This window comes from Spirosoma sp. KCTC 42546 (genome assembly GCF_006965485.1).
In the GTDB taxonomy this organism is placed as follows: domain Bacteria; phylum Bacteroidota; class Bacteroidia; order Cytophagales; family Spirosomataceae; genus Spirosoma.
On the sequence record NZ_CP041360.1, the window covers coordinates 1441073 to 2363818 of the forward strand.

Genomic DNA, 922746 nt, shown 5'->3' on the forward strand with positions numbered 1-922746 from the left:
GGGCAAACCCTGCCAGGTGTAAATATTGTTGTAAAAGGAACAACCAATGGCGTTAGTACCGATGCCAATGGAGCCTATAGTATTGTTGTTCCCAACGGGAATGCCGTTCTGGTACTCACTTCAATTGGGCTTAATACGCAGGAAGTTGCCGTGGGCAATCGCTCGGTGGTGAATGTAATCATGCAGGAAGCCCTTAATGAGCTGAGCCAGGTTGTAGTAACTGGTTATAACACAACTCAGCGCAAAGATATTACAGGCTCGATCGCGTCTATTTCTTCCGAAAAATTTAAAGATCTTCCCGTTACCAGTCTGGATCAGGCCCTTCAGGGACAGGCAGCTGGTGTACAGGTGACCCAATCGTCAGGTACGCCGGGTGGTGGAATTTCGGTTCGGGTTCGTGGGAATACCTCAATCTCAGCGTCTAACCGGCCTTTGTATATTGTAGATGGAGTACAGGTACAGAGTGGGGCCTTATCCTCAACGGATGGCTATGGTGGACAGAACGATAATGCATTAGCGTTACTCAACCCGAACGACATCGAATCTATACAAGTGTTGAAGGATGCTTCGGCAAAGGCAATCTATGGTTCGCGTGCTGCTAACGGTGTTGTTTTAATTACGACAAAAAGGGGCAAGGCTAATCAGAAAACAATAATCACTGCCGATGTTCAGCGGGGTACAACCGATTTAGTTAAACGGCCCAGCTTGCTGAATTCAACACAATTACTGGAATTGCAACGAGAAGCCGTTATCAATGCTGGTGAAGACCCTGATAAGCAAGGTTTAATTAAAGGTGTTACAGATGGCGTTAATACCAACTGGCTGGACATGGTACTGCGTAAGGGCATTTACCAGCAATACCAGATTTCGGCGCAGGGTGGCAATGAACGTACTCGTTTTTACTTGAGCGGAAACTATCGGGACGAAGAAGGTGTGTTGCTGAATAACCGGTTTAGTCGGATGAGTGGCACCATGTCGATTGATCATAATGCTAACTCAAAATTGTCGTTTGGTACGAATTTAACTGTAGCGAGAGCCGTTAACCATCGGGTGGGGGGAGATAATTTTCTCGATGGCGTTTATTCGGGGGCTACCCGGAGTTTACCCTATTATTCCCCTTATAATGAACAAGGTCAACTGTATGGACCTGCTGATGCCAATTACCCGGGCTTTCCTAACTTTAATCCAGTTGGAGAAGCCTTACTGCCTCGCCAGCAAGTGTTAACAACAAAAATGTTAGGGGGTGTTTATATACAATATGAGTTCCTGCCTAATCTACGCTTTCGATCCAAGGCTAATGTTGATTACAACAGCGTTATTGAGGATATTTATTTTCCTACCGGTACAGCCACTGGTGGATATGTTACGAGTATAGGACAGCAGGGTTATGGTGAGTATGATACACGTCTGGTTGCTAACTTTACAAGTACCAACACATTGACCTACAATACCCTGATTAATGAAAAACATCGTATCAGTGCATTGGGAGGGGTGGAGGTAATTAAGCGGACGAATAGAAACGGATCGGTAATCGGGAAATACTTTCCAAGTAATGACTTTACCTATATCACATCGGCTGGGGTTGTTAATGAAGGAAGTTCCACATTGGTGTATAGTGGACTTTTTTCTGGCTTTGGTGAAGTCAAGTACGATTACAAAGAGAAGTATTTAGTAACCGCAACGGGTCGATATGATGGTTCATCGCGGTTTGGCCCTAATAAGCAATTTGGTTTCTTCCCATCAGCCTCAGTAGCCTGGCGCATTTCGGAAGAGGAGTTTTTGTCGAAAACCGGTTTCCTGAATGATCTAAAGTTGAGGGCCAGTTACGGCTTTACCGGGAATGAGCAAATTGGCGATTTTAAATTCCTGGGAACCTGGGGGGCTACTACTTATAGTGGTTCATCAGGCTTAGGGCCATCAGCGCTGCCTAACCCCAACTTACAGTGGGAGCGAACCCGTGAGGCTAATATTGGTATTGATGCTTCCTTCTTCAATGGGCGATTAAGCGCCACTATTGATGTGTATAGTAACCTGACAGATCGGCTTTTATTTAATCAGCCCATCCCGTTAACCTCAGGCTTCAGTACGGTGCAGGGAAACATTGGTAAAGTGTCAAATCGAGGGGCTGAATTAACCATCAACTCGATCAATATAGATCGTAAAGGGCTGCGTTGGAGTACAGACCTGAATCTGTCCAGAAATGAGAATAAAGTAGTTGAACTAGCAACCACCGAGCCTATTTACGCGGGTTATCAGGCTAGTGGCGCTACGGCAACCAACGTCGTCTTGCCGGGGCAACCGTTGGGTACTTTCTGGGGACTGAAATTCCTGGGCGTCGATCCGGCAACGGGCAACGCGATCTATCAGGATAACAATGGGGATGGACGAATAACCCCCGACGATGCCCAGGTTATTGGGAATGCACAGCCTAAACTCTTCGGGGGCTTCACAAACCGAGTATCTTATAAGGGCTTCGATGTGAGTATCTTCTTCCAGTTCTCTTATGGTAACCATGTGATGAACCTCACGAAACAAACGTCCGTTAATACTGGTGCGTCACTTGGGTTTAATCAAAGTATCGATGCATTGAAACGATGGCAGAAAGAAGGAGACATTACTAGTGTACCCCGATACATATCCGGTAATACCTATAACGATTACTTAAGCAGTCGATTTGTAGAAGATGGCTCTTACTTACGCCTGAAAAACGTAACAGTTGGCTATACCTTAAAGAAGGAATGGACTAGCCGGGTAAAATTAGCCAGTGTTCGAATTTTTGCTTCTGCTACCAATGTTTGGACGTTTACAAAGTATTCGGGCCCAGATCCAGAGCTTAGCACCTTAGATGGATCAACAACGGCTCAGGGTATTGACTTTAATACCTTGCCTCAGGTGAAAAATATGAGTGCAGGTTTATCCGTAACGTTTTAATTAATTTGATTCCGACTACTGGCTCGGAAGCGCTCTTTATTTCAGCTACAATGAAGTCTTACATAATCTGCTTCATACTTACACTTACTGTACTAACCTCCTGTAAGGATGTGTTAGAACCTACACCGACTGATATCCGGATCGATGATCTGACACTGAAAACGGCGGCTGATGCTCCACTCGTTCGGATTGGGTTGTACAGTGCGTTTCGGTCTATGACCTCGTCGGTTGTCATAGCCGGTGATTTTACGGCTGATAACATCAAACACAATGGTACGTTTACGTCTTACCAGGAGTTTGGTACCAAACAAATTACGTCGACAAACTCCGATGTTGCTACATTCTGGGCTGGTGTTTACCGAACCAATTATGTGGCTAACTTTATTCTGGAACGACTGCCTAATGTAACAACGGGTATCACCTCGGATAGCCGTAAAGTATTAATGGCTGAAGCGCGTTTTCTGCGTGGATTAGCTAATTTTTATGGAGTTTATACATTTGGCGATATTCCACTGGTAACCACAACTGATCAGGCTACGAACCAGAATATTGCCCGTACGGCTAAAGCTACGGTACTGGCGGCTGTACTGGCCGACTATCAGGTAGCCCTGACCGACTTACCCGACGATTCATCGACAGGAGCTGCCTATTTATCGAAGCGTGTCGTTCAGGCAGCATTGGCCCGTTTTTATCTGTACCAGAAAAATTGGGCTCAGGCTGAAACCTACGCTACGCAGGTGATTAGCTCAGGTAAATTCACACTGGTACCAGACTATAACTCTATCGTCAATGTGAATTTCACCGCCGAGTCTATTTTTGAAGTCGGCTATACACAGAATGACGATCCAGCCACGTTGAATACGCTGTTTGTTAGCCGTCGGGAAGTTATTCCATCTGATCAAATTATTATAGCATTGAACTCAACGGAGTCGGGTACACGTGTAGCGACCATTGCCTTCGATGTGACAAAGCAGCAGGGAACTGACAATGGCTGGACAGTAAAAAAATACGGCACAGCTATAGAGGGTAATGCAAATATCGTTGTATTTCGACTGGCTGAAATGTACCTGATTCGAGCTGAAGCCCGCGCACAATTGGGCAAATTAGTGGGTGCCAATAGTGCTGTCGAAGATCTTACGGTATTGCGTACACGGGCTAAGGCAATTGCTGTTACGGCTGCTGCTCAGGCTGATGTACTCCTGGCCGTTGAGCGTGAACGTCAATATGAGCTGGCGTTTGAAGGGCATCGCTGGTACGATCTGGTTCGTACGGGGCGGGCACAGGCGGTTATGTCGGCCTTCTCGCCCAACTGGAATAGTCGCTATGAATTATGGCCAATTCCACAGTCAGAGACGTTGCGTAATCCAGCCTTACAGAGCGCTCAAAATCCAGGATATTAATTCGTAAAGCGTAGTATTAGTTATGAGACACTATAAAGTAAGCGGGTTGATTGGACTGGTGATGTTGCTTGGTCTAGGCATACTCGCCTGTGAAACAAGTGATGTTGACCGTACCTTCGAAGGACCCTATTTCGTTCGTTTTACGGACACCACCGTGACCTATAAGGAAAGCTACAGCAAGCCCATTGCCATTGAAGTACACAATGTTGGCCCGCAGCTTGATCAGCCCATCACGATTACCTATACAATTAATGGGACAGCTCGTGAAGGGAAAGAATATACCATTGTGGGCACCAAAGGCACCGTTGTTATACCTGCCAAGTCGAGCAAGGGAAACATCATGGTTCAATTGATCAATAATGCCAATAACATTCTGGAGTCGACCTCGCTCACCTTTACCCTCACTGGAGTTCAGCCCAGTACGTTACAGGTTGGTTTTGGGAAAGAAAATATCATTGGGAAGTCGCTGGTGTTGACCATTCAGGATGATTGCCTGCTGGGTGGATCTTATACGGGTACTAGCCGTATAGGCACAAGCAACTATAGCGTGTCAACTGTTGCTATTACTAGTACCGACTGCAAGCAGTATGTACTAAGCAACTGGAATATAGGTATTCCTTTTTTCTCATTCGATGCAATTAAACCAACGCTGACGTTTATCGATAATGGCGATAATTCACTCACGGTTCCAACGCAGAACAATGCGAATCTTGGTTCGACCGATACGGTGAAAGGAACCGGTGCCTGGAATCCTCGTAATCGGGTAATTACGCTGAATCTCCAGTTTAAACTCGCTCTTACGAGTACTAGAGATACAACAGTGAGCTATACGCAAACCTACACTCCCCAGTAAAAAACAGAGTCTATTTGACAAGCTTCGACTATGCGACATTCTATACGATTAGTACTAATTCCGGTTGTTGTTGGATGGCTTCTGGGTGGGTGTTCCGAGAAAATAGAGCCTAAACCTGCTACCTACAGCCAGTTGCTGACGGGCACCGACAAGAAAACCTGGAAAATGGTTTCTTTACAGGTTATTGACGATGGTAATGCGTCGAGTGTTATTCCTGTGGCTCAGCTCAATGCCGACCCATGTGTTAAGGATGATCTACTTACGTTCTATGCTGATGCTGAGCATAAGCTTGAGGCTAGTGAAGGGGCCACATCATGTCAATTAGGTGCGCCTGATATCTACCTGACTGATGACTGGACAATAGTCAACGCAACGGCTTCCATAACGTTTTATATTCCATTATTTGATGGCAAATATATTGCAACGATCAAAAACCTGACCGCTACCGTATTAACTATTGAGCTGTACTTTGGCGATATTAACGCAAGTTACCGTGTGACTTTTAACTCGACTACTTCCAAATAGGCGTATGTTCCGACGTTTACTCTTCGTTTTATTATGCGTTCTGTTGCACCAGACGCTACACGCTCAAACACCCATTAAACGGGCTGAGCAGTGTGCTACTATGGAAATGGATAGCCTGCTGCGGGTGAAATACCCGCAATTGGGAACGCTCAACCAGTTTGAACAGGCTTTGCAGCAGAAAATGCTTGAGTTCAAAAAGCAATTGGCCAATGGCCGGGCGCCAGCAGCAACCGTTATTACCATTCCGGTTATTGTACACGTTGTTCACAATGGCGAAACGGTTGGTTCGGGCCGTAATATCAGTCTGGCGCAAGTACAGTCACAACTAGCCGTTTTGAATGAGGATTTCCGACGTAAGGTGGGTACGCATGGCTTCAATGATAACCCGGTTGGGGCTGATATCGAGATTGAATTTTGCCCGGCAGTCGTTAATCAGCAGGGGCAACCGCTGGCCGAACCCGGTATTGATCGGTATAATGGCAACCGGGCTAACTGGACTAAGAATGACATCGACGGCGTATTGAAGCCCAGTACCTACTGGAATCCCGACAAATATTACAATATATGGGTTGTTGATATCAGTGACCCATCCATAAACGGGCAGTTGTTAGGTTATGCACAGTTTCCAGTCCAGTCGAATCTGCCGGGAATTCCATCTGGTGGCCCTGCTAGTACCGATGGAGTTGTGATCTATTACAGAGCATTTGGGAGTGTAGAAAAAGGTACTTTCCCTGTACTTCAGTCGCCCTTCAATTTAGGTCGGACATTAAGTCACGAAACCGGCCACTGGCTGGGTTTGCGCCACATTTGGGGTGATTCCAATTGTGGTGATGACTTCTGTGCCGATACACCCCCTCAGGCTTCGGAGAGCAGTGGTTGTCAGATAGGTCGGGTAAGTTGTGGAACCACGAACATGGTACAGAACTACATGGATTATTCCAACGATGCCTGCTTTAATATATTCACGATCAACCAAAAAGACCGCATTCGGGCCGTTATGGCTATTAGCCCCCGTCGGCTTAGCCTGCTATCGTCTAATGTGTGCGGAACGCAGGTTGCCACACGTCCCACATCGAACTTCCGGACCGATAACCAACTGGTATTGTTAGGTGGTCAGGTTAAATTTAACGATTTGTCAGACGGATTTCCAACCGCCTGGAGTTGGACGTTTGAAGGCGGCACACCTGCCACCTCCACCGATCAAAACCCGACAGTGATCTATAATCAACCGGGGAAATTTAAAGTAACCCTGGTAACGTCGAACGCCGTTGGTACTTCTGACGCGCTGGTTCGTACCGAATACATCGAAGTACTGAACTCGGGTTTGTGCACCGACATAACTAATTTCAGCGGAACGCCCACTGTGTTGCGCGAAACCGGTGGAACGGGGTATGTATCAGGCCAGAATAGCCATAAGACTCAAGCGGTTTCGGAGTTCTTTGCCAATAAACTGAGCTATACTAATCTGGCAGGAGCATCGCTGAAATTTGGTGTGGCTAAAGCTGCCAAGGGCGCAACTACTGAGTCTGTAGTAACCGTGACAGTATGGAACGGACGTGGTTTTCAGGGTGGCCCAGGCGCTATTTTGGGGCAGAAAGATGTTCCGTTAAAGGATATTCTGGCCGATGTGGTAAATAACCGGGCAACCACTGTTACGTTCGACAAGAACGTTCCGGTTAGTGGTCTGCCTTTCCATATTGGTATTTTGCTGCCTTATGCCTCGGGCGATACCGTTGCCCTGGTGACCACGGCAAATGGGCAATCGCTGGATGCGACCTCCTGGCGGCAAAATAGTCAGGGAAACTGGCTCCGCTATGCGGATAGTCTGGGCTTGAACGTAGCGCATAATATCACGGGTCGCGTTGGGCAGAAATTGTCGGTACAGGTTGCGGCATCATCCATTTTTATCAACCCAGGGCAGACCGTAACGCTCAATGCCCGTGGGGCCAGCATTTTCACCTGGACAGGTACGGGACTTAACTCAACCCTGGGGGCGCAGGTAGTGGCCTCTCCAACGCAAACCACCTCCTATACCGTATCGGGTTCGGGAACGGATTTGTGCAGCACATCGGCTGTGGTGACCATCAATGTGCGAACGGGAACTGTAACCGCCACAACGCCACTGGCCGAGCAAGCTTTACAGGTAAACCCTAACCCCAGCGATGGGCAGATGAATATCTCCTTCAGTAGTCCACTCCGGGGAGCACTCCTATTAGGCATCCGCAACGTAAACGGAGCTGAATTGCTACGGCAAAATCATCAGAAAACGACGGATACCTTCCAGCAATCTATCGACCTTAAAACCGCCCCGCCTGGTGTGTATTTTGTGGAGATCAGTATAGGCGAGCAGGTATTTAGGAAACGGGTGGTGAAGCAGTAAAAAGTAAGGGTCGGATTATTAAATCCGACCCTTACTTTTTATTGTTGGAGACAAAAAATACGTTGAAGTCAATCTTGGGTTTCGCTAGTAGCTAGTTCTTCTAGAAGGCTATTTAACACATTATCAGAAGTATCAGACTGTTCAGATTTGTTATAAATAGAAACCAGATAAACTATCTCTGCAATTATTTTGACGCACGTAATAACTCTTGCTCCACCTTTTTTGCCTTTTCGATTTTATGCCTAATCTGATTTTATAGAACCCATCCCGCATTGATGTTCCCAGAAAAGGATTCTCTTCCAGGTCATTGATCAACTGATGGATTTCGTCTTTCAGCGAACGGAACTTCTTCTTCAGTCGTTTGGCTTCTCGCTCAAAATGGTCAATCGTCCGGACCTGATAACTCATAATTCAGTCAAAAAGTCGCGGGCTGGGCGGCTTGGCTGTTTCCCTTTTTCAACCTGCCTCATTTCCTTCACTCCCCTACGAATATTGGTAATGACCTCTCCATCAGTGTCTTCGTCCAGTTCTGTTTCCTGAACTCTGACAAATGAAAAATGCTTGATAAGGTCTTTGAAGAACTTGAGCTTTTTATCGTCTATTTCTAACGTTATCGTTGCCATTGTAGAGGTTTTATAAAATAACGTAAAAGCATATTACCTACAAACAAACCTTATACTCAGAGAGCGTCACCAAAGCCCTCCGCATGACTTGCTACCTGACATTTATAATCTGACGCTGAGCTACTGCCACAAAGCCGTTAGAAAACGACCGACACCTTTTACCAATCACTTGATCTCAGAACTGCTGCATCCGGCGTGTATTTTGTCGAAATAAGTATAGGGGGAGCAGGCGTTTAGGATGCGGGTGGTGAAGCGGTAAAAAATAGTTGAGCTGAACTAACCAGAAAGAATGTACTGGAGCCAATAAACTAGTGATTCTTGTCTATCATGCCTGGATTAGGGGATGTAAATAGTTCATATCCATGAAGGATTACTAATGTCCATAGGATTCCAGAAAATGAAACTCCCAAGATATAACCAGCTTAAAAGAACCGCTAAGTAGCTTAGTTTCTCCAGAGGTGATCCTACAAATACGGCTGCCGTAGCTAAATACGACTATTTTTTAATTGAACGACTTCTTGGTATCGTGAGGAGGATGAGGTGTTAAATAGGACAAAGCACGGTTTAACTCCCGATGGATTCGTATTTTTAGGCACTGCCACAGTGTGCCATCTCGTAGCAACGTGCGGGGAGCTGTCCAGACCCGCGCTGAGCGAGTTCTCATTTGTACGACCCTACCGTATTGCATCATATCAAAACACAACCGGCCTTCGTCTCCTCGAAGGTTTGTCTGAATATAGCCGGCTCTCAACCCTGCTTCTCGTATATACCCCATACTGATACCATACGAATTAAGATACGGACGTTTATAGTGCCGAAACTCAGCAATAACATCTTTCAGTGTTTCATATACTAAGAATTGCCACCTTGGTATTTCGGGTAAAGCAATAAAGGAATAACGTCCGTAAACACAGACTACATCGGGTTGTTGAAGTTTTTTCATCATTTCATCCAGCCAATTTGGTGGATAAAGGCAGTCCGCGTCTGCTAGCAAGATATACTTGCCGATTGCCATTTCCTGGCCTAATTGACGAGCTGGACCCCAACCCTGGATAGGTTGAAAAAAACGCTTAACATGCAGTTTCTCGATAGTCTCCTGTGTTTTGTCAGTTGAGTTATTATTGATGGCAACAATTTCAAATGGAATATCTGTAGTCAGGCTTGAAAGTGTACTTATAGCACGAAGAATATTAATTTCTTCATTGTAGGCTATGACAATGATAGACACGAGTGGTTTCGTACTAATTCGTTCATCAAGACGCGAATTTATGGAATCGAACAGGTGTAGTGGAACTTGATCAAGGTTACGAAATGGATATTCATATTGTTTTATCCATTCAGGATTTGAGAGAATTTTCATAAAAATATGGGTAGAATTTGCTCGCGCTATTCAATCAGCTTGAGCAGGTATTTATCTAAAAATATATATTAGACTACTAAGTGAGCTGAACGTAACTTATCTTTTACAGTAGCCTTGCATGATGGGTAAATTGTGTCGAAAATTTCTGTAAATAGCTAGTTGTATAATTTATAAAATATGAGCAATAAAAAGTTTTCTATAGCTTAGATAGTGCTATAATTTATAGATATAGGTGGTGTTTTGTTTATAAAATAGAAGGTTTTGTGTCTTATATTTTTACATTATATTGTTTTGAAAATATGTTACTTAATTGATTTACATTCAGTAAATTATAAATTTTACTGACTGATTTATAAATAAGTTAATTTGTAGATTTGTCGACTTTTATTATACCTGCATATATGGTTGCTATATTTTTAATGTTATGTATTAATAGCTATAGAAGATACCTAAATTGTAAGTATTTAAATTTATATGCATTTGAATTTTCACTTTGGTACTTGTGAAAATAAATTGTTATTATATATTGAAATTTATAGCTGCCTGATTTTAATGTAGACTTATTTCTGCTACTATTTTTTGTGATAATATAGTTTTAGTATTATTGTTGTTGTGCTATTTTGATTAACCTATTATTTGTAAAACTATTCAATTAGTATTAATTTATAGTTGTAAGTAAACGGAGACATTGAATGGGATGCGACGGGAAAATTACTATGTCCAGGCTCTATAGCGCAGTGGCTTATCCATGAAGATAAGTACTTTTGATAATGGGCTAGTATTCACCCATCATTTAGTCATTGCGTATCAACAAACGGTTCTGAGTCAGGTAAAAACAGCACAGCTGTTAGTTTGACTGACCTTACTTTTATATATATGCTCAATAAGTCAATTAACACACTATTTGGTTTTTTCGCCTGTGTCCTAGTCAGTCCTAATCAACCAAATTTGGCTGTTGCCCCTAAACGCTCGTATACATCCTGGATTGTAGGTGATACGTCTGATGCAAAACGACAGCCGCTTGGTGGGGTGGTATTAGCGGGTGGAAGTACAGATGTTGATGCGGCAATGCGCTGGTTTCTGCGACAGTCGGGTGGTGGCGATGTGCTGATTCTTCGGGCATCAGGGAGTGATGGGTATAATGAGTACCTCTACCGGAAGTTAGGCGAGGCTGTTAATTCGGTTGAGACAATTTTGTTGAGAGATCGGGCCTCGTCAAATGATTCAGTCCTTATTCGTAAAATTCGTCAGGCCGAAGCTATCTTCTTTGCCGGTGGTGATCAGGCTAATTACGTTAACTTTTGGCAGGGTACACCCGTCGCCGATGCCGTGAACGAGCGTATTAAGGCGGGCGCTGTTGTAGGAGGGACGAGTGCGGGTTGCGGTATTCTGGGGCAAACCTACTTTTCGGCCATCGAAGGAAGCGTGACCTCCGAAGAAGCCCTGGCGAATCCTTACGACAAACGCGTGGATATTCGTCGGGATGATTTTTTGAAACAACCGCTGCTGGATAATACTCTAACCGATATGCATTACAGTGCCCGCAACCGGCAAGGCCGCCATCTGGCATTTATGGCCCGTGCCGCAACAGATTGGGCTATCCGACCGCGCGGTATTGGCATCGATGAAAAAACGGCCGTTTGTGTTACACCCGATGGAAACGTTATGGTGTTTGGACTGGGGAATGCCTACTTTCTACAAATGACTAGGAAGAAACCTGAGGTATGTACGCAAAATCAATCGTTATCCTGGAACCGGAAAGGGAAAGCGGTACAAGTAGTAACTATTGCTGGGTCGATTGATGGTGCCAAAGGGTTTAATTTGACGTCGTTTCAGCCGACCACGAAAGCAAAAAAAGAGTACTGGTATGTTCATTCGGGCACGCTGGCGCGGGTATTTATCCGTGCCAGCGTACGCACAAAAAACGGGCGAATCCAATAGGTGGATTCGCCCGTTTTTTAATTGAGAACCAAGTCTGACGATTAATATCCTGGATTCTGAACCAGCTTTTTGTTGGTGTCGATCTCCCGTTGTGGGATGGGCAGAACTAGGTTGTTAGCGTTGTAAGCCACTGTGCCTACGGTACCCGCTGTGCGTTTGATATCAGGAAGTTGCTGACCTTCGAAGGCTAACTCAAGTCGACGCTCCAGCAGAATGGCTGCCAGATCGACCGTTGTTAAGGGAGCGGCCTTGGCGCGCGCGCGAATCAGGTTTACATCGGCAAGTGGCGTTGCGCCCGTAGTAGTACCCAAACGGAGGTTAGCTTCCGCACGAACCAGGTACATTTCAGCCAGTCGAACGACGGGTACATCGCCATACTGATCGTTGAACTTACTGGTAAAGGTGTTCTGTCCAGCCGTGTTAAAGAAGGTACCCCGCACATCGCCAGTAGCGTACAACTGCCGGAATTTCGTTTGTACCCGTACATCGCCACGGCCCTGATTCAATGACGATGCATAGAACGTATTCAGGTCGTTAGCGCCATCCTGGTCTGTAACAATAACCTTGAAAATAATCTCCGACTCGTTGGTGGCGTCGTTAAATACATCGGCAAAGTTATCTTCCAGTGCATAGGTGCCTGAGGTAATAACCCGATTGGCGGCATCACGAGCCGCTGTGTAGTTCTGCTGCTGTAGATAAACGCGGGCCAATATAGCTGCGGCAGCACCTTTTGTGGCAAAACCACTTCCGCCCGATTGTTCGGCTGGTAGCAAGCTTTCTGCTTTTGTAAGATCGTCTAACACCTGTGCATATACTTCAGCAACTGTATTGCGGGCACGATAGTCAACATCTGTTACTGAGGTTGTTGGGGTCAGCACCAGTGGTACACCCGGATTGGCCGTTGCTGTACCGTCATTCCAGCTTTTGCCGAAAGCCTTTACCAGCTCAAAATACAGGGCTCCCCTGATAAAACGGGCTTGTCCTTCCGTATTGCCCCGGTTGGTTTCTCCCACTTTAGCCAGAGCCGATAGGACGCTGTTCGCGCGGTTGATGGCATTGTAGCCATCCAGCCAGAAATCGCGGGTAACCGTGTTCGATGTCGTGACAGTCTTGCGCCAGATTTCGTCGATCGTAGCGTAAGTACCCCCAAAAAGGACATCTCGGTTATCGCCCATTAAATCGCCAATGTATTGAATGCCACCACCGTATAGGTTAACATCACTAAGTCCATCGTAAGCGCCAATGAGGGTAATTTGTACGTCCTGTTCTGTATTTAACGCCTGACTCTGCTCAATACTCTGAGTCGGTACAACGTTCAGGCGGTTGTCGCAGGCCGTAATCAGCAAACTGACGGCTCCGGCGTATAACAAATATTTTATGGATGAATTCATAGCAAAAAATGCGTTGAAAAGTCGTTGATAATTTGTTCCGAAGTGCTGATTAAAAACCAATGTTAATACCACCCGTGATCGTACGTGCCTGAGGAGCGGTATAAAAATCATAGCCCTGAGCAATGTTCGATACAATGTAATCGGCGTTTACTTCGGGGTCCCAACCGGCATAATTTGTGAACGTGAGCAGGTTCTGACCCGTTACAAACAAACGAACGTTCGTCAACTTCGCTTTATTGATAAGTGCTTTGGGCAGGCTGTACGATAGCGTAACGGTACGCAGCCGTACGAATGAACCGTCCAGAATGAACCGGCTGGATGATTGGGCACCGTTGTTATAGAACAAGCGAGCTTCTGGTACATCGGTAATCGTGTTCGTTGATGTCCAGGCGGCCAACTGGTTAACGGTCTGGTTATCTTCAAAACGTCCGTTAGCCGACGAGTAGCGACCAACACCATAGAAGTTGATCTTATTGCCAAATACGCCATTAAACAACACACTCAGGCTAATGCCTTTGTAGGTGAAGGTGTTCGTGATACCTCCCGTCCATTTCGGTAGTGGGCTACCTACAACCACCCGCTGTGCCTGACTATAGGTGTTGGTTGTTGTGCGATCCAGGGTGCCATCGGCATTCGTCGTGTTTTTGTACCATAGCGCGTCCCCATTGGCTGGATCAACACCCGCATATTCCTGCGTAAAGAACACACCCAGAGGTTGACCTTCAACAGCACGGCTCATGGCGTTGATACCTCCTTCAATAATCTGTGACTGTAGATTGGTGATCTTATTCTGGTTGATAGCCGCGTTGAAGCTCGTGGTCCAACGGAAAGCACCCGTCAGGTTCTCACTGTTCAGTACAATCTCGAACCCTTTATTCTCCAGACTACCTACGTTGCGGAATTGTGTAGCAAAGCCCGTTGTACCTGGTACGTTTACGCTCAGCAACAGGCCGGACGTTTGCTTATTGTAGTAGTCGATTTCCCCGTTGATTCGATTGTTCAGAATACCGAAGTCAAGTCCAATGTCGAACTGGTTGGTTGTTTCCCACTTCAAATCGGGATTAGCCAACTGCGATGGGCGCTGACCGGGCAGCGTACCGTAACTGGCATCACCGGTGAACAAGCCTAGCTGGGGAAAATTCTGGATTTCAGCGTTACCCGTTTGCCCGTAGCTGGAACGGAGTTTCAGAAAGCTGATCGTGCTGTTATTCTTCAGGAAATCTTCTTCCGATAGTACCCAACCTGCTGAAACGGCTGGAAAGAAACCATACCGGCTGTTTTTACCAAAGCGTGACGAACCATCGACACGGGCACTCAATCCCACCAGGTACCGGTCCGAGAATTTATAGTTGGCCCGCGCAAAGTACGACAGAAAGCGATAATCGGTCTGGGTAGAACTACCATCCGTTTTACGGGCAGCACTGGCAATCTGGCGATACGCATCCGATGGGAAATCCCGCCCCTCCGTAAAGTTGGTTTTCTGCTGCGATTGCTGATACGACATACCCGCCGTCAGATCGAGTTGACTGCGGCCGAATAGCGTATTGTAGGTGAAGAAATTGTTGGTCGTGTAATTCTCTACCCGAACGTAACGGTTTTGCCCAATACCCTGTGGTGCACTGAAATTGCGTTGCGTTTTGCTGTTGTAATACAGCTCTTCCTGTTGGTTAAGCACGTCCAGGCCAAACTCAGTACGGAAGGACAACCCTTTGATAATCTGTAACTGGCCGTATACGTTACTGATGCTGCGATACACCGTTGTGTTAAAATAGGCATTGCCGATGTTAATTAACGGGTTGTAATAGACCGGTATGCTCAGATCGCCGGGAGGGGTACCAACGGGTAGGCCCGTGGTTGGATCCGTGGCGGGTGTCATTGGCGGCAACGCCACCATTTGCATAGGGTTATCAAACTGATTATCAGCCGAAATGCGCTGATTGAACGTGCGGGTCTGCCCAGTGTTAAAACCTACCCGAAGCCGATCCGATACTTTATGATCCAGGTTAAGCCGACCCGAATACCGTTGCAACGCATTGCCAACCAGAATACCCTTTTGGTCTAACAACTGGCCCGATAGGTAGAAAGTAGTTTTTTCATTCCCGCCATTTAGGTTAATGTCATATTGCTGATAAGGGGCATCCTGATAGGCCAGATCACCCCAGTTTGTGCTCACCTGCGTTGGTGTGCCATAGGTGCCAAGGCCCTGCGTTTCGTAGAATCCCTTCATATAGGATGTATAAGAGTCTGGATCACTTTGATCAAGACCTTCAATCCGATCCGAGTTTGCTGCTGCCTGGTTGTAAAACTTAACGTACTGATCCGTATTCAGAAATTGCAGTTTGTTCGTGGGTTTACTTGAACCATACTGGGCGCCAAAGGTAATGTTCGTACGACCTGCCTTCCCGCGCTTGGTGGTAATAAGCACGACTCCATTGGCAGCACGCGCACCATAAATAGCACCCGCCGATGCATCTTTTAGAATATCGACCGACTCAATATCCTGTGGGTTAATATCGGCCAGTGGGTTGGTGGAGGCACTGTTAAAACTCAGGTTATCCGTTGTAACGGGCGTGCCGTCAACTACATAAAGCGGTTGGTTCGACGCCGATACCGACGATTGACCCCGCACCCGCACCTGAATCCCCTGCCCCAATTTTCCGGAACCTGAGTTAATCTGAACACCAGCTGCTTTCCCCTGGAGCGCCTGGTCGAAGGTTGTTACCGGTTGATCCTGAATATCGGCAGCCCGCACTTTGGCGATGTTACCGGTCAAATCCCGCTTAATTTGCTGACCATACCCCGTAACAACAACTTCATTCAAATTGCGTACGTCAGTCTTCAATTGTACATCAATTACCGACCGGTTGCTGACAACTTCTTCGACAGTTGAGAAACCAATAAAGCTGAAAACGAGTGTAGCGTTGCTGCCTGCCGATAGCCGATAATTACCCGTTGCATCGGTGAGCGTTCCCTGTGTGCTACCTTTTATAGTGACGGATACCCCTGGTAAGCCAGTGTTATCGTCAGACGACGTGACCCTACCCGAAATCGCCTGATTTTGGGCATACGCTCCCCATGCTGTCAGAAGAAGCAGGAAGCTGATTTGTAAGAGTTTTCCCATAATGTTGTTAATGAAAAAAAGTAGTAATAACTGCAAAAGTACAATATTCAATGTGAATTAAAATGACATTAAACGGAGTGGCTAAGTATGTTATAGGTTATATACTAGAATAATTCATAAACAAATAAGCTGTATATGAAATAAAATACTTAAAAAATGACCTTAAAGCCTGGTTATAGTGATAAAGATTTGGTGAGGCTATTGTTGAAAAAATTATATTAATTATTTACTGAGATACTGCTTAATAATCTGAAAAGTAGCTAATGTTTACAATACTTAAGTAAGATTTGACAAAAATACCTAAGTAGAATTGATTAGGATTAAAGATGAACTAGCCTATATAACTTTTCCTGCGCCGTACTGTTTTTTAGTAGATTCCTATAATTTTCGATTACATAGTAGCTGATTCAGGACTTTTTAAAATAGGTATTAAACGGTGAAACAGGAGTTGTTGTCTAATCGTTACTGGTACATCAGTAAACTCAAACAACGATGAAATTTAAGCTGTTCACTCTATTCCTTCTGCTATTCGTAACGGGCTTGCGTGCACAGGTGCAGTACACAACCGAAAGCCCACGCATTGACGACATTAACGATGCCGATGTTAGCATCAAGCGCGTTGAGCTGACGGATCAATACACGGTCATTTACATGAAATTCGAAGCTCCCCAGTTACCACGTTCGCTGGGAAAATCATGGCCGTTTCCAATTCCCGCGCCAAATGGAGGAGGTCAGGGCGGATCAATCGAATCAACAAACAACATTGGTTTTCAACCCACATCACGTTTGTACGTAAATCAGGGCGAACGTTCCTACAAATTCATTCGGGCAGAAAATATTCCCGGCGAAACACGCCGACGGGTTAAACCTGGTGAACGCGTTGATTTTGTGGCTTATTTTGAACGAATAGACCCAGGTTATACAACGTTCGATTTGTTTGAATGCCGGGACAGTAAAGGGTATATCTGTTTCAATTTCTGGGGCGTACACATCATTAATCCACCCCGGAAAGACAAGTACTCGCAACGTACACCGAAAGCACCAACACCTGTTCCTCCTAAACCGCAGCAGCCCCGCTACAAGCCCCGTACTACACCGGGCCTGGGGGCACCGGAGGAGGCACCGAAACCAACGGAGCCTGTCCAACCACAGGATGCACCGGCTCCAGTGGCTGTTGCGATTAACGGTACTACGCGCGACGCTAAAACGAAACAGCCAATTGTAGCTACTGTCACGTATCGGTTGTTATCCGGTGCCGAAGCGTCGGGCGATGAACCGGCTGATTCCATACGGAGTAGTAGCCCAACCGGAAACTACAAGATTGCCATTGAGCGACGGGGTGTTTATGCGGTAACGGCATCGGCCAAAGGTTACTTTAGTCAGAGCGATACGCTGGCCACCAACCGCATTGATGTGAACCGTGATTTTAATCTGGTGCCCATAGAAGCCGGTGCTAAAATCACCCTGAAGAATATTTATTTCAATATATCCCAATATAACCTAAAGCCCGAATCGTTCCCTGAACTGGACCGCCTGGTAACGGTGATGCAATCGAATCCGGCCTTGCAAATCCGGCTGGAAGGACATACGGATACTGTTGGTGAGTTTGATGCGAACGTTGAACTGTCGCGCAATCGGGTCAATGAGGTGAAGCGATATCTGGTTAGTAAAGGCATCAGTGCAGGCCGTATCGAAACCGTTGGGTATGGCCCTTCGCGCCCCATCAATACCAACAAAAGCCTGAAGGAACGAGCCGAAAATCGCCGGGTTGAAATGGTCATCGTGAAGATATAATAGTTCAAACGCAAAGAACGCAGAGAAAAAATCTTTGCGATCTCTGCGCCATCTTTGCGCCCTTTGCGTTTAAGTATACATGAAACCTACCTTCGACCTCAACGTTGTTCTGGCGCATATTGACGAAGCCATCCGGCCGTATCCAAAAGCGGCTATGTTCGATCTGTTTGAACGGGGCTACAACACCCTGTTCGAGCAACTGATCTCCTGTATCGTGTCTATACGAACGCTCGATGAAACCACGATTCCTGTCTCCTTACGTTTGTTCGAGCAGGCTCGAACGCCCGAACAACTTCTTGCCATCGACATCCCAACCTTAACGCAATTACTGTACGGCACTACCTACCCCGACCAGAAAGCCTATACCCTGCATGGCATTGCCGACCGCATCATGAATGAATTTGGGGGAAGTCTCCCTGCTGATTTCGCTACGTTAATTTCCCTGAAAGGCGTTGGGCCAAAGTGTGCTAATCTGGCATTGGGTGTTGCCACAGGACAGGCGGCTATCAGCGTCGATATTCACGTTCATCGAGTTGTAAACCGTTGGGGCTATGTGCATACCAAACAACCCGAACAAACGCTGAAGGTATTGGAAGAGCGGGTTCCGCGTGAACAATGGATAAACATCAACCGACTGTTGATGCCATTTGGTAAGCATATCTGCACGGGTACATTGCCTCATTGTTCAACCTGCCCCGTACTGCCCTGGTGTGAGCAGGTAGGTGTGGAGCGCCATCGGTAGGTTAGCCAAAAACCTATTTCTGCAAGGTTGTTAAAAACTGTTTCAGATTGGCTAAGGTATCGCGGCAGGATTTGTCAATTTTTTGATATAATTCGGCTTGTTGGCGAGCGGCCTGCTCAATTAATTTCCGGTTCGTGATTTTGCCCCCAGCTGCCCGTTCCAGTTCATCGGCTGTGCTGCTGGTTGTTCTGACCGGCACACTGATGCCTTTGCTTTCGGCAATCAAGTCGGTAATGGTAGCACGGTAGCGACCAAACTTAGCTTCAATTGTAAGGGTGTAGCGAACAGCCTGATCATCAATCCGGTAGGTTGCCTTGATAAACTGGATATTATGTTCTGGATCGTATTGCTGTTCGGCAGTTGGTTCTGCCGCATAATAGTATTCGGCCCAATCATGAAGCTGCCTCATCAGTTGCCGGGCTGGCAATTTAGCGTCTGGTACACGTACGATTTCCTGATATTGAACCTGGCCTGTTTCATTGGTTGGCAATCGGAGCTGCGCGAATGCACTACGTGATAAAAACAAGGTGAGGATGATCAAATACTTCATAGAGAATTGACTTCGAGTTTATGAACAGGTCTATTGCACAGCCTGCCAAAAGCGAATGCGAAGATAAGACCGATAGGGATTTGATAATAGTGAAAATCCGCCAGTTGAGAGGAAATTAGTAACTATAGGTTTGGTATTTGCTCTTTATAATGGCTCTATACAGATGGTGCTTTTGTCGTGCCAATCGTCCCGGTTGTAGAGAAATGCAGCATTACACGACCGACCGGGACGGTCGGCACTACAGCTTTATTCGTCAACAGGCAACGGGCGTTGCTGGCTCAATTTTAAATAATTAGCGCGGTATTTTTTATTTCCCTTCACACCAATACTAGTCAATATTCCACTCGTCATCGTTTTAATCCAGTAGCCGAAAATAAAGGTCTGCGGATCACGATCATAGAAAATACGCGAATCGGCTTCGTTTTTCTTGCGTAAAACCTTGCCGATAACGAAGTTCTTTAATTTGATTAACAGCGTTTTTTTTGTTGTATCAGCAGGAGCGAGCAGGCTGATTTTTAAATCTTTATAATAAAAGTGCATGTTGCCTACCGATGCATATCGGTTGCCCACAACCCGGGCCGTGATGGGCTGCACGTACCCCCCGTCCAGATTTGCGGCTATCATCGGGTTTGTTATTGAGCTCATTTCAGAAAGGTGTACATCCGATGTGTTGAGCAGCATATGAAAACCCGCCAGCGAATCGCCGTAGGATTCCCGGTAAGTCAGCCGATTGATGTTTAGTCCCAGTAGTTTAGTACTGGCCCTAAGCACTAAACTGTCGGTCGTTTTTCTTGGGCGATTGGTAATGTTTTTCAGCACCCCATTGATGTTCATCAACGGTACGTTACTCACTCGGTTCGTCAATTTGGAGGTCTCGTGGTAAATAACATTGCTGTTGATGACTGAAATCGAATCAATCTGAAAGGGTATGTTAACCCGACTCATTAATCGGGTAGGCATTAACTTTTCTGGCATAAAGTCTGGATCGGGCAATCGTTTATCCCGCGATACATCCGTCGTCACGTTTTTAACAACAATATGCTGAATGGCGATAGTCGAATCGCGACGCCATTGGGCCATATTCAGCCCGTTCAATTGAGCTTCATCGCCTTTTACGGTAATATAATCGGCCTGAAAATGTGGTGGTGCCATAAACTCCTCCTGAGGCATTGTCGGAGTTATCTGGAAGTTATTGAGTTGCAGACGGGCGTTTTTAGGTGTCCAGTTTACATTTCCGGCCTGAAATGTAGTGGAAGGTCTTTGAAGTAAAGCGTCTGTAATGGCCAGATTTGTATGGTTCATCCAGGTTGACCAGGCTATTTTTTTGCCTGCTGTCCAGCTAAAATCCGGAAAATCAACCGTCGCTTTAACGTGACCAACGGTAAGCTCACTGGGAGGGGCCGCTTTTTTTGATCTGAGCACCGGATGCAAGTCGGTAGCGGCAAGGCTTGCGTGCAAATCGCCGACCAGAATTGGTTTCCCCGCCTTTGTAGCCGATAATCTGCCGTTCGTTAGCTGTACGGAGGCAGACGGGACTACCGTCCTTAATTGGGGGCTGGCAAGCGTTATAGCACTTGGCGTTACTTGTAAAGACGCAAACGTAAGGGCTTCCTGTTTAGCACCATATAGCCCTTTTGCATCTACATCAACCACCGTTCGTACGCTCACGGAATCCCCCTCTTTTTTGTTGAGGTAATCAACCTTAGCCGCGTCAACGACCAATTCATGCAACGTAAATGTAAATGGAATAGAAAAAACACTGGCTGGACGTTCGGTTTTTGATATGCCTTCTGTAATCAGGGTTAGTTCCGGGCGCTCAAGGTAGACTGATTGCAGACGAATTGTTGAAAAATCAGTCGACTTAAATGGGGCCACCACCCGGAGCTGAGGCAGAGCAAGTTCGAGTTTTTTGCCCGGACTATTGTCTGTGTAACGCACGTTGGTCAGCGTAGTGATTTGCTGGCTATTTAGCTCTGCCTGGGCAATTGAAACCTGTTTAGTACTTGGCTGATTAAGATAGAGATCAGTCAATTTGCCGCTGATCTGATTCCAGCTAAAGTAGTCCGTTTCCGTTGTCAGACTATCGATACGTATTGCCGACCCCTGAAAACCCGCCCGCATTTGTCGGGGTAAAGCAGCATTCAGCGTTAGGTGGTCGGCCATTAACCGGGCAATATGGAGTAGCGGTAAGGACTCATGAGTGTGTGCCGATGTATGGGTAGGGATCGGACTTAGGCTTTTTTTTGCGGTAGTTTTCATGTCAACCACTAAGTCATGAACGCGGAGTAACTCAATCTGGATGTCTTTCGATTGCTGAAGTGCATCCCAGCCGAAAGCTTCCCAATACACGTTATTGGCGGTCAATGCGGTTCCGTTGGGGAAGCTCATCTGTACCTTATCAACGCCGTTGTACCGTTGTTTTCCGTAGAGGGTATAATTCGTCAGGGCAACGTTTAGCTTCTTCGTTCGCAACTGGGCACTGGCCACGGTCAGGTTCGGAATGGCGTGCTTCATGTCAATCAACGAATCGCTCACTAAAAAGTCGTTCAGCAAAACGGTAGCATTCATATTTTTCATGCTTACTTCCATCGGCTTCTCGCCCGATAGTTTGTACTGCGCATTGGCATTGATAATCCGGAAGTTGTCTACCTGGAGAAGCTCGCCCAGACCGTGTAACGTCTTGAATAAATCAACTTTTTTGGGTGGTGCGGTTGCCACAACAAATGGCTTTGGGTGTACTGCTGCTTTGGGGGTAGCCAGGATCGCAATGCTTGGTTGAACCAGTTCGGCAGCAGTAGCCACAAGTCGCTTCTGCATCAAATCTTCAAAGCTAATATTGTGTAGATGCAGCAGTGGGGCTTTGAAAGTCAAGCCTTTGCCGGTTAGTTTTCGGGACGTAGTGCCATAGAGTACATTCCTGAAAATGAGGTCTTTCTTGAGCACCTGAAACGATTCAACCCCGATTTTGAACAGGCTATCGGGCGAAAAAAAAGCAATATTACGTAAGCTCAGGTTAACGCTATCCGTGGTAAGCGAGTGGTCACTTTGTTGATTGAGCGTCAGATTATAAATGGTCAGGTTCGCTTTCTGCGTGCCACTCCTGGAGGCCGGGTTCGACTTACTCGCCAGTAAGATTTCGCCATCCTGTACCCGTGTGTAGCCAATCGTTACGGTTTTGAACAGGGTTTTGATGTTCGCGTGAATTGTGCCACTCGTATCGGTTATCTGCTCTTTCCGACTTTCAATCGGCAAGGTGAGTACGGGTCTGACGCAAATGAGGGTATCGAGCCACAATTCACCTTTCTGGTACACGGCAGGTAAATGCCTTGAGTTGAAGAAGAACTTCTCGGCCCGCAAACTCATCTCCCCTTTTTGGGCAGTAGCGGGTTTGCGGAAATGAACCGAATCTATTTCAAATAGCTGCGTAGCGCTGGCAAAGCGCAATCCCCGAAAGCTTAGCGTATTTTTTCCGTCGGATAACACCCATTGTTGCTTGCCCAGCGATACCTCAATGTGATCGGAGCCCAACACCCGCCGGTTATCATTATCAAGCTTAGAGAAATTGTGAACGATCAGGTTGATATCTTTAATGACGAACGGGCCTGACGAATTTCGTTTGATCAATGCGAACGATCCACCCTGAATGTTGAATGATTTCGCATGTAAATGGTCCAGGGTTTTTTGAAGATTCTCGAGAATACTCGATGTATGAAAACGGGTTTGATTGTGGCTTTTTGAATGGATGCGATAATCATGAACGACAACCTCGGGCCTGGAAACAGAAAAACTATCGACTAATAACTTCTTGTTTAGCAGGAGTTCCTGCCAGGATTCAATGGATAAATAAGCATTGGGAATTTTGACTGTGTAATAAGACGGTACGTTCGTGGTGTCTTTCCGGGCAAAGACCAGGCCATTTATTGTAACGGTTCTGCTTAAAATAGACAGGTTTAGGTCCTTACTCTGGAAGGTATAGCCCCCCTTTGTTTCTTTATCAATGGCGTAGGTGATTACGTCTTTTAAATTATTCACCAGCACAAAATACACGACACCTGCCGCTAAAAGGGGGACTGCCGCTACCACAAGAAGTAGTTTTACCCAGCTTTTTGACGACAACTTCATAAGTCTATTCGTGAGTAGGATGGTAGAACTTTGAGGTAGGTAGTTGGTACTGTTAACTAACTATCAATATAATGAGTTTAGCTCATGCTGTTAATTTAAGTGCAGGAATCTATAAATCAAGGACTTGTTAGGTGCTTCCTCGATAGCGTGAACGTTCTTCGTTCGCGCCAGTTGTTCACGCTCTGTTCACGCTTGGCTGTGCCGAGTGTAGACTATTTTTTACGGCCTCTGGCCGGTGAATACATCAAAAACGGGCCAGAGACCCTTGAAAAGATAGTCCACACTCGGCAAAGCCAAGCGTGAACAGGAGAGGCCGAAGAATAATCAGCACGAACGTAGAAGTTCGCGCTATTCAGAGCATTTCCCGCTTCCAGACAATAAAGTCCGTTACGGGGGCTTCGGCTACCATGGGTCGGATAAGTTGCACGACCTGCCCTCGGTGATAGGCCGCATGGTGACTCATATGGGTTAACAGATCAAGGAGCGTATTTTGATACGCCACCCCCTGCGAGTTTTTGTAGGCGATCGTTTTTCCTAAATCGGACTCAGCTAATCCATCCAGATAACTCGTTAGCTGACGATGTTGACGCTCGGCGGTTTCGGCCATCCAGCTAACCGGAATATCTTCCCAAATAGACACAAAGACCGATTCGTTGGTGATACGGCCAAGCCAAACGTGCTGTGCCGACAGGATATGGCCCATTACGGCAAGCGCGCGCGCTGGTGGATTTTGGATCGTTTCGAGCGAGCCGATAACGCGGAGGTTGGCCCAAAGCTCGTAATTCAGTAGCTGAATCAGATGATCGTTCATTGCAATCCTCGTTTTGTTGCCTGATACAATGCTTCAACGATGTTGGTGCGGGTATTCAGATTGCCTAGTTTAGGATTGTTTCGGGTTGGGTAAACCCGGTTGCATAAAAACACATAGGTAAGGTTATAGGCCGGATCGGGTTCAACCCAGACAAATGTGCCGGTAAAACCCGAATGCCCAAAACTGGCTTTCGTTGCCGACTTAGGCCCATTGCCCGAATAAGTGAACGACGGTTTATCGAAGCCCAGCCCGCGCCGGTTGCCTAACTCCGGAAACTGATACCGGGTAAACTCCGCCATCGTTTTCTGAGAAATAAACTGCTTGCCACCGTAGCTACCCTTCTGTCGGTACATCTCATACACTTTCATCAGGTCATTGGCGGAACCAAATAAACCCGCATGCCCCGATAGCCCGTTCAGCATAGCCGCGCCTTCATCATGCACACGCCCCCAGATAAGTGTTTTACGGAACAGTGAATCATATTCGGTAGGAACAATGCGATTTAAAGGATAAAATCGGCGTGGTAAAAATGTTAGTGTACTGGCTCCTAATGGTTTATAGAAAGTCGTTTTAATGTAATCCTCAAAATCCACACCCGTAATTCGCTTCACAATTTGCGGATAAAGAATAAACGAAAGATCAGAGTACACGTACTCTTTCTTGGCATTCAACGGAGAATCCCGGATTTGCTGGAAAATGGTTCTCGGATACTTTCTGAATTCGAACAAGCTATCCGTCACCTCAATCGGGTAACGCCCCGACTGTTCCGCTTTGAAGGTCTTGGGTTTCCAGGTACCGTCCGGATTTTTGGTGTCCATCCAGAAAGGAATCCAGGCTTTCAGCCGGGCCTGGTGGGTGAGCACATCGCGCCAGACCAAATCCGCTTTGTTTGATTTTTTAAAGCCGGGCAGATAATCAGCCATTTTACCGTCGAGGTTAAACTTACCTTCGTCCACTAAGCGCATTAGCGCGGGTGTTGAGGTGCTCACCTTGGTAACTGAGGCCATGTCGTAAAGATCATCCAATTGCACAGGCAGGGGTTCGGCACCTAAGGAGGCATCGTAGGTGTGCTTGCCGTAGGCTTTTCGGAAAATCACTTTGCCATCTTTAGCCATTTGCACGACACAGCCCGGAAATGCCTTCTGCGTCAGACCTACATTCACCAAGGAATCAACCTGCTGGGTCAGAAACCGGCTATCGATTCCCACTTCTTCAGGAATAGTGTATTTGAGTCGGCCAATGGGCTTTATGGGCATACCATCGCCCACCCGGAAGCGCTGATTGACGGTAACGGGTAGTTTACCTGATGCACCAATGGCCCCAAAAATCAACTGCGCCGATAATTCCTCGGTGTAATTGGTCAATTGGTAGGGCATAACAATGGCACGCGCCTTCTCAATGTTACGACTGGGCTGGGCCGTATCCATCGGAAATGTCAGTTTGTCCAGCGCATATACATTGCCAAACACCGTGACGACTGCCTTTCCCGTTGCAACCAACTCGCCAACCAGACCGGCGGTTTTAGTTTGCAGACCGTATTTAACCGCTGGCCGGATGTTGTTCAGATGCACATCAACCAAAATCAGGTTGTAGTTTTTGAGCGAATCGCGTACCTGAGCCAGTGTCGAATCGGGAGTTTTTGAGGTGATGTTGAAATGCTTAATTAGCGTATAGTTGCCCGCCATTTGCTGGAATGCGGTGATTTTGTCGCTCTCAATGGCTACCGATGCAATTCGTAACGTATCTAACCGTTGCAGCGGCAGTAAATTCTGATCATTTTTCAAAACGGTCAGGCTGGCTTCGGTGAGTTTCCGGTTAAGCAATTCGTCCTGTACCGGATTGAGGTCGCTTACCAGATTTTCCAGCGCAATGGGTTTGTACTGATCGAGACCAACCCAGGCTTTAGCTTTCAGTACTTTCAGGCAGCGGGCATCTAGTGAAGCCTGCGTCATGCGCCCATCGGCAATGGCTTGCTTGATCAGAGAAAGTGCAGCCGGTACATCTTCCGTAAATTCCAGAACGTCCATGCCAGCCTCCAGCCCCAGTTCATCGGCTCTGCCCGACGGAAAATACTTGGTTACGCCTTTCATATTCATGGCGTCGGAGAAGATCAGACCCTGAAAACCCAGTTCGTTCTTAAGCAGGTTCGTAACAATGGCGGGCGAAAGGGTAGAGGGGCGATTCCGGGTTGTGTCCAGCGCCGGAATACTTAAATGGGCAATCATAACACCCGCAGCGCCTGCGTTGATCAACTGCTTGAAAGGATAGAGTTCGAGCGAGTCGAGTTGCGCGCGGCTTTTAGTAATCAGGGGTAAGTCGTAGTGCGAATCGGTGCCGGTATCGCCGTGTCCCGGAAAATGCTTTAGGCTGGTTAACAGTTGATTATCCTGCATGCCACGCATATAGGCAAGGGCTTTGCGGGCTACGTCGTACTTGTTTTCACCGAACGATCGGAAATTGATGACCGGATTATTGGGGTTATTGTTGACATCGACGGAAGGGGCGAAGTTCACGTGCATCCCTAATCGGCGTGCCTGTTTCGCTAAATGAGCGCCCATCTGGTAAATGAGCGAATCAGAACCTGCACCCTGCATGGCACCGAGCGTCATTTGATACGGATAACGTACCGTGCTGTCCAGACGCATGGCAATACCCCACTCGGCATCCATGGCAATGAGCAGAGGCACCTTCGAGTTGGCTTGTAACCGATTGGTTAACCGGGCCTGGCGCATAGGTCCACCCTGAAACATGACAACACCACCAAGCTTGTTGTTTTTTACGAGTGTGATGAGGGAGTCTTCGTAGCCGGGTTTCCGGTTCGAGTAGCCAGCCACCATAATCAGTTGTGCAATACGGTCGTCGGGAGCCATATTGGTAAACACCGAATCGACCCAGCAACTTTGGCGTGCATTAAGTTTAAGAAAGGTAGGTACGGTTGTTTGCGCCAGAGCCGGAAGGGACAATAAAACGCTGAATAAACCAAAAACAAATGACCGACAGGATGGCATGAGAACTAAATTGGGGTCGTGAAGTGTCAAAAATACAAAAAAAGGTCCTCGCCACTTCCGTAAAACGTGAAATGGCGAGGACGAAAGTAAAGTATGATGTACGAGTTACGACGTACGAGTTGCGTTTTTTTGCCGACGCAGGCCGACGGAAATCATAACTCGTACATCAATTTAGCGGCTGTAGCGGCTGGGGTGTTCCCGGCCCACTCCGAAGCTATAACCCAGGGCTAACGTAAATGTCGAGTTTTGCAATGAACTGCGTCTAGTCCAATAGTTTGGAAAATCGGTTTGTACATCGCTTAGGCCAAGTGTATAACGGGCGTCAATCAGGAAATGCTGTCGGTTACCCGTTCCCCAGTTAAGTTGAATACCGCCTGTTGCGCCCAAATCCAGATTGTTAAACGCTAGGCTGTTTTCGCCATTGAGAACTGGCCCCGTACCTTGAAGATAGTCGCCTTTAAGACGATTCGCATTCAGCTTAATACCTAGTGAAGGGCCAACAAAAATGTTCGGTCTGAAATTGCCCGACAAGGTCAGGAAATAACGGGCAACAACCGGAATCTCGAGGTAATTAACCCGCTGAATGAATTTCTTCTGGTTGTCGTTGTAGCTCGTACCGCGTTGGGAATACAAAAAATCGGCTGAAATCCCGAAGTGATTCAGCGAACTGTACATGACGAAAGCACCTGCCGAGAGCCCTGGGGTAAATTTCATATTATCGGCATCACCCCAATAATTAGATAAATTCAAGCCCACACGGGGGCCTACACTAAAGCGTTGTTGAGCAAAAAGGCTTGATACACAGCCAGAAACGAAGATAAATGCTAGGATGGTGGAGCGTAATGAATTTGCGCGAAACATGGACGAATCAATAAGTTGATATGCCCGGTTAACGTCAGACCTCCGGCAAATGTTTTATTTTTCTTAAAAGACTTTTATCATTTTTTTGGCACTACTTGCCACATAAGCAGGCTCAGGCCGATCTGAAAAGAATAGTTTTCTGCTCTAGGGGATTTGCATACTTATAATCATGCATAGCTGTTTTTATTGGCGTGACCGGCTTGGGTTTTACAGGCTGTTTAGGCGCAAAAAAGATAAAATAAATAGCCATTGCCAGCATAAATAGAATGGCTGCCGTGGTCGTTGCGATCCACAGGGGCCATAATCGTTTCTGATTAGCAGATTCATGAATACGTTGGTGCAATGCATCCCGCAGATCGGCCATTTGGTCGGTCATGGAGCTGCTGGTCACGCCGGTTGCGGTTTTCTGCATGGCTTCCAGACCGGCCAGTGCATCGGCATAGAATGGATTCTCCAGCAGCAATCGCTCAACTCGGTGCCGTGCTGCCCCATTCAGTCGTCCAGACTGATAAGCCCGTAACTCCTCGAAACTCAGTTGGTCGTTCATAGATCCTCTTTACTCATGCAAATTTTCAACTTTCGTCGACCATTTTGCAAATAACTTTTCACTTGTTTCATGTCATATCCAGTCAGGTCGGCCACTTCCGTATAGCTCTTGCGTTCCAGATAAAACAACGTCAGGCAGGTTTGCTGCTCGGCTGGCAAAGTTTTAAGGCAGGCTTCCATGCGTGTTAGATCTTCCTCTAGTTCCAGCGAATCGGTTTCATCAGTCAGGAACGGCTCATCTACATCGTCGCCAGTGGCATTTGTCACCAGCTCCGTTTTAGGATGCGCCTGATTTTTACGCAGTTGCATCAGGCAATAATTCCGGGCCACACTATGCAGCCAGGGGCCAAATTGTTGTACCTCATGCCGACGCAGGTCAGTTACCAACTGCTCGAACAGATTCATGACGGCATCTTTAGCCTCATCTTCATCGCGCAGGTAATTATAGCAAACGGCATAAATCAGCTCCATGTGTTGTTCATAGAGTTCACCCAAAATTGCCAGATCGCCCGTGGCTCGGTAAGCGGCCACATAATCGGTGGCATCACTGCGAGAGCGGTTATGTATGGGTTTAGGCTTACGGAACAGTTTCAGAAACATAGGCTGGAGGCTGCTTACGTAACAGATGCATGATCGGGCTAAATTCCATACAGGATGATTTGATTTCATATTTTTCGACAGCTGTCGAAAAACAAACTTGTCTTTGCGCAATAGCAGTAACCGAATAGCGCCTTCTGTCGTTATATAGCTATACCAACTCATCGACATTATGAAACGCTTCTTTTTTATCACCAGCCTACTGAGCAGCTTTATTTTTGTAGGTGCATTTGCCCAAAGCGGTCAGTCGCCCGCTGTTCAGCAATCCACGTCAACGACAGATACCCGGCAGGCAAACCCGCCCCGCCCCAAAATGAAGTCTACGAAAGACACTACATCGCCTAAAAACCGGAAACAACGCAGGTTAGCACCGGATTCGCTACGTCGGGGAGGTGCAACGCGGGTAGATACAATTCGGTAAAATCGGTGGTGTGCAAGTGGTGTCAGGTTCTTCAACCTGACGCTGCGAGGTTTCTCAAAACCGAGTTAGTTACGCTCGGTTTTGAGAAACCTCGCAGCGTCGGTTATAAGTAACCGACGTCACTAAAAGACGCAGCCGCCTATTTCCCTTTTTTTCGTTCGGCCTTTCGCTCTGCTCTCTTCTCTTTCCGTGCCGCCTTTCGCTCGGCCCGTTTTTCTTTCCGTTCCGCTTTTCGCTCAGCCCGTTTGGCTTTATAATCGTCTTTGAGGCCTTTAAAAGCGTCTTTTAAGGTGATATTGTTATCGAACTCGCCTTTAAAAGCCTCGACGTATGCATTGCGCAGGATACCGAAAATGGTTGGCCAGAGCGCCGTTTCAATATTATCGACTGTACCATTCAGGGGAATGCGTGTAGCTACCTGATCGTGTTTTTGATTCTTTAGGATTTCGGTGCCGCCCTGGGCAATGAGCTCGGTAAAAAATCGACCTACAGATCGTCCCTTGTGCTCATTTAACTTAAAAATTTGCATGTCCTTTGTGAGCGGCTTGATGTAGCCATTGAGCTTCTTGTTGAGCATGGCCATCTCACTGTATACACTCACAGTGCCCCGTTCAAAGTCAAGGTTCGCGTATTCGCGGGCAAGGGTATTAAGTTTCACTAGTTGAAGATTACTGAACCGGAGATTGTAATCAAAATCCGGGACGACCTTCAGTAAATTCATATTGGCCGAAAAGTTCATGGTTCCCCCGTAACCCAGAACATCGCCCGAGGCTACAACCGGCGAGGGTAACTGTTTATTCTTGTCTTCAACGTTGCGGATATTTCGAATTTCTCCCTGAAATCGCTGCATCGACAAATCGGCACGAGGTTGGGTAACCAAACTGGTCAGGTCTACTTTGCCATTGACAACGGCAAAGCGGTTGATGCTAATGGGCAACAGTTTTTTCAGATAAGCCGTCCAGTCGACCTCGGCTCCGGTTTGATTGCTGGCTTCATTTTCGCTAAACGCGAAATTGATTTCTGGTTCATAGCACTCCACTTCGCTGACTAATTTGCCTTTTAGCAACGACTTCCACTCAACCGACAAATCCGTTTTGGGAATAAATAGAAATGGCTCTTTAATCTTGCCGTTTATTTTGCGGATACGAAGATTATCAAGTTGGTAAGCACCCCGAATGAGTTGAATATCAATATCTTCGACGTGGCCTGTATAGCCGCCCATGTCGGCCAGAGTTTTATTGACGTACCGAAGTACAAAATAGGGCAATAACAAGCGGGCAATAACCAGCAGAACGATTACTGCGATCAGAATTTTGGTCGTTCGTTTCAAAACGTTGCGTGATTGGTGTAACTTTTTGATAACACACAGATTGATAAATAGTTAAGGAGGTTTTCGGAATTAGTGAGCTAGGGCGCTAAGGAAATGAGTAAAAATTTTAACCACAGAGGCACAGAGAACACAGAGCTGGAATAAGGTAATACTCGCTTTATTCCAGCTCTGTGTTCTCTGTGCCTCTGTGGTTAAAAAATCTTTGTTTGCTGCCGAATTAACTATCTGCTCGGTGAAAATTTCCGGCCATCAAGGGTTGTGTACTTGAAGTCGGCGGAGCCGTCAAAACGAACATCGTCGAAATTGGTGCCTCGTGGGAGATGGGTGTATTTGAAATCGGCATTGCCTGAGAAGCGAGCCTTCTGAAAGTTCGTTACTTCATCAAATTTGGTGTATTTGAAATCGGCAGAACGCTCAAATGTTGTTTTCTCGAACGAAGACGACTCATCAAACTTGGTGTATTTAAAATCGGCGTAATCCCGGAAGGTTGAGCCGCTGAAATCGGCAGCATTACGGAATTTAGTGTATTTGAATAGAGCTTCCTCGCCGAATTTATTGTTGGTAAAAATGGCCCGCTGGCTAAAGTTCGAATACTTAAAGGTGGCATCGTCGTCAAACGTACAGCCGTCAATGGTTACGGCCTCAGTAAAATCGGCATTATAAACGGTGTTGTTCGTGTTGAAAATCCGTTTCCCATCCTGCTCGTCGGTGTGGTAAGCCAGAAATTTGCCTTTGAATGTGCAGTTTTTAAAGGTTAGGGGTACTTCTACAACACTTAAGAATTCATGTGAATCTCCTTTCCAACTGCCTTCCCGTACTTCTTTACGGTTTGCCAGATTCGTAAGGTCGAGGTCGCCAGTGATGGTTACGTTTTGATAGGAAACTGCTTCCTTGCGATTGATTTTGGCCATAATATCTTTCGCGTCAACAGTTGACTGAGCTAACGTAGGCGACAAGGCAACGAGAGCCAGGAGGAGGGAAGTAATCAGGATTTTCATGATGCGCTTTCTGAATTTTGATTGACATTTAAGTAAAGATGTAAACCAGGCCTGAAAGGTTGCATGGTAATTCGTGGTGTACGTAAAGAGGTAAACTATGTGTAGTAGGTTTATTCCTATGCCACATACTTCACCTCTTTACATACACCACGAATTGCTAACTTACTCCAGCCACATCACTTTGTCATAAGCCTGTTCATAATCCATTTCTTCAAGCGGGACCAACCCTGCAAAGTGGCCTGTCTCATCTGTCTGGATGGCGTTCCAGCAACCCGACGCATCGCGCAACAGAAGCCGGTAGCCATAGAGCGGATGCAGGGTATTGCCATCTGTACGGTGATCCCAGCCCGTTTGCAGTTCAATAGCGAACGCAATTCGGTCCATTACTTCCTTCATCTGGCCTACCACACTGTCGGCTCTATCTAATTCCTCGATCCAGAGCACCAGTCCGTCGGTTCCCCAATCAAAGTGGAGCGGGGTAGGTGTAAGTGTTATTATGGAAGCGTTCATACGTTGATTAACTAGTTTGAAGTTTGTCGTTCCAGGTTTGTGGTTGAGGGAGAACATCAAACAACAAACTTCGAACGACAAACAAATCAGGCACTCATACTCCAGGCGGAAGCTACCAGTTCTGGCTGCGTCCGCTCTTCCTGCCATTTACGGAGCCAGAAACGGTACTTCTTGCGTCCATAATCCAGAAAACCGGGGATTGACGACGCATCCACCGCAAACAGCCGATGTGGCCGTTGTTTCATGACACCAACAAACACGAACCGGAATTGCCGGGTTGCATCCCATTCGCCCGAATCAGCATGCCGTAGGCTATCCACATAAAAAGCCGCTTGCCGGTCGTAGTCATAGGTATAGCAAGACTCAAGAAATTGCGCTTGTGTCCGGGCTGAGGTTGTTTTTAGGTCAATGATCAGGGCATTCCGGCGTTTGGGACTGGTATAAACCAGGTCTAACCGGGCTTTACAGGGAATACCCGTTGTTGGTTCCGTTGACAGAACAACATGCTCCCGATCCGACTGGCGCAGATACCGGCGGCAAAAACCGTCCTGTCGAATGGTTTGCATCAGCGTTTGCAACTGCTTGGTTTGGGCAGGAGCCAGCGCATTCATATCGGTCATATCTGGCAGCAACTGCGATAGCACGGTACCAACGGTTTCTGGTTCGAGTAAGTGCTGGTGAAAGGCCCTGCCAAATACTTTTGTCTTTTCTGGTATAAATCGAGTCGACGGGGTTGACCAATAGCCCAGATGTTCTTCTTTCAGGCGTGTTAAATCTGAATTCGACACCCTCGGTAGCGCCCGGTAAAAATCGCCGGAGGTAATCAGGTGAGGAGTCGTTTGTATTGAAATAGGGGATGTCAGCATGGAATAAGTGTCTGGGTGCAATTCGTGCAGTATCTGGAATGAGTGGAGTAGTTGAAGTGAGTGGAGTGAGTCAGTTAACTGACTCACTCCACTCACTTCAACTACTCCACGTACTAACCGGCTGATAATAACTCAGGCTCGTCGGCAAGATTGACGAATGGGTTATAGTAGTTCATCGCCGTTTTGATATTGGCGATATCGGTAAGTGTTTCCTGTCGAAAGATTTTGACTTCCTGCGCAAACTGTTTCAGTTCAGCGGTTTTCTGTGCATCGCCAATTTTGTAGGAGAACGTAGCGATGTAGTACACACCTTTGGGCTGCACCTTCGTGTATTCTTTCTTCTCGGCAACGGCTGTAATGACCACATCGGCCAGTGTAAGGTCGTCGTAGTAGAGCGGTTCGATGAGTCGGAAAATATTATCGACCGAATAGCCATGGAACAGCAGTGCTGACACGCAGTTCTTGTCGTCGATGAAGAAAATTTCTGCCCAGTTTTTTGTCCCCATGTTCAGGATATTGTCCGTAAAAATCCGCCAGGCCAGGGGTTGGAAGGTTAAGGTACGGCCTAATTTCTCGGTGCCGTTAATGTTGAACACACCTTCTTTGGCATCGAATCGATACTGACGGGGGTGTCCTTCCAGGTATTTGTATCGCCGGGCGACACCAGTACTGACCAACTCGCCAGCTAATTGATTCACTTTTTGATCCACATTCAATGGCTCTCCGCTTTGAATTGTCTCGATTTGGCTTTTGTTTTGTGTGTTCATTAGTATTTGTTGTTTACTGTTCAAGCAGGGGACCCATTTTGCGGTCCCTTTTGCCTTTTTACGGGCTGTGTTTACAGGTTTAAATATACATACTTTTGTGTAATCCACAAAGCCATTTCCTAGGATATTTGCCAATATATTTACTCAGTTTTGTGTAATTTTAGCGCGGAGCAGAGCGCACGGGGCGAAGTAGTCTCCCTGCGCCCTGCTCCGCGCTCCGATCACCCCCGCCTATGACAATTCACCTGCGCCTTCAGGAATTAATTGACTCGCTCAATATTAGTGTGCTGGAATTTGCCCGCCAGCTTGGTGAACACCGGGGCGAAAAAGTATACCATATCTTGCACGGTCGGCTGAAGCCCCGCTACGATACACTCGAAAAAATATTAGTGGCCTATCCGCAGGTCAATGGCGACTGGCTATTACGGGGAGAAGGGCTAATGTTTAAGACACTCAATTCGCCATCGGCAGCCATCACAACCGAGGAGCGATTGCGTAATGTAGAGTTCCTTTTGTTTCAACTCAACGAGCGGGTTGCCCTTCTTCAACAAACCAATGATCAACTGCTGGAAGAGATAAAAGGGAGGAGGGAGGAAGGGGAGGAGAGGGAGAAAGGGGAGTGACCGTTTAATTCTTCCCTCTCTTTCCTTTCCTCCTTCCTCCCCCTCTCATTCAAAAACAACCCACAGCCATTTCCGGTTATAGTAAAAAAACACTTAACGCTATGGCAACTACATCACCATTCGATCCGGAAAAAATAGATCCTGAGTATTATTCAAAAGACCCTAACCAACACGGTACCTCCGATTTTGGTCATGAATCAGAAGGGGTTGGCACCAACGCTTATAAAGACTCTACATCCGGTATGGATATGGATAGCGAAAATATGCACCTGACGCACGATAGCCGTGAAGCCAATTTAGACGGTAGCCGACCTATTGATGCTCAGCCTGCCAGTTTGGGTGGCAATCAGGAATGGGACGTTGACGCGGATGCTATTTCTGAAGTTCCTAAAGGGCGGATGATGAGCGACGAGGCTGCTAAGACCTTAAGCGAAGTGGCTGAAAACCCCTCTGATGATGCCCTTCTGCACCGCGCCGATGCAACCTACTTAGAAGAGGGGGATGATCCAAATAAAGGCTACGACCCCCATCATGTAGGGTATAGCGGAAAAGATAAAACGGATGTGGAGAAAAACGAGGTAGACTAAAGAGGGATACTACGTTAATCTAACCTATGGATGGAAGAGCGATTGGGAAATCCCTGATCGCTTTTTTATTGATTGTATGGCTAAGTTGGACTACTTTATGCTGAATATTCTTTCGTAAACTTGCCGTTTAATTGTTAGCTAAGCCTGCGGATACAGAATCCGCCTTTTATTTTGCTCATCGAAACCCGTGCCTACGCCCGAGCTGGGATGCTCGGCAATCCGTCTGACGGATTTTTTGGTAAGACAATCGCCATTACCGTTCGTAATTTTGGCGCGTCCGTAACGCTTTATCCATCCCCCGAACTGCACATTGAACCGCAGCCTCAGGATACCAATGTATTCAGAAGCCTGTATCACCTTCGTGATTCTGTAAGTACGCTTGGTTATCATGGGGGTGTACCCTTGTTGAAGGCAGCCATCAAGAAGTTCGCAGAATATTGCGAAACCGAACAAATTCGACTTCGGAACCAGAATTTCTCGATTCGCTACAACACATCCATTCCACGTCAGGTTGGTTTGTCAGGTTCCAGTGCCATTATTGTGGCTACGTTCAGGGCTCTTATGCAATTCTACGGCGTTGAGATTCCGCAACCTATACTCCCGAATCTGGTGCTGGCTACCGAAGCCGAAGAGTTAGGCATTACGGCTGGCTTACAGGATCGTGTTATTCAATGCTATGAGGGCTGTGTGTATATGGATTTCGATCGGACTACCATGGAACGCCAGGGGTATGGCCAATATGAACCGATAGACCCACGTTTGCTGCCCAAACTCTACATTGCGTATAATACCGATCTGGGAAAACAGTCGGGGCAGGTGCATAATGATGTTCGGGCACGATGGCTCAAAGGTGATGTTACTGTGATTGAAACGATGAACTCGATTGCTGATGTAGCCCGACAGGGACGCGAAGCGCTGCTCAAGCAGGACATCAGTGGCGTAAATGAGCTTGTCAATCGTAACTTCGACCTTCGTTCCCAGATTTATAACATCAGCGATCGTAACCGAAAAATGATTGAAACGGCTCGCTCCTGTGGGGCATCGGCTTCGTTTACAGGTTCAGGCGGCTCCATTATTGGCCTCTACCGAGATGATGCCATGCTGAACCGCCTTTTCGTTGAATTGAAAAAAATCAATGCCCGTGTTATTAAGCCTTATGTAGTTTAGCGTGGAGCACGGGGCATGGTGCGCAGAATTTCCCCTGCTCCCTGCACCGCGCCCCCTGCCCTTACAAAATCATGATCAAAAAAGCCGTTATTCCTGCTGCCGGATTTGGAACCCGGTTTCTGCCTGCCACCAAGGCTCAACCTAAAGAAATGCTGCCCATTATTGACCGCCCCACCATTCAGTATGTGGTGCAGGAGGCCGTTGATTCGGGTATCGAAGATATTCTGATTATTACGGGAAAAGGCAAACGGGCGATCGAGGATCACTTCGACCGAAATCACGAACTTGAGACCCGGCTTGAAGAAAAAGAAGATCAGTTATTGCTGGATGAGATGCGCCGACTCTCCGATATGGCCAACCTGCACTACGTTCGCCAACGCGAACTCAATGGTCTGGGCGATGCCATTCGATATGCTCGTCATCATGTTGGAAATGAACCATTTGCGGTGTTACTTGGCGATACAATCATGGACTCGGTGATTCCCGTAACCCAGCAATTGATTGATACATACGCTCAATATGGCTGCTCGGTAATTGCTGTTGAAGAAGTTCCCCACGACAAGGTAAACCGCTATGGTATTGTTGGCGGCAAGTCATTAAGTGATCGGATTTGGGAACTGAATACATTGGTTGAGAAACCTAATATTCAGGATGCTCCGTCGAACTTAGCCATTGCGGGTCGGTACATTTTAACGCCCGAAATCTTTTCCATGCTGGAACAAACACCAGCTGGCAAAAACAATGAAATCCAGTTAACTGATGCCATGTTGTTGCTGCTTAAACGCGAAAACCTCTACGCACATCGCATTGAAGGAAAGCGGCATGATATTGGAAATAAACTCGATTTCCTGAAAACAACGGTTGAATTTGCCCTGAAACGACCTGAATTTGCCGATAAGTTTCGGTCTTTTCTGGAAGAGATTCTCCGAAAAGAATAAAGGATCAACATAGAAAAGGGCCCCATCGTGATAGGGCCCTTTTCTATGTTGATCCTAATTGCTACTAACTCGAAGACTTAAAATGGCTTCATCGTCCTCGCCATTTATATAGCCGTTGTTCGGTGTAGAATCAGAGTCGTTGGGGGTTGCACTCGCTATTTGTGCCTTGAGGGTTCCCGTAGTTGTAGGTTGGATCGATAAAATGAGTGTTCCCGAACTATTGGCCGGAATAGCGCTAATGGTACCTGATACGGTTTGACCATTGATGGTTAAAGCAGCTGTATTCGTCACTTGCCAGCCATCTGGTAATAGCATTTGTACGGTTATGTTGCTGGCTGCAGCACCCCCTCGATTACTGACCGTAAGGCTAATACTCAGTAACTGAGTGGGATTAATCACCAGATTATCGCTACTTATTGCTAAACTCAAATCTGCTTTGGCAGGATCAGGCAGTGGCTGGTTACTCTGTACGGGTGGTAATGGAGTCTGATTGGGATTGGGCGAAACGCTGATTTGATCATTGGTATCGCGTGTTCGAAGATCAACTAGGGCTTCGTCATCCTGCCCGTCACCGGTGCCCGAGTTGGGCTGACTGTCGGGGTCAGTTCGGCTACTGAATTTTATTTGAGCTGCGTTTATAAAGCTACCGTTGTTCGTTACGGTAAGATTATAAATAAAATGAGCCGTTTGACCCGCGGCTAAACTGTCTGTGGTTATGGTAATGACATCGTTATTCTGCGTTATGGTTGATAACGAACTCCCTACAAAAGCTAACCCGGCAGGCAATCGATCTTCGATCTGAATCGAGTGGGCTGTTTTAGGGCCCGCGTTGGAAAGAGCTAAATCCAGGCTAACAGTATCGCCAATAGCCACTACCCGTTGATTACTGGACAGTGCAAGTGATAAATCGGCCAGTGCTGGTAAGACTGTAACAAGGGCTGTTCCAGAGCTTGTACCTGTGCCACAGCCATTTTTTACAGATTGAATAAGGTAAGGTGTCGTTTGGGTTGGCGTTACGGTTACAATGGCAGTACTGCTTGTTGCTGTTCCGCTTTGGCCCGTTGACAGTGTATAGGTCCATGGAGATGCATTGGTAAATGTTAGGGTTAGCGGAGCCGATTGTCCCTCTTCAATAGGAGCTGACTGAGTGGTACTTAGTGTAGCAGTCGGAGTCCCGCTAAATCCACAGATTGAATTGTCCATCCAGTCTAGGCGATTCGTCAGCCAGGTTTTCAGGTAGTCGATTTCATTTTGTAGTGTAGCTCCGTTATAGGAAGGGGAATCGTTCCAGGTCGATACACCAATAATGGGCCATTTCTGAAAGTTACGACTAAATGCTCCCTGGTTCAATAACGCATACTGTGCATCAATGAAGGCCATCAGCGTAGGCGTACTCCAGACAGTTTGGCGCAATTTTTGATATCTCGAGACAAAGTTTGTACCAAAGGCAGGGCAGGCCAACAACTTTCCCCACCAGAAAGGTACTGGAAAGGAAGGATCCCCCGGAGCTGTATAGCGCCAGCCCTGATAGCTCTGTGCATTGCCATCAAAGGCACTCGTCAGAAACCCAAACGCCAGATTAAAGTCCCAGACAGGGCCAACGGATAATTTCCCTCCTTTGCTATTCCGTTCTTTCGCCAAATACGTGCTAAAGCGGTACGCATCGGCATTGCTCGATAGTTCCTCAACCAGCATATAATCAACGAATGTGCTATCGGCTATATAGCTGTTGTAGCCCGAGCAGTATGAACTGCTGGACATCATTGTTTCGAAGGAGTTAATGTATGTTTTAATGTAGGTAAATTGTTGTGAAACAATATTGGCGTCGTTTGGGTAATCGGTCATCCAGTAATGTTTTTGAGTTCCACCTGGGCTGGAATAAGCTGATTGCCATTGATGGGTTGGATCAAAATTGCCACAGGCTTTATCGATCTTAACAACATAACCGCCGGTAATGGAGTTGCTACCTAAGTCAGTCGGGTCCAGCTTGTTAATATTTATTCGTCCGGGATCACGTTTGACTTTCTCTTCGAAGATGAAGATGCCCTGATAACTGCCATTGATGATGACTTCTACATATTTTGTGCGCGATGCATAACGTCCCGATACGTTGGCCATATGATAGGCTACTACATCCCGCATGAAGGTCTTGTCAATGTAAGAAGGGTTGAGTACCCAGTCACTTTCTTCGGGAAAGCCAAATAGAGGCACATCAATGGAGGTTGTAACGGCGGTTGTTGATCGTAGTTCAATACCTAATGGTTTCTTGGGATAATTTTGGCTGCTACAGCCGCGGTATTCAACCTTTATTTTCCCATTGTATTCGTTCGCAGGATCGGCAACGTTATTAATACCACTGGCATTATTGATGATGGTCATACTGCACACGATACCCGGCTCATCGGTAATTGTTCCCCCCTCTGTGTTGATAATGACAATAGGCAAATTCGTCGTTGTCAGCGTTTGCGCGTGTGTAGTTCGGACGATCCCCAAGTAACTAATTAATGTGATGATACATAGCCAGCTCGATAGAATGTTGCAGTTCATGATGAAATAAAATTATGTTTGTGGATAGAAATAATAGATCCGCCATCGTAAATAGGGTACTTTTTTAATTACTTTACTTAAGCAAAAATCATGCTAATTCAGTATAATTGTAAGTATCTAATTAAGTTCTAAGATTTATTAATAGACTAAAAATGTCATTATTTAATATAATTTTATAATAATTAGTATATAGATTGTATCTCTGTTAAGACATAGTTCCTACGGGATTGGCACTCTAATTTGTTGAAGTTTGCCAGGGTAGATAGAAAAGCATCGGGTAGACCAAGTTTCAATGTGATTTACACAACTGGGAGAAAACACCGCTTTTAGTAGGGTGGCTTGGAAGGTAATGATATTGGTGCTATTTGCGGGAATGGTACCCAGATCGGTACTCAACACACCATCAACAAGGCTGACACCTGGTGTATTTTGGTGGATATTGAACCATAATCGGTGTCTGTCCTGCGCAGATTTGACTAGAGTTCATGGACATGAGCTAGCTAAGATGCTCCGAAAACACTAGTATTGAGACCGAATTCGCCTAGCTATTATGAATTATACGTTTGGCTCTTGGTTAACGGGTTCTCTACTTGCGCTTTCGCTGCTTTCGCAGCTACTAAACGAGCCTGCGCGTCAACACGATGCTTATGGGCTGGAATCGAAAGGGAATAAAAAACAGGCTGATAGTCGCCCGAATATTGTGCTGATCGTTTCCGATGATCACGGCCGAGAAGCTCTTGGCTGTTACGAAGAAAAGGGGGCTCCCAAACCAACCATCCGGACACCGAACATTGACCAATTAGCAGCCGATGGAGTCCGATTTTCAAATGCTTTCTGTACTACGGCTAGTTGTAGCCCCAGCCGGTCGGTGTTGCTGACGGGCCTCCATAATCATGCCAATGGTATGTATGGACTGGAGCATCAGGTGCATCATTTCAGTTCGTTCGATACGATGCGGTCGCTGCCCGTGTTGTTGGAGCAGGCGGGGTACCGAACCGCACGCATTGGAAAATTACACGTAGCGCCTGAGCAAGTTTATCATTTCCAGCAAGTGCTTGGGGCCGGTGGCGTCAATGACCCCGCGTCAATTGGGCGAAGTCCGGTAGAGATGGCCCGCAAATGCTATTCGTTTCTGGCCGAAAAATCAGGTCGTCCGAACGCGGCCCGCCCGTTCTTTCTGTATTTCGCGACCGATGATCCGCACCGCAGCAATACCGTAGCGTCTGATGGAACACCTATTTTCGATGGCTCGAAACCGAATCTGTTTGGAAATAAACCCGGTGGGTATCCGCAGGTAGGCGACCATTTCTACCAGCCTCGCGACGTTCGAGTGCCGTCGTATATGTCGGATACCAAAGCCAGCCGGGCCGAACTGGCACAGTATTACGAGGCCGTCAGCCGGCTGGATCAGGGCGTTGGCCGGTTGGTCGAGTACCTGAAAGATACGGGCCAGTACGACAATACGCTGATTGTTTACCTGTCAGACAATGGCGCTCCATTCCCCGGTTCGAAAACAAATCTGTATGAGCCGGGCATGCACCTGCCCTTGATCGTGAAACTACCGAAACCGAAAAAGCCCGGCTTTGTGCAGAATGCCATGATTTCGTGGGTCGATATAACGCCAACGCTCCTGGACTTTGCCGGAGTTGAAACGGGCAAAGCACCGAAACAGGGCCGTTCGTTTAAGACTATTATTGAGCAGGAAGGCGTGGCCGGTTGGGATGAAGTGTATGCCTCGCACTCCTTACATGAGATTACCATGTATTACCCGATGCGGGTCGTGCGCGAACGACGCTATAAGTTGATTTTTAACATTGCCCACGCATTGCCGTACCCGATGGCGCTTGACCTGTACAACTCGTTTACCTGGCAGGACATCCTTAAAACAAAGCAAAAGCTATATGGCAAACGGACCGTAGATGCTTACCTGCACCGCCCGCGCTTTGAACTATACGACCTCGAAACCGACCCTGACGAGATCCACAATCTGGCCAGTAACCCGCGGTATCGGGACGTGTTGACCCGAATGCAGGTCAAGTTGAAGCGATTCCAGCAACAAACCCACGACCCGTGGGTGAGTAAGTGGGAGTTTGAGTAATCTCATATCAAATAGATTTAACCACAGAGGCACAGAGATCACAGAGCATAAAACTCCGTGATCTCTGTGCCTCTGTGGTTAATAAAACCCTTTACTTCGCTACCGTCGCGATTTTTAATTCGTTCAATTGCGCCTGGCTGATGACCGAAGGCGAATCGATCATGACATCGCGGCCGGAGTTGTTTTTCGGGAAGGCGATGAAATCGCGGATGGAATCGGCACCACCGAAGAGCGAACACAGCCGGTCGAAGCCGAACGCGATACCACCGTGTGGGGGCGCGCCAAACTCGAAGGCATCCATCAGGAAGCCGAACTGCGCTTTGGCTTCTTCGTCCGAGAAGCCCAGAATGCTGAACATCCGGGCCTGCAAATCGCGGTTAAAAATCCGGATCGAACCACCACCAACTTCGGTACCGTTGATAACCAAGTCGTAGGCATTCGCCCGCACCGATCCTAAGTCAGTATCGAGCAATGGAATGTCTTCTGGTTTGGGTGAGGTGAACGGGTGGTGCATGGCAAACCAGCGTTGTTCTTCTTCGCCATACTCGAGTAAGGGGAAGTCGAGAACCCACAACGTACTGAACACGTTCGGGTCACGCAGGCCCAGACGGGTACCCATTTCCAGGCGTAGCTCACTGAGTTGCTTCCGTGCTTTGGCGCATTCGCCTGAAATGATCAGCATCAAATCGCCGGGTTTGGCACCGAAATGAGCGGCCCAGGCTTTCAAATCAGCTTCCGAATAAAACTTGTCGACCGAGGACTTCAGCGTTCCATCTTCGTTATAGCGAACATAGATCAGGCCTTTGGCACCAACTTGCGGGCGCTTGATCCAATCCGTTAGTTCGTCCAGTTGCTTCCGGGTATAGTGCGCGCAACCGGGTGCGTTAATACCGACAACCAATTCTGCTGAATCGAATACACCAAAGCCTTTTCCCGAGGTCATGTCGACCGTATCGAAGGTGCCTTTAAGTTCCACGAATTCCATCCCGAAGCGCGTGTCGGGCTTGTCGGAACCGTAGAACTTCATCGCATCGGCGTAGGTCATGCGGGGTACCGTGGCCATATCGATGCCCTTCACGGCTTTAAACAAATGCCGCACCAGCCCCTCGAACATGTTCAGAATATCTTCCTGCTCCACAAACGACATTTCGCAGTCGATTTGGGTAAACTCAGGCTGACGGTCGGCACGAAGATCTTCGTCGCGGAAGCATTTCACAATCTGATAATACCGGTCAAAGCCCGATACCATCAAGAGTTGCTTAAACGTCTGGGGTGATTGGGGCAGGGCGTAAAATTCGCCCGGATTCATGCGGCTGGGTACCACAAAGTCACGTGCACCTTCGGGTGTGGATTTGATCAGGACCGGTGTTTCGACCTCAATAAAGTCCTGCCCATCCATGTACACCCGCGTTTGCTGGGCCATGCGGTGGCGCAGTTCCAGACTCTTCCGAACAGGATTCCGGCGAAGGTCAAGGTAACGGTATTTCATGCGAAGATCGTCGCCCCCGTCGGTAGCATCTTCAATCAGGAAGGGGGGCAACTTGGCCGGGTTCAATACCTCCAGCGACGTTACTTTCAGCTCAACCTCGCCGGTTGGGATATTCGGATTTTTGGATTTCCGTTCAATAACTGTCCCGGTCGCTTGCAGGACAAATTCGCGGCCCAGGGAGCGGGCAATAGTGAACAGTTCAGGCGCAGTCTGACCATCTTCGAGCAGAAGCTGCGTAATACCATAGCGGTCGCGGAGGTCGATCCACAGAACACCGCCTTTATCGCGGATGGTCTGCACCCAGCCAGCCAGTGTAGCTGTTTGATTATCGTTAGAAAGGCGGAGTTCCCCGCAAGTGTGCGTTCGGAGCATGTTTAATGAGCGAATTAGTGAATGAGCGAATGAGTGAATAGCTGGCGCAAGTGTTATTCGCTCATTCACTAATCCGCTCATTGCGAACTTGCCGCAAAGGTACGGACTCCGACCGCAAAGGGCAAGGTAATCTCTCTAACATACGATTGCCACTTACTTTTTAAGAATCATCTAAAACCCCTAAATCCCCTGAAGGGGACTTAGCTCATTTGCGGATAAAGTCCCCTTCAGGGGATTTAGGGGTTTTTAGGCCAAGAGGTGACTAAAATTACTCATTACGTCTTTAAAACTAACACGCTAAAGTATAAGTCCAGATGGCAAGTGATATGTTTTATGGAGCCTCTCCCCAACTGTTTGAGAATGCAAAAAAACTTCGGGAAGCAATGACACCTGCGGAGCTTGCACTCTGGGAAAGTCTACGAGCTAACAGGGTTAGAGGTTTTCGTTTCAAAGCGCAACATCCAATCGGGTATTTTATCGCTGACTTCTAACGGTTCGCCGTCGCGGTGCCACGCTGCCCGGTTGGTAATAGAACTTGATGGAAGCATACACGACTCGATTGAGCAACAGGAATATGATATGAACCGAACGTATATACTTGACGAATTCGGTCTTACAGTAGTTCACTTCAGAAATGAAGAAGCTATGCAAAGCCGGGATACAGTGTTAAGAAAAATTACAGAGCTTTTATCCGTGTAATTTACCACTGAATGGCAGAGTTATTAAGTTCTGATCTGTTTACCCCCCAGCCCCCTAAAGGGGGAGTGTTCCGAAGTGGATTTTCTCCCCCTTTAGGGGGCTGGGGGGTAAAGGCAAGCTTAAGAAAGGAGCTGATTAAAGGAAGGGGATTCACAAATTAACAGCCTGCCATTTTGGGATAAATTGATTATTTCCGGTAATCCAATGCTGGTTTCCGATCGCCGAGCAGCGCTTCGTATTTGAAGTCGGGGCCAATTTTCTTTACCCATTCTTCTCGCGCTTTCTCGATGAGCGTTGGCGTTTTGTATAGATCCAGGGCAGTCATGGCCAGCGTTTTGGCGGCTACGATCATGCCTTTCTGCCCAATGGTCATACCACTGGCGGCTGTCGACTGCCAGCTATGGGCCGATGAGCCCGGTACCCAGGTTGCGGTCGACAGGCCAACGGTGGGTACAGCCCAGCTTACATCGCCCACGTCGGTAGAGCCACCGCTGGTTGCGCTTTCGGAGGCATCGCGGAAATCTTTCACTTTGGCCGCATTTTCGATGGGCACTTTCTGCTCACCGAAGGTCTCGCTGATTTTTTTAGCGAAGGCTGTTTCTTCGGGCGTATAGTTCACCCCGCCAACCGTTTGCAGATTCTGGTGCATCACCTCGGCCAGGGTTACGTTGGGCAAGATATCATACACACCCCCCAGAACTTCCCAGGTTACCTGCGTTCCGGTTCCTTTAGCAGCACCTTCGGCTGCATTTTCAATCCGTTTCCAGACGCTTTGTACCACCGCCCGATCTTTGTTCCGAACGTAGTAATACACTTCGGCATTGGCGGGAACTACGTTTGGTGCTTCGCCCCCTTTGGTGATGACGTAGTGAATACGGGTATCGGATGGGATGTGCTCACGCATCATGTTGACCATATAGTCCATCGCTTCAACGCCGTCCAGCGCCGACCGACCCCGTTCGGGCGAGGCAGCCGCGTGAGCAGCAATTCCCTTAAAGCGGAATTTTGCGTTTTTGTTGGCCAGCGATGTACCCGCATCGGCGGCATTCTGAGCGCCGGGGTGCCAGTGCAAAACAACGTCCACATCCTTAAATAACCCTTCACGAACCATATATACCTTGGCCGAACCGCCTTCTTCGGCGGGGCAACCGTAAATTTTGATCGTTCCGGCGTGCCCTGATTTTTTGAGCCAGTCTTTCACCTGTACCGCAGCTGCCATCGACGCCGTACCGAAGAGGTTGTGTCCGCAACCGTGGCCGCCTTTCTGACCCGCGATTGGGGTAAATTCGGGCTTGGCTTCGGTAGCCAGACCAGGTAGGGCATCATACTCACCCAGAATTCCGATAACGGGTTTGCCTGACCCATACGTAGCAACAAAGGCGGTGGGAATACCGGCCACGCCCGTTTGCACGTCGAAGCCCTCTTTCTTTAGTTGCTCTTCCAGCAGGGCTGAACTCTTCTCTTCCTGATAACCCAGTTCGGCAAAATTCCAGATTTGCTTCGAAATGCCAGCGTATTCCTGAAAGCGGCTATCCAGATTGGCAATGATGGTTTTCTTGTCAGAATCCACTGTAGGCACTACGGCTTTCTTGGCTTTCGGCTGGGCAACCGCGAGCATGGGGGCAAGTAAGATAATTGCGAGGAATTGTTTTTTCATGAGATTGTATTCTGGTAATTGGAGTATAAGCCGATAAAAATACGGCAAAAAGAGGAACCCGGCAATTCTGTCGCAGCAATGTTATATTTACTCAATTAATAATACTCTGAACGATGTTACCTACGTTTGACCAATCTTAATCAGGATAGTACAAACAGCAAAAGCGCGTCATTCGGAAGAGTGACGCGCCTTTACTACACACTTAAAACTTATCGGCCCGGTAGGGATATTTGTTGAAAATCAGGTTGACCGCTTCCCGAATTTTACCTTCCTGACGATCCATTTTGTTACACAGATTAGTTCAGAAGTGTTTTACAGAAACAGGCTGATGGCTAACTCGCACAAAGCAAGTCGAAATTTCGTTATCTTACCAGCAGTCAACCACATATGGCTATGGAAGCAACGTTTGTATTAGATGCCCAAGAAGACCGGTTACAGTTTGCTGAACGATTAACCAGCTTTTTTGCTGGTAAAACCATTCGGGTTCGTGTAGAAGAAGTTGCCAGTGAGGCAGTTGAGCAACAATCTCTGCTAAAACGCATGGAAGCACTCCGGTTGCTGACAGAACAGGTTCCGGTTACGTTACAACCCGGCATGGACATAAACGATTTGATTGACGAGGTTAACGAATGACGAACGAATGATTTATTTTGACACGGACGTTCTCGTTCATTATTTCGTTGCCTATGCTCCAGTTCAACATCAGCAGTCAAAAGTAATTGTGGGACAGGCCATGACCGATGGTCAGTTTTATGTATCTCAACTGTCGATGCAGGAGTTAGCACATACAATGGGCAAGTTCAATCAACCCGCTCCACTAGTTGAAGAGGCTATGAATATCTTAAGGAGTATATCGCCTGTTAACTACAATCTTAGCCATTTTGAACGAGCCATGCAGTTGGCGACCAGAACAGGATTTAGTAGTATTAATGACTGCTTGCACACGGCCCTGGCTGAGTCGCAAGGTTGCGCTGAAATCATCACCTACAATCGAAAACAGTTCGACATCATCAAATCGTTGACTACTTTGAAGGTGACAATTTTGAAAGTCGATGAAGTTGAATTGAAATAATAGCAGGGGCGCGCCACTCTCCCGAATGACGCGCCCCTGCTATTGCTACAAAGTAACTAAAACTTATCAGCCCGGTAGGGATATTGGTTGAAAATCAGGTTGACGGCTTCCCGGATTTTGCCTTCCTGACGATCCAGCCCGTTTGTCGATGTTAGCCCTGAAGCCAGCCCTTGCCAGACAGATTGGTCGGTTTGGGTGTCGACGAGGTTGACCAGAATGGTGCCCGCCTGAATATTAATGTCCTTTTCTTTTCCCAGACTCTGGACTGCACCAGGAGTGACATTGTCGGTGTCTGAACCTGTGTACCCCTTAATCGTTGTAGGCTGGTCGAACACGCGGACATTGACAATCAGGTCGGGCGATTGACGAGCCAACGTATAGCCCCGACCGTCCATCGCATTGCCAATGGCATCCCGTATCTGTTTTTTAATGACCGGACTGTTCCTGGCATATTCTTGCTTGGTATCGGGTTGCGTAGCCCAGGCGTAACTTTTAAAGTGACTAAAGTCAGTATTGGGTCTGATTTCGCTGTCTATCGTAACGTTTTGTGCCTGAGTCAGGCTGGCGGCTAGCATCAATGCGGCACCTAAAAATAACCGTTTCATAACTGTGTTGAATTAAATTGATACAAGGTTTACACCTGTTTGGTATCAATAACGAACACAGGCCAGGTCGGTTAATTAAAAGGTTGTTAAATGATAAGAAGTAAAGAATTAGGCTGACTTCTCAATAATCATAAACATGCTCAATTTTCACCTTTTGCTCGTTCACATACCGGATGGTTTTATCTAATGAGCCCACTGTCGTTACCAGCGCAACCCGCTTCAGGCCGGGTTTGGTAACGATCGGTTGCGTGAATACCAATTGCAGATTAGGGGAGACAGGTTGCCAGGTTTCGGGAGCGAGTACCGTTAGTAAAATGGCCGAATTATTCCCGGCTATCTCGCGAAACGTTACACCCTGACTGACCAATGCCGACACCGCCGGATGAAACGCTTCATACCGGGGCAGCAGCAATAAGGCCGAGCCATCGGGGTAGGTTTTGGCAGGGGGCACGGGGCTTGGGGCAGGGGGAACCTTGTCTATAATAACGGCGGTGGTTAGCAGGGCTTCCTCATAGGAGGCTTTGGTGCCGAGTTTGATGAGGTAGCCGTAACCCGCTTTTACCAGTAATTCGGTCAGCAATAGGTACTTGCATTCGCATTTGCGGATGAAGTGCGGCCCCCAAAACGACGTACCACCAAGCAATTGGGGAATCCGGGATTTGAAATCGAATTCGTACCAGGGCAAGACACGGATGAAGTCGACGTAATCCTGTGAAAATTGGGCGTTAAAGTTGTCTTCGTCGGTGACGACGGCTCCGTTAGCCGGATTGGTAAGTCGCCCAATAACCGTTTCATAAAGCGCCTTCAAGGTATATTCAACAGTAGTGCTCACACCGATGACCCAGATCATGATATGGTAGCCGGTGTTGAAGGCAAAACTCCCCTTTATCTGATCATACACAATGCCATAACTCTGCCAGAGTTGCCTGACATGGCTCATGTACGGGAAAGTCGTGGTAGTACGCACATGGGCGTAATCGGCGATTTCGGCGGGGCTATGTACCAGAAACCATTCGGGATAGGTTAGGAACGTCTGATCCGCAGGCCGGATGTGTTCAACTGGTGTAACCGGATGCGCGTTGCTAACCAGCCATGCCTTTGGCACCACGCAGCCTTTTCCGGCGGGTGTTGTTAACGCTTGACGTCCTTTACGGAAGAACAGAACAAGGGCGAGTACAACCATGATGATTGTTAGAACCGGTAGCCGCAGCATAGTCATTTATTGTCATTTGATGGTCATTCTTTGTCAGTTGTTGCTTTATCAGTCAATGACGATCAATGACAAAGAATGACCATCAAATGACGATTTGTTAATGATTCCAAACCAGGCCAGCCGTTTGGAACTCGATTAGCCGCTTGCCCTGTCCCGCAAAATCTACGTCGACCGTCATGTTGCGGGCTGCTTTCATCTTATTGATCAATGCCTGGTCGGAATCAAAAAATATGATGTTCGCGCTTCCGTTTTCGGCGGCTGAAAACGAGTACGTGATAGCGGGGTTTTCATCAAAACGGACATGGGCTTTGCCTTCCTGAAAACTTCGGTTAAACTGCCCTTTGGACACCTGTATATACACATGCGTACCACTTTCCCGCTTCCGAATCGTCAGAGTAGCGATTGAGCCACCCGCGTAAGGAAAGCCAAATTCAAGTAGTTTAGGTGAGGTAATCGACGCTTTATAGACGGAATGCCCTTCTTTATCGGTCGTCTTCGCATAAGTCCAGGTAACTGCACCCGCAGGGGCAGCTTTTGTGGAAATAGGCTTGTCGTCGGATAAAGCTACGGGCGGCTCCATTGTGTCGGTTGTCGTTTTTGTGGAGCGCGCTACGTTGGTTTGCTGGGCTTTGTCCTTGTCTGAACAACTGAAAAGAGTTAGCAGAGCGAGGAGGTGAAGTAGTTTCATGTAGACTAGTTGATTTTTGATTCACCGGGTTTCCACCCACGCTTCTCAACTTTTCGTGAATAGGGCCATTGTATTATCGGAAGGATCATTGGCCTGCAACAATCGCTTCCCGGCATCTGTAAAGCCAATTTTAGTGATCAGTTTACTCCACTCGTCAATAGGTTTGAAATCCTTATAATCTTCTTTGTCAACCTCCCAGGTAATATTTAGACCCAGGTTAAAGACCGTGTGTACCAGCGATACAAACGTAGCCATATCGGGCGTTTTTACGTCGTGGTCGCGCAGAATGAACCAGCCGCCGGGACGCAAAATTCGCCGGATTGAGGCAATAAAATCGGTTATCTTTTCGGGCCGGGTGTGGTGAAGGCCTATCAGACAGGTCACCAGATCAACGCTTTCGTCGGGGATGGCGCTAGGGCTAATTGGCTCAAAATTATGCGATTCAACGAAGGTACCCAGCTTGGTCAACTGGCCGCGTTCCATAATATCGGCGGGGCTGAACGTTGGCGCTACATCATTGATCAGATAAATAGGGCCGCTGATCGGCAGGTGTTTTCGCAAATCGCTGATGTACCGGCCTGGTGAGCCAATTTCTGCATAGCCATTCACCTGTGCGCCTTTGGGGAGTAACTCCAGCATTTGCCGGGTCATTTCCTTTTTCTGGACCTTGAGGGCAGGCAGCGCGTACGTCAATTCCGACAGAAACGGCTTAATGCTGGGCAGACGATTCTGAATGGTTTTGTAAATGGTTTCGTCCGACGTTTGGGTTTTCGTCACTTCCCCAATCAGATGGTGAAATTTATCTTCGGGGTAGAGGTGAAAAACAACTTGCAGGAAGCGATAAAACGCATCGCGTGGTTTCGTCTGATCGAAAACGGCATGAAATTCGGAAGTAGCCATGAGTTGTTAATTGAAAAAGGTGAAACACAGAGAGAACGGAGGAAGGACAGAGATACACAGAGGACAATAGAAATCTCCGTGCTACTCTGTTTTTCCTCTGTATCTCTGTGTTAAAGCCCCCTCTGGTTGATAATACGTATCCCAAAACACATTATGAAACCGGAAATCAGGGTCCAGGTTTTTCTTTAGTGCAAATAGCTTTCTCGCATTTGGATAGGCTCGGTGAAACTGCTCCCAGGTAGCATGCGCCTGGTAGGGGAGGTAGTACGCTCCTCCAACGGATAGAGCCGCGTCGATCAGTTCACGAGTCCAGATAGCCACGGCGTTTTTGGCCACCTCGTTCGTGCGTTGTTTGTAATACACCACAAACGCAAAGACTTCTTCGCGTGCCCAGGCCAGATAGGAGCCTGAATCGGGCAGGGCGTGCCGGACCGACACGTTGAGCACATTGACCTGATAGCGGTTGAAAATCTCGCTCATCTTTACCGCGAAATCGTCGAAGTGGCGAACAGGTACGAAATATTCCTGCAAGACATAAGTACGTTTTTCGCGGGAGCGCGGTTCGAGTTCGGCCACGTCGTAGCCCGCTTCGTAGTTGCGCCAGTGAATGGGAGTAGAGAGGTAAAGCAGCGGATCTACGATATGCTCCCGACGCCATTTACCAGCCGCCGTTTCGGTAAATGCCCACATAAAATACCGTTCCAGCGGATACGATTCCCGAAGTGGCATGAGCCGGGTTTTAACGGTTGGCTGCTCCCTAGTTTTTACCCAGGTAACAGCCCGCATATTTGTGTACGCAGGCGGGTACATATCGCCGTTATGGAAAACCGCTTCGGGATTGTCGCGGATGGTATCGGCAAAATAAGTGCGATAATCCGACCGGGATAGCTTATGGTATTCCCGCCGAACAGCCAGATTCTCTTCCAGATCCAGTTCTGCCGAGACGATAATACCCAGACCATTATACCCTCCGATGGCACCGAAAAACATATCCGGATTTTCGGTACGGCTAGCCCGAACCAGCGATCCATCGGCCAGCACAAGCTCAATAGCGCGAACGGATAAGATTAGCGGCCCGTGCCCCATGTAACGCCCATGACAGTTTACACTGAGTGCGCCACCAACCGTAAAATTGGCGTAGGTCTGCATGATCTTGATACTGAGGTCGTGGGGGTCGACAAATCGCTGAATATCGCACCAGCGAATTCCAGCCTGAACGTTAATTCGGCGCTCGTCTTTCGAGAACTGGATTACCTGATTCAACTCCCTCATGTCGATATGTAGACTACCCGGACTGGCCGTTTGCCCACCCATACTGAACCGACCGCCACCTACAGAAATAGGTCCTGAACTGCTGCGAAGCCGCTCCTGTAATTCAGCTACTGACTTTGGGCGGAACACATCGGCTACCACAACTGGGTTCAACTGGGTTACGTCGTTGATGATTCGTTCAGGAGCGCTGTGCAGAACCGGTTGTCCGTTATCGTTTTTGAAATAATCGGCAGCTTCATCGGGTACAGTGCCAAACGGGTTTTGCTGCTTATCGCCCCGTTTAAAACCCAACAGATAAATGAGCCAGAGCGGCCCCAATACCGGAACCAGGATGGCCAGTAGCCAATAGCCCGAATGGTTGGTATCGTGTAATCGTTTGTTAGCAGTAGCAAGTAATGATCCAAGTAGAAGCGGATAGAGAACGTACGTTGCGCCTTCACTAACGAAATCGTGTAAGACGGTATGAAGCACGTAAAATGTACTCCAGATGAATATCGAGACGAGCCAGTACGTTGCCCGATGAATACGGCCCCGGGTTGTGAACAGAAGATAGCTAAGGGGAAGTTTATCTTTTAAACGCATAGGTCTAACAAAGATAACGGAGCATTGGGTATCTGGCTGATTAACAAGGGAACCTCTTATTGTAAGGTATGAAATTTGTAAAGCGGGAAGTACAGTTTGTGACTGGTTGCTAATTTTATTCTATAGGCCAACTACTTTTTTCCTAAGTTTGGGTCATATTCATGTTCTATGTTTACTCGCAAAAATCTATTTCTCTCAGCGGCCCTTTGCCTGTCTGTTTTAGTAACCAATGGCCTGATGGGCTGCCAGTCGAAAAGCGCGTCTACCAGCGAAGCCACGACGACAACTGATTCCACAACGGCGGCTGCGACCGACAAACCAGCCTCAACTGCGGAAACAGCCAAAGCAGCGCCTGTTCCTGATCCATCTAGCATTCCCGCCGACAAAATCGCGGATGCCGCTACCATTCTGGCCCGTCCACAGGTGCCAGTGTTGTGTTATCACCAAATCCGCGACTGGCGGGGGAGTGATTCGAAAAGCGCAAAAGATTACATTATTCCCGTTCAGGCATTCAAGGATCAAATGCAGATTCTGGCCGATAGCGGTTACCATACCATTTTACCCGATCAACTCTACGCTTACCTGACAACCGGCGCACCGCTGCCCTCAAAACCGGTTATGCTCACCTTCGATGATGGTGATCTCGATCAATACGAAACGGCTGTGCCCGTACTGGATAAACTTGGTTTCAAAGGGGCGTTTTTCATTATGACTGTCGCTATTGGCCGCCGGGGGAAACAGCCGTACATGGACAAAGCGCAGATTAAAGAGTTGTCCGACAAAGGTCATACGATTGGTGCCCATACCTGGGATCACCATAACGTGAAGAAATATCAGGGCGACGACTGGAAAATTCAGATCGAAGAGCCGAAGGCGAAGCTGGAAACCATCATCGGAAAACCCGTAAAATATTTTGCCTATCCCTTCGGCTTGTGGAATCATCAGGCGTTGCCTGAAATTCAGAAACGCGGTTATGCCGCTGCATTTACCCTGGCCGACAAACGCGACGATCAAATGCCACTTTACACCATCCGGCGTATTATTGCGGGCGGTCAGTGGAGCACGAAAACGTTTTACCGGAACATGACCCAGAGTTTTGATGGGAAGTAGATAGTAGGGTAAAAGGTTTGACGTCTGTAGTTTGAGGTTTGAAGTTGGCTACCGCCGAAAGAACTTCAAACCTTAAACTACAGACGTCAAACGTTTTTATTCAAACCGCCCTGCCCATTCAATGCCTGCCACAATATGCGGCATGGCGTATTTGTCGGTGAAGGTTTCGTTGGTATGGCCCATGCCGGTGTAGAACACGCGGCCTTTGCCAATGACGTTCGTCCACGAAATCGGGTGATCACCCCCCATCGCTTTTGGCCAGGTTGCCTTGTAGGTTGCTTCGTTTAGCGTTAGCAGAACCTGAATACTGTCTTTACCCCGCACACTCTGTTTGAAATTATACCATTCATCGGCTCTACGGAATTTGGCCGGTAAATGTTTGGTCGTTGGGTGATCCCGAACATCGGTAATAACCTCTGCTTCAGGTGTATGTTCAGGATACAACGGGTGGTCACGGAAGTGGGTACCGAGCATATGATCGTACCAATCCCAGCCGTATTCGGTATCCGAAGCGGCATGGATACCGACGTAGCCTCCGCCATTTTCAATGAACTTCTCAAAGGATTTTTCCTGCTCTGGCGTCAGAATATCGCCCGTAGTCGACAGAAAGACGACGGTTTTGAATTTGCTCAGGTAATCATCATTGAAGAAGGCACCGTTTTCGGTCGTCCGAACATCCCAGCCTTTGGCCTTGCCCACTTTTTTGAGCGCTTCAATTCCCGGTTCGATGGACTCATGCCGGAAGCCATTGGTCTTTGAGAAAATCAGGACACCTTTTGGGCCAACAGTACCCGGATCGGCCGGGCGTTCCGTATCGAAAACAGGCTTTTGCCACGGAAGCTGCCGAGTTACGTACATCCCGAATACGACAAATGCGCCTGCCAGTAAAACCAGAACCAAAACTAATCCCAGCAGGATTTTTACGAATTTACGAAACATGATTTTGGATATGTTGATTGAATAGAACGCAAATTTGTATGATAGTTATGATTAATCATGATCAGCATTAATCATAACTATCATACAAATCTGCGTTCTATGTTTTAAGCAAGCTCCGTCCGAACGCGTTCGAGCAGGGTTTTCGTGGCTTTAATACCGTCGTTGGTTGGCAAATAGCCGCCGGTTGGGTTATACATACCAATGATGCCCCCTTCATACTCGATGCCTACATAGCCTTTGAATCCGGCATCTTTAATGATCTTGAACATCTTCAGGAAATCGGTTTCGGTCTCGTTGCCAGCCGCATCGAACTTGTGGGTTTTGGCACTGATGCCTTTGGCGTACGGCATCATTTTTTTTACGCCCTCGTAGCGGTCATATTCCTTGATGCACTTGGTGCCCATGATCCCTTTAATATCATTGGTTTCAGGCTTGCTGCGTTGCCGACAGAAGTTGCCGAAATCAGGTAATAAGCCTGCATTGGGCATGTTCACTTGCTTTAGAACCCCAACCAGCCAGTCGATGTCGGTCGAATTGCCGAAGTGGTTTTCGACAATTACATCCATTTTTGACTTGGCAGCATATTCCAGCAATTTGTGGTAGCCATCGGCGGCCGATTTCGCAGCGTCATCGGCGGGGTCGTCTTCTACACCCGTCATCGCTTTGGACGTATCACCCAAGTTCACCCGAATTGAGCTACAGCCCAGATACTTGGCCGCATCGACCCAGGCATAGTGAGATTCTACGGCTTGCTTACGTTTGGTGGCATCCAGATCGGCAATGTTGGCCCCATCGACCATGATGAGGTTGTTTTTCATGCCGAGGTCATCGGTGCGTTGCTTGAGTTCTTTAAGGTACGCCTGATCGGTGTGCTTGTTATTGAAAAACATGGAAACGTATTCGAGCACATTGATGCCGAAATCGTTTTTGGTACGGGCCGGAAATTCCATGTTGGTCATCTTACCCGACATCAGTTCGCCCGCAAACGAGAACTCGGCCAGAGAAATGTCGAACGAGAATTTTTTAGCTGTCATATCCGCAAAGGTTGACGTTGGTAAAACAGATGACAGGCTCAAACCGGCGGCTGTCAGGCCAAGTTGATTCAGGAAATCACGTCGTGATTGGGTCATGGTATCAAGAAGAAAAGCCCCTCTCCTGAAACCAGGAGAGGGGTTGGGATGAGGTTTAAACTAGTTAGAAAGCTGTACAGTAACGGGAACGAAGAGCGGAGATTTGCCCGCTTTTTCGTTTTTAAAGACGAAATACAAATCGTGCTGACCAGTCGTTGGCGTAACCGTGACCTTGGTAATGCTGGGCTTAAAGAGATCGGCGGGGTCTTTGCTTTCGTTGGGCAACAACTCTTCAGTTTGGCCCAGCGATGGCCCGGTTGGTGAATCGATGTGTATTTCGATGCGTCCACCAACGGCCATGAGTTGCGCTTTGGGAACGGCTACCGCAAACTCCATCGTCCGTACACCCGTCAGGTCAAACTTGTTGAATTGCACATAGGTATCCGAGCCCATAACAATGACAATCGGGTAGGGTTGGGTGCCCATTTTGAACAGCGTGACGCCTTTCGATTGGCTGTTGCTCGTACCCAGTGGTATTAGCGGATTGCGTAGTACCAGCACTTGTTCACCGGTCTGGGCGGGCAGGCCATTGGCTCCTTTATCTTTGTACGATGCCTGCAAAACCAGATCACCTTTCTCGTTTTTATCCGGCGTATAGGTGCCTTTTGTTGGCAGCGATGGTGTAGCTACTTTCTTGTCCGACAAGGTGAGAATATACTTCACGATTTCGCTCGCATCATTCTGGCCCAATTGTGGGTGAGCTGTCATGATCGCATCGCCCCAGGAGCCGCCACCACCTTTAATGATTTTGTTCGACAGGCTGGCCACGGCATTCGCGTCGTTTTTGTACCGTTTGGCTACCTCGATAAACGCTGGCCCAACTGATTTTTTGTCCACAAAATGGCAGGCTTTACAGTCGCTCTTTTCCATAAGCACCTGGCCTGCACCTAAGTACGTTGCTTCCGAGAATTTGTGCCCGGCCGGGCCGCGTTCGGCCTCGCTCACATTCTGCGCTGATCCTTCAGTCTGGTAGTTGGCTTTCACCATGACCTGCTTCGCCAGAATTTTCCCAGTCGCCAAACTGCCATCTTCTTTATCCGTCACACTAACCTGATAGGCAATCGGTTGACCGGGGAAGTAGAAGTTTTTATTCCCATTCAGGATGTCCAGCGCTACACTTGGCGGTTGGTTACCTGCCATGATATCAACCTCGCGGGAGTCCTTGAGGCCGTGCGCATCCGTCACCGTTAAAATCGCTTTATACTGACCTGGCTTCTGGAACGTGAACGTTGGATTTGGCTCGTTCAGAACCGTTGGCTGACCACCCGCTTTAGACCCTCCAGTCCGGTTATAAATTTTCCACTGATAGGTTATCGCATCGCCATCAAAATCTTTGGTGCCTTCCGACGATAGTTTTACGACCATCGGTATTGCTCCGGCTTTCTGATTGGCAGAAGCCTGTACGTTCGGCTTGCGGTTACCGGCGTTGAATTCAATTTTTACCAGGCGGGAATCGTCGTTTTTGAGGAACCAGCCTGTACCATATTCCAATACATAGAGATCACCGTTCGGGCCGAAAGCCATGTCGATGGGATGACTGAAGGCCATGTTGGGCAGGAAGCGCTCCGTGCTGGTCATGTCGCCTTTACTGTCGTAACTGACGGCTAGGATCATGTCGCGCATCCATTCGAACAGGAATGTTTTACCGTTATAATACTCCGGGAAAGGGCGTTTGGCACCTTTGAAATCGTCTTTGTAATAGGTCGGGCCAGCCATTGCACTTCGACCACCGGTACCCATAATTGGGAATTGCTTGCTCTCGGCTGCCGGATACCAGATCATGGCAGGTTGAGCAGGAGGGAGGTCGTTCAACCCCGTGTTGTTGGGCGAATCGTTGACTGGGTGAGCCGGATCGAATTTGGCACCCCCTTTTCCGGTCGTAAAATCTTTGTCGTAATAGGCTTTGTTATTCCCCACAAAATAGGGCCAGCCAAAATTGCCCGCCTTTTTCGCCTGATTGTATTCATCCTCAGCAGTAGGGCCAACGCCTACTGAATCTTCACCGGCATCGGGGCCAACATCGCCCCAGTACAGATAACCAGTGTGTTTATCCACCGCAATTCGATAGGGATTCCGGTGCCCCATTGTATAAATTTCGGGGCGGGTTTTAGGCGTTCCTTTTGGGAACAGATTGCCTTCTGGAATCGTGTAAGTGCCGTCGGCTTCGGGGTGGATGCGTAGAATTTTGCCCCGCAAATCGTTCGTATTTCCCGATGATTTCTGGGCATCCCAGGGGCCACGGCCTGGGCGTTCATCAATGGGCGCATACAAGGTAGCGCGGGGGCTGGTGTTATCGCCGGTTGAGAGGTAGAGGTTGCCTTCCCGGTCCCAGTCAATCGAGCCACCGGTATGGCAGCACTGCTCACGCTGGGTGGCTACTTCGAGCAGTACTTTTTTCGAGGAAAGAACCAGCTCATCGCCACGAAGCTCGTAGCGGGTCAGGATGTTTTTGGACTCGTTGCCTGCTGGCGAATAATACAGATAAACCCAGTGATTTTTCTCGAAGTTAGGATCAAGGTTTACGCCCAGCAGGCCATCTTCGGCCTCGGTTTCGTTTCCTTCCTTATCCTTGTATTTCGTGCTTACCGGAATCGAAGCAATGGTTTTTACCTGCTTCGTTGTAGGGGAGTACAGTTGTACCTGCCCATGCCGTTCAATAAAAAGAACGCGTTCGTCGGGCAGAATGGCCATTTCGAGGGGTTCATTTAATTTTTCGGCCAGTACTACCTTTGTAAATCGATTTTCATCGGGCTTGTCGCCGGGGTCAGTCAATGGCCTTACGGAATAGGCCAGAAGTCCAATCGCGCCAATGCAAAGTGGAATTACTGCCTTGTACGATTGCCGTGAGAAAAAGTGGCGTTTCATCATAGATGTGTAATTTTAACACAATGATACTGATTTTATTTTATTGTGTTGAAATTACACACTATGTTTATTCTTAAATTTTCCACATGGAATACCAAAAAGAATTGAGAAGACTCATTGCCGATTTTAAAACAAATTTTCTTTCCTCGGTATCACTCGACCTGGTGATATTCGGTTTTCACGATGGCCAGCTAAAAGTGTTGTTGCTTCGCTGGAAGGGCACGAATGACTGGTGTTTGCCCGGTGGTCGAATTCGCCATGAGGAAAGCCTGGAAGCTGCCGCCTATCGGAGCCTACAGCAACGGACAGGTTTACGTGAGATTTTCCTGCAACAATTTCACACCTTCGGCGACGTTATGCGGTACACGAATTTCAGTAAACAGGAAACGATGGCGAAGCTGGGTTTACCCGACGATGTGACGCATGAGCTTGTTAGCCGGGATGTGTCGGTAGGGTATTATGCGCTGGTCGAGTTTGCCAATGCGATCCCTACTCCCGATTTCTTTGCGGAGGAGTGTTGCTGGTGGGACATCGACCAGATTCCTCCGTTATTATTTGATCATAATAGTATGATTACATTGGCACTCAAAACCTTACGTCGGCAGCTCAGCTATCAGCCTATTGGCTACAACTTATTACCCGATAAGTTCACGATGCCTGATCTGCAGCAACTGTACGAAACCATTCTGGGCCAATCGCTTGACCGTCGGAATTTCCAGAAACGAATGCTGGGTTATGATATTCTGGAGCGGCTGGAAGAGCGTAAGACCGGTGGTGCGCACAAAGCGCCCTATTTATATCGGTTTGATAAAGCGAAGTATGAAAAAGCCCTGGCCGATGAAATTCTGTTCGTGGGCTGAGTGTTAGATAAGGATGCTGTTGATTCTAATGATACTAATCGATTCTATTGATTCTGGTAACCAGTCCAGTAGCTTTAACAGAGTCTTTAGCACCTACAGAATCTATTTTAGTCAGAGACTAAACGTCTATTTTGTTTTCTTTCTTTTTACATTAGTTCTTGCAATCAGCTATTTCCCACTGAGTGCAGAAAACCTTATACAACCTGACTTGTTAAACTAGCCGTATCAGTACTGTACCCCATGAATACAACCATTAAATTAGCGCTTGACCGAACTCCTAACACCAACCATACGGGCTTCTACGTTGCCCAGGCAAAAGGGGCTTATAAACAGGCTGGTCTTGATGTGGAATTCATTTCGCCTGATCAGGAGAACTATCAGACCGCGCCAGCGCGTCGGGTGGCCCAGAGCGACGCTCATTTGGCCATTACCCCCTCCGAAAGTGTTATCAGCTATCAAACCAATGGGGTTAAGTTGATTGCAGTAGCTACGTTACTGGCGCGTGATGTGAGTGCTATAATGACCCTGAGAGAAAGTGGGATTGACCGGCCGCAACAACTGGACGGTAAGGTGTATGCCTCCTATGGTGCTCGCTATGAAGAAGATATTATCCGGCAATTGATTCAGAACGATGATGGGCGGGGCCAGTTTATTCCGCATAAATCGCCCTGGGCCAATATCTGGCGGGCGTTAGTAACCCGTGAGGTCGATGCGGCCTGGTGCTGGCTTACCTGGGAGGGCGTGAAAGCTGATATTGATGGTATTGACCTGAACCAGTTTCTCTTTGATGAGTACGAAATCCCCTATGGCTACAACCCTGTACTAACTGCCGACCAGGAGTGGGCCGACCTGAATGCGGATGCCTTACGGGCGTTTCTGGAGGCAACCGCAGCAGGCTTCCGCTATGCAGTGAAAAATCCTGATGAATCCGCACGGTTACTGATGAAAACGGCCAACCACCCCTCGTTGTCCAACCGGAATTTTGTGGAACAAAGCCAGCAACTGGCATCGGGCTATTACTTAGATGGCGAAGGCAATTGGGGATTCATGCACCGAACTATCTGGGTATCATTTGTGAACTGGATGATCCGCAACCGGATGCTTACCGATGCTAAAGGAGAGATCATTCAACGAATGGACGTGGATACGCTCTTTACCAATAAATATTTTGAAGGTATTCCGGCGGTGATACGCCTGTGATGTTTAGTGCTTAAACGAAGTTCGACCCCTGAAGGGGTCGAACTTCGTTTAAGAGGGGAAAGCCTGATCTCTAATGAAACAGCGCACGCTTTAACCTCTGCCAGCGGGAGGGAGATTTAATCGTAACAAGCCCACCTCCGGTGATATTCTTCAGAGGCCTTGGTTCACGTAATATAATATCGTTCAGGGTAATCAATGAGGTTGAGGTTGTTATAGGGATCGTAGCTCTTCCTGGAAGATAGCCTTGTGTATATGTCCAGACTGTTAGTTCCGTGAGCTGCTTTTGCGAAGTTACTACAAGTTCGAATGCCCCAGTACTATCCGTTTGAGTTTGCCAATGTTCTACAAATTGAGACGCAGATAGGGTAACTCCTGATGCAGGTGACAGCCGTCCACTCGTATCCAATAACATAATCCGTCCGGTGATCACCCATTTTTTTTCTGCGTCAATGGCCTGAACCGGAATTGCTGAAACAGCAAAATCGGGCCGTACAGAAGTTGGTTGCGATGGTTTAGGAGCTTGGTTAAGTTGAGCGCGCGCTGTTTGCCAGCCAAATAAGCCCATTGTTAGTAAGCCCACCCAATGCCGCCAGACAGAGGCAATTCCTGGGTTTGCTACAACCAGTTGACGATTAAGTTGCTCATTCCGGAAACGCCCGCAGCTCGTTTCTGGCGCTTTACTGAGTAGCCGAACCAATTCTTGATCGGAAAGGGCCGTATAATCAACTACCGTTTTCTGGCAACTGGCACAAAACCGGCCCCGTTCGGTCGGTTGCATGTCGTCCCAGCGTTCGTGGCAGGGCTGGGGAATCTGGATGGTGAGGCTTCGCATACTACACCTTATCTACTGGTTCTTACATTACATTTATCCGCCAATCGTGGACATTGACTCACTAACCGATCCGCCAGCCTGCACACTGCGTTGTTCGGCCTCGAAACCGTTGAGTGGACGATGGGCGAAAGCTTGCAGAAAGGCTGCCGTCAGCTCGTTGTCGGACGCGCCAGACCGAAGTAAAGCGCGAACATCCAGCACACCGTTATCGTACAGGCAGGTTTTTAGGGTTCCCTGCGCAGTTAGCCGGATTCGGTTACAGGTGCCGCAAAAGGTTCGGCTGAAAGCCGCAATGACGCCGATGGTTCCCTGGTGACCCGGAATCTGGTAATTGGCCGAGGTTGAAAACGGGGGATCGGGTAGTTTCTCTAGATCGGGGAAGTGCGACCGAATTTCGTCTACAATACGCTTGTGTGTCCAGTTAAGTACTGGATAATGGCTTCCTTCGCCGTTGAAGGGCATTTCTTCGATGAAACGAACGTCAACGGGCAGGCTGTGGGTCAGATTGGCCAGCGGGATTAAATCCTGCGTATTCTGCCCATCCATTACTACCGCGTTGATTTTGGTCTGAATCCCCGCCGATATAAGCGCATCGAGTGTTTTCAGTACAGCGGGTAGTTCATCGCGCCGGGTAATTTTTCGAAACCGTTCGCGGTCGAGGGTATCCAGACTCAGATTAACCGATTTAACACCGAGCGCGGCTAAATCAGCGATATGAGGGGCCGTTAATACGCCGTTGGTTGTCAGGGAAATGTCAGTCAACCCGTCAACAGCTGCCAGCCGATGCAGGAAATTCATCAGGCCCGCCCGAACGAACGGTTCACCACCCGTAATCCGTACTTTTTGTATCCCTAATCGGGCTAGCACCTGCACAATACGCTCCATTTCCTCAAAGGTCAGGACCTGATGTTTAGGCAGGTATTTGATGCCTTCTTCGGGCATGCAGTAAAAACACCGCAGGTTGCAACGGTCCGTTACAGCCAGCCGGAGGTAAGTGATGGGGCGATTGTGATTATCGTAGATCATGCAGTGTCATACTAACACAAAATTAGGGGTTTTGATTGCATTCGGTTCTGTTTCGTAACGGCAGTTTTGAGTGTATGTCATGATGAAACCGAACAGAATCGATTGTTTAAGAAGCGATTGGCATACTATTTGGTAAGTGGCCTACCTAAAGCCTGCTACTTAAAAACTAATGCGAATTCTTTTCCTGCTGTATTTCCTGTTGACTGGTTGTATGTGTGTTGCACAGGATTGGACATTCTATGGTTTTTTCCCTGCTATCTCGCAATCGGGAAATATTGGCAAAAAAATTCAGTACAATCTGTACCTGTCATCTACGATTGATGCGTTCCATCAAACTGTAGCGGATAAGGACTATCCGGCAACGGCCCTTCAATATTATGTACAGCCGAGTTTAAGCTATAAGATCACCCCTGCTATTCAGGTGGGCCTGGGCTATGCCTATGTAAAGCACAATCTGTTTGGGCTGCATGTTAACGAAAACCGCCTTTGGGCACAGGCAGTGGCTACGCACGGTGTTCCCGCGCTGGGTCGGCTGAAATTGTCGCATCGGTTACGGTACGAGGAGCGTTATCCGTTGAATATGAAAACAAACCAGTGGTCGTATGCTACCTTGTTCCGATATCAATTGGGGGTGAATGTGCCGCTGTATGATCCCAAACAGAAAACGAAAGGATTTTATGCGTCGGCTTCCAATGAATTTTTTCTGTGCCTGACGGGGGCTCAAAACAGTCCCATCAGTTCAAAAAATAGTTTTTACGGTGAAAACTGGTTGTATGGCGGCCTGGGCTATAATACGGGCAAGTTTGGTAAGATTGAGCTGGGCTATATGTACCAAAATCTGATTCGGAATCCGCAGCAAGACCATCGCTACCTGCATTTATTGCAGGCAACCTGGGCGGTTAACTTCGATTTGTCGGAAATTGGCGTTTGGCTGTATACGCCGTAAAGGCAAAAACACAGTATTTTGGATTCAGTTTGTGACATTATTTTGCTATAGTATACATTTTAGCTAACTGTGGCATAGCTTTTGCCAAAGTTTTGTAAAAAAATAGCTTACAACAAGCCAGTATGGGTTTTGTTTGAAATATTAGTATTATTTTTGGAGAAAATCTGTCAATCGTCATTTTGAAAAAAGTAGTTTCCATCGGTCTCTTTGCGCTACTCGCCTATCACACGCTGGCTTACGTGCTGGTGTTTGTGGGCTCCTGGTGGCAGGAAGAACATGACCTTTCGGAACGACTTTCTGTTTATCGGTCGGTTGATAGCATCGTCGAATTTGAGATTCCCCTCAAAGATAAACTCGATGAAAGTACCATTGCCCGCACAACCTCAGATGGGTTCAGCTATCATGGGCATTATTACTCCATCGTGAGCATTGAGGTTCGTGATAATATGCTTCACATTGCTGGTCTGGAATCGCAAAGTCGTTCATTCTGGCAGGGGGATTTACTTTCGTTCCTGAATAAGCACGTTGCTGGTGCTACCGATTCGCACGAAAAGGCAACTAAGTTTTTGAAGTTTCTGCTAAAAGAATATCCGGTTAATCCGCGATCTGTTTTTTGTTTTCTTACCCCCAGCTGGCGCGAAGCCATTCGTATTCCCGAACAACTGTTCGTACTTGCAGCCCGCGCCCTGCCCGTTCATTCGCCCCCTCCCGAAGCCTGAGGTGAATTTCCTTCTATCGCGTTCAAGACCTGTTTGCAGTAGTTTTGCTGGCTATATTGTCATGCCATGTCGCATGAGCAACGTGTATTTGTTGGCTCACTGATCGACTGGTCGTGTCAATACCAATAAGCTACGGACTGCTAAAAATGGTATCGCCAACCCAATTCCTGGGTATTCCGGCTACGCGATTGTGCGACCTTTTCTATCCAGATAAGCTGATTTATGATTTCTGTTTGTAGACCTACAAACAGGGCATCTGCTTGGCTACTGTTAGGACCGGTCGTGCGAGAAAGCATTCATTTTCCATCTCAGACATTCGTCAATCATGAAATTAATCTCTACTATCGGTTTAGCGATAGCGTATATACTTGTTTCCAACACAACAACATCGGCACAAGGTTGTGTGGCGGTTCGGCACATGAGCTGCGCAGCGCCAGCAGGTTCTGCCGATTATTTCAAACAACGTAATGGCCACTGGCAGGTGTCGGCGGGCTATCGGTTCTTTCGTTCCTACAAGCACTTTGTGGGCGATGTAGAGCAGAAACAACGTGTTGAACAAGGCACCAATGTGATTAACGTTTCGCATGCTATCGATCTGGGCATCACTTATATGGTGAACCAGCGGCTGTCGTTTTCGGTCAACCTACCGATCCAGTACTACGACCGCTCATCCCTCTACGAACATTACGGCAATACCGTTGCGCAAAATCCCCAACAGAAACGGTTTGATACCGGCTCGGAGGGCATTGGTGATCTACGTATTTCTGGAAGTTACTGGCTTGTTAATCCAGTCAAACTGCCTAAAGCTAACCTGGCTGTTGGGTTGGGTGTAAAACTACCAACGGGTAAGTATGATGTGACCGACGATTTCCACAAACTGACGAAAGAAGGCATAGACTATACGATTAATAAACCCGTAGATCAGTCTATTCAGCTTGGTGATGGCGGTGTAGGGGCCAGTATTGAACTGCAAGGCTACGCGTCGATCACCAAAACGCTGACAGCTTATGCCAATGGTTTCTACCTGTTCAATCCAAAGGAAACGAATAGTACAGTACGTAGCCCAGAAGCCACTACGATTGACCTTGTTACTGGCACCTTCTCGGTAGCCGACCAGTTTGCGGCTCGTATTGGTCTTAGCCAGTCGATCAAAGCTGTTCCGGGTTTGGCGGTTATGTTGGGTGGTCGCGTTGAGGGTGTTCCAGCTATTGATGCCTTTGGCGGCAGCTCAGGTTTCCGTCGGCCGGGGTACATCGTATCGGTTGAGCCGGGTTTGTCGTACATGCGCCACAAAACCTCAATTGCGGCTTCGGTACCGGTGGCTATTTATCGCAACCGGATCAAGAGCTATGCCGATCGGCTGGACCCACTGGGTGTAAAACAGGGCGACGCAGCCTTCGCCGACTATCTGGTTTCGGTTAGTTTATCGCGTTGGTTTTAAGTCGATTCCGGCACTTTGTAGCACCAGGCTAGCTTCCGTCGACTCTTTGGATTCTTTTGTCTGCACATAATCAGCAAGAGAATCTAAAGAATCGACAGAATCAAAAGAAGCTAACTGGGAAGACTGCTAGTAAGTGTAAATCCTTCTCCAGTCGTCTTATAGGTTGTCTCCGGTAGCGAGATACTTTATCACGCTGTTTTAATCCTAAGTATGAAACGTATTCAATCAGTGCTATGCATGATCGGTCTAACTCTGGGCCTGGCTGGGAATTTGGTTGCCCAAACGCTAAACCAGAAAACAACTTCCCAACAGCAGTTGGTCGACTCGCTGCCAACGCAAACGCTGAATCAGGTAACGGTAAAAGGGGCTCGTTCGGTTATTGTTGAGTCGTTGCCCAACGTGTATGGTACGTATCTGATGGGGGGTAAGCGTAGTGAAGCGATCCGGTTGTCGGAAATAGATGCCAATGTGGCGGAGAAAACACCCCGGCAGGTATTTGCTCGAATTCCTGGCGTATTTGTCTACGATATGGACGGTACCGGCAATCAGATCAACATTGCTACGCGAGGCCTGGACCCACACCGGTCGTGGGAAAATAACATCCGGCAGAATAGCGTCATTACCAATTCAGATATGTACGGGTACCCTGCCAGTCATTATTCACCTCCGATGGAAAGCATCGATCGGGTTGAGCTGGTGCGTGGTACGGCTTCGTTGCAATATGGTGCCCAGTTTGGTGGTATGCTCAATTATGTGACCAAACAGGCCGACAGCACACGTCGGTTTGGCTTTGAGACGGTTAACTCGGTGGGCGCTTATGGACTACGAAGTTCCTACAATGCCATTGGTGGCCGAATTGGTAAGTGGACCTACTATGCGTATTACTATCGTCGGCATTCGGATGGATACCGGGAAAATAGTAATTCAAATGCCGAAGCTCAGTTTGGACGCCTACAGTATCAGGCAACACAACGTTTGAGCTTCACCGCCGAATTTGGCCGGTCGGCTTATACGTATCAGATTCCGGGGCCGCTCACCGATGCTATGTTTGCTCAGGACCCTCGTCAATCGACCCGCAGCCGCAACTATTTCAACCCGGATATTTACATCCCGTCGCTGAAGGCGGACTGGCAACTATCAGATCGGACGCGTTTGCTCTGGACGGTTTCGGCTGTGTTGGGTGCTCGGAATAGTGTACAACTCGATGCATTTGCGACTGTTCCCGATACCATTAATCACGTAACGGGACAGTACAAGGCCCGCCAGGTGGATATTGACAACTTCAATAGCTATACCTCCGAAACCCGCTTACTGCATCGCTATAAACTGGGTACCATTGGGGGCGTACTGGCAGCGGGCGTCCAACTGATCAGCACTGATCTACACCGACGGCAATTGGGAGTTGGTACAACCGCCAGCGATTACGATCTCACCCTGACCAGCCCGTTTAAGCGTGACCTACATTTTCGGACGAACAACATTGCCATTTTTGTCGAGAATCAGTTTCACCTGACCGATCGGTTAATGGTGTCGCCGGGTATTCGGATTGAGAATGGCAAGACCGAAATGCGGGGTACTATTTCGTATTACGATCCAGGTAATCTCCCAACGGATATTAGCCACCATTTTGCGCTGTTGGGCATCAATGGTCAGTATCGAGTGAACGATGCGGTTAAAATCTACGGAGGTTGGTCGCAGGCGTATCGTCCGGTTGTCTTTAAGGACATCATTCCAACATCGGTGTACGAACGGATCGACAAAAGCCTCAAAGATGCCTATGGCTACAATGCCGAAATCGGGGTGGATGGTCACTGGCAGGGATTGCACCTGAACGTGACAGTGTTTGACTTGCTGTACCGAAATCGGCTGGGAACGCTGCTGTTGACCAATGCAGATGGGTCGAACTACGTTTTTCGCACCAACATTGGCGACAGCCGGAGCACGGGGGTAGAAGCTCTGCTTGAAGCGCAGTTACTTCGTACTGATAAGTTCTTGCTTAGTGGCTTTACGTCGACGGCTTTCAACAATGCCCGTTACATCAATGGCGTTGTTGCGGCCGGAACTGAGAATCGGAACGTGACGGGGCATCAGGTTGAGTCGGCACCGCGCTGGACTACCCGAAACGGCCTGACAGCTCGTTACGGAACCGCCAGCCTGACGCTACAATACAGCTACGTAAGCCAAACCTTCTCCGACGCGCTAAACACGGCTGTTCCTTCGGCCAATGGGGCTATTGGGCCAGTACCCGCCTATAGCCTGTGGGATCTGAACGGCACCTGGCGAATTAAAAAGTCGCTGACCATCCGGGGCAGTGTCAATAACCTATTGAACCAGCAGTACTTCACCAAACGCCCTACATTTTACCCCGGTCCGGGTGTGTGGCCATCTGATGGCCGAAGCGCCGTGCTGACAGTGGGCCTTACTATTTAAATGTCCATCGTACCAACTTATAATTAACTAATGAAAACAAGTTTAAAATGCCTGCTCATCGTGTCTCTGCTGTCGCCGTTTGCGGCCCAGGCACAGATGCCGAATGATGCGATCTACATGGGTAAAAACCAGCTATGTACCGCCGTCATGTACGGCCATAGTTCCTGGAATCAGTATTGGGAGAATACACTCAAACGAGAGAACCTGAACATTGGCACGCAAACAACGCAGAGTGTCATGATTATGCCTGCCTTTGGGATCAGCAAGCGGGTCAATGTGATTATGAGCCTGCCGTACGTTTGGACGAGCAACAGCGCGGGTAACCTGATGGGCCAGCATGGCGTTCAGGACCTATCGGCCTGGTTGAAAGTGAAAGCCGTGCAGACTGGTGGTTTTTCACTCAATGCTATTGTGGGTGGGTCGATTCCGGTGGGCAACTACGTAGCCAGCTTTATGCCGATGTCTATCGGTATGCAATGCCGTACGTTCACAGGACGGTTACTGGCCAATTATAAAGAGAAAAGAACGGGTCTGTACCTCACAGCCTATGGCAGCTACGGCTGGCGGAGTAATAGCAAGATAGACCAGGACGCCTATCAGGCCGACGACCGGGTGTACAACACCAACCAGGTTAAGGTACCTAACACGTACGATGCTGCGGTTAAGTTAGGTGTGTTGCGTAAGGGATGGCAAACCGAAGTATGGGCCGAGCGTGTAGCTTGCCTAAGTGGCGATAATATTCGCCGGAACGATATGCCGTATCTAACCAACAACATGCAGGCTACGTCGGTAGGTTGGTATGGTAAAGTGCAACCCAAAAATATTGGCGTAAATGCCCGTATCGGCTACGTTGTCGATGGGCTAAATGTTGGCCAAAGCACCAGCTATACCGTTGGTCTGCTGTATCAAATTAATTTCAAGAAGTAAGCGCCCATACATAGCATCATGAAAAAGTATAATCGAATTCTTGCAATTGGCAGCGTTATCGCAGGCTTGTCTGTTGCTTTTGTTTCGTGTGATAAAAGTATTTCAGAACCACAGCGCGTAGGCTATACGCCCGCGAGTGTCGATGATAAAGCGGGTACCTGGAAAACCTACGTGCTGACCGCGCCTACCGATGTAACAGTGGCTATACCAGCCTCAACATCGTCGGCAGCGTATCAGGCTGAACTAACTGACCTCAAATCGAAATCGGCGAGTTTAACGCAGGATCAGCAGGAAGCCGTTGTGTATTGGGGCACGGGTGCCGTGTATCGCTGGAATGAGATTGCCCGCGAATTATGCGCCCGTTATAACATACCGCCCGCGTCAAACGCCGATGGTAAATATCCGGTACCTGATGCCGCTAACCCACTGGCTGATCCCAAATTCCCGTTTGCGAATCCACCCTATGCCTCCCGTGCGCTCGCTTACCTAAGCGTGGCTCAATACGATGCGCTGGTGGCGGCCTGGAGTTACAAATACAAGTTTAACCGGGTAGCTCCATCGAAAGTAGATGCTACTGTACGGGTGGCACTGCCGACGTCATCTCTGCCTGCTTATCCGTCGGAAGATGCCGTTGTGGCAGCCGCTTCGGCTGTGGTTTTAAAAGCAATGTTCCCCGGCGAAGTTCCCTTCATAGATGCTAAACTGGCTGAACATCAGAACAGCCGCTTATGGGCGGGAATGAATGTAGCGAGCGATCTCAGTGCGGGCGTTGATTTAGGTAATCAGGCTGCTGCTAAAGTAATGGCGCGCGCTAAAACGGATGGTATGAGTGCCGCTAATAACCAGGCTGTAACGGCGGGTATGATTCAGGCCGCTAAAGAACGTGGCCTTACCGAAGTCTGGGTGAGTCAGGAAAGTCCAGCGCGCCCACCAATGTTACCGAATTTTGGTGCCGTATCGACCTGGAATTTTGATAAAGCAACCTTAGTTCAATTGCGCCCCGGTCCGCCACCCGCGCTCAATGATGCTACTTATCAGAAAGACATGGATGAGCTGAAACAGATCAACAAAAGCCAAAGTCGCGAACAGGCCCGTGTTGCCAATTATTGGTCCGATGGCGCTGGTAGCTATACACCACCCGGACACTGGCATCGCACGGCGGCCAATGCTGCCAATGAAGCTAAATACAGCGAGGTGCGCATGGCCCGGACGCTGGCGCTGGTAGGCACTGCCCTGGAGGATGCCGCCGTTGGTTGCTGGGACGCCAAGTACTACTACTACTATCCACGTCCACAACAGTTTGGGATGAAAACATCCGTTGGGTTACCAAATTTCCCGTCTTACCCGTCAGGGCACTCCACTTTTTCAGCCGCAGCTGCAACGGTGCTAAGTGCTATTTTCCCCGACAAAGCGAAGGATTTTGAAAACGAAGCAGCAGAGGCATCTTTATCACGAGTATATGGCCTGATCCACTATCGATTCGATTCGAATGGTGGCCTGGAGCATGGCAAGAAGATTGGTGCCTATGCTATCGCACGCGCTAAAGCTGATGGGTCGGGACTATAGTTTAATGGTTAATGAATAATGGATAATGTAAAATAACCTGTCCCAGCCATCCTACATTATCCATTATTCATTAACCATTATCTATTCAAAATATGCCACATATCCCATTACCAGAGCAGTTACCGGGTATTACAGGCCTGCTCGAATATCGGTTAGATACTGCTGCGCCCATTCGTGAACTCACGCAGCTCTTGTTGCGGGGTGAGTCAACGCTGTCGCAGGGCGAACGGGAACTGATTGCTGCCTTGGTATCGTCGCGGAACTGTACCAACTTCTGCGAGGCAGCCCATACGAAAGCGGCAGATATATTATTAGGTGACGATGAAACGGCTCGTGCGGTGAAATACGACATTGAAACGGCACCCGTCAGCGAGAAAATGAAGGCACTCCTCCAGATTGCCGTGCTTACGCAGCAAAATGGCAGAGACGTATCGCCCGAAGCAGTTGCCCGTGCTCGCGAAGCCAGTGCCACTGATCGCGAGATTCACGATACGGTGCTGATTGCTGCCTTGTTCTGCTTATACAATAAGTATGTGGATGGGATGGCAACCGTAGCGCCCACCGATCCGGCATTTTACCAGATGCTGGGCGAGCGAATTACAGGACGAGGGTATGTCCGTCCACCGGGCGGGTATCAAACGCAAACACATTAACCGGCTGACAGGGATTTAATCCATTGATCGTGAGGCTCAAGTAGCCAAACGGCGCATCGAGAAACAAACCAATTTCACCGACTTACGGGAATTTAATTCACCGACTGAAAACAAGCGTTTTTTGGTCGGCCTACCTCATCATTTGCTTTTTTTCTGAACAGATATGAAACTAAGACAACTCATTGCCCTATTCGCAATGATATTTTTAACCGCTCTGACCGTTCAGGCGCAATCGCGCCGGATATCGGGTACGATACGGGATGCTGAAACAGGGCAGCCGCTCACCGGAGCGAGTGTGCTTGTAAAAGGTCAACTGACGGGTACGGTTGCCAACACCAATGGTGGCTTCTCGTTAACGACGAATCAGCGCGGACCTGTTACACTGATGATTTCGATGGTTGGGCACGAAGCGCAGACGGTTGTCTTACCCGATGCAAATCAGGCTATTGACGTAAAGCTCCGGCTGGCTACCAACTCCTTGCAGGATGTTGTTGTGGCTGCCTCGCGGGTGGAAGAAAGCTTACTGCGCGCTCCGGTAACGGTCGAGAAAATGGATTCCAGAGCCATTCGCGAAACACCATCGGCTACATTTTATGAAGGTCTCAATAACCTGAAAGGGGTTGATATGGTCACAAGTGGATTGACCTATAAACAAATCAATACACGGGGTTTTGCCAGCACGGGCAACAGCCGGTTCCTGCAATTGATTGATGGGGTCGATAACCAACCGGCTGGCTTTGGATTCGCGATGGGCAACTTGTTTGGGCTGAGTGATTTAGATGCAGAAAGTGCCGAGTTAGTAGCGGGAGCCGCTTCAGCATTGTACGGTCCTGCGGCCTTCAACGGGGCTTTGTTAATGACTAGTAAAGACCCATTCCGGTATCAGGGATTGAGTGTTCAGGCCAAGTTGGGCGTTAATCACATCAACGATTCGAACACGGGAGCGGCTCTGTATCAGGACTATGGCTTTCGGTATGCTAAAGCATTCAATAATAAACTGGCGTTCAAACTGGTGGCCTCATATATGAAAGGGCTCGACTGGTTTGCCACCGATTACACGGATGTAGATGCAACCACCTCGCCCGAAAAACGGGGGCCGTCGAATCCGGCCTATAATGGCCTGAATGTCTATGGCGATGAGATTAACCGGACCATTACGGACATTGGTAAAGTGTCTCGGACAGGTTATCAGGAAAAATACCTGACCGATTATAATGTCTATAGCCTGAAACTGAATGGTGCCCTTCATTACCGCATCACACCAAATCTGGAAGCGATCTATTCCTATAACTACGCTAAAGGAACAACCAACTACACGGGCAGTAATCGATTCTCAGTCAACGGGTTTTCTCTTTTGCAGCACCGAATTGAACTGCGTGGGTCGAATTTCTTTGTTCGGGGGTACACCAATCAGGAAGATTCGCATGATTCGTACAATACCCGTTCGCTTGGTCAGCAAATTGACCGGACCTGGGTTCGCGATTTGGCTGGCAACGTAGTAGCGCCTAATGTAGCCGATCAAACCTGGTTCGACCGGTATACGGCTGCTTATCAGGGGAAAGTGCAGGGCGTAACGGCCAGCGACCAGGCTACTGCCCGCTCATTTGCCGATCAGGGACGATTGCTGCCTGGCTCTGCCGAATATGAGCAGCAGAAAGCGCGATTGATTGGTATTCAGGGCTTAGCGGGCGCTGGCATTCTGAGTCAAACCAACATGTACCATGCCGATGCACAGTATAACCTGACATCGGCGTTAGCGTCTGCGGGTCTTTCGGGAACCGAGTTGCTGGTCGGTGGTAATTTCCGGCAGTATAGTCTGTTTACAAACGGAACCTTATTTGATGATAAAGGCGGACGAATCCTGTACAGTGAGTTTGGTACGTTTGCCCAACTTAGCAAATCGTTGCTGGCCGATAAGCTGAAACTAACCGTATCGGGTCGGTATGATAAGAATCAGAACTTTGCAGGCTACTTTACGCCCCGCGCTTCGGCGGTTTTTTCGCCCACAGACCGGCACCATTTTCGGTGCTCGTTCCAATCCGGCTTCCGGAATCCTACCCCCAGCGATCAGTTTATTAAACTCAACGTTGGTCCAATCACGATTCTGGGTGGTGCACCGAGTAATAGTGCTGGTATGAACGTCTACGAAAACTCGTTCAATTCCACCAGCATTGGGGGCTTTGTAAACGGCTTCCTGGCCGATGTGAATAAGGTTGGACCGCAGCAGGCCGTCCTGAACAATAAAAACAAACTGGTGAAATCGAACGTGCCCTACATTGCTCCTGAGCGGGTACAAAGTTTCGAAGTTGGTTATCGTACACTACTCACGAGCCGCCTGTCGCTTGATGCCAATTATTACTATGGGGCGTACCGCAATTTCATCCTGAACACTGTAGTCATTCGGCCAAACAATCCCGTGCTGGCTGCCGATGGAAGCATCAACCCCGCTGCTGCACAGGATATTCTGAATTCGACTTATCAGGCATTTCAATTATATACTAACGCCCCCGACCGCGTTACGGCACAAGGAGCCACACTTGGATTGACCTACAGTACACTTGGCGGCTATAACCTAACAGGTAACGGAACCTGGTCGGCCTTCAATTTGCAAAACGCCGATCCAAACAATATTCCGGCTTTCAATACGCCCCGTTTCAAAACGAACGTAACGTTTGGGCATCGGAACATTCTGCCAAATGTTGGCTTCAACATAGCCTGGCATTGGCAGGAAGCCTTTGATTGGGTTGGGTCGTTCAATGACCTGCGACCAGGCCGCATCCAGGCGTATAGTCTTCTCGATGCTCGGGTGACATTGAAACTGCCTGCTTACAAAACGCTGCTGAAAGTGGGTGCATCGAACCTGACGAATCAGTACGTTGTGCAGGCGTATGGCTCTCCCGCAGTAGGGGGTTTGTATTATGTATCGCTTACGTTTGATCAGGGTATGTTACGGTAATTCTAGATAAAACAAGCCATGGAAACAATCCAACTCCCTGTTGATCAGGAACAACGCGTCAAACTGCCCTGGGGTAGTTTTGCACTCTGTGTGGTGGCCTATCTGTTCGGGGGTACGGCTAGCACGCTCATGGCGACGTACTTGCCGGTAGCTGTTCCTCAATTGCTTGGTGGAAAGGCTTCGCCTGCTGAATTGGATCAGGTTAGTGCCTGGGTTAGTGCTGCCTTCCTATATGGATGGATGATTGGTGGCTTCGTATTCGGGCCATTGGCCGATCGCTTCGGCCGAGTTCGGGCCCTGGTTCTGGCTACGGGATTATGCGGGGGGGGCATGTTGGCAACTGCCTTTGCTCCCAACGAGTACGTTTTGTTCCTGCTTCGGGCACTGACGGGTGCAGGCGTGGGAGGCATTCTTTTGGTGTCAACGGTTTACATATCGGAGGTATGGCCCGTTCGGTCGCGACCCGTTGCGTTAGGCGTACTGGCAACGGCATTTCCAGTGGGCATAGTAGCAACTGGCGGTCTGGCGAGTGGTTTCAGCGATTGGCAAATTGCGTTCGGCATTGGCGTGGTACCGGTCTTAGTCGCTATTCTGATTGGTCTGTTCCTCCCTGAGTCGGGCAGTTGGCAGCAGGGGAAAAGGCAAACTCATCAACCCAGTTTGTTCAGTGCTGAAAACAAGGCGAATGTCATTAGTGGCGCCATCATTTTTGGGTCGGTGCTGATTGGCCTTTGGGGTATTTTCTCATGGATACCAACCTGGGTGCAATCATTGCTGCCGGTAGGCCAGACTGGCCAGATTGAACGTGGTATCACCATGATGTTGTTGGGAATGGGGGGCATTTTAGGAGGTATTGCATCGGGCTTTCTGGTGGCCCAGCTTGGGGCTCGTCAAACCTTGTTATTCACCTTTGCAGGTTGTATTCTAGCCTGCGGCTTACTCTTCCTAACGAACCAGTCTTTTTCGCCCGTCATTTATGGCGAACTGGCGCTCGTATCCCTATTTTTTGGGATTAGTCAGGGGTCATTGTCCAGCTATGTGCCTACCTTATTTTCAGCCTCAATTCGGGCTACAGCCACTGGCTTCTGCTTTAATATTGGGCGACTGTTTACGGCCACATTAGTGCTATTTGTTGGTTCGTTGACAACCGCCCTGGGTGGTATTGGCAATGCGTTGGTCTTATTCTCAACTGCTTTTCTGATTGCATTTGTTGCGGTTTATCTAAAGAGCGAACGAGCGAACGAGTGAATGAGTGGGGCCATCCGGTTACTATACACTCTTTCACTCATTCACCCTTTCGCTCATTCACTCGTTCACTCATTTTTCTATGCCACATATCACACTTCCTGATGGCATTCCAGGTATTCGGAGTCTCGTCATGTACCGCCCCGATACCGGCCAGCATCTTTACGAACTGGCACAAACTTTGTTGCGTGCCGGTTCGCCCGATAGTACGCTCACCAATGCCGAACGGGAACTGATTGCTGCGTTCGTTTCGAAGCAGAATCGCACTGATTTTTGTATGAACAGTCACGCGGCTGCGTCCCGGTACCTCTATGCCGATCAGCGCGCACTGGTTGATCAGACCTTACTTAATCCAGACTCTGCGCCAATCTCAGCCAAATTGAAAGCCCTGCTCACCATTGCTGATCACGTACAAGCCGACGCGCGTACCGTTTCAGACGATCTGGTAACAGCCGCTCGTGCTGAAGGGGCAACCGATGGGGACATTCACGATACCGTACTAATTGCGGCTTCATTCTGCATGTATAATCGCTATGTAGATGGACTCGCTACGCTGACGCCCACCGATCCGGCGGCTTATGAAGCAATGGGGGAACGGATGGGAACTGTAGGCTATCAATTACCAAAGGCTGGCAATGCCGCCAGTTCTTCTACTTCTTTATGATAGGTTGGTATAGTCCCTGGCTACTTTGTAGCTGGGGCACTATTGTTGCTAATAAATTACTATAGAATAGATGATAATTGAAGAGAGTTAAATGGGGTAAATAGTTACTTCATATACGTTGCCACCGAAACTTAACCCATAGTGTATAAGAAATGGTATGCCACCAAGTACTCACTATTTTTTACACTAATTATAAGGACAACCATGAATTTTTTTACACACAAGTTAACATGGAAAACCAGTACAATCAGCCGTAACTACAGTATTCGTTACACCTTACTTATTGCTTTTGTGTGGATGTTGGCGGCTTGTCAGCCTAAAACAGATGATGTTGCGCCGGTCCTGACCGCATCTACCACAGATGCCTCAGTGGCAACTCAATGGATGGATTTGTTCCTGAATGTCGAACGGTATGCGCCAGGGTACAGACCACCTGTAGCCGCCCGGACGCTGGCCTATATTGGGTTAGCTGCCTACGAAACGGTAGTGCCGGGTTCGGCAAAGTACCAGTCGGTAGCGTCTAGATTTTCAGGACTTACCGTGCCAAAGATAGAAACGGGTAAGTCGTATCGTTGGGATGTGGCCCTGAATGAAACCTACTACCTGATGATGAAAGGCTTCTTCCCGCACGTAGTTGATGCCGACAAAGCCAGGATTGAGGAGTTGTATAAAAAATTGACGATTACAGTCGGGGGTGCCGATGAACTGGATCGGTCTAAAAAATTTGGACAGGCTATGGCAACAGCGGTGTTCGACTATTCAAAAACCGACGCTGCTGGTGATGCAGCTTACCTTCGCAACCAACCTGCCGATTACGTACCCCCAACGGGCGTCGGTAAATGGCAGCCAACCGCTCCTGATTTCGGTCGGGCATTATTACCCTACTGGGGCAAAGTCAGGACCTTTGTTGCCAGTGAAACAGACAAAGTGGCCAAGGCTCCTCTTGACTATAGCACCAATGTAAAATCGACCTTGTTTGCACAGGGGCTGGAAGTTTATTCCAACACAACTCCGCTGTCAAAAGAGCAGCAATGGATTGGTGAGTTCTGGAGTGATGATATCTACAAACTAACATTCGAACCCGCTGGTCGTTGGCTGGCTGTTGCTCAACAAGTCGTTATCAAAGAAAAGGTAGCGTTGGATAAGGCTGTTTATACGTATGCGAAAATAGGTATTGGCCTGAGCGATATTGGTGTAGCTTGCTGGAACTCTAAATACATCTACAACATCGAGCGTCCCATCACCTATATTCGGAGAACGATTGATCCTACCTGGGTGACACGATTGAACAATCCAATTAGTGTTGCGGTAGGGGTTACGCCACCGTTTCCAGCTTATCCATCCGGGCATTCCTGTTTCGGAGCTGTAGCGGCTGAAGTCCTAACCAATATTTACGGCACTGCGTACGCTATGACCGACCGCTGCCACGAGGGACGAACCGAGTTTAATGGTACACCCCGAAGCTTCAATAGCTTCTACGAGATGGCCCAGGAGAATGCGTATTCCCGGGTTGTTCTGGGCGTTCATTACCGTATGGATTGTGAAGAAGGATTACGCATGGGATACGCCATCGGACGTAAGGTAAACCAGTTAACCTGGGAGAAATGACGAGATCCATTAGATTCTATGGATTCTATTGATTTTTGACGATACATCTCGAAATTTCAACAGAATCCACAGAATCAAAATGACCAGCTATATATACCTAACCATAATAACCTATGCCACATATCGAACTACCCGCCGGGTTGCCCGGCATCCGGGGGCCAATGGCGTTCAGCCCTGAAACCGCCCGTCCGCTTAACGATTTGGTCAATGTATTACTACGGACGAACGTAAGCCGACCCGAGTCGGGTTTGTCGGAAGGGGAACGGGAACTCATTGCGACCTATGTGTCATCGCTGAACGATTGCTTTTTCTGTCAGACCATCCACGGAGCCGTAGCCAGCCAGCACCTCGGCGATACTGACTGGACGTTAGTGGAATCGGTGAAGTGTGATTACCAGGGGGCTGCTATCTCTCCCAAAATGAAAGCACTACTGACTGTAGCAGGGAGTGTGCAACAGGGCGGGAAATTTGTTACATCAGAGCAGGTTGAGGCTGCCCGTGCCGAGGGTGCTACGGATCATGATATTCATGACACGGTGCTGATTGCTGCCGCGTTCTGTATGTTCAATCGCTATGTTGATGGGTTGGCGACCTGGGCTCCACAAGATCCAGGTCTGTACCGATACCGCGCCCAGAAAGTAGCCGAATATGGATACACACACGAGGATCATTATATGCCCACTACTCCCTTAACAACCTGACCCTATCTTCGATGAAGCGCTCCCTGTTGTTCTTTCTGATTCCGATCCTCCTGCTGATTGTTCTTGAGGTACTGAGTGTTTATTTCATTATGCCCTTCCCCGGCAGTCAGCTTGGCCTTACTGAGGCCGAAACGGGGCAGGCCGCACTTGGCCGTGTTGAACTGGCGTATTGGTTGCACAAGAACATCAGCTGGCTTCGAATAGTTGGGTTGCTGCTATTGGCTTACCCTGCCTTTTTGATCATCATGAAGCCCCGTCGAGTATGGCATCGGTATGTCGCAGGTGGGCTCGTATTATTGTATGGCGTAGTGTTGTATGAGGTCAATAGGGAGATGATGGCCGACCAGATGTTTAAGCAACCTATTCAAAAGCGGGTAGTGCCGATGAGTGAGAATAAAATTCCGCTAAACAAACTCGTGGTCGGTTTTGAGGCTATGGGACAAGCTACTGCTTATCCACTGCAATTGATTGGTTATCACCATCAGGTGCGCGATACGGTGGGTGGCCAGCCCATTATGGTTACGTATTGTACCGTTTGCCGAACAGGGCGCGTATTTAGTCCGTTCATAAAAGGGGAGGCTGATGAATTTCGGCTGGTAGGGATGGACCATTTCAATGCCATGTTCGAGGACAAACGTACCGGTTCCTGGTGGCGACAGGCTACGGGTGAGGCTATTGTAGGGCCCTTAAAAGGAAAAAGCCTGAGCGAGCTGACGGGCCGACAGATGACCCTGGGAGAGTGGGCTGCGGAACATCCCAATACGCGTGTATTGCAGGCGGATCCAGCCTTTGCTGAGGAGTTTGAGAATATGAAAAAATACGATCGGGGCTTGTCGAAGGGAAAGCTCACCCGCCGTGACTCCGCTTCATGGAAACCCAAATCGTGGGTTATTGGTGTGGAGAAGGTGGGCTTTTCGAAGGCCTATGACTGGAATAAACTGCAAACGAAGCGTATCTTAAACGATGTTGTAGGGAATGAGCCGCTGGTGTTAACGATGGCTCCGGACAGTGTATCCTTTGGCGTATGGAGCCGACGGGTTGGTGTACAAACGCTCAACTTTCAGTACGCCAATCGCCAACTCACCGACCAGGAAACCAAGTCGGTCTGGACCTGGCGGGGACATTGCGTAGCGGGTCCCTTGCTTGGAAAGCGACTTGCCGCCATCCCCAAAGCGCATCAGGAGTTCTGGCATTCGTGGCGCACATTTCACCCCGATACCAGGCGGGATGATGCTCCATAAGCATGCAAAGCCGGACCGCAAGTCCGGCTTTTTTGGTGACCACTCACGAGGAAAACGTCAATAAATACCAGATGCTAGCGTTGAACCTCTACTTTTGTACCACCTACCATAAGTTTATGCGATTAGTAGCCTACATTGTCAGCATTGGTTTTTTACTGGGTTTGGCCCAGAAAACCCGCGCTCAGGGATCAATTGACGGCTTCATGCGCGGGCAACGAAAGGCCAGTCTGGCCATCTTTGGCGCGCAGGAAACCTACGATACGTATTACATCAACACGACAGAAACAAAGAACCCCAATCTGGGTACGGTTACTACCCAGACCCTAACGGTCGTTGGCACCTACGGCTTAGGCTACGACCTCGATTTGATCGTGTCCGCACCTTATGTTCGTACCCAGGCCAGCGCGGGTTATTTTCCTAAGCAGGAGGGCTTTCAGGATGTGTCGGGTACACTGCGCTGGGAAGCGTACGACTATAAGTTTGGGAAGACCAAGCTCTCCTGGGAATTCGCCGTTGGGTATTCTATGCCCATGCAGAATTACGTCAACGACGCACTCGTAGCTATTGGCCGTGGATCGCAGAATCTGGATGGCCGAACGTTGCTGCATTTTAAAGCGCCTAACTTTTTCATCACCGGTCAGTACGGCTACATTCGGCGCGGACAGGTCAAGCTTGATCACATCGTGAATACCTACGATCCTAGCCAACTGAATCCAAACAGTGGCTTAAAAGTCAATGTGCCCGATGTTACGGAACTCATTGTCCGGGCGGGCATTGTCACAAAAGTGTTCAATATAGATGCCTGGTTCCAGCGTCAAACACCGCATAGCGATGGTACCAACATCGGTCCGGGCATTCCGTTTCCGACCAATGCCGTTGGGTTTACACGAGTTGGAGCAACGGCCTACCTGCGGCTGTTAAAGCAGTTCGGGCTGACGGCAGGCTATAACACGACACTCGATGGCCGGAATATCGGCAAAAGCACACAACTCAATGCAGGCGTAGTCATTGGTCACTGGACCGCAAATAACTAGTTGCCTGTTAAATGGAACCATTCATGCTTTTTAAGCACTCCAGGGCATGAAAAAGCCTCTTTTCTAAACTAGGAGAGGGGTTGGGGTGAGGTTTATCTACATGAAAGCGCGTAGTTTTTCGATCCTTTTAAGTGCATTACTGCTGTGGACAGTAGGCTGCAAAGAGCCTATTATCGACGAGGGTGTACTGCCTTTTATTGTCCCTACATCAGTCGATGCCGATGGCGGTACCTGGCGGACCATTATCCTGAAATCGGCCACAGATATAACGGTTCCTCAACCCGTAGCCAGTACATCAGATACCTATAAACACGAGTTTTCTGATGTGAAAAACGGTGTGCTGGCGGCTACGCCCGAACAGAATACGGCCGTTAATTACTGGGCTGCCGGGGGCGTTATCCGCTGGAACCAGATTGCCCGGCAATTGGTGGCAAAATATAACATAGCACCGGGTTACGATTACTTAACCGGGCAGACAACATCAGCCGATGCCGGTAATCCATATGCCGGGCCGCCGTTTGCTGCCCGTGTCTATGCGCTGTTAAGTGTGGCTCAATATGATGCACTGGTGGTGGCCTGGCGGGCTAAGTATCAGTACAACCGGCCATCGCTGGAACAACAGGGTATTGTGGCCCGAGTGCCCATACTCAATGTACCATCCTACCCATCAGAAGATGCGGCCATTGCCGAAGCATCGTGCCAGATGCTGGCCTACTTTTTTCCGAATGAAGCCAGCTGGCTGAAAGCAAAAGCGACTGAACACAAACAAAGTCGATTATGGGCCGGAGGCAACGTACCCAGCGACCTGAAAGCCGGTGAAGACCTGGGGGCTACATTGGTTACTAAAGTGATTGATCGCGCCAAAAACGACCGTTTTACTGCTGCTACTGACCCAACAAACAGTTGGCAAACCGCGCTGTCTAAAGCGCCCTATGACCAGAAATGGAAAAGCATCGAATTGCCAGAGCGAGCGCCTATATTGCCATTGGCGGGTAAGGTAAAAACCTGGTACGACTCCACGGCTATTGTCGGGGCATCGCCCGCCACTCCTCCTGCTACAACATCCGCCGAGTTTCAAAAAGCCCTGAGTGAAGTGCGTGATCTGGCTAATTCCCGCACCCGCGATCAGTGGCGAATTGCCAGTTATTGGGATAATGGCCCCAGTACGTACTCGCTGTCTGGCCTCTGGAATTTTCTGGTTGAAGATCTTATTCGGCAGGAGGGGCAGAATGAACTACGAACAGCCCGGACGTATGCGCTGTTGAATCGAGCGATGCAGGATGCCACAATAGCCAGCTGGCGAACGATGTATACGTATTTTGTGCCGCGCCCGTCGCAAATTGACCCGACTATAAAAACGGCTACGCCTATCCCAAATGCCCCTGGTTACGTAGCTGACCGGGCTGCCGTTTCGACTGCTGCCGTTGCTGTGCTGGCCTGTTTGTTTCCTGATGAGGCTACGCGTTTAAACGCACAGGCAACGGAAGCCGCGCTGTCGGGGCTGTATAGCGGTACCCACTTTCGGTTCGATGCCGACGCAGGAACGAAGCTAGGTACCGTTATAGGGCAATTGGCGGTTACCGGGGCAAAGGCCGACGGGGCAAAATAAACCTTACTTTAATCCTTTTGACACAATTCGCCGGGTTCGATAATCCGGCTTTTTTGTAACATTGCCCTGTTATTCACGATTTATCAATCAAACCTTGATTGCATGAGCGTTCCCTCGACTATTTCCGGTCAATCGCGCGTCGTTATTGAGCGCGTATCGCCTGAACTTGATGGCGGTAAATTTCCTATAAAAGCTATACCCGGTGATGTAGTGGCGGTTGAAGCCGATATCTTCGCGGATGGTCACGATTATCTGGCGGTCGTTCTAGTGTATAAACATGCTGATGACACCGCCTGGACCGAAACCGGAATGGCACTTCTTGGTAACGATCGATGGGGGGCATCCTTTATCGCCGAAAAGCAAGGCCGGTATACCTACACCTTTGAAGCCTGGATAGATCACCCAGCCTCCTGGCAGCACGAAGTTCATTTGAAAGTAGCCGATGGCCAGCGGATCACGAGTGAACTACTGGCGGGTGCGAATTATGTGGATGGCATGCTCATCCGGGCAGGAGGGAAGATAACCACGGGCACCAAAGCAAAAGGTAAAAAGAAGGCAGAACCGGCTGAAGAACCCGCCGATGTAAAGGTGCTCCGGGAAATGGCAGCCCTATTTCGGGATGAAAGTCGATACGACGAAGCCGTATCTGTTGCCGAAAGCGATCAGTTCACGTTTTATGCTGCCCGCTATCCTGAGCGGCAACACGTAACCCGTTACCACGAGTTAGGCGTAGAGGTAGACCGCGCCCGCGCCGGTTTCAGCACCTGGTATTGCCTGTTCCCCCGTTCGGCGGCACGTGAAGAGGGAAAGCATGGAACATTTAAAGATGTAGAAGCCTTGTTGCCGCGCATTTCGGGTATGGGTTTCGATGTGTTATATCTGCCACCTATTCATCCCATTGGTACTGCCCACCGGAAGGGTAAAAACAACTCGGTGATTTGTCAGCCTGGTGAGCCGGGTGTTCCGTACGGAATCGGTTCAGCAGAAGGTGGTCATGATGCCATTCATCCTGAACTCGGCACTGTCGATGATTTCAAACACCTGATTGCCATTGCAGCCAACTACGATATGGAGGTGGCAATGGACCTGGCTATCCAGTGTTCGCCCGACCATCCATGGGCGAAAGATCATCCTGAATGGTTCAGGAAACGGCCTGATGGCACGATTCAATACGCCGAAAATCCGCCTAAGAAATACCAGGATATTTACCCGGTTTATTTCGAAACAGAAGATTGGCAAAATCTCTGGGAAGAGCTGAAGCGCGTTTTACTGGTGTGGGCATCCTGGGGTGTTCGCATAGTGCGGGTCGATAACCCACACACCAAACCGTTTGCGTTTTGGGAGTGGGTTATTGCTGAAGTCAAAAAGGAGTTTCCGGATATGTTGTTTCTGGCCGAAGCCTTCACCAAGCCTAAAGTGATGCAGGAACTGGCGAAAGGAGGCTTTGCGCATTCCTATACCTACTACACCTGGCGCCATACAAAGCAGGAGTTGGAAGAGTATATGACTGAGTTAACAAAGGGGGAAATGAGGTATTATTTCCGCCCGAACTTCTGGCCAACCACGCACGACATTAATCCGTATAGCTTACAGGGCGGACACGAACCACAATTCCTGATTCGCTATTTTATGGCGGCCACGCTATCGAGCAACTATGGTATTTATGGCCCCTCGTTCGAGTTAATGGAGCATGTTCCATTCCCGAATAAAGAAGAGTACCTGAACTCCGAGAAGTATGAAATCCGCTATTGGGACTGGGAGAAGACCAATAAACTGACCTACCTGATTACGCTCGTCAATCGGATCCGCCGGGAGAATGCGGCTCTGCAAACGACCAATAATCTGACGTTCTGCACTGTCAATGACGACGCCATTATGGCTTACCTGAAGATTTCTGGGACGAACAGGCTATTGACTGTGGTCAATACGGATGGGTACAGTCGACGGGCGGGTATTGTGCAGGTGCCCATCTGGCAATTAGGGATTGCTCCAGACCAGGCCTACACCGTTCATGACTTGTTGACGGGAGCTTATTATACCTGGCAGGGCGAACAGAACTACGTTGAACTCGACCCCTATGTGCTGCCTATGCACCTGTTCCGCATTGAAGTATAACAGATTGAGAAAAGCCTAGTGTTGTGGTGTTGACGGACCCGACCGCGCCACAATACTAGGCTTTTATGAAATAGTCTAGTTTCAACACCAGCATGGATGACCCAAAGCGTATTGTTTAACAGGGATATGACCAGTTGGGCAGTGCCTATCGGCTGCATTATGAAGGAGCAGATCCGAACCGGTATAGCAACTGGCTGACTACGTTGGTTGAGTTACTTCCAGCTAACGGGCGTGTGCTGGAACTGGGATGCGCGGATGGTATTCCTACCGCCCGGTATCTTAGTGAGTATGTTGATTATGTAGGGATAGATCTTTCGTCTGTTCAGATTGAGCAGGCCCGACGCAATGTTCCGCAAGCGCAGTTTGACATAGCGGATATGACCACACTGGTTTTTCCAGACAACTCGTTTGAGGGTGTTGTTGCCCTGTACTCGATTATTCACCTTCCGGTAGCGGAACAACCCGATTTATTGACTGCTATACATCGGTGGCTCAAACCAGCAGGTTATTTCCTGTGCGTTGTGGGGGCGGGTAGCTGGACAGGTACCGACGAAGACTGGATCAGTCCTGGTATCCGCATGTATTGGAGTCATGCAGATGCGGCTACCTACCAAGCCTGGTTTATCGAACTGGGCTTTACAATTCTTGATAGCCATTTTGTGGCAGAAGGAGAGGCAGGGCATACGTTCTTTCTGCTGAGAAAATGAGCTGACCAGCTTACTTGATTAAGTTGATGGGTACGCAGAATACAAATTAGACTTTTTTAAATTTTATAATGGTTACGCCCGTTTGCCCAGCGGGCGTGTAATAGTAATACATCACGTTTTTTTCACTACAGGTCATTCTTAGAAGATCTGTCGTTTTTTGGGGAGATAAGTAAATAGCATAACTGATACAGCCTACACTAATTGCGGTTGCTCCCAAAAAAAGCGAGCTGTCGAAGTTCTGTTCTACAGCCACTTTCTGGTACGTCAAACTATCCACAGCTTGCCCATTAAGGCTGGAGCGCAGTACAATACCAACCGTATTATTGGTTACGGATTGTATAGTTAATGTAAGGTTGTCACCCTGAATTGGAAGTCTAGCATTCGTAGTCAGGAGCTGGTACGTACCCGCTATAGTTGGTGCTGGTTCTGGTATGTTTAAGTTATTTTTAGTGCAGGATACACTCCCTACCATAACCAAAAGAAAAAGTCTCCCCAATAGTCTAACATTAGCCATGTTTTTAATGAGTTCGTTTTCTTCTGAAACGAGCAATTGGCCGAATTTGCTACATATTTATACTAAAAAATAGGACAATTTTTTAGTATAAAAAGCCAGTGGGATAATCACTGGCTTTTTGAGTTTTCATACTAAGAGATTGAGCCTAAGCCATAGGATTGGCAACCCTTACCGAACTACAACTACCCGACTCTGTACCCCTGCGGCTGTTTGTACCGTAACCGTATACCGACCGGCCGACAGCCCACGCAGACTCAATGTTCGGCTATAATTGCCGGGTGCCAGATTCGACTCATTATTGGCCTTCAGCTGTTGACCAAGCAAATTTGCCAGCGCCACTGTAACGGGGCCTGTTGCAGAAACCGAAAAATCAACCATCAGCGTTTCGGTGGTTGGATTTGGATAGATTCGTAAAGCTACTGGAGATGGGTCTTCAACACCCGTCACTAAGTTTGTTGTGGTAGATTCGATGGTTTTTAGAATCCAGTTATTTGGGTCGATAACTACATTGGTAACGGCCCCACGACCGGGAAGCGTAAACGTCTGATCGGCGCGGTCATTGAAGACTGTTACCGTTGTATCGCCCGCAGCCGATTGTACCAGCATCTGTACAGGCATCGTGAACGACGCTGGATTTGTCGACTTCGTGTTGCTCTGTTGTAAGCGTACCGTAGCGAATTTACCACCACCCGTGACCGTTGCTTTATAGGTTGGATAGCCTTCGCCATAAATCCACTGTTTAAAGAAATAAGCCAGATCCCTGCCGGAAACTTGTTGGGCTACGGCCTGGAAATCCTCGGTAACGGCTGTATTATAAGCTAAGGCTGGAGTAGCTACATAGGTACGTAACGTGCGAAAGAACGCACTATCACCCACTACACCCCGGAGCATGTGTAATACGGTTGCCCCTTTGGCATAACTTCGATTGCTGTCAAAAATATTGTTGAAATTGCTGATGTTCTGGACGTAGACACTCCCAACAGCAAGACGAGCACTGCTCATGAAATTATTCATATAGGACCGATACCCAGTTTGTCCACCTATGGACTCGGTGTATACGGCTTCGCCATACGAGGCAAAACCTTCGTTGAGCCAGATATTCTGCCAGTCACGGCAGGTAATTTTGTCACCGAACCATTGGTGGGCAAGCTCATGAGCAATCACCGTTGGGGTTAACGATGAAACACCCATTGACGTTATCGTCTGGTGTTCCATACCCCCGTTATTCCGGGCAAACTGAGCATGCCCATATTTCTCCCGAAGAAACGGATAAGGCCCAAATCGATTGGTAAATAGCTGAAGCATGCTGGGAGTCAGGGCAAGATTGGCCTGAACCTGAGGCAAAATTTCAGGATAGATATAGTGGGTTACGGGCATTGTCTGGTTGCCATACGTAAAGGGCGTATCGTACTGGGCGTAGTTTGAGACGGCTATCGAAATCAAATACTGGGCAATCGGGTAGCTATTTTTCCACAGGTACGTTTTCGTGCCGTCACTATTGGTCGTTGTACTAATGAGCTTGCCATTGGAAACCGACACAAACTGCGCCGGGGCAGTAATACGTACTGACGATGAATCGGCTTTGTCGGCGGGTGTATCCCGGCATGGAAACCAATCGGGAGCACCGTAAGGCTCGCTTAAACTCCAGATGACAGGATCGTTTGTGGTCTCATGCCGGTCAAATTTGAAACTGCCCTGGGCACTGCTATTGGGTATGCCCTGGTAAAATACCGTTAAGGTTAAGGCTTGCCCGTTGGCCAGGGGTTGAGGAAGTGTAATGGTTAGCTTATTCTGTGCATGCTGAAAGGTCAGCTTTTGAGCACCTACTTTTACCGAATCAACCCGTAATCCTTCACCTGTAGTGGCAGAGGTTGAATTAAGATCCAGAAAAAAGCTAGTGAGGGTAGTAGAGGCTGTACTTTTCAAACTAATGGTGGCTGCTCCACGAAGGCTGGCTGGCGTTGCGGTTAGTCGCAGATCCAGACCGTAATACGTAACATCAATAGAGGCATCGCCGGGGTAAGCCAACCGCGCTTTCGGGTTATCGGCCAATTGTCCAAAATAACGTACTTTGCCCGCCTGGCAAACTTGCCAGCCTTCCGTTTCGAGCTGGGCGTAGGAAAAGAGCGGGAAGAAAAGAAGGAGGTAGATAGAAAAGTTTTTCATGGAGTTGTCGTCATTAATGACTTAACCGCAAAGTGGCCAATTAGTTAAATGTCATCATCTTCATCTACTTCGGGTGTCAGAAAGGCAGGCAGTTTGGGCGCTTCCTCTGCTTTTGCTTTTATAGCCTCCAGCTTTTTCTGTTCTGCTTCGGGTAGTTGAAGCTGCCAACCCATTGAACTCGCCAGTTGGTACATCATGTACTGAATCTGGTTGTTGGCAATTTTAGGAAGATCGCTTTGCATAGCCCGTTCATTCATGGCCTGCTTAGCTTCTTCCAGAATTTGTGTATAATCGGCCCCGCTGAAGTGATTAAGAATGCCCGCCTGAATGTCGTAAAACTTGTAATCGGTATCGATTGATAGAATTTCAGGTTGAGGAAAAGACTCAATAATTAACTTTTTGGAATCATTGTCGGGCGCCCGAAACCGAACTTTAGCAAAATCAAAGCCAACCAGCACTTTCGATTTGGCAATGACCATCGCTTTTTTAGGGTCATTCAGGAGGTATAAAATCTTTTTCTGATCCTGATAATTATAAATCTCTGAGAAATAGCCCTCCGCCATTACCACCTTGAATACCTTTTCGATGCGCTCAAGCAAGAGTACAGAGTCCCGCTGAACATCAGTAGTGCCAGTTCGTTTACGCAGGGTATTGGCCAGGGCAACGCCCCCGCCCGCGCCGACGAGTAAAAGTAAAACGGTGGTTAAGAAATCCATAGTGGGCTAAATGTATAATGTATAATGGACAATGAAAAATGGACAATGAATCAGGACGGTGTTGCCCATTTTTCATTGTCCATTATACATTCTGCATTAAAGCCTACTTCGCGTAAGCCACCGCCCGCATCTCCCGAATAACGGTCACTTTAATCTGGCCGGGATACTGCATTTCTTTCTCAATCTTCTGCGAGATTTCGTATGATAACACGCCTGCCCGTTCGTCGGAAACATGATCGGCGTCGACCATGATTCGTAGTTCACGACCGGCCTGAATGGCGTAGCACTTGGTTACACCAGGGAAGTTACCCGCTAATTCTTCAAGTTCTTTTAGGCGTTTAATGTACGACTCCATCATTTCGCGACGGGCACCAGGACGTGAACCGGAAACTGCATCACAAACCTGAACAATCGGCGAAATCATACTGGTCATCTCGATTTCGTCATGGTGAGCGCCAATCGCATTGATAACTTCGGGATTCTCCTTATACTTTTTCGCCAGTTCCATGCCCAAAATGGCATGGGGTAACTCGGCTTCTTCGGGCCATACTTTACCAATATCGTGGAGCAGACCGGCCCGTTTGGCTAGCTTAGCGTTCAGACCTAGTTCTGCGGCCATTGTGGCACACAGCTTAGCCACTTCGCGTGAGTGCTGGAGGAGGTTCTGTCCATAACTGGACCGGAAACGCATCCGCCCAACCATTTTAATCAGTTCGGGATGCAGACCGTGGATACCCAGATCGATAACGGTGCGCTCGCCAATCTCCACAATTTCGTCTTCGATATTCTTGCGGGTTTTGGCCACGATCTCTTCAATCCGGGCTGGGTGAATACGACCATCCTGCACAAGCCGGTGTAACGACAACCGGGCAATCTCACGACGAACCGGGTCGAACCCTGAAATAATGATGGCTTCCGGGGTATCATCTACAATGATTTCAACACCGGTTGCAGCTTCCAGCGCCCGGATGTTACGCCCTTCCCGACCTATCACTTTGCCCTTAACGTCATCGGATTCAATATTGAAAACGGACACGCAGTTCTCAATAGCATGCTCGGTAGCTGTCCGTTGAATAGTCTCGATGACTACCTTCTTGGCTTCCTTAGTGGCGGTTAATTTGGCTTCTTCAACGATATTTTTGATGTAGGAAGACGCACGGGTTTCAGCTTCAGCTTTCAGTGTCTCGACCAGTTGATCTCTGGCCTGATCGGCAGATAGGCCCGCGATTTTTTCAAGTTGTGCAACCTGATCGGCCAGCATCCGATCGGCTTCCTGTTGCCGTCGGTCTACATCTTCCCGACGTTTATTGAGCGCGTCAATTTGCTGCGAGAGACTGTTTTTCTGTTGATTAATTTCGTTACGCTGCTGATTTAACTCGCCTTCGCGATTGCGTTGTTGATCGGCCTGTTGAGCAAGTTGCTGTTCCCGTTGCTTGAGTTTTGTCTCGTTTTGTAGAAGTAGATTTCGTTTCTGATTCGTTGTTTCTTCAAATTCTGTTTTCAGCCTCAGATATTTCTCTTTAGCTTCCAGCATCCGCTCTTTCTTAATCGTTTCGGCCTGTAGTTCAGCATTTTTTAAAATGGATGCTGCTTTCTCTTCCGCTTCTTTTTCGTGCTTCCCACGAACGCTCGCCATCATCTGGCGGCCAATTACTATGCCAATACCACCCCCTACGAGGGTAGCAAGAATCGTTAACCAAATGTCCATTGGACTATATCGTTAGGGTTGAACAAATATACCATCAACCTGCTGCGATACGAGTGCCCTGAACGCGAACTCGGAGTAATGCGGGGTGGACAGCCCGCCGGTTTTCTATGTTGTAATGGCCGGCGTGACGACCTGATCTAATTGAGTTATTTTGTCAAACACCATTTGTTGTAATCTCTGCATCTGTCGTTCTCCTCTGAGCTTGGTGACCAAGCAGTCGAAGGCTATCATTGCCAGGGCTTCCTGCGTTTCGGCAAAGCCCTTTTCCCGGTATTGCTTCAGTTCTTCCTGAATCAGCTTGGCGGCTTCGCGCACAACGGCTTCCGCATCCGGCTCTACATACAATTTGTAGACACGGTCGGCGATTTTTACGCGAATTGGCAGTTCTTCCATCGCTGCAGTCGGCTCAGATGGGGACTAATCCCCGGAGCCAATTTGGGTTTATGACAAACTACTCAAATGAGCTATGCACCGTTCTAATTCCCGGATATACTCGTCGAGTTGTTGTTTTAATTCAGCATTCGTATCTTTATCAGACGGGTTGTCTTTTACAATTATACCACTATCTTTTGAATTTGGTGTATTTTTTTCTGGGATAGTTGTTTTTTTACGTAGTTCAATCACTAATTTCTGCTCCTCTTTCAGGCTTTCCTGAAGCGCATCGTTTTCCCGCTCTAGCTGCTCTATCTGCTTTTTGGCCTCCGTATACAGGCCAGTGAGCGATACGAGTTTGTGCTCGAATCGCTCCACCAACGCAACGATTTGTTTTTCGCTAACCACGGTTTTAATGAGTGAATGAGTGAATGAGTGAATTAATGAATGCAGATTGTTTGCTATTCACTAATTCGCTCATTCACTCATTATTTACGGATTACGGCGCCTAGTTCCTGCTCGAAAGCACTCATGAGTCGCTGCATGGTTTTGTCAATAGCTGAGTCGTTAAGGGTTTGCGCTGCGTCCTGTAACATAAAACTTACAGAATAAGCTTTTTTATCCGTACCCAGATTTTCGCCCTCATACACATCAAAAACATTTATAGAACGCAATAACTTCCGCTCCGTTTGGCGTGCCAGTCGGCTAATTTGCTCGAAGCTAACCCCTTTGTCGATAACCAGCGATAAATCGCGCCGGACTTCGGGGAATCGAACCACTTCTTCATACCTAGCCTTACTGGTAGCCAGTTTCAGGAGGGCCTGCCAATCAAAATCAGCGTAAAAAACAGGCTGTTTCAGATCAACCAACCTGGTAAGTTTGGGTTGTACGAGCCCTAAACTGACAATTGGTTTCTTATTCACTAGGTAGGTCAATCCATACTGGAATAAGGTTGAATCGGCAGTTTGCGTCTCGAACGATTTAATCCGGAACAGGTTCAACACGCGTTGCACAGCGGTTGCCAGATCGTGGTAGACCACTGTCTGGTTTTTCTGAAGCCAGCTTTCAGGCTGTTGATTACCACTGATGGCTAAACTTAGACGCATACGTTCGATATACTTAGTCGAGCCATCTTCAAGTTTTACTTTATGATAGACCTTGCCAAATTCAAACGTCTTTAAATCCTTTTGCCGACGGTTCAGGTTGTATACCAATGTTTCCAGGGAGGAAAACAGGAGCGTTTGCCGCATTACAGACAGCTCGTCGCTCAGTGGGTTCAGCAAGGTTACATCGGTACCCGGCAATGATGCCCGGATGGCCTCATGATACGCTGGACGCGTGAGCGACAAGGTAAGAATTTCATAAAATCCGTTAGCCGCCATGAGTTGCCCTACGCGACCTTGCCATTGATCAGGATCCGTTTTAGGGAATTCTGATAGTGAATCGGCGGCTAGATGAACTGACAATGGGACGTTGTCCAACCCATAAATCCGAAGGATTTCTTCAATAACATCGGCCTCGCGCGTAACATCAACGCGGTAGGGGGGGACTACAGCCACAAATCCTTCGGTACTGATCGCTTCAGCCTGAATATCCAGTGCTTCCAGAATTCGATGGATTTCAGTATGATCAATCTGAATGCCAATTAACCGGTCAATATTCCGGTAGCGGACAGATACCTGAAACGGTTCAATAGGATTCGGGTATCTGTCTGTAATCTCAGAACTAATTGTTCCTCCAGCCACCTCTTGAATGAGTAGTACAGCCCGTTTCAGGGCAAATACTGGCATGTTAGGATCGGTCCCCCGCTCGAATCGGAACGAAGCATCGGTTTTCAGGCCATGATGCTGAGCCGTCTTCCGAACGGAAGCAGGAGAGAAGTAAGCGGATTCCAGAAAGATGCTAGTCGTTTGGGCCGACACGCCCGAATACTGACCACCAAATACACCCGCAATACACATAGGCTTTTCAGTATCGCAGATCATCAGATCAGTAGCGCTGAGTTTGCGTTCTACACCATCGAGTGTCACAAAGGGTGTACCTTCAGGTAAGGTTTTTACGATGACTTGCCCCCCAGTAATTTTAGCCGCATCGAACGCATGAAGGGGTTGGCCGAGATCATGGCAAACGAAATTCGTGATGTCAACAATGTTGTTGATCGGATTCAGTCCAATACTCAACAGCCGTTGTTTTAGCCAATCAGGAGATTCGCCTACAGTGAGGCCCGTGATCGTTACACCTGTATAACGTGGACAGGCGGCTTCGTCTTCGACCCGCACATCGAGGGTTAGATTGGCGTTATCAACCTTGAACGCTTCTACTGAAGGTAACCGCAAAGGCCGATTCAAAACAGCTTTCAAATCCCGGGCTGTGCCAAAGTGGGAGGCCGCATCAATCCGATTGGGGGTTAGACCAATGGCAATCTGGTAATCGGCTTCGAGGTTAAAATAACGGGCAGCGGGCGTGCCATTTGGTAGATCGGTACTAAGTACCATAATACCAGCATGCGACGTTCCAAGTCCAATTTCATCCTCGGCGCAGATCATACCTTCGGAGGCTGCTCCACGAATTTTGGCTTTTTTAATCTGAAAGGGTTGGCCAGAGTTGGGGTGCAACGTGGCTCCTACTAAGGCTACTACTACTTTCTGGCCAGCGGCTACATTGGGGGCTCCGCAAACAATGGGAAGGGGTTGGTCCGTGCCAACATCTACCGTTGTCAGGCTTAGTTTGTCGGCGTCGGGGTGTTTGGCGCAGGTGAGTACTTCACCAATGACAACACCTTCCAACCCACCTGGTACGGCCTCAATTTTTTCGACTCCTTCCACTTCCAGACCCGTTGACGTTAGCAATTTGCCAACTTCTTCGGGTGACTCAGGCAATTCAATAAACTCTTGTAACCATTTATAGGAAACTTCCATACAGAGGCAATGCAGATAATTACCACAAAGGTAAGGAGAAAGTGATGTAAGTGGAGTGCGTGGAGTCAGTGAAATAGGTGGCGTAAGTAGAACTGAATAGTTACGCCACCTATTTTACTGACTCCACGCACTCCACTTAGCCCTACTCATGAGCTATATATTTCTCTCCTGCTTTAACGGCTATAGGTAGTGTATTTTCGGTTGGAGGAAGGGGACATGAGTACCCTGAATTGTAGACACAGTAAGGGTTATAGGCGGTGTTAAAATCCAGGATAGCCCGATTAGTGGTTAGTTTGTCTGGATCAAGTTCCAGATACCGCCCACCCCCATAAGTTTCTTTTCCTGAGGTTGCATCACGGAACAGAATGGAATAGGTGTTTTCGAGCTTTACAACTAATAACCGGCAGGTCTCTCCATTCAGGCTAAATACCGCATGGGCGAACTTGTCATATACCTCTTCATTACCATCACTCATACGCACGACAAGTTTCTGGGTTTTATCTGCAAAGGGTTCCAGGCGGGCTATGACACGATAGGCTGGGTCCGGAGAAAAATAGCGTAGTCCAGCAAAGGTTGCTTTATCCTTGATGGGTGATTCACTATCGGTTCGAAAAAACTGATCTTTCTTAGTCCGTGCGGCATCTAGCTGCTGGCGGTAGGTTACTGGGTTGACCGACTCGTCCAGACCGTCGGCTGATGTCATATTGCCTCCATCGAAAAAGCTGTAGTACAGCACTACTAGGGCAATTAAAAATAGGCCTGTAAGTAAAAACTTATTTTTTTGCATAACTCCTGTAAGTAAACAACTTGTAAATCCATATTCAGCCAACAGTCAATGGTGATGAGGATTTCGTAATGGATCAACTATTATAATGTATTTTTGAGAGCTGACGAAATAATTTACATCAAAGGGGATTGTTGAACTGCTACGCAGGACTATTTTGTCGGTACGTATGTATGTTTTTACCGTACTCTTAGAAGTATAGATAAGGCTCTTTTTAGAGACTTCTTACTTTAATGGTATTTTAATATATTTAAGGCCTTAAATGACCTTTCTGGTTTCAAACGTAACTTACTTTGTAAATGGCACAACTTTACGAATTAAAAACATTTACATCGGGCAATGGTAATCTAACCGTTTTTGAAGATATCATTCCGGGTGTAATTCAGCGTGTCTTTTATATTTATGAAGCTGGGAAGGCAGCTCGGGCTGGGCATCGGCACCACAAGGCCTGGAATGCCCTCATTTGCCTGAATGGTAGTTGCCATGTATATTCTCACAATGGGCGTGAAGAACAAACATTTGAGTTGACAAATCCACGCCAATGCCTGGTACTGGAGCCTGAAGACTGGCACCTCATGGATGAGTTTTCAAGCAACGCTATCTTGCTGGTTGTTTCGAACGAACTCTACGACAAAGACGATTACATCTACGAACCTTATCCAAATAGTCGGCGGATTGGTGAGCCGATTATGGCTGATTCAGAATGATTTCCTTTCTGGATTTGAAGCGTGTGAACGAGCCGCATGAAGTAGCTATTCGAACGGCTGTTGAGCGTGTTATTGAGTCTGGATGGTACATTCTTGGTCGAGAAGTTGACGCGTTCGAACAGCAATTTGCCAACTACTGTCAGACGAAACACTGCATTGGGGTTGCCAATGGTCTCGATGCACTGACATTGGTCTTAAAAGCATGGGACTTTCCAATTGGCAGTGAAGTCATCATAGCGTCAAATGCCTATATAGCATCGGTGTTAAGTATTACTCATGCGGGCCTGACTCCGGTTTTGGTTGAGCCAGATCCTAGAACTTACCTACTAGATACAGCCCGAATTGAGCCTGCCATTACAGAACGTACAAGAGCTATTTTGCCCGTTCATCTCTACGGCCGCTGTTGCGATATGGATCCTATTCATACACTGGCGCAACGTTATAAGCTAAACGTACTCGAAGATGCGGCCCAGGCCCATGGAGCGGTTTATGGCGAAAAGCGAGCGGGTAATTTGGGTGATGCCGCAGGCTGGAGTTTTTATCCAAGTAAAAATCTGGGTGCACTAGGAGATGCAGGTGCTATTACGACCAATGATGATGCCCTGGCTAATCAACTTCGGGCGTTGCGAAACTATGGTTCAGCGCAGAAATACATCACTGATTATCGAGGCCATAATAGCCGACTAGATGAGTTACAAGCGGCTATATTAGCCGCGAAATTACCAGCGCTTAACTCAGAAAACAGTCGTAGGCGTGCGCTTGCCCGGATGTATTTAGCAGGTATTCGACATTCTGACATGACCCTACCGCCAGGCGATCAGATTGAGCAAGATGTCTGGCATTTGTTTGTGATCCGCCATCCCCGGCGCGATGACCTAAAAACTTATTTGCGTGAACAGGGCATCGGTACCGATATACATTACCCTATTCCACCCCATCATCAGCGAGCTTACGCATCCTTTGCACATCTTTCGCTACCAATTTCGGAGCAAATACATCGGGAAGTGCTTAGTTTGCCACTCAATCCGTCAATGACAGATGAAGAAGTGGCCTATGTTATTGATACAATTAATGGGTTTAGTGAGTAGTGAAAGTAAGTGAAAGTGGTTGAGTAAGTGGAGTGAGTGAACTAAGCACCACCATACTCACTCCACCTACTTTCACTTACTTCTACTATTTCACTAACTCCACTTACTTTCACACTATGAATCTGTCTGTTGTCATTCCTGTCTATAATAGTGAACGAACGATCGGTCCGTTGGTTGAACGATTGCAGACGTGTCTGACCGGACGGTCGTTTGAGATTGTCCTGGTGAATGATGGTAGCGCCGACCACTCGGAAGCGGTTTGTCTGCAATTGGAAAGCGAGTTTTCGACTGTTCAGTTTATAGCGCTGCGTCGAAATTTTGGCGAATTCAACGCCGTACTATGCGGCCTTAATCATACGTCTGGCGACTATGTAGTTATTATCGACGATGATTTTCAAAATCCACCTGAGGCTATCCTAACACTCATCAATCATGCAGAAACGGGGCAGTATGACGTTGTTTATAGCCGATATGCTCAGAAACAACATCATTGGTTTCGGAACCTGGGTAGCTGGTTGGTCAATACATTGACGACCTATTCGATTGGAAAACCCCGCGATTTGTATTTATCAAGCTTCAAACTGATTCGGCGCGAGGTTGTTGAGGAGATTATCCGTTACCGAGGGCCGTATCCATATATCGATGGGCTAATTTTCCGGGTAACGCGAACTGTTGGTAGTGTGGAGGTGCCACATAATAGTCGTGCTGAAGGTCGATCAAACTATACCGTTCGGAAGCTAATAGGCCTGGTCCTGAATGTATTTATTGGGTACTCTCTTTGGCCAATTCGGGTATTTACTATACTTGGGGCAGGCCTGTTCGGGCTAGGTTTACTGATTGGAATTTTGTTAATAATAGGTTGGCTAACCGGACTATTTTTTAGTCCAGGCTGGGGTATTGTACTCTGGGCCATTGGAACAGGTCTAGGATTACAAATGCTCTTTCTGGGTGTTTTAGGCGAATATCTTGGTAAGTTATTTATGGCATACAGTGGTTTGCCAGCGTATGTGGAAAAAAAGGCAGGGAGCGAGGAGCCGAGAGCAGGGAGTTAGGAAGGCTAACCTACCATGTTCATTCGAGTAGAGCAACCTTCCCTGCTCCGCCCCCCATGCTCTTTGCTTCTATACTATGATCGGTCGTTCGGAAGAATATGCGAAAATGTTTCAGTTGGAAGGCCAGCTATGGTGGTATCGTAGTTTGCACGAACGGGTCGAGCAGGCTCTGCAAACTCAGTTTGGCAGTCGACGCGACATTCGAATTTTAGACGCAGGTTGTGGTACCGGTGGTATGCTGGATTTTCTACGTCATAAGGGCTATACGATCCTTCAGGGAATTGATGGATCCGCTGATGCTGTGGAGTTTTGCCACGAACGCGGTTTTTCGGTTACGCTATTGGATTTGACAAAACTGGCTAGCTTTGAACCAGAGGTCCAATATGATGTAATTATCTGTAATGATGTGTTCTGTTATTTTACCGAGGCTGATTTGCCACCACTCTTATCTGCTTTGAGGCATCGGTTAAAATCCAATGGTATTTTAGTAAGCAACAATAATGCGTTCAGCGTATTTGAAGGACAACACGATATTGCTGTTGGCATCATTAGGCGGTTTGTTCTGGCTGATTTTGAGTACCTACTACCACAGGCTGGCTTGATTATAAACTACGCCACGTATTGGAGTTTTGTGCTTTCGCCTGTGATTTTGCTAATTCGCCAATGGCAACGATTACAATTGAAACTTGGCTGGCAAAAGCCTGAAGATGCGAAGTCAGATGTCTACCTCCCGAGTGCCTGGATCAATGAAACCCTCTATCATATTGCTAAGACTGAACAAAAACTTCTGAGCCGAACCCCGTTCGGCAGTTCTCTGTTTATAATAGTCGGTAAGTCATGACTTACCGACCGCACGGGCGGCCCTGTTATTAACTTATTGACTATTTTATGTTTACTGGTATTGTTGAAACAACTGGCCGGGTATCGGCAATTGAATCAGAAGGAACCAACCTGACGTTTCGGATCGATTCATCGTTGGCTTCTGAGTTGAAAATTGATCAAAGTGTGAGTCATAATGGGGTTTGCCTAACGGTTACCAGTGTGAGCGATGGAAGCTACACCGTGACGGCCGTGGATGAAACACTCAAAAAAACCAACCTGGGACACGTAAAACCTGGGGATCGGATTAACCTTGAGCGCTGTATGCCCGCGAATGGTCGGTTCGATGGCCACATTGTGCAGGGGCATGTTGACCAGACTGGTATTTGTACAGCAATTCAGGATTTAAATGGTAGCTGGTTATTCGATTTTCAGTATCAACCCGATACTTCCGGCAATGTGACCGTCGAAAAAGGGTCTATTTGTATCAATGGCGTCAGTTTAACCGTTTTTAATTCACAAACTGATCGTTTTCGGGTAACTATTATTCCGTATACGTATGAGCACACCACATTTAGCGATCTCAACGTTGGTGATACGGTCAACCTAGAGTTCGATATTATTGGGAAGTATATCAAAAAAATGCTCGGTGGCTATCAATAACCGATTTACTTTGTATTTAGTGGAGTAAGTTTAGAAAGTGGAGTAAGTATAATTAGGTCAATTTGTGAGTTGAGTTTAACCGATTTACTTTTACACTGACTACACCTACTTCACAAACTACCCTTACTCCACCAAAAAACCATTTCACCAATTCCGAATGACTAAAATCAGCACCCGCTCCTTTTCTGACCTGCTGATTAATATTGGCATTATCTTAGCCCTGGTGGCTGTTCTATTTCTGGCCTTTTTCTTTGTTTACCTGCCCTTTACAACCAATCACGGGCAGACGATCACTGTACCCGATGTAACAAAGCTTAGTTTCGATGAGATGCAGAATCTTCTGGATGATCGCGACCTTCGGTATGAGGTCAGTGATTGTACGTTTGTAGCCGGAGCACAGCCGCTAACGGTTATTCAGCAGTATCCACGGGCTAATGCGAAAGTGAAAGAAGGTCGTAAAATATATTTGACCATTACAAAACGAGTAGCGCCAATGGTGCCAATGCCTAAGCTCGTGGACCTGACACTTCGTAGTGCCGAGTTAAACCTGAAGTCCTTGGGGCTGGAAATAGGAGAGCCAATTTACGTGCCTGATGTAGCCAAAAATTCGGTGCTTCGGCAGCTTTATAACGGCAAAGAAATTGCCCCTGGAACCCCCGTTCCCAAAGGAGCAAAGATTGATCTGGAAATTGGGGATGGCCTCGGAAGTACGATGTTTGAGATTCCGAACGTTGTAGGATTACCCCTCGACGAAGCCGAAGCCGCTATTCGTGGTTCTAATTTGAAAGTTGGCACGAAAATTTCCGTTGATGACCCGGAGAAGGAAGTCGGCACCGTGACCAAGCAACGACCCGAAGCCAAGTCTGGTGAACGTATTCGCGTTGGCGAAACAATGGATTTGTGGATCGTGGGGCCAATTGAGCCGAACCAATAAAAACACTTTCGGCACGACTGCCAAATGGGAATTGATTTACTTACTCAGCCATCTACACCTGTTATCCGACAATTTTTGCGCGGCTTATTGTTGATTTTAGGTAGCCTGTGGGCCTCGATAGCTGTAGCACAGACATCGTTGCAACTACCATTTTTCGATGATTTTGCTACAGCGGCAGCCCGTGCTGGATCCACTCAGCCCGACCCGGCTCGTTGGGTGACGGGCAGTGGTGTGTACATTAATAACACGATGGCCATCAACCAGCCCACCATCAATGTGGCTACATTCGATGGACTGCAGGCCAATGGGCGGCCTTACGTAAGCAATAATCCGTTAGAGCAGGGATATACTGATGTGCTTGAGTCGAGACCAATTAATCTGATTGGTTTATCGGCCGGTAGTGGTGTTTATCTCAGTTTTTATTGGCAGACCAAAGGCCTTGGTGAACTGCCTGATCCTGGTGACACCCTGTCGGCTCCACAGGGAAGTCCCCCCATTCTTCAGGCTGGTGATTCATTAACGCTACAGTTTAAGGATGTAACCGGTATTTGGAAAACTGTGTGGGGGAAAGCCGGTGGTCAGGCAGACAGTACGTTTAATCAGGCGTTTGTTCAGGTTTCCGATGCCCGCTATTTTTATGATGGGTTTGCCTTTCGGTTTCGCGCGTTTGGCCGACGTTCTGGTCCGTTTGATACCTGGCATATTGACTATGTTTATCTGAACAAAGGCCGATCTGCGACGGATCAGTATATGATTGACATAGCTACGCAACGAGCGCTTAGCCCGCTTTTGAAACGTTATACTGCTATGCCGATGTCGCAGTATAAAATAAAAGGAGCCGCTGAACTGGCTGATTCGGTTAGCACGGTTGTTAAGAATTTGATTAATAACCCAAATCCAGTCTCTTCTCGTTTCAGAGTTCAGGATGATGTAACGGGGCGTTCGTTGCAGAATGACGTGACAGGTGATATATACGTAAATGGGTCCCAGCAGAGGAGTGTGAAACCGAATGCGTATGTCTTCGATAATACGGCTACCAAAGCTTTGTTGCGTTACGAAATCGACTTGCAAACAAGTGATAATCAAAACTCGATTTTTCAGCGTGATCCGTCTACTTTACTCAGAAATGATACAATTTCGGCAGTAGCTGCGCTTGATAATTATTACGCTTATGACGATGGTTCCTGGGAATATGCCCAGCAAATAAGGCAGCGAGAGCAAATTGCTGTGCGATTTATTCTGAACAAACCCGATACGATTGGGAGTGTTCGGGCCTGTATTGTGCCCTTTACAACTGACCAGACAGGCCAACCCTTTGTGATTACAGTCTATGCGAATCAAAATGGTAAACCGGGTATAGCGCTTTACCAGCAGTCATTTCCGATGCAATATCCAGATACACGCAACGGGTTTGTTGATTATAAATTTACCCGAAGCGTGATTGTGAAGGATACATTTTACATTGGCTATCAGCAAATTAGCAGCAGTGACACTACATTTTTACGTTTGGGGTTTGATAAAAATAGCCCCTTTGGCGAGAATATTTTCTACAATGGGGGGACTAACTGGGAACAGAATCTCCAAAAGGGAACGGGAGGGAATTCCGCTCCTTTATTACAGATACAGGGTGCATTTATGCTGAGACCAGTAATGGGTGGTAAACTGGCCGTTGTAACAGCCACAACGGAACCGAACCCAGTAGTCCCGCTTCGAACGTATCCTAATCCAACATCGGGCCGAATTCAGTGGGACGATCCACGCCTAACCCGATTGGAGGTGATAAGCAGTACGGGCAGGTTAGTGCATATAATTGAACCAGAACGCGGCCAGCAAACGTTAGACTTGAGTTATCTGCCCGACGGCTTATATATAATCCGACTTTTTGCTAATCAGCAGACAACCGTACAGAAATTAATCATTCAACATTAGAGTTGGTAAGTCGTGAAATGGGTGGAGTAAGTCTTTAAGTTCCATTTACATATTCCACCCATTCACTACGTACTGACTACCAACTAACACCATGGATATTACCGTACAGGAGCTCAAAGAGCGAATCGACAAAGGCGAGAAACTGAATCTGTTTGACGTTCGCGAACCCGACGAGTACGAAGCCGACAACATCGGCGCAACGCTTATCCCACTTGGCGATTTGTCGTATCGTTTAGATGAACTCGATGGGCTGCAGGATGAAGAAGTAATTGTGCATTGCCGGTCAGGTAAACGCAGCGGTATGGCTCAGCAAATTCTGGAGCAGAATGGATTTAATAACGTCCGCAATGTACTTGGCGGAATGCTGGCCTACAGAGCGCAGTAAAGATGTAGGATATATGATGTAGGATGTATGCCTTTCGGTAGACAATATAGCCTACATCATATAGCTAAATACATTGAATAATTCCTTCTACATCGTGCGGACTCACCCACGTATAATTTCCCTGATTGCGGAACCAGGTTAGCTGCCGCTTAGCGTAACGTCGGGAGTTACGTTTCAATAGACGCACCATCTCGTCATAGTCATACAGGCCATCCAAATACGGAAAAACTTCCTGATAACCAACTGTTTGAAGAGCTGGTAAATGCCGATAGGGAAGTAGCGACTGGACCTCATTGACCAGGCCTGCCGAGAGCATATCATCCATGCGCGTATCAATCCGGGCGTATAATTCCTCGCGTGGGCGGTCGAGCGCAACCAGCACCGATCGAAAAGGCCGCTCGGCAGATTGCTGCTTACGAAATGACGAGTAAGGCAGCCCCGTTGTCAAACATACTTCCAGGGCTCTGGTTACACGAATAGGATTTTGTAAATCTGCGGACTGAGCATACACAGGGTCTACTTTTCTCAATTCGGCCTGAAGTACAGCTAAGCCTTCCTGCTGAAGTCGGGCAAATAAATGTTCGCGAAGTGATGGCTCGACCGATGGGATATCGTCGAGGCCAAAGCAAACCGCATTGATATATAAACCCGTTCCACCCGATAGAATTACTATATCATTTTTCTGGAATAATTCGTTTAACAAATCAAGACATTCCCGCTCGTAGCGCCCAGCATTAACTGGGTCATTTATTGAGTGCGAACTAATGAAATGATGCTGTACACCCTCCATCTCGGCGGGTGTGGGTTTGGCCGTGCCAATACTAAGTTCACGGTATAGTTGTCGCGAATCTGCCGACACTACAGCTGTCTGTAAGATTTGAGCTAGTTGAACGCCTATTGCTGTTTTGCCAACAGCAGTAGGACCGGCAACCACAAGCAATGTTTTCAAAAGCTGACTAGACTAAATTAGAAACTCTGCAAAAGTAAATTATAGCTGGTTGCCCAACAGCTACTTTATGCAACCAATGTTACAATTTATTTTAATGGAGAGTAGTATGGCACTGAGTTAATTATTGGGTGGTAACGTTGATGAAAGTGCCATTTATGTAAAAATAAGTCACTTACTACTTCATGATTTGAGATTCATAAGTGCCAACAAGTAGTAGGGCAATACTATTCCTAAACGAGCTGTTTTGAATACGTTTTTTTTGGGATTGATTAGCAGATAGTTACGCTGATTTTTTTTATTTGTTTGGTTCGTGAAAATAGTTTGTGTTATAGATTAATCACAAATATCTATATTTGCTCATATTGTTGCAAGTGCCTTTTAATCAATGTGTTACCTACCAAAAGGTTAGTGAAAAACCTCCTCATGAATAAACAATTGACTAGTCAAAAAAACACCGATGCTACGCAATTAGCCCTTAAAAAAACCTTAGATATTATTTGTGGAAAGTGGCGATTATACATTATTTATCAACTAGGTACTGAAGCTCGGCGGTATGGTGAATTAAGACGCATGATCCCTGAAGTAAGTGAAAAAGTTTTAATTCAAGAGCTTAAAGCATTGGTTAACTTAGGTGTTATAGAAAAGAAATCCTATAATGAGGTACCGCCCCGGGTTGAATATAGTCTGACAGTTAAAGGAAATAAAGTGTTGCCTACGTTGCTCAAACTTACGTCAATTGGCGAAACCTTCCTGGAGCCGTAGTTGAATCAACTTTTTTTGATTCCGTGTCGTTAGGTATTGACATACAAAGTAAGCGGAGTCAATGAGTACAAAGGTGTATTGTTTGGTCATGGGCATGCTCGGGTACCTCCAGTTAGTCGAGCCACGCTTGGCTAAGGGGAGCCGACAGTCCATGGATATACATAACCGGATAGCTCAACAATTACGCACCAAATTACCATGGGCTTCTGGACAAGTAGCTCCACACTATTCAAAGGCGTTGCGATTCAATGTGTATAGCTTTAGTGTACTGGCTGCTGACACTGGACGCGTACGCGAGGTGATTGTTAAAGCCTACCGAGGTGAGTTGCTTCTGACCAATTTTCGTGTTCGAATTGATGGCGCTGTTGTAGGCGCTGAAGTGGCCGACTTAGATAACAATCGCTTTCCTGAATTATATGTGTACAGCACCAGCGATGGCAGTGGTTCATTTGGTCATGTACATGCCTGGCAGTTTCTGCCAGAACGAAAAGCTGATATTACAGTACCGAACTGGCGTGTGACCCTTCCGGAAGGCTATATGGGTCATGATAGCCTATGGGTGGAACGAGATATATTCTGCCGCAAATACCCGATTTATCGATCTGGCGATGCCAATGCGGAACCTTCAGGGGGCTTCCAGATGGTGCGCTACCGGCTTAAGCCAGCCGGAGCAGGATTTACGCTTGCGGCAGAATAATAAAAGTCGTTAGCTAACAGACAATAGTACTAGCGCCTGTTAGCTAACGACTCATTAACGATTCCTTAAAACACTTTAAAACCAAGTGAAAGGGTAGCAATACCAAGAAAACCTTTGATGCCCGTGTCTTTATAAACACCACCAACGGGAGCCGCATAGCGTAGATCAACATCTAAAAAGGGAACCGGTGTATAGCCTACTCCCACTTCCAGCGCATAGGTGAAATCTTTAACTTCTAAATTTTGCGCTTCATACTTGTTCAGCAAGTTGGTCTTGCCCGTAGTAGCCGGAATATCCGTTTTTGGAAAAGCAACGCTGGAATTAGCGTTCAGTACGCCTGAAGTAGTCCGGGTAGCTTCGGCTTTCTGAATAAAAATGAAGTTTGGGCCAGCATACCCACGAAGTTTTCCACCCATCCAGCGTTTCCCAAACAGAACGGGGACATCAACAGCCTCCAAGACAGACTCCGAAACAACATTTAGCGTGGCATTTAGTATACCCGGCTGTACACTAACGGGTAAGGCATTGGCTAGAGCTGCATTCGCATTGACATCGACCGTAATAATGCCTACCTGATTCAGAACAAAGCGATTATACGTGACTTCTGCCTGAATAAAAAAGTTGCTGAAGTTTTTCCGTGCCCACAAACCGCCTGAGTATCCATACCCAATTCCATTGTTTTTATTTTCCAGGTTGGGAACCTGAACGCTGCCTACTGCCTGGCCTGGAATGGTCGTATAGCCATGGGTAAATGTGCCACCGCCTTTAATACCAAATTCAACAGTTCGGATCGTATTCTGAGCTATAGCTGCCGACGTACTCACCAGGAGTAGCACGGCAAATGAAAGTTGACTAAGTTTCATAAATGAGTTTATTGTTGCAGCAAAACACGACGATAGTTAGCAGGATTAACCTGCGGAATGGTCGCACTATATTTTGCATTGATTCCTTTAATGATTTCGTTGGCCATCAGCGCGTAACCAGCAGGAGTTAGATGAATACCATCGAGGCTGAATACGCCCCCCTGAATAAAGCTGGATGTATAGGTAATGCCGCCCTGAGAAATCCCCCCCGCTGTGGCTGCCTGATTTAAAACCGTATTCGGATCAACATAAGCTACCCCTTTGGCATCGGCCTGTGCTTTCATAACCCCATCATAAGCTGTAATAGCAGCATTCAGCGCAGTTACTTCATCGGCATCCAACACATACTGGGTTGGTAATGGGTTCGTTGCGCTTAATCCATAAGACCCCGCCTTCGTTCCAACTGCGGTACTGCCAATTTTAGCATATTCCAGCGCATTCGGAATCATAAGTAAATCTCCTGTCTTCGTAGCGCGTACTCCCTGCGCTGTTTGAATAACCAGGGCGGTTATTGCGGGCGTAGGATTGTTAAGCGCTAAGTTGATTTGGGCTACAGCCAGCGGTACAGTTAGTGTTGCGAAGTATGGCGTTGTTGTGATATTGGGAATGCCAATGACAACGCCTTTGCGACCGCCTTCTGTCAGTTTGTTCATTGCCGCCGTAAAGTTTGTCGTGAACAGCTCAATAGGTGTAAGTGGTACTGTTCCTCCATTTGTGGCATAACCAAGTGCATCGTTGTTCCCTAACCAGCACGAGAAGAATGTCGCTCCATTCAGGTTATCACTCATATACTGGAAATAAGTCGTTGCTGCGGGATTTGCTACTAGTCTCTCAAAATATGGATTCCCTAAACCATAGTTTGAGGTTAGTATATCAGATACCCGAATGCTAGGAACGCCTAAATTCTGATTGGCGTCTGTAAACTTGGTTAATAAGGGTGAACCGTTGGCTGTAGTTCCTCCTCGGGCGGCACCTGGAGCTACTTGTGCAATAGACGTAATCAGACTGGTAGGATCAGCAAGTGAGGGTACGCGGATAAGCTTGAGATAACCCGCGCCAGCCGCCTGTGCTTCGGTAAATAAAGGTTGCACAAAGCTACCGCCACCAACGGTAGTGAACTGGCCTGCCAGAATACTGGGATACGAGTTAAGCTGGCTGTCTCGGTAAAGACCGCCGTCGGCATACCCAGCCGTTAGGGAGTTGCCCACTGCCACGTACTTTGTAAAGTCGGCACTGCCTTTGGTTGGCACAACGGTAGTGGTACCCGCATTGGGATCAATGTCATTGTTCGTGCAGGCATTCAGCCCAACCAATATGGTCAGCGCGAATCCCCACCGAAGCCTATTCTTGACTTGCATTCGAATGTATAGGTTGGTTGAAAGAAAGATAAAATTGTAAAAAAAGAACGCAAAAGTAAGGTCTTTCTGTTACCCGGCGGCCAATTAATCGTCAAATCCATACCAGAAAGCCGGAAGGAATTAAACAAAGCTTGAACGCAATCTGTTGTTTGTCACATATGAGTTGGCGTTATTGCCAGCCATTATTACATGTTTCATTAAAACTATACTAAGCCAATGGGTCTTTTATCATTTTTTAAGGGAGTAGGCGAAAAGATTTTTCACAAAGACGAGGTAGCTCCCCAACCAGCAGAAGCTGAGAAAGTTGAACCCGTTCGGGCACAGGCGTTACTTGACCATGTGAAACAACTGGGGCTTGCCTACAATAGTTTGACTGTTAAAACAAAAGGAGATACTGTTACCATATCAGGTTCGGTAAAGTCGCAGGAAGATTCTGAGAAAATTGCTCTGGCTGTAGGTAATGTTGAAGGTGTATCAGCCGTAGATAACCAATTGGTTGTTGATGAACCAACACCAGAAGGTAAATATTATACCGTAAAATCGGGTGATTCGCTATCGAAAATTGCTAAAGAGGTATATGGTGACCCCATGAAATATGGCGTTATTTTTGAAGCCAATAAGCCTATGCTGAAAGATCCCGATTTGATCTATCCTGATCAGGTATTGCGGATTCCGCAGCTGTAGTTTCGAGCAAGAAAGGAATAGGTCTATAGATACATAAAGTTGGTTGGCACGTCCCCCAACTTTATGTATCTATAGACCTATTCCTTTGTAACCCGAGAGAGAGTAATATTAAAACGAACATTCAGGCACAAGGACGGTTTTATTGATCTCAACTCAATGTAAAACTCATGGCCGTTCATTTATTATCATATCTGAAAGAACAGTTCACCCCTGCTGTAGTTGACCAACTTAGCAGCGATCTAAACGAATCATCGGCTACTACCTTAAAAGCCATTAACGGCTCGCTACCGACTCTACTGGGAGGACTTACACGTCATATCCAGAATTCAGGCGGAGCCTCATCACTTATTTCGTTTTTAGATAAAGAAAACTACGGTGCAACGCCTTTAGATGTGAGCCAGTCGATAGGTGAGCACCCGGTTACTAGCGAAACAATTACTGCTGGCCGTGATTTCCTGGATCATATTTTTGGCGATAAACTTACCCGGGTTCTCGAGCTCATTGGCTTGTATAGCGGTGCAAAGCCACAATCGGTACAGGCAATCCTAATACAGGTTGGGTCTGTCTTGATGGGTGTTTTGGGCCGCCAGGAACAGGAAAACGGGTTAACGGCCGAAAGTTTAAAAACCTTGCTATTGGGTCAGGCAACAGAGTTTAGGCAGGCATTGCCTAGTGGGCTGGATGGCGTGGCGAGTTTATTAGGTTTCAATGATCTTGTAACGCCCACTGGCCCGCTGACCGAAGTACAGGCCACCGATAACCTCAGCGGAAACGTTATTAATCCCAATATTCCAAAAAGCGCAGAAGGAGATCGTCGCCATGAAAATGTACGCTGGCTTCGTTGGGCTATGATTGCCATAGCTGTACTGGTATTTGCCCTGCTTGTGCAGAAGTGCAGCGAAAACCAGAATGGGGTTGATGGCATTAGTACCGACTCGACCGCCCGAGTTGAACCAAATTCCGTAGAAGATACGTCGGCTGCAACAAAAGAAAGCGTTCGGGAAGCTCATGGGCAAGCGGCTGATTCAACGGCACCCGGTCCACTTGGTATCCGTGATTCATCTAAGGTTAATCGGTAAGTGTGCTGAGATTGGTTAACTTGCAGCCTTACTTACCTCACTAACCTGCCGACGTTTTATGTTTGTTGACGCCATTGAACGCGTTGATTTGTTTACCAGACCTTTACATTCGATTGTCAGACTCTACGGGCATGATGGAATTGTGCCTGGAACTGCCACTCTATTTTTTGTGAATCAGGAAGGCTATGCCATTACCTGTAAACACGTTGCTGACCTCGTTGCCCAGGCTGACACCATTTATCGTAATTATCAGGAATTTCAGGGGGCACGCCGAAATGTGCTGAAGGAAAAAAATGCGGCTTATCTGGTAAGCCAATTGGAAACGAAGTTTAAATTAGGAATCGACACCATTATTCGGATACGGAATAATTTTGTTGGATGCGTTGACCAATTTCAGCAATTACATATCGAACGTCACCCGACTCAGGATTTGGCTTTGCTACGATTTGAAGGCTATAGCCGTCTACTCTACCGATCGCATGCTACGTTCCTGGGCGATACAACCCGCATCAAGCCGGGTCGTAGTTTATGCCGTTTAGGGTATCCCTTTCCCGAGTTTACTAATTTTCGCTATAATCCTTCGATCGACGATATTGAATGGAATACTGTAGGACGCACTAGTTCACCATCGTTTCCAATTGATGGGATTGTAACTCGTTTATCGGGTGATGCAACTGGTGTTACGGGTATTGAAATGAGTACCCCTGGGTTGCGGGGCCAAAGTGGCGGCCCCCTGTTCGATAGTAACGGACTTATTTACGGAATGCAATCGGCCACGAGTCATTTACATCTTGGCTTTGATATTGAGGATCATGAAGTACTCGTAAATGGTCGTAAAAGGCGAGTTTCGAATTATCCTTTTCTGAACGTTGGAAAGTGTGTTCATGTCGATGTAATTAAAGCCTTTTTACGGGAAAAAGGAGTATCGTTTTATGAAGGATAGAGAGTTAGCCTAAAAGCCGAATAAGTAAAGACTTTGGCGCGTTGGCTGTATCTTTGAGCGGCCAACGCTTTATTTATGTCTCAACTAGACGAACAATCAACGCAAATCGCCCTTACTACTGATGCATTTGCGTTGCTAAAACGCCTGATTTCGATACCATCATTCAGTCGGCAGGAAGAGCAAACCGCAACGCAAATCGAATCGTTTTTTCAGGAAAAGCAAATTCCGTTTAAGCGGCTTAAAAATAATGTCTGGGCACAGAATAAGCACTTCGATTCGTCTAAACCAACACTGTTGCTGAATTCGCATCATGACACCGTTAAGCCAAATCCGTCCTGGACACTTGATCCGTTTGAGCCTCTTGAGCATGACGATAAATTGTACGGACTGGGTAGTAATGATGCAGGGGGCTGTCTGGTGTCGTTACTAGCCACATTTGCCTATTTCTACGACCGGCCCAACATGGCCTATAATATGGTTATGGCAGCTACTGCCGAAGAAGAAATTTCGGGTCGCGATGGGCTGGAGCTGCTTTTACCCGAATTGCCACCCCTTAGTTTTGCTATTGTAGGTGAACCTACCGAAATGCAGTTGGCCATTGCCGAAAAAGGATTACTTGTACTTGACTGTACGGCCCATGGTGTGAGTGGCCATGCCGCCCGCGATGAGGGCGATAATGCTATTTACAAGGCTATTCGGGATATAAACTGGCTTACAACGTATCAATTCCCAAAGGTGTCGCCAACCCTTGGTCCCATAAAACTTTCCGTAACCATTATTAATGCAGGTACTCAACATAACGTTGTGCCAGATACCTGTACATTCACAATCGATGTGCGGGTCACGGAACAGTACACGCTCGAAGAAGTCATTGATACGATCCAGGCAAATATCAACGCCACGGTAAAGCCCCGATCCATTCGGCTCAAACCATCCTCTATTCCAATCAATCATCCAATTGTGCAGGCTGGTCTGGCACTGGGCCGTTATACATATGGCTCCCCCACAACCTCAGATCAGGCTGTACTGAACTGCCCGTCGCTCAAATGCGGACCGGGCCATTCGGCCCGGTCGCACTCGGCAGACGAGTTTATTTATAGCAAAGAGATAGCTGAGGGTATAACGGGCTATATCCAGATGCTGGAACAAATAATTTGATTAGTTATCATACACAGTGGTACACATAGTCTGAAGCTTATCACGAGTTCGTAATAATCTCATCTTAATAGCGCTTTCCGACAAGTGAAACTGCTCACTAATTGCTTTAATCGATAAGCCCTGCTCATATTTGAGCCGTAACAGTGTTACTTCCTGAGCTGGTAAATCATTCATCATACACTCCATAATATGCCATTGACTTGCGGTAGACTGATCTGATTCCGCTACTGAATTTATTGTTGAATCGGAGAGTAGCTCTACTTGCATCCGTTTGCGCAGCCTAAGTTGGTCGAGACAGTGATTATGCGCAACGGAGTAAAGCCAGGTAGAAAATGATGAGCGATTTTGGAAGGTCTTTAACTTGACAAATACTTTGATAAAAATATCCTGGGTAAAATCTTTAGATGTTTCAGGATCTTTAGTCATTGAAAGACATTTCTGGTAAACTTTACCAACATAGCGATTGTAAATGGCTTCGAAACTGTTTTTGTCCTTTGTGCTCTGACAAAAAGTAGTGACTTTGTTGTCAGCTGAATAAGCTTTTTCCATGATGTAGTGGATGGTTTTAAGTAGCGCAAGAGAGCATCAGCTCGCTGGTAGTCGATTTGCTCATTTGCTTTTAAGTTACGGTAGATGGTAAACGCACTGCGGGTACTGAAAAAGGACTTTAATGCATAAGTTAGATTTGTTAATTTAGGATTGTCAATAAAGATATAATGAACACTCAAAGGTCACTTACCTATTTAACAAATGCGGGTAGTTTTGTATCAAAAACCGGTACTTACATCCCAAGTAACTGATTTTTACCTACTATGTATATTATTGTATTCTATAAGTATACATAAAAGTGGTTGATGGCTAATTGTTTCGGGAAAAGGTAGAGGGGGGCATTTGATACACTTTCCGGAAAGAACGGGCAAAATAAGAGGGATCTTCGAAGCCGACCAGATAAGCTGTTTCGGATACAGAATGGCCTTGGCGTAGAAACTGGGCCGCTCGTTTTAATCGATAATTACGGATGAATTCGCCTGTTGATGTATCGGCCAGTGCTCTCAACTTCCGGTGTAAATTCATTCGACTCATGCCACTGGCTACCGTGAGTTCTTCGGCACCGAACGTTGCTTCGTCAAGATGGTCTTCTACTATCTGACACAATTTTTCAATGAGTGGATCCGTAGGAACAGGGGTATGGACTGGAGGGTCGGCACTCGTGATACTGGCCAATACCCATTGTTGCAATTGACGACGCTGCTCCAACAGATTGCGTATCCGTAATTGAAGTTCCTGAATATGGAATGGCTTGGCAATATAATCGTCGGCTCCTAATGATAGGCCTTCCAGTCGGTCATCGACAGATGCTCTGGCTGTCAATAAAACAACCGGGATATGGCTGGTACGTAGATCTTCTTTTAACTTTTGGCAAAGTGTATAACCATCCATAACAGGCATCATAACATCACTGATCACTAAGTCTGGAATCAGGTTGATGGCTTGGTGCCAGCCTTCAGATCCGTTCTTAGCTTGATGGACTGTATACAAATCCGATAAATTTTCGAAGATAAACTCACGTAAAATTTCGTTATCTTCAACAAGTAATATCAACGAGGTTTTGTCAGATCGGTTTTCGTTCTGGCTAACCACGGGTGTAAGCACGGGTATAGTTGCCGGTTCGATAGCTATGCCTGAGTGAGGGGCTGAAACGCTAGTAGCTGGGCGATAGGGTAAATAAATGGTAAAAGTGGTTCCTAGACCTGCCTTGCTGGTCACCAGAATTGTTCCTGATTGAATTTCTACCAGTTCTTTAACTAAGGCTAACCTGATTCCTGGACTTTCCTGTTCAATGGGTTGACTGTTTTCTCCCTGATAAAACCGGTCGAAGATGCGAGGGAGTTCCTCTGGCCTAATGCCAGCACCATTGTCAGAAACGGTTATCTGTATCCAGGAACTATGAGCAGGATGTTTACCAGTTGATTTATTGGATTCAGGAGCGGAGACATTTAAACCGACATTGACTTTTCCGCCTATGGGTGAAAATTTCAGCGCATGAACGATCAGATTAGTTATAATCTTTGCCAGTTTTTCTGAGTCGAACCAATACTGCGTATGCAGAGTGCCTGTTTGAAAAATTAATTGGATGTTTTTTGTTTTTGCCTGGTAATCAAACGAGTATACTAGTTTTTTGATAAATGTCTTCAGGTCTCCCAAGCTTTCATTTAGCCGAAGTACATTGGTTTCTGCTTTCGATAAGTCTATTAATTGGTTGACCAATTCCAGAATTTGGGCAGCATTTTGATTGATTAAGTTCAGTTGATACTGGTCTTCATTACTATGTAAGCGTTTCTTCAATGTTTCTACGGGCCCTAAAATTAAGGTTAACGGAGTTCTGAATTCATGAGCAATATTGGTGAAGAAACGCACTTTCATGGCATCAACTTCCTTGAGTTGCCTGGCTTCTTGCTGGTGTAGGTAGGAACGAACCAATATATACCCTACTGCCAACAGGCCAACAAGATAGATGAGAATAGCCCACCAAGTAGCCCACCAAGGCGGCCGGATAACTAACGTCAGCTCCCGAATATATGGACTCCAAATGCCCGACGTATTTGAGGCATTTAATTTTAGGGTGTATCGTCCCCAGCGTAGATCGGTATATTGAACTACTGGTTCACGCGTTTCGATCCATGTCTTGTCCAATCCAACTAACTGATGACGGAACTGGATTTTGCCCTGGCGGTTGTATTGTAAGGCAGCAAAGTCGATCGATATAAAGTTCTGATTATAGGGTAAATCCAGGCGACTGATAGCTTGGACGGGTAGCGAGTCGGTGAGTGGGCCGGGTAAAATTGACTGGTTATTGAGTTGGATATCGGTGATTTGGGTGCGTGGCTGATAGGTATCATCCTGTAACTGATTGGGGTAAAAAGACGTAATTCCTTCTAACCCTCCCAGTAGAATACGGTCATCAGACAGATGCAGAAAATGAAAATGATTGAATTCATCTTCCAAAAGCCCATCATCATGTGTATAAGTGCGAGCCTGAAAAGACCGGCGATCCATACGGCAAAGTCCCTGATTGGTACCGATCCACAAAAAACCCTGTTTGTCGGGAATAGCGGAGTAGATTACATTATTGGGTAAACCCGTTTTGGTAGAAAACCGACGACAGGTGCCAGTTCGTTTATCAAAACGACACAGGCCATTGCCGAATGTACCCACCCACAAGATGGTTTGGTCAAGGGGATCATCGAATACACAAAACAATTGGTTGCTACTCAGCGAGGCCGGATTCTTTGGCAGATTTTTATAGGAGCGAATCTGGCCAGTACGACGATCTATCCGATAAAGCCCCTGTGTTCGTGTTGCCAGCCATAAAGCCTGATTATCAACTACGAAATGAAGTATCTGCCCATCTACACCGGTTGGCAATGTAGCGTTTGATTTAAATTCATTCAATCGCTTTTTTGCCCGGATCGGATATTGAAAGCGACGCCATTCACCATCTTCGTACCATGTTGCCACCGAATCTGTTACGACCCACACGTGACCTGTAGGATCGGTTGCCATCGGCGCAATTGGGTAAGTCCAGCTATGTTGAGCAAGTAAAGAAACAGGGAAGGGAATTGGCGTGATTTTCTTTGTGTTCAAATCAACCTGATAAAAGTGCTTGTCGCCCATATTGAACCAAAGTTTCCCGAACTTATCGAGCGTATGCCTGAAAATATAGGGCGATGCGTTTGCTGCTCCAGCAGGTACCTGATTAGCAGGTATCCCCAATTCCCGTTTGAATAGATCATTGTAGAAGTTGCGCTCGTAGGGCACAGCCTTAAACATACTGGGTTTGAGATTGTATTTAAGAATGCCCGTTTTGTTGGTGCCTGCCCACAGCACATCTGAACGGTCGATAAGCAAGCTGCGAAAGACTGACTCTCCAGTCAATGTCGCCAGTACGCTTATTCCTTTTGATTCACTGAACCTACACAGCGTGTTGTATTGATTAAAGTACACATCGCCCTGAGTAGCCACCACCATACAAGCCTGATTCCATTGCTCAGTAGGGCCAGTATGGACAGGTAATGCAAATGACCGAATACGGCCAGACTGGGGAGTCAACATCATGATAGAGTTGCTTAATAGGATAAACAACTCACCATCTGGCCGCAATTTGATCCCTCTGATATCATTATACGGAAGAACATACTGATTGAAACGGGCCGTTCGCGGGTCTAAACGATATAGTCCGGTTCTATTGGACATCCAGATGGTTCCTTGTTTGTCTTGAACGAAAGTGCCGAATTCTGAAAAAGAATCTGGGCTAGCCTGATACGTATAGTGTCGTAAGCGATAGGTATCTGGATCGATACTGGCAACCCTGTTTGAAATAAAACTAAGCCATAAACGGCCCTGTCCATCGAAGTAATGTGCATGGACGATATCCCGACCGAACTGTCGTTTGAAGACAGGTTGCCTGGAAATATTGATGAATTTTTCCGTTACCGGGTCTATAATATCAATGTCATTGTATTCACTGAATACCCATATTCGCCCCCGCTTATCAAGACTCAAACCAGAAAGGCTTAATGATGAAATACCTGGATTACCATCTGTAGTTGGCTGAAACACTTTAAAATGGTTGCCGTCATAGCGGCATAGGCCATCACGAGTAGCCATCCAGATAAAACCCTGACGATCCTGCACAATGGCGGGCACAAAGGCCTGAGGTAAACCTTGTTTGCCGGTAATAAGCTCAGGTTGTGGTAAGGCAACAATCTGGCCATATACTGATAGTCCGCTTATAGGAATAAACGTCAGTAAAAATAGAATTGATAATAAGACTATTTGCCGATAATAAATCAAAACCGGATGCATTTGTCAGATCTGGCAAAAAATATCAAGTATCTGGCTGGGAATTATCCAGTAAAGCAACCAGATAGCTCTAACTTGTTGATAAGTTGATTAGCTTCTCAATAAGGGTATGCAATATAAACATAATCTAAAAATTAGTTTACTATATTTTAGCAGTCTTTAACGGCTTGACTATTAGACCAATAATGATACACATTCGTCTGATAAGAATAGCTAATTTTCGTATTAACATTTGGCATTTGCTGTAGAGGTATACTAAATAAAATTTTATATTATCTTTAATGATTTGATAATCAATCTGTTGAGGATACTTTTAGTTCCGGGAAGGTGGCTGATAACTAGGTTGCAATAGGTGTTTCGATGCATAGGTGCCACACCGTTTGCGCTTTTCACTTGCCCAATCCCGACAGGGAGGCTACTTTTTAGTTACTTTTAACAGCGAAAACATGCCTTAGTTACCCACTTTTGAAGTCCCTATTCCCTTATGCGTTGCTATTCTGCCTTCCCAGGATTACTGATTTTACTAACTGCAACCTGCCTTATAGCCCAGCCAATAGCTAAACCGACCCCCCGTCAACTGGCCTGGCAACCTCTTGAAACTACGGCTTTTCTACACTTCACCGTCAATACATTTACCGATAAAGAATGGGGCGATGGCACCGAAAGCCCAGCTATTTTTAATCCAACCAAACTGGATGCCCGACAGTGGATTAAGGCCCTAAAAGATGCAGGTTTTAAAATGGCCATTATTACAGCCAAGCATCATGACGGTTTCTGCTTGTGGCCATCCAAAATGACCGAGCATTCCGTTAAAAACAGCCCCTGGAAAAATGGAAAAGGCGATGTCGTGCGTGAGGTAGCTGATGCCTGCCGTGAGTTTGGCTTGAAATTCGGCGTGTATCTGTCGCCCTGGGATCGTCATGAACCACGCTATGGCACAGCCGCTTACAACGATTACTATAAAAGCCAGTTGCGCGAATTACTGACTAATTACGGGCCGGTTTCTGAGGTTTGGTTCGATGGGGCGAAGGGTGAAAACGCCAAGGATATGACCTATGATTTCGCGGGTTACTGGGCACTGGTTCGAGAATTACAACCCAATGCGGTCATGTTTTCGGATGCTGGACCCGATGTTCGTTGGGTGGGTAACGAAGCCGGTAACGCGGGCGAAACCTGCTGGTCGACGATCAATACCGATGGGCTGGCTCCGGGTGTAGCCGATTCCAAATACCTGAACCGGGGCGATGCAACGGGTAAACAGTGGGTGCCAGCAGAGACCGACGTATCGATACGGCCGGGCTGGTTTTATCATGCTACGGAGGATGCGAAAGTACGGTCTGGTAAAAATCTGGTGAATCTTTATTATCAGTCGGTGGGGCGGAATAGCTTGTTGCTGCTGAATGTGCCGCCTAATCGTGAGGGCCTTTTTTCAGAGCCAGATCTGGCGAGTTTGAAAGAGTTTCGCAGTATTCTGGACGAAACATTTAAGCAAAATCTGGTGGCTAAGCAGCCCAAGTTGACCGATAAAAAACTTGGCACATTCAAGGCGTTGGCTGCCAATCAACCGCTTATGATTGATCTCAATGGCGAGCAATCGTTTGACCGTATGTCAATTCAGGAGAACATTGCTACGGGCCAGCGTATTGCCAGTGGGCGCGTGGAGTACTGGGATGGTGCGGGCTGGAAACCGCTCCAAACATTCACAACGGTAGGGTATAAACGGCTGCTACGCTTCCCGGCAGTGAAAGCATCGAAGCTACGTTTGTTTATCACAAATGCGAATGGACCGGTGGAACTGGCTGAAGTGGGTGTTTACAAAGCATCGGCGCGGGAAAGCGAGTAACGCGGTGATAGCGCAAACGAGCCGGGCCGTCGTGCGGACGTTCGCGCTATCACTTCCCTGTGCTGGATTGTTTCTAAATTAGCCTTGTTTGATAGCACATATAAACTTTAACAAACTCTTTGCGTTAAGCACGTAAAGAGAAGGGTTTCATGAAATCAATTGTTGCTTTTTTGCTGGCGGGGCTAATTCTGGGGAGCAGTTTGCTGCCTGGCTTTGGCGTTGAGCAGTCGACCAAACTGGTCGAACTGATCCAGCATTACCAGCAACATGAAAAAGCGAGCCCTGGTTTGAGTTTTACCGACTTCATGGTGATGCACTATGGCGAAAACTCAGAGCATCAGAAGCACCCCAATCACAGCCATCACAACCTGCCGTCGGTAGGCCACATGGTTACCGGCTTTACCTCGAACGGCCTTCGGTTGAGTATGTCATCGTACATACCGGTAGTGCTTGCTTCTCAGAAGGCGTTCTCACGCTACACAAATCTCTATTCGTTCCTCTCCGTTTTTTCGCTGATCAATCCGCCCAGACGCTAGTTCTCGCGTACCTGTAGGCCAAATTGCGCCCATTCGGTTGTCCTATTCTGGCTTTATTAGTTCACTTACCTGTTTTCCAGTTGCTGTGTTGCATTCAGTCGGTTCAAAGCCGATTGGATAACAACGTAAAATCTTGTCGCAAGCGTTACGATCTTCCACGTAACGATTCTCTCTTAGTTACTAAGCTATTCTAACCTTCCCTGGGGAGGGATACTTCGTTGACTTATCTCTGAAGTCATTATGCTGAACGCCATTATCCATTTTTCAATTCATAACAAACTCATCATTGGGTTTCTAACACTGGCGCTGGTAGTTTGGGGCGGTTGGTCGGCTACGCAACTGCCGATTGATGCCGTGCCCGACATTACCAACAACCAGGTGCAGGTCATTACCAGCAGCCCATCGCTGGCGGCCGAAGATATCGAACGACTTGTAACCTTTCCAGTCGAAGTAGGGCTTTCCAACATACCCGGTCTCATTGAAATTAGGTCGTTTTCGCGCTTTGGCCTGTCTATCGTAACGGTCGTTTTTAGTGATGCCACCGACGTGTACTGGGCACGACAGCAGATTGCCGAGCGGCTACAGAACGTAACGACCCAGATTCCGCCAGGTGTGGGTACGCCCGCGATGGCCCCCGTAACAACCGGCCTGGGCGAAATTTTCCAATACACCGTCGTACCTAAAAAGGGCTACGAAAGCAAGTATTCTCTCGCCGATCTGCGTACGATTCAGGACTGGATTATCCGCCGGGGACTGCTTGGTACGCCCGGTGTGGCCGATGTTAGTGGGTTCGGTGGCTTGCTTAAACAATACGAAATTGCGGTTGACCCCGACCGACTGCGGAGTATGGGCGTCACCATCAATGACCTGTTCACGGCCCTTCAACAGAACAACCAGAATACGGGCGGTGCCTATATCGACAAGAAACCCAATGCTTTCTTTATCCGCTCTGATGGCCTGATTGGCTCCACCGATGACATTGCCAACATCATGGTGCGGCTGAATGACCAGCACTTGCCCGTTCGGGTGCGCGATGTGGCTCAGGTGCGGATGGGGTCGGCGGTGCGCTATGGGGCCGTAACACGCAACGGACAGGGCGAAACCGTTGGGGCAATTGTGATGATGATCAAAGGCGGAAACTCGTCGGAAGTGATCAAGGATGTAAAAAACAAGATCGCTGAAATCAGAAAAACACTGCCTGAAGGTGTCCAGATTATACCGTTTCTGGATCGAACCAAAATGGTCAACAGCGCAATCGGTACGGTTGAACGCAACCTGCTGGAAGGGGCCATTATCGTCATTTTCGTGCTGGTACTACTGCTGGGAAATTGGCGGGCGGGCGTGGTGGTGGCATCGGTTATTCCGCTGGCGTTGCTCTTCGCTATTTCAATGATGAATCTCTTTGGCGTATCGGGCAACTTGATGAGCCTTGGCGCTATCGACTTCGGCCTGATTGTCGATGGGGCCGTTATTATTGTAGAAGCCACCCTGCACCACATTCTCCTGCGCAATAAGGACCAGACCCTCACGCAGGAGCAAATGGATGATGAAGTGTTCGGAGCTGCCAGCCGGATTCGGTCGTCGGCCGCTTTTGGAGAAATTATTATTCTGATTGTGTACCTGCCTATTCTGGCATTATCGGGCGTGGAAGGGAAAATGTTTCGGCCTATGGCGCTGACGGTTGCGTTTGCGATTCTCGGCGCGTTTATCCTGTCGCTGACCTACGTGCCCATGATCTCATCGTTGCTGCTGGACAAAAAAGTCGCCCACAAAAACACGTTTTCGGATAAGCTGATGAAGCAAATCCAGCGATTCTACGAACCAGCTCTACTGTGGTCGTTGCGGCACCGATTACCTATTTTACTGAGTGCCGTGGGCCTGTTGGCACTGGCGGGATTTCTATTTAGCCGGATGGGGGGCGAATTTATCCCCCAGCTCGACGAAGGCGATTTTGCCGTCGATACCCGGACGCTGACAGGTAGCTCGTTATCCGAAACAGTCGATGCGACACTCAAGGCCGAACGGATTCTGCTCAAACAGTTTCCTGAAGTAGAGCAGGTAGTCGCTAAAATTGGTTCCGGCGAAATTCCAACTGACCCCATGGCCATTGAAGCCGCCGATCAGATGGTGATTCTGAAACCCAGAGATCAATGGACATCCGCCAAAACACGTGACGAACTGGCGGGGAAAATGGCCGAGGCTTTATCTGTAATTCCGGGCGTAACCTTTGGCTTTCAGCAGCCCGTTCAGATGCGATTTAACGAACTGATGACGGGTGCGCGGCAGGATGTGGCCCTGAAAATTTACGGGGATGATCTCAATCAATTGGAAAAACTGGCCGGTCGGGTGGGCACGATTATCCGGAAGATCGACGGCGCTAAAGACTTATACGTGGAGCAGGTAGCAGGACTAGCGCAGATTCTGATCAAACTGGACCGAAATCAGATTGCCCGTTTTGGGCTGAATGTAGCCGATGTAAACCGAACGATCAACACAGCCTTTGCGGGTCAATCGGCCGGGCTGGTGTTTGAGGGCGAAAAACGCTTCGATCTGGTGGTTCGCCTTGCCGCCGACAAACGGCAGAGCATCGAGGATATTCAGAACGTATACATTGCCACACCAACGGGCCAGCAGATTCCGCTATCGGAAGTTGCGAAGGTAACGATGGAGCAGGCACCTAACCAGATTCAGCGTGACGATACACACCGACGCATTACGCTGGGTTTCAACGTGCGCGGGCGAGATGTGGAGAGCATCGTGACTGAGCTTCGGCAGAAAGTGGATCAGCAGATTAAGTTTCCGGCAGGTTACTATGTTACCTACGGTGGGCAGTTTCAGAACTTGATCGATGCCAAGCAACGGTTGAGTATTGCCGTTCCTATTGCACTGGCGCTGATTTTTGCGCTCCTGTTTTTTACGTTTGATTCTGTCCGGCAAAGCCTCCTGATTTTTATGGCTATTCCGATGGCGGCTATTGGGGGCGTATTTGCCCTACTACTGCGCGGGATGCCCTTTAGTATCTCGGCGGGTGTTGGTTTTATCGCTCTTTTCGGGGTATCGGTACTGAACGGTATTGTCCTGATTGCCGAATTCAACCGACTTCGGCATGAGGAAGGCCTAACCGATATGATCGAAATTATTCGGAAAGGAGCGGAGGTTCGTTTAAGACCCGTAATCATGACGGCTCTTGTGGCATCATTCGGCTTTATTCCGATGGCGGTTTCCAACTCGGCAGGAGCGGAGGTGCAGAAACCATTGGCCACGGTCGTCATCGGCGGGCTGTTAACAGCGACCTTACTAACGCTGATTATTTTACCAATTCTGTATTCGCTGATGGAAAAGAAATCGCTGGAGCGAGAGGCCAAAGCCACTGATAAACAACCAAAAAAGAAAACAACTTCCATTGCTACAATCATCTTGCTTATGCTGGCAGCTTCAACAACCGGCTGGTCGCAGATGGCACCGATGCAGGCCATTACCCTCGATCAGGCGTTGCAACAGGCCACTACCCGTAATGCGCAGATCCAGCTATCCGGGCTGAATGTGAGCCAGCAGCAGGCTTTGCGCCGGACTGCCTATGATGCAGGTCGGTTATCGGTAGTAGGAATGTTGGGGCAGTATAACAGTCGCCGGTTTGATAATAACCTGACAGTTACACAGACCATTCCGAACCCGACGCTGATGCGCCGACTGGCCGATCTAAACGATCAAACAGTTTCGGCTCGTCAGCTCGAAGGGCTCGTGACGCGGAATGATGTGCAATATCAGGTGAAGTCAACTTATTACGATCTGGTGTATCTGCAACAGAAAACGCGCTTATACCATCAGCAGGATACGATTCTGACTGAGTTTGTCAAAGCCGCTAACCTGCGCTATCGGGTGGGGGAAACTGGAAGCCTCGAAAAAGCGACCGCCGAGAGCCAACTGGCTGATCAACGGGTACGGCTGGCACAGAACGAAAGTAATCAAACCGCCACTCGAACGCGCTTGCAAACGCTACTGTACCGTAATGAGCCAGTCAGCATCCCAGAGCAGGAACTGCCCAAACTGACGTTGCTGATACCTACCGATAGTACGGCACTTGCTCAAAATCCACTCCTGCGGCAGTTACAGCAGCAAATTCGCGTTGCTCAGGAATCCCGCTCTGTGGAACAGGCGCGGCTCAAACCCGATTTTCTGGTCGGCATTTTCTCCCAAACCCTCACCGGGAGCCAGTTGATCGATGGGCAGGAGCTGTACTTTGGGCCGGGTTACCGATTTTACGGTGGCCAGATTGGGGTGACGTTTCCGTTATTGAGCGGAGCCGGGCGGGCACGGGTCGAAGCCGCCCGCGTTGGGGAGCAACTCGCCCAGACGCAACTGCAAAGCCAGAAACTGGCGCTTCAGCAACAGATTACTCAGGCCGTTACCCAATACGGGCAATATCGCGATGCGTTGGCCTATTACGAGCAGAACGGACTGGCGCAGGCACAACTGATCCAGACCAAAGCCCGGCAGGCGTTCAGTGGGGGTGATATTGGTTACGTCGAATTTTCGCTGGCCATTCAGCAGGCGCTTACGATTCGCCTGAACTACCTCGATCTGCTCAATCAATACAATCAATCTGTTTTATACATTAACTACCTGGCTGGCAATCCCTAAGCTACCCGTGTACCCTCATATGACATCCATTCATTCATCGATTCGTTTTGCCCAGCTTATGCTGCTGATGATCAGTAGTCTGGCCGGATTGTCGGCTTGTCAGTCTGCCGAAAAAGCCAGCGCTGGTACAGAGTCTGAAAAATCTTCTGATTCTACCGCTTCGGCGGATTCTGCCCCCAAACCCGGTGATCCGGTTCGGGTTGCCCTGACGCAGGCACAATACAACGTGGCTGCCATTCAACTCGGCCAACCTACGCCCCGTACGCTCAGCACCACCCTTAAAGTGAACGGTTCGCTCGATGTACCAGCTCAGAATCAGGTATCTGTCTCGGTGCCTTTTGGTGGCTACATCCGAAAAATCGACCTGGAACCGGGTATGCGGATTCGTAAAGGACAGACGCTGGTTGTGCTCGAAAATCCGGAATACATTCAGTTTCAGCAGGACTATCTGGACACAAAAGCCAAGCTGGAATACGCCGATCTGGAATTTGCCCGCCAGCAGGAATTAAGTCGGGAGAATGTGAACGCCCTAAAGGTGTTTCAGCAAACTCGCGCCAACCGGCAGAGTCTGCAGGCTCAACTGGCAGGTATGGGCCAGCGACTGGCTTTGCTGCACATCAATCCGGCCACACTAACCCCCGACCGACTGACGCGTACGATTACCATTCCCTCGCCGGTATCGGGTTTCGTGACGGATGTGCCCGTTAACAATGGCCGGTATCTGAATCCCTCCGATGTATTGGTTCAAATTACGGACCTCACCCACCCGCACGTTCGGCTGAGTATTTTCGAGAAAGATATTAGTCGGATTCACGTGGGCCAGATTGTGCGGTTTGGGATGGGTGGCGATGCCACGTTAGCGCACCGGGGCCAAATTTTCCTGATCGGTAAAGCCATCGCTGCCGACCGGACCATTTCGATATTGGCTCACCCCGATGGCTATTCGGATGATTATATTCCGGGTGGCTACATATCGGCCCAGATCGATGTGAAAACCCAACCGTTGCCCGCCTTGCCCGAAGAAGCGATCGTTAATTTCGGCGGCAAAAATTACGTTTATATACTGGAGAAAAAGGAAGCCAACCCAGCAACCTATCAGTTTCGCCAAGTTGAAGTGAAGCCTGGCGTGCGGGAAAGCGGGTACGTAGCGATAACCCTGCCTGCTGATATTGATCCAAAACAAACCCCAATTGTGGTTAAAGGGGCTTATAATCTGTTGGCCAAATTGAATAATAGCGAAGAGGAGTAGTCATAATTTTCCGTGGTGTCAGATGGAAGCATCTGACACCACGGAAAATTATGACTACTCCTCTAGTTTTCGAAGGTTATCTAACAAAGTTTCTACTTCTATCAATAGATCAACCACTGTATACTTTGCCGTTTGCCAGACTAAGGTGAGATCAACATTCAGGTAATCATGAATAAGCCGATCTCTGAAACCAGCCGGGGATATGAGGATAGCGCTCGCGAAAGGCCATTGATAAGCGTTTCGTTGCTTCTCCCATAACCTCAAACTGCCGAATACAGGCATCCTGAACCATGGATTGTTGGATGAAATCCGTTTCGGAAAGATCATCAACGTAGCTAATGATGCTGTTTAGGCAGGTTTCAATATGTTCTAGATAAACCAGATCAGACTTCATAAATTACCTGTAAGTCGCTGGCAATTGATTCCTGAACACGCGGATTCGACCGTTTAAGTGCGTTTTCGGTCACTAAATCAATGTGAACGCCTAAGGCATCTTCCAGGGTGTCCCAGACGTTCATAAGCTTGATTAAGTCCATTGGAACGCCAAAGTTTACCAGCAGATCCAAATCGCTATCGGGCTTATTGTCACCTCGTGCATACGAACCAAATACGCCAATTCGGGTAGGCTGATAGGGGAGCAGATGCGTAATAATCTGCTGTGTTTGCTGGGGTGTCATGCTGGTATTTACGTTTGGTACTACAAAGATAACTGTTTTCCTGCTTGCCAGTTTTTAGCTAATTTTTATAGCTTCTTCATTGCCAGATGGCATCCTGATCAACAAATACCGTACTTTGGCGGTTAATTTCCTCATCCATCAATCAGTCATAGCCGCTTGTGCGGTTAATTTCCTGTATGCTATATCCGCTGACGTTCAAAACCATTTTTAAAGAAAAAATCTGGGGAGGCCAGAAAATCAAAACCATTCTGGAGAAAGACTTCTCCGGATCGCCGGACCGTCCCCTGCCCAACTGTGGCGAAACCTGGGAAGTCTCCGATGTAGAAGGCAACGTGTCCATTGTGAACGAAGGTAGTTTACAAGGCAAATCGCTGCACGAGCTGGTGGAGGAATACAAAGGTGAACTGGTTGGCAAACACGTGTACGAACAGTACGGGAATCGGTTTCCGCTGCTAGTAAAATTTATCGATGCCAATGATGACCTTTCTATTCAGGTTCACCCGGACGATGAGCTGGCTAAAAAGCGCAAAAGCGGTTTCGGTAAAACCGAGATGTGGTACATCATGCAGGCCGACGAAGGCGCAAAGCTCAACTCGGGTTTCAATCGCGAGCTTACTAAAGATGAGTACGTAAAAGCCGTAGCCGACAATACCATTCAGGACCTGTTGAATATTGAAACGGCCAAACCCGGCGATGTATTCTTCCTGCCTGCCGGTCGGGTTCACTACATTGGGAAGGGCCTGTTGCTTGCTGAAATCCAGCAAACCTCCGACACAACCTATCGAATTTATGACTTCGATCGTGTGGATGCCACCACCGGTCAGAAGCGTGAACTCCATACCGAACTGGCCGTCGATGCCATTAATTATCATCATTACGATCATTATAAAACCCAGTACGACAAAAAGTTAAATGAGAGCGTCAACGTTGTAAAAAGTGATTATTTCATAACCAACGTATTGAATTTCAACGAGGAAGTCGCTCAAGATTACTCGCGCATCGACTCGTTTGTGATTCTGATTTGCGTGGCGGGTGGACTAACCATCGAAACGCAGGGCGGCTACAGCTTATCCCTCAAAATGGGCCAGTGCGCGCTGATTCCCGCATCGGTCAATAACCTGACGCTGATTCCCGATGGCGACATGACGGTTCTGGAAACGTATGTACCGTAACCGGGATTTATATGATTTGACTGATTTTTTATGATTAACAGAGATGCCTTTTCACCTTTAATCAACAGAATCAGTTAAATCATATAAATCCAGGTTCAGATATGCGCTATTGCCTTGCCCTTGATCTTAAAGATGACCCGGCCCTGATTGCCGAATATGAACAGTACCACAAACGGCTCCGGCCTGAAATTGAAGCTAGTATTCGCGAGTCGGGCATAACCGATATGCAGCTTTACCGCATTGGTAATCGGCTGTTTATGATTATGGAGACCGACGAGACATTTTCCTTCGAAGCGAAAGCTGCCGCCGATGCCGCCAATCCGAACGTTCAGGAGTGGGAGAACCTGATGTGGGGTTATCAGCAAGCGTTGCCGATGGCGAAACCGGGAGAGAAATGGGTGCTGATGGATCGTATTTTTAAGCTTTGATTTCTGCGAAACAGGCACGGGTAAATACCCGTACCAGAGACGTATTCAACCTCCGAGCCTCAACTGAGGCTCGGATTTTATTTCTTAAAATTGTAAAATAAACTTGACATAATGAAAAACTAGCTTTACATTTGATGTGTCAAACAAACTTTACATATTCATGAAGACAAAATGGCTTTTTCCGCATCGTTTCCGGCTGATTGGCTGGTTGATTTTCGTTCCGTCAACAATTCTGGGCTTGGCGGCTTTGTACGCTGATTTTAAGATTAGCTGGTTAACTGCCAGCTGGCTGAGTGAGTCAATGACGATAACATCGGGTAATTCGATAACGCACTTAATGGATAATCAGGATCTGACTGACGAAATAGCGGCAATTGGCGTAATCGTTGGGTTATTATTGATCGCCTTTTCGCGTGAGAAAGTAGAAGATGAAATGATTAGCCAACTACGACTGGAAGCTCTACAATGGAGTGTTTATGCCAACTATATCATTCTGGCAATTGCTATTTTGACAGTCTATGATACCGCTTTTTTTAACGTCATGATCTACAATATGTTCACGATTCTGCTGGTCTTCATTTGCCGGTTTCGTTGGCTTCTCTACCGGAACAACCATCAAATACTGGCTCTATGAAAAACCGACTTAAAGTAGAGCGGGCTGAACAAAACCTATCCCAGGCCGACCTGGCCGACCGCATTGGCGTAAGTCGACAAACAATTAACTCGATTGAAACGGGACGCTATGTGCCGTCAACCATTTTGTCACTAAAACTGGCACAGGTGTTCGGTAAACCTGTAGAGTATATCTTTACGCTCGAAGAGACCGATTGAGACAATGCCGAATCTGTATATTCTTGCTGGTTGTAACGGCGCAGGAAAAACGTCTGTTGCATATACCTTGTTACCCGAAGTAGTTGAGTGCAAGGAATTTGTTAATGCGGATGAAATTGCTCGTGGCTTATCACCATTCAATGTTGAGTCAGTTGCCTTTGAGGCTGGGCGTATCATGCTGGAACGTATTGATTACCTCATTGGGAAACGAGTAGATTTTGCGCTTGAAACAACATTATCAACTCGTTCTTACAGTCAGCTTATTCGGCGCGTTAAACCGCTTGGCTATACAATCACTCTTGTGTATTCCTGTCTGGATTCGGTTGAACTGGCAAAGGAGAGGGTAAAATCAAGAGTTGAACAGGGTGGGCATGATATACCTCCTGAGGTAATCGAACGGCGTTATTACCGTAGTTTAAAAAATCTTGTTAACTTGTATCTACCAATCTGCGATACTTGGATTATCGTTGATAACTCACTAAGTGAACTACGACTAGTCGCAGAAGGGCATGGTTTAGATTATTCTGTTGTTAATCATACAATTTGGTTTTGGCTTCAAGGACATGGAACAAATTAGTGTAGTGACCGATACGGAAAAGCTGTTTAAAGGTGCGCAGTTAGCAATTAAAAATATTATTGAAAAAGCTAAACGCGATGATCGAACATTAGTTGTCTCACGTGACGGAAAACCTGTCCACGTCAGAGCCCGCGACCTATAAGCTAAGCTTCACAAAATATAGTCACCAACAAAAAAACGCCCACGTCCAGCGGGCGTTTTTTTGTTGGTGACCCAACCGGTCCTATCGCTATCTTTACGATTATCAATTTCTCTTAGCTTAGCAACACCATGAAATACTGGCTCTACGCACTGCTCGCGTTTGTCATTACCGTTCCGGCTCAGGCACAACTCACATCAACCGCTAACTTTGTTCGGGATAATTACCAGAAAACGGAATACAAAATCCCCATGCACGACGGCACGAAACTGCATACAACCGTCTACGCCCCGAAGGATGCGTCAGCGACTGCGAAATATCCGTTCATGATGCAGCGGACGTGCTACAGTGTGGCCCCTTACGGGCCCGATACCTATCCGGCACAGGTTGGCCCGTCGGGAACGCTCATGCGCGACAAGTTTATTTTCGTGTATCAGGACGTGCGGGGCCGGTGGGCATCCGAAGGCACCTGGACGAACATGACCCCAACCGTAACCGACCAGCAACCCGTTGTGGCCGCGAAGGGTAAAAAGATGGTGACGAAACCCACCAACACGACCCTTGTCGATGAGAGTTCGGATACCTACGATACCATCGAATGGCTGCTTAAAAACATACCGAACAACAACGGTCGGGTAGGGCAGTGGGGCATTAGTTATCCTGGTTTTTACACCATTGCCGGTGCCGTAGCGGCTCATCCTGCCCTGAAAGCGTCGTCGCCACAAGCGCCCATCTCCGATTTTTTCTTCGATGATTTTCACCACAACGGTGCGTTTATTCAGGCGTATCTGTTTACGTACCCTGTATTTGGCGTTCAGCATCCGCAGCCCACTACGCAGGCCTGGTACAACAACGATTTCATCAATACAAAATCAAAGGATGGTTTTCAGTGGCAGTTAGATCTCGGTCCACTCAAGAATGTCGATAAATACTACAAGGATAATTTCTATTGGCAGGAAACCGTCAACCACCCGAACTACGACGAATTCTGGCAGAAACGAAGCATCATTCCGCACCTCAAAAACATCAACCACGCCATGATGACCGTCGGGGGCTGGTTCGATGCGGAAGATTTGCCGGGTCCACTGAATATCTACAAAACGGTTGAAAAGAATAATCCGGGCACGTATAACACGCTGGTAATGGGGCCGTTCGGGCACGGCCGCTGGTCGCACGAGACGGGGCACACGCTGCATAGCAATGTCTACTTTGGTGATAGCGTAGCCACCTTTTACCAGCGCAACATCGAGGCAAAATTCTTTACGCACTTCCTGAAAGGCGCGGGTGATGGCAAGACTGGATTACCCGAAGCCTACCTGTTCAATACGGGCCGGAATGAATGGAAAACATTCGATAAATGGCCCGCTGCCAATGCGCAACCGATGCAGTTTTTCTTAGCCAGTACTGGGAAACTGGCGCAACAGGCAGGTAACGCGTACTCGGAATTTGTGAGTGACCCGATGAAGCCGGTGCCTTATACCGAAGACATTACGACTACGCAGGGCTTTACACCATTCAACTACATGTCGGAAGACCAGCGGTTTGCAGGCCGGCGGCCGGATGTGCTGACCTTCCAAACCGATGCACTGACCGACGACCTGACCCTAGGGGGCGAAATTATGGCGAAACTTAAAGTCAGTACCACCGGCACCGATGCCGATTGGGTTGTAAAACTGATCGACGTCTACCCGCCCGACGAACCGAACCACCCGTACATGCCGAACAAGAATATTACCCTCGGCAATTATCAACAGATGGTTCGTTCAGAAGTGATGCGAGGACGGTTCCGTAATTCGTTCGAGAAGCCCGAACCCTTTAAACCGGGCGAAGTGACGGACGTGAACTTCCGGTTGCAGGATGTATTACACACCTTCAAAAAAGGCCATCGGGTAATGATTCAGGTACAAAGCACCTGGTTCCCACTGATCGACCGTAATCCACAGACCTATGTGGATAACATCTTCAAAGCCGATGAAAAAGACTTTCAGAAAGCCACGCATCGAGTGTACGATAGTTCGGTGATTGAGGTACAGGTGCTGAAATAAGACAAAGAGTCTAGTTATCTTGTTGTACTTTTTGTCATTCCGACTTTAGGAGGAATCTCAACGCTGTGTAGTAGTCAAGCTTGAGATTCCTCCTAAAGTCGGAATGACAAAAAAGTATTTAGGCAGATTTTAGGCAATCTTACATCTTTATAATTACCAACTTATGAAAGCCATCTGGAACGGCCAAACCATTGCCGAAAGTAACGACACTGTTGTCGTCGAAAATAATCACTATTTCCCGAAAGAATCCGTGAATTCTGAATTTCTGGCAGACAGTCAAACGCATACGACCTGCCCTTGGAAAGGACTGGCCTCGTATTATTCGCTGACGGTAGACGGCAAAACGAACACCGACGCGGCCTGGTATTATCCTGATCCTAAATCGGCCGCCAGCCAGATCAAAGACCGGGTAGCCTTCTGGAAGGGCGTTACCATCACCGAATGATCGAGATTCAAAACCTGACCAAACGATTTGAGTCGCACACAGCCGTGGACGGGGTCTCGCTGAGCGTGGGGCCGGGTGAAACACTTGTGTTGCTGGGAACCAGCGGCTGCGGCAAAACGACTACGCTCAAAATGATTAACCGCCTGATCGAACCCACCAGCGGATCGATCCGTGTGGCGGGCGTAGATGTTGGACAGCAACCCGGTCCTGAACTTCGCCGACAGATCGGTTATGTGATTCAGGATGGGGGCTTGTTCCCGCATTATACCATTGCCGAAGCCATCGCCACCGTACCAAAACTTCTTGCTTGGGAACCAGCCGAGATCCAGAAGCGCACCAGCGAGCTAATCGATAAGCTTCAGCTCCCTAAATCGGTGCTGAATCGGTATCCCTCCGAATTGAGCGGTGGCCAGCGCCAGCGGGTTGGTCTGGCACGGGCATTGGCGGCCAAACCGCCAGTGGTGCTCATGGACGAGCCGTTTGGTGCCCTGGACCCATTCACACGCCGACATGTCCGTCGGGAATTATTTGGCTTAAATGAATTGAAGGAGACAACGGTTGTACTCGTTACGCACGATGTCAGCGAAGCCCTCGAACTGGCCGACCGTATTGCGTTGATGGACAAAGGGAAAATCGTGCAGATTGGCCCGCCAAATGAGTTGCTGAAACAACCCGCCAACGATTTCGTTCGGGATTTTCTGGATTTATGAAAGGCAAATGAAACACAGAGGAACGGAGGGTTAACAGAGTACTCAGAGAATTAGAGAAAACCTTTGTGCGCTTTGTTAATCCTCCGTTCCTCTGTGTTTAAGCAAAAAATAGACGATGCTCGACTTTCTACGACAAAACGCCGATAAACTACTGGAGCAGACGTTAACGCACATTGGGCTGACGTTCGTCTCGCTGCTACTGGCGCTGCTGATTGGCGTACCACTGGGTATTCTGATTTCAAGACGAACCAAATTGGCAAGCAGTGTGCTGGGGGTAGCTGGTGTCTTACAAACGGTGCCGAGCATCGCTCTATTAGGCTTCCTGATTCCATTGTTGGGGATTGGCGTTGGTCCCGCTCTGGTGGCTCTTTTTTTGTATGCGCTATTGCCCATTATTCGGAATACGTATGTCGGCATTACGGAGGTTAGCCTTTTGGTGAAAGAAGCGGCTAAGGGTGTTGGTATGACGGATAATCAGATTTTGACCAAAGTGGAATTGCCACTTGCGCTGCCGGTTATTTTTGCGGGTGTTCGTACCGCAACGGTCATCAATGTGGGCGTAGCAACGCTGGCGGCCTACGTAGCGGCTGGCGGACTGGGCGAGTTTATTTTCAGTGGAATTGCGCTGAGCAACGTAAATATGATGCTGGCGGGTGCTATTCCGGCTGCCTTACTGGCGGTTGGATTCGATTTTGGGCTGGCCCGATTACAGCATCTGTCGGTCAAAAAACTTCGTGTGGGTGCAGCCGCTTTTGTGATTTTGGTGCCGTTTCTGTCAGCTTTTTATTTGCTGCCGGGCCGAAACGATAAATTAATTGCAGGCTTTGCCCACGAGTTTTATGGTCGCGCTGATGGCTATCCCGGTTTGCAGAAAACCTATGGCCTTCAACTTCGTCCTCGGTTAATTGATCAGAATTTAATGTACGAGGCTATTCACCAAAGCCAGGTGGACATCATCAGCGGTTATTCGACAGATGGCCGGATAAAAGCCTTCGATTTACTGGTTCTGGCTGACAATCGACATGCGTTTCCGCCCTACGGTGCCGCTCCGGTTGTTCGGCAGGTTGCATTGGATCGCTATCCCGAACTTGGACCAACACTGAATAAACTGGCTGGCAAGCTAACGGATTCGGTAATGACGGCCCTGAACTATCAGGCAGATTATAAAAAAGAAGCGCCCGAAGCCATAGCTCATGAATTTCTGAAGCAAGCCGGTTTGTACACTACACCGAAACCGGGTGAACGAACCGAAACCGTAGTGATGGGATCGAAGGTATTTACGGAACAGTATATTCTGGCTGAGATTTACCGGCAATTAATTGAAGGGCAAACACAGTTAAGAGTCGTTACGAAAACAGGTCTTGGTGGTACACAAATCTGCTTCGATGCGCTGCGTACGGGAGCCATTGATTTTTACCCTGAATACACGGGCACCGGTTTGCTGGTTGTTTTACAACCGTCTGCCGCTACTTTGCAACATCTGCCTATGCAGTCAGATTCGGTGTATCAATTTGTGCGGCAGCAGTTTCAGGAGAAGTATAAATTAGATTGGTTGAAGCCGTTAGGTTTTAACAACAGTTATTGCCTGATGATGCGAAGGGAACAGTCAAAGCAATTAGGCATTCAGTCGATTGATGATTTGGTGAAGTATCTGGGTGAAAAGTAAAGTTAGTACAGTGAACGTTGAAAAATTAATGCAAGAGACCTTTGTTCGACCCCTACAGGGTCGTATGTTTATAGCTCAACACATTTCTATAAACATACGACCCTGTAGGGGTCGAACTAGAATGTAAAGAACTTTCCAACAGAAAATTAACGCCGATAAATTATGAAATCAAGAAGCCTATTTTCGCAACTGAAGCGTGCAAGTACAGAATTGACGAAGTTTTTGCGTGATGTAAGGCGGGGCATACTAAAAGCTGATATCGTGTAGATAATTGCAGTCCTGATTGATTTAATGCAAAACGATGAATGTGCCATCTCATAAGCCTCTGAGTACAGATTATCTGGAAAGCGTAAAAAAGCAGTTTCTCTATTACAAACTGCTTGGTGAAAAGACCATGGCCCAGGTGCCCGATGATGCTCTTTTCTGGCAGTACAATCCAGACAGTAATAGCATTGCGCTCATTGTAAAGCACCTATGGGGTAATATGCTCTCTCGTTGGACCGATTTCTTAACAACAGATGGCGAAAAAGAATGGCGGAGTCGTGATGCTGAGTTTGAGAATGACATTTCGACAAGAGCTGAATTACTGGCCAGATGGAATGCCGGGTGGACTTGTTTATTGGCGGCTATTGATTCACTAACCGATGAGGACTTACAGAAAGAAATCTTCATTCGAAATATGGGTCATTCTGTACTAGAGGCTATTAATCGGCAATTGGCCCACTATCCATATCATGTTGGTCAGATTGTTTTTATCGGGAAGATGATTTGTGGGGAAAAGTGGCACTCGCTTTCCATTCCGCGTGGAAATTCAGTCGATTATAATGCGGACAAATTCGCTCAACCGAAACGTAAAGAGCATTTCACGGATGAGTTCATGCGCTAACCGTTGTTGACTATCAGGAGTTTTAAGACGCTACAACATATTACTCCAATGGAGTTGAATAAAGGCTGATATTGCGTAGACCAATTAGATAGAAAAAAATGGCAATAAAGATCAGCAAACCGTACTTGATTAGCTGGCTAGCTATTCCTGTACTCAGTCTGATCGGCCTGTTATTCCGCCAACATACGGTAGACGTTCAGCTTTATGATACCTATTATGTAATAGGGAATACGCACGTTGCTCTAGCTGGATCAGTAGTATTGCTAGTAATTGGAGCAGGGTATTGGCTGATTGACTGGCAGAGTAAAACGCCTAATTCGCTGCTTGTCGTGTTACATCTTTTATTGACAATAGGCGTATTGGTACTGTCCGTTTTACCTGCATTTGGTGGCGATAATCTGATCCCTTCTGATTGGCTTGTTTGGTTGCTACTTACGTTCGTTTTAGCGCAATTTATTTATTTGATAAACATCGTTGCTGCTTGGATACGAGGGTAAGGGACTATACCTAGCCCGCCAGCAACGTCAGCCATGCGTCTTTTACCTTATTTTCAGTAAGCAATTGTTTTGCTCTGAGGTGGAGCAAATCAGGTAAATACTGGCACCCCTTACGGGCTTCATCAAATAAGTCGTTCAGGATGCCCGATGCCCGGTACGCATTTACTTTCTCCGTTGTAGGCAGGCTGACGCAACTGCCTAATTTCCCCAGATCGTTACCCGTTAAAATAGCACTGTTACGAATAGCCGATGGAATTTGGTCTATCCCCATTCCCATTTGTGGCCGTCCAACAGCGAACAGCGCATCGACGTTTGCCCGACTGTACCAGTCACCACCGAGCCGCCCAACCAGATCAACACTAGCCTGGTCAATACCGCCGTTGGCGTTGAAAATAGACTCCTGAAAATGAGCCATCACAACTTCGCAGATTACTAAATGACCCGTTCCGGGTGTGTCTATACCATTATCCGACTGACTATTCGTATTGATAATCTGCCGCACTACACACTCATACGAAGCCGGTGATTCTGCCACTCTCGGCGGGCGAACCCGCTCGGAAGGAACGGCTGTAAATCCGGCTTTTTCAAACTCGTTGACACCCCGTTCAAACTCGGCACTGGCCAGCGAAGCCTGCTCAACCATTGGGTAATTGACCACGTTGATAACCACTTCACCCACTTCCTCCAGGTTGAGTAGTGTGTGCTTTTTGTGTCCATGTCGGTTTATCGTTGGGGCGAAAATCAGCGTGGGTGGGTTATAGCTGAACATATTGAAAAAACTGAATGGACTCAGGTTGACATTGCCCTCAGAGTCGATCGTACTGGCAAACGCAATCGGGCGCGGGCCAATGGTGCTAATCATGTAGCGATAAAACTCGTTGGGTTTTAAGTCGGCAGGATTAATAGTTATCATGAATAAATCGTTCCGGTTACGTCGCCCAAATCTACGCGAGCGCCATTTAAAAAGCCCCAGCCTTTCAAAGTAATTGTGTCGCCATTGGCAAGAAACGTTCGGCTGGTGGTTTCTGATAGATGTAGAGGCCGTTCGCCATTCCAGCTTAGTTCAAGCAGGGAACCATAGCTACCGGGTGTATTTCCAGAGATTGTGCCGGTGGCTAGCACATCGCCAATGTTGAGGTTACAGCCGCCAACGGTGTGATGCGCAATCATCTGGGCGAAACTCCAGTACAAATAGTGTGAGTTGGAACGACAGATACAGATTTTCTCACCATCGGCAGGGTGTAGCCAAACTTCCAGATCGAGCGTAAAATGTTTTGAATCAGATGTTTGCAAGTAAGGTAGGGGGACTGGCTCTTGTATAGGGCCATCCACACGAAACGGTTCCAGTTCATCGAACGGCAACACCCAGGCAGATAAGCTCGATGCAAAATTTTTGCCCAGAAATGGTCCCAGTGGCTGGTACTCCCAGCGTTGAATATCCCGCGCCGACCAATCGTTAAACAGCGCAATTCCGAAAATATAGTCTTCGGCTTCATCTATCGAAATCGACTCGCCAAGTGGATTACTTTTACCAATAATTAGCCCTAACTCAAGTTCAAAATCCAGGGCTTCCGATGGTCCGAATACAGGTGTACCTGCCCGCAAAAATTGCCCGTTTGGTCGGCGGATGGGTGTGCCTGACACAACGATGGAGGAAGCCCGACCGTGATAAGCTACGGGCATGTGTTTGTAGTTGGGCAGAAGTGGATCGGCTTGCGGGCGGAACATGCGCCCTACGTTTTCGGCATGATGAATGCCTGCATAAAAGTCCGTATAGTCGCCAATGCGTACGGGTATGTGCATTTGCGCGCGGGTTTCAGGGATGAAAACCTGCTCATGAACATCAGCAAAGACTACAGCCTCATTCTCCAGCAACTCGTTCAAACGTTGATGTATGCCCTTGTGCACTGGCTTGCCAAGTGCGATAAAGTCGTTTAGAACTGGTTGCGCAAATACAGCGGGATCAATCTTGAGGTCATCGAAATAGCCTAACAGACTCACTACTTCGAGGTCAAGAATGTAGTGGCCGTGCTTAAATCCGACGCGGGGATTGGAAATGCCGTAACTGAAAATGCCGTACATGATTAGTATAGTGAAGAATGAAGAGTGTAGAGTGATGAATAAAAATTTGCACAAATTATTCATCACTCTACACTCTTCATTCTTCACTTATATTACTGTAAATAGAATCCATAATGCGCACGAAATGTTGGTAGTCATCGTCGCTTAAATCGCCCCAACCTTTGCGTCGCATGGCCGATACAACAGGTAGTACCTCATGGTATTTGGCTTCTCCGGCTTCGGTCAGATAGACCAGAAACTTTCGTCGATCCGTATCCGCCATGCGCCGTTCAGTTAACCCTTTCTGACTCAGCAGGTCGATAATACGCGTTACCGTCGGTGCATCTTTGGTTGTCATTTCCGAAATCGTATTCTGACTGATTCCCGGATTTCGGTAGAGATGATCGATCACAACCCACTGATCAACGGTCAGATCAAAACCGGCATCAGTGAACTGCTTTTGAAGGGCATTTCTAATTTTCTTGATTGTAGTGTCAATCTTAAAGAAATAAGCACGCGTATCGGATGGATGCGTCATTTAGGAAAGTCATTTGGTGTCATTCGTTGTCAAACGTGGTCGTACATCGCTTTTACAAAAAAGACAACGCTTTACAGTTTTATCCTGCGAAGCTAATGACTATCTGGTTAACTGACCAATAATCCTTCCAAGGTGGCCTCGATTTCAGGAATCGAGTGAAATAGTTGCTCATACGACTCAATCACGAAATACTGCTTCTGGAAATGGTCGATGATATAGGGCGTTTTAAGAAGCGTTTCCACTGAATACGGAACCCGCTTTGGTTCGGGGCTGAATAAGCTGTAGCTCGTTTCACCTACCGATGATAAGATGCCTCCGCCATAAATTCGGAGCTGATTGCCCTCCCGAATAAGCCCAAATTCAACGGTATACCAGTACAGCCGCGAGATCATGGTAATGGCTTCTTCACTCTCAATATGGCGCAGGGCAATTTGACTCAAAGCTTCCAGGAAATCACAAAACGCCTGATTCGACAGCATGGGCACATGCCCGAACGTATCATGGAACATATCGGGCTCCGGCAGATACTCCAACTGGTCGTGCCGACGTAACCAGGTGGTAGCCGGGAAATTCCGATTGGCCATCAGTTCGAAAAACACCCGGTTCGGAATCAGGCCCTCCACCGCACACACTCGCCAGCCCGTCAGTTGCTGTAAACGTGGATTTAAATCCCGCTCAAAGTCAGGAATACGGTCGGCCCGAAAACCCGTCGCCGAAATGCCATCCAGATAAGCCTGACTAGCCTTACCCGGCAACTGCGCCATCTGCCGTTCGAACAGCAACCGCCACACGGTTTGCTCGTTGGGGGTGTATGTAGAATAGGTCTGGTTCATAGTGTAAAGCGTGAAGTAAGTGTAGTAGGTGTAGTAGGTGTAGTAGGTGTAGTGAGTTGATTTGACCTATTCCACTTACTAAACCTACTGCACTATTTACTGGTCACAATGTCCCCCGCAACGCTTGCTCACGTTCGATGGCTTCGAATAGGGCTTTGAAATTGCCTTTGCCGAATGACCTGGCTCCTTTGCGCTGGATGATTTCGAAAAACAGCGTGGGGCGTGGGCAGATCGGTTTTGTGAAAATCTGAAGCAAATAGCCCTCATCGTCGCGGTCGGCCAGGATGCCGAGGGGGCGTAGGGTGGCTATTTCTTCGTCAATCTGACCGATTCGTTCGGCCAGATTATCGTAGTAAGCGTCGGGTACGGTCAGGAACTCAACCCCCCGGTCGCGAAGGGCCAGTACGGTTTCCACAATGTTGTCGGTAGCCACGGCGATATGCTGAATACCGGGGCCACCATAAAAATCCAGATACTCCTCAATCTGCGATTTCTTTTTACCCTCGGCCGGTTCGTTGATCGGGAATTTCACCCGCCCGTTGCCATTGCTCATCACCTTGCTCATGAGGGCCGTGTAATCGGTCGAGATGTCCTTATCATCGAACGAAACGAGCTGCTGAAATCCCATCACATCGTGGTAAAAAGACATCCAATGATTCATTTCATGCCAGCCTACATTGCCCACCATATGATCGACGTATTTCAGGCCAGCATCGGCTGGTTGATAAGCTGGGCTCCAGGGTTCGTAACCCGGTAGAAATACGCCGTTATAATCATTTCGTTCCACAAACACGTGAAGCGTATCGCCATAGGCATGAATACCCGACCGAATCACATAACCGTGTTCATCCTGGCAGCGAGTGGGTTCCATATAGACATTCGCTCCCCGGCGTACGGTTTCATCGAATGCTTTGATGGCATCATCTACCCATAAGGCAACGATCCGAACGCCATCGCCATGTTTATCGATATGGCGGCCCATTTCACTATCACCGTATAGGGGCGACGTGAGGACAATACGAATCTTGCCCTGTTGTACTACGTAGGATTCGCGGTCGCGGACACCCGTGGCCAAACCAGCGTGAGCCACGGGCTGAAAGCCGAATGCCGTCTGGAAATAATGCGCTGCCTGCCGGGCATTGCCCACATATAGCTCAATGTAATCCGTGCCGTTCAGGGGAAGGAAGTCCTCTGTTGTTTTTGGTTCTAAAAGATCTAGTGTTTCCATGTTGTTTGTTGATATTTTATCTCGTAGCCGTCCAGGCTACTCCAGCCACGACTTATAATACGTTCCATCATCAAGCTTGAGGGCCTGTTCCGTTACCATCAATGGTCGAAAGGTGTCTACCATAACCGCGTATTCCTGCGTTTCTTTCTTACCAATGCTGCGCTCCATAGCACCCGGTGCCGGACCGTGCGGAATGCCACCGGGATGCAGCGTAATATGGCCCTGAGCAATGTCATTGCGGCTCATAAAATCACCGTCTACGTAATAAATGACCTCGTCGGAGTCGATGTTCGAGTGGTTATAGGGGGCAGGAATAGCCTGCGGATGATAGTCGTATAAACGAGGTACAAACGAGCAGATCACGAAGGAATCGGTTTGAAACGTCTGATGAACCGGTGGCGGCTGATGGACTCGACCCGTAATAGGCTCGAAGTTGAAGATGGAGAAGCCGTACGGATAATTGTACCCGTCCCAACCGACAACATCGAATGGATGCGACGCATAGACAAGCGAGTGCAACGACCCTTGTTTCTTTATTTTTATCAGAAAATCGCCAGTTTCGTCGTGGGTTTCCAAGTCGCGCGGGCGGATAATATCCCGTTCGCAGAAGGGCGAATGTTCGAGTAATTGGCCGAACTGGTTTCGGTAACGTTTGGGCGTGTAAATCGGCGAATGCGACTCTACGTACAATAACCTGTTGTCGTCTGTATCGAAGTCGATTTGGTAAATCACTCCGCGGGGAATAACCAGATAATCGCCATACTGAAAAGGAATTGTACCGAATAGCGTCTGTAACCTTCCTGATCCACGATGCACAAACAGCAGTTCGTCGGCATCGGCGTTTTTATAGAAATAAGCCGTTAGCGATTGACGGGGGGCAGCCAGCCCAAAAACCAAATCGTTGTTCACCAATAAGGGCACCCGACTGTCTAAAAAATCATCTGCAGGTGCGATGTTAAACCCGATCAGCTTGCGCGCCAGCATATTCTTCTGAACAGCTAGTTTGGGAGCAACATCTACACTTTCTAACACCTCGCGCACCATTGTTGGGCGATGAACATGATACAACAATGACGACATACCCTCAAAACCAATTGTTCCGAACAACTGCTCGTAGTAAAACGGCTCGCTGGTATTGCCAGCGGCTGGTCTGGCAAATTGGGTATGCCGTTTGGGTGGAATCTGGCCGAGAGTATGATAGAAAGGCATCTTATTATTTTAATTGCTAAGACAACTATTGTTTCACGTACAATTATAACGACAACTGCTTGAAATAGTATAATGTTTAGAAAATATTTTATTAAAAGGTGTTGGTATAGATAAAATGTGATCAACTTAGTTTTGAATAGCAGAGGCCAAGCCTTTTTTCTAATTTTGGCCGGGCAATTGGCCACAGACTAGCAGGCTCTAAAAGGTCTTGCCAGTATTATTCCTAGATAACTGAAGAAATGCAACCTACGCTTTTGATTCTGGCTGCCGGTATGGGTAGCCGATATGGTGGTATCAAACAACTCGACCAGTTTGGGCCAAATGGAGAAACGATTATAGATTATTCCCTTTTCGACGCGATCCGGGCTGGCTTCGGCAAGGTTGTGTTTATTATCCGGGAAGAACTTCGACAGGATTTCGAAGAAGTTTTTGGTGAAAAGTTAGCTGGTAAACTAGAGGTCGATTACGCAATCCAGGCACTCAATTCCTATGTTCCGGCTGAGTTGGGCGCGGTGAATCGTACCAAACCCTGGGGTACGGGTCATGCCATGCTATGCGCTAAAAATCACACGAGTACCCCTTTCGCAGTTATCAATGCCGATGACTTTTATGGTCTGGAAGCCTTCCAATTGATCAGCAACTTTCTGACAACCGATACCGATGATCAGCTTCATGCCATGGTGGGTTATGAAGTGAAAAATACGCTTTCGGAGAATGGCTCGGTATCGCGGGGTGTTTGTGAAGTGGCTGAAAACGGAAATTTGATTTCGGTTATCGAGCGAACCAAAATTTACGAGCAAGAGACGAATGGCAAAAAGATTGTCTTTGAGGAAGGCGAGACCCTGACCCCTCTATCGCCCGATACGCCTGTTTCCATGAACTTCTGGGGCTTTAAACCAACGGTGTTTCCGTTAGTACTGCATCAGTTTGAAAGTTACGCCATCGCCAATATCGACTCACCCAAGGCGGAGTTCTATATTCCAACGGTAATGACCAATCTCATTGAAACCGATACGGGCCATTGTAAAGTATTCCGCAGCCGCTCGGAATGGTTTGGTGTCACCTATCCAGATGATAAACCAACCGTTCAGGCCGCATTGAAGCAACTGCACGATGATGGCGCTTATCCAGAGAAACTTTGGTAATGGTATTGATGGCTTGATGGCGCAAGGTTCCAGCCTTGTGTCTACTATTTCCCGGCCTCTGGCTGGTTATAAATAGTACTGAATTCGGCCAGAGGCCGATGAATAGTAAGCACAAGGCTGGAACCTTGCGCTATCGAGCAAAAACGCAGCAGGCCGCTTTGTCAATCTGACAAAGCGGCCTGCTGCGTTACAATTTATGGGTTGTATGTTTTCCGGATGGAATTATTTCTTCGTTACCCGGACCGCAATCCGGCGATTTTCGGCTCGTCCGGCTTCTGTATCGTTTGATGCTACAGGATGCTCTGGCCCATACCCTTCAGCCGCGAGCCGTGACGTATCGATCCCCAGGTGAACCAGTTCGGTCATAACAGCATCGGCCCGTTCCTGCGAGAGTTTCTTGTTAATCGCAGCACTGCCGGTATTGTCGGTATAGCCACCAAGCTTGATATTTACTTCCGGGAACGCTTTCAGAATCTCGGCGATATTCTTTACCTCTTCTTTCGAAGAGGGCTTCAGACTTGCTTTGCCAGTTTCGAACAGTAAGCGACCAAAGTTGAACCAGGTTGTTTTGTCAACCGGCTTGCTCTTATCTTCAATGAATTGCACAAGTTGATTTTCAATGCCATTCTCCGGAATATTCAGTTCAATTCCGGAAGGCAGTTTACGCTTGAAGAATGCACCCAGTTTGGCGGTTACATCGATTGCAGCATTGCCTGCTGAGTCGACAGCGGCCCCAATAGTACTTCCCGCCGAATCGGCAATGGTGCTCATATCTGATACCGTGCTATCGACTGTAGCTGTAACGCTCTCTGCTGCGTTTGTAGCGGTTTCTTTTTCTTTGCCACACCCGCGTAATATGTAGAACAGAGCAGCCGCACCCAATAGCAGGAGTAGCCAGGGTAACCAGCGATTGCCACCCCCCGATGAGCTAGTGTCATCTTCAGAATATATAGGAGCCGTTGGTCGGACTATGCGTGGAGCGGGCTCATTCATCGCAGACGCTAAATTGCTGGCTTTACCGGTTAGGCTGCCCAGTATGCCCAGACCTGGAATGCTGCCTAATAGAGTACCTAATCCTGATGGAAGCGCCGATTGAACGTTTGCTGACTGACTGCTTAGCAGACCTGCCAGTCCCGAAATCCCCGTACCATCGTCAGCTAACTTTTTACCCAGAACGCTAAGAAGAACAGGGGCTGCGATGTTCATCAACGATGCTGCTGATGATAATTTAAGCCCGCTGTATGAAGCAAGAGAACTGGCAATCGTGCTTGCTTTATCGCCAAATAAACTTTTGATAATGCTGGCACCCATCGTCAGGAGGCTGCTGGATTCATGGCTATTGGTCAGCAAATTGCTCAGTTGTCCTGAAATACCTCCTATTGGTGTAATTACATCGCCCGCTGCCCGATTGGGTGACATCACTTCACCGACCAGATCCATAATTGAACTTGTGCCACCTGGTTCCGACGCTTTTTGAATTAAACTTCCCAGCATAGTGGGTAAGGCACCATCAAGAGCTTTTTGCGTATTCGGCTGGTTTTCACCAAGCATGGTACTAATCTGGCTCACGACACTGTCGCTGAGGTAGCCCTTTGTTAAATCTAGCAGATTTACAGCCATGGGAATAGGTAAGTTTGAAAGGTTAATAGCAAAGCTATTTGGAAAGCTCTGCTGCTTTTAATAGACAATCGCCGGGTAGGAGCTTCCTCTTATCAGCGACAACGGGTTAGACGAGCTACACATTTTTGGTCACCGTTAGTAGTAAAAATTTTACTAAGCCTGTTGAGATGTATGTTTTGAATTATGCTGTAGACAAAAAATCCCCGCTGTCGTTTAGAGCTAAACAAACAGCGGGGATGATCACTTGAGCAAGCATTCGATAGAACGCTTTGGGTACTTATACCAACTCAACTGGTCCGTTCTGGAAATTTCTCAACAATTCGCTCGGCTTCTTTCTGCAATTGGGCGGTAATTCGGGCTGGATCGCCTACGGCATTTTGTACCGAGCCACGCCAGACTAGTTTACGTGTACGGGCATCGACCATATCGACAACCAGCGTACCAGCCTGATACTGTTGCTGGGTATATTGTGTACCGCCCCAGCCCCACCAACCCGGTCCCCAGCCTCGGTATCCCCAACGGCCCCAACCTAAATAGGGCCCATAAACAGGTGAAGGTGTTGCCACCGTTTGCGTTTTATTCTCGACAAAAAAATGGTAGCCGATGAGCAAATCGGGATTGTTTACATTTTCACTTAGACCTTTCTGCTGTAAAACACCAGCCATTGTATTTTCGACATTTTCAGTGGCTAACTGATTGTAATACAATGGATTTTGTCCAGCTTTTACATCGCTGTCCATCCAGGTGAATGTTTTGTATTTGCTGAAATCAGTTCGACTACTACTGTCAACGGCGACACGGGGCGAACAACCGTAAATCGCGGTTAGCAGACCAAAAAGCATCATTAATCGTTTCATAACGTCATTTAGTTGAGTTTACTCTACTAAACGAATAGAACTATGAAAGGTTTGCTTTTGGGCGCTAAAAGGTCTACTGAAGAACGGGGTGTTTTTTGTTCCATTCTGTTGCGTCCTGATATAGTTTTGCAACCGCCAATACTTTCCCTTCTTCAAATAACTGGCCCATAAAGGTAATGCTGGTAGGCAAATTCTGCTTTGTAAATCCATTGGGTAATACAACACAGGGATGGCCCGTGAGGTTTGTTAATGTAAGGTTGCCGCCCGCGTAAGCCGGAGATACATACACATCGATCTTGGCGGCTTTAAGTTGGGCGGCCATCTCATTGATGAGTTTGGTACGAGCGCGGTTCGCCTGAATGTACTCGACTGCCGGAACGAAACGAGCCGACCGGAACGAGTTTGGCCAGGCCCCTTTTCCCTGTCTCACCATCAGATCATCCTTACCCGAACGGGTTAATTCATCGAAGGAAGCAGCGGCTTCAACCGTCAGCAGAAACGAAATCCGACCGGCGGGAACACTCGTTGGCAAATCAAACGGCACCAGTTCGGCACCTAACGTGCGCAGGGTTTGAAGGGTGAGTGAATCGTTGGCCCGATTGGGATAATTGCTTTCAAAGGCTTTTTTGACATAACCAATACGCGTTCCTTTCAACGTTGTTAGAGGGGCATAGCGGAACGGAGCCGCCATAACGGTTGGGTCATTGCCATCGGGCCCGTAGATGGCGTTGAACACCAGTGCGCAATCCTCAACTGAGCGGGTTATCGGTCCAATTTTATCCATGCTCCAGCTCAACGCCATTGCTCCGTGCCGACTCACCCGCCCGAAGGTTGGGCGAAGACCCGTTGTGCCGCAAACTGTGGAAGGCGAGACGATAGAACCGAGTGTTTCGGTACCGATGGCAAAGGGTAGTAAACCCGCCGATACACTCGATGCTGAACCCGCCGATGAGCCGCTGGAACCATTGGCTGTATTCCAGGGATTGCGCGTCATGCCGCCGTACCAGACATCGCCCATCGCTAAGGCACCGAGTGTCATTTTGCCACACAAGACAGCGCCTGCTTGTTCGAGTCGTTGAATGACGGTTGCGTCGAGACCCAGTGTCTGGTCTTTATAAGGCATGGCACCCCAGGTTGTTTTATAGCCTTTTTTAGCCAGCAAATCTTTCGCACCGTAAGGTATACCATGCAATGGTCCCCGGTATTTTCCGGCTTTCAATTCATCGTCGGCGCGCTTGGCCTGACTTAGGGCTAAGTCTTCGGTTAAGGTAATAACACAGTGTAGTTTGGGGTCATACGTTTTGAGCCGATTAAGGAAAAACTGTGTGAGTTCGACCGATGAAATCTGTTTCGTTCGGATCAACTGGCCCAACTGTCCAACCGTATAATACGCCAGCTCGTCGCGATTTTTGGGAAGTGTAACCTGCCCCGCGAGGGATGCCTTAAACGACGACGGACCAGTAGGCATAACGAAGCCTGCCGGAAGTGGATTGAAATACAACGCCGGAGCCACATCGTTAGGTAAGTCGATTTTGCGCAACGCTTCATAGTTCTGGCGGGCGTTGTTTAAATTACCCAGCATGGAATCACGCTCGGCGGGCGTAAACTCCAGGTCGAATACGTGGGCTGCCACCTCAACCATTTCGGAGGTTAGAGGCTTTTTGGGGTCGTCGTTGGTAATGAATGCACCGAACAGAAAGCTGCCGATGCAGCAGCTAAAGAGGAGTAAGCGTTGTTTCATTAAGTAGGCTTATTGATGAGTGTTCCCCCAAATTACAGCCATACCGCCATTAATTTGCCCACTGCCGTAAAAAATCCTCATGTAGCCGCACAATCTGGGGGAGAAGCAACTGGCTCTCGTCGTTATCAAGAACGTAATCGGCCAGTTTGAGTCGCTCTTCGTCGCTTATCTGGCGGGCAATGATGTTCCGAATTTCGGCTTCGGAGCGGTGCGGGTCGCGTTTGCGAATGCGCTCGATGCGTACGTCTAATGGCGCGTTTACCACAATGACTTTATCCAGGGAGTTGTTGTCGCCAGCAGCTTTCATCAACGCAGCTTCCTTAATCACATAGGGTTTGCCCGTTTGTTGAGTAACCCAGGCTGTTGTATCGGTAAAGACGCGGGGATGGATAACCCCGTTGAGTGCGGTTAACAGTTCGGGGTTGGCAAATACCTGAGAGGCTACCCACGCCCGGTTGTAGTGCCCAAGTGCATCGTAAGCGTCTGGACCCAAAACTCGCCGTATGTCGGCTTTCAGAATGGGGTCATGTTCAGTAAGCCATTTAGCGCGCTCGTCGGCCTCATAGACTGGAGCACCTAAGGATTGGAATACCTGACAAACAATACTTTTGCCCGAGCCAATGCCGCCCGTTACGCCAATCTGGAGAGGAGGTTTCATGGACATATAGATAATGAACAATGAATAATGTAAAATGAACAACGCGTTGGATGCATTATCAATTAATCATTTTCCATTGTTCATTTTAAGGGAGATAGCAACTCACCGACTTCAAAACTAACCGCTACGCGGTCGGCGCTGGTGTGCAGGAGTGGATGACGCAGGTGATTGAGGGGGATTTCTTCATCGTAGTTATCGGCAATGCGTTTGCGCGGAATTTTTACGAGCAGGGTATCGGGTAAACCCCGTACTAATCTCTCTGGGCCATCAACCTGAATCGTATGAGGAGTCAGATTAATGACACTCGTCACGACAAAGCGGGGGGCCATGTTCATGTGCAGACTATCGGCTACCAATTGAATCGTTTTGGTCAATCGCCGTTCGAAATGAATGTCGAGTTTATCGGCTACCACATAGTTAACGTGCAGTTTTTTAATGTGTTCCGCCAGCGCTGCTGTTAATGATGAGGTATTGATGATCGATGCCTGAAGGGGATCATGAACTACATAGTTCACGGGATCGACACGGAAGGGCATCCAGGCATGGCGGAGCAACCCCCAGCCATCACTCGATACATTCACCCGAACCGTTGTAGGGAGCGGGGTGGTTGGGATAAACAACGAGTCATTGTATACAAAGCGTATTGGATACTCGACGTTCAGGGTGTAGCCCGGTTTGTTAAGCGCGCTCAAAAACCAGAACAGCGTGGCGGCTACCAGGCACAAGATGGCCTTCGTTGGCTGAAACGAGCGGACGTTTGGGGCGTGGGAGTTCACAAAGAAGAGTGCGAAGTAGGTGGAGTAAGTGAAGTAGGTAGAGCGAGCAGAGTGGAGTACCCCAACTTATTTCACCTACTTCACTCACTCCACTTAATATACTAATGAACAAACTTATTTCTTCTCGTCTTCGGCTGGCTTGACAGTTGCCTCGCGAGAAATGGACGTTTTCTCGAAGGTCATCTTAACGCCCCGATCTACTTCGAGTGTGATGGTGGTGCCTTCTACAGATGCAATTTTTCCATGCAGTCCCCCAATCGTAACGACGTTATCCCCTTTTTTGAGGTTTTCTATAAAACTCTTTTGATCCTTCTGCTTTTTCTGTTGCGGACGAATCATAAAGAAGTAGAAAATGCCAATGATGCCGACCCATAGCAGCACATTGTAAATCATGGATGTGTTGGAACCAGCTAGGCCCTGTAATAAAATCGAATACATAGTTCTTGGTGGTATTGTTAGTTTTTGGCAGAATCGGCTTTCGAATTCACCAATGCTTTGAAATGAAGATCGGTCATGGACGGTTCTGTGTTCGCAAAGATGGTAATGGTTTTGCTCTGTTCACCACTCTTGCCCCGACTATTAAAGCGAACCTTCACCGATGATTTCTCTCCTGGCGCTACGGGCTCGTGGGGCCACTCAGGCGTTGTGCAACCGCAGGAGGCCGTAATGTTATTGATGATCAGTGGGAATTCGCCTGTGTTTTTGAACGCAAAAACATGCTCGACTGTATCGCCTTCGGTAAGAGTACCAAAATCGTAAATGCCTTTTTCATCAAACGTGATTTTTGGCATTTTTCCAGAAGCTACCTCCTTCGACTCTTTTCCCTGTTGCCGGTTATCACAGCTAATCTGCCCAAAACCAATACCGGCCAGGGCTGTTATGAGTAGCCAATTTCTGAGATACATTTTAAACAAGTTTGTAGTTTGACGTTTGTAGTTTGATGTTTCAGTTAACTACAAACGTCAAACTACAAACTTTTAACAAAACGTATTAAGTATTCTGTTGCTTGATTTGAGCCATCAGCCGATCTACGTCTTCCAGCAGTCGTTCGGCTTTTTCACGGGCATCATTAACGACACGTTGCCCTTCATTCTTCGATGAGTTTTCGGGCTGATCGTTCGAATTCCCTAAGTCTTCGAGCAGCAGATTGATCTGCTCTCGGTATTTCGATAACCGGAAGGAAAGTCGATCACGGGTAATTTTGCCCTTATCGGGCGCATACAGCAATCCAAACAGGGAACCGGCGGCAATGCCAGTCAGCAAAAAGGTTAAATCACGGCCAATTCTGCTCATTGTTTTTAAAGTTTGTGGTTTGTGGTTTACGGTTTGTGGTTTATGGTAGCTCTACCTTGGCAATCTTTTGCGCCAGCTACTGTAAACCACAAACCGTAAACCACAAACCCTTTTATTTATTGTCCAACAACCCTCGTCCGCTTTTACGCAGACGGCCTGAGGCTTGTAACTTCTCAGACAGGTTGTCTAATATTCCATTGACAAACTTACCGCTTTTAGGCGTACTGTACGCCTTTGCGAGTTCGATATATTCATTAATCGTAACTTTAACCGGAATGTTTGGAAAACTGAGTAACTCACAAACCGCCAGTTTTAGAATGATTTTATCGAGCATGGCTACCCGCTCAACATCCCAGTTTTGAAGCTGGTCGGCTAATAGCTGCTCATAATCAGCATCGTTTTCCAGCGACTGATCAAACAACGTATTCAGGAATAATTCGTCTTCTTCCCAATCGTCGGTCAATGGCTCCAACTGTAAACCAGTTGGGCTTTGCGCCGACTTAATGGTTCGAATGGCTAACCCACGCACAACTTCGCTGTTTTCGGCCCAACTTAGGTCGATTTCGGCCAGATGATCGCGAATGGTTTCGTGTTTAAATATCAATGTCCGCAGCACGTATTGTGCCAATGCCTGATCTTCATCGGCCGTGTGGGTTCGTTGATCGCAATAGGCACGGTACGTCTCATCGGTTTTTAAGGCTTCTTTCAGCGCTTTTCGCACAAATCCGAGATCATCGGTCCAGGAAATGCCGTGCCGGAGGGCTTCATTTTTGAGCGGCTGATGCTGGGCGAGTGCCTGTACAACCGTGTTGTCGTTGAGCGTTGATTCGAACGGGAACGGAGTTTCGTCTACATCACGGTACTTACGTTCGCTGTCAATACTAGCCGCGTGACCCAGTTCAACAAGCAATAGCATGACCCGTAAATAATCATCGTAGATGCCATTTACCTGCTTCAATAGCATCTGTGCAAGGTGCTGATGGTCTTTTTTTGTCCGGATCTGGTAGAATACAAATCCGTCGTTAGCAGCTTTAAGGACCTTTTTAGGGGCGTCATCGTCCTGAGCAGCTTTATTGGATTTAATAGCCTCCTCAAAGAGCAGGCTGGCGAGTTTTCGGTAGCCTTCGAGTTGCCGCTTGTCTTGCGGCAGCATCGAGTTTAGGTCGGGTTGGAAGAGATCATTAATGCCATCGATGGCCATTTGCTGATTTGAAAATTCGGCCTGCTTCAGGGCGTACAACGCCTGCATGACCTTTATTCGGAGTAGTCGCCTGTTGAGCATCCGCCTAAGTCTAAAATCTACCGGTAAGAAAAGAACTGTTTGAAATCGGGTGCAAAAATACGATTTATCTTGCAAAAAGGCAAGGGAGATTGGCAGGGAGCACGGGGCAAGGAGTGGGCTTGAGAAAAATGAGTAAAGCTGCCAACCTGTAGTATCTCCCCTGCCCCGTACTCCCTGCTAATCTGCAACTTTTCCAAACCCCCAGCCGTTACGAACAAAACGCTGTTGGTTGTCCTGTGAAAGCACTTTCCTATCTTAATAAATACCTCCTTAAGTATAAATGGTACCTGATTCTGGGAACGGCTTTTACGGCCATTTCCAACCTCTTCGGTATTTTTCCTGCCCAGTTGGTGCGGTATGCCCTCGATCTGGTACGCGAAACGCTGGATGTCTATTATCTCTACGATAAGTCTCCATTGCAATCAGGTCTCTATGAGGTGTTTGCGTTTAGTATTCTGCTTTTTGGGGTACTGACGCTCGTACTGGCTTTGCTGAAAGGGTTCTTTCTGTTTCTGGTTCGGCAAACGCTCATCGTTATGTCCCGGCACGTAGAATACGACCTCAAAAACGAGATTTACAACCACTACCAAACCCTGCCGCTTAGCTTCTATCGTCAACACAACACCGGCGATTTGATGGCCCGTATTTCGGAAGATGTCAGTAAAGTCAGGATGTACGTTGGACCGAGTATCATGTATGGGCTGAACCTGATCGTGCTGTTTATTCTGGTCATTAGTTATATGGTCAGTATTAATGCCCGACTGTCGTTATATGTGTTATTGCCGCTGCCAATTCTATCGGTAGCCATCTACATCGTTAACAACATTATCATTCGTCGGTCGGAAGAAATTCAACGGTCGTTGTCGCGCTTATCGACTTATGTGCAGGAAGCTTTTTCGGGGATTCGCGTGCTGAAGGCTTTTGTGCAGGAGAACAATTCAGCGGCTAAGTTCGAGATCGAGAGTGATGAATACCGAAATAAATCGCTGAGTCTGACACGGGTTGATTCACTGTTTTTTCCTATTGTAGCTATCCTGGTTGGCCTGAGTAACGTGCTGGTTATTTTCGTGGGTGGGCAGGAAATCATAGCTGGACGACTGACGCCCGGCAATATTACCGAGTTCATTCTGTACGTAAACATGCTGACCTGGCCGGTTATGGCCCTGGGCTGGACCACGAGCCAAACACAACGGGCAGCTGCCTCGCAACAGCGGATCAACGAGTTCCTGAGCATAAAAACCGACATCGTCTCGCAGAAGAATATCATCCACACGATTCAGGGAGACATCGAATTCAGGAAGGTTCGATTTGTGTATCCTGATTCGGGCATTATCGCGATTAAGGAGTTCTCCATGCATGTTCGGTCGGGTGAAACGGTGGCTATTCTTGGAACAACTGGCTCTGGAAAAAGCACATTGGCCAATCTGCTGACGCGGATGTATGACGTCACCTTTGGCGAGATTCTGATCGATGGAATTCCAATCAAAGATTACAATCTGACTTCGTTGCGGGAGCAAATGGGATATGTGCCGCAGGATGTGTTCCTGTTCTCTGAAACCATCAGTAACAACGTTCGTTTCGGCAAACCCGATCTGCCGCAGGAACGCGTCGATCAGGCCATCCGTGATGCCGATTTGTATCAGAACGTACTGGACTTCCCGGAACAGTTCGAAACACGCGTGGGTGAGCGGGGAGTTACGTTATCGGGCGGACAGAAGCAACGGCTAAGTATCGCCCGCGCCATCGCCCGCGACCCTAAAATCCTGATTCTGGACGACTGCCTCTCGGCGGTGGACACCAATACTGAAAACATCATCCTGAACAACCTCCAGCGTATTATGGCCGACCGTACGTCGGTGGTGATTTCGCACCGTGTTTCCTCCGCAAAACTGGCCGACTTCATCATCATGCTCGACGAGGGCGAAATCATCGAGCAGGGCACGCACGATGAATTACTGGCCAAAAACGGTGCTTACCGCGAACTCTACGAGAAGCAGTTGCAGACGGAGGAGGTGTAAGGAAGGTTTACGGTTTATAAATATTGACGCAGAAAGCTATCAAACAACATAATCCGACGAAACCCATTCTGCCGGGCTGCTTTATAGATAGGTTGATCGCGGGTTAACAATACTGAATTGGTTTGTATCTCTAGGGCGAGATAGCTAATGTCTTTGGCGTCGATGTGTCCGATAAGTCGATCTGCTTCAGTTAGTGCACCTTGTGAAAGAAAGTAGTTTGGCAAGATGGTTAACTGTTGGAATATATCAAGCGTATACCCTCGCATTGCTGGCTCATCAAGCTTTGACTTTTGCTGGATGGTCTCTTTATACTTCTCTATTTCAACGAGGGCAAATTCGGGTACTAACAAATCAAGTGCTCCGAAAATAGTTTTATAAAATGCTTTGCCGCTAATCAAAGCACTCATTAGCACATTGGCATCAATGACGTAGCTCATGGATTGGGAGTACGCAAATACTTATGTTTTTCCTGTTCCCAGGCTTGCTCGCGGGCAGCTTTCCAGTCTGGGTCCTGCACGGGATCGTTTTCCGTTAGCTCTTTAAGAATCTCCAGAGCGGCTACCTTCATTTCCAGATGGGTTGCCGAATCACTCAATAAGTCCTTGACCCGCTCGTATCCCAGCGATTCAACGACACTGTCTTCTACCTCAATTGTTATTTGCATATTGCTTAAGGTTGCCCCATTATCTGACGGTTGAAATTGTGTTAATTTTACGAAAAAAGTAGCAAACTATATGAATCCCCGCGTCTGGTTCAAAAGCATTTCCCTGGAAAACGTCCGTTCGTTCGGTACGAAGCAGACAATTAATTTCACGGATAAAGATGGAAAAGCTGCCCGTTGGAATGTGATTTTGGGAGATAATGGAACGGGGAAGACGACGGTTTTGAAGGGGTTGCTTGTAATAGTGCAAAATCAACAGAGTATAACTGAAACGGGTATTGATTTTACCGAACTCTGGCGATTTGACAAAGAAAATATTGGAGCGGAGATAGTAGGCATTCTATCTAAAGCAGACGAAGATATACTAACCGGCTTTACATCTGAAAAGTGGTTTAAGGATGTAAAATATAATGCTGGCTGTGCTTTTCGACTAACTCGGGATTATGAAATAGATGTGAATATTTTTGCTTATAACGCTGCTCGTCGGATAAGTACATCTGCCATAACCGAAAAGAAAGCAAATCAAATATCAAGTTTTTATTCTGAAAATAATGATCTGATTAACGCCGAGGAATGGCTTGTTCAGGCAGACTATATATCTTTAAAAGAAGAAAAGTTCAGACGGCGATATCTAAGAGTGATGAGCATATTGAGGCAACTTTTTCGAGACGAAATATTTGGCATTGATATACAGACATACACTGGTATACCTAAAGTATTCTTCAAAACACACTACGGTGATGTGCGCCTACATGAATTAAGCCTTGGCTACAAAACCCTCATTGCATGGATGGTAGACTTTGCAAAAGGCCTATTTGATCGTTATCCCGACAGCGAAAATCCTCTAGCCGAACCTGCCGTTTGTTTGGTAGATGAAATTGATTTACATCTGCACCCAAAATTCCAGCGTACTATCATTCAGTTTTTGACCGATACGTTTCCCAATACTCAATTTATTGTCACAGCACATAGTCCATTGATTGTACAATCGGCGGAGGATGCGAATGTTATTTTGTTGAAACGGGAAGGGGATGAAACGCACGTTGCCGATAGCATTGATGTGCATAGCTGGCGTATCGATCAGATTTTGAGCAGTGATTTGTTTGGGGGAGTAAGTGCCCGTCCGCCTGCAACAGAGGATAAAATGCAACGTCGGCGTGCCTTATTGTTGAAAGATGGCCGTTCAAAAAAAGAAGATCAGGAGTTAGCCCAGTTAGAGGAAGAACTTGGCCAACTAACGTCATCAGAGTCATGGGAGGCTCTCAAAGCATTGGAATTGATTGGCAAAGCATTGAGCAAGTGACCTGTGATTAAGATTGACAAATCCACCGTAGCAATACCAGTCATTTTAGCGAGTAATGGAAGAGGGGAGAAGGCAGTAGAGAAGCTAAAATCAATATTCAATAGCGGAGACACTACGTTTGTCTTTGATAAAACTATTTACGGCCATAAATCCGTTAAAGAAATTTTACGGACAATTCAGCATAACAAATGCTGTTTTTGTGAGGCTAAAATAGACCATATTTCGCATGGTGATGTTGAACATTTTCGGCCCAAAGCGGGCTATCAGCAAGATGATAATCAACCTTTAGTTAAACCAGGCTATTACTGGTTGGCTTATGATTTCACTAACCTGTTCTTCTGTTGCCAAATCTGCAATCAGGTTTATAAAAAGAATTACTTTCCCTTAGCTGATGAGAGCAAGCGAGCCAACTCTCACAAAGACGATTACACAGTAGAAGAAAGCCTGATTCTCCATCCAGCAATTGATAGCATAGACGATCATTTAGTATTCGAAGCTGAGATTATCAAGCCTAAAAATGGTTCTCGGAAAGGTAAAGAGACGATTAAACGCACCGGCCTGAACCGGGAGTTTCTGTTAAAGGAGCGATTCGAGCATTTGAGAAAACTTCGTTTTTTAGAAGATGTCGTCCTAAGAAACGGTGATCAATCAAATGAGATACGGGAAGCCTTTAAAGAATGGGGAAAGCCAACCAGTTTGTTCTCCGCCATGGTGCGCGCCAACTTTCCTGACTTAGTTTAAACCAGCCCCAACGCCATTACCTGATTCCGGTGCCGGTCGATGTGGAAGCGCAGAAACTCGAAACGCTGCCGGATGTCTAACGGGCCAGAGATGGCGTGAGGATGAATAATTGTTTCTAAGTCTTCGTTGGCCAGCGCGACGCACAGATCACTTAAAGGTTGTTGCAAATTGGCAAATGCCGATAGCCAAAAGATAAATGGGCCACCCATGCACGGAGCCGCAATGGCAGGTACTTGCTCCTTGGGCCGCCAGGTTCGCTCAATAATGGTTTCGATAGGTAGCCCCCTATGAATCAGTTCTCCTTCCCAAACGGGATTACCCATTTGTTTAGCCAGTAACGCCCGCCAGATTCCCCAAATGCCGCCGTGCTCCGCCCAGTACAGATGTTCCGTATTTTCGACGGCGCTCCATACCTCAGGCGATGGTTTCCAGTGGGCCTGCGCTTCTGTGAGCTTTCCAACTTCAGTAAGGTAGCGAACACGGGCAGCGGCAACACCGGCCAGGAGCTGATCTAGTTGAGACATTATTAGGGGTAAATTAGGTGATTATTCCCTGAAATAGAGGCTACTGCGAAAGTAGCCCCAATCTACGCCTGAACGCAATGCCTATTGAGTGAACGGTACTAATTGGTTGTTATTCAACAATACATAGTACTTCGATCAGGAAATTTCCGGGCACGGGTACATAAAACGACATGGTTCCACGCCCGGCGTAATTTCGGGGCTCTTTACCAACGTCGATGCCATCGGCTTTCATCCGCTGATAAATTTCCATGACTTTTTCGGGCGTTTCCTGAACGAAGCCCACATGAAAATCGGCCGGGTACTGAGGTATTTCACCTTTCTTAAAATTGCTGATTGTTAGAATAAACCCATCGTCATCATGAAGAATGGCAATAAAATCGCCCTTTAATTCGAGGCAGCGGAAGCCAAAATACGTTTCAAAAAATGCTTTTGTTTGTACCACATCGGATACCGCTATGTTTACATGCTTGAGTGACATAGTAAGGATCGTATTTGTTTTAGATAAACTGTTCGTTGCAAATATAGTCCTGTTTGTTGACCATATAGTAATCAAGTATGACTATATTTGTTTGGCTTATTTCTAATCTCGTAAAAATCGTATCAGAAGGTAATGGGAGTGAAAAAGAAGAAGGCTATCCTGGCCGAGTTAACGACCTATTTGCAGAATAATGAGCGTAATTGGGTGCGTTTGATTGCGGTTACCAAACGGCTGACAGATGGCTGGATGCAGAATGCCATGAACGCATCGACGGATATGCCCTTCAAAACCTCGTTCATGAAATTCCTGACCAATATTAGTTTAAACGGGACTACCAATCAGGAATTGGCCAAACGGGCCATGCAGCCTAAACAGGCCATGAGCCGGACGGTGAAAGAAATGGAGGTGGAAGGACTGATTACGACCGAGAAAAGCAAACGTGACGGGCGTAGCGCTAAGATTTCCCTGACAGATGACGGTAAAAAACTCTTGCTGGTGGCTAAACGAGAACAGGAAAAACTTACAAACACGTATAAAGAATTAGTGGGCGAAGAAAACTTCGCCATTGCTGTAGAGGTGCTTTACCAGATCATTTCCTACCACGAATCGCTTAGCCAAGCGGAGGAAGATGAATACTGAAATTCAGGTAACCAGGCAAACGAAATATTATTTTACCACAGAGGCACAGAGAAGCTGTTTGAACTTTCATTTTCTAGCTAGAATTTGCATGATTTTTTGTCATCCCGACGTCAGGAGGGATCTCAAGCTAGCCTATTACAAAGCTTGAGATCCCTCCTGACGTCGGGATGACAAAAATCGATTCAGTTTTTACGAAATTTAGAAAGTTTAAACAGCTTCAGAGTTAAAAATCACCTATTTAAATCTCTCTATTCTCTGTGCCTCTGTGGTAAAATTTTCTCGAATTCTATCACTCAACCACCCACCAGCCGTAACTCTCTGGCCCTATTTCTACCGGTATTTCCACTTCATAATTCCGGTTCAGTTTGTACGATTTGGGTTTGCCTTCGCCTTTTCGAATCTGGGCTGTTTCGCGGAGGCCGGTGTAGTAAAGGGGCAACTTAATGGTACGGGTGATTTTCGTTTTCAACGGATTGAACAGCATCACTACACCTTTCTCTTTTAAGGCTGGGTTAACATGCATGATACCATCCCAATCACGGCCATCGGGACGGCGGAGGTGAATCAAATCAGAATTCAGGATGGGGCGATACTTTTTGTACCAACTGATTACCTGTTGAACCGTCTGTTTAGTAGCATCGGTATCATATAGGCGGGGGCCGCGATAACAGGCCTGAACGCCCGCGCCGTAATATTGCACCATCAGTTGCTCGTAATCGGTCAGGTGTTCGCTGAGGGGTTCCAGGACGGCTTCGGGGCCACCGCCCTGGTATTTGGTGAGTGGAACAAAGCCCCAACCCATAGCAGGCGTTTTCTCCCAGGTCCCATCAAAAATGTTCTGTCGATTCAGCAGTTTTTGCTGCTCGCGGGATAGCGAGAAATTAACTTCCCGATAGCCAAGTCCAATCTTGTTGGAGCCATCCATAAAGTACCAGTCGGGGGCGTTGATGTAGACGCCTTTTTCGTTTAGAGAGCGGTAAAATCCTTTCTGCATTTCCATCTGTACCCACTGCGAATCGTCGAGTCCTTTGTGGCCCGGATGCTTCGTGGAAGCGCACACATCGCCGGGGTAGGGGCCATCGTGTTCGAGTAGATCGAAGCCGGTTTCGGTGATGAATTTTTTCAGACTGTTCAGGTAGTTGATACCCCACTGACTGGCTAAACAGGGCGCGTTACCAAAAAACGCACCTTTATCGGGCAGGCCGGTTTTTGGGTCAATCACATCATTCTCGTCATCAATCCGCCGACTGCTGAATAACGAATAGCCGCCTAACAGAATGCCTTTACTGTGGGCGTAATCGGCCAAAGCTTTGAATTTCTGAATGTTTGCATCGCTGGCATCTTCCATATTCAGGCCGCTGCCAAAGCTGAGAATAACCAGTTCGTAACCCGTTTCTGCACATTGATCGATGCCCCGTTTAACCACCACCGGGTCGGTGCTGACGAGGTGCATAAAAATGGGATTCTGGGTTGTCCAGGGTGTTACGGTTCGGTAGAACTGCCGTCGGGCGAGGCCATTCCGTTCGCGGTCGTAAGAGTCCAGCAGTAGTTCGTACGAATGGATTGAGTTGTAGGTTTGGTCCGGTGCCAGATCAATACCGACGCCAACAGTTGGGTACACTTCCAGCAAACAGGGCGTTTCGTAATTGTAGTTTACCTGTGACGTATACAAGGAATCGGTTTTCCAGTGCGTGGCCTGATCGGATAAATCATAGCGCATCGCATTGTTGAACGCAAAGTTATTTTCGATGTAAATCCGCTGTGGTTTCTTCATCTGCTCGGGCTTACCCACTACGGCTGATTCTTCTTCGGGTGTTGCCAGTATCTCACTGATAACCTGATTAATGTGAAGCGATTTCTGGCTTTTATTCTGAATTGTTACCCACTTACTGAGCGTTGGAATACCATCGTAAAGCGCGTAATGAACAGCCACCTCAACGCCTTGTAGTTCGGGTGCATTGGCCGAAAAGAACAGCGTTACTTCCTGACCAGTCGGCTGCTTTTTATTCAGGGTCCAGGTACGTGATTTCCAGTTTATGTAGGGTTGTAAGGGCGAAACCGTGAACGTCTTAAACTGGAAATCGGCTGGATTGGCCGTAAAGTCAGCAAGCCACTCTTCGCGTAGATACGCATGTTCTTTCTGGCCGTACAACCCACCAACCCGATATGTTTTCCCATTCAACGTCACCATGGCTTCGGGCCGGACGGAGCGCACAAATTGCTCGCCCGTTACCAGATTCTGGTAATCGACAGTAGCCAGATTGGGACTAATCCGAAACCGGCGGGTCAGCAGCCCATTGGATAGCACAAGGTCTTTGCCGCTGTTGGTTCGATAGACGCCCGCTCTCTGTGTAACAGGTGTAAGAAGCCAATCCTGTTTAACGGGAGTCGGCTGATAAACAGGGAGGTTCTGAAGTTGTGCGAAGGCAGTTGTTGCCAGTAGCCAACAGGCGAGAAGCCGTGAAAGATCGTTCATTCTGTTTAGGTGAAAGGGGGTAAGGAGCCCTTAAACTAAGTAGGTAGCGAACAGAATGCAACAATCCACAACTCTGAAAGGTGAACTTAATGCTTTTGGCCTGGAGCTAGTTCGGCCCGAGCTAGGTTCTAATCGACTCATAAACAGCCAGATATTGTCTGGCGCTTTCCTCCCATTCGAAGCGAGCGGCATTTTTATAGATAGCTTCTTTGCGTATCGGCGACTCGAAGGCTTTCATGCCTTCTCGAAACACCTCCTGCATACTGTCGGGGTCGAAATTGGGAAAGTAAAAAGCGGCTTCACCGCCCACTTCCGGTAATGATGTACGCGTTGATAAGAATACCGGCTTGCCAAACTGCATAGCTTCTACTACCGGTAGCCCAAAACCTTCGGCCAGAGAAGGATGCAGCAAGGCCTTACAATTGCGCAGATACCAGATTTTATCGGCTTCGGAAACCGTACCCAGCAAGTGCAAGCGATTGTCGACCCCCAGGCTTTGCGCCTGATTACGCATCTGATGTACATAATACGGGTCGTCGTGACGTCCAATCAGAATCAGTTCAAGGTCGGGGTTGGCTTGCAGCAAAGGCAGTAAAACATGGAAATTCTTTTTCTGGTTGAGGTAACCAATGCCGAGCAGAAACTCTCGTTCCGGCTTGTAGAGCACTGGTTCTTCGGTTAGGTCAGGTAATTTACCAACGCCATTGTGAATGACGTATATAGGCTTATCCCCAACCGAGCAATGCGTCAGTACATCATTTTTGGTGAACTCAGAGATACACACAATCGCATCGCTCTGATCGATCAGGGATTGCGTGTGCGCCAGACTTTTCCGTTGAACAGCGTCCGGTTTGCCTTCGTGCAATACATTCAGATCGTGAACCGTAAGAACCACCTTCAGGTGGGGAAACCTCTTTTTGTCTGGTAAAATCCGCCCCGATTGAAAGGGAGCGTGCCAAATCCGGCAGTTGAGCAGGAACGGTTGAATGAGCCTGTGCCACTTCTGCTCGACAAGGTGATGCGGTTCAGCTGTAAGCGTGAGCTTCTTTCGGGGAGGAAGGTATAGCCTCATTAAGGGCTGATTGGTTTCAGCGAGTCGTTTATTGATATGCTCTCCCAGATTCTGGCAATAGTGATACAGGCCAGAATGAGGAAATTTCATCAGATCACAATCAAAAATGATACGGGACATAAGCCTGAATCGTGTATTCGGTAGGGCCGGATACTCGTTTTTTTACGTTTTATGCAACATTATCCCGATAGAGACGGTATGGTTTATACTAAACCCTTTGTTGCACTACCTACTACAATTTGTATAATTCTACTTACACGTACACTTAAATGCAGACGTAGTTTGCCAGAAGTGCCTGCGTGTATACTCGATTAACTGTTTTTGTAGGGAGTGAGTTTTTTGATTTTTCAATTAGCTAAACAACGTTAGGAGGACACTTTAGTATGATTCGTATCATCTTTGATTGCGAGAGAATGAAGTACGTGAACACCGGTTTGTACTATTATTGTCTCAATTTGGGAAGAACTCTTCGTCAGCGCACGAGTCCGGAGGAGTTGTCCGTATTTATTCCACAGCATGTTCGGGAGGCCTTCGATTCATCGACAACGTGTATCCCGCAGCATTCGCTTCAGAAATTTATGATGCCTTCGGTGAGTCAGTATCACATCTGGCATAGTACCTATCAAAGCTCCCAATATGTGCCCCGGCGGAACAAGAAAATTAAGGTATTGCTAACGATTCATGACCTTAATTTTTTGCATGAAGACAAACCTGACTACAAAAAGGAGCGTTGCCTCGACCATGTGCAGCGAAATATAGACCGGAGTGATGCTATTGTCTGTATTTCTGAGTTTACGAAAAACGATGTGCTGACGCACTGCAACACGGCCGGTAAACCTGTTCATGTGATTTATAATGGCACGAACCGCCTGCAACAACCCGTGCTAAAATCCAAGTCGTACCGTCCGCGAATTCCCTTTCTGTTTAACGTGGGGGTAATTACCCGCAAAAAAAATCAGCACCGGATTCTTCCTTTATTACAACAAAACCCATCGCTGGAACTCGTACTGGCTGGTCGCCACGAGGATAAAGAATATGCCCATTTTCTCCATGAACACGCAACCGACTTGAAGGTAGAGGATCGGATGCATTTAGTGAACGAAATCACGGAAGAGGAAAAATCCTGGTATTATCATAATTGTCAGGCTGTGGTGATGCCCTCGCTGGCTGAGGGCTTTGGTCTTCCGGTAACCGAAGCTATGTCAGTTGGGAAGCCGGTGTTTTTATCGAGGCACACTGCCCTGCCTGAAATAGGGAAGGATTTTGCGTTTTACTTCCATGATTTCGACAACATGCATGATGACTTCACCGCGGGCATGCAACACTACAAACGAGCAGGTAGTCAGATGCAGGAAGCCCTGAAAGCGTATAGTGCTACGTTCAATTGGGAAGATTCGGCCAGAAAATATATGGAGGTCTATCGGTCAATGGCCTAGCCTACGTTTCTCGTGATTCTATAGGCAACAATAGAATCACGAGAAGCCATAGAATCAATAGTAAATACAACGAATGAAGATATATAAACGGCTGATGGCGTATGCCAAGCCTTATGGAAAGTTTGTAATTCCCTTTTTTGGCTTCACGCTCATAGCGGTGTTTTTCAACGTATTTCAGTTTGCGCTGATCATCCCGCTCCTTAATTTCCTCTTTGACCCACTCAACACGGCCGATGCCGCTAAATACGCGTCGGTACCCGAATTTCAACTGTCGCCAGCGTATTTTAAGGATCTGTTTTACCATCAGATCTATCAGTTCAAAACAACAAAGCCCATTTACGCGCTCTATTTTCTGGCGGGTATGATTGTGGTGGCGGTCATCCTGACCAATTTTTTTCGATTTCTGGCGCAGCAATGCTTACTCAACGCCAGAACCTTGCTGGTGAAACGACTCCGGGAAGCCCTCTTTGAAAAAATCAACTACCTGCATCTGGGTTATTTCACCAAAGAGCACAAAGGCGATCTGCTCTCCCGGCTCAATGGCGATGTGTATGCCATTGAAAGCGTGGCGGGCAGCTCTATTGAAATTGTGTTCAAAGAGCCCTATCTGTTGATCGGGTACTTTGTAGCGTTGTTCACGATCTCGGTTAAGCTTACACTCTTTACGCTCGTTATTATCCCCATTTCGGCGGTTGGGATTGCAGCTGTGACCAAAAAGTTGAAAAAGGAAGCTCAGGATGTACAATCATCCATGGGTCGGATGCTGACCATCATGGATGAAACCCTGCTCGGAATGCGGATTCTGCGGTCGTTCAACGCCACCGATTTTGTCCTGAAGCGTTTCAGCCGCGAAAACGATTTTTACCGACAGGCAAGCCTGGAAGGTTTTAAACGACGGGAGCTAGCCCCCGCTTTCTCCGAAGCATCAGGTGTATTTGTGGTCGCCTGTATTCTGGTATACGGGGGGGGGTTGGTGTTAAACAGCCAGAGCAATTTGCAGGCGGGTTCGTTTATCGCCTTCATTGCCATTTTCTCGCAGGTAATTCGGCCAGCGAAAGCAATTGTTGTGGCGCTGACCAATATTCAGCAGGGGCAGGCTGCGGGTGAGCGTATTCTTGAACTGCTGGACAAACCCATCGAGATACAAGATAAACCGAACGCCAGGGGGCTGGATGGGTTCCGGCAGGACATCGTTTTTGAAAACGTCAGCTTCCAGTATGGCGACAAACCCGTTCTGAGAAATATCAATTTCAGAATCGCTAAAGGCCGGAAAATTGCGTTAGTGGGGCCGTCTGGCGTAGGCAAATCCACCATTGCCGACCTGATTCCCCGATTTTATGAAGTTACAACGGGACGTGTCACCATAGACGGCGTTGATGTGCGGGACTATACGATGGAATCGTTGCGGCAACAGATGAGTTTTGTAACCCAGGAGATCATTCTGTTCCACGATACGATCTTCAATAACATCGCATTGGGCAAGCCGGATGCCAGTGTGGAGGACGTTATTGAAGCGGCCAAAGTTGCCAATGCGCACAACTTTATTATGGAGACCGAAGACGGCTACAACACCATTATTGGCGACAGAGGGATTCGCCTGAGTGGTGGTCAGCGTCAACGGTTGAGCATTGCCCGAGCGGTGTTTAAAAAGCCTTCGATTCTGATTCTGGATGAGGCCACGTCTGCGCTGGATATCGAATCAGAAAAATCGGTTCAGGATGCGCTCAATAACCTGATGGAAGGCCGCACAACGCTGGTCATCGCCCATCGACTCAGCACAATTAAAGAGGCCGATGAGATTCTGATTATGGAAGGTGGCGAAATTATAGAACGGGGCAATCACTACGAATTGCTCAACAGCCAGAACAGCGTCTATAAACGTCTGAACCGCATGCAGGAGTTGGTGAGTTAGTTAGGGGTTGCCCGATACATAATTAACGGCTTTGGCAAATCGGGTTAATACCTTGTCCCACGTGTAATTCTGCTTGACGTAGGTGCGTCCGTTTTCGCCCATAGTAGCTGTATCCTGCGATAACAGTTGCTGAACAGCGTTCTCGAAGCTGGGATAGTCGGTGAATAACAAACCGCCCTGGCTGCTAGTGATGTGATCCTTCAGTACTTCGCACTGTTCATTGGCAAGCACGGGAATGCCATAGGCAAAACTTTCCAGCGTAACCATCGACAGACTTTCGTATTGGGAAGGAATGATCAGGGCTTTGGCTCCTTTTAACAGGGAAACTTTCACATCTTCATCCACAAAGCCTGCGGGGAGGATATCGGCATGATCGGGAATGGGCATAAACGCCTGGCCTACCAATACGAGTTTCAGCGGGGAGGGATGGGTTTCTTTGTATTGGATAAAGTAGTCGAACAGCATATCACAACATTTCGCCTTGTCAATTCGGCCAATGTATATCACGTACGGGGCATCTGTATGCAGTAGGGTAGCCACTGGAGTAGGGGAAACTACGTCAGTCGTTTCGATGCCGATACCGAGAACATCGTTGTAAATAGCTTCATTGTGAAACTGTTTATGAACGAAGCGTTTTTCGGCGGGCGTGAGGAATAGGATCGCTTTCGGCTTATGAAATACGGCTGGGAATACCGGTAGGTAAATGGGTAGTTCGTCGTGCGCCGTTGGTATGAAAATCGACTTTTTAGGGGCGATGTTCAACCCGGCAATGGTAGGGTAGTATAGATAAGTAATGAAGATCAGGGCATCATACTGCCGATGGTTATGCTTCAGATACGTAATCAGGTCGGGTGTATAAGGCCCCTGGTGTTGCGCCCACCGTAAACCGAAGCGTCGAACCGTCTTGCCTACCAGCGCGCGGCCCCACATTTTCAAAAAGCCGAACCCCTGCCATTCCTCGGGTCGCGACCATTTTTTGAGTTTACGCTCCGTTTCGTACTGCAAATGATCTTTCGCCTGTCGTTCGTACTCCGTGGCAAACCGGTGTACCCGAACCCCGTTTATCGTTGTTGTGTCGGCCGGATAATAGTTGGCCCAGGTAATGTATTCCAGCGCGCAACTGGTCAGTACGTCTACGTCGTAGGTTCCAACCAGCCGTTCGGCCAGTATGCGGCAGAGATACTCGGCTCCGCCATTCACTTCTACTCCATATCGCTGAACGATAAAGGCTATTTTTTTCATGTAAAAGCAGGGCCAGTAACGCATTTTTACGTGCCTTACTGGCTGTTAATGATTGTACAAACAAGGAGTTTTGTCGTCAACTCCCCATTTCTACTTCATTAACCTGCATTGACGGGGTCGTGTTTGGCCGCATCCGCATCAACTGGAACATTTTGGCCGGTTGTTACTCTTACAGCAAGCTAATTGTCCAGTGCCTGATAGACCAATACATCGAACTTTTTGTCAAGCTCACCACCGTAGGTAGTACCCCACATTTGTTTCATCAGTACCACGCTGATTTTCTCTTTAGGGTCGGCAAAGTAGTGCGTACTGAAAGCACCACCCCACGAAAACGTACCGATACTATTGAGGTCTTTTGCGTGTCCCTTGTCATTGATGACCTCGAAACCCAGACTGAAATAGCTACCGGGATCGGGAAATAAGGTGCCGGTTTGGTTGCTGTTCGTGAATAGCTCAACGCCTTTGCGGCTCAATAACCGTTTCCCGTTATAAACGCCATCATTGAGCAGCATTTGCAGGAAAATAGCGTAGTCATAGGCTGTGCTGGATAAACCGCCACCGCCAGAATAGTATGTTTTTGCGCCCATGATCGGGAAATCGGGATCGACGGGTAGCGTTTTAATGCTGGCCGTTTTTATCAGTTTTTTCTCTTTGTCTTCCGAATACAGCGCCACCAGACGATCTTTTTTCGCATCGGGTAAATAGAAATACGTGTCCTTCATGCCCAGTGGCTCAAAAATTCGTTTCTGAAAAAACTCCGCCAGCGTTTGTCCCGACACCACTTCGACCAGATAGCCCAGCACATCGATACTCAGGCCATAGGTCCATTTTTCGCCGGGCTGGTGGTTGAGTGGTTGCTTGGCGAGTTTCTTGACCATATCGCCCAGTTTGAGATTATCGGTAACGAAGGCATCAGGAATACCACCAGCTTTCGTGTAAATAGCCCGCATGCGAGGGTCGCTGGCAATAACATTGTAGTTGAGTCCCGACATATGCGAAAGCAAGTGCCGAACGGTAATTTCCCGCTTGGCCGGAATGGTCGTATAGGTACTGTCTTTCTCGTTGAATTTGTCGAGGACTACGGGTTTGGCAAATTCAGGAATGTATTTGCTGATGGGATCATCGAGCATGATTTTGCCTTCTTCGTGAAGCATCATTACCACCAGTGACGTAATGGCTTTAGTCATGGAAGCAATCCGGAAAATGGCATCCTTCGCCATCGGTTTGTTCGTTTCCAGATCCGATTTGCCAAACGATTTGTGGTACACGATTTTGCCGTCCTTCACCACAATAGCCGCCACACCTGGGAAAGCGCCTTTATCGATATACGACTGAATAAGTCCGTCGATCCGGTTGAGTCGTTCGGGATAAAATCCGGCTGATTCAGGAGAAGCAACCGTTAAGAGCTGAGGATTTTGTTTGGTGCCGGTTTGCGCATGGAGGGAGATGGCTGTGAGCGCAATCAGCACCATTGCTCGGAATGTAGTTTTTAGGGTCATGGAGTTTATGAATTAAGGGCACTAACATTTAGGAATAAATTTAACCACAGAGGCACAGAGAACACAGGGTTAAAAAATTACTTATTTAAATCTCCGTGTTCTCTGTGCCTCTGTGGTTAATAATGGTGTTTGGTATTCAATTGTCAACGTCTTTAACAACCGGCCTCGCATCATTGACGCGCTTCTCGTAGGGTATCCGAAACACTTCCAAATTTGGAGCATATTGACGTTTTCGTTTCAACTCATATTGATGGATCGTTTGGCCTAACTGGTACAAAAATGGGTGGCCTACGCTCTCAAACTCATACTTGTCGTCGTTCAGGATACCATCGCTATTGACGTAGAGGGTGGCTGTTAGCATGTACTCCACCTTGTTTTTGAAATCGACAACGTAGGATGCATCCGTAAGAAAACCATACGCCCAGCCTACTTTATTAAACACCCGTATGGTCGATGGCATCTGATGATGCAGACTGTCCATAAAGAAGAATTTTACGTAACTGTCGTAGTACTGTTTGGCGTCGTATTTCGGGTAATTGGTTTCGCTGGGGTACTGCGAGAGGTATTGGTACAAAAAGCGGTAGTCGTCCTTCGTCAGATTGAACCGTTGCTTGGCTGGCACTGAATGGGGGAACATGACCGACTGAAGTATTTGCTGAAAGGCTTCGAGTGGGAATTTATTGCGTTCGGTGAAATCAAAGGGCTGATGTACCAGGCTGTCTCTCAGGTAATAACCCCTGCCCAGTTTGGCGACGCGCCGGAAATCAAAAGGATCTTCATTGTAAGCCGCCGGTTGGGCATAAATCAGTTTTCCATCGTCCTGAATGAATCGAACGGGGTTTGTATGCCGGTTTTCATTGTTAGTCATGCGTACAAATCGGTGGGTAATTCGCGTATCCAGATAACCCTTAGCATGCAATGAGCGGTTGATTTCACGCTGGCCCACAAACTCATACATGCGGCTGTACGGGTCATTCTCACTCACCAGAAAGGCTTTTCTAATTAGATGAGCAATCGATGGATAACCAGTCTGCGCTGTCTTGTCGGTCCATTCCCTGGTTTGTTTGCTATACGCACTGTCGAACTGCATGGACGTGAATTTAGTCACGTTGGGTTTGTTCAATTGATTGAGTTTTTCCAGCGACAACAACGCCAATGGCAGCTTCACCGTAGAGGCCGGATTGAAATACTCGGTACTATCGACATGGAAATAATAATTCGTGAACGAGGGCTTATTGGCCTTATCCCGGTTGATCTGCGTGTAGATGATTTGCAGCCGGTACGTTTCCGGATGCTTGATCACTTCCTGGAAAATTGGGCTCCTGTTCGCCGAAAATAAGTTTGTCAGGAACGCATCCGTTCGAGCCTGACCAAAGCCGGATATGACAAGGGTACACAGAATGAAGATTCCAGGGAGACGTTTTTTGACAGATTGCATAACCGCCAAGAGAATTTTAAGGTTATTTATAATTCAGTTTTTGTCATTCCGACCGTAGGGAGGAATCTTAAGCTCCTCATTAGTCAAGCTTAAGATTCCTCCCTACGGTCGGAATGACAAAAATCACAGAACCAACTGCGTAAACAACCGCGTGAGTGTTTCGCCCGCATCGACGCATAAGCCGGGATGAACCGGTGATGTTTGCACCACTGTACTGCGCGTTGCGGTGAGCCAGCGGAACCGCTCGGCTATCGGGAGTTTGCCAATGGTTCCACCCTGTGCGCGACCTGCACATATTCGCTCAAAAGCACCCAGCCGATCGGCCAGTTCCTGCATGTCCAGCTCCGATGAAAATGCGTGAAGACGATGTTCATTTAACGCAAATTTCGTTTGCAGGAAGCCCTGCGAACGACAATATACAATGACGCCGACGTTCAGAAATTCTTCCCGATCAACGCGCGGCATAACCCGAATGACGGCGTACTCAAACAAGTGCATTTTTGGCCTCTTTAGCTGCGTTGACGAAAATTTCTGATGCGGCCAGCCGATCGACTAAAAACCGGGTATACACCTCGCGCTGTTCGGAAGCTGACTCTGCAACCCCGTTGTTCGCCAACCATTCATCGGGCACTAACGACACAATGTTCTGAATATGATCGGCCGTAAGTAGTTGATGAAACTCAGCATCAACCGCGTCGAGTTCGGTTGCCTGAGGCAGCAACACGTGGTCTTTGATCTGCGCAAATGGTCGTCGACTTTGTTCGGGCCAGGTGGGGCCGGTATGGTGTACATAGAGCGACGCACCATGATCGATCAGCCATAATTCTTTATGCCACATCAGCATATTTGTATTTCGAACAGTGCGATCTACGTTCATCACGAACGCATCCAGCCACACAATCTTGGAGGCTAACTGAGCATCGACATGATTCAGAATGGGATCGAATGTGATAGAGCCGGATAAGTAATGAAGGCCAAGATTAAGCCCCTCACTAGCCCGCAGTAAATCCTGAATTTCTTCGTCGGGCTCAGTTCTGCCGAAGGCCTCATCGAGGTTGATAAACACGATTTCGGGTATACGCAGGCCAAGCGCCCTGGCTAGTTCACCCGCAACGAGTTCGGCAATCAGGGCTTTGGAGCCCTGCCCGGCTCCCCGAAATTTCAGCACGTACAAGAACTCATCGTCGGCTTCGACAAGAGCGGGTAAAGAACCGCCTTCACGCAACGGCTTGGCGTAGCGGATTACGTTGACGGTTCGGAGGTCAGGTTGAGTATAGGACACAAGGCGCGATTCGAAATGTTCTGTAGAATAGCGGAGGCAAATCTACCATCCTGGAAATTTAGGGCTAATTTTCAAAAGAGAGCACTTTCCTGTTTAGATACTGCGACTCATAATCGGTTTCGGTGCTAATGGAATGGCGTTTTTTGCTTAGTACTAACCCATTTCTACCCGTTGCCAAGTCCGCCAGGCTGGCCAATTTCAGCGCCTGTACATTTGCCATCGTCAATCAGTTAGTACTGCCGTTCTACGTGTATGCCGGCGGCATCTAACGGGTAATTTTAAACTCAAAATACGATGAACCCAATGAATTTGTCTTCTATAAACTCAATCAAACCTTATCATGATGCAGGCCTGAATAAACTGTACGGGCTTCTTTTTTGCGACAGTACAGATTTATACAAATCAGCAACGCAGCCAACGGGCTATCCCTGGGATACATTGCTTGCCGAAAACCCGGATCTCGGTATAGTACAGGCTATTTCGGTCGACGAAACGCTGGAAACAAGGCCGCAGATACTGGCGTATAATTTGCTTTTAGCCAAAGGATTTCATGTACACGCTAAAGAACTGCTAGGTGTCATTATTGAGGTTGCGGTCGGTGATGGACTCGACGTCCTGGCTGCCTTTAAAGACGGAACCTGTCGGTACATTAATCACACCGAAAAGATGCTTGTCTGGGATACACAGACTGATAAATCCAACCAGTTAGTTAGCCAGCTCTTCGCCAGCAGTATGACGGTTGTGCATCGAATTGGCCCCTGGGATCAAGGGCGAACCTCATTTCCAACGGCGGGTATGATCAAGCTGACATTCCTGGTTTCGGATGGACTTTATTTTGGACTGGGCCCATTTGATGCTTTACAACGTGACCCAATGGCTGGCCCCGTTATTCAATCAGCCGTTCAGCTAATGACCTATCTGGTCGATCAGGCTATATGACCAGCGCTTCAGCAAACTGGATTCTATTGATTCTAAGGAGTTTCGCCGTTCTATGCGTTCTCGCTCGGCTACGCCGAGTGAGGATTATTAGTTCAAGGGCCTCTGGCCCGTTTCTGAACTTAATACGACATTCACCGGCCAGAGGCCGTTTAAAAAATAGCCCTCACTCGGCGTAGCCAAGCGAGAACGCGGGAACGTGAGCGAGTCTAATTCGTTTGCGAAGGATGGGATTTCGTACGCCATATTTCCGAAATGTGGCATTCGAAATCCCATCCTTCGCAAACAGTTAATGAGCTGGAATCGGTATTTTTAGGGCTCTGTTTACTTCTGAGTAAAATGACCCACCTGGCTCAATGAAAAAAAACGTTTGCTTCAGTCTGTTATTTATTTGCCTTCTTTCTTCTCTAACGCAAGCTCAAAACTGGTACAAAGGGAACCTTCACACGCACTCGCTCTGGAGCGATGGCGACGACTATCCTGAAATGATCATGGATTGGTACAAGGCGAATGACTACCAATTTGTGGGCTTATCGGATCATAATATTTTACAGGATGTTGATAAGTGGGTCAATGTGCCTCGGCAGCAAGATCGGCGACGAACGTTTGACCGCTACCTGCGCACCTTTGGCCCCGATTGGGTTGTGTATCAAAAAGGGGCCAATGATTCGCTGAAAGTCCGGCTTAAAAAACTGGACGAATACCGCAATTACTTTGAAGAACCCGGTAAGTTCTTGATCCTCAAAAACGAAGAACTCTCGACGGGCTATCAGGGCAAACCGATTCATATCAATGTAACGAATGTAAAGAATCTCATTCGGCCATTACCCGGCAATAGCGTTGCCGATGTGATGCAGAACAATATTGATCAGGTGATTGCTCAACGACGGTTGACAGGCCAACCGATGTTCTCGCACATCAATCACCCCAATTTTTATTATGCCGTTAAAGCCGAGGACCTGATGCAGCTTCGGCATGAGCGTTTTTTTGAAGTCTTTAACGGCCATCATCTGGTGAATAACTACGGCGATAGCACCCACGAAGGCACGGAGTCGATGTGGGATAAAATCAACCTTCATTTCCTGCAACAGGGCCGCCCGCTGATGTACGGACTGGGTACCGACGATAGCCACAATTATTACTTTTTCGGGCCTACGTTTGCCAATTCAGGACGAAGCTGGGTGATGGTCAATGCGCCCGTATTGACACCCAAAGCCCTCATTGAAGCTATGGAAGCTGGGCGTTTTTACACGAGTTCGGGCGTTACGCTGAAGCAATTGCCCCAATTTGGAAAGACGCTTACCGTACGGGTAAAAACCGAGCCAGACGTAACCTACCGCATTCAGTTTTTTGGTGTTCGAAAAGGGAGTCAACAGGCTGAATTATTGCGTGAAGTAGCTGATTCTGCGGCTATCTACACGCTAACGGATGATGTTTTACTGGTTCGGGCTAAGGTTACATCGACTAAACCAAAGTACAATCCATTTATGCCCGGCGACGTAGAAACAGCCTGGACACAACCCATTGCGCAATCGCTGGTGCCACAGCCCCTCTCTGGTATCGTTGCGCTACCCAATGCGCATGCCCATAACGATTATGAGCAATCGAGGCCACTCTGGGATGCGCTGGATAATGGGTTCGCGAGTGTCGAAGCGGATGTCCATCTCATTGACGATACCTTATATGTGGCCCATGATCGGCCTACGTTCAAAAATCCGGCATCGACGCTCGAAAATCTGTACCTCAAACCGCTGGCAGAGCGAATTCGTCAGAATGGTGGGCAGCCGTTGGCTAGTTACAAGGGACCTTTTTATCTGATGATCGATGCCAAAACAAATGCAGATAGTACTTATAAGGCCTTAGACAAGGTTTTGCAGCGCTATCGCTCGATCTTAACAATCGGAAACAAAACTAAAAATCAGGCGGGTATCGTTACGGTCGTTCTGTCGGGCAATCGGCCGATACAAACCCTGGTCAATGCCAAATCAAGATTGCTTTCGGTTGATGGTCGCCCGGCCGATTTAGGGAAGGGATATAACTCGGCAGTAATGGCACTCATTAGTGATTCGTATCCGAACCAGTTAAGCTGGCGAGGAAAAGGCGATATGCCTGCCGATGAATTCCAGAGGCTGCGCCAACTGGTTGAGCGGGTGCATAAAGAAGGCAAAAAACTGAGACTATGGGCAAGTCCCGAAGACCCGGCTGTTTGGGCGAAACTGCGCGAAGCGGGTGTCGATTTTATTAGTACTGACCAACTCGTGCTGGCGAGGGATTTTCTGTTGAAAGCAACCGCTAAATAAGCGGCATGGCTATTGCGTGCCTGTAAGTTGGCAGTAGTGTGTATATTGATGGGTTAATCATCTGGAAAAGAGGATTTTGCCATGGTTTACCAAATCATACAACCGCATCCAGCCTTAAAGCCGTTTGTGAAAGAGTATATGCTCATTCACTTCAATTTTAGTGGGCTATCGGGCGAGCGACCTTCCAAACTTCTGGAAGCCCGCGCGGAGCAAAGCATCATTCTGTATCCAAGCGGAGTGTTCACCAAGGTAAATTCAGTTTTAAACAAGCAATTAGTTATTCCGCCTACCATTGTTCAGGGTCAATTGTTGACCAACTGGTATCACCATTATCCGGAAGATTTTAAACTGGTCAAGATTATTTTTCAACCGGGTGGACTATTTCATCTGCTAGGGCATGCCCCCACGACTTACTTTACTGATTCCGTAACGGATGCCGAAAGCGTACTCGGCAAGGAAATCAGCGAGATTATTCAACAGCTAATGAATACGGAGCAATACGCGCCCATGATTCAATTGGTCGATACGTATTTGCTCGCCAAGTTTCGTAAACTGAAGCTACGGCTAGAGCCTATTGATCGTGTAAATGTGCTGCTTCAAGCTGGGAGCCCAACGTTCACATTAGACTATCTGGCCAACCAATCCTGCCTGAGTTATCGCCAGTTTGAGCGGAAATTCAAGGAGCGGAATGGGGTCAGCCCTAAGCTATTTGTTCGAATAGCCCGCTTTAATAGAGCGTATACCATAAAAGAAGTCCATCCAGAAAAAGACTGGCTCGATATCGCTATTACCTGTGGTTATTCAGATTACCAGCATATGGTCAAAGACTTCAAGCAGTTTGCTGGAGTTACTCCCGTTGCTATGGTACACGTAGAGGCAACCTCTCCCGAAAAAATGCTGGGCTTACATAAAGATGTCGTTTTTTGACCATTGAGGCCCAATGCCCTGTGGTAGTTTTGGTGCTGTAACGCTAACCAACAGCAGTAGATGGAAAATCAATCACGTCGTTCAGCACTCAAGGCCATGTCAGCAGTCGCAATCGGTACAACGCTTCCGCACGACCAGGAAGATAATTCAGGAGGTGGAACACAGGAAAAACCCTTCGTTATTCGGGAGGCAGCAGGTCGTTTCGATGAGCTTTACCACATTATGGGTTTTGTGTTATCGCTGAAAGTGTCGGGAAAGGACACCAACGAACAATTATCCATGTATTTCGGGACCTACAAAAAAAACGACGGCCCACCGCTGCACGTCCACTACAAACAGGATGAACAATTCTACATTGTTGAGGGCGAAATTCTGTTTCAGGTAGGGGCGGAGCGATACACGCTTAAATCGGGCGATACCATCTATCTGCCCAGGAATGTCCCACATACCTTTCTTGTACTAAGCGAAACTGCCAGGCTATTTTTTCAAATAAATCCGAGCGGAAAAACCGAAGCCTTTTTCAAAAAACTATCGGAACTTGGCCCAACGGCTTCGATGGATGAGGTTCAGAAACTTCACCTCGCGCATGATCTGAGTATCGTAGGACCAACGTTGAAAGTGTAATGTCATTGAAATGGGAATAGAGTCTTTTGGCAAAAGCCTTTGGTAAGTGATGTCAAATCATTTACTAAAGGCTTTTTCTGTAGGCAATTGGCAAATTAATCCCGGATGCGTCTTAATTTGGGAACAGATACAACCTCTTCTACATGAAAGCCAACTCAGTTACCAGTTTATTCATTCTCACGCTGCTATTGAATTCCTTTGCCCAGGCCCAGACCAATTCGCCCGCTTTAGTAGATAAAGAGTTAACGACTCTCTTTGCCAGCATACCCGACTTTAGCGGTGTCGTGCTCATTGCCGACAAGGGCAAACCGGTTTATGAAAAAGCATTCGGGTATAAAAATTTTGAGACCAAAGCGCCCATAACCACGTCGTCTATTTTCGAACTGGCGTCGGTGTCGAAACAGTTTACGGCCATGACCATCCTGATGCTGAAGCAGGAAGGTAAACTGGCTTACGATGATCTGATTGAAAAATACATTCCGGGCTTGCCCTATCCAGGAATTACCATCCGCCACTTGCTCAACCACACATCGGGTTTGCCCGATTATCAGGATGTAATGGATAAGCATTGGGACAAGAGCAAGGTGGCAAACAACGCCGATAACATTGCCTATTTGATTCAATATCACCCGGCTAAACTAGCCGAACCAGGAGCCAAATACCAGTATAGCAATACGGGCTATATGCTGCTGGCCAGTATTACTGAAAAAGCCAGTGGTCAGGACTTTATCGAGTTTTGCCGGGCTCGTATTTTCAAACCGGTTGGCATGACGCATACCGATATCCGCACCCGCGAGGCAAAGATCAAACTGCCCGACATGGCTTGGGGCTATATGTATGTACCTGACAAAAAGCGTTACGTGCGGGCCGATTCCTTTCCTGAATTCAATTATGCGATCTGGCTGGGCAACCGCAAAGGCCCCGGCCGAATCAGCTCCACCGCTGGCGATCTACTGAAATGGGATCGGGCGCTATACACGAATAAACTGGTGAGTCAGCAAACTTTACAGGAGGCCTTTACACCTGCCGAATTGAACGATGGCTCCTTAACGCATTATGGATTTGGGTGGGAGATAAAGCAGAACGATAAACTCGGCAAAGTAGTGTGGCACGACGGCGATAATCCCGGTTATAAAACCCAAATCATGCGCTATATCGATGTCGATAAAACCATTATTGTGCTTTGTAACAATGCCCACGAAAAGTTGCCAACTATTCTAAAGACACTAGAGGGATTGGTAGAGAATAGTAAATGATTTATTGACCACAGAGACACGGAGAACACAGAATTATTCTCCGTGTCTCTGTGGTCAATAAGCTTATCTGACTGATTGTAAAATATAAAAGTAAATCTCCTTCCGGGTTTCAAACCCCATTGCTTTATACACGTTGACCGCCCGAACATTATCGGACCGTACGTGAAGATAGGGCGTGCCAGCTGCGGCCTGAATCCGACAAAGTTGACGGATAATCAGATGCCGGGCGTAACCCCTGCTCAAATAATCCGGGTGGGTACAAACGGCACTGATCTCTGCAAATTCATACGCATGTAACCGCTGGCCAGCCATCGCAATGAGTTCTTCGCCCTCAAAAATTCCTTCGTAATGGCCAAAGTCAATGGTCTTGCTGGCAAAGGGGCCTGGGACTGTCAATTCGGTTAAAGCCAGCATTTGAGGGACGTGCTGTTCGGTTAATGAAATGACCGTCGGGCCGGTTGGTGATTGTTCGGCTGGTTTGGTATACACCATCTGGAAACCATCCAGCCGGTGTAGCACCTTCCAGGGATCAGCTATCGACAATAGCCTATCGCTGATTAGAACAATCGGCGTAGCAAAGGGTATTGTCTGATGCAACAATTCCAAATGAGCCTGTGTAGGTTCGGCTACTGCAGCAAACGGGGATACGTCGGGTGTAAAATATTTAGCTGTTTCCGTCCCATTCGCCAGGGCTTTGTTGCCAGATAGCAGGGCATACCAGGCGGGGTTATCCAGAATATGTTTCATCAAGTTGACGGGATCACAGATTGTGGTTATACGTACTAATTTAGTTAGGCAGAGTTAAGTCCGACTACGAAGCCGCTACGCGAGCGGACGGTTGAATGTAGATAAAAATTAGGGGCGAAGTTGTTCTCTGCTCTACGTTTAGGTAAGTTTCATTAAATGAACCTGCCAGTTCTAGGGTCATTTCTACCGCTTTTAAAGCTAGGCCCGCCTTCTGTATAGTCTTCCTGATAGCCCCTTTCCGACTGTATTAGTTTTGATTCGTCAACAGGGAAATAGACACAGAACGTTTTCTTTCCTCACCGGCTCAGGCGACTGAATCATCGTAAAACAGAATCTAACTTTTCTATTTTTAATCACACAATGATCACTCATTCAACCATGAAAACAGTACGTGTAGTAGCAATCCTGGCCATCTCTGGCCTGGTTGGTTTAAGTTCCTGCAGCAAAAAAAGCGATGATGTAGTACCGGTGCCAACCCAAACTACACCCACAACAACCACTACACCCACGACGACCACCGCAACAACAACGCCCGGCCAGTCAACCACGCAGACCACCTCTACATTGGGTTTCTATACAAAAATAGACGGTAAGGTGTTTCAGCCTGATTTAGTATATGCCCGAGTGGCAGCACCCGGTAACGAAGGTTACTACGCTATTTATGGGCTCGACAGCAAAACGAGCGATGTGGTCATGATTGCCTTGCCTTATTCGGCCCTGATTGGTACCCATCCATTAAGCTACGTTAATTTCGGCGCGCTTTCCCTTGGCGACGGTTCCGATTCCTTCTCCACACGTGTACAGCCTGGTGATGGCACCGTTACGATCACAAACATGACCACCACAACCGTTGAAGGTACGTTTTCCTTCACGGCCTATAGCGACAAAGGGGTGAAGCGTACAATCACCGAAGGTAAGTTTAGTGTACCCTTCAAATAGCCTCAAAATTGAGTACATATGACAACCGCCAGCTTTGTAAAGAGCTGGCGGTTTTTGTGTGATCACAGTACTATAAAGTTTTAATGACGCCCTAAAATGTTGTACATTAAGGACCTATTCGTAGTTGACACAACAAAGAATGATTAACCTGGACCTGATTAGACAAGTAGCCCTGTCTCTGCCCGAAACAACCGAACAGCCCCATTTCGAAAAACCTTCGTTTAAAGTAGGTAAAAAGATATTTGCTACCTACAATGGACCGCATAATCGGGTCTGTGTGAAGTTGTCTGAAATAGACCAGGACGTTTTTTCGACGTTTGATAGCTCGATTATTTATCCCGTTCCGAATAAGTGGGGAAAGCAGGGTTGGACACTCATCAACCTCGCTAATGTTCCTGAAGAGACACTGGTCGATGCCCTCACAATGGCCTACTGCGAAGTGGCCCCTAAAAAGCTAGCCATGATAGTCAAACAAAGTCGATATGAGTAAAAAAGGATAAGAGTAAATATACTTAGTATAACGAAGTGTCTGTATAAGTATATATGGGCACTTTGCTGCTTTTGTAACCTCCGTAAATTTAAATTTTAAGTTTTTTTAAGAACTATGTGTGTTATTATTAGAATTCTCATTAAAATTTCGGATTGACATGCTAAAACAGAATTATATTCTCTAAGATTACTCTTTCATTCTAACCTATTCTAAGACTATGTTAAAAAACGTACTTTATTGCGTTTTGTTGGTATTTGCCGTAACTGGGCCTCTTTGGGCGCAGGACAGGCAGATAACCGGCATTGTGCGTGATGAGCAGGATAAGTCTATCGCTGGTGTAAACGTGGTTATCAAAGGAACCTCGCGAGGAACAACAACGGATGCTGAAGGTGGATTTAAACTAACCGTACCCAGCGGAAGTGCTGTATTGACAATTTCATCGGTAGGCTATGTAGCAAAAGATGTTGCTATATCTGCTGGACAAGCTCAGATCACGGTATCACTAGTATCCGATGACCGGCTGCTGGGCGAGGTGGTGGTAACGGCCTTAGGGATCAAACGGGAAGCTAAAGCGCTGAGTTATGCTACGCAAAGCATTAAGCCCGCTCAGATCAATGAGGTTCGGGATGGTAACGTACTGAATACACTGCAAGGCAAGATTGCGGGTGCGTATATCACCCAGGGTTCGGGTGGACCCGGTACGGGATCACGGATTGTGTTGCGGGGTAACCGCTCTATTCAGGGGACAAACAACGCGCTGATCGTTGTGGATGGTGTGCCTATCAATAACAGCACATTCGGACAGGCAACCAGCGATTTTGGTAGTGTAGCCAATTCGGACGGTGCATCGAACGTCAATCCCGATGATATTGAGAACGTTACGGTGTTACGTGGTGCGTCGGCGGCTGCGTTATACGGTAGTCAGGCTGCCAATGGTGTAATCCTGATGACAACGAAACGCGGGAAAGCAGGACGCGTAGCGGTCGATATAAACTCGGGTGTTTCGATCGATAAGCCGTTTGCGTTGCCGATGGTACAGAACCAATATGGCCAGGGCGTTGGTGGCAAAATGGACCCAGCTGTTGGGGCTAGCTGGGGCGCGGCCATGACGGGCCAGTCGTATACAAACTACCTGGGCAAAACGGATACCTACTCGGCTCAACCCAACAACATCCGTGATTTCTTCCGCACGGCGGTAAGCTTCAATAATTCGATCGGTATTACGGGTGGTTCAGAGAAGTCGCAGACGTATCTGTCCTACACCAATAATGCATTACAGGGAACGGTGCCGGGCAATGATCTAATGCGCCACACGATCAACCTTCGCCTGTCGAATCAGATCAGCTCGAAGTTATCGACCGATGCCAAAATAACCTACATCAATCAGTCGGTGGTGAACAAGCCACGGACGGGTGAAGAAAACGCGCCGGTGATTGACCTGTATCAGATTCCGCGCAACGTTAGTCTGGCTACAGCTCAGAACTATGCCGCACCGAATGCCTTCAATATACAAACACCAACGGCCTGGCCATCGACCCTATCGTCGATCTACCAGAATCCGTACTGGATGACCAACCAAACGGCTATCAACCAGTATCGTGACCGGGTGATTGGCTTCGTTTCGGCAAGGTATCAATTGACTAACTTCCTGAGCATTCAGGGACGCGCCAACCTGGATAAGTACTTCGACAAAAACGAAGAAAGCTACTCACAGGGTACAATTTTATGGGCCAATCAGGCAGGTGGTAAGTTCGCCCGGAACAACATTGTTAATACCCAAAGCTGGTATGATCTGTTGATTGAAGGGAAAAACAGCCTTGGCAAAGACCTGACGCTTGATTATCAGGCCGGTGCCATCATTCAGGACATTCGTTACCAATCAACGAATGCAGTAGCAGACGGCCTGAACGTACCGAACCGGTTCAACCTGAACTTTGGTACGAACCTGAGCGTAACGGATGATTTTATTCGTAAGCAGACACAGTCGTTGTTCGGGCAGGCATCGCTGGCCTGGCGGGATGCTATTTTCGTGAACGCCAGCTTGCGTAATGACTGGTCGTCGACATTGCCCAAGCCCTATTCGTTCCAGTATCCATCGGTAGGCGCATCGGTCGTTCTATCGGATCTGTTGAAACTGACTGGGCCGCTATCGTTCCTGAAAATCAACGGTTCATATGCGCAGGTGGGTAATTCAGCCGACGCCTATCTTTTACAGACCAACTACTCGTATGCGCAGGGGGCCGGATCTGGCTTTATCAGCCGGGATGGTACACAGGCCATTGGCAATCTGAAGCCTGAGATTACGAAGAGTCTGGAAGTTGGGGTTGAAGCGCGCTTCTTTAGCAACCGTCTGGGTGCTACGGTTACGGCCTATAAAACGAACTCGATCAACCAGTTGCTAAAACTGGGCCTGGCCCCAGCATCTGGCTTTCAGGACCAATACATCAACGCGGGCGATATCCGTAACATGGGTCTCGAAGTGGTGATTAATGGAACCGCCATCAAAACGGATCAGTTTAGCTGGGATCTGACCCTGAACATGGGCCTGAACCGCAACAAAATCCTGAGCCTGTCGCCTGATATTAAAACGGCGTTTCTGTCGGGTGGCTATGGCCGGTCGGCATCACCGATTGTGGCAGAGGGCGGGTCGTACGGCGACATCGTATCCTATCGTTGGGCAAAAGATGCTGCTACCGGTCAATACCTGATTGGTTCACAGTCGAATAGCTCAACCGTTTCGGAAGCATCGGTTTCGTCGACAGGCTTGCCAGTTGCCACGAAAGAGCAGGAATTGATCGGAAACTTCAACCCAAAAATGCAATTGGGTTTTACAAACTCCTTTACCTACAAAGGCTTTTCGCTCCGCTTCCTGGTTGATGGCCGGTTTGGGGGCATTGCCGTTTCGGGTACCGAAATGAACCTGGCGTTTAGCGGTATTCCCGAAGTAACGGCTCAGAAGCGAGACGGTGGCTGGGTGCTGCCAGGCGTAACGGCTGGTGTTGCCGGTGCCGATGGTGTAACCTTGGTTGGTGCAGGCAAAACCAATTCAACGGCTATTTCGGCCGAGCAATTCTGGCAAACCGTATCGGGCAAGCGGTATGGCTGGGGCGAGTTCTTTGCCTATGATGCCACCAACGTTCGCCTGCGCGAAATATCGATTGGGTACGGTATTCCAGTGCCTTCGAATTTCTTCATCAAGTCGGCCCGGTTGTCGTTTGTAGCCCGCAACTTGTTCTGGATTTACCGGGGTAGTTCTATTCTGGATATTCCGGGCATCGGCAAACGCAAAATGTGGTTCGATCCCGACATGAACCTAACCAATGGTAATTTCCAGGGCGTTGAATACGGTACGCTACCATCGAATCGGAGCATCGGTTTGAATCTGAAACTTTCTTTTTAATTCGAAACTATCGTCATTATGACATCCTATAAAAAGCTATTGCGACAAACGCTCGTGGCGGCAAGCCTATCGGCTCCGTTGTTCTGGGCTGTTGGCTGCACGAAGAATTTCGACGAGATCAACACCAACCAAACCAAGATATCGGTTATTGGTGCGGGCGAAATTCCTTACTTATTCTCGAAAGCGCAATCGGCGGCAACGCTCCCCGGTGGCAACTATCAGGTTGGTCAAAACCTCTTTTCTGACCAGTACGCCCAGTATTTTGCCTGTGTGGCTACGTATTTCCCATCCGATCGGTTTGTGATTCGGATGGATTGGCTGGGTGGCCCCTGGACGGCTCAATACACACAGGTTGTGCCCCAGTTGAAAACCATCCTGACCAGCACAGACGCCGGTTCGGCGGAGAATGCGCTGGCAAACATCTGGTGGGTGTATTCGTTTCACCGCTGGACGGATTATGTTGGCCCAATCCCGTACTTCAAAGCAGGTGAACCGGCTACGTCGGTTGCCTACGATGCACAGGATAAAATCTACGATGATTTCTTCAAGAAATTAGCGGCTGCTACGACCATATTGAAAGCCAAAACGGCTGAAAAACCATATGGCTCATTCGACTTGATTTATGGTGGCGACGTGAACAAATGGATCAAGTTTGCCAACACGCTCCGGCTCCGGCTGGCGTTGCGGATCTCCAAAGTTGATCCGGCCCGTGCAAAAACCGAAGCAGAAGCAGCGGTGGCCGGTGGCGTACTAACAACCAGCCCCGACGATGATGCACTGGTAGCCCGTAGCACCAAAGGTGGCGACAACAATGGTCTGGCTATCATGTCGGACTGGAACGAGTTTCGGATGAGTGCGGCAATGGAATCAGTACTGAAAGGCTACGACGATCCACGCCTGCCTACTTATTTCCTGCCTGCGGTAAAAACCAATACCTATGAAGGCTTGCGCAACGGTCTGGCTACAACCCAGTTAACTGATCCTGTTAATACGGCTGATGCCAATTCGCACGTAGGTCAACGCTGGACATCGACTGGTCTGGGTACGGCTCAGAACGTAATGGCCACCGCCGAGGCTTATTTTCTGATGGCCGAGGGCGCATTGAATGGCTGGAGCATGGGCGGAACGGCGAAAGATTTCTATAACAAAGGCATCGCCATGTCCTTGACCCAGTGGGGTGTTACCAGCGCTGCGGCCATTAGTGCTTATCAAACCAGCACGAAAACGCCCGTGGCTCCGAACGACTTCCTGAAATCGGCACCGTTGAGCAATATTCCAGTTGCCTGGGGTAGCACCGAAGCCATTCAGCGGGAGCAAATCGGTACGCAGAAATGGCTGGCTATTTTCCCGGATGGTTTCGAAGGCTGGGCTGAATACCGCCGGACCCGCTTTCCGAAACTGTACCCCGTCGTGAACTCCGATAACCCAGATATTCCAGCGGGTGGTGTTCTCCGCCGGATTCCGATCCTGCTTGTCGAGCAGCAAACGAACGCTGTCGAAGCTAAGAAAGCCGAATCGCTGATCGGTGGTCCCGACAAAGTGACTACGCCGTTGTGGTGGGATAAGAATTAATTTTTAACACAGAGAAACGGAGAACAACACGGAGAGTACGGAGAAAAATCTCTGTTATCTCCGTGTTGTTCTCCGTTTCTCTGTGTTTAACTTTCATGCCATGAAGCTACTTACGTTCTGTCTACTAGTGTTGCTGTTCGCGTCCTGCCACAATCAGGATACGCTGTTTGAGAAATTACCTTCTTCCCAAACCAACATTACGTTTAAAAACATGCTGGAGGAGTCGCCCGATTTCAACGTGCTGAAATATGGGTATTTTTACAACGGCGGGGGCGTAGCAGCGGGTGATTTCAATAACGACGGCCTGACGGATTTGTACTTCACCGGCAACCTAAACGCCAATAAACTCTACCTGAACAAAACCGAACCCGGTTCAGGAAAATTAACCTTCGACGATATTACCGACAAGGCAGGCGTTGGTGCCGCTGATGGTTGGAACACCGGTGTATCGGTCGTAGACATTAACGCCGATGGCTGGCTCGATCTATATGTGTGCCGCTCGGCAGCAACCGATGTCAGGCTACGCCGTAATTTACTCTTCATCAACAACAAGAATTTAACCTTCTCGGAGAAAGCCGCCGAGTATGGTCTCGATGATCCAGCTTACTCAACGCAGGCCGCTTTCTTCGACTACGACCGGGATGGCGATCTGGACTGTTTTCTGCTGAATCATTCGGTGCAGGAATATGCGGGTTTCAGCCGGATGATCAGTGATTACAAACAACAGACGAACCCCAATTACTCCAGCAAACTGTACCGCAACGACCGAAATGCGGGTGGCAAATTCGTTGACGTATCCGCTGCTTCGGGCATGGTATCCAACGTCCTGAGCTTTGGCCTCGGCGTAGCCGTAACCGATTTTAATAACGATGGCTGGCTCGACTTCTACGTGTCGAACGACTACAACGAAAACGATTATCTCTACATAAACCAAAAAGACGGCCAGTTTAAAGAAGTCGTGCGGGATGCAATGGGCCACACATCACTCTATTCGATGGGCTCCGATGCCGCCGATGTGAACAACGATGGCCGGATCGATCTGCTCACGCTCGACATGCTTCCCGAGGGCAACGAGCGCATTAAATTAACCTCCGGCGACGATAATTACGATAAATATGCCCAATTGCTGCGAGCTGGTTTCCACCATCAAACTATGCGCAATATGCTGCAATTGAATGTGGGGGAGGAGGAAGGAGGAAAGGGAGTAGGGGGAGGAAAGGGACGAGAGGAAAAAAAGAGTGGAAATAGCAACATGTCTCCAGTCTCCCTTTCCTCCCCTTCCTCCTCTCCTCCCTCCCTCCCCATTTTTAGCGAAATTGGGCAGTTGGCGGGTGTTTCGAATACCGACTGGAGTTGGGCTGGGTTGTTTGCTGATTTTGATAACGACGGCTGGAAAGATCTGTTTGTGAGCAATGGGTATGCTCGGGATTACACGAATATGGAGTTCCTGAAGTTTACGGTGGATGAGCAATTGAAGTCTCGCCAAACGGGAGCACAAACGAATCCGATGGAGGTTATCGCCAAAATGCCGAGTATCGACGCTCCGGATTATATCTTCCGAAATCGGTCTGGCGAGCCTGACAAGCAGTTAACGTTTACGAATGAAACAAAAGCCTGGGGATTCAACGAACCGTCGCAATCGAACGGGGCGATTTATGCCGATCTGGACAACGATGGTGATTTGGATCTGGTGGTCAATAACATCAACGCCGAAGCCACTATTTACGAAAATCACGCGGATACCCAGGGCCAGAATCATCACCTTATTCTTCAGCTAAAAAGTCCGAACCCGGCGCAGTTGATGGGTGCTCGGGCAACCGTCTGGGCAGGGGGGAAAATGCAGGTGCAGGAGTTCATGCCGGTGCGGGGGTTTCAGTCGTCCATCTATGCGCCCTTGCTGTTTGGGTTGGGAAAAATTACGACGATAGATTCGGTATGGGTTCGTTGGGCAGATGGGAAAACGCAGCTAGTTCGTCCGACCCAGCTAGCCGAACCGATCACAATTACGTATGCGCCAACGGGCGAAATGCCCCTGTCTGCACTGCCCAAGGCCTTCTGGCAGGCAGATCATGAACTCGCGATAACGCACCAGCAGGAATACATCAATGATTTTAAAATTCAACCCTTACTGCCGTATATGCTTTCGCCGACGGGCCCTTATTTTGCGGTTGGTGATGCGAATGGCGATGGTCAGAGTGATGTATTTGTGGGTGGCGGACGTGGCCAGGGCGGTCAGGTTCTCCTTGCCGGACCTGGTGGGTTTGTGCCGATGCCGCAACCGGCGCTACTTGCCGATCGGGCTTATGAAGATACTGGCGCTGAATGGTTTGATGCCGATGGTGACCACGATCTGGATTTGGTGGTAAGTAGCGCTGGCTATGAACTTCCCGTTGACGATGCCCGCTTACAGACGCGCTTGTACCTGAATGATGGCAAGGGTCATTTAACGAAAGCCAGTACGTTTCCTGATGTGCGGGTGAGTGCGTCCTGCGTTCGTTCGGCCGATATTGACGGCGATGGGGATCGGGATTTGTTCATTGGCGCGCGGGTCGTTCCGGGTCGCTATCCCGAAACACCTGTCAGTCATTTGCTGGTGAATGATGGGAAAGGTCATTTTTCAGAAGGCCCAAGCCTACAACCCGCTCTGGCTAAACTGGGAATGGTAACCGATGCCGCCTTTGCTGACATCAACCGAGACAAACGTCCTGAATTACTCGTAGCGACCGATTTTGGCCCTATTCAGGGATTCACCTTTCAGAGTGGGAAACTACAGCCCCTTGCCGATTTGCTGCCTGCCACGACCGGTTGCTGGAATCGCCTGCTGGTTCAGGATGTTGATAACGATGGTAATCCAGATATTATAGCAGCCAACGCCGGGCTAAATAGTCAGCTTCAGGCGTCACCCAATCGACCCTTAACCCTGTATGGCATCAAGAATGTAGCGGGGTCGTTGCTCCCAATTCTGGCCGGTTATGATCGAACCGGTCGCGCCAGTGGAGAGCCGCATCCATTCAACGCCCGCGACGAAATGCTCGATCAGGTCGTGAGTTTACGAAAGAAATTCACGAATTATACAAGCTATTCAAAAGCCACAATAACCGACTTGTTTGAGCCAGAGGAGTTAAGCCGGGCGCAGAAACTTGACGCTACGACGCTGCAAACGGTGCTGTTTCAACATGGCGGAGGGCCAACCCCTAAATTTACGATGCAGCCGCTTCCCATAGAAGCACAGATGGCCCCTGCTTATGCGCTGGCCGTTATTGATGTCAATCACGATGGTTTACCGGATTTGATGATCGGTGGAAATCGGGAATACAACCGGGTTCGCTTAGGCAAGGAAGACGCCAACCGGGGGCAACTGTTTCTGAATAAAGGGAAAGGCCAGTTTGCCTACGTGCCAATGGCGCAGTCAGGCTTATTGTGGGATGGCGACGTTCGGGATCTGGCCACAGTACAAGTTGCCGGGCGTACGGAATTACTGGTGGGTGCGACCGGGAAAGCGGTACGCACGTTTAGGTTGACGAAGTAGGAGAGAGGGATTCTGTAGATTCTGCTTTGGATCTTGTTGATTCCCCGTTCCCCGTTCTCACTCGGCAAGCCAAGCAAGAACGGGGGAACGGGAAACTCGTAACGCCCTTACGTCCACGCGTTGCGCAGGAAGCGGAGCCAGTTTTTATGAAATATATTTTCGATATCCTCGGTCGAGTACCCTCGTTTGGTCAGTAAACCGCTGAGATTTTGTAAGTCGGCAATCGTGTCCAGATCACTGGGCGATTGCTCGGTGCCGTAGGTACCATCGAGGTCGCTGCCAATGGCAATATGCTGGCTGTTGCCTGTGAGTTGGCAGATGTGGTCGTAGTGGTCAATAATGGTTTCGAGACTGATTCCGAACTCGGTCGGGTTACTAACCCGTTGGGTAAAACCGGGCTTCATCATCCAGGCGTCGAAGCAGCCGCCAATAACGCCACCACGCTCCGTTATCTGCCTGATCTGATCGTCGGTGAGCTGGCGCTGGTGGGGCACCAGAGCGCGGCAGTTATGGTGGCTGGCCCAGACCGGACGTTTGTACAGCGACATTGCTTCGGTAAACCCCTCGTCGGTCAGGTGCGTAACGTCCAGAATAATACCCAGACGATCCATTTCTTGTACCAACTCGCGCCCTTCGGCTGTTAAGGGGCCACTTAAGCCGGTGCCAGGCGCGTACCGTCCCGTGCTGTAATGAGCGGGTCCAAGAGCCCGCAACCCATAGGCGTACGCTTTCTCCAGATACGATAGATTAACCAGCGAGTCGGCTCCTTCCAGACTAAGAATGTAGCCGATGGGCTTCTGTTCATTCGGTATGGTTTCATCGAGCCAGAGTGTGAGGTGGTTTTCCAGACTGGTCCGGTCCAGAATCTGAACCATCTCCCCATCATCACACATGGCTTCGTACCACGCCCGTTGCGCCTGCGTCATGGCCCAGGCTTGCGCTGGGGAGTTCCAACCGGCACCAGGCAGGTTGCCGTTACTTTGGTTAAAGCGGGCAATCTGCGTGGCCACCACGAGGCCGATATGTCCCCGCCGAAGGTCAGGTAGAGAGACGGTACCTTTTGCACGGTCAATCTTATCGGTCATACCTGTTTCTTCCTGACGGATTTGATGGGCCGAAAGTCGATAATCGCGATTCCATTCAATGGCGTTCAGCGCCATGTCGAGGTGGGCATCAATAATCAACATTGGTTAGTAAGTTATTGGGTTAGTAAGTTGTTGGTCTGTCTACCGCGCTATTCGCTACTAACCATCGTCTTTTGCCAGTTTCTTTTTCACTACATCGGCCGGGTATTTCAGGGCCAGCCGCCGAATATCGTAGCTGAACTCTTCATAGGTTTCTTTCCAGAGTTTGGCTTCTTCGGGCGTGTAATCATAAAAACCCTGTGCGTTCAGAACGCCTTTACCACCCGCCTGTACAATATCGTCGATCAGTTTAGGTACTTCCGTCTGGTTGCTCAGGGTTGGGAATAAATCCTTCATGACGGTATGGTACGCCGGTACGCCTGTCAGGTCCATCCAGCGAAACACACCCACCAGCGTCATCCAGTAACCCGCATTATTCCGGCAGGCCCGATCCACATCTTCAACGGTTGCATACCCATTTTCGACCAGGTTGAAGGCTTCCCGATACATAGCGTACATCAGTCGGTTGGTAATAAATCCCCGGATGTCTTTACGAACCAGCGTCGGTTCTTTTCCCCACAGATGCGATAGCGCATAGAGCCACTCAGCGGTGGATACATCGGTCAGGTCGCCACAGATAACTTCCAGAAAACGTGTGGTGTGTGAGGGCTCTGACCAGTGCAAGCCCACGAAGCGGGCAGGCAGTCGAACTTCGCGCTGGAGCAGGCTAATCGGGATGGCTGAGGTGTTGCTGGTAATGATGGCATCGTCGGCCACAACGGCTTCTATTTTCTCGTAGACCGATTTTTTTATCGCAATATTTTCAAGCGTACACTCCATCACGACTTTACTATCGTTCAGCAGTCCGTAGTCCTCCGTGATCGTCAGTTGTTCCAGATACGACTCGGGGCTTTTCGTAAATAACCCTTCCTGATAGGCTTTCGCCAGATGCTCCCGGATGCGGGGTTCGGCCGTTTCCATATCGGCCGGGAGAGGGGCAACCGCTACCACTGGATGACCCGCTATTAATAGACACGTAGTAATGCTACAGCCCATTAGCCCCAAGCCAACTACGCCCACGGGTATTGTTTCTGGATTTATTGGTTGGTTCATTACGAGAATTGAGTCAAATAGGTTGACTGACAGGGACTTGTTTTGACTTGCTTATGGACAGATGAAATAGACGCCTGATACTGCCCGTCAATCGGGCAAGTATACGGGATAAATCTAAACAAAAGAAGGTATGAACGGGAAGAATCTGCCTATTGTGGTAACTGAAAGGTTACTTATATTTATGGACGTTTAACTATAGCATGAGCCATGTCATTTCAAGCGTATATCGATAATATCAGGGCGAAGACCGGCAAAGGGCCGGACGATTTTAAACAACTGGCCGACGAAAAAGGCTTACTCAAACCGGGTACTAAAGCCGGCGTCATTTTAGCCTGGCTGAAAGACGATTTTGATCTGGGGCACGGGCATTCCATGGCCATTTACAAGCTCTTTAAAGATGATGGTCTACTATAGGCCTGTTTTATAGACTAGTTGAGTACAGATAAGTGAGCGGCCTCATTCATTCCGCTACTAAAATTATACCTTATTTTATCATGAAAAATATAATACTGGCCCTAATCGCCCTTTCGAGCTTATTCGCTCACTCAACAATTGCCCAAAAGGACAACCAGACATCAGTCCAAGAAGCCATCAAATCAGTCATTACCAACTATGAACAGGCTTGGAACCGCCACGATGCTAAAGCATTAGCCGAGCAATACCATACGGATGCCACATGGGTCAACTGGTTTGGTGCCTATTACAAGGGCCGAGCTGAGATTGAGAAGCACTATCAAACCACCCATACGACCTATTTCAAATCGACTCAGTTTACCACCCGTTCCATTGAGGATATAACCTTCCTCAAACCGGATATGGCCCTGGTTCATGTCCGCACGGATCTAAGTGGAGATGAACGCTATCCGGGCCAGACTTTCCGGTTTCGACGAACGATCTTATTAACCAATAAAGAGGGCAGTTGGCGCATATTAGCAGGCCAAAACGCTAAGCTTAATGAAGGGATAGACTAAGCTTTACCAAGTAAGCGAAATGCACGTAACGATTAACTTTACTGCCACTTATATAACTACTTATATAACTACTTATATAACTATTATTGACCGCTGGCTAAACAACTTGTCAACGGTGTTGCAACTAGTAGTTCATTCGTAGGAATGACACAATTTTGATACTATAGCCTGAATTAATATGCAACGGAATAGCTTCCTGAAAGCTGGTTTGGCAACAGCTGCCTTTCTGGCTTCTCCTTTCTTGTGGGCAGCAGACGCCCTAAAAAAATACCGCGTTGACAAAGGGTTTAAAGTCGATGCGGGGAAGGACCGATTTAATCATGCCATTTCCCTTTTTGATGGCGATACCTTTATGACCAAGGTATCTACTAAAGACACTAATGGGGATCTGTATGTATATGAATCCAGTCGTGTTAAAGAAGGAGGACCCGCTCTTCACACCCACTTTGATCAGGATGAAATGTGGTATGTGCTGGAAGGAGAATTTTTAATTAAGGTGGGGGATGTCATCCACCAGGCGAAGGCGGGTGATAGTGTGTTTGGCCCGCGAAACGTACCGCATTGTTTTGCCAAAATAGGCACGGGTGATGGCCGTTTATTAATGACGTTCCAGCCCGCGGGTAAAATGGAAGCGTTTTTCCAAAAGGTAAGCGAAGGAGCGCTCAAAACGATGAGCGAAGCCGAACAGGACAAGTTTCGGGAGGAGCATGGCTTTAAACGAGTAGGTCCTCCCATCAATCAGTTAAAAAAGTAGCGTTGATGGCAAGTAAGGCTAACTACTTGTACTTTATTTATTGACCTCTTTTGCGACCCTCTACGGAATTCTATTTTCATTTCCTTTATATAAGTTAAGTGTAGGTCTTGTAGTGCGGTATCAGTTTACTTCTAGTCGGCTATCACCCTTCGCTGAAGTAGCCTACCAATTTGGCAAACCAACTCCTGCGATCAGGGAAGCGATTTTCTTTACTCCAGGCATCAATTTTAGGCTACTCCCCCATATACGGTTGGAGGCCAGCTATGGGTTTGTTCCTTTTCCTATTAACGAACGAAGAATTGGCCAACCTCAAATCGGGGCTACCATCTTATTGGGCACTTACCGTTGATAGGCAAATAGTTAAAAATCACCTCGCTCGCATGGACACTATATCAATCAATGGCGGTTGCCCACAAGTTTCTACTGGAGTAGCCGGATTCTTATAACGAATCCATACCGAAGCTGGAAGTTTGAGGGTATTAAAATCGTTATAAGGAGCGGGGAGGCTTGTTGTACGGGCCATGTAGAGTGCTTCTGTTTCAGGCTGAATTGTGTAACCACCATCACAAACGTACCCAATGGGTTCGTAAGTAAGAACAGTCGCTTTTACCTCTAGGGGCTTGACTAGTATAACAACCGAGTAAGCTAAGTAAGAGAAAAACAACCAGTTGCTTCATCAGAGTCATAGTTTACGATAAGACTCAGATGGCTAAAAAACCGTTGTAACGGCTTCCCTATTGTTGTATAAAGCCACAATGTGTTCGGGTTGGGCCAGATAGTTCTGCACAAATTCGCGCAGGTACACACCCGCTTATCACATAAGCGTTCCATTCAGTCGGTAAAGCGCCTTACTTTGAGCTTTCTACACTAGCATTGGATCGGTCATGGGTAAGAAAATCCTGGTTTCGTTTGTAACGGCTCTACAAAATATTCGGACTCGTTTCTTCCACACTGTTTTGTCGATACTGGGTATTGTCATTGGCGTGGCCGCGCTGGTGGCTATGCTCTCGTTAATTGATGGGATGGAGCAATATGCCCAGGAACAGATCACGAAAACAACCTCCCTGAAAGCCATTCTGATCCAGCCCAATCTCTACAAATCCGTGAATGAGGTAGGTGTGAAGAAACAGGACTACAACTATTTGACCTACGATTCATTTGTGAAGCTACGGGCAAGCCTGACAAAATCGGCAAAGGGCTATCTCTATAGTCGGCAAAACGACGAAATTACGGCCAAAGCAACCAATCTGTCTGTTGGTACAATCGTTACGGGCATGAACCTCCCAATTCACCCGGACATACAACTGCTATACGGCACTGCCTTTAGCGAAACCGACCTGAAAAACAGGCGTGCCGTTGCGTTTGTCAACCAACGATTGGCGAAACAACTCGTGGGCAAGAAGCCAGAGAAAACGGCTATCAATCAACAGATTGTGTATAAAGGCACTACGCTGACCGTGATCGGGATTTCGGCTGATAAAGATGCCAAAGTTGGTCAGTTGATGATGCCCATTACCCTATTTCCTGACAGTGTTCTAAAGGCTACTCCACCCATGGGTATCATTGAGGCCGAGAATGTAGAAGAAGTCCCTGAACTGAAAAAGCAGATCGAGGGCTGGTTGACCACGAATATGAGCACCAAACTGGCCGATTTTTCAATCATCACCAATGAGCAACGGGTGAGTCAGGTAGCCAAAGGCTTTCTCCTGTTTCGCCTGATCATGGGGATGATTGTGGGCATTTCGGTATTAGTCGGTGGAATTGGTGTGATGAACGTACTGCTGATTTCCGTGACGGAGCGGACGGTCGAGATTGGTGTTCGAAAAGCTCTTGGGGCGAAACGGCAGGATATTTTATGGCAGTTTCTGTCTGAATCCATCACCATTTCCACCTTTGGTAGTCTGCTTGGGCTGGCACTGGGACTCCTAAGCACAATGGCTTTCGTGCCCATTGTAAAAGCGCTCACGGATGTGCCGTTTCAGATGGCCTACACCTGGAACACGTTTATCATCATCATGGTCATTGCCATGTTAATCGGTGTCATTTTCGGGACCTACCCCGCCATGCGAGCCGCCCGCCTTGACCCCGTTGAAGCCATTCGACGCGAGTAATGGCCCTTTTGTTGACCGTAGTAACTCGATTGAAACACGGACTGAAACTTATAGGTACACGAAATCTTACACTAACGTGTCATAAACTCCCAGGTGGCACTGGTGTAGTGAAAGCCAGCGTCTTTGGGCGCAAGCCAACTACCGGTTAGCTGACCTTTTTTGTTCTTTTTGACGTCCAGCCGGGTCCAGGTATACTTGCCTTTTTCATAGTCGAAGGTAATGCCATCGTCATCATAGAGGTTCCAACTGGACTCTGTAATGCCGTAATACCGAATTTGTAACGGCAGTTTTTCACTCTCTCCCGGTGTATGCAGCAGGGGCGGAATCATGGGAATGATGCCCCCTTCTTTTACGTATACGGGAATGGCTGACAGGCCTGGTTTGATCTCGATCACTTCGCCTTTGCCCGCCAATTTTCCGGTGTAAAAATCGTACCAGTTGCCAGGTGGTAGCACCACTTTTCGGCTTGTTTCGCCCGCGAACAGGGGCGCTACCAGCAAGTAATCGCCAACCATGAACTGATCCTTGATATCCTGTTTCACCGCCATCGCGTAGGGATTATCCGTCGAATTCAGTTGCGCGGCTGTAGTCTTCTCATCGAACGAAAAACCATCGACCAGATTCATAGCCCGAATTGGCGGTTTGCCTTCGAAATGATATTGGGCGAAGGTTGTGTAGAGATAGGGTAGCAACTGCATCCGTAACTGCATCACCGATTTTACGTCTTCGGCTACGTCGGGGAAGGTCCAGGGCTTGGTACCATCGGCCCAGGCGTTGAGCATCGCCATAGGCGAAAAACAAACCGTCTGCATCCGACGCAGCCATTCTTCCGGAGTTTTGGACGTACGCGCTTCGGGTGTCCAGAGTACGCCCGCAAAACTGCTGGTGCACAGGGCCGTAATGAAATCGCGGTGATCATAGTAATCATTGTAAATCACGTAGGGTAAGGCGCTAGCTCCCGCATTGGAGCCGCGTACCAGACCATAGGTTCGCTGGTTCTTTTCCCGAAACCAGCCGTCGGTCATTTTCTGAAATTGCAGCCCATAAATCTGCCGCATCTGCTCGGAACCGATGCCTGACGGAAATTTGGCTACGTCGGGCCACAACCAGTTATCATAGCCATCTACTTCATCAACCTTATAACCAGACACGCCGATGGACAAGTGCTGTTTCGAAAATAAGTCCTTATACAACTGCCGGGCGGGAGCCAGATTGAAATCGGGAACCCGGCCAACCCAAACCGTGTGCGAACCGGTGTACGGCAACACGTCCTTGAAAATGGGTGAATGCGATGAGACGTATGGGTTGATCCACAGATTAGACCGGATATTCTTCGTCGCTAACTGCTTCAAAAACTGGTCGGGGTGGGGGAATCGTGTGCTGTCCCAAACGAAACTGTTTGGGTAAGAATGAGACTGCCAGCCCGGTTCCAGTCCGACAAAACTCAGCGGGTACCCTTTGGCTTCAAACTCGGCGACTTCGTTCAGAATCTGTTTGTCGGTAAACAGCGTGGGTGTTCGATGCGTGAAACCCAGCCCCCATTTAGGTGGCAATGTGCCCCCACCGCAGTAAAGATTGTAGCGCTGCACAACTTCCATTGGCGTACGTCCTGCAAAAATATAAACCTCCGTACCAGCCGCTGGAATCACCATTTCTACGGCATCCGAATACGGCTGTGCATTCCAGTTTCGCTGGCTATTGCGGTTCATTTCGGGCGGTGAATTTTTGCCTTCGGCTAACACGCCCGTACCCGCATAAACCGTGATGTAACGGGCGGAGTTGATGAGTACCCCGTAACCCAGGCTGGACACATAAAACGGAACAGGTGCGTGCGTTCGGCCGTTGTCTTTTCCGTTGTAGTGATCCACGTGTAGCGTCTTGATGGTGCCCCGTTGTTGAACGCTTTTAAAGTTCAAGCCGAATCCGAAGAGCTGTTCGTCTTTCTGGAGGGGAAATCGTACTAACGTTTTGCCGTCATTTTTTTCATGCACGCTCGCACTCAGTTGTGTAGGAAATGCGCGCTCGCCCAGCTTTTGCAAACCATCCAGCCGGGGTTTTACTTCTGCAACGGCCAGGGGTGTAATGCCATCCGGACTTCCCACCACCGATTTCCACACACCGGGCGCCAGTTGCTGCCACTGAAATGCGGTTTGCTGGCCAAAACCAGCGGTAAATACGAATAGACTGACTGCGAAAAACAGAAAGAAACGACGATTCATGGTTTAAGAAAAATAGCGGCCAGGATAAAGCTGCAACTGTAAGCTACAAAACATGCCCTGGCTTCTGCTCTACTGATTCGATTTAATCCTGAACAGGAAGATGTATATTTACAAGCCTTGTATACGTATTGGTAAGATTACTGGAAGTTATACGTAACGGGCTATCACACCGAGTGTTAACTGCTTATAGGTCTATTAAACTGGATGGAAAAGGAAGGCACAACTGCTCAGCTAGCCGCAGGTAAGGCGAAATTTATCGCGCTTAGTGAAAGCATTATTGAAAAAATAAAAACTGGGGAGTTACTACCAGGTGATCAGATACCTTCTGAAAATGAACTGATTAAAACCTTCAAAATCAGCAACACAACGGCCCGGAAAACGCTCCTCGAAATTGAATCCAAAGGCTGGGCTCGTCGCATAAAAGGTAAAGGAACTTATGTGCTAAATCGTACAGAAGATCACCACTTGCTTCGTACCCTTGGGTCCATATACGCCACTCGGCGCGGCTTTCACGATAGCCTGATTGCTGAAGGGTTTACCCCGAAAAACATTGTTCTGGAGAAAACGATTTTGCAGGATGGTATCTCGTCGGAGATCAACGGGCGGCATTTTATTATAGAAGGCCCTGCCTTGAAACTTCACCAGCTCCGTTACGCCGATGAGTTGCTGATTAAAGATGAGGTCAAGTACATTTCCCTGACCCTCTGCCCAAAAATCAACAAAATACCGACTGAGGTTTCGTATTTTAAAGTCTACGAGACTAATTACCACCTGAAAATTAATGAAGTTCAGCAGACGTTGGGCGTAAAAATTCTGGAACCCAACACCACCAATTTTGACCTCAATAAACCAACGCCGGTTTTCTTGCTGGATAGCGCCGTGATCTGCAACGGCGATAAAGTTGTTGAAATTGAACAATCGTATTACCACGGCGACAAGTACAAGTTTGCCGTTATTGCGAGTCCCGAATACGATTATCGACCGCCCAGCCCCATTACTTCGTAAACCACTTCAGAATCTCGTCGGCAATGATCTCGTGACCTGCTTTGTTGGGGTGGTTCACGTGCGACATGTAGTTGGTCAACTCACCCCGTTTCGCAATCTGCTTAAACCGGGGATAAGGGTCGGCTAAGCCAATGTGATACTGTTCGGCCAGTTGATGGATCTGTTGCACATGGGGCTCCAGTGGATTTTGGGCATCCAGAATATTCAGGCGTTGATCGGGGGAGGGGGTTAGTAAAATAACCGGTATGTTATGGGCCAGCGCCGATTGTATCATACTCGACCAGGCTTCTTTCACTTTGCCAATATCCGAAAACCGGTCGTTCAGAGCGTAATCGATAAACAACACATCGGGTTTATGGACGAGCACATCCTGCTCAAAGCGCGTTTGGCCTTTGATGGCATTCTCTCCGCCAATAGCTGTAACAATCACATTGATAACGGCATACGGATACTGTTTTTTCAGTTTGGCCAGCAGCAGATTCGGATATGATTCCAGCGTATGGACTTCATGATCATGCCAGAAACCCGCCGGTACCGAATGCCCATGAAACACAAGATTAATGGTTCGGTTTTTCGGCCATTGTATGGTGAGTTCCTGTTTGATGTTGGCTAAATAGGTTACTGAATCGGCCTGCTGGGCATTTGCCCCCAACGATAAGGCCAGAAATAAGAGGATAAGTAGCTTCATTTGTCTATGATTTAAACGCAAAGGGCGTAAGGGTTTTACAGAGAATGCTTCGATACTAACCTTTTGCGCTCTTTGCGAAAGCCTTTGCGTCTTTGCGTTAAAAAAACAATTTCATTTTTGGTTTGCACCAAGATACTTCTCAAACCAATCGGCCAATACGCCCAAATCCGATTCCCAGGTTTCATCCCAGCCGTGAGCACCACCCTGGTGGATGATCAACTGAGCGGGTACACCCGCTTTCTTAAGTTGGGCAATGAACCGTTCTGATTGTTCAAGGGGTATAAGTGGGTCTACCGTTCCGTGCAGCACCAGCGTTGGCGGATCATCATTAGAAATCGCGTTATACGGTGAAAGTTTCTGCATGATAATTAACTTCTCCGCCCGCGATTTGCCGTCAACCCCAAACTGCGGCCAGAACCGCCGTACGGTGTCGCATTCGACAAAGAGCCTTCCAGCGTGTCCAAAATTAACCAAATCGGCAGGCGGGAAGAAACAGGCTACCGCTTGTACCCGACTGGAAATCCGATCAACAGAATCGGCAAGATTCGCCGTTTGAAGCGTGTCTGATGGAACAGCTCGACCTACACCCGTTCCTATTGATAGAGAAATATGGCCGCCAGAACTCATGCCTGATATCCCCAATCGGTTTGGATTAACGTTGTATTCGGCAGCATGGAATCGAATGAATCGTACGGCCCGGTGTGCATCCTGAATAACTTCATTGACCTGGAATTTCGGTGCCGATCCATGAATGACCAGAAATACGGTTTGGCCCCGATCGGTGAAATAATGGAAGTGTTTTCGTCGCTTTTCAATCATACTGATGTCGGAGTGCCAGCCACCACTGAGTACGAAAATGACGCCAATGCCGTTGGGTTTAGCAGGCTTCAGCACATCCATCGTCAGCGCTGTGCCAAACTTATGGCCATAAATAACATCCCGAATGTGGGTTGGGTCATCAGCAATCACCTGGCTCGACTGCCCCAATGAAACCGTCGAAATCAACACTAGCAGCAGATACCACACATGCTTTTTCATCGCCCTGTCAATTCGTGGTTTTTGTCGTTGCAATCGTAACGGGTCCCAGCAAACCTGACTTAATCAAGGGTAATTTCTCCCACGGAACCAGGTTTTTGTTGGCTTTGGTAATATTCGTTTTGGTGTATTTTTCGCCCGTTATGGCATCACCCGTTAAGCGATTCGACCAGGTATTCGCCACGTCGATGCGAAGCGTATTGGCCCCCGGTTTGATGACATTGGTGACGTCGAAGCGGTAAGGAGGTGTCCAGACAATACCTAATGGCTTGTTATTTAACCAGACCTCGCCCACGTTCGTCAGTTCTCCCAAATCAAGATAGACCCGATCTTTGGGCGTACCAGAAACCGGTTTGTATTGAAAACCCTTGTGATAAGTAGCCGTTCCGGAGAAATACCGAATGCCTTTTTGATCCGATTCCGTCCAGGAAATCAGGTTGGGAAAGGTAGCCGATTCGGGCGCTCCCCAATTGGTTGGAAACGTGAGCTTCCAGGGCCCATCCAGACGCATGACGGGCTTCAGGGTTTCGGGAGCGACAAAGCCAGCAGCGGTCTTAGGGGCTGACAATGGCTTGCCGAATACTACAAAATAGGCACCGTAAGGCGGTAGCGAAATCGGTATCTGAATGCGACCATTCTCCTGTTTAACCTTGGTTATTGATAATACGTCGCCCGAAATAGGATCCCAGATTTCAGGCGTTTTCCCCTGTTGACGGAACTGGCAGGTTTTTGACACCCACTGACTGGTGGTGTTTCGAATGAGGTAAAAATCCAGGCCATCGCGCTGATAATGAATATAGTCCAGTGGTGTAAACCGCTGATCGGCTTTCTGATCAGGGTAGCTGAAGTCGGGGGAAATGCGTAGAGCCGTTAGGGCTGGCAACGCTGGTTGTTGATCGACCAGTTTGGCTCCCTGTGCGGCCAGTTTTTTTAGTTTGGCGCGGGCTTCGGCGGGTATCCGTCCCTCGTTGCCAATGCTCAATACCTTATAACGACCAACGCCCGGCAAGACCCATTCGCCCTTTTCGACGGTTAAATCCCGTAGCAGAACTTCCGTATTAATTACTTCGTAATCATAACCTGGCCCGACTACAAACCGGGTGTTTTTAGGTGGAATCAGGTTCGGCACATTGTCACCGTAATAGTGAAGCACATCGGCCACAAAATCAGCTTTTTGCAGGATGTATGAAATGCGGCCGAGGTAGTCATTAAAGGGCTTGACTTTAGGCCACCAGGTATTCCGGTCGTTATAATGCGTACCGGCAAAATATGCGATGCCGGGGTGCCCCATCTCGGTCGGGTTGTGCGGAAATCCGTGAATAACCAGTCGGTTCATACCTTCGCAGAACGCCCGGTCGGCGAGGGGTTTCAAATCCGACGGGCCTTCCTGCCAATCCCAGTAGCTGGTAAATGACTCTTCTTCGACTAGCCCACGCTTGTAAATGTGCGAAGCGGCTGCAATCTCTTTCACTAGATAAATCATGTCGACCAGACTGTCTTTGTCGTTTTCCAGAAAGAACGTGCGGTTGTACCAATATTCCCCGCGCGGCACGTCCAACGAACCCAGCGCCTTCAGCGTTTCGACCGGAATGTGGTGCAGATGGCCCGGCCCACCCGATTCAGAAATGATCTGCAATCCGTAGCTGTTGCAGATTTCCTTCGCCTTTCGGTAATGGTTGTTAATCATCAACTCAGACAGGGTTTTGTCGAAGTCAAATTGAAAGCTTTTGGCGAGTTCCGGTTGATACTGTTCCGGGTTGTAAATGGCGGGTAGAAATTTATAGAGATCGTAGCCGTGCAGTTTTTTGAACGCAGCGGGTAGGGTAGGCGTCCAGGTAAATTCTTTGGCTTCGTAGCTGGCCAGGTACAAATTTTTGAGCGCACTTTTTCGAAAATCGCCGATGTGCGGTTTCAGTCGGTCAATGAAATACATGACGTGCATACGCGTGGCCGTCGAATCAAAATGGTCGATGATGGGGCCGACCGAATTAGGCGTTGGTCGAATCAATTGCTCGCCCGAATTGGAGCAGATATAGCGGTAAACGTCCCATTCTCCCGCTGGTGCCTTCCAGGTTAATTCTTCTTTTTTTGAGTCAAAAAAGGCCGATACATTGATGACTTTGGTGGTATCGAGCTGCGCTTGTTGATCCGCCGGAAGGGCAATAACGGCCACTTCTTCATGGTAAGCCGGTTTTCCATCCGGGCCGTAGGCAATAGGGCGCGCCTTTCCCTGCTTATCGGGCGGAATTGTTGGAAACGGTAGCCGAACGGTCGATTGGCTGGAACCATTGACCGTCACTTTAGAGAAATAAAGTGTTTTGGCCGCGTGCTGTGGTTTTACCCAGCTTCCTCCGGCATTCCAGCTACTGGCTAAATTCAGGCCTACTTCCAGCCCTAGTTTGCCCGCTTCCCGAATAGCCATATGAATCGTTTTTACGGACGCATCGCTCATGAAGGCTGGGCCTGCTGGAATAATCTGATTGGGATCGCTGGCGGGTGGCAGTCCGATTTCAAAAATATCGACTCCGCCTAATCCAGCATTTTTGATAGACCTCAATTCTTCCTTCAACCGAACGGTATCGACATAGCCATTCAGCCACCACCAATACACTTTGGGGCGGGCGTGGATGGGTGGATTTTTGAACCCTTCTTGTAGGGTTATGTAGGTGTCGGTCTCAGGCTTCGTGTTCTGAAACGAAACCATAGCGACCGCTAGCCCAAGCCCGATCAGGGAGGAAATGAGTTTCATAAGGAAAGAGGTTAAGGGTAGGAGTTTAACCGCAAAGGGCGCAAAGGTTTCGCAAAGAGGGTTTCGTTGTAGTGCTGTCAGATGCTTACATCTGACATGAAAGGTTTCTCAAAACCTATCGGTTTGAACAGTAGGTTTTGAGAAACCTATCGTGTCGGTTTTGAGAAACCGACATCACACTACAACACCACAGCTACCAAAACGCCACTAAATCGCCAGTCACGTTTTCAACTACGTAGTGTTTGCCGTACTTTTTATCGCCTAGTTTGAAGGCTGTTTGCCCTTTTTTCCACGGATAGCTCGTGTTCGAGTAAACGTTCAGTCCTTGTTCTGTAACGTCATCATCGGGATAAATACGAACCGTTGCGTTTTTCAAGCCCATCAGGCGGATGCACCGCTTCATGTGTTTCACGCCCGAGGTCATTTCCTGGCAGGACACAATACCATCCGCCTGATCAATGAAAACGCGGCTTTCCCGATGCCAGGCTTTGGGCATCGAATAGACCGAGTGCCCATTGGCCAACTCGGTTTCGTAACCCGTCAGAATGGGCGCGCCCTGGGGTAATTTGAACCGATGCGTGATGGTTGTATTGGGGCAATAGCCTGAGAAGAAAAAGCCATTACTGCCTCGGGAAATGGTTAGTACCGGGTTCTTTACCGACGGGTTTCGCTTATCGATTCGGTAGTCCAGGCCAAACTGATTCAGGACATAACGCATCAAAAGTGGCCCTGTAAACAGTTGTTCGGGATCATCGGGAGTCAGGAGTTTGCCGCCCGTAAATTTGCTCGAATTGGTGCCGCGTACATAGGCCACTTTTCCGCCTTTCCATTCCGGCTTTTCGCGTACCCAAACTACGTCGCGTTCGTTACTGGCCTGTGTCATTTTTGCCAGCACTTTGGTACCCGCATCAGCCTTGTTCTTCACCTGTGTTGCAATGCCACCACCCGAAAACAGCGCGTTATGGATGATCTTAGTTGGGTATTTTTTCGTCAGCTCATCCAGCGTTATGGTTGAATTGACCTGAAATTCTCCGTCAATGGCAGTCGTATTCTGAAGATTTAGAAGATTCAGGAAGGCGGTTCCGGCATGGTCTGCTGGCCCGTAAACGAGGAGTTTGCCGCCAGTCTGCACAAAATCGATCAGCGTTTTTTCGAGCGACGACCCCGCTTCCGGCACGATGGAAATCAGAATTGACTCATTGAAATACGCCGGTTTTGCTGCTAGTACTTTCTGAAGCGAGCCCGTTGAGGTAATCGTATTCAGCGGGAAACCGTTGTTGATGGCCTGCCGGATGAGCCAATCACCGTAATAGATTTCCGGCAATCGGTCGGGTTGTTTGTAAGCCCAACTGTGGTACTCATCAAATGGATACACCCAAACCAGTGGCCCTGCTGCGGTTGGCGCATCGTAGCGGGCTTTCAGAATGTGGGGTGTTACTTCGTCCGGTACCTGAGCGGGCATTTCGCCGTAGGAATTGTCCGCTGTCAGGAAATTCAAGTGTGTTGGCAGCTTGATCTCGCCCTTTGCATTGATACGCGCTACTGCCATCGGTAAGTAAATATCGTGCGGCTCCTGCCCGTAACGATCCAGCCATGGACTATTCACCCACCAGGGGTCATGCGTGTAATAGCGGAACAGATAACGTTCATCAGGCAACTCGGCCATCCGCGACATATACCCAACCATTTCCAGACCGAAATCACCGTCCAGAGCCGCCCAGGGCGAATTGGGTGGAGGCAGCATGTTGTAATGGCCACCGTAAATCTGTTTCAGATCGACACCATCGCGGGCTAAATCTGCCCCTGTCGATAAGTTAGTTCCGCGCGTTTGAATCTGAAAAGCAGGGCACTCCTTGCGAAACAGATTCCAGAAACCAGCGATCAATTCTTTGGTGTTCGCTAGTTTTTCGGGTGCAAACGCCTTGCCGTTAAAGATAGCCCCGGTCGATGACCAGCCCTCAACCCCGAAACCAAACCCATTGCTGAGCCAGATATAATCGTAGCCTAAATCGGTGAGGAAATGCTGGCTTTGCCGCCCCAGAAATGTACCGAAGGGCGTATTCGCCGGAATGCCTTTTGGGAAACCGGCATAGGCCTCTGTATCGGCATTCAGGGTCGAATAACAACTGACCATAGTCTTGTGCCCCATGGCATTACCACCGAGAATTTCCGGGTGTTTTTTGTACTTGAACTCCGACTTGGCAAACTCCGGCCCCGGATCAAACGTAGCGCCAATCATGACGGGTTTGCCCGTAATGCGCTTGCCTGTTTCTTTCAGGGTCTGAATAATGAATTTCAAATCGCCGTAGGTGAAGGCGGGCGGGTTTTCGATGTACAGATAGGCCCGTTCGTGAAGGGATAACTCCTTCGGGCCGGAGCCCACCTCGTGTTCCGTGTTGGGGTTGCCGATGTAGCGAGCCCATTCCAGTGGCTGAGTTAGCTTGCCTTTGTAGTCCAGAATCTCCGATCCATCGGATGTCCAGAGCATCACCGAAACCGTGTCGGTATGTCGCAGCAATGATGACCATTGCGTAAACAACTCTGTAGCCACCTGTTGAATGTAGGCCTTGTCATTTTTCTTGAACGGCTTCAGCGACGCTTCCAGCGTGATGTTGTTGAAGTTCTTTCCCCGCAAGGTCGAGTTATCCAGATTGGGCGTGTCTACTGTGGTTGTAAAGCCCAGAATGACAATGCTTAACAGGCAGAGGGAGGTTAGGAGTCGGGTACGCATGGGTTGAAAAGTTTCACGTTCTCGCTTGGCTTCGCCGAGTGAGGGCTATTGTTTCAAGGGCCTCTGGCCCGTTTTTAACTTAAGTTGCTAGTCTCCGGCCAGAGGCCGTTAAAAAATAGCCCTCACTCGGCGAAGCCAAGCGAGAACGTGAAACTTTTATGATGATTATGATTTTATAAGATTTGAGGATCATATGGTTATCATAATCATCATAAAAATCAGCGTTCTATTTATCAATACCCCGTATTCTGCTTCAGCTTTGGATTCAAGTCGATCTCCGCCTGCGGAATCGGGAACAACAGCTCGAAATCCTGCACCGAAAAGTTAAGTTTCTGACTGGCATAATGTGCATTCAGTACGGTCTGGGCCCGCCCGGTTCTGACCAGATCGAACCACCGATGGCCTTCGTACAGTAATTCAACCCGTCGTTCACGTTCAATAGCTAATCGCAGATCCGCTTGTGAAAGGTCAGCTAAGGCGGGTAATTTAGCCCGTTGACGAACCTGATTGATGTAAGGCAGTGCATCCGTGGTTTTACCTTGCTCGTTCAGGACTTCGGCGTACATGAGTAATACGTCGGCAAACCGAAGAATGGTGAATGAAACACTGCCATCACTGGGATCAACGGCTTTAAAATCGACAAACTTCAAGCCGTAGCGACTGTATGATTTCTTGCCGCCAATCAACGTTACCGAATCGTTGACGGAGATAGATTTACGGGCATCACCGGTTTCGTAGGCTTTGATTACATCCAGCGTCGGCACAATACGGCCCGATCCCTGCGAATTGTTTGGGAAGATAGCCATGCTCGTGATCGCGGGTGTGAACAACGACGAGTAATTGTTGCCCAGGGTTTGCCCTGATAAATAGTCGATTTCCAGTAGAGTCTCGGCGAGATTCGTATTGCCATTGGTCGACAGTGTTTTATAGTCAGGCACTAACGAATACTGTTTGGAATCGATTACTTCTTTCAGCTTTGTAGCGGCCAGGTCGTAATTCTGCTGCGTCAGATAAACCTTGCCCAGCAGCGCTTTCACCGTCATCTGCGAAGCCTTGGTTTTATCCGTAACTACCGTAGCAGGCAAGAGCGTTTCGGCGCTGGTTAAATCGGCAAGGATCAATTTATAGGCTTCTTCTTTGGGCTTCAGTGTTAAATCGGCGGCCGATACCTGAGCCGGGCTGGTGAAGGTTTGGGTCGCAATCGGCACATTCCCGAACATACGAACCAGATAGAAATAACTGAACGCCCGCAAAAACTGCGCTTCGCCTTTGATTCGGTTCTTGGTGGTCTGGTCGAAGTTAACCGCATCGATCCGGTTCAGAATATTGCTGGACTGCGAGATGGTATACAAACAGGTATTCCAGGCCGATCTGGTAAAAGCGTTCGTTGCCGTTACTGCATTTTGATCCAGCTGCATCTCATCAGCCGAGGGCGACGACCACTGGATTTCGGTATTGTCGGTCGTCAATTCGCCAATGTAGTGAACGACGCTACCGCTGTACAAACCCCGAAAGGTGCTGTACACGCCAACTAAAGCCGTTTCAAAATCATTTTGATTCTGATAAAAACTCTGATCACTGATCTGGTAAGCCGGCTTCAGATTCAGAAAATCCTGGCAGGAGGTTAAGGTGGCCGTCAGAAAGAGTATGGCCAATAATTTCTTTTTCATGACAGTTAAAGGGGTTATGAATGGATAATGTAAAATGTATAATGAGTATGTATAATGCGAAATGATGCTCAGTAAGCTATTGGCTTTCAGTGGCTTGATATTCATTGTTCATTATACATTTTACATTAATCAATATTCATTAGTTTAGAAGGTCACACGCAGCCCCAGCGTATATGTCCGTGGGTTTGGATATGAGAAAAAGTCGACGCCACTTTTGGCCAGGTTATCGCCCCCGGTGCTGCCTTCTGGGTCATAGCCAGGATACTTGGTGAACGTGTACAGATTCGTGACATCAGCATAGACTGAAAGCGCCTGAAGTTTCAGCTTGCTGATTGTCGTTGCCGGGAAGGTGTAGGACAGATTCACATCCCGAATGCGGGTGAACGACCCGTCGAAGAGGTATTTGGTCGTACCGGCGCTGAAGCCAAAGGCGTAATCGTTCCGAATGGCCCGACTATATAAACCGGCCCCTGGACTTTCGGGCGATTTCCACCGGTCGGCCATGACTGCCAGCTGGTTTTGCACCCCGGCTCCGTTCAGGTTGACTTCGCCCCCCTGGAAATAAACCTGGTTGCCGTAAGTGCCGTTCAGGCTGACGCTCAGTGCGAAATTCTTGTAGCTGAACCGATTGCCTAATCCCCAGGTAAATTTGGGCCAGGGGTTTCCCACAATGGTTTTGTCCGATGTATTGATGGTGCCATTGCCATCTGCATCCTGGTACTTGTAGTCGCCGGGTTGAACACGCGGGTTCTGGATGGGGCTTTTACTGATTTCCTCCTGGGTCTGGAAAACGCCCAGAATGTTGAGAAGCCGGAAACTGGAAATTGGATAGCCAACCTGGGCTACCTGATAATCGGACGTAACAATCCGGGCCGCATCCGAATTGAGAGCCAGCACTTTATTCCGGTTCCAGCTAATGTTGAAGTCGGTGTTCCACTGGAAAGGACCTTTCCCGATGTTCTGCGAGTTGATCGTTAGCTCAAGGCCCTTGTTTTCAACCTCGCCAATGTTCTGAACCGAACTGCCGAAGCCAGATGCCGATGGGAGCGTTACGTTCAGCAACAGGTTCTTCTTGTAGGCCTGATAAGCATCGACCGTAAACGAGAGTCGATTACTAAACAGGGAAAGATCCACCCCTATATTCGATTGTACCGATTGTTCCCAGGTCAGTTGGTCGTTCGCTAAACTAGTCGGTACGATACCGGAAACGATCTGACCGTTCGATACCGTTCGGGCTACGCCCAGCAAACCCTGGGTGGCATAGTTTGGGATCAGGTTATTTCCCGAAACTCCGAAGCTAGCTCTGATTTTCAGGTCGCTGATAAAACTCGCCGATTTCATGAATGGCTCATCCGACAAACGATAAGCGGCTGACAGTGACGGAAACGTGCCCCAGCGATTCTTAGCCCCAAAGCGCGAACTGCCATCCTGTCGAATCGTGGCCGTTAGCAGATATTTGCCCGCATAGGTGTAGTTCACCCGCGCCAGCCACGACATGATGGCCCATTCGCTGATGTAATTCGTACCGGTCGAAACAGTACCAGCGGCCAGATAAGGCACATAATCCGTCGAAAAGCCCGTAGCGCCCGCCTGTAAAATCTCATCCGAATTTTTCTGGATCGTGTAGCCCACTAAGGCATCGATGTCGTGCTTACCGCCAAACTTATGCCGGTAATTGATCGTGTTTTCATTTAGCCAGTTCAGGCTTTTGATTTCGGTAGAAGCCGCCGTTGCAGCACCCGTGCGGCTGGTAGCCAGCCCAACCTTCGACGATTTCCACAACCGCGTGACGTTGTTCGAGTAATTCACGCCAACCGACGTTTTTAGAATCAGACCCGGAGCCAGTTCAAATTGCAGGTAGTTATTGGTGAATACATTGGTATTGTTGCGTTTGTCCGAAAATTCGGCCGCAATCACCAGTGGATTTTCGACCGGGATACCTGTTGGGCTGGAGAACTCGGAATAAGGCGTTCCATCAGGATTCGTCACCGGAATCGTTGGGTCGCTGGCCAGAGCCGCCGAGATTAAGCCCCGGTATTGCAGGTGACCTTCGGCTCGGGCAAAATCACCATAAGAGTGCGCGCCGGAAAATGAGGCTCCAATTTTCAGACGGGAGGTGAGTTGCGCGTCAATATTGGTGCGAAGCGTGAATTTACTGAAGTCAGAGCCAATGATGATCCCTTTCTGATTGAAAAAGCCGCCGGATACATAGTAGCTCACATCCTTGCTGGTCCCGCTAGCCGACAGCTGATAGTTCTGAACCATTCCTTTTCGGAAGATCACATCCTGCCAATCGGTGCCGTAGCCTGCATCGGCAAACTGGCCTGGATTTCGGAATTCGGGTTTCACCTGCGTAGCTGTACTGCGAACACTGTTGGGGTCAGAGGCTTTGCCACCCGCAAATACCCAGGCGTTGTCGCGCCCTTCGGCCACGAATTCGGCATACTGGCGGGGTGTCAGCAACTTCATTTTTCGGGCTAACTCCTGCACGCCTGTCGAGTGCTCGAAGCTAATGGTCGGCTTGCCCAATTTACCCCGTTTCGTGGTGATGATAATGACCCCGTTGGAACCCCGCGACCCATAGATAGCCGTTGCCGATGCATCTTTCAACACCTGAATCGATTCAATATCCGAGGGATTTATGATACTGAGCGGATTGATCCGGTTGGTGGAACTGCTACTGGCCAGACCGCTCGCTGAATATGAGTTCGACGCAAAGGTGCTCAGGTCAGAACCGCCACCACCCGTGCCAATCGCGTACCCATCCACCACATACAATGGCGAGTTGCCACCCGTAATGGAGCTAATCCCCCGAACAATCACGTTGACATTGCCACCTGGCGCGCCCGAGGTCTGGGTAATCTGTACACCAGCCACTTTTCCCTGCATCATCTGATCGACACTGGTTGCGGAGGGCACCGGCACCAGGTCTTTGCTGGTCAGGTTAACAATAGAGCCTGTTAGGTCTTTTTTGCGCTGGGTACCATAACCCACTACGACCACATCCTGCAATTGCTGCTGATCGGTTTTCAGGGCAATGTTGAAACTGGTCCTGTTCGCAACGGAAAGCTCCTGGGGCGCATACCCGATGAAGCTGATCACCAGCGTTGCATTCGATGCTACATTCAGCTTGAAATTCCCATTCACATCCGTCGTGGTGCCGTTTGTGGTTCCTTTCTCGGTAACCGTTGCGCCAACTAATGCTTCACCATCTTCAGAAGCCGTGATTTTGCCGCTCACCAACCCTTTGGTCGATTGGGCAGACACATCATGTACGATAGACAATACGCTTAACATGCTGCCAATCACAAGGAGTCGCAGCCGATAAAATAAAAAATAGTTCATGATTAATCGGTTAAGGTTTAAGTAGAAAAAATGGATAATGAATAATGTAAAATGAAAAATCGTCGATCGTTAACCGATTGATTATAAAGGTTATGTACCCAGTTTTGCGTTTTACATTATCCATTTTGCATTATTGATTTATCCGTTGATAATGACGGATTCGATCTTCAGGTAATCGGCGATCTTCTGAATCGTTTCGGCATGATGACCGACACCCAGGGCAAAATGATGGGTTGGGCCTTCGTTGATCCAGCGTTTCAGGAACGTACGAACATCTGGTTTGAAGAAGCCGCGCGTATTGGTATTGCCCGTTGGCGGAATAGGCCCTGCAATCGACTCTCCTTCGGCAATGATGAATTTCATTTTACCTTCGTAGGTCGAGTTGATGCTCAGCATCGTAATCGGGCCCTCTTTGATTTTGAATTCGACGCCCGCCCCGAAACCGGGTTTGCCGTGGTATTTTTTCAGGCTTCGTAATACGGGTTGGCCTTCCGCAATGGCGATGTTATGGGGGCCATCGTGACCGACCAGTACAAAGTCTTCCTTGAAATCGACCGGGTGAAACTCGGCGAAACTTCCGCCAATGCCCAGCCGCTCCATGATGAGCATGGCAATACAGGTTTTCAAATCCGATTCACCACACATCGGGAAACCCGCGCCCTGAAGTAAGGAGTTACCCACAATCAAGTTCGACATAACTACTCGGGTGTCACTTTCTTCCGGGCCATCGTAGTAATAGGCAAGCCCATCTAACTTTTTGGCCTTAATGAATTTTTCTAACGCCACAGCCGCCTGAGCCGCAATCTGTAGATCAGAATCCCGCAGCTTTTCGGAGATAGGGTCGGAGACGGGGTCGGGGGTATCGAAAAACGCCAGAATGCGTTCTTTGACAGCCTCGATTTCGCCTTCTGCTGCCTGTTGATACTGCGTAACGATTTCGTGGGCTTCGCACTGAACGATGTGTGCGCCAAAATGAGCGGTCAGCATCGTTGAATCGGAGTGCATGTCCAGCATGGCTTCGATCGGGTGACCAATGTGCCCGATTCTGGCCGTTTTTAAGTCGTGCAAAACAGCCGCAATCCGGCAATATTCACTGATCTCGGCATCGGCAGCCGGGTCGTCATAGAGCGTACCAATAATCATTTGAGGCACTTTTTTGCCCATCCGAACAGCTACACCCGCAAACTCAGGCAAGGCGCAGATGTCGTCGTTGTACAGTTGCAGATAGGTCGATGCCTGACTGTAGTTCATGGCTTTATCAGGCTGAAGGGCTACCAGGACAATAGGCGTGTCGATGCTTTTGATGATCACCCCAAACGTACTTGAGGTTGCATAGGTGAGCATGTCGCAGAAAATCAGGTCCAGATTGGCCGCGTTAAGCTTCGGAACAAGCTCATAGGCTTTCGTAACGTCGTCGACAAGCCCAAAATCAACAATCTCCACCGAGTGTTGGGACTCGATTTTCTCGATGAAGACGGCTTGTTTTTTGAGCAAATCGTCCAGTAATCCATCGAATTGTCCCCAGTATTTAAAATACCCCACACCAAACACCCCAATCCGGGCACGCGTTGGTTTTCGTTTTGCGAATCTGGCTTCATTGGCTTCTGCTACTCCGTTCAGTAATTGGCTCTGCATATAAATTAGAGTTGGTGTCTTTGATTAGAAAGGTTAGTGCACTAAGTTGATTTTGATACTAGTTTTCTTGATTCTAAGCGCCTTGATGGGGCTATGGGACAATCAGATGCCGCATTTAGTCCCTGTGTGACTCAAGCGGGGTCACATCAATAAATAGTCAAAAAAAGTAGTCACCACAGAGGCACAGAGAACACAGAGATTAAACAACTAAAACCAATATTTTACAACTCTGTGCTCTCAATGCCTCAATGGCGGACCACTCTGTGGTTAATTCATTGATAATATTCTGTAAATCAGACAAATGTTAAGGTGTAGGCATAGCCTGGTTAACAAACTCCTGTTTTGCCCCCAGAGCCAGCGTTTTAATCCTGGGAATCAGGACTACCAACAGCACAAACGCCAATGGGTAAAGCAGTCCTGACGCAATCCAGAGGGGTGTATACGAGTATCGTTGAATAACTACGCCCATCAGTGGATTAAGCAATAAACTTGAAACGGCCCCCGCTGTTCCCGAAAGCCCGACCACTGTTGAGGTGGCCTTCTGACCGAACATATCGGAAATTGACGTGATGTAATTCGTGATCCAGAAGCCATGCGCAAACATGAATACCGCCATCAGCGCCACGGCTACCTCTACCGACGAAACCCACGAAATAGCGGGTGCCGAAAGCGTTAACAAAGCCGCAATGCCCATCACCGTTTTTCGGGCTTTATTGATCGAATACTGGTGAGCGATTAATTGCCCCGAAAACCAACCGCCGAGAATGTTGGCAATACCCAGGGCCAAAAAGGGAATCCAGAACAGCTTACCAATCTGGTCAAACGAGACATTCCGAACCGAACTGAGGTACTTCGGAATCCAGAACATCATGAAATAAAACACCGGATCGAGCAGAAACCGGATGATGATGAACACCCAGGTAGGTCGTTTTTTGAGTAACTCGAGAAAAGAAACGGTCTCTTTGGGGCCAGATTCTAACTGAGCCAAACTCGCCATGTTTTCTTTCTTCCAGGGCGTTACTAACCAGGCAATTACCCACACAATGCCAATAAGTCCGGGGATTAGGAAGCCACCACGCCAGCCATAATTTGTCGATAGCCAGATGGTTAGGGGAGGGGCGACTACGGCACCAATAGCCGAGCCCCCAATGGCGATTCCATTCGCTAATGCCCGCTCTTCCTTGTCAAACCACCGATAAACCGTCCAGGCGGCTCCGGGGAAACAACCCCCTTCGCCCATGCCCAGAAAGAACCGGAAGGTCAGTAATTGCGAAAAGGAATTCATGACCGCATGCAGGCTGTTCGCTACCGACCATACACCCACCGAAATTGCCAGCCCCAGTTTACCACCCACCCGGTCAATGAGCCAGCCGCCGAGCGTGAACATAATGGCGTAGCTGATTAGGAAGCTGGTATTGATCAGACCGTATTGCACGTCTGTAATATGAAACTCCTGCTGAATCTTAATGATCGCAATCGACAGCACCTGCCGATCCAGAAAGCTTAAGCCTGTAGCGATAAAGAGAAGGAAAACGATCAACCAGCGGAGATTTTTTTTCATCGAGCTTAACGCACTAAGTTGGGTTGTACAAAGATATAAGTCTGAAACTTTTAAAGTCAAGGGTTATGGTATTTTTTTTTAATCAAATAGAAATAATTCAGCACGGAAATGAGGGAGGTGTACTTTTTGACAGGATTCACAGGATGAACAGGATTTTTATGAGCAAGACCAATCCTGTTCATCCTGTAAATCCTGTCAAAAAGTAAATTTGTTCCTCCCTTGCAAAATCGGTATGATTCTATGAACTGGCCCTTCTAGAGCTGAATACCAGAGGAAAACGCTCATTTCCTACTGAAATAGGTGCCAGGAATCTCACTAGCCAATGTTGAAACTACTACTTTTTGTTTGCAGTTTACTGACGACGATCACTACTTTTTCGCAGACCAAACCAACCCGAACCCGCCTGGTTGACGCCGATTGGCGGTTTTTGAAAGACAGTACGGTTAAGGCGGAACTGCCTACTTACAACGACGCTAACTGGCGAAGGCTTGACTTACCGCACGATTGGAGTATCGAAGATTTGCCAGGCCAGATGCCTAATCAGGTAGCTGGTCCATTTTCGCGCGCCAGCGCAGGAGGCACGTCGACCGGCTACGCTGTTGGGGGAGTAGGCTGGTATCGCAAATCATTTACGATAAATCCGTCAGAAGCTGGAAAGATGGTTGGTATTCAATTCGATGGGGCCTATATGGAAACGGATGTCTGGCTGAACGGGCATCATCTGGGCTATCATCCTTATGGCTATACGTCGTTTGGCTATGACCTGACTCCTTATTTATTGCCGCTTGGTCAGACAAATGTACTGGCGGTTCGCGTAAAGAATCTGGGTCAAAATAGTCGCTGGTATACTGGTTCGGGCATCTACCGGCACGTTTGGCTAACTGTTGCTGAATCCGTGCATATTATCCCGATGGGGGTGTCGATCACAACCCCGCAGGTTTCTGGTAAAACGGCTCAAATACAAGCTATTACCACGATTTCAAATAGTACCGGCAAGCCCATGCCAATTTCGGTGCAAACGACCCTGATGGCCCCGAATGGGAAGTCGGTCGGGACAAGTTGGCAGGAAGTTACCGTATCGGGCAATGGTCGAGTAGATTGTAAACAACTCGTGTCTGTGGCTACTCCGCAGTTATGGTCGACCGAAACGCCCTGGTTGTACCGGGCTAACGTTGTTTTGGTATCAGGTAAAAAACGGCTGGATAGTCTTACGATAGCCTTTGGTATTCGTTCCGTTCAGGTCGATGCTGAACATGGCTTTGTGCTGAATGGGAAACGGGTATTACTGAAAGGTGGCTGTGTTCACCACGATAACGGCCCCTTGGGAGCCGCTGCTATAGATCGGGCTGAAGAACGGAAAGTGGAACTGCTGAAAGCCAATGGATTCAATGCCGTTCGAACGAGTCACAACCCGCCTTCTACGGCTTTTCTGGATGCCTGCGACCGACTGGGACTACTGGTCATCGATGAAGCGTTCGATATGTGGCAACGGCCTAAAAAGCCCCAGGACTATCACCGCTTTTTCGACGAATGGAGACAGCGCGATCTGGAAGCCATGATTCTTCGCGACCGAAATCATCCATCGGTCATTCTGTGGAGCATCGGCAACGAAATCAACGAACGGGCCGATTCATCTGGCCTGACTATTACAAAACAGTTGGCTGATGCAGTGCATCGGTTGGACCCAACGCGTCCGGTTACAGAAGCTCTTTGTGTATTCTGGGAGCATCGTGGTAAAGTTTGGGAAGACTCCGATAAGGCCTTTGCCTTGCTGGATGTGGGCGGTTATAACTACGAATGGAAGCACTATGAGACCGATCATCAGCGCCATCCAAACCGAGTTATATTGGGCACAGAAACCTTCGCAAAGGAAGCGTTTGAAAACTGGCAACAGGTTGAAAAACACCCGTATGTGATTGGTGATTTTGTCTGGACTGCCATGGATTATATGGGCGAAACGGCCATTGGACATGCATTGCTTCAGCCAAAGTCGGCCAAAGACAGTACCCGAGCGGTGTTGCCGTGGCCCTGGTTTAATGCCTGGTGTGGAGACCTGGATCTGATCGGGTTTAAAAAGCCGCAATCCTACTATCGGGATGTGGTCTGGCGTAATCGACCCATTGCAATGGCTGTTCACAGTCCGATTCCTGACGGTATGAAGGAAACCGTTACTAATTGGGGCTGGCCGGATGAACACCAAAGCTGGTCATGGGCAGGAGCCGAAGGGAAGCCGCTTCAGGTGCGGGTTTTCTCACGTAGTTCGCTGGTTCGACTGGAGTTGAACGGCAAACTCATTGGCGAAAAACACTTATCCGACAGCATCATTACGGCGACATTTACGGTCCCGTATCAACCGGGCAGACTCAAAGCAACAAGCTTTGATAGAGGAAAATTGACGGGCTCTACTGAATTGATCACTGCCGGAAAGCCCCATCATCTTCGACTAATAGCCGATCGTGCAACTATCCGAGCCGACCGGTCTGATTTGTCGTATGTATCGGTGGAGGTGGTCGATGCGAACGAAAATCGGGTTCCAGATGGGGCTATTCCCATTTCGTTTCAATTAACAGGCGTTGGTGAACTGGTGGGTGTAGGTACGGCCAACCCAACGGATTTGAGCAGTTTTCAGGCTCCTCAAAAAACAACGTTTCAGGGTCGATGCCTGGCCATTGTTCGCCCGAAGGGAAGGGTAGGGGTTATTTCCATACAGGCTACAGCCCCTAATTTACAAGCGGCAGTAAGGGTTATCAACGTTAAGGAAAATTAGCTTTTCAGACGTGTGTTTACTTGTATAATAACCTGCGTAAGAGAACGGCCTGATAAAGATACTTAGACTTCCAAGTTACTAGTTAGTGACTCTTTCGTCTAAGCACTAGAACTAGCTTTACTACAAAGGAAATACCTCATTTTTCTAGTAAAGGTATTCTAAATCAGAGCTATATGCATGCACTCAACATGGTTTTACTAAGTCGGGGCCACCCTTTTTTAGGGTGATTGCTTACGTATAGGCGTAACCGAAAGAGGAGTAGTATGAATTTTGCTTGTATATTTTTTCGTATTTAGTATCACTACGTAACTTGAATTTGCTATTCTATGAGAATTTACCAGGCCCTTATTATTGAGGACTCTCCACTTTTTGTGGAATTAATAAAGGGTGAATTAGCGAGAATCCCTTTTTTTGATGAGCCTACGGTAGCAACAACAACAGCTGAGGCAAAACAGGCGCTTAAACAAAAACAGTTCGATTTGTTACTAGTCGATATCGAACTTGGAGGTGAGTCCAGCCTGTCATTATTTTCACCCAATGGCAACTTCATTCCCAAAATTGCTATTACGAGCCATGCTGATTACGCCGTTCAGTGTTATGATTTAGGATTTTCTGATTACCTGCTCAAGCCCTTTACTTCAGAGCGGTTTATGCGAGCCATCAATATGAGCATGGGGATACAGATTAATAAGGCCATTTATACCGCCAAAGACTTTATATTTCTTAAAGCCGGTCGGCAGTATCAACGGTTTTCCTTAAATGAAATCGATTATATTGAAGGGTACGGTATCTACAGTAAGCTATACAGCAACCAACAGATTACTATTGTCAATGAATCGCTTGCGTCTTTGGTTGAACGATTGCCAGACAACCAGTTCATGCGGGTGCATAAATCCTTCTTGGTCAATATCGGTAACGTAACAAGCTATGGCCATAATCAACTCTATATTGGCCAACTAAAGGTGCCGATTGGCCAGTCTTATAAGCAGAAGTTCGAAAGCTTTTTCCAGCTTTTCTATCATGATGTTTTCCCTGTCAGAGAGAAAGTAGAGTAAAGTATATGACACCAATTAGTGTTCGTCCAAGTTAGTTTCTACTAGATTCTCTATACCCTGATTTTCAGTCTAATGAACTCTAAAGAATCTACCAGAATGCTTTCTGCGTTCCACCATAGGGAGTACTATAGTAGTCGTGAAAAAGCAGTTACCAATCACTGGATGTTTTATGTTTTAAATGCTTCGAAACAGTAGAAAATAGAAAGAATATAACTTACAGGAGGAAAAACGTACTGTATGCTACGAATCCTTGGTGGTATATCCCTGCTTCTACTCGTTGGTAGTGCAACCGCTCCCGAACCTATACTCCGCTTCAATCGCTATTTTGTGGCTGCCGAAAGCTACGAGTCAGTAGGTGTGTTTGATGTTGACAAAAACGATACCCTCGATATTGTATCCGGCGACTTCTGGTATGAAGGACCGCGCTTTCGTAACCGGCACCTGATTGGAAATGAACCCCGAAAAGATCAGTATTACGACGATTTTTCGACCATTCCGCTCGATGTTAACGGCGATGGCCGTATGGATTTCATAACCGGTGGCTGGTTTGATCAGACATTACGCTGGGTCGAAAATCCAGCAAAAAAAGATAGTCAGTGGCCGTTACACGAGATTGGCAAAGTTGGTAATGTAGAAACGACACGCGCCTGGGATGTAGATGGCGACGGTACCATTGACATTGTACCGAATAACCCGAATAATCCGCTCAAATACATCAAACTGGTAAGTCCGGGTGTCTTCAAGACGGTAACAGTCGCTCCAACCCAGGGACATGGTCTGGGATTTGGGGATATTAACGGCGATGGTCGAGGGGATTTAATTGTCAGTGATGGCTGGCTCGAAGCACCTGTAGACCGGGAGTCTGGTCCTTGGACGTTACATAAAGAGTTTGCTTTTGGCACGGCCAGCGTTCCCATTATTGTGACAGATGTAAATGGCGATCAGCGCAATGACATTATAGTAGGGCAGGGCCACAGTTATGGCTTACACTGGTACGAACAGACTCGTGATGCCAGTGGACAACGCGGTTGGACAAAGCACCTGATTGATGACAAAAATTCCCAGTACCATTGCCTGGAATGGATAGATATTACAGGCGATGGCCGCCCGGAACTGCTAACGGGTAAACGTTTTCGGGCACACAATGGAAGAGACCCCGGCGAAGAAGATCCCGTAGGCCTGTATTATTTTACATGGGACACGTCTAAAAAGCAGTTTGTGAAGCACGACATTGCCTATGGTCAGGCAGGGGTGGGCAAAGGAACGGGTATTTATTTTGCCGTAGCTGATTTGCACAAAACCGGTCGAAAAGACATTGTTGTGGCTGGTAAAGATGGGTTAGTTGTATTTTTTAACGAAGGACTCCCGAAAAAATAGTTAGTGTTAGCCTATATGCGTAGTAGTTTTTAGCGTATTTTTATCAATTGGATTGATCGCTTATCGTAACTACTACCTCTATGCAGCGTGCTCAATTAAAAGAGTTTTACGGCTATGGGCTTATCGTTTTTGTCCTTTTAGCCGTACAGGTTTATTCTGTTTATGTTGCCGCAACAACGGATCTGGCATTGACCTGGAAACATTATGCCGGATTTGGGGCAACGGCTCTGGCGGGTATATTGTGGGCAATTCGTAAACCCCACTACCTATTCTACGCGCTCGGGCTCACGCTTATTTTGGGGTATGAAAATCTTATCGGGTTTACACCTACGCTCGATTTTACAGCTACCCGGTATTACATTAACAACATAGCATTTCCGGTGTCGTATCAGGATTTTTCCATGTATATGCTACTGATCTGGGCGTATGTAGCGCACGCACGATTAAAGACAATGGTGCAGTCGTTGCTAGTGAAGTAAGTAATTGGTGGAATAAGTAAAGTGGGTGGAGTGAGTAAACCAGGTCGTTGATACCTACTCTTTCACTTACTCCACCCACTTTACTTATTCCACTAAATCCTACGCGTTTAACGACCAGCCTTGGCGGTACTCGCGCTTAACGAACTGGTTAGCCTCGTCGAAATTCGTGATTTTCATGTTTTTACCATCCCAGGTCAGTTGTTTCCGGCCAGGATAGTTGAAGCCTTTTCCGTCGGCTTTGGGCGTGCGAACGTTATAGCTACGGATGGCTAAGTTACCCATCAGAACGGATTCGGTCAGTGGTCCGGCAAAATCAAATGACGAAGTCAGTGCTTTGTGCTCTTTGCTGTTGAAACCGGCTTTACACGCTTCAGTCCACAATACCTGGTGTCCATTTTCTGGCAATGGTTTGGAGCCATCGGCAGGTTTTGGTTTCGGATCACCAACTATTTTCTGGCCATCTTTAGTGTAGAGCTTTGGATCTTCACCGTACATGCCACAGATTAGCAATCCTTTGTCGCCGTGAATAAGTACGCCGTTTTCACCATTTTCTGGCATAGGTTCACCGGCTGGCAGCATCTCTGGACGGAACGGACGAATACCCCCATCTTCCCAGATCATTTTTACCACCGACTTATTTTTGGCCGTTGCCGGGAATTTCAACTCCACGTGCGACGACGGTGGGCAACCTTCAGGAATGTACTCAGGTGTCCAGTCTTTGATAAATACCTGTCCAACGCTGGTTTCAACTTCGGTTGGGTAACCCAGGCCGAGTACGCGGAACGGGGTGTCCATGATGTGGCAACCGATGTCGCCCAACGCGCCAGCACCAAAGTTCCACCAGCCACGCCATTTGAATGGGTGATAGGCAGGCGTATAGCCAACTTTTTGAGCGGGTCCGAGCCAAAGATCCCAATCCAGATCAACAGGAGTTTCGGAGGCTGGTTGTGGAACCGGAATACCTTGTGGCCAAACGGGTCGGTTGGTCCAGAGGTTAACGGTGTGCACCGTTCCCAACAGTCCTTTGTCGAACCATTCCACCATTTGTTTCTGCTGTGGATTAGACGATCCCTGGTTACCCATTTGGGTCACAACCTTGTATTTACGAGCGGCCTCGGTGAGCATCCGGGCTTCGTAAATGTTGTGTGTCAGGGGTTTCTGTACATACACGTGCTTACCGCGCTGCATGGCTGCCATCGCTACAACGGCGTGTGTATGGTCGGCGGTTGATACGGTCACGGCGTCAATAGCTTTGCCTTCCTTATCCAGCATCTCCCGGAAATCCTTATACCGTTTTGCGTTGGGGTGCTTAGTGAAGTTTTCTTTAACGCGGGGGAGGCCCCAGTCTACATCGCAAAGAGCCACAATGTTGTTGGCTCCGTTGTTGTATGAGTTATTGGTATCACTGAACCCTTTACCGCCAAAACCGACACCGGCAATGTTGAGTTTGTCGCTGGGTGCAATGAAACCTTTGCCACCGAGTACATGGCGAGGTACGATAAAGAAACTGGTAGCCGCTAACGCGCTAGCCTGAATGAATTGCCGTCTCGAAGTTGTGCCTGGGCTGTTTTGCTCAGGCGTAGAGTTATCTGACTGATTCATGAGAAAATGAATAGGAGTTCTAACTGATAAGAATATATACGGCGAAATTTACCCAAAAGGCTACTATGATTTTTCAGCTACAGATAAATCCGGCGATGTACTCAGTGGTTACAGCGATTTGCGCACAATAAGCCGAAACGGGTTTTCTACGTGTTCGACACTGGCGTTCAGGACTAAGCGAGCGGCTGTTCGGCCCATTTGGGCGAAATCGGTGGAGATCACGGTAATTCCATCCAGTAAAAACTCTTTCAGGGGTGTATCATTGTACGAAAGAATGCCCACTTCCTGCCCAACAATATAAGGCGTTTCTTTTATGCGCTTGATGAGCTCAACCAGATCTTCTTCCATCAGATTGATATAGGCGTGGCCTGGCTGAATGACCTCATTCTGAACGGTATTGATCACCCTGGTTTTGAATCCGTGCTCATAACAGAATTTGTAAAATCCGTTCAGAATGGCCTTGGGGTGGTAACTATACGAAGGAAATAACATGCCCAGGGTCGAGTACTTTTTCAGCAGTGGGAGTGCATCGGTTAGTGACTGATACAGGTCGCGTTCAAAATTCTGGAATACCGCACCATAGCTGCCCGTTATCCCCTCCACTAACTTATCCAGAATAATTAATTTGTGCTTTGGCAAACTGTTGATCAATTCATCGGCTTTTTCGCCACCCTCAAAAAAATGGCCGATGATCACGTAATGGGTATGATTGCGAGCCTGCCGCTGAATCAAATCCCGAAATAGCCGAAAGTCATTGTTGTAGATAAAAAAGTCAATGGCCACACCCGGCCCCAGTAGTTCAACAAAGGAGTCGTAAATGATTTTTTTGTGGGCGCTTAACTTGTTGAATAACAGGAATATTTTCAGGTTGTTTCCGGTGGGTGTGTAGTTAATGTAAAAACCTTTTCCTTTTACCGCGCCAATAATTTCCTTCTCTTTCAGGAGTTCGTAGGCCCGCTCGATCGTACCCTTCGAGATATCGAATTCGGCACACAGTTCATGGATAGACGGTAGTTTGTCGCCCGGCAGAATATCCCGATTTTCAATGCCTTCTACTATTGAATTATAAATCTGCTGGTATTTGGGCGTATTTGAATAGTCGTTAATCTTTATGTGATAAAGCATGGGCTATTGGTTTCGTACAAAAAAATACTCTTAATGGTCAAAATACTAGGACAGTATAGGAAAGTCTCTGGGTAACGACCGCCTACTTTCAGCCTTCATTAGACAAAAGCGATCAAGCACTAATACTAATCATATAACCTATCTAATTACTCAGTTATGCTATCAGCTATCAAAGCCTATCGACACGTCAGTTACTTATGGGATGAAGAAAAAGCGGCCTCTCTGGCTAATGCCGATCCACAGGAGCAGGAAGTTGCTTTACTGCTTTATCGCTCCAATTTGTTGGGGGCCGATTTGCGTCTTACCAATTACGGCGGAGGCAATACATCCTGCAAAACCACGGCCCGCGATCCACTCACCGGGAAGCCTACCGAAGTAATGTGGATAAAAGGTTCCGGGGGCGATATTGGCACCCTCACACGTGGTGGACTGGCGGCTCTGTATATGAATCGATTGCATAGTCTTAAAGAAGTATACCGGGGTCTTGAATTTGAAGACGAAATGGTTGAGTTGTTCAATTACAGTATTTTCGATTTAGCCTCTAAAGCCCCTTCTATTGACACACCGCTACACGGTTTTTTGCCCTATAAGCACATCGACCACCTTCACCCCGATGCCGCCATTGCTATTGCAGCGGCCAAAGACGGTAAACGGATTACGGAAGAATTATTCAATGGGGCTATTGGCTGGGTCGACTGGCAGCGGCCGGGCTTCGATCTGGGCCTGAAACTGGAGCAGTGCATCACCGAAAATCCCAACCTGCGGGGAATTATGTTAGGCTCTCACGGCCTGTTCACCTGGGGTGACACGGCCTATGAAAGTTACGTGAATACCCTCGACGTTATTGAAACCTGCGCCCAGTTTCTGGAAGATAGCTATACGAAGAATGGGCCTCAATTTGGTGGCTCAGTCCGTGAATCCTTACCGAAAGAAGACCGCCAAACCCAGGCCGCGCAACTAGCTCCCATTCTTCGGGGACTGTGTTCGAGCCAGAACCGCATGATCGGGCATTTTACCGACGATGATCGGGTGCTGGAATTTATCAACTCGGCCGATCTCGACCGGCTGGCCCCAATGGGCACCAGCTGCCCGGACCACTTTCTGCGCACGAAGATCAGCCCGCTTGTGCTGGAATTAGCTCCCGATCAGGACGTGACCGATGGTACTGCTATTCGGGAGAAATTGACGCCTGCTTTCGAGGCCTATCGCGACATGTATCAGGCGTATTATGATACGTGTAAGCATCCTAACTCCCCAGCTATTCGCGATAAAAATCCGGTCGTTATTCTTTGGCCAGGCGTTGGTATGTTCACGTTCGCGAAGGACAAACAGACGGCTCGTGTGGCGGCTGAGTTCTATATCAATGCCATCAACGTGATGAAGGGTGCCGAAGCCATTTCGGGTTATACTTCATTGCCGAGACAGGAAGCCTTCAACATTGAATATTGGCTTTTGGAAGAAGCCAAACTTCAGCGAATGCCCAAGCCCAAGCCATTGACCGGCAAGGTCGCGCTCATTACGGGTAGCGCGGGTGGCATTGGAAAGGCCATCGCCAAAAAGTTTGCGGATGAAGGGGCTTGCGTCGTGATCAATGATAATGATGCCGACCGGCTTTCATCAGCCAACGACGAATTTCGGAAACAATACGGCAGAGATACACACGCGATAGCCCAACTCGATGTAACCAGCACAGACGCGATTGCAGGTGCTTACAAGACGGCTAGTTTAGCCTTTGGCGGTGTCGATATTGTGGTCAATTGTGCGGGCTTGTCCATCTCCAAGCCCATTGAAGAACACACCGAGGCCGATTGGGATTTGCTGTATGATGTGCTCGTAAAAGGGCAGTTTTTGGTTACCCAACAAGGCGTTGCCATCATGCGCAAACAGGATTTGGGGGGCGATGTACTCAATATCGTCAGTAAAAACGCATTGGTTTCTGGTCCGAATAATGCCGGATATGGTTCGGCCAAAGCGGCCCAACTGCACCTGAGCCGATTGAATGCCGCCGAACTGGGTAAAGATCATATTCGCGTCAATGTGGTTAATCCAGATGCGGTTATTTCTGATTCCAAAATATGGGCGGGTGCCTGGGCCGAAGGTCGTGCCAAAGCCTATGGCATAACTGTGGCTGAATTACCGGCCTATTACGCTAAACGGACTCTTCTGAACGAAATCATCCTGCCCGAAGATATTGCCAATGCCTGTCTGGCCTTTGTGAATGGCCTATTAAGCAAATCGACAGGTAATGTACTTAATGTAGATGGAGGGGTTGCCATGGCCTTTGTCAGGTAACGGCAGTAAATCAGAGACTTCGAGTACTTTTTTCGACGTGATAGCAATCTTAACTGAATCGTTTTGGCTCTGGCAATTTCTGGGCCGTTTACATCCACTAATCGTTCATTTTCCGGTTGGACTTTTGTGCATAGCCTTATTGCTCGAAGTTGTCGGTTGGTTTCGTAAGTCGACCGATATGCAGGCAGGCATCCGGGCTATGGTCTGGGTTGGGGCCATCAGTTCGGTGGTGGCCGCAGCCCTGGGATTGGTATTAGTAAATCAGGACGATTACGGCGGAAGCACCGTAACCATTCACCAATGGTCGGGATTAGCAACGATGGTCCTGGCGATAGGGACGGTACTCGCGCTACGGAGTGGTCGTATCGAGTTATATCGAAGTTTGTTGTTCATAACGGTCGTTGGGGTGAGCCTGGCCGGACATTATGGGGCCATGCTCACCCACGGCGACGATTATCTGAGCAGCGTACTGCCGTTTGGCAAAGGGGCTGGCAGTAGTCCAGTAGGAGAGGAGTCGAAATTTGCCTTTGCGAGTGCGACTGCTGGCCAACCCCTAAACGACAAGCAGATTGGAGAATTGAACCTGGAAGTCCGGTCCATTCTGGCGCATAATTGCTACAGCTGTCATAGCGCGACCAAAACCAAAGGTGGTTTGCGGCTGGATAAAAAAGAGTTCGTGATGAAAGGGGGCGAGGATGGCGAGATTTTAGTAGCTGGACACCCCGAAAAGAGCGATATAATCCGACGCATCAAACTCCCGGCGGGTCACGACGATGCCATGCCGACCAAAGGTAAGCGCCTGTCCGACCACGACATTGCTCTGCTCGAATTCTGGATTCAACAGGGAGCACCCTGGCCGAGTGGTGCCGAAAAAAGCATTTATCGGGTAGCTGATTTAGAGCCACGCCTGCCTGCTTTGCCTGACGCTCCGGCTGGTATTACAAACCCCGTTGACCGCTTCGTGAACGTCTATTTTCAGCAACACAAACTTGCCTGGAAAAACGTCGTAGACGATCGTACGTACATGCGCCGGGTTTATCTGGATGTGGTAGGATTGCTCCCAAGCCCCGAAAAGCTAAAAGCCTTTGAAGCCGATCCCCGGCCCAACAAACGAGAGCTTTTGGTCAACGAATTACTTGGTCGGAATACGGATTATGCCCAGCACTGGCTAACATTCTGGAACGATGCGCTCCGCAATGATTACACGGGTACTGGCTACATTACCGGCGGTCGATTCGATATTACGAACTGGTTGTATACGTCCCTGAAAACGAACAAACCGTACAACCAGTTTGTCCGGGAACTCGTGAGTCCAACCAAAGAGTCGGCGGGGTTTATTAAAGGGATAAAATGGCGGGGTACGATCAATTCGAGTCAGCGGACAGAAATGCAGGCCGCTCAAAACGTGTCGCAGGTGTTGTTGGGGCTGAATCTGAAATGCGCTTCCTGCCACGACAGCTTTATCAGCGACTGGAAACTGGCCGATGCCTACGCCTTTGCCAATGTGTTTGCCGATACAACGCTGGAAATAAACCGGTGTGATAAACCTACGGGCAAACTCGCTGGTACGAAGATCATTTTTGAGAAACTGGGAACAATCAACGACAAGGCCACTACCGACGAACGACTCCGTGAACTGGCTAATTTTCTGGTTCAGCCCAAAGATGGTCGCTTATATCGCACCGTTGTGAACCGGATTTGGGCGCAGGTAATGGGCCGGGGTATTATCGAACCTGTCGATATGATGGATAACGAACCCTGGAGTCAGGATTTGCTCGACTGGCTGGCGTCTGATTTTGCTACGAATGGCTACGATATCAAGAAGCTGATGTTCACCATTCTGACTTCCAAAACGTATCAGTTGCCCTCCGTTGGTCTTAAAGATGCTGAGTTGATTACATCGCCCAACTTTGTTTTTCAGGGTATGGTACGACGTCGGCTTACGGCCGAGCAGTTTGCCGATGCAGTGAGTCTGGCGTTTAGTCCGATTTACGTAGATACGTCCATTGTGGAGAAGCAGTTTCCGAAACAACTCAAGAAGGAAATGCCCTTCCCACGAGCATCGTTGGTGAAGAATGATCCATTCTTAACAGCCCTGGGTCGGCCAAATCGCGAAACGGTGAGCACTAGTCGGTCGTCGCAGGCCAACCTGTTGCAGGCACTGGAATTGACCAACGGCGAGAAATTCAACGACGCGCTTAAACGGGGTGCCCAGCAATGGAAAGCTACTTATCCTAATTCTGATGCGCTGGTGAAAAACCTGTACTGGAAAGCCCTGGGCCGCGAGCCAAAGCCAAACGAATTAGCCATTGCTCAGAAAATTGTTGGGAAGAACCCGACTACAGAAGGCATTCAGGATCTGGTCTGGGCCATCAGCCTGCACCCCGAATTTCAGTTGATTTACTGAGTTTTTGACACAGATGTGATGTCAGGTTCTTCAACCTGATATTTTAGGTTTCTCAAAACCTATCGGTACAAATAGTAGGTTTTGAGAAACCTAAGATGTCGGTTATAAGTAACCGACATCACGAATAGGATAGTAAAAAACAACATCTAGTGCCTTATAACTACCTGATGTACAACCGGTCGGTATGGGTACTTTGGAGGGCGCAACAACATGAAAACGTACTGGAATAGACGGGAGTTTCTACAGAAAACAAGTGCGGCTACCATGGCCGCTCTGGCAGCCGGTGCACCCATATCGAGTTTATTATCAGGTTGCAGCCGGACCCGAAAACCTGGAGAAACAGCTGGTACTGCCGATACCGTGATTCTGCTTTGGATGGCGGGTGGCATGGCTCATACCGAAACCTTCGATCCCAAACGCTATACGCCGTTTCAGAAGGGTATGGAGGGTAATCGGGTTCTGAGTACGTTCAAGCCCGTGCCAACGGTGCTGGATGGCATTCACTTTTCGGAAGGACTCGAATCCATTGGCAAGGTCATGGATAAGGGAACGCTGATTCGGTCGTATGTCGCTGCCGATATGGGGCATATTCTGCACTCGCGTCATCAGTACCATTGGCACACCTGCTACGAGCCGCCCCAAACGGTGGCGGCTCCACATTTAGGTTCCTGGATCGCGAAAGAGCTAGGCCCAAAAAATCCAGTAATTCCAGCCTTTGTCGATATTGGCCAGCGGTTTACGGTAGGTGAAGCCGAAGAGCTGAAAGCGTTTCATACCGCTGGTTTTCTGGGCAATGAGTTTGGGCCATTCTTTATTCCCGATCCGAGTCAGGGACTGGAAAGCGTTCGACCGCCGGTGGGGATGGATGCCAAACGGTTTGAGCGCCGAAATCAACTCTACAATGACCTGATCAGTAACGGCCCGATGGGTGAGTTCGGCAGCGATTACCAGAAAGAATCGCTCAAACGCTCGATGGAGCAGGCATATATGCTCCTTAATTCGCCCGAAGCCAAGGCGTTTGATCTGAGCAAAGAACCCAAAGCCAGCTACGACATTTACAACACAGGTAAGTTCGGGCTGGGTTGCCTGCTCGCCCGCCGACTCACCGAACAGGGTGCCCGGTTCATCAGCGTTACCACAGAATACGAACCGTTTAAGGGTTGGGATACGCACGAAAATGGCCATACGCGTCTGGAAGACATGAAAAAGCAGATCGACGGCCCCATCGCGCAACTGATAAAAGATCTGGATAAAAGCGGACACCTGGATCGTACTATGGTGATACTGGCCAGCGAATTTAGCCGGGATATGATGGTTGAAGGGCGGCCAGGGGCTAAAGTACTGGAACAGGTCAATCAGCCTGATATTCTGTCTGACCTGAAATTCTACGGCATGCACCGTCATTTTACCGACGGTTGTTCTATTCTCATGTTTGGTGGCGGTATAAAAAAGGGCTTTGTTTATGGCAAAACCGCCGACGAACGTCCCTGCAAAACCATCGAAAATCCGGTGCGTATCGACGGCATTCACCAAACGATTTACCACGCATTAGGCATTGCGCCAGATACGCATTATGAGGTGGAGAAACGTCCATTTTATTCGACTCCCGATGGGTTAGGTAAACCCGTCATGGACTTGCTGGTGTGAGGATTGGGTAAAAAAATATTAACCACAGAGGCACAGAGAACACAGAGATTTAACCATCAAAAAGTTAGGCATTTAAAACGCTGTATTCTCTGTGCCTCTGTGGTTAAAAAGAATACGACTAACAGTACTTTAGTAAACAAATCGTTGTTATGCGAATGAGTCCATACTATTTGCTGGCTGTGATTGCGGGGTTGGTGTGGTATATGCAATCCTGCACGACGAGTTCTGGTAATCATACGGGATCGGAGGCCATTCCGGACGTGGTTAGCTATAACTTTGACATCCGGCCTATTCTTTCCGATAAATGCCTGGCGTGTCATGGCCCGGATGCCAATAAGCGCGAAGCTGGCCTTCGGCTCGATATGGCCGAAAGTGCCTATAAAGCCCTGAAGGAGCATCCGTCAGCGCATGCCCTGGTACCCGGAAAGCCAGAATTGTCGGAAGTGTTCTTGCGGATCAGCTCGACCGATACTGCGACGATGATGCCTCCACCCTCGTCGAATCTGAAACTGTCGGCGCGCGAAATAAAACTCATCGAGAAATGGATTCAGCAGGGAGCAACCTACGAAAAACACTGGGCGTTTGTCGCCCCGAAGAAACCAGCAATCCCGCAGGTAAAACAAACCGACTGGCCCAGAAACGAAATTGATTATTTCATTCTGCAAAAACAGGAAGAGAAGGGCATAAAACCCAACGACGAAGCCGATAAAGAGCGGTTGCTGAAGCGGTTAAGTCTGGATTTGGTTGGGTTGCCGCCGAGCCTGCAACTAATGGATAGTTTTCTGGCCGATAAGAGTGCTAATGCCTACGAGAAAGTTGTCGATCAATTATTGAAGAACCCGGCCTACGGCGAAAAAATGGCCCTGCATTGGCTGGATTTGGCCCGATATGCCGATTCGCACGGGTATCAGGACGATGGCTACCGAACACAGTGGCCCTGGCGGGATTGGGTGATTCATGCGTTCAACAAAAACATGCATTACAACGATTTCGTGACCTGGCAATTGGCGGGCGACTTGATGCCTAACTCGACTAAAGAGCAGTTGCTTGCAACGGGTTTCAATCGGAATCACAAAATAACCGAGGAAGGGGGCACCATTCCCGAAGAATACCGGACCATGTACGTAACGGATCGGAATGATCTGTTCGGCAAGGGATTATTGGGCGTAACCATCGAATGCGCGCATTGTCACGACCATAAATACGATCCATTTTCGCACAAAGAATATTACCAGCTCTTCGCATTTTTCAACAATGTGAAGGAGGTCGGTATCGAATCGGTGATTGGTGGCCCTGATACCTATGCCAAAAAGCCGCTGATGGAAATCTGCGATGAGGATATCCAAAGCATTTTGTCGTTCGTGAATAAGCGGGATACCAACCGCCTGATTGTGTCGGTGATGGGTGATCTGGATACGACCCGGAAAACATTTGTATTGAAGCGAGGTGCGTACGATGCGCCCGGCGAAGAAGTTCAACCCGGAACGCCCAAAGCAATTCTTCCATTCGATCCAAGCTATCCTAAAAACCGACTAGGCCTGTCGAAGTGGCTGTTCGACAAAAAGAATCCGCTCACAGCCCGCGTCTATGTCAATCATTTATGGCAGGAGTTTTTCGGGAAAGGTATCGTTAAAACCTCCGGCGATTTTGGCATGCAGGGTGATTTGCCAACGCACCCTGCTCTCCTCGACTGGCTGGCTGTCGATTTTATGGATCACGGCTGGGATATCAAACGACTGGTTAAGCAGATGGTGACCTCGGCCACCTATCGTCAATCCGCCAAAATTACCCCGGATAAGCTAGCCGCCGACCCCGATAACGTGCTGCTGGCCCGAGGGCCACGTTATCGTATTGATGCTGAATTTGTCAAAGATTTAGTGCTGAGCAGTAGCGGATTATTGAATCCAACCATTGGTGGGCCAAGTGTAAAACCGTATCAGCCTGCCGGACTGTGGGAGGGCGCAACGTCGGGTCGTGGGCTATTGTCGGCTTATAATCAGGATCATGGCTCAAGCCTGTATCGGCGCGGTATGTACACGCTCATTAAGCGCACCGTTCCCCCGCCTTCAATGGCCATTTTCGATGCCAGCAACCGCGACCTCTGTGAGGTCAGGCGCCTGAAAACCAACACACCTTTGCAGGCATTGGTGATGCTTAATGACCCAACGGTGTTGGAAGCGTCTCGGGTATTAGCCGCCCGACTATTGCAGGAAAATAGTGCGGTGAACGATAAGATCAATAAAGCCTTTCGGCTGATCGTGAGTCGGAAACCAAACGAAAAAGAAACCGATCTGCTAACGGCGTACTACGAGAAGGAGTTGAAAAAGCTGACGCCAGCCAGTACCGAAAAATCACTGGCTATTGGTGAATATCCCATTCCCGCGCAAATTGACAAGACCAAATTGGCCGCACTGATGCGTGTAGTATCGACCATCTACAATCTGGAGGAAACCATTACAAAGTCTTAAAATACCCCTAAATCCCCTAAAGAGGACTTTTTTTAATGTCAGACAAAGTCCCCTGATTGATCTGCATTAAATAACCGCCTAAATAAAACTTGTCCTTTTTGGGCTTTCAAAACCCCCAACCCCCTGAAGGGGGGCTTTTCTCCCCAGTGAACTTAGCCCCCTTCAGGGGGTTGGGGGTTTTGAAGACTAGCAAAACGGCGATTAATTTCTTCAAGTTAATTAGGGGATTTAGGGATTTAGATATACGGAACTCATGGAAAAAGAAATTCTCGAACACGGTCTGAATTTTAACCGGCGTCGCTTCCTCTCCCGATTGAGTTTGGGATTAGGCAGCGCGGCTCTGGGTTCGTTGCTGATTCCCGATCTGTTCAGTGGAAACGGGATGGACGAAGAGGGGCTAACGCCCGGAATCCCACATTTCGCTCCGAAGGCAAAACGAGTGATTTACCTCTTCCAGAACGGAGCCCCGTCGCAACAGGAATTGTTTGATTACAAGCCTAAACTGCAGGAGATGATGGGGCAGGAGATACCCCCTTCGGTGCGCGGAACACAACGATTGACGGGCATGACGGCCAATCAGAAAGAGTTTCCGCTGGTGGGTTCGTTTGTTGATTTTAAGCAATATGGCCAGTCACGGGCATGGGTCAGTGATCTGTTCCCGTACACGGCCAAAATTGTGGATGATCTCTGCATTGTGAAATCCATGTTTACCGAGGCTATTAACCATGACCCAGCGCTCACCTTTTTACAAACCGGTTCGCAGCAGGGAAATCGACCAAGTATGGGTTCGTGGTTGAGTTATGGATTGGGGAACGAAAACAAAAACCTACCCAATTTTACGGTATTGCTATCGCGGGGGATTGGCAATGGGCAGGGTGTTTATTCCAAGTTATGGTCGAATGGGTTCCTGGATTCCATTCATCAGGGCGTTCAGTTCAGCAAGGGCGAAGACCCCGTTTTGTACTTGCGCGATCCTGACGGCATGAATCGGCAGGATCGTCGGGATATGCTCGATAATCTGGCGCAACTCAACGATCTGTCGTATCAGGAGTTTGGCGATCCGGAGATAACGGCCAAGGTAAAACAGTACGAAATGGCGTATCGGATGCAAACCGCCGTACCCGAGGTCATGGATTTATCGAAGGAGCCAGACGATATCATCAAACTCTACGGCCCAGATTGCCTGGTGCCGGGTACGTTTGCCGCCAACTGCCTGCTCGCCCGAAAATTATCGGAAAATGGGGTTCGCTTTGTTCAGTTGTACCATCAAGGCTGGGATCAGCATGGGAATCTACCATTTGAGATCGCCAAGCAAGCGAAAGACGTCGACCAGGCATCGGCGGCTTTAGTGACCGATCTGAAACAACGGGGTTTACTTGACGAAACGCTGGTGATTTGGGGTGGTGAGTTCGGCCGAACCAGCTATACGCAGGGCAAACTGACCAAGGATAATTACGGTCGGGATCACCATCCCCGTTGCTTCACGATCTGGATGGCGGGTGGCGGTATCAAGCCCGGCATCGTATACGGCGAAACCGATGAGATGGGCTATAATATCATCAAAGACCCCGTCCATGTGCATGATTTTCAGGCTACGGTGCTGAACCAAATGGGCCTTAACCATGAGAAGCTGATCTTCAAACACCTGGGCCGTCGATACCGATTGACCGACGTTTCTGGGAAAGTGGTGCACGATATTATTGCCTGATTTTTCTTTGACAGGATTACAGGATTAACAGGATTTTCAATGAGTTACTGTTTCCTATCGCTATCCTGTTAATCCTGTAATCCTGTCAAAAAATTGAAATGAATAAAAGGCTCATTGGGTTTGCAGAACAGGCGTTGTTTGCCTCGACAATCTTCATCCTGTTTTTGTTGGTCTTCAACAACAGATTCGTTGTCCCTCTTTGGCTGCAACCATTGGGGCGAATGCATCCATTACTGCTCCACTTCCCAATTGTGATTTTGTTTCTGGCCATGATTATGGAATCTTTCCGCTTTCGGATGGCCAGTGCTGCGAACCCTGCCGTTTCGGAGTTTTATCGGGATTTTCTGAGTGGGTTACTGCTTCTTGGCGCGTTATCGGCTGGGGTTACGGTCATTATGGGTTTGTTTTTATCCAAGGAGGATGGCTACAGCGGACAGGCGCTTCAGTGGCATAAATGGACAGGCGTGGGTATCTTTTTTCTGGCAACGCTTGTTTACTGGATGCGTACTAAATCTTGGTACAGCGCCCGGATTGCCCAGCTTGGAGCATTGACAACGGTTCTCTTTTTGATTGGGGCAGGACACTACGGAGCCACCTTAACTCACGGCGATAATTTCCTATTCGAACCGGTAAGCAGTCGATTCAAACCGGCTCCAGTTGCGCTTGATAAGGCACTCGTTTATGACGATGTCATTCAACCTATTTTCGAACAGAAGTGCATCAGTTGCCATAATGAAGATAAACTGAAAGGACAGTTGAATCTCGCTTCAGTTGAGGCTATGTTGAAAGGTGGCAAAACGGGTAAGCTATTCGTGGCCGGGAAGCCCGACATGAGCTTACTCCTGCAACGAATTCACCTGCCAATAGACGAAAAGAAGCATATGCCACCGTCGGGTAAAAGCCAGCTTACTCCACAGGAAATGGCCTTGTTAGCTCTGTGGATAAAAAGCAATGCCGAACATAAAAAGAAAGTAATCGACTTGCCCCCCACCGACTCGTTGCGCCTGATGGCAACTGCCTTGTTCAAACCTGTTGATCAAGTTGACGAGTTTGAGTTCGATGCTGCTGATGAAGAGCTAGTTAACGGGTTAAATAACGATTATCGCACGGTGGCCCCATTGGCCAGGGAATCCCCTGCGCTGGCGGTCAATCTCTATAATAAAGCGTCGTACACGCCCGAAAAACTGGCTGAACTAAGCCCCGTGAAAGAGCAGATTGTCTATCTGAATCTTAACAAAATGCCGGTTAAAGATGCTGATTTGAAACGGATCAGCGAGTTTGAGAATCTCCGGAAACTTGACCTCAATTTTACCGATATAAACGGGGCCGGTTTGGCCGAACTAGCCGCGCTAAAGCAGTTGCACACGCTTGCGCTATCAGGTACCAACGTGACGTATGATGCGCTGCAAAAGCAACTGAGTAGCTTGAAGCAACTGAAAACAATTTCGCTTTGGGAAACAAAATTGACTCCTTCCCAGATCGAGCAATTGCAAAAGGCCAACAAGCGTATTCAATTCATTGCTGGATTTGACGGCGCCAAAAGCGAACCCATTAAGTTGAACCCACCGCAAATAAAAAACAGCTCAACTATATTTACCCAAGCCATAGCGCTCCAATTAAAACACCCGATTAAAGGCGTTGATATTCGCTATACAACCGATGGCACGGAGCCCGATAGTATTCACTCGCCACTATTTACCAATCAAACCACACTTACCCAGCCAACCCTGATCAAGGCGAAGGCCTACAAGACAGGTTGGTATGGTAGCAATGTGGCAACGTTCGATTTTTATAAGAGTACGTATAAACCCGACAGTGTGAATTTGCTCCTGCCACTCAATCCGGTTCATCAGGCCGACGGCGCTCACACGTTTTTTGATGGTCGACTGGGTACGTTCAATGCCAACAGCCCGGCTTGGGCCAATAACTGGGCGGGGTTCCGAAAAAATGACATGGCGCTGGTGTCGGAATTTAAAAAGCCAGTCACGGTATCCTCTGTTGCCTTACGGGTTATGGTTGAGGAAGAAACCGGTATCTTCCCGCCAGGCACGGTTGAGATTTGGGGAGGAAACAGTAGAGAGCATATGAAACTAATCGCCACCTTCAAACCTGACCAACCCATCAAAAAAAGTCCCCCAACATTAAAAGCGGTTAGCTGTTCCTTTAAACCACAAACGCTTTCCTTTCTGAAGATTATAGCCAGACCAGTCAATCCACTTCCCGACTGGCATGCCAACAAAGGAAAGCAAGCCTTACTGCTTGTTGATGAGGTATTTATCAATTAGAGTTAACTAACTTACTCTGCTTAATTCTCCACGTTGTAGTTGATTAGGTGACTGATAATTAGTCGCTAATAACCTCTTGTTTCTTAAATAAGAAAACAAACCATCAAATAGTAATAGATAATTTTTATAAATAATTGCACCAAAGGTGGGTAGGTATGGGAAAGTTGGTGGGGTATGATTGGTAATATTTGGGCATTAAACTGACTTTTTCCTGAATCTTCTTAACTAATTAACCTTATCACCTATCTAATACTTTTATGAAAAGACTCTATCAGTTAGTGGCACTAAGTATGGTGGCCGGCTCATTTTCAAGCTTTGCTCAGGAGCCCAAAGGGGTGTTAAAAAAAGAGCATCTGCTTCCCACAGAGTTACTGGCGCGAAATACCCCAAGCCAACATCGGGAAGTAACGGCCGACATTATCGTATCGGGTAAAGTAGTCGATGAGAAAGGGGCCGGATTGCCAGGTGTGAGTGTAGTCGTTAAAGGCACTACACAGGGTACAAATACCGATGGTACAGGTAGTTTCAAAATTTCAGCGCCCAACACCAACGCGACGCTTGTATTTAGTTTTGTTGGGTATGGCCGGAAAGAAGTAATTATTGGTAATCAAACATCGATCAACGTTACCTTAGCTCCCGATGACCAAACCCTGAATGAAGTGGTTGTGGTTGGTTATGGTAGTCAGATAAAGAAGGAAATTACGGGTGCCGTGCAAACGGTAAGTGCAGCAGAAATTAAAGATTTACCTGTTTCACAGATCGGCCAGAAACTACAGGGCCGATTAGCGGGTGTGCAGATCAACCAGGCCACGGGTAAACCGGGGCAGGGTATCAGTATACGTATTCGGGGTCAGGTGTCGGTTTCGGCGGGTAGTGACCCGCTGTATGTTGTCGATGGTTTTCCAATTACGGGGAACATTGCTCAACTTAACCCCGATGAGATTGAAGATCTTTCGATTTTGAAAGATGCTGCTTCAACCTCGCTGTACGGTTCACGGGCAGCCAACGGGGTTGTGCTGATTACCACCAAAAAAGGGAAACCTGGTCAGACAAACATTAGCTTTAATACGTTTGCGGGTGTGCAGCAAGTACCGATGAAAGGTCGGGTAAAAATGCTGAACGCCGTTGAGTTCGCTCAGTTCAAGAAAGAATATTACGAAGATCAGTTGCAGCCTGTGCCAGTCGAATTTCAAAATCCGTCTCAATATGAGGGCAAAAACAACGACTGGTATGATGCGTTGCTGCGCGTAGCGCCCATTCAAAGCTACAACCTGAGCGTTTCCAACAATACCGGCAAGGCCAATACGTCGTTGGTCGCTGGTGTCCTTAATCAGGATGGGGTGGTACTGAACAACAAATACAAACGGTACTCGCTGCGTCTGAACTCAAATTACAATATATCGGATCGGGTAACGGTTGGTTTTAATGTTGCGCCTTCGTACGTGTACGATAACACACCCCGGACAGATGGTGACCGTGGTACTGGTATTCTGTTCAACGCGCTGCATACCTGGCCCGTTATGCCCATTTACGATGCCAATGGCGAACTAACCAAATTCAACCAGTTTCCTGCTAGTACGGGTAATATTTTCCAATATCCAAACTGGTTGCGAGCTGCTAAAGAACTGATCAACGAAACCAAGAACACCAACCTGCTGGCGAATGCGTATATACAGTATCGACCAATTACTGGCCTAACCCTCCGGTCGACGATGAACGTAGAATACCAAAATTCTAAATTCTTCTTCTTTAATCCATCAACAGCGACAAGTGCCATTAACGTGCCAATCCCTACCACGGCTGTTTCGATTCGGCAGGGACTTGAGAATACATCTTGGCTAAACGAAAACCTGGCAACCTATACCCGCAGCTTTGGCGAACATAACTTTGAGTTGCTGGCTGGTTTTACCAATCAGTTTTACCGACAGGAATTCAGCCGGATTCAGGCCGATACGTATGCCGATGATCGGCTGCCTACTATTCAGGGAGCGCTCAACATAAACCGGGGTGGTACAAACAATGGCGTCAATCAATGGACATTAACCTCCTACTTGTCTCGTTTGACCTATAATTATAAAGGCAAATACCTGTTTACAGCAGCTGTTCGAACAGATGGCTCGTCTCGATTTGGTGCGAATAACCAGTTTGGTACCTTCCCATCGGCTTCGGTAGGTTGGGTATTGTCGGACGAAGATTTCATGAAAACAGTTATGCCCGTTTCGTTTGCCAAAATTCGGGCTAGTTATGGTGTAATTGGTAATAACAACATTGGTAACTATACGTCTTATGCATTGGTGAACAATACAACCAATGCTGTATTTGGAAGCACGGTGGCTACGGGAGCGGTTGTTACGTCGTTGGCTAACCCCAATTTGGGTTGGGAAACCACCAAGCAGTTTGATATAGGGCTTGATCTGGGTTTGTTGAACGACCGTATCCAGTTCATCTACGATTTTTATACGAAACGTACGACGAATCTGCTCTATGCCGTACAGGTTCCGCAGGAATCGGGCTTTACGAACTTCAATGACAATATTGGCGAAATTAAGTTCTGGGGTCATGAGTTCTCGCTGACAACCAAAAATACCGTGGGTAAACTGAAATGGACAACCAATGCCAACATTTCGTTCAACCGGAATCTGGTTGTTGCGCTGGCTCCGGGTATCGACCGTGTATATAGTGGTGTGGGTTTCCACATTACGCAGGTCGGTAAGCCCTTCGGCCAATTCTATGGTTTGGTTAAAGAGGGTTATTATCAGACGGCTGAAGAACTCAAGAGTTCACCCATCATTCCAGGTCGTTCGGCCATTGGTACAATCAAGTTTAAGGATGTAAATGGCGATGGGGTTATCACGAACGGTGGCGACGCCGACGACCGGACCATTCTGGGAAGCCCATTCCCCAAATTCACCTATGGGATTACCAATGACCTGAAATATGGCCACTTCGATTTCTCGATTACGGGTTCTGGCTCTTATGGTAACCAACTCTGGGTACGCCATTTATATAGTACAGCTAATCTGGATGCCGTGTTCAACATGGTTGAGGGTGTAAAAGACCGTTTCCGGGTTCAAAATACCATGATCAATGGTGTTGGCGTAGCCACCAATGTAATTACCAAAGGAGCAGGTCAGTTTGGTGCAACGAACAATGGGGGGAACTTCACCGGTATCGAGCGCGACTGGCATAGCTCACAGTTCCTGGCTGATGCGTCATTTTTTACCATCAAAAACATAACGTTTGGCTACAACATAGGAGCGGTTAATAAGCTCTTCAAATCGGCCCGGGTATACGCGTCGGTTCAGCAGGTCTATATATTCACGAAATACTGGGGTGGTCCGAATCCGGAAACCAGTGGAAACCAGGCAGGTGATGGCCCAGGCGACAATTTGAGCCAGGGTGTTGATTACTCGAACTACCCAGTACCACGTACCTATACAATGGGCGTTAACCTAAACTTTTAATTCATCGTCATTCATAGTGAGTAAATGGACAATGAATAATGTAAAATGAATACTAGTTAGTGTGCTATTATTCAAGCAGTTAATATTTATGCATTGTCCATTTTACATTGCCCATTTACTTACTATGAATGACCTATAAACTCATTCTGAATATATGAAACGTAACCATATAGCGACCTGGCTTTTAGCACTTGCCTTAACCGGTTGCAGCAAAGATTTCCTGACCGTAGTTCCCGAAACAGCGCTGAGTTCGGCAACGTTTTTCAAAACCGAAGCCGACTTTCAACAGGCTGTCAATGGGGCTTATGTTCCCCTTCGGCAGATGTTTAACGAGCGTGCCTGGGTGTTGGAAGAAATGCACTCCGACAATACCTATTATGCCCGTAATACGCTCTATGGGGCTGTTGACCCAACCGAGAACGTTGCTGATTTTGCTGTTCCAACGGCCGGTGGCGTTACCGCTAATGATAACGTGCTGGTGCAGTATCGGTTAAACTATGTGATTATTGCCCGGGCTAACCAGATTCTGTCGCTTATTGACGGCGCTGGCGTAACATTCGCTTCGGAGGCCTCAAAAAATAACCTGAAAGGGCAGGCTCTGTTCCTAAGAGCTTTTGCCTACTTCGATCTGGTTCGGTTGTTTGGTAAAGTACCGCTCCATTTAGTCCCTATTACGGGTCGGGAAGATGCGGCATTACCCCTAGCAACTACGGATGCTATCTATACGCAGATCGAAAAGGACGCGCTTGCGGCCAGTACCGCCTTACCGGCTAAATCAGCCCAGGCTGCCACAGATTTGGGTCGGGCTACGTCGGGAGCGGCTAAAACGCTGTTGGCAAATCTGTACATCACGCAGAAAAAGTGGGCACAGGCAGAACCGATACTGAAGTCGATCGTAACCAACGATGGCTATACGTTGATGCCAGACTATAACGATGCGTTTTCGTTTACTAGCGCCAATAAGAACAATAAGGAGTCTGTATTTGAGATTCAATACATGGAAGGCTCGGCCGGGTATAATGGTAACCAGATTTACCGGTTTCTACCCTCTCCAATATCAGCTGCGGAGATAGCCCCTATTACAGGAACGTCGAACCCACAGCCTACTTCTCAGGAGAGCAATAACATCCCAACACCGGACCTTATTGCTGCCTACGAAACGGGGGATAAACGCAAGGATATTTCTATTGGTTACGTTACGTTAAGCGGAAGCCTACGCGCCGACAAAACGTATCCCTATATCAAAAAGTACGCCCGGCCCCATTCGCTGAACCAAAATACTGGTCAGAACTGGCCCGTGTATCGTTATGCTGAAGTGTTGCTGTTTTTGGCCGAGTCGTTAAACGAGCAAGGCAAAACAGGTGAGGCTGCCACCTATATTAATCAGGTACGGGCTCGTGCGGGTTTGGCAGCTACAACGGCATCGGCTCAGGCCGATATGCGGGAAGCGATCTTCAAAGAACGGCGCGTTGAGCTGGCCTTTGAAAACAAGCGCTGGTTCGATCTGACCAGAACGGGTCGTGTGAAAGAGATCATTGGTGCGTACGGAGCAAAAGTAAAAGCTAACCCAGCTGCGTATTATTTCCCGGCTGGAGCAGTGCCGCCACCCAATGCGTTCACTGTGTTAGATGATTATTATGGCCTGCCTGCTGTTGAGGCTGCCTTAACGCCTAATTTCTAAACTTTAGCGGGTAATGAGGCATGTTTGCATAGTCTCATTACCCACTAATTCAGTACTCTTAATAGGTGATTCCGTAGTTGTATGAGGGACTCGCCACAAATAGTTTTATGTTGAATATAGGTTGGTAAGAATAAATCAATAGAAGCAGAATCGTTTCGGCTCTGCTTCTTTTCTTTCTCCTTCCAGCCTCCCATAAGCCGGTATATTGCCCGATCTCTACGCTTTATACGGATACAAGTAACAATCTAATCCGCTTTACAATCCGACTAATCGCCTATAAGGCATCGCTATTAATTTACTTACTCAATACGATTATGTTCTTCACGTACAAACCAGCCAGGTTGCTGCTTGCCGTATCGGCCGTCGTTCTGATTGGAGCCTCCTGGGTCAACATGGGCGGAGGTGCTTCCGAAACGGCCAACGCAGACAACCCAAAGATCGACAAACTAAAATTACAGCCCGGTTTCAAAGCGGAGCACCTCTATAGCCCTTCCGATAATAAACAAGGGTCGTGGGTAGCCATGACGTTTGATAATAAAGGACGGATGATAACCTCTGACCAGTACGGCTTTTTGTACCGGCTGGAGATTCCACCCGTTGGCTCAGGGAATCAGCAGCCTAAAGTGGAGAAGCTACAGGTTGGTATTGTTCAACCCGGCGATACCACAGTGGGTATGGGCTACGCCCAGGGCTTATTATATGCCTTCAATAGCCTCTACGTGATGGTGAATAACCGGGTGAACAAAAATTTTAATAAACCAACGGGATTATATCGCCTTCAGGACACCAATGGGGATGACCAGTTTGAGACAATAACCCTGCTGAAAGAGCTCAAAGGGCAGGAAGGTGAACATGGCCCGCACAGTATGAAACTTTCGCCCGATGGTAAGTCTATATACCTTGTTGCTGGAAATCACGTTGATGTGCCGCAAATGGATGCCTATCGCTTGCCATCGAACTGGAAAGAGGATAATCTGTTTCCGCAAATAAAAGACCCCCGTGGGCATGCCAACGACCGTATGGCACCTGGTGGCTGGGTAGCCAACATTGATCCGGAAGGAAAGCGATGGGAGCTGATAGGAGCCGGTTTTAGAAATACATTTGATATTGCCTTTAACGAAGCAGGCGATATGTTTGGCTACGACTCCGATATGGAGTGGGACTTTGGTCTGCCCTGGTACCGGCCAACCCGGATTTGTCATATTACCAGTGGGGCTGAATTTGGCTGGCGTACGGGCAATGGCAAGTGGTTGCCTGGTAATCCGGACAATTTACCGCCTGTTCTGAACATCGGTCAGGGATCGCCAACGAACCTGATGTATGGCGATAAGGCACGTTTCCCGGAGCGGTATCGCCAGTCGTTATTTGCCTTTGACTGGAGCTTTGGTATAATCTACTCGATTCACCTCAAACCCAAAGGCGCAACCTACGAAGCGGAGCGGGAAGAGTTTATTTCAGGATCGCCATTACCCTTGACGGATGGTATGTTTGGGCCTGATGGTGCCATGTATTTCCTGACAGGTGGTCGTCGCCTGGAGTCTGATTTATACCGGATTACCTATACAGGTACCGAGTCGGTAACGCCAGTAGCCAAAGCGCCTGTTATTACAAAAGAGCACCAGCTCAGAACGCAACTGGAGCAATATCATCAGGGAGCTAATCCGGCCGCTATTGCCGCTGCCTGGCCTAACCTGAATCACCCCGACCGTTTTGTACGCTATGCTGCCCGGATTGCCGTGGAGCACCAACCCGTAGCCCAATGGCAGGATCGCGTATTTACCGAAACCGATCCGCAACGCCTGACACAATCGGCAATTGCACTGGCCCGACAAGGCGATCCAACTCAGAAGAGCAAGCTGCTCAGCGCCTTGGTGAAAATTAAGTACGATCAGTTGCCAGAGTCGCAGCAGTTTGATCTGTGTCGTGCCTTCGAGCTAATCTGCCTGCGTATGGGTATGCCTGAAGGAGCTGATAAGGATAAAGTAGTTGCATATCTGAACCCCCACTACCCAGCCAAGACGGCCCTGATGAACCGGGGGCTTAGCCGGGTGCTGATTTCATTAGATGCGCCGGGTGTCGTGAACAAAACGCTGGCTTTGATGGATATAAAAGACGAAGCGGGTAGTCATGATCTTGGCCTCGAAACATCTACGGCTTCGTCGGATCTTATTCTGCGTAACCCACAATATGGGCTGGATATTGCCAAGATGCTGGAGAAGGTCCCACCCCTGCAACAGACCTTTTATGCAACCATGTTGAGCCGGGCAGATGCTGGCTGGACACCGGAACTTCGGAATAAGTACTTCGGTTGGTTTGCCAATGCGTTCAAATTTCAGGGTGGACGCAGCTATGTCGGGTTCATTGATAGAGCCCGTAAACTGGCGCTGGTACATGTACCGAAAGACCAGTTTGAGAAGTACAACAAATTATCAGGTGCCGATCTGCTGACCGCGTCGGGTAACGATTTTGTTAGCGACTACTCCCCCAAAGGCCCCGGTCGTCGTTGGGAGTTGGATAAGGCGGTTGCGGTTGTCGATAGTGGCTTAGGGAATCGTGATTTTGCAACCGGCCAAAAGATATACTCGGCTATTTTGTGCAGCCGTTGCCACTCAATGGGTGGACAAGGTGGCGATATTGGCCCTGATCTGACGCAGCTAGGCACTCGTTTCTCGAATAAAGACATCCTGGAAGCCATCATTAATCCTGATAAAGCAATTTCTGATCAGTACGTATCCAGCATTTTCACCCTGAAAAATGGAGAATCTGTTTTGGGGCGATTAGTTAATGAAGATAAAACGAGCTATTCGATTTCTCAGAATCCATTTGCGCCGGATCAGCTCCGTAAAATCGTGAAGGCATCGGTGGTTTCGAAGAAAAACTCGACTGTTTCAATCATGCTGCCTGGCCTGATCAATAGCCTGAATCCGAATGAATTGAAAGACTTGGTTGCCTACCTGAAATCGGGTGGTAATCAGGCAAATGATGTCTACAAGGCAACAGGAACGAAAGGTAAATAAAGTGTAGCGCGGACATCCTGTCCGCGCTACATAAAACACGTTAACGTGAAATTGACATGCTAAAAAGAAGAAATCTCAACTTTATCCAGCTAGGATTATTACTGGCGGTTATGGCAACCGCTACTATGAATACATCCTGCGTAGCACAAAAAAAGAAAGACAGCTTTGTTCAGATTTTTGATGGGAAAACGCTCAAGGGCTGGGATGGTGACCCTACATACTGGCGGGTCGAGAATGGAAATTTGGTGGGTGAAATCACGCCCGCTACCTTGCTGAAAACCAACTCCTTCATTATCTGGAAAGGTGGCGAGCCCGCAGATTTTGAATTTAAAGGGGAGTTCAACATTACCGAAGCGGGTAACTCGGGCATCAACTACCGCAGCGACCAATTAACGGATGTGCCCTTTGCTTTGCGAGGATACCAAGCCGACATCGACGGAAAAATCCGTTACACAGGCCAAAACTACGAAGAGCGCAAACGGACAACGCTGGCGTATCGAGGACAAAAAACAACGATACCCCCTTATAGCGGTGCCGCAACGCCCGAAGCGGTACGCGCAAATGTGAAAAACAATGCCTGGGGCGGCTTGACCGTAACGGGCTCATTAGGTAGCTCAGATTCCCTAAAGACGCTTATCAAAAGCGAAGACTGGAACACGTTTCGGTTAGTCATCAAAGGCAATCGGTTGCAGCATTACATCAACGATGTGTTGATGAGCGATGTCACCGATGAAGACACCGTTAACGGAAAATCAAAAGGGCTTTTGGGCGTACAGGTACACGTAGGGCCACCTATGAAAGTACAGTACCGAAACCTGATGTTGAAGCAGTTATAGTTTCGGTTTACAGTTTTTGGTTTACGGTGGGCTGGGCCAAACAATCTGGCGTCAGCCCACCGTAAACCAAAAACTGTAAACCATAAACCTAAAATACAACCAGTCTTGACTCCACAATCCTGGACAGATAAAGTATCCAATCCGGCCCAGATCGGCGGTATCGAAACGTCGATCATGGACAATGGATCTGGTCGCGGTACCCGAATTGCATGGATCAACACCGGCACGGGCTTGCGTTATAAAGTGGTCATCGACCGAGCAATGGACATTGCCGACGCCTTTTATAATCAACATAGCCTTGCCTGGCTCAGCCATACGGGAGTAACTCCACCCCAACCGTTTTCGGATAAAGGTGCTGACTGGCTTCGGACATTTGGTGGGGGCTTACTCACAACTTGTGGACTCTCGCACGTGGGCGGCCCTGAGCAGGATGCCTTTGGCGAACGAGGACTGCATGGGCAAATAAGTAATTGCCCCGCCGAAATCGAATCCATTATCCAGCCCGACCCACTAACCGGCAGACTGGACATGAGCATTACCGGACGAATCAAGGAGACGAAAATATTCGGTCCCTGTCTGGAACTGCGACGAACCATCTCCGGTACGTTGGGGCAACCTTATCTTCGGATTCATGACGAGGTGATTAATCGGGGAAATACGTCAACTCCGCACATGCTACTTTACCATTTTAATTTCGGTTGGCCCTTAGTGGATGAAGGCACCGATATTCTCTGGCAGGGTGCCTGGCAAACGCGAGAAGGAGGTATCAATGCCGACATCTTTCAGGAAGGCAACGACTTTCGCAAATGTCCCGCTCCGTTAGATACGCATAGCGGCACGGGCGAAGCGGTTGCCTCGATTGATGCCACCCCCGATAGTTCTGGTCAATGCACGGCTGGGCTCTACAATTCCAAACTGGATATTGCGATAGCGCTTCGGTTTCAGAAAGCACAATTGCCCTGGTTGATCAATTGGCAGCATTGGGGAAAAGGCGAGTATGTAACGGGGCTGGAACCAACAACCAATCCCTTGATTGGGCAGGCCAAGGCCCGCGAACAGAACGAATTGCTGTTCCTGGCACCCGGCGAAATCAAGTCGTATGATTTAGAAATCGAAATTTTACATGAGAAAGCCGCTATTACTGACTTTCTCTCAAAACACATGGACCGCTGATTTTTATGATTATTAAGATTATTACTGATTTATGGGAATAAGGGATTGTGCTTCTGCTCAGATAATACCTTATTCCCAGCAAGTTCAAAGTGAAATCATAACCTAATCATATTAATCATAAAAATCTGCGTTCAATTAATTAATAACCCCTGTATGGAAACAACGCCAACACTCAGTGTAATTGAAAAAGCATTAGAACAAGGAAAAGGAGTTTTACGGCTGACCCCCACCTGGGTTCCCCGGTCGTTTTGCGTACCAGGCCGACGAATTAAGCTGCATCCCGACGATTACTACGTATTAGGTGGTGAACGGGGCGGCATCGACGAACGCTGGTTCTCCTCAACCACGCCTGCTAAAAATGGTCCGCTAACGGGTGAAAATGAAGGGCTCAGCCACGTTGTCTTTAACGACGATGGCAAGGAGGTTCAGTTTCTGCTGAAAGACGCCGTGAGCGAACTGAAAGGCGAATTGATTGGCGATCGGTTGTGGAATGAATATGGTGCCTGGCCCATGTACTCCAAATTTTTTGATAACATGGGACCCCTGCCGCACCACCTGCACCATAACGATGAACAGGCAGCTTTGATCGGCCAATTGGGTAAACCAGAAGCCTATTATTTTCCACCACAAGTGAATAACCACGGTGGTGATTTTCCGTATACATTCATTGGTATCGCTCCCGGTACATCGAAAGAGCAGATTAAAGAGTGTCTGCAAAACTTCACCAAAGGCGATAACAAGATCACCAATTACTCGTCGGCCTATCGGCTGGAGCCAGGAACGGGTTGGGATGTGCCACCGGGACTGCTCCACGCACCGGGAAGTATGTGTACCTACGAACCGCAGAAAGCGTCGGACGTATTTGCCATGTACCAGTCGCTGGTGAACGAAGCCATTATTCCTGAAGAGTTGCTCTGGAACGGTACCCCAAAAGACCGCATTGGTGATTACGATCAACTGATGGAAGCCATCGATTGGGACTTGAATACCGATCCGCAAATGATGGCTAACCGATTCATGAAACCGCTTCCTGTTCGGGATGAGGAGGAAATGAAAGCTGCTGGATACAGTGAGGTCTGGGTCTGCTACAAGTCTGATGCGTTCAGCGCTAAGGAGTTGACTGTACTTCCTGGGCAAACCGTAACCATCAAAGACAGTGCTGCCTATGGCCTGATCATGATGCAGGGACATGGCAAACTAAACGATTGGGCTATTGAAACCCCTACCATGATTCGCTACGGTCAGTTGACCAATGACGAGTTCTTTGTGAGTGAAAAAGCCGCGCTGGAGGGCGTTACAATTGTTAACCAGTCGACTACCGACCCAATTGTCATGCTGAAGCACTTCGGTCCAAGCAATCCAGATTTAGTATTATAACTAGTGTATACGGTTTACGGTTTGAGGTTTACGGTTGGCTGACGCATAAATAGCGATGCGTCAGCCAACCGTAAACCTCAAACCGTAAACCTTAAACCATACTTTCATGAACGAGAATAATTATCCTAAACTCCACAACGCCATGTGGCCGGGTGTTGTTGGAAAAGGCCCCGATTCCGAGCCCGTTGTTGGTTTCGATACGATGCTGGAGCTAACAGCTGCGGCTGAAGTAGATGGGGTAAAATTCGATGGTGTTGATCTGGCGCTCTTCGAACATATCGATGTCAATATATCGGATGATGAGATTAAAAAACTAGCCGATAAAGTAGGCGGCTATAACCTGAAAATTGGCTCGTTGGTGGCGCCAATCTGGGGAGGCCCAGCTATGGGTAGTAAAGAAGACCGCGCCAACTTTGTTGAGATGGTGCGTAAATCTTGCCACATCGGTCAGAAACTAACCGAACTCGGTATTCGTCCCAGTGGTGTAGTGCGTATCGACTCCGCCAGTTCTCCGCACGATTGGGATGCCGATCCAACCGGGAATACTAAACTAATTGCCCAGACATTCCGCGAAGCCTGCGATGTAGCCGCTGAATACGGTGAAAAGTTGGCTGCTGAGGGAGAAATTTGCTGGGGTGGCATGCACAGCTGGAAAACCATGCTCGAAACGCTGGAAGCTGTTGATCGCCCAAACATGGGTTTCCAGGCCGATATGGCGCATACGTTGTTGTACACAATGGGCTACAACCGCGAACAGGACCGCATTTTACCCCCCGACTTCGACTGGAGCGACCGGGCCGCGCTCGAAGAAGCCCTTAAAACCTTAACGAACGCATTACGTCCCTGGACAATCGACTTCCACGTAGCCCAAAATGACGGAACGGTCTTTGGCTCGGGTTCGCACGATAAGACGGGTCGCCACTGCCAGGCATTGGACCCTAATGGCAAACTCGATGTTGTTCACGATGCGGGCTACTGGCTCCGCGACGAAAACGGCGTGCTGACCAAAGCCTTCAAGCACATTTGCTGGGATGGTTGTATGTTCCCCAATTCGGTGATGACAAATCAGCAGACCTGGAACGATATTCTGGCGACCATGATCAACGTCCGCAAAGCACACGGCTGGTATGAGGCCAGTTAACTTGTTTGAAGTTTGAGGTCTGAAGTTGGCAAACGAATCGGCTTCAGCAGTTTATGCCGGTTCGTTTACCAACTTCAGACCTCAAACTCCAAACCTCAAACCCTATAAAACATGGCATCTAAAAAAGAACTACGAATTGGTTTAATCGGCACCGGATTTATGGGCCGAACACACTCCAACGGCTATAATCGAGTCCCTAATTTCTTTCCCGATCTGGAATACACGCCGGTTTTGAAAGCCGTCTGTTCGCGCAATGCCCAAAAAGTGCAGGCGTTTGCTGACCAGTGGGGGTACGAATCTATCGAAACCGATTGGAAAGCGATGATTGCCCGGGATGATATCGACGCCATCGACATCTGTACCCCCAACGATTCGCACGCCGAAATTGCGATTGCCGCGGCTAAAGCCGGGAAGATGATCCTCTGCGAAAAGCCATTGGCTCGTACAGTAGCCGAAGCCCAACAAATGGTCGATGCGGTTGACGAAGCGGGTGTTGCCAATACCGTCTGGTATAACTACCGGCGTATTCCTGCCGTCTCGTTGGCGAAACAAATTATCGATTCGGGTAAACTAGGCCGGATTTTCCATTACCGGGCTAATTTTCTGCAGGATTGGACCATTAGCGCCGAGGTTCCGCAGGGTGGCACGGGCACCTGGCGTATGGACGTTGAAGCTGCTGGGTCTGGTGTAACGGGCGACCTACTAGCGCATTGCATCGACACGGCTATGTGGTTGAACGGTACCATTAAAGATGTATCGGCAGTTACCGAAACCTTCGTCAAAGAGCGCTTTCACCAGGGAACCGGGAAAGTAGAACCAGTCGGCATCGATGATGCCTGTATCTTCCATTGCCATTTCGAGAATGGTTCGTTAGGCCTGTTCGAGTCGACGCGCTATGCTCGTGGCCACAAAGCCCTGTACACGCTGGAAATCAATGGCGAAAATGCCTCTATCCGTTGGGATTTACACGACCTGAATCGCCTGGAGTACTTCGATTATGCCGATGACGGAATTGTACGCGGCTGGCGGTCGATTCACGTAACGGATGGTGATCAGCCCTACATGGATAAATGGTGGGTTCCCGGATTAGGCATCGGCTACGAACACAGCTTTATTCATCAGGTTGCAGATTTTCTGAAAAGTCTGGAAACCGGTACGCCCTGTTCGCCCAACTTCCAGGACGCCCTAGAAACCCAGAAAGTCTGTGAAGCCGTCATTGAATCAGCCAACTCCCGAAGTTGGAAGGATACGGGTGTTGAAGAGTTTACACAGTAAAAGATTGAATTTTTAATCCCGTAGGGATGACCTGTCAATAGTAAAGAGATTTCCCAAAAACATAGCGCCGTAGGTGCGACCTAATTGTTAATTAAATTAGGCCGCACCTACGGCGCTATAAATAATAGGTAGCCGTACTATTTCTATTAACAGGTCGGGCCTACGGCCCTTTTTGCTAGATTCATAGCTACTATCGCTATTATGGTTTCTCCCCAAGACTACATCCTTCAGGTGCGTGGACTGACGAAGATATTCGCCGGTGTGGTGGCGCTGGATAATGTTCAACTGGACATTCGTAAGGGTGAAGTGCACGCGCTGATGGGGGAGAATGGAGCAGGGAAGTCTACGTTAATGAAGATTCTGATGGGTCTTCTGAAGCCCGATTCTGGCGAAGTGAGTTTTGATGGTAACGACTTAACGACCAGCCATGTCAGGGATGTTATCAAGAAGGGTATTTCCATGATTCATCAGGAAATGCTGGTCGTTCCTGAATTAACGGTCGCTCAGAATATCTTTCTTGGTCGGGAAACAAAAGGCAAGCTGTTTAGCTGGTTGAATGACCGAAATCTAACTGAACAGGCAGGTCAGCTCCTTAAGGAGATGGGAGTGAGTATACGCCCTGATATTCAGATGAAATACCTGAGCGTGGCGGAGATGCAGATGGTCGAAATTGCCAAAGCCATCTCGAACAATGCCAGGGTAATTATCATGGATGAACCCACCTCCGCCCTGTCCGACAAAGAAGTGGCTACGTTGTTTGGCATCATCAGTGACCTAAAGCAAAAGGGCGTGGCCATCATTTATATCTCCCACAAAATGGAGGAGATTTTCACCATCGCCGATACGATTACGGTGCTTCGCGATGGAAAATACATTGCTACCAGACCTGCTGCCGAATTCGATATTAATACGCTGATCACAATGATGGTGGGTCGCGAGATCAACAGCCTCTTCCCGACATCCAGCGTACATCCAGGAAAAGAGGTGTTGTCTGTGAAGAGGCTGGGCCGGAAAGGTAAATTCTCCGACATTAGTTTTGAGGTTCATGAAGGCGAAATTCTGGGTATTGCTGGCCTGATGGGCGCGGGCAGAACAGAGGTTGCCTGTGCCATTTATGGTCTCGATCCGGCCGATAGCGGTGAACTATATATCAAGGGTGAACAGATTTTTATAAACACACCGCAGGACGCTATCCAACATGGAATCGGCTATGTGAGCGAAGACCGGAAGAAGTTTGGCTTTATTCCCCGTCTGTCGGTTCGGGAAAACATCACGTTAGCCAGCCTGCCGAAACATGCCAAAGGGTTTCTGGTTCAGGCAAAAAGTGAGTCGGAAACAGCCAATACCATGATGACTGATTTACGGATAAAAGCGTCCAGTTCAAATCAGCCAGTAACGCAATTGAGTGGTGGTAACCAGCAGAAAGTAGTCATCGGCAAAATACTGCTTTCGTCTCCATCGCTCATTATTCTCGACGAACCAACCCGGGGCATCGATATTGGTGCGAAGGCTGAAATTTACAAGCTCATCAACCAACTAAAAGAATCGGGAACGGCAATCATCCTGATCTCATCCGAACTACCCGAACTGCTTGGCATGAGCGATCGGATACTCGTGTTGGCGAAGGGAAAACAAACGGCTATGCTTTCGGCGAAGGAAGCCACGCAGGAAACGATCATGCATTATGCAATGGAGCAGTAATTAGTAAACACAGAGCGGTGCGCCGTTGCGACACAGAGAAAACAGAGAATAATATATTGATTTTTAACTATTTTCTGTGCTCTCCGTGGCTCTGTGTTTAAAACTTAATCTTGATACATGGAAAAAGACATTACGGGTGACTACTATGGTGTTATACGTATTCGAAACGTGAGCAAATACGTCCTGCTGATCGTTCTGGTGGCAATTTGTATTGCCCTTTCGATGACCACACCACGGTTTTTTACGGTTCAGAACCTGATGATTATTGTCACGCAGGTGTCTATCAATGCGTTGCTGGCCTTTGGCGTTACGTTTGTGATCATTACGGGCGGCATCGATCTGTCTATCGGTTCGATTGTTGCCGTTACGGGCGTGGTAGCCGCTTCGTTTGCACACCCCGACACCTATCCGGTTATCGTTCCCATTGGGGTTGGTTTGCTGGCGGGTCTGCTTTTTGGGGCGTTTAATGGCTTTGTTGTTACCCGTACAAAAGTGCCTCCATTTATTGTCACACTGGGCACGATGACTATTGGCCGGGGATTGGCTCTGATCCTGAGTAAAGGGCGGCCAGTCTCTAACCTGTCTGATTCATTCAACTTTATTGGGGGTGGTAAAATATTGGGTGTTCCTACCCTGATTATTATCCTCGTAGTATTCTTCGTTATCTGCACGGTTATTCTGAAGAAGACCGTCATTGGCCGCTACATGTATGCCGTAGGCGGGAATGAGCAGGCGGCTAAAGCATCAGGAATTCAGTTGAGTACGGTAAAGATGGTCGTTTATACACTATGCGGAGGATTGGCTGCTCTGGCGGGTATCCTGCTGACATCTCGTATTACAACCGGCCAGCCGAATGCCGGAGCCGGGTTTGAGCTGGATGCCATTGCCGCTGCCATCATTGGCGGAACCAGCACCTCAGGCGGAGCTGGAACGATGACCGGAACCTTGCTGGGTGCGTTATTGATCGGCGTAATTAGCAATGGGCTGGACCTACTCAACGTAACCTCCTATTACCAGCAGGTGGTGATGGGTATCATTATCATCGGAGCCGTTGTGCTGGATAGTTTAAAACATGGAAAGAATGGTTGAGAAGGCGTCTCTGTGGTAGCTTTTAATAGGCAGCTATCAGGCTTTCTGCAGGAATATGAAGGACGGCGTGAAGTTTGCGAATCATGTCCAGACTAAGTTTCCGTTTTCCACTCAATATTTCTGATTGCCGGGAGCGTGTGCCTAAAATCTTGGCCAATTCGCTTTTTTCCTTTCCTAATTGCTCCAGTCTGAATGTGATTGCTTCAATAGGAGTTGGCGCTGCTATAGGATAGTGTTTATGCTCATAGGCTTCAACAAACAGGGCTAATACATCAAGCTCATCCGATTCTGGGGAATCATCGACCAGATCCAGTTGCATAAGCTCGTAAACGCGTGCTAAAGCGGCTTCATATTCCCGCTCGTTCTTAATCACTTTTAACATAATTGACAGTCTTTACGTCTATTTTATCATACTCAGCATGCGTGACAATCCAGACGATAAACACAAGCTTTTTTTTGAATTCTATATCGGCAATCAGCCGATAGGAGTTGCCTTTAATATTGAAGACAAATCGCTTGCCCGTTATTACATCGGCACTTGGATAGGCATCAATAACATCATTGGGTTTCTCCCAATCGGCTGCTTCAACTTCCTTGTAAAATGCTTCTAAACTAGCTTTTGAGGTTGAATAAACACTGTAGAAACTGACAATGGTTTTCCGGGCGATCAATCTCATTGCAAATGATAGTTTCTCAATGGTAGGTCGACTGTCTCATAGGCGATAGCTCCTTTGTCTACTATGGTCATTAGAGGTTTTTTTTGATCCCAATATGGGAACAAATATAGGTAATGAAAGTTCATATCGCTTTTATCTAAGCCAAAACCAGGCGAGTGTTTATCGAAACTTTATGATAGGTCGGTTAGAGCAGGCGGGTAAGGGTGCTTTATAGAAACAGATAACTTTTGATCAAAATGCGACATACCTACTCGAGCTTTATTAGCTATTCTCTTTTCTTTATAATTCTATTAACAAGCTGTAGTCAATCATCATCCAGCGAAAAAGGGCAGGGTGGTGATAGTAAAAAGATCGTGGTGGGCGTCTCCATGCTCAGCATGCAGAATGAGTTTATCGTTAATGTCCACGATGCAATGGTGAAAAAGGCTGAAGCTGATGGTGTTGAGCTGATTACAGTCGATGCGGAGCGCTCGGCGTTGAAACAGGTTGAGCAGATTGAAAGCTTTATTGCTCAGAAAGTGGATGCTATTATCATGAATCCCTGTGAAGTAGAAGCCAGTTCGCCAGCCGTGACCAAAGCGTTGGCTGCGAAAATTCCGATCATTAATGTAAACTCAGAAACCAGTACGAAGCCATCCGCCTTTGTAGGCTCAGATGATGTAGAGTCGGCCCGGATAGCCATGAAATACATTGCGGAGAAACTGGGCGGGAAAGGTAATGTATTGATGATGCACGGCTACATGGGGCAGGCCGCGCAGATCAAACGGGAGCAGGGTGCCCGGGAAATTCTGAAGCAATATCCCAACCTGAAACTCCTTGCTCATCAGACAGGCGAGTGGGATCGGGCGAAGGCGATGTCGCTGATGGAAAACTGGATTCAGTCGTACGGTTCTCAGATCAATGCCGTTTTTGCACAGAACGATGAAATGGGCCTGGGGGCTGTAAAAGCCTTAACGGATGCGGGCCTGAAAGACAAAGTGATTGTGGTCAGTATCGATGCCATTCCCGACGGGCTACAGGCCGTTAAGAAAGGAACGCTGGACGCCACCGTTTTTCAGAACGCTGAGCAGCAGGGCTCAAAAGCGATTGAAACCGCCGTGAAAGCCGCAAAAGGTCAGGCGTATGATAAAGAAACCCTCATTCCGTTTCAGTTAGTAACGAAGGAGAACCTGGCTAAGTTCTTAAAGTAAAAAAGGTAATTAAACACAGAGAGCCGTTTTTTTGTCATCCCGACCTTAGGAGGGATCTCAAGCTTGATTTATATGGGAGCTTGAGATCCCTCCTAAGGTCGGGATGACAAAAAAGCCAAGAAACAAAAGTTCAAATACAGCATCCTCTGTGCCTAGCTTGAATACTTCGCCTGCATGGCCTTGATGAATTTGAGACCGTTTTCGGCAATGTCCCAGGGATCGTTGTACTCGCGCCAGACGTTGATCGAATTGGCGAAATCAACGTCATTGCGGGTAAACGCTTCGATCGTCATCCAGCCTTTGTAGTCGATTTCGGCCAGTGTTCGGAAGGTATCATCCCAGGGGATATGTCCATCACCGGGTGTACCGCGGTCGTTTTCGCTGATGTGCACGTGCGCCAGTACGGGGGCAATAGTCTTGATCGCTTTCGGAAACTGCTTTTCCTCCATGTTGGCGTGGTGCGTATCGAACATGGCCCGAACATTCGGATGATCAGCCATGTGCACTAGTTGCGATAACTGCTCCATCGTGTTACATAGGTAGCACTCAAAGCGATTCAGCGCTTCGGGAGTCAGTACGATGTTTGCTTGCCTGGCGTAGTCACCAACAATGTGCAGCACGTCGGCGCTATGAGCGTATTCATCGGGTTGCGGCTCTCGGCGCGTGAACGTAGCAAACGCAGAATGAAATGGGCCGCAGAGAACCGATGCGTTCATGGCATGCGCCCGATCGATGACACCTTTCAAAAAATCGACGGCCTGCTCTCGAATTTTAGCTGATTCGCTGGCTGGATTTGAGTCGGGGCCAACCACCACTACGCAGGTACTTTGTAAACCCAGTTGGTTCAAATGATCGCCAAACTGGCGGTAGGCGGCAATATCTGTATTATCGACAAAGCATTCGATTCCGTCGTAGCCGATGGTTTTAAGACGCTCAGTGATCGGATTCAGTTTTTCGGACATGACGGCCGTCCAGGCCAGTACGTTGAAGCCGATAGGTGAAACTAGTGAATTGGGCATTGGTTAAAGGTATTAGGGCACAAGTAAATGAATAATGGATAATGTAAAATGAATAATGATAAGGTCAGTACATTTCCTATCCATTGTTCATTTTACATTATCCATTCGCTTATTTCTCCATCGGATGCTCTTTCAATAACTGATCCGGCGAGTAAAAGTCTTTTTTGCGTTCCGTCGCGGCTCTGACTTGCTTCACCTTTTCTGGCGTGATGGCAGGAGCATTATTACCAAACGAATTCCGGACATAGGTCAACACGGCAGCTACCTCATTGTCTTTCAGCAACCCACCAAAGGGGGTCATCGGAACCTGACCGGGGTAATTCTTTCCAACTACTTCGATGGGGCCCATTACACCTTTTAAGACTATTTTTATCAGCCGCTCCTCATTGCCAGACACCCAATTCGTCCCCGTAAGCGGGGGGAATCCAGAGGCTGCAAGGCCTTTTCCATCAGGTTGATGGCAGGTCGTGCAGTAGCCTTCTTTGGCATAAATTTGCTTGCCCAAATTGTACAAAGCCAGTTCCGATCCTTTCAGGGTTGACTTCTCAACAATCTCTTTTTCCTTCTTTACATTTTCGCCTTTCAGGTGGGCAACGGCAGCGTCGTAGGCATGAATCATCCAGTCGTCCAATGGCTTTTTCGCGGCTTCGGCCAGGATGGGAAGTCCCTTTTCTTTTCCGATCCAGGAAGCTGCCACAATCGCATCTAACCGAACCCGGCTGTTCTCATCTTTAACGGCCTGCATCAGCAGATTGGCCTGATCCTTCACCTGATGGCCCGTATACCGAACCACCTGAACGGCAGCGGCTCTGGCGTGATAATCTTTCGCCTTTAACACTTGCCGAAGCAGATTCTGATCCACTTTGTCCATGCCCCAACTCACCCAAAGGCCTTCCAGTAGATGGTGTTCGTAACGGGGATCTTTTTTGTCCAACCCAGCGACCCAGGTTTTCAACTTGGCCAGAACTTCCGAAACATCCCGGCCTCTAAGTTCACGACGGGTACGGTAGCGGGTACGGTATTCAGGAAGCTTGAGATTGTCCAATAGTTGCTCAACGCTAGCACCGTCTATTTTGGCCGGTGTCACCAACGGGCGTGATGAATACGTGATCCGGTACACCCGACCATGTGAGTGATCGCGCAGAGGGTCGCGGGCGTTGTGCTGCATGTGACCGATCAGGATGTTGTGCCAGTCGATCAGGTACAGCGAACCATCGGGTGCAAACTCCATATCAACGGGCCGGAAGTTCCGGTCTTCGCTCACAACCAGATCGGCGCGGTGATGACTTTTATAACCCGTGCCATCGTCCGTTAAGGTGTGCTCTTTCATACCCAGAAACCCAATGGTATTGTTGATTAGAAAATCACCCTGAATATCGTCCGGGAAATGGCGGCTGGATACAAATTCCAGACCCGAAGTAGGACGAACCCGATGAGCCTCTTCCACCAACTGAACCGATTTATGGGTGGCTTCTCCATAACGGGGCAACACAGAACCCGGCATCATCCAGCGAACATCCGGGCTTGAGGTTTCGGCAAAAAATGGCTGGCCCCAATCATCGAAAGCAATTCCCCAGGGGTTCGGAATGGAGAGTTGCGCCGTACGTTCCAGCTTATGCAGTTGTGGCGCATAACGGTAAAATCCGCCGTTGGTCGCGCGAACGGGGCCGTAAGAGGTTTCGACGTTGGTATGTAAGAACACCCCTTCGCCCGAGTAAATAGCGCCGGATGGATCGACGCAAAACGCGTGACTATTGTGGTGCGTATCGTGGTCGTCGTAACCACTCATCAGAATCACACTTTTGTCGGCTTTGTCGTCGCCATCTGTATCCGTGAAGAGCTTCAAATTAGGCCCTTGTGAGATATAAACGCCTTCTTTTGCGATTTCGAAACCGAGGGGAAGGTGCAGGTGATCGGCAAAGATGGTCTGTTTATCGGCCTTCCCATCTCCGTTCGTGTCTTCCAGAATCAGGATTTTATCATTGGGTTTGGGATCACCAGGTTTGTAGTGTGGATAGCTGGGCATAGCTGCCACCCACAGTCGTCCTTTGTTATCGAAGGACATCTGCATGGGTTTGGCCAAATCAGGGAACTCGGCTTCGGAGGCAAATAGCTCGATTTTATAGCCCGGTGGCACTTTGAGTTTGCTCAGTGCTTCCTGCCCGGACAGATACGTCAGGCTACCGTTTTTCTCCGGGTTGAAATTGGTTTTTACTTCGGGCAGTTTTCTCGTTCGTTCATCGGCAGCGGCAATGTCCATTGTTTCGCCTTTCGAAGCGGCCAGCCACACCGCTGTGTCCCGAATGGCGGTCATCTGTCGGATTTTCTCGATTTCGGCGGGGTAGTTGTCCGGTCCGAACGGGTTGTACCGACGACCATAGACGTGAACGCCATTGGGAATTTTATAGTCGTTATGGAACATCCAGTCCTTCTCCATAACGGCCTCATAAATCTGTTTCCGCCTGGCTTCGGCTTTGGGAGATGCTTTGCCGAAAATCTGATCGGTTAGTAGAATGCCAAGCTTTTTGTAACCTTCGTCCGTAAGCTGAGAGCCATCAATCGTTAGTGGCTCGGCGCTGTCGGTATACCATTGCTGAGAAGGCGTGTAAGCGTCGACGAAGAGAACATTGTTTTGATCGGCCACTTCCTTCATCGCTTTCGCGTACAGGGAAATGTTCTCGTTTTCGACTTTGCCGTTCGGCAGATCAAGGGTTGCGGATAAATCCTCGAACGCGATGGGCGATACAATGGCCAGTTGTGGGGCCGTCGTGCCGTTGTACTTCTGACTCAGGGTATGTTTGATAAACGCATCCAACTCCGCTTTGTAATTGGCTAGTCCTGCTTTGCCCTGGAAGGATTCGTTGTAGCCAAAAAACGCAATGATCACATCGGTCTTGAGACGCGTCAGCCATTCATCGGGTGATTCAAACTGTCCCTGACTATCCGACGGATTCGCGTATTCGGTCTGAAACCGTTCGGCTCCAGGAAATGCCCAGGGCGAGAACCGGCTTGAACGGGGCCTGAAGCCAGGCGTATCACCCGGATCGCACATATTGCGAATGAAAAGCTGGTCATCTGGGTAGCGAACCTGCATTTCGGTTTCAAAATGATCATAGTTCATCATCCTCGACCCCAGATTGTTACCTATTAAACTAATATGCGCCCCCTTTTTCAGCGTGAGCGGGTTAGCAAAATAGAATTTAAAGGCGCTAAACACGATGATTCCGACTCCAACAGCAAGGAGTAATCCATAGAGGTTAGTCTTCCTGGAAACAAACGATTTCATAAATCAGGGTTTTTGGGGGTGGCCATAAGGCACATTGATATCAATTTTTCCTTTCCATCGGTCGGCGCCCCGATTTTTGGGTATTGGCAAGCCCAGCTCCCAGTGAATCGCATTGATGACTAAGTGCTGAAAGGACTCTACCTGAAAATCTTCGGGATGGCCCAGCGTGGTCATAAAGGCTTTGCCACCCCATTCGTTTTTCCAGGTCCAGGCAACGGGGTTTTCGATAGCCGCTTTATCGGGATTGACGGATTTACCCATAAGCAGCCAGGTTGACCCTTTGGCCGGGTAATCGGGCTGAACACGGTAGAGCCAGGACGAGGCATGGAAACTCGGTTCCACACCAGTCAGGATCGGGTTTTTAGCGGCCTCGGGAATGATACTCACATCGGTCGTGCTCTTGTGGCCGTAGTGCGTATGCTGTGCTTTGCCACCCCATCCCGGAGGAGCGCCAAAGGCAAACTCGCCAAACGAATTCCATCGTATACGTGGATCGCCTTCTGGATAGTTAAAGGCATGAGTCGTTGTTCGAAAACCCATTACCGGCTTGCCTGACTTCAGATAGGCGTCAATGTAATTCAGTTGTTCCTGAGGGAGTTGCCGCCAGCGGAGATAGAAAACGGCCAGGTCGGCTTCTTTCAGGGCTTCAAGGCCGGGAATATCTTTTTCACCGTTATAATCGGGGTATGCCTTCAGGACTTTGGTCCGCATGCCGTAGTTTTTCTCCAGCTCAGCGGCTATGAGCGGCAACGTCAGTTCTCCGCTGTATTCATGATCGCCGGTGATGAACACCACCAGCGGTTTCTTAGGGGCTTTTGCCGTTGCCAGGCCTGAAAAGGCACTCAGACTGACTAATCCGGCGACTGTCTGCAGAAAAGTTCTACGTTTCGTATTCACTAGTGTTTTTTACGATTAAAAGCGAGTTTTTGGGTTTGCCTACTACTGTCAGGGTATAGATTATTGGTATTGGCTGTGAGATTCCATACTCCGAATCACTCAGGAAGCTGCTCAGTAGAGGGAAATGGAGATGCATACTGACTGATATTCTTGTATCAGTCAGTTTTTTCCTAATAACCTGCTACACTTTCTCAGCTATCAGATATAGTTGCTGATCGCCCAGTTGGTAATCCAGCATTTCGGTTGAACTATAGACGGCAATTGTTCGCAATCCGTGTTTGGCCAGCATTCGTTTTATTTCGGACAGCGTATACACGTAGTGCTTAAAGAAATGGGTTTCTGACCGATCTGCTTTCGTATAAGTAAGCTCGGTAGCCATATAACTCTCCCCAATAACATACGAGTTGCTAATGTCCATTATCAGATCACCAAGTACGTAGTGGCCTGTTTTAGGGAAATGGGTGAGAATGCTCTCGGCCACTAAACCTGAATTAATGACGAAACGAGCCCCTGGCTTTAAAGCACTGGCCACTTTCTCTACGAACCGATTCATGCCCTCATAATCGACGTAGCCAAAACTGTTGCCCAGGCAATAGGCCCCATCGAAGGAGTGTCCGATGTAGGTTGTCAGAATATCACCCTAAATGATATTGACAGAGACCTGTTCTATAACTGCCCGCTTTTGAAGTGTCTGAAGAAATTCCGTGAAAATATCAACTCCCGTTACCTGAACTCCTCGTTTTGCCAGTTCGATGGCGTGTCGGCCGTAGCCACAGGGGATATCTAAAAGGGTATTTCCGGGCTTGATTTCCATTGTTTCGATTAGGAAATCAACTTCATTCGTTGTCCATTCGGTAGAAACGGCTCGTTCCCACATTTCGCAGTTAAGGCCCGAGAAAAAATTGGTATACCATTCGTTTTTAATGGTTGTGTTCATTGTCTGGAGACTATTTTTGATAGGATTGATCAATGCGATTTCACGCATTGTCAGGTAATTGCATACGAGTTTTGTCCATATCAATCAGATACGGCGAAGTAGGGATGCAGAAAAGCATCGGCCACCCATAGAGGTAGATTTGAGAAGGAAGAAAATAAACCCGCACGGCGACGATAGACCGTCTGTGTGGGGTTTTACGCGAAGGAGATTACAGGCAAATCTGTTTTAGTCTGTGAATATACATTGCTTGCTTATGAAGAGCAAGTTGGTTTAGGAAACGGTAGGCAGAGAGAGAATTAAGAAAGAAGTGATTCAAAACCATTTCTGTATCTTAGCGCAATGGCATTTTCTGCACTGGCTTGGTCAGAAAGATTCATAAAAGCCCACATCGTAACGTATAATTAATGCTTAACCCTATTCCTACCGTCAGGGCAGAGACTATTGTAAAGGAAATCTCCACAGAGGGTAGTAGCCCATTACTGATATTAGCCGACAACGGAGAACAATACATCGCTAAAACTACTCCGTCTCAAGTTCCATTGGTAGAGCTAATTAACGAGGTCTTGTGTGCGTATTGGGCACGTTGCTGGGAGCTGGCAATTCCGTCTTTCGCTCTGGTTCACATTAGCCAATCGTTAGCCGATCATTATCGCACTGAAAAGGGCTTGCTCTCAGCACGATATGACAACTGTGCTTTCAGTGAGCAACTTTTCTTTGGTTCAAGGGCGGTTCCTTGTCAGGTTGAACTAGATGATTATTTTTCAGGCCCGTATCACCAATCGCAAATGCACTATTTCAGCAATCCGCTGGATCTGCTTAAAATTGGCGTCTTCGATCAATGGATTGGGAACTTCGATCGTAAACCAGACAACCCGAATGTTTTGCTTACTCAACGTAGCGACGGGTTGTTAGATTTTAGTCCGATAGATCATACAGCCGCTTTTGGCTATGCTATAAATCACCGGCAAGTGCGGGATGAATTACTTTACAGAGAACCGAAAAAATGGTTGCTTTCCCATGATTTCGTGCGGGCAATTGCTAAATTTACACCCCCTGAAACTATCAGCGACCTACAACCCAACATATCGACCGGCATGGAAGTTGCGTTAGATAATATGGATTTCGTTTTTGAGCAGATTCCGAAGTCGTGGGGTTTTAGCGAAAAAGCACGTAACCATTTAAAAAGCTTTCTGGGCAACCAAGAGCGAAATGAGCGTATTGCATCAACCTATTTATCTTATCTGAAGTAATATGGCAAGCTACTATAGCATATTACGTTTTGTCAACAACCCGTTGAGCGATGAGAGTATCGCTCTTGGCCTGGTTGTGCTCACCTCAGATCAGATCGCCGAAACTACCGCCCGGCGGCCCGGATCGGAAATGAGAGCAATGGTACGTATTTCGGAGGCTAAAGTTGATTTTGCTAAAAAATTGAACCCCGGCTGTGTAAAATTGCTCCATTTTTCGCTCAGCCAAATCTACCGCTTCTTTGAACAGGATTTGGCCGATCAGTCTGGTCAAATTATGCAATTTCCAATTCGTATAGAACAGAAGTTTCTGGACAGACTGGCAAATTACAACAATGGTATGCTTCAGTTTACGAAGCCTGCCTATATCGAATCAACTAACATTATTGAGCTTTTCGATCGATATTTTGCCAAGTTTATAGAATTCAACATAAACCCCGCTCAAAAGGAAAAAGAATCACCTTCATCCCGTCTACGGATGCGAATTGAAACTGATTTTTATAAACCGTTGCGTGGTAAAATTGATGTCGATTATACGCTGCACAAGAAACAATTGCCGTCGCTGTATTTCAATTACCATCTCGAAGGTATTGGCGTCAATGGGTCAATGTATGCGCTCAAGGCTCTTGATCTGAATGCCAATCACCAAATAGATACACTTCAACGAGAAGTTAGTGAGTATGAAAGTTTGATCAAACGCCTTGATGAGTTTGCTGCTCAAAAGCGTATTACCGGTAAACCTCACTATTACTTAGCCGTTGACCCCTATGAGGGTAAAAACAAGGAAAGACACGAGTTATATGAACTGGTAAATGACAATCCATCACTTCCTTTTAAATGTGTCAACTCCCAAGAACTGCCTGAAATTGTTGCTCAGATAGAACAAAAAAAGGTTCATAAGTTTTCGGAGTTACTATAAAGGTAATCAATTACTTATCGCTAAATTAAAGCCGCTCATGAGCGGCTTTTTTTGTTCGAGCAGTTTAATCCATCAACGAATTATACAAGACTTGCTTTGACGGTATCAGTCATCAAACGGTTTGCTAAGTAAAAACGCCTTGTCCAGTAAGTCTTGATTTATACCATTTACATTTTCCCAAACAACGCCCCCAGCATCCGCTCAAACTCCGCCTGAAACGGCGCTGTTATCGTAATCACTTCTGACGTGACAGGATGCACAAACTCAATTTGCTGGGCGTGCAACAGCATGGTGTTCATCTCGAAATGCTCCTTGAATAACTTGTTTTGTTTGTTGCAGCCGTGGGGCCGGTCGCCGATGATGGGGTGGAGGATGTGGGCCATGTGCTTGCGCAACTGGTGCATTCGTCCGGTAGCAGGGGTTAGCTCCACCAGCGAATAGCGGGAGGTAGGGTGTTTCCCGAAGGGTAGGGGGATTTCGGTTTGTCGAAGCGTTTTTAGGTGGGTTACTGCCTCCTGAGATACGCCCGTTTCATCATTTCGAAGTGGATAATCGATGGTTTGTTCATCGGGTGTATAGCCGCGTACGATGGCGATGTATTTTTTGTCTACCAGTGCACCCATAAACTGCTGCTGCATGATGGAATTCATGGATTCGGTTAGCGCAAAGAGTAACACGCCCCCCGTTTTGCGATCCAGTCGGTGAACGGGATACACGCGCTGGCCCAACTGATCGCGGAGAATCTGTACGGCAAACTCGCTGGCATCGCTGGCAATCATGGACCGGTGAACCAACAGTCCGTGCGGTTTATTGATCGCGACTAAATCGGCAGACTGGTAGAGAATGGGAAGCGGTTTCGACACAATGGCTTAATTTTTTTGACAGGATTAACAGGATTTACAAGATGTAGTGCCTAATTACGACTAAATAATCTGAAACGTCGGCCCGGCTGTAAAATCCTGTTAATCCTGTCAAAAAAACAATGCAGTTTCATCTATTACTCAGAATAGCCATTTTATTGCTATATCTAACTAGTTCAATAGCAAGTATGGCCCAGAAGGCGACCGAAATCCGTCGGTTTCAACTAGCCCAGGTACAGCAAGGTGTCGCGGTCGATCAGACACATTTTTATGTTATCAACAACCATTCGCTGACGAAACATACGAAGATCGATGGAAAGCAGGTAGCGGCCTGGAGCGACACGACGCGGCTGCTGAAACACATGAACAGTGGGGTTGTGATTGGGCAGAAACTCTACTGCACCCACTCGAATTACCCCGATGTACCCATGGCGAGTTCGATCGAAATTTTCGATACACGGACGCTGCGACACATTGGGAGTCATAGTTTTGGGCTGTTTCCGGGCTCTATGACCTGGGCCGATTTTCATGAGGGTTATTGGTGGGTAGCCTTTGCCAATTACTCAAACAAGTCGATGGCCGAAGGGCGTGATAATCGCTGGACCACACTCGTTAAATTCAGTGAGAATTGGCAGCAACTCGAATCCTGGGCGTTTCCGGCGAATGTGCTGCAAGCCTTTGCGCCTTATAGCACATCGGGCGGGACCTGGGGAACCGATGGACTTATTTATTGCACCGGCCACGATAAACCCGAGCTGTATGCACTGAAACTTCCTGAGCGAGGACATACCCTGCAATATGTGAAAACCATTCCGACCGTCAGCGAAGGGCAGGCGTTTGCCATTGACCGAAGCATCAAAAACAAACAGGTATTGTATGGAATTACCCGGAACGACAATTACGTTATTGTCTCGGTGATTGAGTGAACTCCGAACGCTTAAAACACGGAAATGAACACAGAGCGATTTCTACCCGTTGATCGTCTGCGACCATTTGTCAAGACGTTCATGATCATTGAGAGTGAACAGGGGATGGTCAATAAATTATTGCCCGGCACGTCTATTGTCATGGCGTTTAGATACAAAGGAAACGTTCGATATGCGGAAGGAACAGGTAAAGCACCGATGCCAACAGCGGTGATAACGGGTTTACGAAACTCATTGCGCCTGGTCGACTATGCCCAACAAACAGCGACACTATTGGTCATTTTCAACGAAGGGGGCGCGTCGGCCTTGTTTAAAGAATCCTTGCACGAATTGTTTGGCCTTAGTGCCGCACTGGATGAGCTTATTCCGCGTCGGACTGTAAGCAAGCTGGAGGAGCGGTTGGCTGAAGCTAATAGCAACCAACAGCGAGTTACGATCGTAGAACAGTTTCTGTTGTCAAGACTTCACGAAACGTCAACCGATCTGCTGATAAGAAAGGCTATTCAACATATCCAGCTTTCTAAAGGCACAGTTCGTATCCATGAATTGCTGGCCGATCTGCCCATTAGTCAGGACCCTTTCGAGAAACGGTTTCGACGAATGGTAGGCACCTCACCAAAACAGTTTTCGAGAATCGTACGACTACGATCGGTGATCAATCAGTATTCGCCGGCACAGAGTCTTACCGAAACCGCCCATCAGGCAGGTTATTTTGATCAGGCTCATTTCATAAAAGACTTCAGGACGTTTACTGGGCAAGTGCCTCACCTTTTCTTTCAATCGGGAGGATATTGGTGAAAAGGAACGCAGATGACGCTGATTGTTATGATTGATTACGATTTTCTTTCGGTCATAAGATAGCTTTGTTACGAATTATTTATAAAATCATAACTTATCTTTTGAATCATAAAAATCAGCCGGTCCGCCGGTGCGGTTCTATATGTAAGTCAGTGATTTTTTACAATTCTCAGCTTGCTCATGCATCTAGTTTTGTATCAGCCAACCAGGCCGTAAACAAAACGAGAACGAGCATGAACGAGTATGTTTTTTTGATACGATTCGGGATAGGGAAGACCTTAACACCGGAGCAACAAACGCTTAATACCGAAAATTGGGGCAACCTGATTCAGCGCTGGACAGAGCAGGGAATTTTTGTCGGAAGTAGTCTGATTACCCAGCCGGGATTTGTGGTTTCGGGAGCGGAGCGAACCATTAGTCAGGGGTTTATGGCCGATGCCGATTTTCGAATGTCCAGTGTCATTCGCGTGCTGGCGGCTAATCTGGATGATGCCGTAGAAATGGCCAAAGCCTGCCCGACCCTCGATTATGATGCCACCGTTGAGGTAAGAGAAGTGCAAAATCGGCCTGCGCCGGTGGCCAAATAAATGATTTAACCACAGAGGCACAGAGAACACAGAGAAAAAAAGAGTTTAATTTTTCTCTGTGTTCTCTGTGCCTCTGTGGTTATTTAAATATTATCGTTTCGCCAAGGCCACAATGTCCTTCACCTCCAGAATTTGCTTTTCGTACCCAATCGTCGCCGATTTGATCATGGCCAGTGCCAGTTCCTGTAAGGTTGAAAAACCAGATGGGTAAAGCGCCCGACCAATGGGATATAGCCAGTCCAGGTATTTATAATAACTCTTCACGTTTTTCTGTCCGGGCGTGGCTTTCATGAATCCCGGACGCATCATATATGCGTTTTTGAATAGTCGCATCAGCGCATTTTCGGTGGCCCCTTTTACCCGCGCCCACGCCAGACGGCCTTTCTCCGTACTATCGGTGCCACCACCCGATACATACTCGAAGGTCAGATCAGGGTTGAGTTTTGCCAGAAGATTGGCAAAGTTCATCGTCAGATCGTAGGTCATGTGCTTGTATTCTTCATCCTTCATGCCGACGGACGATACCCCCAGACAGAAAAAGCAGGCATCATAACCACTCAGTTGACTCTCGATGGGTTTCAGATTGAAGAAGTCCTTGTGGATAATTTCTTTCAGTTTGGGATGCGATACGCCACCCGGTTTTCGGTTGATCACCAGCACCTGTTCCACATCTGGATGTTGCAGGCATTCCATCAAGACACCTTCGCCGACCATGCCGGTGGCACCCGTTATAATTGCGTTGATTTTCATAGAGTAGATCGTTTTGCAGGAAGCTAACACTCGTCGGTTATTCGTGCTGAATTGAATAAATTTACCGAGCTGATGGCTATTAGTCAAAATCAGAACCAACCCGAATAGGTTCAACGACTTAGTCAATTTGCTGGTCTCTAACCATGAACTCATTTCCCTTATGAAATACCTACTCGCCCTTCTGCTCATCACCCTGCTCTTGGCACCCCGCACGCTGCTACTCGCACAGGAATTAACCAGCAACGGTCAGCGCGATATTGTGTTCAAATCAGTCAACGTTATACCCATGGATCGGGAGCGCGTTATCGACAACCAGACGGTGGTGGTGCGCAATGGCCGAATAACGGCAATGGGCAATGAGGGAAGTGTGAAATTCAGCAAAGACGCGCTGGTGATTGACGCAAAAGGCAAATACCTCACGCCCGGTTGGGCCGAAATCCACGCTCACGTGCCACCTATTGATGATATACAACCCATGAAAGAGGTCCTAATGCTGTATCTGTCCAATGGTATCACGACCATTCGGGGCATGCTGGGGCACCCAAAGCATCTGGAGTTACGAAGTAAAATCAATAGCGGTGAAATTCTCGGACCTCATTTTTATACAACCGGTCCTTCGTTCAACGGACAAACCGTCAAATCGGCGGATCGGGGTGCCGAAATGGTGCGTGAACAAAAAGCCGCCGGTTATGATTTTCTGAAACTGCATCCCGGCCTCACCAAAGAAACATTCCCGGCTATTGCTAAAACTGCCCACGAAGTCGGCATTCCGTTTGTTGGCCACGTTTCCTTTAATGTCGGTGTTTGGCGCGCTATCGACGCAGGTTATTCGTCTATTGATCACCTGGATGGGTTTGTCGAAGCGGTTGTACCCCGCTCTGATACATTAGCCGAACCCGAAACCGGTTTGTTCGCGTCCTGGATTGCCTACCGGGCCGATGCGTCTCAGATTCCGAAACTAGTAAAAGGCTTGCGCGAAAAGCATATTCGGGTGGTACCTACGCAATCACTGGCCGAGCGCTGGCTTTCTCCGCTTTCAGCTGATGCGTTTTCCAATGACCCTGAAATGAAATACATGAAGCCGGAGCAGCTTAAAGGCTGGGTAGATACGAAGAAGGGCTATCTCGCTAATCCGAATTTCTCGAAAGAACACGCCGAAAAGCTCATTCAGATTCGCCGGAAGCTGATTTACGAATGCCAGAAAAACGGCGTTGACCTGTTGTTAGGCTCCGATGCCCCCCAAATCTTCAACGTGCCGGGCTTCTCGATTCACCACGAAATGAACTACATGGTCGATGCGGGATTGACCCCCTACGAAGTCCTGCGTACGGGGACAGTCAATGTGGCATCGTATTTCAACAAACCAGATTGGGGCACGATCAAAACCGGCAACGTGTCGGACATGGTGCTGTTGAGTGGCAACCCGTTGACAGACATCACACAAACCAAAAATATTGAAGGGGTGATGATGGGAACGAACTGGTTATCGAAAGCGTACATCCAGAACGAGTTGAAAAAGCTGGAGAAGCAGTAGAGTCGTGAACTAGCGCGAGCATTGGCTTGTTCCTTTTCATTTTCACCAGTGAATACTGGTGCAGGCTTCACGTTCTCGCTTGGCTTAGCCGAGTGAGGACTATTCTTTCAAGGGCCTCTGGCCCGTTTCTGACCAAACTTGCGATTCACCGGCCGGAGGCCGTTAAAAATATAGTTCTCACTCGGCGAAGCCAAGCGAGAACGTGAGTCGCCTGGGTGGCACATGCTCGCGCCAGTCCCTTAATTCTCCAGCGGATTCTGTCGGAAAATCTCTTCCAGCCTTGCGAACAGTTCCGGGTGTTTTTCCTGTAATAAATCAGGACGTTTGAAGAAATACTCGGATACGACGGCGAAGAACTCCGCTTCGTTGGTGATGCCGTAGGGGTTGATATCCGAGTGGTTGGCTTTGATGTCGTTGATGCTTTTATGAATCAGTTGCAGCCACGGTTTAATGTGGTCTTTTGGCAGGAGGTATTCCGGTAAGCCATCCGTGGCACCATCAACTTTATCGAGCAGATGCACAAATTCATGGATACCTGTATTGCCTTTGCTGCTTTCGTTAGCAAAACCCTCGTGCAATGCTGGTTTCGATAGCACCATTGTACTTTGCAAGGCACCACCTTCGCCGACCATACCCAGAATATTTCGGCCCTCTCCGGTAGTCTGGTAATCGGCGTTGAAGCTACCTTCGTAGAGCAGCACATTCGTTAGTGGGTAATACCAGTCGTCGAAGCCGAAGATAGGGATGATGGCACTACTGGCTACTAAAACTTTATCGAGATCATTGACCGTTGTACCTACTCCTTCAATTTTGATATGGTTCAGAAACTGATTGACCCGATCCTCAAATACCTTTTTTCTTTCCGCACTCAAATCCTGATAATAGGATACATGCGCTTGTAATAATTGCGGATAGTTGGTCAGTAAAGGTTGTTCATCTACCTGCTTCCGTTGTAGATACTGCCAGCCAAACCAGCCAATTATCAATACTAGTATACTGATCAGAACAATCATGTTGTGTTTGGTTTTCGCTGGCACGAGCATTGGCTCGCGCCAGCGTTCGAGCAACGTTTATAACTGATTTACCTTCAATAAGACTTTTGATTCTACGTTAATCAATGCCTGAATGCCATCGGGCCGAATCGCTATTTTCTGGGGTGTGAACCGAAAAGATTTTATACCTAGATCCGTCTTCTTGCCAGCTCCTCCTTTCTCAAAAGCCTTGTTGATTGTCTGAGGCAACTTGGCAATGTCATCGCCTAAACGGATGATCAGCAACTTTTCCAGTAATTTGCGTAACCCATCGTGCCATACCGCTCCTGTGCTTTTTGATAGGATATTCCCCGATGCTGCATCGAAATCTAAATTGTTGATTTTTAGGGTATTGGTTAAGGTGTCAAAAGTAGGTTTACCGCGTAAATAAACGGTTCCGTCCATAAGTCCATCCAGATCAGCTTTCACGATCAGGGAATGTTGCCCTCCATAGACCGATATATGCTTTATCGTCAGGCTGCCCAGTGCCAGTTTCTTGTTCCGAACGGTCAGGTCCAGCATCCGGTTAATGTCGGCGTAGGGGATAAAACTCATGAGGTGCAAATCCGATAGTTGTGAAACTTCGTCTCGCTTTTGTAACAATGGTAACGGTGTCCGCGCGTGTACCGGCGACTTGGGTTTTAGTTCGGTTTTCGTTTCCAACGCAATCCGAACAGGCGTGGTTAATTGTTTCCCATCGCCACTCACCGGACCAGCCGCAACACTGATAGGCCGGGGAGTTAGCCACAGACCGTAATCCTTGTCAATCAGCAGCGGAGTCTGCATATCATGCCAGATGGGAGCCACCATTTTATCGAGTCGTAACTCCTTATAAACCGCCGAATCAATGGCCATTTCGATTGACGTCTTATGCTTTTCCAGCAGGTTCTGAACCAGTTGCGTCAGCGAAAAGCCGAGAACTTTGGGTTGAACAATCCACGTATAATTTGTGAAGTTTGTGCGGCTGGCTAGTCGCCAATTGGGTGTAACGCTCAGTGGACTTTTGAAATTGACATTTATCGCACAAAAAGGATTTTTTGGGGGCGTCGTGTCCCGGCTGAACGGTTTTGTGAGCCACATTTGCAGGGGTGCCGAGAGTTTTATCTGCTGATCGGCGTATTCAACATGAACGGGACCCAGGCGTTTGACACGGAAGGAAATAATTCCTTTCGTTTTGCCGTCTTTCGATTGATTACCCACCAATACCGGGTCGAGTTCCTTATTGATTTTCTCCTGTAATTCCGTTAACTGAAACGTAATCGGTCCGGCCACATACGACATCGTTTGTGGAATGGGCGGATCAAAACCCTCGGCTTTGGGCGCATCGGGCTTTTTTTGCTGGCATTGTGTCAGTAGTCCAAAAAGGCTCAGCGCAATGAAATAACAGTGTGATGGTGGTGTTCTCATTAACTGGAAAATAACCAATTGGCTGCAAACCAAATTGTCAGTGTAGGCAGGTTAGCTAATAACCGATGTTTTGTTGTGGATGTTTTCGTCGGCTACCCTTTACACTTGGTACGCTATACGTTAAAACGATGAAGGCCCGCTACTAGCGGGCCTTCATCGTTTTTGTGATTAAAACAATTTTTCTTGCGGTGGCTTAACGCCTTTCATCCGAATGTAGATGGTGCATTGTCCCCGATGGTGGGTTTGGTGTTCAAAGGCTTTCGACAGAACGACTTCTTTTGTCATTTCTCGCTGTCCCATTTTCACCGATTCCCCCAGTTGCGCATCGGTCATTCCTTTTACGGCGTCGATCATGAAATCGTAGCTGTCCATAACCGCTTTGGTGAGAGCGGCTTTGGTTTTAAACTCAGCCATTTCTTCCAGTTTTTTACCCTGCATCGGATTCGGTTTGCTACTGGCCAATGCACCAAAATTGTAGTTAGCTGCCGACAGGTGCAACATCTGCTCAGCAAAGCTCCGAATTTCGGGAGTTGGTTTGAAGTTTACGCCATCTTCTGGCATCGCATCCAGATACTCTTTTGTATACTCTTTGGCACGCTGCCAGTCGGCAGTTAGTTGCGAGATGGTTGTCATGGGAGCCGCAGCCTGGACCGCAGATAATGCCCCAAGCAGACTCAGGAAAGCGAAAACGAAGCGTACGAATCGTAAATGTGTTTTGGTTAGCATAGCTAGTTTGGTTGGTTTGGTAGTCAGATTGAAAGTAAGTCTTTCGTTATCAACCTAAAAGGTAGATAGATCGCCAAGCTACTTTGTTCGCTTGACCGATAGCCTGTTTTCCGCTATCTTTCAGCAACTGACGAACCTTTTTAAAGCCGATGTCTTCACGTCGTTCATTCCTACAGGCCACGACGCTGGCACCTTTTCTGTCGTTAACCGACACCCAGTCGGCACCTGCGCTTATAAAGCCTAATCGCTTGAAACCCGGTGATACGATTGGGCTATTTTGTCCGGCAGCACCAGCCTACAGTCAGGAAACGGTGAAGATTGCGCAGGAGTCACTGGCTGCGCTTGGATTTCAAACGAAACTGGGCCCGCACATCTACGACCGCTACGGCTACCTCGCCGGACGTGACGCCGACCGAGCCTCTGATTTACATGCGCTCTTCGACGATAACAGTGTCAAGGCCGTCATGGCGATTCATGGCGGTTGGGGCTGCGCCCGGTTGCTCCCTCTTCTTGACTACAACCTGATTCAACGCAATCCGAAAATCCTGATTGGCTATAGCGATATTACGGCCTTGCTGCTGGCCATTTATGCCAAAACTGGCCTGGTGACGATGCATGGGCCTGTTGGGTCCGCGACGTTCAATGCGTACACGGTTGACTGGTTCAAGCGGGTACTGATCGAAGGCGAACTGGTAACCATGCGCAACCCCACCGAAAAAGGCGATAACCTGACGCAGGTTGAGAATCGAATCACCACGATTCATCCGGGTCTCGCCCGTGGTCGACTCGTAGGGGGCAACCTAACCGTATTGAGTCATCTGGTTGGTTCGTCGTACCTGCCCGATTGGAAAAACACGATCTTGTTTGTTGAAGACACGCATGAGGACGTTTACCGTATGGATCGGATGTTGACGCACCTTAAACTGGTGGGTATTCTGGATCAGATTTCGGGATTCGTTTTCGGTAAATGCAGCGAATGTGGCCCCGGAAGCGGTGGCTACGGCTCGCTGACATTAGATGATGTGCTCACCGAGCATATTATTCCATTAAACAAACCAGCTTATTCGGGAGCCATGATTGGCCACATTCGTGATAAATTTACCGTTCCTTTGGGCATCGACACCGAAATTGACGCCACGGCGGGTACGATAAGACTGCTGGAATCGGCAGTGAGTTGATTAGATGTTCTGACGGTTTGTTCTCGCTTGGCTACGCCGAGTGGGGGCTATTGGTTTAACGGCCTCTGGCCGGAGAAGTACAATAATTGTATCAAACGGGCCAGAGGCCCTTGAAAGAATAGTCCTCACTCGGCGTAGCCAAGCGAGAACGCGAAGAGAACGAAACATGGCAATAGAACCAGCCCACGGCAACCCCGAACTGTTAAAAGAATTACTCTACTATCAGATGCCCTTTGGCAAGTACAAAGGGCATCTGATCAAGTCGTTACCCATTTCGTATTTGGAGTGGTTCGTACAAAAAGGTTTTCCGGCTGGCAAGCTGGGCATGTTGCTGCAAACCATGTACGAAATCAAGCTGAATGGATTAGAGTATTTGCTGGATGGTGTTCGGCGTAGTCTCTGACTGGGAGCGACAGCCCGAAACACTGAACGCCACCCAGTTCACTTACGGCTTCACTGCCACCGCGGGAGCTTTCCAGAACTCCGGCGTTCCGTATGTGCCTCTGGTGATCTCACCACCGTACAGCACTGAATTAAGCAGTACCCGATAGGTTCCCAACGGTTGCCCACGCCACTGAGGTCGGAAACCATGCAGAATGACGTGCCCCTTGCCCTGTTTTACATCCAGCGAAGCGGCATAGCCTTGTAAATACTTTTCACCCAGCAAATAACCTGACCGCAAGGGCGAACCACTCGTGGCAAACTTGGCCAAAGCCTGGCCTTTGAAACCCTCAAGGGTTGTAAAAACGGGACTATCGTCCACAAAAACAGCTGCTCGGGTAGGCATACCGGCCATGACCGGATGGGTAGGATCGGTTTCTACTTCCAGTATCGAACCGCCCGTGAAGAAGTCTTTAGGATTGACACCCGCCACAACGTTTTTCACGGGTAAGTGGAGCGCTTCAATGGCGTAATCGCTGCTCTCATTCAGGCAGACGAGCGTTCCTCCCTGACTTACAAAATTGGCCAGGTTCGCAGCCCCCAGAGTTCCTAACCCACCTTCGTAAGCGGGCGGCACGGCTCCTTTCGCGAAACCATCTTTGATGTTCCGGGGCCGATCGGACGCCATCAGGATCACGTCGAAGCGGTCGCTGAGGTCACTGGCCAGCACGTCGGTATTGTTGATGACGGCGAATGGAAATTCGAACTGTTCCAGAATCCACTGCGACCAGCCTTCGTCCATGCTGGCGGTCCAGGGTTTGTAAATGGCAATGCGGGGTTTCACCGTTGCCCCGGCAGTGTTGGTGGTGAGTTCGGCGGTGATGCCTAAGTCCTTAATCCAGGGCTCCAGCGTTGTTCTTGCTAACCCACTGATGGCATACCGTTGGTTCTCTTTATTAAATTTGACCGACGCGCCCGCTTTCAATGATCGGGTAATTACTTTGAACGCATTATTTTCGGCCGGATTGACCAACACCACCGCGCCCGTACCTGTTAGTTTTCCTTCTGGGGTTTTAATCCCCGCCGAAACCGGGTTTGTATCGAAGCCAATGCCCGTTACAAAATCCGCTGGGGTAGCGTCTTTCTTGTCATCGGTTTTCCAGTCTTTACCCGTTCCACTAACTAGCTGAATGGCGCTTTTCAGCTCGGCAGATAAAGGGGTTATGGCTGGGATTACGTTCAGCTCAAATTGCAGGGGAAGTGTCCAGCCTGCGGCATCATACGGTTGCTCAGGTGGGCCGCCGGGAAATTCGCGCAAATCGGGGTACGCCTGCACATCGAGCAATTGTTTGGTTAATTCGCCATACTCCTGATTCATGGGTATCACCCAGGTTCCTTTAGCGTAATTTCGTCCGTCAAACGCAACATCTTTCGTGAGCTGACCAATACGAATGCCGTGGAAGGCTAACCGACGCAGTAACTCGGCCGGTCGGGCAGGGTCGCGTTGTTTTTGTGGGATGAAGTACGCATAAGGCGGCTCCTGTTCGTATTTTTTGATCGTATTTCGTCCCGATTGGTAGCGGTTGTACAGTAGCACGTCGCCGTATTTAGCGGCATAATCGAGCGTGGCCAGGGAGGCCGTTTCCATGTACGCCATCGCATCGCTAATACGCCACCAGCCACCCGGCCACGGGCTGGAATACAATGACTCGACCCGAAACTCTTTTTTGTCCTGTGGGAAATCGCGAACGGTGTAAAAATGGGGGGTCGCGTAGTTGTATAAAGCTGTTTCGGTCCAGAAAGCCGGAATGTTTTGCAGTACGGGCATGTAATCAATGTAGCCGGGATACCAGGCATCGAAACCCGTTCCCATATGTGTGGCTCCTTTTTGGCCATTGCTTTCCAGTGCCTGCGCCATCGCCATACCAATCATATTCACTTCGCGAGCAATAATAGGCGGTGTTTGCGACGCAATCGGTTCGGCAAAGGGTGGCAACCAGATACGTGTTGGGAAGGGCGAGGTTTGGTGATGCACAAAAATGATATTCGGTTCCCACTCGCGCCAGGTACGCGCCACCACCCGCGACTCGATCATGTTGAGCATGTAAGCGTCGCGGTTGTTGTCATGGCCAACGTATTTCTGGTACAAGAACGGGGGAGGAGCCACCTCGAAAGGCGTGCCTACATTTGATTTGTACCAATCGCCAATCATCGTTTGCCCATCGGGGTTGAGCGACGGCCAGAGTAGCAGAATCACATTATCCAGAATGTTCCTGATCTTGGGATCGTCGGCTTTGCTGAGCATGTCGTAGGCCAGCGAAATAGTATGCTGTGCCCCTGCCACTTCGGATGCGTGCAAACCGCCATCGATATGCACCAGTGGTTTTCCTTCCATCGACAGCTTTTTTGCTTCGTCGTCGGTAAGTCCGGCTGGGTGCGCCAGTCGTTGCGCAATAGCCCGGTATTTGTCGATGTTATCGAGATTCTTTTTGGAGGAAATCAGGGCAAAATACCAGGGGCGACCATCGGAGGTTTCGCCCACATGCACCAGTTTGACCATATCGCTGGCTTCATCGAGTTTCTTAAAATAGGCCAGCGATTGCTCGTAGGTAGCCAGATGGAAATCAGCGCCTACCGGAAACCCGAGTGTTTCTTCGGGTTTGGGAATGGGTTTTTGCTGGGCGGTAACGGATGAACTTGCTAGCCAGCAACAGCATATGGCAGGGAGGAAAATACGTTTCAGGGTGTACAGTGGGGGGATGTTCATTGATGTATAGTTCAGGTTGTAAAGATGGTAATGTTGATGGAGTGTGATGCGTTCTGCTGTGGTATGCCGTGGTGTCGGTTACTCCTAACCGACACGTGAGGTTTCTCAAAACCTACTATTCGCACCGTTAGGTTTTGAGAAACCTCACGTGTCAGGTTGAAGAACCTGACACCACAGTACCGACTCGGTTAGGCGTCCTCATTTTCCCGCCACGGGCGGCTTTTCTGCATCGAAACCATCGGGCAAACGCATCAACCACAGGTTCCGAACACGACCGTTGGAGATACGTAGACCGGCAACGGTATTTTTGGGATTTCGGACGGTTTCGATCGTTGAGGCAAACCACCAGCCTGTCGAGAATTTGTCTTTATCGACAGGCTTCAGCGCTACCTCGCCATGATGCACATGCACCAGTTCGAGCGCATCGCCCTTCTGCCGGATGGTGTAAATGGTTTCTAATTCCGGGCTGTAATATCGCCCGATATAGTCCGCGTTTACGATTTTATCGGGCTTGGTGTCCGTTGTGGCTGGTTTGGGTGGAGCTGGAGCCTCTTTGGTTTTCTGTAGATAAGGTGCCAGATACAGGTCGGCCATTTCCAGTACTTTGGCGGTCGGATTCGCTTCGGCCTGATTGCTTAGCACGATGAACCCATAATCTTCTTTCGGGAAATAGCTGATGCTGGATCGGAAACCAGCATCGGCCCCGTTATGACCGTAATAGGCTACGCCTTTATGGGTGCCGTGTACCAGCGCAAACGCATAGGAGATGGAATCGCCATTGGTCAATCGGCCACGCTGTAGCATTTGTGTCATAGTAGCCGCATTGCCCACGGTAGGATTCTTGAAATTATTGATCCATTTAGCCAGATCTTCTACGGTTGTGAATAAGCTGGTCGCTCCGGCGTTAGCATAGCTGAGTACGCTTTTCTTAAAGAAACCTGCCGATATGTCAAATGACCTATGGAACGAATAGGCCCTGCCTTTTACGATGCGCTCATCATCGTCGTAGAACAGCGTATTTTTCATACCTAGGGGCATGAATACTTTCTGCTTCATCCACTCCCGAAAGGGCTGTTTACCGACACGCGCCACAATTTCGGCCAATAGCGTATAGCCCGTATTGCAGTATAATGATTCGGCTCCGGGTATGAAATTCAGTTCTTTCTGTCGCCGAACGAGGTTGAAAATGTGCTCTTTGGTAATCACGTCGCTCATACCCCAACCCGCCATGGTCAGCAAAGCCCACTGATCGCGTAGGCCACTAGTGTGGTGAATCAGGTGGCGAATGGTGATTTTCTGACCAAAATCCGGCACCTCGGGTAAGTACTTATGAATATCGTCATCGAGAGACAGTTTGCCTTCCTGCGCCAGTAGTACAATTCCATAAGCGGTAAATTCCTTGGAGACGGAGGCTACGTGGAAAATCGTTGTGGGCGTAATGGGCGCGCCCGTTTCAATGTCGGCATCGCCGAAACCTTTGGCATAAATCAATTTGCCACCATGCACAACACCCACAGCCGCGCCAGGGCGTCCGGTCCCGTTCCATTCCGAAAATAGCTTATCGACTTTGGCGGCTAGGGTATCGGGTGGAGCTTGCGCGAAAGATATAGGGCTGGTTAGTAGGGCGCAGGCGAGTAAGAGAAGCGGTTTGGTCATAATGAAGAAGGTGTTTTGTAGAGACGCAATCCCTTGCGTCTCCTCATGCGTCAGCAAAAACCATCCGGTCAGGGAGACGCAAGGGATTGCGTCTCTACACAGGTTACTTGCTCACAGGCAGAACAACCTCGTGCCATCCCGCATTGGCTCCTTTTTCGTGTAGTTATTTCTAAACCAGGTTGAATCTGGCGTTTGTGCAGACGAGCACACTGATAGGAGTATCAGTAGCAGACAACAAAGTCGATTCATGATTGTATTCTGGCTTTTGGAAGATTCTACACAAGTATAAGCACAACAACTGTAATTTCCCCTTCAATCAACGCAGAACAGTCTAACAGAAGAGGATGGCAAGTGTAAAATTTGCTCTATTTGAATTTTATTGATAGAAAATATCGGGATGCCAGTTTCTTGCGATGGTGTTGGATACTGGAAGGCTAGTCCCGCGAAGTAGCTACCTTTGTGAATGGATTATTTTAAAAATCTGCTTGATTTACTCAAGGTTGAACGAGAAGAAGACCGTACTCAATACCGTAAACTCACCGAAACAACCTCTGTTGCCGAACGTCGGGCCAATGGATTAACCTGGTATCCAATCGCTATCCGGGGTTCAGAAATGAGCCGGGGTGATTACCTGACGGTAGAAGTTGAACGGACGACGCATCAGGATATACCGCACCAGCTCCGATTCGGGATGCCCGCCGTGTTTTTTAGTAATCACGACCCTAAAACCGACCGGGTCGAAGGAACGATTTCGCACCAGAGTGGCAATCGGCTCAAAATAACTCTGAAGGTAGATGAACTGCCCGACTGGTCGCGGGATGGGAAACTAGGGGTTGAAGTGCTGTTCGATGATAACAGCTACAACGAAATGGAGGAGGCCCTTAAACAGGCCAACACGCTGGGTGAGAAGTCTGATAACCGCCTGATTTCGATTCTGACCGGTGAAAAATCGCCGACCTTTCATCCCGAAATTCCGATCTTACATTTACCAAAACTGAATCCCAGTCAGGTTTCGGCAGTTGGTAAAATACTGTCGGCCAATGAGCTGGCTATCGTGCATGGGCCTCCAGGTACGGGCAAGACCACAACGCTGGTGCAGGCAATCAAAGCCCTGATTGCGCAGGATCATAAGAAGATTTTAGTGGTTGCCCCCAGCAATACCGCCGTCGATTTGCTGAGCGTAAAGCTGCACGACGAAGGGCTAAACGTGCTTCGGGTGGGCAATCCGGCTCGTGTATCGGAACGATTGATGGCGCTGACGCTGGATCATAAAATGAGCGAACACCCCTACATGAAGGAGGCCAAGAAACTGAAAAAGCAGGCCAATGAGTTCAAGAACATGGCGCATAAGTACAAGCGCAATTTTGGCAAAGCCGAACGTGATCAACGCAAAGCTCTGTTCGATGAAGCGCATCGGATTATGAAGGAAGTCGGTAATTCGGAGCAGTACATTATTGATGATCTGGTGGCAAAAGCACAGGTGATTACGGCAACATTGGTTGGGGCAAATCATTATACAGTTCGGAATCTGACCTACCATACGGTTGTCATCGACGAAGCTGGGCAGGCTTTGGAACCCGCCTGCTGGATTCCCATTCTGAAAGCGCAGAAAGTTGTGTTAGCGGGCGATCACTGCCAGTTGTCGCCCACCATCAAATCGGCCGAAGCGGCCCGGAAAGGCTTGAGTACAACTCTGCTCGAAAAATGCGTGACCCTTCACCCCGAAGCGGTTACGCTACTGGACGAGCAATACCGAATGCACGAGCACATTATGGGGTATTCGTCGCAGGTATTTTATGAGAACAAGGTACGAGCACATGCATCGGTGGCCCGCCATTCGTTGTTCGATGGCGATACATCCCTGGTATTTGTGGATACGGCTGGTTGTGGTTTCGATGAAAAACTGGAAGGCACTAGCTCAACAAACCCCGAAGAGGCCGCGCTGTTGATCAAGCATTTAACCCAACTGGTAGAAGGCCTTAGTACGCGCTACTCGAAACAGGACTTTCCGACTATCGCTATCATTTCGCCCTACAAACAACAGATAAATATCCTGAAAGACCAGTTGTTGAGCGCTCCTGATTTGCTGGCTTATGGGGATAAAATCTCGGTGAATACCATTGATAGTTTTCAGGGACAGGAACGGGATATTGTCTACATCTCTATGACCCGAAGCAATGCCGAAGGCGAAATTGGTTTCCTGTCCGACATCCGCCGAATGAACGTAGCCATGACCCGCGCCCGCAAGAAGTTGATCATCGTCGGCGACAGTGCTACGTTAGCCGGGTTCCCGTTTTACGCTGATTTTATTGCGTATTCTGAAGGGCTCGATGCGTACCAAAGTGCCTGGGAGTGGATGTAAATTACTGGCGCGAGTGAATACTCGCGCCAGATCGACGCCATAGAAATCTATGAACACAGACTACACAGTATTAACGCAAGCTATCCGCCACTGGATAGCTGTTCCTCAGGCGGAAGAGTCGATCATTGCTTCGCTGTTTGAACCTCGGCATATACCGGCTAATGACTTTTTTCTACAAGCGGGCGATGTTTGTCGACATGTTGGGTTTGTGACGCAGGGGCTGTTGCGTTATTATATTCTTGATGACGGGCAGGAACATACGTATGATTTCTCGCCCGAGCAGCAGTTCACCTGCAATTACGAGAGCTTTCTAACCAAGACGCCTTCAACTCGATTCATTCAGGCCATTGAAGATACCTCGCTGCTGGTTATCAGTTACGATAATCTCCAACGGCTGTATGATCGACTGCACGAAGGGCAAAAGTTTGGGCGGCTGGTTGCGGAGGAGTTATTCGTCGGTATGTTGCAAAAGCTTACCTCGTTTTACAAAGAAACCGCCGAAGAACGCTACGATACGTTTCTGCACAGTTTCCCCGATTTGCAGGAGCGAGTGCCCCAATACGTTATCGCTTCGTATGTCGGGATTAAGCCGCAGTCACTCAGTCGAATTCGGGCCCAGCGGGCGGGCAAACAGTATTGATTGTTGGTGAAGATCGACTGGTTGACATACGCCACATTTCCAAAATATGGCGTATGTCAACCAGTCGATCTTCACCTAGGTGAATGCACACGTCTGTACGGACTAGGACCTTTGTGAGGTCATTAACTAATTCATACAACGATGCTTACAGAAAAACTGCCCCTCTGGGCCAAACTCATCGGCTATTTCTTCGGTGCCGCACTTATCTTTATTGGCGGACGTTTTTTGCTCCTGCCCGAGCAGGCTGAACTCGGATTCGGACTCCTATACGCCCAACCGAATGAATCGTTTCATTACATTAAAGGCATTCGCGATCTGACGTCCGGCTTGTTTTTCACAGCGTTCACCATAGCGGGTTGGCGCAAACCCCTCGCTGCTCTGTTTTTAATTGGATCGTTGACGCCGGTTGGCGATATGATCATTGTGCTGACATCACCAGCGGCAGTGTTAATTACGGCCTGGATTCATGGCCTGACTGCTTTGACTGCATGGATAGTTGGTTATTTTTTGCTGCGGCAGAAAGGTTAGTTACACGGGCCGGAGGCCCTGTGATAGAACACACTCGGCGAAGCCAAGCGTGAACAAGGGGCTTGATTATTCAATTAGAGCTTAACTACGTACAACGTTCACGCTTGGCTTCGCCGAGTGTGTTCTATCACAGGGCCTCTGGCCCGTATCTGGCCTGTATTTCACTTATTAATAAGCGTCCAAGACAACCAATGATGACTCAGGACAGGCACTGCTGAACAAATATTGATGAGGCTCCAGAACAATACCCGCTTTCACCGGATTCCAATGAATATAGCGGAGTTTTTGGTCAATCATTTTTCTGGAAAACAGCTCCATCGGGTGTGATGTCTTTTGCCAGAACATAAGTTCACTATTTTGTTTTTCGACATTTGCATAATACTTGAACAAATGCATCAACCATCCCTTTCGACTTTCTTCAGGATTTTCATTAATCAACTTGATGAGCTTTTTTGCCGTCGCACTTTTGAAGTCTCGTAGCAGATGACTCAATAACCCATGTTGTACCTGCCGCCGAACAATCATGTGGATATGACTTGACATAATGACATACGCATAGATTTCTAAGCCACGTTCCTGTTGGCAAAACTGTAAGTTTTTGATAAGCTCATGGCAATACGTTTGCCGAGTGAAGATGTCTATCCAGCCTACAGTTGTTAACGTGATAAAGTAGGGTGCATCTTCTGTATTAGCTTTTAAAAATTCAGACATGTTTTTTAGGTTTTAATAGTAGTGATTTACGGGCCAGAGGCCCTATGATAGGACACACTCGGCGAAGCCAAGCGTGAACATGGAGGCTTGGTCTCTCGATTAGAGTTTAACGATACGAAACGTTCACGCTTGGCTTTGCCGAGTGTGTCCTATCATAGGGCCTCTGGCCCGACGCTTTGGCGGGTAAATTCTAAGACGGATATCCTTACAGGAGGACACGTTACTATCAAATCAAATTTGCCCTTATGAAACTCTTCAGAAATACACAGTTTGCTATACTACCTGCCTTACTGCTTCTGGGCGTCAGCGTAGCCATGATTCCCAACGCCAAAGAGCCGGTTGGCGTTGGGGTCAAAGTGCCCAAAGGTGCCGAAGTGCTCTTCGATGGCTCGAAGAAGATGCTCGATGAAAAGTGGACGTACTGGGAAGGGCCTCGGCTTAAGGCTAGTCTGCCCATCAAGTGGAAGATTGAGCAAGATCCAGCGGGTAGCGGTACGGTCATGAATACGAATGATCCGGCAGCTGCGGGTGGCCTATATGGTGCGGCCGACATTGTGACCAAAGAAACCTTTCGGGATTTCCGACTGCATGTGGAATTCTATGTGAGCAAAGCGGGTGGAAATAGTGGTGTCTATCTGCAGAACCGCTACGAGATTCAGATTTTCGATGGCGATACCACCAGCCACGGCTTAGGTGCGGTCATCAACGAGTCCCCCTCGCCCTACAAACTGTACAATGGTATCGGGAAATGGAATGCCTATGATATCGAATTCCGGGCCGCTCGTTTCAAAGACGGCAAACGTACCGAACCGGCCATGGTGACGTTGTATCTAAACGGTAAAAAAGCACATACCAACCAGAAAATTACGCAGGTTTGGGGTGGTCCGAACTCCGGTATCGACGGGGGGAACGATGGCGGCAAAGGCGTTACCGATACGCCGGGCGGTCTGAAACTCCAGGCCGAAGGCCATGATGTGCTCTACCGCAACATCTGGATCAAGAAGATGGATATTAAAGAGGCCAACACGGATTTTTAAGAACTAATGAATGGTTCTAAAACATCTTGATGTAAATTTGTTCACTATAGGTAAACTTCTGTTCTTGGATAGATGTTCAATATAATAGCGCGTCGTACGCTACTGGATTATTGCAAACTGTACCCTCAGGCAGCTAATGCATTGAAACAGTGGTATGCAGAGTTGTTGGAACAGGAGTTTACTAATTTCAATGAATTGAAGTCCGTTTATGGCCATGTTAGTATCGTCGCCGATGATCGGGTTGTCTTCAACATTATGGGTAATAAATACCGTTTAGTAGTCCGAATGGTATTTGAGTATAAAGCTATCCAGATCAAGTGGTTCGGTACACACGCGGAGTATGATAAAATTGATGTAACAGCGGTGCAATTTCCAAAGAAACCATGAAGTTGAAGACGATTAAAACCGAGCAGGAATACGACGAGATGATGGCCTGGGTAGATGAGCACTTCGACCGAAACGTACAGCCAGATAGTTCGGAAGGAGAGATTTTACAAGTTGCTCTATTGCTGGTGAAAGCCTATGAAGATGTGCACTACCCAATACCTGCTCCAGATCCTATTGATGCGATTCGCCTTAAAATGGAAGAAAAAGGAGTCAGGAATAAAGACTTTGTGGGGAAACTTGGCAGTAAAAGCTATATATCAGCTGTATTGAATAGACGTAAGCCATTAACGCTAGAAATGGCCAGGTTTTTTCATAAAGAATTAGGTATACCAGCAAGTGTGTTATTGGCTTAATATAGTGCTTACATGTCGGTAACGCCTTTAACGGCCTTGTTACCGTTTTTGCCGTTGGCAAGGCTTAACTAACGCCCAATACTGGAAAAGAGGCTAATCGTGTGTATACTTGTCAAGTGACTCACTTTTAGCCTCTTTCTATATGAAATTTCTCTCCATCCTTCTACTCTGTACCGCCTGCTTATTCTGGGCTTGCCAGTCTGCCGAAACGAATACCACAACCTTAACCGCCTACTTTGCTTCGGATACAAGCGGAGTGGCTAATGGGGGTGTTCGGGTGATTCCGATCAAGACGCTCAATCGCACGTTTAACGTTTGGACGAAGCGGTTTGGCAACAATCCCAAAATCAAACTGCTGCTGCTGAACGGTGGCCCTGGTGCTACGCATGAATACTTCGAGGTAATGGAAAGTTTTCTGCCCGCCGAAGGCATCGAGTTTATTTACTACGATCAACTAGGCACGGGCAATTCCGATAATCCAAAGGATACCACCTTCTGGAGTTTGCCCCGCTACGTGGAAGAAGTAGAGCAGGTTCGTGCCGCCCTGAACCTCACGCCCGATAACTTTTACTTGCTGGGCCACTCCTGGGGTGGGATTCTGGCCATGCAGTACGCCCTCAAATACAATAATAACCTCAAGGGGTTGATTATCTCGAACATGATGGCCAGTTGCCCCGACTACGGTAAGTATGCCGATGACGTACTGGCGAAGCAGATGGACCCGGCGGTGGTAAAAGAAGTAAACGCCATAGAAGCCAAAGGTGCGTATACGAGTCCCCGTTACATGGAACTCCTCCTGCCAAACTTCTACGCCAAACACATCTGTCGCATTCCCCTCGACCAGTGGCCCGAACCCATGACCCGAGCGCTGAACAAGACGAACCAGTCGCTGTACGTGACCATGCAGGGGCCCAGTGAATTTGGGATTGCGGGCAACCTAACCAAGTGGGATGTGAAAGCTGAGTTGCCGAAAATCACCGTTCCTACGCTAACCATTGGGGCTCAACACGATACCATGGATCCCGCACACATGAAATGGATGGCCACCCAGTTTCCCAATGGTAGCCATCTGTATTGCCCTAACGGGAGCCACATGGCTATGTACGACGACCAGAAGACGTACATGAGCGGGCTGATCAAATTCATAAAAGGCGTAAATGCCGGGGAGAAGAAAGGCATCCTCTGAGGATACGGCACTGTCGGTCAGAATTGATTTTTCAGAGCCAGAGTGGGGTAAATCTGCAACCGGTTTTCGGGTGTCAGCACGTGGTAATACAGATAAGCCCTTGATCCAACAGAAACGGTTTTGGTGATTTTAACCCAGACCTGAGGATCAGCGAAGAAGGCGATTTTCTTACCACGTTGGCTACGGGTCAAATCGGTACCCTGATTCCGATTCTCACTCCACCCAACAAAACTCCCGGCTAGCATGAGCTTGTACTGAAAAAATCCTTTTCCAAAATAAAAGGTGAGCTGCGGATCATGACTCGGCTTCAGAAAGGTCGTATAACGGTAATTAACACTAGCGCTTAGCCAGGCGCCTTTCCACTGAAACGGGTAGGCGGCTCCAACGCCAAATGAATTCGTTAGGTAATACCCGTACGAAGGCGGTGCCACCCCCAAACCTCCACTGTACAGCAAAGACAGGTAGATTTTAGGGCGCCAGTACCGTAGATTTTTAGAGACTTGTACAAATAGCTGACCGATGTTGTTCGTTTCGCCATTAAAGTCGGTTTGCATTTTTAACAGAAACGAGCCACTGGAATCGTTACTTTTAAAATACTCGAACGTGAGCGAAGCAAAATTCTGTTTGTTCAGACCGGGGTCAATGGAATGCCTGAAATCATAATGGAGTTGAAGCTGTTGCGCCTGATTGGGCAAAGCGGAAACAAGTAAACAAAGCAGGAGTATGGTTTTCATACAATTGGGGCTGTAAGACGATTTTTTGACAAAACTTCGTTTTACAGCCCCGAAAGGCCGGAATTCAGGCAGAAACGTTACGGAATTCAGGTTTCCGGTTGTTGTATAAACAAATAGCTTCGAGACGGGCTTATCCGGTTTGACGGATTGATAGATGCCATACTGTATATGGATGAGTTTGATCGGCGGGCATTTTCCGCTCTTTTTACTAGGGTGATTGAAACCTGTTTTGGCCAGCCGCTGCAAAGCCCGCTTTCCGAATCAGAAAGCAAGCATTTAAGTAATGAGATTGAGGAACGCACCGGGCTGGTTGTAGGGTGGAGAAGCCTAAAAAACTATGCTGCTTTTCTGCTTAACCCCAGCGCAGGTAAACAGGAAAATCCGTCCGTAGCCACCCTCGATACACTGGCCCGGTACGTATTTAAGGCTCCGGCCACCACGGAGGCAGACCGGAAAAAGAATGAAGAGCATTTTCCGTACTGGTTCCGGTATCGTGAACAGTTTATTCTGCCACCTCCCCCTGAACGCGTTGAACCCAAACCCCGGACCAGGAAGAACGTCGTTGGGCTCGTTGCGGGCTTTTTAGGGCTGGTTGTAACTGGCTGGATTCTGTTCGTACGGGAAGCGGCATTAGAGCAGGTAATCGACGATTTCCACACGACAGATGCCTCGGCACTGAGTCGTACGGGCTGGATGCTGCATGATCCAAATGCGGCTTACTGGAATCGGCGGGGCGAAAAGCCGAGTCAACTGACCCTGTTCACACTCAGGGGGGATAACTGGCATAAGACGGGTGAGGCCCCGCAAATTCAGAACTTGCTGTTCCGGAAAATCCAGAATGACTGTTTTCGTACAGAAGTACATTTTACCGATTTTGTACCCAACGCAAACTGGCAGCAGGCGGGGTTGGTGCTATTGGAGGATACGTTATTTGCCGGAAAAAGTATCCGTATATCGCTGGCCTATAATGACTTCTTCGGGGGCTATGTCCGACCCGGCGAAATTCTGATTCAGGCAGTGGCGTCCTACGGTAGAGGCTACACCAATCTGGAAGAAATTGCCCATGAGCCTCTGTTTCCACTGGGCAGCCCGGTCAATCAGCGTCTCGCGGTGAATAACCTCAAAAATTTCGCGTTCAGGGTTGAGAAACAGGGCCAGAAATTTCGGTTCTTATATTCGGCCAGTCCGGTTGACAATTTCTCGTTTAAAGAAGTGGCCACCTACGAGTTTGGTATCAAGCCCAATTACGTGGGCCTGTTTGCCTTAAAAGGATTTGTCGATTCAACGGCTGTCATGCCGGTTGCCGTCCGGTATTTTCGTTTAGATGGGCAACGGTGCGAGTAGTAGTAAAAACGGCTGGTCTCCTCCTTCTATCGCCATGAACCGACTTCCTATGAACCGTCTCGCTGTACCATTTCGTCATTTCGTCTATTCGCTCCTGTTGTTAGGGGCTTTTGTTGTCCTGTCTGCTACGCAGGGATATAGCCAGACCAGCGCTGTCAAGGCGGGTAAGGTCGAACGCATCAAAGTGCACGGCAAAGGGCTGGAGGGAAATCTGGCGGGTGATTCACCGGATCGGGATGTATCAATTTATCTGCCGCCTAGTTATCAAACCGATAAGAAGCGGCATTATCCTGTCATCTATTTCCTGCATGGGTTTACCGACAGCGACGATAAGTGGTACGGTTTCACGAAGCACTGGATCAACCTGCCTGCAGTGGCTGATAAGGCGTTGGCGGAGGGGAAAACGAAGGAGTTTATCATCGTGACACCTAATGCCTACAACCGGTTTGCCGGAAGTATGTATTCCAATTCCGTGACGATTGGCAACTGGGAGGATTTCGTAGCCGATGAACTGGTGGCCTATATGGATAAAAACTACCGCACCATTCCGCAAGCCAGCAGCCGTGGCTTAGCGGGGCACTCGATGGGTGGGTATGGCACGATTCGGATTGGACAGAAGCATCCCGAAATCTTCTCCAGTTTATACCTGCTCAGTCCCTGCTGCATGGTGCCGAACATGAGTGGATCGATGAGTGCGGAGCGGGCGGCTCAGGCGGAGGGTGTCAAGACGGTGGCTGATTTGGAGAAAGCCGATTTTGGTACAAAAGCCATGTTTGCCTCGGCGGCTTCGTGGTCACCCAATCCAACGAACGGGCCTTTCTTTCTGGACTTGCCGGTGAAAGATGGCCAGCCGCAACCATTGGTTACGGCCAAATGGGCCGCCAATGCCCCCCTGGCAACGCTGGATCAATACATTGGCAACATCAAACAACTACACGCGCTGGCCTTCGATGCAGGCTCGAAGGATGCCAGTATTGCCGCCAACAACAAAATCCTGGACGGCATTCTCACCACCTACAACATTCCGCATACCTACGAAGAGTACGACGGTGATCACATCAACCGAATCGCCGAGCGCATCGAACTAAAAATGCTTCCATTTTTCACGGCTAATTTATCGACGGAGCTGGTGAAGGGCGGGAAGAAGAAGTAAGTTGGGGAGTTTGATTTAGAGTTGGTTGGGTTGTTCGGCGTAGTATTTTAACTACGCCGTAGCGTTATCCGGTCTCTGACCGTTTTGATAGATACAATTTTTGTTTAGAAATACGCCGGTCAGAGACCGGATAACACACGAACGTAGTGAATACTCCGCTCAACTAGGAAGTGAGTAGCTCAAAAATTGTTCATTACTTCTAAAAGCTCCTCAAAACAAGTAAATGCAGTGTACAATGATAATCGTTTGGGTATAAAAAATATGCGCTAAGAAACTCTAGCTTTCATAAGAAAGGCAAATAGAGGAGTAGTTATTGTGTAGTTTATTGTTAAAGTGTTGATTTGTAGATATTTTATTCTATAATTGTTGCTAATAAATATTTTATGCAAATTTTCATAGATAATAATGATAACACAGTTTTCCGCACCAGAGCAGTCTTTAGGGTACCATTACCAAATTCGTTACGCATTGTATCTTTTATTGAAATCTTATGCCGAGAAGGACTCGGCATATATTCAACTTGAAAATTTAGATGATATTACTGTTGGGGATATAGATCAATTGGATCTTTTTCAAACTAAATTTCATGCTCAAAAGACGGTAAATTTATCGAATTCGAGCGTGGATTTATGGAAAACAATACGCGTTTGGAGCCAATCAATAATCGACAATTTAATTGATTTAGATAGAGTTGTTCTCTTTTTAGTGACAACTTGTGAAGTCTCAAACGATTCAATTTTGTTAGAACTAACTCAAAGAAGTATAGGTCAAAAATCTAACAAAGAAATTGCTGAAAAATTGACAGAAATTTCTAAGAAGTCAAGAAATTCTACTTTGCAAGAATCTTTTACGGCCTATAACCTTCTTTCTGATTTACAGAAAGAACAAATGATTAGTAGTATCCAGATTGTCGATTCTTCTTTAAGTTTTGACGATATTGAGAAGGAGGTAAAAAAATACTTACAACTTGCAATTCTACCACAATATATAAATGGGGCCTATCAAAACTTAGAAGGCTATTGGTATGGCGAATGTATTAAACATCTATTAGGGCAAAAAGATGCGATAAGATTTAATGATTTACAAAAAGTTATATGGGATATACGAGAAGAATTGTCTAATGACAATTTGCCAATTGATGAAATTATACGCTCTGCAGATATAGAAAGGAATGGATTTGATAAACGTATATTTGTTAATCAACTTATAATAGCTGGAGTTGGTGTAAATACTATTAGTAGAGCTATATTAGACTTTTATCGAAGCTCTGAACAAAGGTCAAAATGGTTACGAGAGGAACTTTTAAACCCTGAAGAGGAAATTATGTATGATAAAAAATTGATTGATGACTGGCAGATTAAATTTTCTATATTGTTGGATGATACAGAAAATATGGAAGATGATATTTGTTTAGAAAAGAGTAAACATTTCTATGTAAATTTTTATGGAAACACCTATCCTCAAATTTTCATCAGACCAAAAGTGACCGAACCATTTGTTGTACGTGGTAGCTGCCATATGCTAGCAGATAAGAAAAAAATCGCTTGGCACCCTAAATTTAACCTATTACTGACTAAATAGTGTATGCTACCTACTTGGAATGATAGGCCTGTTACAGTTGCGCACTTACTGAATCCTGCTTTTTGTGGAGAAATTCTTAGGCGTTGCAGCGAATCCTATAAAAAAAATCATATTGATAAAAAAAGTCTCCCTTTTGCTCTTTGTTTTGTTGTTTTACCGTTAGTCCTTCATTTATCAATAAGGACTGCTTTACCTAAGAAAAGTAATCGTAGATTAGTAGACTGGGTAGAAGATAATAAATATTTAGTGTTAAAGCTTCCAGGCTTGATACGTATGCTTATTCCATATACTAAGGAAGCAATAATGTTTCTAATGATCTATGATGTAGTGATAATCAATACAGTTGGTGAAATAGAAGTAATTAAAAAGTCACCTAAGTACAAAGTGCCTGAAGCTATTGAAACTCTTGAATGTTTTTCAAAGGCTGAAATAATAGGAAGCTGGTTCGCGAAATCGGGCTCTTTTCAATCAATTTTCATAATATTTGGTATCAGACCCTAATATGCAGATTAGAAACATAATACTCTTTGGAGAAGGTGATAAGCGCCGAATGCTTAACTTTGAACTAGGTAAAGTTAATATAATTACAGGCGAGAGTAAGACAGGCAAAACGTCGCTTCTTGATATTATAGATTTTTGTTTAGGTAGTGATGAGTTTAGAGTGGCCGAAGGCCGTGTAAGAGAAAACGTTTTGTGGTTTGCAGTCTTATTACAATTGAAGGCTGGTCAGTTATTAATAGCTCGCCCTAATCCCACAAAAAAGTTTGCATCTGGTTGCTGTATAATACAAGAGGATGAGATAGCAATCCCTTCAATTTCAGAATTACATATAAATTCGACTTCAGATGCTTTAAAAACAAAGTTAACAAGTCTTATTGGAATTGCTGAGTATACACACCAGGCAGAGAATTTTACACGTCCTTCACTTACAGTTAATTTTAAGCATAGTAGGATATATTGTTTCCAGCCTCAAACAGATATTGATCAGAGAGATTTCCTTTTCTATCATCAAAAAAAGGATAGCTGGACTGCACAGGCTATCAAGGATACTTTACCTTATTTTTTGGGAGCAATAAGGGAGGATGTAGTTAAAATAGAACGAGATATTAATGAAAAACGCAGAAACCTAAATCGACTTGAAAGAGAATTAAAAGAAAATGAAAATATTTCTCAGCAAGCAGTTAGTAAAGCTTTTGAGCTTCTAATTGAAGCTAAGCAAGTGGAGCTTATAGATAACAACATTGTTGCTGAGAATCAGAATCAAGCTCTTAACTTACTTAATGAAATATTAACGAGAGAAGTATTAAATGTGGAGCCAATTTCAGAAAATGCGAATCTTTTAGAATTGCAGAATCAAAGGAATGATCTGAAACAAGAGATTGACTTAATAACTGATAATATTAAAGCTGCAGAAGGATACGAGAAGGACGCTTTTAAATATACAAATGAAGCAAAAGAACAAAATTATAGACTTGAAAGCATTGGGTTATTCGTAGATAAAGCTAATGCCTTAAATGACATATGCCCTCTTTGCTCACAAACTATAGAATCTCACATTCCAACAATTAAAGAGATTACTGAATCCCTTCAGTTTTTAAAAGATAACCTCGAAGTTACTCAACAAGAACGACCAAGATTAACTAATTATATTTCCGAATTACAAAAGCAAAGAGAAGAAATTAAAAAGAGAATTCTTTCCACAGAGAGAAATATAAATGCAATTTATAAAGAACGAGAGCAGTCTCAAAAGCTACAAGATTTAAATGTTAGAAAAGGTAGAGTGTTCGGTAGGATAAGCCTTTACCTTGAAAGTAGCCAGTTAAGTAGCGCTACCTCATCTCTAAGGCAAGCAATTTCTAGTCTACACTCTCAGATTGAAACCCTTGAACAATTATTAAGTAAAGATGACAAGGATGAAAAGCTTGAAATTGCGTTAGATCAATTGAGCATTCTAATGACTAATTGGTCTAAGGAACTAGATTTGGAGTTCCAAGATGCTCTAATAAAATTTTCGATTAAATATCTTACGTTGTTTATAATTACTCAAGATAAAAAAATTAGGTTTGATCAAGATATTGGAAGTGGAGAGAACTGGGTTTCTTATCACTTACTTATTCATTTTGCCCTACATAAATATTTTATTATAAATGATCGGCCTGTTCCTAACTTTCTATTGATAGATCAACTCTCTCAAGCTTATTTTCCGCCAGAAAAAGATACCGGCACAGGTAATACCGAGCAGAGTAGTGATGAGGTTGCTATCAAACGTTTATTCGATTTTGTATTTAGAAGAGTCGAGGAGCTAGACGGAAAATTTCAAGTAATATTGATAGATCATGCTAAATTGAAAGATGGTAAATTCCAGTCAGCTATTATAGAAGAATGGCGAAATGGAGTTAAATTGATACCCTTAGATTGGTTTATTTCATAATAACCACTTTTAACCTCCGCTTGGCGTAGTTTGAATTGTGTTAAATTCCCTGACCAGTCTGTATATTGACAAAGCCCCCCGTTCGGGGTAGTATTTACTACGTCGGTGCGTTATACGGTCAGAGACCGGTCTACTAAATCCAACTAGCCTCTAAATGCCGATGACACCGGTCGGAGACGGGGTAATACACGAACGTAGTGAGTACTTTAACTGGGTAAAGGGAGCCTTTTGCCAAGTTAAAAACGCGGTGGATGGCGTACAAAGAGTCGTTTGGGGCACGAGCCAAACGGGACACTTGGATAACTTCATAGGCGATATTTCTTCGTTCAGAGGAAAATAATTATGCCTTGATATGTTTGATAGAAAACTTAATAAATTTTGTCGATTGATAAATAGTTAGCCCACTCAGTCTTAAACGTTTTCTTTATAAGGCCAGGAGTTCCAGTTGTATCATAAAGCCTAGCGAAGCTTCCATCAAATTTTATCACTTTGCCAACCACTTTGTATGTATCCGGCAAGTTGCAGAATACGCTAGTTTCTCGGTTATTAATCGTATCAACCGTTGAGCTAGGCCAACTTACATAATAACGATCAAGCTCTTTTGAATAAGCTATAGGAACGCTTATCGCTAACCGGCGAGTCGATATGACTTTACCACATGCATAAGATGTATAATCGGGATCGGGAGTCGTTTTGTGGCATCCAGCTAAACCCAAAATCAGACAGAGTGAAATGAATTTATTCATGTGGCGTAGAATTTATCCAATAACGTCTCATGATTTTCTTATTATATAATTGAGGGGTGGACATTATTGAAAAGCGACTTTGAAGGCTTCCGTTCTCGCTTGGCTTTCCGACCGGGCTGGCGTACCAGTGAGGACTATTGTTTCAAGGGCCTCTGGCCCGTTTCTGACGTACTACTCCGGCCAGAGGCCGTTAAAAAAATAACCCTCACTGGTACGCCAGCCCGGTCGGAAAGCCAAGCGAGAACGAGAAACAAAGGTGGTTGCTCGGTTAATTAGTAAAAACCAATGATACCGGGTAACGTTCGAGTATAGTCTCAGACCAGCCTGCAAAATACAATCTCTACTATTTACCCGTATCTTTCGAGTCAACAGGCTATTCCTATCATCCATGAAAAAAAGCGTTTTACTATCCTTGCTAATCGCTACGCTATTGAGTTGTAACCCTAACAAAAGCGAACAAACCACTACGTCCGATCCTAAATTTGCGGCTGTACTGGACGACTATTATGAGCAACGGTTAAAACTGTTTCCGCTGGAAGCGACCAGTCAGGGCGATAATCGGTATAATGATCTACTGCCCAATGACATTTCGCAGGAATTTCTGGAGCAGACGAAGACGTTTTATACCGCTACCCTCGATAAGCTAAAACCGTTTGATCGCGAAAAGCTGTCTGACGAAGACAAGATTTCCTACGACATTTTGACACGGGAACTAGCACTGCAACTGGAGCAATATCCCTTTCATCAGGAAGACATTCCCTTCAATCAATTCGTTGGGTTGACGTTGACGTTTGGGCAGTTAGGCAGTGGAGAAGGATCGCAACCCTTCAAAACAGTGAAGGATTATGACGATTGGTTAAAACGGGTTTCGGCGTTTACCGTTTGGGGCGATACGGCCATCGCTGCGTTTCGCAAAGGCATAATTACCAACAACGTATTGCCGAAAAGTCTGGTCGTGAAGATGATTCCTCAGATGACCGATTTAGTAGTGACCGATCCCACCAAAAGTCTGTTCTACGGCCCGATTCAAAAATTACCCGCCACCTTTAGCGATGCTGATAAAACCCGGTTAACCGCTGCGTATAAAAAAGCGATCCTCGGGCAAATCGTACCTACCTATCAGAAGTTAGGGACGTTCCTGAAGAATGAGTACCTGCCCAAAGCCCGGACCACCTCGGGTATCGACGTGTTGCCCAAAGGGCCGGAACTCTATAGCTATCTAGTTAAGGTTCAGACAACCACCAACGACACGCCGGAAGAAATCTATCAGATTGGTCTGAAGGAAGTGAGTCGGATTCGGGGCGAAATGGAGAAAGTAAAAACACAGGTAGGCTTTAGCGGGAGCCTGGCTGACTTTTTTACCCACCTCAAAACCGATAAAAAGTTCTATCCCTACAAAACCCCGAAGGAAGTATTAGCCGCGTTTAACACCATTCTGGCCCGGATTGAACCGAATCTGAAAAAAGAATTTACGAACACCCCCAAGTCGAAATTCGAGATCCGGCAGACCGAGAAATTCCGCGAAGCCTCCGCTAGTGCCGAATACAATCAGGCAGCGGCCGATGGGAGCCGTCCGGGCATTTTCTACGTACCCATACCCGATGCAACTAAGTTCAACGTCACCTCGGGTATGGAGTCGTTGTTTTTGCACGAAGCCATTCCGGGGCACCATTATCAGCTATCGTTACAGCAGGAAAATACGAGTTTGCCCAAGTTTCGGCGGTTTGCCTGGTATGGCGCTTATGGTGAAGGCTGGGCGTTATACTGCGAATCGTTGGGGAAGGAACTTGGCCTCTATACCGATCCATATCAGTACATGGGTGCCCTGGGCGATGAAATTCACCGGGCCATTCGGCTTGTGGTGGATGTGGGTCTGCACACCAAGCATATGACCCGTGAGCAGGCGATCAAGTACATGATGGACAACGAACCCATTGCCGAACAGGGTGCTACCGCCGAAATCGAACGCTACATGGCCATTCCCGGTCAGGCGCTTTCCTATAAAATTGGGGCCATGAAAATACGTGCCTTACGGACCAAGTACGAGCAGCAACTCGGCACTACATTTAGCCTGGCCGCCTTCCACGATGAGTTCCTTAAAGATGGCTGCATGCCGCTGGATGTGTTGGAGCGCAAAATGGACGCCTGGGCAGCGAAGCAGAAATAAACGTCTGTTCGGCGTTCTCGCTTGGCTTTCCGACCGGGCTGGCGCACCAGTGAGGAGTATTACTTCAAGGGCCTCTGGCCCGTAGTTGTTCTCATTGAGCGTAGTGAATACTACGCTCAATGAGAAGCTTCCTATTGAAATTCATCTACAACTTACTCCTAAAAAATATTCGCAATACTATTATTTTAATGCTCTAAATATTGCAATGATGTTTGGTAAGCCTGCAACTGCCTGCCCATGAGATGCTTTAGGGATATTGAGCGCTATAATATCCTTATTATTCCTAAAAAAAGCGATTTCTGGTTCAGTGACTCTGCCTACAGCTCCGTCATATTCAGATAATGAATAAGCTATTTTCTTATAAAAACTCTTTCCTGCCAAAAGACTGGTGTAATCTTTTAATTCACTTAATTGAATTTTAGTTAGAACATTAAAGTAAGCTTTTTGCTCTGTAGGCACTGCCGAAGTTTTAAACGTAATTCCATCCTGACCATAATCATAGTCTAATCCTGAAGTATAAGCAGTAACAATTTTAGTATCACGGATTAAACGATTACCTGACATAATATGATAATCAGCTAGTGTTCTTCCATCTGCCAGATAAGAGTCAACAAGAAATGAGCCATTCGAGTGTCCATATAAAACAACTGCTTTCTTTAAAGACTTCAAATATTTTACTGCATTCTCCATTAAAGTGAGATTGGCAATACGCACCTCTTCAGCATTCGCATCGGTAAATGTGGTTCCACTCCCAAAAATAGTTAGGTTAAGATTATGGGCTTGTTTTAAACCAACGGTTGACCATCTGTTATTTCCTGTACTATATTGAACATACTCATCAATAATATGAGTACTTGAAGTATCGGTTACATGCCTTGGGCCACCAGCTACGAAAAGCACCACTGTATCTTTCAGTGCAGTTGGATCAAAAGCTTTATCTAAGGCATCATAATAAAAAAGTGTCGTTTTCGTATCACTTGGAATGGTCGTTGGCTGGTAAGAGACTTGTTTGGTAACATTAAAATTCGCGCTGTTAGGAATTGCTACAAATGTTGGTGTTGCAACAATATTGACATTATCCTCTACTTGACATGAAGTAGAAACAATAGCTAATGCTAAAAATAACCCTAAAGATTTTTTAAGAGTAAGTAACATACCTTTCTTTTTAATGGTGCATTCCAAATGCACCTAATTGAACATTGGGACCTGAATACTTTCTATAAGGAAAGCCTCTTGGCTAGAGCGCAAATATACTAGCTATTTTATTGAAAAGTTACTTTTGAAAAAAAATAGAAACTTTATTAGTATAATAATAGTATACATTTAGTGTACTAAAAAAGAAAGGCTAAAATAATAGAATATTATTCTAGCCTTATTAGTTTACTATAATCTATTAAACGCGTAATAGATCTATGCGCAACCCCTCAATAGCCATTCGATGATTAGTTATTATAAACTGATAAAATACGTCGAATCGCGGCTTTCTTTTTTTGTATATTTCTCTCAGTTCTCGCTTGGCTTTCCGACCGGGCTGGCGCACCAATAAGGAGTATTACTTAAAGGGCTTCTGGCCCGTAGTTGCCGTCTTTCTCCGGCCAGAGCCCGTCAAAAAAATAGAACTCACTGGTGCGCCAGCCCGGTCGGAAAGCCAAGCGAGAACGCCAGCTCCCTCCCGCAATGCCGGTCAATACGGGAAACTCATTCACCGGAGCAGCCCTGGTTATTCCTCTTAGGCCTAAACGGGGGAGCTGTTGGTCTAAGGAAAAGCGAAAACGTAAGGCGGGATCGACGTTGGGCATGGCTTACTGGTAAGCAGGCAAACATATTGGAAAGGGGAGGACAGAGCCAGTATAAATCGCCGATTTTGCAGTACATTGAGTGGTTTGTAGCTTTAGAAATAGTCGAAAATTGACAGAAAATAAGAACTTTACAGCGTGATGAGGTATCCGGTAGAGTTGCTTTCTACCTATTGCCTTCGTGCCCCTTGGTGTTAGTTTTATCTGCAAACGTAATCGCTAGTTAGAAAGCAACATCCGCTATGTCAGCCAGTATCCCCATCGAACTCGACAGCGCTGTTACGACAATCATTGTTCAGCGTCCCTATAAAGATCAGATTCAGGCCTACGAGAACTGGTTGCAGGAAATGGTTCCGCTGGCGCAGGGATCGGCCGGGCATCGGGGGGTAAATGTTATTAAGCCGCACGGCCAGAATGAGGAGTATACCATTGTCCTTCATTTCGCGTCTGAAACTACACTGCGTAATTGGCTGGAGTCTGATACACGCCGACAGATGGTTGAGAAGGTGCGCCCGTTTCTAAACACCGACGAGAAAATAGAAATTAAAACTGGGCTTGAGTTTTGGTTCACTCCGCCCGAAGCCCGGAAAATGGTACCTCCTCATAAACAGTTTTTACTAACCTGGTCAGCTATTTTTCCACTATCCGTACTTATTCCGTGGTTGCTTTCGCCCTTTTTTTCGGCGTTTCCTTTTCTGGCTGTTCCTTTGGGTAAGCCTTTGCTGACGAGCCTGCTCATTGTGGCGCTCATGACCTTTGTGATCATGCCACGTTATACCCGGCTTGTTGCTAAATGGCTCTACCGCTAAGCGTTCGGCAGAATGAATCCTACCTTCAACAAAGCCGGCTGCTAATTATCCTTTTTACGACTAGATCGAGGCCGTGCAGTACGTTTGGCTGTTTCATAGGCATTAACAGCACTAGAGTCTGGTACTACCGAATGAGTGCCATCGGGGTTAACAATGATTGAACCATTACCCATGCTATGTATGGTGGAGTGGGTACCATTTGGGTTCACAAGAACGGAGCCGTGTCGTGTTGAGTGCGTACCATCCGGATTAACAATGACGGAGCCATGTACCGTTGAATGGGTGCCATTGGGATTGACAATGACGGAACCGTGCTGTACCGAATGGGTTCCATCTGGATTGACGATGACCTGTCCGTGAGCGGCTAGTACGCCCAGACAGAAAATGAATGCAAGTCGATAAGTTGCCATTGGGATTGTTTGGTCAATGCGGTTCAGGATGTTCCAGCACTAAGGTACCAGCTGCCTTACGGCCACCGTTGAGTTGAACGCCCATGGCATAGGCCTGATACACAAACGGCACAATGTCAGTACCATCATCCCTGGGGAAGAAACTCGTTTGGTTGTGAAGCATATTCACGAACAGCACAATCGTTATGTCTTTCGGTAACTTCATCCAGATGGTCCGCAGGCCCACATAAGGGGCGCTACTGGTCATGTACCACCAGCCATCATGGTAGGCCATGTTACCCAGCGTGATGGCACTTTTGCAGGCGATTCGTTAAGGTTTGGGCAACCTGATCCGCCAGTGTTAGCGTAGTTGGCGTTGGGTCCTGGTTATGCTTACAGGCATTCAGCACGAGAAGGGTACCCAGACACAAGCTAGTTAGTAACGATCGACGCATTGGCTTAACATACGAAAGTCATAGGTGTAGAAGCCAGATTAGCCCGGAAATACTCGTATTGTACATTTTGGGGTGTCGGCTTCTCACAACCGACACCCCAAAACGGTTTATAAAAAGCGCTGTTGGCCTAGATAACAGCGTTGGGCCATACCATCAACCATGCATGCGGGTAAGCCCACCCCCAATCAGATCAGTATCCAGTTGACCTACATACAGGCCAGGACTTTTAGACAGACTGTTTCCGACAAAGCCACCTGAAAAGGCGCTTTTTGTGGTAGCATCAACCAGATCGCTCCCCGCACTTGTACCGGACTTTTTGCTAAAGTATTTGTATAGACCAAAGCCAGCAGCCAATGTTGCTCCCAGTGCAATTCCTACAATAGTGGTCACCTTCTTATCCATGACTGTTTATGCGATTGTTTGTAGACGTAACAGACTACAGGAAAAATGGTTTTAGTGCGTGTGGTAACGCAGGAAAAGCTGAATTGGCTCTTAACTCTTGTGCATCGCTAGTTTCCCGTCGAATATTTGCTTCCATTGCCAGCTGGTTTTGCCTTTCTCGCGGGTTAAAATGAATAGCGGTTGATTAAGATTAACACGATCTTTGGCATAGAATGCCCCATCGGCAGTGGATCGGTAATAGACCTTCAATGTTGTTGGGTTACCGGTTGCCCAGCACTCTAAAGTGTAGAACGTTTGAATCCCCTCGGCATGAACTTCGCATAAATTCATACCCCTGTATTTGTCTTTTACCGTGATGGAATAAGTAACACCCTCGGGGTGCTCCCCCGACCATTTACCCATCCAGCTATCTGTTTGCTGGAAACTGAACAGAACGGTGGCTGTAAGCAATAAACAAGCGATAAAGACTGACTTGTGCATATTGATCTAAAGGTTTAGAGAGCAATGGAAGGCCAGGTAAAAAGCCATTGAGTTGTTAAGATCGTTGGAATATGTACCACATAAACGCAACCAGGATGGCTTCAATCACCCATACATGCAGGGTATTCTGGTGTGCCAGTCGGCGAACTAAAAAGTGAAGGCCAATGGCTCCGGCTGCAATGGGGATGCCGAAGAAAAACTGCAACACGTTGTTTTCCCGGTTCCTATCAACAAACCCATAAAGTATCATGATAACGCCTGCCAGCGATAACAACATGAGTGGCGTAATCAGGCTAAACACTTTTGAGAGATCCATCTGTCAGTATGTTATGAGGCTGATTCTACCTGCTCCTGCATTGGGGTTGTAGTAAACCTCCTGATCGTGTGTCAAATGCAGACGATATCTTTTTAACCTGAATGATACTTTTATGTTTTGCAATAACGACCAGATAACGCCTAAAATAGCCGAAGACTCAGTCGCAAATACAGCCTGACAATAGCCTGGAAAGATTGCCGCAATCGACCCTTACTTTGTCGTAATTACACCGCATTCGGTTGCCTGGTGTTTCGTATTTTTGTAGTGTAAATCATTAAACAACAACTACTTATGGCTACGAAAATCTTTTTGAACCTGCCCGTTAAAGACCTTAACAAATCCATCGAGTTTTTCACTCAGCTAGGTTATAGTTTCAATGCTCAGTTCACCAATGAGAACGCTACCTGTATGATTATCAGCGAGGATATTTTTGTGATGCTATTGGTGGAGAAGTACTTCAAAACATTTACCCGGAAAGAAATTGCAGATACCAGAAATGTGACCGAAGCTATCATCTGTCTCTCTGCCGAAAACCGGGAAGCGGTTGACGATCTGGTGCGTAAAGCAGTAGCTGCTGGGGCAACAACACCTAACGAGCCACAGGACCAGGGCTTTATGTACGGCCACGGTTTTGAAGATCTGGATGGCCACCTGTGGGAAGTTATGTATATGGACCCCAGTGCTATCAATCAGGAGCAGCCCGTTGCAGAAGCAGGGGCCTGATAAACGTGTAAAAAAACGCCCCCGACCAGTGTCTTGGTCGGGGGCGTTGCTTAAGAAGGTATGGAAAGATGCTGGTTGCTTTTTGGGGTATTAGTTAGTATATCAACGACTTACTGATAAAGGCCTAACAGTCAGCAAATTCTTTGTCTTCCAGAATATGCACGACCTCAATGAGTGATTCGGTTTCCAGATCGTCCCACGTAAACAGTTCATCGACCTTTTCGTCAACGATGATCGCCAGGCCCTGTTCAGTAATCGCATTAAATTCCTGACCTTCATATTCCCATTCTTCGGTCAGCGATACTTCAGGCATCACCTCGCCCCTGTGATTCTTTACATTTTCCCGATATAATCGGCTGATCAGATTCTTAATTCTGGTCCGAAGGGATTCATGCTCTTCAATGAGGATCTGTGCATTTGGGTCCATAATACTTTAGAAAGTTAACGGTTGATACTGAGTTTTGCATTGCTAGTCTCGATGTGTACAACCTTAGACGGATTTCAGTGAAATAGTATCAGGGAGCGCACTGGTTTTATGGAATTTCTAGTAACAAAATGTTGTAAAAATTTGATTATGAAGACGTTATTCTATCTAGATATTAATTGTAGATAGAATTAACAGTTGAATCAATGTAGTTGTCGGTTTTAGAAAACGCAGCAGGCCAGCCATCTATGAGAAGATGGCTGGCCCACATGGAATGAAACAAAAGTGTTTATCAATCACTTATTCGCTGGATCCTGGCTGCGGATAATTAACTTATCTACTTCCAGTTCACCAATGCGTAATTTGTGGATATATCCCCGGCCAATGCGAAACTGACCGATGGCCAGAGCGCCAATGGCCAAGGCACCCACAGCTACCGCACCAACGGCAAGCGCTCCCACTGCCCATCGACCCACAGCCACCTGACCAATGGCCCGGCTTCCTGCTTGTAGCGGTAAGTTGAATCGGTTCATAGTATAGCTTTTTAAGCAGAACTTATCTGAACCCACTGGGTTTTATTGTATTATCCTACGGACTAAAACTCTTGATGAACCGATTTTACGCCATTTTAGCCAACTCGCTGGTTGCCTCTCTGACCAATAATCTCGTTTGGTTTGCCGTTACCTTCTGGGTTTACCTGGAGACGAAGTCAGTAGTAGCTACGTCGCTGATGGCGGGTGTCTATTCGGGTACGGTCGCGCTGTCCGGCTTCTTTCTGGGTTCGCTGGTGGATCGGTACAAGAAGAAGATTTCGATGATCGTTTCGAGTCTTGGCTCCCTCGTTTTATACGGGCTCTCGTTTATCATTTTCATCTCGACGCCAGAGAAAGTCTTCAAGGACCCGGAAAGCCCAGTTCTCTGGGTGTTTATAGTCCTCTCGCTGGTAGGAGCCATTGCCGGAAACATACGGAGCATCGCGCTCTCAACACTCGTAACGGTTCTGATACCTGAGGAAGGCCGGGATAAAGCCAATGGAATGGTTGGCACCACAAACGGCGTTTCCTTTCTCGTTTCCTCGATTTTCAGTGGCCTGATTATTGGCTTTCTGGGTATTTTCTGGATGCTGATCATCGCCATTGGGCTAACCGCGCTGGTGCTGATTCATGTGTGGTTGTTGTCGATCCCCGAAAAAGGGATTATCCATACCGAAGAGCATACCAAACGCATCGATATTCGGGGAACGATCAAGGCGATCAACCTCGTGCCAGGACTTTTTGCGCTTATCTTTTTTAACACCTTCAACAACTTTCTGGGTGGGGTTTTTATGTCGCTGATGGATGCCTACGGCCTGTCATTGGTAACGGTTCAGACCTGGGGTGTTTTGTGGGGCGTTTTGAGCCTGGGATTTATTATCGGTGGGCTGATCGTATCGAAAAAAGGGCTTGGGAAACAGCCACTGCGAACCTTGTTTCTCGCTAACATCGCCATGTGGACGATCTGCGTTTTCTTTACGATTCAGGCGTCTGTCATTCTGCTGGCAGTGGGCATGTTCATTTACCTGTGTTTGATTCCGGTAGTTGAAGCCGCCGAGCAAACGATCCTGCAAAAGCTGATTACACCGGAACGGCAGGGGCGGGTGTTTGGCTTTGCGCAAAGTATTGAACAGGCGGCCTCACCAATAACCGCGTTTATGATTGGCCCCATTGCGCAACTTATATTTATTCCGTTCATGACGACCGGAGCTGGTGTGGACCTGATAGGTTCCTGGTTCGGGACGGGCAAGGATAGAGGGCTCGCCCTGTTGTTTACCGTTACTGGATTGATTGGCCTGATCATTACGATCATCGCCATGAAGTCCAAAGCCTATGACACGCTTTTAGGCAACTACCAAAAGCAGGCCGAACCGCAGGCTGTTGACGAGTAAACAGGCCTTAACATCTTATTTCTCGGGTACCGACGTGGGTTTACCTGGTTCGGCCAGGAAGAAGACCAATAGTTTGGCTGGGACTGTAGAACTCGTGTTGCGGGCTGAGCTGTGTAACCCATTGGTAAATTCATAAAAGGAGTCCCCTTTCTTGTACACATGCGTCTTGCCTTCAAAAACAGACTCGATTTCACCTTCCAGTATATAGCCAAACGTTGGGCAGGGGTGGCGGTGAGCGGGAGATGAACTGTTGGGTGGGTAATCCACGATCAGCATCTGGCCTTCCCGATTGTCAATGCCTTTTTCGGCCAGTAGCTGTTGGAGAATAATGGTTCGACTGACCTTCATGGGGCTGCTACTGGTAGCTGCATGTTCATGTTGAGCAAAGAGCTGGCCCGATAGCGAACTCGCCAGTATGGCGTAGGAAATAAGTAGTGTTTTCATTTGAAAAGTAAGAGAAAAAATTAACCACAGAGGCACAGAGAACACAGAGATTTATTGCCTCAAACTACTCTGTGTTCTCTGTGCCTCTGTGGTTAAAAAACAATGATCAATCCTGATCCGCCACCATGTGCGTGGCGATGGCAATTCGATTCCAACTATTAATGGTGATAATGGCCAGGATTAGCTGAGCCAGTTTCTGTTCGCCAAGCAGACGTACGACGTTGTCATATACCTCGTCGGATACACCCTTGTTGGTTAGCTGCGTCAATTCTTCGGCGAGTCGCAAAACGGCCTGCTCGACTTCGGTGAAGAACGGTGTTTCCCACCAGGCACTTAGGGTATACAATCGTTGTTCGGTTTCGCCAAGTTGGCGAGCTTCTTTTCCGTGCATGTTGAGGCAATAGCCGCAGCCGTTCAACTGCGACACGCGCATTTTAATCAATTGCGCCAATTTAGGGTCAAGGTCGAATGACGCTACCTGTTTTTCTGCTTCCAGCATTGCTTTGTAAACGCGGGGCTCAACCTCTTTAAGGAACATTCTGGCTTTCATAAACTGTAGTTTTATTACGACAAATGTCTACCTTTCCTGGCCTACTGTATTAGTCCAGACGTTAGAAATAAGGTAGTCCAGCTATGCCCTCATTCAAGGATTTTATTCAGATCGATAAAGGTGCTGACATCGCGATTTATTTGCAGGTCGTCAATGCGATTATCCAGCAAATTCGCCGGGGACAGTTGCGGAGTGGATCGAAATTGCCGGGCTCCCGTGAGTTGGCCGAAGCGCTAACGGTTCACCGAAAAACGATCGTGGCTGCTTACGACGAACTGATGGCGCAAGGGTGGATCGAGATGATTCCCCGAAAGGGAACCTTCGTGATGCAGGATTTGCCCGAGATCAAGCCAAAAAAGCTAAAGCAGGGTGAGCCCGTTTTGCTGTACCCCGAAAAGACGATTTTCGCCATCCCGGAAAATCGCCCAGGAGCGTTTCCGGACCCCGTTATTCCTGATTCTACCAGACTAATTATCAACGATGGATTTCCCGATACACGACTGGTGCCCAATGAACTACTTCTCCGCGAATTAAGAAGCCTGGGCCGACAAACTGCTTTCCGTAAATATCACATGTATGGCCGACCGGAAGGAACCGACTACCTACGTGAAACCCTGGCTGGATTTTTACGGGAAACCAGAGGCTTGCCTATTTCAGCCGCTAATGTCATGATTACGCGAGGGGCGCAGATGGGTATTTACCTGACGGCCCAACTCTTGCTCAAACCGGGCGATCAGGTCATTGTAGGGGAGTCGAGTTATTTTGCCGCTACCCTAACATTTCAGCAGGCAGGTGCCCATATCAATCGGGTGCCTGTGGATGAGTTCGGAATTGACATCGACGTAGTAGAACAGCTTTGCGAAAAGAAACGGATCCGGTTGCTGTACGTAATCCCGCATCACCATCACCCAACCACCGTAACGCTACCTCCCGAACGGCGGATTCGACTCCTCGAGTTAGCGGCTACTTACAAGTTTGCTATCGTTGAAGACGATTATGACTACGATTTCCATTACACCAGCAACCCCGTGCAGCCCATGGCCAGCCTCGACCACCACGGCAGCGTTATCTACATCGGAACACTCAGTAAAACCCTTGTTCCGGCCGTTCGGGTTGGCTTCATCGTTGCTCCCGAAAACTTTGTTCGAGCTGTTGCTAATTTACGGATGGCCATCGACCGGCAGGGTGACAGTATGATGGAAATCGCCATTGCTGAATTGTATCGAAACGGAACCATCGGGCGGCACATTCGGAAAGTCGTGAACCTCTATCGCGAGCGAAGAGACCATTTTTGTGCCTTATTGACGGATCGGCTGGGGGAACGGGTTTCGTTCAAAATACCGGATGGAGGTATGGCCATCTGGACGAAATTTACCGATAGCGATCTTCGGCAGGTTTCGGTAAAGGCATATCAGAAAGGATTGATCATGAGCGATGGCCAGCGGTACAATACCGGCCAGACAAACTACAACTCCGCCCGATTGGGCTTTGCGTCGCTTACCCTGAGCGAGCAGGGTAAGGCGATGGACATTCTGGTGAATTGTTTGTGAAGGGGCTGGCGCGAGCATTTGCTCGTGCCTGTTAATGAAGTCAGGATTCACTGACGGAAGCGAATGCTGGCTATATAAAAAGTCACGGGTAAGTGCCCGCGCCAGAGTAATCTTAACACGCCAGATTGCCTCTGCATCTTTGCAACAAATGCATGTATCAAACCGTATAGTAATTATTTGAATAGTACTACAGAAAAGTGCCAACAGATACATAAAACGGCTCTTTTTGCAACGCTGGCGTACCAGTGTATTCTATCTAAGGGCCTCTGGCCCGTGGCCCGTATCCAGTACATAAATAAGGCCAGATTAATTAGCGAAATCAATCTGGCCGGAGAATAGTCAACGCGCTACTTCAATTTTGTACTTCTTCCCTTTCATTTTTTCGTCTTTTATCCGATTCAAAAATGCATCGACTTTGGCTTTTTTTACAGCGGCAAACGAAATGAAATCTTTCACTTCGATCAACCCTAAATCCCCTTTCTCAAGTTGCCCTTTCTGGGAGAAAAAACCAACGATATCGACTTTGTTCAGTTTATTCTTCTTGCCACCACTGATGTAAATCGTCACAAATTCAGGCGGTTTGGGGAGCGACGTGTTGGTTGGGAGCGCTAACGTTTCGAGCGATTTATCCAGATAGGGGGGGCGTGGTTCATCGCGGTGCAGAATCACATAAGCCGTTCCCGATGTTTGCATGCGCGCCGTCCGGCCGTTGCGATGGACAAACTCGTGGGCATGTGGCGGCAAATGGTAATGAATCACGTGTTTCATTTCGGGAATATCCAGCCCGCGAGCCGCCAGATCGGTGGTGACCAGGAAGGTGACGCTGCCGTTTCGGAACAGAATTAACGCCCGTTCGCGATCGTCCTGCTCCATCCCGCCGTGGTAGAAGGTCGAATAAATGCCCATTTCGTTCAGCAAGGCGCTGGTTCGTTCGGCGGCATCCCGATGGTTGCAGAAAATCAACGCCGATTCCGAATTCAGCGAACACAGTAATTGAAACAGCGTCTCGATTTTATCTTTGGCTTCTGAATAGACCAGTTTAATGGTTAGGTTAGTCGCTACGTCTTCATCGGGCGTAAACGTCAGGGTTGTAGGGGTATTAAGCTTAACAAAGTCAGGAATGTTGATGCCCGACGTGGCTGAGACAAGTACCCGTTTTCGGAGGTTGCGTAAGCCACTGATGATATAAGCCATTTCTTCCTGGAACCCCAGCTCCAATGACTTGTCGAACTCGTCCAGAACCAGCGTATGAATGCCGTCCATAGAAAAGGTTTTCCGGCCAATATGATCCGTAATTCGTCCGGGCGTGCCAATCAATAGGGCAGGGGGATTGCTCAGATTTTTGATTTCGGTTTCCATCGGATGGCCCCCATAGCACACATTGACTTTGTAGCCCGTTGCCATTTTCTTCCAAACCTGCTCAATCTGCATTGCCAGTTCGCGGGTGGGGGCCAGAATCAGGCATTGCACCTCGTTTCGGTTTGGTTTGAGCAATTGGAGAACGGGTAACAGGAAGGCAATCGTTTTGCCAGAACCCGTCGGCGCTATCAAAAACGTATCGTTATCCTGTAAAATGGCTTTCTGGGCAGCTTCCTGCATCGGTTTTAATGCCGAAATGCCGAGACTTTCCAGAACTTGTGCTTGTTGTTGCGGACTTATCATGCCCTAAAAGTACAGCAAAATGGCCGGGTTGCATCCGTTTCGTTTTTGGACAGGATTGCTTGAAATACCCCCAACCCCCTGAAGGGGGCTTTTCTCCCCAGTGAACTTAGCCCCCTTCAGGGGGTTGGGGGTGTGGGTATCTGCACGTTTTCCTGACTGAGTTCGGGGAATAGCCGTACCTTCGTAGATTGGTAGACGATGTAAGGCTATGACGTTTGAGGAACTGAATCTGAATAAACCGCTTATAAATGCCCTGAATGACCTGGGCTATACGACCCCAACGACCATTCAGCAGAATGTGTTTTCGATTGTGATGTCGGGGCGGGACGTGTGCGGACTGGCGCAAACGGGTACGGGAAAAACGCTGGCGTATCTGCTGCCCTGCCTTCGTCAGCTTCAATTTTCGAAAGAGAAACTGCCCCAACTCCTGATCATTGTTCCAACCCGCGAACTGGTCGTTCAGGTGCTGGAAACGGTGAACCAGGTGACGGCCTACATGAACCTGACCGCGGTAGGTGTGTATGGGGGTGTCAACCTGAAACCGCAGGCGGCTGAAGTGCAGAAAGGCATGGACATCCTGGTGGCTACACCTGGCCGGCTGGTCGATTTATTGTCGAACGGTATTCTGAAGACCAAGGCGATTAAAAAACTGGTCATCGATGAGGTCGACGAAATGCTGGACCTTGGGTTCCGCACGCAGCTGAAAATCATTCTGGACCTGCTGCCCCCGAAACGGCAAAACCTGCTGTTTTCGGCTACGCTGACGACTGAGGTTGAGAAGTTAATCGAAACGTTTTTCAACAATCCAGTTCGGGTTGAGGCTGCTCCGGTGGGTACGCCCCTGGAAAATATTGCGCAGATGGCGTATGCCGTTCCTAACTTTTACACGAAGGTTAACCTGATGAAACTGTTACTGAATCAGGATGCGGACATGACCAAAGTGCTGGTCTTTGTGGCCACCAAGCATTTGGCGGATCAGGTATATGACGAACTCGAAACCAAATTCCCGGACCAGCTCGGCATCATTCACTCGAACAAAGCCCAGAGCCAGCGATTTGAGGCCGTTGATCAATTTAAAGCGGGCACTCACCGAATCCTGATTGCTACAGATATCATTGCTCGTGGATTGGACGTAGCCGAGGTGTCGCACGTGATTAATTTTGACATGCCCGACGTGCCGGAAAACTACATTCACCGGATTGGCCGAACGGGCCGTGCCGATCAGAAGGGCATCGCCATTACGTTTATTACGCCTAAAGATGCGGAAAAACAGGAGGCTATCGAATCGTTGATGAACTACCAGATTCCGCTGTTGCCGTTGCCACAGGATCTCGTTATTTCAGACGAACTAACCGAAGACGAGGAACCGAAAATATACATGAAAACCGTGGAGGTAAAAGTACCCAAGCGCGAAGACGTTGGTCCGGCTTTTCATGAGAAGTTAGCTAAAAACAAAAAAGTAAACGTACGGCGCGATCACGCAGCCGAAAAAATGTTAAAATATGGCAGACCCATTAAGCGGAGCGGAAAAAAATAACGTGACGTTCGCATCTCTCGGTTTATCCGAACCCTTGGTGAAAGCCGTAACAGAGCAGCACTATACGCAGCCTTACCCCATTCAGCGGGATGCTATTCCGTCCATTCTTCGCGGCAAAGACATTCTGGGTATCGCTAAAACCGGCTCTGGGAAAACCGCCAGCTTTGTACTGCCAATTCTGGAATTGTTCCATCGGACAAAAGATGCCAGCAGCCAGTTCGCTACGGTGCTGGTATTGGTGCCGACGCGGGAATTGGCTGGTCAGGTTGCCGACGTATTTCAGGAGTTGGGTAAACATCTTTTTCCGAAGGTGAAAACCGTGGCTGTGTATGGGGGCGTCGCCATTAATCCACAGATGCGAGCCGTTTATGGTGCCGATATTATTGTGGCTACACCAGGCCGATTGCTGGATCTGATTAGTCAGAATGCGCTACGATTGTCGGATGTTGAAATTCTGGTGCTCGACGAAGCGGATAAAATGCTTGAACTCGGCTTTGCCGACGAAATGAGCAAACTATTTGCCCGACTACCCAAAAAACGCCAGACGATTCTGTTCTCGGCCACCCTGGGCGATGCCATCCAGGACATTAACGCGACGCTGTTGCGCACACCAATTAAAATTGAGGTTGCCGAAGAAGAAACCAACCTTGACCTGATTGAACAACTGGCCTATAAAGTTGACGCTGAGCGAAAAGGTCCTTTTCTGCGCTACCTGATTAAAACTGAAAAGATGAAGCAGGTGCTGGTGTTTGTCTCCTCAACCCGAACGGCTGATAATCTGGTTGTTAAACTGACGAAGAACGGCATTCAGGCAGCGGCAATTCATGGCCAGAAAGGCCAGAATATTCGATCTGAAGTGCTTCAGAAATTCAAGGCGGGGCAGCTTACGGTAATGGTCGCCACTGATTTACTATCCCGAGGGATTGATATTCAGTTGCTTCCCTATGTGATCAACTTCGATCTGCCCCGTTCGCCCAAAGACTACGTTCACCGGATTGGCCGAACGGGCCGCGCCGAATCGCAAGGGAAAGCCATTTCACTAATCACCCCCGACGATGAACACCATTTTAAAATCATTCAGAAAAAGATGGGCAAGCGGGTTGAGCAGATCGATACGGCTGAGGTGGATTTGCAGGGGTATTGAGATCGTTGATTATAGCCATTACCAAAAAATAGAACGCTGATTTTTATGATGGGTATGATTATTTATGATTTTTGTAAACAAAATGCAATGGTCATGAATACTAACTATAAACACTCAGACCTTACCCAGTTAATTTTGAAGGCATTTTTCAACGTGTATAATACACATGAACACAAAAATCATATTTGATCTCAAAAATCATAAAAATCAGCGTTCTATAATTAGTGCCAAAATTCATGAAGACATTCCGCTTGCTTTTGCTGGTTTCAACCACGCTTTTTTTTCAGTTCTCCACTGCCAAACCAACCGTTCCGTTGGTGTATGAAGTGAACCTCAACGACCGGGCCGACGATGAGTTTAAGGTGACCCTACATGTGAGTGGATTGACCTCAGATAACGCTGTTTACCAGTTTGCTTCGACTGCGCCCGGTACGTATCAGATTATGGACATCGGCCGCTACGTTCGGTCGTTTAAAGCGTTTGATAGCAAAGGGAAAGAGGTAAAAACCCAGCAGGTTTCTACCAACCAGTGGAAATTTGATCAGCCCGAAAAAGTACGGACGGTTCAATACAGCATTGCCGAAACCTGGGACACGCCGATCAACGAACACAAGCCCTACAATATGTGTGGTACATCTATCGAAAATGATCACGTATTGATCAACGGGCAGGGCGTGTTCGGATTTCCAACCGGTATGCAGACCGCACCTATCGAACTGAAACTTAATTACCCCGCCAACTGGACGGTTGGAACTGCTTTAGAAAAAAATGAGAAGGGTTATTTCACCGCGTCAACCTATGACCGGATCGTGGATTCACCCATTCTACTGGGTCGCCTGACCAAAGCCACAACCACGGTTGCCGGTGCCCAGATCGACGTGTATACCTACTCGAAAAGTGATAAGATCAAATCGGACCAACTGCTGAATAACATGCAGTCGATGCTGACGGCGGCTGGTCAGTTTTTGAAGCAATTGCCGGTGAAGCGCTATACGTTTCTGTACCATTTCGAAGATCAGGATTGGGGTGCCTGGGAGCATTCGTATAGCTCCGAGTACGTGATCAAAGAAGACGAATTCACGAAGAAGCTGGCGGATAACATGACGTCAATTGCAGCCCATGAATTCTTTCATGTGGTCACCCCGTTGAATATCCACAGCGAGATTATTGAACAGTTCAACTTTGTTACGCCTACACCTTCGGAACACCTGTGGCTCTATGAGGGCGTAACGGAATGGGCCAGCGACGCCATGCAGTTGCGTGGTCAGATTATGGACCTTCCAACCTATTTTGGTGAACTGAGCCAGAAAATTGCCTACGACAAAAGTGTGGATACAACCTACAGTCTGAGCAAACTGGGGCTTACCTGCTATACCGACGAAGGTCAGCGTCAGTATGGCAACATCTACTCCCGTGGTGCCTTAGTCGCTGGCTTACTGGATATTCGGTTACTGGAACTCTCGAAGGGAACACGGGGTCTCCGCGAAGTGATCAATGAATTGGCTGCTACCTACGGACCGAACAAAGCGTTTCCTGAGAAAGAGTTCTTCGACATCTTCACCCAAAAGACCTACCCGGAAATTGCGGATTTCTTTAATCGGTACATAAAAGCAGCCGAACCATTGCCCTTCAGCGAGTACTACGGGAAGTTGGGCATTACCTACACGCCCGCCATGGCTACTGGAGAGAAAACGGCCACGCTAGGCATGAAGCCCGCATTTACCGGCACTAAGTTTGTGCTAACCAGATTGGCCGACCCCTTACTGAAAGCTGGTTTGCAGGAAAACGACGAGTGGACGGCATTCAATGGCCAACCACTCAGCATGGACAACATTGGGAAAATTCAGGCTGATCTGAAGAAACTGAAGCCTGGCGATACCTACGAAGTAACGGTGCGCCGGAATGGGCAGGACATCACGGTAAAAAACGCCATGCTTGAAAAAGAAGGAGTAAAGCAATACGTTTTTGAGCTTAATCCACAAGCGACACCTGAGCAGGTGCAGTTGCGGGAGGTCTGGATGCGAAACCTCTAGCATAGTTATCCATTTTGCCACGCTTATACCCTAAAACCCTTTAACGTTCACTTCCTCATGAGCATACTGAAAAAATGGTTTGGCCCTTCTAAGGATGAAATCTGGAAGCAATTGGCCGGAGAAATGAGCGCTGATTTTGTGGATGGTGGCTTATGGAAAGGGAGTAAGGTACAGGCGAGTGTGCATGAGTGGACAGTAACCCTTGATACTTATACCGTATCGACAGGCAAAGCGTATATCACCTATACCCGAATTCGTGCCCCTTATGTGAACAAAGACGGGTTTCGATTCAAAATCTATCGGAAAGGATTTTTTAGCGATTTAGGTAAGCGGCTGGGTATGCAGGATGTTGAAGTGGGCTTCCTGGAATTTGATGATCAGTTTATTATTCAGGGTAATGACGAGTCCAAACTGCAACTCTTGTTTAAGAATCTAAAAATCCGGGAATTAATTGAGGCTCAGTCTGATATTAGTCTGGAAGTGAAAGATGACGACGGGTGGCTGGGGGCCAAATTTCCGGAAGGCGTAGATCAATTGTCGTTCCAGGTGGTCGGTATAATCAAAGACGTTGAGCGATTAAAGTTGCTCTATACACTCTTCGCCGAAATCCTCAATCAACTTTGCCGTATCGGATCGGCCTATGAAGATGATCCCCACATAGCGCTCAAATAGGCGTCTTATCATTCTCTGTTTCAGTAAAATCGCCGTGTTAACTGGTCATTTCCGGCTAGCACGGCGATGGTATTTATAGCCTATACTAAGCGGGTGATTGTACGTCTGATGATAGGTGCACTACATACGTTTACATTAAACCATTTGTTTTCGTGACGGTCTTAGTGCTAAACAATGACGAAGTAGAACACGTTAATTGTCATTGGTAAGTCTACTTATCACTAAACTATAGATGTCATGAAAAAGACTCATCAGGTTGTTACGCTGGTTATGCTGACAATCCTTACGCTTGGTCAGGTCGCTGAAGCCCAGGCAATAAAAGGCTGGGGTACTGGAACAAACGGGGCTGTAATTGGTGCCGGAACGGGTGCTGCTATTGGCGCTATTATTAATAAACGAAACCGTGTTGTAGGCGGTGTGGCTGGTGGCGTATTGGGCGGTGCCGCCGGATATGCAATCGGGAAAAAGTCCAAACGGCGCTGGAGTCCGCAGGCAACGGGTACCGCCGTAGGCGCTGGTGCTGGTGCGGCTGCTGGAGCGATCATCAATAAACGCAACCGCGTTGTGGGTGGCGTAGTTGGTGGGGTTGTTGGTGGTGCTGCCGGGTATGCCATTGGTAAGCATAAAGACAACAAGAACAAAGCCGAAGCGGCTCGGGTTGCCGCTGCAGAACGGGCAGCTGCCGAGCGTGCCGCTGCTGATCGTGCTGCCGCTAATCAGGCCGCCCAAGCGAGAGCTGTTGCGCAGAAGACCGCTCCTGCCAATGAACCTGTTGCTAAGCCCGGTATGGCTGCAGCCGTTGCAGGAGCGCAGAATCAGCCGGTTAGTCTGATTGATACTACGCAACCCGTGGTATCCTATGTATTGAAGGCTGGTTACCTGCCGAATGATACCTATGGTGATCCGCTGTCGCCCTATCCAACATCCGAATACCGCCGAAAAAGCTGGTAAATTTTAATGCCGTGAGTTTGGAATGCGGTTGCAACCACATTCCAAACTTATTTATATCATTCACTTCTAAAACGTTATGTCATGAACACATCCATCCGCATTTTACTAGCGGCCACCCTTTTTGCGTCTTGTTCGCAATCGACCGATACGGTCAATATTCAGGATCTTAACCGGCAGTTTATCAATGCCTGGAATGATAAAGATTCCACCAAAATAATCTCTCTTCTGGCCGACGATGCCCATTTTCTGCAAGGGAATACGCACTTCAAGGGTAAGGCAGAAGTAGCAGATAAATGGGTAACCGAGACGCTGCCAACGCTGACCGATCTGAAAACCAACGTAGTAAGTTCAGAAAGTGATAACCATATTGCCTACGAAGCGGGTACGTTTTCAGTCGACGTGCTGCCGCTAAATCCCAAAGATCCGCATGCGTTTGGCGAAGGAAACTATATTCTGCTCTGGAAAAAAGGAGCCGATAACACCTGGAAACTGAGTTATGCCCAGTTGGAAGACCTACCCGTTATGGTGAAAAATTAGTAGTCGGCCGATTGTGCGTAAATTTGCAGGAGAATCAACAATGGCGCGCGTAAGCACCTTATCCCATACGCATGACAACGAATGAAATTTATGATGTGCTGACGGATGCCATCAGCAGCATTATTCCCGATGAATGGGCGATTGTTCGTCTGAATGTTCAGTTTCTGTCGGACGGTCTGGAAGTGGAATTTGATGGTTTCTACCTGACACCGACGGGTGACGAGGAGCCTTTATCCACCGATTTCCCGGATGAGATGATCGAGGCTGTTCAGGAACTCTACCTGATTCGAAAAAATGAAGGGCTTCCCCCCGCCAATCGGCTGCAAATCGACTTAACGCCCCAGGGGAAGTTTACTACGGACTTTAGCTGGGATCAGGAAATTCAGGACGAAGAAGAACACTTTAACAAGGGTGGTACAGCCCGCGAGTGGATGGCCATCCGCGAAGCTAAATACGGCCCGATTGAAGATTAAGTTAAAAAGGTTTAAACACAGAGGGCATTGAGAAAAGAACGGAGTACACAGAGCGATAATTGGTTTCCTCCGTGTACTCCGTTCTTTCTCAATGCCCTCTGTGTTTAAACCTTTTAGCTCAGCAAATTCAGTAAATCACTTTTCGAGAGCGACTTCACAATGGATGCGTCGGTTTTGACCAGGGTATCGGCCAGCTCCTGCTTTGATTCCTGAAGTAGCAGGATTTTTTCTTCAATCGTGTTGGGGCAAATCAACCGAACAGCGATCACGTTTTTAGTTTGACCAATGCGATGACTCCGGTCGATGGCCTGATTCTCGACCGCCGGATTCCACCACGGATCAACCAGATACACGTAGTCGGCCTGGGTTAGATTGAGACCCGTTCCTCCGGCTTTCAGACTGATTAAAAACACCCTAATGCTGTCGTCCGTTTGAAAACGATCGACAATGGCACCCCGGTTGCTGGTTTGACCGGTCAGGTATTCGAAACCAATTTGTCGGGACTCTAATTCCTTTCGGATCAGGTCGAGCATGGCTACGAACTGCGAAAAAACCAGGATTTTATGATTCGGCGATTTGCTCTCGATCTGCTCCATCAGCATCTCTATTTTTGCTGATGAGTCGCCATAAAATTCATCATCGTTAAGCAAAACCGGCGAGTTGCAGATCTGCCGCAGTTTCGTTAGTCCCTGCAACACATGCAAGCGTTCTCGGGGAATGTCACCTTCTTTGGTTGTCAGGAGAAAATTGCGAAACTCCCGTTCGTAGGCATCGTAGACACGTCGTTGCTCAAGCCCCATTTCGCAATGGAGAATCATCTCCGTTTTGTCGGGAAGCTCAGTCGCCACCTGCGCCTTGGTCCGGCGTAAAATAAACGGACTGATTTTCTTCTGAAGCTCGCGGGCACGTGTCTGATCGGCAAACTTGTCGATGGGGGTTGAGTAATGTGCTTTAAAGTGGTTGTAGCTTCCCAGCAGACCCGGACAGGCAAACGAAAGCTGACCGTACAGATCAAACGTATGGTTTTCTATAGGGGTACCTGTCAATACAAGCTTATTACGGGATTGTAATAGTCGAACGGCCTGATACCGTTGGGATTCTGGGTTTTTAATGGCCTGCGATTCATCGAGGACAATGTAGTTGAAGAGATATTCTTTTAAAAAGCGAATGTCGGAGAGTAGGGTGCCGTAGGAGGTGAGGATGATATCGTACTGGTCGAACTCCTTTTTCGTAAGGCCCCGATTCGCCCCGTAAAACGTGTGCAGGCTGAGGGTTGGAGCAAATTTCGCTGCTTCGGCCTGCCAGTTGAACAGCAGCGAGGTGGGTACCACAATCAGATTGGTACTGACTCGTTTTTTTTGCTTTTGCAACAGAATGAACGCGATGATCTGGAGCGTTTTGCCAAGCCCCATATCATCGGCCAGACATCCACCAAATCCAAGTTCATCCAGAAAGTTCAGCCAGTTTAATCCCTCTTTCTGATAATCCCGGAGCGTAGCCCGTAACTCAGCAGGCACCGCCACGGGACGGACAGAATCAAAGCTGGCGAAGTTTTTTGTGTACAGAGCCAACTGGTCTTTCACGTCATTCAGTAACTCCTCCTCAGCGTACAGTTCCTGAATACTGGCGAAGCTGATTTTCGGCGTTCGGATTCGATCATCGACAATATCGCCTGCCTGGAAGTAGGCGGTAAAGCGGTCGAGCCACTCGGTTGGCAATAGGCCCTGCGTACCGTCATCGAGGGTAACAAACCGACTCTTGTTCTTGATCGCTCTATGCAGATGTTTTAGGGATACCTGTTGCTTCCCATACGACAAGCCCAATGAAGTTTCGAACCAATTTTGCCCACTGCTGACAATAACCGAGACCTTCGCTTTATGTTGATTGAGCCGGTTATTTCTGAGGGTATTGAACCCCAGAATCCGAATAGACTGACTGCTCCAGTTCTCAAATGCATCCAAAAACCAACCATCTTCCAATACGTGCTTTTTGTGTAAAAAGAACTCATTTTGATTGAGTTGGTCCTGAAAATCAGGGTGCTGCGTCATCACTGCCATGACAAACTGAATCTCAGCCTCTTCATCGCGCGCAACCATAAAAGGTTTCCCTTTTCGATCGACCGAATGAATTTGCCGCTGCGACAGTACGGGTACCTCTACAGACCCATATTTCATGACGGGCGTCAGCACTACGTAATTCTCCGTATCCGACAAATAAATGATCCGTTCCCGTTCCAGATCAAACCCTTTCTCGGTCAGTTGCGCGGGTGTGGCGGGTTTCAGGTACGCGTATCGGATGGGAACCCGGTCTTCAAGTTTGGCTAAAATCTCCTGTTGAAATGCATTGTATTTCGATTGGTGCAAGACAATCCCATTGTTTTGCTTCGCAAAAAACTGAATAACCCGCAGATAATCAGCACCCTCAATCAGGTAGAGCGTATCGTAGAGCAGGATAAAGTAGTCGTATTTTAGCGTCAGTTGGTGTAACCCATAGGTGGCTCCATTGAGGGTAATGGCTCCCCACACTTCATAAAAATTGTCGACCTGTTGAACCGTCAGCCGGAGGTTTGTTGTCTGACTAGCCAGTTTTATTGGCACCAGCGAACCTGAGGAGATATTCTCGGAAACGCTACCTGAATGGTAAAAAACGGGCAGCTTTAATGGATTAACTGCCACTAAACGCAAGGCTTCCAGATCGGCCTGTTCATTCTTAGTGCGGTGGTGATTCTGGAATTTGGCAACCGCCGAGTAAAACTTTACCGCATCCAGGTTATCAACTTTGCCTAGTAAATCGAGTGGCTGTAGGGCTGTGAACGGGCTCTTTAGTTTCCCGTTTCCTGCGGTTGCGGCCTCAAAGAGCTCCAGGCAAAAGTGGTCGTAAAAGCGGTGTTTGGTAAAAACAAGAATCCGTTTCAGCGTTGGCGCGGGTTCATTGGGTACGGAGAGCTTATGCGCTGATTTTGGTACTAACTGTGCCGTCAGGTAGTCTTTATCTGCCTGAGTGAGTGAAATAAGCTCTTTTCGTTTGGGTTTGATGTTCACAAACTTATTCTCATGGGAAAGCTCGAAGAGATCGTCTAACGAAGGTTCGTTTTCCAGCCCATAGTCTTGGGCCACTTGCCTAATGGCTTGATAACGAAGCGCCTGGTCGAAGAAAATGCGGAGTTCCCTGCGCCTGATCAGGCTCGCTAAAACCTGCACCTGATGCTCGCATAACCTGACTTTGGGAAGGTCACAGGTGCAGGAAACCAGCAACGATTGTTCCGTTTGCTTGACTATAACTGTAGGAAAATACGCGAGTCGGGATGCGCTTGTAAATACGCCCTGATTAATGGCAATGTCCTGCGGCTGGATTTCAGTATATCCGTCAGAAAACGAATTAAAGCCAGCACTGTGTTTCGATAACAGACTGTCGGTCAGGGTAGGAATGAGGATTCCTTCCAGACAATAGTCGTGATCAGAAGCAACATGGTCTGGCATTGTAGAATTTAGCGATTTGATTTTAGTTATTAACTCGGTTTGACCCCATCGGGGGCAAACGGGACTTACTCCTGCGTCTTCACAGACACGGGGAAACCCAAAGTTGACACAATCTGACTAGTTTTTGATCACCCACTCAAAGCACAGCCTCGGCCATGGGTTCGTCGATATTATCGTCCTTGCTCCGGTGCTGAATGACTCGCTGTCCGACCCAAAGAACAGCCAGGCCAAAGAGTACGCAGGCTGTCATAACACCGACCATCGGAACGGCCGTGTTGTTGTGCAAGACACTCACAGCCGCCGAAACGCAGGCACCAAACCCCATCCGAAAACTGCCCATTAGAGCCGCAGCACTGCCAGCATGACGGGAAAATGGAGCCAGTGAAAGCGCTGATGCATTTGGGCCGGTTATTCCCTGACCACACAAGAATAAAAATAACATGGCAATCAGGCTATATTGGCCATACAACCCCGCCCAGGTACCCGAAACCAACAGCAGGCCAATTATCGATTGGTAGAGGAGGGTTGCTAAAATGATTTGTTCGCTGCTGTACCGTCTCAGGAAAAAGCGATTTAACTGAGTGGGGGCAATGACGGCGATGGCCAGAAAGGCAAATATCCATCCATACTCCTGCTCATTGACTTTGTAAATGTTCATGAATACATCGGAGGAACCGGCCAGATACGCGAAGGGGGCCGACGTAGCCATACCGCCTACCAGCGCATAGGTTAAAAATTGAGGCTGCTTCAATACGGTAAAGAAGCTACCCAATACGGCGTTTGGGCGTAATGACAAGGAGTCATCAGGTTGTTTGCCGTCGGGTAACGCAAAATAGATTCCAACAATAATCAGGGCGGTTATAATGGCCAGAATAAGGAAAATAGAATGCCAGCCGAAGGCAATTGTTGCATAGCCACCAACTGTTGGGGCAATCATGGGTGAGACCGCAACTACCAGCGTGAGCAGCGAAAAAACCTGAGCAATGTCAGAGACAGGGAATAAGTCGCGTACTAAAGCCTGAGCGGATACCAGGCCCACGCAGCCACCTAACGCTTGCAGGAGCCGCATGGCAATCAGCGTTTCTATCGAGGTACTGAACGCGCAGCCTATCGAAGCCAGCAGATAGACCACCAAACCGGCATAGAGCGGAAGTTTACGACCATATCGATCCAGTAACGGGCCATAAAGCAGCTGCCCAACCGAAATGCCCACCAGATAAGCGGTCAGGGATAACTGAACCTGCGAAATTGAGGTATGCAGGTCTCTGGCAATAGCCGGAAAGCCCGGCAAATACATGTCGATGGAAAACGGACTAATTGTAGAGAGTGTCCCTAAAATCAGAATAATAATAAAATGCTGTCGACGAGTCATAAACTCAGTAAAGTGGTACCACTATAGAGACATTCGATTGTAGTCGATTGTTCCCGACATGCATTCGTTTGGGCCCGCTCCGTTACTTCGCTTTCCAGCTATTGTTACGTTCGTCGGCATCCATAAAAATACCTCCCGCCAGGGTGAGCGACTGAACCTTCTTTTTAACCGGTATTTTCACCACGGCTACTTTTTGATTCGCCTGCCAGATTACCGGAGTTTGGTGAACTGTTTCGGTCGTGCCATCTGTAAAGTTGAGGACCACATCTACGGGGGCAGCATACCCACCGATATTCTGGATCGTGATCGTGCACTGGGTAGGGGAGGCCTCTACCTTCTGGATAGCTAAGTCGATGTAGTTGTTGCTGAAAAACCAGTTGTTCCAGAACCAGTTCAGGTCTTTGCCCGAAGCGCTGTTGAAACTGTAGAACATATCCCAGGGATTGGGGTGTTTGCCATGCCAGCGGTTGATAAACTCATGCAGGCTCTTTTTGAAACCAGTCTCACCCAGTAGTTCTTTTAGGGCCAGATACCCCAGCGCGGCTTTCCCGTATTCATTATTTCCCATAGCCGCCCCACTTAATATGTTGGCGGGCGTTACGATCGGTAAATCCTGTTCCGCCGATGGGTCATTAATCCACCCGTTCACCCGAAACTGCTGGAAGTTTTTGGTGGCCTGAGCCGTTCCTAAATCGGCCTGACTAATCAGGTATTCAAAGGCCGTTGTCCAGCCTTCGTCCATAAATCCGTAGCGGGTTTCATTGATGCCCATGTAAAATGGAAACCAGGTATGGGCAATTTCATGCTCGGCCACAAAACGCGAAAAATTCAAATCGGTGGTGGTACCATCGTTTACCATCATGGGGTATTCCATATCCGCAAAGCCCTGAACGATGGTTGTTTTGGCGTAGGGATACGGAATGCCAGGCAGGTTGTTTGAAAACCAGTCGAGGGAGTGACGACCGAAACCAACCATCTGATGGAAATCGTTGGCGTTATCCAGAAAAGCCGCCTGAACGCTCGCCCGCCGATTTGTCTTTTTATCCACTACAACGCTCGATGCATCCCAAACGTAGTGGTTACTGATGCAGACCGCCATATCCGACACGTTACTTGCTTTCCATGTCCAGCTATTGACAGGCTGTTGGGTTGTTACCTGTTTCGCCCTTAAATCGGCGAGGGTGGCAACGTGAATAAGGGAATCGGTTTGTAAGGATTCGCTCAGGCGTTTGGCGTAGGTTGGCTGCAATACATCGGTAGGATTCTGTAAATCACCAGTCGACCAGACGATGTAATCTTTCGGCACATTGACGGTCAGGGTATAGTCATTGAAATCGTTGTAAAACTCCTGGGCTTCAGTAAATGTGGTTCGGTCCCAGCCATAATAGTCGTCGTACACCGCTACGCGTGGGTAGAAATAGGCAAGGAAAAGTGTGGTGGAATCAAGCATCCCTTCCCGTCCGCTTTCAACCGACAGATCATAATGCCACTCGAACGAAAGTTTCACGGAATCATGGGGCATCAGCGGTTTGTTCAGTACCACCTGTTTAGATGTGGCAACACCGGCGTCCCGCCAGGGTTTGGCAGAGCCATTCTCGGTGTATCGGTCAATGTGGATTCCTGTTGTCAGGTAATCGGGCGAGGCTGGTGCCTGTCGGATGGCCCCTGATTTGTGACTGTTCAGGATTAATTTGAAGACCAGTGTAGCCAGCGTATCGGGGCTGTTGTTGACGTATATAATTTCTTCGGTTCCCTGAATGGTTCGGCTGGGCGGTGTAGCTGTAACGGTGATGGCATAGCGGGCAGAATTCTGCCAGTACTTGCTGCCCGGTTTCCCGTCCATGGAACGAGTGTCTTTCTGGTACGCTTTTTTTACGTTACGCGGCATGTACAAACTCTGGGCCTGCGCCGTTCCGAAGGCTATCAAACAAATGAAAATAAGTAGTCTCATGGTATGATTGTAGTAATCTCTATCTTAACGCTTTGTCGCCTTTGTGCTACTGCCTTTATCCAGACCTGCTTCGGTGAGCAATACGAGTAGAATACGCTGCATGCCCAGGTAGCCTTTGTCATTCAGCCACCACTCGTTCAGGGCGTGTTCGCCCCCGCCAATTCCTCCGCTGCCGATGGTGATGGCCGGAATACCTAACGCAATGGGTGTATTGGCGTTTGTGGAGGCTACGTCCAACTGTGGTTCCGCATTCATAAACTTCGTTACGGCCATGGCGTGTTGGACGATGGGGGCTGTAGCTTCCGTTTTACCCGATGGTCGATCTCCGATCTTTTTGACATCAACGGTCAGGTCGGGCCCCTGGCGTTTGAGGCCATTTTCTTCTTTCAGTGCCCGCTGGATAGCTGCCTGCAATAACTGATCAACTTCATTGAGTTTCTCGGGGCTTTCGGAACGCATATCGATCTCCATCCAGGATTCGTAGGGAATGGCATTGACCGACGTGCCCCCGCCCATTACGCTGACGCTATAGGTCGTTTTAACACCCTGGCGAGTTGCTTTATCGGCCTCTGTTGTGAAGTAATAAATAGCTTTTCCGGCGGCACTGTGGGGGTTGACAATACCAAATGACCCGTAAGAATGCCCTCCCGGTCCTTTAAACGTAACCCGATACCGGTGCGAACCCAGGCCACGGTGCACAATGCTACTGATACCATCGCCATCAACGGCTATATACGAATCAACTTTGGGGCTTCCGGGTCTGAGTAAATGTTTCACTCCCCGAAGATCACCCAGGCCTTCTTCACCAACTGCCCCAACGAACAATACGTCGGCTTCGGTTTCGATGGACGCTTTTTCCATGCCTTTCAGAACGGCCAGGATGGCGGCCAGCCCCCGTGTGTCATCACCAATGCCAGGGGCGTAGAGCGTATCGCCGTGGGGTTTAATTTTTACATCAGTCCCCTCAGGAAAAACCGTATCCAGGTGCGACTCGACAACAACGGTTTTCTTTCCCGATCGCCCTTTCCGTTTGGCAATTACGTTACTGACTTCATCGATCCAGACCGAATCGGCACCAGCCTCTTTGAGCATAGCCGCGTATTTTTTTGCGCGGACGCTTTCTTTGAAGGGAGGGGATGGAATTTCGGTAAGTGTAACGTGATCCTGTTTCGTTTGGGGTTCCAGGTCAATGAAAACCTGAAACGCTTTTTTAACCGCTGGCTGATCTGCCAGTACTTTTACTTCATCTACATACCGTTTCTCAATTCCGGATGGCTGAGGAGTTTTTTGGGGTGTTTGCTGCGCCTGAACATGGAAGGACGTAATGACAAAGGCGACGGCTGTTAGCGAGGAAAGTTGATTCATAGAAAGTGATGAAGCAATGAAACGTGCTTACGGAAGTATGAAATTGTAGTATTCAGTGGTAATAGGCTCTTTTTTGTAGAAAGCGTTATTTATCTATCAAATATATCGCTGTAAGCCGAATAAAGGCATAGTTTGTTCTGCTGACTGGGAGAGTGTCTGAGTAATCAGGTAAAATTATAATATTAAGTTTTGTGTGACCCCGATGGGGTCAAATGTTTATAGTAGGTATGGCTTTTCTATGAACATCTGACCCTGTCGGGGTCACACAAAGCATAGCTCAGGTTAATTCGGCCCAATTGATTACCTAATAAATAAAGGCCTGTTCTCACTCGCCAAAGCCAAGTGGGGGCGGGGAAATAAAAATCCGCCCCGATTAAACCAGGGCGGATTCGTTGAATAGAGAACTTGAGTCTATACGCCTAGCGGGCCGCCTAATGTAACGTTTGAATTGGAGTCAGCTATGGAATGGCGGCTGGCATGATGGCTACCGGGGTGCTGATCTTCTTCTTCCTTAGAGCGTTTATTGACAAACGATTCGGCGAGTGCGGTTAGCTTTCGGTCCGTTTCTTTTTCTTCTGCCAAGGTTATTTCCAGCAACTCTGCCGACTGGGTGAAATCAAGTACATGCGCTAGTGTTAACAACGAGCCGTAAATAGCAATTTCGTAATGCTCAATGGTTTGTGCGCCAATAATCAGTCCGGCATCGCGCGTTAACGAACCTGATTCCGTTGTTGAAATCATACGTTCTACGTCATCAATAAGCCCATTGATACCTTCTGAAACACGCTCTTCGATTCGTACACCAATAATTTTAAATATCTGTTCTAGCCGCTCCACCTGGGTTTGACTTTGTTCCTGATGCTGTAAAAATGCAGTACGTACTTCATCTGTTGTACTGGCTTTGGCTTGTTTACCTAATGCATCTACGATTTGATTCTCCGTATAATACACACTTTTCAATTCGCTGATAAACAGGTCTCTCAATCCTTCATCAGTAGTGGAATCATGCCCACTAAAAAAACTTGCTATTCGATCTGCCAGAGCTGTCATAACGTTTAATCGTTTACTGTAAACTATTCATTTCCACAAATAGATGCCAAATCTGTGCCAACTGCTGAATAAGAGCCTGTTAAGCGTATGTAGAGAGTAGTATGTTTATATTTCTCCACAAGTTTTGTAGAGCATTGTCTCTTTTAACAGGATTGGGGCATCCAGAGGCTAAAGCCTGGTTATTAGAGTGAAATGCCCTAATTCATTTTTGATTTGATCAGCGCCAGAATCTTTTTTCCTAGCTTGAGAGATTGCTGATAATCGCGTAGTAGTTCTTCGCGCGTAGAGCGCCTGATGAGTAACGCATTTTGAAATTCGGCCTCACCCATAATTGCTGCCCAATTGGTTTTAGGCGCGTTATTGGCTTTCTCTGCCAGCGGAAATCGCCGGAGTACGTAGGGGGCTACAACCATATTCGTGGTTTCCAGTTCAGCCGTTTCCACCTGTACAATCGTCTCGTATTGTTTGTAGTAATCGAAGATCGATTTTTTTAGGGGAAAGCTGCTGATAACCTGCATATTGCCCGTACTTTTTAAGTCCGAGAAGGTAGCATCCTCGGCTATAAAACGGGGACGTTTAAAGACGAACCGAACGGTACTCGCCAATTGGTTATAGTCAGAAATAGGTGCTTGTGAATTAACGTCAGAGAGACTTTTTGCTTTCTGGATAACCTGCTGTGTTTCGGAAATAACTTCCTGAAGCTGGCTTAAATCAGTTTCAATGTCGCTGTACAGGCCTTTGAGGTACGTCTGCTCCAGCTCCTTTTTCCTCCGATTATCTTTCCACTCATCAAAGGCAAAGGAAATGGTAATACTGAAAATGATGACGATCACCTCAATCACATACTCTGGCCAACTTTCCCGGAACAGGTTATATACCTTACCAAAGCTAGTGACGGATTTGGTATCCGCGATCGCAGGTTTCTTAGCCATATATGTGTGACAAATCAGATTTACACCAAGTATACAGACTTAGCGCCTAATAACCAGCAGCTTGCCCATCTTTCCGCATCTCCGTTGCTCCCCAGTAAACCCGGTTAACGGCATCCCACTGGATAGCCTGATACCCTCCGAAGAAATCGGTAGGAGCCAGGTGATGCCCCCGTGCTTCCAGAGCGGCCCGAACCTCGGTCGAAATTCCACTTTCCAGTGCCAAACGCCCTCCATCCGTCATCTGTGTTCCGGTTGGTTCGCTACTCCCAGAATGGCTGAATCGGGCGGCATCACCCGCTTCCTGCACGTTCATGCCAAAGTCAATGATGTTGCACAACACCTGCAAATGACCCTGCGGCTGCATGGCTCCACCCATAACCCCAAAGCTCAAAAATGGCTCGCCATTTTTGGTGACGAAACCAGGAATGATGGTATTGAACGGTCGTTTGCCAGGTGCGTACACATTGGCGTGATTAAGTTGCATACTGAAACTGGTTCCCCGATTATGGAAAACGAAACCCAGTCCATCGGGAACCATGCCACTGCCAAATTCCAGCATATTACTTTGAATGAGCGAGACCATATTGCCCTGATCATCGGCCACGGTCAGGTAAACGGTATCGCCGGTACGTAGGGCTGGCTCACCCGCGTCCAGGCGTTCAGATGCTTTCTTTAGGTCAATTAGCTGTCGGCGTTTAGTGGCATATTCCTTGGTGAGCAACCAGTCGATAGAGGCTTTGGAAAAGTCGGGGTCAGCGTAATGGCGGGCGCGGTCTTCAAATGCTAGTTTCTTCGCTTCCACTAACAGGTGCAGGTAATCGGCGCTGTTGTGGCCCATGCTCTTCAGATCGAAGCCTTCCACAATATTCAGCATTTGCAACACCGAAATTCCCTGACCATTGGGCGGCAATTCATGAACGTCGTACCCCCGATAGTTGACCGAGATCGGTGTTATCCAGGAACTTTGGTGAGCTGCCAGGTCGGCTTTGCGCAGGTATAAGCCCGCTTTGCGTGCATAGCGGTCGATGGCATCCGCAATGTCTCCTTTATAGAAAACATCACGCCCGCCTTTCGCTAGTTTCTCATACGTCGCAGCCAGATCGGGGTTACGGAATACCTGCCCCTGTTCGGGTGCTTTTCCATCGATCAGGAATGTTTTTCGGAAGTTACCAAACTCGTTTATGATGGTTTCGTTTGCGGCCAGCCGCCTGGCGGCTACTTGCCAGGAATAGGCAATCACCTGCGGAACCGGGACTCCTTCGCGCGCATACTGAATGCCCGGCGCCAACAGGTTACGCATCGGTAGTTTCCCAAACCGCTGGTGTAACTGGAACCAGCCATCTACCGCACCAGGTACCGAAACCGATAGAGGGCCGTACAGCGGAAGAAGCGGTTGATTGCCCAAGACCTTTTTCAGCGCATCATAAGTGAGTCCTTTAGGAGAGCGTCCGCTGGCGTTGAGTCCGTATAGTTTTCGATCTTTTGCCGACCAGACAATGGCAAACAAATCACCTCCGATGCCTCCGTTATTGGGTTCAATAACGCCGAGGGCCGCATTAGCCGCTATAGCTGCATCAACGGCAGTACCGCCCTGTTTCAGAATGTCCAGTGCAATTTGGGTAGCCAGTGGATGACTGGTCGCTACCATTCCATGCCTGGCCAGAATGGGGCTGCGCGTGGCAAAATTAGGCCCTGTAATCCGATCCCCCTTATCGGTTGACTGGCCTTGGCCGGACAGGTGGGACGTGACTAAGCAGAGGAGGATAAAACAATAGCAGATAGGTAGCCGATTCATGATGCAAAAAGCAAGTAGACACTATGAAGTAGTACGATCGAACTCATTTATGTTCCTCCCCCAGTTCGAAAAATGCTTCTGCTACCTGATTGCGATACGGGTGTTGATCGTGAAGGATCATAGAAATAAATGTAAAGCGCTCTCCATCTGGAATAATCTTGTTCAATTTAGCCAGATGCACACGGCTATATGAGTAAAACCACGCATCGAATTTTCGAGCACGGACCGATTGCCTTTTGTCGAATGTATCGCATACATAGACGATAACTTGTTCACGTGTTCGAAAAAAATCGAAGAAGATAGCTGCGATAGTGGGCGAAATGAGCTGATCTGCTGGTAACCGACCGACCGTATCGGCTGAGCAACTGAAATGCTCATCTCAAATGCCTGAATCTGCAATTCGGCATGCGCAGCAAAAAGGTAATTAGAAGGGGCAAACTTTACCTGATAGGCGATGTCGTTTTCCGTTAAAAAGAAGTACGCGCTTTGTTCACCGCCTGCGTATATAAACTCGTAACTAGGTGTTAATTCGTCGGTGGGCATTGCGCTTCTTTAGTTCTTCAAAAATTGCCCGAATACTTGGGTCTGAACGATAGGTTTCCTGGAAATTTTTCTGTTCCTGTTCTTTCACGTCTACCAGTTTACGAACAATGTCGAGGCCCCGCAGTGGGTGTTATTTAGGTTCCATGAGTTGCTGGTTTTTGCCATGAATATAAACAAATCACCTGTAGAAAGGAAATCTTACTTTATCCAGAGCTTGTCCTTAACAACCTGATTAATGACCTGTTCCCGGTAGTTTCGGCTTATGGGAATGCGCTGCGTTCGGATGAAAATCTCGTTGCCTTCAATTCCTTCAATCTTGTTTATAGCAACAATGTAGGATTTATGCACCCGGATAAACGACTTGCTGGCTAAGTTCTGTTCCAGGTTTTTCAGGTACAGCATCGTTACGTATTTCCCTTTTAGTGTGTAAATGGTCACGTAATTCTGCAAGCCCTCTATGTACAGAATATCATCAATAAGGACTTTCTCATACTTACTGCCGCATTTGATAAAGAAATAATCATCATCCTGCTCGGTCTGGGTAAGATCAGGAGCGATGGAGTTCGTAAGGAGCCGGTGATAATCCCGGGCTTTACTGGCCGACTTCATAAACCGGTCAAAGGTGATGGGCTTCAACAGGTAATCCAGTACATTTAGTTGAAAGCTTTCGAGAGCAAAGTTGGGGAAGGCCGTTGTGATCACGACCATAGGTGGACTTTGGGTTATTTTTAAAAAGTCGATGCCGTTCATTTTTGGCATCTGAATATCCAGAAAGATCAGGTCCACGGATTGCCGGTCCAATACCTGAATGAGTTCAAGTGGATGTTCGCAGGTTCCGACAAGCTGTAAGAAGTCTACCTCCCGTACGTAGTTTGCCAGCCCTTCACGGGCTAACGGTTCATCGTCGATAATGACACAGTTAATCATAACGATTGGGGATTAGTCAGGCTATCTGTAGGGTTGACGATTGTACGAGTTCGGTTAACGTTAGCCGGAGTTTTACCTCAAACTGATCTGGGTCCTGGTGTATAGCCAGCTCATGTTGCCCCGGATACAGTAAATCTAATCGTCTCTGAACATTTGTTAAGCCAATTCCACCGTATTTGACCACCTCATTAGCCGCATCGGGTGAGGCACTATTTGCAATGACAAAATCCAGTTGCTGTCCATCCAATTCAAGCTTGATCGTGATCCAGTTAGGTTTGGTACTATGCCGGGAAACATGCTTAAAGGCATTCTCTACGAAGGTCATCAGGATAAATGGCGCAATTCCCAAGTGATCTGTGAACGTTGGGGTATGATTGAAGGTGATGACCACGTTGCTGCTCTGCCGGAGCTTTTCCAGTTCGAAAAAGTTCTCTACATAAGCAATCTCCTTACCCAGCGGAATCTGCTGATCGTTGCACTCATAGAGCTGATACCGGAGCAATTCAGAGAATTTAGCCAGCGATGCCGACGCCATATCGGGGTTTTTATGAATCAGGAAAAAGATGGAATTGATGGTATTGAACAGAAAATGTGGATTGAACTGATTTCTCAGAAATTTCAATTCCGTCTCTAGTTTTTCCTTTTCCAGCAGTTGCTGCCGCTGGCTGGCTTGAATCCAATTCTTGGTTAACTTAATACTCATGGCCAGGGTTGTGCTGGCAACGGTCGAGGGTAAGGCATTACTCAAAAAGGAATTGAAGCAGGCCGATTGGCCGAACAGATCGGCTATGCTTCTGCCACTTGCATAGGCACTGAAGTAATACCCGCCAACAATGCATAACGTTGTACAGAGTATTGTAAGGAGCAGATAGCTGATGTAAAGCGTAAATCGGTTCTGTTCCAGATACTTCGGAATCAGAAAATACAAATTGAAGTAGACCGCTATAGCCTGAAAAATGACATAAAAGCCATACTTAAGCGCGTAGGGTAATACGACAATCGTGTAGAAGACTTTTACCGGATTGCCTAGCGTAACAATCCACCAGAGGTAATGGTAAACAAACCAGAACGGAAGATGGTAGATTTTGTATCTAAAGAACCAGCTCTGGTTCAGTTTACTATAGAACGAAACGTTCATGCTCTGCCTGCTTACGTACACCCATGTACTCGTCTCGAAGTTACATCAATCTACGGGATTATACCGATTTCATAGGTGAATTGTCATAGCTAATTGACCAGAGGCAGTCTCGAATAGACGACGGGTAAGTTAGGAGAGTATCCAGCTCAGCACCATTACCCCAGCCAGTCCCGATACAGAAACCAGCGTTTCCATCACGGACCAGGTTTTGAGTGTATCAGCCATAGAGAGTTGGAAATACTCGCGAAACAGCCAGAAGCCGGTGTCGTTAACGTGCGAGAACATCATACTTCCGGCCCCAATGCTCAGCACCATTAAATTGGGTTCCACACCTGTACTGGCCAATAAAGGGGCTACGAACCCAGCTGTGGTAATACCTGATACGGTCGATGAACCCACGCATACGCGTATGAGCGCAGCCATACCCCAGGCTAGTATATAGGGGTGAACGGACGAATCGTGCATCATGTCGGCAATGGATTGGTTGACCCCACCATCCGTCAGCACTTGTTTCAGGGCACCGGCTCCGCCAAAAATCAGGAAAAGCATTGCCACATCTTTCACAGCCTCGCCCAAGAGTGCCGTAACCTCCGGCATCGACTTTCCTCGGTTAATACCCAGCGTGACCATGGCTACTAATACCGCAAAAAACATACTGACAACGGGCTCGCCTACGAACAGAAGAACTTGCTGGCTAACTGAATTGGCAGGTAAGTAGGGACTAATCAAGGTACTCAGGCCAATCAACAGAATGGGAAGTAGTACCGTCAGAAAACTTACGCTGGCTGAGGGCATTTGCTCTTCTAGCAAATCGGGGGCTATGAAGGCTGGGTTAGGTAAGGTTGTATAGCGTTTTAGCGTAGAGCCAAACAACGCGCCGGAAATCAGGATGGCCGGAATAGACACAATGATGCCGTAGAAAAGAGTCAGACCCATATTGGCGTTGAACTGTTTCAGAATGGCCAGCGGGGCGGGGTGGGGTGGCAAATAACCCTGCGTAACCGATAGCGAGGCCAGCATGGGCAATCCGATGTACAGGGCGGGCAGCTTATACCGATAGGCCACCGTAATGACCAACGGAGCCAGCAGCATAAATCCCACCGAATAAAACAGCGGTAGTCCGACAATGAAACCCGTTACCAGAAAAGCCCATCGGGCGTGCCGGGTGCCTACTAAGTCCATCATGTTGACCGCAATGCGCTGAGCTGCTCCACTGTGCGCAACCAGCTTACCCAGCATGGCACCTAACGCAATAATGGCAGTGATGGAGCCCAGGGTACTGCCGATGCCTTTCTGGATGGCGTCGACAATGGCTAATGGTTTCAGACCAAGCGCCAATCCAACGCCCATCGAAACCGCCAGAAAGGCCAGAAAGGTATGTAGTCGAACAACAGAAATGAGGGCAATCAGAACCAGAATGCCGAGTAGGGTAATGGTTAAGGGCATGACCAAACAAACGTATCTATTCGGCAAACGGGAATGTGGGGTTTATCTACTTACCTGATCAGGGCGTCAATACAATTTGACCTTGTAGCGGTAGCGACCCCGGAAATACTCCCTCATTTTTACAACCTCCCGATTCTTGTCTGAAATCCAGAAGGTAGCAAACACATCCGGCTGACCGTAGTTGATTTTCAGAAGCCAGCAATTGATGGAAGCGTTACCGCCAACCACCACATCTTCTTTGCCAGTTACGGTGAGCCGGTAATAATTGGCCGCTGGGCTACCGGGTTCGTAAAACGCAATGGCAAATTCTTGCCCCACTTTTTTGAATGGCAACAGTGGAAGGATTTCCAGATCCATCGGAAACTCAAACGCGGGCGGATTCATGACCACACTGAATGCACTGTCTTTAGCCGTTCGTCGACTAGCGGTTGGGATTGTGACGGTAGTGCCGGTAAAGACAAAATTTCGCTGCCCTCGCTTCGTGTAGGTAGCCTCATGGGTCAGTGGGGCCAGCGACGGGAGCAGACCTGTGGCCGTAACGTGGGCCAGCAAGGAGTCCTTCTGATACCACTGCCAATCAAATTGATAGATTTTCTGACCGGTGGGTGATGAGGACAAGTGAATGGTTCGGTCCCATAGATCCGCCGACGAAAGGCGTTTGCCAGTGCTATCTTCAAAAAAGACGGCATATGTACGTTTCGCTTCCCGAAAGGCAGCTACGTTCAATTTTAGATTGGCCGTGTTGATCGTATCTAGTTGAGCACTAGCCGACAGAAAGGCACATTCAAGTAAGCAAATGAGTAAAAAAAAACGTCGCATGGTGAAACGAATCATAATAGGAGATTTGTAAAATGCAGCCTTTTTTCCGTAACGTCAAACTAGAAAAAAGCAAATATTAGATTGTGAATTCTGCTAAATTCATTTTACGAGATTTTTTGCCAAAGGTCTAAAATGTACTACTATGAAATTAGTTAAAACTATTTTTTGCAATTTATTGTAACATTATTCCAAAATTGTCGTCAACAAAACCACAGATATTTATAGTTATGAGTAATTCAAACCAACTTCAGTATTTCGTATCCCAATCGTACCGGCAGGTTCAGCTATCCGTTGATAAAGGTACGGTAACGTATTCGCACGGTGATTTTTCGAAGCAATTCGGCCAGTTACTGGAAGCTTCGGGTAATGAAGCTTATACTCGTCACCTGACTATCCAGTTAGTGGAGGAAGCGGCCCAACTTAAGCAAACTACGGATTATTTACGTCAGGAAATGGCGTTTGAAACCAAGGTATCAACAATTGGAGATCGCGCTACTGCGGCAGCCCTTGACAATTCAAACCAGAGTACGGATTTATACAACCGGCGGTTAAATCGGCAAACGATTCAAAAAGAGCAGTTGGTGGGTGAGTTAGTTTGATAGAAAGATGCGTGTTATTACCAAAGCCTACGAATAGGGTAGGCATCAAAATAGCTGTCCCGACTAAGTACAGGCATATCATCAACTATGGATTGGGTAATGATTATCCGATCAAAAGGATCTTTATGATGAAAAGGCAATGACCTGACAATGACGGTATGGTCGAAGCGGATCGGTAATACTGTAATATTGTTTTCCCAAACAAGTTGATTGAGGTGCTCAAAAGGCTTGGATAATTCGAGCTTACCACCAATGCTTAATTTAATAGCGATTTCCCAGAACGAAGCAATACTCACAAAGTTGGTATTGCTTCGTTCTTCGATCAGGTTTTGACATGTTTGGCTTAATTCCTGATTGCCTTCCAGATACCAAATAAGGGTGTGCGTATCTAATAATAAGTTCACGGCATATACTCCTTAAAGTCATCCAATGGCGCGTCAAAATCATCGGCCATGAATGTAACTAATCCTTTTGCGCTACCGAAACGTGGTGTTCGTACAGGGGGATGGAGCAAACGGATGAGATCGTCATATACCTGCATAAATTGCTCGTCGGACAATTCTGCAATCTCTTTGACAACATGAATTTTGAGCTCGGCTGCCTGCATAAGAACCGTTGTTTTTGCCATGAATATACGGAAAAATAGCGATGACAAAAGTAACCTCTCAGGCCTTCAGCATCAAATTCAGCAATTTTCTATCTAGTTTGTGGCCGTACCAATCTTCGTATGCCACGTCGGTGCGGCCCGAGTCCAGGATGCCAAACGAACCAACAAATTCCCAGAGCGCAAAGCCTATTCCGTTGCTGGACAGAATATCCAATACGTCTTTAAACCAGGCCAGGAAAACAGCATGCGGGGTTTTATTCCAGCAACCGCATTCGCCACAGTGTACACCAACGCCTTTGTTCACTAATTCAATCCAGGGTTGGTAGAAGGTTTCGAGCATGGCCCGGCTCAGGTACTTATCACCTACCTGTCCTGGCCATTTGGGTTCGGGCAGGTGATCTGGATCTTTGTTTGCCCAGGGCGCTTTGTAATGCGAAATGATGCCCGGATTATAGCCCCGGCAGCTTTGGGCGATGTTCAGATCGGCGATGGCTGGTATCACCGATGAACCCGTATCGTTGCCGTCAGCGATAATCAGGTGTGTTTTGTTTTCCTTCCAGATAGCTTCCGAAGCCGCCAGGGCCACTTTTCGATACACATCACCCGGAACGGTACTGTGTTTAGAATGTTGATCGTTCATGTCGACCCGCATACTGGGCTCATTCAATAAATCGAAGCTGATCTTTTGGGATGACACGTTCTTATAGCGCTTGGCCCACATGTTCCAGTGAAAGCAGAATGCATCGAGCGCGGCCTGATCAGTCCAGAGATTGTACGGCTCATGAAAGCCTGCGTTAACGCAGTAGCCCGGTGCCCGGTGCAGGTTCAGACTAACGTGCAGGTTGTGCTTATGGGCCATCGCTACCAATGCATCGATTCGGTCAACGGCTTGCACGTCAATTTGATAGACTTCGTCGGGCGTAATGTTGCGGCTCCGGTCGAATTTCAAATAGGCCGGATAAGCCATTGGGAGCCGGACAAAGTCGAATCCCCAGTCCTGCATCCAGTTGAAGTAATCCTCCTGCGTAGCCGGGCGACTGTTGGCTGGGTCGGGCGAGAAGAAGTCCAGCATGTTAAAGCCTTTCCATTTGGGGAGCTTATTTTTCGCCAGGGTAGCTGGTTTAGCGGTGGCTAACAGGTCTGGGCCGGATGTACTCAGGGCTGCTGTGAGCAGGCCGGTGTTCTGAATAAATGTCCTTCGTTGCATGACGGAGAGAGAAGGACAATTCTTAAATCTACTCAGTCTGTTTTAAGGAGAGACTTGCACGTTCATCAAGGTTTTACTCCGTTCAGTAGGACCCTTGATCACGTGGCTCTGGCCTTTTTACTTGCAGAAATCAGGGATAGGTATTGGCTGTATTGTAAAAATAGGGGAGTTCAAGATGGCCTTATGTAACGAGTAGGTTTTATTGGCACGATTATAATTGACAGAATTAGGAACTAGTAGAGCCGTACTAGTTTGCCAAAATGAAGATTTGCCGATAATACTATAGGGTTTAGTTTAACGTATTTTTCAGACTGGCCTAAGGAGTGCTAGCCAGGAGAAGAGTAGCAAAACGCTTGGCCTGATGATGGGATAAATTACCTGCTATTGGTATTTAGTTTTAGTTAATAGTCTAGTATAGAGCTAGTTGAGGTGAAGCGTTGATGCCACTTTTTTCGTTTGAAAGCGTTGCGGTATCCTATTTTCTACCACTAATCGGCTACATTTTTTCAGAGATTCCTCTGCCAAATTCAGACTTCCCTGTTCTCACTTAAGCTACTTTTTGGGTGTTAAATGCTAATGCTTTATGGCTAGAGCTGTCTGATTAAGTTTTTGGATAACATATTGTTATGTTAAATATTCAATATCAATCAATTTAATAACTATATTTTTAACTGATAAATTAAGATGGGAAAAAAATATTTTCTTATTCTATCATTTGTTACTCTTATAGCTTCTTCGACCATAGGTTTTGGGCAGGCACCTAACTTAGGAACGGCTTCCAATTTTGCGCTTTTTACCGCCAATGGAGCCTTTACCAACGTAGGGGCTTCTGTGGTGACCGGTGATGTTGGCACCAATGTAGGGGCCTTTACCGGGTTGTCAGTGGCAACACCCATTCCAGGTCCAGGTACTGTATTGGGCAACATTCGCTTGCCGGGCAGTACAGAAGCAAACCAGGCTGCTACCGATGTAACAACGGCGTACAATTCTTTGAACTCGGCTGCCTGTACAACCATACTACTCCCCGAATTAGCAGGTCAAACGCTTACGCCGGGGGTTTCCTGTCAGAATACCGCCAACCCGACTACACTAAATGGAACACTGGTCTTAAATGGAGCAGGCGTCTATATTATAAAATTGAGCAGCGCGTTAACCACAGCCACAAATTCAAGTATCAGTCTAACGAATGGGGCTTCCTTCGATAATGTGTATTTCCAGGTCGACGGAGCCGTCGATGTAGGAATTAATTCCTTCTTCAGAGGAACTATACTGGCTAATGGAGCCATCAGCTTATTGACAGGCGCATCGCTTGAAGGCAGGGGTTTATCGGTTGGGGGGGCAATTTCCCTAAGTAACAACCTGGTAACAATTCCGGCTTTGTCGCTGAGTGTGGTGGCTGGCTCCTGCGTCCCGGCTACGAATCAATATTCCATTTCAGGCATTGTTTCATTAACAGGTGCCCTGGCCGGTACTGCCACGCTTACGGATGGTCTGGCGTCAACGACTGTTGCCGTCAACACCGGAGATACATCGGTGCCTTTTAGCCTGACAGGACTCACCTCGGGAACATCCAGTCATACCCTGACCGTGAATTATGCCAGTCAAACGGTTAGCGTGACCTATACGGCTCCCGCTTCCTGTACAGTAGCGCCAGCCAGCCTGGGTGGCGTGGTCTTTACGGATACTAATACTAACGGTGTGCAGGATGGAGGAGACACCCCTATTGCCGGGGTAGAAGTTACGCTACTGGATGGTGCCAGCTCTCCAGTTACATCTACAACGACCAGTCCATCAGGCATCTACAGTTTTACAGGACTGACTCTAGGTGTTCCCTATTCCGTCAGTTTTACTACACCAACTGGCTATTTGGCCACAGGTTCTACGGTTACTGGTCCCGTGACGCTAACAGCAGGACAGAGCTATACCAGCGCTGGTGCGGGTTTCTTTCCGGTGGTTAGTCCTACCAACCCTTCTCTTTCCGTGCAGACGTTTGTCGATATTTCGAAAGCAGAAGTCGGCGATTTACTGACCTATAGTGTAGTATTGACTAACTCGGGGTCAACGTCAGCCACGACAACGGTACGGGATTCGCTCAGTACGGGGACAACCTACGTGACGGGCTCAGCTACGGTACCCGTGGGTACATCATTTGTAAGTGGTCAACCCATCAGTTTATGGACTGTGCCGTTCATTGCAGCTGGTCAGAGCCTGACCCTGACTTTCCAGGTTCGTGTGGATTCTACAGGTATTCTCTACAACATAATTACGATTCCTGGCGATACCGTTAAAGCCTGTACATCTATACCGGTTAAACTATGTCTTGGTGATGAATATACGTTGACGGTGCCGGCAGGACGCGCCAGCTATCGCTGGTATAGAGATGGAGTACTTATTCAGGGTCAGACCAGCAATGTATTGGTAGTGACCGGGCCGGGTAGTTACAGTTTGGGGGTGGATAATGTCAGTGGGTTATGCCCGGATTTCTCCTGTTGCCCTTTCATCGTAGAAGAGGATACACTGCCCGCCTATCAGACTGTTGCTATTGGGTCCACCTGCCTGGGTAATAGCCCACAAAACAATGGGAAGCTGGTGGTCAGTAATTTCAATCCGCTGCATACTTATCAGTACTCCCTGGGTGCAACTTTTGACCCCACAGCTTCACTCTCAGGACCACCCCAGTTAATTCCTGCAACTGGAACGATTGCCACTGCACTCCCTAATCCGTCAGTAACTCAGTTTTACACGGTTCGGGTATACAACTCATCGGGTTGTTATACAGATGTGACCGTATTCCTGTTACCAACCGTATGCGGTTGCCCGGTTGAAGTTTGTGTACCGTATGTAATTACGCAGACCCAGCGTCCCAAGCGTATCGGCGATCCAATTCGGTAGTACCAATTTCCTTGACTTTAAAAACGCCATCCTCAACGCTGAGGATGGCGTTTTGGTTAGATGGATATGCACTAACGCATGTGTGAGTGAATTGTGCGGGTACAACTAAGTAAAAATAAGACCAGCCCTGTCTTATAGACCAACTCTGCGTTTCAATACTTGACGCTGAACCTCATGGCCAATTTTGCTGTAAGTGAATTAAAAAAGAAAAACCTATAACCATGAAAAAAAACCTTGTTGCGTTGAGCCTGGCAACGATTTCATTACTTGGTGTATCAGACAGTTTTGCGCAGAAAGGCAAGCTGTACACATTTCCAATCGGTGTTGAGTCGTACACCTACCGAAATAGCTTCCCCAAGAGCGTTATTGCTACGCTGGATACGATCAAAGCCTTAGGCATTACCGATATGGAGGGCGGAGCGCCTAAAGGAATGACCGAAGCGGAATTTAAAAAGCTATGCGACGAGCGAGGTATTAAAATTTCGGCAACGGGAGGGGGCTACGAACAACTGGCTAAAGATCCAATGGACGCCATTAATAAAGCAAAAGCTCTGGGAGCTTCCTTTATCATGTGCGCGTGGATTCCTCACCAAAAGGCGAATTTTAACCTGGAGAATGCAAAGAAAGCCGTTGAGGATTTTAACCGGATCGGTAAAACGATGAAAGAGAATGGGATCACATTCTGCTACCATAATCACGGCTATGAGTTCCATCCTTATGAAGATGGTACGCTTTACGATTACATTGTCAAGAATACCAATCCCGAATACGTTTCGTTCGAGATGGATATTTTGTGGACGCAACACGGTGGCGCTGACCCAGTTGCCCTGTTGAAAAAGTATGGAAGTCGCTATAAACTCCTGCACTTGAAAGACCTCAAAAAAGGCGTGAAAGGCGATTTGACTGGCGGTACTCCTCCCGAAAACGACGTAACCCTCGGCGACGGTCAGGTGAACATTCCAGAAATTATACGCCTGGCCAAAAAAGCAGGAGTGAAGCATTATTACATTGAGGATGAGAGCAACAAGGAGTACGAACAAATGCCCAAAAGCATTGCGTACCTGAAAAGCCTGAAGGAGTAAACGATCTCTTTTTGAGTGGAGTCAGCTATAAGTAGCTGACTCCGGTAGTAATAGCATTTACCCCCCAACCCCCTGAAGGGGGAGGAAATCCACTTCGGAGTACTCCCCCTTCAGGGGGTTGGGGGGTAAAATAAGCCAATAAAAGAGGCTGATTAAGTAAAACTCAGAACTTAACGGCCCTGCCCTGAATGGGCTTTAGGTCAAGACTACTCCGCTTTCGTTAGCTGAAGTACCACACTGGCCCGGCGGGAATTCACGTCAGGATTAATGCCGACGTTCATTAGGAAGGAGCCGCTATACACTTTACCCTCCTCAAGCGTTGACTTCGTACCCGGATATAGATTGATCTCCTTAACACTATAGCGCTTGTTGGCCTCCAAACCTGCTAACTTAATAGGGCGCTCGGTAGCTGACTGCATAACCCGATTGGTGTGCAGGTAAGTGAACATAATGGCGCTGTTTTTATCGTCACTAACGTACGCTACCGAGGCAACCGGATTTTCGTAGGGGCTGGCCAGTCGATATTGATCGCCGTGCCAGACGACGTCTTTGAAGCCAGTATAGTTTTTTAGAGCCTGCTGGCAAAACGCCAGATCGTTGGGGGTAAGATGCCCTACCACAATATCAAAGCCAAGTTTCCCCATACTGGCTACATCGACCCGGAACTTAATCGGTTGTTTGCCCCAATCCGTTACGTGACAATCGGTAGTGATGGACGGGAAGAAATAGGAGTAGTTCCACTGCAGGAAGATACGTTCAATAGGTTCGGTGTCATCGCTGGGCCAGAACTCGGTAAAGTACTTCAGCAGTTCGTAATCACCACGGCCACCCCCGCCGGAGCAGAGCATCATGGGTACTTTAGGGTACTTGGCCCGAATACGTTGCAATACACTATACAGGCCATTCACGTATTCGACGTACAGATGCGATTGCGGGAGTTTGTTTTTGTTCAGCCAGGCCGAATACGCATTGTAAATAACCGCATTACAGTCCCACTTAATAAAGGCCAGTTCCGGATTTTTGGTGAATAACCCATCCACGATACCGAAAACAAAATCCTGCACCTGCGGATTGGCCAAGTCAAGAACCAATTGATTTCGGTAGTATTTTTCGGGACGCTCGGGCTGCCGAATCACCCAGTCCGGGTGTTTTTCGTACAATTCGCTTTTGGGGTTCACCATTTCAGGTTCAATCCAGATACCGAATTTTACGCCCGCTGTTTTCGCTTCTTTAACCAGATAGCCGAGGCCGTGAGGCAGCTTTTTTACGTTCTCCTGCCAATCGCCCAAACCGGCTTTATCATTATTACGGGGATACTTGTTGCCGAACCAGCCGTCGTCGAGCAGAAACATGTCGACGCCTAAATTTTTCGCATCAGTAAACAGCCCCGACAGTTTTGGTTCGTCGAAATCAAAATACGTGGCCTCCCAGTTATTGAGTAAGGTAAGCCGGTCGCCCTCGCCATCGAGCACCCGGTATTTCCGGGCCCATCGTTGCAACTGGCGACTAGCCTGCCCGGTTCCGTTATCCGAAAGCGTGTAGAGGAGCGAGGGGGTTTTAAACGTTTTTCCGGCAGCCAGCGTATACGCTGAGGCATACGGGTTGATACCCGCAATCAGACGAAGGTTTTTGTAGGAGTCAACTTCAAAATCAAGTTTGTAGTTGCCACTCCAGGCCAGTTGGCCCAGTAGCACCATGCCATTAGTTTCCTGCGCGGGCTGGCCAAATGAAACCATGAAATTGGGGGTGCCCAGTAGCATAGCCCGTGTGCCTAACTTACTATCGAGGGTACGGATGCCCTGGGTAAGCTTTTCTTCCTGCGGCTGCATTTCTTTCAGGTATTCGCCCTGAAAGCTGGTGAGATAAAAGTCCTTATTCGACAGGAACAAATTGGCCGAGGCATATTTCTGCAATACCACCGGTCCCTTTTCCTGGTTCGTGATTTCGACCCATTGTTCGATTACATTTTCCTGATTCCATGTTTTATAAAACAGCGTAACCGTCAGTTTATAAACGGGGTCCTGTACCTGCACGGTGGTTAGGGTTGTGTTGGCATCGGGCTTAACCGTTTGGTGGCTCAGGTACTTTAAGTCCAGCGACGGGTTGCCGTCGGCATGCGTAACCTGAATGGCTGGCTCTGATAAATTCCAGGTGCCTGCCGGGGTGTAGGCATTGTTGTAAATCCCACTGTTGTCATCCGGAAATTTAAAGCTACCGGCAATGTCTTTATAATCAGCAGTCTGGCTCAGCTTTTTGCCGAAATGGACCATGCTCAGGTAGTTATTTTTGTCGGTTTGGAGTACCAGTGCATAGTTAGCGGTTTCAATCGGAATCGTTGTTTGAGCATAGCTTTTCAGTGAGAGTAGCAACAGAGCCGCAGCGATTTGATAAATAGACTTCATACAGAAACGGGGTAAGGTTTGGGCAGTGCATTGACGAAGCGAAGATAACACCCATTGCCAGACAATCTGGCTATCGGGAAACCCCAACTCCTACCCAAATGCGTAAATGTGTTGTCAGTTGCTTACAACTGACGATGTGAGGTTTCTAAAAACCGAACGAAGGCTAAGATAGGTTTAAAGAAACCGACTTCACTCACGTGTGAGTCACCAACTTCATATGGATAACCAGCGCCTATTACTTCGTCTTCGCCTTGCGTAAGGTCTTATTAGCCTGCCGGATGGCTGCGTGGGATAAATCGTAGGTGAAGCAGCTTTCCCAGCCTTTAAAATCATAGTGCCACCATTCCCAGGGGAAAATGGCAAAACCAACCTGCTCCATAGCCGACCGTAAAATGGCTCGGTGAGCCAGCGAGGCACTGTCCGAATCCATGTAGCTATGATAAGCGCGTGGGGTCGATTCGTCGTAGTCGGAAGGCATCGACAGTCGTTTTCCGGTTTTCAGGTCAAAAAGCGACAGATCAATGGCCATGCCCCGATTGTGTTTGGAGCCTTTTCGAGGATCGGCGACAAAGGTGGTGTCGCCGTGCTCTTCGTAGAAAAGTACCGTGATGGCATAAGGCCGGTAGCCATCGAATAGCAATAACCCAAATCCCTGTTTTTTCAGGTTTTCACTCGCCTGGCGAATGGCCAGGGCGGCAGGCTTCCGCATGAACACATCTTCGGAGGGGTACAGTTTTCGTTTCAGAAAATTCGTGGTTTTCGCATACGTAACATCGAATTGAGCATTGGGCAGAATCTGGCGCATATCCACCAGTTCATTATCGGGATCAGTGGCTATAATTTTCTTGTAAATCTCCACATCATTGACAACCGGAAGACCATACTTGCTTTTGGGAAGATCGTAGGGAGGTTGCTGCGCAAACACCGATGCTATCAGGCTGAGCGAAAGAAACGCGGTCAATAACCCTATTGACCAGAATCGGCCAGATAAATACGTTTTCATAAGAGGCAGGTAGTTTGCCTTAAGGTAATGATTTTCTTCGTAGGGGAGTGCTATCATCCTGTTTTGTTGCTCCATGATCTTTCGTTGGAATGTGGTGTCAGCTACTTATAGCTGACACCACATTCCAACGAAAGATCATGATTAATCGTAACAATCATCAAAACCAGCGGTCATAAACCAGGTTTTAAGTGTAAATTTGCGCCCTTTTTCTACTAAAAAACGGGCATTTGGGGATGACAACAATTTCTTGCGGAATCGACTTTGGTACATCAAATACCAGCGTTGCTATTGATAATAAAGGCGAAATCAGCCTTGTGCCTGTTGAAAACGAGTCGGTAACTATCCCTAGTGCTATTTTCTTTCAGCGAAGCAATAACAAAGCCTTCTATGGCCGGGTAGCCGTCAATTTGTTCTTCGATCGGCAGGAAGGGCGATTCATGCGCAGTTTAAAGCGGGTTTTAGGGACTTCGCTCATGAAGCAGGGCACCCTGGTGAATGGCGCTTCCATGAATTTCGCCACGATTATTGCGTCCTTTTTGAAGCATGTTAAAGATAAAGCCGATTCGGTTGCCGGCCAGGAACTGGAACATGTGGTCATGGGGCGCCCCGTGCATTTTGTGGATAATAACCCCGGCGCCGATACGCAGGCACAGGCCGAATTACAGACCATTGCCCAGCGGATTGGCTTCAAACATATCGAATTTCAGTTTGAACCTATTGCGGCAGCCTTTGCGCACGAAGCACAACTGAGTGGAGAAAAACTGGCCATCGTCGCCGATTTGGGTGGTGGAACGTCGGATTTTACGGTGATCAAGCTCTCGAATCAATATATCCATAAGGCAGACCGGTCTTCGGATATTTTAGCAAATACCGGGATTCGGGTTGGGGGAAATGATTTTGATAAAGAGTTGAGTCTGGCGGCCATTATGCCTGAACTGGGCTACCGGAGTACGTACGGTGAGAAAAATCTGGAAGTTCCGTTAAAACCGTTTCATGACCTGGCCGAATGGAGTAAAGTCAACTTTTTGTACACCCCGAAAGTGATTATGCAAGTTCGGCAGTTGCTCCATCAGTCGCATGATAAAGCACGGTACAAACGACTGTTGAAAGTGCTTGAAGAGGAAACCGGGCACACGCTTTTGGCCGCTGCCGAAGGCGCTAAAATTGCCCTTAGTGATCTGGATGACTATAAAGCCCTGCTTGATTTCATTGAGGACGACTTTTTTGTGCCGATCAAACGCGACCTGTTTGAACGATCTATTCAGAGTGAGGTTGAGAAAATAGCCGACTCAGCCCGGCAGTGCCTACGGGAGGCTGGTGTTCAAAAAGAGGCCATCGATCTGGTTATTCTAACGGGTGGCTCAACCGAAGTCCATTCCATTCAGGCCGAATTTAAACGACTTTTTCCGAACGCAGCCATCGCCGATGAAAACAAACTCTCCAGCGTGGGCCTTGGTCTGGCCTACGATAGCCAGAATAAATTCGGTAAAAATTCTAACCGTAAGTCAAACGCTCCCCACATTATCGCTAATTGACCTGGGGAGTTCCAGGCAAATACTTTGTAAGCAACGGCCTTGCGAACGGTAATAATCAAAAACACATGAACCTTCTTCTTCTTAAAATAACTCTCATTCCGGCGGTCATTGCACTGGTTACCCTGGCAATTCGGAAGTGGGGAAATAAAATAGGGGGATTGATTGGGAGTATGCCGTGGGTTGCCGGGCCTATTCTCCTGTTCTTTATTGCTGAACAGGGTAAGGCGTTCGGTATTCAGTCGATTCAGGGTACCATGACTGGGATTCTGGCGTTAATCAGCTTTTGTTTCAGCTACTCAACTCTTTCCCAGAAACTAAGCTGGTTACCTACCCTTGTGTTATCGTATGTAATCTATACGATTACGGCAGTAGTTGTTAATTATTTACAGCTGAATTTATCGTTGAGTTACGTCCTGGTCATTGGTTCAGTGCTGGTAGCGCTGCGGTTTTTCCCGGTTCCCAAAGAACAGTCGACCAGTGCCCGGCGCTTACCATTCGACATTCTCATCCGAATGGTTGTGGCAACGTTATTTGTACTGGTCATTACCGGCTTAGCCAGCATTCTGGGGCCAAATTGGAGCGGTATTTTAACTCCTTTCCCAATTTTGACGTCCATTCTCGCTATTTTCTCGCATTCGCTTCAGGGTAGCAATGCTACCATCTCAACGTTGCGAGGCCTGGTGATTGGCCTACTTGGGTTCACGACCTTTCTCTTTTTGCAGGCATTTTTGCTGCCCTCGTTTTCAATTACTATATCGTTCGGCCTTGCCTTTGTACTGAACGTGTTCATTAACCTAATGGCTAGCCGGGTGTGGTAATGGAGTCTTGGTAGATATATAAAACCCCTAAGTCCCCTTCAGGGGATTTAGGGGTTTTAGGCTAGTAAAAAATTAATTTTCAGACAGTTTCTTATCGTGACGAGGTGGGCATGGTAACAGGCTGGTACAAAAAGTAATCGTAAATGGAACGGGCCGTATGGGCAATGGTTTGTTCCCGTTCGGCTAGCGGCATGGGTGAGTCGCCCACAAAAACAGCAATGGCAATATGGCCCGCATCGCCCGGCAAGGTGATAATGCCTACGTCGTCGGTGGCACTTCCATCCAGTGAACCCGTTTTATGGGCAATAACGGTGTTTGGTGGCAAATAGCCTTTAAGTCGGGCGGCTCCACCTCGGCAGCGTTCCATGACGCCCAACAACAGTGCCCGACTTTCGGGTTTGAGCGCCGTACCCCGATAAATTTGTGCCAGTAAATTAACCATTGCGTCGGGCGTTGAGGTATCGCGTGGGTCGGTTTTGATTTTGACGGCCGCAGCCCGTTTCATTTCGGGGGTAGTGGCACTATCCAGTTTGGCATAAAAGCCAAGTGTCCATTGGCTGGAGGGAGGGAGGGTAATCCCATCGAGATCCGCCAGGAGTTGGATGATCGTTCGGTCAACAGACATGCCTTTAATACCAAGTGCTTTCACCCGATTCTGAACGGCCTCGGTGCCACCTACCAGACGAAGCAGAATATCTGTTGCCGAGTTATCGCTAATGACCATCATTAGCTCAAGCAGGTTCTGAACGGATAGTTGCACACCGGGTTTTGCGAAAAGAACGTCCAGCGTGCCACTGCCCGGATGCAGATCGGACGGTTGTAAATCAACCATCGTCATCAACGACAGTTTGCCTTGCTCAATCAGCGTAAAGAGCTGTACAGCAATGGCTACTTTAATGGTACTGGCCATCGGAAACCGATCCTGTACATTCAAGCTGATTTGCTTGCCGGATTCGAGGTGTAGCGCACAAATGCCGACTTTGCCCTTGGCTAGTTTCGCAATACGTTCCAGTTCCTGTTCCAGCCGTTGCGTAGCCAGGTCGGAGGGTTTACCAGGTTGGGCATTGCCCTGGAGATTGGCCAGCAGCAGGATGCCAAGTAGTAGTGATGAGAGTTGTTTCATAGGTTATAGAGGTATTTCATGGACTACAATGAAGCCAACGCCGTATCCAGATCCGTCAGCAAATCCTCCACGTTTTCGATACCGACCGAATATCGAATCAGGCTTTCGGGAATGCCAAGCTGTTTGCGCTGTTCTTCGGTAAGTTCAACGTGGCTGGTCGTTCTGGGTGGGCCCGCCAGTGTACTTACCGAGCCAAGGCTGGCGGCTAAGTGAACAAACTGAAGTTTCGGCAGGAATTTCTTCACGTGCTCGTAGCCGCCATTCAGGGAAAAGCTCATAATGCCACCAAACCCCGACATCTGCGCTTTTGCAATAGCATGGCCAGGATGGGTTTCGAGGCCTGGATAAAACACATCACTGACTTTGGCGTGTGCTTTCAGGTACTTCGCAATTGTCAGAGCCGACGCATTCTGTCGCTCGATTCGCAGCTCCAGCGTTTTCATCCCACGAGCAATCATATACGCCGGATCGGCTTGCAGACTGGCCCCGTTGATTTCCCGGAACTGGAATACTTTTTCCACCAGTTCTTTGGTGCCGCAGAGTACACCACCCATCGCATCGGAGTGGCCGCCGAGGAATTTGGTGGCGCTATGAACAACCAGATCGGCACCCAGCGCCAGTGGATTTTGGTTGATCGGTGTAGCAAACGTATTGTCGACTATGGTAATGGCCCCCACTTTTTTAGCGGCTGCTGCCAGCCGTTTTATATCGACAATTTTGAGAGTTGGATTGGTGGGTGTTTCGAGGTAGAGTACGTCGCAACCTTTGGCAATTTCGGCTTCTAGCTGGTCGAAATCGGTGGTATCACAAAGCGTGACGTTTACCTGATAACGGGGTAGAAAATCCAGAAAGAGCCGGCTTGAGCCACCGTAGGTATCATTGAGTGAAACGACCCGTTTTCCTGGCCCCAGTAGCGCAAACAAGGTATTACTGATGGCCCCCATGCCCGTTGCGAACGAGGTGGCAGCTTCGGCACCTTCCAGAATTCGGATTTTTTCTTCGAGCACATGTACGGTGGGATTCGTGTTTCGGCTATAGATATAACCATCCGCTTGTCCCGTTGCTACCTTGTGCCATTCATCCAGATCATGATAGGCAAACGCCACACTTCGTACAATTGGCGTTGTAACAGCCCCATCGGCAATGGGTTCGGTTTCACCTGCCCATACAGAGGCCGTACTTTTTTTGTAAGTCGAAAAATCCATTGAAACTTCTTAATTATCAGGTTGTTATTTTTTGGTTAAACACAGAGAAACAGAGGTTAACACAGAGAAAACGGAGGATATTTCTCTGTCACCTTTGTGTTGACCTCCGTTGCCACTGTGTTTAATCCTTAATACTACACAAAAAAAGGCGTAACACGATGGGTAGGTGTACTGATGAAATGCGCCTAATTGACTAAATTTTGGCCCCTACTAGGCTTATCTATACAACCTGAACGTATGACGTATCTGAATTTCAAAGCCAGCTATCTGGCTGTAGCGCTTAGTTGTTTATTGGCCATCAGGCTATCTGCAACTGCTCAGTCCCGCCAAACACTCCCCGAATTACGCCAGAAAATTGAGACTGAACTAAGCAGGCAGACGGGCATCTTTGCGGTCGCCTTTAAGGATTTGGCTACGGGTAAAGAGCTGCTCATTCGGGAACGGGACGTATTTCATGCGGCCAGTACCATGAAAACACCGGTTATGATTGAAGTCTATAAACAACAGGCGCAGGGCAAACTGTCATTGTCGGATTCAATACTGATCAAGACCGAGTTTAAAAGCATTGTTGATGGCAGTCCGTATACATTGCCGGTTTCATCGGACAGCGATTCAATTACGTATAAACAGATTGGGACCAAACGAACGCTGGCTTCTTTAGTCTACGATATGATTACCGTCAGCAGTAATCTGGCGACGAATTTGATTATTGAACGCGTGGGTGGACCGAACGTAACGCAAACCATGCGCGATCTGGGGGCCAAAGATATTCAGGTTCGGCGGGGCGTAGAAGATTCAAAAGCCTTCGCCAAAGGGCTTAATAACTCCACCACTGCCTATGACCTCATGCTAATTTTCGACAAGATTGCCACTGGTCAGGCAGTAAGTCCCGAGGCTTCGAAGGCCATGATTGCGACCTTACTGGAGCAGAAATTCAATGACGCAATTCCCGCTAAACTGCCGAAAACGGTGAAAGTGGCTCATAAAACGGGCTCGATCGTGGGTGTCCGGCACGATTCGGGCCTAGTTATTTTACCCGATGGCCGTCAGTACGTGCTGGTTCTGTTATCGAAGGATATTAAGGATGATAAGGCTACGTCGGGTGCAATGGCTACGGTATCCGAATGGATTTATCAGTATGAAATGCAGGGGCAGTAACTAATGACTAATTGATAATGAGTAGTGTATAATGTATAATGTATAATGTATAATGGGTGATGAGCTGTGCGCATTATCCATTATACATTATCAATTAGTCATTTCCCGTTGCTCAAATGCTCCCCTAAACAGCGTTCCAAATTTTGTAAGCCAGTTGTGAGTTCATCCGCAGTAGGATAGCCGAAGCCGATACGCATGTAGATTTTGTCTTGCTCGAACCAGTGACCCGGTCCCACAAGGGTCTGATAGTTTGCATACAGGGATTTGTAAAACGCTTCGGTGTTGAGTCGAAAGCCTGCTTTAAGCCGCGGGAAACAAACAACACCGGCCGTTGGCTCTACCCAGTCGAGATATGGACTTTGGGCGAAGAAGGTCTGGACAATGGCGAAATTAGTGCGAATGTGCTGGTGAGCCTGGGACAGAAGGTTGCCCTGGTTCTGTAAAATGTGAAGCGCAATCTGCTCATCCACCACCGAATTGGTGATCATGATCTGTTCCTTAGCCGCCAGAAACTGATGCATTAGGCTTGCATCCTGACAGATGATCCAGCCAATCCGAATACCCGGAACGCCAAACGCCTTCGACAGTGAACTAACCGAAATCACATTCTTACTTTTCTCTGCCAGATACGGAGCAAGAGGTGTTTGAAAGTTCAGATAACGGTAGGTTTCATCAACGAGTAGGTAGCAATTGTATGCTTCGGCCAGTTTAACGAGTTCATTCAAAATAGCCTCCGACATAACCGTTCCTGTGGGGTTGTGCGGATTTGTAATGCTGATGAGCCGGGTGTTGGGTTGAATGGCCTTCTGTATCAGATCGATATTCAGGGAAAAACCTTCCTCAAACGTCAGGTCGATGATGCTCATGGCGCAGTTGATGGCCCGTGGTGTTTCCAGATTAGTGCCGTAGTTTGGCCGCACCACAACCAGATGGTCGTTCTCACTGAGCAGGGTAGTGGCTACAATGAATAAAGCAGTAGCCGCACCGCTACACACCAGCACATCGGCTGGCTTTAGAACCGTGCTCTCGCTGGCAATACTAGCAAGTAAATCAGGATGCCCCTGGTGATGACCATAGCACAAAAGCAAGTCATTGAGGTTGAGATTCAGGTTGTTCAGGTGAATGTCGCGCACCGAGCTTTCGGCCAGATTGTACTGAATCGTAGAATAACCAATTTCTTCCGGCGATTCAATTTCAATCGGCATTCTGGTGTAGTTCATGGGAGGGAGTTATGGCTAAATTTTATCGCACCGGCAAATCGCGAACACCTATCAAATGCTTAGCCAGTTGCGGCTTGTCGGCCATTAACGACTTGATGTGGTTGAGCGTTTTTTCAGGAAGCTGGGGTGTGCGGCTGATGATATCGACGCCCTCGGGTGTAAACAGGGTTTTGGAGAACCAGATAACTGCCCATTGGCCATCGGGGTCCTGTAACACCACGTTCCACTTACTACGTACCAAACCTAATAATCCCTTACCACGCCAAACGAAAGCCGACGAATCGGCTTTTACCTGATAATCCAACCCCGTGAGCGTTTTTAATTCTCCCTTCTGCTGGTACTTTACTGTGTCCAGCAAGACGTTGGTTTCCCTTTTTTGGTCGGAGATTGCATAGGTAAAGGTGGGATTGGTTTTGTCGCCCTTTAGCCACATTGGGAAGCTTGTACTACAAATAAACCAGGTACCAACAAGCGCTTGAATCAGAGGTTTCATAAGGAATGGAAAGTCGCTAAGCAAAAATTGTGAATAGGGGTAAGTTACAACTTAAGCTTAATTTTCATCTTACCCAGCACCGCCGTAATACCAATAATCAGCAGAGCAAACAGAAGTGATTTGAGCAGCCCAACACCGCCCGTCGTTAGCGATTTGGGGAGTGAACTACCGGATAAATCGGTAATACTATAATAAAGGTCTGGCAGTAAATAGCAGGTTAGTGTGCTGGTACCGGCGGTTTTTATCAGATCGAACCAATGCGTTTTGCCATTTAAATCAACCAGCCAATAGATGCCTACGTAGACAATAAACGCGATGCCACAGCAAAGGAAAATCCAGGTGGGCGTTGCCTGAATTTTCGAGATGATAAAGAAGTTTCTGGACAGAAATCCGGCGATAAGAAACAGCAAACCTATGCCAATAAATAGAATCGGTACCTGCTGCGATTTTTCGGTGCGTTGCAAGCGCGTTAGTAAAAGCGTGGCTAGTACGCCCGAGAAGGCGAGCGAGTTAAACGCGCCATTGTCTGGAATCCAGGCGCGGGGGCCATTGGGCCAAAGAGCGTGCAGCCACCCGGCATGACCTGCTATGTTCATGAGGGTAAAAAACACCCAGCAAGCGATCAGAAGGATCGGCTGTTTGTGGAGAAATAAATAGAGAATCGCGCAGGTGAGATACGTCCAGCCGATAAGCCCTAAAATTCCCCACCATTGGGGTGTCAAGCCAACCAAATGATCATCAGGGCCTCCGCGGTATAGGAAAGCCAGGTAGATCAGAATGCCTACGCCCAGTAGTTGCAGGCCAATGAAAAGGGTTTTTGCGGTGCCCTCTCGTTTAGGATACTGGTTCCAGACCAGGAAAAACGCCAGAATCATCAGGATCACAAACCAGCCCGAACGCATGCCCGTAGCTGCCGCATTCAGATCGGAGATATTGACGAAGAAAACGCCCATCACCAGCAAGGCGATTGATCGCAAAACAATATGCCAAACGATCTGGCCGTATGAATCCCCTTTATCGAGTCGCTGGCGAATGGCAAAGGGAATCGACATACCCACAATGACCAGAAAGCAGGGGAAAACGGTATCGGCAAAGCCCAGAAAATCCTGATCGGCGCGTGAATGCTCCAACCAGAGCGGAATGCCAGACAAGGTTCCTAAGTCATTGACGAAAATCATCGTGAGCATCGTCAATGCCCGAAAGACATCAATGGAAAAAATACGCTTTGACGATAGAACGGCACTGGCCGGTTTCGATGGAGTTGATACCATTTTTGTGACTAGTTAATTGGCCTCACTAAGCCGTTTGATTTCACCAAATAGGGCTTTAAAGCAGTTACTGGCCGTGTCTTCGCCCGATGCGGGATTTACGTTTACGCCATAAAATTCGTCCAGAAATGGTCCCGCACCCGACCAGACGGTTTGCATCATGCCCTGAAATCGCTCTTTCATAACTGGCGTAACCGACTTCCGGAACCTGACCATGTCCTGCGTTTGTGTCATCGCGAAACTCGGCTTTCGCCAGGGACAGGTAATCACGTTAAGACCCTTTGTGGCAAAATATACGGCGGTTTGGTCCGGTCGTTCGTAGTGCCAGTCGCAAATTGTAACATCTTTAGCGATCAGGTCGATAGCGCGGTACGTATTGTTAAAACTGCCTTCCCACATACCAATACCGGTGGTTTTTCCGTCAATGAGTCGATCGCCCCAAATCCAGAGTTTTCGGTTTTTCTGGGACAGATGGTTTCGGATTTCATTGACCTCTCCGGCAAATAACTCGGCTTTGTCACGACCTGAGCAACGCGGACATTGCTCATCACCGATGTAAAAAACTTCGTCCATGCCTGCATGAAATGCATCCGTTTCAAAGGCATCACAAATTTCATCGACCAGCGCAAATACGACCGCATGAACGCCGGGGTGTAAGGGACAATAACTTTTGCAGTACAAACCGTCTGCATTAGGCCAAACGTATTTTTCGGGCATTTTTACGTGTGGAGTTTCATCGAATTCGGGATAAACGCGTAGTAGATTCGTTGTCTTACTAGCCCAGGATTGGTGGCCGAGAAGGTTGATTTGGGGAATTAAGCGAATGTTATTTCGCTGGCATGCTTTAACCAGCTTTTTAACCTCCCGTTTCGATAGGGCGACACTATCGCGCAGTTCAGGATGGCTATCAAATTCGTAGTTGAAATCAACCCGAAGAATTAACGTATTTACCTGGCGGGGAGCGAGTTCTTCGTTGATAAACTTGATAAATGTATCGAGTTGTTTGGGCTGGGGAGCCGCAATGCAAAACCCGCGGATTGGTAACAGGCTATCTAGTTTGGTTTGAGCTATTGCCGATGTACAGGAAAGAGAAAGTACGAACGCAGTAAGTAAAAGAAATAGCCGGGTCATGGAGATCAAGTTTTAGTATCGGCGCGTTCCGTTTTAAATAGGCCTCTCCTATAAGCCTAATTCACTGGATTTCTATTCACTACACAACGCGCTTTCGCTAAAACAAAACCTCCCGAAAGTGTTGGACTTTCGGGAGGTTGATGGATAATTTCAGAACGCTTTACCAGGCAGTCCTGCTTACTTAATGGCAATCATTCGGGTGGGCGCTTCCAGAGATGGCGTTGCGAGTTTAACCGATATATCTTCTTTCTGGTCACCGGCTGTTATGCGGAAGGTATAATTTCCATCACCAAGCTCATTCATATCAAACTGCTGGCGGAACGCATTTTGCTTGCTGTTTTTACCGCAGAGCGTTTCATTGAATAAGATATCTCCCTTTTCATTGAGTAATTGGAGGGTAATTTTATTTTCGGACTGGTACTTTTCCAGACACACCCAAAGTTTGGATGCATTGATGGATGGGAACACAACGGCGGCAAACGCTTTGTGCTGAGGAGTACCGTCGGTGGCGAAAACAGGACTTGAAGCTGAGATAGTTAACGCGAATAAGAAGGCACTGGCGAGTAATTTGATCGAGGTTTTCATTGAGTTGAACGATTTAAGTTTTGAACCTTTAGCTGTCAACCCAATGATGTTGTTAGACCCCTGCAACGCTGGTAATCTGGAGAAACGGTTTAAATAAATGATGAATGGCTGGTGCTAGGGAAATGAATAATGAATAATGAATAATGAATAATGATAAGACTCTGATTACCATTATTCATTATCCATTATCCATTATCCATTATTCATTTATTTATTCCACAAAGTCCAGGTCCTTCCCGAATGTCTCGTCCATTCGGCTGAGCGACCAGAAGGAAAGCCCATAAACGATAACACCCAGGATTCCCGCGGCCACCAACGCGCCCAAAGAAGGCTTCAGCGCCTGAAAAAATAAGGTCATGGGAATAAGCGTTCCACGTACAACACTGGGTACTGATGTAGTAGCGGTATTGCGGAGATTGGTACCGTAGAGTTCGGCTACCATAGTCAGAAACATCGCGATATAACCTGTGCAAAAACCCAGCAATAAGCACACAGTATAAATGCCACTGGCTGTGTGAATGCCACCAAACAGATAGATGCCACTAAGCAATGACCCCAGGAGCAACAGGCCGGTAATGGTTTTCAGGCGCGACTGTAACCAATGGCTGAGTGGCCCACTAAGTAAATCACCTACCGCCATACCTACGTAGATCATCATGACACAGCGGCCTGGTTTCACCACTTCCTCAATGCCTAGCGCCTGCCCTAACTCATTGGCGAACGTAGCCAGAATGCCAACCACAAACCAGGTGGGCATACCTACCGTCACGCAACGCAAGTATTTTAGAGCCTCCGGCCAACTTCTGAAAAATTGTAAAATATTCCCACGGCTAACGGTTGTATGTTCCGTCTTCATCCGGCTGAATAAGCCTGATTCAAATACACTGACGCGCAGCAGCAATAATGCTAAGCCCATACCACCCCCCACCCAGAAGGCTGTTCGCCAGTTGAAATATTCGACAGTGAGGTAGGCTACACCCGCCCCCAGATAGCCAATGCCCGCTACCATAGCTGAACCGTAACTTCGGATGGCTTTGGGCAGAGTTTCTGATACCAGTACGATGGCGGCTCCAATTTCGCCGGAGAGACCAACTCCGGCCAGAAATCGCAACAGGGCGTAAGTATTCACATCCTGCACAAATCCACAGGCAATATTCGTGAGGGAATACGTAATGATACTCCCGAACAACACCGACATACGGCCGCGCTTATCGCCCAGGGCACCCCACAAAAAACCGCCTACTACCAGCCCAGCCTGCTGGAAATTGATAATAAACGTCCCCGCTTTAGAGACTTCTTCTTCCGACAGCCCCAGCGATTGTAAACTCGGCACGCGAACAATGCTGAAGATGAGCATGTCATACACATCCACGAAAAAACCCAGCGCCGACACAATGACCGGCAGTGCGAACAGTGGGCGGAAGGAAACTCGGGCAGGAGCAGTTGTTTGCATAAAGGGGAGGAGAGGGAGGAAGGAGGAAAGGGAGGATGGAGGAGAGGGACGAAAGGAAGGAAGGAGAGGGAGGATGGAAAATATAGAACTTGCTTTTTACTTTCCTCCCTCTCCTCCTTCCTCCCTTTCGTCCCTCTCCTTCCTTCCTTCCTCCCCTTTTTTTATTCTTCCAGATAATTTAAATCCTTGCCGTGTGTTTCTGGAATACTCAAAATAGAATAGAAGCCGAGTAGGAAACTAATTAAACCGACAACGGCGCCAGCATTGATAATATCCAGAGACGGTTTTAGCGCCTGGTAACCCAGCGTCATGGGAATGACTAAGCCACGCACCATATTGGGTACAGTAGTGGCCGCTGTGGCACGAATATTAGTCCCGAACTGCTCGGCACCAATGGTTACGAACATAGCCCAATAGCCAATGCCAAAGCCCATAGCCAGGCAAAGACCATAAAGAATTGTGGCACTTTTTATACCTAGATACAGGTAAACCAAACCAAAAACGAGGGCAACCACCATGAGCAGGGCAACCGCTTTTTTGCGCGATTCCAACGCCTGACTGATGAAACCACTGGCTAAATCGCCAACGGCCAGCCCAACGTAGCACCACATAATGGCTAGGCCCGGCTGAATTTCTTCGGCAATGCCCAGCGCTTTACCGAACTCATTACTAAACGTAGCCAGAATGCCAATGACGAACCAGGTGGGTAGCCCAATTCCGATGCATTTGAGGTAACGGGAGAGCCGGTTTGCGTTGGTAAAAAAGGAAAGGAAATTGCCTCGACTAACATGTTTCTGGTCGCTTACATCTTTAAACATACCAGACTCAACTACGCCTACCCGTAACAGCAATAAACCGAAGCCTAAACCACCCCCTACAAAAAAGGCCATTTGCCAGTCGAATAATTTGACGGTAAAATAGGCCACTACAGCCCCAAAAAGGCCAATTCCCGCAACGAGGGAGGTGCCAATGGCACGCTTCTCCTTAGGCAGTACTTCGCTTACAAGAGTGATGCCCGCGCCTAACTCACCAGCCAGCCCGATACCGGCCACGAAGCGCATCAGTGCGTAGTACATTGTTGGATCCATGAACGTGACGTTCTTAACGAACCCACAGGCAATATTGGCAATGGAGTAAGTGATGATGCTGCCAAACAGCACCGATAGCCGCCCACGCTTGTCGCCAATAACTCCCCACAAAATACCGCCGAGCAGTAAACCACCCATTTGCCAGTTGATAATACTGGACCCAACAGTTGAGATTTGATCAGGTGTCAGGCCAAGATCTTTCAGACTGGGAACCCGAACAATACCGAAAAGAAGAAGGTCGTAAATATCAACGAAGTAGCCCAGAGCAGCTACAATGACCGGTAGACCAAACAGCCCGACCTGAGCCGATTGAGCCTCGCCGGACGGTTTAGATGAAACAGTAGGAATAGCCATGCGGCAAAATCAGTGATTAAGAGAGGGAAATAGTTTTGCAATTATACGAAATCAATAGACCGCTGATTTTTATGATTTTTAAGAATAGGCATGATTTTGCCAATAGTATGTGGCAAAACGGCTCACATTTGCTTTTTTTATCACGTCTACACCATACTGATCATAAAAATCAGTCGGTCCGCCGATGCGGGTCTATACTCTTTACCAATTTCTTCTGGATAAATATATCCGCGTATCGCTGACCAAGGATTCGGGCTGAACCTGTATCGAAATGCGTCGAGTCTCCTTTATCGGTCAACCCGGAGGAGAGTACGCAATACGAATTTGGGATGTGATTGGTAGCCTGTTGCAATGCTTCATTGACGATTTTTGCCTCCGGGTCCCGATCTACAACAAAATCACCCAGCGTTCCGACCACAAACGGTACATTGGGCGCATTCAGGTCGTTTCGAAATCGCTGCACCAGTTCGATTAGTTTTTCTTCGTAGATGATGGCTCTCTCCGGGTTTGAGTCCGATTCGCCCTGGTGCCAGATAAAGCCTGCTAATTGCCCATTTTCGAGGGCTTTTTTGGCCCGACGTAACGCGTCATCATAGGGATACGACTTGGTGGGTTCATAATAAGCCCCCGGTTTCCAGACGCCAATGTTCGAGCCACCTACGGCAGAGGGGATCAGGCCAATGTTCATGTCGGGATAAGCATCGGCCAATCGTTTCGCAAAGGCGAATCCCGGCCCTACGCCAATAACGTCGGGTTTATCAAAGTGCATCGGATCGCGGGCAGGCACCCAAGTCTGATCTTTCGCCAGCATCCAGATGCGCGGATGTGTTGTCTGATCTTCGGCTTCGGGTACGCCCCGGCCTGCCATATTCGACTGGCCGATGAGTAGAAAGAGCTGTAGTCGGGGTGGGACGTCTTGCTTAAAGGCGAGTGTTAGAAACAGAATAAGACTGGCAAAATAGAGATTGACGTGGGTAGTCATGTCTGACGAGTTAGTACAGAGTGGCCTTTTCGGAACAATGCTACTGCTTGCCAAACTTAGCCATTTTTGCGACAGTTTACTAGCTAGAAAACTGTCTGTCACGCTTTTCGGGCTTGAATTGCCTTGTTGATGACCTGCATCGTAGATGCTTGCCGTTGACGCACGAAGTCCATCGCGTTCGCTACTTTTTTCTTAGCTCCGGCGTAATCCTGGTGAATATGCTGCAATTGGTTCGACCAGTCGGCGGCTGATGAGTCATCGACCTGAACAGACCAAACCCCACTAACATGAGGTTAAAGTGGTGTCACTCTCGTTCTCGCTTGGCTTTGCCGAGTGAGGACTATTGTTTTGACGGCCTCTGGCCGGTGAATAGCAAAATAGGTCAGAAACGGGCCAGAGGCCCTTGAAACAATAGCCCTCACTCGGCAAAGCCAAGCGAGAACGAACAAAAACCACGGTGTCGTTGAAGAACCTGACACCACCAAACCCCACTAACATGAGGTTAAAGTGGTGTCACATTTTTCTTCAATAACCCCATTGTTTCCCGTTGCCGTTGTTCAACGAACTTTCGTCCTTTAGCTGCTTTCGCTTTGGCCGCTTTAGGGTCTTTTGCCATAGCCAGCACCGTTGGCACATAGCGAGCTACGTCCTGTTCGTTATCCATGTCGAATAGCCAGTCGCCGAGACCGATGTCCTTCCACATAACCCCTTTACTGGTTTGCTCGGCAAAGCGGCCAACAATAGCGGGAATGCCATTGCCAATGCACATAATAGGGGAGTGCATCTCAAGCCCGAACAACCCCGCCGAACGGATGTAGGTGCTAACGGCTTCGTCGGTAATCCAGTAATGGTCTCGCCAAACGACTTTAGGTTTTACATCGTCCGGGAGTTTATCGAACAGGATTTCCTTGCCGAGTTTCACCTGCGTTTCGTCTTCCGGGCAGATCAGGATTTTCAGGGATGTCTGGCGAACAATGGCGATAATGGCTTCCCGAAGTGGCGCGTTGTCGTGCTCTTTCATGGCCTCATTACGGGCGTTTCTTGTTTCGTCAAACGCTGCTTTTTTGCTCGGAATATCCCAGTAAGGCGTGAATCGCTGCCGGGGGATCACACACATAAACTTGCCCTCTTCCAGCCCATGTTCTTTCATGAATGTTGTTGCAGCCTGGTCGTTGCGTAAATCCACGGCAAAGGCACCATCGGGACAAAACTCCATGACGGGACTGGTTACGCCGTGGCTCTTTGCAAAATCCAGTGAAATCGAGTCCCTGAACAGGGCGAATCGCGCTTTACTCAGTAGCTCAACATCTACCGGGTTGGCTGTAACGACCGCTTTGGGGTCTGGACTATATACGCCTGGAAATGTGATACCATATACACCGTAAGGTTTACCCGTTTCTTTATGCCAGCGCTCCACATCTTTACGCGCCACCAGCGACGGGCCAGAACCGTGTAGTAAAAACACACATTCGTTGAGTGCCTGCGCAATCTCATTGGGGCTTTTGATAATCGGCACATTCGGGAACCGCTTTTTTAGTAGTGCCTCAACGCCATTATCGACGCTGGAGGGCCATAGGCGCACTTCTACGTCAGGCAGGTATTTTTCCAATAAAGTAAGTACACCCGGTGTATGGCCAATGTCGCCGATGTTGACCGTTTGCCAGGACGACCGGAGAATAATTGATTTTTTTGCGGTTAACCCTGCGGCTGTTTGCGCCAGGGCCGGAATGCTCATCAGCAGCCCAATCAACGAAGGTGTTTGTTTAAGGAAATCTCTACGGTTTGTCATAAAATGAGTGGCGATTAATACCCCGGATTTTGCTTTAGATTTGGATTCGCGTCCAGGTCCGTTTGCGGAATGGGCATTAAGACATGAAACGGCTGAATGGTGGCATTTCGGGCGAAACTGTTCTCCGCTTTCACGGCGTCGAGCAACTGGCCAGTTCGGATGAGATCGTACCGACGACTATTCTCAAAGGTTAGTTCCAGACGACGTTCCAGCCAAACAGCTTCCTTAAATTGCTGATACGTCAACCCCGACAGCGCCGTCAGTCCTGCCCGCATACGGACTTTGTTCAGCGCGGTGTAAGCGTCGGCGGTAGGACCGTTATTCGCTTCGTTTGTGGCTTCTGCATACATCAGCAACACATCGGCGTAGCGCAGGATAGGAATGCTGGTTCCTTCGAGCGTCTTGGCTGTTTTGTCCCACAGCTTCTGAAACGCTACGGCTTTAGTAAAATCGGGATCGGTAATGGAGAGTGTTGTGGTAACCCCGTTGTAGACATAGGACGTCAGGAACGTTACCGCTTTGCGGGTGTCTTTATCAGAATATAAACTGAACAGACCCGGCGAAGGCCGCGCAATGCCTGAACCGGTACCCGGATAAATGGGCGAGGAACGTACGCCATAGCCTCTGCCTAAGGTGTGCCCCTTTACATCTGTCAGGTTCTGAATCTCGAAAATATTCTCTTTACCACCCCGGGCTGTCAGCGCAAACGCATCGGCGAAGTTGGCGTACAGATCATACACACCCATATCCATGACCTCTTTGGCTTTGGCCGCAGCCTGTGCCCAGTAAGGCGAGCCTGCTGTTACGCCCGCCCGGGTTAAATACACGCGAGCCAATATGCCTTTAGCGGCTCCCGAAGTAGCCCGCCCCGACTCGCTGGCCGGGTAGGTTTTTGGTAGGGCCGCTTCTGCTTCTTTTAAATCAGCTATGAGTAGCTCATACACCTTGTCGGCAGGATCGCGGGAAACCGCCAGCCCATCGAGCGAGGTGGTTTCGGTTGTCACGATGGGCACATCGCCGTAAAGCCGAACAAGATTAAAATAATGAAGTGCCCGTAAAAACCTGGCTTCGGCAATGTAGCGCGCTTTCAGGCTTTCATCCATCGAAATGCCCGGCAATCGACCAATTACGATGTTCGATCGGTTTATGCCTGAATACGCGCCAGCATAGTTCGAAATAAAGGTGTTGGATGGGGTAATGTTGTACCGCCAGAGTAACGGACGATCGGCCGATCCAGTCAGAAACGGGATAGCATCATCGCTGGTAGCTAAGTCCAAAAAGGGGTCACCGCCACCAATGGCCGAGTAGCAGGCACCCAGAGCCGCTTTTGCATCATCGGCGGTTTTGTAATAGGTAACATTCGTCAGGTTTGTAACGGGAGAGAGGTCCAGTTGCTTTTCGCAGGCCGTCAGAAAGAGCGCCACTAAGGGGGCTATATGATTGAATTTCATGGCTCTTCGCAAAAGGGTTTAAAATTTTAAATTCAATCCAACCAATACCGTCTTGGCCGCTGGGTAACCGCCGTAGTCGAGTCCCTGACTCAGCGAAGAACTACCGTAGCGATTTACTTCAGGATCGTAGCCTGTGTAGTTTGTCAGGGTAATCCAGTTCTGAGCCGTTACGTAGATCCTGGCCGATGAGATGGCCAGGCGGCTCAACAAATCACGGGGGAGATTATACCCCAGTGAGATATTTTTGAACCGCAGATACGAGCCGTCTTCGACCTGAAAACTGGATAGAATGCGCGATCCACCAGCTCCGTTGGCACGAGGAATCGTAGTGCTTGGGTTGGTAGGCGTCCACCGATCCAGAACCCGTGCCGATTGGTTGTTGCCACCCGTCAGGTTCAGCAGGTCGAAACTGCCATAATTCAGAATCTGGTTGCCCGAGTTACCCTGAACGAAAATGTTCAGATCGAAGCCTTTAAACGAAAACGTATTGTTGAACCCACCAAAGAACTTCGGATTGGCATTGCCGATGATAGCCCGGTCATTGTCGTTGATGGCCCCATCGTTATTCAGGTCTTTATAGCGGATGTCGCCGGGTTTAGCGGTGGTCTTCTGAGCGGATGCGTCTACTTCAGCCTGATTCTGGAAGATCCCATCCATAACCCGACCGTAGAAATTTCCCAGCGGACTACCGACCCGCAGCAGGATTGGGTTGATGCTCGTTGCAAAAATGACCGCGTCGGTACCCGTCGTAAATTCCTGACGGCCATCCAGCGTCAGAATCTTATTCTGGTTGAAGGTGATGTTAAATTCGGATGTCCAGCGGAACCCACCTTTGTCGATGTTGATCGTATTTAAGGATAATTCAAGTCCTTTGTTCTGGACGCTGCCGATGTTTTTGAGCGTTGTCGAAAAGCCCGACGACGTAGGAACGCCTACATTGAACAGCAAATCGGAGGTGGTTTTGATATAATAATCAGCGGTGAACTGGATTCGGTTATTGAGGATTCCAACATCCAGGCCAGCATCGAATTGGGCGTTTTTCTCCCATCGCAGATCTGGATTAGCAATGGATGACGTATAAGCTCCCGAATTGAGCTGACCACCCAGAATATACGACGATGAACTGATGTTGGCCAGGTAGCGATAATTGCCAATTTCCTGATTACCAGATAGTCCATAGCTCAGCCGTAGTTTGGCATCCGAAATGGCAGGCAGGCTTTTTATCCATTTTTCGTTGGCCAGTTTCCAGGCTAGCGCACCAGAGGGAAAGAAGCCAAACTTCTCATTCGGGCCAAAGCGGCTAGACCCATCCCGCCGACCGGTCAACGTGAGCAGAAAGCGATCATCGAAACTATAGTTGATGCGGGCGAGGTACGAAATCAGTCGCCAGTCGCTGGCCGATGAACCCGGCGCTACCAGTGTTGACCCTGCTCCGAGGTTATTGTAGAGCGCAAAATCATTCGTGAACGTATTGGCATTCGCGGTCACGCCTTCGGTGGTCAATCCCTGAATGGTGTATCCCAACAGCGCGTTCAGGCTATGACGCGACGTCAGTTGCCGGGTGTAATTGAGCGTGTTTTCGTTCAGCCAGCCGATGCTTTGTCCCGTCAAAATGGAGGCACCACCGCCCAGACTCGAACCTGCCAGCGACAGCCGGGTGGCATAGTTGTTTGTTTTGGTACTTTGCAGATCGGCCCCGAAACTGGTGCGAATGTTCAACCCCTCTGTAATGGTATAATCGAGATAGGAGTTGGCCAGCAACCGGATCGTGGTGCCGATGTTGGTGATTTCATTCGCTACAGCCAATGGGTTATCGACCCCGTAGCCATTGAGAGCACCCGTGTTTTTATAATAACTACCGTCGGTGTTGTAGACCGGGAAATTAGGCGCATAACTCAGTGCCGAACTGATCACACCACCACCGCCATTACCGTCTACGTCTGTTTTAGCATTATTCCCCGATGTAAACGCTCCCTGAATAGTCAGGCCAGCCTTCAGGCGCGATGTCAGGTTGTTATCCAGGTTAGCCCGAAGCGTGTAGCGTTTGAAATTGGAGTTCAGCACGATTCCCTGCTGGTTGTAATAGCCAAACGAAACGGCGTAACGGGATTTGTCCGTACCACCCGAAGCCGCCAATTGGTGGCTCTGAATGGGCGCTGCCCGTAATACCTGCGACTGCCAGTCAGTACCTTCGCCCAGGGACGAGGGGAGGGGTTGATCGGCCGAACTCCCGTTGAAGTAGGGTTGTGCACCGCCGTTGACGCGGGCTTCATTGACAAAATCGGCAAACTGCTGGGCATTGAGCAGGGGAATTTTCCGACGAACCGTTTGAACCCCATAATAGGCATCGTAACTAATGACCGTTCTACCTGCTTTACCCCGCTTGGTGGTGACCAGTACCACCCCATTCGATCCTCGCGAGCCATAAATAGCCGTGGCAGATGCATCTTTTAACACCTCAATTGACTCGATGTCATCGGTATTAATGGAGTTGAGCCCGGTCGTCGGAAATCCATCGATTACATACAGTGGATCGTTACTGGCATTGACAGAGCCTGATCCCCGAATACGAATGGTTGAACTGCCACCGGGTGCTGCTGAGTTAGATACAACCTGAACACCAGCGGCCCGCCCCTGCATGGCCCGATCCAGGGACGGAATAGGCGTAGCTTTAATATTGGTTTCACCAACTTTGGCAACAGCACCAGTCAGGTCTGATTTTTTGACGGTACCATACCCAACAACGACGACTTCGTTCAAGGATTTGTTATCCGGAAGTAATTGAATGTCCAGGGTTGTTCGATTGCCCACCATTGCCTCCTGGCTGGTATACCCCACAAAGCTGAAAACCAGGGTGGTTCCGGCATTCGGGACACTTAGTTGATAGCGCCCGTCGGTATCCGTATTGGTGCCCCGGATGGCTCCTTTAATTACAACATTGACGCCAGGCAAGCCTTCACCGTTTTCGCCGGTTACGCGCCCACTAACCCGAACATCAGCAATTATTGGCGTAGTTGCTGCTGGATTTAAGGGCTGAATTGTTGACATGCCACCTTCTGCTGATTGGGTTAAACCGGCTTCCGGCTGGCCGTTGCTGCTGGATTGAGCGTTGTCTTTAGCTGGTGTTTTAATGATGTAATAGGCCTGTTCGTTGAGTTTTTTAGCCGTCAGACCGTAGGGTTTCAGCAGGCTTTGCAGTTGTTTCTCTACTTTGCCCGATCGGAGCCGTGCATCTGCCGGAACAGTAATTCCCTGCACAGTTGTTTCTTCGAACAAAATACTGACCTGATGCTGGCGGCTCAAATCGGTAAGTACTTCTTTTAATTTCTGACCCTCTGCCGGGTGTGCCTGAGCCATGCGGGATGCTTTACTTTGTTGGCGAGCCAGCACCACAGATTGCGCCAGTGCCAGTTGCTGGCCCAGTAAACCGAGCAAGACCAGCCCCATTTTGGGTAAACGTAAACGCGACATGTTTAGTAAGGTTGTTTAGGAGTACTTAATTCAATGTGATGGCGGGTCTTCACAATGTTCAGGTTGAGGAGCTCGGACAGGATCTGTAACAGATCATCCGCTTTCTCTGCCTTGAAATTGCCCGCAATACGTCGTTGGGAGAGGAGGGAATCCGTAACGACCACCTTCACCCCGAAGCGTTCCTGAATTTGTTGCGCCACTTCGGCCAGGGATGTATTGTCGAAGTAAAACCAGTGCTCTTTCCAGGCTAAATAGGGCCGGGCGGGTGCGGATTGAGTGAGCTTGTAGCGTCCCGAGTTGGCAACCGTTACCACATTACCGGGCTTCATGTAGAGTTGTTGCCCCTGCGGGAGACCTAACTTGACTTTCCCCTTGTTGAGGAAGACCCGTTTACCCCGTTCCCGAGCGTAAACAACGAATTCGGTTCCCAGTACTTCTATCTGAAAGTTGCCGGGTGTTCGCACAATAAAGCGCTGATTATTGGCCGTATGCGTTACGGTAAACTCACCCTCACCTTCCAGAAACACATCGCGGGTATCGCTCCCAAATCCGAAGCGGGGTACATGCAGGGTGGAGTTGGCATTGAGTACAACCAATGTACCATCGGAGAGTTGAACGGTCGAGGTTTGTCCGTAGGCGGTCTGGTAGGACGTATAAAGTAGTTGTGCACGGAACAGAAACCCACCTAGCAAGCTTACCAGCAGCACAGAAGCCGCAATACGCAAACCCAGCCAGTGTTTTGTCCAGAACGACGGTGTATTTTTTATGATTTTGGGCTGAAGCGTGCGGGGATTCGTATCCTCCAGAACAGGAAGGAAGGCATCCAGCGCTTTGTCGGCGTCTACGGCGAACTGCGGGCGTTGACTTTCCCATTCATCGAGGTATTGATAGTAGGTTTCCTGGTTAGCTTCATCAGCCAGCCAGGCTTCAATGTATTTTCGTTGGATAGCCGTGGCTTTCCCGTCAAAAAAATCAAAGACAATAGTTTTTGTAAGCGACGGTTTCATAGCTGATTGATGATTTGTCGGTTAGACAAGTTGCGTACGCGTTACCTCACATATTACATAGGCAGCGCCAGTTGCCAGCCACAAAACCAGCGTAATAAACCAGTCTGCTTTCAGTTCCTGCCGTAGTTTACCCAGGGCTCTGATGAGCAGTTTCTCAACGCCACTGGTGCTGATTTGCAAGTCCTGGGCTATTTCAGTGTATTTCCTGCCTTCAATTCGGCTGAGTAGAAAAGCGCGCTGGCATTGGGGAGGTAGATTCTGAATAACCGATTCAATTTTCTGATGGAGTTCACTATAGTGCAGCACCTGATCGGGTTGTAGTGATGCGGGCATGGATTGGTTATCGGCCAGGTCTAACGAATCGGACTTGTGGAGTTCCCAGCGCAGGTAATTGTAAGCCCGGTGGCGAACCGCTTTGTACAGATAGGCCCGATATGAGGTAGTAATCTGGTCAAACGTACGATCCTGCCAGAAGACAGTGAACACTTCGGCCACTAAATCTTCGGCTACTTCTTTTGAATAAACAAAGCGAACGGCATGATTGACCAGATTTGTATAATAGCGTCTGAACAATAGTGCGCAGCCTTGCCGGGCGTCCTGTATGAATAGTTGCCTTAACAGTAATTCATCATCCGTCACTTTGGTTACGGGCTCGGGTTGATGGTTTGCTGATGGTCGGGCCGGGTTATCGGTATTGGGTTGCTCGTTAAATAACGGTACTGGCTGCATACAAACGTCCGTTAAGCGGGTAGTACTTAACATAGACAAGTTTGGACTTTAATACCTCACTATAGTTGAACTATTTTTTTGAAAATTATCATAGAGCAGAGGAGTTGGCCCGATTGCCCAAGGAGGGAAAGTTACTAATGAGAATAGCTGGTGAAATACACTTAATTTCGTGCTGCATCCTTAGTTCAATATCAACCTTTATTGTAGTTAATGTGCCATTTTGGTTACAAGTATGATCATTGACTACCTGGTTTAACTTTCTGGCCAATCTGACAGTTTAGCGTAAACGTTCGCGAAACTCAATCCTCTATAGTTTAATGAAGTTATCAAAGGCTTATTTTCCTGTATCCAACAATTCATCTATACCCGAGGGGCGCAAGTTTTATCCTCAGTATTTTATCGCAATTTGTGTTGTTTACCTGATCCTTGCGAGTGCACTTGCCCTTGAGGCCCGGTACGGTATTTTGGATGAAGATTTCCACCTAATAGCTAGTAGGGCCTTTGCTAACGCTGGCGTTAACCTGACAAGCCTATACAAGCATGTACCCCCCACGGGCGTGGCCAGTCATATCTGGTTTGCTTTATGGATGAGGTTATTTCCTGGGATCGATTTTATCGGGCTTAGACTTATTACCTGTGCCACTCTTCTGCTAGTGGCCGGATTTACATACGTGCATATCAAGACGTTGTCTGTCGCTAGGCAGCAAAAGATTCTGGCCGCGAGCTGGTTTATGCTGGTTTGCCCTTATTTTTTCTTAAGTGTTTCTACAATCGAAACCGAAGGACCCTCGCTTATATTTTTGTTTATCGGCTTGCTTCTTCTGTCAATTTCGCGATTTCAACGCCTATTGCCTTTTTTTCTAGGTTGCCTGTTGCTGGGGATCACTACGATTGCCCGCTTTTACTATATTCCTCTCCTGCCTGCCGTATTTGTCGTTTTGGTACTGACCGATTGGGAGTACTATGTACAGTATGGATTGAAAGACGTGCTGGTCAAACGAGGGCTACTGTATACGGCCATAGGGATTAGTCTGCTTCCCTTGGTAGGGTTGATTTTGCTTTGGGGAGGCTTAACGCCCCCCGCTTTCCATCAGTGGTCGAAGTTGCGTTCGGGTGTTAGTTTCAATGCATTGCGCCCTTTTACAGCCTTCGCTTTGACAGGTATATACCTTACGCCAATTGTGTTGGTCAATGCATACTGGCAGTCGAAAGCGCTCATTCGTACGGTACTTATTGGGGTATTGGCCGCGCTGCTCCTAACTTTATGTCGAGTCAATTTCTTTCACGATTCGTCTTCTGTTGATGATGTATTTAGTGGCCCTATTGAGCATGGTTTGGCCTGGATAGAAGCAAGAGGTGAGCTGGTTCTCAAGCTAGCTCTGTTTGTTGTTTACAGTCTGAGTTTTATCAGTCTTGGAATCATTATTGAGCAGATAAGCACGTATATACGCGCAAAGGATTATACAGATAAAGGACTGGTATTCTCAATCGTTTTTGTCCTGTTCTTTATCGTTTCCCAGGCGTTTGTTGGGGGTAACCATCCATTTTTTGAGCGTTATCTTATTCAACCCTGGCCCTTTATTGGGTATATATTAGTACAACTATTCCCTGGGTTTCTGAATGGCCGAACCTACCTGATTCTGATAGCTTATACCATTTTATCTGTGCTAATTTTGGTTAAATAAGTGGTAACCCGAAATCTCAGAGACTATCTGAAACCCCTAACTGCCCTGAAGGGGACTTTGTCTAAGTACAGGCAAAGTCCCCTTCAGGGCAGTTAGGGGTTTTACGGCTAACTAGGAATTGATTTTCAGGTAATTTCTCAGCAAATCACTTATGTTTTTATAGGCAATAAGTTCATTTTTAGTAATAAATATGTATCTAAAAATGATTATTAATGTATTTTTTGATTTATATGGTAACTTGAATTGACAATAGATAAGGAAATGTATTTACTTTTGTGGCACTTTTGGTAAAAAAGCTCTACTAGGTAACTTGACGTTCCTGCTATTTTTATATGCCAGTAAAAAAACTCCCGCTGATTTACGGTGGATTAATTAGTGTAACCCTATTTATACTAGTCTATTTTGTTTTAACTCAGCAAGCAAGAGGAGATGAAGGAGGTGCTTATCTACCTTCCTTCGAACAAGCCTATTCGCTTTGGCCTGCTCTGGATCTGTCTCCTTATTGGTCAATCTCATCGTTTTATTTATGGGTAGTTGCATCGTTGCAGGCAATTATCGGCGATTTTGCCGGAGCTCAGTTTCTACTGCTCGGTCGTATTCTTTCCCTGTTCTGTTGGCTTGGTTTAGTTTTATTCCATTTGCGGTCCACCAGCTATAAAGCCTTAGCTGTTCTGTTTAATCCCTATGTGTTAATCTATAGCGTTCGGGCTCACCCGTTTCTGCCCGGTATTTTACTTTTCTCTATTTTTTGGACACTGACCCGCCAGAATAAGAAAATTGGGCTGTTGTTTTTACCAATTGCCGTTAATTTTCAAGTGTTTATCGGGGGGGCTATTGGCTTGTTTATGCCCAGATTCCCACTTCAGGGAAAAGAAGTTAGCCGCGTTATTATCCTTGGGCTCCTTGCGGTTTCAGGCGTTTTGATTACCTGGCTGACCTGGGGAGGTATGTATCCGCCGAAATTTGTTAATCATGTCTTTTTTAAGGAGTACCATGTTAATGGGAAACCCTCATTTGGCTATTTAGGTACCGTATTGATGCTGGCTGGAAGTACGCTGTGGCTAGTTGGCAATAGAACGATTGCTGATATCAGGGAACACAAAACCTATTCATGTACTGTTATTGCGAGCTTACTTTTAGCGGCTATTGCATTGTATTTTATTGCTGATATTATAGCCATTGCCCGCGAAGCAAGCCAACGGGTATTTGGTGCCTATTATCAGGCTGGCTGGGTCATTAGTTATGTAGTGATTGGCTTTGGCTGGCTACGACTTCACCGAGATCATTACTCATTATTTTTTGGATTACTGGGGGCGGCTGTACTATTAGTGACGCTCCCCTACCTGTACGAGCGTATTTCCGTATTTGCCACTATTGCCCCCTGTTTGGCATGGTGTAGTCTTCAGAAAAACGAAACGCAGCAGGAGGCCCTTATTCTGGTAATGTGTTGCCTGTTCGTTCTCTGTTCAATTGCGTACCAATTGTATGGTTCGCTGTAATTTTCTTGCTACAACGTATGAAACTGTCCATAATCGTACCCGCTTATAACGAGGGTAAGACCATTGAAAAGATACTAACTAAGCTGGTAGATGTACAGTTGCCTGTTGCGGTTAGCAAAGAAATAATTATTGTCAATGACTGTTCGAAGGATAACACAGAAACTGTTGTACAAAATTTTATTCGAGCGCATCCGTCATCCGAAATGCAGTATGTAGCGCATACTGTTAATAAAGGGAAGGGTGCCGCATTACATACCGGAATCCAAGCTGCTACGGGCGACTACCTGATTGTTCAGGATGCTGATCTCGAGTATGATCCTGATGAGTTCAATATCCTGTTGAAACCCGTTCTCGATGGCTTTGCCGATGTTGTTTATGGGTCGAGGTTTATGGGCGGCAATGCACATCGGATCCTGTTCTTCTGGCATACAATCGGTAATAAGTTTCTGACATTTCTCAGTAATATGTTCACGAATCTGAACCTAACGGATATGGAAACGTGCTACAAATTGTTTCGGGCCGATGTAATTAAAGGGATTAGCCTGAACGAGAAAAGGTTTGGCTTTGAGCCAGAAGTAACGGCCAAAATCTCTAAAATTCCTGGAATTCGTATTTATGAAGTAGGCATATCCTATTACGGGAGAACCTATGAGGAGGGAAAGAAAATTAACTGGAAAGATGGATTCCGAGCCATCTATTGCATTGTAAAATATAACCTGTTCAGCTAGGCTGCTGATCGGCCACCAGGTCTCAACACTTGCCTAGTATAGTACTGTATTTTCTATAGGAAGTAAAAATGTTCGCACAAATCGCCGGCAACCGGTTTGTGCTTTTATTGGTCGCGAGTAAATCCTGACCGTTTACTATATTACTATATACCTGGTAGCATTATTTATACTAATAAATAGCTTTATCTTTTATTAAAATCTATTTTTGAGCGCAGACCTACTTTCACTCTCTTAGTATGCGTTTTTATAGACTTGTTGCTCTACTTATTCTTGGCGTCATTTATGTATTAATATTTCTATATAGAGGAAACCTGGCTTTCACGCTTTTTGGCGATGAGGTTCATTTTTGGCCCACTGTTCTTCTATTTAGTAAAGAACCCATTCCATCAGCACATCTGCTCAATAATTACCCTGAGGTGATTGCTCCATTGCCATTTATGATTGCTGGGTGGGTTATCAATGCATTCGGCCATTCTATCCAGTATTTGAGAATCCTGAATTTTGGCCTGAGTTTCGGCATATTGATGCTCTTTCTCAAACTTAGCCCCAATGCGGGCCGTTTCTGGTTAGCGGCTCTAGGCCTGGTTCTGTTCCCGTATTACTATTTTTGTAGTACAATCTTCTACACCGATATAGTAGCACTCACGTTTATCCTGATGGGCTGGGTGTTTTACATAAAGAAGCTGCATTGGGCTAGCTGTTTATTTTTTATAGCCGCTATTAGTTCCCGGCAATATGCTGTTGTATTCCCGGCTATTATTCTCTGTTATGAAATCAGCCCAGCAGTATTTCGTTTTATAAGTTGGCAGGAATCAGTACGTTGGGTTCTGAAGAAGCCTTATCTGATTTATTATGTTATTGCCGGCCTTACGTTAATTGGTTGGGTAATTTTCTGGCACGGGCTTGGGCCTGCTCCTGAAGTGGCTCGGCAAAAATACAATGATACCGTTCACAAACTGACTTATAATCCGGGGTTCGTTCTGTATGCATCGGCCTGCCTTGGCCTTTACTATGTGCTGCCTGAACTGCTACTAACCCGAAAACTGCAATTCTACGCGCTTGAATCGAAGCAACGTCCGTGGTTAATTGGCTGGGTTATGCTAATTGGTCTGATGATTACTTTTTTCCCTGCTCAACAGATGTACGATGGTTTTTTTGTTGTTAAGAACTTAGGTTTTTTTGACCGACATCTGGAGTTAATAGGGATTGTGGGAACAGCTAAACAACTCATTTTTGGTGCTCTGATGCTATTGACGGTTCTACGGTTTGCCAGCCCTAAAAGCGGGCTGGCAGGCTGGATCGTTCTTCTTAATCTAATCTTGATGGGGAAAGCCCATATTGGCTGGGATAAGTACCTATTGCCTACCATTGCAACGCTCTGGTTCATTACCCTGGTTGATAAGCACTGGCCATTGAGCAAAATCAAAAAAGAACAGAGCTTAACCGCTGTTTCAGTATAAAGGAAAGATCACCAGTACTCGTTGTTGATTTTACTGAATTCTATCAATTCTATTGGTCGTGGAGATTCTCCAGGTAGTGGTATCTAAAGAATTCAGTATGGACGTTTATGATTCCGCTGGGCGTAGCGGAGCGTCACTATCAGGTTCAATAAGGGGAATTGCTACTTGAACTGATTGAGGAACGGGAATTGGTCTAGGCAGCTTTGCGTATTGGTTGTATGCAGTTCCCAACGACCAAACCTTTAGCCCAACGCGGGCGAAAATCATACTCTGCTGAATGAAAAACATGATCAGAATGGTTAGCCAGTTGCTCATCAGAATGGCTTCGTCAAGAATAAAGTAAACGCCGAACAGGCCAGTTCCTATCAAAATCAGTACTACGTATAGGCCATAGGTTCGCGCCAGATTACGAAGCACCAATCGGCCAGCTTGCCCAAATGCCCGAAAGGCATTATGCTCATCTTCCCGAAACATTAGCACTTTAGCATAATCGCCAATACAAAGCAGGAGGGTAGCTGTGAGGGCAAACAGGGCAAAAAAAACGGCTCCGATCCAAAACTGCCCCCGTTCGGTCAGGGTATCATTGAAGACAACGCCCACTAAAGACCCTGCCACCAGCCACAGTCCGCCACCGATCACGACAAATAGAAGGGTCACCAAAACTAATCGTAGAAACCGGCCAAAATAATGACTACAGCCTTGCCAGAAGAGGCCAGCATTGAATGGGTTGTTGGGCTGAGAAAAGCGTAGTAAGATACCTCCTGCGAAAAAAACGCTTAGAACTATATACACAAGACCTAGCCATCGACCTACGCTTATCAGGGGAGAAATAACCCGTTGACTGCGGTTCATAAAATCAGAGTAAATAGTATAGTCGAACCCGTTGAGTAAGTTTAGGAACGCTAACGAATTCTGATCTTCTACCGTAAGGGTGTTGTAAAAGGGAAGAGCCGCTAACAAACCCAGTACCAGCGTGATTCCGTAGATCAACCACAGAAGCCGGATTGACCCAAGTGTTTGGCGAAGGGTGGTCGAGAGCGTATTCACGGGGTCTTTGATTTAGGGTTTACGGTTCAAGGTATACAGTTTGGTATTGCAATAGGGAATAGCGAGTTGTTAACCTTGACCGTTAACCCCATTACTTAGTTGACAAAGGGTGTTCGGTTCTTATTTTTTCCTGTAATTTCAGGAAGCCATCGATCAGGGCTTCGGGGCGGGGAGGACAACCAGGTACGTATACATCGACTGGAATAATACGATCTACTCCTTTCACCACATGGTAGCCATGCTGCCAGTAAGGGCCACCGCAGTTGGAGCACGATCCCATCGAAATGACGTAACGGGGCTCCGCCATTTGTTCGTAAAGCCGCCGAATACGATCAGCCATTTTATACGTGACTGTACCGGATACAATCATAATATCCGACTGCCGGGGCGAAGGGCGCGGAAAAATACCGAACCGTTCGAGGTCATAACTGGCGGTCATGGCACCCATCATTTCAATAGCGCAGCAGGCTAATCCAAACGTAAGCGGCCACAGTGATTTCTCCCTCGACCAGTTCAGCAGATCCTCGGAGTGCATGAGCATAACACTGGCTTCGCCTGATTTATCGGTTATTGAGGGAGAGGTCATGTTAATTTTCTTTTTGAGGTAGGCGATTAATGATATCCTGTTGATAGCGCCAACTGAACGGCTGGAGTTGTCGGAACAGGCTCAGGTCGGGATTTCGTTGGTCCAATGGGCGAATAACCCGACGGTTCAGATTGCCAAGAGCTGAGCCTGCTAACAAACCAGCTGCGGCACCACCCGCTGCTGAAAGCGTTAACGTCAAGCCGTAGATAACTGGCCCTCGAACTGGATTCTTTTGTAGTGATTGGTTCGCTACGTAGCCCGTCAGTAGCCCACCGACAATGGCTCCACTGATCAGGGCATTTTTTTTGCTCTTCCGCCGAATCACTACTTTTTGAATATTGGCGAATGGGATTCTACCTGATGACATACTACGCCTTTCATTTCCAAGGTAAAGATACGAATCCGTCACCTCTGCCAATGTTCCGCGGAAGCGATCCCCCGCTTTTGTAACGACTTTAATTTTATATACATCCGCCGTAGGTTGTTGAGCCCATAAGGATGTTGATCGTGAACCACTAATAAGAATTGTTAACCAGCAGCGTAGTAAAAATGGGTTCAGAAGAAGAGTCAACTTTAATACAATCCTGTCACCGCTGATACTTCTCATTTACTTGCCTGTATAAGGCCGTCGGTACCTTTGTCTCTATTGTTGGTACTTTCGGTTGGGGTTTTACCCAATCAAGGTAGCCTTTTGCCCAAACATAGGCAAGCCCTAAAGCTAGAATAATGACAAATAAAGTTACTTCGGTCAGGGCGAACCAGCCCCAAAGTCCATTCGTTGCTTTGACCAGCCGTTCTTGCCCAAACACGGTGGCCCAGGGAAACAGAAAGACCAGTTCAACATCAAACAGGACAAACACTAAAGCAACTACGTAAAATCGGATATTGAACTGCACATTGGCATTGCCAATTGGTTCTTCTCCCGATTCGTACGTACTGTTTTTCTCCACGTTCGGTCTACTGGGTCGTAGTAACCGAGCTACAAAAAGCACGACGGCGATAAACGCGAACGCGGCCAGAATAAACAGCAGAAGAATACCAAAGTCGGAGAGCATAGTTTGACAGTACTGGGAGTGAGGAGTGCGTATTAGAATACTGCCATAGACACAAGGATAGGCGCTAGCCTTCCCACTACATGCTTCTCGCTCCTAATACAAATTTACTTTTTCTTCTTCTTAGGAAACAGGTTATACACCATCGAGACCTGAAGGTTTCGGTTATAATACGATGCCGTTGCTTCGGGCGATACATTGGTGAAACCGTAGATGTATCGGACATTCAAACTGAATTTGTTAAGCATGTCCAGAAAATCGTAGTGGACACCCACTGCCAGACCAAGGTCATTATTGGCACTTGGTCCGCCTGTTTGTCCGGCGTTAAGTGCGTAACTAAATTCAGGACCCACCTGAACCGTCAACCCTTCGGTTGGAATGTACCCCAACATTAAGGGAAGGCTGGCGTAGTAATAGGAAACCCCCGTTGTAGTCCGACTACCATTCGATTGTTCCTGCTGAAAAGTGCCACCCCTAATAGATAGTATAGCTTCTGGCTGAACTACCCAGCGATTATATCGATACCGATATATAAGACCCAAATGGGGTTCCAGGGCGCGGTGGGGGATATTAACGGTACTTCCCGATATGGCTATTTGAGTAAAGGAAGCTCCGATTTTTACACCAAAATGGCCGCCAACAGGCTTGTCACTTTGTGCCAGAGTAACTAAAGGTGAAGCTACTAAAAAGATAAAAAGAAATAATCGGTACATGTACATACGGAGCTGCTGAGAGGAAGTTAACCTTCCGATAACGGTTTTATCCAAAACATCGGGGGTGCGGCCTTCCGACCGCCCGAAACGTCGGACCGTACAAAATTGGTTAAAAAAGTTAAGAAGACCCCCGTTTATCTGTCCGGCAGAATGTCAAAAAATGTTAATTAAGCCGTGGATCAACCGGATAGTGAGCGATTGCTTTGTACTCGCCCCCCATGCGTTTTAAAACACCCCGCCAAAATTCTTTGGTGGGTGTGTCGAAGAGGAAGTCGGCGGTGATACGGCTAATGATCCAGGCTTTCTGAACGAGTTCGGCATCCAGTTGGCCTTCACTCCAGCCCGAATACCCAATAAAAAAGCGAACATCGCGCTCGGTAAGCGTTCCTAGATTAACGGCCCGTTTGATTTGCTCAAAATCGCCACTCCAGTACAAGCCATCGACAACGCGAATCGACCCGTCAATCAGATCGGGGCGACGGTGTATGAAATGCAGCGTATTTTGTTGGACTGGCCCTCCCACAAACAAAGGTAGATCTGGATGAATTTCTTCAATTACATCGCTCAGATGAATATCGGTAAGCTGATTCAGAACCAGACCGAACGTACCAGCCTGACTATGCTCGCAAACCAATACTACACTGCGTTCAAAGTTAGTGTCGCCCATGAACGGTTCGGCAATTAAAAGGTCACCGTTCGTGACGGCTGGCGGGGTCGTATTCATAGCACATCGAGCAATTAATTCAGTTATAGCCAAAACGCTTTTTTCAAATGCTATATTCCTTAAAAACTGTTAAATACACTACTCATAAGCAGGATAATGTTTATACGGCCAAATCATAAATACGGATCCTGACTGAATTAGATTACGCAATTTCCCAAAAGCGGACGTTACTTTTGTAGCGAATGTTGCTTTAGCTATAAGAACCGTAACCAGAATAGGCGGTGGATGGCCCAATCGGCCTGAATAAGAAACTTAATTTTATGCAGAACCAGATTCATGACCGGCGGGGATTTCTTCAAAAAAGTGCGTTGGCTACCTTGACTGCTTTGGTAGGAACCAATGTTGCTTTTGCCGACAAGATACCTGCCCATTACATTCCGCTTGCGCTTGATTATGATCCATTAAAGGGGAAAAGCTCCGAAATGAAAGTGCTAGGCGATAAACCCTGGAATGTAGAAAGCCCGATTCATCTGTTAGACGATGCTGTTACGCCCGTTGACAAGATGTTTATTCGGAATAATGGGCTCATTCCATCAGAGCCCATTAATCCAACAACCTGGACGTTAACCATCAAAGGCGAGTCGGTGAAGGCCGAGAAAACCTATACCCTTGCCGAACTAAAAAAACGTTTTCCTAACCATACCTACCAACTTACGCTGGAGTGTGGGGGCAACGGTCGGTCGGGATTTGAGCCACAAACAACAGGCAATCCCTGGGATCAGGGCGCTGTGAGTTGTGCGGAGTGGACGGGTGTTCGCCTGAAAGATATTCTGGCTGATGTCGGTTTGAAAGACGACGCGGTTTATATTGGCTATTATGGTAAAGATCCGCATCTGAGTCAGGATCCTACCAAAGTGGCTATTTCGCGCGGAGTACCTATCAAAAAAGCGCTTGAAAATGAGACATTAATTGCCTGGGCGGTTAATGGACAGGATATCCCACTGGTGCATGGTTATCCACTGCGGCTGGTTATTGGTGGCTGGCCTGCTTCGGTATCCGGCAAGTGGTTGCATACCATTGCTGTGCGAAATAAAGAACATGATGGTGCCAAAATGGAAGGGCATAGTTACCGAATGCCAATTCGGCCTGTGCAGCCAGGAGAGAAGATTGCAGAAACACCCGAGAATTTCCGGATTATCGAGTCTATGCCCGTTAAGTCATTGATTACGTATCCGAAAATAGGGGCTATGGTAGATGTGAAAAAGCCACTTATGGTGCGGGGACATGCCTGGGCTGGAGACCGATCTGTTGCGGAGGTACATACATCCATTGATTATGGCGCAACCTGGCAAAAAAGCAAATTGCAAGCCGCCAAAAACCGACTGGCCTGGCAGCATTGGTCGGCAGAGGTGCTATTTCCACAAGTGGGTTATTACGAACTATGGGTGCGTGCCACAGATAGCAATGGCGTTACCCAGCCCATGGTTATTCCGCAATGGAATCCCGGCGGTTACCTCAATAATGCCTGCCATCGGATTGCCGTAAAAGCAGTTGTTTAGCGTGAATCTGGGAGGTTCAGTTCTCCCTATAATTGAAAGCCATGCATAGTATAAAAGCTTTAGTATTAATTGGTGCGGTGCTGATTGGTATGACTAGTTTCCATAAGGCAACTACTACCCAACAGCCAATCCCGCAGTCATCACTTGTGGCGGATACTTTGAAAATTGATGCCGAAAGCGGATTGGTCGATGCGCCAAACCTGATGATGATTAAATCGCAGTGTACGGCTTGTCACTCATCGAAACTTATTTTACAGCATCGTTTCACGCGGGCAGGCTGGACAGAGCGTATTCGATGGATGCAGAAATACCACAAACTCTGGGATCTGGGCGAATCGGAGAAAGTGGTTTTAGACTACCTCGAAAAATACTATGGTCCATCGGCCGTGCAGGCAAAAGCCGCTTATCGACGTGCCCCGCTGAAGGCTGTTCAATGGTATAAGTTAAACTGACCGGGGTTTCTGTTTGCTGCTACTTCATAAAGGTCAACCCTATTTTTTTGCCGGAAATCCGTTCAAGCATGGGTCGGAGAATCTGGTTGGCGTTCTGGCGAGTTTGGTCCAGAATACCACCATCCAGTGCCGACTGCCTAACCTGCCGTTCGGCTTTCCGGTAGGCATCGCTAACCAACTGCGATTGATCCAGAAACGAAAAATGCGTATCGTATACCCGCGACCGGTCATGGTTGATTTTCCAGGTACATAGTTCGGGTTTGGGCAGTTGAACGGTCACGGAATCATCTTCTGTTGTGATGTTGGCCATCGTGATTTTAGTTAGGTCGATACAGCCAGTAGCTTCACCTTCTACAATCAAGATGGCATTGGCATTTGGCAGAAAGGTATTTACCTGTTCGTGCTCAACAATATCTTTAAAGGTGTATTTCACCAGCTCCAGTTTCCCCAGGGCGGTAATTTCTTTCAGAACGATACGCTGGGTGGTAGTATCTCCCCGTCGGAAGCGACTAAGGAGACTAGTGCCTCGGATCTGCTCCCAAATGGCAATTAGCCCTGCAATCAGTACTGCAATGAGAAACAGGCGGAACAGCGCGTTTATGAGTCGGGTCATGGTATGTTAAATATGTCTAATAACTACATTGCTGAGTAATCTGTGGTAGTTAATCGGTAAATTTGTTGAAATAGCTGCTCTAGTCCACACGTATACAACGCGAAAGCAGATTTACACTTGTCTATTCCAGAATAATCTAACCAGTAAAATGAAGAAAACTTTTAGCCTTGCACTTGCCGTACTCTTGACCGCGACTTGCCTGCATGTACAAGCTCAAACCGTAAAAATAGGCCATACGCGGATTGATTATATTCTGGCTCAAACCGACGAAAATAAGGTAATTACGAATTTGTTGACTGTTCAGCAGAAACAGTCGGAGACTGAGCTGAAGCGATTACAACAGGAGTTTCAGGAAAAATATACGGCCTATCAAAAAGGAGTAGCACAAATGTCCGATCTTATTCGGAAAGACCGTGAAACGGAATTACAGGGATTACAGGCTCGCATTCAGGAATTTAGCCGATCTGCTGACGAAGCTTTACAAAGTAAATACCGGCAATTAGTTAGCCCAACCCTAACTAAAATTCAACAGGCAATTGATAGTGTGGCTAAAGAAAACGGGTATACACATATTTTAAATACTGGCAACTCCAGAGACATCCTATATGCACCAGAGGAAACGAATATTACGGACCTGGTATTGAAAAAGTTGGGGATAACACCTGGGCAAGAGGAAAGTCCGGCAAAACCGGCTACGAGTACCCCTAAAGCAACTGCACCCGCTAAAAAAGCCGCGCCTAAAAAGAAATGATGGATTCACTAGCTGTTATACTGAATTGATGACGGCCGTATAGTTTAGTCAGCATTTTCTTTTCAACAAGAAGCCCCTAATTCAGTACTGAATTAGGGGCTTCTTGTTGAAAAGAAAATGCTGACTAATAGGAATGCTTTTGTTCGTCGATAGACTGTTTTTCCAGGTCAAATAGATCGTTCAAAACGTCGATCAGCGTTTCGGCTTCACCACGTTTGCAGGCTGCTTTAAGTTGGAGTACGGGCAGTTTAATGATTTTCTGCATAATACCCCGTGTGATTTTGTCTACTTTTTCCGACTCGTCCGGGGTCAAATGTTTTAGATGCCGGGCAATTTCGTCACGACGAATCTGCTCAAGGGCATTTTTTAGCTTGTTGATCGTTGGCGATACAACCATCTCCTTGGACCAATCGCCAAATTCGGCCACCGCCTGCGTAACTATGGCTTCAACTTGCGGAATAGCTGCTAATCGCTGATTTAAAGCTTCATCGGCACGATTGCGGATATGGTCGATATTATAAACCAGCACACCCGGAATCTGCTCAACGGCTGTATCTACGCTACGGGGAACAGATAAGTCAATGAAGTATTTGAATGTCAGTACATTAACATCCTGAAGTAATTCAGGCGTAATGAGCGGATCATCCCGCATAACAGACGAGATAATAACATCTGCCCGGCGAATTTCGTCGGTTAAATTAGCAAAATCAGCTACCCGAAAACCGAATTGTTCGGCTAAGATTTCGGCCTTTGTCTGGGTACGGTTACAAAGGGTGATGTTCGTTAGCTTACGGGACTCGAGGTTCTTACAAACATCAGTGCCAATTTCGCCAAGGCCAATGACCAGCACATTTGGATTCTGATGTTCGCCGACTAACTCATCAATCAGTTCCACGGCAGCGTAAGAAACGGAAGCCGCTCCATCGCGGAAGGGCGTTTCCTGGGCAACCCGCTTGTTGGTGAAGAAGATCGTGTGCATCAACCGGTGCAGAAATGGCCCCGCCATTTCCAGATCGGCCGACCATTGGTACGACTGCTTCACCTGATTGGGAATCTGCATGTCGCCCACCACCTGCGAATGTAAGCCAACGCATACTTCGAACAGGTGCCGAACGGCCTGGTCATTTGACTCAAAAAACTGAAAATAAGGCAAATAATTAGCCGTATCTGTCAGCCCTTTTTCAATGAGTAATAAGCGCGCAATATCACTGTTAAGGTCCTGCTCAGCCGCGTAATATACTTCCGTGCGATTACAGGTTGAGATAACAAGCAAATCAGACAGCCCAAAAAAATCCCGCAACCGAATCATCAGTCGCTTGGCTTCGTCTTCGTTTAGTGCAATTAGTTCCCGCACCTGGAGAGGTGCCATTTTGTGAGATAAACTAATTGCTTTGAAGGTATCTAACATGGTACTAAATCACCTTTACTGGCTTCTAGCCTTTACAAAATTACGGCATTATTATCGGATAAAAACAAGCACGACGCAAGTGGTCTGTTATTTAGAATCCATCCAAATAAATGTCTTGGTTCTGTGTTCAATCCTATTCAAACTTGTAACATTAGTGGCTTCCCAGACGTTCAGATTTAGACATTTAAACGAAATTTAGCGTTTATACGACATGTATACCTATTGGCTAAGGTAATCGGGCCGACAATGTGTTTAGCTTTGCGATACCGCTTAATTTTTAGTTGCATAATGTTGCTTTTGAAAGAAACAGTTGTTTTGACAATTGCAGCCAGCAAGACCACATGCTGAAATCATTCGATATTTATAATCAGAATAATATTCTGAAAATTGTTGTAGCCCTGAACTTTCTGTTAGTTGGAACAGGGTCGCTGCTCTATACAGAACGGCTCATCAATAAACTGGAGAACCGAGAGGAACAGTATGTGCAGCTCTATGCCAAAAGTATAGGTTATTTGTTTGGCTCAAGTCACCCGGATGCCGGCGACCTGACATTTGTAACCGACCAAATCATTCAGGCCAATACGACAATACCCGCTATTTATGTTGACCCCAGCGGGGCATTTGCGGCTCACAAAAATATTGATGATATGCCCGCTGGGCTGACGCCCGAAGAAACTCAGAAGTTCTTAAAGCAAAAGACTGCCGAAATGCGTAAAAAGCATGGACCGCTGGTTGTGGATTTGGGCAATAACGAACAGGGCCTGGTTTATTATACCAACTCAAGCCTGCTGCGGCAAATAGCCTATTTCCCCTATGCACTTCTAGCCATTCTGACCGCTTTGGGCGTGCTGGCTTATTTATCGTTTAGTTCATCGCGTCGGGCAGAGCAGAATCGAGTGTGGGTTGGATTAGCGAAAGAAACAGCCCACCAGTTAGGCACGCCTATGTCGTCGTTGATGGCCTGGGTCGAATATATGCGCTCTGACCCTGAGCAATATGATGGATCGATTACCGACGAAATTGAAAAAGACGTTCAACGGTTGGAAACAATTACGGCCCGTTTTTCGAGTATTGGTTCTGTGCCGACCTTGAAAGAGGAAAATCTGAATGAGGTGGTTGAGCAGTTCACCAATTATCTGGCAAAGCGGATTTCCACAAAAGTAAAAATGACACTGGCCAGCCAGTTGCCTGCCAATCAGCAGGTGAAAATCAATAAATTGCTTTTTGAGTGGGTTATCGAAAATATTTGTAAAAATGCGGTTGATGCCATGAAAGGCGTGGGCGAGCTACGGTTGACTATTGTGCCATTGCCGCACAAAGGGGTAGCTATCGACATTACCGATACGGGTAAAGGCATCTCTAAGGCCAATATGCAAAAAGTATTTTCGCCGGGATTTAGTACCAAAAAGCGCGGTTGGGGATTGGGACTAACACTCGCCAAGCGTATTGTGGAAGAATACCACAATGGACGACTATTTGTTAAAAGCTCAGAGGTCGGTAAAGGAACTACCTTTCGGATTGTCTTAAATGAAAATTGACCACATATGTGGTCAATTTAAGTAGGGTAGAGTTATGGTATCGGTTTCAACTACATTGCTGGCGTTAAAGTCACGATCCCGAATTCGAATCTGAAACTTAGTCGGGTAAAATACATTTGTTGTACCGTACGTAAAAAGTTGATTAAAATCCAACGACCCCTCAATCGCTCCTTTAGGTTTTCCTTTGGTCAGTTCAGGGAAAAACAAGGTTTTATAGATAGGCTGTGGGTACTCTACATATTGCTTATTAACGAGTCGAAGCGCTTTGATTTCATAATTTCCCCAGCCACCGTTGGCCGAGTAACTGGAAATCGTCGTTTCGGATGGATTGTCGATACCGAGATTACCATCACCATCTTTGAAGCCAATGGTAATCACAACAGAATCTCGTTTCGACTGACCGACCCCTTTGCCCGCTGCGATCTGGTATTTAAACATCCCTTTAAACTCAATGGATGGAGTGTTTGAGTAATTTGGTTCGTTGAAGCAGGCCGTTAAAGTCAGGGCAATGCCTACTACGAATAAATACGGTTGAATTTGTTGCCGTCGCATACTGTTGTACTCGTTGTGCAATAAACGCTTTAGTTATTTTGTCTTTTTCATTAACACTCACACCCGAAGCTGCTTTACTTCGGAACTCACTCCGGCAGCAGATTCTGGAACTTAGTTCGAACTTGCCGGACCGTCCTGCATTCGAATCGCTGGCACTAGCTGTTTTTCAGTATCAGGCGGTTTTTAACCCCTTGTACAAAGCCTACCTGCATCACCTGAATTGCCAGCCTGAACAAATTAGGAACCTGCGTCAGGTGCCGTTTATGCCGATTGGTTTTTTTAAAAAACATCCGGTGTTAAGCGGCATTGACACAACCTGTAACCCAGAGAGTACCGATACGCTGACCTTTGCCAGTAGCGGCACTACTGGTGAACAGACTAGCCGTCATTTTGTGCCAGATTTAGCCCTTTATAATACCATTAGCACCCAAATTTTTGAGCAGACATATGGCCCGCTCAACAACTTTCATATTCTGGCGCTGCTACCGTCTTATCTTGAACGAAATAACTCCTCGCTCGTGTATATGGTTCAGCAATTTATGGCTCAGAGTGAAAGCTTCCGGAGTAATCACTCGCAAATGAACGGGGCTGATGAACCCACATCCGGTTTTTTTCTGCACAACCATGCCGAGTTGACAGAACGACTGCGAAAACTAGCCCAACAGCCCGATCAGAAAAAGATTTTGCTCATTGGCGTTACGTTTGGCTTGCTGGATTGGGCCGAGTCGGAGCCGGATTTGTCCTTTCTGGGAACGTTGCCGAATCTTATCGTTATGGAAACGGGTGGTATGAAAGGTCGACGCAAAGAACTACTTCGCGAAGAGGTTCATGAAATTCTAACCAAACGGCTGGGGGTGCAAGCCATTCATTCTGAGTACGGTATGACCGAATTGCTATCTCAGGCGTATTCAAAGGGTGATGGACTATTCCAGCCAAGCGCAACGTTACGTGTTTTCCTTCGTGACATTAACGACCCATTTTCACTTTATCCAGAGATAACTAATCGCCTTGGGTCTCGACAGACGGGCGGAATGAACATAGTCGATTTAGCCAATCTGGACTCGTGTTCGTTCATTGAAACCCAGGATTTAGGCCAGTATGTTAGTTTGGAAGGTGAAGCCACCCCGTCTGGCAATTTCCGGGTCATTGGCCGATTCGATAATTCCGATGTAAGAGGCTGTAATTTAATGATTGAATGAGAGAGTAGTAGAATGAGTGAATAGTCAACAAGTACCCTATTCACTCATTCTACTACTCTCTCATTCAATCATTAGACAGCTATGCATAGGCCTTCACGTCTTCCAGCGTAATTTCGTCGCCACACATAATGACCAGACGCTCGATGACGTTCCGTAGCTCCCGAACATTTCCTGTCCAGGGAAGCGACTGCAAGTAATTCATCGCGTCGGGTAAGAGGTCTTTTGCAGGAGCTCCATATTCGGTTGCGATGTCATGCAGAAACTTATCGGCCAGGAGTGGTATATCAACGCGCCGTTCGGCAAGGGGTGGTACATGAATCATAATGACACTCAGGCGGTGAAATAAGTCTTCACGGAAGTTTCCGTTTACAATTTCCTGCCGAAGGTCTTTATTGGTAGCCGCAATTACCCGTACGTTGACTTTAATTTCTTTATCGCCCCCAACGCGGGTAATCTTGCTCTCCTGTAATGCACGCAGCACTTTCGCCTGTGCCGACAAGCTCATGTCGCCAATTTCGTCGAGGAATAGCGTACCACCGTCAGCTTGTTCAAACTTACCTACCCGGCGTGCAGCTGCTCCCGTAAATGAGCCTTTCTCGTGTCCAAACAGTTCACTCTCAATTAGTTCGCTTGGAATAGCGGCACAGTTTACTTCAACTAATGGCTGGTTTGCCCGGCTACCTTTCTCATGAATTTGCTTGGCCACCATTTCTTTCCCTGACCCGTTGGCTCCGGTTACCAGTACCCTGGCTTCAGTAGCGGCTACGCGGTTAATCGTATCTTTAACTTTCTTGATCGGTTCCGATTCGCCAACGATTTCGTTCAGTTTGTAGATGCGCTTTTTCAGCGTTTTGGTTTCCTGAACTAATTTGGCTCGCTCAATGGCGTTGCGAACGGTAATGAGTAGGCGGTTGAGATCGGGTGGTTTGGTGATGAAATCAAAGGCTCCGCGTTTAGTTGCTTCAACGGCATTCTCAACATTACCAAAGGCCGAAATCATGACAACCTGGGTGCTTTTTTCCGCTTCGCTAACTTTCGCAAGCACCTCCAGGCCATTCATTTTGGGCATCTTTATATCGCACAAGGCGACATCATAGCTTGCCTTTAGAATCATGTCCAGCCCTTCTTCGCCGTCTTTCGCTTCGTCAACATCGTAGCCTTCATATTCTAAAATATCGCGTAGAGCCGCCCGAATTTTTTGTTCGTCGTCCACGATAATCAGTTTGGCCATACAAAAGGGATAAATTTAAACATCTGGATGTAAGTACTGGCCCGAAAATAGGGGATTTTACATCGGCATTCGTTATATCGACGCCTAAATTTGCTAAAATCCCTGTCTTTTTTCATAAATGCATACCTTGGGCTACTATCTCATCTGCGTCTAAGTGTGTGAAGTTTCGACTCTATTGATACGTTCGATTCTATTAATTCTGGTTATCGGCCCCTGAGTATCTATAGAAACTAAAGCGTCTGAATTGAAGGAATACTAATGATCATGATACTGAGAAGGATGATAGGAAACCGAAAATACAGCATTCTTAGCGTGGCAACAGCAGGTTAACTTCTTCCACAACGTTGGTACGTGCATCCACTGGACGCATTCGGAAGGAGTACGTGTAGGGTTTAGTTGCAGGAAGGAGGTAGTCTGCGTGAACACGAGGTGACCAGCTATCATCTCCCCCAAGGCCCATCTGCGCCATATCGACATTAACTACTGTTACATTACCACGTTCAACTTCCTGGGTGTTTGGCTGCTTGGCTTTTAGTAAAGCGGCATCAGTATAGTTGCGGGCGTTGATGTTTAGGGGTGAACTCGTACTCACATCGCTCATTAGTAAAAGGCCAAAACCTGTTGCATCGGTAAGTTTGGCCCAACGTACATCTGTTTTATTCCCATTTTCCTGCGCCATTGTATATGGGAAAAACTGGTCGGCCACTTTTGTATCGTATAGCCCAACTTTAGCGGCATCTTTCCGGTCTGCATAACTCTCAAAGGGACCACGTCCGTACCAACTGAAGTTAATGAAACTGGCTGGTAACTGGAGTTGCATACCAACCCGTGCCAGTGGGGGCAATGCGCCCGAGGGTGTATAGGTAGTTGTAACGAACACCTCGCCCGTACCATACACGATGTAATCGGTTTGCTGGCGTATACTACCTCCAACACCGACCAGCTCATTGGTGCAGCTAAGGCGAACCATTTGGGGACGTGGGTCAATTTTGAACTCAACAGGATGAGCCCTGATGCTGTCTAAACCTGCTTTGCGCCAGCGGGCAGCAAACGAAGCCGTTCCACCTCCTTCGTCATTATCGGTAGGAACCCGCCAGAAACTAGGCTGAAGGCCCCCGGCTGGACTGCCCCCGGCTGGATTGTTCTCTGCTACTAAATTCTTGCCTTTGTAAATCCATTGACGTAGTGTGCCGGTAGTTTTGTCGAACACAACGGCGAACTCTTTTCCACGAACCGTCACGATCGTTGGCGTTGCAGTCATCTTCACAAGGGGAATGCGATTCATTCCAACGACGACTTGAGCCGGTGAATCGGTTTTGACCGGGAATTGACCTGAAGCTACTTCATGGCCAGCAGATGCCCAATTGGTAGCCTGTTTCAGACGAACGCTTACAGTCAGAAAGTATTCCCCTGATTGGGCGCTACGCTCGGCGAGGGCAGTTGCCGAGGGACGTGCATTTCCGTCGATCTGTCGGGTATCTACGGGCGCAGTTAGTCGGACAGGTAATGTTAAAACCTGCGTTTGGCCGGGTTTAGCTACTAGATTTGTTTCGCTACCACGCTGCACAATTTCACCGTTTCGGAGTAGTTCCCAGTCCAGCCGGAAAGGTTCAAGCGATTGAAAGTCATAGGTATTTCGAACGTTTATCTTAACGGGCTGACTAGGCGTTAGTGGAGCAGGTGTACTTAGTTTTACGTATTGATACACCAGTTTTACCTCATTGATTTCAGGTTGAGGTATTCGATCCGGATTAACCAGACCATCGCCTGCATTGGCTCCGTCGATGTAGTTGATGTGGTCGGTAAATTGGTTTCCTTCTTTGTTTTTTAATCGTAACCCCTGGTCGACCCAGTCCCAGATAAACGCGCCCTGCATGCGAGGGTATTTGTCGATAGCAGTCCAGTAATCTTTCAAATTACCGACACTGTTCCCCATTGAGTGCGCATATTCACAAACGATAACGGGCCGGTGCGGATCTTTTTCCATCAGCTTTACCAACTCATCGACTGATGGGTACATGGTCGAAATAATATCGAAATTGGTCAGCGATGTGCCGTTGTAGGGTTGCCGACCTTCATAATGAATAGGCCTGGTCGGGTCAATCAGTCGAATGATATCGGCCATATCTTTAAAGTTCTGGCCCATACCTGTTTCATTTCCCAAAGACCAGATGACAATAGATGGATGATTCTTATCCCGTTCAACCATAGCCCGACCGCGTGCCACAAAGGCATCGCGCCATTCCGGTTTAGCGGCTGGGGTCTGGTTCTTACCCCATAACTCGTGGCTTTCGATATTGGCTTCGTCGATCACATAAAGCCCATATTCATCGCAGAGATCATACCAGTCCGTTACGTTGGGATAATGTGATGTCCGAACGGCATTGATGTTGTATTGCTTCATCAGCTTGATGTCCTGAATCATCGACTCGCGACTGATAACGCGTCCCGTGTTGGGATCGAACTCGTGTCGATTAACGCCCTTATAGGTAACAGGTTTGCCATTCACCAGGAGTTGCCCGTCGGTTAGGGTCATTTCCCGGAAACCCACGTGTTGACTTATGGCTTCTGATACCTGCCCATCCGGGCCAATCAACTGCACTGTTAGCGTATAGAGCGTCGGCGTTTCGGCGCTCCAGAGGGCAGGGGATTTTATGTCTTTTTTGATACGGAACAGGGCTTCCTGTCCCGTATCGGTAGCACTTTCGGAGCTAATCGTTTCCGAAAAAATAACAGTTCGTTTAGGATCGTATAGATTAATTCGGAGTCGATAAGGAGTCTGTGTGCCCAATGGTGCCAGGTTGCGAACATTGGCTGTAAGTTTCAAACTGGCATCGTGATACTGATCATCCAAATCGGTAACGATGGTTAAATCACGGAGATATGTTTTAGGCGTGGCAACCAGAAATACATCGCGGAAAATACCCGAAATGCGCCAGAAGTCCTGATCTTCGAGGTAGCTCCCATCCGACCAGTTAATGACTTCAACCGCCAGTAAATTTTCACCTGCTTTGAGTTTGTCGGTAATTAGAAATTCGGCAGGGGTCATGCTATCTTCGTGATAACCAACGGCCTGTCCATTTAGGTATACCCGGCAGGTAGATTGCACGCCCGCGAAATGTAGAAATACCTCACGATCCTGGAACGAAGCGGGAAGCGTGAACCGCATTCGGTATAGTCCAACCGCGTTGGTATCCGATGTAATGCGTGGGGGTGTGGCCGGGAATGGATGCTTGATATTCGTGAAAATAGGCCGGTCATACGGGCGGCCCTCCCGGGCACCAACAACCTGCCAGTTGGACGGTACAGGCAGGTTGTCCCAGTTTTGATCATTCGTTGTGGGCTGATAGAAGTCGACCGGAATCAACCTGGGATGCTTAAGCCACTTGAACTTCCAACTGCCATTTAGCAATTTGATAGTAGGCGATGTACGCCAGTCAGTTATGGTGAGGGCCTGTTGTTCAGTTGCAAACGGGATAAGTGTTGCGTGCGGCTTCTCGGTGTGCAAACTGATTACTTGCGGGTCTTCCCAGTCGGGTAGGGTTTGGGCCTGACTGTTGACTATCCATAAAATTGTTAAAAAGAGGGAAGGAATTAAGCGTTTGTGCATTACAGGTACGTTTTATTTATGACACAAGCGAACTGTTTCAACTGGCATGGGTTGACAAAGAATCTGCCAACTCGTGACCTATGGCTTTGACAGCGTAAATTTCGCATAAATTTAACCGCCTTTTACTGCCTTATACCCTCATGTCTATACGTAGTCTAGTTTTTTGTTTATCACTTACCGCGCTTACCTTAACGGTTTCTGCCCAATCTCGTCGACGCGCTCAGCTAACGGCTTCTCAATCAAATGGTCCTGTACCGGTGGTTTCGGCTCCACAGGCTCGTTTGCTGGAGAGTATGGTGATGAATAGCTCGCTGATGAATCAGGCCATTAAGTTCTCGATTTACCTGCCCCCCGACTACTACGTTTCTAACCGACGCTATCCGGTGGTTTATCTGCTTCACGGGTTGGGAGATAATGAAACGGGCTGGGTACAGTTTGGCGAGGCCGATCGTATTGCCGATGAGGGCATTAAATCAGGCGAACTACCACCAATGATTATTGTGATGCCCAATGCAGGCGTTACCTGGTATGTGAACGACTACCAGAATAAGGTTCGATACGAAGATATGTTTGTGCAGGAACTGATTCCGCACATCGACTCCTCCTTTCGAACCCGCACCGAACGCACGTATCGGGCTATCTCCGGGCTGTCGATGGGTGGATTTGGGTCGTTAACCCTGGCCATGCATCATCCTGAATTATTTAGTGCCTGTGCTGCGCTGAGTGCGGCCGTTCGTACCGATGAAACATTTGTCAGTATACCCGACGAGCGGTACAATACAGTATATGCTCCCATATTTAGTGGTCCTGCTCAAGGTCAGGATCGGCTAACACTTACCTGGAAGCGTAATAGTCCCATTACGCTGGCGAAATCGGCTCCAGAGAGTGATCTGACAAAAGTGCGCTGGTATCTGGATTGTGGTGATGACGATGCGCTAACGGTTGGAAATGCCATGCTTCATATTGCACTACTAGAGCGTAAAATTCCCCACGAATACCGCGCTCGCGACGGAGCCCACACCTGGTCCTATTGGCGTAGTGGCTTACCTGACGCGTTAAAATTTATAGGAACCAGTTTTCATCATTAAGAACTAGCCAAACCTATACGCCAGATTGCCCGAACGGTCTCTAAAGATCTTATAGATTTAAATAAAAAAGCCGCGCAGGTACTACCTACGCGGCTTTTTTATGCATTCTGCTATACTTAGTCAGGATTTGTACGCTTCTGAAACGGGATTATAGCTTCGGTTTGGTCCCAGGCCAGAATCATATCGGTCCCGTTGGCTGAGGGAGAGAAGCTGATATAGAATTGCTCAGCCATCGGGCTATGTTTCCGTGATACAATAGGTACCCGTAGCACGTCTTTTGTCTGATCGTAATTCGTACCCCACTGGCCAGTTTCACGGTTGAAAATCGCGATCCACCCTTCGGCTGAGGGGATGGTCCAGAGAGAATAGTCACCTTTTTCTAAAGGTTGTCCGGCTACGGTTACGTTCTGGTCCAGTTCAATTACGGTTGCTTCGTTGGCACCGGTCCGCCAGACTTCACCGTAGGGAACAAGTCCGCCAAAAATCTTGCGTCCTTTCTTATAGGGTTGGCAGTAATCGACTTTAATTTTCAGGCCATTTTGGTCTACCTGGGCAACGGCTTCGGGACTACTGGATTTGGTCCAGCTACGCAACGAGAAAAAGCCAATAAGTGCAACGGCAGCAATAATACCGAGGATAATCAGTATACGTTTCATGAATGCTCAGAGGTTAAGAACTGTCAGCCTGCAAGGTAGGAATATTTTGTAGTTTGCTGGCCTCCCAAAGATTTTTATGGGCAAGCGTCAGGCAATAAGGAAGGAGGGGATTTTATTGCCTGACGGTAGGAAGAGAAGCAGAATGCAACGGTAAACGTTTATAAAATGGTGTGGATAGAAGCGGAAATTAGTACTATTAGAGTAGTCTCTGGCTGCCCAATTTATTCCATAGGTTGGTAGAGGAATGGAAGTTCCAGATCAAGAATGAATGGGTAGTGTAAAGTAACAAGTATCTCGGTATGCCTACTCGACAAATCTTTCAACGTCGGGATATTACTGACGAAGTAGGTGTTTTTACGAACGAACGAATTTTTACAAATTATCCTGACTGCTTACCTAATAGTATGGCTGGATAAGCCTGCCATTCCTAGGTATATAGAAGTTGGCTTTTTGTTGTATCATTACAAGTACTTGTACTATTTTTCTGATTTACTGTCTGGATAGATTTTATTTAGTATGCAATCTATTGGCTTGTGTAAACAAATGGCCAGACTTTTGTTCGGCGGGGCAATTCTTGCATGTGGAATGATATGGGCTTATTCGGTCAACGCACAGACACCCCAGGTTGGTAAGCTCCTGTATGAAAAATTAGCTAAAACACAGCAGGAATATAAAGAAGCAATGGCTACCGGCGACTCATTGGCCGTTGCTGAGACCTGTTATTTAATGGGCAAACGCTATGGCGCATTGGGCGATTATTTGACGGCCCAAAAGTGGTTTATCCGATCGTTACGAATACGGGAGCCATTGGGCCCTTCGGAAGATATTGGCAAGGTTTATCTCCGAATGACGGAGAATGAAGTCATTCAGAAACATTACCAGGCCGCCATGCAATACGCCCATCGGGCCGAAGCCAATATGCGCGTGGCTCATTCCATACAGGGTCAACTAAGTGCTAACAATGTACTGGCTGGCGTTTATGAGTTAGGCTGGAAAATGAACCATGAAAGGCCGGGGGCTATACTAATGGCGCCTGCTAATTCACTCGATAGTTCACTATATTATCTGCGCAGGGCTGAGAAAATGGCTATTGCTTTAAATAAGCCTTATGAGGTGGCCCTTATCTATAACTGTATGGGCAAAACATTGGCGCTGAAAGATGCACGTCATTCTATTCAATACCTGAAAAAAGCTTACGCCATATACGGTCCTATGAAGCAGCCGTATCCGCTCATTAATATCTCGCAGGAACTAGCTGATTGTTACCTGAAGCTCGGGCAACCAGGGGTTGCAAAAAAATGGCTGGATACCGCCACGCATATGCGCGACTCCACAGGGCACGGCGATTACTGGCAAAATCGAAATATTGAAGAAGTCTACACAAAACTTTACAAACAAACCGGGCAGTGGAGACTGGCATTTGATCATCAGGAAAAATACCTCTCCTTACTTGTTCAGACAATGAATGCCGACCGGGAAGGTGCAATTGCCCGATCGGCAATGTTATATGAAATTGAAAAAAAGGAGGGGAAACTTAAAGCACAGCAGAAAGAGTTGGCGCTACGACAGGAGAGCCTAAAAGCCCAGCAAAGGCTAATCATTATTACTACTGTGCTGTTTTTGATGGCTGGTGTTGCCTGCGTATTTTTTTATTGGTTATTCAGAAAGTACCTGCGCATTAGTGGACACAATGCTAAATTAGTGAGAGAGCAAAACCATCGGGTAAAAAATAACCTCCAGTCAATCACTAGTTTGTTAGGCTTACAATTTAACCGATTAACCGATTCGGCGGCCCGCCAGGCCGTGGAAGAAAGCCTGCTACGCGTAGAAGCAATGGCGCTGGTACATCAGCGACTTTACGACGGCGATCGGTTAGTGGAGGTAGACCTTACGCACTATATTCCGGAGCTTGTTGGTGGCGTGTTACGTAGTTTTAGTTTTGATCATATTCGGCAGGAGTATGACCTCAGGCCAATTTGGCTAAATGCCGATGCAGCTGTTAACGTAGGGCTTTTATTAAATGAACTGGTTACCAATTCGTGTAAGTATGCATTTCCATTTCATCCAAAACCTGTTTTGGAGATAGGATGCCAGGAAGAGAATGGACGGATTCGGATTTGGTTTTCAGATAATGGGCCGGGCTTTATGCCCTCCGCAAAAGGCAATTCGTTTGGGATGAAGCTGATCGATATGATCACTGAAAAATTGAAAGGGAAAAAGAGTTTTAGTGCTAATAAGGGTAGTCAGTTTACACTATCGTTTGACTGTCAGGCTTTAACAATGTCGTCCTGATTCGCTAGTAACCCTAACCGGGTGTCTCAACTCTATATTGATGATAATTAATTCAGATGGAAACGCCTTTACGTGTACTGATCGTAGAAGATGACCTGTTTATGGCCACAGATATGGAAGAAAGCCTGGTCAAAGCGGGCTACATTATCTGCGGGAAGGCAACTGATTTTGACGAAGCTGTCAGGCTAATGAAGCAAAATGCGCCCGATATTCTACTAGTAGACATAAAACTCAATGGACCTGCTGATGGAATAACGACCGTTAAAGAACTGATGCGTATCAAATGGGTGCCTATAATTTATATAACGGGAAGCTCAGAAACCGAGACATTTAATCGGGCTAAAAGTACATTTCCAGCTGCGTTTTTGCATAAGCCTTTTCGCATACGAGAGCTATCCGCACAAATTGATCTGGCAATGCATAATTTTTATGCAGGTAATATTAATGGCGCTCCCGAGTTACCCGATCATACGTTTTTACCCACAGGAAGTGGCTATATTCGAGTTATTAAGCCTGAAATTCAATTTGTGAAGGCCGACCGGGGGAATACCGAACTATTTCTGACCACATCTGGATTTCATAGAATTTATCCGACTAAAGCCTATCAGCCCATCAATGTATCCCTGAACTTAGGCAAACTAGTGCCTTATCTGTCGGGCGGATTCTACCAATTATCGCGTTCGCTGGTTATCAATCTCAACTACCTGGATCGTATCGAGTCGAACCGCTTGTATATAGGTTCACAGGAGATTACAATTCCTGAAGGAGCCCGGAAGCCTCTGATTGACCGGCTACAGGTTGTCAGAACTCGTTAGCTGATTTCCTTTAACTAAAATTTACTTGTAGATAAAATGTGTAAATAGGTCACTAGTTGCGTATTGCTTAACTTTATGGCTTAAAATTGCTGTAGAGTGAAGCCGAGCCATCTGCGGTCATGCATCGCAGGAAGCTGTTAAGAATGTTGAAACGGCTATTTGTTTAGCGAAGTTAGGCTTCAAAGTACGTTTGCTGCCTATTACAAATGTGCCTGGCGTGAAAAATCCTGATGCCTATTTGATAGAGGAAGATATTGTGATTGAGTTCAAGCACAATACTACACCGACAGCGTCAGCGATTGAAAACGAACTACGCGACGCCAAAAAGCAAGCTAACTACGTTCTTCTCCACATCAAAAGTGATCTGACAAAAGGGGCTTTAATACGGGGATTACGTAGTTGCATACACCGGGCAATAAATATTCTGGAAGTCTGGATTATTTTTAAAGGGGAATTATTCTGCTTTACGCCAGATCAAATTCGTAATGAGCCAATTGAGTATAAAATACAATGAGGTGACGCTAAAACCGGCCGGTTGCATCACCTCAAGGAGGAGTCGAGGATCTCTCCCCAACTATTACAAAGGTACTAACTACTTTAGTAACAATCAATATAACTAAACTTACGCCGTCTCCTTCTTCAGTTTATCCCGTAACTGAAACAGCTCATCGCGTAAGCGGGCGGCCTCCAGGAAGTCGAGGTCTTTGGCGGCCCGTTCCATTTTGGATTGGGTTTCGTTGATCATTTTCTCCAGATCGCCTTTGCCCATGTAGCGGACTACTGGATCGGCGGCAATACGGATTTCCTCTGGTTCAACGTAGAAATGCTTCGCCTTCGAATCGGCCACTTTGGTTTGCCCCATAATGGCTTCTCGTGACTTCAGGACGGTCATAGGCGTGATGCCGTTGTCCGTATTATATTCCAACTGAATAGCCCGGCGACGGTTCGTTTCGTCGATGGCTTTCTCCATGGAGCCTGTGATTCGGTCAGCATACATAATCACTTTCCCGTTCGAGTTACGAGCTGCCCGGCCAATGGTCTGAATCAATGACCGAATGTCGCGCAGAAAACCTTCTTTATCGGCATCCATGATGGCAACAAGCGATACTTCGGGTAAGTCGAGCCCCTCGCGGAGGAGGTTAACGCCAACCAGTACATCGAAGGTGCCCAGTCGAAGATCACGCAAAATTTCAACCCGATCCAGCGTTTTTACCTCCGAGTGAATATAACGGGTTTTTATGCCTACGCGATCAAGGTACTTTGTGAGTTCTTCAGCCATACGTTTGGTGAGGGTCGTTACCAAAACGCGCTCATGATTTTTGATGCGGCTGTCGATGGATTCGAGAAGATCGTCGATCTGATTCAGACTTGGACGAACCTCAATTTCTGGGTCGAGCAGGCCCGTGGGCCGAATGAGTTGCTCTACAATAACGCCATCGCTTTTGCGAAGTTCGTAGTCGGAGGGAGTGGCCGACACATAGATCGACTGCCCCGATAAATCTTCGAATTCCTGGAAGGTAAGCGGGCGGTTGTCCATGGCCGATGGAAGCCGGAAGCCGTAGTCGACGAGGGCTGTTTTGCGCGAGCGGTCGCCACCCCACATGGCCCGAATCTGTGGAATTGTAGCATGACTTTCGTCAATGACCATCAGGTAATCGTCGGGGAAATAGTCGAGCAGGCAGAACGGACGCTGACCCGGTTTTCGTTTATCAAAATAACGGGAATAGTTTTCTATACCCGAACAATAGCCTAGTTCACGCATCATTTCGAGGTCGAACTCCGTGCGTTCCCGAATGCGTGTGGCTTCCTGTTCCCGCATCTCCGATTCGAAGTAGCGCACCTGTGCCACCATATCGTCCTGAATTTCGTGGATGGCATTATTCAGTGTATCGCGACCGGTAACGAAGAGATTGGCCGGGAAGATCGTTACCATATTTTCGTTCGAAATTTTCCGGCCAGTGCTGGGATCAATCTGCTGGATCGTTTCAATTTCGTCGCCGAAGAAAATAACGCGGTAGGCAAAGTCGGCATAGGCAACGTACAGGTCAACGGTATCGCCTTTGACCCGGAAATTACCGCGCTGAAATTCGCCTTCCGTACGGCTATACAGAATACTGACCAACTGGTGCAAAAACTGGTTCCGGCTCATTTGCTCCCCAACGCCAATCCTCACCACATTCCGCTTGAATTCTTCCGGATTGCCCATGCCATAAATGCAGGAGACAGACGCTACCACAATCACGTCGCGCCGACCACTCATCAGAGCCGACGTTGCTGCCAACCGCAGTTTATCGATTTCCTCGTTGATCGCGAGATCTTTCTCGATATACGTGTTCGTTGTGGCGATGAATGCTTCCGGCTGATAATAGTCGTAATACGAGATGAAATACTCGACCGCATTTTCGGGGAAAAACTGCTTGAATTCGCCGTAAAGCTGGGCTGCCAGCGTTTTGTTATGGCTTAGAACGAGCGTTGGTCGGTTGGTCTGCGCAATAAGGTTGGCGACGGTGAATGTCTTGCCTGATCCCGTGACCCCAAGTAATACCTGTGCGGGTTCGCCTTCATTTACGCCCTTGACCAACTTTTCAATTGCTTTCGGCTGGTCGCCGGTCGGTTGAAATTCAGAGGTTAATTTGAAGTTCATTAGTTGCGTTTAGAATCTGGCTAATTTACGAAGATTTGGGCTGGATTGCAAGGACACTTTTTAACTTGTTACTTGCTGATTCATTCCCAATTTGCAGCGTCAGGAACTATATGAGCCCCGATTCTACTACTAACCCATTTGACCCGATAAACGTTATTAGTTCATCCGGCGAATCCATACAAATTCGATTATTGGAGCCCTCCGATGCGCCAAAACTCCTTGATTATTTTACTGGCTTATCGGCCCAAACCCGTCAGTATTTCGGCCCACATCCCTTCGATTCGGAAACCGTAAATACGATCTGCAATACTTTAGATCCAAAAGAATGTGCCCGAATTGTTGCGCTTTCACCGGAGCATGAACGTATTCTGGCTTATGTTCTGGTAAGTTCTGGCGCAACACCTGCTGATGTAGTTCGGTATAAATCCCTGGGAATTGATATAAATGCCGAAACGGATTGTTCACTGGCACCGTCTATTGCAGATGCCTACCAGAGCCAGCGTCTAGGCAATTTTCTGATGGAAAAAGCATTAGCCGTGGCAAAGGGAATGCTTAAAAAACGAGTGATTTTGTGGGGTGGGGTACAGGCTCGTAACGAACGGGCTGTTCGGTATTACCGAAAATACGGCTTTGTGGAACTGGGGCAGTTTGAGACGGATGTGCTTAACTACGATATGTACCTTTCGTTGGAGTAAGCAGTAAATAGATTCTATAGTTTCTGTGGATTCTATTGATACGTTCAAATGAACTTAGGACGATAGAATCCGTAGAAACCATAGAATCTGAATTATACGTGTTAGCTGTTTAGTCTTATCGATCCTCCATCCAGCGGGTAGTCGCATCCGGTTAGAAAGCCTGCTTCGTCGGAGCAGAGGTATAAGGCTAACGCGCCAACCTCTGTTGGTTCAGCCATACGACCAATAGGCTGGGCTTTTGATAATTTCTCGAACATTTCGGCTTCCCGACCTGCGTAGGTTCTCGCAATGAATCCATCCACAAAAGGCGTATGTACCCGAGCAGGTGAAATACAGTTGCAGCGAATGTTATCATTTAAATAATCCTTCGCTACAGAAAGCGTCATAGTCAACACGGCACCTTTGCTCATCGAATAGGCAAAGCGATCGGCGAGGCCCAATGTAGCCGCTATCGATGCCATGTTCAGAACTACACCGCCACCATTGGCTTTCAAATGTGGAATCGTGGCATACAGGCAGTTGTAAACGCCCTTAACATTGATACGGAAAATGCGGTCGAAGTCGGCTTCCGACGTGCTTTCAACTGTGCCAATGTGCGACACACCTGCGTTGTTAACCAGAATATGAATCGGTCCCTGCTCTGCAATTTGATTGATAACCTCAATCGCTTGCTGCTGATTTGATACATCAACGGCGTGGCTTGTTGCCTGACCGCCCGCCTGTTGAATCTCGCTGGCAGCCTGCTCGGCCTGGTCTTTGTTAAGGTCAAGGATATAAACTGATGCGCCTGCCTGGGCAAACGTCTTCGAAATGGCCAGCCCAATACCGCTGGCTCCCCCTGTAATGAGGGCGGTTTTGTTTTTGAGTGAGAACATAGTTGAAGGGATAAAGGAGGAAAGGGAAAAAGGAGGAAGGAAAAGACAGGACGCTCGATTATTTTCTTCTTTGTCCCTTTCTTCCTTCCTCCTTTTCCTCCCTCTATAGTGAAACACCCCGTTTCCAGGGAATAAAGTCGTCTTGGCCTAGGCGTTCGGCCTGGGTTGTTTCTTCGCCCGAAGCCAGTCGGATAATGTATTCGAGCAGTGCATCGGCATTTTGGGCAATACTTTGCTCGCCGTCGATAATAGGGCCACTATCGAAGTCAATTACATCGGGCATTCTGTTTTTAAGAATGGTATTCGTCGATACTTTAACGACCGGGCAAACTGGGTTGCCGGTGGGTGTGCCGAGGCCGGTGGTAAACAGAATGACGTTAGTGCCCGAACCCGCCATGCCGGTTGTGGCTTCTACATCGTTGCCAGGCGTGCAAAGTAGGCTCAGACCGGGAGTAGTAGCTGGTTCGGCGTAATCCAGTACGTCGGCAACGGGGGCTGTTCCACCTTTTTTAGCCGCACCCGCCGACTTAATGGCATCGGTAATTAGTCCGTCTTTGATATTGCCCGGCGACGGATTCATGTCGAACCCTGATCCAACGGCTTCGGCCTGAGCCGAGTAATCGCCCATCAGGGTAATGAATTTCTGGGCTTTGGCTAGATCTTCTGTACGATTGATGAGTTCCTGCTCAACCCCGTTGAGTTCCGGAAATTCGGCCAGCACCGTTTTGCCGCCTAGCGCTACAAGGGTATCAGACAGGTGGCCTAAAACGGGATTGGCTGAAATACCCGAAAAGCCATCGGAGCCACCGCATTTCAGACCAACGGTTAGGGCGCTCAGTGGAGCGGGTTGTCGTTCTAGTTTATTGATTTCAACTAAGCCCAGAAAGGTTTCTTTAATAGCCTCCGACATGAGCGCGTACTCGGTTCCGGCCTGTTGCTCGAATAATAACAATGGTTTGTTAAATTTCGGATTCTGCCGCTTGATTTCGGCTGAAATCATATCGGTTTGTAAGTGCTGACATCCTAAACTCAATACCGTTGCTCCGGCTACATTGGGGTTGTTGATGAACCCGGCCAACAGCGAGCCCAAATAACCTGAATCCTGGCGGGTGCCGCCACAGCCCATCTCATGGGTCAGGAATTTAATGCCGTCAATATTTTTGAATGGCCGCTTTGCGGCATGGTTGCCCAACTGCGAAGGCTCAACAAACGGCTGCATCTTTTTGATGACATCCATTTCGCCCGCTTTGTATAAACTCAGAAGCTCATGAACGTTTTCGCGGTAGATGTCGGGTTGCGCATAGCCCAGTTCGCGTTCAAAGGCGTCTTTCAGGATCAGCACATTCCGATTCTCGCAGAAAACCAGCGGCACCACCAGCCAATAGTTACGGGTACCAACGCTGCCATCGGCGCGGTGGTAGCCCATGAATGTGCGGTTCTGCCAGGACGAAACATCGGGCGGCTGCCAGGAGTAGGGCTGTTTTTTGTCGAGACCGTACTGATCGGAATCGTGTTTTAGGTTAAACGTTGTGATCGGCTCTCCCCGCTTGATGGGTTGGGTCGCTTTGCCAACCAGCACACCGTACATCGTGATCGGATCGCCGGGTTGCCGGTCTTCGGTCACAAATTTATGTTTGGCTCCAACGGCGTAAGGCAGCTCGTAAGTATCATTTTCAAATTCAATGTGCTCTCCTGCCGACAGGTTGCGAAGGGCTACGATAACATTATCGCCAGGATGAACTTTCAGGACACGGGCAGTCATTAGAAAAACTATTTTTTAGACTAAAGAGACGCAATAGGCCGAAATATACCACCTCTCCGCAAAAACTTTATCCATGTTGTTGCGAATGTGAGCACCATTGCCAAGTTTTAAGACTTAATTCCTACCCGTTACCGATGCCTCCACTTTCTTCTGTAAACCAAACCGGCTTTCTGGCTGGTCGACTGATGTCTATGGACGTCTATCGAGGCTTTGTCATGACCTTGATGGCTGCCGAAATCCTGCAATTTGACCATCTTCACGAAGCCTTTCCCGATAGTGCTTTCTGGGCATTTCTGGCTCATCACCAGAGCCACGTTGCGTGGGCTGGCTGCTCATTACACGATCTGATTCAACCGTCGTTTTCATTTTTGGTCGGGGTGGCTTTACCCTATTCAATTGCCAGTCGGGTCAAGCAGGGGCAATCATTCCCGGTACAGGTGGGTCATGCGTTCCGGCGGTCATTGATTTTAATTTTGCTCGGCATTTTTCTACGCTCCACCCATGCTGATCAAACGCGGTTTACGTTTGAGGATACACTCACACAAATAGGCTTGGGTTACCCATTTCTATTTTTAATCGGTAGCGCCCCCAAGCCCCGAACTGCCTGGATAGCCTTCGGCGTAATTCTGGTTGGCTACTGGTTAGCGTTTATCCTTTATCCGGCTCCTGGGGTGTCTCCCGGCACAGTTTTTGATTTTAGTGCGGTTGGTGTCCCGTCAGACTGGCCGGAGCATTATACTGGATTAATGGCCCATTTTGATAAAAATAGTAATCTGGCCTGGGCTTTTGATACCTGGTTCCTTAATCTGTTTCCGCGCGAGAACCCATTTTTATTCAATGGGGGAGGGTATGCCACCCTTAGTTTCATTCCTACCCTTGGCACTATGTTGCTGGGTTTACAAGCTGGCCGGTGGTTACGGTCGGGGATGACAGAGCGTGAAATTCTAAAACATTTCCTGATTGCGGGGGCTATCGGCCTGGTTAGTGGCGTTCTGCTGCATGTTGCCGGTATTTGTCCCATTGTCAAACGAATCTGGACGCCTGCCTGGGTGCTCTTCAGTGGTGGCTGGTGCTTTTGGTTACTGGCGCTTTTCTACGGCGTTATCGATGTGGCTGGTAAACGAAAATGGGCGTTTCCGCTGGTTGTTGTGGGAATGAACTCCATTGCTATTTACTGTCTGGTGCACCTGATCGACAAGTTTATTATCACATCCTTATATACACACTTGGGTCACGGGCCTTTTCAGGTGTTTGGTACCACGTATGAGCCACTATTAATCGGCCTTGTTACGCTGGCTATTTTTTACCTTATTCTTCGGTGGATGTACCGCCGTAATTTATTTATCCGAATCTAATGTATGATCACGGCTAATATCCTGAATCTCTTCGATCAAACGATTTTTTATGGCACGCTCACCGTCGAAAATGGGCGGATCAACGAGATTCATCGTCTTGGGCCCGAACGTCCGGGTGAACCTTATGTACTGCCCGGTTTTGTCGATGCCCACGTTCATGTGGAAAGTTCTTTGCTAACGCCCCCGCAGTTTGCCCGGTTGGCTGTTGTGCACGGAACGGTGGCCACGGTGTCGGACCCGCATGAGATCGGGAATGTGCTTGGTGTAGCCGGTGTGCACTACATGATTGATGAGGCTCGCCGGGTTCCCTTTAAATTTATGTTTGGCGCACCCTCCTGCGTTCCGGCCACAACGTTCGAGACGGCTGGTGCTACCATCAGTGTGAAAGATGTTCGGAACTTACTGGCACTGAAAGAAATAGGCTACCTGGCCGAAATGATGAATTTTCCGGGTGTGCTACATCAGGACCCCGACGTAATGGCTAAAATCGCCCTGGCCAATGCATTCAATAAGCCTGTTGATGGCCACGCTCCTGGCTTAACTGGCGACGATGCCCAGCGCTACATGGATGCTGGTATCACCACCGACCATGAATGTTTTACCTACGAAGAGGGTCTGGATAAAGCGAAACGGGGTATGAATATTCTCATTCGTGAAGGAAGTGCCGCCCGTAACTTCGAAGCTCTGATTCCACTGCTGGCTGAGTTCCCACAGCAGATTATGTTCTGTTCGGACGATAAACATCCGGATACACTGTCAGAAGGCCACATCAATCAGTTAGTTGTACGGGCTTTGGCAAAAGGTCATTCTCTGTGGAATGTACTCCGGGCGGCCTGTTTAAATCCGGTCTTACATTATCGACTACCCGTTGGTTTGCTTCGCGAGGGTGACCCTGCTGATTATATCGTGGTTGATAATCTGCGGGAATTTCATATCCAGCAAACCGTAATTAATGGTGAGATCGTAGCTGAAAATGGCCAATCGAACATACCCGATTTGCGGAGCGAACACGTCAATCAGTTTAGCTGCTCACCTAAGAAACCGGAGGATTTTTTGGTGAAAATGGAGTCTGCGGGATTAATCCGGGTCATTGAAGCACTCGATGGGCAGCTCATCACCAACGAACTTCACCTGGAACCCAAACTGGAGAACAACCAAATTGTGCCGGATGTGGAGCGGGATATTCTGAAAATGGTTGTCGTTAATCGGTATCAGGACGCTCCTCCAGCTATTGCTTTCATTAAAAACTTTGGGTTGAAACACGGGGCCATTGCCTCGTCGGTTGGGCATGATTCGCATAATATTACGGCGGTTGGTTGCGATGATGACAGTATCTGCAAAGCCGTCAATCTGGTGATAGAAGCTCGGGGAGGGTTATCGGCGGTGGGGAGTGAGCATGGGGCCAGGGGCATGGGGCATGGGCTTTCCTCTCCTCACACCCCCCTGCCCCCTGCCCCTGGCCCCCTACTACTCCCGTTGCCGGTGGCAGGCCTAATGACCGATACCGATGGGTATGATGTAGCTACACAATATACATTACTCGATCAGTTCGCAAAGCAGGAATTAGGGAGTATGCTGGCAGCGCCATTTATGACCTTATCCTTTATGGCTCTATTGGTTATTCCAAACCTGAAATTAAGTGATAAAGGATTGTTTGATGGAAAAAGGTTCACTTTTGTGTCGATGCAAACGGAAAATGCGTGACCATAAAAAAAAAATTTAAGTACTTTTTTTAATTCTATTTTTTATGGGTAAGTTTACACACCCCAAGGCTATTCCTAACCTTTACCCTCTCTATCATGGCTCGCTCCCGTACTCAAATCGGACCCGACGACGAAACACTGTGGAATCTGTTTCGTAGTGGTGATGAAAATGCGTTTGCCCGACTGTATCAAAATTATGTTCAAACCCTTTACCATTATTGCGCCCATTTTGCCACCGACCGGGCGTTGATTAAAGATTGCATCCACGATTTGTTCGTTGAACTCTGGAAGCACCGCACAACCATCGGACCAACCACTTCGGTACGGTTCTATCTGATGGCTTCAATTAAACGTAAGCTGGTTCGACACCTGACCGCCGAACAGAAATTAGTTAGTCAGGACGACATGATCAATGGTCGGCGCGTTGGCGATACGCTTCCGGGTGCTGATCCATCCCATGAAAACCTGTTAATTGCCCACGAGGAAGATTCGTTTATGAATGACTGCCTGCATCAGGCCCTCGAAAAATTACCCCGTCGTCAGCGCGAAGCTGTTCATTTACGGTATTTTCAGAACATGAGTAATGAAGAGATTTCGGCCCTCATGCACATTAACATTCAGTCTGTTTACAATTTGATTTTTGGTGCTATGAGCAACCTCAAGCGTTATGTTACGCTCGAAAATGTGTCGCTCTGACGCTGACTATTCCTAACCTATTCTCCAACCCGGTAACTGTAAATTAGTTGCCGGGTTTTTGTTTTAGAACCAGCAATTCCTGACCACACTTGGCAATTTTTATATCATTGGGGTAACTTCGTTGAATGAATACAGACTCAACGCCTTTACCCGAGCGGGTACGTCCCCGCACACTCAATGATGTTATTGGTCAGCGAAAGCTTATTGGTCCTACTGGTGCCCTTCGGCGGGCTGTAGAATCGGGCCGACTGCCGTCCATGATTTTATGGGGGCCACCTGGTGTTGGAAAAACGACTCTGGCTTTATTACTGGCCGAAGCCGTCAAACGACCATTTATAGCCCTGAGCGCGATCAATTCGGGAGTAAAGGAAATTCGTGATGTGCTGAGCCGCCCAAGTGGAATATTCCCGCCGGTGGTGTTTATCGACGAAATCCACCGCTTCAACAAAAGCCAGCAGGATGCTTTGCTGGGAGCCGTTGAGAAAGGGCAGATCACATTGATCGGTGCCACGACAGAAAACCCATCCTTCGAAGTAAACAGTGCCTTGCTGTCGCGTTGTCAGGTGTATATTCTGGAAGGGCTCAATCGCGAGGAGTTGATCCAGGTAGTTGATCGGGCCATTGCGCAGGATACGTTTTTGCAATCAAAAAAAATTACGGTTGACTCATACGATACGCTGCTCCGCTTATCGGGTGGCGATGGCCGTAAACTGCTGAATCTATTGGAACTGGTTGCTTCTGCCCACGTATCAGTTGACCCGCTAGTTATCACGGATGAAGGCGTGACGACCGTAGCGCAACAGAACATTGCCCGATACGATAAATCAGGCGAGCAGCATTATGATATCATCTCGGCCTTCATCAAATCATTGCGTGGTTCCGACCCGAACGCGGCTTTATATTGGATGGCTCGGATGATTGTAGCGGGCGAAGACCCGATTTTTATTGCCCGACGCATGCTCATCATGGCATCGGAAGATATCGGCAATGCCAACCCAACTGCAATGATTATGGCATCGGAAGCCGTGCAGGCAATTCGGGCGATCGGTATGCCCGAAGGTCGGATTATTCTTTCGCAAGTGGCTGTTTACTTGGCAACCTCGCCTAAAAGTAACGCGAGTTATGTAGCTATCGATGAGGCCATTGCATTGGCCGAGCAAACAGCTCATTTGCCCGTACCCTTACATCTGCGTAACGCACCAACCAAATTGATGAAGCAAATTGGCTATGGAAAAGATTACCAATATTCACATGCGCACGAAGGCAACTTTGCCCAGCAAAACTTCCTGCCCGACGACCTGAAAGGTCATAAACTCTACGAACCTGGCCACAACGCCCGCGAAGCTGAAATTCGGAGGAGCCTACAGAAGTGGTGGGGAGACTGGTATGGGTATTAACGGAAACTACCACCTCACTTGCCCGTCACCCACAACAATCCACTTCTCGGTTACTAATTTCTCGAGTGCGAATGGGCCGCGAGCGTGGAGTTTCTGGGTTGAAATACCGATTTCGGCACCTAGGCCAAAGACACCGCCATCCGTAAATCGGGTAGACGCGTTCGCATACACCGCAGCGGCATCGACCTCGCGAAGGAATTGGTCGATAAGCGGCTGATTTTGAGAGATAATTGCTTCGGAGTGGCGCGATGAGTACGCCTGAATATGAGAAAGGGCTTCGTCTAAATTTGCCACGACTTTCACGGCGCATTTGTAATCCAGAAACTCACGACCAAAGTCCTCGGGTTGGGCGTGTTGCAGGTTTGTGTAGCCCGCTTTCTCGAAAATGTCGTAAGCAATTTCATCGGCGAAAACTTCCACGTTCCATTTGTTGAAGTCGGCGGTCAGCATGGGTAGAAAGCGCTCGGCGATGGTTTCGTCAACCAGCACGCAGTCGAGTGAATTACAGACCGATGGGCGCGAGACGCGGGCATTTACAACAATGGCGGCAGCTTTGTCTAAATCAGCGGTTTGCTCTACATAGGCATGGCAAACACCAGCACCCGTTTCAATCGTGGGCACAAGTGAGTTTTTGCGAACGAATTGAATCAACGACTCTGAACCACGAGGGATGATAATGTCCACGTAGCGTGTGGCGGTGAGCAATTCATTCACAACGGCCCGGTCGGGAGGGAGCAGCGTTACGGCAGCTTTCGGTACCCCAAACTCAATCAACACACCCTGAATCAGGCTAATTAAATACCGATTCGAGCAATCGGCTTCTTTACCACCTTTGAGTACGCAGGCATTTCCCGAACGTAAACACAACGAGGCTACATCGACCGTTACGTTTGGACGAGCTTCGTAAATAACACCAACAACGCCCAGCGGTACCGCAATTTTTTTGAGCTTTAATCCCTGTTCGATGGTACGCTCCAGAATGACTTCTCCAGCCGGATCGGGCAATACGGCCACTTCGCGCAAACTTTTGGAAAGGTCGGCTACGCGACTTTCGGTCAGTTTGAGCCGATCATATTTGGGGTCGGCGGTCGACATACGGTCGAGATCCTTTTGATTCTCGGCCACGATATCGGCAGTGTGAGCAGCCAGAACATCGGCCAGCCGATTGAGTAAATCAGTTTTTTCAGCAGGGCTAAGCCGCCGAACGGCTGCTGCAGCTTGCTGAGTAGCCTGGAGAAGTGGCGTAATAGGAGTCATATTTTTGAATTCGTTAACTGGTCATGAATGTAGACTAATACTTCTGCCAGCGAAATGTCAAAGCTATCGGTTACAACTTCCGATCCACTTCGATAATCGTGTTTGTGATGTGGAAAGGAGGCAAGTTTAGGAAAATGCGGTACGTTGTCCCAACGAACAAGCCAACTAGTGTTGCCTGTTTGCCATTGAAAAGCGTATTTACGAACAAGGTTTCCTATGTATTCATTCGTATAAAGAACCGACCTGTCGGTAAATTCTATTCGCAATTTCAAATGAAATTTATCGGCAGTATGCTCATGAACAAGGACGTCGTATTTACTGACGATTGGATTTTCATTCAGAGTAAATAGGGCATTGGTTATAAGCGATATATACCTATTCATTCAATTATTTCAATCGACCCTTTCTTTATTTCTTCGATGCCTTTAAGCACATCGGGCAACATACCAACAGCCGCCGACCAGTCGATGTTGTCATCCCACTCTTCAAATACTTCTTTTTCAGTACTTTCGATGTGTTTTTCGAACTCGTCCAGTGTCATGCCGTATTTCCGCTCCATTCGGGTAATTGTTTCCTCAAAGCGGTGTTTTCGAGCCAAATAATCGATCATGACCCACTGTTGCACTGCTTGCTTCGTTACCTGTACCATACCAGATTACGTTTAAGAACAAAATTGGCTAAAAACATTGGTCTACAAAAGTACAATATCATTCGCATTGGCGACCTCAACATTTTGCTGATTAAGCTGTTGCGTTAACGTTTCCGACGAAATCCGCGTTCGGGCTACGGCTATGGTTTCCTGTTTTTCATCCAGAATTTCGACCAGTTCTCCGGCAGCAAAATCATCCAATACGGCCCGAACACCCACAGCCAGCAAACTCCGGCGTTGTTTCAGCGCACGCACGGCACCCGCATCGATCTGCACGCGTCCTACGGCTAAACTACCACTGGCCAGCCACCGATTTCGGGCGGAGAGGGTAATTGGGTGCGGTGTGAACTCGGTGCCCGTTTCGCCCCGTAAAGCCCGGCCAAGACTGTCGGGTTCGTTTAAGCCGAAAATAACAACACGAATGCCCATACGGGTAGCCAGTTTAGCGAAGGTTAGCTTAGAGGCCATACCGCCCAAACCCAGCGATGATTTATCGGTTCGAACAACGCCAAATACGCGTTCATCGAACTCGACAACCTGTCGAATTATATGCCCATTTGCATCCAATAAGCCACCGACCGATGTGCATAGCATCAGGGCTTCGGCCCCAAAGCCTACGGCAATGAGGGTGGCCAATTCGTCATTATCAGAAAACTTCAGTTCACGATTGCTCACCACATCATTTTCGTTGGCAATTGGGATCAGGTCATTTTCCCACAGTTCTTCATAGGTCTGCTTGAGTTGCAGAAACTGGTCGCGGCTGGCAAAATGATGCCGTTCGCAAAGGCTTTGGGCAATCGAAATTCCGTAAATAGAAAAGAAGCGCGAATACTGGTTGAGTAGCAGTAAATTACCTACAGCCGCAGCCGCTTTACGCTGGGTAATATCACCTTTATAATCACGAATCAGGGCTTTCCCGGCACCCACTGCCCCCGACGACACCAATACAATACGGTAGTGTGGATGCAGGGCGGCTACCTGTCGGGCAATATCGACCATAACAGGCTCATTGGGTTCGCCGGTAGGTTTTGTAATGGAAGCAGTACCAAACTTTAGTACTAAAACTGGCTTAGACATGCGGGCAAAGATAGGGATTTACCGTTTTAGGTATATGGTTTTTGGTTTTCAGTAGGCTGGGTAAGTTCAACTTGCAGCAACCGTAAACCATATACTGAAAACTGTAAACCGGTCACTATCTACACCTTTTCGGGCACCAGACCCGTGAATCGGGCTTTTTGTTTAAGGGCGGTTTTAAGTTGCTTGAGGTAGTCTGCTTTGGGGATTTCGATGGCACCGTAGCGCCGAACGTTATCGTTAATGAACTGCGTATCGAGCAGCGAGAAATGCTGCTGGCGGAGAATCAGGATTAAATTGTGGAATGCCACTTTCGAGGAATTGCTAACCTCGCTAAACATCGATTCGCCGAAAAAAGCCGAGCCCAGCGCAACCCCGTATAAGCCGCCGACCAGCCGATTGTCTATATACGTTTCAACACTATGGGCCAGCCCCATATGATGTAATTCGGTATAAGCCGCAATAATTTCGTCGGAAATCCAGACACTATCGTCTTCAGAACGGGGTTTCGAACAGGCACGCATGACCTCAGGAAAGGCGGTATTTATACGAATCTCGAACTGATTGCGGTTCAGAATCGGGCGAAGAGATTTGGCAGGTTTATAACTATGAATGGGAATAATGGCGCGCGGATCGGGGGCGTACCAATAAAGCGTACCGTCGGCATCGGCCATTGGGAAAATCCCGTTTATGTACCCGTAAATCAGGTCATCAGCGGTTAGCTTATTCATGAAAACAGTAAAAGTGTCGTATGACAAAGATAGAAAAGGTGAAAATAGTACCACAATATACTAATTACCAGTGCTATTATTTTTAGTGAACTAACGAACTTTGACCGACTCAATTTAATCAACCAACTATACCCCATGAACGTTTCTGTAAACTGGGAAGGTGTTTATCCCGCGCTACTGACTCCATTTACGGCTGATGATCAGCTCGATCTGCCACTTTTTGAGAAAAATCTCCAGGCTCAGCTCGATGCCGGGGTACACGGATTTATCATTGGGGGCTCGCTTGGCGAAGCCAGTACGCTGCTGAACGATGAGAAAATCGAACTTCTGAAATCGGGGCTGGCGGTTAGCGATGGAAAAGTGCCCGTTCTGATCAATATTGCTGAACAGGCTACTAAACAGGCCATTGCGCGCGCTCAGGAAGCAGAAGCCAATGGCGCTGATGGGCTCATGCTGCTGCCTCCGATGCGTTACCCTGCCGATGCCCGCGAAACGGTTACGTACTTTAAATCGGTGGCTCAGGAAACATCATTGCCAATCATGATCTATAATAATCCGTACGATTACAAGATCATGACTACCGTAGCCATGTTTCATGAACTAGCCGAACTGCCCAATATTCAGGCCGTAAAAGAATCAACGCGTGATCTGACCAATGTAACCCGTATGCGAAATGCCTTTGGCGACCGCTATAAACTGCTGGGTGGTGTCGATACGTTGGCCCTGGAAGCATTGCTACTAGGGTGCGATGGCTGGGTTGGCGGTCTGGTTGACGCATTTCCACAGGAAACCGTTGCGATTTATGAATTGGCTAAAGCGGGTCAGGTAGCCGAAGCGCTGGAAATCTACCGCTGGTTCATGCCCCTGCTCGAACTGGATATTCACCCGAAATTAGTTCAATACATCAAACTGGCCGCTACAGCAACTGGCATTGGTTCCGAATATGTGCGAGCACCCCGCCTGCCGCTAATCGGTGCGGAACGGGAACAGGTACTGGACGTTATTCAAACGGCTTTAGCAAAGCGACCGGTTGTTAATGTATAATGAACAATGGATAATGTGACACCCCGAGTGAGACTAGGCATTATCCATTATTCATTGTTCATTAACCATTATTCATTAAATAAATGTCCGAGTTTCATTTTTTTTGCATTGATGCGCATACCTGCGGCAACCCGGTGCGGGTTGTTACGGGGGGGAGTATTCCGTTTTTGCAGGGCGGGACTATGAGTGAAAAACGCCAGCATTTCCTGCGTGACTACGACTGGATTCGGAAAGGACTTATGTTCGAACCGCGGGGGCACGACATGATGTCGGGGAGTATTCTGTATCCGCCTACCGATCCCGCTAATGATGCGGGTGTGCTATTTATCGAGACTTCTGGGTGTTTGCCCATGTGCGGTCATGGCACGATTGGTACGGTAACGGTCGCCATTGAGCAGAATCTGATTAGGCCCCAAACACCGGGCGTCCTCAACCTCGAAGTGCCCGCCGGATTGGTTCGGGCCGAATACCAGCAGGAGGGAAGGAAGGTAACGTCGGTGAAGATTACGAATATTAAATCGTACCTGGCAGCCGAGAAATTGACGGTCGAATGCCCTGACTTGGGAACGCTCACGGTCGATGTTGCCTACGGTGGTAATTTCTACGCCATTGTTGATCCGCAACCCAATTTCCCCGGCCTGGAGCACTATAAAGCGGAGCAGCTTATTGGCTGGGCGCGGGTGATGCGTGAGCGGATGAACGAGCAATATACCTTCGTCCATCCCGAAAACCCGACCATTAACGGCCTGAGTCATATTCTCTGGACAGGAAAGCCACTGCAAGAAACCTCTACCGCCCGAAATGCTGTTTTCTACGGCGATAAAGCCATTGACCGCTCACCCTGTGGAACGGGCACCTCGGCCCGGATGGCGCAGTGGTACGCGCAGGGGCGACTCAAACCGGGTGACACGTTTGTTCATGAGAGTATCATCGGCTCCATTTTCAACGGGCGTATCGAAGCAGAAACCGAATTAGCTGGTAATCCGGCTATTGTGCCAAGTATCGAAGGTTGGGCCCGGATTCACGGCTACAATCACATCATTCTCGACGAAGACGACCCATACGTGTTTGGGTTTCAGGTAATTTAATGAGCGAAAGAGTGAATGAGTGAAAGACTGGGCCGCCTGAATGGTGAATGAGCGGCTTTGCTGATACCAGCTTTTCGCGCAATTCACTCTTTCGCACTTTCACTCTTTTAAAATGTCACACGTTGGTATTGTGGGCGGGGGTATTGTTGGACTTTGTTCGGCGTATTACCTGCACAAAGCGGGGCACCGCGTAACGCTGTTCGATCAGGGACCTATTGCCGATGGCTGTTCGTTCGGTAATGCGGGTATGATTGTACCCAGTCATATTATCCCGCTGGCGCAACCGGGTATGATGGCTAAAGGCATGCGCTGGATGCTGAAATCGACCAGCCCGTTTTATGTAAAACCGAGACTAAACGCCGATTTACTGCGTTGGGGCTGGCTTTTCTACCGCCATTCGACACCCGAGCACGTTGAGCGTTCCATTCCGGTGCTGCGCGATCTTAGTCTGCTCAGTAAAACGTTGTATCAGGAGTTGGCCAGTAACAGCGATTTAACTTTTGAGTGGCAGGAGCGGGGACTACTGATGCTCTACAAAACCGCATCTGCCGAACACGAAATGGCCGAAGAAGCCGAGGTGGCTAACCACGCGGGCATCGAAGCGCAGGTACTCAATGGCCAGCAAGTGCAGGACTTGGAACCCGACACGCGGGTTGACGTTCGCGGTGGTATTTTTTATCCCGGCGATGCGCACCTGAATCCAAATGAATTGATCAAGTCGCTGGTTGCCTATCTGCGTCGGGAGGGGGTTACCATTCTGGAAAATCATACCGTTACAGGATTCGGCAAAACGGGTTCAACGATTAAATCGGTGCAGACTGCGCAGGGTGATTATCCCGTTGATGCGGTTGTTATAGCGGGTGGTGCCTGGTCGCCTGTTCTTGCAAAGCAACTGGATTTGAGTCTATCCTTGCAGGGTGGTAAAGGCTATAGCTTTATGCTTAGGAGCGTAGCTAACAACATTCGTGTACCCGCCATCATGCTCGAAGCCCGCGCTACGGCCACGCCGATGGGAGCGGATCTTCGCTTTGCGGGAACACTCGAAGTAGCTGGTACCGATATGACCGTGAACATGAATCGAGTGCGGGGTATTGTACAGTCGATAAACAACTATTATCCAGATATGCCGGTCGAGATGCCTGCCGTGGAAACGGTTTGGCGGGGATTGCGCCCCTGTTCGCCTGACGGGTTGCCCTACATTGGCCCTACCGAACGCTACAATAACGTCGTGTTGGCTACAGGGCACGGCATGATGGGACTAAGCCTGGGACCAGCTACCGGCAAACTAGTTAGTGAACTTATGGACGATTCGGTTAGAAGCATGGACGTTGCTGCTTTTAAACCGGAACGTTTCGCCCGATAAGGTGTTCCTCAAAAACGGGCTACTGTTGCCCAATCTATTTATAACAATCTCCTGCCTGTCGTTATGACAAACTCCCTTGCAAATCCTGTTGCCGATTCATTTCAGGGCATTAACCCAGCTACCGGACAGCCATTGCCGGGCCTATTTCAAGAAGCTACGGTTAGCGAAGTTGCCCAGGCCTGTGAGCGGGCAGCCGAAGCATTTTCTGAATATCGCAAAAAATCAGGTGCCGAGAAAGCTCGTTTCCTGGAACAAATCGCTACCGAAATCGAAGCCTTAGGCGATGAATTATTGACGCGTGCACAAGCCGAATCGGGCTTACCATTGGCTCGCCTGACAGGCGAACGTGGCCGTACGACTGGTCAACTGCGTTTGTTTGCCGATTATTTACGAGAAGGTTCCTGGGTCGATGCGCGCATCGACACCGCCCTGCCTGATCGCCAGCCCTTGCCCCGCCCTGATTTGCGGCAGATGCTGCGTCCATTGGGACCAGTAGGTGTGTTTGGCGCTAGTAACTTTCCGCTGGCTTTTTCCGTGGCGGGTGGCGATACCGCTTCTGCGCTGGCTGCTGGTTGCCCAGTTGTCGTAAAAGGACATCCGGCACACCCCGGCACATCGCAATTGGTGGGGGATGCTATCAGTCGGGCTGTTAAGGCTTGCGGTTTGCCTGCCGGGACATTTTCGTTGGTTCAAGGTCGAACGACGGCTGTCGGTATGGCCATTGTTGAGCATCCGGCTATCAAAGCGGTTGGATTTACAGGGTCGTGGCGAGGGGGAAAAGCGTTGTTCGATGCGGCCGCCCGTCGCCCGGAACCGATTCCGGTTTATGCCGAAATGGGAAGCACCAATCCCGTTTTCTTTTTACCTCAGCTCCTTAAGGAAAAAGGGAGTGCGCTGGCACAAAGTTTTGTCGGCTCAATTACGCTGGGTGTTGGGCAATTCTGTACAAATCCAGGTATGGCCGTGGTCCAACAATCATCTGACGCCGACACGTTTATGCAAGCTGCGGCTCAGGGCATAACGAATAGTCAGCCAGCTACCATGCTCACACAGGGTATTCAGCGAGCCTTTACAGCCGGGATTGATAAATTGACAGCTGCCGAAGGTGTAGATGTGCTTGGACAGGCTACGGCGGCCGACAGTTTTGCTAATGGCACGCCTACACTTTTGAAAACATCTGCCGAAGCGCTTCTGGCTAATCCGGTACTTGCCGAAGAAGTATTTGGCCCGAGTAGCGTATTAGTCGAAGCGGGTGGCCGAGAGCAACTACTGGCCGTAGCGCGTGGACTGGAAGGACACTTAACTGCCACGGTTTGGGGCACTGATGCTGAACTACTGGAATACGCCGATCTGCTCGAAATTCTGGAACAGAAAGTAGGTCGGTTGTTAATTAATGGCTTCCCGACCGGCGTAGAAGTTAGTCATGCTATGCAACATGGCGGTCCATACCCTGCCACGACCGATTCGCGCTCAACATCTGTTGGTACCAACGCGATTCTACGTTTTGCCCGCCCCGTTTGCTATCAAAATTTCCCCGACGCGTTGTTGCCCGACGAACTGAAAGCAGCTAATCCGCTTCACATCTGGCGACTGGTGGATGGAAAACGGGTGAATGCGTAATGATATAAACACAGAGTCACAGAGAGCACAGAGTTTTACATTAACTCTGTGCTCTCTGTGACTCTGTGTTTAAAACTAGTCAGGTACTTATGAGCCGATTATCTCTTCTTTTCACTTTTCTGGTAGTAGTCAGTTCTACCAGCTTTAGCCAACCTGTCAGCTCATCAGCTAGGGCAGATGATGGGTGGAAGTTAGTCTGGGCCGATGAGTTTGAGGTAGCTGGTCCGCCGAATCCGAAGAACTGGAAATTTGAAACGGGCTTTGCCCGGAATCATGAACTCCAGTGGTATCAGCCTGATAATGCCCGCTGCGAAAATGGCTTGCTCATTATTGAAGCGCGTCGGGAACAAAAGGCGAATCCAACGTATCAGGCCAATAGCACAAACTGGCAGACCAACCGGCCTACCATTAAGTATACGGCTTCCAGTTTGCATACGAATGGGTTGCATAGTTGGCAGTATGGCCGGTTTGAAATGCGGGGACGTATTGATACCAGTCCCGGTTTATGGCCCGCTTTCTGGACATTGGGCGTGAAAGGCGAATGGCCAGCTAACGGTGAAATCGATATTATGGAGTATTATCGGAACATGCTGCTGGCTAATGTTGCCTGGGCAACCGGTAAACGATACACGGCTGAATGGCGGAGTACTAAAAAACCGATGGCCTCTTTCAACGATCCCGATTGGTCGAAGAAATTCCACGTATGGCGCATGGATTGGGACGAAACTGCGATTCGACTTTATGTTGATGATGAGCTATTAAATGCAGTTTTATTAACCGATACCATTAATAAAGATGGAACGGGTAGTAATCCGTTTCGTCAGCCGCATTATGTACTAGTCAATCTGGCTATTGGCGGGGACAATGGGGGCGACCCATCGGCAACTTCATTTCCCCGTCGGTTTGAAGTCGACTATGTGCGGGTTTATCAGAAATAACAATTCCTTTATTGAGTACCTACTTTTATGAAGCAGCAAAAACAACTTGTACGTATACTGTCCACATTGCTCAGCTTTTGGGTAATCAATACTGGTCTGGCGCAGGTTAAACCGCAGCCTGTCAGGATAGAGGTTGATTTAGGCGCTGATAAAGGGCCGATCAAACCCATCTGGGCGTGGTTTGGCTACGATGAGCCGAACTATACCTACATGAAAGATGGTAAGAAATTGCTGACCGAAATCTCGCAGTTGAGCAAGGTACCTGTAAACGTGCGGGCACATAGTCTGCTGGTTACCGGCGATGGAAAAGCGGCTCTGAAATGGGGGTCGACCAATGCCTATACTGAAGATAAAAAAGGGAATCCAATCTACGACTGGACGATCGTCGATAAAATTTTTGATACATATATAGAGCGGGGTATGAAGCCCATTGCCCAGATCGGTTTTATGCCCGAAGCGCTCTCAACGCATCCGCAACCCTACCGGCACAACTGGAAACCCGGCGATAACTACAACGATATTTACACCGGTTGGGCCTATCCGCCAAAAGACTATACAAAATGGAGCGAACTGGTTTATCAGTGGGTAAAACATTCGGTTAGTCGGTACGGCCAAAAGGAGGTAGAAAGCTGGTACTGGGAGTTGTGGAATGAACCCAACATTAGCTACTGGAAAGGCACCACCGACGAATACATTAAGCTATATGATTACACCGCCGATGCGGTGAAACGGGCACTGCCGACGGCTAAAGTGGGTGGCCCCGAGGTGACGGGCCCTAACTGGGATGTATCGGCCAAATTTTTTAAAGCCTTTATGGATCACGTGGTTAGCGGCAAGAACTATGTGACAGGGAAAACAGGTACCCCCATTGATTTCATTACGTTTCATGCCAAAGGTGCGCCTAAACTGGTGAGTGGAGCAGTGCAAATGAATATGGGTACGCAGCTTCGCGATATTGACAAAGGCTTTGAAATCGTGGCGTCCTATCCAACCCTGAAACATCTACCCATTATTATCGGAGAGTCCGATCCTGAAGGCTGTGCGGCCTGTTCGGAGGATTTACATCCGCAGAATGCCTATCGCAATGGCACTATGTACTCAAGTTACACGGCGGCTTCCTTTGCCCGTAAATACGATCTGGCTCAGGCTCGGGGTGTAAATCTGGAAGGAGCCGTAACCTGGGCGTTTGAGTTTGAAGACCAGGCCTGGTTTAGGGGTTTTCGCGATCTGGCAACCAATGGCGTCGATAAGCCCGTGCTAAATGTGTTCCGTATGTTCGGTATGATGCAGGGCAATCGGGTGGGGGTGAAAGGCGGCCTCGCCTATGATTACGCCCGTATTCGGGACCAGAGTGTGCGGGCCGAAGACGACATCAATGCCTTTGCCACAAAAGATGCTAAAACGGCTGCGGTGATGGTCTGGAATTACCACGATGATAATCTGCCTGCACCCGATGCCCCAGTAACCATTCAGGTGAAAGGTGTTCCTGGGCAGAAAGTCCTGCTTCAGCATTACCGCATCGATAAGCAGTTTAGTAACTCCTACGAAGCCTGGAAAAAGATGGGCTCGCCCAAAAGTCCAACGCCCGAGCAAATTGCCGAACTGGAGAAAGCAGGTCAGCTTCAATTGCTGACCTCACCCGAATGGATTAACGTGAAAGAGGGTATCGTGAATCTACCGATGGAACTTCCTCGTCAGGGCGTATCGCTGCTGAAGTTTTCCTGGGAGTAAAATCAGCTTAGTCATCTTTACCTAAAGTCACGTATTGCCTTATGTCACTAAACCGCTATATTGGCGGGCTAATTAGTGGTCTAATTTTCCCCACCGTTCATGTTCGCTTCCATAGTTGGTCAGCGCGTTTTGCTGCTGACGGTTTGTATCCTGCTTGGAATTACTGTAGGATTTTCTCAGAAATCAGCTAATCCAGCACCTACTATTAAATTCGGCATAGTCAATTCCGATCATTTTGTTGATTCTCCTACCGACTCCACAGCCGAAGCGGTTGTGTTATATGATTATGGTGAGGTTTGGTTCGATAAAAGCGACAATGACATATGGTTAAATACGACCTATCATGTCCGGTTAAAAATCCGAAAAAAATCGGCTTATGACCGGGCTACCATTCAGCAGATAACTCGCCGGGGCACAATGGGCCAGCACGAGCTTGTGTCTGACTTTGAGGGCTACACCTACAATCTTACCAATGGCGATGTGTCGATCAGCCAGTTGAAAAAGGAAGGCCATTTTACCGAAAAAGCATCGGATCAGTTTTGGGTCGAGAAATATACACTGCCCAACGTTCGGGAAGGATCAATTATCGAGTATAAATACACTGTTCGAACTCCATTTGGTGTTACGTATAATCCGCGCACCTGGCGATTTCAACAGGACATACCCGTTCGCTGGAGCGAGTACCGGATTACAATTCCCGATTATTTCTATTATAAGATGCTGATGAGCGGCTACTTAGCCATGCTTGTCAATGATCGCAAATCGACTACAGTGGGTCTGTTTTCCGGTCAGCCAGATGTAACGGCATCCGCTTATCGATTTGCCATGAAAGACATTCCGGCTTTTCGGGATGAAGCTTACATAACTACCGACGACGACTATATGGCCAAGATTGAATTTGAACTGGCCAGTTACCAGATTCCGGGTTCGACGGGCATTGTTCGTAAGGATATTGCCGTCAGTTGGGAAACGCTGGATAAAACCTTGCTTACCGATATTGATTTTGGCGGTCAAATTAAACGGACTGGTTTCCTGCGCGAAACGGCTAAATCATTGCTCGCTTCACAGGCTGATACGTTGGGCCGGGTAAAAGCAGCATACGACTATATTCGACAAACCATCAAATGGAACGATGATGCTGGCATCTGGTCGTCGACTGGAATAAAAAAGGTACTTGAGAATAAAAAAGGGAACGCGGCTGATATTAACCTGATGTTGATAGCCTTGCTTCGGGAGATGGATATTGACGCCAATCCGGTTATTTTAAGCACTCGCTCACATGGTCGAATCAATGAGTTATACCCCTTAATTAAAAAATTCAACTACGTCGTTGCGCAGGTTTCGGTGGGAGGTAAGGATTTATTATTAGATGCTACCGATGCATTTCTGCCTGTGGGCATGTTGCCACTCCATTGCCTGAATGGAAAAGGGCGGCTTGTTCATCCAACCAAATCTCGTTTTGTCTCGCTGAATCCATATGAACGCGACGTTGAGGTTCATATGGGAACATTTACGCTCACGGAAGACGGGGAAGTCTCTGGCAAACTCGCGCATTCTCATGGAGGTTATAGCGCCTGGAGTGCCCGGAAGCAATTTGCCACGGATGGGAAGGCCAAATACCTGGAAAGTATTCAGAAAAAGCGCCCGGCCTGGCAAATCGACAAAGTTGACTTTTCGGGAGCAGATGAAAAAAGTAGTGCTTTCAATACGGATTATACGATTACCATTCCAGAGGCCTGCGGGCGGGCAGGTGACCGGTATTATTTTCACCCCATGCTAACCGAAGCCCATACCGTTAACCCGTTTAAGGAAACGGATCGACTCTATCCTGTCGATTTTGGAATACCTATTGAGGAGACCTTCTCGGCTACGTACACCTTACCTAAAAACTTTAAAGTAGAAGAGCTACCGAAGCCCGTGTCAATGGTTCTGCCCGAAAATGGAGGACGATTTATGTATCAGGTAGGCGTTGTCAGCGAAAATCAGATTCAGATTATCAGCCGCATTTCCCTCCGTAAGCCGATGTATTTTGCCGAGGAGTATGGCTCATTACGGGAACTGTTTAGCCGGATCGTGGCCAAACATGCCGAACAAATTGTACTCAAACGGGAAGCAGTGGCCGATTCGAAATAATCATGAAAAATTTGTTATTCCTGGCTCTGCTAATGAGCCATCTGGCCTGGGCACAGACCGATTATAAAGCTACATCTGTACCCGATGGATTGAAAGAAAATGCGCATGCGGTGGTTCGTCAGCATGACATGGTATTCACTGTGAAGTCGGCAGGTGAGGCCTCGCAACGCGTACATAGCGTTATAACAGTGCTGGATAAACAGGGGGATGATTTTGCGTCGATGGTGGTTGGGTACGATAAATTATCGAAAATAAACGACCTGGAAGGGGCGCTCTATGATGCAGACGGAAAGCTGATCAAAAAACTTAAGAAAGCAGATGTTGAGGACTATAGTACGTACACCGACTATAATCTTTTTGATGATCAACGAGTAAAATCGGCGAGCTTTCCCAAGCAGCCAACTTATCCATATACCGTAGAGTTTCTGGTGGAGACAACGGAGCGAAATCTAATGTTTTACCCAACCTGGATGCCCCAGAACAAGGAGCACCTGGCCCTTCAGCAAGCTACGTTTACAGTCAATATGCCAGTAGGGCTGTCATTGCGCTACAAGGAAATGAATTTGCCCGTACCTGGAACAGCTATAGCTACACCCGATGGAGGGAAAACCTATGTATGGAAACTCGCCAACCGTCCAGCACTGGAATTTGAACCCCTGTCGCCACCAGCCCGTGAGCAGATACCTATGGTTTATGCTGCGCCTACTGATTTCGATGTTCAGGGCTACAAAGGAAAAGTGACAAGCTGGCGAGATATCGGGAAGTTTTATTATACGCTGAATAGTGGTCGCGATCGTATTCCTGATGAGTTACGCCAACGCATACTCGAATTAACAAAAACGGAGACTACTACCAGTGGGAAAGTACGGAAGATCTATCAATTCTTGCAGGATCATACCCGCTATGTCAGCGTTCAGTTGGGAATTGGTGGATGGCAGACTATCGAAGCGGATAAAGTAGCCGCCAGTAAGTATGGCGATTGCAAAGCACTCACTAATTATACCCAGGCTTTACTAAAAGCTGCTGGCGTTGTAGCCCACCCACTGTTAGTAAGAGCCGGTGATGATGAGTCAGATCTATTGGCTGATTTTCCCAGTTTTCAGTTTAATCACATTATTCTGTGTGTGCCCGATAAGCGGGATACGCTCTTTCTGGAGTGTACAAGTGGGTACGGGCCGGCAGGCTATATGGGTGATTTTACAGGAAATCGTCATGCTCTCCTGATTTTACCCGAAGGCGGACATCTAATAAAGACGCCGTTCTATGAAGCCAAAGATAATCGTCAGCAACGGCGTATTATGGTTAACCTCACCGAGAAGGGAGACGCCACGGCAGAGGTTCAAACCCGTTATACTGGTCTTCAGCAGGACGATTATACTGATGCAATTCATAGCCTGAATCGTGAAGATCAACGTAGCTGGTTACTCAAACGCATTGCAATTCCGGCCTTTGAGTTAACTAAATTTTCCTTTAATGAACACCCTGGCCTTATTCCCGCTGTTACAGAAAATCTAACCCTGGCGGTTCGTCAATTAGCTACGATCAGTGGAACAAGGTTGTTTCTGCCACTCAATCTACTGTCGGCACTACCGGCGGTGAGTCCGTTAATACAGCCTCGTAAGGCCTCTCTTGAATTAGGTGTAGACTACGATTTTGAGGACAGTGATTCGATTACTTATCAACTGCCTAAAGGCTATGCACCCGAATATAAGATTGATCCCGTAACGATAGCGTCGAAATTTGGAAACTATACAGCCCAACTGACTACAGATGGTGACCGTATCCAGTATGTTCGTCATATTGCCATGCATGGGGGCAGGTATCCGGCAACGGCCTATCCAGAGTGGATAGACTTCCGGAAAAAGATTGCTAAAGCCGACCGAGTTCAATTGGTATTCGTTAAAAGTAATTAAACCAAACCCTTTTCTGCCTGTCGAACGTTTATACAAAAAGGACTACAATCACTTATGAAAAAAGCACTTGTTTTAATAGTAGCAGCTTTGCCACTGTTGTTCAGCCAATGCAGTGTCAACAACCAGATTTCGCAGGCAAAAACACTTGGCGATTGTCGCTATACCATTGCCTCTGCTGATAGTATTTACCTGGCAGGAATTGACGTCAGGAAGTTGCGTAAGGTAGAAGATATTAATCCAGCTCAGTACCCCCGGCTGGCGACTGGTTTGCTAACGCGGAATGTACCGTTGGATGCCCGGCTAAATATTGATATTACCAATCCAACCAACAAAGTGGCAGGTATCAACCAACTGGAGTATAAGATTTTATTAGCCGGACAGGAATTGTTTAACGGATTCCTGAATCAGCGCATTGAAGTTCAACCCGGTGGTGGGCGGACACGCGTTCCGGTTCGGTTGAATACCAACGCTTACCAATTGCTCACGGATAGTAAAACGCGGGATGCGTTTACGCAATTGGTACAGAACCTATCAGGAGCATCGGGAACCCAACCCTCTAAGCTTACTATCAAGATTAAACCAACGCTTGATTTGCTGGGCAAGCAGGTGAATTACCCTGGTTATATCACGATTGACCAGGACGTAACGAATAAAATACTATTGGGCAATTAAGAAGCGTTGGCTTTTATCCCTATTTATTCAGTAGCATTTTGTTTACCCTGGCTTTTTTAGGTCAGGGTAATTTTTTTTTGCCTATTTTACTGATCTAATGTCTAATCCGGATTAACGAACTAGCTGATGCGTCTGTTTCTGATTGCCTTCCTATTTTCGATTTCGATACTACCAAGCCTGGCTCAATCGAACAAAATTCAACTCACCCACGATGAAGCGCAGAAGCGTGTTTCAGTTACCGTCGATGGGAAACCATTCACGGCTTATATTTATCCAGGCCCAACCGTCCTGAAAAAGCCAGTTTTATATCCGATTCTATCGGCTGGAGGTAATTTTATCACACGAGGCTGGCCACTCGACCCTCGGCCCGACGAACGAATTGACCACCCGCACCATGTGGGTATGTGGTTCAACTACGGTGATGTAAATGGTCATGATTTCTGGAATAATTCGATTCAGGTTGGACCCGAGCATAAGGGGCCATTCGGTACAATCGTGCACACAGGTGTTAAGTCGATGAAGAGCGGGAATGGCAAGGCTACACTAGTCGTTACAGCCGATTGGCTCGATAAAGATAACAAAGTGATGCTTCAGGAAACAACAACTTATGAATTTGGTGCTAGTGCTGCCAATCGTACAATTGAACGAATTACAACACTTAAGGCCGCTGATAAAGAAGTCGTTTTTAAAGATAATAAGGAAGGTATGATTGCTCTGCGAGTTGCGCGTCAACTCGAACAGCCTTCAACGAAACCTGAAATCTTCACTGACGCGCAAGGGGTACAGACAAAGGTGCCGGTATTAAATAACACAGGTGTAACGGGTTTATATCATAGTAGCGAAGGCGTAGAAGGCGATGCCGTCTGGGGGACGCGTGCCCAATGGATGAAATTAACGGGTACTGTTAACGGGGAAGCCTTATCAGTCGTTTTAGTAGACCATGCCAAAAATATAGGCTACCCAACGTACTGGCATGCCCGAGGTTATGGTCTGTTTGCTGCTAATCCATTAGGACCCTCTGTAATGAGCAGTGGTAAGGCCCCGGCATTAAATTATACATTGCCAGCAAATCAGGCTGTTACGTTCCGGCATAGACTATTAATACAATCAGGTACTTTGTCGGATGCTGATTTGGTACGATTATCTAAATAGTTAATGAATATTCGAAATCGTTAACTTGTAGGAGAAGAAAATCATTTGGCATATTATTTGTGGGTCATGAAAATTAGTACATCAAATCGTACTGGTTTTATGACCCACATCTTTTTTAGTAAGTACCCGCATTGGAGTCGTGTGTTTTTTGTTGCCTTACTTTGGGCGCCAACACTGCTAACTGCTCAAATTCGAAATTCTACTCCTCTACCACTTCCGAAGCCATCGCTTCGTGTTGGGGCCGATGGATTAATGACAATTGAGAATTCGCAGATTAAAGTAGGTATTAATACAAATGCTGGTGGTGCTATTACATACCTCACCTTCCAGAATGACCAGGGGGGAAAGGTTAATACCCGCAATATGGTCAGTAATCCTCTTATTGGAGGGCGTACTGATCTCGGGCGGCAGATACAAATAGGTCTTTATGGCGGTCCATACGAATATTCACAAAATGGAAACCCTGCCTGGGTTGGTCTCGGCTGGAACCCCATTCAGGCAGGTGACGTCTACTTTAATTCAGCTCAGGTATTATTGGCTGAAAAGCAGGATAATTTACTGCATACGAAAACCATTCCTAAGCAATTTGCTTTTTATAACGAGCCAGGAGAGGCTACAATAGAACACTGGATTCGATTAGATGGGAATGTAGTAAAGGTGCACGTAAAAGTAGTTCTGTCACGATCAGATAAAACTCAGTATGAGGCTCGCCAGCAGGAGTTTCCTTGTATGTATTTGACCGGCGATTATCACAATATGTGGCTTTATAAAGGTAGTAGCCCCTATACAAATGGATCTCTTGCACTAGAACGGATACAGCCACCTCAAACGACCATATTTGGTGATGTATTTCCAACAGAGCCCTGGATGGCATCGACGAACGATAATGGTTACGGAGTTGGGTTATATGCAAAGGGTAACTACGAATGGAAAAGAGGTTATTTTGGGGCCGATCTGGGTGGCGATGAAACTAGTACTGTGGCCTCCTATATCGCAGCTGCGAATAAAGTCGTGTTTGACCATAATTTAGTCCATGAATGGGATTATGAGCTGATCTTAGGACATTTAAGCGAAATACGATCCTATGTCTACAATAAACAGCATTCACCGCCTGGACCTAATTATTTGTTCGATACATCGCGTAAGGGCTGGTTATACTATCACGCAACAGATACGGGCTGGCCTATTTCCGGTAAATTACATGTTCATCTAGATGATGCGACAAATGCTCGAATTTTATCGCCATTTGTTTTTTGGAAAGGCCGTAGTAATCCGAAGATTTATTTGCGGGCAGCATTTAACACGCAAAGTGACAAGTTCCGAATTAAATGGCGCCGTAGTGACGATATAACGATATACGGTACTGGGGATCGAATAATGGAATTTCCAGTTATCAACGATGGGCAATTTCATACGTATACAATTGATCTAAGCTCAAACGATTACTGGCTCGAAGCCGACATTGGACAAATAGCGTTTGAGCCCGTTACTGATAAGCCCCAGCCTAATGCCTGGGTTGAATTTGCCTGGGTTGCCACTAGTCCAGATGGGCCTACTCCTGAGATAGTTGATCCATTTGTGCCACCTGTTGATAATCCTTGTGTACCCGGTTGTGCTCTGGTAAGTGTAAAGAAGATTCAGTACATTAAATCGAATCGGAAGCGATAAGGAAAATTTCCAGAAGGAAACTACACTGGTCAGACCGTATTTGGCTAGTCTGACCAGGATTTTTTGCTGTAGCTTCTATGGTTGCTCTTTGGCTTACTAAAGAGCAGGAAGTAAAGGGCTAATTTTACTGAAAAGCGATAAACCAGTTGGGGGTTAAGTAACAGGTGGTTATCACTTGTTACTTAACCCCCAATTGGTTTATCGTACCTGATTAGTTCAAATGTACTAATGCTGAACGATACACACGTCCGTCAAGCGATTTCATCCATGAACGTAGTGTTTGACTTTCTGTAGTAGCCCGGCCAAGTTCGTTGTCAATCTGGCGAAGCAAAAAAAACAGTTGATGAATATGTTGCCATTGCTCCGCTAACCGATTGATGTTTGGAGATTCAGGTTTTTGCTGACGAGCGGTCTGTGTTAGCTGGCGCAAGCTCATTTTGAGATGATACCGAAGAATAATCAGTCGACTTGCCATGGGCAACTCTTTTGGATTACGCTCCATATGTGATATGCTTTTAGCTAACACATTATTACGTTGCTGAAGCTGATCAGATACAAGCATCCAGGCGTACTCTGCCTGGAGAGATTCATAAGTAACGTTTTGCATGATACCTAGCACAGTACGGTTTATCAACAAATATAACGAAACGTCAACATAATTAATTGGTATAAGGTCTTGTTTGTAAAATTTTTATCTGGCTTATAGGATTTGCGCAGAATATTTTCAAAAGTTAAACGTGTACGTTAGTCGAAGCTGGAAACTTGGGACCTAAAAGGCGGAAGATTTGACAAGCAGTTCAGAGTAAGTAAGAGGCAGTAAGCTGTTTTAGTATAAACCCTTTATCTTCGTCCTGAAGTGTCGGTTATTTACCGCAAACAGCTATTGTCTACTTGCTCATGGATCCTATTTACCGCGCACTGATCGTCTGCACGAACCATACGGATTATCCTACTAAGTCCCAAAAAACAGGTTTGTGGCTTAGCGAGGCTACCCATTTTTATGATGAATTAGCCGGGCGGAATCTACCCTACGATATCGCAAGCCCTGTGGGAGGCTCCATTCCCATTGATGAGAAGAGTATTGACCGACGCGATGCGATCAATGAAAAATGGTATCATAATCCAACATTCCGCTCCAAATTGGATAACTCATTGAAGTTAGATGAAATTGACGCTTCTAACTACCAAATCCTCTATTTTACTGGCGGACACGGCACTATGTGGGATTTTCCTGACAATCTGGCTGTGCAGCGTATAACCCGGCAGATTTATGAAAGTGGTGGTATGGTAGCAGCTGTTTGCCACGGTGTTGGTGCACTACTCAATGTTACCTTGTCTGATGGTTCTCTACTCATTGATAACCGGCAGGTAACTGGCTTCTCGAACATGGAAGAAAAACTCGTTCGACTCGATGAGGAAGTTCCGTTCTTACTCGAAGATGCGTTGAGGCAGAAAAATGCCCTTTATAGTAAAGGCTTGATCCCGTTTCTGCCGTTCATCGAAGTCGATGAACGTTTAGTGACCGGGCAAAATCCATTGTCGGCGCGGAAAGTAGGACGGAAGGTGCTGGAAGAAATGTATGAGAAATAATATAATGGATAATGAATAATGAATAACGGCCTGCTAGCTCATTGTCCATTATTTATTATCCATTTTCCATTATACTACAGCCTCTGGTAATACTTCCCGTAATGTTTTCAGTTCCTGATCTTTCTCTGAAACGATTGGATTCGTTACGCCCCAATTAATATTTAGATCTGGATCATTCCAGATAATGCCAGATTCAGAGGCTTTATTATAAATGTTTGTGCATTTATAGCTGAAGATACTGTCTTCCAGTGCTACAAATCCGTGAGCGAAACCTTCCGGTATATAAGCCATGTTGGCTAGCTTGGCGTCAAGCAAAAAAGTTTCGTATTGCCCAAACGTTGGCGAATCCGGTCGTAAGTCAACGGCTACGTCCAATACCTGGCCCGTGATAACCCGCACTAATTTTCCCTGAGCAAAGGGTGCGTTCTGCATATGCAATCCACGCAGAACACCTTTTACGGAGAACGATTGATTGTCCTGTACAAACTCCATTGGCAAGCCCAGCGATACGAAAAGCGGTTTATTGTAGGACTCAAAGAAATGTCCACGCTCGTCTTCAAATACGCGTGGAATTAATTCAATTAGGCCATCAATGGCTGTTTGCCGAACTTGCATAATAGGATGGTGTTTCTTAAACGAAGGTCTCTTATGGGCAAATTTATGAAACCGACACGGTAAGTCGTACTTTTGAGCGGAATCTTTTAGTCTGTGATCCCCGTTTCAGCATGACATATTCAGAGTTAAGCAATCTGATTTTTCAAAAGCAGTCCTATTTATGCGTTGGGTTAGATACGGATCCTCGTAAACTTCCCCAACATCTATTGACCGAACCCGACCCGGTCTTTGCATTCAACAAAGCAATTATCGACGCTACTGCCGACTTCGCCGTAGCCTATAAACCTAATATTGCTTTCTATGAAGCGCAGGGGCCACGAGGTTGGGAAAGCCTGCAGAAAACCCTTGACTATATTCCCGCCAATTGCTTCACTATTGCTGATGCTAAACGGGGGGACATTGGGAATACCTCTGATTTGTATGCCCGCACCTTTTTCGACCCCGCAGCAGCTGGATTATCGTTTGATTCTGTTACGGTAGCTCCTTACATGGGCCATGATTCAGTACTACCTTTTCTGGCTTACGAAGGTAAATGGGTAATTCTTCTAGCGCTGACATCCAACACCGGCAGTGCTGATTTCCAGCGACAACAAGTTGGCGAACAGGAACTATTTGAGATTGTGATTGAAACTGCACAGACCTGGGCCGGAACGGATAAACTTATGTTTGTTGTAGGCGCAACCCAGGCTGACGAACTAAGTCGGATCAGAGAATTAGCTCCCGATAACTTTTTGCTTGTGCCCGGTGTGGGCGCACAAGGGGGGAGTCTTCAAGATGTTTCCAGACGAGGCTTAACGGCTTCGGGTGGTTTATTAGTAAACGCGTCAAGAAGTATTTTATATGCGTCCGATGGCGTGGACTTTGCTGATCGAGCAAGAGATGAAGCCAGGGCTTTACAAAAGGAAATGGCCACCTATTTAGCTGCTATGCAAAGGAACTAGACGATTGGGCGAAAGTAGGTATATTATTTTAGTAAATGTGTTTATATTCAACTCGCCTTAGGGTTGCTAATGGCATCAACTAACTGATAATTATCGACTAAACTGTGCCCGAAATTTTTCTGTATTTTATCTGGCAATACCAGTATTTTACAAATAACAACTTAATTACAACCGATGGTGAATCCGTACAGGTGCTCCACACGGGTTTTCGGAATCACGAAGCCGGGCCTGATTTTACCAACGCCCGGTTACTGATCAATGAAGTAGAGTGGGTGGGTACGGTTGAGATGCATACCCGAACATCGGATTGGCTTGTGCATCGTCATCAGCATGATCGGGCGTATGACAATGTCATTCTACATGTTGTTTGGCAGGACGATAGATTGGCCAACGGTCGGCGGGTTGATCGGGCTAATGGAACACCACTGCCTACGCTTGAACTTCAGCCACTCATCGATTCGACATTACTGGATCGCTACCAGGTATTAAGTGATTCAGTAGATGCTATTCCCTGTGCAGGGCAATTTCGTAGCGTAGCACCTTTGCGAATAACATCAATGCTTGACAAAGCTATGCTTCAACGGTTGGAACGGAAAGCAGAAGGGGTCCGGCAGCTAGTTGAGCAGGCAGGTGGCGATTGGGAGGAGACCGCCTATCGGCTTCTAGCTATGAACATGGGTTTTAAAATCAATGCCGACCCTATGGCTCAACTTAGTCGGGCTGTACCCTTGAAAGCAATTCTGAAACACCGGGATGTATTGGTACAAGTTGAAGCTATGTTGTATGGTACAGCCGGATTATTAGATACGGATGAGTCTGACGACTACATTAAAACGCTTCAACGCGAATATCGATTTCTCGCATCTAAATATTCACTTACTGATAAACAGGTAGCTGCTCATACCTGGAAATGGGGGCGATTACGGCCCGCTAATTTCCCAACTCTACGATTGGCCCAGTTAGCTCGTCTGGTGACGTATCATGCCAGTTTATTTTCACTATTTGCCGGTACACGAGATAGTGAAACATTGCTCAACGCCTTACAGATAACACCTTCTAACTACTGGCAATCGCACTATCGGTTTGGAAAACAAACCGATAAAAGTGTTTCGGCGTTGGGGCTAAACTCGGCCGAGAATATTGTAATTAACACAGTTGTGCCGTTACTTGCCGCGTATGCCCACCATAGAGGCCAGCCAGCTTATATTGACCGGGCTATTGAGTTACTAGAGCAACTGCCTGCCGAAAAAAACCGCCTGACCGATACCTGGGACACTCTAGGATTGGGTGTTCGTACAGCATTCGATTCGCAGGCGGCAATTGAACTCTATAATGAGTTTTGTTCCGTAAAAAAATGCTTGAGTTGCCAGATTGGCGCAGCGCTGTTGAAAAATAGATAAGGGAGGAAAGGGAAGAAGGGGAGTAGAGGGAGGAAGGAACGATTGATATCCCTTTCTCCCTCTACTCCCCTTCTTCCCTTTCCTCCTTTTTTTAACTCACTACCACATCCTGTTTAGTCGAATCCCAGGTTACGCGCTTTCCGGTATGCAGGGCCATAGTCGCCATGATATTGGCAACAGAGTGGTTGAAACCTACTCGGGCAGGAGCATTGGGCTCTTTGCGGCTGCGAACGCATTCCATCCAGTTCAGCATGTGTAAAGAGGTCATTGGATCACCACCTGTGTTAGCAGAGGTTTCCATTTTTGCAGCTTCTCCCAGTGACATTGTTGGCAGTAGGTTCGCCTGCATATTCATGTCTTTGGCGTATTTTGCTTCCAGACCTCCCTCGGGCGAAATCTTGTTCGTGTCGAGGTTAATCATGCCGCCGTTCGAGAAGTAGTATTCTTTTACACCACCGGCTTCGTTGTTCATGCGCGAAGAGTACAATACCTGGAAGCCTTTGGTTTTGTCGTTGTCCGGGCCGTAATCGAACACAGCCGTAAAGGTGTCGGCATTAACACGACCATCTTTCCAACTGTAAACGCCCCCATTAGCAACTACACTACGTGGGTGATCTAAACCACTGAACCAGTGGACTGTATCTATCTGGTGCGACATCCACTGACCCGGAATGCCCGATGAGTAAGGGTAGAACAAGCGGAATTCAAGATATTTACGTGGGTCCCAGGCCGTTTTAGGCCGGTTCATCTGGTAGCGATCCCAGTCGGTATCTTCTTTGCGAATTTCAGACACCAACTTAGGCCGGCGCCAGCGACCGGGCTGATTGACGTTCCAGGTCATTTCAACCATGGTAATGTCGCCAAATTTGCCTGATTTGATAAACTCATTGGCTGAGTGGTAGTTTGGGGCAGAGCGTCGTTGCGAACCAACCTGCACAATTTTCTTCGAAGCTTCTACCGCTTTAACCGCTTTCCGGGCATCGTCGAGCGATTCGGCGAATGGCTTTTCGCAATACACATCCCGGCCCGATTCAACGGCTGCGGCACAGTGGAGGGCATGCTGGAAATCGGCGGTGCTGATGATAACGGCGTCAACATCTTTGCGGTCGAGGAGTTCGTCGTTGTTGCGGGCTTTGAAAAAGGTACTATCGTTCAGCCCTTTCCCCTTTAAATAAGCTTCTGCTTCGTCGCGACGACGATTCCAGAGGTCAGAAACCCCTACAAAAGCAAAATTCTGGGCTTTCGCATGTTCAGCAAAAGCGGGGGCAAGCGACTGTCGGAAGCGGTCCGAAAAGCCAATAATACCAACCCGAACCCGGTCGTTAGCTCCCAGAATTCGGGCGTAGCTACTGGCTGAGAAACTCATCCCAAGTCCAGCTAGTGCCGATTTTTTTATAAAATCACGACGATTTTCCATAGAATTTAATCTGTTTAAAAAGATACGATAAACGATGATAGAAAAACTATTCGCTATAGGGCCTAAGGCTTAAAGTGTTTTGATCTTCATATTTCGGAAGTATACCCGATTACCATGATCCTGAAGCAGGATATGGCCTTTAGGAGCTTCGCCGAAACGACCGTTGGCATTATAGTCGGGAGCTTTGTATTTACTCATGGCAACCAATTCCCGGAATTGCTCGCTGCCCCGTTCGTATTCAACTACTTTTTTGCCGTTCAGCCAGTGTTCAACGTGTTTGCCTTTCGAAATAACACGTCCTGTGTTCCACTCGCCAATTGGATTGGCTTTTTTGCCACTTGCCGGAATCAGATCATACAACGAACCAACCGTGCGGTTACCATTACGTCCTAGTTTGGCATCGGGGTGTTTATCATCATCCAGCACCTGAAATTCCAGGCCAAATGCTGACCCCTTCGGCTTCGGGCTTTGTTCAGCCACAAAATATTTCACACCACTGTTGGCTCCTTCCGTAAGTTTGAAATCGAAGACAAGATCGAAATCACTGTATTCGCCATCTGTAACAATATCACCAAAGCTTTCAGACTCAGACCCATTCGATTGTTGGATCGTTAGCATGCCATCAGTAACGTCCCAGCCTTTTTCGGGGAATTTATCTTTGTAAGCCCCACGCCAGCCTTTGGTTGTCTTGCCATCAAAGAGCAACTTCCAACCGTCCTTTTTCTCCTGGGCTGTTAATGTATTAGGCGCTTGTGAATCTTTAGCTGCGATTAAGCTTAAGACTAAAAAGCCAGATAAGATTAGTTGTTTCATAATAGTAGTACGTGAAAAAACGGAAATGGACCTCAGCTTCCAGTATTCTTTTTTCACAATGGAACGTGAAGCGTTTTAGTGATATAGTCTTTATTGATCTGAGCGCACTGAATGGGAGTCTTATCTTTTTCCGGGACACCATCTAATTCAATGATTCCCCAACCTTTAAACTTAATCTCGTCCAAGGCTTTGAATACCGCGGGGACGTCTACATTTCCCCGGCCTAACTCCACAAATTTATACGCTTTAGCATCACCTGGTTTGTCGGCCAAGGGCGACATTGTGTCTTTCAGGTGAAGGGCGTAAATAATGTCTTTATATTGCTTGACAGCCTTTTCGGGTTGGCCACCCCCTTGTTTATAGTGGGCAATGTCAAGTTCTAATTTCATGTACTTAGGATTCATGGCCTGCACAATAATCTCTACCTCTTCGGGCGTTTCGCCGAGCTGGTGCATGTGATTGTGATAGGTAGCCTGAACACCTAGGTCGGCCGTTTGCTTGCCGATTTCGTTCATAACGAATGCCAGTCGTTTCAGTTCTTCCGTTGTTGGAAGCCGATCTTTGGGTCGGGCCGAGTTGGTCAACTGAATGGCTGAGCCACCGAGGGCTTTCACAAAACTCGCGTGGGCCACGTGCATATCGATGGTACTCTGTTCTTTAGCCGGATCGATCTCTACATTGCCACTCGAAAACATAGCCAGGGTTAGGTGATTCTGATCGAGCAACGCTTTCAATTCGGAGGGCTTGGCTTTATAGGGCCCAAAGGCGTTGGCCCGGAGTTGAATACCATGATAGCCAAGCGAAGCCAGGTCCGTAATTGCCTGAGCGTCGTTCCCGCCCCAGGTAATGGCCGAGTAGGCGATTTTCAGACCAGATGGTTTACTGAATCGGGCAAATAACGGTTCCGTTGCAGCGGTAAGTGCCAAAGCTGATAAACCAGCCGTGGTGAGAAACTGTCGTCGGTTTACAGTCTCTTGCATAGTTTGGGGAGGGATAATCAGTATAGGGCGGTTCGCCTGACTACTAATGGTGAAACAGAATAATTAGAACGCTAAGTACGGAATTGATAAGCGTGAATAGACTCAGTTATAATAAAAATAAAAGCGAAAGAGTGAAACCCGATGCCGGTCTCACTCTTTCGCTCACTATGCCTTAGAATCCATCATTTTGCTTAAAGCCACCGTTCTCAGTCCGGTCAATTTGGGTTTGCGGAATGGGGCGTAGATTATGGGTCTCTTTCACGTTGGCAGCTCCATCGGGGTTGTATAACTTAACCCGTTCAACCAGGTTACCCCACCGTTTTAGATCGAACCAACGCATCTGCTCACCAGCCAGTTCACGCGCACGTTCCTGCATGATCATCTCCATGTCTAATTGAGCAGGTGTTATTTCCATTGCTGATTCTTTGCCTGGCCAGGCAGCTCGGCGACGTACTGCGTTAATGGCAGCAGTAGCTTCGGTCGTTTTACCTGACTTGAATTGAGCTTCAGCTAAAATCAGATAGGTTTCAGCCAGACGAAACGCCAGGTAATCGCGGCTACCCTGTTCGTAGGTTAGATCAGGACGAGTTGGGTCGAGGAACTTTTGCAGTGTTGGGAATAACGCTGCCGTATAGGCACTTGGTACTAAAACCTGGTAAGGCTTGGCGGCCCGCTGCGCCACTGTCCACTCAACACCCGGAATGTAAATGGCAGTATCTCCTGCTTTTAAGGTCATCTTAGCCTTACTGTTGTCAAAAGAGGTATTTAGATTCGTGCCAGGGTTGTTAGACAGCCAGGTATCCTTAAACGTTTTCTTATAGCGGGAGTCATTCACCCGATCTTTGAAAACGGTTTCAAGTAGATAGGTTGTTGGACGTAACCGTTTGAAGGGACGGTCATTGGCAATGTCGCGTTTCATACCAGGCTGCACATCGTACTGCATCCCAAAGTATAGGTGAAGCTTGTTTCCGTCGCCGTTATTCGTATTTGCCGTGTTTATGTTGGTGAGCGGGTCCGTTGTATATTGAACCGAGAAAATAACCTCGTCGTTAATTTCTCCACCTCCCTGAGCAAACACACTCGCAAAATCGGGCAATAGCTTCAGGCTATAGTTGCTAATTACGTTCTGTGCGTAGGTTGCGGCTTTCGTGTAATCATCAGCGGCTTTTGCCGATGAAGTGGCTTTGGTAAGGTACACCCGAGCCAGCAAATGTTCGGCAGCCGATTTGGTAGCTCGCCCATAATCACTGGCTCCCTGCGAAGACGCTTTAACCGTAGGCAGATCGGCCAGTGCCGATTCCAGGTCACTCGTTATGGATTTATAGATGTCGGCCTCTGTTGCCCGACTGGTTTTTTTCGTAGGAAGTATCGTTTCTGTCAATCGTAAGTCGACCCCACCGAACTGTTGCACCAGAATAAAGTAGTAGTGCGCTCTCAGGAACTTCATCTCGGCTACCCGAAGTTTTTTGGTAGCATCCGAAACAGTAGCGGCCGGGGCACGCTCAATAACCGCATTGCAGGTATTGATACCCCTGTACAGTTCTTCCCATACCTGCTGGATAATGTCAACGAAGCTGTTCATCTGGGTGTCGTAGAAATGAAACCCTTTATAACTTCCATCCGCTCCGGCCTGATAAATATCCGTACCATATTCGGTCATAGTCAGTCCGCGCTCCGATGCGTAGAAATTCCTCAGCGACGAGTAAGCGGCTTTGCTGGCATCTTCAAACCCTTTTGGGGTTTTGATGTAATCGTTCCCGATATTGGAAATGACCGTTTCCTTCAGCACATCCTTACAAGCCTGCCCACTAAGTAGGAGAGCGGCAAGTGCCAGGACGCGCAATGATTTATGTGAAAATTGTGATTTCATGTTTTTAGAATCAATGTATGTTTATAAGCACATCGCCTATGGCGTATGCACCTAGAATTTGACGTTTAAACCAAAAGTAGTTACCCGGGTAGCAGGCGTAACACCGTTACTAACCGTACCATCGCTTGTTTCAGGGTCAACTCCGTTATACTTTGACCGGTAGGACGAGAAGATAAAGGGTTGCTGAATGCTGGTGAATAGTCGTAACGACTGTAGGCGAAGTTTTGAGGTAATACTTGCCGGGAATGTGTAGCCAAAGTTGATATTTCGCACCTTCACAAACGAACCGTCGAAGTAGATAATAGCCGCGTTGTAGACCGGGAATTCCTGGCTTGAGTTAGGCCGAGGGAACTCATTCGTTGGATTGTTGGGCGTCCAATAATCCACCTTAATTTGCTGATAACGACCCGCAAGTTGGTTATTATCCCGGTGGAAACCGCTCAGGATGGTTTGGCCAACCCGGGCATAAATAAAGAAGTTCAGGTCGAACCCTTTGTAGCTGAATCGGTTGGTAATACCTCCACTCCAGGTTGGAATATCGGAACCTAAGAACACGCGGTCGTCAGCCGTAATTTTGCCATCGTTGTTGGTGTCCTGCACTTTAATCTGGCCAACGGCACTCTGGTACGACTTGGCCGCGTCAGCTTCGTTGGTCTGCCAGATACCGGCTTTCTTATAATCGTAAAACTCGGTCAGGGGTTTACCAATGAAGCGTTTGTTACCCACATCATCGATAGGTCCGTTGAACAGGGAGATAATGGCTTCTGAATTTTTAGAGAAGACAATATCGGATGTCCACTTAAAGCCGCCTTTCGTATTCACGTTCACTGTCGATAAACTGACTTCTACCCCTTTGTTCTGGGTTTCGCCAATGTTTCGGGTAACGGAGTTGAAACCAATTGATGTAGGTAGCAGGTCAGATAGCAGTAGATCGGTGGTGCGGGTTTGATACAGTTCGATAGAACCCGTTAGCCGGCCACGCCAGAGACTGAAATCGAGACCAATGTTAGTGGTTGTTGAGGTCTCCCATCGCAAATCAGGATTACCGATCGTTTCAGGACGATAGCCGTAAGCGGGCGTAGTACCATATGCGTATACAGTACGACCTAGTAGCCCCTGGGTTTGATAAGGTGCTACCCCCTGGTTACCTACCGACCCCCGGCTGGCTCGCAGTTTCAGCAGATCAACCCATGAACTCCCTTTCATGAAATCTTCATTACTGATATTCCAGCCTAAAGCAATACCTGGGAAGTTACCATATTTAGTATTTTCCCCAAATCGGCTCGATCCATCCCGGCGTAGGGTGGCCGTTACTAAGTATTTGTCTTTGTAGTCGTAATTAATACGTCCCATATAGGAGTTGATCGTCCACTGAATCAGACCACTTCCCACACCTAGTACTGAGCTAGCGTTGCCTACATTATAAAACGACTGCGTTTCGGCTGGAACACCCTGCACGTTAATATTATTGAACTCGGAATTATCGCGCTGAATGGATTGAAGGGCCGTAATGCCGAAATTGTGATCGCCAATTTTTTTATTGTACGTTACGACGTTCTCCAACGTGTAGTCGAAATTAAAGGCGGAAGCGTTGGAAGCCTGCGGGTCGCCCCCTTTCCGGGCATTTGTTTGAGCACCAATGAAGCGGCCAAACCTGTTGATTGTAAAGTCGGGTCCGAAATTAACCCGGTATTTTAGCCCGTCAAGAATGCTTACTTCTGCATAAACACTATTGAAAATTCGGTATTTTTTTCGTTCTTCTATTTGCGCACCCGGTACAACCTCGGCAAGCGGATTGGTGAGTAAGGCGTCATTCGTAGGTGAGAAAATCAGATTTCCATTGTCGTCGTAAGGCCGACCAAGTGGATTTTGCTGAAGCGTAAAGTTGTATGGATTCAGTGTTTCCCCGTTGCGCAGGCTATACATCATATACGAGGCAATGCCTACTTTAAGTGCCTTATTAATTTGGTGATCAATATTGGCACGCAGCGAATAGCGGGTAAAATCCAGCCCAGGCATGATCCCTTTATCCTGAAAATAACCTGCCGAAATATAGAACTGCGTTTTTTCGTTACCGCCCTGAACTCCAATCGAATGGTTCTGCTGGACCCCCTGTTTCAGAATCAACGACTGCCAATCCGTATTCCGATTAGCGGCAAGGCCAGCCGCTACGTTCGGGTCGCCACCGAGTACAGCTACCTTCGAGTCAGCGTACGCATCGGCCACGCCTGTAGGAACTGGATTACCATTCGCATCTTTGTAGTTTCCCGTAGTCCGGTAAGCTTCCCGGACGAATTCAGCAAACTCGGAACCGCTGAACAGCTTGACTTTATCAAGTGCATCAGTAAAACCTACATAGTTATCGTAGCTGATAGTCGTTTTGCCGTTTGCATTGCCTCGTTTGGTCGTAACCAGCACGACTCCATTAGCGCCCCTGGCACCATAGATGGCCGTTGCCGTAGCATCCTTCAGGATTTCCATCGAACCCACATCATTTGGGTTAATGTCTTCGTATTCTCTTGCTAGTGGAATCCCATCGACTACATACAAGGGATCGTTACCAGCGTTAAACGAACGACGTCCGCGAATCCGAATCGTTGGTACAGAGCCGGGTCGGCTACCCGACTGAGCCACATCTACACCCGCTACCCGACCCTGCATAGCCTGTCCAATGTTGGTAACAGGTTGTTCGGTGATTTGCTTGGGTGTAATCGACGAGATAGCGCCTGTGGTCTGGCTCTTCTTCTGCGTACCATATCCAATAACGACAACCTCGTTCAGCGATCGGTTGTCGGTAGTGAGTGTTAGATTGATTGCTGACTTGTTGCCAACGCTAACCTCTTGGCTAACAAAGCCGACTGCTGAGAAAACCAGCACAGACTGGTTGTTGGGTACGCCAATGCGGTAATCGCCATTGGCGTCGGAAGTCGTTCCACGCGTGGTACCTTTCACTGCCACACTAACACCTGGCAAGGCTTTATTGTCGTCACCCGAAAGAATCCGGCCCGTAACGGTGCGTTCCTGCGCCGGGTTTTCTACGAGTGGTCGGTTTGTAGGTGGCGCGCTGAACGCCGGTTGGCTAACCAGCGCGAGTGCTGTTAGGCCAAGCAAAGGAAGCCACGCAAGCCGTGGCGGTTGGGTAATTGTTGTCTGCATTGTAGGTTCAAGTAAGAGTTAATTGTTAAGGTAAAGTCTTGGCTAAACCAGCGGCCACTTCGATCGAGTCGCCGGGTTGTAGCCGAATGGGCTGTTGTTCTTTCAGAAGTAAATTCACATTTCCGGAGGTCAGGGCTACATAGGTTCCCTGCGGATGCTGCCGTACTCGAAAAATAGTACCGACTGCTTCTATGGTAAAGTCGGCCATATGGACCCGAAACAATCGGGCTGAGGAGGTATCATTACGATGCGTAACTGAAAAATCTGCTTCTCCTTTTAGCCAGACTGCCCTTGGCGTTTCGTCAGTCCATTGGCGTGCATATCGGACTGTGCTATTGGGCTGCAGGGTCATAGTTGAGTTATCTGGCAGTCGAATCAAACGTGTTTGATTCGATGGAGTACTGATCGTCGATACGCATTGATTTGGGCCATACTGCATCCAGAGTGCCCAGCCAATTAATAGCATAACACCCATCAGTGCAGCCACCGTCCTAAAGAAATACCACCAGCCAATAACAGCCCGAACATCTGGTTGTAGTGGGCGGAGGTCTTCCATTGTCTGGAGCGATTCCCGGATTCGCCCCCATACGGAAGATATCTCATCGGTCGATAAGGCTGGTAACCTTGATTGACTGGCTTCCTTAATAAGTGCACGGGCCGCTTCGACCGTTTCGTAACAGTCTGGGTTTTGCGCAAGCCAGTTTTGCCAATAAGCCTCTACCTCATCGTCGTTAGGATGTTGCACCCAACGCACAAACAGGTCATCAAGGGCGAGCTCCTCAACGGTATAAGCAGAGTATGGCTTATGGGACACGGTGTATAACTGTTTCGTGTAGGCCAAAGCGTCAGATGTAAGGGTTTCTACTTATTAAAAACATCAGCTGAAGGTGTATACACCACCTAATGGGCTAAGGGTAATTGTGGATTATTTCTTTATGAAGCTTTATTATGTACTATTATTCTTTGGAAAAATTCTAGTATGATGTTCTGAAAAAAAACAGACATAAAGAACATTTTATCTCATTTTATTTATGCAAGCGTTACCGGGAACGTTCCCGGATTGTAAAACGGTAAGATTTTTTTGTCGATACGGAAGAAATTTGCAATAACTCGTCAATCCCTGTAGGGTCAATTATGAACTAAGCTGATTGGTTTTTTTTGTATTTATCCAATAGTAGACTGAGGTAGGCCGTGAAATATATAGAGTTTGAGGACAAACTAAATAGCCCATAAAAAACGTAGAGTTATTATAAGATATGGTATAGAGCCGTTTGGAAGACGCTTACCCAACGATTCATCTGGAAATCATTGGCAAATTGAAAGCGGGTTTTGGCTCGTGAATTGGTGATATAGTAGCCGATCATAAATCCAGTAGAACCATTAGCCCGATCCATCGTTATTAGTTTATCAACGGTGTGAAAACTATGCGATTACGATGGATTTTAAGTTTACCTTTTATTCTTTGGTTTTATACGGGTACAATAGCCTGGGCGCAGCCCGAAGCCTCTATCGAGGCAAAAACCAGGAAAACTCTTCATTCGGATACTGCAAGTAGTAGCAGCCCAAAATCCCTTACGTTTACTGCCTCAACAGATCAACGATTCTTCTTCTTTGGTGATACCCGAAATGATAATGATCGACGAGTGCCGGTCAGTGTGTATGGGGTAAGAGCTGGTTTTTTATTCCCTAGCCAGCATGAGCGGCCTAACCTGCGAGGTGGGCGTTTGGCTAGTTTTAAGGCAGGAGCCGGATTTTATTTTATTAATCAGCATCTCGACGAACCCGGTTTGCTGCCCAATACATCAGAATCTGTAACCCGTCATTTACGTATAGCTACCGTGTACTACGAGCGTTACCTATTGCGCCGGAAAGCTTTTGAAGTGAGTATGCCGATAGAATTGGGGTATGGGCACTCACGTTATGAACGAGACGAGGGCCAATCAAACAAGCATGAAGTCGCAAGGGGTGTTTTTTTGCCACTTGGCGTTGGTGTTTCTGCTGCTTATCAGTTCCCAACTGTACGCTGGCTACGGCCTTTACACTGGTTTGGTTTGAATATGTTGACTGGGTATCGTTTTATTCTAAAAAAGGATATTCCCGACAGCCAAATCAACTATAGTGGGTTTTATATATCGGTCGGCCCCTCATTTTTCCTCGAAAATCTGACCGCCGATATTAAATACTGGCGGCAGAAACGAAAAAGAAATAAGTTAAATTAAAGGAATCTTGCCTTGTGATGTATGATATAGGATGTACTTCTCCTGCGTCAGTTACATCATATACCATACATCCTATATCAGTTCCCTATTCCCACCGAATACTTACGGCCTGCTCAACATCAGGGTGGAGGCTAATGGCTACCGGGCAGGTGTGTGCAATTTTCTCCAATCGGGCGCGAGTTTCATCGTCGGGTAGAAATGAATTTCCTTCCCGATTGGCGCGGAGAATCAGACTAATTTCTATACGAGCAATGCGCCGGGGAGGCTGGCTGGTCATCACTTTCGTAACGTCGAGTTCGCTACTTTGTAGGTCAATACCTTCGCGTCGGGCAAAAATAGCCATCGTTGTAATGATGCAGGAGCCAAGGGCATTGGCAACCAGATCGGTAGGAGAGAATGCTTCGCCAAGGCCTTGGTTATCCGTAGGGGCATCGGTATTTATGTGGGTACCCGATTGAAGGTGTTCACAATCGGTACGTAGTCCACCGAGGTAATCAATGTGAATGGTTGCCATGAAAAGTTGAAAGTTAACGAGTTAAATAACGGGGTTGCCCGTGCGGTCGGCAAGTTAGTAAGGAAAAAACTGGCGTCAGCACTTACTGACTTATTCGACTTGCCAACTCACCTTTTCTAATTAAACATATAAAGAATGATGTAGTTACCCTAATTGTGGCGTCGGGGTTTTGTGAATAATAATAATAATGAGTAGCTTTAATTCAGGATTTTACGGAAATGCGAACACTATACAACTTATTTGGACTTGCGCTAAGTGGCCTGCTCTTGTCAGGTCAGGTTTCTAAAGCGCAAAATACGGACACCGAAGACGATAATTACCCAACTATAACGACGTTTGGCCTGACAACCAACACGAATTCTGGTATAATTGGGGGCTTTTCGTTTCGGCAGTCAAAGATACTATCGAGCAAACTGTTGGGTATGTCTCAATATCGCTATATAAGCGTTGAACTTGTTAACGTAAAGCATCCGAAAGAGATACAGTCATCCATCAATTCGATTGGCTCGCGCTATATTGATGGAAAAGAAAATTATTTGTTTGTTTTGCGCCCTCAATATGGCCGGGAAGTAAAACTGTTTCAGCGGAGTAGTGATGAAGGTATTGCAGTAAGCGGAATTTTAGCTGGCGGACCATCAATAGGTATTATTAAGCCGTACTATGTGGAAGTAACTTCCGGTAACTCCTCCCGAACCGTGCCAGCTTCGCAAGTGAATGGATCTACTACACCAACGGGTGAGGTAATTACCGGCGCTGGGGGTTTCTTTCAGGGCCTGGATCAGTCGAAACTTACGATTGGCCTGCATGTGAAAGCGGCTTTAAGTTTTGAACTAAGTGCTTTCAGAGCCAATACAACCGGCGTTGAAATCGGTTTCTTAGCAGAAGCATTTCCCAATAAAATTGTGATTATTCCCAACCAAAGCCAGACCGGTAATCGGGAAGATGGAAATCGTAGCTTCTTCACATCGGCCTATCTTACGTTGTTTTTTGGCAGTAAGAAATAAAAAAGGAGGAAAGGGAGGAAGGAGGAACGGGAAGAATAGGGTGCGAAAAATCCTTTATCCCGCTCCTCCTTCTTCCCTTTCCTCCTTTTTTGCTGAACTTTACGCCCAGAAAACGAATTTTGCTGGAAAGGATTGAGGAGACATGATCGAACTACCCGTAATACCCTCTGAACAACAACGAAAAAAGCGTCCTGATTGGCTGCGTGTAAAACTGCCGATCGGCCCCGAATATGCCAAAGTTCGTAAGTTAGTAGACGAACATAAGCTCCATACCATTTGCGAGAGTGGTAACTGCCCAAATATGGGTGAATGCTGGGGAGCAGGCACCGCTACATTTATGATTCTGGGCAATGTTTGTACAAGAAGCTGCACGTTTTGTGCCGTAGCAACCGGACGCCCTACTGAATATGATACGGATGAACCCCGGCGCGTGGCTGAAGCTATTGTATTGATGAAGGTTAAACACGCTGTGCTCACATCCGTTAACCGTGACGAACTGAAAGACCGGGGCGCCGAAATCTGGTATCAGACCGTACGACTTATTAAAGAGGCATCGCCATCAACGACTATTGAAACGCTTATTCCTGATACAAAGGGAAACTGGGAAGCGCTGGAACGGATGATTTCGGCAGGCCAGGAAGTAGTTTCGCATAATATGGAAACCGTAGAGCGGCTTTATCGGCGGGTTCGGCCGCAGGCTCGCTATGAGCGTAGTCTCGAACAGATTCGCCGGACAAAAGAGTATGGTCAGCGCACAAAATCTGGTATTATGCTTGGCTTAGGTGAAACACACGATGAGGTGTTTAAGGCGATGGATGACCTGGCCATAAACGGGCTGGATATTCTCACGCTGGGTCAGTACCTGCAACCCACCAAAATGCACCACGAAGTTATTGAGTGGATTCACCCTGATACCTTTGCGATGTATCGAGAAGAAGGGCTGAAGCGTGGGCTGAAATACGTAGAATCAGGCCCACTGGTTCGGTCGAGTTATCATGCTGAAAAACACGTGAATGTGTAAAAAAGCGGGTAAGTCAATAAGTGGCCAACGCACGAACAACACTAGTGTCAGCCACTTATTGACTTACCGACTTTTTAACTTACCGACTCATTTATTAAACAATTAAGGTTATTCCCCATTTTATAAGGACAGAGTCCGGACCCACGGCCCGGACTTTTTCTTTGCTACATGAAAAAATACGATTTCATTATCGCAGGGGGAGGCATGGCCGGCTTGAGTCTGGCGTATTATCTGCTTCAATCTCCATTACGCGACCGAAGTATTCTAATCCTGGACCGTGAACCGAAAAGCCAGAACGACCGGACCTGGTGCTTTTGGGAGCGTGGGCCACTAACAACCCAGACCGATCAGTCTGAGGGCCTACTGACTCGATCACAACCCTTTGAATCTATTTTGTTTCGTACCTGGAAATCAATCTCTTTTCATGGTACCACCTATTCGGGGATGCTCGACATGGGCCCTTATCAATATAAAATGCTGCGGAGTATCGACTTCTATGCCTTTATGGAAGCTGAACTAGCTAAGTGGCCTACTATTGAGCGAAAACAGGCAACAATTCAACGCATAAAAGATACTCCACAGGGTGGTTTCGTTATTGCCGACGATGAACCTTATATAGCTAACTACGTATTTGATAGTACGTTTGCGCTTAAGTTAGATCAGCCCGAAAATCATAATCTCCTACAGCATTTTAAAGGCTGGGTAATTACAACATCAACGCCATGTTTTGACCCAAAACGCCCTGAAATTATGGACTTTCGGGTGGATCAGCAGGGAGATTGCCGGTTTATGTACGTGTTGCCTTTCGATGAAAAGACCGCCCTGATTGAGTATACATTGTTTAACTCAACCCTCCTGCTCGATCAAGAATATGATACAGAACTTCGTAAGTATATCGACCAGTTTATAGAAACGGGCGGGTATCAAATTCGCGAAACTGAGTATGGTGTCATTCCAATGTCAGATGAGCCAACCCAGGAAAACCCTTCGGAACATATTGTCAGGATTGGTACGTCGGGTGGCTTTACCAAACCGTCTACCGGGTACACCTTCCACCGGACGCAGCGTTGCTTGCAGGACATAGTTCAATGCCTGGTTGAAACCGGTAAGCCACAACGAACTGTACCCTGGTTTAAGCGAAGATTTAAACTCTACGACAGTATCTTTCTGAATGTGCTGGAGAAGCGCCGACATCCGGCCGACGACATTTTTACGCGTGTCTATACCGAGAACCCACAGCGTGTCTTTACGTTTTTAGACGAGGATACCCGTTTTTCTGAAGAGATTCAATTATTTGCTACCATGCCTTTCTGGCCGTTTTTAAAGGCCTTCTTTGCCGTGCTACGGCGTAAAATAGCTGGATAACAAAGAAGCTGCCTTGTAATTACTTGCCCCCTGCTCAGAAAATTGTAGATTTGTGACTTTAACTAAGTCATACCATCCGGATAGCGCAATGCCTTATCTTTTCACTTCTGAGTCTGTTTCCGAGGGCCACCCCGACAAAGTCGCCGACCAAATCTCCGACGCACTGATTGATAATTTCCTTGCGTTTGATCCATCCAGCAAGGTAGCCTGCGAAACGCTTGTTACAACGGGTCAGGTTGTGCTGGCTGGCGAAATCAAAACTGATACTTATTTAGACGTTCAAAAAATCACACGGGAGGTGATCCGTAAAATCGGTTACACCAAGAGTGAATATATGTTCGAGGCTAATTCGTGCGGTATTTTCTCTGCTTTGCATGATCAATCTGCCGATATCAATCAGGGCGTTGACCGTGAGGTTGCCAATGATGATTTCGAGACACGTGCTAATGCACAAGGTGCTGGTGACCAGGGTATGATGTTCGGGTATGCCACCAATGAAACCGATAACTACATGCCATTGCCGTTGGATCTGGCCCATGCCATCCTGCGTGAAATGTCAGTGATTCGAAATAATGAGATTGAGTTAATGCCTTATCTGCGGCCGGATGCCAAGTCGCAGGTGACGATTGAGTATTCGGATGATGATCAACCTATCCGGATTGATACCATTGTGGTTTCGACTCAGCACGACGATTTTGCTGACGACGCAACGATGCTGGCCAAAATCAAGGAAGATATCATCAATATTGTGATTCCACGGGTTAAAGCCGCTCAGAAAGCTGAACTGCACAGCCTGTTTACGGATAACATCACGTATTACATCAACCCAACCGGTAAGTTCGTAATTGGTGGTCCTCACGGCGATACTGGCCTTACAGGTCGTAAGATCATCGTTGATACATACGGCGGTAAAGGTGCGCACGGTGGTGGTGCTTTTTCGGGCAAAGATCCATCGAAAGTAGACCGTTCGGCGGCTTATGCAACTCGCCACATTGCCAAGAATCTAGTTGCATCAGGTCTTTGCACGCAGGTTCTGGTTCAGGTATCCTATGCTATTGGCGTAGCTAAACCTTGTGGTTTGTATGTCAATACATATGGCACATCTAAAGTAGATATGCATGATGGTGCCATTGCTGAAAAGGTTAGCGAAATTTTCGATATGCGTCCATACGCTATCGAACAACGGCTTAAGCTCCGCAATCCGATCTATTCCGAAACGGCTGCTTATGGTCACATGGGCCGTAAGAACGAAATCGTTAAAAAGACCTTTGGGTCGAACGGGAATATTAAAGAAGTTGAAGTTGAGTTATTTACCTGGGAAAAACTCGATTTTGTCGATCAGGTTAAAGCCGCTTTTGGGCTGTAAAAAGCTACGAAGGTTTCCACCTAAGCTACTAAAATCAGAAAGCCACTCCGTTGGGGGTGGCTTTCTGATTTATAAAGAAATTAGTTAGTTATAACTCATCGGGCTCAAAAACTTCGTCTTCAGCTTCTACCCGGGATGTGGCCTCTGCAATGGCAGGACTGGAAATATCGTTTCGTTTTTGTTTAAATCGAACGAGTTTATCTTTTAGGACATCCATTACCCGGTCGGTTGCGCTTTCGAAACTTTTATCGTGTTCCTTCACGAAAATTTCCTTGCCTGGAATCATCAGTCGTACTTCGACGATTTTCTCTTTGACTTTGTTGGAGTCTGCCCCCTCTAGCCTTAAGAACACTTCTCCGCTGATAATACGATCATGAAAAGTGTCTAGCTTATCAAGCTTAGCCTGGATAAAATCTAACAGGCTCTGATCTGCCGTGAATCTAACGGCGTGCATTTGTAGTCTCATTGTGTCGCATTTAAAGTGAACTGAAATTAGAACATCAATGGACTGTCTAAGTTTGGCTATTAGGACCACAAAGTCAATACTACCTATGAAAGGTGCAACTGTGTTTCACGGTCTTTTTGCCTAATAGAAGGTAACGGCTTGACTGTATAGCTTTTTAGTGGGAGCGTGGAACGGCTGCTTACTAAAGTTCTTTAAAAAGTATAAATGAAAATTCACAATAAATTAATGCGAACGGCTTGGTTTGGACGTAATGTGATTAATGGATTAGGAATGATGCGCTGATTTACGACAGGCGTAAATTCAAATGAACGTACCAGCATGGCTAACAGAATCTGCATTTCCATCAGTGCAAATTGATTTCCAATACATAGTCGGGGTCCTCCGCCAAAGGGCAGATACGCATACGAATGAAGTTGTTCTTTAGGGCCACCCGGTGCAAATCGATCGGGATCAAATCGGTCGGGATCGGGCCAGTTTGCTGGGTCTCTATGAAGGAGATAAGGCGAAATTAATGCTGTATCACCGGCCGGGATCGTGTAGGGGCCAATGTGATCCGGATTATGCGCCCGCCGACTCATGATCCAGGCAGGAGGGTACAAGCGTAATGACTCCTGAACAACTTGCAATGTATACGTCAGCGAACGAAAGGCCTCGGGTGCTGGCGTTGTGGCATCGCCCAGTACGGTTCGGCTTTCGGTCTGGAGTCGGGCGAGTACGTCGGGATGCTGACTTAAAAGATAGATTGTCCAGGCCATAGAAACGGCCGTAGTTTCGTGCCCTGCCGAAAAAATGGTTACACACTCATCGCGTAGTTGCTGATCAGACATTTTTTCGCCTGTGTCTTCATCCTCTGCGCTGAGCAGCATACCCAACAAATCATCTTTGTCTTCATCTCGCTGGCGTCGTTGGTCAATAACGCCATAGATAAACGAGTCGACCTGCATCCGGGCTCGCTTTGACCGTACATTATCGGGCGTTGGCCAGCTATACGGAAACCGGATTGGAGACAACATCTTCTTATTCGCCAGATAGTTGAGGGTATCGAGGGCGCTAGAGAGTCCATCCAGTTTGCCTGTCGTATCTGACCCGAACAGCGTTTTGCAGACGATGCGCATCGTTATGTCCATAAACGCCTGCGATATATTGACTGGCTGCTTCGTGTTGTGCTGTTTCAGTTCGGCAATCCAGCTGGCCGTCTCAGCAATCATGGTTGTTGTCAGGGCGGCTAACCTCTGCCGGTGAAAAGCGGGTTGGGCCAGCCGTCGTTGCCGTCGCCAGAAATCGCCGTCGCTGGTAAGCAAGCCATTCCCCAGAAAAACCTTCAGTATCTCAAAAGCTGGCGAGCGTCCGTAATTGCGGTGATTTTCCTGCATAACGTGTTTCACATCCTCAGGTCGAAGAACCAGATACTGGTTTCGTCCGCCAATACGCAGATGGACAAGACGATCGTGCTGGCGCTGCAACGTATGTAGTGTGCTGAGCGGATTTCGCAGAAAGGCAAGGGTATTGCCTAGTATGGGCAGACCGGGGTGTAGGGGTACGGGAAGAGGAGAATGGGCTGTTGTTTCCATCAATGAAAAGCCATTCCGAAACAACGTTCAGAATGGCTATAAAGATAATATTGGCTTGGTAGAATCGCTATGAATTAACGACCTCTCCGCCGTTTACATGGATAACCTGACCTGCAAAATAAGACGCATCCTCCGAAGCCAGAAATACGTAAGCTGGGGCCAATTCGGCAGGTTGACCAGCGCGTTCCATAGGGGTGTCTTTGCCAAACTCTTCCACTTCTTTAAGTGTTTTCGTCGCCACAATGAGGGGAGTCCAGATAGGGCCGGGCGCCACCGCATTGACCCGAATGTTACGTTCCAATAAATTCTGCGATAACGAGCGGGTGAAGGACGTAACAGCGCCTTTCGTCGAGGCATAGTCGATCAATGATTCAGTGCCTCGGTAGGATACAACCGACGTTGTATTGATGATACAATCGCCCGCTGTCATATACGGCAACAGGATTTTTGTGAATCGAAACATGGCCAGAATATTTAGCTCAAACGTTTCACGCATCTGTTGATCTGAGATTCTCGTAAACTCCGTTTGCTCGACATGGTTGGCGGCATTATTGACCAGAATATTGACGTGATCATACGTATCAACAATCAAATCGACAGCATCCTGAATAAAAGTCAGTTCTTTCAGATCGCCCGAAACCAGCAGGCAACGACGCCCTTCCGCTTCAACCAGGTCTTTTGTTTTCTGTGCATCCTCTTCTTCACGAGGATGATAGAGCAAGGCTAAATCGGCTCCTTCGCGGGCGAAGTGGATGGCTACTGCCCGGCCAATTCCCGAATCGCCACCGGTAATGACCGCGATTTTATGTTTCAGTTTATCCGACCCCTGATAATCATCCCGAATGTAGATCGGTTGTGGGTCCATTTTATATTCCAGGCCCGGCTGTGCGTTCTGATGCTGGGGCTTGGTTTCAATTTCCATTTGATCCATACTAGTTGATTTTTATAGAGACGCATACTTGCGTCTCCATATGCGGATGGTTTTAGCTGACGCGCGTGAGACGCAAGTATGCGTCTCTACATTATGCATTTACAATAGTACCGCCGTTGGGGTGCATGACCTGCCCGGTAATGTAAGAAGCATCTTCTGAAGCCAGAAATACGTAAGTAGGGGCTACTTCGCTGGGTTGACCAGGGCGTTTCATCGGTACATCTTTGCCAAACTCAGCTACTTCTTCTGCACTAACCGACGCCGGATTGAGCGGTGTCCAGATGGGGCCCGGTGCAACAGCGTTCACACGAATACCCTTGGTAATTAAGTTACTGGATAACGCTCTTGTGAAGGTCATAATGGCTCCCTTGGTGGATGAATATTCGAGCAAATCGGCCCGGCCCTGGTAGGCCGTAACGGAGGTTGTGTTGATAACGGTATCGCCCTTATGTAAGTGAGATACAGCGGCTTTCGTTACCCGGAAAAACGAATAGATATTGGTTTCGAACGTAGCTAACAAATCCTCATCGGTTTCCTCTTCGAGCGTCTGGTGTTGCAACTGCAACCCTGCATTGTTGACCAGAATGTTGAGCTTTCCGAATTGCTTTACCGTATCTTCTACGAGTTGCGTACAGTACGCTTCCTGGCGAATATCGCCCGGTAGCAACAGGCATTTACGTCCTTCGGCTTCAACTAACTGTTTGGTTTTTTGCGCATCTACGTCCTCTCGGGGGGTATATGAAATGGCAACATCGGCCCCTTCGCGGGCAAAGTGAACGGCTACTGCCCGTCCAATTCCTGAGTCGCCACCCGTAATAAGCGCGACTTTATCTTTTAGCTTGTTAGCGCCTTTGTAAGAAGGCCGTATTACCTGCGGCTGTGGGTCCAGTGTGGCTTCAATACCCGGTTGGACGTCCTGATGCTGTGGGGGAATGTCAAGTGTCATAACGTTGCTTTGGTTGTACTTTTTGGATAATCCCAAAGCAGCGAGGGTTGTTTACAAAATCTATTGAACTGGTGGATTTTGTTAGGGAAGTGGGCTTAAGCGTAGTCGATAGCCATTTGTGCCACTTCGGCCAGGATATCGTCAACGGTTTCTTTCAGTTCGGGTCCCATGCGCAGGTACTCGGTTGGGTATTCGTCTTTTAAGAAAAACAACGTAGCATAATAGAGCGGCTTAAAACGATCTTTTAGCTGCCATTCTTCCTGCTGGAAATAGTTGTAGGCAGTGTGGTATTGTTTTTTTGCTAGGAGGAGTTTTAGGTAAGAACTATATAGATCTATACGATTTAAATAAGAACTATTTGTAATGTCAAACCCTAAAAGATTATATTGATTATTCCATAAGTATATTATATTGATTGCGATAAGAACATTTGGTTCTATATCTAAAATAGAACTTATATTGTTTCTAGGTACAAGTATTTCTGTGAGAGAAAGTGCAAATTCTTTTCTGTTTCGGATCTCTTTGCTGAAATATATAATTAATAATTCAGCAATTAAAGTATAAGTTGATGAGGTAATATTTATTTTTTGAAGATTTTTAAAGTCTATTGAGAAACTAACAAATTCCCCATATATGGCATACGGGCCAAGTAATTTCTTCTTTTTGCTTCCCCTATTCAACGATCTTATTTTTAGATATATTATTAATTGTTGAATTAATTTATTCTTGTATTTCATTAACTCAATGAAAAAATACTCAGCAAGGTCTTTTCTATTTAAAAGAAGATAGCACCCAATTAGGTCAAGATATACGTTTAAGGTAATATTTTTGAACTTACTTAACAGTAATGCAGCCTCGTTATATTGTTGTTTTTTTAACATTTCTGTAACTTTCTCATGCCTAGAGTATCCTATTTCATTTGCTAATTCTTGCCTCCCTTTCGTAATTAAATAAAGCTTAGTTGTTTTGCTAAGTAAGTCTTCTAACTCTTCATCATTTACAATTCCTGCGAATGCTGTAGTTAAATATAAAGCGGCTTCTGGGTCTAAACTCCCAACTTCCATTGCCTGAAGGTGCATCTTGATTTTCTCTTGCATCCATTCATTATCCCATTTGAACATTATTTCAAAAAAACGCACTAACCATAAAACTCTTTGATCAGTTCTACGGCCATAACGCATTAAATACCATATATTGAAGAAGCGTTCTTCGAGCCGATATAGATGGTTTTTAGTTGGAGTTTCTTGTTTCTCTATTACTCCATTGTTAATGAGTTGTGTTAGTTGGGCGGATACAGCTTTGCTTTCCAGCCGAACAATTTGAGCTATTTCTTTTGTACTAGCGGCATCCCACGCCTGTGCTAGCGCAGCCACAATCTTTTGTTGTTGCGCCGATAAATCGTCAATACGGTGTTTATAGAGTGGAGTGACTCGATCAAGTAACGTTTCTAAATCTCGAAAAACGGAACCGGAATCATTTTCGACTAAAATTTCAAATAATAGCACCATTGTTCGAATTACTCCTCCTGTTAGTCGGCGAATAGCTTCAATACGTCCTGGCTGTCGTTCAATTAATTGCTTAACCGCTTCTGTATGATATGTGTCGCCCAGTTTTAAAAATAGGTCGATAGCTTCCTGCCGATTAAGCCCTTCTAGATAAAGAACTTTGAAAAACTCATAGAATGGTTTGGTGTAATCATGTACTTGTTCGATAGCTACTGATGTAGCGCCGATTAGTCGAAGCTCTGGTGTCGTAAGTAATATTTCACGTAAGCGTTTTTCTTCCTGCGTATCTAACTTTTTTAGCAGATCGCCGATATTGTCAATGAGTAGTAGTAATTTTTTATTCTGTTGCTGGAGTGCCGCAATAAGCGTTTGAAAAGCTTGTTGTTCATACTCTGCCTGGCCGTATTGTTTTGTTATGGTTTCATATAAGTCAACAAACGATGCGTCAGTTTCGCCGAGGTATTGGGCTGTACGTTCCCAGACATCAGCCAGTGAGCTAATGCCATATTCTTCCTCATTGAATACGATCGGTATTAGGCGCTGGCGTAATTCAGGTAGGTTGTCAATTTCATAGGCAATCCGTAATAGCAATGTTGTTTTTCCCATTCCCCGAATCCCCTGAATAAGGTAATGCTGCTCAGGTTTTATCATGGGCGCGTCACGAATATCCCGGAAAATCCGCTCGAATTTTTGCTTGCGGGCAATGAACCCGGCAATCAACGCTTCTTTACTCTGATTGTGAGGATTGTAGATGGTAGCAATTAGCGGTTGTGGATTAGCAGACATATTTTTTCCACCAGAATTTGAGAATGGATGAATTGAATCGGTACGCGTTGGTATCGTCGGTTTGGTGCAAGTAACCGTCATATTCCAGCGACTCAACCGTGGCTTTGTAATTATCGGCAAGCCCGTGCTTGACTGCCAGATCGTGAACTACGGATTTTTCTACTGGTAATTCTTCGGTAGCCCGGTTCAATACGTCATGCACAAACAGATATTCTGCACCAGGTTCGAGCCGTTTTTTCAGTCGCTCATAATACTGTTCAAAGTAGATTTTGTTTCGCTGATGAAACACCTGCTGAAAGGCTTTATCAGCCTTTGTATGGTCAATCGGATTGCCACTGCTTTCATAGACATCAATAACTTCCTGTACCAATAATTGTACATGAAACGGCATTAGCCAATCAATCTTTTGGAGGATAAAGCGAACAGTCTCATCGGCAATTTGAATACCTTCCCGTTCAGTGAGTTTTCGGAAGAGTGTACAAGCTTCTTCTTCAGTAAGTGGTGGAATATCGATGTATTGGAGTTGATTAACCAGATCACTAGCTTCGAGTTTCTTAACCAGGGGTTGCAAACCAATAGAGCCTGTCAGGAGAAATTGTACTTTGTTCGTCAACTTGCGGTTGTGCATCAGTTCACGGAATGTTTGCAGAAACCGCCGGGCTTCCTGCTTACTATGCTTTAACAGGATATTGTCGATTGTTTCGGTGAATTCATCGACCATGATAATGAGTTTTCCGCCGTCCAGGTCTAACTCTTCCAGTAGTTTCTCAAAATCTGTTTGAAAATTTACAGCTTCTCCTTTGTCGAGTGAAACGTCCAGGAACGGAATGGAGACTTTTAGGTTGATCCGTTGCAATAGTCCGCCCGCTACTTTTTTTAGCGTGTCTGTAATTTTCGACATTGTGCGGAAAGCTGGACTATCAATGACCTGCTTCGCTAATTCCTTGTAGAAATTATCTACCGAATCAATGGATTGCGTAATAACATACACATAATGATGGGCAGCATCTGGGTTATCCTGAAGAAAGTTCATCACGGATGTTTTGCCCACTCGTCGAGGGGCAGATAAATACACCGAGCTACCATTACGAATGGCCCGGCGTATTTTGTTGATTACCTGTGGGCGCTCAAAGAAATCGCTCCCAGCTACAGCTTGGCCGATGATATTTCTCATTTGACAATAATTTTATTGTCAAATATGGTAACAATAGAATTATTGTCAAATCTTTTAACAATAATTCTATTGTTAAAAGATCATGCTTTGTATATGGTATGGATAACTGGGATTAGTACTTTTATAACTTAAAGACCTGCTTATGAACATCAACATCGATGCTACCAAACAAAATACCTACGATGCCATCGTTATCGGTTCAGGCATCAGTGGAGGTTGGGCAGCTAAAGAGCTGTGTGAGAAGGGCCTGAAAACGCTTGTGTTGGAGCGTGGGCGGGATGTTCGGCACATTGTGGATTACCCGACGGCAACGCTCAATCCCTGGGAGTTTTCGCACCGAAACCGCATGCCCGAAACATTTGAACAGGCCAATCCGATTGCGACAAAATGCTATGCGCTCGATGAGGGGACGCAGCAGTTTTTTGTGAAAGATGCCGAGCATCCGTACGTCCAGGAAAAGCCCTTCGACTGGATTCGAGGTTACCAGGTAGGTGGGAAGTCATTGATTTGGGCGCGCCAGACCCAACGCTGGAGCAAATTCGATTTTGAAGCAAACGCCCGCGATGGAGCCGCCGTCGATTGGCCAATTCGCTATGAGGATATTGCTCCCTGGTACAGTCATGTCGAAAAATTTGTAGGCATTAGTGGCAATAAAGATGGGTTGGAAACCCTGCCTGATGGCGAATTTCTTAAACCCTGGGAGCTGAATTGTGTGGAAAAACACATTCAAAAACGGGTTGCCGAACACTACAAAGACCGCCATGTTATTATTGGCCGGTGTGCGCATTTGACCGAACCAAAGCAAGTTCATTTTGATCAGGGGAGGGCGCAATGTCAGGCACGGCATCTATGTTATCGCGGCTGCCCGTATGGCGGCTATTTTAGTTCAAATTCGTCAACGATCCCCTGGGCAGCTAAAACAGGAAAATTGACCCTCCGGCCTGATTCGGTCGTTCACTCCATTATCTATGATGAGGGTAAACAAAAGGCTACGGGCGTTCGGGTCATTGATGCCCATACGAAACAAATGACCGAGTATTTTGCCCGGATCATTTTTGTCAATGCGGCTTGCCTGAACACCAATCTACTACTACTCAATTCAACATCCCGCCGTTTCCCGAATGGTTTGGGAAATGATAGTGGCGTGCTTGGGCATTATGTAGCTTTTCACAATTACCGGGGTAATATTGTGGCCGATTATGAAGGATTCGACGATGGTTATTATTATGGTCGTCGGCCAACAACGGCATTTATGCCTAACTTTCGAAATGTCAGAAAGCAGGAAACTGACTTTCAGCGGGGCTATATGGTAGCCTTCAGTGCGGCACGATCGGGTTGGCAACGCGGCAACGGACAAGAAGGTTTTGGGGCTGATTTCAAAGATAAATTAAGTGCCCCTGGAGCCTGGCATGTGTTTATGATGATGCAGGCCGAAACCGTTCCGCGTTTCGAAAACCATGTTCGGCTCAGTCCTAATCAAAAAGATCCGTGGGGAATCCCACAACTTGTGACGGCTATCGATTATACGGAGAATGATGTAAAAGTGATGAAGGACTTTCTGGAACAGGGGGCCGATATGCTGGAAAAAGCGGGATGTAAGCATATTCATCCGTATGATGACCATCGCAATCCTGGCCTCGATATTCACGAAATGGGGGGAGTGCGCATGGGGCGCGATCCGAAAACATCCCTGCTGAATGCTCATAACCAGCTTCACAGCGTTAAAAATGTATTTGTAACAGATGGGGCTGCCATGACATCGACTGGCTCGCAGAACCCCTCTATCACCTTTATGGCCTTAACGGCCCGGGCCGCAAATTTTGCAGTAGGGGAGATGAAGAAACGAAATTTATAAGGTGCTAAATCAACAACAGGAAATTAAATCGGCTCTTTTCGCCCTATGCGAAGCCTATGTGCAACAGCGAATCAGCACCGCCCGACAGGCGATGGAAGACGCTCAGGAGGCTGCTAACTCAGAATCGAAAAGTAGCGCAGGCGACAAATACGAAACCGGGCGAGCTATGGCCCAACTTGAACGCGACCGAAACGCGCAACTTTTAGCAGAAGCCCAGAAACTTGGTCAGGAATTATCCCGGTTGAACATCGATAAAAACTATGAGACTGTTCAGCCCGGTTGCCTGGTTAGTACGAATCGGGGATCGTTTTTTGTCAGTATGAGTGCGGGTAAACTTACCGCCAACGGAAAGGATTATTTCGCCATTTCGGCCGCATCTCCCATTGCAGTGGCTTTGGCAGGGCGAAAGGTAGGTGATGTAGCAACGTTCAATAAAATGACCTATCAGGTACTGGACGTGTATTGACAGACTTTTCGACAGGATTGACAGGATTCACAAGATTTTTTCTGTGTTGTAATCTTGTGGATCCTGTAAATCCTGTCGAAAAACGTTAGAATACCCGCTCGCCACCGATCCAGGTTTGTTTCACTTTCGTCTGGCGAATTTTCTGATTCGGAACGGTCATAATGTCCTGGTCAAGCACCACGAAGTCAGCCTGTTTGCCTGGCGCGATACAGCCTCGTAGTTGATCTTCAAAGTTGGCATACGCGGCCCAGCGAGTCATGGCGAGTAGCGCCGACTTTCGATCAACAGCATTCTCCATTTGGTAGCCGCCTTCCGGAAAGTTTTTAGCATCCTGGCGAGCCACTGCCGAATGAAACCCAAATAAAGGATTAACCGCTTCTACCGGGAAGTCACTACCAAAGGCAATGAGGCTATTCTGTTTCATCAGATCATTAAACGCATAAGCTCCTTTTACGCGAATTGGCCCCAGCCTGTCGGCGGCCCAGTACATATCTGAGGTGGCATGTGTTGGCTGTACGGATGGAATAATTGAATACTGACCAAACTTCAAGACATCTTCGGGCGATACAACCTGGGCGTGCTCGATTCGCCACCGGCGGTCATTCTTGCCTTTTAGAAGCTTGCCATACAAATCGAGCATCAAATGGTTGGCAGAGTCACCAATGCAGTGGGTATTCGCCTGAAATTTAGACGCATAAAGGAGTTTTGTGACGCGTTCCAGCTCAGTGGGGGCAAGCAAGAGAAACCCTCCAGTTTCGGGGCGGTCGCTGTAAGGTTGGCGCAGGCAGGCTCCGCGTGAGCCTAAAGCGCCATCGGCATAGAGTTTAAATGCCCGAACAGTTAGTCGATCTGTCTGGAAAGGACCCCGTTTCAGGAAGTAATTCATGTTCGGTTCGCCGAGGCTAATCATCGCATAATCGCGAATCTTGAGTTTGCCGCTCTGTTGCAGGCTGTCGATCAGGTTGATTTCGTCGGGGCTAATGCCAGCATCGGATATAGTGGTAAGTCCCAGCGCAAAACAAGCCTTTTGGGCATTCAATAACATCCGGGCTTTATCGGCATTATCGGGCCTTGGAATCACACGCTTGATGAGCTGCATAGCATTATCTACCAATACACCTGTTGGCTGACCATTTTCCATGAGAACTTCGCCCCCCGGTAGTTTCGAACCGGCGGTTACATTGGCTAATCGAAGGGCTTTGGAGTTCACAAACAGCGCATGACCATCTACGCGCATCAATGCGACCGGTATAGTTGGGAACGCAGCATCTAGTTTTTCTTTGGTTGGGAAAGCCTGACCAGGCCAGTCATTCTGGTCCCAACCCCGCCCAGTAAGCCACAGTACGTTTGGGTGAGTTTTATAAAACGTTTTCAATCGTTCAATCACTTCATCATACGATTCTGCGCCAACCAGGTCAGCCTGATCGAGTACTTGGCCCAGTCCCAGAAAGTGAGAATGGGGATCGAAAAAGCCAGGGTAAACGGGTTTTCCGGCAAGGTCGACTGTTGTGGTGGCATCATATTGATCGGCAAACGCTTGCCCTTTCCCTACTGCCAGAAATTTTCCATCACTAACCACAAACGCATCGGCAGTTGAAAAACTTGAATCTGCCGTATAAACGAGCGCATTCTTGACTAGTAAATCAGCTTTTTTTTTGAACGAACAGCCTGATAATAGGGCCGAAAGAGTAGAAAATAGCAGTAGAAGACGTTTCATGAGGATTACAAGGAAAGTATGCAAGATAAGGGAAAGGTGAATAAGCTGACGGGCCAATTGAAGATTCTCTTACTTTTGTCTTACTTGTTCTTCTCAACCTCGAATCAATGAAACTCAGCAGTTGGCTTCTTTTTGCTTGTCTTCCTCTTTCTGTCTTTGCTCAACAGCCCCAAAATGCCATCCAACGTGCTCAGCAACGCACTTTTACGCTCGCCACTCTTCCTCAACCGGGAGAGTTACTAACGCTTCCACAGGCGATTGAACAGGCAGTTGGCAAGAACTATCAAATCCATATTAACCGTTCGCTGGAGGAGATTGCCAAAAACAACTACACAAAAGGTAACGCAGGGTATTTGCCTTCCTTAACATTTAATGGTAATTCAAATGGCGGGGTTCAAAATTTTCGGCAAACATTCATTGGAGGATCGCCAGCGCCCAGAGAGGGGCGAGGTATTTTTAACCGTACGTCTAATTTGGGCCTAAACCTAAATTACACCATCTTCAATGGCTATTCTCGCCGGACAGTCTATACGCAGCTTCAACAGTTGCTACAGATAAGTACTGTGAATACCCGCGCGAACATAGAGGCTACCTTGGCCAGTGTAGCAACCAGCTATTACGATGTTGTTCGCCAATTGCAACGGCTGATAGCCTTTAGCCAGGCACTCGATATTTCACGTGAACGGCTGGAACTGGCCAAGGCGAATTACGAAGTTGGCACACGCTCGAAAGTTGATTTTTTGAGTGCTCAAGTTGATTATAATACCGATAGTGCGGCTCTACTTTCGCAGGAACAGGCGTTACGAAACGCAAAGATTGTTCTAAATAATGTGCTGATTCGTGATCCACAAACGGAGTTTGCCGTTCGGGACACAATCATTGCCCGGCCAAACTTGCAATTGCTTCCACTTCAACAATCGCTAACAACAAATAACCCATTACTTGCAGCGGCTGTCCTTAACCGCACAGTGGTTGGTCTTAATGTAGAATTAGCCAATGCAGCACAATTACCGCTCGTTACAGCCACGGCAGGATACAGTTACCAGTTCCAGGATAACCAGGGAGGATTTGGGGTGGAAACTGGCCGAACTAGTGCGCTTAACTATAACATAGTTGCCTCAATTCCGATTTTTAATGGCTATAACCTGAAACGCCAGATTCAGAATGCTCGTGTTAATACAATTATTGCTCAGGATCAGGAAGCCAACCAGCGACTCCAACTTCAAACGGCTCTGAGCCAGACCTATCAGGCTTATCAGAATAGTTTACAGCTGTTAAACCTGGAACTATTGAATAACCAATTAGCAAATCAGAACGTCGAGATTGCCTATGACCGTTACCGCATAGGCAATTCCACTTTTGTTGAGTTTCGCGATGTGCAACGTAATGCCATCAACGCACAAACCCGTCTGATTGAGGCCGAATTCAGTGCAAAAGCTGCTGAAATTGAATTGCTCCGTCTTAGTAGTACTATTACCCAGGATCTTGGACAGTAAGTAAGTGAAGTGGGTGAACTAAGTGAAGTAGTTGCTAGACGTGAACGCTATCTACTTCACTTAGTTCACCCACTTCACTTACTTCACCACCTTAATCTGGTCTTTCAGAAATTTCAGGAGCAATTTTTCAACGCCGTCAAGTCCAAAAGGGCTGCTTTGGCGGAATCTGGTTTTTTGTTTGATGTACGGATTCAAATCCTGGCATTCGTAGGCTTCCAGAATTTGCGGATGTACATAATGCTTTCGGCAAACAGTACGGGTGTTTCCTAATTGATGGGCTACTTCGTCCAGCACCGTGTTTACATTTTTCTTCAGATCTTTCTCCGTATCGCAAGGCTCCAGCTCAACTAGAAGCCGTAACGCGTTCACGGTTCCGGCCCATGTACGGAAATCTTTTGCCGAAAAATCATCGCCCATCGTATCGTGTAAATAATCATTCACCATACCCGAGTCGATAGAGTGGCGATCGCCGTTTGGATCGATATATTGAAATAACTCTTTTCCTGGAAGGTCTCTACAGGCTTTCACTAAGCGCGATAATCGCCGATCGTGGAGGGTAATGTCGTGGTAAATACCTTTTTTGCCTTTAAAGCTAAAGCGAGCCTCATTGCCCTCGAGCTTCACATGCCGGTTTTTAAGCGTTGTCAGGCCATAAGACCCATATTCTTTTTCGTAGGCGGCATTTCCTACCCTGATCAATGTTTGTTCCATCACGCTGAGCGCAATAGCAATTACTTTCTCCCGAGAAAGTGTACTGGTTTTCAGGTCTTTGGCCAGTCGTTCTCGAAGCAGCGGCAGTGCTTCACCAAAGGCCACCATTCGGAAAAATTTTGTTTCACTCCGAATGGCGTTCCACTTTGTATGGTAGCGGTATTGCTTCCGATTTTTGGTGTCGATGCCCGTTGCCTGTAAATGCCCATTGGCTTTGGGGCTGATCCAGACGCTTTCCCAAGCCGGTGGCAAGGTCATGCTTCGGATACGGGCTAATGTTGTTTCATCCTCAAGCGGGTTGCCTTTGGGATCGACGTAAGTAAAATGATTACCCACGCGCTGACGATGAATACCCGGCATTGTGTCGCTCATGTACACAAGCCGGGCGGCTCGGGCGGTCTGGACCGGATCGTGTGCTAATTCCAGTAAATTCACGTTCGTTGAGTAATTAATCGCTTCTTTTTTTTCCTATATGGAAAAGATAGAGTGAGTAACTGATTGCGGAAAGGATTGGTTAGGATAACGCTCCTTTTTTTCGGTGTAATGATAAGTTACACGATGCCAACGCGCCAGTCTGATGCTTTTCCGAAAAACCAGAGGGCAACTGTTGTAGCGTAATGGTAAAAATCGGTGGGATGAATAAGTGAGCCAAAGGCATCTGCTTTCGTAGCTAAGCCCATCATCATTGTCGCCATGACTACCCAGAGGCCACGTTTGTTACGTTGAAGTAAGGAAAATACGGCCATCAGCATCAGAACTAAAATACCTAATGAAGGAACAATAGGTGTAAAAACACGTACGTCGGGTAGTAATAGACTGATAAATAAACACAGCCCAATAAGTATAGTCGTTGTGAACGTTGTCAGGGACAGTTTTCGCTGATTCAGGAGGGCGTATACGGCGGTTACGACGCACACAACTCCCAGACTATCAGACAGTATAATCATAGATTGATGGAGCGGTTCGAGCGATTCATTACCAGCGAAATAAATTACTCCAATCAAAGCTGCCAGCGATGTTAATAGCAAAAAGAAACCCCATAACAGGCGGTTGAATAAGGAAATGCGTCCGAAAAAGTGCCAGAACACGCCGACGCCCGCCCCGGCCAGAATGGAGCCGGAAAGGATATGCGAAAAAATCATCACGTAATTTACGAAGTTTCGGCTACTTTTGCCCAACTTTTAAAGACGCAAGAAGGATAGATGAACCAGCAGGAAATCCCGCATCCCTTTATCTATTCGTCTTTTCTTACATAACCGTATCGCCAACGATTTCTAAAACCTGTCATGTCTGTTTTAGTCAACAAAGATTCTAAAGTTATCGTCCAGGGCTTTACTGGCTCGGAAGGCAGTTTTCATGCCCAGCAGATGATCGAATATGGTACCAGCGTTGTTGGGGGCGTAACACCTGGGAAAGGTGGCCAAACGCACCTCGACCGGCCCGTATTCAACACCGTTCAGCAGGCTGTTGAACAGGCTGGAGCCAATGTTTCCATCATTTTCGTGCCGCCTGCCTTTGCAGCTGACGCCATTATGGAAGCTGCTGAAGCCGGTATTAAGGTAATCATCTGTATTACTGAAGGTATTCCGACAGAAGACATGGTAGCTGTAAAAAACTACTTAGCCGATAAGGATGTACGGCTCATTGGGCCAAACTGCCCCGGTGTTATGACTGCCGAAGAATGTAAGGTGGGTATCATGCCTGGCTTTATCTTTAAGAAAGGCCGTATTGGTATCGTTTCCAAGTCGGGAACGCTTACCTACGAAGCTGTTGATCAGTTAACCAAAGCAGGTCTTGGGCAATCGACGGCTATTGGTATTGGGGGTGACCCAATCATCGGTACAACAACCAAACAGGCTGTTGAACTGCTCATGAACGACCCAGATACCGATGCAATTGTTATGATTGGCGAAATTGGTGGTGGCATGGAGGCTGAAGCCGCTCGCTGGATTAAAGCTGATGGCAATCGTAAACCTGTGGTTGGCTTCATTGCTGGTCAGACTGCCCCAAAAGGCCGCCGGATGGGGCACGCTGGTGCTATTGTTGGCGGAGCCGATGATACAGCAGCCGCTAAAATGGCCATTATGCGTGAATGTGGTATCCATGTTGTTGAGTCTCCTGCCCTTATTGGCGACACAATGCTGAAAGCGTTGGGAAAAAATTAATGAGTGAATGAGCGAATGAGTGAATTAGTGACGGTCCGACGCTTCGGTAATCGAATTCAAGATGAGTCAAGAGCGCTCCATGCGTTTTTTAGTGCACTCATTTACTCACCGAAGCGTTGGACCTTCATTCATTCACTCATTCTTCTTTTAATAGCTGACATCGTTATTGCCCAGCCTCGTACAACGGGCATTGGACCGGGGGGAGGTTATTATCCGGTCCACGATTTCCACGATGATTTTCAGGTATACGACGAACGGGCAAAAGCTTATGTTCCTTACATCATTGAACAACATGCCGATCAGACGGCCGTAAGCGTTTACGTAGATCTGGAAAGTAATCGACATTATCATTTGCTAATATCTACCCGGCAAGACGGGTATCTATTTCTCAATGCAGCGCTTAAGCGAAAACTCCGTGCTGGTAGTTGGCAGGTATTAAGTATTGATAGCCTATACCGAATCTATCGTCAGCCTGAACTATTTCTGACTATTTACGGAAGTCCAGGGCTTGCCGATAAGGAATTATTCATTGGTTACCCCAAATCTGCTACGCAGAAACCCGTTGTTCTTCGCGATGATAACCTAAGCGTACGGCCCCGTCCCCGAACTATATACGAAAATTTTCTGGGCCTGGGATTACTGTTTCTACTGGCTTCGCATGCTTTTTTGTTTACGTTTTACAACCGCGCTTTTCAGCGCTTTTATAGTTTACGTGATTTAGTCTCCATGCGGGCTCAGGATGACTCATTTCTCATCAATAGGCCCCTGAGCAGTACCAATACGTTGTTCGCTCTTAATTTAAGCTTTGTTATTGCCTATCTGATTGTTTTTGTTCAAAGTCGTAATTTAGATGTATTTGCTTCGCGAACATTGTTGCAGGGTGAACAACACCTGGGTTGGCTGGTAGGTGAGTTCTTTTTATTAAGCGGAGTAGCCTTTCTGAGCCTGATCGGTAAATACGTTGCTTTAGAAATAATGGGTGGGCTCTATAAATTACAGGAGGTTGTTAACGTTCATTATTTTAAAATATTACAGTCGTCTTTGTTGTTTTTTACGGCTCTAACCCTTCTTCTGGCCGTATTCGCTTACAATACATCAGCTACTACATGGTCGCAGAATGCACTATTATTACCATTGATCGGATTTTATGCTGCCCGCTTAACACTTTTATACTTCGTCATACGTAGTGTAGACCCTATCAAGAATCTTTATTTATTTTCGTACCTTTGTATCGTTGAATTGATTCCCCTCATCATCGGTTTGCGTTTTGCGCTGTGATGAATGAGTTTTCAGTCATCAGGATGCTGTTGACAGTCAGCAAATAAGTAAAGACTGTCGGCAGAAAACTGTTAGCTGCCAACTGACTATTGACCCGAGTAGAGATTCAATGAACGAGACTAGTATGCAATCCACAGAGGCCCGGCTTACGAAAGTAAACCGGATGTTAGTAACCCAATCCCGACCCGCCGACGAGAAATCTCCGTATTTTGATTTAGTTAGCAAGTACAATCTTCAAATCGACTTTCGCCCTTTCATTCAGATTGAAGGCGTGTCATTTAAAGATTTTCGGCGGCAGAAGATTAATATCCTGGCACACACGGCTATTATCTTTACCAGCCGAAATGCGATCGACCACTTTTTTCGGATTTGCCAGGAAGGCCGGGTTGATGTTCCTGCCGATATGAAATACTTCTGTATTTCGGAGCAGACTGCTAACTATTTGCAGAAATACATCGTCATTCGGAAGCGTAAAATCTTTAACGGGACAAAAACGGCTACCGAACTGTTCGATCTGATCAAGAAACACAAGAATGAAAAATTCCTGTTTCCCTGTTCGAACATCCGGCGGAATGATATTCCTGAATTTATGGATACGAGTAGCCTGCATTTTACGGAAGCCGTTATGTATGAGACTGTTCCAACGGATTTATCGGATCTGGATATAAAAAGCTATGACATAATTGCTTTTTTCAGCCCATCAGGTGTTAGTTCGTTATTAAGCAACTTTCCGGATTTTAATCAAAATGGAACCCGGATGGCGGCTTTTGGCCCTACCACTGCCAAAGCAATTACTGAGGCTGGTTTAACCCTTGATATTGAAGCGCCACTACCCAATGCACCTTCTATGACAGGAGCTTTAGATTTGTATCTAAAAAAGGCTAACAATTAATAAATAATTGCCGTTATAGAAAACTGAATGCCGGAACCGAGAAATAACCTCATTTCCGGCATTTAGCCTTTATTAACAGGCCAATAATTTGTCTTTACACGCGTTTAGTTGTAAACTGTGATGTTGTTTAAGAGAACGCTGTCATCGTTGATCAATAGCCGTTCTGAATTTTGTTTAGGCCGTATGATTCGCACACTCTACGTTTACGCCTTGTTATTGCTGACGATTGTTGTTCCAACCGCCCAGGCGCAGCAGGACCCTCAATTTAGTTTGTACATGTACAACCCACTCTACTACAATCCGGCTGCCGCCGGGTCGGAGGGCGTAACCCGATTACAACTTACACACCGAACGCAGTATCTGGGTTATCAGACAATTGGTAATGGAGATGGAAGTGCTGCGCAAAGCAGCCAGTTACTTTCGTTCAATATGCCATTGGCAAAAATTAAGAGCGGAATTGGTATTTATGCGCTGAATGATAAATATGGCCCTTCCATTAATCAGGCCGTGCAAGTTTCATACGCTTACCGGTTGGCACTGAAAAATGGAACACTGGCGTTGGGTGTGCAGGCAGGCATGTTTAATCGTGGGCTAGACTTTAGCCAGTTTCGAGCTACAGATCCTAATGATCCTCTTATCCCTACCGGACGTATTAACCAGTTTAAACCTGATATTGGTGCAGGGGTCTATTATAACACAACTGATTATTGGATAGGTGTAAGCATGACGCACTTGAATCAGGCTACATACAGCTATGTTAGCGGGTACTCGACTGACGTTTCTGAACCTAAAGCGTATATATCGGCAGGATACCGTTTGGGATTAGGGTATAATATTGATATACAGCCCTCTGTGCTCGTTCAATATAGTACGAAACAGGGGATGACAGGGTCGGTAGCATCAGTTAATATCGTTGGAACCTATGATAACCGGATATGGGCAGGCATTGGCTATCGCTTAAAGGATGCTGCTATGGCTACTGTTGGTATTAATCTGATGCGTAACAACGCCCTGCGTGTTGGCTATTCATTAGATGTAACAACCAGTGGAACACAAATAAAAAGCCCGACCTCGCATGAAATTATAGTAGGCTATGCATTGCCAGCACCTGATGCCCGTAAAAAACCAATTGTGAGGACACCACGGTTTCGCTATTGATTTTAGACCGGGAAATAGGTTAATTTTAAGTATTCAGATCGTTTTGGCAATATTCTTGTTAGGCAGTTTGCAGCTAGTACCTTATTTTTGGGGAATAGCCTGATCTGATGGTAAGTCAGTTTGTGCAAAATAGGAATACAGTTGAGTAAGAATACGGATAGAAAATAATTCTGAACTCGATTTTACATACAATAACCAAACAGATTTTCGTTTTTAGTCTGGTCTCGCACAAGAAGAAGAAGAAAAGGTCTACGATGATGAAGTATAACTGGTTAACAGTCAACGCAACCCGGGTAGTGATGGTCGCAGCAGTGGTACTGCTTATGCAAGGTTGTGGCTTTCTGAAGTCAAAATTTGGAGGCAAAGGCGGCAAAGGAGGAGAAGTCGGCGTTACAAACGGGGAAATTACAGCCACCGGGCGTAAAGGCTGGAAACAACCTACCCCCTATGGCATGGTTTTAGTTCCTTCAGGTTCATTTATTATGGGGCAGGCTGATGAAGATGTAGCTGCTACTCAAATTAACATGAATCGGCAGGTAACAATCAGCTCATTCTATATGGATGATGCCGAAATTTCAAACCACGAGTATCGCCAGTATGTCAATGCCTTACTGGCGGATTCGGTGTCGACATTGGGTGAAGAGGAAATTATGTCCAAATATTATCCAGACACAACTGTTTGGAAAAACGATTTCACCTATCACAACGGTGACCCAATGCTGGAGCATTACTATGCACACCCCGCTTTTGATACCTACCCTGTAGTAGGCGTAAGCTGGATTGCAGCCAAGCACTTCTGCAAGTGGCGTACAAATACGCTTGACGATTTTCGTACTAAAGATGGCGCTTATCGTTCGTTCGGTTTCCGTCTCCCATCGGAGGCCGAATGGGAATGGGCGGCCCGTGGCGGTAAAAACGGGGCTAAGTATCCATGGGGAAATCCATACGTGGCTAACGGCAAAGGTTGTTACCTGGCTAATTTCAAACCACAACGTGGTAACTTCGATGCAGATGGCTATCCATATACAGCCCCAGCAACTGCGTATAGTCCAAACGATTATGGTCTGTATAACATGGCTGGAAACGTTGCTGAATGGTGCCGCGACGCTTACGCCGATAATACAAACGCTATTGTATGGGATATGAACCCCGATAACCAGAATGCAGATGAACCTCGTAAAGTGGTTCGCGGAGGTTCCTGGAAGGATATCGCTTACTACCTGGAAACGGGTACACGCTCTTATGAATATGAAGACCAGAAACGCTCTTATATTGGATTCCGTTGTGTAATGGATAATCTGGAAGGACGCACTGCATCGGCTCGTGGAGGTAAGGTAGGAGGTAGCAGCAAGAGTAAAACCAGCAAAAAAGCAGCTAAAAAAGTATAACCAAAGTCAATTACCTATTCCATCCAACAATCGCTTATCATGGCAGCAGAAAAATCCACAAGTTTCTTTTGGGATCGTTTAGTACCAACCATTTATAGTGCCGGGGCGGCAGTCGTTATTTTCGGCGCCTGGGCTAAAATTACGCACAACGAGCAATTTGGCTTTATGTTAACGCTCGGTCTGCTAACGGAAGTAGTTATTTTTGCCTTGTACGCAGTTCAGAGTTTTACAATGCCAGCAACAGCAGGTGATGGATATGCCTGGGAAAAAGTTTATCCTGAGCTGGCTGATGATTTTAAAGGTGAAGCCCGTAAACCAGCTCCACAAGCTAACGGTCTGACGGGTAATATGGATCAAATGTTAGCGCAGGCAAAAGTAACGCCTGACGTATTCGAACGCTTAGGATCGGGTTTCCGGAACCTGAACGAAACCGTCTCGAAGCTATCTGATCTGACAGAAGCAACAGTGGCTACAAACGACTATGCCCGGAATGTGAAGTCGGCATCGACTTCAATCTCCGAAATGAACAAATCGTATGGTACAGCAATCACGGCGATGAATTCAATGGCTGATGCAACTACTGAAGCGAAAGATTATCGGGATCAGTTCCAGAAAGTGACCAAAAATATGGGTGCTTTGAATGCAGTTTATGAACTGGAACTGCAGGACACAAACAAGCATTTGAAAGCTATGAACGCTTTCTATGGTAGCCTAACCGCTGCCATGGAAAATATGAGCGATGCCAGCCGCGATACACAGCAGTTTAAAAATGAACTGGCTAAGCTAACGGGTAATCTAGCGTCCCTCAATGGTGTTTATGGCAGCATGCTAACAGCCATGCGCGGCAATTAAAACCGGTTTACGATTGTAGCATAAGATTTTGTAATTCAGAATCTTATGCTATTCTCAGAATGTAAACTTTTCTCTTCTTAATACGATAACCGCTACGGCGGCCTGTTCCACTTTTTTTATTCTCACTACCATAGTTTATGGCAGGCACAAAAGAGACACCCCGTCAGAAAATGATCGGGATGATGTATCTGGTTTTGACCGCTTTACTGGCTCTGCAAGTCACGTCGGCCATTCTGGAGAAATTCGTTTTAATTAATAATAGCTTAGAGCAATCTACGGGAGCCGTTGGTAAAATTAATCAGGGCACATTTGACAATATTCGGGCTACGGTTGAAAAATCAGGCAATCGGGCTACTGACTTAGCCATTGTTAAACAAGCTGATGAAGTACGGAAGATAACGTCGGATGTAATTGGTGAAATTGATAAGCTCAAAGAGCAATTAGTTGTAGCTGGTGGTGGTCGCGATGAGTCGGGCAATATTAAGAACCTGAGCGAAGAAGAAAAAGTAGCTCAGCTCATGATCGGTACAAACCGTAATGGAGCTGCCTTTAAGCTGAAAGATCAACTGAATGGTTATGTTGATAATCTTTCAAAGTACTCAGGCATAAAATATAGCCCTATGGCTCTTGATGGGAAAGATGATCCCATTGCTAGTAACTCACCAGATCAAAAAAGAAAGGATTTTGCTGAACTGAACTTTGCTCAAACGCCTGTACCTGCAGCACTGGCCGTATTAAGTCAGAAACAAGCAGATGTACGCCGTATTGAAGGTGAAGTCCTTGATGTACTAGCTAGTAAAGTGGGTGCACAAGACGTGAAATTCGATAAAATCATTGCCATGCTTAGCATGGACTCTAAAGTCGTTGTAGCGGGCACGAAGTTTAAAGGACAAATGTTCCTGGCTGCTTCATCGTCAGGTATTCAACCTCGTATGAGCTTGAACGGTGGTGCCGTTCGGATGCAGGATGGTCAGGGTATTGTTGAATTTACAGCACAGGGTGGTGCTTATGACAAAAACGGTCTGGCTCGTCGGGTACTAACCGGCTCGATTGCTTACCAAACTCCAGCGGGTTTGAAAACAGTGCCTTTATCGGCCGAGTATTTCGTTGCGAAGCCTTCCTATCAAATTGAAACAGGTACGTTACCGCCTTTGTATCTTGGTTGCGCTAATAAACTGAGCATTCAAAGCCCACAACTAGGTGCCTTATGGAACCCAACGATTACAGCTAATGGTGCTGCGGTAATTGCATCGGGAGAAAAAGGGAAAGTAACGGTTGTGCCGAATTCAGCTAGTGTTGCTTTAAATATTAGTAACGCTGGTAGTCTGTTAGGTACAGAGCCATTCCGAGTGAATAAAGTACCACGTCCAACTTTGCAGATTTCGGTTGGCGGAACACCAACAACGGATCCCCGTGGTGTACCGGCGTCGTCAGCACGTAGCGTGAAGATCCAGGCGGTTCCTGATCCTAGTTTTGCTGCATTCTCACCCGAGGATGCTAACTTCCGGACAACAGGGGCTACCATATCGTTAGTACGCGGTACCAGACGGGTTAAAACTGCCGAAGTAGGAGCTGGCGGAGGTTCTATTGGGGAGATTGCTGCCGAAGCGCAGCCCGGTGATCGACTAGTTATTGAAGTAAATGGAGTACAGCGCCGAAATTTCAAGGGGGATATAAGTGACGTACCCATGGGTAATACGCTAGCACAGATTTCGCTCTATTGATGTACTAAAGCGGTTTCTTAACCGTTAACTTACTGAATTGACAACAAGTAGTAGCCATGACACAGATTAAAACGATACGATTTGCTGGTGTGCTAGCTGTAGCTGCGCTGGCATTGGCAGGGGGGAAAGCCTTGGCCCAGGAGAAGGCGAGCAGTGGCGTAAATGCAAATTCGGTTCGTGGAATCAATGAGAATGATATTATGATGAAGAAGACCCTTTGGCGTCGAATCGACCTGAAGGAGAAACAGAATCAGTCTATGTTCTCAAAGAACAATGAGATTTCAAAATATTTGATGGAAGCTGTGAAAGCTGGCCTTATTGACGCCTACACCAATGATTCGTGTACGACGAAGATAACACCTGAGAAATTTCACGAAAACCTGCTGATTCCGAATACAGGTGGTGGCCTATCTGCAGAAGAAAAAGCGGCTGGTTTTACAGAAGATGGTAAAGGCGGAGCTAAGAATGATGGCTGGGATACACCGAAAAAGGATGACAAGAAAAAGCCTGATGACGGTTGGGGAACGCCTAAGAAAGCCGCTGAGCCTGTTGATGATGGCTGGGGAGCACCTAAGAAAAAATCAGCAGTTGCTAAAAATGCAAAGGGTAAAAAAGGAAAGAAAGTAGTTGAGCCCGTTGTAGAGCCTAAAAAGGATACGGTAGCCGTTGCTCAGGCACCTGTTTTGTCTGGCGATGAGTATTTCCCTAAAGAGTTAAATATCCTTGAAGTTAAAGAAGATTGGATTTTTGACAAAAAACGCTCGCGTCTTTACTATGATATGCAGACAATAACGCTTCTCCTGCCAGCTGATAAGAATGCTGCTGGCTATGAAAAACCTATTGCTTCATTCAAGTATAAAGATTTAGATAAGTTATTCCGTAGTGATCCGAAGAAATTTATCTGGTATAACCCACAAAATCAGGCTCAGCACAAAAACCTGGCTGACGCATTTGATCTACGGTTATTCTATGGACGGATTACGAAAGTAGCTAATCCAGGAGATACAGACTTAGTGGGTATGTATGGCGACCGTGAAGGTTTGCTAAAATCCTATCAAACAGAATACGAATTGATGGAAACCGAACACGGTCTCTGGGAATATTAAGAATATCTTTATATCATAAAAAAAGCGGCTTTTAAGCCGCTTTTTTTATGATATAAAGATATGGTGGATAATATGAGCCATACCGGTAAAGTATAAGAAAAAGAAAGCAATCTCAGGTCAATTACTGACGAAGATCAGCCCTACTTATTGCCCCTGAGGTAGCTTTACGACGAATTAGTCAGTACTCGGTAAAATCATGAAAACAATTTTAGTCCCAGTCGATTTTTCGAAAACCGCAGAAAACGCACTGATTTTTGCCATCAACTTATCGCAAAAACTCCAAGCCCATATTATTCTTTTTCACTCTTTCCACACCTATCATACGAACGCCTATGTATCTGCCAAAGCACTAGAGAAAGAATCACTTACAGCAAAGCTGCATGCTGACCAGAAACTAAAAGAACTTTACGATAACATCAGTGTCAGCGCCTTTTCTCCGCCTGAATATATCAGCAGTAAAAACGAGTTGCGCGAGGAACTATTGCAACTGCTGGCAGAAAGAAGTGTTGAGCTTATTGTGATGGGAACCCAGGGCTTAGGTAATAAACTGGAAGGACGGCTCTTTGGTACAAATACCTCCTGGGTAGTAGAAAAAGCCACGTGCCCCGTAATAGTCATCCCTGAGAATCTGCAACTGGAAACGCTCGAAGAAATCGTGTATGCCAGCGATTATATGCCAGACGATATTGTCAATCTGGAAAACCTGTCGAAAATTGCTCAATCTTTCCAGGCAAACATCACAGTTATCCATGTAATAAAAAAAGAATCGACTGCTGCTGTAAATGCACTAAAGAGTTTTGAGCAACAAGTAAAAGTAAGAACTCAGCTTTCCGGGATTAATTTCAGACTACTAACAGGCAACAACGTAGAAAATAGGTTGGAACAGTATCTGGAAGAGAATAAAGTTAATCTATTGGTAATGTCTGCTCATTACCGCAGCTTACCCGACAAACTCTTTGGCAAAAGCCTTACAAAAAGTATGACGCTATATGCCGGCATCCCCCTGATGATCTTCCACCATAAACTCCACTAAAACAGGAGAATGGTATGAACTGTTTCATATTTGAATAAGGAGTATTGCACTGACGAGAACACTACTTTAGTAAGCATGGAATTACCCCGGTCGATTTATAGATTACGATTAGCTATTGCCAATGCCCTGTGCCCTGTTGAGCGCTTTTTGTTCTGGCTCAAAATTCGGGATGGCTCATGTTTATGAGATAATGGTATTGGTTTCTAAGCGGCTGAAAAGCCACTTTACTGTTATCCATTTTCAATAGTATCAAAATATTCCTTCAATTTATGTGCTCTGTCCTGTCCCACTACTTCAGCGACTTCGTCAAATGAAGCCTCTCGAATTTTTGTTACACCTTTAAAGTGTTTCAGAAGTTTAGCTGCTGTTTTTTTACCAACACCTTCCACATTTTCCAGTTCACTGATAAGGCTATTACGACTACGTTTGTCACGGTGATACGTAATCGCAAAGCGGTGGGCTTCGTCGCGAATACGCTGGATTAGCTTGAGCGATTCTGATTTCTTATCGATGTAAAGGGGCAGATTATCTTCGGGGAAATAAATCTCTTCCAGGCGTTTAGCAATACCAATAATGGGTACTTTACCATAGAGGTCGAGGGCTTTTAAGGCATCGCATGCTGCGCTAAGTTGCCCTTTGCCACCATCAATAACAATCAAATCAGGCATGTCGCTACCCTCTGTAAGTACACGTGTATACCGGCGGGTAACAACCTCAAACATACTGGCAAAATCATTCGGACCGATAACGGTTTTGATGGAAAAATGCCTGTATTCTTTATTCGCAGGCTTACCGCCAATAAAACACACCATAGCCGATACGGGATTGGTACCCTGAATGTTCGAGTTATCGAAACACTCGATGCGATTTGGCAGGGATTTTAGTTGTAAATCTTGCTTTAATCGAATTAAAACACGGTCTTTTTTACTAGCACTGGCCGTAGCTTCAGCGGCTGCCCGTTCCTGTCGTTCTCGCCGGAAATACAGTACGTTCTTCAGCGACATGTCCAGCAATTTTTTCTTATCGCCAATTTGCGGAACTGTCACTTCAGCTTTCAAATCTACATCCAGCGGAATGTTTGAAATTATCTCTTTCGCCTGGCTACCGTATTGCTCCCGAAACTCGATAATCATCATAGCCAGAAGATCAGTATCAGCTTCATCGAGTTTCTTTTTGACTTCTACTGTATGCGTTTGAACAATCGTGCCATTCACAACCTTCATGAAGTTGATGTAAGCAGATACTTCATCGGAAGCGATCGAAAATACATCCGCATCAGCAATCTTGGGGTTTACAACGGTTGATTTACTCTGGAACCGCTGTAAAATATCCATCTTTTCCTTGTGCTTGTGAGCCTGCTCAAATGCCAGATCGTTGGCGGCCTCCACCATCCGAGCTTTAAAATAGTCCTGCGCTGGCTTCAGGTTTCCTTTCAAAATGTGATGAACCTGTTCAATATCGTTGTTGTAATCGGCTTCGCTTTGTTTGCCCTCACAAGGGCCTTTACAATTGCCGATATGGTATTCCAGGCAAACTTTATATTTACCCGCTTCAATGTTTTCCTGAGCGAGATTAAAATTACAGGTCCGAATCGTAAACAGCTGACTAAACATGTCAAGCACTGTGTACATAGGTTTTAGATTGGCGAAAGGGCCGTAAAACGTACCTAATTTACGATCAATACGTCGGGTTGTTAATACACGAGGAAAATGCTCATTCGTAACGCAGACGAAGGGATACGTTTTATCATCGCGCAAGAGAATGTTGAACTTTGGCTGGTATCGCTTGATGAGCTGATTCTCCAGTAAAAGCGCGTCGAATTCGGTATGAACAATGGTGAACTCAATCTTCCGAATCTGACTTACTAAGCGCAGAGTTTTTCGGTCGTGTCCTTTGGAATTGGTGAAATAGCTGCTGACCCGGTTTTTTAGATCTTTTGCTTTCCCAACATAAATGACCTCGCCCGTATGATCGAAGTAGCGATAAACTCCCGGCTCGTGCGGTACTTTGGCTAGTTCTTGTTTGTAGTCGAATTCAGGCATAGTATAGGATCGATCGGCTTGGTCAGGTTCTTACCATTTATCCAACCGGGAAGGTCGGTATTACAAAACAACCAATATTCGTGAAAGGTTGCTTATAATTTATCGACTAAAAAGGCCAGCATGTTTGCTGGCCCAGGTGAGTTACTGTAATATCTCATCTTCATCTTCTGGTACCACTTTAGGTGGAATATACCGTTGCGACGAATCTATATTGTAGCCACCACAATCAATTTTAAAGTTATTGGGTTTTCGGAAAGGTTCAGGACGATACGTTGTTAAGGTTGGGTCTTTGTAAATTTTCTGCATGTACATCCCCCAGGCAGGCATGGCCACTCGGCCACCCTGACCCAATTCGATAGTACGAAAGTGAATAGACCGATCGTCGCCACCTACCCACAAGCCCGATACAAGGTGCTGGGTCATGCCCATGAACCAACCATCTGAATAGTTCGAGGTGGTACCCGTTTTTGCAGCAATCTCATTACCACCTTCCAGTAGTTTATATTGCGTTTCCAGACGTTTAGCTGTACCATTTGGCTCTTCAACAGCTCCACGCATCAGGTGCAGCATTTCATAAGCTCGATTAGCACTAATTACCTGCTTGGCATCGGGCGTAAAGTTCTTTAACACATTGCCATTCTTATCCTGAATCTGGACCAGCATCATGGGCCGGACACGCATGCCGCCATTGGCAAATGCACAGTAAGCCGCTACCATTTCATAGACGGCAACATCGCCCGTTCCCAGGCAAAGTGTGGGATTTTCGGGCAAATCGGTACTTTCGATCCCCATATCATGGGCATATTTAATAACCTCAGCAGCGCGCGTTTTCTTGATCAATTGGGCACTGACTGTGTTTATCGACTGACCTAGTGCTTCCCGTAGCGAGAGGCTCTGATAACTATATTTCCCATTCGAATTATGAGGAGTCCAGGCTGGTCCGCCGTTGTTATCTTCACCATGCGCAAACGTAGTTGGCTGGTCGGTGATATGGCTACAGGGTGTTACAAAGCCTTGATCCATAGCTGTGAGGTACACAAATGGCTTAAAGGTCGAACCAGGCTGGCGACGGCTCTGGCGAACGTGGTCGAACTTCATATGTTTAAAACTGACGCCACCTACCCATGCTTTCACATACCCATTACGTGGGTCCATTGACATAAATCCAGTGCTAAGCAGCCGTTTATAGTAGCGAATAGAATCCAGTGGACTCATGGTCGTGTCTTTCTCATTGCGTTTACCTCCATAGACGAATACTTTCATCTTGATAGGTTTTCGCATGTTCTCCCAGATCGCTTTCTCATCGTTTCCATAGGCCGCTTTGAGCTGCTTATACCGTGTAGTTCGTTTGGCTCGCTCTTCAATAAAGCCTGGAATTTCAATGTATTTTTTGGTTCGGGGATCTTTTTTTACCCAGGGATTCCGGCCACGCCAGTGTTCGTAGAACTTCTTTTGCTGATCGCGCATGTTAGTCATGATAGCCTCTTCGGCATAGGCCTGCATGCGTGAGTCGATAGTAGTGAAGATTTTCAGACCACTCGTGTAGAGATCTAGGTCTGCGCCGGGGTTTTCTTCATTGTATTGTCTAATCCATTTTTTGATATCGTCTTTGATGACCGAGCGGAAATAGGCAGCCATACCTGTATTCTGATTCTCAACGCTAAAGTCAAGCTTTAGTGGCTTACGTTTGTAGGTGAAATACTGCTCGTCGGTCAGGAACTTGTATTTTTTCATCTGCCCCAACACCACGTTTCGGCGCTCTTTGGTGCGTTCTTCTGACAAACGGGGATTATAAAACGTAGGGTTTTTGAGCATACCAACCAACATAGCGGCTTCCTCAACATTCAGATTCCAGGGTTCCTTACTGAAATAGGTTTTGGCTGCGGTTTTTATGCCATAGGTATTATTTCCGAATGATACCGTGTTGAGGTACATCATCATGACCTCCTGCTTGGTATAATTACGTTCCAGACGCACTGCCAAAATCCATTCTTTCGTTTTAGCGATCACCAGACCAATTACAGGAATATTGCCTAGTAAGCCCCGTAATTCTTCCTGACGGGTATCGAAGAGATTCTTAGCCGTTTGTTGGGTGAGTGTGCTGCCCCCTCCTGAACTCGACGCGTCCTTGAACGTAAGGAACCCACTTACAGCCCGGAAAAGTGAGCGAGGGTCAATGCCAGAGTGCTTAATAAAACGGGCATCTTCAGTTGCCAATAAGGCAGATGTAACATTGGGCGACACCTGTGAGATTTCTATGGGAGTACGGTTTTCAACATAGTACTTACCCAGTAGCTGATGGTCGTATGTGTACACTTCTGATGCTTCCTCGCTTTTGGGGTTTTCGAGCGTTTTTAAGCTCGGCATACCACCAAAAAGCCATAGAAAGTTATAACTGACTGCAAGCACGTATAAAATTAACAGTACTATGCCAATCAGCGAGTATCGCCAGAGATTTCGGATTATAGTCCGGTAAGGTCCGGGTGCAAATTGAATCATTCGTATTTTGGTTTGCGGGTTACGGTTTACCGTTTACAGTAGCGCGAAGCATTTGTGCGTCTGCCACCGAAAACAGTAAACGGTAAACTTTCTTATTTTCGTTTTACGGATGCCTGTTCGGCAGCGGTCTGCATTTCCTTCACACGAGGCAGCAATTGACTGCCCGGATAATCGCGAATAAATTCGTTGAGTGCCTGTCGGTAAGCATCTATCGTCTTTGTCCGGCCAACCAGAATAACCCGAAGTAACGCTAGTTTGTCTTCCAGTTGAGTCCCAGAAAAGCTTCCCATGGCTGTTTCTGCACGGGCTAATGCCTCCGTGGGGTTCGTTTGGTAGAGTTCATAAATAGCCGTGTAAGCTTTCAGCGCCTGAGCCTCGGAGTCACTAGTCTGAACGGCAGCTTTTCCAGTTAGACGAGCGTAAGAGGTGTTCGGGTACTCTGCCAGTAATTTGTCTTTCCAGGGCGAGGCTTTTCCTAACTGATCGTTTGATAAATACAGTAAATAATACACCTCTGGTTTCTGAAGTGTATTTGGGTAACGGGTCAATAATTGTTCAAACGTTGGAATGGCGTCGGCAGGCTGATTAAGTTGAAACTTATACAGTTTTCCTAGCTTGTACAGTGCATTTTCAACCCGTTGGTTCGCTGCGAGCTGTGCTTCCTTTGCGAACGGAATCTTGGTCATCATAGCATCTTTCTTCGCTTTCCGGCCAGCTGCCGGGCTGGTTAGGTTGGCCGCTGGATTCGATGCATCGACGGGAAGCAAGGGCGCGTTTGGATTCACTGAATTCGCGGGTGAGCTACCAACAACGGGGCTATTTGTAGAGGCAATTGCTACTGATGCTTCTTTGTTCGTGCGTCGCCAGTTATCTTCAAGAGGTCGGTTTCCCCAACGTATCGAAAACTCCTGTCGACCCTGACTTAGCGTAATGGGATTATATAAAGCCCAGCGTTCGCCAGGTTGCAGATTGGAGTTGGTAGCTCCTGGTACAGAGCCCCCAGTGCCATTAGTTGCCTTATCTATAATTTGTTGGGCCAATGCAGCTTGAGCTTTGTCTTCTTTTTCCTGTTGGGCAATGGTATTATCCAGCAGTTTATCGAGAGCAGCAGGCTCCATTTGGGCTAAATGCAATAGACTGTCGTCGGTGCGGATGGTTGTTTGGTAAAGAACAAACTCATCAAGCGTCTTTTTTCGATTCAGCAGAGCCGCATAATCGGCTGATTGTTTGGGCAGTAGTGCCAATGCGCTATCGTAATATACTTTTGCATGGGCGTAGTCGGCTTTCTTCTCAAAATAGAGTTTACCGATTTCCAGATAGGTGTAAGGCACCTGCAACGTATTGGAACCTGCCGCCTGAATCGATTGACTATACAACTTAATGGCTTTGTCGATTCGGCCACTACGAGCTTCAAGCAGCCCCATCGTGAAATAAATTTTGTCTTTCAGATCAGTATTTTTTCGGTCATTCAGCAATTGCTCAAACGTTTCGGTCGACTGCGCCATTCGCTTTTGGTCGCCCGTAAGGCCATTGCTCTGAATGGCGTACAGATTCGCATAGAAAGACTGATCATAACTAGGCCGTGATTTGAGCACCTGCCTGTAGTGGTCAACAGCTTTGGTCGGTTGACCAATGAGATCGTACAATTGTCCTGCTATAAGATGAAGGCGGGCTGTTGACTCTCCTTTCTTCAAGACTGGAAACGTTGCATCCAGAATACCTGATGCGGTGGCATACTCGCCTTGCCGTTCGTGGAGATAAGCTTTCGTCAGGTAAAAATCTCGGGTGTTGACTTTGTTAAGGGGTTGATTCCTTAGGAATTCAGCTACGTTTAAGGCGTTAGTATAATCACTAGCTTCTGTATAAGCTCGCATAAGCCCTACTAATGCTGTATGTTTATCATCCTCATTCGTACCTTTTGTATTCACATACTTGAACACCTCAATAGCATTTGGTAAATCCTGTTTTAGCAACCGTGCCCGACCAATTAATATATAGGCGTTATCAAGCCATTTACTGTTCTGATGGCGTTCGGGAATAAGTGATGCTTTTTTGATGGCATCATCCAACTGTGGTTTTACCGGTTGAATTAGTATCGAGTCAACTGGCAACAAGATGGGCAATAACTGGTTATAATTTTCCTGCCTCTTTTTGAACAACTCTTGTTCAGCCTGAGCAATCTCATCGCGGGCAATCACGTAGGCGTTGAAATGGGAGGTCAGGTTATGATACCCTTTGCTGATTGGCTTCGTGCTATATTGCGAACACGAAACCAGTCCGCCGGTCAGTACAGTAAGGACCGTTATTACTAAAAAAAGGTGATTACGAAAATAGCGGGACATTCGAAAATAACACGTGGTCACTCGTATTAAAACGTTGCAGGACGTTTAGTCAATATGGAACGTTAGGCCAAATTAACGAATTTTGTACGGCATATTGTGTTTCAACCTTAATTCTATGGAAAACCACCCCGAACAACCCAATCCGAATGACTTACATAAGCCAGTTCGGGGCAATGAGCCACTGAAGAAAGCCACTGAAAAAACGACATCGTTTGTGCAATTTAGTGGTATTGCCTTTCAAATGCTTGGCACGATCGGGCTGGGCGTTTGGGTTGGCATGAAACTAGATGCCTGGCAGCAAAATCATCGGCCCATCTGGACAATTGTACTGTCTTTAACCGCTATTGGTGCTTCTCTCTATTTATTTATTCGCCAATTGACAAATAAGTAGTAGCATGGGGCGTGGTGCATAGAGCAGGGAATAAATGTCATCTGCTTTTTGTTTAAACTACCCAGCTCCCTGCGCCTTCCTCCTTGCCCATGCTCCGCACAATCCTATTTACCATCATATTAGCAATTGTATTTTTCATAGCCGAACGATATTCTGTTTCGCCTTGGCTACACCCTAACTGGAAAATGCTGCTAGTCTTTTTTCTAAGTGTATCCTTCCTAACTCACCGGCTGGTAGAGACTGGTTTACAAGGTAATCAGGAGCGATTGATACCACTTTACTTAGCGGCAACCGTTGCGCGTCTTATACTGGGACTTGCCTTTGTTGGTTTTTTTCTATTCCAGCATATCGAGCAACGTCGAGCCTTTGTTTTGGACTTTCTTGTACTATATATATGTTACACAGGCTTTGAGATTTGGACGCTTACTCGTAACTTGCGACGCGATTCGTAAAAAGGATCTGTCACATCATATGATGCGTTTGTCAATTAATAAGTTCTTGTTAGCAACGGCTCTCATTTTGAGTTCGTTAGTAGGCGCTAAGGCGCAGGAGCATAATCAGGAGGGTGAGGCACACGCTCAGCATGAAGGCGAAGCACCCGCTCCTAAAGGGAAATTTAATGTGGGTGAAATGATCATGCACCACATTAAAGATGATCACGGCTGGGAGTTTGCTCACGGCGTCACATTGCCATTACCCGTAATTCTTTACTCGAAAGATCGGGGCCTGGAAGTATTTTCTTCGTCACGGCTGGCTCACGGGCAAGTGTATGAGGGCTATAAAAATGAGCACGGTAAAATCCACCGCGTTGAGGCCGACGGGAAAGTCGATCACGAAGCTAAATTCTACAACTTCTCGATCACCAAGAACGTAGCGTCGTTATTATTAAGCGCGGTTATCATGATACTGGTGTTTTCGGCAGTGAGTAGTGGCTACGCAAAGAACAAGGGTAAGGCCCCAAAAGGTCTTCAATCGTTTCTGGAGCCAATCATCCTGTTTGTACGCGATGAAATAGCCAAGCCGAGCATTGGTCCTAAATACACCAAGTTTTTGCCTTACCTGCTGACGCTGTTTTTCTTTATTCTGATCAACAATTTGCTGGGTCTGCTGCCAGGTGCTGCTAACCTGACGGGTAACATAGCTGTCACGCTGGTATTATCTGTTATTACATTCCTGATTGTTACCTTTAGTGGTAACAAACACTACTGGCTACACATTCTGAAGCCAACTGGTGTTCCGGTTGCGTTGTTACCCATTATGATTCCGGTTGAGATCGTAGGCGTGTTCATGAAGCCGTTATCGCTCATGATCCGGTTATTTGCCAACATTACCGCCGGTCACATTATCATCCTGAGTTTGCTGGGGCTGATTTTCATGGCCAATCACATGGGTGGTATGGGTACTAGCCTTGCCATCAGCCCGGTTGTACTGTTTTTTACCCTGTTTTTGAATTTAATCGAATTGCTGGTAGCCTTCCTGCAAGCGTTCATCTTCACACTGCTGACGGCTATGTACATCGGTAGTGCGGTAGAAGAACACCATGAGGCCGACCACGGTATCGGTTACGAAGGCGCGGAAGCGCACTAGTTAATAATGAATAATGTAAAATGAGTAATGGCAGCCATTGAGTCATTATCAACTGTTCAGTTTACATTATCCATTTTATAAATAGCAATCTTTTGTTTCACTAATAAATCTGTTGTAAGGTTATGTTCGCAATGTTGTTTTCAATGCTGTTAGAAGCTACGGGTAGTGTTTCGGTTATGGGTGCTGCTATTGGTGCTGGTCTGGCCGCTATTGGTGCTGGTCTTGGTATCGGTAAAATTGGTGGTAGTGCTATGGAAGGTATTGCTCGTCAGCCAGAAGCGGCTGGTCGTATCCAAACCGCCATGCTGATCATTGCCGCTCTGATCGAGGCCGTTGCTCTGTTCGCAGCCGTTATTTGTCTTCTGGTTGCTACAGCCTAATTCGGTTGAGCCCAGTAGACACCAAGTTTGAGTAGGCTGGTTGCATTAGGCACTGGCACAACTGCTCACCAATTCCTCAGAGAACATTTGCCCGTTTGGGATTGCCGACGGGCGAATGTTCTCTAACAAAAGATTGATTACACGATTACTAACATTGACTTTCCATAATTAACACTCATGGATTTACTGACTCCCGATCTCGGTCTTTTATTCTGGCAGGTAGTGGTTTTCCTCGGCCTGTTTCTGATTCTTCGCGCCTTTGCCTGGAAACCCATTACGGAAAGCCTAAACGAGCGCGAAAACAATATTCAAAGTGCACTTGATCTGGCCGAGAAAACTCGCCTGGAAATGACTGCACTGAAAGCTGATAACGAAAAATTATTAGCCCAAGCCCGCTCTGAGCGGGAAGCTATTCTGCGCGGTGCTAAAGAAACCGCCGACAAAATGATGGCCGATACTCGTGAAAAAGCGGAGTCGGAAGGAAAGCGGATTCTGGAACAGGCTCGTGAGTCGATGCAGAACGAGCGTCAGGCGTTGGTTATGCAGATGAAAAAGGAAGTCGTTACACTGTCGCTTGATATTGCGGAGAAAGTTCTTCGGAAAGAACTCAGCGATAAATCGGCTCAGGAGAAATTGGTGACCGATCTGGTATCAAACTCACGCTTAAACTAATTCGATTATGGCAGTCGCTACTGTAGCCGCCCGCTATGCTAAATCGTTATTAGATTTGGCTCGGGAAAATGGCCTGACGGAGACAATGTACAAAGACATGCTGTTCTTTAAGAACACCGTGGCGCAAAGTCGGCCGCTGTTGCTGATGTTGAAGAATCCCATTGTTCGGGCTGAAAAGAAAAATGCTATTCTGAAAGCTGTTTTCGCCACCCGAGTTGATCCGGTGACGATGTCATTTTTTGAAATCATTGCGAAAAAGAACCGGGAGCCTATTATGGATGCCATAGCTGATGAGTTCATCAATCAATATGATCGTCAGAAAGGTGTAGATCGGGCCACTGTAATTACAACAGTACCCCTCACCGATGCATTACGTGAGAAGTTCAAGGCAATGGTTATGAAAACAACGGGTAGTAAACTGGTTGAACTGGAAGAAAAAATTGATCCAAGACTGATTGGTGGCTACGTTTTACGCGTTGGTGACCAGCAAGTTGATGGTTCTATCCGTAGTCAGTTGAATGACTTGCGGTTGCAGTTTCTGAATTAAGCTTTTAACTTTTGGATATAAAAAAGCCACTTCTCTTTACGGGAGGTGGCTTTTTCTTGTTTAATAAAACCGAATACCTAGTCGCTAGCCAGAGATATACCTTCGTAAATGACTTTTAGTGATAAGGTTATTGCTAATAGTGGTAAGTTAACAATGGCATCAGCCCCCTCAATGACCTGATATTTCCAGAAGTCAACATTACGCTCAAATACTTCCACCCGATAGTCGGTTTGAGAGACAAGTAAGTAGTAAAGCAATGAAGGGAGTTTTGTGTAGTGAGGCCGTTTTTCGTGAAAATCCTTACTCTGCGTTGAATTGGAGACTACTTCAACCAGCAAACTCGGTGAACTGACCCAAACGCCCATGTCATTTTCCAGATCGGCAGAATCGCAGGTATAAATAATGTCAGGATATACGTATCGCTGACCTGTTTTAAGCTTCTGACGGACGTTTTCGGTGTAGACATCACACCCGTTTCGCTGTGCAAATGGATAAAGAATTCTCGACAAAGATTGTACAATACGGTTATGCCGTTTAGTTGTTCCGGCCATTGCGATAACCTGGCCATCCCAATATTCATAACGAATACCCTCTGATTGTTCCAGCGCTACATACTCATCGAATGTATAGGTCTTAAGAATAGGTTGGGAAGCAGTCATTATTTTATAAGGTCATGTTATCTATATCAAAGTTACTTGTTCTCGGGCAAATTGTTATGCTGATGCTACCACCATTTTTCATACCCTTCTGCCGGTTTCCAAGTCGATTTGGGCTCGAAATGATGCCACAAAGTTGCCGCCACTGCACGTAAAAGCGTATATCCTTCATTTGTGCGCGTCCAGCTTTCGTCTTTCTGATTCTTGGTCATAACGCAATACACGTACTCTCCGTGTGGAGCGTGGACGAACACAACTTCTGAACGAGCCTGATTGACAGCCCCATTTTTGCTGGCTATCTTGACATCGGGCGGTACTTGCGATAACCCATCATTGTCCCAATGCTGGCGACCCAGATTCCGGTACATTTCTTCACTGGCATCGGGACTAATGGCCTTGCCTTGGCGGATATAAGTGAGTAGCTCCGCCATTTCCCGTGGACTAGTCTGTCCCCAGCCGTATTGGGTCCGGTTAGCTTCCCGGCCTGGTGTTCGGGAGTTGACCCGGGTTTGATGAAACCCATTCGTTTCGAGCCATGTGTTGATGCTCGTTCCTCCGCCAGCTAAGGCCTGACACCACAAACTACCTGTGTTATCGCTGACTGTTTCCATCAGCATAACAACCTTACTAAGCGTAATTTTAGCGCCGTCTTTCAGTGAGCCAATAATGCCATCGTCGTAATGGAGAGAGTCTTTGTAAATTAATTCCTGGTCATACGTCAACTCGCCTTTATAGATTTTGTCGAATAAGCCGCATTGAATCGGAATCTTCACCATACTCGCCGTTGGAAACAAAGTGTCGGCGTTGATGGCAACGGTTTTACCCGTGCGAAGATTACGGACATAGATACCCGCATCGCCCTGAAAGTTAGCCATAGCAGCCCGGAGCTTTCGTTCAAGAACGGCATCGTTCCGTATAGATATTTGACTAAATGTGGTTAGCGTATGGATAATGAACAGCAACGAGAAGAAGGTAAATCTCATTAGATTTGAATCGGTTTGACCAGTTTGACGTGTGTTTTTTGGAAGGACTCGCGTTCGTAAAAGCGAACCGTATCCAGCCGTTTCTGATTGGTCGTCACTTCCAGATTGACAAAATTTTCCTGAATAGCCAGTGCCCCCAACTCAGCTACAAGCTTTTGCCCGATATGTTGATTTCGGACGTCAGGCCGGACATATAACTCCTGAATTTCACCTACTTTTCCAGAGTGGTGTAGCAGGTACTGAACATGGCAACTCACAAAACCGATGACTTCATCTCGTGATTCAGCTACCAGATAATAGATGAATGGGTTGCTCAGATTTTGCTGGTAAACAGTTTGGAAAGCAGTTGTGTCCAACTTCGTTTGCTCTAAATCGCATAGGAAATCATACACAACTGCTTCGTCGGCTGGAGTCGCAGATCTGATTTGTATTGTATCTGCAAAAGTAGATTGGGATGCCACGGTAATTTATAGAGCTATATGTAGCTGCGAAAATGATTGTTTAAGTTCAGTATTTTTCAGATTGTTCGTTGACTTTCTCATGAATAAAATCATAGCCTTGGTTTTTAGTGGTTTACTAATTGCCTGTTCAAGCCGGAAAGCGGCAACAACTGAAGAACAAACGTCGACCAGCGATTCCTCAGAAGCTTCCCCCATGAACATGTACGCCAAAGACCGCCTTTTTTTACAGCAGCATCATGCCGATTTAGTTGAGTTAGAACTGGGAAATGCCCGTGCCCTGATTTGTCCCGCTTATCAGGGGCGTGTAATGACGACCACTGCCGACGGCCAGACCAGCTATGGTTGGATTAACTATGAGCTGATAAAATCCGGAAAGCTTCTGCCCCATATGAATGCGTTCGGGGGCGAAGATCGTTTCTGGTTAGGCCCGGAAGGAGGCCAGTACGCGCTCTATTTCAAAAAAGGCGACCCATTTGATGGCGATCATTGGCAGACACCAGCCGCTATTGATTCAGAACCATTTGACATCACCGATACGTCTAGAACGTCTGCCACATTTGCCCGCACCGTATCGCTGACTAACTACAGCGGTACCCACTTCGACATTGGCATCGAACGAACGGTTAAATTGCTCGACAAGGCAGAAATTGAGCACCAACTGGCCGTTGATACCCATTCCCTCAAGGTAGTTGGGATTCAATCTGATAACGTGATTACGAACAAAGGGAAACAAGCTTGGGTTGCCCAAACAGGCATGCCGTCTATCTGGATTCTGGGCATGATGAACGCATCGCCCGAATCCAAGATCATTGTGCCGTACCGGGAAGGGGATGGCCAGCCGGTCAACGATGCCTATTTCGGTAAAGTCCCGGCCGATCGATTGCAGATGGGGAAAACGGCTGCGTTATTTAAAGCCGATGCGAAGTATCGCAGCAAGATCGGGGTTTCGCCAGCACGGGCTACCAATTGGATTGGCAGTTACGACTCCGCTACTAAAACCCTGACCCTTGTTACCTATGACTTTGATCCGAAGGATCATCAATATGTCAATTCGGCCTGGGAACATCAAAAAGATCCCTTTTCGGGCGATGTTATTAATGCCTATAACGACGGCCCAATGAAACCGGGTCAACCGCAAATGGGTCATTTTTATGAATTAGAATCGTCATCGCCAGCCGCAAATCTGGTCCCCGGAGCCAAACGCCAGCATCGGCATACAACGTTTCACCTGCAAGGTTCAGAACAGCAGCTAAATGAGTTATCAAAACGATTGTTATTCAAAGACTTAGCGTCGATAAACTAAGCAGATAAAATTTGTTTAACCACAGAGGCACGGAGACCACAGAGAATATATAGGATAAACTCTCTGTGGCTTCCGTGCCTCTGTGGTTAAATTAGTCATAGCCTTCTCCTGTTTAACCCAGTGGATCCAAACAACGCGTATGAAAACGGAACTGAAAACGAAAATTGTCCTGGCCTGCAAACTAACCGACCATGATCAGATTGCGCGCATGAATGAACTGCATCAAACCATTTTTAAGAAAGTCGATCGGGTTATAGAGCGCGCCAACAGTTATGAGTTGGTCTTTCAACAACCTGATAGTCTTCTTAGTAATGAACTGGCAGAGTTTATCAAGTTTGAACGGCTGTGTTGCCCCTGGTTACTATTCCAACTGACATACCAACCCGAAAACGGGCCAATCTCGTTGACGATGGGGAATTCACCCGAAACCCGCGACATGGTCAAACTGGTTATGGAACTGGATAAGCTGGGTAAGTCAAACTGATACAGCTCAATAAACAAGCCTAAAACTCCTGCAAGACATCAGATTCAAAAACGTGTTTGCCAATTAACCCCTGTTGCATCGTTTCCAGCATGGACTTGGCTACTTTATCCGCTTTAATCCCTTTATATTTAGCAGGAATAAGGGGGCTAAAGAGCCGCATGGCTCCAGAGGCAATCCGTTCGCCCAGGCGGTTTTCGGAGCGGTTGCCGAGTAGGAGAGAGGGACGGAAAATGAGCAGAGTTGGGTAGTTCAGTGCCGTTAGGTCGCGCTCTACTTCGCCTTTCACGCGGTTGTAGAAAATGGATGAGTCCTCATTGGCACCCATAGCTGTAACGATCGCAAATTGTCTGGCACCATTAGCCAGACTCAGCCGGGCAATATCGATTGGATAGTGATAATCTACTTGTCGGAAAGCCTCTTTTGAACCCGCTTTTTTTATGGTTGTCCCCAAACAGCAAAATATATCGTCGGCCTGTGTCAATAAGCCATTGGGATGGTCGAAATCAAACTGAACTTCCTGTAAACGAGGGTGCTGCCAGCTTAACGATTTGCGTACTAACACTTTCACATTGTTATAGAATGGTGAATCAACAAGTCGATGCGTGAGCAGTTCACCAATTAGACCCGTAGCACCGAGCACTAAGGCCGTTTTATGAGTTGGGTTAGTCATGCTAAAAAGAGGGTATTTCTGCTAATTTAGTTGCTTCGTAGACAAACGAAGGCAGCTAATTCAGAAATCTATTCTATGCGTCTTACTTTTTTTCACCGAGTCAGGCTTATTACTCTCCTTACCATTGGGTCACTATCGGCGATTCACTTTGTTGACGATCCTGATTTTAGTAAACTAGTGATCGAACGATTCCGTGCTTATAACCAGCAGCGGCCTACCGAGAAAGTGTATGTCCATACGGATCGGGACGCTTATCTCATAGGTGAAACCATCTGGTTAAAAGGCTACCTGATGAACGGTACTACGCACGAAGCGGATAGTGCCAGTCGGGTAGTATATGTCGATTTGGTAGACCCCATTGCCCGGCGGGTTCGGTTGCGGACGCAGCTACGGGCAACGGCTGGGTATGCACCTGGTCAGCTTTTCCTGCCCGATTCATTGGCGGCAGGCACCTATCAACTCCGGGCATATACCAATTTCATGCGGAACTACCCCGATGCCTATTTCTTTTCTAAACCGGTAACAATCCTTGGAAACAACGGAGCCAACGTTGGGACAAATAAGGGATTAACAACTAGCCCAGAGCCACAAAAGGGTGTAGTGAACCGACCAGATGTGCAATTTTTACCCGAAGGTGGTCAGTTGGTTGAGGGAATCGAGAGCCGGGTGGCGTTTAAGGCCGTTAATGCTGCTGGGCGAAGTATACCCGTAGAAGGCTTTATCCTGAATACGAAAAAAGATACAATTGTTGGGTTCACCAGCACCCATTTGGGCATGGGTTATTTTACCATTACCCCCGAAGCAGGCCAGTCGTATACCGCTACTATACGGCTCGGCGATGGCACCAGCTTAGCCTACCCGTTGCCCGCCGTGCAACCACAGGGTGTTGTAATGCAGATAGATAATCTGAGCCATAAAGACAATATGAAAGTCTATGTGCGGCATAATAAAACCAGTTCGGATGCAGCCGCTAAACTGACACTCATTGCGCAGACGCGAGGGCAAATCAATCATGTGGTGAGCATTCCGATGGCCAAAAAAACGTCGTTGATTCAGATCCCGAGAAACACTTTTCCTGAAGGTATTTCGCAATTGACCTTATTTGATGAGACGCAGAAGCCGGTGAGTGAGCGACTGGTTTTTATCAATAGGAACGAGCAGATTTCGATTGCGCTTACACCCGATAAGAAGACCTATAAGAATCGTGAGAAACTGGATTTGACCATTACCACGACCAATGCGCAGGGTAAACCCGTTGCCGCTAATGTATCGCTGGCGGCTGTGGATGCACGGCTGGCACCCGAAGCAGACTCAAGAGGTTCTACGATTGTATCCCAGGTATTGCTTTCGTCCGATCTGATCGGCACGGTTGAGCAACCCAGCTACTATTTCGATCCAGCACATGACGATCGCTTGTTAAAGCTAGATCTTTTGCTAATGACGCAGGGCTGGCGACGATTCGCCTGGACCGACGTTCTGGGTGGTACTATCCCACCGATCAATCACTTTGTGGAGCGGGGGCTATCGCTAACGGGGTGGGTCGTACGGCCGAATCAGAAAGATATTGGAGGCAAAGTAAAACTGACCTTTTTACTGGCGAAGCGGGACAGTACGAGAGACTTTTTAATGGGCGAAACGGATGAGGCTGGTAATTTTGGTGCCTACGACCTCGATTTTACGGATACCACCACCGTGCTAATTCAGGGCATAAAAGGCAGAGCGAACCGTTCGCTGGCTATCTCGCTCGATCAACTGCTGATGCCAACCGTAACCATTACGAAGGTTCCCTATAACCCGCTGGAGTTCCGCCAGGATGAGCTGGCCGAATTCATTCGTAGAACCAAAGAATATCAGGAGATTGAACGCCAGATCCGGCGGAATGGCGAGGTATTATTGCAAGCCGTTACGGTAAAGGCAAAAAAATATCAGGAAAGGGATTCCCGAGTGATTTATGGGACACCTGATGCCAGTGTTAAGTTTACTGCACAGAATACATCTGGTCGAATGACAATTCTGGATGTAATTCAAGGGCAAGTTGCCGGTGTTCAGGTAATTGGCAATGGATTTAATGCGCGCGTGCAGATTCGGGGAGCGGCTAATTTTAATGGACCCGTTGATCCGTTATTTGTGCTGGATGGCATGCCGATGGATTTGCAGGCTATAATGGGTATTTCGGTGCAGGATGTAGACCGGGTCGATGTGCTAAAAGGAGCATCGGCAGCTATTTATGGCTCGCGGGCATCGGGAGGGGTTATTTCCATTCTAACAAAACGGGGTGGCCCCAATTATGATTTGACCAAGGAGGTTGTGCCGGGAACGCTGGTGGCCAAACTGCCGGGCTATGCGCCCCTGCGGGAGTTTTATGCCCCCCGATACGATGTTAAAAAGCCAGAGCACGTAAGACCCGACTACCGCACAACCTTGTTCTGGGCACCAATGATTCAGACCGATGCGGAGGGGAAAGCGACCGTGACATTCTTTACGTCGGATGCCAAAACCGATATTCGACTACGGGCCGAAGGAATAACTGTTGGCGGGATGCCGGGTACCGCGAAGGCAATTGTGCGTGTAGACTAAAAAAAGGGTCAGGTTTGAGAACCTGACCCCACGAATATTCACCCTACAACGTCACTTACCCCAGGATCTTCATATTGATCGGGTCCCAGCTTACTGCTTTTTTCTGGAAATAACTCATGTTGCCACACTGGGTTGGTCCACAAGCGCGCAGGCCGAATGTAGCATCTTCAATGTTCGGGGTATTCTGACGTACCGAGCTAAAGAAATTGACAAAGTGCTCGTAGCGGTCGCCTTTATACTCTTTCGGGAAGCTGTATTTAAACTCCTTCGGGCCAACCAATTCAGGGACTTGTGGATATAGCTTGTTGTACTCGGCTATATACAACTCCTTCTGGTCTTTCGGGAAGTTGTCGATCGACATACCGGGTGCCTTGGGGAATTTGTTCCGGTGAACGGTTAGGGAGTCGAAACCCAGCGATAAATCGCCTTCGGTACCAACAATACGAACCAGGTAATTACCACCGCCACCATCAACGAAGTTTGACCGGGTGGTTAAATTAAACTCTGGGTGTTCAGCTGTTTTTCCGTAATCATAGATACTAAGCTGAATATCGGGTACATCGCGGCCATCTTTCCAGTAACGCGTACCCCCGCTTGAATACACCCGATTTGGTCCTTTCGAACCCGTGATGCAGTGTAAGGAGGTAAGTAAGTGAACATACAGGTCACCAGCAATGCCGGTTCCGTAGTCCTGATAATTCCGCCACCGGAAAAAGCGCAGTGGGTCCCAGGGACGTTTTGGAGCGCTGCCCAAATACGTATCCCAGTCAACCGTTTGGGGCGATGCATCGGGTGGAATCGAATACTGCCAGGCACCCATAGCGCTGTGACGATCGTAGATGGCTTCCGCAAACACAAGTTCGCCAATGTCACCGGCTTTCATCAACTCACGAGCTTTGGCAATAAGCAACGAACTGGCAAACTGACTACCTACCTGAAACACTTTGCCCGTTTCTTTCGATACTTTTATCAGCGTATGGCCATCCTCAACCTTCTGAACCATCGGCTTTTCGCAATACACGTGCTTGCCTTTGCGCATAGCATCCGACGAAATTTTTTCGTGCCAGTGATCGGTCGTTGCGTTAATGACGGCATCGACATCTTTCCGTTCCAGAATTTCCCGATAATCCTTCGTTACCGGAAGCTGATCACCCCAAAGTTCTTTGGCACGGCGTAATCGTCCATCATACAAATCACAGGCGGCTACCATTTCGACACCATCGACCATGAGGGCCGTTTGCATATCGCCAATACCCATGCCACCCGTACCAATCAGCGCAATCCGGACTTTATCGTTGGCCGCTGTGCTGGAATGACTACGAACCAGATTTAGGTATTGAGGAATAGCAACCGGCGTTTCGGCAAGGGCGGCAGGCGCAGCAGCAGCGGCAGTACCGGCAATGCCCAGGGTCTTCAAAAATGATCGGCGGGAACTGTTTTCAGCATTCTTAGGGGAAGTGGCCCCTTTTTTGTTTTTCATGTACGATTAAGAATTGGGGGAGAAAGAAAAATCGTCTAAAAATAAGCGAATAATTGTTATATCGTCTGCCAGCCCATAAACGGTTTTACCGTTCCGCAGTTGGGGCCTGTATCTTTTCCTGTTCCAGGAACCTGTGTTTCAAGAACCTGGCCTTCCTGTATCGATAGTTGGTTGACCAGTTCCCAGGTAATTCCCGCTAACGGTACTTTTAATCGCCGACTCCATACGGAAGCCATCTGACCGGCACATCTGCCAATATCGAGGTAAACAAAGCGGGCACTCGGAGGGCCTTGCACAAAGGGCCCAAGAATAGTAGGTTGTGGGTCTTTATCCTGATTTCCTTTTACCCGCACGGTAAAATCGAACTCTAAATCCTGAGAATCGAATTGTTGTATTTGGACTGTCTCGTAATGATTGCCACTCCCTTTTTGCAAGCCAAAGTCGACACCTGCCGGTGGATTTTTCAGGATAATTCGCAGAGGTAACTCTTGATCCATTTTACAATTTTTTAACGTAGTGAGCTTCTAATGACTCAACGCTTTCTGTACATAAGGTACGTTAAAAATAGTTGTTAATTCACTTTCTCTTAGTTGTTACGTCCCACAATTCATCGTACCATTGAGGTAAATTCCTGACATTCACCATGAACCTAAAATCCTTACTACTGTCGGGCTGGCTAGCCTTCGTACTTCGTCCAGCCATTGCCCAAACAACCCCTTTTCCTACCATCGGTCAGATTGTTAAGGCTGATGCCCGATTGGATAAACTGGTTCCGCCTGATGCCAAAATAGAGGTGTTGGCTAGCGGATTTGATTGGACGGAGGGTCCGATCTGGGTGAAAAATGAAGCCTTCCTGCTTTTTTCCGACGTACCGAAGAATACCATTTTCAAATGGACTGATAAAGAAGGCGTCACCCCATTTTTGAAACCCTCAGGTTATACAGGTCTGGGCCCTTATAGCGATGAGCCCGGTTCCAACGGCCTGACCATCGACCGGCAGGGGCGCTTGATTGCCTGCGAACACGGCGACCGACGCGTTACAGCCATGTCGCTGACCGGTGGTGGAGGTAAACGTACCTTAGCCGATAACTATAATGGCAAGCGCTTTAATAGTCCGAACGATGTGGTGGCCCACTCCAGCGGCAGCTATTATTTTACGGATCCGCCCTATGGAATGCCTAAAAAGGAAAAAGATCCGGGTCGGGAAACCGACGGCTGGGGTGTTTACCGTATTGCCCCTGAACGGGCTGGCGTACCAGGAACCGTCTCTATCGTGGTTGGTGATTTGACGCGTCCCAATGGTATCGCACTCTCGCCCGATGAAAAAATACTTTTTGTTGCCCAATCTGATCCGATGCGCCCGGTCGTGATGGCCTACCCACTACAACCCGATGGTTCGGTGGGTAAGGGACGGATTGTGTTCGGGCCGGAGCAGATGAAGAAGCAGAATCTTGACGGCGGTTTCGATGGAATGAAGGTAGACCGCGACGGTAACCTCTGGGTAACGGGTGGGGGAGGGGTTCTGGTCCTGGCACCAACGCAGGGAATGGGCCCGTATGATTTTCTGGGTCACCTCAAAATTGGTGGCGCTACCGCCAACTGCGCCTGGGGCGACGATGGCTCAACCCTATACATAACCGCCGATATGTACCTCTGCCGAATCCGAACGTTCGCAAAGGGTTGGTGATCGTTAATGGAAAATGTATAATGAACAATGTATAATGACGAGTGGATATTAAAAGTATGGCATTTGCTTTTATTCTTCAGTATACATTGTTCATTATGCATTATAATTCGCCTAACTTTGTATAGAGTACTTCGCTTGATTGAACGGAATTTATTCTCATGTTGGAGAATCGGAAGTGGGTCATCATTGGCCTTTTTTGTATAGTCGGATTAACGTATCTGGCTCGGTTATTTTATCTACAGGTTTTAGACGATACCTACTCGCTGGGGGCATCGAAAAACTCCATTAAGCGGGTTGTCGAAATACCGTATCGCGGTCAGATTTACGACCGAAACAAACAGCTAATCGTTTACAATACACCCGTTTACGATCTTTACGTCACGCCCAAGCAGGTTCGTATTCCAGATACGGCGGCTTTCTGTCGGATGATGGCCATTACGCCCTCTGATTTCGATAGTATCATGGGGCTGGCTAAAAATTATTCGGCCGTGAAACCATCACTGTTCTTGCGCCAACTTTCTAAGGAAGATTTCGCCCGGATTCAGGACGCACTGGTCGATTACCGGGGTTTTGAGCCCGTAATCAGCTCCATGCGCACCTATCCGGCTCATACCATGGCGAATGCACTGGGCTATGTGAGCGAAATCAGCAAAAAGCAGTTGGAGAATCAGGATATCATCTATTACCGACAAGGCGATTACATTGGCCATAACGGGCTAGAAGAACAGTACGAAGAGCAGTTACGGGGTCGACGGGGCGTTAAATTTATGATGCAGAACGTTCGGGGGGTCAACAAAGGCTCCTGGAAAAATGGCGAGTTCGACACACTGGCGGTAGCGGGGCAAAACCTGATTACGGGTATTGATGTCGAGGTGCAAAAATATGCTGATAGCCTGATGCAGAATAAAGTAGGAGCTGTACTGGCGGTAGAACCTTCGTCGGGTGAAATTCTGGTTTCAGTATCGGCACCTACTTATGACCCTAATTTATTATCGAGCCGATTCTTCTCTAAAAACTATCGGGCTTTAATAAAGAACCCCTATAAGCCACTCATCAACCGGCCGGTTATGGCCAGCTATCGGCCCGGATCAACCTTCAAGCTGATTCAGGCGCTGATTGCCCAACAACAGGGCTCTCTTTTTCCCAACACTGTGTATGGACATGGGGGCTCACCCATGCGTTGCCACTGCCGCGGAGGTAATAACTTACGAGGAGCGGTGCAAAACTCCTGTAACCCCTATTTCTATTACGTATTTCGTAAATTTCTCTACTTCAACGGAGATAATAATACATTTAAGGCCTCGGCAATCGGCTTGAAACAGTGGCACGATATGGCGGAGAAATTTGGGATCGGAAGCCGCCTTGGCGTTGATTTGCCCAGTGAATTAAAAGGTAACCTGCCCACGCCCGAATATTACGACAAAGCCTATCATGGGGCATTACGCTGGAAATTCTCGAACGTTTATTCGCTGAGTATCGGCGAAGGCGAGTTGCTGATTAGTCCGCTTAAGTTAGTCAACCTGGCTGCTACGATTGCCAATCGAGGCTGGTACATTACTCCGCATTATATCAAGGGCTTTGGTAAGCCGGGCGCTGGATTACCGGCCGAGTATCTTGAACACCACGAAACGGGGATCGATTACAAATACTACTTACCCGTTATTGATGGTATGCGGGGCGCTGTTGCCCACGGTACTGTAACACCATTAGCCAATATTGACGGCATTGACTTGTGTGGCAAAACGGGGACCTCGCAGAATTCCAAATATGGACACAAATATGACCACTCGATTTTCATTGGCTTCGCACCCATGAACAACCCCAAAATTGCGGTTGCCGTGTTTGTTGAAAACGCAGGATGGGGTGGTAAAGCAGCCGCATCGGTGGCTGCTTTAGTGGCTGAACGTTATCTAAAACGTAAAACTGAAGCCCTAAAATTAGATGCACAAGTAAAAGCATCGAATTACCTGCCGCCTGCCCAATTCCTCCCTGGCGCAAAGAAGCCAGTTACTCCTAAAAAAGACACAACGCAAAAAACGCCTGCTCCAAAAGCTCTGATGACGGCTGCCAAGCCTAAGTCGGTAGTTGTTCCAGCGGTAAGCGGAAACTAACAATAAGTTTGAGGTTTGTAGTTTGAGGTTTGTAGTTGGCTGACGCACCAACAATTCGCGTGTCAGCCAACTACAAACCTCAAACTACAAACCTCAAACTACAAACTATAACAAACTTGGCTCGCCAAAACGACCCCTTTGCTCAAAATATTGACTGGCTCACACTGCTGCTGTACCTCGGCTGTGTAACAATGGGCTGGCTCAATGTCTATGCCGCTGTATACAGCCCGGAAGACCATACCAGTCTGTTCGACATGTCGACCAATGCCGGGAAACAGCTAATGTGGATCGGTACAACCGTGATACTGATCATTTGTGTTCTGGTTATCAATCATACGTTTTTCGATACGTTTGCCTTTGTCTTCTATGGCTTTATGATTTTGCTGTTGATTCTGGTACTTTTTCTCGGAAGCAACATCAATGGGTCGAGGTCGTGGTTTAAGTTCGGATCATTTACCCTTCAACCTGCCGAGTTTGCCAAAGTGGCAACGGCGCTGGCGCTGGCCAAATACCTGGATGTACCGGGTATCAATCTTACCAAACAAAAAGATCTGCTCTACATCGGCGGAATCATTGTGCTGCCCTGTATTCTGATTCTGGCTTCGAACGAAACCGGCTCAACGCTTGTGTTTGCCTCGTTTGCCATTATGCTTTATCGGGAAGGGTTGCCAGGCTGGATTCCGGCAGTAGGGTTGGCCGCAGCTACTTTATTTATTTTGGCTCTGGTATTTGCGAAGTTGTACATCTTCCTGGGTATTGTTGTTTTGTTGCTACTGGTGATTCTGCTGATGCCGCGCTACAACCGTACTCTACCTAATCTGCTCGGTATGGGGCTGGTTGGATTGATGATGATGGGGTATGTGGCGGGGGTTGATTTTTTTGTGAACAACGTCCTGCAAAAACACCAGCGCAACCGGATTAAAGTACTGGTTGATCCAACGATTGATCCGCTTGGTGTAGGCTGGAATGTGACGCAGGCCAAAATTGCCATTGGCTCCGGGCGGCTTCAGGGAAAAGGTTTTCTGGAAGGGACCCAAACTAAATTCGATTTCGTGCCCGAGCAAAGCACCGACTTTATCTTCTGTACCATTGGCGAGGAACACGGCTTTATCGGTAGCCTTGTCGTTGTCGCGTTATTTATCGGGTTGCTGGCCCGCATCGTGATTCTGGCCGAAAAGCAACGCACCAAATTTGCCAGAGTTTACGGTTACTGCGTGGCCGGGATTATCTTCTTCCACGTCATGGTCAATATCGGTATGACCATTGGGTTAATGCCTGTTATTGGTATCCCACTGCCGTTCTTTAGTTATGGCGGCTCCTCACTCTGGTCATTTTCCATACTTCTGTTTATTTTCCTCAAACTCGATTCCCGTCGGGCGGGCGCCATGTGGCGGTAGTGGTTATTGAGTTACTGGTTATTCAACATAATCCAATAACTCAATAACGAATAACCAATTTCCGACCGTTTACGAAAACTCCTTGCCCAGGTGAGATAAAAAGGTTTATTTTTAGATAATTGATTTACAGTTGCTTATGTGAGTAGCTACCCTCAATTATAAACCTAACTCTCTTGACGGATGGAGTCTACCGTTACTTTGCCTAGTGGGCCTAACAGTCTACTTAGTGAATTGCCCCAACCCATAGCCCTCAGCGAACGGATACAAACCATCGATGTCATTCGGGGTATGGCCTTGCTGGGTATTCTGCTGATGAATATTCCGTTTTTCGGGCGGTCATTTCAGTTGGAAGCCGAACCACTACTGCATCCGGGGACTACCGATCATACGGTCTTCACCTTCATTACCATTCTGTTCGAAGGGAAGATGCGGGCCTTGTTTTCGATGCTGTTTGGGGCGGGCATCCTGATCTTCATAGGCCGCAAAGAAGCCTCCGGAAGTAGTGGGTTCGCTGATTTGTATTACCGCCGACTCCTTTGGATGGTGTTATTTGGGGTAATTCATGAGTATGTGCTCATGTGGGTAGGCGATATCCTGTTCGATTATGCGATCTCTGCCCTGTTTTTGTTTCCCTTCCGAAATCTGAAACCCCGGCAGCTATTGATTTTTGCGCTGGTTTGTATTGCCATTGGGGGAATAAAACAGGAACGTCGCCAACTCGAATTGCGCGATAAACGGGAGAAATACCTGCAAACGGTCGCGCTTGAGAAAACGCATAAAAAACTGACAGACGCCCAAAAGAAAGATAAAGAAGCTTGGGAAAAGGTGGTTAAAAACTCTCGTCCTGATCCTAAGGAGGTTGCCGAGTTTAATCAGAATATGCGCTCGGGCTATGGCACTGTGTATAAAACCCTGGAGCCCGAGAACATTCGCTTTCACTCGATGTATCTTTATCTGGGTATCTGGGATATGCTATCGATGATGCTACTGGGCATGGTTTTGTTTAAATGGGGCTTCTTTTCCAATAAACTACCCACCCGAACTTACTGGCTGACCTTATTGGCTGGCTACGGCATTGGTATACCGTTAAGTGCTGTTGATTTGTCCTTGCTTCAACAAGTGGTAACCAACCCAGCTCTCTATGCCGATACTCAATGGATTGCGCCCGGATTGGGATATGACCTTCAGCGAGCGCTGGTCGGAATAGGTCATGCCAGTTTATTGCTACTCCTTTACCGCTCCGGACTCGTATCGTGGTTGATGAAGGCTTTATCGAATGTGGGGCAAATGGCTTTTAGTAATTACGTGTTACAAACGCTCTGCTGCACGCTGTATTTTAATGGCTATGGACTGGGGAATTTTGGCAAGCTGCCCTATCATCAGTTGTATTACGTTGTTGGTGTTGTCTGGATTATCAATATGGTATTCAGTGCTATCTGGCTTCAGTTCTTTCGCTTTGGCCCGTTAGAGTGGATCTGGCGAAGCCTGACCTACTGGAAACAACAACCTATGCGTAAACAAGCTTTATCTGCCTGAATAATGCCTGCTCACAATGAGCGAGATGGGTAGCCCAACCATGACCATAATAATTACCATACCGATAGCTGCTCTGGCTGGGTCGAATGGCTGAGCGGGAGCCTTACTTAAGGGGAGCACAATCCGGTTCATGACCAGCCAAATTAATATACCATAGAGTAAACCGATGGCAACTGGGCGGCTGATGTACCGATGGAGTTGCGGATAAATCAGAAAGAAAAAGGCCGCGAACGACAACGCAATAAAGAAATGGAAAGCCAGGCCCCAGGCAACCATATCGGTTCCGCCTGTAAGAGCCTCTTTCCCGAAAACCCCACTGGCAACATACCGCCAAACAGCCGCCGGATCTTTACCTCCCCGGATGATAAGCATCGTCATGGCGGCAACGGCATCTAGTAGACCCGCTACTAAACCAGCATAGATAATGGTACGAACAGATTTGTTAACGGCAGAAGATGAGGCCGGTTGGTTCATGGGATGTAGTTTTTTTAGAGGTTTAGGAGGCTTATGATCAGGTTGTTAAGATAGATATAATTTTAGTCAACCACACAGAGTGCCGACGTCTAAAAACGAAGGTCGAAGAGGAACAGCCTTAGCGGCTCATCTTCGACCTTTGTTTCTTAATTTCTGCCCTATTTAAAGAGTAGCCGATCTATTAAACTCGCTGATAAATAAGGGCCATTCGCTTCGCTTTGGTTGGATTAGGGGCTTTCGGGTTGTCACTAAAGTTAAAGACCCACGTCATTGTATCCCCCGTAAAACTAACATCATACGTTGCCGGTGGAATATCCTTCATGGTTGTTGTAATCGTCACTTTTTGACCGCTCATTGACCATTTACCGTTGACACTCATGTCTTCAATGGTTTTTTTCATAGCGCCACAGGCATCGGGAACAATTGTTTTCATCTGGCCATCGCCCAGAAATGTATAGGTAATGTCCTTTGAGCAGGGCATGGAACTGTTCATCAGGGCCATCATATCCGTAGTTTTGCCCGTGGCTTCAACGAGAGACATGCCGGTCCGTTTCCAGGTGCCTGCAATACTGGCAAATTTGGGTGAAAGCGTTGGTCGGAAGGCGGTTCCAATGAGGGTAATCAGGGTGACGAAAAGGAATGAGCGAATCATAAAAAGACGTATTTGTTTGTTTAGGCTCGCAAACTAAACTGCCGTTCAACAGGAAGGACAAACCTTTGATTGAACGGCAGTTAGTAGTTAGGGAAAGGCAATTTGGTAGAGTTGCTTTAGGTATATGAGGCAATGCGTTTAACTCACGCCCTGCGCTTCTACCACGGCAATGGCTACCATATTCACAATCTCCCGTTCTGAGGAGCCAAGCTGCAACACATAAACCGGCTTGCGCAAGCCCAGCAGAATAGGTCCGATGGCATCGAAACCAACCGAACGAGGCCCCGCGGCTTCGCGCATGAGGTTGTAGGCAATATTAGCGGCCGACAAATTGGGGAAAATAAGCGTGTTAGCACCTTCGTCGACCAGTTTGCTGAGCGGGTAATTCTGGCGTAATAGATCCGTATTGAAGGCCAGATGCGCCTGCATGGACCCATCAACCACCATATCTGGGTGTTTCTGCTGGAGGATTTCCGTTGCTTGCTGCATTTTATCGGCATCTTCGCCCTTAGCACTGCCAAAATTGGAATAGGTGACCAGCGCTATCCGGGGCTTGATGTTGAAACGCTCAACAGCACGGGCTGTCAATTCTGTAATCTCGACAATCTCCTCAGCTGTTGGATTCACATTGACGGTTGTGTCGGAAAAAAACAGCGGGCCACGGTTCGTGAGCAGGATGTACATACCCGCCACTTTTTTTACACCCGACTCTTTGCCAATGATCTGTAACGCCGGCCGAATTGTGTCAGGGTAGTTATGGCTCAAGCCCGAAATCAAGGCATCGGCCTGACCCGTTTCCACCATCATGGCACCGAAGTAAGTACGCGAATACATGCGCTTGCGGGCATCGGAAGCACTAACCCCTTTACGGTAGCGCTTTTGGTAGAATAACTCACCAAACTGCTCAATCAACCCCTGTTGTTCGGGCGCATGTGGGTTAATAATCACCACGTCGCCCAAATCCAGATTGTTCTGGGTAATCATCGCCTGAACTCGATCCTGGTCGCCCAGTAAAATGGGGTAAGCAATGCCACTGTCTTTTACCTGTTGAGCGGCTTTCAGCACCTTCAGATTTTCGGCGTCGGCAAAAACGACCCGTTTTGGGTTGGTGCGCGCTTTGTTATTAATGACCCGTGAGATGCGGGTATCCTGCCCCAGCCGACGGGCCAGTTGGCTTTCATAGGCTTCCCAGTCGGTAATTGGGTATTTAGCCACACCAGAATCCATGGCGGCTTTCGCTACGGCGGGTGCTACCGTTTCGAGCAGGCGGGGATCAACCGGTTTGGGAATGATATAACCCTTGCCAAACATCAGATTGTCCGTACCATAGGCCATGTTTACCAAGTCAGGAACTGGCTTTTTAGCCATGTCGGCCAATGCCCGAACAGCCGCTAGTTTCATGGCTTCGTTGATTTCGGTAGCCCGCACATCAAGCGCACCCCGGAAAATATAGGGGAAGCCTAATACATTGTTCACCTGGTTCGGATAGTCCGACCGGCCCGTTGCCATGATGATATCGGGGCGGGCAGCCAGGGCGTCCTCATAGCTGATTTCGGGAGTAGGGTTCGCCATCGCAAACACAATCGGGTTGTCGGCCATAGAGCGGACCATAGCCTGACTTACCGTGTTTCCTTTCGATAAACCGACAAATACATCAGTATCTACAAACGCTTCTTCGAGCGTGTACAAATCGCGGGATGTAGCAAACAGGCTCTTTCGCTCATCGAGATCGGTACGGTCGGCCCGGATTACGCCCTTGCTATCGCACATGACGATGTTTTCGACGTTTGCGCCCAGCGACACGTATAATTTGGTACACGAAATAGCGGATGCCCCCGCGCCATTAACCAGAATTTTTGCCTCCTGAATCGATTTGCCAACGATTTCGAGGGCATTCAGTAGCGCAGCGGCTGAGATAATGGCCGTACCGTGCTGATCGTCGTGCATGATCGGAATATTGAGTTCAGCCTTGAGCCGTTCCTCAATCTCGAAACATTCCGGTGCTTTGATGTCTTCCAGATTAACACCGCCAAAGGTGGGTTCCAGAATTTTCACCATCCGCACAAACTCATCGACGTTTTTGGTATCCAGTTCAATATCGAACACGTCGATATCGGCGTAAATTTTAAACAGTAGCCCTTTACCTTCCATAACCGGCTTGCTGGCTTCAGGGCCAATATCACCTAAGCCCAAAACGGCGGTTCCGTTGCTGATTACGGCGACCAGATTGCCTTTGGCCGTGTATTTATAAACGTCTTCGCGGTTTTCGTAGATGGCCATACAAGGCTCGGCTACACCCGGCGAGTAGGCCAGCGATAGGTCGGCCTGGGTACTATGATCTTTAGTCGGAATGACTTCGAGTTTACCGGGACGGCCCTTGGCGTGATACTCAAGGGCGTCTTCACGACGTATTTTTTGTTGCATAAATTCGTGTTTGAATTAGCTTATTCTGTTGGCAATTTAGGGAGAGTTCCTTAATAACCGCAGGGCTAATTCCAACACGCATTTATTTCATAGGCAAAGGGGCTTGAGTGTGTACCTTAACTATACTCCTTGGGCCGAAGTGAAAAGTAAGTCGGCTACTTTACGCACCAACTTGGTCATTGATCTGTAACTGCCGAAACCGATTGATGCCAACGGATGCCGGTTTCGTATGGGCAGTGAGTGTCCCAACAGATTGTTTAGCCTGGGTGTCTGTAATTCTGGCAACAGTTGTCTCAGAGGCAGTCAGGGCAAGCAAAGTGGCAACTTCGGCATTCAGGTGTTCCAGCTTTTGTTGTACGGAAATCAGGTGTTTTTCTAACGCAGTCATGTTGATGATTTTTATCATGTTTAGAGGAGCCCCGGTAAACGTACCCAGGCTCGCAGAATTGATAGTCTAGTAAATTTGAGGGCGTATACTGCCTCCAAATGGAGCCGAAAGGCGAGAATAACTTTCGAAGGCTAACGCATTTTGGCGAATAAAGCTAAGAACGCTTAAACGAGAAAAAGTACAAATACTGATCCACGTCGCCTTAGCGTTGTTGTCGTGTTTTAGCGCGTGTGATAGTTTCATAATTCTATTAATTTATTACTAATCAATACCTAAAAGAGAGGACCTATACTGGTTCTTCTCAACTATATAACAGATTTGTACGTGAGAATAGTTTAGTTTTATTAGTATAGTACGAATAGTGCTTCTGATTTTTCATCGAAACGGTAAATTGTTCAAGCGATTCTTTAGGAAATAATATGGGTTTTGGCCCCCGATGGCGCCAGGCTCCAGCCTGGTGCCGACTATTCCCCGGCCTCTGGCCGAAATATGAAAAGCTATACAGATTACATCGGCCAGAGGCCGGGGAATAGATGACACCAGGCTGGAGCCTGGCGCCATCAAACCTTGCTTTTGCATTCAATTTCTTATACATTATCTTTGGTCAGTACCCAAACTTTGTCTCCAGCCTGCCTCATGAATGATTTCCGCACTTGGCTAACAACCATTCGTTCAGTGATGGGGCGTATAGATGTAACTGAGAAATTGAAACGAATCTGCCTGTTCGCATTCCTAACGGGATTGCTGCTCGCCAGTTGTCAGACTGCACCTGAGAAAAAGACTTACCAGATTGGCTTTTCGCAACGTACCGGAACCGACACCTGGCGGAAAACCATGCTGGAGGATATGAATCGGGAGTTATCGTTTAGTCCCGAAATTGATTTTCTGGTAAAGGACGCGGGTGGGCAGAGTGATAAACAGGTTGAGCAAATTCAGGAATTAATCAATCAGCATGTCGATCTGCTCATTGTATCGCCGAACGCGGCCCGGCCCATTACACCCATCGTTGAGAAAGCATACCAGCAGGGCATTCCGGTTATTATTCTGGACCGACGGACCGACTCCGATCAATACATGGCCTACGTGGGAGCCGACAATGTTGAGGTTGGCCGTACCGCCGGAGCCTACGCCAATACGCTCCTGAATGGGGTGGGTAATGTTATTGAAATCGGCGAGTCACCGGGCTCATCGGCCGATATTGATCGGCACCGTGGCTTTGTCGAAGCCATTAGCCGCCATCCGGGCATTCGGTTGGTGAAAAAGCTGGAAGGCGATTGGGATAAGCAATCGTTTGCCGGAGAACTCACCCAGTTACTGAAGTCCCAGCCTACGATTCAGCTTATTTTCGCCCAAAACGACCGAACAGCCTTAAAAGCGCATGCGATCTGTCAGCAATTGGGGCTTGAACAACGGGTGAAAATTATTGGGGTTGATGGGTTGCCCGGTAAAAATGAAGGCATTGATCTTGTAGAGCGGGGAATTTTGAAAGCTACGGTATTATACCCAACGGGCGGTAAGGAAGCCATTCGGACGGCGCTGGCTATCCTGCAAAAGCAACCCTTCAAACGCGAGAACCGCCTACCCACCACGCTCATCGATTCGTCGAATGTGCGAATTATGAAACTCCAGAACGATAAGGTAACGGAGCAACAGGCTGATATTGAGAAGCAAAGTCGGCGTATCGATGACTTGAATCAGACGTATACGTCGCAGAAAAACACCTTATACTTCACGCTGGGTAGCCTGATTGTTGCCATTTTACTCGGTGGTTGGGCCTTGTATCTGTTCCGAACGAAGCAGGGGGCTTATCAACTGCTCGAAAAGCAGAACGGAGAGATTCGTGAACAGAAAGATGAAATTGAACGGGTATCGCAACAGGCTCGTTTGGCTACAGAAGAAAAACTGCGGTTCTACTCGTACATCTCTCATGAATTCAATACACCCCTGAGCCTGATCCTGACCCCGACTGAAGATTTGTTGAGCAAGAAGAACGTTAGTCAGCACGACCTTCGGAATAACTTGTCGCTGGTGCAGAAAAATGCCTACCGACTGTTACGACTGGTTGATCAGATGCTTGACCTGCGGAAATCGGATGCCGGGAAACAGCGGTTACGAACAGCGGAGCAGGATATTGTTACGTTTGTGCGTGACATCGTTCTGGACTTCCGACGGAAAGCTGAGAAGCAACGGATAGACTTACAACTACTCACGAATCTATCTACTCAACCGGTTTGGTTCGATGCCGAGAAGCTCGATAAGGTGTTGTTCAATCTATTATCGAATGCGTTTAAGTACACGCCCAGAGGTGGACTGATTCATGTCCGGCTTGATCGGCTCGATAATCAGGTGCGTATTCAGGTGCAGGACAACGGGCAGGGAATGGCACCTGACGAACAGGCTCACGCGTTTGATTTGTTTTATAGCGGTACCAAGTCGTTTAATCTGGCTAAAGGCGTGGGTCTGGCGCTGTCGATGGAGTTTATACAACTGCATCGGGGCGATATCAGTGTTCAATCGGTGCAGGACAAAGGAACCACCTTTACGATTCTGCTGCCTTTGGGTAATCAGCATCTGGAAACGGAGGAAATGGTTGGCTCAACCAGTCGGAATCCCCTATTCCAGCACCAGTTTCTGGTAGAAGCAGACGAAGACGTGGAAGCTCAGAAACCCGTTTCATTACCTGCCAAACAGATGGGTACCCTGCTGATTGTTGAAGACAACGATGAGCTGCGAAACTTTCTGGTGAATCGCCTGGGAGCTGAATACGACGTCGTTGCCGAAAGTACTGGCGAAAAAGGATGGGAGCGGATACTGGAAATTATTCCTGACCTGATTATTAGTGATGTTATGTTGTCGGGTACGTCTGTCGATGCGCTGGATGGTTTGGAATTAACGCAACGGATCAAAACCGATTTGCGAACGTCGCACATTCCGGTTGTACTGCTAACGGCCAACGCACAGATGGAAAATCGAATTGAAGGCACCCGCGCCGGTGCCGATGTCTACCTGACCAAGCCATTCAATACGACTCATCTGCTGGAAACCCTCCGCACTACCCTGATCAATCGCCAAAAATGGCAACAGCGGTTTGCGTCCGATTTCTCGCCACAATCGGGGAATCGACAGGAGAAAAAATTCCTGAACGAACTCACTGCCCTCATTGAGCAGAACCTAACCGATCCAGCTTTTGGGGTTGAAAAGTTAAGTCGGGAAATGGGCCTTTCGCGGGTGCAACTGTACCGGAAAGTGCAAGCCCTGATGGATATGAACGTGATGGATTACCTGACTGAAATCCGGCTGAAACGCGCTAAATACTTCCTTCGGGAAACCAACAAACCAATGGCCGAAATTGCGATTGAAACCGGCTTTAACTCAGCCGCTTACTTTACGACCTTCTTTAAACAACACACGAAGAAGACGCCGTCGGAGTATCGGAAATCACCGGTGGGGGCTTAGGGGTTGGTTATTTAAGCTGTTTGAACGTTTCGTTTTCAGTGTATTTTTTGTCATTCCGACTTTAGCGGGGCGGGGGCGGCTCGTGCCGAGAAATCTCAACGTTTCTCATTAATCAAGCCTGAGATTCCCCCTGGCGTCGGAATGACAGAAAACGAAGCCGCTTCAGTAATTCGCTACTTCAATATCATACTAGCTTCTGCACTTTTGATGATTTCCTGTGCATCGTCAGGCAGCAGCAAGCGTTGTTTAACCAGGTCGTTAACTGATTTCGTAACAGCCTTAACGTAGCTCATATGCGTATGGTAGCGTTCTTCTAGCGATAGGCGGGGGTCGTTGGCTGCTATGCGCTCAGCTTTGCTTGCTTTAAAGGGGATGTATTGCCCCGCTCCTTCGCAGCCCTCATTTTCGCCAAAACCGGCACTACGCAGAGCCCAGCCCGTGGTGGTAGCTGTAGGAACAGCAACGGAGGGTAAACGAATACCCGCCACTTCATTTCCATCTGGATCAACCCTGGAAACGAAACTCACGTAGGTTGGCCGGTTGGTTAGGGTGGGTGGGTAATTCGTCAGAATTCCCTGAGCATATGATGGCCCAAAATCGAGCTGGTAGCGCGTTGTGATTAAGCCTGTATACGTCACGCCAGGGATAGTAGGCCAACCGAGTTTGGCTTGTGGAACGATGCCCGTTTGCGAGCCGGGTTGAGGAATAGCGATTACGGCAGTGCCGTTTGCCTTTCGGGGTACGGCACTTTGGGGCGGTTCGATGCCTTTAGTGACCCAGTCGTCGAGGGCGATAAATAGCGCACGCAGGAGCGGATCTGCATTGGTTGGGTTCTGTAGCTGCTGACATAGTCCGCGTGAGGATGCGTTTCCCGTACCATGCTGGGCACCCGATACGAGGAAGAAGCGGACATTTTCGGGATCAGGCAGGTCATTTCCTTTTGTGTCTGTATGCAGGAGGGAAGCCGCTTTTACCCAGTACTCATTTGCCGAATTGACCTCGAATACCTTGGGGCATGTGTTACTAGCCAAACAGGTAGCGATTCGACCGGCTGTTTTCCCCGTAAGTGGATCGGATATAACAGGATACGCAAAAGGGAAACTGGACTCCGGGTATAAATGATTTTGTCGGTTTCGTTCAGTCCGGGAAGGTTGCGCAAACCGAACGTTCAGGCCAATACCACTACCACCACCCAGCCAGTTTTCGATACCATCGAGAACACGTCGGCCTTTCTCATCGGCATTGAAGCCCAACGTTTGAAAATCATTCAGGTAGCGAGCCGGTTGCGAGACAGCAAAGGAGAACGTATACTTAATATCGTTCGCTAATGGATTCGGATTTCCAAAATCATCGGCGTTGGCATAGCGCAAGAACGAAACAAAATCCCGTGTAGCGGCCAAGCCAATCCCGGCAACCATCGGATCACGCGCCGTGTAGCTGAACTCATAAATGGCACTCTGCTTAAACGGTGTTCCGGCAGGGAGCAACCGAATCGTTCGCTCATTCACATATTCCCAGCCTTCTGCCGGTATAATCGTTGGGGAGTTCTGTAAGTGATCGCGTACCGTAAGTGTTGCCTGAGCTTTAGTCAAGGTTGCGGCAGGATAGGCGAGGGAATGATTCACCGACGTCGCATTGTCGTACACAATGTATTCGTAAGAAGGCCCCGTAACGGGCGATCCATCAGCGTTTTTGGCTATCGGTAGGTTGATAGTCAGGTTGTTATTTGTCGGAGCAGCCGATGGGTCCCAGCCATTCCAGGCAATTGTGTAGCCCAGATTCATCAGGAACGCATCACCTGCATGTGCGGCTGTGGTTGGGTCATTGCCACCACTACTTTTGTTAAAGCCACCGAAGAGTTTGCCGCCCCGGTTATTGACTTCCAGAACGAGTTTATGATTACCGTTACTGAGGTTAATGGGTTTGAGAATGTAAATATCCATGGCGTACTCCACCATGCCTTTTGCGTTGCGGGGAGCCAGCCGGATATCGGTAATAAGTGCGTTTTGTGGATTGGTTGGATCTAGTTCGCCATAGGCTTTTCCCCGGAGTTTTTCGTAAGCGCCCACTTTCCCGAATACGTTCCCCTCAAACGTTGGCGATTGTCTGCTGGTGATCTCAATGCGAATAATACGTGCCTGAGCCATTGAACTCGAAATCAGCGTGATGGCAAGTAGGCATACCGATCGATATAGGCGTAGAACAGAAGTGGGTCTATTCATGAGGAAGGTTTCGTTTCGGTAAAAAAACGTTTTGTTGCTTGAGCTACTCTGTTCTCACTCGGCAAAGCCAAGCGAGAACAGAAAAATTATTGTCCACAGAGAACACAGAGTTATCTCTGTGCCTCTGTGGACAATATGGCGGCTACAGTGCCTGGTACCTAGGCGATACTTGACGATAGTACTACCTTACACCTTTTGAAAAATAACCGTGCCATTATGCCCCCCAAAACCAAACGTATTGCTCATCGTTGTTCGGACCTGTGAAGAAATAGTTTCCTGCAACACAATTGATAGATTCGAAGGAATGGCAGGGTCCAGTTTGGTCGTGTTGATCGTAGGTGGAATGACATTGTCGCGCATGGAGAGCAAACAAATAATTGCTTCAATAGCGCCAGCCGCTCCCAGTAAATGGCCCGTTATAGACTTGGTTGCACTGATCTTTAGCTTTGTTTTTTCGGTCCCGGTTAGTTTCGCTACCGCATTTATTTCAGATAAGTCGCCTACGGGTGTAGACGTAGCGTGGGTATTCAGGTAGTCGACATCAGCAATGGTCAGACCGGCTTCGTCCAGTGCGAGTTGCATGGCTTTGGCGGCTCCTAAGCCTTCTGGATGGGTGGCTGTCATGTGATAGGCATCAGCCGTCATGGCTGCACCCGTGATTTCTCCGTAAATGGTGGCACCCCGTTTAACGGCGTGTTCGTATTCTTCCAGTACCAGTGCCCCGGCACCTTCGGCCATTACAAACCCATCCCGACTGACATCAAAAGGGCGCGAAGCCGTAGTTGGATCATCATTCCGGGTCGACATGGCTTTTAGCGCGCTGAATCCACCAAACGAAGCGGGGGTGATTGGGGCTTCGGAGCCACCGGTTATAATTATTTTAGCTTTGCCCAATCGGATGTACGTAAACGCATCCATGATCGCCGTATTTGAGGTAGCACAGGCCGACACCGTCGTGTAATTAATGCCCATGTAGCCATTCCGGATCGAAATCATACCCGAGGCCATATTGACAATGAGCTTTGGTACAAAGAACGGACTAAACCGGGGTTGGCCATTTCCCTGTACATATTCGGTTACCTGCTGCTCAAACGTTTCCATACCGCCCTGGCCTGATCCCCAAATGACGCCCACATCGAACGGGTCCATTTTGGTAAAGTCAAAGCCCGAATCCCTGATGGCCTGATCGGAGGCAATCAAGGCGTACTGCGTAAAGGGATCAGTTCGCTTGATGTCGGCGTGGCTTAAATAGGTAGAAGCGTTGTAATTTTTAAGTTCGGCTGCGAAGTGGGTCCGAAATAAAGACGCATCGAAGTGCGTGATGGGCGCGGTTCCACTTCGACCCGCTACTACGTTCTCCCAAAATGTCGGAATGTCGTGGCCCACGGGAGTCAATGCGCCTATACCTGTAATAACAACTCGGTGTAACATGATCGTTGATTCTATGTATGAACTGAGTCAATTAGGAACTCAGTAATCAGTTTGATGGTCCTTGTGAAAAAATGCAGGCAAAGGTACTAAATAAAAATACCTTTTGGTATATTTGTCATATGGAAAACAATTTGTCTAAAGCAGAGCGAACCCGGCAGTTCATTATCGAATCAACGGCGGGTATATTCAATACAAAAGGGTATGCTGGAACGTCGTTATCTGACTTGACAGAAGCTACTGGTTTGACCAAGGGGAGTATTTACGGGAATTTTGGCAGTAAAGAAGAAGTAGCCCTGGCTTGTTTTGATTATAACCTCTCCAAAATTAACCGGGCAGTTCAACAACGGCTCGATCAGGAGACTTCGTTCCATAAAAAGCTGCTCGTATATACACAGGTCTATCATAGTTTTAATGGAATCTCCTTTCCTGAAGGAGGTTGCCCTATTTTAAATACAGCTGTTGATGCCGACGATACCAATAATCTATTGAAAGATAAAGCCGCCAAGGCGATTCTGGCCTGGAAGAAACGGCTGATTGATTTACTACGCGGAGGCATAGCTGCTGGAGAGTTTAAGGCAGACGTTTCGCCTGAGCAAACCGCTTTATCGATGATCGCATTGATTGAAGGAGGGATTATGATTGCCAAAGTAACGAACGACCCGACCAGCTTAGTCAAAATCCTTAAAACTGTAGAACTGTTGATCACTCAATTAAAAACATAAAATTTTTTGAACTAAAATATACCGATTGGTATTTTATGGTCAATCGACTCGCAGCAGATATACATGAAACCAACTTGCTGGCCTGTTATCAACTTCTTATATAGTACAGTCAATACAAATGAAAACGACTCAGAATACGATCCTAATTACCGGTGGAAGTGCCGGCATCGGCTTTGAATTAGCCAGACAATTCGATCAGAAAGGCAATCACGTTATCATTACGGGTAGGAGCGAAGAGCGTTTGCAAAAAGCGGCTGCTCAACTGAAGAACGTAACAGCTATCGCCTTCGACGTCACCAATGAGGCAGACGTGAACCGGTTGGTGGATCGTTTGCAAACTGACTTCCCAAAGCTGAACATTCTGATCAATAATGCCGGAAATGCCTTTTATTATAAGCTAGAGGCTGAGGCTAATGCCTTTGAAAAAGCGGGCGAAGAAATGCTCACCAATTACCTCTCGGTAATCCGGCTTACCGAAAAACTGGTGCCTTTGTTAAGCAAGCAGGAAGAATCGGCGATTGTCAATGTATCCTCTATCGTAGCCTTCGCACCCAATCACAAGTTACCTACCTATGCAGCCAGCAAAGCGGCTCTACATTCGTATACGCAATCGTTGCGGATTACACTGGAACGAAGCTCAACAACCAAAGTTTTTGAACTGATGCCTCCGCTGGTCAATACCGATTTCTCACAGGCAATAGGTGGCGAAAATGGAATTGCTCCCTCAGTGGTTGCCGATGATTTACTTAGTGCACTGGAAAATGACAACTATGAAATTCACGTGGGCAATACGGCCCAGATCTATGCTTTGTCACTCTCATCGCCAGCGGGTGCTTTAGCTGTCATGAATGCCTGATAAACAGTGAATTTCTGTTGAGAAGATCCGTATTTCCTGAAAAAATAATACCGTAACCGCTAACAAAGCCGTTGCGGTATTATTTTTTCAGGAAATACTAGTACATATTTTGGATTGATTTATTACTATAAATTTATAGTTACTTAGGGGGGCATTATTTTTGGTATCATCTGGGTATTTTTTCACCTTGCACTGTTTTAGGAGCATTTCCTAGTATACCCACCGAAGAAAAATAAATGAAAAAGGCGGTTCTGACTTACACGTTGCTACTGCTTATCTCCTTTTGTGCAACAGCCCAAAAGGCAACGTTCGAATTTTTTACGACGGCCGACGGACTGTCGGGAAATAATACCTCCTCGGTCACGCAGGATGATCAGGGCTTCATCTGGTTTGTGAATGATGATAAACTTCATCGTTATGATGGACGGAATTTTGTGGTGTACCCAACGCCAAGGGAGTTATCGGCTGGTCGGGAACACTTATTGGGCCTGGCCTCCTGGCAAGATTCATTGCTATTTGTATGGAGCGAACATTATCCATTTCTGTTCAATCCAAAAACAGGAAATTGGCAACACATAGAACTCAAGGAGAAGGATAGTAAAAACGACGGGCGTCGTTTTTGGAAAACCTTAGGGCAAGCTAATAGCCTGATGAGCAGAGTGAAAAAAGGCTTTGGTGTAGCCTACGCCTGGTCGTCTCAGAAGAATAAATTAACGCCTGCCCGCCTGTCCAAACCCAATCCTTTGCTCAGTACCTATTATTGGTCTGGCATGGACGCCTTCGATTACACGCTCAGCTATGTTGATACGCTCTACCAAGTGGACAAATCTGGCCATACGCAAACGGTAACCCCACTGGGTAATATTTGTACCGATTGCTATAATCTTAACTTTCAAACTGCAACTGACGGCACGATAAAACTACTGGTGAATTTTCGTTTTTATCAATTGGACAAGGCTAAAAACAGATTTGTACCCCATCCTGCCAATCGTTTTTTGCAAGCTAGCCAAGCTAAATTACTTCGATTTGTTGTAGAAAAAAACGGTAGTATCTGGGCTTGTGGTTACGACAGAGCGCTTATTTATTATGACGCCGTAAATGATACACTGTACGATTTTCATGATGAATTGAAACGATTACTCCCGAATCGCAACGATTTCAAGGGTTTATTTCAAGATAGAACCGGAATTGTCTGGGTAGATACCAGGCTGGGTTTACTGAAGGTAAGGCCGAAATCTAATCCATTTGATACCTATTTTAGTGGACTGAATCAGGCCAATGCCTATTATAGTTTCAGAGGATTCACTGAGGACGCAAAAGGGCTGATTTATGGGGTATACTACGAAGGGATCGCAACCTTAGACCCCGCCAAAAAACGACCACAACGTAATTATACGTTTAGCCCCATCCTCAACTTATTCGACCTTGCCACCGAAGGGGATCGAGTCTGGATAAATGGCGGGCAACTTTTAAATCCGAAATCGGGCCAGTTAACCAATGTGCCGAGTGCATTTCTTGAAAATCCCTACAGCGATAATGGTTTTTTCGCCAAAGACAAAAACGGAACCTTGTGGTGGGCTTCTCATTACTTTTTGTATCGCTTAGATAAGCTGGCAACTGGTTTTCATTGGCGTAAGGAACTGGAGTTATCCGAGAAAATCTTCAATAAGACTGATGCACTTCATGTAGGAGCAAAAAGTGGAAAATTATGGCTCAGCTTCAACGGGAAACTGTTGCAATATGATCCCAAAACCAAAAAACAGCATTGGCTAGACCTCAGAAATGGGGAGCTGTCCATTTCTCGCATCACAACCATCCAGGAAGACCGAAACGGGAAGCTTTGGTTAGGTACAGATGCCGGGCTTGTTTATATTGATCCTGTCAGCGGCACCAGGAAGCACTACACAGTAAATGAAGGCTTGCCCAATAATTTTATTTGTGGCCTGTTGACCGAAGGCGATTCCTGCCTGTGGTTAAGTACTAATCATGGGCTTTCCCGGTTTCATATTCCTACCAGAACATTCATCAATTTTTTAGAAGAAGATGGCCTGACCTACAACGAATTTAACCGGAAGTCTTATTTCAAAGCCCATGATGGCCGGATGTTTTTTGGGGGTATGCGGGGCGTCAACGCTTTTTTTCCAAAAGAGGTGATGCAAACGTACCGAAATAGGGATCAGAGCGCTCAACTAGTGCTTACATCGTTTGAGCACACAGATGAAAGGCTTGATACCGTTCTGCGGGAAATTAATTTTGCCCGCAAGCCCAAAATCCAAATCTACAATTGGGATTGGTCGTACACGTTTGAGTATGCGCTGACAGATTATGACAATCCCAGTGAGATCTTCTACAGTTATAAAATGGAAGGCTATAAAGACAGTTGGTCTCCCCCTTCCAAATTTAATTTTACCCGATTCAATAGTTTACCCAGTGGCGAATATGTTTTCCGGGTGAAAGCGCGGGATAGTCGGGGACGGTGGCACCCGAATGAACTGGCTGTGATCGTAGTAGTGCATCCGCCCTGGTGGGCTACCTGGTGGGCCTATCTCACCTATTTTTTGCTGCTTTTAGGCATTGCTTATGGGATCTATTCTTTTTTGAAAAAACGCTTGCTGCTCCAAAATGAACTGAAACTGGAACAACAGGAAGCCCAGCGACTCAAAGAGCTGGATCAGTTTAAAAGTCGACTTTATACGAATCTCACCCACGAATTTCGCACCCCACTGACCGTTATCCTTGGTATGGTTGGGCAAATTCGGAGCCAACCCGGAAAATACCTTGACGAAGGAGCCCGGCTTATCGAAAACAATAGCCAAAATCTTCTTCGCCTTGTTAATCAGTTACTTGACCTCTCCAAACTTGAAAACAAATCGTTTCAGTTGAATGTACAACTGGCCAACATTGAGCCCTATCTGCGCTACATCACCGAATCGTTTCAAACGTTCGCGAATAGCCAAAACTTATCCCTCCGATTTGTTACGACTTCGGAGTCGCTTGTGATGGATTACGATCCAGAACAAATAAAACAAGTGTTAACGAACCTGATTTCCAATGCACTTAAATTCACCCCATCGGGTGGCGACATCAGGGTTCGCATGGTAGAGGCTGGAGATCAGTTGATAATCGAGGTGCAGGATACAGGTATTGGCATTGCTGACAATGATCTGCCTCACGTGTTCGACCGTTTTTATCAGGTAGATGGCTCGCATACCCGTCAGGGTGAGGGCACCGGTATCGGTCTGGCGCATACGCAGGAATTAGTCAAATTGATGGGTGGCCAAATTAACGTGAAAAGCGAGCTTGGCATAGGAACTACGTTTTCCATTTGCATACCCGTGACAAGAAATGCCCCAGAAAGTGACAGAAGGGCGTCAATACAGGACCCAGTCATAGAGGTGATTGCGTCAAATCACCCACTTTTGTTACCCGACGAGTCTATTCATCATTCATCTCTCATCGCTCAGCATTCTTCCCTCCCCCATCTTCTTCTAATCGAAGACAATTCCGACATCGTTATTTATCTCAAGTCCTGTCTTGAGGGACTGTATCAGGTGGATGTAGCTTACAATGGTAAAATTGGTATCGAAAAAGCCCTTGAAAGCATACCGGATATCATTATAAGCGATGTGATGATGCCCGAAAAAGATGGCTACCAGGTTTGTGATGTACTGAAGAACGATGAGCGTACGAGCCACATTCCCATCATTTTATTGACTGCCAAAGCAGGTACCGACGCCAGATTAACGGGCTTGAAACGCGGTGCGGATGCTTATCTGACTAAGCCATTTCATAAGGAGGAACTGCTGGTACAACTGGCAATGCTGGTGGAGAAGCAAAAGCGATTAATCGCCCATTTCTCCAAAAAACAACTCATAGAGGCACCTGCACCAGTTATTGAACAGGCAGTAGAAGACGCTTTTGCGCTGGAAGATGCGTTTGTGCAAAAGGTGGCAGAAATTGTGGCGGAAAACTTCGCCGATGACGGGTTTGGCTTACTACAGCTCTGCCAAACAATTGGTATGAGCCGATCCCAATTGTTTCGAAAAATGAAAGCGTTGATGGATACATCGCCTTCCGATTTCATCCGCTCTTACCGCCTTACCAGAGCCAAACTTCTTCTGGAAACGACTGATCTCAGCGTATCGGAGGTGGCCTGGCGAACAGGATACAAAAACCCCAGCCATTTTTCTACTTCATTTCAGGAAGAATTTAGGATTGCCCCAAGCGAAATTAGAAAGTAACTGATTTATAGGGTATTGTCTCATCTCTCATTGGTTTTAAGCAATCAATGAGAGATTTTTTTTTACTTGATGCAACGAATAGAAACGTATTTGGGACGAATAGAGAAGTCGGATTAGGTAGAACATCTCAACTTTGTATTCAGAAGTCAACATATAAAATGACTTCTATAAGAGTACCTACCGTAACTAAAATCAGGATGTGGGCGAGTTTGATTTGACCAGTTAAATTAAGCTCGCCCTATATCCATTTTATCTGTACTCACCTCACCTTTTAATTAGTATGTTTGGCACCATTGTATTTTGGGACGAAGCTACGGGGCAGGGCCAGATACGCGCCTATGGAGGATCGCCCAAACCACTTTTCTCAGCCTCTGCCATTGACCGTGATGATTTTCCTTCTACGTTAGCTACTGGCCAATTAGTGGCATTCGATTATGATCAGCTTACGGGTCAAGTTACCAATGTAAGGAGTCTCCTGTATCAACTTGCGAGATAAGAAATCGTGTAGTCAGTGTGTTGCCCCTTTTGTAGCTATGAATGCGTACAAATAGGGAAAGCAAACGGTACAACAGTAGCTTGTTTCGTGTGACAAATTGAAATTTTAACCCATACCAACCGGTTGTCGAGCATGAACAGCCGGTTGGTATGGGTTTTTGTTGTTACTAATCTTAGCGAAACGTAGTTTTCAGTTTTACTATAATATGACCTTAAAGGTACTATAAATCAGTTATTTACCGTTCGCTAAAGACCTCATGGCCCTGCGCGAATTTATTGCCTATTTGACTGTGGGTTACGAAGAATGCGAATGCCTTGTTGCTGTTTCTATCGATTTCTTCGACTAAATAAAACAGTCACACCTGTTCAACTAAACAGTCGCTATGCAGCTTAAACTATCGAAGGCTATTGCCGATATAAAATCCGCTTATGATGTAGTGGTTATTGGTTCAGGTTACGGTGGAAGTATTGCCGCTTCGCGGATGGCCAGAGCTGGTAAACGAGTTTGTTTACTGGAAAAAGGACGGGAGATTCGCCCCGGTGAATTTCCCAGAACACTCGATGAATCCTCCCCTCAGTTGCAGATTCATTCCAAACAAGGCCATGTTGGTAATCACACCGGCCTTTTCGATGTGTATGTTGGTGATGGCATCAGCGTCGTAAAAGGCTGCGGTTTAGGGGGGACGTCGCTCATCAATGCGAACGTATCCATTGAGCCGGAAATGCGCGTCTTTGAGCGGAGTAGTTGGCCAACTGCTGTAAAGAATGACCTTGACGGCCTGTTTGCCGGAATGGCCAAAGCGAAAGAAATGCTACGACCAACGGGCTACCCAGTTGGTACGCCGGGTTATCCTGAACTGCCGAAAACAGTAGCTCATCAAAAATCGGCCGCGGCTCTGGGCGAAGTTTTTAGTTACGTGCCAATTAACGTCAACTTTGAAAATAAGCCAGAAGGAAACCATGTTGGCGTGGCTCAGCAAGCCTGTAATAATTGTGGGGACTGTTGCTCAGGCTGCAACGTGTCGGCCAAGAATACAACCCTGATGAACTACCTGCCCGATGCCGTCAACTTCGGGACCGATATTTTCTGTGAAGTAGCCGTCAGCCATATTGAACGACAGGGGGAGAAATGGCAGGTGTATTACCAGATTATGAACGTGGGACGCGAAAAATTTCAGGCTCCCCTGTTGTTTGTAGAAGCTGATCTGGTATTCCTGGGCGCGGGCACTTTAGGTAGTACCGAGATCTTACTTCGATCAGCTCAGAAAGGGACACTTTCACTTTCGACCAAATTAGGCGACCGCTTTACGGGCAATGGCGATGTGCTGGGATTTGGTTATAACACAGATCATTCCATAAACGGCATTGGGTACGGAGATGGTACGGATGTGGCACCTGTAGGTCCGTGCATTACATCGGTGATTGATGCCCGTGGTAAACCAGTACTGGACGATGGTATGGTCATTGAGGAGGGTAGTATTCCAGGCTCTATTCGATCCTTAGTAAAACCCATGCTCTTTTTCTCGTCCCGCCTGGAAGGGCAGCATGGCCAACCCGGCCTGGCGAATTGGGTAGAAGAACGAGCTCGTGAAACCGAGAGCCTGTTTCGGGGAGCGTATCATGGTGCGTTAAACAATACGCAGACGTATCTGATCATGACCCACGACGATGATAGTGGTAAAATGTCCCTCAGCCAAAAAGGTGACCTGACCATTGACTGGCCGGAGGTAGGCAAGGAGAAAATTTTCCAGAAGGCTAATGACAATCTACAGAAGGCTACGCAGGCTCTGGGTGGCACGTTTGTTAAGAATCCTACCTGGACTAAAGAATTTGATTTTGATCTGGTTACGGTTCATCCGCTGGGCGGCTGCATTATGGGCGACAACGCCGAAATGGGCGTAACCGATCACAAAGGTCAGGTTTTTCACGGGCAGACCGGGACAGAATTGTATCTTAATCTGTACGTAGCCGATGGCGCGATTATTCCCTGCTCGTTGGGCACCAATCCATTACTGACCATTTCGGGCTTTGCCGAACGCAATGTGAAGCTGATTGCCGAAGAACATGGCTGGTCGATCAACTACGATTTTCCGACGCTGAAAGCCAAAGAAGCCGCCATGACGCCCGTTGGTGTCCAGTTCACCGAAACGATGAAAGGTTATTTTTCAGCGAATGAAAAAGACGATTATCAGGCAGGTTTAGATAAAGGCAGAGCCGACAATTCGTATATGGCCTTTACACTAACCATCCAGGTGCAGAACGTAGGCATGTTTCTGAACGACCCTACGCACCTGGCGGGTATGGCCGGGACGGTAATCGCCCCACATCTGTCTACAAAGCCGATGACGGTTTCTGAAGGCCAGTTCAATCTGTTCATCGCCGATGCCAACAATTCGCAGCAGAAGTATATGGAATACAGCATGAAGATGCACACACCAGAAGGCAAGGTGTATTTCTTCAAGGGGGCCAAAAACGTGTTCGATGATCCGGGGCCTGATATGTGGAAAGACCTGACTACATTATTCATCACCATCTATGACGGCGATAGCATTGTTTCGCCGGTTTTGGGTAAAGGGATTCTAAAAATCGAAATCGCTGATTTTGCCCAACAACTGACAACAATGAAAGCCCTGCATGCGGATGGGTTGCTCCATAAATCAGAAGCGCTGGCAGCATTCGGAAAACTGTTTGCGGGCGATGTTTGGGAAACCTACTTCCTGAATTGATTAACTCAATCAATAGAATCCATACTATCTACAGAATCGTAACGTCCGGAAGCCATGATACACGAGGCCGATTTTGAACGCATTCCCTTCGATGCCCTGGATGGATTCAAGCTCAATTTCTGGCGTTATAGAGGAACAGATACCAGCAAAGGCCCCATTTTATTGATTCATGGTGCGGGTGTACGTGCCAATTTATTCAACCCACCCAATCAGCCAAATATTATTGAGATGCTGGCCGCAGCAGGCTACGACGTATGGCTCGAAAACTGGCGTGCGAGTATCGAATTTGCCGAAAATGAGTGGGATTTAGATCAGGCCGGATTATACGATCATCCGGCTGCCGTTCAGAAAATATGCGACGTTACGGGCTACTCCGACATGAAAGCCATTGTCCACTGCCAGGGGTCAACCAGCTTCATGATTTCGGTGGTTTTAGGATTAGTACCGCAGGTGAAAACCATTATTACAAATGCGGTTTCACTGCACCCCGTTGAGCAGGAATTTTCGGTTTTGAAGCTGACTACGTTAGTCCCTCTTGTCAGTCGAATTACCAACTACCTGAATCCGCAATGGGGAAAGGTGGCACCTACTCTGAAGGCTAAGCTGTTACGGGCTTTTGTCAATACATTTCACTGGGAGAATGATACCCCCGTTGGCAAGTTTGTCAGTTTCACCTACGGAACTGGCTGGCCCGCACTCTGGGAACTAGCCAACCTGACCGACGAAACGAAAAACTGGATTCAGGGCGAATTTGGGGCGGTACCGCTGCGCTTTTTTCAGCACATCCGGCGTAGTGTCAAGCAGGGAGCGCTGGTGCCTTTTACTGGGGCAGGTACCTATGTCGATCAGCCACCTAAAACATCGGCTCGCTTCGTCTTTTTTGCCGGAAAACTCAATAAATGCTTTAGCTGGAAAAGTCAGCTAAGAACGTACGAATACCTGAACACACTTGAGCCTAACCGGCACAGTCTGCACCTATTACCCACCTACAGCCATCTGGATGTTTTCTTTGGAAAAGAAGCTCACCAGGAAGTTTTTCCGACAATGATTCGGGAACTGAATGACCCTACGTAACAACCAACCAGCCCTATTACCATGAACCCAACAAACAGCGTCGAAAAAACTTCCTGGTTTCACAGAACCTGGCTTGTTATTTTTCTCTGCATCTTTTGTTTCCCGGTCGGCATTTTTGCCCTCTGGAAATCAACGGAATTCTCTCCGACTGCAAAGATCATTGGGACGATTCTTTCGCTGGCCATTGGCCTGTTTCTGCTCTGGTTTTACATCATTGCCTATTTTATCCGATACCTGTAATCCAACTCACTTCCCTTAATCAATGGCAGTACCTAAACGCATTCGAGATTATGAAGGGCGCTATTCATTCGTGGATGGCATTCCATTTAAATTACCTGTTAGCGCAACAGATTCGCCCGCGCTCATGGCTGCTTTCCCCTGCAACTACGACGCGGCTCTCAAGCTGATGCCAGGTAATGAGTTGTTTCCGGTTCGCTTGCCAAATGGGAAGGCCGTCTTTATTGTCACCATCATTAATTACGTTCACACAACCATTGGCAAGTACATTGAGTACAGCCTGGCTGTTGCCTGTACCCACGGCCCCAAACCCGCTCCCCGTTTACTACCGGCCCTGTTTCAAAAGTTTTTTAAAACAGGGCAGTTCATTCTCGATCTGCCCGTGAGTACCGAGATTTCAGTAAAAGGGGGCAAAGGCATCTGGGGAATGCCCAAACACAAAGCCAACCTGGATTTCATTGTTACCGATACAGTCGTCTCATCGCAGTACGAAAAAGATGGCCAGTTTGCCTTTCGAATTGAAATGGACCGACCGAAACGGGCCAGCATTCACCTGAATATCGGCTCGATCAATTACAGCCATTTCCGGAACATGCTGATGGCTTCCTACATTTATTTCGACTCCAAAGCAGGCATCAACTTGATGAGTAAAGCGCAGGCTCGCCTATACCTGGGTGATCATCCCAAAGTGGCCCGATTGCATACGCTCAACATCGAACCGAAGGCGTTGTTTACGGCTTTCCTGCCCAGTTCGCACGGAGTTCTCGACGACCATTTTGAGTGTTGGTTTGTTACCTACAAAACCCCCGAAACCGATACCTCGGAAGGTCTGTCGAGCGTCTTCGGACTGGAGAACAAGGAGGAGTGGTTACCGGCACCTTCGATTACTGATTTTCAGCGCTATAAACTCTAACTCCGGTGATAAAACTAATACTCTTTCGGCTGAGTAGCTTTCTGCTCATGTTCGGTGCATCCGTTTATATGGGCCTTTGGTGGGGTTTACACATTATCTGGTACCCAAGCTGGCAAAATGTGCGTCTGGATAATGTGGCCGACCATTTCATTAACCCAATCGACCACGCAATCAGGTTTTTTACGGTGTTGGTGAGCATTATGGTAGTAACGAATATCGTGCTGATTATTCAGGAATGGCATACTAAATTCCGGTGGCTGGCTATCGTCGTTTTCGGGTTGCTTAGTATGGTCACGTACACCTTCCAGACCAAGATTTTGCCCGTTATCAACGAGATACGCGTTGGTTTACCCAGTCAGCAGGCGCTTACCGTGAAAATGAATGAATGGATGCATCTCAACGATATTCGTTGGGTATACTACTCCGTCATCTGGACACTGCTCATGATTTACTTTCTGACCAATAAACCGAAGTCCTGAACATGCTACGTCTTATCATTTTAGGTATCTCCGTACTAACGTTCATCTCGGGTCTGGTTCAGATGATACAACCCGGTTTTGTGCTGGATTTTGTAGGGGGCGAAAGCACGCCTGTGACCCGCCATTTTTTCGGGACAATAGGCATGTTTATGCTGATTTTGGGCGGTCTTATGGTACAGGTACTCTATGAAGCCCAGGTATCGCGGGCCGCTCTGTTTTGGGGAGGATTGCAGAAATTTGGGGCTGCTATTGCGGTTGGAATAGGCATCATGCACGGGCTTATGTCGCCCATTGCCGGTCTGGTAGCCAGCTTCGATTTCGTGTCAGGAATCCTGTTTTTTGTCTACCTGCGAAGTTTGAAAGAGTAGGAGTCGTGTAGCATTGGCGCTATTTTCTATCCGTGGAGGGCAACTAGTGGAACCTGACTTCACGCAAACTCCCGGTAAGTACCCATTGTGTATTCTCCTTAACCACACCTAACCATACCTTAACCCCTTTCCCAATGGCTACGTCGTTATTTGAATCAGCTACAACGAATCGCTCGCTTATTCTGGCAGGAGGAGGTGTGCGGTTAGCGTATCATGCGGGTGTGTTAAAAGCACTGGAAGAGTCCGCTATTTCCTTTCGGCATGTGGATGGTACATCGGGCGGGATTTTCAACACCGCCATGCTCGCGGCTGGCCTCGATCCCGAGGAAATCTGTGCCCGTTGGCGGCAGTTGAATGTCATGAATTTTGTTTCCCTGACACCCGCTGAAAATTACCTGCGACTGACCCGCATGACGGCTATGGGCGATGCCGATGGTATTCGGAAACAGGTGTTTCCAACCCTGGGCATTGATGTGGCAAAAATCAGGCAAAATCGACGGTTTAGGGCAACATTTAATGTGTGCAATTTCTCGCACAAAACCGTCGAAAACATTGCTGATACCCAGATTAATGAGGATTTCCTGATTGCAGGCATGTCACTGCCCATTTTTATGCCCGCCCTCCAGATTAATAGCGATTGGTATACCGATGCAGTCTGGATTAAAGACGCCAACCTGATGGACGCAGTGCGGGGAGGAGCCGAGGAAATCTGGCTGGTGTACTGCATTGGCAATTCGCGGGAGTACCTCGATGGCTCATTTGTGCAATACGTTCACATGATCGAGATGAGTGCTGCGGGCGGTTTACTGGCTGAGTTTGACTGGATCACACAAATCAATGAGCAGATCCGGCAGGGTAACTCACCTTATGGACAAACGAAACCCATTCGCTTACAAGTCATCAAACCCACGTTTCCATTGCCGCTCGACCCCGATTTATTTCTGAAGCATATTGATGTTCGAGCACTGATCAATATGGGTTATGCGGATACCAAAGCCTATCTGGAGCATGTACCGGCAGCGGGCGTACCCTGCGATTATAAAGCGGCCCAAATGCAAGAACCGGGGATTTCGATGCAATTCATGGGCCAGTTTAAGGGCGAAACGTTCTGGGAGGGTGCGCGTGTACCCGTGAAGTTATATGCGCTCTTCGATCTGCGCGAACCCGTAGAAGGATCATTTCAGGTAGGCATGTTCTGCTCGTTAGCGTTGGGGTTAGCAGGGTCTGAAGTGTCAACGTATAAGCATAGCGTTAGTTTACTGGCTACTAACGGAGAAAGGCAACTGCTACTAACTGGTAATTTCTGTAACGACGGGCAAATTCATACAATCAGGGCTACGTTCCCGCTGAGCAGTGCACTGGATTTCAGGCTGGGGTTAGACCTTAAAAGGATGATCCTGCAACTCGATGAAAACGAGCGTTCGACTCTAGTTCAATCGACCCGAAGCCGCCTGAAATCGTCCTGGAACAGCCATTTGTACGTAACGGCAGGTTGGCAACGAAGGTGGGCAATGAAAAACAAACTGTTGCGCCTGTTTTACAACTCCACCAACGTTGCTGAGGTATAGAGAATAGCTTTATCCATCTGCTTTTGCCGGTTGCCCGTTCACGTTTGGTTGTGTGCCCGTTGTGGCAACCTGAACACTTTCGGTTGTTTGGTGAGTGACTACGGTTGCCTGTGTTGGTGTGGCAGGTTGGTCTTTCCTTGTGAAATTGATCGAGTTAACCAGGCCCTTCATTCGGGATGGATCGTAACCTGCCAGATAAGCCAGTAAGGAGACTGATACGGCAAATTTGAAATAAGACGATGCGTTCATGCCCGCAAAGCCTGCGCTATCGTTGGGGTCAACGGAGGTCGTAAAGTTGGTTAAGTAGGAACCCGCAATGAAGATTAAATAGGTAATAAACCCGCGTAGCATAGAAACTAACGGGTTCTCGGTCATATACATGTAACTCTCAAAATCTTCTGATTTCGGATCAAGCATAGTAGGGCGGAGGTGTTGAAGTTGATTGTCGGCGGCCAGATTGCTGGCAAATCCGCCTAAAACTCCGGCAAGTGATGCCAGTAAGGCCGTATTGGTAGGGGTGAACGTAGCCGCGTAGAGGATGAGATAGCTGAAGTCAATGTATCCGTCGTGAAAAATCAGAATGCGATAATCTTTAGAATTTAAACTCATGCCGAAAATAAACAGTAAGAGCCAGCCTATAAATAAGAGTATACCCACGCTGGTTTTGGTGAGCCTACCAGCCATAGTTAGTTCTTGAAAGGTGGGTTGCTGCGATGAATTGATTGTGGTCAGAGATGAGGTTGAGTTCATGGTGGTAGCAGTTTAGTGTAAAGGAATTTACAGCTTTATTTGTTGACTATCAATGGCTTGATTCTGATTTGAGGAAGAATACTCGTTAAAACCAGTAGAACTACGTACTGCATTGAGTCAGAAAATAGAGTTTATTTATAGCACCATTGATCGTTCACTATTTTCCCACCTCCTTCCTTATGAAGTCGATTATTCGATACGGATTTGTGTGCGGGCTGGCCGCATGGCTGGTCGGCTGTAATCTGCTCGATACCATGGTAAATCGGGCCGTTGTTCGAAATTTGGGTAAGGGAACGAAATCGAAAGCGGTTATTGATTCCGCCGTGGAAGACATCGCCCAGCATGCCGTTATGGGCGCCAATCGGGAAACGGCCAGTATCTCGCGCGCCCTGGTTCAGGGGCTCAAGGGGTCGGTCGATACGCTGAACCCGGACATTCAGAAAGCCATGCACTTGATTGACAGTGTTGGTCAATTATCCAACACGCAGGTGGCACTGATCATGCAAACCGTAATTGACCGGATTGATCACATGAAAGGGCAGATTAAAGATGAGCAGTTGAAGCAGTTCTTTATGGATGCTATTGCCAGCACAACGCACCAGATCGACATACAAACGCGGAGTATGCTGGCCAATATGATGATGAAAGCCATTGATGATCTGAACTCAGACAGTGCCCGAGGCAAGATAGCTGCCATTCGGGATAGCCTGCTGAACGATGCCACCAATAAACGGCTGCAAACAACTATTCTAACCTCTGTTCAACCCACACTGGACACGCTGACGAATCGCATTGACCGGATCGTGAATAAGAACATTCCTATTGTTCAGCGCTATGCCTACCAGTGGCTCATTGGCCTCGGGGTGGTAGCCGCTGCTATCATTGGCTGGGTATGGTATCAACGCCGTCGTTACCTGCGAATCGTTAAGTTGCTGACATTACAGATCGATAAAATTCCCGATAAAGAGACCTACGATGAATTAGTGAGTCGTATTCGCCACAGTGCCCAGGCCGAGAGTCTGGAACCCGTACTTCGGACTGTCTTGCAGGATCAGGGGATCAATTAGACGACCTGACTACAGCATTGCCCAAAAACGCATCTTACTTAACCTCCTTTTCCTAAAAAACTGTGCCTAAATCCACTACACCCTTTCCTGCCTGGGCGCCAACTTCTCCGCCTACAGAAGACAAAGACAAACTCAATTTCGAGCGGCAGAAGATGGAGCCCTGGTACGATCCCGGGCAGTTGGCCCGTACAGCCCTGCGCACCATACTTTCCTCATTATTCGGTACTTATGCCGATAAACGGGAAATGCAGGCCTGTCTCAAAGCCAGCGAACCCTATATAAAGCTGGCCGACAAAGATGAAGTCTGGATCGATTATATTTCTGACCTGGGGTCTGGGTTCAACTCAACCTATAGCCTGGCCTATCTGCTTGGTAAAGAAGAACTGCATGTGGCCGGGCATGATACCAAGCGGGGGAATTTATTGATTATGGGGGGCGATGAAGTATACCCAACTCCCAGCTGGGAACAGTACGCCAATCGACTCATTGGGCCTTATCGATCAGCCAAATCGTTTATTTCCGAACCCAATGCACCCCGCCTGTTCGCTATTCCGGGTAATCATGACTGGTATGACGGCCTGACATCATTTCTGAAAGTATTTTGTCAGCAGCGTTGGATCGGAGCCTGGAAAACAGAGCAGACCCGTAGTTATTTCGCGATTCAATTACCGCATAATTGGTGGCTCTGGGGCATCGACATCCAGCTTTCAGAAGATATTGATCTGCCCCAGCAGGAGTTTTTTGAGCGGGTTAACCGCAATTTTACCAAACCGGGTGATAAGGTAATTCTGTGCACGGCAGAGCCTTCGTGGGTCTATCAGGCCTATAAAAGACGTGATAAATCGTTTCGGAATCTGGAATGGTTCTGCGAACGATACATTACCGATCCGAACCTTAGAGCGAAGCCTCCTCACCCAACCGATGGCCCGCTGAAAAAATTAACCCTGCCGGTCACGATTACGGGCGATATGCACCATTACAGCAGTTATTTCTACCCACCTACCGATCCTGATAATCCAACAGTACCGCCCTTGGAATGGAAAATTACGGCTGGGGGAGGAGGGGCATTCATGCACCCAACGCATCACCTTCCGGTTGACTTTAAGGAGGATGAAGATTTGCTCTATGGACAGCGTAAGCCTAAAGAATACCAAAGTAAAGCGTTCTACCCTGATCAAAAGAAGAGTCGGCGACTGGTGCTGGGGAATCTGTTGTTTCTGATCAAAAACCCCTGGTTTACCAGCCTGATGGGAGCACTTTACCTGTTCTTTACCTGGATGATGGTTAGTGCCGAGTTGTTTAAGCCAGCGTATGATCAATCCGATCCCTGGGTAGCTCTCTGCCGGGATTTAAGTGGTCTTATCAGGCACCCATTCCTGCTGTTAGTTACTATTCTGATAGGTGCTGGTTTTATCAGCTTTGCCGACCGAAGTCATAAACGAAATCGGTGGGCAGCTAATGCGGGCGGGTTGCTTCATGGGGTCATACAGGTTGTTTCGTTACTGATGGGTACCTGGTTTATTGATCATTTCTGCAAGTTGATTCCAACGGACTGGGAACGCATTTCTGTTCAGTCGCTGGCATTGCTTCTGATCGGTGGCCTGATTGGTGGGCTGGTTATGGGAGTGTATCTGTTAATTGCGAATGGGATTTTCGGGACCCACGAAACCGAGGCCTTTTCATCGCTACGTATTCAGGATTACAAGAATTTTTTGCGTTTGCACCTGACGAAAGACCACCTGACAATTTACCCGGTCAATGTTGAACAGGTTCCCCGACAGTGGACGTATCAGGCCAATATGACGAACGGTGAACCCTGGTTCGAACCGGATAGCCCTTTACATGCCGGACTGATTGAACCTCCCATTATAATTGATAATCTAATGTCGAAAAAAACGGCTTAAAGTCTAGTTAATTTCATGAGGTAACCTAGGCGGTAAATTTGATGATGATAAGTTGAAAAAACGCCAATAGTGTCTGTGTTTTTTAAATTAAATTATAGATACTATTGGTACTTTTTTTCTCTATCTGCCGAAATATAAAAAACTCTTATATGTTTCGGATTTAATATTTATTTTACTGTTGAACTGATAGATAAGTCCACTTTTCTTGTAGAAAAATTGCTATAAATAGCTCAGCTTTTGCAATCATTTATTCTGTCGACACACGTTTATACGTGTGTCGACAACATTAGTGCAGTGCCAATACGGGAAAATCCCCGTTGTTTCAAACTTAAATTATATCATACCTTTGTATAGTAATAACATATGGTGGGCGTAAACCTGTTTAAGCCTGCCATTTTTATGGATGATCATCAGTAATAGGTCGCCGTTTTACTGTTCAAAAAAAGATAAAAAAAGGATCGCTCCGACGGTGCTTATGCTAGTTTACCGCTACTGCTACTAACTGAATAATCTAAATTTAATTAGTAGATAATTGGCGGATATGTACCTGCTTCTATGATGGAAATAATAGCCTTGATTTGATAGAGTAAGGTTAGCTTTTTTTGTGTCTTAATGATTAGTTATAATAGGATAATTTCCGGGGAATAAATTCTTTAAGAAATTTGATTTTTGTACTGATGAATAGCGAATGGTTGGTGAGTTGGATTTAAACGTAAAAGACAAATGGCAACAACTAAAAAAACACCTAAAGCCACCGGCGATGATACGCCTGTATCGAATAAGACGGAAGAAGCGGCACCAGCGGTTGATAAGAATACACAACCGCCCTCAGAAGGGATAAATCCTCAGACAGTACCACCTACTAAAGAGGGAATTGAAACCGTTGAGGGGTTTAACTTTCGGGAAACCGATGCGGAATCTGAGGCCGAGATGGTGGCCGTAGCGGATCTCCCCCAATTGCGGGATATTGGCGAAGCCTCGTTTGGCCCTCCACCAGCTATTCCTGCCCCAACAGGTGAACAGGCCGAAAATGTACATGGGGACGATAACCGGGTGAAAATTACAACTACGGCTAGTTATCCATGGCGCGCTATTGCTTCGTTGCTTATTACGGCTGCCGATAATTCAATGTGGATTGGAACGGGTTGGTTTATTGGCCCACATACCTTAATGACAGCTGGACATGTCGTTTTTATTAAGAATAGTGGCGTACCTGGTCGGGATGGCTGGGTCAAGAAAATTCAGGTAATGCCCGGTCGGGATGGCAGTGCAATGCCTTATGGGTCCGTGGTTAGTACCGACTTTCACTCTGTTACGGGCTGGACAAACAATGGCGACGAAAACTATGATTATGGCGCCATTATTATTCCTACAGACATGGGTAAGACAACCGGCTGGTTTGGCTTTGGCGTCTACTCGGATTCCGATCTGAAAAATGCCGTAGGAAATATCTCGGGTTATCCGGGCGATAAGCCGACAGGAACCCAATGGTACGACGCACGACGGATAGACTCGGTGAACAGCTGGAAGGTGTTCTACGATATTGATACGGCAGGTGGGCAAAGTGGAAGTGCTGTATACCGAATTAGAAATGGAAGTCGCATGGCTATCGCTATTCACGCTTATGGGGGCGTAACCACAAATTCAGGTACGCGGATAGGACCGAATGTTTACAAGAATATGTTGGCCTGGAAGGCTTAATAAATTCTACTTTATACCCACAGCTAGCAATACATAATAGCCTGTGGGTTTGCGAGCTGGGCACTAGTTTCTATGAATACGAACCCGAGTGTTATTACGGGTAGCGTCTGTACCGCCGATAAACAGCCTGTTGCAGAGGCAAGGGTCTACTTTGTGGCTGGCCCGGTAGCCTTACCCGATATCACGACGCTGACCGATTCGGCAGGGAAATTTTCGTTATCAGCTCCCGTAGACGGGACCTATCAGATTGGCTGTACAGTCGATGGATTTGAACCGGCTACTGCTTCTGTAGCGATAACGAAGGGTGAGAACGCGCAACTTGAGATTAGCCTGAAGCGGTAACGCCGATTGATGTTAGCGTGGTTCAGGCCAACGAATAAAACACCAGAAAACTCCCTAACAAAACGAATATGTCCCCTCCTGATCAAGGAACTATCCCCAATCCTGACGCTACCCAAGGGCCAGGTGATGATCTGCTGGTCCATTATAAACGGCTCCTTCTAGCTCGTGAGAATCAGGCCAGGAGTACCGAATCGGCGGGTGGTGACTCTGTGAACCCCGACCTGAGCAATCCGGCAATTCGGGACCGACTCGATCAAACAGCGGCCGATTGGAATCAGATCATTAAAGAACACCTGGGCGATAAACCCAGACTTCGTCGTATTGTTAACCAGATTGTTGCCAATGCCGATGAAGCCCTCCGGGTGGTTGAGAATAATGATGTTGAGAAGGTTCTGCAAAAGCCCGAAATTCTTCAGAATCTGGAGTCGATTGTGCGAACCGATGGCTCCCGACCTTCCTTTATGATTCGTCAGGGGAAAGTTGATAAATCGACCAGTCCTTTGGGGGACTGGGGTGCCACCCTCGATGGCAGTGCCGATTCACTCAAAGATGCCATTGCCTGCGTTGGGCGAATCAATTTGCCGGGTTCTCCCGGTGGGTTTATCGGCACCGGTTTTTTGATTCAGGCCAACCTGATTCTGACCAACCGGCATGTGCTGCAGGATATTGCCCGGCAACAACCGAATGGTGATTGGGTCTTTCGGTCGGGGGCTGGTATTGATTTTGGGATGGAATTTCGGGGGTTGGGGTCGGTCAATCCGCGCACCTTCAAACGGGTTGTTTTTACCGGTTCCCAGGAAATTGATCCTAATTTTATTGATCACACCAAATTAGATCTGGCCCTGATCGAACTGGACCCCGTTGGTGCTGATCACATTCCGCGGCATATACTGGGGGTTGATGTGGCTCCTGACTGGCCTGATAGTTTGCCCACCTTATTTACCATTGGGTATCCGGCTAACGACCCACGTGTGCCCCCTACCTTGCTGGAGGAGTTGTTCAAGAGTACGTTTGGCTGTAAGCGCCTGGCGCCGGGTCTGCTCATGCCGTTGCCCGCGAGTGCCCTGCCCACTCCGTTTCGGGTTGGTCATGATGCCACTACGCTGGGGGGCAACTCAGGCTCGGTGGTGCTGGTGGCTGGACGGGAGCATCTTTCGGCTGGCTTACACTATGCAGGCAAGAGCATGGAACCGCGTATCAACTCGGCGCATGTGCTGGGTCGGGTGTTAGCTCAAACCGATGGCCGTTCCTCAAAAACGTTGCTGGAGCATCTGACCGATTTTGAGGTAAAGCTCGTAGACCGGATTTGAAAACAACAAACTAAATGGCTTTTCTGAACCATGCCAACCATCGAGCAGATTCTTGCCGCTTTACGCACGTCGCGTCCAACGTTTACAAACCTGTTTGAAGAAGCTCAAACTGATTTGCCAAGCCAAAACCGCCTGGCATTTGAGGCCGTTACATTGGTTGCCGATGATACCGAAGCGTACGTGAAAGCGCTCCAGTATGCCCAGGCGAATAACTTTCTGCAACCACTTCTGGAGCGACTGATTAATGAGCGTCAGGAGGATGGGAGCCTTACCGTACTGTTGGCCAATCAAACCAACGCGGGAGCAGCTACCCTACAGGCAATGGTCAATGAAGCACAGGGATTTGTTCAGCCGGAGATACTATGCCGGGGTATCAATGATGGAAAACATTGGACAGGTCAAATCACTGTGACCCTGCCTGCTGGTGGTCGTGCCAACGGAACATGTATTTTGATTGGGCCCCGCCTGGTACTAACAGCCTGGCATGTCGTACACGCACTATTCAGGAATAATAATGGTACCTGGGAGCCCGATCCAACCATTAATGGTACCAACCGGATACAAGTCGATTTTGATAATTATCTGTTACGAGTCGGGCAGAATGGTGGGTTGGGCGGTAGTGCTGGCGCTATTAAAGTTTTTGGGCACGCTACAGACTGGTGTGTAAAATTCAGTCCATGCCATCAGGATGAGCTGAATGATCGGTTGCCTGCCGACGCCAAAGATTTAGCTGATTTCTGGGATTATGCCATTATCCGACTGGACGCTACACCAGGCATTGGACGGCGTTTTGCCCACCTCGATGCGCAGGCATTTGTACCCGCTCCCACGGATAATTGTATACTGCTTCAATACCCAGCCGCCCAAACACTCAGGCTTGGCTTAGGCGCTATTGGTCGCTTTACGCCACCTAATCCAGAGGTGTCCCGGTTGCGATTCCTGCATCAGATCAATACATTGCCCGGTTCATCAGGCGGAGGGTGTTACGATCGCAGTTTTGTTCTTTTCGGATTGCATCAGGGAGTTTGGAGTCAGGGAGAAGGCCTGAACAGGGGCATACCCATGGTAAAAATCTATGAACACATTAATGTAAGCGGATTACCCGCGCCTGATCCAACTGAAAATCCATACTGGGAGCTAACTACCGATACTAAAAAAGAGCCAATTATTGGGCTCGATCAGTTTCAGGCTGTTTGTTGGCGGCTGGCAATGGTAGGTGGGCCGAGGCTACTCGCCATTACCGGGGCAAATGGCAGCGGAAAAACCTTCTGTGTTCGGGTTCTTTCACAGATGCTTCCGGATGGGGGTAACCTCAAAATTCGACTGAATGCCGGGCCGGGAGGCATTGGCCAGAAAGATGCCCGTCAGCTTGTTGCCGATATGTGCGCTAATGCCGGCGTAGAGGCCCCGGTAATACCCGATATGGACCCCAACTCAACGTCAATCGTATGGCTCAAAAATGAGGTGATCCCTGCGCTACTATCGGCACTGGATCGAGCACGTAGAGGTAATTTAGTCTGGATTCTGTTGACGGATTTGAACAAGGGAACAATTGACGGGTTGCATGCATCCGAATTTTTGTTCCTGTTATATGAGCAGATACTAAAGGTAGACTGGCTCCGCATCGTGCTCGACGGCGTTAGGGCCGACATTCCTGAGTCACTTAATGACGTTACCGAGCGGTTCAGAATCCAGGAGAAAAGTCAGTATGACATTGAAACATACCTCAGGCATTTTTTCAGTACGCTGGATCAATCCTTTGATAGTGAACAGGCTGTACCATTCAGTGCATTCTTAATACAACCCTATCAGAACTTGCTCAACAACAATCCTGACAATGCCCTGAAGAATCTGGCGTCTGAAACAAAGCGGTTTAGCGAAGTATTCAGGAAAGCGGATCAATGAAATTACGGTACGACAGAAATCAATTTCCATGAAAGATCTGAACGCTTTTGCTCAGCAATTAGCGGCTCGTATGGAGCAGCAATTGGCACGGTCGCCACAATCACTGATCAACTCAATTGAGGACGCAGACCCGGAAGCTGATTCGATAACGACCGGACCGCTCGACACCTTGGCGCAATTGACGCAGCAGGCCGAAGAACGGGCCGCCGTATCGGGCCGGTTTGCTCCGGTCGACCTGGTTGCGTTCATTGGCGATGATTCCATTCGTCAGCAAACGCTAAGTCGGCTGGCGCCTACCTGTACCATTGAAACTGTCGATGGAAAGTTGCAATGGCTTCTTGCCCAGAACTACCGAAACGATACGTTGAAAAAACTGGTCAGTTCAGATCGGCTGACAACCGTATTGAACGAACCGTTGCCCGCTACCGATTTGTTTGGCGATATGCTCCGAAAGGTTCTGAAGGAAGGCGACAAGCTACCTCTTGTAGATCGTTCGTCGGCTGACTTACAGGCCATTAGTGCGGCTACCGATGCCATCAGTGATACGGGTTTGCCCCAGCCCGACCCGGCTCAAATCCGAAATCTACTGCTGAAAGACACGTTACTGGCCGATTACGAGATTTTGCTCAAAAACCAGTTTGTTGGCCGGGAAGAGGAGTTGAAAAAACTGGAGCTGTTTGTTTTGCAGGGGAGTGGCTCAGTTGGCTATTCCGAATGGAGCGGTTTGGGGCTAACGGGCGTTGGCGGAGTGGGGAAATCAACACTGTTGGCCAAGTTTGCCGAAGACGCTGTTGCCCGCAAACTAGCGACACTTGTGCTCCTCGACTTTGATCGCCCTGGGATCGATCCCAGAGACCAATACTGGCTTGAGATGGAAATGACCCGGCAGGTTGGCTTGCAGTATGCCGATCTTGCTGAACCCTTACGGCAGCTACGAGCCGACTGGCGGCAACAGCGACAATCTGAGTCGGTAGCAAATCCCTATCAGCAATCGTCTAAAAATCAATATTTTACGGAATCTGTTGAGGTGAGTCGTGGCTTTCGTAGTATTGTGTCTGAGATGCGGCAGTTGATTCAACAGGCTAATCTGGAGAAGCCGCATACAGTAGCCCAGGAACGCCCTTTTCTGCTGGTACTCGACACCTTTGAAGAGGTCATGCAACTGGAACTGGCTGGCAGGGTACTAGACTGGCTATCGGATATTGGGAATGCACTCAGACCAATTCCGTTGCGGGTTATTTTTTCGGGCCGATTGTTCGACGACGACCAGACGGAGTTGGGAAGTTGGGGTGTTCGCGATTTTATCGAACTTACCGAACTGGACCATAAACAGGCAGAACTGCTTCTGCACAACCTCGGTGTTGCCAAACCGATGGCCAAACGCCTGTCGTACTCTGATCTGTTTCCACGCCGGCCACTTGAAATACGTTTACTGGCCAAAATAGCTACACGTGAATCGGCGTCCTCTATCGACGAACTGGAAGCCGAAATTCGGCAGGGCGGTCCAGCGGCCAAAAATCTGTTTACGGGTATTGTTTACAAACGATTACTCCAGCGAATTGACAATAAAGATAAAGTGATTCGCGAACTGGCTTATCCGGGCCTGGTACTTCGGTACGTTACACCAGCCTTGATTGAACAGGTGCTGGTACCCGCTTTAGACTTAACCCTCATGGACGATCCTGCCGTGGTATTGACTAAACTGGCTTCTTACAGTTGGCTGGCTTCGCGCAGAGCCAGTGAAGACCCGCAGGAGGTTTGGCACAGACGCGATTTACGACGATCGGTCCTGCAACTTATTCTGGCACAGGAACCCGGAAAAGCCCGACGTATTAGTGAACTGGCTGTGAAGTTCTTTGCCGATAAGCCAGAAAAAGAATGGGCTGAGGGAATCTACCATCAATTAATCCTCATGCGGGATCACCAGGACGGCGAAACCTTCGAACTGGCCGATCTGAAACAGGCTGGGCCATGGATCAAACTCGATTTAACCGATTTGCCCAAACCTGCTCAGGTACTGTTTCGGTTTGCAACGGAAGGGCGTGTTCAGTCGGGCGATGTTGACTGTTTACCGAACCGGTACTTAGCGGGGGCGTATCAAAAAACAGGACGTCGGCTTGTCAACAGCCGGGAATTTACCAAAGCCCTTCAACTGCTCAGGCGAGGGCAAGGTGCCAACATCGCCTATAAACTTCCGAATCCAACGCGACCCGATCTGTGGGAAATCGACGTGCTGTTTGCTACAGCCTCCTGGGCAGACCTGCCGGACGCATTGGATAAAACAGTAGTGGTGCCAACAGACGCTTCGCTGGTTAATTTTGCTAACTGGCTTTACCCGGCTGTGTTGGTGAATCCGGAGTTACGATCCCCCGCAGAAACAGCGCGTCGGTTAGCGGATGCCACCCAATCGGAGAAAGCAATGGACGATGTGCTAACGGGATCTGATGCCACACTGGTGGTTAGCTATCTGTCTGTAGGGTTGGTGCTTCAGCAGATAATCGCACCATTGACTGCCGATAGTCGTAGGCGTATTGGGCAATTTATTGGGCAGACTGAGCAACAGGCAGTTATTCGCAAATCGGCTCGGCTCTCCCACAAGCTTGTTTTACTGAGTTTGCTGAGTGATCAGCCTGCTACATCATTTAGTTTGGCTCCCTCCATAGTACGTATCAATTCGGCCTGGTTAAAGCGATTGGCTAAGGCTAAGTCGACAGGTGACAGAGCCGTAGCGGTGTCACTGGTTCAGTTAACCGAGAATGCATTAGTTACGGGTTTAAAGGGCAAGCAACGGACTGTGCGTCGGTTATTGCGCACCATTGATGCGCTTTATAAAGAGCGCGAGCAGTGGCAGCAGGTAACCTATCAATTTGCTGATTTTCAAAACGCGGATGAATGTCTGGCTCTATTTCGAGGCCCCGATTCCGATTTTCGCGACCCGTGTCGATTTGCCCTGTTGGAGGCTTATTCAGACCCGGAATCGCGCCGACAGCTTGGGGCCTTATTCAGTTCCATCCTGAATCTGGATCTAATCGACCTTGTCCCCGAAGCATTTGCCGAGTCACTGGCTCCTGATCCCGAACACGGTCTGGAAAGTTATGTCGAACTAGTCGACCGTACCTGGCAACTGGGCGAATTGCTTCGGCGAGCGGTAATTCAGCGCCCTCAGACTCCGAAACTGAAGCTGGTTCTGGACGCGTATGAGCGTTGGGATAAGGCGTTCAGAGAGACTGTTGGTTCTATATACACTACCAAAAATTAACGGAATTCACTGGAGTCAAACCTAACTAACCTATGAAAACATATCGCGGTATCGTGCGCGTTCGTAAGTCTGACATCCTGCTGGATGCCGGGGGAGTGGAAGTCAAACTGGACGGAAACTATGAAGAATTAGCTCCATTGGATGGGCTACAAACAACAATAGCCGGTGAACAGGAAGGCGCCGTTATTCGGAACGCTACCCCTGCTTCAGAAGCTGAATCGGTTGCGATACAAGATCCATTTGAGCCGATCATTGCGGCTATCGCCAGCCAGCAAGACAGGCTCAGGACTATTGAGGGCGTATTTGGGGTAAGGCCGGGGATTAGCACCACCAGCAGCGATGACGTCGTGAAGCCGGTTATCGTAGTCGTTACGAACCCGGCAGAGACGTTCAATGCCGATGCTGTTCCGTCAACTATTAGTGGTATTCCCGTTGAAATACGCCCTGCAACGCCCTTAGAGTTGACCGCTGGCTTGTTGCCACTTGCTGCCTGGGCAGACACCGCGGCCGGAGACGTTGCTGAAGCGGTTCCCCCTATTGGCTATGTACCACCAAAAACAACGGAGGTCGCTCTTGTTGAAATGGATGTTCATAACATTACCTGCCATGTTGGGCCCGATGCTGGCTGGATAACGCTAAAGCCATTTCTGGAGGGCACAACCCGAAGCCTGACCGTTGCCATGTATGAGTTTTATGCGACACATATTATCGACACGGTTACCCGGCTTGGGAAAGAGACTACCGATAAACTGAATATGATTTTGCAGGTGAGCGCGAATGATAAACAGATCCAGCAAACACTCAAAGATAGCTGGGGCACCCGGCTGGATTTTGCCAAAGCATCGGTTTCCGGCCCTAATCGAATTTTTAATAACTCCTATCATACCAAAGTAGCTGTCCGGGATTCAAAATCCTTCTGGTTATCGAGTGGGAACTGGAGCCCCAACAGTCAGCCAGCCATTCAGCCTGGTAATGAGCAGTCTCTGTTTCGGTTGGGCAATCGGGAATGGCACGTGATTATTGACAATGAGCCAATGGCGCAGATGTACGAAAAATTTATCAAGTACGATATGCGCATGGCCCGAAAGGCTGGTGAATCAGAGGTTGCAGCTGTTATGCCCGATTTGCTTATTCCCCAGTCACTGGATGAGGCCGAAGCTGTTTTCCTGCAGCCGAAACCTTTTTTGCCCAAAACGTTTGCTACCACAGGCGAGCCTGTTCGGGTGAAACCGCTGATGAGCCCGGATAATTATGCGCCGGAAATTCTGAACCTTATTCAACGGGCGCAGCTTTCGATTTACCTGCAATTCTCCTATATCCGGCAACCCTCTACCGGGGATTTCGACGCCATTATTTCGGCGATTGCCGAGAAAATGGCCGCTGGATTGGATGTTCGAATTCTGGTAGGAAGCTCGCAGCAGGCCGACCACTCTGAATTACTGATCGGTAAACGAGGCTGGAAACGGGAGCAGTTTCGGATGCAAAGCAGCAAACTCCATAATAAAGGCGTACTGGTAGACGGGAATATTGCGGTGGTGGGCAGCAACAACTGGTCGTCTGATGGAACCCAATTTAACCGGGATACCAGTCTCGTTTTCTTTTCGCGCCCTATTGCCCAATATTATACCGAAGTGTTTCTCTTCGACTGGACTAATCTGTCGAGACCTATTAACAAAGGAACGGGCATTACACCTGTAATCGCTCCTGAAAGCGGTCCGACCCCACTGGGCATGGTGCGAATTCCCTGGCAGGCCTGGTTTGATGAATAACGATCAAATGAATACGTATATAGAGCCAGTACGCCAGTGTTTAGCAATCTAACACTCACATATATGTTGAAGGAATCGTAATGTTGGGTAATCACCTGTAGAGCGCCGATCTGAAATTCACCAGTCGACTCTCATAAAATCAATGCCCTTCACTTCATTGGATTTGTTATTTTACACTATTGGATACGTATTCATTGATAGCGCTACTGGACCGCGTTATCCCAGGATTTACCTGGGGCCAGTGTTAATTTTTTGTCGGACAACACCTCTATCTTTCCCTGAATGGTACCCGACTTTAGATCGGCTACCCATTTTTCGCTCAGTAAAGGTCCCATATTGTCAACATAATCCAGTGTAATCACTTCATTATCAATATGGCAGATAACGTAGCCGTTATAACCCAGATCTGTCTTGTTTACAGTTTTTTGTTTTCGTTTATAGAAGCCAACCAAGGCTTCATACCCATTCTGTTTCGTGCACAGCTCAAAGTTTTTCGATTGCACTTCAACGGGTGTTCCTCCATGGCCAATGCAGCGCCCGTAAACAGACAGGCCACTTTTCTCCTGTATTTTTCCGTAAATAGCCAGTTTGTGTTCGTGCCCCCAAAGCCATAAAATCGTTCGGTCGGGGCCAAGTAAGGACGCCAATTGTTGAGCTGGCTTTGGGTATTCGGATTCTTTACAAAATGCCGAGATAAACTGGTGATGGGAAAAAATGAGCAGGCCTCGCTTGTCGGATTTATCGCCCAGTTTTACGGTTTTTTCGAGCCACTCCATTTGTTCGTCATCAAAGTGACAATCAGGGGAAAATCCAGGAAGGAATTCAATGATGGGGCGACCCGTAGAATGGTAGCCAGTGTCCAGCCCGAGGATTCGCCAATGGTCATTTTGCAGGCAGAAATACCCCGCTTTTTGCCCTGTATACGCACCAGATTCATTGCGTAAGCCTAATGTGGGTAGCAGGCGCTCAAAAAAAGCATCACCCCGTGCGTACATTTCGTGGTTTCCCAGGACGGCAAAACTTCCGGTAGTTCCTCGTACCCAGGGTGAGCCCTGTTCCACAAAATTGCTGTTTATTTCAGAAGGGGCACCCACAAAGTAAGTGTCGCCGACATGAACCGTGTAGTCCGGCTCCTGTTTTTTAATTTCCAGGGCTATATCAAATGATTCAGGGGGGTCTGTAGCCCAATCGCTGGTTACAGCCAGTTTGGTTACCTTATCCGTTGCCAGTTCATAAATTCCTGTTTCTGGCAACGGATAAGAGGGGTAAGGGAATTTTCGGCCGAACCTGCTTTTTATGTAATGGGAGAGCCAGGACCATAACGATTTTGTGAAAAAATCGCCGATGTTGTGTCCCGGAGTCTTCGCAATTTCTGTTTGGAGGTGATTGACCAGTTCCGAACTAGACTTGTCAAGGTAAGCTTCACTTGACCTTTCCGGGCTTTTAGTTATCTCTTCACTTTGAAAATAGGCCATCTTGACGATCGTTTGTTATAGGTAGCTCATTCGGGGACATTAACAGAGCTGTTTACGGCGCTCAGCTTATTTACTGTATGGATAGGTTACCTTTAAGCGAACTTATAAGGTTAAAGGGTAGGTAATTAGATGGTTAAATTGGCGCGTTACCTATGTGATATGACCCATTAACGCACTTGGTAACTAAGCTACCTACACGGAAAGGTACCCTTTAGCTCTGAAGAATATCAACGGGAAAATTCCCGTATTTCACATACGGTATCTGTAGGAGGATAAACTGGTTGATCTTTCCTATTTTGCCCCGAAAAACCTATTTATGTCGGTCGCCGTTCCTGTTTATAAACTCCAGTCGTTTCCTCGTCATGAGCCGGACGCACTCTTTTATATGACGCGGCTGGAGAAATTAGTGCAGGAATTTAAGGGCATAGACAACCCCCATTCCCACACATTTTACCTGTTGATGTGGATCGTGAAGGGGAGTGGTACCCATACGATTGATTTTAGAACGTATCAAATCGGTGCATCTCAACTTTACTTTCTGACACCCGGTCAGGTGCATAGCTGGGAATTGTCTCCTGATGTTCAGGGATATAATCTATTCTTTGATGCTAATTTCTTTCGCGGGCGGTTTGGCAATCGGTTGTATCAGTATCCTTTCTTTCACTCACATCAGCACCAGCCATTGCTGGAAATAACCAGCCAGCAGCCCCTATTTAGTGATCTATTCAGGTATGCCTATAACGAATATGAACAGCAACAGACCAATCGGGCCGATGTATTTCTGTCGTTTGTTCATATCCTCCTGGAAACGGCTAATCGATTGTATAACCAACAATGGGTAGGAACCGATATACACCTCTACGATCGAATCAGAGATTATGAAGAATTGATCGAAAACCAGTTTTTGACCGTTCGCGAGGTGAGTGCTTATGCTGAGCAGATGAGCCTAACGCCAAACTACTTAAATCACATTTGTAAGAAGATTCTGGGTAAAACGGCTAGTCAACTCCTGCACGAACGGATTGTCATTGAAGCACAGCGATTATTAACCCATACAGCCCAATCGGTTAAGGAAATTGCGTTCCAGGTAGGTTTCGACGACCCTTCTTATTTCGTTCGATTCTTCAAGAAAACGACTGGACAAACCCCTGCTGAATTTCGACAATCACTAGTGCCCCATCGTTGATTTGTACCATACATGGCTTGGTTTGTCTTTTCGTTGGGATTGGCAGGTAGCTACCTTTGTTACGTAAAAACTGCCTGAGCAACAGGTAAATTGTAGGCGAGGTTGCCTACAACACTGCTCCCAGATCATGTTAACCGATAGCCGATTATATAGCGTTGTTTTCAATAAATGCCCACGTTGCCATGAGGGGGATTTCTTCGTTTCTAACAGCGCATTTAGCAAAAATTTCGACAAAATGCATGAGCATTGTCCGCACTGTGGCGAAAACTTCATGCCCGAACCTGGTTTCTACTGGGCTTCCATGTTTGTAAGCTATGCATTTTATACCATCTACACGCTGACTACCTTCTTCGTTTTTGTTCAATGGTTGCAAATCGACCTGAACTATTATTTGATCGGCTTGATACCAACGTTGATCCTGCTGACTCCCTATTTCTTCCGGATGGCCCGCCGGACATGGTTAACATTGTTTATTGCGCCGAAACCCCAGCATAAAGCAGAGATTCCCACACAGGGATAATCGTATACGTCGTTTACAGCAAAATGTGCCTCCTAGTTACTCATAACACGTGAGTAACTAGGAGGCACATTTTCTTGCATACAGACTAAACTAAAGGTTTTACAATTCCTTTACAAGGTTTTACAGGCCTTTACTAGCTGGCCTTTAGTGGTAGTATACATTTGTCTGATCACGAATTAAACACGAAAAATCATGAGGCATGTAATTCAACTGGCTCTCCTCTTCTGGGGTTGCACCCTGGCCAATCTCTGTGTTGGTCAGCAGACGTTCAAGGATTGTGCAGCTGCTTTTGTTGACAGTAAAATGATCGTCAATGAATATACAACAAAAGGAACCTGTAGCTTACCTACTACTGCCACCGGTAAATTAACGGTAAACACAATCGTACTGTCGCCTACGGAAAGTAAAGCCGTTGACCGAATTGCGTTCAAAATTGCGATTCGCGACAAGGCTACCCAAACACTGGTACTTTTTTCGAAAGAAGAATTCAAGCAGGTGCCTGTTCAAAAAGTGCTGGCTAAATGTCGTAAGGGCGACCGTATTGTGTTGCTAACACTGGATGATTCGTATGCCTTACCGCATAACGAAATTCTGGTACAATGAAATGGAACGAGTGGTGTTGGTTACTTATAACCGACACGAATAGTAACCGACACGAATAGGTTTTAAGAAACCTCGCAACGGCAGGTTTGAGAACCTGATGCCACAAAAGTCAAACTTCACTCTTATACTTTACATTGATGAACTGGAAACTATCTGTATTGAAAATTATTGCTCTGGTAGGATTGTTCCTAACTATCCAGCCTGCACAGGCGAAAGTGAAAGCAGGGCGACTGACCCCTGTAGCTCACCGAGGTGAACCGGCAAAAAAAGTTAACTTTTATGGTAACCCATTAACACTGAATGGAAAGCCGTTGAATTATAGTAGTTTTTCCATGTCAAGCCGCGGAATCTTGGCCGTTGTAGAAGGAGATCCTGAATCGAAAGATGCCACAAAGGTTCCATTTCGGGTTTACCTCAAGCGGGCAGGAGCAGTTGTCACGCCGTATGGCTCAGATAATACCCAACCGGTATATTACGAAATTGAGATGGCTGCTGTGTTGGCATTGGCTCGCCCCGGAGATGACCTGGTTATTGAACCGACACGAAAACCGGATTTGGTGGCCAAACGCGTTATTAAATTGAGGCCACTCAACACCTGTCTTCCGCCTAACTGGCTTTTTTTCTCTGTCAATGGGCTTCCTGGATGCTGATTTTAGTAGCTTAAACACAGAGAAACAGAGTTTTAAACACAAAGAACACAAAGGATATTAAAATTCTGTGTTCTTTGTGTTTAAAACTCTGTTTCTCTGTGTTTAACAAAACATACTTGATTATGAAACAATGGACTGGGATATTCGGGATGGGGAGCCTGGTGGTGATCGGGTTGCTTTGTACGCAATTTGCCTGGCTAACACCTGCTAAAACGGCAACTGATAGCCAGCGATTTCCCCAAAAAGTGAATTTGGCTCTTCGGCGTACAGTGCATCATCTGCTATTGAAATCAGGCGATTCTACGTCCCGGATTCAGCCTGTACAGCAACAGAATGCCCAGGTTTTCTCGATTCAGATTGATCATGCATTCGATTACGGTCAGTTGCCTGTCTTGTTGCAGGAATCTTTTAAGGTGCATGATATACAGGCTAATTACGACGTGGCCGTTTTGGACTGTGCCCAGGGTGAATTGCAACTGGGGTATAACTTTCGGGACCTGACCGAAAAGAATGAAGTTCCCTGCGGAGGACGAAATCAGCCACCGGGATGCTACATCCTACAAGTCACCTTTGCAGCCCCCGAAGCGGCATCGTCGCCAATAACTGGCTGGTGGGTACTGGCATTGGGCGGGTTGCTAATGGGTCTTGGCTATGTCGCCTGGAAGCGGTCGAACCGGAGCAACGAGGTAGTTGAGATGCCTGATACGGCTCCCATAGAAACGGATCGGATCGTGCTTGGTAATTCGAGTTTCGAGCCTGCCCGGCAGTTGCTGCATTCGGGGGAGCATCAGTATAATCTGACGTATCGTGAAGCGAAACTTCTCCAGTTTTTTATGGGTCATCTCAATCAGGTTGTTGAGCGAGACCTCATTCTAAAGTCAGTTTGGGAAGACGAGGGGATTATTGTTGGGCGCAGTGTCGATGTATTTGTTTCTCGCTTACGCAAAATGCTCCAGGATGATCCCAGTATTCGGATTGTGGCTGTACATGGGGTAGGGTATAAAGTAGAGGTTCAAAATTTGGTGAGGAATAGCTAGTAACAAAGTTTAAAATCGGCGTAACAAAATCATAAGTTAGTTTACTTTTTTAATTTACAAGTTATTGATAATCAATTTATTTGTAGCTGTTCTTTATTTATAATTCGTTGAACAGTTACTGAAACATTTCCTAAAATACGTTCTGTAAGTTTGACTCATGAATCGGATTTTAAATCGGTTCATGCTCGTCAGCCATGAGTCAGAAACAGCGTATTTTCGTTTGGTCAATCACGGCCGCATTAGGCGGTTTTCTCTTCGGCTTCGATACCGCTGTAATCTCCGGTGTTGAGCAATCGCTTCAAGCCCTGTGGCGTCTGAATGTCTGGGAGCATGGCTTAACGGTTTCCATTGCCCTCATTGGTACGGTGATCGGTTCTATGCTGGGCGGTATTCCTGCCGAGAAATGGGGCCGGAAGAAAACCCTCTTCTGGATTGCCATCCTCTATTTAGCGGCCTCAATCGGAACGGCACTGGCCACCCAATGGAGTATCTTTCTCGTCTTTCGTTTTCTGGGTGGTTTAGGCGTTGGCGCATCCTCCGTGGCCGCACCTATGTATATTACCGAAATCTCCCCGGCTAACTCTCGGGGACGCCTTGTAGCCTTGTTTCAGTTCAACGTTGTGCTGGGCATTCTGATCGCGTATCTGTCTAACTTCTTACTACAGGGCATAGGTGCTGATTCGTGGCGTTGGATGCTGGGTGTGCAGGCTGCACCCTCCCTAATTTTCCTGATTGCGGTACTAAACATACCCGAAAGTCCACGATGGCTGTTGCTCAAGCAAGGGAAAGTTGCCGAAGCCCTGCTGGTGCTGAATATGATTGATCCGACTACCGCTAACCAAACATTGGTAGCTATTCAACAAAGTAATCACCATACCGAAGGATCAACCCGCTTGTTTTCGGCCAGTCATAAAACGCCCATCATGCTGGCGGTACTATTTGCGGTATTCAATCAGGTATCGGGTATTAATGCTATCATCTATTACGCACCCCGAATTTTCGAAATGACGGGTCTGGGCAAGAGTTCGGCTCTGTTGTCATCGGCAGGAGTTGGATTGGTCAACCTCATTTTTACGATGATTTCCATGAACCTGATTGACCGCTTTGGTCGGCGGACGCTCATGAAAATCGGGTCGATTGGGTTAATCGTAACCCTGGCTTTAGTGGCCAGAGCATTCTATGTAGAGGATTTCAGTGGTATGACCGTGCCGCTCCTGTTGTTTGGCTACATCGCCTTTTTTGGGTTCTCGCAGGGAGCGGTTATCTGGGTGTTTATCTCTGAAATCTTCCCGAATGAAGTACGTGCCAGCGGTCAATCGTTGGGCAGTTTTACCCACTGGCTGATGGCCGCCATCATCACGTTTACGTTCCCCTACTTTGCTGAACACGTTGGCGGGGGCAACACCTTCCTGTTTTTTACGACCATGATGGTGTTACAACTTGTGTTTGTATTGCGGTTGATGCCCGAGACCAAAGGCACCAGCTTAGAGCAGATCGAAAAATCATTCGTTGTCCATTAACCGTCTCAGCCATGACATCAACAACTATTATCTGTTTCGGTGAAATTCTTTGGGATGTATTGCCAACCTGTAAACAGGCAGGTGGCGCGCCCCTGAATGTGGCTGTTCTGCTGCGGAATTTCGGATTGAATGCCCAGCTCATTAGTCGGGTAGGAAATGATCCACTTGGCCGCGAATTACTGGAGTTTCTGCGGGAAAAGCACCTGCCAACGGCCTACGTTCAATTAGGTGCTACCCACCTGACGGGCATTGCCAAAGCTAATTTGACCAATCGTAACGAGGTTGTTTATAAGATTCTGCAACCGGTAGCTTGGGACCATATCGAGTACGATGCGTCATTGGCTCCACTGTATCAGAAGTCGGTACTGGTGTATGGTAGTTTGGCCGCCCGAAGTCAGACCTCCCGAGCTACGCTGCATCAGCTCCTCGATCAGGCTGCGTTAACCGTATTCGACGTGAACCTGCGGGCTCCGCACTACACGCCGTTAGAGGTTACCTATCTGCTACAAAAAGCGGATATTCTGAAAATCAACTACAACGAACTGACTGAAATTGCTGGCTGGTATACCTCGCGACTGTCTGAACGTGACGCGATGCATTTCCTGCGGGATCGGTTCAAGCTAAAGACCGTATGTGTAACGCGGGGCTCTGCGGGGGCAATCATGCTCAACAGTGATGGCTTTACCGAACATCCGGGTTTCCGTGTTCCTGTAGAAGATACCATTGGGAGTGGAGACGCCTTTCTGGCTGCTTTTCTATACAAAACCCTGCAGGGCGAAAGCCCAATGAAAACACTTGAGTTCGCCTGTGCTGCGGGCGCTTATGTAGCAACCCAGCGTGGCGCAACGCCCATTATTTCGGAACAGTTAATCCGAAGGAAAATTCGACGGGTCGAGTTACTATGAGCCAGGAGTCAATGACAACAAATGTAACCGCTTATCACTGCTGGACGATTGAGGAGTATGGGATGGTGATGGGTAAATGACACCTAATTTAGGTTGGTAATACGGTTTATCGTGGGGGGCGGTCCTAGTGCGGCTGACTCCCCACCATAGCTCTCCTTAGCAACTATAAAGAACATTTATACTTACCTATGATGAACGTGGAAAATACCGAACCAGGCTTCTGGTCTTAGAGGAATCTCAGTTCGGGAGTAGTGAAAAATCGGTGTCGAGCGATCTCAACACCGATTTTTTTTCAGTCCTTATTACATGGCCAGGCGGTTATAGGCCATCTGCTTGAGCAGAAAGACGACCCCGTATTTGGCAATCTGAGTTCGGTAGGATTTGTACATCGCCACAAAATGAGAATAGGTATGCAGGCGAGCCGTAGCCATAGTGGAAATTTCCAGGAGCGCCACTACATCCTCACTATTCACTTTTGCCCAGTCGTGCTGATGCAGGTGGGTATCGTTGGGCTCATATGAAGCCCCTGTATCATCCGTGTTGGCAGACAGGTAATGTCCATAGGCCGCCAGTAAAAAGGCCATGCGTTGAATATCTCTGTTTTGATCCAGTAGATCACATAACGTAGGCAGAATTAGGGAAGGCAATTTCGACGCGCCATCGAAACATACGTTAATTAACGGGTCACTCAGCGTTGGGGTCGAAAACCGACCGCGCCACTGGCTCCTGGCATCGTGCTGAGATGGCGATTCTTCGGACTCTACGAACGGCATAACATCCTGTTCGATAAACGTAGTAAGGTAGTTGCTGAATAGGTGATCATTCAGCGCTTCATCTACGGTTCGATAACCCGCCAGAAATGCCGGATAGGCCAGCATCATCGGTAAGGCATTGAAAACTTCCTGACTGTTGTTGGTTTGCATGATGAATGGGTGTTTTATAGCTTCTTTGTGAAATAGCGATTAAACGAGTTCGGCCAGATCGGGCTGGAGTAGCTGGGAAATAGAGTTAGTGTGCCCGTGATTGACTTCGTCATGGTGACGTAAGGTTTGGGCAATTTGAATGATCTGATCGCCTAATTTCCCCTGCTTTTCAATACTGGCTTTGTTGTATTGATTCTGCCGGATTGGCTCCCAAAAGAAGAGTTCGGTTTTTGCATCATAGATGCCGATGGGTTTGTAGCTTTCCTGGGTAAGCAACTGCGCTAATAAGGCATCTGCTTCTTCATGAGTGGCACAGTACGTATGGTGATACTGCTTTCGAAGCAGATAAATGACTGAGAAACGGTTCATGTGTTGTGAAGTTTGTTTGTAACGGCGCCTGTTGAACGACAAGTTCTGCGCAAGCAGTCGGCTGACAGCAAGTTGACTAAAATGCCGACTGTACTAAGCCCCGGCGGGAGCCGTGGGTACTGGGTTGATCGTCAATTGCACAGACGGATCTTTTTTATCTGTTACTGCGCGTTGACAGGTACTTAAAGGAACGGAAGGCCTTGTATTTTTTCCAGGCATTCCAGTACCTATTACTAAAACAAGCCAAAGGTTAACTACCCTATTGGTTCCCTAGGCATCAAAAGACGAAAGGGCTAGAGGGCGTCTCTGCCAGTACTATTATTCGCCTGACTAGAAAAAGTACAACTATCGATCCATAGGTCTTTAGCGTTTATTCCATTTTTCAGGATGTATAATAAGTTCATGACTTCTGTAAGTTATTTATAATCAATCTTAAATAAACAACTACGAATTCGGTAACTTTTCAACTAAATAACTGAATAGCTAATGGGAATGGTTTAGTAATAGTGGTAAAGTACAATAACTGCCCTTTATTTTTCAGTGAAAAAAAGAATTGTACAAGCAATTCTTTATGAAATAATATGGTTTCACACACTGAACTTTTGGAGGAAGCCATTTGCCGGATAGGAATAATTATAAAAAATAGTGCAAATAGTTAGTTTTGTTCTTTCGCCACTACCTGAGAAATACAGATTCACTCCTCAAACTCAGAGAGTGTAAAACTTCTAGGTATATAGACTGTGTTCATGAAGAAGTGTCACGTTCAGGACAGGAACGTGATCGTCTTGAAAAGCACCATAATCCTATTCGTGAAATACAGTAGAATCAGTTATTACCTATGGAATACAGACAATTAGGCGCATCGGGATTGCAGGTTCCGGTATTGAGTTTTGGTACAGCCACATTTGGCGGTGGCAACGACTTTTTTAAAGCCTGGGGTACCACCCAGGTAGACGAAGCTACTCGTTTGGTCAATCTCTGCCTGGATGCTGGGGTCAACCTGTTTGATACGGCCGATGTATATTCGGATGGCCTTTCGGAGGAGATCCTGGGGAAAGCCTTAACGGGCCTGCGCGATAAAGTGCTGATTTCGACCAAGGCTACCTTCACCTTCGGCAAAGGCCCCAACAATCAGGGATCGTCGCGCCTGCATTTGCTGAAACAATGCGAGAGCAGTCTCAAGCGCCTGAAAACAGATTACATCGACATTTATCACATGCATGGTTTCGATGGGGTCACGCCCGTGGAAGAAACCTTGCGTACGCTGGACGATCTGGTGCAGAGTGGCAAAGTACGGTACATTGCCTGCTCCAATTATTCGGGCTGGCATCTGATGAAGTCGCTGGCTGTTTCTGAAAAATATGGCTGGAATCGCTACGTTGGGCATCAGGTATATTACTCCCTGGTAAACCGCGAATATGAATGGGAACTGATGCCATTGGGTATTGACCAGAAGGTTGGCGGGATTATCTGGAGTCCGTTAGCCGCTGGTCGATTGGGTGGTAAATACCGTCGTAATCAACCCGTACCACCCGATAGCCGGGTAGCGCAGGGGGGGAGTCCCGTGCCGGCATTTGCCATTCCCGATGAGCTGTTTTATGGCATTATTGATGTGCTGGATGAACTGGCGGTCGAAACAGGGAAAACGGTTGCCCAGATTGCTCTTAATTGGCTATTACAACGCCCAACCGTATCGACCCTTGTCATTGGGGCACGGAACGAAGAGCAGTTGAAGCAAAACCTTGCGGCTGTCGGCTGGAACCTGACTATCGAGCAGGTGAAACGATTAGATGCTGCCAGTGAGGTGCCGACTATCTATCCCTACTGGCATCAACGGCAAAACCTGACGCTGAACCCTCCCCCTAAATTTTACTAAGCCGTAAGATGATACAATTCGTACGTTTAGACCATGTGCTGATGTGCATCCCTGAAGGAGCAACGGCTCAGGCGCGGGAATTTTACCGGGATGTATTGGGCCTGACCGAAATTCCGGGTAATCACCCTAGTGGCGCCATCTGGTTTCAGATCGCCGATATCCAGTTGCACCTTCGCGAAGAGGCTGGTGATAGCTATTCCAAACGGCACCCGGCCTTTGAAGTCGCCAACCTCGACGAAGCCAAACAGGAGCTGGCGGCTAAAGGCCTAGCCATTGAGTACTCATCCGATATTGACGGTCGTGAACGGTTCTTCTTCCGCGATCCGTTTGATAACCGGATTGAGTTTTTGCAATTTGTTGATTGAAACTGAATTTTTTCTGGTAGGCAAATTTGACCCACTAGATGTGCCCAACTAGTCAAAAATCCATGTTGTGAGTAGGAATTTCATGCAAATTGTCAAAGTCAAGCGCGGGCAGTTCTTGGTTGCTTTATAGTTGTAGCAGATTTTGCTTTTTTATTAGTCGTATTGTTTTTGTAGTTGCGAATAAATTCGCTGATTTCTTGCCGAGCTTGATCAGTTAATGGATCGCTTGCAATTATAAAGTCAACACCTTTTGGTTCTTTTATATGTCCCATAATGATTATGATTTAAAATACTTGTCAATGAGTAGTTGTGCTGATTTCGTTGGGATAATCATTCTATGTCCGCCTAGAATGTGCGCACCTAATGTCTTTTGGTAATGGTCTATAAGTTTCGTTTTAGCTGTAAAGCCAACAAATCCATCAAATCCTTGTTGGAAAGAAACTTTGCAGGCATGAGCAACTAAATTTCCTGCCACACCTTCGTAAACTTTATTTTGCCCTATATTGAATGGGGCGTTTTCAAGCAAATGCATATAAACATGGTCTGGCTCTAAAGTCAAACTAAGCAAACCTTGAATAATACTTGAATTAGGAGGGATGGTCAATTTGAAAACTTCTTTTGTATTGTTTGCAAACTCTACTTTCCAATCAAAATTCCACCCATTCTTTTTTGTTACTTGCTTTAAATCAGCCTTAGTAAAACGTAAAACTTCCGTAGCAAAACTATCACCCGAAATTGTGTTTTGGATGGAATTGGTCAACTTATCTACGGTAAAGTCGAGATGGGTATTTGGTTGCTTTTTCACTAAACGAATTTACTGAATAATACGATCTATATCAAATGTAACTCAAAATTTTCGTAGTGTATATATGTTAGTCGTCGGCGTGTAGGCTAATGCGGGTTAACAAGCACCAACCGGATCGTATTATGAGTTGATTACTGGCCTTTTACCATCTCTCTAAAGGTTGAAATAAACTTCTTTTTTAACCACAGAGGCACAGAGAACACAGAGTTTTAGACTGACTAAAACTCTGTGTTCTCTGTGCCTCTGTGGTTAAAAAAGAAGTTCTCAGAGCGTCCCCAATGGACGCTCTTCGCTCAAAATCCTGATTTCTATCAATATAAAGTCTGTTTTAGCTCAGGAAAGGCCCCGCAGCTTTCCGCTTATTTTGGGGCATCAAAAGGAGGTAAAGCGTTCCTACTGATTTACTCATTCGCTTTTCAGGAAACCTATCATGGATAAAGACTTACAAGGAAAGACCGCTCTGGTAACCGGAGCCGCTTCCGGTATTGGCAAGGCTGTAGCTCTGCTGTATGGACAACACGGAGCCAACGTCATGGTGTCGGATGTGGACGAAGCACAAGGCCAGCAAGTAGTTGAAGAGTTAAAAGCGGCTGGTGCAAATGCCCGGTTTTTTAAAGCCGATGTGGGCGATGCGGCCCAGTGCCAGCAACTGGTGAAGGAAACGGTCTCGGCCTTTGGCTCGCTCGACATTGCCTGTAATAATGCGGGAATCGGTGGGGAGTTGAATATGACCGCCGATTATAGCCTGGAAGGCTGGCAGCACATCATCAATGTAAATCTCAATAGTGTTTTCTTCTGTCTGAAATATGAACTGGAAGTGATGCTCAAACAGGGTGCCGGATCTATTGTCAATATGGCGTCCATATTGGGGCAGGTTGGAACCCCCGGTTCACCCGGCTATGTATCGGCAAAACACGGTATGGTTGGCTTAACGCAAACCGCAGCTATCGAATATGCCCCAATGGGGATTCGGATCAATGCCGTTGGACCGGGTTACATCGACACACCTTTATTGAATCTGCTATCGGCAGAGGTGAAGCAGCAATTGATTGGTCTGCACCCAATTGGCCGTTTGGGAAAAGCGGATGAAGTCGCCGAGCTGGTTATCTGGCTCAGCTCAGAGAAAGCATCGTTCGTTACCGGATCGTATTACCCCGTTGATGGCGGATACCTGGCCAAGTAAACCTACCTCATAGCTCGTTCGTCATGAAAACAATCGTTCTCGCTACTGATTTTACGCACAACGCCAACCGGGTGGCCCGATTCGCAGCTCAACTGGCTTTTGATCAGAAAGCTACCCTGATTTTAGTCCATGCCTTTCATGTTTGGCCTGATAATCCGGCTAAAACGGGCGACTTTCCACTCTCCGTAGAGGCAACCCGCGAAAGCAGCGAAAAGTCCTTACACCGACTGGCCGCTGACCTACATGATCTGGTAGGAATAGAAGTTCCTATCCGATGCATTGCGCAGGAAGGTCATACAATGGAGGCTATCCGGCATGTTACGAAGGCGGAAAACGCCGATCTGCTGGTCATGTCGACGGTGGGTACGGCTCCACAAAGTGCGCAGCTCATGGGGAGTATTGCTACGGGCATGGTTGCCGAAACGGAAGTGCCGCTGCTGCTTATTCCACCGCATAGTACGTATGCAGGCCTGAAAAATGTGGTGCTGGGCATTGATCTGGCAGCACCGCCGAATGCCGTATCCCTGGATAAAGCGCTGCATTTCGCCCGGTTGTTCGGAAGCATACTCAATGTATTGTGCATTACGGATAAACCCGATGATGCCGAAATGCACCATCAGGGAGAACATATCCGGCGCTTACTGAATCCACAGCCGCACACACTGACCATTGAGTCTGGTGAAGAGATTTACGATACCCTCCTGGAGTTTGCGCATACCAACAAAGCGGACCTGATTATGATGTTGCCGCAGATGCGGAACTGGTTCCAGAAACTGTTTTCGGAAGGTGAAACACAGCGACTGGCCCGTCTTACCGACATTCCTCTGCTGGCCGTTGTGTAGTTAACACGATACGCACCCTAAACCCCTTGCCTGCATAAGCAGCTATGAACAGACAACTGGGTCAGTTTTTTGGATTAACCTATGCAATCTCCTGGCTGATTTGGTCACCTTATTACCTGCCGCTGAATGTACCTGTCAATAAATTGCCGTACATTCACCTGCTGGGAAGTTTGGGGCCGATGCTGGCTGCATTCATACTCATTTATCGCAGGCAGGGGCTTTCGGGAATCCGGCAATTAAAAGGGCAGGCACCATCGCAAAGACAATTTGTACGTTGGTTGAGTGTTGGGTTTCTGGCACCAGTCGTGGTATTTGTGTTCATCATCGGATTTATCTGCATAACACAGTATCGTGTCCCCGATTTGCAGAGGTTGTTTTCATCGAAGGAATTTGCCTTTCTTTCGCCAGTGACTTTTATCCTTGCCAATATCTTTTTCTTTGGATTAGGCGAAGAAGCCGGTTGGCGAGGGTTTGCCTTGCCACGTTTGCAGGCAGGCTATTCGGCCTTTAACGCGAATCTGATTAGTACTTTTTTCTGGGCTATCTGGCATTGGCCCCTTTTCTTTAATCCGTTAGGCGGCTACATTCATATGGATGTTGGAGGGGTAACTGGCTGGTTGTTCAGCCTGCTAACCGGAGGCATCCTGTTCACCTGGCTGTTCAATTCATCGCGTGGTAATGTACTGGCTTGTGCCCTGTTTCATGGGATGATGGATGTCGTGTTTACGGCCGATCTGAACATGCCGGAACTAACGACGTATACCGGCATACTGGTTACCTTCTGGGGATTGTATGTGTGGTTCGTGTATAAGCCCGACAACTTGTCACGCTCCCACAAAATAACGGTCGATCCGCTTTCTGGCGCTTCCGGAGATTGGTCACGCTAACCACCTGTTCACAAAAATTGGGAGCGGTTGGTTTGACGGATAACGTAAAGACAAATCAGCTATGATCGAAGGTAACGAACGCGTATTGACCATCAACGGAGGCTCATCGAGTATCAAGTTTGCGGTGTATGACGCTGGTGAATCGCCTAAACGAGGACTCTATGGCCATATCGACCGAATCGGCCTGCCGGATACTAAACTTACGTTTACCGACTCCACTGCCGATCAACCATCAACGTGCCTGGTAAAGGCTACCAATCATGCATCGGCGGTAAATTTCCTGATCAACTGGCTCGAAAAACAGGCTGTTTTTTCGTCGATTAAAGCGGTCGGCCATCGGATTGTTCATGGCATGGAACATCAGGAACCGGAACGGATTACACCATCACTGCTTGATGAACTGCATCGCATTAGCGCCTATGATCCCGATCACCTGCCCAGTGAACTTTCCCTGATTGAGGCCTTCCAAAAGCGCCATCCCGATTTACTACAGCTTGCCTGTTTTGACACCGCTTTTCACCGAACAATGCCCCGCGTTGCTCAACTGTTGCCTATCCCAAGACGCTTCGACGCCCAGGGAATCCGACGCTATGGTTTTCATGGGTTATCGTATGCGTATCTGATGGACGAACTGGGTCGGGTGGCCGGTACCGAAGCTGCCCAGGGTAAAGTTATTCTGGCGCATTTAGGGAGTGGGGCGAGTTTGGCTGCGGTTCGGGAGGGGAAAAGTCTGGATACAAGCATGGGGTTCACGCCCACAGCTGGGTTACCTATGGGCACCCGCCCCGGCGATCTTGACCCCGGAGTAGCCTGGTATCTGATGAAAACAGAAAAGCTATCGCCCACCCAATTCAATAAAGTAATCAATCACGAATCCGGTTTGCTCGGCGTATCCGAAACCAGTTCGGATATGCACGATTTGCTGGACCGACAGGCGGTTGATGTCCGGGCGGCCGAGGCCGTCGAGCTGTTCTGCTACCAAACCCGAAAGTGGATCGGGGCCTTCTCGGCCGTGCTGGGTGGACTCGAAACCCTGGTGTTTTCGGGCGGCATCGGAGAGAACGCTTCCGAGGTGCGCGCCCGTGTTTGTCATGGACTTGACTACTTAGGAATTGACCTGGACGAACAACGTAACGTGGCCCATGCAAACATCATTTCGACCGATACAAGTCGGGTCACCGTCCGCGTCATTCCAACCAACGAGGAAAAAATGATTGCCCAAACCGTCTGCCGACTTTTAAATGCTGATTAGTAGTTATTGGTTATTGAATTATTAGTTAATAGGCTAGTAATCAGCCTATAAATGTTTGGTCAATAACTGATAACCAGTAACGATTAACCCATAATCTTGACTCAATTATGGAAACGACCAACTTAGCTTTACCTATGGAACCCCAGACAGATACGCCGTTATCGCCGGAAGAAGTCCAACGAATACATGCCTATTGGCGAGCCGCTAACTACCTGTCGGTTGGTCAGATCTATCTGCACGATAATCCCTTACTTCGGGAACCACTGGCGCTGGAACACATCAAGCCTATGCTGCTGGGTCATTGGGGCACTACACCGGGGCAAAACTTTATCTATGCCCATCTGAACCGGGTCATCAAAAAAGATGATCTCAATATGCTGTACATATCGGGGCCCGGTCATGGCGGTCCGGCCGTAGTCGCGAATACCTATCTCGAAGGTACCTATAGCGAAGTGTATCCAGCAATCCGTCAGGATGAAGATGGGCTGAAAAAACTGTTTCGGCAATTCTCGGCACCGGGTGGAATTTCGAGCCATGCGTCTCCCCAAACACCAGGTTCGTTGCATGAAGGGGGCGAATTAGGCTACTCCCTCAGTCATGCATTTGGGGTGGTGTTCGATAATCCCGACCTGATAGCTACCTGTGTAGTGGGTGACGGGGAAGCTGAAACGGGTCCCCTGGCCACTGCCTGGCATTCCAATAAATTTCTGAATCCGGTTACCGATGGAGTGGTCTTGCCTATTCTGCATCTGAACGGTTATAAAATTTCTAACCCGACTGTACTGGCTCGTATCACGCACGAGGAACTGGATCAGCTACTACACGGCTACGGATGGACGCCCTATTTTGTGGAAGGCCACGAGCCTGACCAGATGCACCAGGCAATGGCGGCTACACTCGATAAAGCCATCGCCCAAATCAAACAAATTCAACTGGAAGCCCGTACGCAGGGCGACGTGACCCGCCCGCGCTGGCCCATGCTTGTGCTCCGATCTCCAAAGGGCTGGACAGGGCCGAAAACCATTGATGGCGTACCGAACGAAGGCACGTTCCGTGCGCACCAGGTTCCGCTTTCCGTATCGGCCTCTACACCCCCCGACCATCTGGCGCAACTGGAACGCTGGCTGAAAAGCTATAAACCCGAAGAGCTTTTCGATGAGCAAGGTAGGCTGTTGCCGGAACTGGCCGAGTTAGCGCCTAAGGGAGACCGACGAATGGGAGCCAACCCGCATACTAATGGAGGCTTACTACTGCGCGATCTATGCATGCCGGACTATTGTGAGTATGCTGTTGATGTGCCGTCGCCCGGAGCCATACTGGCTAGCGATACCTATGTAGCCGGTCAGTTTTTGCGGGATGTCATCAAGCTGAATCTGGAACCCAGGAATTTCAGGATATTCGGCCCTGATGAGACTGTTTCTAACCGACTGGAAGCCGTTTTCGAGACGACCAATCGGCAGTGGGATGCCGAAACTGCCGAGAATGATCAATTTCTGGCACCCACTGGCAGTGTGATGGAAATGCTCAGCGAGCACCAGTGCGAAGGCTGGCTGGAAGGCTATTTACTTACGGGTCGACATGGGTTGTTCAACAGCTACGAAGCCTTCATTCACATTGTCGATTCGATGTTCAATCAGCACGCTAAGTGGTTGAAAATGACGCAGGAGATCCCGTGGCGGAGGAAGATAGCTTCCCTGAATTATCTGTTGACATCCACCGTCTGGCGGCAGGATCACAATGGGTTCACGCACCAGGATCCCGGCTTTATGGATCACGTGATCAATAAGAAATCCAGTATTGTTCGTGTGTACCTACCCCCCGATGCGAACTGCCTGCTGTCGGTCATGGATCACTGCCTGCGGAGTCGCCATTATGTAAACGTGATAGTAGCGGGCAAACACCCTGCCCCACAATGGTTAACGATGGATGCCGCCATCAAACATTGTGCAGAAGGTATTGGTATCTGGAAATGGGCCAGTAACGATAAAGATAGTGAACCGGATGCCGTCATGGCTTGCTGTGGTGATGTGCCAACCCTGGAAACCCTCGCGGCTGTTTCAATTCTGCGGGAGCATTTGCCTGAGTTGAAAATCCGGGTGGTCAATGTCGTTGATCTGCTGAAATTGGAGCGCCAAACAGAACATCCTCACGGACTATCCGACGCGGATTTCGACGCCCTGTTCACGAAAAACAAGCCCGTTATTTTCGCCTTTCACGGGTACCCCTGGCTGGTGCACCGGTTAACGTACAACCGCGCGAATAACAGCAATATGCACGTGCGTGGCTACAAGGAAGAGGGCACGATTACAACGGCGTTTGATATGACCGTGTTAAATGAAATGGATCGGTTTCATTTGGCCATGGATGTTATTGATCGACTTCCTCAACTGGGTAACAAAGGAGCCTATCTAAAGCAGCTCCTGAAGGATAAACTCGTTGAGCACAAGCACTATATAACCCATAATGGGGAAGATATGCCGGAAATCCGTAATTGGAAATGGAATGCCTGATTTGTCGCTCATATGGATTTTCACCTTGTTCCGGTTGCCGAAGTAGCCCGTTCGCTGACTACGTCTCCCATCGGACTTACCGCCGATACAGCTCAGCAACGGCTGGCTGAGTATGGTAAAAATCAGATCGAAGACGCCAGGAAGAAAACCGTCTGGCAGCTACTGCTGCATCAGTTAACGGATTTCATGATTCTGGTGTTAATTGCAGCCGCCATTATATCGGGTCTGGTAGGCGAAGTGAAATCAACCTACGTTATTCTGGCCATTGTGCTTATCAACGCGCTCGTTGGTTTCTTTCAGGAGTACCGGGCCGAAAAGGCAATGGAAGCCCTCAAAAAAATGGCCTCCGCGCAGGCGCAGGTGTTGCGGAATAATCGGGCCAGTAAAGTAGATGCATCGGAACTAGTGCCTGGCGATGTGGCACTGCTGGAAGCGGGTACGATCATTCCGGCAGATGTTCGCTTTATCGAGACGCATGCCCTGAAAGTTGACGAATCCTCGTTGACGGGCGAATCCACCAATGTTGAGAAAAACACAGGCGTACTACCTGAGGGCGACTACCCCCTCGGCGACCGACTGAATATGGGTTACAAAGGCACGTTCGTGACCAACGGGCGAGCCACTGCTTACGTAGTCGGTACGGGGATGAACACGGAGCTGGGGCGAATTGCCAAACTGATCCAAACCGACGAAGTGGAGACACCTCTCCAGAAACGGCTGGCGGTGTTCGGGAAAAGTTTGTCGGTGGCTGTTCTTGTGCTTTGTCTTATCTTTTTCGGAGTGGGCTGGTTGCGGGGTGAGCCGCTCCTGAATCTACTATTGGTCTCGATTTCGCTGGCAGTGGCTGCCATTCCCGAAGCCTTGCCCGCTGTAGTTACGGTGGCACTGGCGCTGGGGGCCAAACGACTGGTGAAAAGCCACGCGCTCATTCGCAAACTGCCCGCCGTAGAAACGCTGGGGTCTGTTACCTACATCTGCACGGACAAAACAGGGACGCTAACACTCAACAAAATGACGGTGGAGGAGACCTATGAATCACCGACGTTTACCCTACCCGTTCTGGCCAACAGTAACGGATTGCTGACCGCGATGGCACTAAATAACGATGTCGTCAAAGACCAAGACGGGAACTGGCTAGGCGATTCTACCGAAGTGGCACTGGCGCAGTTTGCCGCGGATAAAACCTATGTACGTTCGACACTGGAAACCCAGTTCCCGCGCATTGCCGAACTCCCCTTCGACTCACAGCGGAAATGCATGACCACCCTCCATCAAACGCCAGAGGGCATCCTATGCATTACCAAAGGGGCAGTTGGGGTATTGTTTAAGCAGCTCGACGCCAGTCAGAACGCATCTATTCCCGATCTACGAAAGCGCGTCGATGCAATGGCCGAACAAGGGTACCGTATGCTGGGCTATGCGGGTAAATTGATCCCCCAGTTACCCGCAAACATTGCCCCAGACACAATAGAAACTGGCCTTAGTTTTATTGGCTTTGCCGGACTGATCGATCCGCCCCGCGATGAAGCCCGGCAAGCGGTAACCGAATGCAAAGCGGCCGGTATCATTCCCGTCATGATTACCGGCGATCATAAACTGACCGCCAAAGCCGTCGCCGAAACCCTGGGCATTATCTCATCTGCCGATGATCTGGTGATGACCGGATCGGAACTGGCTAACCTGGATGAGGCTGCCTTTGATGCCGTAGTCGAAAACGTACGGGTATATGCACGGGTCGACCCCGAACAAAAATTGCGGATTATCAGCGCATTGCAGGCGCGTCATCAGTTCGTGGCCATGACGGGCGATGGGGTCAATGATGCACCCGCGCTGAAAAACGCCGACATCGGTATTGCCATGGGTATCAATGGTACTGAAGTTGCCAAAGAAGCCGCCCACATGATCCTGCTGGACGATAACTTCGCCACCATCGTGAAAGCGGTGAAACATGGACGACGGATTTTTGATAATATTCTGAAGTTTATCCGCTACATCATGTCGGGCAACGCAGGCGAAATCTGGGCGATCTTTCTGGCACCCTTTTTCGGCTTGCCCATTCCCTTGCTGGCCATTCATATTCTGTGGATCAATCTGTTGACCGACGGCCTGCCTGGTTTGGCACTGGCCTACGAACCCTCCGAAAAGAACAGCATGAAACGACCGCCCATCGACCCCAGACAGACAATTTTTGCGGGGGGGCTAGGCTGGTTCATTCTTTGGGTTGGCTTGCTGATTGGGGGGGCTACGATTGGCATTGAGGCCTGGTCTATTCATCATGGAATCGGGCACTGGCAAACCATGACGTTTACCGTTCTTTGTTTTAGCCAGTTAGGCAACGCCATTGCCATTCGCTCTCATCGGGCGTCCGTATTCAGCATCGGTCCCTTCTCCAACAAACCCATGTTGGGCGCTATACTGCTGACGGTTGCACTTCAGCTCATGATCATTTACACGCCCTTTTTCAACAACCTCTTTAGCACCAAACCGCTAACGTTAACCGAGCTAGGCATAACGGTTGCCGTTTCGAGCCTTACATTCTGGGTGGTTGAATTGGAGAAATGGGTTCGCCGGTTGGGGGAGAGGTAGTTTACACGTCGTTAGATGCCCAATCGCCCAACTTTACCCAAAATGACCAGCATTAGGTGCTAGTGTGTTTATCGTCAGGCTGTTTCGTTTGAATAAGGCTTACCTTACTGCCGGTTATAACAGTTCATTTTCTCCGTGGGAAAGCTGCCTCAACACTACGATGCCAACAACTCAATTACCTGGCTTAACGGATGAGGCCGTTGCCAAATCGCGCGCCAAATACGGCCGGAATGTACTGACTTCTAACGCGGCTACAAGCCTGTTTGCTACGGTAAAGGAGGTCATTACCGAACCCATGTTTCTGCTGTTGGTGGCAGCCTGTACCATCTATTTTGTGTTAGGCCAGTTAGACGAAGCCATCACGCTCATCGTGGCGTTACTCCTTGTGTCAGGCATTTCAGTTTATCAGTCCATCCGAAGTGACCAGGCACTGGGGGCGTTACGCACGTTAACCCAACCTAAAGCCAACGTTCGTCGGAGTGGTGCTCTCATTGTTGTGCCTGTAGAAGATATCGTTGTGGGTGATACGGTGCTGGTGGAAGAAGGGGGAAGTATACCCGCTGATGGTGCTGTTAACGACACCAATGATTTCTCCGTCGATGAGTCCATCCTGACGGGCGAATCGGTGCCCGTTACCAAAACTATCGGTAGCCCGGTCTTTGCCGGAACAACCACTGCATCGGGTAGTGCGTGGCTCAGGGTAACGGCCGTAGGCAGCCAAACCGAACTTGGGCGAATTGGGCAGAGTATTGATACCATTCAGACCGAAAAAACGCCACTACAGCTCCAGATAAGCCGATTTGTAATCCGCATGGCCTGGATTGGAGCGGGGGCCTTTGCGCTGGTGTGGGGTGTCAATTACGCCCGATCCGGCGATTGGGTTACCGCTCTTTTATTTGGCCTGACGCTGGCCATGTCGATACTCCCGGAGGAAATTCCGGTAGCTTTCAGTAGTTTCATGGCCCTTGGAGCTGCCCGCCTGAGCCGAATGGGCGTACTCACCAAACAGCCGCAAACTGTTGAGAGTCTGGGTTCAGCAACCGTAATCTGCACGGATAAAACCGGCACCATCACGCAGAACGGCATGAGCGTTCAGCAATTGTACGATGGGGCGACAGATGCACTCGTTCCGCTTTCGGGTACGTTGTCCGATACGGCTGCGGTAGTGCTAGCCTATGCCCGTTGGTCCAGTGAAACCGAGCCCTTCGACCCAATGGAAAAAGCGATTGTTTCGGCTTTTATGGAGCATGACCCCGCTAAAACGATTGATTTGTATCCTATGGTGCACGAGTATCCGCTGGATGGTACACCCCCCATGATGACCCACGTTCGGCAAACACCTATGGGCGAGGTGGTGGTGGCCGGTAAAGGAGCCGTTGAACATATTCTGGCCGTTTGTCGCCCGGCGTCAGCCGTTGCCGATCGGATACGTAGCGTTACGAAACAACTGTCGGAGGCCGGTTTTCGAGTACTTGGAGTGGCAAAGGGGACTTATACATCGACCGATTTTCCGGTAGAACAGGACGCGTTTAGCTGGTCGTTTCTGGGACTGGTTGCGCTCGAAAACCCGCCTAAGCCGAATGCTAGAGCGGTTATTAAGGCCTTTACAGAGGCAGGAATTGACGTAAAAATGATTACCGGAGATTTTCCTGAAACCGCTCAGGCCATTGCCCGCCAAGTGGGCTTACCCGGTGCCGATACATTGGTGACTGGTCAGGAGGTAATGGCTATGGACGAACCGACGCTCCGGCAGCGAGCTGAAAAAACGGCGGTATTCGCCCGGATGTTTCCCGAAGCTAAGTTGCGGGTTGTGGAAGCGCTCAAAAAAAACGGTGAGGTGGTGGCCATGACGGGCGATGGGGTTAATGACGGTCCGGCGCTGAAAGCCGCTCATATCGGGGTAGCGATGGGGAAACGCGGGACGGAAGTAGCCCGTCAGGCGGCTTCGCTGGTACTGGTGGATGATGACCTGAGCAACATGGTCGATGCCATTGCCCAGGGCCGCCGGATTTATCAGAACCTCAAAAAGGCGATTTCCTACATCGTTTCCATTCATATACCGATTATCCTGACGGTAGCGGTGCCGTTGCTGGCCAACTGGAAATGGGAAAACCTGTTTAGTCCAATCCATATTATTTTTCTGGAACTGGTTATGGGGCCAACCTGCTCCATTGCCTTCGAAAACGAACCCGCGGAAGCGGGCCAGATGCAGCAACTACCCCGGCGCATGACCGACACGTTTCTGGCGGGGCCTGAATTAGGGCGAAGTATTGCCCAGGGCCTGGGGATTGCACTGGCTGTGCTGGGCGTGTATTACGTGGCTATGCAACAGGGTGAATCCATTTCGGTTGTTCGGACGCTGGCTTTCTCCACGTTGGTGCTGTGCAATATCCTGCTGACGCTGGTGAATCGGTCATTTACCCAATCGGTCTTTCGAACGATTCATGTATCCAACTGGATGCTTTGGCTGATGCTGGGCCTGACGTTCGGTCTGTTACTGGCTACTTTATTTTTTCTGCCTGCCCAACGATTGTTCGGATTTACAACCGTTTCTGCCTCGGCATTCGGCTGGTGTACACTGGCCTCACTAGTGGGTGTGGGTTGGATTGAAGGCTATAAGGCAATAGCACGCTGATCGTTATGATCAACAGGATTTAGACTGATTTCGTAAACCAGAATGCGGTTGCCCGATTAGCTCAAAAAATCATAACTCATCTTACAAATCTTAAACATCAGCGTTCTATCAACTACATCCCGTGACTTCTTCAAGTAAAACGAACCCAGGTAATGAAGGGCTTTCAACCTTTTGGGCTTTACCGACTACCGATGTTCTGAATCAGTTAAATACTCAGGTATCGGGACTGAGTCAGGACACAGCACAAAAAATCCGAAAAACCGTTGGCTCTAACCTGATCAAACCGACTGGCGAAACTTCGGCACTGGGGTTACTCGTTCGGCAGTTCAATAGCCCGATTTCGCTTATTCTGATCATTGCGGCCATTCTGTCGTTTTTTCTGAACGATATTACTGATGGGGTTATCATTCTGATTATCATACTGGTAAGTGGGTTGCTTGGTTTCTGGCAGGAGCGGGGAGCATCCAATGCCATGCAGCAGTTACGGTCAATTGTTGTGGCTAAAACAACCGTTCTGCGGGATGGGAACGAGCAGGAATTGCCTGATGAACAACTGGTGCCGGGTGATGTCATCACACTCCGCTCCGGTGATCTGGTCCCCGCCGATTGCTGCCTGTTGTCATCCAATGAGTTATTCGTCAATGAGGCTACGTTGACGGGAGAAACCTTTCCTGTCGATAAGCAACCCTGCCTCCTGGATACGACAACGCCCCTTGCCAAACGCCGGAATACCTTGTTCATGGGTTCCAGTGTAGTGAGTGGCAGTGGCTCGGCGGTGATCGTTCAAACGGGTACGAATACGGAGCTGGGCCATATTGCCGAACGAATGAACAGCACTCCTCCCGAAACGGATTTCGAGCATGGTATCCGTCGGTTTGGCTATCTGCTCATGCAAATAACGATGGTATTGGTGTTTCTGATTTTTGCCATCAATGTCTTCCTGCACAAGCCGGTACTGGATGCATTTCTGTTTTCGCTGGCTATTGCGGTTGGACTGACTCCCCAATTATTACCCGCCATAATCAGCATCAACCTAGCCAAGGGCGCTAGTCGGATGGCTGAAAAACAGGTGATTGTCAAACGCTTGTCGTCCATTGAAAATCTGGGGAGCATGAATGTGCTTTGCTCCGATAAAACCGGTACGCTTACGGATGGAACTGTTAAGGTTGACCGGATCATCGACGTGAACGGCAACCGTTCCGCCCGTGCTGGTCTGCTGGCGAAACTAAATGCACAGCTACAGCAGGGATTTCATAACCCAATTGATGTTGCCATCCTCTCATTCGTCCCTGACGATAGTTCCAGCTATCCTCGCGTGGATGAGATTCCCTACGATTTCATTCGGAAGCGGTTAACGATTTTAACCGAAGAAAACGGGCAAACGATTATGGTGACCAAGGGGGCTTTGCAAAACACATTGGATGTCTGCCAGTTTGTGGATACCGGTGGTCCATCGCCCGAACCAATAGCCGGGCATTTGGTCACGATTCAGAAAACCTTTCAGGAGCTAAGTGCCAACGGCTTTCGGACCCTGGGATTGGCAACAAAGAACACCAATGGCAAGCGGACGATTGATAAACGAGACGAAGCCGGGATGACCTTTCTGGGTTTCATCAGCCTGTTCGATTCGCCTAAGGCTGGCATTCAGGAAACGCTGGGTACGCTTCGGAATCTTGGGATTCAGATCAAAATGATTACCGGCGATAATGTGCTGGTGGCGCAGGCAGTGGCTACTGCCATTGGTATTAAAACGCCGGAAGTACTAACTGGCTCGCAATTACGCCAACTCAGCTCGGAGGCCCTTCGCCATAAAGTAACAACCACTCATGTCTTTGCCGAAATTGAGCCTAACCAAAAGGAAAGCATTATTCTGGCCCTAAAAAAACGGGGGTATGTTGTCGGTTATATGGGCGATGGGATCAATGACGCCAGTGCCCTTCATGCCGCCGACGTGGGTATTTCCGTTGATTCGGCGGTGAGCGTGGCTAAAGAATCCGCGGATATTGTGCTCCTGAAACAGGATTTGAATGTACTGATTGATGGCGTTCGGGAGGGGAGACGCACCTTTACCAATACCATGAAGTACATTTTTATGGCCACCAGCGCCAACTTCGGGAATATGGTCAGTATGGCGGGCGCGTCTATTTTTTTACCCTTCCTGCCGCTACTGCCTGTCCAGATTTTACTGACAAACCTCCTGACCGATTTGCCCGAAATGACCATCGCATCGGACAATGTAGATCCAACTGCCATTGAAAAACCTGCCAAATGGGATATGACGTTTATTCGGCGATTCATGATGACGTTCGGACTTCTAAGCTCAATTTTCGACTACCTGAGTTTTGGGGTATTACTATGGGTATTCAACGCGCATGAAGCCTTATTTCAAACAGGCTGGTTCGTGGAATCCGTTATGTCGGCTTCCACTATTGTTCTGGTGGTTCGAACCCGGCAGGTGTTTTACCGGAGCCGACCGGGTAAATGGCTACTAATCGCGACTGGCCTGATTGTGGGGGTAGTATTGTTGCTACCCATTAGCCCACTAGCTCAGGTGTTCGGGTTTGTAGCCATGCCGGGTTCACTTTACGGAGCTATTATTGGGGTTGTAGGGAGCTATGTATTATTGGCTGAACGCCTGAAGCACTGGTTTTATCGTACGTATAATCAATAAGCATAGCTGACAATAATACACGATTTGATAGTGTATATATCGCTATGATGATAACCTGTAGTATATATCAAATCGTAAAAAATTAAATTTGTAGTGCGAACATAGACGATCAGTTGGTGACAGCTTTAATGAACTATGAGTTTGCCTTAGGTAGCTGTATATTTAGGGATATATTGACTTCTTGATAGCAGAGAAAATAGATCTTACTACGAATAACGCAGCAATAGCGAATCCTCTAACCATAAATAAACAGATCATGTCCTGTACGGTTATGAGATGAATCGGCATACTACGAGGTCAACTTGTTGAACTCTATTAAACGTTTGGGAGAAAAATACCATTGAATACAGACGTAGTAACAACCAGCGAACTATTTGAGCTGTTAACAAAGGCCACGCGGGATGCGGTCTGGAATTGGAATCTAGAGGCCAATGTAATAGAGTGGAATGAAGGCTATACCACTTTGTTTGGCTACAGTCCACAAGAAACAATCACGAATGGTCTGGAGTCCTGGTCTAGTCATGTTCATCCTGACGACAAAGAGCAGGTGTTAGTTAGTCTTCATCAGGTTATTGACCAGGGTGGGGAAAACTGGTCATACGAGTACCGATTTCAGCGCGCAGATGGTGGTTATTCTATCGTGTATGACCGGGGCTATGTATTGCACCGGGACGGTAAACCGCTGCGGATGGTGGGGGCCATGCAGGACATCACGGAGCGGGTTCGATTGCAGAAGGCCCATGAAGAAAGTGAAGAACGGTTACGATTTGCCCTGAAATCGGCCCAACTCGGTACCTGGGAACTAGACCCCATTCGGGGAGTTGTTAATTGGGATGCCCGCTGCCAGGAACTGTGTGGGTTAACCAATGCAGCCAGCCAGATCTATGCCCAAACGTTGGATTATATTCATCCTGATGATCGGGATCGGGTAAATGGGGCTGTACAATGGGCGCTCAATCCTGAGTCGGGGGGGCACTACGATGCCAGTTTCCGGACCATTGGCGTGAGTGATGGTAAGCTGAGATGGGTACGTTTCACCGGGCAAACCCATTTCACCGAAGCCGGAGAAGCCTATCGGTTTTCGGGCGTTGCCGAGGATATTACAGAAGAAGTACTGGCTAAGGAAAAGGCAATCCTGTCTGAACAACAGGCCAGAATTGCGCTGGAAGGCTCAGGTTCAGGTTCTTTTTTCATCAACGTAGAAACGAACGATGTACTTTACTCGCCCTCGTTCGGCCGAATATTAACGGGCGATGAAACGACTGGCTTCAACTGGAATGTATTCATTGACCATATTCATCCAGAGGATCAACCTATCCGGGATCAGGCGCATACTATAGCGATGCAGACAGGGGCCATAAACTACGAAGCTCGGTTTGTCTGGAAAGATGGAACAGTCCATTGGGTCAAGGTAATCGGGCAGTACTTATTTGATGTTGCCAGACAGCCTGTTTCTATTTCTGGGATTGCCCTGGATATTACCGATCAGAAAGAGAAAGATAAAGCCCTCAGAGAGGCCGAAGAACGCTTTTTCATCGCCTTCAACAATACGTCGATGGCTATGGGCTTCACCGATCAGAAGGCCAATTTTACTTTAGTGAATGAAGCCTACACGAAATTGCTGGGCTATTCGGCAGATGAGTTATATACGCTGAATAGCTTTGACCTAACCCATCCCGACGACCGGGCGAGCAACCGTCAGTTGTTTGAAGAAGTCGTGGGTGGGCAACGACCTTTCTTCAATCTGGTAAAGCGGTATATCCACAAAGACACCTCCATTCGGTGGGTGCAATTAAATGTCACCGCGGTAGCCGATGCGCAGGATGAAGACCAGAGCATCATTATTATTGCCCAGGACATCAGTGAGCGAGTGGAGGCCGAAGCCAAACTGAGGGCAAGCGAAGAGCAGTTTCGGAATATGATTGACCAGGCTCCCGTAGCCATCAGTATTCTGAATAGCCGTAGCCTGATCGTTGAAACCGCAAACAGTTCCATTCTGGAAATATGGGGTAAAAATGCGTCAATTATTGGAAAACCACTGATTAACGCCTTGCCTGAATTGGAAGGTCAGGGCTTCATTGAGTTGCTGGAAAGCGTTTATGATTCGGGCAACGCCCACTACGGTTTCGAAACTCTTGCCCGATTACACCGAAACGGGCAATTGGAAGAAGCCTACTTTAATTTTGTATATGCTCCGGTGCGCGATAGTTCAGGGTCTGTTAATGATGTGCTGGTTGTAGCCACCGAGCTAACCGCGCAGGTTAAAGCCAAAAGAGCGCTCCAGGAGAGTGAACAACGCTTTCGGAGTTTGATTGAAGAAGCTCCCGTTGCCATCAGTTTATTAGTGGGTCGGGATCTGGTCATTGAACTCCCCAATGAAGCTATGTTGAAGGTATGGGGCAAAGGCGATAGCATTGTAGGCAAGCCATTACGGGAAGCGCTGCCAGAATTGGAAGGACAGCCATTTCTACAGCTTCTGGATGATGTATATACCTCCGGTATTGAATACAGTGCGCAGGCCGCCCGGGCCGAGCTGATCGTAGATGGACAATTAGAAACATTCTACTTCAATTTTACGTATAAACCACTTCGTAATGCTGCCGGGCAGGTATACGCCGTACTTGATATGGCCATTGATGTTACGGAACAGGTGTTAACACGCCGGGCTATTGAAGAGAGCGAGTTGCGTTTCCGAACGCTACTGGAAGCCATTGCCCAGATGACCTGGACCAATACGCCCGAAGGCGAAGTGAATTTTTACAATCAACGATGGTATGATTATACCGGTCTGGATTTCGAGCAGTCGAAAGCCTGGGGCTGGCAGGCTGTAGTTCATCCGGCAGACTTGCCTTATACGCTGGACATGTATAAAAAGTCTCTGGCCGACGGTAGCACGTTTGTGGTGGAAAATCGCTACCGTCGAGGGGCCGATGGCATGTATCGCTGGCATTTAAACCGGGCGTTGCCCATTCGGGATGAGGCCGGTGAGATTCAGCTCTGGGTTGGAACCGCCACAGATATTCACGAACAGAAACAACTTGCTACAAAACTAGAACAGCAGGTACAGGCACGAACGGAGCAGCTGATGGCCTCAAACCATGACCTTCGTCGCTCAAACGAAAACCTGGAAAAATTTGCCTACATCGCCAGTCATGATTTGCAGGAACCGCTCCGGAAAATCCAGTCCTTCGGTGATCTACTCAAGAATCAGTATACCGATCAACTAGGGGAGGGACTCGACCATCTGGAACGTATGCAAAGTGCTGCCAGCCGGATGTCGTTGCTCATTAAAGACTTATTGACGTTTTCGCGAATATCAACTCGCCAGGAGGCTACTATGTCGGTGCCACTTAATCAGGTAGTAGCGGGGGTTTTGGATGATCTGGAAGTCGCTGCCAAGCAGACTGGGGCTCATATTCAGGTAGATACATTGCCAACAGTTTCGGGCGATGAGTCGCAGTTACGGCAATTGTTTCAGAATTTATTGAGTAATGCACTGAAGTTTCAGAAACCCGGTATAACTCCCAGCATTCAGATACAAGCTGAACAAGTAGTCGCTAGCGCATTACCACCCGCAGTTAAGCCTGCCCGGTTGGCAGTTGCCTACCATCAGATCAGAGTGTCGGATAATGGAATTGGCTTTGATGAAAAATATATAGACCGCATTTTTCAGGTTTTTCAGCGGTTGCACAGCCGCAATGAATACGCAGGTACGGGAATTGGCCTGGCCATTTGCGAGAAAGTAGTAGCCAATCATGGGGGGGCTATTACGGCCGTTAGCCAGCCCGGACAGGGCGCTACGTTTACGATTTACCTGCCTGTTTCTTAGAGACAAGTTATTGATTATTAAGTTATTGGTTAACGAAGCAACCCTCATGTTCTCGCCCGGCAAAGCCGGGCGAGAACATGAGGGTTGCTTCTACTACGACCTATACCTAATTGGCCTCAAAAAAATTTTCTGATTTTTTTTTCAACCTCATGCAACCTGCATCCGGGGTTCTGACATCTTCCTGTCAAATACCACAACAAATACAATTGACGACCCTTCTACTGCGAGTAGATTCCTAAACCCTTCAACCATCCATTTTCCCAAACCCTGAACCTTAAACGACAACAACGATGAACTCCTTCAAACACCTCCTGACTACTGCCCTGATCGCTGCTTCAACTGCTTCGTTCGCGCAATCGACCACCGTTACCATCACGACTGATTCAACCTCTTCAACTCAGGTAACGAGAACCAAAACCCGAAACTACTCACGCGTCACCTCCGACTTCAGCATTTACATCGGCTTAAATAACTTCGGAGGTTCGCTTCCTGCAAGCTATGAGCTGAGCCCAATCGGTTCCCGTTTCGTGGCGCTCTCCTGGCAGAAACGCATTCCGATTGCGGTAAGTGGTTCAACCAAACTTCGACTCATAACCGGTCCTGAAGTTGCCTGGAACAACTTTATGTTTACCGATCGGAATACCTTAGTCGAGCAGAATGGTCAAGTCGTTATCGAACCAGCCAATGTCGATCTTCACAGGTCTAAACTCGTAACCACACAGCTTAACCTGCCCCTTATGCTGAACGTATCGTTTAGATCGGGATTTAGCTGGAGCGTGGGCGCTTATGCGGGCATGCGCCTGGATAGCTATACAAAAGTGAAGCCCGAAGGCGGATCAACCGTTCGGAACCACAACGCCTACAACCTGAATCCCATTCGCTGGGGACTCACCACCGAACTTGGTTTCCGGGGCGATTCTAAACTGTTTTTCCGCTACGAACCCAACAGCCCATTCCGGGCAGGCCAGGGCCCCGATACCAGTGTATGGGCCGTGGGAATTAAACTGTGACCGGGATTTAGCTGATTTAGGGATTGGCTGGATTTTGTTTCGCACGTTGTTAACGTGAATCAGTTAAAAACAAAATCCTGGAAATCCCTAAAATCTGCTAAATCCCGGTTCGGACCATGCAACGTTCTCCTTGTTGCCTGTGTCTTTAGCTTGAAAGTACCCCTTCGAATACCAATTCCTTTCTAAAATCCGCTCATACTGCCGTTCAGACCGCTTGTGTAAGAACAGGTACTTTGTGATGCCCACTACCTACCTTTGCCATGTACTTAATATACAAAGCAAAGCAACCTTCTGAAAACAGCAATACTTATGAAAACGTTATTCTCCTTTTCAACCCTCCTTCTGCTGACGCTGACAACGGCGTTTGGGCAGGTTCTGACACGGGGAACGGTAAATGGACACGTGGGAACACAAGCTGGCAAGCCGCTTGAGTTCACCACAATGATGCTCCTGAAAGCAAAAGATTCGACCCTCGTGAAAGGCGCTATCAGCGATATCGATGGGAAATATGCCTTCGAAAATGTAGGCGCCGGCCAGTATCTGGTGGCTGCCCAACAGATCGGTTATCGAAAAACGTATAGTGTACCGTTCGCAATTGATGAAGCGCATCCGGCGCACGAACTGCCCGCTCTGGCAATGAGCGATGAAACTAAAAATCTGAAAGAAGTAAACGTTGTAGCGCAGAAACCCTTTATTGAGCAGCAGGTTGACCGCACCGTTATGAACGTGGAGAACAGCATTGTGGCTAGTGGTAATACGGCGCTGGAAGTGCTGGAAAAAGCGCCCGGCGTTACCATCGACCGTCAGAATGATCAGATTCAGTTGAAAGGCAAGGCGGGTGTTATCGTCTACATTGATGGTAAACAAACCTACCTCTCGCAGCAGGAAGTATCGAACCTGCTGAAGAACACACCCAGCGATAACATTGCTTCTATTGAGATCATTACCAATCCTGGCTCTAAGTACGATGCCGCTGGTAACTCAGGGATCATCAATATCAAGATGAAGAAAAACAAGAATTTCGGAACTAACGGAACCTTCATTCTTGGCACCGGCTACGGTTGGGTGAATAACCTGAACGGGGTGCGCGATGATCTTCCAAAATTCAACACTTCATTGAATCTGAATCACCGCGAAGGGAAAATCAATCTGTTCGGTAACTATAGCTATGTAAATCGGCAAAGTGCACAAAGCAATCAGATTACCCGGAACATTCCTTACAATGGGCATACGACCTACTTTGATCAGAATTCGTTTCGCCCTAACCAGTTTACCGGCCATTCGTACAAAGCGGGTATGGATTACTTCATCAACGATAAAAGCACGATTGGGGTATTGGTAAATGGCTTCTCAAACGATTGGCGGTCGTCGGGTCAGAACAATACGCTTATCAGTGATGAAAACCACCAACTGACCAGCAAGGCAATTACGCAGACAAACCAGGGTAACTTGTTGTCGAACCTGACGGGTAATGTCAATTATAAATTCGACTACGGCAAAGGTCGCGAGTGGACCGTTGATGCTGATTATGTTCACTACAATGGTAAGAGTGGCAATAATCTGGCTACCCAATATTTCAACTCCGAAAACGTGATTTTTCGACCTAATCAGGATGTTCGGAGTAACATGCCGTCAACCATAAATATATGGGCGTTCAAAACCGACTATGTGCATCCGCTTAAAAATGGAGGCAAGTTTGAAGCGGGCCTGAAAAGCAGCTATGTTAATGCCGATAACAACACGCTTTACGATACGCTGCAACAGGAAAATCGGCAATGGCTGCCCGATGCCAGCCGCTCGAACCAGTTTCTGTACAAAGAAAATATCAATGCTGGTTACCTTAACTACGCAGGTAAATTTGGCAAGCTGAAAGTTCAGGCAGGCTTACGAGCCGAACATACACACTCGATTGGTAATTCGATTACGCTGAACCAAACTGTTGATCGAAACTACCTGAATCTGTTTCCGACCGTGTTTTTGTCGCGGCAGTTGGATACCAACAACGTGTTGAACCTGTCGTACAGTCGCCGGATCGACCGTCCTGATTACCAGAATCTGAATCCGTTTGTGTTCTATCTGGATCCATACACGTATCAGAAAGGGAATCCGTTCCTGCGGCCTCAGTATACCAATTCGGTTGAGCTGACGCACGTTTACAAGAACGCATTCACGACTACGCTGAACTATAGCCGTACCACGGATTTTATTAATCAGGAAACGCCCCGCCAGATTCCCGCTGAGAATATTACCTACGTGACTGCCGAAAATATGGGCTCTATGGACAACATAAGTCTGAATCTGAGCTTCCCGATAACGGTTGCTAAATGGTGGCGCATGCAGAATAACATCAGCACCTACTACCAACATTATCAGACCGTGTATTCAGGTAGTCCCTACGAAGTGAAGATAGTAGCCTACAACCTGTATATGTCGAACAACTTTACACTGAGCAAAACGCTGTCGGCGGAGGTGTCAGGCTGGTACAATTCGGCATCGCAGTACGGGTTCTACCGGGCACAACCGATGGGTGGCTTCAGCGTAGGAGTGCAAAAGAAAGTTATGGATGGTAAGGGTAGTTTGAAATTAAACGTAAATGACCCGTTCTGGCTGAATCATTTCAACGGTCGGGCTGCGGTTCAGGATATTGATTTTCGGGTGCAATCGCGCTGGGAGAGTCGCCAAATCAGACTGACATTTACCTATCGCTTCGGTAATCAGAACGTAAAAAGTGCCCGCCAACGCAATTCAGCCACATCGGCCGAGCAGAACCGGGTAAGCGGACAGAATTAAAAGATATATGATATTGATCTACATGCATCATATATAAAAACAACATACATAACAACGGACTTAGTTTAGGTTAAGAAAACGTGAAAGCCAACTCCATTTTGAGGGTTGGCTTTTTTGTGTGCTGACAATCAAACTACCTGCTCAGAGCAATAAGGCTGGAACCGCTATCGATTCAGCTGTTATGCAGCCACTTTGACCGCTTTCTTCCAGTTGAGGAAAGCGAATTAAAATTACTTGAAGGAAGGGTAACTCAGCGCCAGATAAGACGTCGGTAGGCTATTTTGCAGGCGGGTTTTCTCTGTAAACATTACTCCTTTGTTGTGAAAGGCTGCTTTCGGCTATCTGCAATTGACCAGGACGGAGTTGAACATACTTTCCAGGCTGCGGCTGAGAATGACCGCCCGACGGACCGATGGCTGGAAAGGCATCGCTTCCTGACAGCTCAGGGCTTAACGCAGGTTAAGCCTGTTTCTTAAACCTATACAAATAAGGCGCTTTGTTGGCGGCACCTGTAAATTTCTTCTCCAGGCGTTCTAATACGTTCAGATCGAGTATCTTCTTTTGGAAATTGGTGATGACAAATGGTCTGTTATAAACGGCTTCGTACAGTTCCTGAACCTCCCGCATCGTGAACGTTTCGGGCAACAGATTGAAACCAATAAGTTTCTGGTCAAGGTTCTGACGAAGGGCTTCGAGCGCGAACGATAAAATCTCGCCGTGGTCATGAATCATTTCAGGAATGTCTTTGATACTTCGCCATTCGAGATACTCATCAAACTCCCCAGCTTGTGGATTGACTGTATTGATGTCAACCAGGGCGTAATAACCAATACACACAAATCGGCTTGTTAGCCACTCGACCACAGCCGAATCAAATCGTTGGTCATCAAACGTAGTAAGCTCCGACTTTATCGTTTCCTTATATCGACTGTTCACGATACGCGTTTCATCGCCAAATACCCGAAACTGCTCTAAATAGATATTTTCCAGACCCGTTCGTTCGTTCAATATCCTGCATGCCGCTTTATCAATCCCTTCCGTTTTCAGGATATAACCGCCCGGTAATGACCAGGCTCCTTTCCCAAATTTAAATTTGGAAATCAGCACGTTCAATTCTTTATTCCTATAGCCAAAAATCACACAATCAATTGACAGGTGGGCTATATACTTGTCATCGTCAAACTTCTTCATCTTCCGGCAAAAATAGGGTTTATCCACCTAATTAATTAGTTCATATATATGGTTATTTTGTTAAAATGTGGTAATAATAAAATCTATTATATATTTTTTATAAAATAGAAATAAACTGATTACTTTTGCCTTGTCGAGTACGGACGCCCTTACCTCAAATCCTGATTGTATGAAAAATTTCCCTCAAGTACGAATTACGCTACCTCGTTTCAGTTGGCTTGGCCTGGCCGCCGTTTGTATGCTCTGGTCGTTTAGCTCAGTGGCACAAATCAAAAAAGATACCACGAGTTATATCCAGACGCTCGACATCAAAACGGGAAAGATAGATACCATTCTGTCTATCAATACCCATTTTGAAGCCCCCAACTGGCACCCTGACAACTATCTGGTTCTCAATAGTAAGGGTAAGATTTATACTCTAAATCTGGCATCAAAAAAAGTTGCCGAACTTAATACGGGTTCTGTTACCCAATGCAACAATGACCACGGTATTTCTCCGGACAAAAAATGGCTGGTAGTCAGTCATAATGACAAAAGTGATCCTTCGACAAAATCCTACAAATCCGCGCTTTATATACTTCCTATTACGGGCGGAGAGCCAAAACGAATCACCCCCGAAGTGCCATCCTTCTGGCATGGCTGGACGCCCGATGGCAAGACCTTAGCTTATTGTGCAGAGCGCAACGGTAATTTTGATATTTACACTATCGGGATTGACGGAGGAACCGAAAAACGACTGACCAGTAGCGAAGGCCTGGACGATGGGCCTGATTACTCGCCCGATGGGAAATACATTTATTTCAACTCGTACCGTACCGGACACATGCAGATCTGGCGGATGCTGGCCGATGGCTCAAAACCCGAGCAATTGACCTTTGATGAAAATTCGAACTGGTTTGCGCACCCCTCGCCCGATAATAACTGGATCGTTTACATCGCCTACATGTCTGATGAAAAACAAGCCCATTTATTTGGCAAAAACGTTAAGCTACGCCTGATGAATACCAAAACCAAAGCCGTCAAAGATATAACCCCCGTCTTTTATGGAGGTCAAGGCACAATCAACGTACCTTCGTGGAGCCCCGACAGCCGGAAAATCGCTTTCGTTAGCTACTTAGTAAAATAGCTCTAAATCCTCCTTTATTTTTCCTATGAAAAAAGATAGCGGCTACGGCCGGCCCTCAACCTCAAGAAGGCAATTTTTGCAGCAAATTGGTGCGACCAGCCTGGTGGCGGCATCCTCGCCTTTGTCGTCACTGGCTGCTCAGGCAAAAGCTGAAGAACGCATCCTACATTATGAAAAACCGGTTTCGTCCAATGATACCATTCGATTGGGGGTTATTGGGTATGGCGTTCAGGGCCATTTTGACCTGGCTACAGCCCTTAAAGTGCCGGGTGTTGAATTGGCAGGCATCTGCGATTTATATACGGGCCGACTGGAAAACGCCAAAGAAAAATTTGGCAATGAACTATATACCACCCGTAATTATAAAGAACTCCTGGACCGGAAAGACATCGACGCGGTGATTATTGCTACGCATGATGTCTGGCACGCACGTATTACCCTGGATGCGCTGGCGAAAGGCAAGCACGTGTATTGCGAAAAGCCGATGGTCTATAAAATTAGCCAGGGCTATCCGGTCATAGCTGCCGCCAAACAAGCGGGCAAGGTATTGCAGGTGGGCAGTCAACGGGTTAGTAGCCTCGGTTATGCCAAGGCAAAAGAACTGCTGGCAGCTGGTGAAATTGGTAAACTCAACATGGTGAATGCCGTGTATGACCGGCAAAGCTCGATTGGCGCCTGGGAATACACAATTCCCAAGGATGCGGATGCCATGACCACCGATTGGGAACGGTTTATTGGTGTTACGGCCAAAATGCCGTTCGATGCCAAAAAGTTTTTCTGGTGGCGGGCCTTTAAAGAAGTGGGTACGGGCGTAGCAGGCGACTTATTTATTCACCTGTTGAGCGGCTCTCACTTTATCACCAACTCAAAAGGACCCAAAAGCATTTATAGTACCGGGCAGTTCAGCTATTGGAAAGACGGACGAAATCTACCTGATGTAATGTCGGGCGTGATGCAATATCCCGATAGCCCGGAACACGCTGCGTTTCAGTTAACCTTACAGGTGAATTTTATTAGTGGCACAGGCGGGCAGGAAGTGATCCGCCTGGTTGGTTCGGAAGGAGTCATTGATGTGGTTGGTAACAACATCAGCGTTAAACATAGTCTTATGCCCGAAGCGCCTGGCTTTGGCGGTTATGACTCTTTGTTCACGTTCTCCAAACGTATGCAGGATGACATGCAGAAGGAGTACGACGCCAAATGGACTGCCGACCAGCGAAAAAGACCAACCAAAGAAGATATTGTCTTTAAAGCCCCTGATGGCTACAGCGACCATCTAGACCACTTCACTAATTTCTTTGATGCCATCAGAATGGGTAAACCTGTTGTTGAGGATGCTACGTTCGGCTTCCGGGCAGCCGCGCCAGCCTTATCTTGTAACGCTAGTTTTTTAAGCAAAAAGATCGTGCATTGGGACCCTGTTACTATGAAACTTGTGCAATAGTATTTTTGGCTTTAAGGTTCGCTCATCCTTGATGGACAGTAAGTTGCCTTAGTTCAGCTACGCCATTTGGCAACTGAACTAAGGCATTTTTTGTAACGCCAGGTAATCAAACAGGATGAATAGGGTTGATTGGCTTACTCTCGTTTAAGCTTATTTCTTACGCTAGATTATTCCTGACTAACGTATAATGCGTCAATTTTACAGACATCAATAACGGTTTCATACCTTTTCTTCGCTGATTCATGAAAGCTGTCGTCATCCATCGCCCCGGCTCAGCCGAGGAGCTTGTTCTCCAGGAGCGGCCTATACCTATTCCAACTGATGGGCAGGTGCTGGTAAAAGTGAACGCCTTTGGCCTGAACCGGTCTGAACTGATGACCCGCAAAGGCTTATCGCCCAATGTTCAGTTCCCGCGAGTGCTGGGTATCGAATGCGTTGGTGAGGTGGAAACCGACCCTTCCGGCCAGTATGCCAAAGGCCAGCCGGTAATGGCACTGATGGGCGGTATGGGTCGGGACTTTGACGGCAGCTATGCCGAGTACACGGTTTTGCCCAAACACTTGTTGCACCCGTTTCAGAGCATGCTTCCCTGGGAGGTGCTGGGTGCCATTCCGGAAATGTTTCAGACCGTACACGGCTCGCTACAGCTGGCCCTGGGTATTCAACCCGGCGAAACGCTGCTTGTACGGGGAGGTACGTCGTCGGTAGGCATGCTGGCTATTCAGATCGCTAAAAACCTGGGTCTTACGGTACTGGCTACTACCCGAAATGTGCAGAAAGAATCGGCCTTGCGGGATAATGGAGCCACACACGTATTAATCGATGACGGGAAACTGAGCGAGGCAGTACGGGCTATTTTTCCCGAGGGCGTTGATAAGGTGCTGGAGCTGGTAGGTACATCTACCCTGCACGATTCATTGAGTTGCCTCAAGCCCGGTGGTATGGGCTGCATGAGTGGTATGTTATCCGAAACCTGGGCAATACCGAACTTTGCGCCCATGGAGTTCATTCCGTCTACGGTTAAGCTGACTGTCTACGACTCTGGCCAGATCAGTAGTTCAACAACAGCTTTTCAGGAGTTTATCCGCGAGGTTGAAGCGGGCCAGGTGAAACTATCGGTGAGCCAGGTGTTTCGGTTAGATCAGATCGTGGAGGCCCACCGATTCATGGAGCAAAATCAGGGTGCTGGTAAGATCGTCGTATTGCCCTAACCCTCAGAAGAAAAGTGATTACTTCCTATTGCAGTTGACAATCTGGATGGAAATTCGTTCGGGGCGTAGTAGGAGCGGACAGGAAGCTCCATTGTCTTCTACAAAATGGGCTACGGGCTGATCTCATAAGGAAGCTAAAGTAGATTCAATCCATTACTTGTTTTGAAGACTATAACTCTGTATGCAGTCCACTGCGGCAGATTCAGAACTGGTATGCCCTCGTATCGTCAAACAAAATTTTATGAAATCGCTATTCGCTCTTCTCGTACTGCTAATTGGTACCAGCACGTATGTTCAGGCTCAATCACCCCAAAAAGGCAAGGCTAACGTTATACGCACACTTATTGTAGATGGGCAGAATAACCATGAACAATGGCCTAAGATCACCTTTATGATGAAGCGCTACCTCGAAGAAACCGGTAAATTTTCGGTCGACGTAAAGCGATCTTATTATACCTGGAACGGAGATGCCCTGATTGAGAAATATAAAATCCCTGGTGTTCAGACGACCAAAGCTTTACCCAAAGCCAGGGCAGACTCCAGCTTCCACCCCGACTTTTCTAAGTACGACCTTGTCATCTGCAACTTTGGCTGGAATGCTGCTCCCTGGTCCGACGAAACGCAGGCTGATTTTGAAAGCTTCATAAAAAAAGGGGGCGGCCTGGTGGTAGTTCATGCGGCCGATAATTCGTTTCCTATGTGGCCCGCCTACAACAAAATGATCGGTCTCGGCGGGTGGGGGGACCGTACTGAAAAAGATGGTCCTTTTGTGTATTACGACAACGAAGGAAAGCTAATTCGAGATACACAGCCTGGTCGCGCCGGATCGCACGGTGCACAGGCCGAGTTCCTGATTACGGTTCGGGATGCCAACCACCCCATTACGAAAGGCATGCCATTAACCTGGATGCATACCAAAGACGAGATGTATGACCGTCTGCGCGGGCCCGCCGAGAACATGACCGTGCTGGCAACCGCTTTCTCGTCAAAAGAGAACAAAGGCACCGACCGCAACGAACCCATGCTGATGACCATTAACTATGGGAAAGGTCGGATTTTTCACACGCCCCTGGGCCATGTCGATTACTCCGTCGAATGCGTTGGGTTTATCACCTGCCTGCAACGGGGTGCTCAGTGGGCTGCCACCGGCAAAGTCGATATTCCCATTCCTGCCGATTTCCCAACGCCAACTGCCACCAGCAAACGGAGCTTTGTTGAATAAGCATGGTTGACTAGTGATTTAGACCACCAGCAGCCCTGCTGCTCGCCAGTCGGCCCAGCCCTCAGTTTGCTGAAAGGCAAGAAAACTGCCCAGGCCAGCCTGCTCAAAGGTAGCCCTTAGCTGTTGGAGAGTCAGTGGTACGGGTGCGTTTTGGCTAAATTGGGGCCAGTATTGCATCAGCCATTGACCCATTGTAAGGGGTAAGTCTAGCACCAGATCATCCTGCCGCCGGGCAAAAGTCAGTTCCGCCTGTGGTACCGATCGCCCCTGGGTGGACGACCGCCGTCCCCGACGCGGTTCCACTATGGCCAGCGTGGGCGCGTGACCCGGCCAGACCACCAGCGCATGGCTGCGTAGTAGGTCTTCGGTGGTATCGGCAATGGCCTCGTCAATGTAATCGGGTGGCACGGTGGTGGGTGGTACCCGGAAGGTAAACCAACTGGCCAGCGGAATCTCCAGCCCAACACCGTGCATGTAATTGAACAGCGATTTCCGAAGCCCCTCGGCAAAGCGCTCATGGTCGGCCCCCAGTGGATCCGCATGGTCAAGATCGTTATCGGCAAAGGGACCATCGATAGGCCCAATGCGCTGTACGTCGAACCCGGCCGGATGCAGGCCTACGGGGCTATGAGCGGTCATGGCAAACCGATGCCAGAAGCCCGATTGAACCACTCCGATGGCAAACAACTGCCGTACCATTTCCAGCGAGTCGATGGTTTCCTGATCAGTCTGCGTCGGGAAACCATACATCAAATACGCATGAACCATGATGCCAGCGGTAGTGAAGTGATTGGCCACGCGAGCCACCTGCGCCACCGTAACGCCTTTCTTCATCCGCTCAAGCAACCGATCCGACGCCACTTCCAGGCCCCCCGATACGGCAATACAACCCGATAGTTTGAGCAGTTGGCACAAATCGGCCGTAAACGCTTTTTCGAAACGGATGTTGGTCCACCAGACCACCGTTAATCCCCGGCGAAGGATTTCCAGCGCCAGGTCCCGCATGAGCGCCGGTGGAGCGGCTTCATCCACAAAGTGGAAACCGTTCTGCCCCGTTTGGGTCATAATGGTTTCAATACGGTCGCAAAGTAGCCCGGCGGTGAGAGGTTCATAGCGGGCAATATAGTCGAGGGATATGTCGCAGAACGAGCACTTGCCCCAATAGCAACCGTGGGCCAGGGTTAGCTTATTCCAGCGACCATCACTCCACAACCGGTGCATGGGATTAGTCACCTCAATCACCGACAGATAGTTGTTGAGCGGCAAATCGGCATAATCGGGGGTGCCGGTGTCGCGCTGCGCTACATCCCGGTCGATAGCCCCGTTTTGATAGACCACTTGTCCATCCACCCGCATAAATGTCCGTTTCAGGTTAGTAGCCTCTCGCTTACCGCGCAGGTGTTCGAGCAACGAGCGCAGAGGTGCTTCCCCATCGTCCAGACTCACAAAATCCACATAATCGAACAGGCGCGGTTCCCGCAGGCTGCGGAGTTCGGTATTGGCATAGCCCCCGCCCAGTACTACCCGAACCGCCGGATAGTGTTGTTTCAGATGCCGCCCGCACAGCAATGCCCCGAACAGATTTCCTGGAAATGGGACCGTCAGGCAAACCACGGTTGGTTGATACTGCGCCATTTTCTGATCCAACAAGTGCAATAGCGTTTGGCCAACCAGCGTATCGGGGGCCGTTAAGGAAGCCTGTAGGTCATCAAAATGAGTAGCAGTTCGGCCCAGGCGTTCGGCATATCGGCTGAAGCCAAAATGCGGATCAATCGCTTCAGCCAGTAAATCACCAATGTCTTCCAGATAGAGGGTGGCTAAATGCCGTGCTTTGTCATGCAGTCCCATAGTCCCGAAGGCCCAGTCCAGTTCATCGACTTCCGCAAAACGGGAGGATTCGGGCAGGTAACTCCGGTCGGCAATGGTATGAGCCAGGGTGGGGTTTCGGTGTTGCAAAAACCGGATCGTCGGCTCAATTGTGGCTACATAATCGGCCCGTAACCGTAGCATCCGCTGGCTGTTCTGGCTAAGGTTCGCCACGGCGGAGGCTTGTGCAAACAGATTGGTCAGTCCTTGTTTGGAGAAAAGGCTCAGGATCGTTTCAATACCCAGGTCTGCCTGATGCGCCACCACCGGCTCACCATCAGAGAGGGCAAGCGTATTCAGGTAACCTTTCAGATAAGCGGTAGCGGGATAGGGTGTGTTGAGTTGGGTAAACGGGGGCGTCAGCAACAGCACGCGATTGGTCATGAGCATATCCTGGAAGGCCATCCCAGGCGTTAATGAATAACTCCCCAACGAATACGCCCGGTATATCATTCCAGGCCGTGCTGAACCTGCCAGATTTAACTGGAGGGTTTCGCAACCGTTTTTTGACCAACGAGGGATGAAGAATACTACGATTGTAATTGCGCTCAGCTGTAGGTCCAAATTCGGCTTTTATTATTCGTACCTATAGCTGAGCATAATGGTTAGAGCGGCCGTAGTTTGATGTTGCGGAACCAGACATTGGTATTCCAGTCCTGTAAACCAATTCGCCCCGTGAGCTTTCCTTTCCCAACGGGGGCATCTTTGAGCTTACTGGCCGCCATTCGCTGTTTCCAGTCGGAGCTGGTCAGGTCGTGTTCCTGAACGGTGAAGCCGTTTATGGTAACAATCAGTTTGCTCTTTTTTAGGCTCATTGTTAGCTGATTCCAGCTTCCCAGCGGTTTGGGCTCCTGCATACGGACGTCGGCCAGACCAAACAGATCGCCGGAGCTGTGCGGATGGGCTGACTCTTTTTGATAGAGCGCATCATCTCCCACCTGAACTTCAAGGCCGGTATCATAAATTTTTTTGTTCTGAGCTTCTTCCTGGACAAAGAAAAAGAATCCGCTGTTGGTATACTTTTCGATTTTGAATTCCGCTTTAAACTCAAAATCACCCGAAATTATCGCATCGGTCACTAAATCACCTGCGTCGCGGGCCGTTGTAGCTGTTTGGGGAACATCCAGATGCAGCACGCCCTGTTCTATTTTCCAGGTTGCGGGAACACCTTTCCCATTGTATCGATGCCAGCCTTTCAGATCATGTCCATCAAAGAGTAATTTCCAGCCTTCTTTCTTTTCCTGGGCCGACAAGGTATTGAGGGGCTGCGCTTGTACAAGTGAACAAGCTAGATAAGTGATCAAACCAAAGGCCACAAGTTTAGCGAACATTCGTAGTTAGATTTAGGGTGATATAAAAATGGGAAAAACTGATTGAATCAGGAGTTATTCAGCAAAGAGCTATTGCGAGCGGACATACTATGTCGGTTTCATTATTATGTGCCTATATGGGTTATATAACTTTTTCTTACCTATTTCTGAGTAGGAGTGGGGTATCTTTGGGGTAGATTACTTGTATACCTGTCAGGACTAGTCAGTACCATACGATATGAGAATAATAGGTGTTGCATTGGTGTGTGCGGTGGCGCTAAGCGTACAACTTAGTGCGCAAAATGTGGTGAAAACCTCGTTTCCGGATGGAAGCCCGATCAGCAGCTGGTTTACGACGATCCGCAAGGTAAGTCTTTCCCAGCTCGGAAAGTCGTATGTGATTTCCAACTTTGGCGTAACAGCCGACAGTACCCTTGTGCAGACCGACGCTATTCAGAAAGTCATTGATATGGCAGCCCGGAAGGGCGGGGGCGTAGTGGTGATCCCCAAAGGTACGTTTATGAGTGGAGCATTATTTTTCAAGCCCAAAACCCATTTGTACCTGGCAGAAGGGGCTGTCCTTAAAGGCTCCAATAACATTGCTGACTACCCAAAATTGCCATCGCGGATGGAAGGCCAGAGTCTGGATTACTTTGCCGCCCTGGTGAATGCCTATCAGGTCGATGGCTTCACAATTTCAGGAAAAGGGGTGATTGATGGCAATGGGCTGCGTTTTTGGGAAGCTTTTTGGGCCAGACGAAAAGAAAATCCCAACTGTACGAATCTGGAGGTTTCCCGCCCGAGGCTGGTATTTATCTGGAAATGCAACAACGTTCAGGTTCAGGATATTAAGCTGCATAATGCGGGTTTCTGGACCAGTCATTACTATCAGTGCCAGAACCTGAAAGTACTGGATGCGCATATTTATTCGCCTTACAAACCTGTGAAAGCCCCCAGCACGGATGCTATTGATCTGGATGCGTGCTCTAACGTTTTGATTAAAGGGTGTTATATGTCGGTCAATGATGACGCGATTGCCCTTAAAGGTGGTAAAGGCCCCTGGGCCGACCGTGTGCCAAGTAACGGTGCCAACACCAATATCATCATTGAGGATTGTGAATTTGGCTTTTGCCATTCAGCACTTACCTGCGGTAGCGAAGCGATTCACAACCGGAACATTATCATGCGTAACTGTCATGTGAACGAGGCTAGCCGGGTGTTGTGGCTGAAGATGCGGCCAGATACCCCTCAACTTTACGAATACATAACGCTCGAAAATATAAAAGGCCAGGCGCATAGCCTTCTGTATGTGAAACCCTGGACGCAGTTTTTCGATTTACAAGGACGCCCGGATGTACCACTTTCCTACTCCGACCATGTGAGTCTCAAACATATCGAACTTAGTTGCGATACGTTCTTCGACGTGGCTATTTCAGAATACGACAGGCTATCCAATTTTATCTTCGAAAACGTTGCGGTCGAAAGCAAAAACGCGGCTATTGATAAAAAGGTTGTTAACGGATTTAGGCTCAAAAATGTGAAAATCAATCATACGATCGTGGAATAATCGGGTGCCGTAGTCAAGGGCGAAAATATGCCTGACCAGCTACTAATATTGCACTGACCCAGCTTGATCGTTTTAAAACGTGGCTACTGCTGCATGAAGGTCCGAATCAAGAAAATCTGTGATCATTGGAACTCACTCTAGAAGCATCGATCAACTAAACTAGTATTACCCGCTGGCTATGAAAAAACAAGTGCTTTTTATACAGGGTGGAGGTAAAGATGGATATGAGGCAGACGCCAAGTTGGTGGCCTCCCTCCAAAACGCATTGGGGATGGATTATGAGATCAGTTACCCCCGGATGCAGACGGATGAAGCTGCCCCGGATTATGGTTGGCTGAAGCAAATCGGAAATGAAATTGGGAAACTCAAAGGCGATGCTGTTTTGGTTGCCCATTCATTGGGTGCTTCCCTGCTGCTTAAATACCTGTCTGAATATAAGGCGTCGAAAAAGGTAGACCGGGTTTTCCTGCTGGCTCCCCCATTTTGGACGGGTAAAGAGGAATGGGTACAGGGGTTAAAACTGCAGGAAGATTTCGCCGAACGCCTTCCCCCAACCAGTCGATTCTTCTTTTACCATTGCCGGGACGATGAAGAGGTACCGGTTGATCAGTTTACCACTTACCGACAAACGCTTCCAGGGGCAACTTTTCGCGAAATTGAACGGGGTGGACATCAGCTTGGAAATAATCTTACTCTGGTAGCAAAGGATATTAAAGCCCAATAAATTCAGATGAAGTAAGTACGAGTTCGCTTAGCACAGCAACCGTAAACTTAACAAACGAATAAAAACATCCAGATACCAATTACCTTTTTTGCATCACGCTTATTCATGGTGGTCAACAGTTATGTTAATCAATCCCAAGTCGATGAATAAGATGAGTCAAAATGTATGTAGGTGCTGGTTTATTACGATTCTAGCGACCTTATGGGGAACGCCGGTATGGGCCCAGTCGATTGAGACACAACCATTAGCCGTGACCTCAATTTGTGCGGGCACTCAGCTTGACGTGACAGGACGACTGGCGGGGGTAACGGGTAATTTAGTCGTTGAGATGGCTTCGGATGGCACAACCTTTTCCGCAATTGCTTCTGTTCCACTAGCCACTTCGGTCAGCAATGAAGTCGTTTATCGAGCTACGATTCCGGGCAATACCGTTGCTGGCGGCAATTACCGAATCCGTCTGATGGCCAATGATCCAGCGGTGACCAGTATCCCCAGTCCAACCCTGCTAACTGTAAAGGGAAGACCTGCTCCACCCAGCGTCGATAGCCTTATTTTGGATTGTATGCGGGTACTGCCCAGTGCTGATGTTAGTTCATACGTGTCGTCTACGGCTGCCGCTGGCGCAACGGTGAATATCTACACGTATACGAATAACACGTTCATGCCAGCGGGCAGTGTATTTACTCGAATTTCCCTTGGGTCTACCGATAACGTAATTCTTAGCCTTGGTAAAACGTACTATCCGACGAGTACAACCTATAAATACCCTATGGAAGAGCACAGTTATTACCTGACACAATCGGTTGAGACCTGTGAAAGCGATACGGTGAAAACTAAATTACGGATTTTGTATCGCCCGTTTACCGGCCCCATGCCAACCAATGGAAAGCCCGTAGACATAAACCCGCACTGGCCCACTAATTATTATGGCACACTGGGTTATTGCGTTGGTGATCAGGCTCCTCCCTTGTCGGAAAATGGCCATGCTGCTCCTCCGGAAAATTATCGGGTTCTCTATCAATTGGGTACTATTCCTGGACGGACCTCAGTACCGCCAATTCCGGCTACGGATGTTCCGTCAACCCAGGTGTATCAATTGCAATTAGACCCCATTGATCTGGCAAAGGGATGTAGCAGCTTTTTAACGACTCAGTTGACCGTAACTGTGAGTGCACCTCCTTCCGTGAGCATCACCCCCAGTTCGACGGTCTTAACACCTGGCACGCCAATGGTTAGTCTGACAGCCGTAGGCACCGGCACGTACCTGTGGTCTACCGGGGCCACCACCGAAGTGATTTCAGTGACTACCAGTGGCACTTACTCTGTAACGCTGACCAGTCCCGGTGGCTGTACAGCCAGTGCCAGCGTGAGGGTAGCTGGCCCCGATCTGACCATTAATCTGGAACTACCACAAGCTAACTTTGCCGCATCGGGCAGCGTGGGCAACTTCGTGGTGACTGTGTTTGAGGTGGCGGGCCTACCCACCTCCGCGGGCAATGTGACCATCACGATAACAGTTCCTATTGGCTACACGCTGGCCTTCCCACCAGGTATGACCAGTATACAGGTGTCAGGAGGGGACACCAAAACGGTATCGAATAATCAATGGACAGTGGTCAGTTCGCTGGAATCGCGTCAGTTGACTTTAACAATGGCCTCTGGCTCATTTATTGGTGGTGGGGGAGCGTCAAGTTTAGGCTTCCAGATCACGCGGACAAATGCCAATTCGGGTAGTCAGGCCAGCATCACCGTAAATGTGGCCGATGATCTGACTATGACCTATGATGGAAATTTGGCCAACAATGTGTACGCCCGAATCATTAGTGGATTGTAAGCGGGAATAGGTCCAGTTAAGCCGTCTATGTACTAATCAGGTACGTTAGTGCATGGACGGCTTCATTGCTTCGTTAGACGTGAGATGGATTTTTGTGGCGAGTCGTAGTATATCGCCCTGCTCACAGTATTGGTTGGCTATTCTTGAAAATCGTTGCCCTTTGCATACAGCTCCGTTCGCATTTCGACCAGGATCTGATTGATCCGATCAACATCGGGTCGGTTTGGGAGGAAGCTTCTGGCGGCTGCAGCGTCAATTTGTACTACTTTTTGTTCGGCCTGACTAATGAGGTCGTCGTAATCGAAAGCACCCGCCCGGATTTTTAGTAGATCTGCTCGATTTGGCCGACGTACCAGTACCTGGCCTGTTTCCAGAATTTCGAAAGCCATATCCAGCAACCGAAACGTGTGCATCATATTTTTAGCGTCGTAATTTTTTCCATGCTCGATGGTATTCTGGTAACGAGCGTCGTTCCGTTTCTCAACCCAGTCCCAATACTCGCGGTAATCTTTGCAATAACTGGAATAGCCGTCGTGATTGACGTACAGATAGGTTTCGGGCTCCCGATCTTTGGGGACGCTACTGAGGGAGACTTCGGCGGAATCGATACCAGAAATGAGGCCCTGAAAGCCTAATTTGGCTGTTTCGTCGTAAAATAAGGCATAAACATCGCGGGCGTGTGGAACGTTTACCAGGCCGCAATTTTCGGATTGTCCACCCCGATCAGCTAGCCAGTCCAGAACGGGAATCGACCCTTGCCCACGTACTACATAGCAGAAGTTGAGCAGTGATTTACGCTCCTTCGGCATTGGATTCAGTATCTTCTTGTTCAGTCCCCGCGCTTTTTTGATCTGGCTGATGGCGTAGCCTGCAAACGTATCCCGGCACAGTTTCGATAGAAAATCAGCGGGCTGCAGACGATCAACTACAGGGTGCTTGTAGATAATGCAATCGTCAGGCGCGCAGAGTAGTTCGAGAATATTGGGATTGTTTTTAGATAGCAGTTCGACAAACCGACGCAGCTCGTAGAAAATAACGTCGTTTTTGTCATCGTTCACCTGCTCCACATAACGTAATCCGTATAGATCAGCCTGGGGCAGGACAAACACGCCCCGTATGTCCGTGTCAGACGTAGGCAGATCCGTTCCGTAAGCACGGCTTCCACTAATGCATTCGAATACAATAAGGTTACGATTGCGGAGATCCTGAATTGTCATAGTGAATGTATAGGTTTTGACAGGATGAACCGGATAAGACAGGATTGTAACTCTTGGAGTCCTGTCTTATCCGGTTCATCCTGTCAAAAAACGAAAACCCTATAAAAAAGATAAGGTTCCCTGAACATTGCAGAGAACCCTATACTGACTATTCCTAAACCCTTAACCTTTTCTACATGAAAAACTAACTTTTACTCTTTTCTGTTCCAAATACCTGACTAATTCGGCATTTATTCCAAATTACTGAATTTCAGGCATTTCGCTGGTTGGTTGATTGGCATTCCAGATAAAATTAATCATCCGGGTTGTATGGTCAGCCTGGTTCATCCAGCGATTGGCGTTTGCATCTTTGTGCTTGGCCAGTTTATTAGTTAGCTGAGCCGCAGCTTCGTTGAATTTTGCACGGTCGGTAGCACTGAGAGTCAGCACAGCGGCCGGGTTTTGGTTGTACAACGAGACAACGCTCATAAAGTTTTGCCAGTTGGTAGTATTTACAAACTTGGCAACGTTTTGTTCGATATACGAAGCAAAAAGCTTCTGCGAACCATTGACAAGCATAGTACTTGCCGGCTTGTTGGCTGCCGGGCTATCATCAGTGTTGGTGGTGGTAGCCGCGTTTGCCTGTGAAATCACTAACCCTAATCCAAGAATTACTGATGCAAAGATAACACGCGTTTTCATTGATTTGTTCTATTTGGTTTTGATTACTGAACGCACAAATGTCTATAGAAATTCCTAAACTGCAAAGGCCCATATAGGGCCTTTGCAGAATATTATTCCGAATATAATGCTGAATTTATGCCTTTTTTTTGATTGATAGCTTATTTTTACCTTAAAAACCAAATCATATATTGGTTTGCGGGTCATTGATATCTATAAAATATGTCTTCGTAAAATTATAAAATTCTTTAAAAAGTTATATCATTGGTTGTAATTATTCATAGCATTCTGTATGCCCATAGTACAAAAACTGAGTGCGGCATTACCAGCCCGGTCCAAATAGTCTGGTAACTGGATCATTTCATCTTCCGGAAACTCCCCTAATACGAAATCAACCTGCCTACCTTTCGAGAAATTATTGCCAATTCCAACCCGAAGCCGGGCGTATTCCTGGGTGTTCAACACGTCATCGATGCTTTTCAAACCGTTATGTCCACCTGGCGACCCTTTGGGCTTCAGGCGAAGCTTACCAAACGGTAAATCTTTATCGTCGGTGATAACCAGGATGTTTTCGACAGGAATGTTCTCCTGCTTCATGTAATACAGCACAGCCTTACCGCTGAGGTTCATATAGGTGGTTGGCTTTATGAAAAACAACTGTTTGCCTTTATACTGCCATTTGGCGGTATAGGCCAGGCGAGTCATTGAGAAAGTAAAGCCATGTTGTGCGGCCAGCCGGTCGAGAACCATAAAGCCAGCATTATGACGGGTAAGTGCATACTCAGGGCCAATGTTGCCCAGTCCAACAATCAAAAATTTCATAACTAGTCAATTCAGTAAGGCTACTGACTCGCGATAGGTTGTTTGGGTGCCATCGGGAAACTGGCAGTCCAGTCGGTAGATATAGACACCAACCGGGGCAGCCTGGCCATTCAGTTGGCCATCCCAAAGTGGTTCACCACTTAATAGCACAAAATTAGCACGATTATAAATCACTGCGCCCCAGCGATCATAAACCGTAAACCGGGAAATGGTTAGCGATGGAAACGTGAAGTACAGCGTGAGCGCATCGTTGTGGTTGTCCTGATTGGGAGAAAATGCCGTGGGTAGGTGAACGAGGTTGGCACAGTCGAGCGAAACAAGAACTGGTTGGGAAATTGCGCAACCCTGATTATCACGGATCGTCAGCGTATAAGCCCCGCCACTCAGGCCTGAAAATGCGGTTGTACGCTGAAATAGGTTCCCATCCAGCGAGTACTCATCCAGTTCTGTCGTCCGTGTTGAGCTAATAAGCAGAGTCCCATTCTGCTGGCCACAGGCTGCACCGGTTATCCGCACATCCACTGGTTGCGGCCCTGTACTGGCAGCCACGCTAACCGACTGACTGACTGTACAGCCCGCACTGTCCCGGACTGTAAGTAAATACGTACCGGCTTTTAAGCCGCTAAAATTGGTGCCGGGCTGGAATGTCTGGTTATCGATACTGTATTGGATCGGTTTTGTACCTCCCGATGTGCTCAGCGTTACCTCGCCATTGGCTTGCCCACAGGTCGTGGATATAGTAGTAGTAGTCAAAATAACCATCGGCTTGAAAGCCGGTACACTTAGTGCTCGATTCACTTCACAACCGTTCGCATCGCGTACCCGAAAGGTATAGGTTCCTCCTGCCACCTTCGTAAATAGCGGACTTGCCTGAAATGAAACTCCATAGTCGATGGAGTAAATCAGAGGAGCTTTGCCACCCGAAGCCACCACACTTACTTCCCCATTGGCCGTTTCGCAGTGAGGGGGTGTACTTTTTAGGCTGGTAATAGTTGGAGCGGTATCGGCCGTAATCGTAACGGGTTGTGCTGCCTGACAACCCGCAGAATCTTTGGCAACCACCGTATAGGAACCGGGATTAAGGCTGGTGAACAACGGAGTTGACTGAAATGCGCCCCCGTTCAGGCTATACTGCCAGCCCGTTGAGCCCGAAGCGACCACTTCTATCGATCCGTTCGTTTTGTCGCAGCCTGAATTGGTAGACGTTGCTTTGATGGTAGGTTCGATAACCTCAACCGTGATAGGGACGGGCGGACTTTCGTTTTGGTAGAGTGTCTGGGTAATATAAAATGTTGTGGTCTGCGATACTTTGGGCGTATAGCTATTCCCTGTTGCCAGTAGATTTGTTCCCGAAGCCGATGAATACCAACGAATGTTTTTACCCGTAACCACTAAATTGATGGGGATGCCTTTGCAGGTAGTATGCCTGGATTTTAGCACAATTCGATACAGCTCCACCTTGCCACCCGCTACATCAGTACAGGTCGTGCCATTCACAATGTTCTCGTAGGTACCAATCAGACTTTCGTCAATAGGGTTGTAGGTTACAGTGCCTCGCCAGAAACAAATATTTTTAACGGCTGTGCTGCCATTTTTGTCTGACTCGCTAAACGTTACTGTTGAGCCCGAGATATCTCCTTTTATATAAGCAACTCCGCCAAACGGCACCGACGGATTCGATGTTTGAGCTGTACCACTTAATGTAAAAGTAGCTTGATTGATTTGGAGCGCATAATTATAGATAATCTGCTTGGGGTCAGAGGGGTACGTTACGCCGAGCCAGAAGCCACCAATAGCTGGTTGTGCTATGCTTTTGAAAAAAACAAGCCCGAATACCAGTAAAAATCCAAGTGTAAAGCTTCGGTTCATAGCCATGGTTTGTGCAGTACACAAACAGATCAATCGCACTGCTAAGGTAGGTAGAATTAAGGAATAGGTATATTTTTGACAGGATTACAGGATGAACAGGATTTTGTCAGCAGAGAAATCCTGTTCATCCTGTAATCCTGTCGATAAAAGAAACTTGCCTTCGCTGCACAATTAAGTAACGACTACCGACTATTACGACTTCCTGACTATTTTTACTTCATGAACCAACAACGCCTGATTCTGTCTAGCCCGCTACTCGAAATAGTAATTAGCCGGTTGGCCCAGCAATTAATAGAAACGTACCAGGATTTTGCCGATACCGTTCTTCTGGGCATGCAGCCCCGTGGCATTTATTTTGCCGAGCGGGTTGCCCGCGAACTGAACCGGGCGCTAGGTCAAACGGTGCCGCTGGGGTATTTAGACGCTACTTTCTACCGCGATGATTTCCGCCGACGCGATACCCCGCTGCGTCCCAATACAACCCATGTTCCATTTATCATTGAAAATAAACGAGTCATTCTGATTGATGATGTGCTGGCCACCGGCCGGATGGTTCGGGCGGCACTCGATGCCATGACTGCCTTTGGACGACCGAGGAAAGTTGAACTCCTGGTGCTGGTTGACCGTCGATATAATCGGGACTTACCCATAAAACCCGATTATACCGGCAAGCGTGTTAACACACTTGAATCGCAGCAAGTGTTAGTTGAGTGGACCGAACAGGGAGCCGACGCTGACCGTATCTGGTTAGTGGGTTGATCCAAAACTCTTGTTAAATTGACGCTCTGTTTAGCCTGATGGAAATACTCAGTTTGTATTCTTTATGTTTGAGTATATATAGCTAGTAATCTGAAGGAAACAGTTAATGATAATATTTTAATAATTAAGGGCTTAATTAGACCATTTCATGCAACTTGTAGAAATAGGGATTGGCAAGTTTTTTGTAATTTAGCAGACCGTAACTAATTCTATGAGACGTCTGCAACGACTATTCGTTTTCTTTTTTGCCCTAAGCATTTTCTGTAATACAGTACAAGCGCAGACTGAGTATACGGTTACCGGACTGGTAACGGATGCTCATACCGGGGAACCCATACCGTTTGCCAGCGTTGCCCTGCTTGGCCGCCGGAGCGGTACGCTTACCGATGAGAAGGGTCGCTATACACTGAAAGTTAAAATCCTGTCAGACTCATTAGCCGTGAGTTCCATGGGGTATAAAGCCCTACGGCAGGCTATTGATCCCGAACGCCCGTCGCAGGCGGTTGATTTTAAACTTATGCCCGCCGGTACGGCTTTGCAGGAGGTGACCGTACGGGCGGGCGAAAACCCGGCCTGGCGCGTGCTTCGGCAGGTACGGAAAAATCGCTCCATCAATGATCGCAAGCGACTGGCCGCTTATGAATATGATAGCTACGTTAAAACCGACATTGCCTTAAGTCATGTAACGGAACGAATGCGACGTAATCCGCTCATCAAGCGGATCAACGAAGCTATGAGTAAACAGGATTCGATCGTTGATGATGAAGGGCATCGCTTATTACCGTTACTGGCCTCTGAGTCCGTGTCGCGCTATTATTATAGAACTGGTCCCGAACGAAAACGGGAAGATATCCGAAAAACACGAATTAAAGGGGTAGCCGTCGATGACGCCGGGCTTAGTTCGCAGTTGCTGGGCGGAACGAACTTAGTGAGCCAGAATTTCTACGACAATTACATTCCCATTCTGGGTAAGGATTTTGCCTCACCCATTGGGGATAACTGGAAAAACTGGTACGAGTTTTTTCTGGCCGATACCACTCAGATTGGCGACCATATCTGCTACGAAATTCAGTTTGACCCCAAACGAAAGGAAGATCTGGCGTTTATCGGGAAAGCCTGGATCGACACAACTACATTTGCCCTTTGCCAGATCGAAACCAAAATTGGTCAAGGGGCCAACCTGAACTATGTGCGTGCCCTGACCATTGAGCAGGAACTGGAATCCACCACCGACTCCACAGCGGGCGCTTCGGGTACGGCGGGCTGGTTGCCGGTAAGTATTAAGCTGTCGGCTAGCCTGACAGGGGTGGGAAAACAATCATTGGGGTTACGAGCTCAGGTGAGCCTTCGCAACAGCAATATCATTGTGAACCGACCCCGGCCAACAGGCTTTTATGAACAGCCCATTGAACCCAGCGATACGGTGGCTACCAGCAATGATGCCTACTGGCATTCCGTGCAACGGAATCTTGCGGGATCGGATTCGTTGAGTAAAGAAGACCAGAAGACGCGCCAGATAATCGACAAACTGCGGGCCGTACCAGCGGTGAAGATGGCTGAGGCTGTGGGGCAGGTGGCCATCACCGGTTTTTATAAACTTGGAGGATTTGATCTGGGACCCTATCCCTATCTGTTCGCCGTAAATAGTGTTGAAGGCCTGCGGACCCGAATCGGGTTTCGAACCAATGAGCAATTCAGTCGTAATTGGGTACTACGAGGCTATTTAGCCTACGGTACATTGGATCATGAATTCAAATACGGTGGCGAAGTCGATTATCTATTCTCACGGCAGCACTGGACTGTGGCGGGTGTTCGCATTGCGAATGACCTGGAGCGTTTAGGACTAACGCCTGAGTTGATTGGAGGTAATCGGATTTTCTACGCCCTGAGTCGCTTTGGACGGTATCGGGGTGGCTATCAGAGCTATCAGAAAGAAGTTTTCTTCAAAACCGAGCCTGTCAAAGGGATTTTACTAACGGCTATGTTGGGTAGTCGGACATTCAACCCACTTTTCCCATTTCATTATAGGCTGGATCCTGGGTTGGGTGAACAGTCACCTTTGCGGTCCGATATTGACGATGCCTACTGGTCAATTGAAGCGCGCCTTGCCCGCAAAGAAAAATACATCATGGATGGTAACGAGCGGATCACACTGGGCACCAAACGGGCACCTGTTCTTACGATTCGCTACACACGCGGTTTGAAAGCACTCGGAGGTGAATACGACTACCACCGGATTACACTACGGGCGCAGCAGTCCCTGCGGCTAGGGGCACTTGGCCGGATGACCTATTTGCTGTCGGCAGGGTATACGCCTTCTGTTATGCCCGCTCCGATGCTGTTTCCGCACATTGGTAACCCAACTCCATTGCTGACGACTAATACCTTTAACCGGATGCAGTTCTATGAATTCGTGAGTGATCGGTTTGTGGCCGTTCACGTACAGCACCGGTTTGAAGGATTGCTATTTAACCGTATACCAGGTATCCGAAAACTGAACTGGCGATTGATTGCCAATTTTGATGCACTCTGGGGTAGTTTGTCAAAGGAGAACCAGGCAGTGGCGAGTGTTAAACCGTTGCCAGATGGCGTAAGACCCATTTATTTTGGTGCTCTCGACGGTGCTAAACCGTATATGGAAGTTGGTTACGGAATCGATAACATCTTTAAACTCATTCGGATTCAGGCCATCCACCGGTTGAATTACCTGGATGATGGCCCAAATGGCATTCCGCTTAATTCGTTTGCCCTAAAAGCATCAGCAACGCTTAGTTTTTAAGTACTCATTTCCCCATCCATTTCTTAAACTCCATGGCCCGTTCGCGGCTTACCAGCACTTCGTCGTCGGGGGTAGGGCGGAGGGTTAGTTTGAGTTTGTTGTTAAAGTACGAATGAACCTGCTGAACGGAGCTGATCTCGACAACAAACTGCCGGTTCGCGCGGAAAAACTGAGTGGGTTCCAGCATCGCTTCCAATTCATCGAGCGTATAATCGACCGAAAACTTCTGGTTGGCACGGGTACGGAAGAGACTTACACCGTCTTCGGAATAGAAATAAGCAATGTCGGCTACGTCGATGGGTAGCCACTGAGACAGGTGTTTGACTAAAAAGCGTTTCCGATACTCGGTGGGTTGGATCTGCTGGCGAAGCTGCTGAACCAGGGCGTTGATCGTAGCCGTTCCCATTGGCTCTACCGCTGGTTGCGTAACTAACCGTCGTTGTTTAGCTAAACTAGCTTCCAGTTCCTGCCGTTTGATGGGTTTGAGCAGGTAGTCGATGCTGTTGACCTTGAATGCCTTCAGCGCATACTCATCGTAGGAGGTCGTGAAAATTATGGGCGACTCGACGGCTGTCTGTTCAAATATCTCAAAACTCTGCCCATCGGCCAGTTCAATATCCATCAAAATCAGATCAGGAGCGGGGTTATCCTGGAGCCAGGCCACCGATGCCCGTACGCTGGCCGTTGTGCCAACGATCTGTAGCGTAGGGTCAACATCCTGCAACAATTTTGTCAGCTTGCGGACCGCTAATTCTTCATCTTCAACGATCAGTACATTCATAATCAAACGCGTTTATCAAGTCTCGCTTTTATAGTCTATTAAATGTAGCCATTACTAGGCTTGTCTGCCAGCAGTCTTTTGAATGAAACCGCAAAATCAGGGGGTGAATTTGCATAAACTACTCCTGAACTGTAGGGTGTTTTTTTCTGAACGGTCAGGAAAAGCATCATTCACTTGAGTTCCTCACTAAGGTTGATTCTACAGAATCCATATGGGTATCAGGCGGCAGCGCTTACCAATTTCTCCGAACTGATTAGTGGTAAGGTTACTGTAAAATAAGGTGCTTCGTCCACCACATCTACATCGCCCACGCCCAGCAACCGATACTTATTGATAATGTTACTCAACCCTACCTGATTCGATACCGCATGAACCGCTTTGCGTTGCAGGTTATTCTGCACCACCAGCCTGCCATCGTCGCGGGTTTCGATACGGATATGCAGCGGCTGCTCAGGTAAAATAACATTGTGCTTTACGGCATTTTCCAGCAATAGTTGCAGCGTCAACGGGGGGAGTTGATAGGTGTAATAGTGCTCACTGATAACTTCCTCTAGTTGAAGGTGTTCGCCATGGCGGGTTCGTAATAAGTGGAAATACGATCGGGTAAATCTCAGTTCCTGATCCAGCGTTGCCAGTTCAGTTTCGTTGGCTCGTAACAGGTACCGATAAACACTACTCATTTCATCAATGAATTTCTGGGCCTGATCCGGGTCTTCTTCAATCAGCGAAGAAAGCGAGTTAAGCGCATTGAACAGGAAATGTGGACTGATTTGCCCTTTGAGACCATCAAGCTGGCTCCGTAAGTTAGCCTGCTGAAGTTGATCTGCTTCCCGAAGAGCGGCATCCCATTGTTCGAAGGTATAAATGCTTTCATGAACTATATTGACAAGTAGGTTGCCTATAGCACTGATAATGAGCGTCCATTGAAGGTGAGTTTCATTGAATACGTAGCCTGGAAAGTGTACCCAGGCATAGCCATAGAAAAAGCCAAGAATCATGGTCGAGGACATAACGACGTGAATACTCCAGGCAAGGCATAAGCGCAGGGCCGTTTGTCGGATATGCGGAAATCGTTTTCGAAGCCAGAGGGCAGGAACCGCATGCAGGAAGTAGGCGGGTGTCCAGAAAATGATGATACTGATGGTAGCGGGCAAGAATACATTGATATCCTCGAAATAAGCAAAACCAAACAGGGCATAATTGAGTAAACCGAAATAAACGGGTAGAATATACAGCGCGATACGGGTGTCCTGTTGAGTGAAAATGTTCAGGTTCACGGGTGGTCAGCTGGCTAAGAGGTTAAGTTCGATCGAATGCTGCGTCGTCAGTGGTAGTGTAACACTGAATAGTTGGTCGTTGTCGAAGATGTACAAGGAGGGTAAGCCCAGGGCCGAAAACTGGGCCGCTAGCTGGCCCAGCCCTCCTGATGGTGTTGCCACCTGCACTAATTTTCGCTGGAGCAGGTTACTCACCTCAAGTCGGTTGCCTGCTAAATAACGAACTGTAATGGTTAGCGGATTATTCGTGGATAAACTGTTATAGCGAATGGCATTATCGACCAGTATTTGTAAGGTTAATGGCGGTAATAGCAGATCAGATGCGGCTGGGTTTGTCTCAATATGCCAGCGTAGAGCGGCCCCATAACGCTCATTGAGTAAATACCGATACGCATCCAGAAATGCTAGCTCATCGGTTAATGATACCAATGAGCGCTGGCCCGCCTGAAGCATGTAGCGGTATACACTCGCCAGCTCGTCCAGAAATGCACCAGCCCTACGACGGTCTTCGCTAATCAGAGCCGATAATGAGTTCAGACTGTTAAACAGAAAGTGCGGATTTACCTGATTTTTCAACTGGGCTAACTCATTCAGTAACCGATTTTTCTTGACTGCTTCGGCTTGCTCCACAGCTAATCTGTACTGCCGCAAATTGTAAGAGCCCTCGTAATAACTGCCAACGACTACCACAAAAAATAACGCCATGGCCACCGGGAGCAGATAATCGTCGGGAAAAATAGGTTTCGGGATACGACCACTCGGGTCGAGCTGATACATCGTCCAGGTTTCGACGAGTTGGTCAAATACCGTGAAGAGGGAGTAGCCTCCGAATGTTTTCCAGATTCGTTTACGGGTATTTGGTCGGCCTGGATATTGCTGCCGCACCTTTATCACCCACCAGAGTAGCAAGTGCCAGAGAAACGTGGTAGAAATGAGTCCCCATACGACTGTGAGAGCAACTAGCTGTTCATCGTACCCATAAGCCGCAATCGTAAGCAGTACAAACGGCAATACGGCCACCGGAATACCAATCAGGCGTACCCAGCGGTCGTTAAGTGCGTCGAACGAAAGCGCAGAGAGAGGAACGTTCATAGACGAAAATTACGACATTTTCGGGAACGATTATAGGGTAATCGGTAGGTATGTCCCTCAAAAGTCTACCTGGTATAACATTTCCAGCTGTCGCTCATTCAGTTTGGCGGGTAAGAGTCGAAACAGACCATTTCGTACCATCATAAGGAATTTATTCTCAACCTGTGCTACCGTACCAATTCGTCGGGAGGTTTTACTAATTATGTGGGTACGTTTTAACCGTCGTTGTTCAAACCGTTTAAATGCGTCTGGTACAGTACCCCCCTTTGCCAGCTCATCTGCCAGTACAACTGCATCTTCAATAGCCTGACAGGCCCCCTGACCCAGATTAGGCGTGGTGGCGTGGGCCGCATCACCCAACAAGACTACCTTATCGAAGGCATAGCGCGCCAGTGGTTTAAGGTCGCAGATGTCATTCCAGATCAATGCGTTGTCGGGTGTGCGGGCGATCACATCCGGGATTGGCGAATGATAGCTGTCGAACTGCCTGAGCAGATCGTTGGGTGTACGGGCACGCATTCGGGAATCGTTTGCCGGGGCATTCTGTGTGGCAAACCAGTACAGTTGATTAGTAGCCAATGGTACTACGCCAACGCGCCCAGCTGTGCCCCAGGTTTCCGATGCTTCCGACAAATTCAGCCCTGTGGCATCAACCACCGCTCGCCAGCAGGTATAGCCTGCATACCGTGCTTTGGAGTCGGGCATCAGTTGCTGACGGATGGGCGAGTGGATGCCATCGGCCACCAGTAAGTAGTCAGCTTCATGCGTAGTGTCATCATCGAATTGAATAATAACTTTATCCGGTTGCTGGTTTATCTGTATACCGCGCTTACCCATGTGCACAACTCCGTTATCGAGTTGATGCAGAAGCACCTGATGCAGGGCGGCCCGGTGAATACTAAAATTGTCGAGACCATATTTCTGACTGATTACCCGACTATCTGTGCGGGTAACAACGCGTCCATGCTGGTCATAAATGGTAAACGCATCGAGAAGCCGCCCTGCCTGAACCACCTCATCAGCAATACCTAGTCGCTGAAAGGCTTTGATCGCATTGGCTGCTAAAGCCAGTCCGGCACCCAGTGGTTTACTAACTGGAGCAGCTTCAAAAACGCTGGCACGAATGCCAATTTTTTGTAGAGCCAGCGCCGTTGTCAATCCTACGATACCCCCTCCAAGAATGGTGAACGATGTTGATGGCTTAGTCATAATGGAAAAACGGTTACCTGGGACAAGAGATTAGGCGAGTTAGCAAGTCAAAATTGGCAGAAAATGAAACGAGTGCTCTGGATAAGTAGGACGAAACCGCATTTCTTTGGGTTGAAACACCTATAGTTGGTGGAGTGGCGAAGTAAGACTAGTAAGTGAATGTTGCTAATGAGCGGTTTCCGTGTGTAAATAACTTTATGCTTCTACTCCGTGTTCTCCCTGAAACTAGTTGTTATATGCCGCTCGTTGCCCCCACAACCATTCAAAAAGTAGCTGGCGAAAGCCTGACCGAAGCCCCTGATCTGCTGGCCGTTGAGGAACCTCTCGAAATTCGACTCGGGTTTGGTCCAATGAGTAATCGCCAGCAGAAACCCGTATCGGTTACCATGCGGACGCCGGGTAACGATGAAGAACTGGCCATGGGGTTTCTGTTCACGGAAGGTATTATTCACCAACCTTCCGATATTGTTTCATGCCGACATTGTGTACAGGACGCTCATAAAGAAGGCAACGTGCTGCGGGTTGAACTTCATCCTGACATACTCGTTGACTGGGCACGACTGGAACGGAACACCTTTACCTCATCGAGTTGCGGGTTGTGCGGCAAAGCGACGATTGAGGCTGTCAGTGTACTTACGCCCGGCCCAGTTGCGTCGGATGTTGTAGTGACCTCGTCTGTACTCCATTCGTTGTCGGAGCGCGTTCGGGAAACCCAGCTGGCCTTTGCCTACACAGGTGGTATTCATGCAGCCGCCTTGTTTGATGCCGATGGAAAGCTACTATTGGTTCGTGAGGACATTGGCCGACACAATGCACTGGATAAACTCATTGGAGCTGCCTTCTGGCAAAATTGGTTGCCACTCAGTCAGTACGGTATTTTTCTGAGTGGTCGGATTGGCGTTGAACTCGTCCAGAAAAGCTGGATGGCGGGTGTACCGATTCTGGCCGCTGTGGGTGCCCCGTCGAGCCTGGCCGTACAAATGGCGCAGGAAGCCCAAATCACGCTGGCCGGTTTTGTGCGGAACGAACGATTTAACCTCTACAGTGAGCCGGGCCGGATTCGGGTACTGCAAACGGTTTAAACTGGTACTTGTATCCTGTTACGTTAGGCGTAGTCTGAGACTATGCTCAACAATCCTAATGAGTTACATGATTAGGCACTCGTATCCTCAGCGCTCCGGGCCGAATATCAGCTTTTAATGTAGTAACCTGGCCCCGGTATTCGCCATCCACCTGGAAATAGGCTTTTCGCTTCGTTTCAATACTGACCGATGTAGTCGAAATAATCTCAATTTTCTTCGGGTCGAAGGGCTGGAACCGCCAGAATAGTTTCAGAATCTCCCAGATCGATAAGCGCCGGAAAATAACTACTTCAAATTTTCCGTCTCCCAGATCACCATCAGGGTTGATAACGGCACCGGTGCCATACATGCGGGCATTGGCCAGTACCACCATAAAGGCCACCCGGTGTATGCACTCATCGCCCGCAGTAATGGATACCCGGAGAAGTCGCCGTTTTTGCAATACCTTAATGACACCCTGTAAGTAGCCAAATTTACCTCGTAGATTGTTTTTTTCGTAGTACCGAACCAAACGGGCATTCAAGCCAATATCGCCTAAGTGTAAACAACTCTCTCCACCGTTAATGTCAATTACATCGACTTTTTTTGATATGCCATTGACTAAGGTATCCAGACTACCCTGCACATCAACGGGAATACCCAGCTCGCGGGCCATTCCGTTGGCTGAGCCTACAGGCAGGATACCCAGTAAGATAGGCGTGTCGAGCAGGTGCTCGGCTACGATTTTAATGGTGCCATCGCCCCCGGCAGCTACTACGCAGTCGGGCTTGTGCTGCTCGATTTGCTGACGGATCGTTTCGTTGTCGGTTTTACCATCGAGGTGAAATTTGTGGATGGTATGGGGTGAGTTATCGAAATAGGTAGTGATGGCTTCTTCCCAAACGGTTTTATCTGTCCCGCCCGAGACGGGATTAATTGCGAATAAAAAGGTCAACTTATATGCGATTTAAAAGTTATCAATAGATAGTCATTGGTTGCCATTCCTTACCATTCTGTAGTCATTTGTTATAAAGGGTTGGTAGTTAGTTCCTTAGCGATAAATGACTATCAATGTCGCGTAATGACAATTAATGACAAGCGTGCTTTAAAGACGAGTACCGACTTAATCATGGAAACAGTGCAGTTGCCTTTTAGGCATAAACAAAAAAAAAGCCTGAAGGGTGGAATAAAACATTATTTCTTAACATGGCTGCATCTGACCGACCAGCCCCTGGTGAAGGTATACCGGGGTTTCGGGAATCAAACCATGTTAACTGTTCATGGGACTGTTTTTAAGCAGAGTGCGTTGCCCCGAAAAAAATACCGGACCAGTATCTGGGTGAATTTGCTGGGTTTAATTCGATTGTTTTTGGTTCGGCCCTATTCACAGGTTCGGGTTCGGGTTTATGCAGGTGGGCAGACCAGAGAGACTAAAACGGATCTGGATGGCTATTTTCGGGTTGAGGTGCCCCTGACACAAGCGTTGCCGCCTGGCTGGCATGTAGTTCAGGCGCAGTGTATATCCCCGGCAGGCATGCCCGAAACCATACTAGCCGATGGAGAGGGAGACGTTTTAGTACCTCATGCAAGCTCGTTTGCCTGTATTTCCGACATTGATGATACGTTTCTGGTATCGCACTCAGCCGTACTCATGAAACGGTTAACCGTATTGATCACCCGGAATGCGCATACTCGCCAACCCTTTGAGGGGGTGGTATCGCATTATCAGTTGCTGGCCAAAGCGAACACCCAGGATGAGGCAACAAATCCGTTTTTCTACGTGTCGAGTAGTGAATGGAACCTGTACGACTATATTCTGGAGTTCTCGAAGAAAAACGGCCTGCCTGAAGGCGTGTATCTGCTGAGCCCGTTAAAGCAATTCTCGGAGTTGTTGAAAACAGGGCAGGGGAAGCATATGACGAAGTTTATGCGGATTGTCCGGATTCTGGAAGCGTATCCAAACCAGAATTTTATTCTGCTGGGCGACGATACGCAGGAAGACCCCACTATTTATGCATCGGTAGTTGAGCACTTTCCATCCCGGATTCGTTGTGTCTATATTCGGCAGGTTCATCATAAAAATCAGCTAAAAACCCGGGAAATTTTGAGTCGTATTGAAGCCATGGGTGTTCCTTATTGCTACTTTGCGCACAGTGCCGAAGCCCGTCAACATTCAGTAGAAAGTGGATTAGTTGCCTAAGAACTAAATTTTAGATTGTTTTAGCCAGAGTATGGATCAGAACACGCCCCCCGAAGAATTAACCGGCGACCTTACAATAGGTAAGCCTTATACCGAAGCCGCTGGTGTCGAAGCCATCCTGAAGTCGCTGGAGCACATTGGTAGTGGCACGGGCCTGATTCGTGGGTTAAAGGTGCTGGCCGATCTGAACCAGAAAGATGGATTCGATTGCCCATCCTGCGCCTGGCCTGACCCTGACGACCATCGGTCTAAACTGGGTGAATATTGCGAAAGCGGGGCCAAGGCCGTCGCAGACGAAATTATGACCAAACACTCGGCCTCGCCCGTACTGTTTCAACGCTATTCGGTAGCCGAGTTGCTTCAGAAAGGGGACTTGTGGCTTGGACAACAAGGACGGCTGACGCAGCCGATGATCTTAAAACCCGGCGCTACTCATTACGAACCAATTGAATGGGCGGATGCTATTCAGCTCATTGCCAGCCAGCTAAAAGCACTTGATTCCCCTGATGAAGCCATTTTTTATACCTCAGGCCGAACCAGCAACGAAGCAGCTTTTCTGTACCAGTTGTTCGTTCGGATGTTCGGCACGAACAACATGCCCGACTGCTCGAACATGTGCCACGAATCAACCAGCGTTGCCCTGGCCGATTCACTGGGGCTGGGGAAGGCATCGGTCAAATACGATGATTACGAAAAGGCCGACGTGATCATGATTATGGGCCAGAATCCCGGCACCAACGCACCCCGAATGCTTACGCCACTGGAACAGGCCAAGCGAAATGGGGCTAAAATCATTGCCGTAAATCCCTTACACGAAGCAGGCTTGCTGTCGTTTAAATATCCGCAGAGCGTTCGGGATGTGGTGTTGGGTGGACAGAAACTCACGGATTTGTTTTTGCAGATTCCCATCAACTCCGACCTTGCCTTGCTAAAGGCGATGTGTAAGCTGTTATTGGCCGAAGAGAAAAAAAGTCCGGGAAAAGTGCTGGACCAGGACTTTATCAGGAAATACACCGCCGGTTACGATGCGTTCGTGAAAAGTCTCGATCAGTTTGAACTAAGCGATTTAGCCGCTCAATGCGGACAGACCATCGCGCAGATTCAGGAAGCGGTCGATTTGTTCAAGCATACACCCAAATTGATCATTTGCTGGGCAATGGGTCTGACCCAACACAAAAATGCGGTTCAGACAATTAATGAAGTGATTAATCTGCTCTTGCTGAAAGGTAGCATTGGCATTGAAGGGGGAGGGGCCAGCCCAATACGTGGCCACAGCAATGTGCAGGGCGACCGTACGATGGGCATTTGGGAAAAGCCCAAACCTGAGTTTCTGGATGCTCTCAAGCGTGTGTTCAAGTTTGAACCACCCCGCGAAAATGGCTATGATACGGTTGCCGCTGTGAAAGCGATGCACGAGGGCAAAGCGAGCGTGTTCTTTGGACTGGGCGGCAATTTCGCGATGGCCGTCTCCGATACGAATTACACGGCAGATGCCCTGAAAAGGTGTAAACTAACGGTGCATGTTTCCACAAAGCTCAACCGGAGTCACCTCATTCACGGCGAAACGGCGCTCATTCTTCCCTGCCTGGGTCGTACTGACCATGATAGACAGGCAACTGGTGAGCAGTTTGTTAGCTGCGAGAGTACAACGGGCGTAGTGGCACAATCCCACGGAGTCGTTGAGCCTTCGTCTGCGTATTTGAAAAGTGAAGTGGCCATTATTGGTGAGTTAGCGAAGGCTACGCTTGTAGCACCGACCGTCCCGGTCGGCCGTAACAAGTCCGACTACTCGGCCGACCGTCCCGGTCGGTACTACATGGACTGGGACCAGCTTGTAGCTAACTATGACCGTATCCGTGACCTGATTGAACAGGTGGTGCCTGGTTTCGATAACTATAACGAAAAGGTTCGGATACCCGGCGGCTTTTACATTCCCAACGGCCCGCGTGTTCGGGAGTTTAAAACGAAGGATGGCAAAGCGCATTTCACGATCAACACACCAACGCACCATAACTTACAGCCCGGCGAGTTGTTGCTCATGACCGTTCGGAGTCACGATCAGTTCAACACCACGCTCTATGGCAATGATGATCGCTATCGGGGCATTTATAACGAACGGCGCGTGGTATTCATGAACCCCGACGACATTGCCAATCGGGGATTACGGGAAAAACAAGTGGTGGATTTGCATAGTCAATACGACGGTCAGAACCGAACGGCTCATCGGTTTATCGTGATTCCGTACAACATTCCGCTTGGCTGTACAGCAGCTTACTTCCCCGAAACGAACGTATTGATACCGATTGACTCAAAAGCCGATAAAAGTAATACTCCCACCTCGAAGTCGATTGTTATTACCGTGACACCAGCGGAGGGGTAAAGGATTAGGGTAGGTAATCAGAATAAGTACCGATAGGACGTCCAGATCTGGACGTCCTATCGTCCGTTTTCGGACTATAGTAATTCAATAGAAAGTGAAAAAAGGGCATTTTACGGCTTTGGGGGCCTACAAGCTTTATTGGCCTTTGATTTGCTATGCAAAAGGAAAAGATATACCTACCCCGCAAGAGTAATTCCAACTGATGAAGGGCACCCAACTAGGCGAGTTTGAAGAGATCGTTTTACTGACAATCACGCTGCTGTACGATGATGCCTACGGCGTGGCTGTTGTAGAGGCATTAAGCAAGCGTTTGGAGCGCCCCATGAGCTTAGGCGTTGTTCATCGAACCATGCAGCGGTTAGAAGAAAAAGGGCTGGTTCATTCTCGCTTTAGCGAACCTATTGCTGAACGGGGTGGACGGGCCAAACGCCTGTTTACCATAACCCTGGCGGGTGAACAAGCCTTACGGGAAGCGCGACGAATTCGTAATGAATTATGGGAAGAGATTCCGAAAACCGCTTTTGACCATCTGACATGAATCGAAACAATAAAAACCATCAGGGCAGCCAGCCAGCGCCCCCTCGCTGGGCTGAGCGGCTATTGGAACGGCTTACAGCTCCTCATATCCGGGATGAAATTTTGGGGGATCTGTATGAATTATTTCAAAAGCGGGTTCAACGATACGGCTCTACTCAGGCCCAGCTGCTGTATGGGCTGGAAATGCTGCTGCTGTTACATCCCCGCCTTTGGCGCAAACAAGCTCAATATGTCAATCGATACACGACAACCGTTTATTCACCACCAAACCCAATGGCCATGCTTAGTAATTATGTTAAAATTGCCTGGAGAAAACTTAATCGACACAAATCCTATACGGTGATCAATGTGGTGAGCCTAAGCCTGGGCATGGCCTGCGCCATTCTGATCTTTACGCTGGTTAAATACCATCTGAGCTTTGATACGTTTCATGCTGATCAAAACCGCATCTACCGCATTTACACAGAGCTTCATACAGAAAAAGTGACCTATAGCACGGGCGTTCCCAATCCGATGGGAGAAGCCTTCCGAAGTGGGTACAATGTCGCTGAAAAAGTTGGCCGTATTGCCTTTCTAACGAAACGGGTGGTTGCCGTAGCGCCCCAGAAAAAGTTTGAAGAAGATATTGCGTTTGCCGATCCGGATTTTTTTGACATTTTCAATTTTCCCCTGCTAGAGGGCAACCCGAAATCTGCTTTGCAGGATCATAATACAGCCCTTATTACAGACCGAATCGCTAAAAAATATTTTGGCAATGAAAATCCCATCGGTCAGCTATTGCACATTGATGAGTCGCTGGTTGTTAAGATAACCGGTATTCTCCGAAACCTACCGGCTACCACAGACTTTCATTCAGAGATCTATCTACCCTTCAGCAATTTGCAGAACCACAGTCCCTGGATGGTCGAAAAAGACTGGTGGCTAGGTTTCAATAAAGAGATGCAATGTTTTATCCGGCTCAAACCGGATGTATCAGCGGCTGTGGTCGATTCGAAAATTCTTCCAGCAATTGTTGATAAATACTACGATAAAGAGAATGCGAAGCATTTTCGATTTAAATTACAGCCGATCGCCGATGTTCATTTTAATCCTAACCTGCGGGGATACACTGAGAAAAAAAATCTCTGGACATTTGCTCTGATCGGTTTTTTTCTGGTTGTCACGGCCTGTGTCAACTTTATTAATCTGGCAACGGCTCAGGCGCTTGGGCGCGCCAAGGAAATTGGGGTTCGAAAAGCACTGGGCAGCCAGCAGGGAACGCTTTTCTGGCAATTTATTACCGAAACGGCGCTTATCGCCGGATTATCTCTGATTATCGCTTCGGGGTTGGCATACCTGGCCTTACCGTTTGTTAATCAATGGTTTGGCATAAAGCTGATGCTCAATTTATTGACGGATACGTATCTACTTATCTTTTTATTCGGCCTGCTGCTGATCGTAATTTTCTGTTCAGGTGCTTATCCCGGTTTGATTCTGGCTCGTTTTCAGCCTGTACTGGCGCTGAAAGGGAAGCTTTCTCAACAGTCGACAGGTGGTTTCTCCCTGCGAAAAGGGTTGGTGGTCACCCAGTTTGCCATCTCACAACTGCTTATCATTGGCACACTGATTATAACCAGCCAGTTGCGTTATTCCCAACAGGCTGATCTGGGTTTTCGGAAAGACGCAATGGTTATTCTGCCCGTTCCCGACAATAAAAAGTCCAAAATCAGCACGTTGGCGGCACAGCTTTCTGAACTATCCGGCGTTGAAAATGTGACGTTTTTCGATACCCCTCCCGCAACTGAATTCTTGGCAAGCACCTCATTTCGCTTCGATTCTCGCCCGGAAAACGAAAAATTCAATATTTCTATTAAAGCTGGGGATCATCAGTATGCCCCGACATTCAACATTCCTATTCTGGCTGGTCGTAACCTGAATCCATCGGATACGATTAGGGAATACCTGCTCAACGAAACGGCCGTAAAAGCCCTTGGATTAGCTTCGCTACAGGAAGTGATCGGCAAAGCTGCTACAATCAATGGTCGATCAGGAACCATAGTCGGCGTGATGAAGGATTTCCACTATAAGTCGTTTCGTGTAGCTATTGAACCCCTCTGCCTGACAACCTGGGGTGAGACTTACAACAGTTGCGGGGTAACCATAAATCCGGCTAATCTGGGGCCAACCCTGGCCGGACTTGAAAAAGCCTGGACGGCCCTGTATCCGTCTTCCATTTTTACGTATCGGTTTATGGATGAGGACATTGAGCGGCTCTATAAGTTGGATACTATGCTTCTGCGGCTCATTCAGGCGTTTGCCGGTATCGCAATTTTTGTGGGTTGCCTGGGTCTGTACGGGCTGGTGTCGTTCATGGCAGATCAGAAAAAGAAAGAAATTGGTGTACGCAAGGTATTGGGTGCGAGTACGTTTGGTATCCTTTGGTTGTTTGGGAAAGAGTTTTCTCGTCTGCTGTTGGTTGCGTTTGTGCTGGCAGCTCCATTGGCGTGGTGGGTCATGAACAAGTGGCTTACTAATTTTGTGTATCGGATTGAACTCGGTGCCGGTATGTTTATTCTGGCAATGCTCATCACGTTCATGGTTGCCTTGCTGACCGTCGGTTTCCAGAGTATGAAGGCCGCTCTGATGAATCCGATAAAGACCTTACGTACAGAATAGACAATAGGCAGGTTGGTCACTAAAAAGCACCGCTAGTTAATCACGTAAATTTTCACCTGCCTGATAGCCTGAAATAGATCCTGTAGCGTATTATATCCGAGTTAAACGAATTTGCTGCCAGAACTTCCCTCATGGGCAGTTCTGGCGGTGATTCTACCAGGATATGATTGGTAAGCAACTAGGGCAATTGGCAATACACGGTGGGCCGAAGTCAGTGAATACGACCTTCCCCTGGCCCATCTACGACGAAACGGAAGTTCAGGCCGTGGCCAGCATCGTGCGAAGCGGACAATGGGGAAACCCTGATTGTGCCGATGAAGTAGCTCACTTTGAGCAGGCTTTCGCGTCTTATTGCGGCAGTAAATATGCCGTAACCTGTGTGAATGGGTCCGTATCGCTTCGGTTGGCACTGATTGCCTGTGGGTTACGGCCTGGCGATGAGGTCATCGTGCCGCCCTATACCTTCATTGCAACGGCTTCGGTCGTACTGGAAATTAACTGCGTTCCGGTCTTCGTCGACATTGATCCGCAGACCTATAACCTCGACCCTACCCATATTGAGGCTGCTATTACAAGCAGAACAAAAGCCATTATTCCCGTTCATTTTGCTGGCTTGCCCTGCGATATGGACGCCATTCTGGACATTGCGCAACGGCATAATTTGCGTGTGATTGAAGATGCCGCTCACGCCCACGGGGCCGAATACAAAGGCCGGAAACTTGGCTCTATTGGTGATGCCGGGAGCTTTAGTTTTCAATCGTCCAAAAACCTGACGAGTGGCGAAGGTGGCATTGTCATTACCAATGATGATGCCCTGTACGAAACCATGAATTCTCTGCGAAATGTAGGCCGGTTGCCCAGCGGACAATGGTACGATCATTTCAACCCTGGCTGCAACTACCGCATCACGCAACTCCAGGCGGTTCTGCTCTCCGAACAATTAAAACGACTGGATGAGCAAACGATCACGCGGAACGAGAACGGTCTTTACCTGGATAGCCTGCTGGCCGATATTGACGGTATTACACCCTTGAGTCGGGGAGAGGTTGCTATCCGGCACTGTTATCACCTCTATATTGTCAAATACGATCGAACCAAATTTGGGCAGATTGCGAAGCAGGAATTTGTGGCCATGTTGTCGGCAGAAGGGGTGCCCTGTTCAGCGGGGTATCCGCATCCGTTGTATAAGCAACCGGTGTTTCAGCAAAAGAACTTTATGTGTTACGCCATCCCAGAATCGGTGGATTATACGCAGGTAAACTGCCCGGAAGCGGAGCTGGCGTGTGCTGAGGAAGCCGTGTGGATTTTTCAACAGGCCATGCTGGGTACTCGCTCCGATATGGAGTCGTTTGCTCAGGCGATTCGGAAAATTCAGAATGCCAGGAAATAGATTCGCTTAATGACGCTGTTTTGGGCTGTACCGACGTACCCACGGGCTTATTGATTTGAAGAAATTAACCGCCGTTTTGCTAGCCTTCAAAACCCCCAACCCCCTGAAGGGGGCTTAGTTCACTGGGAAAAAAAGCCCCCTTCAGGGGGTTGGGGGTTTTGAAAGCCTCAAAAGGACAAGTTTTATTTAGGCGCTTATTTAATACAAATCAATCAGCCCGTGTATCAATCCAATCCATACACGGGCTGAAGCCCGTGGGTACGCCCCAATCGCAATTCTTAACAATACCTTCCTCTTTTTTAATCTATGACTTTGAATCGTTCTGTAAGATTGGTAATCAGTGGCCTTACCCTGTTTTTGGCAATAAGTGGTAGTCAACTCACTGCTCAACCAATTAACCTGAAACAGGCCGTTGTTCTGGTTTCGCCCTCTGTTCCGTTGCCTATGCGGGAAACGGCTCCCCGGATGCTGCGCGAAGAGATTGAAAAACGAACGGGCGTTTCCCTGAAAACAGCGTCGACTTGGCCAAAGGCTGGCTCAACACGGATCGCACTGGTTCTTGTGGGCGATAAAGACGTTCAGGGCGTTACCATCCCGGTTAATACGTCGAATGATCGGCCAGAAGGTAAGCCAGAAGGATTCCGGGTGGTGAGTGAAACCAATACCACAGGCAATACGCTCTGGATTATTGGTGCCGATAGCCGGGGTATTCTGTTTGGCACCGGGTGGCTGTTGAGAAACCTGAAAATGGACCGAAAACTACTGGAACTTCCCAACCCGGTCGATCTGGCCACGGCACCCGCTTATCCCATTCGGGGACATCAGTTGGGCTACCGGACCACGGCTAACTCGTACGATGCCTGGACGGTGGACCAATTTGAACAGTACATTCGCGATCTGGCCATTTTTGGAACCAACGCTGTAGAAGGAATCCCGTTTCACGAGGACGAAAAACCCAGCCCTCATTTTAAGATACCCGCTTCGGAAATGCGGGTCAAAATGAGCGAAATCTGCAAAGCGTACGATCTGGATTATTGGGTTTGGACACCCGCCACCTTTGAACTCACCGATACGAAGAAACGGGAAGCCGAACTTACGCTGCACGAGACTTTTTATAAGGCATGCCCCCGGCTCGATCATGTTTTTTTGCCCGGTGGCGATCCCGGCGATAATCACCCCAGAGAGGTAATGCCTTTTTTAAAAGAGCTGCACGATCGACTGGTGAAGTACCATCCGAAGGCCAACGTCTGGCTGTCGTTGCAGGGGTTCAATGTGGAGCAGATCAATTATGTGTATGATTACCTGGCACAGAATAAGCCCGATTGGTTAGCAGGGCTTGTCTACGGGCCGGGAAGTCCGCCACTCGCTGAAACCCGCTATCGTCTGCCCAAACAATACCAGCTTCGGCAGTACCCAGATATTACGCATACCGTTCGCTGCGAATTTCCCGTTGAACGCTGGGATCAGGCGTTTGCGCTGACCTTAGGGCGGGAGGCATCAAATCCACGCCCTTATTTTTACGCGCGGGCTCAGGCGGCTGCGGCACCCTTTACGGATGGCTTTGTGTCCTATTCCGATGGTTGCCATGATGACATCAACAAAGTAGTGTGGAGTATGCGCGGTTGGGACCCGGATATGAACGTTCATCAGATCCTGACCGACTACAGCCGCTTTTTCTTTGGCTTACCATTGACCGAATCCGCGGCCAGCGGTATTGAGGCTCTCGAACAAAACTGGCAGGGACCACTGGCGCAAAATGGGGGCGTCGACGCTACGTTTTCATTCTGGAAAACGATGGAAACAACGAATCCCGCCTTAGCCACCAACTGGCGTTGGCAACTCCTCCTTCTCCGGGCTTATTACGATAACTACACCCGCAGGCGGTTACTGTATGAACAGGAACTGGAGGTAAAAGCGGACAAGATACTAGCACAGATGACCGATGCTGATCCCGATAACGCGATGAGCCAGGCGCTTGCCCTTGTGAACAAAGCGGATACAGAGCCTGCTTCGCCTGAGTTGAAAGCCAAAATTGTGTCGTTATGTGCCGATCTATTTGCTTCAATTGGCTTACAAACCAGCGTGCCTAAGTATAAAGCGAAGGGTTATGAACGGGGTTGCCTGCTTGATTTCGTCGATTATCCGCTCAACAATCGCTGGTGGCTGACTGATGAGTTCGATAAAGTCCGGACACTGAAAACAAAGGAAGACAAACTGAGACGTCTACGGGAAATCGGTACCTGGGAAACGCCCGGCAAGGGCAGTTATTACGACGATGTGTCGAGCGTAAGCAAAGGCCCCCGCGTGAAAACCATCTCCGACGATGCCACGGACATTGCCTGGTGGAAAGACGGTTTCAGTCGGACCCGGCTTTCATCGCAAACGTTCCAGCGAAGTCCGGCCCTGGATTATGATAACCTGGACCCTACGGCGGAGTACATTATTCGGGTTGTCGGATTTGGCGATGCTTTGTTACGGGTCGATGGAAAGCGGTTGAGTCCACTGCACTACAGCAAGGAGGCCGATGCGGTTAAAGAATGGATTGTACCCCTGTCGGCCACGCAGGACGGGCATATCAGCGTCACGTTCGACGAACCGGAGGAATCCCACCTCAACTGGCGGCAAAACTCCCGGATCTCGGATATCTGGCTGCTGAAGCAGTAAAAGGTTGTTTAACCACAGAGGCACAGAGAACACAGAGTAAAAAAAAACAAGTTAAAGCTCAGTGTACTCCATGCCTCACGTTTTCGCTTGGCTTCGCCGAGTGAAGACTATTGTTTCAAGGGCCTCTGGCCCGTTTTCAATATAGTACAATTCACCGGCCAGAGGCCGTTAAAATAGACCTCACTCGGCGAAGCCAAGCGAAAACGGGAGAAAACTTCGTGTTGTCTGTGCCTCTGTGGTTAAACCCCTTAGCGGACCACCGCTGGCAGAATATACTGTTCCAGTATCTTGTCTACCTGAGGATGGGCATACGCCGTGTTATAAGCAGTAGCCGTAACGACAACCACCAGTGGCTGGTCTTTAAAGACAAAGATTTTATTGCCCCCGTTTCCCGAGCAGTAATAGGTTTCATATGCCTTGCCGTCTACCTGATACGTTTTGTTCCAGAACAGGTACCCATAATACTCATCCTTCCGGCCCGGAATCGGCTTATGATGCGTAAAGGTTTGGCTAACCCAGGCAGCTGGTATGAGTTGCTTCCCCTGCCATTGGCCCCCATTTTTATATAACTGGCCGTATTTGGCAAAGTCCAGCGCATTCATTCGGATACCACCCGCCGTGCTGACTACTTTTTGGGGCGTGTATTGCCATTGGTAGTGGGTAATGCCCAGGGGCTTAAATAGTTTCTGGTCCGTATAGCGTTCCAGATTTCCCGGTACAACTTTGTTCAGAATGTCACCCAACAACACAACACCTGCGGTAAAATAATGCCACTCCCCTTTAAACTTCGCAGGGTCAACGGGTAGGTCCAGAATGAATTTTATCCAGTTAGGCGTAGGATACATATTCTCCTCGTTGCCCGGCGAGTTGTTGTCATTATCATCCCCGTCAAACGCCGAACTCATGGTCAGTAACTCGTTTAGTGAGGTATTTGCCTTGGCAGGAGAGTCGTTTGCAAAGGTTTTCAGGTCATAAAAATCAGCTAACTTTTGGTTTTCACTTTTCAAGTAACCTTCCTGCTTCGCAATCCCGGCCAGGGTAGAGGCAAACGTCTTACCCACCGAACGAACATCATGCAGGGAGTCTCGGGTGTTCCCGTTAAAGTATTCTTCGATCAGTAGTTTACCATTTTTAATGACGATCACACTGGTGATGTGTTTGAACACATCCTCGTCTATATTACCCTTCAACTCCTTGATCTTGTTGGTATCAAATCGTTCCGTCGAGACGGCAAAGCCCGGATAGGGTTTGGGGATAGTAAGTCGAACTTTGGTTAGGTCAATAACTGGTTTGCGCTTCACCTGTAGTGTCAGTTGCCCCGCAGCAATCAACTCGCCTACGGTTAGGTTGGGGTGGTTAAGATATGGTCTGATCTCAAGCCTGAACACGTGCGGGCCGTCCGTCAATTCGCTATCTCCGCCGTTATTCATAAACCGATTCCAGGCCGACTGACTCCACCAGGCACCCTCTCGCTGGTTATTAATCAACGGTTTGCTAATGAGTGTTTCAACGTTCTTCACCTGGGCGTAAGGCGCGCCTGGATGCAGATTGCTTTGGTAGATGAGTCGGTTATCTACGTAAAAGTTAAATTGATATCCGCCTGTTTTCGTGAGTTCATCGGCCGTCAGTTCAGGCGCTAACTGATGCAGGTAGTTGGTGAGTGAGTTACCCATGAAGACCGTCATGAATAAATTGCTTTTGTTCGTCAGCGCATACGTACGTAGAAAGTCCGTGGTTTTTAGGTCGGCCGCTGGGATATCTTTATCGGTAAAGATGATTGTGCCGATGTTGGCCTGGTGTACCGCAGTCGCAATGCCCTGCGTTTTTACCAGATCGGTGGGCTGGCCGTACAGCTTGCAAGCCACAAGCAGGCTTAGTAAAATGGGTATCAAGCGCGTATGCATAGGAGTAGAGAGCAACTAAGTTTTATCAAAGCTATGCAGATCAGATACGTACGTGCCGAAAATGGGATGAACGGGCCGGAAAATGGGTTTAATAAATCACCTTCACTTTCCCGCCAGGTATCGATTTCGGTATTCGAGTGGGGTGCAGCCTTTCACCTGACGGAACTGACGGGCAATGTTCTTGCTATCATTGAGGCCTAACTCCATGGCAATCTCAAAAACGGTCAGGTCGGTTTCCAGCAGTTTTTTAGAGAATTTTTCGATCCGCAGATTCTGGATGTACTTGTAGATAGGATAGCCAATCACATGCTGAAACCGCATCTCCAGTGAGCGTCTCGACAACGGCACCTGCTTGACCACTTCATCGACCTGAAGGTTTTTGTCGATGTTCTGGTGAATGTATTTCAGTGAGGAGGCAATGTAATCGTCGTGGGTGGCGTAAATATCGGTCGACTGGCGGGTGATTACCTGCGTAGGCCTCACAACGATATCATAGAAGCACTCGGTTTCCTTGCGTATCATGCGATCCAGCAGGCGGGCCGCATCATACCCCCCTTTCTCGGCATCCTGCGCAATACTGGATAGAGGAGGGTCAGACAGCTCACAGATCATTTCATCATTATCGACCCCCAATACCGCTACCTCCTCGGGAATACGAATACCCGAATGTCGACAGGCCTCCGTGATATGCTGACCAAGTCGGTCGTCGCACGTCATGATGGCAATGGGCTTTGGTAATGACAATAGCCACTGACTCAGTGAGCTAGGTTTATAATACCACAGCTCGATCTCACTGGCACGGGCGTTTTCGTTTTCAAAATAATGGACTTTGTAACCCGACCGGGACACCCGCTCGTCGAATCCTTCAGCCCGTTCCCGCGACCAGACGATGTCCGTAAATCCATAAAAGGCGAAGTTTTTAAAGCCTTTTTTTAGGAAATAGTCCGCGGCCATAGCGCCGGTTTCCTGGTGGGCACCCGTTATGTTGGGGATTTCTGTAAACCGTTCTTTAAAATCCTGCGCAATGAGTGGAATACCCGCCTGAACGATCTTTTCGATACTTTCATCGTTGTAAAGCTGCCCGATAATGCCGTCGGCTTCCCATTCTCGCGCCCAGTTCAGTATACCGTTGATCCCCATCGTTTCCCGATGAAAAAGGGGCATCCGGCAAAAAACCCATGGACCATATTCCCGCGAATATTTAGTGATCCCTTTCAACAGACTCTTGCTGTAGTCTTCTGCGAAGTCGATTAGTAGAATGATCTTGTGCATGGGTAAAGAGCGAAAGAGTGAACGAGTGAATGAGCGAAAACCGCCGGGAAGTTGCGCTGTCGCGTCTGCCCGCTCTTTCACTCATTCACCCTTTCGCTCTTTAATTTAATCGTCGCATTCGTAACCAGCGGTTTGGCCCAGATGCCAATACTGAAAATATAACCTAGTGTAAACAGAATGACCAGCATGGCCCAGCGCAGTCCCACCAGTTCGGCGAGGCCACCGATGATCAGGGGTACCAGCGCGCCACCAACGATTCCGGTACACAAGATACCCGAAAAAGTGCCATGATGCTGCGGAACGGAGTTGAGTGCGAGTGAAAAAATGATGGACCACATTACAGAAGCAAAAAAACCAGTGGCCGGAAACGCATACAGAGCCACTTCTTTAGTGCCAAACAGCCCGGCAAGTAAGGCGATAATAGCGCCCAGCGTGAAAATCATCAGCACTTTGCGGCTGTCGGTTAGTTTCAGTAAAACCAGGCCAAGAACGCAGCCAATGGTCATGAGCCCCCAGAAATAAGCCACTACTTCGGCGCCAGTTGTTGTCGGGTCAACTCCGTGATACAGTTGAAGGAACTTGGAAATCCAGTTGGCAATGCCCTGTTCAGTACCTACATACGCGAAAATACCCGCGAAGAACAACAAGACCGTTTTGTTGCGAAGTAGCTCGGTCAGGGTACCGCCCACTTCCACTTTTTCGTCGTCCTTAAGCTCGACGGTTGGGAATTTGATCAGCGCAACTACTACAATCATCAAGAGCGTCGTCAGGGCAAAAACCCAATAGAGCGACACCCATTTCAGATCAACGGGAACCAGTCGATTTAGCACCGCAATCGGGAAGCTAGTATTGGTGGTATGCAGGTTAACGACAAAGTAGCTGTATAGAAAAGGACTTATAAATGACGCGGCCCCGGAAAAAAGCTGCGCCAGCACCGAATTAAAGGCAAAATGCTCTTCCCCACCTGTTACTCGTAGCAGTGGGTTAATCACAACCTGCAACATGGCCATGCCAACACCGATGGAAAATAACGACACCAGCGCCACTGAAAATTGGGGTATGAGGGCGAAGAGTAAGGCACCCAGGAAAGCCAATAAAAAAGCACCTAGCAGCACCCGTTTCTCCTGGTATTTTTCGACCAGCAGTCCCGACGGAATCGACGCACTGTAGGCAACGAAAAAAGCAAAGGGCAAGAAACCCGCCAGACCGATACTCAGTTGAAAACTGTCGACCAGATCGGGGATGATGGGCCCCAAAATGTTGGTCAGAAACGAAATGACAAAGAAAATGACCAGAATCAGGACGACAATCAGGGTGTTACGGTTCATGGTATTAGCTAACTAAAGCGGCTGCGCCCAGCAGGGCAATGCCTTCCCGCTGCGACTGGAAAATTTTCAGTCGCTTGAGCGTGACTGGATAAGCGAAATCCTGCATACTCTCAAACATACCCGCTTTAAAAAACGGGTACGCTTTGGCAATGGAACCCCCTAAGACAATGACTTCAGGATCGTAGGCGTAGAGGACTGCTTTGATAGCCCAGCCAAAATGACGACCAAATTCGGTCCAGAGTTGTAACGCGCTGGGCTCGCCGAGTTGGGCTGCCTGGCTGGCTTCGAGGGCCGTTGTCCCGTGGATAGCCTCGAAAAATTCGGCAGAGGCATAGTACTCAAAGTTTTTATCCCGATAGGGGAGTAGTCCTATTTCTCCCGCTCCACAGTTACTCCCGACAAAGAGCTGATTGTCAATGATAATGCCCGAGCCAAGCCCTGTACCAATAGACATGCCAACGACGGAATGGTAGGATTTGGCCAGACCAAACTGGTGTTCGCCAAGGGTAAAGCAGTTCACATCATTGTTCACAAATACGGGTACGGCAAATTCCTCTTCCAGAATATCGCGCAGGGCAACCTCTTTCCAGGATGGAATATTGGCCACGTTATATACAATACCCCGCCCCACATCAACCACCGAGGGAACACCAATGCCGATACTACTGACGGTGGATTCCGCCAGAGGACGGATTAATTCAATAAGTTGTGATAACGTAGCAGAGAGCGATTCTTTTTGATGTAATAAGCCACTCTTTTGATGAACAATTGATCCATTCCGTACAAGTCCAGCCCGTACGTTGGTTCCTCCTAAGTCGACCCCAATAGTCATGGTACGTATGTTGCGTATTGGTGTAAAAAACTACAAGAATATTATACTAGTATCAGGACGTGCTACCGCACCTTAAGGATGGTTGCCCGGCTCGATCTACCCGATGCATCGAAGCTTTTTAATGTCAACGTGCCCGAAACCTTTACTGGACCTGTATATAGTGCAGATTGTGCCGTTGGCTCAGTCCCATCGGTCGTATACCGAATGGCAAGACCAGGTAGTTCTACATTCGCTTTGAGCATGCCCTGCTCGATAATAGCACCCGGAAGCGGTAACCGATAATGATAACCGCCGTTGATCGTAGCTAGCCGGGGGAGTTCTTTTTGGGCGAGTGTATTGGCAAATATATTCCAGCCGGTACTCATTGATTTTTCGCGCTCCTGCCGGTTTTCGATGGTCTCCCAGGGCCGCTCGGGTGCCCAGGCACTTTCGGCAAACCCCAGTAATTTAGGCAGGATATCATACTCGGCCATATCACGACCTTTAACGGTTTCGCTCCAGAGCTGACATTCTACACCCCGAACGTTTTTGCGGGCTTCGGGCTTCATTTTTTGTAGGCCTGCAAAATTTAAGGGCTTACCCATCGAATTTTTATAAGTTGTCTTAAACATATCGAACGGCGCAAATGCCCAGTTGTTGCGCGTATCAACATAGCCTGCCCAGTACAGACCTGGCTCCTGCGGATCGTTGTTATAGGCCATATCGAAATAAAAGTTCGATACATTACACAACACCACTGGATAACCGGCATTGGCCATCCGATTGCCCAGATCCACATCAAACAGATTGTTCCAGACATAGGGTACCACGCCCTGGCCAACAAATTCAGGGTTCAATACCAGTTTTCCATCGGCTGCTTTGGTGAGTACAGCCTCTTCCCAGCCGTGTATTTCCAGATTACGTTTTTTGAGCCGTTTAACAAGGTTTCGGAAGAAATAAGTCTGCAGGTTTTTCGGGTCTTTGATCGTTGGGTTATCTTTCAGGACTTTAGCCGCTATGGGCGATTTTGTCCAGACGCCTTCGGGCACTTCGTCGCCACCCGCGTGCATCACGTCCATGGGCAAACCGGCTTCTTTGTACATCTTCGTGATCTCATCAACCACTTTTTCATAGAAGTGGTAGGTCGACTCCTGTCCAACGCTCACCACATTGTCGGTGTACCCCTGTGCGGATAAATAAACGGATTTATCATTGGGGTCGATGAGTCGGTATTCATTGGCTTCTTTCTCGTTGCCCTCCTTCATCAATCGGTCATACCGGGCTTCCATAGCTTTAATGGCGGCTCTGGCATGGCCCGGCAAATTCACTTCCGGAATGACCTTGATATGGCGCGCTTTCGCGTACTTCAGGATTTCGATGAAATCGGCTTTGGTGTAATACCCACTGCCGTATTTGCCTTCATCATAGGCTTTCGGGCCCGATCCGTAGGCCGGATGCAGCACTGGCGTTTCCTTGCCCGACGTATGTTCCCGTTGTGCCCCTACTTTCGTTAGCTCAGGCAATCCGTCAATTTCGAGTCGCCAGCCTTCATCTTCCGTCGTATAAAACAGGAAGTGATTGACTTTGTAGACTGCCAGCAAATCCAGCAACCGAAGAATGGTTTCTTTGGTCTGGAAATTCCGGCTAACATCCAGGTGCATACCCCGGAAATGAAAGCGTGGCGCATCCTCAACCTGTACGTAGTTCAGGGCAATACTGGCCGACGGTTTAAGGTAGGTTGTGGTCGGGATCAACGCCAACATACTCTGAATGCCGTAGAAGACACCAGCCGCATCGCTACCCGTAATGGAAATGCCATTCCCGTCGATGCCTAACTGATACGCTTCTTTCGTAACGCCGTTGACACGAATAGTTCCCGTTTTCAGCGAAATGCCTTTGCCCGTTGGGGTTCCTGTTTTTACAGAAAAGTCGCTACCCGTTAGCGTTTTTAGTTTCTGACTCAGGAAATTCGCTTCATTTTCCAGGCTTTTATCTGCATAAATCGGCAGCGACGAATTGACGGTCAATATGCCTGTGCCCAACGTTAGTTTAACGGGTGCCGGTATGATTTTCTGAAGATTTTCGGTTGGAAGCAGGGAGGCCGTTCGATTCGTCTGGTACGTATGTTCGGGAGTTGGGAGCGGTTCCAGGTCGACCTTTCCACGTAGCATCTGCTCTCGCCGGGTAAACGGTTTGATGCTATAATTGGCTACCTGTACGATGTTTTCCTCCTTGCCGTCTTTGTCATAAAAAACAAAGTAAAGCCCCAGTGGAGCATCCGTGACCTTATTGACGGCTTCGGTTCCCTCGTACAGAACGTCGATAGCGGCACCGGGTTTGAGACTAAAGCCAACCCTGGGCGTAAGTTTATACCAGTCTCCATTGATGTGCTGAACAGTAGCGGACTGGGGTGTTTTTGTTGGAAGAATAGGCCGGGGCGACATGTTGAAAAACAAGGCCCAGTTGGTGTCTGTCAATGGAAAATTACTTTCATTGGCCAGGTGAAAGCGGGCTTCGAAACCCGTTTCGATCTCGGTGAAATTGCTGACCAGTTCCCAGGATACCGTTATTTTTTTTGCCTCTTCAACTGCCTGCTTTTCAGTGATACTACAACTGCTGAAACAGAGGAAAACAAGCGTGCTGAGGGTGGCAAAAAAAGTAGTTCGCATAAATCCTTAGGTTAAGTAGCCTTTATAGTACTCAAATCAGTAGTAAAGATACCATTGCTTTTAGCGGGCTTTTTACAACTTTTTGATGGTACAGCAACAAAAGCGGCTTATTTCTCTGGATGCGATGCGCGGGTTTACCATTGCAGCCATGATTGTTGCCAATTTTCCGGGCAGTGAGGAGACCGTGTATTTTACCCTTCGACATACCATTTGGAACGGTCTTTCCATGACGGATCTGGTAGCACCATTTTTTCTGTTTATCGTCGGCGTGTCTATTGCCTTCGCTTATTCACAAAAACGGACTGCTCCCAAAGGAGAACTTTATCGGAAGATTGTCATTCGCTCGCTGAAAATCTTTGCCGTCGGTATGTTCCTGAATCTGATGCCCGATTTTGATTTTGCCACGATTCGCTGGACAGGTACACTTCACCGAATCGCCATCGTCTTTCTGGTTTGCGCAACGTTATTTTTGACTACAAGCTGGAAACAGCAGGCCTGGATTGGCGCCTTTACTTTGGTTGGATACTGGCTGGCTATGACGCAGATCCCCACCCCCGATGTGGGCCGGGTTGTGCTGGAACGGGGCCAGAATCTGGCTGCCTGGGTTGACCGGCAATACCTGCCCGGCAGAATGTGGCAGGGAACCTGGGACCCCGAAGGTATTCTGAGCACCTTCCCGTCTATTGTGACGGGAATTATGGGTATGCTGGCAGGTCGGTGGATGCTGGGCCCCGATGAACCAATCGAGAAAGTTGCGTATCTGATGACGGCTGGTCTGTTTACAGCCATTGCAGGCTATTTCTGGGGGCTAACGTTTCCAGTTAATGAAAATCTCTGGACGAGTTCGTTTGTGCTGGTTACGTCTGGTTTTGCTGCCCTACTGTTTGGCGCTACGTATTTTCTGGTTGATGTACTCGGGCATACGAAGGGGACAAAGCCAGGGATTATCTTCGGAGCGAATGCCATCACGGTATATGTACTGGCCGACATCTTCGCCCTATTTTTCTACCGGCTCAAATTCGGTGGTCTTCCGCTGAATGAGCAGGTTGTAAAAGGACTACGTGATATTGGACTTCAACCCGAACTCGCCAGTCTGTTGTACGCGCTGTTTTTTGTTGGCGTCAATTTCATTCCAGCTTATGTGCTGTATAAGCGGAAGATTTTTATTAAGCTGTGAGGATGCGTGGAACTGTGCGGACTCTGTTTTCGCTTGGCTTTGCCGACCGGGCTGGCGTACCAGTGAAGACTATTCTTTAGGGCGTCTCGCCCGTATTGACTAATCAAAATTGGGCCAGAGGCCCTTGAAACAATAGCCTTCACTGGTACGCCAGCCCGGTCGGCAAAGCCAAGCGAAAACAGAGAATCATAACCATGCGCTTACCCTCAATCCGCTTAACCATCCTCCTCCTATCAATATGGACAACCGCCTACTCCGGCTCGATTGACCTATCGAAGGCGCGTATAGCTACTACCGTTACCGATAAAAAAGTTCTGCGCCGAACGGTAGAGATTCTACAGCAGGAAGTGAAAAAACGGAGTGGTATTCAACTTCCCGTTGTCGGAAAACTCCCTGCCGATAATCAGCCGTTTATTGGGCTTGTACTGGAACAGCATGTCGCTCAGTTGCCCGCGAATTTTCAAACGCTCATCCAGGCAATACCCGATAGTAAAAGTGAAGGCTTCAGACTGGTATCCATTGAAAAGTCCAACGCGGTGTTGATTGTCGGCCACGATGCGCGGGGATTGCTTTATGGTGTTGGACGTTTGTTGCGCAAGCTGGAGATGAAGCCGGGTAAAGTGGACGTGGCTGGAAATCTGTCTATTGCTACCAGCCCCCGCTATCCTATTCGCGGTCACCAGCTTGGGTATCGGCCAAAAACCAACGCCTACGATGCCTTTTCCGTGGCTCAGTACGACCAGTACATTCGTGAACTGGCGTTGTTTGGCGCTAACAGCATCGAAATTATGCCACCCCGTACGGATGATGACTTCACGAGTCGGCATATGAAGTTACCCGCCATCAGGATGATTGGCGAACAGTCGAGGATTTGTGCTGAATACGGGCTGGATGTCTGGATGTGGTATCCGAACATGGGCATGAATTACACCCATCCCGATTCGATTCAGAAGGAACTGGCTGAACGGCATGAGGTTTTTGCGGCTGTTCAGAAACTGGATGCGGTCTTCGTACCCGGCGGTGACCCCGGTGAACTGGAACCCGACGTGCTGTTTGCGTGGCTCGAAAAGGAAGCCCAGGTGTTGCATAAATACCATCCCAATGCTAAAATATGGGTCTCTCCGCAGGTGTTCCGACCTACGCAGCAATGGTTCGATGCGTTCTATAAACACGTCAATAAGGAATACCCCTGGTTTGGGGGTGTGGTGTTTGGGCCTTGGGTCAAGATGTCGGTGCAGGAAATTCGGAAGGTGGTTAAACCGTCCATTCCCATTCGGCATTATCCGGATATTACCCACAACTACGCGTCTCAATATCCGGTGCCGCATTGGGATCTGGCCTGGGCCATGACGCTGGGTCGGGAGTGCATCAACCCGCGCCCGCACGATGAAAAGGCCATTCACAATGCGCTTGATGACTATGGCGCGGGTAGTATTAGCTATTCTGAAGGCACCAATGATGATGTGAATAAGTTTGTCTGGAGCGACCAGGACTGGAACCCCGAAACGCCGGTTATTGAAACCCTGCGTGACTACGCCCGATTGTTTATCGGGTCGGATTATGCCGAAACCGTTGCGCAGGGACTTATCGCTCTGGAACAAAACTGGCGGGGAAACCTCCTGACCAACGAGGCCGTTGAGCGTACCCTGATGCAGTGGCAGGCATTGGAAAAATCAGCTTCTCAGGCCGTATTGCAGAATCCACGCTTTCAGATGGGACAAATTCGGGCGTATTACGATGCCTTCACCCGCCGTCGGTTACTCTATGAAACTGGTCTGGAGCAGCAGGCGCGGGTTGCGTTGGAAGCCAGTGAGTCCGTTGGCTCAGTAGCAGCTATCCGACAGGCAAATGCGATCCTCGAGAAAGCCTGGAAAGAACCGATTCTGCCCGTTTACCGCCAGACATGTTTTGCCCTAGCCGACTCACTCTACAAAAGCATTGGGGCGCAACTCACCATCGACAAACACGGTGCCATGGGTGGACGCGGTAACTTCATCGACAACATCGACATTCCGCTCAACGACTCTCCCTGGCTGTTATCGCAGCTCTCGCAGCTAGAGAAATTGACCAATGAGCCAGAACGACTCCAGAAAATCCGGGAGGTGCTGCACCGGACTGATCCGGGACCGGGTGGGTTCTACGACCATTTCGGCGCGCCTGAAAGCTGGCATCGGGTGGTTTCAGACACAAGTTGGGAGAAAGATCCGGGAAGTCTTCACTCGCCCCGAATTGGGTTTGGCGTAGGCCTGGTAGGTGTTGAATGGGTAGACGAGATTAAAGCAACGGGCTTCAAAGGCCAGGTGACGCCACGAGCCTGGATGAAACAGGCTAAAACCCTCTATGACCAACCCCTAAAAATCGCTTACTCTGAACTGGACCCCACGGCCAGCTACCGCCTTCGGATTGCCTACACCGGGCGCTTCCAATCACGCATGAAACTCACCACCGACGACGGCTCCGTTGTTCATGACTTCATCCAGACCGGCGAGCAACCCATCTATGAATTCGACGTACCCAAAGCGGCTTCATCCGATGGAGCCGTAACCTTCATCTGGGAATGTGGCGAAGGTGAACGCGGTTCGCAGGTAACGGAGATCTGGCTGGTGAGGAAGTGATGGGGGGAAGGGAGAGTGTTAGTACTTATGGCAACGGGCCATCATGTCCAATAATCACGCTTATAGAACCTGATAGGGGGTATGGTCACCGTGTCGAACCAGTATTGTCGTAGCGTAATGAAATACATTTTCCAGTCGTCAAAACTGAATGGTTTAACCGTGAAAGAAGCCGCCCCTGTTGAATAAGTAGTCAGAATAGTACTTGGCAATTGGCTGGCTGTTAGCATAATAACTGGTAATAAGCGTCCTTGCGCATGGGCCTGTAGGAAGGCTAAAAAGTCTAATCCATTCACGCTGGATCCTAAGTCGATATCAAGAAAGACTAGCTTAGGCCCATGACCATCAAGCGCATTGATATAGGCTATCGCTTCTGTATTGCTAAAGACTTGAATAAAAGACGCTTCAGGGAAATGGTCCCGAGATGCCCGGTGCAGGATGTCAACGAGGAGTGCATCATCGTCTACCAGGAGAATTGGAAAGTTAGATTTCATGAAGCAATGGTTAAGGAGCAACTTAACCGACAGCTTTCCAATTAGGGCGGGGAAGGAACTCAGTAGAAAGGGATTAGTCTAAAGGTACTCTAATTATAGTAGTATGCAATCATAAATTATTGAAAATAAGACAATTGTTGCTAAACTAGAGCTGTGGAATTAAGTAATCACGCAAATTTATTAACCACAGAGGCACAGAGAACACAGAGTTTAAATTCTCAAAAATCAATAAATAAAACTCTGTGTTCTCTGTGCCTCTGTGGTTAAAATCTATTTTTAGTTTGCATGATTACTTACCTCGATACCTTGTTTAAACCCGCAAAAATGTCTTTTTCTTGTAGAGAAAATACAGGAACACCCACTTTACGGCAATGTAGCCCAGCACGCCCAGCACGGCGGCAACCCAGCCTGATGAGATCAGCTTGATCAGGCCACCAAAGAAAAAGTGAGTTGCATATTCAAATTCGATGAACTCGCCCGCCAGGTAAATGAGGATGGAATTCATACCAATGATGGTGAAGAAAAACGTCCAGCCCTTGATGCCTTTGACGTCGATAACCCAGTAAAACAGACCCAGTAAGCTCAGACTCAGGCCACCCGTAACCAGCATGAATGAACTGGTCCACAGGTTTTTGTTGATTGGGAAGACAAAGTCCCAAAGCCAGCCAAGTAGGATAAACAGCAGACCTACGCCCACTAATTGAACCGCTTTCTGATTGCCGGTTTTACCATGTGTCTTCAAGGACGAACCAGCAAAAATACCAAGCAGCGCGTTCCCAATGGCCGGAATGGTTGAAAACAAGCCCTCTGGGTCATGGATCGTTTTGTATAAGTGACCCGGAACCACCATCCGGTCAATATAGCTGGCCAGATTGCATTCCATGGTTAGGATACCGGCTCCACAACCCGGTACGGGTATCAGCATCATAGCAGCCCAGTATCCCAGCAAAATACCGAAAAACCAGATGTACTGCGTGCGGGGTTTGGCATACAGAAAGATCAACTGGGCGAACATGCCCGCTAATCCGATACGGCCCAGAACGCTTGGGAAACGGGTATCCTCAAACGCTTTGACAAACAGACCATTGTTGTAAATAATGCCTAATAAAACCAGAATGAGCCCACGCGTTATAATCTTTCGGGCAATCTGCGCCTTCTCATCTCCCTTCTCTAACCGCGACCCTATCGAAAACGGGGTCGATACGCCCGCCATAAACACAAACAAGGGGAAAATCAGGTCGTAGGCCCGGAAACCATTCCAACTGGGATGGGTGAACTGATCGGCGATGAGAATAGCCCAGGCCCAGCCCGTCGTTTTGGCCAGCACCTGAAAGATTTCTTCACCCCCCATAATCCAGAACATATCAAACCCCCGCAATGTATCGAGCGAGAGTAGCCGCTTAACAGGGGCGGGCTGAAGTACAGCAGGTTCAACAGGCGAAGTAGACAGTAGAGACATAGGTTTTTGGTATAAATTTAGAATCAATAGAATCCATCAACAACCGCTAAAGCTTCTGTTGCTTCCGGGCTTTATACTCCTGAAAACGGTTCCGGTATTCCTGGAGCTCTTCAGGCTTGAATTTTTTCTGATACTCGGCTGGCAAATCCAGTCGCTCAGGCAGGAGCGCCGGTGCTTTGTCGAGTAGGGTATTTTTTCCTTTACGATTTTTTGTCAAAACGAATGAATCGTATTTCTGACCCGTTACCGTAAACGACTGGTACAATAGGCTATCCCCATCAATCGACACGGTTTGGTACAGTTGCGTGTTCGATCCTGCCCGATTCATCCAGTCCTGCAAACCAATATCGTACATTTTTGGGCCACTCACCGACACGACATAAATGGGGCCGTCGGGAAATTTCCGACTCTTGCCCAGCGGCATATTCAGCCCACGTCCATAGGTGTGGTCGTGCCCCTGCAACACCAGATCGACTTTGTATTTTCGATACAGGGGCTCCATTTTTGACCGCCACTCATCGTTGTCGCGGCCGTTCTTGGTGGAGTAAATAGGATGATGGTGAACGACCACGGTCCAGCGGTTTGGGTTCTTGCTCAATACCTTCACCAGCCAATCGGCCTGGGAGTCCATAACGGTTAAATCGAGCAGGGCAGCCTGTGAATTTAGGGAAATAAACCGTGTTCCCTGATAATCGAAGTAATAAGTTGTTTCCTCAAGTCCTTTTGGTCCGTTTTCGGGCAATACAAAAGATGGTCGCCAGTGCATGGATACGCGACTGGTGCCTTGCTCATCTTTAAAGTACTCGTGGTTGCCCGGTGTCGCCAGGGTAGGTACCATCCCATTGATCCAGCCACCCGCTTCGAACCACTCACCCCATTGCCAGTCGGCGTTGGAGGTGGTGATTAGATCGCCCGCATGGACCATCAGGCTTACCGTGGGCAGGGTTGAGTATGCCCCGCGAATAGCCCGCGACCAGAGCGAGCGGATGTCGTTCTGTGCATCTCCGAAGTACAGAAAGGAAAAGGGAGCGGGTTTATTTTGGGCCGTTTTGAACTGGAACCACTCGCTCCAGTACGTGCCATTGCCAACCCGGTAACTGTACTGGGTACCGGGTTTCAGGTTGGTGAACTGAACAGAATGGTAGCGCACCCGTTTGCCTTCGATCAACGCAGGTTCGCTCGTGGCTGGAACGAGGGTGGCGCTTTTGACAAAGTCGGGAGATGGGTCGGCTTCTGCAATGGCGCCAACCGCATTCGTAACGGTGGTGTCGGTACGCCAGTTGACGGACTGCGATGTAGCCGGGTCTCCATGCCAACCCAGTATAATGCGGTCGGGGTAAATGGAGGCCGGGTATTGTTTATGCGTCTGCGCGCTGGCAGATGAGAGCGTTAAGGCGACGAAAAGAGAAAAGAAAAGTAGTTTCATACAGTTAGAACCTATTGGGCATTAGTTCATAGAGTGGGTTAAGGTTTTATAAACGTTTAGTACATAATCGGTTTGGATAACATCCAGCTTCAACTGGGCCGCTTTCCGATACTGTTCTGCCGAGTCTGCGGAGTCCAGTAAGTCAGAAAAGGCTTTAATCCCATGCTGATGGATCTGCTGGATCAGGGACTCGCTGACCACCAGCCAGTTTAGGTCAAAGGCATATGGATTTAGTTTAGCAATCTTGTCGGCCATATCCTCCGCTTTTCTGAGCGATGGCATTAGTCGGGCCGTTGGGGCTGCCTGTTTCAAGGCCAGCAAGGTTTCGTCCGATCCGTAAAAAACGGCATTTTTAAGCAATCCATACGCCTGTAGTTGGCTAACTAAAGGCTCGGGAGCTACATTTTTGCAATCAACGTACAAATTTGTCGGTTTTGGGTGCTTCGCATTCCAGTTAGCCACCAGTTTACAAACCTCGTCCAGCGTAGGGATTCGTTCAGTCTGGAAGCGATCGCCAAAGCCTTTGCCCGCAGATAGGGTCCTGAGTGTAGCCAGCGTCTGCGCGTTTACCGGCCCCGTACCCGTGGTGGTGCGGTTCAAGGTAGCATCGTGCAGAATAACCAACTGGTTATCGGCTGTGGTCCGAACGTCGATTTCAATATAGTCAACCTGCATGGTCAGGGCTTCCTGAAAAGTAGCCAGAGTATTTTCGGGCGCTCGCTGGGAGTTGCCCCGGTGTGCAGACACTCCGGGTTGATTGTGCGTTGATAAGGCAGTGCGGTACATGCTGATCGAATCCGTAAACGATGCCATTTTTCTGGCCGACTGGCCCATTACGGAATTAGGAATTGCTAGCCCTCCCAGTAGAAATCCTGCAACCCAGAGTTGTGCCCATTGGCGTTTGTTCATTTGTGTTGAGCGTTTTTTAGATTCGGTCGAGCCCGCCAGTCGGCTTCCGGTCCAAATCGGGTATGAAGTGAATTGTCCAGTTTTTCATGGGACGGATACTGATAAATAAGCCGGTTGGTGAGCCAAAAGAATAAAGCAGACACCACCAGTGCCGATGTTGCCCTCAGCCAGACCTGTTTATACAGTGGCGCATAGGAAACAGGTTCCTGAATAACGACTGGCCGGTTTTTGGTCGGTATCGTCAGCACAAGCAGTGTGGCCAGTATGGCGTTGATCGTAACGCCCCATTCGGTCAGGATACGGTCAGGATGCCAGTTTACCAGGGCTCGCTCAAAATTCCCGACAATCATCAGCCAGAGAAGGATCAGGAAAATCAACTGCCCTTTGCCTAGCCACGAATCGGGCACAAGCGCGAGCGGTTCGCGAAAATGTCTGCGTATCAGAACGATGAACAGACCTAAGAGGATAAGCCAGGTTAGGTTGAACCACCCGCCAGGCGTCATGCACAGGGAATCGACACCCGGCAAACGACCCAGGTAGGGCACATCCCATAAAGCGGGTGCCGTTTCCTCTGTACCATCTGCCAGCGTAATGGTTCGCGTCCAAACGTCAGGATTTAGCTGCTTACCCCATTCCTCCACATTTTTAACCAGATTGACATAGGGGATAGCCAGTAACACAAAAACCGTGGCGACGCCCAGCGTCCATTTGCCGCGAGTTGGTTCTGCGTCGTGACGGTCGTTATGCAGGGGAATTCGGGTTGCCAGAAAGCCCAGAGCCGCTACAATGGCTAGTCCATTAACGAAACCGTAACTCTGTTCCAGGAAGCTATGCCAGTTCTGATGCTGCCAATCGGCCCAGTTAGCTACAGTGGTTTTATAGGCTGCGCTGTCTGGCGATAGGCCTCTACCCGCCAGTAGACGGGGATTTCCGGGTGCCATCAGCAGGTGTTTTAGCCATTGAATCCCCGAAAAGCCAAGCCCGCCAATGGTGCCGCTGATGACCGACGCAACCGCTACCGGACGTAATCGATGCCGGCGCATCCAGCTGATCATCCCGATAAAAACACCGGTGATGCCCGCCCAGTCATCACTACGGGGCGGAGTCATGCGGAGGCCGCCGGAGTCGGCAAAAAACAGGCTGCCAAGCACCGGGAAGGCCAGAAACGCAAGAAGCCAACCCGACGCCATGTACACGATCAGCGACGCGCCATGCCGGAACTTCCCGAAGCGAATGAAATACGCAATCAACCCCAGCAGTAAACCAACTACCCATCCAATGTGCGCCGGATAATCGCCGAACCACTGCGGCCAGTTATTCAGAAAATTACGAGCCTCAAAAGCCAGCTTGCCCGTTTCTGGGTCAACGTAGGTGGGATCGCCCAGCGGATAGGTCAGTAGCGACGCCAAGGATTGGTCAAGTCCCAGAGCCTGGAGAAGCGCCTGAATCCCCCAACCCAGCAATGCCCCCGCTATGCCAAAAACAGGGAGCCAGAGGACTCTGCGGCTCTTCTGGTTGAGCAGGTCGTACAGGGCCATCGCCAGCAATGCCGTTGACGCGGCCAGATAATCGGCATCGAACCAGTAGAGGGGGCTTTTATGGCGTGAGGCCGTATGGTCAATCCTGATGCCCGATTGCAGGGCGTGGGCAATGGGGTCTTCAACCAGATCCTGAAGAAACCAGATGCCAAAGACGAACAGAACAGGCTTAAACAACTGAATCAGCCGTTCCCGTTCGGCTACAGCCGCCAGCGCGGTACCCGCCCCGCCAAGGCCAGCCCATAGAAACCCAATGTAAAATAGGGCTGCATACCCATAGAGCTGGGTAGCACTATGACCGCTCATGGTGTAGGCAATGACCTGCATATAGGAAACCGACGCACCAAATCCCCAGCCGATGGCCCCGAAAAAAGCGAAGTAAAGAACCCGTTGCCGCCAGTCCGAACGATCTGATACCAAGGCAATACCTAGAGCACCCAGACATCCGGCAAAGGCCGCCCCGTATTCATGCCCGAAATTACCCCGGACACCCCAGCCAATGGAAAGCGCCAAGCCGCCCAATAGCACACTCCGCCAGTGCCAGGTCGAGCTCTGTTGCGTACGGGGAACGGCCATCGTCTCCATCAGATTACAGGCAGAGAATACGTATCGGTAGACTGATCGTCGCCAACGGCTGCTTTGATAATGCTCAGGTCGTGCCGTAAACGCTGACTGAACAGTGCCACATCGAAACTATGAACCACCATGTTGACGCCTTCTTTCATCCATCGGATCTGTCGTTCCGGCTCCAGCGAAAAGTGAATCCCGATGGAGAGTCCTTTGGCGCGGGTTTGATGAATAATCGACTGGACAGCGGCTTCAAAATCAGGATGGTCATATTGCTCCGGCAGGCCCAGGCTGACCGACAGATCATGCGGACCAATGAACACGGCATCAAGTCCCGGTACAGACAGGAGTTCGTCGAGCCGGTTTAGCGCGGGCACACTTTCGATGTTGGCAATGCAAATGGTATTGGCATTATAGGCAGCAATGTAGGCTTTCATCTCTGCCGAAAGTTCTTCCTGCCCTGCCAGATAAGCCGTCAGGCGTTCGCCTTTGAGAGGGCGAAATTTAGTAGCACCAACCAGTTCCTGAATCTGGGCAACCGATTCGAGGTAAGGGGCTACCACACCTATAGCTCCCCCGTCGATAACCTGACAGGCCCGGAAGGGATCGGGGCTTGGAATCCGGACAATGGGTGTAATGCCATAGGCCCGGAACTGCTGACAGAGTCGCGCCAGCTCGGCCCGATCCATGGGAATGTGTTCTGTATCGATGAAAACGAAATCAACCCCTGTCTGTTGAATAACCTTGGGCCACATGGGTGCCGTTGAGGTAATGCAGGAGCCGTAGACGTTATAGCCTTGTTGTAGCTTTTGAAGCAAACTCGGGTGGGTTGAACCAGTCATTTGACAAGGGCGATTACACGAATTGAGTAAAGAGAAGGTAAGCCAAAGGACCAGCCAGCCAGTGGCTAGTTGGTCCTGATGATTCGAAACAATTACAGACTATTCTATTACTGTGCATGGGTCCGTTCAGGCTATTGAGAGCGGTAATTATTTCGGTAGACCAATAGTCTGATTAAATCATACTGTAGTACTATACTCAGAAGCGTTATTGCTTCTGGCTGATTTGAGAAAGTAATGTGCAGCAGCCTGGATCACCGCTACGGCCTGCCATTCTTTCGCTCATTCACTCTTTCGCTCTTTTTTACATGAAACCCATTGTTCAAATTTCTCTGGACCTGACCAATATTGACGAAGCACTGGAAACGGCTGCTTTAGCCATGCGGGCGGGTGTCGACTGGCTGGAAGCTGGAACACCGTTGATTCTGGCCGAAGGGCTGCACGGCGTGCGAAAACTCCGCGAAGCCTTTCCGGGAGTCCCTATTGTAGCCGACCTGAAAACGATGGATGGCGGCTATCTGGAAGCCGAAATGATGGCCAAAGCGGGTGCCACGCATGTAGTGGTCATGGCACGTGCTCATGCCGAAACGATCAAGTGTGTGGTGAAGGCAGGCCGTGATTTTGGTGCCAAGGTTATGGGGGATAACATGGTGTGCCCGGATATGGTTGAGGGGGCTAAATGGCTCGAAGACCTGGGTTGCGATTACGTGATTCACCACATTGGCTACGACGAACGGCGGGGAATTGCGGCCCAGGGGCATCGGATGCCAAGCCCGCTGGATCAGCTTCGCGAGGTTGTTCAGGCGGTTCGGGTACCGGTGCAGGCCGTGGGCGGACTAAGTTTGGAGCAGGCCATTCGGTGCCCGGAATATGGGGCTCCCCTAGTAGTACTCGGTGCTCCGCTGACTATTGATGCCGATGCGTTCAAAACGGCTGATGGCGATTTAGAAGCGTCGCTCCGGCTGATCTGCGAAAAAATTCACGCCTATGGCGATGTGCCAGTGGCGAACTAATTTTTAACACAGAGAAACAGAGGATAAACAGAGTTAACAGTATAAAAATAGTTACGTATAGCTCCGTGTTCTCTGTTGTTGCCTCTGTTCCTCTGTGTTTACTAATCTCATTTACCTTATGAAATCTGCTGCCGTTGTTAATTATGCGCCGGAGAAAGGCTCCGTCGAGATTCGTGAACTGGATCGGCCTACAATTGGTGAGGATGATGTGTTGCTGGAGGTTGCTAATGTCGGTGTTTGCGGAAGCGACCTTCATCAGTGGACGTCCGATCATAGCTGGCCGGTAAACTACCCGGTGGTGCTGGGCCATGAATTTGGTGGACATATTATTGAGCTTGGAAGCCGGGTTACGGGCTGGCGTGAGGGGGATCGGGTCGTTAGCGAAACGGCGGCTGTTATCGATGCCAACAACCCGATGACCCGTCGCGGATTGTATAACCTCGATCCCACGCGCAAAGGGTTTGGGTATGGTGTCAATGGGGCCATGACGCGTTTTGTGCGCGTGCCCTCCCGCTGTTTGCACCTCGTACCCGATCAACTGGCGTTTGAACAGGCTTGCCTGACCGAACCCTGCTGTGTGGCTTTCAATGCTGTTGTAGAAAATAGCCGGATCAAACCGGGTGATCGGGTCATTGTGCTGGGGCCGGGCACCATCGGTATTTTATGTGCCGCCATGGCGCGGCTCTGCGGGGCCGAAGTGGCGCTGGTTGGCCTAGAATCCGATCGGCATCGGCTGGAAATCGGGAAACACTACGGCTGCGAACCCATCATTGGTGATGCCACCGAATGGGCCCGAAAAGCGGATGGTCTCGGTGCCGACTGCATCATCGACGCGGCTGGTACCAGCATTACCCTGAAGCTGGCCATGCAATGGGTGCGTCCCAACGGGCATATTACCAAAGTGGGCTGGGGACCACAGCCGCTGGGCTTTTCGCTCGATCCATTGGTCCAGAAAAACGTGACTCTTCAGGGGAGTTTTAGCCATAACTGGCCCATCTGGGAGCGCGTAATTGCCTTACTCGCCAGTGGGCAGCTGGACGTAAAACCTATTATTGGGGGTGTATGGCCAGTTACCGACTGGCACGAAGCTTTTGAAAAAATGCACCGGGGCGATGTCGTGAAAAGTGTACTCAAACCTGTATAACCAATGCGACTGCTGAACAAAGTCATTATCGTTACCGGCAGTTGTACCGGTATTGGGAAGGCCATTGCGAGTCGGTGCGTTGCCGAAGGCGCGCGGGTGGTTATTCACGGACTGGAACAGGAACTGGGCGAAGCAATCGTGGCCTCGCTGGGAAGCGATAAGGCCGTCTTGCACATCGAAGAAATTACCGCCGAACGTGCCCCGCAGCACTTGGTCGATCTCGCCCTGAGAACTTTTGGTCGACTGGATGCGGTGGTCAATAATGCGGCTATGGTTGTTTCGTCAAACACCCAGACAACAGATCTGGCGCTGTTTCGTACGGTTCTGGAAGTGAATACATTAGCACCTTTCGCGCTGATCAAAGTGGCCTTGCCCCACTTACAAAAACAACGGGGCTGTGTACTGAATATTGGATCGCTCAATGCCTGGTGTGGTGAGCCGAACCTCATGGCGTATAGTGTCTCGAAAGGGGCCATGGTGACGTTAACTCGCAACCTGGGCGATACCCTTCATCGGGAGGTGGGCGTACGGGTCAATCAACTGAATCCGGGCTGGGTGCTGACGGAGCGGGAAATCCAGCGCAAACACGAGCAGGGCCTTGCCGACGATTGGTACGAACAACTTCCGCCGGACGTTGCGCCCTCGGGCCGTATGTTGCAACCCGACGAAATTGCAGCCGCAGCCGTCTACTGGCTGGCGGATGAAAGCGGCCCTGTCAGCGGCCAAATCCTTGACCTGGAACAGTACCCCTTTATTGGCCGTAATCTACCGAAGAATTAATCATTTACAACTATGCCTCAACTAGCGGCTTTCCCCAAGGCTTTTATGCAGCAGCTCTGCAAAGACGGAACCATGCAGGTTTCGGACTGGATTGAGCTGGCGGCCAAACTCGATATTGATGGGCTGGAGTGGTATGCCGGATTCCTGGAAATGGAAAACGAAGCCAACTGGCCTTTGTTTCGCCAGCAGGTGGAAGCGCACGGAAAGGTGATTCCGATGATGTGCTGCTCCCCGGATTTTACGCACCCCGACGCGGCATTTCGCGCTACTGAGATTGCTAAGCAGAAGCGATGGATTGATATGACGTATATACTGGGTGGTTCATACTGTCGGGTGCTGTCCGGCCAGCGTCGACCGGAGTTGTCTATTGACGAAGGAGTAGCCCTGGCGGCCGAATGCATCGAAGCCTGTTTGCCTTACGCGCAGGCGCGTGGCATTACGCTCATTATCGAAAATCATTACAAGGATGATTTCTGGATATACCCCGAATTCGCCCAGAAGATGGATGTGTTCTGTAAGCTCGTCGACCGGATCAACCATCCTAATTTTGGGGTTAATTACGATCCCAGCAATACCTACCTCGCTGGGGAAGATCCGCTGGAACTACTCTACCGGGTATCGCACCGCGTAGTGACCATGCACGCCAGTGATCGGTATTTGCTCGAAGGTACGATTGAGGATTTGCGTCGCGAAGAAGGAGGAGCGGCTGGCTATGCCAAACGACTCAGCCATGGCGAGATTGGCAAGGGACTAAACGATTACGACGCCATATTCACCGAACTGAAACGAGTAGGGTTCAATGGGTGGATCAGTATTGAAGATGGGGTCGATGGGATGGCGCAACTGGAACGCAGTGTAGCATTTCTTCGTAAAAAAATGGTGGAATATTGGCCGGCGGATTGACGGTTTGTGGTGGCAGATGCTCACATCTGATACTTGAGATTTCTCAAAATCTTGTGTCTATAGGTTTTGAGAAACCTATTAATGTCGGGTTTAAGAACCCGATATCACGAAAACGAACCTGACTTTGTTCTCGCTTGGCTCCGCCGAGTGAGAGGTATTGCTTTAAGGGCCTCTGGCCCGTTTATACCCTATTTTACCGGCCAGAGGCCGTTATAAAAATAGTCCTCCCTCGGCGGAGCCAAGAGAGAACGGGGAAATCTACTGATGTCAGGTTTAATAACCCGACGCCACGAAAAGCAAAAAAAGCAAAACGAAAGGTACGATTGCGCTATAAATCAGTAGTATACTGTATGTCAATGGGATCGAAATCCCATTTGGCTAATTCCTAAACGCTAAAAACCGAATATTTCTATGGAAGAAAAGAAAACTACATCGAATGCAGAGAGTCGTCGCGACTTTTTGAAAACCTCATCGCTGGCGGCTACGTCATTTTTTATTGTTCCCCGGCACGTACTTGGGAAAGGGTTTGTAGCACCGAGCGATAAATTGAACATTGCCGGGATTGGGGCAGGCGGTAAAGGCAAAAGTGATCTGGCCGCGTTTTCACAAAGCCCCAACGTCAACATTGTTGCCCTCTGCGATGTGGACGACCGGCAGGCCGTCGATTCGCGGAGCCGCTTTCCGAAGGCAACCTACTACAAGGACTTTCGGGAAATGCTTTCCAAAGAAAATAAGAACATTGATGCGTGCTCCATTTCAACACCGGACAACACCCACGCTGTAGCCACGCTGGCAGCCATGCAGTTGGGCAAGCACGTGTACACCCAAAAACCCCTCACGCACGACATCTACGAATCGCGGATTTTGGGGCAGGCCGCCAAAAAATACAAAGTAGTAACCCAAATGGGTAACCAGGGTGGTTCGGGGAATGGGGTTCGCCGGATGAAAGAGATCTACGATTCGGGGATCATTGGCGAGGTTCACAAAGTATTGACCTGGACCAATCGCCCGGTTTGGCCGCAAGCTGTTCCGACCGACAAATCTTATGATATTCCAAAAGAACTTGATTTCGATTTGTGGTTGGGGCCCGCTAAAAAAGTACCCTATAATGAAGCCTATTTGCCCTGGAACTGGCGTGGCTGGTGGCCCTACGGAACGGGTGCGCTTGGCGATATGGCCTGCCACATCATGGACCCCGTGTTCCGTATCTTACCCATCGACTACCCAACGTCAGTTGAATGTAGTGTGGCCGGAACCTGGGCGTTTACGCTTCGTCCACAGGATGACAACCCCGACTGGACGCCCTTCTCATCCTCCATTCACCTCGATTATCCCCGCAAAGATGGCAAAGGGAACATCAAGGTGAGCTGGTACGACGGCGGCATTTTACCCGAATTGCCCGAAGAACTGCTGCCCGGTGAAAGTTTCGGCAACTCCGACGGTGGGGTGTTGTTCATTGGCTCAAAAGGAAAGCTGATGGCTGATTGCTACGGAGCTAAGCCGCGTTTGTTGCCGCTGAAAGCCAACGAGTCGCTCAACATTCCCGAAACGATTGCCCGCGTACCGAACGAAGACCATTACCTCCAATGGGTCGATGCGTGTATTGCGGGTTATGGAAAGGGCGTGACGAGTTCGCCGTTTGAATATGCTGCGCCATTCGCCGAAAGCATCCTGATTGGAAACCTGGCCTTACGAAGCTGGATGCTCCGCGATAATCCATCAGCAAAACGATCGGCCGATCGCTACAACGGTCGCAAGAAGTTGTATTACGATGCGCCCAACATGAAGATCACGAATTACGAACCCGCCAATCAGTTTGTAAAACGGGATTACCGGGAGGGCTGGAGCTTGACGTTGTAGAATGCCGGGCAATACTGTGATTACCGTGATGTCGGGTTCTTAAACCCGACATTAGTAGGTTTCTCAAAACCTCGTGTCTATAGGTTTTGAGAAACCTCAAGTGTCAGATGTGAGCATCTGACATCACAGTACATTAGCTTAATGCCAGTTTGATATGCGCCAGATGGTGCTGAACGTGCCAGGCGGTCATGGCCAGGGCCTGAGCCTGATTGATCTGGATTTGCCGAACGGGATGATAATATGCAATGGCTAACTGGTCTGATGTCAGGGAGTTGGCTAAATAAACATAGCGCCGGGTAACGCCATCGAGAAGAACAAGAGAGTCTGTAATGGGGGCTTCGGTGGCGTCGGGCGTATGTACCCAGGCGTTCATGTCGATGAGCGTAAGCACCTTGTAGTCAGGCTCCGTCAACGCTTTCTTCATTCGAAAAAAATGCACAAACTGAATGTCGGCCACATGATGAACCAGTTGATGCACAGTCCAGCTGCCTTCCCGGTATGTTTTCGCCAGATCGGTAGGCGACAGATTTTCGACCAGTTGCCGATACTGGGCGGGGCTATTTTCGATGATACTAATAAGATGCGCCAGCTCATCTGCGGAGTACGTATCCTGGGTTACAAAGGGTCCAATGGGGTACTTACGATCGTCCATGTCAACAAAAGAGAAGTAAAGTTGCAAGGTAGTCAATTCTCTTTTTGATGATTCATCTTTGGTTATTTCCCAACCGGTCCGCTGATGGCACCCAGATACCGACCCATCCAATAAGGCAACAGAAAGGAATCACCCGCGCTCAATTCGCTCACCACTTTGCCGGGTCGGTCGAGTTTGAAGAGGTTGCGATTATGCTTGAGTTCCGGGCGTTCGTCGGGTGGTAAAACTTCTTTAGTTGTTTGGCCCCTGAAATTTTCGGGAACGAGTTCAATGTCTTTTCGGTGACTATTCATCACGGGCCACTCGATCATATCCAGCGGAAATTCCTGTAGATACCAGACCGTTTCGGGTAAATCGAAGGTTTTGGCACCGGTCATGGCATAGCAGAGGTTCCAGAGACCGTCTTTTTCGGGACGTTCGGCTTGCCAGTGATCTTTGATAGCCTCGCGGTAGTTGGCTTTCAGTTCGGGTGTGAAGGCATACCGATATAGGGGCCAATAGGCTAGAAAGTACATTTCATCGTCGGAGTGGTTCCAGCCTTCGGAGAGCATTTTGGCCCAATCGTCGGAGCCGGGAGGGGCTTTCCCGATCTCGCTCATGGGGCGCATCAGATTTTCCAGATAACCATGTTTTTGCATGAGCTCATAGGCTTTCTCCTTGTAAACAGGCTTCCCCGTGAAGTGATAAGCCGCCTGCAAAAACGCAATGATGTTCGATGAGTTGATTTTTCGATCTCCGACATTCGTTGGGAACCCGTTCACATAGGTTGGATTCCATTTGCCCCAGAGGGTAGGCTTGCCGTCGAAGTCGATCAGGTACCAGTCGTTGTTGATGATGTTGGTCATCAGTTGATCCAGCAGCGTAATAGCCCGCTTTTTTACGTCACCATCCATGAGTTCGGCCATCAGGGTCAACGTAAATACCTGCCCAACCGTTTGATCACTGCTGGTTGTTCCGCGCCAGTCCCATTCCGGATCTTTGGCATGCACCCAACCGTTTGTCATGCCACCATCCCAGGCTTTCGGATCAAATTTATGGTACCCTTTCCGTTCGAATCCGCGAGCAAAATAGCCACTCATACCGGTAATGCTGAACAGCCGTTCCATAGCCTCGAAAGACTCCAGACAGTTTTGAAGGGCTTCTTTGTCGCCGGTTACCTTGTAGCGGAACAACTGACTAACCAGGTACATGGATGTCCAGAGGTTATCGCTGTCGCGCTGGCCCATCTGAGCGGTCGACAGATCGCCATTTTTGATGGCGGTTACGTCGCAGTTAAACCCGTACCGGATATGTCGTTGCCGGACCTGTTTTTCGTAGCGCAATGCCTTTTCGCTTAAGGTTATGGCCTCGAAATGGATTTCGCCCAGGCCCTTGTTCGTCAGGATCAGAATGGTTTTGCCTTCGCCTTCCGAAATAGCCGTTACCTGATTGCCGGGTAGCCAGCGCTCACCGTAGTAATAATTGAATTTGCCATCGGGCCGTAGCATAAACGCACCCTGACCAGAACCGAACCAGAGGTTACCCTGAATGAGCTGAATAGCCGTTAGATTCGGGCAGGGAAGTTTTTGCTGGATACTACCGATGGGTTTATACGTAGCAGCATCGAGCGTCCAATAGCCATTGGTGGTACCCAGGTAAATTTTGTTGGTTCCGATGGCAAAACAAGTCAGGTTGGGATTCTGAAAAACGGGTGTTAACTGCTTCTTCGCCAGATCAATCACGTTCAGTGAGTGGCTTCCTAATACCCAGAACCAATTTTTTGCCGAATCGTACCGAACCGATTTCACCTGATCCTGACTCAGTTCCCCTTTCCAAACAACCCCCGATTCGGAAAGAACCGTTAATCGAGTGCCATCTGAAACCAGAAAGGTGAAACCGGAGCCGGAACAAAACAGTGTTGCTCCAGACAGCCCATGTTTGGTAAACAGCTTACCCGCCCAGGCATTGCTGACAATGGCGGTGTCATCAAGGTAAACGAATTGGTGGTCATGTAGTCCAAGACCCACGATTTTTCGGTCGGCAATGGGTTTGTAGGAACGGTCGGGTTCCAGCGTTCCGGGATATTGAAACTGCCCTCCTCTGGGTCGCAATAAGCCTTTCGATGAAGCGACCTGAATCACGCCGTTTCGATCCGAGAAGACGTTTTGTAACTGGATGGTGCTATCTGCGGTGTAGAATTTTACGCTATAATCCTGTTGATAAGGCAGGTCGCGGTAGGCGGCTATTTGGGCGAGGGCGACAGTTGGAATAAAGAGCGAAAGAATGAATGAGTGCCGCAATAGATGTTGAAAGGGCGTATCGGTTCGGAGAGAACGCTTTGTGAGTTTTGAAAAAATGGCCAACGTCATGATTATTTCAGCAGATATTTTGTGGTGCCGGGTTGAAGAACCCGACACTGCGGTAATGCCATCGTAAAATCACCCCGTTCTCGCTTGGCGAAGCCAAGCGAGAACGGGGGAAAACGTTCGGTTTTGAGAAACCTCACAGTGCCGGGTTGAAGAACCCGACACCACATTATTGCATTGATAATAAACAGCGTAATCACTTTCCAACGGGCGCGCTGATTACACCCAGATAACGGCCCATCCAGTAGGGCAGTAGCCAGATGTCGCCCGCGCTATGTTCCGAGTTACCATTGCCACGGGTGCGGTCCAGGCTAAACATATTGCCATTGTGCCGCTGAATAGGTCGCTCATCAGGGGGGAGCACCTCTTTTGTGGTTTGATTCCGGAAATTGGGGGCAATGGGCTCAATGTCCTTCCGATGGCTGTTCATGATCTCCCAGTCGATCAGGTCGAGTGGATGCTCCCGTAGGTACCAGGCTGCTTCGGGAATGTCGACATTTTTAGCGCCGGTCAGGGCCGAGAAAATGTTCCAGGCTCCTTCTTTTTCGGGACGTTCGGCCTGCCAGTGATCCAGAATCGCCTGTTTGTACTTGGCGCGTAAGTTCTCGTCAAATGCATAGCGATACAACCCCCAGTAGCCAACAAAGTACATTTCATCATCGGAGTGATTCCAGCCATCCGACATGTGCTTGCTGTGCTCATCGGCGTCTGCCGGAGCTTTTCCGATTATACTCATGGGGCGCATCAGGTTTTCCAGATAGCCGTTTTTCTGTAGCAGTTCAAGCGCCTTCTTTTTGTACTTTTCTTTTTTAGTGAAATGATAGGCCGTTTGTAGCATGGCCGTGAGGTTGGAGGAGTTCAACTTACGGTCGCCCACGTTGATCGGAAAGGCATTCACATACTCCGGGTGCCATTTGCCCCACATCGTCGGTTTTCCGTCGAAGTCGATCAGATAGAGATTGTGCGACAGAATGTGGCTCATCACCGTATCGATGAGTGTAATAGCCCGGCGTTGAAGGTTTTTGTCGTCAACTAATTCGGCCATGGCCCCGAACGCGAAAATATGGCCAATCACTTCGTCGCTACTGGTTGTTGACTTCCAGTCCCAGCCGGGCTGGGGCGAATGCTGCCAACGCTCAGGGTCCGAGAGTTGGTTGATATAACCTGCCCGCTCAAAGGATCGGGCGGGGAAACCGGGAACGGGGTTGATGGTGTACAGCCGCTCCATCGCATCGAGCGATTCCCGGCAATTTTGCAGAGCTTCTTTGTCTTTCGTAACGGCATAGCGGAAAATTTCTCCGCCCAGATACATCGATGTCCAAAGTCCATCATTATCCGAGTCAGACATATAGCCCGTGGCCAGATTGCCTTTCTCCATCCGATCCAGCGAGGCATTGAACCCATTCCGGATGTGGCGATTCCGCACCTGATCTTCGTAAAAGAGCGCTTTGTCGTGGAGGGTCATTGCCTTGAAACAGATTTTGCCCAGTCCCGCCGTGGTCAGGACTAATACCGAATTCTTGGGGCCTTCGGTGATACTGACAACCTGATTGCCGGGTAGCCAGCGTTCGCCGTAATAATAATCGAACTTGCCATCGGGCCGCAACGAAAAGGCTCCCTTGGTTGAGCCAAACCAAATTTTGCCACCAGCTTCTGCCACCGCTGTGATTTCCGTCCAGGGAAGTTTCCGGTGAATAGCCCCAATCTGTTTCTTACTAGCCGCATCGAGTTCGATATAGCCATCGTTGGTTCCGATGATGACGTTCTTATTGGCATTGGCGAGAGCGAATGCCGTAAAACCAGTTCCCTCAAAAACCTTGGTCAAGCTGAAGTTTGCGCCGGAAAGTGTATAGAGCGATTTCTTGCCGAGAATCCAGAATAGGTTCGTGGCGGGTTGGAAACGTACGCTCAGGACGTCATCGCCGGAGATTGCGCCCTTCCAAAGAAGCTTACCATCCCGAACAACGTTCAGCGCACTTCCGTCAGACACGAGGAAAGTAAGATCGGGAGTGCCGACAAAACTAGTTGCCTTCGGAAGCTGGTGTTCGGCAAACAATTTCCCCGCCCAGGCATTACTCAATACCGCTTTTTGACTCAGATAAACGAGTTGCTGGTTTTGTGAACCGATGGCCTGAAGCTTCATATCCTTGATGAATCGGTAGCTCTGATCAGGCTGTAAGGTGCCTGGATGCAGAAAGTCACCGTCGGCGGTGTGCAGTAAGCCTTCGGAAGAGAAGACCTGAATGACGCCATTGCGGTCGCAGGCTACGCCCGATAAACTGGCGGTTGGCTTGTTGACATAATATTTGACGCTGTAATCCTGTAGAAAAGGTTTGTCCTGATAAGGTACCTGCGCCCTCAGTTCATGCCCCACCGAAAAGAAGAAAGCAGCTAAACTGAACCAGAAACGTGTATAAGGAATTTGCATAATCGTGAATAAGAAGAGATGAGTGAGTTTTAGTGGTCAATGCGTTGAGGATCAACAACTACGTAGTTAATCGACTTGCCGTTTTTGGTTCCATCGTGATGCGAGTAGGTCATGTGCAACAGACCGTCAGGCGTTTGAATGAGGGAAGGGTAGGAGTAGCCGCCCTGCCCCGGCTGGTGATCTTCGATGCGTGTTTTCCATGTCCAGGTTTTGCCTTCATCGTCCGACAAAAACAAACTCAACCGATAGCGACCATCGTCAATATCGTTCCCCAGAAACGCCCAGCGGCCATCCTTGAGCACGAGCAGTTCAACACTCGCGGTATTGGGAATGTCTGTTTTTGTCGTGGCTTTCCAGCTTTCGCCCCGATCCGCCGATTCGCTGACATGCACGCGTGTGGGGCCGTCTCCGCTATCGCGCATGAGGGCGACAATCGTTCCGTCGTTCCGCCGGGCTAGGGCGGGTTGAATGGGCCCTCTTCCTACAACGGGTAAGCTGGGTCGCCAGGTAGTGCCATCGTCGTCGGAAATAGCCATAAGCGAGAAATTGAAGCCGTCGGAATACAAGGGGAGCACAATACGGCCTTTGTCCAGAAGCAACGGTTTGATGCGTGTCATCCAGCCTATGGAGCGCTTCCCGGCATCCCGGCTGGCCTCAATAATCATGTTGTCGTATTTGGGAGCATAGCCTCCCCAACCAGCACTGCTTTGGGGCAAATCCTTAAATTTAGCGGCCACTTCGTTGGCAAATGAATCCCCGGGTTTGAGTAGGATATTGTCCTGCCAATTCCAGATGGGCGGGCCACTTTTGGCGTAATCGGTTGAGGTTTTGACGCGAAGAATGGAGTACTCCCACTGGTTGGCCTGTACGGCTATCCATACCAGAAATAACTTCCCCTGACTATTCAGAAAAACGACCGGGTTGCAATCGGGCAGGTTGGGCGTATCGGCCATCAGGAAGGGTTCGCTCCACGCTTTTCCCCCTTTTTGTAAGCGGGCACCCATGATCTTCACATCGTCGGCGGTGCGTTCGCCACTGCCCTGAAACCATACGGCCAGAAAATCGCCATTGGGCAGACTAACGAGGCTACTGCCGTGTACGTGCTTTTCCTGGGCAGGGAAAATGAGCGTTTCGCGGACAATAGCCCGATCAGGTGCCTGGGCGAAACCAGCGGCTGTTGCCAGAAAGAGGATTATAAGTAGGAGAACTATTTTTGTCATTGGTGTTTTTAGGCTTTTGAAGTTATCTGGTAGGCTGGCACGGGTAAATACCCGCGCCAGGTAGCCAGATACTTACTTCGCCTGTTTCCTGCGTTGCATAACTTCGCGCCAGGTGGTTAGGATAATGCCTTCTTTTTTCAGGTACGCTTTCAGTGCTGAGTCCATCATGGAAAGCATGTCACCTAAGCGTGAGCCTCCCGAGGATGAGATTTGTTTGAATTCCTCCGATGCATCGGTACTGTGGACAATGAACATGGCAAGGCCGGGTTCCATCCGGGAAATAGCATCTTTAAACTGCTCGGTTTTATAGCTGCCCCAGGCTTCGGGGCTAACGTCTTTGGTATCGGGCCGCCAGTTTCCACTGATCGTGTGTAAGTCATCGAGGACAGGCAAACCGGCTTTCCAGATTAGTTCGCCAACCGCTTTCGTATTTTTAACAAGTTCTGGAATGGGTAACTGCATGCCTTCTTTCCATTTGCCTTCGGCTTGTAGTTTTTTGATAATTGGGTAATTCGTGCATTCGATCAGCAGTTTATCGTTGCCGCCCGGAAACATCACAGGGATGCCATACGCAATACCCACCTTTATATACCGGTCGAGGTACGACTGATCGGCAAAGAGCGTGCCCATGTGTGAGTCCAGGTGGGTGGGCTTCAGCCCCATAGCAATAGCTCTGTCGATCTGCGCTTTCATTTCCAGCTCAACTTCATCGGCTTTGGCGTGTTTGATCACGTCGGGCACTTCCGGCCAGAAAGCCCCTTCGGGATCTGTCAGGCCGGGTACCTGTTTGCCGCCTGCCAGCGGACTCCATCGGTAGTTTTTCCATTCGGAGGTCAGGGTGAGGTGAATGCCTGCGTCAATTCCCGTTTTCAGCGCATACCTCACGAAACTGGCTGCCCAGGGGCAGGGCATCATAATACTCGTAGACGTGGCCGTTCCCTGTTCCAGCGACTTGATAGTGCCCTGGTTAGATGGGTACGACATACCCGCATCGTCTACGTGAAAAATAACCACTTTCGCACCTTTCGGCCAGCCTAGTTTTTCGGCATAGGTCTGCGCATGCATTTTACCGACAGTACAACACAGAATGGCAAACAGACTAATTAGTAGCGATTTCATAGTTTATCGATTTGTGCAAACGCACGTAAACTTATTTTTTACTGTCAATCATTCCCAGGTAGCGTCCCATCCAGTAGGGGAGTAGCCAGAAAACGGGTTCACGTTCAATATCAGGCTGGCCGTTTATGGCCGCCCAGGGGTTTTTATCCCAGCGAACAACGGTGCGTATACTGGCGGGGGGTAGCTCGCTAACCTGAAGTTCATCCAGGACCGGCGTTCGCACAATGCGCACGTCTTCACGTTTGGTATGGTCGATAGTCCAGTTAATTAAGTCAAGGGGTGTATCGACTAAAAACTCGATGGAAGGCGCTAGTTCGACTTTTTTATTGCGGGAATAGCAGTATAGGAAATTGATAAGCGGATTTCTGTCGGCTTTACGCTGTTGGAGCCAGGTATCCATATGCTCTTCATAGAAAGCCCGGATTTTGGGGTCTTTTTCGCAGCGAACCAGAATGGGATAGACATAAGCCGCCAGCATGACATCGAAGTAAATGAACCAGGCGGGATTCTGTTCCGCGATCTTCGCCATATTATCGAGATAGCCTTCTTTGTCAATGAGTTGTCGGTAATGGTGCTCGTAATCGGGTTTTCCGGTTACGTGATAGGCCAGTTTAAGAAACGCCAGCAATTCCATGGAATTCTGGTTTCGGTCGGGTGCCCAGTCGGGGTCGCGGTTAAGTTTGTTGGGCGACCACACTCCCCAGCGCGTGTGGGTACCGTATACATCCGTCAGCGTGAAGTCGTTGGCAATGAGGTGATCAACTAGCCGGGCAACGTGTTTGCGGATGACCGCTTTTTCGGCTTCATCCGCTACCAGTTCATAGTACACGTAGTAGCCTATCATGTGCCCGCAGAGTTCGTCGCTGCTGGTATCGCCTTTCCACCGCCATTTCCCATCTATAGAGGTGTGCCAACGGACTTCAACGGGCTTGAATCGAGGCTCTTTTACGAGTTCGTCGGCTCGTTCCTGCGGGCTAAATGTACGGTTGCCATCGTCCACCCGAGTCCAGTTAGCCGGAACAATGGTTCGGGCAAAAAAGCCATCTGGCCCCGTTACTTCCTGAAGAAGTCGTAAAAAATCAAATGCCTTTTTCGCCTTCGCTCTGGCATCTGGATTTTTTGTGGCGGCATACCGGAAGCACTCCATTGCCAGGTAGTTGGCGGTGTACTCCCCATCATTATCGTCATCGTCTGGCTCCCAGGTGGTTACACTGCCCGGAACCGGTAAGCGACACTGCCCGGCAATCCAGGGGCTACGGATATGCCGCTTCATAAGTACATCGTAAAAATAATCCTGCTTTTGCGCCAGATTCATCGGCCTACGCTTAATAGCGCTTACACCTTTTGTTGTGGCAATCCAGGCGTTTCCTTCGGCGTCGAAGGCGATATCGTTTACGTGATCGTCGAGCAGCCACCGGCGACTAAACCGAAGGGAATGGCTACCATCGGGCTTGTATCGAACTACGCCCGTTTCCGTTCCAACCCACATGCTTCCATCCGGTGCCCGTTCAATACAATTCACATAAACGGATGGAGTGCCCTGTGCTGGTTGCAGCACCCGTTTGGGCTTTCCCTGCTGCAAAATTGTTACTCCGCCAAGACCCGCAACCCACAGCTGTTGAGCCGTATCGAACGCAATGTCTTTGGTGGAAGCACTCAGTAACTCATCTGTTTTTTGGAGGAGCGTGGTTTGGTTAGGGGTAGCATGAAACAGACCAACGTCCGTGGCAATCCAAAGGCCACCCTGCCGATCCGACAGTGCATGTCGGATGGAGCGTGCGATAGGGTAGTTCTTTTTCTGACAGCCAGTTGCGTTGATCAGCCATACCCCTTGTGGTCCTATTGCGTAGGTACCTTCCGATGCCGTAACCACCGATGAAATGGGCGCTACGGGGCCTGCGATCTGAGTAAGCTTCTGATTTGTATACTGATAGAGGCCATTCCAGGCGCCCACCCACACTACCGACTGTGCATCGGCAGCTACTGAATAGGCAGGACCTTGATCGGTAGGTGAGAATAGAGCTGTCCATTCCGTCTGGGTCGCTTTTTTTACGAATACTCCAGCGGCTGTAGCAATCCAGACTGACCCCTGACCGTCGACGACAATGCTGCGTACCTCATTGGCTCTGGCATCCACCCCAACCGGATATGGTTCATGGTATTCCTGTTCGAATGGTACATCGGTATAGATGCTTGTCGATGCGCTGTTTTCCTCCGACGAACGCATACCCCACTGGCAGGCCCAGAGCAGAAGGCCCAGCATACCAGCGGTAGTCGCTTGTCGGAAACATCGATACAACTTCATTCGGGATTGGGGTGTCGTCGTGCGTAGCGTTCCCCTGATATACTCCCTGGCTGGTGTATCGGACTATTGCCAGCATGGTTAATTTCCAGATCAACGGAAGGAAGATAATTGTCTGCTGGTATGGCTAGAGGCTATTTCTGCTTCCAAACGGTACGTTACCCCAACGTTATGTGCCTTCCAATCAATACATGCTGGTTTTTTTGTAAGCACCTGATACTGTGCGAATAGTAGATTTTTTTCAGACAGGAATATTATGTCAGTATAAATTTTAATGACTTTGCGCAAATTGAAGGCAATTTTACGCAAGAAGCGAAAATAAATTGAAATAGGCAGGTCTATATTTGTTGCGGCTACGGAGTCTACGCCAAATTTTATTTTGAATAAATCTCCATGGCAGATTGATTAATAACTAACAGTGCGAGTTGGCGAAAAATCATTCTGTCTAATTAATCCAAAATCCTATTCGGTGATTTTCTGGATTTGTTTATAAAAATTTTGTGATTAATTCAATTTGCGAGTTTTTGTTGGATTTTACCGTAAACAAGCGGTCTGTAGATCTGATGAAATACCTGATTGTTCGATCTGAATTAGTGCCGTGTTTCTATTCTGAATTTCCACCTTAACTTTTCTATACTCATGGCTTGTCCCACCGAAAGCATTATTCTCCTGGCTATTCAGGGTGATCAGGCGGCTTTTGCTAAAGTATACCAGCATTACCGGACACCAGCGCTTAAGTTCAGCATCTCCCTCCTGAAGGATAAGGAAGAAGCCGAAAATATGGTGCATGATGTATTTATAAAGATCTGGGAGAAACGGGCGCTTATTAACCCAGAACTGAATTTTAGCTCCTACCTCTTTACCTGCCTGCGGAATATGATATTTGATTACCTAAAGCAGATGGAAAAAAGCCAGCTGCTCAGGCAACGGTATATGGAACGGATGGAGCGGAATTCCCAAGATGATCCGGAAGAGTTGGAAGTCAGATGTATGCTCCTCCACACAGCCATTAATGCACTATCTGAAAAACGAAAACAGATTCTACTGCTCAATGTAGAAGGTGGGAAATCGTATCAGGAAATAGCCGAATCACTACGTATCTCAAAGAATACAGTAAAGAACCAGCTCGTAAAAGCCAAGCAATTGTTGCGGGAGCGGGTAGACTTATCGAACTAACTAAAATAAATACAGTCAGGGGAATAGTCTTTTTTTCGGCCTTGCCCGTAGTATGTGTAAACTGCCTAAACACCAAAGCAATGTCGAGGCAAGGCATCACATACCTTCTTGAGAAATTAATCAGCAACAACCTGTCGAAAGAAGAGCTCGATGAATTTTTGGCAGGTCTGCATAGTCCCGAGGACAGACAGGCCTACTCTGATGTACTCGAGGCTTACTTTACTGAATTGCTGAATCAACACGAGTTTCAACCTGAACCTGATAAACAACCGGAGTAGACACGAGTCTGCCAACTCCATGAACGGGTATAATCACGTACGTGAATAGATAATGAATAATGTACAAAGAATAATGGATACTGATTGATCTGCGAACTTATCTTTCTGAAAGCCAGTGTGTTATTTGCTAATTGTTCATCACCCATTAATCGTTGTACATTACCCATTGCCGTTTCTCTTAATTAACCTTTGTATTTATTGAACATCTCATAACTGAACACGAATGAAACCATTTTCTACTTTTCAGTTTATTCTGAGGCAAACGCTAACCATTGTCATGCTGGTGGGAGTTTGCTGTATGCATGCGCTGGCCAATGGGCCGGCCAGAAGTAAACCGGCCAGATCCATCACCGGGAACGTAACCTTAGGCACCAATAACCAGCCTATTGCAGGGGTCAATGTCTTGATAAAAGGCACCCAGATTGGTACCGTTACCGATAAATCCGGGAACTACTCTATTACCGTCAACAACGATAATGCGGTTCTGGTCTATTCCTTTATCGGGTATAAAACGCAGGAAATAGCGGTCGGCAATAAGTCGGTCATTGATGTAGCCTTAGTTGAAAACAACGAAGTTCTGGGCGAAGTCGTCGTTACCGCGCTGGGTATCAAGCGTGAAGCGCGCTCGTTGGGCTACTCGGTTGGCGAAGTGCAGGGCAAGGATCTGAGTCGGGTGGCGCAGGAAAACGTACTGAACTCACTGGCAGGCCGTGTAGCGGGGGTGCAAATCAGCTCAACTGGACCCTCGGGTTCGTCGGTGAGCATGATTATCCGGGGCGCAAAATCCCTGAATACGGATAACCAGCCTTTGTTTGTGGTGGATGGAGTTCCGGTTGCCAACTCATTGAATAACGTGAGCCAGATCGGGAACGACAACCGCGTCGATTACGGGAACGCCATTTCCGATATCAACCCCGACGATGTGGAAAACATATCGATCCTGAAAGGTCCCAGTGCCGCTGCCCTCTACGGTTCTCGGGCGGGTAACGGTGTGGTGTTAATTACGACAAAGAGCGGTTCCAAATCGCAGAAAATGACCGTATCGGTTACGTCAAATACGGTATTTGATCAGCCGTACAAATACCTGAAAATGTCGAGCCAATTTGCTACTGGTATTCTGCCCTTTACGCCGGACAACAACCCGTATCCGGGCGGCATTCTGCAAATTGACGAAAGCTCGTCGGGTGGTGTTGGTCCTGAACTGGATAAAGGGTACAAAGCTATACAATGGAATAGCCCGGTTGGATCGGATGGGAAGCAAATTCCAACGCCCCTCGTTTCGCACCCCAACAACGTTCGTGATTTTGTGAGAACAGGTATTACCAGCACAAACGGCGTCTCGATCTCGAATAACTCGGAAAAGGTCACCTATCGGCTTTCGTATTCCAATATGACCAGCCGGGGTATTATTCCAAACTCTGATCTGTTCAAAAACACGCTGGCCCTCAATACAACGGTACGGGTGAGTAACAAGCTGACCCTGAGCACCAACCTGGACTTTAGCCGGAATAACTCCAACAACCGCCCGGCTGGCGAACGGGGTACCAATCCCATGCAGTGGGCGTATGCCGTTGGCTCGCACATCGATATCAATGACCTTCGCGATTATTGGGTACCTGGTAAAGAAGGGCTTCAGCAGAAGTCACAGAGTATCGGCAACTACAACAACCCGTACTTCCTGGCTTATGAAGTGAACAACAGCTATGTGCGGGACCGGGTGTTTGGCAACCTGCGGGCAGAATGGCAGCTAACTCCCGAAATCAAATTAATGGGTCGCTATTCGCTCGACACCTATTCTGAACAGCGGGAAACCAAAATTGCCAAGAGCTATACCGGTGAGCCCAATGGCGCTTATGGGTTGATTAACCTGAAACGCTACGAACGGAATGCCGACTTCCTGGCTACCTATACCAAACGGTTCAATGCGCTGAGCGTCGTAGTATCGGCGGGGGGGAACAATCGGTATTCGCAGTCAACGGATCTAAGTAACAGCAGCAAAAATGGAGCAGGGTTAATTATTCCGGGTCTGTACACCATTCAGAATATTGCACCAAACAACCTTCAGTACAATAATTACCTGTACAAAAAGGCTATTTACAGTGCGTATGCCACGGCCAACTTAGGCTTCAAAGACATGATTTACCTGGACTTGACCGCCCGAAACGACTGGTCAAGTACCCTGCCGGTCAACAACCGTTCGTATTTCTACCCCTCGGCTTCGGTGAGTTTGTTGCTCAACGAGATGTTTCACATCTCCAACAACGTTGATCTGTTTAAAGTACGGGCGGGTGTAGCACAGGTAGGTAACGATGCCAACCCCTACAGTTTGTACCCCACGTTGGGCGATGCGGGTGCCTGGAATGGCGTAACGCGTCTGTCAAAATCAGGAAGCATCCTGCTGCCAGAACTGAAGCCTGAAATTGCCACCTCCTATGAAGTGGGTATTGATTACAATATGTTCCGGAACCGACTCCGTTTTTCGGGAACGTATTATATGTCGGAGAACCGCAACCAGATTCTACCCTCGCAGATTGCTCCTTCTTCGGGCTTCACTACCAAAAATATCAACGCGGGTCTGCTGGAAAGCCGGGGTGTTGAACTCTCGCTGGGAGGAACCATTCTCGACAAAGGCGGCCTGCGCTGGGACCTGACCACCAACTTCACAAAGAACACAACCCGTATTAAAGAACTGGCCGAAGGTATACCCTATTACACCTTATGGACGGATGCCAAAGGCGGTGCCTGGACCTACGTAGGCGATAAAGTTGGGGATATCTATGATGCCGCCGTTATTACCGTAACCGACCAGAAATCACCCTATTATGGCTACCCAATTCTGGATAACGATGGTTCGTGGCAGAGCACAAGTGCTACCAACACGAAGAACAAAATTGGGAACTTCAACCCCAACTTTATTCTGGGTGCCCAGAGTTCCTTGTCGTACAAAGGCTTCACTCTCAATCTCTCCCTCGATTGGCGGTCTGGTGGTGATTTCGTCTCGCAGACGTACCGCTACATGGAATCGGATCTGCGCTCACAGCGGTTTTTGGATAACCTGATCAATCCAGGTGGTCGTTCGGGCGACGAGCTGCGCAACTGGCTGGTGGCCAATCAGGATGAGTACATCAAAATTCACGGTAATTTCTTCCCGATTGTGGGCGGTCCAACGGCAGCGTATGGCGGGTATCCTTTTGAATTCGGGGGTAAAACCTATGCATACGGTGTATTCAATCCGGGGGTTATTGCGCAGTATGACTCGCAGGGTAACATAACCGGCTACACGGAAAATCTGGGTGGATCGGGCACCAAAATTATCCCTTATGGCGATAACTACCCCTGGAGCTTTACCCGGGCAGCTACCTTCGATGCCTCGTTTGTTAAACTGCGTGAGATTTCGCTGGGGTACGATATCCCCGCTAAATTCGTGAAGTCGATTGGCTTACAGAATGCTACGTTCTCCGTCTATAGCCGTAACATTATTCTGTGGACAGCCGCTAAAATCAACGTTGATCCCGAAATGGCCTTCCAGCCTCAGTCCAGCCCACAAGCGGGGACCCAGTTTAAGCAAGGTATTGAACGCTATAACGTAACCCCCTGGACGATTCCGGTTGGTTTCAAACTTGGTCTCACGTTCTAAACTCATAGTCATTCATAGTCATTCGTAGTCATTGAGTCATTTGTAGGAACAAGCTGAGTGTTAGTTGATTGAGTAGCGCAACGCCTGACAACTGAAATGACTAAAAATGACCACTAATGACTAAAAACGTAATTCAGTCATGAAAAATATACTCAAAAAGAGCACGATCTGCCTGGTTCTGTTTGTGTCTTTCCTGTTTTCCTGTAAAGACCTGAGCCAGTTGAATGTGAATCCCAACGGCGTTCAGCCCGAAACGGTGAACCCCAACCTGGTTTTGCCAACGGTCCTAACTGAAACCGCTAAACTTTACCTAAACCTTGGCTTTCAGGATATTGCCGGTGTCGTGCAACATACGCAGAAAGATGCCTGGTTTAGCGGCCATAACGACTACGACTGGGGTGGCGATCAGAGCTGGACGGCTTATTATGATCAGCTTCGGAATAATGACCTGGTTTACCAACGGGCTGTTGCGCTGAACATGGAATTTCAGCAGGGCGTAGCGCTGGTCATGAAATCCATGCTCTTCGGCCTGATCACCGACTTGTGGGGCGACGCACCTTATACCAATGCACTGAAAGGCGAGCTGGGTGGTACAGATAACATTGCACCAAAATACGACGGTCAGGATGTAATTTATGCGGGTATTCTGGCAGACCTGGATAAAGCCAATATCTTGCTTTCAAAACCCAAGGCATCTTACTCGAGTATTGTGGAAAGTGCCGATGTGTATTATGCGGGTGATCCTACCAAATGGCAGAAACTGGCTAACTCGCTCAAGCTTCGGTATCTGATGCGGATTTCGGCCAAACAGCCTGATGTGGCAAAAGCTGGCATTGAGAAAATCGTAGCCAATCCGGCACAGTATCCCATCATTGACGATTCCTCTGTCGATGCCACCATGGCGTATGTAGGTAACAACTCGGGCGATGCCTGGCCATCGAATGCCGTGTTCGATATTAGCGGAAGCAACTATCGCCGGATAAAAATGTGCTCTACATTGCTCAAGCCGATGCAGGCAACCAGTGATCCCCGTCTGGCCATCTGGGCCAAAAAGGTAGAGATTCCGTTGGCCGTGGATGCTACATTGCCAGCCGGTACGGATAAAATTGTAAACGGGGTTCGGTACCTATCGCCTGATAAAGTTGGAACGACTCAAATTGATACCGATCCTAATTACGTTGGCTTGCCACCCAGTGTTTCTCAGCTTCCATCGGGCTATAACTTCAACCCAACCCCCGGCCAGACATCGGTTAACCCGCACGTTTCGTACCTGAACGAAATATATACGCAGGCCAAAGGAACGCTACTAAAAGCCCGACTGGTTTCGGCGGCTGAAGTACGGTTTATTCTGGCCGAAGCAGCACAGAAAGGCTGGGCCGCTGGCGATGCCAAAACCCAATACGAAGCGGGTGTAAAAGCCTCGTTAACTGCCTGGGGATTGGCCAGTAGTTATACGGCATTCATTGCGCAGAAAGGTGTTGCCTATGATGGCACATTGTCGCAGCTCATTGGTCAAAAATGGATTGCCAGCTGGACAGCTGCTACCGAAGCCTGGTTTGATTACCGGCGGACCGGTTTGCCAGCCTTATCGGCAGGTTATGCGGCTAAACGGAAAGCCCTTCCCCTTCGTTTTTACTACATGCGGGATGAGTTGAATCTCAACAAAACGAACTCGGCAGCCGCTATGGATAAGCTGGAAGTGACCGCCAACTCGCAGTCTGATGGTAAAAACAGCGCCTGGTCAAAACCTTGGCTGGTTCAGGGTACCGGTAAGCCCTGGTAGATGAAGTTTTATGTGTGTGATGCCCAATACGCAAGGCCGGGCCACGTTGGCTCTGGCCTTGTGCTATTATTAAACTTTGATGGCACAAGGCCAGAGCCTTGCGCCATCATACTCATATGAAGAAACTCCTTGTCACGCTTGCCTACTTATGGCTGTCTACCCCCGCTTTGGCGCAGGATTTCAAAGCGGGAGCGGCTGTCAGGCTGATTACACCGAATCCTCTATTACCCGTTTCGGGAGGCATCGGTACGCCGAAAAAAGCGGTTGAGAAAAAAGGGGAGCTATTTGTCCGGGCCTGTGTCTTTGAAAAAGGGGGTACCCGAATAGCCATCGTCAGCGTCGATAATCTGGGCTGGCCGTCGGTACTGGGGAATAAATCCAGAGCGCTTATCAAAGGAATTCCGCCCGAAAATATCCTGATTGGTTGTACGCATACCCACAGCGGGCCCGATGCCTACGGTTTCCCGAATGAGAAAGGAGAGTCTTTTGCCGATCTTCCGTACCTGGATAAATGCGTACAGGCTATGACCGATGCGGTGAATGAAGCCGTGACGAAATTGGCTCCGGCTTCGCTGAAAATTGCGGTTGGCGATGCAAAAGGGCAAATTGCCTACAACTATTACGCGCCTGAGTTATATGATCCACGATGTGGTGTTATTCAGGCAATAGCAACGGCTGGAACGAATGCCGGTAAACCCATCGTAACGCTGGTTAACTACGCCATTCACCCCGAAGTAATTGGCTCTGGTCGAGGTATTCTTAGCCCTGATCTATGCGGTCCGCTCTGCGAGCGAATTGAATCGAAAGTGGGTGGTGTTGCGCTGTTTATGAATGGTGCTCAGGGTGGCATGGTCACGGCCGATAACCGGCGTGAAGGATCGAAAGAAGCGAACACCTGGGAAGAATGTATCCGAATTGGGGAATTACTGGCCGATGAAGCTTTACGTATTGTGAGTCCCGCTGAGACTCAGGCTAATCCCACGCTGTTCTGTACCGCCCGAAACGTCACGTTTCCGATTGAATCGGATGTGATGAAATACATCGTCAAAAACTCGCCGTTGAAATACAAAGTAAGTCCCGGCGATAAGGTTATAACTCAGGTAAACCTGCTCAACGTTGGTACCGCCCAGATCCTAACCATTCCGGGCGAAGCTTTGCCGAATATTGGGTTTTACCTCAAACGACATATGCACACCAAGGTCCCGTTGCTGTTTGGCCTGACGAACGATGCTTTTGGCTACATGCTGACCAAAGTAGACTTCAACAGTTTCAAACGATATGACTACGTAAGCCGCACCAGTCTTGGAGAGAACACCGCCGAAATTTACATGGACGAAGCGCTGAAATTAGTGGCCGACTCACCGAAGGCAGATAGCTACAAGTAGCGCGGACAGAATGTCCGCGCTACCTATACATTAACCCCTAATACATCAATGAAAGCCTATTTCCTAAAAACCCTTGCCTTTCTTGGCCTTATCAGTATCAGTACGCTTTTTTCATTTAATTCTTCCAAACCAGTGGACGGTATCACCCCATCAACGGCATTGGAAAGCTATTTAAAAAATGGTGATCAGACGTTTAAATGGGAGGTAAAAGACACCTACACCTATGGCGACATTACGGCCTACGAGGTATTGCTGACGTCCCAAAAATGGCGGGAACATACCTGGAAGCACCAACTGACGGTACTCGTTCCGAAGGAAATCAAGTACGACGGTGCGCTGCTGTTTATTACTGGTGGTTCTGTTAAAGAAGGCGAGCCAAACTGGAACAAACGGGAAGATGGATTTAACCGGGCAATCAGTACGCTGGCCAGCAAGAACAACGCTATTGCAGCCGTACTGCGGCAAACACCCAACCAGCCGTTGTATGGCAATCTGACCGAAGATGCCCTGATTTCGTATACCCTGCATCAGTTTAAAAAAGATGGCGATTATTCCTGGCCGCTGCTGTTTCCGATGGTGAAGAGTGCCGTTCGGGCAATGGATGCGGTGCAGGCATTAGCCAAAGAAACGCTGCATAAAGACGTTAATCGGTTTGTTGTGTCGGGTGCTTCCAAGCGTGGCTGGACTACCTGGCTCACGGGGGCGAGTGATAAACGGGTTACGGCCATTGCGCCTATGGTGATCGATATTCTGAATATGCCGGTCAATCTGGATTATCAAATTAAGAGCTGGAATAAGTACAGTGAACAGATTGAAGATTATGTAAAAATCGGTATTCCGCAGAGCGCTAACACCAAAGAAGGAACTGCCATCAATGAAATGATTGACCCTTATTCGTACCGGAAAAAATTAACCATGCCCAAAATGTTGTTCATGGGTACCAATGATGAATACTGGACGGTTGATGCCGTTAAACACTACATTGGCCAGATACCGGGCGAGAACTACATCCATTACGTGCCCAATGTTGGTCATGACCTGGGCGATAAGCGGCAGGCACTGGAAGCATTAAACGCTTTTTTCGGAACTACCTTAGCTAAACAACCCTACCCGGCCTGTACATGGGCCGTATCGACTACGAAGAAAGGGGTAGACATCACAGTAAAAGCAACGTCCGATAAGCTGGAAGATGTTACGGTCTGGTCGGCGAATTCGACGGATATGATTTTTCAGGACGAAAAATGGGAAGGTAAAAGCTTGGGTATCAAGAATAAATCTACCTTTTCTGTCAATGAATTGTATCCGGCATCGGGTTATCGGGCGTTTTACGTCGACCTAAAATATAAAGCCCCAACCGGCGGAACCTACACCGAAAGTACCCGGATGTTCCTGACCGATAATGACGAGATTTTCCTGAAGTAAGTAGTGAACCTTCCTCTTTTTAAAAGCCCCGTTAACAGTTCGACGGCCAATGTTGATTACTTAAAAAGGGCTGATCGGCCCTTTTTAAGTTTACTAACCCATTAATCTACTAAGCTAATGCATCTTCTACCGATGTTTTGGCTTTTTTGAGCGAACCTTTCAACGATTTACCGACAGACTCCGCTGACTTTTTTGCGGAGTCTGCCCCTTTCCAGGCCTGATAGCGGTACTTCGCCGTATCATACGAATTATTCCGGCGGTAAGCCAGGTAAAGTCCGGCTATGACACCCGCTGCCAGACCGACACTCACGGCCAGGTTGGGTACTTGTTTTTTCGACTGCTCATCCGACTCGTCTTTGGGTGTCATGTCTTTTCGGACATTGGCTGCTAGTAACGGATCGGGGAGGACGTGGGCCATAGCTACCCGGGCCTTGTTCATCCAGCCAGCTACCACATGGTCTTTGCCCTGCATCAACGCTTCGTAGCCTTCCTTGGCCACGTCGGCTGGGTTTGCCGTTTTGGAAGGGTCGGCACCTTTGGTATGGGCCGCACCCGCTTTGTTGAAGAAATCCGTATTAGTAGCCCCAGGCATCAGCACCGTAATGGTGATGTTGGTATCGTTCAGTTCATTCCGAATGGCTTCCGAAAACGATTTAATGAACGCCTTCGTTGCGCCGTAAACGGCCATCATTGGGTTCGGAATGACGGACACTTCGGAACCGAGCATCAGGATTTTACCTTCATTGCGGCTTACCATATCCTTCAAATACAATTTGGTCAGGTGCATCAGGGATACTGCATTAATCTGCACAATGTCCAATTCTTTCTGCAAATCGGTTTCGGTCGCAAATTTGCCATACTCGCCCATACCCGCGTCGTTAACCAAGATATTTACCGTAAGGCCTTGTTGCTGCGTTTGTTCGTAGATAGCATCGGCAGCCTTGGGATCCGCCAGATCCTGAGCTATAATGGTTGTTTTAATGCCAAACTGTTGCTCGTATTCATCCGCAATTTGCCGGAGGCTATCGCCCGAACGGGCAACCAGAATCAGGTTATAACCGTCTTTGGCAAACAGGTTGGTCAGTTCACGACCGATGCCGCTGGTGGCCCCCGTAATGAGAACCGTCTTGTCTGTTGGAGTTTCCATAGTTGAGTTGTTCAATACTGATTCTGATTGTGTTGTCAGGTTCTTAAACCTGATGTTGTGAGGTTTCTTAAAACCTCGTAGTCGGTTTTGAGAAACCAACACCACTGGTGTACAACACTAACCAAATCAGGGTTTTAATACTACTTTGGTACAGTCGTCTTCTTTATGTTTAAACATATCGTAGGCCCGTGAAGCTTCGGATAGTGGTAACGTATGGGAGATGATATCATCGAGTACAACTTTACCCTGCACCACCAGATCCAGCAGATGGTTCATATTCTTGTGCACAAACGACTGCCCGAACTGAATGGTAATCCCTTTGTCGAACAGGCGATGAACCGGGAAATTGTCGTATGGGCTGCCATAGACCCCAACGACGGTTACAATACCACCCCGCCGAACGGCCTGAAAGCACAGCTCCATCACTTTGGGCGTACCTTTCTCGAAATTGATGACGGCTTTGGCTTTTTCCAGCAACGACCGATTCGCTTCCATACCCACAGCATCGACACATACGTCGGCACCCCGTCCGCCGGTCATCTGGCGAATGGCTTCAATCACATCGACCTCGTCTGGATTGAGCGTCTCAACTTTATTGACCAGTCGGGCACGCTCCAGCCGATAGTTTAGCGGATCAATGGCAATCACGCGTCCGGCTCCCTGTATCCAGGCTGCTTTCTGCGCCATTAATCCCACGGGCCCTGATCCGAAAATAGCGACCGTCTCACCACCCTGTAACTTGCCCCACTCAATGGCGCTCCAGCCAGTAGGGAAAATGTCGGTCAAGAATAGCACCTGTTCGTCTTTAAGGGTTTCGGGTACCAGGTGCAGCCCATAATCCGCATAAGGCACCCGGACGTATTCGGCCTGACCCCCATTGTAGCCGCCGTAGAGATCGGTGTAGCCGAATAAGCCACCGCCTTTTTCGGTTAGCATGCCGCCGTCGGGACCGTAATGTTCGGGGTTTGAGTTTTCGCACTGCATCTGCAGGTTATGCTCGCAGAAGTAGCACTTCCCGCAGGCAATGGTGAACGGCACCACCACCCGATCCCCTTTTTTTAGATTCGTTACGTCCGAGCCAACATCTTCGACAATACCCATAAACTCGTGGCCGAGGACTTCATTCTTCAATTGAGGGATGAACCCATCGTAGATGTGCAGGTCGGAGCCGCAGATTGCGGTTGACGTAACGCGAATGATGGCATCACGCGGTTGTTCAATGCGCGGGTCGTCTACCGTATCGACCTGAATGTCGCCGATTTTGTGAAAAACTGCTGCTTTCATGCTAAACGTTGCGTAAAGGATTGGCTGATACTTCGGAATTTATACTGGAAATGGCTTGACTTGGTTTGCAGAAACGGTCTGATCCATACGTGGCAGGAGAGCGTTTAGGTGACGGGTTTGACTGTTTAAGTAGCTATCGGCCAAATTGTTGAGGTTAGCAGTAGCGTATTCTAAAAAGTAAGGTTCTGGTCCTTTTGCTGAAGCGATTCTTCCCGTAAACGGAGCTGTTAATGGATAGCCATGAGTAGTGCCATTGCCTCACTATTTGGCGATTGGGTATGGTCATTTCAGTCGGGTCCTAGTTGAATTTCGAGCTAGCCAAAATGGCTAATCAACTACCTAAAACTAAACCAACTACAACGATGCCACGAGGAGATAAATCGGCTTACACTGATAAGCAACAACGACAGGCTGAGCACATTGAAGAAAGTTACGAAGATCGGGGTGTACCCAAGGAAGAGGCCGAAAGCCGGGCCTGGGCAACGGTAAACAAAATATCGGGTGGCGGAAAAAAGAGTGGCTCAGGCCGCGGTCACGCTGAAAATAAGGAACCAACCCAAAAGGGTGGCCGGAAAGGTGGGGCTGCTTCGGCATCGCGCTCCGCCGAAGAACGGTCAGAATCAGCTAAGAAAGCGGCTGCTACGCGTAAGAAGAATGCGGCTAGTTAATCGCTGATTTTACAGCTTTTCTACCCCTCAATCCCCTGAAGGGGAATTTGTCTGAGCATGAGCAAAGTCCCCTTCAGGGGATTGAGGGGTGGAAAAGCCTTGAGGTGAAGACACAGACCGAGAATACCGAGCTATCGACTGACTTAATAAACTGTATAAATTACTCCCGAAAGAGAAAATCCGGCGTTGTCGGCTGTAACGTGTCAAGTCGCTCGGTTACCACATGTTGAGCCTGTACTAGCGCACGGGCATATGGTTCGTGCAACACCCGACCAGGGGGAGTAACGGACAGATCGGCGTCCCAGAGCCCGGAGCGGTGCCATTGGTCGAGGTGATCCCAATCGGGGCGGTCGATGATTGGATATAGACACGCGCCCCAGAGAGGAACGCCTGCTTCGAGTACCGCTGCACATTCGCGGCCAATCATCTCGATCCAGACCGGACGGTCGATGCCAGGGTGGCTGGTTTCGGTTAAGGCAATGGGCTTATCATACCGATGCCAGGCTTTCATCAATAATTTTCGAAGAGGGACCCAGCGCGGATCGGGCCTGAAATCGTTCCAGCCAAGAAATATGCCGGTTTTATTGATCCACTGATTATTATAGTAGTAATTGAAGCCGAGAATATCCAGATAAGCAGGCGAGCCGCCTAGTTCCGGCGCAATTTTTCCGGCGAGCATATCAACCGATTGAAACTGATTTTCGTCGGCAATAGCCGCATCGATGAGGTCCCGTTCGGTTGCCTTGACCGGTGGTACAATCTGAACCAGCGGTTCGGTTGTCAGGATGCGGATAGTTGGGTCGATCTCGCGCATAGCGGCTACCCCTTCAATATAGGCCCGCATAAGACCGAGCTTAACTTGCCAGCCCTGGTTGGTGCAGTAGGGCGACGTACCACGGGCATCACCACCCAGCCAGGAGATAAAACTGACTTCGTTGATGGGGGTTACGATGAGTGTATCGTCGGGGTAACGGTCGCGGTAGAAACGGACGAACGCCCGGCAGAGAGCCGCAAAACGGCGGGCAAACATCGGATGCAAAGGCGTCAGATCGTCGGGATAACCAAAATGACACAGATCCCATACCTGTTGAATGCCCTGGCGTTTTCCCGCGATGAGCATCGGCTCTACGGCACTCCAGTCATACTGATACGCCTTTTTTTCAACCACACTCCACCGAATGCCTTCCCGAACGGTACGAATAGAGAACGGGTTAAGCTGTTCATAATCGGCGTCAATCAACTGGAGGTGTCCGGTAGTCGAAAGCAAGTCGACTCGGTTCCCGAAACAGTTAAGCTGATCGGTGCATTCGTAGCCTGCCCACCAGAAGGATTGAAATGGGTTATTAGATAGAGAATTCGCCATAGTTTCTATCTAACCACGAAAGTTAAGGTATTTGTTCAGTGAACTAGCCCGCCATAGTTCGTTGAATAAACGCGACTACGTCGTTTGGCGTCTCCCAGGGTAACAGGTGTCCTGCGCCGTCAATCCTATCGAGGGTGGCCGTTTTTAGGTAAGGTAAGGTCATCGTTGTTTGCACATTGGGCAGAAGCGCTTGATCGGCTGTACCCACAAGAATCGCTACCGGAATGATGATATTGCTCATTTGTTCCGAAATATCCTCTTTGCTCCCAAGGGTGAGCCAGGCTTTCCAGGCTACATCCGCCGTCCGAAGATTGTCAATAACGATCTGTTCCTTTACTTCCTGGGAGAGCGACCTGGCAGTGATTTTGGCAACTGTCTGCTCGGCATTTGCCCGTTGACCGTGGTTAGCAAGCATATCGGCTCGATCGTTATCCGGAATGGGTTCTGGAACGGGCGGGGATGGTGCCAATAAAACGAGTGATTGAAGGCCAGCGGGTTTCTGACTTGCTAAGGCCAGCGCCACTTTGCCCCCCATCGAATGCCCAACGAGTGCGAACGCTTCGACATTCATGACGCGAAGCAATTCGACAACGTCATTGGCCATATCAGGTACCGAGTAACCCGTTGCCGACGCTTCGGAATCACCATGCCCCCGCAGGTCGACTGCCAGGCACCGATACTGGCCCGCGAGCTGGTTCATGACAACTTGCCATTCCAGGGCCGATCCACCGAAATAGTGTAAAAAAACAAGTGTTAGCGGACCGTTGCCTAACTCAAGAACGTTGAGCTGGGTGTTGTTGATGGAATAGTGCATGGTGGTAGGAGAGGAGCCGGGGGTGAGGTGAATTATAGTTAAGTCGCTACTTTTAGTCGTGCTGGCCGGTCGGTGATCTCAAGCATTTCGGCGTGTGGAACGATGGTGATCTGGCCAAATTCTTTCAACAGCGCCTTATAGGTTTCCGCAACGGGGCGGGGTTTTCGGTTTAGATCGTAAAGACCGCAGGCATTGACGTTGTTATTCACCTCTTTCAACTGGGTGTCCCAATCGATCTGGTCGATCAGGCTATACCAGGTAAAACCCAGCACCGGGACCCCATCCCGACGCATGCGCAGGATGCTTACCCACTGTTTCATGAGCCAGATGGGCGCTAAATCGGCCTCAAATACATTGGTTTCGGTGTGCATGACCGGCATGTGATAGCGCTCGTAATAATCTTTCGTGATTTCGTACCAGCCTAATACATCCATAGAGATTTGAATGGAGCCATCGGGTAGCTTGATCCGTTCGTTACGGCCGTAATAATCATTACCCATGATCTGATAGCCCGGTGGTTTGCCCGTCATAAACCAATTGTACTCGTCACGCGTCAGGCCGTTGTCCATCATATACATAGCCACCGTAGCCGAGGGCGGATTGGCATAGAGTAGATCCAGCGACAAAAAGCGAAGTTCGTTCTCCAGGGCAACTGAGGGCGAAGGCGTCGCACAAAGTTCATGCGTGTATTCGGCACTTTCGCTTTGTACGATGATGCAATCATTCCGGCGTTTGGCAATTTCATGGTTCCCCATAATACTGGCGGCTACGCAGTGTTTGAGTGCCGTTACGAACCCTTTATCGGTTTTGAGTTGCTCATTCCAGGCACCTTCTTTCCCGCTCAGGCGAGCCGTGACGTAAATTTCGTTGACGGGCGTATAATAGCGGACCCACGGATAGCGATCGGCCACGGCACCGGCATATTCGGCAAAATGAACGGGTAAATCGGGGTTCTGAAAGTCGCCAACCCAGTCGGGAACGCCAAAGTGCATCAGGTCCAGAATAGGGGTTATCTTGAGTCGCTTGATCTCGGCCATAGCTTCGTCGGCAAAACTCCAGTCGAATTTACCCGGCCCCTTATGGATGCTATAGTATGGCAAACCATAGCGCAATACGTTCAACCCTAATTCTTTTACCAGACCCAAATCCTCCTTCCACCGATCATAATGACCACATTCCCGGAGTAAATCCCGGCGTACTTTGCCGTTCTGAATGGTTGGGTACGAACACTCGATGCCCGTTGCGAACAGGAAATTTCCTGGATTGTCGGCTGGTAAGCCGCTGCCATCGTGCCCGGAGGCACCTCCAAATTCATCGCCAGCGTAATTGCCGTCGCCAAACTGTTTTTTTATGCTGTCTAAAAATCCTTTTTGAGCCATACGTTGATAGGCGGAGGTTATTTTTAAACACAGAGTCACAGAGAACACAGAGTAAAAAAGATAGTTTAAAATAACTCTGTGTTCTCTGTGACTCTGTGTTTAAAAAATTCACTTATATTTTTCCAGAAACCGATCGGCGGTGCGGAGTGATAACGCCATGATTGTCAGGGCCGGGTTAACGCTCAATGCACTTGGAAAGGTTGAATTATCACTGATAAACAGATTCGGAATATCGAACGACTGGCCATCCGGATTTACCACTGCTTTAGCTGGATCGGTTCCCATTCGGCAGGTACCAATAACGTGCGCGTTTCGTGGGAACGCCCATACGTTTTTAGCTCCCGCTGCGTCCCAGATGTCGCGCATGATCTTGTCGGCATGAGCGGTCATTCGTTTTTCATTGTCTCCATTCGAGAAATAGATACGTGGTTTGGGTAGTCCCCGGATGTCTTTTTCGTCCGATAATTCCAGGTAATTCTGTTCGTAGGGCAGGCAATCGCCGAGAATATTAATGCCCGCCACATGGTTGTAAGCCAATGCCGCTCGTTTTAGGTCTTGTCCCCAGATTCCCCGCGCCCGCGCCATCTGTGAGATATAGGTCAGGGGCATCACGCCAATGGATTGAAGCAGATAACCACCCGCAAAATCCGCCTGCTTAGGTCGGTGGGTATCTTCTGAAATCAACGCACCGGGAATGCCTTTGTAGGGGCGGACATCTTCCTCAAATTCACCCCAGATCTGTAGACCCGTATGCGCCATCAGATTCCGGCCAACCTGCCCGCTGCTGTTCGCCAGATTATTCATAAGGAGCAACCGGGCGGTTTCAACCGTTCCGGCACAGAGAAATACGAACCGGCACCGTTGCCGTTCCTCCTGGCCATTTCGGATATAAATCACCTCACTAATTCGACCGGATGCGTCCTGAACTAGCTGCGTAACAAAACTTTCTGGCCGGATTTCAGCGCCGTGATGGATTGCCAGTGGAATGTAGGTTACGTCCATGCTGGCTTTGGCACCAATGGTACAGCCTGCCTGACAAAACCCGCGATTGGCGCAGGCGGGCCGATGACCAACCCCTTCCTGATAGTAGCCTGCCGATAAGGCGGCATTGGCCGCTGGTGATGTTTTAATGCCGAGTGTTTTACACCCCCGTTCCATCAATTGCCCGGCTCCGTTTATAGGCAATGGTCCCAGGGCATAGGCGCGTTTTCGGGTAGGCCCCCAGGGATAAGGCGACGGGCCAGAAACTCCCAAAAACTGTTCAACTTCGTCGTAATAAGGCTCTAGCTGATCAAAACCAAGGGGCCAGTCTTCGCCTACGCCAAAGTCGGTGCGAAGTTGCAGGTCGTCGGGTTGGGCTCGGGGCGTGTAAGCGGTATAATGCAGTGTCGATCCGCCCACGCCCGTACCGGAGTTGTTACTGCCGAACGGGAGCGGATCATTTCCCGCACTGAGTCGTTCGTCATTCCAGAATAATTTCTCCTGCGACTTTTCGTCGGTGGCAAAATCCGTAGCTGGATTCCAGTGTTTTCCGGCTTCAAGGGCAACGACTTTCAGGCCCGCAGCCGCCAGCCTGGCCAGTAAAGGGGCACCCCCGGCACCCGTGCCAATCACAACGGCGTCAACGGTTTCTGTGAGCATGATGTTAATGGATAATGAATAATGCAGAATGAATAATGGATAATGAAGATTAATTGGCTGATGGACTTTTGTCTGTTGATGGAGAATTATTCATCATCCATTTTACATTATCCATTATTCATTATCCATTAACTTTCCTTGGTTCGCGGTCTTCCAACTCATTCAGGCTAATGCGCTGCCAGGTTGGTACATCGGCCATACCGACGTAGCCAATGGCTTCCTGGGCTAGCGGATGGCTGTAGTAGATGTGCGTAGCTTCGGTTAGTAGTTCTTCAAAAAAACGACCTGCGGGAAGATGCTCCCAGGTTTTGCCGGGCGCTACGGATCGCTGTATATTCAGGAGAACGTCGTCCTGCTGACTACCGGCCAGTTGCTGAAATGCCTGCTGGAAGAACAATTGAGCTGTCTCCTCGACGCCTGCAAGTCCCAGTTTATAAGCATCTCCATCCGCAGGCATCGTATCATATCGCCAGCCATCCGATTCGTTCTGAAACAGACGCTTGTCGATACCACCAGCTATATCAATCGGCTTGTCATCAGCCTCCTGCGGAAGCAGCCGGTCGCAGATGGCTTGTAACAAGGCAAATTCACTGGCGGAGAAAAACTGGGGTTGGTAAGCGGGTGACGTCAGGCGCTCGGTCAGTGCCTGTCGGGTTGCTTTGGTAACCTGGTTGGTGTTGAGCAGCGAACGAACGGTGCCTTCGGGGTAGTGCATAGAAATTGGGTTTGTAGTTCGATGTTTGTAGTCTGAGGTATAGACCCGCGAGTAGTTCAACCGTAGAAAAACATCAAACGTTGAACTACAAACTCCAAACATTACCCTAGTTTACCGCCTGTTACTTCTACAATACTACCTGTAATGAAACTGCCTTCGCTCGATGCCAGCAGCACGTAGGCCGGGGCTAACTCTTCGGGTTGTCCGGGGCGGGCCAGCGCTACTTCATGCCCAAAGTTTTTGACCTCATCTTCGGGCATGGTGCCGGGTATGTTGGGTGTCCAGACAGGGCCGGGAGCCACACAGTTGACCCGGATATTTCGTTTCCCCAACTGAATGGCCAGCGACTTGGTGAAAGAGTGAATGGCGCCCTTTGTAGCAGTATAATCGACCAGAATCGGATTGCCCACAATACCCACAATGCTACCCGTGTTTACAATGGCATCGCCCGCCTGCAGATGCGGCAGGGCGGCTTTTACCATGAAAAAGTAGCCGAAAATATTGGTCTCGAAGGTCCGTCGGAACTGCTCTTCGGTAATGTCTTCAATGTGTTCCTGCGCCATCTGATAGGCGGCATTGTTGATAAGGATATTGAGTTTGCCATAGCGATCGACCGTCTGCCTGACGGCATCCAGACAAGCCGCCGAACTACGGACATCCGCCTGAATGACCAGGCAGGGTCGGCCTTTGCTTTCCACCAGGTGTTTGGTCGTCATGGCATCGTCGGTATTCTCGTTATAGACAATGGCCACATTGGCCCCTTCCATGGCAAAGGCAATGGCTACTGCCCGGCCAATGCCCGAATCGGCACCTGTAATGATAGCGACCTTGTCCGTTAGTTTACCGGCTGCTTTGTAATTAGACAGGTTACTATCAGGGGCGGGGTTCATGTCCGACTGGCGGGCCGGATAGGGGAGTTGTTGCCCCGGAATATCCGCGGCTTCAGGGCGAAATTCACTTGTTTCCATAACGTGGTTGAGTAAGATGCCATTCGGCAATCAACTTGAATAAACCGATGTTAAGTGGTTTTGTTATGGACGACCGACCATTAGCCAGTTGTTGTCAACAATAGGGCGGACTTCTGGTTATGAGGTCACCTGCTTTGCCAACCACACGTCTTATCAACGCAGGAAATCACTCTATGCAGCCTGCGCTTGCCTCACCATCTACATCGCTCTTCCAACCGTTTTCACTGTTTAGTGCCTGCCCACCTGATTCTCAGTTGCGCGTTTCTGTGATTATTCCTGCCCGGAACGAAGCGGGTTATCTGGAAGTTGCCCTGGATGCTCTGCGCAACCAACGTCAGACCAATGGCAGACCAATGCCCATGCGGGAGTATGAAGTATTGGTGCTCCTCAACAATTGTACCGATCACTCGGTAACGATTGTGCAGCGCTACCAGCAACGGTACCCGGCTTTCGCGCTCCGTATGGCTAGCATTCAATTACCTCCCGAAAAAGCCAATGTAGGCACAGCCCGGCGATTGCTGATGGACGAAGCCTGCAAACGGTTGTTGGCGGTTAGCAATTCTGACGCAATCATTGCCTCTACAGACGGCGATACGCAGGTCGATACCTACTGGATCGCCCAGATACGGGCAGAAATGGCGAAAGGCTGTGAAGTCGTTGGGGGCCGGATTCTAACCCGGCCTGACACGAACCCCGTGCGCCTTAATCATCTTCGCGATGTGACCTATCGCATGCTGATCGCGCAACTCGAAGCCTACCTCGATCCATCACCAACCGATCCCTGGCCACGTCACTTTCAGCATTTTGGGGCCAGTATTGCCTTGACTTGCGCGGCTTATCAACGGGTTGGCGGACTGCCACGAGTAGCGTGTCTGGAAGACGAAGCCCTGTATAAAGCGCTGGTTCGAACAGATACCCGAATTCGGAAGAGCCCGCAGGTACGCGTTACTACCTCCACCCGCATGCAGGGCCGGGTAGAGGTGGGTTTTTCGGAGCAGTTGCGTTATTGGGAAGCCATGAATCAGGCGCGTAAGAGCCAATTGGTCGAAGCCTCGGGCGCAATTATTCGACGAATACAGAATCGTCACCGCCTTCGGGTAATCTGGCAAAACCGAGCCATCGACCAGCCGGCGGATGAACTAACCGAAATCGCGGCTAATCTGCTGATTGATGCCAACTGGCTACAGAACCAATTTGCCCAAAGCTGTTATTTTGGCCAGCTTTGGGAACGCGTCGAGGAACAACTGGCAACGGGTAGCTGGGCCGCTTTGTGGCCTCTAGTCCCAATTACAACGGCAATTAATGAGTTGCGGTTGTTTCTGCGTGGTATTGGTTAGGGATAGTTTTTACTAATCTGCTCTATAAACATGTTGCGCTAGGCTGGTATAATGAATTGATTGTTGGAAAAGTGAAGTTGTATAGTTAGCTTAGTGTAAAAGTTCACTATTATGGCGACGGCTTTGCCCACTTCTCATCAGAGTCGATTTGTTTCGACTCGCCTGCTTACCGAACAGGAAATAATCACCCGCAGCCGACAAGGCGTGTTGCGAGTTGAAGCCGACCGGGTTGCTAAACTGGTAGGCTTAACAGATAAAGAAGTAGCTATGGCCTTAGGGATTTCGGCTTCTTATCTGCATCGTTTGAAGGTTGATCAACGAATCAGTCAGGATGCTTCTGAGCGGTTACTTCTTTTGGAGAATTTACTCCAACATGCCCTGGATACATTTGAGGGACGAACCACAACCATAGTGGGGTGGTTACGTTCTCCGCTTAGGGAGTTGGATTTTCAAACCCCTTTGCAAACCTTAGACACAGTCACTGGCTATACGTTAGTCGACCGAGTATTAGGACGTATTGATCACGGTATCTTCGGCTGAGGTATGGCAGTGGTTTATCGAGTTATTCGCCAGAAGTATGCAGAAACTCCCCTGGATGTGACGGGTACATGGCTGAACGGAGGACGTTGGAACCCACCTGGAGTTGGTATTCTCTATACCGCAGAGCACCCGGCTTTAGCTTTAGTGGAAATCCTGGTTCATATGCCTCAGGTTCCTTACAACGAATTGCCAACGTACCGGCTATTTAGTTTAGAGATTCCGGATAAAAGTAGATGTGTGGTAAGAGCTGATGAATTACCATCCTATTGGCACGAGAACACATATAGCAGAAGCCAGACAATTCTAGCAGATTGGTTAGCAAAGCCCACTATATTAGCCTTGGGCGTTCCTTCGTCAGTTATGCCTGATGGTATAAACTATCTTCTTCATCCTGCCCATCCTGACTATCGAGATGTTCGTGTAATTGAGGAAAAAGCACTGGTGATCGATCCGCAATTATGGCACGAATGATAAAGAAACAGGTTAAGTCTATCCGGCTCTTTTCTGAAATAAATCCAGCCGATACGTCGACTCCCGTCGATTGGTCAGGTGCGTCAGTGGGCCATTGGCCTGGGTCGATTCCAGGAAAAAGTCATGCACCTGATCGCCGGTTAAGGGGTAGTCGTGCACGAAGGGTGTCCAATGCACCAGTAATAGATGCCCATTTGGCCTGAGATGATCAATCAGTAACTGTCGCGCATGGGTTAAATCAGGCATGGCCAGATAATAGCCTACTTCAGATAGTAGAATCAGATCGAACGATTCGCTGGGAAATTCGTCCGGAATTTTCATCTGCTGGATCGTTACGTTTGGATACGGAGCCAGCCGTTCGCGAGCCGTTTTTAAGGGTAGTTCGCTGGCATCAACGGCTAGTAACTTCCCACAATGGTCGGCCAGCATTTGGGTCAGCACACCAATTGAACACCCGATTTCAAAGGCATTGTCGTACTGCGCATTGGGTAAGGCCGCTATCGTTGCCATATACTTCTGTCGTTCGTAGTCGCTGGTGGCAAAGGACCAGGGGTCTTCGTTGGCCTGATAAACACGGTCGAAATAGGCCTGATCCAGGGTGGTTTGTGGCGTTGGCATGATACGTTTTAGGGAGTAGTCGTGGATTCCAGAAAGAGCTCACGAGGGTGATCGAAGTGAAGTAATAAGTCTGGCGATAGGTAAAAGGCGGTTGGATCGTCGTCAATTAGACGCGTTACCTGCGAGCGATGAGCCGCAATGGCTTGATTCCGTTGCTCCATCACCGTATTGATCGGTACGGTCCAAACCTTTACTTCATCTGGACCAGGCATGTCGGATGAAGTTCCCAATTCCCACAACCAGATCAGGTATTCCAGGACTCTGGGCTGCGTTGTCGTTTGTCTCAAGGCTTCCTGAACAAGCTGCCAGGAGGCCCGATGATCTGGGTGCGGGTCACGTCGCCAGGGAACAAACAGGGTAGAGGGTTTCACACGGTCGATCAGGGCTGCCATACAGGTTGCGGCCTCCGTAAATCCCGGTGTACCATCCATAGGCACCTGCCGATCCCGGTAACGCAAAAATGTACAGGCGTCTGGATCAACGTGTAGCATACGTAAAGCTTCGCGCGCTTCTGACTCGCGCAAATCACGCAGCCGTTCGGCCGGGTAGGCTTTTGAGTTCGGGTGCGACATGGTCCCGTCACTCACGAAGGCGACATGTACGGCGTATCCCTGGTCTCGTAACTGAGTAATCGTGCCGCCACAACCCAATGATTCATCGTCTGGATGCGGGGCAATAACGAGCGCTGTGCCAATTGTAGAAAGGTTAGTGAGCGCTACTGCCCGCTCATCCAGCGTATGGGTCTGATCAATGCCAGAGTTCATCGGCAGTTTTGGGGTTAGCGAGCACATATTTTCCAATATCCACCAGCGTTGCATCGGGGGCGGGCTGGCGTAGGTAATGGGTTAAATCGCGATGGATGCGCTCAAACGGGAGTGGACGAAGTAACCCTCTGGCACCTACGCAGCGTTCGACGAGTGGCATCACACGTAAACAGATTTCTTCGATAGCCGTTCGGGTCATGTTGGCATAGGCCACAATCTTTGTCCAGTCGGCTCCTTCGGCCAGCCAGCGATCTGTATGGTCGCCAGCATTCTGAAGCCATTGGTTGCCCGATTCGATCAAATAGGCCATTTCAGCCAGGCGGGTTTGCTGGAGCAGATCGTCGGTGCGGTTCAGGGAGGTCAGAAACTGGCGGGTAGCCTCATACAGGGCTTCGGCCCCGCCGAGTTGAACGGCTGCAAAGCGAATGGCTCCACCACTAAAATAAGGCTGTCGGAAATAGTCGCCGGGCTGGCCCAGCAAATCCGCATCCGTTAACTCGACACCCGTGAAATCAAGTTTAAAACTGGCCGATGCCCGCATGCCCAACGGTTGCCAGAACTGTGCATCCTGCCCAATCGGCGCGACGTGTTCGGTAGGCACAATCGTCATTTGCCAACCCTTGCGTGAATCGGCCTGTAAGTCGCCGGTGATCAACGGGCGCTGAATCCAGCCCGCTCCAGAGCAGAAGGTTTTTGTGCCCGACAGTCGATAGACACTGTCGCGGTCAGATGACTTTTGTTCGGCCAGTCGTACTCCATGATCAGCCTGCGTGTTCCAGACGCTGAACAACCGCTTATGTTCGGTTACGTCGGTATACCAGCGCGTACGCTGATCGGGCGTCGCGTAGAGGTGAATCAGATAAAGCGCGTTGATGTGTCCTTCATACACCCGGCCGACGGCCAGATTTGCCGACCCAATCCGTTTGAGCAGATGCAGCAGGCGAGCCGTTTGCCCCCGACCAAAATCCAGATCGTGACCGGGTAGGGTGATGGCAAGTAGTCCAGCCTCCGCCAGCCAGCCAAAAGCCTCTTCGGGAAATTCACCTTCCCGATCGGTGACAGGAGCTGCCTGGGCTATCCGGTCCATTAGTGGATTTAACAGGTCTGGGCTATCGGTAGGCGTATGAGGGCGCTTAGCAGCGGGAACTGGGTGAATAGAGTTCATGCCCTATAAATCGGCAAGGCTACAGATTGTTTACGAAGCGCGATGGCTGGGGTGTTTCGGTACGCTAAAAAGATATGCCCTGGAACCACTACCTCACATAATCAACAAAATTTATTTCCCGGAGTTGGTATTAATTATACACCTTCAAGTTCTCCGTTTATAGCCAGTAGCTGTACAAAAATATTTTTCTGTCTAAGGCATTGGGTTTATGTGAACAGGAATTAGAAAGCGCTATTTTACATTTTTTCTATACAACTGATGTCTCAATATCAACCTGAATCAACAATGTCTTTAATCTCTAGGGAACTAGCTAACTCTGAAGTTGTAAAAAATGTGAAATCGCCAGATTTGTCGGCTGGTGAAGTAACGGATTTGATTTGTTTTTCTCATTTACGCTGGAACTTCGTTTATCAGCGCCCCCAACATTTACTCAATAGAGCTAGCCAAACCTGGCGCGTTTGGTTTATCGAAGAGCCTATTTACGGCAACGAAAACCGAGTAGAGCTTCGCCCCATTAGTGAGACATTAACCGTAGTCGTTCCGTTCTTAAAGCACGGAACCAGCCATGAAGATGCCGTTCGTGAGCAGCGGGCCGCTATTGATCAACTCTTAGATCAGCACTCGATCCACGATTTTATTGCCTGGTATTACACGCCCATGGCGCTTACGTTCAGTGATCATCTGACTCCTCGTTTAACGGTTTATGACTGTATGGACGAACTATCGGCATTTCTTGGCGCGCCCAAAAGCCTGTTAGACAAGGAGAAGGCACTGCTTAATCGGGCCGATCTGGTATTTACGGGCGGTATGAGTTTGTACGAAGCCAAGAAAACCCGTCACGCCAGTGTATTTGCATTCCCTAGCAGCATCGATTATCGCCATTTTGAACCAGCGCGGCATTCGCTGCCAGCGCCAGCCGATATACGTGAGATTGCAGGGCCGCGCATTGGTTTTTGCGGGGTAATCGATGAACGGATGAATATCAATTTACTGGGCGAAGTGGCCCGGAAACGCCCCGACTGGCAATTTGTTTTGTTAGGGCCTGTCGTGAAAATTAATCCGGCTCATTTGCCTAAAGGCCCCAATCTTCATTATTTGGGTATGAAATCCTATGCTGACTTACCTACCTATTTCAGCCAGTGGGATGTTGCCATGATGCCCTTTGCCCTTAATGAAGCTACTCGTTACATAAGCCCCACAAAAACTCCTGAATACCTGGCCGCTGGTTTGCCCGTTGTCTCAACGTCGATTCAGGATGTGATCAGCACCTATGGTGGTTGGGCACCGGTCCTCATTGCCGACTCGGTCGAGGCTTTTGAAGAAGCCATTGACAAAGCCCTTAATCATACAATGGCTGATGACTGGGTGGCTGTCGATGAATTCCTGCTGGCAAATTCCTGGGATACTACCTGGGAGGCTATGAACCGGCTGATACAGGCTCGTATGACAGTAGCTTTTCAATAGTCTTTACTAGTCCGGATACGCCCTATTGCCCAAATAGGGCGTATCCTTTTCTGAACCTGGCAAACCCAACGTCGACTTATTGGTTTATTCTATTGGCAGGACGTAGTGCTAACGTCCTGTCGTACTACTGAAGTCATACAATCGTCGGTAAACAGGGTTCTAAAATCAGCTAGTGTATGAGTGTTATCAAACCTGCTCTCCAGCGCCCGGAATTAATAGCTTATTTTTCAGGGGCTAACAATTACTGCTGGATTTACTTTCGAAACGGGGAGAAGAAGCTCCTGGCCAAGCCAATTAGCTATTTGGAAAGCCAATTGCCCAATTTTATCCGCGTTCATAAAACGGTTCTGATTAATCCCGCTTATGTAAAAAGCCTGGATCAGCCTCCGCATAAAAAAATGGCTGGCAAGGTGTACCTGGATACAGGAGAAGTATTCCCTGTTAGCCGCCGACGCTGGTCTCAGGTGGTTGAATCGTTGCAGGTACTTCATCCGGTACGTGTTAATGGAATAGAGCAACAGCTCTCATCCGCTCCGGTTCGGGTTTCACCGGAAATTCAGCCATCGGGTTTTTCAGCGGCTTCGATATTACTAATCACCGATGATAAAGAGAAGGCAATCCTGACGGAACAACTTATTGGGAAAAAGTGGGCTGATTATCAGGTAAATACTGTCCAGTCAAGTGTGTTTTTGCCTGAACTGCTGAAACAGTTACCAGAACAGGATTATCCAACCCTGATTTTGCTAGACGCCAGGACACTTACAACTGACCGATTAACTACACTTCAGCGTCTGAAAGAGGATAGTCAACTGAATCGTATTCCCGTTGTGCTACTGGTGCTGCCAACCGATCAACTTATTAGTAATGGCTATCAAAAACAGGCAAATTCGGTTGTCTCGATGCCGATAGGGTACACCCTTTTTGAGCATACCATTGAACGAATCTGCCAATTCTGGCTGCGTATTGTCAGGTTGCCTGGTGTTCCGATGCATAGTAATTGAAAGCTTAGATGACGGATTGCATACGCGAGCGTCCAGTACATACCCCCCTGTTTTTAACAAGGCGATTAAACGTGAATGAGCCTATGAGTGAAGGTCAGACAAAACACGTATGGTGGCAGACAGGCATAATCTACCAAATTTACCCCCAATCGTTTCAGGACAGTAGTTGCATAGCCTGAATCAATTAGTATCTATGCTCAAGGTCATGAACAATCCCATATCAACCTACCGAATCCAATTTCACAAAAACTTTACCTTTCCTGATTTCGAGCAATTGATTCCGTATCTGGATAAGCTGGGCGTGAAAACCATTTATGCGTCGCCTATTTTCGAGGCCGTACCCGGTAGCCTACATGGCTATGATGCGGTGAATCTGCACCGAATCAATCCTGAAATCGGTACCGAAGCCCAGTTGACAGCCATAAGTCGGCAGTTGACAGAACGGGGAATCAGCTGGCTACAGGATATTGTGCCAAATCACATGGCGTTTCATCCTAATAATGCCTGGCTGATGGATGTGCTGGAAAAAGGACAACGTTCATTTTACGCATCTTTTTTCGATATTGACTGGACGAATCCACAGCAGAAAGGGCGACTGATGGTGCCGTTTCTGGGCGCTTCGTTGGAGGAAGTTATTGAAAAAGGAGAACTGGCCGTAGCCTATCAGAATCAACGCTTTGTTCTAACGAATCAGGACGCGGCTTACCCCCTGCACCTACGTTCGTATTCGACTATTCTACAGGCTAGTACTGGAAAAACGAACAAGTTGTTTCAGCCAATACTAGAGCTAGTGCAGGAGCTTGATTCGATTGCCGATACGAAAACCTACGCTGTCGGTTGTGCTGAATTACAGGAGAAACTCGCCAGTATACTTACTGAATCGAGAGATCAAAACTATCTGGAAAGCTGCCTGGAAGTGGTAAATACAAGCCCAGCACTGCTTCAGCAGCTTGCCGATGAGCAGGCTTATCGCTTGTGCTATTATGGGGAAACCGATCAGCAGATTAATTACCGGCGTTTTTTTACGGTCAATGCCCTGATCTGCCTAAACATACAGGACCCGGTCGTTTTTGAGCAGGTTCACCAGTACACGAAACAGTTGCTGGAATTAGGTGTGTTCCAGGGACTGCGTGTTGACCATATCGACGGGCTGTATGACCCGGATACCTACTTGGATCGACTTCGGAAACTGGCTGGTGAGGATACCTATATTGTTGTTGAAAAAATTCTGGAACAGGGCGAAGAACTACCTCAGTACTGGCCTATTCAGGGGGCAACGGGCTACCAATACCTGGCGCTGCTCAATAACCTGCTGACCCAAACCCGCAGCCAGCAAACGTTCACCCAGTTTTATCGGGAACTGCTTGGTGAGAAGAAAAATGTTCACTGGGAATTGCGCGATAAGAAAGCAACTATTCTCTACGAGCACATGCGGGGTGAGCTGGACAATCTGTATCGGTTCTTTCTGGATCTGAACCTGATCGATAGAAACCAGCCCGAAACAATACCGCCCGATACCCTAAAAACGGCCATTGGTGAGTTTCTGATTCAGTGTCCTGTATACCGCTATTACGGAAATCATCTGCCGTTGGGCGAATCGGAAGCCGAAGCTGTAGAAAACCTGCTCGATAAAATCAATACGAGTAAGCCAGAACTGGCAGCAGCCATTGGCTTACTGAAGGAGGCTTTGTTAACAAAACCTCAGTCGGGTGGTCAGGCTTACAACGACCGGGCCGCACGCTTCTATCAGCGTTGCATGCAGTTTACCGGCCCGCTCATGGCTAAAGGTGTGGAAGATACGCTCATGTACACCTACAACCGCTTTATTGGGCACGATGAAGTGGGTGATTCGCCCGAGTTCTTTGGTCTGACGGTAGACGAATTTCACCAGAAAATGATCGATCGGCAGATGAATTGGCCACTGGCGCTCAACGCGACGTCGACGCACGATACGAAGCGGGGCGAAGACGTGCGCAGCCGCTTGAATGTGCTAACCGATCTGGCCGAGGAATGGGTTGAGGAGGTGAAGGTATGGCAACAGCTCAATCAGGCAGGGGAGGCCCCCGATCGAAATGATGAGTACTTCATTTATCAGACGCTGGTCGGCGCTTACCCCATGCCCGGCCAGCAAGAGACAGATTTCTCTGACCGCCTGGCGGAGTATCTGGAGAAAGCCCTGCGTGAGGCCAAGCGCTACACTACGCATGCTAATCCCAATGAAGCCTACGAAGAAGCCGCCAAAGCGTTTGCCCGTACGTTATTGAATCAAAAACGCCCGTTCTGGAAACGCTTTCAGGCCTTTCACCAGCGCATTACCGATTTCGGGATTATCAACTCCCTGGCGCAGGTCGTGTTGAAATGTACCTGTCCGGGCCTTCCGGACGTATACCAGGGGAGCGAACTATGGGACCTTAGTTTAGTGGACCCCGACAACCGTCGGCCAGTGGATTACGACCAGCGGCAACAATGGCTGGATGAGTTGGTGGCTACGGATTCCAATGATTTGTGGTCTGAATTATGGACGAATCGCTACGATGCCCGGATCAAACTTTGGTTGTTATATACGCTGTTAACTGAACGAAGTCAGCAGCCTGAACTCTTCGAGAAGGGGCACTATATTCCCCTGGCGATTGAAGGAACTTACAGCCAGCATGTATTGGCCTTTGCCCGGCAGTATCAACAGCGCTGGTGTGTTGTAGCAGTTCCGTTAGGGTTAGCTTCGGTATGTCAGGAGCAACAGACCGACATCGTTTCCCTCGACTGGAAAGACACCCGACTCATTTTACCTGACAATGCCCCTGCCGACTGGAGCCACCAGTTGATTGATGCCCAAGGAAAGGCTGAAAAGAGTATGGCTATAGGTGATCTTTTTTCTTTTTTACCGCTGGCGGTCGTGCGGTTAGGGCAATCTGTAGCAAGTGAAGTTGCTGTAGGTTAATGTATAGAGCAGATCTTGAGCGTGGTCTAAGAAACTGGTGAAAATTAGTTTTTGCTTAGCCTGAAAACAATCCCCTTATTGATTTGCATTAAATAACCGCCTAAATAAAACTTGTCTTTTTGGGCTTTTAAAACCCCCAACCCCCTGAAGGGGGCTAAGTTCACTAGGGAGAAAAGCCCCCTTCAGGGGGTTGGGGGTTTTGAAGACTAGCAAAACGGCGGTTAATTTCTTCAAGCCAGTTAGGGGATTTTGCTCATGCTTAGGAAAAGCCCCTTTTAGGGCAGGGCCGTTAATTCCTATCGTCTTTACCCCCCAACCCCCTGAAGGGGGCGTACTCCGAAGTGGATTTTCTCCCCCTTTAGGGGGTTGGGGGGTAAAATAAGCCAATAAAAGAGGCTGATTAAGTAAAGAAAATTCAGAACTTAACGGCCTTGACCTTCAGGGGATTTAGGGGTTTTAGATAATTTCACGAATTTCGCCGAACGCCGGATTAGTCAGGTCAAATTCTATCTCTGTAATCTCTGTGTTCATCATCTTAACCTGCCTGAACAAGCGAGCGTCCGCGGCCGGAATGGATCAGGGAATAAATGAACACCATTCCGAAGCCAACCATGAGCATGATATGGAGAAAAAACATGCGGTAATCTTCGATGTAAAATGCCAGAATTAGTCCGCCCAGGAAATAGAGCGATAGAAAGCCTTCCACCAGCGTCAACCAACTGAACTGCCGGTTTACGTACACATTGGCGCTCCATCCGTCCGTAGCCGCTTTAACATTGAATTTTGGTGTCCGGATAAAGGGCGTCTTTCGTCCGATATAGCCCTCAATTACGGCAATCGTGTTATGCAGCGAAAGACCCATCATAAGGGACGAATACATCGGGAAATACCAGATCAGTTTAGCCTTGGTCTCCGGTTTCAGAAACCAGATGGGAATTCCGTAGAACGTAATGAGAATCAGTAAATTGGCCTGGAATAAATTAATGACTCTGAACACCCATTCCCATTCCGGGTGTTGGCTCCGAATGTAAATCAGGGGAACGCTCATGACGCCCAGGATCAGTACCAAAATGAACGTAGCGCTGCTGAAGAGATGGAAAAACGCGTGGAGCTTCACGGTCAACGACAATCCCGGTGTTCGGAGTACATTGACAAACAATTTACGGGCGCACTCAGCCGCTCCTTTCATCCAGCGGTATTGCTGCGATTTCAGCGCATTCATCGCAATCGGCAATTCGGCAGGAGAACAGACGTCTTCCCGGTACACAAACTTCCAGCCTTTGAGTTGGGCCCGATAGCTCAGATCCAGATCCTCCGTCAGTGTGTCGCTTTGCCAGCCTCCCGCATCGGTAATTGCCTGTTTCCGCCAGACGCCCCCCGTGCCATTGAAGTTAGCCAGAAAGCCAGCGGCATACCGGCCGCTTTGCTCAATCGTGAAGTGCGCATTAAGGCCAAACGCCTGTAGTTGGGTCATCAACGAAAAGTCTTCATTAAGGTGCCCCCACCGGGTTTGTACGATGGCTACTTTGGGGTCGGTAAAGTGAGGAATGGTCTTTAACAGGAAGTCGGGGTCAGGCACGAAGTCGGCGTCGAAAATGGCAATGAATTCGCCTTTTGCCAGCGTCATCCCGTACGCGAGTGCCCCCGCTTTGAAGCCCTTTCGGTCGGCCCGGCGAATATGCTCAATGTCGAAGCCAAGTTGCTTATAAGTAGCTACTTTACCCGCGATCAACTCAACGGTTTCATCCGACGAGTCATCCAGAAGTTGAATGTCGAGTTTGTCGGTTGGGTAGTTCAGTTGCACAACGGCGTCGATGAGTCGTTCCACTACATACAATTCATTATAGACGGGTAATTGCACGGTTACGCGCGGTAACGCATCGGGTAAGATGATTGCGGTTGACAAAGCGGCCTGTTTTCGTTTTCGCGTCGATGCCAAGTAAATAAGAATAAGGCTCAACTGCCCACAGTTGTAAATAAACAGCAGCATCAATGCCAGTCCATATAACAGCAGGACCAGAATTTCCATATGGATAAAGTATAAAGTGTCAAAACGTTGTGCCCTACACAGCTGGGCCTATAAGGGTGGTAACTGCTTGAGTAAGCAAAGAGTTAAGAACAAAGCGATAGGGTTACTAAAGGAACCGGCAATTTTTATCGATAAACTGACTCCATTCTCATAGAAAGGCTTTCCAACCGAATTAAGGTTACGGCCTGTATAGCCATAAGCTGGTTTTAACGTGGTATTGTGAGGAAACGGATAGCCGAACTAGTGTAGGTACATTACTTCTTCGTTGTTTTTTCCAGCTTTTCCTCTGTATTATCAATGGCTTCTTCTACGGAGTGCGATTTCCGTAGATCGGTCTTTTGTTTGGTTAACTCAGCCATCGTACAATAGTGTTTGTAAAGGATATCCAGTTCCTCTTCACTCAGGTTTTCGCTGGCAACCAGCCGGTTGCTGGCCCCTTTGGTGGCTGCAATTAGCTCGTTCAACTTAAGCTGAACCGAAAGAGATTCTTTATTCTGGGCTTTCTGAATAACAAACACCATCAGAAACGTGATAATTGTTGTGCCTGTGTTGATAACGAGTTGCCAATTCTCCGAATAGCCAAAAACAGGCCCAAGCAGCGCCCAGATAATGACCGAAGCCATCGCCAGAATAAAGGCGGCAGAACTACCGGTTGCTTTGGCAACGGCGGAGGAAAACCGTTCGAAATAGCTTTTGCTGGCATGCTCTTCATGTGTTTCTGTAGTTTTCATACGTTGTTTTGTTTATCAGGTGAATAAGGGATTAGTTTATTAATTCAGATTGAGGCCAACCGTTACGCCTAGCCAGGGTTTGTGCTGATATACCCACAGAGATCGGTTGCTATCCAGTAAATAATCGTAGCCGACGGCTAACCCCAGCGTAACGGCCCGATAGCCAAAAATTGCCGCCAGACCATAATTCAGACAGGCTCCCTCATAGTCATCCTGTACCATATTAGCGGTTGAAAAAGGGCCTACTGCACTTGCCGAAAGACCGAACAGACCACCTGCTCCAATACTAAATGACCGAATGTCTGATCGCTGCTGATGGTGGTAAAAAACGTTCCGCTGGAAACCCTGATCGTAGCGTAGGCCCACATAAACGGCCGCATTGGCATTGGTAGTCAGTTGAGGAACAAGCCCCGGCTGTGCCAGTCTGTATTTAAAGGGAATTGTCAATAGGTCCGTATCGAAGGAGGTAAAGTGATATCGAAACCAGGGACTTGTTTGGTTGACTGGTAATTGTTTGGGCTTAGGATTGACAAAAAATACATAAGCCGAGTCCGATACGTCAATGGTAGCCGGATTGTGATCATCAATTGGTAAGGAGGCTTTCAGGAATTCAACAAATAGGGTATCATTTTGCAGGTAAAGCGCAGCTCTGGAAGATTTGAATAGCCGTTTGCTTTGGTTACTACCCCGCTTGGGAGAAAAGTAAAGGTCCTGCCCTTTATTGACCCGAAAGGTCTGATCCAACTCCTGAATACTCCGTCGACTATGGTAAATGGATGTGCAACTACACGAAATTAACCCCAATGCCCAGTAAATAGGAAACCTCTGCTGGCTCAACAGCTTGCCAAACAGGCGTTTGCCTGCACCAATGAATGGGTAGCATACGAAACATTGATTCGGTAAGCGGGGATCCATTACCTCTATCTTAACAGGTTAATTTAAGTAGTCTCACACGCTCATAAGCCAGACTGAACTCGCGGGCTAGCTAGCCCGCGAGTTCAATAAGCCTGCCGGAACCGTCAGTTCGCCCGTCTGTGGGTCGATCAGTCCGTTTCGTTCATCCTCAATGTTGGTGGCCTGGGTGTATATATCCCCGGCAATGGTATACTGGCGTAATTCCTGTTTAAAGAGCCGGATTCGTTCGGCGCGGCCTTCGGATTCCTCAGGGCCGCCATAATTGGCAAACCCAAAACCACCCCATTCGCTAACGACTAAAGGCACCTGCCGACGGTAGAAAAACGGATCGCCAACGACCAATGGAAACGCAGCTACATGCTCCAGGTCTCCGGCAGTCAATTGGCCGAGCAGTTCCTTCCAGCGGTTTAAGTCCGGCGTGTAGAGGTGAGCTGTTAACAGGTCTGATTTCAGCCGGCCTTCCCACGAAATATGCTGCCAGCCGTCATTATCGACAACCAGGTATTGCGGATACGCAATCTGCATGTAATGGTACATATCCATAATGTACTGGCGCGTCTCCGGATTGGTGGCAATATCCTGCGCCCCCCAGTCTTCGTTATACAGGCTCCAGATCACAACGGAAGGGTGCGTACTAATCAATGACACCATTCGCAGGAGTTCGGCGCGGTGGTTCTGGCGGCTCTTGGCTGTTGAGCTATGCGGACTGGGAACCTCTACCCAGAGCATAAGCCCCAGTTTATCGGCCAGGTTGTAAATTCGGGGATCGACACCGGCAATGTGAACGCGTACCAGATTGCAGCCCAGTTCTTTCATCGCCAGCATGTGTCGCTGCATCTCCTCGTACGTAGCCGTGCCCGGCTGGTACAGAATACCATCGAGGTAAACCGGCGAATTATTCAGATAGATATATCGTCCCCGCGCTTCTATTTTGCGCAGACCAAACCGGGTTTCAATCTGGGCGGCATAGCCTTCGGCGTCAATGAGCTGGGCAATGAGTTTGTAGCGTGTCGGTGATTCGGGTGACCATAAACCCGCCCCCGGTAGTTCGAGCACGACCCGTTGTTGCTTTTGTCCGGCATCCAGTTGCAATGGAAAATCGGAGGTGGCAATGGGCTCAGTCTGTTGGAGATCGTAGGCCTGTAGTCGCAGGATATAGTGGCCGGGATCATGAATGCGGGTTGTTACACTAAAGCGCACCAGTTGATCTTCCACCACGCTGACCACACCCACGCGGGAGCGAAGTCGGTTCCGCTCCACGGTTTCGAGCCAAACGCTGCGAACGGCCCCTGTATAGGTCTGATACCAGATGCCCCCCCGTTTATACACATGCGATTCCTGCTTACCCCTTGGAATTTCGGCGTCCATGGTATCCGCAATTCGTACTGTAAGCCGGTTTTGCGGGCGTAAATAGTCTTCCGGTAATTCATAGGAGAACGACGTATACTCACCCAGGTGAATCTCCTCATCTTCAATTGTGTGGAGCGGATGGCCATTAAGCCATACCCGGGTTTCGTAGCCGCAGGCACCAAAGGTGAGCTGGATCATAGAACGAGCGTGCGGTTCACTGCGATGAGGCAGCGTAAATTCCCGTTCGTACCACGCAACTACCTTATCCTGCCATCCGGCAGAAGAACCTTGACCTTTGGCCTGCGCCATATGGGATTCAATGGAGCCCGGCCAATGGGCTGTTCCATCAAAGGAATGACCAACGTACCAGCGCTGAAGTAATCCTTTATCGTCAGGATCGATCGTAAACCGCCATTCTCCGTCTAGCAGCAAATACGTATTTGGGCGCAGAACGGCCCGGGGGAGTTCGTTAATGGGTTCTGCCAGGGGAGCTTTTTCCGGCCTGCTGGCCGAGAAACTAGTGTTGGGCTGTTTTGATTCCATAGGTTCAGGATGAAAGATAGAAAACATCTTATAGGTGCCTTCTGTTTGATCTGGGCCACTGACTCGTTTTTTTAAGCAGTTCTGGTACCTCGTTAGTTAAAAAGTTAGTGCACTCCATCCCCCTGTTTATGACACCCTCTTCTGATTCTCCGCAGCCTCTGGTCGAACTTGTTTCCTACCTGTTTACCCGACGAGAAGCCATCTTAAACAATTGGCGGCAAGCTTGTGAGCAGGATGAGGTATTGAATAGAATTTCATCATTAAGTCGAGAGGAGTTCAATAACTTATTACCCGTTATTTTAAACATCCTTGAACAGCGGTTGCTGAATAAGCCTCAGGAAGCCGATCCAGGCACAACGGCTACCTCGCACGGGTTACATCGTTGGCAAAAGGCTTATGCGTTACCAGAGACGCTGCGGGAGTTAAATCTCTTGACCCAGATACTCTTCGCTGAAATACAGTCCTTTCAGGAGATTTTTCCAAAAACCGATACCCGGTTGCTTCTACAGGCCCAGCAAACAATGGTTCAGCTCATGACTGAAACCATTGAAGGAAGTGTGCAGAAGTATGACGAGTTTCAGCGGCTGGAAGCCGCTAACCGATTCTCAACGCTGCAACAGGCACTCGATCAGATTCAGTCCTTATCCCGCCAGCGGGGCGATTTACTGCGAACATCCTCCCATGATCTCAAAAGTAGTTTTGGCATCATCAATAGTGCCGCTTCTGTTTTGAGAATGGAGGGGCTAAGTGATCAGGAGCGAGAGCAGTTTATGGATATGTTGAATCGCAACCTTACCCATGTGCAGTCGATGCTGGGCAGTCTTATGGATCTCTCACGACTTGAAGCTGGTGAAGAATCGCTGCATATTCAGTCGTTCGATGCCGCTAAACTGCTTAAGGAATTAGTAACAGGCGTACAGCCCATGGCCGCAGAGCGGGGATTGGTCCTTCGGGCCGATGGACCCGATTCATTGCCGGTGGAAAGCGACCCGGTTAAAATTCAACGGATTGTACAAAATCTATTACTCAATGCAATCCAGTATACACCAACTGGATTTATATCCGTTTCCTGGTCTAATGAAGTCGACATGCACTGGATGTTCAGTATTCAGGATTCCGGGCCCGGTTTACAAAGTAGTCTGACCAGCTTATTGGCTAAGCAACTCAGACCTACTATAGATTCTACAAGTAGTATGGGCCCTGGCGAGTCGCAACCAGTTCCCGTTTTACCATCGTCTGATCATGAAATAACCGGAGAGGCACTCCTGCAAGAACAAACAAATGGGCTAATACACGGAGAAGGAGTTGGGTTACAAATTGTTAAGCGATTGTGCGAGTTATTGAAGGCTAACCTCGATATCGAAACCCGCGCTGACCGGGGAACATTATTCCGTATTCGGCTACCTAGTCATTAGGCTAGCCAGGTCCGAATGAAAACTAGATTAAACTCAGAACATTCTACTTAATAAATAGATTATTAGACTAGATAGATAAGATAGCTTTATACCCATTTTTCAATGAAGGTTAACGATACTCACTCGATCATTAAAGCCAATTTCAGGCTTGCTAAAGTGCTTATTGTCGAAGACAATGAGGATCACTGGTTATTGATCAAGCAGGCTATGCAGCAGGTTCTGCCCGAGGTAACCCCCGTCCGGGTAGCTACTCCAGGACTGGCTTTAACTTTACTGAATGAATGGCAGTATCAGGAGTGGGAGGTTCCAAAACTGATACTGTTAGATCTCTACCTGCCTGAAAGTGAAGATGGATGGGCACTACTTGAGCAAATTAAACGGATGCCTTCTCCACTTGATCAGGTTCGCATTGTGATGCTCAGCTCGTCGGAAGTACCAGTCGACATTCTGAAAGCGTATCAATTGGGTATTTCCTCTTATACCGTAAAGCCTACTAATTTTCCTGATTGGCTTACGTTTTTTCAGGAGCTGCGCGCTTACTGGTGGGAAACCGTCAGTTTACCTCCTACGCATTATTCGTTTTAACAGCTTACTGCTGATAAGCAAACAGGCAGAATTAACCCGGGTTAATTCTGCCTGTTTGCTTATAATATATCTAGTTCAGTTACCTAACTGCTTAGGCCAGAAAAGGCTTAACAATCTCTAAAACCTGCTCTTTGGTTAGTGGCTCATCAAATGCTTCGGTTATACCTTCAATGGGGACCACACCATTCAGGATTCCCTGTAGATTGATATTCTTTTGCGTCACATTGCCCTCGCCCATGTACACGCCAGCAGCCGCCGGTGGTAAACCCGATGGACTGGACTGGGATATCCATCCTTTTTGACCCCGCAGGAATCGGACCCGTGCCGCATGGGTGGCTTCTGTGGCATGAATCTGTAGCGCTGTTTCCAGAATAGGCTTTGCATTCATCAGGTTAGGTGCCTGCCCTTTGTACGCCCGAACCCCTGTATCTTCGAAGGCCTGTGATACCGCGGCAAAGGTCTGGAAATTTGTAAACGTATCCGGGAAGTTCCCCTTGGCTGAGAAATCGAACTTTGGTTCTGCAATAGCTTTTGAACCAAGAACCGTTTTTAGCAAATTAACATGGATTTGCTCGTGGCGTCGGATTAGCTCAAAGGCAGGCTTATACTGGGATGGAATCATGGTCAGGTTATTCCCAATATCATAAAACCGATACTCCAGGTATTCCAGTGTAAGTGCAAAGTTGAGCACATCCACTACATTGTCGGGTAAGGCGCTTGATTGCCCATACGCAGAGGTCAGTGCTGAGGCTAAAATAGAGGGAGCTGCTACAGCTACTGTTTTTTTGGTCAGGCTACTAAACAGGCCTCGACGGGATACGTGCTCTAAGCGGTCGAAAAATTCGTTGTCAACCTGTTCGAGTTCGGCGAAAATAGATTGTAGATTCATAATTGTTGAGCAGGTTTAGGCAACGGTAGTTGGAAGGTTTCGGGCATCGATGGTTTCACGGATGTATTTCTGGGCCATCGGTAGTACTTCCGAAGGTTCCTTTTTGATGAACAGGCCGTCAATAACAATATTATCGCCCGAGAAAGCGGTTTGATTCATGTACTGCATTTCACGGATGATGGATACGTGCCGCGCTTCGACAGATACGATTTTTCCTGCTACAGCCAGGTTTTCGGGGTCTGTCAGGTACTTGCCTCCACCATTGTAAGCGGCAGTTCCGATTTCGGCAAACATGCGGGCTGCTTCCAGCACATCGGTGCGTTGCCGAAAGTAGATACTGCTAAAATCGAGCGTGAGATCGGGAATGCCGGCACCTGCCAACGCCGTCCGATAGAAAGCGCGGTGCGTTACTTCGTGGTTGCGCAGATCCTGAAATAACTGCATCTCCATAGCGGTCATTCCCTCGTAAGGATTTGCCAATACGAGTTCGTAAAAGCGAGCTTCAATCTGCTCCAAAACGAAGGCGTAGTTCAGAATGCCGAGATCACCACCGGGCAGGGTAATAACATCGCCGGGTGCTGCTGCCCGGGCACCATCCGGACGAACCTGAAGATCGGCTGTGGAGCAGGCGGTAAGAAGCCCACCCGTTACGGCTGCGGCTCCAACAGTTCGCAAAAAAGAGCGCCGTTGGGTATTAACTACCGGGGGCGTCGGCTGCGTGAAATTGGTACTATTTTCCATTGAGTAAATGAATAAATGTTGATACTATGGGCAATACTAGCCTGGAAGCTAACTAGTTTGACAGAGTGAGGTAACGGCCTTACCGCACTTTATACTAGCTTCCTGATCACCCAGACCATTCCCTCATTTTCTCTGTGGAGCCGCTCCACTACCTTCATTATGGCAGTTTGTGTGAAAAAATCAACGTTCATGAATCAATTTTGCACAAACCGATTTATTCGTAGAAACGGACTTAGACTGTCTGCTGCTGTACTCATTACGCTTGGCCTAGTGGCCTGCCAGGATCACCGCATTCCATTAGCGGGCCAGGGTATACAACCAACGGGCCCCAAGCCGACCTGGGGACCAACCATTACGCCCCAGATGCAGGCCGTTATTGAAGAACTGGGTCGACTCAGTCCTATTCCCCTCAATACGCTTACGCCCCAACAGGCGCGGCAACAACCTTCGTTTAAGGATGCGGTTAATTCGCTGCTGGATAAAAACAAGATTCCACGCCCAACTGCCAACGTTACGGTTAGTCAACGGACAATTCCTGGGGCTGGGGGGGTACCGATTCGGATAGTGGTCTATACACCCAATAACGTGGCCGGACCAATGCCGGTCATCGTGTATTACCACGGTGGTGGCTGGGTGATTGCCAGTCCGGAAGTATACGAATATTCGACACTGGCATTAGCCGAAGAAACGGGTGCAGTTGTGGTATCGGTCGATTATCGACTGGCTCCGGAAAACAAGTTTCCGACCGCCCACGAAGACGCCTTTGCGGCTTATAAATGGGTCACTCAGAATGCCGCCAGCCTGAATGGCAATCCCGCGAAGATAGCCGTTGCGGGCGAAAGTGCAGGCGGAAATATGGCCATTACGGTGAGCATGATGGCCCGCGATCAGAGTATTGCGTTGCCAGTACATATTCTGTCGGTTTATCCGGTGGCCAATAACTTTCTGGATACGCCTTCCTATAACATTTATGCCGATGCCAAACCGTTGAACCGGCCTTTGGTGAAATATTTCACGGATAATTATTTTAACTCGCCTGCCGATGGAGATAGTCCGCTGATTTCGTTACTTGATGTGGCCAATCTAAATGGACTGCCGCCAACCACCATTATTGCAGCCGAGATTGATCCCTTACAGAGCGAAGGAGAGGAGTTAAGTAAGAAGTTACAGGCGTCGGGTGTAAACGTAACGTATCGGCTGTTTAACGGAGCCACGCACGAGTTTTTTGGTATGTACGCTATTGTCCCCCAGGCCCAGCAGGCGCAGGATCTAGCCGCCACTCAGCTCCGAAACGCGTTTAAGTAAGAGTTACCTATATAGTAACAAAGTTTTGGTATGGCCCCTTCAGGGTCAAATATTTATAGCAAAATCATTGTTACTATAAATAGTTGACCCTAAAAGGGTCATACCAAAACGCTGCTAAGAACGATAAGCTATATGTTCCTACCCTTGGCCTGTATCCTTACAGAACATTTTCACAAAGGCAGACCATAGGCGGCCTGTGAGGATACAGACCGAGGATATGGCCTTAGCGGCAACTCAGCTCAAAAACGTGTTTAAACAATCAAAACGTTAATACAATTTTTCCCGTTGTCCGGCGGCTTTCCAACTGCTGATGAGCACTGGCGATCTGATCGGCGGGGAGCACTTCACTGACCGTGATTTTTAATTTACCGTCGGTGATGAACTGGTTGATCGTTTCCAGATCGCTGCCGCTGGTGTGTACCTGCGTTCGCTCGGCCGTAATATCGGGCCGGATAGCCAGTACCTTATCCATCGCGCCATAGGCAATCGAGATCAGATGACCATTGGGTTTGAGAACTTTAGCCGATTTGAAAACTGTGTCGACACCCGCCGTATCGAATACGAGATCGACATTCTGTACGGCTTTCTCGACATCGGTTGTAGTATAGTCGATAAACTCATCGACGCCCAGCGAGCGCACAAAGGCTTCGTTTTTGCCCGATGCGGTACCGATCACATACGCGCCGATCGCTTTTGCCAGTTGAACGGCCAGGTGACCAACCCCGCCGGATGCCGCCTGAATCAGTAACCTATCGCCCGCCTTCAGGTGTCCGTGTTCGGTGAGTGACTGCCAGGCTGTTAAGACGGCTAAAGGTGCGGCTGCCGCTTCTTCGAACGATAATTCTGCGGGTTTATGGGCCAGATGGGCTGCAGGGGCGGCTACATACTCGGCGTAGGCATTGCCCGGTTGGGGGAAATTGACCATGCCATAGACGGCATCGCCCGGTTTGAAGGCGGTTACGTTGCTACCTGCTTCAACCACCTCGCCCGCCATATCCCAACCCAGAATGATTGGCGGGGTATAGTTCTGAGAATAAGGCGTTGTGCCTGCGCGCGTTTTAAAATCGGCAGGATTTACGCCAAACGCCCTTACTTTCACTAGTACGTCATCGGGCGTGATAGTTGGTATGGGTACTTCCTGAATGGCGAAGTTTTCGGTGCCACCCCAGTTGCTTAACACAATGGCTTTCATGGGTTTTGAGATGAGTGATAGATAATGTAAAATGGATAATGCACAATGGTTTGCTAGCCTCATTATGCATTATCCATTTTACATTATTCATTTAGTTTAAGTGGGCCCGAAGCATCCAGGCAATTTTTTCGTGCTTTTCCATGAGGCCGGTGATGTAATCGCTAGTTCCGGCATCCTTGTGGGCATCGGCAAATTCGTCAATATTCCCACGAATAAACTCAATGATGCTTTCGTGGTCGCTCAATAGTTTTTTAATCAAGCTCCGGCTATCATTTCCATCTTCGTCCTGTTCGGTAAGATGGGTTAGTTGCAGGAAGTTTTTCAGCGTAGCGGGTGCGTAGTGGCCTAACTGACGAATACGCTCGGCAACATCATCTACAATCTCAGCCGACTGCTTATATAATTCTTCGAAGTAGAGGTGTACTGAATGAAAGTCCATCCCCTCCAGATTCCAGTGCGCATTCAGGGTCTTTGTGTAAAGAACAAATTCGTCGGCCAGCAGCTTGGCTAGTTGATGGGCAACAACTTCCCGATTTTCGGCTGAAATCCCAATGCTTGTTTTCATGTGTAGTAGTTTTTAAGTGAGTGAAAGGTATGTATAATGGCCATAGAACACACTAAGCGGGGAATTTCATTCCCTCACTTAGCCGTTGTAGCTGAAAATGAATACGGAAAATCGTTTGGCTGAATACCCCGTTGCCGGTTCGGAGTCGTAGACATATCGAAATCTAAAACAGCCCCCTGTTGTAACCCCTGATGGCTCAGCCAGTTTTTGGTATAAGCCTTTCCATTCAAACGCATTGTGTTAATATATCGGTGCTGAGCGCTATTGTTTGGTGCGTTGATAACCACCTGTTTGCCGTTTTCCAGTTTGGCCGTTATCTTTTTGAATAAGGGTGCGCCAAGAACGTACTGATCGGTGCCTGGACAAACGGGGTAAAAACCCATTGCGCTGAAGACGTACCAGGCCGATGTCTGGCCGTTGTCTTCGTCGCCACAATAACCATCGGCCGTTGGTAGATACAATCGGTTCATCACTTCCCGAAGCCAGTATTGGGCTTTCCAGGGCTCTCCGGCGTAGTTATACAGATAAATCATGTGTTGGATAGGCTGGTTCCCGTGGGCATATTGGCCCATGTTGGCAATCTGCATCTCCCGAATTTCGTGAATGACGCTCCCATAATAGCTCTCGTCGTACATGGGCGGGATCATAAAGACGGAATCTAATTTCGTAACGAACTGTTGTCGGCCACCCATCAAATTGATGAGGCCCTGCACATCATGAAAAACCGACCAGGTGTAATGCCAACTGTTGCCTTCGGTAAACGCATCGCCCCATTTGAACGGATTAAACGGCGATTGGAACGACCCATCTTTATTCTTGCCCCGCATCAATCCCGTCTGCCTGTCGAACAGATTTCGGTAATTCTGGCTCCGTTTTGCAAATCGATCGATTTCGGCTTGCGGTCGTTTAAGGGCTTTGGCGAGTTGATAAATCGTAAAATCATCGTAGGCATATTCCAGCGTCCGGGCCGCATTTTCGTTGATTTTTACATCGTAAGGCACATACCCCAGTGTATTGTAATAATCAACTCCCCGACGCCCGACGGCATCCAGCGGCCCTTCTTTCTCCGAATTTTTTAACACGGCTTCATACAATGTGTTGATATCGTAGCCACGACCGCCTTTCAGATAGGCATCGGCAATGATAGACGCCGAATTGGAACCGACCATCGTGTTACGCAGACCCGGACTTGCCCATTCGGGTAACCAGCCCCCTTCCTTATACGCATTGGCTAAGCCTTCCTGAATCTGTACATTCAGCGATGGGTACATCAGGTTCAGGAAGGGGAATAAGGAGCGGAAGGTATCCCAGAAACCGGTGTCGGTGAACATGTATCCCGGCTTCACCTGGCCGTTGTACGGGCTATAATGCACCACTTTTTGGGCAGCATCCAACTCGTAAAACTTCCGGGGGAACAGCAGTGAGCGATACAAACAGGAGTAAAACGTTTGCGTTTGGGCCACTGTGCCACCGTCTACCTGAATCCGACCAAGTTCTTTGTTCCAGGCCTGTTTTGCTTTCTGCCTGACGGTCTCGAACGAATCATTGCCCAGTTCCTTCAGATTCAGTTCCGCCTGCTCAACGCTGATAAACGACGAGGCTACCCGAGCCTGAACCTGTTCGCCTTTGGTTGTTTTGAAACCTACTACCGCTCCGGCGTGCGTCGATTTAATTTCCAGAGAATCTTTGGTAATCGTTTTCTCGTGCCAGACTTGCGAACTAGCGAACGGTTTATCAAAATAGATGACGAAGTAGTTTTTAAAATTGGTTGGTACGCCACCGCTGTTGCGGGTGGTATAGCCACTGATTTTCCGCTCCTTCGGGCTGATTTTTACGTACGACTCGTTGTCGAAGGCATCCAGGACCACATACGAATGATCCGTTTTCGGGAACGTAAACCGAAAACTGGCAGCCCGTTCGGTTGGGGCTAGTTCGGTTGTGATGTCATGGTCGGCCAGATAGACGCTGTAGTAATAAGGCGTCGCCACTTCTGATTTGTGCGAGTACCAACTGGCGCGTTCGGTTTCGTCAATGCGTAGCTTCCCGGTTATAGGCATGAGTGAAAACTGACCGTAGTCGTTCATCCAGGGCGATGGCTGGTGCGTTTGTTTGAACCCCCGAATTTTGTCGGCTGCATAGGTGTAGGCCCAGCCATCGCCCATTTTGCCCGTTTGCGGCATCCAGAAATTCATTCCCCAGGGCAGTGCGATGGCTGGATAGGTATTTCCGTTGGAAAGACTCGGCTTTGAATCCGTTCCAATTAACGGATTGACCATACTGACCCAGTCGGTACCAGGCGCTGACGGTTGTGCATATACGATGGCAGGTAAAGCGGCCAAAATAAGTATGTAGAGGTAGTTCTTCATAGAAGTAACATCAATGAGGGTAGTTAGTTACCAGGCGAATCACCTACGGATTGGCTTGGTAAATAGGGGAGAGCGACTGTGTTATGCGTATTACTAATTCTGGACAAATTTAGTCGGAATACACTCGCTGATGCAAACGCTCAGCTACAGAGATTCCCTATAATTAGCTGTAATAGGATCTACCGGTAACTTCATTATTTAAAAGTGTATATAGTGCTGATTATGTATAAATTAAGTATATCTATATTAAATTTTGTAAAATAAAAATTGTGTAAACGGTAGTTTTGCTGTAGTTTTGATAGCACCTCAAGGAAAAATCCACACTTTTTACACCCTATCAGACAGCTCTTTACGTGCCATTGGCGCTTTTTTTACAAGCATCACAACTAATGCCTGATAGTTACGCATGATTTTTGCTTCAAATAAGGATATATTAATTCTATTTTGACTACTTGAAATTTAATAAATGCTAATAACGTGTACAAAATGGATGTGAGGGGGAATTTAGCAGTATGTATAGCGCTAATAGCTAGTCTAGTCATGCCCTGTGAATCAGAGGCTCAAATCAAAATTACCTTTCCCGTTAGTCGGCTGGTACTGCAGCGCAACAACAGTAATCAGGCAACTGTGCAGATTGCTGGCAGTTATAGCCAGTCGCTGGATGTTGTGGAAGCCCGCGTAGTTGCCCGCGTTACAGGACAGGGTACCACAACCGATTGGGCAACTTTGCAGACAAACCCAACCAATGGCCAATTCAATGGGACACTCGCTGTAAAAGGTGGATGGTACAAGGTACTGGTGCGAGGGAAAAGCGGAGGGGTCGTAGTAACATCAGATTCAGTAGATCGGTTTGGGGTAGGAGAGGTATTTGCTATTATGGGGCATTCCAATGCGCAGGGATCAGGTTGTACGGTAAACGGCGTTAACCAATGCCCCTCTATTAATGGAGCCAGCGATGATCGGGTCAATGTAGTAGCCCTTGATCAAAATGGGAGTGCCTTTCAGCAATACCTGAATACCGCCGATACGCAATACCTCCCTGGTTTGGCGTTGAGCCAATTGCAGATTAACAGTGGCTTCTCGCCGTTTGCGAGTATACCCTGGCTATGGGGCCATATGGGCGATGCCCTTGTCCAGCGAATTAATGTGCCGGTTATGTTGTACAATGCTGGCTTCGGTGGAACGAATATGCAGCAGAACTACTGGGCATCCTATAACATACCGTTCCAGCATTCCTTTGTTCGCTACGACCTTCGCATGCCTTACGCTAATTTTCGTAACCTCATGAACCTGTATGTACCCACAACCGGGCTACGGGCTGTATTGATTCAGCATGGCGAAAATGATCGGGACAATCCAACCGATTCGACGGCAAAATATTATACCAAAGTCATTGATAAGCTGCGAACGGAGTTCAACAAACCCAATCTGGCCTGCATTATTGCGCTATCGTCATTCGTTGGTGCCCGCTTCGATAATGTTCGGGCGGCCCAACTCAGGGTCATCGGTACGTCTGGCTATTCGGCGTTTCAGGGGCCCGATCTGGACAATATCAACACCCAGGCCGACCGTCCCGATGGTATCCATTTCTCCCCCTCGGGTCAGACTAAAGCGGGTGATTTCTGGGCTACTGCCATTACAGACTCGTACCTATCGACGATATCTCCCTATGTCGCTGAGCCACAACCGCTGGCCAGTATTGCCTGCGCAACGGCTAATCAACTCCAGCTCACCCAGCCAGGCGGTTATCAATATACCTGGAACACAGGTAGTACCAGCAATAGTCTGACGGTTGGCGCTGGCGTTTATCTGGCCCGACTAAAGAATGGTCAAAACAAGGTGTATTTCCCGCCTGCCGTAGTTGTGCCCACAAACGTTCAGCCTACACCGCCAACCGTAACTTCCGATAATGGAACCCAGGCTATTTGCAAAACTACCGGCCTGAAACTCAGCTCGTCGTATGCCGGGCCGAATCGCTGGAGTACCGGTGCCACATCGACGTCGATTGTGGTTACAACACCCGGCTCCTACAGTGTTCAAGCCCAAAATGCGGTGTATGGTTGTTTGTCTACTGCTGTTTCACAAACGATTAGTCTGGCTCCTGCGGATCTTACGTTAGCTATTCGAACCTCTAAACGTACTGTGGCGCTTAACGATACGGTTAGTTTCTGGTTCATCGTGCAGAATAAAGGAGGCTGCGATTTAGGCGCTATATCGATTCAAAGTCGCCTTCCACCTAACCTCTCGTTCATATCATCTGCCGATAATTTGAGTGCCGCTAATAATGTAGTCAGTGGCAGTGTTAGCGCTATACCTTCCGGTCTAACGATGAGTCGACGGTATGTGGCACGCCTAACGGCTCCAGGGACTTATATTGCCGCTGCTGAGTTAACGGCTTCTGCAAATCCAGTATTGGGTGGCATTCTGAACAACGGAACGGCCAATGGGGAACAGGATGAAGCCCAGGTTGACCTACGAACAACCGTATCGTCGACTAATGTATACGTATCACCGAATCCTAATCAGGGACCTTTGCCGCCCGTTCAGTCGAATCAGCCCACACCCGACCCCAACAAAGCAGACCTGAGCTTACAGATGCAGACCAGTAGCCAGTCCGTAAAGATCGGGCAACCCATCAGTATTACACTGACGGTAAAAAACCAGGGGGGCCTCGCGGCAACCAATGTTGTCCTGAACAATTTACTTCCTGCGGGCCTGCAGTTTGTTAGTTCTGCTTCGGGTATGACGCTAACGGGATCAACGGTTAGAGGTACTATTAGTCAGATAGCCGCTGGTCAGTCGGTTACGATAACGTTTGTTGTTCAGGCAACCAGTACGGGTACATTCACGAACCGGGCTCAAGTCATGACCCTCGATCAGTCCGATGCCGATTCGGTACCGGGAAATGGGTACACCAATGGTGAAGATGATCAGGCAAGCACTTACCTCCGAACAACTGAGTAATGCTGCTAGGAAATATTCGTTACTGAGTATACTAGTCGGTTAATACACAGCTTACCCATAGTATAGATAATAACTTTATTCGATACAATATGAGTTACCTCCGAAATTTTCTATTGTGGATTGTGCTGGCTTCCTGTAGCCAGGCTCAGCCACCAACTCCCGTAAAAGTACCCAGTGGTTATCTATATAAAGTAGATACTGGTATACCGGGTCAGACTGTTTATGTGTGCGGAGAACGCCCGTACAATACGAATGGCGATTTAGTGGGCTCGGGTGATTTAGGTGCACAGACCCGCCAGATATTTGAGAATCTAAAAACCTCACTGGCTACCGTAAATATGAGCTTGACTGATGTTACGCAGGTAAAGTACTCTGTCAAAGATGGAACAGGCACTACGCTTGTGAGTGATGCCGATTCGCAACTACTCAAGACGATTCAGGCTACTTACTTTGCAACGGCTCCCAAAATTGTTGAAATGAAAAGCGTGACCCAAACCGTTCGCGAAGATGTGCTGATTGAGGTTGAGGTAATTGCGGTGAAATAAGGGATAAGTAAGCTAATCTGAATTTGCCTGATTACCTGACTATCGAACGATTCTTATTTTGGTAATAGCTTAAACTCGCCGGTGGCCAGGTCGTAGTCGTATTGACGTGGGATACCTGTAGCCAATTCAACTTTTTCAATATCTGTTGGGCTAATGTGTTCCAACTCCATCAGTAAAGCCCGCAGACTGTTCCCGTGCGCTACCACGAGTACGGCTTTTCCGGCCTGTAGATGTGGCAAAATCGTTGTTTTAAAGTAGGGGATCACGCGGGCATGGGTGTCGGCTAAACTTTCACCGTTCGGTGGCGTATCCGTATAGCCCCGTCGCCACCGGAATACCTGCTCGGCTCCAAATCGGGCTTCGGATTCCAGCTTATTCATCCCCTGCAAATCGCCATACATACGCTCGTTCAGAGCCGCACTGCGCTCAATCGGCAGGTCTGTCTGACCAATTTCGTCCAGAATAAGGGCCATTGTTTCAATAGCCCGCTGCAATACGGATGTAAACCCGATCCCGAAGTTTGGGGGTTGATGGGCTTTGAGTAACGCACCCGCTTCGCGGGCTTCGTGTCGACCCAACTCGGTTAGCGGTGTATCGGTATTACCCGTAAAGCGGTTTTCTAAATTCCACTGTGATTGTCCGTGTCGGACGATGACGAAGAGAGGCATATGTAGTAACTACAAAATAGATAGGGAAAGTGTTTCCCGCATACATAGGGCAACACCCTATGTATTTATAAATCATGTTCTAGCTAAATAAATTTTCATAATGCGCTGAGGGAGCCAAAATCCCGCCACTCTGCTCATAAAACGATTGATCGGTAGGGTACACACCTTTTTGAGGTTGGGTCCAGGTTGCACCCGCTTTTGGGTGGTAACTCATCAGGGTAGTCCAGTTTTTGAAATACTGCCGACCATTGGTTTCCTGTAACCCTACGCTCATTCCAGGGAAGGGTGCCAAACGGGCAGCGACACACTTGTTCCAATCGACCAGGATCGGGTTGACAGTTAAGTCGGCGCAAAAGCAGGGGATCTTTTTTTCGAAGGCCAACTGGGTAATTTTCATGGTCATGCTTAAGGTTTTTGCGATGGCTTTCACGGCAATAGCTGAATAGCCCTGCTCAATTCGTTGGGCTGCATCCTCCACCGTATGGGCACTTTCATCGGCGGCAATGCGTACACCCATATCACCGACAAAAACCTCATTGTCTTCGGCGAAGGGTTCTTCGATTACCGCGATTTGGTCGAAAGCGCCAATTTTTTTGGCATGATCCAGAAAACGAAGCAGCGTTTCTTTTGATTCGTATCGGCCGTTGGCATCGAAGTAATACGGTATTTTTCCGCTCTTCGTATAAGGGGTTTCGTAATGACCAATTGCCTTATGAACTGCCGATAGAAAAGCGATGTCCTTTTCAATCATTTCCTGTTGTGTACCTGCCGATCCGGTTTTCAGTTTCAGGATAAAATACCCTTCGTCGGCGGCTTTCTTAATCGTATCGGCGGATGTGCCTACACTAAACGACGGAATACAGGCGACCTGCTTATGACGATACGACAAACCCGGTTTATAGGCATCGGGAATCATTTCGTCGAACCGGGTCATGTTGTTTTCCTGGGCGTACAGGAGCCAGGCCGCGTTATCGACACATACCAGCGAATTCAGGGCAAAGGTTTTTCGTAGATTGGGGTTTCCCGTTATCGTTTTGCCATAGGCCAGTACCTCGGGAAGAAGCCTATCAACTAACTCGACTGGATTCGTAAAGGAAGTCCCTTTCATCAATTGCAAGGCGTGTTCGCTCATGGCATACATAAGCGCATTGCCCGCACTTTCGGAATGGGTGGCAAACACACTTGAATCCGACCAGAGAACCCCTTGTGTGCCTAGCCCGATTTTATGAATACCCGACTCAGATTCAAGTCGGGCTACAGTTTGCCAACTATCGGTTATGGCACTTCCCTTGAACCGATAGGGATTCAGTGGTTCCCGTTCAAAATTAGCATTGACAGCGCTGATCCGAATCGTCGCTAAGGGCTTTCTTGAACTGATTGACTCCGTAGAAGTGGGGGCGAATCCGGCCGTGCCCACGGCCATCAATGCCGAACCTGTACCAATCATAAATTCCCGTCGGTTTATGGGTTTGTATTCGCTATTCAGATGATTCATAGACTAGTTGATGGGTAGGTAAGATGGATGTGAGCTGATTAACTAGGCCAATTGGCCGCTGTAAACAGTTGCATTGGGAATCTGATAAGATAAGAAGTATAGTCAATCGGTTCTCTCCTTTATTGTGCATGAAAAACCTGAAGCAACGTCTCAAGCAGGGCGAAACACTCAATGGGTGCTGGTTAAATCTGGGCAGTTCATTAACCGCCGAACTAGTTGGTCAGGCTGGTTTCGACTGGGTATTGATCGACCTTGAACACGGAGCGGGTTCAGAAAAAGATGTTCTCTACCAGTTGCAGGCGCTGGAACATACCACTGCTGGTGCCATTGTGCGGGTAGAAAGTGCCGAAAGTCAGCGTATCCACCGGGTGCTGGATATGGGTGCCGAAGGTGTCATGTGCCCTAAGATCAGTAGTCCAGAGGAGGCTCAAAAGGTAGTGAACGGCTTACATTATCCTCCTCACGGTAATCGGGGAGTAGCCAAGATGGTGCGGGCTACGGGCTTCGCCCAGAACTTTGCTCAGTATTATGAAGATGCCAGAGAGACAATTTTGGGTATCGTGCAAATCGAGACCGTAGCGGTGCTGGATCACCTGGATGCCGTAGCCGCCATTGATGGTGTGGATGTGCTGTTTATTGGACCGGCCGATCTGTCGATGGAGCTAGGTATATTCGGGCAGTTCGACCATCCTCGTTTTAAAGAGGCTCTGCAGGAAACGGTCAACGCGGCTCAAAAGGCGGGCAAATCGACGGGTATTCTGTTTTTCAATCCTAATGATTACCAAACTTATCATGAGCTGGGTATACGGTTAATTGCCTGCGGAGCCGATGCCACCTTCGTTGCGGATGGTGCCCGAAGTCTGGCTCAAAAGTTGAATGGGTTTAGACGCGCGTTTAACGTATAAACCGGGCGTAGACCAGGGTTAAGCTGTACACGTATTGACCCAGATTGTGCCTTCTTTTTTTACAGGATTATAGTCGGGCCGCCGGGCTGTAATCCTGGCGAAAAAACTTCTCCTACACCTCGTAACCCTTACACCGTAACCTTCCCCTCCGAATGACTGATCCGCTTTTTATTTTGGCCGTTGGTGTACTCATCGTGGTAGGCGGTATCATCGGATTGAAGCTACACCCGTTTCTGGCGTTGTTACTGGGCGCTTTTGCAGTAGCACTGCTGACGCCCGCTTCGGCCATTGAACAGTTTGCATTGTCGAAGGGAACTGCACCGGCAGCCGCACTGGCTCTGGCTAAAAAAGGCATCGGTGAGCGTATTGCAACCGAGTTTGGGAATACCTGCGGTAAAATAGGTATCCTGATCGCTATGGCGGCTATCATCGGCAAAAGTATGCTGGAGAGCGGGGCCGCCGAACGGATTATTCGATCGATGCTTCGGCTAACCGGCATCGGGAAAGCACCTATTGCTTTCCTGGTCAGCAGCTTTTTTCTGGGAATTCCCGTGTTTTTCGATACGGTTATTTTCCTGATGATGCCGCTGGCTAAAGCAATGACCTTGCGAATCGGTAAAAATTACCTGCTGCTCGTCCTGTGTATTATGGCGGGTGCTGCTATGGCCAACTCATTGGTACCACCCGCACCGGGACCCTTATTTCTGGTTGGGGAAATGAAAATTCCCATCGGGATGATGATGATCGGAGGGACCATCGTTGGTCTGTTTACCATCACAGCGGGCTATTTCTTTGCCCTCTGGGCCAATCGGAAATGGCCGATACCGTTGCGCGACTCGCTGGATGCCCGGCTAGAGGATCTTAAACTGGTGGCGGCTAAGGAGGATCAGCACCTGCCTTCGCTCGGGGTGTCGTTACTGCCCGTATTGATTCCGCTCGTGTTCATTTGCGCAGATACGGCCCTCAATGCTCTGGCAACGCCAGGTGTGCCGCTTACGCAATCGCCGGTATTAAGTAAACTATTAAGCCTGATCAAATTTTTCGGGGATAAAAACATTGCCATCATCACCGGTGGTATTGCTGCCTTATTGATACTGGCCCGGCAGAAACGAGGTAATAAAGAAGGGCTAACGCCTTTTGTACAGGCAGCGCTGATGAGTGGCGGAGGCATTATCCTGATTACCGCAGCGGGCGGGGCTTTCGGTGGTATGCTGCAACAGACGGGCATCAGCGCCAAGATTGCCGATATGACTAAAGACTACCAGATGGCTTTGATTCCTCTGGCGTTCCTGATTGCGGCTGTAGTTCGTACGGCGCAGGGATCAGCTACGGTGGCGTTGATTACCGCATCCGGAATTCTCTCGGGTATGGCGGGTAACGCTAACCTGGCGTTTCATCCACTCTACCTGGGACTGGCCATTGGCTGTGGGTCAAAGCTGGTTCCCTGGATGAACGACGCGGGTTTCTGGATCATCTGCAAACTGAGCAATTTAACCGAACAGGAGGCTTTAAAAACCATTTCGCCCCTGCTTGTGGTCATGGGATTAACTGGCCTCGTTATCATCCTGATTGCCGCCCAGTTGTTTCCGTTAGTTTGATGTATTGAACGCAGAGCCTCAGAGGACACATTTTTACCATATGTTTTCTGTGACCTCTGTGGCTCTGTGTTGAAAAAGATGTTCGTTTCTCAACTATGGAAAAAATAGGATTTATTGGGTTGGGTATTATGGGCAAGCCTATGGCACTCAACCTGCTCAAGGCTGGCTATGTTGTCACTATACTAAGTCATAGCAAAGCGGCCGCAGCGTTAATTGATGCCGGTGCACAGTCCGTTACCACCTGTAAGCTAGTAGCCCAGCAGAGTGATATTATCATTACTATGCTTCCCGATGCGCCCGTTGTTGAGCAGGTATTGTCTGGGCCTGAGGGCGCACTCGCTGGTATTCAGCCAGGTAGTTTGTTCATCGATATGTCTACGGTTTCGCCTTCGACCGCTACGCATACCTACAGGCTAATACGGGAAAAGGGAGTAGACGCGCTCGATGCACCGGTTTCGGGTGGTCAGGTGGGGGCAGAAACAGCTACGTTGTCGATCATGGTAGGCGGGGACGAGGCTGCGTTTCAGCGTGCCCTGCCTATATTTCAGGCAATGGGTAAAACGGTTGTTCACGTGGGCGAGTCGGGGGCGGGGCAAACTACGAAAGCCTGTAATCAGCTCATCGTGGGCATCACTATTCAGGCAGTGGCCGAAGCGTTTACCCTGGCACAAAAAGCCGGGGTCGACCTTGAAAAAATGCGCGAGGTCTTATTGGGCGGTTTTGCCCAGAGCCGTATCCTCGATCTACATGGTAAACGCATCATTAACCGGGATTTTCAACCGGGCGGAAAACTGAAATTTCACCAGAAAGACATGGCTATTGCGCTACAGATTGGTGAAGACCTGGCCGTGTCGCTCAAAGGAACGGCTTTGGTGGCAACACAAATGGATAAGGCAGTAGCGTTGGGATTGGGTGATTTAGACCATAGTGCCCTTGCATTGCTGGTAGAAGCGAACGTCGGCCCGGCAGTTATCATGTCAAAATAAACCCTCATTATGAACCCTAAAACTGGACCCCGAATTAATCAGATCATCATTACACCTATTGCCATCGTTGATCCGCCCTTGCTGAATGCGGCTGGTCTGCACGCACCCTATGCCCTTCGGACCATCGTTGAACTGGTGACGGACGATGGTATTTCGGGCATAAGCGAGATACCGGGTAATAGTGCTATTGATGCGGCTCTGCATGAGTCCGTCGAGTTACTCATTGGAAAGGATGTTTTTCAACTCAATGAAATCCGACAGGTACTGGTCAACCGATTTGGAACCGAAACGGCTGCTCAACGGGGACAGGCACCCTGGGACCAGCGAAAGCTCGTTCACATCTTCAGCGCCATTGAAGTGGCCTGCATGGACATTATCGGCAAAGTAACGAATCGACCCGTTGTTGATCTATTAGGCGGAAGGATGCGGGACCGCGTGCCGTTCTCGGCCTATCTGTTTTATAAATACGAAGGGGCAGGAGGGGAGTTGGGCTTCCATACAGACCCAACTGCCCAGGGGTGGGCCGCTGCCCGACAAGCCGCGGCTTTGGACCCTGAAGGTATTGTTGCCCAGGCAAAAGCCATGTGTGCGGAATTTGGATTTCAATCGATCAAGCTGAAAGGTGGCGTTTTTGAGCCGCAGCAGGAGGTGGATGCCATGTTTGCCCTGCATGAAGCCTTTGGTCCCGATGTACCCCTGCGAATTGATCCGAATGCCCTCTGGACGGTCGAAACGGCCATCAAGTACGGTAAACAGATGGAGCCTATCCTTGAATATCTGGAAGATCCGGTTCGAGGTCAGGAAAATATGGCCAGGGTCCGGCAAGCGGTAAAAACGCCCTTAGCGACCAATATGTGTACCACTTCGTTTGAGGATATTCCCACCAGTATTGCTATTGGCTCGGAGGATATTATCCTGAGCGACCATCATTTTTGGGGAGGACTTCGTTCGTCAATTACCCTTGCCGGTATTTGCTCGACATTCGGACGTGGGTTATCAATGCATTCGAATAGCCATCTGGGCATTTCGCTGGCGGCTATGGTGCATCTGGGTGCGGCACTACCCCAATTGCCTTATGCATTGGATACGCACTATCCCTGGCAATCGGATGAAGTCATTACAGGCGGACGTTTCAACTTTGAGGAAGGAGCTGTACTTGTTCCGGAGGGCCCTGGCCTGGGCGTTGAGTTAGACCGGGTGGCACTGGCAGCCTTACACCAGAAATACCTCAACTGTGGTTTAACAAAGCGGGATGATGAGATCGAAATGCAAAAAGTACAGCCTGGCTGGACGTTTCAGGCCATTCGGTGGTGATATAACGAATAACAAAAAAAGGCTGCATCTTTTTGGAAGATGCAGCCTTTTTTTGTTAGCAAGTAGTACGTTACACGAACGTACCGCCGAAGCCATCGACGTTCGAGCCTGTTTTTAGCGTCAGTTTTTTGACATTACCCAGCGATTTAACGCGGGGTGCCTGATACGCCTTTTTCGGCGAAGCATTCGATATATGGTTAGACTTTGTTTTCATGTGCCTGGAAAGTTAACTAGTATGAAACAGTTCCTGATAGGGATTCGGTATCGGCTGACAAGGACTAACAGATTTATAAAATCCAGTTTAGTTAATCAGCCAGGCGAATCTATTCGACAATTAAGCGATGCTTACGAGTCTGACCACGTTCATCCACCGTCAGAATGTACACCCCCGTCGAGAGCTTACCCGTCACCTTTAACAACAGATTCCCCGACTCGACACCCATCTTCTGAACCGGCATCAAACGACCATCTGCGCCATAAAAATTGATCTGTGCCGTCTCGGGCTCATCCAGACTCAACCGGAACTGCTGATCATTGAGCACCGGATTGGGGAACACGCCATAGGCACCTTCACGCAGCACCACCGACACCACCGGGAATACCGTCGATTTGCCATCCAGATCCATCTGGGTCAGCCGATAGTAGCTCGTACCCGCGTAAGGCGTCTGGTCAATCAGGTGGTAATTCTTCAGCGAATTGCTGTTGGCTCCCAACTCCGTTACTTCGCCCACTTTCTCAAAACCTTTCAGATCCTTGCTGCGCTCGATCAGAAAGCCCTTGTTGTTGGTTTCCAGCGAGGTGGTCCAGGCTAGGGCAACCGTGCGATCCTCCTGGGCTTTGGCCGTGAAGGAAACCAGGGCTACGGGTAAAGCACCCGCCGTTACCGCCACGGGCGTGCTGGCATTGTCGTTGTTGGGGTTGTTGGTACCGATACCACTGGAGAGGGCATTGCTCAGCACATTGGGCGGCAAGCCTCCCGTTACGCGTACGCCAACGATGGCTAAGCGCAGATCATAGATGGCATTACCGGGCACGGGCCCGTTATTGCTGCGGACAGTAACAATGGTGCCATTGGTTCCATCATAAGCGCCCACAGTAACTGACAGGTTGGCCGTGGTGCCCGCCACAGGCGAGATAACCACGACTGAGGAGCCGGTTACGCCAATATTGGGGGGCAGGTTAACGGTATAGGTAGCGGTAGCGGATTGAGGGATATCGGTGGAGCTACCATTGCCAAAGCTGGCGGTGAGACTAGCGGCTTGTCCAACCTGGATGGGGTTGGGGCTAATGACGATTCCTCCCACGGAGGGATCCTGGGCGAAGGCGGCATAGCTGCTGCACAAGACCGTCAAAAGCATAAGTAAACGTTTCCGGATCATAACAATAGACGATAAGTTTATAGAAAAAGACCGTACCCTTAGGAAACCTGCCAACTAGCAAAATGTTAGTTGGCAGGTGTAAAATTTATAGACCACTTATAATCCGGCTATAGATATTGTTTGCCGAATTATTATCGTAGGTGTTGGTCGCGTCATCATTAACGTTCACCACAATGTTGGATGTGCTTCCTGAGTTAGCAGATGTGCGAGTGAGGGTAAAGCCTATTTTTACTTTAGCAAACCCAGCAATCGCTTCACCCCCATTTATGGTCAGGGTCAATTGCTGATTCTGAGCATTGTTAGTAACTGACCACTTCGTATTATCGACCGCAACCGGATTCGTAAGCCCTCCTGATACATTGATGCTGGTAATGGAATTTGAGAACGAAATGCTGTAACCCGTTGGCGCTGTAACGGTAAAGATAACATTGCCGGTGGATGTAGCAAAGCCATCCAATTCGGCTATTTCGACAACAAAGTCACGCGAATTGTTGGGACTCGTTGCGGCAAAGTTAGCCTGAGGCAAGTCGATGGTTGGCGTTAAATCCGATTGTGCTGGCGCTGCACCCGAGACAATGATCGTAAAGGTGGTATTTATGGCAAGACCTAGTGAGTTCGTCGCGGTAATGGTGACTTGCGAAATTCCAGGGGATGCCGGAGGACCTGTAATGACCAGACCGTTAAAGGTAAGTCCATCAGGCAAACCAGCTGCGGTTAGCGTCAATGGATTGTTATTCGGGTCTGTAAATGTGTTAGCCGGGATGATGAACGTGAAGTTTGATCCAACGGTAGCGTTCTGTGTTCCAATTGGCGTACTGACAAACGGCCGCTGTGCTGCATTGGGGTCACCAGCAGGAGCAACAGTAATCACGGCTTCAGCAATATCGCTCAAGCAACCGCTTTTTGAGCAGGCAGTTGGAATAACAATGGTTCCGGTTGCGCTGGTTGGAACACTGATGGTGCCACCTGGAGCAACTGTGTACACACCATTGCTGCCAAAATATTGAATGATACCACCCGCACAGCCTGTGGCCGTAATACTAAAAGGACTTCCAACCGTAACAGTCGCCGATGCTGGCGATACAGTAGGAGGGGTCAGTCCGCAGGGATTAGAAAAACTGCCTGCCGACGTAATAATGGGTGCTGCCGATACTTGGGCGGCAATCATCAGGCCAAGCAGTATCCCAAGACACCGGGTTAAGGCCGAATAAGCGTGGAGTTGTAGAGATAAACGCATAGTAAAAAAGGGATTATTGAGTTGGGTAGTGGACCTAGACCGGAGGTATAGGAGGTGATTTAAAGAGTGATTAAGATTTTTTTCGTTTACACGAGTTGGTTGAATCGTTGAGAGTTTTTCCATTGAGTATTGATTAGTAGACGATGAAACATGACGATTATACTAGGGCTGTTGTTGACGTAAATAATCGGAATGATACTGACGAAGCAGGGCATCCAGTTGATTACCTACCCGATACCGTAGGCCAACGTTACTCCCTCCTCCATTATAGGAGTACTCCCAGCGAAACTCCTCCGTTGTTCGTACTCGTAACCGTTTCGACTGCGCCAAGCGGCCGGGTGGAATCGGGATCGCAAAATTGAAACCTGCCGTTGACCCTTTCGTTGTTTTCATCGCAAAAACCCCTACCTCCACTGAATAAAGTTGACGGATAAAGTCAAACCGTACGCCCTGATCCTGGTACAGATATTGCCCTCCAGACAACTTAAGGGTAATATCCCGCTTACTGATTCGATACGCCACATCGGCTAAGATCATGGCCTTATCCATCGACTCGTAATAAATCCCCTTCGTTGGGTAGTAATAGTCACCGGTTAAACTGGCTTCCAGACCAAACGACCAGGGTTTGGTTAAGTTAGTATGTCGATATTGTAGGTTTACACCATACTGGTTACTGTAAAAGAAACCAACCGACCCACTTATGAAATCCTGGCCACTCAGGGCTAAAAACTGATTCAGGTAAATAGGCGCTGGCCGAATATTCATTGGCTGCGTATCGTAGTTATTCGTGATCGGGAACAACACCCCTATATTCAGTACCAGCCCCCGGGTCAAATACAGCTGGCTTTGTAAGAGCAAGCTGATTTTTGTTTGAAACGGGTCCATCTTATACCCGAAGTTGGCAACCATCTCCGGATGGAGCCGGAAATCGACTTTGTAATGGCCCGGCCCAGCCGGAATACTATGTCGTAACGCTTTCCGTTCGGTTCGGGATAATAAACTGGTTTGCCAGTTGGCTCCCAGTCGATACCCGGCAATAGGTACTCCCTGATAGAGTGGAACAAATTCAGTGGTAGCCGGTTTGGCAAGCGTCTGACTCAGTTCCAACAGACCAATCATTGGGTTTCTGTAGAGCCGCTGCTCATAATATACCCGCTGGCTGGCACTATCAATGGTTAGGTTTTCGAAATTCAGCAACGTTCGTTGATCCTGTTGCTGACAAAAACCTACCTGAACAGACCAGCACAGCACTAAATAACTCAATACAATTGCTGATCTATTTCTTGTCACAATGCGCACTTAGCTTACTTTTAAATACCGTAGGTACGAAATGTTTATAGAATGATAATCAATTTCCGACGTTGCGTACCTACGGCACGCTAGTTGTTATCATGGGGCAACTTTCTACAAACATTAGTCCCCTATGGGGCCAACCTGTTAACCAATCAACTTACTCCACCAATTCACTACTTCACCACCTCCGACTTCTCCCGTACTCGTTTCGGTAACTTCTTTAACGAAACGGCATAAGACGTGCCGAACGTGATCTGATCGAAATTAATAACGCCCGCCTGAACTGTCCAGCGATCGAAGAGCTTGGCATAGGCACCCAGATTAAGGTGCCGCGAATCCCATTCGATCATTCCGCCCAGCGTTTGTTTAAACCGAATCGCTACGCCCCCAAAAGGACCTGACAAATACGGATTTGAGCGTTCATTTTTATTGTGAAGCTTATAGTTAGAGAAAATATCAAAATTGTTCCCTACATTATCACTTCGATCAAAGTAATACGGGCTTCCAAATCCAGCTGTAACTTCCGCCGTAACCGTTTCACTCAACGTAAAATTTTTGGTGGCAGCAGCGGCATACGTAACCAGTGAGTTGTCTATTCCAAAGGGAGCGGAAACAATCACGGCAACCGATGGCCTGCGTTCGCGCTCCGTCAATACAGCATATTTAATATCAAACTGGCGATCACCAATGCCTCGTGCCTTTAAAGGGAGCTCCCCATTCACCCGAAATATATTTATATTAATCTCAAGTCGGGGTAGCATTGCCAGGGTTGCGTAATACACACTGGACGACTGATTAGGGGCGACATTCACAGACGCATTCGGATCATTAGCACGAGGATCGTAGTGCGAAGGATTATAATGATAGCCGATATGAAACATGCCATCGGCCAGTATCCTTGCGGTAGGGATGTTCATTAACCCTGGCTTACCTGATATATTCACCTGAGCCAAACTCAGCTGTGATCCTACTAAGCCAATTAGTAATAAACTCCTTCCTAAACTCGTACGCATTACACCGGTTACCCTATTCATTAACACAGATTGGATAATCAATCAGTTTACCCCTAAATCCCCTAAAGGGGACGTTGTCTAAGTTTGAGCTAAGTCCCCTTTAGGGGATTTAGGGGTGGACCCGACGAATCGGTTTAATGTATTACGGTGCTACAGTACCCTGGTTGTGGCAGCTATCGAACAGAGCCAGTACAATCCGTTGTGCTTGCCGAACCGTTTCGTTGAAGTTGTTATTGATCGCATTCACGTCTGTGTCAAACGCAAACTTGGCAGCTGCAACTTTTGCGATAGCGGTGATGGTACAGGCGTTCACATCGGCCGACTGCAGGTCATAATACAGTTGGTTTTCCTGCGTGTACAACAGATAGGTGAACGCTTTCAGCAGATCATAGTTTGTTGCGCCTAGGGTACCTTGAATAGCTACTAAATTAGCAAGGTCCGTGGTCAGTTTTCCGCTGGATGCATTAACCAGATTGGTATACTGAGCTAGTTTACCCGAAATACAGCCCTGTACATCACTCTCGGCTGTCGACTTGCCCGAATTATAGTTGCTTTGTACCGTACCCACCTGCGATTGGCGGTCATTTTCCAGTCCAGCTATTTTAGCATCGAACAGGTCATTGGCAGCTTTAAAACAAGGATCACCCACATAGTTAACCGGTTTAACGGTTACTGGCGCTACAAGAGTTATAAATCCTGGTCCCGGAATAGTCGTCGTCGTTGGTCCAATTACATTCCCATTCACCTGAGGGTAGGTAAAGGTCGGGAAGTATTTCTGTAACGTCGGATTGGCTACCAATGAATTGATCTCTGCCTGCAAATTGGAGGGCAGCTTTCCACCATTTTTAATCGAATTGATGATAGTAGGCGTGAACTCGGCATTGAACACAGCGGCCGAAGGAATACCTGCTGCCGATAGCGCAGCGGCCATGTCTGCGGCTGCCTGGCTAACTGCGGGCGTCACATTACCAGCTGCAATATCACTTTTAACCTGACTTGCTGTGGCTGATGGGGTCAACGTAGAAGCCGTTACCGTAACTGCGGCTGGAGGTGTTACACGAAGACCCGGCAATTGCAGATCTCGTAACGATTCCATCGTGTACTTAGGCGCGAGGGGAGTGGCATCCTGGTTCCGGCAAGCGTAGACCATGAACATGAGGCATAGTCCATAAAATGACCATACAGCTTTGTTTGTAGTTGTTTTCATGAGCAATTCTAAATTTGAGACGGTTAAACAAAAATGGTGTGCCAATAGGCTTTACCTTACTTTACTCCTTCAGATATCAAGCCATAGAGGCAGAAATTGAATTCACAACATTGATCTGAGTATTCCGTTTAGCTTAACCGATCAACGGTCTACATACGCCAGCGAGTAGCTAGTAATTCAGTTCACTTTACTGCGTATCTTTATGAGCTTTTTCACTAAACGGAAGCAATATATTGGTAACTACTGGTTTAATATGCCCCGAATGATAGTTAAGTGCATATCAATTTATTATTCGGCGAAAATACCAGACTGGATCTAACATTAATTGTCACATGATTCATTTTTGTATAGTAATGTTGCATTGGTTTAGTATATGAAGTAGTGGAATTGGTGTAGTTAGTGTAAATGGCACTGATACGTATTGACAATGCTTACATGCCGTTTTTTGTTTATCACCTCAACGTCAAGACAAAAAAGGCTTTATACCTTTATTATCAGGAACAAGATGCCCTTTTCCTTCCCGTTGTACTACTAAACCATTACACTAAAGCCTTAATAACCCCGGCCCAGCCGAATTAGAACCGAAATGACGAATCGCGTATTGACCTGGTTGAAAAACCAATTTTCTTCTAAAGAACTACCGAGTACCCCGGCACCCTGCTTCTGGCAAACGGACATCCATTCACACCTGATTCCAGGGATCGACGATGGGGTAAAGACACTGGAGCAGGCCATGATCTGTATCCGTCAACTTGCTGATTGGGGTATTCAAAAAGTAATTACGACTCCCCACGTTAGCCAGGAGCATTATCCAAATAATTCGGCTACTATTTTACAAGGACTAGCCGTTTTACAACAACAGGTCAATCTGGAAGGAATTCCAGTTCAGATTGAGGTAGCTGCTGAATACATGCTGGACAATTACTTTCTGGAACGTTTAGAGAAGGCTCCGCTTCTAACCTTTGGCACTGAAAAATATCTGCTTGTTGAAACTGGCTGGCTAGCTAAGCCAATGATATTAGATGAAATGATCTTCCGAATCCAGACAAACGGATATACACCTATATTAGCGCACCCAGAACGTTACTCGTATTATATAAACGATCTGAATGGTTTACAACGCTTGCGTGATCAGGGCTGTTTGATGCAACTCAATTGGATGTCCATGACAGGCCGGTATGGTGGGCATGTAAAAGCTCAGGCAAAACTGATTCTGAAAAATAAGTGGGTCGACTTCATTGGTAGCGACATGCACCGGCCTGAGGATTTGCCCGCCCTGGAAGCGTTTCTCTCGAATCAGGGATACGAACTATTGAGCCAGCAGCCACTGCGAAACTCGAGTTTATGATGTTAAGTAAACACAGAGTCACAGAGGATATAGTTTAGTCTATTAGTTTTATCTCCTCAGTGTTCTTTGTGGCACTATGTTTACTATCATTCTTTTGCAGCTTCACTAGCTCCGCTTCAAACGCCTGTAAAATACCCTCTTTACTTAAGTACTTTCGAGCATAAGCCCGTGCATTTTGCTGATAGCTTGTTACATCTTCGCTAAGAGCTCGCCCAATCCCATCGATCAGTGCCTGAACTGACTCAGGTTCGATTAGGATACCCATTTGATGCATGTTAATAACATCATGAAGCGTAGTACCCGGCAAAGCAGATACCAGGGCGCAGCCACCAGCGGCCAGAATACTAGTTAATTTGGAGGGAAGTACGAGGTCCGATGCGGACTTCTTTTGCAATACTAAATGAATATCGGCTGTAGCTAAGAGGGCCGATAATTTTTCGTAGGGTTGCAGCGGATGAAAGCTTACATTACTTAATTGATAATCGGTAACCAGCGTCTCCAGGCGGGTTTTCCCCCCCCCCGATCCACAAATCAGAAAACGAATATCAGTGCGGGCTGCAAATTGTTTTGCAGCCTCAATGATGAGCTCTAGCCCCTGTTTTTCGCCTAAGCTGCCGGAATAGAGAATTACTTTATCCTGATTGCGTAAGCTAAATTCGGCGCGTAAAGAGGCTTCACGAGGGAGGGGTTTAATTAACTGTTCATCCACCCAATTTGGAAATAGGAGACAGGGAGCTTCTAATACATTTTTGTCTGCTACTTTCCGAACCATACCCTCACTGATGGTAGAGACAACCGTACTGCGTTTCAGAATAAACTTTTCAATCGAAAAAAGCAGATCGACAAAGGACTTGTTTTTTATCATGCCCAACTCGCTGGCCATATCAACCTGCAAATCCTGCAAATGGTACCATAGTGGCGCTTTTCGTATCATGGAATATAACGTAGGTAATAAGCCAATCTGAAAAGGAGGGGAGATACTAATGACAGCATCATACCGTTTGCCTACTAGTATGTTGAGCCAGTAAGGTAGACTGCTAAGTACAAAGGAGAATTCATGTAAAATACGTTTTAGGGTTGTTACTTTCTTCGGCACATAAAACGGGCAGCGATGAACCGTAACCCCTTCCAGTTCCTCCGTAAACCAACCCTTGTCTTTGTAGCGATCATGAACTTCCCACTCTGGGTAGTAAGGCATAGCCGTAATTACTCGTACAGTGTGCCCTTGACTAGCCAGCCAGGCACCCATTTCACCTGTATATTTTCCCACGCCAGTCAATTCAGGCGCGTAATTAATGTCGTAAATTAAAATTCGCATAAAAGCAGTCTCTGCGGAAAACAGGGAAAGTTATGTTAAAGATAATACGATTTTTAGTGGACCACTAAGGAGTTAAAAACCGCATTGAATAAATATCGATTACGCGGTCTCTAACCGGACCCGATGTCTTTTGTTCTGCTAGTATTCTTAACTTTTTAGGAGCGCGCCAATTTACAGTAGCATCCCAAAAATTAGTTGTAACAGGAGGGGTACTACCATATGTAAAGGTGACACCTGCTGAATTAACGCTGATCTTAATAGGCTGTACTTTAGCCGAATAGGCGGATCTATTGATGGACGGAAAGCTAACGAGCTGAGCTTTATTGCCCCAAATACCCATATCGCGACTTTTATAATCTAACGTGTGATAAAAACGTGCGATTATTTTATCATTATCATCAAGAATATCTAAATAGCAGGCATTACCCCCATTATTCCCATCATTCCCTTCGAAGCTAATTTCACCAACCAAGCTCCAGGAAGTTAAATTAGAATTGTCACCTAAATCTTTTGTAATACTATAACTAAGCGCTTCACCTTTTGTGAATCGCATATAGAGGTCTGGTGAATCCTTTTTATTATTTCTTTTATTCGTTTGAACGAGCCAGTAATTTCCACGCTCAGATGCATCAGAAGCATCAGGCGATCTTGTCCATCCTGCTGTACCACTTCTGATTGATTCAGAGGCATAAGGTAAACCTGCAAGTAGGTCTAGCCCTTGTTTACTCTTTTGTTTTGACTCAATTGCAAATACAGAAGAAAATTGAATAACCTGCTCTTGAATTGTATTTAATCCCTCAATCCGCCAGCGATGGAGACCGCAATGGTCATTTTCGCCACCATGGTATAAATAAACTCGGCCATCTGGAAGCTTAACTACCTGCGCATTCAGCGCGTTTCCATCCATCCCGTAGGCAGCAGGTTGATTTTTTGTTTCTGGGCGGGTAGTCCCAAATTGTCCTATGAATAAGCCATTATCATATACATGATTCCATTTGTTCGTTTGACTAGCTTTCCAGAACTCGCCATGATACCCCCAAATAATATTTCGATCGACAGTAACAGCTACACTACCGGCATAGTTATGAGATAATCCCATTCCATTACCAACATCAAATGTGCCGTCGGCAGGAAAATCACCATAATAATTTTTAGATGTTGTATAAGCCGTTTTCCACTTCCAGGTTGTTTCTCCGATTTTTAAACCACCTAAATGATACTTGTTGGCATTTCCTCCATTACCATCAAATGAAATAAATATATTGCTGCTAGTGATGGCTAATGGAGATGTGCTTGAGCCTGAAAAATAAGGGTTAGGGATACTTACCTGCGTCGTAGAAGCAATGACGGATTCTTCACTATAGATAGGATTATTGTTAGAATCGAAGCCTTTCAGTGTCTTTTGGCGCCACTCCTGTTTACCATCTGTTTTAACCACTCGCTTTAAAGAGCCATCCTTATCAAGCTGAGTATCAACATAGGGTAATATAACTGACGTATTACGAAGCAAGCCTCCTTCAACTAATTCATGTATTTCATTTAATTTACTACTTAGATTTCGCTGGATACAGTAGGTTCTTCCGTTACGTAACGTTACTATATTTTTGGGGTAAAATTTGTCGCTATAAGTAGCTGGTACATATCTCCAATTTCGGACTAATTTCCAGGAGCCATTACTAGGTGACAGCGCTTTTGAGTAATCTACTTTAAATTCTAGAAAACCTTGAAACACTCTGGTTTGATTATTCGGATCTACTGAACATGTATATGGACGGTTAAGAAACATTACTTCCTCAATATACACCCTACTCGATGAGAAGTGAAGCATTCTTCGATTACCTGAATCGCCAAACCAGAATGAACCATCAGGAGCATAAGCTAAAAATGAATAATTATAGGGTGAAATAAGGTTAGTGAACATAAACTTAGTAGGGCTCACAGTGGAATTCGTTAAATAGCCACCTTCTTCTCCCAGCGTCCAATTTAATTGACCATTTTTGGTTGAAAAACCTTTTACTTGTTGACTTTTACCTGCATCAACAATAGCTATCGTTGTCAAATCTGGTGACACATCGATAGCCAGCGGGGCTAATAAGCCAGATAAAGAAAGTGTTGCTTCTTCTAAAGATCCGTCAGGCTTAATAGGAAATTTTTGGATGGAAGTTGTAGACGAGGATATCCATAGGCTATTGCCCTCTACAGCTAAATGTTTAGGGGATACTACTGATTTAATTGTTTGAACTTGCTCTCCAGTAGTCTTATCAAAAACATGTATTTCATTCATGTCTGCATGAGACACAAATAAATATTGTCCTGATTTCTGTACAGCCATACCGCTAATTTTACCTTCTTTTAGTGTATTGTTATCTATACTGCTAGTGAAAGTAGGACGATAACGATTGGATGCAGATGTACCTTTAGGAAAGACTACCTCTTTATCATCACTAATATTAGTGCCGAAAACCAGATTCAAATTACTTTGAGGATCATCTGAAGCCCAGTATATATTTTTTTGGTCTGAAGTGCAGAGAAAAATTCCATTAGTACCAATAAGTAAATCTTTTACAGGTAGATTTACCTGTGGGTTATTGAGTGAGAATTTTTTTAAGAAAGGATCAGTCTCTTGATAAACACTGGCAAAATATGCAGTATTATTTACGATAGTCATACAACCAACAGGGTTCCATCCTCTGTGTACGCTGATTCCAGTAAAATTTTTGGATGTGTTACCTACTACTCCCTCCCATACATAAGTGCAGTTATTAGAAAGTACTCGCGCTTCATACTGTCCATCTGAAATGGGCTTCCCAAAATCATCCGTTTGGTCCCAGGAAATTGTATGTGTACCTGGCTTGTACTCTATACCCGAAAAAAGAGTACGAACGAGCGTACCATTTTTTGTAAATATACCAGCACTAACTTTTGCTGGTTCAGATAAGGTAAAAGTACCTTTAAGATCACTATGTATACCTATAATTTCTATCTTCTTAACGTTTTTTGTATAAACGGATTTAGTTGATATATAATCAGTTGGGACTAAGTGAGCACCTGCAAAGAATATTATAAAAAAACAAATGCTGGCTAACTTTGTTAAAGTTATAACTAATCCTGCTCTCATTTTGATAGGCTAATTAATTCTATTATGCAAATAGTTTATAAAGTTCTACTAAATATTAAAAGTAAAATAAGCGATATTCAGAATTCTATATTATACTAACCATAGTTTAATTTTCTCTCAAAGTTGCATAAATAACTATGGTCGTTGCTATGTTTTTTGTTGCCACGAAGATTTGCGTCGTAAATAGAAACCTTCAGGCTTTGGAATGCTAACTAATCCTAAACTCTATTTTAATTTATTTAATAGATGAACTAATTAAAGGCAAGCTATACTAATTTGGTTGTTAAATTTTATTTCTTAAGTGAAGGACTATATTTTGGCTAATATAAAATTAACTTATACAAGCTAATTTGGAAAACTTAGCTCTTGGAAAGTCAAATTCAGCTAAGACGCATTAGATATTTGACACAAGATCAATTAGAAAGAGAAAATTGACCTTGTTCTTTTGTATTAACTATTTTCTTTCGTAAAATTTCACGCATTTTTATTTGAATCATGAATTCATAGAATGCCATATTTATACAATAAATAAGCCCCGATATACCCTCAAGAAAGCCTAAGTTTAGAATATAAGCTTGAACAAATCGGAGTATAGGCCAGCCTGGTAATCGACTTAGCCACGATTTAAGCGCTGGATTACGCAAACTAGAGTGGGATGCAAAAATATTTTTAAATGGAGGAAGATTGTTCAATCGGGCAACAGCTTCATGGCTTGAATAACGGTTATGTCTGTCTATCCATTGATGCCATCCTTTTGAAAACCCATTGTGAATATATGGCTCTTTGATATACTCAATACGACCAGTTACAAGATCCTCTTTTTGCCCATGTCCGAAGTCTGTAAATCTTGCCCGCCCTTTCCTCATTAAGCGAAATTGCCATTTCGGGAAATTATCGCAATGCTTAAGCCATGTACCATCGAGAATCATTTTCCAGCAAAGATAATAACCCGCGACTTCTTCGGGTGCTGTATTTATTGCCGTGATTAATTCCTGTTGAAGCTCTTTAGTTATAATTTCATCTGCGTCCAGAAACAATATCCAGTCGTAATGGATTGGCAGGTTGTCTAAGGCATAATTGCGCTGTTTTCCAAAACTTTCAAAAGGATTACTGCTTATAGTTGCCCCAAAAGATTTAGCAATCTCTAACGTGTTATCTGTACTTCCAGAGTCAAGAACATGAATATCATCTGACCACTTAATTGCATTAAGACAATTAGGAAGATCGAGTTGCTCATTTTTAGTTAGAATAATAATAGAAATCATTTCTGAACTCTCAATTAGCTGATTTACTGTACTATATAAGTAGACTAGTTATAACGCGGATAGAAACCCGCGCTTGTGAGTAACTAGGCGCGGGTTTCTATCCGCGTTATAACTAGTCTATTAATTTTTCCTATACTAATTTTATGTTTTCTTTAATGTGTCGCTCATTAAACATTGAGCACAGTATTACACTTTGAGGGAAATCTTCAAACAGTTTACCTAATTTTTCCTGTGGCGTTACGCCCACCTTGCCTCCTCGTAATGGGGAGAAGAATATATTTGGCTCTTTTCCCCTTTCTTTTACCGTTTTATCATAACCAGATGCGCCAAATGCATTATCAAACTGTAAAATGTCAAATCGATTTAAATAGGTTTGGTGTAGCCTTTCCTGAGAGCGTGCGAAAGCAAGTCCCCAAGCTTTAATTTTTCCTTCTTCTTTTAAGCGTTGAGCTGTATCACTTAGCTCATCTATATAATCAAGGGTTTGGAGAGGTTCGTGAACAAAAAAATAATCTAAATAATCAGTTCCTAAAGCACGTAAGCTTTGTTCTAAGCTTGACCGCATTGTATTACTATGTAAAGGAATCCGATCATGAAAATGATCTGCTATTGAATTCGGATTGTTGGCTGTATTTGTAACTAATTTGCCTTCTTTCTTTTGCTTATCTTTAATTAAGCGCACTAACGGCTTTAAAGGTCTAAGAAAGCTAGCTTTCCAGTTTGCTTTTATACCGAATTTACTAGCCAGGACAACTTTATCCCTTCGACCTACAATTGATTTTCCTACAAAATGCTCTGCTTGGCCATACCCATATGAGCGCGCCAAATCAAAATGAGTAATGCCATGATCTAGCGCACAGTCAAGAGCCCTTTGTGCGGTAGTTGCATCCACAGAGCCAAGAATCGGCGCACAACCAAATCCCAATGCAGACGAACTAATTCCGCTTACCAATTCAATTGTTCTCATTTTTCCTGGTTAAATAATGGGCAAGCCTAACTGCAAAAGCACCCAATAAAAAAGTGGGATTTGCCTGTCCTGATGTTGGGAATACAGAACTGCTACAGACAAAAATGTTGCTAGTTCCCCATACATTGAGGTTCTGGTCAACAACTCCTTTTTCTGGGGAGTCTGCCAGTCGGGTAGTACCAACCTGATGAATTCCATCTTTAGACATTCCCCGAATAGCATTTGGAAGTTCTTCTTTATCGTACCAATAATTTAATTCGCCACAGCCACTACTACGTAACCATTCATCTAAAGTATGATGCAGCTTGATGACTGAATTTATATCCTCATCCGTTAATTTATAGTGAATGACAAGTGTTTCTTTATCCTGGCCAAGTTCCATTCTGTTTTCTGCATCAGGGACTTGTTCGGCATGAAAATGAAGAGCATAGCGATTTTGAGGACTAAATAGAAATACACCTGGAAGTTTCCGTTTAAACAAATATCGTTTAACGAAAATCGATGCTGGTATTACTAAAGAACCAGGAAGCTTTCGGAAAATATTCCAAAAGTGTTGTGGTATCCCTGTTACTTTTCCTTTTGTTATCGAATGGCTAATAGCAGGAGGTGCAAGCTTTTTACCAATGATAGGGGTAATCATGGCAAGGTACATAAAAGACATTGCCCCACTACGGTGTTTAGGGTCGAAATAAAGGGGGTTGTCGAGCCAAATGGCCGTATTTAAAAGATTATTATTAATAAGAAACTCCGAAGAAAATTGAAAGCGCCGTCTAAAATAACTCCCATCAGTATCTCTAAGAAACCCATATTCTGTTTTCTTAGGATCTCCTTTGAACTGAACCGAAGCAATTTTCCCAGATACATGCCCTTGATAATATTTACCCAGTGAGGATGGTATGTCAGATAACTTCTTGAAAAGTTGTGGATTCCGAAGTAAAATTCGGGTAGATTCCTGTGCCCCAGCTGCAAGAATAAAGGTATGTGCCTTAATTTTCTCAATTTTTTTGGTCTTGATATCACGTATTGACAAGGTAGACACATTTCCCAAGTTATCTGGAGATGAGAAATCACGTGCTTCAAATCCTTCAATAAAAGTCAAGTTTGGTTGGTCTGCAATATCTTTAGCATATCGTTCTCCAAACCGGGTGGGCATACTCCAGCGTTCGACAATGGAATCCGTCACTATTCCATCAACGAAGTTTTCTGCAATGTGTTTTTCCCCTAGTTGTGGCACCTCTTTTAAATTAAAGATTGGCTTACCACATTCAAAGTAATCTGCAGTTTGAGGTAAATATTGATTTATTTCATTTAATAAATCAATATGCCAGGTACAACCTTCGTTTAAGATTGTCCGGTCAATAAAATCTACTTCATCATACATTACACATCGGCCTCCCCAAGTTGCCGAAGTTCCACCTAATCCTTTGTTTGTAGCTTCATAGGGATCATGATGATTTAAAGAATTTTTGATTTCAATCCTATCATCTAAACTATTTTTGCTTGCTTGCCCTTTAATTCCGTATTCAATAAGTAAAACTTGGTGGTTTGGATTCTTTCTGGCATATTCTAATGCACAAATTATTCCGGCCGGACCACTGCCAATAATACAAACATCAAACAAGTGTTTGCTAACTTGTTCGCTTATCATTTTTGTAAAATTCCTGATTCTAAAAAGTTGTGTCTTTCTCTCACTGGCTTAGCTGGATTGCCCGCGTAAACCATCCAGGGCAATAAGTCTTTTGAGGTTATAGTGCCTGCTCCTAGCACACTACCTTCACCACAATGGACTCCTGGTAAAACAATTGCTTTAGCACATATCCAAACATAAGGTTCAAGCATAATCTCCTTTTTGATGTATGTAAATTCGATACTATTATAATTATGAGTAGCGCCACACAGGTATGCGTCTTGTGAAAGAATAGAATGGTGTTTTAGATAAACTCCTCCTGGGTTATATATTTCAACACCTGGTCCTATTGTAACTACATCTTCAGTTTTCAATAGCCAGGGAGCCCAAATTTTACAGGTTGGATAAATGAAGTTCTGCTCACCTAATTTTGCGCCAAATTTACGTAATACCCAAATTCTCCAGGCATGTAGTGGATTAGGTGTCCACTTACAAAATATCGCCCAACTGATATTCCATAATAGCCGACGGACTTTGTCCCGAAAAGAGAACACAGGCCGTATATAAAAATCAGAACTATTAGGATTATGGGTATCAAACATATTTATAAAATTTTATTGGCTAAGTGGACACTTCTATGAGCGTAACGTATTTATATAACGTCTGGCAACAGGGCCAATTGAGAAATTTTCTTCATACGTGACGCGTGCCCTATCTTCCATTACTTTTCTGTCAGATGAAGGTAATTCAAACCATTTTTTTAATAGTTGGTTTGTTCCTTCTAATGTATCATCAGCAACAAAACCACATTTACCAGCTTTAACCTCTCTCCATATATTTACTTGATTGGAAAGTAATACAGGCTTTTTACAGGCTAACGCTTCTGCAACTACAATACCAAAATTTTCCTGATGGCTTGGTAATATAAATGCTTCACATCCGTAAAAGGCTCCCCATTTAGTATTATGAGTTAGCATTCCCGGAAAATAAATTGACTTATCAAGTTTATGCGTATCAAAGGCTAATTGCTGCATTTTTTGCCCATAAGCTGTTTCTAAGCCTGGCCCCGCAATCACTAATTTTGGAAATTTGACACTATTTAAACTTTTGACTAGGTCAGCATATGCATTTATTAGGAGTTCAACCCCTTTTTTTTCATGTATCCGGCTTAGAAAGAGTAAATAATGTTCTTGAGTAAGTTCAGGGCATTTTTTTAAAAATGCTGTGCGCATTGCTTCCGTAAAAGCCGGTGGTTCTAAAATGCCGTAGCCAATATTTACTTCCCGTTTAGGCTTATAAGGGTAAAATGTTTCCTTCGCCAACAGGAGTTCAGTTTCGCAAGTAAATAAAATTCCATCGGCATTGTTAACTACATTGCTTTCGATTAATTTCCAGTAAACCCAATTTCGTATTGCTTTTAATAATCTATTTTGGGCTTTTTGAAAATAGGGATCAAGCATACCATGTGGTATAATAAATACTTTAGGCACTTGTTTTATCGCTGCGTCATTAGCTGATTGCTGATCTTTAAGTTGTTTTATTACTTTGTTAACCGCATAAGTATGATACAACCAAAGGCCATGCACGACTACAAAGTCATATTGTAGGATGTTTGTCTTAAGCCAAGGTATTAGCTTGGAGTTATACCACCAAGGGCCCTGCCAGGGGCCAATAGCATAATGGCAGAAGGAGTCGTCAAGAATAAATTTTTCATCAGGTGAGTCTAAGCTAAGAACGTCAGCTTGTACACCTAATTTTTTAACTTCATATACTATATTACGGACGCCATGAGATGGCCCTCCAAATAAAGGATTTATTGTTGTAATTACATGTAAAACACGCATGGATTCTAATTTTACACACTTAGCTTTAACTGTCGTATTTTTAATAGACAAAGCCTTCTGTACGAGTAAAATATTTAGCAGTTATAGGAATGGCTTTAATTGGCTTGGCAGGAACACCACCATATAATGTTCTTTCTTCATTATACCTCTTATTTAAGAGCGATTTGGCGCTGAGTACAGAATAAGACGGTAAATAAGCACCTCCTATAAGCACAACATTTGTCCCAATGAAGGCGTATTCTCCAATATATATTGGGAAGCTATCTTGACGGTTTTCTAGAATGTTTATAGAATGTGTTAGTAATTGAGAATGATAACCAGCAATTGTAGTGAATTTCCCAATTTCAATACGATTTGTACAATCTAAATGATGATACTTGGTAATAGCTGCAGATTCGCCTAACAGTAGCTCTGCATGACGGTCAATTTGATGTTTAAAATGAGAATGATTACCGATAGTTGAAAAGCCTGTAATCCAGTTGCCTCTACCTATTGATGATTTCGTATTCATTTTAATAAGATCTAAATGAATGGCAACTGTAAAATGCTCAATCTTAGAAAAAGCATCCATAACAAGTTCTCTCGGAAATACCCAGGAAAGGCCAATCCGAGCAGTTGGGTGGATTTGGTACCCAAACCATTTTTCCAGAGCCCGTCGCCGTAAAGACCACGGCATAATAAACGTTAATAACTTTAATAAATTTATCATGAAAGCTCTACGAATTCTTTATTTTTAACGCCAAATAAATTGAGATAAGCTTTCACCATTTTTGACGGTTCGTATCGTCTACAGTTCTCATATCCCTGTTTAATGAGATTATCTTTTGTAACCGTATCTTCTAATAAAAGGAAAGCCTTAGCGAATTCTTGCGGATTGAACGGGTCTGCATGAAAGGCAGTTTCTCCACTTACTTCTGGTAATGGCTCTATATTACTAGCAATTACTGGAGCCCCACAAGCTTGTGCTTCAATAACCGGCCATCCAAAACCCTCAGATAAAGATGGGAAAATGAACGATTGACAAGCACTGTAGAGAGCGATTAGCGTAGTATGATCGGGCTTAACTATTGAAATAATTCTATCATTCAAGCCTACTGAATTGGCATATTGCTTTAGATCATCATCAAGAGCATGACCTGCATAACATATTCGACCAGACCAATTATCGCCCAAGGCTAAAACCATATCTATCAATAACTTTCGGTTTTTCCTTGTTAAGTTAGATCCAACATGTAATAAAAAAAGCTCGTCTGGTTTAAGGCCTATTTTGCTTAGTATTTCATTTCTTTCAATCCTACTCATTGGATAAAAATTAGCATTAAATCCATTATGAATTACCTGCCAATTTTTTGGTTGGGTAGACCGAATTTCAGCAAGTTCATTTAATTGAGAAAGGGTTAATGCTGATACAGATGCAATTTTTTCGGCCCGAATTAAATTAGTTAATATCCAGTTCTGAAGAAATTTTCCGGTGCTTGAAGGAGGGCAATAAGCATCGGCATGCCCCAATGCTCCTCGTATAGCTAAAACATCATGACAAGTTATACTTGTTTGCCCACTTGGTAAATGTCTTAAATAAGGAGAGTTGGAATGATCACATATATGAAAAAAAACATTTGGATTATTCAAGCCCTGATTTAAAATCCGCCATCGCAGTAAAAGCGGGAATAATATCCATTTATCAATATAGCCTAACCATTTACCTATACCTGAAAGTGTCGATTTTGCTTTTATGCTAAGAAATGAAGTTGGACGCCAAATTTCAGACTCATAACCAGAATTTTGAAAGCCAGTTTGCAACATTTCTGCAAATCGGCTCATGCTTTCCTGTTTATCAGACAGCAGGTTTCCAATAAGTATTAGACGCATTGCAAATTTTAATTTATTGGTGAGCCTTTCCAGTATTATTTAATGAAGCTATCATTAAACCACTGGTTAATGTGCAAAACCCTAAAGCGGTTGGTTGGGCCCAGCCACCTTGCATAAGCAAAAGTATACCATAGCTTAGCAACAACCATGGCAACATATATCCTCTTTTTAAATTACTGTAACATGCTAATGCTATTTTTAGCGCTAGTCTAACACGTAATATTATTAGAGCAATACCTAATATAGGACCAAGCTCCCCAACGATCCTAAGCCATTCAGTTTCAGCAATTAAAAAGAGCAGTTCACCTCTCAAGAGTTGAGAGCCAACATTTGTGCCCATTCCGATTCCATAGCCTAATAAAGGCCATTTTGAAGAACTTGAAAATGCACTAATTAACCCTCCCAAAAAACGATCTATTAAAACTCCCTCAACTAAACCTCCTTCAGTTTCATTTGCTGAAGTGAATCGTTGTGTAAATGCCTCAACAGAAGTTTGGAAAAAACTCAGTTGGCTAAGGGCTATTACTGCGAGTAATAAAATAGCTCCAATTAGCACAAAGCGACCTAAGAACTTTGGTTTTCTAGAAACGGCAATTAAAGTGAATAATAATGATAGAATTACCTGAAAGAATAATGTCCGGCTAATTGATAAAGGTATTGAAGCCAAGATACCAATGGTAGCGCCAATAAGTAATAGTTTATTGACTTTTTCATTTGCTATCCAAAAATAAAAAACGAAACAAGCCGCAAAATTAAAAAATAGCCCGGTTCCATTTGTAAATGAAAAAGTGGCTGGTGGTCTGAAATAACCCATTGCTCCAGAGAAACCGGCCCCTGACATGTCTCCCCCTACTCCTCTATTTACCCAGGCAGATTGTGGGCTATAAAATTGTATGGCAATCAGTATAGTCATGGGAATGGTAATCCACAATGTAACGATTCCAAGTTTAACAATATCAGCGCGGTTAAAGCAACTACCAATAACAAAAATTAAAGGAAATTGCAAAAGTAAAATACGTGCGCCATATAAGGCTACTAATAAATTACCATGACCAACTACTACAGCTGTGAATATGCTTAGTATCCCAATTAATACTACAGAGGTCATATATGGGTTTGCGCGTAATTTTTGGTGTGACCAGGCTGTAATGATAAGCCAAAGGGCAATGGGATCGCGAATTACTAATAACGGTGTTGCTAAACCAGGTAAGAACCATTTACGTAGAGCTCCCTCGAAGATTAATAAAAGGAAATAAACCCATACTCCTTTTTTTATAAATTGGAGAGTTTTATCCGGTTTGGCTAATTTAATAGAATCCCCATGTTTTTTTTTTGAATCCGATGATTCCTGTTTGCTGGGAGCTAATTCTATCGGATTCATTTTTTAGCCTGTTTAATTTTAAGGATGTCCATAGCTAACTCATGCCCATAGACAGGCCACGGCCTCTGCTTGGCTGCAAGTAAAGCTGCCTGGCCGCACTCAGGAATCAACATTGGATTGTCTATCAATTTTCCTATAGCTTGTACTAGACTTTCTGTTGATCCCGCTTCAACTAACCAGCCATTATGACCATGTTGAATGAGATCAGCTCCCGCCGTACGTTCTGTCGTAATAACTGGAGTTCCCTGAGCCATAGCTTCAGTGATCACCAGCCCAAACCCTTCGAAAAGCGATGGGAAGATCAATACATCATGTTGTCGCATAAGTTCCAGAACTTTGTCATGCGGTAATGTCGATATCCACTTATACTTGATTAATTCTTTATCAAGGGCCACACAGTCATTAGTTGATTTTCTGCCAACTATCGTTAATTCAATATTCTTTCCTAAATAATCAGCTGCGGCAAATAAATTAGCAATGCCTTTTCGTTGGGAGAGCCCTCCCACAAATAAAAGTTTAAGGGGGCGCTTGCCTAAAAGCTTATCATATTCTCTATGGTTTATTACAGGAGGAAAACCATAAGGAATTACACTAATTGGTCCTAGTCTACCAGGGTAGTCTTTTAATGTAGACGCTGTAAACTGGCTTGCTACAAAAATATGATCAGCTAAACGAAGCTCTTCATCTTTGCGAGCTAACTTTTCGTCAGAATCTTTAAAACCAGTTAAAGTAGAACTCCACTCTGGCCAACGCTCACGTTCAACTTCAAGAAGCCGCCTAGCTGTTCGCCAATAGCCAATAGGCAGATCATATAAGTTTAATAAGCCTAACTTGTTTGCTTGTTGAAAAGAATGAAGCGCTCCATCTTCATAAGCATAAATAGCATCTATTCCTTTTTGTTTCCCTTCTCGTAATTTAGAAGCAACATAGTTATCACAACTTTTGTATACAGCATCGACCGAAAAAGCCCCGGTTTCATGACGCAATAAACTAGTAACGTTCATCTTTCGGGCGGCATGCCTACCAAGTTCGCGCCAAGGCCACAACCGTGTGTAGGGTTCTAATGATAAATTAAACTTACGGCGATTAAATTCTGCTAAAGGCTTGAATCTACTAAGATTATCTAAATAATTTCCTTGAAATAAGGCTATTGATGTAAAGAACTCTGCTAACATATTAGCATCTAAAAGCCCACTGCAAGCAGCCTTAACAAATTCATTTCCAGTAGGATGTGATAATATCACTTTCATTTGATAACTAATAGTTATTAGCCTACAAGCCAGGCTCGGTTGGCTGCCAGAAATTCACACGGATTATAATCAAATTCTGTGCATCGGTTTTTTTTTGTTGGACGCGCAGGGTTGCCGACAACAATACTGTAGGGTTCAATGGATTTACTTACAACTGACCGTGCACCAACAACAGCTCCCCTGCCAATATGAACACCAGGTAGTATCATTGCTCCCGTTCCAATCCATGCATAATCATCAATAGTAATCTTACCCTTAAGGTGCCTCCATTTTGGATCTGATATATCGTGAGACGCTGTTAATATTTCGACTCCATCATTTATACAAACATATTTGCCAATTTGTACTTGATCATGTAAAGCAATGTAGACCCGTCCTAACAAAGATGACTGATCAATTGATAAAAGATTTTTTGGACCTTCGATTAATACATTTCCTAATTCAGCTCTTTCATCAATGAAGGCACCTTTCTGTTCAAATAAAAATCGACGACAGTTTCTAATTAAGAGATCATCGATTGAAAGAAGCCTTTTAGCCCAAGCCCGATAAAAGTTAGTACTAGTAATTGGAAATTTGGCCCTATGCCGCCATAAATAGCTAAAACTTGCCATATTACAAGTTACTTAATAAATTCTTTAAAAATTGATTTGCAACAATATTCAAATTAGTGTAATTAGAGGCTGGTAATTTAGTAGATACAATTTTTTCAAGGGTTCCGGGACCATATTCAAAAATACCTTCTGGGCGATTTAGAGAAGGTACATTACGAGGATACCATGTACGAGAAATACAAATAATTGGTAACCCGTGTTCTGACATAGCTGCAGCTGAACCACTCTTCCCAATAAGATCAATAGGAGTAGTTGCAATCCCAATAGAAGCGGATGCTAAAACTTTTGAAATAACAGATGTGGGCTGCTCACCTAGCTCTTCAACTTTTAATTGTAAATTCTGTAATATAGAAACCCAATGCTGTTTCTCATCTCCATTATGGCCTAAAAATATAAATTTTGTAGATATATTATGCTTATCACTGTATGAGAGAATATCTTGTGCTAAGTTTAAGATAGGTGCACCTGGATGAATACTACCAAAAATGACAAATGATAAATCACTTTTTGAAGTAAATTCAATAAAAGAACGAGTAAGTTTTAAAGAAGGAATATTGCTAAATAATGGCAAATAGTCTGCCTTGATACCCAGTTTAGCTAGCTGAGCTTTATAAAGCAAAGTTTGTGTATGTATACGTTGGGGGTTTATTTTTTTTATCAAGCTATAAATTAATCGGCTCTGAATCCATCCCATAGCAATGGGAATTATTGGAGCGCCTTTATCCATTCCGATCCAAAGCTCATGAAACATTATGTGCAATTTACGACCTTTGCGCAAAGATTTTAATTTGCTGCTTAATCCAAAAGGTAACCCTTTCCTTTGAAACCCATATGTAACATATTGCAAGCTTATCCATTCTGGGTTTTGATTTTCGATAAAGGATGATGCATACGTAATTTTATCTTCCCAAGAAACACTGGTGGATAAGCGCAATGTATTTATTGTTTCATCATTATCTTGCTGCAAACTATTCTCAATACGTTCAATTAAATAACGATCGTGCAAAGCAATAATAGAAGCATCATGTCCTAATCTAATAAGTTCTCCTGATAAACGACGCGTGTAATCTCCAACGCCATCTTTACCAAATTCTAATGAGGAACATAAAAATACTATTTTCACTATTTTTATTACAAGATTATATTAATATAACACGTGGATAAAGCTATTTACTGGATTTGAAATCATATAATTAAATTAGCATTGCTTTAATCGTTACACATTATTAAATGATTATTATTAAAGACAGGATACTATTTAACTAACAAGGAGCTTCATATGATTTTAATTACTGCCTTCTAAAATTATCTAAAAATTAATTAGAAAGTAGTAGTTGAGAATTAATAGTAATGATGCTACGGTAAACGGCTGATGCAACTATTTATTTGATCAAAACAACTTTTCTCCCACTGGTTTATTTTAACCTTGTCTACGTACAAAGAATTTTTAATAGTATCTATGCCAGCCGCTAAATCATCTGTGGTAAGAAATTGGTCGCGTTTAAATCCCAATTCGTTTAACATAAGTTCATTTTTTGTCGCATAAGCAATTGGGGTAATTTTTATACCTAATTTTATTGCAAATATAGTAGAGTGATAACGAGTAGTCAGAGCCCATTCTGCATTTGCCATTTTATACAACATTTTATACGGGTCTGGCGAATAACTATTATGTTTAACTGATAGACCTTTTAATAGAAGTTTGCCATATTCTTCATCATCTGATGTAAACGGAATAGTTTCGACAGAAAAGCCTTCATCTAATGCTTTTTCGGTAATTTTCCTTAAAACGCTTCTGTATGAATTATTCATTACTTGGAAATTTTCATACAAGTTCGACCTTTCCTCTTTATATTTTTCAATAGGCTCTAATACTCCATTCGTGACTTTACCATACAACGGAACTATATTTATTAATAACTTTTTAGACTTATTTAAAGAATTACGAATACCTTCACAATAATCGTCTTTAAATGAAAACGCTATATCTGGATGGGAAACAATATCATTTCTTCCCGTTAGAGCCATCATTTTATCTGCTTGAGCTTTACTTCTACAGCTTATAAAAGCAACATTTTTTAAAAGCTCCATTAATTCTTGCGGATAAAATGGTTCATTGAAGTCAACTCCAAGTATTCCTATATTTCCATAATTCCCTTTATATTGATTTGCTATTTTCTCTAATGAATATATATAACCTATAGCGCCACCTCCTATAATAGCGGATTTAGTTTTAGTCCATTTTTCTAGATTATATATAGTCTGTAAGTTTGATTTTAAGCCTCTTTTTAATAATATATCACGTACAGAATAGCCTAAAGCCATATCTCCAAGATTACCTCCGTGATAGCCTCCAATAACACTTATATCAGTTGTACTTATAAGTTGTTTGATCCATCTTAACCGATGTTCAATTTGAGCTTTTGAAAAGTTCATTCTTTTAATTACGAGAAGGTATTTATCTACATTTGAAACAACCTCAATTCGGCAATAAAACTATATTTTTAAAGAACCATTGTTGCTTTGAATTAATACAAATTAACAAGAATATACTAGAATGAAGTAAGATTGACAGCTTAGCTTATGATATGCCGCCTTTATGCCATTTTATTTTTAAAGCCAGCCATTTCATCTAATTGCCTAGATTTCATACTCAAAATTTTATTTTCAATAGTTTTCCAGTCAAGAAGTTGACGATTATGAAATGCATCTTTAAATAAAGATACAGAAGCTTCTGAGGGGCTTATTCCACAATCTTTAAGATCTATACTCAAAAGAAAATCTTCATGTTTAGCTGTATAATTAATAGACATAAATGGGCATTTTGTAAGGGCAGCCATTACATTAAAGTGTAATCTTTCGCCAATTGCAAAACTGCTGGATAGGAAATGTTGAACCGCTTCTGAATATTTGTTAGGTATTTCAAGTATTATAATTTCAGGAAAATCTGATGTAAGCTCAAGCCCCAGATCCAGATCAATCGAATGGAAAGGTAAAAACTGAATAGTATATCCCTCACTAATCATGTGTTTAATAAAGCTTTTTAAAGCTTTTCTACTAATAATTAGATCTTTATAATTTGCATGAGTTCCAAGGTTAATCAATATGCTTTTTCCATTAGCTCCTTTTTGCGCCCAATCATATTTTTCAAACAATTGAAAAGCTGCATCTCCAATTATGTTTGCTTTTACATTTATTGAGGTAATATTCTTAACCGAAAGAGGCCCTCTTACACCTCCAAAAAAGGGACCGCTAAATATCTCATTCCAAAATGAGTTAAAGTATTCTTTTTTGTGGACCCCTGTACCATGCACGTACAAGGGCTTCCCTTCTTTTATTATACTAGTAAAATAATCTCCTTTTAAAAATATAGGGCCTATTAAAGTTCCTCCGCCAATTACAACTCCCGAAATTTTTGATTTATAAAGGGTTGAGTATAATTTAAGAAGTAGTGGCATTCTGCTCTTTACAGGTAACAGTATGTTAGGGTAAAAAAGCTTTTTGGTCGCTTCGTAAACTAATTCATCACCAAAATTTTCATCGCCTAAAAAGCCATAATATGCTAAAATTTTATGTTTTGTAAATATAATTTTCGATAAACTTGGAAAATGGCCTAATGTATACGCTTCTTTGTAAACGTTTTTTAACTTTTTAATGCTATTCATGTAATGTGGTATTTTTCAGTAATTTAGTTGAAATTATTTTTCTTTAATTCTAAAGCAAGATATATCAATCTTACAAAGTAAATAGTTCCAGTTGTGAAAATTCCATAATATATTACACTTACCACCTCATTTAAAGGCATAATAAGAGCAACTGCTATTTGGACAATTACTGCTACAGTAATAAATATGTATGGATTCATTATTATACCTCTTACTGAAAGTAACTGATTTGTACTGGTGCTAATTAGGCCAAGGCAACCACTAAATATAATTAACACAACCTCTTTGTTTAAGCCATTAAAGTTACTTCCTAAAAGGAAAATAATTTGATTTGAAAATATATATGCTATAAAAACAATAATTACGCTTATTGCCAATAATATTAATTGCAATCCTATAAAGCTTCTCTTTACCATTGAACTGCTTTTAGGAAGCCTTGCAAATTTTGGGATAAAGACTGTATTAAATACAGTAGTAAAGAAAGTAAACAGTATAGAGAGTCGGCTAAGGCCGCCTATTTGAGCAAGTGAATTTGTTGATCCGAAAATTGATATAACCCAGATAGTAATTTGGCTAGAGAAACAGTAATATACGGATGTAGGGAGTATTCGTTTAACAGTTAAAAATATTTTTCCTTCAACTTCTTTGCTTGGAAGTAAATTAATGTTTACTGATGTTTTTAAATCTTTACGTAGGTAGTAGTTTGACCATATTTGAGTTAGACCAGCTATGAAAATTGCAATCCAACTCCATGGCAAAATAATTATAAAGGGAACCAGAAAAATTAACCTGGCTGCATTCGATAGGAGCTGTATTTTTTGAAGAAAAGCAAATTTTTGATCTAATTTATAAGCAACTTGAAAAATTGAAGTTGTTAGTGCTGAATTTAAAGCTGGAATTAATGTAAGAATAATTAAAATTGATTCATACCATCTACTTTCATGAAGGTTTAATAAGACTATTAAAACCGGGAGAGTAAAAAACAGGCTAATTACTGCAAATTTTTTCCTTAAATATATTCCTGTTGATAAAACAGTTCCTAATTTCTCTTTATCCTGCCAGACTTGGCCGCCAAGCGACATAACCCCTGTACTAATGCCTCCATCTGCAAGCACAGTCATTGTTCCTAACATTGTATTTGCCAGTGTGTACAATGCATATTCATGTGCTGGTAATAGACGTATCAGTAGAATGCCACTTATAAACCCAATTATCTGAATAATTCCTTGTGTAAATCCTACACTTGCAAGTATTTTAGATATACTCCATAATTTTTCATAATTAAATCTTTTCCTCAGATATTTACTATTCATTATTTAATTTAAGCTCAACTTTTTTGAAATTAATTAACTTCATTATTGATACTATTATTTTTAAAATTTTAAGGAGTATAACTTAATATATTATCTATTTCTTATGGCTTCGCCCTGTCAGTCCCATTAAGGACTTATTATTTGCATATTAAATATATTATCTTGACTTTATGAAAACAATATTATAGGTAATATGTCTTTATTTTAACATATTAGTCCTTAAAATATCCACTTTAATTAAATAGAAGGAGTAAGTTTATATGAAACAGTTTTTATTTGTTATACTCCTAATTTCTAAGGCATTTTAATGAGGGGTATAAACTGGGTTGCTGATTTAACCTATATTTATTTGAGTAAAATAATGATAAATTTTATTCAGCATAAGTTCAATGGTATTGATTAGATGCCAAATGCTATTGAAAATTAAGCGTTTTCCGCGTTTATTAACTGAGCATTTTGCTGTTTGATTTATCAATGATAGACTTATTTCGTTTACAGTATAGTATATTCAGGAGATGATATATTGTTTATTTATGAGCAATTCAAATCTGCTTCGTATTATAAGCATCCAGTTGCAAGTTTCCATTACGTAGTGAGTTGTGGTTTAATTATTTTTTGCCTTTCAGAGTTCATAGAATGTCTACTATATGTTAGTCACTGGAGCAGTATATATGCAGAGCATTTCGGCCCAAGATTAGTTATACGTAATAACCTTTTCCTTTACTATATCCGTACCCATATCCATAACCATATCCATAGCCATACCCGTATTCGTTACTATTTTTATAATTTACTCCATTAAAAATTATATTTAATGATTTAAACTTTTTGCTGTCCTTTAATTCAGCTAATAACCGCATGTATGTTTTTGGGGTGTATTCATGCCTTACTAAATAAAAAGCTGCATCAACATAAGGCCCGAGAAGAGTAGCGTCAGCGACTAAGCCAACTGGTGGAGTATCTAGTACTATATAATCGAATTGTTTACGTAGCTCAATCAGCAATATTTCAAGGCGTCCATTTGATAATAACTCGGATGGATTTGGCGGTATCGGACCACTAGAAATCATAAATAAATTGGGGTTAGGCGCTGTTACCTTAACCAACTCGTCGATTGAAGACTGCCCAATCAGATAATTTGTAATGCCTTTATCTTTAGCAACGCCAAGGTAAGTAGCTATTTTAGGTTTACGTAAGTCTAATTCTAAAACAACCACCTTTTTATCCAACATAGCAAGGCTTAAGGCTAAATTAATACTTACGAAACTTTTGCCTTCACCACTGATAGACGATGTAATAAGTATGGCTTTCCCTGCATTTGGTGTGGGAGTGCCAACCGTATATTGCAAATTAGCTCTAAGAATTTTAAACTGCTCTGATATTACACTATTGGTGGCAGAGTCAATTATATTATCCTTCATTTCTTTAGGTTTTTTCATGATTTCCCCAAATATGGACAAACCAGTTTCAACCTCTATTTCTTTTCGGGATTGGATAGTATCATTTAATATACCCTGAAGTGCAACTATACCTATTGGAATTAGTAAACCAGCAAGGAGTGCTACTAAATAGATATTGGTCTTGTTTGGTTTGATTGGGAAACTTTCCCCGTAGGGGGCATCCACCATGCGGCTATCTGTTACTGTAGACGCATAAGAAATGGCTGTTTCTTCCTTTTTTTGTAATAGCAATAAGTACAAGCTCTCTTTTATCCCCTGTTGACGTTTTATATTAATGAATTCTCTTTCTTTCCTGGGAATAGTTTTAACTGTAGATTCCAAACTGTTAATTTGACCTCGCAGGCTTGTACGAGAAACTAATAAATTATTTTTTTGGTTGGTAATATTTTCTTTAATTGAACTTTTTGTGCTTGCAATTTGAGCGTTTATCGTTTGTAGAAATGGACTATTAGGTTGGGTTGATCGCTCATATTTTGCTTGTTCTGCTTCCAGATCGTTTAATTTAGTAAGCAGATTTATTAAGATAGGGTCATTTACCATAAGTGTGGCAGGAGCAACGCCTGTTTGGCTGCTTTTAAGGTAATTTTCTACTCCTTCCAGTACTTTAAGCTGAATATCCAGATCATTTAGTTTTGCGTCATTTTCGCTAACTTTCCCCAAATACAGCGTTGCTTGCTGACTTAAATCACTAATTCCTTGATTGGTTTTATAAGCTTCAACGTCGCGTTCTACCGTACCTAATTCGTTTGTAATTAACCCTAATCGTTCATCAATAAATCGAATGGTATTCGACGCTTCGCGATTTTTATCTGTTAGCGTAGAATAATTATATGCTACCAGTAAGCTATTCAGAATAGCTTTCCCTTTTTTAGGGACAGCATCTTCCAGTGTTAGCTTCAGTACCGTACTTTTAGGATTTACTAATTGGATCTGTAATCCTGATTTGTAATGTTCAGCTATATTTTCTCTATTATAGATAAGTACCTTGACAAGGGCATTGTCTTTACGGTATAGCGAGTCATTTAAAAACACACGGAAGCTTCCATAATCGCTTTTAGCCATCTGGCCAAAATTAAATTTTCCTTTTGCCCCACCTTCTTCATCTTCCAATTCATATTGATTATGATTTAGGACTTTAATAAAGAGGCCTTTATTAGCCAGTGTGTTCAGTTGAACAGGTTGTAGACGAATTGGAGAAGCATTGTAGATTTCCTTATCGCTTCGTCCCTGACTTTGTTGGAAATAAGCAACTGTTAAGTTTAAGTCATCGACTACGCGCAACATTAAACTACGAGATTTTAGAACTTCAATTTCGTTTTCAACTACTTTATCTGTAGAAGAGGGCTCTAATTCTTTCAAAATCTCATTTGAAATAGAATTCTGATTTTTTATCAACAGGGTAGCACTAACCTGGTAGATAGGGGTAGCATAGCGTAAGTATATATAAGCCAGCGATAAACAAATAGCTATGGAAAGCAGAAACCAATACCAATAGCGTAGGTATTTTATAAATACTGTACGGAGATTAAATGGAGCTTCTTTTTCTCCAAATAATTCAGAACTCGAATCGGTCATTTGATAGTAGATCGGCTATTAAAAGAAAGCGCTTTATATTCTGTCAAGTTATTATAAATAACTGACAAGGCATAATTTATTACTTTCTAATAAAATTTAAAATAACTAGTAGAGTAGAAGTAACGCCTAGGAAAAGTGGCGCAAGCTGTAGGGTTCGATCAGTTGCAGTAATGCGCCCTGGTCTCGGCTCTACATAAATTATATCGTCGTGTCGAATAAAATAATAGGGCGAATTTAGGATGTCACGTTTCGTCAAATCAATTTTTACGATTTCCCGTTTCTCGTTTGTTGTACGAATAAGCATCACATTATCCCTACGTCCATAGGTGGTTAAATCACCTACTGCGCTTATTATTTGTGGTAATGTTGTGTGGTCATTTAAAAGATTATATACACCTGGTCTTACTACTTCGCCTAGTACGCTGTAACGACGATTTAAATTCCTTATATTAACCGTAACTTCTTTAAGATATTTACCAAGCTTTTCTTGGATCTGTTGTTCAGCTTCTTCATTTGTTAAACTACCCAACTTTATTTTACCTATCAAAGGTAAATTCGTGTAGCCATCCGCATCTATCAAATAGCCTAATGGTTGTGAATTATTTCCTCCAGCTACTGCTGATGGAAATCGACTCATTGTAACAGTGTTGATGTTGGCAAAATTAAAGAGTTCATTTGATTCTGAACTCAAACTGCTTACAACAATTGCCAAGATATCATCAGGCTGAATTCGCGAAATGGGAGGAGTAATTGAAGCTAATGTTGCCAGCCGAGCCGTATCGAGAGTTCCATCACCTTGGAAATAAGTAATAGACTTTGTAGATGTACAGGAATAAAATGAGGAAACAGATAGTAGGAAAGCAATCAGGAGATAACTGTGCTTATTCCGAGGTAAGTTTGTTAAAAAGATCGTCATACAATGAGCCCTGTGACACAGACAAAATTTCCGCTGAACAAAGTTAGCATTTGTTCAGTTCTGTACAACAGGAAGTATACATGAATTAAGTAGTTGGTTTTAGTTTCCTAGTAGAATTTAGTTGATAAGGGGCTTTGGTATTCTGTTAGAAAGATTTGTACTCTGATTTTAGAGACGAAATAACAATTTATTTTACCAGGCGTTGGCATCCCCTTTGAACATCAACTTTACTGTTCGGAAACAAATTTTCATATCCAATAGGAATGTTTGGCGGGGAATATATAAATGATCGTAGCGAACTCGGTGTTCCATTTGATGTTTTGCGCCCGTTGCTCCACGTGAACCACGGACTTGGGCTAGGCCCGTAATTCCAGGACGAACCCAGTAGCGCTCTCTATAGGCAGGTGATGACCAATGTTGTACATCATGTTGTACCGCATGGGGGCGAGGGCCAACCAAGCTCATATCACCTAATAGGACATTAATGAACTGGGGCATTTCATCGAGATTGGTTCTACGGAGAAAACGGCCCAGGGCTGTAACCCGGTTATCATTCCGGGCAGTTTGGCGAAATGCTCCCTGCTGTGTAGAGATGTGCACCATTGTTCGAAATTTGAAGCATTGAAAGGCTTTACCTCGTCGGCCCGAACGGGCCTGAATAAAAAAGACAGATCCTGGTGATTCGAGCACAATTAGGAGCCCAATGAGGGGTATAAGCCAGGATAGCACAAATACAAGAACAAGCGTGGCAACGACAACATCGAAAATCCGCTTTCCAATACGTGTATACAAGGTGCTTTGAGGCAATGAAACAACCTGTTGATCAGGCGTCCATTGAAGGAAAATATTCGATACTGGTTGTTTGTCCCGATGAACCGTTTTCTCGGGTATTGTAAATTCAATAGGAGCGTAACCTACTGTGAAATCTGTTGAAACAAAGTCCGATTCATTACGCTGAAATAAGTTGGAAAGTTGATTCATAGAGGTATGGGGATAATGTTAATGATTGAACAGCTTATAGTATGGAGGTGAAAAGAATCTGTTTTCTGGTTTTAACTGGTTGCCAATTTAGTGTTAACCTTAACCGGTAACTAGTGCTATTATCTTCTGTTAATGCAATAATAGCTATGTTTACCGAAGGGTCGGACATTATACTATTTGTATTTATTAAACGGCGAAGCGGGCAATTAGGCCTATAATTTGCCCGTATTTAGTACATAATCAGGCAAAATGACGACAACTAACTTATATTGGAAAGTTTATATATTTATATTGATTTAAGATAAATTCAACTGATTATAATTTAGTATTTGTTAATTATACCTGTAAATTATCGTCAATATATTTATTGATGAATACTAATAATTTAACTTAATTATACTTTAAGATTATAAAAAGTAGATACTTTGTGCTGGTTTTGGGCTAATAAAATCGCTTTTCCTTGCCGTACTACTTAAGTAGTTCTAACCAAATAGGCCATCCTGTTTTTATACAATGTAACGATTCGCTACGGTCAGGTTCAACATGACATTGATCCCAAGAAGTTTCTTTAGTTAATCGGTGATCGTAATTATTGCTCCAACTACCTACGTATAGGTGAGCATGTCCTGTCAAGCCGAACTTTAAAGGGATGGCCTTACTTCATCCGTATTCATATAGGTTAAAACACAAAAGATAGGTGTTAAGGTCGCAAAGGCAGTTTACCTACTTTTTGCGCTCCTTGCGCCTATCCTTTGCGCCTTTGCGTTAAAACCACTTTGTACCGTTTAAAAGAAAAAGTTGCCTTTTAATTTTCCATTTCTCACTTTTGGATTATTGGGCTCTTTTTTATAATCTTACTGAGATAAAGGCTCTCGATTCCACATAAAACACGACACCCTATGAAACGACTCCCCGGAAAGCGCGGTGAGCATCATTACGATCCGCACCAGGTCCTGTACCTGATTGGTAATATCAATTATTGTTATCTATACATGGTGAACGGCGAGGTAATCTTATCCTGTCGCACCTTAAAATGGTTCGCCGATCAGTGGCCCTGTTTCTTACGGGTGCACAAAAAGGCACTGATTAACCAGGCTTACATTACTTTCTGCAAACCCGCTGGCAACTCCACCGATACAAACTATGTTGTCATGGCTGATCAGACCCAGTTTGAGATTGCCCGTCGGCGCGTTCCGGCTGTTCTTCCGGTACTCTCGGAGCTTCGCTTGGTGAGTTGATAGGGGGTCACAGCTCCCGTTTCGTCCGGCCTACTTTCTCCACTTTGTTCTTATTCAGATCGACGGATACGTAGACTTGTAGTGATTCAAGTTTGACGACGATGGTTTTACCCTGGGTCGACATGACTTCACCTTCCTGATCCATAAAGGCACCGGAGGTAATTTTAAGTCGGTCGGCGGTTTTAAAATCGAGGAGTTCCAGGGCGTCGTGATCAAAGTCATTCAGCATGTCCTTGATCAGGTCAATCTCTTTTTGCTTTACGATGGCTGGTTTCTGTAGCCAGTGAAGATACCCGACTACCCCCGGCACACCGTATACGGCCTGCCGTTCGTTCTCTTCCAGATTCACGAAGCAATAGGAGCGGAACAACGGTTCTTCTACCATTTTGACCCGGTCAGACCATTGTCGTTTGATTTTTCTAAGTGGGCAATAGACGTCAACGCCCCGCTTGCGGAGTTCATTAGCGGCCAGCTTTTCAGATCGGGATTTCGTATAAATAACAAACCAAGGCATAGGTACTTGATAATTAATGAGTATAGAGGAGGTTGTTCGATAACGTCAATTCTAACGAATACGTTTACCCGAATCGTGTTTTAAAGGACGCAGATTCGGTAGTGGAATGCGAGATGTAGGTTGATTTATGGCGAATATCTGTTAATAAAGAGTTACTGGACATGGGGAGTTTGCCGCAACGTAGAGGTGGGAGGGGAGGAGGCTATGTCGTACCCGTTCTCGCTTGGCTTCGCCGAGTGAGCGCTATTGGTTCAAGGGCCTCCGGCCCATTTTTGCGATACACCTCCGGCCAGAGGCCGTTAAAAAATAGCGCTCACTCGGCGAAGCCAAGCGAGAACGGGCAGGTCGCAGTTTGCCGTAGCGTATAGGTGGGAGGGGAGGAGGCCATGTCGTACCCACGGGCTTTAGCCTGTGTTTTAATTCAACCTATATACGGGCTGAAGCCCGTGGGTACAACATGACCTCCTCCCGAAACCGCTTTCGGAAATACACAAACGAGCCAATTACCAGCAGCACATACAGCCCAGCCATGATATAGGCCCCGTAGATGAAGAACTCGCGGTAGCTGATGTTGGCGTGTCCGAAGTTCTTGTACAAGAGTACGGATACACTCCCGAGGTAGCCATACCAATCGGCCAGGGTGACGATGAACCCAACCGTACTGACGTAGCGGAACGAGGCAATTAATCGCTCGAAATAGAGGCCGTTGCAGGGGACATACGCCATATACAGCCCTAAGCCCGTTAGCAAAAACCAGTTGCCCGGCGATAGGATACCGGTCGAGTAGGCATAGGTGCTTAGGCCAACCAGGGCTCCACCCGCTAGCATCAGCCCGTTGAGTAACGCAAACGCCCGGAAATTGTCGGTTACCCGCTGAAGCAGCGCCATCACGATCAGGATTCCAACGGCCACCATCGTTTCGGTCTTGGCGAAGATGCCAGGATTCTCCACACCGGCATCTTTCAGGATTTCGGGGCCGAAGTTGTCCCGGAAGTCGCGGAAGGCGGAAAGGAGTACGTAGGAGAGGATCAGCAGGATCAGGCCGGGCCGGAAGTTCCGGACAAAGGCTTGCCGTTCGGCTCCGTCCATCGGTTTTCGTTCGGTGCGGAGGGCGCGGTCTTCGGCGGTAGGCGGGGGAAGTAGGGTCATCGCGTAGATCGATACCAGCATCGGCAACACAAACAAGCTCCCCGTGACGAAGGGTAACCAGAATTCGGTGACGCCCCAGTCGCTTTTAATCGTGAGTGCCACCGTTTTCACAAAACCCGACGCAAAAATGAACGATGCGGTCAGTCCGGCTACGAGGGCATCGGTTTGACGTCGACCTTCCAGAAAACCGAGCATCGTTCCGTAGACCAGCCCAAGGGGTAGCCCATTCAGAAACAGGAAAACGATATTATAGGGAGCCGGAACCAGCGCGAAGGCCAATAAGGCCAATAAGGCAACCCCCACAAAAAAGAGAATATTGATCGCTCTTCGGCCCGGCGACATCTCCGAAACGACCTTCACGCCAATGCCTTTCGATACGGCATAACCGAATACCTGCGCCGTAACGAGCCAGATTTTATAACTGATTCCCACAAAGAACATGCCTTCGAAGGTAACGGCCGTAATGCCCCGGCGAAAGGCGTACATGCAGGCGTAGGTACAAAAGGCGGCTGTGGCACCGAAAATAACAAAGGTCGTTGGGTTTCGCAGGAAAGCGGGAGAGCGCATAGCGTTTATATTACAGTTCGCCGATGGCTTCGAGCACTTCTTTCACGATTTTCGGGTGAAGGCTCTTTCCGGCGTGATAAGGCAGAACAACTCGTGTATCGTCTTTCTGATAAATTCAGTGGCTACCTTTCGTGCGTATCCACAAAAAGTCGTGCTTCAGCAAAAGTCGCTCAGCTTCTTTCGCGTCTAAAACGGGTAATTTAGGCAATGGCGATTTCGAGCGATGAGGTGATTACTTCGTGCGACAGGCGTTCGATTATTTCTTCGGGCGTTAGTGTTTCCAGATACAATTCGATTGCTTCCTGAATGTTCGTTCGAGCCTCTTCAAACGTGTCTCCCTGCGACTGACAGCCCGCCAACTGTGGACAAAAGACGTAATAACCCTGTTCGTCTTTCTCGTAAATAACGTTGACTGTATACTTCATTTAGGGATTTCTTTTTCTGGCAATATAACAAAATTTTACTTCTCTTGCTGCTGCCGATAATGTTCTGCGCGCTGGTCGGCCCGGTCGTCCATTTCGGGTCCTTTCTCGATTTTCCGCCAGTCGAACAACTTCTTGTAGGGCTTCATGGCTGCCTGCGGATCAAATACACGTGCGTCGGGCAATACGGCATTGTAGGGCCGGAAATCGGGTTTATCGGTGAAGAAATCCTGCAACAGCGAGGCCGTCTGATCGTACTGATTCACATACGGAACACCCAGGATATTGTAAATCACTTTCAGAATAGAACCGAAATTGGCATGCGTATGCGATACATAACCCCGCTTCACATAGGGCCCGGCCATCATCAGAATGGAACGGTGCGCATCGATGTGGTCAACACCCCCTTGCGGATCATCTTCGGTAATGATGACGAGCATGTTTTTCCAGTATTTCGTACGCGACAGAAAATGCAATACCCGACCAACGGCCAGGTCGTTATCGGCCATATAGGAATGTAAAAACGGATAGCCGAAATCGGGACGAGGTCCGGCACCGTGGTCATTCGGAATCTGCATCGTTACAAACTGCGGCAGTTTCTCCTTCCCCTTAATCCATTTGGCCGTAAACTCCCGCTCAAATTGTTCCATGCGGTATTGATCGGGCACGTTGGTGTTATAGCCCGCAAAATCCCGCGATGTGTGTGGGTACACGGCTTTCGGCATTGGAAACACGACGGATTGAGCCGCCCCAAACTGCGTGGTCGTCCACTCTTCTACGTTTCCGGCAAATTCGTTGACCTGACCGAAATTATACAGCGAAATCCTGTTGCGCTCGAAGGCTTCCCAAAGGCCGCCGATTTCATTGTAATCTTCGGGATCTATAGCGCCCGACGCTTTAGGAAACCGCCGACCGGGTGCTTTCGAATCCGGATCGAACCGACCCGCCGAAGCCGCATTGGCTTCAACCCACTCATTCGGAATGGTGCCTAGCATCCAGTGGTGACCGTGAATGCTGGCGTCCGAATCGCAGTAAAAGTTGTCGGAGAAGGCGAACTGCCGGGCTACCCGCACATGGTTCGGCATAATATCGGCGGCAGTAATGCGCACGGTATCCCCCGAACGGTCTGTAGTCCGACCGCTCGTTCCGCGGCTGGTCGAGACGCGGCTTTTAATCGTAACACCTACCCCAAAGCGAGCCAGTGTCGAATCGCCTTTGCCGGTGCTTACCTGACCCAATACCTCGTCGTAGGTGCGGTTTTCTTTGGTGATGTACACAACATGCTTTATGGGCGATTGCCTCGTTTTGGGCAATACCGGCAACGGATTTTTTCCATTGTCGGTGAGTGCGATGGCCTGGTAGGTGTTCGCCAGAACCTGTTTCGTATAGGTGGCCAACTGGGCCGCATTGGGTACGGCGACGGACTGAAACGTAGCTAATTGAATATCACCGATGTAGGTTCCCTGGGGTGGCTTTACGAAGGAGGCTCCTCCATTTGGTCCGGCTCCATACCCTCGTGCAGACGTTATAAACAACGTTTTCTGGTCGGGTGATAAGGCAACGCGCGTTGGTCCCCAGCCCGTTGGAATCAGGCCCCGAACGTTTCGCGTCGCTACGTCGACAACCGCCACGGCGTTGAAGGCCAGCAGAGCAACGTATAGCGTCTTTTCATCGGCAGTCAACGCTAGCCCAAAGGGCATCAGTCCCCGGTAGCGGTCAAGTTTAGGGTCGACTTTCAGCGATATTGTGCCTGCCAGTTTTCGGTTTCGGTAATCGATGAGCGAAATATTGTCGTTCGTCGCATTGGAGACAAAGGCATAGTTACGTCCAGCCACAACCGAGTTTGGCGATGCCCCGCCCACAACTTCCGCTTCTTCGATCATCTCGCCAATCTGAACGCCCGTTTTAAACCGCTTAAGGATTTTGTTCGTTGTCAAGTCGACCATCCAGACACTCATGGCTTCATCGGCCAGGGGACTACCTAGTCCGGGAATCCGTCGTCCTTCCACTTCCACACCTTCTGCCGATTCTTTGGTATGGGCTGCATAAGGTGGAAACTTCAGCGCCATAGTGTCTTTATTGGTTTTGGTCACGCCCGGCACTTTCGGATACGCATACAAGCCCACATTAGCCACAAAGGCCAGCTTTTTATTGGGGCTGATCGATAAGCCAAACGGTTGCCGACCGGTCGGAATAGAGGCTGTAATGCGTTTGGTAGCGACATCAATACGAACCATCCGGAAATTAGCCCGATCGAGAACCAACAGTTCGTTTCCATTCAGAAGTAGATCGGAGGTAAAGCTGTCGGTGTAGCCGTTGCCGTCGAGACTGATGCTATCGATGGTTTTGAGTTGGTCGGTGTCGAAAATCAACACCCGCCCTTTGTCGCCATTGCTCAGATAAGCGGTCCGGTTATCGGGCGCGAAGGCCACACCCAAAAAGGAGCCGTCTTTTAAAACAGCAGGGATTTTACCCGCATAATCGGGAACGCGTGTTGCCGTCAACTCCGCCAGGTTCAGTACGGTAAGTACACCATCGTGCAACGATACCGCCCGTTGTCCATTGGGCGAGAGTGCCAGCCCGAAGGGATCATTGGTGATTCGGATGGTTTGGCCCGCTGGCGTTACATAACGACCACTTGGCAAGACCGATTTTCCGGTAGGATTAATAGTACAATAGTCTGCCCGGCCCGGAACCTGTAAGGTCGTGTACGTTCGCTGGGCGAGCGTTTGCTGGACAAAGAAAAGAAGAGAAAACCAGCACAGGTGCTTCATAACTGGACGTAAAAGCCGAAGACAGGGTTGAACCGCAAGTTAGGAGTCGACTCCATCCAGTAGTCTGTTCGCTATTGTCAGATAATAGGCCATATCGGGCGTAGGAAAGCCGGGTATTTTAGCCTGTTCATCCCAACCGCGTACCTGCAGGATTTCACGAAAATAGGGATTCGTTTCAAACGCCAGCGCTTCGCCTGCTTTCATAGGCCCACCCTGAAATTCCAGCGTTTTTAAACTTGCTTCCGATAATCGGGCAAAATACGCCGGGTTCTTGTAGACCAGATACCGTTTGGCATTGACGTGATGCTCAATCAGTTGACCTATTTTTTCGGAAAAACCCATTTCGCGTAGATAGTCGGCCCCAAGTTTCTCGTGATCGACCGTGCCGTAGCCATCCATATAGCCACCGGCTAATTCGGGCGGTAGCAAATGGCCAATGTCGTGCAGGAAAGCCGCGACAACGGTTTCAGCATCAGCCCCTGCTTTTTCGGCCAGGTGGGCACATTGAAGGGCGTGTTCAAGTTGGGTTACGGGTTCACCGTAGTAAGCGTCCTGGCCGCTTTCGGCGAAGAGATTAATAATGGTTTGCATTGTCGTTTCTTGGGATCGTCCGGAAGGACATGTTTATTCTTTTTGACAGGATTTACAGGATGAACAGGATTTTTATGTCTAAAATTACTCCTGTTCATCCTGTAATCCTGTCAAAGAAAAACCTGTCTTACATCCGGACTACGTGTAGTGTAAATAAGTTCGTTCTACGGTTCCGTCGTCGTACAAGTCAATGAGCGCATAGCCCGCTTTGGTTTGCTGGTAGACCTCACTTTTCCACCAGTTACCACTAACGGCTCCATTGCAAAAGTAGGTAACCCCATTGTAGTCGACCCGGTCGAGCAGGTGCATATGGCCGCTCAGAGCCGTTTTTATGTTCGGATATTGATAAAACAATTTCAGCAATTCTGGCGTGTTCGACAAAACTAAACCCGCCGGAATCGTCCAGGTTCCATCCTTGATATTCGTCTCGCTAAAGAAACCGGTAGGGCTGAAAATGGGGATGTGCGACAGAATCAGGATTGGTGTCTTTGTGCCCGTTTTGGCCAGATCCTGTTTCAGCCAGTCCAACTGTTCAGCATCAATGTTGCCCGTATACCACTTGCCATCGGGCTTGGGTTGCACACTGTCCAGAACAATAAAATGCCAGCCATTTCGATCAAACGACCGATACCGACCGCTGATTTTCATTTGATCGATTGCCCATTTTTTGCCGTAGAGCGGTTCCGATTTAGCCGCGTCGACACCCCAGATATCGTGGTTGCCGATGCAGTATTCAATAGGCAAAGAATTGTTCGCTTTCACGACTGTGTTCCAGGCATCCCATTGTTTCTGCACATCGGCCCGATCTTTGGCCAGCGCATCCATGATCACATCGCCCCCGTGCAGAATGAATGCTGGTTTGTCGGCATGGTTTTGTGCATGCTGGAAACACCTGGCTACCGATTCCATGGGTTTACTGTCGGGTGTAATATGCGTATCGCCGAGGTAGGCAAAACGAACAGCGCGTTTGCGGGCCGTGGGTGCCGATGTGATCAGACCATCGGCAGCAGACGCCAACGGCAGCAGCGTTGCTGATTTAAGAAGGGTTCTACGGTTCATCATAGCAGATTAAGTCGGTTCGGGTACAAATCTATCACCGATTTGCCCCCGAAATAGGGTCAATGGGTTTACCAACCGGATGATCTGTTTTAAAATCAAACCCCAGCAACTGAGCCAGGGTAGCGGCTATCTGATTCTGAAAGAGGACAGGGCCGTTTTTCTGCTCACCCGTCGCCGAAATTCCTGGTCCCATAGCCGCCATCCAGATCTGATACGAGTCGGCCGTTTTGGTGCCGTGATCTTTCCAGCGGGCTTTGGGCGTATGGCCCCGGCCATGATCGGTCGTAATGACAATGGCCGTTTTTCCGGCATACTGCGGCATTTTCTGAATCACTTGCCACAAATTGGCCAGGTACCCATCAATCGACTGAAGCATCCGGAGGTGATCCAGATAGCGTCCGGCATGGGCCAGATCATCCGTTTCATCGAACGACAAAAACAGTACCCGTGGCTGGTTTTGCTTAACGTATTGCCGGGCCGCAAAATACGTCAGGAAATCAGCCCGAACGCCATCGCCGTTTTCTCGTGGGTACAAGGCTGTAATATCACTCAACAACGAGTCGGTAGCGGTGCGCGGCTTACTGGGCTCGTTAGCCGAACTGGCGTAGATTCCGGTTTTGGTTTCATTGACGGCAGCTTCAATCACGTCCCAGGACGAAAATACGGCCACTTTTCCGCCAAAACCAGGTTGCTTGTTCAAAAACTCCAGCACCGTGACGTTTGGGTTGTCGATTTTATCGTTCGACTTGATCCGGTCATCGGCGTACCCGCTCAGGATTTCGTTATAACCGGGATAACTGAACCAGTGGGGGTTGGATACGTTCATGCGGCTGCCCAGTTGCCGATTACCATAGAGCTGACCCTGTTGTCCAATGGTATTCCAGATAAAGGGCGTAAGTCGCTTCCGCCGTTCGACAGGGCTAGCCACCCAGAATTGTTTATGGGCACTGGCCGTATCGCGACTGAATACCGGATCAAACAAAAGGGTTGAATCGGCCCCGTTGAAAATCTCCTGCCAGCGCACGCCATCCAGTGTTACCAGAATGATGTTCTGAGCCGGTTGAGCCCGTGCGAAGGAGCCGATCAAAAAAACAATGAGATAAGCGAAAAGGCGCATAGGTAGTAGATAAGGTGTTTAAACTTTCATTTTCTAGCTAGAATTAGCGCGTTTTTTGTCATTCCGACGCAGGAGGAATCTCAAGCTTGATGAATATGGAAGCTTGAGATTCCTCCTGCGTCGGAATGACAAAAAACGGTTCAGTTTTAAAGAAATTCAGTAAGTTTAAATAGTGACAGAACAAACTAAGACAACTATTGTAAAATCCACATGGTGGCGTTGATATCATCAGTACCGCCATACTGGGTAGTCAAGGCAGATTTCAGATTGTCGGCATTGGTTGTCCGCTCGTTGGTCGGATACTGCCAACGTTTCGGAATCCGGGCGCTGTTGCCCGTACCTACACCCGTCAGGAAAGCAGGGACGCCCGTCCGACGTTGGTTGTAAAACGCTTCCAATCCCGAATTCTGGAAGAAGGCGATGTATTTCTGGGTTAGAATCTGGGTTAGACCCGTGGCATTGTTACCGGCATATTTTACAGAAGTCTGCGCCAGGTAATCGCTCATGCTCACCTTAACGGTATAGGTATCGAAATTGGCAATACCGCCATCACGCGAGAACGTAACGGTATTGTCGCCATCTTTCAAACCATAGAAACCCATCGACGCGGCAATGCCTTTCTGGTAATAATCATCGGCGCTGCCTGTTGCCCAGCCCCGGTTAATTCCTTCAGCAATGGTAAACATCAGTTCGGGATAACCGATGATGAAGACAGGTTCGCCCACATAGGATGTGTAGTAATGCTTCCGATTCTGAAAAGAGTACTGTCCTTTCAGTACTTCAGTAGCCATATCCTGCTGATCTTCGCCCGAGGACGCGCCGACAAAAGCGGCATAATCGGTTGGTTTCAGGCCCGCAGCAATTTTTGCCGAAGCGGGTTCAGCCACCACGAAAATGCGGGGGTCTTTACGATCGACCAGCAAATCGACGTAGGTTTTGGCCATGTTTTCACGCGTTGCATTCTGACCAAAGTTGTCCTGATTGCGGGGATACTTATTTTGTACGCCATTATGGATAAACTGTAGATTATCAGCCATGCCCGTCAGAATCGGGTACTTCGTTGGATTCCCGATCATATCGGCAAATTTCTGCTTAATAGCCAGGTCGGTATCACTCTCTTTCTTGCTCAGGCTGATTAGCACCCGTAGCCGGTACGTATTCACGACTTTCTGCCACTGACGCAGGTTGTTATTGAAGTAAAAATCACCGCCGAGTGTGTTGTCGCCTTTGGCGATGATAGCTGCCATATCGGTATTGGCGTCATCGAGCCATTTCAGAATCTGGATGTAAACCGCTTTCTGAGAATCATATTTAGGCGTCAGGTTGGCCTGATCTTTCAGGGCATCTGTCAGCGGAACATCGCCTACCCGACGGGTCATGTTTTCGTAGAAATACGCCCGAAAGAATTTTCCTAGTGCTGAATAGGGGTTCACATCGGCAGCGCCCGCCCGTTTGGCTTCGGACTCCATTTTCAACACGTCTTTCAGCGTGTAGAAATTCAGATTCGTGGTTGTCCAGCTGTATTCGTTGGTTGCGTAGTAGTTGTAATTACTGGCGAAAAACTGGTTGAAACGCTGCTCAGAACCCCAGGGTGCGTAGGTTACCCCCGAAAAACCAGACGGACTGTTACCCGAATCGTACATATCGTTCAGGATACCCTTAAGCACCAATGAAGCGGGGGCATTGACCGCCCGGTTCGGATCTTTTTCGAGTTCGTCGAACGGCTTCTCGCAGGCTGACAAGGTCAGGAAGAGAGCCAGTAGTGGTAGAATGTATTTGTTCAGTTTCATAAATTTATGTCATTAAGTTGCCAGTCGTAGTCATTCGCTGTCATTATTTGCTACTGCCGCTTACACGACAAATGACAATACCTGACAATCAATGACTACGACTGACGATTAATTAGAATGTCAGATTCAAATTAAACCCGTAACGGCGTGTGGTTGGCGTTTGCAGGTCCGAACGGCCATTGCCTGTAAACTGGTCGATATCAATGTCTTTCTTCTCGGCAAAGTAGAGCAGGTTACGACCCACGAAGGATACCGATGCCTGTTTGATGCCCAAGCGGCTGACAAACGATTGTGGCAGTGTGTAGCCAATGACCACTTCGCGGAGTTTGGCAAACGAACGGCTGATGATATTGCCGCCGTCGAAGCCGTAGCGCTTGGCAATATAATCCTGCAAATAGGCTTTCGTCGTGTTTGGCGCAAACTTCAGTTCGCTGTAGTTGGTCACGTAGCCATCGGCATCGTAGTTGATGCTAGCATTGTTACTCACCTGAACCCCCTCGCCCAGGTACGACTTAATACCCTTCGTATCATTCAACCGGGCAATACCCATATCACCCTCAACTGTGTTGATGATCCGACCACCCGCGTAGGTTTTCTGCTGTACATAATCGGAGATAACCCCGCCCACGCGTCCATCGAACTGGAAGCTGAACGTGAAATCTTTGTAGCTGAAGCGGTTGTTCAGGCCCCATACCCAATCCGGGTTGATATTGCCTACGTATTGAGCCACCGTCGTTTGAAGCGGACGTCCACCGGCATCATTAATGATCTGACCATCGGGGGTGCGGACAAACGTTTTGGTGTAATACTTATCCGTCCGGTCGCCGATTTTGAAGAACGTATTCAAGGCCGTTACACCCGGATAAAAGTCTTTGTACACCTCTTTGTAAGTCGACCAGTTGGCCAGTACATCCCAGTTAAATCCGTTGGCGTTGCGAATTACTTTACCTGTCAGGGACAGTTCAACCCCTTTTTTCTGGGTTTTGATACCATTTACCAGCGCGGCCGAATAACCCGTTGTTTCGGAAATCGGCAGGCTAAAAATACGCGGACCATCGTCGCTGATGTAATAAGCTGCATCGAAGGCGAGTCGGTTGTTCAGAAAACGCGCGTCTAAGCCCACTTCGGTTTGCGACGTACTGTTGGGCTTGATATTCGGGTTGTTGAGCGTGTTGGTAAAATAGGCCGAGGTTGTGTTACTAACCGTATAAGGCGTTGCGTAGACAGCCGAGTTCTGATACGTTGGGCCATCATACGACGACAAATATTGCTGACCATAGCCTAGTGGAAATGATGGCACACCAATGGTCGATTGGGTAAGACCGTCTTTCACATTGGCATAGGAGGCCCGTACTTTCAGGAAAGAAATTGCCTGGGGCAGGTGCAGGTAATCTGACAACACCGTGCTCAACGCCACCGATGGATAGAAGAACGTGTTGTTACCCTTTGGCAAGGTGGACAGTTTATCCATCCGGCCCGTTGTGGACAACGTCACGAAATCTTTCAGGGTGAAGTCCGCCGAATAATAGGCCGACAGTACGCGCATATCGGCATTGAAGTTCGACGCAATGACCGGGTTGAGCGAGTTCGAGAAGTTATACACGCCCGGTACGTTCAGGTAATTGGTGGTCGTGTAGTTCGAGTTGTAGTTGTAAATACGCATGTTACCCCCGGCAATGGCATTCACATTCAGGAGTGGATTAATCCGCTTGTTGTATTTAAGCAACAGGTCGGTGTTGTTATCCAGCAAATTCCGGCGGTCTTCGCGGTAGTCACCTTTGGCTTCTTCCCGACCATAGACCGTTGCCGAGTATGGAAACTTCTCCGTCCGCAGCAGGTTCCAGGTCGATACCTGGGTGCGTAGTTGAAAGTCCAGCCCATCGGCAATGTTGTATTTGAGGGATGTTTGCCCAACGATGTCTGTTTTGTAGTGACCCCGCAACCATTCTTTGGTGATGAACCAGGGGTTGTTATAGCGCTGATATTCAGCGTAAATCTGTTGCGTCCCTTCTTTACCTGGCTGCCAGTAGTTTTTCAACTGGTCGATGTCCCAGTCGGCTCCACCCCAGATAGCGATATTGTAAATCATGGAGTTCGGGCCGTAATCAACGTCAGGAATATTCGGCGTATACTGACGATTCACCTGGATATCGCCCTCAAACCGCAACCGGTTCGTGAAGTTGTAGCCCGTCGTTACTTTAAAGGTCGTGCTGTTCAGTTTGGTATTGGGCACCAGCCCCCGCTGGTAGTTGTGCGAGATTGAAAAACGCAGGTCATATTTCTCTCCCGATGCCGATACCGCAATGTTGTTGGTCGAGAGAATACCCGCCTGCAGGAACCGCTTCAGGTTATCTTTACCGCGAGCCACCCAGGGCGTACCGGAGCGCTTGCCTGTAGCCGGATCGACCGGGCTGTCGTACTGCGGAATCAACTGGCCTTCGAAACGGGGTCCCCAGATATCGTAGTCGCCATCGTTTTTACCACCCCCTTTACCATCCACAAATTCATACACACCGTGATCGCCGGGGCCGTATTCGTCCTGTACTTTCGGAATGGCCAGGAAGCCATTGTCCACCATCTGACTGGTATTCACGTCCACGGCAAACCCGCGTTTATCTTTCGTACCACGTTTGGTCGTGATCAGGATGGCCCCGTTTTTCCCCCGGAAACCATATAGCGCCGAAGCCGATGCCCCTTTCAGAACAGAGTACGTTTCGATATCGTCGGCACTGATGTTCCAGGTATCGGAGTTAATGGGCACGCCATCGACCACAAACAGGACATCGGTATTACCCCGCAGAATCACGTTGGGCCGACGCAGCAGTTCGGCAGAGGCTCCGATCGTTAAACCAGCTACTTTACCAACTAATGAGTTGATCGGGTTGGGTTCGCGGGCCTTAATAAGCTGCGCGCCTTCAACTGTCTGGATGGCCACACCCGTTTGTCGGATGTCTTTTTTGATACCTAAAGCAGTTACAACAACCTCGTTCAGTGTCCGGTCGCCAGCCTGCATGGTTACGTCCAGCGTGGTACGATTGCCTACAGCAATTTCCTGTGTAGCATAGCCGATGAAGGAGAAGGTGAGTGTGCTTTTTGCCGACGTGTTAATAGAGTACGTACCATCGGCGCGAGAGGTTGTCCCGGCATTGGTACCTTTCACAACGATAGATACGCCCGGTAGTGGCTGATTATCGTCGCCGGACAGGATTCGACCTGTGACCGTTTGGGCCATCGCAGATAGGCCTGGCAGTAGACAAAACAAACATGCCACAACTACCTGGCGCAGAGCGAGAATCGAGGTTCTCGGCCGGGGTGATTGTTGTGGCACTGAGTTGGGTAAAATAGGTTTCATACGTTAACAGGTTAGTATTACTTAAGTAATTACCCGCAAAAGTACGCTCCTGGTATTACGCCAATATGTATTGAATATCAATCGTTTGTGAATAGGTCTTTGCCGATTTTACATAAAATTAACAGACAGTTGATGGGTAGTTTGCCAGGTTCATTGTACCAGGGGACCTACCGCCAGCATTCCACGTTGCTTGTGTGAGCTATTCCCCCAGCGTTATTTCCACCGCGCCCATCCTGGCTATATCGCCATATTTTTCCAGGGCTTCTGCCTGGGTTAATTTGATCAGGCTATAGCTCTTATCCGAAAGCTGTATGGTGTCATTTATATGCATGGGATTGCCATTGACAACCAAATAGCTTATTTTATTCAGGAAGGAAAATTGACCGCTTCCCGTAAATTTTTGCGTGTTAAGACTAACTTTTACATGCTTTCCCCTGACGTATAGTTCATTGTTTTCTGCCGACCAAAACAGCTCCGACGCATAAAACGTACCGAAAATTTTTTTAGAATTTGGTTTAGTGTCCGACTGAGTTTGGCCAATCGGCCTTACCATTTCCGTTAACTTGTTGTCAACCACAGGCTGATTGATAAACCGGATAGGTAATTGGGAAGGAGTCAATAGAGCTGTTGAATCAAATGCCAGCGCTGAGCCCGAAAGCAGCAGCGCACTTAGGGTGTTTACCTTTTTCATCATTTCGCTATTTTCTGTTTGTTTTCTAGCTATGATGGTATTTCTGGAAAAGGTGGCAGTTGGATGCGGCATAGAAACCTGCTTAGTATCCGTATTTATTTTTGACTGCACCTTATTCTCCAACAGGTTGGCAGAAGGCGCTGCTATCATTGGCGCTTTCATGGGCTTATATGCGTTCAGCTGGAGGTATGAAACAATGGCTAGCGTAAGCATCAGGGCTAATTCTGCCAGATCTGTCTTTATTAAGATTTGTGGAATAAAGACAGACGGTTTAGTTTTTAGGCCTGAAACATCCCTACCATTGGCAGTGTGAATAGGCAATGCCTGTTGAGGCTGTAGCTCGAACGCGTTCAAGTGGCGTCTGAACAACTGATCCATACCGCCAAGCCGATTCGGAAGCAACAACAGGAATAGTAACCGCTTTCGTTTCGGGTGCTGGTTTGTTTTCTGAGTAAGGATTTCCCGAATTTTCTTGCGAGCCCTTGCCAAATGGGACTTTGAGGTTCCTTCGCTGATACCCAACTCGGCTCCGATCTGGGCATGGGTGAACTCATCAAATACGTACAGATTAAACACCAGTCGATGGTGGTGGGGCAGAAGGCTAATGGTCTCTAACAGTTCAGTTTCTGAAAATGAATAGGCTGGATTGGAGTTGCTTTCCTCGTCAGATTCAAGGGAGGGAATCTGAAACGCTGTTCTTATCCTGTCTTGATGGTCCTTCTGTTTTTTCTGCTCCCGAACGTGTTGCAAGGCTACGTTGATGACAATACGCCTTAACCAGGCTTCAAAAGGGCCTTTGTTTTCAAAGCTTGACGCTTTATCAATCGCTAGTAAAAACGCATCATGGGCTAAGTCTTCTGCCGTTTGCCGATCATAGGTATACCGATAGCAAAGGCCAATCATTTTGGCAATGCACTGCTTATAAGTAGCTTCCCAAAAGCCTTTCCTTCCCTCATTCATAAGGGCAATGATGCTTTTTTGTCAAAAGGTGGCAGTTTACCAGCGCTAATTTAAGCCATCTCGGGTTTTAGCTCATTACGCAAGGTCAGTAATTGAATGCGGACCAAAGTGCCTTTATTCAATTTACTTTCGATGGACAAACGTCCGCCCTGACGGGCTAGCATTTCGCGACAGATCCGTAAGCCAAGCCCTATGCCGCTTTCTCCCATTGTTCCCTTGCGTACTTCTGGCCATGTCGATAAAGCAGCTATCTGCTCAGCTGACATACCAATACCTGTATCTCGGATCTGTAATTCAACAACGTCTTCGTAGCCAATTGATTGAATACGAATATAGCCGCCTGGGTGGGTAAACTTAATGGCATTCGTAAGAATATTGTGTACGACCACGCCTAACTGCTGTTTATCGACCATTGCCGAATGCGTTTTGTCAACATGATTAATGACTGTCAACTGCTTTTGCTGTAGTTGCTCGCTGGCCAGACTGAGTATTTCGTCAATGAGTGGATAGAGAAGCAGCGATTCTGAAAAGGTATGGAAGCCATTTAACTGAATCATTGACCAATCTAATAAGTTAGTCAACAACCCCAGCATATTATCTACCTGTCTTTCCAGACGATCCACCAGGAGCCGGGCGGCCTGAAATGAATCGCCGTTTTCCTGGATTTGTCGAATGGTAACCTTCACACTGGCCAGGGGACTCCGCAAATCATGACCAATGAGGGAAAATAGTTTGTTTTTGACCGCATTCGCTTCGGTCAATTCATTGGCTGTTTGTTGGAGAAGCGCTTGCTGATGAGTTAAAGCGGAATAAGCGCGCTGGGATTTGCGCAGAAAGAAATAGACTGTGCCTATGAGTGTGAGTAATAGCCCGATTATAGCGGCTGCGGCCAGTTGTGTTTGCCTGGCTAGGGTAAGCTGTTGTTGTTGACGAAGCGTTTTTAGTAGATTAATCTGCGCGTTTTTTTGTAGTAGTTTAATCGTTTTTTCTTTTGTTTCGATGTCAAATACGGCCTGCATATAGGCTAGTTTCTGCGCATTTCTTTCAGAGTAGGTGTTTTCCTTTAGGTGCTGTTGCTCTTCATAAATCTCTAAGGCCTCCTGATACTGGCCATTCGCTTTCAATACGGCCGTTAAGGTACCCAGCGAGTTGATGATACCATCAGGTTGTTTATTTTGCCTGAATAAGTACAGGGCATACCGAGCCTCCGGCAAGGCGTCTTTGGGTCGTTGAGAGGCCAAATAAGTCATGGCTAATTCCCGTTTGGCACTTGCCATCACGGCTCTGCTCTTTAACGCACGTGCCTTGCGAAATTGCGCATCAAATAGCTGGATGGCCAACTTATAGCGCTGCTGATTGCGTAAATTGATCCCTACAACTTCAAGCGCATCAATCACCCTAAAGGGACTATTTGTCAGCCGTGCATACCGCAAGCTTTCTTGGTACGCCACCTCTGCCTTCTTGAATTGGCCTTTTTGTTCCAGGATTTCCCCCTCTAGTATCGATGCGTACATACGATCAACGGCTGGCCAGTTTCGTTTATCCAGGGCAAAATATTTTTGGGTGTAGGCTTTCTCCAGCGAGGGGTTCTTCAATTCCCGGTACAGGGCAATTATCAGGAGGTAATTCGCTGCGAGTGTCGGTATATCCTCATGGGTGGCCAGATACCTTATATTCCTCCCAATCTGATCGATCGCTCTTGATAGATCACCGGCATCTGAATAGATCACAGCTAACGTATACTGGAACTCAACGATCTTTTTAACCGCGTTGGCTGTTTGGGCATACTCGATTGCCTGTCGGGTAAACGTGATTGCCTGGCTATACAAACCACGTTGACGATAATAACGGGCCAAAAAATAGTGTAAATCGCCACTATAATCACGGCTCTTGTTCACCAGCCGGAGTCCTTCCTTCGTGTATGTATATAGACTATCGTATTGGTCGATGTCAAAATAATACTGGGCGATTGCTATATACCTTTGTAAACGAGCGTTGTTGCTTTGCTGTACACGCAGTTGAGCTTTGAGTGTAGCAACAGATGGTTTTGTTGACTGAGCTCCTGCGGTCGACCAGAGAAGAACCAATACCTGAACAAAATGGAGCAAACGCATAGACTGAGTCAATCACAACGTAAAGCGAAGTAAAAACTGGTTTTAACGTTATGACAGAAACAGATAGGCATGTTGTTCGAATACCTTAGCTTTATACTGAGCTAATAAATTTTTAAATTTTAAGTGCTCAAGCTCATTCGATGTAATGAGACTGCCAGGTTGATCATTGCCAGGTGAATAGAAATCAGAGACTGGTTTATCCGTGCATGTCTCAGCTAGTTCTTTATCGTCCATTTTGTGCACTTACAGGTTAATAACACAGTAAATTTATTAACAGTAAAGATACCTGCATGCGTAAACGATATGAACATCTGTTTTTTTGATATGAACGACATAGTTCATGCTTTAAGCCGTTGATTTGCCCCTGAAGTTGATTGACTAATTAAAGGCGCCCGGACATGGGTCATACCTGTTCAGTAAGCTTGTACCAGCAATTTGTACAGTCTGCTCATGAACATCCATTGTTAAGGCTCTTCATTACTATTCGTATCAAATACCGACAATAACCCTTCCAGGCTAGGCCGAAACGAACGGCCAATGGGGATTTTTGTTTGACCCAGCCAGATCGTATGCCGATCGTAGCTTGTTATTTTATTGATATTGATAACGTATGATTTATGAACCCGAATAAACAGGCGGGCCGGTAGTTGATCAATTAGTAACGCGAGTCCTTCATTCACCAGATACATCTGATTGTCTGCATACACTTTAGAATAAATGCCAAACGCTTCGATGTAATCGATCGACTGGAAGACAAAGCGTTGCGCTTTGCGTCCCATCTTTAAGAAAATTTCATTTTTTTCAATAACGGTTGGTTGATTTTGCCATTGAAGAGCCCGCGTAAGGGAAATTTGCAGCCGTTCTAACGTAAAAGGTTTCAACAAATAATCAGCTGCCTTCCCAATTTCATAGCTTTCCAGGGCATAATCCGGATAAGCGCTGGTAATAATTACAGGGGGTAAGGTCATGCCTGTTTTAAGGAGGCTTAGCCCCAATTGCCCATCAAGGCTAATATCGAGGAAGATCAGATCAATTGATTGGGAAGACAAAAACTGAACCGCCGACTCAATCGTTGGCGCAATGCCAACCAAATTAAAAAACGTGAACCGGCTTAACAAACCTTTTAAGTAAAACGCATCGGGCTCCGAATCGTCGATTATCAGATATTGTTTTACTACCATGAGTGTTTCAGTTAATTGATTCTAATCGTCAACGATAAGTTGCCAGGTATTTAGGCTTTTAGAGGTACATTCCCTCAGCGCCATACGTCAGTATCGAGTCAACTTTACGTCTACTGAACGAATGGAGTTGCTGGCTAAAGTAAAGAAAGGTAAAACTTCGTCCAAAATTAGTCAAAAAGCCCAGGGTCTTTTAGCAGGTTATAACGCAGTTGAAAGGTATACGGAGAGGGGCATTGCCGCCACTTATCCACTCTGGGGAGTTAACGCTGCAGGGCCGTTAAGTGCTGAATTTTCTTTACTTAATCAGCCTCTTTTATTGGCTTATTTTACCCCCACCCCCTAAAGGAGGAGAAAATCCACTTCGGAGCACTCCCCCTTTAGGGGGTGGGGGGTAAAGACAAGAGCACTTATCCACTCCTGGGGAGTTAACGCTGGGAGTGGTTTGCCGTACGAAACGGCCGCTGCGGTTGAATCAAGGCGTTAGGGAATCACAATGGCCTGTATACAACAAACTGCATTGCTCTGAAATAGCCTGACACGACTCGTGTCAGGCTATTTCAGAGCAATGCAGTTCACAAAACCTTAGCTTAGTAAACTCCCGCTAGGGTCATTTTAGCTGACTGGTTGGGTTAGCCGAACCACTGCTTGATGTTTTGTTCGGCATAGCCAGCGCTGGAACTCATGCCTTTGCCGCCAATACCCGTTATTAGCTGGATGGCTGGATCTATAGCGTGCTCAAAAATTTCAGCCTTAGTCTGGCTGTAAAAACCCGCCCAGGTTTTTCGGATGGTTAACGGAAAGGTAACAATCCGGCGAGCCTCGGCCAGCATCAGGTCGTTAATAAAATCCTGCGTATGATAGCCTAGATCCTCCGCCTGGGTAGCCTCGGCATATTCGTGCGAATCGCCCACAATGATGGAGCCATCGACGGCTTGTTTAAACAGGATATGGATGCCCCACTTTTTCAGCTCGATCAGGTGTTCGGGATACTGGGCTGTCAGGTTGGCATAGGACGGGCATTCCTGAAAAGCTTCGTACCGACGAATACTCAGACCGGTTAGGATGTTACCCGGCAAGCGTAAGCCAGCAACGGGCTCAGCTAGTAACATTTGCAGCTTACTGACTACCAGACCGGCATTGGCCAGTACATCCGGGAACAGCAACCGTACCTCATGTCCTCCGCAAATGAGTACCCGTTTTGCCTGGAAATGCTCCCGATTGCTCAGCGTAACAACCGCACCCGAACTGTTCGGCTGGCAGTCGATCACAACCGAACCCGGGCGATAATCAATTCCGTATTTTCGTTGGCTGTAGGCAATCAGTCGGTGAATCATCTGCTCCGGCTCTACGCTAAGCTCATCCGGGAAGAACAGACCGCCCACAACGTAGTTGGGTTGCAGGCTGGGGTATTTGTCGAGACACTGTGCCTTCGTGAGTAACTCGCTGCCATAGCCAAGTCGTTGGTATCGGTCGTGGAGTTCGTTGGCCAGCGTCCACTCGTCGGGATCGGAGGCTATATAAATCGTACCATTGGCCCGTACCGTAATATCTGTTTCCTGTTGAATGGTGCGGTAGATATCCAGGCTCCGTCGCCCGTAGTCGAACCACCGGCCAGCCAGCCCTGACGGCACCACCTGGCCGAAATTCCGCACCGTGGCACCAATTGGATAGCGATCTTTTTCGAGCAGCAACACGCGTAGCCCGGCCTGAGCAGCCTGAAGTGCGTGGAAGGTGCCAAGTGCACCTGCGCCCACAATAAGTAAATCGTAAGAAGTCATAAGGGAGAATGAAAAATGGATAATAAATAATGAATAATAAATAATGAATAATGCAGGTAATCGATTTTAAGCCGATCATTATGCATTATCCATTGTGCATTACCCATTATGCATTACCCATTATGCATTATGCATTATCCATGAGTGGTCATTACTTCGCGAGCGTCTAGCAAGGCGGGCAATTCCCGGAGCGAATTAATCAGTAAATCGTGTGGGTAGGCTTCCAGCTGATCGCGGGAGTGCGTACCGTTGGTAACGCCCAGATTGAGGGCTACGCCAGCGGCCCGGCCCGATAGTAAATCGGAAGGGGTATCGCCGATGTTTATGACGGCTTTGGGGTTACTAACACCCAGTAGATGCATGGCTCGCTCAATCATGTGCGGGTAGGGGCGACCCCGTTCCACTTCGTCACTGGCAATGGACACCTGAATCAGACTTTCTGCGGTACCAACCCGGCGACCATCGAGCCCTTTGAGCCAGCCGAGCTTTTCCAGAATAATATCGGTTACAACCCGATAAAATCCGGTTGTGAGCGCAATGGCGATTCCCCGTTCGTACAGGTAGGCAAAGGTATCCAGGCAGCCTTCGGTGGGTGTTGCTCCCTGAGTGAGGTAATGGTTTTCGAGAATGCGCCGGAAACTTGCGTACGATACATCAACCTGCCGCTGTATATCACTATTGTGTTCGCCCAGTTGTTCTTTCCAAAGTGTTTCAAATACATACCGTTTGGCAAGGCCCTGCATGGCCAGAATACGCTCGTCGGTAACAAATAGGCCTGTTTCAGCGGCTGCTTCGGCAAAACACCGCTCTACTTCATGGTGGTCGGTCACGGTAGTGCCCGCCATGTCAAATACCACTAATTCAATCGGTTGCATGTCTGGAGATGTCTGAGGAGTCGTAAAGCAACAGAAAAGTTCAATACAAAGTGATTAGACGAGTGTTAAGAAATCAAGAAGTTACCAGCTACTATTGAGCGAACGGCCTACTATCCTTTCGTTCCGTTACGCGGCTCTTCATTGGCCTCCCGTAATTTAAGGATCAACTCTGTTTTCAACTCGTGCAGGCTCTTTTCCAGCCCGACCGGATAGGTGTGGGGGTTCACGAATCGCTTTACACCCGGATGCAGGCCCGCCAGTTGGGTTTGGACCCGCGCCCGTACGGCATGAATGTCGGGGAGATTGTAGACGCACTTGCCCTCCTGAAAAACAGGCACTAATAAATCTTCGTAGGACTGCGTTGCTTCAAAACGCCGACGCTTGGTAAAGTCCATCGGGTCAATCATGGTCGTTGGTCGATCCGATCCACTCATTTCTTCTGTGTTGTAGATCATATCGGCCAGAAACCCCCGTTCATCCCGAAATCGGCGCACCTGCTGAATCCCCGGTGTCGAAATTTTAATGGCCTGCTCCGATAGCTTCATCTTGTAGGCCCATTTTGCCGCTCCATTTCCCGCTGTTTCATTTTGAAGCGCTGCCAGTTTATAAACGCCACCGAGCGCGGGCTGATCGAAGGCGGTAACGAGTTTCGTACCTACACCCCAGGTATTTATTTTTGCTCCCTGCTGTTTCAAACTGCTGATAATGGTCTCATCGAGATCGTTGCTGGCCACAATGGCGGTATGCTGAAAACCGGCTTCGTCCAGTAGTTTGCGGGCTTCAATACTTAAATAAGCCAAATCGCCCGAATCGAGCCGGATGCCCGCCAGTGTATGCCCCTGGGCTTCCAGCTTTCGCCCCGTTTCAATGGCGTGCCGGACGCCCTGTAAGGTATCGTACGTATCGACCAGCAAGGTTACGTTGTTGGGCAATACCTGGGCATAAGTATCAAAAGCCTGCTGTTCATCATCGAACGACATAACCCAACTGTGGGCGTGCGTGCCCCGAACGGGAATGTCGTAGAGTTTGCCCGCCAGCACATTCGAGGTGGCATCGCAGCCGCCAATGTAAGCCGCCCGGCTGGCGGTCATGCCACCATCTACGCCCTGCGCCCGGCGTAAACCAAACTCCAGCAGTTGATCGGTATCGGCTACTAAGCGTAAGCGAGCTGCTTTGGTAGCAATCAACGACTCGAAGTTAATGAGGTTCAGCAGGGGCGTTTCGAGGAGCTGACACTGTAAAATTGGGCCGCGAACCCGTACCAATGGCTCGTTTGGGAACACGACCGTGCCTTCCGGAATGGCCTCGATACTACAGCTGAGCTTCAGATTGGCGAGATAATCCAGAAACGCATCGTCAAACAATGGCTTTTTGTCATTGCCTGTCAGTGTGCGGAGGTAGCGCAAATCTTTTTTTGAGAATCCGAAGTGAGTAATGTAGCCGATGATATTGGCCAGCCCGCAGGCTATGGTAAACCCCCCATTGAATGGGTTCTTTCGGAAGTACAGGTTAAAAACTGCTTCTTTCTCAGCCGTTTCTGATTTCCAGTAACCGTAGGCCATTGTTACCTGATACAGGTCGGTCAGTAGGCTCAGCGAAGTGTCGTAAAGCTTATTCGTCATAGCCACGAAGGTACTATGTCTAAACCTCACAGAAAATTTATCTCGATAAAAACAAAAAACTGATTATTTTGGTCTGATAATTGTGAGGGGCAGTTTTACATCCAACTTAACCGCTCAACATTACGGATACATTTTACCGCTCATAGTACCACCATGCAGAAGTTAAGCCTATCCCAATCTCTTCAGCAAAAGTTATCTCCGCAGCAGATTCAGTTTATTAAACTGCTACAGATTCCTACGGCTGAATTAGACACACGAATTGAAGAAGAACTGGAAATTAATCCGGCTCTTGAAGAAGGCATGGATGAAGAGTATGAGCAAAAAGATGATGACTCATACGACGAAGCAGATGACTATAAAGAACGGGACGATGATCTGGATATAGACAGTTATATCAAGGACGAAGATTATGCCGGGTATAAAATGCAGGGCGATGGTAATTATGCCGAAGAAGACCGCGATATGCCATTGGCCACTAGTTCGAGCCTGACCGATTCGCTTCTTCAACAGTTTGGCTACCTGAACCTGACCGAGCAGCAGCGTATTGTGGGTCTTCAGCTCATTGGCAGCATTGAAGCGGATGGCTACATCCGGCGTTCGTTGCAGGCCATTGTCAATGATCTCGCCTTTGCCCAGAACGTGTTTACCGATACCGAAGAGATTGAAAGCATCCTGCACAAAATCCAGTCGTTCGATCCGCCGGGTATTGGGGCGCGTACCCTTCAGGAATGCCTGATTTTGCAACTGCAACGCAAAGACGCGTCTGACCCCTATAACATTCTGGCGATTCGGATCATCGACGAATTCTTCGATGAATTTTCCAAGAAACACTACGACAAGATTCAGCGACGACTGAATATCAGCGACGATTCCCTCAAGAAAGTCATTGATATTATTATTAAACTGAATCCTAAACCGGGCTCTGTTGAGGGTGAATCCGGCACCGCCCAATACCTGGTTCCTGATTTTATTCTGACTAACAACGGCGGTAAGCTTGAGTTAACCCTGAACTCGAAAAATGCGCCTGAACTACGCATCAGCCGTTCCTTTGCCGACATGCTCGATACCTACGACAAGAGCAAAAAGCAGAACAAGAACCTGAAAGAAACGGTCACGTTTGTAAAACAGAAACTGGATGCGGCCAAGTGGTTCATTGATGCCATCAAGCAACGCCAGCAAACGCTGCTCCGAACCATGAACGCCATCGTACGCTTTCAGTATGATTTCTTTCTGAACGGTGACGAGTCCCGACTCAGGCCGATGATTCTGAAAGACATTGCTACCCTGATCGATATGGATGTGTCAACGGTATCGAGGGTGGCTAATAGTAAAGCGGTGCAGACCGAATTCGGGATTTACCCGCTTAAATATTTCTTCTCGGAGGGTATTTCGACCGATACGGGTGAGGATGTCAGCAGCCGCGAAGTGAAAAACATTCTGAAAGATCTGATCGACGCCGAACCCAAGCTTCACCCGCTATCGGACGATAAGCTCGAGAAGATCCTGAATGATCGGGGCTACAACATCGCCCGCCGAACCGTAGCCAAATACCGCGAGCAGCTTAATATTCCGGTAGCCCGGCTGCGGAAACAGTTATAATAATGAATAATGTAAAATGAATAGTGTAAAATGGATAATGGATAATGTAAAATGCTAAAAACATAGAGCGTATTTTTACAGCGTTATTCATTCTACATTGTTCATTATCCATTATTCCTGTTCCATTGACCACTAGTCTCGCCCGTTTCCTTTCGGTCGTTCTCCATCCGTTGCTCATGCCGACATTACTGTTCGGTGTGTTGCTGTTTCAGGTGCCCAGCGTGTTGGGTATGGATGCTTTTTCCAGCTCATTACGGCTTAGTTTACTCGTACTGATTTTTGTTGGTACGTTTGCCGTGCCTTCCCTGCTGATTTATTACCTCTTCCGTAGCGGGTATGTCCAGAGTCTGCAACTGCATACGTTGGCGGACCGCCGGTTGCCGTATTTTCTGACGGCCAGTGTCTATTTGTTTCTGGCCTACCTGTTCACCTTCCGGATGCAGCTTGTATCGACGGTTGCGCCTGAGATTGGCATCCTGATAGGAGGTATTGCGGTTTCCATTTTGTTGGTTGGTCTCATCAGTCTATCCTGGCAAATTAGCGCCCACGGCGTTGGGATTGGGGGCGTGGTTGGGATCATTGCCAGCATCATGCTTAGGTTCAGCATATCCGATTTATTCTTTTCGCTGATTTTGCTGGTACTGCTGGCGGGTCTGGTAGCCAGCGCCCGGTTAAAACTCAATGCCCATACACCCGCTCAAATGGGGGCTGGATTCGTACTGGGTCTGGTCGTTAGTGTGCTGACTGTGTACTGGCTACTCTAATTTTTTTTAAACACGCAGATAACGGAGATTTGCACAGAGGCCACCGAGATATAGGCTTCGTGTTCTCTGCGTAAACCCCCGTTCCCTCTGTGTTTAATTGTCAACCTTATGTACGAAAATCTCCTTTACGACGTCACCGATTCGGTTTGCCGGATTACCCTCAACCGACCACAGGTCTACAATGCCCTTAGTCCGGGGTTGATTGGGGACATTACGGCAGCCATCGAAGCCGCCGGTACTGATGAGCAGGTTCGGGTCGTGGTGATTACAGGTGCGGGCGATAAAGCTTTTTCGTCCGGGGCCGATCTGAAAGAAGGCGTTACCCAGGCTGCGTCTTCGGGTGGGCAACTTACCCTCGGCGATTCATTACGAGAGACATACCACCCCATGATTCGGGCCATCCGGAACCTGCCCAAGCCTGTTATTGGCCGTGTGAATGGCGTTGCCGCTGGCGCAGGTTGTTCATTGGCGCTAGCCTGCGATGTGATCATTTGTGCCGATGAGGCCTACTTCAGTCAGATATTTGTCAATATCGGTCTGATGCCCGATGCGGGCTCTACCTTTTTTCTACCCCGGCTTATTGGCCCACAACGGGCATTTGAGCTATGCAGCACCGGCCGACGCGTATATGGCCCGGAAGCGGCTCAACTAGGTTTGGTAAGTCGATCGGTACCGATGGCGGATCTGGATGCGGCTGTGGATGCCGTAGTGGGGTATTATGCCGGAGCGGCTACTCGGGCAATTGGTGCCATGAAAAAAGTACTCAACCAATCCCTGTATTCTGATCTCGATCATCAACTCGATCAGGAGGCTGATAATCAGGATCTATTGGGCCGATCGGCGGATGCGATGGAAGGTATTGGTGCTTTTCTTATGAAGCGAAAAGCAAATTTTTTAGGGAAATAGGTTGACAGGGCCGTTTTTTCTACCTACTTTTGCACTCCCAATCAACGGGAACGCCATCTGGCAATGCATTCGTAGCTCAATTGGATAGAGCACCTGACTACGGATCAGGAGGTTTGGGGTTCGAATCCCTACGAGTGCACGAAGAAATACTCTTACTAGTCTTAAAAGCCTGCTCCAGATAGCAGGCTTTTGCTTTTTCCCCCTATCTCTCCTGCAATTTTGTCCCTGATAGCGAAAGCACCCTGATTAACTCGAAACGACCTCATGATGAGTCCGTTTTGAGTTTCTACCCCCCATCTCTGATCTTTTTTGCTCTTTTGACCCCGCCCTTTAGCATTTTGGAACTTTCCAAAATTTTCCAGCACGAATATATGAAAGCAGGTTTGTGGAAAGTTTGAGTCAGAAATAGTCCAGGTCGAAATCAATTTCTGATCTTATACGGCCTCCCTTTAGTTTCCACAAAATATAGTAGTCCACTGTATCACTTAAGTGGGTAGCTCGCTCCTGGTCTATGTTGCTGCTCTCACTTGCCTTACTCTTAGTATAGTCGGTGTTCAATGGTGAGTTGTCTAAGGAGATCACCGTGGCCTTACTGTACGTCGTCAACCAAAAGACGAAGTGATCGTTTGGAAACTTGGGTCGACTGGGCAGGTTTTTAAGAAGGTGATGTGTGTAAACTATTGATGAGTAGTACAGTATAAAAATTAAAAGCGCCATTACACCCTAGTAATGGCGCTTTTTGTGTCTTTATAAAACTCAATTGAATCTAAAAACGTACATATGACATTTTCTATTTTTCCACTCCATTCAATAATCCCTTGATGAGACGGGTATATGCTGCTCAGGTTCAGCACAGGTTTGATCCGAATAAAGTGCTTTATTTATCAGGAGACATTAACTACAGCACAGTTTACCTGATTGATGGTAAACATATTTTAACCAGTCGAACACTAAAATGGTATACTAGTCAGTGGCCTCACTTTATGCGCATCCATAAAAACAGTCTGGTAAATCCTGAGCATATCTATAGCTGTATTCTGGCTTCGTCAATCGAAGGCTATCTAATTATGAAAAATGGGGCACGACTGACGATTGGCCGTCGGCGAATTAATGAAGTAGCTATTCAATTAGGCATTGACCGCTCTAAGAATTCAGGCAAAGGTAGCTATTACGTGAATCCTTCAGAGCATGAATAACTCAAGCCAGCTCAATATCACCAAAATAGCCTGGCCATTTTGACCAGGCATCAACGTTGCCAGATCTGAAAGTGCTGGCGTTCGGCCACCATCACCAGGTACACCTTATCGAGCACGTCGTGCTTTTCAGCCACGCGCAGCAGCGATTCATTCTTTTTGCGGGGATAACCTCACGTTCTCACTCGGCATAGCCAAGAGAGAACGTGAGACTTTGCAAGTACTTGGAGAAAGTTCCCTTTCAGAGTTTTATAGGCTTATGATCTGTTTGTTTGCTATAATTCTAACACCTCCTTGGGCTTAAAAACTAGCACTTAACAGCCCTGTCCTGTCCCTTCAGGAAATTTAGATCGGGCGGCTGATACCGGTAAAAAAGCTGCCCAACGCTCCTATAGTGTAGGCAAGGTTGATAGGCACGACCCGCTAATTGCTGAAGCAAAGTCGACTCTGTTCTATAGTCTCATGCGTCAGAATCAGCCCCGATCCGGACGAAAGAACGGCACTGCGAGTGAGCCGACCCGCTCGTTGAGGGTATAAAGATGGCTTTACGTCGGCTGCTCATTTACGGAGGTTACGCACCGCCAAATCGTCCTCTTCACGTAGGAGTACGTTTAGGATCGTTCTAACTATAAGAGAGGGAGAGTAACTGTAAAATAACCGTCGGATTCGTCGATATGGATTTCCAATGGAGTCGCGTATTGTTGAGCCATCAGTCGGTAGCGGGCCTGAATGTTACTCAACCCAATCTGATTACTTAATACCCGACGGATTGGCTTGCGCTGTAGGTTGTTACGGATCATCAGATGACCGCTGGGCGTCGATTTAATTTCAATGATCAGGGGTCTGCTAACGTGAATAACATTGTGCTTCACCGCGTTTTCCACCAGCATTTGCAGCGAGAGGGGAGGCAGCAGCCGGTTTTTGTCGTTCTCGTTAATGGCTACGTCTACCTGAATGCCTGGCCCGTAGCGGGTCTTGAGCAAATGAAAATACGAATGGATAAAGGTCAGTTCAGTGTCCAGAAGCGTCAATTCACCACCTGAAGCCGAAGCGTCGGACCGCGAAGCGTCGGACCGGGAGCTATCAGGGCTGGCGTCGGCTTCCCGGTTGGTCTGGAGTAAGTAGCGATAAACATTGGCCATTTCGTTGACAAACTCTTCTGCCCGTTCTGGCTCATCGGCAATTAGAGAGGAAAGCGAGTTTAGGGTATTGAACAGAAAGTGCGGGTTGACCTGGTTCTTGAGGCTCTCGTACTGACTTTGCAGATTCACTTTTTTTAACTGCTCTTTTTCGAGGATGTTCTCGCGCCATTTGGTCAGCGAATAAATACTCTCGTAAGCCCCCAGCGAAATCAGATTCACGATTATATTAAACAAGAGAATGCGGCTAACCACCCCTGGTTGGTACACATAATCAAACAGGTGGAACTGCGTGTATAGCCATAAGCCCCCCAGGATGACAAGCAGGGAGATGCTCATGAACGCCAGCAGTAACAGAATGAGTCGAGAGGCTGTTTGCCCCAGACTAGGATACCGGTTGGTGACCCGTCGGGTAACCTGATCGAGCAGCCATTGGCACCCCACACCCAGCGCCAGATTCAGTCCGGTGGCACCCACAAACGTAGACCAGTTACTGAAGTAACGCGGTCCCAGCAACAGGTAGGTTACCAGAGGAATGAACCATGGGAACAGCAATACGATCTGCCACCCAAGTTGTTTCGACGGCCAGTACCAGGGCCTGGCTATGCCAGGTTGCGTTGGGTTATCGGGTAAGATGGGCCTATTAATCGACATCATGCAAATCACACAACTTCATACCTAAAATAAGAAAATTGGCGGCAACTTAGTGGGTACACTCCTTATTTCCCGGTCAATGCTGTTTCAACTGTAAGTTGGATTGTCTGGGATGCCAGAATTCGTGCTGGAATTGGCGTGAGGCCTATCAGGCATTCAGGCACGACTTAGACTTCGGCGAGCAGCGGTAGCGAAACGATAAACTGTGTGGCTGTTTCTTCGGCAACGGGTTTGGGTAAACCCAACAGTCGGTAATTGTCCATCAGTGTCGATAATCCCGTTGAACTGGTCTCTACGCGGATCGTCTTTCGCTGAAGATTATTCCTGATGAGTAACCGATCTCCCTGGGCTTCTACCTGAATAACCAGCGGTCGTGCGGGCGTCATAGCATTATACTTGATGGCGTTGTCGATAAGCGTCTGGAGTGTTAACGGGGGGAGTTGACCCCGCCGACAGTCGGGCGAGATGCAAGGTTCCAGGCGCAGCGAGCTCCCGTAGCGAACACGCAGCAGGTCGGTGTAAATGGCCAGAAAATCCAGCTCCGATTCCAGGGGTACTAAGCTATGGGTATTCGCCTGGAGCATGTACCGATACACCCTGGACAACTGATCGACAAAACGTTCGGCATGGGCAGGGTCTTCGCCAATGAGCGACGAGACGGAGTTTAGGGAGTTAAATAAAAAATGAGGATTGACCCGATCTTTCAACGCATCGTATTGCTGCTGAAGGGCTTCACGTTTCAATTGCTCATTTTCGGTCTGCCGATCATGCCACTGCGAGTACACATAAAACATGCCCAGGGTCAGGCAAAAAATTGGGCTGGCCACGCTGCCGAATAGCCAGAGTGGCACCACGGCTTCCCAGGAAAACCGGACCCCTGTGCCGGGCACCAGGCTAAAGAGCCAGAGGTCGAGGACGGCGGTGGTTGCCATGATGAACCCCACTACTAAGAGCATACTCACAAACCGAACGCCTGCCTGCTGAATGAGGGGAAATTGCCGGATTACCCACCGCACGGCCAGTGTGAACAACGCTACGGTATACCCATACACAAACACGTTCACGATAGTGCCTACCGTGAACGTGATGGGGTCCCGAAAGTACCGTTCGCCCATGATGAAGTAAGCGCCAATGGGAAGCAGTATTGGCATAGATGCCAGATGAAACCACCACTCAATACGGGAAAGCAATACCGGACGATACCGATCAACAAAACGAGTCAATCTATGAAGCGGACTGGACAAAGTCATACCGGATAAAAACCGAAAATAAGCGCTAAATCCGAAAAAACCGCGTGTTTACTACATCGTTCAGAGCATAATTTTCCTGGTGATAGAGGAGCCGTGCATCGGTGTAAACCGCTTTTCTATTCCCGGACCACAACCGTTAATCGGCCACTTACCGGCATGGTTTTATGTTCGCTGACAACGCAGGTTTCTGCATTGTAGCTATGCTTTGTCACTACCCGCCCGCTTAGCTGGAGGATTACCTTTACGGTGCCATTCGCTCGCTCAACCTTAACTACCTGAATAGCTCCTGATTCGGTTTTGGGGCGAGACACGTTGAATAAAAAGATGAGCCGTCTATATTATCTCCTTTGCCTGCACCATCCAGAACATTGATAGAGGTTCCTTCTGTGAGATCAATATCATCTGAAAACGGATGTGCACCTATAGAAAGGCTGTTCAGAAATAAGGATATACTGCCGCTCTTTCCTGTCGAATCGAGTCCCACAGCCGTAACCGTAAGATGCCCATTCATCAAACTCCCACTAGGAGTTACGTTATCGAATGAGTGACCGTTTATAACTAAACTACTCTCGCCAACAACCTTTATTGCCGAGGGGCGATGGATTACCGGGATTAATGGCATCCGTTGGCTTTTGGCAGGCTAGTACACTGCCTAACAGCAAAACGGGTAAAAATTTACTGAGTTTCATGGTTAATGTGAGGTATGTTGAAACAGACCTGAGGTCGTTGTGGGCTATGTGGATCAGTGCCGATTGGTATACCCTACGCACATGCTGTTGTAACGTACGGCTGACTCAGTACCTAAGAAGTCCATTGTGACCGACGGCTGGTAAACAATATCACTGTCGAAGTCCCAGGCATTGCGAACCAGCAGTTGCTCGCCCGTGGGTTTATACACCGCCGTGACTTTGTAGCGTCCCATTGGCACATCCTTAATCGCATCGTTGTAACGCTTCTTTGCCTGTACTTTCAGCACCTTACCCGTTGAGCCGTCGATCAGTGGGCCGACTGGTGTTAACGTAAATTCGATGTTCTCGTTATCCCGAAGGTCATCCGCGTTCAGGTCGCGGGACATTTCCATGGTGCCCCCGTAGTAAAGATCCAGGCTCAGATCAGGAATGTGGCCCGTGAGTTTCCACTGAAAATTACGGACGGCTTTTTCGTTGCTCGTAAAGGGGCTGTCGTCTTCAGGATCAAGGTTGATCTTATAGACCCGGTCATTATATTGTTTCAGTAGGTAACCTTTGGCAATCCATTCGCCCGCGAAGTCGGTCATTTGAACCTTATAGGTGCCATCGGCGGCTGTTTTTACTTCCGGACCATCGCCTGTCAATACAGTATGATCAACAAAGACCGTAGCCTTTGGCAGTGGCTTGCCCTGTGGATCGATCACCTTACCCACTAAATAGCCCGCCTGGCCTGGTGTGCCGGGATCGGTCGGCATAGGTCCGTTGGGATCAACCGGTTTTTTGTCGCAGGCGGTCAGTGCAAATAGGCTACCCAGTAGAAGTAGGGCGGTACCGGTTAATGAGCGGAAGGCTTGTAGATTCTTCATAGCATTTGTTTGTGTTTGTTTACGACACAAAAATGCCTCCTCAGCGTGGCGGATTTCAATGACAACTAGCGCCGATTGGCAGAAACGACGGGTCAATTGTAGAAAAGCGGCACTGGTTTGCGTACCGACTATAGAGGGGTAGCAGGCCTAGCTAACTGCCGTTCAGCCAGCGGGGGGCTTGTATACTACCTGCCATCTTACCACCAGGTACTTCCACGGCTAGTGCTGTTTGAGCAAGGGTAATAAAACGGTGAAATGCCCGTCTTCCTCCTTTATGACAATGTCGGTAGGGGTTAACATCCGGTATTTGGCAATGATGTTGGTTAAGCCAACGCCATTACTGATTGCCCGTATATTTTTAGGCTGAAGATTGTTGCGTACCCGTAACTGGCCAGATGCGGTTGTGCCGATTTCAATCAATAAGGGACGGCTGGCCAGCACAATGTTATGTTTGACGGCATTTTCGACGAGTAGTTGCAAGGTTAACGGGGGGAGCGGACTCGCCAGGTGATCTTCGGGCACCATCATCTGAATGAGAACCCCAGTGCCGTGCCGGGTTTGCAGCAGGTGCGCGTAAGACTCAATGAACGCTAATTCTGTTTCCAGTGAAACTAATTCCTGGTCATTGGCCTGGAGCAGATACCGATACATCTTCGACAACTCGTCGACAAACTGACTGGCCTGCGCTGGCGACTCTTCAATTAGGGCTGAAAGGGCGTTCAATGAGTTAAACAAAAAATGGGAGTTAACCTGACCCTTTAAGGCATTGAAGCGGGTTTGCCACTGAACTTTTATGAGTTCTTCCTTTTCCTGAAAGGTATGTTTCCACTGGCGTAATACGTATCCGCCTTCGTAAATACTGACATACACTACCTGATAAAATAATTGAATGCCTAAAGACATAACGTAGTCGACCAGGCCAAGCCAAAGCGTCTGCCTCGAACCTAGCAGGATATGCAGCCCGAAGCGTGAAAAGACAGCTGCATTTACGAGTAGGGGAGTTAGTACCAACAATAGCCGGAGTCGTTTGGGTGTGCGCTCCAGACCTGGAAACCTGCGTTGTAAATAGCGGGCAATGCCACGGTTCAACTGCCAAAACAAAAATCCCGCGCCCAGGCCGACCGCTGTAGAATGGATGAGTGCAGGCGGACTGGCTTGTAGCCAAAAGGAAAGCCGGAAGAATATATTCCCGAACAAAAACAGGCCAATTGGGCCCAGCCAACGCAGACGGGAGTCGTTGCCAGTTATCATAGCTCAACGCTAGAAAAGACATGCCGATACATCAACAGAATTAGCCCAGCCGCCAGATGTATACTGCGAGATATAAGTAGAAAAAAGACGAACATAACGGGCTCTGTATCAAAGCTTGGATATAAAGCGTAGCAGTCATTATAATCAAGCAATTTCTACTGGTATCGTTACTGATACAGATGAACGATACTAGTAGAAATTAGCAAACGACCTATTTTTACTGATCGTTTTTTGGTCTTTGCCAACAGTTGATGCCCCAATTTCCTAAACTGTTCACTAAAACTGGGGCATCAACTGTTGGTAAGGACCTGCGAAGACTTAGAACGTGATTTTTAATAGGGTTCCGTCTCCCATACTGGTTAAGTAAGCAGTGTGGCTATCAATCAGTTTTAGATCCGTTGGCATGTTCAGCTTCTCGATCAGCAAGTCGCTGCTGGTTCCCTTAGCCCGTAGCAACCGGCCTGTTTTAGGTGTAAAACCTGTTGGACCAAAGATGGCAAATTCAAGCGCCAGGTAGTTACCATTCCCATCGTTCTCAATATCGACCAGACTGTTGAAGGTCTGCTGAAACACGTTGAGTTTTCCTGCCAGGTCCATCTGATAAATGATAGCCTTGCCCGCCGGAAACGGGAATCCCAGCAATGTACTGATGGCAAACTGTTTACCATCATACGTAATTCCCGTTGGTACCGACTCAATAAAAGGCGGTCCCGGTGGTGGACCAGCCGGATTTGGGTTGGCAATGCCTGGCACGGCCGTCACCACACTTAACTGGCCGGTTTTGGATCGGCGAATAATCGCGTTGGCGGCTGCATCGGACATGTAGAGCGCACCATCGGGCCCAAGGGTCATATTATACAGATGGGATTCACCCGTGTCTTCGGTAAAAGCATAGTCGATGACGAACTTCTGAATGTTTTCTGGAGTCAGACTGGCGGCCGGAATCGGGGCATCACCGGTTTTGAACGAGGCCAGATTAAGGGTGTAAAGCCCTTTGGCATTCAATACATACAGCATACCATCGGCCGCCAGCAGGTGATCGGTGGCGTCCAGTTCATTGTCGGGGCGCTTGAAGGAATACAAGCCTGTAATAACCGGATGTACTTTCCCATCGGGTGTGATTTCTGATACGCGGCCATCGTTAATTCCCGTACCCTGTTCGGTAACAAAGACTCGACCACTGGCGTCGGCCTCTACACCGATAGGCGCTACCAGACCCGTAGCCAGGGTACTTATTGTAGGCTGCACGGGTGCGGGAACCCGGTGATCCTGACATCCTGTGAGTAGACTGCCAGCCAGAAAAAAAGAGAGTACAGATCGTTTGTAATGCATAACATGAGTTGTTTAACGGATAATAAGCCACTATTCGTGTCCCCACCAGAGTTGCGAACGGACAGTGGACAATTGCCTTTTGGGCGGATTGTTTTTTTTGAGTTTTAACTTTTTGAACAGGCGTTTCATGGGGTTGACTATGGGTTATACCAGCTCCAGTGCCGCATGCACTTTCGTCAGTCGCTCAGACGGTAATTCCTCTTTGGCCATTTGCAGGAAGGTATCGAATACGGCTACCGGCGCACCTTGTCTAACACCCATTAGCCACTCAACCACTTCTTTGTCATTGATGGAGCGCATCATCCAGCGACTCTCGGCCATCAGGGTCTGTGGCGGAATTGCTTTCAGAATCTCCCCTTCCATTTCCCTGATTTCTGCATCGGTGTAATGCTTCCAGAGCAAATAGATCAGTACATTCTCTTCTTTGTTCATATGGTAGAGATTGAACGCGATGAACTCGCTAAAGGCGAGCAAGATCCGTTGACCAATGGCTTCTCGCTGATTATCCGAACTAACCGTTTTCCATTCCTGAATATGATCAAAAAGCGTCTGGGTAAGGCGGTGATCGATCTCATGATCTTTTTCCAGCTCATCAATGAGTTGTGCGTCGTGCTTGCGGATGTGGGGCAGAATAAACCGATCCTCATGTTCGGCGTGGTCATCGAAAAAGAGGAGTACCTGCGTTAACTGATCAATAACCTCGCTTGCTTCTGATTGTGAAAAATCGGTTTGCTGTAAACGGATGGCTGTATCATACAGCATGCCCCGCAGGCCTTTATGAATTTGATTGAATACGTTGTAACGTTGGTTTTGCATGGTCTTTTTGGCGTTTAAAAGGTGATATAGTTGGTTGATAATCTGACGTCAGTACGATTGAAGATTCAGGTTGCAGAGGTCTCTCGACCTGGTTACTGGTGCACATGTGTTTGCGAAGGCACAGGTTGCAAGGCACAGGAATACGTTTGCTGGCTCGGCACATAAGATGAAGTCGTTTAGTTGGCGGCTGTAAATGGCCACCTGGCTATCGGCAATGAAGGGCTTAAACTAGGAAGCAAAAGCCTTCTGTTGTTCAGGCGCATAGCGCTGGTAACTACCGGGTGCATAGCCAATGGGCAACTGATTCACTTCGTATGAATACAGCTCGTGTACTGTCGTATCCGTTCCGGTTGTGAATTGAACCCGGCAATAATTCAGGTCGGCCTGCGTGGTTGAAAAGAGCCAATTGCGGCCTTGTTGCGCTAGAATGAAGAGGCCATTGTCGTCCCCCAGCGCATTGAAATCCGGTTTTGGTGTCGTTTTGCTAAACTGATCTATCCGGAAACGGCGTTGAATCTCGTAGGTTGTGTAGGCTACATCCTGGGTCGTCAGGCCAATCTCGCTAACCCCCTGAAACAGATCCGAGAAGGTCAGGTTTGGGTTATCCAGATTAAGGTCCGTCCGGGCAATGAACTCCAGGAGATTCCCGCATGTATCGTAGAAATAACAAGCTTTGGCCCGCCAGTCGGGAAAATAGGCAATCGTTTGGCCAGGTGCCTGTGTCGGCAGGTAATCCAGGTCGTAGTAATACATCAGCACATCCAGCGAGTCGCGTGGTACGTTGATGGCAATATGATAGGGTGCCACTGGTTGAGCAACGAGCCGAAAGGTTAGGCGGGTATAACCAACCAGGATGGTAAGTTGGGAGGCTGAACGTGCCAGCAGGGGCAGTCCAAGTTGGCTGACATAAAAAAGACGTACAGCCTCCAGATTAGTCGCGTACAGATCAAGTTCGAGAATTTTCATAAAAAAGAGGGTAATGGAATGGACGATTGATGGATCAACTGTTGTCCTGATTACGTAGCCAAAACTAGTTGGCCCAATTACCAAAACATAGGCAACTGTGTATGAACCGACATAAGGAGTGGATGAACTGCCTATTCGTCATTTGAAGTGTTAGGCCCATTCATGCGTGTAAGCCTATGATTCAGACTTTTAGGCCGACAAACGGATTCTCTGAAGGTTGAGATCGCCGAATTTTCAATCGGTCTGATATTCGTTGTCTCAACGGCGTGAGACAGTGGATGAGCAGGAATTGGATCACTATCAGGAGTTGACTGTTGAGCTATCGTTCGTCGGTTTGTTTTCATCACGCAAAGTTGACGGCAATACCTGGCTAGCTGAACTGTATTTTATCTGAAGAGCTAATTCGGTGTTTTAAACTGACGAATTAGCGCTACGAGTTAATTGCCGCTAGTTCACAGCCGTACTTCCTGTACTTGAATTGTAAGGCGCTGTTAGCGAGCAACTGTCATTCGAAATTCACCCTGAATCAGGGTATGAGGACTTTGACGAATTATTCGTTTATTAGGTCCTTAAAACGGTAATAGGCCAATCTGATTCATAGATTCGTAACCCCTAACCAGTTCCCATGTGAATCGATTACTCTATCGCGCAGCCCTACCACTCGTTCTGTTTTTGTTAGCGTCTGGCACTATCGGATATGCACTGCCGATGGGGCGAATGACTATTCGGGTAGTGGATGATAAAACCGGCAAACCAACCCCGGCTCGAATTCGAATTACACAGGCAGGAAAGCCCGTTCCGGCCATGCCAGCCGAGTTGATAGCCGTTTCCTATGGCTTGTGGGATCATGCGGATGGGTACGCGTTTCAGCCAGATAGCTCTTTTTATGTGGCGGGTAGTTTCACCATGACCTTACGGCCTGGCACCTATACGGTAACCATCTCAAAGGGGAATGAGTATCTCCGGCAGGTGCACCCAATACGGCTAACGTCTGGACAGGTGTACCGGCAAACCTACCGGATAAAATGCTGGATCAATCAGGCTGCCCGTGGCTGGTATTCAGCGGACGGACATGTTCATATTCGTCGCTCACCACGAGACAATGAACCTCTGCTTGATTGGATGCAGGCAGAAGACGTCAACGTCGGTGTCCTGTTGAAAATGGGCGATTTCTGGGAAACCTATTATCCACAATATGCTTTCGGAGAGAAAGGCGTCTATCAGCAGGGGAACTATTTGCTGACCCCAGGTCAGGAAGATCCGCGAACACCTGAACTTGGCCATGCGCTGGGTTTTGGTGCCACAAAGTCCGTTCGCGATGGCCGGAATTATTATTATTACGATCAGGTGTTTGATGAGTTGCACAAACGGGGTGGGCTCACCGGCTATGCTCATCAGGCGGAGTCATTTCATGGGTATCGGGGGCTTACTCTGGATGGGTTGCGGGGTAAAGTTGATGTACTGGAAGTTATTCAGTACTGTGTTTCAGCGCAACCGCTGCACACGGAGCATTATTATCGTCTGTTGGATCTGGGATTTCCACTTACGGCCACCGCAGGTTCTGATTTTCCCTGGTGTGGCCATGACCACGATCATGGGCCGCCTGAACGGAATGCCCAAATTGGTAATGCCCGGTTTTATACCTATATCAACGCTCCCTTTACCCAAACGGCCTGGTTGGCAAGTGTTGCAGCGGGGCACACGGTTGCGACGAGTGGCCCGATCCTGGACTTTAGCGTCAATAAAGCGATACCCGGCGACCATCTGGCAATAAAAAAAGGAGATAAGCTCACCATAACCGCTGAGGCTTATGGCCATTTACAGCAGCTTCCTCTTGAGGTTCTGGAGCTGGTTGCACACGGTCGGGTTCTGGGGCGTGTCACTAAACATGATCCGGGACAGTCTTCCAGCCATCTGGCTATCAAACTGGATGTGAGTGATGTGACGCAGGGTATGTGGATTGCCGCCCGGTGTTATGGTGATTCGACTCAGGCTGCCCACACCACGCCCGTTTACGTGACCGTTGATGGGGGAGGCTTCCACAATCCCAAATCGGTTAACACCTATTTATCGCAGTGTGAACACTACCTGCAGGAACTGGAACAGGAATTGGAAACACACCACGATACGCCTGAATTTCGGGCCTGGTATTATAAAAAGGGGCTTAAAACCCGCATTGAGGAGACCCGGCAAGTACTTGCCGGATTAAGGCGTAGGTTGGCTACCCCGTGAACGCTTCTTAGGGAGGCCGCGTCTTTTACCATAAAAAGAGGGTGCCTGGCCAAAATCAATGGGTCAATTCTGTGGACACGGACTTCTTTCGTTTTACATGACGATAAAATTGATACATACCCCCGCACAGGATCAACCCACCCAAGACCAGAATAAGTACCTGTGGGTGATTCGGTAGCTTTTCGGCCATCTGAACAAGACTGCCTCCCGCTAGCCCCACCAGTAGCGCCCAGAGTAAAGCACCCATAGCATTAAGTCCAATAAACACCAGGCGTGAGTAATCCGCTAACCCGATAGCGGCTGGAATAACACCCCGTAAGCCATAGATAACCCGGAAACCGAGTACCAGGCCGACGCCAAAACGGTTCATCAATCGCTGTACCCGGCTAAATCGCAGCTGCCAGGTTGGGCGCTTCACTAAAAACGTCGCCCCATAGCGGTGGCCAATAAAGAAACAAAGCTGAGCGGCCACAAAGGAAGAAAAAGCCGCTACGCCAATAACAGTCGGAAGGGAAAAATACCCTTGCTGGGCTAAATAAACGCCGATCAACAATACGGCTTCGCTTTCAATCAAGACGCCTACAAATAGCATCGGGTAGCCGTAGGTTAGTATCAACTCCTGGAATGACATGACTAAGCTAGTTGGTATAGACTAATAACTGATTGAGAACTCAATAGTTAGTGGATCATCAGCCTTCTTATCTGCCGGTTTTGTACCCGAGTTAATCTCCTTCAATTTGAGCAAATAGCCTTCGTAGTAGACACGTTGATATACCACCGCTTCATTACCGCTCTCCATTCGATAGGCACACCATCCAACCGATGTTGAAGAAACAAGCTTGTTCAAACCATCAAGGCCTACTGGGCTGCATAGGGTTGATTTTAGGGCCCTGCGAGCGAATACTTCCCGTTACGCGGCTATCAATAAAATGGTAGGCTAAATAGCAGTAGGCCAGAATAACGATAGCCTGGCAAACGGCTTCCAGTGGATCGCTGTCATAGTTGCCTGTTTTCATATCCTGTACCCAATCCAGTAGCAGCCAGCCATAGGCAGCGCAGCCCACAAGGCCAGCCAGAATCAGGCTTAAGTTTAAAAGGGGGTGTTTCATACTAATTCGGGAAAAAGGCCTGAGGTGGGAAAAGCGTAGTTGGGCACTTTAGCCAACCGGTTAGAGAACTGGTTGAGTTTAGCTACTACCTGTTCCAAACGCCTGCGAGAAACCTTGGCTTTATACTCATTAACCAAACAAACTGTTGTTTGCAGGGAGTCATCGAGCGCCACGGCCCGAATGAACGCCGGGTTGATTATCTCTGATTTATGAACCCGTACAAAGCCCGGTAGCTGATCCTCAAACCATTTAAGTGTTAGCGCGGCCAGGATAGGCTTAGGTTGCGTACTGAGGTGTACCCAGGTATAATTGCCGTACCCTTGCAGGCGCACAATGGCTTTTAGGGCTAGGGGTAGGCTCTGGCCGGGCAGCTTGATTGAGCCAGCCGCCCGATTGACAGGATGCTTCATAAAGTTACTAGTTGCTTGACTAATTAGTTAGGTAGTGTTGATGGAACTGGAAAGCCGCTTGTACAGCCGTGACTAACCTCAAACGATTGACCAGTGCATCGTTTGAGTATAAAAATGACTATAGCCTATCTGTAAGGAAAATCGCCTGACAGAGATTGCCCTAGGCAGGAACCACCAACGCGTCGGTTGACGGATGATTTTTCCTGGTAACAGGTTATAAAAGAAGTGAAGTAATCCCTACGACGAGGTGGGGTGATCGTTCAGGCGTTTAAGCCGAAGGAGAGAATAGAGAGTCAGACTAGTAGAAGCCTGAGAAAACGAGCCGCTATGCGCGTGCTGGGGAGAGGAATGCGCCTGGGCGCGTGGCAGGTTGCCAATTGAGTTTAGTGCGAGGGTAGGCTGTCCGGAGAAAGCCAATGGCTGAGAGCTTTTCTGTCGATCCTGGATCGAGGGAGAGGTCTGTCCCAAAGCCAGGGCGGACCTTCTGAAAGCACCACTAAAACGATTCATTCGAGTTGAGTTTATTAATGATAATTATACCTAGTAGTTGTGTGGAAAGAGGTTAACGTCAGAAAAGGTCAAAATCCTTTTCTGGTTGATAAACTGTTAAACGCAACATTCCCTAAAATGTTTATTATGTACTATGTACAGAAAGAAAATGGCACACCTATACGAAATTTATAGTATCACTGACAGCTGTTCGTACGCGCTTCAACGTGTTCAGTACTACATGCAATTCGGTCTGTTTCAGGGTATTTATCCTTAATTAGGCTTGGCAGATGGTTGTATCTTTCCCTGATAAACTCAATCCAACGTTTTTTTGGATTAGTTCTAGTAGGAGCGGACTATCCTTACAACACGATGATCCATAGCGTGATCGAACAAATTCCTTAATTCTCGTTTCTTTAAAAAGTAAAAAGTGTTAAAAAACAGTCAGTATTTGTTAAAAAATATAAATACGCTATAATTATATTGTTGTAGAATTGTATTCTGTTTAAGTGGACTAGCCCGTATTCGCTCTAGCCTAGTTCCTGCTTATAGCAAAGGTTTTGCTACAGCTCTCATTTGTCAGACTCTTATCATTAAACGGCAATTAACAAGTATAGTGGCAGAGCCCTAGTAAGACCTTAGTTTACAATCAAAATAGTGTCTATCGGACACTTTTTGCTAAAATTAAGGTTTAGAGATGAGTACAGAACGGGTTGGGTCGGCGAGACGAGTGAGACGTTGACATGTATAGATTAACGAGTTTTTCAAAGGTCAACCTCCGTAACGTTATAAGCTGCTCTAGCTTTTAAAGTTGATTCCGGGAAGTAAGATCTTGTAAACGTGGTCGTGGTCTCATCAATGTAGTGTTAAGCAACGTTTATGAACACTAAATAGAACGGTATAATTTTTCACTAAAATATAGTTAAGTGAACGCCAAGCCCTCACAAATTCCAGACCAAGCGTTGTGGCAATCCTATCGGCAGGGAGATAAACAGGCATTAGGTCAATTGGCCGAACGCTATTATCGCGTGTTGAAGCACTATGGGCTAAAATTTATGATCGATGGGGTAGTCGTTGAGGATTGTATCCAGGAACTGTTTTTACAGCTTTGGCAGAATCGCTTGCAGATTAATGAGACCGACTCAATCAAACACTACCTGTTAAAGGCGTTAAGACATCATATACTACACTATATACGAACACAACAACGAATCACTTTTCAGGAACTAGACTGGGACACCTCAGTAGCTGAGGATATAGATTCAGAAACATTGATGATTCGGCAGGAGTCGTTAGCTATCTTAACAACGACAATACAGACCCAATTAGCTGTTTTACCAGCTCGCGAACGGGAAGCATTATACCTGCGCTACTACGAAAACTTGTCTGTACCCGAAATTGCCGAGGTCATGAATGTGAACCGGCAATCGGTTTCCAACTTTTTACAGAAGGCACTGCGAAAGTTGCGTGAACGATGGCTTGTACCGTTGGTTTGGGCAATGTGTATGTGTTTCTAATAGCCATACGCTTCGTTGCCAATAGCTTATCCCCTGATTTTAGGCAATTTGTATTTTTTTTCTAAAAAATTACTCTTTTAGGAGGGTATCTGTAGGGCAATACTTCATACTATCAATAAACTAGTAGAAAAGTACCAATGCGCCTTCCTGAAAATCTTATAACCGTTGAGGATTTTTTAGAAAACGACGCCTTTCGGACCTGGGTCATGGAACGGCGTCCGGAAGATCAGCTATACTGGCAGGAATGGTTGGCTCAGAACCCCCATAAAAGAGATATTTATGAACAGGCGGTCGCTACATTCTTAGTTATCCAGGGAAAAAATGTTGACCTGTCAAACCAGCAGATAGTAAATAAGGCCGAAAAAATAATTGAGACTATTTCGGATACACCACCAGTCATGAAGACGCTATTGTACTGGGGGCGTTGGGTTGCTGCGGCAGCAGTAGTTGGTCTGATTCTTTATTGGCAGTTTGATAAACCCATTGCCAGTCAATTTGCACTATCCGATAAAAAAACAGAGCAATCAATAAGGGATGAAAGCTGGAAACTAGTGAAGAACGTAACGGGGCAACCTGTCGTCGTGCTATTGCCAGATAACTCCTCAGTTCTCCTGACAACGGGTAGCCAACTGCGTTTTCGCAAACAGGCAAATCAGCGGGTTCGGGAGGTTTTCCTTCAGGGAGAGGGTTTTTTTGAAGTGACCAAAAATCCGGCGAAACCATTTATCGTCTACACCACCAACCTGACCACTAAAGTACTCGGAACCAGTTTTCAGGTACGTTCTTTTGACAATGAAGCCACTGCCTTTGTTAAAGTAAAGACGGGTAAGGTAACCGTTACGCCCGCTAGCTCTCCCGATAAATCGGTATTACTTACGGTAAACCAGGAGCTTAAGCTAGAAGCTGGTTCTGAACCTATAGTTAAGCATAAAAACTTTTTGCTGGATGGGAATGCATCGGCGATTATCACGGAGTCATTTGCGTTCAACTACACGCCCATTCCTGAAGTACTTGACGAGCTTGCCCAAAGCTACCATATGCCAATTCAATATGACCGGGAATTGCTTGCCAATTGCACATTCACCGGGCAACTCAATGACCAACCATATCTGGAAAAGATCAGACTAATTTGCCTTACCATTGAGTCTACTTTTGAGGTCGTTGATAATCAAATAGTTATCCATAGTCGTGGATGTAAATAAATGTTCAGTTAACCTTTATCAAACCGAATGCCTATGCCATAAATACGCTCCTGTATTTACAAAAAACAGGCGATAGTGCTACCAACACCACCGCCTGCGAAGTACCCAGCTCATGTGCCTCAACAACACAGTACCCCTTTTAGGAGGGGAGAGGGATTTTTTTGCCATTTCCTTTTACAGGAAGAAAAACAAAACACACAAACATATGCATTACCCTTTACTTAACCGCAATGTGTGGGTCAGGATTATGAAAATTTCAAGCCTGCAAATCTTACTTGCACTTACCCTGGCTAATATAAGCTTAGCCTTCGATGGCAGAGCCCAGGAACTCTTGAATCGACGAGTCAGTATCTCCGCCCAAAATGAGGATGTCGAGGTAACGTTCAAGCGAATTGAAAAACTGGCTAATGTGCAATTCTTATTTAGCCGGGAAGTCATTCAGTCGAAACGAAAAATCAACTACCAGGCTAAAAATGAGGAGCTTTCTCAGGTGTTGAGTCATATTCTGACTCCGCTCAATTTGAGTTATGAAGTAGTTGGTCAGCAAATTATCATAAAAAGAGACCTCGCTCCCTCGGCCTTCCCGCAGGACAAAACCTCCGCAGAGATCAAGGTTGACCAGGCGCTGGATAAACAACTAACTGGCCGGGTCACGGCTGAAAACGGCGAGGGGTTACCGGGCGTTAATATTCAGATAAAGGGCACGACGCGTGGTACAACTACGGATGGGAACGGTAATTTTAGACTGGCCATTCCCGACGAAGCTGGCACCGTACTCGTTTTTTCTTTCATTGGCTATACCACGCAGGAGGTAGCCGTTGGGGCTCGCTCGGTCGTTAATACTACGTTAGTTGCCGATGACAAAACCCTTAGTGAAGTTGTGGTTGTGGGCTATGGTACCCAGCGCAAACGGGATGTTACGGGGTCGGTTGTTTCTGTGAATGAGACTACCTTGAAGGAAGTCCCCGCCCCAAACATCGTTAACCAGTTAAAAGGCCGTGCGGCTGGTGTTTCGATTATCAGTAACGGATCTACACCCGGTTCGCAGGGGCAGATCAGAATCCGGGGAAACAGAACCTTAACCACCAGTTCGAGCGGAAGTGATGGGCTGGATGGTCCGTTAGTGGTTGTCGATGGCATACCCTATGGCGGGCTCAATGATATAAACCCGGATGATATCGCTAACCTCGAAATCCTGAAAGATGCCTCCGCTACAGCCATTTACGGGTCGAGAGGCTCAGGGGGCGTTATCCTGATTACTACAAAGCGGGGTAAAATTGGGAAGCCGGTATTCAGCTATGACGGTTATCATGGCGTGACCAACATTATGGGCAAATTCAATGTGATGAATGGCCCGGAATATGCTCAGTTTAAAGACGATGCGACCAAATATAACCGCACCAGTCCTGGCACGACCGCCTATCCGCTTACGCAGAAAGAAAAGGATGCTTTAGCCGCTGGTATTTCAACCGACTGGCAGGATTTACTCTATAAAACCGGCTTCAATACCAACCATCAGTTAAGTATGGTGGGCGGAGTGGAAAATACGCAGTATTCGATGGGCCTGGGGTATTTCAATGAGACCGGTATTATTCCCAGTCAGAAGTTTGAACGCTACACCATCCGAGCCACGATCGACCAACGTATTGGCAAACGGATTAAGGTGGGATTGAACACGCTGAATACCCTTACGTATACCAATACGCCGGGTGGCGGGGGTATTCCGGGCGGTTTGGTGCGTACTACACCCCTGGCAGCGCCGTATAATGCCGACGGTACAGTAAACCTGTTCCCGGCAGAAGGCTCCATTGATGCCGCCGGGGTAAGCCCCTTAACGATCATCACCAAAACCGATTCGTATCTGGGCCGTACCCGTTCGTTACGGACATTCAATAGTATATATGCTGAGGTGAATATTTTGCCTGGCCTGCGGTATCGGATGAATGCGGGGTTGAATTTTAGCCAGTCGAACTACAATGGCTATAACGGCCCACTAACCTATTTTAACTCGGCTACAGTTCAGTCATCTTCCAATGCTGAAATTAGCAATACGGAATACTGGGACATCAACCTTCAGCACCTGTTGTATTATGACAAGACGTTTGGGAAACATAGACTGGGCTTTACCGGGCTGTATGAAATCACGAAAAACCATTCATTGGGCAGCCGATTTACAATAACGGGGGTTCCGGCCGATTACATTAAGACGTCTAATTTCTCACTGGCATCCGGGACACCCGTTGCCAATTCGGACTTTGGTAACTCCTTTTCAGAACTCGGTCTGCTTTCCTATATGGGTCGGGTGAATTATAGCTACAATGATCGCTACCTGTTAACCCTAACGTTGCGTCGCGATGGCTCGTCTACCTTATCGCCCGGTAATCAGTACTTTAACTATCCGGCGATTGGCGCTGGCTGGAACATTATCGAGGAGGGTTTTATGAAAGCAGCCCCTGTCGTATCGAACCTGAAACTGCGGGGTAGCTGGGGATTGTCTGGAAATAGAAACGTAGGTGCTTATTCCACACTGGGAGCCTTATCGGCAGGCTATTACAATTTTGGAACGAGCACCGCCGGTCAGCAGCTCGCCTACACGGTTACCAGTCTGCCAGCTACGGGTCTGGGGTGGCAGTCGACCTCCCAGATCGATCTTGGGATTGACTTTGGCTTCCTGAACAACCGAATTACGGGTTCGGTCGATTGGTATCACCAGCAAACCAAAGATATTCTGTTGTCGGTGCCGCTGCCGCCCAGTAATGGAGCTGGTTCGACCCTGAAAAACCTGGGACGAACGGAAGGCAAAGGACTAGAGACCGCCCTAACAGTCGATATTTTCAGAAATCCGAAAGGCTTCAACTGGAGCGCCGATCTAACGTATTTCTTTAACCGGGAGAAAATCACCCAGCTCACAACCCCAACTGAACTGTCCAATTTAGGGGCAGGCTGGTTTGTGGGACAACCCCTTTCGGTGATTTTCGACTACAAAAAAATTGGTATCTGGCAAACCTCAGATAAAGAGAACGGGACGTTGGCCAAACAAACCTCACCGGTTCAGTTCCCAGGCCAAATTCGGGTGGAAGACGTGAATGGCGACGGGAAGATTGATCCGTCTGACCGGCAGATTCTGGGCAATTTTCAACCCAACTGGGAGGGAGGCATTACGAACCGGTTCAGCTTCAAAAACTTTGATCTGTCTATCGTAACCTTTGCCCGCATGGGAATGAAAGTAATCGTGCCCTACCTAACCGGTAACTCTACGGGTTCGGGCGGGTTTGCATTCTACAATCAGGGCCGGGTAAACCAGGTCAAAACCGATTACTGGACAGAAACAAACCCGACCAATGCCTTCCCAGCGCCCGATGCCGGTAGTGCTGTCGCCTATTTCGGCTCTACCTTAGGCTATTACGACGGTTCGTTCATTAAAGTTAGAAGTATCAATCTGGGCTATACCTTTTCCAGCGCAGCAATCCGGAAAATCGGGATGAGTTCGGCCCGGATTTACTTCAATGCAACCAATCCGCTAATTCTTTACTCGCCATTGGTTAGCCAGAAACTGGCTGTCGATCCGGAAGGAAACAGCTATGCCAGTGGCCAGTCGACCCTGAATCCGCAGGGTGCCAGCGAACGCGGTACGCCAGAGCGTCAGATTTCTGTGAACCTGAACAACCCACCCGTACGACAATTCACGCTGGGGGTAAATCTTAAATTTTAATCATTGACAGACAATGAAGACAATAAAAGTTTGGTCCATACTTGGCCTGGTAGCCTTATTCAACCTGGGCTGCGAAAAAATATTACAGGAGAATCCGCAATCCCAAATTGTCCCTTCCTATTTCAATAGTCCGTCTGGCGTTTTAGGTGGTATTGCTGGTGTTTACAACGACATCCGGGGCCAGTGGGGTACGGAAGGATTCACGGTAGAAATGCAGGCTGGCACCGATGAGTTTCTACAGGGGGCCAGTAGTGGAGGAGTTCCACCCTATACCTATAATGGGCTGAACGGGAGTAACTTCGGTTCGGCCTGGGGTGTCGCTTTTCAGGACATCAACACGTTGAACGGCGTACTTAAATATGGCCAAACGATCGATCTGCCGGAGGCCACCCGCAAGCAGTACCTGGCGCAGGCCAAGTTTTTACGGGCGTTCTGGTACTTTTATCTGGTGCAGACCTGGGGCGATGTGCCGCTCAGTACGGAATTTATAACCACCCCGTCTCAGGCAGCTTCCCGTCAACCAGTGGCTCAGGTGTATGAGTTAATTATCAAGGACCTGACCGAATCAGCCGCTGATTTACCCAACCAGCCCACAGCCCCATTTTTGGGTAAAGCCGCTACCAAACCCGTAGCGCAACTGCTGCTGGCCAAGGCCTATCTGACCCGTGGATGGCTCAACAATACGGCTGCTGATTTTACGCAGGCGGCTTCGATCTGTGCTGACATTATTGCCAATAAATCAACCTACGGCCTCGATCTATGGCAGGATTACGGGGATGCGTTTGTGCCCGCTAACGACTATGGGAAAGAGACCATGTTTGTCAGCGATCACATGCTCGACCCGAAATATGGCTATTATAAGGTAGGCGCTGCCGAAGGTGGTGGAGCTGCCAATAATCTCACCCCCTGGTTTACGAACTGGAATTACCCCAACAATAGCGGTATCAATTCCTTCAAAAGTGCTGCGGGAGCCTATGTAAATAGTGGCACCTCGTTAATGATCCGGGATTCGCAGTATGGACGGCCTTATACCCGTATGCGCCCGAATAGCTACAAATGGCCTTCCGGTACTAATACCGGGAAGAATTACTTCCTGGATCAGGCATTTACCAGGCGGGATGTGGATTCGCGATTTATAAATTCATTCTACACGGTTTATATTTCCAATACGTCTGTTACCAATACGCCTACGGCTGCCAATAATAAACGGGGCATCGGTTATACGACTGTGGTAGGGGCGGATACGGCCGTTTGGTTGCCCGACTTTGAAGTAGAAGGCGCGCCACAGTTCATTGGTACAAGACCCTTTAAAGGGCTTGTTGTACCGCCCAGCTTATGGGACAATGGCATTTTTCCAGCTCTGAAGAAATTCATGGACCCCAGCCGGGGTGCCAATTTCAATGACCCATCGACCCGCCCTGGTGTGCTGTACCGTTTTTCGGATGTGTACCTGACAGGGGCCGAAGCCTACCTGAAAGCAGGTGATGCCACAAAAGCAGCTACGCTACTCAATGTGGTTCGCCAGCGGTCTGCTTACCGCAAAACGAACACGGCGGCTCAAAATGCAGCGGCTGCAACGGCCATGACGATTACTGCCGACGACGTAACGGTAGACTTCATTCTGGATGAGCGAACCCGCGAATTGTTTGGCGAATGGCAACGCTGGCACGATCTGGTTCGTACCCGTTCGCTGGTGCGTCGTGTAAAAGCCTGGAATCCGGAAGCGGCTCCTTATATTCAGGATTTTCATATGCTGAGGCCCATTCCGCAAACGCAGATAGACCGGGTTGTTGATGGACCTAAGTTCCCGCAGAATCCGGGCTATTAAGTACGTAACTGATAATCGAGACCGCTTGGGTGGCCTCGATTATCAGTTTATAGTAAGTCGCAGCTAATGCCTTCTTACTATACTGGTTAACGTAAACGATCGTCCTTAGTCAATGAGATACCTTCTCTTCTTGTTATTACTAACCCTAACAACGGTTAGCTTTTCACAGAACAAATCTGGTTTGAAGCTTTGGTATTCAACGCCCGCCGGGCAAACCTGGGAAAATGCCTTACCCATTGGCAACGGCAGGTTAGGGGCTATGGTCTATGGAAACGTCGGGAAGGAAACCATCCAGCTTAATGAGCATACCCTTTGGTCTGGGAGCCCGAACCGGAACGATAATCCGGCTGCGCTGGCGTCGTTGCCCGAAATCAGGCAGTTGATCTTTGCCAATAAGCAGAAGGAAGCTGAGAATCTTGCCAATAAAACGATCATTACCAAAAAGTCGCACGGACAGATGTTCCAGCCCGTGGGTAGTTTCCACCTGACCTTCGAGGGGCACGAAAACTACACCAAGTATTACCGGGAACTGGACATTGAACGCGCCATTGCCAAAACGATCTACACCATTGAGGGAGTGACCTACACCCGGGAGATACTGGCCTCTTTCCCGGATCAGGTAATAGTGATGCGATTAACCGCCAGTAAACCAGGCCGCCTTACGTTTTCCGCTTCTTTCTCCACACCACAAATTAAACCTGAAGTTAAAACCACGTCCGCTAATGACTTGACCATTGCCGGTACCGCTTCTGATCACGAAGGGGTTAAAGGCATGGTTAGGTTCAAAGGCATTACCCGGATCAAAACGGAGGGCGGGAGTCTTACATCCACTGACACAACCCTTAGTGTAAAAGGAGCGAATGCCGCAACGATCTATATCTCCATTGCCACCAACTTTACCAGGTACAACGACATCAGCGGAGACGAAAATGCACGGGCGACCGCGTACCTGACAAAAGCGTACCCCAAATCATACGCAGTCATTTTAACGCCACACGTTGCGGCTTACCAAAAATACTTCAATCGGGTTAAGCTTGACCTGGGAAGCACAGAAGCCGCGAAACTTCCTACCGACGAACGACTGAAGAATTTCCGTACGGCCAATGACCCGCAGATGGTCACGTTGTACTATCAATACGGTCGGTACCTGCTGATTTCGTCCTCACAACCGAACGGGCAACCCGCCAACTTACAGGGCATCTGGAACAACAGAATGCGGCCCCCCTGGGACAGTAAGTACACCATCAACATCAACGCCCAGATGAACTACTGGCCTGCCGAAAAAACGAACCTGGCCGAACTTCATGAGCCGTTTCTGCGGATGGTGAAAGAGCTGTCGGAGACCGGGCAGGAAACGGCGCGGGTCATGTATAGCGCACGCGGCTGGATGGCCCACCATAACACCGACATCTGGCGGGGAACCGGCGCTATCGACGGGGCTTTCTGGGGCATGTGGATTGCCGGTGGCGGCTGGACCAGTCAACACCTTTGGGACCATTATCTGTACAGTGGCGACAAGACCTATCTGGCAACCATTTACCCAATTCTGAAAGGGGCCGCTACATTCTACGTCGATTTTTTAGTGGAGCATCCCACCTATCACTGGATGGTGGTCAACCCCGGCAGCTCGCCCGAAAATGCACCAAAAGCCCACGGAGGCTCGTCACTGGATGCGGGTACAACCATGGACAATCAGATTGCGTTCGACGTGTTCAGCAGCACAATTCGGGCCGCGCAGATCTTGAAAAAAGATGATGCCTTTGTGGATACATTGACACAAATGCGCAGCAAATTGCCACCCATGCACGTGGGGCAATACGGCCAGTTGCAGGAGTGGCTGGATGATGTCGATGACCCGAACGACCATCACCGGCACGTATCGCATCTGTATGGCTTATTCCCGGCGGTACAGATTTCACCGTACCGGACCCCCGAATTATTCAATGCCGCCCGAACAACCCTGACCCATCGGGGCGATGTATCGACCGGCTGGAGCATGGGCTGGAAAGTAAACTGGTGGGCGCGATTACAGGATGGCAATCATGCCTACACGCTGATTCAGAATCAACTCACTCCGCTTGGCGTCACCAAAGAGGGTGGAGGTACGTACAACAACCTGTTCGATGCCCACCCCCCGTTTCAGATCGATGGTAACTTCGGCTGTACGTCGGGCATTACCGAAATGCTGATGCAAAGTGCCGATGGAGCCGTTCATCTTCTGCCTGCCCTGCCCGACGTTTGGCAAGCTGGTAGCATCAAAGGGCTGCGGGCTATTGGTGGCTTTGAAGTCGTGAATATGGAGTGGAAAGGCGGGAAACTGGCTAAACTTGACATTAAGTCGAACCTGGGCGGAAATCTGCGGATACGGACGCCTAATGCGCTAACAGCCAGCAAAGGGATAGTTCTGAAACCGGCAGCCGGGCAGAACCCGAATCCGTTTTACGTAACCGAGAATACACTGACGCCGATAATATCCACCAAAGCCAACCTGACGGCATCGGCACTGAAAGAGACGATGCTCTATGATATCGAAACCCAGCCGGGCAAGGTGTATACGCTGGTGGGGCAATAGTTTTTTGTCATCCCGAGGTATGACAAAAAAAACGCTGATGAAAACGTGAAAATATAACACTAATGAAAAAACAAATTGTCTCTTTTGCTCTGATTCTGTGCTGTTTAGCCTGGAGTTTCACCCTGTTCGCCCAAACCACACTCGTAAACCCCATTCTGACCGGGTTTTACCCCGACCCAAGCATTGTTAAAGTGGGGGCTGATTATTATTCAGTACATTCTACATTTTCCTATTTCCCCGGCTTGCCGATCATGCACAGCCGCGACCTGAAAAACTGGAAGCAAATCGGAAATGTAATCAATCGCCCGTCGCAAATGGAGTTCATGGGCGAGCGGATGACTCGCGGGCTGTTTGCCCCGGCCATCACGTATTACAAGGGGACGTACTATGTGACTTGCACGGATATTGACCATGATGGAAATTTTGTTGTAACGTCCAAAAATCCTGCGGGCCCTTACAGCAATCCAGTGAAAATTCCGGAGGTAAAAGGCATCGATCCATCCATCTATTTTGATGAAAGTACCGACAAAGCCTACATCATCTACAACAGCGATGCGCCCGACCGTAAACCGCTTTATTCGGGACACCGCACCATCAGAATGTATGCGTTTGATTATCAGAATCTGAAGGTAGTGGGAGAAGAAAAACAGCTGGTGAATGGCGGGGTCGATTTGTCTAAAAAACCCGTTTGGATTGAAGGACCGCATATTTTGAAACATAACGATTGGTACATCCTGTATGCTGCCGAAGGGGGTACGTCCGTCAATCACTCGCAGGTGGCACTGCGCAGCAAAGATATTTGGGGCCCTTATGTACCGTTTGAGGGAAATCCGGTGCTTACCCAAAGAAACTTGCCCGCCGACAGACCCAACCCGATTACGTCGGCCGGACACGCTCAGTTTATTGAAGGTCCCGATGGCAATTGGTATTCGATTTTCCTGGCAGTACGCCCCTACGAAGGCGATTTTTATAATACAGGCCGTGAAATGTTTATTGCTCCCCTAACCTGGGTAAACGATTGGCCAATGATTGAACACGGTGAAAAAGCCATTGAATACAACTACAAAACCAACATCAAAGAAGTAAAACAAAAAGGTGCTTTGCCGCAAAACGGTAACTTTGCGTATACCATGACGTTCGATAAAGGGCTTGATCTGTCGATGCTTTTTTTGAGAACGGTAGATAGCAGTTCGTTTAAAACGTCAAAAGCAACTGGACTGACGCTTACACTCAAACCGGAAACGATTTCAGAAATGGGAAATCCGTCGTTTGTTGGCAAGCGTCAACAGCATTTAACCAGCACCGCCGAAACGGAACTGATTTTCTCGCCCAAATCGGACAATGAAAAAGCGGGTTTGGTGATTTTTCAGGACGAACGCCATTTCTACTTTGTGGCCAAATCAAAAAAAGAAGGGAAAGAGGTTATTCAACTCTTCAAGAGCAAAGACAAGACACTCGAATTGGTTACCGAAGTACCTTTAACGTCGACCGTTACCAAGGTAAATTTCAAAATACAGTCAGAAGGTGCCCTATATAGCTTCTACTATTCGACCGATGGAAAAAACTGGAATTTGTTAAAAGACCAGGTGGACGGTAAGTTTCTAAGCACCAAAGTGGCCAATAGCTTCATTGGCTGCGTGTATGGCCTGTATGCCACTTCATCAGGTGAAAAAACCGAGAATTCGGCCTCATTTACCTTCCTGAAATACAAAGGCGACGACTTGATGTATAAGAAGTAAACATCCCGAGGCTTTTGTCATCCAAGTCTCTTGTTTTGTCATCCCGAGGAACGAGGGATCTTCGGTAGCAGGAAGTTTTTCAGCCTCATCCGAAGATCCCTCGTTCCTCGGGATGACAAAAACTCAATAAAAACAACATTACCCTTTGAAAACGACTCTACTCCATATCACCCTCTTCCTCCTGCTCAGCCTCTCATCGTTTTCGCAGATGCAGCCGTTTACGTTGCAGGAGGTAAAGCTGACGGGCGGCCCCTTCAAGAATGCCCAGGATATTGACCTGAAGTATATTCTGGCCCTGAACCCGGATAAACTCCTGGCTCCGTACCTGATCGATGCTGGACTACCGGTAAAAGCTCCTCGCTACGGCAACTGGGAAAGCTCGGGGCTGGATGGCCATATCGGCGGTCATTACCTGTCGGCTCTGGCCATGATGTATGCTTCGACTGGGGATGCCGAACTGAAAAAACGACTCGACTACATGGTCGACCAATTGGCGCAGTGCCAGGCTAAAAATGGCAATGGGTACGTGGGCGGCATTCCGCAGGGGAAGGTGTTCTGGGAGCGGATTCACAAAGGCGATATCGACGGCAGCAGTTTCGGACTGAACAACACCTGGGTGCCACTGTACAACATTCACAAGCTGTTTGCGGGCCTGCGCGATGCCTATGAATACGCCGGAAATCAGCAGGCCAGACAAGTGCTGATTGGCCTGGGCGATTGGTTTGTGGAACTAATAAAACCTCTGTCCGACGAGCAGATTCAGCAGGTACTACGCACCGAACATGGCGGTATCAACGAAACCTTTGCCGATCTGTACATTCTGACCAACGACAAAAAGTACCTCGAAACGGCGCAGCGGATTTCGCACCGGGCCATTCTGGAACCGCTGCTGGAAAAACAGGATAAACTGACGGGTCTGCACGCCAATACGCAGATTCCGAAGGTAATTGGGTTTGAGAAAATCGCCACGCTCACGGGTAAGGCCGACTGGTCGGAAGCGGCCCGGTATTTCTGGCAAAACGTGTCGCAGACGCGTAGTGTGGCATTCGGTGGCAACAGCGTGCGGGAGCATTTCAACCCAACTACGGATTTCAGCCAGGTGCTACGCTCGAATCAGGGGCCGGAGACCTGCAACTCATTCAATATGCTTCGCCTGAGCAAAGCCCTGTTTCTGGACAAAAACGATGTGAGCTATCTGGATTTCTACGAACGGACGCTCTATAACCACATTCTGTCGAGCCAGCATCCCGAAAAAGGCGGTTTCGTGTATTTCACGCCCATTCGGCCTAACCACTACCGGGTGTATTCGCAGCCCGAAACCAGCATGTGGTGCTGCGTGGGGTCGGGGATCGAAAACCACACCAAATACGGCGAATTGATCTATAGTCACACAGCCAACGATCTGTTCGTCAACCTGTTCATTCCATCGACGGTGAACTGGACGGACAAAAGTGTAAAACTCACCCAGCGCACGGAATTTCCGTACCAAAATCAGTCTGAATTACTCATAGAGACAACAAAACCACAGGAATTTTCTGTACACATCCGCTATCCTAAATGGGCCGAAAACTTCACCGTTCTGGTGAATGGCAAGGTTCAATCGGTGGATGCAAAACCGGCGAGCTACGTGGCCGTTCGCCGGAAATGGAAGTCGGGCGATAAAGTGACGGTACGCTTCAACACCTCGACGCGGCTGGAGTATTTGCCCGACGGCTCGAACTGGGCGGCCTTTGTGAACGGCCCCATTGTGCTGGCCGCCAAAACATCGACAAACGACCTGACCGGGCTCTTTGCCGACGACAGCCGGATGGGGCACGAAACAAAAGGCAAACTGTATCCACTCACCAACGCTTATGCACTCGTGGGCAACCCTGCCACGTACCTGACACAGCTCAAGCCCGCAAACAGGCTCCGCTTCAAGCTGGACTCGCTGACACTACAGCCGTTTTACGAGGTACATGATGCGCGTTACCAGATGTATTTTCCAACGTTTACCAAAGCAGCCTTCGACGAGCAGAAAGCCCGGTTGAAACAGCAGGAAGCCGAGGCTCTGGCTCTCGACGCCAACACGGTTGATAAGGTAAATTGTGGCGAACAGCAGCCCGAAGTTGACCACCAGTACAAAGGCGACAAGAGCGATTCCGGCTACGACGACGAGCAGTTCTGGCGACGTACCCGTTCGTTTGTCACATACCAGCTACAGAACAAAAACCAGATGGGTAAGTACGTTGACATCCGTGCTTTAGACACTATCAAGCTGGACAATTTGAACTTCCTGATCAATGACAAACCAGCCGATATTCTTTTGTCAGAGGGGAAAACGATCCGGCTCAAAGCTGATAGTCAGGATGTGATTTCACTGAAAATCACGGCTATAAATGGAACGACTACTCCTCGCTTTAATCAAATTAGACTTGTAACGCAGTAACGTATGATTCACTTTAGCCGGAACAGAAGAACAATGATTACCCCTAAATGTGTCACAACAACACTATTGGTGTTTTGCTGTGTACTGAGCGCTCTGGCACAGTCTAATTTTACCAGTAAAACCATTGGCGTGGGGGTGGTAGTCGCCGACATCGAACGCTCGCTTGACTTTTACGTGAATGGCATCGGCATGGTTAAAACGGGCAGCTTCACGATCAACGAAGAGTTCGGGAAACGCTCCGGCCTGACCAATGGTGTAGCCACAAACGTAACCATCCTGAAACTCGAAAACAGCCCCGAAGCCACCGACTGGAAACTGATGAGCTTCGGCAAGAAGGCGTCACATCCGAAGCCAACATACATTCAGGATGATACGGGCATGCAGTACATCACCATTCAGGTGAAAGCGCTACAACCTATTATTGACCGGCTAACGCAGATGAAGGTGAAGTTTTTGGGTAGTACGCCCACACCCCTGAACGACAAGGCGCAGTTCGTTTTTGTGCAGGATCCTGATGGAAATTTTATTGAACTGATTGGTCCGCTGGAATAAACCGTTTTGTCTTGTTATCGGGTGTTTTTGTCATCCCGCTTTTGTCATCCCGACGAAGGAGGGATCTTCGGGAATAGCAATACATTCTAGCACCCGAAGATCCCTCCTTCGTCGGGATGACAAAAAAAGGTCACGATAATGCCTTCGTAGAATAGCGTAAAACTTTTATAATAAGGTGATTACATGAAAACCATGCTTTCCCGATATGGTTTGCTTGTGCTTCTGCTGATTCAATTCTCAGCGATAGCACAAACCGCCCATAACCCCATTCTTTTTGCCGACGTACCCGACATGGCCATGATCCGCGTAGGCAATACCTACTATATGAGCAGCACGACCATGCACCTGAGTCCGGGCCTGCCGATCATGAAATCGAACGACCTGGTGAACTGGCAGATGGTCGGCTACGCCTACGATACGCTGGCGAGTGTAGATGCGCTGAACCTGACCAATGGCAAAAGCACCTACGGTCGTGGGTCATGGGCCAGCAGTCTGCGCTACCACAATGGCACCTATTATGTGACCACCTTCGCCCAGACAACGGGGAAAACGTATATCTACACGACGAAGAATATTGAAAAAGGCCCCTGGAAAGCCACTTCGTTTTCGCCGTCGTACCACGACCATAGCCTGTTTTTTGATGACGACGGGCGGGTTTACCTCATTTATGGAGCAGGAAAGCTCAAACTGGTCGAGCTTGCAGCCGATGCGTCAGGTGTAAAACCCGGCACCACCGAGCAGGTTATTATTGAAAACGCCAGTACCCCATCGGGAACGGGCGGTGGCCTGCCTGCCGAAGGATCGCAACTGTTCAAGGTCAACGGTAAGTATTATCTCTTCAACATCACCTGGCCCAAAGGCGGTATGCGGACGGTGGTCATTCACCGTGCCGACAAAATCACCGGCCCTTGGGAAGGCAAAATAGGGCTCCAGGATTTAGGGGTCGCACAGGGCGGGCTGATCGATACGCCCGATGGAAAATGGTATTCGTACCTGTTCCGCGACTTCGGCGGGGTGGGCCGGATTCCGTATCTGGTGCCGGTACGCTGGGAGGATGGCTGGCCTGTGCTGGGCGACAACGGCAAAGTGCCCCAAACGCTCAACCTGCCCGCCAGCAAAGGACTGATTCCCGGCATTGTAAACGCCGATGAGTTTGCCCGTAAAAAAGGTGAGCCCGCTCTACCACTCGTATGGCAGTGGAACCACAACCCCGACAACAGCCTCTGGTCGGTGTCGGAACGGAAAGGTTACCTGCGCCTGAAAACCGGCCGCACGGACACCTCATTCGTGATGGCCCGCAACACCCTTACCCAGCGCACCATCGGTCCCGAATGTTCGGGGTCGACCATGCTCGATGTCTCGAATCTGAAAGAAGGCGATTTTGCGGGACTGAGTCTGTTACAAAAGAATTACGGACTGGTGGGCGTGAAGGTCGATAACGGAACGAAATCGATTGTCATGGTGAGTGCCAGTTCGGGGAAACCGGTTGAGGTACAGCGCGTTCCGCTGGGCCAGAAAACGGTATACCTGAAAGCGGAATGCGATTTCCGCGACCGCAAAGACACCGCTCATTTCTTCTACAGCCTCGACGGTAAAGCCTGGGCCGCCATTGGCGAACCGCTAAAGATGCCGTACACTATCCCGCATTTTATGGGCTATCGCTTTGGATTGTTCACCTACGCCACCAAAGAAACAGGTGGCTACGCTGATTTTGATTACTTCCGAATCATAGATACAATCGTAGCGAAACAATGAAGGCAGTGAATAGGATAGAGAGTTGTCTTTCAGTATAAAATTTTGATTAGTAGTGGATTATTGAAGATGCGCCGTTTTTGTCATGCTGACGAAGGAAGCATCTTCGGATGAGACTCTTTTTAAATTACCGAAGATGCTTCCTTCGTCAGCATGACAAAAACGGCGCTTGAATGTACTATACGTTACCAAATGACTATGAATCGAATCTGTTTACTACTACTTTTTGTCTGTATCGGCTTTAGCGGATACGCTCAGGACAAAAACTTTTACATCTTCCTCTGTTTCGGGCAATCCAACATGGAGGGGAATGCCAAAATCGAACCGCAGGACACCGTCAACGTGAACCCTCGGTTTCAGGTAATGGAAGCCGTGGACTGCCCAGCTATCAACCGAACAAAAGGGAGTTGGTACACCGCTGTGCCGCCCTTGTGCCGCTGCAAAACCGGGCTTACCCCCGCTGATTATTTTGGCCGCGAACTGGTGGCTAATCTCCCCGAAAAGGTCCGGGTGGGTGTGATTAACGTGGCCGTAGGTGGCTGCAAAATCGAGCTGTTTGACAAAGACCATTACGAAGCATACATCACGACGGTGCCGGGCTGGATGAAAAATTTCATCAAAGAATACGACGGAAATCCATACGCCCGACTGGTCGAGATGGCCAGGCTGGCGCAGAAAGACGGCGTCATAAAAGGCATTTTGCTTCATCAGGGCGAGTCGAACACCAACGATACACTCTGGACGAAAAAGGTGAAGGTGGTGTACGATAACCTGATGAACGACCTGGACCTGAAACCCAGAAAAGTGCCGTTGCTGGCGGGCGAAACGGTCAACGCGGATCAGGGTGGCGTTTGTGCGAGTATGAACAAGATCATTGCCACGTTGCCGCAAACTATCAAAAATGCCCACGTAATTTCATCGGCGGGCTGTACCGATTCGGCCGATAACCTGCACTTTAATGCCGCCGGTTATCGGGAGTTAGGCAAACGATACGCCACGCAAATGCTGTCGTTGCTGGGCTATAAACCGACCGCGTCCAACTAAAACGATTACTACCCTGGCGCAAATCGCCAACCTGCCTCGGCATGCTTTATCCTTCGTCCAATTGATCTGGTAACTCTTACCTACTGCTAATCATGCTTAAATCGTTTTTCATTCCGCTAGCGCTTTGTTTGCTGACAGGTCTTGCCGGATTTGCGCAGCCAACATCTCCTCAACCCGTTGGCCCGCTGCCCAGCGAAAACCAGTTGCGCTGGCAGAAAATGGAATACTATGCCTTCATCCATTTTTCGATCAACACCTATACAGATATGGCCTGGGGCCTGGGTAACGAAGACCCGAAGCTGTTTAACCCCACTAAACTGGATTGCCGACAATGGGCGCGGATCTGTAAAGAGGCTGGTATGAAAGGCATCATTTTTACCGCCAAACACCACAGTGGATTCTGCCTCTGGCCGTCGAAATACACCGACTACTCCGTGAAAAATATTCCTTGGCGCAATGGAAAAGCCGATATTGTGCGGGAACTGGCCGATGCCTGCAAAGAATATGGGTTGAAGTTCGGCGTGTATCTCTCGCCCTGGGATCGGAACCATGCCGACTACGGAAAACCCGAATACATTACCTATTTCCGCAATCAGTTGACAGAACTGCTGACCAACTACGGCGACATTTTTGAAGTCTGGTTCGATGGGGCCAACGGCGGGTCAGGTTATTATGGCGGGGCTAACGAAACCCGTAAAATTGATTCGAAAACGTATTACGACTGGCCGAACACGTACAAACTCGTGCGGAAGCTCCAGCCCAAGATCGTCATCTGGAACGACGGTGGGGACCGGGCTGACCTGCGCTGGGTGGGAACTGAAGCCGGATATGTGGGCGAAACCAACTGGAGTCTGTTGAATGCAACCGGCGATGTGCCCGAAGAACAATTGCGCCACGGCGTAGAAAACGGCAATGCCTGGGTACCGGGCGAAGTAAACACCTCCATTCGACCTGAGTGGTTTTACCACGAGCGCGAAGATAGAAAGGTAAAAACGTTACCCCAATTGATGGACATTTATTACAATTCCATCGGTCGAAACGCGACGTTACTGCTCAATTTTCCGATCATGCCCAACGGCCTGATTCATGAAAAAGACGAAAAAGCCGTGCAGGCATTTGCCAAAGCGACAAAAGAAGCTTTTGCCTTGAATGTGGCTAAGAATGCTAGTGTTACGGCCTCGCAGACAAGGGGGAAAAGCTCGGCCTACGACGCCAGCAAAGCCATTGATGCCGACAAAGAAAGCTATTGGGCTACAGATGATGCCGTTCGTAATGCATCGTTGACGCTGAAATTTGCCAAACCCACCGCTTTTAATCGGTTTCTGGTGCAGGAGCCCATCCGCCTGGGGCAACGGGTCAAATCGTTTACTGTAGAAGCTTTGGTCGATGGTAGCTGGAAAGAAATTGCCAAAGAAACGACCATCGGCTATAAACGCATTCTTCGATTTCCGACCGTTGACGCCACGCAACTGCGCCTGACGATTCTGGACGCCAAAGGCTGCCCCTTAATTTCAAACCTCGAAGTCTATAAAGCCCCACTGATTCTAACGCCCCCCGTCATCACCCGCGACCAGGCCGGGGCTATTCACCTCAAACCCGGTGATACCGAATCGGAGTTGTATTATACCCTCGACGGAAGCTCGCCCACCGCAACCGCTACCAAATACACAGCTCCCGTAAAAACCAGCAACGGTAAAGTTGACCTAAAGGCGATTGCTTATAATCCGTTCACGAAACAAAGCAGCATCGCCAGCGAAGAAAAGTTTGACATAGCCCGCACGAACTGGAAAATCGTAAGTACAGACGCCAAATCGGCCTATCAGGTTTTAGATGGAAATCCGGCGACCTCATGGCACCAAAGCAAGGGCCAACCGATGCCTGCCGACTTACTCATTGATCTGGGTAAAGAAGAAAATCTGACGGGTTTCCGGTATTTGCCTGCTCAAAACTGGTGGGAAGAGGCCAGCATCATCACCCACTACCAATTTGAGGTATCCGCCGATAATACCAACTGGAAACGGGTCAGTGAAGGTGAGTTTTCGAACATCAAGAACAGCCCAGTTTGGCAAATCAAAACCTTTGAACCCACCAAAGCCCGATACATCAAATTACGTGCCCTGAAAACTACGCAGGATGGCTCGGTACCGGGCTATGCGGAGATCGACATTATCACTCAGTAAAAGATTTTTTGACAGGATTAACAGGATTGACAGGATTTGTCTTTTGCGCTTGCCCGAAAAAATCCTGTCAATCCTGTTAATCCTGTCAAAAAAGCCAATAATCCTAAACCTTGATAAACGATGAACCAACAACAAATCCGTCGATTTTGGCTTACCTGGGCCATAATCTGCCTGTACAACATGGCGCTGGCCCAGCCGCCCCGTGGGCCGCTGGTAGTATCGCCCCAGGTGAACGCCGACAAGACCGTTACATTCCGCTATCAGGCTCCGCAGGCCAAATCGGTAGAACTAAGTGCGCAGTTTGAGAAAGGCCCCGTGCCCATGGCCAAAGATGCGCAGGGCATCTGGAGCGTGACGGTTGGCCCTGTCAAGCCCGACATTTACCCCTACAACTTTCGGGTGGATGGCATATCGGTGATGGACCCTGCCAACGTAGCGTTCTTTCCCAACGAGCGGTTCAAGGCAAGCCTCGTCGACGTGCCCGGCGATCAGCCCCTGATCCATGCCATGCGCGATGTGCCCCACGGTTCCATCAACTACGAATATTACCCGTCGATGGAAGGGACAACGGGTTCGCTGGTCGTGTATACGCCACCGGGTTATGACCAGAAGTCAAAACAGAAATACCCGGTCTACTACCTCATCAGTGGCACAACCGATACCGAAGAGACCTTTTTTAAAGTCGGCAAAACCAACCTGATCCTGGATAATCTGCTAGCCGAAGGCAAAGTGAACCCCATGATCATTGTCATGCCCTATGGCAACATAGCGGCCCGAGTAGCCGAGCAAAAAGGAGGCTCAAAACCCGCCGACCCAACCGTTCGCGACGGAGCCGATGCGGTGAAACGCGCCAACGATTTTGCGACGGATCTGGTGAGTAACGTCATTCCGTACGTCGAGGCAACCTACCGGGCTATTCCCAATCGCGAGAATCGGGCCATTGGTGGATTTTCGCGTGGGGGTGGGCAAACGCTACGGACAGCCTTTAGCAATATGGACAAGTTTGCCTGGGTGTGTGCCTACAGTTCGTACTTATCGCCCCAGGAAATGGATGGTAACTTCAGCCAGATCGTGGCCAAACCCGACCAGACCAATAAGCAACTCAAACTGCTGTGGGTGAGCGTCGGTAGCGACGACTTTCTGTACAAAGGCACCGTGGAGTTTATGGACTACCTGAAGGCGAAAAAGGTAAACTACAAAAGCCTGATCACCGACGGCGGCCATACCTGGATGAATGTGAAAACGTACGTTGCTGCCACCACGCCACTACTCTTCCAACCCTAATTCCTGCACCCATGAAACGCATTTTATATATTCTTCTGGCTGTTTTTTCTTGTGGCGTTTCAGTCTTAGCCCAGCAACGACCACCAGCCATTAGTTCGCCCGATGTGCACCCCGACCACAGCATTACGTTCCGGTATTTCTCCCGAAACGCGAAAAAGGTGATGGTTTCCGGCGAGTTTTTGAAAGCGCCCGTTGCCATGACCAAAGATACCTCAGGCATCTGGAGCGTGACGGTGCCGCCAGTGAAGCCGGACATTTACCCGTATAGCTTTACCGTGGATAGCGTTCAACTGGCCGATCCCAGCAACACCTACATATTCGCCAACGAGCGGTTTAAGCGTAGCATCGTGGACATACCCGGCGATCAGCCCCTGGTGCATTCCTTGCAGAACGTACCCCACGGCAAGATCAGCTACCGCTATTATAAGTCCGGTACGTTGGGCACCACCCGTCAGTTGCTGGTGTACACCCCGCCTGGTTTCAACGCAAACAGCAAAACCAATTACCCGGTGCTGTATCTGATTCACGGCGGCTCCGACACCGAAGAAACCTGGACGAAAGTAGGTCGCGCTAACCTGATTGCGGATAACCTGATTGCGCAGGGCAAAGCTAAACCCATGCTCATCGTGATGCCTTACGGCAACGTTCGTCCGGCCCCCATGCCCGACTTTACCAAAGACATGATTAACGACATTGTTCCGTTTGTAGAAGCTAACTACCCCGTCATCAAGGAGAGCACAGGCCGGGCGGTGGCGGGCTTTTCGGTGGGGGGTGGCCAGACGCTCAACATCGGCCTGACCAACCCCTCTACGTTTGCTTACGTGTGCTCGTATGCGCCCTATACAGCCACCGACGAATTCAAAGCGAATTTTTCGAACTGGTCGCCCAATGCCGAACAGATGAACAAACAGCTGAAACTGTTTACGATCAGCGTCGGTACGGAAGACTTTTTGTATGAGCCGGTGAAGCAGAATATAGCGATGTTCAACGAGAAGAAAATCAACGTCAAACCACTCATCGTACCGGGTGGGCATACCTGGATGAACTGCAAGCTGTACCTCGCCAACACGTTGCCGCAGCTTTTTAGGTGATGATTTTTTTTGTCGTTCATCGGAATGACAAAAACGCGCTGACAAGAACAAGATCAAAACCAATCACAATCAACCCCCTAAACCCAATGACTTTCAAAACACTAGCTGCATTCGTGGGAGCCACGTTAATCAGCGCAAGTAGTTATTCGCAAATGGCGTCGGCCATCGCGGAAGATTTCAAACCGTCCTCGCTCAACCAGCCGGGGCAGGAGTACCCGCAGGTAAATTCGCAGGGTTACGCCCGGTTCCGGATACTGGCCCCCAAAGCCGATAGTGTCCGGGTGAGCCTGGGGCTGGGCGGCCGGGGAGGAACCATCCTAACCAAAGGGGCCGACGGCTTCTGGACTGGCACGACGGAAGGCCCGATGGACGAAGGCTTTCATTATTATAACGTTAAGATCGACGGCGGGAAATTTAACGATCCGGGTGCCCTGAATTACTATGGGTCCGTGCGCTGGGAAAGCGGCATTGAGATACCGGCTCATGATCAGGATTTTTATGCCCTGAAAGACGTCCCGCATGGGAATGTGCAGCAGATTCTGTTCCCTTCTAAAAGCACCGGTACATCCCGCCGGGCGTTTGTGTACACGCCACCGGGCTACGAAAAAGACAAATCGAAAAAATACCCAGTGCTGTATCTGCAACACGGTTGGGGCGAAGACGAAACGGCCTGGAGCAATCAGGGGCACGCGAACCTGATTATGGACAACCTGATCGCCGACGGTAAAATCAAGCCGTTCATTATCGTGATGACTTATGGTATGACCAATGAAGTGAAATTTGGGAAGATCAGAGAATTCAAGATCGACCCATTCCAGACGGTTCTCGTCGATGAACTGATTCCGTACGTGGATGCTAATTTCCGCAGCCTTGCCAATCGGGATAATCGGGCTATGGCGGGTCTGTCGATGGGGGGCATGGAAACCAAAATGATTACCCTCAATAAGCCGGATGTGTTTGGGTACTATGGCCTGCTCAGCGGTGGTCTATACACGCCAGACGACATCAACGGCAAGGTGAAACCGAAGCTTGTATTCATTAGCTGCGGGAGCAAAGAAAAACCAGATGGCGTAACCAAAGCGGTGACTGACCTGAAAGGAGCCGGGTACAATGCCGTCTCGTACGTTTCAGAGAAAACGGGGCACGAATTTCAAACCTGGCGTCGGAGTCTACACGAGCTTGCCCCGTTGCTGTTTAAGTAAGCAATTTGTCTACTCTTAAATAGGAAGGTTTTTTGTCATCCCGAGGAACGAGGGATCTTCGGGTGAGGCTGATAACACCTCCTGCTACCGAAGATCCCTCGTTCCTCGGGATGACAAAAAACTCAAAAATTAATTGGTATTAACGAAAAACGATAGACACGAATGAAACGATTCGTATTTGTAGTGGCCGCCATCAGCCTGTTGAGCTTCGGCAGTTACGCCCAAAAAATCGAGAAAGAAGCGCCCAAAGGCTTCGATCAGGTACGCTCGGGTATCGCCATGGGCAAACTGGATTCGGTTCAGTATGCCTCAAAAACCGTTGGTACCACCCGAAAAGCGTTAGTGTACACACCGCCGGGCTTCAATAAAAAGAAAAAATACCCGGTGCTGTATCTCCTGCACGGCATCGGGGGCGATGAAAAAGAATGGCTGAACGGTGGCAAACCTCAAGTGGTTCTGGATAATCTATATGCCGAGAACAAACTCCAACCCATGATCGTAGTAATGCCCAACGGCCGCGCCATGAAAGACGACCGGGCGGTAGGTAATATCTTCGACAAAGACAAGGTCGAAGCCTTTGCCACTTTTGAAAAAGACCTGTTAACGGACCTCATACCGTTCATCGAGAAAAAATACCCCACCCTGACCGACCGTGAGCACCGCGCTATTGCCGGGCTGTCGATGGGAGGGGGGCAATCGTTGAATTTCGGATTGGGTAATCTGGACAAATTCGCCTGGGTGGGCGGCTTCTCGTCGGCTCCCAACACCAAGCGGCCTGAGGAACTGGTACCAAACCCCGAAGCCGCTAAAAAACAGTTGAAACTGCTCTGGATTTCCTGCGGAGATCAGGACGGACTTATCAGCTTCAGCAAACGTACGCATGATTATCTCTACCAGAATGGAGTACCGCATGTGTATTACATCGAGCCGGGCGTCCACGATTTCAAGGTTTGGAAAAATGGCCTGTACATGTTCTCACAGTTTTTGTTCAAGCCGGTCGATGTAGCCTCGTTGACTAAGTACAGCGTTCTGGGAACGCCCGCAGCCACCAACGCCCGCAACGCCAAATACCCGCAAATTCTGCCTGACAACCGCGTGGTTTTCCGCGTCAAAGCGCCCGACGCCCAGAAAGTACAGGTCGATTTGGGTAAGAAATACGACATGGTGAAAGACACGAGTGGTTTCTGGACGGCCACCACCGATTCCATCAGCCGGGGTTTTCATTATTACTCGCTGCTGATCGACGGAGTAGCCATTGCCGATCCGGCCAGTGAAGCCTTCTATGGCATGGGACGTATGGCCAGTGGCATCGAAATTCCAGACAAAGACGGCAGTTTTTACGCCATGAAGGACGTACCCCACGGCGACATTCGCATCAAACGCTACCTCTCCAAAGCCACCAACAGCTGGCGCGAAATGTACGTGTATACGCCACCGGGTTACGACAAGTCGACCGAAAAATACCCGGTATTGTATCTGCTGCACGGCGGTGGCGAAGATCAGCGCGGTTGGGCCACGCAGGGTAAAACGGATATGATTCTGGATAACCTGATCGCCGACAACAAAGCCAAACCGATGATCATTGCCATGCTCGACGGCAACGTGGGCAATGCCGGTGGTCTGGCCGGTTTCAACGAAAACGTATTGAAGTCATTTGAAAACGAACTGAAACAGGGCGCGATTCCCTTTGTCGAAAGCAATTTCCGGGTCGAAGCCGACGCCAAGAGCCGGGCATTGGCGGGCCTGTCGATGGGTGGATTACAGACGTTGTATGCCGGTATCAAAAACAACGACCTGTTTTCGTCATTGGGCGTGTTCAGCTCGGGCTGGTTCGCCAATAACGCAAAACTATCTGATCCACAGTATGACTTTATGAAAGCGAATGCCGCTACCATCAACTCAAATCTAAAACCGTTGTGGATTTCGATGGGAGGGAAGGAAGATATCGCCTACCAGAATTGCCAGGTGATGATGAAGAAGTTTGATGAACTGGGTGTCAAATACCAATACAGCGAGTACGCCGGAGGCCATACGTGGCCGGTCTGGCGACACGATTTGTTCCAGTATGCGCAGGTGCTGTTCAGGTAAAAGAAAGACTCAACTAAAAATCGTTACCGCATATGCTACTGAAAAAACAGGCCATCGCCATCAGCACGATTGCACTTTTACATACGCTCAACCTGCCCAATACGGCGTTCGCCCAACCGATTCCTTCGCTGAAAGATACCTTTAAAAAAGACTTTGGCATTGGAACCGCACTGAATAACGCACAGATCGATGAGCGGGACCCTCAGATGACAGCCTTCATTGTGCGTCAGTTCAATAGGGCTACGCCGGAGAATATCATGAAGTCGGCACTGATTCATCCCGGCTGGGACACCTACAATTTCGAGATGTCCGATAAACTGGTTGCCTTCGGCCAGAAGCACAACATCAAAATCAACGGGCATACATTGGTCTGGCACAGTCAGTTGCCGTCGTTCATCCGGGGTATTCATAGTGCCGACTCCATCCGGACGTTTTTTACGAATCACATTAAAACGGTCGCTGGTCGCTACGACGGGAAAGTGCTTTCATGGGATGTTGTCAATGAAGCGCTGAACGAAGATGGGACCATGCGAAAATCCGTTTTCCTGCAATACCTTGGCGATGATTTCGTCACAGAAGCGTTCCGGCTGGCCCAGCAGGCTGCCCCTAAAACGGAGCTGTACTATAACGATTACAACAACGAACAACCGGCCAAGCGGGCGGGCTGTATCGAACTTGTGAAAAAGATCAAAGCCGCCGGGGTACGTATCGACGGCGTAGGCATTCAGGGACACTGGCACGTTGGCAAAATACCTCTGAAAGACATTGAAGAGAGCATCCTTCAGTATTCGGCTCTGGGGGTGAAGGTCATGTTTACCGAACTGGACATCGAAGTACTGCCCCGCAATTTTCAGGGCGCCGACGTCGGCCAGCGCATGACCGCTAACGCCCAGTCGAACCCGTACCCTGATGCCTTACCCGACAGTGTTCAAACCCAGCTGGCTGCTGATTACGAAGCTCTGTTTAAGTTGTTCCTCAAGCATAAAGACAAAGTCACCCGTGTAACGTTCTGGGGTGTAAACGATGGCAATAGCTGGTTGAACAACTGGCCTATCCGCGGCCGAACCAGCTACCCACTGCTATTCGACCGGAACAGCCAACCTAAACCCGCTTTTGAGAAGGTGATTGCCCTGAAGAAATAAGGATTCTGGGAGATCTGTTTGTAAATGTTGATGATCTTTCCAACTGCATTAATACAAAACCAGGAAGACACAGTTAATCCTGCAATAAATATACACAGCTCTATTTTGGGGGTATATGGGGTGGTCAATTGCAACGCTGGAACGGCAATTATTACAATCCGGAAGGCGCATTGAATCAAAAAGAAGAGGTCGCGTATCTGCCCCACGTTGCCCGGTTAAGTGCCGATAGGAAAAGCGTCGCTGAGCTGGTTCGGGGGCAGATACTAGATGAGAATAGGAAACCCTTTCTGGTGAATCCGTTCCAGGTTAATTTTCTCATCTACTGTCGATTAGGAAGGAAAGCACGTTAACAGAACGCCTGACAACATGAGTAAGCCATCGAAATAAATATAATAGATATAATCTGATGGCTGAGTTGCCATACGCTGGGCCGTTAGACCCAACAGAATCATTGGGACACTCAGGCAAATAATAGTCCAGGTATGAAGACCTTGTTCGTATAAACTGACAACCGTTAGCCCAAAGCAGACGATGATACTGTAGAAAAACCAACGAATCTGATTTTCAGGCAGCATCGACGCCATTGTTAACCATTTGGATTGCCGATCAATGGCCCGGTCTCGATAATCGAACCAGAGGGCAATGCTATAAATAAACAAAAACCGATTCAGGAGCCAGATCCCAATAAATACCCAACCTGGTAATTCAAAAGGTTTTGCAACTATCAATGGGATGGCCGCTGTAACATAGGTCCACACCAGGGCAAGATAAACAGATTTTAAGACGGCAATGCGACGCAGGATGTTAAAGATTCTCCAGTCAATTTTGGGCGCGGTGTACAAAAACGTCAGGAAGACAACAGGTAATAAATCAAGTAAAAAAGGTCGTAAATAATTTAATAGCCAAAGACCTAATCCTGAAGTACAGATAAACAGGAGCAGTAACGTTGTCTTGTGATGTTGATTCCAGCGACCCCGGTTGGAATAATCTCCTGACGAATCAGTTAAATACCAATGTAGTGAGTAACTACCCAGCGTTCCCATAAATATGAACGAAAGGAAATACACAGGTAACGTAAATCGGAACAGATAAGCCGTGGTCTGGCACATGATGACCGCACAAACCGCAATGTACATATTGCTGAAGAGTACGAATTGAAGAAGATCGTCAGAAAATTTAGCGATTCGGTTAAGCATACCTAAAACAACTCAGAAGATCGGCGATGAAAATTTTGATGATCTTTTCGCGGTGCCGCACAAAAATCTGGTCACCTCATAGCCAAGTTCGCTGAGTTGCAGGGCGATGTTAGCCGCAATAATCAGGTTGTCCTCTACGACGAGCAACTTCACGGGGGTGTCCATGGCAGTAAGTGGGCTTTCGTCAAAAAAATAGGCCAAAGTAGCGAATCCGAAACGAAGTAAACTTAATTTTTAATAGTTGTGAAGATCAATGGTCTAATCAAGTGAAGCCATTCGGGAATGGGATGGTTAGTTACAGGCAGTAGACCTTTTTAAGTAGGAAAAGGGCTGGATTAATTTTACTAACAGGTTACCCCAAGTTTCTCTGGAACTACTAGTTTGCTGCCAATGAATCGTAGAGATTTTCTTGCCCTGACCACCAGTGCTTCCGCTGGGCTCCCCTTGTTGCAGTGGGGAGAAGATACCCCAATCCCAATTATTGACACCCACATTCACCTGTTCGACACGACTCGCCCACAAGGTGTGCCCTGGCCGACCCCCAAAGACCGCCTTCTATACCAGCCCGCCCTTCCAGACCGCTATCGAAAGATAGCAGCGCCCCTCGGAATTGTGGGTTCAATTGCCGTGGAAGCCAGCCCCTGGCTTGAAGACAATCAGTGGGTACTTGATGTAGCTGCCAGGGACAGGATCATCGTTGGAACCGTGGGTAATCTGGAGCCGGGTAAGCCGGATTTCCGCCAACAGCTCGGACGCTTCCAGCGTAATCCTTTGTTTCGCGGTATCCGGTACGGTAACCTTTGGGATCGGGATTTGCCTGGCCAACTGTCGAATCCTAAGGTTGTAGCGGATCTTGGATTTTTAGCCCAGGCAGGCCTTGTGTTGGATACGGCGAATCCGAATCCTGCTCTACTGGCGGCCATCGTGCGGGTCACGGATCAAGTACCAGCGCTGCGGGTAGTTATTGATCATCTTCCCCAAATGGCAACGCCGGCAGAGGCTGTGGCCCTTAAGGCTTACGAAGCCCATTTACAGGAATTGGGTAAGCGGCCTCAGGTTTATGTGAAGGTCTCGGAAGTGCTGCGTCGAGTGGACGGAAAAATTCCGCAGACACTCAGCTTCTACCGGGCACGACTGGATGAGATCTTTGGCATCTTCGGTGAAGATCGGGTGCTGTACGGGAGCGACTGGCCGAACAGCGATCAGTGGTTACCTGTTGACGTAGGGCTGAGCTTAGTGCGTGAATACGTCACGGCAAAAGGTAGACCCGTGGCCGAAAAGTACTTCTGGAAGAATTCAGTTGCTGCGTATCACTGGCGGAAGCGCGTTCCGTCACAGCCTGGGTAGCCCTAGTGATCAGCTAACCAAATCAGCTTCTTAAGTACTGGGACTTATTTAAATGGATAATGAATAATGAATAATGGATAATGGATAATGAATAATGAATAATGGATGGTTAATGGGTTGATAGTCAATGGCATGTCATTGTTGATTATTCATTATCCACCGTTCATTTACTTACTTGTTGAAATGAACGGTGGCAAACTTTATGAAATTGTTCCAATCGTAGGCCGTTAAGTTATGCTCCCCTTCCCGAATATGATAGCCTAACGACGCGTTACTAATGGGTTGGTTTATACCTGGCGGATTAGCGGGTAGATTGGCGTCAATTCCGTATAACGTATACACACGGCTGGCAGTTTTCAACGATAAATAGGTTCCTCTGGGGTCAGCCCACAGATCCTTCGATGCATTGGTCACATACAGCGGTCTTGGGGCAATTGCGGCAAGCAGCATATGCTGATCTACGGGTAATGAATCTTCGTTGTTATTGAATTTTTTGTAATTTTTGGCAAACCAGTGCGGAAAAACGGTATTGATTCGGCTGATCGTTTCGCCAAATCGCCTGCGGGATAAGGCCGCCCCGGTATTCCCCGAACAATTAGAAAAACACATGGCAAACCGTTGGTCCTCGGCAGCTGCCCACAGGGATGCTTTCCCACCACGGGAATGGCCAACAATAGCCACCTTTCTGGCGTCAATAGCTGGGTCTTTTTCAAAATAATCCAGTACCCGGCTAGCTCCCCAGGCCCAGGCGCCAATGGCCCGCATGCCGTTAGTAGCGGTTACTTGCTCGGGGTAAAGCTGAAGCATGCCATTTACATACCTGGCCGTATCATCAGGAGCCAGATCGCTAACATGAAAAGCCGCAATGGCATATCCACTGTCGATTGCCATTTCGGCTGGCCAGAAATCGCTTTTATGGGCTCGGGTGGGGTCCGTATTTTCTTTCCCCCGGTTGTTAATCAGCAGGAAAACCGGCGCTGGTACCTTTAACTTAGTCGGCACAAAAAGAACAAGGTTTATTTTTACCAGTTTCTGGTTATGAACCACCTCAATCAATACTTCTTTCAGCGTTGCTTTGCCAGCCATGGCGCTGGCAGTTTCACGGGTTACCGAGTAGGTAAGGCGGTCAACGGCTTTGGGCATCTGGCCGTATACATTTTCTTCAAACAGTTTAATGATTTCGGGACGTCTTACCTGTTCCCATGTTGTCTTCGTACGAACGTCCAGATTAGCGGTTGTTTTTAAAACGTCCGGTAAGGTATAAGCCGGGACTTTTGATTCATCATAATTTGCCTCCCCCGTATGTTGGGCCTGTAGCTTGAGTAGAGCACCCAAAAAGAGGAAGAACAGGACAAAACGTCGTACGTATAGCATGAGAAGGGTTTACTGAAAAAATGACTTACGCTTAGTTATATCCTGCGAGGGAGTATTGACAGGTACTCAAATGTACGATCTCAACGCCAATTTGAATCAGGTCTGATTCAGATGAACGCCTTGATTGCAGGAGAGGTAACGATTTAATCCCTGGCCATCCCAATAAGTCGTATCGGTAATGTGACTTGACCTCAGGGCTCGTTCACATACTCCAGCAAATCACCTGGCTGGCAGTCCAATGCTTTACAAATGACCTCGAGGGTCGTGAATCGTATGGCTTTGGCTTTCCCGGTTTTGAGTACCGAAAGATTGGCCAGGGTGATGTCTACTTTTTCTGATAATTCATTCAATGACATTTTACGCTTGGCCATCATCACGTCCAGGTTTACAGTAATCGGCATGAGTTATACAGTTAATTCATTTTCTGATTGAATTTCCACACCACGTTTAAAGACTTGCGAGATAATGAACACCAGGCCAGCCATAAATAAGAAGTTGTCAGTGGCCCCGCTGTCAAAAATCTCGCCGGTTCGTTTTAGTAACCAAGAGGTGTAGGCATTGCTCAACAGGCCGACAATCCAGGTTCCGAATAAGACATAGCTGACCTTTTCGAGGATATTCGCTACTTCTATTTTGAAGGGGTTCGCCAGGGTTATCTTTGATAAGATCCTGGTTACCAGATAAAAGACGTGTGCTTTCATCATCAAAATCGCAACCATGAAGGAGACAAGGCAGACATAGTAGCCGAAGTTTAATTGTCGGAGGCTGTCCAGATCTAGTCCCTTGTAAAGGTTTTTGGCGGCCTCGGGATTTACAAAGCTTACACCAAAGGAAATCAGAATGGCACCCGTTTTTATACAAAGCCCAATATAGGCTATCCAGGTAATGATTTGCATCACACTCAGGATCTGACTTGTGTTTGTTGGTTTGAGTTTCATTTTATTGATTTTGGCTAATTTTTGATCAAATATAGATAATTATTTATTGATAAACGATAAAAATAAAAAAATAATGAGTTGCCCTTACTTAGAGCAGCTGCTGCTAGGATTGAAACATATGACAGCGTGGGTTGCCTCATCTCGGATGGCAGACGCGAACGAGTAGGATGATTGGTTGCAAGGGACCTGCTGAAAAAACAGAAATAAGGCCGGTGCAAGCCTGCGATAATTCACAAAAGCTTAATGTACGTTTGGCTGTTTAGTGCGCCACCCATGCCAATTTTGTGGCTATGTCTGAGCAAGCGCTGAGTGACGACGAACTAGTAGCCCTGCTTCGTTATGACAACGAGGAGGCATTCCAAACGCTGTACAAACGCCATTGGTACGACTTTTTTGCAATGGCAAATCGCAAACTCCGCGATGAAGACCTGGCCGCCGATGTTGCCCAGGAATTGTTTCTCCGGCTCTGGCAAAAGCGCAAAACACTGCTGGTCAGTAACCTGAAGGCCTATCTCACCACGTCTCTCAAACACCTGATTATTGACCACGTTCGCACCCAATTACACGGCGAACAGTATGCCAGCCACTTCCTCTATACCGCGCCCATTGGTACCCTCGATACGGCCAATACGGTTCAGTTTACTGAACTCACCGAATCGCTCAATCAGGCGTTGTTACAGTTGCCCGACAAAACGCGCGAAGTGTTTATCTTGAATCGCTTCGAACAACTACCCATTCGCGAAATAGCCCTCCGGCTGGGCCTCTCCGAAAAAGCCATTGAATACCACCTGTCCCGGTCCCTTACCTTCCTGCGGGCTCACCTGCACGATTACGCTACGGCCGTTGTGCTGACCCTTGTGCTGGGTCGTTAACAAAAGGATAACATTGGGGGCTTAGGGAATTTTTCGACTTGATCGTCTCTCTTACTGAAGGCGGTTCAACAACAGGGCTGCTGCCAACTGATTCCATGGACCCATTACAACTCCGGGCCTTATTGACCAAATACCAAAACGGCGACGCATCCGCCAGCGAACGGGCGCAGGTTGACGCCTGGTACGACGCGCTGGATGCTGAACCTGAATTGACCCGAGCGGCTTCCGATAAGCAGACGTTTATCGAACGCCACTGGCAACAGGTAGCCGGACAAATCAGTCCGTCGAATACCATGAGGCCGATGCCCACCGTCGTTTATCGCCTGGCTGCTGCGGCTGTTGTTGTATTGGGGATTGGATTAGGCTGGTACTTTCTGATGAATCTGGCGCGGGAAGCGGATTCCGGTCGCCTGACTGCGCAGACAGGCAAACGGGAGTTGGTGAGCAAAACAAATGAGTCCAGCCAACCACTTCGGGTAGCGCTATCCGATGGTAGTACCGTTACACTCAAACCAGGCAGTCGTGTACAGTACCCTCCGAGGTTTATCGGCAATCGGCGGGAGGTTCAGTTGATGGGGGAGGCATTTTTTGAGGTCACTAAAAATCCGGAGCGTCCGTTTCTGGTCTATGCCAATGGACTAGTTACGAAGGTGCTGGGAACAAGTTTTACCATTGTGGCCGATGCCGGTAAGCCCACCGCCGAGGTAGTGGTTCGAACGGGGCGAGTGGCCGTTTACCGACAAACGGATAAACAGGAAAATGAGTCCGATCTGGTGCTGAAACCCAATGAGAAGGCGACATTTTTTCGCGCTGACAGCCGCCTTGTGAAATCACTGGCCGACCATCCCGTCGTACTACGGCCAGCGGCTATTAAAACGCATTTTGTATTCGACGATACGCCCGTTGCCAGGGTGTTTCGGGAGTTGGACGATGTGTATGGCATACATATCTCCTTCGACGAGCAGGCACTCGTCAATTGCACGCTAACGGCCAATCTGGCTAATCAACCCCTATCGGCCCAACTGGATATGATTTGCTTATCCATTGGGGCTACCTATCAAATTAACGGTACCCGTATCCAAGTCAGCAGTCGGGGCTGTCCTTAAAAACCGAGAACTACTCAATCAATTACCCTGTATGAAACGTTTACTTTCGCTAGTGTTCAGCATCCTGCTGAGCGGTAGTCTAGTCCAGGCTGTGCCCATTTCGGCGCAGGACCTGATGAACCGGTCCGTTTCCATTACCGTAGACGGGGAGACGGTACGGACTGTATTACAGCAACTCGAGAAGGCTGTCGATGTGCGATTTGTGTACAGCCCTCGCGTAATTGGGGCCGATAAACGCATCTCCATCAGCGCACGCAACGAACGCCTGGCCAGTGTGCTCCAGCGGTTATTTACCTCGCTGGATGTGGCCTGGGAGGTTGTAAACGGGCAGATTATCCTGAAAAAGGTCAATGCCCAAACGAGCCTGTTGTCTGTGCCCGTTTTCCGAATCAACGTACCCGTAGTGTTTGAACAACCCCGGCGACTGTTGTCGGGCGTGGTCAACGATTTCGCGAGTAACCAGCCGTTGCCGGGGGTGAGCATTATTGTGAAAGGCACCACAAGAGGCACCACTACCGATGCCGACGGTCGTTTTTCGCTCAACATCCCCGACACGGGCGACAATCTGACCCTTTCGTTTTCCTTCATTGGGTACGAAACGCTGGAGGTGCCGGTGAAGACGAACCAGACAGCCCTCAACGTAGCCCTAAAAGAAACCCATAACTCACTGAGTGAAGTCGTGGTGGTGGGCTACGGAACGCAAAAGAAGGTAAACCTGACCGGGGCGGTTACGCAGGTGCTGGCCAAAGAGCTGGAAAACCGACCCCTGAACAATATGTCCCAGATCCTTCAGGGCATGGTGCCCAACCTGAACATTACGTTCAGTACGGGCCAGCCAGGGCAGGGCGGAAACCTGAACGTTCGTGGCGAAACGTCCATCAACGGGGGCGGGCCGCTGGTGCTGATCGATGGGATTCCAGGCGATATCAACCGGATCAATCCCGCCGATGTGGAATCGGTATCGGTCCTGAAAGATGCAGCAGCTTCGGCTATCTATGGCGCACGGGGCGCGTTTGGGGTGATTCTGGTAACGACCAAAACAGCCAAGAATGGTAAAACAACCATCTCGTACAGCAACAACTTCGGCTGGTCGGCTCCCACCGTCAGTACCAAATTTCTGACCAATGGGTACGAGTATGTTCGGATGAATGACGAAGCGTTTACCCGGGCTACCGGCAATAGCTACACGCGGTATTCGGAAGAAGATTATAAAGAACTGGAAGCCCGTCGGTTCGATAAAGTTGAAAATCCGGCCCGCCCCTGGACCGTGGTTAAGAATGTAAATGGCAAAGACATTTACAATTACTACGGCAATTACGACTGGTGGAATACGCTCTTCAACACCACCGAGCCGTCCAAACAGCACAACATCAACTTGTCGGGTGGAACGGATAAGGTGAATTACTTCCTGTCGGGGTCGATTTTTGAAAAGGACGGGATCATGAAAATCAATACGGATAAATTCACGTCCTACACGCTGCGCAGCAAGATCAATGCGCAACTGACGCCCTGGCTCAAAGTGGGTAGCAATATCCAGTACTTCGATTCCAGATACACCTATCCGGGTCTGGAAGGCGGTGCCAATGCCAATTTCGTTGGGATCACGGTGCACGCGTTGCCCGCCTACGCCCCCACCAATCCAGATGGCACGGCCACCTATAACACCCTGAAAAACAATTACTCCATTGGCGACGGTCTATACGCGAACCTGTTGAAAGGCGTAGCCGGTGGGGAGAAAAAAGTGCACGAGTTAACGGCCATTAATTCGGTTACTATTGATTTTACCAAGAACTGGAATCTGGTGGCTAACTACTCTTATTCCTTCTATATCGCTGATGACTGGTACCGTTCTGCCGTGGCGCAATACTCGATCCAGCCGGGCATCCTGGCCACGGTGCCTAATTATAATACCGATCAGTACCGAAAAACCATGTGGTTTGATCCCACGAACGTAACCAACCTGTACTCCTCCTATAATCATACATTTGGGAAACACTATGTTGGGGCCACGGCTGGGATCAACTACGAGTCCCGGAAGCACCAGCGCCTATTTGGTGCCCGGAAAAATCTGCTCTCCGAAAGTCTCAACGATCTGAACCTGGGTACCGGCGAACAACTCTCTGCCGGAGATTCGTATCAGTACTCGTTGTTTGGCGCGTTCTATCGCCTGAATTATGACTACGTCGGCAAGTATCTGCTGGAGGTGAATGGTCGCTACGACGGAACGTCCCGCTTTGGTGAAGGTCGGCGTTACGGTTTCTTTCCATCGGTTTCGGCTGGCTGGCGGCTTAGCGAAGAAAGCTTCTTCGAGCCCCTCAAACACGTTGTGGACAACCTGAAAATCAGGGCTTCGTATGGTACGCTGGGGAACCAGTTGCCATCCAATACCAACTCGGCCAGCTTTTATCCCTATATCCCCATCATGCCAACGGCTCAATCGAGCTGGATAACCAACGGGCAAAAGCTGACGTATGTCAATAACCCCAACCCGATTTCGCCCGATCTTACCTGGGAAAAAGCCACCACGTCCAACCTGGGTCTGGATGCGGGTTTGTTGAAAAATCGACTGAATTTATCCCTGGATGCCTATATCCGGAATACAACGGGCATGCTGGTGCCGGGTCAGGTGCTGCCATCGGTGTATGGCGCTACGGTGCCCACCAAAAACGCCGGTGATTTGCAAACCAAAGGGTTCGAACTCTCCATCGGCTGGCGCGATCAGGTTAAAGTGGCAGGTAAAGCCCTGGCGTACAATGCCTCCTTTATTCTCTCCGATTCTAAATCGACCATCACTAAATACGATAACCCGAATAAAATCCTGTCGAGCCGCTATGAGGGCCAGACGATTGGCGACATCTGGGGCTATTCGATTGCGGGCTTCTTTAAAACCAACGAGGAAGCACAGGCCTATACCGTCGATCAAACTATCGTCAATAAGCAACGCCTGAGCGCTCCCGGCGACTGGAGTAAATTGCAGGCGGGTGATCTTAAGTTTATCGATGTCGATGGCAATGGGAAAATAGATCAGGGAGCCAACACCCTGGCTGATCACGGCGACCTGAAAGTGATTGGGAACGACCGTGCCCGCTATCGGTATGGCATCAATCTGGGCGCTACCTGGAATGGAATAGATGTATCGGTGCTGGCGCAGGGTATTTTACGGAAGAACTGGTATCCGGGCAACAATGCCGATAAATTCTGGGGGCCGTATTCCCGTCCATATTATTCGTTCATACCCGAGAATTTTGAAGCTGATGTCTGGACGCCCACCAATACGGATGCGTATTTCCCGGTCCTGAGAGGCTATACGGCCCTGAATGGGGGAGGTGATTTGAATGCCGCCAATGATCGGTACATCCAGAATGTAGGGTATCTGCGTCTGAAAAATGTGGTGATCGGCTACACCTTTCCCGAAAGTCTCACCAAGAAAATCTGGATACCCAGAGCCCGTATTTACGTCAGTGGCGAAAATCTGCTGACCTACACACCCCTTCGCTCCAAATACATTGACCCTGAGCAACTGGATGGTGATGCCACCAATGGCAGAACGTACCCTATGTCGAAAACAATTTCTGCTGGCCTGAACATCACGTTCTAAACTGATTTACTCCGTAAGTAGATGAAAAAAATACTAAGTCTCCTGGCCGTAGCCATTGGTCTGGCCGCCTGCGATCTGAATCTGGTACCTCAGGATGCCATTTCGCCGGAAACGTTTTTCAAGACTGAAAATGACCTTCTGCTCTATACAAATTCGTTTTACAACGCCCTGCCTTCTGCCGAGGATGTGTATAATGAGGACGTAGACAATGTGGTGAAGAATAGCCTTCGCGACGAATTACAGGGAACGCGCGTCGTACCCACCAGTGGGGGAGGCTGGAGCTGGACTCCGTTACGAAATATCAACTATTTTCTGGCCAACTCAGCGAAATGTCCCGATGCCAAAGCGGTCGCTAAATACAATGGGTTGGCCCGTTTCTTTCGCGCCTACTTTTACTTTGGGATGGTAAAACGGTTTGGTGATGTGCCCTGGTATTCGAAAACGATCGAGGTATCGGATCAGGACATGCTGACCAAAGCGCGCGACCCCCGTACGATGGTTATGGACTCGGTTATGGCGGATATCGATTATGCTATTGCCTACCTCGATGGCTCCCGACAGGTGAACACCATTACCAAATGGACCGCCCTTGCCCTGAAGTCCAGAATGGCTTTATACGAAGGAACCTTTCGGAAGTACCATCCCGAATTCAATCTGCCGGGAGCCGATAAATTTCTGGATGAATGCATTGCCGCATCGGAGAATCTAATGACGAACAGTGGGTATACGATCTACAAAGCCACGCCAGCTACGGCCTACGGCAAACTGTTCTCGTCCGACAATGCCATTCCGGATGAGGTCATTCTGGCGCGGGATTTCAGCGATGAATTACAGGTTTATCATAACCTGAACTACTACACCATGACGGCATCGTACGGAAAACCCGGTCTGGAGAAGAAGTTGGTGAACAGCTACTTAATGGCCGATGGGTCGCGGTTCACGGATATCAAGGGGTACGAAACCATGCAGTTTTATGAGGAAGTGCAAAACCGCGATCCCCGGTTGTCGCAAACCATCCGAACACCAGGCTATACCCGAATTGGTGAAACTGCCCAGTTGACTTCAGAGTTTGGTGCGACCGTGACGGGCTATCAACTGATCAAGTTCGTTTCGGCTCCAAAGTGGGATACCTTCAGCAAGGACATTACCGACATGCCCATTTTCCGGTATGCCGAGGTGCTCCTGAATTTTGCGGAAGCCAAAGCCGAACGCGGCACCTTAACCCAGGCCGACCTGGACCGATCCACCAAACTTACCCGCGACCGGGTGGGTATGCCCAACATCAATCTGACGACTGCCAACGCGAACCCCGATCCCTACCAGGCGCAACAGTACACGCAGTTAAGTGGGAGTAATACAGGCGTCATTCTGGAAATTCGGCGGGAACGGCGCGTTGAACTGGTGATGGAAAATTTCTTCCGCTGGGATGATATCATTCGCTGGAAGGAAGGCCAACTGCTAACCAAAACATTCAAGGGCATGTATTTTCCTGGGCCTGGAAATTACGATCTGGACAAAAATGGTAAAATTGATCTGGTTATCTACGAGGGAACGAAGCCAGCCGTGGCGGGTGCGCAGTTTCTTAAATTGGGTAGCGAAATACTGCTGGAAAATGGCAACAAAGGCGGCAACATCGTGGTGAACGGACACATCAACAAGAAATTCAACGAAGCCCGTGATTACCTGTATCCCATTCCCACCCAAGAGCGTTTACTGAACCCCAAACTGACGCAGAATCCAAACTGGGAGTAATCAATTCCGTAAAACCACTTTCGTATAGAACTATCCAGTTTGTGGGTTTACCTGCAAACTGGATATAGTTAACCAGATTCCCGTTCTCGTTCTCGTTAGTTATCAACAGCTAACTACCTTAACCTCCCTGTTCTCGCTCGGCTTTGCCGAGTGAGGGGTATTTTTTTTACGGCCTCTGGCCGGCGAATTATATCCAAAACGGGCCAGAGGCCCTTGAACTAATACCCCTCACTCGGCATAGCCAAGCGAGAACGGGGAACGGGAGCCTCTGATACGACAACCGATTTTTGATTTCACCCCATCCCATATCTACCTTAGTTATTAACTACCAACTCCCTTAACCTCTTCATATACCATGCTTTCGGATAGACGATTGTTTCTTGAAAAAATGGCGCAGCTTGGCACGCTTAGCCTGATGCCCATTGCGCCAAGTTTAGCGGATAACGCAGTTGCCGCACCAGTGGAAGAGAAAAACCATTTCGTGGCGGGCCCTTACCTTCAACATATAGGCACTCACGAGGTGACCATCATGTGGATTACGCACAAAAACTGCTTCAGCTGGGTTGAATACGGAGCCGGAACCTATACCAGTAAGCGGGAATTTGGCTATAATAATGGGTTGATCGAAGCCAATAACCGCATCAATAAAATTACGCTGTCGGGCCTGGATCCGGGTACCGATCACAAATACAAGATCGTTTCGACCGAGATCCTGGGCTACAAAGGCTCGAAGGTTGAGTTTGGGGAGACCATTAGCAGCCCGCTGTACGGCTTTAAAACACCGGCAGAAAATGAAGAGGAATTCAGGATGGTGGTGTTCAACGATATTCACGATCGGCCTCAGATCATCCCTCAACTGCTTTACCGACATGGCTATACGGGCAACAAACGGGACTATGATTTCGTCGTGTTCAACGGCGACTGCTTCGATTGGGTTACCGAAGAAAGCCAGGTAGTCGATCACCTGATTAAACCGTCGGTCGATATTTTTGCAGCCGAACTTCCCTTCATTCTGACGCAGGGGAATCATGAATGCCGGGGCAGTTTTTCCCGACATCTGCCCGCCTACTTTGCTTATCCTGACGAGAAGTACTATTATGCATTTACCCGTGGACCAGTCCGGTTCGTTATCCTGGACTCGGGCGAGGATAAAGGCGATGATAGCGTTGAATATGGTGGCTTGTCGGCCTTTGATCGGTACCGGGAAACGCAGAAAAAGTGGCTGGAAAAGGAAATTGACAGCGCCGAGTTTAAAAAAGCGCCCTTCCGAATTGTTCTGATTCATATCTCGCCCTACCATTCCGGCGACTGGCATGGACCGATGCACGGTCGTGAAGTGTTCGGGCCGTTGTTGAACAAAGCCAAAATCGACCTTCAGATTTCGGGGCATACGCATCGCTACGGGACTCATGATCCTGATGCAATGCATAATTACCCCATCGTTATTGGGGGTGGTCCGCTGGAAGGCAACCGGACGTTGATCAAGCTACACGCTACGGCCAAAGAACTGAATCTGAAAATGATTCGCGACGATGGGGAAGTGGTTAGCAAGTATACAATCCCTAAAAAGGCGAAGGCATAAAAAGAACGAAATCAACTTACTCACAACAAGATCTGTATGAAAACCCTTATTGGCTTGCTCTTTATCCTCGTTTCCAGTGCTACCTACGCCAGCGAAGGGCCTTCTGCACAGAAGCTCAAAAAGCTCAGGGTGATGACCTATAACATTCATCATTGTAATCCACCATCGGCCGGAGCTAAAATTGATGTGGAGGCCGTTGCCCGCGTTATCACGAAGGAAAAACCAGATTTCGTGGCCTTACAGGAGGTCGATGTCAATACGGAGCGATCGGGGAAAGGACTCCATCAGGCAAAAGAACTCGCTCGGTTAACGGGAATGCATTACTTTTTTTCGAAGGCCATCGACCATCAGGGGGGCGATTATGGCGTGGCGGTCCTGTCCAGATTCCCCATTCTCGACTCAACGCGATTGATCCTGCCGATCGACCCTGCCATTGGTGGAGAAACCAGAACGATAGCCGCCATAACCGTGGAGGTATCGAACGGAAAAAAAATCATCTTTGCCAGCACCCATCTCGATTTGAAAGAACCCAACCGACTCACGCAATCGGAGTTGATCATAAAGCTGTTTAAGGAGTCCGGTCTGCCCGTGATTCTGGGGGGTGATTTTAATGCCCAGCCTGATAGCAAAGTTATTGGCCTGCTGGATCAGAATTTTACCCGAAGTTGTCAGGAGTGCAAGCCCACCATTCCGGTTAACGAGCCAAATCGTGTGATTGATTTTATCATGTTCAAACCCGATGGTACGTTTAAAAGCCTGTCAACTCACGTGATTGACGAGCAATACGCATCAGACCACCTGCCGGTTGTGGCAGAGTTGCAGGTAAACGAATAGTGAGGCCGTTCCAGGAAGGACCACCCACTGAGAAAAATGACCTAAGCAGACCATTGAAATGGAAATTGAACAACTATCAAAAGCCAATCTAACTGACTTGGTTAGACTGGTTCTGGAGCTTTGGACTGACTGTGTGTTTGAGGAGGAATATGATAACTACGAACGAATGTTGATGTCGGATACTGAAATTTGTTATCTCCTTAAAGAACAGGAAACATACATCGCCTTTATCCATCTAACCAGTCGCACAGACTATGTTGAAGGCGCAACCGACTATCCAGTTGCGTACATTGAAGCCCTATATGTAAAACCTACGTATCAACAGCTTGGCATTGGTAAAAAATTAGTAAGCGCAGGCGAAAATTGGAGTAGACAAAAAGGGTGTAAGCAACTTGCCTCGGATACCGAACTAACTAATTCAAGTGCTATCGACTTTCATAAACGTATCGGATTTGACGAAGTAAATCGTATCGTTTGCTTTGTCAAAGAGCTATGATAAAAACGGTTTATTCAATAGTAGCCTAACTATAAGCACCTAAGGTGGGTGAGCAAAAGGTAGATGCCTTTGTGGTAGTCATCTCTACTGATAATCAGCAATAAATCTCTTGGTCAGGAATAGTAAAAATGCCCCATTATGTCCCTTTTACGGTAAGCTCATCAGTGAGATTTTCCTTACCTTCTAACAGATAGACGAAGATGAAACCGTCAAGACGAAATTTTCTACAATCACTCGGAGTTGGCGTGGCCAGTTTGGGTGTAGCTCAGCCAACTACCGCTGCTGGCTTGAAACCCCCTAAAACGGCAAAGCCAGCAGGAGACGATCAGGTTTTATTAGTGGGAGACAAGATTGCCATTGCCAATACGGAACATGGGAAAGTCAGAGGGTTTATTCTTCGGGGTATTCATCAATTCCTGGGCATACCTTACGGTGCGGATACGTCAGGGAAAAACCGGTTCATGCCTCCCCAAAAACCAACCGCCTGGACTGATATTCGTCCGGCCCTCTGGTGGGGAAACTCCGCGCCCCAGATCATGGAAAAGCGGTACGCCAATGTCTATGCCTCGTTTGTTGACCATTGGAACTATGACGACGTATCGGAAGACTGCCTGAAACTGAATGTCTGGACGCCAGCCCCGGATACCCAGAAACGGCCCGTCATCGTCTGGCTGCACGGGGGCGGATTCGTGAATGGGAATGCGATCGAACAGGATGGGTATCATGGCGAGAATATTTCCCGACTGGGTAATGTCGTTTTCTGTTCGATCAACCACCGTCTCGGCTCCCTGGGCTACAGTGATCTGAAAGCGGCTGGTGGCCACGCAGCATCCGGTAATGTAGGCAATCTGGATATGGTGGCAGCCCTCGAATGGGTCAAAAACAATATTGCTAATTTCGGTGGCGATCCAAACAATGTAACCATCATTGGCCAGTCGGGGGGAGGAGCCAAGGTGACGACCCTCATGAATATGCCCTCTGCGAAAGGGTTGTTTCATAAGGCTGTTGCGTTGAGCGGTAGTTCGCTGGCTGGCACTAATAAGGAATACGCCGAAAAATTAGGGCTGAAAGTTATGGAAGAGGCTGGCCTCAAGCCCGGCGAAATCGACAAGCTTCAGCAGATTCCCTGGCGGGAGTACATCGACATCGCCAATAGGGCGGTCGAGAAAATGGCCGACGATGCCAAAAAGATGGGTATCCAACGGGGAGGCTATTCGCCCGTGGCCGACGGAACGTACCTGAACCAGGGTACATTTTTCACAGACCCGAATCACTTCTCGGCCAACATTCCGCTGATGATCTGCTCCACCTTTCATGAGCAAAATCCCGACCGGACAGATGCATCTCTGGAAAGCATTTCGCTGGAGGGCGTGAAGGAGAAAATCAAGCCGCGTTTTGGCGATAAGACCAGCGACATCGTGGATGCCTACGCAAAGAACTTCCCAAAGGCGCGTCCCATCGAGATTTGGGCCTTAATTGTGTCTAACCGAAAGAACGCCATTGCCACCGCCGATGCGAAAGCATCGGGGCAAAAGGCACCTGTTTATGTGGCCTGGTTTGGCTGGCAACCCCCGCTGTTCGATGGTCGGATGCGGGCGTTCCACTGCGACGATATCTGCTTCTGGTTCTACAATACCGATCTGATGCTGACCCACACAGGTGGCGGCAAACGACCCCGAACCTTATCGGAAAAGATGGCAGGTTCCTTCCTGAATTTTGTAAAAACCGGCAATCCAAACGGGGGCGGCTTACCCAACTGGAAGCCCTATACCGTTCAAAACGGCGAAACCATGATTCTGGATGATACCTCCGCGCTGGTCAATGATCCAGACCGGGAAGCCCGTAAAGCGTTGACGTAGCCTGTAGAATAGCTGTGTGCTACACGCAGCGTAGATTACTAGTTAAGAAACCAGCCAGTCTGTTGACCACCGCATTGCAAGAGCGGCAACAGGCTGGCTGGCTTAGTATACCACCCAATAACCGGGTCCTGCGAAGCGGATACCTGGAGTACCAGCCTCATGTCGCCATTTGTTTTGTAGATTCATTCATGTTCAGCGTTTCACCCAAAATGGCATTCCTTTCTGTAGGCTCGATTCGGTTGCTACGCCATCTCCAGACACGATAAATACGTTCCCTTCTGCTGCTTCAGGCCATTTCCCGGACAAGGCCACAACGGCCTGCGCAACCTCTTCTTTGGTCTGGGCCAACGTCATGCTGGCAACAAATTCGGCTTCAGAAATGCCCAGAAAGTCCGCGTATTTGGGTATTACAAGTTCCCCGGTGCCGGTTCCTTTCATCAGACGCCAGGGGACGAGGGTCAGGAAGCGAAGACCAAGCGCAAGCCGATTTGAGGCTAGCTGGGCGTAGTTTGCCAAAAACATCTGCATTCGTTTGGCTCCCGCATAACCGCCCGAAATGGGGGAGCCCCCAATGCCTGCTCCACTGGAAATGAACAGGATCATAGTCTCTGGCTTGACCGGAGTCGTTAGTGCGTATTGCGTAATCAGAAACGACGCTTTTACATCGGTAGTCCAGTTCGTGCTGAAGGTGTCCCAGTCCAGTTCATACACAGGCTGGGTCGGTGGTACTGCGCCTGCTGCCAATACCACCACATCGGGTGACTCTTGAAATACCAGCTCAATTGTAGCCCTATCCGTTGTGTCGGCGTTAAGCGTGCGCACGGTCGGAAAGGCACTGACAAGGTCGGCAAGCGATTGCGGGTTTCTTCCTACTACGAGCACATCGGCGGACTCCTGAACAAGAGCCGCAACGATGGCATGGCCCGTGCCACGATTACCGCCGATGACCACCACTTTTTTTCCTGTTAAATTTTCCATAAACAATAGGGGGTTATAAACCAGGGGTTCCTTTTCCTTCTGTTAGTAAGCTGCACAGACTTCCTTTGACGTAGTAATCCCAACCTTTGGTGCAGCCAGTATAACATTGCACACTGGGAACCAGCCCGAAATGGGTAAACTGGAGATGGGTTTTGTTGTCGAGGGTAGACAGTTCGAAAGAAATTGTCGTGTTCGTCCATTCGTGTTGTTGTTCCACGAACGTAAGCTTGCTGTCCGTGACGAGCCATGTCACTTTCTGATCCGGAATAAGCTCCACTACTTTTTGAGTAGATACATGGATATCGTCAAAACGCACGGTGAACTCATCATTCAGTTGATGCGAATGGCCTTCCAGATCGTCCGTCCACCAGGCGGTAACGTTGTTAATGTGTTCGAATACGTCGTGTGGTGTTGCATTCAGGGTTAAGGATGCTGTGTAATCCTGTTCGTTCATGGTCGTGTTGTGTTTACAAGGTTGTTTTCGTCGTCAGGTGTCTACTCTCACTAGCTGGTCATCCGGGTTGACGGGCCAAAATTACTGTCTGGTTTTGGTATCAACAGGGTGTTAAATAGACATTCTGGCGGGTTGATTTGGTCAGAATTGCCCTGTACATTTACCCTAAAAAAACAGCCATGAAGCAGGTAGTAATAGTTGTTCCCAAAGAGAGTGTTAACCTGAGTAGCATAACCGGTTCGTTGGAGATATTGACTCAGGCAAATGCGTATTGGCAACTGATCGGCAACAAACCCATGCTTTCTATTCAGATAGCCGGTTTAGAGGAAGAGTTAAAATTGGAGGGCGGTCTCTTTTCGATTCATCCGGTGCCTATTCGGGACATCAGGAAAGCAGATCTGTTGATTATTCCTTCGCTTTCCAGCGATTATGATCGGATACTTAGCGAAAATGCCGAGCTTATTGCCTGGATTAACGAGCAATATAAACGGGGTGCTGAACTGGCGAGTATTTGCACCGGCGCTTTTTTGGTAGCGGCTACCGGCTTGCTGGAAGGCAAAACCTGTTCTACACATTGGAATGCGGCCGCTGATTTCAGACGACTTTTTCCCGGTATTCATCTTCAGATCAATAAACTGATTACCGTTGGACCTGGGATTTATACCAATGGAGGTGCTTACTCATTCCTGCATCTGATGCTATTCCTGATTGAAAAATACTTTGACCGCCAGACGGCTATTTTCTGCTCAAAGGTCTTTCAGATTGATATGGACCGAACATCGCAGTCTCCCTTTTTCATTTTTCAGGCTCAGAAGACCCATGGGGATGAACTGGTGTGCAAGGCACAAAGCTATATTGAGGAAAATTTGAGCGAGCGGATTTCGTTTGAAGAACTGGCCTCGCAACTGGCCATCAGCCGACGAAATTTCGACAGACGGTTTATCAAAGCCACCGGCAATACACCAGTAGAGTATTTGCAGCGTGTAAAAGTGGAAGTAGCCAAAAACAACCTGGAAAAAGGCCGAAAAACCATTTTCGAAGTTATGAATGACGTGGGCTATTCGGATGACAAAGCGTTTCGGGAGGTTTTTAAGCGGATAACGGGCGTATCGCCATTGGATTACAGAGCCAAGTATACTAAAGAAGCGCTTTGGGTCTAGAGAGACTGACCATTCGGTTTCCAACAAATGTACTTTGGAAATGAGTCTGGATGATAACCCCGCACGGGTTGGGAACAAATCCTTGTTTTGACTACAACAACGATAGATACGATTACATCTGGCTGGTCGTAGCTATGGACCTTTGTAGGAAAAAACAGAACGATGAAAATTGTAGTAACAGGTTCATTAGGACATATCAGCCAGCCACTGGCAATCGAGTTAGTGCAGAAGGGACATGCTGTTACGGTAGTTAGCAGCAAACCCGAAAAGCAAAAGAATATTGAAGCCCTCGGCGCTACGGCCGCCATCGGCTCATTGGAGGACGTTGACTTTCTGATTTCTACTTTTACAGGTGCCGATGCCGTGTATGCCATGGTGCCACCCAACTATGCCGAGTCTGATGTGCGGGCTTATTACGGGCGAATAGGTCGCAACTATGCACAAGCCATTGAGCAGGCGCGCATCCGGCGTGTGGTTTACCTAAGCAGTTACGGCGCGGATCTGGATACTGGTACTGGACTTATCCTCGGTGCGCACGACGTAGAAGGGATACTGGGTGAGCTGTCGGAGGTGGTTATTACGTATCTGCGCCCTACGTACTTTTATTACAATCTGTACGCCTTTGTTGATATGATAAAAGGAGCCGGTCGTATTGCGGCCAACTATGGTGGCAAGGATAAGCTGATCATGGTTGCCCCAACCGATATTGCGGCTGTTGCTGCGGAAGAGATCGAAACAATGGCGAGCAATCACAGCATACGCTACATAGCCAGTGATGAACGTACGGGTACCGATGTTGCCCGTATTCTGGGAACTGCCATTGGTAAGCCGGATTTGACATGGACTATTATTACGGACGAACAGATGCAAAGCGGGCTGGAAACGAATGGTGTACCCCCGCAATTGGCCGCTGATTTCGTGGATATGTTTGCCAGTGTTCGCAGCGGGGCCTTGTCAAAGGATTATTACCTGCACCCGCCAACAACGCTGGGTAGTGTAAAACTGGAAGATTTTGCCCGTGAGTTTGCGGCTGTTTATAAAAGCTGATTGCCGCTGGCCAAACGCAGGCTACGTCAGATGAATAGCCGTTATTCATACTCATCCATTCCCAAACGAACAAACATGATTCTTGTAACCGGTGCAACCGGCCATCTCGGCCTGGCCACACTAAATTCCCTTTTGAAAAATAGACCCTCTTCCCAGGTTGCGGCTTTTGTCCGTGAGGAGAGCAAAGCCACTGCCTTAATCGAAAGCGGAGTTGCTATCCGGGTCGGTACATACGATGATACAGCTTCCCTCGATAAGGCTATGCAGGGCGTAGAAAAGGTTTTGCTGATTGCGGGGACGGATGAAAAGAAACGCCTTCAGCAACATAAAAATGTCATAGATGCCGCCAAAAAGGCGGGTGTTTCGTTTATTGCCTATACCAGTCGCACGTTGAAGGATAGACGTACAATGGCCAACCAGTTGATGGAAGGCCATTTCCAGACGGAAGACTACATTATAGCGAGTGGATTGACCTATGCTCTGTTTCGTAATGTGCTGTATATGGATGCCATTCCGCAGTTTGTAGGGCCTACCGTTTTCGATACCGGAATTTATCTGCCAGCCGGCCAGGGAAGAGTCCCCTTTGCCCTTAGAAACGAAATGGGGGAAGCTATGGCGAATGTATTAGCAGCCAACAGCAGCGACAGTAGCGTTTACAAACTCACCGGAAGTGAGGCTTATTCCTTTGCCGATGTTGCGGCTGCATTAACCGATTTATCCGGCAAAAAGGTAACCTACACACCGGCTGAGCAATCAGCCTTTGAAACACAGCTGAAAGGACGCGGTGTACCTGACCTAATTATTCAGCGTGTAATCGGGTTTATCACCGATATTAAAAATGGACAGGAAGATGAGGTGAGCCCTGACCTGGAAAATCTGCTCGGGCGAAAGCCTGCGTCGCTCAAAGAAGGGTTAAAAATGCTTTATCCTCTTTCGTGAAATTGCCAGGTAACACCCCAACAAACGGTCTTTATTCGCAGTTTATTCGTTAGCCAATGAAAAATTTACAGCCACTTCGTATTAAAACGATCACTGATTACCATCAACTCAGGAGTTTACCAAAACCAGAGCATCCGTTAATCAGTGTCGTGAATTTTGAAGCGATCAGGCGGCTATCCTGCGATCAGTCGACCAGTATTATTCAGGATTTCTATACCATCGCACTCAAACGAAACTTCAATGGCAAGATGAAGTATGGGCAGCAGGAATACGACTTTGACGAAGGCCTGCTGATCTTTATTGCACCTGGTCAGGTTTTTACCATTGAGGCAGATAATGACTTAACACATACGGGATGGCTGCTACTCATCCATCCCGATTTTTTATGGAATACGCCCTTAGCCAAAAGGATAAAGCAATATGAATACTTCAGCTATTCGGTCCACGAGGCACTGCATCTTTCAGAGAAAGAAGAAACGATTGTTACGGGTATTATACAGAATCTGAACCAGGAATACCGCTCGAACATCGATACATTCAGTCAGGACGTCCTGATTGCTCAGCTTGAGTTATTGCTGACGTACGCTGACCGGTTTTACCATCGTCAGTTCATCACCCGAAAAATTACCAACCACAAACTCCTCAATCGGTTGGAAGATATCCTTACGGACTATTTCAACAGCGATACAGTAGCCCAAAAAGGCTTGCCCACGGTTCAGTACATTGCCGATGCCTTAAACGTATCCCCTAATTATTTGAGCGCTTTGTTAAAGATGCTGACGGGCCAAAGTACCCAGCAGCATATACACGACAAATTGATTGACAAAGCAAAAGAGCGATTGTCCACTACCAATCTTACCGTCAATGAAATTGCCTATGCCCTGGGCTTTGAACATTCGCAGTCGTTCAGCAAATTATTCAAAACAAAAACCAATGTTTCTCCTCTGGAATTCAGGCAGTCGTTTAAGTTGCAGTGACAGTTTAGTGAAAACGATCCTGCCAATTGCTGAAGTAGTCATCGGGCAGACAGGGCGGTGCTTGAGCTGCCCTGCGCCAGTTTAACCAAGTCTACTAGACACTACAGGAGGGGAGGAGTCATTTTTCTTAGTCGCTACTGTAAGAATCGGCAGAATCAATAGGCATTCGTCACGGAAAAATCCACATTCGTCTACCAGATTTAAACGCTCATCGCCTTTGATTTTCAGAGCCGTACCATTCATGGCAACTTTGTTTCATTAAAACGAAACAAACCACTACTTACTAAAAAAGCCATGAAAAAAGTACTTATTCTGATGTTGGGTCTGGTAGCCAGTACCGCATCGTTCGCTACCGTATCGACTCCTCAAACGGCAGCTGCTCAGACCCGCGTCGTAATGACTCCCGAGCGTAAAATCAAACTCTACGTGCAACCGCTTCAAGCCAAAGGCCAGGTGGCTATTCTGGATGCCAGTGGCCAGGCCGTTTACACCCAGCAGGTAGCCTTAGCAAAAGGACTCAGTGAGCAATTCGATGTATCAAGCTTAGGCACTGGTACCTTTCGGCTACTACTAACAACAGACAACGAAACGGTCGTTAAAACATTTGTGGTGCAGGCCAATCCCAATGAGAGTTTTGTGGTGCAGGACTAAGCTTATTGTCATTATTGGTCATTGCTTGTCATTCGTAGTCATTGGTTGTACTAGTTCATCAATGAATGACAGGCAATGACCAATAATGACTAGTAAATGACAACAAGCTTAATACGTATGCACGATTCCCTGCTTCAACGCATCCTCATAGGCTTCCTTCTCAAACTGATATAGATAGGGAGACCTATGGGGACCAATTGACCGCTGTTCGTTTAGTTTTTTGATCAGGCCAAGCGCTACGAGTTTTTTAGAAAAATTACGCTGATCGAGTTCTTTGCCCAAAATCGTTTCGTATAGCGAGTGGATTTCCGGTAACGTGAATTTTTCGGGTAACAGATTATACCCGATCGGCTGATGATAGATCTGAAGCCGGAGGGTTACCAGGGCTTTTTCTACGGCCTCGTTATGATCGAATAGTAGCCTGGGAATGGCGTTCACATCCCACCATTCGTAATCTTCGGTGAAAAAGTCCGTTCTGACATTCACCTTCGAATAATCCACCAGAGCAAAATAGCCAATGGATAAGGTCCGTTCAAACAGCCAGTTATCATCATCAACGTCGAGGCCGTATTTTTCTTTAAACTCCCCGACACTTCGCTCCTGAAGCCGATAGGGCGAATCGCCAAAAATGTGAAACTGCTGAAGAAATAGGTCTTCCAAACCCGTTCGCTCTTGTAAGATACGATGGGCGGCCTCGCTTAGGGGTTCTCTTCGCTTAATAAAACCACCCGGCAATCCCCAACCATTCTGCCCTTTCCACTTAAGGAGTAAAATCTTTAGCTGCTGATCGTGGTAGCCAAAAATGACCGGGTCGATGCTGAGGTGAGGCAGGTACTGCTGATGGCCGTTCTTTATAAAGTCGAGTACGTCTTCTTCTGAGTTCATAGATCAAATATAAAAAAAACTATTCCGTACGTCTTACGAATTAGATAAAAGTGCCTTATCTTTATTCCGTAAAATTTACGCTATTGATTTTAATTCAATTTTTTCGCTAAATAGTCTAGCCTATTTTGATGATACAGTTTATCCCTAATTCCCTGCGCTGGTTGGTCGGAACGGCCTTAGTTGGCCTGGTGTCCATTGGGCTTTGGTCCTACGTGGGTGCCAATGAGCCACCCCGCATACTGGTGTTTAGCAAAACAGCCGCCTTTCGGCATGCCTCTATCGGGGCTGGTCAAAAGGCCCTCTTTCAACTGGGTAAAGAGAAGGGGTTCTCCGTTGATACCACGGAGAATGCCGCTCGCTTTACCGAGGAAAACCTGAAACGTTACCGGGCGGTCGTGTTTTTGAGTACCACCGGCGACGTACTCAATGCCGCCCAGCAAAATGCCTTTGAACGCTACATTCAGGCTGGCGGAGGCTATGTAGGCATTCATGCCGCTACGGATACCGAATACGACTGGCCCTGGTATAATAAACTGGCGGGTGCCTGGTTTTCCAACCATCCCATGCCCAACAATGTACAGAAAGGAACCTTTGTGGTGGCTGATAAAAACAACCCGGCAACGAGTTTTTTGCCGGAACGCTGGGAGCGTGAAGATGAATTCTATTCCTTCAAAAACATCAGCCCTGCCTTGCATGTTCTCCTGACCATCGACGAAAAAACCTATCAGGGCGGCACCAACGGCGACAATCACCCCATGGCCTGGTACCAGGAGTTTGAGGGAGGTCGTTCATTCTACACCGCAGGCGGGCACACGGATGCAACCTTCTCGGAACCGCTGTTTTTGCGGCACCTGGGAGCCGGGTTACACTACGTAATGGGGGGCGATTCACCTAAGCCACTAGATTACACAAAGGCAAAAACGAAACGACTACCCGAAGAAAACCGGTTCTCAAAAGTTGTGCTGGCAGAAAAACTCGACGAGCCCATGGAACTGGCCGTACTGCCGGATAGCCGCGTGCTGGTGGTTGAACGGAAGGGCAATGTTAAACTCTTCAGCCCATCAACCGGTAAGCTGAAAGTCATTAACCACATTCCGGTGAATACCAAAGTTACCAACAAGAAAGGGGAAGTAGGAGAGGACGAAGGTGGTCTGCTGGGAATAGCCAAAGACCCGCATTTTACCCAAAATCACTGGATTTATCTGTATTACTCGCCCGAAGGTAAAGAGGCAAAGAATAGTGTGGTTCGTTACGAATTTATCGGCGATGAACTGGTAATGAGTTCCAAAAAAGTCATCCTGGATGTAGCTACCCAACGCGAAATCAGTGGCCATGCCGGGGGCTCGATGACCTTCGATAATCACGGAAATTTATACATCTCGACCGGTGATAATATAAACCCGCAGGAATCCAATGGGTTCAGCCCGTCCGATGAGCGTCCGGGCCGGGAACCCTTCGATGCCCAGATGACCTCGGCCAACACCAATGACCTGCGTGGTAAAGTCCTGCGTATTCACCCTGAAGCTGATGGTTCTTATACAATCCCAGAAGGCAATCTGTTTCCTAAAGGAACTGCCAAAACCCGTCCTGAAATTTACACGATGGGCCACCGGAATCCGTTCCGGATTTCGGTAGATCCAAAAACTGGTTATATGTACTGGGGAGACATTGGTCCCGACGCGGCCTCTGCGAAGGATGAACGCGGACCCGCCGGACAGGATGAAGTAGGACAGGCCAGGAAAGCGGGTAATTATGGCTGGCCTTATTTCGTGGGCGATAACAAAGCGTATCATCAGTATGACTTTGCCACCGGTCAGTCGGGGCCGTTATACGATCCGGCACAACCGGTCAACAAATCAGTCAATAACACAGGACTAAACCAGTTGCCGCCCGCTCAGAAAGCCTTTATCTGGTATCCATACGCCGAATCGAAGGAGTTTCCGCTGGTGGGTTCGGGTGGTCGCTCGGCTATGGCTGGGCCCGTGTATTATAAGGATCAGTTTGCGCAGGCCAAGCGCCCTTTCCCGGATTATTACGATGGTAAACTTCTCATCTATGAATGGATGCGGGGCTGGCTGATGGCTGTTACAATGGACGCGAATGGCAATTATGCCTCCATGGAGCGGGTGATGCCCAGCTATAAATTCTCGAACCCCATGGACATGGAGTTTGGCCCGGAAGGTGATTTGTATATGCTGGAATATGGCAGTGGCTGGTTCACCCAAAATGACGATGCCCGACTGGTACGTATTGAGTACAACGGTGGCAACCGCAAGCCTCAGGTTCAGGTAGCAACCTCCAAAAAAGGTGGATCAATTCCTTTTAAAGCTCAACTTTCGTCGGCTGGTACGAAGGATTTTGACAATGATGCCCTGACGTATGTTTGGACGATTAGCCCTAAAGCCGGAGGTGCTACCCGAACCTTCAAAGAAGCGAACCCGACCGTTTCCTTCGATAAGCCTGGAATTTACAAAGCCACGCTGACCGTAACCGATGGTAAAGGAGGCAGCAGCAATCGGACGATCGAGATTATGGCTGGGAATGAGGAGCCCGTATTGACGTTCGAAACCAAAAACAGCAACCAGACCTTTTTCTTTCCCGGTCAGCCGTTTGCCTATGACGTGAAGGTTCAGGATAAGGAAGATGGTAGCCTGACCAATGGAAAGATTAAACCGAACGAAGTGGCTGTCAATATCGACTATCTGGCTGAAGGCTACGATCTGGCGGCTATTGCTCAGGGGCACCGTAGCGCCGATGCGACCGCTCAGGTAGGCAAAGGACTTACGCTGATTGAGGCCAATGACTGCAAAGCCTGCCATAGCATCGAGAAAAAATCGGTAGGGCCTGCTTATCAGCAGGTGGCTCTTAAATACAAAGGCGATGCCGGTGCAGCCGAACGCTTAGCGAAAAAGGTTATTTCGGGCGGAAGCGGTGCCTGGGGTGAAGTGGCCATGAGCGCCCACCCTCAGTTATCATCGACCGATGCGCAGGAAATGGTTGGCTATATTCTGAGTCTGGCCGAAAAGAAACAGGCAGCGCCATCGCTACCGGTTAAGGGCAGCTATACTATGAACCTGCCCAAGGGCGACAAAGGTGAAGGCCGGTATCTGGTTCGGGCCGCGTATACCGATAAGGGTAACCAAGGTATTCCGCCAATTACAGCCGAAAAAACACTGTTACTACGGAGTGCCAAGATGCCAGCCGCAAAAGCGGAGAAGACGGATGGTGTGATGAAGTACGGTACCATTATTATTGCCTCGGTGAAAGGGGGTAATATTGGGTTCAGCAACATAGACCTGACAGGCATTGAGCAGCTTAAGTTTACCGCTTCGGCCCCAAAATCCCAGTTAAATGCAGCCGGTGGAATAATCGAAGTCCGACTGGACGAACCAACGGGCAAACTAATTGGCCAAACCGACTTTATTGGGCCTGCCGATGGCGCCAGTTTAACCAATATGCCACCGCCAGTAGTGGCTAAACTATCGGGCGCAACGGGTGTGCATGACGTGTATCTGGTCTTTAAAAATGATAAAGCTCCCGCTGGTCAGGCCTTGTTCGTCCTGATGGATCTGGAATTTCAGACGAGTCAGTCAGCGAGTGCAAGCCTTAATCCAGCCCCGGCTCAGGCTACTTCAGGAAGCTCGTCGGCGCAGGATCTGAATGACTATGCGGGCAAGTATAAGATGACTGGTCTTCCGTTTGAGTACATTGACATTATGGCTAAAGACGGTAAACTATTTATAAAGGCAGGTACCAACGAAGGAGAACTCACACCCGGTACGGAAGCCGATGAGTTTAAAGGAGGCAGTAATACTGTGCTCACCTTCGGCCGGGATACTGACAAAAAGGTCACGTCAATCACGCTCAACGCGCAGGGGATGACCTTTAAAGGGAGTAAGTAATCCGCGTTACAACTAAAAATTTCACGTTTAAACCAATTCTAACAATGAAAAAAGTAAGTCTGTTTCTGTTCATTTTTCTTCTGGGTGTTTGTGTCAAAGGGTTTTCTCAGGCAACGCCACCAACTGACTTTTTTGCTGGCAAATGGGAAATCACCATTATGGGTACACCCGAAGGTGACGCCAAAATGGTGACTGAACTGATCCGGAAAGACGGTAAACTGACGGGTGAACTGAAAGATCCATCGGGGACAAGACCCGTTACGCCAATCACTAAAATTGTGGAAGAGGGCACTAAACTGACCATCTATTTCGACACGGCGCAGGCTGGAGAAATTCCGGTTGAACTGACCAAAGTGGATGATGACCATTTGAAAGGCTCGCTGATGAATATGTTTGAGTCTACCGCTCTGCGGGTCAAGTAATTTATTGACAGACGGCTGTGTAGTTTGTCAGACACGTAGGGGGCGGTTGTTTTGACCGCCCCTACGTTAGTTCCGGATTTTACTGTAGGGGTTAGTCACTCATCACGGAAAAATCCACATTCAGCGATCTAATTCACGTACTCATCACCTTTGATTTTCAGAGAAGTAGCATTCATGGCAACTTTGTTTCATCAAAAAAGGAACAAACCACTACTTACTAAAAAAGCCATGAAAAAAGTACTTATTCTGATGTTGGGTCTGGTAGCCAGTACCGCGTCGTTCGCCAATGTATCAACTCCACAAACCTCTGCTTCCGGCACACGGGTAGTGATGACGGCCGATCATAAAATCAGGCTCTACGTACCAGCTAATCCAACCAAAGGCCAACTGGCTATTCTGGATGCCAATGGCAAGGCCGTCTATACTACAACGGTAGCGCTTCAAAAAGGGTTGAGCCAGCAATTCGATGTGTCGGGCTTAGGCACGGGCACTTACCGACTGACGCTGACAACAGACCAGGAAACGGTCATAAAGACATTTGTGGTGCAGGCTAATCCCAATGAAAGCTTTGTGGTTCAGGAATCGTAATCGTATTGCTAACGAACGGGAAGCACATTGAGAATCCGCCATCAATCACGAATCCGACGAGCCAATTCAGAATGGTTTGTCGGATTTTTAGGTATGAGCCGATTCATTAAACGAGGAATGGTACGGGGTTCAAATTCGGCTGGCATACTGATACAAAGGCCACACCAATAACGCTTAGCGTTCAGGTAATTTCTGCGGTAAAGAGAACAAGTAATAATGAGCTAGTATGGGCTTCTTTGGGAGCTAAACGAGTCAATCCTAAACACCTACGACTACTTTCATCATGAAGAAGATCACCTTTCTGGCCTGGCTGCTACCGGCGTTAGCGTTTGCGCAGCCTTCGCCCCTTCAAAAGGGCTTTCAAGTCCCCCCTAATTCGGCCAAGCCCCGCGTGTGGTGGCACTGGATGAACGGCAACATCACTAAAGAGGGTATTACCAAAGACCTTGAATGGATGAACCGAGTTGGCATTGGTGGGTTTCAAAACTTCGACGCCAGCCTGTTTACGCCAGCCGTGACGCCCAAAAAGCTGGTGTTCATGACCCCCGACTGGAAAGATGCCTTTAAACACACCACTGATCTGGCTGAGAAGCTTGGCCTTGAAATGGCCATTGCCGGTTCGCCGGGCTGGAGCGTAACGGGTGGTCCCTGGGTGCCCGCCAGCGATGCCATGAAAAAGTACGTCTGGTCTGAAACACGAATAACAGGTGGTCAGGCCTACTCGGGTAAACTGCCCCAGCCGCCAACCACAACAGGCAAATTCCAGAATGTGGCGCTAGCTCCCGATATGCTCAGCCAATCAGCAGGTAAGTTGTCAGAATACTATGCTGATGCCGCCGTAATTGCTTATCGCTTGCCAGCCTCTGAGAAACCTGTGGCGTCACTGAATCCGAAAATTACATCGAGTGGCGGTGCGTTCAGCCTGGCCGAATTGACCGACGGTGACCTGGCTACGACTAAATTACTTCCACCCATGGAAGTTGGGCAGGATATGTGGCTGCAATACGAATTTGAGAGCCCACAAACGATTAAGGCGTTTACTATTGTAGGCTCTGCTGCAGCCGGTGAACTGGCTGAATTCAGAGGCATGCCCGACAACCGGATGCTGAAGGTGAGCGATGATGGAGTTAACTTTCGGGATGTTGTCATTATCCGGGGCAGTACAATTCCTCAAAGCACCATGGGAATCCTGCCTACCACGGCCAAATACTTCCGGTTTACATTTAAAACCGAGAAGCCCGAAGGGAATGGGTTTGCGGCCATGATGGGCGGTAGTGCTGAACCCGGCAAACCGCAGGGCGTACCCGTAGCTGAACTAGTATTGCACAATACCGACCGCATAGATTTATTCGAGCAAAAAGCGGGCTTCAGCCCCTGGAAAGAAAGTACTCACTCACTGGTAAAACCCGGAGCGGATGCCATTCCTACGCAGGATGTAGTGGATTTGACGTCGAAAATGGGCGCTGACGGTACGTTGAACTGGACTGCCCCCGCCGGTAACTGGATTGTGATGCGACTAGGCTATTCGATTACGGGTCGGAAAAACCACCCTGCTTCGCCCGAAGCTACAGGGCTGGAAGTTGATAAGCTCGATAAAGTGGCTGTCAGAAAATACATCGACACCTATCTGGACATGTACAAAGATGCCACCGGAGGCCAAATGGGTGCCAAGGGGCTTCAATACATGGTTCTGGATAGCTACGAAGCGGGTCATATGACCTGGACCAAGGCCATGCCCGACGAGTTCCAGAAACGACGCGGTTATGACATCAAGCCCTGGCTTCCAGTGCTGACGGGCCGTGTTGTGAAGAGCGCTGAAGACAGTGAGAAATTTCTGTGGGATTTTCGCAAGACCATCGGCGAACTGATCGTCGAAAATCATTATGAAGTAATCGGCGATGCACTGCACGCACGGGGTATGAAACGCTACACCGAGTCGCATGAAAACGGCCGAATTTATTTAGCCGACGGCATGGACGTGAAGCGCAAGGCCGATATTCCCATGTCGGCCATGTGGACGCCGGGTAGTCTGGCTGGTGGTGCCAACGAGGAAGTTCGCAGCGAAGCCGACATTCGGGAAGCCGCTTCGGTGGCGCACATCTATGGGCAGAACCTGGTAGCGGCTGAGTCGATGACATCCATTCAAAATGCATTTAGCTGGCACCCCGAGAAACTAAAACGTACCGCCGATCTGGAAATGGCGTCGGGTCTGAATCGATTTGTGGTCCATACGTCGGTACACCAGCCGCTGGACGATAAGAAGCCCGGCTTTTCGCTCGGGCCCTTTGGTCAGTACTTTACCCGGCAGGAAACCTGGGCTGAACAGGCCAGCGCCTGGACGGGCTACCTGGGCCGAAGCTGCTTTTTACTACAACAGGGCAAACCCGTTGTCGATGTACTGTATTACTACGGCGAGAACAACAACATTACACAGGCGTTTGCCCAAAAATTACCTGCCATCCCGGCTGGTTATGAGTTTGACTTTGCCAATTCCACCGTTGTAAAGAGTGCTCTGCGCATAGAAGGAGGAAAGATTATAACGCCAAGTGGGCAGCAATACCGTTTGTTCGTGCTGGATTCATCGGCGAGAACAATGACCCTGCCTGTTCTGAAAAAACTGGCCGAGCTGGTTAAGTCCGGTATGAAAGTGGCTGGTGTTAAACCCGAACGCTCGCCCAGCCTGACCGACAATGCATCGGAGTTTACGTCGCTGGTGAACCAGATCTGGAGCAACCCGAACGTATCGACCAAGCCCGTGGAGACTGTATTACAGGGCATGAGTATTCCGAAAGATGTAGACATATCCGGCGCGAAAGCAAAGATACTGTACGTACACCGCCAAACCACCGACCGCGACGGCGGACCGTCGGACCTCTACTGGCTCGACAGTCGTAGCGAAGCCCCAAATGAAGCTACGATTAGCTTCCGGGTAACAGGTAAAGTGCCGGAGTTATGGAACCCTGAAACGGGTAAAACGGAAATGGTATCGTATCAGATCAAAGACGGGCGAACGAGTATACCGCTCAAGTTTGAGTCGTGGGGCGCTTACTTTATCGTCTTCCGTAACAAGGCAACGGTCGCTTCGTACACCAAACCTGTCGTTACAGAATCACCTGTAGCCAGTGTAACTGGTGCCTGGAAGGTTAATTTTCAGGAGGGACGAGGTGCCCCTCAACAGACCACGTTGAACACACTTGGGTCATTGACCGACAATGCCGACCCAGGTATTAAATACTTCTCCGGTACAGCCGCTTACGACAACACATTTGAGGTAGCGAAGGTGACTAAAAATGCGTCCTACATTCTTGATCTGGGCGAGGTGAAGAATATCGCTGAGGTGATCATCAATGGTAAAAAAGTGGGTACTGTCTGGAAGAAGCCCTTCCGTATCGACATCACGGAGGCTTTGAAAGCAGGCAACAACACGGTTCAGGTGAAGGTCACGAACCTGTGGGTCAATCGCCTGATTGGGGATGCCCAGCCAGGCGTAACGAACAAGATTACGTTTACCACCCTGCCGTTCTACAAGGCAGATGCACCTGTACTACCATCAGGTCTGCTAGGACCCGTTCGCGTACTGGAAGCGACGCCAGCTACCGTAACGGCGCAGGTAAAACGATAAGTGGATGCTTACGTAGTCAACTAAAATTAATAACCATAGAGGCACAGAGAGCACAACGTTTTAATAAGACGATAAAAACTCTGTGCTCTCTGTGCCTCTGTGGTTAAAAAATAGTTTGCATCATACCAATTGAACAGAAGGCTGTTGAGTCGAATATATTCAACAGTCTTCTGTGTTAAAGAATAAGAAGCAGGCTAACCGGAAAAAGTACAAATTGCATCATCTACTCTGAGAACGGTATGGTAACCCGTTTTTCAGGGTAGATGATGCTTGTTTATAGGCGAGTCTCAGTTTATGAATACGTTTGTAAATGGCTGAAAAGGAATAACATATGAAAAAAGTTCTCATCTTGGTTGGCCTGAGTGGAAGTGGAAAAACAACCTTTGCCCGCCAATTCTGCACCGAAAACCCGAACTGGTTACGCGTAAACAGGGATGACCTTCGCCGAAGTCTATTGTCTGTTGCACTCGACGAATACTGGCAAACCTGGCCTGAGCGCGAAAAAGACCGGATTGAAAACCTCGTTAATGAGCTACAGAAAACGGCAATCCTGGACGGTTTGGCACGGGGCTGGCATATATTGATCGACAATACAAACCTGAAACTGAGTTACATCAATCAACTCCGAAAATTGCTCGCCAGCCATTTCGATGAAGTTGAAATCCAGTATCGACTAATGGAGACGCCTATAGACGAATGCATCCAGCGCGACCAGAACCGATTTGGCGTAGTAGGAGAGGCTGTCATTCGCAAACAGGCAGAACGACTTGTAGCCCTGAAACGGAATTTCAAGTTCCAGACCGAAGTTCTGACGCGAGATCCTGTTTTTCAACGGCTTCAGGACGAGTCCTTACCCCGTTGCGTATTGGTGGATATTGACGGCACAGTAGCTACCATGAGAGACCGAATCCACGGCGGTCGCTACCCCTTTGACTGGCATCGCGTAGGGGAGGATTTACCCAAATGGCCGATTATAAACTTAGTGAAAGCCTTGCGGGCATCGGGGTATACGATTGTATTCTTTTCGGGCCGGGATGCTGTTTGTCGCACTGAAACAATGGCGTGGATTAATCAATATTTTGGCTGGCAGTTTCCTGACTACGAGTTATTTATGCGCCCCCAGGGCAACAATAGCAAAGACGCTACCATCAAATACGAACTGTTTGAACAGCACATTCTTGGCCAGTACTACGTCGAACTCGTAATAGACGACCGCCAGCAGGTAGTGGATATGTGGCGACGTCAGTTGGGTTTAACTTGTGTGCAGGTGAATTATGGGGATTTTTAGGAGGCTAAGTGATTTGTAATCAATTAGTTATCTTGCCTAGCTCGAACTTTTGACATAACCTGCGTTGCTTTCTCGATTTTTTCTGAGAATAAGGATGGAGATCTGGATGCTCTTTCAGACTGTCATCGATCTGTAAAATGGGTCGAGCGGTATAAAGAAAGGACATTACTGTTAAAATAACTCCACTAGACCATATTCGTCGGACTCGTTCAATTTTTGAAGATCATCGACATGCTTTTGCAGGGTGTCCAGGACACTGGCTGACTACTGATTGCCCATTCGTAATAAAATAACTTTCGGAGGAAAGCCATACGTATTGGCCAGATTGTAGTAGTCGTCATCATTCGTGACGATGGTTCGGTTGTTGATCCGTGCCCATTGCCAGATTGCTATATCTTTAGCAGGGATTGGCAGACCTGTTCGGGTAACGTGTAAACAAAACAATCGGGGAATATACCCGCTAATTTCTTTACTAAACGATAAGACAGGTTAGCGTCAAGCAGGATTTGTATTAGGCAGCTATCAAACGGGTACGGCGCTCGCTATCAGCGGCAAAGGCTAGTGCTGCCCGAATGTCATCGAGTGTTAATTCTGGGAAGTCGTCCAGAATCTCGTCATTCGTCATGCCCGATGCCAGCCAGCTTAGGATATCCTGTATAGCAATACGAGTACCTTTGATACAAGGCTTGCCGAAACGAATTGCTGGATTTAAACTGATGTACTCCTGATAATTATGCATACCCAAAGATAGAAAATTCTACCGTTATCAATCTGGTATTAAGCGGCTTGTTCGGTAAAGTGTAACTCCGCCCGGATTTTGCCTTTGGCTTCAAGAAGGTGGGATAAAGTCGCCAAATTAGCTTCACGCAAATCAATATATTGTTGCACATAAGACCCAGAATCGCCAATTGAGCGGTGACGATTAATAATATCGCTGTCTCGTTCAATCAATGTCAACAGTCGTGCTATAGCTCCAGCCCTTAGTTCAGTATCCTCCAGAATTTGCTCTAATTCATTCATGAGTTTAAAAATTAAGTTGAACTATTCCTTTTTTTCGTCCTGCCAAACTAGTGCCAAAATCCTGTAGCCAACGCAGTCGATCAGATTCGTACCAATTACGCTGTCGATGATCTTCTGGATAAACCTGCACAAAATAACCATCTATAAGTTTATTGGGCAGAAAGCGCTGCTGCCGAAAAAAAGCAGCTTGTTCTTCATGACGTGTGTAACAATCAGCATCAAGAAAAATAACGAAATCAATATCGAATGGGTTTGTTTTTCGAGTTATAAAACTACCGTCAACCCAGACAAAAAACTCTTCATTTGTGGTTATTCTGAGATTGGTTACATGCATTAGAAATGAGTTAAACAACAGACTTCTTCTCTCCGAATCAGGAAACGCTGTCACAAACGTTTATTTAAACTCTACATAGTGAGCGTAATGACGGTGTAAGGTTGCAGATTTCCATGAACATCAAATTCGATAGAGGGCATAAAAATAGTTTGAAACACAACAGTCAAGTATCTATTTAAAGATAGCAAAACTTATGGCCGATGTACCAATAAGCCATCTTTAGTTTCATTAACCCAGTTTCTGGCAAACTAAATCTATTTTCGCCCCATCTTTGTTATCTGAATAGAATCATAATTCATGCTAAACTGAGCGTTGAGAAAACCACTGTCATTAGGGCAATTCGCTCAGTCGCTCCGGTCCGGCGTTCCGGTTCACTCATTCATCATTATCGTACATGAAACTCCTTAAAGTAGCCGCTGGTGTTCTCAATCAAATCCCACTTGCCTGGGAGCATAATAAGAAAAACATTATCAATGCCATTGAGGAAGCCCAGCGGCAAAATGTGAGCCTGCTGTGCCTGACCGAATTGTGTATTTCGGGCTATGGTTGCGAGGACGCATTCTTTGCCCAGAACACCATCGATCAATCCATTGCCTCCCTGCTGGAGATCGTCGACTATACCAACGACATCGCCGTAGCCGTGGGCTTGCCACTACGCCATAACAACCGTACGTACGACACCGCCTGCCTGATCGCCAACAAGCGAATCCTGGGCTTTGCCGTGAAGCAGAACCTGGCCAATAACGGTGTTCATTACGAAACGCGCTGGTTTCAGCCCTGGAACCCCTACGTGCGGGACGAGATAAAAATCGGCGATTTCTCCTATCCCTTTGGCGATCTGGTCTTCGACCTGTCGGGTATCCGAGTTGGGTTCGAGATCTGCGAAGATGCCTGGGTGGCTAACCGGCCGGGACGGATGCTGTACGAACGGGGTATCGATATTATCCTGAACCCGACGGCCAGCCACTTTGCCTTCCTGAAATCGCAGGTGCGCGAGCGGTTCGTGGTCGATGCCTCACGGGCGTTTGGTGTTAGCTACGTGTACAGCAACATGCTGGGAAATGAAGCCGGTCGGATGATTTACGATGGCGATGCCATGGTAGCGTCCAATGGCGAATTACTGGTGTCAGGGCCGCGCTTGAGTTACGAGGATTTTCTGATTGTTCCGGCCGTTGTTGATGTTGAACTCACGCGCCTGAATCAGACACAAAGTCGTGGGAATATCGCCCTTGCCTACCCAAACTTACGCGTATCGGATCGGTTCGACTGGCCCGATATTTCGCCCGTTATCCAGAAAGCCGAACTTGAAGCGTGGGAGCGGGGTGGTTATCTGAAGGAAGAAGAATTTGCCCGAGCGGTTGCCCTGGGTCTGTTCGATTACCTGCGGAAGAGTCGCTCGCAAGGCTACGTACTGTCGCTGAGTGGAGGAGCTGACTCGTCGGCCATTGCTGCGCTGGTTTTCCTGATGATTCGGATGGCAGAACAGAACCTTGGGCTGGAAGGCGTTAAGAAAAAACTCGGCTACATCAAAGCCATTCAGAAGTGCGAATCGCCGGAAGCGATGGTCGGTAAATTGCTGACGGTTATGTATCAGGGCACCGAAAACTCGTCGGACGATACGTTCAATTCGGCCAAAGAACTGGCGGAGGATATCGGGGCAACCTTTATGAATATTAACATCAACGGCCTGGTCGAAACCTACCGGGAGTTGATTGAGGCTCAGCTAGGGCGAAAACTGTCGTGGGATACCGATGATCTGGCGCTGCAAAATATACAGGCGCGGGTGCGGGCTCCGGGCATCTGGATGATGGCGAACCTCAACAATTCGTTGCTATTGAGTACGTCGAACCGCTCCGAAGCCGCTGTTGGCTATGCCACCATGGACGGCGACACTGCGGGGAGTATTTCGCCCATTACGGGCATCGACAAGCATTTTCTGCGGGGCTGGCTGCGCTGGCTCGAAACGGTTGGCCTGAACGTGAAAAACGAATCGACCCCCGCCGACCGCACTGGTTCGGTGATGGAGCCAACCGCATCCGATCACCTAATCAAAGTGAAGGGCCTGCACGCCGTCAATAACCTGCAACCCACCGCCGAACTCCGTCCGCTAGACAAAAAACAAACCGACGAAGACGACCTGATGGCCTACGATGTGTTGAACTCCATTGAAGAAGCCGCCATTCGCGATAAGCAGCCGCCCGTTGAGGTGTTAAAGCTTGTCGAGGTTCGGTACGCAGGCCGTTATGATCGGGAGAAGTTGTTGGTCTGGGTTGAGCGCTTTTTCAAACTGTGGAGCCGCAACCAGTGGAAGCGCGAACGCTACGCCCCTTCGTTCCACCTCGACGACCACAACCTCGATCCGCGTTCGTGGTGCCGTTTCCCGATTCTGTCGGGTGGTTTCGAGAAAGAACTCGCCGACATGCGCGACTGGGCCAACGAGCAGAAGCCCAATAGCCGAAAAGGTAAGATTGGGTTTTAGGGTATAATTCGTGTAAATTGGCTGTACTATGGCAACGATTCAATTACAAGTTCAGGACGATCTTATCCAGCAACTTGGCTTAGGAGCAGTTAAGCAATTGCTGGAAGATGAACTGATGTTCCAACGCATAAAACTCCTCGAAAGCAGGATTCAGTCGGCGATGCATGACGCTACGGATGTTAATTGGCAGCAGGAGTTCGAGGATGCTCGACAACAAGCATTTGAAGAGTACCGGGAGAAACGGAAATCGGCAGCATGAATCAATACATATTAGACGCCAATATTCTGTTTAGTGGAGTTATTAGTCAGAAGGTAATTTATCGAATTATATTCGGAGAGAAAACGAATGTTTTTTATACACCCGATTTTGTCTTGGCTGAACTAAATGGGTATCGCAAGGTCTTTCTCAAAAAATCAGCTATTAAGGGGACAGATTTAAAAGAGTTTACGCTCTTTCTGTTCTCTAAGATCATTGTTGTGCCCGATTATATAATCACACCGGAATCATACGAACAGGCAGAAAAATTGGTGGCTGACATTGATCCTAAAGACGTAGCTTATGTGGCACTAAGTATTGAATTAGATGCTATTTTGCTAACTCGTGATAAGCCATTGTATGATGGATTGAAGGCAAAAGATTTTATGCGAATCCAGCTATTTAACGACTTCATTACTGAACAGGTCACTGCTGAAGAATAATGACTCGAATGATACCCATACAAACGGCTAGTTGGTGCCGCTTCCCGATTCTGTCGGGCGGTTTCGAGAAAGAACTCGCCGACATGCGCGACTGGGCTAATGAGCAGAAGCCCAATGGACGGAAGGGCAAGATTGGGTTTTAGCCGTATCTTTGCCCTGTTGTTAACTCCTGTTTTCGCTACATGGCTCAATCGCTTTTCGATCAGTTTCGACGGCATCCGACAACCTCCCAATTTGCGCCAGCCGCCAAAGTTGAAGCTCTGCGTGTACAGATTTGTTTCGATGCAGATGGGAGCTACCTTAGGATTGTCAATGAGCGGGGAGAAGTGGTCGAACCCGATTATCAGGGGTACAGCGGGGCGTTGCGAAATTTGCTCCGGGCCATGCAGCAACTCCGCGAACGCAATGGCTTTGTGATCGACTGGGAAAACCCGTCGGCCGAGTTGTACCTGCATCAGTACGACTACCTGCTCGATTATGTGCGCCACTGCCCCGTAGTGGTCGATGAACGAAATAAGCCCATTACGTTTGTCAATTTCTCCGATGCATCTAGTTTAGGGGAGTTGCGACTCCAGATCAAATCAAACGCAGAGGACGGAGCCACCGATAAGCCAACTGCTGAAACGCTGGAGGCTAGTGTTCGCCTGTTTGTCGATGGGCAGTACGAGGCTGATTTTCTGCTGATTAACGAGCGAAACGTCCTGTCGGCGGGGCGGGTGGTTGAGATCAGCGAAGTAGGCCCGGCCTTCAACCGGGTGCCGCTGTTCGATACGTCGCTGGCGGTTTCTGACCTGACAAAATACCTCTCGCTGGCCCTGTCGAATCTTGACAATGTGCTGGTTGAGTACGAGGACTATCGCTTGCTCACGACGGGCACGGAGCCGATTATGGCCCAGCCCTGCCTGATTTTTGAGAAAATCGACGCCGACCAATCGCTCTATGTTCGTGTAACACAGCAATTGCCTCAGACCGATGCCGGATTCCTGGACGAGTTTGATTTGTATCGGTATGCCGATATTAACCCCCTCGAACGAACCATTTCCATTCGGATTGTGGAGCGCCAGTCACTCAATCGACTTATCGATACGGTTAGCCAACTGATTGAGAAGCATACGGTTAAGGAGAAGGGTCGGAGGAAATCGCAGGGGCAGTACATTGTAGAGGGTAACTTGTTTGTGTTGCCGCAGGATGTAGCCGGTGCGTTTATCTACCAGGAATTGCCCCAACTACTGGAAACCTTCCAGTTGTTCGGGGCCGAGAAACTGAAGCAATACCGGATTAGTACCTACCCGCCCCGGCTGAATCTGAACCTGAGTCACGGCATCGACTTTCTGGAAGGTGATGCTACTGTTAGCTTCGGCGAGCAGCAACTTGGGTTGCTCGATGTGATTCGGCAATACAACCAGCAGCGGTACGTACAACTGTCCGACAGCAGTCACGCGCTCGTGAACGAAACCTATATCCGTAAGCTCGAACGACTCTTTCAGAAAAGTAAAAAAGATAAAGTCAAACTCTCGTTTTTCGATTTGCCACTGGCCGAAGGGCTTCTGGATGAAGCTGTTGCCGACGCGACATTCAAGAAATCCCGCGCCTTTTTTGCGGGTTTCAACGAACTGGCCGACAAGAAACCCCGACTGGCAGCGGTAAATGCTACCTTGCGACCGTATCAGAAACGGGGCGTTCAATGGCTCGAACACCTGCATGACTACCAGCTCAACGGCTGTCTGGCCGATGATATGGGACTGGGTAAAACCCTGCAAACCATCACCTTACTTTCGCGATTTTATCCGAAAGAATCGCTACCCACGCTGGTCGTCATGCCCAAAAGTCTGCTGTTCAACTGGCAGAAGGAAGTAGAACGGTTCAATCCTCAGCTGACCACCTACACCTATTACGCCGACCACCGTGATCTGGACGTAGCCTGCGAGCATCAGCTCATTTTTACGACCTACGCCCTGCTGCGGAACGACATCGAAAAGTTTCGGGAGCGGGCTTTCTTTTACGTGATTCTGGACGAATCGCAAAATATCAAAAACCTACAGTCGCAGGCGAGCCGGGCGGTGGTGCTGCTCCAGGCCAAACACCGGTTGGCCCTCAGCGGTACGCCCATCGAAAATAACCTGTCGGAACTCTATTCGCTGTTTCGGTTTCTGAACCCAGCCATGTTCGGGTCGGCGGAACAGTTTGGCCATAATTACCTGACACCTATTCAGAAACACAACGACCCCGACGTAATCGATGAACTCCGCAAGAAGATTTACCCCTTTGTTCTCCGGCGGTTAAAGAAGAACGTACTGACCGAATTGCCCGACAAAATCGAACAGGTGTTGTACATCGAAATGTCGGATGTGCAACGGAGATTCTACGAGCAGCGACGGCAGTTTTACAAGGAAAATATTGAGAAGCAGATTGCCGAAAAAGGGCTGGAGCAAAGCCAGTTTTTTGTGTTTCAGGCTTTTAATGAACTTCGCCAGATTGCCAGTATTCCCGAAGCCAAATCGGGCGGGAACATTGAATCCCCCAAAATAGAAATGCTGGTGGAGCAACTGACCGATGCCGCTGCCAACGGCCATAAAATGCTGGTCTTTGTGAACTACCTGGCCGCCCTCGAACGTATTGGTGAACAGCTGGACGCGCAGGGAATCGACTACGTGAGCATGAGCGGTTCCACCCGCGACCGGCAGCGACTGGTAGAGCGGTTCCAGACCGATTCGACCTGCAAAGTGTTTTTGATGACCCTCAAAACGGGCGGCACCGGTCTCAACCTCACGGCCGCCGATATGGTCTTTATTTTTGATCCCTGGTGGAATAAAGCCGCCGAAAATCAGGCGATCGACCGGAGCCACCGGATTGGGCAGAACCGAAAAGTGATGGCCTACAAGATGATTACGCAGGGCACCATCGAGGAGAAAATCATGGAATTGCAGCAGAAGAAAGCCGAACTGTTCAACGCCGTTATCAGTGCGGATGCGTCGGCATTGAAATCGTTTAGCGAATCCGACATCACATTCATGTTGGAGTAATTAAGTAAATGGGCAATGGGTAATGGGTAATGTACAATGTACAATGGATAATTAGTAATGATGTGATTATTAACGTGTTGATTATTATTCATTATCCATTATTCATTTTACATTATCCATTAACTTACTATGGAGCAAACACAACTGATTAGCAAATTAGATGCGCTCATCAAAGGGAATACCAGTAATGAGCGTAACCGGAATAATATTGCCAGCGAGATTACAAAAGCCTATATCAAGCAAACGGGTGCTCGTATTGCTCCGGCCATCATTGCCGATCTTGATCAGAACTATAATAAAGAGGGGTTGCAGGCCCTGGCCAGCTATGCGCGTAAGGTGGTCTTGAATCACCTGGATTTTCTCGATGGCTTGTCGCTCAATCTGCCCTACACACTTCTCACAACGTCGGAGACGAGTACGCCCAACAAAGCCCGGTTAGTCTGGAGCGTCGCGTTTATATTTAGCAATGCTGATGTGTACCGACTGTTTCGGGATACGTTACCACCCGAACTTCAAAAAGCGGCCGAGCAACTGACCTGGCTACCCAGAGTATCTGCCGAGGTGCTGGGGCAGGCGATTGGCTCGGATATGATCGTTCGGGAGGGGAGACATCAGTTTTTTGGGGGCGACGTTAAGCTCAACAAGAAGTTTAAACTGTTACCGCACAAGGGCGAAGGCTGGAACGGTTCGATCGTGCTGGAATGGCCGTCGACCATCCGGGCTTTTCTGCAAAACACCTATCCGCAGCCCGAAAACTACCAGCTCAGAACATCCCCGGAACCGTTGGCGGGCTTACTACGCTGGGAAGATGGCGAACTGATCATTTTTGAAGAAATTCAGAAACTGCTGGCGTATCGAATGCAGGATAGTATTGCCGTCAATAACTCAGGCAAAGTGGCCGCCAATGGATTGAAGAAGATGCGGAAGCTGCTGGGCATACGGGAGTTCTTTCCCGATAATGACGCGTTCTCGCTGATTCGTACAACCTGCCTGGCGCAGATGCTGGTCTCCTATCAGCCCAAAAAAAGCCAGATCAACCCCGATTCGCTGGATTCGCTTCGTCAGTTCAGAAAAACGCTGGATAAAACCTTCGCAGTATTATTCCTGCTCAACGACCTGAAAAACCACGGGTACGTTAGCTTTTATTACTATAAACAGGAAGCTGAACTGGCGCTGGTAGAATGGATGAACCGGCTACCTGTAGGCGAGTGGGTATCTACCGAAAATTTACTGGCCTACGGGCAGATTCACGACTTACAGGTGCGCCCCTGTCGGCCGGGTGAGTATTCGTCGTTAACGTACGAAGCCGAGTCGCCCTGGCGGGCTGGGTTCATGAATAAGGAAAGCGTGACGAGTGCCAATGCGTATCTCTTTGTGGAGCGTCCCGCCTTGCTGGCTGGATTCTTCCTGTTTGCCGCTTTAGGCTGGCTCGATATTGCTTACGAAGCACCGACGGGGAAATTCGCCAAGGACTACTATTCCGCCTACGACGGATTGCGCTATGTAAAGCTCAATAACCTCGGTTCATCAATCTTCGGGCGGACGACTGATGCCTATGTCCCCAAAGTAAACACGGCTACGCAGGAGCTTCGGTTCGATGACCAGTCGCTGCTCATCTTCTGCGATCCCGAACATGTGGTGGCCGAAACCATTCTGGCCAATTATGCCGAGCGCGTCAGCCCGACGCGGTTCCGGGTTACGCCCGACACGTTTTTGAAAGACTGTAAAACCAAACAGCAATTGCTCTCAAAAATCACTTTATTCTGCAAGTCGGTTGCCCCGAACCTACCCCCCAACTGGAAGGCGTTCTTCGATGAGTTGACCAGCAAAGCCGACCCACTGACGGCTGTTACAGACATGGTGACCTATCGTATATCGCCCGATAATCAGCCCCTGATTCGGGTGCTGGCGCAGGATGCTGTTCTGAAAACAATGGTTGTAAAAGCCGAAGGGTTTCGTATACTGGTGGCCAATGATCAACTCCCCCGTTTTCGAAGCCGACTACGTGAATTGGGCTATCTGGTGGGGTAATTTAAGCTATATTTGTCAAAAATAGTAAGTTATGATAGATGTGAAATGGCAGGATTATATCACCGCTGACCCCGCTATTATGGTTGGTAAGCCTATTGTTAAAGGTACCCGAATTACGGTAGAGCTGGTTGTTGAAAAGTTGGGCTATGGAGAAAGTGTTGAAGAGATACTCGAAGATTATCCACACCTCACTCGTGAAGCTATCTATGCTTGCCTGCGGTTTGCAGCGCACACGGTCCATACGAAACGAAGTCGTAAATCAGTCGCATGATCGAGTTGCTGGCTGACGAAAATGTAGAAGGCAGAGTTATCCGCTTATTGCGTTCTGAAGGGTATACGGTAACGTCGATTCAGGAAACACTAGGTGGGGTTGCTGATGAAACTGTACTTAAAACAGCTGTTTCGTCGGCAACTGTTTTATTGACCGGCGACAGTGATTTTGGTAAACTACATTTTCAAAAAGGGCATATTCATAGTGGTATTCTGTTTTATCGCTTGCCCAAAATAACATCCGAAGAAAAAGGGCAAATTATTTTGAGAACATTGCGAGACTACAGTGATAAATTAATCAACGCATTCACTGTTGTAACAGCTAAAAAAGTACGTATTCGGAAATTATAGCTGTGAAAGAACTTATTCCTGCCGGCGCGCTGGCCGGCCTCCTCTTTGCTGCTTTATGGGCTTCGGCTTCGGTTGCTACCAAGTTTGGCGTGCAGTCGGTACATCCGCTTATTCTGGCTAACGTTCGATTTTTTATCGCTGGGGGCGGTATGCTTCTGTTTGCGTATGGCATTCAGCGCACGCAAAACGCCTGGCCTACGCGTGTGGAGTGGCGTCAATTAGCCATTTTCGCCCTCCTCAATACGACTATTTATCTTGGGGCATTTGTACTGGCACTGAAGCAGGTATCGGCTGGGATTGGTAGTTTATCAACGGCTACCAACCCGTTATTTATTGCCCTGTTATCGGCCCTGTGGTTGCGCCGGATGCCCCGCTGGAATGAACTGGGTGGGTTATTGCTCGGACTTCTGGGAGTAGGTATAGCCACTTATCCACTCCTTCAGAACAGTTACGCCACGGTAGAGGGATTACTGATTTTGTTAATCGGTGTGGTTTCCATATCGCTGGCCACGGTCTATTACGCCAACATCAACTGGCGGTTACCGAATCTGGTTATCAATGGGTGGCAGGTGTTGCTGGGCGGATTTCAACTGCTTCCGTTTACTATACTTGTAGCTGTACTTGATCCAACGGCCTTTAGTACATCGCACTATGATCTGCGGTTTTGGATGTCGGTATTGTGGCTGATTTTGCCGGTATCGGTGGGAGCCCTGCAACTTTGGTTTTATCTAGTTAAGCAAGATGCCATCCGGGCTTCATTATGGCTGTTCCTTTGCCCAATCTTCGGCTTTGCGTATTCCTACCTGCTCATGGGCGAACCCATTTCGCTCTATACCGCTACTGGCACCGGATTGGTGATTGGTGGGCTGTGGTTGGGGAGGAAATAATAGTTGGTTTACGATATTCGGTTTACGGCTGGCTGACGCACAAATAGCTGACGCGTCAGCCAACCGTAAACTATAAACCTTCATTTACTCCTTCAGCACCGTCATTTCAACCCGTCGGTTGAGTTTTCGGGTGGTTTCCGAGTTATTGCTCGCAATAGGGCGCGTAGGACCGTAGCCACGAGTGGTTACCCGGTTGGCCGCGATGCCATTCTTTACTAAATAGTCTTTCACCAGCTCTACCCGTTGCTTCGAGAGCTTGAGGTTCTCATCAAAATCACCCTGATTGTCGGTATGACCTGCCAGTTCTATTTCGGCGGTGGCATGGTCACGCATAAAGGCCAGGAGTTGTTCTAAAGCGGGTTGGGCGTCGGGTAGTAGTTCTGCTTTGCTCTGTACAAACTGAAGAGCCTGTAACTGGGTCGTTTTGCCTGCCGCTGCTGCAATAGGAGGAGGTGTATAAGTCACCTTGGCATCGAGCGTTTTTGGGGGCGTTACGCGAGATGTATGAACGGCAGACGTGTTACTAACAGCGGGTTGCTCAGATACAGGGGGTGTGGTTGCCGCGGGTGCAGGTAGAGGAGAGGTTATCGCTGATGTTGCCGTATGCACTGGCGCGGCTGTAGTGCGTGTTGTTGCAACAGAGGCTTTTGTTCCGGCCCGATCCCGATATAAAAGAGATGGGTTTTTCCTTGTGTCAAGATGGTCTACTGTTGGCGACGTGAAGGTGATTTGCTCATCGAGCGAAACATATCCATCCGCTTTTATCGTGAGAATATACGACTGTTTTGGGTCTAATGTAAGTTGATAGGCTCCATTTGTAGTGGTGGCTTGCTGAGCCCGAACAACTCCATCTCGGCTTTTCGCCAGAACGCTGGCACCCGCAATCGGTTGTTTTGTCTGACCATCCTGCACGAGCCCATCTACAACTGCCGTACTGGTGGTCGGCGCTACCTGGTGCTTAGGCTGTGCGCATACGATTGAGGGAGTTAAGTTACTTAGGCCTAGACCCCCGAAAATCACTAAATACGTTGTTAATTTCATACTATAGAGGCAACGTTGAAACCTAGGGCAAAAGTACACCTAAATACCCAAAAGTTACCTACTGGCCCAGCTTTGTCAGGCTCAATTTTAAGGTGCTTTTTTGGTTTAAAAATTACTGGTTAAATTATTGGTAATCAATATGTTGAATAGGTGAAATTATGCCTGAAAAATGAACTCGAAAATGCTCTTTTTCGTTAGTATTGTATGACACAGAAAACCAACGCAACGATGCATTCCCCGAACGCTCAGGCACCCCTTGCACAGGCTTCAGCGGGCAACTTGCCGCTCGACGATAACTGGCGGAAATCTATTCCGGCGCAGGTGTTTCTGAACCACTTCTTTGCGATGGATTACCATATCCATCACCAAAACGACTTCTTCGATCTGGCCAAATTTCCTATCTTTCAGCAGTTCTATGGACGCGTGACCGATGGAAGTCAGAAGGCGCTGGAGAAGTTATTGCTGAATAGCTGGAGTGCCGAATATGCCCTGAGAATTACGCCGGTTGTCAACGATGAGCAATATTTACAAAGTTCGTTGCATTGGACCTTCCCTCAGGCGTATTACAGTGCCCTGTTTAGTGCACGGGCATTTCTGGCTGTGCAGGGCATTAACGTGAGTAATGAAGAGCTGATTCGGAAGCGAATCGGCAATATGGTTGTACGAGGCTATTATCCGGCTTCGATTGGCTACTATGCCCTCGGACCGATCAATAGCTACCGTATCCAGCGCCTGCCTATGGCGAAGCGGTTTAGTGTAGCGGCTAAAACCGATCTGTTATTGCCTTCGCGCGAAGGTTCGGTGCAGGTTGAACTGGCCCAGTTTCTGAAAACTACGCGTGATCAACGGGTGAGAGCCTTGCGTAACGCGATTCAGACAAATCCGAAAACGGCATTACGTAGCCCCAAAACGGGCGAAATTCTACAGAAGTTTAGTGTCGAACAGTACAAGCAACTGGCCAAGCAAATCGGCTATACGACCTACTTCGATATGTTGAGTCGCCTACGGATTTCGTCGACAAACCGGGAAATTGAACGGTTTGTCGATTCTGAAATTGATGTGAAACTGTTTCACCAGAGTTTAGTGAATATCGTATCGCACGTAAACTCCGTGCATGAAGCGTATATCGCGAAGGCGTTGGGTATGCAGGCGTATCGTCAGTTGGTAGCTAAGTTACCGTCTTACCTGCAGGAGAGCTTTGTTCGGGAGCGGATGAATACCGTTATCGCGCCCATGCTGGAAGAACCACAATCGGGGCAGGAACCGTATTTACGCATGGCGGCCTAGCCGTTAAAACATAGGTTTACCTAAAAGCCCGATGAGTATTTTCTCGTCGGGCTTTTTCATGCATATTGGTAAAATTATAATTTGTATGTTTTCAACTAATTGCATTATTCTTTAAAGAATATATATAGCTGGCTGCGTTGACTCGATTCCGTAGTTGCTTGAATATCATTATAATTCCTTAAAATAGATAGATTTTATCTATGAGCTGATTGATAAAAATCATGTATCAAGTGCATAATGCTTCCTTACTTTGCACTGGATCAAGATAATGGTCGCACTACAACCTCAATATATTCCATGAAAAATCATATTTTATCGGTAGGGTCGCAATTCCCGGATTTCAAGAAACTGGCTGTTGTATCGCTTGAAAAAGACAAAGAGTTCTACGAAATCTCGTCGGATGATCACAAGAATGCAGGCCAGTGGCTGGTCATGTTCTGGTGGCCAAAAGATTTCACCTTCGTTTGTCCAACGGAAATTGCTGAGTTCAACAAGAAGTTCGAAGATTTTCAGGATCGCGATACGATGATGATTGGTGCTTCGACAGATAGCGAATTCGTTCACCTGGCCTGGCGTAAAAACCACGACGATCTGCGTGGCTTGAAATTCCCAATGCTGGCCGATACATCGAAGTCACTAGCCGAAGAGTTAGGCATTCTGGAAGCCAATGAGAAAGTGGCCTATCGCGTAACCTACATCATTGATCCACAAGGTATTGTACGTTGGGTAGCGGTGAACGACCTATCGGTTGGCCGGAACGTGAATGAAGTAATTCGTGTGTTAGACGCGCTGCAAACCGACGAACTTTGCCCCTGCAACTGGGTAAAAGGCGAAGCTACGTTAACGGCTTAATCAATGAGTGAATGCCTGAATGATAGAATGAGTGAATAACTAAGTGCACTGCACGGTTTATTCATTCATTCTATCATTCGCTAATTCAACATTAATCATGACAACCACACAAAACGAAACCGTTTTATCGCTGCTGAATCTGGTGGGGATGAATGTAGAAGCTGACTATCCAGCATTGGAGGCTCTGGCGAAAGCTGATCACCGCTATTTGCGCGATCTGAAAATTAACGTTGGCAATGTGTTGAACAGCAGCCAGACGCTGACGAAGAAAGAAGCTTTACTGCTGGCTTTGTCGGTAGCGGTCAATGAAAAACTACAGCCGCTGGTTGATTCTCTGACCAATGCTGCCCAGCAGGAAGGGGCAACCGATGCCGAGGTGGCGGAGACCATTGCCTGTACATCGCTGTTGAGCACAAACAATGTGTTTTATCGGTTCCGGCACTTTGTCAGCAAAGAGTATTACCAGCAAACGCAGCCCGGTATTCGTATGAGTATCATGATGAATCCGATCTTGGGGAAAGAGTTTTTTGAACTGATGAGTCTGGTCGTTTCGGCTGTGAATGGGTGCGAACTCTGCGTTCGGTCGCACGAAGAAAGCGTGTTGAAACACGGAGCCAGCGAAGCCCGTATTTTTGATGCTATCCGTTTAGGTTCAGTTATTAAAGGTCTGATTACGTTGCTATAACTCGATAGTTCTATCTGGTTACCCTGATGGATTAAAATAACTTCAGGAAAACATTAGTACATGAAGATGCGTTTAGAAAATAGAACGCATATATAGTCTGGCGCCAGCTATAAGAAATTAGCGTATGTTGCTGCTGTACTACCTGTTGCAATAGATTGCCTCTTATACTCTCAGTGCTGTATCTGCCGTAATGTAAAGCCCGCTTTCTCTAAACAAGAAGCGGGCTATTTTTATGAAAGAGTTTTAACCACAGAGGCACAGAGAACACAGAGTTTTGCTAACTAATTAAAACTCTGTGTTCTCTGTGCCTCTGTGGTTAAAATAAATAAAATAGGCTAAACATCGTTCCTATGCTGTTTTGACAAGATCGATCAGTGTTTCGATCCAGATGGGACTGTCGTTCAGACTCTCTACTAGTTGCCAGTGTCCACCGCCAGCCTGCTCAAATAATTCCTTGTATTCCACGCCTACTTCAATCGTTGTTTCCAGGCAGTCGGCCACAAAAGCAGGGGAAAAGGCGAGTACGCTTTTGATACCTTTTCCAGGTAATTCCTTAATAATATCGTCGGTGTAGGGTTTAATCCAGGGGTCGCTGCCCAGTCGTGACTGAAAGCAGGTTGTATATTTCCCTTCAGGAATGCCTAATGCCTTTACCAGCAGTCGGGTTGTTTCGAAGCATTGTGCCCGATAGCAATGCTGATTCAGGGCGTGGAAGGTACTACAGCATTCACCAAATTGACAAACCGTTTTCGTGATATCACCTTTCCGAATCTGGCTTTGGGGTAGACCATGATAGCTGAACAGGAAATGGTCGTAATCATAAGCCGCCATGTATTTGCGGGCTATTTGAGCAAAGCCCTCAATAAATTTAGGGTGCTCCAGAAAACGATTAACGAACCGAATGGCCGGAATGATCTCCCAACTCCTGACAATGTCCATTACCTTTTCATAGACCGAACCCGTTGAGGCCGATGCATATTGCGGGAAAAATGGAACGACAACAATATCGGTTAGGCCAAGCTTCTGAAATTCGCTCAAGCCAGCGTCGATGCTGGGGCTTTGATAGCGCATCGCCAGTTTTACTACATATTCATCACCCAATTGCTTTTGAAGTTCCTGCTCCACTACATGACCATAATACTTCAATGGGGAACCCGTTTCTGTCCAGAGCTGCTTATAAATCTTTGCCGATTTAGGCGCCCGAAATGGGGCAATAATGCCATTGACAAGCAGAAAACGCGACACATACGAGATGTCAATGACCCGGCCATCCATTAAAAATTCGCGCAGGTATTTACGGACATCCGGAACAGCAGGGCTATCGGGTGTACCAAGATTAACAATTAAAACGCCCGTTTTACCCACCGATTTTGGGGTAGTAACGTGTGGCTGTAAAACAGAAACTTCCATGTAGAGGAAAACAGAGATTTAACTAGGTTGTTTTGATACTGGGTTACGGTAATTGGTATTCATTTGGCTGCGGGGTATCGGCTGAGATCAGTACGGGTGAAATCACTGAATACTTCACCGGGTAAGCCCGAAAAAATCATAATATCGGTTAGCTCATGGTCACCCCGGTCTCCCGAAAGTAAAATGTTGCCGTGTTGCTGATAATCATCCCAGGGAAGTATGAAGGCGGGTTGTTGATCAACCGGTTTCTGAAAATGGGCCCACTGCGTTACCAGCCGGGATTTCTTATCGACCCAGATTTTATAGCGTGTACCGGGCATTGGGCTACCATTTTTAAATGTAACCTGTAGTACATCCGCCGGTTTGCCAATCTGGGTAGGTTCTGGGCCAATATACTTGAGTGTTACGCCAGGATCTTTAAGCTTGAACGGCATGAATAGCCAGTAGGAGTCATTAATCCAGTTCCGTTTCCCCTGTCTGACGTATTTGACTACCGAATCAGCTGTTGTTAGTTCTTCCCCTTTTCGAAAAACACGCCCCATATCATTATTAATGTTCAGTAGGACGGTCTGATCGTCGTGCAGATTATCGACCCGAACATCGCCCGACCACTTGTCCCAGACGAGTTTCCGAACCCCGTCGAAATTCCAGGCAATGAGCTGGGTTTCATCCCAGGCCGCCCGACCTCCCATAGCGGCCATAACCTCATCGGCAATTTGTACCGCTCGGGCGTCCGAACCCGCCAGATCGAAGCCAGGAGCGGGTGGATTCGTTGCTTTCTTTGACTGCGCTATGCTAAATGGTCCACTTACTAAGAGCAGCAATACGAAAAGTCGAACTTCTTTCATCGATGTGGGGGGTTAGATTGACAAAAATAGAACAACAACGGTTTGGTTTGGTTCTTCGGACTTTAGATTTGTTAACGAGAGAGGGTAGGATGTAATCCTTTCCCTGCACCGAATCATACACCATACATCCTATATCCTACATCTTACCTCATCCCCCTATATTTGTTGATGACCTTATCACAACTCGATTATATTGTTGCCGTAGATACGTATCGGCATTTTGCGACCGCAGCAGAAGCCTGTCATGTAACGCAGCCAACATTGAGCATGCAGATTCAAAAGCTGGAAGATGAACTGGGTATTCTGGTTTTTGACCGATCAAAGCAACCTGTAGTACCAACCGAAACAGGGCAGGCTATTCTGGCTCAGGCACGGGATGTATTACGGGCTGCCCAGCGAATTCCTGAACTGGTCAGTGAATCGAAAGACGATTTTCGGGGTGATTTCAGAATTGGGATCATCCCAACGCTGGCTCCGTATCTGCTGCCCTATTTTATCGGCGAATTTATAGCCAAATACCCGGCCGTATCGGTACAAATTCAGGAGTTAGTGACAGAACAGGTTGTTGAACGACTTCGGAATGGATTAATTGATGTAGGTCTGGTTGTTACGCCCCTGGCAGAAAATGGCATTACTGAAATCCCGTTATTTCAGGAGCCTTTTGTCGTCTACGCTGCCGAATCAAACCCATTACTTGCCAACTCAACCATTGCTCCCGCTGATCTGGATACGGATGGACTTTGGCTGCTCACCGAAGGCCACTGCTTTCGTAACCAGGTTATGAACCTGTGCGGGGCAGATCGGCAAGCCAACGGGACAACGGCCCTGCGCTATGAAACAGGATCACTCGAAACATTGATCAAGCTAATTGACAAACAGGGAGGATTTACATTATTGCCCTATCTGGCTACACTGGATATGGATACCATCCGCCAGGCACGACTTCGCCCATTCGATCAGCCCCAACCGGTCCGGGAAGTAAGTCTTGTGATGCATCGAAGCTTCCTTAAGCGTAAACTTATTAACACATTCAGGGACGAAATTTTAGCTCATTTGCCAGATGAATTGGCTACAAAAGGAAAAAAAGGGAAACTGGTTGGCTTGACGTAACCATGATAAACAAGTAATAATAAACCCATACGCGTTTAAATTGGGTTATAAGAAAACATTTCCTTTTTCGAATAGGGTAATTGAGCGCTGAGTTACCGTTTACTATAAATCCGTCAATAGAGGTCTATATTTGCTCTGTTCATTGATTAATACCTAACCCATAGCCCGATCACTACATATGCCCTACCATCTACCCTCAACTAGTTCGCTTAAACACATCAGGCAACGTCTGCTGACAAGTCTATTCCTCCTTATTCAACTTGCCTGTGCCAGCCGTTTATCAGCACAAACGCTCGATACAGAGCCGCTAAGCGTGACCGCAATTTGTCCAGGCGCGCAACTGGATGTCACTGGTTTTAGAACCACAGCTGCTGATGGCTACGCGATACAGCTATCTGACGGCGGAGCGACCTATACCGAAATTCCTTCAGTCTTTGTATCGGCATCGGGTCGTTATGAAATTGTATACAGGGCTACAATTCCAGTCGGTACACCCGCCGGAACAAATTACCGGATTCGGGTAGTATCAAAAAATCCAGATATCAATGGAAGCCCAAGCCCGACCATTCTGACCGTAAAGGCCGCACCAGCCGCACCAACGGCAATCAACTCCTATAGTTACTGCCAGCAAACAGCGGCTTTATCGCTTTCTGCTACGGGTACGGGGTTAAAATGGTACGACGCATCCGGAAAAACCTTCGCTACAGCGCCTACGCCGTCAACCGATATACCAGGGACGGTAAGCTATTTTGTGACTCAAACGACGGATAATTGTGAAAGCGCGCGGGCCGAAATTAAGGTAACCACCAAATCCACACCAGGTGCACCGGGCACTGTGGCACTGTCAGTCTGTCAGAACTCCCCAACTCAGTCACTTTCGGCCACTGGCCAGAACTTACGATGGTACACCACCGAAACAGGCGGTACTGGTATAACAACGTCGCCAACCTACAGTACCAGCCAGACGGGTCAGACAAGCTATTACGTTAGCCAAAGTCTGGAAGGTTGTGAAGGCCCTCGCGCCCTGCTGGCGGTTGTAGTAAAGCCCATCCCATCTGCACCGGCTGTAACGCCAAAGACGATTTGTCAGTTTGCATCGGCTGAAGCCGTAACGGCCATAGGTGAGGGGCTAACCTGGTACAACACCGATGGAAACAAGTTTGGTGCCGCTCCGACAATCACCACCGACAAAGGGGGGGCGTTTTCGCTGCTGGTGACGCAAACCGTAAATGGCTGCGAAAGCCCAAAGTCTACGTTGGTTGTTACAATTTCAACAACACCTGTTCCAACTGTTAGTAAGGCAACGGTTGAACTTTGTCAGGGAACTACTGCGCAGCCGCTGGAGGCTACGGGTACAAATCTGAAATGGACCGACCCGAGTGGTAACGTGACAACAACAGCCCCAACACCACCCACGCTGACTGTTTCCTCCAATCCGAATGGGGATGTGTATTATGTGACGCAAACGGCCAATGGGTGCGAAAGTGCGAAAGTGGCCATCACCGTATTTGTTCAGGCGCTACCCGCTATGTCTATAACGGGCAGTACTACCGCCAATCTGGGATTAGAGGTGCCCCTGAAACTAACCTTTACGGGCATAGGGCCATACCGCTATAAATTGTCGACTGGGTTAACCGGAACCGCCATAAAAGACACAACCATTCTGGTTCTGCCAGAGAAAACGACTGTTTACCAGGTTACTGAAGTAAGCAATAAATGCGGAACCGGATTGCCCAACAATGGATCGTCAGCTACGGTCACTGTCCTTGTGCCTACTATTCAGACCTTAGCTCTTACCTCAACAACCCTCTGTGCGGGCGCTAGTTTGACAACGCGTTTCTCAACATCAGGGGTATTCAATTCGGGGAGCGTTTTTAAGCTTCAACTGGCTCGGATTGAAACGGATACGACAAAAGTATCTTATGTGGATGTACCGAATAGCCTGGCTACGGATGGGCAAGTGACCGGTACGATTCCAACCAATACAACGGGCGGTACCTACCGGGTGCGTGTTGTAGCAACGAATCCCAAAATCCCGGTTAATGGAAGCGTTAGTTCAACCTTACTGACCGTTCGACCGCTGGCCGCAGCCACACTTACCGGGAACCAGACCATTTACGAGGGACAACCTGCCAGTTTATCCGTCGTGTTTTCAGGCGATGCGCCCTGGAACTTCGCCTATCGTGACAGTACTGGAACTGGACTGGGTACGGTTCAGTCATTGACCGCCACCACAAACCCCTATGCCTTTGCCGTAAACCCCAGGAAAACCACGTCTTATTTTCTGACATCCGTTAGCAATGTATGTGGCGCAGGTACATTAACAGCTCGCGTGGTAACGGTGACGGTGAATCCACTATTGGGAATTGAGGACCAATTGCTGACCGAAGCAGTGGAGGTCTATCCTGTTCCAGCCATCACAAGTCTGACGGTCCGAATCAACGGCTTATCGGCGACACAAACGGCGCTTCTGGAAATTACGGATATGACTGGCTACACAACTACCCGGCAGGAAACCCGACAGGCTACATCGTCGGTTTCGCTCGATCAATATCCAGCCGGTACGTATATTTTAAACATACGGGTCGGGGATAGGAAGGCATCTAAGCGAATTGTGAAGTTGTAAAAAGTAGTTCAAGTCTGGTGTAAATCCAACCGGCGGCAGGTTGTAGGCTGGCACGGGTAACTGCCCTCATCGGCCTACAACCTACTCTTTTTCTCTCGTTCCAATCGGTGATATACATTACTAAAATCGTTGCCGTTTGCAATAGCATTGGATAAGGCTGGTACACCTGCCCGGCCTACTTTAGCGAGCCAGCGAGCCACTTCGTCGGCGGCTGTTTGATAAGCCAGCATGGTATGGGTAGGATTGTTTCCAAAAAAATCGTGGGTGGTTTCAAGCTCCGAGAGCTTTAACATCGGGCGTGGGCGAATGTGCATGGATCTTGTTTCAGGCCATTCTGATCTGTTGCGTGATGAACTATCTGGATGCTCCCATATCGTTGGGTTGCTGAATCGGTAATCCACCATTAAGGCAAGGCCTTCGTTGAACCATTGGGGAATCTGTCGTTTAACCCGCCACCAGCCCAGCCGGGTAAATAATTCATCGTGGCACAGTTCATGGGCAATTACATCAGCATTGTTGCCATCCGGGCCCAGCACCAAATACGAGTCTCCCCAGGGCATTCCCAAACTACAGCCAGCTCCTTCTCCACCAGCACAATACTGCTCGTAATCAGCTTGTTGAGGACAGTAAATCAGGATAGCTCCCCCACGTTGGGCACCCCAGAAGCGTTTAATACGAAGCTGAGCTGTTCGAACATGTTGGCGGAGTTGTTTATGTTGCTGGCTTGTAGCGGCCTGATGCACATAAACCGTTGGCATACCCGTGAGTGGTCGAAAGTTTGCCGACTGGCTAACCCGAATACACTGAATCAGTTGTGGGTAAAGGAATAAAAAGCCAATTGGCAGAACAATCAGCAGGGGTAAACTATAACGGAGCAGTACGTTTCCACGCATGAAAAGGTCAACGGATCAGACCGGTTGTTTATTGGCTTCGCGATTTTTTGAGCAATGTAACTGGTTTATTTAGCTGAACTAAATCGATACAGGAATGGGGCTTTATGAGCGCCCCCGCTGTATTGCTTATCCAGACGCTCCAGAATACCCAGACTTAGCATCTTGCGCTGAAAACCGGATCGATGTAGTTTCTGATCCAGAATGGTTTCGTACAGGCGTTGTAAATCAGCCATTGTAAAGATTTCGGAGAGCAGATTGAAGCCAATTAGTTTCCGATCAAGGTCGGTGCGCAACGTGTCTAATGCCTTCTGAACAATGGTTTGATGATCCTGCATAAGCGGAGGAAGATTGGCTAAATCGTACCAGCCACAACTATCCGACAGGGAGTCCGGAATGGGCACTGCTTTCGTAAAATCAACTAAGGCGTAATAGCCTACTGAAACGAACCGGCTGAGCAACCAATGATTCTCCCTGGGCGTTAATCCTTTAGCTGTCATGATAGCCCGCATCGGGCTTGGGTCGTGGCGATTAAGATCGCCAAAGACATAAAATTGCTCCAGGTAAATATCATGCAAACCTGTTCGCTCCGATAAAACCCGTCGGGCCGCATCGTTCAAATTTTCAGTTGTTAGAATAAATCCGCCCGGCAACGCCATCAACCCGGTGTTACGATACTCCAACAGAAGAATCTTCAACTGATTTTGGTGAAACCCAAAAATGACCGTGTCGATGGCCAGACCTGGTAAAAAACCTGAACCGTCTGTTTTACTCTCTTCCGGGTGTAACTGATCATTCATGCCATTAAAATTTAGCCGCAAGTAACAAAAATTTTGGCCGTCTCACTCGAAGCGTCTATTATTGTATCAATTTGTTACAATAATAGAAATACTTCCTTATCTAATTGACTGATTAGGGAGTAAATAGATGTAAGCCAACCTTTTTTCACGATTACACAAAACTGATTGACATGAAAACCCTTTTTATGCTTTCATTGCTGACTGTGCCATTCGCCCATTTGGCCGTGGCTCAGTCGACTAATGCGCCCCAGGCTAAAACTGCCAATGGGATGGTGGAAGGCGTTACCGAAGCCAGCGGCATTCGCGCTTTCAAAGGAATTCCCTTTGCTCAACCGCCAGTTGGCGACTTGCGCTGGAAAGAGCCACAACCCACCAAAAACTGGACGGGGGTACGTAAAGCCGACCATTTTGGTCCACGTGCCATGCAGGGCAACATTTTTGGAGACATGGGTTTCCGCTCGGATGGTATGAGCGAAGATTGTCTCTATCTGAATGTGTGGACTCCTGCCAAATCATCCAATGAGAAACTCCCTGTATTAGTGTATTTCTATGGCGGTGGATTTGTAGCGGGCGATGGCTCTGAGTCACGTTATGACGGCGAAAGTATGGCCCGTAAAGGCATTGTGGCCCTCACGGTCAACTACCGGCTAGGCGTATTTGGCTTTATGGCCCATCCTGAGTTAACCAAAGAATCTCCCCACCACGCATCAAGCAACTATGGCTATCTGGACCAGGCGGCTGCTCTCAAATGGGTACAGCAGAACATTGCTGCCTTTGGTGGCGACCCCAAGCGGGTTACTATTGCTGGTGAATCGGCAGGCTCGGTTTCGGTCAGTGCGCAAATGGTCTCGCCTTTATCGAAGAACCTGATTGCAGGTGCTATTGGCGAAAGTGGTTCATTACTAGGAACACTGCCACCTGCGCCACTGGCTACTGCCGAGGCAATGGGCGTTAAGTTTGCAACCGGTGCCGGTGCTAATTCGCTGGCCGAGCTACGGGCAATGTCGGCAGAAAAGCTACTCGAAGCCACTACCAAGCCAGGTGTACCTTGGTTTACATCGGCTTTAGACGGCTATTTCTTCCCTAAATCGCCGGTTGAGCTATTCGCAGCTGGTGAACAGGCGCATGTGCCCTTGCTGGTTGGCTGGAATTCGGAGGAAATGAATTATCGGTCTGTACTGGGTAAAGAGCAACCTACGGTAGATAATTATACGGCCGCCGTGAAGAAACTCTATCCTGAACGCGCTGAGGAAGTATTGAAATTATACCCAGCCAGTTCGGATGAGCAGGTGCTCCAGGCCGCTACGGATTTAGCCAGCGATCGTTTTATTGGCTACAGCACCTGGCGTTGGTCTGATCTACAGGCGAAAACGGGTGGTAAGCCTGTATACCGCTATCTATACGCACGGCCCCGCCCAGCTATGACGGCTGCCATGGGCGATGCTGCTCCTGGTTTAGCCGGTGGTGTTGTTAGAGGGGGTGATGCATCGGCTATGAAAATAGCTCCGGCACGTGGAGCCGTGCATTCTGCCGAAATTGAGTACGCCATGGGTAATCTGGCCAGCAATAAAACCTATGCCTGGACGCCCGACGATTATAAGGTGTCGGAAGTGATGCAGAATTACTTCGCCAACTTTATAAAAACCGGGAATCCCAACGGAACCGGTTTGCCGAAATGGTCGGCAGTGAGCGGTGACAAAGAGGCTCCCTTCATGCTGATCGATGTAAACACCCACCCTGAAACGGAGAAAAATCGGGCGCGGTACCTGTTTCTGGATCAACTGAGTGCCAAACAGTAATTGGTTAATAGTGGGAGTCGTGTAGTGGTGCAGTAGTGTAGTAGTTCCTAAAACCTACTACACTACTGCACCACTACACGACTCCCACTATTATTTACTGATCATCTCCGCTACTTCCCGACCCGTTTGCATGGCTGCGTTGAGCGATGGATAGGCCGTTTGATCACCACACTGGTAGAGATTAGGACCTGGCTGGAGGGATTTACGAAGTGCGTCTTCGCCTGCCTGTTCTGGAGCATAGGCGGGTAACGCACGCGGAATCGAATAGGTGCGCAAATGGTGCCATGCCTGAACTCCCTGGCCGAACCAGCCAACAAGTTCCTGCTTAATCAGTTCGGCTAAGGCTGTTTCGCTGATGGGTTGTGGTCCTTGTGTACTTACTGAAATCAGGACCTTATCGGCAGGTGCATAGTCGGGGGCAACATCGCTCATAATGGCAATATTATGCACCACTGAATTCCGGTTCGTATTGAGAATCAATAACTTTTTCTGCTCAGGGCTGATCGTAAGTTGAGCGGGATCGGCTGAAAAGTAGGTGCAGGTAGTCTGGTTAAATGCCTGTTCAGTAGGAGCAGGGTTCCCTAACAACGTAGCCGCCTGAGCTGCATCGACGGCCAGCACAACGGCACGGGCTTTGATTGTCTCGCCAGTACGTAAGCGAACGGTATTGCCCGAAATTCCGTCCACCGGGCTGTTCAGCCGAATCTGTTCAGGGTTCAGGTGGCTCGCTACTTGATCGGCAATGGCTATGATGCCTTTTGCGGGTACGGCCCCATCGCCTGAGAAAAACATCCGGAAACAGAATTCGAAGAAATTGCTCGACGTCGTCAGGTTGTCTTCCAGAAACACACCGCCAAAAAACGGACGGAAAAACCGGTTAATGATTTGCTCTGAAAACCCAAATTCCTGTAAAAAAGCGAGGGTTGTTATGGACGTTTGGCGGAATAATTCATCAAAGGTCAGGCTTTGGGTTCGGCGCATTAATTCCGCAATACGTAGTTTATCGCCTACGGTTCCCACCGAGGACGCCAGCGTTTGAAAAATTGATAGCGGCTCCTGAAGTGGATTCTGCAACGTTATCCAGTTCCCCTGATCACGAATGAGCGCACCTGATCGAAAAGGTTTCAAATCCAGCGCGCTGTAGTTGAGCAATCGCTGCGCTTCCGGATAGGCGGTTAATAAAATCTGAAACCCCCGATCAAGCTGGAACCCATCCACATAATCCGTACGAACGCGCCCACCCACACCGTCGCTGGCCTCGAGTACTAGTGCATCAATACCGGCTTGCTTCAGGTAAACGGCACAGGTAAGACCGGCTATGCCAGCGCCAATAATAACAACGGGTGAATCCACCGCAACGGCGGGCGGGCCGGGCAAATCAGCAGACATAATTAAATGAGTTGGAAACGTGAATAAAATTCAAAGTTAAATGACACGCTAACTGTAGCATAACAGAGATGGCAAAGTTGTAGTACTTTTTTTATAAAATTTGAATTATTTGAAGTTTAAAAAATTTTAAAGCATTGACTATCAGTAGGTAATAATTGTGTATTGTTGTTTTTTTTTAGAAAATATTAATTTTGTGTCAACAAGTTGCGTTATAGCCGCATGAAACTGTTGGTTGTTGATAACTTTGACTCGTTTACGTACATGCTCGTAGATTATCTACAGCAGGCGGGTGCCGTTTGTCGGGTTGTTCGTACTAACGAATCATGGAGCCAACTGACCGACGAACCTGTCGATGCGGTTGTATTGTCGCCGGGTCCGGGCGTTCCGGGTCAGGCGGGGCGGCTTATGGATGTGATCGAGTATTATCATCAGCAGGTACCCATGTTGGGCGTTTGTTTGGGACATCAGGCTCTGGGTGAATTTTTCGGTGCAAAACTGATACCCGCCCATCGCCCAATGCATGGTAAAGTATCATTGACCCGCGTGATCGAAAAAGATGTGTTATGGCAAGGGCTACCGACTGAGTTTGATGTAACACGCTATCATTCGTTGGTGCTTACAGACATGCCTGATTCATTGGCCTGTACTGCTGTTACGCAACAGGATGAAGTAATGGCACTGCGCCATCAGACTTTGCCGATCTGGGGCATTCAGTTTCACCCTGAAGCTGCCTTAACACAATATGGATTACGAATTATTGAAAACTGGATTGAGTTTGTATTGTTTAGGAATAAAAAAACAGATTCTGCCACATCCTTAACCATTGAATACGCATGAACTATCGGATTCGGGAAGAAGCGGGCTTCCGCTATGTTGATGAAGGCCAGGGGGATGTATTACTCTTGCTGCATGGACTATTTGGAGCGCTCAGTAACTGGGATAGTGTAATCAGCACGTTTTCGGATCGCTACCGGGTTGTGATTCCACTGTTGCCCATTTATGAAATGCCACTTCGGCAGGCTAGCCTGGAAGGACTGGTGGCCTATATTGAAAAGTTTGTTGCTCAGAAAGAGCTGCACGGCATGACGTTGCTGGGCAACTCATTGGGAGGCCACTTAGCCATTCTGTATACGTTCAAAAATCCTGATCAGGTTCGGGGCTTAGTGCTCACGGGTAGTTCGGGCTTATTCGAGAATGGTATGGGTGGATCGTTTCCCAAGCGAGGAAGTTATGACTACATTGCCGAACGCGTTGCCTATACATTCTACGATCCGAAAGTAGCTTCCAAAGAGCTGATTGACGAAGTGTTTGAAATTACCAGCAGTATTCCTAAATGCATGAGCATTGTGGGTATTGCCAAGTCGGCTCAACGGAACAATGTGGCAAAAGATTTGCACAAGATTAATGTACCCACGCTGCTGGTTTGGGGTCTAAACGATACAATCACACCGGCAGAAGTAGGCCACGAGTTTAATCGACTCATTGCCAATTCGGAGCTTTACTTTATTGATAAATGCTGCCATGCACCCATGATGGAGTGCCCCGACCGGTTTAATGAATTACTGGATAGCTGGCTCGCCCGACATCTGGTTGGTGAGTTGGTGGAGTAAGTTAGTAAGTGGAGTTAGTGAAATGAGTTCGTTGTGGAGTTAGTGAAGTTGAGAATAGGTGAATTACGAGTTAAAACCCACTTAACTCACTACACTAACTGCACTTATTTCACCTACTCCACCAACTAACCCAATAAGATTTGGAAACTATGGAGGAATTTCCGTAGTTTTCTGGTGAACAGATTTCTGTTTTATTTACTACACGTTATTACCTATGCTGGCTGCCGAACTAATAGACCCAATGCTTCCGGCTCTGAAGCCAACCGACTCGGTCGGGCAGGCACTGGACTGGATGCAGGAACACCGCGTCGGGCAACTCGTGCTGACTGATCAGGGCGATTACCGGGGTATAGTGAGCGAAGAACTGCTCCTGGATGTTGCCGACGATGAGCGCACAATCGGTAATGTGATGCGTCTGTTTGAGCAAACTTATGTTCAGGAAGACCAGCACTTATTTGAGGTACTCGGACTGGTGGTTCGGCATCAGATGGAAGTGGTTGCCGTGCTGAATGAAGGACAGGAATTTATTGGTACTATTGCTGTTAGTGAATTGCTCAAGCAATTTGCCCAGGAATTGGGTGTACAGGATGTGGGTGCCATTTTGATTCTGAATATGAACGAGCGTGATTATTCATTGACGGAGATCAGCCGACTTATCGAATCCAACAATGTTAAAGTCATTAGCAGTTATTTTTCCAGTGCTGCCTATGGCATGCCCGATCGCTCCCGGCTAACACTTAAACTCAATCGACGGGATATCTCGCCCGTTATTTCAACCCTTGAACGCTTCGGTTACCAAATTGAAGCTGCTTTTGCCAATGCTCCTGTCGAAAGTATCGATCAGGAACGGCTCGATTCGCTACTTCGTTACCTTAACACCTAGTTTTGAGGTTTACAGTTTACGGTTTACGGTTGGCTGTCGCACCGTTGTTCATGCGACAGCCAACCGTAAACTGTAAACTGTAAACCGTAAACTTCTTCTTATGAAAATCGCCATTCACGGGCGCAACTTTCCCGAATCGGCCCGGCCTTACATCCAGTCCATGTTCGAGGAACTGGCCAGACGGCAAGCCGAACTGATTATCTCGCAAGGCTATCGAGAGTTCCTGGATAATGCGGGTGTTGCCCATTATAGTCAGGCTACCTATACGGTCGAGGAAGGAGTTACAGATGCTGATTTTATATTCAGTCTGGGGGGCGATGGCACACTGCTCGATGCCGTGACACATGTGGGTCCCCGGGAAATTCCAATTATTGGTATCAACATTGGCCGACTGGGTTTTCTGGCAACGGTTGCGCCTGCCTCCGTTCGGCTCATGATTGATGCGCTGTTCAATGATCAGTATAGTATTGATGAACGAACATTGGTAAGCGTTCGGTCGAGCCAGGACATTTTTGGAAGTCTGCCCTTTGGCCTGAACGACTTTACGATTACCCGTACACAAACCTCGTCAATGATTACGGTGCATGCCTACCTTGACGGCGAATTCCTGAACTCATACTGGGCCGATGGATTGATCGTGTCCACGCCATCGGGTTCTACGGGCTATTCACTGAGTTGTGGGGGACCGGTTTTATTACCGCATACGGGTAGCCTGATTATTACACCCATTAGCCCGCATAACCTGAACGTTCGGCCAATGATAGTGATGGACACTTGCCAGTTTACGTTTGAGGTTGAAAGCCGGAGTGGTAACTTCCTTGCCGCACTGGATTCCCGCTCGTTTACCGTTGATACCTCCGTTCGGATCAGCCTTCAGAAAGAAACATTTAAGGCGCGGTTAGTTAAACTTAGCGACGATAACTTCCTGAACACGTTGCGTAGTAAACTTAATTGGGGTTGGGATATCCGTAATTAACGAACCAATACCGGAGATTGTATACAGTCTGCTTTAGTTTTCTCAAATTCTCTCCATTTCCCATTTGTGGCATAATTTTTACGGTATACTGCCAATAAAAGCGTCAATCCGGCCGTTTCGGAATTGGTTGGCTTATGAGCTCAATCGGGGTTGATTCACCTATTTAAAGAGTATGAATAACTACAAGCAGTTGGTAATAAGCGCTGCGGCAGTTTGGTTGCTGACAGGTTTACTTACAGAAAGCTGGGCACAGCGACGACCAAACACGCATTTCGTTCCGTATTCGTCGGTTACTTTTGGTGGAGGAACATCTACCTATTTTGGTGATCTGGCAGGCTATAGTCATCCGTTTAAATCATTATTTACGCTACCTCGCTGGAATCTGGGCATTGGGTATACGCGCCAGTTTACGCCCAATTTTGCGGCCCGGGCTACGTTTACCTGGGCTCGGATTACGGGTGATGACTATACATTCGGCAAAAGTGATCCGAATAAATTTGCTGCTCAGTATGCTCGAAACCTGCACTTCCGAAATGATTTAAAAGAGTTCGCGGTTACGGGGATTTATAATTTTATTGAGGATGGACGTAACTCAAGCGTTCGGGCAAAATTTACCCCCTACGTGTTTGGCGGTTTGGCCTTAGTGGCGCACAGCCCAGAAGCCCGAACACCTACCGCCAGTGATACCAGTAACCAATATGGCGCACGTACGTGGGTAAAACTCCAGCCATTGCATACAGAAGGGCAGGGGCAACCTGGCTATCAAAAGCCGTATTCGCTTGTAACCCTGGCCATTCCAGTTGGCATTGGCGCCCGATACAGACTTAATGAGAACTTTAATCTCGGTGTTGAAATAGGGTATCGGTATACATTTACCGACTACCTTGACGATGTGGGCGGACCTTATGCCTCTCCTGACGCCTTACAAGGCCTGGCAAAAACAATGTCAGATCGACGACTTGAGCCTGATGCCTCCCGTGTTAATGTTACGCGTAACCCGAGTGTGCAGGATTTCCGGCAGACGAACCCCGACCAATTTACCACGACTGCCATGCGTGGAGCCGATGGAATTTTTAATGATGGTTATTTACTGACTACCTTTTCAATTCAGTATATTATCCCCATAAAAATCAAGTGCCCACCTACCAAGTAAACTGTAGACAGAAAACATATAGGTTACTGTCATCGAATTTATGCATCGATACCGAATGAATATAGCCCGGCTGATTGTAGCTGGGCTTTTTATCAGTCTTAGCACGCAAGCGCAAAAAATTGAACTTGGAGCCACGTTAGGCGGAATGCTTTGCAAAGGCGATGTGAATCCGGCCTTGAACCCCCGGTTGATTAGTCCGGCTATTGGTGGTTTTTTTCGGTATAACGCAACCCGATCCTTTTCCATGCGGGCAGGCGGCTCTATTGGCTCTTTCCGGGGTGAAGACCGTTTCAGTAGCGATCCTCTTCACCTGGCTCGTGACTACTCTTATAAGACCAGTATTCAGGAATTATACATTGATTTTGAATACAATTTCCTGAATTACAAACCTCTGCCTAAAGCTAAAAACTGGACTCCGTACATATTTGGTGGAATAGGCTTATGTAGATTCAATAATGATGTTATTCGGGCAGGGGGCGTTGTTACGTACCCACTTGGTATAGGTGTTAAGTATGAAATAAAGCGCCCCTGGAGTGTTGGTCTGGAGTTCGGTACACGGTTTACGCGGAACGATTACCTGGACGGTCTGGGCGATTTGACATTTGGTAAGGCAGTTACCAAAACGTCGCAGGGAAATCCGGCTCTATCAGATAGTTATACCTATGCTGCTCTAACAGTGAGCTACACCTTTTACAAAATCGTTTGTCCGTAGCGAACGGATTTCTTTGTACATCGCTTAGCCTGCCTGCCCCCATAGATACATAAGTATAAGTAACCCAAGAATGAGCGCGACCCAGCTCATAATAGCTCGACTACCTGGCGTTGGGCCATCGCGTAACACCTTAACCCCAAGCGGTACCAGCGCTATGCAGAGACCAGTGGTAGCGATTACCGAGGCTACAGAACTGCCTTTGAGTACACCAAGCATTAGGGAAGACATCATGCCTAAGGCCAACGAGCGTAGTAGGCCGAGCGTGCCTGAGCGGTAAGCGCCGATGGCTAATATGATCCAGCCAAAGAGAATTGCTGCTGATAGGGTCGCAATGATATGGAAGGCCCCGTATGAGTTGGCAATGGCCTTTGTTGCCTGTTGCAGGCCCTGAATGTTCACTAATTGAAAAGCTAAATGATTAATACCGTAGTGAAAGGTGCGGGCAAATAGGCCTAGTATAACCAAGGTTCCGCCCCAGATTCCCCAGGCAGGTTCTTTATCGCCAATCAGTTTGGCGAGGGTAGCAATAGCGGGCCATAGTACTATGTTACCTGCCAGAAACAGGCTATAAGACGTAGTGAGTAGCACTGGATGTTCCTGGTAAGCTTTGAGCTGTTGAGGAAAGAAAAAGTCGAACTGTAGGCGGAGGAGTGTTCCAGCCAAAAGCAAAATCGGGCCAAGTAGTAACGTGGCTCCACCAACCCAGCGGCCCGGAAACCAGAAAGCTTCAATCTCAGTTGAATCCGTTTTTGTCGATGCCATCTCTTTTTAAAAACAAGATACTTGCAATAAACAGTACTGTGCAATGCATACTATGTAAGCGGGCCTATTTTTAAATAAATGGTAATCGATAGCCAGATATAAAAGCACTCGTTTTCGCTGAAATGATAAACAGCCTCATAGATTAAACACAAAAAGCATCGCTGTTAGTGGCGATGCTTTTTCGTATTACCCCCAACCCCCTGAAGGGGGCTTTGCTCGACTATTCTCAACTTAAGCCCCCTTCAGGGGGTTGGGGGTAATACGAAAAAGCTCATTGAAAGTGGTATTAAGTGACTTGTACTTGTTTCTTTTCTGAAGTCGACCGGGTCCCTTTGTTAGTTGGGCGACGTACGATGATGACGGCAATAGCCAGGGCAATCACGATAATTGCCCCTAAAACTGCACCCATCAATCGTTTCATTTCATGAAAAGGCAAGGTTATGTCCTGAGAAGCAAAGACCCGGTATTTAAGCAGGTCGATCTGCAGGCCGTTCATGTCCGATACGTCAAATGCTTGCTTGTAATGAATATCCTGCCCGTGTTTATGAACATCGATTTGAATCAACAGGGTTTGACTATCCTCGGAAATTCGCGCTTGCACGTTGGAGTAGGAGGGCTGAGCCTGTACCGTTAGGTTCAGGCTCAGCATCAGACCAATCAATAGGTGTTTCATGAGTAGATGGTTGTTTATGTTATTCACTTCGTAAACTCTTTACCGGATTCACGAGGGCGGCTTTTACCGTTTGGAAACTGACCGTTGCCAATGCAATCAGAACAGCCGCCAAGCCAACGCCTGCGAAAACCCATACGCTGATTGTGATGTGTTCCAGGTAATTATCCAGCCAGGTTTTCATTAAAAACCAGGCTAATGGCAAAGCAATCACCAGGGCAATGAGTACCAGTTTTACAAAGTCCTGCGATAACGTGATAATGATGTTGGCCAGACTGGCGCCCATCACTTTCCGAATCCCAATCTCTTTGGTTCGTTGTTCGATGATCATCATAGCCACGGCGAACAGACCTAAGCAGGAGAGTAAAATGGCAATGCTGGAGGCCAGACTACAGATACGCGACAGTTGCTCTTCATTCTGATACCAGGCATCGACGTTCTCATCCAGAAACGTGCCGATAAATTCTGACTGCGGAGCTACTTCTTTCCACACGTCTTTAAGCTTGTCCATTGTGCCCGCCAGGCTCTGCGGAGTAACGCGGACAAAAATGTACCGGATAGGCTCATCATGCGAAAGGTACATCGTAATGGGTTTGGCTTCGTCGGCCAGCGAATACAGGTGGAAATCGGGGACGACGCCAATAATCTGAGATTTTGTGTTCGACGAGTCGGCATCGTCGCCCATCAATACGCCTACCGGGTTAGGCTCGCCCATCATTTTGGCCATACTTGCCGTAATAATCACACGCTTCACAGAGTCAGTTGCATAGGTACGGTCGAAATCGCGGCCAGCTATTGGCTTAATGCTCAGGGTTTTCAGGTAATCGAAGTCGATTAATAGTAAATCGCTTGATACTTTTCTGCCTTTGTAGGTGAATCCCATAGTCGAGCGGGAACTGACGTGATCTTTGCCTCGTCCCAGATTGACTCCGGTACCACTTATAGCCAATATCGAAGGATCGTTAGCCAGTGTATTACGCAGGCGACCGAGCACCTGCCGACCATTCACCTGATTGCCAACCGGAATGCTGATAACCTGTTCTTTTTGGAAACCAAGTGGTCTTGTCCGCAGAAAATCCAATTGCTGCGACGCAATAATTGTGCAACAGGCCAGCAGGCTCGACATAACAAATTGTGTAACAATAAGCGAGTTGCGTATGGCACCGGGGCGTTTGATCGACAGTTTGCCTTTCAGCACTTCTACCGCATTGAACTTCGCCATTTGCCAGGCAGGATAGCCCCCTGCCACGAACGTGACTGCCACAAATACGCCCAGAATGACACCAATAAAACCCGGCTGAAGCATGTGCGCAAATTGGAGTTTGCCGTCAAAAGTGGCGTTGAACAGCGGTAGAAGCAGGTAGGTGAGCAGCACGCCTACTAAGAATCCAACAAGACAGATCAACGTTGATTCGCCCCAGATCTGGACAAAAAGCTGGTTTTTGAGCGCGCCCAACGCTTTTCGCACCCCCACCTCACGGGCACGGGTAAACGACCGGGCAATGCTTAAATTAATGAAGTTGATGCAGGCAATCAGCAGGATGAAAAAGGCGATACCCATTAGTGTATACACGATGGCAATTGGTGTACCACCGCCCCCCGCTATATCCCGATCAAAATGTACTCGGGAAAGATTCTGTAATCGCACCGCAAATAAATCGCCACGCTGGTCGGGTTGGGCTCCTTTCTTTTTGAGTTCATCCAGCGCAGAGCGGTAATACTTCTGTGCGAAGGGCTTCAGGCGATTTTCGAACGTAGCCTGATCGACATGGGGTGGTAATTTTATATAAACAGTGTGCGAATTAGCAGTCCAATTATCTTTGTCGTGCTGATAAGCATATGAATTCTCGATCCGAATTAATGCGTCGTATTGAATTGTGGAATTGTACGGTGCATCGCTAATGATACCAGTTACGATGTATTGCTTTTTATTATTGTCGTTGCCAATCAGCAGGGTTTTGCCTACAGGATCTTCGGTACCAAAGGCGGTTTTGGCCATGTTCTCGCTGATAACGACACTGCTTAAATTGTGAAGTGCGACTGCCCGATTTCCTTTAACGAGAGGAAACGAAAAGATTTTCAGGAAATCCTCATCGGTTTGCAGGACCAGTTTATCGAAATATTTTCCCTTTACTTCTACCAGACTTTTTCGCCCAGTTAAAATGCGGGCTGCGGCTTCCAGTTCCGGAAAATCAGCTTTTAAGGCTGGCGTGAGGGGCAAAGGCATGTTACCACTTCGGAGCGCTTTTTCTGGGTCATTTGAGAAGAAGTAGGTCTGAAAAATACGGTCGTCGTCCTGATGGAAGTTATCGAATGTCAGGTGCAAATACGATCTGAGAAACAGGAAAATACAGACAACGAAGGCCACTGAGAGGCCAACGACATTGATGGTCGCATAGCCTTTGCTTTTCCAGAGGGTACGGAGGGCTATTTTAATATAATTATGGAGCATGTCGGGTTGTAGAATAAAGGTGGTTCGCGGGTTCGGCTCGAATCGTCGGGTTGTTGATTTGTAATGATGGGTGTTTGCCGAAATAGGTTGAGCACTACCCGAAGCGCGTCGCTTCAGGAAATAAGGCCGACAGAATTTAATGACCTCCAGAGCGTAAAGCTGGCGGGCTTTCTTCTCGCCAACTTCCTCTACCTGTAATTCAAACTGTTCATGCAGATCGCCTAGCAGCTCTTCCAGCAGGTAGGGCGGACACAACCACGTGAGCAGGCGATCGGCCCAGGCCGGTGGGTGGGGATATACGTTCGGCTTATCCATGACTGATGATCGGGTAGGTGTTCGGAATCGAATCCCAGAGTTGATTGCGCACATCCCGCATCTCGCCCAGGGTTCGTTTCCCCAGGGCTGTAATACCGAACAGGCGTTTTCGCCGACCTCCCCGAGAGGCTGTGGCACCTCCCAGTTCAGAACTGACGAAGCCTTTTTCTTCTAAGCGATACAAGGCAATGTGTACCCCACTCAGGCTGATTGTTCGGTCAGTACGCTGCTTAAGTTCGGCGGCTATAGTGACGCCATAAGCCCCACCCTCCAGCACAGCTACGGTGAGTAAAACCAGCTCTTCGAATTCCCCTAAATATGATCTTCCCATTGGCACTACTGATTTGCTTATTATTTGCTAAACAAATGCCTTGCCAACTTCAGAAATGGGCTTTTGGGGCCTGATAAGGGCTATTTATATTCTGGAAGGGATTTTAGTTTGTCCAGAAACGGACAGTAGTCGTACAATTGCGGACAGGTTGATTGTAGTGCCGACCGTTGAGTCGTCGCACCGCCCGTCGGGTATATAGTTAATCGTTTGCTTCTCATTGCTGCATATCCATGTTGAAAAAACATGAGCTATACATTTAATGTCTAAATCATTAAAAATCAACGAATTGAAAATATGGCGTGTAACTAAATTCTTAAATAAAGGAAATAAACTATATTGCATTGATTATAGTGGCTCGAAATTAGTATGATATTTCAATACGCAGACGATTTAAGCAAATTTGTGGTTCAATGTCCTCCCAATGATTATAAACCGTTAAACATTGCTGCTTATAGGTGGGTTTTTGACGAAATTGGAAATCCAGATAACTTTAAACCCTTATACTACAAAAACCCTAGGCGTGTTTCTATATGGATGATTTGGGTAGATGTCAATCAATGGCTTTATCCATGTTTAACAGCCTTGAAAGCGCTAAAAAACGTTTCAATTCTTTAAAGAAGCAACTTGGTAATAACGCTTACAAAGCATTAGGAACCCAAATAGCGTTTGAGAACATAACAGAGAAGGACGGTGTTAATAGTGCAATAGATGGAAACGGTCACTTTAGTCATCATCCTGTTGAAGGATGTAACCATGAAAGTCGCTTTATAATCATTGAGCAGTTACCCTAAATGGAAGCTTTAGTAGGCGCACATATCAAACAGTTGGATTTCATTCCATTTAAACATGGTGACTTGCTTTACCATGAAGGGCCGTTGCTATCCCACTTCAAAGACTCCATTAATCCAGATACTCATTATTTATATAAATGGTCTGATTGTAGTGAATCCATCAATAGGTGGATGATCATTAAGGTGACATCAAATAGTCTAATTGATTTTCTAAGTAAGGGGATATCTATCAAATCATTAAAAATCAGCCCTTTGTATATTTTATTGATTTTGATAATCAGCATTCAATAAACGACATAATATTGGTGGGAGTAGACGCTTTACCAGAAGGCTATTTACCTTCTGAAGACTCGCTATATGATGAAGTAGCGTATGAGGATTATGCCAAAACTTTACGTGTAAGGCTAAAATCTCGTGTAAGACTAAAATCTCAAGCTTTTAAGAATATAAGGCATGAACCTCGCTTGCCGTAAATTCTTTTGTAGTGATGAATGTCCATGCGTACCAATAATAGATTTGAATTCTATTCTTTTCTTAATTCATACCATAGCTCCACCATGCCGCTTTTGTAGGCGGTCACGTCCTTCAGGTGCAGCGCTTGTTCCTGACCAAGTTGATCAAGAAATAATAGCCCATCGCCCAAAATAATAGGCAAAACGGATAGCCGGATTTCGTCTGCCAGTTTCAACCGAATGAACTCGCTGGCAAGCACGGCTCCGCCTACAAGCCAGACATTGGTATAGTTTGGTTTTAGGTGTTCATTCACAAGTTTGTTGAGATCGCCCGAATAGAATTCAACATTCGTTCTCTCAATTGGCAAGCTGCGGTGCGTGACGACAATAGTTGGCGTGTCTCCATACGCCCATCCATACGATTTCGACAGTTTCAGGGCGTGTTCATAGGTCCGGGCACCCATCACATAGCAATCTATTGTCTTAAGAAATTCCTCCGGGTCTTGCCCGGCAACCCCTTTCTCATAGCTGTCAGCCGTTTCAAACCAGGAAACGCTATTGTCTTTTTTAGCAATCATGCCGTCAAGACTGGAAACCATATGGATTGTGAGCGTGAAGGAGTCGGTTGGCATTGGGGAGATGGGATGTAAAAAGGTTGGCTTTAGTTAACTTGGCCTCCACCTAGTAAATAGATGAAGATTTTGTCCGCGCAGTAATCCGGCAGATTTAAACAATAATATGTTTGTGTGACCCCGATGGGGTCACACAAAGCCTTACTAAGTTTTGTCTGATTAGATACATTACAAACATAGCGAATTGTTCCTTTTTCGGTAACCATCAGCTACTGCTGTATAACCTCTATACAAAGTCCAATCTTGCCCTCGAATGCTACGGCATTCTCTTCGCCTGTGCCTCCAGAATCAATTGCAGGTTTGCGTTCTCTTTGGTGATGTGCGTGTAGCTGCCTTTGCCGGTCTGGGCTAATTTTTTGAGATTCTGACCGTTCACTTCCTTCTGACCAAAGGTGAAAATTGTCAGATAAACATCCTGCGTACTGGCTTCGCTGACTAATTGAAACACCTCGTCACTCACTGGGAATTCGCCGTCGGTGGCCAGGATGATTCGGTTGTTGCCTGCCCGGATGTAATTCTTGTTGGCTACTTTGTAGGCTAAGCGAATACCGCCATTGCCATCCGTATCGCCGTCGGACTGGAGCTGGTCGATTATACGGGCAATCTCGCTGGCGTTGCTGCCCGAGGTGGGCTTGAGGGCTACTTTCGCCTTGCCGGAATAGACGATAACCGAAAGCTGATCTTCGGGCCGGACAATGTTCAGTAGCGATTTGATGGATTTTTTTAAGAGGGGTAACTTATACGGCGAATCCATGGAGCCTGATACATCCAAGAGCAACACCATGTTGTTCGCGGCAAACCCGGCCAGCGAGTTAACCACGTTTGGTTGACCGGGCCGGTCGATATATACCGTATCGACTTTTGTTTGATTGACATACACCGTATCGTGCCGGATGACCGTCTTCCCCATCGTGGTGGTTGGGCTACTTATGGGAGTTACAGTGGTTGTATTTTGCGCAATTGGTTTCGTTTCGGCAATCGGCTCTTTTATTGGCGGGGTAACTTTTTCGGTTACCAGTAGGGGAGTTGTTGAGGAAACAGACCGTTGGAAGGCCAGAACGTTTGGTTCATTGATGGTCTTCAGAACGCCCATAGTAGCCAACTCGCTGAACTTATTGTACGGGTAGGCGACCTCGTTGTTGAAGAAATAGTAAAAGGTTTCGTACGCCTGGCTCGCTGATTTTCCGGCAACTTTCTGGGCCATTTCGGCGAGCCGAAGTGAGTTCTCGGCAAGATCTTCATAAGGTGTGTACGGGCAAAGGCCATTGCTGCGTCCATACCGTTTTAAGCCCTTTAGATTCTGATATTCGTCCGTAATCAGGGTTCGGGCTTCGGCTTGCAGGGCATCGGTAGGTGGTACCTGAGTAGCTTCGCCTTTCAGATACGCTCGAATGCCAAATAGAATCTCTTTGTTCAGGTCGACAAGCTTCAGCATTGCTTTTCCCGATACGTTCCAGGGCGTGACTGGTTTCTTTACAGGATAACTCTCATGAATGCGCCGGACGTCCTGGTAAAGTTGTTCCTTTTTTTTGTCGAAGATGTCGAAGAGATAAGCGTATCGATCCAGAATAGCGTCGGAGCGTTTCAGGTGATCCTGTTCGTACTGTTTGGTACTGGTGTAGGTAATCAACTCAATACTTAATGCGTCCATTTCTTTCAGAATAGCCAGGAGCACATCGGCCTGCCCGTTGATAGACGCCCGATACGGTTGAGGAATCTGGGGTGTATTGATAACCAGCAACTGATGCTCAGATAAGGGGACGTTGTAGTCCTCATGCGAATACGTCAGATTGCTTCGCCGTTTGGCGGAGCCCGGTTCCCGATAGTACGCTGCCGACGATTGGTAATTACGTACCAGCAACTGCATCTGATTCATCTGTCGCAATGACTCGTTGATAAAGTCCACATACGCATTTAAAGCGGCAAAGGTTGCTGCACTGGCTGGGGCTGTGGCCGGTTTTACCGTAAAGGCAATGGGTTTACTATCCCGGAATGGCTCCGTCTGACTGGTAGTTGGAGCGGGAGCACTGGGAACATCAAACGCAAAAACAGGAGCATACTTAGGGTAATCCAGTAGTTGCCTGGTGGCTGCACTGTATTTGACGAAACTCTGATACCAGTTGAGCAGATCGTTGTTATACTGGTTGATGAATGACCGATAAAATTCGTTGTTATGCCGGGCCGTTTGCTGAGCGGCAAAGGTATACTCATCGACACCCCGCTTCTTTACCGCCTGAATCGTTTGCAAACCGGCTTTGAACGACCCCACCATATCAGAAGCCGGATACTCAATAACGGACTTGCCTTTGCCAAACTCATTCAGCAGTTTTTCGTCGGCGACTATGCTTTGCTGGATGAACTTCACTGGCCAGTTTGACTTCCCATTCTCATTAAGGTAATAGGATAAGGTATCGAGCAATCGTTGCTGGCTGAGTAGCACCTGCTCCATTTCTTTCTCGGTGTAGAGGTAGGCATCCGACGAGCGGTATGGTTGGTATCGGCGATAGACCCGTTGGATCTGCTTATACAGCGTGTCTTTGTCGCGGCTAAACTGTGTTGTAAGGGCTTGAAGGTCGGTGATGAGCGTGTTTGCTTTCTTGAAATTATCACGCTGATAATCTTTGAGTCGGTCATAGGTTTCTAAGGCTTTAGCCGTCTGGTCTATTTTGTTCACTAATTTCCAGAGCGACTGAGCGCCAGATTTTAGGCGTTGTTTCTCGGCATCCGTGAATGCATCGCCAGTGAGCGCTTTTTTATAATAGTAGTCCTCCAGCATCCCCGACGGCGACAATCGTAAGGGCAATTGAGAATGCCCTCGGGCTTGATAGGCGCTCATATCAGTATAGTAAGCCTGTACGCGCTGGAATCGGTCACTCACTTCATCCACCGATTGATTCAGGAAGGCGACGTACTGGTTGAGTGCCTGCTGAGGTGTTTCGCGCAGTGCCTGACCAGATGCGAAATAGGCAAAGCAAATAAGAAATAAGCACAGGTAGGGATGCATAACTAGGGTGATTTTGCGCGATTACTTAATGGAAATTCTCGGTAGCCGGGACGAGTCGAAGACGATACCGAAGCGTAAGTTTCTGTTGCACATCCGCAGGGATGACATACTCCTGATATTGCACTGGTGAAATCCAGCTCGACCAGTCTGTGGATTGAGTTGGCAACCGGGGTAAATCTAGTGGAAAGAGCAATGGTTTGTTGTGTAAAAACACCCGCATCTGCCACTTGTCGACATACATAGGTGCCGTAGCCCAGGGCAAAATAAGGAATTCACCTTCTTTCCGAACGGCTTCGGAGCGGGGGAAATTGCCGCTATTTTGGCCTCCGATATAGTCCATTGAAATCGCCGATGCAATGTCTGAGCCTGCCAATAGCGGTTTGGCTGCTTTTACTTCGATCTCCAGAGCCGCCCATTTGCCTTCATAACTCAGTCGCTGAGGTTCCTGAGCTGTGTTCACGGCCCAATAAACAAGCCACCCTACAATGAGTATAGCGTCGGCAATCTGAAGATAACGTAAGGAGTGCAGTACCAAAAAACGACTGCTAAGATACCAAAGAATAGCTATACCAATACCGGCTAGCGCAAGACCACCCAGCACGCCAAAGTAGCCATAGGCAATACGATCTTCTCCACCGCCACCTGCATCTTTAGTAAACCACCATACCATACCAAACCCCAGCCAAAAGAAGAGCGGTGCCAGACATAAACAGGCGATGCCTAACGTAAGTGTCCGTTCCATGGGTGTTATTCGGCACTTAGGTTCAGGATTTCGTTGATCAGCCAGTGGTTGTTCTGGCATACCAAACGAAATTCATAGTCTTCAAGTAGGAAAAATTTTACAGAGGCTCGATTTTGATGAACCTTCACCGAATTGATTTTCAGTGCTTTCAGGGAGTTCAATTGCATATCTACATCCTGACTGAGCATAACCAGATCGTATTCAAATCCAGTAGGCGGGCCTTCATGTTGGGGGCTCAGTTGAAAACCCGCCTGCCGCTCTTTAAAATACGTTCGCCATTCATTCAGATAGGTGTCAGTTAGCTTATGACTGCTTTTCAGATACGCCAGGTACTGCTCTGTATTTTTCGTATTTACCGAATAATTTTTACCCGCTTGCTGATTCACCAGAATGATCTTACTGGTTGAACTAATATGGGCTTTATACCAGCCCAGGAAATCCAATACAGTGCGAGTTGCTTCTTCAGCATCGGTATGGTTGTTAACCGTATAGGATGGGTTCCTATTAGTTGCATTGAGTGGGCCAGCGGTCATAAGGACTAGCGCTGTCAAGATAATTGTCGATTTGATCATGGGTTTCGAAGACACGTGTCTGCCCTCTGCCGATAGAGCTAAGGAGTTTTAATACTCGAAGTTGCGGTTGAACCAACTGAGAATCTATTGGCAATGAATAACGGGTGGATTTAAGGCCATAACCTGTGGAGATGAAATGATAATCTGATACACCTGCCACGTAGATTATGTGGTTTACGCGTGAGCTAATCAGCCTGAATTGGTTGAGGTTGTATGCCTTTGCTTAGAAGAATTTCCGCTTAGTGCAGAGGCTAAAACACGTGAACTAATATACGAACAGAGAAATGGTATTTAATCTTTATATATTATGATTATTTAGGATAATATATCTATATATATGGTATTTGTAAAATATAAAATTGAAATTTAACTTAATATCAAAATTTAATTTGTTTGAATGCTGGGGTGGCTATACTTTTAAGTGTAACATTTAAGCACTCATCAAAGATGGTTCGAAAACTACTATTTAACCTTTTATTAATGCTATTGGGCGTAATGAGTTTCTCATATGCTCAGGATCGCGTTATTACAGGACGCGTCACCTCCAGCGATGACGGAGGTGCATTACCCGGAGCCAGTATATCGGTTAAGGGTACTACAAAAGGTACTACTGCTGATGCCAGTGGTAATTTTAGCCTGGCTGTATCAGGTAAGCCAACACTGGTTGTTTCGTCGATTGGCTTTGCGCGTCTGGAAGTTGAAGTGGGTAACCGAAGCACGATTACCATTCAATTGCAGAGCACGAATAGTGATCTGCAGGAAGTCATTGTTACGGGTTACGGTGGCGTTCTCAGCAAACGGGAAGTAACCGGAGCCGTTTCTAAAATTAAAGGCACCGATATTCAGAACGTTCCCGCTCAAAGTATTGACCGCGCTATGCAGGGACGTATTTCGGGCGTACAAATTTCCTCTGCCAATGGTGCTCCCGGCGGTGCCATGCAGGTACGTATCCGGGGCGTAGGTTCCATTACGGCTGGTAACGAACCACTTTACATTGTTGATGGCGTGCAGCTTAATACGCAGAATACCAACACATACGCCAGCTCAAATCCAATCAACTTCCTGAACCCAAATGACGTTGAGTCGATTGAGGTATTGAAGGATGCCGCGGCTGCGTCTATTTACGGGTCACAGGCGGCTAACGGGGTTGTCATCATCACCACGAAAAAAGGGAAAGCAGGCCGGACTCAGGTAAAACTCAACTACTACCAGGGTGTTATTGAGCCAATCAAATTTTTTGATGTCCTTAACTCGCAGCAATGGGTAAATGTGCGTACCGAGGCTTTTGCGAATGCTAACCCAACTCAGTCAAGAACCTGGGCACTTCAGCAGGTTTTGGGTATTCTTCGTTATCCGGCGGCAACTATAGCGAGCCTGGGCGAAAACCAGTTACAAGGTATTGTTGATACGCTGAAAACCTACGACTGGCAACGGGCGGCTATGCGCAGCGGGCGAGTACAGAATTACGAGGTCTCGCTCTCGGGTGGCAGTGAGAGGAATACCTTCCATTTTTCAACATCTTATAATACACAGGATGGTAACGTGGTTGGAATCAACTTCAAACGGTTTACAACGAGCTTACGGCTGGGTCAGAAACTGTCGGATAAACTACAATTTGAGCAGTCTATCAACCTGAGTACAACAACACAGGGCGGTCAGTATGCGTCGCCCAATGGGGGTGGGTTTCTGGGGTCAGCTGCGTTCGGAGGACCGGTAATGGTACCGACTAATGCGATTTATAACGCAGATGGAACGTACGCCAACACCCCTCTTACGGGCGGTGCTGTTGGGGTGGTTAGCCACAACTTTATTCTGTCGGCCGATTACGCTAAAATCACAGCAACCACGAATCAACTGGTGGGTAGTGCAGCGCTTGTCTATAAAATAACACCCCAGTTAACGTTCCGGCCAACCGTCAACCTGGATTACCGGCTTATTAAAGGGAATTATTATGCCGATCCGCGTATTCAGGATGCGTTTAGTGTGCAGGGCCGCGACTCGTTCCAGAACGAAGAAAGCATCAACTTCCTCACAAACGGGGCCCTTTCCTATACCCACCAGTTTGGTGCACATTCAATCAATGCACTGGCTGGACTTGAGTATCGGAGCGACACCCGGAATGGAACCAGCGGTTCGGCTTATGGATTTCCAACATCGGCCTTTCAGTACATCTCGGCTGCTGCTAATTACCAGAGCATGTCAAGTTTCTGGACGGGCTACCACCGGGCTTCTGCCTTTGGTAAGATCGACTATAACTACAATAGCCGCTACTTCCTGTCGCTTATCGGGCGCTATGATGGTTCGTCCCGTTTTGGTGCCAACAACCTGTTCGGTTTCTTCCCTTCTATTTCGGGTAGCTGGTTAGTGTCGGATGAGAGTTTCCTGAAAGGCAACCCCGTATTGACCGAATTGAAAGTTCGGGCCAGCTTCGGATCTACGGGTAACGACCAGATCGGAAACTTCGATTCAAGAGGTTTGTATAATGGTGGTGCTAACTATAATGGTGGTAGCGGTATTAACGTCACTACGCTGTCGAACCCCGATTTGAAATGGGAGCGGAATACGGAAATTGCCGCAGGGCTGGAATATGGCATCTTTAATAACCGGATTCGTGGTCAGTTTGATGTATATGATCGGACTAGTAACGACCTGTTGTTGCAACGGCAAGTGCCTAACACCAGTGGTTATACAACGATTACATTCAACGCGGGGCAGGTGAAAAACCGGGGTTTTGAAGCCGAGATTACGGTCGATGTCCTGAAAACCTCGTCGCTACGCTGGGAAAGTAGCTTTAACTTCTCGGTGATCGACAATAAGGTTACCAAGTTATATGATGGTATTTCGCCACAAGCCAACGTCGATAGCCTTGTGCTGTTAACGGCACCGGTGCAGGCGGGTAATACGACCGTTACGCGTAACTTCATTGTTGGTAAGCCTGTGTATGCCAACTATGCCCCTGTTTATGCTGGGGTGAATCCTGCTACGGGTCGGGCCATGTGGTACGACCAGAATGGCAATATCGTGTATACCTACCAAACGCCACGTGATTCTAAATACCTGGGATCAGACTTTGCCAATATTTACGGCGGCTGGCGTAACCAGATTTCGTACAGAGGCTTTGACCTGACGGCGTTTTTTCAGTACGAATTCGGTCGTCGCGTCAACAACTCGCAAGGGCTTACACTGATCGATGACGGATCCCGTAACGTGAATACGCTGCTAGATACCTACAACAATCGCTGGACAACACCGGGCCAAATCACTGACGTTCCACGTCCCTATAATGGAGGTGCCGAAGTACTTGGGTCGTCATACGTATCCAGTACAAGTCGGTCCATTGAAGATGCTTCGTATATCCGCTTAAAGCAAGTACAGTTGGCTTATACCTTCCCGAAAGCACTGCTTACCCGTACCAAGTTGCTTCAGAACGTTCGCGTGTATGCGGTAGCAACGAACCTGCTTACCTGGACGAAATGGACAGGTTACGATCCGGAATTCCTGAACTTCGGGTCGGGTAACACGGGTGCTATTCCCCAATCGAAGACCTATACGTTCGGTGTCGAGATCGGTTTATAATTCACTTCATCCTTTGTCATTTAGTTTATGAAAAAATATATGTTTAAGCGAGCGCTTGCCACGTCGGTCCTGACGTGTGGGCTCTTTGCCTGTAGTAGTTTGGTTGACGTAAAGCCAAAAACAGCCGTTGATTCATCAACAGCTCTTACCACCCAGGAGGCCGTTAATGCCGCCGTCAATGCCGTTTATGATGCCTTGCAACATACGGATTTATATGGTCGGGATTTGATTGCCATCCCCGAAGTGCTTTCTGATAATGGGCGGGCAACCAACAACTCAAGCCGTCTGGTAGCAGAATATCAGAATCAGCCGGGTAATCACATGATCAACTGGACGCAGGATTATTATGGCATCAACCAGGCAAACCTCATACTGGCTGCGTTGCCTAAGGTGACGATGACAGATGCACAACGCAATTCGTACCTGGGTCAGTGTTCGTTTCTCAGAGCGTTGATGTACTTCGATTTAGTGAAGTCCTATGCGTATATGCCAACGGCCATTATTCCAGAATATAACCGGGGGGGCGTTCCACTCTCGCTGACGGGTGTGTTGACGTTGCAACAGGTAGATTATCCAAGTCGACCAAGCATTGATGAGGTGTATACCCAGATCCTGGCCGATTTGACGGTAGCTATCGATAAACTGACAGGAACTGCTAATTCGAGAGGACCAGTTTATGCAACGAAGGGTGCGGCTCAGGCATTGTATTCCCGCGTAGCACTGTATGCCGGAAAATACCAGGAATCGGCCGACTTCGCAACCAGTGCGCTGGCGTCTGGTGTAGGCTCATTTCAGTCGAAAACCACCTATGTTGCTGGCTGGCGCACCGCTGTAAATCCAGAGTCGATGTTCGAAATTAATTTTCAGACAAATGAGAACATTGGCGTAAACCTCTCGTTGCAAACAACCTTTACAACGTTGGTAACGCTTGGAAATACGGCACAAACCGGCGGTTTCGGTGATGTTGTTCCAACGGCAGCCCTACTGGCCGATCTGGAGTCGGAGAAAGATGCGTCTGGCGCGGTGCTGGATATTCGTCGTCAATTGTATGAATTAGGAACGAAAGGGCGTGGTGCGCAGAACATCGAGACTACCAAATTTCTGGGTAAAAATGGGACTATCAACCTCGATAACGTTCCGGTTATCCGGATTTCGGAGATGTACCTGAACCGCGCCGAATCCTACTATCGCTTAGGAAGAGAAGCCGATGCAATCAAGGATTTGAATACCATCCGGACTCGGTCGGGGCTGCCCGAAAAAACGGGTTTGACAGGAGCCGCATTGCTGGATGAAATTATCAAGCAGCGTCGTCTGGAGTTTGCGTTCGAAGGGCACCGTTTCTGGGATCTCAAACGCCTGGGCCGCGATATTGTTAAGACCACCAATCTGCCGTTTACAGATTACCGCGTTCTGGCCCGTATTCCGATCAGCGAGATCAACAATAACCGCAAACTGCAACAAAACTATAACTACTAAGCCAGTTACTATGAAAAGACTATTGCGTTTCGTGCTGATAGGCGTTGTCTTACTCGCACAAACTTCCTGTTTCAAGGAAAACGACTTTATCTATAAAAAAACGGTTGTTGAATTTCAGGCGACGGTTGTTACGTCCCTCGCCGTTGGAAAAACGTACCCGCTCCTGGCAATCAAGAACGGGGCCGGTACGCAAACTACCCAGGTGAATCTGGTAGGTGCCCAGCGGAACAATGATGAAGTCATCAAGTTCTCCGTCGATAAAGACAATACGACAGCCATAGAAGGGGTGCACTATAGCCTGAACGGAAATACGTTCACGATTCCGGCCAAATCCAGTTTCGGGAACTGCGCTGTCAATATATTAACGGGGGCTGCGCCAACGGGTACAATTAAAACGGTTGACCTGGTTTTGACACTGGAAGGAAACGGTTCGGACATCACCCCGAATGAAAATTACAAAAAGGTAGGTTATCGAATTTCGTTTTAAGAGTCAAATGCCGCAGCCAGAACAGGTTGCGGCATTTTTTTATAAGCTATGTCATTTGTTTTCGATTTATCTTTATTACCCAATAACCTGAAACACTCGCTTACTTTATGCTTCACAACCTAACGACTCAAAAAAGCCGGTGGCTTTTGCTCATTTCCTGGATTGCCGTCTCGCTTGGCGTACAGGCCCAGGATGCACCGGCCTATCAAACGCCCCCCAAAGCGTTAGCCGATTTAGTAACGATGCCGCCCACCCCGAACGTGAGCATGTCGGACAAGGGCGATATGATGCTCTTTCTTGAACAGGCAGGGGCTCCCGGCATTGACGAACTGGCTCAGCCTGAATTTAAACTGGCTGGATTGCGATTGAATCCGGCTAATAACGGCCCTAGTCGGGCGCGCTACATCACGGGTCTGAAACTCAAAAAACTGACTGACAAAGACGAGAAAGCAATAACGGGTCTTCCGGCTACACCGCTACTTAGCTTCGTTCAATGGTCGCCCGATGGAACGAAGATTGCCTTTGCGAATTCGACCGACAGCCGGATCGATTTATACATTGCTGACGTAGCTACCGCAGCTGCTCAAAAAGTTGGTTCGATTGCCATCAATGCCACCCTCGGTGTACCCTATCACTGGGTATCCGACAGCAAGAGCCTGATTGTGAAAACCATTCCGGCCGGTCGCGGGCCAGCTCCTGAATTAAGCCGGGTTCCGGCTGGCCCGACTACGCAGGAGAACGTAAAAGGGTCGCGTGGACAAGCCCCAACGTATCAGGATTTGCTCAAAAATCCATCCGACGAAAAGCAGTTTGCCTATTACACCACGGCACAGGTTGCCCGGGTGGGTTTGGATGGAACGGTGACCACCATTGGTCAGCCCGGTATTATTCTCTCCTCAGACCCGTCGCCAGATGGCAAGTACGTCATGATCGAGACCGTTCATACACCATTCTCGTATCTGGTGCCCGTAAATCGCTTCCCCCTCAAAACCGAAATTTACGCGATTGCTGGTTCGCTGGTTAAAACCCTGAACGATGGACCCTTGCAGGAAGCTGTTCCCTACAGTCGGGATGGCGCTCCTACCGGTCCGCGTGATTTTAACTGGCGGGCCGATGCGCCTGCTACGGCTTATTACACCGTAGCTCAGGACAGTGGCGATCCGAAAGTGAAAGCTGACATTCGGGATAAGGTTTTCCAGATTGACGCTCCTTTCTCGGCGCAACCCAAAGAAATTTATGCGGCTCAGTTCCGCTTCGAAAACTTCGATTGGGGCAATGAAACAACGGCACTGGCGAACGAACGCTGGTGGCAGAATCGAAAAACGATCACCAAAATCGTTAACCCAACCACCTGGCAGACCTCAGTTCTGTTTGATCGTTCGTACGAAGATCGGTACACCAATCCGGGCCAACCCGATATGAAGCATAATCAGTATGGCCGTGAAGTGTTGAACATTTTACCAACCGGCGACATTCTGATGCTCAACGCGATAGGTTCGTCGCCCGAGGGTGATCGGCCATTTGTGAGCCTGTTGAACCTGAAAACAAAGCAGACAAAGGAGCTTTGGCGGTCGGCTGCTCCGTATTTCGAGCGACCAATTGCTATTCTGGACGCAACGAAACAGGTAATTCTGACCACCCGCGAAACGCCTGACGAAAATCCCAACTATTTCGTTCGGAACCTGAAAGCCAAAATTGCACCCATTCAGGCAACGTTCTTCCCGCATCCTTATCCGCAGTTAAAAGGCGTGCAGAAGCAGCAGCTTCGCTACAAGCGGACGGATGGTGTTGAACTGACGGCTACGCTTTATTTACCCGTGGGTTATAAGAAAGAACAGGGACCACTGCCAACCTTTTTGTGGGCGTATCCGGCCGAGTTCAAAAGTAAAGAAGCGGCCAGCCAAGTATCGGGATCGCCTTATCAGTTCAACCGGATTAGCTATTGGGGCGGTGCTGCCTTTGTAACCATGGGCTATGCCATTCTGGACAATGCCAGCATCCCCATAGTGGGCGAAGGCGATAAAGAACCGAACGATACGTATGTAGAACAACTCGTGTCGAGTGCGAAAGCGGCCATCGACGAAGGGGTTCGATTGGGTGTGGTCGATTCGAGCCGGGTGGGCGTGGGCGGTCACTCGTATGGTGCCTTCATGACTGCGAATTTACTCTCGCACAGTAAGTTGTTTAAGGGTGGTATTGCCCGGAGCGGTGCATACAACCGGACGCTGACTCCTTTTGGATTCCAGAACGAACAACGCAGCTACTGGCAGGCACCTGAGGTGTACAACAACATGTCGCCATTCATGAACGCCGACAAAATGAAAACCCCCCTGCTGTTAGTACACGGCGAAGCCGATAACAACACCGGAACTTTCCCAATCCAGTCGGAGCGTTATTACAACGCCCTGAAAGGCTTTGGCGCCACGACGCGATTGGTATTCCTGCCGTACGAAAGCCACGGCTACACAGCCAAGGAGTCACTACTGCACATGCTGTGGGAAATGAACGGCTGGTTAGATAAGTACGTGAAAAACCCAGCCGCTGCCGGACAGGCAAACAAAGCCGGAAAACTGGGCAGCGGAAATAATAAATAGCTTTCTGAACAATAGGATTACTCAATGGGCCATCAGCTATTCCAATAGCTTGATGGCCTTTTTTTGTTATGCTAGGCTTAGTGGGTAGAATTAGATAGATACATGACCATTCACGATCGCCGAAATGAAATTGGTTATCGCCTGCTCCTTTGCGACAAAATCCATATGGATAAATAATGAAGCCAACCGGGTTCCTTCTTCTTCAGTAAACTCAAAATCATGCTTTTCGATGTAGTCGACACCACTATCCTCGAACCAGCTCTCAAACTTTTTTCTACGGGCATGCTGGAGCCTATCCGAATCTTCATAGACGGCAATGATGATGTTGCTCATCTGCTCAAACCAGGTGGCGAATAGATATTGAACGGTAGCGGCAATACGAAGATCTTCTGGAGTGCCTTTGGGAGGCTTATACATGCCAACAGGAAAAAGATCGAAGGAGTAAAACTGGCATCCTATCTGGTCGGCTCCGAATAGGTACCCATAACTAGAAAAGTGCGCCACATAGCGCACTTCCCAATCGGTAGTAAAGAAAAAATCTGTCCCCGTAGGAGTATCTTCTCGTGTGCAACTATACGGATTGTAGGTGATCTGGCTTCTTTTCACTGGCACTCGTCCCGTTTTTTACGTTCGCCCAATGCTCCCTTAACGCCCGCTTATCGGCAAGAATTTTCTTGACAACCGGACTGTCCTTCGCAGAAGAAGGGATAGTATGTTTGATCGTTTTCATAGCTCAGCCCCTTTGAGTATGATAAGTTGTAGGTTCACTTTGATAACGGTGCAATTTAGAATAAAGTTTGGCTACTAAAACACGTGGCGTAAAAGCATATTGGTTTGGTTAATCCACCACATTAACCCGGTACAACTGAGTGCGCTCACTACTTAGCGTACTGCCTTTGCGAAACGGGCCGATTACATCCACGGTTTTGGTTGATGTCAGCATCAGGCTCAGCGCATTGAACGTACGCTGTGGACCATCGAAATACGTATCCGGAATCGTTGAAGACCCGCTGCCTGTACTGACGTTAAGGGTAATATAATCCGCCTGATCGCCACTGCCTTCTTCCTGGATGATATGCCCCCATTTATCCCTGGTTTCGTTGATCTTGCTCACCAGCAGTTCACTTTGTGAGCTTTCGCCCTGGTAGCGTTTCCAGAGGGCTGAAAAATAATTGCTCTCCCCAATAGCCTTCCAGCGGAGCAACAAAGGCTGATTACGGGGGTGACTCATGGGGAGCGGTAACTGGTCGGGGGTAAGATCCGGCTGGGTATCAATACTGCCAATGGGGTATTCAGTGCCATCGCGTAAGACCACCGTAAACGTGTAGGTTGTGCCGCCCTGTATGTCGGCTTCCGAACCTGTTGCTCGTTCGTAGTACGGGAAGGCGCCATAATAATTCGTCGACCCCCCGTTCAGACGCAAGGGTTGCCCATTTACGGTAATCTGAATGGCCGGATCTGCAACCGATTTGCCCGATTCATCTTTTACATAAGCCCGAATGAAATGACTAACATGACCATCCTCAACTAGGTGTCTATGGATAACCGTATTTACCTGAAGATGGGCTGGGTCAGTTGCCGAACTGGCCTTTAAATCAGCTTTGTTACAACGCATCAGGAGCATGACGGAAACGGATAAAATCCAGTAACGTGCCAAGAATGGGCCGAGCAGAAACATAACGGAATGTAATTGTAAAGAGGGTCATATTTTTTCCAGTAAGCTGAGGAACTCCTGTTTTTTATTTCTGGAAACAGGTAGCGTTTTGTTATTCGCCATAACAACTTCTCCGCCATCGCCCCGTATGTAGCGCTGTACATACCGCAGGTTGATCAGGTAGCTATGGTGCACCCGGCAAAATCCCTTGCTTTCAAGTACTTCCTCTACCTCTTTTAACGTCTTGGAAATCAAGATAATCTGGCCGTTCTTTAGCGCAAAACGTGTATAGCCCCCGTCCGATTCGCAGTAATAGATTTCTTCGCTGTGGATGATTTGTAGCCCTTCCATGGTAGGCAGGGCAATCCGGTCGCCGGCCCGTTGGGTTTGCAGATAAGTCAATAGCTGGTCAACGCGGGGCGGTGCCTGGCTGGCTAATTCCTGTTCAGCTTTTGACACCGCCCGGATCAGTTCATCTTTATCAACAGGTTTCAGGATATAGTCCAGCGCGTTGTGCTTGATTGCTTTAATGGCATACTCATTGAAGGCTGTTGTGAAAATGACCCGGAATTTACTGTACCGGCAGGCTTCCAGCATATCGAAACCGCTCATGCCGGGCATTTCAATATCCAGGAAAACCAGGTCTGGGTGCAGCGTTTCAATAGCCGCCTGACCTTCGGCTCCACTGGCGCAATTCGCCAGTATCTGAACATGGGGGCAATACCGCTTCAGGAGCAGGGTCAGCACATCGCGGCAGTGCTTTTCGTCATCAATTAGTAGTGCAGTCATTGAGGTTTGAGGTCCATGGTGAAGGTAATGCAGGTTCCGGCGGGCTGACCATCCAGCCCAATTAAATCAAGGCTATCAATTCGGGCGTCAACGGCATATAAGTCATTGACTAATACCACCCGTTCTTCCGCAATTCGACTGCCGTGAAACTGGTGGGCCGTCAGGCTTTGAGGGCGACTGCTAATGGCCGCATCCCGCCCGATACCATTATCGGTGATAGAAATGGCTAAGCGGTTTCCAATTCGCTTACAGTCAATATGGAGAATTGCCCGACGATTGTGTAGCGGGAGCAGACCGTGCCGAATGGCGTTTTCTACATAGGGCTGAACCAGCAACGGTGGTACCTGAACCGAATCGGCATTCAGCTTCGGATCGACCCGGACCGTTACATCAAAATGGCCGTCAGAGCGCAGTTGCTCCAGCTCAATATAACTCTGTAAGGCCGTTAATTCGTCGCGCAGGGATACCCAATCGGTTTGGGTATTGGCCAGCACTTGTCGCACTAAGCGGGCGAATTTGGTCAGATAGAGTGACGCCTGTTCGCTGTCGTTTTGCAGAACAAATTTATTGATTGCGTTCAGGCTGTTGAAGACGAAATGCGGATTCATCTGCATACGAAGGGCCAGCAATTTGGCCTCGGCAATCCGTCGGTTATTGTCCGACAATTGTTGCTGAGCCTGCTGGTAAGCTAGCTCCGTTTCGACCCGGCGGATTTTCTGAGCGCAGAGGGCCGCTATTTTCGTCAGTACCGTTAGGTGATGAGGGCGGAAAAAGTTTCGCTTCGGATGCTCGGCATCTATAACCCCCCAAACGCGCCCGTTAAGCCAGATAGGCACTGTAATTTCCGAGTAGCGTATGGCATCATCGGCAATGTAGCGTTTATCCTGGGTCGTGTTGCCAATCCGTTCGGGCTGGCCGGTTCGGGCTACTTCGCCAACAATGCCGTGGCCTACCGGTATTTCAATCGGATCATGAATAACCCCCATTGATGGACTTTTGGGGCCGTGGGCGGCTTTCTGCACCAGTACGCTCCGTGCTTCGTCGAGCCTGTATACCACGCAGTCCACAAAATTCAACCGGGCAATGCAATTCTTCGCAACGTCCCACAGTACTTCCTCAACGGTGGTCTGATCTAAAAGCGACATGGCAAAAAAATTAATGACCCGTTCTACTTCCAGCTCATCTTTCAACGATTGCTGATAGGTAGGTCGAGATACGATTCGTTTGTCACTTGCCACTTGCCCGATTGCATTTAGGGGATAATTACCTTACAAAAGAATGCATAGTTTTGATCAGACAATAGCGTTAATGAATAATGGGTAGATTTAGCCCGATAACTGGTTGACTGTTTCTGCTTTCTGGCGATGCGTTTTCAGTCAGCTTTTGGGCTGGGTAACCAATACGAACGTTCATCTGGCCCTAACGTACGTAAACTGGCTGTAAATCATCTATATTCGCTCCGGGGACTAACTAGAACAGTTAGGGGAGCCTGAAAGGGTATGATATGTAGCCAGATTAGCGATAATCGGATAAAAACGGGGGGTTATAGGCAAGCAAGCTGGGTTTGTAGGTGGCGAGGACCGCTTTTGCTGGTTATGTTGCTTTCTTGCTGGGGCAAGGGACAAGGGCAGGCTCCGGCTTTAGCGTTTCAACGACTTTCATTGCAACAGGGACTGGCTGCCAACTATACAGTAGCCATGGCCCAGGATAAACCTGGTTTTGTCTGGATTGCAACCGTCAGAGGCCTGACCCGGTTCGATGGGTTACGTTGCCAGACGTTCACCAATCAGCCGGGTAATCCTCGGTCCTTGTCGCACCGTATTGTTCGGTATGTGTTTACCGACAGAAACGGAACCCTTTGGGCGGGGGCGCAGGAGGGATTGAATCGGTTTGATCCAGCAACGCAGTCATTTCGGCGCTACTCGTTTACTCAGGTAGGGCCGGGCTGTAATTTTATTCGTTTGATAGCCGACGGCCAGAATGGTCGATTGTGGTTAGGCACTAAGGGGGGCGTAATTGACTTCGATCCAGCTACTGGCCACGCGGTCCTGCTTGCACTCCCGGATGAGTCGACCCCGGCCGTTAAGTCGATCCGTCGACTGCTGCCCGATGGGCGTACACTTTGGATTGGTACCGAGGGCGGACTTTTTGCCTATGATTTGCCAACGAAAAAGGTTCGCCAGTTCCAGCATGATCCAGCCAGTTCTACCTCATTACCCGATGAGCACATAACGGCCCTGGCCCGACACCCCCGAACGGGCGAGATTCTGGTAGGCACAAGGCAAGGGAAACTAACCAGGTTGAATCCAGCAACAGGCGTATTTAGTCCCATTGCGCAACTGGCAACCGATCAGCCCGTTTCGTCCCTGTTGTTTACCCGAACAGGCGATTTATGGGTGGGTATAACGGGGGGAGGGCTTTATCATTATGACCCTGCAACCAGCCGATTTTTCAGTTACCTCAGCAGTGAGCAGAATAAGCGAAGTCTGATCTCTAACTCGATCAGTGCGCTCGCCGAAGACCGGGCAGGTGTCATATGGGTGTTAACCGATGATGCAGGGGTATGTTGGTTCAATCCAACTGTAGAAAAATTTCATTCGCTTTACGATGAAGTAGGGTATCAGCCCGTTAAAACGGAGGGGCTGGATGCCGCAGGTTTATCTGTCGATAAAACGAACTCGGTGTGGGTTGCCACCCGAGATGGTGTGGCTTATATTAATCCAAAAACTAAATCGTATAGGCTTTACCGTCATCAACAGAACAACCCCGCTAGTTTAGCCAGTAACCTTACCTATTCTGTACTAAGCGATCGACTGGGGAAGGTGTGGGTAGGCACAATTGACGGTTTAGATTGGTTGAACCCTACCACTGGCCAGATAGAGCATGTGCCGAGCCTAGTTCCGCCCGAAGAATCGGTAAACAAGCCCGTCATCAATGCCGATAAGGGAGTTGCTGGTGAACGAGTATTTGGCATTATCGACGCAGGAGATGGACGTTTGTTTATCGGGACAAACGAAAAACTGACGATCTATGACCCGAAAACGAACCGATTCATGCACCAGTTCAATGACGCACGGATTGCGAAATTGCCGGGTAAAAACTATAATACTCTTTACCTTGATAGCCGCCAGAATCTGTGGGTTGGCGGGTTGGGGCCAGTGTATAAAATCAGCCCAGATTTACAACTGCTGGCTACATATATCCATAACGACGATCCAGCAAGCGTGCCTGATGAAGGGGTAACGGCCTTTGCCGAAGATCGGTTTGGACGAATGTGGCTTGGAACCGATAATGGTCTGGCTTGTCTTAATCAGAAAACGGGTAAATGTCAGGTATTTACCACCCGGCATGGATTGCCCCACGACGATATTGCGGGGATTTTCATGATGGGGGATACACTCTGGGTTAGCACCAGTAGCGGGCTGGCCAGCGTGGATGTGCGTCGACTTCGGTTTACGAGCTTCAATGAAGCGGATGGTACGTCCCCATCCGAGTTTGAGTCGGGTACCATTATTCGGGACTCAAACGGGCGGATTTATTTCGGAGCAATGACCAGCCTGGTGTACACACAACCTAACCAAATTCGGCTAAATCGGTTCGTGCCTCCTGTTTATCTGACTTCGTTTCGGGCGAATGGCCAGGAGATGATACAAGACCCATCGGCAGATCCGCCGAGTTTAGAACTCAAGCCTTCGCAGAACATGTTTAATTTCGAGATGGCCGCCCTGAGTTTCGACAATCCGGCTGATAATCGCTACGCCTATAAACTCGAAAATTTCGATACGGATTGGAATCAGGAAGGAAACCGACCGTTTGCCAGCTACACCAACGTGCCCCCCGGCGATTATGTCCTGCACGTTATAGCCGCCAATAACGATGGGGTCTGGAACCGGGAGGGCTATCGACTACCTATTACAATTCTGGCTCCTTTCTGGCAAACCTGGTGGTTTCGGTTGACTGCATTGATGACACTGCTAGCCGTGACGGCGTTAGGCGTTCGCTGGCGGGAAAAACAACGGGCCAGTCAGCAGCGCGAAAAAAGTGAACTTCGCGAACGGATTGCGGCTTCGGAAATGAAGGCACTACGCTCACAGATGAATCCGCATTTTCTGTACAATTCGCTGAACGCCATTCGGTTATTTATTCTGCAAAATGATAGTGACAATGCCGATAAATACCTCGTTAAATTTGCCCGACTGATGCGCCTGATTCTGGACAATTCGCGCCAGGAGTGGGTAACACTCGCCAGCGAACTGGAGCAACTAACGCTCTACCTGGAACTGGAACAGCTCCGCTTCGACTACCAGTTCGATTTTGTGGTCACTACCGACCCGTCGCTATCGCTGGAGAAAACGGCCATTCCGCCCATGATTATCCAGCCGTACATCGAGAATGCCATTCTGCACGGATTGGCGCATAAACAGAATAAAGGCTGTATTAAGCTCACTATAGAGCCCCAGGCCGACCATTTAGACTGTATGGTCGATGATGATGGTGTAGGCCGGGAGCGGGCGAAATCGCTCAAAAAGCAGACATCCTCACACCAGAGCGTCGGCCTACGCGTAACCGAAGACCGGCTCCAACTGATCGGGCAGCGCAGCGGTCAGGCAGCTGGCGTGACCATCATCGACAAATACGATGATCAACAGCAAGCTACCGGGACAAGGGTGGTGATTCAACTGCCGTTTATTAAGCAGTGAGTGTGGGAATGCCGGTCAGAGACCGGATAACACTCCGGCGTAGTTCATACACGCCAAACGTAACCAACTTCACTACACCAGCGCCGTCAAATCCTGAACGCCCAGCATTCGTTTGCTGATGAAGCCTTCGCCAAATTCGGCGCCAATCATGTGGCCATGCTCGCGGGTGCGGGATTCCAGAAACTTCATGAACGGTTCACCAGAAATATAGCTTTGTGGCTCAGGGCTTTCGGGGTTGAAAAACTGGCTTTTATAGGCTTTGATGGCAGCTAGTTTCTGTTCCCAGTAGGGTGTTATATCTACGATAAAGTCGGGCGTGAGCGACCGATCCTGGATGAAGTTATAGACATAAATAGGCCGATGGGCTTCCTGCGGCTGCCCATCTTTACCAACCGTTTTAATTTGACGTAGACCGGAATAGAAACACGCTTCGGCAACCAGTTCGGCAGCACGACCATGGTCGGGATGGCGGTCGTCGGGAGTATTGGTGAGTATGATTGTGGGTCTATAGTGCCGGATAATGGGAATCAGCGCCATCTGATGCTCTTCGTCATTTCGAAAGAACCCATCCCGGAAACCCATATTTTCACGGGCCACTAATTTCATGATACGTGAACCTTCGGCAGCCTCCTGCGCCCGAATTTCGGGCGTGCCCCGCGTACCTAACTCGCCACGGGTCAGATCGACACCCGCTACGGTTTTTCCTCGGGCAACCAGCGAAAGAACGGTGCCGGCACAGGTCATTTCAATATCATCAGGATGGGCCGCAATGGCCAGAACATCGACAGTCATGTGGTTTTGATTGTATAGTGATTGTTGTTTAAGGTAGTGGTGTTTTGAGAATCCGACACCACGAATTGAATAATCAACCAGCTTGATAATTCGTTCCTCAAATTTCCCAAAATGGCCTCTTGGCGATTATTTCGCGGAAACGCCTTATTTTGGCGTCCCAACAACTAAATCACCTGACGCTACTTAACCTATGTCTTACAAAGCCCTGGCCCTTCAAGTAACCTGTCAAACCGTTAATTCCTGCAAAACCCGCGATGAGGCTGAAGCCGTAATGCTCAAAACTATTGAGCGGATTGAACGACAACTAGCCGCATCGGTTGGCTTACTTGGGCGTGAGACATTGCTTGTGGTAGCACCGGAATCCTTTCTGACAGGGTCACCTATTGATGAAACGGTTGAGCAATGGAGAGAAAAGGCTGCACTGGAGATTGATGGGCACATCTATGAGGCCATCAGTGCTATGGTGCAACGGCAACAAGTTTACTTTTCGGGGAATGTGTACGAACAGGACCCATTCTTTCCGGAGCTATACTTCCAGACCAGTTTTATCATGGGGCCAAACGGTGACGTACTACTCCGTTATCGACGCCTGAATGCCCTATTTATCCCGACTCCGCATGACGTTTGGGACTTGTACTTAGACGCCTATGGATACGATTCCCTGTTTCCGGTGGTCAAAACCAACATTGGTCATCTGGCCTGCATGGCCTCGGAGGATATCCTGTATCCTGAGGTAGCTCGTTGTTTATCCATGCGAGGGGCTGAAGTACTGATCCACTCGACTTCGGAGGCTAGTAGCCCGCTCATGACGCAGAAGAATATAGCAAAACTAGCCCGAGCCATTGAGAATATGGCCTATGTGGTGTCGGCTAATTCAGGTGGATTAGTGGGAAGCCCCATTCCGGGCGGTACGACCGATGGCGGCTCTAAAATTATTGATCCCAAAGGGATTGTACTGGCCGAAGCCGCTTATGGTGAAAGCATTGTGGCCAATGCCGATATTGACCTGGCAGCCCTGCGTGAATTCCGGCAACGACCAGCCATGGGAAATCTGCTGGCCCGCCAACGGTTTGAACTATACGCCGAAAGCTACGCAAATCACAGGAGCTATCCCCCCGATACACTCCTGGGCCAACCCGCCGAACGCCAACACTTTATGCGTACTCAACAGGAAGTGATTAAGAAACTATATAGTTGATACAGTCTGAAGTTCGATGTTTGAAGTTGGCTGACGCACAGTTGCTTTCGCGTCAGCCAACTTCAAACTTCAAACATCGAACTACGAACCTATTCTTCAACCACCTTCGGCTTTCGTCGGCGCTTGGGTAGTCGAAACAGATTGCTACCGGTGTCTTCGGGTGTTTGATCGCCCAATAGAACACCCCAGGGACGTAGACTGTCGACCCGGTCAAATACGACTTTCATGATGGCAATGGCCGGGATCGATAGAAACATGCCCGAAACACCCGCCAGTGCTCCGCCAATGAGCACGCCCACAATAGAAACTAGGGCGTTGACCCGTACTTTAGAGGCTACAATAAGCGGTACGAACACGTTGTTGTCGATGAACTGTACGAGCAGAAAAATGCCGATAACGCCCAAAATGACCGATAGTTCTGGATTGTTACTGAAGGTGATCAGCACGGTCAATAGCGTTGCGATTAAGCCACCGATGTAGGGGATTAGATTGAGGATAGCCGCCATAATGCCCAGTAAGACAGCATATTGTACATTCAGGATAAGCAGGCCAATGGAGTTAAGCGCGGCTACACAGGATGTTTCAATAAGTAGCCCAACCATATAACTCTGGATGACCGATTTCACTTCGCCCAGCACTTCGCGTACGCGTTCCGTATGTTTCTCTGAGAAAAGAACAATCACAAAATGCAGGAGCATGGTTCGGTAATAAAGCAGTAGAAAGACGTAAATCGGGATCAGGGTTAAGGTACCCAGTGGCCCGGTAATGAAGCCAAGTGTATCTGAACTTTGTAAGCTGTCGAGGGTTTGTGCCTGCGCTTTCTGAAGGTACTTATCCTGTTGCCGGTAACTGACATTGTATTCGCGACGAACCCACCGCTTCACATCAAGGAAAAAATCATTTAGATTCTGGCGAATTTTAGGCAAGTCATCGGCAAAGTCGGATAGCTGCATAGACATCAGGATCGTTATACCTGATACCACAACAATAGCTAGTAATAGCGCCAGACTAATTGCAATGACTTTGTGAATACCCCACCGAACAAGTCGGTTTTCAATAGGCCGAAGAAGAACCGCAATCAGACCGGCCATCGCAAGCGGCACCAGAATATCCTGCCCTAAATAAATTCCGGCTGTCAGAATAGCCAGAGCAAGCAACGAGTGAGAAAATTGGTGGTAATGCGGGCGCGATTCTGCGGACATAGAGTGCGAAATGAACTGAGTGAATTTACTTAGTGAAGTCGATTAATCAGACACTCAACATTCCATTTCCCATTTTGTTTCTTAGGTTACGTTTGGCTCATCTTTCCCAGACCTGCCGTCTTTCGCTAAACTTGCCGTATTTTTGCGGTTTGTTTAGTGTATGACTCTTAGTATTCGCGATATCGCTTTTCAACTGCGGCAGGGGCAACTGATTGCCATTGCCGATGAAACCGGCTGGTCTATTGCTGCCGACCCCGTTAATGATGCGGCCATTGGTCAGCTTATGACCCTCCTGAGCACAATGCCCAATGGGTTGCAACCAACGGTGCTGATCCATAACGCCGACCAACTGGGCCTCTATGTGGGCAAGCTGCCCGATGTGGCCTACGATCTGGTTGAGTTTGCCGAAAATCCATTAACTGTTGTTTTCGATCAGGGTAAAAACCTGTCGCCGGTGTTTTGGAAAGCGTTAGCAGAATCGACTAGCACAAGTGGAAGCACAAACGAGGAAATAGCAGTTCGGCGGTGTTTAAACGCCGATGTGCAACGCCTGATCGGTAGCTTTGGACGAGGGTTGCTCACGATTCCATTAGAGTCGTTAGTATTACCGCCAGCTGCCGAAGTATTGGTTACAATCCGGTTCGGAACCCTCCCCGGTATGCCTAAACGGCCACGCATTATGCGGTTGAAAGTGAATGGAGAGGTTAGTTTTATACGGAAATGAATTTCAGCGAAACCTTACATAAGAATCCGGTTTTTGACACCATTGCCCGCCAGGCCGATGCCCTCGGTTTGCGGGCCTATGTCATAGGCGGCTTTGTGCGCGATCTGGTTTTGGAGCGCCCATCGAAAGACATTGACGTGGTGTGCATCGGAAGTGGTATTACATTGGCTGAAGCTGTTGGAAAAGCTCTTCAGACAAATGTTTCGGTGTTCCCGAATTTTGGTACCGCCATGCTTCGAGCCGGTCAGGGAGCGGATGAATGGGAGGTTGAGTTTGTGGGTGCCCGGAAAGAATCCTACCGGAGCGAATCGCGCAAGCCAATTGTAGAAGACGGCACGCTGGAAGACGATCAGAATCGCCGGGATTTTACCATTAATGCCATGGGTATTAGCCTGGCTGTTACTGATTTCGGCGAACTCCTCGACCCATTCGATGGCCTGAAAGATATCAAGCGCAAACTAATCCGTACCCCCCTCGAACCGGGTATTACCTTCTCCGACGACCCGTTGCGCATGATGCGGGCTATTCGGTTTGCTGCGCAGTTGGGATTCGATATCGAGCCGGATACGTTCGAGGCAATTGTGCAAATGAATGAGCGGATCACCATTGTGTCGCGGGAGCGGGTAACCGATGAGTTGAACAAAATCATTCTGTCGCCTACGCCTTCCTATGGGTTCAAGTTACTATATCATGCGGGTTTACTGGAGCGGATTTTCCCGGAACTGATCGCTCTGAAAGGGGTTGAAACCATTGAAGGGAAGGGGCACAAGGATAATTTTTACCATACCCTGCAAGTGCTCGATAACGTTGCTAATCGGGCCAAGTCAACGCATGAAGTAGTTGCGCCGGAAAATGAACTCTGGCTACGTTGGGCTGCTTTATTGCATGATATTGCCAAACCGGCTACCAAACGCTTCGACCCTAAGGTGGGCTGGACCTTTCATGGACATGAAGATATGGGCGCCCGTTGGGTCCCCGGTATTTTCCGTACCATGAAACTGCCACTAAACGAACACATGCGTTTTGTGCAGAAACTCGTGCGGTTGCATTTACGACCCATTGCACTCACCAAAGAGCAAATCACCGACTCTGCCCTACGCCGACTTCTGTTTGAAGCGGGCGATGATTTAGAGGGACTGATGGCACTTTGTCGTGCCGACATTACCTCGAAGAATTACGAAAAAGTACAGAAGCACCTGCGCAATTTCGACCGGGTTGAGCGAAAGCTACATGATCTTGAAGAACGGGACAAACTGCGTAGTTTTCAGCCGGTTATTACAGGCGAACTGATCATGGAAACATTTGCTCTCCCTCCCTCGAAGGAAGTGGGTGAACTGAAAACTGTACTGCGTGAAGCGATTCTGGATGGGCTTATTCCCAACTCGTTCGATACCGCCTATCCATTTTTATTAGAAGAAGGCCGCAAACGCGGATTAACCCCAATAACCGTTAAAAATGGATAATGTATAATGAACAATGCATAATGAAAATGAGCACGATAACACTCCATTATTCATTACACATTATCCATTAACTTATCCATTAACAATTCATCTCATGGAGAATAACAATACTAATTTTCGGCGCTTCTTTGGCGCATCCCTCACCATTCTGGGTGTCGTTGTCGTTCTGTTTGCCTTGATCGCGTTTCTATCCGATGGCAAGCCGGTACTCGGCATGAGTATCTCAAAGGCCGAAGCCGCAGCGCCCTTCATTGTCGGTATGATTTTCCTGATTACGGGAGTCAATCTGGTTCGTGAATCGTAAAAGAGCACAACAACTGCCGAAGCTTCACCAGCGAAGTTGCTGAAACGATTTGTTCATGCAACGTATCGCTCATTTTCCAATCCTTCATTTGATCATTCTTATTGCTGAAGATTATGGAAATGGGTAGCTCTCGAGCGGTTTGGCTTGATTATTTGCGTTCGTTTGTTACCCTGTTAGTCCTGGCTCATCATGCAGCGCTGGCTTACCCTACTTTTGCCTATTTTGATCCCACCCATTACATCTACTCGACCGCGCCTATTGTAGATGATAGCCGCTGGTTGGGCATGGATAGGTTTATTGGGTTCAACGATCTGTTTTTTATGCCCCTGATGTTTTTAATCAGTGGGCTGTTTGTGTATCGGGGGCTTCGCAAAAAAGGAATAAAAGCATATTTGACTGATCGGTTCATCCGGCTGGGCGTCCCGTTTCTGATAGCCGAACTGCTGCTCATTCCACTGGCCTATGTCCCTTCGTTTTATGTGGCTACCCATTCAACAGACCTCTTTACGTTTGTTGAGGATTACATTGGTAAGCAACAATGGCCGGTAGGGCCGCCCTGGTTTATTTGGCTCCTGTTGGCATTTGACGGGGTTGCCGTGCTTATTTTCAACATAAGCCCGTCCTTTTTTTCAACACTGGGCAATAAGCTGGAAAGCTTGAGCAAACAACCTGTTCAATTTGGTGTGATCATCTACGGCCTAACGGCTATTTCGCTGATTCCACTTAGCTTGTGGGTAGGACAGTACACCTGGGTAGGTAATTGGGGACCTTTTGATTTTCAACTCAACCGGCTTTTCTTTTACCTGCTATTTTTCCTGCTGGGTGCCTGTTTGGGAAGCACAGACTGGCAAGGCTACCTGTTCCGAAGCGGAAAGTTATTTGGTAAAGGCTGGGCGTTCTGGCTGCTGGCCAGCCTGATTTGCTACCTTTTGGTCGTGTTTGTTTCAGGTCTTGGCGCAGATTGGGTTAAGCAGGGTAGACTTAGTTCTACCGCGGGCTATTGCCTGTATGATGTCTTCTTTGTGGTTAGTTGCCTGGCCAGTATGGGAGCCTGCTTAGCTGTCTTCAAACAGAACATTACTCAACCGAACGAGGGCTGGGCGAGTTTATCGGCTAATGCCTATGGGATTTATATCCTGCATTACCCATTTATCACCTGGGCGCAGTTTGCCTTGCTGGGAGCTGGCTTACCCGTTATTGGTAAATTCCTGATCGTGTTTTTGGTCTCAATCAGTTTGAGCTGGCTCAGTAGCAGTTGGGTCAGAAGAAATCAGCTGGCGACTCAAGTTTTGTGAGACGTTATCGGCAAGCCCCGACCAGCTCCGTTCTCGCTTGGCTACGCCGAGTGAGGATTATTAGTTCAAGGGCCTCTGGCCCGTTTTTAACGTGTTACTCCGGCCAGAGGCCGTTCAACCTGATAGCCCTCACTCGGCGTAGCCAAGCGAGAACAGAGTTGCCTTAAGCTGGCTAAGTAGTAGCCTGGTCAGACGAAGTTCACTTACGGCATAGGTGTTATAGGTCAATGACTTTACGACTTTTGCTCTGACTTTTTAGTAAGTTGTTTTTGCAGTCAACAACCAGGGATAGGTATTCACGGGCTGCGGCAGACCGTTGGGCTGAATTTGCAGATACATCAGGTGTAAATGCGTTGGTGAGCGGTTTTTGTAGGCATTGAAGCCCGATCGGCCCATTTCGGCTAGTTTCTGACCTGCGTGCACCCATTGGCCCGGCGATACGTCTACTTCGCTATTGTGCGCGTAATAGAACAAGCCATGAAGGGTGGGGTCGTATACCCAGATCCAGTTGCCCCCCCGATAATCAGAACCGGGTTTCCAATCGGTTTCGATTGCCAGTACGAGTCCCCGGCTCATGGCCAGGATATCAACAGGTTTGCCCGTTTTATCGTCGATGTTATCCTGATTCTTATCGCTGATAAAAATGTCCTGAGCAGGGTGACTTCCCCGAACGTTATAATCGAACAGATCGAATCCTGTTCCCCGGTAGCCTTCGCCATGCGAACCTCCGATGGCACTGGTTGAATAACCCCGAATAGGAAATGAAAAATACAAACCGGTTCGGCGGAGGCTATCCCGTTGGAGCGAATCCTGCTGGTAACTCTCCATACTGCGAAACCGCGCCTGCAAACGTTGCATAATACCGCTGAATTGCAGCCGGGCCGAATCGGGGGTGATCGACTGCTCCCGGATTTGGGTGTATAGAGTCTGGAATTGCTGACAATAGGTGTACAGGGTGGGGTCGTCGGAATTGCTGATAACGACCTGCGACGAAGCCGCGTTCAGCCCGCCAATTAATAATGCCCCCACAATTCCTACTACTCGCATGAACGAAGTTACGTCAATCTTCACTACGCTGTTTTTTCGATTAAGTGGCCAAAAATACACAAAGTAGCGTGATAGGCCTATCAAATGATGACTTGTGGTAAGGTCAACGCAATGAGCGCAAACAGCTTCTAAATTTGGTTCCTGAAAGACGCACTTAGTGCCTTGAAGTCACTGAGTGAGCACTTTTGCGAAGTTATTTGGGTTTTTGAAAAAAAAGTTTAGCGCGTACAAGAAAAATTGCAAATACATTTGGATATAAGTTTTTTCGTGTCGTTATTCGCCCAAATTTAAAACAATACAATGCAAACAGGAACTGTAAAATTCTTTAATGAAACCAAAGGGTTTGGCTTCATTAAACCTGATGAAGGTGGCGAAGACATTTTTGTACACGCTTCCGGTCTCATCGACCAAATCCGTGAAAACGACAAAGTTAAGTTCAATGTCGAACGCGGTAAGAAAGGCTTAAATGCCGTAAACGTCGAAATAGCTTAATTGTAAGATATAAAGACAAACCGTTGTAAAAAACATGCCATATGGCATGTTTTTTTTTGCCCTGTCGGTTCGTAGAGCCATTTTTGCGGTCATAAACAAATAGGCATTAGTAGTCATCGATTGTCATTTGTGGGCATTGGTTGTCCTTCAAGCTGGCAACTATCAATGGCCATTGATGACTACTAATGACCACTACTGACAATCAATGACCCAATTACCTGAACAACGTGTAGCAGCCCGGCTTGGCCTGAATGCCCGGTCGGTAGCCGCCACCATCGAATTACTCAATGGCGGAGCAACGGTTCCCTTTATTGCCCGCTATCGAAAAGAAGCGACTGCTTCCGCAACTGGTGTTCCGCTCGACGAAGTACAGATCGGCCAGATCAAGGAAGCCTACCAGAAATTGCTGGAGCTGGATAAACGCCGGGAGGCTATTCTTAAATCCATTGATGAGCAGGGTAAACTCACGCCCGAACTGCGCCGGAAACTCGAAGCTACCGATTCGCTCATCGACCTCGAAGATCTGTATCTGCCCTATAAGCAAAAGCGAAAAACCCGCGCTACCATTGCCATTGAGCGCGGTCTGGAGCCACTTGCCAACGTGATAATTTCCCAAAGAGAACCCAACATCGAACGAACGGCTCAACGGTTTTTGTCGGATGCGGTTCCAACGATAGCGGATGCCTTACAGGGTGCGCGTGATATTCTGGCCGAGCGCGTCAGTGAAGATGCCGATGCCCGTCAGCGCATTCGTAACCTGTTCGAGCGGGAGGCTATTGTTCGATCGGTCGTTAAAAAAGGGAAAGATGCCGAAGGGGTAAAGTTTAAAGACTATTTCGATTTTGCTGAACCCCTCCGGCGTGTACCCTCGCACCGCCTGCTGGCGCTGCGTCGGGGTGAGTCAGAAGGATTTTTAAACGTGAGTATTGGTCCCGATGAAGAAGCGGCTATCGAACGGCTCGAACGGCAGTTTGTTGCCGACCGATCGGGTACGCCAGTTTGCAAAGAGCAGGTCTCGCTGGCCATTCGGGATGGCTACAAACGCCTGCTCAAGCCTTCCCTCGAAACGGAATTTGCCAACCTGTCCAAAGAAAAAGCGGATATGGAAGCAATCCGAATCTTTGCCGATAACCTACGCCAACTGCTGTTAAGCCCACCACTTGGCCAGCAACGCGTTCTGGCTATCGACCCTGGCTACCGAACGGGTTGTAAAACCGTTTGCCTCGATGCCCAGGGAAATCTGTTAACGGATACCGTATTGTATTTGTCTCAGTCGGAAAATCAGCGGCAGCAGGCAGCGCAGACGGTTCAGAAACTGGTTAGCCAGCATAAGATTGGTGCCATTGCCATTGGGAACGGGACTGCCGGTCGTGAGACGGAGGAATTTGTGCAGAGCTTGAATCTGACGAATGCATCGGGCGAAGCTTTACCAATTTTCATGGTGAGTGAACAGGGGGCGTCTATTTATTCGGCCTCGGAAGTTGCGCGTGAGGAGTTTCCGGACCGTGACGTAACCGTACGGGGAGCTGTGAGCATTGGTCGTCGACTCATGGACCCACTGGCTGAGCTGGTGAAAATCGATCCGAAATCCATTGGCGTTGGGCAATACCAGCACGATGTGGACCAGACCGATTTGAAAACCAGTTTGGATACCGTGGTGGAAAGTTGCGTGAATCAGGTAGGCGTATCGTTGAATACCGCCAGCGCGTATCTGCTCCGGTACGTGTCGGGACTGGGCCCACAACTGGCGGGGAATATCGTGGCGTATCGGGCCGAGAACGGCGCTTTTACGTCGCGTGATCAACTTAAGAAAGTACCTCGGCTGGGGCCGAAAGCCTTTGAGCAATGTGCGGGCTTTCTACGCATCGAAGGCGCTAAAAATCCGTTGGATAATAGCGCGGTTCACCCCGAACGCTACGCCCTGGTTGAGCGGATGGCTACCGATGCGGGCAGTACCGTTACCGACCTCGTTCACCGGCCCGAGTTACGCCAGCAGATCAAACCCGAACGCTATGTAACAACCGATGTTGGTTTACCAACCCTGCGTGATATTCTGACTGAACTCGCCAAGCCGGGCCGTGACCCACGTGAACAATTGTCGGTGTTTGAGTACGATGCCCGTGTTCGTTCTGTGGATGATTTGCACGAGGGCATGGTGCTACATGGTGTTGTTACGAACATCACAGCCTTTGGGGCTTTTGTCGACATTGGTGTTAAGCAGGATGGACTGGTTCACGTTTCGCAACTGGCCAATCACTTTGTTTCGGACCCGAAAACGGTTGTTAAGGTGTACCAGAAAGTAAAAGTTAAGGTCATGGAAGTAGATAAGGCACGGAAACGCATTGCTTTATCCATGAAATTTTAATAGGTTGCATTGTTGTTATGTGCTTTTGCGTTACATAAGGGCACTTATTACCCTAATCCCATTCCGTATGCAACAACGCTGGCTCCGGGAGATGATCCATCCCGTACTGCTGAGTGCCTGCCTACTTTCGACGCTTACTGCCTGTGAGGCTCTACGTTCCTCCGGACCATCTGTTAGTCGTCGCCCGTCATCAACCCGGCCTGTTGCCCGCCGAACACCCACTGGTAAAACACCGGCGCGTCCGCCTGCTGTTCCGGCCAAACCCGCCGGTAAAACAGTTGATGGTCGTACCTACGAAGACCGGTATGTGCCGGAAGTGGTCAAGATTGCCCGTACCTATACGGGCACGCCTTATCGCTCGGGAGGCAACACGACGGATGGTATCGACTGCTCGGGTTTAGTCTATGCTGTTTTCAACACAGTGGGCCTGAAAATGCCCCGGATCTCGTGGCAACAATCGGAAGTGGGGCACGAGGTGGAAGTAACTGAAATCCTGCCCGGCGATTTAATCTTTTTCGTTCCCGACAAGGGCCAGGCGGGTTACGTATCGCATACGGGTATCGTAACGGAAGTGAACGGCCAACAAAACATCCGGTTCATTCATGCCTCCTCGTCACGCGGTGTTCGGGAGGATAATCTGTACGCCGATTATTTCAAAGGTCGTTTTGTGAAAGCCTTGCGGCCATTTTGACATGTAGTGCCGACCGTCCCGGTCGGGTGAGAATGCTTAACTACACGCCCGACCGGGACGGTTGGCACTACAGAAAAACAAAAAACCGCCGTTCAGGCGGTTTTTTTATGTATTATCAGGACGTTAGGCGGCTGGTTGAGCACTGTTAATGAGTTCTTCCCAGTGGGCGCGGTCCTTTTTCTTCAGTTTCATTTCCAGACTCAGGGCTTCATTTCGGGTGGCAAATTGCTGGGTGAATTTTACTTCCCAGGGTTTACCCTCCGCTGTGGCTGGATTCGTTTTTGCATTGTGTTGCCACAAGGTAATTCGGATATCTTTGGTTTGACCAATGAAATACTGGTCGATGGTGGGACTGTAGATAATATAAACGGTATGCATGCGATTACGGGACTATTGTCAAATCTACACAAATGATAATACAAAACAAACTTAACCTGTGTATACGGGAAAGTATGTGGGATAGCTTAAAAAAATTGGGTTTCGGTTTGGGGAGCATCAAATTTTTCCTCATATTTGCACCCACAAAACGGGGGATTAGCTCAGCTGGCTAGAGCGCTTCCATGGCATGGAAGAGGTCATCGGTTCGACTCCGATATTCTCCACAACATTGCACTTTTCAACGATAGAAGGCCGACACGGAAACGTGTCGGCCTTTTTGTTTGGGTTATTTTGAGCCGCGATATGGAGTAAGTGGATAGGCTATTTTATCAATCAAAAGAGATAAAAAATATTTTAGAGCGAACATTTCCTGATTCTACTAAGTGAATTGGTTGGGGTAAAGCCAGTTGTAAAGCTGAAAGTGGCATCATTATACATCAAACCGAAATGCCACCATTCAGCATTGTCAACATAATGTTAATTCTAGATTAGACTGCTTATGACTTGGCCCATTAGGGCACCTACCGACGCTGCGCTGTAAAGGACCTAATGGGCCATTTTTAGACTTGAATAGCTTGCCGTTTGGCTCAACACTGCAAACGTTGATTAACAATAGGCCTCGTAAGCTGCATTCCTAAAATAAATAATTTTCCTTCTCTCAAGCAATATGAAAGCCCGGCCAATGATTGGGATTTAACTTTTTCTTATAATATAGAAATAAGCTAATAATACAGTAACTTAATGGCATGAAACGATTTGATATGGGGCGTTTTAGTGTGCAATTATTGTGAAATAGTTAGGTAAATTCTATCAGCTCTACTGAATCTATATAAAAGTATAATTATGAGTAATCCCACTGGGAAGCAAAATCCTGTCGTTTTATATATAGGAAGTACAATGATTATCCTATGCCTCATTACGATTTTCACCTTATCGAATAAGATAGATAAAACTTTATTTTACTTTATTTTGTCAGGAGTTTTTGCCGTTGGTGTTTCAATGCTAGCAAGTGTCCTTAGTGGAAGAATCACATATAAAAATGCTAAAATCAAAGCTACAGGCTCTTTTGCTATATTAATAATTTTACTGTTATATAGTATATATTTTTACAGCCATCAAAATAAAACATTTGACTTTACGATTTATCTTTTAGATAAATCAAAACAATTGGCAATCAGGGATGGGATGCTTCAAATTAGGTTTCGTAATGCTCCTAGAGAAGAAAAAATAGATAGCCATGGAAGTGCTTATTTTAGGGGTATATCATCAGACTTGCAAAATGATACAGTACAAGTTGAAATTCTTGGTGAAACAGGTTGGCAGTTTGTAAATAAAAGCCGAACTGCCGATTTATTATTACAAGGAGATCATGCTACTCTAATAGTTGAGCCTGATAATAGTAGATGTTGTTTGTCTGGTACAGTAATAAATCAATACAACCGTCTAGTAAGTGGAGCTGATCTTTGGGTTAAATCTTCTAAGGTTTCAAAATCTAACAATGAGGGTCAATTTATTATAGAGCTCCCTTTAGACCTACAAAATGAAAATTCTTTTGAACTGTTCATTCGCAAGGGGAAATACGAAAATCGCGTGATAGTAAATCGCATTCAGAATCCTACATTAAGAATAACAGAAGACTGATTTCTATGAAAGTAAAGGATGCTATTTATTTATGTTTATTGCTGGGTAATTTGTCGATTAGTTTAGGACAACAAAAATGCCTGCCAGTTAATCATCGTGGTCAGGTTGTCCTTAATTTATTAGATGGTAAAGGAATAGATGGAGTTCAAATTGTTATCAATGGTAATTTAGGGCCAATTACTAGTAATGGAGGTAATTTTATTTATAAATTAGATGATTGTATTGGTACTCCTGTTAGGGTACAAGCATTAAAAGATGGCTACGGAGTTGTTAATAATATTGAAATTTCTGGACATACACTCCGGGCTAATTTAACCCCAGGACAATTACAGTTTAAGATAATAATTTGTGAAGAAAAATATATAGAACAATATAAATTAGAGTACTATAGTCAAATAATTAATTTGCCAATACTTAGGGAAATGTCACGCTTAAAACAGCGCGTTAAAGAATTAGAGAATAATGCCAATAGTAACTCTATTTTAGTGAAAGAGCTCCAGGCATTAAGGCAGAAATATTCTAACTTAGAAAATAGCTACATTCAATTAAAGGAACAAGCAGTACAAGTTGCAACAATATTTGCTAATCTTAAGGCATCTGAAATAGATACAACTTATCAAAAGGCTTTTGCTTTCTACAAAGTAGGACAATTTGATAATGCAAGGAAGGTATTGCTGAATGCAGATCTTGATGAAGAAAATTTGGACTTTAACTCACAAGAAAAATTAGGTTATAGGATTATAGAAGCTGCTAGGTTAAAACGAAAGCAATGGATTAATAAACAAATGCTACTTGGTAACATTTATGCCTCTAAAAATGAAGATGATAAGGCCATTAACTACTATCGACAAGCTGTGATAGAGGATTCTAGTGTATATGAAAATGTATCGACTCTTGCGTTTTTTTTGCTGAAACAAGATAAATTTTCAGAAGGTGTAAAATGGTACAAACAAGCTTTTAAAGTCGCGAAAAACTTAGATAGTAAGTGGCTTATTTATAATAATTTAGGTAACGATTATTTAAGGATAAAAGATAGAAAAGAAGCAGAGCTAATGTATTTTAGAGCTCTTGACGTTGCAAGAGCTATTTATAAAACTGATTCAAACTCTAGAAACTTAAGGTTATCATTAGTTAATCTTGGTAGTTTTTATTTGTCAGAACAAAAAGCGGAAAAGGCAGATACCTGCTATTTGAGTGCTTTTTCCTTATGGCAGAATGTAAATATAAGGACTGAGACTGAGAAATATGAATATGCATCATTACTTGTAATGATGGCTAGATTTAATCACCGAATGGGATCTGTTACATTGTCTTATAATATGAATAAAGCTTCTATAGCCATTTTTGAAGAACTAATTCAATACAATTCCTTCTACAAATCAAATCTTGCTATTGTTTGCATAAATATGGGTAATTTACTATATAATTTAAGGAACTATGCGGAAGCTAAGTTTTATTATGATAAATCAATGGGAGTCTATAAGAATATGCAGAATGAAAGTTATAAGAATGAATTTGGTTATGCTAACTTATTATTAGATATTGCCCTTTTATATGAAGAACTGTATGAATATAGTCTGGCACAAAAATACTTTCAAGAATGCTTATTAGTACATCAAAGAATGGTGAATAAAAATAAAGATCAATATTTACCAGAGCTAGCTGATTTCTATGGCTATTTTGGTAATTTTTATTTGATTATTTCTCGGTATCAAGAGTCTAAAAAGATTCTTGATAAAGGCTTAAATATATTTGATGATCTATGTACGAGAGATTATAGGCAGTTTAGTTTTGGATATGCAAATATGTTATATAGGATTGGATGCTATTATAAAGTAACTGGTGAATGCGAAAAAGCTAAGAATAGTTTTGAGTGCTCTATTGCTATATATGAAAAATTGTTAGAAGTTAATGCAAATTACTATAATAGAAGGTTAGATATAGTTTTGAAAGAGCTACGGAGTTTATAGTAATGTTATTCCTTCTCATGACTATAATTATATTGAAATATTATACTATGGCAACAAGATTACCAAATTTTCCCTTTCATCGGTCGAGTAGCGTGGGCGTTTGCGTTCTTCCAAATAGAACACGATAGCGGCTAATAGTAAGGCATATCACAATATTTCGCCAGGCCTCCCCAGTACAAACATGATTAGAAAAATACCCCTGGCAACGAACAAATAATACGTTTCTGGATCTTGTAGTGATATGGGAGCAGTTCAACAAAAAATCCCCAGCCAATTTCACAATTAGCTGGGGATTCTCGTTGAATTAGTTGCTTCGACTACTGAGGAATCATTTCGGCGTCGGCCAGAATGTAATTCAGTTCGTAGATATTATCCGCATTGAGTTTGAGCGTTCCCCGGAAGGTACGGCGCTCGTCGGTTTTGAATTTCTTGTCGGACTTTTTGAATTTCAGCGACACCACTGATTCAGGTCCCGCACCACCGCAAAAGAAGCAGGCACTATACGGGAAAGCCGATAGGACGTAGATGTTCGATTCGAGGTCGACGGGGAGGACGTAGCCCGTCAGGTCAACTGTTTTGCCGTTCAGTTTCTGAATGGCTTGCCCAAAGGTTGGGTAGAGCATGTATACCGATTCTTCGGCATACCATTTTTTCTTGAAGGTCACATCGCGCAGGACTTCCCACGACAGTTTTACCGGTTCGGCAGCCACAGGAGCTACTGCTTTAGGCCTTGTTCGTTCGATGGGCAAGATGGCGGGACGAAAAGCCGAGGCTACAAGCGACACGCAGAGGAAAGCAATGACTAAACGGTTCATGGCGTTGAAAGACTTTAACGATAGATAATAAAGGTAAAACTACAAAAAAGATTACTTTTATAACTCATTTTAGCTTCGACCACGCTGCCGTGTCCGACTCACTCAACGATAACGCAAAAGACGGTTCGGTAATTCCCGTCCGGTTCACTCGTTTATACATGACAATGCTCATTATCCTGGCTGTTTTACTGACAGTAGGGCAGGGGCTAACCCAATGGCGCTTCGGGGCCATTGAACAGGAAATGGGTGTCATTCGGCATACGGCGCTGCAACGGCACCAGAGTCAACAGATTGTAAAGCAGGTACTCCAGGTAACCGACGCCAGCGAGCAGACCAGCTTTGAAGAAAATGTTGCCGAATTAAGGCGTTTGTTCCCCGTATTTGAACGCTTCCATCTAGAGACTCGCGAAGGCCGCACCGATAATCCAGCAATTAAAATCACCTATTCAGATACCGTTAACCGTTTGTACGCCAATATCCGTCCGGAATTTGAAGCTTTCCAGCAAAGTGCCAATCGGATGATGCGCCTGCAACGATTTGAGGAAGTTAAACAGCCCGATGTACAGGCGAACCTTAAATTAATGCTAGCCAATGAGAAACCATTTCTGGAGAAAATTGACCGGATTGTGGTGGTCTGCAATGGGGAGTTGCGAGCCAGGCTAACATTATTGCGGTCCATTGAGTTGTATTTGTACATTTTTACGGTGATTGCCCTGGTAGCCATTGGTTTACTCATTTTTAGGCCCGCTGCACGCAAATTAAAACAAACCTTCGCCCAGTTGATAGAAGCCGAAAGTCAGACAACAGCCGCTAATAAAAAACTGGTGAGCGCCAATAAGTCGCTGAAAGAAACCCGACAGAAACTCTTTGAAGCCACAAAGCAGCAATATGAACAACAGATTGATGATCAGAAACTACGAACATCGTACCTGATTGCCGGACAGGAGGAAGAACGTAAACGAATGTCGCGCGAGCTTCATGATGGCCTTGGGCAGATGCTAACAGCCATTAAACTGCAAATTGAAGGGCTCGAAGCCGGAATGGCCCGAGCCGCTGCAACTGAACAAACGGGTACCGCAGCCTTTTCTAAAAACATAAAGACGCTGAAGAGCCTGGTAACGCAGACGATTCAGGAAACCCGAACGATTTCCAATAATTTAATGCCAAGCGTTTTAAGTGATTTCGGCGTTGTGCCCGCTATTAAAATGTTAGCTGAACACGACCGTAGCGAATCGCTCGATGTTACGTTTAAAACAAACTTTACGGCCGATATGCCCCGTTTGGACAAAAATATCGAGATCATGCTGTATCGGGTAACGCAGGAAGCGGTTAGCAATGCGGTCCGGCATGCTAAGCCAGCCCACATCCGAATCGAACTAAAAGAGCGTGGAAATAGCTTAGAGTTAGTAGTGAGTGACGATGGACAGGGGTTTCGGGTACCCCGGAAAAACCAGAGTAATGAATTGCTGAAACCAATTCAGGAAGTGAATACGGATAATCCCCAATCAACGAAATTACGTCCACCTTCACAGGGATTGCATAACATACAGGAACGAACGAAACTGGTCAACGGTAAATTTAAACTTAATTCTTCTCCGGGGAAAGGTACTAAACTACAGATTAGCATACCCTATCAACCGACTCTTGCTCATCATGACACATACTAAATTAATGCTGGTGGACGACCATTCGATCGTTCGGGATGGTATTCGGCTCTTGCTGGAACAAGCCGATGGACTGGAAATTATTGACGAAGCTAATGATGGTGAAGAAACGCTCGATAAGCTAAAAGCCCATCAGGCTGCGCCAGAACAACTGCCCGACCTGATTCTTATGGACATCTCGTTGCCGGGCATGTCGGGAATTCAAACGACACAGGTAATCACCCGATTATATAAGAACATACGGGTACTGATGCTCTCCATGCACAACAATGAAGATTATATTCTTCGGTCGGTAGAGGCTGGTGCCTATGGCTATATCTTGAAAGATTCGTCATCGGATGAGATGATCAAGGCGATTCGCACGATTGCAGCCGGTGAAAAATACTATAGCTCACCTGTGGCGTCAATTATCCTGAGCGGCTACATGCAGCAGCTTAAAAAAGGGAGTCGGCATAGTCGCAGCGAACGGCAATCGAAGTTATCGAACAAGGAGAAAGAGATTCTGCAATTTCTGGTGGCTGGTATGAGCAGCCGGGAAATAGCCGAAAAACTTCAACTCAGTGTCCGGACGGTTGATAATCATCGGGCTAATATGATGCGTCGGTTACAGGTTCGTAACGCTGCCGAACTGGTCAGAATGGCGGTTGAAGACAAGCTGATTTGATTTTTGATCGAGAAATTGCGAACTCACAACTTATTTTTTAGGTTTGCCCATGAAACCGGCTCGCTGCCGGTTTTCCATTTCTAGTTTACTAGATTTAATAGATAGAGTTTATAAACTAAACCACAACTACTATGTCACTTCGCTTAGGAGATATTGCCCCCGATTTTGAGGCCGACACAACCCAGGGCCACATTCACTTTCATGAATGGTTGGGTAATTCATGGGGTATGTTATTCTCGCACCCCGCCGATTTTACGCCGGTTTGTACTACTGAACTAGGCCGTACGGCCCTGCTTAAAGATGAATTTGGCAAACGGAATGTAAAAGTCATTGCCGTATCGGTCGATGACCTGGAATCGCACAACCGGTGGACACCCGATATTAAGGATGTTACAGGCTCAGAGGTTAACTTCCCAATTATTGCCGATCCGGATCGCACGGTGGCTACACTTTACGATATGATCCACCCTAATGCTAGTGAAAAAGCAACGGTGCGGTCGGTGTTCGTAATTGGGCCCGATAAAAAGATCAAGCTAACCCTGACGTATCCTGCTTCGACCGGCCGTAATTTCAATGAGTTACTGCGCGTAATTGACTCGCTGCAACTAACCGCCGATTACCAGGTGGCTACACCTGCCGACTGGCAGCAGGGTGATGATGTGATTGTAACGCCCGCCGTAACGAACGATCAACTGGAAGCTAAATTTCCGAAAGGCGTAACTTTCGTGAAGCCTTATTTACGTACTACGCCCCAGCCGAATAAGTAAGGGAACGGGGTTGCCTGCTGGGGTTGTAAACTTTATAATTGATCAGGGAGTTACATGCTTCATTATAAATCAAACAACCCAACGTTATGGCAAAGGAAAAGAATAGTAATCCAGAACACTCAGAAGGACCGGTTGCTACAGCTATTGAAGAGCAAACTGCTAAGTTACCATCCGACATTTTTTTGTGGGCTTCGTTAGGTTCTATGGCGGTTTCGCTGTATTTGCAGGCCAGGGGCTCCCGGCATCGAAGTTTATTCGTTGGCCAATGGGCAGCTCCTTTTCTGTTGCTGGGCATCTACAACAAACTGGTTAAACTTGAGGGTCACGACTAACCGATAATCAGTATATTGCCTATCAGAAAAGCCCTCTATACATATAGCGGGCTTTTCTGTTTTCCGCAGGTCCGGAGATAAAGCCGTAATTTTGGCTCACAACGTCAATTGCTACATGAAATTTCGCGTACTGGTTAAGCTTATCTTTCGGCGATACGGCCTATGGATTGCAGCATTCTTACTCGTATTGGCAGCCGTCTGGGTCTTTCGGTCACGACAGCCGGATGAGATGAACTGGCGATTTGTGCAGGCATTTGGCATTCGGTTACCAATGCGTTATACTATTCATGGCATTGATGTCTCGCGTCATAATGATCGCATCAATTGGGAGCGTGTCCAACAAATGGAAGCCGAGGGCGTTCGATTGCAATTTGTCTTTATTAAAGCAACGGAAGGAGCTACCCTGGCCGATAAGCATTTCGACAAAAACTGGCGGGAAGCGAAAAAAATAGCGATGCATCGGGGAGCTTACCATTTTTACCATCCTACTCGCGACCCTCTCAAACAAGCCAACAATTTTATTCGTCATGTTACCCTAACCCCCGGCGACTTTGCGCCTGTGGTTGACTTTGAAGTAATAAACGGTCAGTCGGATGAAACAATCGTGAACGGATTACGGCTGTGGCTCGAAACCATTGAAGAGCACTACCATATTCGCCCAATTATTTATACAAACGGCAATCTTTATCGACGGTATATCAAAGGTAATCTTGACGAGTACCCACTATGGATAGCCGATTATTCAACCAGGCATCTGGGAAATTATAATGCCGACAAACTATATCTCTGGCAGCATAACCAAAATGGATGGGTCAAAGGGATACGGGGACAGGTTGATTTCAACGTGTTCGTCATGGAAGATGCCCGGATGCAGGAAATCTGTTTATAGAAACATCGGTGCCCGAACGTGTACCTTATATAGTGACTTTTGTTAGTTCAGCTGGTTTGGCGAGCCAGTCTTTTGCTTTCTTCCCGAATGCGGCCATGTGTGGCATCTGGCTATGTGCGGCAAGACCGGCTTCGTTGTCCCACAGTTCATGCATGATAAACCGTTCGGGGTGTTCTGTGCTTTCGTACAATTCATAAAGCTGGCAGGCTGCCTCAGTCCGAACCTGAGTAACCAGTTCACGTAAGGCATTTTTCAAGTTGGCTTCCGCTCCGGGTTTGGCCGTAATGGTAGCAAAAACTAAAAGAGGCATCGGATCTTGGAGTTAAAAAGAATGAGAATAGTACTCTAATTACTCGGTTATGATTGCCAAATCTCCCAGGCTTTCTCTGCCTGTAGTTCAAGCATTCGTAACCCGTTATGAACGGCTGCTTCCCGTTCGCGACCAAGTTTCATAAATTGAGTTTCGGCCGGATTATACACCAGGTCATACAGCAAATGGCGATGGGTAAGTTGCTGATAGGGGATACGTGGCGCTTCGTCGATACGTGGATAAGTTCCAATCGGGGAGCCATTGATAATTAACGAATAATCGGCTAAAACGTCCGGTAGTTCATTGTAGGTCAACGTATCTTCTCGTTTTGTTCGCGACACAAATTTGAATCGGATGCCCATATCGGCTAACGCAACTGTAACTGCTTTTGATGCGCCACCCGTGCCAAGTACCAACGCTTGTAAGTCAGATGGACTACGCTCAAGCGTAAGCAGCCAATCGGTGAGTGACTGCCGAAAGCCATAGTAATCGGAATTATAGCCGGTTCGGGAGCCATCGGCATCTAGCTTAATTACATTCACCGCACCAATTTTTTCAGCGGATGTATCCACACGATCCAGAAAGGGAAGGACCGCCTGTTTATGCGGAATAGTTACATTCAACCCACGCAGATCGGGCAACTCCAGAAGTTCTGGTAAAGCCGAAATGTCGGGTAGTTCAAATAAATCATACTGACTATCTGCAATACCCTCGCGCGCAAATTTTTCACTAAAATACCGTTGCGAGAACGAATGGGTGAGTGGAAAACCGATAAGACCGTAACGATTCATAATATTGGGCTTAAAAACAGTATGCCACAGCTAGTGGCAGTGGCATACTTCAGAAGTAAGATAAGATTAGGCCGCAGTTAAATACCTTGTTCCGAGAAATACTACTATGACTTAATCAATCACTATCTACCAACTAAGCAGAGCGTTTCTTGAAAAACTCAAGGATAATAGGTACTACTGATAGGCCAACAATACCAAATACGACTAACTCAAAGTTTTTCTGGACGATCGGGAAATTTCCAAAAAAGTAGCCTAACAGCGAAATGCTCGTTACCCAAAGTATCGCTCCCATAATACAGAACTTGATATACGTCCCATAGGTCATACTACCGGCTCCGGCTACGAAGGGTGCAATGGTGCGAACAATAGGGATAAAGCGGGCAATGATAACCGTCCGTCCGCCGTATTTAGCATAAAATTTTTCGGTTTCGGCAATGTATTCCCGCTTGAAAAACAAAATCCGCTCCCTGGATTTGATCTGTGTTCCTAAAAATCGCCCGACAAAATAGTTGACGTTGTCACCTAAGAGTGCAGCCCCGATCAGTAGCGGAATAATTACCCAGACACTCAATTCGTTGGTTGGCCGGGCAGCTAAAGCACCAGCAGCAAACAGCAACGAATCGCCGGGTAGCAATGGCATGACTATAAGCCCCGTTTCCGTGAAAACAATTAAGAATAGGATGGCATACAGCAGTACCCCATATTCATTCGCCCACAGATCGAGGTAACGATCAAGGTGAAGTAAAAAATCAATCAGCGATTTGATGAAATCCATTTTAGGAGTGAATGATAGGTAGTAGGAGTTTCTACTACCTATTACTTAGTTAAAAAGTGCGTAAATGTATCACCCCGCAAACCTAATCGAATGGTTTCCAGAGGAATAACCTCGTGGGGGGCAATATTGCCAAGGTTAACGTTGGCGCCCAGAAGTTTAACAAACCAGACTTGTTGTTCTTTTTGGGGAGCTTCCCACAGAATGCTTTCGAATGGAACCTGTGTCAGGATTTCTTCAACCAGTCCCTGACGTACTTCACCACTTGAGCGAAATAGGCCAACGGTGCCACCTTCGCGGGCTTCACCAATGACTTTCCAGGAGCCAGCCTGCAACTCAGCCTTCATCAACTGAATCCACTTATAGGGTGGTATGATTTTCGCTTCGTCTTTTGAACCAACTTCCGACAAAACAGTCACCTGAGTGGCCAGGGTACGGATGTATTCGCATTTGTCATCCTGATTCATCTCAATCGAACCATCCGACACTTCTGCATATTCCATACCGTATTTATCCAGCAACTTGCGGTACTCATCGAACTGATTGCGTACCACAAAGGCCTCAAATAGTGTCCCACCGAAATAAACGGGAATACCTGATTCCTTATAGATAGCTAATTTTTCTTTCAGCTTTGGCGTAACGAAGGACGTGGCCCAGCCTAATTTAACAATGTCTGTGTATTGGGCAGAGGTAGACAGGAAATCCTCTACTTCCCGCAGGCTTAGCCCTTTATCCATTACCATCGTTATTCCACTCTGGCGCGGTTTCGTGGTGCGGTCGGGCAGCTGCGTAAGCGTATAATTCATACGAAGTAATCGAGTAGGCGTATTGATAATCGCTCAAAAGTAACATAAGTCTTGAAAACCTCCCAAGAAAATCCACAAATAATAGCGGCTGATGGGCTTGCGACTTAGTTTAGTGCTATTTTTGCCGGATATGGACAATTTAATAAATCCTCGTCTTGACTTCTTCCGCTCACAGATAGGCCATGATATGAGAGACAGCATATCGCCTTTTGGACGTTGGCTCAACGGGACGATACGGCAAGCAGATTATGGGCGCATGGTAGCTGAGTATACGGTCCGTGAAGAGATGACCAACCCCGCAAGTGTACTTCATGGTGGCGCTGCATCGGCTATACTGGATGATTTGGTGGGCGCAACCGTATTTGCCCTGGGGCGCGAGTATGCCTATACATCAGTTAATTTAACCATTGATTTTCTTCATGCAGCTCGGCTAGGCGACGTTATTACGGTAACCGCTGAAGTCATACGGGCTGGCAGGAATATTGTTCACTGTGAGGGTCGAATTGTACATGCTGATGGTAAAATCATTGCAAAATGCGCTACAAACCTGATTCAGACATCATTCAGATTGCCTGTATAGCTTCTCTACAATTAAAATAATTTCACCCTTTAGGTTACTTTCTGTTATAATATACGTTTACCTTTGTCAAAGGGTATAAAGCCATCAATAAGTGACCGACTAACTAAGAATCGTTTGCTTAGGGCTTCATTGTTGATAGCCTAACCTTAGTAGATGTGACCAAGATCTATCTTAAGGTAGAAAAGAACAGATAAGACGGGCTGTGATTATAGAAAGAATGCTGGAACAATTTAGATAATGGGAGGAAAAAGCTATTTGTTCAGCGCTAAGGCTGGGAATTGTTTTTTTATCACTTGATTATTGCTATTATTGACCATCAATAAAACTAAATAAGTTTTGAACACAATTCAGGCAAATTAGTAGTATTGGTAGTAAGAGCACTTCATCAGTTTGGTTTCAGTTCTGTAACCAGATATTAACAGTATCTAGACTAATAGTTATGTATTATTTGATGCTAGCTGGCAAAAAACTTTAGAAAGGATGGGTTGACTTTTGTAATTCAGCCTTAACATTGCAGAAAAATAAGGATTTAAGGCAATTGATGAGGTAAGTCATCTGAGAAGTTGATAATTGAGGTGATTGGTCGGATTTAATCGTGCCTACTTTTGGGGTAATGACTTTTCAGGTAAATAAAACTTGTAATTTTTTTATGAAATCTGAGAAACATTTAGTCGAGAAGTTAGTCATATAGTGTATACGTTGGGGCTTCATCGTAAGCCTTACTGTAGAAACGCTGGTTGAAGTAGTGATGAAACCACAACATTGTGGGCTACCCATTGCCTAAGTTTCTTCAGTCGCGTTTGGAAGAGTAAAAGTTTAATTGGAAACATTGCGTCAAATTAACTCAATAAATATGCGAACATTTATCCAACAACACCCTATGAGGATGCTGGCTGGACTCGTGTTGCTAAGTTTTGCAATACCATCTATTAGCCTTGCTCAACAGGCTGATACAGTCCGGGTTCAACCCGCTACGACTACTTCGAGCGGGAATTACACGCGTGAGAACATCTATCGTTTAGGGAAAGGGATTTATACCGATACCCTACGTAGAAGCGATTTCAAAGCGCAGGCCAGTGATGTGGCTGAACTCGATGACTGTGACACCACCTTTCAAACGTTCATTTTAGTTCGGCGATTATCACCCTGGCGAATAGGGTTATATGCCGGTCCTAACTTCGCTTATTGCGGCACGTGGGAAAACACATTTGGCCCCAACAAGCGGGACAATACGCTGTATAATGGTGCTGGTTTCAATATCACCGCAAATGCTGATTATTATTTAACCCCTGCAACCCGTCGGCTTCGGTTTGGCTTGGGAGCAGCTTTGGGATATGGAAACTACGTTACACGTAGCATATACCGTGATTATCTGTACTCATTAGCAGCCGCAAGAGGTTTTAATAGCTCGCAGGTTACCATTCGCCAGCGCCCATCTGAAGATATGTTCCTGACTGTTGGGCCTGTTCTTCAGTTTACGATTGCCCGTAGCCGCAAAAATCCTGATGCCGTAACCTTTATTGAAGCTGCCGCACGGGGTGGTCTGTTCCGCACGGAGGCCGCTACGATTTCAGCCTATACGCCATCGACGTTAACACTACCCGCTGTTCCATCGTTTGTAGATGGTGGAGGACTTATTCGGTCGGTTAACCCAAGCTCCAATCTATACCACTTAGGTGCACTTGGCTCGTTAGCGATTTTCTTCCCATTGAAGAATAACTGGAACATTGGCCTTCAGGGTCAGGGCTTTATTACGCAGTTAAACTACCAGATTATCAATGGTGTTGATGATCAATTGTATGAGTTTAAGCGTAAACATGGTGGTTTCACGGTTGGGCTGGCTGTTCGGAAAGGGTTTATTCAGAAGAAACTTATCCCCAAAGCTCCAGTGTCCTGCCCAACTTGCGAACAGATTCCCGAGTTGAACGTTCGCTTCAACGGTGCTTCGCTTAAAGGTGCATCCTTGGCTTATGCTGACGGCACAAACGCTCCTGTTAATACAGCCGCAACCGCTCCAGTTATTAGCTGGCGCAGTACGACCCCCAATCCGAAAAACGAGACCTTTACAGCTCGTCTGTACTATCGTGCGGATTCAGTCATAGCAGGTAACACCGACCAGGTAATTGCTCAATTAGAAAACACGACTGATACGACGCTGACATTCCCAGCAGCCTATTTTTCAAATGGCCAGCTGAATCCAGGGTTCTATTACGTAACGGTTCATAACAAGCAGGTTGCTAAGTGTGGCACCTGTATGAGTGAGGTTGCAACGACAAGCTTTGCCAGTGTGAAACCAACTCCACCGCCAACGCCAGAATGTGAATACCGTCACCGTCTGGAGCGCCTGGAAGTTTACTATCGCACCCCATACACTCGCGAAGTAGCTAATGTTTGTTACTGTAATGGTACTGTTACCTCCGTTGGTGACACTGTTACCCGCCTACGCTACCGCGGCTTGAACCGTCGTCTGGCTGAGAATGTGGTTGAGTTCGATACAAACACCGTTATCCTCAATCTGAACGAACTACCAGGTGGTCTGGCACAACAGTTACAAGCTGAGAAAGCGAAAATTGAAAGTGGCAACGCCATCCGTTTCAAAGGTCGCCGTGTACGTCCGCAGGTTCAGTACTTCCGCGCTGTGTTCACCGTTACGAAACTGCCATGCAACGGTCAGCCTGAGCAAGTCGTGGGCAGCTTCAACACAACGATTAGTGATAACAGCTATACGATCACTGACCTGAAGCCTCTGACAAACGAGCAGAAAGCTAAATTGCTTGCTCCTCCAGCACCTGCTAAGAAGAAAGCAACACGTCGCGCTGGTAACAGCGGTCGTCGGTCGGATGTAATGTTCGGTGTTGAATAATCAAGTAATACACTAACAAAAAAACCGGGAGCCAACGCTTCCGGTTTTTTTGTTATAGGCTATAGAAGCGCTTCATGTTTTGACCCAAAATAAGTGTTAAGGCCTCATTGCAATAGGGAACAATTCAATATAGCACAACCGCAAATGCGCATTTTCTTTACACTTACGATCATTCACAGTTTTATAGCTATGCTAAGTGCACAACCACAACCGACTAACACCCCTGTTGTTTCGACTATCATGCAGACCTACTCGTTCAGGCTACGTCCGGGGCAGGATTTGAAGAAGGAGCTGGATGCAATTGTCCGTCAGGAACGTATTGAAGCAGGCGCTTTACTAACGTGTGTGGGAAGTTTAACCGATGTAACCTTACGGCTAGCTAACCAGGAGAATGCGAGTGTATGGCAAGGGCACTATGAGGTTGTTTCGCTGGTTGGTACTCTCTCCACTAACGGAAGCCACGTACACCTGTCTGTATCTGATTCAACTGGTCGTACGATTGGAGGGCATCTCCTGGAGGGGTGTAAAATCTATACAACAGCAGAAGTGGTAATAGGGGTGATGACTGACATCGTGTATTCGCGGGAAACGGATCCGGTATTCGGTTATAAAGAGTTGGTTGTTCGGAAGAAAAGAAGAAAATAAATAAAGTGAATCTCTAAATAGAGAAAAGCCACCTACTAGGATGGCTTTTCTCTATTTACATAAGATGAGGAGATTAATTACGTTTACTCATTTCATCGCGAATTTTAGCCGCTCGTTCGTACTCTTCATTACCTAGAGCTTCTTCCAGCATTCGTTGTAATTCTTCGGAAGATGCGTTCTTCAACTGATCGCCAAATGAACGGGTGGAGGGGCGGTTTGACGATCGAACGAGTTCTTCCTGTTCTTCTTCGTCATTTCCGCTAGCCGTTATACCCGCTTCCGACAAAATAGACTCGTTCGTATAGATGGGTACGTCAAATCGAATGCCAATGGCAATGGCGTCTGATGGACGAGCATCAATGACCGACTCCCGAACACCGTCGAAACAAACAATTTTCGCAAAGAAAATGCCTTCTCTTAAGTCAGAAATCATGATTTCACGAACCGTAAACTTAAATTGTTCAGCAAATTGCTTAAACAAATCATGGGTCATCGGGCGATTCGGAACAATCTTTTCTATTTCAATAGCAATGGCCTGTGCTTCGAACATGCCAATGATGATAGGCAACCGACGATTACCATATTCTTCACCTAAGACCAGCGCAAACGAACCCGATTGCGACTGGCTGGGCGATAGTCCTAATATTTCCAGCTTAATCTTATCCACGGTGCGAAATTAGCAATTTTTAGCCTTCAGTCATTAGTCAGAAGCCATCAGTGATCGTAAGTTTTCAATAAAAATAATGACTTTCGACTTACAGGGACTAACTAGAGGGCCTTCACTGCCTGAGTTAGCTTCGGCAGTATATCAAACACGTCCCCAACGATACCGTAATCGGCTGATTTGAAAAACGGAGCGTCAGGGTCCTTATTAATAACAACAATTACCTTCGAGGAGTTTACACCAGCCAAATGTTGTATGGCCCCCGATATACCACAGGCAATATAAAGATTGGGGCTAATTTTAAGTCCAGTCTGGCCTACATGTTCGGAGTGAGGGCGCCAATCCAAGTCAGATACAGGTTTGGAGCAGGCGGTTGCTGCATGAAGCGCTTTGGCCAGGTCTTCAACTATTCCCCAATTTTCCGGCCCTTTCAACCCACGGCCAGCGGATACGACTAAGTCCGCTTCAGGAAGCAGGATATCACCTGACGATTTCTCTGCACTTTTTACCGAAATGGCGAAATCTGCGTCGTTTAATGCCGGTGTAAACGCGTTTACTGAGGCTGTCGCGTCTGTTTCTTCAGGGGTAATGGTATTTTTCTTGATTGCCAGAATTTTTATATCAGCTTTCAGGTCATTATAAGCAAACGCTTTCCCGGTATAGATGCTGCTTTTCACTTGAAAACCATTCGACACGTCGGGTAGGGCGATCACATTGGCAGCTAAGCCCGCTTTAAGTTTACCCGCCAGCCGCGCTGTCATGGCATCGGCTAAGGATGATTTCGCCAGCACAATGACCTTACTGCCTTCTTGCTGAGCTGCTGCAGCCACCACAGTGGCATAAGCCATTCCATTTGGCTCAGTCAATTTAGCATCTGTAGCATGCAATACACTGGTCGCTCCAAAACGACCAGCCGAAGCCAGCTCAACATCATCGGCTGGTCCAATAATAATTGCGGTGGCTGACGTGCCCGTCATCTGGGCAACCTTTGCACCGTAAAAAATGGCCTCCTGGGAGGATTTTTTAATTTTACCTTCGTCTAATTCGGCAAATATGAGAACTGACATAGAAAAATTTTCGGTTTATGGTTTTCAATTTTCGGCTCTAAAGCTTGCGCCATAAACCGTGCACGGAAAACCGAATACAATCAAATTACTTTAGCTTCGGTATGCAGGAGTTGTATGAGCTTTTCAGCTTCGTCGGCGGGAATCATTTTTACTGCGCCACGAGGTGCCGGAAGTTCATAACTGGCAACGGTAGTAAGCTTGTCCGTACCTGTTGGCTCAACTACTTTAAGCGGTTTAGTTCGGGCTGTCATAATGCCGCGCATATTTGGAATTTTCCATTCGGCAATAGGTTCCTGACAACCGAGTACTAAGGGGAGTTTAGCCTCCAGGCTTTCCTTGCCGCCTTCAATTTCGCGGGTAATCTTAGCCGTATCCCCATCCAGGTCGAGGAGCATAACGGGTGAAATGGAAGGTATCCCCAGCATCTCGCCCACAATACCATGGACCTGGCCTCCATTGTAGTCGATGGATTCTCGACCCATCAAGATCAGATCGTAGTTGTTTTCTTTGGCAATGGCTGCAATTTGCTCGGCTACGAAATAAGCATCGGTTGGTTCCGCATTGATTCGGATAGCGTCGTCGGCACCAATGGCCAGGCATTTGCGGATAACTGGTTCAGAGTCAGCTTGGCCAACATTCAGGACAGTTATAGTCGCTCCTGTTTTTTCTTTAAGTTCAACGGCTCGTGCAAGCGCGTAATCGTCATAAGGGCCAGTGATGAAGGTTACACCGGCCTTATTCAACTTGGTATTATTGTCTGTAAAGGCAATTTTGGTGGTGGTGTCAGGCACACTTGTCACACACACTAATATTTTCATGCTTATTAGGGTTTTGTAGTTATCGTAGTGCTTAGTTGTTAGTCGACAGCCTGTAGGCGATTGTTGTTTGATGTATGACTATCGCCTGACATCTGTTGACTACTTTTACGGGTCAAAAATACAAACAATCTTAAAAAAATAGTATGCAAGCATACTATTTTTCTCGAAGGTATGAATAATGATCGTATTCAGCAATTAATGGAGTTTGTAGAGGAAGAACCTGGGAATCCGTTCAATGTTTATGCATTGGCCATGGAGTATGTGAACCGGCAACCCGAGCAGGCCCGAATGTATTTTGACCAATTATTGAATGGTCACCCCGATTATTTGCCTACCTATTATCACGCAGCCGCTCTTTACGCTGAATTGGATGAGCGGGATAAGGCCGCTGCGTTGTATGATAAGGGGATTGCGCTGGCAAAAATGCAGAATAACCTGAAAACGCTACAGGAATTACAGCGGGCGCAACAGGCGTTTGAAGAAGAGGATGATGAATGGTGATTTTTGTTAGCGGGTCATCATTACCGCCGTTTCCGGGTATTCTTTTGCTGAACTAAATCCTGCTTGAACAGAAGTGGTACGTTGGTCTGTTCAGGTATTGTGTAATTAATAGCCAGATACTTCGCTAGCTGAACTTTGGGCAAATACACAAATCCACGTACCGATTCACCAGAAGCCAGCGTGTTGGCTTTTAACGCTAATTCCCGCCAGCGGTATTCTTCATAGTCATACCGTTGCATCCGATTGGCAAAGGTGCTATAATCAACAGCCCGTTTCACAGCAAGGCCCTGATAAGCAAGACCATGAACTACTCGATTGCTCGCGTATTCCCGGTATGAACGGCTATTGCTCGATGAGGAAACATCCGATGCAATGGTTGCTACCATGAGAATTGTATTAAAGACTTTTGCCCGTTTTAGTCGCTTTTCTTCCTCTTTCCGTTTAAAAGCCATACGGCTGACTTCATAAGATGGGTCAGCGGCTGAGCGGGTAAGTACCGTTGTTGGGTTCATCGAATCCTGGAGTGTATCCTGGGCGGAACCTAGAGCAACAAAATGAAAATCTGCCGGATTTACCTCGATTGGGTGATCTGTCCTATTTTTTATTTCAACGTCTAGCGTAACAAACTCTAGATCTTCACGCTCGAACGAAGCAACTACACCCACACCATTTTGCTCCGCTTTCGTAACCGGGCGCCCGTCAATGGTAGCGATATCACCCGAAACGGGTTCAAGCTGATAGGTAGCCGTAAGAGTTGGGGCGCAACTACTCAATGCACCAGCCAAAAGACAGGCGCAAAGGGCATAGGTAGGAATGGGAAAAAGCCGCATACTCTATAAGGTTTGGAGCAGATAATTAGATTTAATTACGGTAAAGTTACATAATCAAGTAATGCTGTTTTACTATTGAAATTAGTTTTTCTCAAAGTTCGCTGGAACAGCTACCATTTAATAAAATGCTGATAGTCTATTGGCTATCAATGAATTAAAAGTAACAAACTGGACTGATTAATTAAGGGCCTATGAGTAGCTACTTACAGAATGAACTGCCTGTTCTAGTACCTGATTATCGTGTTGTTTCTGTATGCAACCGGCTGGTTGGTCCGGGTATTGGTAGGAAAGCTGATAGCGCCAGCTAACTCATCCGTTTCCTTACAGTATGTTGTCACCTGGTGAGCATCCAGTTAGCAGGTAAGTGGAGAACTACGGGGGGGCACGGGCGCTTAAGAAGATCAGTGTATATAGCGATAATGGTAAACTGCTACTTACTGATTTGAAATCAGGGAAGAAGATGTTGTACTATAAATTGAATTGATGAAAACAGTTGGTTAATTTGCCATTAATTACTGGCGACAATAAATCTAGTTCCCTGAGTCTGGCTGGGTTTGAAAGAGAAAAAGAAGACCAACAGCTATAGAAGTTAGCGCTTGGTACTGATTAGAGTATAAATCTTCGCAAATGGAGTTAGGGGTTATTGGCGTTAGTATCTTGCCGATACATTACAAATGAATTGCAGTTGCTATTTTCGTCTGTTTTTCAGTTAATTATAAATACGTTGGGCGAAATAAATCGGAATGAAATTTGCTGTATTTAGTCATTATTTCCATAGCCAGTTTTACTTATGAAACACGTTACATTTACCTTACTCTTACTGACCACCAGTTTAGGAGCGGAGACATTTGCTCAAAGTCAGATCATTACACCAGATAATCAGGTCGTGAGTTTTCAATCGCCTAATGGTACCAGTAACCTGTTCATTGGGCAGAGTACTAGTGCTGTGATTGGTGGAACGTATAATACGTTTATGGGTAGCCAGGCTGGGCAGGGAAATACAACGGGCTCCTATAATACGTATTTTGGCTATAAAGCTGGTTTCCCGAACACAATCGGTAGCCATAATACGTTTATCGGGTATGAAGCCGGTAAACTGAATACCGATGGTGACGACAATGTATTTATTGGCTATAATGCCGGCCAACGCAATAAAGGTGGAAACCGTAATCTCATTATTGGCCCTAATGCTGGTTTCGATGGTATGGATGGGCAGGATAATACCCTGTTAGGGGCTAATGCAGTAGGTATTGGCGTAGGATTATCGAATGCAACGGCTATAGGCGCTAATGCCCGCGTCCTGAGCAGTAATGCGTTGGTGTTAGGTAATAATGTCAATGTTGGCATCGGTACGTCGGCTCCTCAAAATCGACTGGAACTCACTGCTGGTGCGGATGGGAGCAGCGGTCTGCGTTTGACAAATATGACGGCTAATTCCCCTGCAAATGATGCAACTGCCAGTAAGTTCTTGACAGTCAATGAAAAAGGCGACGTTACATTAGGGGGGCGGTTATCGGCTCTAGCCATGCAGGTACAACCCAAGTCGGAACGCCAATGGGCCGATTATGTATTTGCTCCCACGTATAAACTGCAACCGTTAGCTGAAGTAGAGCAATATGTTCAACAAAATAAGCATTTGCCCGATATGCCAAGTGCAACCGAAATGGTAAAACAAGGCGTTGACCTGACAACACTCCTGGCTACATTAGTGAAGAAAAACGAAGAATTGACCCTGCATCTAATTGACCAGCAAAAGCGAATTGAGCGCCTGGAACAGCAAAATCGTAAACTGAGCAAAAAGAACTAATCGAGTAATCACCTGTCAATTTAGAGTAATGGGCTCGCAACGTGGTAAACTCCAGGTTGCGAGCCCATTGCTTATTGAAACGCTAGCCAAACGTTCCACAGCCCCAATATCGCTGTAACAAGGACTATAGACCCCATTGCCACATTTTGGGCTAACGAGTTACGGTATGCACCCAACAACGTTCGATTATTAACAGCGGCAAATAGAAAAATGGTAACAAAAGGAAGAAGGATGCCATTGATTGCCTGTACCGCAACAATGACTGGGATAGGGGTTACGTTCAGCAACCCAAAGGTGAGCCCGGTTAGCATGACTACAAGCCAGATAGCACGATAGGTAGTGGAATTTTTTGGCACCCCTAGCAAACTTTGTGCCGTTACAGCTGCAGCCAATGGAGCTGTTAAAGAAGAGGCAAAGCCAGCGGCAAATAATCCAAAGGCAAATAAAGAGCCAGCCCATGTTCCAAGGCTATCCGTTAAGACCTGCGCCATGTGGGGATAGGAGAAATCGCCGGGGATGAGTAGACCAGCCAGTAGTAATACCACTGAAATAATACCTCCGATGATTACTGCTACCCAAATTCCCAGCTTCATTTCGCTAAGCGATTGTCCTGATACAATACTTGATCCGAAAAATAGATTGTAGGGTACAATAGTTGTGCCTATCAGACTATTGATGAGTAATAATGATCCATCTGGAAAACTTGGCGTTAGGAGAGACTTCGTTAGTGCAATTGGCGTAACGGGTGTGCCAAATGCTACATAAACAAAAGCGCCACCCATGGCAAATACAATCAGGCCCAGGAAATTAGCTAAGTTCTGAGTCGACCCAATCCACAAAAGAGCAATACAGACAAAACCAATCCCAATCGTTAGGGCTGGAACAGGGAGACCAGTAAGTAAGGCAAGACCAGCTACCGCTCCCAGTATATTACCTGCCTGATAAGCTGCACAACCCAGAAAAATAGCTAGAAATAAGGTCCAGCCAACCCAACGCCCTCGTGCGCCTGTGTACGTTTGTGTAATAACCTGGCCTAAATCTTTGCCCGTAGCAATCGTAATGCGAGCTGCTGCTTCCTGTAGCCATACCGTACCCAGCGTAGCGAACGTGAGTACCCAGAGCAGTTGTATCCCGTATTTCGAGCCAGCTATAGCACATGCGGTGACTGAGCCGGGACCAATAAAGGCGGCTGAAATAACTGACCAAAACAAGACACTGCCGAGGCCAGAGCGGATAGAAAGAGATTTAGGCACGATAAAAAAGAAGAGTGAAGAATGTAGAATGATGAATATAGGGAAAATTCCTAACTCTCATTATTCTAGACTCTTCACTCTTCTTTTTTCACTATTATTCCTAAGATAGATACTTTCTCAGCATCCAGGCCATTGCTTCATGAGCCTCCATAAGTCCCGTCAGAAAATCGGCGGTACCGGCGTCCTTCAGTTCTTCGTCACACTTTTCAACATCTTCACGGAGTTCGCGAACGATTTGTTCATGATCTGATAAGAGATTCCTGAACATATCAGCCGTGTCTTTGGGTTTTCCTGAGTCTTCTTTCAGGCTGGTATTATGAATAAACTCAGCCATTGTAGCCAGAGGGGTACCCCCTAACTGTCGGATGCGTTCGGCCACTTCGTCAATTTCGGCCTCTATAGCCTTGTACTGACTTTCAAAGAATTTATGGTACTCCATGAAATTCGGTCCGGCGACATTCCAATGGTATTTTCGGGTTTTAATATAAAGTACGTGAAGATCTGACAGGAAGTCGTTTAGGAGGGTGTTGTCCTGTTTTAAGACATCTTTTTCAAGGCCTATATTGGGTTGCATAACGATAACGTGAGTTTAATTGACTTGGTAATTCATTGCAACCTGCGTTGTGCAGGCTACTGATGAATAACCGTCAATTGAGCTGTTTGTTTCATTATCCTACTAAGTCGGCAAAAACGTTTTTAGCATAGGCTATATCCTGTTTAGTAGCTTCTACAGGACCCATTGTATTGGGCGAGCCTTTTTCCAAACACTGTTCCAGAACTAGTAAAGGCCGAACGCCCAGCGTTTTTAACTCGGCGGCAAGACGTCGGTAATCAATGTCCCCATCGCCGAAGGTTTCCTGCCAAATGCCTTCCCGCGATTGACGGATATGGATCTCAACAATCCGCTTGCCGTAGAGTTTCACGACGTCGAACAAGGCTACTTGTGAGTTTCCGGACCCACGATAAACCCAGTGTGCATCTAAACAAAGCGATACATGTTTGGGATCAGTTGCCAGCAGCATATGGTGAAACTCCCGGGCGGCTTGCCGGTGTTCAGGAGCATGGGTATGGTAAGCTAGGGTGATGCCGCGTTTACGTAATTCAGCGCCCAGCCGATCAAGATTTCGAGCTTGCTCCGTCAACTCAGCGTCGGTTTTATCATCATTGCTGCCCCACTTAATCGGACTGGGATTCGTAACAAAAAGGGTTGTACCGGCAGGTCGGGCAGCATCGGCAATAGCCAGAACGGTATCGATGGATTTTTGGGCCTCAGCGGCTTGATGAAGTGTGCTGTTAACGTACAATGAAGGCATCGCCAGCTTATAGTTCGTTAATAGCGGTAGGAGTTTAGTGACTTCTTCGGCCGAGTTCACGGCTGGTTCATAGGCCGTCAGGCCCGACTGTACCAGTTCGCGAAACGATACATCTGGGTCAGCCATCCAGGTCTTACCCTGTCTTCCGTAGAACGTTAGCCAGGTATAGGAATTGCAGGCAATTGGAAATGATTTGGCAAGTGAAGCTGCCTGAGCTTGCTGGTGTATAGTGAATAATGAGCTACCGGCCAGCGCGGTGAGTGAGCCCAGGAAATGACGACGGTCTAGATTCATAGAGGGTACTAGTGCAAGATTGGAGCCAATGGACTCTACTGCATGGATAATCTGTACCCTACACTCAATAGAATCTAACGATCTAAAGAGTTAAAATCTGCCTACTTACTTATTCTTTCAACTAGAATTATCCGCCTAGTTCCACTACTTGCCCATCCTGACAACGGAGCACACGGGCGGGGTATTTATTTAACAAATCGTAGTTATGCGTAGCCATAAGCACAGCTGTTCCGGCATTGTTAATGGCCTGAAAGACTTTCATGATCTGATCGGCTACAGACGGGTCGAGGTTACCCGTTGGTTCATCGGCGATAAGAATGAGTGGCTCATTGAGCATGGCACGGGCAATCACCACACGTTGCTGTTCACCGCCTGAGAGTTGGTGAGGCATTTTTTTCTGGGCCGTACCCAGACCAACCTGCATGAGCACATCGGCAATGCGGTTGTTCATGTCGGTCTTACTCGACCAGCCAGTTGCTTTAAGAACAAACTTTAGATTGTCTTCAACAGAACGGTCGGAAAACAACTGAAAATCCTGGAAAACGATGCCAATTTTTCGGCGAAGTTGAGGGACATCGCGGGGTTTGAGTGCTTCAAGAGAATAACCTGCAACAAGACCTTTCCCATTCTGAAGCCACAAATCGGCATATAGGGTCTTAAGTAATGATGTCTTTCCACTCCCGGTTCGACCAATAAGATAGGCAAAATCGCCCTTATTAATCTGAAACGATACATCGCCTAAGACCAACTTCTTGTCCTGATAGATATCGGCGTGGTCGAGTGTAAGGACGGATTCTGTGGAAAACATAAATTGGGTTATCGTATAAAGTTTACGGTTTATGGTTTACGGTAGGCTGGCGCAAGAAATTATGACGCGCCAGCCTACCGTAAACCATAAACCGAATACCGTATCTTACTTTTTCTCAACTTTCGCGTGATCAGCCAGGAATTTGGCGAGGCCACTGTCTGTTAATGGGTGATTGAGCAACATTTTAATAACGCCCAAAGGAGCCGTCATAACATCAGCACCGATTTCGGCGCATTGAATAACGTGCATTGGGTGACGCACCGATGCGGCCAATACTTCGGTTGTATAGCCGTAGTTGGTATAGATATTCACAATTTGTTCGATCAGGGCCATACCGTCGGTCGAGATATCGTCTAACCGACCTACGAATGGCGATACATAGGTAGCACCCGCTTTGGCAGCCAACAGCGCTTGACCAGCTGAGAATACCAGTGTGCAGTTTGTACGGATGCCTTTTTCGGAGAAATATTTAATGGCTTTGATGCTATCGCCACTCATTGGCACTTTTACCACGATGTTCTCGTCGATATCAGCCAGTTCTTCGCCTTCCTTAATCATCTCATCGTAGGTAGTCGAGATGACTTCTGCGCTGACATCGCCCTGTACGATTTCGCAAATCTGCTTGTAATGCCGCATTACGTTATCTTTTCCCGTAATACCTTCTTTGGCCATCAGGGAAGGATTGGTTGTAACGCCGTCTAGGATTCCCATTTCCTGGGCCTCCCGAATGTCAGCCAGATTGGCTGTGTCAATGAAAAATTTCATGGTAAAATAGAGTTAATTAATTGTTTGTGGTCAGTAGGTCTATAAGCTGCTTTTCACGTCATTTACTTATTTACACCTGCCGCCTTACTAACTATACTCGTTCCGTTCTGGATTTTGCAGACGTGAAGGTACGTATCTTTCCCCGTTTGGGCTTTGTATTGTTTTATAATCAGGTCAGTAAATGCGTTGAGGGCTTCTTCGCGCACCAGATTGATGGTACAGCCACCAAATCCTCCGCCCATCATCCGAGCTCCCAGTACACCTTCTTGCTTGCGAGCAATGTCGACCAATATATCTAACTCCGGGCAACTAACTTCATACCATTTACTTAATCCCTCGTGGGAGCCGTACATCAATTGGCCAAACGTTGCCACATCGTTTGCTTCCAGGGCTGCAACGCCATCCAGTAAGCGCTGGTTTTCCTGCACTACATACGCACAACGCCGGTACAGTAAGGGGTCTGCATCGCGAAGGTGTTTGTCCAGCATCGGCATGGTTACGTCGCGCAAACTCTTGATTTCTGGATAAAATTTCTGGAGAAACCGGACGCCAGCCTCGCATTCAGACCGGCGTGTGTTGTATTCAGAGGCCACCAGGGAATGTTTCACCCGTGAGTCGCAGAGGACAATACTAATGCCGTCCATTTGCAAGGGAGCATAGGTGTATTCGAGCGATCGGCAGTCGAGTTTGATCACATGGTCGGCTTTGCCCATCATGCTGGCAAACATATCCATAATGCCCACTTTGGCACCAACAAATTCGTTTTCGGCTCGTTGTGAAAGTTTGACCAGTGCAATCCGATCAAGTCCTAAGCCGAATAGTTCATTGATTGCAAAACCAACTCCATTTTCGAGGGCTGCCGACGATGAAAGGCCGGACCCCATGGGAATTGTACCCCCGAAAACGCAGTTAAATCCACTAAATTCATGACCGGCCAGCCGGAACTGGGAGGCCACTCCAAGCAGATAGTCTGCCCAGGTGTTTGTTGGAATTAGGTTGCTGAGTGAGCCCTGATATGTCTTGTTCAGGTCATGTGCTACAAAATGGAGCTCATTGTCGGAGCGGGGGCCAACGGCTAAATAAATTGCCTTGTCTATAGCAGCCGGAAGTACAAACCCTTCGTTGTAGTCAGTATGTTCGCCAATGAGGTTTACACGACCGGGAGAGCAAATGAGCAGCGGGTCGGTCTGAAATGAATTCTGAAACGAGGTAGTGAGTTGGCTAAGCAGATTCATCTTGGGTTTAGGGAATTTAGCGGTTTGATACAGCTAAACGCAGAACCCGCTAAACAGCGTAACCGCACTGGGCGGAAATAAAAAATGGCAAACCAATGTCTCACCGCTACGACCACCTACCCTTGCTTCGGTCAAGACCTGGGGGATTCAGCAGGAGCTGGTAGCACCGATTTGCCGATGCAAAGTTAAGCAATTGTTAGCCAAACGACCAAATTTCGCACGTACCTTTGTCTAAATTAAAATTAATTGTGAATGAGTGAATAAGTGAATGAGTGAATAAAAGCACATGACAGCTAGTCACTCATTCTCCCATTCACTCATTCGCTCAGTCAATCAATGAAGCGATTAACACTCTACATTATTCACTCTACATTATTCATTTTAACCGCCTGTAATTCATCTGATAAGCATGTTGAGCAAGGACGGGTTTATTTGAAAGAAGGCAAGTTTCGGGAAGCGGTACAGGTGTTAAATCAGGCAATAGAAGCCAATGACGCCAATTCGGAAGCGTTCAATTCACGGGGAGTGGCTTATTTTGAATTGAAAGAATATGCCAATGCCGCCCTCGATTATGACCAGGCTATCAAACTGGAACCTGGTTTCTATCGCCCTTATTATAACCGAGGATTGCTTAAAGTGGCCCAAAATGATTTAACGGGGGCTTTAAAAGATTATTCGGATGCCATTCGATTAGCTCCCGACACCAGCCGAAGCATCAGCGCCGAATTATACCTGAACCGGGGACAATTATTTGCATCACAGGGACAAATTCAGCCCGCATTAACCGATTTTTCGCAGGCAATTACATTAGATTCTACAAACGCACTGGCTTTATACAATCGAGGGAATCTGCGATTTCAGCAGAAAGAACTGGCGGGCGCCATTGCCGATTTTCAGCAGGCAGTTAAAGCGGATTCTAAGTTTGGGAAAGCGTTTTATGGTTTAGGCATTGCTCAATTACTGCAAAATGCTCGTGAGAGTGGGTGTCTGAACCTGAAACAAGCACAAACCCTGGGCTATGCCGACGCTTCTAATGCTGTAGCCGAGTATTGTAACTAAAGTATTTTGTGAAATAAGTGGCATACGTGAAATAGGAGGGAGGCTTCTGCTCCAATACTTACTTCACTTATTTCACGTACACCACCGATTAACTAAGAAATAGAATGCGTAAAACCCTTTGTATCATTTTTGGCCTGCTTTTCATTCTGTTCGCGGTCGTTCAGTACAATGATCCTGACCCTGAGGTATGGATTCCAATTTATGGACTGGCCGCTGCCGCTTGTTTTATGGCTTATGCAAGGGTGGGGCAGTGGTGGTTTTTTGTGGTATTAGCGGCTGTTTATGTTATAGCCGCTATTTACCAATGGCCCCCAAAGTTTGAAGGATTTTTATTCAGCGAAGTGGGCATGCGCAGTATGAATATCGAAATGGCCCGAGAAGCTGGAGGACTGGCTTTGGTTGCCGCTGTCATGGTCGTGCTGGCAATATGGGCTCGTCAACCAATTCGTCGATGAAACTCATTGAGTGTCCCCGTGACGCGATGCAGGGTCTGGATCATTTTGTGCCAACCGACCTCAAGATCCAGTATTTGAATACCTTGCTTCAGGTTGGGTTCGATACGCTGGATTTTGGGAGTTTTGTATCGCCTAAAGCCATTCCGCAGTTGCGAGATACCGCCGAGGTATTGGCTGGTCTTACTCTATCAAAGACTAAAACGAAACTTCTGGCCATTGTTGCTAATCTGCGCGGTGCTGAACAGGCTGTTTTGTATCCGCAGATTCAGTATGTAGGATTCCCCTTGTCTATTTCAGAAACGTTTCAGCAACGGAACACGAATAAGTCAATTGCGCAGGCTTTGGTTGAAGTTGTCAACATTCAGAAATTGTGCCTGAGTACAGGAAAACAATTGGTTGTGTATCTGTCGATGGGCTTTGGTAACCCTTATGGCGATCCATATAGCCCCGAATTGGTGGTTGAATTTACAGAGCAGTTAGTACAACTGGGTATTACAATCATTGCTCCGTCTGATACCGTTGGATCATCAACACCCGAAGCTATTGAAGTGCTTTTTCGAGAGTTGATCCAGGCCTTTCCGAAGGTTGAATTTGGAGCGCACCTACATGCTCGCCCAGGTGAAGCCGATGCTAAAGTGCGGGCCGTTGTACGGGCAGGCATTCAGCGGATAGATGGCGCCTTACGAGGCTTTGGAGGATGCCCTATGGCCGCTGACGATCTGACGGGTAACCTGCCAACCGAAGAAATTATTCAGACGTTAGCCAGCGAAGGAATTACATTGTCTATTAACCAGGCAGCCTTACAGAAGTCCCTAATGCTAGCGGCAGGAGTGTTTTGAAACAGGGAGCCCCGGTGCAGGGAGTGCAAGTGTAGTAAACCCGGCTCCGTGCACCCTGCCCCGTGCTTACATAAACATCGCCTGAATTTCGGCCTTCAATGCATGCAGGGCATCGGATGTTGGCTGTTTATCTCCCTGAATAATTCGTTCGAAAATACGCTTTGATAAATCGAGAGCGGGCGCGTCGGGACGGGTATCGCCCGATGCCTGATTAATAAGTACCATTACGTCGTTCATGGCAGCCTGAATCTGATCCCAGACAGCTTGGCTCATGTAAACCTGCTGCGACACGTTATGATTGTATTCATCCCGAATTTCCTGAAGGAGACGCTGCTGAAACTCCAGTACCGTTGTGGAACTACCACCCAGCCGCAACAATAAATTGTTGGGACTAATACGTTCCAGAAAGAGAACCATTCGTTCGTAAGCCTGTAGTCGAATTGGAACAACCGTTTCGGT

At 47.7% G+C, this 922746-nt stretch carries 755 protein-coding genes and 2 tRNA genes (2 of these 757 only partly in view); 392 read left to right on the top strand and 365 right to left on the bottom strand.

What is annotated here, in order from left to right; all coding sequences use genetic code 11:
* The 5 genes in view from EXU85_RS05805 to EXU85_RS05825 are tightly spaced (at most 50 nt apart) and all read left to right on the top strand, a layout consistent with a single transcriptional unit that may run on beyond the window.
* Positions 1-2931, top strand: the 3' portion of a protein-coding gene (locus EXU85_RS05805; protein ID WP_142771166.1) for a TonB-dependent receptor. It extends 111 nt beyond the left edge of the window; 2931 of the gene's 3042 nt are visible here — the last part of the coding sequence; its start codon lies beyond the left edge, outside the window; it ends in the stop codon at positions 2929-2931.
* A gap of 50 nt (positions 2932-2981) precedes the next feature.
* A complete protein-coding gene (locus EXU85_RS05810; RefSeq protein ID WP_142771167.1) occupies positions 2982-4331 on the top strand; it encodes a RagB/SusD family nutrient uptake outer membrane protein in 1350 nt (449 codons plus the stop codon).
* Between the two features lie 22 nt (positions 4332-4353).
* Positions 4354-5184 (top strand): hypothetical protein, encoded by an 831-nt coding sequence (locus EXU85_RS05815; protein ID WP_142771168.1) that lies wholly within the window; start codon positions 4354-4356, stop codon positions 5182-5184.
* Between the two features lie 30 nt (positions 5185-5214).
* Positions 5215-5709, top strand: a complete 495-nt coding sequence (locus tag EXU85_RS05820; RefSeq protein WP_142771169.1) for a hypothetical protein — start codon at positions 5215-5217, stop codon at positions 5707-5709.
* Between the two features lie 4 nt (positions 5710-5713).
* Positions 5714-8089, top strand: a complete 2376-nt coding sequence (locus EXU85_RS05825; protein WP_142771170.1) for a M43 family zinc metalloprotease — start codon at positions 5714-5716, stop codon at positions 8087-8089.
* A 150-nt stretch (positions 8090-8239) separates the two neighbouring features.
* On the opposite strand, the gene EXU85_RS05830 is transcribed toward EXU85_RS05825, so the two are convergent.
* From EXU85_RS05830 to EXU85_RS05840, 3 genes are all read right to left on the bottom strand, one after another.
* On the bottom strand, positions 8240-8497 hold the full coding sequence (locus tag EXU85_RS05830) for a type II toxin-antitoxin system RelE/ParE family toxin (RefSeq protein ID WP_246859440.1): 258 nt from the start codon (positions 8495-8497) through the stop codon (positions 8240-8242).
* Positions 8494-8712, bottom strand: a complete 219-nt coding sequence (locus tag EXU85_RS05835; RefSeq protein WP_142771171.1) for a hypothetical protein — start codon at positions 8710-8712, stop codon at positions 8494-8496. Before EXU85_RS05835 ends, EXU85_RS05830 begins: the two co-directional genes overlap by 4 nt.
* 502 nt (positions 8713-9214) lie before the next feature.
* Positions 9215-10072: a glycosyltransferase family A protein gene (locus tag EXU85_RS05840; protein WP_142771172.1), complete on the bottom strand. Its 858-nt coding sequence runs from the start codon at positions 10070-10072 to the stop codon at positions 9215-9217.
* A 948-nt stretch (positions 10073-11020) separates the two neighbouring features.
* Here EXU85_RS05840 and EXU85_RS05845 point away from each other — a divergent pair.
* Positions 11021-12013, top strand: a complete 993-nt coding sequence (locus tag EXU85_RS05845; RefSeq protein ID WP_168207746.1) for a cyanophycinase — start codon at positions 11021-11023, stop codon at positions 12011-12013.
* Positions 12014-12054: 41 nt separating this feature from the next.
* On the opposite strand, the gene EXU85_RS05850 is transcribed toward EXU85_RS05845, so the two are convergent.
* Both EXU85_RS05850 and EXU85_RS05855 read right to left on the bottom strand, forming a co-directional pair.
* Positions 12055-13404, bottom strand: a complete 1350-nt coding sequence (locus tag EXU85_RS05850; RefSeq protein ID WP_142771174.1) for a RagB/SusD family nutrient uptake outer membrane protein — start codon at positions 13402-13404, stop codon at positions 12055-12057.
* 49 nt (positions 13405-13453) lie between these two features.
* On the bottom strand, positions 13454-16525 hold the full coding sequence (locus EXU85_RS05855) for a TonB-dependent receptor (RefSeq protein WP_142771175.1): 3072 nt from the start codon (positions 16523-16525) through the stop codon (positions 13454-13456).
* A gap of 492 nt (positions 16526-17017) precedes the next feature.
* Here EXU85_RS05855 and EXU85_RS05860 point away from each other — a divergent pair, with 492 nt between their 5' ends.
* Both EXU85_RS05860 and nth read left to right on the top strand, forming a co-directional pair.
* Positions 17018-18319, top strand: coding sequence for an OmpA family protein (locus tag EXU85_RS05860; RefSeq protein ID WP_142771176.1), 1302 nt, complete (start codon positions 17018-17020; stop codon positions 18317-18319).
* 79 nt (positions 18320-18398) lie between these two features.
* Positions 18399-19061: an endonuclease III gene (gene nth / locus EXU85_RS05865; RefSeq protein WP_142771177.1), complete on the top strand. Its 663-nt coding sequence runs from the start codon at positions 18399-18401 to the stop codon at positions 19059-19061.
* A 13-nt stretch (positions 19062-19074) separates the two neighbouring features.
* Here the strand turns inward: nth and EXU85_RS05870 are convergent, their stop codons facing one another.
* The 7 genes from EXU85_RS05870 to EXU85_RS05900 form a co-directional block, all read right to left on the bottom strand.
* On the bottom strand, positions 19075-19611 hold the full coding sequence (locus tag EXU85_RS05870; protein ID WP_142771178.1) for a DUF4468 domain-containing protein: 537 nt from the start codon (positions 19609-19611) through the stop codon (positions 19075-19077).
* A 246-nt stretch (positions 19612-19857) separates the two neighbouring features.
* Positions 19858-23733 carry a hypothetical protein gene (locus EXU85_RS05875; RefSeq protein WP_142771179.1) on the bottom strand — a complete coding sequence of 1292 codons (3876 nt, stop codon included), beginning with the start codon at positions 23731-23733 and terminating at the stop codon, positions 19858-19860.
* A gap of 352 nt (positions 23734-24085) precedes the next feature.
* Complete coding sequence (locus EXU85_RS05880; RefSeq protein WP_142771180.1) at positions 24086-24544, bottom strand: DinB family protein; 459 nt, start codon at positions 24542-24544, stop codon at positions 24086-24088.
* Positions 24541-27552 carry a glycoside hydrolase family 3 N-terminal domain-containing protein gene (locus EXU85_RS05885; RefSeq protein WP_142771181.1) on the bottom strand — a complete coding sequence of 1004 codons (3012 nt, stop codon included), beginning with the start codon at positions 27550-27552 and terminating at the stop codon, positions 24541-24543. The genes EXU85_RS05880 and EXU85_RS05885 overlap by 4 nt, the downstream gene beginning before the upstream one ends.
* Before the next feature lie 171 nt (positions 27553-27723).
* Positions 27724-28413: a porin family protein gene (locus EXU85_RS05890; RefSeq protein WP_142771182.1), complete on the bottom strand. Its 690-nt coding sequence runs from the start codon at positions 28411-28413 to the stop codon at positions 27724-27726.
* Between the two features lie 112 nt (positions 28414-28525).
* Positions 28526-28960, bottom strand: coding sequence for a hypothetical protein (locus EXU85_RS05895; protein ID WP_246859441.1), 435 nt, complete (start codon positions 28958-28960; stop codon positions 28526-28528).
* Positions 28957-29559: an RNA polymerase sigma factor gene (locus tag EXU85_RS05900; RefSeq protein WP_142771183.1), complete on the bottom strand. Its 603-nt coding sequence runs from the start codon at positions 29557-29559 to the stop codon at positions 28957-28959. The genes EXU85_RS05895 and EXU85_RS05900 overlap by 4 nt, the downstream gene beginning before the upstream one ends.
* A 169-nt stretch (positions 29560-29728) precedes the next feature.
* Here EXU85_RS05900 and EXU85_RS05905 point away from each other — a divergent pair, with 169 nt between their 5' ends.
* On the top strand, positions 29729-29977 hold the full coding sequence (locus EXU85_RS05905; protein ID WP_142771184.1) for a hypothetical protein: 249 nt from the start codon (positions 29729-29731) through the stop codon (positions 29975-29977).
* Between the two features lie 139 nt (positions 29978-30116).
* Here EXU85_RS05905 and EXU85_RS05910 read toward each other — a convergent pair whose 3' ends face one another.
* The 5 genes from EXU85_RS05910 to EXU85_RS05930 all read right to left on the bottom strand — a co-directional run bounded on the left by EXU85_RS05910 (position 30117) and on the right by EXU85_RS05930 (position 34448).
* On the bottom strand, positions 30117-31307 hold the full coding sequence (locus EXU85_RS05910) for a DUF748 domain-containing protein (RefSeq protein WP_142771185.1): 1191 nt from the start codon (positions 31305-31307) through the stop codon (positions 30117-30119).
* A gap of 221 nt (positions 31308-31528) precedes the next feature.
* A complete protein-coding gene (locus tag EXU85_RS05915) occupies positions 31529-32305 on the bottom strand; it encodes a pentapeptide repeat-containing protein (RefSeq protein ID WP_142771186.1) in 777 nt (258 codons plus the stop codon).
* Between the two features lie 162 nt (positions 32306-32467).
* Entirely contained in the window at positions 32468-32815 is a 348-nt protein-coding gene (locus EXU85_RS05920) for a hypothetical protein (RefSeq protein WP_142771187.1), read from the bottom strand.
* An 86-nt stretch (positions 32816-32901) separates the two neighbouring features.
* A complete protein-coding gene (locus tag EXU85_RS05925) occupies positions 32902-33681 on the bottom strand; it encodes a PD-(D/E)XK nuclease-like domain-containing protein (RefSeq protein ID WP_142771188.1) in 780 nt (259 codons plus the stop codon).
* A gap of 113 nt (positions 33682-33794) precedes the next feature.
* Complete coding sequence (locus tag EXU85_RS05930) at positions 33795-34448, bottom strand: hypothetical protein (RefSeq protein ID WP_142771189.1); 654 nt, start codon at positions 34446-34448, stop codon at positions 33795-33797.
* 233 nt (positions 34449-34681) lie between these two features.
* On the opposite strand from EXU85_RS05930, the gene EXU85_RS05935 reads away from it, so the two are divergent.
* From EXU85_RS05935 to galU, 4 genes are all read left to right on the top strand, one after another.
* Positions 34682-35071 (top strand): helix-turn-helix transcriptional regulator, encoded by a 390-nt coding sequence (locus tag EXU85_RS05935; RefSeq protein ID WP_142771190.1) that lies wholly within the window; start codon positions 34682-34684, stop codon positions 35069-35071.
* Between the two features lie 101 nt (positions 35072-35172).
* The gene (locus EXU85_RS05940; protein WP_142771191.1) at positions 35173-35658 is read left to right on the top strand and encodes a hypothetical protein; all 486 of its coding nucleotides are present in this window, start codon (positions 35173-35175) and stop codon (positions 35656-35658) included.
* Between the two features lie 171 nt (positions 35659-35829).
* Positions 35830-36825 (top strand): mevalonate kinase, encoded by a 996-nt coding sequence (locus EXU85_RS05945; RefSeq protein ID WP_142771192.1) that lies wholly within the window; start codon positions 35830-35832, stop codon positions 36823-36825.
* Between the two features lie 71 nt (positions 36826-36896).
* Positions 36897-37763 (top strand): UTP--glucose-1-phosphate uridylyltransferase GalU, encoded by an 867-nt coding sequence (galU, locus tag EXU85_RS05950; RefSeq protein ID WP_142771193.1) that lies wholly within the window; start codon positions 36897-36899, stop codon positions 37761-37763.
* Positions 37764-37817: 54 nt separating this feature from the next.
* Here the strand turns inward: galU and EXU85_RS05955 are convergent, their stop codons facing one another.
* Complete coding sequence (locus EXU85_RS05955; RefSeq protein WP_142771194.1) at positions 37818-40310, bottom strand: CotH kinase family protein; 2493 nt, start codon at positions 40308-40310, stop codon at positions 37818-37820.
* A gap of 550 nt (positions 40311-40860) precedes the next feature.
* Between EXU85_RS05955 and EXU85_RS05960 the strand changes: the two genes are divergently transcribed.
* On the top strand, positions 40861-42408 hold the full coding sequence (locus EXU85_RS05960) for a sulfatase (protein ID WP_142771195.1): 1548 nt from the start codon (positions 40861-40863) through the stop codon (positions 42406-42408).
* Positions 42409-42499: 91 nt separating this feature from the next.
* Here the strand turns inward: EXU85_RS05960 and aspS are convergent, their stop codons facing one another.
* Positions 42500-44269, bottom strand: a complete 1770-nt coding sequence (gene aspS, locus EXU85_RS05965; protein ID WP_142771196.1) for an aspartate--tRNA ligase — start codon at positions 44267-44269, stop codon at positions 42500-42502.
* Between the two features lie 383 nt (positions 44270-44652).
* On the opposite strand from aspS, the gene EXU85_RS36110 reads away from it, so the two are divergent.
* Entirely contained in the window at positions 44653-44760 is a 108-nt protein-coding gene (locus EXU85_RS36110; RefSeq protein WP_371732040.1) for a DUF559 domain-containing protein, read from the top strand.
* A gap of 31 nt (positions 44761-44791) precedes the next feature.
* On the top strand, positions 44792-44968 hold the full coding sequence (locus EXU85_RS36115) for a DUF559 domain-containing protein (RefSeq protein ID WP_210422445.1): 177 nt from the start codon (positions 44792-44794) through the stop codon (positions 44966-44968).
* Between the two features lie 187 nt (positions 44969-45155).
* Here EXU85_RS36115 and EXU85_RS05975 read toward each other — a convergent pair whose 3' ends face one another.
* Complete coding sequence (locus tag EXU85_RS05975) at positions 45156-46625, bottom strand: amidohydrolase (protein WP_142771197.1); 1470 nt, start codon at positions 46623-46625, stop codon at positions 45156-45158.
* Positions 46626-47018: 393 nt separating this feature from the next.
* Here EXU85_RS05975 and EXU85_RS05980 point away from each other — a divergent pair, with 393 nt between their 5' ends.
* Together EXU85_RS05980 and EXU85_RS05985 are read left to right on the top strand one after the other, a co-directional pair.
* Entirely contained in the window at positions 47019-47258 is a 240-nt protein-coding gene (locus EXU85_RS05980; RefSeq protein ID WP_142771198.1) for a hypothetical protein, read from the top strand.
* Between the two features lie 7 nt (positions 47259-47265).
* A complete protein-coding gene (locus EXU85_RS05985) occupies positions 47266-47697 on the top strand; it encodes a PIN domain-containing protein (RefSeq protein WP_142771199.1) in 432 nt (143 codons plus the stop codon).
* 56 nt (positions 47698-47753) lie between these two features.
* Here EXU85_RS05985 and EXU85_RS05990 read toward each other — a convergent pair whose 3' ends face one another.
* The 5 genes from EXU85_RS05990 to EXU85_RS06010 all read right to left on the bottom strand — a co-directional run bounded on the left by EXU85_RS05990 (position 47754) and on the right by EXU85_RS06010 (position 52957).
* A complete protein-coding gene (locus tag EXU85_RS05990) occupies positions 47754-48302 on the bottom strand; it encodes a DUF4136 domain-containing protein (protein WP_142771200.1) in 549 nt (182 codons plus the stop codon).
* 121 nt (positions 48303-48423) lie between these two features.
* Positions 48424-49485: a hypothetical protein gene (locus EXU85_RS05995; protein WP_142771201.1), complete on the bottom strand. Its 1062-nt coding sequence runs from the start codon at positions 49483-49485 to the stop codon at positions 48424-48426.
* A 127-nt stretch (positions 49486-49612) separates the two neighbouring features.
* Positions 49613-50203, bottom strand: a complete 591-nt coding sequence (locus EXU85_RS06000) for a hypothetical protein (protein ID WP_142771202.1) — start codon at positions 50201-50203, stop codon at positions 49613-49615.
* 45 nt (positions 50204-50248) lie between these two features.
* Positions 50249-51103, bottom strand: coding sequence for a class I SAM-dependent methyltransferase (locus EXU85_RS06005; RefSeq protein WP_142771203.1), 855 nt, complete (start codon positions 51101-51103; stop codon positions 50249-50251).
* An 81-nt stretch (positions 51104-51184) separates the two neighbouring features.
* The gene (locus EXU85_RS06010) at positions 51185-52957 is read right to left on the bottom strand and encodes an FAD-binding protein (protein ID WP_142771204.1); all 1773 of its coding nucleotides are present in this window, start codon (positions 52955-52957) and stop codon (positions 51185-51187) included.
* A gap of 168 nt (positions 52958-53125) precedes the next feature.
* Between EXU85_RS06010 and EXU85_RS06015 the strand changes: the two genes are divergently transcribed.
* Entirely contained in the window at positions 53126-54067 is a 942-nt protein-coding gene (locus EXU85_RS06015) for a polysaccharide deacetylase family protein (RefSeq protein ID WP_142771205.1), read from the top strand.
* Positions 54068-54163: 96 nt separating this feature from the next.
* Here EXU85_RS06015 and EXU85_RS06020 read toward each other — a convergent pair whose 3' ends face one another.
* The 3 genes from EXU85_RS06020 to EXU85_RS06030 all read right to left on the bottom strand — a co-directional run bounded on the left by EXU85_RS06020 (position 54164) and on the right by EXU85_RS06030 (position 59004).
* Positions 54164-55006 (bottom strand): ThuA domain-containing protein, encoded by an 843-nt coding sequence (locus EXU85_RS06020; protein ID WP_142771206.1) that lies wholly within the window; start codon positions 55004-55006, stop codon positions 54164-54166.
* A gap of 104 nt (positions 55007-55110) precedes the next feature.
* Positions 55111-56136, bottom strand: coding sequence for a sugar phosphate isomerase/epimerase (locus tag EXU85_RS06025; RefSeq protein WP_142771207.1), 1026 nt, complete (start codon positions 56134-56136; stop codon positions 55111-55113).
* 60 nt (positions 56137-56196) lie between these two features.
* Positions 56197-59004, bottom strand: coding sequence for a PQQ-dependent sugar dehydrogenase (locus EXU85_RS06030; RefSeq protein WP_142771208.1), 2808 nt, complete (start codon positions 59002-59004; stop codon positions 56197-56199).
* 83 nt (positions 59005-59087) lie between these two features.
* Here EXU85_RS06030 and EXU85_RS06035 point away from each other — a divergent pair, with 83 nt between their 5' ends.
* Both EXU85_RS06035 and EXU85_RS06040 read left to right on the top strand, forming a co-directional pair.
* Positions 59088-59861: an NUDIX domain-containing protein gene (locus EXU85_RS06035; protein ID WP_142771209.1), complete on the top strand. Its 774-nt coding sequence runs from the start codon at positions 59088-59090 to the stop codon at positions 59859-59861.
* A gap of 240 nt (positions 59862-60101) precedes the next feature.
* Positions 60102-61061, top strand: coding sequence for an ABC transporter substrate-binding protein (locus EXU85_RS06040; protein ID WP_142771210.1), 960 nt, complete (start codon positions 60102-60104; stop codon positions 61059-61061).
* A gap of 70 nt (positions 61062-61131) precedes the next feature.
* Here the strand turns inward: EXU85_RS06040 and EXU85_RS06045 are convergent, their stop codons facing one another.
* Together EXU85_RS06045 and moaA are read right to left on the bottom strand one after the other, a co-directional pair.
* A complete protein-coding gene (locus EXU85_RS06045; RefSeq protein ID WP_142771211.1) occupies positions 61132-61893 on the bottom strand; it encodes a hypothetical protein in 762 nt (253 codons plus the stop codon).
* A 33-nt stretch (positions 61894-61926) separates the two neighbouring features.
* A complete protein-coding gene (gene moaA / locus EXU85_RS06050; RefSeq protein ID WP_142771212.1) occupies positions 61927-62919 on the bottom strand; it encodes a GTP 3',8-cyclase MoaA in 993 nt (330 codons plus the stop codon).
* 169 nt (positions 62920-63088) lie between these two features.
* Here moaA and EXU85_RS06055 point away from each other — a divergent pair, with 169 nt between their 5' ends.
* The 17 genes from EXU85_RS06055 to EXU85_RS06135 all read left to right on the top strand — a co-directional run bounded on the left by EXU85_RS06055 (position 63089) and on the right by EXU85_RS06135 (position 85481).
* A complete protein-coding gene (locus EXU85_RS06055; protein WP_246859442.1) occupies positions 63089-63865 on the top strand; it encodes a DUF2490 domain-containing protein in 777 nt (258 codons plus the stop codon).
* 179 nt (positions 63866-64044) lie between these two features.
* Entirely contained in the window at positions 64045-64584 is a 540-nt protein-coding gene (locus EXU85_RS06060) for a hypothetical protein (RefSeq protein WP_142771213.1), read from the top strand.
* Between the two features lie 325 nt (positions 64585-64909).
* Entirely contained in the window at positions 64910-66025 is a 1116-nt protein-coding gene (locus EXU85_RS06065) for a hypothetical protein (RefSeq protein ID WP_142771214.1), read from the top strand.
* A 210-nt stretch (positions 66026-66235) separates the two neighbouring features.
* Positions 66236-68455 carry a TonB-dependent receptor domain-containing protein gene (locus EXU85_RS06070; RefSeq protein WP_142771215.1) on the top strand — a complete coding sequence of 740 codons (2220 nt, stop codon included), beginning with the start codon at positions 66236-66238 and terminating at the stop codon, positions 68453-68455.
* Positions 68456-68485: 30 nt separating this feature from the next.
* A complete protein-coding gene (locus EXU85_RS06075) occupies positions 68486-69382 on the top strand; it encodes a transporter (RefSeq protein ID WP_142771216.1) in 897 nt (298 codons plus the stop codon).
* A gap of 18 nt (positions 69383-69400) precedes the next feature.
* A complete protein-coding gene (locus tag EXU85_RS06080) occupies positions 69401-70948 on the top strand; it encodes a phosphatase PAP2 family protein (RefSeq protein WP_142771217.1) in 1548 nt (515 codons plus the stop codon).
* A gap of 92 nt (positions 70949-71040) precedes the next feature.
* Positions 71041-71601, top strand: coding sequence for a carboxymuconolactone decarboxylase family protein (locus tag EXU85_RS06085; RefSeq protein ID WP_142771218.1), 561 nt, complete (start codon positions 71041-71043; stop codon positions 71599-71601).
* 163 nt (positions 71602-71764) lie between these two features.
* Entirely contained in the window at positions 71765-74557 is a 2793-nt protein-coding gene (locus tag EXU85_RS06090; RefSeq protein ID WP_142771219.1) for a TonB-dependent receptor, read from the top strand.
* 18 nt (positions 74558-74575) lie between these two features.
* On the top strand, positions 74576-75805 hold the full coding sequence (locus tag EXU85_RS06095; protein ID WP_142771220.1) for an MFS transporter: 1230 nt from the start codon (positions 74576-74578) through the stop codon (positions 75803-75805).
* A 79-nt stretch (positions 75806-75884) separates the two neighbouring features.
* Complete coding sequence (locus tag EXU85_RS06100; RefSeq protein ID WP_142771221.1) at positions 75885-76466, top strand: carboxymuconolactone decarboxylase family protein; 582 nt, start codon at positions 75885-75887, stop codon at positions 76464-76466.
* Between the two features lie 204 nt (positions 76467-76670).
* Complete coding sequence (locus tag EXU85_RS06105; RefSeq protein ID WP_142771222.1) at positions 76671-78074, top strand: vanadium-dependent haloperoxidase; 1404 nt, start codon at positions 76671-76673, stop codon at positions 78072-78074.
* A 113-nt stretch (positions 78075-78187) separates the two neighbouring features.
* On the top strand, positions 78188-78775 hold the full coding sequence (locus EXU85_RS06110) for a carboxymuconolactone decarboxylase family protein (protein WP_142771223.1): 588 nt from the start codon (positions 78188-78190) through the stop codon (positions 78773-78775).
* A gap of 11 nt (positions 78776-78786) precedes the next feature.
* Positions 78787-80016, top strand: a complete 1230-nt coding sequence (locus EXU85_RS06115; RefSeq protein ID WP_142771224.1) for a DUF3179 domain-containing (seleno)protein — start codon at positions 78787-78789, stop codon at positions 80014-80016.
* Positions 80017-80018: 2 nt separating this feature from the next.
* On the top strand, positions 80019-81050 hold the full coding sequence (locus tag EXU85_RS06120; protein WP_246859443.1) for a hypothetical protein: 1032 nt from the start codon (positions 80019-80021) through the stop codon (positions 81048-81050).
* Positions 81051-81150: 100 nt separating this feature from the next.
* Entirely contained in the window at positions 81151-82659 is a 1509-nt protein-coding gene (locus EXU85_RS06125) for a phosphatase PAP2 family protein (protein WP_142771225.1), read from the top strand.
* Between the two features lie 102 nt (positions 82660-82761).
* Complete coding sequence (locus tag EXU85_RS06130) at positions 82762-84774, top strand: alpha-1,4-glucan--maltose-1-phosphate maltosyltransferase (protein ID WP_142771226.1); 2013 nt, start codon at positions 82762-82764, stop codon at positions 84772-84774.
* 134 nt (positions 84775-84908) lie between these two features.
* Positions 84909-85481 (top strand): class I SAM-dependent methyltransferase, encoded by a 573-nt coding sequence (locus EXU85_RS06135; RefSeq protein WP_246859444.1) that lies wholly within the window; start codon positions 84909-84911, stop codon positions 85479-85481.
* A gap of 46 nt (positions 85482-85527) precedes the next feature.
* Here the strand turns inward: EXU85_RS06135 and EXU85_RS06140 are convergent, their stop codons facing one another.
* The 8 genes from EXU85_RS06140 to EXU85_RS06175 all read right to left on the bottom strand — a co-directional run bounded on the left by EXU85_RS06140 (position 85528) and on the right by EXU85_RS06175 (position 94662).
* Positions 85528-85995, bottom strand: a complete 468-nt coding sequence (locus EXU85_RS06140) for a hypothetical protein (RefSeq protein WP_142771227.1) — start codon at positions 85993-85995, stop codon at positions 85528-85530.
* Positions 85996-86163: 168 nt separating this feature from the next.
* Positions 86164-88161 carry a M1 family aminopeptidase gene (locus EXU85_RS06145; protein ID WP_142771228.1) on the bottom strand — a complete coding sequence of 666 codons (1998 nt, stop codon included), beginning with the start codon at positions 88159-88161 and terminating at the stop codon, positions 86164-86166.
* Between the two features lie 44 nt (positions 88162-88205).
* Positions 88206-88877, bottom strand: coding sequence for a DUF4230 domain-containing protein (locus EXU85_RS06150; protein WP_142771229.1), 672 nt, complete (start codon positions 88875-88877; stop codon positions 88206-88208).
* Between the two features lie 103 nt (positions 88878-88980).
* On the bottom strand, positions 88981-90585 hold the full coding sequence (gene rny / locus EXU85_RS06155) for a ribonuclease Y (RefSeq protein ID WP_142771230.1): 1605 nt from the start codon (positions 90583-90585) through the stop codon (positions 88981-88983).
* Between the two features lie 105 nt (positions 90586-90690).
* Positions 90691-90978 (bottom strand): cell division protein ZapA, encoded by a 288-nt coding sequence (locus EXU85_RS06160; protein ID WP_142771231.1) that lies wholly within the window; start codon positions 90976-90978, stop codon positions 90691-90693.
* Between the two features lie 48 nt (positions 90979-91026).
* The gene (locus EXU85_RS06165) at positions 91027-91365 is read right to left on the bottom strand and encodes a hypothetical protein (protein WP_142771232.1); all 339 of its coding nucleotides are present in this window, start codon (positions 91363-91365) and stop codon (positions 91027-91029) included.
* An 80-nt stretch (positions 91366-91445) separates the two neighbouring features.
* Positions 91446-93875, bottom strand: coding sequence for a phenylalanine--tRNA ligase subunit beta (pheT, locus tag EXU85_RS06170; RefSeq protein WP_142771233.1), 2430 nt, complete (start codon positions 93873-93875; stop codon positions 91446-91448).
* A gap of 142 nt (positions 93876-94017) precedes the next feature.
* Positions 94018-94662, bottom strand: coding sequence for a DUF1684 domain-containing protein (locus tag EXU85_RS06175; protein WP_142771234.1), 645 nt, complete (start codon positions 94660-94662; stop codon positions 94018-94020).
* A gap of 296 nt (positions 94663-94958) precedes the next feature.
* On the opposite strand from EXU85_RS06175, the gene EXU85_RS06180 reads away from it, so the two are divergent.
* From EXU85_RS06180 to EXU85_RS06215, 8 genes are all read left to right on the top strand, one after another.
* Positions 94959-95366, top strand: coding sequence for an FdtA/QdtA family cupin domain-containing protein (locus tag EXU85_RS06180; protein ID WP_142771235.1), 408 nt, complete (start codon positions 94959-94961; stop codon positions 95364-95366).
* A complete protein-coding gene (locus tag EXU85_RS06185) occupies positions 95363-96454 on the top strand; it encodes a DegT/DnrJ/EryC1/StrS aminotransferase family protein (protein WP_142771236.1) in 1092 nt (363 codons plus the stop codon). The genes EXU85_RS06180 and EXU85_RS06185 overlap by 4 nt, the downstream gene beginning before the upstream one ends.
* 116 nt (positions 96455-96570) lie before the next feature.
* Positions 96571-97506: a glycosyltransferase family 2 protein gene (locus EXU85_RS06190; protein ID WP_142771237.1), complete on the top strand. Its 936-nt coding sequence runs from the start codon at positions 96571-96573 to the stop codon at positions 97504-97506.
* Between the two features lie 76 nt (positions 97507-97582).
* Positions 97583-98347 (top strand): class I SAM-dependent methyltransferase, encoded by a 765-nt coding sequence (locus EXU85_RS06195; RefSeq protein ID WP_142771238.1) that lies wholly within the window; start codon positions 97583-97585, stop codon positions 98345-98347.
* Between the two features lie 47 nt (positions 98348-98394).
* Positions 98395-98988, top strand: a complete 594-nt coding sequence (locus EXU85_RS06200; protein WP_142771239.1) for a riboflavin synthase — start codon at positions 98395-98397, stop codon at positions 98986-98988.
* A 157-nt stretch (positions 98989-99145) separates the two neighbouring features.
* Positions 99146-99922: a PASTA domain-containing protein gene (locus tag EXU85_RS06205; protein WP_142771240.1), complete on the top strand. Its 777-nt coding sequence runs from the start codon at positions 99146-99148 to the stop codon at positions 99920-99922.
* 24 nt (positions 99923-99946) lie between these two features.
* Entirely contained in the window at positions 99947-101851 is a 1905-nt protein-coding gene (locus EXU85_RS06210; protein ID WP_142771241.1) for a T9SS type A sorting domain-containing protein, read from the top strand.
* A gap of 91 nt (positions 101852-101942) precedes the next feature.
* Positions 101943-102236, top strand: coding sequence for a rhodanese-like domain-containing protein (locus EXU85_RS06215; protein WP_142771242.1), 294 nt, complete (start codon positions 101943-101945; stop codon positions 102234-102236).
* Between the two features lie 64 nt (positions 102237-102300).
* Here EXU85_RS06215 and miaA read toward each other — a convergent pair whose 3' ends face one another.
* Positions 102301-103185 (bottom strand): tRNA (adenosine(37)-N6)-dimethylallyltransferase MiaA, encoded by an 885-nt coding sequence (gene miaA, locus EXU85_RS06220; protein WP_142771243.1) that lies wholly within the window; start codon positions 103183-103185, stop codon positions 102301-102303.
* 423 nt (positions 103186-103608) lie between these two features.
* Here miaA and EXU85_RS06225 point away from each other — a divergent pair, with 423 nt between their 5' ends.
* Positions 103609-103947, top strand: a complete 339-nt coding sequence (locus EXU85_RS06225; RefSeq protein WP_142771244.1) for a helix-turn-helix domain-containing protein — start codon at positions 103609-103611, stop codon at positions 103945-103947.
* Positions 103948-104098: 151 nt separating this feature from the next.
* The gene (locus tag EXU85_RS06230) at positions 104099-104644 is read left to right on the top strand and encodes a hypothetical protein (RefSeq protein ID WP_246859445.1); all 546 of its coding nucleotides are present in this window, start codon (positions 104099-104101) and stop codon (positions 104642-104644) included.
* A 65-nt stretch (positions 104645-104709) separates the two neighbouring features.
* On the opposite strand, the gene EXU85_RS06235 is transcribed toward EXU85_RS06230, so the two are convergent.
* Both EXU85_RS06235 and EXU85_RS06240 read right to left on the bottom strand, forming a co-directional pair.
* The gene (locus EXU85_RS06235) at positions 104710-105507 is read right to left on the bottom strand and encodes an outer membrane beta-barrel protein (protein WP_142771246.1); all 798 of its coding nucleotides are present in this window, start codon (positions 105505-105507) and stop codon (positions 104710-104712) included.
* Positions 105508-105515: 8 nt separating this feature from the next.
* Complete coding sequence (locus EXU85_RS06240; RefSeq protein WP_142771247.1) at positions 105516-106865, bottom strand: SGNH/GDSL hydrolase family protein; 1350 nt, start codon at positions 106863-106865, stop codon at positions 105516-105518.
* A 216-nt stretch (positions 106866-107081) separates the two neighbouring features.
* Between EXU85_RS06240 and lysM the strand changes: the two genes are divergently transcribed.
* The 4 genes from lysM to EXU85_RS06260 all read left to right on the top strand — a co-directional run bounded on the left by lysM (position 107082) and on the right by EXU85_RS06260 (position 110729).
* Positions 107082-107549, top strand: coding sequence for a peptidoglycan-binding protein LysM (lysM, locus tag EXU85_RS06245; protein WP_142771248.1), 468 nt, complete (start codon positions 107082-107084; stop codon positions 107547-107549).
* Between the two features lie 167 nt (positions 107550-107716).
* Positions 107717-108628 (top strand): DUF937 domain-containing protein, encoded by a 912-nt coding sequence (locus EXU85_RS06250; RefSeq protein ID WP_142771249.1) that lies wholly within the window; start codon positions 107717-107719, stop codon positions 108626-108628.
* A 58-nt stretch (positions 108629-108686) separates the two neighbouring features.
* Positions 108687-109571 (top strand): serine protease, encoded by an 885-nt coding sequence (locus tag EXU85_RS06255; RefSeq protein WP_142771250.1) that lies wholly within the window; start codon positions 108687-108689, stop codon positions 109569-109571.
* Between the two features lie 75 nt (positions 109572-109646).
* Positions 109647-110729 (top strand): M20 family metallo-hydrolase, encoded by a 1083-nt coding sequence (locus EXU85_RS06260; protein ID WP_142771251.1) that lies wholly within the window; start codon positions 109647-109649, stop codon positions 110727-110729.
* Here EXU85_RS06260 and EXU85_RS06265 read toward each other — a convergent pair whose 3' ends face one another.
* The gene (locus tag EXU85_RS06265; RefSeq protein ID WP_142771252.1) at positions 110730-111278 is read right to left on the bottom strand and encodes an RNA polymerase sigma factor; all 549 of its coding nucleotides are present in this window, start codon (positions 111276-111278) and stop codon (positions 110730-110732) included.
* Between the two features lie 309 nt (positions 111279-111587).
* On the bottom strand, positions 111588-115595 hold the full coding sequence (locus EXU85_RS06270) for a hybrid sensor histidine kinase/response regulator transcription factor (RefSeq protein ID WP_142771253.1): 4008 nt from the start codon (positions 115593-115595) through the stop codon (positions 111588-111590).
* Positions 115596-116076: 481 nt separating this feature from the next.
* On the opposite strand from EXU85_RS06270, the gene EXU85_RS06275 reads away from it, so the two are divergent.
* The 4 genes from EXU85_RS06275 to EXU85_RS06290 all read left to right on the top strand — a co-directional run bounded on the left by EXU85_RS06275 (position 116077) and on the right by EXU85_RS06290 (position 123861).
* Complete coding sequence (locus EXU85_RS06275; RefSeq protein WP_142771254.1) at positions 116077-117435, top strand: alpha-L-fucosidase; 1359 nt, start codon at positions 116077-116079, stop codon at positions 117433-117435.
* Positions 117436-117584: 149 nt separating this feature from the next.
* On the top strand, positions 117585-117971 hold the full coding sequence (locus EXU85_RS06280) for a hypothetical protein (protein WP_142771255.1): 387 nt from the start codon (positions 117585-117587) through the stop codon (positions 117969-117971).
* Between the two features lie 240 nt (positions 117972-118211).
* The gene (locus tag EXU85_RS06285; protein ID WP_142771256.1) at positions 118212-122612 is read left to right on the top strand and encodes a CusA/CzcA family heavy metal efflux RND transporter; all 4401 of its coding nucleotides are present in this window, start codon (positions 118212-118214) and stop codon (positions 122610-122612) included.
* A gap of 19 nt (positions 122613-122631) precedes the next feature.
* Positions 122632-123861 carry an efflux RND transporter periplasmic adaptor subunit gene (locus tag EXU85_RS06290; protein ID WP_142771257.1) on the top strand — a complete coding sequence of 410 codons (1230 nt, stop codon included), beginning with the start codon at positions 122632-122634 and terminating at the stop codon, positions 123859-123861.
* A gap of 54 nt (positions 123862-123915) precedes the next feature.
* On the opposite strand, the gene EXU85_RS36120 is transcribed toward EXU85_RS06290, so the two are convergent.
* From EXU85_RS36120 to EXU85_RS06300, 3 genes are read right to left on the bottom strand one after another with little or no spacing between them, the layout of a single operon-like run.
* Positions 123916-124125, bottom strand: coding sequence for a HepT-like ribonuclease domain-containing protein (locus tag EXU85_RS36120; protein ID WP_371732041.1), 210 nt, complete (start codon positions 124123-124125; stop codon positions 123916-123918).
* Complete coding sequence (locus EXU85_RS35745) at positions 124028-124255, bottom strand: DUF86 domain-containing protein (RefSeq protein WP_246859446.1); 228 nt, start codon at positions 124253-124255, stop codon at positions 124028-124030. The genes EXU85_RS36120 and EXU85_RS35745 overlap by 98 nt, the downstream gene beginning before the upstream one ends.
* Positions 124245-124538 carry a nucleotidyltransferase family protein gene (locus EXU85_RS06300; RefSeq protein ID WP_142771258.1) on the bottom strand — a complete coding sequence of 98 codons (294 nt, stop codon included), beginning with the start codon at positions 124536-124538 and terminating at the stop codon, positions 124245-124247. The genes EXU85_RS35745 and EXU85_RS06300 overlap by 11 nt, the downstream gene beginning before the upstream one ends.
* A gap of 176 nt (positions 124539-124714) precedes the next feature.
* Here EXU85_RS06300 and EXU85_RS06305 point away from each other — a divergent pair, with 176 nt between their 5' ends.
* The 11 genes from EXU85_RS06305 (at position 124715) to EXU85_RS06355 (ending at position 133934) form a co-directional block, all read left to right on the top strand.
* Positions 124715-125710 carry a type I phosphomannose isomerase catalytic subunit gene (locus EXU85_RS06305; protein WP_142771259.1) on the top strand — a complete coding sequence of 332 codons (996 nt, stop codon included), beginning with the start codon at positions 124715-124717 and terminating at the stop codon, positions 125708-125710.
* Between the two features lie 101 nt (positions 125711-125811).
* Positions 125812-126138 carry an L-rhamnose mutarotase gene (locus EXU85_RS06310; protein WP_111348004.1) on the top strand — a complete coding sequence of 109 codons (327 nt, stop codon included), beginning with the start codon at positions 125812-125814 and terminating at the stop codon, positions 126136-126138.
* A gap of 160 nt (positions 126139-126298) precedes the next feature.
* Positions 126299-126772: a hypothetical protein gene (locus EXU85_RS06315; protein ID WP_142771260.1), complete on the top strand. Its 474-nt coding sequence runs from the start codon at positions 126299-126301 to the stop codon at positions 126770-126772.
* Positions 126769-126969, top strand: a complete 201-nt coding sequence (locus EXU85_RS06320) for a helix-turn-helix transcriptional regulator (RefSeq protein WP_142771261.1) — start codon at positions 126769-126771, stop codon at positions 126967-126969. Before EXU85_RS06315 ends, EXU85_RS06320 begins: the two co-directional genes overlap by 4 nt.
* Positions 126970-126973: 4 nt before the next feature.
* Positions 126974-127546 carry a zeta toxin family protein gene (locus EXU85_RS06325; protein ID WP_142771262.1) on the top strand — a complete coding sequence of 191 codons (573 nt, stop codon included), beginning with the start codon at positions 126974-126976 and terminating at the stop codon, positions 127544-127546.
* Positions 127547-127816: 270 nt separating this feature from the next.
* On the top strand, positions 127817-129730 hold the full coding sequence (locus EXU85_RS06330; RefSeq protein ID WP_142771263.1) for a CocE/NonD family hydrolase: 1914 nt from the start codon (positions 127817-127819) through the stop codon (positions 129728-129730).
* A 163-nt stretch (positions 129731-129893) separates the two neighbouring features.
* Positions 129894-130175 carry a DUF427 domain-containing protein gene (locus EXU85_RS06335; protein ID WP_142771264.1) on the top strand — a complete coding sequence of 94 codons (282 nt, stop codon included), beginning with the start codon at positions 129894-129896 and terminating at the stop codon, positions 130173-130175.
* The gene (locus tag EXU85_RS06340) at positions 130172-130885 is read left to right on the top strand and encodes an ABC transporter ATP-binding protein (protein WP_142771265.1); all 714 of its coding nucleotides are present in this window, start codon (positions 130172-130174) and stop codon (positions 130883-130885) included. The genes EXU85_RS06335 and EXU85_RS06340 overlap by 4 nt, the downstream gene beginning before the upstream one ends.
* Positions 130886-131000: 115 nt before the next feature.
* Positions 131001-132551 carry an ABC transporter permease/substrate-binding protein gene (locus EXU85_RS06345; protein WP_142771266.1) on the top strand — a complete coding sequence of 517 codons (1551 nt, stop codon included), beginning with the start codon at positions 131001-131003 and terminating at the stop codon, positions 132549-132551.
* 301 nt (positions 132552-132852) lie between these two features.
* Positions 132853-133437 carry a DUF1572 domain-containing protein gene (locus tag EXU85_RS06350; RefSeq protein WP_371731989.1) on the top strand — a complete coding sequence of 195 codons (585 nt, stop codon included), beginning with the start codon at positions 132853-132855 and terminating at the stop codon, positions 133435-133437.
* A gap of 98 nt (positions 133438-133535) precedes the next feature.
* Complete coding sequence (locus EXU85_RS06355) at positions 133536-133934, top strand: hypothetical protein (protein ID WP_142771267.1); 399 nt, start codon at positions 133536-133538, stop codon at positions 133932-133934.
* A 10-nt stretch (positions 133935-133944) separates the two neighbouring features.
* Here EXU85_RS06355 and EXU85_RS06360 read toward each other — a convergent pair whose 3' ends face one another.
* From EXU85_RS06360 to EXU85_RS06385, 6 genes are all read right to left on the bottom strand, one after another.
* On the bottom strand, positions 133945-134847 hold the full coding sequence (locus EXU85_RS06360) for a flavin reductase family protein (RefSeq protein ID WP_142771268.1): 903 nt from the start codon (positions 134845-134847) through the stop codon (positions 133945-133947).
* Entirely contained in the window at positions 134844-136016 is a 1173-nt protein-coding gene (fahA, locus tag EXU85_RS06365; protein WP_246859448.1) for a fumarylacetoacetase, read from the bottom strand. The genes EXU85_RS06360 and fahA overlap by 4 nt, the downstream gene beginning before the upstream one ends.
* A 76-nt stretch (positions 136017-136092) precedes the next feature.
* On the bottom strand, positions 136093-136533 hold the full coding sequence (locus EXU85_RS06370; RefSeq protein WP_142771270.1) for a MarR family winged helix-turn-helix transcriptional regulator: 441 nt from the start codon (positions 136531-136533) through the stop codon (positions 136093-136095).
* A 107-nt stretch (positions 136534-136640) separates the two neighbouring features.
* Positions 136641-137366, bottom strand: a complete 726-nt coding sequence (gene phhA / locus EXU85_RS06375; RefSeq protein ID WP_142771271.1) for a phenylalanine 4-monooxygenase — start codon at positions 137364-137366, stop codon at positions 136641-136643.
* Between the two features lie 103 nt (positions 137367-137469).
* On the bottom strand, positions 137470-138594 hold the full coding sequence (gene hppD / locus EXU85_RS06380; RefSeq protein WP_142771272.1) for a 4-hydroxyphenylpyruvate dioxygenase: 1125 nt from the start codon (positions 138592-138594) through the stop codon (positions 137470-137472).
* Positions 138595-138630: 36 nt separating this feature from the next.
* A complete protein-coding gene (locus EXU85_RS06385; protein ID WP_142771273.1) occupies positions 138631-139803 on the bottom strand; it encodes a homogentisate 1,2-dioxygenase in 1173 nt (390 codons plus the stop codon).
* Positions 139804-140042: 239 nt separating this feature from the next.
* Here EXU85_RS06385 and EXU85_RS06390 point away from each other — a divergent pair, with 239 nt between their 5' ends.
* Positions 140043-140948, top strand: coding sequence for a sugar phosphate nucleotidyltransferase (locus EXU85_RS06390; protein ID WP_142771274.1), 906 nt, complete (start codon positions 140043-140045; stop codon positions 140946-140948).
* A gap of 222 nt (positions 140949-141170) precedes the next feature.
* On the opposite strand, the gene EXU85_RS06395 is transcribed toward EXU85_RS06390, so the two are convergent.
* From EXU85_RS06395 to nusB, 9 genes are all read right to left on the bottom strand, one after another.
* Positions 141171-142568, bottom strand: coding sequence for an OmpA family protein (locus tag EXU85_RS06395; protein ID WP_210422447.1), 1398 nt, complete (start codon positions 142566-142568; stop codon positions 141171-141173).
* Between the two features lie 287 nt (positions 142569-142855).
* The gene (locus EXU85_RS06400; protein ID WP_142771275.1) at positions 142856-143425 is read right to left on the bottom strand and encodes a DUF4136 domain-containing protein; all 570 of its coding nucleotides are present in this window, start codon (positions 143423-143425) and stop codon (positions 142856-142858) included.
* Between the two features lie 73 nt (positions 143426-143498).
* Positions 143499-145166 (bottom strand): amidase, encoded by a 1668-nt coding sequence (locus EXU85_RS06405; protein WP_142771276.1) that lies wholly within the window; start codon positions 145164-145166, stop codon positions 143499-143501.
* A gap of 49 nt (positions 145167-145215) precedes the next feature.
* Positions 145216-145824 carry a dephospho-CoA kinase gene (coaE, locus tag EXU85_RS06410; RefSeq protein ID WP_142771277.1) on the bottom strand — a complete coding sequence of 203 codons (609 nt, stop codon included), beginning with the start codon at positions 145822-145824 and terminating at the stop codon, positions 145216-145218.
* Positions 145825-145904: 80 nt separating this feature from the next.
* A complete protein-coding gene (locus EXU85_RS06415) occupies positions 145905-146600 on the bottom strand; it encodes a hypothetical protein (protein WP_142771278.1) in 696 nt (231 codons plus the stop codon).
* Positions 146601-146714: 114 nt separating this feature from the next.
* Entirely contained in the window at positions 146715-147038 is a 324-nt protein-coding gene (gene yajC, locus EXU85_RS06420; protein WP_142771279.1) for a preprotein translocase subunit YajC, read from the bottom strand.
* A 17-nt stretch (positions 147039-147055) separates the two neighbouring features.
* Positions 147056-147505 (bottom strand): DUF1573 domain-containing protein, encoded by a 450-nt coding sequence (locus EXU85_RS06425; RefSeq protein WP_142771280.1) that lies wholly within the window; start codon positions 147503-147505, stop codon positions 147056-147058.
* 85 nt (positions 147506-147590) lie between these two features.
* Positions 147591-147893: a YtxH domain-containing protein gene (locus EXU85_RS06430; protein ID WP_142771281.1), complete on the bottom strand. Its 303-nt coding sequence runs from the start codon at positions 147891-147893 to the stop codon at positions 147591-147593.
* Positions 147894-148005: 112 nt separating this feature from the next.
* Positions 148006-149142, bottom strand: a complete 1137-nt coding sequence (gene nusB / locus EXU85_RS06435) for a transcription antitermination factor NusB (RefSeq protein ID WP_142771282.1) — start codon at positions 149140-149142, stop codon at positions 148006-148008.
* Between the two features lie 269 nt (positions 149143-149411).
* On the opposite strand from nusB, the gene EXU85_RS06440 reads away from it, so the two are divergent.
* The gene (locus tag EXU85_RS06440; RefSeq protein ID WP_142771283.1) at positions 149412-151193 is read left to right on the top strand and encodes an ABC transporter ATP-binding protein; all 1782 of its coding nucleotides are present in this window, start codon (positions 149412-149414) and stop codon (positions 151191-151193) included.
* Between the two features lie 14 nt (positions 151194-151207).
* On the opposite strand, the gene EXU85_RS06445 is transcribed toward EXU85_RS06440, so the two are convergent.
* Complete coding sequence (locus EXU85_RS06445) at positions 151208-151630, bottom strand: PIN domain-containing protein (RefSeq protein WP_142771284.1); 423 nt, start codon at positions 151628-151630, stop codon at positions 151208-151210.
* Complete coding sequence (locus EXU85_RS06450) at positions 151627-151857, bottom strand: hypothetical protein (protein ID WP_142771285.1); 231 nt, start codon at positions 151855-151857, stop codon at positions 151627-151629. The genes EXU85_RS06445 and EXU85_RS06450 overlap by 4 nt, the downstream gene beginning before the upstream one ends.
* A 70-nt stretch (positions 151858-151927) precedes the next feature.
* Between EXU85_RS06450 and EXU85_RS06455 the strand changes: the two genes are divergently transcribed.
* Both EXU85_RS06455 and EXU85_RS06460 read left to right on the top strand, forming a co-directional pair.
* Positions 151928-153157 carry an AAA family ATPase gene (locus tag EXU85_RS06455; RefSeq protein WP_142771286.1) on the top strand — a complete coding sequence of 410 codons (1230 nt, stop codon included), beginning with the start codon at positions 151928-151930 and terminating at the stop codon, positions 153155-153157.
* 3 nt (positions 153158-153160) lie between these two features.
* Entirely contained in the window at positions 153161-153898 is a 738-nt protein-coding gene (locus EXU85_RS06460) for a hypothetical protein (RefSeq protein ID WP_142771287.1), read from the top strand.
* Here the strand turns inward: EXU85_RS06460 and EXU85_RS06465 are convergent.
* Both EXU85_RS06465 and EXU85_RS06470 read right to left on the bottom strand, forming a co-directional pair.
* Positions 153895-154422 (bottom strand): DinB family protein, encoded by a 528-nt coding sequence (locus EXU85_RS06465; protein WP_142771288.1) that lies wholly within the window; start codon positions 154420-154422, stop codon positions 153895-153897. The genes EXU85_RS06460 and EXU85_RS06465 overlap by 4 nt on opposite strands.
* A gap of 109 nt (positions 154423-154531) precedes the next feature.
* A complete protein-coding gene (locus EXU85_RS06470) occupies positions 154532-154900 on the bottom strand; it encodes a VOC family protein (RefSeq protein ID WP_142771289.1) in 369 nt (122 codons plus the stop codon).
* Between the two features lie 138 nt (positions 154901-155038).
* Here EXU85_RS06470 and EXU85_RS06475 point away from each other — a divergent pair, with 138 nt between their 5' ends.
* Positions 155039-155539, top strand: coding sequence for a MarR family winged helix-turn-helix transcriptional regulator (locus EXU85_RS06475; RefSeq protein ID WP_168207747.1), 501 nt, complete (start codon positions 155039-155041; stop codon positions 155537-155539).
* Positions 155540-155828: 289 nt separating this feature from the next.
* Here EXU85_RS06475 and EXU85_RS06480 read toward each other — a convergent pair whose 3' ends face one another.
* Together EXU85_RS06480 and EXU85_RS06485 are read right to left on the bottom strand one after the other, a co-directional pair.
* A complete protein-coding gene (locus EXU85_RS06480) occupies positions 155829-158015 on the bottom strand; it encodes an alpha-galactosidase (protein WP_142771291.1) in 2187 nt (728 codons plus the stop codon).
* A 121-nt stretch (positions 158016-158136) separates the two neighbouring features.
* Complete coding sequence (locus EXU85_RS06485; protein ID WP_142771292.1) at positions 158137-159207, bottom strand: glycosyltransferase family 1 protein; 1071 nt, start codon at positions 159205-159207, stop codon at positions 158137-158139.
* A gap of 335 nt (positions 159208-159542) precedes the next feature.
* Here EXU85_RS06485 and EXU85_RS06490 point away from each other — a divergent pair, with 335 nt between their 5' ends.
* Positions 159543-160523: a glycosyltransferase family 1 protein gene (locus EXU85_RS06490; RefSeq protein WP_168207748.1), complete on the top strand. Its 981-nt coding sequence runs from the start codon at positions 159543-159545 to the stop codon at positions 160521-160523.
* A gap of 73 nt (positions 160524-160596) precedes the next feature.
* On the top strand, positions 160597-162435 hold the full coding sequence (locus EXU85_RS06495; protein ID WP_142771294.1) for an ABC transporter ATP-binding protein: 1839 nt from the start codon (positions 160597-160599) through the stop codon (positions 162433-162435).
* On the opposite strand, the gene EXU85_RS06500 is transcribed toward EXU85_RS06495, so the two are convergent.
* The 5 genes from EXU85_RS06500 to EXU85_RS06520 all read right to left on the bottom strand — a co-directional run bounded on the left by EXU85_RS06500 (position 162436) and on the right by EXU85_RS06520 (position 167896).
* Positions 162436-163677, bottom strand: coding sequence for a glycosyltransferase family 4 protein (locus EXU85_RS06500; protein WP_168207749.1), 1242 nt, complete (start codon positions 163675-163677; stop codon positions 162436-162438).
* Positions 163678-163856: 179 nt separating this feature from the next.
* Positions 163857-165176, bottom strand: a complete 1320-nt coding sequence (locus EXU85_RS06505; protein WP_142771296.1) for a serine hydrolase — start codon at positions 165174-165176, stop codon at positions 163857-163859.
* Between the two features lie 136 nt (positions 165177-165312).
* A complete protein-coding gene (locus tag EXU85_RS06510; RefSeq protein WP_142771297.1) occupies positions 165313-166614 on the bottom strand; it encodes a serine hydrolase in 1302 nt (433 codons plus the stop codon).
* Between the two features lie 123 nt (positions 166615-166737).
* Positions 166738-167112 carry a DUF3037 domain-containing protein gene (locus EXU85_RS06515; protein ID WP_142771298.1) on the bottom strand — a complete coding sequence of 125 codons (375 nt, stop codon included), beginning with the start codon at positions 167110-167112 and terminating at the stop codon, positions 166738-166740.
* On the bottom strand, positions 167099-167896 hold the full coding sequence (locus EXU85_RS06520; protein WP_142771299.1) for a HipA family kinase: 798 nt from the start codon (positions 167894-167896) through the stop codon (positions 167099-167101). Before EXU85_RS06520 ends, EXU85_RS06515 begins: the two co-directional genes overlap by 14 nt.
* 128 nt (positions 167897-168024) lie before the next feature.
* Between EXU85_RS06520 and EXU85_RS35275 the strand changes: the two genes are divergently transcribed.
* The 6 genes from EXU85_RS35275 (at position 168025) to EXU85_RS06545 (ending at position 173939) form a co-directional block, all read left to right on the top strand.
* Complete coding sequence (locus tag EXU85_RS35275) at positions 168025-168165, top strand: hypothetical protein (RefSeq protein WP_168207750.1); 141 nt, start codon at positions 168025-168027, stop codon at positions 168163-168165.
* 34 nt (positions 168166-168199) lie between these two features.
* A complete protein-coding gene (locus EXU85_RS06525; RefSeq protein ID WP_168207751.1) occupies positions 168200-168835 on the top strand; it encodes a hypothetical protein in 636 nt (211 codons plus the stop codon).
* Positions 168836-169188: 353 nt separating this feature from the next.
* Positions 169189-171132, top strand: coding sequence for a histidinol-phosphatase (locus tag EXU85_RS06530; protein ID WP_142771301.1), 1944 nt, complete (start codon positions 169189-169191; stop codon positions 171130-171132).
* Between the two features lie 81 nt (positions 171133-171213).
* Entirely contained in the window at positions 171214-172059 is an 846-nt protein-coding gene (locus tag EXU85_RS06535) for a helix-turn-helix domain-containing protein (RefSeq protein WP_142771302.1), read from the top strand.
* A gap of 60 nt (positions 172060-172119) precedes the next feature.
* Positions 172120-172683 (top strand): cupin domain-containing protein, encoded by a 564-nt coding sequence (locus EXU85_RS06540; protein ID WP_142771303.1) that lies wholly within the window; start codon positions 172120-172122, stop codon positions 172681-172683.
* A gap of 143 nt (positions 172684-172826) precedes the next feature.
* Complete coding sequence (locus EXU85_RS06545) at positions 172827-173939, top strand: serine hydrolase (protein ID WP_142771304.1); 1113 nt, start codon at positions 172827-172829, stop codon at positions 173937-173939.
* A 63-nt stretch (positions 173940-174002) separates the two neighbouring features.
* Here EXU85_RS06545 and EXU85_RS06550 read toward each other — a convergent pair whose 3' ends face one another.
* Positions 174003-174686, bottom strand: a complete 684-nt coding sequence (locus EXU85_RS06550) for a GNAT family N-acetyltransferase (RefSeq protein ID WP_142771305.1) — start codon at positions 174684-174686, stop codon at positions 174003-174005.
* Between the two features lie 378 nt (positions 174687-175064).
* On the opposite strand from EXU85_RS06550, the gene EXU85_RS35615 reads away from it, so the two are divergent.
* From EXU85_RS35615 to EXU85_RS06575, 5 genes are all read left to right on the top strand, one after another.
* Complete coding sequence (locus EXU85_RS35615) at positions 175065-175625, top strand: DUF6252 family protein (RefSeq protein WP_210422448.1); 561 nt, start codon at positions 175065-175067, stop codon at positions 175623-175625.
* Positions 175626-175764: 139 nt separating this feature from the next.
* Positions 175765-176115: an MmcQ/YjbR family DNA-binding protein gene (locus EXU85_RS06560; protein ID WP_142771306.1), complete on the top strand. Its 351-nt coding sequence runs from the start codon at positions 175765-175767 to the stop codon at positions 176113-176115.
* A 217-nt stretch (positions 176116-176332) separates the two neighbouring features.
* Positions 176333-179515: a SusC/RagA family TonB-linked outer membrane protein gene (locus EXU85_RS06565; RefSeq protein ID WP_142771307.1), complete on the top strand. Its 3183-nt coding sequence runs from the start codon at positions 176333-176335 to the stop codon at positions 179513-179515.
* Between the two features lie 18 nt (positions 179516-179533).
* The gene (locus tag EXU85_RS06570) at positions 179534-181087 is read left to right on the top strand and encodes a SusD/RagB family nutrient-binding outer membrane lipoprotein (protein WP_142771308.1); all 1554 of its coding nucleotides are present in this window, start codon (positions 179534-179536) and stop codon (positions 181085-181087) included.
* Positions 181088-181187: 100 nt separating this feature from the next.
* On the top strand, positions 181188-184616 hold the full coding sequence (locus EXU85_RS06575; RefSeq protein WP_142771309.1) for a VCBS repeat-containing protein: 3429 nt from the start codon (positions 181188-181190) through the stop codon (positions 184614-184616).
* A 107-nt stretch (positions 184617-184723) separates the two neighbouring features.
* Here the strand turns inward: EXU85_RS06575 and EXU85_RS06580 are convergent, their stop codons facing one another.
* Both EXU85_RS06580 and EXU85_RS06585 read right to left on the bottom strand, forming a co-directional pair.
* Entirely contained in the window at positions 184724-185803 is a 1080-nt protein-coding gene (locus tag EXU85_RS06580; protein WP_142771310.1) for a dipeptidase, read from the bottom strand.
* A 57-nt stretch (positions 185804-185860) separates the two neighbouring features.
* Positions 185861-186853, bottom strand: coding sequence for a 3-hydroxyacyl-CoA dehydrogenase family protein (locus EXU85_RS06585; RefSeq protein WP_142771311.1), 993 nt, complete (start codon positions 186851-186853; stop codon positions 185861-185863).
* A 207-nt stretch (positions 186854-187060) separates the two neighbouring features.
* On the opposite strand from EXU85_RS06585, the gene EXU85_RS06590 reads away from it, so the two are divergent.
* The 4 genes from EXU85_RS06590 to EXU85_RS06605 all read left to right on the top strand — a co-directional run bounded on the left by EXU85_RS06590 (position 187061) and on the right by EXU85_RS06605 (position 190689).
* Entirely contained in the window at positions 187061-187267 is a 207-nt protein-coding gene (locus EXU85_RS06590) for a DUF4287 domain-containing protein (protein WP_142771312.1), read from the top strand.
* A gap of 80 nt (positions 187268-187347) precedes the next feature.
* The gene (locus tag EXU85_RS06595; RefSeq protein WP_142771313.1) at positions 187348-187824 is read left to right on the top strand and encodes an SgcJ/EcaC family oxidoreductase; all 477 of its coding nucleotides are present in this window, start codon (positions 187348-187350) and stop codon (positions 187822-187824) included.
* Positions 187825-188002: 178 nt separating this feature from the next.
* Positions 188003-188578 (top strand): cupin domain-containing protein, encoded by a 576-nt coding sequence (locus EXU85_RS06600; protein ID WP_142771314.1) that lies wholly within the window; start codon positions 188003-188005, stop codon positions 188576-188578.
* A gap of 884 nt (positions 188579-189462) precedes the next feature.
* On the top strand, positions 189463-190689 hold the full coding sequence (locus EXU85_RS06605) for an ABC transporter permease (RefSeq protein ID WP_142771315.1): 1227 nt from the start codon (positions 189463-189465) through the stop codon (positions 190687-190689).
* Between the two features lie 71 nt (positions 190690-190760).
* Here EXU85_RS06605 and EXU85_RS06610 read toward each other — a convergent pair whose 3' ends face one another.
* Complete coding sequence (locus EXU85_RS06610) at positions 190761-192908, bottom strand: TIM-barrel domain-containing protein (protein WP_142771316.1); 2148 nt, start codon at positions 192906-192908, stop codon at positions 190761-190763.
* A gap of 204 nt (positions 192909-193112) precedes the next feature.
* Between EXU85_RS06610 and EXU85_RS06615 the strand changes: the two genes are divergently transcribed.
* Positions 193113-193913, top strand: a complete 801-nt coding sequence (locus tag EXU85_RS06615; protein ID WP_142771317.1) for a GntR family transcriptional regulator — start codon at positions 193113-193115, stop codon at positions 193911-193913.
* On the opposite strand, the gene EXU85_RS06620 is transcribed toward EXU85_RS06615, so the two are convergent.
* From EXU85_RS06620 to EXU85_RS06655, 8 genes are all read right to left on the bottom strand, one after another.
* Positions 193903-194601, bottom strand: a complete 699-nt coding sequence (locus tag EXU85_RS06620) for a GDSL-type esterase/lipase family protein (protein ID WP_142771318.1) — start codon at positions 194599-194601, stop codon at positions 193903-193905. The two genes, EXU85_RS06615 and EXU85_RS06620, sit on opposite strands and share 11 nt — an antisense overlap.
* 111 nt (positions 194602-194712) lie before the next feature.
* The gene (locus EXU85_RS06625) at positions 194713-195639 is read right to left on the bottom strand and encodes an alpha/beta hydrolase (protein WP_142771319.1); all 927 of its coding nucleotides are present in this window, start codon (positions 195637-195639) and stop codon (positions 194713-194715) included.
* A 7-nt stretch (positions 195640-195646) separates the two neighbouring features.
* A complete protein-coding gene (locus tag EXU85_RS06630) occupies positions 195647-198385 on the bottom strand; it encodes a glycosyl hydrolase (protein WP_142771320.1) in 2739 nt (912 codons plus the stop codon).
* Between the two features lie 193 nt (positions 198386-198578).
* Positions 198579-201116 carry a hypothetical protein gene (locus EXU85_RS06635; RefSeq protein ID WP_142771321.1) on the bottom strand — a complete coding sequence of 846 codons (2538 nt, stop codon included), beginning with the start codon at positions 201114-201116 and terminating at the stop codon, positions 198579-198581.
* A gap of 233 nt (positions 201117-201349) precedes the next feature.
* On the bottom strand, positions 201350-202786 hold the full coding sequence (locus EXU85_RS06640; RefSeq protein WP_142771322.1) for a RagB/SusD family nutrient uptake outer membrane protein: 1437 nt from the start codon (positions 202784-202786) through the stop codon (positions 201350-201352).
* Positions 202787-202930: 144 nt separating this feature from the next.
* A complete protein-coding gene (locus EXU85_RS06645; RefSeq protein WP_142771323.1) occupies positions 202931-206131 on the bottom strand; it encodes a TonB-dependent receptor in 3201 nt (1066 codons plus the stop codon).
* A 138-nt stretch (positions 206132-206269) separates the two neighbouring features.
* On the bottom strand, positions 206270-207766 hold the full coding sequence (locus tag EXU85_RS06650; protein ID WP_142771324.1) for an L-fucose/L-arabinose isomerase family protein: 1497 nt from the start codon (positions 207764-207766) through the stop codon (positions 206270-206272).
* A gap of 304 nt (positions 207767-208070) precedes the next feature.
* Entirely contained in the window at positions 208071-209327 is a 1257-nt protein-coding gene (locus EXU85_RS06655) for an MFS transporter (protein WP_142771325.1), read from the bottom strand.
* A 322-nt stretch (positions 209328-209649) separates the two neighbouring features.
* Between EXU85_RS06655 and EXU85_RS06660 the strand changes: the two genes are divergently transcribed.
* From EXU85_RS06660 to EXU85_RS06675, 4 genes are all read left to right on the top strand, one after another.
* Positions 209650-212094 (top strand): glycoside hydrolase family 2 TIM barrel-domain containing protein, encoded by a 2445-nt coding sequence (locus EXU85_RS06660; RefSeq protein ID WP_142771326.1) that lies wholly within the window; start codon positions 209650-209652, stop codon positions 212092-212094.
* A gap of 326 nt (positions 212095-212420) precedes the next feature.
* The gene (locus EXU85_RS06665; protein ID WP_142771327.1) at positions 212421-213149 is read left to right on the top strand and encodes a LytTR family DNA-binding domain-containing protein; all 729 of its coding nucleotides are present in this window, start codon (positions 212421-212423) and stop codon (positions 213147-213149) included.
* A gap of 237 nt (positions 213150-213386) precedes the next feature.
* Positions 213387-214526, top strand: a complete 1140-nt coding sequence (locus EXU85_RS06670; RefSeq protein WP_142771328.1) for a VCBS repeat-containing protein — start codon at positions 213387-213389, stop codon at positions 214524-214526.
* 80 nt (positions 214527-214606) lie between these two features.
* Positions 214607-215005: a hypothetical protein gene (locus EXU85_RS06675; protein WP_142771329.1), complete on the top strand. Its 399-nt coding sequence runs from the start codon at positions 214607-214609 to the stop codon at positions 215003-215005.
* 99 nt (positions 215006-215104) lie between these two features.
* On the opposite strand, the gene EXU85_RS06680 is transcribed toward EXU85_RS06675, so the two are convergent.
* Entirely contained in the window at positions 215105-216607 is a 1503-nt protein-coding gene (locus tag EXU85_RS06680) for a Gfo/Idh/MocA family protein (RefSeq protein ID WP_142771330.1), read from the bottom strand.
* 108 nt (positions 216608-216715) lie between these two features.
* The gene (locus EXU85_RS06685; RefSeq protein ID WP_142771331.1) at positions 216716-217732 is read right to left on the bottom strand and encodes a GntR family transcriptional regulator; all 1017 of its coding nucleotides are present in this window, start codon (positions 217730-217732) and stop codon (positions 216716-216718) included.
* Positions 217733-217888: 156 nt separating this feature from the next.
* Between EXU85_RS06685 and EXU85_RS06690 the strand changes: the two genes are divergently transcribed.
* The 16 genes from EXU85_RS06690 (at position 217889) to EXU85_RS06765 (ending at position 247293) form a co-directional block, all read left to right on the top strand.
* A complete protein-coding gene (locus EXU85_RS06690) occupies positions 217889-220024 on the top strand; it encodes a bifunctional aldolase/short-chain dehydrogenase (protein ID WP_210422449.1) in 2136 nt (711 codons plus the stop codon).
* A gap of 40 nt (positions 220025-220064) precedes the next feature.
* Positions 220065-222431 carry a DUF1549 domain-containing protein gene (locus EXU85_RS06695; RefSeq protein ID WP_210422483.1) on the top strand — a complete coding sequence of 789 codons (2367 nt, stop codon included), beginning with the start codon at positions 220065-220067 and terminating at the stop codon, positions 222429-222431.
* Positions 222432-222641: 210 nt separating this feature from the next.
* Positions 222642-224078 carry a DUF1501 domain-containing protein gene (locus EXU85_RS06700; protein ID WP_142771333.1) on the top strand — a complete coding sequence of 479 codons (1437 nt, stop codon included), beginning with the start codon at positions 222642-222644 and terminating at the stop codon, positions 224076-224078.
* A gap of 155 nt (positions 224079-224233) precedes the next feature.
* A complete protein-coding gene (locus EXU85_RS06705; protein WP_371731991.1) occupies positions 224234-226546 on the top strand; it encodes a PSD1 and planctomycete cytochrome C domain-containing protein in 2313 nt (770 codons plus the stop codon).
* Between the two features lie 253 nt (positions 226547-226799).
* Positions 226800-228254 (top strand): DUF1501 domain-containing protein, encoded by a 1455-nt coding sequence (locus EXU85_RS06710; protein ID WP_142771335.1) that lies wholly within the window; start codon positions 226800-226802, stop codon positions 228252-228254.
* Positions 228255-228352: 98 nt separating this feature from the next.
* Positions 228353-230539 carry a c-type cytochrome domain-containing protein gene (locus tag EXU85_RS06715; protein ID WP_142771336.1) on the top strand — a complete coding sequence of 729 codons (2187 nt, stop codon included), beginning with the start codon at positions 228353-228355 and terminating at the stop codon, positions 230537-230539.
* 257 nt (positions 230540-230796) lie between these two features.
* On the top strand, positions 230797-234003 hold the full coding sequence (locus tag EXU85_RS06720; RefSeq protein WP_142771337.1) for a TonB-dependent receptor: 3207 nt from the start codon (positions 230797-230799) through the stop codon (positions 234001-234003).
* 154 nt (positions 234004-234157) lie between these two features.
* The gene (locus EXU85_RS06725; protein WP_142771338.1) at positions 234158-235684 is read left to right on the top strand and encodes a RagB/SusD family nutrient uptake outer membrane protein; all 1527 of its coding nucleotides are present in this window, start codon (positions 234158-234160) and stop codon (positions 235682-235684) included.
* Between the two features lie 314 nt (positions 235685-235998).
* On the top strand, positions 235999-238701 hold the full coding sequence (locus EXU85_RS06730) for a c-type cytochrome (RefSeq protein ID WP_142771339.1): 2703 nt from the start codon (positions 235999-236001) through the stop codon (positions 238699-238701).
* Positions 238702-238757: 56 nt separating this feature from the next.
* Positions 238758-239537, top strand: coding sequence for a DUF1080 domain-containing protein (locus tag EXU85_RS06735; protein ID WP_142771340.1), 780 nt, complete (start codon positions 238758-238760; stop codon positions 239535-239537).
* Positions 239538-239642: 105 nt separating this feature from the next.
* Complete coding sequence (locus EXU85_RS06740) at positions 239643-240710, top strand: aldose 1-epimerase family protein (RefSeq protein WP_142771341.1); 1068 nt, start codon at positions 239643-239645, stop codon at positions 240708-240710.
* Between the two features lie 153 nt (positions 240711-240863).
* A complete protein-coding gene (locus EXU85_RS06745; RefSeq protein WP_142771342.1) occupies positions 240864-242087 on the top strand; it encodes a class I mannose-6-phosphate isomerase in 1224 nt (407 codons plus the stop codon).
* A gap of 106 nt (positions 242088-242193) precedes the next feature.
* Complete coding sequence (locus EXU85_RS06750; RefSeq protein WP_142771343.1) at positions 242194-243228, top strand: sugar phosphate isomerase/epimerase; 1035 nt, start codon at positions 242194-242196, stop codon at positions 243226-243228.
* A 111-nt stretch (positions 243229-243339) separates the two neighbouring features.
* Entirely contained in the window at positions 243340-244503 is a 1164-nt protein-coding gene (locus tag EXU85_RS06755) for a Gfo/Idh/MocA family protein (protein ID WP_142771344.1), read from the top strand.
* A gap of 201 nt (positions 244504-244704) precedes the next feature.
* Positions 244705-246204: a sugar ABC transporter ATP-binding protein gene (locus EXU85_RS06760; RefSeq protein WP_142771345.1), complete on the top strand. Its 1500-nt coding sequence runs from the start codon at positions 244705-244707 to the stop codon at positions 246202-246204.
* 117 nt (positions 246205-246321) lie between these two features.
* Positions 246322-247293: an ABC transporter permease gene (locus EXU85_RS06765; protein ID WP_142771346.1), complete on the top strand. Its 972-nt coding sequence runs from the start codon at positions 246322-246324 to the stop codon at positions 247291-247293.
* A gap of 22 nt (positions 247294-247315) precedes the next feature.
* Here EXU85_RS06765 and EXU85_RS06770 read toward each other — a convergent pair whose 3' ends face one another.
* Both EXU85_RS06770 and EXU85_RS06775 read right to left on the bottom strand, forming a co-directional pair.
* Positions 247316-247675 (bottom strand): type II toxin-antitoxin system HigA family antitoxin, encoded by a 360-nt coding sequence (locus EXU85_RS06770; RefSeq protein WP_142771347.1) that lies wholly within the window; start codon positions 247673-247675, stop codon positions 247316-247318.
* Positions 247659-247970 (bottom strand): type II toxin-antitoxin system HigB family toxin, encoded by a 312-nt coding sequence (locus EXU85_RS06775; protein WP_142771348.1) that lies wholly within the window; start codon positions 247968-247970, stop codon positions 247659-247661. The genes EXU85_RS06770 and EXU85_RS06775 overlap by 17 nt, the downstream gene beginning before the upstream one ends.
* Before the next feature lie 236 nt (positions 247971-248206).
* Here EXU85_RS06775 and EXU85_RS06780 point away from each other — a divergent pair, with 236 nt between their 5' ends.
* Entirely contained in the window at positions 248207-249160 is a 954-nt protein-coding gene (locus EXU85_RS06780; protein WP_142771349.1) for a sugar ABC transporter substrate-binding protein, read from the top strand.
* 152 nt (positions 249161-249312) lie between these two features.
* Here the strand turns inward: EXU85_RS06780 and EXU85_RS06785 are convergent, their stop codons facing one another.
* The 5 genes from EXU85_RS06785 to EXU85_RS35755 form a co-directional block, all read right to left on the bottom strand.
* On the bottom strand, positions 249313-250179 hold the full coding sequence (locus EXU85_RS06785) for a sugar phosphate isomerase/epimerase (RefSeq protein WP_142771350.1): 867 nt from the start codon (positions 250177-250179) through the stop codon (positions 249313-249315).
* Positions 250180-250288: 109 nt separating this feature from the next.
* On the bottom strand, positions 250289-253465 hold the full coding sequence (locus EXU85_RS06790; RefSeq protein ID WP_142771351.1) for a PVC-type heme-binding CxxCH protein: 3177 nt from the start codon (positions 253463-253465) through the stop codon (positions 250289-250291).
* A gap of 3 nt (positions 253466-253468) precedes the next feature.
* Entirely contained in the window at positions 253469-254362 is an 894-nt protein-coding gene (locus EXU85_RS06795) for a ThuA domain-containing protein (protein ID WP_142771352.1), read from the bottom strand.
* 181 nt (positions 254363-254543) lie between these two features.
* Positions 254544-254915, bottom strand: a complete 372-nt coding sequence (locus EXU85_RS35750; protein WP_246859449.1) for a hypothetical protein — start codon at positions 254913-254915, stop codon at positions 254544-254546.
* Positions 254916-255002: 87 nt separating this feature from the next.
* Positions 255003-255299: a cyclopropane-fatty-acyl-phospholipid synthase family protein gene (locus EXU85_RS35755; protein WP_246859450.1), complete on the bottom strand. Its 297-nt coding sequence runs from the start codon at positions 255297-255299 to the stop codon at positions 255003-255005.
* A 404-nt stretch (positions 255300-255703) separates the two neighbouring features.
* On the opposite strand from EXU85_RS35755, the gene EXU85_RS06805 reads away from it, so the two are divergent.
* Both EXU85_RS06805 and EXU85_RS06810 read left to right on the top strand, forming a co-directional pair.
* Complete coding sequence (locus EXU85_RS06805) at positions 255704-256549, top strand: HipA family kinase (protein ID WP_142771353.1); 846 nt, start codon at positions 255704-255706, stop codon at positions 256547-256549.
* A gap of 1 nt (position 256550) precedes the next feature.
* Positions 256551-257465, top strand: coding sequence for a hypothetical protein (locus EXU85_RS06810; protein WP_142771354.1), 915 nt, complete (start codon positions 256551-256553; stop codon positions 257463-257465).
* A gap of 167 nt (positions 257466-257632) precedes the next feature.
* Here the strand turns inward: EXU85_RS06810 and EXU85_RS06815 are convergent, their stop codons facing one another.
* The gene (locus EXU85_RS06815; protein WP_210422484.1) at positions 257633-258331 is read right to left on the bottom strand and encodes a pseudouridine synthase; all 699 of its coding nucleotides are present in this window, start codon (positions 258329-258331) and stop codon (positions 257633-257635) included.
* A 182-nt stretch (positions 258332-258513) separates the two neighbouring features.
* On the opposite strand from EXU85_RS06815, the gene EXU85_RS06820 reads away from it, so the two are divergent.
* The 3 genes from EXU85_RS06820 (at position 258514) to EXU85_RS06830 (ending at position 260636) form a co-directional block, all read left to right on the top strand.
* Entirely contained in the window at positions 258514-259251 is a 738-nt protein-coding gene (locus tag EXU85_RS06820) for a hypothetical protein (RefSeq protein ID WP_246859451.1), read from the top strand.
* A gap of 24 nt (positions 259252-259275) precedes the next feature.
* The gene (locus EXU85_RS06825; protein WP_142771357.1) at positions 259276-260049 is read left to right on the top strand and encodes a helix-turn-helix domain-containing protein; all 774 of its coding nucleotides are present in this window, start codon (positions 259276-259278) and stop codon (positions 260047-260049) included.
* 233 nt (positions 260050-260282) lie between these two features.
* Positions 260283-260636: a hypothetical protein gene (locus EXU85_RS06830; protein WP_142771358.1), complete on the top strand. Its 354-nt coding sequence runs from the start codon at positions 260283-260285 to the stop codon at positions 260634-260636.
* Between the two features lie 90 nt (positions 260637-260726).
* Here EXU85_RS06830 and EXU85_RS06835 read toward each other — a convergent pair whose 3' ends face one another.
* Positions 260727-261386 carry an epimerase gene (locus EXU85_RS06835; RefSeq protein WP_142771359.1) on the bottom strand — a complete coding sequence of 220 codons (660 nt, stop codon included), beginning with the start codon at positions 261384-261386 and terminating at the stop codon, positions 260727-260729.
* Between the two features lie 160 nt (positions 261387-261546).
* Here EXU85_RS06835 and EXU85_RS06840 point away from each other — a divergent pair, with 160 nt between their 5' ends.
* Positions 261547-262920 carry an amidohydrolase family protein gene (locus EXU85_RS06840; protein ID WP_142771360.1) on the top strand — a complete coding sequence of 458 codons (1374 nt, stop codon included), beginning with the start codon at positions 261547-261549 and terminating at the stop codon, positions 262918-262920.
* Between the two features lie 239 nt (positions 262921-263159).
* Here EXU85_RS06840 and EXU85_RS06845 read toward each other — a convergent pair whose 3' ends face one another.
* The 3 genes from EXU85_RS06845 to EXU85_RS06855 all read right to left on the bottom strand — a co-directional run bounded on the left by EXU85_RS06845 (position 263160) and on the right by EXU85_RS06855 (position 266084).
* Positions 263160-263933, bottom strand: coding sequence for a zinc-dependent peptidase (locus tag EXU85_RS06845; RefSeq protein WP_142771361.1), 774 nt, complete (start codon positions 263931-263933; stop codon positions 263160-263162).
* 57 nt (positions 263934-263990) lie between these two features.
* Positions 263991-265358 carry a DUF4403 family protein gene (locus EXU85_RS06850; RefSeq protein WP_142771362.1) on the bottom strand — a complete coding sequence of 456 codons (1368 nt, stop codon included), beginning with the start codon at positions 265356-265358 and terminating at the stop codon, positions 263991-263993.
* A gap of 168 nt (positions 265359-265526) precedes the next feature.
* A complete protein-coding gene (locus EXU85_RS06855) occupies positions 265527-266084 on the bottom strand; it encodes a DinB family protein (protein WP_142771363.1) in 558 nt (185 codons plus the stop codon).
* Between the two features lie 149 nt (positions 266085-266233).
* Here EXU85_RS06855 and EXU85_RS06860 point away from each other — a divergent pair, with 149 nt between their 5' ends.
* Entirely contained in the window at positions 266234-267262 is a 1029-nt protein-coding gene (locus EXU85_RS06860; RefSeq protein WP_142771364.1) for an LD-carboxypeptidase, read from the top strand.
* A 166-nt stretch (positions 267263-267428) separates the two neighbouring features.
* Positions 267429-267665: a DUF3820 family protein gene (locus tag EXU85_RS06865; protein WP_142771365.1), complete on the top strand. Its 237-nt coding sequence runs from the start codon at positions 267429-267431 to the stop codon at positions 267663-267665.
* Positions 267666-267707: 42 nt separating this feature from the next.
* Here the strand turns inward: EXU85_RS06865 and EXU85_RS06870 are convergent, their stop codons facing one another.
* Both EXU85_RS06870 and EXU85_RS06875 read right to left on the bottom strand, forming a co-directional pair.
* Entirely contained in the window at positions 267708-270410 is a 2703-nt protein-coding gene (locus EXU85_RS06870) for a M14 metallopeptidase family protein (RefSeq protein WP_142771366.1), read from the bottom strand.
* A gap of 198 nt (positions 270411-270608) precedes the next feature.
* Positions 270609-272066, bottom strand: a complete 1458-nt coding sequence (locus EXU85_RS06875) for a serine hydrolase (protein ID WP_142771367.1) — start codon at positions 272064-272066, stop codon at positions 270609-270611.
* A gap of 463 nt (positions 272067-272529) precedes the next feature.
* Between EXU85_RS06875 and EXU85_RS06880 the strand changes: the two genes are divergently transcribed.
* The 3 genes from EXU85_RS06880 (at position 272530) to EXU85_RS06890 (ending at position 275596) form a co-directional block, all read left to right on the top strand.
* A complete protein-coding gene (locus tag EXU85_RS06880; RefSeq protein WP_142771368.1) occupies positions 272530-274428 on the top strand; it encodes an AAA domain-containing protein in 1899 nt (632 codons plus the stop codon).
* Positions 274429-274477: 49 nt separating this feature from the next.
* Positions 274478-275068, top strand: a complete 591-nt coding sequence (locus EXU85_RS06885) for a Crp/Fnr family transcriptional regulator (protein WP_142771369.1) — start codon at positions 274478-274480, stop codon at positions 275066-275068.
* A 141-nt stretch (positions 275069-275209) separates the two neighbouring features.
* Positions 275210-275596 (top strand): DUF4267 domain-containing protein, encoded by a 387-nt coding sequence (locus EXU85_RS06890; RefSeq protein WP_142771370.1) that lies wholly within the window; start codon positions 275210-275212, stop codon positions 275594-275596.
* Between the two features lie 168 nt (positions 275597-275764).
* Here the strand turns inward: EXU85_RS06890 and EXU85_RS06895 are convergent, their stop codons facing one another.
* Positions 275765-276307, bottom strand: coding sequence for a transposase (locus EXU85_RS06895; protein ID WP_142771371.1), 543 nt, complete (start codon positions 276305-276307; stop codon positions 275765-275767).
* Positions 276308-276552: 245 nt separating this feature from the next.
* On the opposite strand from EXU85_RS06895, the gene EXU85_RS06900 reads away from it, so the two are divergent.
* The 4 genes from EXU85_RS06900 (at position 276553) to EXU85_RS06915 (ending at position 279270) form a co-directional block, all read left to right on the top strand.
* The gene (locus EXU85_RS06900) at positions 276553-277344 is read left to right on the top strand and encodes a DUF1080 domain-containing protein (protein ID WP_142771372.1); all 792 of its coding nucleotides are present in this window, start codon (positions 276553-276555) and stop codon (positions 277342-277344) included.
* Positions 277345-277416: 72 nt separating this feature from the next.
* The gene (locus tag EXU85_RS06905; protein ID WP_142771373.1) at positions 277417-277731 is read left to right on the top strand and encodes a type II toxin-antitoxin system HigB family toxin; all 315 of its coding nucleotides are present in this window, start codon (positions 277417-277419) and stop codon (positions 277729-277731) included.
* A complete protein-coding gene (locus EXU85_RS06910) occupies positions 277728-278084 on the top strand; it encodes a type II toxin-antitoxin system HigA family antitoxin (protein WP_142771374.1) in 357 nt (118 codons plus the stop codon). The genes EXU85_RS06905 and EXU85_RS06910 overlap by 4 nt, the downstream gene beginning before the upstream one ends.
* Before the next feature lie 142 nt (positions 278085-278226).
* Positions 278227-279270: a proline iminopeptidase-family hydrolase gene (locus EXU85_RS06915; RefSeq protein WP_142771375.1), complete on the top strand. Its 1044-nt coding sequence runs from the start codon at positions 278227-278229 to the stop codon at positions 279268-279270.
* 17 nt (positions 279271-279287) lie between these two features.
* On the opposite strand, the gene EXU85_RS06920 is transcribed toward EXU85_RS06915, so the two are convergent.
* Positions 279288-280004, bottom strand: a complete 717-nt coding sequence (locus tag EXU85_RS06920; protein ID WP_142771376.1) for a DUF5020 family protein — start codon at positions 280002-280004, stop codon at positions 279288-279290.
* A 147-nt stretch (positions 280005-280151) separates the two neighbouring features.
* Between EXU85_RS06920 and EXU85_RS06925 the strand changes: the two genes are divergently transcribed.
* The 5 genes from EXU85_RS06925 (at position 280152) to EXU85_RS06945 (ending at position 286513) form a co-directional block, all read left to right on the top strand.
* Positions 280152-281348: a hypothetical protein gene (locus EXU85_RS06925; RefSeq protein ID WP_168207752.1), complete on the top strand. Its 1197-nt coding sequence runs from the start codon at positions 280152-280154 to the stop codon at positions 281346-281348.
* A gap of 49 nt (positions 281349-281397) precedes the next feature.
* On the top strand, positions 281398-282501 hold the full coding sequence (locus EXU85_RS06930) for an alpha/beta hydrolase family protein (protein ID WP_142776628.1): 1104 nt from the start codon (positions 281398-281400) through the stop codon (positions 282499-282501).
* A gap of 405 nt (positions 282502-282906) precedes the next feature.
* Entirely contained in the window at positions 282907-284082 is a 1176-nt protein-coding gene (locus EXU85_RS06935) for an ABC-three component system protein (protein ID WP_142771378.1), read from the top strand.
* Positions 284083-284085: 3 nt separating this feature from the next.
* On the top strand, positions 284086-284583 hold the full coding sequence (locus EXU85_RS06940; protein ID WP_142771379.1) for a three component ABC system middle component: 498 nt from the start codon (positions 284086-284088) through the stop codon (positions 284581-284583).
* Between the two features lie 49 nt (positions 284584-284632).
* Entirely contained in the window at positions 284633-286513 is a 1881-nt protein-coding gene (locus EXU85_RS06945; RefSeq protein ID WP_168207753.1) for a DUF3732 domain-containing protein, read from the top strand.
* A gap of 368 nt (positions 286514-286881) precedes the next feature.
* Here EXU85_RS06945 and EXU85_RS06950 read toward each other — a convergent pair whose 3' ends face one another.
* Positions 286882-287259, bottom strand: coding sequence for a hypothetical protein (locus EXU85_RS06950; protein WP_142771381.1), 378 nt, complete (start codon positions 287257-287259; stop codon positions 286882-286884).
* Positions 287260-287647: 388 nt separating this feature from the next.
* Here EXU85_RS06950 and EXU85_RS06955 point away from each other — a divergent pair, with 388 nt between their 5' ends.
* Positions 287648-289426, top strand: a complete 1779-nt coding sequence (locus EXU85_RS06955) for a DUF885 family protein (protein ID WP_142771382.1) — start codon at positions 287648-287650, stop codon at positions 289424-289426.
* A 180-nt stretch (positions 289427-289606) separates the two neighbouring features.
* Here EXU85_RS06955 and EXU85_RS06960 read toward each other — a convergent pair whose 3' ends face one another.
* Positions 289607-290581, bottom strand: coding sequence for a hypothetical protein (locus EXU85_RS06960; protein ID WP_142771383.1), 975 nt, complete (start codon positions 290579-290581; stop codon positions 289607-289609).
* 401 nt (positions 290582-290982) lie between these two features.
* Positions 290983-291225 carry a hypothetical protein gene (locus tag EXU85_RS06965; RefSeq protein ID WP_142771384.1) on the bottom strand — a complete coding sequence of 81 codons (243 nt, stop codon included), beginning with the start codon at positions 291223-291225 and terminating at the stop codon, positions 290983-290985.
* 239 nt (positions 291226-291464) lie between these two features.
* On the opposite strand from EXU85_RS06965, the gene EXU85_RS06970 reads away from it, so the two are divergent.
* Complete coding sequence (locus tag EXU85_RS06970; protein WP_142771385.1) at positions 291465-292031, top strand: antibiotic biosynthesis monooxygenase; 567 nt, start codon at positions 291465-291467, stop codon at positions 292029-292031.
* A 41-nt stretch (positions 292032-292072) separates the two neighbouring features.
* Here EXU85_RS06970 and EXU85_RS06975 read toward each other — a convergent pair whose 3' ends face one another.
* The 6 genes from EXU85_RS06975 to EXU85_RS06995 all read right to left on the bottom strand — a co-directional run bounded on the left by EXU85_RS06975 (position 292073) and on the right by EXU85_RS06995 (position 294073).
* Complete coding sequence (locus tag EXU85_RS06975; RefSeq protein WP_142771386.1) at positions 292073-292441, bottom strand: hypothetical protein; 369 nt, start codon at positions 292439-292441, stop codon at positions 292073-292075.
* Positions 292442-292454: 13 nt separating this feature from the next.
* Complete coding sequence (locus EXU85_RS06980) at positions 292455-292715, bottom strand: hypothetical protein (protein WP_142771387.1); 261 nt, start codon at positions 292713-292715, stop codon at positions 292455-292457.
* 1 nt (position 292716) lies between these two features.
* Positions 292717-292875 (bottom strand): hypothetical protein, encoded by a 159-nt coding sequence (locus EXU85_RS35280; protein WP_168207754.1) that lies wholly within the window; start codon positions 292873-292875, stop codon positions 292717-292719.
* A 153-nt stretch (positions 292876-293028) separates the two neighbouring features.
* Positions 293029-293277: a hypothetical protein gene (locus EXU85_RS06985; RefSeq protein ID WP_142771388.1), complete on the bottom strand. Its 249-nt coding sequence runs from the start codon at positions 293275-293277 to the stop codon at positions 293029-293031.
* A 90-nt stretch (positions 293278-293367) separates the two neighbouring features.
* The gene (locus EXU85_RS06990) at positions 293368-293757 is read right to left on the bottom strand and encodes a DUF5991 domain-containing protein (protein ID WP_142771389.1); all 390 of its coding nucleotides are present in this window, start codon (positions 293755-293757) and stop codon (positions 293368-293370) included.
* Between the two features lie 55 nt (positions 293758-293812).
* A complete protein-coding gene (locus EXU85_RS06995; protein ID WP_142771390.1) occupies positions 293813-294073 on the bottom strand; it encodes a hypothetical protein in 261 nt (86 codons plus the stop codon).
* A gap of 291 nt (positions 294074-294364) precedes the next feature.
* Here EXU85_RS06995 and EXU85_RS07000 point away from each other — a divergent pair, with 291 nt between their 5' ends.
* Positions 294365-294796, top strand: a complete 432-nt coding sequence (locus tag EXU85_RS07000) for a VOC family protein (RefSeq protein WP_142771391.1) — start codon at positions 294365-294367, stop codon at positions 294794-294796.
* 124 nt (positions 294797-294920) lie between these two features.
* On the opposite strand, the gene EXU85_RS07005 is transcribed toward EXU85_RS07000, so the two are convergent.
* On the bottom strand, positions 294921-295223 hold the full coding sequence (locus EXU85_RS07005) for a hypothetical protein (RefSeq protein WP_142771392.1): 303 nt from the start codon (positions 295221-295223) through the stop codon (positions 294921-294923).
* 293 nt (positions 295224-295516) lie between these two features.
* Positions 295517-295753 (bottom strand): hypothetical protein, encoded by a 237-nt coding sequence (locus EXU85_RS07010; protein ID WP_142771393.1) that lies wholly within the window; start codon positions 295751-295753, stop codon positions 295517-295519.
* A gap of 74 nt (positions 295754-295827) precedes the next feature.
* Here EXU85_RS07010 and EXU85_RS07015 point away from each other — a divergent pair, with 74 nt between their 5' ends.
* A complete protein-coding gene (locus tag EXU85_RS07015) occupies positions 295828-297144 on the top strand; it encodes an MFS transporter (RefSeq protein ID WP_210422450.1) in 1317 nt (438 codons plus the stop codon).
* A 15-nt stretch (positions 297145-297159) separates the two neighbouring features.
* Here the strand turns inward: EXU85_RS07015 and EXU85_RS07020 are convergent, their stop codons facing one another.
* Together EXU85_RS07020 and EXU85_RS07025 are read right to left on the bottom strand one after the other, a co-directional pair.
* Positions 297160-297588, bottom strand: coding sequence for a cupin domain-containing protein (locus EXU85_RS07020; RefSeq protein WP_142771395.1), 429 nt, complete (start codon positions 297586-297588; stop codon positions 297160-297162).
* Positions 297589-297694: 106 nt separating this feature from the next.
* Entirely contained in the window at positions 297695-298138 is a 444-nt protein-coding gene (locus EXU85_RS07025; protein ID WP_142771396.1) for a carboxymuconolactone decarboxylase family protein, read from the bottom strand.
* 83 nt (positions 298139-298221) lie between these two features.
* On the opposite strand from EXU85_RS07025, the gene EXU85_RS07030 reads away from it, so the two are divergent.
* The gene (locus EXU85_RS07030) at positions 298222-299688 is read left to right on the top strand and encodes a PLP-dependent aminotransferase family protein (RefSeq protein ID WP_142771397.1); all 1467 of its coding nucleotides are present in this window, start codon (positions 298222-298224) and stop codon (positions 299686-299688) included.
* 339 nt (positions 299689-300027) lie between these two features.
* On the opposite strand, the gene EXU85_RS07035 is transcribed toward EXU85_RS07030, so the two are convergent.
* Positions 300028-301350, bottom strand: coding sequence for a DEAD/DEAH box helicase (locus EXU85_RS07035; RefSeq protein ID WP_142771398.1), 1323 nt, complete (start codon positions 301348-301350; stop codon positions 300028-300030).
* A 208-nt stretch (positions 301351-301558) separates the two neighbouring features.
* Between EXU85_RS07035 and EXU85_RS07040 the strand changes: the two genes are divergently transcribed.
* The 7 genes from EXU85_RS07040 to EXU85_RS07070 all read left to right on the top strand — a co-directional run bounded on the left by EXU85_RS07040 (position 301559) and on the right by EXU85_RS07070 (position 308697).
* Entirely contained in the window at positions 301559-302887 is a 1329-nt protein-coding gene (locus EXU85_RS07040) for a DEAD/DEAH box helicase (protein ID WP_142771399.1), read from the top strand.
* Entirely contained in the window at positions 302853-304031 is a 1179-nt protein-coding gene (locus tag EXU85_RS07045; RefSeq protein ID WP_142771400.1) for a DEAD/DEAH box helicase, read from the top strand. Before EXU85_RS07040 ends, EXU85_RS07045 begins: the two co-directional genes overlap by 35 nt.
* Before the next feature lie 236 nt (positions 304032-304267).
* Complete coding sequence (locus tag EXU85_RS07050; protein WP_142771401.1) at positions 304268-306064, top strand: PDZ domain-containing protein; 1797 nt, start codon at positions 304268-304270, stop codon at positions 306062-306064.
* A gap of 57 nt (positions 306065-306121) precedes the next feature.
* Positions 306122-306736 (top strand): DUF3137 domain-containing protein, encoded by a 615-nt coding sequence (locus EXU85_RS07055; RefSeq protein WP_142771402.1) that lies wholly within the window; start codon positions 306122-306124, stop codon positions 306734-306736.
* A gap of 237 nt (positions 306737-306973) precedes the next feature.
* Complete coding sequence (locus EXU85_RS07060) at positions 306974-307687, top strand: glycine zipper domain-containing protein (protein ID WP_142771403.1); 714 nt, start codon at positions 306974-306976, stop codon at positions 307685-307687.
* A gap of 81 nt (positions 307688-307768) precedes the next feature.
* Positions 307769-308224, top strand: coding sequence for a DUF4440 domain-containing protein (locus EXU85_RS07065; protein ID WP_142771404.1), 456 nt, complete (start codon positions 307769-307771; stop codon positions 308222-308224).
* A gap of 71 nt (positions 308225-308295) precedes the next feature.
* Positions 308296-308697 (top strand): hypothetical protein, encoded by a 402-nt coding sequence (locus EXU85_RS07070; protein ID WP_142771405.1) that lies wholly within the window; start codon positions 308296-308298, stop codon positions 308695-308697.
* Positions 308698-308810: 113 nt separating this feature from the next.
* Here EXU85_RS07070 and EXU85_RS07075 read toward each other — a convergent pair whose 3' ends face one another.
* The 12 genes from EXU85_RS07075 to EXU85_RS07130 all read right to left on the bottom strand — a co-directional run bounded on the left by EXU85_RS07075 (position 308811) and on the right by EXU85_RS07130 (position 325514).
* On the bottom strand, positions 308811-312176 hold the full coding sequence (locus tag EXU85_RS07075) for a DEAD/DEAH box helicase (protein ID WP_142771406.1): 3366 nt from the start codon (positions 312174-312176) through the stop codon (positions 308811-308813).
* 136 nt (positions 312177-312312) lie between these two features.
* Complete coding sequence (locus EXU85_RS07080) at positions 312313-313548, bottom strand: multidrug effflux MFS transporter (protein WP_142771407.1); 1236 nt, start codon at positions 313546-313548, stop codon at positions 312313-312315.
* An 82-nt stretch (positions 313549-313630) separates the two neighbouring features.
* The gene (locus EXU85_RS07085) at positions 313631-315499 is read right to left on the bottom strand and encodes a M1 family metallopeptidase (RefSeq protein ID WP_142771408.1); all 1869 of its coding nucleotides are present in this window, start codon (positions 315497-315499) and stop codon (positions 313631-313633) included.
* A 24-nt stretch (positions 315500-315523) separates the two neighbouring features.
* On the bottom strand, positions 315524-316864 hold the full coding sequence (locus tag EXU85_RS07090) for a M20/M25/M40 family metallo-hydrolase (RefSeq protein WP_142771409.1): 1341 nt from the start codon (positions 316862-316864) through the stop codon (positions 315524-315526).
* A 411-nt stretch (positions 316865-317275) separates the two neighbouring features.
* Positions 317276-317914, bottom strand: a complete 639-nt coding sequence (locus EXU85_RS07095) for a ferritin-like domain-containing protein (RefSeq protein ID WP_142771410.1) — start codon at positions 317912-317914, stop codon at positions 317276-317278.
* A 197-nt stretch (positions 317915-318111) separates the two neighbouring features.
* Entirely contained in the window at positions 318112-318846 is a 735-nt protein-coding gene (locus EXU85_RS07100) for a hypothetical protein (protein WP_142771411.1), read from the bottom strand.
* A gap of 46 nt (positions 318847-318892) precedes the next feature.
* Entirely contained in the window at positions 318893-320641 is a 1749-nt protein-coding gene (ggt, locus tag EXU85_RS07105) for a gamma-glutamyltransferase (protein ID WP_142771412.1), read from the bottom strand.
* Between the two features lie 43 nt (positions 320642-320684).
* Entirely contained in the window at positions 320685-320963 is a 279-nt protein-coding gene (locus EXU85_RS36125; RefSeq protein ID WP_371732042.1) for a DUF6169 family protein, read from the bottom strand.
* A 419-nt stretch (positions 320964-321382) separates the two neighbouring features.
* Positions 321383-322111 carry a LytTR family DNA-binding domain-containing protein gene (locus tag EXU85_RS07115; protein ID WP_142771414.1) on the bottom strand — a complete coding sequence of 243 codons (729 nt, stop codon included), beginning with the start codon at positions 322109-322111 and terminating at the stop codon, positions 321383-321385.
* 16 nt (positions 322112-322127) lie between these two features.
* The gene (locus EXU85_RS07120; protein ID WP_142771415.1) at positions 322128-323249 is read right to left on the bottom strand and encodes a sensor histidine kinase; all 1122 of its coding nucleotides are present in this window, start codon (positions 323247-323249) and stop codon (positions 322128-322130) included.
* Positions 323250-323378: 129 nt separating this feature from the next.
* Positions 323379-324695, bottom strand: coding sequence for a gluconate:H+ symporter (locus EXU85_RS07125; RefSeq protein WP_142771416.1), 1317 nt, complete (start codon positions 324693-324695; stop codon positions 323379-323381).
* A 66-nt stretch (positions 324696-324761) separates the two neighbouring features.
* Complete coding sequence (locus EXU85_RS07130) at positions 324762-325514, bottom strand: hypothetical protein (RefSeq protein WP_142771417.1); 753 nt, start codon at positions 325512-325514, stop codon at positions 324762-324764.
* A 227-nt stretch (positions 325515-325741) separates the two neighbouring features.
* Between EXU85_RS07130 and EXU85_RS07135 the strand changes: the two genes are divergently transcribed.
* Positions 325742-326113, top strand: a complete 372-nt coding sequence (locus EXU85_RS07135) for a hypothetical protein (protein WP_142771418.1) — start codon at positions 325742-325744, stop codon at positions 326111-326113.
* Between the two features lie 17 nt (positions 326114-326130).
* Here EXU85_RS07135 and EXU85_RS07140 read toward each other — a convergent pair whose 3' ends face one another.
* The 3 genes from EXU85_RS07140 to EXU85_RS07150 are packed head-to-tail and all read right to left on the bottom strand — an operon-like array spanning position 326131 to position 327927.
* The gene (locus EXU85_RS07140) at positions 326131-326517 is read right to left on the bottom strand and encodes a type II toxin-antitoxin system VapC family toxin (RefSeq protein ID WP_142771419.1); all 387 of its coding nucleotides are present in this window, start codon (positions 326515-326517) and stop codon (positions 326131-326133) included.
* Positions 326514-326720 carry a DUF2281 domain-containing protein gene (locus tag EXU85_RS07145; RefSeq protein WP_210422451.1) on the bottom strand — a complete coding sequence of 69 codons (207 nt, stop codon included), beginning with the start codon at positions 326718-326720 and terminating at the stop codon, positions 326514-326516. The genes EXU85_RS07140 and EXU85_RS07145 overlap by 4 nt, the downstream gene beginning before the upstream one ends.
* 58 nt (positions 326721-326778) lie before the next feature.
* Positions 326779-327927 carry a glycoside hydrolase family 5 protein gene (locus EXU85_RS07150; RefSeq protein ID WP_142771421.1) on the bottom strand — a complete coding sequence of 383 codons (1149 nt, stop codon included), beginning with the start codon at positions 327925-327927 and terminating at the stop codon, positions 326779-326781.
* A gap of 684 nt (positions 327928-328611) precedes the next feature.
* Between EXU85_RS07150 and EXU85_RS07155 the strand changes: the two genes are divergently transcribed.
* Complete coding sequence (locus EXU85_RS07155; RefSeq protein ID WP_142771422.1) at positions 328612-330819, top strand: ice-binding family protein; 2208 nt, start codon at positions 328612-328614, stop codon at positions 330817-330819.
* A gap of 221 nt (positions 330820-331040) precedes the next feature.
* Entirely contained in the window at positions 331041-331901 is an 861-nt protein-coding gene (locus EXU85_RS07160; protein ID WP_142771423.1) for a sugar phosphate isomerase/epimerase, read from the top strand.
* Positions 331902-332107: 206 nt separating this feature from the next.
* Here the strand turns inward: EXU85_RS07160 and EXU85_RS07165 are convergent, their stop codons facing one another.
* On the bottom strand, positions 332108-334303 hold the full coding sequence (locus tag EXU85_RS07165) for an alpha-galactosidase (RefSeq protein ID WP_142771424.1): 2196 nt from the start codon (positions 334301-334303) through the stop codon (positions 332108-332110).
* A gap of 235 nt (positions 334304-334538) precedes the next feature.
* A complete protein-coding gene (locus tag EXU85_RS07170) occupies positions 334539-335306 on the bottom strand; it encodes a M15 family metallopeptidase (protein WP_168207755.1) in 768 nt (255 codons plus the stop codon).
* A gap of 233 nt (positions 335307-335539) precedes the next feature.
* Here EXU85_RS07170 and EXU85_RS07175 point away from each other — a divergent pair, with 233 nt between their 5' ends.
* Positions 335540-336841 carry an Hsp70 family protein gene (locus EXU85_RS07175; RefSeq protein ID WP_142771426.1) on the top strand — a complete coding sequence of 434 codons (1302 nt, stop codon included), beginning with the start codon at positions 335540-335542 and terminating at the stop codon, positions 336839-336841.
* Between the two features lie 65 nt (positions 336842-336906).
* On the top strand, positions 336907-337659 hold the full coding sequence (locus EXU85_RS07180) for a hypothetical protein (RefSeq protein ID WP_142771427.1): 753 nt from the start codon (positions 336907-336909) through the stop codon (positions 337657-337659).
* A 91-nt stretch (positions 337660-337750) separates the two neighbouring features.
* Here the strand turns inward: EXU85_RS07180 and bla are convergent, their stop codons facing one another.
* Positions 337751-338782, bottom strand: coding sequence for a class A beta-lactamase (bla, locus tag EXU85_RS07185; protein WP_142771428.1), 1032 nt, complete (start codon positions 338780-338782; stop codon positions 337751-337753).
* A gap of 23 nt (positions 338783-338805) precedes the next feature.
* Positions 338806-339987 carry a cystathionine gamma-synthase family protein gene (locus tag EXU85_RS07190; protein WP_142771429.1) on the bottom strand — a complete coding sequence of 394 codons (1182 nt, stop codon included), beginning with the start codon at positions 339985-339987 and terminating at the stop codon, positions 338806-338808.
* Positions 339988-340224: 237 nt separating this feature from the next.
* Here EXU85_RS07190 and EXU85_RS07195 point away from each other — a divergent pair, with 237 nt between their 5' ends.
* Entirely contained in the window at positions 340225-341145 is a 921-nt protein-coding gene (locus EXU85_RS07195) for a serine hydrolase (RefSeq protein ID WP_142771430.1), read from the top strand.
* Between the two features lie 98 nt (positions 341146-341243).
* Here the strand turns inward: EXU85_RS07195 and EXU85_RS07200 are convergent, their stop codons facing one another.
* The 14 genes from EXU85_RS07200 to EXU85_RS07260 form a co-directional block, all read right to left on the bottom strand.
* On the bottom strand, positions 341244-342365 hold the full coding sequence (locus tag EXU85_RS07200) for an aminotransferase class I/II-fold pyridoxal phosphate-dependent enzyme (protein WP_142771431.1): 1122 nt from the start codon (positions 342363-342365) through the stop codon (positions 341244-341246).
* A gap of 22 nt (positions 342366-342387) precedes the next feature.
* Positions 342388-342858 (bottom strand): lipocalin family protein, encoded by a 471-nt coding sequence (locus EXU85_RS07205; protein ID WP_142771432.1) that lies wholly within the window; start codon positions 342856-342858, stop codon positions 342388-342390.
* Between the two features lie 44 nt (positions 342859-342902).
* Positions 342903-344129, bottom strand: coding sequence for a DUF5009 domain-containing protein (locus EXU85_RS07210; RefSeq protein ID WP_142771433.1), 1227 nt, complete (start codon positions 344127-344129; stop codon positions 342903-342905).
* A 12-nt stretch (positions 344130-344141) separates the two neighbouring features.
* On the bottom strand, positions 344142-345257 hold the full coding sequence (locus EXU85_RS07215) for a family 20 glycosylhydrolase (RefSeq protein ID WP_142771434.1): 1116 nt from the start codon (positions 345255-345257) through the stop codon (positions 344142-344144).
* Positions 345258-345434: 177 nt separating this feature from the next.
* Positions 345435-345842, bottom strand: coding sequence for a hypothetical protein (locus EXU85_RS07220; protein ID WP_142771435.1), 408 nt, complete (start codon positions 345840-345842; stop codon positions 345435-345437).
* Positions 345843-346053: 211 nt separating this feature from the next.
* The gene (locus EXU85_RS07225) at positions 346054-347295 is read right to left on the bottom strand and encodes an MFS transporter (RefSeq protein ID WP_142771436.1); all 1242 of its coding nucleotides are present in this window, start codon (positions 347293-347295) and stop codon (positions 346054-346056) included.
* Positions 347296-347456: 161 nt separating this feature from the next.
* The gene (locus EXU85_RS07230; protein ID WP_142771437.1) at positions 347457-348737 is read right to left on the bottom strand and encodes an MFS transporter; all 1281 of its coding nucleotides are present in this window, start codon (positions 348735-348737) and stop codon (positions 347457-347459) included.
* 169 nt (positions 348738-348906) lie between these two features.
* A complete protein-coding gene (locus EXU85_RS07235) occupies positions 348907-349719 on the bottom strand; it encodes a sialate O-acetylesterase (RefSeq protein WP_142771438.1) in 813 nt (270 codons plus the stop codon).
* 98 nt (positions 349720-349817) lie between these two features.
* Entirely contained in the window at positions 349818-349946 is a 129-nt protein-coding gene (locus EXU85_RS35955; protein ID WP_256366032.1) for a hypothetical protein, read from the bottom strand.
* A 275-nt stretch (positions 349947-350221) separates the two neighbouring features.
* Positions 350222-351508 carry a polysaccharide pyruvyl transferase family protein gene (locus EXU85_RS07240; protein WP_142771439.1) on the bottom strand — a complete coding sequence of 429 codons (1287 nt, stop codon included), beginning with the start codon at positions 351506-351508 and terminating at the stop codon, positions 350222-350224.
* A gap of 14 nt (positions 351509-351522) precedes the next feature.
* Positions 351523-352959, bottom strand: a complete 1437-nt coding sequence (locus EXU85_RS07245) for a RagB/SusD family nutrient uptake outer membrane protein (RefSeq protein ID WP_142771440.1) — start codon at positions 352957-352959, stop codon at positions 351523-351525.
* A gap of 18 nt (positions 352960-352977) precedes the next feature.
* A complete protein-coding gene (locus EXU85_RS07250; RefSeq protein ID WP_246859452.1) occupies positions 352978-356430 on the bottom strand; it encodes a TonB-dependent receptor in 3453 nt (1150 codons plus the stop codon).
* Positions 356431-356432: 2 nt separating this feature from the next.
* Entirely contained in the window at positions 356433-357437 is a 1005-nt protein-coding gene (locus tag EXU85_RS07255) for a FecR domain-containing protein (protein ID WP_142771441.1), read from the bottom strand.
* 21 nt (positions 357438-357458) lie between these two features.
* On the bottom strand, positions 357459-358166 hold the full coding sequence (locus EXU85_RS07260; protein ID WP_142771442.1) for an RNA polymerase sigma-70 factor: 708 nt from the start codon (positions 358164-358166) through the stop codon (positions 357459-357461).
* 317 nt (positions 358167-358483) lie between these two features.
* On the opposite strand from EXU85_RS07260, the gene EXU85_RS07265 reads away from it, so the two are divergent.
* The 4 genes from EXU85_RS07265 (at position 358484) to EXU85_RS07280 (ending at position 363538) form a co-directional block, all read left to right on the top strand.
* On the top strand, positions 358484-359851 hold the full coding sequence (locus tag EXU85_RS07265) for a hypothetical protein (RefSeq protein WP_142771443.1): 1368 nt from the start codon (positions 358484-358486) through the stop codon (positions 359849-359851).
* Positions 359852-360183: 332 nt separating this feature from the next.
* On the top strand, positions 360184-361350 hold the full coding sequence (locus EXU85_RS07270; protein ID WP_142771444.1) for a hypothetical protein: 1167 nt from the start codon (positions 360184-360186) through the stop codon (positions 361348-361350).
* Between the two features lie 17 nt (positions 361351-361367).
* Positions 361368-362078: a glycosyltransferase family 2 protein gene (locus tag EXU85_RS07275; protein ID WP_142771445.1), complete on the top strand. Its 711-nt coding sequence runs from the start codon at positions 361368-361370 to the stop codon at positions 362076-362078.
* A 236-nt stretch (positions 362079-362314) separates the two neighbouring features.
* On the top strand, positions 362315-363538 hold the full coding sequence (locus EXU85_RS07280; protein WP_142771446.1) for a hypothetical protein: 1224 nt from the start codon (positions 362315-362317) through the stop codon (positions 363536-363538).
* Between the two features lie 105 nt (positions 363539-363643).
* Here the strand turns inward: EXU85_RS07280 and EXU85_RS07285 are convergent, their stop codons facing one another.
* The 6 genes from EXU85_RS07285 to EXU85_RS07310 all read right to left on the bottom strand — a co-directional run bounded on the left by EXU85_RS07285 (position 363644) and on the right by EXU85_RS07310 (position 367660).
* Positions 363644-364585 (bottom strand): hypothetical protein, encoded by a 942-nt coding sequence (locus tag EXU85_RS07285; protein WP_142771447.1) that lies wholly within the window; start codon positions 364583-364585, stop codon positions 363644-363646.
* A 91-nt stretch (positions 364586-364676) separates the two neighbouring features.
* Entirely contained in the window at positions 364677-365171 is a 495-nt protein-coding gene (locus EXU85_RS07290) for an NADH-quinone oxidoreductase subunit B (RefSeq protein ID WP_142771448.1), read from the bottom strand.
* A 1-nt stretch (position 365172) separates the two neighbouring features.
* A complete protein-coding gene (locus EXU85_RS07295) occupies positions 365173-365538 on the bottom strand; it encodes a hypothetical protein (protein WP_246859453.1) in 366 nt (121 codons plus the stop codon).
* Between the two features lie 220 nt (positions 365539-365758).
* On the bottom strand, positions 365759-366226 hold the full coding sequence (locus EXU85_RS07300) for an NADH-quinone oxidoreductase subunit A (protein WP_142771449.1): 468 nt from the start codon (positions 366224-366226) through the stop codon (positions 365759-365761).
* Between the two features lie 104 nt (positions 366227-366330).
* The gene (locus EXU85_RS07305) at positions 366331-366936 is read right to left on the bottom strand and encodes a porin family protein (protein ID WP_246859454.1); all 606 of its coding nucleotides are present in this window, start codon (positions 366934-366936) and stop codon (positions 366331-366333) included.
* A gap of 163 nt (positions 366937-367099) precedes the next feature.
* Positions 367100-367660: a YqgE/AlgH family protein gene (locus EXU85_RS07310; protein WP_142771451.1), complete on the bottom strand. Its 561-nt coding sequence runs from the start codon at positions 367658-367660 to the stop codon at positions 367100-367102.
* A gap of 260 nt (positions 367661-367920) precedes the next feature.
* On the opposite strand from EXU85_RS07310, the gene EXU85_RS07315 reads away from it, so the two are divergent.
* Both EXU85_RS07315 and EXU85_RS07320 read left to right on the top strand, forming a co-directional pair.
* Positions 367921-369159, top strand: a complete 1239-nt coding sequence (locus tag EXU85_RS07315; protein ID WP_142771452.1) for a sulfite oxidase — start codon at positions 367921-367923, stop codon at positions 369157-369159.
* 41 nt (positions 369160-369200) lie between these two features.
* Complete coding sequence (locus EXU85_RS07320) at positions 369201-369611, top strand: hypothetical protein (protein ID WP_142771453.1); 411 nt, start codon at positions 369201-369203, stop codon at positions 369609-369611.
* 19 nt (positions 369612-369630) lie between these two features.
* On the opposite strand, the gene EXU85_RS07325 is transcribed toward EXU85_RS07320, so the two are convergent.
* Positions 369631-370224 carry a DUF4230 domain-containing protein gene (locus EXU85_RS07325; RefSeq protein ID WP_142771454.1) on the bottom strand — a complete coding sequence of 198 codons (594 nt, stop codon included), beginning with the start codon at positions 370222-370224 and terminating at the stop codon, positions 369631-369633.
* 148 nt (positions 370225-370372) lie between these two features.
* On the opposite strand from EXU85_RS07325, the gene EXU85_RS07330 reads away from it, so the two are divergent.
* Positions 370373-370975 carry an OmpH family outer membrane protein gene (locus EXU85_RS07330; RefSeq protein WP_142771455.1) on the top strand — a complete coding sequence of 201 codons (603 nt, stop codon included), beginning with the start codon at positions 370373-370375 and terminating at the stop codon, positions 370973-370975.
* 124 nt (positions 370976-371099) lie between these two features.
* On the opposite strand, the gene hemA is transcribed toward EXU85_RS07330, so the two are convergent.
* On the bottom strand, positions 371100-372383 hold the full coding sequence (gene hemA / locus EXU85_RS07335; protein ID WP_142771456.1) for a glutamyl-tRNA reductase: 1284 nt from the start codon (positions 372381-372383) through the stop codon (positions 371100-371102).
* A 341-nt stretch (positions 372384-372724) separates the two neighbouring features.
* Here hemA and EXU85_RS07340 point away from each other — a divergent pair, with 341 nt between their 5' ends.
* Complete coding sequence (locus tag EXU85_RS07340; protein WP_142771457.1) at positions 372725-373921, top strand: PAS domain-containing sensor histidine kinase; 1197 nt, start codon at positions 372725-372727, stop codon at positions 373919-373921.
* Positions 373922-373933: 12 nt separating this feature from the next.
* Here the strand turns inward: EXU85_RS07340 and EXU85_RS07345 are convergent, their stop codons facing one another.
* Complete coding sequence (locus tag EXU85_RS07345; protein WP_142771458.1) at positions 373934-374473, bottom strand: hypothetical protein; 540 nt, start codon at positions 374471-374473, stop codon at positions 373934-373936.
* Positions 374474-374511: 38 nt separating this feature from the next.
* Between EXU85_RS07345 and EXU85_RS07350 the strand changes: the two genes are divergently transcribed.
* Positions 374512-375672, top strand: coding sequence for an acyl transferase (locus EXU85_RS07350; protein WP_142771459.1), 1161 nt, complete (start codon positions 374512-374514; stop codon positions 375670-375672).
* Between the two features lie 79 nt (positions 375673-375751).
* On the opposite strand, the gene EXU85_RS07355 is transcribed toward EXU85_RS07350, so the two are convergent.
* A complete protein-coding gene (locus EXU85_RS07355; RefSeq protein ID WP_142771460.1) occupies positions 375752-376903 on the bottom strand; it encodes a sigma-54 dependent transcriptional regulator in 1152 nt (383 codons plus the stop codon).
* Positions 376904-377210: 307 nt separating this feature from the next.
* Positions 377211-380513 (bottom strand): glycoside hydrolase family 2 TIM barrel-domain containing protein, encoded by a 3303-nt coding sequence (locus EXU85_RS07360; RefSeq protein WP_142771461.1) that lies wholly within the window; start codon positions 380511-380513, stop codon positions 377211-377213.
* Between the two features lie 140 nt (positions 380514-380653).
* Between EXU85_RS07360 and EXU85_RS07365 the strand changes: the two genes are divergently transcribed.
* Positions 380654-381601: an alpha/beta hydrolase family protein gene (locus EXU85_RS07365; RefSeq protein ID WP_142771462.1), complete on the top strand. Its 948-nt coding sequence runs from the start codon at positions 380654-380656 to the stop codon at positions 381599-381601.
* Between the two features lie 116 nt (positions 381602-381717).
* Here the strand turns inward: EXU85_RS07365 and EXU85_RS07370 are convergent, their stop codons facing one another.
* Positions 381718-382257: a DUF2911 domain-containing protein gene (locus tag EXU85_RS07370; RefSeq protein WP_142771463.1), complete on the bottom strand. Its 540-nt coding sequence runs from the start codon at positions 382255-382257 to the stop codon at positions 381718-381720.
* 543 nt (positions 382258-382800) lie between these two features.
* Between EXU85_RS07370 and EXU85_RS07375 the strand changes: the two genes are divergently transcribed.
* The 3 genes from EXU85_RS07375 (at position 382801) to EXU85_RS07385 (ending at position 385878) form a co-directional block, all read left to right on the top strand.
* Positions 382801-384549 carry a sensor histidine kinase gene (locus tag EXU85_RS07375; protein ID WP_168207756.1) on the top strand — a complete coding sequence of 583 codons (1749 nt, stop codon included), beginning with the start codon at positions 382801-382803 and terminating at the stop codon, positions 384547-384549.
* A 56-nt stretch (positions 384550-384605) separates the two neighbouring features.
* Entirely contained in the window at positions 384606-385364 is a 759-nt protein-coding gene (locus tag EXU85_RS07380) for a response regulator (protein ID WP_142771465.1), read from the top strand.
* A gap of 217 nt (positions 385365-385581) precedes the next feature.
* On the top strand, positions 385582-385878 hold the full coding sequence (locus EXU85_RS07385) for a hypothetical protein (RefSeq protein ID WP_168207757.1): 297 nt from the start codon (positions 385582-385584) through the stop codon (positions 385876-385878).
* Between the two features lie 108 nt (positions 385879-385986).
* Here EXU85_RS07385 and uvrB read toward each other — a convergent pair whose 3' ends face one another.
* Positions 385987-388008 carry an excinuclease ABC subunit UvrB gene (gene uvrB / locus EXU85_RS07390; protein ID WP_142771467.1) on the bottom strand — a complete coding sequence of 674 codons (2022 nt, stop codon included), beginning with the start codon at positions 388006-388008 and terminating at the stop codon, positions 385987-385989.
* A gap of 110 nt (positions 388009-388118) precedes the next feature.
* Here uvrB and EXU85_RS07395 point away from each other — a divergent pair, with 110 nt between their 5' ends.
* A complete protein-coding gene (locus tag EXU85_RS07395; protein ID WP_142771468.1) occupies positions 388119-388703 on the top strand; it encodes a GNAT family N-acetyltransferase in 585 nt (194 codons plus the stop codon).
* A gap of 101 nt (positions 388704-388804) precedes the next feature.
* On the opposite strand, the gene EXU85_RS07400 is transcribed toward EXU85_RS07395, so the two are convergent.
* A complete protein-coding gene (locus tag EXU85_RS07400; RefSeq protein ID WP_142771469.1) occupies positions 388805-389578 on the bottom strand; it encodes an SDR family NAD(P)-dependent oxidoreductase in 774 nt (257 codons plus the stop codon).
* A 103-nt stretch (positions 389579-389681) separates the two neighbouring features.
* Positions 389682-391340 (bottom strand): UxaA family hydrolase, encoded by a 1659-nt coding sequence (locus EXU85_RS07405; RefSeq protein ID WP_142771470.1) that lies wholly within the window; start codon positions 391338-391340, stop codon positions 389682-389684.
* 191 nt (positions 391341-391531) lie between these two features.
* Between EXU85_RS07405 and EXU85_RS07410 the strand changes: the two genes are divergently transcribed.
* The 4 genes from EXU85_RS07410 (at position 391532) to EXU85_RS07425 (ending at position 396491) form a co-directional block, all read left to right on the top strand.
* Complete coding sequence (locus tag EXU85_RS07410) at positions 391532-392695, top strand: acyltransferase family protein (protein WP_142776630.1); 1164 nt, start codon at positions 391532-391534, stop codon at positions 392693-392695.
* A 3-nt stretch (positions 392696-392698) separates the two neighbouring features.
* Positions 392699-394399 (top strand): adenine deaminase, encoded by a 1701-nt coding sequence (gene ade / locus EXU85_RS07415; RefSeq protein WP_142771471.1) that lies wholly within the window; start codon positions 392699-392701, stop codon positions 394397-394399.
* Between the two features lie 95 nt (positions 394400-394494).
* Complete coding sequence (locus EXU85_RS07420) at positions 394495-395094, top strand: RNA polymerase sigma factor (protein ID WP_142771472.1); 600 nt, start codon at positions 394495-394497, stop codon at positions 395092-395094.
* Between the two features lie 125 nt (positions 395095-395219).
* Entirely contained in the window at positions 395220-396491 is a 1272-nt protein-coding gene (locus tag EXU85_RS07425) for a replication-associated recombination protein A (RefSeq protein ID WP_142771473.1), read from the top strand.
* Between the two features lie 6 nt (positions 396492-396497).
* On the opposite strand, the gene EXU85_RS07430 is transcribed toward EXU85_RS07425, so the two are convergent.
* From EXU85_RS07430 to aat, 5 genes are all read right to left on the bottom strand, one after another.
* Positions 396498-397748, bottom strand: a complete 1251-nt coding sequence (locus EXU85_RS07430) for a glutamate-5-semialdehyde dehydrogenase (protein WP_142771474.1) — start codon at positions 397746-397748, stop codon at positions 396498-396500.
* Positions 397745-398131, bottom strand: a complete 387-nt coding sequence (locus EXU85_RS07435) for a DUF6516 family protein (RefSeq protein WP_142771475.1) — start codon at positions 398129-398131, stop codon at positions 397745-397747. Before EXU85_RS07435 ends, EXU85_RS07430 begins: the two co-directional genes overlap by 4 nt.
* Positions 398128-398397, bottom strand: coding sequence for a hypothetical protein (locus EXU85_RS07440; RefSeq protein ID WP_142771476.1), 270 nt, complete (start codon positions 398395-398397; stop codon positions 398128-398130). The genes EXU85_RS07435 and EXU85_RS07440 overlap by 4 nt, the downstream gene beginning before the upstream one ends.
* A gap of 42 nt (positions 398398-398439) precedes the next feature.
* A complete protein-coding gene (gene proB / locus EXU85_RS07445; protein ID WP_142771477.1) occupies positions 398440-399474 on the bottom strand; it encodes a glutamate 5-kinase in 1035 nt (344 codons plus the stop codon).
* Between the two features lie 119 nt (positions 399475-399593).
* Complete coding sequence (gene aat, locus EXU85_RS07450) at positions 399594-400202, bottom strand: leucyl/phenylalanyl-tRNA--protein transferase (protein WP_142771478.1); 609 nt, start codon at positions 400200-400202, stop codon at positions 399594-399596.
* Positions 400203-400337: 135 nt separating this feature from the next.
* On the opposite strand from aat, the gene EXU85_RS07455 reads away from it, so the two are divergent.
* The 11 genes from EXU85_RS07455 to EXU85_RS07505 all read left to right on the top strand — a co-directional run bounded on the left by EXU85_RS07455 (position 400338) and on the right by EXU85_RS07505 (position 415524).
* On the top strand, positions 400338-401246 hold the full coding sequence (locus EXU85_RS07455) for a dihydrodipicolinate synthase family protein (RefSeq protein ID WP_142771479.1): 909 nt from the start codon (positions 400338-400340) through the stop codon (positions 401244-401246).
* Between the two features lie 83 nt (positions 401247-401329).
* Positions 401330-402334 carry a 4-hydroxyproline epimerase gene (locus EXU85_RS07460; RefSeq protein ID WP_142771480.1) on the top strand — a complete coding sequence of 335 codons (1005 nt, stop codon included), beginning with the start codon at positions 401330-401332 and terminating at the stop codon, positions 402332-402334.
* Positions 402335-402446: 112 nt separating this feature from the next.
* Complete coding sequence (locus EXU85_RS07465; protein WP_142771481.1) at positions 402447-403697, top strand: FAD-binding oxidoreductase; 1251 nt, start codon at positions 402447-402449, stop codon at positions 403695-403697.
* A 63-nt stretch (positions 403698-403760) separates the two neighbouring features.
* Positions 403761-405317, top strand: a complete 1557-nt coding sequence (locus EXU85_RS07470) for an aldehyde dehydrogenase (NADP(+)) (RefSeq protein WP_142771482.1) — start codon at positions 403761-403763, stop codon at positions 405315-405317.
* Positions 405318-405406: 89 nt separating this feature from the next.
* Positions 405407-406255, top strand: a complete 849-nt coding sequence (locus EXU85_RS07475) for a family 16 glycosylhydrolase (protein ID WP_142771483.1) — start codon at positions 405407-405409, stop codon at positions 406253-406255.
* Positions 406256-406282: 27 nt separating this feature from the next.
* The gene (locus tag EXU85_RS07480) at positions 406283-407986 is read left to right on the top strand and encodes a beta-xylosidase (protein ID WP_142771484.1); all 1704 of its coding nucleotides are present in this window, start codon (positions 406283-406285) and stop codon (positions 407984-407986) included.
* Between the two features lie 99 nt (positions 407987-408085).
* Positions 408086-410119: a transglutaminase domain-containing protein gene (locus EXU85_RS07485; RefSeq protein ID WP_142771485.1), complete on the top strand. Its 2034-nt coding sequence runs from the start codon at positions 408086-408088 to the stop codon at positions 410117-410119.
* Positions 410120-410121: 2 nt separating this feature from the next.
* A complete protein-coding gene (locus EXU85_RS07490; RefSeq protein ID WP_142771486.1) occupies positions 410122-412032 on the top strand; it encodes a DUF3857 domain-containing protein in 1911 nt (636 codons plus the stop codon).
* Positions 412033-412086: 54 nt separating this feature from the next.
* On the top strand, positions 412087-412704 hold the full coding sequence (locus tag EXU85_RS07495) for a hypothetical protein (RefSeq protein WP_142771487.1): 618 nt from the start codon (positions 412087-412089) through the stop codon (positions 412702-412704).
* A gap of 126 nt (positions 412705-412830) precedes the next feature.
* The gene (locus tag EXU85_RS07500) at positions 412831-413856 is read left to right on the top strand and encodes a PmoA family protein (protein WP_142771488.1); all 1026 of its coding nucleotides are present in this window, start codon (positions 412831-412833) and stop codon (positions 413854-413856) included.
* A gap of 99 nt (positions 413857-413955) precedes the next feature.
* Positions 413956-415524 carry a hypothetical protein gene (locus EXU85_RS07505; protein ID WP_142771489.1) on the top strand — a complete coding sequence of 523 codons (1569 nt, stop codon included), beginning with the start codon at positions 413956-413958 and terminating at the stop codon, positions 415522-415524.
* A gap of 211 nt (positions 415525-415735) precedes the next feature.
* Here EXU85_RS07505 and EXU85_RS07510 read toward each other — a convergent pair whose 3' ends face one another.
* Complete coding sequence (locus tag EXU85_RS07510) at positions 415736-416131, bottom strand: hypothetical protein (RefSeq protein WP_142771490.1); 396 nt, start codon at positions 416129-416131, stop codon at positions 415736-415738.
* A 290-nt stretch (positions 416132-416421) separates the two neighbouring features.
* On the opposite strand from EXU85_RS07510, the gene EXU85_RS07515 reads away from it, so the two are divergent.
* Positions 416422-417114 carry a type 1 glutamine amidotransferase domain-containing protein gene (locus tag EXU85_RS07515; RefSeq protein ID WP_142771491.1) on the top strand — a complete coding sequence of 231 codons (693 nt, stop codon included), beginning with the start codon at positions 416422-416424 and terminating at the stop codon, positions 417112-417114.
* A gap of 69 nt (positions 417115-417183) precedes the next feature.
* Here the strand turns inward: EXU85_RS07515 and rfbC are convergent, their stop codons facing one another.
* Positions 417184-417729, bottom strand: coding sequence for a dTDP-4-dehydrorhamnose 3,5-epimerase (gene rfbC / locus EXU85_RS07520; protein WP_142771492.1), 546 nt, complete (start codon positions 417727-417729; stop codon positions 417184-417186).
* Between the two features lie 110 nt (positions 417730-417839).
* On the opposite strand from rfbC, the gene pyrF reads away from it, so the two are divergent.
* Together pyrF and EXU85_RS07530 are read left to right on the top strand one after the other, a co-directional pair.
* The gene (pyrF, locus tag EXU85_RS07525) at positions 417840-418670 is read left to right on the top strand and encodes an orotidine-5'-phosphate decarboxylase (RefSeq protein WP_142771493.1); all 831 of its coding nucleotides are present in this window, start codon (positions 417840-417842) and stop codon (positions 418668-418670) included.
* 104 nt (positions 418671-418774) lie between these two features.
* Positions 418775-420070, top strand: a complete 1296-nt coding sequence (locus tag EXU85_RS07530; RefSeq protein ID WP_142771494.1) for a DUF2851 family protein — start codon at positions 418775-418777, stop codon at positions 420068-420070.
* A 91-nt stretch (positions 420071-420161) separates the two neighbouring features.
* Here the strand turns inward: EXU85_RS07530 and EXU85_RS07535 are convergent, their stop codons facing one another.
* The 6 genes from EXU85_RS07535 to EXU85_RS07560 all read right to left on the bottom strand — a co-directional run bounded on the left by EXU85_RS07535 (position 420162) and on the right by EXU85_RS07560 (position 429120).
* Entirely contained in the window at positions 420162-421487 is a 1326-nt protein-coding gene (locus tag EXU85_RS07535; RefSeq protein ID WP_142771495.1) for a Gfo/Idh/MocA family protein, read from the bottom strand.
* A 69-nt stretch (positions 421488-421556) separates the two neighbouring features.
* Positions 421557-422300 carry a DUF1080 domain-containing protein gene (locus EXU85_RS07540; RefSeq protein WP_142771496.1) on the bottom strand — a complete coding sequence of 248 codons (744 nt, stop codon included), beginning with the start codon at positions 422298-422300 and terminating at the stop codon, positions 421557-421559.
* Between the two features lie 53 nt (positions 422301-422353).
* Positions 422354-423280 carry a sugar phosphate isomerase/epimerase gene (locus tag EXU85_RS07545; RefSeq protein ID WP_142771497.1) on the bottom strand — a complete coding sequence of 309 codons (927 nt, stop codon included), beginning with the start codon at positions 423278-423280 and terminating at the stop codon, positions 422354-422356.
* 172 nt (positions 423281-423452) lie between these two features.
* Positions 423453-425150, bottom strand: a complete 1698-nt coding sequence (locus EXU85_RS07550; RefSeq protein ID WP_142771498.1) for a RagB/SusD family nutrient uptake outer membrane protein — start codon at positions 425148-425150, stop codon at positions 423453-423455.
* A gap of 51 nt (positions 425151-425201) precedes the next feature.
* Complete coding sequence (locus tag EXU85_RS07555) at positions 425202-428306, bottom strand: TonB-dependent receptor (protein WP_142771499.1); 3105 nt, start codon at positions 428304-428306, stop codon at positions 425202-425204.
* A gap of 25 nt (positions 428307-428331) precedes the next feature.
* Positions 428332-429120, bottom strand: a complete 789-nt coding sequence (locus EXU85_RS07560) for a FecR family protein (RefSeq protein ID WP_142771500.1) — start codon at positions 429118-429120, stop codon at positions 428332-428334.
* 610 nt (positions 429121-429730) lie between these two features.
* Here EXU85_RS07560 and EXU85_RS07565 point away from each other — a divergent pair.
* Complete coding sequence (locus EXU85_RS07565) at positions 429731-430525, top strand: hypothetical protein (protein ID WP_246859455.1); 795 nt, start codon at positions 429731-429733, stop codon at positions 430523-430525.
* Between the two features lie 85 nt (positions 430526-430610).
* Here EXU85_RS07565 and EXU85_RS07570 read toward each other — a convergent pair whose 3' ends face one another.
* Positions 430611-431039: an OsmC family protein gene (locus EXU85_RS07570; RefSeq protein WP_142771501.1), complete on the bottom strand. Its 429-nt coding sequence runs from the start codon at positions 431037-431039 to the stop codon at positions 430611-430613.
* 218 nt (positions 431040-431257) lie between these two features.
* Here EXU85_RS07570 and EXU85_RS07575 point away from each other — a divergent pair, with 218 nt between their 5' ends.
* The 4 genes from EXU85_RS07575 (at position 431258) to metK (ending at position 435795) form a co-directional block, all read left to right on the top strand.
* Positions 431258-432043 (top strand): hypothetical protein, encoded by a 786-nt coding sequence (locus EXU85_RS07575; protein ID WP_142771502.1) that lies wholly within the window; start codon positions 431258-431260, stop codon positions 432041-432043.
* A gap of 142 nt (positions 432044-432185) precedes the next feature.
* Positions 432186-433064, top strand: coding sequence for a lipoyl synthase (gene lipA / locus EXU85_RS07580; RefSeq protein WP_142771503.1), 879 nt, complete (start codon positions 432186-432188; stop codon positions 433062-433064).
* A gap of 168 nt (positions 433065-433232) precedes the next feature.
* Positions 433233-434429 carry a lycopene cyclase family protein gene (locus EXU85_RS07585; RefSeq protein WP_142771504.1) on the top strand — a complete coding sequence of 399 codons (1197 nt, stop codon included), beginning with the start codon at positions 433233-433235 and terminating at the stop codon, positions 434427-434429.
* A gap of 88 nt (positions 434430-434517) precedes the next feature.
* Positions 434518-435795: a methionine adenosyltransferase gene (metK, locus tag EXU85_RS07590; RefSeq protein ID WP_142771505.1), complete on the top strand. Its 1278-nt coding sequence runs from the start codon at positions 434518-434520 to the stop codon at positions 435793-435795.
* 88 nt (positions 435796-435883) lie between these two features.
* Here the strand turns inward: metK and EXU85_RS07595 are convergent, their stop codons facing one another.
* From EXU85_RS07595 to EXU85_RS07620, 6 genes are all read right to left on the bottom strand, one after another.
* Positions 435884-436261: an HPF/RaiA family ribosome-associated protein gene (locus tag EXU85_RS07595; RefSeq protein ID WP_142771506.1), complete on the bottom strand. Its 378-nt coding sequence runs from the start codon at positions 436259-436261 to the stop codon at positions 435884-435886.
* A gap of 212 nt (positions 436262-436473) precedes the next feature.
* Positions 436474-437832, bottom strand: coding sequence for a cytochrome P450 (locus EXU85_RS07600; RefSeq protein ID WP_142771507.1), 1359 nt, complete (start codon positions 437830-437832; stop codon positions 436474-436476).
* A 67-nt stretch (positions 437833-437899) separates the two neighbouring features.
* Positions 437900-438763 (bottom strand): SDR family oxidoreductase, encoded by an 864-nt coding sequence (locus EXU85_RS07605; protein WP_142771508.1) that lies wholly within the window; start codon positions 438761-438763, stop codon positions 437900-437902.
* 91 nt (positions 438764-438854) lie between these two features.
* The gene (locus EXU85_RS07610) at positions 438855-439709 is read right to left on the bottom strand and encodes an SDR family oxidoreductase (RefSeq protein ID WP_142771509.1); all 855 of its coding nucleotides are present in this window, start codon (positions 439707-439709) and stop codon (positions 438855-438857) included.
* 95 nt (positions 439710-439804) lie between these two features.
* Complete coding sequence (locus EXU85_RS07615) at positions 439805-442000, bottom strand: ATP-binding protein (RefSeq protein ID WP_142771510.1); 2196 nt, start codon at positions 441998-442000, stop codon at positions 439805-439807.
* A complete protein-coding gene (locus EXU85_RS07620) occupies positions 441990-443174 on the bottom strand; it encodes an ATP-binding protein (protein ID WP_142771511.1) in 1185 nt (394 codons plus the stop codon). Before EXU85_RS07620 ends, EXU85_RS07615 begins: the two co-directional genes overlap by 11 nt.
* Positions 443175-443316: 142 nt before the next feature.
* Here EXU85_RS07620 and EXU85_RS07625 point away from each other — a divergent pair, with 142 nt between their 5' ends.
* Both EXU85_RS07625 and EXU85_RS07630 read left to right on the top strand, forming a co-directional pair.
* Positions 443317-445029 carry a GMC oxidoreductase gene (locus EXU85_RS07625; RefSeq protein WP_142771512.1) on the top strand — a complete coding sequence of 571 codons (1713 nt, stop codon included), beginning with the start codon at positions 443317-443319 and terminating at the stop codon, positions 445027-445029.
* A gap of 1 nt (position 445030) precedes the next feature.
* Positions 445031-445495, top strand: a complete 465-nt coding sequence (locus tag EXU85_RS07630; RefSeq protein ID WP_246859456.1) for a 3-oxoacyl-ACP synthase — start codon at positions 445031-445033, stop codon at positions 445493-445495.
* An 85-nt stretch (positions 445496-445580) separates the two neighbouring features.
* Here EXU85_RS07630 and EXU85_RS07635 read toward each other — a convergent pair whose 3' ends face one another.
* Entirely contained in the window at positions 445581-447212 is a 1632-nt protein-coding gene (locus tag EXU85_RS07635; RefSeq protein WP_142771513.1) for an amidohydrolase, read from the bottom strand.
* Between the two features lie 107 nt (positions 447213-447319).
* On the opposite strand from EXU85_RS07635, the gene EXU85_RS07640 reads away from it, so the two are divergent.
* Positions 447320-448708, top strand: coding sequence for a TolC family protein (locus EXU85_RS07640; RefSeq protein ID WP_142771514.1), 1389 nt, complete (start codon positions 447320-447322; stop codon positions 448706-448708).
* A gap of 78 nt (positions 448709-448786) precedes the next feature.
* Here the strand turns inward: EXU85_RS07640 and EXU85_RS07645 are convergent, their stop codons facing one another.
* Positions 448787-449854: a DNA topoisomerase IB gene (locus EXU85_RS07645; protein WP_142771515.1), complete on the bottom strand. Its 1068-nt coding sequence runs from the start codon at positions 449852-449854 to the stop codon at positions 448787-448789.
* A gap of 116 nt (positions 449855-449970) precedes the next feature.
* Positions 449971-450561, bottom strand: a complete 591-nt coding sequence (locus tag EXU85_RS07650; RefSeq protein WP_142771516.1) for a hypothetical protein — start codon at positions 450559-450561, stop codon at positions 449971-449973.
* Positions 450562-450705: 144 nt separating this feature from the next.
* Here EXU85_RS07650 and sucD point away from each other — a divergent pair, with 144 nt between their 5' ends.
* From sucD to EXU85_RS07695, 9 genes are all read left to right on the top strand, one after another.
* The gene (gene sucD, locus EXU85_RS07655) at positions 450706-451584 is read left to right on the top strand and encodes a succinate--CoA ligase subunit alpha (RefSeq protein WP_142771517.1); all 879 of its coding nucleotides are present in this window, start codon (positions 450706-450708) and stop codon (positions 451582-451584) included.
* 15 nt (positions 451585-451599) lie between these two features.
* Entirely contained in the window at positions 451600-452862 is a 1263-nt protein-coding gene (locus tag EXU85_RS07660; protein ID WP_142771518.1) for a DUF4271 domain-containing protein, read from the top strand.
* Between the two features lie 109 nt (positions 452863-452971).
* Positions 452972-453754: a uroporphyrinogen-III synthase gene (locus tag EXU85_RS07665; RefSeq protein ID WP_142771519.1), complete on the top strand. Its 783-nt coding sequence runs from the start codon at positions 452972-452974 to the stop codon at positions 453752-453754.
* Between the two features lie 183 nt (positions 453755-453937).
* The gene (locus tag EXU85_RS07670; RefSeq protein WP_142771520.1) at positions 453938-454912 is read left to right on the top strand and encodes a type IX secretion system membrane protein PorP/SprF; all 975 of its coding nucleotides are present in this window, start codon (positions 453938-453940) and stop codon (positions 454910-454912) included.
* Positions 454913-455166: 254 nt separating this feature from the next.
* Positions 455167-456300, top strand: a complete 1134-nt coding sequence (locus EXU85_RS07675) for an SUMF1/EgtB/PvdO family nonheme iron enzyme (protein ID WP_142771521.1) — start codon at positions 455167-455169, stop codon at positions 456298-456300.
* Between the two features lie 39 nt (positions 456301-456339).
* Positions 456340-457152, top strand: a complete 813-nt coding sequence (gene gldL, locus EXU85_RS07680; RefSeq protein WP_142771522.1) for a gliding motility protein GldL — start codon at positions 456340-456342, stop codon at positions 457150-457152.
* A 137-nt stretch (positions 457153-457289) separates the two neighbouring features.
* Positions 457290-458876 carry a gliding motility protein GldM gene (gldM, locus tag EXU85_RS07685; RefSeq protein ID WP_142771523.1) on the top strand — a complete coding sequence of 529 codons (1587 nt, stop codon included), beginning with the start codon at positions 457290-457292 and terminating at the stop codon, positions 458874-458876.
* Between the two features lie 56 nt (positions 458877-458932).
* Entirely contained in the window at positions 458933-459982 is a 1050-nt protein-coding gene (gene gldN, locus EXU85_RS07690) for a gliding motility protein GldN (RefSeq protein ID WP_142771524.1), read from the top strand.
* Between the two features lie 196 nt (positions 459983-460178).
* Positions 460179-461015, top strand: coding sequence for a universal stress protein (locus EXU85_RS07695; RefSeq protein ID WP_142771525.1), 837 nt, complete (start codon positions 460179-460181; stop codon positions 461013-461015).
* A gap of 230 nt (positions 461016-461245) precedes the next feature.
* Here EXU85_RS07695 and uvrC read toward each other — a convergent pair whose 3' ends face one another.
* The 3 genes from uvrC to EXU85_RS07710 all read right to left on the bottom strand — a co-directional run bounded on the left by uvrC (position 461246) and on the right by EXU85_RS07710 (position 467898).
* Positions 461246-463057, bottom strand: coding sequence for an excinuclease ABC subunit UvrC (gene uvrC / locus EXU85_RS07700; RefSeq protein ID WP_142771526.1), 1812 nt, complete (start codon positions 463055-463057; stop codon positions 461246-461248).
* Positions 463058-463198: 141 nt separating this feature from the next.
* A complete protein-coding gene (locus EXU85_RS07705) occupies positions 463199-465556 on the bottom strand; it encodes a penicillin-binding protein 1A (RefSeq protein WP_142771527.1) in 2358 nt (785 codons plus the stop codon).
* Positions 465557-465648: 92 nt separating this feature from the next.
* Complete coding sequence (locus EXU85_RS07710) at positions 465649-467898, bottom strand: tetratricopeptide repeat protein (RefSeq protein WP_142771528.1); 2250 nt, start codon at positions 467896-467898, stop codon at positions 465649-465651.
* A gap of 115 nt (positions 467899-468013) precedes the next feature.
* On the opposite strand from EXU85_RS07710, the gene EXU85_RS07715 reads away from it, so the two are divergent.
* The 5 genes from EXU85_RS07715 to atpH all read left to right on the top strand — a co-directional run bounded on the left by EXU85_RS07715 (position 468014) and on the right by atpH (position 471475).
* Positions 468014-468289: an AtpZ/AtpI family protein gene (locus EXU85_RS07715; protein WP_142771529.1), complete on the top strand. Its 276-nt coding sequence runs from the start codon at positions 468014-468016 to the stop codon at positions 468287-468289.
* Positions 468290-468760: 471 nt separating this feature from the next.
* The gene (atpB, locus tag EXU85_RS07725; protein WP_142771531.1) at positions 468761-469876 is read left to right on the top strand and encodes a F0F1 ATP synthase subunit A; all 1116 of its coding nucleotides are present in this window, start codon (positions 468761-468763) and stop codon (positions 469874-469876) included.
* A 122-nt stretch (positions 469877-469998) separates the two neighbouring features.
* Positions 469999-470256, top strand: coding sequence for an ATP synthase F0 subunit C (gene atpE / locus EXU85_RS07730; protein WP_082111625.1), 258 nt, complete (start codon positions 469999-470001; stop codon positions 470254-470256).
* 177 nt (positions 470257-470433) lie between these two features.
* Positions 470434-470928: a F0F1 ATP synthase subunit B gene (atpF, locus tag EXU85_RS07735; RefSeq protein ID WP_111342721.1), complete on the top strand. Its 495-nt coding sequence runs from the start codon at positions 470434-470436 to the stop codon at positions 470926-470928.
* Positions 470929-470935: 7 nt separating this feature from the next.
* A complete protein-coding gene (gene atpH, locus EXU85_RS07740) occupies positions 470936-471475 on the top strand; it encodes an ATP synthase F1 subunit delta (RefSeq protein WP_142771532.1) in 540 nt (179 codons plus the stop codon).
* Between the two features lie 77 nt (positions 471476-471552).
* On the opposite strand, the gene EXU85_RS07745 is transcribed toward atpH, so the two are convergent.
* From EXU85_RS07745 to EXU85_RS07755, 3 genes are all read right to left on the bottom strand, one after another.
* Positions 471553-472134 (bottom strand): Uma2 family endonuclease, encoded by a 582-nt coding sequence (locus tag EXU85_RS07745; protein ID WP_142771533.1) that lies wholly within the window; start codon positions 472132-472134, stop codon positions 471553-471555.
* A gap of 65 nt (positions 472135-472199) precedes the next feature.
* The gene (locus EXU85_RS07750) at positions 472200-473114 is read right to left on the bottom strand and encodes a serine hydrolase (RefSeq protein WP_142771534.1); all 915 of its coding nucleotides are present in this window, start codon (positions 473112-473114) and stop codon (positions 472200-472202) included.
* A complete protein-coding gene (locus tag EXU85_RS07755; protein ID WP_142771535.1) occupies positions 473114-473575 on the bottom strand; it encodes a GNAT family N-acetyltransferase in 462 nt (153 codons plus the stop codon). Before EXU85_RS07755 ends, EXU85_RS07750 begins: the two co-directional genes overlap by 1 nt.
* Before the next feature lie 79 nt (positions 473576-473654).
* Between EXU85_RS07755 and EXU85_RS07760 the strand changes: the two genes are divergently transcribed.
* Together EXU85_RS07760 and EXU85_RS07765 are read left to right on the top strand one after the other, a co-directional pair.
* Positions 473655-474878, top strand: coding sequence for a DUF6786 family protein (locus EXU85_RS07760; RefSeq protein WP_142771536.1), 1224 nt, complete (start codon positions 473655-473657; stop codon positions 474876-474878).
* A 139-nt stretch (positions 474879-475017) separates the two neighbouring features.
* A complete protein-coding gene (locus EXU85_RS07765; protein WP_142771537.1) occupies positions 475018-475362 on the top strand; it encodes a hypothetical protein in 345 nt (114 codons plus the stop codon).
* A gap of 19 nt (positions 475363-475381) precedes the next feature.
* Here the strand turns inward: EXU85_RS07765 and EXU85_RS07770 are convergent, their stop codons facing one another.
* Complete coding sequence (locus EXU85_RS07770) at positions 475382-476032, bottom strand: oxidoreductase (RefSeq protein ID WP_142771538.1); 651 nt, start codon at positions 476030-476032, stop codon at positions 475382-475384.
* 75 nt (positions 476033-476107) lie between these two features.
* On the opposite strand from EXU85_RS07770, the gene EXU85_RS07775 reads away from it, so the two are divergent.
* Positions 476108-478609, top strand: coding sequence for a TonB-dependent receptor plug domain-containing protein (locus tag EXU85_RS07775; RefSeq protein ID WP_142771539.1), 2502 nt, complete (start codon positions 476108-476110; stop codon positions 478607-478609).
* Between the two features lie 55 nt (positions 478610-478664).
* Here the strand turns inward: EXU85_RS07775 and EXU85_RS07780 are convergent, their stop codons facing one another.
* Both EXU85_RS07780 and EXU85_RS07785 read right to left on the bottom strand, forming a co-directional pair.
* Positions 478665-480089, bottom strand: coding sequence for a Gfo/Idh/MocA family protein (locus EXU85_RS07780; protein WP_142771540.1), 1425 nt, complete (start codon positions 480087-480089; stop codon positions 478665-478667).
* 56 nt (positions 480090-480145) lie between these two features.
* Positions 480146-480586, bottom strand: coding sequence for a DUF5990 family protein (locus EXU85_RS07785; protein WP_142771541.1), 441 nt, complete (start codon positions 480584-480586; stop codon positions 480146-480148).
* Positions 480587-480732: 146 nt separating this feature from the next.
* Here EXU85_RS07785 and EXU85_RS07790 point away from each other — a divergent pair, with 146 nt between their 5' ends.
* The 4 genes from EXU85_RS07790 (at position 480733) to EXU85_RS07805 (ending at position 486820) form a co-directional block, all read left to right on the top strand.
* On the top strand, positions 480733-481776 hold the full coding sequence (locus tag EXU85_RS07790; protein ID WP_142771542.1) for an SMP-30/gluconolactonase/LRE family protein: 1044 nt from the start codon (positions 480733-480735) through the stop codon (positions 481774-481776).
* A gap of 158 nt (positions 481777-481934) precedes the next feature.
* Positions 481935-483887 (top strand): penicillin-binding transpeptidase domain-containing protein, encoded by a 1953-nt coding sequence (locus EXU85_RS07795; protein WP_142771543.1) that lies wholly within the window; start codon positions 481935-481937, stop codon positions 483885-483887.
* A gap of 116 nt (positions 483888-484003) precedes the next feature.
* The gene (rodA, locus tag EXU85_RS07800; protein ID WP_142771544.1) at positions 484004-485284 is read left to right on the top strand and encodes a rod shape-determining protein RodA; all 1281 of its coding nucleotides are present in this window, start codon (positions 484004-484006) and stop codon (positions 485282-485284) included.
* 180 nt (positions 485285-485464) lie between these two features.
* Positions 485465-486820: a DUF418 domain-containing protein gene (locus EXU85_RS07805; protein WP_142771545.1), complete on the top strand. Its 1356-nt coding sequence runs from the start codon at positions 485465-485467 to the stop codon at positions 486818-486820.
* Here EXU85_RS07805 and EXU85_RS07810 read toward each other — a convergent pair.
* The 4 genes from EXU85_RS07810 to EXU85_RS07825 form a co-directional block, all read right to left on the bottom strand.
* Positions 486809-487294: a DUF1440 domain-containing protein gene (locus EXU85_RS07810; RefSeq protein ID WP_142771546.1), complete on the bottom strand. Its 486-nt coding sequence runs from the start codon at positions 487292-487294 to the stop codon at positions 486809-486811. The two genes, EXU85_RS07805 and EXU85_RS07810, sit on opposite strands and share 12 nt — an antisense overlap.
* A 181-nt stretch (positions 487295-487475) precedes the next feature.
* Complete coding sequence (locus EXU85_RS07815; protein WP_142771547.1) at positions 487476-487946, bottom strand: lipocalin family protein; 471 nt, start codon at positions 487944-487946, stop codon at positions 487476-487478.
* Between the two features lie 138 nt (positions 487947-488084).
* Positions 488085-490370, bottom strand: a complete 2286-nt coding sequence (locus tag EXU85_RS07820; RefSeq protein ID WP_142771548.1) for an NADP-dependent malic enzyme — start codon at positions 490368-490370, stop codon at positions 488085-488087.
* A gap of 160 nt (positions 490371-490530) precedes the next feature.
* Entirely contained in the window at positions 490531-490776 is a 246-nt protein-coding gene (locus EXU85_RS07825; protein WP_142771549.1) for a hypothetical protein, read from the bottom strand.
* A 618-nt stretch (positions 490777-491394) separates the two neighbouring features.
* Here EXU85_RS07825 and EXU85_RS07830 point away from each other — a divergent pair.
* The gene (locus EXU85_RS07830; RefSeq protein ID WP_246859457.1) at positions 491395-494214 is read left to right on the top strand and encodes a substrate-binding domain-containing protein; all 2820 of its coding nucleotides are present in this window, start codon (positions 491395-491397) and stop codon (positions 494212-494214) included.
* Between the two features lie 173 nt (positions 494215-494387).
* Here EXU85_RS07830 and EXU85_RS07835 read toward each other — a convergent pair whose 3' ends face one another.
* Together EXU85_RS07835 and fabF are read right to left on the bottom strand one after the other, a co-directional pair.
* Positions 494388-496436, bottom strand: a complete 2049-nt coding sequence (locus EXU85_RS07835; protein WP_142771550.1) for an alpha/beta hydrolase domain-containing protein — start codon at positions 496434-496436, stop codon at positions 494388-494390.
* Between the two features lie 186 nt (positions 496437-496622).
* Entirely contained in the window at positions 496623-497867 is a 1245-nt protein-coding gene (gene fabF / locus EXU85_RS07840; RefSeq protein ID WP_142771551.1) for a beta-ketoacyl-ACP synthase II, read from the bottom strand.
* A 119-nt stretch (positions 497868-497986) separates the two neighbouring features.
* On the opposite strand from fabF, the gene EXU85_RS07845 reads away from it, so the two are divergent.
* From EXU85_RS07845 to EXU85_RS07895, 11 genes are all read left to right on the top strand, one after another.
* Positions 497987-498589: a TetR/AcrR family transcriptional regulator gene (locus tag EXU85_RS07845; protein WP_142771552.1), complete on the top strand. Its 603-nt coding sequence runs from the start codon at positions 497987-497989 to the stop codon at positions 498587-498589.
* A 118-nt stretch (positions 498590-498707) separates the two neighbouring features.
* Positions 498708-499445: an SDR family oxidoreductase gene (locus EXU85_RS07850; protein WP_142771553.1), complete on the top strand. Its 738-nt coding sequence runs from the start codon at positions 498708-498710 to the stop codon at positions 499443-499445.
* A gap of 236 nt (positions 499446-499681) precedes the next feature.
* Complete coding sequence (locus EXU85_RS07855; RefSeq protein ID WP_142771554.1) at positions 499682-503686, top strand: ATP-binding protein; 4005 nt, start codon at positions 499682-499684, stop codon at positions 503684-503686.
* A gap of 280 nt (positions 503687-503966) precedes the next feature.
* A complete protein-coding gene (locus tag EXU85_RS07860) occupies positions 503967-504182 on the top strand; it encodes a hypothetical protein (RefSeq protein WP_142771555.1) in 216 nt (71 codons plus the stop codon).
* A 382-nt stretch (positions 504183-504564) separates the two neighbouring features.
* Complete coding sequence (locus EXU85_RS07865) at positions 504565-506907, top strand: GMC oxidoreductase (protein ID WP_142771556.1); 2343 nt, start codon at positions 504565-504567, stop codon at positions 506905-506907.
* A 54-nt stretch (positions 506908-506961) separates the two neighbouring features.
* The gene (locus tag EXU85_RS07870; protein WP_142771557.1) at positions 506962-507981 is read left to right on the top strand and encodes an alpha/beta hydrolase; all 1020 of its coding nucleotides are present in this window, start codon (positions 506962-506964) and stop codon (positions 507979-507981) included.
* Between the two features lie 21 nt (positions 507982-508002).
* Positions 508003-508221, top strand: a complete 219-nt coding sequence (locus tag EXU85_RS07875; protein ID WP_142771558.1) for a hypothetical protein — start codon at positions 508003-508005, stop codon at positions 508219-508221.
* Positions 508222-508243: 22 nt separating this feature from the next.
* Positions 508244-509131 carry an acetoacetate decarboxylase family protein gene (locus EXU85_RS07880; RefSeq protein WP_142771559.1) on the top strand — a complete coding sequence of 296 codons (888 nt, stop codon included), beginning with the start codon at positions 508244-508246 and terminating at the stop codon, positions 509129-509131.
* Between the two features lie 5 nt (positions 509132-509136).
* On the top strand, positions 509137-509610 hold the full coding sequence (locus EXU85_RS07885) for a hypothetical protein (RefSeq protein WP_142771560.1): 474 nt from the start codon (positions 509137-509139) through the stop codon (positions 509608-509610).
* A 2-nt stretch (positions 509611-509612) separates the two neighbouring features.
* Positions 509613-509978, top strand: coding sequence for a patatin (locus tag EXU85_RS07890; RefSeq protein WP_142771561.1), 366 nt, complete (start codon positions 509613-509615; stop codon positions 509976-509978).
* 134 nt (positions 509979-510112) lie between these two features.
* The gene (locus tag EXU85_RS07895) at positions 510113-511546 is read left to right on the top strand and encodes a patatin-like phospholipase family protein (RefSeq protein WP_142771562.1); all 1434 of its coding nucleotides are present in this window, start codon (positions 510113-510115) and stop codon (positions 511544-511546) included.
* Positions 511547-511555: 9 nt separating this feature from the next.
* Here EXU85_RS07895 and EXU85_RS07900 read toward each other — a convergent pair whose 3' ends face one another.
* Positions 511556-512296 (bottom strand): hypothetical protein, encoded by a 741-nt coding sequence (locus EXU85_RS07900; RefSeq protein ID WP_142771563.1) that lies wholly within the window; start codon positions 512294-512296, stop codon positions 511556-511558.
* A gap of 179 nt (positions 512297-512475) precedes the next feature.
* On the opposite strand from EXU85_RS07900, the gene EXU85_RS07905 reads away from it, so the two are divergent.
* From EXU85_RS07905 to EXU85_RS07940, 8 genes are all read left to right on the top strand, one after another.
* Entirely contained in the window at positions 512476-513363 is an 888-nt protein-coding gene (locus EXU85_RS07905; protein WP_142771564.1) for a hypothetical protein, read from the top strand.
* Between the two features lie 62 nt (positions 513364-513425).
* Positions 513426-515267 (top strand): metallophosphoesterase, encoded by a 1842-nt coding sequence (locus EXU85_RS07910; RefSeq protein WP_142771565.1) that lies wholly within the window; start codon positions 513426-513428, stop codon positions 515265-515267.
* Between the two features lie 723 nt (positions 515268-515990).
* A complete protein-coding gene (locus tag EXU85_RS07915; protein WP_142771566.1) occupies positions 515991-516968 on the top strand; it encodes a serine protease in 978 nt (325 codons plus the stop codon).
* Between the two features lie 72 nt (positions 516969-517040).
* Positions 517041-517310, top strand: a complete 270-nt coding sequence (locus tag EXU85_RS07920; protein ID WP_142771567.1) for a carboxypeptidase-like regulatory domain-containing protein — start codon at positions 517041-517043, stop codon at positions 517308-517310.
* Positions 517311-517378: 68 nt separating this feature from the next.
* On the top strand, positions 517379-518620 hold the full coding sequence (locus EXU85_RS07925; RefSeq protein WP_142771568.1) for a serine protease: 1242 nt from the start codon (positions 517379-517381) through the stop codon (positions 518618-518620).
* Positions 518621-518650: 30 nt separating this feature from the next.
* Positions 518651-520525: a serine protease gene (locus tag EXU85_RS07930; RefSeq protein WP_142771569.1), complete on the top strand. Its 1875-nt coding sequence runs from the start codon at positions 518651-518653 to the stop codon at positions 520523-520525.
* 28 nt (positions 520526-520553) lie between these two features.
* Positions 520554-523784, top strand: a complete 3231-nt coding sequence (locus EXU85_RS07935; RefSeq protein ID WP_142771570.1) for an AAA family ATPase — start codon at positions 520554-520556, stop codon at positions 523782-523784.
* Positions 523785-523816: 32 nt separating this feature from the next.
* Positions 523817-525553 (top strand): phospholipase D-like domain-containing protein, encoded by a 1737-nt coding sequence (locus EXU85_RS07940; protein WP_142771571.1) that lies wholly within the window; start codon positions 523817-523819, stop codon positions 525551-525553.
* 203 nt (positions 525554-525756) lie between these two features.
* Here EXU85_RS07940 and EXU85_RS07945 read toward each other — a convergent pair whose 3' ends face one another.
* Positions 525757-527028 carry a metallophosphoesterase gene (locus tag EXU85_RS07945; protein ID WP_142771572.1) on the bottom strand — a complete coding sequence of 424 codons (1272 nt, stop codon included), beginning with the start codon at positions 527026-527028 and terminating at the stop codon, positions 525757-525759.
* Positions 527029-527344: 316 nt separating this feature from the next.
* On the opposite strand from EXU85_RS07945, the gene EXU85_RS07950 reads away from it, so the two are divergent.
* The 7 genes from EXU85_RS07950 to EXU85_RS07980 all read left to right on the top strand — a co-directional run bounded on the left by EXU85_RS07950 (position 527345) and on the right by EXU85_RS07980 (position 533449).
* The gene (locus EXU85_RS07950) at positions 527345-528214 is read left to right on the top strand and encodes an AraC family transcriptional regulator (RefSeq protein WP_142771573.1); all 870 of its coding nucleotides are present in this window, start codon (positions 527345-527347) and stop codon (positions 528212-528214) included.
* Between the two features lie 235 nt (positions 528215-528449).
* Positions 528450-528734 carry a DUF983 domain-containing protein gene (locus EXU85_RS07955; RefSeq protein ID WP_371731992.1) on the top strand — a complete coding sequence of 95 codons (285 nt, stop codon included), beginning with the start codon at positions 528450-528452 and terminating at the stop codon, positions 528732-528734.
* Between the two features lie 192 nt (positions 528735-528926).
* Positions 528927-529337, top strand: a complete 411-nt coding sequence (locus EXU85_RS07960) for a hypothetical protein (protein WP_142771575.1) — start codon at positions 528927-528929, stop codon at positions 529335-529337.
* 137 nt (positions 529338-529474) lie between these two features.
* Positions 529475-529987, top strand: a complete 513-nt coding sequence (locus EXU85_RS07965) for a hypothetical protein (RefSeq protein ID WP_142771576.1) — start codon at positions 529475-529477, stop codon at positions 529985-529987.
* 122 nt (positions 529988-530109) lie between these two features.
* Positions 530110-531024, top strand: coding sequence for a winged helix-turn-helix domain-containing protein (locus EXU85_RS07970; RefSeq protein WP_142771577.1), 915 nt, complete (start codon positions 530110-530112; stop codon positions 531022-531024).
* Between the two features lie 194 nt (positions 531025-531218).
* Positions 531219-532544 carry a sugar porter family MFS transporter gene (locus EXU85_RS07975; RefSeq protein ID WP_142771578.1) on the top strand — a complete coding sequence of 442 codons (1326 nt, stop codon included), beginning with the start codon at positions 531219-531221 and terminating at the stop codon, positions 532542-532544.
* Between the two features lie 11 nt (positions 532545-532555).
* Positions 532556-533449, top strand: coding sequence for a carbohydrate kinase (locus EXU85_RS07980; protein ID WP_142771579.1), 894 nt, complete (start codon positions 532556-532558; stop codon positions 533447-533449).
* Positions 533450-533751: 302 nt separating this feature from the next.
* Here the strand turns inward: EXU85_RS07980 and EXU85_RS07985 are convergent, their stop codons facing one another.
* Entirely contained in the window at positions 533752-534372 is a 621-nt protein-coding gene (locus tag EXU85_RS07985; RefSeq protein WP_142771580.1) for a hypothetical protein, read from the bottom strand.
* A gap of 39 nt (positions 534373-534411) precedes the next feature.
* A complete protein-coding gene (locus tag EXU85_RS07990; protein ID WP_142771581.1) occupies positions 534412-534741 on the bottom strand; it encodes a hypothetical protein in 330 nt (109 codons plus the stop codon).
* 838 nt (positions 534742-535579) lie between these two features.
* Between EXU85_RS07990 and EXU85_RS07995 the strand changes: the two genes are divergently transcribed.
* Positions 535580-536617 (top strand): aldo/keto reductase, encoded by a 1038-nt coding sequence (locus EXU85_RS07995; RefSeq protein WP_142771582.1) that lies wholly within the window; start codon positions 535580-535582, stop codon positions 536615-536617.
* An 8-nt stretch (positions 536618-536625) separates the two neighbouring features.
* Positions 536626-536982 (top strand): VOC family protein, encoded by a 357-nt coding sequence (locus EXU85_RS08000; protein WP_142771583.1) that lies wholly within the window; start codon positions 536626-536628, stop codon positions 536980-536982.
* 98 nt (positions 536983-537080) lie between these two features.
* Here the strand turns inward: EXU85_RS08000 and EXU85_RS35285 are convergent, their stop codons facing one another.
* Both EXU85_RS35285 and EXU85_RS08005 read right to left on the bottom strand, forming a co-directional pair.
* Entirely contained in the window at positions 537081-537254 is a 174-nt protein-coding gene (locus EXU85_RS35285) for a hypothetical protein (protein WP_168207758.1), read from the bottom strand.
* Between the two features lie 5 nt (positions 537255-537259).
* Positions 537260-537787, bottom strand: a complete 528-nt coding sequence (locus EXU85_RS08005) for a hypothetical protein (protein WP_142771584.1) — start codon at positions 537785-537787, stop codon at positions 537260-537262.
* A gap of 430 nt (positions 537788-538217) precedes the next feature.
* Between EXU85_RS08005 and EXU85_RS08010 the strand changes: the two genes are divergently transcribed.
* The 12 genes from EXU85_RS08010 (at position 538218) to EXU85_RS35290 (ending at position 560458) form a co-directional block, all read left to right on the top strand.
* The gene (locus tag EXU85_RS08010; protein WP_142771585.1) at positions 538218-538970 is read left to right on the top strand and encodes an SDR family NAD(P)-dependent oxidoreductase; all 753 of its coding nucleotides are present in this window, start codon (positions 538218-538220) and stop codon (positions 538968-538970) included.
* A gap of 23 nt (positions 538971-538993) precedes the next feature.
* Positions 538994-539812 carry a universal stress protein gene (locus EXU85_RS08015; RefSeq protein ID WP_142771586.1) on the top strand — a complete coding sequence of 273 codons (819 nt, stop codon included), beginning with the start codon at positions 538994-538996 and terminating at the stop codon, positions 539810-539812.
* A gap of 44 nt (positions 539813-539856) precedes the next feature.
* Positions 539857-540699 carry a CPBP family intramembrane glutamic endopeptidase gene (locus EXU85_RS08020; protein ID WP_142771587.1) on the top strand — a complete coding sequence of 281 codons (843 nt, stop codon included), beginning with the start codon at positions 539857-539859 and terminating at the stop codon, positions 540697-540699.
* Positions 540700-540760: 61 nt separating this feature from the next.
* Complete coding sequence (locus EXU85_RS08025) at positions 540761-541951, top strand: acetate/propionate family kinase (protein WP_142771588.1); 1191 nt, start codon at positions 540761-540763, stop codon at positions 541949-541951.
* 134 nt (positions 541952-542085) lie between these two features.
* Positions 542086-544461, top strand: a complete 2376-nt coding sequence (locus EXU85_RS08030) for a phosphoketolase (RefSeq protein ID WP_142776634.1) — start codon at positions 542086-542088, stop codon at positions 544459-544461.
* A 12-nt stretch (positions 544462-544473) separates the two neighbouring features.
* Positions 544474-547047, top strand: a complete 2574-nt coding sequence (locus EXU85_RS08035) for a cation-translocating P-type ATPase (RefSeq protein ID WP_142771589.1) — start codon at positions 544474-544476, stop codon at positions 547045-547047.
* Between the two features lie 160 nt (positions 547048-547207).
* Positions 547208-549682: a cation-translocating P-type ATPase gene (locus EXU85_RS08040; protein WP_142771590.1), complete on the top strand. Its 2475-nt coding sequence runs from the start codon at positions 547208-547210 to the stop codon at positions 549680-549682.
* A gap of 121 nt (positions 549683-549803) precedes the next feature.
* Positions 549804-552353 (top strand): magnesium-translocating P-type ATPase, encoded by a 2550-nt coding sequence (gene mgtA, locus EXU85_RS08045; protein WP_142771591.1) that lies wholly within the window; start codon positions 549804-549806, stop codon positions 552351-552353.
* Between the two features lie 340 nt (positions 552354-552693).
* Complete coding sequence (locus EXU85_RS08050) at positions 552694-556182, top strand: PAS domain S-box protein (protein ID WP_142771592.1); 3489 nt, start codon at positions 552694-552696, stop codon at positions 556180-556182.
* Between the two features lie 290 nt (positions 556183-556472).
* Positions 556473-557192 (top strand): outer membrane beta-barrel protein, encoded by a 720-nt coding sequence (locus EXU85_RS08055; protein ID WP_142771593.1) that lies wholly within the window; start codon positions 556473-556475, stop codon positions 557190-557192.
* A 309-nt stretch (positions 557193-557501) separates the two neighbouring features.
* Positions 557502-559982, top strand: coding sequence for an outer membrane beta-barrel protein (locus tag EXU85_RS08060; protein WP_142771594.1), 2481 nt, complete (start codon positions 557502-557504; stop codon positions 559980-559982).
* A 320-nt stretch (positions 559983-560302) separates the two neighbouring features.
* Positions 560303-560458 carry a hypothetical protein gene (locus EXU85_RS35290; RefSeq protein WP_168207759.1) on the top strand — a complete coding sequence of 52 codons (156 nt, stop codon included), beginning with the start codon at positions 560303-560305 and terminating at the stop codon, positions 560456-560458.
* Here the strand turns inward: EXU85_RS35290 and EXU85_RS08065 are convergent.
* Positions 560442-561173 carry an NUDIX domain-containing protein gene (locus tag EXU85_RS08065; RefSeq protein ID WP_142771595.1) on the bottom strand — a complete coding sequence of 244 codons (732 nt, stop codon included), beginning with the start codon at positions 561171-561173 and terminating at the stop codon, positions 560442-560444. The genes EXU85_RS35290 and EXU85_RS08065 overlap by 17 nt on opposite strands.
* Before the next feature lie 169 nt (positions 561174-561342).
* Here EXU85_RS08065 and EXU85_RS08070 point away from each other — a divergent pair, with 169 nt between their 5' ends.
* The 4 genes from EXU85_RS08070 to EXU85_RS08085 all read left to right on the top strand — a co-directional run bounded on the left by EXU85_RS08070 (position 561343) and on the right by EXU85_RS08085 (position 566176).
* Positions 561343-562299: a DUF5050 domain-containing protein gene (locus EXU85_RS08070; protein ID WP_142771596.1), complete on the top strand. Its 957-nt coding sequence runs from the start codon at positions 561343-561345 to the stop codon at positions 562297-562299.
* A gap of 25 nt (positions 562300-562324) precedes the next feature.
* Positions 562325-563743, top strand: coding sequence for a Gfo/Idh/MocA family protein (locus EXU85_RS08075; RefSeq protein WP_142771597.1), 1419 nt, complete (start codon positions 562325-562327; stop codon positions 563741-563743).
* A gap of 242 nt (positions 563744-563985) precedes the next feature.
* A complete protein-coding gene (locus EXU85_RS08080; RefSeq protein WP_142771598.1) occupies positions 563986-564954 on the top strand; it encodes a zinc-binding alcohol dehydrogenase family protein in 969 nt (322 codons plus the stop codon).
* Positions 564955-565195: 241 nt separating this feature from the next.
* Entirely contained in the window at positions 565196-566176 is a 981-nt protein-coding gene (locus EXU85_RS08085) for a ThuA domain-containing protein (RefSeq protein ID WP_142771599.1), read from the top strand.
* 18 nt (positions 566177-566194) lie between these two features.
* On the opposite strand, the gene EXU85_RS08090 is transcribed toward EXU85_RS08085, so the two are convergent.
* Positions 566195-568426, bottom strand: coding sequence for a radical SAM protein (locus EXU85_RS08090; RefSeq protein WP_142776635.1), 2232 nt, complete (start codon positions 568424-568426; stop codon positions 566195-566197).
* A 221-nt stretch (positions 568427-568647) separates the two neighbouring features.
* On the bottom strand, positions 568648-569373 hold the full coding sequence (locus EXU85_RS08095) for a DUF1080 domain-containing protein (protein WP_142771600.1): 726 nt from the start codon (positions 569371-569373) through the stop codon (positions 568648-568650).
* 217 nt (positions 569374-569590) lie between these two features.
* Here EXU85_RS08095 and EXU85_RS08100 point away from each other — a divergent pair, with 217 nt between their 5' ends.
* The 3 genes from EXU85_RS08100 (at position 569591) to EXU85_RS08110 (ending at position 573477) form a co-directional block, all read left to right on the top strand.
* Positions 569591-570919, top strand: coding sequence for a glycoside hydrolase family 28 protein (locus tag EXU85_RS08100; RefSeq protein WP_142771601.1), 1329 nt, complete (start codon positions 569591-569593; stop codon positions 570917-570919).
* Between the two features lie 178 nt (positions 570920-571097).
* On the top strand, positions 571098-571643 hold the full coding sequence (locus EXU85_RS08105) for an alpha/beta hydrolase (RefSeq protein WP_142771602.1): 546 nt from the start codon (positions 571098-571100) through the stop codon (positions 571641-571643).
* 250 nt (positions 571644-571893) lie between these two features.
* Positions 571894-573477 (top strand): hypothetical protein, encoded by a 1584-nt coding sequence (locus tag EXU85_RS08110; protein WP_168207760.1) that lies wholly within the window; start codon positions 571894-571896, stop codon positions 573475-573477.
* Between the two features lie 137 nt (positions 573478-573614).
* Here the strand turns inward: EXU85_RS08110 and EXU85_RS08115 are convergent, their stop codons facing one another.
* From EXU85_RS08115 to EXU85_RS08130, 4 genes are all read right to left on the bottom strand, one after another.
* Entirely contained in the window at positions 573615-574694 is a 1080-nt protein-coding gene (locus EXU85_RS08115) for a DNA polymerase beta superfamily protein (protein WP_142771604.1), read from the bottom strand.
* Positions 574695-574934: 240 nt separating this feature from the next.
* Positions 574935-575375, bottom strand: coding sequence for a hypothetical protein (locus EXU85_RS08120; protein ID WP_142771605.1), 441 nt, complete (start codon positions 575373-575375; stop codon positions 574935-574937).
* Positions 575376-575615: 240 nt separating this feature from the next.
* Complete coding sequence (gene pth / locus EXU85_RS08125) at positions 575616-576176, bottom strand: aminoacyl-tRNA hydrolase (RefSeq protein WP_142771606.1); 561 nt, start codon at positions 576174-576176, stop codon at positions 575616-575618.
* 6 nt (positions 576177-576182) lie between these two features.
* Positions 576183-578045: a gliding motility-associated C-terminal domain-containing protein gene (locus EXU85_RS08130; protein ID WP_142771607.1), complete on the bottom strand. Its 1863-nt coding sequence runs from the start codon at positions 578043-578045 to the stop codon at positions 576183-576185.
* Between the two features lie 219 nt (positions 578046-578264).
* Between EXU85_RS08130 and pyrR the strand changes: the two genes are divergently transcribed.
* Entirely contained in the window at positions 578265-578804 is a 540-nt protein-coding gene (gene pyrR, locus EXU85_RS08135; protein ID WP_142771608.1) for a bifunctional pyr operon transcriptional regulator/uracil phosphoribosyltransferase PyrR, read from the top strand.
* Between the two features lie 211 nt (positions 578805-579015).
* Positions 579016-581583 (top strand): DUF5686 and carboxypeptidase-like regulatory domain-containing protein, encoded by a 2568-nt coding sequence (locus EXU85_RS08140; RefSeq protein WP_142771609.1) that lies wholly within the window; start codon positions 579016-579018, stop codon positions 581581-581583.
* A gap of 4 nt (positions 581584-581587) precedes the next feature.
* Here EXU85_RS08140 and EXU85_RS08145 read toward each other — a convergent pair whose 3' ends face one another.
* The 4 genes from EXU85_RS08145 to EXU85_RS08160 form a co-directional block, all read right to left on the bottom strand.
* Positions 581588-582364 (bottom strand): LytTR family DNA-binding domain-containing protein, encoded by a 777-nt coding sequence (locus tag EXU85_RS08145; protein ID WP_142771610.1) that lies wholly within the window; start codon positions 582362-582364, stop codon positions 581588-581590.
* 218 nt (positions 582365-582582) lie between these two features.
* Positions 582583-583641 carry a sensor histidine kinase gene (locus EXU85_RS08150; protein WP_142771611.1) on the bottom strand — a complete coding sequence of 353 codons (1059 nt, stop codon included), beginning with the start codon at positions 583639-583641 and terminating at the stop codon, positions 582583-582585.
* 6 nt (positions 583642-583647) lie between these two features.
* Positions 583648-584733, bottom strand: coding sequence for a sensor histidine kinase (locus tag EXU85_RS08155; RefSeq protein WP_142771612.1), 1086 nt, complete (start codon positions 584731-584733; stop codon positions 583648-583650).
* 57 nt (positions 584734-584790) lie between these two features.
* Positions 584791-585942 carry an FAD-dependent monooxygenase gene (locus EXU85_RS08160; RefSeq protein WP_142771613.1) on the bottom strand — a complete coding sequence of 384 codons (1152 nt, stop codon included), beginning with the start codon at positions 585940-585942 and terminating at the stop codon, positions 584791-584793.
* A 236-nt stretch (positions 585943-586178) separates the two neighbouring features.
* Here EXU85_RS08160 and fdhD point away from each other — a divergent pair, with 236 nt between their 5' ends.
* Complete coding sequence (gene fdhD / locus EXU85_RS08165; RefSeq protein ID WP_142771614.1) at positions 586179-587024, top strand: formate dehydrogenase accessory sulfurtransferase FdhD; 846 nt, start codon at positions 586179-586181, stop codon at positions 587022-587024.
* A gap of 55 nt (positions 587025-587079) precedes the next feature.
* On the opposite strand, the gene EXU85_RS08170 is transcribed toward fdhD, so the two are convergent.
* Positions 587080-587958, bottom strand: a complete 879-nt coding sequence (locus EXU85_RS08170; protein ID WP_142771615.1) for a diacylglycerol kinase family protein — start codon at positions 587956-587958, stop codon at positions 587080-587082.
* A 174-nt stretch (positions 587959-588132) separates the two neighbouring features.
* On the opposite strand from EXU85_RS08170, the gene EXU85_RS08175 reads away from it, so the two are divergent.
* The 6 genes from EXU85_RS08175 (at position 588133) to EXU85_RS08200 (ending at position 598829) form a co-directional block, all read left to right on the top strand.
* The gene (locus EXU85_RS08175) at positions 588133-589203 is read left to right on the top strand and encodes an App1 family protein (protein ID WP_142771616.1); all 1071 of its coding nucleotides are present in this window, start codon (positions 588133-588135) and stop codon (positions 589201-589203) included.
* Between the two features lie 31 nt (positions 589204-589234).
* On the top strand, positions 589235-591583 hold the full coding sequence (locus EXU85_RS08180) for an FdhF/YdeP family oxidoreductase (protein WP_142771617.1): 2349 nt from the start codon (positions 589235-589237) through the stop codon (positions 591581-591583).
* Positions 591584-591785: 202 nt separating this feature from the next.
* Positions 591786-592121, top strand: coding sequence for a PadR family transcriptional regulator (locus EXU85_RS08185; RefSeq protein ID WP_142771618.1), 336 nt, complete (start codon positions 591786-591788; stop codon positions 592119-592121).
* On the top strand, positions 592118-594775 hold the full coding sequence (locus EXU85_RS08190; protein ID WP_246859459.1) for an ABC transporter permease: 2658 nt from the start codon (positions 592118-592120) through the stop codon (positions 594773-594775). Before EXU85_RS08185 ends, EXU85_RS08190 begins: the two co-directional genes overlap by 4 nt.
* A gap of 163 nt (positions 594776-594938) precedes the next feature.
* Positions 594939-596165 (top strand): DegT/DnrJ/EryC1/StrS aminotransferase family protein, encoded by a 1227-nt coding sequence (locus EXU85_RS08195; protein ID WP_142771619.1) that lies wholly within the window; start codon positions 594939-594941, stop codon positions 596163-596165.
* A 306-nt stretch (positions 596166-596471) separates the two neighbouring features.
* Positions 596472-598829: a hypothetical protein gene (locus EXU85_RS08200; RefSeq protein WP_142771620.1), complete on the top strand. Its 2358-nt coding sequence runs from the start codon at positions 596472-596474 to the stop codon at positions 598827-598829.
* Positions 598830-599077: 248 nt separating this feature from the next.
* Here EXU85_RS08200 and EXU85_RS08205 read toward each other — a convergent pair whose 3' ends face one another.
* The 5 genes from EXU85_RS08205 to EXU85_RS08225 all read right to left on the bottom strand — a co-directional run bounded on the left by EXU85_RS08205 (position 599078) and on the right by EXU85_RS08225 (position 606813).
* On the bottom strand, positions 599078-600733 hold the full coding sequence (locus EXU85_RS08205; RefSeq protein WP_142771621.1) for a serine hydrolase: 1656 nt from the start codon (positions 600731-600733) through the stop codon (positions 599078-599080).
* A gap of 102 nt (positions 600734-600835) precedes the next feature.
* On the bottom strand, positions 600836-602005 hold the full coding sequence (locus tag EXU85_RS08210) for a DNA-binding transcriptional regulator (RefSeq protein ID WP_142771622.1): 1170 nt from the start codon (positions 602003-602005) through the stop codon (positions 600836-600838).
* Positions 602006-602082: 77 nt separating this feature from the next.
* Complete coding sequence (locus tag EXU85_RS08215; protein WP_142771623.1) at positions 602083-603333, bottom strand: MFS transporter; 1251 nt, start codon at positions 603331-603333, stop codon at positions 602083-602085.
* Between the two features lie 4 nt (positions 603334-603337).
* A complete protein-coding gene (locus EXU85_RS08220) occupies positions 603338-604165 on the bottom strand; it encodes an ROK family protein (RefSeq protein ID WP_142771624.1) in 828 nt (275 codons plus the stop codon).
* 62 nt (positions 604166-604227) lie between these two features.
* The gene (locus EXU85_RS08225) at positions 604228-606813 is read right to left on the bottom strand and encodes a family 20 glycosylhydrolase (RefSeq protein ID WP_142771625.1); all 2586 of its coding nucleotides are present in this window, start codon (positions 606811-606813) and stop codon (positions 604228-604230) included.
* Positions 606814-606898: 85 nt separating this feature from the next.
* Here EXU85_RS08225 and EXU85_RS08230 point away from each other — a divergent pair, with 85 nt between their 5' ends.
* Together EXU85_RS08230 and EXU85_RS08235 are read left to right on the top strand one after the other, a co-directional pair.
* Entirely contained in the window at positions 606899-607990 is a 1092-nt protein-coding gene (locus EXU85_RS08230; RefSeq protein WP_142771626.1) for an acyltransferase family protein, read from the top strand.
* A 194-nt stretch (positions 607991-608184) separates the two neighbouring features.
* Entirely contained in the window at positions 608185-610605 is a 2421-nt protein-coding gene (locus EXU85_RS08235; protein WP_142771627.1) for a hypothetical protein, read from the top strand.
* A 41-nt stretch (positions 610606-610646) separates the two neighbouring features.
* On the opposite strand, the gene EXU85_RS08240 is transcribed toward EXU85_RS08235, so the two are convergent.
* The 6 genes from EXU85_RS08240 to EXU85_RS08265 form a co-directional block, all read right to left on the bottom strand.
* Entirely contained in the window at positions 610647-611096 is a 450-nt protein-coding gene (locus EXU85_RS08240; protein ID WP_142771628.1) for a response regulator, read from the bottom strand.
* Positions 611097-611406: 310 nt separating this feature from the next.
* Positions 611407-612555 (bottom strand): acyltransferase family protein, encoded by a 1149-nt coding sequence (locus tag EXU85_RS08245; protein ID WP_142771629.1) that lies wholly within the window; start codon positions 612553-612555, stop codon positions 611407-611409.
* A 46-nt stretch (positions 612556-612601) separates the two neighbouring features.
* Positions 612602-613981, bottom strand: a complete 1380-nt coding sequence (locus EXU85_RS08250) for a metallophosphoesterase family protein (RefSeq protein ID WP_142771630.1) — start codon at positions 613979-613981, stop codon at positions 612602-612604.
* A 21-nt stretch (positions 613982-614002) separates the two neighbouring features.
* A complete protein-coding gene (locus EXU85_RS08255; RefSeq protein ID WP_246859460.1) occupies positions 614003-614890 on the bottom strand; it encodes a glycerophosphodiester phosphodiesterase family protein in 888 nt (295 codons plus the stop codon).
* Complete coding sequence (locus EXU85_RS08260; RefSeq protein ID WP_142771631.1) at positions 614887-617004, bottom strand: hypothetical protein; 2118 nt, start codon at positions 617002-617004, stop codon at positions 614887-614889. The genes EXU85_RS08255 and EXU85_RS08260 overlap by 4 nt, the downstream gene beginning before the upstream one ends.
* An 8-nt stretch (positions 617005-617012) precedes the next feature.
* Entirely contained in the window at positions 617013-617837 is an 825-nt protein-coding gene (locus EXU85_RS08265; RefSeq protein WP_142771632.1) for an HpcH/HpaI aldolase/citrate lyase family protein, read from the bottom strand.
* Positions 617838-618142: 305 nt separating this feature from the next.
* Here EXU85_RS08265 and EXU85_RS08270 point away from each other — a divergent pair, with 305 nt between their 5' ends.
* The 5 genes from EXU85_RS08270 (at position 618143) to EXU85_RS08290 (ending at position 623534) form a co-directional block, all read left to right on the top strand.
* Positions 618143-618847, top strand: coding sequence for an orotidine 5'-phosphate decarboxylase / HUMPS family protein (locus tag EXU85_RS08270; RefSeq protein WP_142771633.1), 705 nt, complete (start codon positions 618143-618145; stop codon positions 618845-618847).
* 118 nt (positions 618848-618965) lie between these two features.
* The gene (locus EXU85_RS08275; RefSeq protein ID WP_142771634.1) at positions 618966-619991 is read left to right on the top strand and encodes a zinc-binding dehydrogenase; all 1026 of its coding nucleotides are present in this window, start codon (positions 618966-618968) and stop codon (positions 619989-619991) included.
* A 3-nt stretch (positions 619992-619994) separates the two neighbouring features.
* Positions 619995-620771 carry an SDR family NAD(P)-dependent oxidoreductase gene (locus EXU85_RS08280; RefSeq protein ID WP_142771635.1) on the top strand — a complete coding sequence of 259 codons (777 nt, stop codon included), beginning with the start codon at positions 619995-619997 and terminating at the stop codon, positions 620769-620771.
* Positions 620772-620783: 12 nt separating this feature from the next.
* Entirely contained in the window at positions 620784-621674 is an 891-nt protein-coding gene (locus tag EXU85_RS08285) for a sugar phosphate isomerase/epimerase (RefSeq protein WP_142771636.1), read from the top strand.
* A gap of 411 nt (positions 621675-622085) precedes the next feature.
* Entirely contained in the window at positions 622086-623534 is a 1449-nt protein-coding gene (locus EXU85_RS08290; protein ID WP_142771637.1) for a Gfo/Idh/MocA family protein, read from the top strand.
* A 133-nt stretch (positions 623535-623667) separates the two neighbouring features.
* Here the strand turns inward: EXU85_RS08290 and EXU85_RS08295 are convergent, their stop codons facing one another.
* The 7 genes from EXU85_RS08295 to EXU85_RS08320 all read right to left on the bottom strand — a co-directional run bounded on the left by EXU85_RS08295 (position 623668) and on the right by EXU85_RS08320 (position 633603).
* The gene (locus EXU85_RS08295; RefSeq protein WP_142771638.1) at positions 623668-624186 is read right to left on the bottom strand and encodes a YfiT family bacillithiol transferase; all 519 of its coding nucleotides are present in this window, start codon (positions 624184-624186) and stop codon (positions 623668-623670) included.
* 62 nt (positions 624187-624248) lie between these two features.
* Entirely contained in the window at positions 624249-626534 is a 2286-nt protein-coding gene (locus EXU85_RS08300) for a hypothetical protein (protein ID WP_246859461.1), read from the bottom strand.
* A gap of 2 nt (positions 626535-626536) precedes the next feature.
* On the bottom strand, positions 626537-626671 hold the full coding sequence (locus tag EXU85_RS35960) for a hypothetical protein (protein ID WP_256366033.1): 135 nt from the start codon (positions 626669-626671) through the stop codon (positions 626537-626539).
* Between the two features lie 56 nt (positions 626672-626727).
* On the bottom strand, positions 626728-628959 hold the full coding sequence (locus EXU85_RS08305; protein WP_246859462.1) for a hypothetical protein: 2232 nt from the start codon (positions 628957-628959) through the stop codon (positions 626728-626730).
* A 29-nt stretch (positions 628960-628988) separates the two neighbouring features.
* Positions 628989-630179: an exo-alpha-sialidase gene (locus EXU85_RS08310; RefSeq protein ID WP_142771639.1), complete on the bottom strand. Its 1191-nt coding sequence runs from the start codon at positions 630177-630179 to the stop codon at positions 628989-628991.
* A 72-nt stretch (positions 630180-630251) separates the two neighbouring features.
* Positions 630252-631298, bottom strand: coding sequence for a polysaccharide deacetylase family protein (locus EXU85_RS08315; protein WP_142771640.1), 1047 nt, complete (start codon positions 631296-631298; stop codon positions 630252-630254).
* Between the two features lie 31 nt (positions 631299-631329).
* Entirely contained in the window at positions 631330-633603 is a 2274-nt protein-coding gene (locus tag EXU85_RS08320) for a two-component regulator propeller domain-containing protein (protein ID WP_142771641.1), read from the bottom strand.
* A gap of 636 nt (positions 633604-634239) precedes the next feature.
* Here EXU85_RS08320 and EXU85_RS08325 point away from each other — a divergent pair.
* From EXU85_RS08325 to EXU85_RS08350, 6 genes are all read left to right on the top strand, one after another.
* Positions 634240-634776: an RNA polymerase sigma factor gene (locus tag EXU85_RS08325; protein WP_142771642.1), complete on the top strand. Its 537-nt coding sequence runs from the start codon at positions 634240-634242 to the stop codon at positions 634774-634776.
* 80 nt (positions 634777-634856) lie between these two features.
* A complete protein-coding gene (locus tag EXU85_RS08330; protein ID WP_142771643.1) occupies positions 634857-635054 on the top strand; it encodes a hypothetical protein in 198 nt (65 codons plus the stop codon).
* A gap of 223 nt (positions 635055-635277) precedes the next feature.
* Positions 635278-638691 (top strand): SusC/RagA family TonB-linked outer membrane protein, encoded by a 3414-nt coding sequence (locus tag EXU85_RS08335; RefSeq protein ID WP_142771644.1) that lies wholly within the window; start codon positions 635278-635280, stop codon positions 638689-638691.
* A gap of 139 nt (positions 638692-638830) precedes the next feature.
* Entirely contained in the window at positions 638831-640474 is a 1644-nt protein-coding gene (locus tag EXU85_RS08340; protein ID WP_142771645.1) for a SusD/RagB family nutrient-binding outer membrane lipoprotein, read from the top strand.
* A gap of 116 nt (positions 640475-640590) precedes the next feature.
* Complete coding sequence (locus EXU85_RS08345; RefSeq protein WP_142771646.1) at positions 640591-641859, top strand: hypothetical protein; 1269 nt, start codon at positions 640591-640593, stop codon at positions 641857-641859.
* A 48-nt stretch (positions 641860-641907) separates the two neighbouring features.
* Complete coding sequence (locus EXU85_RS08350) at positions 641908-643281, top strand: PhoPQ-activated pathogenicity-related family protein (protein ID WP_142771647.1); 1374 nt, start codon at positions 641908-641910, stop codon at positions 643279-643281.
* Positions 643282-643390: 109 nt separating this feature from the next.
* Here the strand turns inward: EXU85_RS08350 and EXU85_RS08355 are convergent, their stop codons facing one another.
* Together EXU85_RS08355 and EXU85_RS08360 are read right to left on the bottom strand one after the other, a co-directional pair.
* Positions 643391-644428, bottom strand: a complete 1038-nt coding sequence (locus EXU85_RS08355) for an SDR family oxidoreductase (protein WP_142771648.1) — start codon at positions 644426-644428, stop codon at positions 643391-643393.
* 126 nt (positions 644429-644554) lie between these two features.
* On the bottom strand, positions 644555-645712 hold the full coding sequence (locus EXU85_RS08360; RefSeq protein ID WP_142771649.1) for a zinc-dependent alcohol dehydrogenase: 1158 nt from the start codon (positions 645710-645712) through the stop codon (positions 644555-644557).
* A gap of 323 nt (positions 645713-646035) precedes the next feature.
* On the opposite strand from EXU85_RS08360, the gene EXU85_RS08365 reads away from it, so the two are divergent.
* Positions 646036-646380, top strand: coding sequence for a plasmid stabilization protein (locus EXU85_RS08365; protein ID WP_246859463.1), 345 nt, complete (start codon positions 646036-646038; stop codon positions 646378-646380).
* Between the two features lie 160 nt (positions 646381-646540).
* On the opposite strand, the gene EXU85_RS08370 is transcribed toward EXU85_RS08365, so the two are convergent.
* The 6 genes from EXU85_RS08370 to EXU85_RS08395 form a co-directional block, all read right to left on the bottom strand.
* Entirely contained in the window at positions 646541-647743 is a 1203-nt protein-coding gene (locus tag EXU85_RS08370; protein WP_142771651.1) for an amine oxidase, read from the bottom strand.
* A 43-nt stretch (positions 647744-647786) separates the two neighbouring features.
* A complete protein-coding gene (locus EXU85_RS08375; RefSeq protein ID WP_142771652.1) occupies positions 647787-648557 on the bottom strand; it encodes an alpha/beta fold hydrolase in 771 nt (256 codons plus the stop codon).
* Between the two features lie 38 nt (positions 648558-648595).
* Entirely contained in the window at positions 648596-649936 is a 1341-nt protein-coding gene (locus tag EXU85_RS08380; RefSeq protein WP_142771653.1) for a family 1 glycosylhydrolase, read from the bottom strand.
* A 108-nt stretch (positions 649937-650044) separates the two neighbouring features.
* Positions 650045-651577: a GMC family oxidoreductase gene (locus tag EXU85_RS08385; protein ID WP_142771654.1), complete on the bottom strand. Its 1533-nt coding sequence runs from the start codon at positions 651575-651577 to the stop codon at positions 650045-650047.
* Between the two features lie 121 nt (positions 651578-651698).
* Positions 651699-652292 carry a gluconate 2-dehydrogenase subunit 3 family protein gene (locus EXU85_RS08390; RefSeq protein WP_246859464.1) on the bottom strand — a complete coding sequence of 198 codons (594 nt, stop codon included), beginning with the start codon at positions 652290-652292 and terminating at the stop codon, positions 651699-651701.
* 101 nt (positions 652293-652393) lie between these two features.
* Entirely contained in the window at positions 652394-653260 is an 867-nt protein-coding gene (locus EXU85_RS08395) for an SDR family oxidoreductase (protein WP_142771655.1), read from the bottom strand.
* 173 nt (positions 653261-653433) lie between these two features.
* Between EXU85_RS08395 and EXU85_RS08400 the strand changes: the two genes are divergently transcribed.
* From EXU85_RS08400 to EXU85_RS08410, 3 genes are all read left to right on the top strand, one after another.
* Positions 653434-654597 (top strand): glycosyltransferase, encoded by a 1164-nt coding sequence (locus EXU85_RS08400; protein WP_142771656.1) that lies wholly within the window; start codon positions 653434-653436, stop codon positions 654595-654597.
* A gap of 111 nt (positions 654598-654708) precedes the next feature.
* Positions 654709-655137: an antitoxin Xre-like helix-turn-helix domain-containing protein gene (locus tag EXU85_RS08405; RefSeq protein WP_142771657.1), complete on the top strand. Its 429-nt coding sequence runs from the start codon at positions 654709-654711 to the stop codon at positions 655135-655137.
* 3 nt (positions 655138-655140) lie between these two features.
* Positions 655141-655608, top strand: a complete 468-nt coding sequence (locus tag EXU85_RS08410) for an RES family NAD+ phosphorylase (RefSeq protein ID WP_142771658.1) — start codon at positions 655141-655143, stop codon at positions 655606-655608.
* A gap of 18 nt (positions 655609-655626) precedes the next feature.
* Here EXU85_RS08410 and EXU85_RS08415 read toward each other — a convergent pair whose 3' ends face one another.
* Genes EXU85_RS08415 through EXU85_RS08425 form a run of 3 tightly spaced genes read right to left on the bottom strand, consistent with a single transcriptional unit; the run spans position 655627 to position 658155 of the window.
* Entirely contained in the window at positions 655627-656226 is a 600-nt protein-coding gene (locus EXU85_RS08415; RefSeq protein WP_142771659.1) for a class I SAM-dependent methyltransferase, read from the bottom strand.
* An 8-nt stretch (positions 656227-656234) separates the two neighbouring features.
* The gene (locus EXU85_RS08420) at positions 656235-656990 is read right to left on the bottom strand and encodes a PIG-L deacetylase family protein (RefSeq protein ID WP_142771660.1); all 756 of its coding nucleotides are present in this window, start codon (positions 656988-656990) and stop codon (positions 656235-656237) included.
* Positions 656974-658155: an acyl-CoA dehydrogenase family protein gene (locus EXU85_RS08425; RefSeq protein ID WP_142771661.1), complete on the bottom strand. Its 1182-nt coding sequence runs from the start codon at positions 658153-658155 to the stop codon at positions 656974-656976. The genes EXU85_RS08420 and EXU85_RS08425 overlap by 17 nt, the downstream gene beginning before the upstream one ends.
* A gap of 285 nt (positions 658156-658440) precedes the next feature.
* Between EXU85_RS08425 and EXU85_RS08430 the strand changes: the two genes are divergently transcribed.
* The 3 genes from EXU85_RS08430 to treY all read left to right on the top strand — a co-directional run bounded on the left by EXU85_RS08430 (position 658441) and on the right by treY (position 663558).
* Positions 658441-659619: a glycosyltransferase family 1 protein gene (locus EXU85_RS08430; RefSeq protein ID WP_142771662.1), complete on the top strand. Its 1179-nt coding sequence runs from the start codon at positions 658441-658443 to the stop codon at positions 659617-659619.
* Positions 659620-659795: 176 nt separating this feature from the next.
* Positions 659796-660620: a response regulator transcription factor gene (locus EXU85_RS08435; protein WP_142771663.1), complete on the top strand. Its 825-nt coding sequence runs from the start codon at positions 659796-659798 to the stop codon at positions 660618-660620.
* Positions 660621-660825: 205 nt separating this feature from the next.
* Positions 660826-663558, top strand: a complete 2733-nt coding sequence (gene treY, locus EXU85_RS08440) for a malto-oligosyltrehalose synthase (RefSeq protein WP_142771664.1) — start codon at positions 660826-660828, stop codon at positions 663556-663558.
* Positions 663559-664093: 535 nt separating this feature from the next.
* Here treY and EXU85_RS08445 read toward each other — a convergent pair.
* The 4 genes from EXU85_RS08445 to EXU85_RS08460 all read right to left on the bottom strand — a co-directional run bounded on the left by EXU85_RS08445 (position 664094) and on the right by EXU85_RS08460 (position 669126).
* Positions 664094-665587 (bottom strand): cellulose synthase family protein, encoded by a 1494-nt coding sequence (locus tag EXU85_RS08445; RefSeq protein WP_142771665.1) that lies wholly within the window; start codon positions 665585-665587, stop codon positions 664094-664096.
* A 254-nt stretch (positions 665588-665841) separates the two neighbouring features.
* On the bottom strand, positions 665842-666318 hold the full coding sequence (locus EXU85_RS08450) for a low affinity iron permease family protein (RefSeq protein ID WP_142771666.1): 477 nt from the start codon (positions 666316-666318) through the stop codon (positions 665842-665844).
* Between the two features lie 39 nt (positions 666319-666357).
* Positions 666358-667233, bottom strand: a complete 876-nt coding sequence (locus tag EXU85_RS08455; RefSeq protein WP_142771667.1) for a hypothetical protein — start codon at positions 667231-667233, stop codon at positions 666358-666360.
* A 66-nt stretch (positions 667234-667299) separates the two neighbouring features.
* On the bottom strand, positions 667300-669126 hold the full coding sequence (locus tag EXU85_RS08460; protein ID WP_142771668.1) for a glycoside hydrolase family 2 protein: 1827 nt from the start codon (positions 669124-669126) through the stop codon (positions 667300-667302).
* A gap of 128 nt (positions 669127-669254) precedes the next feature.
* Between EXU85_RS08460 and EXU85_RS08465 the strand changes: the two genes are divergently transcribed.
* Together EXU85_RS08465 and EXU85_RS08470 are read left to right on the top strand one after the other, a co-directional pair.
* Positions 669255-670541 (top strand): sensor histidine kinase KdpD, encoded by a 1287-nt coding sequence (locus EXU85_RS08465; protein ID WP_142771669.1) that lies wholly within the window; start codon positions 669255-669257, stop codon positions 670539-670541.
* Positions 670542-670643: 102 nt separating this feature from the next.
* Complete coding sequence (locus tag EXU85_RS08470) at positions 670644-671126, top strand: response regulator (protein WP_142771670.1); 483 nt, start codon at positions 670644-670646, stop codon at positions 671124-671126.
* A 91-nt stretch (positions 671127-671217) separates the two neighbouring features.
* On the opposite strand, the gene EXU85_RS08475 is transcribed toward EXU85_RS08470, so the two are convergent.
* Both EXU85_RS08475 and EXU85_RS08480 read right to left on the bottom strand, forming a co-directional pair.
* A complete protein-coding gene (locus EXU85_RS08475; RefSeq protein WP_142771671.1) occupies positions 671218-672015 on the bottom strand; it encodes a ferritin-like domain-containing protein in 798 nt (265 codons plus the stop codon).
* 15 nt (positions 672016-672030) lie between these two features.
* Positions 672031-672756: a ferritin-like domain-containing protein gene (locus EXU85_RS08480; RefSeq protein ID WP_142771672.1), complete on the bottom strand. Its 726-nt coding sequence runs from the start codon at positions 672754-672756 to the stop codon at positions 672031-672033.
* Between the two features lie 189 nt (positions 672757-672945).
* On the opposite strand from EXU85_RS08480, the gene EXU85_RS08485 reads away from it, so the two are divergent.
* Entirely contained in the window at positions 672946-674061 is a 1116-nt protein-coding gene (locus tag EXU85_RS08485) for an alpha/beta hydrolase (RefSeq protein WP_142771673.1), read from the top strand.
* 259 nt (positions 674062-674320) lie between these two features.
* Here the strand turns inward: EXU85_RS08485 and EXU85_RS08490 are convergent, their stop codons facing one another.
* From EXU85_RS08490 to EXU85_RS08500, 3 genes are all read right to left on the bottom strand, one after another.
* Positions 674321-675253, bottom strand: a complete 933-nt coding sequence (locus EXU85_RS08490) for an NADP-dependent oxidoreductase (RefSeq protein WP_142771674.1) — start codon at positions 675251-675253, stop codon at positions 674321-674323.
* A 91-nt stretch (positions 675254-675344) separates the two neighbouring features.
* Positions 675345-675818: a Dps family protein gene (locus EXU85_RS08495; protein ID WP_142771675.1), complete on the bottom strand. Its 474-nt coding sequence runs from the start codon at positions 675816-675818 to the stop codon at positions 675345-675347.
* 74 nt (positions 675819-675892) lie between these two features.
* Complete coding sequence (locus EXU85_RS08500; RefSeq protein WP_142771676.1) at positions 675893-678184, bottom strand: GH92 family glycosyl hydrolase; 2292 nt, start codon at positions 678182-678184, stop codon at positions 675893-675895.
* Between the two features lie 540 nt (positions 678185-678724).
* On the opposite strand from EXU85_RS08500, the gene EXU85_RS08505 reads away from it, so the two are divergent.
* Both EXU85_RS08505 and EXU85_RS08510 read left to right on the top strand, forming a co-directional pair.
* Positions 678725-681148, top strand: coding sequence for a sialate O-acetylesterase (locus EXU85_RS08505; protein ID WP_246859465.1), 2424 nt, complete (start codon positions 678725-678727; stop codon positions 681146-681148).
* A gap of 89 nt (positions 681149-681237) precedes the next feature.
* Entirely contained in the window at positions 681238-681693 is a 456-nt protein-coding gene (locus EXU85_RS08510) for a RidA family protein (RefSeq protein ID WP_142771678.1), read from the top strand.
* A gap of 53 nt (positions 681694-681746) precedes the next feature.
* On the opposite strand, the gene EXU85_RS08515 is transcribed toward EXU85_RS08510, so the two are convergent.
* Together EXU85_RS08515 and EXU85_RS08520 are read right to left on the bottom strand one after the other, a co-directional pair.
* Complete coding sequence (locus EXU85_RS08515; RefSeq protein WP_142771679.1) at positions 681747-682361, bottom strand: 2,3-diphosphoglycerate-dependent phosphoglycerate mutase; 615 nt, start codon at positions 682359-682361, stop codon at positions 681747-681749.
* Positions 682362-682440: 79 nt separating this feature from the next.
* Positions 682441-683856 (bottom strand): enolase C-terminal domain-like protein, encoded by a 1416-nt coding sequence (locus EXU85_RS08520; RefSeq protein ID WP_142771680.1) that lies wholly within the window; start codon positions 683854-683856, stop codon positions 682441-682443.
* 128 nt (positions 683857-683984) lie between these two features.
* Between EXU85_RS08520 and EXU85_RS08525 the strand changes: the two genes are divergently transcribed.
* The 4 genes from EXU85_RS08525 (at position 683985) to EXU85_RS08540 (ending at position 688659) form a co-directional block, all read left to right on the top strand.
* A complete protein-coding gene (locus tag EXU85_RS08525; protein WP_142771681.1) occupies positions 683985-684761 on the top strand; it encodes an HpcH/HpaI aldolase/citrate lyase family protein in 777 nt (258 codons plus the stop codon).
* 152 nt (positions 684762-684913) lie between these two features.
* A complete protein-coding gene (locus tag EXU85_RS08530; protein ID WP_142771682.1) occupies positions 684914-686359 on the top strand; it encodes a GntP family permease in 1446 nt (481 codons plus the stop codon).
* Between the two features lie 95 nt (positions 686360-686454).
* The gene (locus tag EXU85_RS08535; RefSeq protein WP_142771683.1) at positions 686455-687345 is read left to right on the top strand and encodes a 2-hydroxy-3-oxopropionate reductase; all 891 of its coding nucleotides are present in this window, start codon (positions 686455-686457) and stop codon (positions 687343-687345) included.
* A gap of 9 nt (positions 687346-687354) precedes the next feature.
* Positions 687355-688659: an enolase C-terminal domain-like protein gene (locus EXU85_RS08540; protein WP_142771684.1), complete on the top strand. Its 1305-nt coding sequence runs from the start codon at positions 687355-687357 to the stop codon at positions 688657-688659.
* 70 nt (positions 688660-688729) lie between these two features.
* Here EXU85_RS08540 and EXU85_RS35295 read toward each other — a convergent pair whose 3' ends face one another.
* The 6 genes from EXU85_RS35295 to EXU85_RS08565 form a co-directional block, all read right to left on the bottom strand.
* Complete coding sequence (locus tag EXU85_RS35295) at positions 688730-688873, bottom strand: hypothetical protein (RefSeq protein WP_168207761.1); 144 nt, start codon at positions 688871-688873, stop codon at positions 688730-688732.
* 109 nt (positions 688874-688982) lie between these two features.
* Positions 688983-690038 carry a T9SS type A sorting domain-containing protein gene (locus tag EXU85_RS08545; protein ID WP_142771685.1) on the bottom strand — a complete coding sequence of 352 codons (1056 nt, stop codon included), beginning with the start codon at positions 690036-690038 and terminating at the stop codon, positions 688983-688985.
* Positions 690039-690123: 85 nt separating this feature from the next.
* Entirely contained in the window at positions 690124-691275 is a 1152-nt protein-coding gene (locus tag EXU85_RS08550; RefSeq protein WP_142771686.1) for a putative Ig domain-containing protein, read from the bottom strand.
* 162 nt (positions 691276-691437) lie between these two features.
* Entirely contained in the window at positions 691438-692565 is a 1128-nt protein-coding gene (locus EXU85_RS08555) for a YjbH domain-containing protein (RefSeq protein ID WP_246859466.1), read from the bottom strand.
* A 176-nt stretch (positions 692566-692741) separates the two neighbouring features.
* Positions 692742-693485 carry a YjbH domain-containing protein gene (locus EXU85_RS08560; protein WP_168207762.1) on the bottom strand — a complete coding sequence of 248 codons (744 nt, stop codon included), beginning with the start codon at positions 693483-693485 and terminating at the stop codon, positions 692742-692744.
* Positions 693486-693723: 238 nt separating this feature from the next.
* A complete protein-coding gene (locus EXU85_RS08565) occupies positions 693724-694788 on the bottom strand; it encodes a hypothetical protein (protein ID WP_142771688.1) in 1065 nt (354 codons plus the stop codon).
* A gap of 586 nt (positions 694789-695374) precedes the next feature.
* Here EXU85_RS08565 and EXU85_RS08570 point away from each other — a divergent pair.
* Positions 695375-696136: a tyrosine-protein phosphatase gene (locus tag EXU85_RS08570; protein WP_142771689.1), complete on the top strand. Its 762-nt coding sequence runs from the start codon at positions 695375-695377 to the stop codon at positions 696134-696136.
* Positions 696137-696170: 34 nt separating this feature from the next.
* On the opposite strand, the gene EXU85_RS08575 is transcribed toward EXU85_RS08570, so the two are convergent.
* The 19 genes from EXU85_RS08575 to EXU85_RS08665 all read right to left on the bottom strand — a co-directional run bounded on the left by EXU85_RS08575 (position 696171) and on the right by EXU85_RS08665 (position 721296).
* Positions 696171-697454: a WcaI family glycosyltransferase gene (locus EXU85_RS08575; protein WP_142771690.1), complete on the bottom strand. Its 1284-nt coding sequence runs from the start codon at positions 697452-697454 to the stop codon at positions 696171-696173.
* Positions 697455-697518: 64 nt separating this feature from the next.
* A complete protein-coding gene (locus EXU85_RS08580; RefSeq protein WP_142771691.1) occupies positions 697519-700572 on the bottom strand; it encodes a FlgD immunoglobulin-like domain containing protein in 3054 nt (1017 codons plus the stop codon).
* A 413-nt stretch (positions 700573-700985) separates the two neighbouring features.
* Positions 700986-701837 carry a glycosyltransferase family 2 protein gene (locus EXU85_RS08585; RefSeq protein WP_142771692.1) on the bottom strand — a complete coding sequence of 284 codons (852 nt, stop codon included), beginning with the start codon at positions 701835-701837 and terminating at the stop codon, positions 700986-700988.
* A 130-nt stretch (positions 701838-701967) separates the two neighbouring features.
* Complete coding sequence (locus EXU85_RS08590) at positions 701968-702804, bottom strand: aldo/keto reductase (protein WP_142771693.1); 837 nt, start codon at positions 702802-702804, stop codon at positions 701968-701970.
* The gene (locus tag EXU85_RS08595; protein WP_142771694.1) at positions 702791-704452 is read right to left on the bottom strand and encodes a GMC oxidoreductase; all 1662 of its coding nucleotides are present in this window, start codon (positions 704450-704452) and stop codon (positions 702791-702793) included. The genes EXU85_RS08590 and EXU85_RS08595 overlap by 14 nt, the downstream gene beginning before the upstream one ends.
* Positions 704449-705033 carry a putative colanic acid biosynthesis acetyltransferase gene (locus EXU85_RS08600; RefSeq protein WP_142771695.1) on the bottom strand — a complete coding sequence of 195 codons (585 nt, stop codon included), beginning with the start codon at positions 705031-705033 and terminating at the stop codon, positions 704449-704451. Before EXU85_RS08600 ends, EXU85_RS08595 begins: the two co-directional genes overlap by 4 nt.
* 33 nt (positions 705034-705066) lie before the next feature.
* Positions 705067-706275: a glycosyltransferase gene (locus EXU85_RS08605; RefSeq protein ID WP_142771696.1), complete on the bottom strand. Its 1209-nt coding sequence runs from the start codon at positions 706273-706275 to the stop codon at positions 705067-705069.
* Positions 706276-706315: 40 nt separating this feature from the next.
* Complete coding sequence (locus EXU85_RS08610; protein ID WP_142771697.1) at positions 706316-706984, bottom strand: acyltransferase; 669 nt, start codon at positions 706982-706984, stop codon at positions 706316-706318.
* Positions 706981-708096 carry a glycosyltransferase family 1 protein gene (locus EXU85_RS08615; RefSeq protein WP_246859468.1) on the bottom strand — a complete coding sequence of 372 codons (1116 nt, stop codon included), beginning with the start codon at positions 708094-708096 and terminating at the stop codon, positions 706981-706983. The genes EXU85_RS08610 and EXU85_RS08615 overlap by 4 nt, the downstream gene beginning before the upstream one ends.
* Positions 708097-708157: 61 nt before the next feature.
* On the bottom strand, positions 708158-709525 hold the full coding sequence (locus tag EXU85_RS08620; RefSeq protein WP_246859470.1) for a hypothetical protein: 1368 nt from the start codon (positions 709523-709525) through the stop codon (positions 708158-708160).
* Positions 709522-710775, bottom strand: coding sequence for a glycosyltransferase family 4 protein (locus EXU85_RS08625; protein ID WP_142771699.1), 1254 nt, complete (start codon positions 710773-710775; stop codon positions 709522-709524). Before EXU85_RS08625 ends, EXU85_RS08620 begins: the two co-directional genes overlap by 4 nt.
* Before the next feature lie 17 nt (positions 710776-710792).
* On the bottom strand, positions 710793-711386 hold the full coding sequence (locus EXU85_RS08630; protein ID WP_142771700.1) for an acyltransferase: 594 nt from the start codon (positions 711384-711386) through the stop codon (positions 710793-710795).
* 1 nt (position 711387) lies between these two features.
* Positions 711388-712509 (bottom strand): glycosyltransferase family 4 protein, encoded by a 1122-nt coding sequence (locus EXU85_RS08635; protein ID WP_142771701.1) that lies wholly within the window; start codon positions 712507-712509, stop codon positions 711388-711390.
* Positions 712510-712742: 233 nt separating this feature from the next.
* Positions 712743-713822: a polysaccharide pyruvyl transferase family protein gene (locus EXU85_RS08640; protein WP_142771702.1), complete on the bottom strand. Its 1080-nt coding sequence runs from the start codon at positions 713820-713822 to the stop codon at positions 712743-712745.
* Between the two features lie 161 nt (positions 713823-713983).
* A complete protein-coding gene (locus EXU85_RS08645) occupies positions 713984-715051 on the bottom strand; it encodes a polysaccharide pyruvyl transferase family protein (RefSeq protein ID WP_142771703.1) in 1068 nt (355 codons plus the stop codon).
* Between the two features lie 23 nt (positions 715052-715074).
* Entirely contained in the window at positions 715075-716364 is a 1290-nt protein-coding gene (locus tag EXU85_RS08650) for a lipopolysaccharide biosynthesis protein (protein ID WP_142771704.1), read from the bottom strand.
* Between the two features lie 698 nt (positions 716365-717062).
* Complete coding sequence (locus EXU85_RS08655) at positions 717063-719399, bottom strand: tyrosine-protein kinase (protein WP_142771705.1); 2337 nt, start codon at positions 719397-719399, stop codon at positions 717063-717065.
* 79 nt (positions 719400-719478) lie between these two features.
* The gene (locus EXU85_RS08660) at positions 719479-720315 is read right to left on the bottom strand and encodes a polysaccharide biosynthesis/export family protein (RefSeq protein ID WP_142771706.1); all 837 of its coding nucleotides are present in this window, start codon (positions 720313-720315) and stop codon (positions 719479-719481) included.
* 192 nt (positions 720316-720507) lie between these two features.
* Entirely contained in the window at positions 720508-721296 is a 789-nt protein-coding gene (locus EXU85_RS08665; protein WP_142771707.1) for a sugar transferase, read from the bottom strand.
* An 899-nt stretch (positions 721297-722195) separates the two neighbouring features.
* Here EXU85_RS08665 and EXU85_RS08670 point away from each other — a divergent pair.
* Positions 722196-722534, top strand: coding sequence for a LytTR family DNA-binding domain-containing protein (locus EXU85_RS08670; protein ID WP_142771708.1), 339 nt, complete (start codon positions 722196-722198; stop codon positions 722532-722534).
* A 7-nt stretch (positions 722535-722541) separates the two neighbouring features.
* On the opposite strand, the gene EXU85_RS08675 is transcribed toward EXU85_RS08670, so the two are convergent.
* The 12 genes from EXU85_RS08675 to EXU85_RS08735 all read right to left on the bottom strand — a co-directional run bounded on the left by EXU85_RS08675 (position 722542) and on the right by EXU85_RS08735 (position 740815).
* Entirely contained in the window at positions 722542-723048 is a 507-nt protein-coding gene (locus EXU85_RS08675; RefSeq protein WP_142771709.1) for a UpxY family transcription antiterminator, read from the bottom strand.
* Between the two features lie 426 nt (positions 723049-723474).
* Entirely contained in the window at positions 723475-724764 is a 1290-nt protein-coding gene (locus EXU85_RS08680) for a DUF5690 family protein (protein WP_142771710.1), read from the bottom strand.
* A 200-nt stretch (positions 724765-724964) separates the two neighbouring features.
* Positions 724965-725189 (bottom strand): type II toxin-antitoxin system HicB family antitoxin, encoded by a 225-nt coding sequence (locus tag EXU85_RS08690; protein ID WP_142771711.1) that lies wholly within the window; start codon positions 725187-725189, stop codon positions 724965-724967.
* Positions 725190-725224: 35 nt separating this feature from the next.
* Positions 725225-727960, bottom strand: a complete 2736-nt coding sequence (locus EXU85_RS08695; protein ID WP_142771712.1) for a phosphoesterase — start codon at positions 727958-727960, stop codon at positions 725225-725227.
* Positions 727961-727999: 39 nt separating this feature from the next.
* The gene (locus EXU85_RS08700) at positions 728000-728551 is read right to left on the bottom strand and encodes a phosphonate degradation HD-domain oxygenase (protein WP_142771713.1); all 552 of its coding nucleotides are present in this window, start codon (positions 728549-728551) and stop codon (positions 728000-728002) included.
* A 138-nt stretch (positions 728552-728689) separates the two neighbouring features.
* Positions 728690-729613: a metallophosphoesterase gene (locus EXU85_RS08705; protein WP_246859471.1), complete on the bottom strand. Its 924-nt coding sequence runs from the start codon at positions 729611-729613 to the stop codon at positions 728690-728692.
* Positions 729614-729644: 31 nt separating this feature from the next.
* Complete coding sequence (locus EXU85_RS08710; RefSeq protein WP_142771714.1) at positions 729645-730727, bottom strand: alkaline phosphatase family protein; 1083 nt, start codon at positions 730725-730727, stop codon at positions 729645-729647.
* Positions 730728-730921: 194 nt separating this feature from the next.
* Positions 730922-732517, bottom strand: a complete 1596-nt coding sequence (locus tag EXU85_RS08715) for a SusD/RagB family nutrient-binding outer membrane lipoprotein (RefSeq protein WP_142771715.1) — start codon at positions 732515-732517, stop codon at positions 730922-730924.
* Between the two features lie 112 nt (positions 732518-732629).
* Positions 732630-735749 carry a SusC/RagA family TonB-linked outer membrane protein gene (locus EXU85_RS08720; RefSeq protein ID WP_246859615.1) on the bottom strand — a complete coding sequence of 1040 codons (3120 nt, stop codon included), beginning with the start codon at positions 735747-735749 and terminating at the stop codon, positions 732630-732632.
* A 319-nt stretch (positions 735750-736068) separates the two neighbouring features.
* Positions 736069-737520 (bottom strand): RNA polymerase sigma factor, encoded by a 1452-nt coding sequence (locus tag EXU85_RS08725; protein WP_142771716.1) that lies wholly within the window; start codon positions 737518-737520, stop codon positions 736069-736071.
* A gap of 50 nt (positions 737521-737570) precedes the next feature.
* Positions 737571-739634 (bottom strand): HAMP domain-containing sensor histidine kinase, encoded by a 2064-nt coding sequence (locus tag EXU85_RS08730; RefSeq protein ID WP_142771717.1) that lies wholly within the window; start codon positions 739632-739634, stop codon positions 737571-737573.
* A 464-nt stretch (positions 739635-740098) separates the two neighbouring features.
* Positions 740099-740815 (bottom strand): LytTR family DNA-binding domain-containing protein, encoded by a 717-nt coding sequence (locus tag EXU85_RS08735; RefSeq protein ID WP_142771718.1) that lies wholly within the window; start codon positions 740813-740815, stop codon positions 740099-740101.
* Between the two features lie 121 nt (positions 740816-740936).
* On the opposite strand from EXU85_RS08735, the gene EXU85_RS08740 reads away from it, so the two are divergent.
* Positions 740937-741158: a hypothetical protein gene (locus EXU85_RS08740; RefSeq protein WP_142771719.1), complete on the top strand. Its 222-nt coding sequence runs from the start codon at positions 740937-740939 to the stop codon at positions 741156-741158.
* A gap of 286 nt (positions 741159-741444) precedes the next feature.
* Here the strand turns inward: EXU85_RS08740 and EXU85_RS08745 are convergent, their stop codons facing one another.
* The 3 genes from EXU85_RS08745 to EXU85_RS08755 form a co-directional block, all read right to left on the bottom strand.
* Positions 741445-742593 (bottom strand): TIGR03364 family FAD-dependent oxidoreductase, encoded by a 1149-nt coding sequence (locus EXU85_RS08745; RefSeq protein WP_142771720.1) that lies wholly within the window; start codon positions 742591-742593, stop codon positions 741445-741447.
* 134 nt (positions 742594-742727) lie between these two features.
* Positions 742728-743468 carry an HAD family hydrolase gene (locus EXU85_RS08750; protein WP_142771721.1) on the bottom strand — a complete coding sequence of 247 codons (741 nt, stop codon included), beginning with the start codon at positions 743466-743468 and terminating at the stop codon, positions 742728-742730.
* A 110-nt stretch (positions 743469-743578) separates the two neighbouring features.
* Complete coding sequence (locus tag EXU85_RS08755) at positions 743579-745090, bottom strand: nicotinate phosphoribosyltransferase (RefSeq protein ID WP_142771722.1); 1512 nt, start codon at positions 745088-745090, stop codon at positions 743579-743581.
* A 153-nt stretch (positions 745091-745243) separates the two neighbouring features.
* On the opposite strand from EXU85_RS08755, the gene rpoN reads away from it, so the two are divergent.
* The 5 genes from rpoN (at position 745244) to EXU85_RS08785 (ending at position 749555) form a co-directional block, all read left to right on the top strand.
* Positions 745244-746689 carry an RNA polymerase factor sigma-54 gene (rpoN, locus tag EXU85_RS08760; protein ID WP_142771723.1) on the top strand — a complete coding sequence of 482 codons (1446 nt, stop codon included), beginning with the start codon at positions 745244-745246 and terminating at the stop codon, positions 746687-746689.
* A 176-nt stretch (positions 746690-746865) separates the two neighbouring features.
* On the top strand, positions 746866-747453 hold the full coding sequence (locus tag EXU85_RS08765) for a hypothetical protein (RefSeq protein WP_142776645.1): 588 nt from the start codon (positions 746866-746868) through the stop codon (positions 747451-747453).
* 108 nt (positions 747454-747561) lie between these two features.
* On the top strand, positions 747562-748359 hold the full coding sequence (locus EXU85_RS08770; RefSeq protein WP_142771724.1) for an enoyl-CoA hydratase/isomerase family protein: 798 nt from the start codon (positions 747562-747564) through the stop codon (positions 748357-748359).
* A 65-nt stretch (positions 748360-748424) separates the two neighbouring features.
* Positions 748425-748498: transfer RNA gene (locus EXU85_RS08775), tRNA-Arg, on the top strand.
* A gap of 682 nt (positions 748499-749180) precedes the next feature.
* A complete protein-coding gene (locus EXU85_RS08785) occupies positions 749181-749555 on the top strand; it encodes a LytTR family DNA-binding domain-containing protein (protein ID WP_142771725.1) in 375 nt (124 codons plus the stop codon).
* A 623-nt stretch (positions 749556-750178) separates the two neighbouring features.
* Here EXU85_RS08785 and EXU85_RS08790 read toward each other — a convergent pair.
* From EXU85_RS08790 to EXU85_RS08825, 9 genes are all read right to left on the bottom strand, one after another.
* Complete coding sequence (locus EXU85_RS08790; RefSeq protein WP_246859473.1) at positions 750179-751348, bottom strand: sensor histidine kinase; 1170 nt, start codon at positions 751346-751348, stop codon at positions 750179-750181.
* A gap of 164 nt (positions 751349-751512) precedes the next feature.
* Positions 751513-752595 carry a sensor histidine kinase gene (locus EXU85_RS08795; protein ID WP_142771726.1) on the bottom strand — a complete coding sequence of 361 codons (1083 nt, stop codon included), beginning with the start codon at positions 752593-752595 and terminating at the stop codon, positions 751513-751515.
* 116 nt (positions 752596-752711) lie between these two features.
* Positions 752712-752906, bottom strand: a complete 195-nt coding sequence (locus EXU85_RS08800; RefSeq protein WP_142771727.1) for a hypothetical protein — start codon at positions 752904-752906, stop codon at positions 752712-752714.
* Between the two features lie 252 nt (positions 752907-753158).
* A complete protein-coding gene (locus EXU85_RS35965) occupies positions 753159-753284 on the bottom strand; it encodes a hypothetical protein (protein WP_256366034.1) in 126 nt (41 codons plus the stop codon).
* Positions 753285-753337: 53 nt separating this feature from the next.
* On the bottom strand, positions 753338-754150 hold the full coding sequence (locus tag EXU85_RS08805; RefSeq protein WP_142771728.1) for a carboxypeptidase-like regulatory domain-containing protein: 813 nt from the start codon (positions 754148-754150) through the stop codon (positions 753338-753340).
* A gap of 219 nt (positions 754151-754369) precedes the next feature.
* Positions 754370-755401 carry a sensor histidine kinase gene (locus tag EXU85_RS08810; protein ID WP_142771729.1) on the bottom strand — a complete coding sequence of 344 codons (1032 nt, stop codon included), beginning with the start codon at positions 755399-755401 and terminating at the stop codon, positions 754370-754372.
* A 318-nt stretch (positions 755402-755719) separates the two neighbouring features.
* On the bottom strand, positions 755720-756733 hold the full coding sequence (locus tag EXU85_RS08815; protein WP_142771730.1) for a ScyD/ScyE family protein: 1014 nt from the start codon (positions 756731-756733) through the stop codon (positions 755720-755722).
* 144 nt (positions 756734-756877) lie between these two features.
* Positions 756878-757549, bottom strand: coding sequence for a hemerythrin domain-containing protein (locus EXU85_RS08820; protein WP_142771731.1), 672 nt, complete (start codon positions 757547-757549; stop codon positions 756878-756880).
* Positions 757550-757777: 228 nt separating this feature from the next.
* The gene (locus EXU85_RS08825; RefSeq protein ID WP_142771732.1) at positions 757778-758515 is read right to left on the bottom strand and encodes a VOC family protein; all 738 of its coding nucleotides are present in this window, start codon (positions 758513-758515) and stop codon (positions 757778-757780) included.
* A 627-nt stretch (positions 758516-759142) separates the two neighbouring features.
* Between EXU85_RS08825 and EXU85_RS08830 the strand changes: the two genes are divergently transcribed.
* Positions 759143-760747 (top strand): CehA/McbA family metallohydrolase, encoded by a 1605-nt coding sequence (locus EXU85_RS08830; RefSeq protein ID WP_246859474.1) that lies wholly within the window; start codon positions 759143-759145, stop codon positions 760745-760747.
* Between the two features lie 55 nt (positions 760748-760802).
* On the opposite strand, the gene EXU85_RS08835 is transcribed toward EXU85_RS08830, so the two are convergent.
* From EXU85_RS08835 to EXU85_RS08850, 4 genes are all read right to left on the bottom strand, one after another.
* Positions 760803-761378 (bottom strand): DedA family protein, encoded by a 576-nt coding sequence (locus EXU85_RS08835; protein ID WP_142771733.1) that lies wholly within the window; start codon positions 761376-761378, stop codon positions 760803-760805.
* 220 nt (positions 761379-761598) lie between these two features.
* Positions 761599-761856, bottom strand: coding sequence for a hypothetical protein (locus EXU85_RS08840; RefSeq protein WP_142771734.1), 258 nt, complete (start codon positions 761854-761856; stop codon positions 761599-761601).
* The gene (locus EXU85_RS08845) at positions 761853-762266 is read right to left on the bottom strand and encodes a LytTR family DNA-binding domain-containing protein (RefSeq protein ID WP_142771735.1); all 414 of its coding nucleotides are present in this window, start codon (positions 762264-762266) and stop codon (positions 761853-761855) included. Before EXU85_RS08845 ends, EXU85_RS08840 begins: the two co-directional genes overlap by 4 nt.
* Positions 762267-762503: 237 nt before the next feature.
* Entirely contained in the window at positions 762504-762776 is a 273-nt protein-coding gene (locus tag EXU85_RS08850) for a hypothetical protein (protein ID WP_142771736.1), read from the bottom strand.
* Between the two features lie 905 nt (positions 762777-763681).
* Between EXU85_RS08850 and EXU85_RS08855 the strand changes: the two genes are divergently transcribed.
* The 17 genes from EXU85_RS08855 to EXU85_RS08935 all read left to right on the top strand — a co-directional run bounded on the left by EXU85_RS08855 (position 763682) and on the right by EXU85_RS08935 (position 790438).
* Positions 763682-764272, top strand: a complete 591-nt coding sequence (locus tag EXU85_RS08855; RefSeq protein ID WP_246859475.1) for an RNA polymerase sigma factor — start codon at positions 763682-763684, stop codon at positions 764270-764272.
* 137 nt (positions 764273-764409) lie between these two features.
* Positions 764410-765474 (top strand): FecR family protein, encoded by a 1065-nt coding sequence (locus tag EXU85_RS08860; protein WP_142771737.1) that lies wholly within the window; start codon positions 764410-764412, stop codon positions 765472-765474.
* Between the two features lie 205 nt (positions 765475-765679).
* Positions 765680-769186 carry a TonB-dependent receptor gene (locus tag EXU85_RS08865; RefSeq protein WP_246859476.1) on the top strand — a complete coding sequence of 1169 codons (3507 nt, stop codon included), beginning with the start codon at positions 765680-765682 and terminating at the stop codon, positions 769184-769186.
* A gap of 13 nt (positions 769187-769199) precedes the next feature.
* Positions 769200-771014, top strand: a complete 1815-nt coding sequence (locus EXU85_RS08870; protein ID WP_142771738.1) for a RagB/SusD family nutrient uptake outer membrane protein — start codon at positions 769200-769202, stop codon at positions 771012-771014.
* A 112-nt stretch (positions 771015-771126) separates the two neighbouring features.
* Entirely contained in the window at positions 771127-773586 is a 2460-nt protein-coding gene (locus EXU85_RS08875; RefSeq protein ID WP_142771739.1) for a glycoside hydrolase N-terminal domain-containing protein, read from the top strand.
* A 62-nt stretch (positions 773587-773648) separates the two neighbouring features.
* Positions 773649-775325: a glycoside hydrolase family 43 protein gene (locus EXU85_RS08880; protein ID WP_142771740.1), complete on the top strand. Its 1677-nt coding sequence runs from the start codon at positions 773649-773651 to the stop codon at positions 775323-775325.
* Positions 775326-775470: 145 nt separating this feature from the next.
* Positions 775471-777753 carry a glycoside hydrolase family 127 protein gene (locus EXU85_RS08885; RefSeq protein WP_142771741.1) on the top strand — a complete coding sequence of 761 codons (2283 nt, stop codon included), beginning with the start codon at positions 775471-775473 and terminating at the stop codon, positions 777751-777753.
* 33 nt (positions 777754-777786) lie between these two features.
* Complete coding sequence (locus EXU85_RS08890) at positions 777787-778305, top strand: VOC family protein (protein ID WP_142771742.1); 519 nt, start codon at positions 777787-777789, stop codon at positions 778303-778305.
* Between the two features lie 183 nt (positions 778306-778488).
* Positions 778489-780060: a glycoside hydrolase 43 family protein gene (locus tag EXU85_RS08895; protein ID WP_142771743.1), complete on the top strand. Its 1572-nt coding sequence runs from the start codon at positions 778489-778491 to the stop codon at positions 780058-780060.
* Positions 780061-780249: 189 nt separating this feature from the next.
* A complete protein-coding gene (locus EXU85_RS08900; RefSeq protein ID WP_142771744.1) occupies positions 780250-781101 on the top strand; it encodes a sialate O-acetylesterase in 852 nt (283 codons plus the stop codon).
* Positions 781102-781193: 92 nt separating this feature from the next.
* Positions 781194-783281, top strand: a complete 2088-nt coding sequence (locus EXU85_RS08905) for an alpha-L-fucosidase (protein ID WP_142771745.1) — start codon at positions 781194-781196, stop codon at positions 783279-783281.
* 120 nt (positions 783282-783401) lie between these two features.
* The gene (locus EXU85_RS08910; protein ID WP_142771746.1) at positions 783402-784565 is read left to right on the top strand and encodes an esterase; all 1164 of its coding nucleotides are present in this window, start codon (positions 783402-783404) and stop codon (positions 784563-784565) included.
* 11 nt (positions 784566-784576) lie between these two features.
* Positions 784577-785656, top strand: coding sequence for an esterase family protein (locus EXU85_RS08915; RefSeq protein WP_142771747.1), 1080 nt, complete (start codon positions 784577-784579; stop codon positions 785654-785656).
* An 86-nt stretch (positions 785657-785742) separates the two neighbouring features.
* Positions 785743-786858 (top strand): alpha/beta hydrolase-fold protein, encoded by a 1116-nt coding sequence (locus EXU85_RS08920; protein ID WP_142771748.1) that lies wholly within the window; start codon positions 785743-785745, stop codon positions 786856-786858.
* Positions 786859-787020: 162 nt separating this feature from the next.
* Positions 787021-788946: an alpha/beta hydrolase-fold protein gene (locus EXU85_RS08925; protein WP_142771749.1), complete on the top strand. Its 1926-nt coding sequence runs from the start codon at positions 787021-787023 to the stop codon at positions 788944-788946.
* Between the two features lie 32 nt (positions 788947-788978).
* Complete coding sequence (locus EXU85_RS08930) at positions 788979-790088, top strand: endo-1,4-beta-xylanase (RefSeq protein WP_142771750.1); 1110 nt, start codon at positions 788979-788981, stop codon at positions 790086-790088.
* A 128-nt stretch (positions 790089-790216) separates the two neighbouring features.
* Entirely contained in the window at positions 790217-790438 is a 222-nt protein-coding gene (locus EXU85_RS08935; protein WP_142771751.1) for a hypothetical protein, read from the top strand.
* Here EXU85_RS08935 and EXU85_RS08940 read toward each other — a convergent pair.
* Positions 790418-791284 carry a hypothetical protein gene (locus tag EXU85_RS08940; RefSeq protein WP_142771752.1) on the bottom strand — a complete coding sequence of 289 codons (867 nt, stop codon included), beginning with the start codon at positions 791282-791284 and terminating at the stop codon, positions 790418-790420. The genes EXU85_RS08935 and EXU85_RS08940 overlap by 21 nt on opposite strands.
* A 12-nt stretch (positions 791285-791296) precedes the next feature.
* Entirely contained in the window at positions 791297-791449 is a 153-nt protein-coding gene (locus EXU85_RS36130; protein ID WP_371731993.1) for a hypothetical protein, read from the bottom strand.
* Between the two features lie 225 nt (positions 791450-791674).
* On the opposite strand from EXU85_RS36130, the gene EXU85_RS08950 reads away from it, so the two are divergent.
* Positions 791675-792631: an amidohydrolase gene (locus tag EXU85_RS08950; RefSeq protein ID WP_142771753.1), complete on the top strand. Its 957-nt coding sequence runs from the start codon at positions 791675-791677 to the stop codon at positions 792629-792631.
* A gap of 171 nt (positions 792632-792802) precedes the next feature.
* Here the strand turns inward: EXU85_RS08950 and EXU85_RS08955 are convergent, their stop codons facing one another.
* The 3 genes from EXU85_RS08955 to EXU85_RS08965 all read right to left on the bottom strand — a co-directional run bounded on the left by EXU85_RS08955 (position 792803) and on the right by EXU85_RS08965 (position 794943).
* Positions 792803-794005 carry an acetylxylan esterase gene (locus tag EXU85_RS08955; RefSeq protein ID WP_142771754.1) on the bottom strand — a complete coding sequence of 401 codons (1203 nt, stop codon included), beginning with the start codon at positions 794003-794005 and terminating at the stop codon, positions 792803-792805.
* A gap of 191 nt (positions 794006-794196) precedes the next feature.
* Positions 794197-794406, bottom strand: coding sequence for a helix-turn-helix transcriptional regulator (locus EXU85_RS08960; RefSeq protein WP_142771755.1), 210 nt, complete (start codon positions 794404-794406; stop codon positions 794197-794199).
* Positions 794407-794409: 3 nt separating this feature from the next.
* Positions 794410-794943, bottom strand: a complete 534-nt coding sequence (locus EXU85_RS08965; protein ID WP_142771756.1) for a DUF2975 domain-containing protein — start codon at positions 794941-794943, stop codon at positions 794410-794412.
* A 290-nt stretch (positions 794944-795233) separates the two neighbouring features.
* Between EXU85_RS08965 and EXU85_RS08970 the strand changes: the two genes are divergently transcribed.
* The 8 genes from EXU85_RS08970 to EXU85_RS09005 all read left to right on the top strand — a co-directional run bounded on the left by EXU85_RS08970 (position 795234) and on the right by EXU85_RS09005 (position 807042).
* A complete protein-coding gene (locus EXU85_RS08970; RefSeq protein ID WP_142771757.1) occupies positions 795234-795815 on the top strand; it encodes an RNA polymerase sigma factor in 582 nt (193 codons plus the stop codon).
* Positions 795816-795910: 95 nt separating this feature from the next.
* On the top strand, positions 795911-796921 hold the full coding sequence (locus EXU85_RS08975) for a FecR family protein (RefSeq protein ID WP_142771758.1): 1011 nt from the start codon (positions 795911-795913) through the stop codon (positions 796919-796921).
* Between the two features lie 31 nt (positions 796922-796952).
* Positions 796953-800519, top strand: coding sequence for a SusC/RagA family TonB-linked outer membrane protein (locus EXU85_RS08980; protein WP_142771759.1), 3567 nt, complete (start codon positions 796953-796955; stop codon positions 800517-800519).
* 21 nt (positions 800520-800540) lie between these two features.
* Positions 800541-802271: a RagB/SusD family nutrient uptake outer membrane protein gene (locus EXU85_RS08985; protein WP_142771760.1), complete on the top strand. Its 1731-nt coding sequence runs from the start codon at positions 800541-800543 to the stop codon at positions 802269-802271.
* Positions 802272-802626: 355 nt separating this feature from the next.
* On the top strand, positions 802627-803853 hold the full coding sequence (locus EXU85_RS08990) for a metallophosphoesterase family protein (RefSeq protein WP_246859477.1): 1227 nt from the start codon (positions 802627-802629) through the stop codon (positions 803851-803853).
* Between the two features lie 36 nt (positions 803854-803889).
* Positions 803890-804687: an endonuclease/exonuclease/phosphatase family protein gene (locus EXU85_RS08995; protein WP_142771761.1), complete on the top strand. Its 798-nt coding sequence runs from the start codon at positions 803890-803892 to the stop codon at positions 804685-804687.
* A 58-nt stretch (positions 804688-804745) separates the two neighbouring features.
* The gene (aac(6'), locus tag EXU85_RS09000; protein WP_142771762.1) at positions 804746-805183 is read left to right on the top strand and encodes an aminoglycoside 6'-N-acetyltransferase; all 438 of its coding nucleotides are present in this window, start codon (positions 804746-804748) and stop codon (positions 805181-805183) included.
* Positions 805184-805383: 200 nt separating this feature from the next.
* Positions 805384-807042, top strand: coding sequence for a carboxylesterase/lipase family protein (locus tag EXU85_RS09005; protein WP_142771763.1), 1659 nt, complete (start codon positions 805384-805386; stop codon positions 807040-807042).
* A gap of 38 nt (positions 807043-807080) precedes the next feature.
* Here the strand turns inward: EXU85_RS09005 and EXU85_RS35970 are convergent, their stop codons facing one another.
* The 3 genes from EXU85_RS35970 to EXU85_RS09015 are packed head-to-tail and all read right to left on the bottom strand — an operon-like array spanning position 807081 to position 808474.
* Positions 807081-807203: a hypothetical protein gene (locus EXU85_RS35970; RefSeq protein ID WP_256366035.1), complete on the bottom strand. Its 123-nt coding sequence runs from the start codon at positions 807201-807203 to the stop codon at positions 807081-807083.
* A 31-nt stretch (positions 807204-807234) separates the two neighbouring features.
* Positions 807235-808020 (bottom strand): SDR family NAD(P)-dependent oxidoreductase, encoded by a 786-nt coding sequence (locus tag EXU85_RS09010; protein WP_142771764.1) that lies wholly within the window; start codon positions 808018-808020, stop codon positions 807235-807237.
* A gap of 13 nt (positions 808021-808033) precedes the next feature.
* On the bottom strand, positions 808034-808474 hold the full coding sequence (locus EXU85_RS09015) for an SRPBCC domain-containing protein (RefSeq protein WP_142771765.1): 441 nt from the start codon (positions 808472-808474) through the stop codon (positions 808034-808036).
* A gap of 179 nt (positions 808475-808653) precedes the next feature.
* Here EXU85_RS09015 and EXU85_RS09020 point away from each other — a divergent pair, with 179 nt between their 5' ends.
* The 5 genes from EXU85_RS09020 to EXU85_RS09040 all read left to right on the top strand — a co-directional run bounded on the left by EXU85_RS09020 (position 808654) and on the right by EXU85_RS09040 (position 813248).
* Entirely contained in the window at positions 808654-809634 is a 981-nt protein-coding gene (locus tag EXU85_RS09020; protein WP_142771766.1) for a GlxA family transcriptional regulator, read from the top strand.
* A 162-nt stretch (positions 809635-809796) separates the two neighbouring features.
* On the top strand, positions 809797-810681 hold the full coding sequence (locus EXU85_RS09025) for an NAD(P)H-binding protein (RefSeq protein ID WP_142771767.1): 885 nt from the start codon (positions 809797-809799) through the stop codon (positions 810679-810681).
* A 75-nt stretch (positions 810682-810756) separates the two neighbouring features.
* Positions 810757-811620 carry an SDR family oxidoreductase gene (locus tag EXU85_RS09030; RefSeq protein WP_142771768.1) on the top strand — a complete coding sequence of 288 codons (864 nt, stop codon included), beginning with the start codon at positions 810757-810759 and terminating at the stop codon, positions 811618-811620.
* A 56-nt stretch (positions 811621-811676) separates the two neighbouring features.
* On the top strand, positions 811677-812597 hold the full coding sequence (locus EXU85_RS09035; protein ID WP_142771769.1) for an AraC family transcriptional regulator: 921 nt from the start codon (positions 811677-811679) through the stop codon (positions 812595-812597).
* Between the two features lie 294 nt (positions 812598-812891).
* Complete coding sequence (locus EXU85_RS09040; RefSeq protein WP_142771770.1) at positions 812892-813248, top strand: T9SS type A sorting domain-containing protein; 357 nt, start codon at positions 812892-812894, stop codon at positions 813246-813248.
* Positions 813249-813356: 108 nt separating this feature from the next.
* Here EXU85_RS09040 and EXU85_RS09045 read toward each other — a convergent pair whose 3' ends face one another.
* Positions 813357-814133: an NUDIX domain-containing protein gene (locus EXU85_RS09045; RefSeq protein WP_142771771.1), complete on the bottom strand. Its 777-nt coding sequence runs from the start codon at positions 814131-814133 to the stop codon at positions 813357-813359.
* 128 nt (positions 814134-814261) lie between these two features.
* On the opposite strand from EXU85_RS09045, the gene EXU85_RS09050 reads away from it, so the two are divergent.
* From EXU85_RS09050 to EXU85_RS09070, 5 genes are all read left to right on the top strand, one after another.
* Positions 814262-818035 (top strand): ThuA domain-containing protein, encoded by a 3774-nt coding sequence (locus EXU85_RS09050; RefSeq protein ID WP_142771772.1) that lies wholly within the window; start codon positions 814262-814264, stop codon positions 818033-818035.
* Positions 818036-818079: 44 nt separating this feature from the next.
* Complete coding sequence (locus EXU85_RS09055; protein WP_142771773.1) at positions 818080-818457, top strand: hypothetical protein; 378 nt, start codon at positions 818080-818082, stop codon at positions 818455-818457.
* 228 nt (positions 818458-818685) lie between these two features.
* Positions 818686-819045, top strand: coding sequence for a T9SS type A sorting domain-containing protein (locus EXU85_RS09060; RefSeq protein WP_142771774.1), 360 nt, complete (start codon positions 818686-818688; stop codon positions 819043-819045).
* A gap of 283 nt (positions 819046-819328) precedes the next feature.
* Positions 819329-822667: a glycosyl hydrolase gene (locus EXU85_RS09065; protein WP_142771775.1), complete on the top strand. Its 3339-nt coding sequence runs from the start codon at positions 819329-819331 to the stop codon at positions 822665-822667.
* Between the two features lie 331 nt (positions 822668-822998).
* Positions 822999-823955, top strand: coding sequence for an AAA family ATPase (locus EXU85_RS09070; protein WP_142771776.1), 957 nt, complete (start codon positions 822999-823001; stop codon positions 823953-823955).
* A gap of 264 nt (positions 823956-824219) precedes the next feature.
* Here the strand turns inward: EXU85_RS09070 and EXU85_RS09075 are convergent, their stop codons facing one another.
* From EXU85_RS09075 to EXU85_RS09090, 4 genes are all read right to left on the bottom strand, one after another.
* On the bottom strand, positions 824220-824399 hold the full coding sequence (locus tag EXU85_RS09075) for a DUF5615 family PIN-like protein (protein ID WP_246859478.1): 180 nt from the start codon (positions 824397-824399) through the stop codon (positions 824220-824222).
* Between the two features lie 67 nt (positions 824400-824466).
* A complete protein-coding gene (locus EXU85_RS09080; RefSeq protein ID WP_142771777.1) occupies positions 824467-824694 on the bottom strand; it encodes a DUF433 domain-containing protein in 228 nt (75 codons plus the stop codon).
* 38 nt (positions 824695-824732) lie between these two features.
* Positions 824733-824975 (bottom strand): hypothetical protein, encoded by a 243-nt coding sequence (locus EXU85_RS09085; RefSeq protein ID WP_142771778.1) that lies wholly within the window; start codon positions 824973-824975, stop codon positions 824733-824735.
* 4 nt (positions 824976-824979) lie between these two features.
* Positions 824980-825309 (bottom strand): hypothetical protein, encoded by a 330-nt coding sequence (locus EXU85_RS09090; protein WP_142771779.1) that lies wholly within the window; start codon positions 825307-825309, stop codon positions 824980-824982.
* Positions 825310-825703: 394 nt separating this feature from the next.
* On the opposite strand from EXU85_RS09090, the gene EXU85_RS09095 reads away from it, so the two are divergent.
* From EXU85_RS09095 to EXU85_RS09130, 9 genes are all read left to right on the top strand, one after another.
* Positions 825704-827788, top strand: a complete 2085-nt coding sequence (locus EXU85_RS09095) for a nitrilase-related carbon-nitrogen hydrolase (protein ID WP_142771780.1) — start codon at positions 825704-825706, stop codon at positions 827786-827788.
* A gap of 28 nt (positions 827789-827816) precedes the next feature.
* Entirely contained in the window at positions 827817-828047 is a 231-nt protein-coding gene (locus EXU85_RS09100; RefSeq protein ID WP_142771781.1) for a hypothetical protein, read from the top strand.
* Positions 828044-828487, top strand: coding sequence for a PIN domain-containing protein (locus tag EXU85_RS09105; protein ID WP_142771782.1), 444 nt, complete (start codon positions 828044-828046; stop codon positions 828485-828487). The genes EXU85_RS09100 and EXU85_RS09105 overlap by 4 nt, the downstream gene beginning before the upstream one ends.
* Before the next feature lie 8 nt (positions 828488-828495).
* Positions 828496-828630 (top strand): hypothetical protein, encoded by a 135-nt coding sequence (locus EXU85_RS35975; protein WP_256366036.1) that lies wholly within the window; start codon positions 828496-828498, stop codon positions 828628-828630.
* Between the two features lie 39 nt (positions 828631-828669).
* Complete coding sequence (locus EXU85_RS09110; protein ID WP_142771783.1) at positions 828670-831510, top strand: DEAD/DEAH box helicase; 2841 nt, start codon at positions 828670-828672, stop codon at positions 831508-831510.
* 129 nt (positions 831511-831639) lie between these two features.
* Positions 831640-833541: a hypothetical protein gene (locus tag EXU85_RS09115; protein ID WP_142771784.1), complete on the top strand. Its 1902-nt coding sequence runs from the start codon at positions 831640-831642 to the stop codon at positions 833539-833541.
* 31 nt (positions 833542-833572) lie between these two features.
* A complete protein-coding gene (locus EXU85_RS09120) occupies positions 833573-833812 on the top strand; it encodes a DUF433 domain-containing protein (protein ID WP_142771785.1) in 240 nt (79 codons plus the stop codon).
* A complete protein-coding gene (locus tag EXU85_RS09125) occupies positions 833809-834162 on the top strand; it encodes a DUF5615 family PIN-like protein (RefSeq protein ID WP_142771786.1) in 354 nt (117 codons plus the stop codon). The genes EXU85_RS09120 and EXU85_RS09125 overlap by 4 nt, the downstream gene beginning before the upstream one ends.
* Before the next feature lie 2 nt (positions 834163-834164).
* Positions 834165-835049, top strand: a complete 885-nt coding sequence (locus EXU85_RS09130) for a DMT family transporter (protein WP_142771787.1) — start codon at positions 834165-834167, stop codon at positions 835047-835049.
* Between the two features lie 84 nt (positions 835050-835133).
* Here EXU85_RS09130 and EXU85_RS09135 read toward each other — a convergent pair whose 3' ends face one another.
* Positions 835134-836090 (bottom strand): OmpA family protein, encoded by a 957-nt coding sequence (locus EXU85_RS09135; protein ID WP_142771788.1) that lies wholly within the window; start codon positions 836088-836090, stop codon positions 835134-835136.
* Positions 836091-836294: 204 nt separating this feature from the next.
* Between EXU85_RS09135 and EXU85_RS09140 the strand changes: the two genes are divergently transcribed.
* From EXU85_RS09140 to EXU85_RS09150, 3 genes are all read left to right on the top strand, one after another.
* The gene (locus EXU85_RS09140; RefSeq protein ID WP_210422453.1) at positions 836295-837377 is read left to right on the top strand and encodes a hypothetical protein; all 1083 of its coding nucleotides are present in this window, start codon (positions 836295-836297) and stop codon (positions 837375-837377) included.
* A 297-nt stretch (positions 837378-837674) separates the two neighbouring features.
* A complete protein-coding gene (locus tag EXU85_RS09145) occupies positions 837675-838229 on the top strand; it encodes a peroxiredoxin (RefSeq protein ID WP_142771789.1) in 555 nt (184 codons plus the stop codon).
* Between the two features lie 97 nt (positions 838230-838326).
* Complete coding sequence (locus EXU85_RS09150) at positions 838327-838914, top strand: carboxymuconolactone decarboxylase family protein (RefSeq protein WP_142771790.1); 588 nt, start codon at positions 838327-838329, stop codon at positions 838912-838914.
* Between the two features lie 348 nt (positions 838915-839262).
* Here EXU85_RS09150 and hemH read toward each other — a convergent pair whose 3' ends face one another.
* Positions 839263-840324: a ferrochelatase gene (hemH, locus tag EXU85_RS09155; protein WP_142771791.1), complete on the bottom strand. Its 1062-nt coding sequence runs from the start codon at positions 840322-840324 to the stop codon at positions 839263-839265.
* A gap of 59 nt (positions 840325-840383) precedes the next feature.
* The gene (locus EXU85_RS09160) at positions 840384-841172 is read right to left on the bottom strand and encodes a hypothetical protein (protein WP_142771792.1); all 789 of its coding nucleotides are present in this window, start codon (positions 841170-841172) and stop codon (positions 840384-840386) included.
* Between the two features lie 168 nt (positions 841173-841340).
* Between EXU85_RS09160 and EXU85_RS09165 the strand changes: the two genes are divergently transcribed.
* Both EXU85_RS09165 and EXU85_RS09170 read left to right on the top strand, forming a co-directional pair.
* Positions 841341-842282: a hydrogen peroxide-inducible genes activator gene (locus tag EXU85_RS09165; RefSeq protein ID WP_142771793.1), complete on the top strand. Its 942-nt coding sequence runs from the start codon at positions 841341-841343 to the stop codon at positions 842280-842282.
* Positions 842283-842460: 178 nt separating this feature from the next.
* Positions 842461-844908 (top strand): T9SS type A sorting domain-containing protein, encoded by a 2448-nt coding sequence (locus EXU85_RS09170; RefSeq protein WP_142771794.1) that lies wholly within the window; start codon positions 842461-842463, stop codon positions 844906-844908.
* Between the two features lie 74 nt (positions 844909-844982).
* Here the strand turns inward: EXU85_RS09170 and EXU85_RS09175 are convergent, their stop codons facing one another.
* Together EXU85_RS09175 and EXU85_RS09180 are read right to left on the bottom strand one after the other, a co-directional pair.
* Positions 844983-845801: a hypothetical protein gene (locus EXU85_RS09175; RefSeq protein ID WP_142771795.1), complete on the bottom strand. Its 819-nt coding sequence runs from the start codon at positions 845799-845801 to the stop codon at positions 844983-844985.
* A 65-nt stretch (positions 845802-845866) separates the two neighbouring features.
* Positions 845867-846598 (bottom strand): NUDIX domain-containing protein, encoded by a 732-nt coding sequence (locus EXU85_RS09180; RefSeq protein ID WP_142771796.1) that lies wholly within the window; start codon positions 846596-846598, stop codon positions 845867-845869.
* Between the two features lie 170 nt (positions 846599-846768).
* On the opposite strand from EXU85_RS09180, the gene EXU85_RS09185 reads away from it, so the two are divergent.
* Positions 846769-848397: a carboxylesterase/lipase family protein gene (locus EXU85_RS09185; RefSeq protein ID WP_142771797.1), complete on the top strand. Its 1629-nt coding sequence runs from the start codon at positions 846769-846771 to the stop codon at positions 848395-848397.
* 90 nt (positions 848398-848487) lie between these two features.
* Here the strand turns inward: EXU85_RS09185 and EXU85_RS09190 are convergent, their stop codons facing one another.
* Positions 848488-849786 (bottom strand): NAD(P)/FAD-dependent oxidoreductase, encoded by a 1299-nt coding sequence (locus EXU85_RS09190; protein ID WP_142771798.1) that lies wholly within the window; start codon positions 849784-849786, stop codon positions 848488-848490.
* Positions 849787-850005: 219 nt separating this feature from the next.
* Between EXU85_RS09190 and EXU85_RS09195 the strand changes: the two genes are divergently transcribed.
* From EXU85_RS09195 to EXU85_RS09220, 6 genes are all read left to right on the top strand, one after another.
* Positions 850006-850623 carry an aminodeoxychorismate/anthranilate synthase component II gene (locus EXU85_RS09195; protein WP_142771799.1) on the top strand — a complete coding sequence of 206 codons (618 nt, stop codon included), beginning with the start codon at positions 850006-850008 and terminating at the stop codon, positions 850621-850623.
* Positions 850620-851396, top strand: a complete 777-nt coding sequence (locus tag EXU85_RS09200; RefSeq protein WP_142771800.1) for an alpha/beta fold hydrolase — start codon at positions 850620-850622, stop codon at positions 851394-851396. Before EXU85_RS09195 ends, EXU85_RS09200 begins: the two co-directional genes overlap by 4 nt.
* 214 nt (positions 851397-851610) lie before the next feature.
* On the top strand, positions 851611-852279 hold the full coding sequence (locus EXU85_RS09205) for a CBS domain-containing protein (RefSeq protein WP_142771801.1): 669 nt from the start codon (positions 851611-851613) through the stop codon (positions 852277-852279).
* A gap of 100 nt (positions 852280-852379) precedes the next feature.
* Positions 852380-853255, top strand: a complete 876-nt coding sequence (locus EXU85_RS09210) for an NAD kinase (RefSeq protein WP_142771802.1) — start codon at positions 852380-852382, stop codon at positions 853253-853255.
* Between the two features lie 172 nt (positions 853256-853427).
* Positions 853428-854408 (top strand): DUF6089 family protein, encoded by a 981-nt coding sequence (locus EXU85_RS09215; RefSeq protein WP_142771803.1) that lies wholly within the window; start codon positions 853428-853430, stop codon positions 854406-854408.
* 40 nt (positions 854409-854448) lie between these two features.
* Positions 854449-855120 (top strand): DUF6089 family protein, encoded by a 672-nt coding sequence (locus EXU85_RS09220; protein ID WP_142771804.1) that lies wholly within the window; start codon positions 854449-854451, stop codon positions 855118-855120.
* A gap of 24 nt (positions 855121-855144) precedes the next feature.
* Here EXU85_RS09220 and EXU85_RS35620 read toward each other — a convergent pair whose 3' ends face one another.
* The 4 genes from EXU85_RS35620 to EXU85_RS09240 all read right to left on the bottom strand — a co-directional run bounded on the left by EXU85_RS35620 (position 855145) and on the right by EXU85_RS09240 (position 859650).
* The gene (locus EXU85_RS35620; RefSeq protein WP_210422454.1) at positions 855145-855882 is read right to left on the bottom strand and encodes a hypothetical protein; all 738 of its coding nucleotides are present in this window, start codon (positions 855880-855882) and stop codon (positions 855145-855147) included.
* Between the two features lie 286 nt (positions 855883-856168).
* The gene (locus EXU85_RS09230) at positions 856169-856555 is read right to left on the bottom strand and encodes a hypothetical protein (protein WP_142771805.1); all 387 of its coding nucleotides are present in this window, start codon (positions 856553-856555) and stop codon (positions 856169-856171) included.
* A gap of 19 nt (positions 856556-856574) precedes the next feature.
* Complete coding sequence (locus tag EXU85_RS09235) at positions 856575-859319, bottom strand: FtsX-like permease family protein (RefSeq protein WP_246859479.1); 2745 nt, start codon at positions 859317-859319, stop codon at positions 856575-856577.
* A complete protein-coding gene (locus EXU85_RS09240; RefSeq protein ID WP_142771806.1) occupies positions 859312-859650 on the bottom strand; it encodes a PadR family transcriptional regulator in 339 nt (112 codons plus the stop codon). The genes EXU85_RS09235 and EXU85_RS09240 overlap by 8 nt, the downstream gene beginning before the upstream one ends.
* Positions 859651-860207: 557 nt before the next feature.
* Between EXU85_RS09240 and EXU85_RS09245 the strand changes: the two genes are divergently transcribed.
* Positions 860208-860441 carry a hypothetical protein gene (locus EXU85_RS09245; protein WP_142771807.1) on the top strand — a complete coding sequence of 78 codons (234 nt, stop codon included), beginning with the start codon at positions 860208-860210 and terminating at the stop codon, positions 860439-860441.
* A 523-nt stretch (positions 860442-860964) separates the two neighbouring features.
* Here EXU85_RS09245 and EXU85_RS09250 read toward each other — a convergent pair.
* From EXU85_RS09250 to EXU85_RS09265, 4 genes are all read right to left on the bottom strand, one after another.
* Positions 860965-861525, bottom strand: coding sequence for a dihydrofolate reductase family protein (locus EXU85_RS09250; protein WP_142771808.1), 561 nt, complete (start codon positions 861523-861525; stop codon positions 860965-860967).
* A 256-nt stretch (positions 861526-861781) separates the two neighbouring features.
* Positions 861782-864529 (bottom strand): VWA domain-containing protein, encoded by a 2748-nt coding sequence (locus EXU85_RS09255; protein ID WP_142771809.1) that lies wholly within the window; start codon positions 864527-864529, stop codon positions 861782-861784.
* Positions 864530-864554: 25 nt separating this feature from the next.
* Positions 864555-865271 (bottom strand): hypothetical protein, encoded by a 717-nt coding sequence (locus tag EXU85_RS09260; RefSeq protein ID WP_142771810.1) that lies wholly within the window; start codon positions 865269-865271, stop codon positions 864555-864557.
* 5 nt (positions 865272-865276) lie between these two features.
* Positions 865277-865843: a hypothetical protein gene (locus tag EXU85_RS09265; protein ID WP_246859481.1), complete on the bottom strand. Its 567-nt coding sequence runs from the start codon at positions 865841-865843 to the stop codon at positions 865277-865279.
* A gap of 495 nt (positions 865844-866338) precedes the next feature.
* On the opposite strand from EXU85_RS09265, the gene EXU85_RS09270 reads away from it, so the two are divergent.
* The 4 genes from EXU85_RS09270 to EXU85_RS09285 all read left to right on the top strand — a co-directional run bounded on the left by EXU85_RS09270 (position 866339) and on the right by EXU85_RS09285 (position 873976).
* On the top strand, positions 866339-869419 hold the full coding sequence (locus EXU85_RS09270; protein ID WP_246859483.1) for a TonB-dependent receptor: 3081 nt from the start codon (positions 866339-866341) through the stop codon (positions 869417-869419).
* Positions 869420-869446: 27 nt separating this feature from the next.
* Positions 869447-870895, top strand: coding sequence for a RagB/SusD family nutrient uptake outer membrane protein (locus EXU85_RS09275; RefSeq protein ID WP_142771812.1), 1449 nt, complete (start codon positions 869447-869449; stop codon positions 870893-870895).
* Positions 870896-870905: 10 nt separating this feature from the next.
* Positions 870906-871382 (top strand): DUF4843 domain-containing protein, encoded by a 477-nt coding sequence (locus EXU85_RS09280; RefSeq protein WP_142771813.1) that lies wholly within the window; start codon positions 870906-870908, stop codon positions 871380-871382.
* A 107-nt stretch (positions 871383-871489) separates the two neighbouring features.
* On the top strand, positions 871490-873976 hold the full coding sequence (locus tag EXU85_RS09285) for a prolyl oligopeptidase family serine peptidase (protein WP_142771814.1): 2487 nt from the start codon (positions 871490-871492) through the stop codon (positions 873974-873976).
* A 90-nt stretch (positions 873977-874066) separates the two neighbouring features.
* Here EXU85_RS09285 and EXU85_RS09290 read toward each other — a convergent pair whose 3' ends face one another.
* The 5 genes from EXU85_RS09290 to EXU85_RS09305 form a co-directional block, all read right to left on the bottom strand.
* Positions 874067-874582, bottom strand: coding sequence for a DUF6169 family protein (locus EXU85_RS09290; protein ID WP_142771815.1), 516 nt, complete (start codon positions 874580-874582; stop codon positions 874067-874069).
* Positions 874548-874706: a hypothetical protein gene (locus EXU85_RS35300; protein ID WP_168207764.1), complete on the bottom strand. Its 159-nt coding sequence runs from the start codon at positions 874704-874706 to the stop codon at positions 874548-874550. Before EXU85_RS35300 ends, EXU85_RS09290 begins: the two co-directional genes overlap by 35 nt.
* 108 nt (positions 874707-874814) lie before the next feature.
* Complete coding sequence (locus EXU85_RS09295) at positions 874815-875654, bottom strand: hypothetical protein (protein ID WP_142771816.1); 840 nt, start codon at positions 875652-875654, stop codon at positions 874815-874817.
* A gap of 24 nt (positions 875655-875678) precedes the next feature.
* Positions 875679-876419 carry a LytTR family DNA-binding domain-containing protein gene (locus EXU85_RS09300; protein WP_142771817.1) on the bottom strand — a complete coding sequence of 247 codons (741 nt, stop codon included), beginning with the start codon at positions 876417-876419 and terminating at the stop codon, positions 875679-875681.
* Positions 876416-877657, bottom strand: coding sequence for a histidine kinase (locus tag EXU85_RS09305; protein WP_246859485.1), 1242 nt, complete (start codon positions 877655-877657; stop codon positions 876416-876418). Before EXU85_RS09305 ends, EXU85_RS09300 begins: the two co-directional genes overlap by 4 nt.
* Positions 877658-878014: 357 nt before the next feature.
* On the opposite strand from EXU85_RS09305, the gene EXU85_RS09310 reads away from it, so the two are divergent.
* On the top strand, positions 878015-881119 hold the full coding sequence (locus EXU85_RS09310; protein WP_142771819.1) for a sensor histidine kinase: 3105 nt from the start codon (positions 878015-878017) through the stop codon (positions 881117-881119).
* Between the two features lie 72 nt (positions 881120-881191).
* Here EXU85_RS09310 and bshB1 read toward each other — a convergent pair whose 3' ends face one another.
* The gene (bshB1, locus tag EXU85_RS09315) at positions 881192-881911 is read right to left on the bottom strand and encodes a bacillithiol biosynthesis deacetylase BshB1 (RefSeq protein WP_142771820.1); all 720 of its coding nucleotides are present in this window, start codon (positions 881909-881911) and stop codon (positions 881192-881194) included.
* Between the two features lie 190 nt (positions 881912-882101).
* Between bshB1 and EXU85_RS09320 the strand changes: the two genes are divergently transcribed.
* Positions 882102-883109, top strand: a complete 1008-nt coding sequence (locus EXU85_RS09320) for a nitrilase-related carbon-nitrogen hydrolase (RefSeq protein WP_142771821.1) — start codon at positions 882102-882104, stop codon at positions 883107-883109.
* 89 nt (positions 883110-883198) lie between these two features.
* Here the strand turns inward: EXU85_RS09320 and EXU85_RS09325 are convergent, their stop codons facing one another.
* Positions 883199-884311 carry an AI-2E family transporter gene (locus EXU85_RS09325; RefSeq protein ID WP_142771822.1) on the bottom strand — a complete coding sequence of 371 codons (1113 nt, stop codon included), beginning with the start codon at positions 884309-884311 and terminating at the stop codon, positions 883199-883201.
* 160 nt (positions 884312-884471) lie between these two features.
* On the opposite strand from EXU85_RS09325, the gene EXU85_RS09330 reads away from it, so the two are divergent.
* From EXU85_RS09330 to EXU85_RS09345, 4 genes are all read left to right on the top strand, one after another.
* Positions 884472-885035 carry an L-threonylcarbamoyladenylate synthase gene (locus tag EXU85_RS09330; RefSeq protein WP_142771823.1) on the top strand — a complete coding sequence of 188 codons (564 nt, stop codon included), beginning with the start codon at positions 884472-884474 and terminating at the stop codon, positions 885033-885035.
* Positions 885032-886498 (top strand): CCA tRNA nucleotidyltransferase, encoded by a 1467-nt coding sequence (locus EXU85_RS09335; RefSeq protein WP_142771824.1) that lies wholly within the window; start codon positions 885032-885034, stop codon positions 886496-886498. The genes EXU85_RS09330 and EXU85_RS09335 overlap by 4 nt, the downstream gene beginning before the upstream one ends.
* A 94-nt stretch (positions 886499-886592) precedes the next feature.
* Positions 886593-886802, top strand: a complete 210-nt coding sequence (locus EXU85_RS09340; protein WP_142771825.1) for a hypothetical protein — start codon at positions 886593-886595, stop codon at positions 886800-886802.
* Positions 886803-886921: 119 nt separating this feature from the next.
* Entirely contained in the window at positions 886922-888097 is a 1176-nt protein-coding gene (locus EXU85_RS09345; RefSeq protein ID WP_168207765.1) for an acyltransferase, read from the top strand.
* 255 nt (positions 888098-888352) lie between these two features.
* On the opposite strand, the gene EXU85_RS09350 is transcribed toward EXU85_RS09345, so the two are convergent.
* Complete coding sequence (locus EXU85_RS09350; RefSeq protein ID WP_210422455.1) at positions 888353-889144, bottom strand: M23 family metallopeptidase; 792 nt, start codon at positions 889142-889144, stop codon at positions 888353-888355.
* Positions 889145-889444: 300 nt separating this feature from the next.
* On the opposite strand from EXU85_RS09350, the gene EXU85_RS09355 reads away from it, so the two are divergent.
* The 3 genes from EXU85_RS09355 to EXU85_RS09365 all read left to right on the top strand — a co-directional run bounded on the left by EXU85_RS09355 (position 889445) and on the right by EXU85_RS09365 (position 892692).
* Complete coding sequence (locus EXU85_RS09355) at positions 889445-889636, top strand: cold-shock protein (RefSeq protein ID WP_018620078.1); 192 nt, start codon at positions 889445-889447, stop codon at positions 889634-889636.
* Between the two features lie 205 nt (positions 889637-889841).
* The gene (locus tag EXU85_RS09360) at positions 889842-892001 is read left to right on the top strand and encodes a Tex family protein (RefSeq protein WP_142771828.1); all 2160 of its coding nucleotides are present in this window, start codon (positions 889842-889844) and stop codon (positions 891999-892001) included.
* A 67-nt stretch (positions 892002-892068) separates the two neighbouring features.
* Entirely contained in the window at positions 892069-892692 is a 624-nt protein-coding gene (locus EXU85_RS09365; RefSeq protein ID WP_142771829.1) for a C40 family peptidase, read from the top strand.
* A gap of 123 nt (positions 892693-892815) precedes the next feature.
* Here the strand turns inward: EXU85_RS09365 and EXU85_RS09370 are convergent, their stop codons facing one another.
* Positions 892816-893070, bottom strand: a complete 255-nt coding sequence (locus EXU85_RS09370) for a GIY-YIG nuclease family protein (RefSeq protein ID WP_142771830.1) — start codon at positions 893068-893070, stop codon at positions 892816-892818.
* Between the two features lie 150 nt (positions 893071-893220).
* Here EXU85_RS09370 and EXU85_RS09375 point away from each other — a divergent pair.
* The 3 genes from EXU85_RS09375 to EXU85_RS09385 all read left to right on the top strand — a co-directional run bounded on the left by EXU85_RS09375 (position 893221) and on the right by EXU85_RS09385 (position 896681).
* A tRNA-Ala gene (locus EXU85_RS09375) sits at positions 893221-893294 on the top strand.
* Between the two features lie 619 nt (positions 893295-893913).
* Entirely contained in the window at positions 893914-894711 is a 798-nt protein-coding gene (locus tag EXU85_RS09380) for a hypothetical protein (RefSeq protein WP_142771831.1), read from the top strand.
* A gap of 5 nt (positions 894712-894716) precedes the next feature.
* Entirely contained in the window at positions 894717-896681 is a 1965-nt protein-coding gene (locus EXU85_RS09385; RefSeq protein ID WP_142771832.1) for a tetratricopeptide repeat protein, read from the top strand.
* Between the two features lie 317 nt (positions 896682-896998).
* Here the strand turns inward: EXU85_RS09385 and EXU85_RS09390 are convergent, their stop codons facing one another.
* Positions 896999-897496, bottom strand: a complete 498-nt coding sequence (locus EXU85_RS09390; RefSeq protein WP_142771833.1) for a DUF3299 domain-containing protein — start codon at positions 897494-897496, stop codon at positions 896999-897001.
* A gap of 89 nt (positions 897497-897585) precedes the next feature.
* Here EXU85_RS09390 and EXU85_RS09395 point away from each other — a divergent pair, with 89 nt between their 5' ends.
* The 5 genes from EXU85_RS09395 (at position 897586) to EXU85_RS09415 (ending at position 901812) form a co-directional block, all read left to right on the top strand.
* Positions 897586-899163 carry a sensor histidine kinase gene (locus EXU85_RS09395; RefSeq protein ID WP_142771834.1) on the top strand — a complete coding sequence of 526 codons (1578 nt, stop codon included), beginning with the start codon at positions 897586-897588 and terminating at the stop codon, positions 899161-899163.
* A 4-nt stretch (positions 899164-899167) separates the two neighbouring features.
* Complete coding sequence (locus EXU85_RS09400) at positions 899168-899824, top strand: response regulator transcription factor (protein ID WP_142776655.1); 657 nt, start codon at positions 899168-899170, stop codon at positions 899822-899824.
* A 131-nt stretch (positions 899825-899955) separates the two neighbouring features.
* A complete protein-coding gene (locus tag EXU85_RS09405) occupies positions 899956-900591 on the top strand; it encodes a peroxiredoxin (protein ID WP_142771835.1) in 636 nt (211 codons plus the stop codon).
* Positions 900592-900677: 86 nt separating this feature from the next.
* Positions 900678-900923 carry a hypothetical protein gene (locus tag EXU85_RS09410; RefSeq protein WP_142771836.1) on the top strand — a complete coding sequence of 82 codons (246 nt, stop codon included), beginning with the start codon at positions 900678-900680 and terminating at the stop codon, positions 900921-900923.
* Between the two features lie 115 nt (positions 900924-901038).
* Entirely contained in the window at positions 901039-901812 is a 774-nt protein-coding gene (locus EXU85_RS09415) for a glycoside hydrolase family 25 protein (protein WP_210422456.1), read from the top strand.
* Positions 901813-901837: 25 nt separating this feature from the next.
* On the opposite strand, the gene EXU85_RS09420 is transcribed toward EXU85_RS09415, so the two are convergent.
* The 4 genes from EXU85_RS09420 to EXU85_RS09435 form a co-directional block, all read right to left on the bottom strand.
* Positions 901838-902122, bottom strand: a complete 285-nt coding sequence (locus tag EXU85_RS09420; RefSeq protein WP_142771837.1) for a putative quinol monooxygenase — start codon at positions 902120-902122, stop codon at positions 901838-901840.
* Between the two features lie 47 nt (positions 902123-902169).
* Positions 902170-902913: a shikimate dehydrogenase gene (locus tag EXU85_RS09425; protein WP_142771838.1), complete on the bottom strand. Its 744-nt coding sequence runs from the start codon at positions 902911-902913 to the stop codon at positions 902170-902172.
* A 133-nt stretch (positions 902914-903046) separates the two neighbouring features.
* Positions 903047-903688, bottom strand: coding sequence for a DedA family protein (locus EXU85_RS09430; protein WP_142771839.1), 642 nt, complete (start codon positions 903686-903688; stop codon positions 903047-903049).
* Between the two features lie 41 nt (positions 903689-903729).
* On the bottom strand, positions 903730-904491 hold the full coding sequence (locus EXU85_RS09435) for a phosphosulfolactate synthase (protein WP_142771840.1): 762 nt from the start codon (positions 904489-904491) through the stop codon (positions 903730-903732).
* A 187-nt stretch (positions 904492-904678) separates the two neighbouring features.
* Here EXU85_RS09435 and EXU85_RS09440 point away from each other — a divergent pair, with 187 nt between their 5' ends.
* From EXU85_RS09440 to EXU85_RS09450, 3 genes are all read left to right on the top strand, one after another.
* Positions 904679-905071 carry a PaaI family thioesterase gene (locus tag EXU85_RS09440; protein ID WP_371731994.1) on the top strand — a complete coding sequence of 131 codons (393 nt, stop codon included), beginning with the start codon at positions 904679-904681 and terminating at the stop codon, positions 905069-905071.
* A gap of 886 nt (positions 905072-905957) precedes the next feature.
* On the top strand, positions 905958-907934 hold the full coding sequence (locus EXU85_RS09445) for a hypothetical protein (protein ID WP_142776657.1): 1977 nt from the start codon (positions 905958-905960) through the stop codon (positions 907932-907934).
* Between the two features lie 144 nt (positions 907935-908078).
* The gene (locus EXU85_RS09450) at positions 908079-908579 is read left to right on the top strand and encodes a PPC domain-containing DNA-binding protein (RefSeq protein ID WP_371731995.1); all 501 of its coding nucleotides are present in this window, start codon (positions 908079-908081) and stop codon (positions 908577-908579) included.
* A gap of 73 nt (positions 908580-908652) precedes the next feature.
* Here EXU85_RS09450 and EXU85_RS09455 read toward each other — a convergent pair whose 3' ends face one another.
* From EXU85_RS09455 to EXU85_RS09465, 3 genes are all read right to left on the bottom strand, one after another.
* Complete coding sequence (locus tag EXU85_RS09455) at positions 908653-909246, bottom strand: bifunctional nuclease family protein (RefSeq protein ID WP_142771842.1); 594 nt, start codon at positions 909244-909246, stop codon at positions 908653-908655.
* Between the two features lie 101 nt (positions 909247-909347).
* Positions 909348-910310 (bottom strand): electron transfer flavoprotein subunit alpha/FixB family protein, encoded by a 963-nt coding sequence (locus EXU85_RS09460; protein WP_142771843.1) that lies wholly within the window; start codon positions 910308-910310, stop codon positions 909348-909350.
* 80 nt (positions 910311-910390) lie between these two features.
* Positions 910391-911128 (bottom strand): electron transfer flavoprotein subunit beta/FixA family protein, encoded by a 738-nt coding sequence (locus EXU85_RS09465; protein ID WP_142771844.1) that lies wholly within the window; start codon positions 911126-911128, stop codon positions 910391-910393.
* Positions 911129-911299: 171 nt separating this feature from the next.
* On the opposite strand from EXU85_RS09465, the gene EXU85_RS09470 reads away from it, so the two are divergent.
* Positions 911300-911629 (top strand): tetratricopeptide repeat protein, encoded by a 330-nt coding sequence (locus EXU85_RS09470; RefSeq protein WP_142771845.1) that lies wholly within the window; start codon positions 911300-911302, stop codon positions 911627-911629.
* A gap of 20 nt (positions 911630-911649) precedes the next feature.
* Here the strand turns inward: EXU85_RS09470 and EXU85_RS09475 are convergent, their stop codons facing one another.
* Positions 911650-912459 (bottom strand): hypothetical protein, encoded by an 810-nt coding sequence (locus tag EXU85_RS09475; protein ID WP_142771846.1) that lies wholly within the window; start codon positions 912457-912459, stop codon positions 911650-911652.
* A 790-nt stretch (positions 912460-913249) separates the two neighbouring features.
* Between EXU85_RS09475 and EXU85_RS09480 the strand changes: the two genes are divergently transcribed.
* Complete coding sequence (locus tag EXU85_RS09480; protein ID WP_142771847.1) at positions 913250-914266, top strand: hypothetical protein; 1017 nt, start codon at positions 913250-913252, stop codon at positions 914264-914266.
* 71 nt (positions 914267-914337) lie between these two features.
* On the opposite strand, the gene EXU85_RS09485 is transcribed toward EXU85_RS09480, so the two are convergent.
* From EXU85_RS09485 to galK, 6 genes are all read right to left on the bottom strand, one after another.
* Complete coding sequence (locus tag EXU85_RS09485) at positions 914338-915519, bottom strand: Nramp family divalent metal transporter (protein WP_142771848.1); 1182 nt, start codon at positions 915517-915519, stop codon at positions 914338-914340.
* Between the two features lie 100 nt (positions 915520-915619).
* Positions 915620-916093 carry a Dps family protein gene (locus EXU85_RS09490; protein ID WP_142771849.1) on the bottom strand — a complete coding sequence of 158 codons (474 nt, stop codon included), beginning with the start codon at positions 916091-916093 and terminating at the stop codon, positions 915620-915622.
* A gap of 94 nt (positions 916094-916187) precedes the next feature.
* Positions 916188-917126 carry a sugar phosphate isomerase/epimerase gene (locus EXU85_RS09495; RefSeq protein WP_142771850.1) on the bottom strand — a complete coding sequence of 313 codons (939 nt, stop codon included), beginning with the start codon at positions 917124-917126 and terminating at the stop codon, positions 916188-916190.
* Positions 917127-917253: 127 nt separating this feature from the next.
* A complete protein-coding gene (locus EXU85_RS09500) occupies positions 917254-917934 on the bottom strand; it encodes a cell division ATP-binding protein FtsE (RefSeq protein WP_142771851.1) in 681 nt (226 codons plus the stop codon).
* A 105-nt stretch (positions 917935-918039) separates the two neighbouring features.
* Positions 918040-918699: a fructose-6-phosphate aldolase gene (gene fsa / locus EXU85_RS09505; protein WP_142771852.1), complete on the bottom strand. Its 660-nt coding sequence runs from the start codon at positions 918697-918699 to the stop codon at positions 918040-918042.
* A 62-nt stretch (positions 918700-918761) separates the two neighbouring features.
* On the bottom strand, positions 918762-919934 hold the full coding sequence (gene galK, locus EXU85_RS09510; protein ID WP_142771853.1) for a galactokinase: 1173 nt from the start codon (positions 919932-919934) through the stop codon (positions 918762-918764).
* Positions 919935-920270: 336 nt separating this feature from the next.
* On the opposite strand from galK, the gene EXU85_RS09515 reads away from it, so the two are divergent.
* From EXU85_RS09515 to EXU85_RS09525, 3 genes are all read left to right on the top strand, one after another.
* Positions 920271-920993, top strand: a complete 723-nt coding sequence (locus EXU85_RS09515) for a tetratricopeptide repeat protein (RefSeq protein WP_142771854.1) — start codon at positions 920271-920273, stop codon at positions 920991-920993.
* A 104-nt stretch (positions 920994-921097) separates the two neighbouring features.
* Entirely contained in the window at positions 921098-921448 is a 351-nt protein-coding gene (locus EXU85_RS09520; RefSeq protein WP_142771855.1) for a transmembrane 220 family protein, read from the top strand.
* Positions 921445-922287: a hydroxymethylglutaryl-CoA lyase gene (locus EXU85_RS09525; protein ID WP_142771856.1), complete on the top strand. Its 843-nt coding sequence runs from the start codon at positions 921445-921447 to the stop codon at positions 922285-922287. The genes EXU85_RS09520 and EXU85_RS09525 overlap by 4 nt, the downstream gene beginning before the upstream one ends.
* A gap of 66 nt (positions 922288-922353) precedes the next feature.
* Here the strand turns inward: EXU85_RS09525 and EXU85_RS09530 are convergent, their stop codons facing one another.
* A protein-coding gene (locus tag EXU85_RS09530) for a hypothetical protein (RefSeq protein WP_142771857.1) crosses the window boundary here: on the bottom strand, positions 922354-922746 show its 3' portion. 132 nt of this gene lie beyond the right edge of the window; the window shows 393 of its 525 coding nt (coding positions 133-525); the start codon falls outside the window, past its right edge; the stop codon is at positions 922354-922356.

Bases quoted from the DNA above. Each gene is read 5' to 3' on its own strand.
- EXU85_RS05810 (WP_142771167.1), top strand. From the start codon at position 2,982: ATGAAGTCTTACATAATCTGCTTCATACTTACACTTACTGTACTAACC.
- EXU85_RS05815 (WP_142771168.1), top strand. From the start codon at position 4,354: ATGAGACACTATAAAGTAAGCGGGTTGATTGGACTGGTGATGTTGCTT.
- EXU85_RS05820 (WP_142771169.1), top strand. From the start codon at position 5,215: ATGCGACATTCTATACGATTAGTACTAATTCCGGTTGTTGTTGGATGG.
- EXU85_RS05825 (WP_142771170.1), top strand. From the start codon at position 5,714: ATGTTCCGACGTTTACTCTTCGTTTTATTATGCGTTCTGTTGCACCAG.
- EXU85_RS05830 (WP_246859440.1), bottom strand. From the start codon at position 8,497: ATGAGTTATCAGGTCCGGACGATTGACCATTTTGAGCGAGAAGCCAAA.
- EXU85_RS05835 (WP_142771171.1), bottom strand. From the start codon at position 8,712: ATGGCAACGATAACGTTAGAAATAGACGATAAAAAGCTCAAGTTCTTC.
- EXU85_RS05840 (WP_142771172.1), bottom strand. From the start codon at position 10,072: ATGAAAATTCTCTCAAATCCTGAATGGATAAAACAATATGAATATCCA.
- EXU85_RS05850 (WP_142771174.1), bottom strand. From the start codon at position 13,404: ATGAATTCATCCATAAAATATTTGTTATACGCCGGAGCCGTCAGTTTG.
- EXU85_RS05855 (WP_142771175.1), bottom strand. From the start codon at position 16,525: ATGGGAAAACTCTTACAAATCAGCTTCCTGCTTCTTCTGACAGCATGG.
- EXU85_RS05860 (WP_142771176.1), top strand. From the start codon at position 17,018: ATGAAATTTAAGCTGTTCACTCTATTCCTTCTGCTATTCGTAACGGGC.
- nth (WP_142771177.1), top strand. From the start codon at position 18,399: ATGAAACCTACCTTCGACCTCAACGTTGTTCTGGCGCATATTGACGAA.
- EXU85_RS05870 (WP_142771178.1), bottom strand. From the start codon at position 19,611: ATGAAGTATTTGATCATCCTCACCTTGTTTTTATCACGTAGTGCATTC.
- EXU85_RS05875 (WP_142771179.1), bottom strand. From the start codon at position 23,733: ATGAAGTTGTCGTCAAAAAGCTGGGTAAAACTACTTCTTGTGGTAGCG.
- EXU85_RS05880 (WP_142771180.1), bottom strand. From the start codon at position 24,544: ATGAACGATCATCTGATTCAGCTACTGAATTACGAGCTTTGGGCCAAC.
- EXU85_RS05885 (WP_142771181.1), bottom strand. From the start codon at position 27,552: ATGCCATCCTGTCGGTCATTTGTTTTTGGTTTATTCAGCGTTTTATTG.
- EXU85_RS05890 (WP_142771182.1), bottom strand. From the start codon at position 28,413: ATGTTTCGCGCAAATTCATTACGCTCCACCATCCTAGCATTTATCTTC.
- EXU85_RS05895 (WP_246859441.1), bottom strand. From the start codon at position 28,960: ATGAACGACCAACTGAGTTTCGAGGAGTTACGGGCTTATCAGTCTGGA.
- EXU85_RS05900 (WP_142771183.1), bottom strand. From the start codon at position 29,559: ATGTTTCTGAAACTGTTCCGTAAGCCTAAACCCATACATAACCGCTCT.
- EXU85_RS05905 (WP_142771184.1), top strand. From the start codon at position 29,729: ATGAAACGCTTCTTTTTTATCACCAGCCTACTGAGCAGCTTTATTTTT.
- EXU85_RS05915 (WP_142771186.1), bottom strand. From the start codon at position 32,305: ATGAAAATCCTGATTACTTCCCTCCTCCTGGCTCTCGTTGCCTTGTCG.
- EXU85_RS05920 (WP_142771187.1), bottom strand. From the start codon at position 32,815: ATGAACGCTTCCATAATAACACTTACACCTACCCCGCTCCACTTTGAT.
- EXU85_RS05925 (WP_142771188.1), bottom strand. From the start codon at position 33,681: ATGCTGACATCCCCTATTTCAATACAAACGACTCCTCACCTGATTACC.
- EXU85_RS05930 (WP_142771189.1), bottom strand. From the start codon at position 34,448: ATGAACACACAAAACAAAAGCCAAATCGAGACAATTCAAAGCGGAGAG.
- EXU85_RS05935 (WP_142771190.1), top strand. From the start codon at position 34,682: ATGACAATTCACCTGCGCCTTCAGGAATTAATTGACTCGCTCAATATT.
- EXU85_RS05940 (WP_142771191.1), top strand. From the start codon at position 35,173: ATGGCAACTACATCACCATTCGATCCGGAAAAAATAGATCCTGAGTAT.
- galU (WP_142771193.1), top strand. From the start codon at position 36,897: ATGATCAAAAAAGCCGTTATTCCTGCTGCCGGATTTGGAACCCGGTTT.
- EXU85_RS05955 (WP_142771194.1), bottom strand. From the start codon at position 40,310: ATGAACTGCAACATTCTATCGAGCTGGCTATGTATCATCACATTAATT.
- EXU85_RS05960 (WP_142771195.1), top strand. From the start codon at position 40,861: ATGAATTATACGTTTGGCTCTTGGTTAACGGGTTCTCTACTTGCGCTT.
- aspS (WP_142771196.1), bottom strand. From the start codon at position 44,269: ATGCTCCGAACGCACACTTGCGGGGAACTCCGCCTTTCTAACGATAAT.
- EXU85_RS36110 (WP_371732040.1), top strand. From the start codon at position 44,653: ATGACACCTGCGGAGCTTGCACTCTGGGAAAGTCTACGAGCTAACAGG.
- EXU85_RS05975 (WP_142771197.1), bottom strand. From the start codon at position 46,625: ATGAAAAAACAATTCCTCGCAATTATCTTACTTGCCCCCATGCTCGCG.
- EXU85_RS05980 (WP_142771198.1), top strand. From the start codon at position 47,019: ATGGAAGCAACGTTTGTATTAGATGCCCAAGAAGACCGGTTACAGTTT.
- EXU85_RS05985 (WP_142771199.1), top strand. From the start codon at position 47,266: ATGATTTATTTTGACACGGACGTTCTCGTTCATTATTTCGTTGCCTAT.
- EXU85_RS05990 (WP_142771200.1), bottom strand. From the start codon at position 48,302: ATGAAACGGTTATTTTTAGGTGCCGCATTGATGCTAGCCGCCAGCCTG.
- EXU85_RS05995 (WP_142771201.1), bottom strand. From the start codon at position 49,485: ATGGTTGTACTCGCCCTTGTTCTGTTCTTCCGTAAAGGACGTCAAGCG.
- EXU85_RS06000 (WP_142771202.1), bottom strand. From the start codon at position 50,203: ATGAAACTACTTCACCTCCTCGCTCTGCTAACTCTTTTCAGTTGTTCA.
- EXU85_RS06005 (WP_142771203.1), bottom strand. From the start codon at position 51,103: ATGGCTACTTCCGAATTTCATGCCGTTTTCGATCAGACGAAACCACGC.
- EXU85_RS06010 (WP_142771204.1), bottom strand. From the start codon at position 52,957: ATGCGTTTAAAAGATAAACTTCCCCTTAGCTATCTTCTGTTCACAACC.
- EXU85_RS06015 (WP_142771205.1), top strand. From the start codon at position 53,126: ATGTTTACTCGCAAAAATCTATTTCTCTCAGCGGCCCTTTGCCTGTCT.
- EXU85_RS06020 (WP_142771206.1), bottom strand. From the start codon at position 55,006: ATGTTTCGTAAATTCGTAAAAATCCTGCTGGGATTAGTTTTGGTTCTG.
- EXU85_RS06025 (WP_142771207.1), bottom strand. From the start codon at position 56,136: ATGACCCAATCACGACGTGATTTCCTGAATCAACTTGGCCTGACAGCC.
- EXU85_RS06030 (WP_142771208.1), bottom strand. From the start codon at position 59,004: ATGATGAAACGCCACTTTTTCTCACGGCAATCGTACAAGGCAGTAATT.
- EXU85_RS06035 (WP_142771209.1), top strand. From the start codon at position 59,088: ATGGAATACCAAAAAGAATTGAGAAGACTCATTGCCGATTTTAAAACA.
- EXU85_RS06040 (WP_142771210.1), top strand. From the start codon at position 60,102: ATGAATACAACCATTAAATTAGCGCTTGACCGAACTCCTAACACCAAC.
- EXU85_RS06045 (WP_142771211.1), bottom strand. From the start codon at position 61,893: ATGCGAAGCCTCACCATCCAGATTCCCCAGCCCTGCCACGAACGCTGG.
- moaA (WP_142771212.1), bottom strand. From the start codon at position 62,919: ATGATCTACGATAATCACAATCGCCCCATCACTTACCTCCGGCTGGCT.
- EXU85_RS06055 (WP_246859442.1), top strand. From the start codon at position 63,089: ATGCGAATTCTTTTCCTGCTGTATTTCCTGTTGACTGGTTGTATGTGT.
- EXU85_RS06065 (WP_142771214.1), top strand. From the start codon at position 64,910: ATGAAATTAATCTCTACTATCGGTTTAGCGATAGCGTATATACTTGTT.
- EXU85_RS06070 (WP_142771215.1), top strand. From the start codon at position 66,236: ATGAAACGTATTCAATCAGTGCTATGCATGATCGGTCTAACTCTGGGC.
- EXU85_RS06075 (WP_142771216.1), top strand. From the start codon at position 68,486: ATGAAAACAAGTTTAAAATGCCTGCTCATCGTGTCTCTGCTGTCGCCG.
- EXU85_RS06080 (WP_142771217.1), top strand. From the start codon at position 69,401: ATGAAAAAGTATAATCGAATTCTTGCAATTGGCAGCGTTATCGCAGGC.
- EXU85_RS06085 (WP_142771218.1), top strand. From the start codon at position 71,041: ATGCCACATATCCCATTACCAGAGCAGTTACCGGGTATTACAGGCCTG.
- EXU85_RS06090 (WP_142771219.1), top strand. From the start codon at position 71,765: ATGAAACTAAGACAACTCATTGCCCTATTCGCAATGATATTTTTAACC.
- EXU85_RS06095 (WP_142771220.1), top strand. From the start codon at position 74,576: ATGGAAACAATCCAACTCCCTGTTGATCAGGAACAACGCGTCAAACTG.
- EXU85_RS06100 (WP_142771221.1), top strand. From the start codon at position 75,885: ATGCCACATATCACACTTCCTGATGGCATTCCAGGTATTCGGAGTCTC.
- EXU85_RS06105 (WP_142771222.1), top strand. From the start codon at position 76,671: ATGAATTTTTTTACACACAAGTTAACATGGAAAACCAGTACAATCAGC.
- EXU85_RS06110 (WP_142771223.1), top strand. From the start codon at position 78,188: ATGCCACATATCGAACTACCCGCCGGGTTGCCCGGCATCCGGGGGCCA.
- EXU85_RS06115 (WP_142771224.1), top strand. From the start codon at position 78,787: ATGAAGCGCTCCCTGTTGTTCTTTCTGATTCCGATCCTCCTGCTGATT.
- EXU85_RS06120 (WP_246859443.1), top strand. From the start codon at position 80,019: ATGCAAAGCCGGACCGCAAGTCCGGCTTTTTTGGTGACCACTCACGAG.
- EXU85_RS06125 (WP_142771225.1), top strand. From the start codon at position 81,151: ATGAAAGCGCGTAGTTTTTCGATCCTTTTAAGTGCATTACTGCTGTGG.
- EXU85_RS06130 (WP_142771226.1), top strand. From the start codon at position 82,762: ATGAGCGTTCCCTCGACTATTTCCGGTCAATCGCGCGTCGTTATTGAG.
- EXU85_RS06140 (WP_142771227.1), bottom strand. From the start codon at position 85,995: ATGGCTAATGTTAGACTATTGGGGAGACTTTTTCTTTTGGTTATGGTA.
- EXU85_RS06145 (WP_142771228.1), bottom strand. From the start codon at position 88,161: ATGAAAAACTTTTCTATCTACCTCCTTCTTTTCTTCCCGCTCTTTTCC.
- EXU85_RS06150 (WP_142771229.1), bottom strand. From the start codon at position 88,877: ATGGATTTCTTAACCACCGTTTTACTTTTACTCGTCGGCGCGGGCGGG.
- rny (WP_142771230.1), bottom strand. From the start codon at position 90,585: ATGGACATTTGGTTAACGATTCTTGCTACCCTCGTAGGGGGTGGTATT.
- EXU85_RS06160 (WP_142771231.1), bottom strand. From the start codon at position 90,978: ATGGAAGAACTGCCAATTCGCGTAAAAATCGCCGACCGTGTCTACAAA.
- pheT (WP_142771233.1), bottom strand. From the start codon at position 93,875: ATGGAAGTTTCCTATAAATGGTTACAAGAGTTTATTGAATTGCCTGAG.
- EXU85_RS06175 (WP_142771234.1), bottom strand. From the start codon at position 94,662: ATGCAAAAAAATAAGTTTTTACTTACAGGCCTATTTTTAATTGCCCTA.
- EXU85_RS06180 (WP_142771235.1), top strand. From the start codon at position 94,959: ATGGCACAACTTTACGAATTAAAAACATTTACATCGGGCAATGGTAAT.
- EXU85_RS06185 (WP_142771236.1), top strand. From the start codon at position 95,363: ATGATTTCCTTTCTGGATTTGAAGCGTGTGAACGAGCCGCATGAAGTA.
- EXU85_RS06190 (WP_142771237.1), top strand. From the start codon at position 96,571: ATGAATCTGTCTGTTGTCATTCCTGTCTATAATAGTGAACGAACGATC.
- EXU85_RS06195 (WP_142771238.1), top strand. From the start codon at position 97,583: ATGATCGGTCGTTCGGAAGAATATGCGAAAATGTTTCAGTTGGAAGGC.
- EXU85_RS06200 (WP_142771239.1), top strand. From the start codon at position 98,395: ATGTTTACTGGTATTGTTGAAACAACTGGCCGGGTATCGGCAATTGAA.
- EXU85_RS06205 (WP_142771240.1), top strand. From the start codon at position 99,146: ATGACTAAAATCAGCACCCGCTCCTTTTCTGACCTGCTGATTAATATT.
- EXU85_RS06210 (WP_142771241.1), top strand. From the start codon at position 99,947: ATGGGAATTGATTTACTTACTCAGCCATCTACACCTGTTATCCGACAA.
- EXU85_RS06215 (WP_142771242.1), top strand. From the start codon at position 101,943: ATGGATATTACCGTACAGGAGCTCAAAGAGCGAATCGACAAAGGCGAG.
- EXU85_RS06225 (WP_142771244.1), top strand. From the start codon at position 103,609: ATGAATAAACAATTGACTAGTCAAAAAAACACCGATGCTACGCAATTA.
- EXU85_RS06230 (WP_246859445.1), top strand. From the start codon at position 104,099: ATGGATATACATAACCGGATAGCTCAACAATTACGCACCAAATTACCA.
- EXU85_RS06235 (WP_142771246.1), bottom strand. From the start codon at position 105,507: ATGAAACTTAGTCAACTTTCATTTGCCGTGCTACTCCTGGTGAGTACG.
- EXU85_RS06240 (WP_142771247.1), bottom strand. From the start codon at position 106,865: ATGCAAGTCAAGAATAGGCTTCGGTGGGGATTCGCGCTGACCATATTG.
- lysM (WP_142771248.1), top strand. From the start codon at position 107,082: ATGGGTCTTTTATCATTTTTTAAGGGAGTAGGCGAAAAGATTTTTCAC.
- EXU85_RS06250 (WP_142771249.1), top strand. From the start codon at position 107,717: ATGGCCGTTCATTTATTATCATATCTGAAAGAACAGTTCACCCCTGCT.
- EXU85_RS06255 (WP_142771250.1), top strand. From the start codon at position 108,687: ATGTTTGTTGACGCCATTGAACGCGTTGATTTGTTTACCAGACCTTTA.
- EXU85_RS06260 (WP_142771251.1), top strand. From the start codon at position 109,647: ATGTCTCAACTAGACGAACAATCAACGCAAATCGCCCTTACTACTGAT.
- EXU85_RS06265 (WP_142771252.1), bottom strand. From the start codon at position 111,278: ATGGAAAAAGCTTATTCAGCTGACAACAAAGTCACTACTTTTTGTCAG.
- EXU85_RS06270 (WP_142771253.1), bottom strand. From the start codon at position 115,595: ATGCATCCGGTTTTGATTTATTATCGGCAAATAGTCTTATTATCAATT.
- EXU85_RS06275 (WP_142771254.1), top strand. From the start codon at position 116,077: ATGCGTTGCTATTCTGCCTTCCCAGGATTACTGATTTTACTAACTGCA.
- EXU85_RS06280 (WP_142771255.1), top strand. From the start codon at position 117,585: ATGAAATCAATTGTTGCTTTTTTGCTGGCGGGGCTAATTCTGGGGAGC.
- EXU85_RS06285 (WP_142771256.1), top strand. From the start codon at position 118,212: ATGCTGAACGCCATTATCCATTTTTCAATTCATAACAAACTCATCATT.
- EXU85_RS06290 (WP_142771257.1), top strand. From the start codon at position 122,632: ATGACATCCATTCATTCATCGATTCGTTTTGCCCAGCTTATGCTGCTG.
- EXU85_RS35745 (WP_246859446.1), bottom strand. From the start codon at position 124,255: ATGAAGTCTGATCTGGTTTATCTAGAACATATTGAAACCTGCCTAAAC.
- EXU85_RS06300 (WP_142771258.1), bottom strand. From the start codon at position 124,538: ATGACACCCCAGCAAACACAGCAGATTATTACGCATCTGCTCCCCTAT.
- EXU85_RS06305 (WP_142771259.1), top strand. From the start codon at position 124,715: ATGCTATATCCGCTGACGTTCAAAACCATTTTTAAAGAAAAAATCTGG.
- EXU85_RS06310 (WP_111348004.1), top strand. From the start codon at position 125,812: ATGCGCTATTGCCTTGCCCTTGATCTTAAAGATGACCCGGCCCTGATT.
- EXU85_RS06315 (WP_142771260.1), top strand. From the start codon at position 126,299: ATGAAGACAAAATGGCTTTTTCCGCATCGTTTCCGGCTGATTGGCTGG.
- EXU85_RS06320 (WP_142771261.1), top strand. From the start codon at position 126,769: ATGAAAAACCGACTTAAAGTAGAGCGGGCTGAACAAAACCTATCCCAG.
- EXU85_RS06325 (WP_142771262.1), top strand. From the start codon at position 126,974: ATGCCGAATCTGTATATTCTTGCTGGTTGTAACGGCGCAGGAAAAACG.
- EXU85_RS06330 (WP_142771263.1), top strand. From the start codon at position 127,817: ATGAAATACTGGCTCTACGCACTGCTCGCGTTTGTCATTACCGTTCCG.
- EXU85_RS06335 (WP_142771264.1), top strand. From the start codon at position 129,894: ATGAAAGCCATCTGGAACGGCCAAACCATTGCCGAAAGTAACGACACT.
- EXU85_RS06340 (WP_142771265.1), top strand. From the start codon at position 130,172: ATGATCGAGATTCAAAACCTGACCAAACGATTTGAGTCGCACACAGCC.
- EXU85_RS06345 (WP_142771266.1), top strand. From the start codon at position 131,001: ATGCTCGACTTTCTACGACAAAACGCCGATAAACTACTGGAGCAGACG.
- EXU85_RS06350 (WP_371731989.1), top strand. From the start codon at position 132,853: ATGAATGTGCCATCTCATAAGCCTCTGAGTACAGATTATCTGGAAAGC.
- EXU85_RS06355 (WP_142771267.1), top strand. From the start codon at position 133,536: ATGGCAATAAAGATCAGCAAACCGTACTTGATTAGCTGGCTAGCTATT.
- EXU85_RS06360 (WP_142771268.1), bottom strand. From the start codon at position 134,847: ATGATAACTATTAATCCTGCCGACTTAAAACCCAACGAGTTTTATCGC.
- fahA (WP_246859448.1), bottom strand. From the start codon at position 136,016: ATGTACGGCATTTTCAGTTACGGCATTTCCAATCCCCGCGTCGGATTT.
- EXU85_RS06370 (WP_142771270.1), bottom strand. From the start codon at position 136,533: ATGACGCATCCATCCGATACGCGTGCTTATTTCTTTAAGATTGACACT.
- phhA (WP_142771271.1), bottom strand. From the start codon at position 137,366: ATGAACCAGACCTATTCTACATACACCCCCAACGAGCAAACCGTGTGG.
- hppD (WP_142771272.1), bottom strand. From the start codon at position 138,594: ATGGAAACACTAGATCTTTTAGAACCAAAAACAACAGAGGACTTCCTT.
- EXU85_RS06385 (WP_142771273.1), bottom strand. From the start codon at position 139,803: ATGCCTTTCTATCATACTCTCGGCCAGATTCCACCCAAACGGCATACC.
- EXU85_RS06390 (WP_142771274.1), top strand. From the start codon at position 140,043: ATGCAACCTACGCTTTTGATTCTGGCTGCCGGTATGGGTAGCCGATAT.
- EXU85_RS06395 (WP_210422447.1), bottom strand. From the start codon at position 142,568: ATGGCTGTAAATCTGCTAGATTTAACAAAGGGCTACCTCAGCGACAGT.
- EXU85_RS06400 (WP_142771275.1), bottom strand. From the start codon at position 143,425: ATGAAACGATTAATGATGCTTTTTGGTCTGCTAACCGCGATTTACGGT.
- EXU85_RS06405 (WP_142771276.1), bottom strand. From the start codon at position 145,166: ATGAAACAACGCTTACTCCTCTTTAGCTGCTGCATCGGCAGCTTTCTG.
- coaE (WP_142771277.1), bottom strand. From the start codon at position 145,824: ATGAAACCTCCTCTCCAGATTGGCGTAACGGGCGGCATTGGCTCGGGC.
- yajC (WP_142771279.1), bottom strand. From the start codon at position 147,038: ATGTATTCGATTTTATTACAGGGCCTAGCTGGTTCCAACACATCCATG.
- EXU85_RS06425 (WP_142771280.1), bottom strand. From the start codon at position 147,505: ATGTATCTCAGAAATTGGCTACTCATAACAGCCCTGGCCGGTATTGGT.
- EXU85_RS06430 (WP_142771281.1), bottom strand. From the start codon at position 147,893: ATGAGCAGAATTGGCCGTGATTTAACCTTTTTGCTGACTGGCATTGCC.
- nusB (WP_142771282.1), bottom strand. From the start codon at position 149,142: ATGCAGGCGTTGTACGCCCTGAAGCAGGCCGAATTTTCAAATCAGCAA.
- EXU85_RS06445 (WP_142771284.1), bottom strand. From the start codon at position 151,630: ATGAGCTACGTCATTGATGCCAATGTGCTAATGAGTGCTTTGATTAGC.
- EXU85_RS06450 (WP_142771285.1), bottom strand. From the start codon at position 151,857: ATGCAAATAACAATTGAGGTAGAAGACAGTGTCGTTGAATCGCTGGGA.
- EXU85_RS06455 (WP_142771286.1), top strand. From the start codon at position 151,928: ATGAATCCCCGCGTCTGGTTCAAAAGCATTTCCCTGGAAAACGTCCGT.
- EXU85_RS06465 (WP_142771288.1), bottom strand. From the start codon at position 154,422: ATGTCTCAACTAGATCAGCTCCTGGCCGGTGTTGCCGCTGCCCGTGTT.
- EXU85_RS06470 (WP_142771289.1), bottom strand. From the start codon at position 154,900: ATGTCACTCAAGCATGTAAACATAGCGGTATCCGATGTGGTACAAACA.
- EXU85_RS06480 (WP_142771291.1), bottom strand. From the start codon at position 158,015: ATGAACGATCTTTCACGGCTTCTCGCCTGTTGGCTACTGGCAACAACT.
- EXU85_RS06485 (WP_142771292.1), bottom strand. From the start codon at position 159,207: ATGTCCCGTATCATTTTTGATTGTGATCTGATGAAATTTCCTCATTCT.
- EXU85_RS06495 (WP_142771294.1), top strand. From the start codon at position 160,597: ATGAAGATATATAAACGGCTGATGGCGTATGCCAAGCCTTATGGAAAG.
- EXU85_RS06500 (WP_168207749.1), bottom strand. From the start codon at position 163,677: ATGAAAAAAATAGCCTTTATCGTTCAGCGATATGGAGTAGAAGTGAAT.
- EXU85_RS06505 (WP_142771296.1), bottom strand. From the start codon at position 165,176: ATGACCCTAAAAACTACATTCCGAGCAATGGTGCTGATTGCGCTCACA.
- EXU85_RS06510 (WP_142771297.1), bottom strand. From the start codon at position 166,614: ATGCAATCTGTCAAAAAACGTCTCCCTGGAATCTTCATTCTGTGTACC.
- EXU85_RS06515 (WP_142771298.1), bottom strand. From the start codon at position 167,112: ATGCACTTGTTTGAGTACGCCGTCATTCGGGTTATGCCGCGCGTTGAT.
- EXU85_RS35275 (WP_168207750.1), top strand. From the start codon at position 168,025: ATGGAATGGCGTTTTTTGCTTAGTACTAACCCATTTCTACCCGTTGCC.
- EXU85_RS06525 (WP_168207751.1), top strand. From the start codon at position 168,200: ATGAATTTGTCTTCTATAAACTCAATCAAACCTTATCATGATGCAGGC.
- EXU85_RS06530 (WP_142771301.1), top strand. From the start codon at position 169,189: ATGAAAAAAAACGTTTGCTTCAGTCTGTTATTTATTTGCCTTCTTTCT.
- EXU85_RS06535 (WP_142771302.1), top strand. From the start codon at position 171,214: ATGGTTTACCAAATCATACAACCGCATCCAGCCTTAAAGCCGTTTGTG.
- EXU85_RS06540 (WP_142771303.1), top strand. From the start codon at position 172,120: ATGGAAAATCAATCACGTCGTTCAGCACTCAAGGCCATGTCAGCAGTC.
- EXU85_RS06545 (WP_142771304.1), top strand. From the start codon at position 172,827: ATGAAAGCCAACTCAGTTACCAGTTTATTCATTCTCACGCTGCTATTG.
- EXU85_RS06550 (WP_142771305.1), bottom strand. From the start codon at position 174,686: ATGAAACATATTCTGGATAACCCCGCCTGGTATGCCCTGCTATCTGGC.
- EXU85_RS35615 (WP_210422448.1), top strand. From the start codon at position 175,065: ATGAAAACAGTACGTGTAGTAGCAATCCTGGCCATCTCTGGCCTGGTT.
- EXU85_RS06560 (WP_142771306.1), top strand. From the start codon at position 175,765: ATGATTAACCTGGACCTGATTAGACAAGTAGCCCTGTCTCTGCCCGAA.
- EXU85_RS06565 (WP_142771307.1), top strand. From the start codon at position 176,333: ATGTTAAAAAACGTACTTTATTGCGTTTTGTTGGTATTTGCCGTAACT.
- EXU85_RS06570 (WP_142771308.1), top strand. From the start codon at position 179,534: ATGACATCCTATAAAAAGCTATTGCGACAAACGCTCGTGGCGGCAAGC.
- EXU85_RS06575 (WP_142771309.1), top strand. From the start codon at position 181,188: ATGAAGCTACTTACGTTCTGTCTACTAGTGTTGCTGTTCGCGTCCTGC.
- EXU85_RS06580 (WP_142771310.1), bottom strand. From the start codon at position 185,803: ATGTTGATTATTGATGCCCACCTCGACATGGCGCTGAACGCCATTGAA.
- EXU85_RS06585 (WP_142771311.1), bottom strand. From the start codon at position 186,853: ATGAACCAACCAATAAATCCAGAAACAATACCCGTGGGCGTAGTTGGC.
- EXU85_RS06590 (WP_142771312.1), top strand. From the start codon at position 187,061: ATGTCATTTCAAGCGTATATCGATAATATCAGGGCGAAGACCGGCAAA.
- EXU85_RS06595 (WP_142771313.1), top strand. From the start codon at position 187,348: ATGAAAAATATAATACTGGCCCTAATCGCCCTTTCGAGCTTATTCGCT.
- EXU85_RS06600 (WP_142771314.1), top strand. From the start codon at position 188,003: ATGCAACGGAATAGCTTCCTGAAAGCTGGTTTGGCAACAGCTGCCTTT.
- EXU85_RS06605 (WP_142771315.1), top strand. From the start codon at position 189,463: ATGGGTAAGAAAATCCTGGTTTCGTTTGTAACGGCTCTACAAAATATT.
- EXU85_RS06610 (WP_142771316.1), bottom strand. From the start codon at position 192,908: ATGAATCGTCGTTTCTTTCTGTTTTTCGCAGTCAGTCTATTCGTATTT.
- EXU85_RS06615 (WP_142771317.1), top strand. From the start codon at position 193,113: ATGGAAAAGGAAGGCACAACTGCTCAGCTAGCCGCAGGTAAGGCGAAA.
- EXU85_RS06620 (WP_142771318.1), bottom strand. From the start codon at position 194,601: ATGAAGCTACTTATCCTCTTATTTCTGGCCTTATCGTTGGGGGCAAAT.
- EXU85_RS06625 (WP_142771319.1), bottom strand. From the start codon at position 195,639: ATGAAAAAGCATGTGTGGTATCTGCTGCTAGTGTTGATTTCGACGGTT.
- EXU85_RS06630 (WP_142771320.1), bottom strand. From the start codon at position 198,385: ATGAAACTCATTTCCTCCCTGATCGGGCTTGGGCTAGCGGTCGCTATG.
- EXU85_RS06635 (WP_142771321.1), bottom strand. From the start codon at position 201,116: ATGCGTACCCGACTCCTAACCTCCCTCTGCCTGTTAAGCATTGTCATT.
- EXU85_RS06640 (WP_142771322.1), bottom strand. From the start codon at position 202,786: ATGAAAAAGAAATTATTGGCCATACTCTTTCTGACGGCCACCTTAACC.
- EXU85_RS06645 (WP_142771323.1), bottom strand. From the start codon at position 206,131: ATGAACTATTTTTTATTTTATCGGCTGCGACTCCTTGTGATTGGCAGC.
- EXU85_RS06650 (WP_142771324.1), bottom strand. From the start codon at position 207,766: ATGCAGAGCCAATTACTGAACGGAGTAGCAGAAGCCAATGAAGCCAGA.
- EXU85_RS06655 (WP_142771325.1), bottom strand. From the start codon at position 209,327: ATGAAAAAAAATCTCCGCTGGTTGATCGTTTTCCTTCTCTTTATCGCT.
- EXU85_RS06660 (WP_142771326.1), top strand. From the start codon at position 209,650: ATGTTGAAACTACTACTTTTTGTTTGCAGTTTACTGACGACGATCACT.
- EXU85_RS06665 (WP_142771327.1), top strand. From the start codon at position 212,421: ATGAGAATTTACCAGGCCCTTATTATTGAGGACTCTCCACTTTTTGTG.
- EXU85_RS06670 (WP_142771328.1), top strand. From the start codon at position 213,387: ATGCTACGAATCCTTGGTGGTATATCCCTGCTTCTACTCGTTGGTAGT.
- EXU85_RS06675 (WP_142771329.1), top strand. From the start codon at position 214,607: ATGCAGCGTGCTCAATTAAAAGAGTTTTACGGCTATGGGCTTATCGTT.
- EXU85_RS06680 (WP_142771330.1), bottom strand. From the start codon at position 216,607: ATGAATCAGTCAGATAACTCTACGCCTGAGCAAAACAGCCCAGGCACA.
- EXU85_RS06685 (WP_142771331.1), bottom strand. From the start codon at position 217,732: ATGCTTTATCACATAAAGATTAACGACTATTCAAATACGCCCAAATAC.
- EXU85_RS06690 (WP_210422449.1), top strand. From the start codon at position 217,889: ATGCTATCAGCTATCAAAGCCTATCGACACGTCAGTTACTTATGGGAT.
- EXU85_RS06700 (WP_142771333.1), top strand. From the start codon at position 222,642: ATGAAAACGTACTGGAATAGACGGGAGTTTCTACAGAAAACAAGTGCG.
- EXU85_RS06705 (WP_371731991.1), top strand. From the start codon at position 224,234: ATGAGTCCATACTATTTGCTGGCTGTGATTGCGGGGTTGGTGTGGTAT.
- EXU85_RS06710 (WP_142771335.1), top strand. From the start codon at position 226,800: ATGGAAAAAGAAATTCTCGAACACGGTCTGAATTTTAACCGGCGTCGC.
- EXU85_RS06715 (WP_142771336.1), top strand. From the start codon at position 228,353: ATGAATAAAAGGCTCATTGGGTTTGCAGAACAGGCGTTGTTTGCCTCG.
- EXU85_RS06720 (WP_142771337.1), top strand. From the start codon at position 230,797: ATGAAAAGACTCTATCAGTTAGTGGCACTAAGTATGGTGGCCGGCTCA.
- EXU85_RS06725 (WP_142771338.1), top strand. From the start codon at position 234,158: ATGAAACGTAACCATATAGCGACCTGGCTTTTAGCACTTGCCTTAACC.
- EXU85_RS06730 (WP_142771339.1), top strand. From the start codon at position 235,999: ATGTTCTTCACGTACAAACCAGCCAGGTTGCTGCTTGCCGTATCGGCC.
- EXU85_RS06735 (WP_142771340.1), top strand. From the start codon at position 238,758: ATGCTAAAAAGAAGAAATCTCAACTTTATCCAGCTAGGATTATTACTG.
- EXU85_RS06745 (WP_142771342.1), top strand. From the start codon at position 240,864: ATGGAAACAACGCCAACACTCAGTGTAATTGAAAAAGCATTAGAACAA.
- EXU85_RS06750 (WP_142771343.1), top strand. From the start codon at position 242,194: ATGAACGAGAATAATTATCCTAAACTCCACAACGCCATGTGGCCGGGT.
- EXU85_RS06755 (WP_142771344.1), top strand. From the start codon at position 243,340: ATGGCATCTAAAAAAGAACTACGAATTGGTTTAATCGGCACCGGATTT.
- EXU85_RS06760 (WP_142771345.1), top strand. From the start codon at position 244,705: ATGGTTTCTCCCCAAGACTACATCCTTCAGGTGCGTGGACTGACGAAG.
- EXU85_RS06765 (WP_142771346.1), top strand. From the start codon at position 246,322: ATGGAAAAAGACATTACGGGTGACTACTATGGTGTTATACGTATTCGA.
- EXU85_RS06770 (WP_142771347.1), bottom strand. From the start codon at position 247,675: ATGTTAAAAGTGATTAAGAACGAGCGGGAATATGAAGCCGCTTTAGCA.
- EXU85_RS06775 (WP_142771348.1), bottom strand. From the start codon at position 247,970: ATGAGATTGATCGCCCGGAAAACCATTGTCAGTTTCTACAGTGTTTAT.
- EXU85_RS06780 (WP_142771349.1), top strand. From the start codon at position 248,207: ATGCGACATACCTACTCGAGCTTTATTAGCTATTCTCTTTTCTTTATA.
- EXU85_RS06785 (WP_142771350.1), bottom strand. From the start codon at position 250,179: ATGCCCAATTCACTAGTTTCACCTATCGGCTTCAACGTACTGGCCTGG.
- EXU85_RS06790 (WP_142771351.1), bottom strand. From the start codon at position 253,465: ATGAAATCGTTTGTTTCCAGGAAGACTAACCTCTATGGATTACTCCTT.
- EXU85_RS35750 (WP_246859449.1), bottom strand. From the start codon at position 254,915: ATGAATCGGTTCGTAGAGAAAGTGGCCAGTGCTTTAAAGCCAGGGGCT.
- EXU85_RS35755 (WP_246859450.1), bottom strand. From the start codon at position 255,299: ATGAACACAACCATTAAAAACGAATGGTATACCAATTTTTTCTCGGGC.
- EXU85_RS06805 (WP_142771353.1), top strand. From the start codon at position 255,704: ATGCTTAACCCTATTCCTACCGTCAGGGCAGAGACTATTGTAAAGGAA.
- EXU85_RS06810 (WP_142771354.1), top strand. From the start codon at position 256,551: ATGGCAAGCTACTATAGCATATTACGTTTTGTCAACAACCCGTTGAGC.
- EXU85_RS06820 (WP_246859451.1), top strand. From the start codon at position 258,514: ATGGCCCAGAAGGCGACCGAAATCCGTCGGTTTCAACTAGCCCAGGTA.
- EXU85_RS06825 (WP_142771357.1), top strand. From the start codon at position 259,276: ATGAACACAGAGCGATTTCTACCCGTTGATCGTCTGCGACCATTTGTC.
- EXU85_RS06830 (WP_142771358.1), top strand. From the start codon at position 260,283: ATGAACGAGTATGTTTTTTTGATACGATTCGGGATAGGGAAGACCTTA.
- EXU85_RS06835 (WP_142771359.1), bottom strand. From the start codon at position 261,386: ATGAAAATCAACGCAATTATAACGGGTGCCACCGGCATGGTCGGCGAA.
- EXU85_RS06840 (WP_142771360.1), top strand. From the start codon at position 261,547: ATGAAATACCTACTCGCCCTTCTGCTCATCACCCTGCTCTTGGCACCC.
- EXU85_RS06845 (WP_142771361.1), bottom strand. From the start codon at position 263,933: ATGATTGTTCTGATCAGTATACTAGTATTGATAATTGGCTGGTTTGGC.
- EXU85_RS06850 (WP_142771362.1), bottom strand. From the start codon at position 265,358: ATGAGAACACCACCATCACACTGTTATTTCATTGCGCTGAGCCTTTTT.
- EXU85_RS06855 (WP_142771363.1), bottom strand. From the start codon at position 266,084: ATGCTAACCAAAACACATTTACGATTCGTACGCTTCGTTTTCGCTTTC.
- EXU85_RS06860 (WP_142771364.1), top strand. From the start codon at position 266,234: ATGTCTTCACGTCGTTCATTCCTACAGGCCACGACGCTGGCACCTTTT.
- EXU85_RS06865 (WP_142771365.1), top strand. From the start codon at position 267,429: ATGGCAATAGAACCAGCCCACGGCAACCCCGAACTGTTAAAAGAATTA.
- EXU85_RS06870 (WP_142771366.1), bottom strand. From the start codon at position 270,410: ATGAACATCCCCCCACTGTACACCCTGAAACGTATTTTCCTCCCTGCC.
- EXU85_RS06875 (WP_142771367.1), bottom strand. From the start codon at position 272,066: ATGACCAAACCGCTTCTCTTACTCGCCTGCGCCCTACTAACCAGCCCT.
- EXU85_RS06880 (WP_142771368.1), top strand. From the start codon at position 272,530: ATGGATTATTTTAAAAATCTGCTTGATTTACTCAAGGTTGAACGAGAA.
- EXU85_RS06885 (WP_142771369.1), top strand. From the start codon at position 274,478: ATGAACACAGACTACACAGTATTAACGCAAGCTATCCGCCACTGGATA.
- EXU85_RS06890 (WP_142771370.1), top strand. From the start codon at position 275,210: ATGCTTACAGAAAAACTGCCCCTCTGGGCCAAACTCATCGGCTATTTC.
- EXU85_RS06895 (WP_142771371.1), bottom strand. From the start codon at position 276,307: ATGTCTGAATTTTTAAAAGCTAATACAGAAGATGCACCCTACTTTATC.
- EXU85_RS06900 (WP_142771372.1), top strand. From the start codon at position 276,553: ATGAAACTCTTCAGAAATACACAGTTTGCTATACTACCTGCCTTACTG.
- EXU85_RS06905 (WP_142771373.1), top strand. From the start codon at position 277,417: ATGTTCAATATAATAGCGCGTCGTACGCTACTGGATTATTGCAAACTG.
- EXU85_RS06910 (WP_142771374.1), top strand. From the start codon at position 277,728: ATGAAGTTGAAGACGATTAAAACCGAGCAGGAATACGACGAGATGATG.
- EXU85_RS06915 (WP_142771375.1), top strand. From the start codon at position 278,227: ATGAAATTTCTCTCCATCCTTCTACTCTGTACCGCCTGCTTATTCTGG.
- EXU85_RS06920 (WP_142771376.1), bottom strand. From the start codon at position 280,004: ATGAAAACCATACTCCTGCTTTGTTTACTTGTTTCCGCTTTGCCCAAT.
- EXU85_RS06930 (WP_142776628.1), top strand. From the start codon at position 281,398: ATGAACCGTCTCGCTGTACCATTTCGTCATTTCGTCTATTCGCTCCTG.
- EXU85_RS06935 (WP_142771378.1), top strand. From the start codon at position 282,907: ATGATAACACAGTTTTCCGCACCAGAGCAGTCTTTAGGGTACCATTAC.
- EXU85_RS06940 (WP_142771379.1), top strand. From the start codon at position 284,086: ATGCTACCTACTTGGAATGATAGGCCTGTTACAGTTGCGCACTTACTG.
- EXU85_RS06945 (WP_168207753.1), top strand. From the start codon at position 284,633: ATGCTTAACTTTGAACTAGGTAAAGTTAATATAATTACAGGCGAGAGT.
- EXU85_RS06950 (WP_142771381.1), bottom strand. From the start codon at position 287,259: ATGAATAAATTCATTTCACTCTGTCTGATTTTGGGTTTAGCTGGATGC.
- EXU85_RS06955 (WP_142771382.1), top strand. From the start codon at position 287,648: ATGAAAAAAAGCGTTTTACTATCCTTGCTAATCGCTACGCTATTGAGT.
- EXU85_RS06960 (WP_142771383.1), bottom strand. From the start codon at position 290,581: ATGTTACTTACTCTTAAAAAATCTTTAGGGTTATTTTTAGCATTAGCT.
- EXU85_RS06965 (WP_142771384.1), bottom strand. From the start codon at position 291,225: ATGCCCAACGTCGATCCCGCCTTACGTTTTCGCTTTTCCTTAGACCAA.
- EXU85_RS06970 (WP_142771385.1), top strand. From the start codon at position 291,465: ATGTCAGCCAGTATCCCCATCGAACTCGACAGCGCTGTTACGACAATC.
- EXU85_RS06975 (WP_142771386.1), bottom strand. From the start codon at position 292,441: ATGGCAACTTATCGACTTGCATTCATTTTCTGTCTGGGCGTACTAGCC.
- EXU85_RS06980 (WP_142771387.1), bottom strand. From the start codon at position 292,715: ATGGCCTACCATGATGGCTGGTGGTACATGACCAGTAGCGCCCCTTAT.
- EXU85_RS35280 (WP_168207754.1), bottom strand. From the start codon at position 292,875: ATGCGTCGATCGTTACTAACTAGCTTGTGTCTGGGTACCCTTCTCGTG.
- EXU85_RS06985 (WP_142771388.1), bottom strand. From the start codon at position 293,277: ATGGATAAGAAGGTGACCACTATTGTAGGAATTGCACTGGGAGCAACA.
- EXU85_RS06990 (WP_142771389.1), bottom strand. From the start codon at position 293,757: ATGCACAAGTCAGTCTTTATCGCTTGTTTATTGCTTACAGCCACCGTT.
- EXU85_RS06995 (WP_142771390.1), bottom strand. From the start codon at position 294,073: ATGGATCTCTCAAAAGTGTTTAGCCTGATTACGCCACTCATGTTGTTA.
- EXU85_RS07000 (WP_142771391.1), top strand. From the start codon at position 294,365: ATGGCTACGAAAATCTTTTTGAACCTGCCCGTTAAAGACCTTAACAAA.
- EXU85_RS07005 (WP_142771392.1), bottom strand. From the start codon at position 295,223: ATGGACCCAAATGCACAGATCCTCATTGAAGAGCATGAATCCCTTCGG.
- EXU85_RS07010 (WP_142771393.1), bottom strand. From the start codon at position 295,753: ATGAACCGATTCAACTTACCGCTACAAGCAGGAAGCCGGGCCATTGGT.
- EXU85_RS07015 (WP_210422450.1), top strand. From the start codon at position 295,828: ATGAACCGATTTTACGCCATTTTAGCCAACTCGCTGGTTGCCTCTCTG.
- EXU85_RS07020 (WP_142771395.1), bottom strand. From the start codon at position 297,588: ATGAAAACACTACTTATTTCCTACGCCATACTGGCGAGTTCGCTATCG.
- EXU85_RS07025 (WP_142771396.1), bottom strand. From the start codon at position 298,138: ATGAAAGCCAGAATGTTCCTTAAAGAGGTTGAGCCCCGCGTTTACAAA.
- EXU85_RS07030 (WP_142771397.1), top strand. From the start codon at position 298,222: ATGCCCTCATTCAAGGATTTTATTCAGATCGATAAAGGTGCTGACATC.
- EXU85_RS07035 (WP_142771398.1), bottom strand. From the start codon at position 301,350: ATGATAAGTCCGCAACAACAAGCACAAGTTCTGGAAAGTCTCGGCATT.
- EXU85_RS07040 (WP_142771399.1), top strand. From the start codon at position 301,559: ATGACGTTTGAGGAACTGAATCTGAATAAACCGCTTATAAATGCCCTG.
- EXU85_RS07045 (WP_142771400.1), top strand. From the start codon at position 302,853: ATGGCAGACCCATTAAGCGGAGCGGAAAAAAATAACGTGACGTTCGCA.
- EXU85_RS07050 (WP_142771401.1), top strand. From the start codon at position 304,268: ATGAAGACATTCCGCTTGCTTTTGCTGGTTTCAACCACGCTTTTTTTT.
- EXU85_RS07055 (WP_142771402.1), top strand. From the start codon at position 306,122: ATGAGCATACTGAAAAAATGGTTTGGCCCTTCTAAGGATGAAATCTGG.
- EXU85_RS07060 (WP_142771403.1), top strand. From the start codon at position 306,974: ATGAAAAAGACTCATCAGGTTGTTACGCTGGTTATGCTGACAATCCTT.
- EXU85_RS07065 (WP_142771404.1), top strand. From the start codon at position 307,769: ATGAACACATCCATCCGCATTTTACTAGCGGCCACCCTTTTTGCGTCT.
- EXU85_RS07070 (WP_142771405.1), top strand. From the start codon at position 308,296: ATGACAACGAATGAAATTTATGATGTGCTGACGGATGCCATCAGCAGC.
- EXU85_RS07075 (WP_142771406.1), bottom strand. From the start codon at position 312,176: ATGCCAGACCATGTTGCTTCTGATCACGACTATTGTCTGGAAGGAATC.
- EXU85_RS07080 (WP_142771407.1), bottom strand. From the start codon at position 313,548: ATGACTCGTCGACAGCATTTTATTATTATTCTGATTTTAGGGACACTC.
- EXU85_RS07085 (WP_142771408.1), bottom strand. From the start codon at position 315,499: ATGAGACTACTTATTTTCATTTGTTTGATAGCCTTCGGAACGGCGCAG.
- EXU85_RS07090 (WP_142771409.1), bottom strand. From the start codon at position 316,864: ATGAATCAACTTTCCTCGCTAACAGCCGTCGCCTTTGTCATTACGTCC.
- EXU85_RS07095 (WP_142771410.1), bottom strand. From the start codon at position 317,914: ATGACAGCTCTGGCAGATCGAATAGCAAGTTTTTTTAGTGGGCATGAT.
- EXU85_RS07100 (WP_142771411.1), bottom strand. From the start codon at position 318,846: ATGGCTAAGAAACCTGCGATCGCGGATACCAAATCCGTCACTAGCTTT.
- ggt (WP_142771412.1), bottom strand. From the start codon at position 320,641: ATGAATCGGCTACCTATCTGCTATTGTTTTATCCTCCTCTGCTTAGTC.
- EXU85_RS07115 (WP_142771414.1), bottom strand. From the start codon at position 322,111: ATGATTAACTGTGTCATTATCGACGATGAACCGTTAGCCCGTGAAGGG.
- EXU85_RS07120 (WP_142771415.1), bottom strand. From the start codon at position 323,249: ATGAACGTTTCGTTCTATAGTAAACTGAACCAGAGCTGGTTCTTTAGA.
- EXU85_RS07125 (WP_142771416.1), bottom strand. From the start codon at position 324,695: ATGCCCTTAACCATTACCCTACTCGGCATTCTGGTTCTGATTGCCCTC.
- EXU85_RS07130 (WP_142771417.1), bottom strand. From the start codon at position 325,514: ATGCGACGTTTTTTTTTACTCATTTGCTTACTTGAATGTGCCTTTCTG.
- EXU85_RS07135 (WP_142771418.1), top strand. From the start codon at position 325,742: ATGAGTAATTCAAACCAACTTCAGTATTTCGTATCCCAATCGTACCGG.
- EXU85_RS07145 (WP_210422451.1), bottom strand. From the start codon at position 326,720: ATGCAGGCAGCCGAGCTCAAAATTCATGTTGTCAAAGAGATTGCAGAA.
- EXU85_RS07150 (WP_142771421.1), bottom strand. From the start codon at position 327,927: ATGCAACGAAGGACATTTATTCAGAACACCGGCCTGCTCACAGCAGCC.
- EXU85_RS07155 (WP_142771422.1), top strand. From the start codon at position 328,612: ATGGGAAAAAAATATTTTCTTATTCTATCATTTGTTACTCTTATAGCT.
- EXU85_RS07160 (WP_142771423.1), top strand. From the start codon at position 331,041: ATGAAAAAAAACCTTGTTGCGTTGAGCCTGGCAACGATTTCATTACTT.
- EXU85_RS07165 (WP_142771424.1), bottom strand. From the start codon at position 334,303: ATGAAGTCTATTTATCAAATCGCTGCGGCTCTGTTGCTACTCTCACTG.
- EXU85_RS07170 (WP_168207755.1), bottom strand. From the start codon at position 335,306: ATGAAAACGTATTTATCTGGCCGATTCTGGTCAATAGGGTTATTGACC.
- EXU85_RS07175 (WP_142771426.1), top strand. From the start codon at position 335,540: ATGACAACAATTTCTTGCGGAATCGACTTTGGTACATCAAATACCAGC.
- EXU85_RS07180 (WP_142771427.1), top strand. From the start codon at position 336,907: ATGAACCTTCTTCTTCTTAAAATAACTCTCATTCCGGCGGTCATTGCA.
- bla (WP_142771428.1), bottom strand. From the start codon at position 338,782: ATGAAACAACTCTCATCACTACTACTTGGCATCCTGCTGCTGGCCAAT.
- EXU85_RS07190 (WP_142771429.1), bottom strand. From the start codon at position 339,987: ATGGATTTTTCGACTTACAAAAAAAGTACGGCCTCTGTATGGGCAGGT.
- EXU85_RS07195 (WP_142771430.1), top strand. From the start codon at position 340,225: ATGACGTATCTGAATTTCAAAGCCAGCTATCTGGCTGTAGCGCTTAGT.
- EXU85_RS07200 (WP_142771431.1), bottom strand. From the start codon at position 342,365: ATGAACTACACCAGAATGCCGATTGAAATTGAATCGCCGGAAGAAATT.
- EXU85_RS07205 (WP_142771432.1), bottom strand. From the start codon at position 342,858: ATGAAACCTCTGATTCAAGCGCTTGTTGGTACCTGGTTTATTTGTAGT.
- EXU85_RS07210 (WP_142771433.1), bottom strand. From the start codon at position 344,129: ATGGTATCAACTCCATCGAAACCGGCCAGTGCCGTTCTATCGTCAAAG.
- EXU85_RS07215 (WP_142771434.1), bottom strand. From the start codon at position 345,257: ATGACCCGGCTATTTCTTTTACTTACTGCGTTCGTACTTTCTCTTTCC.
- EXU85_RS07220 (WP_142771435.1), bottom strand. From the start codon at position 345,842: ATGAAAACCTCGATCAAATTACTCGCCAGTGCCTTCTTATTCGCGTTA.
- EXU85_RS07225 (WP_142771436.1), bottom strand. From the start codon at position 347,295: ATGCAAACAACTGCTCCTGCCCGAGTTTCCTTCCGCCCACTGTTCGCA.
- EXU85_RS07230 (WP_142771437.1), bottom strand. From the start codon at position 348,737: ATGGCTATTCCTACTGTTTCATCTAAACCGTCCGGCGAGGCTCAATCG.
- EXU85_RS07235 (WP_142771438.1), bottom strand. From the start codon at position 349,719: ATGACTACCCACGTCAATCTCTATTTTGCCAGTCTTATTCTGTTTCTA.
- EXU85_RS07240 (WP_142771439.1), bottom strand. From the start codon at position 351,508: ATGACAAACCGTAGAGATTTCCTTAAACAAACACCTTCGTTGATTGGG.
- EXU85_RS07245 (WP_142771440.1), bottom strand. From the start codon at position 352,959: ATGAAATTCAATCATATAGCCCCCTTAGTGGCGCTCTTTCTGACGGCC.
- EXU85_RS07250 (WP_246859452.1), bottom strand. From the start codon at position 356,430: ATGTCGCGTTTACGTTTACCCAAAATGGGGCTGGTCTTGCTCGGTTTA.
- EXU85_RS07255 (WP_142771441.1), bottom strand. From the start codon at position 357,437: ATGAAACCGTCGCTTACAAAAACTATTGTCTTTGATTTTTTTGACGGG.
- EXU85_RS07260 (WP_142771442.1), bottom strand. From the start codon at position 358,166: ATGCAGCCAGTACCGTTATTTAACGAGCAACCCAATACCGATAACCCG.
- EXU85_RS07265 (WP_142771443.1), top strand. From the start codon at position 358,484: ATGAAGTTATCAAAGGCTTATTTTCCTGTATCCAACAATTCATCTATA.
- EXU85_RS07270 (WP_142771444.1), top strand. From the start codon at position 360,184: ATGCCAGTAAAAAAACTCCCGCTGATTTACGGTGGATTAATTAGTGTA.
- EXU85_RS07275 (WP_142771445.1), top strand. From the start codon at position 361,368: ATGAAACTGTCCATAATCGTACCCGCTTATAACGAGGGTAAGACCATT.
- EXU85_RS07280 (WP_142771446.1), top strand. From the start codon at position 362,315: ATGCGTTTTTATAGACTTGTTGCTCTACTTATTCTTGGCGTCATTTAT.
- EXU85_RS07290 (WP_142771448.1), bottom strand. From the start codon at position 365,171: ATGACCTCTCCCTCAATAACCGATAAATCAGGCGAAGCCAGTGTTATG.
- EXU85_RS07295 (WP_246859453.1), bottom strand. From the start codon at position 365,538: ATGTCATCAGGTAGAATCCCATTCGCCAATATTCAAAAAGTAGTGATT.
- EXU85_RS07300 (WP_142771449.1), bottom strand. From the start codon at position 366,226: ATGCTCTCCGACTTTGGTATTCTTCTGCTGTTTATTCTGGCCGCGTTC.
- EXU85_RS07305 (WP_246859454.1), bottom strand. From the start codon at position 366,936: ATGTACCGATTATTTCTTTTTATCTTTTTAGTAGCTTCACCTTTAGTT.
- EXU85_RS07310 (WP_142771451.1), bottom strand. From the start codon at position 367,660: ATGAATACGACCCCGCCAGCCGTCACGAACGGTGACCTTTTAATTGCC.
- EXU85_RS07315 (WP_142771452.1), top strand. From the start codon at position 367,921: ATGCAGAACCAGATTCATGACCGGCGGGGATTTCTTCAAAAAAGTGCG.
- EXU85_RS07320 (WP_142771453.1), top strand. From the start codon at position 369,201: ATGCATAGTATAAAAGCTTTAGTATTAATTGGTGCGGTGCTGATTGGT.
- EXU85_RS07325 (WP_142771454.1), bottom strand. From the start codon at position 370,224: ATGACCCGACTCATAAACGCGCTGTTCCGCCTGTTTCTCATTGCAGTA.
- EXU85_RS07330 (WP_142771455.1), top strand. From the start codon at position 370,373: ATGAAGAAAACTTTTAGCCTTGCACTTGCCGTACTCTTGACCGCGACT.
- hemA (WP_142771456.1), bottom strand. From the start codon at position 372,383: ATGTTAGATACCTTCAAAGCAATTAGTTTATCTCACAAAATGGCACCT.
- EXU85_RS07340 (WP_142771457.1), top strand. From the start codon at position 372,725: ATGCTGAAATCATTCGATATTTATAATCAGAATAATATTCTGAAAATT.
- EXU85_RS07345 (WP_142771458.1), bottom strand. From the start codon at position 374,473: ATGCGACGGCAACAAATTCAACCGTATTTATTCGTAGTAGGCATTGCC.
- EXU85_RS07355 (WP_142771460.1), bottom strand. From the start codon at position 376,903: ATGGCCAAACTGATTATCGTGGACGACGAACAAAAAATTCGGGCGGCT.
- EXU85_RS07360 (WP_142771461.1), bottom strand. From the start codon at position 380,513: ATGCACAAACGCTTAATTCCTTCCCTCTTTTTAACAATTTTATGGATA.
- EXU85_RS07365 (WP_142771462.1), top strand. From the start codon at position 380,654: ATGTCTATACGTAGTCTAGTTTTTTGTTTATCACTTACCGCGCTTACC.
- EXU85_RS07370 (WP_142771463.1), bottom strand. From the start codon at position 382,257: ATGAAACGTATACTGATTATCCTCGGTATTATTGCTGCCGTTGCACTT.
- EXU85_RS07375 (WP_168207756.1), top strand. From the start codon at position 382,801: ATGGCCAGACTTTTGTTCGGCGGGGCAATTCTTGCATGTGGAATGATA.
- EXU85_RS07380 (WP_142771465.1), top strand. From the start codon at position 384,606: ATGGAAACGCCTTTACGTGTACTGATCGTAGAAGATGACCTGTTTATG.
- uvrB (WP_142771467.1), bottom strand. From the start codon at position 388,008: ATGAACTTCAAATTAACCTCTGAATTTCAACCGACCGGCGACCAGCCG.
- EXU85_RS07395 (WP_142771468.1), top strand. From the start codon at position 388,119: ATGAGCCCCGATTCTACTACTAACCCATTTGACCCGATAAACGTTATT.
- EXU85_RS07400 (WP_142771469.1), bottom strand. From the start codon at position 389,578: ATGTTCTCACTCAAAAACAAAACCGCCCTCATTACAGGGGGAGCCAGC.
- EXU85_RS07405 (WP_142771470.1), bottom strand. From the start codon at position 391,340: ATGACTGCCCGTGTCCTGAAAGTTCATCCTGGCGATAATGTTATCGTA.
- EXU85_RS07410 (WP_142776630.1), top strand. From the start codon at position 391,532: ATGGACGTCTATCGAGGCTTTGTCATGACCTTGATGGCTGCCGAAATC.
- ade (WP_142771471.1), top strand. From the start codon at position 392,699: ATGATCACGGCTAATATCCTGAATCTCTTCGATCAAACGATTTTTTAT.
- EXU85_RS07420 (WP_142771472.1), top strand. From the start codon at position 394,495: ATGGCTCGCTCCCGTACTCAAATCGGACCCGACGACGAAACACTGTGG.
- EXU85_RS07425 (WP_142771473.1), top strand. From the start codon at position 395,220: ATGAATACAGACTCAACGCCTTTACCCGAGCGGGTACGTCCCCGCACA.
- EXU85_RS07430 (WP_142771474.1), bottom strand. From the start codon at position 397,748: ATGACTCCTATTACGCCACTTCTCCAGGCTACTCAGCAAGCTGCAGCA.
- EXU85_RS07435 (WP_142771475.1), bottom strand. From the start codon at position 398,131: ATGAATAGGTATATATCGCTTATAACCAATGCCCTATTTACTCTGAAT.
- EXU85_RS07440 (WP_142771476.1), bottom strand. From the start codon at position 398,397: ATGGTACAGGTAACGAAGCAAGCAGTGCAACAGTGGGTCATGATCGAT.
- proB (WP_142771477.1), bottom strand. From the start codon at position 399,474: ATGTCTAAGCCAGTTTTAGTACTAAAGTTTGGTACTGCTTCCATTACA.
- aat (WP_142771478.1), bottom strand. From the start codon at position 400,202: ATGAATAAGCTAACCGCTGATGACCTGATTTACGGGTACATAAACGGG.
- EXU85_RS07455 (WP_142771479.1), top strand. From the start codon at position 400,338: ATGAACGTTTCTGTAAACTGGGAAGGTGTTTATCCCGCGCTACTGACT.
- EXU85_RS07460 (WP_142771480.1), top strand. From the start codon at position 401,330: ATGTCCGAGTTTCATTTTTTTTGCATTGATGCGCATACCTGCGGCAAC.
- EXU85_RS07465 (WP_142771481.1), top strand. From the start codon at position 402,447: ATGTCACACGTTGGTATTGTGGGCGGGGGTATTGTTGGACTTTGTTCG.
- EXU85_RS07470 (WP_142771482.1), top strand. From the start codon at position 403,761: ATGACAAACTCCCTTGCAAATCCTGTTGCCGATTCATTTCAGGGCATT.
- EXU85_RS07475 (WP_142771483.1), top strand. From the start codon at position 405,407: ATGAGCCGATTATCTCTTCTTTTCACTTTTCTGGTAGTAGTCAGTTCT.
- EXU85_RS07480 (WP_142771484.1), top strand. From the start codon at position 406,283: ATGAAGCAGCAAAAACAACTTGTACGTATACTGTCCACATTGCTCAGC.
- EXU85_RS07485 (WP_142771485.1), top strand. From the start codon at position 408,086: ATGTTCGCTTCCATAGTTGGTCAGCGCGTTTTGCTGCTGACGGTTTGT.
- EXU85_RS07490 (WP_142771486.1), top strand. From the start codon at position 410,122: ATGAAAAATTTGTTATTCCTGGCTCTGCTAATGAGCCATCTGGCCTGG.
- EXU85_RS07495 (WP_142771487.1), top strand. From the start codon at position 412,087: ATGAAAAAAGCACTTGTTTTAATAGTAGCAGCTTTGCCACTGTTGTTC.
- EXU85_RS07500 (WP_142771488.1), top strand. From the start codon at position 412,831: ATGCGTCTGTTTCTGATTGCCTTCCTATTTTCGATTTCGATACTACCA.
- EXU85_RS07505 (WP_142771489.1), top strand. From the start codon at position 413,956: ATGACCCACATCTTTTTTAGTAAGTACCCGCATTGGAGTCGTGTGTTT.
- EXU85_RS07510 (WP_142771490.1), bottom strand. From the start codon at position 416,131: ATGCAAAACGTTACTTATGAATCTCTCCAGGCAGAGTACGCCTGGATG.
- EXU85_RS07515 (WP_142771491.1), top strand. From the start codon at position 416,422: ATGGATCCTATTTACCGCGCACTGATCGTCTGCACGAACCATACGGAT.
- rfbC (WP_142771492.1), bottom strand. From the start codon at position 417,729: ATGCAAGTTCGGCAAACAGCCATTGATGGCCTAATTGAATTAATTCCA.
- pyrF (WP_142771493.1), top strand. From the start codon at position 417,840: ATGACATATTCAGAGTTAAGCAATCTGATTTTTCAAAAGCAGTCCTAT.
- EXU85_RS07535 (WP_142771495.1), bottom strand. From the start codon at position 421,487: ATGGAAAATCGTCGTGATTTTATAAAAAAATCGGCACTAGCTGGACTT.
- EXU85_RS07540 (WP_142771496.1), bottom strand. From the start codon at position 422,300: ATGAAACAACTAATCTTATCTGGCTTTTTAGTCTTAAGCTTAATCGCA.
- EXU85_RS07545 (WP_142771497.1), bottom strand. From the start codon at position 423,280: ATGCAAGAGACTGTAAACCGACGACAGTTTCTCACCACGGCTGGTTTA.
- EXU85_RS07550 (WP_142771498.1), bottom strand. From the start codon at position 425,150: ATGAAATCACAATTTTCACATAAATCATTGCGCGTCCTGGCACTTGCC.
- EXU85_RS07555 (WP_142771499.1), bottom strand. From the start codon at position 428,306: ATGCAGACAACAATTACCCAACCGCCACGGCTTGCGTGGCTTCCTTTG.
- EXU85_RS07565 (WP_246859455.1), top strand. From the start codon at position 429,731: ATGCGATTACGATGGATTTTAAGTTTACCTTTTATTCTTTGGTTTTAT.
- EXU85_RS07570 (WP_142771501.1), bottom strand. From the start codon at position 431,039: ATGGCAACCATTCACATTGATTACCTCGGTGGACTACGTACCGATTGT.
- EXU85_RS07575 (WP_142771502.1), top strand. From the start codon at position 431,258: ATGCGAACACTATACAACTTATTTGGACTTGCGCTAAGTGGCCTGCTC.
- lipA (WP_142771503.1), top strand. From the start codon at position 432,186: ATGATCGAACTACCCGTAATACCCTCTGAACAACAACGAAAAAAGCGT.
- EXU85_RS07585 (WP_142771504.1), top strand. From the start codon at position 433,233: ATGAAAAAATACGATTTCATTATCGCAGGGGGAGGCATGGCCGGCTTG.
- metK (WP_142771505.1), top strand. From the start codon at position 434,518: ATGCCTTATCTTTTCACTTCTGAGTCTGTTTCCGAGGGCCACCCCGAC.
- EXU85_RS07595 (WP_142771506.1), bottom strand. From the start codon at position 436,261: ATGAGACTACAAATGCACGCCGTTAGATTCACGGCAGATCAGAGCCTG.
- EXU85_RS07600 (WP_142771507.1), bottom strand. From the start codon at position 437,832: ATGGAAACAACAGCCCATTCTCCTCTTCCCGTACCCCTACACCCCGGT.
- EXU85_RS07605 (WP_142771508.1), bottom strand. From the start codon at position 438,763: ATGGATCAAATGGAAATTGAAACCAAGCCCCAGCATCAGAACGCACAG.
- EXU85_RS07610 (WP_142771509.1), bottom strand. From the start codon at position 439,709: ATGACACTTGACATTCCCCCACAGCATCAGGACGTCCAACCGGGTATT.
- EXU85_RS07615 (WP_142771510.1), bottom strand. From the start codon at position 442,000: ATGTCTGCTAATCCACAACCGCTAATTGCTACCATCTACAATCCTCAC.
- EXU85_RS07620 (WP_142771511.1), bottom strand. From the start codon at position 443,174: ATGAGAAATATCATCGGCCAAGCTGTAGCTGGGAGCGATTTCTTTGAG.
- EXU85_RS07625 (WP_142771512.1), top strand. From the start codon at position 443,317: ATGAACATCAACATCGATGCTACCAAACAAAATACCTACGATGCCATC.
- EXU85_RS07635 (WP_142771513.1), bottom strand. From the start codon at position 447,212: ATGAAACGTCTTCTACTGCTATTTTCTACTCTTTCGGCCCTATTATCA.
- EXU85_RS07640 (WP_142771514.1), top strand. From the start codon at position 447,320: ATGAAACTCAGCAGTTGGCTTCTTTTTGCTTGTCTTCCTCTTTCTGTC.
- EXU85_RS07650 (WP_142771516.1), bottom strand. From the start codon at position 450,561: ATGATTTTTTCGCATATCCTTTCCGGCTCCATTCTGGCCGGGGCGGGC.
- sucD (WP_142771517.1), top strand. From the start codon at position 450,706: ATGTCTGTTTTAGTCAACAAAGATTCTAAAGTTATCGTCCAGGGCTTT.
- EXU85_RS07660 (WP_142771518.1), top strand. From the start codon at position 451,600: ATGAGTGAATTAGTGACGGTCCGACGCTTCGGTAATCGAATTCAAGAT.
- EXU85_RS07665 (WP_142771519.1), top strand. From the start codon at position 452,972: ATGAACGAGACTAGTATGCAATCCACAGAGGCCCGGCTTACGAAAGTA.
- EXU85_RS07670 (WP_142771520.1), top strand. From the start codon at position 453,938: ATGATTCGCACACTCTACGTTTACGCCTTGTTATTGCTGACGATTGTT.
- EXU85_RS07675 (WP_142771521.1), top strand. From the start codon at position 455,167: ATGATGAAGTATAACTGGTTAACAGTCAACGCAACCCGGGTAGTGATG.
- gldL (WP_142771522.1), top strand. From the start codon at position 456,340: ATGGCAGCAGAAAAATCCACAAGTTTCTTTTGGGATCGTTTAGTACCA.
- gldM (WP_142771523.1), top strand. From the start codon at position 457,290: ATGGCAGGCACAAAAGAGACACCCCGTCAGAAAATGATCGGGATGATG.
- gldN (WP_142771524.1), top strand. From the start codon at position 458,933: ATGACACAGATTAAAACGATACGATTTGCTGGTGTGCTAGCTGTAGCT.
- EXU85_RS07695 (WP_142771525.1), top strand. From the start codon at position 460,179: ATGAAAACAATTTTAGTCCCAGTCGATTTTTCGAAAACCGCAGAAAAC.
- uvrC (WP_142771526.1), bottom strand. From the start codon at position 463,057: ATGCCTGAATTCGACTACAAACAAGAACTAGCCAAAGTACCGCACGAG.
- EXU85_RS07705 (WP_142771527.1), bottom strand. From the start codon at position 465,556: ATGATTCAATTTGCACCCGGACCTTACCGGACTATAATCCGAAATCTC.
- EXU85_RS07710 (WP_142771528.1), bottom strand. From the start codon at position 467,898: ATGTCCCGCTATTTTCGTAATCACCTTTTTTTAGTAATAACGGTCCTT.
- EXU85_RS07715 (WP_142771529.1), top strand. From the start codon at position 468,014: ATGGAAAACCACCCCGAACAACCCAATCCGAATGACTTACATAAGCCA.
- atpB (WP_142771531.1), top strand. From the start codon at position 468,761: ATGATGCGTTTGTCAATTAATAAGTTCTTGTTAGCAACGGCTCTCATT.
- atpE (WP_082111625.1), top strand. From the start codon at position 469,999: ATGTTCGCAATGTTGTTTTCAATGCTGTTAGAAGCTACGGGTAGTGTT.
- atpF (WP_111342721.1), top strand. From the start codon at position 470,434: ATGGATTTACTGACTCCCGATCTCGGTCTTTTATTCTGGCAGGTAGTG.
- atpH (WP_142771532.1), top strand. From the start codon at position 470,936: ATGGCAGTCGCTACTGTAGCCGCCCGCTATGCTAAATCGTTATTAGAT.
- EXU85_RS07745 (WP_142771533.1), bottom strand. From the start codon at position 472,134: ATGACTGCTTCCCAACCTATTCTTAAGACCTATACATTCGATGAGTAT.
- EXU85_RS07750 (WP_142771534.1), bottom strand. From the start codon at position 473,114: ATGAGATTTACCTTCTTCTCGTTGCTGTTCATTATCCATACGCTAACC.
- EXU85_RS07760 (WP_142771536.1), top strand. From the start codon at position 473,655: ATGAATAAAATCATAGCCTTGGTTTTTAGTGGTTTACTAATTGCCTGT.
- EXU85_RS07765 (WP_142771537.1), top strand. From the start codon at position 475,018: ATGAAAACGGAACTGAAAACGAAAATTGTCCTGGCCTGCAAACTAACC.
- EXU85_RS07770 (WP_142771538.1), bottom strand. From the start codon at position 476,032: ATGACTAACCCAACTCATAAAACGGCCTTAGTGCTCGGTGCTACGGGT.
- EXU85_RS07775 (WP_142771539.1), top strand. From the start codon at position 476,108: ATGCGTCTTACTTTTTTTCACCGAGTCAGGCTTATTACTCTCCTTACC.
- EXU85_RS07780 (WP_142771540.1), bottom strand. From the start codon at position 480,089: ATGAAAAACAAAAAAGGGGCCACTTCCCCTAAGAATGCTGAAAACAGT.
- EXU85_RS07785 (WP_142771541.1), bottom strand. From the start codon at position 480,586: ATGGATCAAGAGTTACCTCTGCGAATTATCCTGAAAAATCCACCGGCA.
- EXU85_RS07790 (WP_142771542.1), top strand. From the start codon at position 480,733: ATGAACCTAAAATCCTTACTACTGTCGGGCTGGCTAGCCTTCGTACTT.
- EXU85_RS07795 (WP_142771543.1), top strand. From the start codon at position 481,935: ATGTTGGAGAATCGGAAGTGGGTCATCATTGGCCTTTTTTGTATAGTC.
- EXU85_RS07805 (WP_142771545.1), top strand. From the start codon at position 485,465: ATGGAGTCTACCGTTACTTTGCCTAGTGGGCCTAACAGTCTACTTAGT.
- EXU85_RS07810 (WP_142771546.1), bottom strand. From the start codon at position 487,294: ATGAACCAACCGGCCTCATCTTCTGCCGTTAACAAATCTGTTCGTACC.
- EXU85_RS07815 (WP_142771547.1), bottom strand. From the start codon at position 487,946: ATGATTCGCTCATTCCTTTTCGTCACCCTGATTACCCTCATTGGAACC.
- EXU85_RS07820 (WP_142771548.1), bottom strand. From the start codon at position 490,370: ATGCAACAAAAAATACGTCGTGAAGACGCCCTTGAGTATCACGCCAAG.
- EXU85_RS07825 (WP_142771549.1), bottom strand. From the start codon at position 490,776: ATGATAAAAATCATCAACATGACTGCGTTAGAAAAACACCTGATTTCC.
- EXU85_RS07830 (WP_246859457.1), top strand. From the start codon at position 491,395: ATGAATGATTTCCGCACTTGGCTAACAACCATTCGTTCAGTGATGGGG.
- EXU85_RS07835 (WP_142771550.1), bottom strand. From the start codon at position 496,436: ATGAATAGACCCACTTCTGTTCTACGCCTATATCGATCGGTATGCCTA.
- fabF (WP_142771551.1), bottom strand. From the start codon at position 497,867: ATGTTACACCGAGTTGTTATTACAGGTATAGGCGCATTGACTCCCGTG.
- EXU85_RS07845 (WP_142771552.1), top strand. From the start codon at position 497,987: ATGGAAAACAATTTGTCTAAAGCAGAGCGAACCCGGCAGTTCATTATC.
- EXU85_RS07850 (WP_142771553.1), top strand. From the start codon at position 498,708: ATGAAAACGACTCAGAATACGATCCTAATTACCGGTGGAAGTGCCGGC.
- EXU85_RS07855 (WP_142771554.1), top strand. From the start codon at position 499,682: ATGAAAAAGGCGGTTCTGACTTACACGTTGCTACTGCTTATCTCCTTT.
- EXU85_RS07860 (WP_142771555.1), top strand. From the start codon at position 503,967: ATGTTTGGCACCATTGTATTTTGGGACGAAGCTACGGGGCAGGGCCAG.
- EXU85_RS07865 (WP_142771556.1), top strand. From the start codon at position 504,565: ATGCAGCTTAAACTATCGAAGGCTATTGCCGATATAAAATCCGCTTAT.
- EXU85_RS07870 (WP_142771557.1), top strand. From the start codon at position 506,962: ATGATACACGAGGCCGATTTTGAACGCATTCCCTTCGATGCCCTGGAT.
- EXU85_RS07875 (WP_142771558.1), top strand. From the start codon at position 508,003: ATGAACCCAACAAACAGCGTCGAAAAAACTTCCTGGTTTCACAGAACC.
- EXU85_RS07880 (WP_142771559.1), top strand. From the start codon at position 508,244: ATGGCAGTACCTAAACGCATTCGAGATTATGAAGGGCGCTATTCATTC.
- EXU85_RS07890 (WP_142771561.1), top strand. From the start codon at position 509,613: ATGCTACGTCTTATCATTTTAGGTATCTCCGTACTAACGTTCATCTCG.
- EXU85_RS07895 (WP_142771562.1), top strand. From the start codon at position 510,113: ATGGCTACGTCGTTATTTGAATCAGCTACAACGAATCGCTCGCTTATT.
- EXU85_RS07900 (WP_142771563.1), bottom strand. From the start codon at position 512,296: ATGAACTCAACCTCATCTCTGACCACAATCAATTCATCGCAGCAACCC.
- EXU85_RS07905 (WP_142771564.1), top strand. From the start codon at position 512,476: ATGAAGTCGATTATTCGATACGGATTTGTGTGCGGGCTGGCCGCATGG.
- EXU85_RS07915 (WP_142771566.1), top strand. From the start codon at position 515,991: ATGGCAACAACTAAAAAAACACCTAAAGCCACCGGCGATGATACGCCT.
- EXU85_RS07920 (WP_142771567.1), top strand. From the start codon at position 517,041: ATGAATACGAACCCGAGTGTTATTACGGGTAGCGTCTGTACCGCCGAT.
- EXU85_RS07925 (WP_142771568.1), top strand. From the start codon at position 517,379: ATGTCCCCTCCTGATCAAGGAACTATCCCCAATCCTGACGCTACCCAA.
- EXU85_RS07930 (WP_142771569.1), top strand. From the start codon at position 518,651: ATGCCAACCATCGAGCAGATTCTTGCCGCTTTACGCACGTCGCGTCCA.
- EXU85_RS07935 (WP_142771570.1), top strand. From the start codon at position 520,554: ATGAAAGATCTGAACGCTTTTGCTCAGCAATTAGCGGCTCGTATGGAG.
- EXU85_RS07940 (WP_142771571.1), top strand. From the start codon at position 523,817: ATGAAAACATATCGCGGTATCGTGCGCGTTCGTAAGTCTGACATCCTG.
- EXU85_RS07945 (WP_142771572.1), bottom strand. From the start codon at position 527,028: ATGGCCTATTTTCAAAGTGAAGAGATAACTAAAAGCCCGGAAAGGTCA.
- EXU85_RS07950 (WP_142771573.1), top strand. From the start codon at position 527,345: ATGTCGGTCGCCGTTCCTGTTTATAAACTCCAGTCGTTTCCTCGTCAT.
- EXU85_RS07955 (WP_371731992.1), top strand. From the start codon at position 528,450: ATGCATGAGCATTGTCCGCACTGTGGCGAAAACTTCATGCCCGAACCT.
- EXU85_RS07960 (WP_142771575.1), top strand. From the start codon at position 528,927: ATGAGGCATGTAATTCAACTGGCTCTCCTCTTCTGGGGTTGCACCCTG.
- EXU85_RS07965 (WP_142771576.1), top strand. From the start codon at position 529,475: ATGAACTGGAAACTATCTGTATTGAAAATTATTGCTCTGGTAGGATTG.
- EXU85_RS07970 (WP_142771577.1), top strand. From the start codon at position 530,110: ATGAAACAATGGACTGGGATATTCGGGATGGGGAGCCTGGTGGTGATC.
- EXU85_RS07975 (WP_142771578.1), top strand. From the start codon at position 531,219: ATGAGTCAGAAACAGCGTATTTTCGTTTGGTCAATCACGGCCGCATTA.
- EXU85_RS07980 (WP_142771579.1), top strand. From the start codon at position 532,556: ATGACATCAACAACTATTATCTGTTTCGGTGAAATTCTTTGGGATGTA.
- EXU85_RS07985 (WP_142771580.1), bottom strand. From the start codon at position 534,372: ATGCAAACCAACAACAGTCAGGAAGTTTTCAATGCCTTACCGATGATG.
- EXU85_RS07990 (WP_142771581.1), bottom strand. From the start codon at position 534,741: ATGAACCGTTTCTCAGTCATTTATCTGCTTCGAAAGCAGTATCACCAT.
- EXU85_RS07995 (WP_142771582.1), top strand. From the start codon at position 535,580: ATGGAATACAGACAATTAGGCGCATCGGGATTGCAGGTTCCGGTATTG.
- EXU85_RS08000 (WP_142771583.1), top strand. From the start codon at position 536,626: ATGATACAATTCGTACGTTTAGACCATGTGCTGATGTGCATCCCTGAA.
- EXU85_RS35285 (WP_168207758.1), bottom strand. From the start codon at position 537,254: ATGGGACATATAAAAGAACCAAAAGGTGTTGACTTTATAATTGCAAGC.
- EXU85_RS08010 (WP_142771585.1), top strand. From the start codon at position 538,218: ATGGATAAAGACTTACAAGGAAAGACCGCTCTGGTAACCGGAGCCGCT.
- EXU85_RS08015 (WP_142771586.1), top strand. From the start codon at position 538,994: ATGAAAACAATCGTTCTCGCTACTGATTTTACGCACAACGCCAACCGG.
- EXU85_RS08020 (WP_142771587.1), top strand. From the start codon at position 539,857: ATGAACAGACAACTGGGTCAGTTTTTTGGATTAACCTATGCAATCTCC.
- EXU85_RS08025 (WP_142771588.1), top strand. From the start codon at position 540,761: ATGATCGAAGGTAACGAACGCGTATTGACCATCAACGGAGGCTCATCG.
- EXU85_RS08030 (WP_142776634.1), top strand. From the start codon at position 542,086: ATGGAACCCCAGACAGATACGCCGTTATCGCCGGAAGAAGTCCAACGA.
- EXU85_RS08035 (WP_142771589.1), top strand. From the start codon at position 544,474: ATGGATTTTCACCTTGTTCCGGTTGCCGAAGTAGCCCGTTCGCTGACT.
- EXU85_RS08040 (WP_142771590.1), top strand. From the start codon at position 547,208: ATGCCAACAACTCAATTACCTGGCTTAACGGATGAGGCCGTTGCCAAA.
- EXU85_RS08055 (WP_142771593.1), top strand. From the start codon at position 556,473: ATGAACTCCTTCAAACACCTCCTGACTACTGCCCTGATCGCTGCTTCA.
- EXU85_RS08060 (WP_142771594.1), top strand. From the start codon at position 557,502: ATGAAAACGTTATTCTCCTTTTCAACCCTCCTTCTGCTGACGCTGACA.
- EXU85_RS08065 (WP_142771595.1), bottom strand. From the start codon at position 561,173: ATGAAGAAGTTTGACGATGACAAGTATATAGCCCACCTGTCAATTGAT.
- EXU85_RS08070 (WP_142771596.1), top strand. From the start codon at position 561,343: ATGAAAAATTTCCCTCAAGTACGAATTACGCTACCTCGTTTCAGTTGG.
- EXU85_RS08075 (WP_142771597.1), top strand. From the start codon at position 562,325: ATGAAAAAAGATAGCGGCTACGGCCGGCCCTCAACCTCAAGAAGGCAA.
- EXU85_RS08080 (WP_142771598.1), top strand. From the start codon at position 563,986: ATGAAAGCTGTCGTCATCCATCGCCCCGGCTCAGCCGAGGAGCTTGTT.
- EXU85_RS08085 (WP_142771599.1), top strand. From the start codon at position 565,196: ATGAAATCGCTATTCGCTCTTCTCGTACTGCTAATTGGTACCAGCACG.
- EXU85_RS08090 (WP_142776635.1), bottom strand. From the start codon at position 568,426: ATGACCAATCGCGTGCTGTTGCTGACGCCCCCGTTTACCCAACTCAAC.
- EXU85_RS08095 (WP_142771600.1), bottom strand. From the start codon at position 569,373: ATGTTCGCTAAACTTGTGGCCTTTGGTTTGATCACTTATCTAGCTTGT.
- EXU85_RS08100 (WP_142771601.1), top strand. From the start codon at position 569,591: ATGAGAATAATAGGTGTTGCATTGGTGTGTGCGGTGGCGCTAAGCGTA.
- EXU85_RS08105 (WP_142771602.1), top strand. From the start codon at position 571,098: ATGAAAAAACAAGTGCTTTTTATACAGGGTGGAGGTAAAGATGGATAT.
- EXU85_RS08115 (WP_142771604.1), bottom strand. From the start codon at position 574,694: ATGACAATTCAGGATCTCCGCAATCGTAACCTTATTGTATTCGAATGC.
- EXU85_RS08120 (WP_142771605.1), bottom strand. From the start codon at position 575,375: ATGAAAACGCGTGTTATCTTTGCATCAGTAATTCTTGGATTAGGGTTA.
- pth (WP_142771606.1), bottom strand. From the start codon at position 576,176: ATGAAATTTTTGATTGTTGGACTGGGCAACATTGGCCCTGAGTATGCA.
- EXU85_RS08130 (WP_142771607.1), bottom strand. From the start codon at position 578,045: ATGAACCGAAGCTTTACACTTGGATTTTTACTGGTATTCGGGCTTGTT.
- pyrR (WP_142771608.1), top strand. From the start codon at position 578,265: ATGAACCAACAACGCCTGATTCTGTCTAGCCCGCTACTCGAAATAGTA.
- EXU85_RS08140 (WP_142771609.1), top strand. From the start codon at position 579,016: ATGAGACGTCTGCAACGACTATTCGTTTTCTTTTTTGCCCTAAGCATT.
- EXU85_RS08145 (WP_142771610.1), bottom strand. From the start codon at position 582,364: ATGAATGTACTGATCGTTGAAGATGAAGAATTAGCGGTCCGCAAGCTG.
- EXU85_RS08155 (WP_142771612.1), bottom strand. From the start codon at position 584,733: ATGAACGTTCCTCTCTCTGCGCTTTCGTTCGACGCACTTAACGACCGC.
- EXU85_RS08160 (WP_142771613.1), bottom strand. From the start codon at position 585,942: ATGACTAAGCCATCAACATCGTTCACCATTCTTGGAGGGGGTATCGTA.
- fdhD (WP_142771614.1), top strand. From the start codon at position 586,179: ATGCCGCTCGTTGCCCCCACAACCATTCAAAAAGTAGCTGGCGAAAGC.
- EXU85_RS08175 (WP_142771616.1), top strand. From the start codon at position 588,133: ATGGAAACAGTGCAGTTGCCTTTTAGGCATAAACAAAAAAAAAGCCTG.
- EXU85_RS08180 (WP_142771617.1), top strand. From the start codon at position 589,235: ATGGATCAGAACACGCCCCCCGAAGAATTAACCGGCGACCTTACAATA.
- EXU85_RS08185 (WP_142771618.1), top strand. From the start codon at position 591,786: ATGAAGGGCACCCAACTAGGCGAGTTTGAAGAGATCGTTTTACTGACA.
- EXU85_RS08190 (WP_246859459.1), top strand. From the start codon at position 592,118: ATGAATCGAAACAATAAAAACCATCAGGGCAGCCAGCCAGCGCCCCCT.
- EXU85_RS08195 (WP_142771619.1), top strand. From the start codon at position 594,939: ATGATTGGTAAGCAACTAGGGCAATTGGCAATACACGGTGGGCCGAAG.
- EXU85_RS08200 (WP_142771620.1), top strand. From the start codon at position 596,472: ATGACTTTGAATCGTTCTGTAAGATTGGTAATCAGTGGCCTTACCCTG.
- EXU85_RS08205 (WP_142771621.1), bottom strand. From the start codon at position 600,733: ATGCATACGCGCTTGATACCCATTTTACTAAGCCTGCTTGTGGCTTGC.
- EXU85_RS08210 (WP_142771622.1), bottom strand. From the start codon at position 602,005: ATGCACAAGATCATTCTACTAATCGACTTCGCAGAAGACTACAGCAAG.
- EXU85_RS08215 (WP_142771623.1), bottom strand. From the start codon at position 603,333: ATGAACCGTAACACCCTGATTGTCGTCCTGATTCTGGTCATTTTCTTT.
- EXU85_RS08220 (WP_142771624.1), bottom strand. From the start codon at position 604,165: ATGACTATTGGGGTCGACTTAGGAGGAACCAACGTACGGGCTGGACTT.
- EXU85_RS08225 (WP_142771625.1), bottom strand. From the start codon at position 606,813: ATGCGAACTACTTTTTTTGCCACCCTCAGCACGCTTGTTTTCCTCTGT.
- EXU85_RS08230 (WP_142771626.1), top strand. From the start codon at position 606,899: ATGGTACAGCAACAAAAGCGGCTTATTTCTCTGGATGCGATGCGCGGG.
- EXU85_RS08235 (WP_142771627.1), top strand. From the start codon at position 608,185: ATGCGCTTACCCTCAATCCGCTTAACCATCCTCCTCCTATCAATATGG.
- EXU85_RS08240 (WP_142771628.1), bottom strand. From the start codon at position 611,096: ATGAAATCTAACTTTCCAATTCTCCTGGTAGACGATGATGCACTCCTC.
- EXU85_RS08245 (WP_142771629.1), bottom strand. From the start codon at position 612,555: ATGTCTCTACTGTCTACTTCGCCTGTTGAACCTGCTGTACTTCAGCCC.
- EXU85_RS08250 (WP_142771630.1), bottom strand. From the start codon at position 613,981: ATGAAACTACTTTTCTTTTCTCTTTTCGTCGCCTTAACGCTCTCATCT.
- EXU85_RS08255 (WP_246859460.1), bottom strand. From the start codon at position 614,890: ATGAACAAACGCCAATGGGCACAACTCTGGGTTGCAGGATTTCTACTG.
- EXU85_RS08260 (WP_142771631.1), bottom strand. From the start codon at position 617,004: ATGGCCGTTCCCCGTACGCAACAGAGCTCGACCTGGCACTGGCGGAGT.
- EXU85_RS08265 (WP_142771632.1), bottom strand. From the start codon at position 617,837: ATGACTGGTTCAACCCACCCGAGTTTGCTTCAAAAGCTACAACAAGGC.
- EXU85_RS08270 (WP_142771633.1), top strand. From the start codon at position 618,143: ATGAAACCCATTGTTCAAATTTCTCTGGACCTGACCAATATTGACGAA.
- EXU85_RS08275 (WP_142771634.1), top strand. From the start codon at position 618,966: ATGAAATCTGCTGCCGTTGTTAATTATGCGCCGGAGAAAGGCTCCGTC.
- EXU85_RS08280 (WP_142771635.1), top strand. From the start codon at position 619,995: ATGCGACTGCTGAACAAAGTCATTATCGTTACCGGCAGTTGTACCGGT.
- EXU85_RS08285 (WP_142771636.1), top strand. From the start codon at position 620,784: ATGCCTCAACTAGCGGCTTTCCCCAAGGCTTTTATGCAGCAGCTCTGC.
- EXU85_RS08290 (WP_142771637.1), top strand. From the start codon at position 622,086: ATGGAAGAAAAGAAAACTACATCGAATGCAGAGAGTCGTCGCGACTTT.
- EXU85_RS08295 (WP_142771638.1), bottom strand. From the start codon at position 624,186: ATGGACGATCGTAAGTACCCCATTGGACCCTTTGTAACCCAGGATACG.
- EXU85_RS08300 (WP_246859461.1), bottom strand. From the start codon at position 626,534: ATGACGTTGGCCATTTTTTCAAAACTCACAAAGCGTTCTCTCCGAACC.
- EXU85_RS08305 (WP_246859462.1), bottom strand. From the start codon at position 628,959: ATGCAAATTCCTTATACACGTTTCTGGTTCAGTTTAGCTGCTTTCTTC.
- EXU85_RS08310 (WP_142771639.1), bottom strand. From the start codon at position 630,179: ATGACAAAAATAGTTCTCCTACTTATAATCCTCTTTCTGGCAACAGCC.
- EXU85_RS08315 (WP_142771640.1), bottom strand. From the start codon at position 631,298: ATGAAATCGCTACTAATTAGTCTGTTTGCCATTCTGTGTTGTACTGTC.
- EXU85_RS08320 (WP_142771641.1), bottom strand. From the start codon at position 633,603: ATGAAGTTGTATCGATGTTTCCGACAAGCGACTACCGCTGGTATGCTG.
- EXU85_RS08325 (WP_142771642.1), top strand. From the start codon at position 634,240: ATGGCTTGTCCCACCGAAAGCATTATTCTCCTGGCTATTCAGGGTGAT.
- EXU85_RS08330 (WP_142771643.1), top strand. From the start codon at position 634,857: ATGTCGAGGCAAGGCATCACATACCTTCTTGAGAAATTAATCAGCAAC.
- EXU85_RS08335 (WP_142771644.1), top strand. From the start codon at position 635,278: ATGAAACCATTTTCTACTTTTCAGTTTATTCTGAGGCAAACGCTAACC.
- EXU85_RS08340 (WP_142771645.1), top strand. From the start codon at position 638,831: ATGAAAAATATACTCAAAAAGAGCACGATCTGCCTGGTTCTGTTTGTG.
- EXU85_RS08345 (WP_142771646.1), top strand. From the start codon at position 640,591: ATGAAGAAACTCCTTGTCACGCTTGCCTACTTATGGCTGTCTACCCCC.
- EXU85_RS08350 (WP_142771647.1), top strand. From the start codon at position 641,908: ATGAAAGCCTATTTCCTAAAAACCCTTGCCTTTCTTGGCCTTATCAGT.
- EXU85_RS08355 (WP_142771648.1), bottom strand. From the start codon at position 644,428: ATGGAAACTCCAACAGACAAGACGGTTCTCATTACGGGGGCCACCAGC.
- EXU85_RS08360 (WP_142771649.1), bottom strand. From the start codon at position 645,712: ATGAAAGCAGCAGTTTTTCACAAAATCGGCGACATTCAGGTCGATACG.
- EXU85_RS08365 (WP_246859463.1), top strand. From the start codon at position 646,036: ATGGCTAATCAACTACCTAAAACTAAACCAACTACAACGATGCCACGA.
- EXU85_RS08370 (WP_142771651.1), bottom strand. From the start codon at position 647,743: ATGGCGAATTCTCTATCTAATAACCCATTTCAATCCTTCTGGTGGGCA.
- EXU85_RS08375 (WP_142771652.1), bottom strand. From the start codon at position 648,557: ATGCACTATTCCATCAACAACACCCAGCTCAACGTTCTTGAGTTAGGC.
- EXU85_RS08380 (WP_142771653.1), bottom strand. From the start codon at position 649,936: ATGGCTCAAAAAGGATTTTTAGACAGCATAAAAAAACAGTTTGGCGAC.
- EXU85_RS08385 (WP_142771654.1), bottom strand. From the start codon at position 651,577: ATGCTCACAGAAACCGTTGACGCCGTTGTGATTGGCACGGGTGCCGGG.
- EXU85_RS08390 (WP_246859464.1), bottom strand. From the start codon at position 652,292: ATGCACTACCCCGAAGGCACCGTTCGTTCGCTGCTCAACACCAACCAG.
- EXU85_RS08395 (WP_142771655.1), bottom strand. From the start codon at position 653,260: ATGGAAACAAGTGAATTTCGCCCTGAAGCCGCGGATATTCCGGGGCAA.
- EXU85_RS08400 (WP_142771656.1), top strand. From the start codon at position 653,434: ATGCAGCCTGCGCTTGCCTCACCATCTACATCGCTCTTCCAACCGTTT.
- EXU85_RS08405 (WP_142771657.1), top strand. From the start codon at position 654,709: ATGGCGACGGCTTTGCCCACTTCTCATCAGAGTCGATTTGTTTCGACT.
- EXU85_RS08410 (WP_142771658.1), top strand. From the start codon at position 655,141: ATGGCAGTGGTTTATCGAGTTATTCGCCAGAAGTATGCAGAAACTCCC.
- EXU85_RS08415 (WP_142771659.1), bottom strand. From the start codon at position 656,226: ATGCCAACGCCACAAACCACCCTGGATCAGGCCTATTTCGACCGTGTT.
- EXU85_RS08420 (WP_142771660.1), bottom strand. From the start codon at position 656,990: ATGAACTCTGGCATTGATCAGACCCATACGCTGGATGAGCGGGCAGTA.
- EXU85_RS08425 (WP_142771661.1), bottom strand. From the start codon at position 658,155: ATGAACTCTATTCACCCAGTTCCCGCTGCTAAGCGCCCTCATACGCCT.
- EXU85_RS08430 (WP_142771662.1), top strand. From the start codon at position 658,441: ATGTCTTTAATCTCTAGGGAACTAGCTAACTCTGAAGTTGTAAAAAAT.
- EXU85_RS08435 (WP_142771663.1), top strand. From the start codon at position 659,796: ATGAGTGTTATCAAACCTGCTCTCCAGCGCCCGGAATTAATAGCTTAT.
- treY (WP_142771664.1), top strand. From the start codon at position 660,826: ATGAACAATCCCATATCAACCTACCGAATCCAATTTCACAAAAACTTT.
- EXU85_RS08445 (WP_142771665.1), bottom strand. From the start codon at position 665,587: ATGGAAATTCTGGTCCTGCTGTTATATGGACTGGCATTGATGCTGCTG.
- EXU85_RS08450 (WP_142771666.1), bottom strand. From the start codon at position 666,318: ATGAAAACTACAGAAACACATGAAGAGCATGCCAGCAAAAGCTATTTC.
- EXU85_RS08455 (WP_142771667.1), bottom strand. From the start codon at position 667,233: ATGGATCCCCGCTTACCGAATCAATGTTTCGTATGCTACCCATTCATT.
- EXU85_RS08460 (WP_142771668.1), bottom strand. From the start codon at position 669,126: ATGGAATCAAAACAGCCCAACACTAGTTTCTCGGCCAGCAGGCCGGAA.
- EXU85_RS08465 (WP_142771669.1), top strand. From the start codon at position 669,255: ATGACACCCTCTTCTGATTCTCCGCAGCCTCTGGTCGAACTTGTTTCC.
- EXU85_RS08470 (WP_142771670.1), top strand. From the start codon at position 670,644: ATGAAGGTTAACGATACTCACTCGATCATTAAAGCCAATTTCAGGCTT.
- EXU85_RS08475 (WP_142771671.1), bottom strand. From the start codon at position 672,015: ATGAATCTACAATCTATTTTCGCCGAACTCGAACAGGTTGACAACGAA.
- EXU85_RS08480 (WP_142771672.1), bottom strand. From the start codon at position 672,756: ATGGAAAATAGTACCAATTTCACGCAGCCGACGCCCCCGGTAGTTAAT.
- EXU85_RS08485 (WP_142771673.1), top strand. From the start codon at position 672,946: ATGAATCAATTTTGCACAAACCGATTTATTCGTAGAAACGGACTTAGA.
- EXU85_RS08490 (WP_142771674.1), bottom strand. From the start codon at position 675,253: ATGAAAGCCATTGTGTTAAGCAACTGGGGTGGCACCGAAAACTTCGCC.
- EXU85_RS08495 (WP_142771675.1), bottom strand. From the start codon at position 675,818: ATGAAAACAAGCATTGGGATTTCAGCCGAAAATCGGGAAGTTGTTGCC.
- EXU85_RS08500 (WP_142771676.1), bottom strand. From the start codon at position 678,184: ATGAAGAACTACCTCTACATACTTATTTTGGCCGCTTTACCTGCCATC.
- EXU85_RS08505 (WP_246859465.1), top strand. From the start codon at position 678,725: ATGCCCTGTGAATCAGAGGCTCAAATCAAAATTACCTTTCCCGTTAGT.
- EXU85_RS08510 (WP_142771678.1), top strand. From the start codon at position 681,238: ATGAGTTACCTCCGAAATTTTCTATTGTGGATTGTGCTGGCTTCCTGT.
- EXU85_RS08515 (WP_142771679.1), bottom strand. From the start codon at position 682,361: ATGCCTCTCTTCGTCATCGTCCGACACGGACAATCACAGTGGAATTTA.
- EXU85_RS08520 (WP_142771680.1), bottom strand. From the start codon at position 683,856: ATGAATCATCTGAATAGCGAATACAAACCCATAAACCGACGGGAATTT.
- EXU85_RS08525 (WP_142771681.1), top strand. From the start codon at position 683,985: ATGAAAAACCTGAAGCAACGTCTCAAGCAGGGCGAAACACTCAATGGG.
- EXU85_RS08530 (WP_142771682.1), top strand. From the start codon at position 684,914: ATGACTGATCCGCTTTTTATTTTGGCCGTTGGTGTACTCATCGTGGTA.
- EXU85_RS08535 (WP_142771683.1), top strand. From the start codon at position 686,455: ATGGAAAAAATAGGATTTATTGGGTTGGGTATTATGGGCAAGCCTATG.
- EXU85_RS08540 (WP_142771684.1), top strand. From the start codon at position 687,355: ATGAACCCTAAAACTGGACCCCGAATTAATCAGATCATCATTACACCT.
- EXU85_RS35295 (WP_168207761.1), bottom strand. From the start codon at position 688,873: ATGAAAACAAAGTCTAACCATATATCGAATGCTTCGCCGAAAAAGGCG.
- EXU85_RS08545 (WP_142771685.1), bottom strand. From the start codon at position 690,038: ATGATCCGGAAACGTTTACTTATGCTTTTGACGGTCTTGTGCAGCAGC.
- EXU85_RS08550 (WP_142771686.1), bottom strand. From the start codon at position 691,275: ATGCGTTTATCTCTACAACTCCACGCTTATTCGGCCTTAACCCGGTGT.
- EXU85_RS08560 (WP_168207762.1), bottom strand. From the start codon at position 693,485: ATGAACATCCCTACCGCAAGGATACTGGCCGATGGCATGTTTCATATC.
- EXU85_RS08565 (WP_142771688.1), bottom strand. From the start codon at position 694,788: ATGAAAACAACTACAAACAAAGCTGTATGGTCATTTTATGGACTATGC.
- EXU85_RS08570 (WP_142771689.1), top strand. From the start codon at position 695,375: ATGACGAATCGCGTATTGACCTGGTTGAAAAACCAATTTTCTTCTAAA.
- EXU85_RS08575 (WP_142771690.1), bottom strand. From the start codon at position 697,454: ATGCGAATTTTAATTTACGACATTAATTACGCGCCTGAATTGACTGGC.
- EXU85_RS08580 (WP_142771691.1), bottom strand. From the start codon at position 700,572: ATGAGAGCAGGATTAGTTATAACTTTAACAAAGTTAGCCAGCATTTGT.
- EXU85_RS08585 (WP_142771692.1), bottom strand. From the start codon at position 701,837: ATGATTTCTATTATTATTCTAACTAAAAATGAGCAACTCGATCTTCCT.
- EXU85_RS08590 (WP_142771693.1), bottom strand. From the start codon at position 702,804: ATGAGAACAATTGAATTGGTAAGCGGAATTAGTTCGTCTGCATTGGGA.
- EXU85_RS08595 (WP_142771694.1), bottom strand. From the start codon at position 704,452: ATGATAAGCGAACAAGTTAGCAAACACTTGTTTGATGTTTGTATTATT.
- EXU85_RS08600 (WP_142771695.1), bottom strand. From the start codon at position 705,033: ATGTTTGATACCCATAATCCTAATAGTTCTGATTTTTATATACGGCCT.
- EXU85_RS08605 (WP_142771696.1), bottom strand. From the start codon at position 706,275: ATGCGTGTTTTACATGTAATTACAACAATAAATCCTTTATTTGGAGGG.
- EXU85_RS08610 (WP_142771697.1), bottom strand. From the start codon at position 706,984: ATGATAAATTTATTAAAGTTATTAACGTTTATTATGCCGTGGTCTTTA.
- EXU85_RS08615 (WP_246859468.1), bottom strand. From the start codon at position 708,096: ATGAGCCGATTTGCAGAAATGTTGCAAACTGGCTTTCAAAATTCTGGT.
- EXU85_RS08620 (WP_246859470.1), bottom strand. From the start codon at position 709,525: ATGAATCCGATAGAATTAGCTCCCAGCAAACAGGAATCATCGGATTCA.
- EXU85_RS08625 (WP_142771699.1), bottom strand. From the start codon at position 710,775: ATGAAAGTGATATTATCACATCCTACTGGAAATGAATTTGTTAAGGCT.
- EXU85_RS08630 (WP_142771700.1), bottom strand. From the start codon at position 711,386: ATGGCAAGTTTTAGCTATTTATGGCGGCATAGGGCCAAATTTCCAATT.
- EXU85_RS08640 (WP_142771702.1), bottom strand. From the start codon at position 713,822: ATGAACTTTTCAAAAGCTCAAATTGAACATCGGTTAAGATGGATCAAA.
- EXU85_RS08645 (WP_142771703.1), bottom strand. From the start codon at position 715,051: ATGAATAGCATTAAAAAGTTAAAAAACGTTTACAAAGAAGCGTATACA.
- EXU85_RS08650 (WP_142771704.1), bottom strand. From the start codon at position 716,364: ATGAATAGTAAATATCTGAGGAAAAGATTTAATTATGAAAAATTATGG.
- EXU85_RS08655 (WP_142771705.1), bottom strand. From the start codon at position 719,399: ATGACCGATTCGAGTTCTGAATTATTTGGAGAAAAAGAAGCTCCATTT.
- EXU85_RS08660 (WP_142771706.1), bottom strand. From the start codon at position 720,315: ATGACGATCTTTTTAACAAACTTACCTCGGAATAAGCACAGTTATCTC.
- EXU85_RS08665 (WP_142771707.1), bottom strand. From the start codon at position 721,296: ATGAATCAACTTTCCAACTTATTTCAGCGTAATGAATCGGACTTTGTT.
- EXU85_RS08670 (WP_142771708.1), top strand. From the start codon at position 722,196: ATGAAACGACTCCCCGGAAAGCGCGGTGAGCATCATTACGATCCGCAC.
- EXU85_RS08675 (WP_142771709.1), bottom strand. From the start codon at position 723,048: ATGCCTTGGTTTGTTATTTATACGAAATCCCGATCTGAAAAGCTGGCC.
- EXU85_RS08680 (WP_142771710.1), bottom strand. From the start codon at position 724,764: ATGCGCTCTCCCGCTTTCCTGCGAAACCCAACGACCTTTGTTATTTTC.
- EXU85_RS08690 (WP_142771711.1), bottom strand. From the start codon at position 725,189: ATGAAGTATACAGTCAACGTTATTTACGAGAAAGACGAACAGGGTTAT.
- EXU85_RS08695 (WP_142771712.1), bottom strand. From the start codon at position 727,960: ATGAAGCACCTGTGCTGGTTTTCTCTTCTTTTCTTTGTCCAGCAAACG.
- EXU85_RS08700 (WP_142771713.1), bottom strand. From the start codon at position 728,551: ATGCAAACCATTATTAATCTCTTCGCCGAAAGCGGCCAGGACGCTTAC.
- EXU85_RS08705 (WP_246859471.1), bottom strand. From the start codon at position 729,613: ATGATGAACCGTAGAACCCTTCTTAAATCAGCAACGCTGCTGCCGTTG.
- EXU85_RS08710 (WP_142771714.1), bottom strand. From the start codon at position 730,727: ATGCGCCTTTTCGCTTATCTCATTGTTTTTTTGATCGGCTCCTTCGCA.
- EXU85_RS08715 (WP_142771715.1), bottom strand. From the start codon at position 732,517: ATGAAACTGAACAAATACATTCTACCACTACTGGCTCTCTTCCTGACC.
- EXU85_RS08720 (WP_246859615.1), bottom strand. From the start codon at position 735,749: ATGGCCCAAACGGTCACAGGTCGAATCCTGTCCGGCGACGATAATCAG.
- EXU85_RS08725 (WP_142771716.1), bottom strand. From the start codon at position 737,520: ATGAATGAGGGAAGGAAAGGCTTTTGGGAAGCTACTTATAAGCAGTGC.
- EXU85_RS08730 (WP_142771717.1), bottom strand. From the start codon at position 739,634: ATGCGTTTGCTCCATTTTGTTCAGGTATTGGTTCTTCTCTGGTCGACC.
- EXU85_RS08735 (WP_142771718.1), bottom strand. From the start codon at position 740,815: ATGGTAGTAAAACAATATCTGATAATCGACGATTCGGAGCCCGATGCG.
- EXU85_RS08740 (WP_142771719.1), top strand. From the start codon at position 740,937: ATGGAGTTGCTGGCTAAAGTAAAGAAAGGTAAAACTTCGTCCAAAATT.
- EXU85_RS08745 (WP_142771720.1), bottom strand. From the start codon at position 742,593: ATGACTTCTTACGATTTACTTATTGTGGGCGCAGGTGCACTTGGCACC.
- EXU85_RS08750 (WP_142771721.1), bottom strand. From the start codon at position 743,468: ATGCAACCGATTGAATTAGTGGTATTTGACATGGCGGGCACTACCGTG.
- EXU85_RS08755 (WP_142771722.1), bottom strand. From the start codon at position 745,090: ATGACGAATAAGCTTTACGACACTTCGCTGAGCCTACTGACCGACCTG.
- rpoN (WP_142771723.1), top strand. From the start codon at position 745,244: ATGCAGAAGTTAAGCCTATCCCAATCTCTTCAGCAAAAGTTATCTCCG.
- EXU85_RS08765 (WP_142776645.1), top strand. From the start codon at position 746,866: ATGCCGACATTACTGTTCGGTGTGTTGCTGTTTCAGGTGCCCAGCGTG.
- EXU85_RS08770 (WP_142771724.1), top strand. From the start codon at position 747,562: ATGTACGAAAATCTCCTTTACGACGTCACCGATTCGGTTTGCCGGATT.
- EXU85_RS08785 (WP_142771725.1), top strand. From the start codon at position 749,181: ATGAGACGGGTATATGCTGCTCAGGTTCAGCACAGGTTTGATCCGAAT.
- EXU85_RS08790 (WP_246859473.1), bottom strand. From the start codon at position 751,348: ATGATGTCGATTAATAGGCCCATCTTACCCGATAACCCAACGCAACCT.
- EXU85_RS08795 (WP_142771726.1), bottom strand. From the start codon at position 752,595: ATGACTTTGTCCAGTCCGCTTCATAGATTGACTCGTTTTGTTGATCGG.
- EXU85_RS35965 (WP_256366034.1), bottom strand. From the start codon at position 753,284: ATGAAACTCAGTAAATTTTTACCCGTTTTGCTGTTAGGCAGTGTACTA.
- EXU85_RS08805 (WP_142771728.1), bottom strand. From the start codon at position 754,150: ATGAAGAATCTACAAGCCTTCCGCTCATTAACCGGTACCGCCCTACTT.
- EXU85_RS08810 (WP_142771729.1), bottom strand. From the start codon at position 755,401: ATGATAACTGGCAACGACTCCCGTCTGCGTTGGCTGGGCCCAATTGGC.
- EXU85_RS08815 (WP_142771730.1), bottom strand. From the start codon at position 756,733: ATGCATTACAAACGATCTGTACTCTCTTTTTTTCTGGCTGGCAGTCTA.
- EXU85_RS08820 (WP_142771731.1), bottom strand. From the start codon at position 757,549: ATGCAAAACCAACGTTACAACGTATTCAATCAAATTCATAAAGGCCTG.
- EXU85_RS08825 (WP_142771732.1), bottom strand. From the start codon at position 758,515: ATGAAAATTCTCGAACTTGATCTGTACGCGACTAATCTGGAGGCTGTA.
- EXU85_RS08835 (WP_142771733.1), bottom strand. From the start codon at position 761,378: ATGTCATTCCAGGAGTTGATACTAACCTACGGCTACCCGATGCTATTT.
- EXU85_RS08840 (WP_142771734.1), bottom strand. From the start codon at position 761,856: ATGAAACACCCCCTTTTAAACTTAAGCCTGATTCTGGCTGGCCTTGTG.
- EXU85_RS08845 (WP_142771735.1), bottom strand. From the start codon at position 762,266: ATGAAGCATCCTGTCAATCGGGCGGCTGGCTCAATCAAGCTGCCCGGC.
- EXU85_RS08850 (WP_142771736.1), bottom strand. From the start codon at position 762,776: ATGAATCGTTTTAGTGGTGCTTTCAGAAGGTCCGCCCTGGCTTTGGGA.
- EXU85_RS08860 (WP_142771737.1), top strand. From the start codon at position 764,410: ATGCGCCTTCCTGAAAATCTTATAACCGTTGAGGATTTTTTAGAAAAC.
- EXU85_RS08865 (WP_246859476.1), top strand. From the start codon at position 765,680: ATGCATTACCCTTTACTTAACCGCAATGTGTGGGTCAGGATTATGAAA.
- EXU85_RS08870 (WP_142771738.1), top strand. From the start codon at position 769,200: ATGAAGACAATAAAAGTTTGGTCCATACTTGGCCTGGTAGCCTTATTC.
- EXU85_RS08875 (WP_142771739.1), top strand. From the start codon at position 771,127: ATGAGATACCTTCTCTTCTTGTTATTACTAACCCTAACAACGGTTAGC.
- EXU85_RS08880 (WP_142771740.1), top strand. From the start codon at position 773,649: ATGAAAAAACAAATTGTCTCTTTTGCTCTGATTCTGTGCTGTTTAGCC.
- EXU85_RS08890 (WP_142771742.1), top strand. From the start codon at position 777,787: ATGATTACCCCTAAATGTGTCACAACAACACTATTGGTGTTTTGCTGT.
- EXU85_RS08895 (WP_142771743.1), top strand. From the start codon at position 778,489: ATGAAAACCATGCTTTCCCGATATGGTTTGCTTGTGCTTCTGCTGATT.
- EXU85_RS08900 (WP_142771744.1), top strand. From the start codon at position 780,250: ATGACTATGAATCGAATCTGTTTACTACTACTTTTTGTCTGTATCGGC.
- EXU85_RS08905 (WP_142771745.1), top strand. From the start codon at position 781,194: ATGCTTAAATCGTTTTTCATTCCGCTAGCGCTTTGTTTGCTGACAGGT.
- EXU85_RS08910 (WP_142771746.1), top strand. From the start codon at position 783,402: ATGAACCAACAACAAATCCGTCGATTTTGGCTTACCTGGGCCATAATC.
- EXU85_RS08915 (WP_142771747.1), top strand. From the start codon at position 784,577: ATGAAACGCATTTTATATATTCTTCTGGCTGTTTTTTCTTGTGGCGTT.
- EXU85_RS08920 (WP_142771748.1), top strand. From the start codon at position 785,743: ATGACTTTCAAAACACTAGCTGCATTCGTGGGAGCCACGTTAATCAGC.
- EXU85_RS08925 (WP_142771749.1), top strand. From the start codon at position 787,021: ATGAAACGATTCGTATTTGTAGTGGCCGCCATCAGCCTGTTGAGCTTC.
- EXU85_RS08930 (WP_142771750.1), top strand. From the start codon at position 788,979: ATGCTACTGAAAAAACAGGCCATCGCCATCAGCACGATTGCACTTTTA.
- EXU85_RS08940 (WP_142771752.1), bottom strand. From the start codon at position 791,284: ATGCTTAACCGAATCGCTAAATTTTCTGACGATCTTCTTCAATTCGTA.
- EXU85_RS36130 (WP_371731993.1), bottom strand. From the start codon at position 791,449: ATGGACACCCCCGTGAAGTTGCTCGTCGTAGAGGACAACCTGATTATT.
- EXU85_RS08950 (WP_142771753.1), top strand. From the start codon at position 791,675: ATGAATCGTAGAGATTTTCTTGCCCTGACCACCAGTGCTTCCGCTGGG.
- EXU85_RS08955 (WP_142771754.1), bottom strand. From the start codon at position 794,005: ATGCTATACGTACGACGTTTTGTCCTGTTCTTCCTCTTTTTGGGTGCT.
- EXU85_RS08960 (WP_142771755.1), bottom strand. From the start codon at position 794,406: ATGCCGATTACTGTAAACCTGGACGTGATGATGGCCAAGCGTAAAATG.
- EXU85_RS08965 (WP_142771756.1), bottom strand. From the start codon at position 794,943: ATGAAACTCAAACCAACAAACACAAGTCAGATCCTGAGTGTGATGCAA.
- EXU85_RS08970 (WP_142771757.1), top strand. From the start codon at position 795,234: ATGTCTGAGCAAGCGCTGAGTGACGACGAACTAGTAGCCCTGCTTCGT.
- EXU85_RS08975 (WP_142771758.1), top strand. From the start codon at position 795,911: ATGGACCCATTACAACTCCGGGCCTTATTGACCAAATACCAAAACGGC.
- EXU85_RS08980 (WP_142771759.1), top strand. From the start codon at position 796,953: ATGAAACGTTTACTTTCGCTAGTGTTCAGCATCCTGCTGAGCGGTAGT.
- EXU85_RS08985 (WP_142771760.1), top strand. From the start codon at position 800,541: ATGAAAAAAATACTAAGTCTCCTGGCCGTAGCCATTGGTCTGGCCGCC.
- EXU85_RS08990 (WP_246859477.1), top strand. From the start codon at position 802,627: ATGCTTTCGGATAGACGATTGTTTCTTGAAAAAATGGCGCAGCTTGGC.
- EXU85_RS08995 (WP_142771761.1), top strand. From the start codon at position 803,890: ATGAAAACCCTTATTGGCTTGCTCTTTATCCTCGTTTCCAGTGCTACC.
- EXU85_RS09005 (WP_142771763.1), top strand. From the start codon at position 805,384: ATGAAACCGTCAAGACGAAATTTTCTACAATCACTCGGAGTTGGCGTG.
- EXU85_RS35970 (WP_256366035.1), bottom strand. From the start codon at position 807,203: ATGAGGCTGGTACTCCAGGTATCCGCTTCGCAGGACCCGGTTATTGGG.
- EXU85_RS09010 (WP_142771764.1), bottom strand. From the start codon at position 808,020: ATGGAAAATTTAACAGGAAAAAAAGTGGTGGTCATCGGCGGTAATCGT.
- EXU85_RS09015 (WP_142771765.1), bottom strand. From the start codon at position 808,474: ATGAACGAACAGGATTACACAGCATCCTTAACCCTGAATGCAACACCA.
- EXU85_RS09020 (WP_142771766.1), top strand. From the start codon at position 808,654: ATGAAGCAGGTAGTAATAGTTGTTCCCAAAGAGAGTGTTAACCTGAGT.
- EXU85_RS09025 (WP_142771767.1), top strand. From the start codon at position 809,797: ATGAAAATTGTAGTAACAGGTTCATTAGGACATATCAGCCAGCCACTG.
- EXU85_RS09030 (WP_142771768.1), top strand. From the start codon at position 810,757: ATGATTCTTGTAACCGGTGCAACCGGCCATCTCGGCCTGGCCACACTA.
- EXU85_RS09035 (WP_142771769.1), top strand. From the start codon at position 811,677: ATGAAAAATTTACAGCCACTTCGTATTAAAACGATCACTGATTACCAT.
- EXU85_RS09040 (WP_142771770.1), top strand. From the start codon at position 812,892: ATGAAAAAAGTACTTATTCTGATGTTGGGTCTGGTAGCCAGTACCGCA.
- EXU85_RS09045 (WP_142771771.1), bottom strand. From the start codon at position 814,133: ATGAACTCAGAAGAAGACGTACTCGACTTTATAAAGAACGGCCATCAG.
- EXU85_RS09050 (WP_142771772.1), top strand. From the start codon at position 814,262: ATGATACAGTTTATCCCTAATTCCCTGCGCTGGTTGGTCGGAACGGCC.
- EXU85_RS09055 (WP_142771773.1), top strand. From the start codon at position 818,080: ATGAAAAAAGTAAGTCTGTTTCTGTTCATTTTTCTTCTGGGTGTTTGT.
- EXU85_RS09060 (WP_142771774.1), top strand. From the start codon at position 818,686: ATGAAAAAAGTACTTATTCTGATGTTGGGTCTGGTAGCCAGTACCGCG.
- EXU85_RS09065 (WP_142771775.1), top strand. From the start codon at position 819,329: ATGAAGAAGATCACCTTTCTGGCCTGGCTGCTACCGGCGTTAGCGTTT.
- EXU85_RS09070 (WP_142771776.1), top strand. From the start codon at position 822,999: ATGAAAAAAGTTCTCATCTTGGTTGGCCTGAGTGGAAGTGGAAAAACA.
- EXU85_RS09080 (WP_142771777.1), bottom strand. From the start codon at position 824,694: ATGCATAATTATCAGGAGTACATCAGTTTAAATCCAGCAATTCGTTTC.
- EXU85_RS09085 (WP_142771778.1), bottom strand. From the start codon at position 824,975: ATGAATGAATTAGAGCAAATTCTGGAGGATACTGAACTAAGGGCTGGA.
- EXU85_RS09090 (WP_142771779.1), bottom strand. From the start codon at position 825,309: ATGCATGTAACCAATCTCAGAATAACCACAAATGAAGAGTTTTTTGTC.
- EXU85_RS09095 (WP_142771780.1), top strand. From the start codon at position 825,704: ATGAAACTCCTTAAAGTAGCCGCTGGTGTTCTCAATCAAATCCCACTT.
- EXU85_RS09100 (WP_142771781.1), top strand. From the start codon at position 827,817: ATGGCAACGATTCAATTACAAGTTCAGGACGATCTTATCCAGCAACTT.
- EXU85_RS09105 (WP_142771782.1), top strand. From the start codon at position 828,044: ATGAATCAATACATATTAGACGCCAATATTCTGTTTAGTGGAGTTATT.
- EXU85_RS35975 (WP_256366036.1), top strand. From the start codon at position 828,496: ATGATACCCATACAAACGGCTAGTTGGTGCCGCTTCCCGATTCTGTCG.
- EXU85_RS09110 (WP_142771783.1), top strand. From the start codon at position 828,670: ATGGCTCAATCGCTTTTCGATCAGTTTCGACGGCATCCGACAACCTCC.
- EXU85_RS09115 (WP_142771784.1), top strand. From the start codon at position 831,640: ATGGAGCAAACACAACTGATTAGCAAATTAGATGCGCTCATCAAAGGG.
- EXU85_RS09120 (WP_142771785.1), top strand. From the start codon at position 833,573: ATGATAGATGTGAAATGGCAGGATTATATCACCGCTGACCCCGCTATT.
- EXU85_RS09125 (WP_142771786.1), top strand. From the start codon at position 833,809: ATGATCGAGTTGCTGGCTGACGAAAATGTAGAAGGCAGAGTTATCCGC.
- EXU85_RS09135 (WP_142771788.1), bottom strand. From the start codon at position 836,090: ATGAAATTAACAACGTATTTAGTGATTTTCGGGGGTCTAGGCCTAAGT.
- EXU85_RS09140 (WP_210422453.1), top strand. From the start codon at position 836,295: ATGACACAGAAAACCAACGCAACGATGCATTCCCCGAACGCTCAGGCA.
- EXU85_RS09145 (WP_142771789.1), top strand. From the start codon at position 837,675: ATGAAAAATCATATTTTATCGGTAGGGTCGCAATTCCCGGATTTCAAG.
- EXU85_RS09150 (WP_142771790.1), top strand. From the start codon at position 838,327: ATGACAACCACACAAAACGAAACCGTTTTATCGCTGCTGAATCTGGTG.
- hemH (WP_142771791.1), bottom strand. From the start codon at position 840,324: ATGGAAGTTTCTGTTTTACAGCCACACGTTACTACCCCAAAATCGGTG.
- EXU85_RS09160 (WP_142771792.1), bottom strand. From the start codon at position 841,172: ATGAAAGAAGTTCGACTTTTCGTATTGCTGCTCTTAGTAAGTGGACCA.
- EXU85_RS09165 (WP_142771793.1), top strand. From the start codon at position 841,341: ATGACCTTATCACAACTCGATTATATTGTTGCCGTAGATACGTATCGG.
- EXU85_RS09170 (WP_142771794.1), top strand. From the start codon at position 842,461: ATGCCCTACCATCTACCCTCAACTAGTTCGCTTAAACACATCAGGCAA.
- EXU85_RS09175 (WP_142771795.1), bottom strand. From the start codon at position 845,801: ATGCGTGGAAACGTACTGCTCCGTTATAGTTTACCCCTGCTGATTGTT.
- EXU85_RS09180 (WP_142771796.1), bottom strand. From the start codon at position 846,598: ATGAATGATCAGTTACACCCGGAAGAGAGTAAAACAGACGGTTCAGGT.
- EXU85_RS09185 (WP_142771797.1), top strand. From the start codon at position 846,769: ATGAAAACCCTTTTTATGCTTTCATTGCTGACTGTGCCATTCGCCCAT.
- EXU85_RS09190 (WP_142771798.1), bottom strand. From the start codon at position 849,786: ATGTCTGCTGATTTGCCCGGCCCGCCCGCCGTTGCGGTGGATTCACCC.
- EXU85_RS09195 (WP_142771799.1), top strand. From the start codon at position 850,006: ATGAAACTGTTGGTTGTTGATAACTTTGACTCGTTTACGTACATGCTC.
- EXU85_RS09200 (WP_142771800.1), top strand. From the start codon at position 850,620: ATGAACTATCGGATTCGGGAAGAAGCGGGCTTCCGCTATGTTGATGAA.
- EXU85_RS09205 (WP_142771801.1), top strand. From the start codon at position 851,611: ATGCTGGCTGCCGAACTAATAGACCCAATGCTTCCGGCTCTGAAGCCA.
- EXU85_RS09210 (WP_142771802.1), top strand. From the start codon at position 852,380: ATGAAAATCGCCATTCACGGGCGCAACTTTCCCGAATCGGCCCGGCCT.
- EXU85_RS09215 (WP_142771803.1), top strand. From the start codon at position 853,428: ATGAATAACTACAAGCAGTTGGTAATAAGCGCTGCGGCAGTTTGGTTG.
- EXU85_RS09220 (WP_142771804.1), top strand. From the start codon at position 854,449: ATGCATCGATACCGAATGAATATAGCCCGGCTGATTGTAGCTGGGCTT.
- EXU85_RS35620 (WP_210422454.1), bottom strand. From the start codon at position 855,882: ATGGCATCGACAAAAACGGATTCAACTGAGATTGAAGCTTTCTGGTTT.
- EXU85_RS09230 (WP_142771805.1), bottom strand. From the start codon at position 856,555: ATGAAACACCTATTGATTGGTCTGATGCTGAGCCTGAACCTAACGGTA.
- EXU85_RS09235 (WP_246859479.1), bottom strand. From the start codon at position 859,319: ATGGATAAGCCGAACGTATATCCCCACCCACCGGCCTGGGCCGATCGC.
- EXU85_RS09240 (WP_142771806.1), bottom strand. From the start codon at position 859,650: ATGGGAAGATCATATTTAGGGGAATTCGAAGAGCTGGTTTTACTCACC.
- EXU85_RS09245 (WP_142771807.1), top strand. From the start codon at position 860,208: ATGGCTTTATCCATGTTTAACAGCCTTGAAAGCGCTAAAAAACGTTTC.
- EXU85_RS09250 (WP_142771808.1), bottom strand. From the start codon at position 861,525: ATGCCAACCGACTCCTTCACGCTCACAATCCATATGGTTTCCAGTCTT.
- EXU85_RS09255 (WP_142771809.1), bottom strand. From the start codon at position 864,529: ATGCATCCCTACCTGTGCTTATTTCTTATTTGCTTTGCCTATTTCGCA.
- EXU85_RS09260 (WP_142771810.1), bottom strand. From the start codon at position 865,271: ATGGAACGGACACTTACGTTAGGCATCGCCTGTTTATGTCTGGCACCG.
- EXU85_RS09265 (WP_246859481.1), bottom strand. From the start codon at position 865,843: ATGATCAAATCGACAATTATCTTGACAGCGCTAGTCCTTATGACCGCT.
- EXU85_RS09270 (WP_246859483.1), top strand. From the start codon at position 866,339: ATGAGTTTCTCATATGCTCAGGATCGCGTTATTACAGGACGCGTCACC.
- EXU85_RS09275 (WP_142771812.1), top strand. From the start codon at position 869,447: ATGAAAAAATATATGTTTAAGCGAGCGCTTGCCACGTCGGTCCTGACG.
- EXU85_RS09280 (WP_142771813.1), top strand. From the start codon at position 870,906: ATGAAAAGACTATTGCGTTTCGTGCTGATAGGCGTTGTCTTACTCGCA.
- EXU85_RS09285 (WP_142771814.1), top strand. From the start codon at position 871,490: ATGCTTCACAACCTAACGACTCAAAAAAGCCGGTGGCTTTTGCTCATT.
- EXU85_RS35300 (WP_168207764.1), bottom strand. From the start codon at position 874,706: ATGAAAACGATCAAACATACTATCCCTTCTTCTGCGAAGGACAGTCCG.
- EXU85_RS09295 (WP_142771816.1), bottom strand. From the start codon at position 875,654: ATGTTTCTGCTCGGCCCATTCTTGGCACGTTACTGGATTTTATCCGTT.
- EXU85_RS09300 (WP_142771817.1), bottom strand. From the start codon at position 876,419: ATGACTGCACTACTAATTGATGACGAAAAGCACTGCCGCGATGTGCTG.
- EXU85_RS09310 (WP_142771819.1), top strand. From the start codon at position 878,015: ATGTTGCTTTCTTGCTGGGGCAAGGGACAAGGGCAGGCTCCGGCTTTA.
- bshB1 (WP_142771820.1), bottom strand. From the start codon at position 881,911: ATGACTGTCGATGTTCTGGCCATTGCGGCCCATCCTGATGATATTGAA.
- EXU85_RS09320 (WP_142771821.1), top strand. From the start codon at position 882,102: ATGTCTTACAAAGCCCTGGCCCTTCAAGTAACCTGTCAAACCGTTAAT.
- EXU85_RS09325 (WP_142771822.1), bottom strand. From the start codon at position 884,311: ATGTCCGCAGAATCGCGCCCGCATTACCACCAATTTTCTCACTCGTTG.
- EXU85_RS09330 (WP_142771823.1), top strand. From the start codon at position 884,472: ATGACTCTTAGTATTCGCGATATCGCTTTTCAACTGCGGCAGGGGCAA.
- EXU85_RS09335 (WP_142771824.1), top strand. From the start codon at position 885,032: ATGAATTTCAGCGAAACCTTACATAAGAATCCGGTTTTTGACACCATT.
- EXU85_RS09340 (WP_142771825.1), top strand. From the start codon at position 886,593: ATGGAGAATAACAATACTAATTTTCGGCGCTTCTTTGGCGCATCCCTC.
- EXU85_RS09345 (WP_168207765.1), top strand. From the start codon at position 886,922: ATGGGTAGCTCTCGAGCGGTTTGGCTTGATTATTTGCGTTCGTTTGTT.
- EXU85_RS09350 (WP_210422455.1), bottom strand. From the start codon at position 889,144: ATGCGAGTAGTAGGAATTGTGGGGGCATTATTAATTGGCGGGCTGAAC.
- EXU85_RS09355 (WP_018620078.1), top strand. From the start codon at position 889,445: ATGCAAACAGGAACTGTAAAATTCTTTAATGAAACCAAAGGGTTTGGC.
- EXU85_RS09360 (WP_142771828.1), top strand. From the start codon at position 889,842: ATGACCCAATTACCTGAACAACGTGTAGCAGCCCGGCTTGGCCTGAAT.
- EXU85_RS09365 (WP_142771829.1), top strand. From the start codon at position 892,069: ATGCAACAACGCTGGCTCCGGGAGATGATCCATCCCGTACTGCTGAGT.
- EXU85_RS09370 (WP_142771830.1), bottom strand. From the start codon at position 893,070: ATGCATACCGTTTATATTATCTACAGTCCCACCATCGACCAGTATTTC.
- EXU85_RS09380 (WP_142771831.1), top strand. From the start codon at position 893,914: ATGAGTAATCCCACTGGGAAGCAAAATCCTGTCGTTTTATATATAGGA.
- EXU85_RS09385 (WP_142771832.1), top strand. From the start codon at position 894,717: ATGAAAGTAAAGGATGCTATTTATTTATGTTTATTGCTGGGTAATTTG.
- EXU85_RS09390 (WP_142771833.1), bottom strand. From the start codon at position 897,496: ATGAACCGTTTAGTCATTGCTTTCCTCTGCGTGTCGCTTGTAGCCTCG.
- EXU85_RS09400 (WP_142776655.1), top strand. From the start codon at position 899,168: ATGCTGGTGGACGACCATTCGATCGTTCGGGATGGTATTCGGCTCTTG.
- EXU85_RS09405 (WP_142771835.1), top strand. From the start codon at position 899,956: ATGTCACTTCGCTTAGGAGATATTGCCCCCGATTTTGAGGCCGACACA.
- EXU85_RS09410 (WP_142771836.1), top strand. From the start codon at position 900,678: ATGGCAAAGGAAAAGAATAGTAATCCAGAACACTCAGAAGGACCGGTT.
- EXU85_RS09415 (WP_210422456.1), top strand. From the start codon at position 901,039: ATGAAATTTCGCGTACTGGTTAAGCTTATCTTTCGGCGATACGGCCTA.
- EXU85_RS09420 (WP_142771837.1), bottom strand. From the start codon at position 902,122: ATGCCTCTTTTAGTTTTTGCTACCATTACGGCCAAACCCGGAGCGGAA.
- EXU85_RS09425 (WP_142771838.1), bottom strand. From the start codon at position 902,913: ATGAATCGTTACGGTCTTATCGGTTTTCCACTCACCCATTCGTTCTCG.
- EXU85_RS09430 (WP_142771839.1), bottom strand. From the start codon at position 903,688: ATGGATTTCATCAAATCGCTGATTGATTTTTTACTTCACCTTGATCGT.
- EXU85_RS09435 (WP_142771840.1), bottom strand. From the start codon at position 904,491: ATGAATTATACGCTTACGCAGCTGCCCGACCGCACCACGAAACCGCGC.
- EXU85_RS09440 (WP_371731994.1), top strand. From the start codon at position 904,679: ATGAGAGACAGCATATCGCCTTTTGGACGTTGGCTCAACGGGACGATA.
- EXU85_RS09445 (WP_142776657.1), top strand. From the start codon at position 905,958: ATGCTGGCTGGACTCGTGTTGCTAAGTTTTGCAATACCATCTATTAGC.
- EXU85_RS09450 (WP_371731995.1), top strand. From the start codon at position 908,079: ATGCGCATTTTCTTTACACTTACGATCATTCACAGTTTTATAGCTATG.
- EXU85_RS09460 (WP_142771843.1), bottom strand. From the start codon at position 910,310: ATGTCAGTTCTCATATTTGCCGAATTAGACGAAGGTAAAATTAAAAAA.
- EXU85_RS09465 (WP_142771844.1), bottom strand. From the start codon at position 911,128: ATGAAAATATTAGTGTGTGTGACAAGTGTGCCTGACACCACCACCAAA.
- EXU85_RS09470 (WP_142771845.1), top strand. From the start codon at position 911,300: ATGAATAATGATCGTATTCAGCAATTAATGGAGTTTGTAGAGGAAGAA.
- EXU85_RS09475 (WP_142771846.1), bottom strand. From the start codon at position 912,459: ATGCGGCTTTTTCCCATTCCTACCTATGCCCTTTGCGCCTGTCTTTTG.
- EXU85_RS09480 (WP_142771847.1), top strand. From the start codon at position 913,250: ATGAAACACGTTACATTTACCTTACTCTTACTGACCACCAGTTTAGGA.
- EXU85_RS09490 (WP_142771849.1), bottom strand. From the start codon at position 916,093: ATGCAACCCAATATAGGCCTTGAAAAAGATGTCTTAAAACAGGACAAC.
- EXU85_RS09495 (WP_142771850.1), bottom strand. From the start codon at position 917,126: ATGAATCTAGACCGTCGTCATTTCCTGGGCTCACTCACCGCGCTGGCC.
- EXU85_RS09500 (WP_142771851.1), bottom strand. From the start codon at position 917,934: ATGTTTTCCACAGAATCCGTCCTTACACTCGACCACGCCGATATCTAT.
- fsa (WP_142771852.1), bottom strand. From the start codon at position 918,699: ATGAAATTTTTCATTGACACAGCCAATCTGGCTGACATTCGGGAGGCC.
- galK (WP_142771853.1), bottom strand. From the start codon at position 919,934: ATGAATCTGCTTAGCCAACTCACTACCTCGTTTCAGAATTCATTTCAG.
- EXU85_RS09515 (WP_142771854.1), top strand. From the start codon at position 920,271: ATGAAGCGATTAACACTCTACATTATTCACTCTACATTATTCATTTTA.
- EXU85_RS09520 (WP_142771855.1), top strand. From the start codon at position 921,098: ATGCGTAAAACCCTTTGTATCATTTTTGGCCTGCTTTTCATTCTGTTC.
- EXU85_RS09525 (WP_142771856.1), top strand. From the start codon at position 921,445: ATGAAACTCATTGAGTGTCCCCGTGACGCGATGCAGGGTCTGGATCAT.